General features: G+C 71.0%; 765 protein-coding genes, 22 pseudogenes and 2 riboswitches (1 of these 789 only partly in view). Of the genes and pseudogenes, 365 read left to right on the top strand and 422 right to left on the bottom strand.

What is annotated here, in order from left to right; all coding sequences use genetic code 11:
• The 3 genes and pseudogenes from ACRAKF_RS03935 to ACRAKF_RS03925 all read left to right on the top strand — a co-directional run.
• A pseudogene (locus ACRAKF_RS03935) lies at positions 1-14340 on the top strand (type I polyketide synthase) (its annotated part extends 6549 nt beyond the left edge of the window); the annotation flags it as partial.
• Positions 14341-14897: 557 nt separating this feature from the next.
• On the top strand, positions 14898-17183 hold the full coding sequence (locus ACRAKF_RS03930; RefSeq protein ID WP_447035393.1) for a penicillin acylase family protein: 2286 nt from the start codon (positions 14898-14900) through the stop codon (positions 17181-17183).
• Positions 17184-17398: 215 nt separating this feature from the next.
• Positions 17399-18763 (top strand): FAD-dependent oxidoreductase, encoded by a 1365-nt coding sequence (locus ACRAKF_RS03925; RefSeq protein ID WP_447035392.1) that lies wholly within the window; start codon positions 17399-17401, stop codon positions 18761-18763.
• A 154-nt stretch (positions 18764-18917) separates the two neighbouring features.
• Here ACRAKF_RS03925 and ACRAKF_RS03920 read toward each other — a convergent pair whose 3' ends face one another.
• The 4 genes from ACRAKF_RS03920 to ACRAKF_RS03905 form a co-directional block, all read right to left on the bottom strand.
• Entirely contained in the window at positions 18918-20285 is a 1368-nt protein-coding gene (locus ACRAKF_RS03920; protein ID WP_447035391.1) for an aldehyde dehydrogenase family protein, read from the bottom strand.
• Between the two features lie 2 nt (positions 20286-20287).
• The gene (locus tag ACRAKF_RS03915; RefSeq protein WP_447035390.1) at positions 20288-20872 is read right to left on the bottom strand and encodes a TetR/AcrR family transcriptional regulator; all 585 of its coding nucleotides are present in this window, start codon (positions 20870-20872) and stop codon (positions 20288-20290) included.
• A 3-nt stretch (positions 20873-20875) separates the two neighbouring features.
• Entirely contained in the window at positions 20876-21571 is a 696-nt protein-coding gene (locus ACRAKF_RS03910; RefSeq protein ID WP_447041796.1) for a type 1 glutamine amidotransferase domain-containing protein, read from the bottom strand.
• A 309-nt stretch (positions 21572-21880) separates the two neighbouring features.
• The gene (locus tag ACRAKF_RS03905; RefSeq protein ID WP_447035389.1) at positions 21881-22459 is read right to left on the bottom strand and encodes a TetR/AcrR family transcriptional regulator; all 579 of its coding nucleotides are present in this window, start codon (positions 22457-22459) and stop codon (positions 21881-21883) included.
• A gap of 235 nt (positions 22460-22694) precedes the next feature.
• Between ACRAKF_RS03905 and ACRAKF_RS03900 the strand changes: the two genes are divergently transcribed.
• The 6 genes from ACRAKF_RS03900 (at position 22695) to ACRAKF_RS03875 (ending at position 29436) form a co-directional block, all read left to right on the top strand.
• A complete protein-coding gene (locus ACRAKF_RS03900; protein ID WP_447035388.1) occupies positions 22695-23237 on the top strand; it encodes a (2Fe-2S)-binding protein in 543 nt (180 codons plus the stop codon).
• Positions 23234-24226 (top strand): FAD binding domain-containing protein, encoded by a 993-nt coding sequence (locus ACRAKF_RS03895; protein ID WP_447035387.1) that lies wholly within the window; start codon positions 23234-23236, stop codon positions 24224-24226. Before ACRAKF_RS03900 ends, ACRAKF_RS03895 begins: the two co-directional genes overlap by 4 nt.
• Positions 24223-26346, top strand: a complete 2124-nt coding sequence (locus tag ACRAKF_RS03890; protein ID WP_447035386.1) for a xanthine dehydrogenase family protein molybdopterin-binding subunit — start codon at positions 24223-24225, stop codon at positions 26344-26346. Before ACRAKF_RS03895 ends, ACRAKF_RS03890 begins: the two co-directional genes overlap by 4 nt.
• A complete protein-coding gene (locus tag ACRAKF_RS03885) occupies positions 26339-27496 on the top strand; it encodes an XdhC family protein (protein ID WP_447035385.1) in 1158 nt (385 codons plus the stop codon). The genes ACRAKF_RS03890 and ACRAKF_RS03885 overlap by 8 nt, the downstream gene beginning before the upstream one ends.
• Positions 27497-27571: 75 nt before the next feature.
• Positions 27572-28468 (top strand): MEDS domain-containing protein, encoded by an 897-nt coding sequence (locus ACRAKF_RS03880; RefSeq protein WP_447035384.1) that lies wholly within the window; start codon positions 27572-27574, stop codon positions 28466-28468.
• Entirely contained in the window at positions 28465-29436 is a 972-nt protein-coding gene (locus ACRAKF_RS03875; RefSeq protein WP_447035383.1) for an anti-sigma factor RsbA family regulatory protein, read from the top strand. The genes ACRAKF_RS03880 and ACRAKF_RS03875 overlap by 4 nt, the downstream gene beginning before the upstream one ends.
• A 9-nt stretch (positions 29437-29445) precedes the next feature.
• Here ACRAKF_RS03875 and ACRAKF_RS03870 read toward each other — a convergent pair whose 3' ends face one another.
• The 3 genes from ACRAKF_RS03870 to ACRAKF_RS03860 all read right to left on the bottom strand — a co-directional run bounded on the left by ACRAKF_RS03870 (position 29446) and on the right by ACRAKF_RS03860 (position 34544).
• On the bottom strand, positions 29446-31005 hold the full coding sequence (locus ACRAKF_RS03870; protein ID WP_447035382.1) for an FAD-dependent oxidoreductase: 1560 nt from the start codon (positions 31003-31005) through the stop codon (positions 29446-29448).
• A gap of 97 nt (positions 31006-31102) precedes the next feature.
• Positions 31103-33139 carry a CocE/NonD family hydrolase gene (locus tag ACRAKF_RS03865; protein WP_447035381.1) on the bottom strand — a complete coding sequence of 679 codons (2037 nt, stop codon included), beginning with the start codon at positions 33137-33139 and terminating at the stop codon, positions 31103-31105.
• 91 nt (positions 33140-33230) lie between these two features.
• A complete protein-coding gene (locus tag ACRAKF_RS03860; protein WP_447035380.1) occupies positions 33231-34544 on the bottom strand; it encodes an ATP-grasp domain-containing protein in 1314 nt (437 codons plus the stop codon).
• A 109-nt stretch (positions 34545-34653) separates the two neighbouring features.
• Between ACRAKF_RS03860 and ACRAKF_RS03855 the strand changes: the two genes are divergently transcribed.
• Complete coding sequence (locus tag ACRAKF_RS03855) at positions 34654-35316, top strand: endonuclease (RefSeq protein WP_447035379.1); 663 nt, start codon at positions 34654-34656, stop codon at positions 35314-35316.
• A gap of 23 nt (positions 35317-35339) precedes the next feature.
• Here ACRAKF_RS03855 and ACRAKF_RS03850 read toward each other — a convergent pair whose 3' ends face one another.
• The 3 genes from ACRAKF_RS03850 to ACRAKF_RS03840 all read right to left on the bottom strand — a co-directional run bounded on the left by ACRAKF_RS03850 (position 35340) and on the right by ACRAKF_RS03840 (position 38149).
• Positions 35340-36728 carry a vWA domain-containing protein gene (locus tag ACRAKF_RS03850; RefSeq protein ID WP_447041795.1) on the bottom strand — a complete coding sequence of 463 codons (1389 nt, stop codon included), beginning with the start codon at positions 36726-36728 and terminating at the stop codon, positions 35340-35342.
• A 5-nt stretch (positions 36729-36733) separates the two neighbouring features.
• Positions 36734-37618, bottom strand: coding sequence for an AAA family ATPase (locus ACRAKF_RS03845; RefSeq protein WP_447035378.1), 885 nt, complete (start codon positions 37616-37618; stop codon positions 36734-36736).
• 90 nt (positions 37619-37708) lie between these two features.
• A complete protein-coding gene (locus ACRAKF_RS03840) occupies positions 37709-38149 on the bottom strand; it encodes a nitroreductase family deazaflavin-dependent oxidoreductase (protein WP_447035377.1) in 441 nt (146 codons plus the stop codon).
• Positions 38150-38258: 109 nt separating this feature from the next.
• Here ACRAKF_RS03840 and ACRAKF_RS03835 point away from each other — a divergent pair, with 109 nt between their 5' ends.
• A complete protein-coding gene (locus tag ACRAKF_RS03835) occupies positions 38259-39335 on the top strand; it encodes a PucR family transcriptional regulator (protein ID WP_447035376.1) in 1077 nt (358 codons plus the stop codon).
• Here the strand turns inward: ACRAKF_RS03835 and ACRAKF_RS03830 are convergent.
• On the bottom strand, positions 39332-39742 hold the full coding sequence (locus tag ACRAKF_RS03830) for a CoA-binding protein (protein WP_447035375.1): 411 nt from the start codon (positions 39740-39742) through the stop codon (positions 39332-39334). The genes ACRAKF_RS03835 and ACRAKF_RS03830 overlap by 4 nt on opposite strands.
• Positions 39743-39794: 52 nt before the next feature.
• Positions 39795-40370: a TerD family protein gene (locus ACRAKF_RS03825; protein ID WP_447035374.1), complete on the bottom strand. Its 576-nt coding sequence runs from the start codon at positions 40368-40370 to the stop codon at positions 39795-39797.
• Positions 40371-40507: 137 nt separating this feature from the next.
• On the opposite strand from ACRAKF_RS03825, the gene ACRAKF_RS03820 reads away from it, so the two are divergent.
• Together ACRAKF_RS03820 and ACRAKF_RS03815 are read left to right on the top strand one after the other, a co-directional pair.
• Positions 40508-40915 carry a BlaI/MecI/CopY family transcriptional regulator gene (locus ACRAKF_RS03820; protein ID WP_447035373.1) on the top strand — a complete coding sequence of 136 codons (408 nt, stop codon included), beginning with the start codon at positions 40508-40510 and terminating at the stop codon, positions 40913-40915.
• A 23-nt stretch (positions 40916-40938) separates the two neighbouring features.
• Positions 40939-41871 (top strand): M56 family metallopeptidase, encoded by a 933-nt coding sequence (locus tag ACRAKF_RS03815; RefSeq protein ID WP_447035372.1) that lies wholly within the window; start codon positions 40939-40941, stop codon positions 41869-41871.
• A gap of 24 nt (positions 41872-41895) precedes the next feature.
• Here the strand turns inward: ACRAKF_RS03815 and ACRAKF_RS03810 are convergent, their stop codons facing one another.
• Positions 41896-42351: a tellurite resistance TerB family protein gene (locus ACRAKF_RS03810; protein WP_447035371.1), complete on the bottom strand. Its 456-nt coding sequence runs from the start codon at positions 42349-42351 to the stop codon at positions 41896-41898.
• A 149-nt stretch (positions 42352-42500) separates the two neighbouring features.
• On the opposite strand from ACRAKF_RS03810, the gene ACRAKF_RS03805 reads away from it, so the two are divergent.
• Positions 42501-43184 carry a transcriptional regulator gene (locus ACRAKF_RS03805; protein WP_447035370.1) on the top strand — a complete coding sequence of 228 codons (684 nt, stop codon included), beginning with the start codon at positions 42501-42503 and terminating at the stop codon, positions 43182-43184.
• 168 nt (positions 43185-43352) lie between these two features.
• Here ACRAKF_RS03805 and ACRAKF_RS03800 read toward each other — a convergent pair whose 3' ends face one another.
• Positions 43353-44021 (bottom strand): 4'-phosphopantetheinyl transferase family protein, encoded by a 669-nt coding sequence (locus ACRAKF_RS03800; protein ID WP_447041793.1) that lies wholly within the window; start codon positions 44019-44021, stop codon positions 43353-43355.
• A 160-nt stretch (positions 44022-44181) separates the two neighbouring features.
• Between ACRAKF_RS03800 and ACRAKF_RS03795 the strand changes: the two genes are divergently transcribed.
• From ACRAKF_RS03795 to ACRAKF_RS03785, 3 genes are all read left to right on the top strand, one after another.
• Positions 44182-44808 carry a YigZ family protein gene (locus ACRAKF_RS03795; protein ID WP_447035369.1) on the top strand — a complete coding sequence of 209 codons (627 nt, stop codon included), beginning with the start codon at positions 44182-44184 and terminating at the stop codon, positions 44806-44808.
• 95 nt (positions 44809-44903) lie between these two features.
• Entirely contained in the window at positions 44904-46067 is a 1164-nt protein-coding gene (locus ACRAKF_RS03790) for an exonuclease SbcCD subunit D (RefSeq protein ID WP_447035367.1), read from the top strand.
• Positions 46064-49123 carry an AAA family ATPase gene (locus ACRAKF_RS03785; RefSeq protein WP_447035366.1) on the top strand — a complete coding sequence of 1020 codons (3060 nt, stop codon included), beginning with the start codon at positions 46064-46066 and terminating at the stop codon, positions 49121-49123. The genes ACRAKF_RS03790 and ACRAKF_RS03785 overlap by 4 nt, the downstream gene beginning before the upstream one ends.
• 12 nt (positions 49124-49135) lie before the next feature.
• Here ACRAKF_RS03785 and ACRAKF_RS03780 read toward each other — a convergent pair whose 3' ends face one another.
• The gene (locus ACRAKF_RS03780; RefSeq protein WP_198501875.1) at positions 49136-49582 is read right to left on the bottom strand and encodes an Lrp/AsnC family transcriptional regulator; all 447 of its coding nucleotides are present in this window, start codon (positions 49580-49582) and stop codon (positions 49136-49138) included.
• Between the two features lie 102 nt (positions 49583-49684).
• Between ACRAKF_RS03780 and ACRAKF_RS03775 the strand changes: the two genes are divergently transcribed.
• Together ACRAKF_RS03775 and ACRAKF_RS03770 are read left to right on the top strand one after the other, a co-directional pair.
• Entirely contained in the window at positions 49685-50251 is a 567-nt protein-coding gene (locus ACRAKF_RS03775; RefSeq protein WP_447041792.1) for a rhodanese-like domain-containing protein, read from the top strand.
• A 110-nt stretch (positions 50252-50361) separates the two neighbouring features.
• Positions 50362-51228 carry an SDR family oxidoreductase gene (locus tag ACRAKF_RS03770; RefSeq protein WP_447035365.1) on the top strand — a complete coding sequence of 289 codons (867 nt, stop codon included), beginning with the start codon at positions 50362-50364 and terminating at the stop codon, positions 51226-51228.
• A gap of 30 nt (positions 51229-51258) precedes the next feature.
• Here ACRAKF_RS03770 and ACRAKF_RS03765 read toward each other — a convergent pair whose 3' ends face one another.
• The 3 genes from ACRAKF_RS03765 to ACRAKF_RS03755 all read right to left on the bottom strand — a co-directional run bounded on the left by ACRAKF_RS03765 (position 51259) and on the right by ACRAKF_RS03755 (position 54326).
• Complete coding sequence (locus ACRAKF_RS03765) at positions 51259-52968, bottom strand: DUF885 domain-containing protein (RefSeq protein WP_447035364.1); 1710 nt, start codon at positions 52966-52968, stop codon at positions 51259-51261.
• Between the two features lie 115 nt (positions 52969-53083).
• Positions 53084-53761, bottom strand: coding sequence for a hypothetical protein (locus ACRAKF_RS03760; RefSeq protein WP_447035363.1), 678 nt, complete (start codon positions 53759-53761; stop codon positions 53084-53086).
• A 55-nt stretch (positions 53762-53816) separates the two neighbouring features.
• Positions 53817-54326 carry an Lrp/AsnC family transcriptional regulator gene (locus tag ACRAKF_RS03755; protein WP_447035362.1) on the bottom strand — a complete coding sequence of 170 codons (510 nt, stop codon included), beginning with the start codon at positions 54324-54326 and terminating at the stop codon, positions 53817-53819.
• Between the two features lie 60 nt (positions 54327-54386).
• On the opposite strand from ACRAKF_RS03755, the gene ACRAKF_RS03750 reads away from it, so the two are divergent.
• Positions 54387-55679: a trans-sulfuration enzyme family protein gene (locus ACRAKF_RS03750; RefSeq protein ID WP_447035361.1), complete on the top strand. Its 1293-nt coding sequence runs from the start codon at positions 54387-54389 to the stop codon at positions 55677-55679.
• Here the strand turns inward: ACRAKF_RS03750 and ACRAKF_RS03745 are convergent.
• Both ACRAKF_RS03745 and ACRAKF_RS03740 read right to left on the bottom strand, forming a co-directional pair.
• Positions 55591-57045, bottom strand: coding sequence for a GNAT family N-acetyltransferase (locus tag ACRAKF_RS03745; protein WP_447035360.1), 1455 nt, complete (start codon positions 57043-57045; stop codon positions 55591-55593). The genes ACRAKF_RS03750 and ACRAKF_RS03745 overlap by 89 nt on opposite strands.
• A gap of 102 nt (positions 57046-57147) precedes the next feature.
• Complete coding sequence (locus ACRAKF_RS03740; RefSeq protein ID WP_447035359.1) at positions 57148-58743, bottom strand: alkaline phosphatase D family protein; 1596 nt, start codon at positions 58741-58743, stop codon at positions 57148-57150.
• A 291-nt stretch (positions 58744-59034) separates the two neighbouring features.
• Here ACRAKF_RS03740 and ACRAKF_RS03735 point away from each other — a divergent pair, with 291 nt between their 5' ends.
• The gene (locus ACRAKF_RS03735) at positions 59035-59445 is read left to right on the top strand and encodes a VOC family protein (protein WP_447035358.1); all 411 of its coding nucleotides are present in this window, start codon (positions 59035-59037) and stop codon (positions 59443-59445) included.
• Here the strand turns inward: ACRAKF_RS03735 and ACRAKF_RS03730 are convergent.
• Positions 59403-60290, bottom strand: coding sequence for an alpha/beta fold hydrolase (locus ACRAKF_RS03730; protein WP_447035357.1), 888 nt, complete (start codon positions 60288-60290; stop codon positions 59403-59405). The genes ACRAKF_RS03735 and ACRAKF_RS03730 overlap by 43 nt on opposite strands.
• A gap of 154 nt (positions 60291-60444) precedes the next feature.
• Here ACRAKF_RS03730 and sigJ (ACRAKF_RS03725) point away from each other — a divergent pair, with 154 nt between their 5' ends.
• The gene (gene sigJ / locus ACRAKF_RS03725; protein WP_447035356.1) at positions 60445-61335 is read left to right on the top strand and encodes an RNA polymerase sigma factor SigJ; all 891 of its coding nucleotides are present in this window, start codon (positions 60445-60447) and stop codon (positions 61333-61335) included.
• A gap of 329 nt (positions 61336-61664) precedes the next feature.
• The gene (locus ACRAKF_RS03720) at positions 61665-62426 is read left to right on the top strand and encodes a GntR family transcriptional regulator (RefSeq protein WP_447035355.1); all 762 of its coding nucleotides are present in this window, start codon (positions 61665-61667) and stop codon (positions 62424-62426) included.
• Between the two features lie 66 nt (positions 62427-62492).
• Here ACRAKF_RS03720 and ACRAKF_RS03715 read toward each other — a convergent pair whose 3' ends face one another.
• From ACRAKF_RS03715 to ACRAKF_RS03705, 3 genes and pseudogenes are all read right to left on the bottom strand, one after another.
• Positions 62493-63650, bottom strand: a complete 1158-nt coding sequence (locus ACRAKF_RS03715) for an ROK family protein (RefSeq protein ID WP_447035354.1) — start codon at positions 63648-63650, stop codon at positions 62493-62495.
• 97 nt (positions 63651-63747) lie between these two features.
• Positions 63748-64410 carry a response regulator transcription factor gene (locus ACRAKF_RS03710; protein ID WP_447035353.1) on the bottom strand — a complete coding sequence of 221 codons (663 nt, stop codon included), beginning with the start codon at positions 64408-64410 and terminating at the stop codon, positions 63748-63750.
• A gap of 14 nt (positions 64411-64424) precedes the next feature.
• A pseudogene (locus tag ACRAKF_RS03705) lies at positions 64425-65644 on the bottom strand (sensor histidine kinase).
• 108 nt (positions 65645-65752) lie between these two features.
• Here ACRAKF_RS03705 and ACRAKF_RS03700 point away from each other — a divergent pair.
• The 3 genes from ACRAKF_RS03700 (at position 65753) to ACRAKF_RS03690 (ending at position 67976) form a co-directional block, all read left to right on the top strand.
• Complete coding sequence (locus tag ACRAKF_RS03700; RefSeq protein WP_447035352.1) at positions 65753-66700, top strand: ATP-binding cassette domain-containing protein; 948 nt, start codon at positions 65753-65755, stop codon at positions 66698-66700.
• A complete protein-coding gene (locus ACRAKF_RS03695) occupies positions 66697-67449 on the top strand; it encodes an ABC transporter permease (protein WP_447041790.1) in 753 nt (250 codons plus the stop codon). The genes ACRAKF_RS03700 and ACRAKF_RS03695 overlap by 4 nt, the downstream gene beginning before the upstream one ends.
• 68 nt (positions 67450-67517) lie before the next feature.
• Positions 67518-67976 (top strand): hypothetical protein, encoded by a 459-nt coding sequence (locus ACRAKF_RS03690; RefSeq protein ID WP_447035351.1) that lies wholly within the window; start codon positions 67518-67520, stop codon positions 67974-67976.
• Between the two features lie 43 nt (positions 67977-68019).
• On the opposite strand, the gene ACRAKF_RS03685 is transcribed toward ACRAKF_RS03690, so the two are convergent.
• The 5 genes from ACRAKF_RS03685 to ACRAKF_RS03665 form a co-directional block, all read right to left on the bottom strand.
• Positions 68020-69072, bottom strand: a complete 1053-nt coding sequence (locus ACRAKF_RS03685; RefSeq protein ID WP_447035350.1) for an enoyl-CoA hydratase/isomerase family protein — start codon at positions 69070-69072, stop codon at positions 68020-68022.
• A gap of 106 nt (positions 69073-69178) precedes the next feature.
• On the bottom strand, positions 69179-70207 hold the full coding sequence (gene meaB / locus ACRAKF_RS03680; RefSeq protein WP_447041788.1) for a methylmalonyl Co-A mutase-associated GTPase MeaB: 1029 nt from the start codon (positions 70205-70207) through the stop codon (positions 69179-69181).
• 13 nt (positions 70208-70220) lie between these two features.
• Positions 70221-72422, bottom strand: a complete 2202-nt coding sequence (gene scpA / locus ACRAKF_RS03675) for a methylmalonyl-CoA mutase (RefSeq protein ID WP_447035349.1) — start codon at positions 72420-72422, stop codon at positions 70221-70223.
• On the bottom strand, positions 72422-74269 hold the full coding sequence (gene mutA / locus ACRAKF_RS03670) for a methylmalonyl-CoA mutase small subunit (protein WP_447035348.1): 1848 nt from the start codon (positions 74267-74269) through the stop codon (positions 72422-72424). Before mutA ends, scpA begins: the two co-directional genes overlap by 1 nt.
• A 122-nt stretch (positions 74270-74391) precedes the next feature.
• The gene (locus tag ACRAKF_RS03665; protein ID WP_447035347.1) at positions 74392-75180 is read right to left on the bottom strand and encodes a GNAT family N-acetyltransferase; all 789 of its coding nucleotides are present in this window, start codon (positions 75178-75180) and stop codon (positions 74392-74394) included.
• Positions 75181-75513: 333 nt separating this feature from the next.
• On the opposite strand from ACRAKF_RS03665, the gene ACRAKF_RS03660 reads away from it, so the two are divergent.
• On the top strand, positions 75514-75852 hold the full coding sequence (locus tag ACRAKF_RS03660) for an SAV_915 family protein (RefSeq protein WP_447035345.1): 339 nt from the start codon (positions 75514-75516) through the stop codon (positions 75850-75852).
• Here the strand turns inward: ACRAKF_RS03660 and purB are convergent.
• A complete protein-coding gene (gene purB / locus ACRAKF_RS03655; protein WP_447035344.1) occupies positions 75849-77291 on the bottom strand; it encodes an adenylosuccinate lyase in 1443 nt (480 codons plus the stop codon). The genes ACRAKF_RS03660 and purB overlap by 4 nt on opposite strands.
• Before the next feature lie 69 nt (positions 77292-77360).
• Positions 77361-78140, bottom strand: coding sequence for an SGNH/GDSL hydrolase family protein (locus tag ACRAKF_RS03650; protein ID WP_447035343.1), 780 nt, complete (start codon positions 78138-78140; stop codon positions 77361-77363).
• Positions 78141-78236: 96 nt separating this feature from the next.
• Between ACRAKF_RS03650 and ACRAKF_RS03645 the strand changes: the two genes are divergently transcribed.
• Positions 78237-78485 (top strand): holin, encoded by a 249-nt coding sequence (locus ACRAKF_RS03645; RefSeq protein WP_447035342.1) that lies wholly within the window; start codon positions 78237-78239, stop codon positions 78483-78485.
• 2 nt (positions 78486-78487) lie between these two features.
• On the opposite strand, the gene ACRAKF_RS03640 is transcribed toward ACRAKF_RS03645, so the two are convergent.
• The 5 genes from ACRAKF_RS03640 to ACRAKF_RS03620 all read right to left on the bottom strand — a co-directional run bounded on the left by ACRAKF_RS03640 (position 78488) and on the right by ACRAKF_RS03620 (position 85020).
• Positions 78488-79501 carry a hemolysin family protein gene (locus tag ACRAKF_RS03640; RefSeq protein ID WP_447035341.1) on the bottom strand — a complete coding sequence of 338 codons (1014 nt, stop codon included), beginning with the start codon at positions 79499-79501 and terminating at the stop codon, positions 78488-78490.
• Positions 79498-80829 carry a hemolysin family protein gene (locus ACRAKF_RS03635; RefSeq protein ID WP_447035340.1) on the bottom strand — a complete coding sequence of 444 codons (1332 nt, stop codon included), beginning with the start codon at positions 80827-80829 and terminating at the stop codon, positions 79498-79500. The genes ACRAKF_RS03640 and ACRAKF_RS03635 overlap by 4 nt, the downstream gene beginning before the upstream one ends.
• A 263-nt stretch (positions 80830-81092) precedes the next feature.
• Positions 81093-81518, bottom strand: a complete 426-nt coding sequence (locus ACRAKF_RS03630) for a GNAT family N-acetyltransferase (protein ID WP_447035339.1) — start codon at positions 81516-81518, stop codon at positions 81093-81095.
• Positions 81519-81614: 96 nt separating this feature from the next.
• Positions 81615-84179 (bottom strand): ABC transporter permease, encoded by a 2565-nt coding sequence (locus ACRAKF_RS03625; protein ID WP_447035338.1) that lies wholly within the window; start codon positions 84177-84179, stop codon positions 81615-81617.
• A gap of 13 nt (positions 84180-84192) precedes the next feature.
• Entirely contained in the window at positions 84193-85020 is an 828-nt protein-coding gene (locus ACRAKF_RS03620; RefSeq protein ID WP_447035336.1) for an ABC transporter ATP-binding protein, read from the bottom strand.
• Between the two features lie 163 nt (positions 85021-85183).
• Here ACRAKF_RS03620 and ACRAKF_RS03615 point away from each other — a divergent pair, with 163 nt between their 5' ends.
• Entirely contained in the window at positions 85184-85477 is a 294-nt protein-coding gene (locus ACRAKF_RS03615; protein ID WP_447035335.1) for a toxin-antitoxin system HicB family antitoxin, read from the top strand.
• Positions 85478-85481: 4 nt separating this feature from the next.
• On the top strand, positions 85482-85853 hold the full coding sequence (locus tag ACRAKF_RS03610; RefSeq protein ID WP_447035334.1) for a fic family toxin-antitoxin system, toxin component: 372 nt from the start codon (positions 85482-85484) through the stop codon (positions 85851-85853).
• Between the two features lie 61 nt (positions 85854-85914).
• Here ACRAKF_RS03610 and ACRAKF_RS03605 read toward each other — a convergent pair whose 3' ends face one another.
• From ACRAKF_RS03605 to bioB, 4 genes are all read right to left on the bottom strand, one after another.
• Positions 85915-86586, bottom strand: a complete 672-nt coding sequence (locus ACRAKF_RS03605) for a class I SAM-dependent methyltransferase (protein WP_447035333.1) — start codon at positions 86584-86586, stop codon at positions 85915-85917.
• 135 nt (positions 86587-86721) lie between these two features.
• Entirely contained in the window at positions 86722-87450 is a 729-nt protein-coding gene (gene bioD / locus ACRAKF_RS03600) for a dethiobiotin synthase (protein ID WP_447035332.1), read from the bottom strand.
• A 1-nt stretch (position 87451) separates the two neighbouring features.
• The gene (locus ACRAKF_RS03595) at positions 87452-88741 is read right to left on the bottom strand and encodes an adenosylmethionine--8-amino-7-oxononanoate transaminase (protein ID WP_447035331.1); all 1290 of its coding nucleotides are present in this window, start codon (positions 88739-88741) and stop codon (positions 87452-87454) included.
• A complete protein-coding gene (gene bioB, locus ACRAKF_RS03590; RefSeq protein ID WP_447035330.1) occupies positions 88734-89927 on the bottom strand; it encodes a biotin synthase BioB in 1194 nt (397 codons plus the stop codon). Before bioB ends, ACRAKF_RS03595 begins: the two co-directional genes overlap by 8 nt.
• Before the next feature lie 120 nt (positions 89928-90047).
• On the opposite strand from bioB, the gene ACRAKF_RS03585 reads away from it, so the two are divergent.
• Entirely contained in the window at positions 90048-91235 is a 1188-nt protein-coding gene (locus ACRAKF_RS03585) for an 8-amino-7-oxononanoate synthase (protein WP_447035329.1), read from the top strand.
• A gap of 40 nt (positions 91236-91275) precedes the next feature.
• Here ACRAKF_RS03585 and ACRAKF_RS03580 read toward each other — a convergent pair whose 3' ends face one another.
• On the bottom strand, positions 91276-91500 hold the full coding sequence (locus tag ACRAKF_RS03580; RefSeq protein WP_447035328.1) for a DUF397 domain-containing protein: 225 nt from the start codon (positions 91498-91500) through the stop codon (positions 91276-91278).
• Positions 91497-92372 carry a helix-turn-helix domain-containing protein gene (locus ACRAKF_RS03575; protein ID WP_447035326.1) on the bottom strand — a complete coding sequence of 292 codons (876 nt, stop codon included), beginning with the start codon at positions 92370-92372 and terminating at the stop codon, positions 91497-91499. Before ACRAKF_RS03575 ends, ACRAKF_RS03580 begins: the two co-directional genes overlap by 4 nt.
• 271 nt (positions 92373-92643) lie before the next feature.
• On the opposite strand from ACRAKF_RS03575, the gene ACRAKF_RS03570 reads away from it, so the two are divergent.
• Positions 92644-93096, top strand: coding sequence for an ATP-binding protein (locus ACRAKF_RS03570; protein ID WP_447035325.1), 453 nt, complete (start codon positions 92644-92646; stop codon positions 93094-93096).
• 34 nt (positions 93097-93130) lie between these two features.
• Here the strand turns inward: ACRAKF_RS03570 and ACRAKF_RS03565 are convergent, their stop codons facing one another.
• The 4 genes and pseudogenes from ACRAKF_RS03565 to ACRAKF_RS03550 all read right to left on the bottom strand — a co-directional run bounded on the left by ACRAKF_RS03565 (position 93131) and on the right by ACRAKF_RS03550 (position 96150).
• Entirely contained in the window at positions 93131-93706 is a 576-nt protein-coding gene (locus ACRAKF_RS03565; protein ID WP_447035324.1) for a DUF6328 family protein, read from the bottom strand.
• A 42-nt stretch (positions 93707-93748) separates the two neighbouring features.
• Complete coding sequence (locus ACRAKF_RS03560) at positions 93749-94222, bottom strand: C40 family peptidase (RefSeq protein ID WP_447035322.1); 474 nt, start codon at positions 94220-94222, stop codon at positions 93749-93751.
• Positions 94223-94749: 527 nt separating this feature from the next.
• Positions 94750-95002: pseudogene (locus tag ACRAKF_RS03555) on the bottom strand (hypothetical protein).
• Between the two features lie 134 nt (positions 95003-95136).
• Positions 95137-96150: an ABC transporter permease gene (locus ACRAKF_RS03550; protein WP_447035321.1), complete on the bottom strand. Its 1014-nt coding sequence runs from the start codon at positions 96148-96150 to the stop codon at positions 95137-95139.
• Positions 96151-96277: 127 nt separating this feature from the next.
• Between ACRAKF_RS03550 and ACRAKF_RS03545 the strand changes: the two genes are divergently transcribed.
• From ACRAKF_RS03545 to ACRAKF_RS03515, 7 genes are all read left to right on the top strand, one after another.
• Entirely contained in the window at positions 96278-96934 is a 657-nt protein-coding gene (locus ACRAKF_RS03545; protein WP_447035320.1) for a TetR/AcrR family transcriptional regulator, read from the top strand.
• A 197-nt stretch (positions 96935-97131) separates the two neighbouring features.
• Complete coding sequence (locus ACRAKF_RS03540) at positions 97132-97434, top strand: urease subunit gamma (RefSeq protein ID WP_447035319.1); 303 nt, start codon at positions 97132-97134, stop codon at positions 97432-97434.
• 16 nt (positions 97435-97450) lie between these two features.
• Positions 97451-97795, top strand: a complete 345-nt coding sequence (locus ACRAKF_RS03535; RefSeq protein WP_447035317.1) for an urease subunit beta — start codon at positions 97451-97453, stop codon at positions 97793-97795.
• On the top strand, positions 97788-99509 hold the full coding sequence (locus ACRAKF_RS03530; RefSeq protein WP_447035315.1) for an urease subunit alpha: 1722 nt from the start codon (positions 97788-97790) through the stop codon (positions 99507-99509). Before ACRAKF_RS03535 ends, ACRAKF_RS03530 begins: the two co-directional genes overlap by 8 nt.
• A 28-nt stretch (positions 99510-99537) precedes the next feature.
• Positions 99538-100212: an urease accessory protein UreF gene (locus tag ACRAKF_RS03525; protein ID WP_447035313.1), complete on the top strand. Its 675-nt coding sequence runs from the start codon at positions 99538-99540 to the stop codon at positions 100210-100212.
• A 211-nt stretch (positions 100213-100423) separates the two neighbouring features.
• Positions 100424-101110, top strand: coding sequence for an urease accessory protein UreG (gene ureG, locus ACRAKF_RS03520; RefSeq protein WP_447035311.1), 687 nt, complete (start codon positions 100424-100426; stop codon positions 101108-101110).
• Complete coding sequence (locus ACRAKF_RS03515) at positions 101107-101910, top strand: urease accessory protein UreD (RefSeq protein ID WP_447035309.1); 804 nt, start codon at positions 101107-101109, stop codon at positions 101908-101910. Before ureG ends, ACRAKF_RS03515 begins: the two co-directional genes overlap by 4 nt.
• A 19-nt stretch (positions 101911-101929) precedes the next feature.
• On the opposite strand, the gene ACRAKF_RS03510 is transcribed toward ACRAKF_RS03515, so the two are convergent.
• On the bottom strand, positions 101930-102664 hold the full coding sequence (locus ACRAKF_RS03510) for a lysophospholipid acyltransferase family protein (protein ID WP_447035308.1): 735 nt from the start codon (positions 102662-102664) through the stop codon (positions 101930-101932).
• Between the two features lie 223 nt (positions 102665-102887).
• Between ACRAKF_RS03510 and ACRAKF_RS03505 the strand changes: the two genes are divergently transcribed.
• Complete coding sequence (locus ACRAKF_RS03505; protein ID WP_447035307.1) at positions 102888-103280, top strand: SSI family serine proteinase inhibitor; 393 nt, start codon at positions 102888-102890, stop codon at positions 103278-103280.
• Between the two features lie 36 nt (positions 103281-103316).
• Here the strand turns inward: ACRAKF_RS03505 and ACRAKF_RS03500 are convergent, their stop codons facing one another.
• The 5 genes from ACRAKF_RS03500 to ACRAKF_RS03480 all read right to left on the bottom strand — a co-directional run bounded on the left by ACRAKF_RS03500 (position 103317) and on the right by ACRAKF_RS03480 (position 107834).
• Positions 103317-103475 (bottom strand): hypothetical protein, encoded by a 159-nt coding sequence (locus ACRAKF_RS03500; RefSeq protein ID WP_447035306.1) that lies wholly within the window; start codon positions 103473-103475, stop codon positions 103317-103319.
• Between the two features lie 86 nt (positions 103476-103561).
• A complete protein-coding gene (locus ACRAKF_RS03495) occupies positions 103562-104512 on the bottom strand; it encodes a cytochrome c oxidase assembly protein (RefSeq protein WP_447035305.1) in 951 nt (316 codons plus the stop codon).
• 108 nt (positions 104513-104620) lie between these two features.
• On the bottom strand, positions 104621-105646 hold the full coding sequence (locus ACRAKF_RS03490) for a 6-phosphofructokinase (protein ID WP_447035304.1): 1026 nt from the start codon (positions 105644-105646) through the stop codon (positions 104621-104623).
• Positions 105647-105824: 178 nt separating this feature from the next.
• Positions 105825-106553, bottom strand: coding sequence for a type 1 glutamine amidotransferase (locus ACRAKF_RS03485; protein WP_447035303.1), 729 nt, complete (start codon positions 106551-106553; stop codon positions 105825-105827).
• Between the two features lie 42 nt (positions 106554-106595).
• Positions 106596-107834 carry a MurT ligase domain-containing protein gene (locus ACRAKF_RS03480; RefSeq protein ID WP_447035302.1) on the bottom strand — a complete coding sequence of 413 codons (1239 nt, stop codon included), beginning with the start codon at positions 107832-107834 and terminating at the stop codon, positions 106596-106598.
• A 139-nt stretch (positions 107835-107973) separates the two neighbouring features.
• Between ACRAKF_RS03480 and def the strand changes: the two genes are divergently transcribed.
• The gene (def, locus tag ACRAKF_RS03475) at positions 107974-108516 is read left to right on the top strand and encodes a peptide deformylase (RefSeq protein WP_447035300.1); all 543 of its coding nucleotides are present in this window, start codon (positions 107974-107976) and stop codon (positions 108514-108516) included.
• A gap of 14 nt (positions 108517-108530) precedes the next feature.
• Here the strand turns inward: def and ACRAKF_RS03470 are convergent, their stop codons facing one another.
• Positions 108531-109172, bottom strand: coding sequence for a TetR family transcriptional regulator (locus ACRAKF_RS03470; RefSeq protein WP_447035299.1), 642 nt, complete (start codon positions 109170-109172; stop codon positions 108531-108533).
• Between the two features lie 163 nt (positions 109173-109335).
• Between ACRAKF_RS03470 and ACRAKF_RS03465 the strand changes: the two genes are divergently transcribed.
• Positions 109336-110562 carry an acyl-CoA dehydrogenase family protein gene (locus tag ACRAKF_RS03465; protein ID WP_447035298.1) on the top strand — a complete coding sequence of 409 codons (1227 nt, stop codon included), beginning with the start codon at positions 109336-109338 and terminating at the stop codon, positions 110560-110562.
• 9 nt (positions 110563-110571) lie between these two features.
• Here the strand turns inward: ACRAKF_RS03465 and ACRAKF_RS03460 are convergent, their stop codons facing one another.
• The 4 genes from ACRAKF_RS03460 to ACRAKF_RS03445 all read right to left on the bottom strand — a co-directional run bounded on the left by ACRAKF_RS03460 (position 110572) and on the right by ACRAKF_RS03445 (position 114709).
• On the bottom strand, positions 110572-111360 hold the full coding sequence (locus tag ACRAKF_RS03460) for a GNAT family N-acetyltransferase (RefSeq protein ID WP_447035296.1): 789 nt from the start codon (positions 111358-111360) through the stop codon (positions 110572-110574).
• Positions 111361-111410: 50 nt separating this feature from the next.
• A complete protein-coding gene (locus ACRAKF_RS03455) occupies positions 111411-112403 on the bottom strand; it encodes a PhlD (RefSeq protein ID WP_447035294.1) in 993 nt (330 codons plus the stop codon).
• Between the two features lie 148 nt (positions 112404-112551).
• Positions 112552-113373, bottom strand: a complete 822-nt coding sequence (locus tag ACRAKF_RS03450; protein WP_447035292.1) for an MmyB family transcriptional regulator — start codon at positions 113371-113373, stop codon at positions 112552-112554.
• Positions 113374-113821: 448 nt separating this feature from the next.
• A complete protein-coding gene (locus ACRAKF_RS03445; protein ID WP_447035290.1) occupies positions 113822-114709 on the bottom strand; it encodes a Gfo/Idh/MocA family protein in 888 nt (295 codons plus the stop codon).
• 229 nt (positions 114710-114938) lie between these two features.
• Between ACRAKF_RS03445 and ACRAKF_RS03440 the strand changes: the two genes are divergently transcribed.
• Positions 114939-115496: a TetR/AcrR family transcriptional regulator gene (locus tag ACRAKF_RS03440; protein WP_447035288.1), complete on the top strand. Its 558-nt coding sequence runs from the start codon at positions 114939-114941 to the stop codon at positions 115494-115496.
• On the opposite strand, the gene ACRAKF_RS03435 is transcribed toward ACRAKF_RS03440, so the two are convergent.
• The gene (locus ACRAKF_RS03435; protein WP_447035286.1) at positions 115447-116412 is read right to left on the bottom strand and encodes a DMT family transporter; all 966 of its coding nucleotides are present in this window, start codon (positions 116410-116412) and stop codon (positions 115447-115449) included. The two genes, ACRAKF_RS03440 and ACRAKF_RS03435, sit on opposite strands and share 50 nt — an antisense overlap.
• A gap of 221 nt (positions 116413-116633) precedes the next feature.
• Between ACRAKF_RS03435 and ACRAKF_RS03430 the strand changes: the two genes are divergently transcribed.
• The gene (locus ACRAKF_RS03430; RefSeq protein WP_447041787.1) at positions 116634-117203 is read left to right on the top strand and encodes a TetR/AcrR family transcriptional regulator; all 570 of its coding nucleotides are present in this window, start codon (positions 116634-116636) and stop codon (positions 117201-117203) included.
• Positions 117204-117208: 5 nt separating this feature from the next.
• On the opposite strand, the gene ACRAKF_RS03425 is transcribed toward ACRAKF_RS03430, so the two are convergent.
• Positions 117209-117469: a hypothetical protein gene (locus ACRAKF_RS03425; protein ID WP_447035284.1), complete on the bottom strand. Its 261-nt coding sequence runs from the start codon at positions 117467-117469 to the stop codon at positions 117209-117211.
• Positions 117470-117703: 234 nt separating this feature from the next.
• On the bottom strand, positions 117704-118459 hold the full coding sequence (locus tag ACRAKF_RS03420; RefSeq protein WP_447035282.1) for a sulfite exporter TauE/SafE family protein: 756 nt from the start codon (positions 118457-118459) through the stop codon (positions 117704-117706).
• A gap of 168 nt (positions 118460-118627) precedes the next feature.
• Here ACRAKF_RS03420 and ACRAKF_RS03415 point away from each other — a divergent pair, with 168 nt between their 5' ends.
• The gene (locus tag ACRAKF_RS03415) at positions 118628-119566 is read left to right on the top strand and encodes a LysR family transcriptional regulator (protein WP_447035280.1); all 939 of its coding nucleotides are present in this window, start codon (positions 118628-118630) and stop codon (positions 119564-119566) included.
• Here the strand turns inward: ACRAKF_RS03415 and ACRAKF_RS03410 are convergent.
• A complete protein-coding gene (locus ACRAKF_RS03410; protein ID WP_447035278.1) occupies positions 119530-120765 on the bottom strand; it encodes an RNA polymerase sigma factor in 1236 nt (411 codons plus the stop codon). The genes ACRAKF_RS03415 and ACRAKF_RS03410 overlap by 37 nt on opposite strands.
• On the bottom strand, positions 120759-121172 hold the full coding sequence (locus ACRAKF_RS03405; RefSeq protein ID WP_447035276.1) for a YciI family protein: 414 nt from the start codon (positions 121170-121172) through the stop codon (positions 120759-120761). The genes ACRAKF_RS03410 and ACRAKF_RS03405 overlap by 7 nt, the downstream gene beginning before the upstream one ends.
• A gap of 232 nt (positions 121173-121404) precedes the next feature.
• Between ACRAKF_RS03405 and ACRAKF_RS03400 the strand changes: the two genes are divergently transcribed.
• A complete protein-coding gene (locus tag ACRAKF_RS03400; protein ID WP_447035274.1) occupies positions 121405-123468 on the top strand; it encodes a pectinesterase family protein in 2064 nt (687 codons plus the stop codon).
• Positions 123469-123485: 17 nt separating this feature from the next.
• On the opposite strand, the gene ACRAKF_RS03395 is transcribed toward ACRAKF_RS03400, so the two are convergent.
• From ACRAKF_RS03395 to lpdA, 3 genes are all read right to left on the bottom strand, one after another.
• Positions 123486-125015: a DHA2 family efflux MFS transporter permease subunit gene (locus ACRAKF_RS03395; protein ID WP_447035272.1), complete on the bottom strand. Its 1530-nt coding sequence runs from the start codon at positions 125013-125015 to the stop codon at positions 123486-123488.
• A gap of 461 nt (positions 125016-125476) precedes the next feature.
• Complete coding sequence (locus ACRAKF_RS03390; protein WP_447035270.1) at positions 125477-127654, bottom strand: MMPL family transporter; 2178 nt, start codon at positions 127652-127654, stop codon at positions 125477-125479.
• A 131-nt stretch (positions 127655-127785) separates the two neighbouring features.
• Positions 127786-129189: a dihydrolipoyl dehydrogenase gene (gene lpdA / locus ACRAKF_RS03385; protein WP_447035268.1), complete on the bottom strand. Its 1404-nt coding sequence runs from the start codon at positions 129187-129189 to the stop codon at positions 127786-127788.
• 326 nt (positions 129190-129515) lie between these two features.
• On the opposite strand from lpdA, the gene ACRAKF_RS03380 reads away from it, so the two are divergent.
• On the top strand, positions 129516-130388 hold the full coding sequence (locus ACRAKF_RS03380) for an SAM-dependent methyltransferase (protein ID WP_447035266.1): 873 nt from the start codon (positions 129516-129518) through the stop codon (positions 130386-130388).
• Between the two features lie 252 nt (positions 130389-130640).
• On the top strand, positions 130641-131516 hold the full coding sequence (locus ACRAKF_RS03375) for a TauD/TfdA dioxygenase family protein (RefSeq protein WP_447041786.1): 876 nt from the start codon (positions 130641-130643) through the stop codon (positions 131514-131516).
• Here the strand turns inward: ACRAKF_RS03375 and ACRAKF_RS03370 are convergent.
• The 4 genes from ACRAKF_RS03370 to ACRAKF_RS03355 form a co-directional block, all read right to left on the bottom strand.
• The gene (locus ACRAKF_RS03370) at positions 131510-132043 is read right to left on the bottom strand and encodes a GNAT family N-acetyltransferase (RefSeq protein WP_447035264.1); all 534 of its coding nucleotides are present in this window, start codon (positions 132041-132043) and stop codon (positions 131510-131512) included. The two genes, ACRAKF_RS03375 and ACRAKF_RS03370, sit on opposite strands and share 7 nt — an antisense overlap.
• A gap of 138 nt (positions 132044-132181) precedes the next feature.
• Positions 132182-132622 carry an SSI family serine proteinase inhibitor gene (locus tag ACRAKF_RS03365; protein WP_447035262.1) on the bottom strand — a complete coding sequence of 147 codons (441 nt, stop codon included), beginning with the start codon at positions 132620-132622 and terminating at the stop codon, positions 132182-132184.
• A gap of 290 nt (positions 132623-132912) precedes the next feature.
• Complete coding sequence (locus ACRAKF_RS03360; RefSeq protein ID WP_447035260.1) at positions 132913-134103, bottom strand: diaminopropionate ammonia-lyase; 1191 nt, start codon at positions 134101-134103, stop codon at positions 132913-132915.
• Between the two features lie 49 nt (positions 134104-134152).
• Positions 134153-134596: a DUF3093 family protein gene (locus tag ACRAKF_RS03355; RefSeq protein ID WP_447035258.1), complete on the bottom strand. Its 444-nt coding sequence runs from the start codon at positions 134594-134596 to the stop codon at positions 134153-134155.
• Positions 134597-134831: 235 nt separating this feature from the next.
• On the opposite strand from ACRAKF_RS03355, the gene ACRAKF_RS03350 reads away from it, so the two are divergent.
• Entirely contained in the window at positions 134832-137636 is a 2805-nt protein-coding gene (locus tag ACRAKF_RS03350) for an alpha/beta hydrolase family protein (RefSeq protein ID WP_447035256.1), read from the top strand.
• A gap of 39 nt (positions 137637-137675) precedes the next feature.
• Here ACRAKF_RS03350 and ACRAKF_RS03345 read toward each other — a convergent pair whose 3' ends face one another.
• A complete protein-coding gene (locus ACRAKF_RS03345; RefSeq protein ID WP_447035254.1) occupies positions 137676-138581 on the bottom strand; it encodes a S41 family peptidase in 906 nt (301 codons plus the stop codon).
• Positions 138582-138639: 58 nt separating this feature from the next.
• On the opposite strand from ACRAKF_RS03345, the gene ACRAKF_RS03340 reads away from it, so the two are divergent.
• A complete protein-coding gene (locus ACRAKF_RS03340) occupies positions 138640-139203 on the top strand; it encodes an ArsR/SmtB family transcription factor (RefSeq protein WP_447035252.1) in 564 nt (187 codons plus the stop codon).
• A 105-nt stretch (positions 139204-139308) separates the two neighbouring features.
• Positions 139309-139806 carry a GNAT family N-acetyltransferase gene (locus tag ACRAKF_RS03335; RefSeq protein ID WP_447035249.1) on the top strand — a complete coding sequence of 166 codons (498 nt, stop codon included), beginning with the start codon at positions 139309-139311 and terminating at the stop codon, positions 139804-139806.
• A gap of 22 nt (positions 139807-139828) precedes the next feature.
• On the opposite strand, the gene ACRAKF_RS03330 is transcribed toward ACRAKF_RS03335, so the two are convergent.
• Complete coding sequence (locus ACRAKF_RS03330; RefSeq protein ID WP_447035247.1) at positions 139829-140722, bottom strand: hypothetical protein; 894 nt, start codon at positions 140720-140722, stop codon at positions 139829-139831.
• Between the two features lie 138 nt (positions 140723-140860).
• Between ACRAKF_RS03330 and ACRAKF_RS03325 the strand changes: the two genes are divergently transcribed.
• Positions 140861-141592, top strand: coding sequence for a class I SAM-dependent methyltransferase (locus ACRAKF_RS03325; protein WP_447035245.1), 732 nt, complete (start codon positions 140861-140863; stop codon positions 141590-141592).
• Positions 141593-141739: 147 nt separating this feature from the next.
• Here ACRAKF_RS03325 and ACRAKF_RS03320 read toward each other — a convergent pair whose 3' ends face one another.
• Together ACRAKF_RS03320 and ACRAKF_RS03315 are read right to left on the bottom strand one after the other, a co-directional pair.
• Positions 141740-142216, bottom strand: coding sequence for a VOC family protein (locus ACRAKF_RS03320; protein WP_447035243.1), 477 nt, complete (start codon positions 142214-142216; stop codon positions 141740-141742).
• A gap of 91 nt (positions 142217-142307) precedes the next feature.
• Positions 142308-143090 carry an arylamine N-acetyltransferase family protein gene (locus ACRAKF_RS03315; protein ID WP_447035241.1) on the bottom strand — a complete coding sequence of 261 codons (783 nt, stop codon included), beginning with the start codon at positions 143088-143090 and terminating at the stop codon, positions 142308-142310.
• 243 nt (positions 143091-143333) lie between these two features.
• Between ACRAKF_RS03315 and ACRAKF_RS03310 the strand changes: the two genes are divergently transcribed.
• The 3 genes from ACRAKF_RS03310 to ACRAKF_RS03300 all read left to right on the top strand — a co-directional run bounded on the left by ACRAKF_RS03310 (position 143334) and on the right by ACRAKF_RS03300 (position 150837).
• Positions 143334-145655 (top strand): ATP-binding cassette domain-containing protein, encoded by a 2322-nt coding sequence (locus tag ACRAKF_RS03310; RefSeq protein ID WP_447035239.1) that lies wholly within the window; start codon positions 143334-143336, stop codon positions 145653-145655.
• Between the two features lie 360 nt (positions 145656-146015).
• Positions 146016-148235, top strand: a complete 2220-nt coding sequence (locus tag ACRAKF_RS03305; protein ID WP_447035237.1) for an MMPL family transporter — start codon at positions 146016-146018, stop codon at positions 148233-148235.
• A 190-nt stretch (positions 148236-148425) separates the two neighbouring features.
• A complete protein-coding gene (locus tag ACRAKF_RS03300) occupies positions 148426-150837 on the top strand; it encodes an ATP-binding cassette domain-containing protein (RefSeq protein ID WP_447035235.1) in 2412 nt (803 codons plus the stop codon).
• A gap of 41 nt (positions 150838-150878) precedes the next feature.
• Here the strand turns inward: ACRAKF_RS03300 and ACRAKF_RS03295 are convergent, their stop codons facing one another.
• Positions 150879-151868 (bottom strand): LacI family DNA-binding transcriptional regulator, encoded by a 990-nt coding sequence (locus tag ACRAKF_RS03295; RefSeq protein WP_447035233.1) that lies wholly within the window; start codon positions 151866-151868, stop codon positions 150879-150881.
• A 323-nt stretch (positions 151869-152191) separates the two neighbouring features.
• Between ACRAKF_RS03295 and ACRAKF_RS03290 the strand changes: the two genes are divergently transcribed.
• The 7 genes from ACRAKF_RS03290 to ACRAKF_RS03260 all read left to right on the top strand — a co-directional run bounded on the left by ACRAKF_RS03290 (position 152192) and on the right by ACRAKF_RS03260 (position 162227).
• Positions 152192-153118, top strand: coding sequence for a carbohydrate ABC transporter permease (locus ACRAKF_RS03290; protein WP_447035231.1), 927 nt, complete (start codon positions 152192-152194; stop codon positions 153116-153118).
• Positions 153119-153124: 6 nt separating this feature from the next.
• Positions 153125-154078 carry a carbohydrate ABC transporter permease gene (locus ACRAKF_RS03285; protein ID WP_447035229.1) on the top strand — a complete coding sequence of 318 codons (954 nt, stop codon included), beginning with the start codon at positions 153125-153127 and terminating at the stop codon, positions 154076-154078.
• 104 nt (positions 154079-154182) lie between these two features.
• Positions 154183-155523 carry an ABC transporter substrate-binding protein gene (locus ACRAKF_RS03280; RefSeq protein WP_447035227.1) on the top strand — a complete coding sequence of 447 codons (1341 nt, stop codon included), beginning with the start codon at positions 154183-154185 and terminating at the stop codon, positions 155521-155523.
• Between the two features lie 56 nt (positions 155524-155579).
• Positions 155580-157631, top strand: a complete 2052-nt coding sequence (locus tag ACRAKF_RS03275) for a beta-galactosidase (protein ID WP_447035224.1) — start codon at positions 155580-155582, stop codon at positions 157629-157631.
• Between the two features lie 75 nt (positions 157632-157706).
• A complete protein-coding gene (locus ACRAKF_RS03270; protein WP_447035222.1) occupies positions 157707-159731 on the top strand; it encodes a glycoside hydrolase in 2025 nt (674 codons plus the stop codon).
• A gap of 71 nt (positions 159732-159802) precedes the next feature.
• Positions 159803-160597: a PTS sugar transporter subunit IIA gene (locus ACRAKF_RS03265; RefSeq protein WP_447035220.1), complete on the top strand. Its 795-nt coding sequence runs from the start codon at positions 159803-159805 to the stop codon at positions 160595-160597.
• Positions 160598-160652: 55 nt separating this feature from the next.
• Entirely contained in the window at positions 160653-162227 is a 1575-nt protein-coding gene (locus ACRAKF_RS03260; protein WP_447035218.1) for a PTS ascorbate transporter subunit IIC, read from the top strand.
• Positions 162228-162245: 18 nt separating this feature from the next.
• Here the strand turns inward: ACRAKF_RS03260 and ACRAKF_RS03255 are convergent, their stop codons facing one another.
• The 3 genes from ACRAKF_RS03255 to ACRAKF_RS03245 form a co-directional block, all read right to left on the bottom strand.
• Positions 162246-163151, bottom strand: coding sequence for an endo alpha-1,4 polygalactosaminidase (locus ACRAKF_RS03255; RefSeq protein ID WP_447041784.1), 906 nt, complete (start codon positions 163149-163151; stop codon positions 162246-162248).
• Positions 163152-163212: 61 nt separating this feature from the next.
• On the bottom strand, positions 163213-164094 hold the full coding sequence (locus tag ACRAKF_RS03250; protein WP_447035216.1) for an SGNH/GDSL hydrolase family protein: 882 nt from the start codon (positions 164092-164094) through the stop codon (positions 163213-163215).
• A 294-nt stretch (positions 164095-164388) separates the two neighbouring features.
• Positions 164389-164904 carry a lytic polysaccharide monooxygenase auxiliary activity family 9 protein gene (locus ACRAKF_RS03245; RefSeq protein WP_447035215.1) on the bottom strand — a complete coding sequence of 172 codons (516 nt, stop codon included), beginning with the start codon at positions 164902-164904 and terminating at the stop codon, positions 164389-164391.
• A 264-nt stretch (positions 164905-165168) separates the two neighbouring features.
• Between ACRAKF_RS03245 and ACRAKF_RS03240 the strand changes: the two genes are divergently transcribed.
• The 3 genes from ACRAKF_RS03240 (at position 165169) to secD (ending at position 168821) form a co-directional block, all read left to right on the top strand.
• On the top strand, positions 165169-165744 hold the full coding sequence (locus ACRAKF_RS03240; protein ID WP_447035214.1) for a carbonic anhydrase: 576 nt from the start codon (positions 165169-165171) through the stop codon (positions 165742-165744).
• A gap of 204 nt (positions 165745-165948) precedes the next feature.
• On the top strand, positions 165949-166320 hold the full coding sequence (locus ACRAKF_RS03235; protein ID WP_447035213.1) for a hypothetical protein: 372 nt from the start codon (positions 165949-165951) through the stop codon (positions 166318-166320).
• Between the two features lie 89 nt (positions 166321-166409).
• Positions 166410-168821, top strand: a complete 2412-nt coding sequence (gene secD / locus ACRAKF_RS03230; protein ID WP_447035211.1) for a protein translocase subunit SecD — start codon at positions 166410-166412, stop codon at positions 168819-168821.
• Positions 168822-168858: 37 nt separating this feature from the next.
• On the opposite strand, the gene ACRAKF_RS03225 is transcribed toward secD, so the two are convergent.
• Positions 168859-169455 carry an acyl-CoA-like ligand-binding transcription factor gene (locus ACRAKF_RS03225; protein WP_447041782.1) on the bottom strand — a complete coding sequence of 199 codons (597 nt, stop codon included), beginning with the start codon at positions 169453-169455 and terminating at the stop codon, positions 168859-168861.
• 100 nt (positions 169456-169555) lie between these two features.
• Here ACRAKF_RS03225 and ACRAKF_RS03220 point away from each other — a divergent pair, with 100 nt between their 5' ends.
• Positions 169556-170491: an oxidoreductase gene (locus tag ACRAKF_RS03220; RefSeq protein WP_447035210.1), complete on the top strand. Its 936-nt coding sequence runs from the start codon at positions 169556-169558 to the stop codon at positions 170489-170491.
• 31 nt (positions 170492-170522) lie between these two features.
• On the opposite strand, the gene ACRAKF_RS03215 is transcribed toward ACRAKF_RS03220, so the two are convergent.
• From ACRAKF_RS03215 to ACRAKF_RS03205, 3 genes are all read right to left on the bottom strand, one after another.
• Positions 170523-171365, bottom strand: coding sequence for a DUF1206 domain-containing protein (locus tag ACRAKF_RS03215; protein WP_447035209.1), 843 nt, complete (start codon positions 171363-171365; stop codon positions 170523-170525).
• 67 nt (positions 171366-171432) lie between these two features.
• On the bottom strand, positions 171433-171861 hold the full coding sequence (locus ACRAKF_RS03210) for an STAS domain-containing protein (RefSeq protein WP_447035208.1): 429 nt from the start codon (positions 171859-171861) through the stop codon (positions 171433-171435).
• A gap of 173 nt (positions 171862-172034) precedes the next feature.
• The gene (locus tag ACRAKF_RS03205; protein WP_447035207.1) at positions 172035-172712 is read right to left on the bottom strand and encodes a M23 family metallopeptidase; all 678 of its coding nucleotides are present in this window, start codon (positions 172710-172712) and stop codon (positions 172035-172037) included.
• A gap of 200 nt (positions 172713-172912) precedes the next feature.
• On the opposite strand from ACRAKF_RS03205, the gene ACRAKF_RS03200 reads away from it, so the two are divergent.
• Entirely contained in the window at positions 172913-174019 is a 1107-nt protein-coding gene (locus ACRAKF_RS03200; RefSeq protein WP_447041780.1) for a hypothetical protein, read from the top strand.
• A 54-nt stretch (positions 174020-174073) separates the two neighbouring features.
• Here ACRAKF_RS03200 and ACRAKF_RS03195 read toward each other — a convergent pair whose 3' ends face one another.
• From ACRAKF_RS03195 to bdeA, 3 genes are all read right to left on the bottom strand, one after another.
• A complete protein-coding gene (locus ACRAKF_RS03195) occupies positions 174074-175684 on the bottom strand; it encodes a sigma-70 family RNA polymerase sigma factor (protein WP_447035206.1) in 1611 nt (536 codons plus the stop codon).
• 88 nt (positions 175685-175772) lie between these two features.
• The gene (locus ACRAKF_RS03190) at positions 175773-178556 is read right to left on the bottom strand and encodes a LuxR C-terminal-related transcriptional regulator (protein ID WP_447035205.1); all 2784 of its coding nucleotides are present in this window, start codon (positions 178554-178556) and stop codon (positions 175773-175775) included.
• 44 nt (positions 178557-178600) lie between these two features.
• Positions 178601-179518 (bottom strand): bis(hydroxyethyl) terephthalate hydrolase, encoded by a 918-nt coding sequence (gene bdeA / locus ACRAKF_RS03185; RefSeq protein WP_447041779.1) that lies wholly within the window; start codon positions 179516-179518, stop codon positions 178601-178603.
• Positions 179519-179797: 279 nt separating this feature from the next.
• Between bdeA and ACRAKF_RS03180 the strand changes: the two genes are divergently transcribed.
• From ACRAKF_RS03180 to ACRAKF_RS03165, 4 genes are all read left to right on the top strand, one after another.
• Entirely contained in the window at positions 179798-180553 is a 756-nt protein-coding gene (locus tag ACRAKF_RS03180; protein ID WP_447035204.1) for an MIP family channel protein, read from the top strand.
• 419 nt (positions 180554-180972) lie between these two features.
• Entirely contained in the window at positions 180973-181992 is a 1020-nt protein-coding gene (locus tag ACRAKF_RS03175; protein WP_447035203.1) for a MerR family transcriptional regulator, read from the top strand.
• Positions 181993-182481: 489 nt separating this feature from the next.
• Entirely contained in the window at positions 182482-183762 is a 1281-nt protein-coding gene (locus tag ACRAKF_RS03170; RefSeq protein WP_447035201.1) for a DegT/DnrJ/EryC1/StrS family aminotransferase, read from the top strand.
• A 141-nt stretch (positions 183763-183903) separates the two neighbouring features.
• Positions 183904-187101 (top strand): amidohydrolase family protein, encoded by a 3198-nt coding sequence (locus ACRAKF_RS03165; protein WP_447035200.1) that lies wholly within the window; start codon positions 183904-183906, stop codon positions 187099-187101.
• 101 nt (positions 187102-187202) lie between these two features.
• On the opposite strand, the gene ACRAKF_RS03160 is transcribed toward ACRAKF_RS03165, so the two are convergent.
• The 4 genes from ACRAKF_RS03160 to ACRAKF_RS03145 all read right to left on the bottom strand — a co-directional run bounded on the left by ACRAKF_RS03160 (position 187203) and on the right by ACRAKF_RS03145 (position 189599).
• Positions 187203-187820 carry an alkaline shock response membrane anchor protein AmaP gene (locus ACRAKF_RS03160; protein ID WP_447035199.1) on the bottom strand — a complete coding sequence of 206 codons (618 nt, stop codon included), beginning with the start codon at positions 187818-187820 and terminating at the stop codon, positions 187203-187205.
• Positions 187804-188781: a DUF6286 domain-containing Asp23/Gls24 family envelope stress response protein gene (locus tag ACRAKF_RS03155; RefSeq protein WP_447035198.1), complete on the bottom strand. Its 978-nt coding sequence runs from the start codon at positions 188779-188781 to the stop codon at positions 187804-187806. The genes ACRAKF_RS03160 and ACRAKF_RS03155 overlap by 17 nt, the downstream gene beginning before the upstream one ends.
• Positions 188778-188963 carry a hypothetical protein gene (locus ACRAKF_RS03150; RefSeq protein WP_447035197.1) on the bottom strand — a complete coding sequence of 62 codons (186 nt, stop codon included), beginning with the start codon at positions 188961-188963 and terminating at the stop codon, positions 188778-188780. Before ACRAKF_RS03150 ends, ACRAKF_RS03155 begins: the two co-directional genes overlap by 4 nt.
• A 102-nt stretch (positions 188964-189065) precedes the next feature.
• Complete coding sequence (locus ACRAKF_RS03145; RefSeq protein WP_447035195.1) at positions 189066-189599, bottom strand: Asp23/Gls24 family envelope stress response protein; 534 nt, start codon at positions 189597-189599, stop codon at positions 189066-189068.
• A 320-nt stretch (positions 189600-189919) separates the two neighbouring features.
• Here ACRAKF_RS03145 and ACRAKF_RS03140 point away from each other — a divergent pair, with 320 nt between their 5' ends.
• The 5 genes from ACRAKF_RS03140 (at position 189920) to ACRAKF_RS03120 (ending at position 193023) form a co-directional block, all read left to right on the top strand.
• Entirely contained in the window at positions 189920-190444 is a 525-nt protein-coding gene (locus ACRAKF_RS03140; RefSeq protein WP_447041777.1) for an RNA polymerase sigma factor, read from the top strand.
• On the top strand, positions 190435-191103 hold the full coding sequence (locus ACRAKF_RS03135) for an Asp23/Gls24 family envelope stress response protein (protein ID WP_447035194.1): 669 nt from the start codon (positions 190435-190437) through the stop codon (positions 191101-191103). Before ACRAKF_RS03140 ends, ACRAKF_RS03135 begins: the two co-directional genes overlap by 10 nt.
• Positions 191100-191456, top strand: coding sequence for an Asp23/Gls24 family envelope stress response protein (locus tag ACRAKF_RS03130; RefSeq protein ID WP_447035193.1), 357 nt, complete (start codon positions 191100-191102; stop codon positions 191454-191456). The genes ACRAKF_RS03135 and ACRAKF_RS03130 overlap by 4 nt, the downstream gene beginning before the upstream one ends.
• 255 nt (positions 191457-191711) lie before the next feature.
• Positions 191712-192311: a hypothetical protein gene (locus tag ACRAKF_RS03125; RefSeq protein WP_447035192.1), complete on the top strand. Its 600-nt coding sequence runs from the start codon at positions 191712-191714 to the stop codon at positions 192309-192311.
• 145 nt (positions 192312-192456) lie between these two features.
• Positions 192457-193023 (top strand): type 1 glutamine amidotransferase domain-containing protein, encoded by a 567-nt coding sequence (locus tag ACRAKF_RS03120; RefSeq protein ID WP_447035191.1) that lies wholly within the window; start codon positions 192457-192459, stop codon positions 193021-193023.
• Between the two features lie 121 nt (positions 193024-193144).
• Here ACRAKF_RS03120 and ACRAKF_RS03115 read toward each other — a convergent pair whose 3' ends face one another.
• The 3 genes from ACRAKF_RS03115 to ACRAKF_RS03105 form a co-directional block, all read right to left on the bottom strand.
• Entirely contained in the window at positions 193145-193777 is a 633-nt protein-coding gene (locus ACRAKF_RS03115; protein WP_447035190.1) for a hypothetical protein, read from the bottom strand.
• 112 nt (positions 193778-193889) lie between these two features.
• Positions 193890-194522: a VanZ family protein gene (locus ACRAKF_RS03110; protein WP_447035188.1), complete on the bottom strand. Its 633-nt coding sequence runs from the start codon at positions 194520-194522 to the stop codon at positions 193890-193892.
• An 86-nt stretch (positions 194523-194608) separates the two neighbouring features.
• Entirely contained in the window at positions 194609-195103 is a 495-nt protein-coding gene (locus ACRAKF_RS03105; RefSeq protein WP_447035187.1) for a hemerythrin domain-containing protein, read from the bottom strand.
• A 209-nt stretch (positions 195104-195312) separates the two neighbouring features.
• Between ACRAKF_RS03105 and ACRAKF_RS03100 the strand changes: the two genes are divergently transcribed.
• The gene (locus ACRAKF_RS03100; RefSeq protein ID WP_447035186.1) at positions 195313-195738 is read left to right on the top strand and encodes a DUF6003 family protein; all 426 of its coding nucleotides are present in this window, start codon (positions 195313-195315) and stop codon (positions 195736-195738) included.
• 239 nt (positions 195739-195977) lie between these two features.
• Positions 195978-196418: a hypothetical protein gene (locus tag ACRAKF_RS03095; protein WP_447035185.1), complete on the top strand. Its 441-nt coding sequence runs from the start codon at positions 195978-195980 to the stop codon at positions 196416-196418.
• Positions 196419-196475: 57 nt separating this feature from the next.
• Here the strand turns inward: ACRAKF_RS03095 and ACRAKF_RS03090 are convergent, their stop codons facing one another.
• From ACRAKF_RS03090 to ACRAKF_RS03080, 3 genes are all read right to left on the bottom strand, one after another.
• Positions 196476-197354, bottom strand: coding sequence for a YihY/virulence factor BrkB family protein (locus ACRAKF_RS03090; protein ID WP_447035184.1), 879 nt, complete (start codon positions 197352-197354; stop codon positions 196476-196478).
• A 50-nt stretch (positions 197355-197404) separates the two neighbouring features.
• Complete coding sequence (locus ACRAKF_RS03085) at positions 197405-197659, bottom strand: hypothetical protein (RefSeq protein ID WP_447035182.1); 255 nt, start codon at positions 197657-197659, stop codon at positions 197405-197407.
• 499 nt (positions 197660-198158) lie between these two features.
• Positions 198159-199013, bottom strand: coding sequence for an ANTAR domain-containing protein (locus ACRAKF_RS03080; RefSeq protein ID WP_447035181.1), 855 nt, complete (start codon positions 199011-199013; stop codon positions 198159-198161).
• 263 nt (positions 199014-199276) lie between these two features.
• On the opposite strand from ACRAKF_RS03080, the gene ACRAKF_RS03075 reads away from it, so the two are divergent.
• Positions 199277-199456, top strand: a complete 180-nt coding sequence (locus ACRAKF_RS03075; RefSeq protein WP_447035179.1) for a hypothetical protein — start codon at positions 199277-199279, stop codon at positions 199454-199456.
• A 74-nt stretch (positions 199457-199530) separates the two neighbouring features.
• Here ACRAKF_RS03075 and ACRAKF_RS03070 read toward each other — a convergent pair whose 3' ends face one another.
• The 4 genes from ACRAKF_RS03070 to ACRAKF_RS03055 form a co-directional block, all read right to left on the bottom strand.
• On the bottom strand, positions 199531-200151 hold the full coding sequence (locus tag ACRAKF_RS03070) for an L-threonylcarbamoyladenylate synthase (protein ID WP_447035178.1): 621 nt from the start codon (positions 200149-200151) through the stop codon (positions 199531-199533).
• 41 nt (positions 200152-200192) lie between these two features.
• Positions 200193-200651 (bottom strand): hypothetical protein, encoded by a 459-nt coding sequence (locus ACRAKF_RS03065; RefSeq protein WP_447035177.1) that lies wholly within the window; start codon positions 200649-200651, stop codon positions 200193-200195.
• 69 nt (positions 200652-200720) lie between these two features.
• Entirely contained in the window at positions 200721-201188 is a 468-nt protein-coding gene (locus ACRAKF_RS03060) for a hypothetical protein (protein ID WP_447035176.1), read from the bottom strand.
• Between the two features lie 65 nt (positions 201189-201253).
• On the bottom strand, positions 201254-201685 hold the full coding sequence (locus tag ACRAKF_RS03055) for a hypothetical protein (RefSeq protein ID WP_447035175.1): 432 nt from the start codon (positions 201683-201685) through the stop codon (positions 201254-201256).
• Positions 201686-201838: 153 nt separating this feature from the next.
• Here ACRAKF_RS03055 and ACRAKF_RS03050 point away from each other — a divergent pair, with 153 nt between their 5' ends.
• The gene (locus ACRAKF_RS03050) at positions 201839-202450 is read left to right on the top strand and encodes a DinB family protein (RefSeq protein ID WP_447035173.1); all 612 of its coding nucleotides are present in this window, start codon (positions 201839-201841) and stop codon (positions 202448-202450) included.
• Positions 202451-202556: 106 nt separating this feature from the next.
• Here the strand turns inward: ACRAKF_RS03050 and ACRAKF_RS03045 are convergent, their stop codons facing one another.
• The 3 genes from ACRAKF_RS03045 to ACRAKF_RS03035 form a co-directional block, all read right to left on the bottom strand.
• Positions 202557-202970 carry a RidA family protein gene (locus ACRAKF_RS03045; RefSeq protein WP_447035172.1) on the bottom strand — a complete coding sequence of 138 codons (414 nt, stop codon included), beginning with the start codon at positions 202968-202970 and terminating at the stop codon, positions 202557-202559.
• A gap of 72 nt (positions 202971-203042) precedes the next feature.
• Positions 203043-203537: a hypothetical protein gene (locus ACRAKF_RS03040; RefSeq protein ID WP_447035171.1), complete on the bottom strand. Its 495-nt coding sequence runs from the start codon at positions 203535-203537 to the stop codon at positions 203043-203045.
• 85 nt (positions 203538-203622) lie between these two features.
• On the bottom strand, positions 203623-204285 hold the full coding sequence (locus tag ACRAKF_RS03035; RefSeq protein WP_447035169.1) for a hypothetical protein: 663 nt from the start codon (positions 204283-204285) through the stop codon (positions 203623-203625).
• A gap of 334 nt (positions 204286-204619) precedes the next feature.
• Here ACRAKF_RS03035 and ACRAKF_RS03030 point away from each other — a divergent pair, with 334 nt between their 5' ends.
• From ACRAKF_RS03030 to ACRAKF_RS03010, 5 genes are all read left to right on the top strand, one after another.
• Entirely contained in the window at positions 204620-205426 is an 807-nt protein-coding gene (locus tag ACRAKF_RS03030) for an alpha/beta fold hydrolase (protein WP_447035168.1), read from the top strand.
• 98 nt (positions 205427-205524) lie between these two features.
• Positions 205525-206403, top strand: coding sequence for an AraC family transcriptional regulator (locus tag ACRAKF_RS03025; protein ID WP_447035166.1), 879 nt, complete (start codon positions 205525-205527; stop codon positions 206401-206403).
• A gap of 155 nt (positions 206404-206558) precedes the next feature.
• Positions 206559-207806, top strand: coding sequence for a lycopene cyclase family protein (locus ACRAKF_RS03020; protein WP_447035165.1), 1248 nt, complete (start codon positions 206559-206561; stop codon positions 207804-207806).
• Positions 207803-208549 carry a class I SAM-dependent methyltransferase gene (locus ACRAKF_RS03015; protein WP_447035164.1) on the top strand — a complete coding sequence of 249 codons (747 nt, stop codon included), beginning with the start codon at positions 207803-207805 and terminating at the stop codon, positions 208547-208549. Before ACRAKF_RS03020 ends, ACRAKF_RS03015 begins: the two co-directional genes overlap by 4 nt.
• Entirely contained in the window at positions 208546-210093 is a 1548-nt protein-coding gene (locus tag ACRAKF_RS03010) for an FAD-dependent oxidoreductase (RefSeq protein ID WP_447035162.1), read from the top strand. Before ACRAKF_RS03015 ends, ACRAKF_RS03010 begins: the two co-directional genes overlap by 4 nt.
• 13 nt (positions 210094-210106) lie before the next feature.
• Here ACRAKF_RS03010 and ACRAKF_RS03005 read toward each other — a convergent pair whose 3' ends face one another.
• The 5 genes from ACRAKF_RS03005 to ACRAKF_RS02985 form a co-directional block, all read right to left on the bottom strand.
• Entirely contained in the window at positions 210107-211114 is a 1008-nt protein-coding gene (locus ACRAKF_RS03005; protein ID WP_447035161.1) for a DUF5914 domain-containing protein, read from the bottom strand.
• Positions 211111-212112, bottom strand: a complete 1002-nt coding sequence (locus ACRAKF_RS03000; RefSeq protein ID WP_447035159.1) for a phytoene/squalene synthase family protein — start codon at positions 212110-212112, stop codon at positions 211111-211113. Before ACRAKF_RS03000 ends, ACRAKF_RS03005 begins: the two co-directional genes overlap by 4 nt.
• Entirely contained in the window at positions 212109-213620 is a 1512-nt protein-coding gene (crtI, locus tag ACRAKF_RS02995; RefSeq protein ID WP_447035158.1) for a phytoene desaturase family protein, read from the bottom strand. The genes ACRAKF_RS03000 and crtI overlap by 4 nt, the downstream gene beginning before the upstream one ends.
• The gene (locus ACRAKF_RS02990; RefSeq protein WP_447035157.1) at positions 213617-214879 is read right to left on the bottom strand and encodes a polyprenyl synthetase family protein; all 1263 of its coding nucleotides are present in this window, start codon (positions 214877-214879) and stop codon (positions 213617-213619) included. Before ACRAKF_RS02990 ends, crtI begins: the two co-directional genes overlap by 4 nt.
• A gap of 183 nt (positions 214880-215062) precedes the next feature.
• Positions 215063-215626 carry a hypothetical protein gene (locus ACRAKF_RS02985; RefSeq protein WP_447035155.1) on the bottom strand — a complete coding sequence of 188 codons (564 nt, stop codon included), beginning with the start codon at positions 215624-215626 and terminating at the stop codon, positions 215063-215065.
• A 488-nt stretch (positions 215627-216114) separates the two neighbouring features.
• On the opposite strand from ACRAKF_RS02985, the gene ACRAKF_RS02980 reads away from it, so the two are divergent.
• The 3 genes from ACRAKF_RS02980 to ACRAKF_RS02970 all read left to right on the top strand — a co-directional run bounded on the left by ACRAKF_RS02980 (position 216115) and on the right by ACRAKF_RS02970 (position 218856).
• Positions 216115-216852, top strand: a complete 738-nt coding sequence (locus ACRAKF_RS02980; protein WP_447035154.1) for a S1 family peptidase — start codon at positions 216115-216117, stop codon at positions 216850-216852.
• A gap of 256 nt (positions 216853-217108) precedes the next feature.
• Complete coding sequence (locus ACRAKF_RS02975) at positions 217109-218323, top strand: MFS transporter (RefSeq protein ID WP_447035153.1); 1215 nt, start codon at positions 217109-217111, stop codon at positions 218321-218323.
• Between the two features lie 119 nt (positions 218324-218442).
• The gene (locus ACRAKF_RS02970) at positions 218443-218856 is read left to right on the top strand and encodes an SRPBCC family protein (protein WP_447035152.1); all 414 of its coding nucleotides are present in this window, start codon (positions 218443-218445) and stop codon (positions 218854-218856) included.
• A gap of 57 nt (positions 218857-218913) precedes the next feature.
• On the opposite strand, the gene ACRAKF_RS02965 is transcribed toward ACRAKF_RS02970, so the two are convergent.
• The 3 genes from ACRAKF_RS02965 to ACRAKF_RS02955 form a co-directional block, all read right to left on the bottom strand.
• Positions 218914-219894, bottom strand: a complete 981-nt coding sequence (locus ACRAKF_RS02965) for a TIGR03557 family F420-dependent LLM class oxidoreductase (protein ID WP_447035151.1) — start codon at positions 219892-219894, stop codon at positions 218914-218916.
• Positions 219895-220025: 131 nt separating this feature from the next.
• Positions 220026-220628, bottom strand: coding sequence for a GNAT family N-acetyltransferase (locus tag ACRAKF_RS02960; protein WP_447035150.1), 603 nt, complete (start codon positions 220626-220628; stop codon positions 220026-220028).
• 131 nt (positions 220629-220759) lie between these two features.
• A complete protein-coding gene (locus tag ACRAKF_RS02955) occupies positions 220760-220933 on the bottom strand; it encodes a CsbD family protein (RefSeq protein WP_447035149.1) in 174 nt (57 codons plus the stop codon).
• Between the two features lie 186 nt (positions 220934-221119).
• On the opposite strand from ACRAKF_RS02955, the gene ACRAKF_RS02950 reads away from it, so the two are divergent.
• The 8 genes from ACRAKF_RS02950 (at position 221120) to cpt (ending at position 227577) form a co-directional block, all read left to right on the top strand.
• Complete coding sequence (locus ACRAKF_RS02950) at positions 221120-222322, top strand: FUSC family protein (protein ID WP_447035148.1); 1203 nt, start codon at positions 221120-221122, stop codon at positions 222320-222322.
• Positions 222323-222510: 188 nt separating this feature from the next.
• Complete coding sequence (locus ACRAKF_RS02945) at positions 222511-223437, top strand: SDR family oxidoreductase (protein WP_447035147.1); 927 nt, start codon at positions 222511-222513, stop codon at positions 223435-223437.
• Positions 223438-223620: 183 nt separating this feature from the next.
• Positions 223621-223804: riboswitch (cobalamin riboswitch) on the top strand.
• Between the two features lie 30 nt (positions 223805-223834).
• Positions 223835-224560 carry an energy-coupling factor ABC transporter permease gene (locus ACRAKF_RS02940; RefSeq protein WP_447035146.1) on the top strand — a complete coding sequence of 242 codons (726 nt, stop codon included), beginning with the start codon at positions 223835-223837 and terminating at the stop codon, positions 224558-224560.
• Entirely contained in the window at positions 224560-224982 is a 423-nt protein-coding gene (locus ACRAKF_RS02935) for an energy-coupling factor ABC transporter substrate-binding protein (protein WP_447035145.1), read from the top strand. Before ACRAKF_RS02940 ends, ACRAKF_RS02935 begins: the two co-directional genes overlap by 1 nt.
• Positions 224983-224988: 6 nt before the next feature.
• On the top strand, positions 224989-225738 hold the full coding sequence (gene cbiQ / locus ACRAKF_RS02930; protein ID WP_447035144.1) for a cobalt ECF transporter T component CbiQ: 750 nt from the start codon (positions 224989-224991) through the stop codon (positions 225736-225738).
• Positions 225735-226568: an ATP-binding cassette domain-containing protein gene (locus ACRAKF_RS02925; RefSeq protein WP_447035142.1), complete on the top strand. Its 834-nt coding sequence runs from the start codon at positions 225735-225737 to the stop codon at positions 226566-226568. Before cbiQ ends, ACRAKF_RS02925 begins: the two co-directional genes overlap by 4 nt.
• 223 nt (positions 226569-226791) lie before the next feature.
• On the top strand, positions 226792-227019 hold the full coding sequence (locus ACRAKF_RS02920; protein WP_447035141.1) for a hypothetical protein: 228 nt from the start codon (positions 226792-226794) through the stop codon (positions 227017-227019).
• 9 nt (positions 227020-227028) lie between these two features.
• Complete coding sequence (gene cpt, locus ACRAKF_RS02915; RefSeq protein ID WP_447035140.1) at positions 227029-227577, top strand: chloramphenicol phosphotransferase CPT; 549 nt, start codon at positions 227029-227031, stop codon at positions 227575-227577.
• A gap of 482 nt (positions 227578-228059) precedes the next feature.
• Here the strand turns inward: cpt and ACRAKF_RS02910 are convergent, their stop codons facing one another.
• Positions 228060-229079, bottom strand: coding sequence for an RICIN domain-containing protein (locus ACRAKF_RS02910; RefSeq protein WP_447035138.1), 1020 nt, complete (start codon positions 229077-229079; stop codon positions 228060-228062).
• 223 nt (positions 229080-229302) lie between these two features.
• Between ACRAKF_RS02910 and ACRAKF_RS02905 the strand changes: the two genes are divergently transcribed.
• The 4 genes from ACRAKF_RS02905 to ACRAKF_RS02890 all read left to right on the top strand — a co-directional run bounded on the left by ACRAKF_RS02905 (position 229303) and on the right by ACRAKF_RS02890 (position 232148).
• A complete protein-coding gene (locus ACRAKF_RS02905) occupies positions 229303-229767 on the top strand; it encodes a hypothetical protein (RefSeq protein ID WP_447035137.1) in 465 nt (154 codons plus the stop codon).
• A 133-nt stretch (positions 229768-229900) separates the two neighbouring features.
• On the top strand, positions 229901-230359 hold the full coding sequence (locus ACRAKF_RS02900) for a hypothetical protein (protein WP_447035136.1): 459 nt from the start codon (positions 229901-229903) through the stop codon (positions 230357-230359).
• Between the two features lie 43 nt (positions 230360-230402).
• The gene (locus ACRAKF_RS02895) at positions 230403-230753 is read left to right on the top strand and encodes a peptidoglycan-binding domain-containing protein (RefSeq protein WP_447035135.1); all 351 of its coding nucleotides are present in this window, start codon (positions 230403-230405) and stop codon (positions 230751-230753) included.
• A gap of 204 nt (positions 230754-230957) precedes the next feature.
• Positions 230958-232148: a S1 family peptidase gene (locus tag ACRAKF_RS02890; RefSeq protein ID WP_447035134.1), complete on the top strand. Its 1191-nt coding sequence runs from the start codon at positions 230958-230960 to the stop codon at positions 232146-232148.
• A gap of 106 nt (positions 232149-232254) precedes the next feature.
• Here ACRAKF_RS02890 and ACRAKF_RS02885 read toward each other — a convergent pair whose 3' ends face one another.
• Positions 232255-232866 (bottom strand): MSMEG_1061 family FMN-dependent PPOX-type flavoprotein, encoded by a 612-nt coding sequence (locus ACRAKF_RS02885; RefSeq protein ID WP_447035133.1) that lies wholly within the window; start codon positions 232864-232866, stop codon positions 232255-232257.
• A gap of 103 nt (positions 232867-232969) precedes the next feature.
• Between ACRAKF_RS02885 and ACRAKF_RS02880 the strand changes: the two genes are divergently transcribed.
• The 4 genes from ACRAKF_RS02880 (at position 232970) to ACRAKF_RS02865 (ending at position 237190) form a co-directional block, all read left to right on the top strand.
• Positions 232970-234070 carry a FecCD family ABC transporter permease gene (locus ACRAKF_RS02880; protein ID WP_447035131.1) on the top strand — a complete coding sequence of 367 codons (1101 nt, stop codon included), beginning with the start codon at positions 232970-232972 and terminating at the stop codon, positions 234068-234070.
• Between the two features lie 53 nt (positions 234071-234123).
• The gene (locus ACRAKF_RS02875; RefSeq protein ID WP_447035130.1) at positions 234124-235200 is read left to right on the top strand and encodes a FecCD family ABC transporter permease; all 1077 of its coding nucleotides are present in this window, start codon (positions 234124-234126) and stop codon (positions 235198-235200) included.
• A 101-nt stretch (positions 235201-235301) separates the two neighbouring features.
• A complete protein-coding gene (locus tag ACRAKF_RS02870) occupies positions 235302-236141 on the top strand; it encodes an ABC transporter ATP-binding protein (RefSeq protein WP_447041775.1) in 840 nt (279 codons plus the stop codon).
• Between the two features lie 35 nt (positions 236142-236176).
• Positions 236177-237190: an iron-siderophore ABC transporter substrate-binding protein gene (locus ACRAKF_RS02865; RefSeq protein WP_447035128.1), complete on the top strand. Its 1014-nt coding sequence runs from the start codon at positions 236177-236179 to the stop codon at positions 237188-237190.
• A 22-nt stretch (positions 237191-237212) separates the two neighbouring features.
• On the opposite strand, the gene ACRAKF_RS02860 is transcribed toward ACRAKF_RS02865, so the two are convergent.
• Together ACRAKF_RS02860 and malX are read right to left on the bottom strand one after the other, a co-directional pair.
• Positions 237213-238418 (bottom strand): MalY/PatB family protein, encoded by a 1206-nt coding sequence (locus tag ACRAKF_RS02860; protein ID WP_447035126.1) that lies wholly within the window; start codon positions 238416-238418, stop codon positions 237213-237215.
• Positions 238419-238421: 3 nt separating this feature from the next.
• Complete coding sequence (malX, locus tag ACRAKF_RS02855) at positions 238422-240032, bottom strand: maltose/glucose-specific PTS transporter subunit IIBC (RefSeq protein WP_447035125.1); 1611 nt, start codon at positions 240030-240032, stop codon at positions 238422-238424.
• A gap of 224 nt (positions 240033-240256) precedes the next feature.
• Between malX and ACRAKF_RS02850 the strand changes: the two genes are divergently transcribed.
• The 3 genes from ACRAKF_RS02850 to ACRAKF_RS02840 are packed head-to-tail and all read left to right on the top strand — an operon-like array spanning position 240257 to position 242747.
• The gene (locus ACRAKF_RS02850) at positions 240257-240943 is read left to right on the top strand and encodes an RNA polymerase sigma factor (RefSeq protein ID WP_447041774.1); all 687 of its coding nucleotides are present in this window, start codon (positions 240257-240259) and stop codon (positions 240941-240943) included.
• Positions 240940-242142: a CU044_5270 family protein gene (locus ACRAKF_RS02845; protein ID WP_447035124.1), complete on the top strand. Its 1203-nt coding sequence runs from the start codon at positions 240940-240942 to the stop codon at positions 242140-242142. The genes ACRAKF_RS02850 and ACRAKF_RS02845 overlap by 4 nt, the downstream gene beginning before the upstream one ends.
• A 44-nt stretch (positions 242143-242186) precedes the next feature.
• A complete protein-coding gene (locus ACRAKF_RS02840; protein ID WP_447041772.1) occupies positions 242187-242747 on the top strand; it encodes a YciI family protein in 561 nt (186 codons plus the stop codon).
• A gap of 10 nt (positions 242748-242757) precedes the next feature.
• On the opposite strand, the gene ACRAKF_RS02835 is transcribed toward ACRAKF_RS02840, so the two are convergent.
• The gene (locus ACRAKF_RS02835) at positions 242758-243054 is read right to left on the bottom strand and encodes a helix-turn-helix domain-containing protein (protein WP_447035123.1); all 297 of its coding nucleotides are present in this window, start codon (positions 243052-243054) and stop codon (positions 242758-242760) included.
• Positions 243055-243119: 65 nt separating this feature from the next.
• On the opposite strand from ACRAKF_RS02835, the gene map reads away from it, so the two are divergent.
• From map to ACRAKF_RS02810, 5 genes are all read left to right on the top strand, one after another.
• Positions 243120-243890: a type I methionyl aminopeptidase gene (gene map / locus ACRAKF_RS02830; protein WP_447035122.1), complete on the top strand. Its 771-nt coding sequence runs from the start codon at positions 243120-243122 to the stop codon at positions 243888-243890.
• Between the two features lie 530 nt (positions 243891-244420).
• The gene (locus tag ACRAKF_RS02825; RefSeq protein WP_447035121.1) at positions 244421-245704 is read left to right on the top strand and encodes a DUF6236 family protein; all 1284 of its coding nucleotides are present in this window, start codon (positions 244421-244423) and stop codon (positions 245702-245704) included.
• Between the two features lie 191 nt (positions 245705-245895).
• Positions 245896-246402, top strand: coding sequence for a DinB family protein (locus tag ACRAKF_RS02820; protein ID WP_447035120.1), 507 nt, complete (start codon positions 245896-245898; stop codon positions 246400-246402).
• Between the two features lie 34 nt (positions 246403-246436).
• Entirely contained in the window at positions 246437-247636 is a 1200-nt protein-coding gene (locus ACRAKF_RS02815) for an AAA family ATPase (RefSeq protein ID WP_447035119.1), read from the top strand.
• Between the two features lie 77 nt (positions 247637-247713).
• Entirely contained in the window at positions 247714-249360 is a 1647-nt protein-coding gene (locus ACRAKF_RS02810) for a VWA domain-containing protein (protein ID WP_447041771.1), read from the top strand.
• Positions 249361-249376: 16 nt separating this feature from the next.
• On the opposite strand, the gene ACRAKF_RS02805 is transcribed toward ACRAKF_RS02810, so the two are convergent.
• The 8 genes from ACRAKF_RS02805 to ACRAKF_RS02770 all read right to left on the bottom strand — a co-directional run bounded on the left by ACRAKF_RS02805 (position 249377) and on the right by ACRAKF_RS02770 (position 256041).
• Complete coding sequence (locus ACRAKF_RS02805; RefSeq protein ID WP_447035118.1) at positions 249377-249835, bottom strand: RrF2 family transcriptional regulator; 459 nt, start codon at positions 249833-249835, stop codon at positions 249377-249379.
• 95 nt (positions 249836-249930) lie between these two features.
• Entirely contained in the window at positions 249931-250830 is a 900-nt protein-coding gene (locus tag ACRAKF_RS02800; RefSeq protein ID WP_447035117.1) for a TauD/TfdA dioxygenase family protein, read from the bottom strand.
• 82 nt (positions 250831-250912) lie between these two features.
• Positions 250913-251845 carry an ABC transporter permease gene (locus ACRAKF_RS02795; protein WP_447035116.1) on the bottom strand — a complete coding sequence of 311 codons (933 nt, stop codon included), beginning with the start codon at positions 251843-251845 and terminating at the stop codon, positions 250913-250915.
• Complete coding sequence (locus ACRAKF_RS02790; RefSeq protein ID WP_447035115.1) at positions 251842-252708, bottom strand: ABC transporter ATP-binding protein; 867 nt, start codon at positions 252706-252708, stop codon at positions 251842-251844. Before ACRAKF_RS02790 ends, ACRAKF_RS02795 begins: the two co-directional genes overlap by 4 nt.
• Positions 252709-252711: 3 nt before the next feature.
• Complete coding sequence (locus tag ACRAKF_RS02785; RefSeq protein ID WP_447035114.1) at positions 252712-253737, bottom strand: ABC transporter substrate-binding protein; 1026 nt, start codon at positions 253735-253737, stop codon at positions 252712-252714.
• 77 nt (positions 253738-253814) lie between these two features.
• A complete protein-coding gene (locus ACRAKF_RS02780; protein ID WP_447041770.1) occupies positions 253815-253898 on the bottom strand; it encodes a putative leader peptide in 84 nt (27 codons plus the stop codon).
• Positions 253899-254059: 161 nt separating this feature from the next.
• Positions 254060-255289, bottom strand: coding sequence for an acyl-CoA dehydrogenase family protein (locus ACRAKF_RS02775; protein ID WP_447035113.1), 1230 nt, complete (start codon positions 255287-255289; stop codon positions 254060-254062).
• Between the two features lie 134 nt (positions 255290-255423).
• Positions 255424-256041 (bottom strand): TetR/AcrR family transcriptional regulator, encoded by a 618-nt coding sequence (locus ACRAKF_RS02770; protein ID WP_447035111.1) that lies wholly within the window; start codon positions 256039-256041, stop codon positions 255424-255426.
• A 188-nt stretch (positions 256042-256229) separates the two neighbouring features.
• On the opposite strand from ACRAKF_RS02770, the gene ACRAKF_RS02765 reads away from it, so the two are divergent.
• Positions 256230-257192, top strand: a complete 963-nt coding sequence (locus ACRAKF_RS02765; protein WP_447035110.1) for an alpha/beta hydrolase family protein — start codon at positions 256230-256232, stop codon at positions 257190-257192.
• Here the strand turns inward: ACRAKF_RS02765 and thpR are convergent.
• The 4 genes from thpR to ACRAKF_RS02745 form a co-directional block, all read right to left on the bottom strand.
• Positions 257149-257808, bottom strand: a complete 660-nt coding sequence (gene thpR, locus ACRAKF_RS02760) for an RNA 2',3'-cyclic phosphodiesterase (RefSeq protein WP_447035108.1) — start codon at positions 257806-257808, stop codon at positions 257149-257151. The two genes, ACRAKF_RS02765 and thpR, sit on opposite strands and share 44 nt — an antisense overlap.
• Positions 257809-257891: 83 nt before the next feature.
• Positions 257892-259067: an LCP family protein gene (locus tag ACRAKF_RS02755; RefSeq protein WP_447035107.1), complete on the bottom strand. Its 1176-nt coding sequence runs from the start codon at positions 259065-259067 to the stop codon at positions 257892-257894.
• 29 nt (positions 259068-259096) lie between these two features.
• The gene (locus tag ACRAKF_RS02750; protein ID WP_447035106.1) at positions 259097-259618 is read right to left on the bottom strand and encodes a transglycosylase SLT domain-containing protein; all 522 of its coding nucleotides are present in this window, start codon (positions 259616-259618) and stop codon (positions 259097-259099) included.
• A 427-nt stretch (positions 259619-260045) separates the two neighbouring features.
• On the bottom strand, positions 260046-260630 hold the full coding sequence (locus ACRAKF_RS02745; protein ID WP_447035105.1) for a TioE family transcriptional regulator: 585 nt from the start codon (positions 260628-260630) through the stop codon (positions 260046-260048).
• On the opposite strand from ACRAKF_RS02745, the pseudogene ACRAKF_RS02740 reads away from it, so the two are divergent.
• Together ACRAKF_RS02740 and ku are read left to right on the top strand one after the other, a co-directional pair.
• Positions 260606-261022 (top strand): annotated as a pseudogene (locus ACRAKF_RS02740) (erythromycin esterase family protein); the annotation flags it as partial. The gene ACRAKF_RS02745 and the pseudogene ACRAKF_RS02740 sit on opposite strands and share 25 nt — an antisense overlap.
• A gap of 87 nt (positions 261023-261109) precedes the next feature.
• Complete coding sequence (ku, locus tag ACRAKF_RS02735; protein WP_447035104.1) at positions 261110-262066, top strand: non-homologous end joining protein Ku; 957 nt, start codon at positions 261110-261112, stop codon at positions 262064-262066.
• A 50-nt stretch (positions 262067-262116) separates the two neighbouring features.
• Here ku and ACRAKF_RS02730 read toward each other — a convergent pair whose 3' ends face one another.
• A complete protein-coding gene (locus tag ACRAKF_RS02730; protein ID WP_447035102.1) occupies positions 262117-263259 on the bottom strand; it encodes a carboxylate-amine ligase in 1143 nt (380 codons plus the stop codon).
• 238 nt (positions 263260-263497) lie between these two features.
• Here ACRAKF_RS02730 and ACRAKF_RS02725 point away from each other — a divergent pair, with 238 nt between their 5' ends.
• From ACRAKF_RS02725 to ACRAKF_RS02705, 5 genes are all read left to right on the top strand, one after another.
• Complete coding sequence (locus ACRAKF_RS02725) at positions 263498-266479, top strand: carbohydrate binding domain-containing protein (protein ID WP_447035101.1); 2982 nt, start codon at positions 263498-263500, stop codon at positions 266477-266479.
• A 100-nt stretch (positions 266480-266579) separates the two neighbouring features.
• Entirely contained in the window at positions 266580-267143 is a 564-nt protein-coding gene (locus ACRAKF_RS02720) for a DUF2243 domain-containing protein (protein ID WP_447035100.1), read from the top strand.
• Complete coding sequence (locus tag ACRAKF_RS02715) at positions 267140-268090, top strand: cytochrome c oxidase assembly protein (protein ID WP_447035099.1); 951 nt, start codon at positions 267140-267142, stop codon at positions 268088-268090. Before ACRAKF_RS02720 ends, ACRAKF_RS02715 begins: the two co-directional genes overlap by 4 nt.
• Complete coding sequence (locus tag ACRAKF_RS02710; protein WP_447035098.1) at positions 268071-268676, top strand: flavodoxin family protein; 606 nt, start codon at positions 268071-268073, stop codon at positions 268674-268676. The genes ACRAKF_RS02715 and ACRAKF_RS02710 overlap by 20 nt, the downstream gene beginning before the upstream one ends.
• A 256-nt stretch (positions 268677-268932) precedes the next feature.
• Complete coding sequence (locus tag ACRAKF_RS02705) at positions 268933-269547, top strand: hypothetical protein (protein WP_447035096.1); 615 nt, start codon at positions 268933-268935, stop codon at positions 269545-269547.
• 39 nt (positions 269548-269586) lie between these two features.
• Here ACRAKF_RS02705 and helR read toward each other — a convergent pair whose 3' ends face one another.
• Positions 269587-271806, bottom strand: a complete 2220-nt coding sequence (helR, locus tag ACRAKF_RS02700; RefSeq protein WP_447035095.1) for an RNA polymerase recycling motor ATPase HelR — start codon at positions 271804-271806, stop codon at positions 269587-269589.
• Positions 271807-271979: 173 nt separating this feature from the next.
• On the opposite strand from helR, the gene ACRAKF_RS02695 reads away from it, so the two are divergent.
• Positions 271980-272621: a class I SAM-dependent DNA methyltransferase gene (locus ACRAKF_RS02695; protein ID WP_447035094.1), complete on the top strand. Its 642-nt coding sequence runs from the start codon at positions 271980-271982 to the stop codon at positions 272619-272621.
• Positions 272622-272663: 42 nt separating this feature from the next.
• Here the strand turns inward: ACRAKF_RS02695 and ACRAKF_RS02690 are convergent, their stop codons facing one another.
• From ACRAKF_RS02690 to ACRAKF_RS02680, 3 genes are all read right to left on the bottom strand, one after another.
• Positions 272664-273590, bottom strand: coding sequence for a class I SAM-dependent methyltransferase (locus ACRAKF_RS02690; RefSeq protein ID WP_447035093.1), 927 nt, complete (start codon positions 273588-273590; stop codon positions 272664-272666).
• A gap of 146 nt (positions 273591-273736) precedes the next feature.
• Positions 273737-274324 carry a helix-turn-helix domain-containing protein gene (locus ACRAKF_RS02685; RefSeq protein WP_447035091.1) on the bottom strand — a complete coding sequence of 196 codons (588 nt, stop codon included), beginning with the start codon at positions 274322-274324 and terminating at the stop codon, positions 273737-273739.
• A gap of 40 nt (positions 274325-274364) precedes the next feature.
• Entirely contained in the window at positions 274365-275027 is a 663-nt protein-coding gene (locus tag ACRAKF_RS02680) for a TetR/AcrR family transcriptional regulator (protein ID WP_447035090.1), read from the bottom strand.
• A 132-nt stretch (positions 275028-275159) separates the two neighbouring features.
• Here ACRAKF_RS02680 and ACRAKF_RS02675 point away from each other — a divergent pair, with 132 nt between their 5' ends.
• The 4 genes from ACRAKF_RS02675 (at position 275160) to ACRAKF_RS02660 (ending at position 280700) form a co-directional block, all read left to right on the top strand.
• Positions 275160-276671: a monooxygenase gene (locus ACRAKF_RS02675; protein WP_447035089.1), complete on the top strand. Its 1512-nt coding sequence runs from the start codon at positions 275160-275162 to the stop codon at positions 276669-276671.
• 80 nt (positions 276672-276751) lie between these two features.
• A complete protein-coding gene (locus ACRAKF_RS02670) occupies positions 276752-277615 on the top strand; it encodes an ABC transporter ATP-binding protein (protein WP_447035088.1) in 864 nt (287 codons plus the stop codon).
• Positions 277612-278595 carry an ABC transporter substrate-binding protein gene (locus ACRAKF_RS02665; protein WP_447035087.1) on the top strand — a complete coding sequence of 328 codons (984 nt, stop codon included), beginning with the start codon at positions 277612-277614 and terminating at the stop codon, positions 278593-278595. The genes ACRAKF_RS02670 and ACRAKF_RS02665 overlap by 4 nt, the downstream gene beginning before the upstream one ends.
• Before the next feature lie 38 nt (positions 278596-278633).
• Positions 278634-280700, top strand: coding sequence for an iron ABC transporter permease (locus ACRAKF_RS02660; RefSeq protein ID WP_447035086.1), 2067 nt, complete (start codon positions 278634-278636; stop codon positions 280698-280700).
• 10 nt (positions 280701-280710) lie between these two features.
• On the opposite strand, the gene ACRAKF_RS02655 is transcribed toward ACRAKF_RS02660, so the two are convergent.
• The 8 genes from ACRAKF_RS02655 to ACRAKF_RS02620 form a co-directional block, all read right to left on the bottom strand.
• On the bottom strand, positions 280711-281559 hold the full coding sequence (locus ACRAKF_RS02655) for a class II fructose-bisphosphate aldolase (RefSeq protein WP_447035085.1): 849 nt from the start codon (positions 281557-281559) through the stop codon (positions 280711-280713).
• 78 nt (positions 281560-281637) lie between these two features.
• Positions 281638-282516 carry an SIS domain-containing protein gene (locus tag ACRAKF_RS02650; RefSeq protein WP_447035084.1) on the bottom strand — a complete coding sequence of 293 codons (879 nt, stop codon included), beginning with the start codon at positions 282514-282516 and terminating at the stop codon, positions 281638-281640.
• A 55-nt stretch (positions 282517-282571) separates the two neighbouring features.
• Positions 282572-283882, bottom strand: coding sequence for an alpha-galactosidase (gene melA, locus ACRAKF_RS02645; protein WP_447035083.1), 1311 nt, complete (start codon positions 283880-283882; stop codon positions 282572-282574).
• The gene (locus ACRAKF_RS02640; protein ID WP_447035082.1) at positions 283879-284832 is read right to left on the bottom strand and encodes a carbohydrate kinase family protein; all 954 of its coding nucleotides are present in this window, start codon (positions 284830-284832) and stop codon (positions 283879-283881) included. Before ACRAKF_RS02640 ends, melA begins: the two co-directional genes overlap by 4 nt.
• Positions 284833-284866: 34 nt before the next feature.
• The gene (locus ACRAKF_RS02635) at positions 284867-285730 is read right to left on the bottom strand and encodes a carbohydrate ABC transporter permease (protein WP_447041768.1); all 864 of its coding nucleotides are present in this window, start codon (positions 285728-285730) and stop codon (positions 284867-284869) included.
• A gap of 32 nt (positions 285731-285762) precedes the next feature.
• On the bottom strand, positions 285763-286713 hold the full coding sequence (locus ACRAKF_RS02630; protein ID WP_447035081.1) for a carbohydrate ABC transporter permease: 951 nt from the start codon (positions 286711-286713) through the stop codon (positions 285763-285765).
• Between the two features lie 9 nt (positions 286714-286722).
• Positions 286723-288051 (bottom strand): ABC transporter substrate-binding protein, encoded by a 1329-nt coding sequence (locus ACRAKF_RS02625; protein WP_447035080.1) that lies wholly within the window; start codon positions 288049-288051, stop codon positions 286723-286725.
• Between the two features lie 134 nt (positions 288052-288185).
• Entirely contained in the window at positions 288186-288974 is a 789-nt protein-coding gene (locus ACRAKF_RS02620; RefSeq protein WP_447035079.1) for an endo alpha-1,4 polygalactosaminidase, read from the bottom strand.
• A gap of 302 nt (positions 288975-289276) precedes the next feature.
• Between ACRAKF_RS02620 and ACRAKF_RS02615 the strand changes: the two genes are divergently transcribed.
• Positions 289277-290038, top strand: coding sequence for a DeoR/GlpR family DNA-binding transcription regulator (locus ACRAKF_RS02615; RefSeq protein ID WP_447035078.1), 762 nt, complete (start codon positions 289277-289279; stop codon positions 290036-290038).
• A gap of 18 nt (positions 290039-290056) precedes the next feature.
• On the opposite strand, the gene ACRAKF_RS02610 is transcribed toward ACRAKF_RS02615, so the two are convergent.
• From ACRAKF_RS02610 to ACRAKF_RS02575, 8 genes are all read right to left on the bottom strand, one after another.
• On the bottom strand, positions 290057-290506 hold the full coding sequence (locus ACRAKF_RS02610) for a response regulator (RefSeq protein WP_447035077.1): 450 nt from the start codon (positions 290504-290506) through the stop codon (positions 290057-290059).
• Positions 290503-292044, bottom strand: a complete 1542-nt coding sequence (locus ACRAKF_RS02605) for a sensor histidine kinase (protein ID WP_447041767.1) — start codon at positions 292042-292044, stop codon at positions 290503-290505. The genes ACRAKF_RS02610 and ACRAKF_RS02605 overlap by 4 nt, the downstream gene beginning before the upstream one ends.
• 162 nt (positions 292045-292206) lie before the next feature.
• The gene (locus ACRAKF_RS02600; RefSeq protein WP_447035076.1) at positions 292207-293523 is read right to left on the bottom strand and encodes a PP2C family protein-serine/threonine phosphatase; all 1317 of its coding nucleotides are present in this window, start codon (positions 293521-293523) and stop codon (positions 292207-292209) included.
• A 259-nt stretch (positions 293524-293782) separates the two neighbouring features.
• Positions 293783-293908, bottom strand: coding sequence for a hypothetical protein (locus tag ACRAKF_RS02595; RefSeq protein ID WP_447035074.1), 126 nt, complete (start codon positions 293906-293908; stop codon positions 293783-293785).
• A gap of 139 nt (positions 293909-294047) precedes the next feature.
• On the bottom strand, positions 294048-294704 hold the full coding sequence (locus ACRAKF_RS02590) for a hypothetical protein (RefSeq protein ID WP_447035073.1): 657 nt from the start codon (positions 294702-294704) through the stop codon (positions 294048-294050).
• A 116-nt stretch (positions 294705-294820) separates the two neighbouring features.
• Positions 294821-295231 carry a GNAT family N-acetyltransferase gene (locus tag ACRAKF_RS02585; RefSeq protein WP_447035072.1) on the bottom strand — a complete coding sequence of 137 codons (411 nt, stop codon included), beginning with the start codon at positions 295229-295231 and terminating at the stop codon, positions 294821-294823.
• Positions 295232-295407: 176 nt separating this feature from the next.
• Entirely contained in the window at positions 295408-296430 is a 1023-nt protein-coding gene (locus ACRAKF_RS02580; protein WP_447035071.1) for a hemolysin family protein, read from the bottom strand.
• Positions 296427-297806: a hemolysin family protein gene (locus ACRAKF_RS02575; protein WP_447035070.1), complete on the bottom strand. Its 1380-nt coding sequence runs from the start codon at positions 297804-297806 to the stop codon at positions 296427-296429. The genes ACRAKF_RS02580 and ACRAKF_RS02575 overlap by 4 nt, the downstream gene beginning before the upstream one ends.
• Positions 297807-298180: 374 nt before the next feature.
• Here ACRAKF_RS02575 and ACRAKF_RS02570 point away from each other — a divergent pair, with 374 nt between their 5' ends.
• The 3 genes from ACRAKF_RS02570 to ACRAKF_RS02560 all read left to right on the top strand — a co-directional run bounded on the left by ACRAKF_RS02570 (position 298181) and on the right by ACRAKF_RS02560 (position 301791).
• Positions 298181-299206: a sporulation protein gene (locus tag ACRAKF_RS02570; protein WP_447035069.1), complete on the top strand. Its 1026-nt coding sequence runs from the start codon at positions 298181-298183 to the stop codon at positions 299204-299206.
• Positions 299207-299486: 280 nt separating this feature from the next.
• A complete protein-coding gene (locus tag ACRAKF_RS02565; protein WP_447035068.1) occupies positions 299487-299657 on the top strand; it encodes a twin-arginine translocase TatA/TatE family subunit in 171 nt (56 codons plus the stop codon).
• 241 nt (positions 299658-299898) lie between these two features.
• Positions 299899-301791: an ABC transporter ATP-binding protein gene (locus tag ACRAKF_RS02560; RefSeq protein ID WP_447035067.1), complete on the top strand. Its 1893-nt coding sequence runs from the start codon at positions 299899-299901 to the stop codon at positions 301789-301791.
• Positions 301792-302251: 460 nt separating this feature from the next.
• Here ACRAKF_RS02560 and ACRAKF_RS02555 read toward each other — a convergent pair whose 3' ends face one another.
• The 6 genes from ACRAKF_RS02555 to ACRAKF_RS02530 all read right to left on the bottom strand — a co-directional run bounded on the left by ACRAKF_RS02555 (position 302252) and on the right by ACRAKF_RS02530 (position 308211).
• A complete protein-coding gene (locus ACRAKF_RS02555; protein ID WP_447035066.1) occupies positions 302252-302914 on the bottom strand; it encodes a BlaI/MecI/CopY family transcriptional regulator in 663 nt (220 codons plus the stop codon).
• A 581-nt stretch (positions 302915-303495) separates the two neighbouring features.
• The gene (locus ACRAKF_RS02550; protein ID WP_447035065.1) at positions 303496-304545 is read right to left on the bottom strand and encodes an aldo/keto reductase; all 1050 of its coding nucleotides are present in this window, start codon (positions 304543-304545) and stop codon (positions 303496-303498) included.
• Positions 304546-304652: 107 nt separating this feature from the next.
• Positions 304653-305177, bottom strand: coding sequence for a response regulator (locus tag ACRAKF_RS02545; protein WP_447035064.1), 525 nt, complete (start codon positions 305175-305177; stop codon positions 304653-304655).
• Between the two features lie 129 nt (positions 305178-305306).
• Positions 305307-306524 carry a cytochrome P450 gene (locus tag ACRAKF_RS02540; protein ID WP_447035063.1) on the bottom strand — a complete coding sequence of 406 codons (1218 nt, stop codon included), beginning with the start codon at positions 306522-306524 and terminating at the stop codon, positions 305307-305309.
• A gap of 70 nt (positions 306525-306594) precedes the next feature.
• Positions 306595-307104 carry a flavin reductase family protein gene (locus ACRAKF_RS02535; RefSeq protein WP_447035062.1) on the bottom strand — a complete coding sequence of 170 codons (510 nt, stop codon included), beginning with the start codon at positions 307102-307104 and terminating at the stop codon, positions 306595-306597.
• A 3-nt stretch (positions 307105-307107) separates the two neighbouring features.
• Positions 307108-308211: a DUF6421 family protein gene (locus ACRAKF_RS02530; protein WP_447035061.1), complete on the bottom strand. Its 1104-nt coding sequence runs from the start codon at positions 308209-308211 to the stop codon at positions 307108-307110.
• 235 nt (positions 308212-308446) lie between these two features.
• Between ACRAKF_RS02530 and ACRAKF_RS02525 the strand changes: the two genes are divergently transcribed.
• Together ACRAKF_RS02525 and ACRAKF_RS02520 are read left to right on the top strand one after the other, a co-directional pair.
• On the top strand, positions 308447-308647 hold the full coding sequence (locus ACRAKF_RS02525; protein ID WP_447041765.1) for an MbtH family protein: 201 nt from the start codon (positions 308447-308449) through the stop codon (positions 308645-308647).
• 4 nt (positions 308648-308651) lie between these two features.
• Positions 308652-309464, top strand: a complete 813-nt coding sequence (locus ACRAKF_RS02520; RefSeq protein ID WP_447035060.1) for a thioesterase II family protein — start codon at positions 308652-308654, stop codon at positions 309462-309464.
• A gap of 79 nt (positions 309465-309543) precedes the next feature.
• Here the strand turns inward: ACRAKF_RS02520 and ACRAKF_RS02515 are convergent, their stop codons facing one another.
• From ACRAKF_RS02515 to ACRAKF_RS02495, 5 genes are read right to left on the bottom strand one after another with little or no spacing between them, the layout of a single operon-like run.
• Entirely contained in the window at positions 309544-314256 is a 4713-nt protein-coding gene (locus ACRAKF_RS02515) for an amino acid adenylation domain-containing protein (RefSeq protein ID WP_447035059.1), read from the bottom strand.
• Between the two features lie 11 nt (positions 314257-314267).
• Entirely contained in the window at positions 314268-316880 is a 2613-nt protein-coding gene (locus ACRAKF_RS02510; RefSeq protein WP_447035058.1) for a MupA/Atu3671 family FMN-dependent luciferase-like monooxygenase, read from the bottom strand.
• A complete protein-coding gene (locus ACRAKF_RS02505) occupies positions 316877-320032 on the bottom strand; it encodes a type I polyketide synthase (protein ID WP_447035057.1) in 3156 nt (1051 codons plus the stop codon). Before ACRAKF_RS02505 ends, ACRAKF_RS02510 begins: the two co-directional genes overlap by 4 nt.
• Positions 320029-325086 carry a MupA/Atu3671 family FMN-dependent luciferase-like monooxygenase gene (locus ACRAKF_RS02500; RefSeq protein ID WP_447035056.1) on the bottom strand — a complete coding sequence of 1686 codons (5058 nt, stop codon included), beginning with the start codon at positions 325084-325086 and terminating at the stop codon, positions 320029-320031. The genes ACRAKF_RS02505 and ACRAKF_RS02500 overlap by 4 nt, the downstream gene beginning before the upstream one ends.
• A gap of 3 nt (positions 325087-325089) precedes the next feature.
• A complete protein-coding gene (locus tag ACRAKF_RS02495) occupies positions 325090-330132 on the bottom strand; it encodes an amino acid adenylation domain-containing protein (protein WP_447035055.1) in 5043 nt (1680 codons plus the stop codon).
• A gap of 267 nt (positions 330133-330399) precedes the next feature.
• Here ACRAKF_RS02495 and ACRAKF_RS02490 point away from each other — a divergent pair, with 267 nt between their 5' ends.
• Positions 330400-331812 carry an MDR family MFS transporter gene (locus ACRAKF_RS02490; RefSeq protein WP_447041763.1) on the top strand — a complete coding sequence of 471 codons (1413 nt, stop codon included), beginning with the start codon at positions 330400-330402 and terminating at the stop codon, positions 331810-331812.
• A 31-nt stretch (positions 331813-331843) separates the two neighbouring features.
• Here the strand turns inward: ACRAKF_RS02490 and ACRAKF_RS02485 are convergent, their stop codons facing one another.
• Positions 331844-333244, bottom strand: coding sequence for a DEAD/DEAH box helicase (locus ACRAKF_RS02485; RefSeq protein WP_447035054.1), 1401 nt, complete (start codon positions 333242-333244; stop codon positions 331844-331846).
• A 272-nt stretch (positions 333245-333516) separates the two neighbouring features.
• On the opposite strand from ACRAKF_RS02485, the gene ACRAKF_RS02480 reads away from it, so the two are divergent.
• From ACRAKF_RS02480 to ACRAKF_RS02470, 3 genes are all read left to right on the top strand, one after another.
• Positions 333517-334863 (top strand): MFS transporter, encoded by a 1347-nt coding sequence (locus ACRAKF_RS02480; protein ID WP_447035053.1) that lies wholly within the window; start codon positions 333517-333519, stop codon positions 334861-334863.
• 85 nt (positions 334864-334948) lie between these two features.
• Complete coding sequence (locus ACRAKF_RS02475; protein WP_447035051.1) at positions 334949-335776, top strand: restriction endonuclease; 828 nt, start codon at positions 334949-334951, stop codon at positions 335774-335776.
• A 60-nt stretch (positions 335777-335836) separates the two neighbouring features.
• Positions 335837-336091 carry a DUF6332 family protein gene (locus tag ACRAKF_RS02470; RefSeq protein ID WP_447035050.1) on the top strand — a complete coding sequence of 85 codons (255 nt, stop codon included), beginning with the start codon at positions 335837-335839 and terminating at the stop codon, positions 336089-336091.
• 92 nt (positions 336092-336183) lie between these two features.
• Here ACRAKF_RS02470 and ACRAKF_RS02465 read toward each other — a convergent pair whose 3' ends face one another.
• The gene (locus ACRAKF_RS02465; RefSeq protein ID WP_447035048.1) at positions 336184-337167 is read right to left on the bottom strand and encodes a LuxR family transcriptional regulator; all 984 of its coding nucleotides are present in this window, start codon (positions 337165-337167) and stop codon (positions 336184-336186) included.
• A gap of 197 nt (positions 337168-337364) precedes the next feature.
• Here ACRAKF_RS02465 and ACRAKF_RS02460 point away from each other — a divergent pair, with 197 nt between their 5' ends.
• The 3 genes from ACRAKF_RS02460 to ACRAKF_RS02450 all read left to right on the top strand — a co-directional run bounded on the left by ACRAKF_RS02460 (position 337365) and on the right by ACRAKF_RS02450 (position 339893).
• Complete coding sequence (locus tag ACRAKF_RS02460) at positions 337365-338777, top strand: aminopeptidase P family protein (protein ID WP_447035047.1); 1413 nt, start codon at positions 337365-337367, stop codon at positions 338775-338777.
• A gap of 102 nt (positions 338778-338879) precedes the next feature.
• Complete coding sequence (locus tag ACRAKF_RS02455) at positions 338880-339428, top strand: DUF1360 domain-containing protein (RefSeq protein WP_447035045.1); 549 nt, start codon at positions 338880-338882, stop codon at positions 339426-339428.
• A 69-nt stretch (positions 339429-339497) separates the two neighbouring features.
• Positions 339498-339893, top strand: coding sequence for a VOC family protein (locus ACRAKF_RS02450; RefSeq protein WP_447035044.1), 396 nt, complete (start codon positions 339498-339500; stop codon positions 339891-339893).
• 45 nt (positions 339894-339938) lie between these two features.
• Here the strand turns inward: ACRAKF_RS02450 and ACRAKF_RS02445 are convergent, their stop codons facing one another.
• On the bottom strand, positions 339939-341396 hold the full coding sequence (locus ACRAKF_RS02445; RefSeq protein WP_447035043.1) for an MFS transporter: 1458 nt from the start codon (positions 341394-341396) through the stop codon (positions 339939-339941).
• A gap of 187 nt (positions 341397-341583) precedes the next feature.
• Here ACRAKF_RS02445 and ACRAKF_RS02440 point away from each other — a divergent pair, with 187 nt between their 5' ends.
• Positions 341584-342036, top strand: a complete 453-nt coding sequence (locus ACRAKF_RS02440) for a MarR family winged helix-turn-helix transcriptional regulator (protein WP_447035042.1) — start codon at positions 341584-341586, stop codon at positions 342034-342036.
• Positions 342037-342173: 137 nt separating this feature from the next.
• On the opposite strand, the gene ACRAKF_RS02435 is transcribed toward ACRAKF_RS02440, so the two are convergent.
• Complete coding sequence (locus ACRAKF_RS02435; RefSeq protein ID WP_447035041.1) at positions 342174-342596, bottom strand: Rid family hydrolase; 423 nt, start codon at positions 342594-342596, stop codon at positions 342174-342176.
• Between the two features lie 92 nt (positions 342597-342688).
• Between ACRAKF_RS02435 and ACRAKF_RS02430 the strand changes: the two genes are divergently transcribed.
• The gene (locus ACRAKF_RS02430) at positions 342689-343189 is read left to right on the top strand and encodes a MarR family winged helix-turn-helix transcriptional regulator (protein WP_447035040.1); all 501 of its coding nucleotides are present in this window, start codon (positions 342689-342691) and stop codon (positions 343187-343189) included.
• 16 nt (positions 343190-343205) lie between these two features.
• Here the strand turns inward: ACRAKF_RS02430 and ACRAKF_RS02425 are convergent, their stop codons facing one another.
• From ACRAKF_RS02425 to ACRAKF_RS02415, 3 genes are all read right to left on the bottom strand, one after another.
• The gene (locus ACRAKF_RS02425; RefSeq protein ID WP_447035039.1) at positions 343206-345317 is read right to left on the bottom strand and encodes a SpoIIE family protein phosphatase; all 2112 of its coding nucleotides are present in this window, start codon (positions 345315-345317) and stop codon (positions 343206-343208) included.
• Between the two features lie 54 nt (positions 345318-345371).
• The gene (locus tag ACRAKF_RS02420) at positions 345372-346097 is read right to left on the bottom strand and encodes an ANTAR domain-containing protein (RefSeq protein WP_447035037.1); all 726 of its coding nucleotides are present in this window, start codon (positions 346095-346097) and stop codon (positions 345372-345374) included.
• A gap of 133 nt (positions 346098-346230) precedes the next feature.
• Positions 346231-346860 (bottom strand): alpha-ketoglutarate-dependent dioxygenase AlkB, encoded by a 630-nt coding sequence (locus tag ACRAKF_RS02415; RefSeq protein WP_447035036.1) that lies wholly within the window; start codon positions 346858-346860, stop codon positions 346231-346233.
• A 109-nt stretch (positions 346861-346969) separates the two neighbouring features.
• Between ACRAKF_RS02415 and ACRAKF_RS02410 the strand changes: the two genes are divergently transcribed.
• The gene (locus tag ACRAKF_RS02410; RefSeq protein WP_447035035.1) at positions 346970-347617 is read left to right on the top strand and encodes a TOPRIM nucleotidyl transferase/hydrolase domain-containing protein; all 648 of its coding nucleotides are present in this window, start codon (positions 346970-346972) and stop codon (positions 347615-347617) included.
• A 3-nt stretch (positions 347618-347620) separates the two neighbouring features.
• On the opposite strand, the gene ACRAKF_RS02405 is transcribed toward ACRAKF_RS02410, so the two are convergent.
• Positions 347621-349630, bottom strand: coding sequence for a BTAD domain-containing putative transcriptional regulator (locus tag ACRAKF_RS02405; RefSeq protein ID WP_447035034.1), 2010 nt, complete (start codon positions 349628-349630; stop codon positions 347621-347623).
• A gap of 241 nt (positions 349631-349871) precedes the next feature.
• Here ACRAKF_RS02405 and ACRAKF_RS02400 point away from each other — a divergent pair, with 241 nt between their 5' ends.
• Both ACRAKF_RS02400 and trhA read left to right on the top strand, forming a co-directional pair.
• Complete coding sequence (locus ACRAKF_RS02400; RefSeq protein WP_447041762.1) at positions 349872-350738, top strand: alpha/beta fold hydrolase; 867 nt, start codon at positions 349872-349874, stop codon at positions 350736-350738.
• Between the two features lie 75 nt (positions 350739-350813).
• Entirely contained in the window at positions 350814-351533 is a 720-nt protein-coding gene (gene trhA, locus ACRAKF_RS02395) for a PAQR family membrane homeostasis protein TrhA (protein WP_447041760.1), read from the top strand.
• A gap of 25 nt (positions 351534-351558) precedes the next feature.
• On the opposite strand, the gene ACRAKF_RS02390 is transcribed toward trhA, so the two are convergent.
• A complete protein-coding gene (locus tag ACRAKF_RS02390; RefSeq protein WP_447035032.1) occupies positions 351559-352296 on the bottom strand; it encodes a DNA polymerase ligase N-terminal domain-containing protein in 738 nt (245 codons plus the stop codon).
• A 226-nt stretch (positions 352297-352522) separates the two neighbouring features.
• On the opposite strand from ACRAKF_RS02390, the gene ACRAKF_RS02385 reads away from it, so the two are divergent.
• From ACRAKF_RS02385 to ACRAKF_RS02375, 3 genes are all read left to right on the top strand, one after another.
• Complete coding sequence (locus ACRAKF_RS02385) at positions 352523-353473, top strand: SDR family NAD(P)-dependent oxidoreductase (protein ID WP_447035031.1); 951 nt, start codon at positions 352523-352525, stop codon at positions 353471-353473.
• A gap of 183 nt (positions 353474-353656) precedes the next feature.
• Positions 353657-354268, top strand: coding sequence for an HPP family protein (locus ACRAKF_RS02380; RefSeq protein ID WP_447035030.1), 612 nt, complete (start codon positions 353657-353659; stop codon positions 354266-354268).
• A 158-nt stretch (positions 354269-354426) separates the two neighbouring features.
• Positions 354427-357138: a discoidin domain-containing protein gene (locus ACRAKF_RS02375; protein ID WP_447035029.1), complete on the top strand. Its 2712-nt coding sequence runs from the start codon at positions 354427-354429 to the stop codon at positions 357136-357138.
• 544 nt (positions 357139-357682) lie between these two features.
• On the opposite strand, the gene ACRAKF_RS02370 is transcribed toward ACRAKF_RS02375, so the two are convergent.
• From ACRAKF_RS02370 to ACRAKF_RS02360, 3 genes are all read right to left on the bottom strand, one after another.
• A complete protein-coding gene (locus ACRAKF_RS02370; RefSeq protein ID WP_447035028.1) occupies positions 357683-358477 on the bottom strand; it encodes a hypothetical protein in 795 nt (264 codons plus the stop codon).
• Positions 358478-358710: 233 nt separating this feature from the next.
• Complete coding sequence (locus tag ACRAKF_RS02365; RefSeq protein WP_447035027.1) at positions 358711-359022, bottom strand: hypothetical protein; 312 nt, start codon at positions 359020-359022, stop codon at positions 358711-358713.
• 418 nt (positions 359023-359440) lie between these two features.
• Positions 359441-361012: a DHA2 family efflux MFS transporter permease subunit gene (locus tag ACRAKF_RS02360; RefSeq protein ID WP_447035026.1), complete on the bottom strand. Its 1572-nt coding sequence runs from the start codon at positions 361010-361012 to the stop codon at positions 359441-359443.
• 307 nt (positions 361013-361319) lie between these two features.
• Between ACRAKF_RS02360 and ACRAKF_RS02355 the strand changes: the two genes are divergently transcribed.
• The 3 genes from ACRAKF_RS02355 (at position 361320) to ACRAKF_RS02345 (ending at position 363109) form a co-directional block, all read left to right on the top strand.
• Complete coding sequence (locus ACRAKF_RS02355; RefSeq protein WP_447035025.1) at positions 361320-361940, top strand: TetR/AcrR family transcriptional regulator; 621 nt, start codon at positions 361320-361322, stop codon at positions 361938-361940.
• A gap of 110 nt (positions 361941-362050) precedes the next feature.
• The gene (locus ACRAKF_RS02350) at positions 362051-362797 is read left to right on the top strand and encodes an NADPH-dependent F420 reductase (RefSeq protein ID WP_447035024.1); all 747 of its coding nucleotides are present in this window, start codon (positions 362051-362053) and stop codon (positions 362795-362797) included.
• A 156-nt stretch (positions 362798-362953) separates the two neighbouring features.
• Entirely contained in the window at positions 362954-363109 is a 156-nt protein-coding gene (locus ACRAKF_RS02345; RefSeq protein ID WP_447035023.1) for a hypothetical protein, read from the top strand.
• Positions 363110-363115: 6 nt separating this feature from the next.
• Here ACRAKF_RS02345 and ACRAKF_RS02340 read toward each other — a convergent pair whose 3' ends face one another.
• Together ACRAKF_RS02340 and ACRAKF_RS02335 are read right to left on the bottom strand one after the other, a co-directional pair.
• Positions 363116-364114 (bottom strand): zinc-dependent alcohol dehydrogenase family protein, encoded by a 999-nt coding sequence (locus tag ACRAKF_RS02340; protein WP_447035022.1) that lies wholly within the window; start codon positions 364112-364114, stop codon positions 363116-363118.
• 134 nt (positions 364115-364248) lie between these two features.
• Positions 364249-364527 (bottom strand): ArsR/SmtB family transcription factor, encoded by a 279-nt coding sequence (locus ACRAKF_RS02335; RefSeq protein ID WP_447041759.1) that lies wholly within the window; start codon positions 364525-364527, stop codon positions 364249-364251.
• A 463-nt stretch (positions 364528-364990) separates the two neighbouring features.
• Here ACRAKF_RS02335 and ACRAKF_RS02330 point away from each other — a divergent pair, with 463 nt between their 5' ends.
• The 4 genes and pseudogenes from ACRAKF_RS02330 to ACRAKF_RS02315 all read left to right on the top strand — a co-directional run.
• The gene (locus ACRAKF_RS02330; RefSeq protein ID WP_447035021.1) at positions 364991-365494 is read left to right on the top strand and encodes a hypothetical protein; all 504 of its coding nucleotides are present in this window, start codon (positions 364991-364993) and stop codon (positions 365492-365494) included.
• A 239-nt stretch (positions 365495-365733) separates the two neighbouring features.
• A complete protein-coding gene (locus ACRAKF_RS02325) occupies positions 365734-366504 on the top strand; it encodes a transposase family protein (protein ID WP_447035020.1) in 771 nt (256 codons plus the stop codon).
• A gap of 204 nt (positions 366505-366708) precedes the next feature.
• Positions 366709-367320 (top strand): DUF998 domain-containing protein, encoded by a 612-nt coding sequence (locus tag ACRAKF_RS02320; RefSeq protein WP_447035019.1) that lies wholly within the window; start codon positions 366709-366711, stop codon positions 367318-367320.
• A 42-nt stretch (positions 367321-367362) separates the two neighbouring features.
• A pseudogene (locus tag ACRAKF_RS02315) lies at positions 367363-367617 on the top strand (helix-turn-helix domain-containing protein); the annotation flags it as partial.
• On the opposite strand, the pseudogene ACRAKF_RS02310 reads toward ACRAKF_RS02315, so the two are convergent.
• Together ACRAKF_RS02310 and ACRAKF_RS02305 are read right to left on the bottom strand one after the other, a co-directional pair.
• Positions 367618-368142: pseudogene (locus ACRAKF_RS02310) on the bottom strand (transposase family protein); the annotation flags it as partial.
• Positions 368143-368184: 42 nt separating this feature from the next.
• A complete protein-coding gene (locus tag ACRAKF_RS02305) occupies positions 368185-368604 on the bottom strand; it encodes a hypothetical protein (protein ID WP_447035018.1) in 420 nt (139 codons plus the stop codon).
• Between the two features lie 282 nt (positions 368605-368886).
• Here ACRAKF_RS02305 and ACRAKF_RS02300 point away from each other — a divergent pair.
• A pseudogene (locus ACRAKF_RS02300) lies at positions 368887-370542 on the top strand (IS1182 family transposase).
• A gap of 19 nt (positions 370543-370561) precedes the next feature.
• On the opposite strand, the gene ACRAKF_RS02295 reads toward ACRAKF_RS02300, so the two are convergent.
• The 9 genes and pseudogenes from ACRAKF_RS02295 to ACRAKF_RS02255 all read right to left on the bottom strand — a co-directional run bounded on the left by ACRAKF_RS02295 (position 370562) and on the right by ACRAKF_RS02255 (position 377777).
• Positions 370562-371434 (bottom strand): alpha/beta fold hydrolase, encoded by an 873-nt coding sequence (locus tag ACRAKF_RS02295; protein ID WP_447035016.1) that lies wholly within the window; start codon positions 371432-371434, stop codon positions 370562-370564.
• A gap of 156 nt (positions 371435-371590) precedes the next feature.
• Positions 371591-371848: a hypothetical protein gene (locus ACRAKF_RS02290; RefSeq protein ID WP_447035014.1), complete on the bottom strand. Its 258-nt coding sequence runs from the start codon at positions 371846-371848 to the stop codon at positions 371591-371593.
• Positions 371845-372161: pseudogene (locus ACRAKF_RS02285) on the bottom strand (DUF6247 family protein). Before ACRAKF_RS02285 ends, ACRAKF_RS02290 begins: the two are co-directional and overlap by 4 nt.
• A gap of 77 nt (positions 372162-372238) precedes the next feature.
• Complete coding sequence (locus ACRAKF_RS02280) at positions 372239-372373, bottom strand: hypothetical protein (protein ID WP_447035013.1); 135 nt, start codon at positions 372371-372373, stop codon at positions 372239-372241.
• A gap of 123 nt (positions 372374-372496) precedes the next feature.
• Positions 372497-372907, bottom strand: coding sequence for a peptidase inhibitor family I36 protein (locus ACRAKF_RS02275; protein WP_447035012.1), 411 nt, complete (start codon positions 372905-372907; stop codon positions 372497-372499).
• A 218-nt stretch (positions 372908-373125) separates the two neighbouring features.
• The gene (locus ACRAKF_RS02270) at positions 373126-374166 is read right to left on the bottom strand and encodes a LuxR C-terminal-related transcriptional regulator (RefSeq protein ID WP_447035011.1); all 1041 of its coding nucleotides are present in this window, start codon (positions 374164-374166) and stop codon (positions 373126-373128) included.
• Positions 374167-374363: 197 nt separating this feature from the next.
• A protein-coding gene (locus ACRAKF_RS02265) for an IS5 family transposase (protein ID WP_447035010.1) occupies positions 374364-375304 on the bottom strand; the annotation gives its coding sequence in 2 pieces (ribosomal slippage) (positions 374364-374932 and positions 374932-375304; 942 coding nt in all).
• A 122-nt stretch (positions 375305-375426) separates the two neighbouring features.
• Positions 375427-377148, bottom strand: coding sequence for an acyl-CoA dehydrogenase family protein (locus ACRAKF_RS02260; protein WP_447035009.1), 1722 nt, complete (start codon positions 377146-377148; stop codon positions 375427-375429).
• Positions 377149-377219: 71 nt separating this feature from the next.
• A complete protein-coding gene (locus ACRAKF_RS02255) occupies positions 377220-377777 on the bottom strand; it encodes a PadR family transcriptional regulator (protein WP_447035008.1) in 558 nt (185 codons plus the stop codon).
• Between the two features lie 205 nt (positions 377778-377982).
• Here ACRAKF_RS02255 and ACRAKF_RS02250 point away from each other — a divergent pair, with 205 nt between their 5' ends.
• Positions 377983-378537, top strand: a complete 555-nt coding sequence (locus ACRAKF_RS02250) for a tellurite resistance TerB family protein (RefSeq protein ID WP_447035007.1) — start codon at positions 377983-377985, stop codon at positions 378535-378537.
• Position 378538: 1 nt separating this feature from the next.
• On the opposite strand, the gene ACRAKF_RS02245 is transcribed toward ACRAKF_RS02250, so the two are convergent.
• Complete coding sequence (locus ACRAKF_RS02245; protein WP_447035006.1) at positions 378539-379459, bottom strand: helix-turn-helix domain-containing protein; 921 nt, start codon at positions 379457-379459, stop codon at positions 378539-378541.
• A 49-nt stretch (positions 379460-379508) separates the two neighbouring features.
• Between ACRAKF_RS02245 and ACRAKF_RS02240 the strand changes: the two genes are divergently transcribed.
• Positions 379509-380000, top strand: a complete 492-nt coding sequence (locus tag ACRAKF_RS02240) for a DUF2000 family protein (RefSeq protein ID WP_447035005.1) — start codon at positions 379509-379511, stop codon at positions 379998-380000.
• Positions 380001-380003: 3 nt separating this feature from the next.
• Here ACRAKF_RS02240 and ACRAKF_RS02235 read toward each other — a convergent pair whose 3' ends face one another.
• Positions 380004-380876 (bottom strand): glycoside hydrolase family 16 protein, encoded by an 873-nt coding sequence (locus ACRAKF_RS02235; RefSeq protein ID WP_447035004.1) that lies wholly within the window; start codon positions 380874-380876, stop codon positions 380004-380006.
• Between the two features lie 235 nt (positions 380877-381111).
• Here ACRAKF_RS02235 and ACRAKF_RS02230 point away from each other — a divergent pair, with 235 nt between their 5' ends.
• Both ACRAKF_RS02230 and ACRAKF_RS02225 read left to right on the top strand, forming a co-directional pair.
• Entirely contained in the window at positions 381112-381840 is a 729-nt protein-coding gene (locus ACRAKF_RS02230; protein ID WP_447035003.1) for a formylglycine-generating enzyme family protein, read from the top strand.
• Positions 381841-381857: 17 nt separating this feature from the next.
• Complete coding sequence (locus ACRAKF_RS02225) at positions 381858-382250, top strand: VOC family protein (protein WP_447035002.1); 393 nt, start codon at positions 381858-381860, stop codon at positions 382248-382250.
• Here the strand turns inward: ACRAKF_RS02225 and ACRAKF_RS02220 are convergent.
• Positions 382226-383182 (bottom strand): LysR family transcriptional regulator, encoded by a 957-nt coding sequence (locus ACRAKF_RS02220; RefSeq protein WP_447035001.1) that lies wholly within the window; start codon positions 383180-383182, stop codon positions 382226-382228. The genes ACRAKF_RS02225 and ACRAKF_RS02220 overlap by 25 nt on opposite strands.
• Positions 383183-383360: 178 nt before the next feature.
• Here ACRAKF_RS02220 and ACRAKF_RS02215 point away from each other — a divergent pair, with 178 nt between their 5' ends.
• Positions 383361-383726 (top strand): darcynin family protein, encoded by a 366-nt coding sequence (locus ACRAKF_RS02215; protein WP_447035000.1) that lies wholly within the window; start codon positions 383361-383363, stop codon positions 383724-383726.
• Here ACRAKF_RS02215 and ACRAKF_RS02210 read toward each other — a convergent pair.
• Positions 383716-384894, bottom strand: coding sequence for an NAD(P)/FAD-dependent oxidoreductase (locus ACRAKF_RS02210; protein ID WP_447034999.1), 1179 nt, complete (start codon positions 384892-384894; stop codon positions 383716-383718). The genes ACRAKF_RS02215 and ACRAKF_RS02210 overlap by 11 nt on opposite strands.
• A gap of 102 nt (positions 384895-384996) precedes the next feature.
• The gene (sigJ, locus tag ACRAKF_RS02205; RefSeq protein ID WP_447034998.1) at positions 384997-385947 is read right to left on the bottom strand and encodes an RNA polymerase sigma factor SigJ; all 951 of its coding nucleotides are present in this window, start codon (positions 385945-385947) and stop codon (positions 384997-384999) included.
• A gap of 121 nt (positions 385948-386068) precedes the next feature.
• Here sigJ (ACRAKF_RS02205) and ACRAKF_RS02200 point away from each other — a divergent pair, with 121 nt between their 5' ends.
• Entirely contained in the window at positions 386069-386755 is a 687-nt protein-coding gene (locus ACRAKF_RS02200; RefSeq protein ID WP_447034997.1) for a DUF899 domain-containing protein, read from the top strand.
• Positions 386756-386784: 29 nt separating this feature from the next.
• Here the strand turns inward: ACRAKF_RS02200 and ACRAKF_RS02195 are convergent, their stop codons facing one another.
• From ACRAKF_RS02195 to ACRAKF_RS02180, 4 genes are all read right to left on the bottom strand, one after another.
• Entirely contained in the window at positions 386785-390843 is a 4059-nt protein-coding gene (locus ACRAKF_RS02195; protein ID WP_447034996.1) for an amino acid adenylation domain-containing protein, read from the bottom strand.
• 194 nt (positions 390844-391037) lie between these two features.
• A complete protein-coding gene (locus tag ACRAKF_RS02190; protein WP_447034995.1) occupies positions 391038-391889 on the bottom strand; it encodes an alpha/beta fold hydrolase in 852 nt (283 codons plus the stop codon).
• A gap of 120 nt (positions 391890-392009) precedes the next feature.
• On the bottom strand, positions 392010-392918 hold the full coding sequence (locus ACRAKF_RS02185) for a helix-turn-helix domain-containing protein (RefSeq protein WP_447034993.1): 909 nt from the start codon (positions 392916-392918) through the stop codon (positions 392010-392012).
• Between the two features lie 124 nt (positions 392919-393042).
• On the bottom strand, positions 393043-394230 hold the full coding sequence (locus tag ACRAKF_RS02180) for a S1 family peptidase (RefSeq protein WP_447034992.1): 1188 nt from the start codon (positions 394228-394230) through the stop codon (positions 393043-393045).
• Positions 394231-394737: 507 nt separating this feature from the next.
• Between ACRAKF_RS02180 and ACRAKF_RS02175 the strand changes: the two genes are divergently transcribed.
• Entirely contained in the window at positions 394738-396243 is a 1506-nt protein-coding gene (locus ACRAKF_RS02175) for an MFS transporter (protein ID WP_447034990.1), read from the top strand.
• Positions 396244-396375: 132 nt separating this feature from the next.
• Here the strand turns inward: ACRAKF_RS02175 and ACRAKF_RS02170 are convergent, their stop codons facing one another.
• Positions 396376-397644, bottom strand: coding sequence for a phthiocerol/phthiodiolone dimycocerosyl transferase family protein (locus ACRAKF_RS02170; RefSeq protein WP_447034989.1), 1269 nt, complete (start codon positions 397642-397644; stop codon positions 396376-396378).
• A gap of 242 nt (positions 397645-397886) precedes the next feature.
• Between ACRAKF_RS02170 and ACRAKF_RS02165 the strand changes: the two genes are divergently transcribed.
• On the top strand, positions 397887-398633 hold the full coding sequence (locus ACRAKF_RS02165; RefSeq protein WP_447034988.1) for a class I SAM-dependent methyltransferase: 747 nt from the start codon (positions 397887-397889) through the stop codon (positions 398631-398633).
• A 16-nt stretch (positions 398634-398649) separates the two neighbouring features.
• On the opposite strand, the gene ACRAKF_RS02160 is transcribed toward ACRAKF_RS02165, so the two are convergent.
• The 5 genes from ACRAKF_RS02160 to ACRAKF_RS02140 form a co-directional block, all read right to left on the bottom strand.
• On the bottom strand, positions 398650-399468 hold the full coding sequence (locus ACRAKF_RS02160) for a methyltransferase domain-containing protein (protein WP_447034987.1): 819 nt from the start codon (positions 399466-399468) through the stop codon (positions 398650-398652).
• A gap of 49 nt (positions 399469-399517) precedes the next feature.
• On the bottom strand, positions 399518-400378 hold the full coding sequence (locus ACRAKF_RS02155; RefSeq protein ID WP_447034986.1) for an SAM-dependent methyltransferase: 861 nt from the start codon (positions 400376-400378) through the stop codon (positions 399518-399520).
• A gap of 55 nt (positions 400379-400433) precedes the next feature.
• Positions 400434-403484 (bottom strand): ATP-binding protein, encoded by a 3051-nt coding sequence (locus tag ACRAKF_RS02150; RefSeq protein ID WP_447034985.1) that lies wholly within the window; start codon positions 403482-403484, stop codon positions 400434-400436.
• A 179-nt stretch (positions 403485-403663) separates the two neighbouring features.
• Positions 403664-406951 (bottom strand): ferritin-like domain-containing protein, encoded by a 3288-nt coding sequence (locus tag ACRAKF_RS02145; protein ID WP_447034983.1) that lies wholly within the window; start codon positions 406949-406951, stop codon positions 403664-403666.
• Positions 406948-408420 carry a flavin monoamine oxidase family protein gene (locus ACRAKF_RS02140; protein ID WP_447034982.1) on the bottom strand — a complete coding sequence of 491 codons (1473 nt, stop codon included), beginning with the start codon at positions 408418-408420 and terminating at the stop codon, positions 406948-406950. The genes ACRAKF_RS02145 and ACRAKF_RS02140 overlap by 4 nt, the downstream gene beginning before the upstream one ends.
• Before the next feature lie 222 nt (positions 408421-408642).
• On the opposite strand from ACRAKF_RS02140, the gene ACRAKF_RS02135 reads away from it, so the two are divergent.
• The 3 genes from ACRAKF_RS02135 to ACRAKF_RS02125 are packed head-to-tail and all read left to right on the top strand — an operon-like array spanning position 408643 to position 411667.
• Positions 408643-410238 carry a tryptophan halogenase family protein gene (locus ACRAKF_RS02135; protein WP_447034981.1) on the top strand — a complete coding sequence of 532 codons (1596 nt, stop codon included), beginning with the start codon at positions 408643-408645 and terminating at the stop codon, positions 410236-410238.
• Positions 410235-410774 (top strand): flavin reductase family protein, encoded by a 540-nt coding sequence (locus ACRAKF_RS02130; RefSeq protein ID WP_447034980.1) that lies wholly within the window; start codon positions 410235-410237, stop codon positions 410772-410774. Before ACRAKF_RS02135 ends, ACRAKF_RS02130 begins: the two co-directional genes overlap by 4 nt.
• Before the next feature lie 29 nt (positions 410775-410803).
• On the top strand, positions 410804-411667 hold the full coding sequence (locus tag ACRAKF_RS02125; protein ID WP_447034979.1) for an SAM-dependent methyltransferase: 864 nt from the start codon (positions 410804-410806) through the stop codon (positions 411665-411667).
• A 46-nt stretch (positions 411668-411713) separates the two neighbouring features.
• Here ACRAKF_RS02125 and ACRAKF_RS02120 read toward each other — a convergent pair whose 3' ends face one another.
• A complete protein-coding gene (locus tag ACRAKF_RS02120; protein ID WP_447034978.1) occupies positions 411714-412031 on the bottom strand; it encodes a carboxypeptidase-like regulatory domain-containing protein in 318 nt (105 codons plus the stop codon).
• A 10-nt stretch (positions 412032-412041) separates the two neighbouring features.
• The gene (locus ACRAKF_RS02115; RefSeq protein WP_447034977.1) at positions 412042-412974 is read right to left on the bottom strand and encodes a trypsin-like serine peptidase; all 933 of its coding nucleotides are present in this window, start codon (positions 412972-412974) and stop codon (positions 412042-412044) included.
• Positions 412975-413745: 771 nt separating this feature from the next.
• Here ACRAKF_RS02115 and ACRAKF_RS02110 point away from each other — a divergent pair.
• From ACRAKF_RS02110 to ACRAKF_RS02090, 5 genes are all read left to right on the top strand, one after another.
• On the top strand, positions 413746-413973 hold the full coding sequence (locus tag ACRAKF_RS02110) for a type A2 lantipeptide (RefSeq protein WP_447034975.1): 228 nt from the start codon (positions 413746-413748) through the stop codon (positions 413971-413973).
• Between the two features lie 95 nt (positions 413974-414068).
• Positions 414069-414872 carry an HlyD family efflux transporter periplasmic adaptor subunit gene (locus ACRAKF_RS02105; RefSeq protein WP_447034973.1) on the top strand — a complete coding sequence of 268 codons (804 nt, stop codon included), beginning with the start codon at positions 414069-414071 and terminating at the stop codon, positions 414870-414872.
• The gene (locus ACRAKF_RS02100; protein WP_447034971.1) at positions 414869-417151 is read left to right on the top strand and encodes an NHLP family bacteriocin export ABC transporter peptidase/permease/ATPase subunit; all 2283 of its coding nucleotides are present in this window, start codon (positions 414869-414871) and stop codon (positions 417149-417151) included. The genes ACRAKF_RS02105 and ACRAKF_RS02100 overlap by 4 nt, the downstream gene beginning before the upstream one ends.
• Before the next feature lies 1 nt (position 417152).
• On the top strand, positions 417153-420011 hold the full coding sequence (locus ACRAKF_RS02095; RefSeq protein ID WP_447034970.1) for an NHLP bacteriocin export ABC transporter permease/ATPase subunit: 2859 nt from the start codon (positions 417153-417155) through the stop codon (positions 420009-420011).
• Between the two features lie 65 nt (positions 420012-420076).
• Positions 420077-420418: a VOC family protein gene (locus ACRAKF_RS02090; protein ID WP_447034969.1), complete on the top strand. Its 342-nt coding sequence runs from the start codon at positions 420077-420079 to the stop codon at positions 420416-420418.
• A gap of 32 nt (positions 420419-420450) precedes the next feature.
• On the opposite strand, the gene ACRAKF_RS02085 is transcribed toward ACRAKF_RS02090, so the two are convergent.
• The 3 genes and pseudogenes from ACRAKF_RS02085 to ACRAKF_RS02075 all read right to left on the bottom strand — a co-directional run bounded on the left by ACRAKF_RS02085 (position 420451) and on the right by ACRAKF_RS02075 (position 423865).
• A complete protein-coding gene (locus tag ACRAKF_RS02085; RefSeq protein WP_447034968.1) occupies positions 420451-421329 on the bottom strand; it encodes a geranyl diphosphate 2-C-methyltransferase in 879 nt (292 codons plus the stop codon).
• Positions 421330-421344: 15 nt separating this feature from the next.
• Positions 421345-422433 (bottom strand): annotated as a pseudogene (locus tag ACRAKF_RS02080) (family 2 encapsulin nanocompartment cargo protein terpene cyclase); the annotation flags it as partial.
• Positions 422434-422452: 19 nt separating this feature from the next.
• A complete protein-coding gene (locus ACRAKF_RS02075; protein WP_447034967.1) occupies positions 422453-423865 on the bottom strand; it encodes a family 2B encapsulin nanocompartment shell protein in 1413 nt (470 codons plus the stop codon).
• Between the two features lie 276 nt (positions 423866-424141).
• On the opposite strand from ACRAKF_RS02075, the gene ACRAKF_RS02070 reads away from it, so the two are divergent.
• Positions 424142-424807 (top strand): hypothetical protein, encoded by a 666-nt coding sequence (locus tag ACRAKF_RS02070; RefSeq protein ID WP_447034966.1) that lies wholly within the window; start codon positions 424142-424144, stop codon positions 424805-424807.
• On the opposite strand, the gene ACRAKF_RS02065 is transcribed toward ACRAKF_RS02070, so the two are convergent.
• From ACRAKF_RS02065 to ACRAKF_RS02055, 3 genes are read right to left on the bottom strand one after another with little or no spacing between them, the layout of a single operon-like run.
• Positions 424719-426053 (bottom strand): MFS transporter, encoded by a 1335-nt coding sequence (locus ACRAKF_RS02065; protein ID WP_447034965.1) that lies wholly within the window; start codon positions 426051-426053, stop codon positions 424719-424721. The two genes, ACRAKF_RS02070 and ACRAKF_RS02065, sit on opposite strands and share 89 nt — an antisense overlap.
• The gene (locus ACRAKF_RS02060; RefSeq protein ID WP_447034964.1) at positions 426050-428068 is read right to left on the bottom strand and encodes a PEP/pyruvate-binding domain-containing protein; all 2019 of its coding nucleotides are present in this window, start codon (positions 428066-428068) and stop codon (positions 426050-426052) included. Before ACRAKF_RS02060 ends, ACRAKF_RS02065 begins: the two co-directional genes overlap by 4 nt.
• Positions 428065-429429, bottom strand: coding sequence for an ATP-grasp domain-containing protein (locus tag ACRAKF_RS02055; RefSeq protein WP_447034963.1), 1365 nt, complete (start codon positions 429427-429429; stop codon positions 428065-428067). The genes ACRAKF_RS02060 and ACRAKF_RS02055 overlap by 4 nt, the downstream gene beginning before the upstream one ends.
• Before the next feature lie 274 nt (positions 429430-429703).
• On the opposite strand from ACRAKF_RS02055, the gene ACRAKF_RS02050 reads away from it, so the two are divergent.
• The gene (locus tag ACRAKF_RS02050) at positions 429704-431017 is read left to right on the top strand and encodes a PAS domain S-box protein (RefSeq protein WP_447034962.1); all 1314 of its coding nucleotides are present in this window, start codon (positions 429704-429706) and stop codon (positions 431015-431017) included.
• A 14-nt stretch (positions 431018-431031) separates the two neighbouring features.
• On the opposite strand, the gene ACRAKF_RS02045 is transcribed toward ACRAKF_RS02050, so the two are convergent.
• The 7 genes from ACRAKF_RS02045 to ACRAKF_RS02015 all read right to left on the bottom strand — a co-directional run bounded on the left by ACRAKF_RS02045 (position 431032) and on the right by ACRAKF_RS02015 (position 440304).
• Positions 431032-434103, bottom strand: a complete 3072-nt coding sequence (locus ACRAKF_RS02045; RefSeq protein ID WP_447034960.1) for an NACHT domain-containing protein — start codon at positions 434101-434103, stop codon at positions 431032-431034.
• Between the two features lie 105 nt (positions 434104-434208).
• A complete protein-coding gene (locus ACRAKF_RS02040; protein ID WP_447034959.1) occupies positions 434209-434610 on the bottom strand; it encodes a nitroreductase family deazaflavin-dependent oxidoreductase in 402 nt (133 codons plus the stop codon).
• Positions 434611-434779: 169 nt separating this feature from the next.
• Positions 434780-435295: a lytic polysaccharide monooxygenase auxiliary activity family 9 protein gene (locus ACRAKF_RS02035; protein WP_447034958.1), complete on the bottom strand. Its 516-nt coding sequence runs from the start codon at positions 435293-435295 to the stop codon at positions 434780-434782.
• A gap of 147 nt (positions 435296-435442) precedes the next feature.
• On the bottom strand, positions 435443-437023 hold the full coding sequence (locus ACRAKF_RS02030) for a glycoside hydrolase family 13 protein (RefSeq protein WP_447034957.1): 1581 nt from the start codon (positions 437021-437023) through the stop codon (positions 435443-435445).
• Positions 437024-437085: 62 nt separating this feature from the next.
• Positions 437086-437967, bottom strand: coding sequence for a carbohydrate ABC transporter permease (locus ACRAKF_RS02025; protein ID WP_447034956.1), 882 nt, complete (start codon positions 437965-437967; stop codon positions 437086-437088).
• Between the two features lie 4 nt (positions 437968-437971).
• Positions 437972-438931: a carbohydrate ABC transporter permease gene (locus tag ACRAKF_RS02020; protein WP_447041758.1), complete on the bottom strand. Its 960-nt coding sequence runs from the start codon at positions 438929-438931 to the stop codon at positions 437972-437974.
• Positions 438932-438936: 5 nt separating this feature from the next.
• A complete protein-coding gene (locus tag ACRAKF_RS02015; RefSeq protein ID WP_447034955.1) occupies positions 438937-440304 on the bottom strand; it encodes an ABC transporter substrate-binding protein in 1368 nt (455 codons plus the stop codon).
• Positions 440305-440635: 331 nt separating this feature from the next.
• Between ACRAKF_RS02015 and ACRAKF_RS02010 the strand changes: the two genes are divergently transcribed.
• Both ACRAKF_RS02010 and ACRAKF_RS02005 read left to right on the top strand, forming a co-directional pair.
• A complete protein-coding gene (locus ACRAKF_RS02010) occupies positions 440636-444919 on the top strand; it encodes a discoidin domain-containing protein (protein ID WP_447034954.1) in 4284 nt (1427 codons plus the stop codon).
• Between the two features lie 98 nt (positions 444920-445017).
• The gene (locus ACRAKF_RS02005; protein WP_447034953.1) at positions 445018-446025 is read left to right on the top strand and encodes a LacI family DNA-binding transcriptional regulator; all 1008 of its coding nucleotides are present in this window, start codon (positions 445018-445020) and stop codon (positions 446023-446025) included.
• 25 nt (positions 446026-446050) lie between these two features.
• On the opposite strand, the gene ACRAKF_RS02000 is transcribed toward ACRAKF_RS02005, so the two are convergent.
• The 3 genes from ACRAKF_RS02000 to ACRAKF_RS01990 form a co-directional block, all read right to left on the bottom strand.
• A complete protein-coding gene (locus ACRAKF_RS02000) occupies positions 446051-446737 on the bottom strand; it encodes a B3/B4 domain-containing protein (protein ID WP_447034952.1) in 687 nt (228 codons plus the stop codon).
• 90 nt (positions 446738-446827) lie between these two features.
• Complete coding sequence (locus ACRAKF_RS01995) at positions 446828-447478, bottom strand: FMN-binding negative transcriptional regulator (protein ID WP_447034950.1); 651 nt, start codon at positions 447476-447478, stop codon at positions 446828-446830.
• Positions 447479-447533: 55 nt separating this feature from the next.
• Positions 447534-448370, bottom strand: coding sequence for an EamA family transporter (locus tag ACRAKF_RS01990; RefSeq protein ID WP_447034948.1), 837 nt, complete (start codon positions 448368-448370; stop codon positions 447534-447536).
• 151 nt (positions 448371-448521) lie between these two features.
• Between ACRAKF_RS01990 and ACRAKF_RS01985 the strand changes: the two genes are divergently transcribed.
• Entirely contained in the window at positions 448522-449106 is a 585-nt protein-coding gene (locus ACRAKF_RS01985; protein WP_447034946.1) for a helix-turn-helix domain-containing protein, read from the top strand.
• An 84-nt stretch (positions 449107-449190) separates the two neighbouring features.
• Positions 449191-449673 carry an NUDIX domain-containing protein gene (locus ACRAKF_RS01980; RefSeq protein WP_447034945.1) on the top strand — a complete coding sequence of 161 codons (483 nt, stop codon included), beginning with the start codon at positions 449191-449193 and terminating at the stop codon, positions 449671-449673.
• Positions 449674-449697: 24 nt separating this feature from the next.
• Here ACRAKF_RS01980 and ACRAKF_RS01975 read toward each other — a convergent pair whose 3' ends face one another.
• A complete protein-coding gene (locus ACRAKF_RS01975; protein ID WP_447034944.1) occupies positions 449698-450234 on the bottom strand; it encodes a hypothetical protein in 537 nt (178 codons plus the stop codon).
• 240 nt (positions 450235-450474) lie between these two features.
• Positions 450475-450894, bottom strand: coding sequence for a winged helix-turn-helix transcriptional regulator (locus ACRAKF_RS01970; protein WP_447034943.1), 420 nt, complete (start codon positions 450892-450894; stop codon positions 450475-450477).
• Between the two features lie 93 nt (positions 450895-450987).
• Here ACRAKF_RS01970 and ACRAKF_RS01965 point away from each other — a divergent pair, with 93 nt between their 5' ends.
• Entirely contained in the window at positions 450988-451809 is an 822-nt protein-coding gene (locus tag ACRAKF_RS01965; RefSeq protein ID WP_447034942.1) for an NAD(P)H-binding protein, read from the top strand.
• Between the two features lie 34 nt (positions 451810-451843).
• On the opposite strand, the gene ACRAKF_RS01960 is transcribed toward ACRAKF_RS01965, so the two are convergent.
• From ACRAKF_RS01960 to ACRAKF_RS01910, 11 genes are all read right to left on the bottom strand, one after another.
• Positions 451844-452581 (bottom strand): GNAT family N-acetyltransferase, encoded by a 738-nt coding sequence (locus tag ACRAKF_RS01960; protein ID WP_447034940.1) that lies wholly within the window; start codon positions 452579-452581, stop codon positions 451844-451846.
• Between the two features lie 67 nt (positions 452582-452648).
• Complete coding sequence (locus tag ACRAKF_RS01955; RefSeq protein ID WP_447034939.1) at positions 452649-452912, bottom strand: GlsB/YeaQ/YmgE family stress response membrane protein; 264 nt, start codon at positions 452910-452912, stop codon at positions 452649-452651.
• A 113-nt stretch (positions 452913-453025) separates the two neighbouring features.
• Positions 453026-453376, bottom strand: a complete 351-nt coding sequence (locus ACRAKF_RS01950; protein ID WP_447034937.1) for an STAS domain-containing protein — start codon at positions 453374-453376, stop codon at positions 453026-453028.
• Positions 453377-453520: 144 nt separating this feature from the next.
• Positions 453521-454756, bottom strand: a complete 1236-nt coding sequence (locus tag ACRAKF_RS01945; protein WP_447034936.1) for a cytochrome P450 family protein — start codon at positions 454754-454756, stop codon at positions 453521-453523.
• Positions 454757-454771: 15 nt separating this feature from the next.
• On the bottom strand, positions 454772-455980 hold the full coding sequence (locus ACRAKF_RS01940) for a cytochrome P450 (RefSeq protein WP_447034934.1): 1209 nt from the start codon (positions 455978-455980) through the stop codon (positions 454772-454774).
• The gene (locus ACRAKF_RS01935) at positions 455977-456627 is read right to left on the bottom strand and encodes a GTP-binding protein (RefSeq protein ID WP_447034932.1); all 651 of its coding nucleotides are present in this window, start codon (positions 456625-456627) and stop codon (positions 455977-455979) included. Before ACRAKF_RS01935 ends, ACRAKF_RS01940 begins: the two co-directional genes overlap by 4 nt.
• Positions 456563-456919, bottom strand: a complete 357-nt coding sequence (locus ACRAKF_RS01930) for a DUF742 domain-containing protein (protein ID WP_447034931.1) — start codon at positions 456917-456919, stop codon at positions 456563-456565. Before ACRAKF_RS01930 ends, ACRAKF_RS01935 begins: the two co-directional genes overlap by 65 nt.
• Positions 456916-457332 (bottom strand): roadblock/LC7 domain-containing protein, encoded by a 417-nt coding sequence (locus ACRAKF_RS01925; protein WP_447034930.1) that lies wholly within the window; start codon positions 457330-457332, stop codon positions 456916-456918. Before ACRAKF_RS01925 ends, ACRAKF_RS01930 begins: the two co-directional genes overlap by 4 nt.
• Positions 457329-458624: an ATP-binding protein gene (locus tag ACRAKF_RS01920; protein ID WP_447034929.1), complete on the bottom strand. Its 1296-nt coding sequence runs from the start codon at positions 458622-458624 to the stop codon at positions 457329-457331. The genes ACRAKF_RS01925 and ACRAKF_RS01920 overlap by 4 nt, the downstream gene beginning before the upstream one ends.
• Before the next feature lie 281 nt (positions 458625-458905).
• On the bottom strand, positions 458906-459463 hold the full coding sequence (locus ACRAKF_RS01915) for a carboxymuconolactone decarboxylase family protein (protein ID WP_447034928.1): 558 nt from the start codon (positions 459461-459463) through the stop codon (positions 458906-458908).
• A gap of 36 nt (positions 459464-459499) precedes the next feature.
• A complete protein-coding gene (locus ACRAKF_RS01910; protein ID WP_447034927.1) occupies positions 459500-460966 on the bottom strand; it encodes a CoA transferase in 1467 nt (488 codons plus the stop codon).
• A gap of 200 nt (positions 460967-461166) precedes the next feature.
• Between ACRAKF_RS01910 and ACRAKF_RS01905 the strand changes: the two genes are divergently transcribed.
• Genes ACRAKF_RS01905 through ACRAKF_RS01895 form a run of 3 tightly spaced genes read left to right on the top strand, consistent with a single transcriptional unit; the run spans position 461167 to position 467583 of the window.
• Complete coding sequence (locus tag ACRAKF_RS01905) at positions 461167-461430, top strand: acyl carrier protein (RefSeq protein ID WP_447034925.1); 264 nt, start codon at positions 461167-461169, stop codon at positions 461428-461430.
• Between the two features lie 25 nt (positions 461431-461455).
• Positions 461456-466000 (top strand): type I polyketide synthase, encoded by a 4545-nt coding sequence (locus ACRAKF_RS01900; protein ID WP_447034923.1) that lies wholly within the window; start codon positions 461456-461458, stop codon positions 465998-466000.
• Positions 465997-467583 carry a long-chain-fatty-acid--CoA ligase gene (locus ACRAKF_RS01895; protein WP_447034922.1) on the top strand — a complete coding sequence of 529 codons (1587 nt, stop codon included), beginning with the start codon at positions 465997-465999 and terminating at the stop codon, positions 467581-467583. The genes ACRAKF_RS01900 and ACRAKF_RS01895 overlap by 4 nt, the downstream gene beginning before the upstream one ends.
• 81 nt (positions 467584-467664) lie before the next feature.
• Here the strand turns inward: ACRAKF_RS01895 and ACRAKF_RS01890 are convergent, their stop codons facing one another.
• From ACRAKF_RS01890 to ACRAKF_RS01880, 3 genes are all read right to left on the bottom strand, one after another.
• Positions 467665-469116, bottom strand: coding sequence for a flavin-containing monooxygenase (locus tag ACRAKF_RS01890; RefSeq protein ID WP_447034921.1), 1452 nt, complete (start codon positions 469114-469116; stop codon positions 467665-467667).
• 1 nt (position 469117) lies between these two features.
• Positions 469118-470053, bottom strand: coding sequence for a helix-turn-helix domain-containing protein (locus tag ACRAKF_RS01885; protein ID WP_447034920.1), 936 nt, complete (start codon positions 470051-470053; stop codon positions 469118-469120).
• Between the two features lie 257 nt (positions 470054-470310).
• On the bottom strand, positions 470311-471177 hold the full coding sequence (locus ACRAKF_RS01880; RefSeq protein WP_447034919.1) for an AfsR/SARP family transcriptional regulator: 867 nt from the start codon (positions 471175-471177) through the stop codon (positions 470311-470313).
• A gap of 387 nt (positions 471178-471564) precedes the next feature.
• On the opposite strand from ACRAKF_RS01880, the gene ACRAKF_RS01875 reads away from it, so the two are divergent.
• On the top strand, positions 471565-472560 hold the full coding sequence (locus ACRAKF_RS01875) for an LLM class flavin-dependent oxidoreductase (protein ID WP_447034917.1): 996 nt from the start codon (positions 471565-471567) through the stop codon (positions 472558-472560).
• Positions 472557-473333, top strand: a complete 777-nt coding sequence (locus ACRAKF_RS01870; protein WP_447034915.1) for a thioesterase II family protein — start codon at positions 472557-472559, stop codon at positions 473331-473333. The genes ACRAKF_RS01875 and ACRAKF_RS01870 overlap by 4 nt, the downstream gene beginning before the upstream one ends.
• A gap of 15 nt (positions 473334-473348) precedes the next feature.
• Here ACRAKF_RS01870 and ACRAKF_RS01865 read toward each other — a convergent pair whose 3' ends face one another.
• The 3 genes from ACRAKF_RS01865 to ACRAKF_RS01855 form a co-directional block, all read right to left on the bottom strand.
• Positions 473349-474686 (bottom strand): carboxyl transferase domain-containing protein, encoded by a 1338-nt coding sequence (locus ACRAKF_RS01865; protein WP_447034913.1) that lies wholly within the window; start codon positions 474684-474686, stop codon positions 473349-473351.
• 46 nt (positions 474687-474732) lie between these two features.
• Positions 474733-476196, bottom strand: coding sequence for an acyl-CoA synthetase (locus ACRAKF_RS01860; protein WP_447034911.1), 1464 nt, complete (start codon positions 476194-476196; stop codon positions 474733-474735).
• Between the two features lie 107 nt (positions 476197-476303).
• Positions 476304-477569, bottom strand: a complete 1266-nt coding sequence (locus tag ACRAKF_RS01855; protein ID WP_447034909.1) for an SLC13 family permease — start codon at positions 477567-477569, stop codon at positions 476304-476306.
• A 195-nt stretch (positions 477570-477764) separates the two neighbouring features.
• Here ACRAKF_RS01855 and ACRAKF_RS01850 point away from each other — a divergent pair, with 195 nt between their 5' ends.
• On the top strand, positions 477765-478499 hold the full coding sequence (locus tag ACRAKF_RS01850; protein WP_447034907.1) for a FadR/GntR family transcriptional regulator: 735 nt from the start codon (positions 477765-477767) through the stop codon (positions 478497-478499).
• Here ACRAKF_RS01850 and bla read toward each other — a convergent pair.
• Complete coding sequence (bla, locus tag ACRAKF_RS01845) at positions 478492-479433, bottom strand: class A beta-lactamase (RefSeq protein ID WP_447034906.1); 942 nt, start codon at positions 479431-479433, stop codon at positions 478492-478494. The genes ACRAKF_RS01850 and bla overlap by 8 nt on opposite strands.
• A 177-nt stretch (positions 479434-479610) precedes the next feature.
• Between bla and ACRAKF_RS01840 the strand changes: the two genes are divergently transcribed.
• The 3 genes from ACRAKF_RS01840 to ACRAKF_RS01830 all read left to right on the top strand — a co-directional run bounded on the left by ACRAKF_RS01840 (position 479611) and on the right by ACRAKF_RS01830 (position 481720).
• Positions 479611-480483 (top strand): LysR family transcriptional regulator, encoded by an 873-nt coding sequence (locus ACRAKF_RS01840; protein WP_447034905.1) that lies wholly within the window; start codon positions 479611-479613, stop codon positions 480481-480483.
• On the top strand, positions 480480-481394 hold the full coding sequence (locus ACRAKF_RS01835; protein WP_447034904.1) for a serine hydrolase: 915 nt from the start codon (positions 480480-480482) through the stop codon (positions 481392-481394). The genes ACRAKF_RS01840 and ACRAKF_RS01835 overlap by 4 nt, the downstream gene beginning before the upstream one ends.
• 104 nt (positions 481395-481498) lie before the next feature.
• The gene (locus tag ACRAKF_RS01830; protein WP_447034903.1) at positions 481499-481720 is read left to right on the top strand and encodes a hypothetical protein; all 222 of its coding nucleotides are present in this window, start codon (positions 481499-481501) and stop codon (positions 481718-481720) included.
• Between the two features lie 57 nt (positions 481721-481777).
• Here ACRAKF_RS01830 and ACRAKF_RS01825 read toward each other — a convergent pair whose 3' ends face one another.
• Together ACRAKF_RS01825 and ACRAKF_RS01820 are read right to left on the bottom strand one after the other, a co-directional pair.
• Complete coding sequence (locus ACRAKF_RS01825; protein ID WP_447041756.1) at positions 481778-482644, bottom strand: alpha/beta fold hydrolase; 867 nt, start codon at positions 482642-482644, stop codon at positions 481778-481780.
• Positions 482645-482649: 5 nt separating this feature from the next.
• Complete coding sequence (locus ACRAKF_RS01820) at positions 482650-483507, bottom strand: alpha/beta fold hydrolase (RefSeq protein WP_447034902.1); 858 nt, start codon at positions 483505-483507, stop codon at positions 482650-482652.
• A 176-nt stretch (positions 483508-483683) separates the two neighbouring features.
• On the opposite strand from ACRAKF_RS01820, the gene ACRAKF_RS01815 reads away from it, so the two are divergent.
• On the top strand, positions 483684-484442 hold the full coding sequence (locus tag ACRAKF_RS01815) for a helix-turn-helix domain-containing protein (protein WP_447041755.1): 759 nt from the start codon (positions 483684-483686) through the stop codon (positions 484440-484442).
• Positions 484443-484485: 43 nt separating this feature from the next.
• On the opposite strand, the gene ACRAKF_RS01810 is transcribed toward ACRAKF_RS01815, so the two are convergent.
• The 3 genes from ACRAKF_RS01810 to ACRAKF_RS01800 all read right to left on the bottom strand — a co-directional run bounded on the left by ACRAKF_RS01810 (position 484486) and on the right by ACRAKF_RS01800 (position 487981).
• Complete coding sequence (locus ACRAKF_RS01810) at positions 484486-485544, bottom strand: VWA domain-containing protein (RefSeq protein ID WP_447034901.1); 1059 nt, start codon at positions 485542-485544, stop codon at positions 484486-484488.
• Positions 485545-485657: 113 nt separating this feature from the next.
• A complete protein-coding gene (locus tag ACRAKF_RS01805; RefSeq protein ID WP_447034900.1) occupies positions 485658-486995 on the bottom strand; it encodes a phosphatase PAP2 family protein in 1338 nt (445 codons plus the stop codon).
• Positions 486996-487210: 215 nt separating this feature from the next.
• Entirely contained in the window at positions 487211-487981 is a 771-nt protein-coding gene (locus ACRAKF_RS01800) for a globin domain-containing protein (protein ID WP_447034899.1), read from the bottom strand.
• A 258-nt stretch (positions 487982-488239) separates the two neighbouring features.
• Here ACRAKF_RS01800 and ACRAKF_RS01795 point away from each other — a divergent pair, with 258 nt between their 5' ends.
• Together ACRAKF_RS01795 and ACRAKF_RS01790 are read left to right on the top strand one after the other, a co-directional pair.
• Complete coding sequence (locus tag ACRAKF_RS01795; protein ID WP_447034898.1) at positions 488240-489076, top strand: endonuclease/exonuclease/phosphatase family protein; 837 nt, start codon at positions 488240-488242, stop codon at positions 489074-489076.
• A gap of 101 nt (positions 489077-489177) precedes the next feature.
• The gene (locus tag ACRAKF_RS01790) at positions 489178-489705 is read left to right on the top strand and encodes a carboxymuconolactone decarboxylase family protein (protein WP_447034897.1); all 528 of its coding nucleotides are present in this window, start codon (positions 489178-489180) and stop codon (positions 489703-489705) included.
• Positions 489706-489752: 47 nt separating this feature from the next.
• Here the strand turns inward: ACRAKF_RS01790 and ACRAKF_RS01785 are convergent, their stop codons facing one another.
• Complete coding sequence (locus tag ACRAKF_RS01785) at positions 489753-490244, bottom strand: FBP domain-containing protein (protein WP_447034896.1); 492 nt, start codon at positions 490242-490244, stop codon at positions 489753-489755.
• A gap of 71 nt (positions 490245-490315) precedes the next feature.
• On the opposite strand from ACRAKF_RS01785, the gene ACRAKF_RS01780 reads away from it, so the two are divergent.
• Both ACRAKF_RS01780 and ACRAKF_RS01775 read left to right on the top strand, forming a co-directional pair.
• Complete coding sequence (locus tag ACRAKF_RS01780; protein WP_447034895.1) at positions 490316-490885, top strand: TetR/AcrR family transcriptional regulator; 570 nt, start codon at positions 490316-490318, stop codon at positions 490883-490885.
• A complete protein-coding gene (locus ACRAKF_RS01775) occupies positions 490882-492063 on the top strand; it encodes a GDSL-type esterase/lipase family protein (RefSeq protein ID WP_447034894.1) in 1182 nt (393 codons plus the stop codon). The genes ACRAKF_RS01780 and ACRAKF_RS01775 overlap by 4 nt, the downstream gene beginning before the upstream one ends.
• A gap of 54 nt (positions 492064-492117) precedes the next feature.
• On the opposite strand, the gene ACRAKF_RS01770 is transcribed toward ACRAKF_RS01775, so the two are convergent.
• Together ACRAKF_RS01770 and ACRAKF_RS01765 are read right to left on the bottom strand one after the other, a co-directional pair.
• Positions 492118-492864, bottom strand: coding sequence for a transglycosylase SLT domain-containing protein (locus tag ACRAKF_RS01770; RefSeq protein WP_447041753.1), 747 nt, complete (start codon positions 492862-492864; stop codon positions 492118-492120).
• 19 nt (positions 492865-492883) lie between these two features.
• Positions 492884-493038, bottom strand: a riboswitch (cyclic di-AMP (ydaO/yuaA leader).
• 261 nt (positions 493039-493299) lie between these two features.
• A complete protein-coding gene (locus ACRAKF_RS01765; protein WP_447034893.1) occupies positions 493300-494244 on the bottom strand; it encodes an alpha/beta fold hydrolase in 945 nt (314 codons plus the stop codon).
• A gap of 89 nt (positions 494245-494333) precedes the next feature.
• Between ACRAKF_RS01765 and ACRAKF_RS01760 the strand changes: the two genes are divergently transcribed.
• Positions 494334-494924, top strand: coding sequence for a TetR/AcrR family transcriptional regulator (locus ACRAKF_RS01760; RefSeq protein WP_447034892.1), 591 nt, complete (start codon positions 494334-494336; stop codon positions 494922-494924).
• A 44-nt stretch (positions 494925-494968) separates the two neighbouring features.
• Here ACRAKF_RS01760 and ACRAKF_RS01755 read toward each other — a convergent pair whose 3' ends face one another.
• Together ACRAKF_RS01755 and ACRAKF_RS01750 are read right to left on the bottom strand one after the other, a co-directional pair.
• A complete protein-coding gene (locus tag ACRAKF_RS01755) occupies positions 494969-495589 on the bottom strand; it encodes a DJ-1/PfpI family protein (RefSeq protein ID WP_447034891.1) in 621 nt (206 codons plus the stop codon).
• Positions 495590-495599: 10 nt separating this feature from the next.
• Positions 495600-496400 carry a LysR family transcriptional regulator gene (locus tag ACRAKF_RS01750; RefSeq protein ID WP_447034890.1) on the bottom strand — a complete coding sequence of 267 codons (801 nt, stop codon included), beginning with the start codon at positions 496398-496400 and terminating at the stop codon, positions 495600-495602.
• Positions 496401-496445: 45 nt separating this feature from the next.
• Between ACRAKF_RS01750 and ACRAKF_RS01745 the strand changes: the two genes are divergently transcribed.
• From ACRAKF_RS01745 to ACRAKF_RS01720, 6 genes and pseudogenes are all read left to right on the top strand, one after another.
• Positions 496446-497261, top strand: coding sequence for a polysaccharide deacetylase family protein (locus tag ACRAKF_RS01745; protein WP_447034889.1), 816 nt, complete (start codon positions 496446-496448; stop codon positions 497259-497261).
• A pseudogene (locus ACRAKF_RS01740) lies at positions 497258-497518 on the top strand (NADP-dependent oxidoreductase); the annotation flags it as partial. The gene ACRAKF_RS01745 and the pseudogene ACRAKF_RS01740, both read left to right, overlap by 4 nt.
• Complete coding sequence (locus ACRAKF_RS01735; RefSeq protein WP_447041751.1) at positions 497507-498208, top strand: zinc-binding dehydrogenase; 702 nt, start codon at positions 497507-497509, stop codon at positions 498206-498208. The pseudogene ACRAKF_RS01740 and the gene ACRAKF_RS01735, both read left to right, overlap by 12 nt.
• Positions 498209-498397: 189 nt before the next feature.
• Entirely contained in the window at positions 498398-499372 is a 975-nt protein-coding gene (locus ACRAKF_RS01730) for an ABC transporter substrate-binding protein (protein ID WP_447034888.1), read from the top strand.
• On the top strand, positions 499369-500457 hold the full coding sequence (locus ACRAKF_RS01725; protein WP_447034887.1) for a FecCD family ABC transporter permease: 1089 nt from the start codon (positions 499369-499371) through the stop codon (positions 500455-500457). The genes ACRAKF_RS01730 and ACRAKF_RS01725 overlap by 4 nt, the downstream gene beginning before the upstream one ends.
• The gene (locus ACRAKF_RS01720; protein WP_447034886.1) at positions 500454-501305 is read left to right on the top strand and encodes an ABC transporter ATP-binding protein; all 852 of its coding nucleotides are present in this window, start codon (positions 500454-500456) and stop codon (positions 501303-501305) included. Before ACRAKF_RS01725 ends, ACRAKF_RS01720 begins: the two co-directional genes overlap by 4 nt.
• Before the next feature lie 30 nt (positions 501306-501335).
• Here ACRAKF_RS01720 and ACRAKF_RS01715 read toward each other — a convergent pair whose 3' ends face one another.
• Positions 501336-502076 carry an NADPH-dependent F420 reductase gene (locus ACRAKF_RS01715; RefSeq protein WP_447034885.1) on the bottom strand — a complete coding sequence of 247 codons (741 nt, stop codon included), beginning with the start codon at positions 502074-502076 and terminating at the stop codon, positions 501336-501338.
• Between the two features lie 149 nt (positions 502077-502225).
• Between ACRAKF_RS01715 and ACRAKF_RS01710 the strand changes: the two genes are divergently transcribed.
• The gene (locus tag ACRAKF_RS01710; protein WP_447034884.1) at positions 502226-503074 is read left to right on the top strand and encodes a LysR family transcriptional regulator; all 849 of its coding nucleotides are present in this window, start codon (positions 502226-502228) and stop codon (positions 503072-503074) included.
• A 271-nt stretch (positions 503075-503345) separates the two neighbouring features.
• On the top strand, positions 503346-505979 hold the full coding sequence (rph, locus tag ACRAKF_RS01705; protein ID WP_447034883.1) for a rifamycin-inactivating phosphotransferase: 2634 nt from the start codon (positions 503346-503348) through the stop codon (positions 505977-505979).
• 34 nt (positions 505980-506013) lie between these two features.
• Here rph and ACRAKF_RS01700 read toward each other — a convergent pair whose 3' ends face one another.
• The 5 genes from ACRAKF_RS01700 to abc-f form a co-directional block, all read right to left on the bottom strand.
• Entirely contained in the window at positions 506014-508863 is a 2850-nt protein-coding gene (locus tag ACRAKF_RS01700; RefSeq protein WP_447034882.1) for an AfsR/SARP family transcriptional regulator, read from the bottom strand.
• A gap of 202 nt (positions 508864-509065) precedes the next feature.
• On the bottom strand, positions 509066-510670 hold the full coding sequence (locus ACRAKF_RS01695; protein WP_447034881.1) for a hypothetical protein: 1605 nt from the start codon (positions 510668-510670) through the stop codon (positions 509066-509068).
• Positions 510671-510945: 275 nt separating this feature from the next.
• Positions 510946-511134: a hypothetical protein gene (locus ACRAKF_RS01690; protein ID WP_447034880.1), complete on the bottom strand. Its 189-nt coding sequence runs from the start codon at positions 511132-511134 to the stop codon at positions 510946-510948.
• 36 nt (positions 511135-511170) lie between these two features.
• The gene (locus ACRAKF_RS01685) at positions 511171-511851 is read right to left on the bottom strand and encodes a CatB-related O-acetyltransferase (protein WP_447034879.1); all 681 of its coding nucleotides are present in this window, start codon (positions 511849-511851) and stop codon (positions 511171-511173) included.
• 92 nt (positions 511852-511943) lie between these two features.
• Positions 511944-513563 (bottom strand): ribosomal protection-like ABC-F family protein, encoded by a 1620-nt coding sequence (gene abc-f / locus ACRAKF_RS01680; protein WP_447034878.1) that lies wholly within the window; start codon positions 513561-513563, stop codon positions 511944-511946.
• Between the two features lie 309 nt (positions 513564-513872).
• Here abc-f and ACRAKF_RS01675 point away from each other — a divergent pair, with 309 nt between their 5' ends.
• Positions 513873-514430 carry a TetR/AcrR family transcriptional regulator gene (locus tag ACRAKF_RS01675; RefSeq protein ID WP_447034877.1) on the top strand — a complete coding sequence of 186 codons (558 nt, stop codon included), beginning with the start codon at positions 513873-513875 and terminating at the stop codon, positions 514428-514430.
• A 22-nt stretch (positions 514431-514452) separates the two neighbouring features.
• Here ACRAKF_RS01675 and ACRAKF_RS01670 read toward each other — a convergent pair whose 3' ends face one another.
• The gene (locus ACRAKF_RS01670) at positions 514453-515493 is read right to left on the bottom strand and encodes an NAD(P)-dependent alcohol dehydrogenase (RefSeq protein ID WP_447034876.1); all 1041 of its coding nucleotides are present in this window, start codon (positions 515491-515493) and stop codon (positions 514453-514455) included.
• Between the two features lie 92 nt (positions 515494-515585).
• On the opposite strand from ACRAKF_RS01670, the gene ACRAKF_RS01665 reads away from it, so the two are divergent.
• Positions 515586-516182, top strand: a complete 597-nt coding sequence (locus ACRAKF_RS01665; protein ID WP_447034875.1) for a TetR family transcriptional regulator — start codon at positions 515586-515588, stop codon at positions 516180-516182.
• A gap of 81 nt (positions 516183-516263) precedes the next feature.
• Positions 516264-516887: a helix-turn-helix domain-containing protein gene (locus ACRAKF_RS01660; RefSeq protein WP_447034874.1), complete on the top strand. Its 624-nt coding sequence runs from the start codon at positions 516264-516266 to the stop codon at positions 516885-516887.
• 3 nt (positions 516888-516890) lie between these two features.
• Here ACRAKF_RS01660 and ACRAKF_RS01655 read toward each other — a convergent pair whose 3' ends face one another.
• Positions 516891-517958, bottom strand: coding sequence for an SMP-30/gluconolactonase/LRE family protein (locus tag ACRAKF_RS01655; protein ID WP_447034873.1), 1068 nt, complete (start codon positions 517956-517958; stop codon positions 516891-516893).
• A gap of 109 nt (positions 517959-518067) precedes the next feature.
• Entirely contained in the window at positions 518068-518925 is an 858-nt protein-coding gene (locus ACRAKF_RS01650; protein WP_447034872.1) for an SDR family NAD(P)-dependent oxidoreductase, read from the bottom strand.
• Between the two features lie 148 nt (positions 518926-519073).
• On the opposite strand from ACRAKF_RS01650, the gene ACRAKF_RS01645 reads away from it, so the two are divergent.
• A complete protein-coding gene (locus tag ACRAKF_RS01645) occupies positions 519074-520918 on the top strand; it encodes a flavin-containing monooxygenase (protein ID WP_447034871.1) in 1845 nt (614 codons plus the stop codon).
• Between the two features lie 120 nt (positions 520919-521038).
• Positions 521039-521824 (top strand): SAM-dependent methyltransferase, encoded by a 786-nt coding sequence (locus ACRAKF_RS01640; protein ID WP_447034870.1) that lies wholly within the window; start codon positions 521039-521041, stop codon positions 521822-521824.
• Positions 521825-521873: 49 nt separating this feature from the next.
• On the opposite strand, the gene ACRAKF_RS01635 is transcribed toward ACRAKF_RS01640, so the two are convergent.
• The 4 genes from ACRAKF_RS01635 to ACRAKF_RS01620 all read right to left on the bottom strand — a co-directional run bounded on the left by ACRAKF_RS01635 (position 521874) and on the right by ACRAKF_RS01620 (position 524991).
• Complete coding sequence (locus tag ACRAKF_RS01635; protein WP_447034869.1) at positions 521874-522350, bottom strand: diadenosine tetraphosphate hydrolase; 477 nt, start codon at positions 522348-522350, stop codon at positions 521874-521876.
• A gap of 10 nt (positions 522351-522360) precedes the next feature.
• A complete protein-coding gene (locus ACRAKF_RS01630) occupies positions 522361-523041 on the bottom strand; it encodes a DUF2637 domain-containing protein (protein WP_447041750.1) in 681 nt (226 codons plus the stop codon).
• A gap of 118 nt (positions 523042-523159) precedes the next feature.
• Complete coding sequence (locus tag ACRAKF_RS01625; RefSeq protein ID WP_447034868.1) at positions 523160-523420, bottom strand: hypothetical protein; 261 nt, start codon at positions 523418-523420, stop codon at positions 523160-523162.
• 185 nt (positions 523421-523605) lie between these two features.
• Positions 523606-524991 (bottom strand): FG-GAP repeat domain-containing protein, encoded by a 1386-nt coding sequence (locus ACRAKF_RS01620; protein WP_447034867.1) that lies wholly within the window; start codon positions 524989-524991, stop codon positions 523606-523608.
• A gap of 123 nt (positions 524992-525114) precedes the next feature.
• Here ACRAKF_RS01620 and ACRAKF_RS01615 point away from each other — a divergent pair, with 123 nt between their 5' ends.
• The 9 genes from ACRAKF_RS01615 to ACRAKF_RS01575 all read left to right on the top strand — a co-directional run bounded on the left by ACRAKF_RS01615 (position 525115) and on the right by ACRAKF_RS01575 (position 534088).
• Positions 525115-526083 (top strand): DUF3500 domain-containing protein, encoded by a 969-nt coding sequence (locus tag ACRAKF_RS01615; RefSeq protein WP_447034866.1) that lies wholly within the window; start codon positions 525115-525117, stop codon positions 526081-526083.
• 60 nt (positions 526084-526143) lie between these two features.
• Positions 526144-527211 carry an ATP-binding protein gene (locus ACRAKF_RS01610; RefSeq protein ID WP_447034865.1) on the top strand — a complete coding sequence of 356 codons (1068 nt, stop codon included), beginning with the start codon at positions 526144-526146 and terminating at the stop codon, positions 527209-527211.
• A gap of 108 nt (positions 527212-527319) precedes the next feature.
• Entirely contained in the window at positions 527320-528009 is a 690-nt protein-coding gene (locus ACRAKF_RS01605) for a HEAT repeat domain-containing protein (protein ID WP_447041748.1), read from the top strand.
• A 3-nt stretch (positions 528010-528012) separates the two neighbouring features.
• Complete coding sequence (locus tag ACRAKF_RS01600) at positions 528013-529017, top strand: MerR family transcriptional regulator (RefSeq protein ID WP_447034864.1); 1005 nt, start codon at positions 528013-528015, stop codon at positions 529015-529017.
• A 347-nt stretch (positions 529018-529364) separates the two neighbouring features.
• Positions 529365-530684 (top strand): ABC transporter substrate-binding protein, encoded by a 1320-nt coding sequence (locus ACRAKF_RS01595; protein WP_447034863.1) that lies wholly within the window; start codon positions 529365-529367, stop codon positions 530682-530684.
• On the top strand, positions 530681-531634 hold the full coding sequence (locus ACRAKF_RS01590; protein WP_447034862.1) for a carbohydrate ABC transporter permease: 954 nt from the start codon (positions 530681-530683) through the stop codon (positions 531632-531634). Before ACRAKF_RS01595 ends, ACRAKF_RS01590 begins: the two co-directional genes overlap by 4 nt.
• Positions 531631-532479 (top strand): carbohydrate ABC transporter permease, encoded by an 849-nt coding sequence (locus ACRAKF_RS01585; protein ID WP_447034861.1) that lies wholly within the window; start codon positions 531631-531633, stop codon positions 532477-532479. The genes ACRAKF_RS01590 and ACRAKF_RS01585 overlap by 4 nt, the downstream gene beginning before the upstream one ends.
• 5 nt (positions 532480-532484) lie before the next feature.
• Positions 532485-533099, top strand: a complete 615-nt coding sequence (locus tag ACRAKF_RS01580; protein ID WP_447034860.1) for a hypothetical protein — start codon at positions 532485-532487, stop codon at positions 533097-533099.
• 260 nt (positions 533100-533359) lie between these two features.
• Positions 533360-534088 carry a cupin domain-containing protein gene (locus ACRAKF_RS01575; protein WP_447034859.1) on the top strand — a complete coding sequence of 243 codons (729 nt, stop codon included), beginning with the start codon at positions 533360-533362 and terminating at the stop codon, positions 534086-534088.
• Positions 534089-534098: 10 nt separating this feature from the next.
• Here the strand turns inward: ACRAKF_RS01575 and gdhA are convergent, their stop codons facing one another.
• The 5 genes from gdhA to ACRAKF_RS01550 all read right to left on the bottom strand — a co-directional run bounded on the left by gdhA (position 534099) and on the right by ACRAKF_RS01550 (position 538011).
• A complete protein-coding gene (gdhA, locus tag ACRAKF_RS01570; RefSeq protein ID WP_447034858.1) occupies positions 534099-535457 on the bottom strand; it encodes an NADP-specific glutamate dehydrogenase in 1359 nt (452 codons plus the stop codon).
• Positions 535454-536275, bottom strand: coding sequence for an Rv1733c family protein (locus ACRAKF_RS01565; RefSeq protein ID WP_447034857.1), 822 nt, complete (start codon positions 536273-536275; stop codon positions 535454-535456). The genes gdhA and ACRAKF_RS01565 overlap by 4 nt, the downstream gene beginning before the upstream one ends.
• A gap of 119 nt (positions 536276-536394) precedes the next feature.
• Positions 536395-537228, bottom strand: a complete 834-nt coding sequence (locus ACRAKF_RS01560) for a rod shape-determining protein (RefSeq protein ID WP_447034856.1) — start codon at positions 537226-537228, stop codon at positions 536395-536397.
• A complete protein-coding gene (locus ACRAKF_RS01555) occupies positions 537225-537602 on the bottom strand; it encodes a TraR/DksA family transcriptional regulator (protein WP_447034855.1) in 378 nt (125 codons plus the stop codon). The genes ACRAKF_RS01560 and ACRAKF_RS01555 overlap by 4 nt, the downstream gene beginning before the upstream one ends.
• Before the next feature lie 79 nt (positions 537603-537681).
• The gene (locus ACRAKF_RS01550; RefSeq protein ID WP_447034854.1) at positions 537682-538011 is read right to left on the bottom strand and encodes a TraR/DksA family transcriptional regulator; all 330 of its coding nucleotides are present in this window, start codon (positions 538009-538011) and stop codon (positions 537682-537684) included.
• A 323-nt stretch (positions 538012-538334) separates the two neighbouring features.
• On the opposite strand from ACRAKF_RS01550, the gene ACRAKF_RS01545 reads away from it, so the two are divergent.
• The 4 genes from ACRAKF_RS01545 to ACRAKF_RS01530 all read left to right on the top strand — a co-directional run bounded on the left by ACRAKF_RS01545 (position 538335) and on the right by ACRAKF_RS01530 (position 542139).
• A complete protein-coding gene (locus tag ACRAKF_RS01545) occupies positions 538335-539384 on the top strand; it encodes a HAMP domain-containing sensor histidine kinase (RefSeq protein WP_447034853.1) in 1050 nt (349 codons plus the stop codon).
• Entirely contained in the window at positions 539381-540100 is a 720-nt protein-coding gene (locus ACRAKF_RS01540; protein ID WP_447034852.1) for a response regulator, read from the top strand. Before ACRAKF_RS01545 ends, ACRAKF_RS01540 begins: the two co-directional genes overlap by 4 nt.
• Positions 540101-540184: 84 nt before the next feature.
• The gene (locus ACRAKF_RS01535; protein ID WP_447034851.1) at positions 540185-540859 is read left to right on the top strand and encodes a maltokinase N-terminal cap-like domain-containing protein; all 675 of its coding nucleotides are present in this window, start codon (positions 540185-540187) and stop codon (positions 540857-540859) included.
• A gap of 113 nt (positions 540860-540972) precedes the next feature.
• Positions 540973-542139, top strand: coding sequence for an acyl-CoA dehydrogenase family protein (locus ACRAKF_RS01530; protein WP_447034850.1), 1167 nt, complete (start codon positions 540973-540975; stop codon positions 542137-542139).
• Positions 542140-542196: 57 nt separating this feature from the next.
• Here ACRAKF_RS01530 and ACRAKF_RS01525 read toward each other — a convergent pair whose 3' ends face one another.
• Together ACRAKF_RS01525 and ACRAKF_RS01520 are read right to left on the bottom strand one after the other, a co-directional pair.
• Positions 542197-544542 (bottom strand): ABC transporter permease, encoded by a 2346-nt coding sequence (locus ACRAKF_RS01525; RefSeq protein ID WP_447034849.1) that lies wholly within the window; start codon positions 544540-544542, stop codon positions 542197-542199.
• The gene (locus ACRAKF_RS01520) at positions 544539-545231 is read right to left on the bottom strand and encodes an ABC transporter ATP-binding protein (RefSeq protein ID WP_447034848.1); all 693 of its coding nucleotides are present in this window, start codon (positions 545229-545231) and stop codon (positions 544539-544541) included. The genes ACRAKF_RS01525 and ACRAKF_RS01520 overlap by 4 nt, the downstream gene beginning before the upstream one ends.
• A 289-nt stretch (positions 545232-545520) precedes the next feature.
• On the opposite strand from ACRAKF_RS01520, the gene ACRAKF_RS01515 reads away from it, so the two are divergent.
• Together ACRAKF_RS01515 and ACRAKF_RS01510 are read left to right on the top strand one after the other, a co-directional pair.
• Positions 545521-546825, top strand: coding sequence for a sensor histidine kinase (locus ACRAKF_RS01515; protein ID WP_447041746.1), 1305 nt, complete (start codon positions 545521-545523; stop codon positions 546823-546825).
• On the top strand, positions 546822-547646 hold the full coding sequence (locus ACRAKF_RS01510; protein WP_447034847.1) for a response regulator: 825 nt from the start codon (positions 546822-546824) through the stop codon (positions 547644-547646). Before ACRAKF_RS01515 ends, ACRAKF_RS01510 begins: the two co-directional genes overlap by 4 nt.
• Before the next feature lie 23 nt (positions 547647-547669).
• Here the strand turns inward: ACRAKF_RS01510 and ACRAKF_RS01505 are convergent, their stop codons facing one another.
• A complete protein-coding gene (locus ACRAKF_RS01505; protein ID WP_447034846.1) occupies positions 547670-548305 on the bottom strand; it encodes a DUF6629 family protein in 636 nt (211 codons plus the stop codon).
• A gap of 83 nt (positions 548306-548388) precedes the next feature.
• The gene (locus tag ACRAKF_RS01500; RefSeq protein ID WP_447034845.1) at positions 548389-548967 is read right to left on the bottom strand and encodes a dihydrofolate reductase family protein; all 579 of its coding nucleotides are present in this window, start codon (positions 548965-548967) and stop codon (positions 548389-548391) included.
• A 439-nt stretch (positions 548968-549406) separates the two neighbouring features.
• Between ACRAKF_RS01500 and ACRAKF_RS01495 the strand changes: the two genes are divergently transcribed.
• Entirely contained in the window at positions 549407-550171 is a 765-nt protein-coding gene (locus tag ACRAKF_RS01495; protein ID WP_447034844.1) for a polysaccharide deacetylase family protein, read from the top strand.
• Positions 550172-550312: 141 nt separating this feature from the next.
• Here ACRAKF_RS01495 and ACRAKF_RS01490 read toward each other — a convergent pair whose 3' ends face one another.
• Positions 550313-550444 (bottom strand): hypothetical protein, encoded by a 132-nt coding sequence (locus tag ACRAKF_RS01490; protein WP_447034843.1) that lies wholly within the window; start codon positions 550442-550444, stop codon positions 550313-550315.
• Between the two features lie 71 nt (positions 550445-550515).
• Between ACRAKF_RS01490 and ACRAKF_RS01485 the strand changes: the two genes are divergently transcribed.
• Together ACRAKF_RS01485 and ACRAKF_RS01480 are read left to right on the top strand one after the other, a co-directional pair.
• Entirely contained in the window at positions 550516-550866 is a 351-nt protein-coding gene (locus ACRAKF_RS01485; RefSeq protein ID WP_447034842.1) for a GntR family transcriptional regulator, read from the top strand.
• A gap of 17 nt (positions 550867-550883) precedes the next feature.
• The gene (locus ACRAKF_RS01480) at positions 550884-551843 is read left to right on the top strand and encodes a DUF1648 domain-containing protein (RefSeq protein ID WP_447034841.1); all 960 of its coding nucleotides are present in this window, start codon (positions 550884-550886) and stop codon (positions 551841-551843) included.
• Between the two features lie 45 nt (positions 551844-551888).
• On the opposite strand, the gene ACRAKF_RS01475 is transcribed toward ACRAKF_RS01480, so the two are convergent.
• Together ACRAKF_RS01475 and ACRAKF_RS01470 are read right to left on the bottom strand one after the other, a co-directional pair.
• Positions 551889-552092: a hypothetical protein gene (locus ACRAKF_RS01475; protein ID WP_447034840.1), complete on the bottom strand. Its 204-nt coding sequence runs from the start codon at positions 552090-552092 to the stop codon at positions 551889-551891.
• Between the two features lie 94 nt (positions 552093-552186).
• Complete coding sequence (locus ACRAKF_RS01470; RefSeq protein ID WP_447034839.1) at positions 552187-552807, bottom strand: HutD/Ves family protein; 621 nt, start codon at positions 552805-552807, stop codon at positions 552187-552189.
• A 155-nt stretch (positions 552808-552962) separates the two neighbouring features.
• On the opposite strand from ACRAKF_RS01470, the gene ACRAKF_RS01465 reads away from it, so the two are divergent.
• The 4 genes from ACRAKF_RS01465 to ACRAKF_RS01450 all read left to right on the top strand — a co-directional run bounded on the left by ACRAKF_RS01465 (position 552963) and on the right by ACRAKF_RS01450 (position 557321).
• Positions 552963-553490 (top strand): PadR family transcriptional regulator, encoded by a 528-nt coding sequence (locus ACRAKF_RS01465; protein WP_447034838.1) that lies wholly within the window; start codon positions 552963-552965, stop codon positions 553488-553490.
• A complete protein-coding gene (locus tag ACRAKF_RS01460; RefSeq protein WP_447034837.1) occupies positions 553487-554170 on the top strand; it encodes an ABC transporter ATP-binding protein in 684 nt (227 codons plus the stop codon). The genes ACRAKF_RS01465 and ACRAKF_RS01460 overlap by 4 nt, the downstream gene beginning before the upstream one ends.
• Entirely contained in the window at positions 554170-556599 is a 2430-nt protein-coding gene (locus ACRAKF_RS01455) for an ABC transporter permease (RefSeq protein ID WP_447034836.1), read from the top strand. The genes ACRAKF_RS01460 and ACRAKF_RS01455 overlap by 1 nt, the downstream gene beginning before the upstream one ends.
• A gap of 176 nt (positions 556600-556775) precedes the next feature.
• Positions 556776-557321 carry a CchlQ gene (locus ACRAKF_RS01450; RefSeq protein WP_447034835.1) on the top strand — a complete coding sequence of 182 codons (546 nt, stop codon included), beginning with the start codon at positions 556776-556778 and terminating at the stop codon, positions 557319-557321.
• Between the two features lie 15 nt (positions 557322-557336).
• Here the strand turns inward: ACRAKF_RS01450 and ACRAKF_RS01445 are convergent, their stop codons facing one another.
• The gene (locus tag ACRAKF_RS01445) at positions 557337-558542 is read right to left on the bottom strand and encodes an epoxide hydrolase family protein (protein WP_447034834.1); all 1206 of its coding nucleotides are present in this window, start codon (positions 558540-558542) and stop codon (positions 557337-557339) included.
• Between the two features lie 112 nt (positions 558543-558654).
• Between ACRAKF_RS01445 and ACRAKF_RS01440 the strand changes: the two genes are divergently transcribed.
• Positions 558655-559230: a GNAT family N-acetyltransferase gene (locus tag ACRAKF_RS01440; RefSeq protein WP_447034833.1), complete on the top strand. Its 576-nt coding sequence runs from the start codon at positions 558655-558657 to the stop codon at positions 559228-559230.
• Positions 559231-559332: 102 nt separating this feature from the next.
• On the opposite strand, the gene ACRAKF_RS01435 is transcribed toward ACRAKF_RS01440, so the two are convergent.
• The gene (locus ACRAKF_RS01435; RefSeq protein WP_447034832.1) at positions 559333-560964 is read right to left on the bottom strand and encodes an amidase family protein; all 1632 of its coding nucleotides are present in this window, start codon (positions 560962-560964) and stop codon (positions 559333-559335) included.
• Positions 560965-561184: 220 nt separating this feature from the next.
• On the opposite strand from ACRAKF_RS01435, the gene ACRAKF_RS01430 reads away from it, so the two are divergent.
• The 5 genes from ACRAKF_RS01430 (at position 561185) to ACRAKF_RS01410 (ending at position 575569) form a co-directional block, all read left to right on the top strand.
• Complete coding sequence (locus ACRAKF_RS01430; RefSeq protein WP_447034831.1) at positions 561185-569893, top strand: type I polyketide synthase; 8709 nt, start codon at positions 561185-561187, stop codon at positions 569891-569893.
• A gap of 103 nt (positions 569894-569996) precedes the next feature.
• Positions 569997-571073 (top strand): MerR family transcriptional regulator, encoded by a 1077-nt coding sequence (locus ACRAKF_RS01425; RefSeq protein ID WP_447034830.1) that lies wholly within the window; start codon positions 569997-569999, stop codon positions 571071-571073.
• Between the two features lie 98 nt (positions 571074-571171).
• Complete coding sequence (locus tag ACRAKF_RS01420; RefSeq protein WP_447034829.1) at positions 571172-572668, top strand: hypothetical protein; 1497 nt, start codon at positions 571172-571174, stop codon at positions 572666-572668.
• Between the two features lie 181 nt (positions 572669-572849).
• Entirely contained in the window at positions 572850-574157 is a 1308-nt protein-coding gene (locus ACRAKF_RS01415) for an AAA family ATPase (protein WP_447034828.1), read from the top strand.
• A gap of 206 nt (positions 574158-574363) precedes the next feature.
• Positions 574364-575569, top strand: a complete 1206-nt coding sequence (locus tag ACRAKF_RS01410; RefSeq protein WP_447034827.1) for a vWA domain-containing protein — start codon at positions 574364-574366, stop codon at positions 575567-575569.
• Between the two features lie 83 nt (positions 575570-575652).
• On the opposite strand, the gene ACRAKF_RS01405 is transcribed toward ACRAKF_RS01410, so the two are convergent.
• Both ACRAKF_RS01405 and ACRAKF_RS01400 read right to left on the bottom strand, forming a co-directional pair.
• Positions 575653-576912 (bottom strand): FAD-dependent monooxygenase, encoded by a 1260-nt coding sequence (locus ACRAKF_RS01405; protein ID WP_447034826.1) that lies wholly within the window; start codon positions 576910-576912, stop codon positions 575653-575655.
• Positions 576909-578306: an MFS transporter gene (locus ACRAKF_RS01400; RefSeq protein WP_447034825.1), complete on the bottom strand. Its 1398-nt coding sequence runs from the start codon at positions 578304-578306 to the stop codon at positions 576909-576911. Before ACRAKF_RS01400 ends, ACRAKF_RS01405 begins: the two co-directional genes overlap by 4 nt.
• Before the next feature lie 88 nt (positions 578307-578394).
• On the opposite strand from ACRAKF_RS01400, the gene ACRAKF_RS01395 reads away from it, so the two are divergent.
• Positions 578395-579039 carry a TetR/AcrR family transcriptional regulator gene (locus tag ACRAKF_RS01395; protein ID WP_447034824.1) on the top strand — a complete coding sequence of 215 codons (645 nt, stop codon included), beginning with the start codon at positions 578395-578397 and terminating at the stop codon, positions 579037-579039.
• Positions 579040-579162: 123 nt separating this feature from the next.
• Here ACRAKF_RS01395 and ACRAKF_RS01390 read toward each other — a convergent pair whose 3' ends face one another.
• Positions 579163-579576, bottom strand: coding sequence for an arsenate reductase ArsC (locus ACRAKF_RS01390; protein ID WP_447034823.1), 414 nt, complete (start codon positions 579574-579576; stop codon positions 579163-579165).
• 94 nt (positions 579577-579670) lie between these two features.
• On the opposite strand from ACRAKF_RS01390, the gene ACRAKF_RS01385 reads away from it, so the two are divergent.
• Positions 579671-579976 (top strand): ArsR/SmtB family transcription factor, encoded by a 306-nt coding sequence (locus ACRAKF_RS01385; RefSeq protein ID WP_447034822.1) that lies wholly within the window; start codon positions 579671-579673, stop codon positions 579974-579976.
• Positions 579976-581130 (top strand): ACR3 family arsenite efflux transporter, encoded by a 1155-nt coding sequence (gene arsB, locus ACRAKF_RS01380; protein ID WP_447034821.1) that lies wholly within the window; start codon positions 579976-579978, stop codon positions 581128-581130. The genes ACRAKF_RS01385 and arsB overlap by 1 nt, the downstream gene beginning before the upstream one ends.
• Positions 581131-581325: 195 nt before the next feature.
• Here the strand turns inward: arsB and ACRAKF_RS01375 are convergent, their stop codons facing one another.
• Positions 581326-582228, bottom strand: coding sequence for an MFS transporter (locus tag ACRAKF_RS01375; RefSeq protein ID WP_447041745.1), 903 nt, complete (start codon positions 582226-582228; stop codon positions 581326-581328).
• Positions 582229-582380: 152 nt separating this feature from the next.
• Between ACRAKF_RS01375 and ACRAKF_RS01370 the strand changes: the two genes are divergently transcribed.
• On the top strand, positions 582381-583106 hold the full coding sequence (locus ACRAKF_RS01370; protein WP_447034820.1) for a transposase: 726 nt from the start codon (positions 582381-582383) through the stop codon (positions 583104-583106).
• Here ACRAKF_RS01370 and ACRAKF_RS01365 read toward each other — a convergent pair.
• On the bottom strand, positions 583103-583930 hold the full coding sequence (locus ACRAKF_RS01365) for a GntR family transcriptional regulator (RefSeq protein WP_447041744.1): 828 nt from the start codon (positions 583928-583930) through the stop codon (positions 583103-583105). The two genes, ACRAKF_RS01370 and ACRAKF_RS01365, sit on opposite strands and share 4 nt — an antisense overlap.
• A 510-nt stretch (positions 583931-584440) precedes the next feature.
• On the opposite strand from ACRAKF_RS01365, the gene ACRAKF_RS01360 reads away from it, so the two are divergent.
• Complete coding sequence (locus ACRAKF_RS01360; RefSeq protein WP_447034819.1) at positions 584441-584692, top strand: hypothetical protein; 252 nt, start codon at positions 584441-584443, stop codon at positions 584690-584692.
• A gap of 330 nt (positions 584693-585022) precedes the next feature.
• On the opposite strand, the gene ACRAKF_RS01355 is transcribed toward ACRAKF_RS01360, so the two are convergent.
• The 7 genes from ACRAKF_RS01355 to ACRAKF_RS01325 all read right to left on the bottom strand — a co-directional run bounded on the left by ACRAKF_RS01355 (position 585023) and on the right by ACRAKF_RS01325 (position 592399).
• Positions 585023-586078 (bottom strand): LacI family DNA-binding transcriptional regulator, encoded by a 1056-nt coding sequence (locus ACRAKF_RS01355; RefSeq protein WP_447034818.1) that lies wholly within the window; start codon positions 586076-586078, stop codon positions 585023-585025.
• Entirely contained in the window at positions 586065-587054 is a 990-nt protein-coding gene (locus ACRAKF_RS01350) for a PfkB family carbohydrate kinase (protein WP_447034817.1), read from the bottom strand. The genes ACRAKF_RS01355 and ACRAKF_RS01350 overlap by 14 nt, the downstream gene beginning before the upstream one ends.
• Before the next feature lie 65 nt (positions 587055-587119).
• Positions 587120-588130 (bottom strand): SIS domain-containing protein, encoded by a 1011-nt coding sequence (locus ACRAKF_RS01345; protein WP_447034816.1) that lies wholly within the window; start codon positions 588128-588130, stop codon positions 587120-587122.
• Positions 588131-588233: 103 nt separating this feature from the next.
• Positions 588234-589073: an ABC transporter permease gene (locus tag ACRAKF_RS01340; protein WP_447034815.1), complete on the bottom strand. Its 840-nt coding sequence runs from the start codon at positions 589071-589073 to the stop codon at positions 588234-588236.
• Positions 589070-589897 (bottom strand): ABC transporter permease, encoded by an 828-nt coding sequence (locus ACRAKF_RS01335; protein ID WP_447041742.1) that lies wholly within the window; start codon positions 589895-589897, stop codon positions 589070-589072. Before ACRAKF_RS01335 ends, ACRAKF_RS01340 begins: the two co-directional genes overlap by 4 nt.
• 44 nt (positions 589898-589941) lie before the next feature.
• Entirely contained in the window at positions 589942-591210 is a 1269-nt protein-coding gene (locus ACRAKF_RS01330; protein ID WP_447034814.1) for a polyamine ABC transporter substrate-binding protein, read from the bottom strand.
• 16 nt (positions 591211-591226) lie between these two features.
• Positions 591227-592399: an ABC transporter ATP-binding protein gene (locus tag ACRAKF_RS01325; protein ID WP_447034813.1), complete on the bottom strand. Its 1173-nt coding sequence runs from the start codon at positions 592397-592399 to the stop codon at positions 591227-591229.
• A gap of 297 nt (positions 592400-592696) precedes the next feature.
• On the opposite strand from ACRAKF_RS01325, the gene ACRAKF_RS01320 reads away from it, so the two are divergent.
• Entirely contained in the window at positions 592697-593797 is a 1101-nt protein-coding gene (locus ACRAKF_RS01320; RefSeq protein ID WP_447034812.1) for a LacI family DNA-binding transcriptional regulator, read from the top strand.
• 19 nt (positions 593798-593816) lie between these two features.
• On the opposite strand, the gene ACRAKF_RS01315 is transcribed toward ACRAKF_RS01320, so the two are convergent.
• The 3 genes from ACRAKF_RS01315 to ACRAKF_RS01305 form a co-directional block, all read right to left on the bottom strand.
• The gene (locus tag ACRAKF_RS01315; RefSeq protein ID WP_447034811.1) at positions 593817-594164 is read right to left on the bottom strand and encodes a MerR family transcriptional regulator; all 348 of its coding nucleotides are present in this window, start codon (positions 594162-594164) and stop codon (positions 593817-593819) included.
• A gap of 32 nt (positions 594165-594196) precedes the next feature.
• Positions 594197-595168, bottom strand: a complete 972-nt coding sequence (locus ACRAKF_RS01310) for an aldo/keto reductase (protein WP_447034810.1) — start codon at positions 595166-595168, stop codon at positions 594197-594199.
• Positions 595169-595252: 84 nt separating this feature from the next.
• Entirely contained in the window at positions 595253-596281 is a 1029-nt protein-coding gene (locus ACRAKF_RS01305; RefSeq protein WP_447034809.1) for a helix-turn-helix domain-containing protein, read from the bottom strand.
• Between the two features lie 231 nt (positions 596282-596512).
• On the opposite strand from ACRAKF_RS01305, the gene ACRAKF_RS01300 reads away from it, so the two are divergent.
• On the top strand, positions 596513-596809 hold the full coding sequence (locus ACRAKF_RS01300) for a hypothetical protein (protein ID WP_447034808.1): 297 nt from the start codon (positions 596513-596515) through the stop codon (positions 596807-596809).
• A gap of 147 nt (positions 596810-596956) precedes the next feature.
• Complete coding sequence (locus ACRAKF_RS01295) at positions 596957-598237, top strand: MalY/PatB family protein (protein WP_447041740.1); 1281 nt, start codon at positions 596957-596959, stop codon at positions 598235-598237.
• Positions 598238-598686: 449 nt separating this feature from the next.
• Here ACRAKF_RS01295 and ACRAKF_RS01290 read toward each other — a convergent pair whose 3' ends face one another.
• A complete protein-coding gene (locus ACRAKF_RS01290; protein WP_447034807.1) occupies positions 598687-601347 on the bottom strand; it encodes a SpoIIE family protein phosphatase in 2661 nt (886 codons plus the stop codon).
• Between the two features lie 178 nt (positions 601348-601525).
• Here ACRAKF_RS01290 and ACRAKF_RS01285 point away from each other — a divergent pair, with 178 nt between their 5' ends.
• Positions 601526-602650: a DNA polymerase III subunit beta family protein gene (locus ACRAKF_RS01285; RefSeq protein ID WP_447034806.1), complete on the top strand. Its 1125-nt coding sequence runs from the start codon at positions 601526-601528 to the stop codon at positions 602648-602650.
• Positions 602651-602762: 112 nt separating this feature from the next.
• Positions 602763-604529: a chitinase gene (locus tag ACRAKF_RS01280; protein ID WP_447034805.1), complete on the top strand. Its 1767-nt coding sequence runs from the start codon at positions 602763-602765 to the stop codon at positions 604527-604529.
• Between the two features lie 66 nt (positions 604530-604595).
• Here ACRAKF_RS01280 and ACRAKF_RS01275 read toward each other — a convergent pair whose 3' ends face one another.
• From ACRAKF_RS01275 to ACRAKF_RS01255, 5 genes are all read right to left on the bottom strand, one after another.
• Positions 604596-605039 carry a cupin domain-containing protein gene (locus ACRAKF_RS01275; protein ID WP_447034804.1) on the bottom strand — a complete coding sequence of 148 codons (444 nt, stop codon included), beginning with the start codon at positions 605037-605039 and terminating at the stop codon, positions 604596-604598.
• 81 nt (positions 605040-605120) lie between these two features.
• Complete coding sequence (locus ACRAKF_RS01270; RefSeq protein ID WP_447034803.1) at positions 605121-606377, bottom strand: TolB family protein; 1257 nt, start codon at positions 606375-606377, stop codon at positions 605121-605123.
• 114 nt (positions 606378-606491) lie between these two features.
• Positions 606492-607331 carry an SDR family NAD(P)-dependent oxidoreductase gene (locus ACRAKF_RS01265; protein WP_447034802.1) on the bottom strand — a complete coding sequence of 280 codons (840 nt, stop codon included), beginning with the start codon at positions 607329-607331 and terminating at the stop codon, positions 606492-606494.
• A 97-nt stretch (positions 607332-607428) separates the two neighbouring features.
• Positions 607429-608331: a LysR family transcriptional regulator gene (locus tag ACRAKF_RS01260; RefSeq protein ID WP_447034801.1), complete on the bottom strand. Its 903-nt coding sequence runs from the start codon at positions 608329-608331 to the stop codon at positions 607429-607431.
• Positions 608332-608479: 148 nt separating this feature from the next.
• Positions 608480-609142, bottom strand: a complete 663-nt coding sequence (locus tag ACRAKF_RS01255) for a TetR/AcrR family transcriptional regulator (protein WP_447034800.1) — start codon at positions 609140-609142, stop codon at positions 608480-608482.
• A gap of 173 nt (positions 609143-609315) precedes the next feature.
• Between ACRAKF_RS01255 and ACRAKF_RS01250 the strand changes: the two genes are divergently transcribed.
• Both ACRAKF_RS01250 and ACRAKF_RS01245 read left to right on the top strand, forming a co-directional pair.
• Entirely contained in the window at positions 609316-610437 is a 1122-nt protein-coding gene (locus tag ACRAKF_RS01250) for a serine hydrolase domain-containing protein (protein ID WP_447034799.1), read from the top strand.
• 65 nt (positions 610438-610502) lie between these two features.
• Positions 610503-612914 carry a tetratricopeptide repeat protein gene (locus ACRAKF_RS01245; RefSeq protein WP_447034798.1) on the top strand — a complete coding sequence of 804 codons (2412 nt, stop codon included), beginning with the start codon at positions 610503-610505 and terminating at the stop codon, positions 612912-612914.
• A gap of 26 nt (positions 612915-612940) precedes the next feature.
• Here ACRAKF_RS01245 and ACRAKF_RS01240 read toward each other — a convergent pair whose 3' ends face one another.
• The 5 genes from ACRAKF_RS01240 to ACRAKF_RS01220 all read right to left on the bottom strand — a co-directional run bounded on the left by ACRAKF_RS01240 (position 612941) and on the right by ACRAKF_RS01220 (position 620790).
• Complete coding sequence (locus ACRAKF_RS01240; protein WP_447034797.1) at positions 612941-615061, bottom strand: carbon starvation CstA family protein; 2121 nt, start codon at positions 615059-615061, stop codon at positions 612941-612943.
• A 50-nt stretch (positions 615062-615111) separates the two neighbouring features.
• Positions 615112-616392 (bottom strand): 2-oxoglutarate dehydrogenase, E2 component, dihydrolipoamide succinyltransferase, encoded by a 1281-nt coding sequence (sucB, locus tag ACRAKF_RS01235; protein ID WP_447034796.1) that lies wholly within the window; start codon positions 616390-616392, stop codon positions 615112-615114.
• A complete protein-coding gene (aceE, locus tag ACRAKF_RS01230) occupies positions 616389-619070 on the bottom strand; it encodes a pyruvate dehydrogenase (acetyl-transferring), homodimeric type (protein ID WP_447034795.1) in 2682 nt (893 codons plus the stop codon). The genes sucB and aceE overlap by 4 nt, the downstream gene beginning before the upstream one ends.
• A 335-nt stretch (positions 619071-619405) precedes the next feature.
• Positions 619406-620104 (bottom strand): DsbA family oxidoreductase, encoded by a 699-nt coding sequence (locus tag ACRAKF_RS01225; RefSeq protein ID WP_447041738.1) that lies wholly within the window; start codon positions 620102-620104, stop codon positions 619406-619408.
• A 14-nt stretch (positions 620105-620118) separates the two neighbouring features.
• A complete protein-coding gene (locus ACRAKF_RS01220) occupies positions 620119-620790 on the bottom strand; it encodes a GntR family transcriptional regulator (RefSeq protein WP_447034794.1) in 672 nt (223 codons plus the stop codon).
• A gap of 290 nt (positions 620791-621080) precedes the next feature.
• Between ACRAKF_RS01220 and ACRAKF_RS01215 the strand changes: the two genes are divergently transcribed.
• From ACRAKF_RS01215 to ACRAKF_RS01195, 5 genes are read left to right on the top strand one after another with little or no spacing between them, the layout of a single operon-like run.
• On the top strand, positions 621081-622235 hold the full coding sequence (locus tag ACRAKF_RS01215) for a pyridoxal phosphate-dependent aminotransferase (protein WP_447034793.1): 1155 nt from the start codon (positions 621081-621083) through the stop codon (positions 622233-622235).
• On the top strand, positions 622225-622737 hold the full coding sequence (locus ACRAKF_RS01210) for a DUF6190 family protein (RefSeq protein WP_447034792.1): 513 nt from the start codon (positions 622225-622227) through the stop codon (positions 622735-622737). Before ACRAKF_RS01215 ends, ACRAKF_RS01210 begins: the two co-directional genes overlap by 11 nt.
• Positions 622724-623560: a dihydrodipicolinate synthase family protein gene (locus tag ACRAKF_RS01205; protein ID WP_447034791.1), complete on the top strand. Its 837-nt coding sequence runs from the start codon at positions 622724-622726 to the stop codon at positions 623558-623560. The genes ACRAKF_RS01210 and ACRAKF_RS01205 overlap by 14 nt, the downstream gene beginning before the upstream one ends.
• 56 nt (positions 623561-623616) lie before the next feature.
• On the top strand, positions 623617-624456 hold the full coding sequence (locus tag ACRAKF_RS01200; RefSeq protein WP_447034790.1) for an iron-containing redox enzyme family protein: 840 nt from the start codon (positions 623617-623619) through the stop codon (positions 624454-624456).
• Entirely contained in the window at positions 624457-624708 is a 252-nt protein-coding gene (locus tag ACRAKF_RS01195; protein ID WP_447034789.1) for a Rieske (2Fe-2S) protein, read from the top strand.
• 78 nt (positions 624709-624786) lie between these two features.
• Here ACRAKF_RS01195 and ACRAKF_RS01190 read toward each other — a convergent pair whose 3' ends face one another.
• Entirely contained in the window at positions 624787-625923 is a 1137-nt protein-coding gene (locus ACRAKF_RS01190; protein WP_447034788.1) for a PQQ-dependent sugar dehydrogenase, read from the bottom strand.
• Positions 625924-626256: 333 nt separating this feature from the next.
• Here ACRAKF_RS01190 and ACRAKF_RS01185 point away from each other — a divergent pair, with 333 nt between their 5' ends.
• Positions 626257-627330 carry an alkene reductase gene (locus ACRAKF_RS01185; RefSeq protein WP_447034787.1) on the top strand — a complete coding sequence of 358 codons (1074 nt, stop codon included), beginning with the start codon at positions 626257-626259 and terminating at the stop codon, positions 627328-627330.
• Positions 627331-627381: 51 nt separating this feature from the next.
• On the opposite strand, the gene ACRAKF_RS01180 is transcribed toward ACRAKF_RS01185, so the two are convergent.
• Positions 627382-631089, bottom strand: coding sequence for an nSTAND1 domain-containing NTPase (locus ACRAKF_RS01180; RefSeq protein ID WP_447034786.1), 3708 nt, complete (start codon positions 631087-631089; stop codon positions 627382-627384).
• Between the two features lie 129 nt (positions 631090-631218).
• Between ACRAKF_RS01180 and ACRAKF_RS01175 the strand changes: the two genes are divergently transcribed.
• Positions 631219-632787 (top strand): glycosyltransferase family 39 protein, encoded by a 1569-nt coding sequence (locus tag ACRAKF_RS01175; RefSeq protein ID WP_447034785.1) that lies wholly within the window; start codon positions 631219-631221, stop codon positions 632785-632787.
• Between the two features lie 52 nt (positions 632788-632839).
• Here ACRAKF_RS01175 and ACRAKF_RS01170 read toward each other — a convergent pair whose 3' ends face one another.
• The 4 genes from ACRAKF_RS01170 to ACRAKF_RS01155 form a co-directional block, all read right to left on the bottom strand.
• Positions 632840-633883 (bottom strand): medium chain dehydrogenase/reductase family protein, encoded by a 1044-nt coding sequence (locus ACRAKF_RS01170; protein WP_447034784.1) that lies wholly within the window; start codon positions 633881-633883, stop codon positions 632840-632842.
• Between the two features lie 65 nt (positions 633884-633948).
• On the bottom strand, positions 633949-635331 hold the full coding sequence (locus tag ACRAKF_RS01165) for a carotenoid oxygenase family protein (RefSeq protein WP_447034783.1): 1383 nt from the start codon (positions 635329-635331) through the stop codon (positions 633949-633951).
• A gap of 136 nt (positions 635332-635467) precedes the next feature.
• A complete protein-coding gene (locus tag ACRAKF_RS01160; protein ID WP_447034782.1) occupies positions 635468-636031 on the bottom strand; it encodes a TetR/AcrR family transcriptional regulator in 564 nt (187 codons plus the stop codon).
• Between the two features lie 174 nt (positions 636032-636205).
• The gene (locus ACRAKF_RS01155; RefSeq protein WP_447034781.1) at positions 636206-637714 is read right to left on the bottom strand and encodes a DUF4246 domain-containing protein; all 1509 of its coding nucleotides are present in this window, start codon (positions 637712-637714) and stop codon (positions 636206-636208) included.
• 241 nt (positions 637715-637955) lie between these two features.
• Between ACRAKF_RS01155 and ACRAKF_RS01150 the strand changes: the two genes are divergently transcribed.
• Positions 637956-641030, top strand: a complete 3075-nt coding sequence (locus ACRAKF_RS01150; protein ID WP_447034780.1) for an NACHT domain-containing protein — start codon at positions 637956-637958, stop codon at positions 641028-641030.
• Between the two features lie 393 nt (positions 641031-641423).
• On the opposite strand, the gene ACRAKF_RS01145 is transcribed toward ACRAKF_RS01150, so the two are convergent.
• Positions 641424-642242 (bottom strand): isocitrate lyase/PEP mutase family protein, encoded by an 819-nt coding sequence (locus ACRAKF_RS01145; RefSeq protein ID WP_447034779.1) that lies wholly within the window; start codon positions 642240-642242, stop codon positions 641424-641426.
• A gap of 295 nt (positions 642243-642537) precedes the next feature.
• On the opposite strand from ACRAKF_RS01145, the gene ACRAKF_RS01140 reads away from it, so the two are divergent.
• Positions 642538-643977 (top strand): FG-GAP and VCBS repeat-containing protein, encoded by a 1440-nt coding sequence (locus tag ACRAKF_RS01140; RefSeq protein WP_447034778.1) that lies wholly within the window; start codon positions 642538-642540, stop codon positions 643975-643977.
• A 176-nt stretch (positions 643978-644153) separates the two neighbouring features.
• On the opposite strand, the gene ACRAKF_RS01135 is transcribed toward ACRAKF_RS01140, so the two are convergent.
• The gene (locus tag ACRAKF_RS01135; protein WP_447034777.1) at positions 644154-645044 is read right to left on the bottom strand and encodes a calcium-binding protein; all 891 of its coding nucleotides are present in this window, start codon (positions 645042-645044) and stop codon (positions 644154-644156) included.
• A gap of 261 nt (positions 645045-645305) precedes the next feature.
• Between ACRAKF_RS01135 and ACRAKF_RS01130 the strand changes: the two genes are divergently transcribed.
• The gene (locus tag ACRAKF_RS01130; protein ID WP_447034776.1) at positions 645306-645716 is read left to right on the top strand and encodes a VOC family protein; all 411 of its coding nucleotides are present in this window, start codon (positions 645306-645308) and stop codon (positions 645714-645716) included.
• Between the two features lie 153 nt (positions 645717-645869).
• On the opposite strand, the gene ACRAKF_RS01125 is transcribed toward ACRAKF_RS01130, so the two are convergent.
• The 3 genes from ACRAKF_RS01125 to ACRAKF_RS01115 are packed head-to-tail and all read right to left on the bottom strand — an operon-like array spanning position 645870 to position 647607.
• Positions 645870-646202 (bottom strand): glyoxalase superfamily protein, encoded by a 333-nt coding sequence (locus ACRAKF_RS01125; protein ID WP_447034775.1) that lies wholly within the window; start codon positions 646200-646202, stop codon positions 645870-645872.
• 38 nt (positions 646203-646240) lie between these two features.
• Positions 646241-647128, bottom strand: a complete 888-nt coding sequence (locus ACRAKF_RS01120) for an NAD-dependent epimerase/dehydratase family protein (RefSeq protein ID WP_447034774.1) — start codon at positions 647126-647128, stop codon at positions 646241-646243.
• Entirely contained in the window at positions 647125-647607 is a 483-nt protein-coding gene (locus tag ACRAKF_RS01115) for a nuclear transport factor 2 family protein (protein ID WP_447034773.1), read from the bottom strand. Before ACRAKF_RS01115 ends, ACRAKF_RS01120 begins: the two co-directional genes overlap by 4 nt.
• A gap of 136 nt (positions 647608-647743) precedes the next feature.
• On the opposite strand from ACRAKF_RS01115, the gene ACRAKF_RS01110 reads away from it, so the two are divergent.
• Positions 647744-648589, top strand: a complete 846-nt coding sequence (locus tag ACRAKF_RS01110) for a helix-turn-helix transcriptional regulator (RefSeq protein WP_447034772.1) — start codon at positions 647744-647746, stop codon at positions 648587-648589.
• A 421-nt stretch (positions 648590-649010) separates the two neighbouring features.
• Positions 649011-649541: a VOC family protein gene (locus tag ACRAKF_RS01105; RefSeq protein WP_447034771.1), complete on the top strand. Its 531-nt coding sequence runs from the start codon at positions 649011-649013 to the stop codon at positions 649539-649541.
• 316 nt (positions 649542-649857) lie between these two features.
• Here ACRAKF_RS01105 and ACRAKF_RS01100 read toward each other — a convergent pair whose 3' ends face one another.
• Entirely contained in the window at positions 649858-650613 is a 756-nt protein-coding gene (locus ACRAKF_RS01100; protein WP_447041736.1) for a methyltransferase domain-containing protein, read from the bottom strand.
• A 237-nt stretch (positions 650614-650850) separates the two neighbouring features.
• On the opposite strand from ACRAKF_RS01100, the gene ACRAKF_RS01095 reads away from it, so the two are divergent.
• The 4 genes from ACRAKF_RS01095 to ACRAKF_RS01080 all read left to right on the top strand — a co-directional run bounded on the left by ACRAKF_RS01095 (position 650851) and on the right by ACRAKF_RS01080 (position 652588).
• The gene (locus tag ACRAKF_RS01095; protein ID WP_447034770.1) at positions 650851-651177 is read left to right on the top strand and encodes a PadR family transcriptional regulator; all 327 of its coding nucleotides are present in this window, start codon (positions 650851-650853) and stop codon (positions 651175-651177) included.
• Positions 651174-651530, top strand: coding sequence for a DUF1048 domain-containing protein (locus ACRAKF_RS01090; protein WP_447034769.1), 357 nt, complete (start codon positions 651174-651176; stop codon positions 651528-651530). The genes ACRAKF_RS01095 and ACRAKF_RS01090 overlap by 4 nt, the downstream gene beginning before the upstream one ends.
• Before the next feature lies 1 nt (position 651531).
• A complete protein-coding gene (locus ACRAKF_RS01085) occupies positions 651532-651870 on the top strand; it encodes a DUF1048 domain-containing protein (RefSeq protein ID WP_447034768.1) in 339 nt (112 codons plus the stop codon).
• A gap of 106 nt (positions 651871-651976) precedes the next feature.
• Entirely contained in the window at positions 651977-652588 is a 612-nt protein-coding gene (locus ACRAKF_RS01080) for a hypothetical protein (protein ID WP_447034767.1), read from the top strand.
• A 57-nt stretch (positions 652589-652645) separates the two neighbouring features.
• Here the strand turns inward: ACRAKF_RS01080 and ACRAKF_RS01075 are convergent, their stop codons facing one another.
• The 3 genes from ACRAKF_RS01075 to ACRAKF_RS01065 all read right to left on the bottom strand — a co-directional run bounded on the left by ACRAKF_RS01075 (position 652646) and on the right by ACRAKF_RS01065 (position 656492).
• Positions 652646-653896, bottom strand: a complete 1251-nt coding sequence (locus ACRAKF_RS01075) for an MFS transporter (RefSeq protein WP_447034766.1) — start codon at positions 653894-653896, stop codon at positions 652646-652648.
• A gap of 5 nt (positions 653897-653901) precedes the next feature.
• Entirely contained in the window at positions 653902-655257 is a 1356-nt protein-coding gene (locus ACRAKF_RS01070) for an FAD-dependent oxidoreductase (protein ID WP_447034765.1), read from the bottom strand.
• A 182-nt stretch (positions 655258-655439) separates the two neighbouring features.
• A complete protein-coding gene (locus tag ACRAKF_RS01065; RefSeq protein ID WP_447034764.1) occupies positions 655440-656492 on the bottom strand; it encodes a LacI family DNA-binding transcriptional regulator in 1053 nt (350 codons plus the stop codon).
• Positions 656493-656633: 141 nt separating this feature from the next.
• Between ACRAKF_RS01065 and ACRAKF_RS01060 the strand changes: the two genes are divergently transcribed.
• Genes ACRAKF_RS01060 through ACRAKF_RS01045 form a run of 4 tightly spaced genes read left to right on the top strand, consistent with a single transcriptional unit; the run spans position 656634 to position 662195 of the window.
• Positions 656634-657938 carry an ABC transporter substrate-binding protein gene (locus tag ACRAKF_RS01060; protein WP_447034763.1) on the top strand — a complete coding sequence of 435 codons (1305 nt, stop codon included), beginning with the start codon at positions 656634-656636 and terminating at the stop codon, positions 657936-657938.
• Between the two features lie 32 nt (positions 657939-657970).
• The gene (locus ACRAKF_RS01055) at positions 657971-658906 is read left to right on the top strand and encodes a carbohydrate ABC transporter permease (protein ID WP_447034762.1); all 936 of its coding nucleotides are present in this window, start codon (positions 657971-657973) and stop codon (positions 658904-658906) included.
• Positions 658903-659724 (top strand): carbohydrate ABC transporter permease, encoded by an 822-nt coding sequence (locus tag ACRAKF_RS01050; RefSeq protein WP_447034761.1) that lies wholly within the window; start codon positions 658903-658905, stop codon positions 659722-659724. The genes ACRAKF_RS01055 and ACRAKF_RS01050 overlap by 4 nt, the downstream gene beginning before the upstream one ends.
• On the top strand, positions 659721-662195 hold the full coding sequence (locus ACRAKF_RS01045; RefSeq protein ID WP_447034760.1) for a beta-xylosidase/alpha-l-arabinosidase: 2475 nt from the start codon (positions 659721-659723) through the stop codon (positions 662193-662195). The genes ACRAKF_RS01050 and ACRAKF_RS01045 overlap by 4 nt, the downstream gene beginning before the upstream one ends.
• An 84-nt stretch (positions 662196-662279) precedes the next feature.
• Here ACRAKF_RS01045 and ACRAKF_RS01040 read toward each other — a convergent pair whose 3' ends face one another.
• The gene (locus ACRAKF_RS01040; protein WP_447034759.1) at positions 662280-663668 is read right to left on the bottom strand and encodes an endo-1,4-beta-xylanase; all 1389 of its coding nucleotides are present in this window, start codon (positions 663666-663668) and stop codon (positions 662280-662282) included.
• A gap of 331 nt (positions 663669-663999) precedes the next feature.
• Between ACRAKF_RS01040 and ACRAKF_RS01035 the strand changes: the two genes are divergently transcribed.
• Positions 664000-664659 carry an MSMEG_1061 family FMN-dependent PPOX-type flavoprotein gene (locus ACRAKF_RS01035; RefSeq protein ID WP_447034758.1) on the top strand — a complete coding sequence of 220 codons (660 nt, stop codon included), beginning with the start codon at positions 664000-664002 and terminating at the stop codon, positions 664657-664659.
• 17 nt (positions 664660-664676) lie between these two features.
• On the opposite strand, the gene ACRAKF_RS01030 is transcribed toward ACRAKF_RS01035, so the two are convergent.
• Complete coding sequence (locus ACRAKF_RS01030) at positions 664677-665339, bottom strand: response regulator (protein WP_447034757.1); 663 nt, start codon at positions 665337-665339, stop codon at positions 664677-664679.
• Complete coding sequence (locus ACRAKF_RS01025) at positions 665336-666460, bottom strand: sensor histidine kinase (RefSeq protein WP_447034756.1); 1125 nt, start codon at positions 666458-666460, stop codon at positions 665336-665338. Before ACRAKF_RS01025 ends, ACRAKF_RS01030 begins: the two co-directional genes overlap by 4 nt.
• A gap of 230 nt (positions 666461-666690) precedes the next feature.
• Between ACRAKF_RS01025 and ACRAKF_RS01020 the strand changes: the two genes are divergently transcribed.
• The 8 genes from ACRAKF_RS01020 to ACRAKF_RS00985 all read left to right on the top strand — a co-directional run bounded on the left by ACRAKF_RS01020 (position 666691) and on the right by ACRAKF_RS00985 (position 674887).
• Entirely contained in the window at positions 666691-667158 is a 468-nt protein-coding gene (locus ACRAKF_RS01020) for a DUF6223 family protein (RefSeq protein WP_447034755.1), read from the top strand.
• Positions 667159-667496: 338 nt separating this feature from the next.
• Entirely contained in the window at positions 667497-668801 is a 1305-nt protein-coding gene (locus ACRAKF_RS01015) for a B12-binding domain-containing radical SAM protein (RefSeq protein WP_447034754.1), read from the top strand.
• Positions 668798-670324 carry a B12-binding domain-containing radical SAM protein gene (locus ACRAKF_RS01010; protein WP_447034753.1) on the top strand — a complete coding sequence of 509 codons (1527 nt, stop codon included), beginning with the start codon at positions 668798-668800 and terminating at the stop codon, positions 670322-670324. The genes ACRAKF_RS01015 and ACRAKF_RS01010 overlap by 4 nt, the downstream gene beginning before the upstream one ends.
• Positions 670321-672090, top strand: a complete 1770-nt coding sequence (locus ACRAKF_RS01005) for an AMP-binding protein (RefSeq protein ID WP_447034752.1) — start codon at positions 670321-670323, stop codon at positions 672088-672090. The genes ACRAKF_RS01010 and ACRAKF_RS01005 overlap by 4 nt, the downstream gene beginning before the upstream one ends.
• Positions 672080-672355 (top strand): acyl carrier protein, encoded by a 276-nt coding sequence (locus tag ACRAKF_RS01000; protein ID WP_447034751.1) that lies wholly within the window; start codon positions 672080-672082, stop codon positions 672353-672355. The genes ACRAKF_RS01005 and ACRAKF_RS01000 overlap by 11 nt, the downstream gene beginning before the upstream one ends.
• A gap of 14 nt (positions 672356-672369) precedes the next feature.
• Positions 672370-673638, top strand: a complete 1269-nt coding sequence (locus tag ACRAKF_RS00995; protein WP_447034750.1) for a beta-ketoacyl-[acyl-carrier-protein] synthase family protein — start codon at positions 672370-672372, stop codon at positions 673636-673638.
• A gap of 30 nt (positions 673639-673668) precedes the next feature.
• The gene (locus tag ACRAKF_RS00990) at positions 673669-674100 is read left to right on the top strand and encodes a PaaI family thioesterase (RefSeq protein ID WP_447034749.1); all 432 of its coding nucleotides are present in this window, start codon (positions 673669-673671) and stop codon (positions 674098-674100) included.
• A 19-nt stretch (positions 674101-674119) separates the two neighbouring features.
• Positions 674120-674887: an enoyl-CoA hydratase/isomerase family protein gene (locus ACRAKF_RS00985; RefSeq protein WP_447034748.1), complete on the top strand. Its 768-nt coding sequence runs from the start codon at positions 674120-674122 to the stop codon at positions 674885-674887.
• Here ACRAKF_RS00985 and ACRAKF_RS00980 read toward each other — a convergent pair.
• Positions 674884-676536, bottom strand: a complete 1653-nt coding sequence (locus tag ACRAKF_RS00980) for an FAD-binding oxidoreductase (RefSeq protein ID WP_447034747.1) — start codon at positions 676534-676536, stop codon at positions 674884-674886. The genes ACRAKF_RS00985 and ACRAKF_RS00980 overlap by 4 nt on opposite strands.
• Positions 676537-676645: 109 nt before the next feature.
• Between ACRAKF_RS00980 and ACRAKF_RS00975 the strand changes: the two genes are divergently transcribed.
• On the top strand, positions 676646-677335 hold the full coding sequence (locus ACRAKF_RS00975) for a tryptophan 2,3-dioxygenase family protein (protein WP_447034746.1): 690 nt from the start codon (positions 676646-676648) through the stop codon (positions 677333-677335).
• A gap of 23 nt (positions 677336-677358) precedes the next feature.
• On the opposite strand, the gene ACRAKF_RS00970 is transcribed toward ACRAKF_RS00975, so the two are convergent.
• Together ACRAKF_RS00970 and ACRAKF_RS00965 are read right to left on the bottom strand one after the other, a co-directional pair.
• Positions 677359-678570: an ABC transporter substrate-binding protein gene (locus ACRAKF_RS00970; RefSeq protein ID WP_447034745.1), complete on the bottom strand. Its 1212-nt coding sequence runs from the start codon at positions 678568-678570 to the stop codon at positions 677359-677361.
• A gap of 128 nt (positions 678571-678698) precedes the next feature.
• Positions 678699-679943, bottom strand: a complete 1245-nt coding sequence (locus tag ACRAKF_RS00965) for a GNAT family N-acetyltransferase (RefSeq protein ID WP_447034744.1) — start codon at positions 679941-679943, stop codon at positions 678699-678701.
• A gap of 103 nt (positions 679944-680046) precedes the next feature.
• Here ACRAKF_RS00965 and ACRAKF_RS00960 point away from each other — a divergent pair, with 103 nt between their 5' ends.
• Positions 680047-682800 (top strand): ATP-binding protein, encoded by a 2754-nt coding sequence (locus tag ACRAKF_RS00960; protein ID WP_447034743.1) that lies wholly within the window; start codon positions 680047-680049, stop codon positions 682798-682800.
• Here ACRAKF_RS00960 and ACRAKF_RS00955 read toward each other — a convergent pair.
• The 4 genes from ACRAKF_RS00955 to ACRAKF_RS00940 all read right to left on the bottom strand — a co-directional run bounded on the left by ACRAKF_RS00955 (position 682797) and on the right by ACRAKF_RS00940 (position 688945).
• Positions 682797-684257 (bottom strand): PP2C family protein-serine/threonine phosphatase, encoded by a 1461-nt coding sequence (locus ACRAKF_RS00955; protein ID WP_447034742.1) that lies wholly within the window; start codon positions 684255-684257, stop codon positions 682797-682799. The genes ACRAKF_RS00960 and ACRAKF_RS00955 overlap by 4 nt on opposite strands.
• A 415-nt stretch (positions 684258-684672) precedes the next feature.
• On the bottom strand, positions 684673-685791 hold the full coding sequence (locus ACRAKF_RS00950; protein WP_447034741.1) for a C45 family autoproteolytic acyltransferase/hydolase: 1119 nt from the start codon (positions 685789-685791) through the stop codon (positions 684673-684675).
• Complete coding sequence (locus tag ACRAKF_RS00945; RefSeq protein ID WP_447034740.1) at positions 685788-687443, bottom strand: amidohydrolase; 1656 nt, start codon at positions 687441-687443, stop codon at positions 685788-685790. Before ACRAKF_RS00945 ends, ACRAKF_RS00950 begins: the two co-directional genes overlap by 4 nt.
• A 71-nt stretch (positions 687444-687514) precedes the next feature.
• Entirely contained in the window at positions 687515-688945 is a 1431-nt protein-coding gene (locus ACRAKF_RS00940; protein ID WP_447034739.1) for a purine-cytosine permease family protein, read from the bottom strand.
• 89 nt (positions 688946-689034) lie between these two features.
• Between ACRAKF_RS00940 and ACRAKF_RS00935 the strand changes: the two genes are divergently transcribed.
• Entirely contained in the window at positions 689035-689706 is a 672-nt protein-coding gene (locus tag ACRAKF_RS00935) for a TetR family transcriptional regulator (protein WP_447034738.1), read from the top strand.
• 38 nt (positions 689707-689744) lie between these two features.
• Here the strand turns inward: ACRAKF_RS00935 and ACRAKF_RS00930 are convergent, their stop codons facing one another.
• Complete coding sequence (locus ACRAKF_RS00930; RefSeq protein ID WP_447034737.1) at positions 689745-691067, bottom strand: APC family permease; 1323 nt, start codon at positions 691065-691067, stop codon at positions 689745-689747.
• 99 nt (positions 691068-691166) lie between these two features.
• Here ACRAKF_RS00930 and ACRAKF_RS00925 point away from each other — a divergent pair, with 99 nt between their 5' ends.
• Positions 691167-692192, top strand: coding sequence for a helix-turn-helix domain-containing protein (locus tag ACRAKF_RS00925; protein WP_447034736.1), 1026 nt, complete (start codon positions 691167-691169; stop codon positions 692190-692192).
• 261 nt (positions 692193-692453) lie between these two features.
• Positions 692454-692975 (top strand): hypothetical protein, encoded by a 522-nt coding sequence (locus ACRAKF_RS00920; protein WP_447034735.1) that lies wholly within the window; start codon positions 692454-692456, stop codon positions 692973-692975.
• Here ACRAKF_RS00920 and ACRAKF_RS00915 read toward each other — a convergent pair.
• Complete coding sequence (locus ACRAKF_RS00915) at positions 692956-693426, bottom strand: GNAT family N-acetyltransferase (protein WP_447041734.1); 471 nt, start codon at positions 693424-693426, stop codon at positions 692956-692958. The genes ACRAKF_RS00920 and ACRAKF_RS00915 overlap by 20 nt on opposite strands.
• A 271-nt stretch (positions 693427-693697) precedes the next feature.
• Here ACRAKF_RS00915 and ACRAKF_RS00910 point away from each other — a divergent pair, with 271 nt between their 5' ends.
• Positions 693698-694114: a hypothetical protein gene (locus tag ACRAKF_RS00910; protein WP_447034734.1), complete on the top strand. Its 417-nt coding sequence runs from the start codon at positions 693698-693700 to the stop codon at positions 694112-694114.
• Between the two features lie 82 nt (positions 694115-694196).
• On the opposite strand, the gene ACRAKF_RS00905 is transcribed toward ACRAKF_RS00910, so the two are convergent.
• Positions 694197-695753: an oxidoreductase gene (locus tag ACRAKF_RS00905; protein ID WP_447034733.1), complete on the bottom strand. Its 1557-nt coding sequence runs from the start codon at positions 695751-695753 to the stop codon at positions 694197-694199.
• 1074 nt (positions 695754-696827) lie between these two features.
• Between ACRAKF_RS00905 and ACRAKF_RS00900 the strand changes: the two genes are divergently transcribed.
• Complete coding sequence (locus tag ACRAKF_RS00900) at positions 696828-697187, top strand: hypothetical protein (RefSeq protein WP_447034732.1); 360 nt, start codon at positions 696828-696830, stop codon at positions 697185-697187.
• A 212-nt stretch (positions 697188-697399) separates the two neighbouring features.
• A complete protein-coding gene (locus ACRAKF_RS00895; protein ID WP_447034731.1) occupies positions 697400-697933 on the top strand; it encodes an N-acetyltransferase family protein in 534 nt (177 codons plus the stop codon).
• Between the two features lie 51 nt (positions 697934-697984).
• Here the strand turns inward: ACRAKF_RS00895 and ACRAKF_RS00890 are convergent, their stop codons facing one another.
• The 3 genes and pseudogenes from ACRAKF_RS00890 to ACRAKF_RS00880 all read right to left on the bottom strand — a co-directional run bounded on the left by ACRAKF_RS00890 (position 697985) and on the right by ACRAKF_RS00880 (position 701069).
• The gene (locus ACRAKF_RS00890) at positions 697985-698551 is read right to left on the bottom strand and encodes a hypothetical protein (RefSeq protein ID WP_447034730.1); all 567 of its coding nucleotides are present in this window, start codon (positions 698549-698551) and stop codon (positions 697985-697987) included.
• Positions 698552-700334: 1783 nt separating this feature from the next.
• Positions 700335-700614, bottom strand: a pseudogene (locus tag ACRAKF_RS00885) (beta-xylosidase family glycoside hydrolase); the annotation flags it as partial.
• A gap of 56 nt (positions 700615-700670) precedes the next feature.
• Complete coding sequence (locus tag ACRAKF_RS00880; protein ID WP_447034729.1) at positions 700671-701069, bottom strand: winged helix-turn-helix transcriptional regulator; 399 nt, start codon at positions 701067-701069, stop codon at positions 700671-700673.
• A 113-nt stretch (positions 701070-701182) separates the two neighbouring features.
• Between ACRAKF_RS00880 and ACRAKF_RS00875 the strand changes: the two genes are divergently transcribed.
• From ACRAKF_RS00875 to ACRAKF_RS00865, 3 genes are all read left to right on the top strand, one after another.
• Entirely contained in the window at positions 701183-702034 is an 852-nt protein-coding gene (locus ACRAKF_RS00875; RefSeq protein WP_447034728.1) for an alpha/beta fold hydrolase, read from the top strand.
• 202 nt (positions 702035-702236) lie between these two features.
• Positions 702237-702578: an ArsR/SmtB family transcription factor gene (locus ACRAKF_RS00870; protein WP_447034727.1), complete on the top strand. Its 342-nt coding sequence runs from the start codon at positions 702237-702239 to the stop codon at positions 702576-702578.
• Positions 702579-702589: 11 nt separating this feature from the next.
• Complete coding sequence (locus ACRAKF_RS00865) at positions 702590-703999, top strand: alpha/beta fold hydrolase (protein WP_447034726.1); 1410 nt, start codon at positions 702590-702592, stop codon at positions 703997-703999.
• A gap of 83 nt (positions 704000-704082) precedes the next feature.
• Here ACRAKF_RS00865 and ACRAKF_RS00860 read toward each other — a convergent pair whose 3' ends face one another.
• The 11 genes from ACRAKF_RS00860 to ACRAKF_RS00810 form a co-directional block, all read right to left on the bottom strand.
• Positions 704083-705450 carry an FG-GAP and VCBS repeat-containing protein gene (locus ACRAKF_RS00860; RefSeq protein WP_447034725.1) on the bottom strand — a complete coding sequence of 456 codons (1368 nt, stop codon included), beginning with the start codon at positions 705448-705450 and terminating at the stop codon, positions 704083-704085.
• 448 nt (positions 705451-705898) lie between these two features.
• Positions 705899-707272, bottom strand: a complete 1374-nt coding sequence (locus ACRAKF_RS00855) for a tryptophanase (RefSeq protein ID WP_447034724.1) — start codon at positions 707270-707272, stop codon at positions 705899-705901.
• A 31-nt stretch (positions 707273-707303) separates the two neighbouring features.
• On the bottom strand, positions 707304-708452 hold the full coding sequence (locus ACRAKF_RS00850; protein WP_447034723.1) for a tryptophan dimethylallyltransferase family protein: 1149 nt from the start codon (positions 708450-708452) through the stop codon (positions 707304-707306).
• 426 nt (positions 708453-708878) lie between these two features.
• Positions 708879-710225 (bottom strand): cytochrome P450, encoded by a 1347-nt coding sequence (locus tag ACRAKF_RS00845; RefSeq protein ID WP_447034722.1) that lies wholly within the window; start codon positions 710223-710225, stop codon positions 708879-708881.
• Positions 710222-710827 carry a GTP-binding protein gene (locus tag ACRAKF_RS00840; RefSeq protein WP_447034721.1) on the bottom strand — a complete coding sequence of 202 codons (606 nt, stop codon included), beginning with the start codon at positions 710825-710827 and terminating at the stop codon, positions 710222-710224. Before ACRAKF_RS00840 ends, ACRAKF_RS00845 begins: the two co-directional genes overlap by 4 nt.
• On the bottom strand, positions 710802-711191 hold the full coding sequence (locus tag ACRAKF_RS00835) for a DUF742 domain-containing protein (RefSeq protein ID WP_447034720.1): 390 nt from the start codon (positions 711189-711191) through the stop codon (positions 710802-710804). The genes ACRAKF_RS00840 and ACRAKF_RS00835 overlap by 26 nt, the downstream gene beginning before the upstream one ends.
• The gene (locus ACRAKF_RS00830; protein WP_447034719.1) at positions 711188-711586 is read right to left on the bottom strand and encodes a roadblock/LC7 domain-containing protein; all 399 of its coding nucleotides are present in this window, start codon (positions 711584-711586) and stop codon (positions 711188-711190) included. The genes ACRAKF_RS00835 and ACRAKF_RS00830 overlap by 4 nt, the downstream gene beginning before the upstream one ends.
• Positions 711583-712782: an ATP-binding protein gene (locus ACRAKF_RS00825; protein ID WP_447034718.1), complete on the bottom strand. Its 1200-nt coding sequence runs from the start codon at positions 712780-712782 to the stop codon at positions 711583-711585. Before ACRAKF_RS00825 ends, ACRAKF_RS00830 begins: the two co-directional genes overlap by 4 nt.
• Before the next feature lie 481 nt (positions 712783-713263).
• The gene (locus ACRAKF_RS00820) at positions 713264-713896 is read right to left on the bottom strand and encodes a DUF2461 family protein (RefSeq protein WP_447034717.1); all 633 of its coding nucleotides are present in this window, start codon (positions 713894-713896) and stop codon (positions 713264-713266) included.
• A gap of 21 nt (positions 713897-713917) precedes the next feature.
• Positions 713918-714463 (bottom strand): hypothetical protein, encoded by a 546-nt coding sequence (locus ACRAKF_RS00815; protein WP_447034716.1) that lies wholly within the window; start codon positions 714461-714463, stop codon positions 713918-713920.
• Between the two features lie 4 nt (positions 714464-714467).
• The gene (locus tag ACRAKF_RS00810) at positions 714468-715343 is read right to left on the bottom strand and encodes a helix-turn-helix transcriptional regulator (protein ID WP_447034715.1); all 876 of its coding nucleotides are present in this window, start codon (positions 715341-715343) and stop codon (positions 714468-714470) included.
• 153 nt (positions 715344-715496) lie between these two features.
• On the opposite strand from ACRAKF_RS00810, the gene ACRAKF_RS00805 reads away from it, so the two are divergent.
• Positions 715497-716420, top strand: coding sequence for an SDR family NAD(P)-dependent oxidoreductase (locus ACRAKF_RS00805; RefSeq protein WP_447034714.1), 924 nt, complete (start codon positions 715497-715499; stop codon positions 716418-716420).
• A gap of 16 nt (positions 716421-716436) precedes the next feature.
• Here ACRAKF_RS00805 and ACRAKF_RS00800 read toward each other — a convergent pair whose 3' ends face one another.
• Positions 716437-717825 (bottom strand): amidohydrolase family protein, encoded by a 1389-nt coding sequence (locus ACRAKF_RS00800; protein WP_447034713.1) that lies wholly within the window; start codon positions 717823-717825, stop codon positions 716437-716439.
• A gap of 69 nt (positions 717826-717894) precedes the next feature.
• Entirely contained in the window at positions 717895-718986 is a 1092-nt protein-coding gene (locus ACRAKF_RS00795) for a DMT family transporter (RefSeq protein WP_447034712.1), read from the bottom strand.
• 112 nt (positions 718987-719098) lie between these two features.
• On the opposite strand from ACRAKF_RS00795, the gene ACRAKF_RS00790 reads away from it, so the two are divergent.
• Positions 719099-719998, top strand: coding sequence for a LysR family transcriptional regulator (locus ACRAKF_RS00790; RefSeq protein ID WP_447034711.1), 900 nt, complete (start codon positions 719099-719101; stop codon positions 719996-719998).
• A gap of 77 nt (positions 719999-720075) precedes the next feature.
• Here ACRAKF_RS00790 and ACRAKF_RS00785 read toward each other — a convergent pair whose 3' ends face one another.
• Complete coding sequence (locus ACRAKF_RS00785; RefSeq protein ID WP_447034710.1) at positions 720076-720750, bottom strand: TetR family transcriptional regulator; 675 nt, start codon at positions 720748-720750, stop codon at positions 720076-720078.
• A 227-nt stretch (positions 720751-720977) separates the two neighbouring features.
• Between ACRAKF_RS00785 and ACRAKF_RS00780 the strand changes: the two genes are divergently transcribed.
• Positions 720978-721886 carry an oxidoreductase gene (locus ACRAKF_RS00780; protein WP_447034709.1) on the top strand — a complete coding sequence of 303 codons (909 nt, stop codon included), beginning with the start codon at positions 720978-720980 and terminating at the stop codon, positions 721884-721886.
• An 83-nt stretch (positions 721887-721969) separates the two neighbouring features.
• Here the strand turns inward: ACRAKF_RS00780 and ACRAKF_RS00775 are convergent, their stop codons facing one another.
• Positions 721970-722902, bottom strand: a complete 933-nt coding sequence (locus ACRAKF_RS00775) for a MerR family transcriptional regulator (RefSeq protein WP_447034708.1) — start codon at positions 722900-722902, stop codon at positions 721970-721972.
• Positions 722903-723374: 472 nt separating this feature from the next.
• Between ACRAKF_RS00775 and ACRAKF_RS00770 the strand changes: the two genes are divergently transcribed.
• Positions 723375-724583: a hypothetical protein gene (locus ACRAKF_RS00770; protein WP_447034707.1), complete on the top strand. Its 1209-nt coding sequence runs from the start codon at positions 723375-723377 to the stop codon at positions 724581-724583.
• A 14-nt stretch (positions 724584-724597) separates the two neighbouring features.
• Here the strand turns inward: ACRAKF_RS00770 and ACRAKF_RS00765 are convergent, their stop codons facing one another.
• Positions 724598-725164: a nitroreductase family protein gene (locus tag ACRAKF_RS00765; RefSeq protein WP_447034706.1), complete on the bottom strand. Its 567-nt coding sequence runs from the start codon at positions 725162-725164 to the stop codon at positions 724598-724600.
• Between the two features lie 306 nt (positions 725165-725470).
• Here ACRAKF_RS00765 and ACRAKF_RS00760 point away from each other — a divergent pair, with 306 nt between their 5' ends.
• Positions 725471-725782, top strand: a complete 312-nt coding sequence (locus tag ACRAKF_RS00760; RefSeq protein ID WP_447034705.1) for a DUF6092 family protein — start codon at positions 725471-725473, stop codon at positions 725780-725782.
• Positions 725783-725891: 109 nt separating this feature from the next.
• Here ACRAKF_RS00760 and ACRAKF_RS00755 read toward each other — a convergent pair whose 3' ends face one another.
• Positions 725892-726992, bottom strand: coding sequence for a response regulator transcription factor (locus tag ACRAKF_RS00755; protein ID WP_447034704.1), 1101 nt, complete (start codon positions 726990-726992; stop codon positions 725892-725894).
• 212 nt (positions 726993-727204) lie between these two features.
• Here ACRAKF_RS00755 and ACRAKF_RS00750 point away from each other — a divergent pair, with 212 nt between their 5' ends.
• Positions 727205-728638, top strand: a complete 1434-nt coding sequence (locus ACRAKF_RS00750) for an FAD/NAD(P)-binding protein (RefSeq protein ID WP_447034703.1) — start codon at positions 727205-727207, stop codon at positions 728636-728638.
• 42 nt (positions 728639-728680) lie between these two features.
• Here the strand turns inward: ACRAKF_RS00750 and ACRAKF_RS00745 are convergent, their stop codons facing one another.
• Positions 728681-729067 (bottom strand): VOC family protein, encoded by a 387-nt coding sequence (locus tag ACRAKF_RS00745; protein ID WP_447034702.1) that lies wholly within the window; start codon positions 729065-729067, stop codon positions 728681-728683.
• Positions 729068-729223: 156 nt separating this feature from the next.
• On the opposite strand from ACRAKF_RS00745, the gene ACRAKF_RS00740 reads away from it, so the two are divergent.
• The gene (locus ACRAKF_RS00740; RefSeq protein ID WP_447034701.1) at positions 729224-730126 is read left to right on the top strand and encodes a DUF3626 domain-containing protein; all 903 of its coding nucleotides are present in this window, start codon (positions 729224-729226) and stop codon (positions 730124-730126) included.
• Positions 730127-730147: 21 nt separating this feature from the next.
• On the opposite strand, the gene ACRAKF_RS00735 is transcribed toward ACRAKF_RS00740, so the two are convergent.
• A complete protein-coding gene (locus tag ACRAKF_RS00735; protein WP_447034700.1) occupies positions 730148-730975 on the bottom strand; it encodes an enoyl-CoA hydratase/isomerase family protein in 828 nt (275 codons plus the stop codon).
• 123 nt (positions 730976-731098) lie between these two features.
• Here ACRAKF_RS00735 and ACRAKF_RS00730 point away from each other — a divergent pair, with 123 nt between their 5' ends.
• Both ACRAKF_RS00730 and ACRAKF_RS00725 read left to right on the top strand, forming a co-directional pair.
• Positions 731099-731494: a winged helix-turn-helix transcriptional regulator gene (locus ACRAKF_RS00730; protein ID WP_447041733.1), complete on the top strand. Its 396-nt coding sequence runs from the start codon at positions 731099-731101 to the stop codon at positions 731492-731494.
• A gap of 74 nt (positions 731495-731568) precedes the next feature.
• Positions 731569-732462, top strand: coding sequence for a DUF1963 domain-containing protein (locus ACRAKF_RS00725; RefSeq protein WP_447034699.1), 894 nt, complete (start codon positions 731569-731571; stop codon positions 732460-732462).
• Between the two features lie 36 nt (positions 732463-732498).
• On the opposite strand, the gene ACRAKF_RS00720 is transcribed toward ACRAKF_RS00725, so the two are convergent.
• Positions 732499-735762: a BTAD domain-containing putative transcriptional regulator gene (locus tag ACRAKF_RS00720; RefSeq protein WP_447034698.1), complete on the bottom strand. Its 3264-nt coding sequence runs from the start codon at positions 735760-735762 to the stop codon at positions 732499-732501.
• A gap of 175 nt (positions 735763-735937) precedes the next feature.
• Between ACRAKF_RS00720 and ACRAKF_RS00715 the strand changes: the two genes are divergently transcribed.
• A complete protein-coding gene (locus ACRAKF_RS00715) occupies positions 735938-736699 on the top strand; it encodes an SDR family oxidoreductase (protein WP_447034697.1) in 762 nt (253 codons plus the stop codon).
• 30 nt (positions 736700-736729) lie between these two features.
• On the opposite strand, the gene ACRAKF_RS00710 is transcribed toward ACRAKF_RS00715, so the two are convergent.
• Entirely contained in the window at positions 736730-737413 is a 684-nt protein-coding gene (locus ACRAKF_RS00710; protein WP_447034696.1) for a GntR family transcriptional regulator, read from the bottom strand.
• A gap of 161 nt (positions 737414-737574) precedes the next feature.
• On the opposite strand from ACRAKF_RS00710, the gene ACRAKF_RS00705 reads away from it, so the two are divergent.
• Together ACRAKF_RS00705 and ACRAKF_RS00700 are read left to right on the top strand one after the other, a co-directional pair.
• Positions 737575-738942: an MFS transporter gene (locus tag ACRAKF_RS00705; RefSeq protein ID WP_447034695.1), complete on the top strand. Its 1368-nt coding sequence runs from the start codon at positions 737575-737577 to the stop codon at positions 738940-738942.
• 192 nt (positions 738943-739134) lie between these two features.
• Positions 739135-741867: a hypothetical protein gene (locus ACRAKF_RS00700; protein ID WP_447034694.1), complete on the top strand. Its 2733-nt coding sequence runs from the start codon at positions 739135-739137 to the stop codon at positions 741865-741867.
• A 128-nt stretch (positions 741868-741995) separates the two neighbouring features.
• Here ACRAKF_RS00700 and ACRAKF_RS00695 read toward each other — a convergent pair whose 3' ends face one another.
• The gene (locus tag ACRAKF_RS00695) at positions 741996-742907 is read right to left on the bottom strand and encodes a LysR family transcriptional regulator (RefSeq protein ID WP_447034693.1); all 912 of its coding nucleotides are present in this window, start codon (positions 742905-742907) and stop codon (positions 741996-741998) included.
• A gap of 243 nt (positions 742908-743150) precedes the next feature.
• Here ACRAKF_RS00695 and ACRAKF_RS00690 point away from each other — a divergent pair, with 243 nt between their 5' ends.
• The 3 genes from ACRAKF_RS00690 to ACRAKF_RS00680 all read left to right on the top strand — a co-directional run bounded on the left by ACRAKF_RS00690 (position 743151) and on the right by ACRAKF_RS00680 (position 745539).
• Positions 743151-743783 (top strand): NADPH-dependent F420 reductase, encoded by a 633-nt coding sequence (locus ACRAKF_RS00690; protein WP_447041732.1) that lies wholly within the window; start codon positions 743151-743153, stop codon positions 743781-743783.
• 94 nt (positions 743784-743877) lie between these two features.
• Entirely contained in the window at positions 743878-744852 is a 975-nt protein-coding gene (locus ACRAKF_RS00685; RefSeq protein ID WP_447034692.1) for an SDR family oxidoreductase, read from the top strand.
• A gap of 12 nt (positions 744853-744864) precedes the next feature.
• Positions 744865-745539: an NADPH-dependent F420 reductase gene (locus ACRAKF_RS00680; protein ID WP_447041730.1), complete on the top strand. Its 675-nt coding sequence runs from the start codon at positions 744865-744867 to the stop codon at positions 745537-745539.
• 23 nt (positions 745540-745562) lie between these two features.
• On the opposite strand, the gene ACRAKF_RS00675 is transcribed toward ACRAKF_RS00680, so the two are convergent.
• On the bottom strand, positions 745563-746036 hold the full coding sequence (locus ACRAKF_RS00675) for an N-acetyltransferase family protein (protein ID WP_447034691.1): 474 nt from the start codon (positions 746034-746036) through the stop codon (positions 745563-745565).
• A gap of 457 nt (positions 746037-746493) precedes the next feature.
• On the opposite strand from ACRAKF_RS00675, the gene ACRAKF_RS00670 reads away from it, so the two are divergent.
• Complete coding sequence (locus ACRAKF_RS00670; RefSeq protein ID WP_447034690.1) at positions 746494-748002, top strand: multicopper oxidase family protein; 1509 nt, start codon at positions 746494-746496, stop codon at positions 748000-748002.
• 343 nt (positions 748003-748345) lie between these two features.
• Here ACRAKF_RS00670 and ACRAKF_RS00665 read toward each other — a convergent pair.
• A pseudogene (locus ACRAKF_RS00665) lies at positions 748346-748804 on the bottom strand (hypothetical protein); the annotation flags it as partial.
• Between the two features lie 65 nt (positions 748805-748869).
• Here ACRAKF_RS00665 and ACRAKF_RS00660 point away from each other — a divergent pair.
• Positions 748870-749807, top strand: a protein-coding gene (locus ACRAKF_RS00660; protein WP_447041729.1) for an IS5 family transposase whose coding sequence is annotated in 2 segments (ribosomal slippage) — positions 748870-749239 and positions 749239-749807 — 939 coding nt in all. Because the reading frame shifts where the segments join, the coding sequence is not laid out codon by codon here.
• On the opposite strand, the pseudogene ACRAKF_RS00655 reads toward ACRAKF_RS00660, so the two are convergent.
• Positions 749802-750005 (bottom strand): annotated as a pseudogene (locus tag ACRAKF_RS00655) (hypothetical protein); the annotation flags it as partial. The gene ACRAKF_RS00660 and the pseudogene ACRAKF_RS00655 overlap by 6 nt on opposite strands.
• Before the next feature lie 127 nt (positions 750006-750132).
• Entirely contained in the window at positions 750133-751188 is a 1056-nt protein-coding gene (locus ACRAKF_RS00650; RefSeq protein ID WP_447034689.1) for a transcriptional regulator, read from the bottom strand.
• Between the two features lie 260 nt (positions 751189-751448).
• Here ACRAKF_RS00650 and ACRAKF_RS00645 point away from each other — a divergent pair, with 260 nt between their 5' ends.
• Positions 751449-751952 (top strand): hypothetical protein, encoded by a 504-nt coding sequence (locus ACRAKF_RS00645; protein ID WP_447034688.1) that lies wholly within the window; start codon positions 751449-751451, stop codon positions 751950-751952.
• Positions 751953-752331: 379 nt separating this feature from the next.
• Here ACRAKF_RS00645 and ACRAKF_RS00640 read toward each other — a convergent pair whose 3' ends face one another.
• From ACRAKF_RS00640 to ACRAKF_RS00605, 8 genes are all read right to left on the bottom strand, one after another.
• On the bottom strand, positions 752332-753063 hold the full coding sequence (locus ACRAKF_RS00640; protein WP_447034687.1) for a maleylpyruvate isomerase family mycothiol-dependent enzyme: 732 nt from the start codon (positions 753061-753063) through the stop codon (positions 752332-752334).
• 363 nt (positions 753064-753426) lie between these two features.
• Positions 753427-754428: an ester cyclase gene (locus tag ACRAKF_RS00635; RefSeq protein ID WP_447034686.1), complete on the bottom strand. Its 1002-nt coding sequence runs from the start codon at positions 754426-754428 to the stop codon at positions 753427-753429.
• 125 nt (positions 754429-754553) lie between these two features.
• Complete coding sequence (locus tag ACRAKF_RS00630) at positions 754554-755921, bottom strand: MFS transporter (protein ID WP_447034685.1); 1368 nt, start codon at positions 755919-755921, stop codon at positions 754554-754556.
• Positions 755922-756080: 159 nt separating this feature from the next.
• Positions 756081-756857 (bottom strand): HpcH/HpaI aldolase family protein, encoded by a 777-nt coding sequence (locus ACRAKF_RS00625; RefSeq protein WP_447034684.1) that lies wholly within the window; start codon positions 756855-756857, stop codon positions 756081-756083.
• A complete protein-coding gene (locus ACRAKF_RS00620; protein WP_447034683.1) occupies positions 756854-757723 on the bottom strand; it encodes an SDR family NAD(P)-dependent oxidoreductase in 870 nt (289 codons plus the stop codon). The genes ACRAKF_RS00625 and ACRAKF_RS00620 overlap by 4 nt, the downstream gene beginning before the upstream one ends.
• Positions 757720-759030 (bottom strand): histidinol dehydrogenase, encoded by a 1311-nt coding sequence (hisD, locus tag ACRAKF_RS00615; RefSeq protein ID WP_447034682.1) that lies wholly within the window; start codon positions 759028-759030, stop codon positions 757720-757722. The genes ACRAKF_RS00620 and hisD (ACRAKF_RS00615) overlap by 4 nt, the downstream gene beginning before the upstream one ends.
• Before the next feature lie 44 nt (positions 759031-759074).
• The gene (locus ACRAKF_RS00610; RefSeq protein WP_447034681.1) at positions 759075-759782 is read right to left on the bottom strand and encodes an alpha/beta fold hydrolase; all 708 of its coding nucleotides are present in this window, start codon (positions 759780-759782) and stop codon (positions 759075-759077) included.
• Positions 759783-759793: 11 nt separating this feature from the next.
• Positions 759794-760933 (bottom strand): cupin domain-containing protein, encoded by a 1140-nt coding sequence (locus tag ACRAKF_RS00605; RefSeq protein ID WP_447034680.1) that lies wholly within the window; start codon positions 760931-760933, stop codon positions 759794-759796.
• Positions 760934-761175: 242 nt separating this feature from the next.
• Between ACRAKF_RS00605 and ACRAKF_RS00600 the strand changes: the two genes are divergently transcribed.
• A complete protein-coding gene (locus tag ACRAKF_RS00600; RefSeq protein WP_447034679.1) occupies positions 761176-762174 on the top strand; it encodes a LacI family DNA-binding transcriptional regulator in 999 nt (332 codons plus the stop codon).
• Between the two features lie 4 nt (positions 762175-762178).
• Here the strand turns inward: ACRAKF_RS00600 and ACRAKF_RS00595 are convergent, their stop codons facing one another.
• From ACRAKF_RS00595 to ACRAKF_RS00585, 3 genes are all read right to left on the bottom strand, one after another.
• Entirely contained in the window at positions 762179-763588 is a 1410-nt protein-coding gene (locus tag ACRAKF_RS00595; protein ID WP_447034678.1) for an amino acid permease, read from the bottom strand.
• 132 nt (positions 763589-763720) lie between these two features.
• The gene (gene hisD / locus ACRAKF_RS00590; protein WP_447034677.1) at positions 763721-765082 is read right to left on the bottom strand and encodes a histidinol dehydrogenase; all 1362 of its coding nucleotides are present in this window, start codon (positions 765080-765082) and stop codon (positions 763721-763723) included.
• 154 nt (positions 765083-765236) lie between these two features.
• Positions 765237-766148 (bottom strand): LysR family transcriptional regulator, encoded by a 912-nt coding sequence (locus ACRAKF_RS00585; protein WP_447034676.1) that lies wholly within the window; start codon positions 766146-766148, stop codon positions 765237-765239.
• A 120-nt stretch (positions 766149-766268) separates the two neighbouring features.
• Between ACRAKF_RS00585 and ACRAKF_RS00580 the strand changes: the two genes are divergently transcribed.
• Together ACRAKF_RS00580 and ACRAKF_RS00575 are read left to right on the top strand one after the other, a co-directional pair.
• A complete protein-coding gene (locus tag ACRAKF_RS00580; RefSeq protein WP_447034675.1) occupies positions 766269-767156 on the top strand; it encodes a carbon-nitrogen hydrolase family protein in 888 nt (295 codons plus the stop codon).
• 227 nt (positions 767157-767383) lie between these two features.
• Positions 767384-767827 carry a nuclear transport factor 2 family protein gene (locus ACRAKF_RS00575; protein ID WP_447034674.1) on the top strand — a complete coding sequence of 148 codons (444 nt, stop codon included), beginning with the start codon at positions 767384-767386 and terminating at the stop codon, positions 767825-767827.
• A 192-nt stretch (positions 767828-768019) separates the two neighbouring features.
• Here ACRAKF_RS00575 and ACRAKF_RS00570 read toward each other — a convergent pair whose 3' ends face one another.
• From ACRAKF_RS00570 to ACRAKF_RS00550, 5 genes and pseudogenes are all read right to left on the bottom strand, one after another.
• On the bottom strand, positions 768020-768805 hold the full coding sequence (locus ACRAKF_RS00570; protein ID WP_447034673.1) for a glucose 1-dehydrogenase: 786 nt from the start codon (positions 768803-768805) through the stop codon (positions 768020-768022).
• A gap of 40 nt (positions 768806-768845) precedes the next feature.
• A complete protein-coding gene (locus tag ACRAKF_RS00565; protein ID WP_447034672.1) occupies positions 768846-770129 on the bottom strand; it encodes an MFS transporter in 1284 nt (427 codons plus the stop codon).
• Positions 770130-770170: 41 nt separating this feature from the next.
• Positions 770171-770374, bottom strand: a pseudogene (locus tag ACRAKF_RS00560) (cyclophilin-like fold protein); the annotation flags it as partial.
• 60 nt (positions 770375-770434) lie between these two features.
• Positions 770435-770845 (bottom strand): (R)-mandelonitrile lyase, encoded by a 411-nt coding sequence (locus tag ACRAKF_RS00555; RefSeq protein ID WP_447034671.1) that lies wholly within the window; start codon positions 770843-770845, stop codon positions 770435-770437.
• A gap of 82 nt (positions 770846-770927) precedes the next feature.
• Positions 770928-771463, bottom strand: a pseudogene (locus tag ACRAKF_RS00550) (alcohol dehydrogenase catalytic domain-containing protein).
• A 223-nt stretch (positions 771464-771686) separates the two neighbouring features.
• Here ACRAKF_RS00550 and ACRAKF_RS00545 point away from each other — a divergent pair.
• Complete coding sequence (locus ACRAKF_RS00545; RefSeq protein ID WP_447034670.1) at positions 771687-772598, top strand: helix-turn-helix transcriptional regulator; 912 nt, start codon at positions 771687-771689, stop codon at positions 772596-772598.
• A gap of 193 nt (positions 772599-772791) precedes the next feature.
• Here ACRAKF_RS00545 and ACRAKF_RS00540 read toward each other — a convergent pair whose 3' ends face one another.
• Complete coding sequence (locus ACRAKF_RS00540; protein ID WP_447034669.1) at positions 772792-773433, bottom strand: RDD family protein; 642 nt, start codon at positions 773431-773433, stop codon at positions 772792-772794.
• Positions 773434-773697: 264 nt separating this feature from the next.
• Complete coding sequence (locus ACRAKF_RS00535) at positions 773698-774636, bottom strand: NADP-dependent oxidoreductase (protein ID WP_447034668.1); 939 nt, start codon at positions 774634-774636, stop codon at positions 773698-773700.
• Between the two features lie 392 nt (positions 774637-775028).
• Here ACRAKF_RS00535 and ACRAKF_RS00530 point away from each other — a divergent pair, with 392 nt between their 5' ends.
• The 3 genes from ACRAKF_RS00530 (at position 775029) to ACRAKF_RS00520 (ending at position 778663) form a co-directional block, all read left to right on the top strand.
• Positions 775029-775694, top strand: coding sequence for a hypothetical protein (locus tag ACRAKF_RS00530; protein WP_447034667.1), 666 nt, complete (start codon positions 775029-775031; stop codon positions 775692-775694).
• 405 nt (positions 775695-776099) lie between these two features.
• Positions 776100-777863 carry an aminotransferase class I/II-fold pyridoxal phosphate-dependent enzyme gene (locus ACRAKF_RS00525; RefSeq protein ID WP_447034666.1) on the top strand — a complete coding sequence of 588 codons (1764 nt, stop codon included), beginning with the start codon at positions 776100-776102 and terminating at the stop codon, positions 777861-777863.
• Positions 777860-778663, top strand: a complete 804-nt coding sequence (locus ACRAKF_RS00520; protein ID WP_447034665.1) for a phosphatidate cytidylyltransferase — start codon at positions 777860-777862, stop codon at positions 778661-778663. Before ACRAKF_RS00525 ends, ACRAKF_RS00520 begins: the two co-directional genes overlap by 4 nt.
• A gap of 11 nt (positions 778664-778674) precedes the next feature.
• Here ACRAKF_RS00520 and ACRAKF_RS00515 read toward each other — a convergent pair whose 3' ends face one another.
• Entirely contained in the window at positions 778675-779991 is a 1317-nt protein-coding gene (locus tag ACRAKF_RS00515) for a hypothetical protein (RefSeq protein WP_447034664.1), read from the bottom strand.
• 366 nt (positions 779992-780357) lie between these two features.
• Here ACRAKF_RS00515 and ACRAKF_RS00510 point away from each other — a divergent pair.
• A pseudogene (locus ACRAKF_RS00510) lies at positions 780358-780450 on the top strand (IS5/IS1182 family transposase); the annotation flags it as partial.
• Between the two features lie 294 nt (positions 780451-780744).
• On the opposite strand, the gene ACRAKF_RS00505 reads toward ACRAKF_RS00510, so the two are convergent.
• The 4 genes from ACRAKF_RS00505 to ACRAKF_RS00490 all read right to left on the bottom strand — a co-directional run bounded on the left by ACRAKF_RS00505 (position 780745) and on the right by ACRAKF_RS00490 (position 786814).
• Positions 780745-782118, bottom strand: a complete 1374-nt coding sequence (locus ACRAKF_RS00505; protein WP_447034663.1) for an MFS transporter — start codon at positions 782116-782118, stop codon at positions 780745-780747.
• Positions 782102-783142 (bottom strand): phosphotransferase, encoded by a 1041-nt coding sequence (locus ACRAKF_RS00500; RefSeq protein WP_447034662.1) that lies wholly within the window; start codon positions 783140-783142, stop codon positions 782102-782104. The genes ACRAKF_RS00505 and ACRAKF_RS00500 overlap by 17 nt, the downstream gene beginning before the upstream one ends.
• Before the next feature lie 88 nt (positions 783143-783230).
• Complete coding sequence (locus ACRAKF_RS00495; protein ID WP_447034661.1) at positions 783231-784709, bottom strand: NUDIX hydrolase; 1479 nt, start codon at positions 784707-784709, stop codon at positions 783231-783233.
• A 68-nt stretch (positions 784710-784777) separates the two neighbouring features.
• The gene (locus ACRAKF_RS00490) at positions 784778-786814 is read right to left on the bottom strand and encodes an ATP-binding cassette domain-containing protein (protein ID WP_447034660.1); all 2037 of its coding nucleotides are present in this window, start codon (positions 786812-786814) and stop codon (positions 784778-784780) included.
• 639 nt (positions 786815-787453) lie between these two features.
• Between ACRAKF_RS00490 and ACRAKF_RS00485 the strand changes: the two genes are divergently transcribed.
• Positions 787454-787807, top strand: coding sequence for a hypothetical protein (locus ACRAKF_RS00485; protein ID WP_447034659.1), 354 nt, complete (start codon positions 787454-787456; stop codon positions 787805-787807).
• Between the two features lie 111 nt (positions 787808-787918).
• Here ACRAKF_RS00485 and ACRAKF_RS00480 read toward each other — a convergent pair whose 3' ends face one another.
• Complete coding sequence (locus ACRAKF_RS00480) at positions 787919-788113, bottom strand: hypothetical protein (RefSeq protein WP_447034658.1); 195 nt, start codon at positions 788111-788113, stop codon at positions 787919-787921.
• A 1122-nt stretch (positions 788114-789235) separates the two neighbouring features.
• Between ACRAKF_RS00480 and ACRAKF_RS00475 the strand changes: the two genes are divergently transcribed.
• The 3 genes from ACRAKF_RS00475 to ACRAKF_RS00465 all read left to right on the top strand — a co-directional run bounded on the left by ACRAKF_RS00475 (position 789236) and on the right by ACRAKF_RS00465 (position 790886).
• On the top strand, positions 789236-789628 hold the full coding sequence (locus ACRAKF_RS00475) for a hypothetical protein (protein ID WP_447034657.1): 393 nt from the start codon (positions 789236-789238) through the stop codon (positions 789626-789628).
• Between the two features lie 263 nt (positions 789629-789891).
• The gene (locus ACRAKF_RS00470; protein WP_447034656.1) at positions 789892-790206 is read left to right on the top strand and encodes a DMT family transporter; all 315 of its coding nucleotides are present in this window, start codon (positions 789892-789894) and stop codon (positions 790204-790206) included.
• A 257-nt stretch (positions 790207-790463) separates the two neighbouring features.
• Positions 790464-790886: a hypothetical protein gene (locus ACRAKF_RS00465; protein ID WP_447034655.1), complete on the top strand. Its 423-nt coding sequence runs from the start codon at positions 790464-790466 to the stop codon at positions 790884-790886.
• Between the two features lie 268 nt (positions 790887-791154).
• On the opposite strand, the gene ACRAKF_RS00460 is transcribed toward ACRAKF_RS00465, so the two are convergent.
• Positions 791155-792087 (bottom strand): DUF5937 family protein, encoded by a 933-nt coding sequence (locus ACRAKF_RS00460; protein WP_447034654.1) that lies wholly within the window; start codon positions 792085-792087, stop codon positions 791155-791157.
• Between the two features lie 405 nt (positions 792088-792492).
• Positions 792493-793992: a helix-turn-helix domain-containing protein gene (locus tag ACRAKF_RS00455; RefSeq protein ID WP_447034653.1), complete on the bottom strand. Its 1500-nt coding sequence runs from the start codon at positions 793990-793992 to the stop codon at positions 792493-792495.
• Between the two features lie 602 nt (positions 793993-794594).
• On the opposite strand from ACRAKF_RS00455, the gene ACRAKF_RS00450 reads away from it, so the two are divergent.
• The 4 genes from ACRAKF_RS00450 (at position 794595) to ACRAKF_RS00435 (ending at position 799659) form a co-directional block, all read left to right on the top strand.
• Positions 794595-795377 carry an HAD family hydrolase gene (locus ACRAKF_RS00450; protein ID WP_447034652.1) on the top strand — a complete coding sequence of 261 codons (783 nt, stop codon included), beginning with the start codon at positions 794595-794597 and terminating at the stop codon, positions 795375-795377.
• Positions 795374-797743, top strand: a complete 2370-nt coding sequence (locus ACRAKF_RS00445) for a glycoside hydrolase family 65 protein (protein ID WP_447034651.1) — start codon at positions 795374-795376, stop codon at positions 797741-797743. Before ACRAKF_RS00450 ends, ACRAKF_RS00445 begins: the two co-directional genes overlap by 4 nt.
• Before the next feature lie 184 nt (positions 797744-797927).
• On the top strand, positions 797928-798800 hold the full coding sequence (locus ACRAKF_RS00440) for a universal stress protein (protein ID WP_447034650.1): 873 nt from the start codon (positions 797928-797930) through the stop codon (positions 798798-798800).
• A 166-nt stretch (positions 798801-798966) separates the two neighbouring features.
• Positions 798967-799659 (top strand): response regulator, encoded by a 693-nt coding sequence (locus ACRAKF_RS00435; RefSeq protein WP_447034649.1) that lies wholly within the window; start codon positions 798967-798969, stop codon positions 799657-799659.
• Here ACRAKF_RS00435 and ACRAKF_RS00430 read toward each other — a convergent pair.
• Together ACRAKF_RS00430 and ACRAKF_RS00425 are read right to left on the bottom strand one after the other, a co-directional pair.
• A complete protein-coding gene (locus ACRAKF_RS00430; RefSeq protein WP_447034648.1) occupies positions 799613-800095 on the bottom strand; it encodes a pyridoxamine 5'-phosphate oxidase family protein in 483 nt (160 codons plus the stop codon). The genes ACRAKF_RS00435 and ACRAKF_RS00430 overlap by 47 nt on opposite strands.
• 112 nt (positions 800096-800207) lie before the next feature.
• Positions 800208-800675, bottom strand: a pseudogene (locus ACRAKF_RS00425) (hypothetical protein); the annotation flags it as partial.
• Between the two features lie 355 nt (positions 800676-801030).
• Here ACRAKF_RS00425 and ACRAKF_RS00420 point away from each other — a divergent pair.
• Entirely contained in the window at positions 801031-802767 is a 1737-nt protein-coding gene (locus ACRAKF_RS00420) for a sensor histidine kinase (protein ID WP_447034647.1), read from the top strand.
• 256 nt (positions 802768-803023) lie between these two features.
• On the opposite strand, the gene ACRAKF_RS00415 is transcribed toward ACRAKF_RS00420, so the two are convergent.
• Positions 803024-803845 carry a DUF1963 domain-containing protein gene (locus ACRAKF_RS00415; RefSeq protein WP_447034646.1) on the bottom strand — a complete coding sequence of 274 codons (822 nt, stop codon included), beginning with the start codon at positions 803843-803845 and terminating at the stop codon, positions 803024-803026.
• 403 nt (positions 803846-804248) lie between these two features.
• Between ACRAKF_RS00415 and ACRAKF_RS00410 the strand changes: the two are divergent.
• The 5 genes and pseudogenes from ACRAKF_RS00410 (at position 804249) to ACRAKF_RS00390 (ending at position 807661) form a co-directional block, all read left to right on the top strand.
• Positions 804249-804811, top strand: a pseudogene (locus ACRAKF_RS00410) (hypothetical protein).
• Between the two features lie 182 nt (positions 804812-804993).
• Positions 804994-805917 carry a universal stress protein gene (locus tag ACRAKF_RS00405; protein ID WP_447034645.1) on the top strand — a complete coding sequence of 308 codons (924 nt, stop codon included), beginning with the start codon at positions 804994-804996 and terminating at the stop codon, positions 805915-805917.
• Positions 805914-806241 (top strand): annotated as a pseudogene (locus tag ACRAKF_RS00400) (alcohol dehydrogenase catalytic domain-containing protein); the annotation flags it as partial. The gene ACRAKF_RS00405 and the pseudogene ACRAKF_RS00400, both read left to right, overlap by 4 nt.
• A 167-nt stretch (positions 806242-806408) precedes the next feature.
• Positions 806409-807260: a universal stress protein gene (locus ACRAKF_RS00395; protein ID WP_447034644.1), complete on the top strand. Its 852-nt coding sequence runs from the start codon at positions 806409-806411 to the stop codon at positions 807258-807260.
• Positions 807261-807484: 224 nt separating this feature from the next.
• Positions 807485-807661, top strand: coding sequence for a hypothetical protein (locus ACRAKF_RS00390; protein ID WP_447034643.1), 177 nt, complete (start codon positions 807485-807487; stop codon positions 807659-807661).
• Positions 807662-807688: 27 nt separating this feature from the next.
• Here ACRAKF_RS00390 and ACRAKF_RS00385 read toward each other — a convergent pair whose 3' ends face one another.
• Complete coding sequence (locus ACRAKF_RS00385; protein ID WP_447034642.1) at positions 807689-808207, bottom strand: hypothetical protein; 519 nt, start codon at positions 808205-808207, stop codon at positions 807689-807691.
• Positions 808208-808827: 620 nt separating this feature from the next.
• Here ACRAKF_RS00385 and ACRAKF_RS00380 point away from each other — a divergent pair.
• Complete coding sequence (locus ACRAKF_RS00380) at positions 808828-809478, top strand: HNH endonuclease (protein WP_447034641.1); 651 nt, start codon at positions 808828-808830, stop codon at positions 809476-809478.
• A gap of 162 nt (positions 809479-809640) precedes the next feature.
• Here the strand turns inward: ACRAKF_RS00380 and ACRAKF_RS00375 are convergent, their stop codons facing one another.
• The gene (locus ACRAKF_RS00375) at positions 809641-810960 is read right to left on the bottom strand and encodes an alpha/beta hydrolase family protein (RefSeq protein WP_447034640.1); all 1320 of its coding nucleotides are present in this window, start codon (positions 810958-810960) and stop codon (positions 809641-809643) included.
• 725 nt (positions 810961-811685) lie between these two features.
• On the opposite strand from ACRAKF_RS00375, the pseudogene ACRAKF_RS00370 reads away from it, so the two are divergent.
• From ACRAKF_RS00370 to tpg (ACRAKF_RS00345), 6 genes and pseudogenes are all read left to right on the top strand, one after another.
• Positions 811686-811934 (top strand): annotated as a pseudogene (locus tag ACRAKF_RS00370) (ISKra4 family transposase); the annotation flags it as partial.
• Positions 811935-812598: 664 nt separating this feature from the next.
• Positions 812599-813348 (top strand): VOC family protein, encoded by a 750-nt coding sequence (locus ACRAKF_RS00365; RefSeq protein WP_447034639.1) that lies wholly within the window; start codon positions 812599-812601, stop codon positions 813346-813348.
• Between the two features lie 291 nt (positions 813349-813639).
• A complete protein-coding gene (locus ACRAKF_RS00360; protein ID WP_447034638.1) occupies positions 813640-813852 on the top strand; it encodes a hypothetical protein in 213 nt (70 codons plus the stop codon).
• Between the two features lie 580 nt (positions 813853-814432).
• Positions 814433-814906, top strand: coding sequence for a hypothetical protein (locus ACRAKF_RS00355; protein WP_447034637.1), 474 nt, complete (start codon positions 814433-814435; stop codon positions 814904-814906).
• A gap of 152 nt (positions 814907-815058) precedes the next feature.
• Positions 815059-817329, top strand: coding sequence for a telomere-associated protein Tap (gene tap, locus ACRAKF_RS00350; protein WP_447034636.1), 2271 nt, complete (start codon positions 815059-815061; stop codon positions 817327-817329).
• A 12-nt stretch (positions 817330-817341) separates the two neighbouring features.
• The gene (gene tpg, locus ACRAKF_RS00345; protein ID WP_447034635.1) at positions 817342-817899 is read left to right on the top strand and encodes a telomere-protecting terminal protein Tpg; all 558 of its coding nucleotides are present in this window, start codon (positions 817342-817344) and stop codon (positions 817897-817899) included.
• 48 nt (positions 817900-817947) lie between these two features.
• Here the strand turns inward: tpg (ACRAKF_RS00345) and ACRAKF_RS00340 are convergent, their stop codons facing one another.
• The 3 genes from ACRAKF_RS00340 to ACRAKF_RS00330 all read right to left on the bottom strand — a co-directional run bounded on the left by ACRAKF_RS00340 (position 817948) and on the right by ACRAKF_RS00330 (position 820391).
• Positions 817948-818346 (bottom strand): hypothetical protein, encoded by a 399-nt coding sequence (locus ACRAKF_RS00340; protein ID WP_447034634.1) that lies wholly within the window; start codon positions 818344-818346, stop codon positions 817948-817950.
• A gap of 203 nt (positions 818347-818549) precedes the next feature.
• On the bottom strand, positions 818550-819902 hold the full coding sequence (locus tag ACRAKF_RS00335) for a hypothetical protein (protein ID WP_447034633.1): 1353 nt from the start codon (positions 819900-819902) through the stop codon (positions 818550-818552).
• Positions 819903-820244: 342 nt separating this feature from the next.
• Positions 820245-820391, bottom strand: a complete 147-nt coding sequence (locus ACRAKF_RS00330) for a hypothetical protein (protein ID WP_447034632.1) — start codon at positions 820389-820391, stop codon at positions 820245-820247.
• 57 nt (positions 820392-820448) lie between these two features.
• Between ACRAKF_RS00330 and ACRAKF_RS00325 the strand changes: the two genes are divergently transcribed.
• Both ACRAKF_RS00325 and ACRAKF_RS00320 read left to right on the top strand, forming a co-directional pair.
• On the top strand, positions 820449-821339 hold the full coding sequence (locus tag ACRAKF_RS00325) for a metalloregulator ArsR/SmtB family transcription factor (RefSeq protein ID WP_447034631.1): 891 nt from the start codon (positions 820449-820451) through the stop codon (positions 821337-821339).
• Positions 821336-821935 (top strand): dihydrofolate reductase family protein, encoded by a 600-nt coding sequence (locus tag ACRAKF_RS00320; RefSeq protein WP_447034630.1) that lies wholly within the window; start codon positions 821336-821338, stop codon positions 821933-821935. Before ACRAKF_RS00325 ends, ACRAKF_RS00320 begins: the two co-directional genes overlap by 4 nt.
• A gap of 358 nt (positions 821936-822293) precedes the next feature.
• Here ACRAKF_RS00320 and ACRAKF_RS00315 read toward each other — a convergent pair whose 3' ends face one another.
• Entirely contained in the window at positions 822294-823208 is a 915-nt protein-coding gene (locus ACRAKF_RS00315; RefSeq protein WP_447034629.1) for an NmrA family NAD(P)-binding protein, read from the bottom strand.
• A gap of 101 nt (positions 823209-823309) precedes the next feature.
• On the opposite strand from ACRAKF_RS00315, the gene ACRAKF_RS00310 reads away from it, so the two are divergent.
• The 5 genes from ACRAKF_RS00310 (at position 823310) to ACRAKF_RS00290 (ending at position 828065) form a co-directional block, all read left to right on the top strand.
• On the top strand, positions 823310-823942 hold the full coding sequence (locus ACRAKF_RS00310; protein ID WP_447034628.1) for a TetR/AcrR family transcriptional regulator: 633 nt from the start codon (positions 823310-823312) through the stop codon (positions 823940-823942).
• A 57-nt stretch (positions 823943-823999) separates the two neighbouring features.
• A complete protein-coding gene (locus ACRAKF_RS00305) occupies positions 824000-824131 on the top strand; it encodes a hypothetical protein (protein WP_447034627.1) in 132 nt (43 codons plus the stop codon).
• A gap of 612 nt (positions 824132-824743) precedes the next feature.
• Complete coding sequence (locus ACRAKF_RS00300) at positions 824744-825613, top strand: hypothetical protein (protein ID WP_447034626.1); 870 nt, start codon at positions 824744-824746, stop codon at positions 825611-825613.
• An 808-nt stretch (positions 825614-826421) separates the two neighbouring features.
• On the top strand, positions 826422-827192 hold the full coding sequence (locus ACRAKF_RS00295; protein WP_431330040.1) for a transposase family protein: 771 nt from the start codon (positions 826422-826424) through the stop codon (positions 827190-827192).
• A 102-nt stretch (positions 827193-827294) separates the two neighbouring features.
• Positions 827295-828065, top strand: coding sequence for a transposase family protein (locus ACRAKF_RS00290; protein ID WP_431330040.1), 771 nt, complete (start codon positions 827295-827297; stop codon positions 828063-828065).
• Positions 828066-828123: 58 nt separating this feature from the next.
• Here the strand turns inward: ACRAKF_RS00290 and ACRAKF_RS00285 are convergent.
• Positions 828124-829035: pseudogene (locus ACRAKF_RS00285) on the bottom strand (IS5 family transposase).
• Positions 829036-829071: 36 nt separating this feature from the next.
• Between ACRAKF_RS00285 and ACRAKF_RS00280 the strand changes: the two are divergent.
• The gene (locus ACRAKF_RS00280) at positions 829072-829701 is read left to right on the top strand and encodes a class I SAM-dependent methyltransferase (protein WP_447034625.1); all 630 of its coding nucleotides are present in this window, start codon (positions 829072-829074) and stop codon (positions 829699-829701) included.
• A 139-nt stretch (positions 829702-829840) separates the two neighbouring features.
• Here the strand turns inward: ACRAKF_RS00280 and ACRAKF_RS00275 are convergent, their stop codons facing one another.
• The 3 genes from ACRAKF_RS00275 to ACRAKF_RS00265 all read right to left on the bottom strand — a co-directional run bounded on the left by ACRAKF_RS00275 (position 829841) and on the right by ACRAKF_RS00265 (position 831952).
• The gene (locus tag ACRAKF_RS00275) at positions 829841-830770 is read right to left on the bottom strand and encodes a bacteriocin fulvocin C-related protein (RefSeq protein WP_447034624.1); all 930 of its coding nucleotides are present in this window, start codon (positions 830768-830770) and stop codon (positions 829841-829843) included.
• 174 nt (positions 830771-830944) lie between these two features.
• On the bottom strand, positions 830945-831142 hold the full coding sequence (locus ACRAKF_RS00270) for a hypothetical protein (protein WP_447034623.1): 198 nt from the start codon (positions 831140-831142) through the stop codon (positions 830945-830947).
• Between the two features lie 570 nt (positions 831143-831712).
• Positions 831713-831952 carry a hypothetical protein gene (locus tag ACRAKF_RS00265; RefSeq protein WP_447034622.1) on the bottom strand — a complete coding sequence of 80 codons (240 nt, stop codon included), beginning with the start codon at positions 831950-831952 and terminating at the stop codon, positions 831713-831715.
• A 68-nt stretch (positions 831953-832020) separates the two neighbouring features.
• Between ACRAKF_RS00265 and ACRAKF_RS00260 the strand changes: the two are divergent.
• A pseudogene (locus ACRAKF_RS00260) lies at positions 832021-832200 on the top strand (IS5/IS1182 family transposase); the annotation flags it as partial.
• 536 nt (positions 832201-832736) lie between these two features.
• Entirely contained in the window at positions 832737-834518 is a 1782-nt protein-coding gene (locus ACRAKF_RS00255; RefSeq protein ID WP_447034621.1) for a reverse transcriptase domain-containing protein, read from the top strand.
• Positions 834519-834736: 218 nt separating this feature from the next.
• Here the strand turns inward: ACRAKF_RS00255 and ACRAKF_RS00250 are convergent, their stop codons facing one another.
• The 4 genes from ACRAKF_RS00250 to ACRAKF_RS00235 form a co-directional block, all read right to left on the bottom strand.
• The gene (locus ACRAKF_RS00250) at positions 834737-835471 is read right to left on the bottom strand and encodes a formylglycine-generating enzyme family protein (RefSeq protein WP_447034620.1); all 735 of its coding nucleotides are present in this window, start codon (positions 835469-835471) and stop codon (positions 834737-834739) included.
• Positions 835472-836001: 530 nt separating this feature from the next.
• Positions 836002-836331, bottom strand: a complete 330-nt coding sequence (locus ACRAKF_RS00245; RefSeq protein ID WP_447034619.1) for a hypothetical protein — start codon at positions 836329-836331, stop codon at positions 836002-836004.
• Positions 836332-836589: 258 nt separating this feature from the next.
• Positions 836590-836739, bottom strand: a complete 150-nt coding sequence (locus ACRAKF_RS00240; protein ID WP_447034618.1) for a transposase family protein — start codon at positions 836737-836739, stop codon at positions 836590-836592.
• 168 nt (positions 836740-836907) lie between these two features.
• Positions 836908-837087 carry a hypothetical protein gene (locus ACRAKF_RS00235; RefSeq protein WP_447034617.1) on the bottom strand — a complete coding sequence of 60 codons (180 nt, stop codon included), beginning with the start codon at positions 837085-837087 and terminating at the stop codon, positions 836908-836910.
• Positions 837088-837697: 610 nt separating this feature from the next.
• Between ACRAKF_RS00235 and ACRAKF_RS00230 the strand changes: the two genes are divergently transcribed.
• The 10 genes from ACRAKF_RS00230 (at position 837698) to ACRAKF_RS00185 (ending at position 875907) form a co-directional block, all read left to right on the top strand.
• Positions 837698-838774, top strand: a complete 1077-nt coding sequence (locus ACRAKF_RS00230) for a methyltransferase (RefSeq protein WP_447034616.1) — start codon at positions 837698-837700, stop codon at positions 838772-838774.
• Positions 838771-855732: a non-ribosomal peptide synthase/polyketide synthase gene (locus ACRAKF_RS00225; RefSeq protein WP_447034615.1), complete on the top strand. Its 16962-nt coding sequence runs from the start codon at positions 838771-838773 to the stop codon at positions 855730-855732. The genes ACRAKF_RS00230 and ACRAKF_RS00225 overlap by 4 nt, the downstream gene beginning before the upstream one ends.
• Positions 855733-855737: 5 nt before the next feature.
• Entirely contained in the window at positions 855738-868397 is a 12660-nt protein-coding gene (locus tag ACRAKF_RS00220; protein ID WP_447034614.1) for an amino acid adenylation domain-containing protein, read from the top strand.
• Between the two features lie 4 nt (positions 868398-868401).
• Complete coding sequence (locus tag ACRAKF_RS00215) at positions 868402-868617, top strand: MbtH family protein (RefSeq protein WP_447034613.1); 216 nt, start codon at positions 868402-868404, stop codon at positions 868615-868617.
• Positions 868618-868664: 47 nt separating this feature from the next.
• Positions 868665-870272, top strand: coding sequence for a (2,3-dihydroxybenzoyl)adenylate synthase (locus tag ACRAKF_RS00210; protein WP_447034612.1), 1608 nt, complete (start codon positions 868665-868667; stop codon positions 870270-870272).
• Positions 870269-871654: a salicylate synthase gene (locus tag ACRAKF_RS00205; protein WP_447034611.1), complete on the top strand. Its 1386-nt coding sequence runs from the start codon at positions 870269-870271 to the stop codon at positions 871652-871654. Before ACRAKF_RS00210 ends, ACRAKF_RS00205 begins: the two co-directional genes overlap by 4 nt.
• Positions 871651-871899, top strand: coding sequence for a phosphopantetheine-binding protein (locus ACRAKF_RS00200; RefSeq protein WP_447034610.1), 249 nt, complete (start codon positions 871651-871653; stop codon positions 871897-871899). The genes ACRAKF_RS00205 and ACRAKF_RS00200 overlap by 4 nt, the downstream gene beginning before the upstream one ends.
• A gap of 17 nt (positions 871900-871916) precedes the next feature.
• Entirely contained in the window at positions 871917-873182 is a 1266-nt protein-coding gene (locus ACRAKF_RS00195) for a cytochrome P450 (protein ID WP_447034609.1), read from the top strand.
• A gap of 50 nt (positions 873183-873232) precedes the next feature.
• Complete coding sequence (locus ACRAKF_RS00190) at positions 873233-875170, top strand: RiPP maturation radical SAM C-methyltransferase (protein WP_447041728.1); 1938 nt, start codon at positions 873233-873235, stop codon at positions 875168-875170.
• Between the two features lie 272 nt (positions 875171-875442).
• Positions 875443-875907, top strand: a complete 465-nt coding sequence (locus ACRAKF_RS00185; RefSeq protein ID WP_447034608.1) for a hypothetical protein — start codon at positions 875443-875445, stop codon at positions 875905-875907.
• Between the two features lie 191 nt (positions 875908-876098).
• On the opposite strand, the gene ACRAKF_RS00180 is transcribed toward ACRAKF_RS00185, so the two are convergent.
• Together ACRAKF_RS00180 and ACRAKF_RS00175 are read right to left on the bottom strand one after the other, a co-directional pair.
• A complete protein-coding gene (locus tag ACRAKF_RS00180) occupies positions 876099-876317 on the bottom strand; it encodes a hypothetical protein (protein ID WP_447041726.1) in 219 nt (72 codons plus the stop codon).
• Between the two features lie 230 nt (positions 876318-876547).
• Positions 876548-876973: a RidA family protein gene (locus tag ACRAKF_RS00175; protein ID WP_447034607.1), complete on the bottom strand. Its 426-nt coding sequence runs from the start codon at positions 876971-876973 to the stop codon at positions 876548-876550.
• 146 nt (positions 876974-877119) lie between these two features.
• Here ACRAKF_RS00175 and ACRAKF_RS00170 point away from each other — a divergent pair, with 146 nt between their 5' ends.
• On the top strand, positions 877120-877716 hold the full coding sequence (locus ACRAKF_RS00170; RefSeq protein ID WP_447034606.1) for a TetR/AcrR family transcriptional regulator: 597 nt from the start codon (positions 877120-877122) through the stop codon (positions 877714-877716).
• A 325-nt stretch (positions 877717-878041) separates the two neighbouring features.
• On the opposite strand, the gene ACRAKF_RS00165 is transcribed toward ACRAKF_RS00170, so the two are convergent.
• Both ACRAKF_RS00165 and ACRAKF_RS00160 read right to left on the bottom strand, forming a co-directional pair.
• Positions 878042-878500, bottom strand: a complete 459-nt coding sequence (locus ACRAKF_RS00165) for a hypothetical protein (protein ID WP_447034605.1) — start codon at positions 878498-878500, stop codon at positions 878042-878044.
• Positions 878497-878832, bottom strand: a complete 336-nt coding sequence (locus tag ACRAKF_RS00160) for an amidase domain-containing protein (RefSeq protein ID WP_447034604.1) — start codon at positions 878830-878832, stop codon at positions 878497-878499. Before ACRAKF_RS00160 ends, ACRAKF_RS00165 begins: the two co-directional genes overlap by 4 nt.
• A 55-nt stretch (positions 878833-878887) precedes the next feature.
• Between ACRAKF_RS00160 and ACRAKF_RS00155 the strand changes: the two genes are divergently transcribed.
• Positions 878888-879070: a hypothetical protein gene (locus ACRAKF_RS00155; RefSeq protein WP_447034603.1), complete on the top strand. Its 183-nt coding sequence runs from the start codon at positions 878888-878890 to the stop codon at positions 879068-879070.
• A gap of 577 nt (positions 879071-879647) precedes the next feature.
• On the opposite strand, the gene ACRAKF_RS00150 is transcribed toward ACRAKF_RS00155, so the two are convergent.
• From ACRAKF_RS00150 to tap (ACRAKF_RS00105), 10 genes are all read right to left on the bottom strand, one after another.
• Positions 879648-880517: an IS5 family transposase gene (locus tag ACRAKF_RS00150; protein WP_447034602.1), complete on the bottom strand. Its 870-nt coding sequence runs from the start codon at positions 880515-880517 to the stop codon at positions 879648-879650.
• A gap of 747 nt (positions 880518-881264) precedes the next feature.
• On the bottom strand, positions 881265-881579 hold the full coding sequence (locus ACRAKF_RS00145; protein WP_447041724.1) for a peptidylprolyl isomerase: 315 nt from the start codon (positions 881577-881579) through the stop codon (positions 881265-881267).
• A 169-nt stretch (positions 881580-881748) separates the two neighbouring features.
• Positions 881749-882405 (bottom strand): hypothetical protein, encoded by a 657-nt coding sequence (locus ACRAKF_RS00140; protein ID WP_447034601.1) that lies wholly within the window; start codon positions 882403-882405, stop codon positions 881749-881751.
• Positions 882406-882411: 6 nt separating this feature from the next.
• Positions 882412-883395 carry a TniB family NTP-binding protein gene (locus ACRAKF_RS00135; protein WP_447041723.1) on the bottom strand — a complete coding sequence of 328 codons (984 nt, stop codon included), beginning with the start codon at positions 883393-883395 and terminating at the stop codon, positions 882412-882414.
• A gap of 83 nt (positions 883396-883478) precedes the next feature.
• Complete coding sequence (locus ACRAKF_RS00130; RefSeq protein ID WP_447034600.1) at positions 883479-885593, bottom strand: Mu transposase C-terminal domain-containing protein; 2115 nt, start codon at positions 885591-885593, stop codon at positions 883479-883481.
• A 23-nt stretch (positions 885594-885616) separates the two neighbouring features.
• Positions 885617-886459 (bottom strand): TnsA-like heteromeric transposase endonuclease subunit, encoded by an 843-nt coding sequence (locus ACRAKF_RS00125; protein ID WP_447041722.1) that lies wholly within the window; start codon positions 886457-886459, stop codon positions 885617-885619.
• A 112-nt stretch (positions 886460-886571) separates the two neighbouring features.
• Positions 886572-887975 (bottom strand): DNA-binding protein, encoded by a 1404-nt coding sequence (locus tag ACRAKF_RS00120; protein ID WP_447034599.1) that lies wholly within the window; start codon positions 887973-887975, stop codon positions 886572-886574.
• 109 nt (positions 887976-888084) lie between these two features.
• A complete protein-coding gene (locus ACRAKF_RS00115; protein ID WP_447034598.1) occupies positions 888085-888987 on the bottom strand; it encodes a hypothetical protein in 903 nt (300 codons plus the stop codon).
• 81 nt (positions 888988-889068) lie between these two features.
• Positions 889069-889626, bottom strand: coding sequence for a telomere-protecting terminal protein Tpg (gene tpg, locus ACRAKF_RS00110; protein ID WP_447034597.1), 558 nt, complete (start codon positions 889624-889626; stop codon positions 889069-889071).
• 15 nt (positions 889627-889641) lie between these two features.
• Entirely contained in the window at positions 889642-891894 is a 2253-nt protein-coding gene (gene tap, locus ACRAKF_RS00105) for a telomere-associated protein Tap (RefSeq protein ID WP_447034596.1), read from the bottom strand.
• A gap of 205 nt (positions 891895-892099) precedes the next feature.
• Here tap (ACRAKF_RS00105) and ACRAKF_RS00100 point away from each other — a divergent pair, with 205 nt between their 5' ends.
• Together ACRAKF_RS00100 and ACRAKF_RS00095 are read left to right on the top strand one after the other, a co-directional pair.
• Positions 892100-893056 carry an ankyrin repeat domain-containing protein gene (locus ACRAKF_RS00100; protein ID WP_447034595.1) on the top strand — a complete coding sequence of 319 codons (957 nt, stop codon included), beginning with the start codon at positions 892100-892102 and terminating at the stop codon, positions 893054-893056.
• A 17-nt stretch (positions 893057-893073) separates the two neighbouring features.
• Positions 893074-895515, top strand: a complete 2442-nt coding sequence (locus ACRAKF_RS00095; protein ID WP_447034594.1) for a Helicase associated domain protein — start codon at positions 893074-893076, stop codon at positions 895513-895515.
• A 431-nt stretch (positions 895516-895946) separates the two neighbouring features.
• Here the strand turns inward: ACRAKF_RS00095 and ACRAKF_RS00090 are convergent, their stop codons facing one another.
• Positions 895947-896786 (bottom strand): HNH endonuclease, encoded by an 840-nt coding sequence (locus ACRAKF_RS00090; RefSeq protein WP_447034593.1) that lies wholly within the window; start codon positions 896784-896786, stop codon positions 895947-895949.
• Complete coding sequence (locus tag ACRAKF_RS00085) at positions 896786-898429, bottom strand: ATP-binding protein (RefSeq protein ID WP_447034592.1); 1644 nt, start codon at positions 898427-898429, stop codon at positions 896786-896788. The genes ACRAKF_RS00090 and ACRAKF_RS00085 overlap by 1 nt, the downstream gene beginning before the upstream one ends.
• A 324-nt stretch (positions 898430-898753) precedes the next feature.
• Here ACRAKF_RS00085 and ACRAKF_RS00080 point away from each other — a divergent pair, with 324 nt between their 5' ends.
• The 3 genes from ACRAKF_RS00080 to ACRAKF_RS00070 are packed head-to-tail and all read left to right on the top strand — an operon-like array spanning position 898754 to position 900046.
• A complete protein-coding gene (locus tag ACRAKF_RS00080; RefSeq protein ID WP_447034591.1) occupies positions 898754-899056 on the top strand; it encodes a hypothetical protein in 303 nt (100 codons plus the stop codon).
• Entirely contained in the window at positions 899053-899616 is a 564-nt protein-coding gene (locus tag ACRAKF_RS00075) for a competence protein CoiA family protein (RefSeq protein WP_447034590.1), read from the top strand. Before ACRAKF_RS00080 ends, ACRAKF_RS00075 begins: the two co-directional genes overlap by 4 nt.
• Positions 899617-899650: 34 nt before the next feature.
• Positions 899651-900046, top strand: coding sequence for a hypothetical protein (locus tag ACRAKF_RS00070; protein ID WP_447034589.1), 396 nt, complete (start codon positions 899651-899653; stop codon positions 900044-900046).
• A 100-nt stretch (positions 900047-900146) separates the two neighbouring features.
• Here the strand turns inward: ACRAKF_RS00070 and ACRAKF_RS00065 are convergent, their stop codons facing one another.
• The gene (locus ACRAKF_RS00065) at positions 900147-900410 is read right to left on the bottom strand and encodes a Thoeris anti-defense Tad2 family protein (protein ID WP_447034588.1); all 264 of its coding nucleotides are present in this window, start codon (positions 900408-900410) and stop codon (positions 900147-900149) included.
• A 362-nt stretch (positions 900411-900772) separates the two neighbouring features.
• Between ACRAKF_RS00065 and ACRAKF_RS00060 the strand changes: the two genes are divergently transcribed.
• Both ACRAKF_RS00060 and ACRAKF_RS00055 read left to right on the top strand, forming a co-directional pair.
• A complete protein-coding gene (locus ACRAKF_RS00060; RefSeq protein ID WP_447034587.1) occupies positions 900773-901126 on the top strand; it encodes a hypothetical protein in 354 nt (117 codons plus the stop codon).
• A gap of 83 nt (positions 901127-901209) precedes the next feature.
• On the top strand, positions 901210-901701 hold the full coding sequence (locus ACRAKF_RS00055) for a DUF6420 family protein (protein WP_447034586.1): 492 nt from the start codon (positions 901210-901212) through the stop codon (positions 901699-901701).
• A 267-nt stretch (positions 901702-901968) separates the two neighbouring features.
• Here the strand turns inward: ACRAKF_RS00055 and ACRAKF_RS00050 are convergent, their stop codons facing one another.
• Both ACRAKF_RS00050 and ACRAKF_RS00045 read right to left on the bottom strand, forming a co-directional pair.
• The gene (locus ACRAKF_RS00050) at positions 901969-903075 is read right to left on the bottom strand and encodes a hypothetical protein (RefSeq protein ID WP_447034585.1); all 1107 of its coding nucleotides are present in this window, start codon (positions 903073-903075) and stop codon (positions 901969-901971) included.
• A 270-nt stretch (positions 903076-903345) separates the two neighbouring features.
• Positions 903346-904335 carry a hypothetical protein gene (locus ACRAKF_RS00045; RefSeq protein ID WP_447034584.1) on the bottom strand — a complete coding sequence of 330 codons (990 nt, stop codon included), beginning with the start codon at positions 904333-904335 and terminating at the stop codon, positions 903346-903348.
• Positions 904336-904603: 268 nt separating this feature from the next.
• On the opposite strand from ACRAKF_RS00045, the gene ACRAKF_RS00040 reads away from it, so the two are divergent.
• Both ACRAKF_RS00040 and ACRAKF_RS00035 read left to right on the top strand, forming a co-directional pair.
• Complete coding sequence (locus ACRAKF_RS00040; RefSeq protein WP_329167792.1) at positions 904604-904870, top strand: hypothetical protein; 267 nt, start codon at positions 904604-904606, stop codon at positions 904868-904870.
• 151 nt (positions 904871-905021) lie between these two features.
• Entirely contained in the window at positions 905022-906248 is a 1227-nt protein-coding gene (locus ACRAKF_RS00035; protein ID WP_447034583.1) for a zinc-ribbon domain-containing protein, read from the top strand.
• 11 nt (positions 906249-906259) lie between these two features.
• Here ACRAKF_RS00035 and ACRAKF_RS00030 read toward each other — a convergent pair whose 3' ends face one another.
• The 4 genes from ACRAKF_RS00030 to ACRAKF_RS00015 all read right to left on the bottom strand — a co-directional run bounded on the left by ACRAKF_RS00030 (position 906260) and on the right by ACRAKF_RS00015 (position 910451).
• A complete protein-coding gene (locus ACRAKF_RS00030; RefSeq protein WP_447034582.1) occupies positions 906260-907348 on the bottom strand; it encodes a DUF4238 domain-containing protein in 1089 nt (362 codons plus the stop codon).
• A 12-nt stretch (positions 907349-907360) separates the two neighbouring features.
• Positions 907361-908851: a hypothetical protein gene (locus ACRAKF_RS00025; RefSeq protein WP_447034581.1), complete on the bottom strand. Its 1491-nt coding sequence runs from the start codon at positions 908849-908851 to the stop codon at positions 907361-907363.
• A 398-nt stretch (positions 908852-909249) separates the two neighbouring features.
• Entirely contained in the window at positions 909250-909510 is a 261-nt protein-coding gene (locus ACRAKF_RS00020) for a hypothetical protein (protein WP_447034580.1), read from the bottom strand.
• The gene (locus ACRAKF_RS00015; protein ID WP_447034579.1) at positions 909507-910451 is read right to left on the bottom strand and encodes a hypothetical protein; all 945 of its coding nucleotides are present in this window, start codon (positions 910449-910451) and stop codon (positions 909507-909509) included. Before ACRAKF_RS00015 ends, ACRAKF_RS00020 begins: the two co-directional genes overlap by 4 nt.
• Positions 910452-910806: 355 nt before the next feature.
• Here ACRAKF_RS00015 and ACRAKF_RS00010 point away from each other — a divergent pair, with 355 nt between their 5' ends.
• Both ACRAKF_RS00010 and ACRAKF_RS00005 read left to right on the top strand, forming a co-directional pair.
• On the top strand, positions 910807-911769 hold the full coding sequence (locus ACRAKF_RS00010; protein WP_447034578.1) for a hypothetical protein: 963 nt from the start codon (positions 910807-910809) through the stop codon (positions 911767-911769).
• Positions 911770-912147: 378 nt separating this feature from the next.
• Positions 912148-914016, top strand: coding sequence for a hypothetical protein (locus tag ACRAKF_RS00005; RefSeq protein ID WP_447034577.1), 1869 nt, complete (start codon positions 912148-912150; stop codon positions 914014-914016).
• Positions 914017-914472: the final 456 nt, after the last annotated feature.

The raw sequence follows: 914472 nt of genomic DNA, 5'->3' as shown, positions 1-914472 counted from the left end.
ATCCTCACGCACGAGGCCACCACCCAGCTCCAGCTCACCCTCAACCCGCCGGACACCGACGAGCACCGCGTCCTGACCATCCACTCCCGCATCCAACCCCACCCCGGTTCCCCCGGTTCTTCGGGCGTCGGCGACGACACCGGTGCCGGTCCCGCGGGCCCGGCCTGGACCCACCACGCCACGGCCACGCTCACCACCACGCCCGCCGTGGACAGCGGCGTTGCGGATACGGTGCCGGATGGGTGCTGGCCTCCGGATGGTGCCCGGCCGCTGGACCTCAGCCACCTCTACTCCCGCTTGGCAGATGCCGGATTCGACTACGGGCCCCTCTTCCAAGGACTCCACACCGCCTGGCAGCACCAAGAACACCTCTACGCCGAAATCACCCTCCCCGACACCCACACCCCCCACGCCGACACCTACCTCCTCCACCCCGCACTCCTCGACACCGCCCTCCACACCCTCGCCGCATGCGCTCACTCCGACAACCCAACCCAGCCCCAGCCCCATACCGAATACCAACTTGCCGCCTCTTGGCAGGGCCTCACCCTTCACTCCCTCGGAAGCCACACTGTTCGCGCCCGGATCACCCCCACCGCTCCGAACACCGCCGCCATCGCCCTCACCGACATCACCGGCGCACCCGTCGCCACCATCGACAGCGTCACCACCCGCCCCCTAACGCCCGAACAACTCGCAGCTGCTCGGCCCGCTACTCCCGACAGCCACCTCTACCGTCTCCAATGGTCCCCTCAACCGGACGCATCTCCCGGCGCACTCGCCGCCATCGAATCCTCCGAGGAGCGATGGGCCGTCATCGGTGAGGACCCCTTCCACCTCGCCACCGCTCTGCCCACCGCCGAGACCCACACCGACCTCGACGCCCTCATCCACACCCTCGACAACACACCACCCCCCACCCGCGCCCTCCTGACCGTCCACGACTGGCACACCCCACCCACCACACCCACATCCTCAACCGTCTCCGATGCCGGTGGTGCCTGCCGTGACGGCGACCGGCCCCAGGACAGGGCCCGACGCGATGCCACCGCCGTGCACACCGTCGCCCAACGCCTCCTCGCCTGGCTCCACACCTGGCTCAACGAACCCCGCCTCTCCGACACCCGCCTGACCATCGTCACCCAACACGCCCTCACCACCGCCCCCCACGACCCCGCACCCGACCTCGCCCACGCCCCCATCTGGGGCATGATCCGCACCGCCCAAACCGAACACCCCCACCGCTTCCACCTCATCGACCTCGACACCCACCCCCACACCCACACACCCACCCACCTCACCACCACCCTCCACACCACCGAACCCCAAACCGCCCTCCGCCACGGCACCCCCCACACCCCCCACCTCACCCCCCTCACCACCACACCACCACCCACACCCCCCGCACCCGACCCGCACGGCACAGTACTCATCACCGGCGGCACCGGAACCCTCGGCTCACTCCTCGCCCGCCACCTCGTCACCCAGCACGGTGCCCGCCACCTCCTCCTCCTCAGCCGCCAAGGCCCCAACGCCCCCGGCGCCACAGACCTCCACACCGACCTCACCCACCACGGCGCCCACGTCACCATCACCGCCTGCGACACCGCCGACCCCACCGCACTCACCCACGCACTCGACACCATCCCCGCCGAACACCCCCTCACCGCCGTCTACCACACCGCCGGCACCCTCGACGACGGCATCCTCACCAGCCTCACCCCCGAACGCCTCACCACCGTCCTGCGGGCCAAAGTCGACACCGCCCTCAACCTCCACCACCTCACCCAGCACCACCACCTCACCCACTTCACCCTCTACTCCTCCTCCTCCGGCATCTTCGGCGCACCCGGCCAAGCCAACTACGCCGCCGCCAACGCCTTCCTCGACACCCTCGCCCACCACCGCCACACCATCCACCAACCCGCCCACTCCCTCGCCTGGGGGCCACAGGAGATCTCCACCAGCAGCACGGCCGGTCGCTCCGCTGCCACCGATCAGCACCGCACCATCCACGCCGGCACCGGCGACCACCATGGTGTCAACGGCATCGCCACCCTGACTGGGCAACAGGTGCTTGACCTCCTGGACGCGGCTCAAGCCACCCACCTTCCTTTGACTGTTCCCGTCCACCTCAACCTTGCGGTCCTACATCGACAGGCCCACGAATCCGAGCCTCACCCGCTGCTCCGCAGCCTCGTCCCGGCCCCGCGTCATGCCGCCCCGCGTCGTGCCGCCTCCAGCGCTGACACTCTTCGCCGACGGCTGGCGGGCCTTGCGTCCGCCCAGCGGCGTGCTGCTCTCCTCGAGCTTGTCCGTACGCACGCAGCCGCCACCCTCGGGCACACGACTCCCGACGCGATCCCGGAGAGCCACGCCTTCTCCGACCTCGGCTTCGACTCCTTCACCGCTGTCGAACTGCGCAACCGGCTCGCCGAATCAACCGGGCTTCGGCCGCAGGCAGCTCTGCTCTTCGACCACCCGACACCCACGGCCCTTGCTGACTACCTGCACGATGAGATCTCGGGTACCGCGAGAGCGCAGGGCGCACGTCCGATCTCCAAGTCCCTCCCGTTGATGGATGAAGCCATCGCGGTGGTGGGCATGGCCTGCCGCCTGCCGGGCGGTGCCTCGTCTCCTGAGTCCCTCTGGGACTTGGTCGCGGCGGGAGGTGATGGCATCTCCGGCTTTCCGACCAACCGCGGTTGGGACATCGACGGCATCTACGATCCAGACCCGGATCGGCCCGGCAAGACGTACGTCCGTGAGGGCGGATTCCTGCACGAGGCGACCGATTTCGACCCCGCCTTCTTCGGGATCTCTCCGCGCGAGGCTCTGGCGATGGACCCCCAGCAACGGCTACTGCTGGAAACCGCCTGGGAAGCCGTGGAAAGCGCCGGGATCGACGCGACCTCGCTCAAGGGAACCCAGACCGGAGTCTTCGCGGGTGTCGCGTCGCAGGAGTACGCCCCGCGTTATCTGGATGCCCCTGGCGGCGTCGAGGGGTACCTACTGACCGGCAACATCACCAGCGTCGCCTCCGGCCGGGTGGCGTACGCCCTCGGACTGGAGGGCCCGGCGGTCACCGTGGAGACGGCATGTTCGTCGTCCTTGGTGGCACTGCACCTCGCCTGCCAAGCCCTACGAAACGGCGAGTGCTCCCTCGCTCTCGCGGGCGGGGTGACGGTAATGGCCACGCCGGGTGTGTTCGTGGAGTTCAGCCGGCAGCGCGGGCTGGCTGCTGACGGGCGCTGCAAGACGTTCGCGGCGCATGCGGACGGGACCAGTTGGGCTGAGGGTGCGGGGGTGTTGCTGTTGGAGCCGTTGTCGTTGGCGCGGCGCAACGGGCATCCGGTGCTGGCGGTGGTACGAGGGAGCGCGGTCAACCAGGACGGGGCGAGCAACGGACTGACCGCTCCGAACGGTCCCGCACAAGAACGGGTGATCCGGCAGGCCCTGGACAGCGCCGGTGTGGCGGCGACCGACATCGACGCGGTCGAGGCCCACGGCACCGGCACCAAGCTCGGCGACCCCATCGAAGCCCAGGCACTCCTGGCCACCTACGGCCAATACCGCACCACGGACAACCCCCTGTGGCTCGGGTCGTTGAAGTCCAACATCGGGCATACCCAGGCCGCGGCAGGCGTGGCCGGTGTCATCAAGATGGTGATGGCCCTGCGGCACGGACTGCTGCCCAAGACCCTGCACGTGGACGCACCCACCCCACACGTCGACTGGACCAGCGGGGCAGTGTCCCTGCTGACCGAGCCCCGGCCCTGGCCGCGCACCGACCGCCCCCGCCGCGCAGCCATCTCCTCCTTCGGCGTCAGCGGCACCAACGCCCACCTCATCCTCGAAGACGCCCCCACCACCGACGAACCGACCGACCCCGCGCCCACGCCCGCACCCACATCCGCCCCCGCTCTCGCCTGCCTGCCGGTGGTGCCGTGGGTGATCTCCGGGCGTGGTGAGCAGGCGGTCCGGGAGCAGGCGGCCCGGCTGCGGGCGCACCTGCGCGACCGGCCGGGCTGGCAGCCGGTGGACGTGGGCTGGTCCCTGGCCGGCGGGCGGGCATGCTTCGAGGACCGTGCGGTCGTCCTGGGCCACGACGCGGACGAACTGCTGCACGGACTCCAACAACTCGCCGCCGGACAGTCGGACGGCACACACGTGATCACCGGCACCACCACCACCGGCACCGCCGCCGCCGGTGCCGGTGCCGGTGCCGGGAGGGGGCAGGGCCGCGGCCGGGGCCGGGTTGCGTTGTTGTTCACCGGGCAGGGTGCGCAGCGGCTGGGGATGGGGCGCGGGCTGGCCGAGGCCTTCCCCGTCTTCGCCCGTGTGTGGGACGAGGTGTGTGAGCACCTGGAGGGTGAGCTGGAGGGAGTGGGGGAGTACCGGCTGCGGGAGGTGGTGTGGGCCGAGCCCGGCACCCCCCAGGCCGCACTCCTGGACCACACCCTGTACACCCAGACCGGCCTGTTCGCCGTGGAGGTGGCGCTCTTCCGGCTGCTGGAACACTGGGGGGTGCGCCCTGATTACCTCCTGGGCCACTCGGTGGGTGAACTGGCCGCGGCCCACGTGGCCGGCGTGTGGTCACTGGCGGACGCCTGCACCGTGGTGGCCGCCCGCGGCCGCCTCATGCAGGCCCTGCCCGCGGGCGGGGCCATGCTGGCCGTGGAAGCCGACGAAGCCACCGTCACCCACGCCCTCACCCCCTACCACGGACAGGTGTCCCTGGCAGCGGTCAACACCGCACACGCCATGGTCGTCTCCGGCGACAGCGACACCCTCACCACCCTGCGCCGGCAATGGCAGGACGCCGGCTACCGCACCACACCCCTGCGCGTCAGCCACGCCTTCCACTCCCACCACATCGACCCCATGCTGGAGGACTTCCACACCATCATCGAACACACCACCCGCCACACCCCCACCCTGCCCGTCCTGTCCAACCTCACCGGACAGCCCCTGACCACCGAACAGGCCCGCTCCCCCCGCTACTGGACCCACCAGGCACGCACCACCGTCCGCTTCCACGACGCCCTCCACTGGCTCACCCAGCACCACACCACCACCTACCTCGAACTCGGCCCCGACGCCACCCTCACCCCCCTCACCCACACCACCACCAACACAACCATCAGCACCCCAACCGCCCACCCCCCAGTCATCGCCCCCCTCCTGCGCCGCGACCGCCCCGAGGCAGCCACGCTCCTGAACGCCCTGGCCCACGCCCACGTACGCGGCATGCCGGTCGCCTGGGACAAAACCCTGGCCGACACCGGCGCCCGCCGGGTAGAACTGCCCACCTACGCCTTCCAACGCCAGCGCTACTGGCTCAGTGCTGCTGGCGGGGTGGGGGATGTGGTGGCGGCGGGGCTGGAGGCTGCCGAGCATCCGCTGCTGCAGGCGGCGGTTCCGCTGGCTGATGATGACCGGTATGTGTTCACCGGGCGTCTCGGGCTGTCCACGCATCCGTGGCTGGCTGATCACACCATTCACGGCACGGTTCTTCTGCCGGGTACCGCTTTCGTCGAACTCGCCCTGCACGCCGGGGCCCGGGCTCACTGTCCCCATCTGAAGGAGCTCACTCTTCATGCTCCGCTGATCCTCACGCACGATGCCACCACCCAGCTCCAGCTCACCCTCAACCCGCCGGACACCGACGAGCACCGCGTCCTGACCATCCACTCCCGCATCCAACCCCACCCCGGTTCCCCCGGTTCCCCCGGTTCTTCGGGCGCCGTCGACGACACCGGTGCCGGTCCCGCGGGCCCGGCCTGGACCCACCACGCCACGGCCACGCTCACCGCCACGCCCGCCATGGACAGCGGCATTGCGGATACGGTGCCGGATGGATGCTGGCCTCCGGATGGTGCCCGGCCGCTGGACCTCAGCCACCTCTACTCCCGCTTGGCAGATGCCGGATTCGACTACGGGCCCCTCTTCCAAGGACTCCACACCGCCTGGCAGCACCAAGAACACCTCTACGCCGAAATCACCCTCCCCGACACCCACACCCCCCACGCCGACACCTACCTCCTCCACCCCGCACTCCTCGACACCGCCCTCCACACCCTCGGGCTGAACGACTCCGAGCACGACTCGGAGGCACAGGCCATCGCGAGTCGTGTGCCGTTCCGTTGGAGCGGCGTCTCCGTGCATGCCGCAGGTGCCCGTTCCGTGCGAGTGCGCGTGACACCGACCGCGCACGACACGGTCATGTTGGCCCTGGCCGACACTAATGGCACACCCGTAGCCACCATCGAGGGTCTGACCACCCGCCCGCTGGCCCCCGAACAACTCGCATCCATCCACCCCACCGTTCCCGACGACCACCTCTACCAGCTCCAATGGATCCCCCAACCCGCCATCTCCACCACACCCGGCACCGCCACCACCTCCAGCGCCACAACTCCCACCGCCACACCCCCCAGCGCACTCGCCGCCATCGAATCCTCCGAGGAGCGGTGGGCCGTCATCGGTGAGGACCCCTTCCACCTCGCCACCGCCCTGCCCACCGCCGAGACCCACACCGACCTCGACACCCTCATCCACACCCTCGACAACACACCACCCCCCACCCGCGCCCTCCTGACCGTCCACAACTGGCACACCCCACCCACCACACCCACATCCTCAACCGCATCGTCAGCCGCGTCCGATGCCGATGGTGCCTGCCGTGACGGCGACCGGCCCCAGGACAGGGCCCGACGCGATGCCACCGCCGTGCACACCGTCGCCCAACGCCTCCTGGCCTGGCTCCACACCTGGCTCAACGAACCCCGCCTCTCCGACACCCGCCTGACCATCGTCACCCAGCACGCCCTCACCACCGCCCCCCACGACCCCGCACCCGACCTCGCCCACGCCCCCATCTGGGGCATGATCCGCACCGCTCAAGCCGAACACCCCCACCGCTTCCACCTCATCGACCTCGACACCCACCCCCACACCCACACACCCACCCACCTCACCACCACCCTCCACACCACCGAACCCCAAACCGCCCTCCGCCACGGCACCCCCCACACCCCCCACCTCACCCGCATGGCTGACGCCAAGTTGCTCGTTCCGCCCACCGACGGCTCACACTGGCGACTGGACTGCGCGGACAAGGGGTCCCTGGACAACCTCGCCCTCATCCCGTTCCCCGAAGCAGCACAGCCGCTGGCCTCCGGACAGGTTCGGATCGCGGTACGGGCCGCAGGACTGAACTTCCGGGACGTCCTCAACGCCCTCAACATGATCCCCAACGCCGGACCCATCGGCGTCGAAGGCGCAGGCACCGTCGTGGAGACGGCACCCGACGTCACCGACCTCTCTCCCGGTGACCGCGTCATGGGTCTCCTGCCCGGCGCCTTCGGACCCACCACGGTCACCCACCGCCTCAACGTGGCGCCCATCCCAGACGGTTGGGCTTTCCATCAAGCAGCGGCTATTCCCATTACGTATCTCACCGCGTACTACGCCCTGGTCGACCTCGCCGACCTCCACGCCGGCCAGTCCATCCTCATCCACGCCGGAACCGGCGGCGTCGGCATGGCAGCCATCCAACTCGCCCACCACCTCGGCGCCGAGGTCTACGCCACCGCCCACCCCACCAAGTGGGACACCCTGCGCGCCATGGGCCTGGACGACGACCACATCGCCTCCTCCCGCACCCTCGACTTCCGCCAGCACATCCTCACCACCACCCGCCACCACGGCGTCGACACCGTCCTGAACGCCCTCACCCACGACTTCATCGACGCCTCGCTCGACACCCTCCCGCGCGGCGGCCACTTCCTCGAGATGGGCAAGACCGACCTGCGTGACCCCCACGAGCTCGCCGAGACCCACCCCGGCGTCAGCTACCACGCCTTCGATCTGAGCGAGGTCGACGCCGAGCGGTTGCAGCAGATGCTCAACGAGGTGCTGGCCCTGTTCGCCTCCGGCGTGCTCACCCTTCCGCCCTTGACCACGTGGGACGTGCGCCAAGGCATTCACGCTTTCCGGCATCTCAGCCAGGCCCGCCACATCGGCAAAGTCGTCCTCACACTGCCCCCGCCCCCCACACCCGACCCGCACGGCACGGTACTCATCACCGGCGGCACCGGAACCCTCGGCTCACTCCTCGCCCGCCATCTCGTCACCCAGCACCGCGCCCGCCACCTCCTCCTCCTCAGCCGCCAAGGCCCCAACGCCCCCGGCGCCACAGACCTCCACACCGACCTCACCCACCACGGCGCCCACGTCACCATCACCGCCTGCGACACCGCCGATCCCACCGCACTCGCCCACGCGCTGGACACCATTCCCGCCGAACACCCCCTCACCGCCGTCTACCACACCGCCGGCACCCTCGACGACGGCATCCTCACCAGCCTCACCCCCGAACGCCTCACCACCGTCCTGCGCACCAAAGTCGACACCGCCCTCAACCTCCACCACCTCACCCAGCACCATCACCTCACCCACTTCACCCTCTACTCCTCCTCCTCCGGCATCTTCGGCGCACCCGGCCAAGCCAACTACGCCGCCGCCAACGCCTTCCTCGACACCCTCGCCCACCACCGCCACACCACCCACCAACCCGCCCACTCCCTCGCCTGGGGGCTCTGGGCCACCACCAGCACGATCACCGCACAACTCAACGCCACCGACCTCCAACGCATCAACCGCTCCGGCATCCACCCCCTCACCGACGACCAAGGACTCCACCTCCTCGACACCGCGCACACCACACCACACCCCCTCCTCATCCCCATCCACCTCGACCACACCACCCTCCACCGGCAAGCCCGACACACCACCCCCCACCCCCTTCTCCAACACCTCATCCCCACGACTCCCCAACTCACATCCACCCCCAGCCAACCCGCATCCGCCCTCACCAACGCCGACACCCTCCGCAATCAACTCACCCACCTCACACCCACCCAACAACACCAAACCCTCCTCAACCTTGTCCGCACCCACGCAGCCACCAGCCTCGGTCATGCCACACCCCACACCATCCACACGGACCACGCCTTCACCGACCTCGGCTTCGACTCCCTCACCGCTGTTGAGCTACGCAACCAACTGACCACAACCACGGGGCTCCAGCTCCCCACATCGCTGATCTTCGATTACCCGACCCCGACCGCCTTGGCTGACTACCTGTCCGCCGAACTGCTCCAAGAAGCACAAGACGCGCAGTCGCCGTCGGCACCCTCCGCGCCCTCCGCACCCTTGTTGGACGAGCCGATCGCGGTGGTGGGGATGGCGTGCCGTTATCCGGGAGGGGTGTCTTCGCCCGAGGCCCTGTGGGATCTGGTCGCCACGGCCACCGACGCCGTCTCTCCCTTCCCGACTGACCGCGGCTGGGACCTCGACGGCCTCTACGACCCCGACCCGGACCAGCCGGGCACGTCCTACGTCCGCGAGGGCGGATTCCTCCACGACGCCGCCGACTTCGACCCGGCCTTCTTCGGGATCTCCCCCCGCGAGGCACAGGCCATGGACCCCCAACAACGACTCCTGCTGGAGACCGCCTGGGAAGCCATCGAGTATGCGGGCATCGACGCGACGTCGCTCAAGGGAGGCTCAGCCGGTGTATTCACCGGAATGATGCACTCCGACTACGCGGTGCGGCTCACTACCGTCCCTGAAAGTCTCGAAGGGTACCTGGGCAACGGCAGTGCCGGCAGTGTCGCCTCCGGTCGACTCGCCTATACCTTCGGTTTGGAGGGTCCGGCGGTCACGGTCGATACCGCGTGTTCGTCGTCCTTGGTCGCCATGCATCTGGCCTGCCAGGCATTGCGGTCCGGAGAGTGCTCCATGGCCCTGGCCGGCGGCGTGACGGTGATGTCCACCCCCACCGGCTTCGTGGAGTTCAGCCGCCAGCGTGGTCTGGCCCCCGACGGCCGCTGCAAACCCTTCGCCGCCCACGCCGACGGCACGGCCTGGGCCGAAGGCGCCGGCATGCTCCTCCTCGAACCACTGTCACAAGCCCAGCGCAACGGCCACCCCGTCCTCGCCCTCGTACGCGGCAGCGCCATCAACCAAGACGGCGCCAGCAACGGACTCACCGCACCCAACGGCCCCGCCCAACAACGCGTCATCCACCAAGCCCTCACCAACGCCCACCTCACCCCCACCGACATCGACGCCGTCGAAGCCCACGGCACCGGCACCACCCTCGGCGACCCCATCGAAGCCCAAGCACTCCTGGCCACCTACGGCCAACACCGCACCACAGACAACCCCCTATGGCTCGGATCACTCAAGTCCAACATCGGCCACACCCAAGCCGCAGCAGGCGTAGCCGGCGTCATCAAAATGATCATGGCACTGCGGCACGAAACCCTGCCCCAGACCCTGCACATCGACGAACCCACCCCACACGTCGACTGGACCAGCGGGGCAGTGTCCCTGCTGACCGAACCCCAGCCCTGGCCCCGCACCGACCACCCCCGCCGCGCAGCCGTCTCCTCCTTCGGCGTCAGCGGCACCAACGCCCACCTCATCCTCGAACAACCCCCCACCACCGAGGAACCGGCCGACCCCGCACCAGGCGAGAAGGACGACACCCAGCAGGAAAGCGTCCTGCGCTCACCAGTACTGCCCTGGCTGCTCTCCGCCCGTACCGACGAAGCCCTACGCGCCCAGGCCCAGCGCCTGCACACCCACCTCCACCAACACAGCGAGCTCCCACCCGCCGACATCGCCTGGTCCCTGGCCACCACCCGCACCACCTTCGAGCACCGCGCAGTCATCCTCGGCCGCGACCGGAGTGAGATGACCGAAGGACTGCAACACCTGGCGACGGCGGAACCGGCCGGACAAGCGATCACCGGTATCGTCCACGACACCGGCAAAACCGTCTTCGTCTTCCCCGGCCAGGGCTCGCAGTGGGCGGGTATGGCGGCCGATCTGCTGGATGCCTCGCCGGTGTTTGCCGAGCAGATCGCCGCCTGTGAGGAGGCGTTGGCCCCGCATGTGGACTGGTCCCTGACCGGCGTACTCCGCCAAGCCGACGACGCTCCGGGGCTGGAGCGGGTGGATGTCGTGCAACCCGTGCTGTTCGCCGTCATGGTGGCACTCGCCCGCATGTGGCAGGCCTGCGGCATCCACCCCGACGCCGTCATCGGCCACAGCCAGGGAGAAATCGCCGCCGCCCACATCGCCGGAGCCCTCACCCTCACCGACGCCGCCACCACCATCGCCCTGCGCAGCCAAGCCCTCGCCCGACTCGCCGGGCAAGGCGCCATGTGCTCGGTGACCCTCTCCGAAGAACAGACCCGCCACCACCTCACCACCTGGCCCGGACAACTCTCCATCGCCGCCGTCAACGGACCCCACAACGTCATCGTCTCCGGCGACCCCCACACCATCGACCAACTCCTCACCCACTGCACCGAGCAGAAGATCCGTGCCCGCCGCATCCCCGTCGACTACGCCTCCCACAGCGCCCACGTCGAAGCAGTCGAAGGCGAGATCCGCGAGAGCCTGGCCCACCTCACCCCCGCCGCACCCAGTATTCCTCTCCTGTCCACCGTGACCGGCCAGTGGATCACCGGGCCCGTCATGGACGCCGGATACTGGTACGACAACCTCCGCCAGCCCGTCCACTTCCACCAGGCCCTGCACACCCTCACCGCCGAAGGCCACCACACCTACATCGAAACCAGCCCCCACCCCGTCCTCACCCACACCATCCACACCATCCACGACACCCACGGCACAGCCGACAACACAGCCGACTCGACGGCCCACGGGGCCGAACCAACCATCGAACCCCTCACCATCGGCACGTTGCGCCGGGATGAGGAAGGTCCCCGCCGTTTCCTGGCCTCCCTCGCCGAGGCCCACACCCATGGTCTGCCCGTCGCCTGGCAGGCCGTACTCGCCGGCGCCGCCTCCCGCCGGGTCGAGCTGCCGACCTATCCCTTCCAGCGCCGGCGGTACTGGCTCGATGCCCCGGCCCCCCATCCCGCGGACGGCCGCGCACGGCCAGGCGGACAGGAGTCGGCGGAGGCCGGGTTCTGGGAGACGGTGGAGCGGGGCGATTTGGCCGCACTGAGCCAGACCCTGGCCCTGCCCCCCGGCGAGGAACACCGCACCGGCCTGGACACCCTCCTGCCCGCCCTGGCCACCTGGCGCCGGCACCAGCGCCAACGCGCCACCCTGGACACCTGGCGCTACCACCTCACCTGGAAACCCCTCCCCACCCGGCCCGATACCACTGCGGCGCGGGGGACGTGGCTGGTCGTCATTCCCGCGGGCACGGACACCGACCCGGCCGTCACCGCATGCCTGCAAGCACTCCACGACCTGCAGCAGACCACCCACATCCTGGAAGTCGACGCCACCACCACCCACCGCGAAGACCTCACCACCCACCTCACCACCCACCTCACCCCAGCCACCGACACCGGCACCGGGGCCAGCCCCGGCGCTGGGGCGGGTGGTGTTCCGCCGGTGGGGGTCCTGTCCCTGCTGGCCCTGGCCACCGGCGTCCACACCGATGCGCCCACTGTGCCCGCGGGGCTGTGCGCGACGCTCCACCTCCTGCAAGCCGTGCACGACGCCGGCCTGCCCGCACGCCTGTGGTGCGTCACCACCAGCGCTGTCACCACCCACCCCGCCACCGACCCCCTCACCCACCCCGACCAGGCCATGATCTGGGGCCTGGGCCGCGTCGCCGCCCTGGAACACCCCCACCACTGGGGCGGCCTCATCGACCTCCCCACCACCCTCACCCCCACCACCCAAACCCACCTCACCACCACCCTCCACCACACCCTCACCCCCACCCCCACCGCACCCCACCAACCACGCGAAGACCAGCTCGCCGTACGCACCCACGGCATCACCACCGCCCGCCTCACCCACACCCCGCCCACCACCACAACCGGACCCCCCGCCGGACACACCACCCCACAGCCCTGGCAGCCCGACGGCACCATCCTGATCACCGGTGGCACCGGCGCCCTCGGCACCCACATCGCACGCCACATCGCCACCACCCACCACAACGACCCAAACACCACCCACACCACCACCCCCCACCTCCTACTCCTCAGCCGTCGAGGGCCCGACGCCCCCGGCGCGGCCGAGCTGCACGCCGAGCTCACCGCCCTCGGTGCGGAAGTGACCATCACCGCCTGCGACACCACCAGCCGCCAGGCCCTGGCCGACGTCCTTGCCGCCGTTCCGGCCGAGCGTCCCCTCACCACCGTCATCCACGCGGCCGGGGTGGGGTTGACGGCGCCTCTTGTGGAGATGGGAGTGGAGGATGTGGCGGCGGTTGCTGATGTGAAGGTGGTGGCGGCGCGGTATCTGCATGAGTTGACGCGGGATGTGCCGTTGTCGGCTTTCGTGGTGTTCTCGTCGGGTGCTGGGGTGTGGGGCGGGGGTGGTCAGGGTGGTTATGCGGCGGCGAATGCGTTTTTGGATGGGCTGGTGGCGTACCGGCGTGGTGTGGGTTTGTGCGGGACGTCGGTGGCGTGGGGTGCGTGGGGTGGTTCGGGGATGGCGGTGGAGGAGGGGTTCGCTGAGCGGATGCGGCGTCGGGGTGTGCGGGTCATGGAGCCCGGTTTGGCTGTGGCGGCGTTGTGGGATGCGGTGGAGCGGGGTGAGGGGTGTGTGACGGTCACGGACATGGACTGGCCGCGGTTCGCCCGGGCGTTCACCTCGGTGCGTCCCTCCCCGTTGATCAGTGATCTTCCCGAGGTCGCTGCTGTGGGCGAGCGGCCGGGGGAGCGGGGTGAGGCAGCGGACGCGGAGCGGGATGCCACGGCGGGGCTGCGGCAACGACTGGGCGAACTCACCCCCACGGAACAGGACGAGGCCCTCCTCGACCTCGTACGTACCCACGCCGCAACCACCCTCGGACATCTCACCACCGAAGACGTGGTGGCCGACCGCGGGTTCCTTGAGGCGGGGTTCGACTCGCTGACGGCTGTCGAGTTGCGTAACCGGCTGCGTACGGCCACGGGACTGGCACTGTCCACCACCGTGGTGTTCGACTACCCCACACCCTCCGCCCTCGCCCACCACCTGCGTGAGGCCTTCCAGGCTCATGTCGGTGCCGCGGCGAATGGCTCGCGTACCGAAAGCACGGGAGCAGCCGTGGTCGCCGCAGCTGAGTGCGGCGGTGGGCGGGAGGAGCGGGAGATCCGCGAGGTGGTGGCCGCCATTCCGGTGGCGAAGCTGCGACAGGCGGGTTTGCTGGACGCGTTGTTGCGGTTGGCCCAGCCGGATGGGCAGCGGTCCGCCCCGCGCTGGGACAACAAGGCGGAGGCGATTGACGAGATGGACGTCGACAGTCTCATCCAGATCGCGATGGACGACGCGGACCCCGCCTGATCTCTGCGAGCCCTTCCTTCGCGGGACGGCTCCGTAGTCGGTCCGCAGGGAGGGGCAACGCCGAGCTGACCCAACGGCTAGCGCGTGACGGCCGCCGCGGCGCGGAGTGCGTTCGGCGGTACTCCCTCAACGGCGCATGGAACGGTGCGGCCCTGGACGCCCTGGACGCCCTGGCCGCACCGCTGAGCGTGCGCACGGTGGCGATGCGCGCCTCGTCCGCCGTGGATCTCCCCTTCACTCGATGATGGGCAGCCGGTCGAGCCGCAGGGCACTGCCTCCGCTCTGGGACACGTAACGCCTGCGGAGCGCGCGCCGCGAGTCTCCACGGCGTCACGTTCGAAGAATGAGCGCGCCAAGTGGTGGCGTCCGGCGGGAAGATCAGGAAGGCTCCCGCGCATGGTCTCGGTAGAGCGGAACGTGGCGAGCGACTGTGCGGACACTCATGGCTTCCCTGGCAGGGAGCCGCCAACGTCCCCGGGGTCGCCCGAAGTCGCATGATCCCTGATTCCCGAACCTCCCGAACGTCCCGAACGTCCCGAACGAAGGTGAAGGCACTGATGAGCCATGCACGGAACACGGGCCAGAACGCCGGTCTGAGCCGGCGCCGCGTCCTGGGCGGCGCCGCCGGACTGGCCGTGGTCGCGGCGGGTCTGCCGTCCGGTGCCGCGTTCGCGACAGCGACCCGGCCCGCCGAGGATCGCTGGGCCAAACATGCCGCGCGTGTGACGATCACCCGTGACGACTGGGGCGTCGCCCACATCGTGGGCGACACCGACGCCGACGCGGTGTTCGGGATGATGTACGCCCAGGCCGAGGACGACTTCAACCGGGTCGAGACCAACTACCTGGTGGCCTTGGGCCGCCTCGCCGAGGCCGAGGGCGAGAGCGCGATATGGCAGGACCTGCGCCAGCGGCTCTACCTCGACCACGAGCAACTGAAGAAGAGTTACGCGAAATGTCCCGCCTGGCTGCGTACGCTGATGCGGGCCTGGGCGGACGGCCTGAACTTCTACCTCGCCACCCACCCCGACGTACGCCCGCGCGTCATCGACCACTTCGAGCCGTGGATGCCGCTCAGCTTCTCCGAAGGCAGCATCGGCGGCGACATCGAATCCATCCCGCTCAGCCAGCTCGAAGCCTTCTACACCAAGCGCGAGATCCCGCTGACCGACGAGGAGCGCGGCCTGGCGCTCCGCGAACCCACCGGCTCCAACGGCATGGCGATCGCCCCGAGCCGCACGCGCAACGGCCACGCGCTGCTCCTCATCAATCCGCACACCAGCTTCTTCTTCCGCGCCGAACAGCACGTGACCAGCAAGGAGGGACTCAACGCCTACGGCGCCGCCACCTGGGGTCAGTTCTTCATCTACCAGGGCTTCAACGCCGACACCGGCTGGATGCACACTTCGAGCGGCGTCGACAACGTCGACAACTTCGCCGAGACGATCGTGACCGGCCAGGGCGACAAGGGCGAGAAGGGCGACAAGGGCGGCCAGGGCAGCAAGGGCGCCAAGCGCTCCTATCGCTACGGCGACAGGCTGCGCCCCGTGACCACGAAAAGGGTCACGCTGTCCGTCCGTACCGAGGACGGCGGGCAGGAGGAGCGCGGCTTCACCACGTACGCCACGCACCACGGTCCCATCGTCCGGGAGGAGGACGGCAAATGGATCGCGTGTGCGCTGATGAACAAGCCCGTCGACGCGCTCAAGCAGAGCTTCCTGCGCACCAGGACGCAGGACTACGAGGAGTACATCCGGGTCGCGGAACTCAAGGCCAACAGCTCGAACAACACCCTCTTCGCGGACTCCAAGGGTGACATCGCCTTCCTGATGCCGCAGTTCATGCCCAGGCGGGACGACCGCTTCGACTACCTCAAGCCCGTCGACGGCAGCGACCCCGCCACCGACTGGAACGGGCTGCACAGCCTGGCGAGCATGCCGAAGGCCGTGAACCCGAAGAGCGGCTGGGCGTTCAACACGAACAACTGGCCCTGGACCGCCGCCGGCGACGACAGTCCCGACGCGGCCGACTACCCGCGCTACTTCGACCGGTTCGGCGAGAACCCGCGTGGTCCGCAGGCGGTCCGCGTGCTGAGCGCGCGCGACGACTTCACCCCGAAGACGCTGATCGAGGCCGCCTTCGACCCGTACCTCACCGCCTTCGCCAGGCTGCTCCCCGGCCTCGTCTCCGCGTGGGACGCGCTGCCGAGGGGCAGCAAGCAGAAGAGGCGGCTGGCCGGGCCGGTCGCCCTGCTGCGCGGCTGGGACACCCGCTGGTCCGCCGAGTCGACCGCCACGTCGGTGGCCGTGTTCTGGGGAGAGGACCTGTGGGCGCTCACGTTCCGGGCCGCCATGGAGGCCGGCCTCTCGGTATGGGACTACATGGCGGAGCGTGCCACCGACACCCAGCGGCTCGACGCGCTCGGCACAGCGGTGGCGCGCCTTGAGCGGGACTTCGGCGGCTGGCAGGTGCCATGGGGTGACATCAACCGCTACCAGCGCAACGACGGTGCGATCGTGCAGCAGTTCAGCGACGACAAGCCGAGCAGTCCGGTCCCCTTCACCTCTGCGCGCTGGGGCTCGCTCGCGTCGTTCGGCGCCAAGAGCTACCCCGGGACGAAGCGCTACTACGGCACCAGCGGCAACAGTTTCGTGGCGGTGGTGGAGTTCGGGCCCCGGCTGCGGGCCTGGGCGGTGACGGCGGGCGGCGTGAGCGGGCATCCGGACTCGCCGCACTTCGACGACCAGGTGGAACGCTACGCGAGCGGTGACCTGCGGCCCGTCTACTTCTACCCCGACGAGCTCGAGGGGCACATCGAGCGGAGGTACCGGCCGGGCGTGTGACGGCCGGGCGTGTGACGGCCGGGTGTGTGACCGGTGGCCGAAAGGAAGGGCTCGCACGGGCTCTTCCGCCGCCGGGCGCCCATAAGCCAGCCATAGGGGACCTCATAAGCTCGCCTTATGAGGTCATAAACTCGACCCGGCTACTGACTTAGGTTTGCCTTAGTTTAGGCTTCCAGGTGCGTGCCCCCCCGCCACCGCTCGAAGGGAACCTGAACATGCCTCGCCCTCTGCGGGTAGCCATTGTCGGAGCCGGCCCCGCCGGGATCTACGCTGCCGACGCGCTGCTGAAGTCCGCAGTGGCCGTCGATCCCGGTGTGTCGATCGACCTCTTCGAGCGGATGCCGGCGCCGTTCGGTCTCATCCGTTACGGCGTCGCCCCCGATCACCCGCGCATCAAGGGCATCATCACGGCCCTGCACCAGGTGCTCGACAAGCCCCAGATCCGTCTCTTCGGCAACGTCGACTACCCGAACGACATCAGCCTCGACGATCTGCGCAGCTTCTACGACGGCGTGATCTTCTCCACCGGGGCCACGGCCGACCGCGCCCTCGACATACCCGGCATCGACCTCGACGGTTCGTACGGGGCCGCCGACTTCGTCTCCTGGTACGACGGACACCCCGATGTGCCGCGCACCTGGCCCCTGGAGGCCGAGAAGGTCGCCGTCCTGGGCGTCGGCAATGTCGCGCTGGACGTGGCGCGCATCCTCGCCAAGACCGCCGAGGAACTGCTGCCGACCGAGATCCCGCCGAACGTCCACGAGGGCCTCAAGGCCAACAAGGCCCTGGAGGTGCACGTCTTCGGCCGCCGCGGACCCGCGCAGGCCAAGTTCAGCCCGATGGAGCTGCGGGAGCTCGACCACTCCCCGAACATCGAGGTCATCGTCGACCCCGAGGACATCGACTACGACGACGGCTCGATCGCCACGCGGCGCGGCAACAAGCAGGCCGACATGGTCGCGAAGACGCTGGAGAACTGGGCGATCCGCGACGTCGGCGACCGCCCGCACAAGCTGTTCCTGCACTTCTTCGAGTCGCCCGTGGAGATCCTCGGCGAGAACGGTGAGGTCGTCGGCCTGCGCACCGAGCGCACCGCCCTCGACGGCACCGGCAACGTCAAGGGCACCGGCGAGTTCAAGGACTGGGACCTCGGCGCGGTCTACCGTGCCGTCGGCTACCTCTCCGACGAGCTGCCGAAGCTGCCCTGGGACGTGGCGTCCGGAACCGTCCCCGACCGGGCGGGCCGGGTGATCGAGGAGTCCGGCGAGCACCTGCCGTCGACGTACGTCACCGGCTGGATCCGGCGCGGACCCGTAGGCCTCATCGGGCACACCAAGGGTGACGCCAACGAGACGGTCGCCAGCCTCATCGACGACCACGAGAACGGCCGCCTGCTCACCCCGGAGGCGCCCGCCCCCGAGGCCGTGGACGCCTTCCTCGCCGAGCGGAACGTCCGCTTCACCACCTGGGAGGGCTGGTACCGCCTCGACGCCGCCGAGAAGGCGCTGGGCGAGCCGCAGGGCCGCGAGCGCGTGAAGCTCGTCGAGCGCGAGGACATGCTGGACGCGAGCGGCGCGTAAGCACCGAGCGGAGCCCTTCCGGAACCCTTCCGTAACCCTTCCGGAGCCTTCCGGAACCCTTCACGGCCCATACGACCGAGCCTCTCGGTCATATGGGCCGTACTGGTCGGCGCCCGGCATCCGGGACCCGGAGCCTGGCCGCTGCCGGACCCGCCTAGCTCACCGGCACGTCGAGCCGTGCGCGGCGGTGGCTGAACGTGGCGATGGAGTGCGGGCCGTGGTAGTTGCCCATGCCGCTCTCGCCGACGCCGCCGAACGGCAGCTCGGGCACGCGAAGATGGGCCATCGGGAGGCCGAAGCCGAGCCCGCCGGACGAGGTCTCCGTGGCGAGGCGGTGCCGGGTGGTCTCGTTGTCCGTGAAACCGTAGAGGGCCAGCGGCTTGTCGCGGTCGTTGATGAAGGCGATGGCCTCGTCCAGGTCCGTGACCTCCACGATGGGCAGGACCGGGCCGAAGATCTCCTCGCGCATCACGGGGTCGTCGCCCTTCACGCCGGTCAGGACGGTCGGCGCGATGTAGACGTCGTCGCGGTCGGTCTGCCCGCCGAACGCCGTGGTCCCCGAGTCGAGCAGCGCGGCCACGCGGTCGAAGTGCCGCTGGTTGACCATGCGCCCGTACGCGGCCGAGGACTGCGGGTCGGGGCCGAACAGGTTCCGCACCGACTCGGCGAGCGCGCCGGCCAGGGCGCGGGCGGTGGCCGGGTCGGTCAGGACGTAGTCCGGGGCGACGCAGGTCTGTCCGGAGTTGCGGAACTTGGTGTCCGCCAGGCGGGCCGCCACGGCGGTGACGTCCGCGTCCCGGTCGACGAACACCGGCGACTTGCCGCCGAGTTCCAGGGTGACGGGGGTGAGGTGCTCGGCGGCGGCGCGCATCACGATGCGGCCGACCGTGCCGTTGCCCGTGTAGAAGATGTGGTCGAAGCGCTGCGCGAGCAGCTCCGTGGTGCGCGGCACGTCACCCTCGACGACGGCGACCGCGTCGCGGTCCAGGTACTGGGGGAGCAGGCGGGCCATCAGCGCCGAGGTGGCAGGGGCGACCTCGCTCGGCTTGAGGACGACGGCGTTGCCCGCCGCGAGCGCGCCCGCGACCGGCACCAGGGAGAGCTGGACCGGGTAGTTCCAGGGCGCGATGACCAGGACGGTGCCCAGCGGCTCGTAGAGCGTGCCGGCCGTGGACCCGGCGGGCAGCCCCACGAGGGCGGCCTGGTCGAGGGGCTGCGGCTCCAGCCACACCCGCAGATTGGCCAGCGTGTGGTCGATCTCGCGTACGGGGAAGTCGACCTCGGCGGCGGAGGCCTCGGGGCGGGGCTTGCGCAGATCGCTGTAGAGGGCATCGGTGACGGCGTCGCGGTTCTCGGTCAGGAGCGCGCGCAGCCGGGTGAGCTGCTCCTCGCGCCAGGCCAGCGGCCGGGTGCGGCCGGTGGCGAAGGTGGCGCGGAGCCGGGCGACGAGGGCGGGGATGTCCTCGGTGTCCTGCGTGGGAGTGGGTGTGGGGGTGGGAGTGGGGGTGGGGGTGGTGCTCATCGTTACGTTCCTTGGGGGGAGGTGGTGAGGGGGCGCGGGGGGCCCGTGCCGAGCAGTCCGGCCGCGAGGGCGGCGGACGCAGGGCGCAGCAGGTCACGGGCGCCCGGCACGGATTCGAGGCCGACGACGAGCGCGACGCAGATGTCGGCGGCCTGCGGCGGCTCGACGCCGTCGGCGGTGCCCGCCTCGTCGAACAGGGCCGTCAGGAGATCACGTAGGTCCGTCGTGAACGACGTACAGATGGCGCCGAACAGACGGGCCCTGCCGTCGAGGAGCTCGGCGGCGTGCGGGGAGTCCTGGCCGAGGCGCAGGACCAGGTCGAGCTTGGCGGCCAGGATGCCGTGCAGCCGCTCCTCGGCGGGCACATCGGCGCGGGCCGCTTCCCCGGCGCGCCGGAGCGCCTGTTCGTGGAGGCGTCCGGCGAGCCGGCGGAAGGCGTCGTCCTTACCGCGTACGTACTGGTAGACCGCTGACCGGGACACGCCCATGGAGGTGGCGATGTCGTCCATCGTGGTGCGTCGCACGCCGTACCGCGTCAGGCAGTCGTAGGCGGCGTCGAGGACCTCGTCGAGCCGGTCGGCGGCCATCGCTCAGGCCAGCTTCTTCAGGAGCTCGGCGGCGAGCGGGGCGGAGGACGCGGGGTTCTGGCCGGTGACGAGGTTGCGGTCGACGACCACCTTCGGGGCCCAGGGCTCGCCCTCCTGGAAGTCGGCGCCGGCCTCGACGAGGCGGTCCTGGAGCAGCCACTTGGCCTTGTCGGCGAGGCCCGCCTGGGTCTCCTCGGCGTTGGTGAAGCCGGTCAGGCGGTACCCCGCGAAGACGTTGGTGCCGTCGTCCCTGGTGGCGGCGAGCATGGCCGCGGGGGCGTGGCAGACCACGCCGAGCGGCATGCCGATCTCCAGGGCCGTGGTGAGGAGCCTGCCGGAGTCGGCGTCGACGGCGAGGTCCTCCATGGGGCCGTGGCCGCCCGGGTAGAAGACGGCGGCATAGTCCGCGAGGTCCACTTCGGCGAGCTTGACCGGGTGCTTGAGCTCGGTGAAGCCGTCGAGGGCGGCGGCCACCTCGTCGGCGGCCTCCTGGCCGCCGTTGGCCTCGGGGGCGAGCGAGCCGCGGTCGACGGTCGGGACGACACCGCCGGGGGTGGCGACGACGATCTCGTGACCCGCGGCCTTGAACGCCTTGTAGGGGGCGACGGCCTCCTCGGCCCAGAAGCCGGTCGGGTGCTTGCTGCCGTCCGCCAGCGTCCACTGGTCGGCGCCGGTGACAACGAAAAGAATCTTCGACATGGTGTGCTCTCCGAGGATGACGACGAGGGTGGGGTCGTCGAGGACTGACATTCCGACTGGCAGCCCGACTGGCAGCCCGAGTGATAGTCCGACTGGCAGTCCGACCGGCAGTCCGGCTGACATTCCGGCTGACATTCCGGCTGACATTCCGTGTGTAGAACGTCAGTACGTCAGTACGTCGACATCTCGAAGGTAGACCGATCGGACATAGGTATCCAATGCGGAAACCAATGGAAGCTATCGGGAAACCGATGGGGCCACGGGGAATGCGAGCCCCGTACCGGCGCGGCGACGTGCCGCCGAACGGGCTCAGCGCCCGGGGGCACCGGCCCGCAGGCCGTCCATGACCAGGTCCATCAGGCGTCCGGCGCGCGCCTGCCAGTCGCCGTGCGGGTCGATCTGCCACAGTCCGGCGATGGCGAGCAGGAAGTCGTCCGGGGTCACGCCGGGGCGGATGGTGCCCGCCTCCTCGTTCGCCTCCAGGAGCAGCGCCACGGCCTCGGTCAGCGGGCCGTACCCCACGCCGGCCAGGCTGCCGAGCGCGCTGGTCGCCTTGCGGATGGCGTCGGCGAGGCCGGCCTTGGCCATCGCGTACTGCACGAGGCGGTCCATCCACTCCCGCAGGGCCTGGTCGGGGGCGCGGGTGTGCAGGAGCTGGCAGGCGGCTTCGGAGACCTGCCGCACTTCGTAGCGGTAGACCTCCAGGATCAGCGCCTCGCGGCTGGGGAAGTTGCGGTAGAAGGTCCCCTGCCCGACGCCCGCCTTCTTCGCGATCGCGCTCAGCGGCGCGTCGCTCGCCCGCGTCAGCTCGGCGAGCGCGACCTCGAGGATGCGGTCGCGGTTCCGCTGGGCGTCGGAGCGCAGGGGACCGTCCCGATGCTGGCCCACTGCGTCTCCTCTCGCGCGCCGAGTCCGGTTGGACCTTGCTAAGCGGACAAGTGTCCACTAAGTTCTGAAGCTAACGGACAACTGTCCGCTTGGGCCCACCATAGCGGCAGAAACAGCCACCGGGGACGGCCCGCGCCTTCGTGCCGCCCCTTTCCCCCCTCTGTACAGCGCCACCGCCTCCCGAACCACCGCCGGGACCGCCTCGTTCTCCGCGATCCGCGAAAGAAGGCTGCTCATGGCTCCATCGACGTCCAGTGCCCTCACCCTCAACGTCAACGGTGAGAAGCACACGCTGTCCGTCGACCACCGGACCACCCTGCTCGACGCGCTGCGCGAGCGGCTCGACCTGACCGGCACCAAGAAGGGGTGCGACCAGGGCCAGTGCGGTGCCTGCACGGTCCTGATCGACGGCCGCCGCGCCGTCTCCTGTCTTCAGCTCGCGGTCGCCGCCGAGGGGCGCGAGATCACCACCATCGAGGGCGTCGCCGACGGGGACCGGCTGCACCCCGTGCAGCAGGCCTTCCTCGACCTCGACGGCTTCCAGTGCGGCTACTGCACGCCGGGCCAGATCTGCTCGGCCCTCGGCGTCATCGAGGAGCACGCGGCCGGCTGGCCGAGTGCCGCGACCACCGACGTACGGCCCGAGGCGGGCGTGCCCGAACTGACCGCCGAGGAGATCCGCGAGCGGATGAGCGGCAACCTGTGCCGCTGCGGGGCCTACGTGTCGATCGTGCAGGCGGTCGCGCGCGCCGCGCGCGCCGAGGAGGAGACGGTATGAAGGACTTCGGATACCAGCGGGTCCACGACGTCTCCGGGGCCGTCGCCCTGCTCGGCGCCGACCCCGACGCCCGCTATCTCGGCGGCGGCACCAACCTCGTCGACCTGATGAAGACCGGCGTCGAGCGGCCCGCGCGCCTCGTCGACGTACGCGAACTGCCCCTGGACAGGGTCGAGTCCACCGAGGACGGCGGCCTGAGCATCGGCGCGACCGTCACCAACAGCGACCTCGCCGCCCACCCCGAGGTCCGGCGCCGCTACCCCGCGCTCGCCGAGGCCGTCCTCGCGGGCGCGTCCGGCCAGCTCCGCAACATGGCCACCGTCGGCGGCAACCTCCTCCAGCGCACCCGCTGCGGCTACTTCACCGACGTGAGCAAGCCGTGCAACAAGCGGAACCCCGGCAGCGGCTGCCCCGCCGTCGAGGGCGAGCACCACAACCACGCGATCCTCGGCGCCACCGAGCACTGCGTCGCCGTCCACCCCTCCGACATGGGTGTGGCCCTGGCCGCCTTCGACGCCGTGGTCGGCTACGAAACCGCCGCGGGGCCCGGCGAACTGCCGCTGGCCGACTTCTACCTGCCGGTGGGTCACACCCCGCACCTGGAGACCGCGCTGCCCTCCGGCGCGCTGATCACCGGCATCACCCTGCCGCCGGCCCCGGTCGCCGCCGCCTCCCGCTACCGCAAGGTGCGCGAGCGCGCCTCGTACGCGTTCGCCATCGGCTCGATCGCCGCGGCCCTGGACGTCAGGGACGGCGTCGTACGCGAGGCGCGCCTCGCCTATGGCGCGGTCGCCTCCCGGCCATGGCGGGCCCACGCCGCCGAACGCGCGCTGACCGGCGGCCCCGCGACCGCGGAGGCGTTCGCCGCCGCGGCCGACGCGGAACTGGCAGCCGCGAGCCCGCTCGCCCACAACGGCTACAAGGTCACGCTCCTGCGCAACCTCACCGTGGCCGTGCTCACCGAACTCACCGAGGAGGCCGCCCGATGACCACGACCACCGGACCCACCGCGGTCACCGGCGCCGTCGGCTCCGCGCACACCCGCGTCGAGGGCTTCGACAAGGTCACCGGAGCGGCCCGCTACGCGGCGGAGATCCCCTTCACGAACCTCGCCCACGGCTGGCTGGTGCTCTCCACCGTCACCCGCGGCCGCATCCTCTCCGTGGAGGCCGAGCCCGTCCGGCGGATGCCAGGAGTCCTCGACGTCCTGCACCACGGCAACGCGCCGAGGGTGGACCCCAGTTACGAGGGCATGCTCGGACGCCCCGACCCCACCGTCGCGGTCTTCCAGACCGACGAGATCCCCTACGCGGGCTGGCCCGTTGCGCTGGTCGTCGCCGAGACGTCGGAACAGGCGAGGGAGGCCGCAGAGGCGCTCGTCGTCCACTACGCCGAGGAGCCGCACGACGTCGACTTCCACGCCGGACGACCGGGCACCTACACGCCGGACGGCGACGGCATGCGCGCAGAGAAGGGCGACGTGGAGGCCGAACTCGCCGCGTCCACGCACGTGGTGGACGCCGAGTACAGCACCCCCGAGGAACACCACAGCGCGATGGAGCCGCACGCCGCGACGGCCCGCTGGGACAGCGGCCGCCTGGAGGTCGTCGACTCCAACCAGGGCAGCACCTGGATCGCGGACGAGCTGTCGAAGCTGTTCTCCCTCGACCCGGCCGCGGTCCGGGTGCGCTCCGAGCACGTCGGCGGCGCCTTCGGCTCCAAGGGCCTGCGGGTCCACCAGGTCCTCGCCGTGATGGCGGCGACCGTCCTCGACCGTCCGGTGCGCGTCGTCATGACCCGCCGCCAGATGTTCTCCCTCGTCGGCTACCGCAGCCCCACCGTCCAGCGCGTGCGGCTCGGCGCCGACCCCGACGGGCGGCTGCGGGCCGTCGACCACCAGGGACTGAACCTGACGTCGACCGTCCACGAGTTCGTCGAGCCGAGCGCCTCGTTCGGGCGCCCGATGTACGCCGCCGACGCCCACCACACCGTCAGCCGTGTCGTACGCCTCGACGTGCCGACGCCCACCTACATGCGGGCGCCGGGCGAGGCCCCGGGCTCGTTCGCGCTGGAATCCGCGCTCGACGAGCTGGCGGAGAAGAGCGGCATGGACCCCATCGCGCTGCGCCTCCGCAACGAACCGGAGGTGGGCCCCGTCTCGGGCCTGCCGTTCGCAGGACGCAACCTCAAGGCCTGCTTCGAGGAAGGAGCCCGCAGGTTCGGCTGGGCCGATCGCGACCCACGCCCCGGGACGCGCCGCGACGGACGCTGGCTGCTCGGCACCGGCATGGCGTCGGCCACCTTCCCCGTGATCGTCGCCCCCTCCACGGCATCGGCCACCGCCGAGCCCGACGGCACCTTCACGGTGCGGATCACCGCCTCCGACATCGGCACCGGGGCCCGCACCGCGCTGACCCTGGTCGCCGCGGACGCCCTGGAGGTGGAGCCCGCCCGTATCCGCGTGCGCATCGCCGACAGCGACTTCGGGCCCGCGACGATCGCCGGCGGTTCGATGGGCACACGCTCCTGGGGCTGGGCGGTGCGGGACGCGGCGACCGAACTGCGCGAGCAACTGGCGCTCGGCGGCGACGTCCCGCCGCAGGGGCTCACCACCAGGTCGGACACGAGTGCCGCCATCGGCGCGCTCGCCCAGAAGGAACGGCAGTCCTACGGCGCCCAGTTCGCCGAGGTCGCCGTGGACGTCGGCACCGGTGAGGTGCGGGTGCGGCGCATGCTCGGCATCTTCGCGGCCGGCCGGATCATCAATCCCCTGACGGCGCGCAGCCAGCTCGTCGGCGGCATGACGTGGGGCCTGTCCATGGCCCTGCACGAAGAGGCGGTCAGGGACCAGCTCACCGGCGCCCACGTCGGCGCGGACCTCGCGGGCTACCACTTCGCCGCCAACGCCGACGTGCCGCACATCGAGGCGGACTGGGTCGACGACCCCGACCCCGACGACCCGATCGGGATCAAGGGCATCGGCGAGATCGGCGTCGTGGGCGCCGCCGCGGCCATCGCCAACGCCGTCTGGCACGCGACCGGCGTCCGCCACCGGAACCTGCCCATCCGCCCCGACCGCGTGCTCCAGGCGGGCAGCCCGCGTGCTTGACATCGCCGACGACCTGAACCGCTGGGTCGCGGAGGGCCGGGACTTCGCGGTCGCCACCGTCGTGAGCGTCGGCGGCAGCGCACCGCGGGGTCCCGGCGCCGCCATGGCCGTGGACGGTCACGGCACGGCCATCGGCTCGGTATCGGGCGGCTGCGTGGAAGGGGCGGTGTACGACCTGTGCGTCACCGCCCTGGACGAGGGCGAGACCGTGGCCGAGCGGTTCGGCTACAGCGACGAGGACGCCTTCGCCGTGGGCCTGACCTGCGGCGGCGTCATCGACGTCCTGGTCACGCCGGTCCCGGTGGACTCCCCCGACAGGGCGGTGTTCGCCACCGCCCTCAGCGCCGCCGCCCGCGGCGGGACCGCCGCGCTGGCCCGCGTCATCGAGGGGCCGGCCGAACTGCTCGGCAGGCCCCTGGTGGTGCGCCCCGACGCGGCACACGAAGGGAGCCTCGGTGGGCACCCGGACCTGGACCGCACGGCGGCGGGGGAGAGCCGGGCGCTGCTCGCGGCCGGCCGCACCGGGCAGTTCGTCGTCTCGGAGAGCGGATCGCGCTGCGGGAGCGCCGTGACGGTCCTCGCCGAGTCGAGCGTGCCGCCGCCCCGGATGATCGTCTTCGGGGCCGTCGACTTCGCGGCGGCCCTGGTCCGCACGGGGAAGTTCCTCGGCTACCACGTCACCGTGTGCGACGCCCGCCCCGTCTTCGCCACGCGGGCCCGTTTCCCCGAGGCGGACGACGTCGTCGTCGACTGGCCCCACCGCTACCTCGAAGGCACCGCGACGGACGACCGCACGGTGTTGTGCGTGCTCACCCACGACGCCAAGTTCGACGTGCCCCTGCTCGAAGCCGCGCTGCGGCTGCCCGTGGCGTTCGTCGGGGCCATGGGCTCCCGCCGCACCCACGAGGACCGCAACCGCAGGCTCCGCGAAGTCGGCGTCACCGAGCAGGAACTGACGCGCCTTCACTCGCCCATCGGCCTCGATCTCGGCGCCCGCACCCCCGAGGAGACCGCGCTGTCCATCGCCGCGGAGATCGTCGCGGCCCGCCAGGGAGGCACCGGGCGTCCCCTGACCGGCTCGCGGACACCGATCCACCCCGAGATGGCCTTGGCGGCGGATCACCGAAGCCCGTCCCGTGCGAGGCCCTGAATGCGTACGGTGTAATCGTTCGGCCACACCGGGTAGCGGTGCGGCAGTGGCGCGCACCGGAGGGGGTGCATGGGGATGGACACCGCTCCCGCCCTGCGTGCGGTGGGGGAGATGCGGCCGGGGGACCACCTCTTCCACGGTTACGAAACGGAAGAGGAACGCGAGGCGGTGCTCGCGGCCTTCCTCGTGGACGGCCTCGCGAGCGGCCACGGCGGACTGCTCCTGACCTCGGCCCAGGCACCCCCCGACCTGCGGGAACGGCTGCGGCGCCAGGGCCACGACGTGCCCGAGGCGCTCGCCCGCGGCCGGCTGAGCACGAAATCCCTGCGGAGTGCGGAAGCGCAAGCGGAATCCGACGACCTCGGCGCGCTGGTGTGCCGCGAGGCCGAGAGTGCGATCTCCGGCGGACTCCTCGGCCTGCGCGTCGTCCTGGAGGCGGCACCGAGGCGGGACACGCGGGCGCCCGGAGGGCTCGGCGACGCCGAGAAGCTCCTCGACCCCGTCTTCCATGTGCTGCCGGTGATCGGCCTGTGCCAGTACGACCGCCGCGCCTTCGACCCGCCCGAACTGGCCGCACTCGACGCCCTGCACCACGGCAGGGCGGTCGCCGACGACGTCTGGCAGGACGAACTGCTGCGCATCACCCGCACGTTCACCCCGCCGGGCCTCGCTCTGCGCGGCGAGGTGGACGACAGCAACCTCATCGCGGTGGCCCGCGCCCTGCGCGCCGAGACCGAGCGGGCCGCCGGACGGGCGGAGGCACCGCACCGGACCCGCGTCGACCTGCGCGAGCTGACCTTCATCGACGTCTGCGCGCTGCGACTGTTCGTCTTCACCGGGCTGAGCCTGCACGCCCTTGGCGGCGGCATGGTCCTCGACGGCGTGGCCCCCCATGTGCGCAGGGTCCTGCGCGTCACCGGCTGGGACCGCGTGCCCGGCCTCTTCACGGGAAAGGGGCGTGAGGGGCCATGACGAGCCTCGGCTTCGTCCACCAGGCACTGTCCTACGCCTCGGACGACGCGTTCCTCTCCGGCACGGCAGGCTTCGTCAGGGACGGCCTCGCGGCGGACGACGTGGTGCTGGCCGTCGTCGCGTCCCGCAACATCACGCTGCTGCGGGACGCCCTCGGCGGTGCCGCGCGGGACGTGGACTTCTTCGACGCCCTGGACTGGTACCACTACCCCTCCCGCACCCTCGGCAGGTACCACGACTACTGCACCGCGCGGGAGGAGGGCGGCGCCCGCCGGATCCGCGTCATCGGAGAACCGGTGTGGACCGGCCGCACGGCCGTCGAGACCCGCGAATGGATCCGCTACGAGTCGGTGGTCAACGCCGCGTTCGCCGGCTCGGGCCACTGGATCGTCTGCCCCTACGACGCCCGGGTACTGCCCGCCGACGTACTCGACACCGTGGGGCGCACCCACCCGGAGGTGACCTCGGGGGTTGCGGCGCCGGAGCCGAGCGGCCGGTACGCGGACCCGGCCGACTTCTACACCGAGTGCTCCGAACTCGCCCGCGCGTCGGCGGACCCGCTCGCCGCCTCCGCCAGGCCCCGCGCGATCACCTTCACCCGCGGCGAGTCGGTGGCCGCCCGTCTGGCCGTCGCCGAGTACGCCCGGCGCTGCGGCATCGCGGAGGACCGCGCGCGGGACATGGTCGCGGCCGTCCACGAGGCGGTGGTCAACGCCGTCCGCTTCGGGGGCGGCGGCGGGGTGCTGCGGCTGTTCAGCGACTCCGACTGGGTGGTCTGCGAGGTCGCCGACACCGGCGCCGGCCGCATCGCCCCCTCCCTGCGGGGCACGGGCTTCCTGGGCCATGTCCCGCCCGACCCGCACGCCCCCAAAGGCCACGGCCTGTGGGTCGCACGGCAGTTGAGTGACCTGGTCACCGAGGACTTCGACGGCGAGGGAGCGGTCCTGCGGCTGCACTTCCGCCGCTGAGAGTTCGGCTCAGGAGCGGGGCAGCTCGCGGCGCTCCAGGGGGCGGGTCGCGGGCCCCTGGAGCACCGAACCGTCGGTGGCGAAGCGGGAGCCGTGGCAGGGGCACTCCCACGTGGTCTCCGCCTCGTTGAAGGCGACCAGGCAGCCGAGGTGGGTGCAGCGGGCGGAGACGGCGTGCAGCGCGCCGTCCTCGTCACGGTGGACCGCGCAGCGGCTCCCCTCGACCCGCACCACCGCTCCCGAACCGGCGGGGATCTCGTCCACGGAGTCCACGTGCGAGGACTTGAGGCGGTCGCCCACGAAGTGCTTGGCCACCTCGGCCTGCTGGCCGAGCAGCGCCGGAGCCTCCCGCACGGTGCTCAGCAGCCGGCGCGGGTCGTACAGGTCCGACCAGGGGGACGTTTCCCCGTCGATCAGCCGGGCGAGCAGCGTGCCCGCCATGACGCCGTTGCTCATGCCCCAGCCGCCGAACCCCGCGGCCACGTACGTGTTGCGGGCGCCGGGGTGGAAGGGGCCGACCATGGGGACGCCGTCGGTCGCGGAGTTGTCCTGCGCGGCCCAGCGGTAGAGGGTCTCCCCGACGTCGAAGCGCTCCCGCATCCACGTGTCGAGGGCCCGGAACCCGGCCGCGGCGTCACCGGTGCCCGGGGTGAAGCCCTCGCCCGTGACGATCAGCAGCCGCCCGCCGTCGCCGTACGGAGCGGTGCGCACCGAACGCTTGCCCTCGTCCTGGGTGATGTACATGCCCCGCGGGTCCTGCCCGGCGGCGGCCAGCGGTGCGGCGACGACGAGCTCGCGGTTGGCCGAGAGGCGGGCGAAGAGCAGCGCCCGGTCGAACACGGGGTAGTGGGTCGCGACGACGACGGCCTTCGCGGTGACCGTGTGCCCCGACTCGGCCGTCACCCGGCAGGGCGTGCCCTCCTTCAGGCCGGTCACCCGCGTGCGCTCGTGGATGACACCGCCCCGCGCGCGCAGGTCGTCGGCGAGCGCGAGCAGGTACTCGCGAGGATGGAACTGCGCCTGGTCCGCCACGCGCACCGCGCCCGCCACCTCGAAGGGCAGGCCGGTGACCTCGGTGTACTCCGCCGAGAGACCGGCCTCCGCGGCCGCGGCCGCCTCGGCCCGCAGCGCGTCGGTCCCTTCGGGGCGGATGGTGTACGTGTAGGCGGGCGCCCGCTCCAACTGGCAGTCCACGCCGAGTTCGGCGCTGACGGCGGCCACCCGCTCCACCGCCTCCTGCTGCGAGCGCGCGTACAGGCGGGCGGCCTCGGGCCCGCGGGTGCCGCGGAGCCGCTCGTAGACGAGGGAGTGCAGCGAGGACAGCTTCGCGGTGGTGTAGCCGGTCACCCCGGCGGCGATGCGGTCGGCTTCGAGGACCGCCACGGTCCGGCCCCGGCGGGCCGCCTCCCACGCCGTGCTGAGCCCCGCGACTCCGCCGCCGACCACGGCGACGTCCACCTCGATGTCCTCGGCCAGCGGCGCGTGGGACGTCGCCGGGGTGGTGTCCATCCAGTACGACTCGGGGCGGCCCGGCAGCGGACCGGCCGGAGTGGGAGGTGCGGCAGACATGGGGATCTCCTTGGTCTCGGGCCCAGCGTAGGCAAAAGGGGCATGTCGCACCCGCCGGCGAGGGGCGGGACGTATCCCGCCCCTCGCCGGGCTCCGTTCAGAGCCAGTCGCGGGGCACTGTCTCGTTCCACGTACGGGAGAAGACGCGCCGCTCGCCCTCGTAGCCGTCGAGCGTGGCGTCGACGAGGAAGTTCTCCTTGTCGCACCGCAGCACCGTGCGGGTCTCCACCCGCACGTCCCAGTCGCCCCGCCGGAAGGTCACCGTCCAGGCCGACTCACCGCCCACCGACGTGAAGTCCTCCCCGGTGGAGGTGTACCGCTCGAAGGCGCGGCAGCCGACGTCCAGGCAGATCTCCTCGAAGCGCACGACGCCCCGGTCCTTGACGATCTCCAGCGCCGAGTCGTAGTTGACCAGGTCACGCCGGACCTCCCAGCGCTGGTCCGGCGGTGTCAGCCGGGTGGTGGCCAGCGGCTCGGTGCCCTCCGGCTCCTCGAAGGGGCGGTGCGGCACGTTGTCCGGCTCCGCCACGGGACGCACCGGCAGCCGCAGCGCGCTGGTGCCCTCGTACACGCTGAGCAGGACCGGGCAGGGCGGCGGCCAGGCGAGCGGCCAGTACGACGTGGAGAGGGAGAGCCGGATGCGGTGGCCGGGCGGGAACGACTGCGCCACGCCGTTGAGCTGGAGGGTCGCGCGGTAGCGCTTGCCGGGCTCCAGTGGTTGGGGCTCGCCCGTGCCGTCCCTGCGGGTCAGGTTGAGCACGCCGTACGTCACGCGCGTGGCCCGGCCGTCGGGGGCGACGTCCGAGAGGCGGGCGGCGACGGTGGCCACCGGCTCGCTGACGGACAGGTCGAGGTCGACGGAGGGCGAGCCGAGGATCTCCACCGCCTCGGTCAGCTGGGGCGAGTCGAAGACCAGCGAGCCGCCGTCCTCCTCCCGCTGGTCGTAGGGGAGGTCGGGCGGTGCGTTGTAGGACGCCCACTTGCCGGCGAACTGACCGACCGACAGGGGTGACTGCACGGTCAGGGCATCGCCGGACTCCGCCGGCTGCGGCACCTCGCCCTGCCGGGTGATGCGGTGGCGCAGCAGGGGGTGGGAGATGTCCTGGATGTGCGGCGAGGGCCACTCCGGTTCGCCGACCCAGCGGCCGGGGCGCTCCTCGTAGGAGGTCGAGGGCGGCACGCTGTCCTGCATCCAGGCCCGCAGCATGGGGCCCTCCATGACGCCGTTGTCCTCGCCCTTGAGCCAGTGGTCCCACCAGCGGACCACTTCCTGGAGATAGCCGATGGCGGGGCCCGGCTCACCCAGGTGCGGGTACTTGTGCGACCAGGGGCCGACGAGGCCCTTGCGCGGCACGTCGAGGTGGCCGAGGAGCCGGGCCACGGCGTTGGAGTAGCCGTCCGCCCAGCCGCTGGAGGCGAGGACGGGGCAGCGTACGGCCGAGTAGTTCTCGCAGACCGAGGCGTGCTGCCAGTACGCGTCGCGACGCTGGTGACGCAGCCATTCGAGGACCCAGGGGCGGGTGCCCTCCATGCGCTCGTGCCACATCTCGCGCCAGCGGTCGCCGACCACGGCCGGGTCGGGCGGGCAGGTGCTGTAGGCGAACATGGTGCCCGCCTCGGCGAGGTTGTCGGACAGCATCGCGCCGCCCATGTAGTGCATGTCGTCCGCGTACCGGTCGTCCGTGAACGAGGAGATGACGATCGCCTTCAGGCTCGGCGGCTGCCGAGCGGCGACCTGGAGCGCGGCGAACGCGCCCCAGGAGATGCCCATCATGCCGGTGGACCCGTCGCACCAGGGCTGCTCCGCCAGCCAGGCGAGCACCTCCTCGGCGTCGGTCTGCTCCTGCTCCAGGTACTCGTCCTTGAGGACACCCTCGGACTCACCCGTGCCGCGCACGTCCACACGCACGCACGCGTAGCCGTGGCCGGCGATGTAGGGGTGGTGGATCGAGTCGCGCACGGAACTCAGGTCGCGCTTGCGGTACGGGATGTACTCGAGGACGGCCGGGACGGGCGCGTCGTCCGAGGACGTCGGGCGCCAGATGCGCGCCGACAGACGGGTGCCGTCGGACATCGGGACGACGACGTGTTCTTCCTCTTTGGTCGCGTACGGGAGATTGCCCACGTAACGCATGTGGCCGTGCCATCCTCTCGGTCGACCGTTCCGCCGTCCGGCGGAGCGGGGTGGGTCAGTGCTGTTGCTGCGGGGCGTGGAGTGCGGGGTGCTAGTCGTTGGTGAGGTCGCGTCCGCCGGGCTCCGTGTCGTCGAAGGTGAGGCCGAGGGCCGCCACGCACTGGTCGTACTTGCTCCGCAGCTCCTCCTCACTGTCGCCCCCGGTGGAGATGTGGGCGAGTTCAAAGCTGTAGCTGTCCTGGTGGGGGGCGTCGGAGAGGCGCTGGCCGTCCTCGACCAGGACCTCGATGCGCACGTGCCCGATCTCACGCTCGATGCGGTCGAGCTCCTCACGGGTGGGCACGTCGTGCACCACACCGTCGGCGAACCAGCGGTAGTACCACTTCGCGGAGGTCGCGCACGGGCCCTGGCCGTGCGGGAACGCGGGGTCCTCGCCGAAGGCGAGGCTGACCATGCAGTGGTGGTTGGACGTGCCGTCCACGAACCCGAAGAGCTCGGCGTGCGACTGCGAGTGCCGGGGGTTGATCTCCAGCAGGTTCAGCTCGTCATTGCTGGGGTCGTAGAAGTACTCGATGCTGAAGGTCGCCGAGTCCATCCCGATCTGCCGCATCACCCGTTCGGAGACGTCGTGCAGGCGGCGCACCACCGGCTCCGGCAGGGTGGAGGGGTACTGGTGGCGGAGGAAGCAGGAGGAGTCCGGATAGTTGATCGAGTCGAGGACGCCGTAGATGGTGACCTCACCTTGGTGGACGTACCCCTCCACGGCGACCTGGACCCCGGAGAGAGCCTCCTCCGCGAGACAGACCTGCGCGCCGATGCCCGCCATCTCCTCGGGCACCTCGATCTGGTCGAGGATGTACTCGAAGGGCCGGCCGACCAGGCCGATCCCGTCCTTGATCTTGGCCACCGCGTCCCGGAACTCGTACGGGTCATGGACGCTGTAGGCCAGCTTCGACGAATACGAGAGCGCCGGCTTGAGCCACATGGGGAAGCGCACGCCCTCCGGGGGCTGCGGGTCCGCCGCCGCCAGGTCCACCCGGCCGAAGCGCGGATGCTCGTCGATCACCTTCTGCTGTTCGAGGCGGCTCCAGTACTTGTGCTCGCACTTGACGACGGACTCCAGGCTGGTGCTGCGGGTGCCGTACCGGTCGCCCAGCATCGCCACCAGCGTGCTGACGGGGAAGTCCCAGTAGCCGACGATCGCGTCGATCTCGCCGTCGAACGCGTCGAGGATCTTCTCCGCCCTCGCCAGGAGCTCCGGTACGGAGACCTCGCCCTGCTGTAGCTCCTCGATCGTGAGCAGCTGGTGGAACCGGCAGTCCGCCGCGTGCGGTATGTCCCTCAGCGCCGGCAGGTTGGCGTCGTCCAGACCTACGACGAAGACGTTCTTCTGGCGTGCAGCCACGGATGCTCCTTCTCTCGACAGCGTCAGTGGCGCTGAGTACCCGCAGGCCGGAGGCGCACACGTCGGCCATCCTGGGTAAGCGGAACCCACCCGACCCGAGAGGAGAGCAGTGGCCGAGCGACGAGACGGGAAACGTGGCGGCAGAGATGGCGGGGGGAAGGACGTCGTCAGGGCGCTTCTCGACGCCGAGGGACGCACCTATGCCGAGGAGGCCGGCATCAAGCTGCGCGACACGCCGCAGCCGCTGTACGAGCTCCTGGTCCTCTCCGTCCTGCTGAGCGCGCCGATCCGCGCCGGCGCGGCGGTGGGCGCGGCCAGGGAGCTGTTCGACGCCGGGATGCGCGACGCCCGGCGCATGGCCGACGCGACGTGGCAGGAGCGTGTCGACGCGCTGGGCCGGGGCGGCTACCGGCGCTACGACGAGAGCACCGCCACGCGGCTCGGTGACGGCGCGCTCCTCGTGCAGCGGGACTACGGCGGTGATCTGCGCCGGATGCGGGACGAGGCGGGCGCCGACGTGAAGGCCCTGAGCGAGAGCCTGCAACGGGTGCCGGGGATCGGCCCGGCGGGCGCCGCCATCTTCCTGCGCGAGGTGCAGCGGGTGTGGCCGCGGGTGGGGCCCTACTTCGGGGACAAGGCGCTGGACGGGGCGCGGCAGCTCGGGCTGCCGGACGATCCGGACGAGCTGACGCGGCTCGCGGGGGACGTGGAGCCCGCCGTGCTGTCGGCCGCGCTGGTCCGGGCTTCGCTGGACAACTGGCACGGGGAGTAGCGCCTCGCGCGCGCTGCTCGGCGTCAGACCGGGAGCAGCCGTGTGATCAGCGCGCCGAGCTGCCGTGCGTTGCGGCATTCGTGCATCTCGACCAGCTCGGCGTACGCGCACGCCGCCGAGTCCCCGGTCGACCACTGCGAACGCTGCTCGGGGTTGAGCCAGTACACCCTGCGGGCCCGCTCGGCGATGTGCCGCAGCGCCGGCAGGTTGGGGTCGCTCATGTTCGTACGGGCGTCACCGAGGACGAAGACCGTGGAGCGCGGGCCGACCGCGTCGACGTACCGCTCCGCGAACTCGCCCAGCGCCGTGCCGTAGTCGCTGCTGCCGTGCCGGCCCGTGACCGTGGCTTCGCCGGCGATGCGGGCGCCGAGGCCCGCCGGGTCCGCCGTCCCGTGCGCGAGCAGCCCCGTCACCTCGTCGACGCGGTTGACGAACGCGAACACACGCACCTTGCTGAACTGGTCGTGCAGCGCCTGCACCAGCAGCATCGTGAAGTTCGCGAAGCCGGCCACCGAACCGGACACGTCGCAGAGCAGCACCAGCTCCGGGCGGCCGGGACGGCGGCGGCGCAGCACGGGCCGCATCGGCACGCCGCCGGTCGACAGGGAGCCGCGCAGGGTTCTGCGCAGGTCGATGGAGCCGTGCGCGGCCCGTCGGCGGCGGGCGGCCAGGCGGGTGGCGAGCCTGCGGGCCAGCGGGTGCACGGTCCTGCGCAACTCGTCCAGCTGGGCGCGGCCCGCCAGCAGGAAGTCGACCCGGTCGGCGGTGGTCGCCACGGCGCGGCGGGCGATCTCCTCGGTGCCGCGCCGCTCGGCGACCCGGCGGCGTGCCTCCGAGCGGACCCGCTCACGGAAGCCCTCGATGCGGCGCCGGATCTCGTCGGCCTCCAGGCGGTCCGTGAACGCGCCGTCCCCGCCGGAATCCGCGCGCAGAGCGGCGAGCACGCGCGCGAGGAGCGTCTCGGGCCGCAGCCGCTCCAGGGTCTGGTACGAGGACCAGCCGTCGGAGCCACCCTGTCCCGAGCCGTACCCGCCGAAGCCGTCGACCGCCTGGGCCGCCAACTGGCCGAGCAGCGCCTTGTCGTCGGCGGCGAGCGCGGCGACCAGGCGCTCGCGCAACGCCTCGCGGTCCGGCGGGGTGTCCTGGTCCGGCGGGGTGTCCCGCTCCTCGCGGCGGGGCGCGCCGATGCCCACCGGGAAGTACAGGTCGAAGACGGGGTCGAAGACCGCCCGCTGGCTCTGCTGGTGCAGCAGCGCCGCGGCGAGGCCCTCCCTGACCCGCTCCCGGTCGTCGAGACCGAGGGCCCGCAGCGCCTCCGCGGCGTCGACGCTCTCACCGGGACCGATGCGCAGACCGTGCGAACGCAGCGCCGCCACCAGGCCGGTGAGACGCCGGGGGAGGCCGCCCGCCATGGTGGTCACACGGCGTCCAGGTCCAGCTTCGCGCCCGCCTTCAGCACGTCGTCCTGGTGCTTGAGGACGACGCCGAGGCTGTCACGCACGACGCTCTCGTCCAGGGTGTCCGCGCCGAGGGCGAGCAGCGTGCGCGCCCAGTCGATGGTCTCCGCGACCGAGGGCACCTTGCGCAGGTCCATCGCGCGCAGCGCCCCCACCACCCGCACCACCGACGCGGCGAGTGCCTCGTCGAGGCCGGGCACCTTCATCCGGACGATGCGGCGCTCCAATTCCTCGTCGGGGAAGCCGATGTGCAGGAACAGGCAGCGGCGGCGCAGCGCCTCGGACAGCTCACGGCTCGCGTTGGAGGTCAGGACGACGAACGGGCGGCGCTCCGCGCCGATCGTGCCGAGCTCGGGCACCGTCACCTGGAAGTCGCTGAGCACTTCGAGGAGCAGGCCCTCGACCTCGACGTCGGCCTTGTCGGTCTCGTCGATCAGGAGCACCTTCGGCTCGTCGCCGCGGATCGCGGTGAGCAGCGGGCGCGAGAGCAGGAACTCCTCGCTGAAGATGTCGGTGCGCGTCTCGTCCCACGACTCGTCGCGCCCCGCGGTGATGCGGAGCAACTGCTTGGCGTGATTCCACTCGTAGAGCGCGCGGGACTCGTCGACGCCCTCGTAGCACTGGAGTCTGACCAGGCGCGCCCCGGCGACCTGGGCGACGGCCTTCGCCAGCTCCGTCTTGCCGACGCCTGCCGGGCCTTCCACGAGCAGCGGCTTGCCCAGCCGGTCGGCCAGGAAGACGGTGGTGGCGACCGCGGGGGAGGCGAGGTACCCGGTCTCGGCGAGACGGGCCGCGACGTCGTCGACCGACGTGAAGTAACCGGTCGCCGGGGGCTCGGACGTCATGGTGGGTTCTCCAGGTGGGTGGGGTCAGGACCCGAGAGCGTCAGGACTCGAAGGTGTCAGGACTCGAAGGGCGTCAGGACTCGATGGGCGTCAGGACTCGATGGGCGTCAGGATGAAGAGCGGGATCTCGCGGGAGGTCTTCTTCTGGTACTCGGCATAGTCGGGCCAGACCGCGACCGCGCGGTCCCACCAGATCTGCCGCTCCTCGCCGGAGGCTATCCGCGCGCGGTAGTCCTTCTTCTCCGTGCCGTCCTGTACTTCGACGTGAGGTTCGGCCACGAGGTTGTGATACCAGGACGGGTTGGCCGGGTCGCCGCCCTTGGACGCGACCACCGCGTACTCCCCGTCGTGCTCGACGCGCATCAGGGGGTTCTTGCGCAGCTTGCCGCTCTTGGCGCCGACCGACGTCAGCAGGATCACGGGCTTGCCCTTGAAGACCGTGCCGTCGGTCCCGCCCGAAGTCTCGATCAACTGGGCCTGCCTGCTCGCCCAGTCCCATGTACCCGGTTCGTACTCTCCAGTCAGAGGCATATCTCGTGAACGGCGGGCCGGGGCCGATGGTTCCTGATCACCGTGCACGGCCGGCACCGCCATGCGCTAAAAAGGGCAGCAACGATTCATCGAGACGTCAGGGGCGAACATGGCGGGGCACGGCATACCGGACGACTACCTCGACGGCTATGCCGAGATCCTCACCGCCGCCTCCCGCACGGGACGCCGGCTGACCCGCGAGGAGCTGGAGTCGCGGCGCGCCCTGGGGGAGCGGGCGGCCGACGCCGGGCACGGCCTGCGCGCCCTGGTCGGCGCCCACCTGGCGGCGACCCGTGACCACTGGCCGCACGGGCGGCCGGACACCGCCGAGAGCGCCCTCGCCGCGGCGGAGCAGGCGGTCGACGCCTTCGCCGAAGGTTATGAACGCGCCCAGCGCCTGGCCGTACGCCAAGAAGAGGCGGCACGGCGGGAGTTCATCGACGACCTGCTGTACGGGCGCAGCGACCTCGGGCTGCTCGCCGAACGCGCCGAGCGCTTCGGACTGCGCCTCTCCTACGAGCACGCGGTCGCCGTCGCGCAGGACCCGCGCGGCTACGAAGAGGGGCACGCCGTCCCCCGTGCGGTCGAGAACGCCCTGATCGGCAGGTTCGGCGACCGGAGCATCCTGCTCACCACCAAGGACGGCCGCCTGGTGTGCGTCGCGCCGGGCGACCAGGCCGAGGTGCTCGCCTTCTTCGCCAAGCAGGCGTACGCCGCCACCGACGGCTGCCGGGTCGCCATCGGCCGCCCCCGGCCGGGCCCCGGGGGAGTCGTCCAGTCGTACGAGGAGGCGCTGGGCGCCCTGGACCTCGCGGAGCGCCTGGAGCTCGACGCCCCTGTGCTGCACGCCGCCGACCTGCTCGTCTACCCCGTCCTCACCCGCGACCGGCAGGCCATGGCCGACCTGGTGCTGCACACGCTGGGCCCGCTGCGGGAGGCCCGCGGCGGGGCCCGCCCGCTCCTGGACACGCTCACCGCGTACTTCGACTCGGGCTGTGTCGCCGCGGAGACGGCCCGCGTCCTGGCCCTGAGCGTGCGGGCGCTGACCTACCGCCTCGAGCGCATCCACAAGCTCACCGGCGCCAACCCGGCCGACCCCGTGCACCGTTACACGTTGCAGACGGCGGTCATCGGGGCGCGCCTGCTCGACTGGCCCGAGACCCAGTTCTTGCAGGCGACTCTCTAGCGGCCGAGACGTGGGATCTCGATGGCGGGGCAGCGGTCCATGACCATGTCCAGGCCGGCCGCGCGCGTACGGTCGTACGCCGTCTCGTCGATCACGCCGAGCTGGAACCAGACGGCCGCGGCGCCGGCCGCCACCGCCTCGTCGGCGACCGGGCCCGCCAGGGCGCTGTTGACGAAGACGTCGACCACGTCGACCTTGAACGGCACGGCGGCCAGGGACGGATACCCCTGCTCGCCGTGGACGGTCGGGGACTTGGGGTGGATCGGCACGACGCGCTTGCCGAAGCGTTGCAGGACGGCCGCGACGCCGTACGCCGCGCGGTCGCGGTTGTCGGACAGTCCCACGACCGCCCAGGTGTCCCCGTGCTCCGTCAGGATCCTGCGTACCGTCTCCTGGTCGCCGTACATGACCTGCCTCCTCGGTGAAGTGCGGCCGGACGGCCGCTCGGGCCGCCGTCGGTCAGACGTTCACGCCGAAGTCCGACGCGATGCCTCGCAGCCCGCTGGCATAACCCTGGCCGACCGCGCGGAATTTCCACTCCGCACCGTGCCGGTAGAGCTCGCCGAAGACCATGGCGGTCTCCGTGGAGGCGTCCTCGGAGAGGTCGTAGCGCGCGATCTCGGCGCCGTCCGCCTGGTTCACCACGCGGATGAAGGCGTTGCGGACCTGGCCGAAGCTCTGGCCGCGGTTCTCGGCGTCGTGGATGGAGACCGGGAAGACGATTTTGTCGATGGCGGCGGGCACCTGGGCGAGGTTCACCTTCACGGTCTCGTCGTCGCCCTCGCCCTCGCCGGTGAGGTTGTCGCCGGTGTGCTCGACCGAGCCGTCCGGGCTCGTCAGGTTGTTGTAGAAGATGAAGTGCTGGTCGGAGACGACCTTGCCGGATGCGTCGCAGAGCAGTGCGCTGGCGTCCAGGTCATGGTCGGTGCCCGTCGTGGTGCGCACGTCCCAGCCCAGACCGACCAGTACGGCGGTGAGGCCGGGGGCCTCCTTGCTGAGCGAGACATTGCCGCCCTTGGCCAGGGAAACTCCCACGATGTCCTCCTGAGGTATGAGTACTGCATGAACCGGTCCAGTAAAAACTACAGGACTGTAGAAGATGGGTGTTCGGCGGCGGCCCGTTACGATGTGGCGCTCCCCGCGGAGCATGACAAGGCTGGAGGGAGCCGGGCATGAAGCATCACGACGAGCACGGGCAGCGGCAGCCACGGCTGCGCCGCCGCGCGCAGGGCGAACTGGAACAACAGGTGCTCGCCGCGCTGCACGCCGCGCCGGAGCCGGTCAGCGCCGCCTGGGTGCAGGAACGGATCGGCGGTGATCTCGCCTACACGACGGTGATGACCATCCTGACCCGTCTGCTCGCCAAGGACGTGGTGAGCAGGGAACGCGCGGGCCGCTCCTTCGCCTGGTCGTCCGCGTCCGACGAGGCGGGTCTTGCCGCCTTCCGCATGCGCAAGGTGCTCGACGGCGAGAGTGACCGCGAGGCGGTCCTCGCCAGCTTCGTCACCACGCTGACGCCCGACGACGAGCAGCTCCTGCGCGACCTGCTCGGCCGGGCGGACGCCGAAGCGGACGACTGACGCCCGAAGGGGGCTCTTCTCTGATGGGCGTCTTCGTCTTCCTGCCACTGGTACTGCCGCTGACCGCTTGGCCGGTCGCCCGCCTCGCCGAGCAGCATCTGCACCCGCGCGCCGCCACGCGCGTGCTCACCGCCGTCGCCGGCGTGATGGCCGTGTGCAGCACGCTCTGCCTGGCGCTGCTCATGGTCGTCGGCACCGCCCAGCTTCCCGGCAACCCGCTGCCGGACGGCTGGTCCGACCCCGAGGTGCGGGCCGCCGTCCCCTATGACGAGTTCGCCGGGCGGGCCGCCATCCCCGCCCTGCTCGCCGTCTGCGCGGCCTGCGCCCGCCTGCTGTGGCGGCACGCGCGCGTACGCCGACGGGCGCGCCGCGCGCTGGAGGGGCTGCCCGGCACGTCCGTCGCCGTCCTCCCGGACGAGGCGTCGTACGCCTACGCCCTTCCGTCGCGCGACGGCGGCCGTGTCGTGGTCACCACCGGCATGCTGGCCGAGCTGGCGGCGCCGGAGCGGCGCGCGCTCTTCGCCCACGAGCGGGCCCATCTGAGCGCACGGCACCACCGGCACCTGCTCGTCACGCAGCTCGCGGCCCGCGCCAACCCGTTCCTGCGGCCGCTGCGCACCTCCGTCGCCTTCACCGCCGAGCGGTGGGCCGACGAGAGCGCCGCCCGCGCCGTCCGGGACCGGCGGACCGTGGCCCGCGCGATCGGCAAGGCCGCCCTGGTCTCCCGGGGCGTGCCCGCGCCGACCCTCGCGGGGCTGGCGGCGGCGGGGCCGGTGCCGCGCCGCGTCGCCGCGCTGCTCGCGCCCGCGCCGGCCGCCCGCATCCGGCCCTCGGTGTTCACCTCGATGGGGCTCGCACTGTGGTGCGCGGCCTTCGGCACCGCCGTGTCCGCGATGTCCTCGGCGAACTCCGCGGTCACGATGGTCCTCATCCTGCGGGCGGCCACGCCGCTCTGACAGCCCCCGCGGCCCTCGTGCTCCCTACAGGTCGAACTCGTGCGGCGGCAGGTCGAGCGTGAAGCACGCCTCGCGCACGACGGCCTGCTCGTCCTTGTCGAAGTCACCGTCGGCGCCGCCGATGATGATGCCGATCTGGACGACCGCACGGGCCTCCGCGGGCTTCTTCTTCGCCTTGGCGACCTCCTGCATGACGCTCACCTTGCCGAACGCGAAGTCGGCGGTGAGCTGGTCCACGTAGCCCTCGAAGCGGCGCCTGAGGTCGTCGGCGGGGAAGTTCTGAAGCACTTCGTTCGTCCCGATGAGCTGGGCCACGCGCCGGCGCTCCGAGGGGTCCACGGTGCCGTCGGCGGCGGCCACCAGGGCGCACATGGCCATGCTGGCGTCGCGGAAGGCGCCGCTCTTGAGGTCGTTCTTCTTCGCCATCAGCTGGGTCTGCATCGTCGACGCGGATTCCTTGAGGCGATCCCACAGGGCCATGGAGAACTCCATAAACTATCGGTGTACCAGGGGCGTCGCCACGGTCCACGGCCCACGGAGTGCGGGGCCGGCGACCGCGGCAAGTTCTACAACAGAGTAGAAACTAGCAGCCGAACCGAGAAGTTCCCGCCCAGCGGAAGGTGCGCGTGATGACGCCGACGGCACAAGAGCTCCTGCGGACCACGGCCGCCCGCCTCGCCCTCGACCCGGGAGCGAACCCGCTCGTCCCCCACGTCGCCGACGGCACGGCGGCGCCGCGCACGCTCGCGGTCCTCGCCCTCGAACAGCGGCACGTCATCCCCTCTGACCGGCGGTCCTTCCAGCACCTGGCCGAGCGTGCGGCCGAGAGCAAGGATCCGGAGTCCGCCGCGTTCTTCGAGTCCCTGGCGGACGGCGAGTCCCTCGCGGAGGAACGGGTCGCCCCGCTGCTCGACGCCCTGGAGGTCGACGCGGCCGAGAGCGCCACCTACGAACCGCAGGCCGGCTGCCAGGCGTACCCGGCGTACGCGGCCTGGCTCGCGCTGAACGCCGAGCCGGCCGACGTCGTCATCGCCCTCGCCGCCAACTTCGCCTCCTGGGGAGCGTGTTGCGCGGTGATCGCCCGCGCGCTGCGTGAGCGGTACGGCCTCAGGGACGAGGCCTGCGGCTTCTTCGACCTGTTCGCCGAGCCCGCGCCGGAACTGGACCGGCAGGCGCTCGCCGCGGTGCGGGCGGGCCTGGACCGCCGCCGCGTCACGGCGGCACACCTGCGCTACGGCCGCCTCGTGCAGGGCTACGAGGAGATGTTCTGGGCGACGCTCGCGAACGGGGACAAGGTGTTGCGGGGCAGGTGACGGAAGCCCGGGGGCACCGTCGAGGAGGCGCCGCGCGCGGGCGATCCGATGGGGACCTGCCACGCGCGCGTGCCCGGCAACATCAGCCACGCGCGCGTGCCCGCATCCGGCTCGGCGGCAGGGACCGCGCCGGGTGCAGCTCCCGAGCCGGGTCCGCGGCCGCGGACCCTACGTACGCCTGGTGACCGGCAGGACGATCGCGGTGGCCGCGATGCCGTCGCGCACGACCCACTGGCCGGAGAACACCTTCATCTCGACGCCCTCCACCACGGGACCCTCGACGAGCAGCCGCGCGGTGAACGTCCCGTCGATCGCGAGGTCCAGCCGCGCCTCGTCGAAACCCAGCCAGCGGCCGGTGAGCGGGAACCACGTCTTGTAGACGGACTCCTTGGCGCTGAACAGCAGCCGGTCCCAGGGCGTGGCAGGCTGCCGGGCGCCGAGAGCCGCGAGCGCGGCACGCTCCGTCTCGTCGGCGACCAGGTCCAGGACCCCGGGGTCACGCAGCGGCTCACCGGGCTCGGCGTCGATGCCGAGCGAGATCACCTGGTCGGCGCGGGCCACGACCGCCGCGCGGTACCCGGCGCAGTGGGTCATGCTGCCGACGACACCGGCCGGCCAGCGCGGCGCGCCCCGCTGCCCCGGCAGGATCGGCGCGGGCGGCACGCCGATGCGGGACAGCGCGGTCCGGGCGCAGTGCCGGACGGTGGTGAATTCGTTGCGCCGCTTGGCCACGGCGTTCGCCACGACCGCCGCCTCCTCCGGGAAGAGGACCGCGTCGGCGTGGTCGTCATGGGTCTCTTCGACGGTGACGGGCACGGCGGCGAGCAGAGAAGCCAAGGGCCCGGAGGACTCCGGGACCGGGCGCACGGATATCGAAGGTGATGTCACGAGAGATCACCGTACCCGGCGGGCGGCACGCGCGCGTAGCAGACGCCCGTACTCCGGAGCACCGCCGCCGGGGTGGGGGCGGCACCGGATGAGCGCATACGCTGGCGTGATGCCGGACGAGTACCGCACAGTGGCCCGCGAGGGCGTGCACGAGACCGAGATCAACCGCTCGCGCTTCCTGTGTGCCCTCGCGCCCGCGGCCACCGAGCGGGAGGCGCAGGACTTCGTGGCGCGCGTCCGCAAGGAGCACCCGACGGCCTCCCACAACTGCTTCGCGTACGTGATCGGGGCCGACGCGGCGGTACAGCGGGCCAGTGACGACGGCGAGCCCGGCGGCACCGCGGGCGTACCGATGCTCCAGATGCTGACGCGCCGCGACATGCGGTACGTCGTGGCGGTGGTGACCCGTTACTACGGAGGCGTCAAGCTCGGCGCGGGCGGCCTCATCCGTGCCTACGGAGGAGCGGTCGGCGAGGCGCTCGACGCCCTCGGCACCGTCACCCGCCGCCGCTTCCGCCTCGCCACGGTCACCGTCGACCACCAGCGCGCGGGCAAGGTGCAGAACGATCTGCGCACGGCGGGACGTGAGGTGCGCGACGTCCGCTACGGCGAAGCGGTCACGATCGAGATCGGCGTGCCCGACGCCGACGTGGACGCCTTCAAGGGCTGGCTCGCCGATGTCACCGCCGGGGCCGCGGAGTTCGAACTCGGCGGAGAGGCGTACGGAGACGCCTGACGCGCGGTGCCCCCGAGGAAGAGGGGTCACCGGTCGAGAGCGGATACGGCAGTAGCCGCCCGTGATGTCCGACCCGCCCGTTAGTCTCGAGGATCATGAGGCTGCTGCACACGTCCGACTGGCACCTGGGCCGCTCGTTCCACCGCGTGAACATGCTCGACGCCCAGGCCGCCTTCATCGGTCACCTGGTGACGACCGTCCGTGAGCGCGACGTCGACGCCGTCCTGGTGGCCGGCGATGTGTACGACAGGGCGGTGCCGCCCCTCGCGGCGGTCGAGCTCTTCGACGACGCGCTGCACCGGCTCGCGGAGCTCGGCGTGCCCACGGTGATGATCTCCGGAAACCACGACTCGGCGCGCCGCCTGGGCGTCGGCGCCGGACTCATCGACCGCGCGGGCATCCATCTGCGCACCGACCCCGCCGCCTGCGCCGAACCCGTGATCGTCGCCGACGACCACGGGGACGTGGCCTTCTATGGACTGCCCTATCTCGAACCGGCCCTCGTCAAGGACGAGTTCGCAGTGGCGAAGGCGGGACACGAGGCGGTCCTCGGTGCCGCCATGGACCGCGTCCGCGCCGACCTCGCCACCCGCGCGCGCGGCACCCGCTCCGTCGTCCTCGCCCACGCCTTCGTCAGCGGCGGCCGGATCAGCGACAGCGAGCGGGACATCACGGTCGGCGGAGTCGCGGCCGTGCCCTCGGAGGTCTTCGACGGCGTGGACTACGCGGCGCTCGGCCACCTCCACGGCAGCCAGACGCTCGCCGCGCGCGTGCGCTACTCCGGCTCCCCGCTGCCGTACTCCTTCTCCGAGGCCGACCACCGCAAGAGCATGTGGCTCGTCGACCTCGGACCCGAGGGGGACATCGAGGCCGAGCGCGTCGACTGCCCGGTGCCGCGCGCCCTGGCCCGCATCAGGGGCACCCTGGACGAGCTCCTGGAAGATCCGGCCCTCGACCGGCACGCGGAGGCATGGGTCGAGGCCACACTCACCGACGCGGTGCGGCCCGACGACCCCATGGCCCGGCTCTGCGCGCGCTTCCCGCACACGCTCAGCCTCGTCTTCGACCCGGAGCGGGCATCCGACGACCCGGACGTCTCCTACGCCCAGCGTCTGAAGGGCCGCAGCGACGAGCAGATCGCCGACGACTTCGTCGTCCATGTGCGTGGTGCGGGGCCCGACGAGGCGGAGCAGGACGTGCTGCGCTCGGCCTTCGACGCGGTCCGTGCCCACGACACGCTGCGCGAGGTCGCCCGATGAGACTCCACCGGCTCCGCCTCACCGCCTTCGGGCCCTTCGGCACCCCGCAGGACATCGACTTCGACGACCTCTCGGCCGCCGGTCTCTTCCTGCTGCACGGCCCGACGGGGGCGGGCAAGACCTCCGTCCTGGACGCCGTCTGCTTCGCGCTGTACGGATCGGTGCCGGGCGACCGGCAGGGCGGCAAGCAGGGCATGACCCTGCGCAGCGACCACGCGCGGACGGGCGCGCGCACGGAGGTCCGCCTCGAACTGACCGTCGCCGGGCGCCGTCTGGAGATCACTCGGCAGCCGCCGTGGGAGCGGCCCAAGAAGCGCGGGACGGGCACGACCACGGAGAAGGCGCAAAGCTGGCTGCGCGAGTACGGGGGCGGCCCGGGGGCCGGCGCGGACGGCGGCTGGAAGGACCTCAGCCGCTCCCACCAGGAGATCGGAGAGGAGATCACCCAACTGCTCGGCATGAGCAAGGAGCAGTTCTGCCAGGTCGTCCTCCTGCCCCAGGGCGACTTCGCGCGCTTCCTGCGCGCGGACGCGGAGGCACGCGGAAAGCTGCTCGGGCGGCTCTTCGACACCCACCGCTTCGCCGCCGTCGAACAGCGCCTCGCCGAGCAGCGACGCACCACGGAGGCCGAGGTCAAGGCGGGCGACGCGGCCCTCCTCGCCGACGCCCACCGCATGCAGCAGGCCGCGGCGGACGACGGCCGGGGCACCGGGCTGCCGCTGCCGGACCTCGCGCCCGGCGACCCCGGCCTCGCGACGGAGGTCCTCGCCTGGGCGGCCGTGGCCCGCGCCGACGCCCGGGAACGCCTGACGGTCGCGCGGTGCGCGCTCACGGCCGCGGAGTCCGCGCAGGCCGCCGCGGACCGCCGGTTCAGTGAGGCTCGTGACCTCGACCAGGCGCAGGGCCGGTTCGCCCAGGCGCGGGAGCGCCTGGCACGGCTGCACGCGCGCGAGGACGAGCTCCACGAGTGGGAGCGGTGCCTGGAGCGGGCACGCAAGGCCGAGACGGTCGCCCCCGCCCTCGACCTGCGCCAGGCCGCCGACGAAGCACACCGCGCAGCCGCGCAGGAGGAGTCACGCACGCGTGCCCGGCTTCCCGAGACGTTCGCCGCCTCCGCGGCGGCCGGGCTCGCCGCCGCCGCGCGCAAGGCGGCCGAGGAGCTGGGCGGCCTCGCGTCCGCCCGCCGCGCCGAGCGGCGGCTCGCCGACATGGCGGACGAGCGCACGACCCTCGACCGCCAGGAGCGCGCCGACGACGAGCTTTCGCAGGACGCGACGGCATGGCTGGACGGCTGGGACACCACCCGTACGGCACTCCAGGAACGCATCGCCTCCGCACAGGAAGCCGTGACCCACGCCGAGCGCCTCGCCGGGCGCCTGGAACCCGCCCTGGCCCGCCTCGACGCGGCCCGGCGCCGCGACCGGCTCGCGCAGGACGCGACGGCGGCCCAGGAGCGTGCCCTCGCCGCCCGCGAGCACGCCACCGCCACCCACGAGCGCTGGCTCGACCTCAAGGAGCAGCGCCTCACCGGCATCGCGGCCGAACTGGCCGCGCACCTGACGGACGGCGCCCCGTGCGCGGTCTGCGGGGCGACGGAGCACCCGGCGCCCGCGCGCAAGGGCGCGGGGCACGTGGACCGCGGCGCGGAGGAGGCGGCGCTGGCCGCCCACCGGGCCGCCGAGGAGTCCCGCACGGCCGCCGAGCGCGCACTGGGCGACGTACGGGAAGCGCTCGCCGCCCAGGCCGCCGCCGCGCGCGGCGGACAAGGAGGAGAGCCCGACGCGGACGGCGACCCCGCGGCCGATGAACTGGCCGCCGCCGTCGACGAGCTGCGCCGCGCCCACGCCGAGGCCCGGGACCGCGCCTCCGGGCTGCACGCGGCGCAGGAAGCGCTCGCGCGGGCCGAGGGCGAGTACGACCGCAGGCTGGCCGTACAGCAGGAGGCCGCGCGCAGGGCCGCCTCGCGGGCCACCCTGCGGGACGCCCTCGACCGCGAACAGGAAGGCCTGACCCAGGAGTTGACCCGCGCGCGCGGAACCACCGGCAGCGTCGCGGCCCGCGCCGCGCAACTGGAGCGGCAGGCCGCTCTGCTCACCGAGGCCGCCGACGCCGCGCGCACGGCCGACGACACCGCCGAGCGCCTGAAGGACGCGGACGCCCGGCTCTCCGACGCGGCCTTCCGCGCCGGTTTCGACACACCGGCGGCCGCGGCCGCCGCGCTGCTCGACGACGTCCGGTACCGCGAGGTCCAGCACCGCATCGACGCCTGGCGGAACGAGGAGGCCGCGGCGCGCTCCGTCCTCGCCGAGCCGGAGACGGCGGCCGCCGCCGAGCGGCCCGCCGTTGACCTGCCGGCCGCGCGGGCGGCGGCCGAGGAGGCCGGGCGGCGGCTGCGGGCCGCCGGTTCCGCGTGCGACGCGGCGGCGCGGCGCTGCGCCGAGCTGGACCGGCTCTCCGCCCGCACGGCCGCGGCGACCCGCGAACTGGCGCCGCTGCGCGCCACGCACGACCGGGTGGCGCGGCTCGCGGGGCTCGCCGCGGGCACGTCGGCGGAGAACGAACGCCGGATGCGCCTGGAGTCGTACGTACTCGCCGCGAGACTCGAACAGGTCGCAGCGGCAGCCACGGTACGGCTGCGGCGGATGTCCTCGGGGCGCTACACCCTCGTCCACTCCGACGACCGCACGGGGCGCGGCCGCTCGGGCCTCGGGCTGCATGTCGTCGACGCGTGGACGGGACGCGAGCGCGACACGGCGACCCTCTCGGGCGGAGAGACGTTCTTCGCGTCGCTCGCGCTCGCGCTGGGCCTCGCCGACGTGGTCACGGACGAGGCGGGCGGTGTGCGGCTGGACACGCTCTTCATCGACGAGGGCTTCGGCAGCCTCGACGACCAGACGCTGGACGAGGTCCTGGACGTCCTGGACTCCCTGCGCGAGCGGGACCGCAGTGTGGGCATCGTCAGCCACGTCGCTGACCTGCGACGCCGCGTGCACGCGCAGCTGGAGGTCGTGAAGGGGCGGGATGGTTCGTCCGTACGGCAGCGGGGCGGGGCCTGAGGCGGCGCCGGCTCAGCGGCCGAGGGGGCGCCTGGGCAGGGGAGAGGAGTAGACGACGCTCGTCGTCACCGACCCGAGGGCGCCGATCCGGCCCGAGACCTCCTCCAGGTGGCTCATCGACCGTGCGGCGACCTTGATGACGAAACAGTCGTCGCCGGTGACGTGGTGCGCCTCCAGGATCTCGGGGGTCGCCTCGACCAGGTCGTGGAACGGCTTGTAGTTGCCCGTCGGATACCGGAGGCGTACGAAGGCCAAGATCGGCAGCCCGAGGCGTTCCGGATCGACCACCGCCGCGTAGCCCTGGATGACGCCCGCTTCCTCCAGGCGGCGCACGCGTTCGGTGACGGCGCTGGGCGACATCGAGACGGCGCGCGCCAGTTCGGCGTAGCTGGCGCGGCCCTCGCGCTGGAGGACGTCGAGTATGCGCCAGTCGGTGGCGTCCGTGGAATAGCCGGTCATCTCCGAGAGATAACAGGGAAACCCCGGCTGATCAAGGGCCAGGCAGGGGATCACCACTTCAGACTTCGGGTCGTCGCCCATAGATTTTCTGCCATGGAGATCATGAACGCGCAGGTCAGCAGGGGGTCCTCCGGTGCGGTGGCGAAGGGGGACGCGTCCGCCGAGTCGGTCACCACCGCCGTTTCGCTCGCGGCCGCCACGTCAGCCGTGAACCCGGTGCTGCGGGTCCCGCCGGCGTCGCCGGCCGCGGCCGCCGCCTACTTCGGGGCGAGCCTCGCCTTCCACGCCGACGTCTCCGACGTGGCGTCCGCGCTCGCCGCCGGCGACGACCCGGGGTTCGTCGTGATCGACACCCGCTCGACGGCGTCCTGGGACCAGGGCCACCTACCGGGCGCGATCCACCTGCCCACCGCGCTCATCCCCGAGCGGGCGACGGAACTCCTCGACGTGTCGGTGCCGGTGGTCACCTACTGCTGGGGCCCCGGCTGCAACGGGGCGACCCGCGCCGCCCTTGCCCTCGCCGAGCGGGGCTTCCAGGTCAAGGAGATGCTGGGCGGCTTCGAGTACTGGGCGAGGGAAGGCTTCGCGTTCGAGACCCGGGAGGGCCGTGAGCAGAGCCCCGCGGACCCCCTCACGACGCCGATCGCCGCGGGGGACTGCGGCTGCTGACGACTACCGGTGGCTGCCGACGGCTGCCGCCGACTGCCGAGCGCTGCCGCCGGGGCATGGGCCGCTGCCGCCCCGAAATTCCCTGCACGCCCCCGACCTCACCCTCCATCATGAACCGCATGCCGCACTTGCCGCCTTCCGCTTCCGCTCCCACCCCCGCCCAGCTTCGCCGGGATCCGCTTCCGTTGCGGGGGAGGACCGCGCTCGTCACCGGGGCCAGTCGGCGGGGCGGTATCGGGTATGCCGTGGCGCGGCGGCTCGTCGCGTACGGGGCCGGGGTCTATCTGCATCACCACGTACCGCACGACGCCGCGATGCCGTGGGGAGCGGACCGGCCGGAGGACGTCGTCGAAGGAGTGCGTGCCGCGCTCGGCGACCCGGACGCCACGGTCTGCGCGGGGCCGGGGGACCTGTCCGAACCCGCCGCCCCCGCCACACTGATCGACACCGCCGCCGACGCGCTCGGCGGCCGGATCGACATCCTGGTCGCCAACCACGCGCTGAGCGGCGGCGACGGCACGCTCGACGAGATCGACGCGGCCATGCTCGACGCCCACTGGGCGGTCGATACACGGTCGGTGATCCTGCTCGTCCAGGCGTACGCCCGCCTGCGGGCGAAGCTGCCGCCCCGGTCGCCCGGCGGGCGCGTCGTCATGATGACGTCCGGGCAGGACATCGCGGGCGGCATGCCCGGCGAGATCGCCTACGCCCTCCAGAAGGGCGCCCTCGCCTCGGCCACCCGCTCGCTCGCGACCGCGCTCGCCGACCTGCCGGTCACCGTGAACAGCGTCAACCCGGGCCCGGTCGACACCGGTTACCTCACGGGCGACGCCTACGCCCGGGTCGAGGCGATGTTCCCGGCGGGCCGCTGGGGCATGCCCGACGACCCGGCCCGGCTCATCGCCTGGCTCGCCACCGACGAGGCCGAGTGGATCACCGGGCAGGTCATCGACTCCGAGGGCGGCTGCCGGCGCTGACCGGTGGCAGCGGTGCCACCGGCGCCGCTCTCACAGCTTCGAGAGTTCCTCCACCAGGTCGTCGAGGCCGAGCGACCCCTGCGAGAGCGCGGCCATGTGCCACGCCTTCGCGTCGAACGCGTCCCCGTGGCGGCGCCGCGCGTTCTCCCGGCCGAGCAGCCAGGCGCGCTCGCCCAGCTTGTAGCCGATGGCCTGGCCGGGGATCGTGAGGTAGCGGGTCATCTCGCTCGCCACGTAGTCCGTGGGGCGGCTGCAGTGCGCGTCGTAGAACTCCTGGGCGAGGTCGGGCGTCCAGCGCTCGCCCGGGTGGAACGGCGAGTCCGCCGGGATCTCCAGCTCCAGGTGCATGCCGATGTCCACGATGACCCGCAGTGCGCGCATCATCTGGGCGTCGAGGTAGCCGAGCCGGCGCTCCGGGTCGGCCAGGAAGCCCAGCTCGTCCATGAGCCGCTCCGCGTACAGCGCCCAGCCCTCCGCGTTGGCGCTGACGATCCCGACGGTCGCCTGGTAGCGGGAGAGGTTCTCCGCGACGTGCGCCCACTGCGCGAGCTGGAGGTGGTGGCCCGGCACGCCCTCGTGGTACCAGGTGGAGACGAGGTCGTACACGGGGAAACGGGTGTCGCCCATCGTCGGCAGCCACGTACGGCCGGGCCGCGTGAAGTCCTCGGACGGGCCCGTGTAGTAGGGGGCGGCGGCGCCGCCGGGCGGGGCGATGTGGGACTCCACCCTGCGTACCCGCTCGGCGAGTTCGAAGTGTGTGCCGTCCAGCGCCTCGATCGCCTCGTCCATCAGCTCCTGGAGCCAGACCCGTACCTCTTCGACGCCCTCGATGTGCGTGCCGTGCTCATCCAGGTGGGCGAGCGCCACCCAGGGGGTCGCGGCGCCCGGCAGGATCTTCTCGGCCTCGGCCCGCATCTCCGCGAGCAGCCGGTGGAACTCCGTCCAGCCGTACGCGTACGCCTCGTCCAGGTCGAGGTCGGTGCCGTTGAAGTAGCGGGAGAGCAGGGCGTAGCGCTCGCGGCCCACGGTGTCCGGCGTGCCCTCGATCGCGGGCTCGTAGACGTCCCGCATCCAGTCGCGCAGCGCGGTGACGGACGCGGTGGCGGCGCGGGCGGCCGTGTCGAGGTCGGCGCGCAGGGCCTCGGGCCCGCCGGCGGCGAACTCCTCGAACCAGCCGCGCCCGTCCCCCTCCTCGCCCGTCCACTCGGTGAGCTGCCCGATGAACGTGGCGGTGGGACGCGGCGCCGCGAACAGCTTGCGCTCCAGGCCGATTTCGAGTGTGGCGCGGTAGCCCTCGAACGCGGCCGGTACGGCCCGCAGCCGCTCGGCGATCGTCGCCCAGTCCTCCTCGGTCTCCATCGGCGTCACGGTGAAGACCTCGCGCACCTGGTGCGGCGTCGTGTGCAGGTTGCCGACCCAGCGCAGGTGCTCTTCCGCGTCGTGCACGGCGAGTTCGGCGGTGAGCCGCTCCCGCAGGAGCCGGCCGCACCGCCGCTCGGCCTCGCTGTCGGCACCGGGCCTGCGCTCTGCCTCGTCCAGCCGGGCCAGCGTCGTCCGCGCGAGCAGCGCCAACGCCTCCTGCCCTGCGGGAGAGGTGTCCGGGAGCCGGCTGTCACTCTCCTTCACGCCGAGGTAGGTACCGGTGATCGGATCAAGGGCGATGAGCTCGTCCACGTAGGCGTCGGCCACGTCGCGGGGGAGGGGGGCGGTGTTCGACTGCGCGTGCTTGGTGTCTGGCATGCGGACATCCTGGCTCCCGGCGTCCGGCGGGCGCCAGTGCCTTTGAGACGCGCGTCGAGCACCTAGGTCCGCTTTCGCACGCTTCGCCGAGATGATCGCCCCGACCGGCCCCGGATCACCCGGTGATGGAGCCGGCGAACTCGGGGAAGTCGAGGTCGGCGTCGTCGCTGTTGCGCTGCACGGTGACGACGATCTTCTTGCCGTACTTCGACTCGAGCGCGTTGTCGTGGGTCTTCGTCGCCGACACCCCGGGAGCCAGGCGGCCCTCCAGGGGCTCGGAGCCCTTCTCGAACGATGTCACCGACGCCTGGCCGCCGTTGGTGGCACCCTCGACGATGAGCGACAGGTCGTCCAGGGCGGCGGCGGACTTGCCGTTGTTCGTCACCTTAAGCTTCACCCGGAAGTCGGTCTCGCCGGGCTTGGCGGATTCGAGGAGCTCCGCGTCATGGCCGGTGAACACCTTCGCCTCGGTGACCGACACCTTGAGCCCGTCCGGCCAGGCGTAGGACTCGCCGAACCTCAGGTCCGTCGGCCGCGCCTCGGCGCCGTCCTCGCCCGTTCCGGCGTCGGCAGCGGCGTCCTCACCGGCGCCTTCGTCGGAGCAGTACTTCATCCAGTCGGCCTGGCTGATGTCCTCGGCCATGCAGTCGGGCTTCCCCGACGCCGCGGTCTTCTTCTCACCGGACGCCTTCGAGCCGGCCGTGTCACCGCCGTCATCGCCGTCACTGCCGCCGCAGGCGGTCAGAGCGGCCAGGAGCAGGGCGGCCGTGGCCGCGGTGGTGCGTATGCGCATGTGTCCCCCAAGGTCGAGCGTTGGCACACAGTAATCCAGACGTCGCCCGTGACCATCATTCACCGGTGGTGTCCCGCGCCGTCTCGCCCCCGGCGTCCGGCGGCAGCAACGGACCGCACTCCCACTGCTGGAAGATCAGCCGCGTCTCCACGCGCGCCACCTCGCGCCGCGCGGTGAACTCGTCGAGGACCAGGCGCTGGAGGTCCGCGGGGCCGCCCACCGCCACGTGCACCAGGAAGTCCTCCGGGCCCGTGAGGTGGAAGAGGGACAGCGACTCCGGCAGCTCCCTGATGCGCTCCACGAAGGGGCCCACCAGGTCCCTGCGGTGCGGCCGGACCTGGACGGAGAGCAGCGCCTGGAGCCCGCGCCCGAGCTTCGCCGGGTCGAGGCGGAGCTGCTGTCCGAGGATCACGCCGGAGCGCCGCAGCCGGGTCACGCGGTCAAGACACGTGGACGGCGCGACACCGACCTGCGCCGCGAGGTCGCGATACGTGGTCCGGGCGTCGTTCTGAAGGACGCGCAGGATGTGGAGGTCCACCGGGTCCAGTGCGACGGATTCGGGCATCGGGCGAACGTAGCACGGGATTCGGGGCCATTGGCCCGGCGTGTGTTCAGCCTGTGAGGCATGGACGCGAACACGGAGACAGTCAGCACAGCCGGTACCCGGGCCCTCGCCACCGAGGCCGTGCACGCCGGGCGGGAGGACCTCGCCGGGCTCGGCCTGCACGCGGCACCGATCGACCTCTCGACGACCTACCCCTCCTCGGACAGCCGTGGTGAGGCCGCCCGCATCGACGCCTTCGCCGCCGAGGGCATACTCGACGACGGACCGCCCGTCTACGCCCGGCTCGGCAACCCGACCGTGGCCCGCTTCGAGACCGCCCTCGCCCGGCTCGAAGGCACCGAGAGCGCGGTCGCCTTCGCGAGCGGCATGGCGGCGCTCACCGCGGTCCTGCTCGTACGGGGTTCAGCGGGCCTGCGGCACGTCGTGGCGGTCCGGCCGCTGTACGGATGCAGTGACCACATGCTCACCGCGGGGTTGCTCGGCACCGAGGTGACCTGGGTGGACCGGTGGGACGGCGCGGGCGCCGGCGGCTCGGATGCCGACAGCGCGGAGGCTCTGGGCAAGGCCATCGCGGAGGCCGTCCGGCCCGACACGGGGCTCGTGATGGTCGAGTCGCCCGCCAATCCCACCCTCGCCGAACTGGACCTGGCCGCGGTGGCCGAGGCGTGCGGCGAGGTGCCGCTCCTGGCCGACAACACCTTCGCCACGCCCGTACTCCAGCGGCCCGCCGAGAGCGGCGCGCGTCTGGTGCTGCACAGCGCCACCAAGTACCTGGGCGGGCACGGGGACGTCCTCGGCGGGGTGGTCGCGTGCGACGAGGCGTTCGCACGGCAGTTGCGCCAGGTGCGCTTCGCCACCGGCGGGGTGCTGCACCCGCTCGCCGGCTACCTGCTGCTGCGCGGCCTCGCCACGCTCCCCGTACGCGTGCGTGCCGCGTCGGCGACGGCGGCGGAGCTCGTACGGCGTCTTGCCGCCGACCCGCGCGTGGAGCGCGTGCACTACCCGCGGCTCGGCGGCGCCATGGTCGCCTTCGAGGTGTACGGCGACCCGCACGAGGTGACCGCCGGGGTGCGCCTGATCACCCCGGCGGTCAGCCTCGGCAGCGTGGACTCGCTCATCCAGCACCCGGCGTCCATCAGTCATCGCGTCGTGGACGCCGCGGACCGGCACTCCTCCGGGGTGAGCGACCGCCTGCTGCGGTTGTCCTGCGGCCTGGAGGACGTCGAGGACCTGTGGAACGACCTCGACCGCGCACTCGGCCCCGTCAGCGTTCCGTCCGCGGAAGCGGCCGCGGACGCGTTCCGGCCGCGGCCTCGTGGCTCCGGGGCTCGTCGTACGGCGGGCGCGAGCTGACGGGGGTGGCTTCGAGGCGGGCCGTGATGACCAGCGTGCCCTCCTCGATCTGGTAGTCGAGGGGCAGGCCGAGCCCGCGCATCGCGGCCACCATGCCGGTGTTGGACGCCTGCGTCACCGCGTACACGCTCTCGCAGCCCGCCTCGACCGCCATCGACACGAGCCTGCCGAGCAGGTGGCCGCCGATGCCGCGCCGCTGCCACTCGTCCTCGACGAGCAGGGCGACCTCCGTCTCGTCGCCGTCCCACAGCAGGTGGCCGAGGCCGACGATCCGGCCGGAGGCGGTCCGCACGGCCAGGGTGCGGCCGAAGCGGGGGCTGAGCAGGTGGTTGAGGTAGCGGTCGGCGTCGCGCACCGGGCCGTGGTAGCGCATGCCGAGGGTGTGCACCGAGCAGCGCTCGTGCATGGCCTTGGCGGCCTCGACGTCGTCCGTGTCGGCGCGGCGCACGGTGATGGAGTTGCCCTCGGGCAGCGTGAGGACGTCCTGGCTGCGCGGGACGCGCGGGCCGAGCCGCGTGTCCAGCTCCACCAGCGCACGCGCGCGTGCGAACTCCGTGGGGGTGAACGGCAGATACGGCCGCTCCACGGTGATCGTCTCGCCGTCCGGGCCGTCCAGGCGCAGTACGGTCTCGTCCAGCGCCCCGTCCGCAGGGGGCTCCGGTGCCGTGCCCCGCGACGCCGCGGGCAGCGAGCGGATGGTGCAGCGGCCGAGCAGGTGGCGCAGCGCCAGCGGCAGCTCGGCGGCGTCGAGGGCGGTGCGGGTGGCCAGGCCCAGGATGCGGGTGGGGGCGTCCACCAGGTCGTGGGCGTCCGCGCGCTCGATCCAGGTGCCGGAGCCGCCCGCGTGGGCGATCGCCCGGGTGATCTCGGCGGCGGGCAGCTCCTCGGGGGCGCGCAGCAGGAACTCGTCGACCGTGCCGTCGGCCAGCGGGTGCGTCTGGAGGCTCAGGATGTCCACCCGCCGGGTGGCGAACACTCCGCACAGCGCGGCCAGCGAGCCGGGCTCGTCCCGTACGGTCGTACGCATCCGCCAGAGTGACGTCGCCCCGGCGGGAGTCGCTTCCGGCACGTGCGAACCGTCGGGCCCGGCCTGCTCCGCGGGGGTGGGCGGCCGGGCGCCGATATCGTGCGCCGCGGGCGGCGGCGCGTGGTTGTGGCGCCGTGCCCACCAGATGTGGAACCCGGCCGTGGCGACGAGCACCACGGCCGAGATCACGAGGAGGGCTGGCCCTCCGGGGTTGTGCCCGATCGTGTTCGCCACGGCGTCCGCGACCGCCACGGCGGTGAACAGGGCCGCCAGTTCGACCACGTCGCGCCGCCAGTGGTGGGCGGGGCGGCCGTGCTTGGTCCGAGTCACATGAGACATGTCAGTGCGCATACGGCCACTGTGCGGGACCGGTGTTGCGCGATCACAAACGTGCTGTGACCGATGGGTTAAGTCGCCATCTGCCCGCTTTGCGCCGTCCGCCTACTGTCCCACGCGCCCGGGCCGGAGCACCTTGGTGAACAGCACGCCACCGCCCTCCTGCCGCAGCCGCACGGTCAGCTCACCGCTGTCCCCGTCGATGTCGACCTCGCCGAAATACTGCGGGGTTTCGGCGGGCGAGGTGTTCGAGCGGTTCGGTGCCTTGATGAACGTCTGCTCGGGCCCGAAGGTTCCGTCCAGCTTCGCGGCCTGGAAGCCGCCCGCGGCCAGCGGCCCCGACACGAACTCCCAGAACGGCGCGAAGTCCTTGAACGCGGCGCGCGAGGGGTCGTAGTGCTGCGCCGAGGTGTAGTGCACGTCGGCGGTGAGCCACACCGTGCCGGTGATCTTCCGGTGCTTGATGTGCCGCAGGAGTTCGGCGATCTGGAGCTCACGGCCGAGCGGGGCGCCGGGGTCGCCCTGCGCGACGGCCTCGAAGTTCGTTCTGCCGTCCGCCACGACGAGCCCGAGCGGCATGTCGGAGGCGATCACCTTCCACACCGCGCGCGAGCGCGAGAGCTCCCGCTTCAGCCAGGCGAGCTGCCGGGCGCCGAGGATGCCGGTGGCGTCCTCGGGCTGCCTGTTCGTGGAATTGGCGTTGCGGTACGTGCGCATGTCCAGGACGAACACGTCCAGGAGGGGGCCGTGCCGCAGTACGCGGTAGACCCGGCCGTCCTCGTCGCCCGGCGGCAGCGTGGAGATGGGGAAGTACTCGCTGAACGCCCGCAGGGAGCGGCCCGCGAGCACGTCCACGTTCTTCTCGGTGTAGCGGGCGTCGTCCAGGATCTGCCCCGGGTACCAGTTGTTGCGCACCTCGTGGTCGTCCCACTGCACGATGGACGGCACCTGGGCGTTGAACCGCCGCAGGTTCTCGTCGAGCAGGTTGTAGCGGAACGCGCCGCGGAACTCCGCGAGGGACTCGGCGACCTTGGACTTCTCCTCCGTCGTCACGTTGCGCCATACGCTGCCGTCGGGCAGCGTCACGCTGGGCAGGATGGGCCCGTCGGCGTAGATGTTGTCGCCGCTGCACAGGAAGAAGTCGGGGTCGCGGCGGCGCATCTCCTCGAAGATCCGGTAGCCGCCGCGGTCCGGGTTGATGCCCCAGCCCTGCCCCGCGATGTCGCCCGACCACAGGAAGCGCACGCCGTCCTTGCGGCCCTTGGGCGTCGTACGGAACGTGCCGCCGACCGGCTCGCCGGTGCGCCGCGGGTCGTCGGGGTCGGCGAGCAGCACGCGGTAGTGGATCTGCTCGCCCGCGGGCAGGCCGCGCAGCCTGGTCGTCCCCGTGAAGTCCGTGTCCGGGCCGAGCAGCGGTCCGCGCCAGCGTCTGGCGTCGCGGAACGACTCGGTGGCCGACGTCTCCACGATCATCCGCGCCGGGCGGTCGGAGCGGACCCAGACGAGCCCCGCGTGCGCGGTCACGTCCCCCGCCTGCACACCCCACTTGGCCCCCGGGCGGCCCGAGAGGGCGAGCGAGGGAGCCGCCCCGGCCCGTGCCGGCACGGCGAGCGCGGGTACGGCGAGCGCCGCGGGTACGGCGAGCGATCCGCGCAGCAGGCTGCGGCGACGGGGGGACGGGCTCGGCTGACGTGATGACATGAATGCGCCTCCAGTTGACGGGTGCGACCAGTCTGCGGGCGCCCCGCCGGGGGCGCGCCACAGCCTTCACGCGAACCACAAGTGAACAACTCGTCACCCTGGAGGGGAACCGCCGAGCGAGGATCGCCTCGGGCCTAGGCCGTCAGACGCAGGTCTCGGGATGGATGCCAGGGCCGCGCGCCCCCGACGTACGACCGATGGTCACAAGATCCACGGCTGCCTACGCTCATGACCAGGTCACGCCACAGGGCGCGCCGCGCGTCATCGAGCCGCACATTCAGGGGGAACGCCATGCCCGTCAACGGTCAGAGCCACATCCGCATCGCCCGTCCGTCGCGCGACCTGGCCGCGGCGGAACGCTTCTGGGTCGACGGCCTCGGCCTGGGCGTCGTGTACCGGGCGGACGGCGGCGACGCCCCCGGCGAGCACGCCATGCTCATGGTGGGGTGGCCCGACGCCTCCTGGCACCTCGAACTCCTCCACGAGGCCGCCGCACCCGTCCAGCCGCGCCCCACCGAGGAGGACCTGCTCGTCGTCTACGTGGACGGGCCGGTGCCCGAGGAACTCGTCGCGCGGCTGGAGGAGCACGGCGGCAAGCGGGTCACGTCCCCCAACCCCTACTGGAACGAGTGGGGCGTCACGGTCGAGGACCCGGACGGCTACCGGCTCGTGCTCTCCACGCGCGCGTGGTCCAACTCCTGAGAGGGGACACCTCCCGCGCGGCAGGTGTCCAGGACGACGCGGGCGACGAGGGCCGGGTCGTCGTGCATCGGGACGTGGCCGCAGCCGGGCAGGCGGATGAGCCGCGCGCCCGGAATGGCCCGCTTGGCGCGGATGCCCTGACGGGGCAGCAGCAGCCGGTCCCGGGCGCCCCAGGCGATGGTGACGGGGAGGCCCGTGACGTCCTCGCCCATGGGGACGTCGCGCCCGGCCGTGAGCGTCGCCTCGAAGCCCGTGGCGTGGCGCAGCGCGAGCGTCTCGGCGACGACCGCCTCCGGTGAACGTCGCCAGGGACGGGCGTAGATGGTGCTGGTGAGGGCGGTGCGCCCGGCCGCGGACCGCGCAAGGCGCTCGATCGCGGGCACGGGCAGCAGACGGGCGCCGTGCCGCATGGCGAGCAGCGTGCCGAACGCGTAGCGGCGCTCCGCGGGCGTCCAGAAGCCGCCGGGGGACAGGGCGGTGACGGACCGTACGAGCCCCTGCCGGCCCAGCTCCAGGGCGAGCAGGCCGCCCAGGGAGTTGCCCGCGACGTGGGGGCGCTCGACGCCCAGGGCCTCGCACAGGGCGCCGAGTACGGGGACGACCGTCGGGAGGTCGTGGAGCAGGCCGTCCGGCAGCGAGGGCGAGGCGCCGAAGCCGGGCAGGTCCACGGCGATCACGTCGTACTCGGCGGCGAGGATCTCGACCACCGGGTCCCAGGCCTGCCGGTGGTGGCCGATGCCGTGCAGGAGCAACAGGGGTTCGCCGGCGCCCGAGCGGGCGTAGGAGATGGTCGCGGTGCGCGGGCCGCCGGGCGACGCGACATCGAAGGACACCTCGGTGGCCATGGCTGCTCCTGTCCCCGCCGCCGGGCGACGGCTCGTCAAATCGTTAGACGCGTTGTCAGCAACAATTACCGCCCGGTAGCCTCCACTTCAAGAGGGTGGCACGCCCCGCTTTTTTCTCCTGGACAGCCGGTCTCCCGTGGGCTGGGATGGAGCGGTGGCTAACGACAGCGTGACCGACGTCTTCGAAGAACACCGCCCTGTCCTGATGGGCGTCGCCTACCGCATGCTCGGCCGGGTGGTCGACGCGGAGGACGTCGTCCAGGAGGCATGGCTCCGCTGGTCCGCCGCCGACCACGACCAGGTGCGCGATCCCCGCGCCTACCTGGTGCGCGTCACCACGCGGCTCGCCATCGACCGGCTGCGCCACGTGCAGTCCCGTCGGGAGGCCTACGTGGGGCCCTGGCTGCCCGAGCCCTATGTCACCGACTACGGGCCCACCGTGCCGGACACGGCCGAGCGCGCCGTCCTCGCGGATTCGGTCTCCCTGGCGGTCCTCGTCGTCCTGGAGTCCCTCTCGCCGCTGGAGCGTGCCGTCTTCGTGCTGCGCGAGGCGTTCGGTTTCCCCTTCGCCGAGATCGCGGCCACGCTCGACCGCGGCGAGGCCGCCGTCCGCCAGCTCGCCGGGCGGGCCCGCAAGCACGTCGACGCCGGCCGCCCGCGCTACGAGGTGGACCCGGCAGAGCGCCGCGACCTGACCGAGCGCTTCCTCGCCGCGGCGACGGAGGGCGACCTCGACGGGCTGGTGTCGCTCCTCGCCCCTGACGTGCGCCTGATCGGCGACAGCGGGGGCAAGGCCAAGGCTCCGGTGCGCGTCCTGGAGAGCGCGGACAAGGTGGGCCGGTTTCTGCACGGCGCCGCCCGCAAGGGCGTCGGAGGAGCGACGCGACGGGAATTCCGCTTCGCGGAGTTCAACGGCGCGGAGTCCCTGGTGTTCCTCGTGGACGGCAAGCCGGACAGCATCTTCCAGTTGGATGTGGTGGACGGCCTTATCCAGAGCGTCTACATCGTCCGCAATCCGGACAAGCTCGTGACGCTGACCCGTTAGGGCTCAACTAATCCCGTTAGGGCTCAACTAATAGGGACCCACGCAAAGCGTGTGTTTCGTGCGAAAGGGGTCCTCGCCGCCGGGCGGGGGCCCCTTTCCTGTGCGATCTTCCGTCCGCCGGGCCCCCGAGTGGCCGATAAGGCCTGCTTGGCCGCTTGCGAACTCCGCGTGAATGCTCTGTGGCATCGCCCCTGTGCGGACCGTTACGGATCGAGGATTGGTCTTGACCAAGGGTGGGTGCGGGCCTATGGTCGCAGAGATAGTGCAGGAACCTTTAATAAACAAGGGCGCTAAAACGCCGCCGGTAAACGGCGATTGCGGAGGACAGGGTGGGGACCACGCAGCTTGAAACGGCGCCGGAGCCGAAGTACTGGCATCTGAAGACCGTGCTCAGTGAGGCGCTCGACTCCGAGTTCGCCGTCGGGGAGATCCTGCCGAACGAGCGCGACCTGGCCGCCCGCTTCGGCGTCGCCCGCGCCACGCTCCGTCAGGCGCTCGAACAACTGGAGCTGGAAGGCAGGCTGCAGCGCCGCCGCGGGGTCGGTACGACCGTCGCGCCGCCGCGCATGGGCGTGGCCGTCGGCTCCGACCACGGCTCCTGGCCCGGTGCGGCCGGTGACGCCTGGCAGCCCGCGGACTGCGCGCCCGCGGTCCCGCCGGCGGACGTCGCCCGGATGCTGGAGACCCTCCCCGACGAGCAGGTCCACGTGATCAGGCGCACCCGCGTCTCGCAGGGCCAGCCCGTCGCCGCCGAGCTCCTGTACGTACCGATGTCGTCCGTCGCCGAGCTCACCGGCATGGACGCGCCCTCCGGCGCCGCCCGCGCCCGCGTGGTCCTGCGCGAACTGGCACGGCTCGGCCTCGAAGGCCAGGACAGGGCCGTCGAGCTCGGCTCGGCCCGCGCCGACGACGCCAAGGCGCTCGACCGGCTCCCCGGTGCCCCGGTCCTGCTCGTGACGACCCGCTTCCTCGCCGAGGGCCGCACGGCCGCCGTCTCCGTCGCCACCTACCGCGCGGACACCTGCCGCCTCACCTTCGGCGACTCCGGCTCCGTGGAGATACACCACGGCCCCGAGAGCCCCGCCTCCTGACGCGCCTCGTCCCGTACGCGTACGACGACCCCGCCCGGCCCCTCGGCCCGGCGGGGTCGCGTGCTCTCAACGCCGTGCGGTGACCGTGCCCTCGACGGCGAAGAGCTGCTCCTCGACGTGGTCGAGCGCGAGGCGCAGCGCCCCCGTCGCCACCGCGGCCTCACCCAGCAGCGACAGCGCGACGCGGGGCGGGCGAAGGCAGTAGCGCGCCAACTCGCGGTGCAGCGGTTCGAGGACGCCGTCCAGGCCCGCCGCCCAGCCGCCCACCACGACCAGCTCCGGGTCGAGGGCGAGCACCAGGGCGGCCACGTCGTGCACGAGACGCTGTATGAAGCGCTCCACGGCCGCCCGGGCCCGCTCGTCGCCCCCCTTGGCGTGCGCGAAGACCGCGGCGACGGCCTGCTCGTCCAGCGGGTGCAGCGGCTCGCCCGTGGTGGAGAGCAGCGTCTCCGGAGTGACCTCACGGCCGAGCAGGTGCAGCGCGCCGATCTCGCCCGCCGCGCCGCCGAAGCCGCGGTGCAGCCGCCCGCCGATCAGCGACCCAGCCCCCGGGCTCAGCCCCGCGAGGACGAACACCACGTCGTCGATGCCGGCCGCCGCGCCCTTCCAGTGCTCGGCCACGGCCGCGGCGTTGGCGTCGTTCTCCACGAGCACCGGGCACTTGAAGGACCGGCGCAGCCGCTCGCCGAGCTGGAGCCCCGTCCACTCGGGCAGCGCCGTGCTCAGGCGCACCGCGCCGTCCGCCTCCAGGATGCCGGGGCTGCCCACGCCGACGGCGCGCAGCGTGTTGCGGGCTATGCCCGCGCGGCGCAGCAGATCGGCGACCGTGGTGCGCAGACGCTCCAGGCGGTCGTCCGCGGGGGCGTCCTCGGAGACGTCCTTCGACGCCGTCCCCAGGACCTTGCCGTCCAGGTCCGCCAGGACGGCCGCCACCCGGTGCGGCCCGATCTCCAGGCCGAGCAGATGACCCGCCTCCGCCCGGAAGCGGAACTTCCTGGCCGGCCGGCCCTGACGCCGGGCACCGCTGTCATCGGCCGCGGACTCCACCACGAGCCCGGCCTCGATGAGCCCCTCGACGACCCCCTCCACGGTGGGCCGGGAGAGGCCGGTCACGCGGGTGATCTCCGTGAGCGTCGCCAAGTCCGCGGCACGCAGCGCGTGCAGCACCACCGCGGAGTTGATCCGCCGCAACAGAGAGGGGTCCCCGCCGGTCAGCTGCCCCAACGTCCGTCCTTCCAGCTCGTGCGCATGATGGGCGGATCGTACTCGTAGGACATGGTCCCGGCGAGTGCCGGGCCCGCCTTCCCGCCGTCCCCGGCCGTCATCCCGGCGCCACGAAACCGGATTCGTACGCGACGATGACGGCCTGCGTCCTGTCGCGCGCCCCCAGCTTCCCGAGGACGGCGCTGACGTGCGACTTCACCGTCTCGGTGCCGACCACGAGACGGGCGGCGATCTCCGCGTTGGACAGACCACGCGTCATCAGCTTCAGCACCTCCGCCTCACGCTCGGTCAGGGCGGCCCGGTCGAGCGCGGCCCGGGCATCGACGTTGCCGCGCCGCCTGCCGTGCTCGCCCGCCAGTTGCCGCACCGCCGCGGGGAAGAGCAGCGACTCGCCCTCGGCCACCAGACGTACCGCGTGCACGATCTCCGCGGGCCGCGCCCGCTTCAGCAGGAAGCCGTCGGCGCCCGCGCGCAGCGCCTCGTACACGTACTCGTCGTTCTCGAAGGTCGTCACCACGAGGATCTTCGGAGGGTCCTGCACCGTGCGCAGCACCGCGCGGGTGGCCTCGATGCCGTCCAGGAGCGGCATGCGGACGTCCATCGCGACCACATCGGGGCGCAGCTGCCGGACAAGGGGAATGACCGCCGCCCCGTCGGCGGCCTCGCCGACGACACGGATGTCGGGCTGCGCCTCCAGGACGGCGCGCAGACCCGCGCGTACGAGGGGTTCGTCGTCCACGAGGAGCACTGAGACCGGCATCCGGCCAGCGTAGATCACCGCAGGGGCAGTTCGACGTGAACCTGCCAGTCACCGTCGACCGGGCCCGTGGTGGCCCGCCCGCCGAGCAGCGTGGCCCGCTCCCGGAGCCCGCGCAGACCACTGCCGCCCCGCCCGGTCGGACCGGCCCCGCCCGGCAGCGCGTTGCGCACCTCCATCACCAGGCGGCTGTCGTCGACGGCTATTCGCAGCCGCACCGGCACCGGCCCCGAGTGGCGCAGGACGTTGGTCAGCGCCTCCTGGAGCATTCGGTACCCCTCACGGGAGACCGGACCCGGCAGCCGCTCCACGGGGCCCGTCACCTCCACGTCCACCTTCGCCCCGGAGGCGCGCGCCGACTGCAGGAGACGCTCGGCGTCGGTGAGGGTCGGCCGGGCGCCCACGGGCTGCTCGTCCTCGCGCAGCACCCGCAGGACCCGCTCCAGGTCCTCCAGAGCGGCCCGCCCGGTCTCCTCGACCGCCTCCAGGGCCCGCGCGGTGAACTCCGGGTCGGCCGCGGCCCGCGCGGCGCCCGCCTGGACGACGGCGACGGTCAGCGCGTGGCCTATGGAGTCGTGCAGCTCGCGCGCGATGCGGTTGCGTTCGAGGAGCTGCTCGGTGCGCTCCTCCATGACGGCGAGGCGTTCGGCGGGGGAGGGGCCGAGCAGGCGGCGGGCCACCACGGCCGTCACATGGCCCGCCGCCAGCAGCGCGCCGTACTCGGAGAGGACGAGGAGCGGGCCCAGCGGCAGCCTGATCCAGTCCGACTCGGGCACGGGGAACAGCAGGCCATCGGATGCCGGTGGCTGGTCGTTCGAGCCCGCCAGAATGAAGACCGTTCCGAGGAGCTGGCCCGTCACAAGAGAACCAGGGCGATGCCCGTCTCCAGGCGGAACACCAGCCATACGGCGGTCCGCACCCGGTCACGCCATGAGGCGGAAGGGGCCACGGAGATGCCGGGCTCCTCCACCTCTGCGCCCGCCACGCGCGCGTGCTGACCGGGAAACAGCATCATGCGGGCCTGCAGCCCCTCGGACCTGCGAATGACGGGCACCATGGCGGCCGCCACCAGCATGGGCACGGGGACGGTCGCGACGAGCAGCCAGTCGGTGTACGTGGGATGGGCGAGCCCGGGATAGATCGAGGCGCTCACCCATGCGACGCCCGACCCCAGGAAGACGTGCAGCCAGCGCGTGTAGGTGAACGCGCGCGTCAGGGGTTCCAGGAAGCCGGGCATGCCGTCATGGTGCCAGCAGGGCCGCGCCGCGCGGCTCCCCCGCCCGGGGGAGACACACTCCCCGGACGGGGGAAGACCACGGACACCGTCCGCGGCGAGGCTGCTCCCATGACCAGCATCGACGTCCAAGACCTCACCAAGGAGTACGGCACGACCCGCGCCGTGGACGCCCTCTCGTTCAGCGTCCGCCCCGGCAAGGTCACCGGATTCCTCGGTCCCAACGGCGCCGGCAAGTCGACGACCATGCGCCTCGTCCTCGGCCTCGACCGGCCGACCTCCGGCACGGCCACGGTCGGCGGCCGTGCCTACGCCGACATCGACGAACCCCTGCGCCACGTCGGGACCCTTCTGGACGCCCAGGCGGCACACGGTTCACGCACCGCCCGCAACCACCTCCTCGCCCTCGCCGTCAGCAACCGCATCCCGGCACGCCGCGTCGACGACGTCCTCGAAGAGGCCGGACTGGAGACGGTGGCCGGACGCAGGATCAAGACGTTCTCGCTGGGCATGCGGCAGCGTCTCGGCATCGCCGCGGCCCTGCTCGGCGATCCCGCCGTGGTGATGCTCGACGAGCCGTCCAACGGCCTCGACCCCGAAGGCATCATCTGGATACGCGAGTTGATGCGGCGCCTCGCCCAGGAGGGCCGTACGGTCCTCGTCTCCAGCCACCTCATGAACGAGACCGCCACCTTCGCCGACCACCTCGTGGTCCTCGGCCGCGGCAGGCTCCTGACGGACACCCCGATGTCCGACTTCATCGAGGCGCACAGCCACCCGCGCGTGCGGGTGCGCACGACCGACCCCGACCGGCTCCGCGACATCCTCCTGGCCAAGGGATACGTGCTCGGGGACGCGGACGACGGCCGCTGGACGGTCGACGACGCCAGGGCCGAGGAGATCGGCGCCCTCGCCGCGGCCGCCGGCGTCCCCGTGCTCGAACTCGCCGACGAACGGGCCTCCCTGGAGCAGGCCTACCTCGCCCTCACGGCGGAGGAGACCCAGTTCTCGGCCACCGCTCCGGCCACGCCCGCCGCCACGTCCCCCCAGGAGGTCTGACCGTGTCCCACAGTGCCGTGCTGCCCGTCGCCCACGCAGAGTGGATCAAGGTCAAGACCCTCCGGTCCAGCCTGATCTCGCTGGTCACCGTGTTCGCGGCGACCGTCGCCATCACCGCCCTGGTGTTCGCGACGGTCGGCGTGGCCGAGGCGGACAAGGCCGACGCCGAACCGCTCTTCGATGCCTTCTACGCCTTCAACTTCGGCCAGATCGCGGCCATCAGCTTCGGTACGACCGCCGTCGCGTCGGAGTACACGAGCGGTGCCCTGCGGATCTCCCTCGCCGCGGTGCCGCGCCGCGGGCTCTTCTACGCCTCCAAGGTCGCGGTCGTCGGCGGCCTCGCGCTGCTCGCCGGGCTGCTCACCGGCTTCGGCACCTTCCTGATCGGCCAGGCGTTCCTGGGCGACGACGGGATCGGCCTCGGTCACCCCGGCGCGGTGCGGGCCTGCGTGGGCGGTGGGATCTACCTCGCCCTGATGACGCTCCTCGCGGTCGGCCTGACGGCGGTGCTGCGCAGCGGAGTCGCCGTCCTGAGCATCCTCATCCCCTTCACGCTGATCGTGTCCTTCGTGGTCGGCGACATGGACAGCGGCGTCGCGGCCTTCCTGCCGGACAAGGCGGGCCAGCAGGTGCTGCACGAGGCCCCGACGGGAACGCTGGGGCCCTGGGCCGGACTCGCCGTCCTTGCGGCCTGGGCGGCGGCGGCGCTGCTCGCGGGCTGGTGGGCGGTGCGCAGGCGCGACGCGTGAGGCTGCCGACGGCTCCGCGCCGTCCGGCGGATGACTGATTGTCAGTGCCGCCCGCTTTACTGGTCCTCATGAGTACCGCACAGCATCTCGCCGTGATCGACCTGCTGCGCTCCCGGGAGTTCCCCGCGGAGCACGGCAGGTCCCCGTGCGGCTCCGAGGGGCCCGGTTACCACATCGGGGAGTTACTGACGAGCGACACCTTCTGGGAGGACGACGGCACCCGCCGGCACCTCACGGAGGAGCAGTACGAGGCCGAGCGCGACGGCCTGACGGTCCTCCTCGCCGACCGCTGGGGCCCGCCGCAGCGGTTCAGCCTGGCGAGCCTCTTCGACCGGACGATGGGCGCGGGCTTCGGCGATGACGCCGAGGAGGAGATACCGCAGCCGTGGGCCCAGCTCGCCTCGTCCGTGCCCGACCTGCACCTGTGGCACGTGGACGGGCGCTGGATAGTCCTCGGGGTCGCCCAGTGGGACAAGGAACTGCCCTTCCAGCTCCTCGCCGTGGTGACGGAGATACCCCCGCCCTGACCCGCGGTCCGGCGCTCGGCGGGGCGACAGCGGGGCTTGAGTGTCAGCCGAAGCGCAGCGGGCCACCGGCGGGTTCGGCGAAGAAGCTGGCCACCTCCGCCTCCGTCACCTGGGCGAGCTCCGCGGGCGACCAGCGCGGCCTGCGGTCCTTGTCGACCACCTGGGCGCGGATGCCCTCGGGCAGGTCGGGCGCGCCCAGCATGGCGCAGGACACGCGGTACTCCTGGGCGAGCACGGCTCGAAGGTCCGGCAGTTCACGCGCCCCGCGCAGTGCGGCGAGCGTGACCTTCAGGGCGGTCGGGGACTTGGCCAGAAGCGTCTCGGCCGCCTCCTTGGCGTGCCGGTCGCCGCAGGCGTGCAGCCGGTCCACGATCTCCTCGACGGTGCCGGCCGCGTAGCAGTGGTCGATCCACTCGCGGTGCGCGGTCAGTTCCGCCTCGGGGGCGGCGGCCTCGTACCTGCGCACGGCGTCGGCCGCGGGCATGGCGGCGAGGGCGGCGGTGAACTCCGGCAGGCGCTCCGAGGGCACGTAGTGGTCGGCGAGCCCGCAGAGCAGCGCGTCGCCTGCCGCCACGGGTGAGCCGGTCAGGGCGAGGTGCGTGCCCAGTTCGCCGGGCGTGCGCGTGAGGAGGTACGTACCGCCGACGTCCGGCACGAAGCCGATGCCGGTCTCGGGCATCGCGATCCGGGAGCGCTCGGTGACCACGCGCACGCCGCCGTGCGCCGAGACGCCCACGCCGCCGCCCATCACGATGCCGTCCATGACGGCGACGTACGGCTTGGGGAAGCGGGCGATACGGGCGTTGAGGCGGTACTCGTCGTACCAGAACGCGGCCGGTGCCGCCGTGCGCCCCGCCTTGACGTCGTCGTGGATGGAGCGGATGTCGCCGCCCGCGCAGAGCCCGCGCTCCCCGGCACCGGTGAGGACCACCGTCTCCACCGAGCCGTCGCCCTCCCAGTCGGTGAGGGCGCGGTCCAGGAGGTGGACCATGGTGTGGTTGAGGGCGTTGAGGGACCGCGGCCGGTTCAGGACGACGTATCCGGCGCGGCCTTCGCGGCGGAGCAGTACGGGGGCGTCGTCGGAGGGGGCGTTCATGGTGCGGTGGCTCCGTTCGTGTGGTGCGCGGTGGTGCGAGGCGGCCGGCGGGACCGGCGGGCACGCGTCAACGCGATCCGCCGGCCCCCAACGCGGCCACCCTGTTTCAGTGCGAGGACGCCCCCGGCGCGCCCGAGCCCTCGCCCCGCCCCGGGCCCTGAAAGGCGTCGAGGATCAGCTCGGCGGCCGACGATGCCGTCAGCGTGCCCTCCCGGACGCGCTGTTCGAGCTCGGGGGTCACGCGGCGGACCTCGGCGTGGTCGCGGAGCCTGCCGAGCAGCTCGTCCCGCACCATCGACCACGTCCAGTCGATCTGCTGGTCACGGCGCTTGGCGGCGAGGCGTCCCGTGGAGTCGAGCAGTGTGTGGTGCTGTTGCAGCCGGTCCCAGAGCGTGTCCAGGCCGCTCGACTCCCGGGCGCTGCACGTCAGGACCGGTGGCGTCCACGCGGCATCGCTGGGGTGCATCAGCCGCAGCGCGCCCGCCAGTTCACGCGCCGCCGAGCGGGCGTCCCGCTCGTGCGGACCGTCGGCCTTGTTCACGGCGATCACGTCCGCGAGTTCGAGGACGCCCTTCTTGATGCCCTGGAGCTGGTCGCCCGTGCGGGCGAGGGTGAGCAGCAGGAACGTGTCGACCATGTTCGCCACGGCCGTCTCCGACTGCCCGACACCCACGGTCTCCACGAGCACCACGTCGTACCCCGCGGCCTCCATCACCACGATCGACTCCCGGGTCGCCTTGGCGACGCCGCCGAGCGTCCCGGCGGAAGGAGAGGGCCGTACGAAGGCGGCGGGGTCCTGCGAGAGCCGCTCCATCCGGGTCTTGTCGCCCAGGATGGAGCCGCCGGTGCGCGTCGACGACGGGTCGACGGCGAGCACCGCCACGCGGTGCCCGAGCGAGGTCAGCATCGTGCCGAGCGCGTCGATGAACGTGGACTTTCCCACGCCGGGCACCCCGCTGATCCCGATCCGCCGCGCCCGCCCGCTGTGCGGAAGCAGCTCGGTCAGCAGCCGCTGCGCGAGCAGCCGGTGCTGCGGCCGGGTCGACTCGACGAGAGTGATGGCGCGCGCGACGAACGCGCGCTTCCCGTCGAGGACACCCTTGGCGTACGCGTCGATGTCGATCGTGGCAGGCAGCGGACTCACCGGCTCACAGGTCGTGGCCGAGGTCGGCCGCCAGTCGCTTCACCAGGTCGTGCGCCGCGTCCGGGATCACCGTGCCGGGCGGGAACACCGCCGTGGCGCCCGCCTGCTGCAGCGCCTCGATGTCCTGCGGCGGGATCACCCCGCCCACCACGATCATGATGTCCTCGCGGCCCTCGGCGGCCAGCTCCTCGCGCAGTGCCGGTACGAGGGTGAGGTGCCCCGCCGCCAGCGAGGAGACACCCACGATGTGCACGTCCGCCTCGACGGCCTGGCGCGCGACCTCCGCGGGGGTCTGGAAGAGCGGGCCGACGTCGACGTCGAAGCCGAGGTCGGCGAAGGCACTGGCGATCACCTTCTGGCCGCGGTCGTGGCCGTCCTGGCCCATCTTCGCCACCAGGATGCGCGGACGGCGTCCCTCGGCCTCGTCGAAGACGTCCACCAGGGCGCGGGTGCGCTCGACGGACGGGGACTGGCCTGCTTCGGTGCGGTACACACCGGAGATCGTACGGATCTGGCCCGCGTGCCGCCCGTACACGCTCTCCAAGGCGTCGGAGATCTCACCGACCGTGGCCTTGGCGCGGGCCGCGTCCACCGCGAGGGCAAGGAGATTGCCCTCAAGACCGGGCCCGGAACCGCGCTCGGCCGCCGCGGCCAGCGCGCGCAGCGCGTCCCGGCAGACCGTGTCGTCGCGCTCCTCGCGAAGGCGCCGCAGCTTGTCGATCTGCTGGGCGCGCACCGAGGAGTTGTCGACCGAGCGGACCTCGATCTGCTCGTCGGAGTCCACGCGGTATTTGTTGACGCCGATGACCGGCTGCCGCCCCGAGTCGATGCGGGCCTGCGTGCGCGCGGCGGCCTCCTCCACGCGCAGCTTCGGGATGCCCGCGTCGATGGCCTTCGCCATGCCCCCGGCGGCCTCGACCTCCTCGATGTGCTGCCAGGCGCGGCGCGCCAGGTCGTACGTCAGCTTCTCCACGTACGCGCTGCCGCCCCACGGGTCGATCGTCCGCGTCGTCCCCGACTCCTGCTGGATCAGCAGCTGGGTGTTGCGGGCGATGCGGGCGGAGAAGTCGGTGGGCAGCGCCAGCGCCTCGTCGAGGGCGTTGGTGTGCAGCGACTGGGTGTGGCCCTGGGTCGCCGCCATCGCCTCGACGCAGGTCCGCGTGACGTTGTTGAACACGTCCTGCGCGGTCAGCGACCAGCCCGACGTCTGCGAATGGGTGCGCAGGGAGAGCGACTTGGCGTTCTTCGGGTCGAACTGCTTGACGAGCTTCGCCCAGAGCAGGCGCGCGGCGCGGAGCTTGGCGACCTCCATGAAGAAGTTCATGCCGATCGCCCAGAAGAACGACAGGCGCGGCGCGAACGCGTCGACGTCCAGGCCCGCCTGCTGCCCGGCCCGCAGGTACTCCACGCCGTCGGCGAGCGTGTACGCGAGCTCCAGGTCGGCCGTCGCGCCCGCCTCCTGGATGTGATAGCCGGAGATGGAGATGGAGTTGTACCGCGGCATCTTCTGCGAGGTGTACGCGAAGATGTCCGAGATGATCCGCATCGAGGGCGTCGGCGGATAGATGTAGGTGTTGCGGACCATGAACTCCTTGAGGATGTCGTTCTGGATGGTCCCGGCCAGCTTCTCGGGCGGTACGCCCTGCTCCTCGGCCGCCACGATGTACAGCGCGAGCACGGGCAGCACGGCGCCGTTCATCGTCATCGACACCGTCATCTTGTCCAGCGGGATGCCGTCGAAGAGCTGCCGCATGTCGTAGATGGAGTCGATGGCCACCCCGGCCATGCCCACGTCACCGGTGACGCGCGGGTGGTCGCTGTCGTAGCCGCGGTGGGTCGGCAGGTCGAAGGCGACCGACAGGCCCTTCTGCCCGGCGGCGAGGTTGCGCCGGTAGAAGGCGTTGGACTCCTCGGCGGTGGAGAACCCCGCGTACTGCCGGATCGTCCAGGGCTGGTTCACGTACATCGTCGGGTAGGGGCCGCGCAGGTACGGGGCCACGCCCGGGTAGGTGCCGAGGAAGTCGAGGCCCTCCAGGTCGGCGCCGGTGTACAGCGGCTTGACCCCGATGCCCTCGGGGGTCTCCCACAGCAGGTCGCTCTCGGACCTGCCGGTGGTCTCCTTCACGGCGGTGCGCCACCGCTCGTGCGAGCCCGCGGCGTCCGTGCCGGGTCCCAGGTCTACGGAGGAGAAGTCGGGGATGCGCATTACGCCACTCCCATGCGGTCGAGGGTGGAGGAGAGCACGGACACGGCGTCACAGCCGGCGTGGACGTACGTGTCGACGCCGTCGTACTCACCGCGCCCCGCGAGGAAGACCTGCCCGGCGCCCGCGTCCTTGAGGGCCTCGGCGACCGCCTCGGCCTGCTCGGCGTAGAGCGCGTCGCTCGAACAGAGGACCGCCACCGGTGCGCCGGAGGCCCGGAAGGCGTCGGCGGCCGTCGCCGCGTCCACCGTGGCCGGTTCGTGCACGGTCTCGATGCCGCCCGCCTGGAAGAGGTTCACGGCGAACCCCGCCCGCGCGGTGTGCGCGGCGGCAGGACCGAGCGCCGCGATGAATACCTTCGGGCGTGCTCCGGTCGCGGCGAGGTGTGCGTCGGAGCGGGCGCGCAGCGCTTCGTACGCCTCGTCGCGCCGGACCCGCGGCAGGCCGCCGGCCGGCGCGGCGGGTGCGGTCTCGCGCTCCACGGGGCTCTCGGCGAGGTGCGGGAACTCGCTGACGCCCGTGATCGGTTCCCGGCGCCGGGCCAGCTTCTCGCTGCGGGCGGCCCAGGTGGCGGCGAGACGTTCGCCGATCATGCCGGAGCGCAGGGCGGCGGCCTGGCCGCCCGCGCCCTCGATCTCCTGGAAGAACGCCCAGGCCGCGTGCGCGAGTTCGTCGGTGAGCCGCTCCACGTACCAGGAGCCGCCCGCCGGGTCGATCACGCGGGCCAGGTGTGACTCGTCGATCAGGATCGTGGAGGTGTTGCGGGCGATGCGGCGCGCGAAGGCGTCCGGCAGGCCGAGCGAGTGGTCGAACGGCAGCACGGTGACGGCGTCGGCACCGCCGACCCCGGCCCCCAGACAGGCCACCGTCGTGCGGAGCATGTTCACCCACGGGTCGCGGCGGGTCATCATCACCGGTGAGGTCACCGCGTGTTGACGCTGCGCCCCGGCGGCGTCCGCGCCGCACACCTCGGCCACGCGCGCCCAGAGGCGGCGCGCGGCACGGAGCTTGGCGATGGTCAGGAACTGGTCGGCGGTCGCCGCGTAGCGGAATTCGAGCTGGGCGCAGGCCTCCGCCACGGAGAGCCCGGCCGCCGTCAGTTCGCGCAGGTAGGCGACGCCGGTCGCGAGGGACGCGCCGAGCTCCTGCGCGGCCGAGCCGCCCGCCTCGTGGTAGGGCATCGCGTCCACGGCGAGGGCCCGCAGGCCCGGGTACTCCCGGGCGCACAGCGCGGCGAGTTCGACGGCCTCGGCGGAGTCCGACGCCTCGCCGGAGCGGGCCTCGTGGCCGAGCACGTCCGCGCCGAGCGTGCCGCGGACGGACTGCTTCGGGACGCCAGCGGCCTCGTACAAAGCGATCAACGCGCGTGCCGCGGGGCCGAATTCGGCTCCCGCGTCGAGGACGACGGGCGCGAGGTCGAGGTGGACGCCGTCCAGCGCACGCGGCAGCGCGGACACGGGTACGCCGTTCGCGCCCACGCCCAGCCACAGCGAGGTGACGCCGTTCTCCAGGTCCGCGAGCGCGGCCTCGTTGGTGCGGGCGGGGTCGGGGCTCGTGTGCCGCTGCCGTACGTCCCAGCCCACGGGGGCGTTGCCACCGGGTGTGCCGCCCCGTACGAAGGGGGCGAAGCCGGGGTGGCCGGCGGCGGGCGCGGCGTCACGGGAGGTGTACAGCGGGCGGGTGGTGAGCCCGTCCTCGAGTGGGGTGGACAGCGCTTCCTCTGCGGCCGTCCCCGATGCGTCCTTACCCGACTTGCGCAGCACGCCTTCCACAAGGCGCTGCCACTGCTCATGGGTCGCATCAGGGAACTCGGCGGCCAGGGAAAGCCCGTCGTCAGGCTGGACCGTCATGCCCTGATGCTAGGGCTCAACCCATGGCACACGGTGCCACCCTCGGCTGTGACCTTGACCTCTCCCGGACGCTCTTGATCTTCAACCGGCGGACGGCTAGGGGCGGGGCGCGGACGGGCGGTTCACGCGGAGACCCGGGGCGGCGTATTCGGCCGGGCCGCGGCTCCTCCGGTGACGTAACGGGCGTACTCGTGCTCCAGCCGGAAACCCGCAGTCCAGGCGAGGAGACGGCCGATGCGGTCGCCCCGTCCGCAGGACCAGCTCGCGACGCGTCCGCGCGCGCCGATGTCGGCGCACAGGGAGGTGACGCAGGTCAGGGCCGGCCGTTCGTGCCGGTGCTGCGTGGGGGTGAGCACGGCCAGGCGTTCGTACGTGTTGCCGACGAAGTAGCCGCAGGCGACGGCGGCGACCCGGCCGCTCCGGTCGAAGGCGGCCCAGCCGTGCCCGGAGGCGGCGAGCCCCTCGGGCCCGCCCCAGCTGGAGTGGATCCAGGCCGACGTGGGGGAGAGCGCGGCGAGAGCGGGGGCGTCGCCGGGTTCGAGGCGCCGTACGGTCACGCCTCGCGGCGGCCGGGGCGCGGCCACCGGCTCGCGGTACACGTACACCAGGCGTTCGGCCGGTACGACCCGGTCGAAGGCGGCGTCGAGCAGCGGCAGGAAGCGGGCCGACGCCTCGACGCGGCTGTGCGCGAAAGGGGCGAGGAGGGCGGGGGAGAGCGCGCCGGGGTCACCGCTCAGCACGACGTGGCCCGCGCAGGAGACCGCCACGGTTCTGGGACTGAGGGCACGGTCGCCCCACCAGGTGCCCACGCCCGTGGCGGCGACGTGCTCGGCGAGGGCGGCGGCCCCCGGTGCCCCGGTGTCGAACCAGGCGGACACGGCGGGGAGGTGCTGCGCTGAGAGCCGGATCATGAGGCGCTCCTCGGGGGGTGAGGCCTTCGGGTGAAAAGGGCACGGACGCCCGGCCCTGTCGAGCCGCGCTCGCCGTGCGCTCTCCTGGCGGGCGCCGGCCGTCGAACCGTGCTCGGGAGCCCTGCTGCCTCCGTACGGGTTCCCCGTACGCCCGCCATCCAACGGGCCCCCGCACGAGCCCTCAAGAGGCGAGCGTCGCGTCAAGGCCGGGCGCCGCTGCGTCAACGTCGCGTAACGGGCCGGGTGTTGACACGCCGTGCCGGGCATAACGTCACCGTGTGCCGCGGATGTCCCCAACCGCGGCGGCCCCGACACCCCCTCCGGAGGAACCCCATGGCAGAGCTCCTGCTCGGCGAGGACCCCGGGCCCTGCGAACCCGGCCCGGCCGGGCGGCTCTTCGTCCCCGTCCGGCCGGGACCCGCGGGCCGCGTCGCCCGCCTGTTCCGTACCCCCGTCGGCGGGCGCACCGCCGTCGCCTTCACCACGCCGCATCTCCTCGGCGCCGTCCTGGGCGCCCGCGAGCCGTGGATCGGCCTCGCCGAGCCGGCCCTGCGCGCGCTCATCGAGCCCCTGGGCGTCACGGGCATCACGGTCGACCCGGCCCTGGTCGCCCAGGACGCCAACCGGGCGGGCGCCGCCCCGGGGCCCTCACCATGCGCTCCGAGGAGCTAGAGGATCGCGCCCGGCGTGTAGGCGGCGGCCTCCGGGTGCTCCTTGAGGAGCGCCTCGATCTGCGCGACCACCGTGGCGACCTGCGCGCTCGCCGCGCCCGTGAAGGACAGCTTGTCGGCCATCAGCTCGTCGAGCTGCGCGCGGTCCAGCGGGATACGGGAGTCCGCGGCGAGCTTGTCGAGCAGTTCGTTGCGCTCGGCGCCCTGCTCGCGCATCGCGAGCGCGGAGGCGACCGCGTTCTCCTTGATGGCCTCGTGGGCCTCCTCGCGGCCGACGCCCGCCCGCACCGAGGCCATGAGGACCTTGGTGGTGGCGAGGAAGGGGAGGTAGCGGTCCAGCTCGCGCGCGACGACGGCGGGGAAGGCGCCGAACTCGTCGAGGACGGTCAGGAACGTCTCCAGAAGGCCGTCGAGCGCGAAGAACGCGTCGGGCAGGGCGACCCGGCGCACGACCGAGCAGGAGACGTCGCCCTCGTTCCACTGGTCGCCGGCCAGCTCGCCGGTCATCGAGGCGTAGCCGCGCAGGATGACGGTGAGGCCGTTGACGCGCTCGCAGGAGCGGGTGTTCATCTTGTGCGGCATCGCGGACGAGCCGACCTGGCCCGGCTTGAAGCCCTCGGTGACCAGCTCGTGGCCCGCCATCAGACGGATCGTCTTGGCGAGCGAGGAGGGCGCGGAGGCGATCTGCACCAGGGCGGTGACGACCTCGTAGTCGAGCGAGCGCGGGTAGACCTGGCCGACGGAGGTGAACGCGCTGTCGAAGCCGAGGTGCCCGGCGATGCGTCCTTCGAGGTCGGTGAGCTTGTCGGCGTCGCCGCCGAGCAGGTCCAGCATGTCCTGGGCGGTGCCGACCGGGCCCTTGATGCCGCGCAGCGGGTAGCGGCCGAGGAGGTCGTCCAGGCGGCGATGGGCGACGAGCAGCTCGTCGGCGCCGGACGCGAAGCGCTTGCCCAGCGTCGTCGCCTGCGCGGCGACGTTGTGCGAGCGGCCCGCCATGACCAGCTCGCCGTACTCACCGGCGAGCCGGCCGAGGCGGGCCAGGACGGCGACGGTACGGCTACGGATCAGCTCCAGGGAGAGCCGGATCTGGAGCTGCTCGACGTTCTCGGTGAGGTCGCGCGAGGTCATGCCCTTGTGGACGTGCTCGTGCCCGGCGAGGGCGTTGAACTCCTCGATGCGGGCCTTCACGTCGTGGCGCGTGACCTTCTCGCGCTCGGCGATGGAGGCCAGGTCGACCTGGTCGAGCACCCGCTCGTAGTCGGCGATGGCGGCGTCCGGGACCTCGATCCCGAGGTCCTTCTGCGCGCGCAGCACGGCGAGCCAGAGCTGACGCTCCAGCTTCACCTTCTGCTCGGGCGACCAGAGGGTGGCGAGCTCGGCGGAGGCATAACGTCCGGCGAGGACGTTCGGGATACGGGGCTTTGCAGGCGCGGCAGTCACGTGACCTGATTCTACTGGGCATTCATGCAGGCCAGCGCCACGCCCCTGTTCGTCGGAAGCTACGAGAGTTCAGGGGCGCAGTTCTTCCCAGGGCAGCAGGTCGGGGCGCTTGGGCGGCAGACCGTCCCCGGAGGAGCGGCCGGTCAGCCGGCGCACGACCCACGGCGCGAGGTACTGCCTGGCGAACCGCGCGTCGGCGACGCGGCGCGCGGCCCAGTTCGGCGGCGCCACGGCGGCCAGCGGGGTCTGCCAGTCCTCCTGTGGCGGATGCCCGAGGGCCTGCCACACGGCCTCGGCGATCCTGCGGTGCCCCTCCGCGGTGGGGTGCAGCCGGTCGACGTCCCAGAGGCGCTGATCGCCGAGGACGGCCGCGCCGTACAGGTCCACGACCAGGGCGCCGTGCCGCGCGGCCAGGTTGTCGATGTGCGTGAAGAGCGCCTCCATGCGGGGGCGGAAACGCTCCATCACCGGCCCGTTCCGGCCGGGGCTGCGCATCAGCACGAGCTGCTCGCAGGAGGGCGCGAGCCGTTCCACGGCCTCTTCGAGGAGGTCGCACACGCGGTTCATGTCGCACTTGGGGCGCAGGGTGTCGTTGAGCCCGCCCACCAGGGTGACCACGTCGGCCCGCATCTCCGCGGCGACACCCACCTGCTCGGCGACGATCTGCCCGATGAGCTTGCCGCGCACCGCGAGGTTCGCGTACCGGAAGCCGGGGCTCTGGGCGGCCATCCGGCCGGCCAGGATGTCGGCCCAGCCGCGGTAGGTGCCGTCGGGCAGGAGGTCCGACATGCCCTCGGTGAAGGAGTCGCCGACCGCGACCAGACTGTTGTATTTGGCATTCATCTGCATGGCGTCTGCGATGGTAACCCGACGCGGCCGTTCCCAGCGCGGCTCGGCGGCGGTATGCCATAAGGCACGCCGTCGTCGTGAGAGAGCGAGCCCGCCATGTGGACCGCAGCCTTCTGGAAAGCCACCGCGGAACGCGCGCTCCGCACCTTCGCCCAGGCGTTCGCCGCCATCCTGGCCGCCGGGGCGACCAGCCTCCTGGACGTCGAGTGGGGCGCGGCCCTCGCGACGGCCGGTCTCGCGGCGCTGCTCGCCGTCCTGACGGCGATCGGCGCCTCGGAGGCCGGGGCCAAGGGCCCCGGCCTCCTGGAAGAGCCGGTCGGCAGCAGGTCCGCGCCGCGCGGGTGACGTCAGACCGGCTGGCCGAAGAGCTCGCGCAGCACGTCCTCCATCGTGACCATGCCGGCCAGCCGGCCGTCGGAGCCGCGTACGGCGGCCACATGCGTACGGCTGCCGCGCATCGCGGTCAGCACGTCGTCCAGCGGCGTGGTCTCGCGCACCTGGGCGATCTTCCGCATGTCCGGCACCCGGAACGGCAGGTCCTGCGGCATCCGGTCCAGCGCGTCCTTGACGTGCAGATAGCCGACGATGCGGCGTCCCTCGTCGACGACGGGAAAGCGGGAGAACCCGGACTCCGCGGAGAGACGTTCCAGACCCTCCGGAGTGACGCCCACGCGCGCGTAGACGACGTTCTCCAGCGGCAGGACCACGTCCTTGACCGGGCGGCGGCCCAGTTCGAGCGCGTCGTGCAGACGCTCCCGCGCGCGGTCGTCGATCAGCCCCGCGTCGCCGGAGTCCCTGACCATGCGGGCCAGGTCCTCGTCGGAGAAACTCGCCGACACCTCGTCCTTGGTCTCCACGCGCATCAGCTTCAGCAGACCGTTGGCGAACGCGTTGATCGCGAAGATCACCGGCCGCAGCGCCCGTGCCAGCGCCACCAGGGGCGGCCCGAGCAGCAGCGCCGTGCGCACCGGCTCCGCGAGCGCGATGTTCTTCGGGACCATCTCGCCGAGCAGCATGTGCAGATACGTCGCCACGGTCAGCGCGATGACGAACGAGATCAGGTGGACCAGGCCGTGCGGCACGCCCACCCAGTCGAACAGGGGCTCAAGGAGATGCGCGATCGCGGGCTCCGCGACGACACCGAGCACCAGGGTGCACAGCGTGATGCCGAGCTGGGCCGCCGCGAGCAGCGCCGACACGTGCTTGAGCCCCCACATCACGCTCTTGGCGCGCCGGTCGCCCTCCTCGGCCCGCGGCTCGATCTGGCTGCGGCGCACGGAGATGAGCGCGAACTCGGCGCCCACGAAGAACGCGTTGACGACGAGCGTCGCCAGACCGATCAGCAACTGGATGGCGGTCATCGGGCGTCCTCCTGGTCATCGGCGGCGAGCGGGGCGTGCAGCAGCACGCGCGCCGCGCGCCGTCCGGTGGCGTCCTGGACGACCAGGCGCCAGCCACCGACCTCGAAACCGTCACCCTCGGCGGGAATCCGCCCGAGCTCGGTCGCGACGAGCCCGGCGAGCGTTTCGTAGGGCCCCTCGGGCGCGCGCAGGCCGACCCGCGCGAGCTGGTCCGTACGGGCGGCACCGTCGGCGGACCAGAGCGTCCTGCCGTCCTCGTCCGTGCCCGCGGGCGCAATGTCGGGCGTCTCGTGCGGGTCGTGCTCGTCGCGCACCTCGCCGACAACCTCCTCGACGATGTCCTCCAGGGTCGCGACGCCCGCGGTGCCGCCGTACTCGTCGATGACCACGGCCATCGTGCGCTTGCCGGAGAGCCGGTCGAGCAGGCGGTCGACGGTCAGCGACTCCGGTACGAGCAGCGGCTCGCGCATCAACTCGGCGACCGACGCGCGTGGCCTGCGTTCGGCCGGCACGGCGAGGACGTCCTTGATGTGTGCCACGCCGACGACGGAGTCGAGGTTGCCGCGGTAGACGGGGAACCGGGAGAGGCCGGTCGCGCGCGTGGCGTTCGCGACGTCCTCGCAGGTGGCGTGCACGTCGAGCGCGATGACCTGCACGCGCGGCGTCATCACGTTCTCCGCGCTGAGGTCGGCGAGGTTCAGCGTACGGACGAACAGCTCGGCGGTGTCCGCCTCCAGCGCGCCCTCCTTGACGGAGTGCCTGGCCAGGGCCACGAGCTCCTTGGGGCCGCGCGCGGAGGCCAGCTCCTCGGCGGGCTCGATGCCGAAGCGGCGTACGGAACGGTTCGCGGTGTTGTTCAGATGCGCGATGAACGGCCGGAAGGCGGCGCTGAACAGGCGCTGGGCCGTCGCGACCCGCTTGGCCACGGCGAGCGGCGAGGAGATCGCCCAGTTCTTGGGGACCAGCTCGCCGATGACCATCAGGAAGACCGTCGACAGCGCCGTGCCCATGACCAGGGCCACCGAGGACGACGCCGAGTCCGGCAGGCCCAGGTCACGCAGCGGGCCCGCGATGAGCTTGGCGATCGAGGGCTCGGAGAGCATGCCGACCACCAGGTTGGTGACGGTGATGCCGAGCTGCGCGCCGGAGAGCTGGAACGTGAGGTTCTTGGTCGCCTTGAGGGCGCCGGCGGCGCCGCGCTCGCCGCGGTCGACGGCTCGTTCGAGCTCGCTGCGCTCGACCGTCGTGAGGGAGAACTCCGCCGCGACGAAGACACCACAGGCCAGGCAGAGCAGCACCGCCACGAGGAGCAGAAGCACTTCGGTCATCGGGTCACCTCCGTCCCATGATCAGGCAGGGTGGGGAGGAACGCGCGATGTCGGGTACTGGGAGGCTCGCCCATGGACGGACGCTCACACCTTTCAGACGAGGGGTACGGGTGACCGCTCCATGGTAAAGGGTCAGCAAAACAGCTCGCGTACGTCGGTGGGCGCGGGCTCGGGGTCGGGCTGCTCATCCCGCCCGTGTACCCGGCCCGCGCGCGTCCGTCCGTACCCGGTCTGTGACGTGCCGCACCCGCCGGCCGTGACCCTCAGTCCGTGAGGTGCTTCACCCAGCGGGACCACTGCGGCTGGAGGGAGTAGCCCGCCGCGCGCCAGGTGTGGTGGGCGAGCTCGTTGCGGTCGAGGACCATCGCGTCGCCGCGCCGCCCGCCGAGGCGTACGAACCGCTCCTCCGCCGCGGCGAGCAGCGCGGAGCCCACGCCCCGACGGCGGTGCCCGGGGTGGACGGCCAGGCGGTACAGATGGCAGCGCCAGCCGTCGAAGCCCGCGATGACCGTGCCCGCGAGCTCCCCGTCACGCTCGGCGAGGATCAGCGCCTCGGGGTCACGGCCGACGAGCCGCTCCACGCCGGAGCGGTCGTCGCTGATGCTGGTCCCCTCGGCTGCCACCTTCCAGAAGGCGAGCACCGCGTCGAGATCACCGGGCTCGGCGGCCCGTATCCGAAGATCGTCCATGGCTCTCATCCCACCACCGCGGCGGGTGGGGGGTGCGGGGTTTTCACGATGCGGACGGTGCTTCGCGCGCGGCGGGGAGCCACAGGGCGCTGCCCCTCACTCGTGCGCGATCGCCGCCAGTACGTTCATCCGCGACGCCCGCAGCGCCGGAAGCAGGGCCGCCGCGAGACCGACGACCACCGAGCCGAGCACCACCGCCAGGATCGTCGGCCAGGGGAAAGCCAGCTCCTTCATGCCCTGGAGCGCCAGGACCTGCTGTACGGCGACGCCCCAGACCAGGCCGAGCGCCAGCCCGAGGAGGGCCCCGAAGACGGCGATCACCACCGACTCCAGGCGGATCATCCGCCGCAGCTGACGCCTGCCGAGCCCGATGGCGCGCAGCAGTCCGATCTCCCGGGTGCGCTCCACGACCGAGAGGGCCAGCGTGTTGACCACGCCGAGGACGGCGATGACGATCGCGAGGCCGAGCAGGGCGTAGACGAGGTAGAGCATCACGGCGATCTGCCCGCGGATGAGTTCCTTGTAGTCGGCCTGGTCGCGGACCTGCACCTGCGGATACGGATCGAGGGCCTTCTCCAGGCGCTCGCGCAGCGCGTCCGGGTCCGTCCCGGCGGCGGCGTTGACGTACACGGCGGAGTCCTGGCCACCGGGCACGTACTTCTCGACCGTGCCGAGCCCCAGGAAGATCCCGCCCTCGATGCCGAACCCCTCGGGCGCCTCCTGATCGGTGAGGGCGCCCACCGTCAGCGTGGCCTTCCGCTTCTCCGGGAACGTCACGGACAGCTCGTCGCCGAGGCGCACCCGGTGCTCCGCCGCGAACTCCTTGTCCATGCCGATGTGCCCCGGCGCGAGCGCGGCCCGCGAACTCCCCTCGGCATAGGTCACCTTGGCGACGTCGTCGAGCCGCGGATCGTAGCCCGCGGCGGTCGACTCGACCTTCTCGCCGTCGGGCAGCGACAGTTCGAGGGGGGCGAAACGCTGGCGTACGACGAGACCGGCGCCCCCGATGTCCTCGACCTTCGCGGTGATCTCCGGCGAGAAGGGCATGAAGTTGCTGTTCTGCACGACGAAGTCGGCGCCGAGCGTGGCGTCGATCTGCTTGTCGAAGGACTTCGTCATCGACGCGCTCGCCACGGAGAGGCCGCCGACCAGCGCGATGCCCACCATCAGCGCGGCGGCCGTCGCGCCGGTCCTGCGCGGATTGCGCAGCGCGTTGCGCTGGCTCATCCGGCCCACCGAGCCGAAGACGGCGGGGAACGCCCCGCCGAGCACCCGGATCACCGGCCGTACCAGGAGGGGCCCCGCGATGACGGTGGCGACGAGGCTCAGGACGATGCCGAGGCCCAGCAGGGAAGCCGCCGTCGAGGTCTTCTCGGCCGCGGCGCAGCCGATGAGCGCGGCGGCCCCGCCCAGCGCGACGACGGAGCCCACCACGGCCCGCACCTTCAACGGCCGCCCCACCCCGGCGATCTCGGCGTCCGCGAGCGCCGCCATCGGCGAGACGTGCGCGGCCCGGCGCGCCGGGAGGTACGCGGCGACGAACGTGACACCGACCCCGACGACGTACGACGCCACGGGGGTCACCCAGGTCACGACCATCTCCGTGGACTTCAGGTTCATCCCCAGGACGCCCATCAGCTCGATGAGGCCCAGGGCGAGGCCGACGCCGACGGCGAGTCCCAGCGTGGAGCCGGCCAGGCCGAGCAGCAGGGCCTCGATGAGCACGGAGCGGCGCACCTGGCTGCGGTCGGCGCCGAGGGCCCGCAGCAGGCCGAGCTCGCGGGTGCGCTGCGCGATCAGCATGGAGAAGGTGTTGACGATCAGGAAGATGCCGACGAGGACGGCGATACCGGCGAAGCCGAGCATCACGTACTTGATGATGTCCAGGAAGCCGCCCAGGTCGGAGGCGGCGGAGTCGGCCTGCTCGTCGGCGGTCTCCAGGGTGTGGCCGGAGCCCACCTCGGCGGCGATGCGCCGCTTGAGGGCGGTGTCGTCGACGCCGTCGGCGGCGGTCACCGAGACGCTCGTCGCCTCCTTGACCGAGCCGAGCAGTCCGCGTTGGGCGCTCTTTGTCTCCAGGAAGACGAGGGCCGCTCCCGGGTTGGTGGCGGTGAAGGTGGCGATGCCGACGATCTCGACCTCGAAGGAGCCGGGGCGGGCGAGGACGGTGAGGGTGTCGCCGATCTCCACGTTCTTCTTGTCGGCCGTGTCCGCGTCCAGGATCGCCTGGCCCGCGCCGCGCGGGGCGTGGCCCGAGGTGAGCTTCACCGGGCTGCGGTCGGTGACGTACCAGTTCGTGGCGATGGTCGGCGCGCCGGTCGTCGACCCCACGGGGTCGTTGTCGCGGTCGACGACGGTGACGTTGTCGACGGAGACGTCCAGGTGCGCGTCGGCGACGCCCTCGACCCTCGCCACCCGCTCCCGCAGGCTCGCGGGCACCGTCGGGGTCCGCCCCGACGGCACGGCCTCGTCGAGGTCGTCCTCCGGGCCGATCATGACGTCGGCCGACGTGGAGGCGAACAGCCGGTCGAAGGTGCGGCTCACGGTGTCCGAGAAGATCAGGCTGCCGGCCACGAACGCCACCGAGAGGAGGACGGCGAGGGCGGAGAGCGCGAGCCGGCCCTTGTGCGCGAGGAAGCTTCTGAGCGTCGCCTTCAGCACGGCAGCCCCCGGTTCAGCTCTGCTCGGTGGTGCCGTCGGAGGGTGCCGGGCCGTCGGGCGGTACCGCGCCCAGGGCGTCGAACCGTTTCATGCGTTCGAGCACCCCGTCGGCCGTCGGGCGTGCCATGTCGTCCACGATCCGCCCGTCGCCGAGGAAGAGAACCAGGTCGGAGGTGGCGGCGGCGCTCGGGTCATGGGTCACCATGACCACGGTCTGGCCCAGTTGGTCGACCGCCTCGCGCAGGAATCCGAGCACTTCGAGGCCCGCCCGGGAGTCGAGGTTGCCCGTCGGCTCGTCGGCGAAGATCAGCTCCGGTCTGGAGGCCAGCGCCCGCGCGCAGGCCACGCGCTGCTGCTGTCCGCCGGAGAGTTGCGCGGGCCGGTGCTTGAGGCGGTCCCGCAGTCCCAGGGTGTCGATGACGTGCTCCAGCCAGTCGCGGTCGGGCCGCTGCCCGGCGATGTCCATCGGGAGCGTGATGTTCTCCAGGGCGTTGAGCGTGGGGATGAGGTTGAAGGACTGGAACATGAAGCCGACGCGGTCCCGCCGCAGCCGGGTCAGCTCCCGCTCCTTGAGCCCCGTGATCTCCGTGTCGCCCAGCCACACCTGCCCCGCCGATACGTTGTCGAGCCCGGCGAGGCAGTGCATGAGGGTGGACTTGCCCGAGCCCGAGGGCCCCATGACGGCCGTGAAGCGCTCGCGTGCGATGTCCACGTCGACCGAGTCCAGGGCCAGCACGGTCGTCTCGCCCGAGCCGTAGGCCTTGGTGAGCCCGCGGGCGCGCGCGGCGGTTCCGGCGGCTCCCGGCCGGCCCGTGGACGGTGCCGAAGCAGGTGTGGACAAGGCGGCCTCCTGGTGTGTGGCCGTTCCAACTCCCGTGTATGCGCGAACAGTAGTGGGGCGGGACCGGTCCCGGTATCCCTCCGAGGTCGGGGTGCCGGGACGCATGTAAGGGGCACGATCCGGCGCCCTTGTCGTGATAGCACCTCGGCGCTAGCTTGAAGGAATGGCGAAGACTCAGCTGAACGTACGGGTGGACGAGGACACCGCTCGGGCCGCCCGGGAGCGCGCCTTGGCCCGAGGCATCAGCGTCAACCGCTACATAGAGGAACTCGTGAAACAGGACGCCGGAGAGATCGGCCACACGTTCGTCGAGGCCGCCGCCGATTTCATGAAGCAGTACGAGAGCGTCTTCGCCGAGGAGTTCGGCCAGGACCGCGAGGGCAGCCGCGCGGTCAGCGAGGCTCCCGTACGCCACCTGCACGACGCCACGCGCCCGTTCGGTGAAGATCGCCGTTGAGCCGTTGAACCTCAGAATCGATCTTGCCTGGCTCCTGATGATCGCCGAACACAAGACGCCCGGGGACCCGGCGGTCACCGACTGGGGCGCGCTCGTCGCCGCCGTCAGCCGGCACGAGGCGGAGATATTCGGCATCCCCGTCTACGAGACACCGCACGACCGGGCCGCCGCGCTCCTCCAGATCCTGCTGCACATCCCCGCGCTCGAACGCTCCAACGCGCTCTTCGCCGCCTCCGTGGCCTACGCCTATCTCGTCTCCAGCGGCACCAAGGTCGTCACCTCTCCCGAGCAGGTGCGCGACCTGGCCCGCCTGGTGAAGGAGGACGGCGCGAGCGTGCACGCCATCGCGGAGGAACTGCGCCGGTGGAGCCTGTGAACGGCGGGCCCCGCGCGGCGGACACCATGGGTCAGGACACCGCGGGTCAGGACACCGTGCGTCAGGACAGCTCCGGCCGCCGCGCCGTGCCGAGCACGCAGTACGAGAAGGGCAGGCGCGGCCCCTTCGCGGGCACCAGGAACCGCCGGTAGGGGCCGACGTCGAAGCCCGCGTCGACCAGGGACTCCACGGGGCTCCGCGCGACGTGACAGCCGCCGCACAGCGGCGGCCACACCGTGCGGTCCAGGACCCGCTGGGCGGTCGCCATCAGGGTGCCCGGCGCCCGGCCGTGCTCGAAGAAGCGCAGCTCACCGCCGGGCCGCAGCACCCGGTGCAGCTCACCGAGCGCCCGCCGCACGTCCCGCACGCTGCACAGCACCAGGGAGACGACGGCCGCGTCGAAGGCCTCGCTCTTGACGGGCAGCGCCTCGGCGGCGCCCGGCACCACGTCGACCGGCACGTCGGCACGGTGCGCCGCCTCCATGGCCAGCTTCCTCAGCAGGCGCTCCGGTTCGATCGCCACGACCTCGGAGACCGCGCCCGGGTAGTGCGGGAAGTTGAGCCCGTTGCCCGCCCCGACCTCGATCACCCGGCCACTGAGCCCGGCGAGCAGCTCCTTGCGGTGAGCGGAGAGCACGCGCTCCGCGGCCACGCTCTGGCGGGCGTAGAAGCGGGCGAAGACGGGGTGGTGCACGGCGTCCTTGGACGCCGTCCTTGCGGAGCGCGGAGACATGGGCCCTCCTCGGCGGGGCGAGCTGTTACCGCAATGCTGCCCAGGCGCGGCCCGAATTCCCCTGTCCGCGGCCAGGAGCCGTGCGCCGGGGCGACGGACTTCACCCCAGCGCACGCACCGTGACCAGGCCCTGTCTCAGCGCCCTGCCGGTGCCTCCCGCAGCGTGAAGGACTCCGCGTCCCACGTGCCCCCCAGCTCCGGCGAGAGCCACTCGACGGCCGCCGCGCGGAAGGCGCCGCCGTCGAGGGCGCCCGCCCCCCGCGGGACCGCGCCGAGGAGGGGTGCGCCCGCCGCCCGGGGCAGATCGGCGAGGTTGCAGCGGGAGGCCAGGTCGGGGGTGGCCGGCCAGCTCCCGATGGCGACGCCGAGCTGCCGGACGCCCCGCGTGAGCAGGGCCTCGGCCGTCAGCGCCGTCGTGTTCAGGGTGCCGAGGCCCGCCGAGGCCACCACCAGGACGGGGGCGTCGAGGAGCCGCGCGGCGTCGGCGAGCGTGCCGCCCTCGTCGTCGAGGCGGACCAGGAGACCGCCTGCCCCCTCGACCAGGACGAGGTCGTGCTCGGTCGCCAGCTTCCCGGCCGCGTCGGCGACCTCGTACGGGCGCACCTGCGCCATCCCGGCCCGCCTCGCCGCGGTGTCCGGCGCCAGCGGCTCGGGAAAGCGGGCCAGTTCGAGCGTGGTGATGCCGCCGCCCGCGAGCCGCGTCACCTCCTGGACGTCGCCGGCCTCCCCGGGGGCGACCCCGGTCTGCGCGGGCTTGAGCACCGCGACGCTCCGGCCGGCCGCCAGGGCGGCGGCGGCCACCGCGGCCGTCGTCACCGTCTTGCCGATCTCCGTGCCCGTACCGGACACCACGATCACCGTCATGTCAGCCCTCCTTCGCCGCCGCGCGGACCGCGCGCGCGATGCGTGCCACGTCGTCGTCGCCCGTGACGAACGGCGGCATCGTGTAGACCAGATCCCGGAACGGCCGCAGCCACACGCCTTCGCGCACCGCCGCCCGGGTCGCCGCGGCCATGTCCACCGGGTGGTCGAGCTGGACGACGCCGATCGCCCCCAGGACGCGGACGTCCCGTACCCCGGGCAGACCGGCCGCCTCGGCGAGGCCCTCGCGCAGCCCCGTCTCGACGCGCTTGACCTCGCCCTGCCAGTCCTGCCCGAGCAGCAGGTCGATCGAGGCGCCGGCCACCGCCGCGGCCAGCGGGTTGCCCATGAACGTCGGCCCGTGGGCCAGGACAGGGACCTCGCCGCGTGAGATGCCGTCCGCGACCCGGGCCGTGCACAGCGTCGCCGCCAGGGTCAGATAGCCGCCGGTCAGCGCCTTGCCGACACACATCACGTCGGGCGTGACCTGCGCGTGGTCCGCGGCGAACAGCGCGCCGGTGCGGCCGAAGCCCGTGGCGATCTCGTCGAAGACCAGGAGCACGTCGTGCGCGTCGCACGCCTCGCGCAGCACGCGCAGATACCGGGGGGAGTGGAACCGCATCCCGCCCGCGCCCTGCACCACGGGCTCCACGATCACCGCGGCCAGTTCCCCCGCGTGGCGCTCGATCAGCTCCCGCAGATGGTCCGCGTACGACTCCTCGTAGGCGTCCGGCGGCGCGTCCGCGAACACCTGCCGCGGCAGGACCCCCTGCCACAGCTCGTGCATGCCGCCCTCGGGGTCGCACACGGACATCGGCTGCCAGGTGTCGCCGTGGTAGCCGCCGCGCCACGTCAGCAGCCGCCGCTTCTCGGGGCGGCCGAGGGAACGCCAGTGCTGGAGGCACATCTTCACCGCGACCTCGACCGCGACCGAGCCCGAGTCGGCGAGGAAGACGTGTTCGAGACCCTCGGGAGACATGTCGACAAGGCGTTTCGCGAGGGACACGGCGGGCTCGTGCGTCAGACCGCCGAACATGACGTGGCTCATCCGGTCGAGCTGACTGCGCACGGCTTCGTTCAGGACGGGGTGGTTGTAGCCGTGGATCGCCGACCACCACGACGACATCCCGTCGACCAGCTCGCCCGACCCGTCGGCGAGGCGCAGCCGCACCCCGTTCGCCGACGCCACGACCAGCGGCTCCTGGCGCCCCGGCATCGGTCCGTAGGGGTGCCACACATGGCGGCGGTCCAGTTCGACGAGTTCGTCCAGTCGGTGTTGGGGCAGGTCACGCATTGGGTGCGAGGTCCGTTCCCGCGCCTCGGCGCCGTACCGACACCAGATCCGCGCGCGCCTCGGCCGGGGTGGTCCCTGCCGCCGGCTCGCTCTCCGCCGAACCGCAAGGACCGCAGCCACCGCCCTCCTCGTGCGAGCCGCAGCCGCCCGGCGTCGCGTGTGAGCCGCGGCCCGCCGCGTCCGCCCGGTGTCGGGGCAGCGTGACCTGGTCGGTGCCCTCGACCTCGAAACCGGCGTCCGCGATCATGTCCAGGTCCGCCTGGCCCGCCTGGCCCTCGCTGGTCAGGTAGTCGCCCAGGAAGATGGAGTTGGCGAGGTGCAGGGCGAGCGGCTGCATCGAGCGCAGATGCACCTCGCGACCCCCCGCGATGCGCACCTCGACGTCCGGGCAGACGAAACGGACCATCGCGAGGATGCGCAGACAGCGCTGCGGCGTGAGGTTCCACTCCTTGGCCAGCGGGGTGCCCTCGAAGGGGATCAGGAAGTTGACCGGCACCGAGTCCGGGTCGAGCTCGCGCAGCGAGAAGACCACGTCGACCAGGTCCTCGTCGCGCTCGCCCATGCCCGCGATCAGCCCGGAGCAGGCGGAGAGCCCGGCCGCGTGCGCCTTCTGCACGGTGTCCACGCGGTCCGCGTAGGTGTGCGTCTTGGTGATGTCCGCGTACGTCGCCTCGGACGTGTTCAGGTTGTGGTTGTACGCGTCGGCGCCCGCGCCCCGCAGCCGCTCGGCCTGCCCGTCCGAGAGCAGGCCGAGACAGGCGCACACCTCGACGCCGTGGTTCTGCTCCTTGACCGCGGCGATGGTCTGCGCCACCCGGTCGACGTCACGGTCCGTCGGCCCGCGGCCGCTGGCCACCAGGCAGACCCGCTTGGCACCGCCGGCGACACCGGCCGCGGCGGCCTGCGAGGCCTCGTCCGGCTTCAGCCAGGTGTACTTGAGGATCTCGGCCTTGGAGCCGAGCCGCTGCGAACAGTACGAGCAGTCCTCCGGGCACAGGCCCGACTTGAGGTTGACCAGGTAGTTGAGTTTCACCCGACGCCCGAACCACTGCCGCCGCACCTTCGCGGCGGCGGCCACTACGTCCAGGAGATCGTCGTCGGACGTGGCCAGCACGGCCAGCGCCTCTTCACGGGTCGGCAGCTCGCGCCGAAGCCCCTTGTCCACCAGCGTGTTCAGCAGATCCATGGCGCTGATCCTTACGTACGGCAGGCTCCGGGGCCAAGGAGAGTTCGCACAACAGAAACGGATTGAGGTGTGGGTATTGCCACACCCTGGCCAGATGGCAGGACGGCTAGGGTCTGTGCAATGTCTACAAACGAGCCGGCCTCGCCGAGCCCCGCACGTACGCCGTCGGAGCGTTCGCCGTTCGAGTGGCTCGACGAGCAGGCACGGCTGCGCGCCGATGCCGGGCTCGTCCGCACCCTGCGCCCGCGCGACGCGGATGCCGCGGGCCTCCTGGATCTGGCGAGCAACGACTACCTGGGCCTGACCCGGCATCCGGAGGTCACCGAGGGCGCCGCCGCCGCGGCCCGGCTCTGGGGCGGCGGAGCCACCGGCTCCCGGCTCGTCACGGGCTCCACGCGGCTCCACGCGGACCTGGAGCGGGAACTCGCGGAGTTCTGCGGCTTCGAGGCGGCGCTCGTGCTGTCGTCCGGCTACGCGGCGAACCTCGCCGCCGTCACCGCGCTGGCCCCGCACGGCTCGCTGATCGTCTCCGACGCGGGCAACCACGCGTCGCTGATCGACGGCTGCCGGCTCGCCCGCGCCACGACGCAGGTGGTGCCGCACGCCGACCCCGACGCGGCGCGCAAGGCGCTGGACGCACACGCCGGCCCCGCCGTCCTGGTCTCCGACTCGGTGTTCTCGGTGGACGGCGACGCCGCGCCGCTCACCCGACTGGCCTCGGTCTGCCGGGAGTACGGCGCCGGGCTCGTCGTCGACGACGCCCACGGGCTCGGTGTCCTGGGCGACGGCGGCCGGGGCGCCCCGCACGCCGCGGGCCTGGCGGGAGCGGCCGACACCGTGGTCACCCTGACCCTGTCGAAGTCCTTCGGGAGCCAGGGTGGCGCCGTGCTCGGCCCCGCCAAGGTCATCGACCACCTGGTGAACGCCGCCCGCACCTTCATCTTCGACACCGGCCTCGCGCCCGCCGCTGCGGGCGCCGCGCTCGCGGCCCTGCGGCTGCTCCGACGCGAGCCCGAACGGGCCGCACGGGCCAGGCAGGTCGCCGCCGAGCTGCATCGGCGCCTGACGGCCGAGGGGCTTTCGGCGGTACGTCCGGACGCCGCCGTCGTCTCCGTGCGCGCGCCGGCGGCGGAGCCCGCCGTGCGCTGGGCGGCCGACTGCCGGGCCGCGGGCGTGGCGGTCGGCTGCTTCAGGCCGCCGTCCGTGCCGGACGGCATCTCACGGCTGCGGCTGACCGCCCGAGCGGATCTCACCGACACGCAGATCGCCGATGCCGTCGAGGTGATCAGCCGCACCGCACCTCGCTGAGGCGCTCAGGCCCCGGTCCCGGACCGGGGCCGGAGGCGGCTCACCGAAGGCTGTCGAGGAACGTCTCCCAGGGGCCGGGGGAGAAGAGCAGGGTGGATCCTTCGGTGTTCTTGGAGTCACGCACGGCCAGCAGGCGGTTCGGCCTGCCGGAGTCGAGCGTGGCCGTCTCGACGCAGTTGTTCATTCCGTTGCTGTGACTGCTGCGCCGCCATCGCGCGCCCTGCGGAGGGCTGCTGGTGCCGGCCTGCCGAGGCATTGCGGTCATGGTTCCTCCTTCGTGCCGTCGCTTAGCCCGGCGATGAAGTGTTCCGAGTCCTCGGGTGAAAGCGCCCGGTCCCGGAGGGAGTTGAAGGCCTGGGTGTAGGCCCGCAGGTCCTCTTTCCGCTCAAGGCAGAGGCTACTCGTCAAGTGGTCGAGAACAACCACATCCAGATCAGAAGTGTTCGGAAACGAAAGAATGACGAAGGGACCGGTCAGGCCCACATGCTCTCCAGAGGTGAACGGCAGCACCTGTAGTCGCACCTGCGGCAACGCGGACACCTCCCGCAACCGGGCGAGCTGCCCCGCGAAAACCTCGGGGCCGCCCACCGGTCGGCGTAAAACCGCCTCGTCGAGCACCACGCTCAGGCGCAGCGGCGGATCGGCCCGCAGGACGTCCTGACGGGCCAGGCGGACCTCCACCAGGGCGTCGACCTGCTCGTCGGGCAGGCCGCCGACCGCGGCCCTGGTCACCGCGAGGGCGTAGTCGCGGGTCTGCAGCAGACCGGGGACCACGGCCGTCTCCAGGGTGCGCATGCGGCTCGCCTGCGACTCCAGGCTGATGAAGTCGCGGTAGGCCGCGGGCAGCAGGTCGCGGTAGGCCTTCCACCAGTGGTGGCGGCCCTCACCGGCGTCTTCGGTTCCGGCCAGGGCCGCGAGCAGGTCATTGAGGCGCGGGTCCCGCACGTCGTACAGGTCGAGCAGGCGTCGCACGTCCGAGGACTTCACCCCGCTGCGGCCCGTCTCGATGCGGCTCACCTTGGACTGGTGCCAGCCGAGCCTGGCCGCCGCCTCACTGCTGGTGAGCCCGGCCTGTCCGCGCAGCGACCGCAGTTCGGCACCGAGCTGGCGTCGGCGCACCGCGGGCCCGTACTGCATGCCCGTCCCCTTCCGGACAGATCCGTCGACATCCCCGGCGGCATGGGCCGGAGTCACGGGGGACAGTAGAACAAGCTCCGACCTCGCGCCCAAATACGCTCGGTCGTTGCAGAGTTCACCGCATCGAGCGACAGATATATGCACATCTCGGTGGATCGCCACCCGAGAGCGGCCGAGCAGTGGGAGGCTGGCGCGAAGCACCAGTCCGGGACCGTCCTCGGGTCATCCGCTCCGAGTCGGAGACCGGCCCCGGTGGGAAAGGGGCGTCGCCATGGCAGATCGCAAGGAAGCATCCGTCACTCTGCCGAGCGATCCTGCCTCGGTCTCCGCGGCCAGGAAGTACGTGTCGAAGGTGCTCGCGGAGTGGGGGCTGCCGGGCGGTGCCGAGGTGGGGGACACGGTCAGACTCATCGTCTCCGAACTCGCCACCAACGCCGTGCAGCACACGCGCGGGCAGTCGCCCACGTTCACCGTGGACGTGGAGCTGGACCGGGACGAGCAACTGCGGATCGGCGTCACCGACAGCCATCCCCGCTATCCGCGCCGGCTGCCCGCGGCCGTCCAGCAGGACAACGGCCGGGGCATGGTCATCATCCGTATGCTCACCGCCGAGTGCGGCGGCCGTCTCTCGGTGAGCCCCACCGACGAGGGGGGCAAGACCGTGTGGATCGCTCTGCCCTGGACGGTGTCCGTCCAGGACGGGTCGCGCGACGCCGCGCGCTGACCGCGCATCGGTCAGTGCCGCGCCCGCGGCGCTGTCACCGGCACTGCTCCCGGCGCCAGGGCCGCGCGACGCCTCCGCGGGCCGTCACCGGAGTGAAGTGCGGGACGTCGCGTGCGGCGGCAGCCTCGGCGTGCTGCCCCGAGCGCCGCACGAGCCGCGGCAGCACGCCCCACAGCCCCACACAGACCGTCAGGGTCCCCGCGGCGGCCCCGACGCCCGCGGCCCTTCCGACCGTCACGTCCACCACGAGCAGCACGGACCCGGTCAGGGCGAGCACCAGCACGGCGAGGCCGACGGCGGCGAGGCGGGCGGAGACGCGCACGATCAGCGGCTTGACGCGCTGCTGGAACAGCGACCTGTGCAGCGCGGCGGGCGCCGTGAAGAGCGCCGCGGCGGCCACGGCGAGCAGCAGCGTCGTGACGTAGGTGCCGCGCTGCACCGCGTCGAGCGAGGGGAAGCGCGGCGTGAAGGCGAGACCGAGCAGGAAGGCGAACAGGATCTGCACGCCGGTCTGCGTGACCCGCAACTCCTGGAGCAGCTCGGCGAAGTTGCGGTCGGCGCGCTCCAACGGCGTCTCATTGCGAGCGGTGCAGGAGTAGTCGTCCGACATCCGGTACGAGTATCCGAACGGGCGCGCCCCAAGCATGGTCGGTCAGCGGACCCTGCCGTACCAGACGCTGTTGGACCAGATCTTCTCCAGGCGCACCACGGCCCCCGTCTTGGGCGAGTGCCAGATGCGGCCGTTACCCGCGTAGATGCCGACGTGGTAGACGCTCCGGCCCGAGTGGAAGAACACCAGGTCACCGGGGGTCCGTTGCGACTTGCCGATGTGCCGGGTCTTGTTGTACTGCGCGGCGGCGGTGCGCGGCAGCTTCTTGCCCGTGCGCTTGAACGAGTACTGCGTCAGCCCCGAGCAGTCGAATCGGTGAGGGCCCGTCGCTCCGTACGCGTAGGGCGCCCCCTTCTTGGACGCCGCGACCTTGAGCGCCTTCGTCGCGTGTGCGGCCGCGTGCGCTTCCGTCGTGAGCCCGGGGGCCACGAGCGTGCCGCCCACGACGGCGAGTGTGAGAGCCGATGCGGCACCGGCCTTGCCGAGCAGCGACGGAATGTGATTCTCCGCGGACATGCGTAACCCTTCGTCAGCCGCCTGAGAAGGATGACCTGTCGGGTTCGGGCAGGCGAAGATGCCCGGCCGCGTCGTGCTCTGCGGCTTCACCCCAAGGGCGTCGCCCGGACTTTCCGGGCGGGCCCGTCGTACTCGGGTCCTCCACTCCTGCCGATGCACCGATGTCGACCGGTCATCCGGGGCGGCGGCAGGATTAGGCGTCCGCCCGGATCGCCCCGCCGCTGTGGCGGGGGCTTGTCGTCGAAGGGGATCTTGACCCGACAAGGGCGAAAAAACCGAGCCGAAACGTCCTTTTGTGAGGCTACTCACGACTGACCTGTTCGGGTGGACAGGGCCGAATCGGCCCCCCGCCCCGGGGGCCTGACGACGGCTCGACCAGCAGCGGAACGTCTTATTCCGGGCTTGATGTGCGTGTGCCGCGCAACTCGCGGCCGCGCAAAGAAAGATGGATTCGTACGCCATCGGGGGTAGCTCATCTGGTCCGTTTCAAAACGGAGCCGGACGTTTCGGGATGCGGCGCGTGCCGGTCACCCGCCCGGTGACGGCGGCACGGCGACCCGCTCGGCCCGCCGTTCGCCGTCGAGGACGCGCAACGCCCGGGCGAGGGTCCGGGCGTGCAACTCGCTCTCGCCCCGCTGGTGCATGAGCGTCAGCGCGTCCCGCCCCGCTGACGCCCCGGTTGATCCGGCCCGGCAGGTCGACGACCTCCAGATAACGGTCGATCAGCTCGGCCTCGGCCCGGGTGAGGGCGGGCAGCGGCGGCGGTTCGGGTGGCGGCATCCGTGCCTCACCCCGCGTCGCGCGCGCCGAGCGAGGCCTTGCGGCTCGGGATGACGCGGTCGACAAGGCCGTACTCCAGGGCCGCCCGGGGCTTACGCCGCTCCCGGCCTCCGTCGCTCACGTACCGCCCGGACTCAGCCGATCGCCGCGGCCTCCCGCCGCGCCGTGGGCTCCGCCGCGGCCGGCGCCCGCCGACTACGCACCGCCGAGCCGAGGACGACGGCCGCCAGGCCCAGCACGGCCCACGCGCCGAGGGTCACGGCGGGCACCGCGGCTCCGGCGCCGTCGAAGAACGCCACCGAGCGCAGCAGGGTCCCGCCGGCGCCCGGGGGCAGCAACTGCCCGATGAAGCCGACCGGTTCCGGCAGCAGTCGCGGCGCCGAGGTGACCCCGGAGAAGGGGTTGCCGAGCAGCACCATCAGCAGGCCGCCCACCCCGATGCCCGCCGGGCCGAGCAGGGCCGCGAACCCCGCCACCGCGGCGCTGACCGCGAGCGTGGAGAGGCCGAGCACTCCGGCCTCCGCCCACCAGTCGCCGGTGAGGATGCCGAGCCAACTGTGCGTGAGCGCGGCGGCCACGGCTCCGACGAGCACGGCGGTGGCAGCCAGCGTCGCCGCCGCGCGGAACCCGCGCAGCCCCCGCAGGGTGACCAGCGCGCCGGCCGCGACCCCGGCGATCGCCATCGGCAGCACGCTCGCCCCGAGGGCCGACCCCCGCGGATCGGCCGCGGGCGCGGGCACCACGTCGACCGTCGGCACCGAGGTCCCCTCCGGCGCCTGTCGCTGTACCGCCTGCTCCAGCAACTGTGCGACGACGGGGCTCGCGGCCGTCGCGGTCAGCAGCTTGGGGCCCCGCTGGGTCGCCACGACCGCGCCGTACACGGTCCGGTCCTCGACGGCCGACCTGGCGGCGGCCTCATCGGCGTAACGGTGGATCTCGAACGCGTCTCCGTGCCGTGCGAGTTGCCGGGTGATCGGCTCCGTGGCGGTGGCGGTGCCCGCCACGCCGAGGGGCAGGTCGCGCGGGGCGGTGCGGGCGGCGGGCCAGGCGAACGCCCAGAGCGCGAGGGTCACGAGGACGGGGACCAGGAGGGTCACCGTGAGGGCGCGGCGGCCCATCGCGGGCGCCGCGGTGGAGGGAGTGGACATGGTCATTCCTCGGTGGTGAGACGTTCGGAGGGAAAGTGAGAGAATGATCGTTCGTTTTACGTACGGGCCCACTGTCCTGCGGGGTGGCGTGCTTGTCAAGAAGGAATGTTCGTTTTAACTTGAGGGCATGGCACGCGTATCGCAGGAACACCTCGACGCCCGGCGTCGGCAGATCATCGACGGTGCCGCATTCTGCTTCGCGCAGAACGGCTTCCACGCCACCTCGATGCAGGACGTGCTGAAGGAGGTTGGCCTCTCGGCGGGCGCGGTCTACCGCTACTTCCGCGGCAAGGAGGAGCTGATCGCCGCGATCGTCTCCGAGGTCCTGACCGAGATCAGCGGCGTCTTCGAGTCGGCCGCCCGGCAGAGCCCCCCGCCCCCGCCGGACGTCCTGATCGGACAGGTGATCTCCGAGGTCCTGGACCTGAAGCCGGGGCTGCGCGACGGCGCCAGGTCGTACTTCCCCCGGCTGATGATCCAGGTCTGGACGGAGACGCTCCGCGACGAGGAACTGTCGGCGCTCATGGCGGGTGTCTATGCGAAGGTGCGCGCCGCCTGGGTCGCGGTCGTCGAGGGGTACCAGAAGGCGGGCATGATGCGCGCGGACGTCCCCGCCGACCATGTCGCGCGGACCCTGATCGCCGCGGCGCAGGGATTCGCCGCCCAGTACGCGCTGTTCGAAGAAGTGCCCGTCGAGGCGCTCCAGAACGGTATGCGCGCCCTGATGAGCATGGGAGGCCCGGCTGACGGCCATGGGCCGGTGAGTATGGGGGAGCCCAGCTGACGGTCATGGACCGGTCAACGGCTGGTTAACCTCGTTGAAACTCCCCCCAACTACTCTCCCGTGCCACGCCACCAGGGGATTTCGTAGCAGGGTGCGCAAGATCGCGCATCTTCGGTGTGTGTTACATCTATATCCGTCCGCGGTGGCGCGGCGACCGGACCCCGCATGGTCCGGAGCGAGGACTTGAGGTGGGAAGCGTGCAACTGACCCCGCACGAGCAGGAGAGACTGCTCATCCATGTGGCCGCGGACGTGGCCGAGAAGCGAAGGGCGCGGGGGCTGCTGCTCAACCACCCCGAGGCGATCGCCCTCATCACCTCGCACATCCTGGAGGGCGCCCGCGACGGCCGCACGGTCTCCGAGCTGATGTCGTCCGGGCGCCGGGTTCTCACCCGGGACGACGTCATGACGGGCATACCCGAGATGATCCACGACGTCCAGGTCGAGGCCACCTTCCCGGACGGGACCAAGCTCGTCACCGTCCATGACCCGATCGTCTGACGGGAGTCCGCGCCTCATGCATGCCGCCACGCACGGCACGGGACAGGACCTTGTCCCCGGCGAGATCCTCTTCGCCGACGAACCCGTTGTCTTCAACGAGGGCCGCGAGGTCACCCGCCTCACCGTTCTCAACGCGGCCGACCGCCCCGTCCAGGTCGGCTCCCACTACCACTTCGCCGAGGCCAACCCGGGCCTGGACTTCGACCGCGGCGCCGCACGCGGGAAGCGGCTCAACGTCGCCGCGGGCACCGCCGTGCGCTTCGAGCCCGGAATCCCCGTCGACGTCGAACTCGTCCCGCTGGCCGGCAAGCGCGTCGTGCCCGGCCTGCGCGGCGAGACCGGAGGTGCCCTCGATGCCTGAGCTCTCGCGCGCCGCGTACGCCGACCTCTTCGGCCCCACGACGGGCGACCGGATCAGGCTGGCCGACACCGACCTCCTGATCGAGATCGAGGAGGACCGTTCGGGTGGTCCCGGGCGCTCGGGCGACGAGTCCGTGTTCGGCGGCGGCAAGGTCATCCGCGAGTCGATGGGCCAGTCCCGCACGACCCGCGCCGAGGGAGCCCCCGACACCGTCATCACCGGTGCGGTGATCATCGACCACTGGGGCGTCGTCAAGGCCGACGTGGGCATACGGGACGGCCGGATCACCGGCATCGGCAAGTCCGGCAACCCCGACACGATGGACGGCATCGACCCCGAGCTGGTCATCGGCCCGGAGACCGAGATCCTCTCGGGCAACGGCAAGATCCTCACCGCCGGCGGCATCGACACCCACATCCACTTCATCTCCCCGACCATCGTCGACGAGGCGCTGGCCTCCGGGGTCACGACGCTCTTCGGCGGTGGCACGGGCCCCGCCGAGGGCAGCAAGGCGACCACGATCACGCCGGGCGCCTGGCATCTGGCGCGCATGTTCGCGGCCCTGGAGTCCAGCCCCGTCAACATCGGCTTCCTCGGCAAGGGCAACACCGTCTCCACCGCGTCCATGCATGCCCAGCTACGGGCCGGCGCGGTCAGCTTCAAGATCCACGAGGACTGGGGAGCGACGCCCGCCGTCATCGACGCCTGCCTGAACGTCTGCGAGGAGACCGGCGCCCAGCTCGCCGTCCACACCGACACCCTCAACGAAGCGGGCTTCGTCGACGCCACGTTCGACGCCGTCGCGGGCCGGACCCTGCACGCCTTCCACGTAGAGGGAGCGGGCGGCGGACACGCCCCCGACATGATCACCGCGGTGTCGCTGCCCAACATGCTGCCCAGCTCCACCAATCCCACCCGGCCGCACACCGTCAACACCGTCGAGGAGCACCTCGACATGCTGATGGTCTGCCACCACCTCAACCCGGCCGTCCCCGAGGACCTGGCCTTCGCCGAGTCCCGCATCAGGCCCACCACCATCGGGGCGGAGGACATCCTCCACGACCTCGGCGCCATCTCGATCATGTCCTCCGACTCGCAGGCCATGGGGCGCGTCGGCGAGGTCATCATGCGGACCTGGCAGACCGCGCACGTGATGAAGCGGCGCCGCGGCTTCCTGCCGGGAGACGTCCGCGCCGACAACCGCCGCGCGCGTCGCTATGTCGCCAAGTACACGATCAACGCGGCCGTCGCGCAGGGCATCGACCACGAGATCGGCTCGGTCGAGACCGGCAAGCTCGCGGACCTCGTCCTGTGGGAACCGGCGTTCTTCGGCGTCAAGCCGCAGGCCGTCCTCAAGGGCGGACAGATCGCGTACGCGCAGATGGGTGACGCCAACGCCTCGATCCCGACCCCGCAGCCGGTCCTGCCGCGCCGCATGTACGGGGCACACGGCAAGGCTCCGGGCCTCAACTCGGTCAACTTCGTCACCCAGGCAGCATTGGACGACGGGCTTCCGGAACGCCTCGGCCTGGACAAGCCGTTCGCCGCGATCCGCTCCACGCGAGGCCGCTCCAAGGCCGACATGCGGGAGAACGACGCCCTGCCACGGGTCGAGGTCGCCCCCGACAGCTTCGCCGTCACCATCGACGGTGAACTCGTCGAGCCGTCCCCGGCCATGGAACTGCCGCTCGCCCAGCGGTACTTCCTCTTCTGACGGCCCGGCGGAGACAGGCGACGATCACATGTCACGCGCAGCACTTCTCGTCCTGGCCGACGGCCGCTTCCCCGCCGGCGGGCATGCCCACTCCGGCGGGGCCGAAGAGGCCGTCAAGGCCGGCCGCGTCACCGGGGCCGCGAGCCTGGAGGCCTTCTGCCGCGGGCGGCTCCACACCAGCGGCCTGGTGGCGGCCTCCCTCGCGGCGGCCGCCGCGCTCGGGGCGGACCCGGTCGCCCTCGACGCCGCGGCGGACGCCCGTACGCCCTCGCCCGCGCTGCGGACGGCGGCGCGGCGGCTGGGGCGGCAGCTTATGCGGGCGGCGCGGGCGACCTGGCCGCATCCGGAACTCGACGCTCTGGCGTGTCGCTTCCCCAAGGGCGCGCATCAGCCCGTCGTCCTCGGGCTCGCCGCGCGGGCCGCGGGGCTTGGGCCCAAGGACGCGGCGTACTGCTCCGCGTACGAGGGGATCAGCGGTCCCGCGACCGCCACGGTGCGGCTGCTCGGCCTCGATCCCTTCGACGCCACGGGGGTCCTCGCCCGCCTCGCGCCCGAACTCGACGGGGTCGCCCTGCGGGCGGCGGAGGCGGCCGGGAGAGTCCTGGCCGAGGGGGTCGACGCGTTGCCCGCGGGGTCGGCGCCGCTGCTTGAGCTGGGGGCGCAGGCCCACGCGGAGTGGCCTGTGCGGTTGTTCGCGTCGTAGCGGGGGCGCGTCGTAGCGGGGCGGCACTCTCACCCCGCGGCCGCCTTCTGGGGGCTTCGCCCCCAGACCCCCGTATCGGCCTGAACGGCCTCGTCCTCAAACGCCGGACGGCCGACAGGTCCGCCGGACGGGCCGAAAGGCGGGCAGGACGGGCTGGGAGCCGTGCCGGGCCGTCCGTTCATCCATCCGATCACAAACCGTAGGAGCCCTCATGCACCTCGACCACTCCCACGACGACGGCCCCGCGGCCGTCTCCGCCGACGCCCGGCGGCCCGACGGGAACCGGCGCGCCCTGCGCATCGGCCTCGGCGGGCCCGTGGGCACCGGGAAGACCGCCACCGTCGCCGCGCTCTGCCGGGCCCTGCGCGACGAGCTGTCCCTCGCGGTCGTCACCAACGACATCTACACCCGCGAGGACGCCGAGTTCCTGCTCCGCGAGGCCGTCCTGCCGCCCGAGCGGATCACCGCCGTGGAGACCGGCGCCTGTCCGCACACCGCGATCCGCGACGACATCTCCGCGAACCTGGAGGCCGTGGAGGACCTGGAGGACGAAGTCGGGCCGCTCGACCTGATCCTCGTCGAGTCCGGCGGCGACAACCTCACCGCCACCTTCTCCAAGGGGCTCGTCGACGCGCAGATCTTCGTCATCGACGTCGCGGGCGGCGACGACATCCCGCGCAAGGGCGGGCCCGGCGTCACCACCGCCGACCTGCTGGTCGTCAACAAGACCGACCTCGCGCCCTACGTCGGCTCGGACCTGGCCACCATGGCCGCCGACGCCAAGGCGCAGCGCGCGGAGCTGCCGGTGGCGTTCCAGTCGCTGCGCTCCGCCGAGGGCGTCGGTCCGGTCGCCGCCTGGGTGCGAGCGCAGTACGCCGCGTGGACCGCGTCGGCGTGAGGACCGACACCGCCCCTCGGGGCCGTACGGGAACGGGAGGCGGCGCGGGGCTGCGGGCCACCGCCCGGGTCGAGGCGCGCGCCGACGGGCGGGGCGGCACGGCCTTGCCCGTGCTCGACGGCGAGGGCCCGCTCGCCCTGCGCCGCACCCGCACCCGCTCCGGCGGCCCGGCGGCCCGCGTCACGCTGGTCGGGGCGATGAGCGGACCGCTCGGCGGCGACCACCTCACCGTCGAAGCCACCGCTCACGCGGGCGCCCGGCTCCACATCGACTCGGCGGCGGCCACCCTGGCGCTGCCGGGCCAGGGTGGCGAGGCGGCGCGCTACGACGTGCGGATCGGCGTGGCCGAGGGCGCGGAACTGCACTGGCTGCCGGAGCAGCTGATCTCGGTGCGCAACAGCGACCTGCGGCTCTCCACGCGCGTGGAGCTCGCCGCGGGCGCCCGTCTCGTGCTGCGGGAGGAGCAGGTGCTCGGGCGGGCGGGCGAAGCCCCCGGCAGGCTGACCAGCCGGCTGACCGTGTACCGCGCGGGGTCCCCGCTGCTCGACCAGGAGCTGGCCTTCGGCCCGGGCACGCCCGGCGGCTGGGACGGCCCCGCGGTCCTCGCGGGGCGCCGGGCGGTGGGACAGCTCCTCGTCGTACGCCCCGCATACGAACAGGACAAACCGCAGGCGTCACGCCTGGGGGAGTGGGCCGCGCTCACCCCACTGGCCGGTCCCGGCGTCCTGGTCACCGCGGTGGCCCCGGACGCCCTCCAGGTACGCCGGACACTCGACGCGGCCCTGCGCGACCTGGGATGAGGCCGACCGCGGCGTGGCGTCAGCTCAGGGGCATGCGCGGGAACCTGCGGTGCTCCTTGTCGCGTTCCGCGGCGCGTTCCGCCTCCTCCGCCTTCACGACGGCCGCGTACTTGTCCACGTACTCCTGGCCGGAGAGTCCGAGGATCGCGTACATGATCTCGTCGGTGACGGCCCGCAGGACCGCTTTCTCGTTGTCCATGCCGACGTAACGGGAGAAATCCAGGGGCTCGCCGAAGCGGATCGTCACGCGGCGCATGGTCGGCAGTTTCTGGCCGGGCGGCTGCGCCTCGAAGGTGCCGATCATCGCGCAGGGAATCACCGGGACCCGCGCCTTGAGCGCCATCGCGGCGACCCCGACCTTGCCCTTGTAGAGCCGTCCGTCGTGCGAGCGGGTGCCCTCCGGATAGATGCCGAGCAGCTCGCCCTTGCGCAGCACGCCCAGCCCCTCCCGGATCGCCGCCTTGCCCGCCTCCTTGCCGGAACGGTCGACCGGGATCTGCCCCGCGCTGCGGAAGAACGCGGCGGTGAGGCGGCCCCTGATGCCGGGGCCCGTGAAGTACTCGGCCTTCGCCAGGAACGTGATGCGGCGCTTGATGATCGCCGGCATCAGGAAGTGGTCGGAGAACGACAGGTGGTTGCCCGCGACGATGGCCGCGCCGGTCGCCGGCACATGTTCCAGACCCTCGATCCTGGGCCGGAACATCAGCCGGAGCAGTGGACCGAGGAGCACGTACTTGAGCAGTGGATAGAACATGATGGCTGCCTTCCCCCTGGTCCCGGTGCCGACGCACAGTAGCCAATCAATGATGCGGACGCGAGAGCCCGTTCGGGCTGTTATGCGCCGCCGGGCGGGCGAAATACCTGCGCGGCGCCACGACGTGCCGCGCGGACGGGGTTCCGCTGGTCTCTCCCCGGCGATCTCGCCGCCGGGGCCGAGCGCCACAGAACGTCACCGACACCGGCCACCGGAGGTCCCCATGCGCCCGTTCACCGTCGCCGTCGCCGCACTGATCGCCCTCGGCGCCTCCGCCCCCGCCCAAGCGGTCGACACGGCGGCCTTCGCCCCGAAACGCGGGTTCTTCCTCACCGTCTCGGAGGCGGACAACACGCGGGTCCGTGGAGTGCTGCTCCGCTGCGACCCGAAGCCCGCGGGGCGCCACCCGCACGCCGCGTCGGCCTGCGCGGAGATCGCCAGGGCCTCGGGCGACCTCGGCGCACTGCCCCGTACGCCACGGCCGTGCACCAAGAAGTACGACCCGGTGACCGTGAGCGCGACCGGCACCCACAGGGGCCGGGGCATCAGTTGGGTCAAGGACTTCCCCAACCGCTGCGAGATGGAGGTGGCCACCGGATCGGTCTTCCGGTTCTGACCGGCCGACCCAGCCGTACCGCCCCGCCCGCCCCGCTCAGGAGCCCCGCGAGAGCACCATCCCCAGGGTGAGCAGCCCGAGCACGACCCAGCCGAACCACAGCCAGCCGTTGCTTCCGAGCGCCGCCGAATAGGCCGTCACCATGACCAGGCCTCCGATGGTGAACCCACCCATGGTCTTCGTGGAACCGGGCATCGCTCAGCCTCCTCCCGGCAGCCCCCGCGCCTGCGCGCCGGGGCCGCGGTCCGAAGACCATCGTCACCCGCGATGCCCCATCCGCGCTAGCGCCCGCGTGCCGCCAGTGAGGCCAGGTAGGCGTTGTAGGCCTCCAGCTCCTTGTCGCCGTCGCGGTCGGCGGCCCGGTCCTTGCGCCGGGCCTCGCGGTCCTCGGAGCGGCGCCACTGGAAGAGCAGGGCCACCAGGACCACCACGGAGGGGATCTCGCTGAACGCCCAGGCGATGCCGCCGGCGGCCTCCTGGTCGGTCAGGGCGTCGATGCCGAGTGAGGCGGGCGGGTGCATGTACGTGCCGATCATCGGCTGCGTGGCCATCATCAGCGCGATGCCGAAGAACGCGTGGAAGGGCATGCCCGCGAACAGTTCCAGCATCCGCATGATGTACCCGGGGCGGTGCGGGCCGGGATCGACGCCCATGATCGGCCAGAAGAAGACCAGGCCCACGGCGAGGAAGTGCACCATCATCCCGATGTGGCCCACCTTGGAGCCCATCAGCGTGTCGAAGATCGGCGTGAAGTAGAGCCCGTACAGGCTCGCGATGAACAGCGGAATCGTGAACGCCGGATGCGTGATGATGCGCATGTACCGGCTGTGCAGCAGCCACAGCAGCCACTCGCGCGGCCCCTTGTGGCCGCGCGCCGCCACGGGCAGGGCGCGCAGGGCCAACGTGATCGGGGCGCCGAGGAGCAGCAGGATCGGCGACAGCATGCTGATCACCATGTGCTGCACCATGTGCACGCTGAACATGACCATGCCGTAGTCGTTGAGCTTGGTGCACATCACGAGCAGTACGGTGAGAACACCGATCACGAAGGAGATCGTGCGCCCCACCGGCCACTTGTCGCCCCGCCGCACCATCCGCACCACGCCCCACGCGTAGAGGGCCAGTCCCACCAGGCCGCCGATGAGGAAGAAGGGGTCGACGGAGATCTCCAGGCCCCGCCCCAGCGTGAACGGCGGCAGATCCATGTTCATGCCGTGCCCGCTGTGATCCATCCGGTGGCTCCTGATTCGTGCGGATTGTGCGACGTGTGTCGGCACCAGACTAGAACCGCCCCCGGCCGCAGACGCGACCGGGGGCGAGTAGTGCGAAGAGCAACGGGCCTACAGCACGCACTCCGCCTCGGCGTACCGCTCGTCGGGCACGGTCTTCAGCGTCTCGACGGCCTCGGCGAGCGACACCATGACGATGTCCGTGCCTCGCAGCGCCGTCATCCTGCCGAACTCGCCGCGGTGCACCGCCTCCACCGCGTGCCAGCCGAAGCGCGTCGCGAGGACCCGGTCGTACGCGGTCGGGGTGCCGCCGCGCTGGACGTGCCCGAGGATGACCGGACGCGCCTCCTTGCCGAGGCGCTGCTCCAGTTCGATGGAGAGCTGCCGGGCGATGCCGGCGAACCGCTCGTGGCCGTAGACGTCCTTGCCGCCCACGTCGAACTCCATGGAGCCCTCGCGGGGCTTGGCGCCCTCGGCGGCCACGACGATCGCGAACTTCTTGCCCGCCGAGAAGCGCTCGCCGACCTTCTTGGCCAGCTCCTCGATGTCGAAGGGGCGCTCGGGCACGACGACGGCGTGCGCGCCCGCGGCCATTCCGGAGTGCAGGGCGATCCAGCCGGTGTGCCGGCCCATGACCTCGACGATGAGGACGCGCTGGTGCGACTCGGCGGTGGTCTTCAGCCGGTCGAGCGCCTCGGTCGCCACGCCCACGGCGGTGTCGAAGCCGAAGGTGACGTCGGTGACGGCGATGTCGTTGTCGATCGTCTTGGGGACACCGACGATGGGCAGGCCCGCGTCGGAGAGCAGCCTGGCCGCCTTCAGCGTGCCCTCGCCGCCGATCGGGATGATCGCGTCGAGACCGAGGTCGGCGACATGGCCCTTGGCCCGCTCCACCCCGTCACGCAGATGCGCGGGCTGCACCCGCGAGGAGCCGAGGATCGTCCCGCCGCGGGCGAGGATGCCGCCCACTGCGTCGAGGTCGAGCTTGCGGTAGTCGCATTCCAGGAGGCCCTTCCAGCCGTCGTGGAAGCCGATGACCTCGTCACCGTGGTCCGCCACCGCGCGGTGCACGACGGAGCGGATGACGGCATTCAGGCCGGGGCAGTCGCCGCCGGATGTCAGGACACCAATGCGCATAGCCCGGAATACCTTTGCAACGTGGGCCGATGACCGGACCACGTCGTCCGGCCGGGTTGCCGCCACCCTATAGGCGCCGGGGGGCTGGGCAGCATCGGGCGTCCGAGGGCTGGACGTCCCCGCTCACATGTGCGGGCGGGGCGTCAGGCGGGCCCTCGGCCGAGGGCCCGCGCCGGGCTCAGGCGGGCTGCTGCGCCGAGGCGATGCGCTCGCCACGCAGCGCCTCGTACCACCGGTCGTCCGTGGGCGGCAGCGCGTTCACATCGAGGGCCAGCTTCAGCAGCAGGTCCGCGATCAGCGGGTTGCGGGCGAGGACCGGGCCGTGCATGTACGTGCCGAAGACCGTGCCGTTGTACGCGCCCTCGGTGCCGTCACCCGTGCCGTTGCCCCGGCCGAGGGTGACGCGGGCGAGGGGCCGGGCGGACGGGCCGACGTGGGTAATGCCCTGGTGGTTCTCGAAGCCGGTCAGCGGGGGCAGGCCAAGCTGGGGGTCGATGTCGCCGAGGACGTCACCGACGCAGCGGTCGCCCTCGCCGCGGGTGGAGACCACGTCGAGCAGGCCGAGGCCGGGCTCGCGCTGGCCGAGGTCGTTGATGAACTCGTTGCCCAGGATCTGATACCCGGCGCAGACCGAGAAGACGATCGCGCCGTTGCCCACGGCCCGCTGCAGGCCGCCGTCGCGGCGCAGCCGCTCGGCCGCCAGGCGCTGCGGACGGTCCTCGCCGCCGCCGATCAGATAGATGTCACCGGAGGTGGGCACCGGCTGGTCGCTGCGCACGTCGTAGCGCTCGACCTGGAGGCCGCGCTGGCGGGCGCGGCGCTCCACCACCAGGGCGTTGCCCTGGTCCCCGTACGTGCTCAGCAGGTCGGGGTAGATCCACACCAGCCGGAGGCTGTTGTCGCTCATGCTCATTCGTCCCTACGAAAAGGTCTAAAGGGGCCGGTGGGGTCAGTTGCCGACGCGGCGGCGGAGGTCCTGGAACGCGGTGTAGTTCGCGATCGTCTCGATGCGTCCCGGCGGGGCGAGCTGCACCGCTTCGTCGAGGGACTCGCAGACCCGGAAGTCCAGGCCCGCGACCTCCAGGCGCACCGCCAGGTCCAGCTTGCGGTCGCCGAGGACGAAGATCGGATGACCGGCGAGCCGGGTGTAGTCGACGTCCCAGAGCCAGGAGGTGTCCGTGCCGTCCGCACCGCGGGCGTTGACCGCGAGGATCACCGGGGTCGGCGGGGGGTCGATCAGCGAGAACGTCTCGAGCCAGCCCGCCGGGTTCTTCGCCAGCAGCAGCCGCAGGTCGCGGCCCTGGAACTGCACGACGTCATAGCGGCCCGCGACGGCCTGCACCTGGTACATCCGCTCCAGGGCGACCTGCGGCGGCACCCCGAAGACGGCGGCGACGGCGGCCGAGGAGGTGGCGTTGGCCTTGTTGGCGCGGCCGGGGAGCTGAAGGTGGATGGGCCACGCCGAGCCGTGCGGGTCCAGGACGTGGTCGCCGGAGAGCACCCAGCTCGGGGCCGGGCGGCGGAAGCCGCACTCGCCGCAGAACCAGTCGTCACCGGGGCGCTGCATGACGCCGCCGCAGGACGGGCAGGACCAGGCGTCGTCCTTCCACTCCTGGCCCGCGGCCACCCACACCACGTTCGGCGAGGAGGAGGCCGCCCAGACGACCAGCGGGTCGTCGGCGTTGGCGATGACCACGGCCTTGGAGCCGGACAGGCCCTCGCGCCACGTCTCGGCGAGCATGCGGGTCTCGGCGGCGCGGTCGAGTTGGTCGCGCGAGAGGTTCAGGAGGGCGATCGCCTTCGGGGCCACGTCACGGGCGACGCCCGCGAGGTACTTCTCGTCGACCTCGATCACGCCGTACTTGGCGTCGGAGCCGCCGGCGAGCGCCGACGTGATGCCGGCAGGCATGTTCGCGCCCAGCGCGTTCGACACGACGGGGCCGCTGGCCCGCAGTGCCTCGGCGATCAGGCGTGTGGTGGTCGTCTTGCCGTTGGTGGCCGACACGAGGACCACGTCCAGGTGTGTGGCGAGCCGACCGAGCAGCTCGGGGTCGAGCCGGAGCGCGACCTTGCCGCCGATCACCGATCCGCTGCCGCGGCCGGCCGCGCGCGACACCGCCGCGGCCGCCTTGCCCGCCGTCACGGCCAGCTTGGCCCGCGGCGACAGCGGGTCCGTGTTGCCTGACATCTGTCGAGATCCTCCTTGCGTACGGCGCCGCGCCTACCCCCGGCATCGTTTCTCTGCTCAGCCTATCGAGATCCGCTGACAAGCCCGAACCACGGCACCACCTCGGTGCCGCTTCTCCATGGACCGTACTCTTGCCGCCATGCGACACGGCTCGATCCCGGGCGCCTCGGGGCGCGTACGACCTCTGACCCTGCTCGGTGACCCCGTGCTCCATACGGCCTGCGAGGAGGTCACCGACTTCGGCCCCGAACTGGCCCGCCTGGTCGAGGACATGTTCGCCACGATGTACGCGGCCCAGGGCGTGGGCCTGGCGGCGAACCAGATCGGGGTCGCGCGGCGGGTGTTCGTGTACGACTGCCCCGACGACGATGACATCCGTCACCTCGGGTACGTGGTCAACGCCCGCCTCGTCGAGGCGGACGGCGAGACGGTGCGCGGCCCCGAGGGCTGCCTCTCGCTCCCGGGACTCGAAGCGGGCACGCCACGCTTCGACCACGCCGTGGTCGAGGGGGTCGATCTGCGCGGCGAGCCGGTGAAGGTGCACGGGACGGGCTGGTTCGCGCGCTGCCTCCAGCACGAGTGCGACCACCTGGAGGGCTCCGTCTACACCGAGCGCGTCACCGGCTGGCGGCGCCGCAAGGTGCTGCGGGCCGCCGCCAGGGCGTCCTGGAACACCGCCTGACGTCCCGCGTCGGCTCAGAATCCGGGGCCGTCCGCGCGGTTGCCCGCGGCGGCCAGGCGGCCCCAGAGCAGATCGGCGAGGCTGCGCACCAACTGCGCGCGCGGGCAGGGCCGTTCGCTCAGCCACCAGTCGCCCGCGGCGTGCATCATGCCGACGATGCCGTGGCCCCAGACGCGGGCCAGTTCGGCGCTCTCCGGGCCGAGGTCGACGCGCTCCTCGATGACCTTCGCCAGCTCTTCGCCGAGGCGGCGCAGCAGCGGCGCGGAGTGCACGCCGACGTCGAAGCCCTCGCCGGGGGAGGGTGCCTCCGCGGGGTGCATCAGGAAGCGGTAGACCTGAGGCCGTGCCTCGATCGCCGCGAGATAGGTGTCGAGCGTGGCCTCGACGCGCTCCCTGCGTTCGGCGGGGGCGTCGAGTGCGGCGCGCAGGGCTTCGAGAAGCGCGTCCGTGTGCCGTTTGGCGAGCGCGGCGTAGAGTCCGCCCTTGTCGCCGAAGTGCCGGTAGAGGATCGGCTTGGTGATGCCGGCCTCGGCCGCGATGGCGTTCATCGAGGCGCCGGGCCCGTCGCGGAGCACCACTCGGTCCGCGGCTTCGAGCAGCTCACGCCGACGGCGCGCGGCGGACCGCTGTTGATCGGTCCGCTGGGTGGTCTCCATGGTTTCTCCCCGCCCGTGCTGATTCGGTGACGCACGCGCAACGTAACACCCTGAGCGCCCTCCGCATCGAACGGGCTACCGGGAGTTGACATGGGCTACTGGTCGGTAACACACTTCGGTTACCGCAAGTAACGTGGCAGTTGACGCAGGTCCTGGAGGGGTCATGGCCGAATTCACCATGGAGCTCAACGACGAACAGAAGGAGGTCCGGGACTGGCTCCACGGATTCGCCGCCGATGTGATCCGCCCCGCGGCCGCCGAATGGGACGAGCGCGAGGAGACTCCCTGGCCCATCATCCAGGAAGCGGCGAAGCTCGGGATCTATTCACTGGATTTCTATGCCCAGCAGTTCTTCGACCCCACGGGCCTCGGCATCCCGATGGCCACCGAGGAGATCTTCTGGGGTGACGCCGGCATCGGCCTGTCCATCATGGGCACCGGCCTCGCCGCCGTCGGCGTGCTCGCCAACGGCACCGAGGAGCAGATCGGCACCTGGATCCCGCAGATGTACGGCGACGTGAACGACGTCAAGGTCGCCTCCTTCTGCTCCTCCGAACCCGACGCCGGATCCGACGTGGCGGCCATGCGCACCCGCGCCGTCTACGACGAGGCCAAGGACGAATGGGTCCTCAACGGCACCAAGACCTGGGCGACCAACGGCGGCATAGCCAACGTCCACGTCGTCGTCGCGGTCGTCGACCCCGATCTTGGCTCCAAGGGCCACGCCTCCTTCATCGTCCCGCCGGCCACCCCCGGCCTCTCCCAGGGCCAGAAGTTCAAGAAGCACGGCATCCGCGCCTCGCACACCGCCGAGGTCGTCCTGGAGGACGTACGCGTTCCCGGCGACTGCCTGCTCGGCGGCAAGGAGAAGCTGGACGAGCGGCTGGCACGCGCGCGTGAGCGGGCCAAGACCGGCGGCGAGCGCGTCAAGAACGCCGCGATGGCCACCTTCGAGGCGTCCCGCCCGGCCGTCGGCGCCATGGCGGTGGGCACGGCACGCGCCGCGTACGAGGAGGCCCTGGAGTACGCCAAGACGCGCACCCAGTTCGGCCGCCCGATCATCGACAACCAGGGCATCGCCTTCCAGCTCGCCGACATGCGTACCCAGATCGACGCGGCCCGCCTGCTGGTGTGGCGCGCCTCGTGGATGGCGAGCGCCGGCAAGAAGTTCGAGTCGGCCGAGGGCTCCATGTCCAAGCTGTACGCGAGCGAGGTCGCCAAGAAGGTCACCGCACAGGCCGTGCAGATTCTCGGCGGCAACGGCTTCACGCGCGAGTACCCGGTGGAGCGCATGCACCGCGACGCCGCGATCTACACCATCTTCGAGGGCACGAGCGAGATCCAGCGCCTGGTCATCGCGCGCACGCTCTCGGGCATGCCGATCCGGTAGCCGCCCGCCTCAGGGCTTGTGGACGTACGGGGTCGTCGTGCAGAGGGTGGCGAAGCCGAGCCGGTCCAGGATCGGGCGGCTGTCGTCGGAGGCGTCGACCTGGAGGTAGCGGTAACCGCGCTCGGCGGCGATGCGGGCGCGGTGGGCCACCGTCGCCCGGTAGATGCCCTTGCCGCGCCACTCGGGAGCGGTGCCGCCGCCCCACAGGCCCGCGAAGTCGGTGCCGGGGCGGAACTCGGCGCGGGCGCCGCAGACCGGCCGGTCGCCGGCCATGGCGACCACCGCGACGATCTCGTCCGGGGCCTCGGCGAGCTGGGCGAGGACCCGCCTGCCGAGCTGCTCGCTCAGGGCCGCGTCGGCGGCGCCGAACGCCGCGAGGTGCGCCTGTGACATGAGCCGGGCGCCCGCCTCGTCCGTCACCTCCACCAGCCGTACGCCGTCGGGCAGTTCCGGCCCCGCGGGCAGGCCGTCGGCCTCGGCGACCATCACGGTCTCCACGGGATCGGCCACGAATCCGGCCGCGAGGAGGCGCCCGGCGAGGTCGTCCGGGCGGTCGTACGAGTGCAGCTTCCACTCGAACTCGAGGCCCGCGGCGGTGAAGTGGCGCATCTGCTCCGCGATCACGGCGTCGGCCGTCTCCGCGTCGACGTCCGACCACAGGACGCCGTTCCAGTCATGCTCCGAGCCGGTCTGCCGGACGACACCACCGCCCCGCTCCACCCGCGCCCCCGGGCTCTCGCTCCGCGCGTCGCGCCTGATCTGCCGGTCGTAGGCGGCGAGCGCCGCTGCGTGATCCATGGGGATCACTTCAACAGTGCGGCCACGGCAACGGCAACCGGATTACGGCGCTACGCGTGCCACTGGCAGCGCAGGGCCGCGGTGATGAAGCCGGGGCCATAGGCCACGGCGACACCGCTCGCACCGTCCGTGGGGGGCTCCGCATGGGTGCGTTCAAGGACACGGAAGACGCTGACACCTCCCATGTTGCCCTCCTCCGTCAGGGTTTCCACGGAGTGGCGGGTGGCGTCCTGGCCGAGACCGACGGCGTCGGCGGTGTCGGCGATGATGCGCAGCCCACCGGGGTGGATGACCGCGAAGTCGACGGCATGCGAGCCCAGCCACTGGGTCACCGGGGCGAGGCTCGCGACGGCCGAGTGCGGAGCCTGCTTGGTGGAGTCGAAATGCATTCCGTCGGGGTTGAGCCGCCCCCGGTAGCGGTCGAGGGAGCCGGGAAGTACGTACTCGAAGGTGTCCTCGATGGTCAGGCCCGGCCCTGATGGAGTGCTGGTGACCACTGTCGCGGCAGCGGCATCCGCGAAGAGGGCCTTGTAGATCATCGATTCGATGGTGTCGACGGCGTGGTTGTACGACGTCGACAGGGCTTCGGCCGCCACGACAAGCACCTTGCTGCCGGGCCGGGCGGCCAGCAGGTCCGTGGCGCGTATCAGGGCCTGCACGCCTCCGGCGCAGGCCGCCGTCGTCAGCGCGACACGCCGCACGGTCGGCCGCAGGCCGAGGCGCTCGACGAGGTGGACGTCGAGGTTCGGCACGGCCCAGCCGGTGGTGTGCGTGGTGACGATCGCGTCGATGTCCCGCGGGGTCAGACCGGCCGCCCGAAGGGCGGCGTCGGCGGCCTGCTCCGCCATGTCGACGCAGTCCTCGAAGGCGGCCAGGGTCCGCTCGTGGACATCGGCGTTGCCCGAGACCGTTCGGGATGCGAGGGGTCTCGCGAAGTGGCGGGTTCTCACCCCGCAGTTGCCCACGACCCGCAGGATGGCGTTGAGCCTGGGGTGGTCGTGATGGTGGGCACGGATGTCGTCGGCGATCTCGGCCGTGGTCACTTTGTGAGCGCCGAAGGCAGTACGGGGAACGGAGACAAACGCAGGCATCGGGCACTCCCACAGTGCTGGTCGAGGGTGGGGGGTGCCGATAACGTACTTGACATCGTGATGGAGTGTCTGTCCCCGAGAGCACCGAGCCTCGGAATCGTCAGACGGCGCGCAGCATGGGTGTGCGCGTGTGCCGGCGTTCCGTCCCGGCGTGGTAGATGAGGATGAACAGGCGCGACCCCGGCGCCGTCATGGGCTGTGCCGCACAGATCGACACCCAGCCGAGACCGTGTACGGCGTGCCGCAAGGGGCGCTCGTGACCATCGGGATGGATCAGGGCTCCGTCGGCGTCGTACAGATGCGCCAGTTCGGGATCGGCCAGTACTTCCTTCTCCATCCGGCGCAGGATGTCGTCGTCCGGCCTGGCCGCCAGAGCGGCACGCAGTTGCGGCAGCACCATGGGGGCCCACGAGTTGTGCCAGTCGCTCAGGCTCTCACGGCCGTCGCGGTCCAGGAGCATCCACCGCATCGTGTTGGTCGGCACCTTTCGGCCGGGGAACATCGCCGCGAAAGGTTCGTTGTGCGCCAGGATTTCCCAGGACGCGTCCGTGACGTATGCCATGTGCGTGATGCTGTCGACGGCCTCCTGCCACACGCCCGGTATCTCCTTGCCGGAGGAGGGGTGCAGCGGGCCGGGCGGATCCTGCGTCAGCGCGTACCGGCAGAGGGACACCCACTCCTGCTCGTTGAGGCCGAAGAGGCGGGCCACGTCGCGGAGGAGTGTGGTGGGCGCGTTGGGATAGTTGCCGGATTCGAGACGGTGATATGTCCCGAACGTGCGGTGCAGCAACTGGTCGACCTGATGCTGCGAAAGGCCGGGCGCGCGTCGGCCCTGACCGCTGGGGCGGGAGAAACCATGCGATTCGGGGGCGATGAGGGCGCGTCGTTCGCGGAGCAGAGCGCGGAGCGCCGTCTTGTTCATGGTGGGTAATCCCTCTTGTACACGCCGAGTTGGAGCATCAGCAGTCTAAATATTCGCAACTTCTTTGGGAGTAAACATTGCCCGAAGAAAACGATCAGCCGCTGCGGCATCATGGTGGGCGCGACCTCACCGACCTGCAGCTTTGATCGTCGGCGAGTGCGTGGGCACAACTGTGGGGTGTCTTGCCCGGGGAGTCGGAGAATGGCCGAAATTCCCCGGCATCGGGTACCCCGCGAGGCCTACCGGGTCGATGCGGGAAGTGTGCGGAACGGTTGTTCGTATTCCGATCCATGTGAGCGGAAACAGGGCAAGCGGGGAACCGCACAAGGTTCTTCCCGGACCGGCCCCATGGGTCCACCGGCTGCGGTCGGTGCCGTCACTCGCCATTACGTAGCGGCCACGGTACCGACCGCCCGCGGGTGTCCCCGTTCCGCTTACGGGGAGTCCCTCACGCGGAAGCGATCCGTTCCTCCGCCCGCGCCAGGATCTCCGTGACGCGCAGGCCGAACCGGACGTCGCACGGATGGGCCGTACCGGTGCGCACCGCCGAGACCAGTTCGCCGATCGCGGTGCCGATGGCGTCGTCCGACTTCTCCCGCGCCGGCAGCACGGCGACACCGTTCTCGCCGCGCAGCTCCACCGCGAGGCCCGCGCCCTTCTCCGGTGCCGTCAGGCTGAGCGCCGCCGTGCTGGACGCGCCGCTCGTGTGCCGCAGGATCAGGTGCACCGTGTCGCCGGGACCACGGGCCGCCGTCACCTCGCTCACGTCGCCGAGGACCGGCAGCAGCATCGACAGCGCGTGCGGACCCACGTCCCACAGGCCGCCCCGGCTCTCCCGCCACGGGGAGGGGAACGCCGCGTCGCCCTCGGGTGTGTAGAAGGAGCCGTACCAGTCGGCGCGGCCGGTGAACCAGCCGCCCGTGGCGCGCTGCTCGTCGAGCCAGGCCGAGGCCACGGCGGCGAAGCGCAGCGTGAAGAAGACCACGGACGCCACTCCGGCACGCTCGGCGGCCTGCGCGAGCCGGCGCGCGGCCTCGGGCGTCGTGGCCACCGGCTTGTCGAGGAGCAGATGGCAGCCCGCGGCGGCGGCCCGCGCCGCGAGCGGGGCCTGGACGTCCGGCGGCACGGCGAACGCCACGGCGTCACTGGCCGCGAACAGCTCGTCGACCTCCTCGTGGACCACCGTGTCGTGCGCGGCGGCGAGCGCGGCCGCCGCCTCTGTCCTGCGGCCCCATACGCCGCTGAAGTCGATGTCCGGATGCCGGGCGAGAGCGGGGGCGTGCGTGGCGGTGGCCCAGGGGCCGGTGCCCACCAGGCCGATGCGGAGTCGGTTCATGCGCGGCAGTATGACCGAAGCCTTTCGAGGGCGGCCCTCCTGCCGGGTACGGAGCCTTCGCGCATGAGCCGGCATGCGCACCGGGCACATGCCGCCGGACGGGGCCAGGCTCTATGGTGAATTGCCATTCACCTCGCTATGGTGAACTCGGATTCACCTCAATCCGCCGGGAGTCGGGAGTTCTGATGGAGCCCGTCCCGGTAACCGGCGATGTGCGTGGGCTACCCGCGTGACCGCGGGGAGAAGGGACGCCGAGCTCTCCAAGGCCGCCATCATCCGCGCCGTCAGGCATCTGCTCGCCCGGCACGCGCACGGTGACATCACCCTCAAGGCGGTGGCCGACCGGGCCGGGGTGAGCGCCCCGCTGATCCTCAAGTACTTCGGCAACAAGGACGCCCTGTTCTCGCACGCCATGTCCTTCGAGCCGGACACCCTGGCCTTCCTCGACGCACCGCTCGCCGACCTCGGCGGCCACATGGTCCGCCATCTGCTGACCGGTCAGGCCGAGCGCGGCGCCGACCCCATCCTGCGCATCGTCTTCGCCCCGCGGCACGGGGAGCGGGGCGACATCCTGCGCGCCGCCTTCCGCGCCCAGGTGGTCGAGCGGCTCAGCGAGCGCCTCCCGGGAGCGGGTGCCGGGCTGCGGGCCGAGCTGGCCGTGAGCATGCTGATCGGCCTCGGCGTGATGTACGGCATCGCCCGCGGCCCCCGCCTGCGCGAGGCGGCGATCGCCGACATCACCGACCGCTACGCACCCGGGGTGCAGGCGTTCCTGACCCCCGAGTGACCGGCTCGGCCACCACCGAAGCGTTACGTGTATCCGTACCTGTACGTGAAGCCGCCGCGCCGCGCCGCACGACGAGTACGGCGCAGAGTCCGACGGCCAGGCCGATCACGGTCTGCGCCCCGAAGGGTTCGCCGAACATGAGGGCGCCCCACAGGGCCGTCACCGGCGCCATGAGGAACATCAGCGTGTTGACCTGGGTGATCCCGGAGCGCCGCAGGATCAGCCAGTACAGGCCGTACCCGCCGAAGGTGGAGAGGGTCACGAGCCAGCCGATCGCCGCCCAGAAGGACACCTCGGCCGGCGGCGTCGCGGCCCGCGCCGCCAGGGCGAGTGCGGTGAAGATGACGGCACTGGTGACGCAGTGCACGGTCATGGACACCGCAGGGCGTACCGGCCGGGGTGCGCGCCGGTCCAGGAACGTCGCCGCCACCAGCGAGAACATGCCGAGGAACGGCACGAGATAGGCCCACCACGCGGTGCCGCCGCCGCCCGCGAAGTCGGCCGCCGTCACGATGGCGACGCCGGTCACGCCGAGACCGAGGCCGAGCCACTGGGTGCGGGTGACGAACTGCCCGAGCAGCGGCCCGGCCAGCGCTCCCGCGACGAGCGGCTGGGTCCCGTCGATCAGCGCGGTGGTGCCGCTGGAGACCCCGAGCTGGATGGCGTAGTAGACGGTCAGGAGGTAGCCGCTCTGCGACAGCGCGCCCACGAGCGCCTGCCGTCCGACGTCACGCGCCGACAGCCCTCGCCAGGCCGCCCGCGTCAGCGTCACGGCGACGAGGCCGAGGACGACGGCCAGCGGCAGGAAGCGCCACATCAGCACGGTCACGGCGGACGCGCTGCCCGCGCCGAGCTTGGCCCCGATGAACCCGGAACTCCAGGTCAGCACGAACGCGGTCGACAGCAGGATGTTCATGGGGTGCTCCTCTTCGTCGGATTCGTCGGAGACCGAGTAGATGGACCGAATGTGAGTAAACCGTTCTGTATACCGAGCCTGTGGTCGAGTGTACACACGGCATAAACCGATCGGTCTACTATGGGGGTGTGACTGACGAAGCAGGCCGCGCGAACGACGACGCGAGCGAGAGTGGGGTGGGCGAGAGTGGGGGCGACGCCTCCGTGCCCCACCGCGTCCCCATGACCCCGGCGGCACGCCGCGCCCTCGACGCCGCGGGGCGGCTCTTCTACGAGCGCGGCATCCACGCGGTCGGCGTGGACCTGATCGCCGCCGAGGCCGGAGTGACCAAGAAGACGCTCTACGACCGGTTCGGGTCCAAGGAGCAGATCGTCGTCGAGTACCTCGCCGACCGCGACGAGCGCTGGCGGGGCTTCCTCGCCGGATACCTGGACGCGGCGCCGACACCCCGCGACAAGGCCCTCGCCGTCTTCGGCGCCTCGCGGGACTGGGCGGTGAACCACATGGCCAAGGGGTGCGGCATGGTCAACGCCCACGCCGAGATCAGCGACCCCGCACACCCCGCGTACGCCATCATCACCGGCCAGAAGGCGTGGATGCTCGGCCTCTTCACGGGCCTGGCCCGGGAGTTCGCCCCGCGCGAGGCCGAGCGCCTGGGCCGGACGCTGATGCTGCTACACGAGGGCGCCCTCGTCGCGAGCGGCCTGCGCATCTTTCCCGGCGCGATCGAGCGGGCGGGGCGGGACGCGGAGGAACTACTGCGCTCCGCCGGCGATTCGGTGGATCGCTGAGGGGCTCATTCCGTGGGCTCGGCGCACGTGGCGAGCGTGTCGAGGAAGCGCCGGAGGGCCGGCGTCCCGTCGGATCCGAGTCTTCGCTTGACCGGCGGCACGGGCGCCCCGCGCCGGGCGTCCGCCGTCTGGGACGGCTCCGGCGGCTCCTCGGCCGGGACGGTCACCGCGCGGCGTATGTACTCCGCGACCGGCACCCCGAGCCGGTCCGCGTGCCGCAGGACTCCGGCGTACTCCTCGGGCGTGAACAAGACCTGCACAGGCATGGCACCGTCCATGGGCGCATGATGCCGCCCGGGCCCAGGTGGTGCGGCGGGGTTGGCATATTCGTCCCCGAAGGCGTGAAAACCGGGGAAGACCGTGACAGTGCCCGGAAATGAGAAGTGGCCCCGACCGGACGGGGGAATCTCGGTCGGGGCCTCTTCATGTTCAATGGTAAACCATCCGGAGAGTGTCCTGGTGCGGGGGCATGGCCGCGGCTGTGCGACAGGGGATGACGCTTATGAGGCGAGCATGATCGACGACGCCGTGACGCCGACGACGACGATGAAGCCGCGCATCGCGGCCGGCGGCAGACGGCGGCCGAAGCGCGCCCCCACGAGGCCGCCGACCGTGGACCCCGCCGCGATGATGCCGGCGAGCGTCCAGTCGATGTCCGCCGCGAAAATGAAGACGACGGCGGCGACACCGTTCACGAGGGAGGCGAGAACGTTCTTGGCGGCGTTCAGACGCTGGAGGTCGTCCAGGATGAAGGCGCCGAAGAGGCCCATGAGCAGCACTCCCTGGGCCGCCCCGAAGTAGCCGCCGTACACGCCGGTGGCGAGGACGCCGCACCACATCGGTATGCCGCCGTCGCGCTTGCCGTCGCTGCCCCGCTCCTTCAGCCGCCGGTTCAGCCACGGCTGGAGCACCACCAGGACGCAGGCGGTCAGGATCAGCACCGGCACCACCGCCTGGAAGGCGTCGGCGGGCAGCTTCAGCAGGAGCAGCGCGCCGATGAGGCCGCCGATGAGCGAGGCCGCGCCGAACCGTACGAGACGCCGGGCCTGCCCCTTCATCTCGCGCCGGTAGCCGTACGCGGCGCTGAGGGTGCCCGGCACGAGGCCCAGGTTGTTCGACACGTTGGCGAGCACCGGCGGACAGCCGAAGGCCAGCAGGGTCGGGAAGGTGATCAGGGTTCCGGAGCCGACCACCGCGTTGATCCCGCCGGCCGCGACCCCGGCGGCTCCCACCGCCACCATTTCGAGCGCTTCCACACATCACCCTTCCGCCCGGCCCTCGGTCCGGTTCTCCGGAGCCTCGGGCCCCGGGTCGACGCCCGTCGCCGGGTCGCCGCCCGGACCTGGATCGATCTTCAGTCAGGAGAAAACCCAAGTCAATCCTCGGGTTTGCTTGCAGCTCTCCAAGGGATAGCTTCATCCCCCGTGACCCTCGACGATCTCCGTGTCTTCGTGGCCGTGTGCCGCGCCGGCAGCCTCAGCGCCGTCGCCCGCGACCTCACCTGTACGCAGTCGGCCGTGAGCCAGCACGTCAAACGCCTGGAGAAGGAGTTCGGCGTCAGCCTCCTCGAACGGCACGCGCGGGGCGTCGTGCCGACGTCGGCCGGGCGCGTCCTCGCCGCGGCGGCCTCCGACGGGATCGGCGGCATCGACCTCGCCGTGCGCCGCCTGCGGGAACAGGCGCGGGGGGACGGCGGCACCGTGCGGGTGACCACCGGGGCCACCAGCGTGCGGCACTTCATGACCGAGGCCGTCGTCCGCTTCCGGGAGCGGTATCCGCGGGTCGGCCTGGAGTTTCAGACCATGAGCTCCAGCAGCGGCTGCTTCGACGCGCTCGCCGCCGACGATCTCGACCTGGCGTGGATCACCCTCGGCGAGCCCGTGCGCGGCATCGAGCAGCGGCCCGTCGTGGCGCTGCCGTGGGTCCTCGCCGTACGCGCCGGTGATCCGCTCGCCGACCGGCCGTGCGTCGAGCTCGGCGAGCTGGCCGCCGCGCAGCTCATCACGCCACCGGCGGGCTCGACCTCCCGCGCCCGGTTCGACCGGCGGCTCGCCGAGGCCGGCGTGGAGCTGCCCGCGGCCACCAGCGTCGCCGACTGGGACACCGCCGTCCTGCTCACCGAGCTCGGCCTCGGCCGGGCAGTGGTGCCCGCACTGCCCGGATGGCGCGACGGCGCCCCCGGCGGCCTGCGCATGGTCCCCGTCCCTGGCCTGCCCCCGCTGACGGTGGGCTGGGCGGTGCGCCGCTGGGAGACGCTCACGCCGCTGGCCCGCGCCTTCGCCGACACCGTGGCGGAGCACTGCGCCCCGCTCGGCCAGGTGCCGGCTCAGGGCAGCAGCCTGGCGGCCCGCGTCTGGAGGTAGTGGGCCTCGGGGCGGCTGAGGGTTCCTTTGGCCGCCGCACGGTAGGCGGTGATCGCCCCTTGGTGATCGCCCGCCCTCTCGAGGAGATGGGCGCGGACGGCTTCGAGGCGATAGTGGCCGCCCAACTGCCCCTCAAGAGCCGCCAGTTCGCCGAGCCCGGCCCGCGGCCCGTGCACCATCGCGTACGCCACGGCCCGCCCGAGCGCGGCCATGGGTTCGGGAGCACGGCGTACGAGAACGTCGTACAGGGCGAGGATCTGGGGCCAGTCGGTGTCCTCGGCACGCTCCGCCTCGTCGTGCAGGGCGGCGATCGCCGCCTGCAACTGGTAGGCACCCGGCGGCCCTTGCGACAGCGCCTCCTCCACGAGTGCGGTGCCCTCGGCGATCGCGTGGCGGTCCCAGCGGCCGCGGTCCTGCTCGTCGAGCGGGATCAGCTCGCCGTGCGGCCCGCTCCGCGCGGCGGTGCGCGCCTCGGTGAGCAGCATCAGCGCGAGCAGCCCCGTCACGGCGCCCTCCTCGGGCAGCAGGCGGCGCACGGCGCGGGTCAGCCGGATCGCCTCGCGGGCCAGGTCCGCGCGGTGCAGGGCGTCGCCGGACGTCGCGGTGTACCCCTCGTTGAAGATCAGATACAGCACCTGGAGGACCACGGCGAGCCGCGCGTCGCGGTCGGCGGGGACCGGCTGCCGGAACGGCACCCCCTTGATCTTCCCCTTCGCCCTGCTGATCCTCTGCGCCATCGTCGCCTCCGGCACCAGATGGGCGCGGGCGATCTCCGCCGTGGTCAGACCGCCGACGGCGCGCAGCGTCAGGGCGACCTGCGCGGCCGGGCCGAGCGCGGGGTGGCAGCAGAGGAACAGCAGCGTGAGGGTGTCGTCGTCCGAGGGGGCACGGCTCTCGCCCGGCGGGGGAGCGGTGAAGGCGTCGCGCGGGGTCAGCAGGGCCGCGTCCTCCTCGCGCCGCCGCCGCGCCTCGTCCGCGCGGAGCTGGTCGACGAGGCGGCGCGAGGCCACCCTGATCAGCCAGCCGCGCGGATTGCCGGGCACGCCCTCGTCCGGCCACTGGCGGGCCGCGGCGAGCAGCGCCTCCTGCACGGCGTCCTCGGCGGTGGCGAAGTGCCCGTACCGGCGTACGAGCGCGCCGAGGACCTGCGGCGCGTGGCGGCGCAGCAGGTCCTCGGCCCCGGTGGTGCCTCTCAGCACTCGCCTCCCGCTCCCTGCACGGGCCTGATCACCACGGGCGGGTCGACGACCCCCTCGGGGCCGGGGCACTGCGTGATGCGCACGGCGATCTCGGTGACCCGCTCCAGGCTCTCGCACTCGAGCAGCCAGTACCCGGCGAGCACTTCCTTCGTCTCGCCGTAGGGACCGTCCGTGATCACCGGGCGGCCGTCCTTGCCCGCGCTGACGAAGCGGGTCTGCGCGGGCTCGGTGAGGCCCTGCCCGTCGATGAGCTCACCGGACTCGGCGAGGTCGTCGTTGAGGGTGCTCATGAAGGCGTACATCGCCTGGAGCTCCTTCTCGCTCCAGGCGGGGCTCGTCCCGGAGGCCTTGCCCGACATGCTCTCGTAGTCGGCCTGGGAACCCTGGACCATGACCAGATACTTCATGACGTGTCTCCTCGGTTCGCGCCGTCACCCCTCGTGGGCGACTTTCACCGGGGACGTCGGAGCGGGCGGCGCGTTCTCTACACCTCGCGGAAAGTTTTCGTCTCTTTTTCCGATGCTAGAGGGACGGCGGCGAAGAGGGCGGCAACCTCTCGCGGTCCGGCGGCGACTGATCAGTGGCCCGTTCCACCGGACACGGGCGCCCCCCCACGTACGTAGAGATGGGAACGGACGTATGACTGAGCTGCACGGCCCCAGCAGAGCACGGCACCGCCGCAGGAGGACGGCCCTGGTGGCAGGGGTGCCGCTGGCACTGGCAGCCGCCGCGGCCATGGCCTATGGCACGGCCTTCGGGATGTTCGGCGCGGACGCCCAGCCGAGGGCGGCGGCGGCCCCCGCCCCGGCCTGGGCCCAAGACACCGCCGACGGCTTCGCGTCGGTCGACGCCCACGGCCAGAAGGGCACCTACGGCGGCCGGGACGGACGAACCGTGACGGTGCGGACCCTCGCCGACCTGGAGAAGTACGCGACCGCCGCCGAGCCCTACGTCATCGTGGTGGCCGCGGCCATCCCGATGAACCCCAAGGGCAAGGAGATCAAGGTCGCGTCCGACAAGACGATCGTGGGCGCGGGCACCTCGGGCGAGATCGTCGGAGGCGGCTTCTTCCTCGGCCAGGGCGTGCACAACGTGATCATCCGCAACCTCACGATCCGGGACTCGTACGCGGGCGTCTGGAACGACAAGGACCACGACTTCGACGCCATCCAGATGGACGGCGCCCACCACGTCTGGATCGACCACAACGATCTGCGGCACATGGCCGACGGCCTGATAGACAGCCGCAAGGACACCACGAACGTCACGGTGTCCTGGAACAGGCTGTCCAACAACAACAAGACCTTCGGCATCGGCTGGACCGAGAACACCACCGCCGATCTCACCCTGCACCACAACTGGTTCCGCGAGACCGAGCAGCGCAACCCCTCCACGGACAACGCCGCGCACGCGCACCTCTACAACAACTACCTCCAGGACGACCCGGGCACGGACATCACCTCGTCCTACGGGAACTACGCGCGCGGCAGGACCAAGATGGTCCTGGAGAACAGCTACTTCCGTGGCGTCGACAACCCCGTCATCAAGGACAGCACGGCGTCCCTCGTGCAGCGGGGCAACGTCTTCTCCGGCACCACCGGGCGCAACGAGAGCGGCGGCACCGCCTTCGACCCGAGGGCGTACTACGACTACACCCTCGACAAGGCCGCCGCCGTCCCCGGGCTCCTCAAGGCCGGTGCGGGGCCGCGCAAGAACATCGGTACGACGGCCGGCGCGCAGACCGCCAAGAGCACCACCCTGACGGTGGCCAAGGACGGCAGCGGCCAGTACCGCAGCGTCCAGAAGGCCGTCGACGCCGTCCCCGCGGGCAACACCTCGCCCGTCGTCATCCGGATCGCGCCCGGCACCTACCGCGAGACCGTCAAGGTCCCGTCGAACAAGCCGCACGTCACGATGGAGGGCACCGGCGGCAGCCGCAAGGACACGGTCATCGTCGAGGGGCACGCCTCCGGGACGGCCAAGCCGGGCGGGGGCACCTACGGCACCAGCGGCAGCGCCACCGTCGCCGTGGAGGCCGACGACTTCACGGCCCGCAACCTCTCCCTCTCCAACGACTTCGACGAGGCGAGGAACCAGCAGGTGAACGGCCAGCAGGCGGTGGCCCTGCGCACCGCCGCCGACCGGGTGCGCCTGGACGACCTCATCGTCAGCGGCGACCAGGACACGCTGCTGCTCGACACGGCGGCCAAGGACCGGACGGGCCGGGTCTACCTGACCGACTCCTACGTGATCGGCAACACCGACTTCGTCTTCGGCCGGGCCACGGCGGTCATCGACAGGTCCGTGCTCACCCTGAAGAAGCGCTGGAACGGCACCTCGGCCGGGTATGTCACCGCGCCGAGCACCCCCGCCGGACGCAAGGGCTTCCTCATCACCCGCTCGACCGTCGACGGCGACGTGGCCGCCGGGAGCTTCCACCTCGGCCGCCCCTGGCACGCGGGCGGTGACGCGAGCCTCGACCCGCAGACCACCGTCCGCGACACCACACTCGGCGCGGCCGTCAAGAAGACGCCCTGGACCGACATGGGCGGCTTCTCCTGGAAGGACGACCGCTTCGCCGAGTACAAGAACAAGGGCCCTGGCGCGGGCGGCCCCAGTGGTGACCGCCCGCACCTGACGGACGCCCAGGCCGCGGACCAGGAGACCGCGGACTGGCTCGGCGGCTGGAAGCCCGCCAACTGACCTGACGCGTACGGGGCTCAGCCCATGTGGACGGGGGCCACGCCCTCGGCCGTCTCCTGGGCCCTGGCGTTGACGGCGAGCGCGGTGACCACGAGGCCCGCCAGGAACATGACGCCCGCGGCGACGAACGCCATCGTGTAGCCGTGGGTCAGGGCGTCGGCGGCGTCGGCCACCAGGCCCTGGTCCTTGGTGGCGACGCCGCGGTAGAACGAGGCGGCCGCGTCGGGCAGCCTGTCGTTCGCCGCCGAGGTGGCGATGGTCGACAGGACGGCGAGCCCGAGCGCGCCGCCGATCTGCTGGGCGGTGTTGAGCAGCGCGGAGGCGATGCCCGTCTCCTGGTGCTCGACACCGCTGACCGCGCCGAGGGTCATGGGCACGAAGCCCATGCCGAGGCCGAGCGCGGTCACGAACATCGCCGGCATCAGGTGCCCGGCGTACGACGAGTCGGGGGTGAGCGTGGCGAACCAGAACATGCCGATGGCGGCCAGGAGCAGCCCGGGGCCGGCTATCAGCCGGGGAGCGAGGCGGGTGATCAGCTTGGAGCTGAGGGTGGCCGCGATGCCCATGCCGAGGCTGAACGGCAGGTTCGCGAAGCCGGTCTTGACCGCGCTGTAGCCGAGGATGAGCTGCATGTAGAGGGTCAGGAAGTAGAAGGTCGCCATCATGCCGGCGCCGATGAACAGCATCGTGGCGTACGAGCCGGAGCGGTTGCGGTCCTTGAAGAGGCGCAGCGGCAGCATCGGGTGCTCGGTGCGGCTCTGGATGAGGAGGAAGGCGCTGAGCAGGACGGCGGCGACGACGAAGCAGGACAGGGTGACCGTGTCGGTCCAGCCGTGCTCGCCGCCCCGCGTGATGCCGTAGACCAGCGCGATCAGACCGCCGGTGCCGGTGATGGTGCCGGGCAGGTCGAGGCGTCCCTGGTGGCGCTCGGCCTCGACCAGCGTCCTGGTGCCCGCGAGGACGGCCAGGCCGATGGGGATGTTGACGAAGAACACCCACCGCCAGTCCAGGGCGTCCGTCAGGATGCCGCCGAGCAGCAGTCCGACGGTGGCGCCGATGCCGGCCATGGCGGCGTAGACGCCCATCGCCTTGTTGCGCGGCTTGCCCTCGGGGAAGGTCGTGGCGATCAGGGACAGGGCGCTGGGCGCCGCCACGGCCGCGCCGACTCCCTGGAGGATGCGCGCGCCGATGAGCAGGCCCTCGTTCGGGGCGAGACCGCCGAGCAGGGACGCCAGGGTGAACACGGCGATGCCCACCTGGAACATCCGGCGCCGCCCGAAGAGGTCACCCGCGCGCCCGCCGAGCAGCAGCAGTCCGCCGAAGGCCAGGGCGTACGAGTTGACGATCCAGGCCAGGTTGGCGTCGGAGACGCCGAGGGCGGTCTGGATGCTGGGCAGGGCGATATTGGTGATCGTGCCGTCCAGGACCACCATCAGCTGGGCCGCGGCGATCACGAACAGGGCGAGACCGAGGTGCCGGCCTCGGGGTGACGCGCCGGGGGTGTCCGCCGGTGCGGGGGCGGTGACAGCGAGGCTGTCAGCAGGCATGAGAGAACTCCAGGTCAAGGCGTGGGTATTCCTCCGGAATGGGGAGCAGGCGCGGGAGGTCCGCTTCCATTACCGGAGTGAGAAGTTTTGGTGAACCGCTGTGAGAGCGGCGGCACCGCAATGCAATCCGAGCGGCTCGGCGCTGGGAATGCGGCCTGGGCTCGGGATGAGTGAATACCTTAACACTGGATAAGCGCTGGTCGTGGGGTCGTTCAGCCGCTCCGGCCGCGGTCTGTATTGCGTTTGACATACGGCTTGGAGGTGTGAGCAATGGGGCCGTAGCCGGTTAGTTGCATTCCCGGAAAAAGTGTGAGCACGGAATTCGGGGCGCTCGGGGTGGGTTCACACTTCCCTCGGGAAAGCAAATTGATCGGCCGTGTATGTGGCCGGAGAAACGTCCTGGGCCCGGCACGGTCCGCCGCCCCGAACCGCCCCGGACCCGCCCCGCTGAGCTCGCGTGCTCAGCGAGGACGTGACGCCCCGTCCACCCGCTGCTGCTCCTCCTCCGCGCCGCTCGGCGGCGGGCCCGCATCGCCCCCGTTCCGCTTCTCGTCCCCGTGGCCGGGCCACCAGGCGGCGTGCCCGATGAGCGCCGTCAGCGCGGGTGTGAAGATCATCGCCATGACGAACGCGGCGATCAGGATGCCGAAGGAGAGGGAGAAGCCCATCTGGGAGAGCGTCGAGTTGCCCGCGAGCATCAGCGTCGCGAACGTACCGGCGAGAATGACGCCCGCCGAGCCGATCGTCGGCCCCGAGTGCCGCACCGCCGTACCCGCGGCGTCGCGCGGAGTGCGGCCCTCCCGCGCCTCCTCGCGCAGGCGCGACACCATGAGGATGTTGTAGTCCGTGCCGAGCGCGACCACGAACAAGTACATGATCACCGGCAGCATGAACATCAGCCCCGGCTGGCTGCCGATCTGCTGGAAGATCAGCGAGGTCGCGCCGAGCGTCGCGCCGAAGCCCAGCGCGACGGACACCATCAGGTACCAGGGCGCCACCAGGCTCCGCAACAGCAGCCCCAGGATCACCATGATGGCGAGCGCCGCCACCGGGAAGACGACCGAATAGTCACGGTCCACCGCCTTGTTGATGTCGACGTAGATGGCCGTCGTGCCGCCGACCCGCGCCTGTGAGCCGTCCGTGGCGCCCTCGTGCGCCACGGGGCGCAGCCGGTCCTTGACCGTGGCGAGCGCCCGGTCGGAGGCGGGCGGGTCCGAGAGGATCACGGAGTACGAGGCCGTCGTACGGTCCGGGTTCAGGCGGGGAGCCGCCACCGTGCCCACACCGGACACATCGGCGAGCCGTTCACGGAACGCGGCGGCCTGTGGCTGCGACAGCGGCTTGCCGGAGGTCGACGAGAGGTAGACGGAGGTCGGGTCGGTGGAACCGGCGGGGAAGCCCTTCTCCAGGTCCCGCATCGCCACCATCGACTCCTTGTCGTCCGGCAGCGAGGACCCGGCGAGGTCGAAGTTGGCCTTGTAGCCGAGGGCGCCGAGGGTCAGGGCGCCCATGAACAGCGCCGAGACCACCGCCCACACCGCGGGCCTGCGGGCGATCGACGTGCCGAGCCGGGCGAAGCCGGTGCCCTGCGGTTCGCGCCGCCAGGACTTCGACGGCCAGAACACCTTCGTGCCGAGCAGTGAGACCACGGCGGGCACGAGGGTGAGGCCGGCGAGCAGCGTCAGGAAGACCGCGATGGCGAGCGCGGGACCCATGGACTGGAGCATGCCGAGCGAGGAGAGGGTGAGGGCCGCGAAGGCGACGATGACGGCGCCCGCCGCCGACGTGATGGCCTCGCCGACCCGCTCGACGGCGTGCACCATGGCGCCCTTGGGTTCCTCACCCGCCCGCAGGGCCTCCCGGTAGCGGAAGAGCAGGAACAGGATGTAGTCCGTGCCCACGCCGAACAGCACGACGGTGAGCAGTTCCTGGACGGAGGAGTCGGCCTTCATGTCGAAGGCCTTGTTGGCGGAGGCGATGAGGCCGGTGGCCATCGGGGAGATGAGGCCGATGAGGACCACGGGCAGCAGCGCGATGATGGGGCTGCGGAAGATGACGAGAAGCAGCACGACGATGATGACGATCGTGCCGACCCCGACGAGCATGCCCGCGCGCTTGGAGGCGTCGCTCTCGTCGAGGGCCTGGGCCGCCGAACCGGTGATCCCGGCCGACAGATCGGTGCCCTTCAGCTCCGGCCGAAGATCCGACCGGAGTTTTTCCACGGCGTCCTGCTGCGAGGTGTCCTCGGGGTCGGTGCTCTTCGGCATGGCGACGACCGACGTCCGCACCAGCTTGTTGGGGGAGACCTCGCCCGGTGCGACGGCCTGCACGCGCGGGATCTTCCGGGCCTGGAGTTCCTTGGAGACGCGCTCCACGTCGGCGGAGTCGGCGGCCGTCAGCTTCCCGCCGTCGGAGCGCTGGAAGACGATGATCGCGCCGACGTTCCGCTGCTCGGGGAACTCCTTCTCCTGCACGTCGGCGGCGCGGATGGACTCGTAGTGCTCGGGCAGGAAACTCGCTTCGTCGGAGCTCGAGGTGAGCTTCGGCGCCAGCGATATCACCGCGCCGGCCGCCACCACCCACGCCAGGATGATCCACCACGGGCGGCGCACCACGAATCGGCCCAGACCAGAAAACATCGGCTACTGCCTCTCCTCGCCCCCGAGGCACACAGTCGTGTCCCGACAAGGATCGGCCGGTCCGGGCCGCCCCGCCACTTGAGCCACTCGCTTTCGGTCACTCGTGTTCGCGGCGGGGCGCCCGGGGGCACTCAGAAGTTGATCATGTGTCCGGCCAGGCCGTGCACCGCTTCCTTGACGGCCTCGCCGAGGGTCGGGTGCGCGTGGACGTTGCGGGCCACCTCGTGGACGGTGAGGTCCCACTGCTGGGCCAGGGTCAGCTCGGGCAGCAGCTCGGTGACGTCCGGGCCGATCAGGTGGGCGCCGATGATCTCGCCGTACTTCGCGTCGCTGATGATCTTCACGAAGCCGACGGTGTCGCCGAGGCCGTGCGCCTTGCCGTTCGCCTGGAAGGGGAACTTGGCGACCTTGACGTCGAAGCCCTTCTCCCTGGCCTGCGCCTCCGTCCAGCCGAAGCTGGCGATCTGCGGCTGCGAGTAGGTGGCGCGCGGGATCATCACGTAGTCGAGTTCCATCGTCTCGGCGTCCGCGAGGGTCTCCGAGGCGATGACGCCCATGGCCTCGGCGGTGTGCGCCAGCATCAGCTTGGCGGTCACATCGCCGATGGCGTAGATGTGCGGGACGTTCGTGCGGCAGCGGCCGTCGACGTCGATCGCCCCGCGCTCGGTGAGCCGTACGCCCGCCGCCTCCAGACCGTAGCCCGACACGTTCGGCGCGAAACCGATGGCCTGGAGGACCTTGTCGGCCTCCAGGACCTGCTCCTTGCCGTCCTTGCCCGTGACGGTCACCCGGACCTGGTCGCCCGACTCGTCGATGGACTCGACGCGGGTGGAGGTCATCACGTCGATGCCGAGCTTGCGGTACTGCTTGGCCAGCTCCTTGGAGACGTCCACGTCCTCCAGGGGCGCGACGCGGTCGAGGAACTCGACGATCGTCACCTTCACGCCGTAGTTGTGCAGGACGTAGGCGAACTCGATGCCGATCGCGCCCGCGCCCGCGATCACGATGGAGCGCGGCAGGGAGTCGGCGAGGATCTGCTCCTCGTACGTCACGACGCGCTCGCTGCGGCTGGTGCCGGGCAGCAGGCGGGGCGTGGCGCCGGTGGCGATGATGCAGTTCTCGAAGCCGATGGTGGCGGTCGTGCCGTCGGACTTCGCGACCTGGAGGGTGTTGGCGTCCAGGAACGTGCCCCGGCCGTCGAACTCCGTGATGCCGTTCTTCTTCATCAGGAAGTGGACGCCCTTGACGCGGCCGTCCGCGACCGTGCGGCTGCGGCTGAACGCCTCGCCGTAGTCGAAGGAGACCTGCCCCTCGACCTTGATGCCGTACGTCTTCTGCTCGTGCGTGAAGAGATGGGCGAGCTCGGCGTTGCGCAGCAGCGCCTTCGTCGGGATGCAGCCGACGTTGAGGCAGACCCCGCCCCAGTATTTCTCCTCGACGACCGCTACCCGCTTGCCCAACTGGGCGGCGCGAATGGCGGCCACGTAGCCGCCGGGTCCTGCTCCGAGCACGACGACGTCGAAGCGGTCTTCCATGGGGAGGTCCTCTCTGGGTGGTACGGGATCGGTGGTGCGGAAAGCGACGGAAACGGTGGTGCGGAAAGCGGTGTGAAACGGCGGTGCGGGTGGCTCCGTGCCACGATCATGCGCCATGCGGGTGCCCGTGCGGCACGAGGGTGGCGCACGCCACTGCCCGCCGGAGAAGTCACCCGCCCGTGCACCGCCTCCCGGATGGCTCAACCACCCGTCAGGCCAACCCTGTTGACTTCTCCCACGCGGTTCACCCGAACGTGGATCACCGGCTAGTGTCACGGTCACCGATCACGTTCCGTGAAGCGCAAGGGAGAGGTGGAGAGCCCACAGTGGACAGCGACAACCGGCCCGGGACGGTGGACCCGGCGTCCATCCCCTACGACATCCCGACCTCGGCACGCGCCTACGGCTGGATGCTGGGCGGCAAGGACAACTACGAGGTGGACCGGGACTTCCTGCTCTCCACCCTGCCCTCGTTCCCGGAGTGCGTCGACATAGCCCGGCAGAACCGCGAATTCCTCTTCCGCGTGGTGCGGTATCTGACCCGCGAGGCCGGCATCCGGCAGTTCATCGACATGGGCTGCGGTCTGCCCACCGACGACAACGTCCACCAGGTCGCCCAGCGCTTCGCCCCGGACGCCCGCGTCGTCTACGTGGACATCGACCCGATCGTCCTCGCGCACGGCCGCGCGCTGCTCGCCGACGACGCGTCGACCACCGTGATCCACGGTGACATGCGGGACCAGGAGGCGGTCCTCGGCCACCCCGACGTCGCGCGGCTCATCGACTTCGACGAGCCGGTCGCGGTCCTCTTCCTCTCCGTGGGCCACCACCTCGTCGACGCCGACGGGCCCCGGCGCGTCCTGCGGACCATCATCGACCGGGCCGCACCCGGCAGCCTCCTCGGCTTCTCGCAGGTGGTTGCCGACGACGCGGCCCGGGGTGCCGCGATGACCGCGCACATCTCCGGCGGCGGCGTCCCGTGGCAGACCCGCACCCCCGCCGAGGTCGACGCGCTCCTCGAAGGCCTCGACCCGCTCGACCCCGGTCTGGTGAACCTCACCGACTGGCGGCCCGACGCCGGCCAGCCGCCGCTCGCACCCGTCGACGAGGACCTCGTCCCCTACCTCGGCGCCACCGAAGCCAACAAGGGCATCTACGAGTACGGGGGAGTGCTGCGGGTGGCGCGCCGCGACGGCTGACGTCAAGGACCGGTTGACCCGGGGGGGCGGTACACCCCAGAATGACGACCATGATCCAGCACCTGACCGCCGCCGAGCGGACGTTCGGCGTCCCGTGGCGGCGCGGGTGCGAGCGATCGGGCCGCTAGCTGCCGGAGTCCTCTCCGCACGGCCGCCCGTTCGCACTCTCTTCGAAGGATCATTCCCGCCATGACTGTCACCGACCGCGCCCCTTCCCCGGTTCTGCGCGAGGCCCGCGTCCCCGCCGACGGCATGTACGAGGGCCGCCGCACCCTGCACCGCCTCCCCGAGGGCTGGCAGGAGCGGCCGTACGAACTGATCGAGGTCGTCCCGCAGGGGCGCGTCATCGGCGCCGAGATCCGCGGCGCCGACCTCACGCGGCCCCTCACGCCCGCCCTGCGCGAGGAGCTGAACCGCGCCCTCCTCGAATGGAAGGTGCTGTTCTTCCGCGGGGCCGACATCACCTCCGAGCAGCAGCGCGCCTTCGCCCGCAACTGGGGCGAGCTCGAGACCAACCCGCTGCTCGCCCGCGGCTCCGCCGACGACGTCGTCCGCTTCGACAAGGGCGGCAGCGCCACCCCCACGTACGAGAACGTCTGGCACACGGACGTCACCTTCCGCGAGCGTCCGGCCCTCGGCGCGGTGCTCCAGCTCCGCGAGGTGCCGCCCTACGGCGGGGACACCATGTGGGCCGACATGGCCGCCGCGTACGACAACCTGCCCGAAACCGTCAAGGAACGGATCGAAGGGGCGCGGGCCGTGCACGACTTCATCCCCGGCTTCGCCCGTTTCTACGGCCCCGACAAGCTCGTCCCGCACCAGGACCGTTTCCCGCCCGTCACCCACCCCGTGGTGCGCACCCACCCGGAGACCGGGCGGCGGATGCTCTTCGTCAACACCTCCTTCACCACGCACATCGTCGGCATGGACCGCGACGAGAGCGACCGGCTCCTGAGCTTCCTCGTGCGCCAGGCCCATGTGCCGGAGTACCAGGTGCGCTTCCACTGGCAGGCGGGCGACGTCGCGTTCTGGGACAACCGCGCGACCCAGCACTACGCGGTCGACGACTACGCGCCGCACCGCCGGGTCGCGGAACGCGTCGCGATCACGGGCGACCGCCCCTACTGATACCGCCAGCGGATCTCGCCGTCATGGACCGTGTCCGTGGGGGTGAGACCGGCCGCCGCCGCGACGGCTGCCGACGCCGCGTGGTCGGGATGGATGTGCGCGACCACCGTGCGCACGTCCTGCCGTGCCAGCCAGTCCACCAGGCCACGGGCCGCCTCCGTCGCGATCCCGCGCCGCTGCCAGGCGGCTCCGACCACCCAGGCGATCTCCGCGACGGGTCCGGGCGCGCCGGGGGCGACGGTGGCCTGCACGGTGCCCACCAGGGGGGTGCCGCCGTCCTCGCGGAGGCGGATGACCCAGTTGCACCAGGAGACGCCGGGGTCGGGGGAGCCCGCGAGCATGCGCCGGTAGCGGGCGCGGAGCGCGCCGACGTCGTCGGGGGCGCCGCCGATGAAGGTGTGCAGCGCCGGATCGTCCAGTACGACGGCCAGGGCATCGGCGTGCTCGACGCGCAGCGGTACGAGGTCGAGGCGGGCCGTGCGGATCCCGGTGGGCCTCAGCGGGCTGCCGGAGGGCGGAGTGGGCATGTGCGCATTGTGCCCCGGCCGCGCACTACGGCCCCCGGTGCCCGAGAGCACCGGGGGCCGACCCGCGCCCCGGCGGCCTTCCCCCACGAAAGGAGACCGGGGCTACCCTGAGTGTGGATCAGGGTCCTTGCGGTCCCGTCAGAAGGCCAGAGCGGCGCCCTCCCCGAGACCCGCCTTCATCTCGCACCGGTTGGCGAAGGTGGTGGACCAGTTGACGTGCTTGCCGGACCAGACGCCGGTGACGGAGACCGTGACGGGCCGCCACTCCTTGGTACAGACGACGCCGGACGTGCCGCCCACGAGCTGCGCGAACCGGCCGCCGGTAGCGGTCAGTTCGGCACACGCGGCAGCGGCCGAGGGGTGGGTACCGCCGGGGCGCGGCGCGCAGGTCAGCGTGACGGCGCGCTCCACCGTCGCGGAGGTGGCGTCCTCGCCCTGGCCGACCGTGAGCACCAGGGCGGACGGCGCGTAGAGGCCGGCCGGCTTCGGGGCCTCGGCGTGCGCGGTGCCTGATGTCGCGGCGAGGACGCAGGTCGCCGCCGCCGCGGCTGCTCCCACGATCCTGAGGGTGCGACGCATGGTGTGCTCTCCTTTTGTCGATGCGGGTGTTGACTGCACTGAGGAGTCTTGCCTGCGCGGAGAGTGAGCGCCACACGTGTGGTCGATTTCCGGATGGGCGTGTTCGTTCAGCGGTACTCGCATGGTCGTTCGGGCAGCTCAAGGCGGGTGGGGTCGAGCGCGTGGGCCTGTCCAGCATGTGGACAACCGGCATTGGTATAAAGCCAGACGACCGCCTGACCTGCGGCGTCGCGAAATTGGTTCTTCCTTCGACTATCGGCAACGACCGAAAATGATCGCTGACGGAGAACTCACCGTGAAGGCGGGCGGATGCCCCGGGTCGCCGGAGATGTCCCCTGGGTGTACGGGTTGGCGGCCGTGCCCTCCGTGCTGAGGAGGACGACGGTGGACGAGGGCCCCAAGCCCAGGTCGGCCCTGCGTTCCGCGCTGCCCTCGCCGGTGAGGGCGGCGCGCACCCCGGCGAGCGGCGCGGCGCCGCACGGACCGGACGAGACGCCGAGCTCCGCGAGGTCGCGCGCGGCCGCCGCGCTGTCGGCGTCGGTGACGGCGACCGCCGCGTCGAGCCCGTCGCGCAGCGGGGGCCACGCGAGCGCGGACGGCGAGCCGCAGTTGAGCCCGGCCATGGTCGTGACGCCGGTCGGCACGCTGCTGAGCCGCCCCGCGCGCAGGCTGGTCAGCAGGCCGGCGGCGCCCTCGGGTTCCACCGAGAGGAGCGCGGGAGGCGTGTCGTGGCGATCGGCCGCGCGAGGCCGGCCGCGGTAGTGCGTGACGGCGGCCTGCGCGAGCGACCCCACGCCCACGGGGACCGCGACCAGCGAGGGCGTTCGTACGCCCGTGGCGGCCAGTTGGGCGTCGATCTCGGTGAACAGCGTGGCGTACCCCTCGACGATGAGGGCGGGGATCTCCTCGTATCCCTCCCATGCCGTGTCCTGTATGAGTACGGCGTCCGGCGCCCTTGCCTCCTCCGCGGCGCGGAGCACCGCCGCGTCGTACGAGCCGGGCACGGCCGTGACCTCGGCGCCCTCGTCCTTGATGGCGGCCACGGCCGCCGGATGCACCCCGTCGGGCACGAAGACGTGCGTGCGCCGCCCGAGTTGCCGCGCCACGCGGGCCACGGCCCGGCCGTGATTGCCGTCCGTGGCGGTGACCAGGCGCAGCGGCGGCGCGCCGGAGTCCGCCGCCCCGTTCCGCTCGTGCCGCTCCAGGACGCGGTGGATCGCCCAGGACGCGCCGAGCGCCTTGAACGCGGGCAGGCCGAGCCGGGTCGACTCGTCCTTGACGAAGACGCGTGCCACGCCGAACTCCGTGGCGAGGGAGGGGAGTTCATGCAACGTGGTGGGCGCGTACTCGGGCAGCGCGGTGTGGAAGGCCCAGGCGTCGGACGGGAGCGGGGGACACGTCCACGACCGTGCGGCGGGCCGCGCGTACCAGGGGAGAGGGGAGGGAGAACCGGCCACGGAGTCAGTCGCTTGATCGATCACGGGACCAGCGTGCGACGCCCGGCCCCTCCCGGTCCAGGGACGGTGCCGGTCAGCCCCGCGAGAAGGCCAGCACGGCCGCCAGGTTCATGGGCTGCCGCGTCGAGACGTAGATGTACGGGGCGCCGCCGTAGGAGTTCCTCAGCTCGATGCGCAGGGCCGTGGGGATGTAGGAGCGCAGCAGGAGCAGCGCGTACGGGTTGGCCCTGACGGTCCGCCACTCGAAGGCCTCGCGTTCGTCGAGGATCTCGGTGGTGCCGAGCGCCTCGATCGGGATCTTCCGCCCGCCGACGACCAGGGAGCCCGGCGTCACGAGGATGCGCACCCTGCCGTGCGCGTACACGATGCCCGCGGACACGGCCATGCCGACCGCCGCCGCGGTCACCGCGGCGATCACACCGAAGGGAATCCCCGCCAGCGCGAGACCGGCCCCGCCGAGGGCGACCAGCGCCCACCAGGAGCGGGGGACGCTCAGCCGCTCTTCGTAGATGTGCATGACCGAATCCTGGCAGGGGCGCTCACCAGGACGCGCGGAGGGTTCCCCTCGCGGCGTGCCACACCCGCGGTCCGGCGTGCCACACCCGCGGCCCGGCGCGGCCTTCCCTGCCGTCGGTGCTTGCCGTGAGGCAACGCCGAGTGGTTCTTCACCGTCCTCGATGAGGCAGGAGGGGCACGCCAGTTCGGCTGGGTGCCCTGAGAAGCCTGAGAAGAGTGAGTCGAGGAGGACCATTTTGAGACGTGTCCCACGCGTGGCGGCCACGGCGCTGGCGGTGCTGGCGCTCGCGGCGGTGACCCCGGGGGCCGCGCACGCGCTGCCGTCGGCCGACCCCCCGCCACCCGCGTCGCCCACCGCCTCGCCCGCCGAGTCGCCCGTCCCGCCCGGCAGCGGCGACGGACTCCCGGAGGGCTGGCGGCTGGCCGGTGAGGGCAGCGGCACGGAGCTGGTCTGGGCCGCGGACGAGCCGGTGCCCATGGGCGACGCCCGGGTCGAGTTCTACGCCGGGGACAGGCTCCTGGGCAGGCCGTCGGCCACGCGGGACCGCCGGTCGTTCCGGCTGCCGCTGAACGGCGAGGGCATCGGCCCGGCGCAGAAGCTGCGGGTGCTGGCCGGCGGGCGCCGCCTGGACGCGGCGGGACCCGCACCGCGGACGAGGGCCCCACGAGCCGCGTCGCCCGCGGCGCTCCCGCCGGCCAACGCGGTCGACCCGGGCAAGAAGGGCCGGTACCGCACCACCGGCGGCGAGTACACCCTCAAGTCGGTGAAACTGCCGGGCCTCCCGGAACCGGTGGAGATGCGGGCCGACGTGATCGGCCCCGTGAACGCGCCGGGGAAGCGGCCGCTCGCGCTGTTCCTGCACGGCCGCCACTACACCTGCTACGGGACGGGCGACGGACAGGGAGGCGGCTGGCCCTGCGGACGCGGCACGAAGCCGGTGCCGAGCCACGCGGGCTACCACAAGGCCCAGGAACTCCTGGCCTCCCAGGGCTACGTCACCGTGTCCATCGCCGCCAACGGCATCAACGGCCAGGACGACCTCGCCGAGGACGGCGGCGCGCAGGCCCGCTCCTCGCTGGTGCGGCTGCACCTCGGCCGCTGGGCGGACTGGGCCGAGCAGCCGTCCGGCGCCCCGGCGGCCGTACGTGCCCTCGCGCCCGCCGACCTCTCCCGCGTCCTGCTCGTGGGCCACTCCCGCGGCGGCGAGGGCGTCAACCGTGCCGCGCTCGACAGCCTCCACGCCCCGCCCGCCGACCAGGACGGCTACCACGGCCCGACGCGCTGGAAGATACGCGGCAACGTCCTGATAGGCCCCACCGCCTTCGGCCAGAACCCGGTGCCCGACGTGCCGTCCGCCACGATCCTGCCCGGCTGCGACGGAGACGTCTCCGACCTCCAGGGCGAGACCTACGTCGACGGGACGCGCCGGGTCAGCCGTGGGGCCGCCCTGCACAGCGCGGTGTACATGGTGGGCGCCAACCACAACTTCTTCAACAGCGAGTGGACTCCGGGGCAGGCGACGGCGCCCGCCGACGACGACTTCGGCGACGACACCGACCCGCTGTGCTCACCGGAGAAGAAGACCCGGCTCACCGCCTCCCAGCAGCAGCGCGCGGGAGCCACGTACATCGCCGCCGCGGCCAGGCTGTTCGTCGCGGGCGACGACCGGGTGCGCCCCCTCTTGGACGGCGCGGAGCGGCGTGCTCCCTCGGCGGATCCCGCGCGCGTGCTGACCCACGCCGTGGGCGCACGCCGGACGGCCGCCTTCCTGCCGGACGCCTCGACCACGGTCAGGGGCGGCAAGGTCTGCGCCCAGGTGGACACGAGCGCGGCCCGCGCCTGCCTGCCGTCCTCCACGGCGGGGACGTCACCGCACTTCGCCGAGTGGGAGGTCGCACCGGAGCCGGGCCGTGACGCGGTCGCGCTGCGCTGGACGCGGCCGGGCGACCCGGTGCGGGTGAGCCCCGCCCGCCCGGTCTCGCTCGCGGGCGCCGACCGCCTGGCACTGCGTCTGATCGTGCCGCCCAACACCACCGGCACGAAGCTCGACGTCACGCTCGTCGACGCCTCGGGCCACCGCGCGAAGCTCGGCCGCGTCCGTGTCGACGGCGTGCCGGGCAGTGCGCAAACCGCCTCGTACTGGGCGCGCGAGGTCCGCGTGCCGCTGTCGCCTGCGGTGCGGGACAAGCTGGACCTCAAGCGGGTGAAGACCCTGGAGCTCACCCCGCGCAGCCGCTCCGGCAAGGCCTGGCTGATGGACGCCTGGGGCTGGCGGCCGGGCACGCCCGCGGTGAAGCCCGTCGCACTGCCGCGCGTGGACGTGGGCCGGCTGACCGTGGACGAGGGGGACTCCGGGGTGCGGACCCACCACATCCCGGTCCGCGTCTCCGGCCGGGGCAGCGGCGAGGTCAGGCTGTTCCTGCCCGGGCCTGGCACCGACCGGGTCACCCACCGCACGGTGAAGGTACGGCCGGGCACGCACGACATCGACGTACCGGTCGAGGTGCGGGGCAACACCCGCTACGGCTACGACGTCGGCCACGACGCGTTCGTCAAGGCGGTGCGCGGCGCCGTGGTCGGCTCCCACCACGGCGGCGTGGCGGTGCGCGACGACGACCCGATGCCGAAGGTCACGCTCGAACCGGTCGCGGACCGGGTCACCGAGGGCAAACCCCTGAAGTGGCGGATGACGCTGTCGGAGACCGTGGACGCGGACATCACCGCCGGGATCTCCTTCCTGCCGGTCGACGGCGGTGCCGAGCTGTCCACGCTGGACGTGGACAAGGGCTGGCTGCGGGACGTGGTCGGCGTACCGGCCGGCCCGGCGCGCAAGCTGTCCCGGATGTCCGAGGACGACGAGTCCCTGTACGTCTCCGTGCCCGCCGGCAAGAAGAGCACCGAGGTACGCGTGCCCACCGTCAAGGACGACGTGCGCGAACCGGCCGAGTCCCTGAAGGCCCGCCTGTCGGTCTACGACGGAAGCTGGGAACCCCGGCCGGGCGGCCCGGTGGTCACCGGCACGGTCCGAAACGCCGGGTAGCACCCAAGGGGCCGCCCCACCCGGGGCGGCCCCGAACCGTCACCGCGGACTCTCCACCGCGAGGGCCTGCGCCCGGTCGAGCGCCTCGGCCGCCGGGCACGGGACATCGGGTCGTACGCCCGTGCCCTCCCAGTTGGTGCCCGACACCGGATTGACCGAGCGGCCCACCGGTATCGAGGCCTCCAGGTGCGGATGCACCGTCCAGCCCTCGCGCGGGTGCGCGCCGCCGGTGGTGGCCTCGCCCACGACGACGGCCCGCCCGAGCTGCTGGAGGTCGTAGGCGAGCTCCTCGGCAGCCGAGAAGGTGCGGGAACCCGTCAGCACATAGAGCGGCTTGCTGCCGCCGAAACGCGCGCCGGGGACATGCGGCGGGCTCCAGGACTGTTCGAGGCGCTCGCCGTCACGCCAGTACATCGTGTTGAGGTGGGTGCGCTCGTCCAGCAGATGGCCGCAGACGAAGGCGACCGTGTCCGGGTCGCCGCCGGTGTTGCCGCGGAGATCGATGATGAGCGCCTCGGCCGGGGCGACCAGGTTGAGCGCGGCGGTCAGCGGCCCGGCGGACCACGAGAGCGGGAAGAGCGCGGGGGCCAGTTCGAGCAGGGCGACACGGCCGTTCAGCAGCTCCACCCGGGGAGCGCCGCCCAGCGAGGACGCGAACTGCCCGCGCATCGCCGCCAGCGCGGCGGCTCCCTGTTCCTCGGGCACCTGCTCGGCGTGGTACTTCAGCCGTAGATGCAGATCGCCGTTGAGCGACCGCAGGTCCTCGGTGACCAGGTGGCCCAGCTTCTCGGCCTCCCCGACGTCGTACACGCCATCGGCCAGACGCTGCCGCAGCAGTTCCGCGAGGCGTTGCCCGACGTCCGGGAACACGTAGTGGTCGAGCAGGAGTTGGGCGGTCTCTTCGACGACGGCGGCGACACTGAGCTGCTTCGTGGCGGTGGTCATGAGAGGGGAGTAGAGCAGCCCTCTTCCCAAAGCGTCAAGAAGATTGGACACTTGCTGCATGTCCGAGCCTCAGCCGCCTCAGCCGCCTCAGTCACCTCAGTCGTCACAGCCGCCTCAGCCGCCGAGCCGCGTCCTGGAGGTCGATTCACCGCAGCAGCACGCCGCGCTTGCCCACCCGCTGCGCCAGCGCCTGCTCTTCACCCTCGGCCACCGCCCCGCCACGATCAGCCAGTTGGCGGCACGGCTCGGCACCGGCAAGGGCAACGTGGCCCATCACCTGAAGGTGCTGCGCACCGCGGGCCTGGTGCACGTCACGGAGACCCGCAAGGTCAGGGGCGGCACCGAGCAGTACTACCAGCGGGTCGCCGAACGCATGACCGTCGCCGAGCCGCAGGCCGCGGGAACCGCCGCGATGCTGGGTGCCGTGGCCCAGGAACTGGACCGCTCAGCCAGGACCACGCTCTCCCTGCGGCATGTGCGCCTCAGCCCCGAACGGGCGCGGCGTCTCGGTGAGACGCTCGCCCGGCTGGTCGACGAGGCCGAGGAGGACGCGGACGACCAGCCGGTGCACGGCGTGCTCGTGGCGCTGTACGAGCACGCGGAGGGGGAGGGGACCGACTGAACCCGCGAGCGACCCCGCAGCGAAGGCCCCTGGTGCCGCTCGTCGAACTCGATGGTCGCGTGGTGGTCGCGTGGTGGTTGCTCGGGGGGTGCGTAGGGTTCTTTCATGTTCACGTCTTCAACGACCCACTCGCTCCAGTTGCTTCGCGCCGAGCATGCCCCCGCGCTGCTCGCCTTCGAGGAGGCGAACCGTGCCTATTTCGCCGCGTCGGTCCCCGACCGCGGTGACGCCTACTTCGAACACTTCGCGGCACGGCACAGCGCCCTCCTCGCCGAACAGGCCGCGGGTGACTGCTACTTCCACGTCCTCGTGGGAGACGGGGGAGAGGTGCTCGGGCGGGTCAACCTCGTCGACGTGGCGGACGGCGGCGCCGAGCTCGGTTACCGGATCGCGGAGAAGGCGACGGGCCAGGGCCTCGCCACGAGTGCCGTGCGACAGGCCTGCGACCTCGCCGTCACCGCGTACGGTCTCACCGGGCTCCGCGCCGCCACGACGCTCGACAACCCCGCCTCACGGGCCGTGCTCACCCGTGCCGGCTTCGTGCCCACGGGCGACGTCCGCCTCGACGGCAGGCCGGGCACCAGCTTCGCTCTGACGCTCTGACGCCCTTCCGGCGGGGGCCGGTTCAGTCCGTGCGCGGCCGTGATTCGTGCAGCCGCGCGTGGTACCGGCCCGCGGACTCCCGCCCGGTGGGGTCCGCACCGGCCCGGATGACCTGACGTACGGCGTCACGCCGCTCCTCCGGGCTGGTGAACAGCCGCTGCGGATAGGTCCGCGCCGTGTCCGTGACGGTGGCCAGGCCGTGCGCGGCCAGGGTCGCCGCGATGCGCCCGTAGGGCACGGTCCGCAGGACGAACGCGCTCACCCACACCGGTTCACGGGCACAGTCGAGCAGTGCGTCGAAGGTGCGGTGGGAGATGTAGCCGATGCCGCCGGTGACGGTGATGAGCCCGGTACGGGCGACCGCGCGGCGCAGCGCGGGACTGGGCGGGTGCCGCTCCAGGTTCTCCGCGTACGCCTCGTCGAGCAGGCCGACGTCCAGCGCGTACCGCGTGGCGTTCGGCGCGGTGTCGAGCCCGATGATCTCCGTGGCGTCCGGGCGCCGCCGCAGGGCGTAGAACTCCTTGTCGCGCTCGATGAGCTCCTGCGTGGTGAGCGCGGCGACCTTCGGCGACGTGTAGTGGGCGTACAGGTCGGCGAGGGTGACGTCGTGGTTGAGCAGCGCCGCGTTGACGCCGTACGAGCAGCAGAGGTCGAGTACGGTCAGCGGCTGCCCGGCGGCGAGGACCCGGGAGCGCAGCTCGCGCGTGTGGCGGAACACGACCTGGGCGTGGTGCGGGATCTCGTACTCGTACGGGGCCAGCGTGCGGAAGTAGTCGCGCGGGTCCGGCTGGTCGTAGATGTCGTCGAAGCGGGTCTTGCCCGACGCGGTCGCCGGCCTGTGCCGGTCTGTCGCGGGCCGGTCTGTCGCGGGTCGGCCTGTCGTGGGCTGGTCGGTCCTGGGCTGGTCGGTGGTCATGGAACACCTCCGGAGGTACGGGACGGGGGCTGAGCCGAGGTGCAGCTCTACCCGAACCGCGCCGCCCCCGACAGACCTCGTGGCGGTAACCGGCCATGGCACCGCCCCGGGACCGCCGCCCTGGCTACCCTGGTGCCGATGTTCACCTCCCAGGGTCCCACGCTGCGCGAACTGGCCGTTCAGGCGCTCTCCTCCACCGAGCGGGGCTACGACCTGCTCGCCCCGAAGTTCGACCGGACACCGTTCCGCACGCCTGACCGTTTTCTGGCCGCGACGGCCGAAGTTCTGCGCCCGCTCGGCCCCTTCGACGCCGGTCTCGATGTGTGCTGCGGGACGGGGGCGGGCGTGTCGACGCTGCTGCCGCTCTGCCGGGAGCGGGTCACCGGGGTGGATTTCAGCGCGGGGATGCTGGGGGCCGCCGCGGCGGCGGTGCGGGGCGGCCCCGGGGACGGGCCCACGGTCGGATTCGTCCGGGCCGATGCCCGCGCCCTGCCCTTCGCCGGTGACTTCGACGTGGCCGTCAGCTTCGGGGCCTTCGGCCACTTCCTGCCCGCCGAGCGCCCCGCGCTCTTCGCCGGCGTCCACCGGGCGCTGCGCCCCGGCGGCCTCTTCGCGTTCCCGATCGGCGCCCCGCAGCCGGTCCGCTCCCCGTGGCACTGGGCGCTGCTCGGCTTCGACGGGGTGATGCGGGTCCGCAACGCGCTGTGGCGCCCGCCGTTCGTCATGTACTACCGCACCTTCGAGCTGTCCGCCGTACGCGAGGAGCTCATCCGCGCCGGCTTCGAGGTGCGGCTGCTGCCCCTGGAGGAGTTCGGCCGCCGCCCGGACGGAAGCCCACACTGGCGGCTGGTGGTGGCCCGGAAGGTGTGAGGGGCCGGTGGGCCACTTCGCCCGCGCGGCCCCCGGGTCGGGCCGTCCGGGGTCGGGCCGCCCCGGGGGTCGGGCCGGCGACTGCCGACAGGCGGCGGGCGGTGGGCGCGTACGGCGGACGGCCGCTGCCGGGGACGCCCTCTCCTCCTACGCCTTCGCGTCCGCCGCCGCGTACAGCCCCGCCACGTCCAGCTTCTTCATGCCGAACATCGCCTGCGTCGCCCGCTGGGCGCGTGCCGGGTCCGGGTCGCCGAGCAGCTCGGTGAGGGCGGCCGGGATCACCTGCCAGGACAGGCCGTACTTGTCCTTGAGCCAGCCGCAGGGGCCCTCCTCGCCGCCTTCGGCGAGCTTGGACCAGTAGTGGTCGACCTCCTGCTGGTCAGCACAGTCGATCGTGAAGGAGACGGCCTCGGTGAACTGGAACTCGGGGCCGCCGTTGATCGCCGTGAACGGATTGCCGTCCAGCTCGAACTCGACCGTCATGACGGTGCCGGCCGGGCGCGGAGCGTCCTCCCCGTAGTGCGAGACGTTCTTGATGGAGCTGTTCGGGAAGACCGAGCAGTAGAACGTCGCGGCCTCCTCGCTCTGCATGTCGAACCAGAGGTTCGGCGTGATCTTCGGCATGAGGCTCTCCTGTCCCGTGTCGCGGCCGCGGGCTGCTGCCACGCTCTTGGTACAGAGACTGCCGCGCCGCCCGGAACTCATCGCCGTACCGTCAGGCAATGTGCCGGAGAACGGGTTCCCCCTTCAGGACGACGCCGAAGTGCCGCTCGTACGCCGCCAGCACCTGAGCCTTCGACGTCAGCTCGGTCACCTGGCGCTCGCCGCCCACCGTCGTGGTGAGCTTGCGGCCGCTCAGCGTGATCCGGCCGTCCTCGGTGAGGATCGAGCAGACCAGGTTCCGGGTGAAGTGGGACTCCGGTGACGTCCGGTGGTACCAGGCGCCGGCGCTGAAGTCGGCCAGCTCGCGCGGGCGGAGCTCCAGGACGTACTGCGGGCTCCCGGCGTGGACCACGTCCAGGTCGCCCCCAGCGGTCTCCACCAGGCGGAACGTGCCCGCGGGATCGGTCTGCTCGCCCCGCTCGTCGAAGCGGAGCGGCAACTGGCTGTGGGCGCCGAAGCCGACGTCGGCCAGCCAGTCGCCGCCCTCCTCCGTGCGCACGCGCAGCGCGAGGTGGTCGTAGGGGATGCCGAGCCGTCCCCCCTCGCCGTACACCCGCGCCTGGAGCAGGGTGACGTCGAAGCCGAGGGAGGTGAGGAGGGCCGCGAACGCGCCGTTGAGTTCGTAGCAGAAGCCGCCTCGGTGCGCGTCCACCACCTTCGCCACCAGGGCCTCGTCGCGGAGTTCGATCTCCTCGCCGAGGTGGATCGAGAGGTTCTCGAAGGGGACGCTGCGCAGATGCGCCACGTGCAGCTCACGCAGCGCCCGCGCGCTCGGCGAAGCGGGGCGCTTGACGCCGATGCGCCGCAGGTAGGCATCGGTCTGTTCGGTATGCATGGGGCCAGTCTGGAGGAGGTCCTGGCGCCCGGACCACAGACCTCCGCCGACGGCGGCCACCCCGGACGCCCCGCCCCCCGGCACCCGCCCCCGGCACCTGCCCGCGGAAAACCTCTTCGCTGGAATTGGGTACGGTGTACGCTTTCCCTGTCTCCGCCTCCGACTCGCCCCCCCCGGCCTCTGACTCCGCCCTGCCCTGCCCTGCCCTGCCCCGCCCTGTCCTGTCCTGCCAAGGAGTGCCCCGTGCAGACCGACCCCGCCGCCAGCCACCCCACCTCCGCCGACAGTCACACCGTCATCCAGGTCCGCGGCGCCCGCGAGAACAACCTGCGGAACATCTCCGTCGACGTGCCCAAGAGGCGGCTCACCGTCTTCACCGGAGTCTCCGGATCGGGCAAGTCCTCGCTCGTCTTCGGCACCATCGCCGCAGAGTCGCAGCGGCTGATCAACGAGACGTACACGGCCTTCGTCCAGTCCTTCATGCCGAGCCTCGGCCGCCCCGACGTCGACGCGCTGCGCAACCTCAGCGCGGCGATCGTCGTCGACCAGGAGCGGATGGGCGCCAACTCGCGCTCCACGGTGGGCACCGCCACCGACGCGTACACCATGCTGCGGATCATCTTCAGCCGCCTGGGCGTCCCCGGTATCGGCACGTCGGCGGCGTTCAGCTTCAACCTGCCCGAGGGCATGTGTCCCGAGTGCGAGGGCACCGGCGAGGTCTCCACGGTCGACGTCGACCAGATCGTGGACCGCTCGCTCTCGCTCAACGAGGGCGCTCTCCTCGTGCCGTACTACGCGGTCGACTCCTGGAGCTGGCAGGTCATGGCCCACTCCGGTTTCTACGATCCCGACACCAAGCTCGCCGACTTCACCGAGCAGGAGTGGGCCGACCTCCTCCACAAGGGGCCCGTCAAGGTGAAGGTCGGCTCCAACGGCTTCACCTACGAGGGCCTCGTCGCCAAGATGCAACGGACCTGGCTCGCCAAGGACCGCGACTCCCTCCAGCCGCACATCAAGGCCTTCGTGGACCGCGCGGTCGTCTTCGCGCGCTGCCCGGTCTGTGACGGAACCCGGCTCTCCGCCGCCGCGCTCTCCTCGCGGATCGACGGGCGCAACATCGCCGAGTGCTCGTCGATGCAGATCAGCGATCTCGCCGCGTTCGTACGCGAGCTCGACGACCCCGGTGTCGCGCCGCTCATCGCCGGGCTGCGGGAGCTGTTGGAGTCGCTGACCGAGATCGGGCTCGGGTACCTCAGTCTGGACCGGCCGTCCGGCTCGCTGTCCGGGGGTGAGGCGCAGCGCGTGAAGATGGTCCGCCACCTCGGTTCCAGCATCACCGACGTCACGTACGTATTCGACGAGCCCACGATCGGCCTGCACCCCCACGACATACAGCGGATGAACGACCTGCTCGTCCGGCTGCGGGACAAGGGCAACACCGTGCTCGTGGTGGAGCACAAACCCGAGGTCATCGAGATCGCCGACCATGTGGTGGATCTGGGGCCCGGGGCAGGTGAGGCGGGCGGGACCGTCTGCTACACCGGTGACGTGGCGGGGCTGCGGGCCTCGGGGACGCTGACCGGACGGCATCTGGGCCACCGCGCCCGGCTGCGCGAGACGGTGCGCACGCCCACCGGGCAGCTCTCCGTCAAGGGCGCCGACCTGCACAACCTCAAGGACGTCGAGGTCGACATCCCGGCCGGCGTGCTCACCGTCGTCACCGGAGTCGCGGGCTCGGGCAAGAGCTCGCTGATCCACGGCTACCTCTCCGTCCGGGACGGTGTGGCCGTCGCCGACCAGTCGCCGATCCGGGGCTCCCGGCGCAGCAATCCGGCGACGTACACCGGGCTCCTCGGCCCGATCCGCACCGCCTTCGCCAAGGCCAACGGCGTCAAGGCGGCGCTGTTCAGCGCGAATTCCGAGGGCGCGTGCCCCGCCTGCAACGGGCTCGGCCTGGTCTACACCGACCTGGCGATGATGGCCGGGGTGGCGTCGGTGTGCGAGAAGTGCGGCGGCGAGCGCTTCACCGCCGAGGTGCTCACCTACCGGTTGCGCGGCAAGAACATCAGCGAGGTCCTCGGCATGTCGGTGGCCGAGGCGCGCGGCTTCTTCGGCTCCGGGGAGGAGTCCGGCTCCCGGCAGACGTCCACCTCCCGGCAGGCGCACGCCATCCTGGGCCGGCTCTTCGACGTCGGTCTCGGCTATCTGAGGCTCGGTCAGCCGCTCGACACGCTCTCGGGCGGTGAGCGCCAGCGGCTGAAACTCGCCATTCACATGGCGGAGAAGTCGTCGACGTACATCCTCGACGAGCCGACCACCGGACTGCACCTGGCCGACGTCGACAAGCTCCTCGCCCTCCTCGACCGCCTCGTCGACGACGGCAACACCGTGATCGTCATCGAGCACCACCAGGCCGTCATGGCCCACGCCGACTGGATCGTGGACCTGGGCCCCGGCGGTGGGCACGACGGCGGACGGGTGGTCTTCACGGGAACCCCGGCCGAACTCGTCGCCGCAGGGGACACCGTGACGGCACAGCACCTGAGGAAGTACGTGGCCGGCTAGCGAGGTGGGCCGTGGGCGTCAAGGCGTGGACATTTATGCACATCGTGCAGGTACCGGGTGAAGGGGAACCGAAGATTCCGCGCCAATGACGTCCAAACCGTTGACACGTGACTGCACCCTGTGGCCGAGAAGCCGGGACACGCTCTCATCCCACGGGATGACACTCCGCGTGACGCAGTACAGCGCATGCGGGTCGATAGTCCGGCTCGCAGTCGGACATCCGCCCCGCATTCGGCGGTGACTATGGAAAGGCATCCTGCTGGACCCCCTGACGTGCGGAGATCGCACCTCGAATGTGCGGACCGCACATCGAAGGGGGCCGACCCTGCCTGCCCAACCCCGACGGGAGTCCCCTTCGCCGTGGCTACGTTCCTGTACAAACTAGGCCGCCTCGCCTTCAGGCGGCGCCGCTATGTGGCACTGCTATGGGTGGCGCTCCTCGGCGGTGCGATCGTCGCGGCCTCGACCGCTCCGGCAGCACCCGAGGACTCGTTCTCGATGCCGGGAACGGAGTCGCAGAAGGCCTTCGACCTCCTGGAGAAGCGCTTCCCCGCCGCCAGCGCCGATGGCGCCAGCGCCCGCGTCGTCATACGGGCCCCCGAGGGCGAGAAGATCACCTCGGCGAAGCCCAAGGCCGAGGTCGAGCAGATGATCGCGGCCATCGGCAAGGGCTCGCAGGTCGCGAGCGTCGACGACCCGTACAAGACGAAGAGCGTCAGCAAGGACGGCACCACCGCGTACGCGTCCGTCACGTACAAGGTGATCGCCACCGAGCTGACCGACAAGTCGCGGGAGGCCCTCACCAAGGCCACCGACGAGACCCGTGACGCGGGGCTCACCGTCGAGACCGGCGGTGACGCCGTCATGGCCGAGCAGGAGATGGGCGGTACCGCCGAACTCATCGGCATCGCGATCTCCGCGGTCGTCCTGATCATCACCTTCGGTTCGATGGTCGCCGCGGGCATGCCGCTGCTCACCGCGATCATCGGCGTCGGCATCGGCATCTCCGCCATCGGTGCGCTGGGCAGTGCCCTCGATCTCTCCCCCACCACCTCGACGCTGGCCATGATGATCGGCCTCGCCGTCGGCATCGACTACGCGCTCTTCATCGTCTCCCGCTACCGGGCGGAGATAGCCGAGGGCCGCACGCCGGAGGAGGCCGCTGGACGGGCCACCGGAACCGCGGGATCCGCCGTGGTCTTCGCGGGGCTCACCGTCGTCGTCGCCCTCTCCGGCCTGGCGGTCGTCAACATCCCGATGCTCACCAAGATGGGCCTGGCCGCCGCGGGCACCGTCGTGGTCGCCGTCCTCATCGCGCTCACCATGATCCCCGCGCTGCTCGGCTTCGCGGGCCGCAAGGTGCTGCGCCGCAAGGACCGCAAGAAGCCCGCGGGCACGCTGAACGACCCGCACGCCAAGCCCAAGCTCGGCACCCGCTGGGCCCGCTTCGTGCTGCGCCGCCCGCTCGCCGTCCTGATCGTCGCGGTCGTCGGCCTCGGCGCGGTGGCGGTGCCTGCCGCCAGCCTCGAACTCGGTCTGCCCGACGAGGGCACGTCCGCGCCGGACACCACCCAGCGCAAGGCGTACGACATGCTGTCCGAGTCCTTCGGCGCGGGCTTCAACGGCCCCCTGATGGTCACGATCAGCAAGGACGCCGACGTGGCGGCCGCCGCCAAGACCGTCAGCGACAAGCTCGCCGAGGTCGAGGGAGTCGTCGCCGTGACGCCGCCCGCGCCCAACAAGGCCGGCGACACCGCGATCATGAACGTGGTGCCGAAGACCGGGCCGAGCGACCACGAGACCGAGGAACTGGTCAAGACGATCCGTTCGAGCGCCGGTGACATCGGCGACGACACCGGCTCCGAGATCCTGATCACCGGCCAGACCGCGATGATCATCGACTTCTCGCAGACCCTGGACGACGCGCTCATTCCGTACCTCGCCCTGGTCGTCGGCCTGGCGTTCCTGCTCCTGATGCTGGTCTTCCGCTCGATCCTGGTCCCGCTCAAGGCGGCGCTCGGCTTCCTGCTCTCGGTGGCCGCCGCGCTCGGCGCCGTCGTCGCCGTCTTCCAGTGGGGCTGGCTCGCGGACATCGTGGGCGTCGACCAGCCCGGCCCGATCATGAGCATGATGCCGATCTTCATGATCGGCGTGGTCTTCGGTCTCGCCATGGACTACGAGGTCTTCCTCGTGACCCGGATGCGCGAGGCGTATGTCCACGGGTCGAGCGCCGGCGAGTCGGTCGTCACCGGCTTCACCCACGGCGGGCGGGTCGTGGCCGCGGCCGCGGTCATCATGATGAGCGTCTTCTCCGGCTTCATCATGGAGAACGACGAGATGATCAAGATGATGGGCTTCGGCCTGGCCATCGCCGTCCTCTTCGACGCCTTCGTCGTCCGCATGGCGATCGTCCCCGCGGTGCTCGCCCTGCTCGGCAAGTCCGCGTGGTGGCTGCCGCGCTGGCTGGACAAGGCGCTGCCGAACGTGGACGTGGAGGGCGAGAAGCTGCACAAGAACCTCGGCGACACGGCGACGCCCGGCGCGGAGACCGAACGTGAGCTGGCGCCCGCGGGCCGCTGACACACCGCCGTAACCGCCGTACCCGCTGGGCGGGCCGGTCGGGACCACCTGGAAAAGGGGGGTCCGGCCGGCCCGCCCGGCCGTGTGCGAGGGCACGGTTGTGCAACCGATCAGGAATCAAGAAGCGCCCGCACCGCGGCCTCCATAACCTGGGCGTCATGCACAGCACGCCCCGGGAGAGGGAGAGACGATGAGCAAGGCCCCACGTACGGAGGAGCAGGCGCCCGCGCTGCCCGCCGCCGACAGCCACGACCTGATCCGCGTACACGGGGCTCGGGAGAACAACCTGAAGGACGTCAGCGTCGAACTCCCCAAGCGCAGGCTCACGGTGTTCACCGGTGTCTCGGGTTCGGGCAAGAGCTCGCTGGTGTTCAACACCATCGCCGCCGAGTCGCAGCGGATGATCAACGAGACGTACAGCACCTTCGTGCAGGGCTTCATGCCGAGCCTCGCCCGGCCCGAGGTCGACGTGCTCGACGGCCTCACCACCGCGATCATCGTCGACCAGCAGCGGCTCGGCGCCGACCCGCGCTCCACGGTCGGCACCGCCACCGACGTCAACGCGATGCTGCGCATCCTCTTCAGCCGCCTCGGCAAGCCGCACATCGGCTCGCCCAACGCGTTCGCCTTCAACGTCGCCTCGGTCCGGGCGAGCGGCGGGATCACCGTCGAACGCGGCGCGGGCAAGACGAAGACCGTAAAGGCGACCTTCAACCGCACCGGCGGCATGTGCGTGCGCTGCGAGGGCCGCGGCAAGGTCTCCGACATCGACCTCACGCAGCTCTACGACGACTCCAAGTCGCTCGCCGAGGGGGCTTTCACGATCCCCGGCTGGAAGTCCGACAGCCAGTGGACCGTGCAGGTCTACGCCCAGTCGGGCTTCGTCGACCCGGACAAGCCGATCCGCGAGTACACCGAGAAGGAGCTCCACGCCTTCCTGTACGGCGAGCCGGTCAAGGTGAAGGTCAACGGCGTCAACCTCACCTACGAGGGGCTCATCCCCAAGATCCAGAAGTCGTTCCTTGCCAAGGACCGCGAGGGCATGCAGCCCCACATCAGGGACTTCGTGGACCGGGCCGTCGCCTTCGCCACCTGCCCGGAGTGCGACGGTACCCGGCTCAGCGCCGAGGCGCGGTCCTCGAAGATCGAGAAGATCAGCATCGCCGACGCCTGCGCCATGCAGATCAGCGACCTGGCCACGTGGGCCGGCGGACTCGACGAGCCCTCGGTGGCGCCGCTGCTGACGGCGCTGCGGCGCTCCCTCGACTCGTTCGTGGAGATCGGCCTCGGCTACCTCTCCCTCGACCGGCCCGCGGGCACGCTGTCGGGCGGCGAGGCACAGCGCGTGAAGATGATCCGCCACCTCGGCTCCTCGCTCACCGACACCACGTACGTCTTCGACGAGCCCACCATCGGCCTGCACCCGCACGACATCCAGCGGATGAACGACCTGCTGCTGCGGCTGCGGGACAAGGGCAACACCGTGCTCGTCGTGGAGCACAAGCCGGAGACGATCGCGATCGCCGACCACGTCGTCGACCTCGGCCCCGGCGCGGGCGCGGCGGGCGGCACCGTCTGCTTCGAGGGCACCGTCGAGGGGCTGCGGTCCGGTGGCACCCTCACCGGACGCCACTTCGACGACCGGGCGTCCCTGAAGGAGACGGTGCGCGAGCCCACCGGCGCCCTGGAGATCCGCGGCGCCTCGACGCACAACCTGCGCGACGTCGACGTGGACATCCCGCTCGGCGTGCTGACCGTCGTCACCGGGGTCGCGGGCTCCGGCAAGAGCTCGCTGGTGCACGGCTCGCTCGTCGGCGGCTCGCAGGGCGTCGACCCGGATGTGGTGGTCGTCGACCAGGGCGCGATCCGCGGCTCGCGGCGCAGCAACCCGGCGACGTACACCGGTCTGCTGGACCCGATCCGCAAGGCCTTCGCCAAGGCCAACGGCGTCAAGCCCGCACTGTTCAGCGCCAACTCCGAAGGCGCCTGCCCCGCCTGCAACGGCGCCGGCGTCATCTTCACCGACCTGGCGATGATGGCCGGGGTCTCCACGCCCTGCGACGAGTGCGAGGGCAAGCGGTTCCAGCCCGAGGTCCTCGAATACCGCCTCGGCGGACGCGACATCAGCGAGGTGCTCGCGATGTCCGTGACCGAGGCCGCGGAGTTCTTCGGCGAGGGGGAGGCCCGCACACCGGCCGCGCACCGCGTTCTCCTCCGCCTCGTCGACGTCGGGCTCGGCTACCTGAGCCTCGGCCAGCCGCTCACCACGCTCTCCGGCGGCGAGCGGCAGCGGCTCAAGCTCGCCACGAACATGAACGAGAAGGGCGGCGTCTACATCCTGGACGAGCCGACCGCGGGGCTCCACCTGGCCGACGTGGAGCAACTGCTGGGGCTGCTCGACCGTCTCGTGGACTCCGGCAAGTCGGTCATCGTCGTCGAGCACCACCAGGCCGTCATGGCGCACGCCGACTGGATCATCGACCTCGGCCCCGGCGCCGGTCACGACGGCGGCAAGGTCGTCTTCGAGGGCACCCCCGCCGACCTGGTGGCCAAGCGCGCGACACTCACCGGCGAGCACCTCGCGGCGTACGTCGGCGCCTGAACCGGGGGGGCGTTCGTTCGCGAGGTGGTCCGGCCCGCGGGCTACCTCGCGGGCGGCGGCGCGGTGCTGTCGCGCAGGACGAGCCGGGTCGGTACGAGCGTGGTGCCGCGCTCGGCCGTTCGCTGCCGGACCTGGCGCAGCACCCCCTCGACGCAGCGCCTGCCGACCTCGGCGAAGTCCTGGTGCACGGTGGTCAGCGGCGGCTGGAACGAGCCCGACTCCGGGATGTCGTCGAAGCCGATCACGCTGACGTCGCCGGGCACGCCGCGCCCGCGCTCGTGCAGGGCCCGCAGCAGACCGAGCGCCATCTGGTCGTTGGCGGCGAACACCGCGGTGCAGTCGTCCCGTTCGGCCAGGTGCAGGCCCGCGCGGTAGCCGGACTCGGCGGACCAGTCGCCCCGCACCGGCGGCGGGGCGAAGCGCCCCTCCTCGGTGAGCGCCGCGTGCCAGGCGTCGGCCCTGCGCTGCGCGGCGAAGGACTCCTCGGGGCCCGCGAGGTGCCACACCGTGCGGTGGCCGAGGTCGAGCAAGTGCCGTACGGCGGCACGGGTTCCGCCCGCCTGGTCGGTGTCGACCACGGTGTAGCGGTCACCGGCGTCGGAGTCCGCGACGACGACCTGCACGTGCGGCGGCAGGGAGATCGTCGCCGTGTCGAGCAGGTGCACCTCCATGATGACGATGACCGCGTCGACGGCCAGTTCGCCCAGCCGCGAGAAGGCGCCGCGCACCTCGTCCTGGGTCGGCACGGCGACCGGGAGCAGGGTGACGGCGTACCCCTCCTGCGCCGCGGAGGTGGCGATCGCCTCCAGCGTGCGGACGTTGCCCGTGGAGGAGAGGGAGAAGGTGATGACGCCGATGGTGCGGAACTCACCGCGTTTGAGGGCGCGGGCAGCGCTGTTGGGGCGGTAGCCCAGCTCCTTCATGGCGGCCAGGACCTCGCGCCGGGTCTCCTCGGTCACGCCCGCGTAGCCGTTGGAGACGCGCGAGACGGTCTGTGAGGAGACGCCCGCGACACGGGCGACGTCCGCCATGGACGCGTTCTGCCTACGACGTGAGGCCCGGGGCCTGCCGCTCTCCCTCGCCCGCGTCCCGCCGTCGGCCGAGGTGCTGTCCGCTGCTTCCACCGTCTCCCTCACCGTGTGGGCCGTTGGGTGCCGTTCGATTCGCACGGGGACCCTTGACCACCGTCATCGGGGCAGTGTAGACATGCCGCCACCAAATGTTTACGTAAACATAACACCTCCCACCCCCGTGCTGAGCAGGTCGATTACGTATACAGCGCCGCCATGTTTACGCAAACATGGCGGCGGCGGTGCGCACACGCCGGTGCCGAGACGGACGAGCGAGGATCGACATGACGACGCTTCAACCGCAGGTGGCCACAGGGCGGCAGACGTCCCGGCCGCCCTCGCGGCGCCCCCGCCGGTCCTGGCGGGGCTGGGGATTCATCGGCCCCTTCGTGGCGGTCTTCGCGCTGGTCTTCCTCGCGCCCCTCGCGTACTCCGTCTACCTGAGCCTGTTCCGTGAGCAACTGATCGGCGGAACCACGTTCGTCGGCCTCGACAACTACCAGCAGGCCCTCGACGACGACCAGTTCTGGGCCGCCCTCGGACGGGTCTCGCTCTTCCTCGCCGTCCAGGTGCCGATCATGCTGGGCATCGCCCTGCTGGTGGCCCTCGCCCTGGACAGCGGACGGCTGTACGGCAAGGACTTCTTCCGCATCGCGATCTTCCTGCCCTACGCGGTGCCCGCCGTGGTGGCCTCCCTGATGTGGGGCTTCATGTACGGCACCCGCTTCGGACTCGTCGGCGACATCAACGACGCCCTCGGGGTCTCCCTGCCCGACCCGCTCTCGCCCGACCTGGTGCTCGCCTCGATCGGCAACATCGTCACCTGGGAGTTCGTCGGCTACAACATGCTGATCTTCTTCTCCGCGCTCCGCGTGATCCCGCACTCCCTGTACGAGGCAGCGGAGATCGACGGGGCGGGCCAGCTACGCGTCATCACCGCCATCAAGCTCCCCGCGATCCGGGGCGCCCTGGTCATCGCCACCATCTTCTCGATCATCGGCAGCTTCCAGCTCTTCAACGAGCCGAGCATCCTCCAGAACCTCGCGCCCAACGCCATCACCACCTCGTACACCCCGAACCTCTACACGTTCTCGCTGTCCTTCTCCGCCCAACAGCACAACTACTCCGCGACGGTGGCCATCGTCATGGGCCTGATCACCATGGTCATCGCCTACCTCGTCCAGCTGCGCGGCATGCGCAAGGGAGCGTGACCCGCGATGACCGCACCGAGCAGCCCCGCCACCACCGTCTCCCGCCCGGCCCCGCCCGCCGGCCGGCCGGCGGCGCCACCCCGCCTGCGCGCACCGCGCCACCGCCACACACCGGGGCGGCCCCGGCGCAGCGTGCTCCTGACCGTGCTCACCGGCCTCGTCCTGCTCTACAGCCTGATACCGCTGCTGTGGCTGGTGATCAGCGCGACCAAGACCCAGCAGGGCCTCGCCGGTTCGTTCGGCCTCTGGTTCGACGGCGACTTCGCCCTGTGGGACAACATCACCACGACGTTCACGTACAACGACGGCATCTTCACCCGCTGGCTCCTGAACACCCTGCTGTACGTGGTGGTCGGCGCCGGCGGCGCCACCTTCCTCGCGGTCCTCGGCGGATACGCGCTCGCGAAGTTCGACTTCCCCGGCAGGCGCGGCGTCTTCGCGGTCGTCATCGGCGCCGTCGCGGTGCCGGGCACCGCCCTCGCCGTACCCACCTTCCTGATGTTCAGCAAGATGGGCCTGACCGACACCCCGTGGGCGGTGATCATCCCCTCGCTCATCTCGCCGTTCGGCCTGTATCTGATGTGGGTCTTCGCCAACGACTCCATTCCCGCGGAGCTGATGGAGGCCGCCCGCATGGACGGCGCGAGCGAGCTGCGCACCTTCTTCCAGGTGGCCCTGCCGCTGCTCGCCCCCGGCACCGTGACCGTCCTGCTCTTCACCACGGTGGCGACCTGGAACAACTACTTCCTGCCGCTGATCATGCTGAAGGACCCGGACTGGTATCCGCTGACCCTCGGCCTCAACAGCTGGAACGCCCAGGCCGCCACGGCCGGCGGCGAGGCCGTCTTCCATCTGGTGATCACGGGCTCGCTGATCACCATCGTGCCGCTGATCGCCGCGTTCCTGCTGCTCCAGAAGTACTGGCGGTCCGGACTCGCCGCCGGAAGCGTCAAGGAGTGACCCCCGCCCGTCCGGGCCCCCTTCTCCGCCGACCCCCTGTGCTCACGTACCGCCCGACCGCGCGCCGCCGTGCCGTGGAACCACGAGGAAGTGACAGCGTCCCCATGCCCAAGATCATCCGCCGCTCGCTGCGCGGCACAGGCCTCCTCTGCGCCCTCGCCCTCGCGGCCACCGCCTGCGGCGGCTCCGACGACGGCGGCTCCGACCAGAAGCCGGTCACGTCCGCGCAGATCGACGCGGCCCTGAAGAAGGGCGGCACCCTCACGGTGTGGGCGTGGGAGCCGACGCTGAAGAAGGTCGCCGCCGGCTTCGAGCGCGAGCACCCCGCCGTCGACGTCAAGCTCGTCAACGCCGGTACCCACAACGACCAGTACACCGCCCTTCAGAACGCCATGTCGGCGAAGAAGGGCGTCCCCGACGTCGCGCAGATCGAGTACTACGCGCTGAGCCAGTACGCCCTGACCAAGTCCATCACCGACCTCGCCCCCTTCGGCGCGTACAAGCTCGCGGGCTCCTACTCGCCGGGCCCGTGGAACGCGGTGAAGTCCGGCAAGGGCATCCACGCCCTGCCGATGGACTCCGGCCCCATGGCGCTGTTCTACAACAAGAAGGTCTTCGACAAGCACGACATCGAGGTGCCGACCACCTGGGACGAGTACCTCCAGGCCGCCCGCAAGCTGCACAAGGCCGACCCGAAGGCGTACATCACCAGCGACACGGGCGAAGCCGGACTCACCACCAGCCTGCTCTGGCAGGCCGGCTCACACCCGTACGAGGTCGACGGCACCAAGGTGGGCATCGACTTCTCCGACAAGGGCGCCCGCGCCTACACGGAGACCTGGCAGAAGCTCATCGACGAGAAGCTGGTCGCCCCCATCAACCCCTGGACCGACGAGTGGTACAAGGGCCTCGGCGACGGCACCGTCGCGACCCTGCCCACCGGCGCCTGGATGCCCGCCAACTTCACCTCCGGGGTGAAGGACGCCGCCGGGGACTGGCGCGCGGCCCCGCTGCCGCAGTGGACCAAGGGCGCGGGGGCGAGCGCGGAGAACGGCGGCAGCTCCCTCGCCCTGCCCGCCCTCGGCAAGAACAAGGAGCTGGCCTACGCCTTCGTGGAGTACGCCAACTCCGGGGACGGCGTGCGGACCCGCGTCGAGGCCGGCGCCTTCCCCGCGACCACCAAGGACCTGAGGTCCAAGGCCTTCCAGGACGTCGAGTTCCCCTACTTCGGCGGACAGAAGGCCAACAAGGTCTTCGCCGAGTCCGCCGCGGCCGTGGCCCGCGGCTTCGAGTACCTGCCCTACCAGGTGTACGCCAACTCGGTCTTCAACGACACCGTCGGCAAGGCCTACGTCTCCGGCACGCCGCTCTCCGAGGGCCTGAAGTCCTGGCGCGAGGCCTCCCTCAAGTACGGCACGGAACAGGGCTTCGACGTCCAGAAGTAGGCCCGCTCGACGCCGAGAGACGGCCGCACCCCCAGTGACACTCCGGAAGGACCTCCATGACCCCCACCCTCCCGTCCCGGCTGCTGCGCGGACCCGACGGTGAGCCCGCGCCCCGCCTCGTCTACGGCGCGGACTACAACCCCGAACAGTGGCCGCGCGAGGTCTGGGAGCAGGACGTCCGGCTGATGCGCGAGGCGGGCGTCAGCATCGTCTCCCTGGGGATCTTCTCCTGGGCGCACCTCCAGCCGACCGCGGACACCTGGGACTTCGGCTGGCTCGACGACGTCATGGACCTGCTGCACGCGGGCGGCATCGGCGTCGACCTGGCCACCGCCACCGCGTCCCCGCCGCCCTGGCTCACCACGGCCCACCCGGAGATCCTGCCGGTGACCGCCTCCGGCGAGACGGTGTGGCCGGGGGCCCGCCAGCACTGGCGGCCCACCTCGCCCGTCTTCAGGACGCACGCGCTGCGCCTGGTGCGCGAGCTGGCGGAGCGCTATGGCGGGCACCCCGCCCTCGTCGCCTGGCACGTCAACAACGAACTGGGCTGCCACAACGTCTACGACCACTCCGACGACGCGGCCCGCGCCTTCCGGGTATGGCTGCGCGCCCGCTACACCACCCTCGACGGCCTCAACCACGCCTGGGGCACCGCCTTCTGGTCCCAGCGGTACAGCGACTGGGGGCAGATCCTGCCGCCCCGGCTCGCCGCGTCGCACCCGAACCCGACCCAGCAACTGGACTTCAAGCGGTTCTCGTCGAACGCGCTGAAGGAGTATCTGCGGGCCGAGCGGGACGTCCTGCGCGAGATCACCCCGAAGACCCCCGTCACCACCAACTTCATGGTGATGGGCGGCACGAAGGGCATGGACTACACCGACTGGGCCGACGAGATCGACTTCGTCTCGAACGACCACTACGTCACCCCCGGCCCACGGGGCAGGGACGAACTGTCCTTCTCCGCCAACCTCACCAGCGCCATCGCGGGCCACCGCCCGTGGTACCTCATGGAGCACTCCACCAGCGCCGTGAACTGGCAGCCCGTCAACATCGCCAAGCGGCCGGGAGAGCTGGCCCGCGACTCGCTGCTGCACGTCGCGCACGGCGCCGACGCCGTCTGCTTCTTCCAGTGGCGCCAGTCGGCGGCGGGCGCCGAGAAGTACCACTCGGCGATGGTGCCGCACGCCGGGGCCGACAGCGAGGTCTTCCGCGCGGTGACCGAGCTCGGGCGCACCCTCCAGTCGCTCGCCCCGGTGGCGGGCGGTGGCAGGGAACCGGCGCGGGCCGCTGTCCTCTTCGACTGGGACTCGTGGTGGGCGAGCGAGCAGGACTCCCACCCCACCTCCCTGCTCGACTACCGCAGGGAGGCCGTGGAGTGGTACTCCGCCCTCCTCGACCTCGGCATCCGCGCCGACGTCGTCACCACGCGCACCGACCTCACCTCGTACGACCTGCTGATCGCGCCCGTGCTGCACGTGGTCCCCGAGACGCTGGCCAAGGAGCTCACGCGCTATGCCGAAGGCGGCGGTCACCTGGTGACCACCTACTTCTCCGGCGTCGTGGACGGGAACGACCACATCTGGCTCGGCGGCCACCCCGGAGCCCTGCGCGAACTCCTCGGCATCCGCATCGAGGAGTTCGGGCCCCTGCTCGCCGGCGAGGACGTCGAGCTGGACAACGCCACCACGGGCACGGTGTGGACGGACCGCATCACCGTGACGGACCCCGCGGTGGAGGTCATCGCCCGGTACCGCACCGGCGCCCAGGCCGACCGCCCCGCCGTCACCCGCCGCGCCACGGGTGCGGGTTCGGCCACGTACGTCTCGACCCGGCTCGGCGTGGAGGGCCTGACGGCCGTGCTGCCGGGGCTGCTGGCCGCCGCCGGTGTCGAGAGCGAACTGCCCGCGGCCGCGCGGGGCCGGGTGGAGCTGGCCGTGCGCCGGAGCGCCGACGCCCGCCATCTGTTCCTGGTCAACCGCACCGACGAACCCGTGCCCCTGCCCGGCATGACCGGTGAACTCCTGACCGGCGCCCGCGACGACGCGGGAGACCGTGGGCTCGTCCTGCCGCCGAGGGGCGTCGCCGTACTGCGCGAGAGCACGTCCTGACCCGAGATCCCCATGGGGGCCCCATCGAGGAACAGCGCCGCACCGCAGTGTCCGCAGACGAGTTGGGAGCATACGTTGGCACGCCGAACCCGCACGCGACGGCTCATCGGAGCCGTCGGCGTCACCGCCCTCGCCACCGGGGCGGCCATGGTCACGGTCCCGCAGCAGCCGGCCACGGCGGCGACCGCGGCCGTCACCGTCCGGCCCGACCCCTCGTACAAGCAGCAGAGGTTCGAGGGCTGGGGGACCAGTCTCGTCTGGTTCGCCAACGCCACCGGGGGCTATCCCGAGGAGATACGCGAGAAGCTGGCGAAGCTGCTCTTCGACGACGACGGGCTGGCCCTGAACATCGCCCGCTACAACATCGGCGGCGGCAACGCGCCCGACGTGAAGGACTACCTCCGGGCCGGGGGAGCGGTCGAGGGCTGGTGGCAGGCGCCGAAGGGCACCACACGCCACGACACCGACTGGTGGGACGCCGAGGACGAGGCGGACTGGAACCCGCAGGCCGACGCCGCCCAGCGCTGGTGGGTGGAGCGCGTCAAGGACGACATCGACCACTGGGAGACGTTCAGCAACTCCCCGCCCTGGTTCATGACGAAGAGCGGGTACGTCTCGGGCGGCTTCGACGCGGGCGCCGACCAGCTCAAGGCGGAGTCGGTCGACGACTTCGCCGCCTACCTCGTCGGCGCCACCCAGCGGCTGGAGAAGAAGCACGGCATCGAGGTCGACACCCTCGACCCGTTCAACGAACCCAACACGGAGTACTGGAGCACCCGCCTCGGCCCCGACGGCGAGCCGGTGGGCGGCCGCCAGGAAGGCGCCCACATCGGCCCCGAACAGCAGCAGAAGGTCATCAGCGCCCTCGGGTCCGCCCTGCGGAAGTCGAAGACCGGTACCAAGATCTCCGCGATGGACGAGACCAACCCGACCACCTTCGCGCGCAACTGGGAGTCCTACCCCGGCCAGGTCCGCTCGCTGGTGGCCCGGATGAACGTCCACACCTACGGCACCGGCGGCCGCACCACCGTCCGGGACCTCGCCAAGGCCGCCGACAAGCCGCTGTGGATGAGCGAGGTCGGCGGCGACTGGGGCGATGGGCAGGACTTCGAGGACATGTCGCCCGGCCTCGGCCTGGCCCAGCACATGGTCGACGACCTGCGCGAGCTGGAGCCCAAAGCCTGGGTGTTCTGGCAGCCCGTGGAGGACTACGACAACATGAAGCCCGGCGGGGAGTCCGCGAAGGGCGGCAACTGGGGCAGCATCCAGCTCCCCTTCAGCTGCACCGCCAAGGACACGCTCGCCACCTGCCCGATCCGCACCAACACCAAGTTCGACACGGCCCGCAACTTCACGCACTACATCAAACCCGGCGACCGCCTCGTCAAGGTCGACGACACCTCCAGCGCCGCCGCCGTCTCCGCGGACGGCACAGGGGCGACCGTCGTCCACGTCAACAGCTCCACCGGGGAGCGCGAGGTCACCGTCGACCTGGCCAAGTTCGGCCGCGTCAGCCGCGGCGCCACCGTAACCCCCGTGGTGACGAGCGCCGGCGGCCGCCTCGAACGGCACGCCGCCGTCGACGTCACGGGCGGCAGGGCCACGTTCACGGTGCCCGCGGAGTCGGTGACGTCGTTCGTCGTCGACGGGGTCTCCGGCGTCGCCGAGGACGCGCCGCTGGCCCAGAAGGGCCACACGTACGAGCTGACCGGTGCGCAGAGCGGCAAGGAGCTCACCGCCGCCGACGACGGGCGCGGCCTCGTCATCAGGACGGACGGCGCCCAGCGGTGGCGGCTGACGCCGACCGGCGACGGCAGCGGAAGCACACGGCGTTACGTGCTCACCGACCCGGCGCGGAAGAAGCGCCTGGCCGTCGAGGACGGCGTCCCCGTCCTCCAGGCCGACCGGGGCCGCAGGGGCGCGACGGCCCAATGGCTGCTGTCGACCTCGGGCGACGGAACGTGGACGCTGGTCAACGCCTCCACGGGACGGCTCCTCGAAGTCGGCGGCCAGGCGACGCACGACGGGGCGGCCGTGACGACCTGGACCCCGAACTCGGGCGCCAACCAGCGCTGGAAGGTCATCGACGTGACCTCCTGACCTCGACCCCGCGCCACGCGGACCGCCGCCGGAGCAGCGGCGGTCCGCGCCGTTCGGCGAGAATCATGTGCATGGCAGCGCTGAACGAAATCCTCCCCGTGGAAGCCGTCCTCCTCGACGCCCCGGCGGCCGACTGGCGCGAAGCCGTGCGGCGCGCCGGTGACCTGATGGTCGCGACGGGCGCCGCCACGGACACGTACACCGCCGAGATGATCGAGAACGTCGAGCGGAACGGGCCCTACATCGTCATCGCGCCCGGCCTCGCCTTCGCGCACGCGAGGCCCTCGCCCGCCGTCCTCGGCACCGGCATGTCCTGGGTGCGGCTCGCGGAGCCCGTGGAGTTCGGCCACGAGGCCAACGACCCCGTCGATCTCGTCGTGGGCCTCGCCGCGAAGGACGCCTCCGAGCACACCGCGGCGATGGGCGCCCTGGCCCGGCTGCTCGCCGACCCCGACAAGGCGCGCGCCCTGCGCGAGGCGCCGACCCCGCAGGCCGTGCACGCGCTGCTGGCCGGCGGCCCCGAGCCCGCCGGCGACGCCGAGACCGCACCGGCGCGGAAGGAAGCGGCGCGCGGCGGCGATCTGCACAAGATCCTGACCGTGTGCGGCAACGGAGTCGGCACCAGCCTCTTCCTCAAGCAGACCCTCGAAGGCGTCCTTGACCGCTGGGGATGGAGCCGGTACGTCACCGTCGAGGCGACGGACACCATCTCGGCCAAGGGCAAGGCCCATGAAGCCGTCGCCATCCTCACCTCGCGGGAGATCGCGCGGACCCTCGGCGACGTGGGCGTCCCCGTGAAGGTCGTCGAGGACTTCACCAGCGCGGCCGAGGCCGACCGCGTCCTGCGCGACACCTACGACGTCTGACCGGACCAGACCCACCGACCGCCCCGCGGCGGCCGGCCGTACAAGGAGAACCACCATGGACCGGCTCGTGTCGATCGCCGAGTTCCTCGTCAACGAGATCCTCAGCCAACCCGCCTATCTCATCGGCCTCATCACCGCCGCGGGACTGCTCGCGCTGCGGAAGTCCGCGGGCCAGGTCGTCGGCGGCGCCATCAAGGCGACCCTGGGCTTCCTGCTGATCGGGGCGGGCGCCACGCTCGTCGTCGGCGCCCTCGCCCCGCTCGGTGAGATGATCCAGGGTGCCACCGGCGCCCACGGGGTGATCCCCACCAACGAGGCGATCGTCGGCATCGCCCAGGAGCAGTACGGCGCCCGCGTCGCCTGGCTGATGATCCTCGGCTTCGCGGTCAGCCTGCTCCTCGCCCGCTTCACGCCCCTGCGCTATGTCTTCCTGACCGGCCATCACATGCTGTTCATGGCGACGCTCCTGACGATGGTCCTCGCCATCGCGGGCCAGTCCTCATGGGTGGTGGTCGTGGTCGGCGGCGTCCTGCTCGGCATCCTCCTCGTGGCGATGCCCGCCTTCGCGCACCCCTGGACCAAGCGGGTCACCGGCAACGACAGCGTCGCCATCGGCCACTTCGGTACGGCCGGATACATCGCGTCCGGCGCCACGGGCCAACTGGTGGGCCGCCGCAGCCGCAGCACCGAGGAGATGAACCTCCCCGAAGGGCTGCGCTTCCTGCGCGACTCGATGGTGGCGACCGCCCTCTCCATGGTCCTGATCTACCTGATCATGTCGCTCGTCTTCCTCGGCAAGGTGGGCAAGGAGACCGCGTTCAAGGCCTTCGGCGACAACGGGGCCGGCGCGAGCGGCGTCGGCGACTACGTCATGCAGTCCGTGATGCAGGGCCTACAGTTCGGCATCGCGGTCGCGGTGATCCTCTTCGGCGTCCGCACGATCCTCGGCGAGCTCGTGCCGGCCTTCCAGGGCATCGCGAGGAAGCTGGTGCCCGGAGCGGTGCCCTCCCTCGACGCACCGATCGTCTTCCCCTACGCCCAGAACGCCGTCCTCGTCGGCTTCATCTCCAGCTTCATCGGCGGCCTCGTCAGCCTCGGCCTGCTCGCCTGGGTCTTCCACCCCGCGTTCGGGCTCGCCCTGGTCCTGCCGGGCCTGGTCCCGCACTTCTTCACCGGCGGCGCCGCGGGCGTCTACGGCAACGCCTCCGGTGGCCGGCGCGGGGCGGCCGCAGGCGCCTTCGTCAACGGCGTCCTCATCACGTTCCTGCCCGCGCTGCTCCTGAAGGTCCTCGGTGCCTTCGGCGACGAGAACACCACGTTCGGGGACGCCGACTTCGGCTGGTTCGGCACGCTGATCGGCTACGCGGCCAAGGCGGGCGAGACCGGCGGCGTCATCCTGATGCTGCTGATCGGCGCCGCCGTCCTGCTCGGCGCGGTCGTCTTCCAGAAGCGGGTCGTGGACACCGGCTGGGACCCCGGGGCCCACCGCGACAGGCTGCTCCCGCCGGACGAGGCGCTCACCCCGGCCGCCTCGGACACGTCCGCGTCCGGTGCCCCGGCGGCGTACGCGAAGATCGCACCCCCGCGCGGAGCGCCGACGCCGCCTCCGCCGCCGCGCGGGAAGACGTGACGCCCGCGACATTGGCTCTCAGCAGTGCTCGTACACGTGGCCTTCCTCGCCCGCGGGCAGGACGTCGCGGTCGCGCAGGGTGATGGAGAGCTCCTTGCCCCAGGAACGGCAGGCGGCGGTGAAGTCCTTCTTCTCGTACTCGATGTCGAAGACCTTCCCGTCGTACGCCGCCGCGAAGTCGGGGCACTCCTGGTAGCGGCCACACTCCTCGGTCACGGCGAAGTCGAAGCCGATACGGCGACGCTCGTCGATCAGGTCCGTGGTGTTCTTCTGGGCGATGGCCAGGCCCGAGCGGTGGGCCCGCTCGGCCAGGAGACGGGCGAACTCCGCCGCGTCGTCGGCGGTGAGCAGCCCGTCGGAGCGTTCGTAGGAGTCGAGGTTGTCGGGCTCCACCGCGTCGAAGCCGGAATCCGCGCAGCCGTCGATCCACTCGCCGACGATGCCGGCGAGTGCCGCGCGCTTCTTGCCGGTGGAGATGTCGAGCAGGGGCTCCCGCCAGTCCTCGTCGATGACCGTGTCCCCCTCGTCGTCGCGCAGGAGGAGGTCGGGGTGCTCGCGCTGCCACCAGCGGGCGGCCTTCTTGCCGGGCTGGGCCTGGAAGGCGTTGACGTAGCAGATGGAGTAGAGGCCGGGCGCGGGGTCGGCGGAGCGGTCGCGGGAGACGGCCCGCGTCTTGGCCGGGGGCTGGTAGGCCCCGCCCAGCTGGTAGTCGAAGGCGGCGTCGGCAGCGGGCTGACGGACGCCGTCCCCCGACGTCCCGGCCGCGGACCTGCCGGGCTCGGCCTTGTCGGATCCGCCGGACGAGCAGGCGGCGAGCGAGCTGAGAAGGGCGAGGAGCAACGCGCCGCCGACCCCGGCACGCAGGGCCCGCGACGAGCGGTCCCTGCGGGCGTGGTCGCTGCGGTTCTTGCTGGTAGGCCACATGATCCCGATCACCGCACCAGGATCTCAGCCCCCTCTGGCGGGCCGCGCGCGGGGTGTCCGGTCAGGTCAAGTTCAAGGCTTTTGCCGCTTCCTTGGCCATCCCCGCCTCGCCCGCCGCGTTCGGGTGCACGGGGACGAAGTTGGTGCCGAACAGCACCGGCTCGATCCACCGCTCGGCGGCCGGGCGGCAGGCGTCGTGCGCGTCGGAGGCCGCGGCCAGGTCGACGAACGTCGTGCCGGTCTCGCCGGCCGCGCGCCGGGCGGCGCTGTTCAGGTGCGTCTGGAGGTCACGCAGATAGGGCACGTCACCCTCGGCGATGGGCATCTTGGCGAAGCAGCCGGGGACGGCCCGCGCCGGGGTGATCCACGGGTAGCCGAGGATCGCTACCTTCGCCTTCGGGGACTTGGTCTTGATCGCGTTCAGGGAGGACTTGAGCGCCGGGTAGGTGTTCTTGTCGATCTGGTCCTTGAAGGTGCTGCCGTACCAGTCCTTGCAGGGGCTGCCCTTGCCGCCCGTGAGGATGCCGGCGCTGCCGCAGGAGAGGATCGCGTTGATGAACGTGCTGTTGTCGTTGCCGCCGATGGTGAGGGTGACGAGCTGGGTGTCGCTCTTCAGCGCGTCGAACTGCGGGGCCACGCCGGGGTACTGGGCGGTGGTGAAGTGTTTGGTCTGCGCGCCGCCGCAGGTCACGTCCGTGAGCTTCGCGCCGGTCGAGGCGGCCAGGAGGCGCGGGTAGTTCTTCGAGGTGCGGGCGCACAGGAGCGGTGCCTGCGGGTCCAGGGGCAGTACGCCCGATCCGGCGCTGTAGCTGTCGCCGAGGGCGACGTACCGCAGCGGATCGGCGCTCTCGGCGGCGGCGGGGCCCGCGCCGAGGCCGAGGGCGGCGATTCCTGTGACGGCGGCGAGGGTGGCGACGGCGCGCTGCTGTGCGGATATCCGCATGAGCGATCTCCTCCGGACGTGGGGGCGGGGGTGCACGGTGGGGGTGCAGAGGGGGCTCGGGCAAGCTAGTGGAGGTTCTCCACCGCCTGCTATGCCTGGAGATGCGCGTCCGGACGGGGCGTTTTGGCATACGGGTGACTAGCGGGGCCCGGCGACGGGCGCTCCCGGGGGGGGCACACCCAAGCGCCCGCCCCGCGGGAACGTTGGCGTTCTCGCGGGGCGGGCGGTGTGGCGCGGCGCGGGTGTGTGTGGGGGGTGTTCAGCCCGTACCCGTACCACTCACCTGCGTGGGGCTCAGCCCTTGATGTTCACGTCGATGCAGGCGTAGAACGCGTTGGAGGTGTCCGCGATGTTCCACACCGCGAGGACCTTCTTCTTGCCGGTCAGGCCGCCGAAGTCGACCTTGTGGGTGACCGTCGAGCCCGGCTGGGCGCCGCCGTCGTCGACCTCGGCGATCTTGTTGCCGTCGACGAAGTACTGCCAGGTGTTGGTCCGGTGTGCCGCCGTCAGTTTCCAACTGAACTCCTGCGACGAGCCGACGTCGGTGACCCGCCAGCCCAAGCTGTCGTCGTCCAGCTCGGCGAAGCGTGAGTTGCCGCCGCTGCACGTGGTCTGCCCCTTGGGGCCCTCGACGCTCTGTGGCTCATGGGTGATCTCGCCGCACGCCACGGTGCCGGCGGCGCACTGGGCCTGGCGGCTCGGCGGTGTGGAGACGTAACCGTGGGCCCCGGCCGGACCGACCGCGGTCAGGACGAGCACGGGCGCGATGCCCGCGCCCACGACGGCTGCCAGCTTTCGCTTGGAACGCATTTCTGCTCCCTCTGGGTGGGGGGATGAGGGGGAAGGGACGACCGGGCGCCTCGGTCGACTCATTGGCCTAGACCTTACTGATTGACGGAACTCCGTCAAGGCTTCAAGTGATGTTCAAGCGCCGGATGTTGCCCGTGGGACCGCCGGTCTCCGCCGTCAGAGGTACGGCACGGCCGCGTCTCCGGCTCCATGGCCCGAGGTCAGGCAGGGTGAATCGCGCCGGTCCACGCAGGGCCGCCCCCCTACCCGAGGGAGTGAGTGACCGTGACAGAAGGCCTCGCGGCCGGCGTGAGACGTTTCCAGCGGGACGTCTTCCCCGCGAAGGCGCGGCTCTTCGAGCGCCTCGCCACCGGCCAGACACCGGACGCCCTGTACATCGGCTGCTCGGACTCCCGTGTCGTGCCCGAGCTGATCACCCAGCGCGAGCCCGGCGAGCTCTTCGTCATCCGCACCGCGGGCAACCTCATCCCCATCCGCACGCCGTACGGGGACGGGGTGACCGCGACCATCGAGTTCGCCGTGGCCGAGCTCGGCGTCACCGACGCCGTGGTGTGCGGCCACTCCGACTGCGGCGCGATGTCGGCCCTCGCCGAGGGGGCCGACCTGAGCGCCATGCCCGCGATGGCCGACTGGCTCCGGCACGCGGACGCCGCCGTGGTCGAGACGGCCGGCGTCGCCCCGGCGAAGCGGAAGGAGGCGCTCATCCGTGCCAACGTCCGCCTCCAGCTCTCCCGCCTCGCCGCGTACGCCTGCGTCGCCGACGCCGTGAACCGCGGCGCCCTCACCCTGCACGGCTGGGTCTTCGACATCGGCACCGGAGCCGTGGAGGACATCACCTGACCGTGGAGGACGTCACCTCCGCCGCAGGCCCCGGGGCCTGAACACCTGCCCGTGGCCGTCCGCCGCCTACGATGCGGTGGGTACCGTGGTGCGGAACCTCCGGGAGCGCCTCGTACGTTGGGGAGGGCGGGGCCACGCCGTGTGCGCCCCGTGGGGCACCGACCGCCGGCCGGCGGTGCCGGAGACCGAGGACGGGGGACCCGCGTGTCGCAGCAGCGCCGTCCCGCACGCCTGGCCGCGTCCGCGCTCTCCCTCCTCGTCACCGTCCTCGCCCTGTTCGTGCCGTCCGCCGCGACGGCGTACGGAGCACCGGGCGACGGGCGGCTCGCGCACCACGAGGTGGCGCCGCACGCGGGCAAGCGGGCCGGGCCCGAGGACGTCCCCGCGCTCCGCGTCACCGTCGCCCACCGCCTGGACGCCCACATCCCGGGGCCGCAGCCACTGGGCTCCCCGCGCACGTCCCCCGACGTGGTGCCGCCCCGCGCTCCGTACGAGCCGGACGCCCGCCCCGCCGCGCGGTCGACACCGCGTCAGGCGAGCGGGGCCGCCGCCCCGCGGGGCCCGCCCCACCGATGAGCACGCAGACCCTCCCCGACGCCTGACCCGGCGCCTTTCGCGCCGCACGGTCACGCGTCCCTCCGTCCTGCCCTCATCGTGGAGAACCCATGTCCCCTGCGCCCGCTCCCCGTGCGCCACGCGCCCCCAAGCCACGCGCCCCCAGGCCACGTTCGGCCAAGCCGCGTGCCGCCAAGCCACGCACCCGCAAGTCGCGGGCGACCCTGTGGCGGGCGGTCGTCACGCTGGCCGTCGTCGGCCTCTCGCTCTATGTGGCCCTGACCCAGACCGCCCGCCTCGGCCTCGATCTTCGGGGCGGCACCCAGATCGTCCTGGAGACCAAGGACGCGCCGAAGGTCAAGGCCGACGCCGGGTCGACCGATCGCGCCCTTGAGGTGCTGAGGCAGCGCGTCGACGCCCTCGGCGTCTCCGAACCCGGCCTCGCCCGCTCCGGTGAGAAGCGGATCATCGTCGAACTGCCCGGCGTCCAGGACCCGCGCAAGGCCGCCGAGGTCATCGGCCGCACGGCCCAGCTCTCCGTGCACCCGGTGACGGGCGAGACCGCCGAGAAGACCGCTCCCGGCGGATCGCGCGTCCTGCCCGACCCCGACCGGCCCGGCAGCCGCCTCGTCCTCGGCCCGGCCGTACTCTCCGGAGACGGCGTCAAGGACGCCGAGGCGGTCCTCGACCAGCAGACGCTCGCCGGCTGGACCGTCTCGCTCGACTTCCGCGCCGGGGCGGGCGACGCCTGGGCGCGCGTCACCGGCGAGGCGGCCTGCGCGCCGCAGGGCGCGCCCGAGCGGCGCGTCGCCATCACCCTCGACGACAAGATCATCTCGGCGCCGAGCGTCAACCCGGACGTGGCCTGCAAGACCGGCATCACCGGCGGCTCCACCCAGATCACCGGCGGCTTCGACCAGGCGGAGGCCCGCGACCTCGCGGCGCTCGTCAAGGGCGGCGCCCTGCCGGTGCCCGTCGACGTCATCGAGCAGCGCACCGTCGGCGCCACGCTCGGCGCCGACGCCATCGCCGCGAGCACCCAGGCCGCCCTCATCGGCATCGCCCTGACCGCGCTGTTCATCACCGTCGTCTACCGGCTGCTCGGCGCGCTCGCCGCCCTCGCCCTCGCGCTGTACGGACTGATCTCGTACGCCGCCCTGGTGGCGCTCGGCGCGACGCTCACTCTGCCGGGGCTCGCCGGATTCGTCCTGGCCATCGGTATGGCCGTCGACGCCAACGTCCTCGTCTTCGAGCGGGCGCGGGAGGAGTACCTCGCGGTCAGGTCACCGGATCTGACGAAACCCGTGCGCACCGGCTTCGCCAAGGCGTGGAGCGCGGTCATCGACTCGAACGTGACGACGCTGCTCGCCGCGGGGCTGCTGTTCTTCTTCGCCACCGGTCCGGTCAAGGGCTTCGGCGTCACCCTGTGCGTCGGTGTGCTCGCCTCGATGGTCACCGCCCTGGTCATCACCCGGTGCTTCGCCGACTTCGCCGTCAGCCGGGAGGCCGTACGCAAGCGGCCCGCCCTGACCGGCATCGCCACCACAGGACGGGTGCGCGCCTGGCTGGCCCGGCGAGACCCCGACCTGCTGCGCCACCGGCGCCGCTGGCTCGGCGCGAGCGCCCTGCTGGTCGTGGTGGCCGTGGCGGGCATCGTGCTGCGCGGCCTGGACTTCGGCGTGGAGTTCACGGGCGGCCGCCTCGTGGAGTACAGCACGAGCAGGCCCCTCGACGCGGACACGGCCCGCGGCGCGGTGTCCGACGCGGGCTTCCCGCGCGCCGTGGTGCAGGAGTCGGGGGAGGGCGACATCACGGTACGCACGGAGAAGCTCACCGACGACGAGCAGCAGCGCGTCACGGCGGCGTTGGAGAAGGAGGGCGGCACCGTCACCGTCGAGCGCGACGAACTGATCGGTCCGAGCCTCGGCGACGAGCTGCGGCAGAAGGCGCTCATCGCCCTCGCCATCGCCGTCGGCGCCCAGTTGCTCTATCTGAGCGTGCGCTTCCGCTGGACGTTCGCGGCGGCGGCCGTGTCGGCGATGGTCCATGACGTCCTGCTGGTGGTGGGCCTCTTCGCCTGGCTGGACAAGCCGGTGGACAGCGTCTTCCTCGCCGCGGTGCTCACCGTGATCGGCTACTCGGTCAACGACACGGTGGTCGTCTTCGACCGCGTACGCGAGGCCAGGCGCCGCGATCCGCGTGCCGATCTGGTGCCCACCGCCAACCGTGCGGTCATGCGGACCCTGCCGCGCACGGTGAACACCGGCATGGGCGCGCTGTTCATCCTCGCCGCGCTCGCCGTGCTCGGCGGCGACTCGCTCGCCGACTTCTCCCTGGCGCTGATCGCCGGGGTCGTGGTCGGCATGGCCTCGACGGTCTTCACGGCCGTGCCGATCGCCGTGGCCCTCGAACAGCGCAGCCCCGCCCAACCGCCGCCCGCCCGCCCCGGCAGGACGTCGGGCGAGTACAGCCCGTTGGAGGCGCGGCGCGGGAAGGAGCGCGGTACGGGGGCGGTCGTCTGAGAGGACCGGTGACGGTGGCCCGGGGGTCCGCCCCGGGCTACCGCCCCTCGGTGGAGTCCAGCGCCGGGGCGATCACGGCGAACGCCCGGTCGAGCAGCGCGACCGGGTCCTCGGCGCCGTCCGCGTCACTCCACCGCTGGAGCGTCGCGTCGAAGGCGGCCAGCGCCATCCCGGCGGCGAGGCGCGGATACAGGGCGCTCTCGTGGCCGAGGCCCAGCCGGTGCGCGAGCTCCTCGGCCAGATCGTCGCGCCACTGCGCCTGACGCTCCAGGAAACGCCCCAGCAGGGCGGGCGTGCGCAGGATCAACTGCACCACGCGCAGCGCCCGTTCGGAGTGGGCGGCGCAGGTCGCCAGCGGCACCCGCACGGCGTGCAGCAGCGCCACCGAGGGCGGTTCGTCCGCGGGGCGCTCCGCGAGGTCCGCGCGCATGCCGGTGCCCATGTCGGCGAGGAACTGGACGACTACGTCCTCCTTGGACGCGAAGTAGCGGAAGAAGGTGCGCCGGGAGACACCGGCGGTGGTCACGATCTCGTCGACGGTGACCGCGTCGAACCCCTTCAGCGCCAGCAATTGCAGCGCCGACTCGGTCAGTTCGTCCGACACGAGCCGTCGCTTGCGCTCGGCCATGGTCATTTCGGGGCGGTGGCTCACCCCGTCATCGTACATCTCATGCCGCCTCTGGCACTGAGGTGATGTGTTGACACTCAGTGCCAACGGGGGCAGCATGTGCCGCATGACGCAGCGACAGTGGACCATCGATGAGATGCCGGACCAGACCGGCCGGATCTTCCTCGTCACGGGGGCGGGAAGCGGACTCGGTCTCGCGACGACGCGGGCGCTCGCCCGCAGGGGCGGGCAGGTGATCCTCGCCGTGCGGGACGAGGCGAAGGGGCGCCGGGCCGTCGCCGAGATCACCGCTGAGCGGCCCGGTGCGAGCCTGGAGGTGCGCCGCCTCGACCTGGCCGATCTCGACTCGGTCCGCGCCTTCGCCGAAGGGCTCCGGGCCGACCACTCCCGCCTCGACGTGCTCGTCAACAACGCCGGTGTGATGGCGCCGCCGCGCTCGCTGAGCGCGCAGGGCCACGAACTCCAGTTCGCCGTCAACCATCTGGGCCACTTCGCGCTCACCGGGCTGCTGCTCGACCTGCTCGCCGCGGGCCGCGATCCGCGGGTGGTGACGGTGAGTTCGGTGAACCACCGGCAGGGGCGGCTCTTCTTCGACGACCTGCACGGCGAGCGCCGCTACCGGCCCATGGCCTACTACAACCAGTCCAAGCTCGCCAACGCCGTCTTCGGCCGTGAGCTCCACCTGCGTCTCACCGAGGCGGGCAGCCCGGTGCGCAGCGTGCTCGCCCACCCCGGCTACACCGCGACCAACCTCCAGCTCAACGGGCCCACGGGCCTCTGGCGCGTGCTGCTCGGCCGCATCGGCAACCCGCTGCTCGCCCAGCGTCCCGCGGACGGCGCCCGGTCGCAGCTCCGCGCGGCGACCGACCCGGACGTCGTGGGCGGCGAGTTCATCGGGCCGGGCGGCCCGGCGGAGCTGCGGGGCGCGCCGACGCGGGTGGAGCTGTCACCCGGGGCGGCCGACGCCGGGGCCGGCCGCCGCCTGTGGGAGGTCTCCGGGCAACTGACCGGCGTACGGTTCGCGTTCGCCCCGCAGCACTGACGCCGCGCCTCTCCTCGCGCGTGCCGGTGGCTCAGACCTTGCGCCAGCGGGCGTTCGCCCAGGAGAAGAGGCCGAAGGCGACGAGGCCGACGGCGATGAGCGCGAGCAGCCAGGGGCCCGCGCCGGTGCCGGTGAACGAGCGCAGGGTGTTGTCCATGCCCTTGGCCTCGCCCGGCTTGTGCCGCAGCGCCGCGGCGACGGCGAATCCGCCGGCGACGGCGAACACCACGCCCCTGGTGGTGCCGCCGACGACGCCCAGGACGTCGACGCCCTGGCGCATCCGCCGCGGCATCTCGGAGAGGCGCAGCCGCTTGTGGAACTTCCGCATCATGGCCCGTACGGCGATCCAGATCCCCGCCACGATGACACCGGCGCCCGCGGCGGCGACGATCCACTGCCCGCCGGGCCAGTCGAGGACCTTGGCCGTCACGTCCTTGGTGTGCTTGTCGCTCGATCCGCTGCCGCTTCCCTGGTCGCCGGCCGCGTAGGCGAGGACGGAGTAGGACACGAAGCAGTAGAAGAGGAAACGCGCGCCGGACGTGGCCCGCTTGCTCGCCTTGTGACCGTCCGGCCCGGCCTGGCCGAACGCGGCCTCGGAGAGCCGCCACAGCGCCATCCCGGCCAGGGCGAGGCCGAGCAGCCACAGGAGCACGTTCCCGAACGGGCGGTCCGCCAGCTCGGCCACGGCACCGCCGCGGTCGGCCTGGCGCTGCCCCTCGTCGGAGAACGCGATCCGCAGGGCGAGCGCTCCGACGAGGAGGTAGATCACGCCACGGCCGATGAAACCGGCCCGCGCCACCGCGTCGGCGGTCCGTCCCTTGGCCGCCCGCCGGGCATGGCCCTTTCCTCGCGCTGTCATCGAAGGCAGATGCATGGCTCCCGGATGCCCCGCCACCACCGCTTCATGCGGTCGGGGCGGCGCCTCCAAGGGGCATGCGGGCTCAGCGGAAGCCGGTGCTCACGCCCGTCCGGCCGTCCGCGTACGGAGCGCCGGCGGGGATGGTGAACGCGCGGTCGAGCCGCGTGAGCCGCAGTACCCGCCAGTTGCCGGGGCGCCCGGGAACGAGCCACAGGGTGCCCCGGTCGGCGGCCACGCGCTTACGGATCCGCACGAGCAGCCGCAGGCCGCCGGCGTCGAGGAACGTCACCTTTCTGAGGTCGGCCACGACCTGGTGGCCCGCTTGGTCGAGGAGGGCTATGACATGGGGGCCGAGCTCCTGGTCCGCCCAGGCGTCCAGCTCGCCCCAGAACGTAAGGACATCGGTGCCGTTCACCACGCGGTGACGCAGACCGAAGGTGAAGTCGGCAGTGTCCGTCTCACGGTTCAGCAGTTTCCTGCCTCCTTCACGGAATTCACGGAGCGTAGTCATTGGAGGTGGCTTGCGCTGGTGGGACCGGGTTCGGGCGCCGTCGCCGTCCGCGGACGGTGCCGAGGTCCCATGTCCATCGTTCCCGCTCAGAGGCGTTCGTACCCTTGTCCGTCGGGAAGTTTGAGCGAGAGTCGGAACTGATGGGGCGTCAATTCAGCGACTACGCAGAGTAATTAGAGGCGGGCGCCGCGCCGTGCCAGGTACCTGACGGGGTTCACGTCCGAGCCGTAGCCGCGCCGGGCACGGATCTCCAGATGGAGGTGCGGTCCCGTGGCCCGGCCCGTCGCGCCGCTGCTCGCGATCCTGGAGCCGGTGCGGATCCGGGCGCCCCGCCGCACCGAGATACGGGAGAGATGGGCGTAGACCGCGTAGTACCCGTCCGGCATCCGCACGGTCACGGCCATGCCGTACGCACCCGACCAGCCCGCGAGGACGACCCGCCCGCCGCCGACCGCGTACACCGGGGTGCCGCGCGGAACCGCCAGGTCGATACCGGTGTGGTGGCCCGCCGCCCACTTGCCGCGCACCCCGTAGCGGGCACTGACCCGGTAGCGCCGCCGCAGGGGGAGGATGCGGCGCGGACGCGGCGCGCGGTTGCGCTCGTCGTCCTCCACGGGGAACTCGGCGTCTCCGTGGGCGAGCGCGTCCTCGAACTCGGGGTCGTAGTCGAGGAGGCAGTCGTCGTCGGCTCTCGCGGGGAAGGGCTCCGCGGCGAAGGGCTCCGCGGCGTTTCCGGGTGCGGCGGTCCCCAGGGAGAGGGCACCGCCCGCCAGGAGTCCCGCGGCGAGGCCCAGGGCCTCACGTCGTGTGGTCGTGCCCGCTCGAAGCGGGCCGTCTATGTGGTTCTCCATCTCACCAAGCACAGCGGCCGAACGCGCGGGGCGCACGCCGACTGTGCCATCCGGCGTACTCCGGGTGAGCGGCCGGAGGCCCGTCAGGAGGGTCGAACCGCCCATAACCACCGCCAATTCGTACGGATCACCGCCCTGTTGTCGTGCCCGGCGCAAGCAGCGGCTACGGTGCTGACGTGGTGATCGAGAGGGAGGGGCCGGTGCCAGGTACTGCGCTGCTCATCGCGGCGGCCCCCGTGAACAAGAGCCGTCTGGTCGACGCGGCCTCCGTCCTGCCCGTACTCGCGGCGGTGACCCCGGCGACGCTCGCCGGGACCGCGACCGCGAGCGTGGTGGAACTGGCCGATCCGCTGGAACCGCAGACGGTCCTGACCCGGCTGCGCGCCGCGGCCATGGCGCCGGGCCCGCTGACCATTTACCTGATCGGACAGGTGCACCTGGACAAACGCCAGCGCATGCTGCACCTCGCGCTGGCCCGCACCACCCCGGCGACCATGCGGTACACCGGATTCCCCTGGCACTGGATCGCCCAGGAGGTGCGGCTGCGCCCCGCGGGCAGCACCACGGTCATCGCCGACCTGCACACCGACGCCGAGAGCTGGGAGGCCCTGGCCGCGCACCCGCTCGAAGCCGGCCCCGGCGTCGCGCTGTACGGCCGTGTCGCCCCGCCGGCCCGCCGCAGGGCGCCCGCGGACCCCGCGTACATGAAGGCGCTCGCCACCGTCCTGCGCAGCGGACACCGCCCGCCGCCCCTCCAGCTCCACCAGCAGGCCGTCGCCCAGTCCCTCGGCGACGACGCCAAGGACCTGGTGATCGCCCACGATCCCGCCACGGCGCCGCCCGCCGCGCAATCCCCGCAGTCACCGCCCGCGCGGCCCGCCGATCCGCACGCGGCGATCACCGAGGCCGTGCAGGCGGGACGGCACGGCGAGGCGGCGGCCCTCGCGGCGTCGTGGGAGCAGACCGCGCTGCGCACGCACGGACCCGGTTCGAACGAGGTCATCCATTGGATGGAAGTCCGTGCCGACCTCGCGCGCTTCGCCGGTGACCCGGCACGCGGCTGCGAGACCTGGCTCGCCGTGGCCGAGGCCCGCCTGTCGGCGGGCCAGACGCCCGACTCGCCGGAGGTGGAGGCCGCGGCGGACCGCGCGCACCACCTCTGGGACCGCGTACGCGACGCCGAGACCGTACGCGCCCTCGGCCCCGCCATGATCGCCCTGCGCCGGCGGGTGCCGGGCCGTCAGCGCGGCGCCCTCTCGCTGGCGCAGCGCCGCCTGGAGCAGTTCCACTCCCAGCGGGTCGGCTGAGAGCCGCGGTCGGCCAAGAGGACGAGGGCCCGTCGAGGGGCGCACAGCGTGCCGTCAGCGGGACGTGCCGAACGCCTGCGTCCACCACGGGCCGCCGGAGGCGCGGTGTATGCCGACGCCCAGCTCCTTGAAGTCGCAGTTGAGGATGTTGGCGCGGTGGCCCGAGCTGTTCATCCAGGAGTCCATCACCGCGGCCGGGGTCTGCTGGCCGCGGGCGATGTTCTCGCCGTACGTGCTCCACCGGTAGCCGGCGGCGGTGATGCGGTCGCCGGGGTCGGTGCCGTCCGGGCTGGTGTGGTCGAAGTAGTCGCGCGCGTCCATGTCCGCGGAGTGCTTCGTGGCGGCCGTGTCCAGCCGGGAGTTGGCGTGGACCGGCCCGCAACCCGCCTTCGCCCGCTCGGCGTTGACCAGCGAGACGACCTGGGCGGCGGCGCCGCCGGGGGCTTCTGGGGCGGGGGCCTCGGGCTTCGGCTTCGGCCTCGGCTCGGCCTTGGTGGGCTTCGGCGAGGGCCTCGGCTTCTTCGTCGCCTCGTCCTTGTTCTCGTCCTTCGTCTCGCCCTCCTTCTTCGCCTTCTCCTTCTCCTTCTCTTTGGTCTTGTCCTTGCTCTTGCTCTTGCTGGGGGACGGCTTCGCCGAGGGTGAGGCGCTCTTCGTGGTCTTCTCGGCGGTGGGCTCCGCCGGGGCGGCGGCGGTGGCCCGGGAGCTCTCGTCCTCCTCCGGGCCCGTGAGCAGATGCACCGCCGCGCCCCCGGCGACCAGCGCGGCGACCGCGGCGGCCACCCCGGCCGTCCGGCGCTGCCGCTTGGCGCGTGCGCGACGGGCGAGGGCGCGAGCGGAGACGGGCGCGCCCTGGGCGAAGCCGACCGTGACCAGGCCGGGACGGGTGACCGCGGCGGTGAGGGCGGCCCCGGCGGGCACGAGGCCCAGCGCCACGAGGAGCCGCTCGGCGGGCACGAGGTTCGACCAGTGGCTCGTGCAGACCGCGCAGTCACGGGCATGGCGCGCCAGGCGCTTGCGCCAGAGGGCGGAGGGCACGCCGTCCCAGCCGGCGGCCATCTGCTGGAGGCCCGCACAGCGGGGCTCGGTCGCGAGGGCGCGGACCACCACGCGGCTGGTCTCCAGCTGGGCCTTCATCCGCTGCACCCGTACCGCCGCGTGCTGCGGGGTCAGGTCGAGCGCCTCGGCGACCTCCGCCCGGGTCAGCTCGTCCGCGGCCTCCAGCCACCACAGCGACAGCAGGGCCCGGTCGTCCTCGTCCAGCCACCGGGTGGCCTCCGCGGTCTCCCTGCGCTGGCCCGAGAGGCCGAGCCTGGTGATGGTCAGGTCCACGAAGTCCGCGCCCGGGTCCTCGACGTCGTACCCGTCGCCGAGACCGCCGCCGGGTATCGCGCCCGTGGCACGCTCCCGCCAGTGGCCGCGTATCTGGTTCATGGTGATCGCCACGAGCCAGCTCCGGAAGTTCTCCGGGTCGCGCAGACCGTCCAGACCGCCCAGGACCCGGATCATGGTCTCCTGCACCACGTCGTCCACGTCCGCGTGCCCGTTCAGGGCCCGCCCGACGATGTTGTAGACCAGCGGCAGATACTCCGCCACAAGGGTGTCCTGCGCCTGCTGGTTCCCGTCCTGTGCCGCTCTGACCATCGCGACCTGGCGTTCGCTGCTCACGCTGTGTCCACTTTCTGTGTGGGGGGCTTGTCTCCTCCGACACGAGGGAGACGCGGGGGCCGCGCCCGGATAACAGAAACCGGATGGCCTAACGCCCGTCGTGCGCGGAGAGCTGTTCGCAGCGGGCCACGAGCCGGGACAGTTCGACGCGCGAGCGTACCCCGAGCAGCGCGAAGACGTTCCGCAGGTGGTGGTCGACGGTGCGCGGACTCACCGAGAGACGCCGGGCCACCTCGCGGTTGGTGGCGCCCTCCGCGACACAGCGGGCGATCCTGAGCTGCTGCGGGGTCAGGCACGACAACCGGCCCCCCGGCGGCTCGGCGGCTCCGGCCTCGCCCGTGGCGCGCAGCTCGGCCCGCGCCTGTTCGGCCCAGGCCCGCGCCCCGCAGCGTTCGAACGAGACCAGGGCGTCCCGCAGCCTGCCCCTGGCCTCACCGGGGCGGCGCCTGCGGCGCAGCGACTTGCCGTACAGGAGCTGGGTGCGGGCGTTCTCGAAGTCGCCGCCCGACAGTTCGTGGCGGGCGAGCGCGGCGGCGTAGAGGGCGTCGCTCTCCTCGGGGCCGGCGAGCAGCGCGTGGCAGCGGGCCAGTTGCGCGGGGGCCTGCGGATCGGCGCCCTGGGCCGCCCACTCGGCGAACTCCGCGACGCAGGCCCGCGCCCGCTCGCCCTCCCCGGCGAGCACGGCCGCCTCCACGTAACAGGGCACGGCGAGCATCCGCACGGCGAAGTGGCCGCGCCGCGGGCCCGGCCGCACCACGGGGCCGAGCCGCGCGGCGGCCTCCGGCGCGCGGCCACGGCTCAGCTCAAGGCGGGCCAGCGCCCACTGGGCCAGCGTCGATGCCTGGACGAGGCCGTGCCGGTCGGCGATCCTCGCGGCGGCCGAGGCCCGCGCGGTGACCGCCTCGTCCTCGCCCTCGACCGACGCCACCAGGGCGAGGATCGCGTGGTGCTGGGCGGCGATGTTGCACTGCCCGGTGGCCTCCGCGGCCCGCAGCCCCTCCTCGGCGTGCGCCCTGGCCCGCGCGTGCCGCCCGGCGCGCAGCTCCGCGTAGGCCAGGTACTCAAGGGCCTGCGGTACGTGGATGTCCGTGCCCCCCGAGCGCGCGGCGGCCAGCGCCCGGGCGTTGATGCGGGAGGCCGCGGCGAGGTCCCCGACCACGAGCGCGGCGACCCCGGCCCGCAGCAGACGCCCGGGCTCGTCGGCCCGCTCGCCCTGTTCGACGACCTTGCGCAGCCCGCGGCTCGCCACGCCGAGCCGCCCGCGCATGACGACGGACATGGCGGCGCGGTACTCCTCCGCCTCCTGCGCCTCCGCCGCCTGAGGATCGGCGTTCGTACGGTCCTGCCTTGCGGAGCCGGCGGCCCAGGGAGTGCCGAGCGCGGAGAGGTAGGCCGTGGCGTCCCCCATGGCCCAGGCCGCCGCCATGGCGCAGAACCGGGCCTCCGCGGCGGCGTCCGGGTCGTGCGGCAGGAGCAGCTCCGCCGCGAGCAGCAGCGCCTCGCGGGCGTCGGCCACGGGGCCGTCCCCGAGGGCGAGCCGCCCCCGGGTCAGTTCGACGGCTCCGCGCACCAGCGGGTCGGTCGACTCGGAGCGCGCGGTGGCCAGCAGCTCCCTGGCCCGGGCGGGCCTGCCCGCGAGCCGGGCGTGGTCGGCGGCCGCCGACCTGCGCAGCGCGCGGTCCCGCGCGGCCTCGGTGAGGTCCGCCGCGGCGGCCAGGGCCGCCGCCCGCTCGGCGTGGGAGGTGCCCGTGCCCGCGTCGTGCGCGGCGGCGACCAGCGCTGCGGCGAGGCCGGGGTCGGGAGCGGTCGCCGCCAGCGCCCGGTGCAGGCGGTGGTGGAGCGGCGGGGTGCGGATGTCGTCGAGGGCGGCGGCGAGCAGCCGGTGGGCGGCCCGGCGCCGCGCGGGCGGGGCGTCGGCGTAGAGCGTCTCGCGCGGCCCGGGGGCGTCGAAGCGGACACGGCCGTCCGCGAGGTGCACGATCCCGGCCGCCTCCGCGGGACCGAGCGCCGCGCCGTCCAGGCCCGCGGCCGCGGCGGCCCGCAGGACGAGATCGGCGTCGGCGCCCGCTTGCTCGGCCCCCGGCACATGGGCCGCGGCGGCGAGCAGCAGCAGCTCCGTGGTCTCCGGGGCCATCCCGCCGTAGCGCGGTGCCGCATGCGCGGGCAGCGGGCGGGGCAGCGCCGCCCGCCCGGAGAGCTGGCGTGGGGTCAGGCCGGCGACGAGGCCGTGGAGGAGGCCCGGGTTGCCGCCCGCCGCCCGCAGCAGCTCGTCCCGTACGACGGGATCGGCGCCGCCCCGTGTGAGCTCGTCGAGGAGCGCGCCCGCCTCGTCGGGCGCGAGCGGATCCAGGCGCAGCACGGGCAGCTCGGCCAGGTGCGGATCGTCGGCGCGGCGCTCGGCGACGGAGACGAGGAGGCCGACGGGGTGCGGCCCGTTCAGGCGGCGGGCGGTGAAGCCGAGGGCGGCGCGGGACGCCGCGTCCCACAGATGGAAGTCGTCCACGCAGAGCAGGAGGGGGCCGCCGCCCGCCAGGTCGCGCACCCTGGCGAGCAGGGCCCCCGGTTCCGCCGGAGGTGCGGGCAGGTCCGCCCCCGCACACCACAGGGAGTGCAGTCCGCTGCGGGGGATCAGGCTCTCGGCGGGCACGGCACGCGTGCTCAGGACCGTGCCCCCGCCCGACGGGTGGCGCGAGCGGAAGGCGCGGGCGGCGTGCGCGAGCAGCGTGGTGCGCCCGAGCCCGGGAGCCGCGGCGAGCACCAGGGCTCCGCCACGGCCCGCGTGCACGCCGTCCGACAGGGCGTCGACGGCGCGCAGCGGGGCGCTCCGGCCGTATATCCGGCAAGGTCTCGTCACGGTCGTCGGTCCGGCCACGACCGTCACGTTACTGCCGCGTAAACCGATGCGGAAGGCGTTGCTCAGGAGGTGTGCGGGCAGTTCCCCCGGTACTCCTCGATGGTCAGGCTCGGGCGTGGCAGCGGGCAGAGGAACTGCTCGTAGCGCACGTCGTTGTCGATGAAGCGCTTGAGCCACGAGACGCTGTACTTCGCGATCGTGGTGTTGGAGGTGTTCGGAGTGAAGTGGCTCGCGCCGTTCAGCTCCAGGTACGCCTTGTCGAGGGAGCCGGGCAGGCTCTCGTAGAAGGGCTCCGAGTGGGAGCCGACCGGGGCGATGCTGTCGCCGTCGGCGCCGACGAGGAGCGTGGGCGTGCGCAGCTCCGGCCAGCTCTTGTCGAGGTTCCAGCCCGTCAGCGGGATCGCCGCCTGGAGCGCGGGACGGCTCTTGGCGGCCTCCAGGGAGCCGCCGCCACCCATCGAGTGGCCCATGACGCCGAGTCTGCTGCTGTCGATCCGGCCGCGTACGGTGCTGCGCTCGGTCAGGTAGTCCAGCGCGGCCAGCAGCTGCCGGCCCCGGCTGGAGGGCTGGTCGAGCGTGCTGAGGGTGTCGATGGTGAAGACGACGAAGCCCTGCGAGGCGAGCCGCGGGCCCAGCCAGGAGATGGACGACTGGGTGCCCGTGTAGCCCGGCGAGATCGCGACGGCGCCGAACGTGCCGTCACCGGTCGACGTCGGGTAGTAGATGGTCCCGCCGCCGAAGTCGCTGACGCTCAGGGACGACACGCGCGCCTCGGACACGGAGTAGTGGCCGCGCGACGCCTCGATGCTCGACACGGTCGGCGCCGGGCCCCGCTCGTACGGGTTGTCCGCGGCGCCCGCGCTGCCCGTCTGGGCGGTCATCAGGCCGCCCGCGGCCAGCAGGGCGGCGAGGCCGGCCCGCAGGAGGCGGGTGCGGGTGCGGGTCCGGTTTCCGCCGGGGGGCGGCGTGGTGGCGGTGATGGTCTGGGTCTCGTTGCTGGGCTGCTGCACGACGGTGGGTTCCTTTCGGGGGAAGGCGTCTGTCGGCAGCGGCCACTGTCCGGGCGATCCCCTGCCGTGCGCATCGGCGAAATCACCGGTCTTCAACCATCGCCGTCACCCGTTCGGGGGTACGGAGCGAGGGACGAGAGGTCTGGCGCGAGGGACATGGTCTGGCCTGAGAGGACCGCCGTCCGCACGGCCGGCTGTCCGTCTTCTCCCGGGTCGCCCGAAAGGCGGGCACGGGCGGCCGAAGGGACGATGACCGGACAGTCCGGCAGATCCTGCGAGGTGGTAGCTGTGGAGACAAGAGCGGTGATCTCGGAGTTCCTCGGTACGTTGCTCCTGGTCTTCTTCGCCGTGGGGTCGGCGGTGCTCGCCGTGGAGTACATCGGCACCCTCGGCATCGCGCTGGCCTTCGGTTTCACGCTGCTGGCCCTCGCCTACACACTCGGCCCGATCTCGGGCTGTCACGTGAACCCCGCCGTCACCCTCGGCATGCTCTGCGCGCGCCGCATCGACGTCCGCACCGCCGTCACGTACTGGGTCGCCCAGATCGTCGGCGGCATCATCGGCGCGGCCCTGCTCTTCCTGCTCGCCAAGCAGGTGCCGGGGCTGCGGACGAGCGGCTCCTTCGGCAGCAACGGCTACGGCGACCGGTCCGCGGTCGGCATCAACATCGGCGGCGCCTTCCTCGCCGAGATGGTGCTGACGTTCCTGCTGGTGTTCGTGGTCCTCGGGGTCACGCACCGCGTGGCGGTCACCGGCTTCGACGGGCTGCCGATCGGTATCGCGCTGGCCGTCATCCACCTGGTCGGCATCCCGCTGACCGGTACGTCCGTCAACCCCGCGCGCAGCCTGGGTCCGGCCCTGTTCGCCGGGGGAGGGGCCCTGTCGCAGCTCTGGCTGTTCATCCTGGCGCCGCTGGTGGGCGGCGTGCTGGCCGCGCTGACGCACCACGTGACGCATCCCGTGGGCGAGGAGCGCGTCATCGCGGACAAGGCGTCCGCGGCCTGAGCGGGGCGGCTTCCGTGCGGGACGGGGCCGTGGGCGGTACGGCGTGACGCGCACACCACCCACGGCCCCGCGGCCGCCGGTTCACGGACACCGGCGGCACGGGCCTCAGCGGCACCGACCCCGCTGAGACGCGCGGGCCGCGGGGTCACGGCGGCACCCGGTCGACCACGGGCACCATGCCCTCGTCGCCGGCGTGGAGCGCGGCCGGGCCCTCGGCGGGCCGCGGTGACACCGCTGTGGTCATCGACCCTCCGCCAGCTCCTCGAATCGGTCGGCAAGCGCCGCCAATGGGTCGTGACCGGGCAGGCGCACCGCGGTCCCGGCCGCGGCGAGGACATCTTCGGGACAGCCGTGATCACGCGGCAACATGCGTCGGTCGTGCGTCGTATCGTGGGCCGATGGCTGAGTCAGGGGGGCGCATGGATGAGTCTGGGGGGCGCGAGGAGCACGCCCGGCGCAGTCCGCGGGACGGCGGTCCCGGGGACACCGGAGTCACCACCGGCGCGCTGGCGAGGCGGCTCGGGGTGTCACCGACGACGCTGCGCACCTGGGACCGGAGGTACGGACTCGGCCCCGCCCGGCGGGAGCCCGGCCACCACCGCCGCTGGACCGAGCGGGACGTGGCCATGGTCGAGGAGATGGGCCGGCTCACCGCAGCCGGGGTGCCGCCCGCCGAGGCCGCGCACGCGGCGCTGAAACTCGCCGGCGAGGCGCCGTCCGTGCCGGTGCCGAGGCCCCGGCGGGCACGCCGCACCCGGCCCTCGTCCCCGGAGATGTTCATACGGCAGCGCAAGGGTCTCTCCCGCGCCGCCGTACGCCTCGACGCCCCTATGGTCCAGGAGTTGCTGACCGGCGCGGTGCAGCGGCACGGCCTCGTCGACGCCTGGCACGAGGTGATCATGCCGACGCTGCACGCGGTGGGCCGCAAGTGGGAGGAGTCCGGCGACCGGTACGTGGAGGTCGAGCACCTGCTGTCCTGGCAGGTCTCCCGCACCCTGCACCGCTGCGCCGCGGCCCCCCTCGCCCCGTCCGCCGCGGCCCCGCTGCTCCTGGCCTGCGTCCCCGGTGAACAGCACTCGCTCCCGCTGGAGGCGCTCAGCGCCGCCCTGGGTGAACTCGGCGTGCCCCAGCGCATGTTCGGCGCGGCCGTGCCCGTCGAGGCGGTCTCCGCCGCGGTCCGCAGGACGGGCCCGCCGGTGGTCTTCCTCTGGTCGCAGGCCCGGTCCACCGCGAGCGTGCCGCTGGCCCGGCACCTGGCCGACCTCCGCTGGGGCGTGCGGGGCGCGAGAGGCGGGCCCGTCGTCATGCTGGGCGGCCCCGGCTGGGCGGGCCCCGCCGTGCGCGGAACACTGCGGCCGAACAGTCTGCGCGAGGCGCTGGCCCAGATCGGCAAAGCGTGCGCCGAACCCCACAACACCGCTGGCCAAGAAGGCATGTGAGGCGCGATGCCGGTCAGCACCCTTGACACGTGCGTACGGTTTCGCGACCTTTGAGCACCGCCGCGCAGTTCGCATCGGTCGTCGGCCCTGACAGGGGCGTACGCGCGGAGCGGCACGGAATCCGGGGATCCGGCAGGACGCGGCAGCGTCGACGGGGGGAGCGGTCGCCCATGCGATCCAACAGCAACGGTTCAGGTCCGATGGCGGTGGCGGGGGCGCACCGTATGGGGCGCAGACCGGCGCATGGACTGCGGAACACAGTCCTCGCCCACCCCGCGCCGCGGCAACCGGCCCACCGGCCCCTGAAGGCGGTCGGCACACCGCGCGCGTCGAGCCTGCCGAACCCCGCGGCCCAGCCGCTCCGCACGCGCTGAGCACGTCTTCTCCACGGGCCGGCCGTCCTGAGCACGGCCGGCCCCGCTCGACGCCCCCGAGAGGCCGGACCTCTCCCGGGCGGCCCCATCCACGCGATGCAGCGGAAGAGGCGGGATGCCCGTGCCGTACGGATCACGGCTGGCCGAGGAGATGACCCGGCGCCTCGGGCGCGAGTGCGTCTACACGCCGTCGGCCCGCCTCGCGCTCTACCTGGCACTGCGGCGCTGGTGCCGGCCGGGCGGACGGGTGCTGATGTCACCCGTCAACGACGACGTGATCCTCTTCGTGGTCCTCGCGGCGGGCCTGCGCCCCGTACAGGCCCCGGTCTCCGCCTGGGACGGCAACATCGACCCGGCCGCCGTCCCCGAGTCGACGTGGCGCGACGTCGACGCGGTCCTGACCACGAACCTGTACGGGGTGCCGGACCGCGTGGTCGAACTGCGCAAGCACTGCGACCAGTTGGGTATCCCTCTGTTCGAGGACGCGGCGCACGCCATCGGCACACGCGTCGACGGCCGGCCGATCGGGACGTTCGGCAAGGCGGGCGCGTTCAGCCTGTCCAAACACGTGGCGGCGATGGCCGGCGGTTTCCTCGCCGTCGAGGACGCGCGCACCCGGCGGGAGATGGAGCTCCTGCGCGACGAGCTCCTGACGCCGCGCCGCCTGCGCCACGACCTGGCCGCCACGCTGCGCCCGCTGGCCCGCTCGGCCGTGCGCTCCGCGGGGCTCGTGCGCCCGGTGTGGCGGACGATGCAGCGCCTCGGCCTCCTCGAACGCGACACCATCCGCATGGACCTGCGCCCGGGGCAGCTCGCCCTGGCGGCGCACCGGGCGCCGAGCCTGGCCGCGTACGAGTCATGGGTCCGCGTCGACCTGCACGGCTTCCGCGCGCGGCACGGCGCGCTGGTCCGCGGCCAGGTGAAGCTCCGCCTGGACCGGCTGGAGGGCGACCTCGCCCGCCGGCGCATCGGCGTCTCGCTGCTCGGCGCCACCGCCTGGGCCGGCCAGGCGCTGTGCGACGACCCGGCGCGGGGCGGTCCGCTGCCGCTCTTCCGCGTCCCCCTCCTGGTCCACGACCGCGACGCCCTGCTCTGCCGCCTGGTGGACCACGGGCTCGTCTGCGGCTACGTGTACGACCCGCCGCTCGACGACTACGCGGGCGCGGAGTTCGTCGAGCCCTCGCCCGACCCCACGGCGGCCCGCTGGTTCGCCGCGCACACGCTGCCGGCCGATCCGCTCCTGGCCCGCCAGGTCATCAACGCGCTGACGAAGGAACGCGCGCGGCCCGCGCGGCCCACGCCGTCGCCGACGCGGCCGGGCCCGTCCGGGTGGGTCAGGTCTTCGAGGGGCGCGACAAGCGCGGGGCCGCCCGCTGGACCACCCGGTGCACGGTGACCGAGGCCATGCGCAACCTCAAGCGGGAGCGGGACGGCGCGGCCGGCCCCTGAGCCGCTGAGCGGGGCACGTGACCGAAAGGGGCAGCGCCACCGCCGTGGGTGTTGCCCCTGCCTTCGCGGTGCGCGAGTGTGCTCTGCCATGGACTGTGACCGCAGCGCCGCCCCGTTGCCTCTGTCTCGTCGTCAGCTGATTGTCGCCGCCGGGGTCGGCGGGGCGCTCGTGGCCCTGGACGCCGGCCCTGCCCCCGCCCGCCGGCGGACCGCCGTGCCCCTCTCCTTCACCCGCGTCACCAACGGGGCGGCCACCCTCCCCTCCGGCGGCGGCAGGCTCGTCGCCGAGGCGCAGGCCATGCTCTGGTCAGTGCCCCGCACGGGCGGCGAAGCCGTGCCCCTGACCTCCCCGGAGCTTGAGCCCAACCGGCCCGTGCACTCACCGGACGGCGCCCTGATCGCGTTCGGGGCGTACCGGGACGGCGGCTTCCACCTCTGGACGATGCGCCCGGACGGCACCGGGCTGCGCCGCCGCACCGAAGGGCCCTGGGACGACCGGGGCCCCGCCTGGTCACCCGACGGCACGCGCATCGCCTTCGCGTCGGAGCGGGGCGGCGACCCCGTGAAGGGCGGCCCGTACCGCATCCACGTCCTCCACCTCGCCAGTGGCGACATCACCCGCGTGACCGGCCTGCCGGGCCAGGAGGGGCCGCTCCAGGACGGCCGCTGGGAGGACTTCGACCCCACCTGGTCACCGGACGGCGAGCGCATCCTGTTCGTCCGCGGGAAAACCGTCGCCGCGCCCCAGGGCACCGCCCTCGAAGCCCGTACCGTCGCGGCGGTCGCCGCCGGGGGAGCGGGCCCCGTCACCACCGTCCGCACCGAGACCGAGGCCGCCCAGGTGATGACCCCGGCCGTCGCCGCCGACGGCGACCGCCTGGCCTATCTGCGCGTCACCGCCGCGCCCCACGCCTCCTGCACCCTCGTCGTCGACGGCACCCCCGTCGCCCTCGACGGCGATGTCGCCCCCGTACCGCCGCGCTGGACCCCGGACGGCAGGCTGCTGCTCACCGTGGACGGCCGCTTCACCCTCGTACGCCCGAACGACCCGGGCACGGCCGAGACGATCCCGTTCGACGCCACCGTGCCGCTGGACCGCCCCCGGTACCGGGTGAAGGAGTACGACCTGGGCCTCGGCCGCGGCGGTCCGGTGCGCGGCATCCACCTGCCCGCGCTCTCGCCGGACGGGCGGCGGATCGCCTTCGCCGCGCTCAACTCCCTCTGGCTCGCGGACACCAAGGGCGGCAGAGGGCCCCGGCGGCTGCGCAGATCGGCCCCCACCGCCTACCTGCTCGGCCCCACCTGGGCCAGGGACGGCACGTCGCTCGTCTACGCCGACGACCGCGACGGGCTGCTCGGCGTGTACCGGCACGACCTGGCCACCGGCACCGAGACACCGCTCGCCACCGGCGGCCGGGTCCACCCCGTGCTCTCACCCGACGGAAAGCGGCTCGCCTGCCTCGACCTGACCGGAAAGCTGATCGTCCGCGACCTGGCCGACGGCACCGAACGCACACTCGCCACCCCGCTCGGCGGGGGAGGACTGCCCGGCAGGCCGAGCTGGTCGCCCGACGGCCGGTACCTCGCCCTGTGCGACCGCAACCGGCTCAACTTCCGCTTCCGCGAGGGCTACAACCTCATCCGCGTCGTCGACGCCACCACGGGCGAGGACCGGCTGCACGCCGTCGCCCTCCACACCTCGCTCGCCGACCGGTACGACTCCGGGCCCGTCTGGTCGCCGGACGGCCGCCACATGGCGGTGATCGTGGACTCCGCGCTGTGCGTCCTGCCCGTCTCCGCCGACGGCACCCCACGCGGCGGACCGCGCACCCTCACCGACGAACCGGCCGACCACCCGTCCTGGTCGGGCGACTCACGCACGCTCCTCTACCTGTCGGGCACCCGGCTGCGCACGATCGAAGCGGACGGCGGCCGTCCGCGGACGGTCCCCGTGACCCTGAACAGCCGCAGGCCCGCCCCCGACGACATGGTGGTGCACGCGGGGAAACTGTGGGACGGGACGGGTGAGGGAACCCGGGAGGACATCGACATCATCGTCCGGGACGGCCGTATCCGGGCGGTCGAGCCGCACCGGGTGCGCAGGGGCACACGGTCCGACCGCCGCATCGACGCCTCGCGGCGCACGGTCGTGCCCGGCCTCTGGGACAGCCACACGCACCCCTGGCAGAGCACGTACGGGGGCCGGCAGACGGTCGGCCAGTTGACCTACGGCATCACCACGGCGGTGTCGCTCGGCGGGTTCGCCTTCGAACAGGCACGCGTCAGGGAAGCCGTGGCCTCGGGCGAGCTCGTGGGACCGCGCCTGCTCACCACGGGGGAACTGCTGGACGGCGCCCGCGTCGCGTACAGCATGGGCCGGGCCCACACGAGCATGGCGGGCCTGCGCCGGTCGCTCGAACGGGGCGCCGCGCTGGACTGGGACTTCGTCAAGACCTACGTACGGGCGCCGGGGTGGGTGATGCGGGAGGCCGCGCGTTTCGCGCACGAGCGCCTGGGCGTGCGGTGCGGCGGGCACCTGCTGTCACCCGGCGTCCAGCTCGGCCAGGACCTGACGACACATCTCCAGGCGACGCAGCGGGCGGAGTCCGGCCACGCGGTGACCGCGTCGGGCAAGGCGTGGGACGACGTCCTGGCCGTCTACGGCACGGGCTTCGCCCTGATCGCCACGCCCTTCACCTCGGCGCCGCTGCTCGGCGCGGACCCCCGCCTCGCGGAGGACCCCCGGGTCACGGCGGTGATGCCACCGTGGGACGCCGCGCAGATCAAGGCCGCGGCGGGCGTCCCGCCGACCGCCGCGCAACTGGCCACGCTGCGCACGGAGACCGACGTCTACCGCCGCGTCCTGGCCGCGGGCGGCCTGGTGGCCCTCGGCACGGACCAGCCCCTGGTCCCGGTGGGCCTCGCACTCCACCTGGGCCTGCGGGCCCTGCACCGCGGCGGCCTGTCCCCGGCAGCCGCCCTGCGCACGGCGACGGTACTGCCGGCCAGACTCTTCGGCCTGGACGCGGAGCTGGGCACGGTGGAGCCCGGCAAGCTCGCCGACCTCACGGTGGTGGACGGCGACCCGTTCACCGACTTCGCCACGCTGGTACGCACGACGGAGGTCGTACGAGCCGGAGTCCACCACCGCACCGAAGACCTGGTGGCCGCCTTCACCTCCCACGAACGCCGGCCACCCCCGCCCGAGGGCTGGCTGGAAACATCCCGCCAGATGCGAAGGGACGCCTGCTGCGAAACGCCGCCCGACGAGCCCACGCAACGTTAGGGGAGGCTGCTGTGGCGAGGGCGCATGGCCTTGCGGGGGGACAGGGGCGCGGGGAACTGCGCGAACGGTGCCCGAAGCCAAGGCGAGCATCCACCCCCTCCTCAGCGAAGCCGTCCCCGTCCCCGCCCCCGCCCCCATCCCCGCCCCCACCGCCGAGGCAACGGCACTGCCAACCGCACCTCCGCCTCCACCTCCCGCGGCGCCGCGGCAGCCCGCAGCTCCGCCACAGCCTCCTCCGTCAGTTCCCGCAGCACCGCCCCCGGACCCGCATCGGACGCGAGCGTCAGCGTGACCCGCACCCGCAGCCGCCGGGGGCGCCCGCACAGCACCACGCGCGCATCGGCCACGCCAGGCACCGCACGGGCCCGCTCCGCCATCGCGGAGGCCAACGCGGAGCCCGACAGCGTGACATCCCCCTGCCCGAGCGCCAGCTCCCGCAGGCGTCCCGTCCGCAACTGACCCACGGCCCACCACAGGAACAGCAGGACCCCGAGGCAGAGCGCGGCGATCACCACAGGCGTCCACCACCCCCGGTCGCGCCACCGCCCGAGAGTTTCCTCCCCGAGCCACACCCGGTCGGCCGGAAGCCGGGGCCAGCCCGCGGGCAGCCGGTCCCGCACGAGATCCGTCACGGAGGCCAGCGCCGCCCCCGCGACCACCAGCGCGGCCGCCAGCACGAACAGCGCCCCCCGGTTGGTGGAGTTACGCAGTCCGCTCATCGGCGCTGCCCCCTCCGGCAGTCGAATCCGGCACGGCGGCCCGCGGCTCCGGCGGCGGACTCCAGGCCGGTTCGGTGCGCACCCGGACGCGGACCCGGAGAGGCCTCGCCAGGCCGCACGCGGCCACCGACTCCTCCGCCGCCTCGACCACGGCCACGCGAGCCGACTCCCGCGCGCCGAACCGCAGGCCCGCCCGCACCCGGGCGTGCCGCCGGCCGACGTCGACCCGTACGGGGCCGACGCCCGGCACGTCGGACACGGCGTCCCGCACCAGCAGGGCGACGGCACGTCGGTCGACGGTCGCCCGCACGCCCGCCGGCGCCGCCATGGGAAGCCGGCCGCGCAGACCGGGCGTGACGGCGAGGACCAGCAGCCACGCGCCGAGCACGAGGACGCCGACGGCGATCACCAGGCCGGGCCAGGCCGCGCTGTCCGGACCGTGGGCGGACAGCCACTCCAGCGAACGCGTCCGCCACCGCGCGGGCGCTCGCCCGGCCGCGTGCACGGAGACGACGTCGTAGAGGAGCAGCCCGCAGACCGCGGCGAACAGGAAGGCCGGCACGGCGACGGGCGCCCGCCGCTCCGACCACGGCCTGCGCGAGCGGAACTCAGCCGCCTGAGCCGCCTCGACGGACGTCTCCCGCGCCCCCTGCTCCGCCCGTTCCCGTACACGCAGCCCCCGCACCCGTACGCGGGCCGACGGCACGGCGAGCCCGGTGAGCAGCGCCGTGCGGTCGGCGACGTGTGAGCGCACGTGTTCGCCCGCCTCGTCGAGCACGGCGGGGTAGGGCAGGGTCACCGTGACGCCGACCCGGGCCCGGCGGCCCCGCACGGTGGCGGAGCCCCGGCCGACCTGGACCTCTCCCGGGCCGAGGGCCTCGGTGGCCGCCCGCTCGGCGATGCGGCGCACCGCGCGGTCGGCCACGGTCGTCGAGCCGCGCTCCGCCGCCGGGCCGCTCATCGGCCACCCCGGCCACGGCCGCCGAGGAACTCCCGTATGTCCGTGCCGTCGTCCACGAGACGTCCCACGACGAAGCCGACCGCGCCGAGCGCGGCCACCAGGAGGAAGGCACCGAAGCCGCCGAACCAGCCCGCGAACCCCAGAGCCATCCCGGCGATCATGCCTACCAGAGCTGTGTTCACCACTCACCTCTCACCGCGGAACCCCGCGACATCGGAACAGGAGGGACCGCGCTGCCTGGCCCGGGAAGGACCGCCCTGCCGGGCCTGGTAGCCGGGCGGGGGCTACTCCACCCGTGCGTCGCCCGTCGAGTCCGCGGTCTCGTCGCCGGGCAGCCGCACGTCGTTGACCGCGACGTTCACCTCGACGACCTCAAGGCCGGTGATCCGCTCCACGGCGGCGATGACGTTCTCGCGGACGTCGTGGGCGACGTCGGTGATCGGCACGCCGTACTCGACGACGATGTCCAGGTCGATGGCGGTCTGCCGCTCGCCGACCTCGACCTTCACGCCGCGCCCGACGTTGGGCCGGCCACCGGGAACGCGGTCGCGGACCGCGCCGAGCGTGCGGGAGAGCCCGCCGCCCATGTCGTACACGCCGGGGATCTCGCGCGCCGCCATACCGGCGATCTTCACGACCACCACGTCGGCGATGGAGGTCTTGCCGCGCGTCGCGGCCGGCTCGGACGGGCCGGTCCCGCCGGTCACGGTGGTGCTGCCCGCGCTCTTCTGCGACGTGTCGGTGCGGCCGATGTCGCCGGAGGCCGAGGTCGTGGTCGCGGTCGTGGTCGCGTTCGAGTGAATGTCCTGAGTCGCCATGACGGCTGCCCCTCGTAGTCAGAGTCGTTCGTCTGCGTTGTCTGTGCTGTCTGTGCTGTCCGGTGGGTCCGGCGCCCGCTCGTGTCACGGATGCGCCTGCCCGTGCCCACTCTCTTCTGTCCGACACGGATGCCGGAACGTCGTTACGCGCCTCAGAAAGTTTTTTCGCCGCGGCGGGTAACGTGCCCTCGCCGCGTAAGGCGGACGGCCTTCCATGTGTCGTAGGAGCACGACCTGGACGAGAGGAGCCGCGTGTGCCCGGGGAACGGGGCGGAGCGCCGGAGGACGAAGCGGACGCGTCCGCACGGCGCCACGACGGATTGCTGGCGGTACGCGCCGGGGAAGGCGACGAAGAGGCCTTCGAGGAGCTGATGCGCCGCCATGCCCCCGCTCTGCTGCGGCTCGCGACGCGGCTGCTCGGAAGCCGGACGGAGGCCGAGGACGCCGTACAGGAGTCGTTCGTGAGCGCTTGGCGCAAGCTGCCGGAGTTCCGCAGGGACGCGCGGTTCAGCACGTGGATACATCGCATCGTCACCAACCGGTGCCTGAACGTGCTGCGTTCGCGCAGGCCCTCCGTCGACCTGGAGGGCGTGCCCGAACCGCAGGCGCCCGAACACGTGGCGTCCCCGGCCAGAGTGGCCGAATCCCACGCCGCCGCGGCCGACCTGTCCAGGGCGATGGCGGGGCTCTCACCGGAACAGCGTGTCTGCTGGGTGCTGCGCGAACTCAACGGCCTCGCCTACGAAACCATCGCCGAGTCCGTCGGCATCAGTCCGGAGGCGGTGCGCGGCCGTGTCTTCAGGGCACGGCGCTATCTCACGGAGGCGATGGCCGCATGGCGGTGAACGAGGAGACAGGACCGGGCGGCGGGCACGGCGCCGTCGGCGGGAGCGGCCCGGAGCACGACCGGGCGGAACGGGAGCTGCTGCCCTGCGGCAGGGAACTGTGGAGCGTCTGGGAACGCCACGAGACCGGCGAGCCCGACCCCCACGCCGCCGGGTGCCCGCACTGCACCGAGGCGCTGAACTCCCTGCGGCGCCTGGAGGACGTCGTCACCACCGCGCGGGACACGGACCCCGCGGCGGACGAACAGGACGCCTCGGCGCTGGTGGGCCGCGTCATGGACGTGGTCCGCCTCGAACTGCGGCCGGGCCGCACGCTGCCGCTCGGCGAGGACGACGAGGACGCCTGGATCGTGGAGGCAGCCGCCGCCCGGGTGATCCGTACGGCGGCCGAGACGCTGCCGGGGGTACGGGCGGGCAGTTGCCGCATCGAGGCCGTGCCCGACCTGATGCCCGACGCGGCTTCGGCGCAGCGCTTGCGGCGTGGCCCCGTCGTCATCCGCCTGGCGGTGGAGGTGGCACTCACCTGGGGTCTCCAGGAGGTCGCGGACAAGGTGCGCCACCGGGTCCTCGAAGCCGCCGACGCCGAGCTCGGCATGCGGGTCGTCTCCGTCGACGTGACGATCGCGGACATCATCGACGACAGCGAGGAGCGGCCGTGACCGAGCGACTGGCCTCCGGTGAGCTGACCGAGGCCGTGGGAAGGGCGGTGCTCGCCACCCCCGGGGTCGCCTTCCTGCGGCCGGGCCTCGCCCAGCTCATCCGCGCCTCGAAGGCCTTGGCCCGGGTGCGCCCCGGCAGCGGCGCGTCGGACGGTCCCTCGTACGCCTCAGGCGTGCGGGTGACGCGGGACAGGGGGAGCTGGCAGGCCGAGGTGCACGTCGTGCTGCGCCGCGGCCACCGGGCCGTGGACGTGACGCGGGAGGTGCGCGCGGCGGTCGTCGGCGCGCTGCGGCAGGCGACGGGGGCGACGGACGACCCACGGGTCACGGTGACCGTGACGGGTCTCGTCTGACGTCCCCGCGTCCCCACATCCGTGATCCGTGGCCGTCGGCGCTGTTGCCGTTCGGTGACATGCGGGACAGAGCTGTGACGTGCGGAAGGACAACGTGTTGGGGGCCTGGCGGGTCGTAAGGGATGTCGGATCAAAAGGACGGATATGTTCGCCCGAAAAGGACCCGACCATGCGAGATCCGACGTCCTGAACTCTGACGACCTGAACTCTGACGACCTGAACTCTGATGACCTGGGGGAATCGATGAAGACGAGCATGCGTGTGAACAAGGGCCTGGTCGCCGCGGCAGCGGTGGCGGCGACGGCCGGTGTCGCCGCCGGGACGGTACCGGCTTCCGCGGCCGGTACGCCCCGCTTCCTGGCACCTTCCCAGCTTCCGCCGCACCCGACGTCGGCCTGGACCGCGGGACCGGTCACGGCGGGGCAGCCGGACCCGCTGCCGATGTGCGTCGGCGAGGCGCTCCCGTCCACCTCCGTGCACCGCGCCTACCGCACCGACCTGGACACCGGCGCCTTGCAGGTGACGGTCGTCGAGCGCAGTGAGCGGCGGGCCAAGGACTACGCGGCCCTGCTGCGCACCAAGCTCGACGGATGCGCGAAGAAGGTGATGGAGGAGAACCCCGACATCACCGCGGAGCAGAAGTACTACGGCAAGCTGAACGTCGAGGAGGGCGCGTACGTCTACGGCGTCCACACGAACGCCACCTGGGGCGCCTCCGACATCAACATGTTCTCGGTGGGACGTGACGGCAACACCGTGACGCTCGTGCAGTGGGGCCAGATGGGTGGCTTCGCCGACGCCCAGGTCGCCGACTTCAAGAAGACGACCGTCACGGCGGTGAACAAGCTCTACTGATCAACGGCGGAAACGGCGGAAACGGCAGAAACGGCAGACTTTCTGCCCGCCCGGCAGGAGACGTTGGTCCCGCATGCCCCGCGGGGCACGGGGCACCCGATCCGCGCACGACCGAGCAACCACAGCAGGAAGGAAAGGAAGCGTCATGGCTGAGAACACCCTGGACGGCCACCGCGTTCTGGCGATCGTGTCCAACTACGGGATCGAACAGGACGAACTGGTGGTGCCGGTGGAGCACCTGCGCGACCGGGGCGCGCACGTCGACGTCGCCGCCGTCTCGGCGGAGGAGATCCAGACCCTCGTCGGCGACAAGGACCCCGGCAAGACGGTCCGGCCGGACCTGAAGATCTCGGACGCGGACGTGTCCTCGTACGACCTGCTCGTGGTGCCCGGCGGCACGATCAACGCCGACAACCTGCGGCTCGACGAGGACGCGGTGAACGCGGTGCGTACGTTCGCCCGGGCGGGCAAGAAGGTGGCCGCGATCTGCCACGGCCCATGGCTGCTGGTCGAGGCCGACGTCCTTGCGGGCAAGACCCTCACCTCGTACGCCTCGGTCGCCACCGACATCCGTAACGCCAAGGGCACGTGGGTCGACAAGTCCGTCATGCACTGCGGCGCCGAGGACTGGGATCTCATCACCTCGCGCAATCCGGGTGATCTCAAGGACTTCTGCCGCGAGATCGACTCCACGCTCGGGGCGGCGGTCTGACGCACCCTTTCCGCTCGCGCCGGGCGCCGGGCGCGGGACACAGGGACACAGCGGTGGCCGGGAGGTACTCCTCCTGGCCACCGCTGCTCGTGTGATCGACAGCGGCGGCCGGGAGTCGGCCTCAGTGGCGGGTCGGGTGCGCCGAGCGCTGGGTCGGCAGGCCGAAGGGACGGTGCGGTCGCGCGAGACCCGCGGACGCGTCGGCCCTGCGGTCCTGCGGGCGGGGCATCAGCAGCTCGTGGAAGAGCTCGTGCCCGGCGAGCATGGCGTGCCGCATGGCCTCGGGGTCGGTCTCGCCCGCGGCCGCGCGCCGCGCTGCCTCGTGCAGTTCACGGCTGCCGTGGGCGTGCCGCGGGCAGTGCAGGGAGAGGGCGTCGGCCTGGCGCACGCGTGACTCCGCGGGGAAGCCGCGCTCCACGGCGAGCCGGTTGAGCAGGGCGTTGGCCAGCGCGACCGTCTGTCCCGGAGCGTCGGCGAACCGCTCCTGCAACTCGGCCCACGAGGAGCTGTACCGCTCACGGGTCGGCGTGCTCAGCCCCTTGACGCGGAGGTTGCCGAAGCGCCGCAGGCGCTCACTGAGCTCGCGCTCGGCGGCTGCCGTGTCCCCCTGGTGCTCCGCCACCGCGCGGTCGAACTCGGGACCGAAGCGGCGCCGGAGGTCGTCGGTACTCGTCTGGTTCAGCGGGCGGGCGAGCAGCAGCGCAGTGATGATCGCCACGGCCGCGCCCAGGATGGCCAGCATGCTTACGGACATGTGCCTGCCTTCCTCAGAGACTCCCTCAAGCGAGGCTTCAGCTACAGCGTGTAACCAAACGTGCGCAGAATAAACGCGTTGGGTGACATTTCACTTCCGCTGCGTGGGTGATTCACCAACCCTGGCGGGCATCACGCTGGGCATCGCGCTTGGTGAAGCGGTGCCACCAGTGGTGCCGCCGGGGGTGGACGGCCCGGCCGAGCCTGCGCCCCAGGACGAGATAGCCGAGCAGCGCGCCCGTGGTGTTGAGGATGACGTCGTCGATGTCGAAGGTCCGGCCCGTCACGAGGATGCCCTGTGCCAGCTCGACCAGGACCATGGTCACCGCCGTGGCCAGCGCCACCCTCAGCAGGCCGCGGGTGCGGGGGAGGAGCACGGGCAGCAGCAGGCCGAACGGCACCCCGAGCAGGATGTTGCCGCCGATCTGCTTGACCGTGTCACGGAAACCCGGCTGGGCCAGGTAGTCCCGTATGGAGTCCCCGGGTGTGAGGTTGCTGTGGGTCAGGCTCACGGAGGCCGCCGACGGCTCCAGCGTGAGACGGGCCAGCACCACGGCGAAGGCGACCATGCCGACGAAGGCGGCAAGCATCGTGACCGCCCGCACCAGCGGCGGCAGCGGCGCCTTGCGCGGCTCGGGCTCGGGCTCGCCGGCGGTCCCCGCCGCTTCCTCGTGGCGACGTGAGCGTGCCGTGAGGCGTGTGCGTGCCGTACGACGTGAGCGTGCCGTGCCGCGTGTGCGTGCCATCAGTGCCTCCACCTCCAGGAAGGGCCGGCCCGTCGAACCGTGGCGGGATGTACCGGACCGCGTGGCTCCGCCGGGCGAGCCGGTGATCAGCCGTGCACCATGCGTCGTACGTCGTCCATGTCCCCGCAGCACGTACGCAGTTGCTCGGCGCGCTCCCTCGCGAACGCGGCGCCGAGGCGGATGCGTCCGGCCCGGGTGACCCGCTCACCGGCGTCCACGAGGAGCGTCCGTTCCGTCTCGTCCGCGTAGTCGGTCACCGAGGTGACGAGTTCCTCCAGCCGGGCGTCCCATGCGCAGGGGCTCCGCTCGTCGGCCTCCAGGAGGTCGAGCAGGGCCTCGGTGCCCTCACCGTGGCGGGCCACACCGCGCCGGATCTGGCCGTTGTCGATGCCTCCGTACCGCAGGAGCGCGGGGTAGACCTCCGTCTCCTCGGCCCGTACGTGGGCGATGTAGAGCTGCGCGAAGTCCCGCAGGGCGTGGCGGTGTTCGGATGGGCCGCCGTGGCTCAACTGCCGCAGCAGGTCCTCCGCGATCCGGTGGTCCTTGAGGATCAGCTTGACTACGTCCTGCGAAGGGAACATCAAGTGCCCGCCTCTCTGGTCCGCTTCCCCGCTCCGCTACCCGGCCCCGGCCACCTGATGCGTCGCATCGGCCGATCGGCGCAACACCGCCCTCTGCGGTGAGGTGCCCGGTGAGGTCGGGGAGAGGGGCGCCGGGGGCGTCCCGGATGCGTCTCCCGGCGCTAGCATCAGACGCCGCTGACCTACGATGAAGGAACGGTTCTGCTGCCATGGCCGACGATGCCTGCCTGTTTCTGCTGCCCGCACGCCACCCCCTGATCGGGGCGCCCCTCGCCGCCGTCGGCGACCTGGAGTGCCGCGAGACCCCCGCTGTCCAGGGATGGCTGCACGCCCATGGGGTGTCGGCCTCCTCGGAGCTCGTCCGCATTCTCCCCGCGGAGACTGAGGCGATCATTCCGGAGGAGGCCGAGCGGCTGCCCGTGCCGCTGAGCCCCGAGGAGACCATCCGGGTGCAACAGGCGTGCGCCCCGCGGTCGGTGACGGACATCGAGTCCGAACTGCTCGACTTCCGGGACGCCGCACGGGAACGGGAGTCGCTCGTCCACCGTGCCCTGACCGCCGGCATCCCCGCGCCCCGCATCGCGCAGCTCACCGGTCTCGACCCGCAGGAGGTCGGCCGCCTGACCGAGGGCTGACGGCGCGAGAGGGCCCGGCAGGACGGCGGGCAGCGCCTTCCGGGGCCCGGACGGCATACGGCGCCTTCCGGAAGGCCCGGAGGGCGCCCTTCGGACGTGGTGCGACAATCTGCTGACCGGATCGCGGACCGTGGCTCCGGTCCGGTCCGGTGCGGTGGTCGCACCGCATTGAGCGAGAAGCTGTGGAGGGCCCTGGGGCGGTGTCGCCCCCGGTGCCCGGCGGTGGGGAGGAACCGACGATGACGCAGTGGCGGTACCACGCCAGGGACGCGGTGGAGTGGCGGCACATCGCCAGGGGCGCCAGGCCGGTTCCCGAACCCATGGCCACGCCCTTCGTCTGGACGGCCGCTTCCTGGGGCTCCTTCGCGCTGATCGGCGTGCTCGACCTGCTCGGCGCCCTCGACCGCACCGGCTTCGCGCTGGCCGCGCTCTCCCTGCTCGCCGCAGTCCTCGGGGTGCTCGGCCGGTTCACCGCCGCCCCGGGGACCGCGCTGCTCTGCTGGGCCCTGCTGAACGTCTTCGCCGCCCACCCCACCGGCGAGATCTCCTGGGCGGGGCACCGGGATCCCGGCTGGATGGCCTGCCTGCTCGCGGCGGCCCTCCTCGGCACGGCCGCGGGCCGGCTGTTCTCCGCGCGGGCGGCCTACCGCCGCGTCACCCCGTACGACGGAGCAGCCTGACCGGCGCACCCTCTCGGTCACCCGGCACCCTCTCGGTCACCGCGCGGCCCGCCTCGGTCACCGCGCGGCGGCGGTCCGCACCCGGGCCAGCTCCACGGTGTACTGCGCCCCGGCGAGCAGCGCCAGGTTGGACATCCACAGCCAGACCAGGAAGACCACGACGCCCGCCAGCGAACCGTAGAGCTTGCCGTAGCTGCCGAACCCGGACGCGTACCAGGTGAACAGGGCCGACGACACCAGCCAGAGCAGCGCCGCGAGCAGACCCCCCGGCAGGCTGTGGCGCCAGCCACGGGCGGACGGCGGCGCGTTGCGGAACAGGACGAGGACGAGCAGCGCCACCAAGCAGAACAGGGCGGGCCACTTCAGGACCACCCACGCGGTCTGCCCCGCGTCCCCGACACCGATACGCCGGCCAAGCCCCTCGGCGAGCGGACCGCTGAGCACCAGCAGGAGCGCGCTCGCGACGAGCAGCGCCAGGAGCGTGACCGCGGTCATCAGCACCCGGTGCGCCTTGCGCCAGACGGGCCGGCAGTCCGCCTGCCCGTGCATCGCGTGCAGCGCCCGCCGGAAGACGGCCGAGTAGCTGGACGCGGACCACACGGCGCTGACCGCCCCGGCGATCACCACGGTGAGCGCCGCCGAACGCGCGTCCGCCATGTCGCTGAGCGCCGCGTGCAGGGCGCGCCCCGACTGGGCGGGCGCCCAGGCCGTCACCTCGGATATCAGCGCCTCGGTCGTGTCCGGGCTGACCAGGCTGATGAGGCTGACGGTGACCAGGAAGGCGGGGAGCAGGGCCAGGATCGCGTAGTACGTCAGGGCCGCGGCCCAGTCCGAGACGTCGTCGTTCCACATCGATACGGGGGTACGGCGCAGGGCGGTGCACCGCGGGCCCCATGCCGCGCCCGCCGTGGGCGCGGCTGCCGGTGGACTGTCCATGGAACTGCTCCTTGAGCGTGGTGACCGTGGCGACGTGCGGGATGCCGCTGCTACCCGCGCTGCTCCGCCTCGCTCCGGTTCAGTCCATGGGCCAGTTCCTGGAGCACTTCGTGCTGTGTCTTTCCGGTCATTTCGGCGATCTGAAAGAGCAGCGCGGCACACAAGGCGGTGGCACTGTCGGCGACTTGATCGAGATCGCCGTCCTTCGCGCGTATCTCCGCGATGTATTCGTCCATTGCGGGTTCGCCGGAAATGTAAGCCGTCATGGCTTCGATCCCCGCGCGCACGCGGTCGTAGTCATTCATCGTCATGACCGTAGACTTTCACGTCACCTCACCCTCTCGCCAAACCCGTCATGAACGCCGCATCGCCGAAAGTTCCGGGCCGGGCGGGAGGCTTGCATAAACTCCCTGCCGTGCTCGGGACGGGATCCGCTCAAGCGGCCTTTCTCTTCTCCGGCCGGGCCGACCGAATTTGCTGCCTTTCCGGCCCCGGCGCCACCTCACCCCCGCCGCGGATCAGGCGAAGGTGGCGCCGGCGGGCGTGCCGGCCGGAACGTTCCCGGGATGTGGGGTCCAGCAGCCGGTCCTCCAGCCGCACCATCAGGAGGAGCAGAACTGCCAGCCCCGGCAGGAGTAGGACGGCGACCGCTGTCATGCCGCTCCCCTTTCCGTTGAGGACCCCTTCCGGGTGCCCGCGCGGACGGAGAGGAACAGCGCCCGACGTGAAGATTCCGCGAGGAACCGCCCGGGAGGGGGCAGCGGCCGGGGGAGCAGCGGTCGGCGGGTCAGCGGTCGCGCACGCTCAGCCCTGGCGGGCGAGGGCGAGCCGGTGCAGATCCTCCAGCGCCTCCGGCAGGACGGTGCGCCGATGCCACTCGATCCACGCCCCTGTGGCACGGCTGGTGTCCGCGAGGGCCCGGAGCTGTGCCCCGGTGAAGCCGATCAGGGGGCGTGCGTGGTGCGAGGAGATGACGCCGTGCACGGTGTCCGTCGCGTCGATCAGCGGAATGCTGTGGCAGGCGCGGCTGCCGGCGGAGAGGATCACGCGGCGCGAGAGGTCGTCGAAACCGGGGGACGCTTCCACGTCCTTGACGGTTACCTGACGGCGGGCGACGGCGGCCCGTGAGCACGCGGTCCCCCCGTCCACGAACGCGAAGAAATCGGTGAACTCCTGGTTCAGGCCGGTGTGTTTCTCCATGCGCAGGGTGGTGTCCTCGACCAGCTGGACGTTGCCCATGTCGGTGCTGGTGATGTCGAGCACGCGGTTCAGGGCGCTGCCGAGGACCTCTCCCTGGTTCCTCGCGTCGAGCGTGCCGGAGCCGAGCGCGTCGAGCGGCGGGGCCGGCTCCGGTGGCCGCGGCTGGAACCAGGACTGCGCACCGCGCTCCGGGCCCGAGGTGCGGGCGATGGCGACGGCCACCTGGTGCAGCTTGATGTTGGCCCGCTGCGACGCCTGGCGCATCAGCGAGAACGCCGCCTCGGCGTCCGGCAGGCCGTACCGCTCCACCAGCACGCCCTCGGCGAGCGCGATCTTGGGGCGGGAGCGGACCTGCACCTCCAGCTCGGACACCTGCCGCCGCAGCTCGGCCGCCTGGGCCGCGAGCCGCTGCGTCGTGGGCCCCAGGGGGGAGGACCGCTCGCCCTCGGGATGGGGCACCGGCTGATTGTCGGTCAATGAATCTCCAGCTGTCGAGTCGGCCACGGCCCCCTGATTGTTCGGCGGAGGCAGCGGTGACGGCAACTCCTCGCAGCAGTGTTCCATGGGCCGCCGGAGGCCTGGGCCGCACCCGGCGCGACGGCCGGGCGCAGGGACGGGCACTCGCCGTGCGCATGGACGGGCACTCGCGGGGAAACCGGCCAGTGAGCCACTCCCCGCATCGCCGCGCGGCGTCGGTCCGCGCCCCTCCCGAAGGAGTCACCGTGCTCGCTGTCGGCGCTGCCGTCGTGTTCGGCCTGGCGTGGATCCTCCACCTCACCGAGACCTCGGCCAATATCTTCTTCGGCACCACCAGCCTGACGCTGCTGGGTCTGACCCTGGTGGCGCTGCACCTCACCGGTGTCGGCGCCGGCTGGACCCCGCAGCGCCGGCGCCGCCGCTGACCCGGACGCCGCGTCCGTGCCCGCGCCCGTGCCCGCGCCCGCGCCCGTGCCCGTGCCCGTGCCCGTGTGAGGGCCTACTCGAAGCGGGAGGTGTCCCCGGCTCCGTGACGGACGATCTCGGCCTCGCCTTCCGAGAAGTCGATCACCGTGGTGGGTTCGGTGCCGCAGTCCCCGGAGTCGATGACGGCGTCCACGACGTGGTCGAGCCGCTCCTTGATGTCCCAGCCCTGCGTGAGCGGCTCCTCCTCGTCGGGCAGGAGGAGGGTGCTGGAGAGCAGCGGTTCGCCGAGTTCGGCGAGCAGAGCCTGGGTGACGGTGTGGTCGGGGATGCGGACCCCGACGGTCTTCTTCTTCGGGTGCAGGAGCTGCCGGGGGACTTCCCTGCTCGCGGGCAGGATGAAGGTGTAGCGGCCGGGCGTGGCGGCCTTGATGGCGCGGAACACGTCGTTGTCGAGGTGCACGAACTGGCCGAGCTGCGCGAAGTTCTGGCACACCAGGGTGAAGTGGTGGCGCTCGTCGAGCTGACGGATCGTCCGAATCCTGCCGAGGCCTTCGCGGCTGCCGAGCTGGCAGCCCAGCGCGTAACAGGAGTCCGTCGGGTACGCGATGAGCGCGCCGGAGCGGATGCTGTCGACCACGGTGGTGATGCTGCGCCGCTGGGGATTGTCGGGGTGGACGTCGAAGTACTTGGCCATTGGCCGAGTCTAGGCGATCGGCCGCCACCCGGCGGCGAGGCTCAGTGCCAGGGGCAGCGGGGCAGGCCGGGGAAGGGGTCGGTGCTGGTCAGGACGCTGCTCGCGGGCATGTTGCCCCAGGCCTCGATGCTGGGCAGACTCACCGTCTCGTCGCCCTGCGTGTAGTACCAGACGTTGTTGCCGCCCTTGTGCGCCTCGCCGATCGAGTAGCAGACGAACCAGCTCTGGGTCGTCTTCAGCCGCCCGGTCACGGGGGCGTCGAAGGCCGGGCGTCCGTACAGGTCTCCCGGGGCGTTGGCGCAGTACAGGTCGCCGGTGAACTTGTTGCCGAGGGTGTCCGTGTGGGTGACGTTCGGCCGCAGGACGCAGTTCGCGTCGGCCGTGGGGGTGGGGGTGGGCGTCGCCGCCGAGGCCGGGGTCAGGGGCCACAGGGCGGCGGCCGCGAGGACGAGGGCCGAGGCGGCGGTACGCCCGCCGCGCGTCTTCTCGAAGAACGCCACGATCTCACTCCAGATGTCGGTGGTCAGGCAGGTGGTCAGACAGGTGGTCAGTCGGCCGGGCGGTGGCGGTCAGCCGGGCAGGCAGGCCGGCAGGCCGGGGAAGGGATCGGGTTCGGTCTCGACGCGGAAGGCCGGCACGTATCCCCAGCCCTCCCACAGCGGCCAGTTGAGGACCTCGTCGCCCTGCGTGTAGTACCAGATGCGGTTGCCGCCCTGATGCAGGTCACCGCTCTGCCAGCACACGAACCAGCTCGGCGAGGTCTTCAGCTTGGAGATGACCGTCCCGTACACCTCCGGCGTCGCGAAGACGTCGGCCACGGCGTTCTCGCAGTAGAGGTCCTTCGTGTACGTGTGGCCCTTGATGTCGGTGTGCCGTACGCCCTCGCGGATGTGGCACACCGGAGCCGCGGAATCGTTCCGGGCGGTGCTCGCGGCGGCCGCACCGGCCGCGGGCAGGAACATCGAAGCCGCCGCGGCTGCCGACAGCGCCCCGAGCGCATGCCATCGCCTCGCCGTGCCCCGTGACTGTCTCTTCATCCCCGTATCCCCCTCATCGTCCCCTCGTCCCCTCATGCCCTCATGCCCTCATGCCCTCATCCCGGTCATCCCCAAGAACATTTGGGCAGGCCGGGTACTGGGTCCTGCTCCGTCTCCAGCTTCACGGCGGGCATGTAGCCCCAGGCCTGCGCGCTCGGACGCGAGACGACCTCGTCGCCCTGGGTGTAGTACCAGATGTTGTTGCCCCCGGAGTGGGGGTCGCCGACCTTCCAGCAGACGAACCAGCTCCTGGTGGTGACCATGCGGCCGACCACGGGGCTGTCGGTGAACGACTGGAGATGGACGTCGCCGGGCGCGTTGTCGCACAGGATGTCCGCGTCCCACGTCATCCCGGTCCAGTCCGTGTGCGGACTGTTCTCACGCATGACGCACGCCGTGGCCGAGCCGGCCGCGTGCGAGGTCCCGGCCGCCGTACCCGTCAGGCACGTCGCGACGACGGCCGCGGCGAGCAGCGTGCCGCTGGTCCTCCGGTTCATGGTCCCCCCTGGTGTACCGGTCCGCTGTGTACCGGTCCGCTGTGTCCGTCTGCTGTGTCCCTCGGCGGGAGTCTCCCGCGTCCCGCTGACACCGCTCTGACTACGCGGGAATTACGGGAGACACGCGGATCACCCGGCGGGCAGACTGCCCTGATGACCGGATCACGAGACTTCAAGACCGACCTCAAGGTGTACTTGCAGGACGCGCGCGACTGTCTGCTGTGGAAACTCGACGGGCTCTCCGAGTACGACATCCGCCGACCGATGACCCCTACGGGCACCAATCTGCTGGGCCTGGTGAAGCACGTCACCGGCGCCGAGGCGCTCTACCTGGGCGAGACGTTCGGCCGGAGTTTCACCGGCGCGCCGAAGCTGTGGTGCACGGGCGAGGCCGAGCCCAACGCGGACATGTGGGCGACCCCGGAGGAGTCGCGGGAGTCGGTGGTCGGGCTGTACCGCCGGGTGTGGGCCCACTCGGACGAGACGATCGAGTCACGCTCCCTCGACGCGCTCGGCCGAGTACCCGGCGGCCCGGAGAAGGAACTGACGCTCCATCGGGTCCTCGTCCACGTGATCGCCGAGACCCAGCGGCACGCCGGCCACGCCGACGTCGCCAGGGAACTCGTCGACGGAGCCGTCGGCCAGCGCGAGGACGGGCGGAACATGGCGCCCGGCGACCCCGCGTGGTGGGCGGACCACCGCGCCCGGCTCCAGCGCGTGGCCGAGGAAGCCGGACGCACCGCCCGTGATGCCGCGTCGGCGTGAGGTGAGTGGCGGCGCGGCCGGCTCGCGGGAGCCGGACTCCGCGGGGCCGGCGGCCCGTCCCTGCTGACCGGCTTCCTGAACCTGGCCGAGCGCCGCGCAGGCCTTCCTACCGACCGTCCTCCTGAACCTGGCCGAGTACCGCGTCGACCTCCACCTCGACCAGCCAGGCCGGGTCGATGAAGCGGGAGACCTCGACGACCGTGCAGGCGGGCCGCACCGCGGCGAACCGCTCGCCGTGGGCCCGGGCGGCCTCCTCCCACCGCGTCACGTCGGTCAGCAGGAGGCGGGTGCGGACCACGTCCCCGACCGACGCCCCCGCCTCGCGCAACGCCCGCTCGGCGATGTCCAGGCACCGCACCGTCTGGGCGTAGACGTCACCCGGCCCCACGGTGGACCCGTCGTCGCCGATGGGGGCCGTCCCCGCGACGGCGACGTACGGTCCTGTCCGCACGGCACGGGAGAACCCGATCCGCGGTTCCAGCGGTGATCCGGAGCTGACGATCCGACGTGTGTTGTCCATCCCGGCATGGTGCCCGCGACCACGCCCGTACGGCTGATCCGTCCGGCTGCTGGACAGTGCGGGCTCCGCTGTTCAGGGCGCACGCCGGTTGGGCTTCATGGCGGCTTGCGCGTACTCGGGCAGTTCGATGACGGTGACGCCGGCGGACTCCAGGAGCCCCGAGCCGTCGCCGGCGGACACGGACCCTTCGGGGTCGCGCACGGCGGTCACCACGCGCCGCACCCCGGAGTCGCGGATCAGCTCGGCGCACGGTCGCGTGCCATCGGGGCGCTGGGCGCAGGGGGCGAGCGAGCTGTACACCGTCGCCCCGCGCAACCGGGTCTGCGCGGCGCCGAGCGTGCCGAGCGCGGCTTCCTCGGCGTGCGCCCGCGAGCCCTCGCCGGAGAGTCCGCGGGCCAGTTCCGTGCCGTCCGCGGCGACGACGACCGCGCCCGCGCAGAGGCCGTTCTCCGGCGGCGCGACTTCGGCGGCGAGCTGGCAGGCGACAGCCAGCCAGCCGCGGTCGGCCATGGTCGGGTGCTCGTCGGGCCCGGGGGCTCCGCAGGCGGCGGCGGACGGCTGGGTCATGGTGCTCCTCGGGGGCGCTGGGTCGGCTCTCGCGTGGTGTCGTACGTACGCGTACCCGTTTACCCCGCCTGAGCGCCGCCCGGGGTCAGCCGATGGGCTCGCGCATCTCCTCGCGCACCTTCAGCGTCGTCCGCGCCACGGCGTCGAGGTCGATGTCGTCGGGGTCCTTCGACGCGTCCTCCGCCGTGACGACACCCACGGCCGCCCCGGTGTTGTCGTCGCCCCAGGCACACAGCGGCACGTTGCTCCGTGCGCCGCCCGTGCCCTGGTCCGTAGTGAGGACCTGGCACCGCACCGTGAGACCGGAGCCCGCGGGGGTGATGTCGCGCGCGGGCACGGCGACCGTGGCACCCTGCGCCTCGGCCGCGCCCCGCATCATGTCATCGCGCGCCGAGGCGGCGTTCTTGAACCGCCCGTACATGCCGGAGACGACCAGCGCACCGCCCGCTTGCTCGCCCTGGCCCACGTACTGCCCGACGACCGCCTTCGGGTCCCGGATGTTGGCCCGGCTCCGGTTCTCCTCGACGATGGCCTTGCCCGAGGTGTCGGAGAGGTCCTGCGTCAACTTGTACGTGCCGTCGAGCAGTTCGGGCGGCACCGACATGCGGTACTTCGCCTCGGGGAACCCGCCGGAGGCCTCGGAGAAGACCCGGGAACCCGCGACGGCGGCCCCCACCAGCACGACGACGACCGCGGCAAGGATGCCGACCACCTTGCCGGTGCTGTGCCGGGGCGGCGGCGGTGCCACGGGCGGGTGACCCCAGGGCCCGGGCCCTGGCCCCGGTCCGGGCGGGGGCTGGTGCGCGTACGGCACACCCTGCCCGTACGGAGCGCCCTGCTGGGGGTAGGGGACACCCTGCTGGGGGTACGGGGCACCCTGCTGGGGGAAGGGGGGCTGGGCGTGGGGCGGTTGCGGTGGCTGCTGCTCATAAGGAGACGGGACAGGACCGAAACCACCGGGCTGGGGCGGCGTGGACATGGCGAATACGCTACGACACGCGCCGGACGGCACGGCGACCGGGCAGGGCCCGTGCACACGTTAAGCACTTGCTGCGCACGGCCGCCCAACTTAGCCTCCCCGCATGGCAACAGCACAGGTCAACGGCGTCACCATCGGCTACGACGACGAGGGCGGTGAGGGCGTGGACGCGGGCCGCCCCACCCTCGTACTCCTCCACGGCCACCCCTTCGACCGCTCCATGTGGGGCCCGCAGCGCGCGGCTCTCGCGAGCGACCACCGTGTGATCACGCCCGACCTGCGGGGCTACGGCGAGTCCAGCGTCGTGCCCGGCACCACGGAGTTCGCCACGTTCGCCGAGGACGTCGCCGCGCTCCTCGACCACCTCGGCGTGGCCGAGTTCGCGCTCGGCGGCCTGTCCATGGGCGGACAGCTCGTCATGGAGTGCTACCGCCTCTTCCCGGAGCGCGTCACCGGTCTGCTCCTCGCCGACACCTTCCCCACGGCCGAGACCCCGGAGGGCAAGGTCACCCGCAACGCCACCGCCGACCGGCTCCTCGCCGAGGGCATGAAGGGGTACGCGGACGAGGTCCGGGACAAGATGGTCGCCCCGTACAACACGGACGCCTCCGCCTACGTCCACGGCATGATGCTGGCCGCCCCGCCCGAGGGAGCCGCCGCCGCGCTGCGCGGCAGGGCCGAACGCCCGGACTACCGCGACCTGTTGACCCGCGCCGCCGTGCCGACCCTCGTCGTCGTGGGCCGCGACGACGCCTTCACCCCGGTCGCCGACGCCGAGGCCATGCACGCCGCGCTCCCCGACTCGACGCTGTGCGTCATCGAAGCGGCGGCGCACATGCCGAACCTGGAACGCCCCGCCGAGTTCAACGCCGCGCTGCGCTCCTGGCTGGAGCGGGTCGCCGCACGCTGAGCACCGCGGGGACCCGACCTCATCGGGCACAGAAGGTCGGGTCCGGCGGGGGGCCCGCTGCCTAGCGTGGTGAGCGCAATCAAGGAAAGGAACCCGGGGTGCTCGAGCGGCTCAACCAGACGATGGAACAGATCGAGTCCCGTCTCGATCAGCGCATCGAGGTGGCCGATCTGGCGCGCACGGCGGCGACGTCGGAGTACCACCTGCGCCGGATGTTCTCCGCGCTGGCGGGCATGCCGCTGTCGGAGTACGTCCGGCGCAGGCGGCTCACCGTCGCCGGTGCCGAGGTGCTCGCGCGGCGCGAGTCGCTGCTGGAGATCGCGGTGCGGTACGGGTACGGCTCGGGCGAGGCGTTCGCGCGGGCGTTCCGTGCCATGCACGGAGTCGGCCCCGGCGAGGCCCGGCGGACCGGCACCGCGCTCGTCTCCCAGCCCCGGCTGACTTTCCGCCTCACCGTCGAAGGGAACAGCAGCATGCGCTACCGCGTGATCGACAAGCCGGAGTTCAGTGTCGTCGGGCCCAAGGCCCGGGTGCCGCTGGTGCATTCGGGGCCGAACCAGGCGATCATCGACTTCGTCCGGGCCATCCGTCCGCAGACCAAGGAGAGCCTGGAGAACCTCTCCGACCAGGAGCCGCGGGGCACCGTCGCGGTCTGCGACGACCTCGATCCCGGCCGGGCCGAGGGAACCGAGCTGGACTACTACCACGGGGTCATCACCTCGGCGCCCGCCCCGGCAGCGGTGCCCGAGGACGCGGCCGTCCTGCCGGTCCCCGCGGGCACCTGGGCGGTCTTCACCACCTCCGGACCCGCGCCGCGGGCCATCCAGGAGCTGTGGCGGGACGTGTTCACGGAGTGGTTCCCCGCCAACCCGTACCGCAGCCGTCCCGGGCCCGAGATCCTGCGCACCCGCCTGTCGGCGGACGGCACGGAAGCGGACGCCGAGCTCTGGCTGCCGGTGGAGCGCGAACAGGGCTGAGGGGCCTGGCGCGCATCGGGGCGATCAATCCCGTCGAAAGACGGGAATCCCCGCAAGCCTGCGTCCATGCGGCGGCCCCGTGCGGAATCCTGGCCGACCAGGACGGCGACCGACGCGCGACGCCGACGCGACGTGCGGCGAAGGCGAGGTGACGCGTGTACGACTGCGAGATCGCCGTGGTGGGCGCGGGCGCCGCCGGGCTCTCCCTCGCCCACCGCCTGTGCGCGCCCCGGCCGGGGCCCGTCCCCTCCGTGACGCTCGTCGACGCCCCGCCGGGCCCGGCCAGGCCACCGGAGCGGACGTGGTGCTACTGGGAGGAGGCCGGGGGAGAGTTCGACGACGCGCTGACCGCCGTGTGGGACACCCTCCGCGTACGGGCGCCGGACGGCACCCAGGTGGTCGGCTCACCCGCACCGCTGCGGTACAAGATGCTCCGGTCGAGCTCCTTCGAGACGCTGGTCGCGGCCCGCCTCGACGCGGAACCGGGGCTGCGCCGCCTGACGGCCCACGTGGACGAGGTGCGCGACGCGGGGGAGGGGGCCGAGGTCCGGGGGACCACCGCGGACGGGCGGCCGGTGTCGCTCCGGGCCCGGTGGGTGTTCGACTCCCGCCCGCCGCGGGAGCTGCCGCCCGCGAGGACCAGGCTCCTCCAGCACTTCCGCGGCTGGTACCTCACCACGCGGCAGCCGGTCTTCGACGCCCGCGTGGCGGACCTGATGGACTTCCGCACGCCACAGCCCGCCCGCGGTCTCTCCTTCGCCTACGTCCTGCCGACCACGGCACGCCAGGCGCTGGTGGAGTACACGGAGTTCTCCGCCGCGCCCCTCGACGAGCGGGAGTACGAGCGGGCCCTGCACGACTACGTACGGCACCGGCTCGGCGTCGAGCACTTCGAGGTGACCCGCGCCGAGCAGGGCGTGATCCCCATGACGGACGCCCGCTTCCCGCGCAGGGCAGGGCGGTCCGTCTTCCGCATCGGCACCGCGGGCGGCGCCACCCGGCCCTCCACCGGCTACACCTTCGCCGCCGTGCAGCGCCAGACCCGGGCGGTGGCCGCCGCCTGCCGTCAGGGACGGTTCCCGCAGCCGCCACCGGCCCACTCGGCGCGCTCGCTCGCCATGGACGCCGTGCTGCTGCGCGCCCTGGACACCGGGCGGGTGGCGGGCGCCCCGTTCTTCACCGGCCTGTTCCAGGGGGTGCCGATGGCACGACTGCTGCGCTTCCTCGACGGCGGCACCCGCTGGCCCGAGGACTTCACGATCGGGCTGCGCACCCCCGTACGCCCCATGCTCCGCACCGCGCTCGAACTGCCCTGGCTGCCGCGGCGCGCCCACCCCGACGGGCGTGGCGGGGCGGCGGGGCGGCCCGAACCCGAAGGACCGAACAGAGAGACGCCGAGATGACCGTGCTGCGTGACGACACCCTGTCCGCCGCCTTCGACCATGCCGCCCGCAGCTACGACCGCCTCGTGTCCGTCAACCCCGGCTACCACGCCCACCTGCGCAGATCCGCCCGCCGCCTCGGCCTGCCGAACGGCGGCGCCGGGCTGCGGCTCCTGGACCTCGGGTGCGGGACCGGCGCTTCCACCGCGGCCCTGCTGCGCGCCGCGCCGCGCGCCGAGATCGTCGCGGTGGACGCCTCCGCGGGGATGCTGGCGAAAGCGGCCCGCAAGCGCTGGCCGGCCGGTGTCTCCTTCGTGCGCGCGCCCGCCGAGCGGCTCGCCGACGAGGGGGTGAGCGGCCCCTTCGACGCCGTCTTCGCCGCGTACCTGTTCCGCAACCTCAAGGACCCCGACGCGGTGCTCGACGCGACCCGCGCCCTCCTGGCCCCGCGAGGCCGCCTCGCCGTGCACGAGTACACACTCGGCGGCAACGCCCTCGACCGCGCGGTGTGGACCGCGGTCTGCGCCGGCGTCGTCCTCCCGGTGGGCAGCCTCGCCGGCGACGGCCGCCTCTACCGGCATCTGTACCGCAGCGTCATCGCCTTCGACACGGCGGCCGAACTCGGGGCACGGGTACGACGGGCGGGCTTCGAGCGGGTACGCGTCCTGCCGATGCCGGGCTGGCAGACGGGCATCGCGCACACCCTCGTGGCCGAGGCGCCCCGGACGGCCGCGGCCCCCGCCCCCGCACGGGCCGAGCGATGAGGCGGGGCGGCGCACCCCGCAGGGGCCGCGACCGGCGCGCCGAGGTCGTCCCCGGGCCCCAAGGAGCCCCCCGCGTCACGGGCGAGGCGCCCGACGTGGCGGTGGTCGGCGGCGGGATCGCCGGGCTCGCCGCGGCCACCGCGCTCGCCGAACGGGGCGTCCACGTCACGCTCTACGAGCGCGAGCGGCAGCTCGGCGGGCGCCTGGCCGGCTGGCCGGTGCGGCTGGCGGACGGCTCGACGGTGACGATGAGCCGCGGCTTCCACGCATTCTTCCGGCAGTACTACAACCTGCGGGGGCTGTTGCGCAGGGCCGATCCCGCCCTCGGCCGGCTCACCGGGCTGCCCGACTACCCCCTGCGGCACAGCGGCGGCCTTCAGGACAGCTTCGCCCGCGTACCGCGCACACCGCCCTGGAGCGCGCTCGGCTTCGCCGCCCTCAGCCCGACCTTCGGCGTGCGCGACCTGGCCCGGATGAACCCCAGGGCCGCGCTGCCGCTCCTGGACGTGCGCGTCCCCGAGGTGTACGAGCGGCTCGACGGCATCAGCGCGTGGGAGCTGCTGCGACGCATCCGCTTCCCCGAAGCCGCCCACCACCTGGCCTTCGAGGTCTTCTCCCGCAGCTTCTTCGCCGACCCGAAGGAGCTCTCCGCGGCCGAACTCGCCCTCATGTTCCACATCTACTTCCTCGGCTCCAGCGAGGGGCTCCTCTTCGACGTGCCCGACGAGCCGTTCCCCGCAGCCCTGTGGGAGCCGCTCGCCCACTACCTCACGGGGCACGGGGCCGACATCCGCACCGGCCAGGGAGTGCGGAGCGTGCGGCCCGACCCGCGCGGCGGCCTCCGCGTCAGCACGCCCGACGGAGGACGCCGGCACGACGCCGTCGTCCTGGCCCTGGACACCGGGGGCCTGCGGCATGTGGTCGCCCGCTCGCCCGATCTCTGCGACGAGCGGTGGCGGGCCCGCGTCATGCGGCTGCGCACCGCCCCGCCCTTCCTCGTCTCCCGCCTCTGGTTGGACCGTCCGGTGGCGTCCGGCCGGCCGGGCTTCCTCGGCACCAGCGGCTACGGCCCCCTGGACAACGTCAGCGTCCTGGAGCGCTGGGAGGGCGAGGCGGCCCGCTGGGCGCGGCGGACCGGCGGCTCGGTCCTCGAACTGCACGCCTACGCGGTGGACGCGGGCGCCGACAAGGCCGCCGAACAGGAGCGGCTGCTCGGGAGGCTGCGGGAGGTCTACCCCGAGACACGTGACGCGGCGATCGTCGACGAGCGGCACGAATGGCGGGCCGACTGCCCCCTGTTCGCGGTGGGCGGCCACCGGGACCGGCCCGGCGTGCGCACCAGCGATCCGGCGGTCACGGTCGCGGGCGACCTGGTCCGCACCGATCTGCCGGTGGCGCTGATGGAACGGGCGGCGACCACCGGGTTCCTCGCGGCGAACGCCTTGCTCGCCAGGTGGGGCATCCAAGGACAGACGCTGTGGACCGTCCCGGCCAAGGGCAGGACACTCCCATTGCGGCTGCTGAACCACCTCGCCGGCATCTGAGCGTCACCACGTCTCAGCCGGGGAACCGCCCGCTGTTCCGCAGTTCCCAGCGCCGCTGTGCGTAGGCGATGTCGTCACGCCACAGTCTGCCCGCCGCGGCCCGCAGCAGGGGTCGGACCAGTGGCGCCGCTGCCCTGGCGACCGCGAAGCCGCGGCGGTCGGACGCGGCGACGACGGCCTCCACGACGGCGGTACGCGGCCGGCCCGCGCCGTCGTGGCCGAGCGGCGTGGCGTGGGTCTCGACGACGGACCCCTCGCCCTCGCCGCGCGTGACGCGCATGACGACGGTGCGCGGTTCGGGCGCGGTGAACACCGCGCGGACCGGCACCACCGCGCGCCCCACCACCTTGAAGGAGACGTCCACGGTGAACGCGTCGTCGCCGTCTCCTTCGGGGGCACCGACCACGGTGAGGTCGACGAAGGAGTACGGGTGGAACCACGCCCCGTGCCACGGGTCGAGGCGGTTGGCGATCACGTCCTCCGGTTCGCAGCGCCCGATGACCGTGCAGACCGCGGTGAGGGCGTCGGCCGGGCGGGGGCGCGCGGGAACGACCGGCCGCGCCGAGGGCTCCTCACCGCCGGCCTCGTCGAGCCTGATCCAGAGGAGCACTCCGTCGTCGTACGCGGGATAGGGGACCCAGCCCGCCCTGGCCCGCCCGTCGAGGGCGAGGCCGTGCCAGCGGCAGAGCAGCGTGCCGCAGTGGACGGGGCCGTCCTTCAGGGGAGCGCCGAGGTGCGGGCAGACGCCGGGACCGGCGCGCAGGACGCCCTCCGCGTCCCGCCAGGCGACGACCTCGGTGCCCGCGACGGTACGGCCGAGGGGGCGCTCGGGTGTGATCTCCCGGCTGCCGCCGATGACGTACCAGTTGCCCGACGGGCGGGCCCGCGCCCGCTCCAGGGCCGCGGCGATGGTGCCGGGCCTGGCCTCGCGCCAGGTGGGCCGCTGGCGGTCCCAGGGCACGGGCCCGCGGCGCAGGCTGAGCGGCAGGCGTCCGGCCGCGGGGGAGCGGCGGCCCCTCATGCGGTTTCCTTCCGGAGGCCGGTGACCGGTAGGCCGGTGAGCGGTGGCTTCGTACCGCCGAGGGCGCGGTGGCGCAGGCGGGCCGCGGCGAGGCGCAGCAGACCGTCGGCGGCGACCGCCGCCCGGCGGTGGCCGGGGACGAAGGACCGGCGGTGCAGCACGGCGTACCCGCCGTCGGCGATGGCGTCGAGGATGCCCCCGTAGAGCTTGAAGGCGGTGCGGACGCAGGGGCGGGAGAGGGGGTCGAGCATGGCGAGGCCGGGGGCCGCGTCGCGGTAGACGCCCCGGGTGAGCGCGGCGGCGGCCTTGAGCGCCCTGGTGATGCGCCGGTCGCGGTGGCCGGTGTCCCTGCTCCATCGCAGGAGGGCGCGGTCGACGCCGTGCGCGGCGAGCAGGTCGCCCGGGAGGTAGATCCGCCCCCGGTCGAGGTCCTCGCCGACGTCCCGCAGGAAGTTGGTCAACTGGAAGGCCACGCCGAGGGCGGCGGCGTGCGGGGCGGCCTCCTCGCGGGGCACGACGGTGCCGAGTACCGGCAGCATCTGTAGGCCGATGACGGCGGCCGAACCGTGCATGTAGCGGTACAGCGCCCCGTAGTCGGCGTACTCGGCGACCTCCAGGTCCTGCCGCATGGACGCCATGAAGTCGGTGAAGTGCTCGGCCGGGATGGCGTAGCGGGCGGCGGTGTCCCCGAGGGCCGTGACGACGGGCTCCGCGCCGCTGCCCGTGAGCAGACCGGCCGCGAGTTCGGCCCTGAGGCGGTCCAGGGAAATGGCCCGTTGTGCCGGTGTGGCCAGGGAGTTCAGGTCGTCGACGATGTCGTCGGCCCGGCGGGCGAAGCCGTACAGGGCGTGGACGGCCGGTCTTCGGTCGACCGGCAGGAGTCTGGTGGCCAGGAAGTAGGTGGTGCCGTGGCGCGCGTTGAGGCGCCGGCAGTGGCGGTAGGCGGCGCGCAGCGCGGGATCGGTGATGCCCGCCGCGTCGAGTTCCCTGGTGGTCATGGGCGCGGCCCCTTCGCGGTGCGGACCGGCCGGCCGCCCGTGACGCGGGCGGCGGCCAGCTTGCCGGAGATGAGAACGGTGGGTACGCCGACGCCCGGCGTGGTGCCGCATCCGGCGAGCACGGCGTTGACCGTGCCGCGCACGAGGTTGCGCGGCCGGAAGGGCCCGGTCTGGGCGAAGGTGTGGGCGGCGGAGAACGGCGTGCCGGCCGCGTGCCCCTGGGCCGCCCAGTGGACCGGCGTCACCAGGCACTCCTCCTCGATCGCGGCGGCGAGCCCGTCGAGTCCACGCCCTTCGAGTTCGCGCAGGAGGCGGTCGCGGTAGCGCGGCGCGAGGCCGTGCCAGTCCGCGGCGGCGGGACCGATGTCGGTGTTGGGGCAGGGCGCGAGGACGTAGTGCAGATGGCGCCCCGGCGGCGCGAGGCCCGGATCGGTCGCCGTGGGGCGGGTGATGAGCAGCGAGGGGTCCGACATCAGGCGGCCGGTGCCGGTCAGCTCCCGGAAGGTCTCCTTCCAGGCGGCGCCGAACGAGATCGTGTGGTGGCCGAGACCGGGCCAGGTGCGGTCGGTGCCCGCGTGCAGGACCACCGCGGAGGGCGAGTGCCGCAGCGCGAGCGGCCGACGGGGCCGGTGCCCGAGCAGGCGGTAGGCGACGGGTAGGTCGGGGGTGAGGACCACGGTGTCGCAGGGGATGCGCCCGTGGTCGGTGATGACGGCCGTGACGCGGTCCCCGGAGCGTTCGAGCCGGGTCACGTCGTGCCCGTAGCGGATGTCGGCACCGGCGCCCGCCGCGGCGGCGGCCATGGCGCGCGGCAGGGCGTGCATCCCGCCGCGGGGGAAGAAGACACCGGCCACGGTGTCCATGTACGCGATGACGGCGTACGCGGCCAGGGCGCGGGCCGGGGGGACGCCCGCGTACAGGGCCTGGAAGGAGAAGACGCGGCGCAGCCGTTCGTCGGAGAGGAAACGGCCGATGCGGGCGTCGAGTCTGCCGAAGCCGCCGAGGGCGGCGAGGCGGGCCAGGTCCGGCGTCATGAGGGCGAGCGGGGAGTCGAAGTTGGCGTCGATGAAGCGGCGCATCTGCACGGCGTGCAGGCGGGTGAGCCAGGCGCGGAGCCGCCGGTAGCCGAGCGCCTCCCTGGCCCCCGCGAAGCGTGCGACCTCGGCTTCCATCTCCTCGGCGCGGGTGTGGACGTCGAGGCCGCTGCCGTCGGCGAACCGCGCCCGGTAGGCGGGGTGGAGGGGGACCAGGTCCAGGTGGTCGCCGAGCTCCTGGCCGACGGCGGCGAAGGCCTCCGCCACGAGGCCGGGCATGGTCAGCACGGTGGGTCCGGTGTCGAAGCGGTAGCCGCCCCGCTCCAGGAGCCCGGCCCGGCCGCCGGGGTGCGCGGCCCGTTCGACGACGGTCACCTCACGGCCCGCGCCGAGCAGGTGCAGCGCGGCGGAGAGCCCGGAGAGCCCGGCCCCGACGACCACCACCCGCGTGGTGGGTCCTTCCACGGTCCTCATCGGCGGCTCGTCCGGGAGGAGGGGCGTACGGGGTCGGGGTCGGTACCGGCGGAGGTGTGCACGCGATCCGGCGGCTCGTCGTTGTCGGCGTCGGCATCGGAGGGCGGTACACCGGCGGCGGCGCCGAGGAGTCCGCGCAGCCGCAGGGCGGCGTGGGGAGTGAGCGCGGCGCCGTCGAGACCGCGCAGGCTCCGCTCGGCGAGCCGCTGGATCTTGTCCTGGACGGCCGTGCGGGCACCGGTCGCCACGAGCACGTGACGCACCCGGTCCAGTTCGCCCTCGCTCGCCTCCCGGTTGCCCACGGTGCTGTCCAGGAGGGCGAGCGACTCGTGGTCGGCGGCGGCCGTGGCGCGGGCCCGCGCCACCTCGACCAGGTACGTCAGCTTGCCCTCGCGCAGGTCCTCGCCCGACGGCTTGCCGGTGTGCCGGGGGTCGCCGAAGGCGCCGAGCAGGTCGTCGCGGAGCTGGAAGGCGAGACCTGCGCAGCGGCCCGCGGAGCAGAGCGCCTCGGTGACCGCCTCGTCCGCCTCCGCCACGGCCGCGCCCAGGGCCAAGGGGCGCTCCACCGAGTACAGGGCGCTCTTGAGGGCGGCCGTGCGGATGGCCCGCGACATCGACCGCGCGCCGGTGGCCTGGCCGTGCAGGTCCAGGTACTGGCCGGCCACCATCTCCGTCCGCATCGCCTGCCAGAGCCCGCGGACGCGGCGCTCGGCCGGGGGGCTCAGCGCGGTCGCGGCCACCACGTCGTCGGCCCAGGCCAGCGCCAGGTCGCCGACGAGGATCGCGGCGGAGCCGCCGAACGCCCGCTCGGCGCCGTCGGGCCGCGCGTACTGGGCCGACAGGTCCCGGTGCACGGACGCGCCGCCCCGGCGCAGCGGGGAGCCGTCCATGACGTCGTCGTGGACGAGCGCGCACGTCTGGATGAGTTCGAGCCCGGCGGCGAGCCGCAGCGCCGCCTCGGTGCGGGCGGCGTCCGCGGGGCCGCCGCAGGCGCGCAGGGACCACCACAGGAACTGCGAGCGCATGCGTTTGCCGCCGTCCAGCGTGAAGCGGGCGACGCGCCGGGCGATGTCGTCGGCGAACGTGACGTCGATGTCACGTGCCGCGTCGAGCCGCTCGCGCAGGATCCGGTCGAGCGTGTGCCCCACCGCCGCGGGGACGTCGTCGTCGACGAGGTCCGGCGTCCGGGCCCGCCCGTGCCGGAGGTCCGGGGCGCCGTCGCCGCCGGCGGGAGCGGCCTGCGTCCGGGTGCGGGACATGAGGGTTGCCTCTCGTCGCGTTCGGCCGGTGGGAGCTTGCGGGTCCATACCGTCCGAGCACGTCATCTGGATGCGGTCGCGGGACACGCCCCGGCGCGGCGGGGCCGATCGGGGCCGCTGACGTCCAGTCCATCACGCGTCGGGCCCGCCGCTCAGGAGCCACGCGCCGGGGTGGGCGCGGGGTTATGACACAGACTCTCGGCGGCCCGCCGAGGCCGGCGTGCGGTGGGTCCGCAGGGCGGAGTGCATGGAGCGGAAGCGCTCCATGGAGATGTGACGCGTCCACAGGACCCAGCAGCAGAACGCGAGCACGCCGACCGCGAAGATCAGCGGGACGGTCATCGAGCCGTTGGCCGTGCCGAGGAACAGCGTGCCGACGGCGATGAGCCCCATGAAACCCAGCCAGTACGGGAGCCACCGGCTGCCCCGCTCCAACTGGCCGAGCTGGGCGGCGACGAGCCGTCGCATGGACGCCCGCTCCTCGGGATCCCGAGGCACCTCGCGGTGCCGGATCCCGTGCTGGAGATCGGCGACCCTTCTCGGGTCGGTCCCCGCGGCGCGGGCGGCCTTGCGGCGCTGCGCGACGACGAACGCCATCGCGATGCCGGTGCAGAGGACACCCTTCACCGTCCACCAGGCCGGATGCTCGTCCGGGCGGAGCAGGGCGGTGACTCCCGCCGTCAGCACGAAGATCAGGGCTGACTGCGCGCTCAGACTGCGGTCGAGCCTGCGCTTGAGGGCGCGCATGGCACGTACCTCCTCGAAATCGCACGAATGCCGTCAGGCGGCGGATGCCGCGGTCGTCCCGAGTACCCAGGCAGTGCCGACCCACCGTGCCATGAATGGTTCAGGCCGGCGCCCGCTGAATGGTTCAGTCCGATGCCGGCTGTTTGATCATGCGACAAACCGCAATGCTACGCACGTAGACATGGGTAGCCCCGGGGGTCGCCCACCGCGTTCACCTCGGGTGTGTCGCCGAGAAGTGATCGAAGGTCAAGTGGCGACGTCCGACTGTGAAAGGGGCTCGCGGGCGTCCAATGGTCCAATGGACCAACGGAATTGACGGCCGTCGACCCCTTGCGGCCGCGGCGACTCCTCTGCCACATTCACCCCAGCCGAAATGGCATGCACGCGCCACGGTCGACCCGCCCGTGGCGTGCGCGCTGTCACTGCATACCTATGCAGTCTTTCAGTCCCCATCCGGGACGTTCCACCCCCACACAATGGAGTCGAACATGCGCATATCCAGACTCGTCCCCGCGCTCGCGGCCACCGCGATGGCCGTCCTCGGACTGGCCCCCACGGCAGCGGCGCAGACCGGGACGAGCACCGCGCCGCCCAGCGTGGCGGCCGTCGACTCGCCCAAGCCGATCATCGGCGGCGGCTACGCCTCCAACGCGCCCTGGGCGGCCCGGCTCTTCTCCAACGGCCGGCAGACCTGTAGCGCCACGATCATCGCCCCGACCTGGATCCTCACCGCCAAGCACTGCGTCAGCGGCGGCAACCTCTCGTTCCGCATCGGCAGCCTCGACCAGACCTCGGGCGGCACCACGGCCAACGGCACCAGCATCCGCAACCACGCCTCCTCGGACCTCTCCCTGGTCCAGCTCGACCGCTCGGTCTCCGGCAGCTACGCCCGCCTCGGCAGCCCGGGTTCGGTGTCGGTCAACCAGACCGTGCAGGTGTACGGCTGGGGAGCCACCTCCCAGTGCGGCTCGGAGATCAACTGCCAGTCCCGGCTCCTGAAGGTCGCCAACGTCGTCGTGACCGGCGGCTGCCGCGACGCCTACCAGGGCCAGGCCATCTGCGCCCGGCGCGGCGACGGCATCACCGCGGGCGGCGACTCCGGCGGCCCCATGATGGCCAACGGCGTGCAGGTCGGCGTCGCCTCCACCAGTGACCGCCAGACCACCACCGCGTACACGAACGTGACGGCGTACCGGTCCTGGATCCAGAGCATCGCGGGCGTCTGAGGGAGCGATGACGGACCGAGGGACGGACCGATGACGGACCGGTGACGGCTCGGGTGAAGAGCCACTGATCCGGGTGGGGCGCGCGTACTTGTCGGGTTCTGTCACCGGCGAGTACGCGCGCGTTCGGCGTACGAGGTGGTCAGTACCCCGCAGGACGGCAGAGGCCGCGAGGATGACGTCGCGTACCTGCCAGCTCTCGCCGGGCGGAGCCGCTGCACTGAGGTCACCACACTGGCCTCGCACCGGAAACGGACCCATGACCTCGACAAGCACCGCCGACCCGCGCGCCGACACCCCCGGCGCATGCGGCCCACCGACCCGCTCCCCACTGGCCGGCTGGCCCGGCGTCGTCGCGGTGACGCTCGGCCTCTTCTCCATCGTGACGACCGAGATCCTCCCGATCGGCCTGCTCACCTCGATCGGCTCCGACTTCGCCGTCTCCGACGGCAGCGCCGGCCTGATGATGACCATGCCCGGTCTCCTCGCGGCGATCTCCGCGCCCCTGGTGACCGTGGCGACCGCGCGCGCCGACCGGCGGCTGATGCTCTGCGCCTTCATGGCCGTCCTCGCCGCGGCGAACCTGCTGGCCGCCGGAGCCTCGAACTACTGGCTCGTCCTGGTCTCCCGCGTCCTGGTGGGGGTCACGATCGGCGGCTTCTGGTCGATCGGCGTCGGACTCGCGCAACGCCTGGTACCCGCCGCCTCGGTGGGCCGGGCCACCGCGGTCGTCTTCTCCGCGGTCCCGCTGGGCTCCGTCCTCGGTGTGCCGGTCGGCACCCTCATCGGCGACATCGCGGGGTGGCGGACGGCCTTCGTCGTCATGGGCGCACTCTCCGCCGCCGTGCTCGCCATGCTGCTCCTGGTCATGCCACCGCTCCCGCCCGTACGGGCCACACGCCCGGCCGTGCTGCGCGGGGCGCTTCGCGGCACAACCGCCCGCCTCGCCCTGCTGCTGACCTTCCTCGTCGTCCTCGCCCACTTCGGGACCTACACCTACGTGACGCCGTTCCTGGAACAGGTCACCCACGCGAGCCCGGCCCTGATCACCGTCCTGCTGCTGGTCTACGGCGCCGCGGGCATCGTCGGCAACTTCATCGGCGGGGCGCTGGTCACCCGCAGGCCGCACCTCACCTTCGGCCTGGCCGCCGCCATGATCGGGGCGGCCACCCTCCTGCTGCCGCTCCTCGGACGCGGGCAAGGGGGCGCCGCGCTGCTGCTCGTCCTCTGGGGCATCGCGTACGGGGCGGTGCCCGTGGCGTCGCAGGCCTGGTTCCTCAAGGCGGCGCCCCATGCGCCCGAGGCCGCTTCGGTGCTGTTCACCGCCTCCTTCCAGGCGACGATCTCCCTCGGGGCCCTGGCGGGCGGGGTCACCGTCGACCACACCTCACCGGCCACGCTCATGGTGCTCGGCGGCGCCACCGCCTTCCTCATGGTCATCGTGACCCGGGTGCACCATGCACGGCACGGGTGACCGCGGAGCCGATGGGACGGCGATCGGGTGGTTTTGCGCCGTCGCGGCTTCAGTGCCGGATGGCCGGGCATGCGTGGTGTCGTGTCCCGTATGCCACCGAGCCGAGGAGCGGTACCGCGATGACCGAGTACGAGCGTTCGCGCACGATGCCCGCACTGCCGGAGCACGTCTTCGACCAGGCCGCGGACGTCGGCCAGATGGACACGTGGCTCCCCCGCGACCTGCACGTCGACGCGGGGGAGCTGCCCGCGGTCACCGTGCACGAGGACCGCACCGACCAGGACGTCTCCGCCCTGCTGCGCGCCCAGAAGGACCAGATGCGCCTGGAGTGGGGCACGCGCGAGCAGGGCAGCTACACCGGCTGGCTCCAGGTCGCGGGCATGAGCTCGGGGACCAGCGAGGTGACGGTGCATCTGTCGTTCTTCGAGGACAGCCACGACCCGGGCGAGCAGGCCGTGCACAGCGCCCTGGACAGCAGCCTGGAACGGCTTGAGGAGCAGGTGCGGCTGCGCGTCGACAACGCGGCGGGCTGACCTGACCCGCGGCTCCGCCCGCCGCCCTGGTGGGGCGTCCGGGCCGGGAACGTGAGGTCAGGCCTGTGTTCCGCTCGGCCTCAGGGCGCGCATGCGCCCGTCGAGCTCGCGCTGGTAGAAGTCGATGAAACCGTCGGGGTCGGGGCCCGCGTTCTGCATGACCAGGCGGTCGAAGCCCGCGTCGACGAACTTCTGCGCCACCTCGACGTACCGGGCGGGGTCCGTGCCGCAGGCGAACTTCCCCAGGATGTCCTCCTCGCGCACGGTCGACGTGGCGGCGTCGAAGTTGACCGGGTTGGGCAGCTCGCTCATGACCTTCCAGCCGGTCAGCGCCCACCGTGACGTCTCCAGGGCGGCCTTCGCTCCGGTGTGCTCGTCGGGCGCCCAGGCCATCGGCACCTCCGCGTAGGCCGGGCCGCTGCCCCCGGCCTCCTTGTACTGCCGGATGATCTCCGGCTTCTCCTCCGTCGCGAACAGGCCGTCGCCCAGCTCCGCGGCGATGCGCGTCGACGCCTTGCCGCTGGCAGCCACCGCGATCAGGGGCAGCTCCTCGGGGAGGTCGAAGACGCGGGCGTCCTCAAGGCGCAGGTGCTTGCCCTCGTACGACCGGTAGCCCCCGCTCCACAGCAGCCGGATGATCTCCAGGGCCTCCCGGAACATCTCGTGCCGGGTGCGGACGGTGTCGGGGAAGCCGCGGCCGACCACATGCTCGTTCAGCCGCTCGCCCGAGCCGACGCCCAGCACGAAGCGGCCGTCCGAGACGAGGGCGAGGGTGGCGGCGGCCTGCGCGATGATCGCCGGGTGGTAGCGCACGGTCGGGCACGTCACTCCCGTCGCCAGCTCGATGCGCGAGGTCTTGGCGGCGATGGTGCCGAGCACGGTCCAGGCGAACGGCGAGTGCCCCTGGTTGTCGAGCCACGGATGGTAGTGATCGCTGATCTCGACGAAATCGAAGCCGGCTTCCTCGGCGAGAACCGCCTGCCGAACCAGTTCCTTGGGGCCGAATGCCTCGGCGGCCAGCTTGTAACCGATCTGCATTGCTTGCTCCTCGTTTCCTCGTGCGACGGCACCGTTTTCGTCCGCACCGAGGTACCCGGCGATTTCGACGCTTAACGCGCGCCTGTTCTCCCCATTCTTTTCATCCGGTCAGGTGCGCCGCATCCCGAGCTTCACGCCGCGATCCGAGGTTCACGCCGCATGGACCACAGGACCGGGCCGCCTCCGGGCAGCCGCATCTCTTCCTGCACGGAAAAGCCGAAGTGCTCGTAGAAAGGCAGATTGGACGGCTTGGAGGACTCCAGCCGGACCGGCAGACCCGCCGCGTCGGCCTGGGCGAGTCCGGACCGCAGCAGGTTCGCCCCGTGCCCCTGGCCGCGGGCGGCCGGATCGGCGCCGACGACGGCCAGGTACCAGTGGTCCTCCTCCGGAGCGTGCTCGGCGGCGGCCCGGGCGGCGTCACCGAACAGCTCGGCGCGCTCACCCAGGATGACCTGGAGCTCCTGGACCGTCTCCGCGTCCGGCACGGCCTTCGCCCGGCCCTCCGGCGGCACCCAGAAGGCGGCGGCGGCGCCGGTGCGCTCGCAGACCCCGTGGTGGACGTACTGCCTGGTGAAGAGGGTGGCGAAGTACCGTGCGAGGCCCGCCTCGCGCGAGGCGGCGTCGGGGAAGAACCAGCGCATCATCGGGTCGTCGTCGAAGGCCTCGGCGAGGACGCGGCTGATGAGCGGGGCGTCGTCGATCGTGGCCGGCTGCGGGCTGTTCGATATCGGCATACGGGCATTCTGCACCGCCGATGATCTTGGCTTGGCCCGGGGGTCAGGCTTGGCCCGGGGGTCAGGGATGGGCACGCGACGGGGCGCCCCCTCGCGTGAAGGGGGCGCCCCGCCATCATGTGCCGCCGGTCTCAGTGCTTGCCGGTGTCCTTGATTTTCTCCTTGGCCTGACGGGCGTCACCCTTGGTCTGTTCGGCACGGCCCTTGGCGGTGAGGCGTTCATTGCCCACGACGCGTCCGGCGGCCTCCTTGACCTTTCCGCTGATCTGCTCGGTCTTCGCCTGGTTCTTCTCGTTGGCGGCCATGTCGCTCACCTCCGGTGGTTCGGGATTGTGTGCTGCCTCTACGCGTGGCCGCCCATGGACGAGATAAACGTGCCTCACCAAGAGAATTCGGCGGCCGGTATTTCCGCGTGTCACACCGTTCCGGCTGGGAACCCCGCATGCGGGAACAGCGGGAGCGGAATGGAACGGTACGGAACGGAGCGGGGCATGGCCGGCGAGGACGAGGGACAGCGGATGCCGGGCGCTGTCCGGCGCTGGTCCGGCCGGGCGCGGCAGTGGTGGCAGCGGGCCCTGGCGACACCCGGCTACGAGCGTCACACCCTGCTGCTCATCTTCAAGAGCACGCTGGCCGCGACCCTGGCCTGGTTCATCTCCTACGACGTGCTGCACACGACGTCGCCCGCCTTCGCGCCGTTCTCCGCGGTGCTGATCATGCAGGTGACGGTCTATCAGTCGCTGCTCCAGTCCCTGCGCTATCTGGCGGCCGTGGCGGTCGGCGTGGCCATGGTGGCGGCCCTGGGGTCCATGATCGGCTCGGATCTGCTGACGTTCGTGGTCGTGGCGGTCATCGGCCTGACCATCGGGCGCTGGCCCGCGCTCGGCTCCCAGGGCCCCCAGGTCGCCACCGGCGCGTTCTTCGCCTTCTCCGTCTACGCCCTCGCCTCCTCCGACAGCCAGAAGATCACCCAGCTGGGGCAGATCGTCCTCCTCGTCCTGATCGGCTGCGGCATCGGTGTCATCGTCAACCTCACGGTCGCCCCGCCGATGCGGTACAGCAGTGCGGAGTCCGGCCTGCGCACGCTCTCCGCCGCCCTCGGCGACCTGGTGAGCGACATGTATCCCGTACTGCGCGAGAACGAGATCGACGCCGACCACTGCGCCCAGTGGCGCAGCAGGGCGGAGCAGACCGGCGGCATGATCACGCAGGCGCGGGACGGTTTCCGCACGGCGGAGGAGAGCCTCTACTACAACCCCCGGCTGCTGTTGCGCAGGAAGCGGGGCGACCATGTCTCGTTCGAGGGCTACGGGGCGGTCCTCGAAGCCCTGGTGCGTGCCCTGTACCAGGTCTCGTCGCTGACCCGCAGCCTCGACCAGTGGACCGAGCAGGAGGAGGGCAGGCTCGACGACGGCGCGTTCTTCGGCAGCTACGCCGACTTCCTCGAAAGCATCTCGAAGATCACCGACGTGCTCGCCGTACTCGGCGAGACCTCCCTCGCCGAGCAGGCTCGGCACCTGGGCGAACTGTCCGACGACGCCCAGGACTGCGCCCGCGCGGTGACCGAGCAGGCGGCCCGCTCAGGCCTGCCGCTGGCCGACCCGGCCCGCCCGTACGGAGTCCTCGTCGTCGAGGCGAACCGCCTGATGGAGGAGGTCCAGCACACCTGCGACGTGCTGAAGGACACGTGCTGACCTCCGGCCCGCGGTCCCGCGTTCCCGTGGTGGCCCGGCCCCGTGGTGGCTCGGTGGCTCGGGGCCCTCCGGGCGCCGTTCGCACCGTTTGTCCCCCGGGGGGCACGGGCACCCGACCCGGGTCACCGATCCCGGGCGGCACGCGGTGACCGACCATCCATGCCCCGACTCCCGCAGGAGGCCTCCCCATGCAAGAGGGCCAGCACGACGCCCGCACGAGCGGCCACGACACGCCGCAGGTCACGTCCGAGCCGACGCCTCCGTTCCCGGGGGACAAGCACGGCCCGCCGCCCGGCGTCGAGGCCGACATGTCCCCGCGGCCCCGCTACGAGGCACCGCGGTACAAGGCCGCCGACAAACTGCTCGACAAGGTCGCGCTGATCACCGGCGGCGACTCCGGGATCGGCCGGGCCATCTCCTGGCTCTACGCGCGCGAAGGGGCCGACGTCGCCATCGTCCACCTGCCCGAGGAGCAGCAGGACGCCGAAGAGACCAAGCGGCTCGTCGAGAAGGCCGGGCGCACCTGTCTGCTGCTGCCCGGCGACGTGAGCGACGCCGACTTCTGCCGCGACGCCGTGGCACGCACCGTGGCGGAGTTCGGGACGCTGAACATCCTGGTCAACAACGCCGCCTACCTGAACAGCAAGCTGGAGCTCGAACAGCTCAACGCCGAGGACTGGGACCGCACGTTCAAGACGAACGTGTACGCCTACTTCCACCTGGTCATGGCGAGCCTGCCGCACCTGGACGCGGGCGACGCGATCATCGCCACGGCCACGGAGGAAGCCCTGAAGGGCAGCACCACCATGATCGACTACGCGGCTTCGAAGGCGGCCCTGATCACCTTCACCAAGTCGATCGCGCCCCACCTCGCCAAGCGGGGCGTCCGCGCCAACGTCGTCGCCCCCGGACCCGTGTGGACGGTCCTCAACACGGCCGACCCGCACATGCCCGAGGACGGCCTCTCCCAGGTCGGCAGCGAGACCCCGCTGGGCCGTCCCGCCCAGCCGGAGGAGCTCGCGCCCGCCTACGTCTATCTGGCCTCCGACGGGGACTCCAGCTTCACCGTGGGCGAGGTCCTCGCCGTGACGGGCGGTGAGACCGACACCCGCTGACCACGGCGTGAGCATGGCCTGACCACGGCCTGACCACGGCCTGACCACGGTCTGGCCACGCACCTGACAGCGCGGGGCGCCCCTTCACCTCCGAGGGGGCGCCCCGCGCTTTCCGCGCGCCGGAGCACGCCACCGGACACCGCGATGACCTGGGGGTGAGTTGTCATGCCTCCATCTCGCGCACTACTGTCACCACGCCTTGGTGCTCGGGAAATCCGGTGTGATGCCGGTGCGGCCCTCGCCACTGTGATCGGGATGTCCGGCTCCAGCCCTCGCGGCAGCCACTGGGCGCACACGCGCCCGGGAAGGCGGAGTTCGGGCGGTACTACCCGTCAGCCAGGAGACCGGCCAAGGCACGTTGTCCATCCACGAGGTGCTGGAGAGGGTCTGCTGAGCCATGCATATCGCCGAGGGTTTCCTCCCGCCGGCGCACGCGATCGCCTGGGGCGTAGCGTCCGCGCCGTTCGTCGTCCACGGAGTCCGCTCCCTTACACGTGAGGTCAAGGAGCACCCCGAGAGCACGCTGCTCCTGGGTGCGTCCGGAGCCTTCACCTTCGTCCTGTCCGCCCTGAAGATCCCGTCGGTCACCGGGAGTTGCTCCCACCCGACGGGCACCGGCCTCGGCGCGATCCTGTTCCGCCCGCCGATCATGGCGGTGCTCGGCACGATCACGCTGCTGTTCCAGGCACTGCTGCTCGCCCACGGCGGGCTCACCACGCTCGGCGCCAACGTCTTCTCCATGGCGATCGTCGGGCCCTGGGCCGGATACGCCGTCTACCGGCTCCTGAAGCGGTACGACGTGCCGCTCATGGCGGCGGTCTTCTGCGGCGCCTTCGTCGCCGACCTGTCCACGTACTGCGTCACCAGCGTCCAGCTCGCCCTGGCGTTCCCCGACCCCGGCAGCGGGTTCCTCGGGGCGCTCGGCAAGTTCGGCGGCATCTTCGCCGTCACCCAGATCCCGCTGGCGGTCAGCGAGGGACTGCTCACCGTCCTCGTGATGCGGCTCCTCGTGCAGTCGAGCAAGGGAGAGCTCACGCGGCTCGGCGTACTGCTCCAGCGCAAGCGGACGGCCGCGGCCACCGCCACGGACAGCACCAGGACCGAGACGGGGGCCAACGCCTGATGAGCCGGAACGCGAAGATCAACACCCTGCTGCTCGTCATCGTCGCCGCCCTCGCGGTCCTGCCGCTCGTGCTGGGACTCGGCGACCACAAGGAGGAGCCGTTCGCGGGCGCCGACGCCCAGGCCGAGACGGCGATCACCGAGATCGACCCCGACTACGAGCCCTGGTTCTCCCCGCTGTACGAACCGCCGTCCGGCGAGGTCGAGTCGGCGCTCTTCGCCCTTCAGGCAGCGCTCGGCGCCGGCGTCCTCGCGTACTACTTCGGGCTGCGCAGGGGGCGCCGCCAGGGCGCGGAGCGCGAACGGGTGCGGGACGGCCACACCGAGCCGTCCGACGAGGTGCCCGACGAGCCGTCCGATGAGCTGTCCGATGAGGTGTCCGGCGACGCGGCGGACAGCCGCACCGGGGCCGGGCAGGTCTGATCGGCGGTGCTGCCCATCGACGCGGCGGCGCACAGCAGCCGCTGGCGCCGCCGTCACCCCGTGGACAAGGCCGTGCTCGGCCTCGGGCTCACCGCCCTCGCCGTCTCGCTGCCGCCCTGGCCGGGCGCGGCCCTCGTCCTCGTCACCGCGCTCGTGGTGCTGCTCGGCCCCGCGGGCGTACCGCCCCGCAAGCTGTGGCGCGCCTACCGCGTGCCGCTCGGCTTCTGCGTCACCGGAGCCCTGACCCTGCTCGTCCAGATCGGCGGCCCCGACGGGTTCGTCACGTTCGCCGAAGGCGGCCCCGCGCGCGCCGGGGGGCTGCTGCTGCGGACCTCGGCGGCCTCGCTGGGGGTGCTGCTGTTCGCCTTCACCACGCCCCTGTCGGACCTGCTGCCCCGCCTGGTCGGGGCGGGGGTGCCGGCGCCCGTGGTGGACGTCGCCCTCGTGACGTACCGGATGAGCTTCCTGCTCATGGACTCCATGGGGCGCGTCCGCCAGGCGCAGGCGGCGCGGCTCGGCCACACCACCAGAGCCGCCGCCTGGCGGTCGCTCGCGGGGCTCGGCGCCACCGCGTTCGTGCGCGCCTTCGACCGGGCGGGACGGCTCCAGGCAGGGCTCGCCGGGCGCGGCTACGACGGCACGCTGCGGGTGCTCGTGCCCGAGGCGAAGGTCTCCCGGCCCTTCGTGGCCGCCGTCGCGGTCCTTCTCCTGGGCCTGATCGCCCTCACCCTCGTACTGGAAAGGTTCCTTCCATGAGCGAGCCCCTGGTGGCGCTGCGCGCGGCGTCCTACGCGTACGAAGAGGGGCCCGCCGTGCTCAGCGGCCTGGACTTCGACGTCGCCGAGGGACGCGCCCTCGCCCTGCTCGGGCGCAACGGCAGCGGCAAGACCACCCTCATGCGGCTGCTCAGCGGCGGACTCCGGCCCAGCGAGGGCGAGTTGACGCTCGGCGGTGTCCCGGTGAGGTACGACCGCAAGGGGCTGACCCGGCTGCGTACCACCGTGCAGCTCGTCGTGCAGGACCCCGACGACCAGTTGTTCGCCGCCTCCGTCGAGCAGGACGTGTCCTTCGGCCCGCTGAACCTCGGGCTGCCCGACGCCGAGGTGCGGGCGCGGGTCGCCGAGTCGCTGGCCGCCCTCGACATCGCCGCGCTGGCCGACCGGCCCACCCACCTGCTCTCCTACGGCCAGCGCAAGCGCACGGCCATCGCGGGCGCCGTGGCGATGCGCCCGCGCGTACTGATCCTCGACGAGCCGACGGCGGGCCTGGACCCCGACGGCCAGGAGCGCCTCCTCACCACCCTGCGGGGCCTGCGGGACGCGGGGACGACCGTGGTGATGGCCACCCACGACGTGGACCTGGCCCTGCGCTGGGCCGACGACGCGGCGCTGCTCACCCCCTCCGGGGTCCGCACGGGCCCGGCCGCGGCGACGCTGGCCGACCGGGACCTCCTGGCGCGGGCGGGCCTGAAGCTGCCGTGGGGTGTCGCCGTCGCCGAACTGCTGCGCGCGCACGGCCTCCTGACGGAGGCGGACCACGGGCCACGCACGCCGGAGGAGTGCGAGGTGCTCCCGGGGGCGGTGTAGCGCGTGATCCCGCCACCGCGAGCGGCAGGGACCGCCCTCGGCGGGGCGTATGAGCTGGAACACTCCCACGGGCGGGAACTCTGTATCCCGCCGCCCCGACTCCTGTACCGCCCCGACTCCTGTACCGCCCCAACTCCTGTACCGCCCCGACTCCTGTACCACCCCGACCGCGACCGGCCGGCGACGACGCCGAGGAGATGCCCGGCATGGGTGGGATGCGCGGATGACGGCCGCCGACACCCGGCTGACCGTCTCCGGGGCGGTGCCCGCCCGCGCCGTCGCCGCCGAGCTCGGCATCGACGACGTACGGGCGCGGTGCTCGCGCGAGGAGAAGGCGGAACTGATGCGCCGGATGCGGGCCGACGGGCGCCGCGTGGCGGTGATCGGCGACGGTGTGCAGCCCCGGCACCGGCTGAACCACCGGCCCCGCGACCGTACGGAGAAGGCCTAATGTGGCGGAATGGCGACACGGATGATCATTCTCAACGGCGGTTCCAGCTCCGGAAAGTCCGGCATCGTGCGGTGCCTGCAAGACGTGCTGCCCGAACCGTGGCTGGCGTTCGGCTGCGATTCCTTCGTCGAGTCGATGCCCGCGAGGATGCGGGCGTCACAGGAGGGCATCGAGGTCACGGCGGACGGCTCGGTGAGCGTCGGCGAGGACTTCCGGACCCTGGAGGAGGCCTGGACGGAAGGCATCGTCGCCATGGCCCGCGCGGGCGCCAGGATCATCATCGACGACGTCTTCCTCGGCGGGGCGGCGTCGCAGCGGCGGTGGCTGAAGAGACTGGACGACGTGGAGGTGCTGTGGGTCGGTGTGCGGTGTGAGAGCGCGGTCGCAGAGGACCGCGGGGTCGCACGCGGCGACCGCGCCAAGGGGATGGCGGCATCGCAGGCGGACACGGTGCACGACGGCGTGGCCTACGACATCGAGGTCGACACGACCCACACCGAATCCATGGTGTGCGCGCGCACCATCGCCGCCCGGGTGAGCCGGTCGGCGCGGCGGTGAGCCGGCCGCTCGGCGACGCGAGGAAGTCCGGGCAGCGGCGGTACGCGGACGTCGTCGCGGCGCCGCCGTGGCTCCCCACCATGGCGGCGCCGCGGTAACCCTTCGGCTGTCGGGGCGCGCGGGAGTGAGCCCCGTTGGGACAGACCGGAAGGGTTGGAGGACCGGGCCCGTGTTGTCGGCGCACGGGTCCGGCCAAGCAGGGCCTGAGTGTGTACGGGAAGACGGATGAAAAGCGAGAGGAGTCGCCGGGGGGGAGTGCCGAAACGCGGATACCTCCGGGGTGATGGAGGGCCAGGGACGCGTCCGGGGGCCGGGGACCAAGGAGCGAGGCCGTCGCAATGCGGCCGTCATCCTTGTTCCACCACGCTAGACCTCGCGGAGCCCTCGCGATATCCGGCAGCGGTACGAGTCTGTGTGCGCCTATTCCGGTAGGCGGGGCCAGGCTCCCGGGCCCGCGGCCGACGCCGGCTCCGGGGTGAAACTCACTCCGGGTCGATGAAGAACTCCTGTGAGACGGCCGACGTACACGCCTGGCGCGTCACCTCCACACCCGCGGAGGTGCCCCCGCCCGCCATGCCGACGCACTGGCCCGTGGACTCCTCGCGGATGCGGAAGCCGCCGGGGACCGGGGTTTCGACGGCTTCGACGAGGAAGACCGTGGCGGCGGCGCAGGCGTCCCACGGTTCGAGCATGCCGGGCACCGGGCCCCCGTTCATGACGGTCAGGCAGCCGATGCCGAACTCGGGGTGGTGCCACTGGATGCGGTAGCGTCCCGCGCCGACCTCTTCGAGGTAGGTGCGCGGCAAAGTGGCCTGGGCGCAGTCACGCTGGACGGCGACGGCGCTCTGGTAGAGGCCCTTGCGGTCGCGGCCCTCGGTGACGCAGAGGGAGGGCGCGCCGGCCGGCCGGATCTTCGCCCAGCCAAGGACGGGACCCGCGTAGCGCTCCTGCGAGAAGACGGACCCGGGCTGCCGGTCGCAGCTCCACTGGCGCAGTTGGGCGCCGTCGATGAGGGCGGAGCCGGTGACCTCCAGGCAGAGCGAGGGCGCTGATTTGGGCTGTAGCCAGACCCCGTCGTCGGTCTCGCCGAAGGTGAAGCTGGCGCCGGGCCGGCTGCCGCAGGTCTGCTGCCGTACGAGGGCGCCGACCGCGGGGCTCGAATCCTCGACGGTCATGCACTTGCCGCTGTAGGCGTTGACGAGCTGGTACGAACCGCCACCGAGGGAGGAGGTCCGCAGCGTCCACAGCGCGTTCTTGCGTCCGGCGCACCGGCGCTGGGTGATCACCTCGCCCTCGGTCGCGGAAGGGGGTTCCAGGCACATGCCGCTGTGCTTGGCGACGATGTTGATGTCCGACGTGGCGGCCCGCGCGGTGCCCGACGTTCCGCCCAGGCCCGTCAGCGTGAACAGCAGGGCGGTGACGGCGATCAGGGCGGCGTGCCCACGTCCGTGCCGCGCGAGACGTCCATGGCGCGCCTGATGTCCGCTTCCCGGTCTTCGCATGATTCCCCCTCGGATGTGCCCATGTGCCCATGTGCCCATGTGCCCATGTGCCGGAGTCTTCCGGCGCGGAGCGTCGCACAGGACTCTGACGCGCGTCTGACAGTGCCGCGAGGGGTCACGGCAGGCGGGTTCGTCAGGGGTGCGTCAGCCGGGGCGGCCACCATCGGCCCCGTACCGCTGGGCACGGCCGGATTCTGTCGACCAGACGAGGGGTGTACTCACCATGAGCGGAAGACCCGAGCGGCGGCTGCGTGGCGTCGCGGGACAGCTGGCAGCCGCCGCACTGCTGTGCGCGGCACTCACCGCGCCCGCCTCGGCGGCGCCCGGCGTCGGAGCGGGTGCCCGAGCGGGTGCCGAGGCGGAGTGCTGGCTGCGGCCGGGCGAGCCGCATGTGGACTGGACCGGGATGGGTTTCACCGGGGATCTGTGGTGCGACCTCACCCCCGGTTCGGTGCGCATCCAGTCGCGCTCCACCAGCCCGGTCATCGGCACCATGCGGTTCAGCCCGCACTGGTTCGTGTGCTGGAAAGAGGGCTCCGACTACATGGGCAACAACATCTGGTACTACACCCAGGGCGACCAGATCGTGACCTCTCCCAAGGTCAAGGCGTGGGGCTACATGCCCGCCGACATGGTCGAGGCGCCCCAGCACCCCTTCCCCGGGCTGACCAAGTGCTCCTGGTCATGACCGGCATCCGCGCGTCCGCCACTGCCCCGTACGGCACGTGTCGACCCGTCAGGTCCGTCAGGTCCGTCAGGTCCGTCAGGTCCGTCAGATCCGTCAGGCCCGTCAGGCCCGTCAGACCCGTCAGGAGTACGCCGTGAAACGGAGACCGGCCCGTCCGCTCCTCGCCGCCCGTGCCGCCGCCGTCGCCATGGCCGTCGGCGCGCTGCTGGGTCCGACCCTCGCGGCCACCCCCGCGCACGCCGACGCGCGGTCCACCTGCGCGATGCAGGACGGCGTCGTTCTGCGCGACACCATCGGCAACACGTTCACCAAGGCGCTGTACTGCGACAACCTCCCGGCGGACCTGTACGGCAGGCCCACGTTCAGCGCGCCGGTCACGGGGTGGCTGCTCCTGTCACCCTCCTGGTTCACCTGCTACAGCATCGGCCCGAAGGACACCCAGGGCAACGACGTCTGGTACTACACGCAGGGCGACCGGGTGGGCGACCTGCCCTACATCAAGGGCTGGGGCAACGTCCCGGCCGAGGTGGTCCAGCTCGGCGCCGGCATGTCGCATCCGGTGGCCGGATTGCCGCGCTGCCCCTGGTACTGACGAACGGTTCCCACCCCTGTCGGCGAAACGAGAAGGAGCTGCGATGAAGACCGGACACACGATCCGTACGGCCGCCGCGACGGTGGTGGCCGCCGCCGTCCTGGCGGTGGGCTCCGCGGGCACCGCGACCGCGGGTTCCACGGCGGCGACGGTCGCCGAGTGGCGGCTGTGCATGTACCTGGGTTCGCACCCGACCCTCCAGATGGGCAGCACGGGGGAGGCCGTGCGGCACCTCCAGTGCGTTCTGAACGAGGTCTACCGCTACCAGAACGTCCCGCGCAGCGGCGTCTTCGAAGAGGTGACCCGGGCCTCCGTCGAACATCTGCAACTACAGTTCTCCAAGCCCTCCACCGGTGTCGTGGACGCCGTGACGTGGAGCGTGCTGCATCCGTAGCGGGTCCCTGCCCCCTCCCTTGGCCCTCGTACGCGGCACACGGTTTCCGGCCACTTCACACCTACGTATTTCTTGGCATGGACCTGGCTACACCGGACCGTTACGCTCCGACCGGCACGCTCTGAGAGCGCTCTCTCCCGGCGTTCTCGGTTCTCGTCTCCTGTTCCACCCCACTGAGCTGGAACGACAGAAGGGCCATCCGCCTTGAGACACCTGACGCACCCCCACCCCACCACCGCTTCCGCCGGGCGCCGCAGAACCGCCCTCGGCGCGGGAGTATGTGCCCTGTTCCTGGGCGCCGCCGCCACCGTCGGCCTCCCCTCCGCCTCGGCGGCCGACTCCACGTCCCCCAAGGCCGCCGCACCGGCGTCGGCCGCCCTCCTGACCGCGATGCAGAAGGACCTCGGCCTCTCGAAGGGCGAAGCCGTGCGGCGGCTCGCGGCGGAGAAGAAGGCGACCGCGGTCGAGGGCGAGGCGCGCGAGGCGGCCGGGTCCGCCTACGGCGGCTCCTGGTTCGACGCCTCGGCGGGCAGGCTGACGGTCGCCCTCACGGACAGGGCGAAGGCCGACGAGGTACGGACGGCCGGCGCCGACGTCACGGTGGTGGCACACTCCGCGCGGCGGCTCGACGGCGCCAAGAAGAAGATCGACGCCCTCAAGGCGCCCAAGGGCGTGAGCAGTTGGCACGTCGACCCGCGCGCGAACAGCGTCACCGTGAACGTCGTCGCGTCCCGCCGGGCTGACAACGATGTCCGCACCTTCGTCGAACGGGCCGAGAAGGCCGGACCCGTCACCGTCCGGGAAGTGAGTGAGGCGCCGCGCACCTTCGCCGCGGGCACGGTCGGCGGCGACCCGTACTACACCGGCAACGTCCGCTGCTCCATAGGCTTCTCCGTCCACGGCGGCTTCGTCTCGGCCGGCCACTGCGGCCGGACGGGCGCGCAGGTCCGCGGCTGGGACAACTCGACCATCGGCAACTTCCAGGGCTCGTCCTTCCCGGGCAACGACTACTCCTGGGTCAACGTGGGCAACGGCTGGTGGACGGTGCCCGTCGTGCTCGGCTGGGGCACGGTCTCCGACCAGTTGGTGCGGGGTTCCGCGGTCGCGCCCATCGGCGCGTCCGTCTGCCGCTCGGGCTCCACGACGCACTGGCACTGCGGCAGGGTGCTCGCCACCAACGAGACCGTCAACTACAGCCAGGGCGCGGTCCACGAGATGACCAAGACCAGCGTCTGCGCGGAGCCCGGCGACTCCGGCGGCTCCTTCATCAGCGGTGACCAGGCGCAGGGTGTCACCTCCGGAGGCTGGGGCAACTGCTCCGGCGGCGGTGAGACCTGGCACCAGCCGGTCAACGAGATCCTCAACCGCTACGGCCTGAGGCTGCACACCGCCTGACCCCGCCTCCCCCTTTCGGGGCCCGCCACGGCGAAGGCACCCTGTGTCTTCCTCCCCTTGCCGTGGCGGGCCCTTCCGCCGGTACGTCCGCCGCGGCCGCTGAGCTTCAGCCGCGCGGTACGTCCTGCGGCCACGTCTCCGGCTGCCACAGGCCGGCCCGCCGCAGTGACGCCGGGCAGTGGCGGAATATCTCGTCGATCTCGACGACGACGGCGAGCTGTGGGCGCCGGCCATCGGCGGCCATCGCGTCGAAGAACGGGGCGTCGGTGAGAATCCGCGCCCGGCCGTTGAGGCGCAGCACGTCGGCGCCGCCGGGCACGAGGTGGAGCAGGCCGACGCGGGGGTTGACGAGGATGTTGCGCAGGCTGTCGCCGCGCCGGTTGCCGGGGCGGTCGGGGATGGCCACCGTGCGCGCGTCGAGGACGTGGACGAAGCCCATGGTGTCGCCTCGCGGCGAGGAGTCGCAGTTGCCGTCCGCATCCGACGTGGACAGCACGCAGAAGGGGGAGCGGGCGAGTATGCCCAGGTCGTCCTCGGTCAGTTCGTCGTGCACCTTGTCGATGACGATCGGGTGCGGGGCGCCGAGCAGCTCGCTCAGCTCCTCGTCGGAGGCGAGCTCCCGCCAACCCGCCGGGCGGGGCTCCCGCGTGGAGCCGGGTGCGGGGGCCGGGCCGCCGGACGCGGGGACGGCGGTTGCGGATATCACGGCGTCAGGCACAGGCGGTCCTCAGAGTGGCTGATATGTAATGTTAGGCTCACCTTACTGGAATGGAACTGGCAGGTGAGAGGTGCCCCCTGCCGCGAGAAGGGGCAGTCGGCTGATGAGCCGGAGCACGAGAACACCGGCCATCGGGACCACGGATCCCAAGGCCCCCGCGCCCCCCACGGCTTCCGTCACGGACGCGGTGGCCCGCGGCGGACGCGGCGCGCCCGCCCTCGGCGCCGGACTCCTCCTCCTGCTCGTCCTGCTCGTACTCGCCGTCTTCGCCAGCCTGATGGTCGGCGCCGGAAGCGTGGGCGCCGACGATCTGCTGCCCGCCATCCTCGATCCTGACCTCACCGACAAGGGCCAGCTCATCCTGCGGGAGGTACGCATCCCGCGCACCGCCGCCGGGCTGCTCGCCGGCGTCGCCCTGGGCCTCGCGGGAACGGTGATGCAGGGCGTCGCCCGCAACCCCCTCGCCGACCCGGGCGTCCTCGGGGTCAACTCAGGGGCGTCCGCCGCCGTCGTCTTCGCCATCAGCATCCTCGGCATGTCCGACCCCGGCCACTACATCTGGTTCGGTTTCCTCGGCGCCCTGGTCGCCTCGCTCGTCGTGTTCGGCATCGGCTCGATGGGCAGGGAGGGGGCCACGCCCGTCAAACTGGCGCTCGCGGGCGCGGCCACCGGTGCGGCGCTGCTGTCCCTCACCACGTCGATGCTGCTCACCGACTCGAAGTCGTACGACCAGTATCGCTTCTGGCAGGTCGGCTCGCTCACCGGGCGCGAGGCCCCCGTGCTGTGGCAGGCACTGCCGTTCATCGCCGTCGGCACCGTCTTGGCGCTGCTCCTCGGGCCCCGCCTCAACGCCCTGTCCCTCGGCGACGACCTCGCGCGCGGCCTCGGCCAGCGGATCGGCCTGGCCAGGGCAGCCTGCGGCGTGGCCGTGGTCCTGCTCTGCGGTGCCGCGACCGTCGTCGCCGGGCCCATCGCGTTCCTCGGCCTCGTCGTACCGCACGCCGCCCGGGTGTTCACCGGCCCCGACTACCGGTGGGTCCTGCCGTACAGCGCGCTGATCGCCCCCGTACTGCTGTTGACCGCGGACATCGTGGGACGTGTGATCGCCCCGCCCGGCGAGGTCCAGGCCGGCATCGTGACCGCCGCGATCGGCGCCATCCCGTTCGTCCTCCTCGTGCGCCGCAGGAAGCTGTCCGAGCTGTGAACCGAGCGACGGACTCCGCTGTGAACGAGAACGACGGACAAGGCCTACGAACGATGAGTGAGCGGGGTGCCGTGAGTACCGTGACCGAAGCCGGGCGCGCCGAGGCGGTGGAGCGCGTCCACGCCGTGCGGCGGGCCCGACGCGCACGCGGGGCGCTGGTCCAGGTGATCCTGCTGGCGGCGATCGCCGCCGTGTTCTGCGCCGCCCTGAGCTTCGGCGACATGTCCGTACCGCTCGGCGACGTCATCGGCGCGTTGACCGGCGGCGGCGACCTCGGCACCCACTTCATCGTCGTGGAGCTGCGCCTTCCGCGCGTACTGCTCGGCCTGCTCGTCGGCGTCGCCTTCGGCCTCGCGGGAGCGCTGTTCCAGGCACTGCTGCGCAATCCGCTCGCCAGCCCGGACGTGATCGGCATCAGCCAGGGCGCGAGCGCCGCCGCCGTGCTCGCCTCGCTCGGGTTCGCGGTGAGCGGCATCGCGCTGTCCGCCGCCGCGCTCGCCGGGGCGCTGCTGAGCGCCGCCGCCATCTACGCCTTCGCCTGGAGCCGCAACGTCTCGGGCCAGCGCTTCGTCCTGGTCGGCATCGGCATCGGCGCGGGCCTGTCCAGCGTCACCTCGTACCTCCTCACCAACTCCGAGGTGACCGAGGCGCAGAACGCCCTCGTGTGGCTCACCGGCAGCCTCAATGGCAGCACCCTGGAGCAGGTGTGGCCGCTGCTCGGCGCCCTGGTCGTCCTGCTGCCGCTGACCGCCCTCGCCGCCCGCGACCTGGGCGCGCTCCAGCTCGGCGACGACACCGCGGCCGGGCTCGGCACCCGCGTGGGCCGCGGCCGCCTCGCCCTGCTCGGCTGCGCGGTCGCGCTCGCCGGGGTCGCCACGGCGGCGGCGGGACCGGTCGCGTTCGTCGCGTTCGTGTCGGCGCCGGTGGCCCGGCGCCTCGTACCGGGCTCGGGCGCCGCACTGGTGCCCGCCGCGCTCACCGGCGCCCTGCTGGTGATCGCCGCCGACTTCGCGGCGCAGCATCTGCTGTGGTCCAGCCAGTTCCCCGTAGGGGTGGTCACGAGCCTGATCGGCGCCCCGTACCTGCTCTGGCTGCTGGCCCGCGCCAATCGCACGGGAAGGGCCGGCTGACGGTGACGGAGAAACACATCGGCACGGACACGCACATGGACAGCGACACGGACAAGGGCATGGACACGAGCATGGACCGGGACAGGGGTGAGGGCGGCGGCATGCCTGACGCGCAGGGCACGAGCGAGACGGGCGGCGCAGGCCCCGGCGGCCACACCCTCGGCACCCGGGACATCCACCTCGGCTACGACGGCCGCGAGGTCGTCCACGGGCTGAACCTGGACATCCCGCCCGGCCGCATCACGATGATCGTGGGCCCCAACGCCTGCGGCAAGTCGACGCTGCTGCGCGCCATGGCCCGGCTCCTGACACCGACCTCCGGCAGCGCGCTGCTCGACGGCCGCAGCATCCACGCGATGCCGACCCGCGAGGTCGCGGCCCACCTCGGCATCCTGCCGCAGACCCCGGTGGCTCCCGACGGCATCACGGTGAGCGACCTGGTGGGCCGCGGCCGGTACCCGCACCAGGGCTGGTTCCGGCGCTGGACCGCCGAGGACGACGCGGCGGTCGCCGACGCGCTCCTCGCCACGGACGTCCTCGACCTCGCGGGACGCCCGGTGGACGAACTGTCGGGCGGCCAGCGGCAGCGGGTGTGGATCGCCATGGCGCTGGCCCAGCGCACCGACATCCTGCTGCTCGACGAGCCGACCACCTACCTCGACGTCAGCCATCAACTGGACGTGCTCGACCTCCTGGTCGACCTCAACGAGGAGCACGGCACCACGATCGTCGTGGTCCTGCACGACCTCAACCTCGCCTGCCGCTACGCCGACCATCTCGTCGCCATGCGGGACGGCCGCGTGATCGCCGAGGGCGCCCCGCGGGACGTCGTCACCGAGGAACTGGTCAACCAGGCCTTCGGGATGCGCTCTTCGCTCGTCCCCGACCCGGTCTCGGGCACACCACTCATCGTCCCGATCGGACGCCACCGCGTCGGCTGACGGCGTCCACACCGCACCTTAGGAGCCTTACCCCCATGTCTTTCAGTCTCAAGTCGCTGTTCTCGCGGCGCCGCTCCGCCGCCGCGCTGGTGGCGGCCGTGGCCCTCACCGGCGGCCTCACCGCCTGCTCGTCCTCCGACGACTCCGCCGACGAGGGCGGCTCGGCGTCGAACGCCGGGTTCCCCGTCAAGGTGGCCACCAAGTTCGGCGACATCTCGGTGAAGGAGAAGCCGCAGCGTGTGGTGGCGCTCGGATGGGGCGACGCGGAGACCGCACTGGCCCTCGGCGTCCAGCCCGTCGGCGCCAGCGACTGGCTGGCCTTCGGCGGCGACGGCGTCGGGCCGTGGGCGAAGGGCCTGTACAAGAAGAGCCCGACGAAGATCGGCACGCTGGAGCCCGAGTACGAGAAGATCGCCTCCCTCAAGCCCGACCTGATCCTGGACACCAAGTCCAGCGGCGACCAGAAGCGGTACGACACCCTGAGCAAGATCGCACCCACCATCGGCGTGCCCAAGGGCGGCGAGCAGTACCTCACCAACTGGGAGACGCAGACCACGATGGTCGCGGACGCCCTCGGCCTGCACGACAAGGGCGAGAAGCTGATCGCCGGCACGGAGAAGAAGTTCAAGGCCGCCACCGCGGCGCACCCCGAGTTCAAGGGCAAGACCGTCACGGCGGGTTCGCGCACCAGCGTCGGCTACGGCGCCTATGTGAGCGGCAGCGGCCGCGTCGACTTCCTGGAGCGGCTCGGCTTCAAGAACAATCCCGAGGTCGAAGCCAAGAAGGGCAAGTCCTTCTCGGTCGAGGTCTCCCGGGAGAGCCTCGACATGCTCGACTCGGGCCTGCTGGTCATGGCGCCGATCGGCCTCCCGGCCTCGAAGATCGAGAATGACCCGCTCTACCAGGACATCCCCGCCGTCAAGGCCGGTCACGACGTCGTCTTCGAACCGAAGTCGGACCTCAGCTCCGCGTTCGCCACGGACTCGGTCCTCTCCGTCTCCTACGCCCTGGACAAGGTCGTCCCGGAGTTCGCCAAGGCGCTGAAGTAGCACCACCCCGGGCGCGGCCCGCTCATGACGTCAGCCGGCGCAGGGCGTTGACCAGGGCCCGGACACCCGCCTCCGCCTTCTCGCGCGGACAGCCGACGTTGAGCCGGATCATGCCGGGCGCGCCATAGGTGGCGCCCGGCATGATGGCGACCTTCTCGGCCTCGATGAGTTCTCTCTGGAGCACGTCGTCGTCCACGGCCAGCGGCCGCAGGTCGATCCAGGCCAGATAGCCCGCCTGCGGCGGCTGCCAGCCGAGCCCGGGGAACGCCCCGTTCAGGCGCTCGGCGACCATGGCGAGGTTGTCGGCCACGTAACCCCGCAGGGCGTCGAGCCAGGGCGCCCCCTGCCGGTAGGCGGCGATGTGCCCGACCAGGGAGAGCACGGCGGGGGACGAGAGACCGTCGGCTTCCTTGAGCTGCCGCAGGTAGGCGTCACGTGACGGCGCGTCGCCGATGATGCCGTAACTCCCGGTCAGCGCCGGGATGTTGAACGACTTCGACGCCGAGCTCAGCATCGCCCAGCGGCCCGGCCGCGCGTGCCGCGCCCAGGGACGGTGGACGTACGGCGGATGCGCCAGATCGGAGTGGATCTCGTCGCTGACGACGGCCACCCCGTGCCGGTCGCACAGCTCGGCGACGTGGTCCAGTTCGTCCGCCGTCCACACGTGACCGGTCGGGTTGTGCGGCGAGCAGAGCAGCAGGACGGACGTGTCCGGCAGGGCGAGCAGTTCCTCCAGGCCCGCCCAGTCGCCGAGCGGGCAGCCGCGCAGTTCGCGTCCGGCCGCCGCGACGGTCTTGGGGAACGCGTCGTAGGTCGGGGTGTGCGTCACCACCCCGTCACCCGGCCGCGACCACAGCCGCAGCAGCACCGAGAGCTGGTAGATGACGGACGGTCCGTAGACGATGGACGAGGTGTCCACGTCCGTGGCGTGCCGGGTCGCGTACCAGTGCGCGACCGCGGACAGGAAGTCCTCCTGCCGCCAGCGCGAGTAGCCGAGGACACCGTGGTCGAGGCGGGCGCGGAGCGCGGCGATCACCTCCGGCGCCGTCTCGAAGTCCATGTCGGAGATGGTGAAGGGCAGCAGATCCGGCACACCGAAGCGGTCCTCGACGTAGTCCCACTGCGTGCACCAGGTGCCGCGCCGGTCGACGGGGGTGTCGAAGTCGTACGGGTACGGGTACGGGGCCGGCCGGGCCGGGGGCGTCGCGTCGCGGGTCGGGGAAGTCATCGGTCAGCCCACCGGGAGCATCGTGGCGATCGCGTCCTTCACCGACTGCACCTGCGGGCCGATGATGACCTGGACACTGTGCGCGTCGAGCTTCATGACGCCGACGGCACCCAACTTCTTCAGCCGCGCCTCGTCGACCTGATCCGCGTCCTCCACGGTCATCCGCAGACGGGTGATGCAGTTGTCCAGCGTCCGTATGTTGTGGGCGCCGCCGATCGCGTCGAGCATCGCCGCGGCGTCGTACTTTCCGGCGACCAGTTCGCGCGGGGCGGTATCGGCCTTCGGGGCGTCCTTCGCGTCCTTCGCGCCATCGGCGTCCGGCGGCTCGGGGTCCTCGCGGCCCGGGGTCTTGAGGTCGAAGCGGGTGATCGCCCAGCGGAAGAGGAAGTAGTACCCCGCGAACCAGATCGCCGCGATCACCGGGACCAGGTACCACTTCGTGGTGGAGCCCTGGAGGACGCCGAAGACCAGCCAGTCGATGACGTTGCCGTCGGTGTTGCCGATGAAGACGCCGAGGACGGCGGCCGTCAGGAAGCCCAGGCCCACCAAGACGGCGTGGATGAGGTAGAGCCAGGGCGCGATGAACAGGAACAGGAACTCCAGCGGCTCGGTGATCCCGCCGACGACACAGGCCACGACGCCGGAGACGAGCAGCGCCTTGATCTCCGGGCGCATCTCCCGCCGCGCGCAGTGGTACATCGCGAGCGCGGCGCCGGGCAGTCCGCCGAGGTAGGCGGCCATCTTCCCCTGGGAGAGGAAGTGGGTGGCGTCCGTGACGGCCTGCGAGGGCGACCCCGAGCAGTCGAGGTGCGCGTAGAACATGCTGAGGGCGCCGGAAACGTTGTCACCGCACACGGCTCCCGAGCCGCCGACGTCCGTGAAGCGGAACATGGCGACGAGGATGTGGTGCAGCCCGATCGGTCGGAGCAGGACCTCGCCCATGCCGAAGAAGAACGGACCGAAGACGCCGGTGTGGCCGATGCCGCGGCCCACCGAGGTGATCCAGCCGTTGAACGTGGGCCACACCAGGGGGATGAGCAGCCCGAGCACGCTCAGGACGAGGGCGGAGATGATCGGGACGAAGCGCAGACCGCCGAAGAAGGCCAGCGCGTCGGGCATGCGCTGGGCACGAAAGCACTGGTGAAGGATGCTGACAACGATGCCAACGGCCACGGCTCCGAGCAGTCCCGTATCGATGGACTGCACGCCCAGGACATCGGCGATGCCGTAGTGGGCGACGGCCTTCTCGTCCTCGAAGTCGACGCCCTTGGCGGTGAGGTAGAAGTTCACCGCGAGGTTCATCGACGCGTACCCGACGAAACCGGAGAAGGCGGCCACGCCCTTGTCCTCGCGCGCGAGGCCCAGCGGGATGGCCATGGCGAAGAGGACGGGCAGGAAGTTGAAGGCGACCAGGCCGGTGCTGGCCATCCACGTGAAGACGAGGTGGAACACCTCGGCCCTGAGGAACGGCAGGTTGTCGGTCACCGCCTCGCTGGAGAGCGAGGAGCCGATGCCCAGCATGATGCCGCAGAAGGCGAGCAGCGCTACCGGGAGCATGAATGTCTTGCCGAGGCCCTGGAGGAACTCCCAGAGCGCGGCCTTGGTCTTCTGCATGTGCGGGGAACTTTTCTGCCGGGGAAGGACGGAGTCCCGCGCTCACCGGGGCGGTGCGGGAGCCGTGGCGATCAGATCACGCCAGGTCGGCGGCTGTCCATGGGCGTCAGGGTGCGCTCGGCGCCGGACTTCTGGGGACATCGGCGCCCCTTCAGTGACACAGGTCTCAGGAACCGTGCCGTGGTCGCGGAGAGGTATGGGACGTGAGGGATTCAGAGGACGACCTGCGATGGCGGGTACGGGCCGGTGAACGCGAGGCGTTCGCCGAGCTCTACGAGCAAGGCGCGCGCACGGTGTACAACCACGCCCTGCGGCTGACCGGCGACTGGTCGACGGCGGAGGAAGTGATGTCGGAGACGTTTCTGGCGGCCTGGCGGTCGAGGGAGAGGCTGGACACGACCGGGGGCTCGCTGACGCCGTGGCTCCTGGGCATCGCCACCCACAAGGCGGAGAACGCCCGGCGTGGACTGCGCAGACGGCGCGCCTTCCTGGCCCGGGACACGCAGCGGACGACGGTGGCGGACTTCGCCTCCGAGGTCGCCGGGCGGATCGACGACGCCCAGCGCCTGCGGGCGGTGCAGGTCGCCCTCGACCGGCTGGGGCGCAAGGAGCGGGAGGTGCTCGCGCTGTGCGTGTGGTCCGGCCTCGACTACCAGCAGGCCGCGGACGCCCTGGACATCCCGCTCGGCACGGTCCGTTCACGCCTGTCGAGGGCCCGGAAGAAGCTCACCAGGTTCACCGAAGAGGCATCAGAAGTACGAGGAACCCGAGAAATCACGAACTCCCGAGGAACCATGAGATCCCGAGGAATCATGAAATCCGGGGAAAAGACGGAACCCCGTACGGCTCGCGGAGAGATGAAGAGTGACGCCGCACTCGCGGCTCGGCCCGTGCGGGAGGGAACCGTATGAACCACGACGACACGTCCCGGTCCCGGGACCGGCAGCAGTCCGACGCGGAAGCGATCGCCGGACTGCTGCCGGTGCCCGCCGACTGGGATCTCCCGGACGAGCGGTACCTGCGCAACAAGGAACTGCTGATGCGTCACATCGACGAAGACAACGCCGCCGCCACGACCACCGGGGCCACCGAGCCCGCCGCGACCACCGGGGCCCCCGCGCCCGCCGCGACCCGCCCCCGCAGGCCGTTCCTGCGCCCCGCGCTGCTCGTGCCGGTGACGGCGCTCGCCGTGGCCGCCGCGGTCGTGGGCGGCGTGGCCGCCACCGGCGACGACGGGCGCGATCCCGCCGCGGCGCAGGGGCAGCGCGAGCCCGGCCAGGCGCGGCCCGCGGCCGTGCTGCTCGACCGGATCTCCACCGCCGCGAGCAAGGACGACCCGCTGAAGGTCGGGGACGACCAGTACCTGTACACCCGGTCCAAGATCCGCGAGGCCGACGTGACCAGCGGCAAGGCCGTCGTCAGCCCGCTCAAGGACCTGGAGGCGTGGTCGTCGCAGAAGCCGGGCCCGCAGAAGAAGCTCGGGGTGTCCAAGTCCGACGGCGAGACCCTGGACATCAACGCGCAGCTCGGCGACGACCACGGCACCGAGCCCGGGCTCGGCCGGCCCACCTACCGCTGGCTCGCCACCCTGCCGACCGACCCCGACGCCCTGCTGAAGTACCTGTACGCCAAGACGCCCAAGCACGCCGCGAGCGAGCGCGACCAGGCGGTGTTCGACGAGATCGGCTCCCTCCTCGGCGGGGTCATGCCGCCCGATACGGCCGGGGCCCTGTACCGTGCCGCGGCGCTGATCCCCGGCGTCGAGAAGACCGACAAGGCCAAGGACGCCGTCGGCCGCCACGGCCTCGGCATCAGGCGGGACGACGCCACCTTCGGCACGCGCACCGAGTGGGTCTTCGACCCCGACGGCCTGGCGTTCCTCGGCTCGCGCAGCTATCTGACCGAGGACGGCACCTACGGCAAGCGCGGAACCCTGCTGTCCAGCAGCGCGATCATGGCCCAGGCCGTGGTCGACGAGGCGGGCCAGCAGCCCAGCCCGCGCCACCGCGTCAAGCTGCGGGGTGCGGACACCGTTGCGAATACCGCCGCGGACACCGCCGCGGACACCGCCGCGGACAGCGTCGCGGACGACACCGTCCGGGCGAGCTGACGGACACAGCGGTATCGCGGCGGCCGGTGGTGAAGACTGAGGCGATGGAGTACTTCTGCTATCACCGTGACCGCCGCGACTCCCTGGCGCCGCGCATGCGCCTCCTGGAGGAGCACTGGTCCTACATGGACCGCTGGGCGAAGGAGATGATCGCCCGCGGCCCGACCCTCACCGACGACGGCGAGATACCCACCGGCAGCGTGCACATCCTGGACCTGCCGGACCCCGCCGCCGCCCGGGCCTTCGCCTTCGACGAACCCGGCTACCAGGCGGGCGTCTACCGCGATGTGCTGCTGCGCCGCTGGCGGAACACCTTGGGCCGCACGATGTGGGACTTCCCCGGCGGCCCGACCGAAGGCAACAGGTACGCGGTCCTCGGCCTGGGTGAGGCCAGGCCCACCCACCCCGGTGACCTCGTGCCACCGGCGGAGGGCAGCGATCAACTCATCGCGTTCGGACCGCTGTTGTCCGACGACGGCGCCACCTGGCTGGGCACGGCGGCGCTGCTCCGGGCGCCGGACGCGGCCACCGCACGCGCGGTCCTCACCTCGGAGGGGTATGCCGAAGTCGAGGTCCACAGGTGGCAGTTCGGCGGCCGCTCCTGACACCGATCCGCTAGGCGGTCAGCTGTCCACGTGCGCTGTGAGTCGCCGGTCCGACGCCGTAGTCGGGCCGGCTGATCTCTGCCCACACCGCGTCGAGGGAGAGGCCGAGGGTGTCGGCGATCGCCGCGATGGTCGGGAAGGCGGGCGTGGCCACGCGGCCCGACTCGATCTTCCTGAGTGTCTCGGGGGAGACGCGGGCGTCGAGCGCGATCTCCAGCATCGAACGGTCCCCTCGGGCCTGACGCAGCAGGGCGCCGAGACGCTGACCACGTGCGACTTCTGCGGGAGTGAGCGGCAATCTGACCATGACACCGATTCTAGACCGGTATAGTTTGACCGGGATAGTTATTGGCTGCATGGAAAGAGCGTCGCATGATCGAGATTCTGAACCCGACTCTGCTGGTCCGAGCGAAGGATTCGGGCCGCCTGGTCGCGGACATCCTGCACACGCTGAAGAGCCGCACCACGGTCGGCACGAACCTGCTCGACATCGACCGGTGGGCCGAGAAGATGATCGCCGCGGCAGGAGCCCAGTCCTGCTACGTCGACTACGCGCCCTCCTTCGGCCGCGGCCCCTTCGGGCATTACATCTGCACGGCCGTCAACGACGCGGTGCTCCACGGGCTGCCCCACGACTACACGCTCGCCGACGGAGACCTGCTGACACTCGACCTCGCCGTCTCCAAGGACGGCGTCGCCGCGGACGCCGCCATCAGCTTCATCGTCGGCGACACCAAGCCCGCGGAGAGCGTCGCGATGATCGAGGCGACCGAACGCGCGCTGGCCGCGGGGATCGCCGCCGCCGGGCCCGGGGCCCGCATCGGGGACCTCTCCCACGCCATCGGCACCGTCCTCAGCGAGGCGGGCTACTTGATCAACACGGAGTTCGGGGGTCACGGCATCGGGTCGACGATGCACCAGGACCCGCATGTCGCGAACACCGGACGGCCCGGACGTGGGTACAAACTGCGCCCCGGACTGCTGCTCGCCCTGGAGCCGTGGGTGATGGCGGACACCGCTCAACTCGTCACGGACGCCGACGGGTGGACGCTCCGCAGCGCGACGGGCTGCCGGACGGCACACAGTGAGCACACGATCGCGATCACCGAGTCCGGAGCCGAAGTCCTCACGTCACCCAACTGATCCTTCCCCATGAGCCTACTCATGGGGCCGTCCGCGGCACGTGGCAGGTGGTAGGTGGCAGTTGGCAGGGGGAAACTCCGGTGCCCGGATGCGAGGGCTCTGCCATCATCGCCGGATGCCACGCACCGATGTCGTGTGTCGGGTGACCCTGCATATGTCAGTCTGGCTCTGCATCCGAATCTGCATCGGTCAGTTCGACTTTGCATCGCGCTGCGGTCTCGTAGGTCGACAGACGGAACGGGCAGACACGCGGCGCGGGAGATGCAGGGTCGGCCTTCCCCTCCGTGGCCTCGGTCGTCCGACCCATTTCTTTACCTCGCCGGTCATGGCCGCCGAGCGGTGCAGTCTCCCGTGCGAACGGACAGCGCGCTGCCCTGCGACGGCTGACCTCGCATAGATCGGGTCTACCTTGCATCTCGGGTTGCACAGTTCAGCTGGATCTTGCAAAGGGTGTGCTTCTCCAGTCGGTAGGTGTCATGGAGTCTCATGGACTTCCTGCTTGCGCAGGCTCGTACGGCTAGCGTGAGGGGATGCAGCGCATCGGGCTCTACCATCCGTACTTCCACTTCCGGGACGAAGAGTGGATGAAGGCCGCCGCTCTGTATTGGCCGCGGATGGCCCGAGTCGTGCCAGCAGGGTTCACACCCGGTGATTCTGGCATTGCCCTCGCCCTCAAAGACGAGCTCGACTTCCTTGTCGATGTGGACCCGGCTGCAGCGGCCGGCGTCGTGTCTCCTGTCTTCCAACAGTTGCTTCGCGACCACAGTCGTCGTCTCGAGGACCTGTACGGAGGCCAACTCGCCAATCGTGGGGTGGTGCAACCCGGCAGCCTGCCCATGATGAGGGAAGACGCGTATGACCTCCTCCTCCATCCCTGTAGACGCATCAGCGGGTCCGACCCTGGGCCCGAGCTTGTCGCCCTGCACGAGAACGAAGTCACCTCCGACCTCATCCGCTCGCTCGTGGCTCTCGAACTCGGCGAGGTGGGGGTCACCAGCACACAGGCCAGCGCGAGCAGAGACACGGACAGGCGTCAGGGGGCAGCCGACCGATGGGTCTTGGTGGACCCCCGCATAGCCTGGTCCTACAAGTGTCTCCTCACCGATGAGCTGGCACGCCGGACAGGCTTTGTGCCGACCACGGACCAAGCTGCCGCGCATTCCGGCAGCGGTAGCTGGGACGCGGAACAGCTGGCGGCTGTTCTCCTGGGCGACACGCCTCCATCCGGCGGCAGCCAGTCATCTGCCACTCCCGACGGCCAGATGGTGAGCGCGGTTGGCCCCCTGGCTGTTAAGTGCGTACTTCCAGGAGGTCTCAGGAGTATCCCGATCGAAAAGATCATCCAACTGCGCACTCGGCATGCCGCAGAGTTCGACGCGTTCACGGACGCGGTCGCCGCGACAGCGTCCGAGCTGCGCGACACCCTCGCCTCCATCGAAGACCAGACCGCGCTTCAGGAGTACCTGCGCCTGGCGGCCCGCCAACGCTTCGAGACTCCACTGGCGGAGCTCCAAGGGGCCATGAAGGGACTCAAGATAGCCACGGGATACAGCGTCATCGGTTACAAAATCGAGTTGGGCACCGCGACCGCTGCTTCTCTCGGCGGCCTCGCTGTGGGATCCTCTCTCCTCACCGCTGGTGCGTTGGCTTTCGGTGTGGCTTCCGTCCGCCGTGCCAACGCGGAATCCCGCGACGCGCACCTGCGCAATTCCGGAGCCGCTTTCCTCCTGCGGCTTCACTATGGCTTGCCCCCGCGATCGCTCGTACGTCGCGCTCTGCGCGGTGCAGCCCGGGCCACAGGTACAGGGATCTGAGCAAAAACACATCCCATAACAGCACAGCTGATGCTCGCTGGCAGCCTGGGCGGAAGGCCAACGATGAGTGCGGTTGTTGGAGATGCAGAGTCAGCTTGGTCAACCATGGCGTCGATCGCGCAGACGGACCCTGCACTTCGCTGATGGCGGCCATGCAGGGGTGCAATCTCGGCCGGTGTCGGACAACCGACATGCCTCCCGCCTGGGACGAGCGCTCCATGCTGACCACCTTCCTCGACTACGCCCGGGCCTCAGCTGTCGCCAAGTGTGCCGACCTGGCATCGGAGGACGCCGCACAGGCGCCGCTGCCCGGTTCGCCGCTGATGACCCTGGGCGGTCTCATCAGCCACCTTCGGTGGGTCGAGTACCACTGGTTCCAGGTGATCTTCCTGGGGGAGGAGGACCAGGGCCCCTGGACCGACGAGGACCCCGACCGGGAGATGCGCATAGGCGCGCGGACACCCATGTCCGAACTCCTGGCGACGTATGAGGAACAGAGCGCCCGCTACCGCGAACTGGTGGCCGCCACAGATCTGGCGGCCACGGCGGAACGCCCGGTCAGGGACGGCGTCCACGTCACCCTCGGATGGATCCTCATGCATCTGATCGAGGAGACGTCCCGGCACAACGGACACCTGGACATCCTGCGCGAGATGGCCGACGGCACCACCGGCGCCCAGGCGCGGGCGGCTCTGTAACCTTCGTACGTGTGACGGGTGTGGGGAGTTGCTCATGAGCGCAGAAGACACGCAAGGCACGGCCGAGAGGCTGCGGGCCATCTGCGGTGAGCTGGCGGCGCGGTTCTACGAGCGGGACGACGTGGTGCGGACGCTGGTGGTGACCTTGCTGGCCGGGCAGCACTCGCTGGTGCTCGGACCGCCGGGGACGGCGAAGTCCGAGATGGCCAGGGAGCTCACGGGCAGGATCGACGGGGCGGCCTACTGGGAGATCCTGCTGTCCAAGTTCACCGCGCCCACCAGGATGTTCGGGCCCATCGACGTCGCCGCGCTGGCCCGCGGCGAGTACCGCCAGGTCTACGAGGGCCGCGCCACGACCGCGCACATCGCGTTCATCGACGAGATCTTCAAGTGCTCCACGGCCGCGCTGAACGAGACCCTCGGCTACCTCAACGAGCGCATCTATCACCCCGAGAACGGGGGCGCACCGATCAACTGCCCCCTGATCGGTGCCATCACGGCGAGCAACGAACTGCCCACCGGGTCCGATTCGGCCGCGATCTACGACCGGCTCCTCGTCCGCATCGAGGTCGGTTACCTGGCCGACCCCGCCAACTTCGCCGCCCTCGTCCGCTCCGCCGTCGGCCGCCCGGCGGCACCGGCACGCACCACCATCGACCTGGGCGCGCTGCGGCACGCGGTCACCGAAGCCGTGCCCGCCGTGGACGTTCCCGACCTGATCGTGGACGCGGTGTGCACGCTGCGGGCCGCCCTGCGCCGCAAGGAACTCGTCGCCTCCGACCGCCGCTGGCGGCAGGCGGTGCGCCTGCTCCAGGCGTCCGCGTACCTCGACGGCCGCCCGGCGGTCGCCGAGACCGACCTGTCGGTGCTGACGCACGTGCTGTGGGACTCGCCCGCCGAACGCCCGACCGTCGAGCGCGAGGTCCTGCAACTGGTCAACCCCGACGCCAAGGAGGCCCTCGACCTGGCCGACACCATCGAGGAGCTGGAGACGCAGCTCGACGCCATGGCCGGGCAGTCCCGCGAGGCCCTGAGCGACTGGGTCATCAAGAACGCCCACAACAAGCTGGCAAGGGCGGGGAACCGGCTGGAGAAACTGCGGGAGGAGGCGGTGGGCGCGGGCCGCTCCACCGCGGCCATCGACCGTGTCACAGGACGCCAGCGCGCCGTCCGGGCCCGCGTCCTCACCGAGGCTCTCGGCGTCGACGCGGACATGGTGCCGACGCGGATGTAGCGGAGGTAGGTGGGAGAGCCGGGGGAGAGGGGCATGGACGCATGGACGGTACGGGGCGCATGGACGGTAAGGGACCCATGGACGGTACGCCGAGCCGGCTGGCGGAGCTGACGAGCCTCGGCGGGACGTGGCTCGGCCTGTCCGACGCCGCCTTCGGACGGCACACCACGGCCGTGCTCGCGGACCCGTTCGACCGGATCGCATGGCGTGACGTCCACGCACGGTCGGCGGGACTGCGGGATCTGGACGCGGAGCTGGGCAGGGACCACGAGCACACCACCGACCTCCTGAACGATGTGTTCGTGGCGGCCTACCGAGTCACCCCGCGGCTGCGCGAGCCTGCCGAGATGGCCCCCTCGCGGCTGGTCAACCACCACATCGTCACCGCACTGACGGAGTCGGCGGACTTCGCCGAGCTGCACCGTGAGACGGTCGGCGACCCCTACGCCGCCGCCATGGCCGTCCTCGCCCAGGCCGGGGAGCTGCGCCGGATGCTGGAGCGCTGCCGGGAAGCCGGGGCGCGGGCCGAACGGGCGGGGGCGGCCCAGGAGGACGCCCACGGAGCGGCGACCGCCGTGGGCGAGGCGCTGGGGCAGGCCGCCGAAGCGGCCGACGACGACGGCATGGTCCCCGCGCGGGCCGCCGACGCCGTACAGCAGGCGGTCCTGGCCGCGGAGGCGGCGCGTGCCGCCGCGGGGCAGGCCGCTCAGGGCGCCGCCCAGACCCTCTCCGAGGCGGCACCCGCGCTGCGGGCCACCGCCCGGCAGGCCGTGGCGAAAGCCGCCGAGACCGTACGGGAAGAGGCCGCGCTCATGCGGGCGTGGGGCGTCGGCCCCGGCGAGCTCGAACGGCTGCCGTACGACGAGCGGGCCAGGCTCGCCGAGCGGCTGCGCACCAGCCGGCTCGCACAGTGGGCCGAGCTGATCGGACGCTTCCGCCGGATGGCCGACGGCGAACGCGCCCGCAAGGTGGAGAACACCGCGGGTGAACTCGTCGGCGTCACGGTCGGCGACGACCTCTCCCGCGTCATCCCCTCCGAGCTGGCCAACCTCGGCGTGCCCGAGCTGCGCGCGGTGTTCGCCGCGCGCTACGCCGCCGGAGAGCTGATGCTCTACGACAGCCAGGGCGAGCAGACCACCGGCCAGGGCGCCGTCATCGCCTGCGTGGACACCTCGCACTCCATGTACGAGGAGGGGCCCGGCGGAGTCACCAGGGAGGCGTGGGCCAAGGCGTGCGCGCTGGCACTCCTTGACCAGGCCCGGCACGCGGGGCGGGACTTCGTCGGCATCCTGTTCTCGGCCGCCGACAAGATCCAGGTCTTCCGCTTCCCCGCCGAGGGGTGGTCTTCCGGCGGCCCTGCCGAGGGGCCCTCCGGCATCACCCGTGTGCTCGACTTCGCGGAGACGTTCCTCGGCGGCGGCACCAGCTACCAGACACCCCTGACAGCGGCCAGGGAGCTCCTCGCCGAGGAGTACGACGACACCTCCCGCGCGCGGGGCGACATCGTCATGCTCACCGACGACGAGTGCGACGTGACCGAGGAGTGGATGCGGGGCTGGAACGACGCCAAGCACCTGCTGGGCTTCCGCGTCTTCGGCGTGGCCATCGGCGCGCCGCCCGCCGCCGAGGCGGGTTCGGTCCTGGACGCCCTCTGCGACAACCTCCGCTCCGTCGAGGACTTCACCGACGTCCACGCCGCCGCCGACCTCTTCCGCCTGATCTGACCTGGCGGGGCCGAGATCAGGGGTTCACCCAGGCGCTCGGAGCGTCGGTCAGCGCCGCGACGTCGGCCGGGAGTCGGGCGGTCGCGACATCGGCGAGCGACACTCCCTCAAGGATCTCGCGGACATTGGACCGCAGCGCGATCCACAGCGGGAGCAGGGACTCGGCGGGGCCGGTGTAGGACAGCTCGGGCGGCCGGACACCGCGCACCGAGACCAGCGGCCCGTCCACGGTGCGGATGACATCGGCGATGCTGATGTCCTGCGCGGGCCTGGCGAGCCGATAGCCGCCGTTGCCGCCGCGCTGGCTGAGCACGAGCCCGCCCCGGCGCATGTCGTTCAGGATGCCTTCGAGGAACTTGTGCGGGATGTCCTGGGCACCGGCGATGGCCTCGGCCTTGAGGGGCCCGTCGTCCGGGGCCGCGGCGAGCTGCAACGCGGCACGTACCGCGTAGTCCGCCCTGGCTGAGATCCGCATACGTGCATTATCCCGCACGACGTGGACCGGTGACCGCCGAGGGCGGGCCCCCGGTGGCCGCCGGGCGGATGCTCGTGCCCGGCGGCCACCGGGATTCAGGCCGCCGAAGGGGTGTAGTGGGCGGCGTCGTCACCCTCGACGACACGGCTGAGCGTGCCGTCGATGCCGGCGGGGGCGTCACCCGCGACGGTCACCCGGTGCAGCAGGCGCGGCAGGTCGCCGTAGTCGTCGGGGGCGTAGTGCTGGGTGATGCGGTTGTCGAACAGGACGAGGTCGCCCGGTGACCAAACCACCCGCACGATGTTCTCCGGACGGGTGACGTACGCCTGGAAGATGCGCAGCAGGTCGCGGGACTCGGAGGGGCTGAGCCCGATGATGCTCTGGGCGAAGCCGCCGATGAACAGACCGCGCTCCCCGGTCTCGGGGTGGACGCGGACGACCGGGTGCGCGGTGCGGTACTTGCGGGAGACGAACCGCCGGCGGTGTTCGGCGGCCTTCTCGCTCTTCGGGGCGGCGTAGTCGTAGTCGTTGGTGTGCACCGCCCACAGCTTGTCGGCGAGATCGCGGAGCGCGTCGGGCAGATCGCGGTACGCGGCGGCCGAGTTGGCGATGAGTGTGTTGCCGCCGTAGGGCGGGACCACGATGCTGCGCAGCGTGGAGGCCTTCGGTGGCGTACGGACGAAGGTCACGTCCGTGTGCCAGTGGTTGGCGCGGATGCCCTCGTCGCCGTCGACGGGCAGGATCTCGGGCTGCCCCTCGACCGAGGCCACCGTCGGGTGCGCGGCGGTGAGGTCGCCGAAGAGGGAGGCGAAGCGGAGCTGGCCCGCATCGTCGAGCTGCTGGTCCCGGAAGACGAGCGCCTTGTGTTCGAGGAGCGCGGAGTTGATCTCGGTGACGATGGCGGGGTCGAGGTCCGCGGAGAGGTCGACGCCGAGGATCTCGGCGCCGATGCGACCGCCGATCCTGCGGATGTCGAAGCCGGTGCTGGTGGTCATGTGCGGGTTTCCTTTCACGGGTTGAGTGATCACGAGGTGGGTGATTACGGGGTGGGTGAGGAGAGGTGGCCGGTCTGCGGGGTCACCCGCCGGTGGGCACGCGCCAGGAGCTGAGCCGCCGTTCCACGGCGACCAGGAGCTGGTTGAAGGCCACGCCGATGGCGGAGATCGTGACGATGCCCGCGTACATCTGCGGGATCGCGAAGTTGTACTGCGAGGCGTTGATCAGATAGCCGAGTCCCGCCTTGGCGCCGATCATCTCCGCGGCGACGAGGACCAGGATGGACACCGCCCCGGCCAGCCGGATGCCGGTGAACATCACCGGTACGGAGGCCGGCAGGATCACCTTCTGGAACAGCCGGGGCGCCGACAGGTCCATGGACCTGGCCAGCTTGAGCAGCGTCGGATCGACGTTGCGGACCGCGCTGATGGTGTTGAGCAGGATCGGCCAGGTGCACGCGTACACGACGATGGAGATCTTCGACGTCTCGCCGATGCCGAGCAGCAGCACGAACACCGGCAGCAGGGCGAGCGCGGCGGTGTTGCGGAAGACCTCAAGCAGGGGGCCGAGGAGGTCGGCGACGGGCCGGTACCAGCCGATCAGCAGACCGAGGGGTACGGCGAGGATCACGGCGAGTCCGAAGCCGCTGAACGAGCGCACCAGGCTGGCCCGTGCGTTGTCGGCGAGCTGCCCGTCGGCCGCCAGCCCCCACCAGGCGTCGGCGACCTCGCTGAACGGCGGCAGAAACGTCCGGTCGGCGAGCCCGAGCCGGGGCCCGATCTCCCAGAGCAGCAGGAGCGCCACGATGGCCACGGACTTGGTCACCGCGCCAAGCAGCAGCCGCGGCAGTCGGCGCGCCACGCGGCGCCCGAGTGCCGCCGGTACGGAGGCGACGGCCGGGTCGGTGGTCGGGTCGGCGGCTGGGGCGGCGGTCGTGGCGGGCTCGGCGGAGGCTGCCCTCCGGGGAGCCGCGGCGGCCGTCTCGGGGGCGGCGGTGCGGGTCGTCGTGCTCACGCGGAAACCTCTTTCTTCTCCAGCTCCTGCGCCCTGGCCACCTCGTCGCGCAGCAACGACCAGACCTCACGGCGGTAGCGCGCGAACGCGGGGCTGGAGCGGAGGTCGTCCGTGCCCGTACGGGAGTCGAAGGCGATCGGCACGATCTGCTTCACGCGCCCCGGCCTCGACGACATGACGGCGACGCGCTGCCCGAGGTACACGGCCTCGTCGATGCCGTGGGTGATGAAGACGACGGTCTTCCCCGTGCGCTGCCAGATGCGCAGCAGTTCGTCCTGGAGCGACTCCCGGGTCTGGGCGTCGAGCGCGGCGAAGGGCTCGTCCATCAGCAGGATGTCCGGGTCGTAGGCGAGGCTGCGGGCGATCGCCACGCGCTGGCGCATGCCGCCGGACAGCTCCTGCGGATGGCGGTCCTCGAAGCCCGAGAGGCCCACCAGGTCGAGGAACTCCCGGGCTCTCGCCGCGCGTTGACGCCGCGGTACGCCGGTGGCCTCCAGACCGAACTCGACGTTGCCCTGTGCCGTGCGCCACGGGAGCAGCGCGTACTGCTGGAACACGATGCCGCGGTCCAGTCCCGGTCCGGTGACGGGCCTGCCGTCCACCAGGGTCTGCCCGGTGGTGGGCCGGGTGAGACCGCCGAGCAGATCGAGCAGCGTCGACTTCCCGCAGCCACTGGGCCCGACCAGGACGAAGAACTCGCCGTCCGCGATCTCCAGGTCGATGCCGTCGAGCGCGGTGACGGTCCCTGACCGCCGGGCGCCCGCGCGGCCCTTGACGCCGAACTCCTTGCGTACGTTCTCGAACACGATTTTGGGCGTGGCGGATACGGCGGGGATGGCGGGGATGGTGGTGGGTTCCGGCATGGGTCAGCTCCCGCTCTTGTCGGCGGCGTTGTAGGTGTTGGTGTAGAGGTCGGCCCTGGTGACCTGGCCCTTGTCGATGTCGCCGCGTTCGGCCAGCCAGTCGATCCACAGCTGGAGTTCCTTGCCGGTGATCAGGCCGCCTTTCTCGGCGACTCCGTAGGACTTCCAGTACTTGAGGGGAGCGGTGTCCTCGTTGCGCCCACGCTTCTCCATGATCTTCGTCATCCGGGCGATGACCTTTTCACGCGGTGTGGAACGGGACCATTCGATGGCCCGCCCGACCCCGGTGACGAAAGTGCGGGCCGTGTCGGGATTCTGTTCCAGAAAGCGGTCCGTCATCACGAAGGTGCCCGCGCTGAAAGCGCCGAGCAGTTCGTAGTCGGTGAACAGGGGGCGGATTCCACCGGCCGCGAGGGCTTTGTCACGAAGAACACCGCCGAGTACGGCCACTTCTATCTGTTTCTGCCGCAGGGACTGCTCGGTGTTGACCGGCGGCACGACCAGCGGTTCGACCTTGTCCCTGTCCTCCCGGGGCAGACCGCCTCGTTTCAGATAGATGTCGAGCATGGCCTCCGAATGGGCGCCGAGGGTGTTCATTCCGACCTTTTTTCCGATCAGGTCGCGGGGTGAGCGGATGGGGCTGTCCTCAAGGACGTAGAAGCCGTTGTAGGCGTCCCTGTCGGCGCCGTAGTAGCTGATGACCGCCTTGATCGGGGCGTTGTTCGCGGCGAGTTTGACGACCGCGCCGTTGAAGGCGCCGCCGAAGTCCGTCTGGCCCGTGGCCGCGGACTGGATGTCCTGGGGGCCGCTGATGGTGTTGCCGACCCACTTCAGCTTCACGTCCGCCAGAAGGCCCAGGTCGGCGGCGAGTTCCGGCAGGGTGACCTGGCCCGCCCAGCCCTGGTAACGGAGTGTCTTGGTCCGGCCCCCGCCGGACCTGGCGGTCGCCGAGACGCCACAGCTCACGGCCGCCGCGGAGAGACCGAGCAGGGAGAGGAACTGACGTCGGGTCGATGCCTTGGCGGCCATGAATGCGTCCTCTTCGAACCAGTGGGGGACGTGAAGAAATGGAGTGGAGTGCGGGAAATCGGTGCCCGGCGGCGGATTCAGCGTCCGGTGGCACAGATGGCGCCGGCCTGACGTCGCAGGTCGACGTGCAGGCGCGCGGTGAATTCCTCGTGCTTGCTCACACCAAAAGCGTCGCAGCGGAGATCGGCCGGGTCAATGCCGTAAGGGGCGGCTTATGACGTCCGCAACGCGGGAAACCCGGGTGAAGTACGGCGTTCACAATGACGGCCGGGCTGCGGCGAATTACGGGAATGGCCGTGGCGTGGTCTGGCGTGGCGAAGGCTCAGGAGGGGAGGACGAACGGCGGGTGTGCGCCGTTGAGGAAGAAGTCCCCGACGTCCTGGAGCCGGTGGGCACCGGGGGCGTGCAGGGCGTGGGTCCGGGCATTGCGCCAGAAGCGGTCGAAGCCGAGCCGCGCGGCGGCGGAGGTGGCGCCGATGATGTCGAGGGCGCGGGTGGTGGACTCCCGCACGGCCGCGGCCGCGGCGGCTTCGGCCATCGCCACGAGGACCGAGATCTCCGCGTACTCGTCGTAGGAGAGCTTCGCGCCCCGTTCGAGGCCTTCGCCCACGGCGTCCAGGGCCTGCGCGCCGAGCGCGGAGGCGGAGCGGGTCATGACCGTCAGTTCTCCGTACACGGTGAGCGCTTGCGGGTCCTGCGGGGCTCCGACCGGCCACGCGGGCCGCCGGGCCGCGTGCCCCGCCCTGCTGTACTCGCGGGCCTCGGCGAGCACGCCCTCCGCGATGCCCAGGCGGAGCTGCACGGAGAGAAGGCGTCCGACGGGGGAGGCCAGGGCGGTCGGCGGCGACAGGATGTCCTCGTCGGCGGAGAGCGAGCCGAGCACGTCACCGCGGGCCACCCGCACGGCGTCGAACTCCACCGTGCCGCCTGCCGCGAGGCGCTGGCCGAAGGTGTGGGTGTCGTCGTCGATCCGTACCCCGGGCTCGGTGGCGTCCACGACGACGGCCAGGGGTTCGCCGGTGTCACCGCGCATGGCCCGCACGGCGAGGCGGTCGGCGACGAGCACACCGGTGGTGTAGGTCTGCCGACCGCTCAGCACGTGCCCGCCGCCCGACCTGGTGAGCGTCAGAGGCGGCTCCTGGTGGGCGAAGCCGCCGCCCCAGCACGACTGCTCCGCAGCGGACCGCCGCTCGACGCTTTCGGCGAGCACCGGGTCGCCGAAGAAGCGGGCGCTCCACGACAGGAAGTAGTGGGAGCCGAGCAGTTGGGCGATCGAGCTGTCGGCGGCGGCGATCTCCCTGACCACGGCGTAGGCCGTCGGCCAGTCCGCGCCGCCCCCGCCGGCCTCGGCCGGTACGAGCAGCGACAGGAGACCTGCCTCGCGCAGCCGGGACACCTCGTCGAACGGCGTCTTCCCCGCCTGGTCCCTCGCGGTCGCGTCGGTGGCCAGATCGTCCGCCACCTCGCGGGCCACACGCAGCCAGTGCGCACGACCGGGCCCCTCGTGCCCGGACTCCGGGGCGGGAACGGCCGGCGCGATGGCAACGCCCATGGCGGAAGTCTCCTCAGCGGTGTGTATGGGGCATGTTCTTCATCCTCCGCACTCGCCGGGTGGGCGTCAATACTTTCCTAGTGAATCGGTAGGGAAAGTATTGACGGAAGGTCTTCGAAATCTCACCGTCAAGTTCAGGGTGAGACTTCGGGTTGGTGGAGGCCCCGGAGGAGGAGTGCGACCAGGCGGCGGGGGTCGTAGTCGGGGTCGCCCTCGCGGCCGATGCAGAGGTTGCCGATGCCGCGCATCAGCTCAAGGGCCCGCGTGCCGGGCCTGATCTCGGCGGCGTCCACCGCGGCGTCGAGCAACTGCGCGCAGACGGGTACCAGGCGGTCCAGGAAGTAGGCGTGCAGCGCGTCGAAGCCGCCGCTGTCCGACTGCATCGCGTTGGCCAGGCCGTGCTTGGTGACCAGGAAGTCGACGAAGAGGTCGACCCACTCGCGGAGCGCCGCGAACGGGGAGCCGGCCTCGGCGAGCAGGCGCGGCCCGGCCTCGGCGCACGCCTCGACCTGGTGGCGGTAGACGGCGACGACGAGATCCGCGCGGGTGGGGAAGTGGCGGTAGATCGTGCCCATCCCGACACCCGCTTCCGCCGCGATCTGCCGGATCGGCGCGTCGACGCCGGAGGTGACGAACACCGCGGCGGCGGCTTTGAGCAGGGTCTGCTGGTTGCGCTGGGCGTCGGCCCGCTTGCTCCGGACGGGTCGCGGCTCGCCCGGGTCCGCGGGGGGTGTGGCGGGGGCAGGGGGCACCACGCGCTCCTTTCGCTGCCGACGTCGAGGCCGGCCGTTGACAAAGCGGAACGTTGCTCCGTATCGTCGAGAACGTAAGCGGAACGACGCTCCGGTTGAAGTTTAGCCGAAAGCGGGCGCTCCTCGCTGCCTCGGATCTCATCGGCCGCAGCGGCCCACGCCGAGGCCATTGAATGGACGTACGCATCATGAACGCATCGACTCACGCAACCGGCCCCACCCTCACCTCGCCCGCTCCCGTCCTCTCGGTCGCCCCGGTGGTACTGCCGGACCCCGACCGCCCCGTGGACCTGGAGCTACGGGTATCGGCCCCCGTGACAGGGGACGACCTGCCGGTCATCCTCCTCTCGCACGGCCAGGGCTACTCCACCCACCTCTCCTCGCTCGACGGCTACGCGCCCATGGCCCACTTCTGGGCATCGCACGGCTTCGTCGTCATCCAGCCCACCCACCTGAGCTCCCGAAGGCTGAGCCTGGACCCCGCCACCCCCGGCGCGCCCATGTTCTGGCGGTCGAGGGCCGAGGACATGCGGCACATCATCGACCGGCTCGACGAGATCGAGGGCGCGGTGCCGCAGCTCCTCGGGCGCCTGGACCGCGACAGGATCGCCGTGGTCGGACACTCGATGGGCGGACACACCGCGGGCCTGCTGCTCGGCGCCCGGCTCATCGACCCGGACGACGGCACGGAAGTGAACCTGGCCGACCCCCGCATCACGGCGGGCGTCCTGCTCGCCGCGCCCGGCCGGGGCGGCGACGCGATCAATGCGCCCGTGGCGGAGAGCTTCCCCTTCTTCACGACCACGGACTTCTCGCACATGGCGACACCCACCCTCGTGGTCGCCGGAGACAAGGACGAATCCACGCACCTGACGAACCGCGGCCCGCAGTGGCACACCGATCCCTACCTGCTCGCGCCGGGCCCGAAGACCCTGCTCACCCTGTTCGACGCGGAGCACGGACTCGGCGGTGTCTCCGGGTACGACGTCGCCGAGACGACGGACGAGAACCCCGGGCGGGTGTCCGCGGTCCAGCGGCTGACCTGGGCCTACCTCCGCAGCCAGTTCCACCCCGGAGACGATGCCTGGCAGTCGGCACGTGACGCACTCACGACCGGCCCCGACGCGCTGGGCCGGGTCGAGTCCAAGTAGAGGTGCGGGCCGCTACTCCGCGGCCCCCCCGGCGCCCGCCCCCGAAAGCCCACGCCTCGACATCCCGGTACCGGATGGGGCCCGGGCCGCGGCCGATGTCGCCGGCCACCAGGTGCAGGCGTTCGGTCCGCCAGGGGTGGCCGGTGAAATCGGCGAGGCCGGTGGCGGCTCGGGGCGCGCACGACGGGGTGTCGCGGCGGGCGCGGGCCAGGGTCAGGTGAGGGCGGAACCGACGGTCCGGGAGAGCGACGCCGCACTCCTCGACCACGGCGGCGCGTACGTCCGCGGCGAGGTCGTGGAGCGCGTCGAGTTCCCCGGTGATCCCGGCCCACAGCACGCGCTCGTCGAAGTGGCCGCCGCCGTGCAGCGCCAGGGTGAGAGGGGGGCGGGCGGCCGCCAGATCCGCGAGGGGCGGACGCAGGAGCGAGACCACCTCGGAGGGCACCTCGCCCAGGAACGCCAGGGTGATGTGCCAGTCCTCGATGCGGTTCCACCGCATGCGCGGATGCGCTTCGTAGGCGGGGCCGAGTTCCCGCGCCAGCTCCTGCTTCGCCTCGTCGGGCGGCGCCAGGGCGATGAACACGCGCACGGTCGGGGCTGGGGTCTCTTCGTTCACGAGGGACTTCGTACCGCATCGGTGACTGCGCACCGATACCGGGGTGGGCGCGGCCCACCGGTCCACCAGCCCGACGGGCCCGGTCACGTTCCCGACGACACCGGGGAGTCCATGCTGTCGCCCACGGAACCCTCCGTGGCGGACTCCGGTATGGCCCGGTCGTGGCGCAGCGCCGTCCAGACCTGCTTCGACGCCTTCCGCAGCGGCTTGACGCGTCCGGCGTCCCGGGCGTCGTAGGTGACCGGCATCGTCACCATGTCCATGCGTCCGGGGCTGATGCCCCGCAGCTCCTTGGCCAGGCCGAGCAGCTTGTCGGCGGAGGCCAGGTCGGAGTCCGCGCTGATGGTCTTGGTCGCGGTGTCCGCCAGGGAGTACGACTTCGTGGGGTCGCTGAGCGGATCGACCGTCTCGGCGCGGTGGATCAACGCCTTGATGAACGTCTGCTGGAGCTGGATACGGCCCAGGTCGCTGCCGTCACCCACACCGTGCCGGGTGCGCACGAGCGCGAGGGCCTGCTTGCCCTTCAGCGTGTGCTTGCCGGGGGTCAGGGACAGACCGCTGTTGGGGTCGTCGATGGCCTTGCGGGTGGTGATGTCCACGCCGCCGAGCTCGTCGATGAGCTTCTGGAAGCCCTTGAAGTCGACTTCGAGGTAGTGGTCCATGCGGACGCCCGACATCTTCTCGACCGTCTTCACGGTGCACGCGGGGCCGCCCACCTGGTAGGACGAGTTGAACATGGCCTGCTGTGCGCCCGGCGCACTGCCGCCGTGCGGCTGCGCGCACTGGGGCCGCCGGACCATCGTGTCGCGCGGGATGCTGACGACCGAGGCCTTCTTGTGGGTCTTGTCGACGTGCAGGACCATCGCCGTGTCGGCTCGCGCCCCGCTGACGCCGCGGCCGTACTGGCCGTGGGTGCCCGCCCGTGAGTCGGATCCCAGCAGGAGGATGTTCATCGATCCGTCCCGCTGCTGCGCGGGCCGGTCGTGCCCGAGGGCGGCGTCGACGTCCGTGCCCTCGATGTTGCCGTTGAGGTGGTGCCAGCCGTAGGCCACGCCACCGCCACCGAGGGCGACCGCCCCCAGGGCGCCCCACGCGACGTAGCGCAGGGCCTTCTTGCGGGGCTTGCGGCGGGAGCGGCGTACCCGCGGGGGCCCGTAGTCGGGCACCGCGGGTCCGTGGTCGGGCCCTTCGGGTCCGTAACCGGGCCCAGCGGGCCCGTGGTGGTCCTCGCTCCCGCTTCCGTGCCTCTCGTGCGGCATGCGCTGTCTTCCTCCGTGGGCCGGCCGGCTCAGTAGGCGGAGTCGACGTTGTCGATGGAGCCGTACTTGTCGGCGGCGTAGTTCGCGGCCGCGGTGATGTTGGCGACCGGGTCGGTCAGGCTGTTCGCGGTGCCGTCGACGTGGTAGGCATCGAAGGTGGGCTGGATGACCTGCAGCAGACCCTTGGACGGGGTGCCGTTCTGCGCGTTGACGTCCCAGCCGTTCTGGGCGTTCGGGTCGCCGGCGGACTCACGCATGATGTTGCGGTGCAGACCCTCGTAGGAGCCGGGGATGCCCTTCTCCTTCATGATGCCGAGGGCCTCGTTGATCCAGCCGTCGAGGTTGTCGGGGTGGTCCTTCTTGGCCGCCGCGGCGGCCTTGGTGACCTCGGCCGCCTGGGTCGTCGACGCGTTCGCCTTGGTCGGCTCGGCGGCGTGGGCGGAGGTGGGGACCAGCGAGAGTGCCGCGGCCGCGGCGCCGGCGGTGACGATGCCCGAGACGGAGAACTTGCGAAGTCGGGCGGTACGGGTCGGCGTGGCGGTAGTGGCCATGTGAGTGCTACTCCTCAGTGCGCTACGTGGATGGGGCTCGGTGCGTCGGGCGGATTCACCCGGTGCGATGCCGTTGCCCCGGAACTTCAGCAAGAGTTAGCGGCGCTCCGGGGGGTGCGCAAGCATGTGACGTACTACCCCGTTACGAAGAGCTTCTCGGTCGGAAGTGGGACAAACGGCCCCGGGCCCGGCGGCCCGCCTGCCACACCTACTACCGCCCTTAGCATGTGACGTAGCCCCTATGGGTGGGCTCACAGCCAGGACCCCGGTTTTGGGCTTTTTCGGGCGGGCAGCCGAGGCTGCGGGCGATGCGCCGACGGCCGAAAACCGTGACGTGCGGTGCCTGTTCGCTGCTCCGGGTCACCGCGGAGGGCTGCGCGTGGCCGCCCCGGCCGGCCGCGTCAGCCGCGCTCGCGGAGGCACACGCTCAGCCGCGCTCGCGGAGGTACGTGTCCAGCAGCGCCGCACCGGTCAGCATGGCCCGCCCACGGGTGGACAGCCGACCGCGCCAGTCGCTCAGCATCGCCTCAAGGGGTTCGAGACCACCGGCCGCCCGTACCTGCGCGATCAGCGGGGCGATCTGCTCCAGGAGGTAGCCGCCGCGCCTGAGCTGGTGGGTCAGGCGGGCGTCGCGCACGGCGGCATCGTCGTACACCCGGTAGCCGGTCAAGGGATCGCGGCGCGGGTGCACGAGCCCCGCGTGCTCCCACTTCCGCAGCGTCGCCGGCTGGACGCCCAGACTCTCCGCCAGCGGCCCGATGAACGTGCCCCGCGGGCGGGAGTACGGCAGATCCGGCCCGTCGGCCGTGGTGGGGGCGAGGTCACGGAGCGCCTCGTCCGTCGCGCCCCGGTTCACGGCCCGCATGACCGCCGCCGCCGTCCGGTGACCGTGGCCGGGCACCATGGCGAGGAACGCGTCCAGGGCCCGAGCGTGCAGCGGGGTATAGGTGCGGTAGCCGTGCTCCGTGCGGTCGGCGGCCGGGAGGCCCCGCCGCCCTGGCGGACCCGGCACGGTCGGTCGGGCAGTTGGCCGAGGCCATGGAGCTGCGGATGCTCGCCGATGACCTGGAGTCGCTGCTCGACGCGTTGCCGCCGCACCCCGCCGAGGCGGGCGCGCGGGACGACAGGGACCGGGCGCGCCTGTACGCGCGCACCGCCACCGGCCTGCTGCGCCGCCACTACTGGATGGCCGACACATCGCCGGACCGCATGACGCGGCTAGTGGGCCTGTGCGACCAGATGCGGGCCGCCGACCTGCTGGCCCTTGCCGAACGCGGACCGGCGCTGGTGTTCGCGCACAACCGCCCCCTGGGCCGGCGGGGGACGCGCACGATGCGGATGAGCGACCTGCCCCTCGACTGGTGGAGCGCCGGCGCGATGGTGGGCGCCAGCATCGGCGGGGAGTAGACGGCCGCACGGAGCCTTTCGGGGTGCCCGCCCGGTCGGCCTTGCCTAGCCTGGAGGCCTCGGGGCCGTCACGGAGGTACTCCTATGCCCCGCCCCGTCTGGTCCGGCGCGATCAGCTTCGGTCTGGTGACCATCCCGATCAAGGTGCTGCCCGCGACCGAGAAGCACAGCATCCGCTTCCACCAGTACCACCTGGAGGACATGGCGCGGGTGCGCACGAAGAAGATCTGCGAGCTGGACGGGAAAGAGGTCACGAGCGCCGAGATCGGCAAGGGTTTCGAGGTCGACAGGGACACCATCGTCGAGATCAGCGACGAGGAGCTCGACGACATGCCGCTGCCCACCGCCAAGGCGATCGAGATCACCGCGTTCGTGCCCTACGAGTCCATCGACCCGGTCAGGATCGGCGAGGGCTACTACCTCCAGGGCGACGGCCAGGTGGCCGCCAAGCCGTACACCCTGCTGCGCAAGGCGCTCGAACGCAGCAGCAAGGCCGCGGTGGCGAAGTTCGCCTGGCACGGCAGGGAACGGCTTGGGCTGCTCCGCGTGCAGGACGAGGTGATCGTCCTGCACGCCATGAAGTGGGACGACGAGGTGCGCAGCCCGGAGACCCTCGCGCCCAAGGAGGTCGAGCTCGACGAGGCCGAGATCGACCGGGCCGTGCTCCTCATCGACTCGATGACCGCCGACGGCATCGAGGGGCAGGAGTGGGCCACCGACCGCTACACCGCCGCCCTGGAGGAGGTCATCGCGGCGAAGGCCGAGGGGAAGCAGCCGCCCGCGGTGGCGGAGAAGGAGGAGTCCGCGGGGAAGGTCGTGGACCTCATGGCCGCGCTCCAGCAGTCCGTACAGCAGGCACAGGCCTCCCGGGGAGAGGACGGCGGGGACAGCGGGGACGGCCGGGACGCGACCGTCCATGAGATGCCCACGAAGCGCGCCGCGAAGAAGTCGGCCACGAAGAAGACGGCGGCGGCCAAGAAGTCGACGTCGAAGCGGACCGCCACGGCCAAGAAGTCCACGGCCAAGAAGCGCGGGGCCTGAGACTGCCCTGCCCGCGCCTATCGCGGCCGGCGCGCCACGCTCCCGGACCCTCAGGCGTGGTCGGGCGCGGTGACGGAGATCAGGTGGTCGACCACGTGACGAAGGCCGCCGCCGTGGTGGTACGCGGCGCGCTGCCGCTCGGCCCCGTTTCCGCGGGCCAGCAGCAGCGTGAGCCCGCGGCCCACCAGGTCGAGGTCGCCGTGCCGGCGCAGGGCCGGGCGGATCAGGTCCAGGAGGCGGCGGGCCAGGTCGGCGGCGGGCACCGGCCGGGCCGTGGACAGGTCGATGCCGTGCCCCGCGAGCCCGTCGCGCGCCGCCCGCCAGCAGGCCGCTCGCAGCAGCTCCGGGGCCGGCCGCGGCGCGGACCGCCCGGCGGCGACGGCGTCCCCGGCCTCGGCGGCGAGTGCTCTGACGACGGCCGCGAGCAGGAGTGTGTCCTCGACGGTCTGGGCGGCGTCGGCGACCCGGACCTCCAGCGTGGGCACGTGGTGGGAGGGCCTGATGTCCCAGTACAGGCCGCCCCGGTCCATGACGGCACCGCTCGTGGTCAGGTCACCGACGAGGTTCTCGAAGTGGGCCGGTGACGTGAAGTAGGGCGGTGGCCCCGCGGCGGGCCAGCGCGCCCACGCCATGGTCCGCCAACTGGCGTACCCGGTGCTGCGGCCCGCCCAGTAGGGGGAGTTGGCCGACAGGGAGATCAGCACGGGGAGCCAGGGCCGCAGGTGGTTGCTGAGCAGCAGCGCCTGCGCGGGGTCTCGTACGCCGATGTGCACGTGGCAGGCGCACGCGCTCTGCTCGTCGTCCAGCGCGCGGAACCTCTCGACGCTCCGCGCGTACCGGGCGCCTTCGGTGATGGGCGGAGGCAGTGGCGGCGCCAGGACGGGGGAGCCACTGGAGATGATCCGCACCCCGTGCCGGCGCGCGGAACCGGCCACGACGGTACGCAGGAAGCGGAGCTGCTCGCCGAGGCCCGCGAGGCCGGTGTGGGGATCGCTGCGCACCTCCACCTGGAAGCGGGTGAGTTCGGTCGTCACGTTCGGCCCGAGCACGGCCGCCGCGTCGGCGACGACCTCCTTGGCCTTCGGGCTGACCTGGCGGGTGACCGGATCGACGAGGAGGTACTCCTCCTCCACACCCACGGTGAGTGGTTCAGGCTCTCCCGCGTCGGCGCGGGCATCGGCTTCTCTGGCCATGGTGTACACGGTGTCACGGAACGTCACGCGAGGGCAGAGGGCATGCCGCGCCACGATCAGTCCTGGCCGGCGCGTCCGCCCGCGGCCCGTGTGGCAGTTCCTGCTGAACCTCTTTACGGAGACGTGCGGCACGAGTAACTTCCGGCTGTCGTAAGAGTTTGCTGAATGTTTCCGGTAGTTCTTCCAGCCTGAAGCTCCGACTGCCGAGGCCCTGTCAGGGCCCTCCCTGGAGACGTGTATGAGACGCACACGCACACGACGGTTCAGACGGGCACTGGCCGCCGCGGTGGCCGCCGGCGGCATCCTGGGGCTGCTGACCGCGATACCGGCCGCCCCCTCGCCCGCGACCGCTCCGGTCGCGGCCGTCGACAACACGGTCACCGTCTTCTACTACACCAAGACGAAGAACTGGTCCCAGTACAACCTGCACTACGCGCCCGACGGCGGCTCCTGGACCGCCGTGCCGGGCGTACGCATGGAAGCCGCCTGTACGGACTGGGTGAAGAAGACCGTCCCCCTGGGCGCCGCCGCGGGCTTGAAGGCCACGTTCAACAACGGTTCGGGCACCTGGGACAACAACGCGGGCAAGAACTACGACCTGGGTACCGGCGCCGTCACCGTCAAGGACGGCGTGATCGCCCACTCCGACCCCTGCGCGGGCGGCGGCGACCCGGACCCGGGCACCGGCAACAAGGCCACGGTCTACTACTCCACTCGGACGCTTGGCTGGACCACCGCCAACATCCACTACCGGCCCACCGGAGGGTCCTGGACCGCCGCGCCCGGCCCGGGCATGCAGAGCGCGTGCACCGGCTGGTGGAAGAAGGACGTCGACCTCGGCACGGCCACCTCGATGAAGGCCGCCTTCAACAACGGCAACGGAGTGTGGGACAACAACAAGGGCGCCGACTATGCCCTGGGCACCGGTGTCAGCAAGGTCGACAACGGCACCGTCACCGAGAACGCCGCGGACCCCTGCGCCGCCGAGGAGCCCGACACCAAGGCGCCGACCGTCCCCGCCAAGGTCACCGCGGCGGCCGACGGCGTGTCCGTCGTACTGACCTGGGAGCCCTCCACCGACGACAAGGGGGTCACCAAGTACCAGGTCACCCGCACCGGCGGAACCAAGGGCACCATCGTTACCGACGTCAGCTCCACCGTCCTCTCGGACGCGAATCTGGAAGAGAAGACCGCCTACACCTACACCGTCAGAGCCGCGGACGCGGCCGGCAACCTCTCCGCCGCCTCCGACGCCGCCACGGCGACCACCGGGGACAAGCCCCCGACGCCCGCGGCCGGCAAGCCGCTGGGCACCGACCCCCGCAAGGACCCGATCTACTTCGTCCTGACCGCCCGCTTCAACGACGGCGACACCAGCAACAACCGCGGCGGCAGCCAGCACGTGAAGAGCGGCAACGCGGCGAACAACGACCCCATGTTCCGCGGCGACTTCAAGGGCCTGGTCAACAAGCTCGACTACATCAAGGGCCTGGGGATGTCAGCCATCTGGATCACCCCGGTGGTCCTCAACCGGTCCGACTACGACTACCACGGCTACCACGGCTACGACTTCTACCAGGTCGACCGGCGCCTGGAGTCAGCCGGCGCCTCCTACCAGGACCTGATCAATGCCGCCCACGCCAAGGGCATGAAGATCTACCAGGACGTCGTCTACAACCACACCTCCCGCTGGGGCGCCAAGGGTCTGTTCACCCCGAAGCACTACGGGGTGCGCGACGCGCAGTGGAGCGGTCACTACGACGAACCCAACGCCTCCTTCGAGTACGACGGCCTGACCGTCGAACCGAAGTCCGGCAGGTCGTACTACAACGGCGACCTGTGGTCCACCGAGCAGCCCACCGGCAACACCTGCGTGGGCTGGGGCAAACAGATCGGCACCTCACCCGAGGGCTACCGCATCTACAACTGCCAGTGGCCCAACGCGACCTCCGGCATGTGGCCCAAAGACACCTACCACACCTGCTGGCTGGGGAACTGGGAGGGCGAGGACTCCCGCTCCTGCTGGCTCCACGACGACCTGGCCGACCTCAACACCGAAAGCGCCAAGGCCCAGAACCACCTGATCGGCGCCTACAACAAATACATAGACATGGGCGTCGACGGCTTCCGCGTCGACACGGCCGTCCACGTCCCGCGCACCACCTGGAACCGCCGCTTCCTGCCCGCCATCCAGGAACGCGTCAGCCGGCAGCACGGCACCGAGGCCGCGAAGAACTTCCTCGTCTTCGGCGAGGTCGGCGCCTTCGTCAACGACAAGTGGAACCGCGGCTCGGTCAACCACTCCGCCCAGTTCTTCACCTGGAAGGAACGCAAGGAGTACAGCGCCGACGATGGCAAGGCCGCACTCGAGATGTACGACTTCGAGAACAACGCCGGCGTCGCCGCACAGCCCACCTCCACGAACGCGTTCCTGGAGGGCAACAGGTACCACACCCCTGACCACAGCAAATTCTCCGGCATGAACATCATCGACATGCGCATGCACATGAACTTCGGTGACGCGCCCAACGCCTTCCACAACGGCAAGGACTCCGACGACTCCACCAACGACGCCACCTACAACGTCGTCTACGTCGACAGCCACGACTACGGACCCAACAAGTCCCACGAGCGCTACACCGGCGGCACCGACGCCTGGGCCGAGAACATGTCCCTGATGTGGACCTTCCGCGGCATCCCCACCCTCTACTACGGCTCCGAGATCGAGTTCCAGAAGGGCAAGAAGATCGACTGCGGCCCCTCCTGCCCGCTGGCCACCACCGGCCGCGCCTACTACGGCGACCACCTCCAGGGTGAGGTGAAGGCGTCGCAGTTCAGCAAGGTCGACTCCGCCACCGGAGCGGTCGCCGACACCCTCTCCAAGCCCCTGGTCAAGCACGTCCAGCGGCTCAACGAGATCCGCCGCGCCATTCCCGCACTCCAGATGGGCCAGTACTCCACCGAGGGCATCAGCGGTGACATGGCCTACAAGCGCCGCTACACCAGCGGCGGCACCGACAGCTTCGCCCTGGTCACCGTCACCGGCGGCGCCTCCTACACCGGCATCCCCAACGGCACCTACAAGGACGCCGTCACCGGAGACACCAAGACCGTCACCGACGGGAAACTCACCGTCGCCGCCCCGGGCAAGGGCAACCTGCGCGTCTACGTCCTCGACGGCCCCGGCAAGATCGGCACCGCCGGCACCTATCTGAAGTAGCCCGGCACATGCGACACAACCGATCTTCGGTTTCCGACCGCCCAAGCGCGGTACTTGCGTGACGTTTCTCAAGGGGGTCGGCTCGGACGAGGAGTGAGTGATGGCTACGACGACAGGGGCGGCCCGCCGGGGGCCGCGCACAGACACGGGTTCTCTGCGACTGCCGGGGATTCTCCTGGGCGTGGGCCTCGGCGGCTTCGTCGACGGGATTCTGCTGCACCAGCTCCTGCGCTGGCACCACATGCTGACCAGCACCGACACCGACCGGATCGGCGTCAAGTACTACCCGGCGAACACCGTGCAGGGCCTACAGATGAACACGCTCTGGGACGGGGTCTTCCACGCCGTGTGCTGGCTGGCGGTCCTGCTCGGCCTGGCCTCGCTGTACGCGCGCGTGACGCGCGGCCGACGCCGGGTGTGGACCTCGGGCAAGCTGTGGGGCTGGATCCTGGTCGGCTGGGGCGTCTTCAACCTCGTCGAGGGCGTCCTGGACCACCACATCCTGGGCATCCACCATGTCTACGCCGGACCCCAGCAGATCTGGTGGGACCTGGGCTTCCTGCTGCTCGGCGCCCTGTTCGTGGCGGTCGGCAGTGCAGTCCAGAACCGCGCCCGTGCCTTCGACCCCGAAACCGGCACGACCTCGGCGGCCGAGCCGTCATGACCGGTCATGGGCCGCACGAACACCACCAGCACTCCGCGCTGCCCTGGGAGCCCGTACTCACCTCGCTGGTCCTCGTGACGGTGGCGGTCGGCTACGTGGTTCTCACGGCTCGCGCGCGGCGCGCGAACCCGCGGGCGGGCTGGAGCCCTTGGCGCACCGGCCTCTTCCTGACCGGCACGGCCCTGCTCGCCCTCGCCCTGCTGCCGCCCCTGGCCACCGCCGCGCACGGAGACTTCCGCGGCCACATGCTCCAGCACCTGCTGATCGGCATGTACGCCCCGCTCGCGCTGATGCTGGGAGCGCCGGTCACGCTGCTGCTGCGCACCCTCCCGGTGGCGCACGCGCGCGTACTCACCCGGATGTCGCGCGGCCGCCCGGCCCGGCTGATCGCCAACCCGTTCACCGCACTGCTCCTGAGCGTGGGAACGCTGCCGCTGCTGTACTGCACCCCGCTGTACGACGCCTCGGCGGGCAACGAGGCCCTGCACTGGCTGCTGCGGCTGCACTTCCTGCTGTCGGGATGCCTGTTCGTCTGGGCGATCGCGGGCCCTGACCCGGCACCCACACGGCCCGGAGTCCCGGCGCGGCTGGTGGTCCTCGGTGTGGCCATCGCGGCGCACGCGACCCTCTCGCAGGCGATGTACGCCGGGTTCCTCATCGACATCCACGCGCCCGCGGCGCAGATCCGGGCCGGCGCGGAGGCGATGTACTACGGCGGCGACATCGCCGAACTCCTGCTCGCCGCGGCCCTGGTGGCCACCTGGCGCCCCACGAGGAACACGGTGAGGCCCGCCAGGGCCGCGGTGAGACCCGTCCGGTCACTCGCGAGGGTCGCGCGCCTGGCGCCTTCCCCGGATTCTGGTATGGCGGGTGAAACGTCGGGTGCCCCGTCGTTCACGACGCGGCGAGAGGGGAACAGTGGGTCTCATGCGCGCACTCGTCATTAACTGCACCCTCAAGCCCTCCCCGCAGCCGTCGAACACGGAGGCCCTCGCCGACACCGTCATCACCGCGCTCAAGGGGCACGGGGTGCGGGTCGACGTCGTACGGGCCGTCGACCTCAACCTCAAGCCCGGGGTCCAGACCGACATGGGCGAGGGCGACGACTGGCCCGGCGTCCACGAGAAGGTGCTTGCCTCACAGATCCTGATCATGGCCTCGCCCACCTGGCTCGGCCGCCCGTCCTCGGTCGCCCAGCGCGTCCTGGAGCGCCTCGACGCGATGCTCGGTGAGACGGACGACGAAGACCGCCCCGTCGCCTACAACCGGGTGGCCGGGGTCCTGGTCACCGGGAACGAGGACGGCGCCCACCACGTCATCAGCGAGATCAACGGCGCGCTCGTCGACGTCGGCTTCACGGTGCCCGGCCAGTCGTGGACCTACTGGCACCTCGGTCCCGGGCCCGGCCCCGACTACCTCGACGACCAGCGCGGCCACGACTGGGCGGCCTCCACAGGACGGGCCATGGCCTCCAACCTCGTCCACGCGGCACGGGCCCTCGAAGCGATGCCCCTGCCCGCCCCGCCCTCATGACCCGGCCGCGGCCACGACCTTCCGTCCGGCACTTTCCCTGTGAAAGCAAACCGCTGGGCTTCGGCCACCGCGGAAGAGACGCCCATTTGCCATGTCTGACCTTCGGTCGGTGTGGGCAGGAATGATGGGTACGGGCGCAGTCGACGCGGTGAGCTCATACGCCATGCGTCTCGGATACGAGCTCTCTCCGGTCACAGCTCAGCGGGCGTGCGGGGACCGCCCGCGCGGTCGTGTCCACGTCGAAGGAGGCAATTCCATGGCCCGAGTGGTGACCGATGACGAGCAGGCGGCGCAACGCCGCGTCGGCGGGATCGTGCGAACCTCGAGCATCCTGACGGGGGGAGGCCTCGCGATGTGGCGCGACCATCCGGCGGGGGAGTGGGAGACGTCGGCCGCGGAGCTGTCGCGGGACCTGGACACCCTCAAGGTGCCCCACCAGATCGTCGTGGCCTTCCGCCCGCCCCGGGGCCGCGAGGCGGGGCGCCGCAAGGGCCAGGAGGTCCGCGTCCCCTTCCCCGAGCTGACCAAGCTGGTGCGCTGGGTGCCCCTGCTCCAGCAGCTCCTCGACGAACTCCCCGCCGAGTCGCCCGGCTTCACCTTCGCCTACTGCCAGGCGCGGCCCACCGGCCCGGCGATGATGAGCCTGTCCTCCCTGGCGGCCGAGTGGCCGACCTGGACGACGAGACAGGCCGAGCTGATGGGCCTGCTGTGCGCCCGGTGCGGCTTCGACCTGCGTACCCGCGGGGCCACGCAGCGCCTCGCGTACGACGTCGAGGGCGAGCCGATGCTGCCCCGGCTGGTGTGCGGCGTGTGCTGCGGCGACGGCCAGGCCGCGCTGGACGGCCTGACGGCGCTCGGCGAACCGTCGTGAAGCCACCCACCGGCACGTGAAGCGGCGAGAAGGGGCTGGTCAGGAGCGAGTGAGGATGACCAGTCGCTGTGTCGCCCGAGTCATCGCGACATAGCGGTCGACCGCCCCTTCGATGCCCTCGCCGAACGACTCCGGGTCGACGAGGACGACCAGGTCGAACTCCAGCCCCTTCGCCAGTTCCGGGGTCAGTGACCGGACGCGTGACGTGGCGCGGAAGGTGGGATCGCCGATGACGCAGGCGATCCCGTCCGCGTGCGAGGCGAGCCACGCGTCGAGGACCGAGTCCAGTTCGGCGACGGACCCGTGGACGACGGGAAGGCCACTGCTGCGGATGGAGGTCGGCACGTTGGCGTCCGGGAGCGCGCCGCGGATGACCGGCTCGGCCTCCGCCATGACCTCCTCGGGCGTACGGTAGTTGACGCTCAGGGAAGCCACCTCGACCCGGTCGATGCCGATCCGTTCGAGCCGTTCCCGCCAGGACTCGGTGAACCCGTGCCTGGCCTGGGCGCGGTCCCCGACGATGGTGAAGCTGCGGGAGGGGCACCGGAGCAGCAGCATCTGCCACTCCGCGTCGGTCAGTTCCTGCGCCTCGTCCACGACGACGTGCGTGAACGGGCCCGCGAGGGGCTCCGGCGCGGCGGTGGGCAGCGCGCTCTCGTCGATCAGGCTGTCCTGGAGGTCCCGGCCGCGCAGCATGGTCACCGCGCCCTCGCCGTCGGCGTCGGCGGCGACCATGTTGTCGATGACCCCGGCCATGCGCTCGCGTTCGGCGGCGACCGAGGCGTCGCGCCTGCGCCTGCGCAGCGAGGCTTCCGGGTCACCGAGACGCTGCCGTGCCGCGTCCAGGAGCGGCAGGTCCGGCACCGTCCAGGCCTGGGCGTCCTCGCGCCGCAGCTTCCGCACCTCCTCGGGGCTCAGCCAGGGGGCGCACATGCGCAGATACGCGGGTACCGACCACAGGTCGCCGACCAGGTCGGCCGCTTCGAGCAGCGGCCACGCGCGGTAGAGGGCCGTCACCAACTCCCTGTTGTGCAGGAAGGACTTGCGGAGCAGCGCGGCCGACGCGCCACCGCCGTACTCGCCCGGACCGCCGTACTCGCCCGGGCCGTTGTCCGGTCCGTCCTCGTCCAGGTCGTCCAGGTCGTGCTTGTCCAGCAGGATCGCGACCAGCTCCTCCCAGATCTGGTCGCGTGCCTCGTTGTGCGGGGTGCCGGGCTCGGCCGCCGCGAACGCCTCGGCCCAGTCGTCGGCGCTCAGCCAGACGTCGGACCAGGGTGTAGTGACCGACATCCCCTCCGTGGGCGGGTCCTCGTAGAACCTGACGGCCTTCTCGATGGCCCCCACCATGTCCGCGGACGACTTCAGGCGAGCCACCTCCGGGTCGCTCTCGACCGCTGCTTCCGCCCCCTCGGCGACCAGGTCGCGCAGGGTGCAGGTCCGCACGCCCTCCTCGCCGAGGCTGGGCAGGACATCGGCGACGTACGCGAGGTAGGGCTGGTGCGGACCGACGAACAGCACGCCGCCCCTGCGGTGACCCGCGAGGCGGGGGTCGGAGTAGAGCAGATAGGCGGAGCGGTGCAGGGCCACGACGGTCTTGCCCGTACCGGGACCGCCGTCGACCACGAGGGCGCCGCGGGAACTTGCGCGCACGACGGCGTCCTGGTCGGCCTGGATGGTGGACAGCACATCCCGCATCCGGGCCGAGCGATTGGTGCCAAGACTGGCGACGAAGGCCGACTGGTCGTCGAGCGCGGCGTGTCCTTCGAGGCCGTCGGCGGTGAACACCTCGTCCCAGTAGTCGCTGATCCGGCCGTCGGTCCAGCGGTACCTGCGGCGGCTGGCCAGACCCATCGGGTTGGCGTGGGTGGCGGCGAAGAAGGGCTCGGCCGCGGGGGAACGCCAGTCGAGCAGCAGCCGGTGGCCCGTGCTGTCGGTGAGGCCGAGCCGGCCGATGTACACGGGCGCGGAGCCGTCCGCGCCGACGACCCGGCCGAGGCACAGGTCGAGCCCGAAGCGGCGCAGGGCGCGCAGGCGGTTGGTCAGCCGGTGGATCTCCAGGTCCCGTTCCAGCGCCTCACGGCCCAGGCCGCCGGGTGCCCTGCGTTCGGCGTCGAGGCGGCCGGACAGCTCCGCGATCGCCTGCTCCAGGCTCCGCGCGATGGCCTCGAAGTGCTGCTCGTCGTCGGCGATGAGCCGCGGGTCGGCCTTGGCGGCGAGGGTGTCGGCGAGGTCGAAGGCGCTGGTGGTCAGTGGGGGCATACGCAGTGGGTCTCCCGTTTCCGCAGGTCGTGGCTGAGGTGAGCGATTGTGCGGCACGGTGGGGGCCTTGCGGCAAGCCCCCCACCGCGCTATAACTTGAGAGTGGCGAGAGGTGGGCATCCCCTTCTTGCCTCTCTTTTTGCGCCCCTGCCGCCGGCCTAGGGTCGTCTCTCGTGACTGAAACCGCCTCGCACGTGAAGACGACTGCCGCTGCCTACGACGCCCTCGCCGTCGTCTACTCCGAACTCGCCCGTGACGACCTCGACCGTCCCTCGGTGGACCGCGCGGTGCTCGCCGCGTTCGCCGAGCTCGCGCGGATATCGGGGCCCGGGCCCGTCGCGGAGCTGGGCTGCGGTCCCGGCCCGGTCACCGCGCATCTGCGGAAGCTCGGCCTCGACGTCTTCGGGATCGACCTGTCACCCGTGATGATCGACATCGCCCGGAAGACCCATCCCGAGCTGCGGTTCGAGGTCGGCTCCATGGACGCCCTCGACCTGGCCGACGGCTCGCTGAGCGGCGTCGTGTCGTGGTACTCGGTGATCCACGCCCCGGCCGAGGACGTGCGCTCCTACTTCGCGGAGTTCCGCCGGGTGCTCGCACCCGGCGGCCACCTCGTCCTCGCGTTCTTCGAATCCGAGGGCGAGCCGCTCACCGCCTTCGACCACAAGGTGACCACGGCCTACCGGTGGCCCATCGACAGCATGGCGGCGCTCGCGGGCGAGGCCGGGTTCACCGAAGTGGGACGGATGCTGCGGGAGCCGTGGGAGGGTGAGCGGTTCCGCAGGGGGCATCTGCTGATGCGGGCGGGTGAGTGACCCGGCTGACCAGGCCCCACCGAGCGGGTGAGTGACGGGCGGTCAGCCGTTTCCGTCCTCGCGGCGCGCGGCCCACACGGTGCGTTCCGTGCGGGCCGCCAGGTCGGTGCGGCGCAGGACGCTGTGCGGTCCTTCGGTGTCGAGGAGCTGGTCGAGGGTGGCCAGGTCCTCCGCGGGGAGCGCGTCGGCTGCGCTGTCGCGCAGGCGGCGCAGGGTGCTGAGGGCGTAGCGGCCGACCGCCTCGTCGCGGGAGCCGTCGATGTGCACGGCGATGGTGCGTTCGCCCTCGACGGTGAAACCGGCCCCGGTCAGCTTGGGGCCCCAGTCGGCGCCACGGTGAGGCACGTGCTCGGCGTGGTGGTGTGCCAGGGCGGCGTGGCAGCGCTCCTCCAGACCGGGCCGGGCCTCCGGCGCGTTCTCCGGCAGGAAGCGGGGGAAGCCGGCCAGCTCGACGACGGCGAACAGGCCGCCAGGGGCGAGGAGTTCGTGGACCTGGCGCAGCGTCCGGTCGGGTTCCGCCATGTGATGAAGCGACGCCGAGGCCCACACCAGCTCCGGCGTCCCGAGGTCGGGCCACCCGGCGTCCAGATCGGCCTGGACGGTGCGTACGCGGTCGTCCACCCCCTGCGCGCACGCCTTCTCCCGCAGGCGGTGCAGGTGCTCGGCCGAGGAGTCGACGGCGGTGATCCGGGCCTCGGGCCAGCGGGCGAGCAGGGCGAAGGTCCCGGTCCCGGTCCCGGAGCCCAGGTCGACGATGTGCCGGGGGCCGGTCTCGACCGGCAGCCATGCGGTGATGTCCGCGATGTGCGCGGAGAGGACTTCCGCGTCCAGATCGAGCAGCTCGGCCTGGTTGCCCGCGCCGTCGGGCCGGGTCGTGCGGGGCGAGGCGTCGCTGTGCGCGGAGTGCGCCGCGTGCCGGTGGGTGTGCGGGTGCGATTCGGTGTGCGGATGCGGGGAAGCGTGGGTCATGGCGCCACGCTAGGTCGGCGGTGCGCTGAAGTGGCGTGGCCTTCCCGGATGCGCAAGACAATGACGCGCTGAGCTGCCGTACGCGCAAGAATCCCTTGACCTGCATGGTTCCCAGAGGGGCCAGGGCCCTGCGAGGTCTGCCCGGTTCAGCGACCGGCTTCGGGCGCCGGCCGGCGTTCCTGGTGGCTGCGCCGGGCGTCGCGGTCGAAGATGCCGAGGATCTCGCACGGCCCGCCTTCGGCGCCGATGGCGTGCGGCAGCATCGTGGGGAACTCGGCGGCCTGGTTGGTCTCCACGCGCAGCCGCCGGTTGCCGAGGAGCAGGACCGCCGTGCCGGACAGGACGACCAGCCACTCGCGGCCGGGGTGCGCGCGCATGCGTGAGGAGCCGGTGGGCGGCGGCTCGGTCATGCGCTGCCGTACGACGGTCATGCCCGGCTCCGCCTTGATGGGCCAGCGCATCAGCCCATGCGCCCCGTCGATCATCGGGCTGGTGACGACGTCGTCGGTGGCGGTCTCCACGAGCTGGTCGAGCGAGGTGTCCAGGGCGCGCGCGAGCGTGACGAGCTGGTCGAGGGCCAGCCTTCGCTGACCGTTCTCGATGCGGGAGAGCGTGGACTGGCTGACGTTCGCGCGCGACGCCAGCTCCTCCAGGGACCAGCCCTGCGCCACCCGCAGCGCGCGGATCCTCTTGCGCACCAGACTGTCCAGCTCATCTCCATCGCTTTGCGTCATGAGCAACACTGTATGTCTGCGACGCAATGTCTGCCCCTCGTCAACGGCGCGCCCGCAGCCCGTCGACGAGCAGCCCGAGTCCGAACTCGAAGAGGCGGTCGAAGTCCCCGCTGGTGAGGGCGGGCAGTGTGGCGCCGAGGTGCGGGTAGGTGCCCGCTTCCACGGCGTCCCGCAGCGATCCGGAATCCGCCGGCCGGTCCTCGCCGGGGTGCAGGGCGGCCTGTTCCTCCAGGGTGTGGCCCACGGTGAAGTTCGCCAGCGTGTAGAGCGCCCGCGCCGCGTCGTCGTCCTCGAAGCCCGCCTCGCGCAGGAGGCCGACGACGGTGTCCGCGTAACCGAGGATGTTCGCCCCCGTCGCGTGGGTGCCCGCGAACACGCGCGCACCGTCGCGGTGGGCGAGCAGGGCCGTGCGCATGGCCCGTGCGAGGGCGGCCAGCCGCTCGCCCCAGTCGCCCTTGCCGCCCTCGGCGGCCGCTTTCGTGACGCCCTCCATCATCCGCTCCGCCATGGCCGTGAGCAGGTCCTGCTTGGTCGCGAAGTAGCGGTACAGCGCGCCTGCCCGTACGTCCAGCGCGTCGGCGAGCCGCCGCATGGTCAGCGCGTCGAGCCCCGACCGGTCCAGCAGGTCGAGGGCGGTGTGCAGGGCGCGGTCGCGGTTGAGCCGTGGTGGGCGGCCCCTGGCCGGGGTTGACGAGGAGGTCATGCGTCTCACTATAGTGAACATCGTTCATGTGAACGTTGTTCACTAATTGCTCACCGAGTTGCTCACCGAGTTGCTCACCGAGTTGCTCACCGAGTTGCTCACCAAAGTTGTTCACTGATGAGGGAGACTCCGATGGATGTCGACGTGATCGTCGTGGGTGCGGGACCGACGGGCCTCATGCTGGGCTGCGAGCTGGCACTGGCCGGCGTGCGGACCCGGGTGCTGGAACGCAGGGCGAGGCCGCAGCGGGACTCCCGGGCGCTGAGCCTGCACCCGCGCAGCGTGGAGCTGATGGATCAGCGGGGGCTGCTCGACCGGTTCCTGCCGCTCGGCCGGAAGGTGCCCGGCTGGCACTTCGCGCAGCTCCCCACCCGGCTGGACTTCTCGGCGCTCGACTCGCGGCACAACTACACGCTGTTCCTCGCCCAGGCCCACACCGAGGCGCTGCTCGCGGAGCGGGCGCACGAGCTGGGCGTGGAGATCCTGCGCGAACGCGAGGTGACCGGGCTGAGCCAGGACGCCGACGGGGTCGAGGCCGAGGTGCGCGGCCCCGCGGGCACCGAGACCGTACGCGCGCGGTACGCGGTCGGCTGCGACGGCGGACGCAGCGTGGTGCGCCGGGCCGCGGCCATCGGCTTCCCGGGTACGGACGAGACCCTCACCGGCGTGCTCGGCGACTTCGCGGCCATGGACACCGGCCCCGCGGCCCTGGCCGCCGCCCGCGAGCACGGCGTACTGGTGGCGCCGCTGGAGGACGGCCTGACCCGCCTCGTGCTCCTGGACCCGGAGCGGCTGCGGGTGCCGGCCGCCGAGCCGGTGACCCTGGAGGAGTTCCGCGCCTCGCTGACCCGGCTCTGCGGCTCCGACCTCGGTGTCGCCGGGCCCCGCTGGCTCTCCCGCTTCGGCAACGCCACGCGGCTCGCGGAGACTTACCGCGCGGGACGCCTCCTGCTGGCCGGCGACGCCGCCCACATCCACTTCCCCGCGGCGGGCCAGGGCCTCAACACCGGGCTCCAGGACGCCATGAACCTCGGCTGGAAGCTGGCCGCCGAGGTCAACGGCTGGGCGCCGGCCGGGCTGCTCGACAGTTACGACGCCGAGCGCCGCCCGGTCGGCCGCGCGGTCACCGAGAACACCGAGGTGCAGACACTCCTCGCAGAGCTGGCGCTCATGGAGCAGTACCGGCGCCCGGCGGCGGCCCTGCGGAACCTCTTCGACGGGCTCCTGCGGATGAAGGAGGTCAACCGCACGCTCGCCGCGCAGGTCTCCGCGCTCGGCACCGCCTACCCCGCCACGGCACCCGGGGCCGACCCTCTGGTGGGCGGACGGATGCCCGACATCGCGTTGAGCGCCGCCGACCTGACGGCGCGGAGGGTCTACGGCCTGCTCCACGACGGCCGGTTCGTGCACCTCGACCTCACGGGCGAGGCGGATGCCGCCGCGGCCCTCACACCTCGATGGGGCCGGCGCGTGACCGCCCCCGGCATCACCGACTACGAGACGCACGCGGAGCTGGAAGGGGTGCGCGAAATACTCGTACGCCCCGACGGGCACGTCGCCTGGGCCACGCGCCACTCCGACCACCGCACGCGCGGCGAGGAGCGGCGCGCCGCGCTGACGGCCTGGGTGGGAGAACCCGCCTGACGCATCCTGGCCGGTTTTCGCCTTGTGGGGAGCGGGGGCCCCATTTCGCACATCGGTAAGGTTAGGCTAACCTCCACCTCGTGCAAGAAGGTGAAGAGACCGCAGCGGCCGCGCGCCGCCCCCAGGGTCATGAACTCGTCGCCACGGGCGTCACCGTGGCCTACGAAGGCGTCGACGTCGTCCATGACGCCTCCATGACCCTGCGGCCGGGCGAGGTGACCGTGCTCGTGGGCCCCAACGGCAGCGGCAAGTCGACGCTGCTGCGCACGATCGCAAGGCTGCAACGACCCCGTACCGCCGAACTCGTCATCGACGGCGGCACCGACGCCCTCGCGCTGAGCCCCCGTGAGTTCTCCCGCCACGTCGCCCTGCTCACCCAGGGACGCCCCACACCCGGCGGCCTGACCGTACGGGACGTCGTGGAATTCGGCCGCTATCCCTTCCGGGGCCGATGGGGCAGGGCCGACCCGGACGGGCGGGCCGCGGTGGACCGCGCGCTCGCCATGACCGGCGTCGCCGAACTCGCCGAACGCGGGGCCGAACACCTCTCCGGAGGCCAGCTCCAGCGCGTCTGGCTCGCGAGCTGCCTCGCCCAGGAGACGGGCGTGCTCCTCCTCGACGAGCCGACGACCTATCTGGACCTCCGCTACCAGGTCGAACTCCTCGACCTCATGCGGGACCTGGCGGACGACCACGGCATCGCCGTCGGCGCCGTCCTGCACGACCTCGACCAGGCCGCGTCCATAGCCGACCGCATCTTCCTGCTCGACACGGGCCGCGTCATCGCGGACGGCGGCCCCGAAGACGTACTGACACCCGAGCGGCTGACCGACACCTACGGAATCCGCATCGAGGTCGAGAACGACCCCCTCACCGGCCGGCTGCGCACGCGCGCCATCGGCCGTCACCACTCGCGAAGCGAAAGGCTCAGTACCACCTCATGAGACGCCTCCTGATCACCGCGGCGGCCGCCACCGCCGCGGCCCTCACCCTGTCCGCATGCGGAACCACCGAGCCCGCCGCCGACGACGACGCCAAGAGCGACGCCAAGTCCATCACCCTCACCGACGGCACCGGCACGAAGGTGAAGCTCGACGGGCCCGCCAAGAAGGTCGTCGGCACCGAGTGGAACGCCGTCGAGAGCCTGCTGTCCCTCGGCGTCGAGCCGACCGGCGTCGCCGACGTCAAGGGCTACAAGACCTGGGACACCGCCGCCCCGCTGAAGAACGACCCCAAGGACGTCGGCACGCGCGGCGAGCCCAGCATGGACACCGTCGCGTCCCTGAAGCCCGACCTCATCATCGCGACGACCGACCTGCCCGCCGCCGCCGTGAAGCAGCTTCGCAGAATCGCCCCGGTCCTGAACCTGCGCCCCTCCGACGCCTCCGACCCCATCGGTCAGATGACGGAGAACCTGGACCTGCTCGCCAAGGCCACCGGCACCACCGAGCAGGCCACGAAGGTCAAGAAGGACTTCGAGGCGAAGCTGGCCGACGGCAAGAAGAAGCTCGCCGCCGCCGGCCACGCCGGCGCGAAGTACGCCTTCGCCGACGGCTACGTCACCGGCAACCAGACCTCGATCCGGCCGTACACCAGCGGCTCGCTGATCGGCGCGGTCAACGAGAAGCTCGGCCTGAAGAACGACTGGTCGGTCAAGGGCGACAAGAGCTACGGCCTCGGTTCCACCGACGTCGAGGGCCTCACCGAGCTCGACCCCGACGTGCGGTTCGCCTACATCGGCAACGACGGCGACAAGAACAGCAACCCGTTCGCCGGCGCCCTGTCCAAGGACAAGATCTGGACGTCGCTGCCGTTCGTCAAGAAGGACCACGTGCACCGGCTGCCCGACGGCATCTGGATGTTCGGCGGTCCCGCGTCGATGAGCCAGTACGTCGACTCCGTCGTCAAGGCCCTCAAGAAGTAACTGGCACTGAAGGAATAAGGCGCCGAAGGAACAACGCCATGGCCGTCACCGCAACCACCCCCGCCACCCGTCCGCCGACAGCCCTGTCCCGCTCGGGCGCGGCCGCGGTGACGGCCGTACTGGTCCTCGTCGTCGCCGTCCTCGCCGTCGTCGACATCACCCAGGGCACGGCCTCGGCCGGCGCCCCCGAGGTGTGGAAGGCGCTCACCGGGCAGGCCGACCGGACCGACGCCTCCGTCGTCGTCGCGTCCCGGCTGCCGCGCATGACCGCGGGGCTGCTCGTCGGCGCCGTACTCGGCATGGCGGGCGCCGCGCTCCAGGCCATCAGCCGCAACGTCCTCGCCTCGCCCGACACCCTCGCCGTCAACGCGGGCTCCTACGTCGCCCTCACCCTGGTGGCCGCCACCGGCGTCTCGCTGCCGCTGTTCGTCTCGTCCGGCGTCGCGTTCGTCGGCGGCCTCGCCGCCGCGGCCGTCGTCCTCGGCCTCTCCGGCCTCGGCGCGGGCACCGTCCGGCTCGTCCTCGCGGGCAGCGCCCTCACCCTCGGGCTCACCGCCGTCACCGAGGGGATGCTCCTGCTGTTCCCCCAGGAGACGGAGGGCCTCTACAAGTGGAACCAGGGCAGCATCGCGCAGAACGGCTTCGACGGCGTACTGCACATGGTGCCGATCGGCATCGTCGCCCTCATCGGCCTGCTGCTCCTGGCACGCCGGGTCGACGCCCTGGCACTCGGCGACGACGCGGCACGCGGGGTCGGCGTGCCCGTGCGCTCCACCCGCGTCACCGCCGTCGTGCTCGCCGCCCTGCTCTCCACCGCCGCCGTCAGCGTCGCCGGACCCATCGGCTTCGTCGGACTGTGCGCCCCGGCGCTCGCCCGCGCACTCGCCCGCAGGTTCCACGGCTTCACCAAGTCGCGGGCGAGCCTGCCGTTCGCGGGACTCACCGGCGCGTGCCTGGTGCTCGGCTCCGACGTGCTGCTGCGCGCCCTCGTGCCGTCGGACACCGCGGTCGCCGTGCCGACCGGCGTCGTCACCAGCCTGGTCGGCGCTCTCTTCCTCGTCGCGATGGCCGCACGGGTCAAGGACACCGGCGGGGCCGTCCCCGCCGACCGGCTGCGCATCCGCAGCCGCACCGTCTTCCTCGTCACCACGGCCGTGCTCGTCGTCGTCCTCGTCGGCCTGACGATCACCGCCGTACTCATCGGCGACAGCAAGCTGCTCCTGGGCGACGTGGTCAACTGGGCGCAGGGACGGGCGGGGCAGACCGTCACCTTCGTGCTCGACACCCGCATGCCGCGCGTCCTGGCCGCCCTCCTCGCGGGCGGGGCCCTCGCGCTCGCCGGGACGCTCATCCAGGCCGTCACCCGCAACCCCCTGGCCGAGCCGGGCGTCCTCGGCGTGACCAACGGCGCCGCGGCGGGCGCCGTACTGCTGGTGACGACTGTGCCCCTGGCGGGGACGTGGAGCGTGGCCGCGGGCGCCTTCGCGGGCGCCGCGGTCAGCGCCGTCATCGTCTTCGGTCTGGCCGCGCGGGGCGGCTTCCGGCAGAACCGGCTCGTCCTCGTCGGGTTCGGCGTGGCCACCGGGGCCGCCGCCCTGGTCAGCCTGCTGATCATCCTCACCGACCCGTTCAACGCGACCAAGGCCCTCACCTGGCTCTCCGGCTCCACCTACGGGCGGACCCTGCCCGACGTGGTGCCCCTCGCGATCGTCCTCGCCGTGGGTCTGGTCATCGCGGTCGCGCGGCGCACCGAACTCGACCTCGTCTCCCTCGACGAGGACACCCCGCGGCTGCTCGGCCTCGACCTGGGCCGGGGACGCCTCGGCTTCCTCGTCCTCAGCGTCCTGCTGAGCGCCACCGCGGTGGCCGCCGCGGGGACCATCGGCTTCGTCGGTCTGGTCGCACCGCACGCGGCCAGGGCCCTCGTGGGCCGGCAGCACACCCGTGTCGTGCCGGTCTCCGTGCTGCTCGGGGCCATCCTCGTCTGCACGGCCGACCTGGTGGGCCGCACCGTGATCGCACCGGCCCAGCTCGGAGCGGGACTCATGACGGCCGTCATCGGCACGCCCTACTTCCTGTACCTGCTGGTGCGCAGCCGCCGGTAACCCCCCCCGGCTACGCGGGCGCCGGGGTGGCCACGGGAGCGGCGAAGAGCCGGAGCAGCCTGGCCACCTCGGCGGCCATCGCCCCGCGCCCCCGGCTCACATAGCGCCGGGGGTCCACGACGTCAGGCCCGGCGTCGAGCACCTCGCGCACGGCCGCGGTGAAGACCGCGTTGAGATGCGTCGAGATGTTGACCTTGCGGATGCCGGCGGCCGCCGCCGCGGCCAGCGTCGCGTCGTCCGCCCCCGACGAACCGTGCAGGACCAGCGGCACCGGCACCGCGGCACACAACTCCCGTATGAGGTCCAGGTCGAGGCGGGCCGTGCGCTCGGTCATGTGGTGCGAGGTGCCGACGGCCACCGCGAGGGCGTCCACGCCGGTGTCCGCCACGAACCGGGCGGCCTCGCCGGGGTCCGTGCGCACCCCGGGCGCGTGCGCGCCGTCCTTGCCGCCGATCTCGCCCAGCTCCGCTTCCAGGAACACACCGTGGTCCTGGCAGTGGCGGGCGATCCGGCGGGTGCGGGCGACGTTCTCCCGCCAGGGCAGGGCGGCACCGTCGTACATCACGGAGGTGAAGCCGAGGGCGACCGCCTCCTCGATCAGCTCGGGGCGGGTGGCGTGGTCGAGGTGGAGGGCGGCGGGCACGCACGTGGCGTCGAGTGCGGTACGGGCGGCTGCCGCGAGCGGCCCGAGCGAGCCGTGGTGGGCGACGGCGTTCTCGCTGATCTGCACGATCACCGGCAGCCGTTCCCGCTCGGCTCCGATGAGGATGGCCTCCAGTTGCTCGATGAGGGCGACGTTGAAGGCACCCACCGCCGCGGAGGTGCTGTGAAGCATGGTGTAAGGACTGACCAGAGGCATGGCTTTGAGTTCCGGGGGTTCGGGCGGCCGACCGGACGGTGCCGGTCGGCCGGATTCGGTCACCAGGGGTGGGTGGGATCAGGTGAGGACGACGGAGCGCGTCAGGTGGGCGGGGCGGTCGGGGTCGCGCCCCGCGTCCTCGGCGAGCCGCACGGCCAGGCGCTGGGCGAGGACGAGCTCCGCGAGCGGGTCGAGGCTCGGCCTGCGCACGTACGCTCCCGTGGCCTCGATCCGCTCCGCCAGCTCCGCGGGAAGCGGCGACAGGCTCCACACGGCCCGTCCGGGGCCCGCCACGGCGATGGGCCCGTGCCGGTACTCCGGGACGAGGTAGGACTCGGTCCAGTGGGCCGCGGCCTCACGCACCTTCAGGGCGGCTTCGTGGGCGAGCCCCGCGTGCCAGCCGTCGCCGAGGAACGTGATCTGCTCGGCGCCGACCAGCTCCGGATCGAGGGGCGCGGCCAGCGCGGTGACGACGTCGGCCCGTGCCCGCTCGACGGAGTGGCCCAAGTGGGCGAGGAGCAGGACCAGTTGGGTGGTCGGGTAGCGGGTCTGGACCACGGAGCGCTCATCGGCCTCCTCCAGCGCGATCACGTCGTGGGCCACGCGGGCGGCCGGTGAGTCGGGCACCGCGGTGATCGTGGTGACACGGGTGGTGGCATCGGCCCCGGCGAGCGCGGTGAGGATCTCGGTGGTGGTGCCGGAGCGGGTCAGGGCGATGACGCGGTCGTAGCGGCGGTGCAGCCTGGCCGCGGACGCGGGGAAGGCGTCGGTGGGTCCGTGCCCGGCGTCCTCGCGCAGGTGGGCGTAGGCCTGGGCCATGAAGAGGGAGGTGCCGCAGCCGATGACGGCGACGCTCTCGCCCATCGCGGGCAGGGCCGGGGCGACGTCGGGCAGCAGGCCGAGCACGCTCTCCCAGCACTGCGGCTGAGTGGCGATCTCCTGGCTCGTGAGGGACATGAGGGTGTGTTCCTGTTCTCGGTGGGGGTGGGTGCGCGACCGGGCGGCGGTCGGGTCAGTCGGCAAGGGTGACCCGCAGGGACGGCTGGAGGAGCTCCGCGTGGGCGCGGACCATGTCGTCGCAGAGCCGCCAGATCTGGTCCACGGTCAGGGTGGCCGCGGTCGCGGGGTCGGTCATGGCCGCGTGCCGGATGTGCCGCGGCTCGTCGTCGACGGCGGCACGTACGACGAGGTCGTTCATGCTCAGATACGTGCGGTTGAGGGCGGCGAGCTGCGGCGGCAGCGCGCCGGCGCGGGTGGGCTGGATGCCCGCCGCGTCGACCAGGCAGGGCACCTCGACCACGCCGTGGGCAGGGAGGTTGTCGATCAGGCCCCGGTTGGGGACGTTGCCGTAGACGGTGCGCGGGGTGCCGGTGACCATGCTGTGGATGATCTGGGGGGCGTACTCCATGGTGCCCTCGACGGTGAGCGGGGCTCCGGCGGCGAGCGCGTCGCGGGTGCGGTGGTACTCCGCCACGTTCTCGTCGACGATGCCGAGGTAGGCGCCGACCGGGAGGCGCAGCCGCTCGATCTCGCTGTCGTGGTGCAGGTACCAGGGCACGTACTCCGAGGAGTGCTCACTGGTCTCGGTGGGGTAGTGGCCGAGCCGCCGGTACATGTCGACGCGGACCCGGCGCCGCAACTGCTCGTCGTTCTCGATGAGTTCGTCGAGACGGGGGTAGAGGTCGGTGCCCCGGTGCTCGAAGCGCAGCACCCACGCCTGGTGGTTGACCCCGGCGGCCCGGTAGGTGATCTCCTCGTAGGGGACGCCCACGAGCTCGGCCAGGTCCCGCATGGTCCAGTACACGGAGTGGCACAGGCCCACCACCTTGGTGAGACCGGTGGCCTCGGTGAGGTACTGGACGTTCATGGCCATGGGGTTGGTGTAGTTGAGCAGCCAGGCGTCGGGGCAGAGTTCGGCGATGTCCTCGCCGAGCCGCTTGAGGAAGGGGAAGGTGCGCAGGGCGCGGAAGATGCCGCCGATGCCGAGGGTGTCGCCGATGGTCTGGCGCACCCCGTGGCGGGCGGGGACGTCGAAGTCGGTACGGGTGGACTCACCCATGCCGACCTGCACGATGTTGATGACGAAGTCGGCGCCGGCCAGGGACTCGCGGCGGTCGGCGTGGGCGGTGACACGGGCGTCGGCGCCCCGTTCCCGCGCGATGTAGCGGGCCGCGGCCTCGGCGGTGGCGAGCCGTTCGGCGTCGATGTCGTGCAGGGCGATGTGCGCGTTCTTCAGCTCGGGAAAGGCGAAGAGGTCGGCGAGCAGCCCCTGGGTGAAGACGACGCTGCCTGCGCCGATGAAGACGATTTTGGGCTGGGTCATGAGGTGGGTGCTCCGGTGGGAGAGATGTGGGCGAGGGCTTCGTCCCAGGTGGGCTGGGCCGCGGTGCCTCCGTGGGCCCGCGTGGACAGGGCTCCGCACACGGCGGCGAACCGCAGCGCCAGGTGCGGAGGTTGATGCCGGAGAGTGGCGGCGATGAACCCGGCGTCGAAGCTGTCCCCCGCGCCGACCGTGTCCTTGGGTGTCACCGCGACGCTCTCCGAGGTCGTCAGCGTGCGGCCGTCGTGGCACAGGGCACCCCCGGCGCCGTTCTTGACGGCCACCAGCGGTACGCGCGCGGCGAGGAGCGCGGCGGCCTTCGCGGGGGAGTCCGCGCCACCGGCGAGGTGCGTCGCCTCCCGGGCGTTGGGCAGCAGGATGTCGGTCTCGGCGAGGACCGCGGCCAGGGCGGCGCCGTCCCAGCGTCCGGACGGGTCGTCCTGGGTGTCCAGGGACGTCGTGGCGCCGTGGGCGCGGGCGGCGCGCAGCAGCTCCGGCAGGTCCTCGGCGAGCCTGGGCTGGAGGAAGTACGAAGCCGCGTGGACGTGTCGGCTGGCGGTGAGCAGCCCGGCGGGCACGTCGCTGCCGCTGGTGGCCGTCAGGGTGCCGGGTGAGGTGAGGATGGCGCGGTCGTCGCCGCGGGTGAGGACGACGGTCAGGGGTGTCGCCCGGTCGGGGTCCAGGGTCAGGGCGTGGGTGTCGACGCCGCGGGCGGTGAGCGCGTCGCGGATGTAGTGGCCGGCGTCGTCGTCGCCGACGCGCCCCGCGAAGGCCACGCGCAGGCCGAGGCGCGCGGCGCCGCAGGCCATGATGGCGGCGGAGCCGCCGATGACGAGGGAGCCGGTGTCGGTGAGCTGTTCTCGCTGGCCGAAGGCGAGGGGTTCGGTGAGGGGGCCGAGGATGACATCGGGGTTGGCGTCCCCGATGACGAGCAGGTCGTACGCGGTGGGCATCGCGGTCCTTCGGACGGGTCGGGAGGGTGGGTGGTCAGCCCTTGAGGCCGCTGGAGGTGACCGAGCGGATGAAGGCCTTCTGCGCGAAGAGGAACGCGACGAGTACCGGCAGGACGGTGAGGACGTTGCCCGCCATCACCGCCGACCACCGCGTGTGGTGCTGGCCCTGGAACGTGGTCAGGCCCAGTTGCAGCGTGTACTGCGTGTCGTGGTTGATGGCGATCAGCGGCCAGGTCAGGTCGTTCCAGGTGGTCAGGAAGGTCAGCACGGCCACGGTGGCGAGCGCGGGCCGCGCGAGCGGCAGGACGATCGAGAGGATGACCCGCAGCCGGGAGCAGCCGTCGATCCAGGCGGCCTCCTCCAGCTCCCTGGGCAGCGACAGGAAGAACTGCCGCAGCAGGAACACCGCGAACGGCGTGACGAGGGCGGGCACGATCAGCGCGCCGAGCGTGTCGATGAGCCCGAGCTTCTTCATGACCAGGAAGGTGGGGATCATCGTGAGCTGGAAGGGGATGGCCATGGTCGACAGCATCAGCACGAGCAGCACCCGCGAACCGGCGAAGCGCATGCGGGCGAACGCGTAGCCGCCGAGCACGCCGAACACGAGGTTGGAGGCGACGGCGACCGAGGAGACGATCACCGAGTTCAGCAGCCAGCGCGGGAACATGGCGTTGCCGAGGACGTAGCCGTACCCGCCCAGGTCGATCTTCGAGGGCCAGAGCGCCGGCGGGAAGCGGTTGATCTCGGCGTTGCTCATCAGCGAGCTGAGGACCAGCCACACCAGCGGCACCGCGAACAGCGCGGCCAGCGGCGCGAGCAGCAGATGCCAGGCGCTGAACGGCAGCCGCGAGCGGCGCCGGACGGCCTGCGGGGCCGCCGGACGGGAGTGGACCTTCATGGGCCCGGTCGTGGTCCCGGTGGTGGTCGCGGTCATGAGGCGGCTGCTTTCGTACGAGGGGTGCGCTCGCGGCGGACCATGCGCAGCACGACGGCCACGACCAGCAGCGCCAGGGCGAGGACGTAGGCGGCGGCAGCCCCGTATCCGGCGGTGAACTCCTTGAAGGCCTGCTCCCAGATGAAGTAGACGATCACGGTGGTCGAGCCCAGGGGCCCGCCCTTGGTGGTCACGTAGACGAGGTCGAAGACCTGGAGGGACTGGATGGTCTGCCAGAGCAGCAGGAACACCGTCACCGGCGTGAGCGCGGGCAGTGTCACGTGCCGCAGGATCTGCGGCCGTCTCGCACCGTCCAGGCGCGCGGCCTCGACCAGGGAGTGGTCGACGTCCTGAAGCGCGGCCAGGTAGATGACGGTGCACAGCCCCGTGCCGCTCCACAGCGTGATGACGACCAACACGCCCAGCGCCTGCGAGGGGTCGGTGAGGAAGCCCTGCGGGGAGATGCCGAGCCGGTGCAGGAGGGAGTTGGCCGCCCCGAACTCCGGGTCGAGGATGAAGGAGAACAGCACACCCTGTGCGGTGGCGGAGATGACGAAGGGGATGAAGAACAGCGTGCGGTAGAGCCCGACGAAGCGGATGCGCCGGTTGAGCACGAGGGCCAGGGCGAGCCCGACGGCGATGCTCAGCGGCACGTACAGGACCGTGTAGAGCACGGTGTTCCGCACGGCCCGGTGGAAGTTCGGGTCCTGGCGCAGGGCGTGGTAGTTGTCCAGGCCCACCCAGCGGCTGGGCGTGACGAGGTCGTTGGCCTGGAAGGACAGCAGCAGCGACCAGATGACCGGCAGCACGCTCAGGCCGAGGATGACGAGCACGGCGGGTGAGACGAACGCCCAGGCCGTGGCGGTCTCCCGGCGGCGCCGACGGCGCAGGGCGCGCGGCTCGGGACGGTCCTGCGGCAGGGTCAGCGGGGTGGGAAGTCGGGGCATGTCAGGTCCTCAGCGCGGGATCAGCAGGGCGGCGTTGGACTCCTCGGCGCAGGAGCGCACCGCGTCGGCGGGGCTCTTGCGGCCGAGCAGGACGGCGACGATGGCCTGGCCAAGGGCGCGGGATATCCGGGGGTAGGCGGGGTGCACGGGACGTACGCGTGCCGAGGTGACCGCCTCGGTGAACACGGACAGGCCGGGCGTACGGGTGGAGTGTCGCCGCCAGGCCGGGTGGTCCTCGCTGCGGCGGCTGAGCGGCAGGCTGCCCGCCTCCACGTCCCACCGGCTGTCCTGGGCGGGCTGGGTCAGCCAGGTGACGAAGGTGCGCGCGGCCCTCACGCGGGCCTCGCCGTTGTCGAACAGCGTCCAGGTGTCGGGCCCGGAGATGGTCATGGGGCGGCGGCTGAAGCTGGGCAGGGGGACGACGTGGTAGTCGACCTTCGCCTGCCTGATGTCCGGCAGTTGCCAGGGGGCGGTCGGCACCATGGCCATCCGGCCGGAGAGGAAGACCTGGTACATCTGCTCGCTGCCCGGCTTGGGGTCGATGTAGACGCTTCTGTCACGCACCAGGTCCTGGACGACCTCCAGGGCGCGTACGCCCTGCTTCTCGAAGCCGATGCTCCGGCCGTTCTCGGCGACGACGTCACCGCCCAGGTCCCACACCAGCGGCCACAGCCGCCACACGGTGTCCTCGTCGCCCGTGCCGGGCCACCCGGTGCCGAACCGGCCTTCGGCCGAGTCGGTGAGGCGGCGCGCGGTGTCGGTGAACTCCCGCCAGGTCCAGCCCGCCTCGGGCAGGTCGACGCCGGCCTCGGCGAACAGCTTCTTGTTGCAGACCACGGCCAGGGCGTCGAGGAGGGCGGGCACCGCGCGGACCCGGCCGTTGACGGTGACGGCCTCGCGGGCCGGCGCGTGGTAGTTGCGCCACGGCGTCGGACCGCTGCGCACGTGCTCGGTCAGGTCGACCACCTGCGGGCTGCGGGCCACGCTCGCGAGGTCGGAGCCGAAGACGTAGGCGATGTCGGGGTAGGCGCCGGAGGCGAGGGCGGCGGTGACCTTCTGGAGCATGGCGTCGGCCAGCACACCGCCGCCCATGTCCACGCGGATGTCCGGGTGGGCGCGCTCGAATTCGGCGGCCAGGCTCTTGAGGACCTTGGCCGCGGTGTCGTTCTGGCCGTGCCACATCTGGATCGTGACGCGCCCGTCGGCGCCGGCCCCGTCGGCGGTGGCCGACGCGCAGCCGGACAGGGCGCCGCCGGCCGCCACGAGCGCACCGGCACCACCGGCCCGCAGCACACCGCGCCGCGACGGCGGTCCTGGTGCTCGGGGAACTGCTGTCATCACTGCCTCCAGACGGACGCGCGGCCCTGCGGCGGCGCTCGGCGGGTGAACTCGTCGGGGGAGCGGGAGGGGAGAGGACGCTCCGCCCGCGCGAAGGTCGCCGGGTTCCGGCGGTCCGGAACCCGGCGGTCGGCTCAGCAGGTCCTGCGGAGGTAGCCGTCGCTGCCGGCGGGCGAGACGCCGACGTCGCGGCGGACGATGCTCAGCCGGTCGCCCCAGCCCGAGCAGGCCTTGTCCAGGCCCTTGGCGGAGTACTCGACGACGAGGACGCGGTCGCCGAACGCGTCCGTGTACATGTCGCACTCGTCCCACTCGCCGCACTCCTCGGCGACGGCGAAGTCGAGCCCGGTCTCCTCGCGGTCGGCGGCCAGCTCCGGCGTGTTCTTCTGCGCGATGGCCAGGCCCTTGTCGTGGGCGTGGGCGGACAGCAGGGAGACGAAGGCCTTGGCCTGGCTCGCCTTCAGGTGGTCGGGGAAGCGGGTGTAGGTGTCGTAGTTGTCCGGCTCGACGGCCTGGAAGCCCTTGTCGGCGCAGGAGTCGATCCACGTGTTGACCTTGGCGGCGATCCGCTTGCGCTTGCCGGCGGTGCGGATGTCGAGGACGGCCTCCTTCCAGTCGTCGTCGTAGACGACGTCACCGTTCGCGTCGCGAAGGAGCAGGTCCGCGTCCCACTCCCGCTCCGCGCCGGGCTGGGCCTGGAAGGCGTTGACGTAGCAGAGGTTGTACAGGCCGCGGGCGGGGGTGGCGCCCCGGTCGCGGCTGACGGTCCGCACGCCCTTCGGCGGGGTGTACGCGCCGCCTATCTGGTAGTCGAACCCGGCCCCCGGCGACGGCAGTTCGACGGCGGAGGGGCCGGCCGACGCCGGGGAGGGGGCGAGCAGGCAGGCCGCCGCGGTGGCCGAGAGGGCCACGGCAGCCGTCATACACCTGCGCACAACACGATTGAGGCTCATCGGTGAGCTCCAGTGGTGGAGGGCACGTCCCCGCCTCGGAACCCCGGAAGGGGCCCTGGCGACTCAGTCCGGGCTCATGGCCGAGGCCAACTACCGGCTGGGCGTACCTCTGCGCCGAGTGCTCGACATCGGCGTTGCCAGGGAGTAAATCGAGCGCGTTCAGCCATGTCAAGGGATCGGTTTTGACTGAACTGACGTCGATCCGTTCAGCGATACGCGCATACAGTGCACGAACGGTGAGCGAACGCGCTCGTCACGGCTATGCTCACCGCGTGCTCAAAAGCGACCGCCATGTGCGGATACTCGACCACGTCGCCGCGCAGGGCAGCGCCGACGTGACGCAGCTTTCGCGGCTGCTCGGCGTCTCACAGGCCACCGTGCGGCGCGATCTGCGGCACCTGAGCGAGCAGCGGCTGCTCGACCGCACGCACGGCGGCGCGCTCGCCGGCGGACTGAGCATCGAACTGCCGCTGCGGCACCGCGCCGACCAGCGCTCCCCGCAGAAGCGGGCCATCGCCCGCGCCGCCGCCGCCCTGGTGCCCGACGGGGCGGTGGTCGGTCTCACCGGCGGCACCACCACCACGGAGGTGGCCCGTCTCCTCGCCGACCGGGGTCCCGTCACGATCGTCACCAACGCCGTCAACATCGCGGCGAGCCTGGTGCTCCGCCCCACCGTGACCCTCATCGTGATCGGCGGCACCGCCCGCAGCCAGAGCTACGAACTCGTCGGCCCCATCGCTGAGAAGACCCTCGCCGACCACCACACCGACATCGCCTTCCTCGGCGTGGACGGCATCAGCGCCGCCCACGGCTGCACCACGCACGACCAGTTGGAGGCCGCCACCGACCGTGCCTTCGCGCTCCACAGCAGCAGGACCGTCGTGGTCGCCGACCACTCCAAGATCGGCAGAACCACCTTCGCCAAGATCTGCCCGACGTCGGACGTGCACACCCTCATCACCGACCCCGACGCCCCCATGGCGGAGCTGTCGGCCATGGGCGACGTGGGGGTGCAGGTCACCGTGGCCGGCTGAGGGCCTGTGCTCCGAGGCTCAGCCGGGACGCCGCGGCAGCCGGACCACCTGGACGAAGAAGTCGTCGATCCGGCGCACCGCGGCGATGAACTGATCCAGGTCGACCGGCTTGGTGACGTACGCGTTCGCGTGCAGTTTGTAGCTGCGCAGGATGTCCTCCTCCGCCGCCGACGTGGTCAGCACCACCACGGGGATGTCGGTCAGGTCCGCGTCGGACTTGATCTGTTCGAGGACCTGGCGGCCGTCGTACTTGGGGAGGTTGAGGTCGAGCAGGATGAGGTCGGGGCGCGGGGCCTCGGTGTGCTCGCCGCGCCGGTAGAGGAAGTCGAGCGCCTCCTCGCCGTCCCTGACCACGTGCAGCGTGTTGCCGATCTTGTTGTCCTCGAACGCCTCGCGGGTCATCAGCTCGTCGCCCGGGTCGTCCTCCACGAGGAGCACGTCGACCGGTGTGGCATCGGGGATGGTCATGTCAGGGCCTTCTCCTCGGTACGGGACGCGGTGTCGTCCGCGGTGTCGACGTGGCACGGCAGAGTGAAGCAGAAACGCGTGCCTCCGGTGTGGCCGGTGTCGATCCATATGCGGCCACCGTGGTACTCCACGATCTTCTTGCAGAGCGCGAGGCCGATGCCGGTCCCGCCGTAGGAGTCACGGCCGTGCAGCCGCTGGAAGATCACGAAGACCTTCTCGGTGAACTCCTCGGCGATGCCGATGCCGTTGTCGGTGACGCTCACGTGCCAGGTCCCGGAGTCCTCGTCCGCCTCGCAGGCGATCCGGATGTGCGGTCTGCGGTCGGCGTGCCGGAACTTGACGGCGTTGCCCACCAGGTTCTGCCAGAGCATCGTGAGCAGCATCGGGTCGCCGACGATCTCGGGCAGCTTCTCGGGACGTTCGACGAGCGCGTCGGTGTCCCGTACGGCGGTGTCCAGGTTGGCCAGTGCCTTGGTGAGGGCCTGGTCGAGGTCCACGGGCACGCGGGCGTCGTTGTGGCGGCCCACGCGGGAGAAGGTGAGCAGGTCGTTGATGAGGACCTGCATGCGCTTGGCGCCGTCGACGGCGAAGTCGATGTACTGCTTGCCCCGGTCGTCGAGTTCGTCGGCGTACCGCTTCTCCAGGAGCTGGCAGAAGGAGGCGACCTTGCGCAGGGGCTCCTGAAGGTCGTGGGACGCGACGTAGGCGAACTGCTCCAGCTCGGTGTTGGAGCGGCGCAGCTCCACCGCCTGGGCGTCCAGGTCGGCCGCCTGACGGGCCAGTACGTCCTGCTGGCGGCGCGTGGCGCCCAGCTCGTCCACGATGCGCAGGCGCATGCCCTCGACGTCCTCGGCCACCGCCCTGAGGTCCTTCGGCCCGTCCAGCGTGATCACATGGTCGAACTCGCCGCCCGCCACCCGGCGCGAGGAGTCGCGCAACGTCTCCAGCGGCCGGGCGACCAGCCTCCGCACCAGGACCGCGAGGACCACGCCCGCCAGCAGGAAGGCCGCCACCATGCCGCTGAGCACCACCGTACGGACCGTACGGGCGTGGGCCAGCTCGTCCTTGCCGTCGGCGACGGCGTCGGCGAGGTCGGCGTTCTGCGTCGCCCACACCTTGCGGATGCGGTCGAAGACCTCCTTGCCGCGCCCGGCGGTCGTCGCGTCGACGGTGCGCGGCTTGCCGGGCGTGATGTCGCGGACCAGCGGATCGGCGTAGGCGTGCCGCCAGGACGCGGCCTGCCGCCGCACCGCCGCGAGGTCCGCCGCCAGCCGGGGCTGGTCCCCGATGAGCTCGCGCAGCCGGGCCGCGGCGCGGGCCTCGTCCCGCTTGCCCTGCGTGTACGGGGCGAGGAACCGGCGGTCGGCGGCGATCGCGTACCCGCGGACGCCGGTCTCCTGGTTCACCAGGGCGGCCTGGAGGCGGTACGCCTCGGTCCTGGCCGGCTGGACCTGGCCGACGAGCCGGTCGCTCACGTCGGCGGTCTGCCCGAGGAGCCGGGTGCCGATGACGGTGCCCACCACCACGAGCAGCGCCATCAGCGCGAGGACCAGATGGAACCAGCCCCGTACCGTCAACCGGCGGCCGAGCCACGTCCGGCCCCTCGTCCTACTCACGGCTTGCTTCTCCGATGCTGCGCTTGTCACGGCTCACGTGCCTCGATCCCGCCGATGTGTCACGGGCTCCGGTCCACGCCCGCCTCAGCCGTCTTCCCCGTTTCCGCCCGTACCCCACTGCAGATGCACCACGGCCACGTCGTCGGCCAGGCCGCCCTGCCCCTCCGCCAGGTCCTCGGCCCGCTGGATCAGCGTGTCCACGAACGACTCGGGAGCGAGGCCGCCCATCTCGCGCGCGAGGCCGAGCAGCCCCTCTTCGCCGAGGCGCGCCCGGCCCTTGCCGACGTGGCCCTCGAAGAGGCCGTCGGTGAAGAGCACCAGCGCCGCCCCCGGGGGCAGGGGTACCTCCTCGACCGGCCAGCGCGGCATCCCCGGCACGACGCCCAGGGCGGGGCCGCCCGCGGTCTCCACCCACTCGACCCCGCCGCCCGCGGTGCGGAGCAGCAGCCCGGGGTGGCCCGCGCGCATCAGCCGTACGCACTGCGCCCCCGGCGGGACGGTGAGGCTGGTCAGCGTGGCGAAGACATAGGGCTGGGCCCGCTCGGCCAGCATGATCTCCTGGAGCCGGCCGACCTGCTCCGGGCCTGTGACGCCGCTGAGCACCAGGGTGCGCCAGGCGATGCGCAGGGCCACGCCGAGGGCCGCTTCGTCGGGGCCGTGCCCCGAGACGTCGCCTATGAGCGCGTGCACGCTGCCGTCGGCGCTCTGCACGATGTCGTAGAAGTCACCGCCGAGCAGGGCCTGGGCGCGGCCGGGCCGGTAGCGGGCCACGACGCCCACTCCCTCGCTGCTCAGCAGCGGCCGGGGCAGCAGACCGCGTTCGAGGCGGGCGTTCTCCTGCGCCTGCATCTGGCTGGCCTGGAGCGCCACGGCCGCCTGCTGGGCCTGCTTGCGCTGGATCGCGTAACGCACGGCCCGCCCGAAGAGCTCCGGCTCCACGCGGCCCTTGACCAGGTAGTCCTGCGCTCCGGCGGTGACAGCGGCGAGGCCGGTGTCCTCCTCGGCGAGGCCGGTGAGGACGACGACCGCGACCTGGTCGGCATGGGACTTGACCATGGACACGGCTTCGAGCCCCTGGGCGTCCGGCAGGTGCAGGTCGAGCAGCACGCAGTCGGGTGTCTCGAAGGCCAGCGCCTCGCGGGCCTCCGCCATGGAGCGGACCCACTGCAAGCGCATCTTCAGCGCGCTGTCGGCGACCAGCTCTTCGACGAGGAGCGCGTCGCCCGCGTCGTCCTCGATGAGCAGCACCGACGGCTGCGACCACTGCCGGACCGCCGCGACGGTGTCGCCCTCGGCGGTGTCACCCTCGGCGGTGTCGCCCTTGACAGGGCCGTCCTCGACAGTGTCGCCCCCGGCGGTCGCAAGAACGCCGGAAGTCCATGGCTGTGAAGCCGCCGCCATGCTTTCGCCTTCCCCACCCAGTAGCCTGGCTGACCATTCGGCCGATGCCTTCGGAACAGCGTGAGCTTACCCAAGGGGACAGCCCGATGGTCGCCGGATCTTCGCAGGATGTACACAGCGCGAGCCGGACAGGCGTGGCGGCCGGGCATATGCCAAGGGGGCGTGCCGGGGGTGTGCCCGCCCATGCCGAGAGTTCGGAGCGGGCGGGCCGGGATGGATCAGCGGCTGGTCGGGCCGGGAGGGGCCGGCGGCCGGCCGGTCACGTGGCGGCGGCGGAACCCGCCGCGTCGAGGAGCGTGACCTCCTCCTCCGTCAGCGGCAGGGTGCCCGCCGCCACGTTGTCGGCGAGACGACCGGGGTCGCTCGTCCCGGGGATGGCCAGCACATGAGTGCCCCCTGCCGCAGCAGCCACGGCAATGGACCCGCGCGGGCGAGAGGCCGTGCGCGCGGGCCACGGCGCCGACCTCCTCGCACGCGGCGGGGCGCCGACCTCCTCGCACTCGGCGCGGCCACGGATTCCCTGCCTACTCGTGGGAGCTGATCACACCGCCCGCGCTGAGCACGAGGTAGATGCCGTTGGCGACGGCGCCGTCGTCGTGCTCGTTCGCCTCCAGCGTGCCCATCACGGAGCCGTCGAGGCCCAGGATGTCCGCGCGGTAGTGCAGGTCGCCGAGCTGGGTGACCTTGGCCTTCCAGCCGCCCGCCAGCTTGAACGTGCCCGGGCCGCTGTGTGCGCCGCCCATCCAGGACTGGACCTTGCCGTCCATCGTGAGCACGATGAACATGCCGTTGGCGTCCAGCCCGGCGTCGTCCCCGTTCGCGTCCAGCGTGGCCAGTACGTCACCCTCGTTGACGATCTTGGCACGGTAGTGCTGGGCGCTGATCCTGCGGATCTCGGCCGTGCTGCCGTCCACCAGGGTCTGCTTGCGGACGGAGGAGACCGCCTTGGACGAGGCGACCCGGGCGTCGGCCGCGGAACCGCCGCCGCTGATCTCGGAGGTGCTGCGCGCGTCACTCTTGCCGGTGGCGAGGTGGGCGGTGGAGACGGAATCCTTCTTCCCCGTACCGGAGGCGGCGTCACTGCCCGCGCTCTGGCAGGCGGTCAGTGCAAGGGCCGCGGCGGCGGCGACGGCCACCAGGCCGGCGGAACGGGTGGTACGGCGAGCACGACGAGTGGTCATCATCGGAAATCCCCCAATGCGTCTTAGGTGTGCGGCACCTCCGCCTGCTTACGTGGGCGGCCGACCGCGTCTTCTGTTCGTTGCACCCCGTCAGATGATCGATGAACGAGCCTCGTTCACTGTTTTCTGTCCGCCTTTGGTAACAGCGGGAGATGGGCCTGCCAGTGCGCCGACGTCATGTGCGGGCACCGCGCCCCGTCGGGCGGAAACGCGGTCTCCGTCTCGTCCTCCATGGCGGCGAAGAAGCGCCGCCCGTCCGACGACTGCCGTGACGTGGACCAGGTGCAACCCGTGGCCGTGGCCAGCGCCGCGTGCAGGGCGTGGCGGCCGAGGCCCTGGCCCTGCCAGTGCGTGGCGACGGCGACACGGTCGATGTAGCCGGACCCGCACGGATGACAGACCCGGAAGACGAGGCTGCCGACGCACCTGCCACAGGGGTCGAGCATCGTGAGTGTCTGCCGGCCCGCGGGCAGCGCCTCCGCATCGTGTGCGAAACGGATGTCGGGCGGCCTGGCCGGTCCGCTCACTCGGCGCTGCCACTCCGTACGCGGCCGTTGGCGAGGGCGGCCGGGTCCCCGCTCGCGGAACCCGTCGCGGGGGCGTCATCGCAGTGCATTCCGGCACCCTAGCCATACTTCTACATGCGCGTAAAACTTCGCTGGTGGTGCGCCTGGGCCCTGGGTCCGGTGGTCGGGTGGCCCGGTCACACGGCGGCCGGTGCCGGACCCACCAGTTCCGACAGCACGTCCTCCATGGTCACGAAGCCGAGCACCGTGCCCGTCTCGCCGGCGACCGCGGCGAGGTGGCTGTCCATGGCCCGCAGCGCGGTGAGCGTGTCGTCCAGCGGGGTGTCGATGCGGACCCGGGTGACGGCGTGCAGCGCCGAGGGCGGGAAGGGGGCGTCACGGTCGGCGACGCCGAGGGTGTCCTTGATGTGCAGGTAGCCGAGGAGGGTGCCCCGCGGCCCGGTCACGGGGAACCGCGAGAACCCCGCGACCGCCGCCACCTGCTCCAGGCCCGCCGGGGTCACGGTGTGCTCGACGGTGTGCATCCGGGCCGCGGGGACCAGGATCTCGCCGACCGGCCGGGTTCCCAGCTCCAGGGCGTCGCGCAGCCGCTCCCCGTCGGCGGCCGAGAGCAGTCCCGCCTGGCTGGAGTCGAGCACCATGCGGGCGAGCTGGTCGTCGGTGAAGACGGACTCGACCTCGTCCTTCGGCTCCACCCGCAACAGTTTCAGCAGGGCGTTGGCGAAGGCGTTGATCCCGAAGACGAGCGGCCGCAGGGCCCGCGTGAGGGCCACCAGGGGAGGGCCGAGCAGCAACGCGGTCCGTACCGGTGCGGCGAGTGCGATGTTCTTCGGGATCATCTCGCCGATCAGCATGTGCAGATACGTGGCCACGGCCAGGGCGATGACGAACGCGATGGGATGGACGAGTCCGTGCGGCACGTGCACGGCCTCGAAGGCGGGTTCCATCAGATGGGCGATGGCGGGCTCCGCGACCGCGCCGAGCACCAGCGAGGAGACGGTGATGCCGAGCTGAGCGGTGGCCATCACCGCGGAGATGTGCTCGATGCCCCAGAGCGTGGTGCGGGCACGGCGGTCGCCTTCGGCGGCACGCGGCTCGACCTGGCTCCGGCGCACGGAGATCAGCGCGAACTCCGCCCCCACGAAGAAGGCGTTGGTCAGCAGGGTCAGCGCCCCGATGACGAGCTGCACGGTGGTCATCGGGAACCCTCCATCAACGGTTCGGCCAACGGGTCGGCGGGCACGGCCGGTTCGCCCGACGGGTCTACGGGCGCGGCCGGTTCGGTGATGCGCACCCGGCTCGCGCGGTGGTGCTCGACCGCGAGGACCTCAAGGTGCCAGCCGTCGTCGAGGCCGAGGGTGTCGCCCCGCACGGGGATGCGGGCCAGCCTGGTGGCGAGCAGTCCGGCGACCGTTTCGTACGGCCCGTCGGGCGCTCGCAGGCCTATGCCGTCCAGTTGGTCGATGCGGACGCCGCCGTCCGCGTCCCAGGTGGCGCGCCCCTGCCGGGGCACGGCGGCAAGCGGCAGCTCGGGCGCGGTCACCGGGTCGTGCTCGTCGCGGACCTCACCCACGACCTCCTCGACGATGTCCTCCACGGTGGCGACACCGGCCGTGCCGCCGTACTCATCGATGATCACGGCCATGGTCCGGGTGGCGCGCAGCCGTTCCAGGAGACGGTCGGCGGGGAGGCTGTCGGGGACGAGGAGAGGGTCGGTGGCCAGGTCGGTGATCGGCGTGTCGGCCCGCTTCTCGGGGGCGAGGGCGAGCACGTCGCGGATGTGGACGGTGCCGATGACCTCGTCCAGGCTGTCGCGGTAGACGGGGAAGCGGGACAGGCCCGTCGCGTGCGTGAGGTTGGCCGCGTCGGCGGCCGTGGCGTGCATCTCCAGGGCGCGGACGTCGACCCGCGGCGTCATCACGTTCTCCGCCGTCAGCTCGCCCAGATGCAGCGTGCGGACGAACAGTTCGGCGGAGTCGGCCTCCAACGCGCCCTCGGCGGCGGACCGCCGGGCCAGCGCGACCAGCTCCTCGGGACCGCGCGCGGAGGCCAGTTCCTCGGCGGGCTCCAGGCCGAAGCGGCGCACGACGCGGTTCGCCGCGCCGTTCAGATGCCGGATGAAGGGCGCGAAGGCGGCGGTGAAGCCCCGCTGCGGGCCGGCCACCACCTTCGCCACGGCCAGCGGGCGCGAGATCGCCCAGTTCTTCGGGACCAGCTCACCGACGACCATCAGGACCACGGTGGATATCACCACGCCGAGGACGCTCGCCACCGAGGAGGCGGCACCGCCGAGCCTGCCGCCCTCCAGCGGCCCGCGCAACAGCGCGGCCAGGGACGGCTCGGCGAGCATGCCGATGACCAGGGAGGTGACGGTGATGCCGAGCTGCGCACCGGACAACTGGAACGTGAGGCGCCGCACGGCGCGCAGCGCACCCCCGGCGCCCCGCTCCCCGGCTTCGGCGGCCCGCTCGAGCGCACCGCGCTCCACCGTGGTCAGGGAGAACTCGGCGGCCACGAACAGGGCGCAGGCCAAGGTGAGGAGCAGGGCAAGGAGCAGCAGCAGAAGCTCGGTCATCGCGTCGCTCCCGTTCCCTCGCGCGCGGGGCGTCGGCGGGGCTCGGCACAACTGGTACTGGGAGGCTCACCCATTGCGGGTCGTCTTCCTTCTCGGTCGGTCCGGTTCTCGGTCGGTTCGGTTTTCGGCTGGTTCGGTTTTCGGTCGGTCGACGTCACGGCTCCAGGGCTTGCGACCTGGAGCCGTGACGCAGGCTCTATGCTTCTACGCGCTTGTAGAGGGCTACTTGCACGGAAGAACGTGAGGGCGCCCGTCGGTGTTCCCGGGTCCCTTCACGTTTTTCGAAGCCCGGTGACACGCGGCGCCCACACGCCACAAAAAGAACACGTTCATGCATCAGCGCATGGACACGCACATAAGGGGTGGACGCCACCATGGTGTTCAAACGACTGCTCGGCTCGCTCGGCGTGGGCGGGCCCACCGTCGACACCGTTCTCGACCCGGGCGCTGCCCTGCCCGGCGGCACACTGTCCGGGCAGGTCCACCTCAAGGGCGGCAGCACCGACCACACCATCGAGCACATCTCGCTCGAACTGGTCGCCCGGGTGGAGGCCGAGCACGAGGACGGAGAGAGCGAGGGCATCGCCGTCTTCGACCGGTTCACCGTCGGCGGCGGCTTCCGCCTGGCCGAGGGTGAGGAGCGGAGCGTGCCCTTCGCCGTGACGCTGCCGTGGGAGACGCCGATCACCGAGCTGTACGGCCAGGGCCTCGGCATCGTGCTCGGCGTGCGCACCGAGCTGTCGGTGGCGAGCGCCAGGGACAAGGGTGACCTCGACCCGCTGACGGTGCGCCCGCTGCCGGCCCAGGAGGCGATCCTGGAGGCGTTCGGGCAGATGGGCTACGGGTTCAAGTCGGCCGACCTGGAGTACGGCCGCATCGGCGGTACCGGTCAGCAACTGCCGTTCTACCAGGAGATCGAGCTCACCCCGGCCCCGCGGTACGCGCACGCCGTCCATGAGATCGAGGTGACCTTCCTCGCCCACCCGGGCGGCCTGGAGGTCGTCCTGGAAGCGGACAAGCGCGGCGGCTTTCTGTCCGACGGGCACGACGCGGTGACCCGCTTCACCGTCGCCCACGACGATGTCGCGCGCCAGGACTGGAACGCCCTGGTCGACGGCTGGGTCGCCCAACTGGTCGAGCACCGCGCCGCGTACGGTGCGCAGTCCTCGTACGCGCACGCCGATCCGTACGGCTCCGGGTACGGACACGGCGAGCATCACCACGGGCACGAGGGCCGGCAGCGCTCGGGGCCCGGTATGGGCACCGTGGTGGCGGCGGGTGCCGCAGGGCTCGCCGTCGGGGTGGTCGGCGGCATGGTCGCGGCCGAAGTCGTCGACGAGGTGGGTGACTTCTTCGAGGGGGACGAGGGTGACGAGGGGGAGGGCGAGGACGAGAGCTGAGCGACCCGCCGGCAGGCGTGGGGCGAGCGCCTTGGCCTGCCGGCCCGCCACGCACTGGCGTTCGCTCGCTCCCGCGCCCGGGCGTGCCGTCCGTAGAAGTAGCCGAGCGCGTGGCCGATTCGACGTAGGAGCTCACGAGTTCGCGCCCGCCGTCGCTCTACAGTGCTGTAGATTCAATGAGGGGCCGCGGTTCGCGGGCCCACGCCCACCCGTAGCCGCAGCATTCCGCCACGTCCGCGCCGGCCACGGCCGCCCGGGCCGAGAAGCAGACAGGACCGCAGTGTTCGGACTGAGCGAAATCGCGATCATCCTCATCGTCGTCGTCTTCGTCATAGGCGCCAAGAAGCTCCCCGAACTGGCCCGGTCGGCAGGCAAGTCGGCGCGCATCCTCAAGGCGGAGGCCAAGGTGATGCAGAAGGAGAAGGAGAAGGAGAAGGAGAAGGAGAACTGACCAACACCCCGGCGTCCCACCCGTCACACCGGCATCGGCCCCGGCGTTTTGGCCACGCCCCCGCCAGGGGCACCAGGGGCGGGGCCCCCTGGGCCAAGGGTGGATGTATGGCCCCGTGAAACGCGGCCCGGGAATGCCCGTCGTGCGGCCCCGTCTCAAACACGTGTGTTCGAAAAAGCGACTCGCGTCGTTGTCTCCACGACGACAGTGAGCCCGCAACCACCGTGTAGGAGGCAGGCAATTGACCTCAGCCGATGCCACGAGCACAAGCAACACCGGCACGCCCGCACCACCGCCCCCGGCGCAGATCAGTTTCAGCGGCCAGTACGCCGTGAACCCGCTGGGCGGCACCTCGTTCCGTGACCTCTGCTCGCGACTGCCGGCCGTACTCGCCGGCATCGCCCGCATGGCGTGGAAGGCCGACCGCGCATCCGTCATCCTGCTCGTGACCTGCCAGATCGCCACGGGCGTCGTCGCGGCCGTGCTTCTCACGGGGACCGCACACGCCATGCAGGCCGTACTCGGCACCGGCACCGTGCCGCACCGCCTGCGCGAGGCGTTCCCCGCGCTCGTGGTGGTCGCGGGCGCGGCGTCGCTCGGGCGCGTGAGTTCCGCGCTCGCCCAGTACGCGGAGCGGCGCCTGACGCCACCGGTCACCACGGACGCCGACACCGCCCTGGTCAGGGGAGTGCTCCGCGTCGAGGCCGACGCCTACGCCGGCGAGGGCTTCGCCGACCGGCAGGAGGCCGCGGAGATGGGTGTCGTCCGTACGCACGTCATGATCACCGACGCGCAACGGTTCATGTCGGCCCTGATCAAGATGGTCACCGCGTGCGGTGTGCTGTCCGTCCTGCACTGGTTGATGCTGCCGTTGCTGGCCCTGGCCGTCCTGCCCTCGGGCATCGGAGCCGTGCTGATGGCCAGGGTCGACTACGAGATCCACTACTCCAACGTGTCCGACCGCAACGTCCGGCAGATGACGCGCTGGTGGGCCACGACACCCAAGTACACCGACGAAGTCCGAGCCAACAGCATGACCGACTACCTGCTGTTCTGGTACCGGTGCCTGTCCGAGCGGATCGACCGGCGCACTCTCGCCGCGGCACCCCGCACCCTGCGCATCAACCTCGGCACCTCCATGATCGGCGGCGTCTTCCTGATCGGCACCTGGGCGGGCCTCGCCTGGCTGGCCACCACCGGACGCGTCCCCCTGGCCGTGGCCGCCACCGCCGTGGTCGCCGTACAGACGGCTCTGGCCGCGCTCTCCCAGGTCGTCATGAACGGCGCCGCCTGCTTCCACACCAGCCTGTACCTGGCCGACATGCGTACCTTCCTCGCCGATGCCGACGCGCGCGCCTCCCACCGGGGTGGCGCGGTCATCTCGCCCCCCATCGAGGAGATCCGCCTCGACGACGTCACCTTCCGCTACCCCGGGAAGGTCCGCCCGGCCGTGGACGGCGTCTCGCTGACGCTGCGCCGCGGGGAGATCCTCGCCGTCGTCGGTGAGAACGGCTCGGGCAAGTCCACGCTCACCCGGCTGCTCACCGGCATCTACCTGGCCGACAAGGGCCGCGTGACGTGGAACGGCTCCGACCTCGCGCGGCTGGACCCGGCCTCCGTGTGGTCGTGCACGGGGCTCGTGCCGCAGATCTTCGCCCAGTGGCCGCTGCGCGCCCGAGAGAACGTCACGCTCGGCCAGCCGAGGACCCACGACGACGCACCGGTGTGGGACGCGGTGGGTGCGGTCGGTATGGGCCCGGCGATCGAGGAACTGCCGGACGGCCTCGACACGTTGCTGGCCCGCGAGATCTGGGGCGGAGCGGAGCTGTCCGGCGGCCAGTGGCAACGCCTCGCCTGCTCACGAGCGCTCTACCGGCGTCCGGAACTGCTGATCCTGGACGAACCCACCTCGCAGATGGACCCTCGCGGCGAACACCGGATCTTCGAGGAGATCAAACGCATCGCCGCGGACCGGATCACCATCATCGTCACCCACCAGCTCGAGAACACCCGGATCGCCGACCGCGTCATCGTGATGGAGGAGGGTCGCATCACCGAACAGGGTCGCTACGAGGAGCTGGCCGCCGGGGGTGGACTCTTCGCGGAACTGCTGGAGCTCGCCAGAACGAGGTGACGCCATGGGGCCATCGTCCGTGATCGGCCGGTACCCCTCGCGCACGTCGGCAGCTCGGGTCCCGGTGCCGAGCGGCGCTTCCGCTCCCCGGCACCGGGACCAGGCCCCCCGTTCCTGCCGGGCCCATCCTGACCCGGGAGCCCTCCGCGGGGCATTGCCGGATTCCGGCAGTCTTGACGCGTTCTTGATGCCGGGCTGACGTCACGCCACAGGTGGAGTGGGGACGGCCGCAACCGGTACTCCCGCGAATCCGGCCCTGCTCGGGCACCGCGGCGCGGTGTGGGGTGGGTGGGCGCGCAGGCAACGCTCGTGATCCCGTCACCGGTCACCCGTCGGCCTTGCGCGAGGCGACATGAGGTGGCTCGGGTGGCCGACCGCTTCGAAGGGGTGGTCTCGGTGGGCCCGCCAGTGGGGCTGTGCGGCACGCTTCGGTGCCGTACGGCCCCACATATCGCGGACCTCAGCTTGCGGCGGCTTCCGGCTGCGACGGCGCGGACTTCTCCGACGGCGCGGTCGCGCTGTAGAAGACGGAGGAACCCTGCCGGGTGCGCTGCACCTGCGACTTGGCCACCAGCTTCTCCACCGTGGTGCGCACGACCGTGGTCTTGATGGTGCGGTCGGGGTGGGCCTCGGTGAGCGCGGAGGCGATCTCGGCGGAGGAGCGAGGCTCGCTCTGCGCGGCGAGGTGGTCGCGGATGAGCTCACCCAGCGTCGGTTCCGGCGTCCGGGCCGCGGGCACCTTCGGGGTGGCCTTGGCGGCGGCCGACTTGGTGGTGGACTTGCCCGCGGCCTTGGCCGACGGGGTCGCCGTGGCCGTGGTCGCGGACTTCTTGCGGGGAGTGCTCGCCTTCTTCGCACGCTGCGACTTGGGGGCCGCCTTCGCGCGCGAGGCGCCCTTCTTCGAGGCGCTCGCCGGCGCGCCGCCCGTGCCGTTGGCACCCAGCGCCTGCTGCATGTTGACCAGCAGCGAGTGGTCGTTCTCCAGTACCTGCAGTTGTTCCGTGAGTGCCGTCACCTCGGCACTGATGCGCTCCTGTTCCTTACGGTTGGCTTCGAGATCCGCGGCTACCTGCGCGGCGTACTGTCCTTGGACTCCGGCGGCATTGGCTGGAACTTCCGACATGGCAGTGACCTTTCGTCAGCGCACGCGGGGGCGTGCGAGTGGCGGATTGGGATCGTACGCCCAGATGAGGAATCTGTGCTTCCGTACCCTTGCCCGGCTCACCCACGGCAAATCCCCTCTGGCCTCGCAACGGTGTTTGTCCGTGTGTGGAGTCAGGGTGGGAATAGTAAGGCTCATCGGCGCTGTCGGTGGCCGAACCGGCAGATGCTAATCCTCAGGGGGTGGCGGCGGATGGCTGTGCCCGGGCCGCCCGAGGGGTGTTCCCGCGGGGTTGAGGGGGTGAGTCCGGTGCGATCGCTTTCAATCAACTCGGCGGTTTTGTATGCGAGTTGACGGGCCCGGATCGCGTTGGCGGTAACCGCGTCAAGCGGAGTGATTGAGGCGGTTACCGCGTCGCGAAATGCGAAAACAAAAGTCACCCTCATCGCTGGGACGCATTGCCGGGCGACCACCGTCGGGCAACCTCACCTCACGTCACCTGGGTCACGCATATGCCCTACCGTACGCACATCAGTCCCGCCGCGCCCCCAGGGCCGGGACACGCAATGCCCTTGACGTGACCGATGTCATCGCTCGGCCGTTCAGACGGCGGACCTCCCGGCGGTGGGGCGTCGCCGGAGGGCCGGTGTGGTGAGTGCCGGCGGTGCCCACACGCCGTCCGGGGGATAGACGTCGGTCCCGGGCGCCACGATCTCGTCGATCCGGTCGAGGGTGGTGTCGTCAAGCCGCACGGACACACCCTTGAGCGTGTTCTGGAGCTGCTCCATCGTGCGCGGGCCGATGATGACCGAGGTGACGGCCGGGTGGGCGAGCGGGAAGGCGATCGCCAGCTCGGGCAGTGTGCAGCCGATGCCGTCGGCCACGGCGACGAGCTGCTCGACGACGTCGAGCTTCGCCGCGGTGAGGGGCGCCGAGGGGTCGAAGCGGGCCGGGTTGAGCTGGGGGCGCCCGCTGCTCAGGTCGAGGGCCTGCCCCTTGCGGTAGCGGCCGGTCAGAAACCCCGACGCCAGCGGGCTCCAGGTCAGGACGCCCATGCCGAGGCGCTGGGCCGTGGGAAGCACATGCCGCTCGATGCCTCGGGCCAGCAGTGAGTAGGGCGGCTGCTCGGTGCGGAACCGCTGGAGTCCGCGGCGGTCGGCGACGTGGTGCGCCTCGACGATCTCCTCGGCGGGGAAGGTGGAGCAGCCGAACGCCCTGATCTTGCCCTGCCGTACGAGGTCGGTCAGCGCGGACAGCGTCTCCTCGATGTCGGTGGTGTGGTCCGGCCGGTGCACTTGATACAGGTCGATCCAGTCCGTACCGAGCCGCCGCAGGCTCTCCTCCACCTCCCGGACGATCCACCGCCGCGAGTTGCCGCCCCGGTTGGGGCCGTCCCCCATGGGAAAATGGACCTTGGTCGCGAGAACCACGTCGTCGCGGCGGTCCTTCAACGCCTTGCCGACGATCGTCTCGGACTCACCGGCCGAGTACATGTCGGCGGTGTCGACGAAGTTGATCCCCTCGTCCAGCGCGGCATGAATGATCCGCGCACATTCCTTGTGATCGGCGTTGCCGACGGCCCCGAACATCATGGTGCCGAGGCAGTAAGGACTGACCTCGATCCCGGTCCCACCCAGTACGCGCTGACGCATCCGACTCTCCTGACTCATGCCTTGTCGAAAGCGCGACTGTACGAGCTGGAGTTCACTCCAGGGCAAGAGCAACGAGCTCGACCTCGAAGCCGTCGACGTTCTCCACGTCATGCCTCCCGCGCGGTGCTCGTAGGGGTTGTTGGTTTTGTGGGGTGTTGGTCCTTGCGCCAGTCGTCCATGTCCAGGGCGCGGGGTTCTGGTTTGAGGTGGGTGCGCAGGGACTTCAGTTCTTGTTGCATCGCCAGGAGGCGTAAGTGCGTGGTGTAGAGGTAGTTCACCTTGGTGCGGAGGACGAGGGGGTCGACCGGTTTCAGGACGATGTCGGCCACGCCGAGTTCGAAGGCGGCCAGGGAGATCTCACGCATCAGGCCGAAGCCCGTGATCAGGACGATGGGGATGAGCTGCGTCTGCTCCAGGCGCCGCATGTAGCGGACCACGTCGAGCCCGCTGACGCCGGGCATGCGCAGGTCGAGCAGGATCAGCCCCACGTTGCCGCGCAGGACCTCCTTCAACGCCTCTTCACCACTGGTGGCCCGCGCGATGTCCACTTTGAGCGCAGCCAGTGAGCTCTCCAGCGCGAACAAGGTGTCCTCGTGGTCGTCGACCACGAGAATTCTCGGATCCGGCCGCATGCTGCCCCCCTCTCCCCGGTAAACCATCTTACTGAGGCGGCAGTTGGGGAACCCCTCGGACAGCGCTTCGATCAGTGCTTCGAGCAGAGCTTCGATCACTTCCGAGGGGCCGCGGCACACCGCACCGGCTCAGGGCCGCGCCTCCGGGCCGATCACCAGGTGCTCCAGCACGGTGATCCCGAAGTGCGACCGCGTTCTGGGCGGCTCCACGAAGCGCAGGGTCTCCCACTTCTCCCGCAGCCCTTCGAGGGCGAACTGCGCCTCAAGGCGGGCGAGGCCCGCACCCAGGCAGTAGTGGGCGCCGTGGCCGAAGCCGAGATGCCGGGTGATCCGGCGCCCGAGGTCGAGGTGGTCGGGGCGGTCGACGACCTCCGGATCACGGTTGGCGGTGCCGAGCATGATGAGCACCAGGTCCCCGGCACAGATGCGCTTGCCCGCGACCTCGATGGTGTCCGTAGCCAGCCGCGCCACCTGCTGGACCGACGTGTCGAAGCGGAGCAGCTCCTCCACGGCGGTGCCGATGTCGGCCTCGCGCAACCGCTCCCAGGAGCCGGAGTGCAGGATCGACCGCACGGCCTTGCCGATGAAGGACGACGTCGTCTCGAAGCCCGCGTAGACGAGGAAGGACGCCGTGGCCCAGACGTCCTGGAGCTCGATCTCGCCGTCGCGCTGGGCCGTCCGCAGCAGGTGCAGCGCCGACCCCTCGGGGAGGTCGCCTTCGAGGGCCTGGTCGATGAGGCCGGTCATGTCCTCGAGGGCCGCGTGTCCTCTGGTGACCACATCGGGCATGTAGTCCGCCACCAGCAGGGCCGCCACGTCCAGGGCCCACGGCTCCAGGTGCGGCGCCAGGGCCGCGTCCAGGCCGAGGACGCGGCAGATGACCCGGCCCGAGAGAGGGATGGCGAGGTCCTCCATGGCGTCCAGGGAGTCACGGTCCTTGGACAGCAGCTCCTCGACCACCTCCTGGATGAAGGGCTGGTGTTCGGCGACGCGGTCGGCCGAGAACAGCGGCGCGACCAGCCGCCGCGCCCTGCGGTGCGACGGGTTGTCGTTGAACATGAACCACTTGCGCACGAGCCCCGACGTACGCGCCCCGTCACCGCTGCCGCCGCCGGCCGCCGCGTGGAGCGGGGTGCTGCCCCGCTCCGGCCACGCGGAGGACAGCGACGGATGGTGCAGCAGAGAGGTCGCCTCGCGGAAGCCGGTGACGAACCACAGCTCCAGGTCCTCGTCCCAGCGGACCGGCTCGTCCTCCCGCAGCCCGAGGTAGTCACGGCATGGATCGGTCGTGGTTCCGGTGCCGCCCTGGTACGGGCACCCGGTGGGGGTTGTGCTCGCTCGACTCACTTCGGTCACCTCTGCCACCTCTGCTACCTCTGTTCGGGATGCTGTGCCGGCGCCGCGGGCCGGGCGGGGCTCAGCCGTACTGTTCGGGACGGTGGAAGGCGCGGCGGTACCAGGTCAGCGGACGTGCCTCCGGCCGGAGCCGGACGTCCGTCAGCTCGCCGATGAGCAGGTCGTGGTCGCCGACCGGGACGACCTGCCGGCGGACGCACCGGTACAGCGCGTGCGCGTCGGTGATCACGGGCAGTTCGGTGCCCGGCAGCGTGGAGACCCCCTCGCCCGCGAAACGGTCGATGTCGCGGGTGGCGAAGCGCGTGGCGAGGTGGCGCTGGTCGTCGCCGAGGACGTTGATGACGAACTGCGGGGCGCGGGTCAGCGCGCCGTGACAGCTGGACGACCTGGCCACGGCCACCGAGACGAGCGGCGGGTCCAGGGAGACGCCGGTCACGGTGCTCGCGGTGAGCCCCCGGTTCTCGCCGCCCGCGCGCGTGGTGACGACGCAGACCGGCACCGCGAGCAGTGACATCGCCTCGCGGTAGTCCTGCGCGCTGACTGCTGTACGTCGCTGTGCGGGCACCGTCACGAGTCACACACCGAGCCGCTGTTTGATCTCGGCGAAGTACGGGATGTGCTGGTAGTCGCCCGCGTCGGTGTCGAAGACCGTGTAGGCGTTGGTGAATTCGAGGAGCCGCTTCTTCACCGCGTCCACGGGCTCGGTGTGGATGCGGCTCTCTATGGTCTGGATCTCCTCGAGGAAGGCCGCGAGCACGACGGGCAGGTCGGCGGTGAGGGTGATCCGTCCGCCGGAGAGACGGATTCCCTTGTGCTCCGAGAGGTAGTTGAACAGGAGCTGCGAGGCGACCGCGTCGTAGTTGGGGCGGGGGATTCCCTCGACGGCGTAGCGAAGGAGCCGCTCGGCGAGGATGAACTCGTAGGCCGCCATGGCCTCGGCGCGGGGCAGGTTCTCGTCGTGCAGGCAGGCGAGCATTCCCGATACGTCGACGCGCAGCTCCTCCAGTCCCGCGAGCGGCTTCATCTTCTTCGACGAGAGGAAGTCGGGAATGGGCATGTCGCCCTGCCGGTGGTGATATTCGTGCAGTCGCACCCACCAGGACGCGGCCTGCTCCACCTTTTTGTCGGAGGCCCCCTGCATACGCGGGAAGCTGCCCGGTTCCATGACCGCGTCAATCATTTTGCGGGTTATTCGATTGTGCCGCTCGACGAACTTGTCCACGAAGTAGAAGATGAGGTCTTCCGGTTTCTGGATGCCGTCGATGTGGTTTTCGGGGAAGAGCGCGACGACCACCCGTGAATGGAATCCCTTGGTCGCTCCCGCGATGTTCACCGGCATCGTGTTGCTCGCGTACCTGTCGGCCAGATACGGGTCCGTCGGCAGTGTTTCATAAGCCAGGTAGTCCAGGCTCAGCCGGGGGAAGTAGGAGGCGTCGAAGAGCGAGAATATGTGGTTGTCCCTGCGCGAGTTGATGTGCTCCTTGACGGCTTCGAGGCGGGCTCCCTCCCTGAAGGAGCGCATGTCCTCCAGAAGCGCCTGAACTGCGGGAAGTTCGCGCAGGGTGCGGCTGCTCTCCAGCTTCGCGGCGAGGTCCTTGAGGGTCACTTCGTCCCGGAAGAGCGCACGCTCCGGGAGGGTCTCCCGGATCTCGTGGACCTCGGCGAATACCTCGTCCATTTCGTTTCGTCCCCTCGTGTGTGTGGTGTAGCCGGGTGGAGTTCCGTGGAATGTCGGTGTGAGTCTAAGGATCGACCGGCCCGATCTCAATGAATTTCGGACAGCACTTCAAGGAACCGCGAAAATGTTTGCGGACTGTCCTTGGAGCCTTGCCGATCGGGGGCGGCGCTGTTAGCTTCTAGCCCGAGAACGGCTGTGCGTGACGGCCGAATCCCTGGTCTACCTGGAGGTTTACATGAGCGAGCAGGATCTGTTTTCCGTGGTGCTCAATGACGAGGAACAGTATTCGGTCTGGCCGCAGGGCAAGGATATACCGGACGGCTGGCGTGCGGAGGGTAGGACCGGCACGAAGGAAGAATGCCTCGGCCATATCGCCGAGGTCTGGTCCGATATGCGGCCGTTGAGCCTGCGCCGCGCGATGGAGACGCAGGGCTAGCGACATGGAAGGCACCGAGAACGACAGGAAAGACAGGAAAGACAAGAAGAGCAAGAAGGACCGGCTGATCGCCTACCGGCGTACGGGGAACGAGTCGGCCACCCGGCTGTTCTTCCTGCCCTACGCGGGCAAGGGCGCGTCGGGCTACCGCGAGATCGCGGACAGCTTCGGCCCCGAGGTCGAGCCCGTACTGCTCCAGACCCCGGGCCGCGAGAACCGGCTCGCCGAGCCGGCCGTGGACGACATCGACGCGCTGGTGACCCAGCTCGCCACCGCGCTCCGCGGCCACCTCGACGTGCCGTTCGCGCTCTTCGGCCACAGCATGGGTTCGCTGATCGCCTTCGAGCTCGCGGCCCGCCTGGAGCGGACCGAGCCGGGGCTTCCCGGGCCGGTCGCCCTCTTCGTCTCGGCGGAGAGTGCCCCGCATCTTCTCGTCCCTCCAGAGGTCACCGACGAACAGCTCACCGACGAGCAGTTCCTCGCGGATCCGACGCGTGTCCGGGAGAACAGCCCGCTCAGGTCCGACCCGCTCTTCCTCGAACTGATGCTGCCGAGCTACCGGGCGGACTGCAGGCTCGTCGAGCGCTACGCCGCCAGGGAGAGCCACGCCTCGGTGAGCTGCCCGATCTCCGCGTTCACCGGCGAGTACGACGAGGTCGTCCCGCCGGAGTCCGTGGCCGGCTGGAAGCAGCACACCACCGACCGGTTCCGGCTGCGGATGCTGCCGAGCGGCGAGGAGGCGTTCTTCGAGCCGGAGTCCTTCCCGCTGATCACCGCGGGCGTCGAGAGCGACCTGCGGGCCGCCCGGCAGTCCTGAGACGGCCGCCCCGGCCGGTGGGAGAGGCGAACGGCCCCTCCCACCGGCCCCGGCCCAACCGGCCCCGGCGCCACCGGCGCTAGCCGAGGAGATCCCCGACCTTCCGGTCCTCGCCGCCGGTCAACCCGTCGAGGGCCTCGGCCAGTTCGGCCGCCAGCTCCCGCACCACCGGCTCATCGGCCCGCGCCTCGTCATAGATCATGGCGAGCCGCAGCGGCTTGACGTCCACCGAGGCGATGAGCGCGGCACCCGTCCTGGAGAACCCGGCCGTCCCGACCACCCGCAGCCCACCCGCCGGCACGTCCTGGAACTTGTGCGGGTAGTTGTGGATGATCAGCAGGGTGTCCCAGAGGGCACCGGGGCCCCCGGCCCGCTCCTGAAGGACCCCGAGGTCGGCCGTGGACAGCTCCTTGCTGCGGGCGCCCCGCCGCTGCAACTCCGTCAGCCAGTCCGCCACCGTCTGCCCGGGGTCGAGCCGGAGCCCGGACGGCAGCGTGCTGATCATCAGGCCCAGCATCCGCTCCACCCCGTGGACCTCGGCCTCGCGGGCGGAGAAGACCTGGCCGTACCGGACGTCGCGGGTGCCCGTACGCCGTGCGAGCACGGTCGCCCAGGCCGCCTCCAGCAGTGTGCCGAGCGTCAGGCCGCGCTCCCGCGCGAACGCCTCCGCCCGCTGCGGGAGCGGGAAGCGCAGCTCCCGGTACGGCTTCGGCGACGCCCCCACCTCCGGGGAGAACACCGTCCTCGGGGACAGCTCACTCAGCTGCTCCTCCCACAGGCGCTCCGCCGACGCCCGCTGCCGGGCGGCGAGCCAGTCGACGTAGCTGCTGAAGCATTCGCGGGGCTCGTCCTGCGGCTCGGGGCGGTCGTCGCGTACCGCCGCGTGCAGGTCGAGCAGCTCGTCGTAGAGCTGGGCGAAGCTCCAGCCGTCGAGCAGCACGTTGTGCCGGGTCCACACCAGGGCCGAGCGGCGCTCGCCCAGCTTCAGGACCGTCATGCGGCTGAGCTGTTCCGCCTCGGGCGGGAAGCCCGTGCGCCACTCCTGTTCGAGCAGCTCGCGGCGCCCGCGCTCCTGCTCCTCTTCGGAGTACGCGCTCCAGTCCTCGTGGCGGAAGGACGGCTCGGTCGCGGGATGCACCGTCTGCTCGCACCGCTCCGGCAGCTCGTGCGGCGTCACCGAGGTGCGCAGCACCGGGTTGCGTTCGACCAGGCGGCGGAAGGCGGTGCGCATCGCCGCCGGGTCGAGGTCGCCCTCGATCAGCAGCTCGGCGGGCACGATGTACGCGCCCCGGCCGGGGGCCAGCGCGGCCTCGCGCAGCATCTCGCGCTGAAGCGGCGTCAGCGGGAAGCGGGTGCGGCTGCCCGCCGGCACGGGCGCCGGGCCGCTCCCGGCGTCCTTCCGGGCGCCGGCCGTGGCCGCGAGCGCGGCGAGCGTCGGATGCCGGAACAGTTCGGGAACCGTCACCTCGATGCCCGCCCCGCGCGCCCGTGCGACCATCTGGATGCCCAGGATGGAGTCGCCGCCCAGCTCGAAGAAGCTGTCCTCGCGGTGGATGCGGTCGATGCCGAGGACCTCCGCCCAGGTGGCCGCGAGCATCAGCTCACGCGCCCCGAGCGGCGGCGTCGCGCCGGTGGCCGCCGGCGCGGCGGATCGCGGCCGCTCCGGCGCGGGCAGGGCGCCCCGGTCCAGCTTGCCGCTGGACAGCGTCGGCAGCCCGTCGGGCACCTCCACGTACGCGGCGGGCACCGCGAACTCGGGCAGCCGTGCCGCGAGGTGGTCCCGCAGCTCCCGCTCACCGCCCGCCGGGCTGCCGCTGTAGTACGCGACGAGCCGCGGCCCTCCGTTGCCCTCCGCCGTCACGACCGCCGCCTCGCGGACCGCCGGGTGGGCCAGCAGGACCGTCTCCGCCTCGCCCGGCTCCACCCGGACGCCACGGATCTTGACCTGCCGGTCGACGCGGTCCACGTACTCCAGGGCGCCGTCGGGCCGCCAGCGCGCCCGGTCGCCGGTGCGGTAGAGCCGCCCGCCCGCCGCGCCGAACGGGTCGGGGACGAACCGCTCGGCGGTCGTGCCGGGCCGCCCGCGGTAGCCGCGGGCCAGTTGGACGCCGCCGAGGTAGAGCTCGCCGGGGACGCCGATCGGCTGGGGGCGCATCCGCTCGTCCAGGACGTAGCAGGTGGTGTTGGCCACGGGCCCGCCGATGGCCACGGACGCCGGTCGCCGGGGCACCGGCCAGCACGTCACGTCCACGGCCGCCTCGGTCGGCCCGTAGGCGTTGAACAGCCGTGCCCGCGGCAGGACCTGCTGCGCCCGTTCGGCCAGCGCGGGGTCGAGCCTCTCGCCGCCGCTGAACAGCACCCGCAGCCCGGTGCACCGCGCCGCCTCCGGCTCCTCGACGAAGTGCCGGAGCAGCGAGGGGACGAAGTGCGCCACGGTGACGCCGTGTTCGGTGATCAGCCGCGTCAGCTCGCTGAAGTCGCGGTGCCCCGCCGCGCTGGGCAGCACCACGGTGGCACCCATGTGCAGCGGACCGAACAGCTCCCACACCGCGTAGTCGAAGGTGGGCACCGCGTTCTGGAGGATGACGTCCGAGGCGCCGAGGCCGCAGTCCCGCCGCATCCAGCGGAGCCGGTTGACGACGGCACGGTGGGAGACCATGACGCCCTTGGGCGTACCGGTGGAGCCCGAGGTGTAGAGGACGTAGGCGAGGTTGCCGGGGCAGGGGCGGCCCTCTCGCGGTGCGGCCCGGTGGCCGTCGAGGCGCCGGGCGCCCGCGGTGTCCACCAGGAGCGCCGCGCCCGCGTCGGACGTCATGGACTCCCTGCGCCGCCGCGGCCAGTCGGGCCCGAGCGGCAGATAGGCGCCGCCCGCCTTCAGCACGGCGAGCAGGGTGACCAGGAGCTGGGCCGAGCGGTCGAGGCAGACCGCGACCACGGTCTCGGGGCCTGTGCCCAGCTCACGCAGCTCGGCGGCCAGCGCCTCGGCCTCGGCGTCGAGTTCGGCGTAGCTGATCCTGCGGTCGGCGCTGATCACGGCGGTGCGGTCGGGCGTCGCCCTGGCCTGCTCCTCGAACAGCTCGTGGACGCAGAGGTCGGGCCCGAGGTCCGCCGCGGTGTCGTTCCAGCCGTGCAGCACCTGCCGCAGCTCGGCCGCGGGGACGGTGTCGAGGGTGGACAGGGCGCGGTCGGGGGCGGCCACCACCGCTTGGAGCAGCGTGCCGAACCGGTCCGCGAAGCGGCGTACCGTCGCCTCGTCGAAGAGGGCCGTGGCGTACTCGACGTCGACGAGCAGCTCATCGGGCGCCTCCCACACGTACAGACTGAAGTCGTACGTCGCGTGGCGGCGCGGCACCGGGAAGTGGACGCCCGTGACCTCGCCCAGGTCGGCGCGGATGGCGGGCGGTGTCGGCTGGGAGACCAGCGTGGTGGAGAACAGCGGCGGCCGTGAGCCGTCCCGCTGGATGTCCAGTGCGCCGAGCACCCGGCCGAACGGCACGTCGCTGTGCGCCATCGCGCCGAACCCGGCCTGCCGGGTGCGGTCGAGCAGCTCACGGAAGGTGGGGTCGCCGCCGAGGTCGCCGCGGAAGGGCACCATGTTGACCAGCGCGCCCACCATCCGTTCGAGGCCGGGCCGCGACCGTGAGGTCACCGGCGAACCGACCACCACGTCCTCGCTCCCCGCCCAGCGGCCGAGCACCACCTGGAACGCGGCCATCAGCACCGTGAAGCGCGTCGCCCGCCGCTCGCGCGCGAGGGCGTCGAGACCGTCCCGCACACCGCCGGGCACGGAGAAGCGGAACCTGCGCCCCGAGGTGTCGCGCACCTCGGTCCGCGGCCGGTCGAGCGGCAGCTCCAGATCGGCGGCGCCCGCCAACCGGTCGCCCCAGTAGGCGAGTTGCGCGTCCAGATCGAGGCTCTGCTGCTGGAGGGTGTACCGCGCGTACGAAGGGGCCGCGCCGGGCGGCTCGCGGTCCGCGTAGAGGTCGGCAAGCTCCGCGCAGAGCACCTCCATCGTCGGCCCGTCGGCGACGATGTGGTGGGAGTACAGCAGGAAGACGTGGTCGGTGGGGGAGAGCCGTACGAGGTGCGGGCGCAGCAGCGGACCGCCGGCCAGGTCGAACGGCTCGGTCAGCCGGTCGAGGGCGTAGGCGCGCACCTCGTCCTCGTCCCCGGCGTCACACCGCGTCAACGTCAGCGGGGGCGCCGCCTCCGCGGGCCGGATCAGCTGGGACGGGCGGCCGTCGGGACCGGCGGGGAAGCAGGTGCGCAGCGCCTCGTGCCGCGCCACGAGCCGGTCGACGGCCGACTGGAGCCGCTCGGCGTCCAGCGGGCCGCTCAGGCGCAGCGAGAGCAGTTCGGTGTAGGCGAGGTTGCCCGGGGTGACCTGCTCGGCGACCCACTGGGCCTCCTGCTCGGGGGAGAGCGGCAGTTCCTCAGGCACGGCCTCAGGCACGGCCTCCGGCATGGCCTCCGCCCGCACCGCGCGAGCGGTGGGCGCGGGCAGCTTCGCCACGGCCTCGACCAGAGCGTCGCTGAACTCGTCGAGCTCGGGGTGGAAGAAGAGCAGCGTGAGCGGCAGCTCCTCGCCGAACCTGCCCCGCAGGTCGGCCATCAGGCGCGCGCCGCCGATCGAGTCGCCGCCCAGCTCGAAGAAGTCGGCGTCGTCGGCGAGCCCGGTGGTGCCCAGCTCCTTCTCCCAGGCGCTGACGGCGGCGGCCCTGACGTCCGCCTCCGCGGCGCCCCCGGGGGCGGACCCGGGGGTGGACCCGGACGGTGTGGACTGCGTGTCCATGGAGTCCTTCCTCATCGACGGTCCTGCGGGGGGCCCTCGGAGCCGAGGTGGGCCTCCAACTGGTCCACGTCGACGTGGTAGCGGGTGGCGGAGGTGCCGGGGAGGTCACCGATGCGGATGTCCGGGTCGGCCACGGCCGCGGCGAGCATAGTGGCGAACGTCTCGATGCCCTCGACGACCGTCTCGTGGTCGAACAGGTCCGTGGCGTACTCGAACCGCCCGAACGCGCCGAGCCTGCTGTCCCACAGCGTCAGCGTGCTGTCGTACAGGGACGTCTGCGGGTCGGTGTCGATGGGGTTGAGCTGAAGCCCGGACATCTCGAACGGGTCGTTCCAGGGCAGGAAGAGATAACGGAGCCGGAACAGCGGGGTCCAGGAGATGTCGCGGTGCGGGGCGAGCCGGTCGATCAGCGACTGGTAGGGCGCCTCCGCGTGGGACAGCGCGCCCGACACCGTCCGGCGCACGTCGGCGAGGGCGTCGCGGAAGGTCTGCTCCGGGCGCAGCCGGGTGCGCAGCAGCATCGGCCGGAGCAGCAGCCCGAGCAGGTTGTCGGGCGTGCGGTCGCGGTTGGCGGTCGGGGAGCCGAGCACCAGGTCGCTCTCGCCCGTCGTCCGGCTCAGCGAGGCCGCGAGCGCGGTGTAGGCCGTCATGAACGGCGTGACGCGCGCGGTCCTGCTGAGCGCGTTGAGCTGAGCGGTGGTCTCGTCGGGGAACAGCATCCAGGCGCGGTGGCCCTCGAACGTCGGCACCGCCGGGCGTTCACCGCCCAGGGACTCCTTCAGGGGGAAGGTCGCCGGGTCGGGGGCGCCCGCGAGCTGCTTGTCCCAGTACGCCAGTTGGTCGTCCAGGTGCCCGTCGCGCAGCCGGGCGCGCTCCCGCTCGGCGAAGACGCGGTAGGGGACGGGCGGCGGCAGATCGGGGGTGCGGCCTCGCAGCAGCGCCCCGTAGACGGTGAACAGCTCCTTCAGGAAGACGGTGAACGACACCCAGTCGGTGACCATGTGGTTCTTGACCGCCGCGAGCTGGAACTCCTCGGCGCCCAGCGTGATCAGCGCGAGCCGCACCGGGGGCAGGCCGTCGGGGAAGGGCCGCCGGGCCAGTTCGGTGCGCACGGCACGCGCGGCGCGCACCCGTTCGGCCGGGGGCACATCGGTGACGTCGTGCCGCTCCAGGGCCACGGGGAACTCGCCGGGCGCCCCGATCCGCTGGAAGGGCTCACCGCCCGCCGACTCGCCGAAGGCCGTACGCAGCACCTCGTGCCGGCCCACCACCGTGCGCAGCGCCTCTTCGAGCAGCTCGGGCCTGAGCGGGCCGCGGATGCGCAGCCCGGTGGTCACGTAGTTGGCGGGCCCCGGCGGCAGGGCCTTCTGCATCCGGTGCATCCGCTCCTGGTCGATGCCGAGCGGGGCGGTGGTGACCGGGGAGGTGACGGAAGGGGCGACGAGGGAGGCGGCGCCGGGTCCGGCCGCGTAGGTCTCCTGCACGCCCGCGAGCAGGTCGATGCTCCGCTGCGCCTGCTCCAGCGGCACCCCGAAGTCCACCAGGCAGGCCGCCTCGTCGACGCCGATCTCCGCGAGGCGGTCGAGCAGCGGGCGCACGGTCCGCGGCGAGCCGATCAGCGCGGTCTGGTGGGCGTAGCGCTCGTAGGCGAAGTCGAGCTGCGCCTCGATGTCAACGCCGCCCGCGTCCGCGCCGGAACCGTCGATCATGTCGCTCTGCTGTCCCAGATAGCCGCGCAGGTACTCGCGCAGCGGCTCACGGCAGCGCTCGCGCGCGGCGTCCGCGTCCTCCTCCAGATAGGTGTGGAGCATGACGCTGACCACACCGGCGTCGGGATCGTGGCCGTGGGCGGCGCGTTCGTCGCGGTACAGCGCGATGTTGGCGGCGAGCTGGTCGGTCTCGGTGCCGATGAGCCCGGTCAGGATGTTCGCGCCGAGCCTGCCCGCCTGCGCGTAGGTGTCGGCGTTGCCGGAGGCGGTGATCCAGAAGGGGAGTTCACGGGTCACCGGGCGGGGATGGAGGGTGGGTGTGATCTCCGTGCCGTCGGGGCCGGGGAACGACACCTCCTCGCCGCGCCACAGCTTCTGCACCACCGGGATGGTGTCCCAGGTGTACTGGCGGCGGTCGGCGTACTTCTCCGGGGCGATGACGAAGTCGGTGCCGTGCCAGCCGGTGGCGAAGGAGATGCCGGCCCGGCCGCCGGAGAGGTTGTCGATGACCGACCAGTCCTCGACCACGCGCACCGGGTGATGCAGCGGCAGCACCAGGCTCCCGGCCCGGATCTGGACGCTCTCCGTGGCGGACGCCAGCGCGGCGCCCAGGACGGAGGGGTTGGGGTAGATGCCGCCGAAGTCGTGGAAGTGCCGCTCGGGGGTCCACACCGCGGTGAAGCCGAGCCGGTCGGCCTGGCGGGCCGTCTCCATCAGGAAGCGGTACGGCTGCTCCTTGTCCCCCGCGGTGTTGGCGAAGTAGAAGAGACCGAACCGCAGCGGGCGCCGGGGCGGTTCGACGGCGGCGGCACGGGCGCGCAGCCGCTCGGTGAGCGCGGCCCGCTGCTCTGGGGAGAGGGCGGCGAGCCGGTCCCGCAGCGCGCTCTTGGCGTCCTCGTGTCCGGGCGGGGTCATGCCTTCGCTCCTTCCGCACCGCCGGTGCCGAGCAGCCCGAGGAGGTCGTCCTCCGGGAGCCCTTCCAGCTGGGCCAACAGTTCGTCGAGCTCGTCGCGCTCGGGGGGACCGGCGTTCGCGGTGCCCTGGCTGCCGCCGTCGATGAGCGCGGCCAGCTCGGACACCTGCGGCGCCTCGAAGAGATAGCGCACGGGGAAGTCGCTGTTCAGCTGCTTGCGCAGCCGGTGCACGAGTTCCGCGGCGAGCAGCGAGGTGCCGCCGAGGCCGAAGAAGTCGTCGTCGAGGGCGATGTCGTCGACGCCGAAGGCCTCGGCGAAGGCGACCCGCACGATCTCCTCGGTACGGCTGCCGGGCCCGGCGGACACGGCGGGCTCCAGCGGAGCCGGGGCGGCCTCGGTGGTGTCGGCGGTCACGGCCGGCGCCTGCCCGCGTGCCGGGGCGTCCAGCCAGTAGCGGTCCCTGGCGAAGGGGTAGCCGGGCAGTTCGGCGTGGCCGCGCCGCTCCCCGTCGTAGTACGCGGCCCAGTCGATCTCGGCACCGGCCTCCCAGGCCTGGCCGAGCGCGCCCAGCAGTTGGGCGTCCGGTGTCGCGGTGCCGGTCAGCGGGAGCGAGGCGATGGGCGCGTGCCGCAGGGTGCGCAGATGCCTGCGGGCCAGCTCCGACATGCCCTTGCCCGCGCCGACCTCCACGAAGAGCGTGTCCCGCTGGGCGGCCATGAGGTCCAGTCCGGCGCCGAAGCGGACCGCGCCGCGCGCCTGCGCCGCCCAGTACCCCGGGTCGCACGCCTGCTCGGCGGTGATCGGCCGCCCCGTCAGACAGGAGACGAACGGCACCGCGGGCTCGCGCAGCCGCACAGCGCGCACCTCACGCTCGAACGCGGCCAGCATCGGGTCCAGCATCGCCGAGTGGAAGGCGTGCGAGGTGTGCAGCAGCCTGCACTGCACGCCCCGGGCTGCGAGGCTGCCGCGCAGCTCCTCGATGGCCTCCCGCGCCCCCGAAAGGACGCACTGGCGCGGCCCGTTGACCGCGGCGAGGTCGACGTGCGCGGCCCGCGCCTGTGCCGCCGCCTCGTCCTCGGGCAGCGCCACGGCGAGCATGCTCCCCTGGGGCAGCGCGGCCATCAGCCGACCGCGGGCGGCCACCAGCCGCAGCGCCTCCGGCAGGTCGAAGACACCGGCCAGGCACGCGGCGACGTACTCGCCGATGCTGTGCCCGGCCATCGCCCGCGGGGTGAGACCCCACTCCTGCCACTGCCGGGCCAGCGCGTAGGAGAACGCGAACAGCGCGGGCTGGGCCCTGTCGGTGCTGTTCAGCGCGTCCGCGTCGGCGGCCGGGTCGAGCAGCAGGTCCCGCAGCTCCACGCCCTCGCCGCGCAGCAGCTCCACGCAGGTGTCGAGCTCCTTGCGGAAGCGCGGGGCCACCTGGTGCAGTCCTGCGGCCATGCCCGGCCGCTGGGCGCCCTGCCCGGGGAAGAGGAACACCGGCGACGGCGGCTCACCGGCGACCCTGATGCGCCGGGTGTCCACGTCGCGCAGGCGGGCCCTTGCCTCCTCCATGTCGGCGGCGACCACGGCGAGCCGGTGCGGCAGCAGCCGCCGTCCGGTGGCCAGGGTGTGGGCCACGTCCGCCAGCCGGCCGACGGCTTCGTCCGGCTCGTCGAGCGCATCGGCGACGCGCAGCCGCCAGCGTTCGAGGGCGTCCTCGTCGACCGCGGCCAGGACGAGCAGTTCGCGCCCGCGCGGCGTCGGGGTGCCGGTCACCGGGGCGGGGGCCTGTTCCAGGACGACGTGGGCGTTGGTGCCGCCGACGCCGAAGGAGCTGACCCCGGCCCGCCGGGGCGTGTCCCCGGCCGGCCACGCCGTGCTCTCGGTCGGCACGTAGAAGGGGGAGTCCTCCAGTTCCAGGAGCGGGTTGGGCTTCTCGAAGTACGGGCTCGGCGGGATGACGCCGTCCCGTACGGCCAGCGCCGCGCGGATCAGTCCGACCACACCGGCCGCCGCGTCCAGGTGACCGATGGTGGCCTTCGCCGAGCCGAGCGCCACCCGCCGGCCCGCCCAGGCCCCGTCGTCGGCCGCGCCCATGGTCACGCCGTAGGCGCTGCGCAGCGCCTCGATCTCGATGGGGTCGCCGATCCGGGTGCCGGTGCCATGTGTCTCGACGTACCCGACGGTGTGGGGCGCCACGTCACCCAGCGCCATCGCGTCGCGGACCGCGGTGGCCTGGCCCTCGACACTGGGCGCGGTGAAGCCGACCTTGGCCGCACCGTCGTTGTTGATGGCCGAGCCGCGGATCACCGCGTACACCCGGCGGCCCTCGGCCACCGCGTCGTCGTAGCGCTGGAGCAGCACCGCGCCCGCACCGCTGCCGCCGACGGTGCCCTCGGAGCGGTGGTCGAAGGGGCGGCAGTGTCCGTCGGGGGAGCCGATGCCGCCTTCCTTGTACAGATAGCCGACGCGGTGGGGCAGTTCGATGGTGGAGCCGCCCGCGAGCGCGATGTCGCTCTCGTGCGAGAGCAGGCTCTGCACGGCCAGGTGGACGGCGACCAGCGACGCGGAGCAGGCGGTCTGCACGCTGACCGCGGGCCCGCGCAGACCGAGGCGGTAACTGGCGGCGGTGGCGAGGAAGTCCTTGTCGTTGAGGATGCGCCCTTCGAGCATGTTGAGCGAACCGCCGAGGGCGGGCACCGCGTTCAGCCACAGGTAGCGGGTCATGCCGGCCGCGGCGAACACGGCGGCGCGCTCGCGGTAGCGGTCCGGGTCGCAGCCCGCGTCCTCCAGCGCCTCCCAGGCGCACTCCAGGAAGACGCGGACCTGCGGGTCCAGCAGGCGGGCCTCGCGCGGCGTGTAGCCGAACGCCTTGGCGTCGAACCGGTCGTGGCCCTCCAGGGGCATGCCCGACCGTACGTAGTCCGGGTCGTCGACGAGTGCGGGGTCCTCGCCCGCGGCGATCAGCTCGTCGCGGCCGTACTCCACGAGCGCCTCGGTGCCCGCCACGGCCCCGCGCCAGAACGCGGGGACGCTGTCACTGCCGGGGAAGCGCCCGGCCATGCCCACGATCGCGATCAGGTCCTCGGTGTCCATCGCGTCCGTGGTGTCGGTGTCCACCGCGTCCGTCCGGTCCGTCATCTCTCCCATGTCTCCCCCGTCAGTCATCTGTCCCCGCCCTTCCTGCGCCGGTGGAACCGGCTCCGCGCGCTGCGCCGCTGGTCCCGTTCCCGCTCGTCGCCGGCCGGAGCCGGGCGGTCCTCCTGTGCCCCGCCCGCCTCGCCCATGTGGGCGGCGAGCGCGGCGATCGTGGGGTACGCGAACAGTTCCACCAGGCGCGGCGGGGTGATCCCGGCGCCGAGACCGGCGAGGCGCGCGTGCACCCGGATGAGCAGCAGGGAGTTGCCTCCCGCGTCGAAGAAGTTCTCGTGGATGCCGATCCGCTCGACCCCGAGCACCGCACACCACACCGCGGCCAGGCGCTGCTCCAGCTCGTTGCGGGGCGGCACCTCGGCGACGGCCGCCCGCGGGGTCTCCCGCTCCGCCGGCGCGGCGGCCAGCGCCCTGCGGTCCACCTTGCCGTTGGGTGTGAGCGGGAAGGCGGTCAGGGTGGTGAGGTGCTCGGGGACCATGTAGCCGGGCAGGCCGCGCGCCAGGTGCTCGCGGAGCCGGTCCAGGTCGGGCGGGTCGCCCACCGGGGTGGCTGCGGGCAGGCCGGCGTCCACGAGGCCGGGCCTGCGGCCGTAGACGATCCCCACCTCCAGCTCTTCGAGGATCGTCCGGGACGCGGTCTCGAAGCCGTTCTTCTCCAGCACGGCAAGGACCTCCGCGCGCCGGTCGTCGCCCTCGATCTCCACGGCGACCTGCCGCACCCGGAGCCAGTCGGCGTCGTCGAGCCCGGCGAGCGCGTCGAGTTCGGCGCGCTCCACGTCGACCTTCAGCAGGTCCACGTCGGCGAGCCGCTGTTCGGCGATCACCTCGTGCAGGGTGGTGAGCCGGCAGGTGAACCGCTCGTTGCGGTACTGGTCGGCGAGGAAGTCCTCGACGTCCGCGGCATCGGCCCCGGGCATGAGCACCGCCGCCCGCCTGCGGTCGGCCTCCGGGTCGGCGTAGCGGCCGGAGAGTCCGGTCAGCGCCGGGTAGTAGGTGAACTCCGCGGTGCCGGGGGTGTCGGAGAGGCCCGCGTTGACCAGGACGGCGTCGATGCCGTTGGCCCGCACGGTGCGGCTCAGCCGGTCGAAGGTCGGCGGGATCGGCTCGACCGAGACGATCCGCGCGGGGCGGCAGCTGCGGTGCACCCACAGCGTGGTGCCGCCCACGTTGGCGCCCGCGTCGAGCACGGTCATGCCGTCCCACAGCCGCAGGAAGCCGTCGCCCAGGTAGTCGCCGTCCTCGAAGATCTCCTTGTGGATCTCGGCGGCGGCCCGGTGGTCCCCGGTGGCGACCACGCCGCCAAGGGGCAGCGGGATCAGCTCCGGGTCGTCGCCGTCCGCGGCGGTGAGCGCGGCGCCCCGGGAGCGTATCCAACCGGCGAGCGCCGCGCGGTCGCCCTCGCCGACCACGCCGACGACGGCGCGGTCCACGCCGGGGAAGGCCTCGATGTGCGCCTCGATCTCCCCGAGTTCGATGCGCCGGCCGCGCACCTTGACCTGGTCGTCGAGGCGTCCGCGGTACTCCAGGGTCCCGTCGGGGCGCAGCACGGCGAGGTCGCCCGTGCGGTACAGGCGGCCACCGGGCGGCCCGAACGGGTCGGGCACGAACCGCTCCGCCGTCAGCTCCGGGCGCCCCCAGTAGCCGCGCACCACGCTGTCGCCGCCGATCAGGAGTTCACCCGGGGTGCCTACGGGCACCGGCTCACCCCGCGGGTCCACCAGGTGGAAGCGGGTGTTGGCCACGGGCCGCCCGATCGGTGGCGGTCCGTCCCCGGTCACCGGGTGGGTGCTCGACCAGATGGTGGTCTCGGTGGGCCCGTACATGTTGAGCACCCGGCCCATCAGCACCTCGGTGAGCCGGCCCGCGAGCGCGGCGGGGAAGGCCTCCCCGCCGATCACCAACTGCTCCAGCTTCCCGAGGGTCGCCAGGCCCGCGTCCGTCTCCGCCAGCGCGAGCGCGAGGGACGGCGTGCACTGGAGGTGCGTGGCGCCGTGCCGGGTGAGCTGGGCCAGGACCGACTGGTCCTCCTGCGGGCCCGGCGCGGCGACCGCGGTGGCCCACTGGGCGCGCAGCCGGTCGAGCTGGGGCAGGGAGGCGAGGACCTGCTCGGAGTCGATGCCGAAGTCGATCAGGCAGGCGATCTCGTCGACCCCGGAGCCCGCGATCCGCTCGACCATCGGCCCGCAGGACGCGGGGGAGCCGATGAGGCCCGCCTCGTCGGCGAAGCGGTCGTAGTAGCGCTCAAGGAGCACATCAAGCTCCTCCTGCGCGAGTGCCTCGATGTCCGCCGCGTCCTCGCCGCTGAGCAGCCGCTTCACCAGCCCCAGCGAGCTGCGCAGATAGCCGACGAAGGGTTTCCTGGCCCGCTCGCGCACCGCTCGGGCGTCCTCGCCGACGGCCGTGTGCACCATCAGCGCGACCCGGCCCCTGCCGGGATGGCCCGCCCCGTCCCAGGCCGCGCGGTAGCGGGCCACCTTCTCGGCCAGCTCCTCCAGGCTCTGGCCGAGCAGATGGGTGAGGAGGTTGACGCCCGCGCGGCCCGCCGCCTCGAAGGTGGCCACGTCACCGGAGGAGGTCAGCCAGACGGGCAGTTCACCGCGGGCCGGGCGCGGATGGGACGCCACCTGGATGGTGGCCCCCGCCCCGTTGACCCGCTCGACCTTCTCGCCGCGCCACAGGGCGCGCACGGTGTCCATGCCCTCCATGAGGTGCCGTTTGCGGTCGGCGTGCCGGTCGGGGGCGAGCACGAAGTCGTCGGCCAGCCAGCCGGAGGCGAAGGACACCTCCGCGCGGCCACCGGAGACACCGTCCACGACCGCCCACTCCTCGGCCACCCGCAGCGGGTCCTGGAGCGGCAGCACCACGCTGCCCGCGCGCACGGCGATCCGCGAGGTCACCGCGGCGACGGCGGCGCCGGTCACGGACGGGTTGGGGTACAGCCCGCCGAAGGGGTTGAAGTGCCGCTCGGGCGTCCACACCCCGGCGAAGCCGTGCTCGTCGGCGAACTTGGCGCCCTCGAGGAGTAGCCGGTAGGGCTCGGGGCCCTGCTCGCCCTCCGCGCTGGCGAAGTAGAACAGGCTGAAGTCCACCGCGGGGCGCGGCGCCGCCCGCTCCTCGCCCTGGACGACGACGGTGACGCCGCGCGCCAGCGTCCAGAGCAGTTCGAGACCGGCGATGTCGAAGGAGACGCTGGTGGTCGCCAGCCACACCGAGCCCTCGGCCGCGGTGATGTGCTCGTCCATCGCGTACAGGAAGTTGGTCAGGGCGCGGTGCGGCACCGTGACGCCCTTGGGGGTGCCGGTGGAGCCCGAGGTGTAGATGACGTACGCGGGGTTCTCCGGCAGCACGGCGGAGGTCACCGGCCCCCGCCCGGCGTCGTCGTCCCCGTCCGGCGCCTCCACACCGGTCAGCACGATGGCGGCCCCGGAGTCGGAGAGCATCTGCTGTCTGCGCCGCTCGGGGTAGTCGGGGTCCACCGGCACATAGCCGGCACCCGCCTTGAGCACCGCGAGCAGCGCGACCGGCAGGTCCTCGGTGCGCCGCATCTCGACGGCGACCAGGGTCTCGGGACCCGCGCCCCTGGCGGCCAGCGACCTGGCGAGCCGGTCGGCGCGGGCGTCGAGTTCGGCGTAGCTGAGCCGGACGTCGCCGTGCACCACGGCGGTGGCGTCCGGGGTGCGCCGGGCCTGCTCGGCGATCCGCTCGTGCACCAGCTCGGCGCGGGGCACCTCCCGCGCGGTGTCGTTCAGGCGCCGGACGGCGTCGGCGTCGGCGGCGGTGGCCAGCGGCAGCCGGTCGACGGGCGTGCCGGGCCGGTCGACGGCACCGGCAAGGAGGGTGGTGAACTGCTCGGCGTACCGCTCGACGGTGGCGGCGTCGAACAGGTCGGTGTTGTACTCGATGACCCCGGTGGCGCCGGCGGCGTGCCGCTCCACCGTGAGGATCAGGTCGAGCGGGACCGTGCCGAGGTCCAGTGGCACCTGCTCGACGTCGAGACCGGGCAGCCGCAGGGTGCGCCCCTCGCTCTCGTACCAGGCGAACATGAGCTGGACGATGGGGGAGTGGCTGAGCTGCCGGGACGGCTGGAGGTCGTCGACCAGCTTCTCGAAGGGCACTTCGGCGTACGGGTAGCAGGCGAGGGCGTCCGCGCCGACCCGGTCGACGAGCTCGCCGAACGACCATGCGCCGTCCACCCGGCTGCGGATGGGCAGGGTGTTGGTGAAGGAACCCACCACCCGCTCCAGGCCGGGGTCGGGCCGGTCGGTGACCGGGGTGCCCACGATCAGGTCGTCGCGCCCGGTGGCGCGGTGCACGAACGCGAGGAACCCGGCGAGCATGGTCATGAACGGGGTGGCCCCGCGCTCCGCGCCGAACCGTACGACGGCCGAGGCCAGTTCCTCGCCCAGCTCGAAGCGGTGGGTGGCGCCCGTGTAGCTCTGCACGGCCGGGCGGGTGTGGTCGGCGGGCAGTTCGAGGAGCTCGGGGACGCCCGTGAGGTGCTCGCGCCAGAAGCCGAGCCCCTCGTCCAGGGCCTCGCCCGTGAGCTGCTCGCGCTGCCACGTCGAGTAGTCGGCGTAGTGCAGGGCGGGCCCGTCGGGGAGCCGGCCGCCGCTGTAGAGGGTGCTCACCTCCTCGGCGATCAGCTCCATCGACGCCCCGTCGGCGACGATGTGGTGCACGGCGAGGAGCAGCGCGTGGTCGTCGGCGCCGAGCCGGACGAGCACCGCCCGCAGCAGCGGCGCACGGCCCAGGTCGAAGGGACGGGCGGCCACCTCGCGCAGCAGCGAGTGCAGCTCGTCCTCGGTGGACTCCAGGTGTTCCAGGACGACTTCGGCGGTGTCCTCCACCACCTGGAAGGCGCTGCCCGACACCTCGGCGAAGCGGGTGCGGAGCGCCTCGTGGCGGGCCACCACGGCGGCGACGGCGGAGGTCAGCGAGGCCTCGTCCAGCGCGCCGCGCAGCCGTACCGCCACATGCACCAGGGGGGACGCCGCGTCGGGCGCCATCTGCGCCAGGAACCAGAAGCGTTCCTGGGAGAAGGACATTCGGGCACTGCGTGTTTCCGACATGCGTCAGCTCTCCTCTGCTCTGTCTTCGTCGAGCAGCTCGGCCAGGGTGCGGCGCGCCGCGGGGCGCAGCGGCGCGGCGCCGGAAAGTGCTCCTCTGGGCCTCCCGGGGGAGACGGGACCGGCGACGGAGACGGCTCCGGCCGCGGCGACCAGGGCGGCGTCCACGGCAGCCGCCAGGTCGCCGAGCGTGCCCTGCTGTAGGACCAGCGGGAGCAGGGTGGGTACGGGCAGCGCACGGGCCTTGGCGAGCCTGCGGGCGAGCCGGGCCGCCTTCAGGGAGTCGCCGCCCAGCTCGAAGAACCGGTCCTCCACGGACAGTTCGCCGATGTCCAGGAGTTCACCGAGGAGGTCGGCGATCAGCCGCTCGGTGTCGGTGCGCGGGGCACGGCCGCGGGCGGTGTGCGGTTCACCCGGTTCGGGCAGCCGGGCGGCGTCGAGCTTGCCGTTGGGCGACAGCGGCAGCTCGGGCAGGACCACGAAGCGGCCGGGCACCAGGGACCGCGGCAGCGCCGCCGTCAGCATGGCGCGCACCTCGTCGAGGTCGAAGCCGTCCGCGGCGGGCACCTCCAGGTAGCCGACCAGGCCGCCTTCGTGCACCGTGACGTGGGCGGCGCCGACCGCGGGGTGGCGTTCGGCCACGGCCTCGATCTCGCCGGGCTCCACCCGCAGGCCGTTCAGCTTGATCTGCTGGTCGGCGCGGCCGGCGAAGACCAGCTCCCCGTCGGCCCTGCGGTACGCGAGGTCGCCGGTGCGGTACATCCGCGTCCCCGGCGGCCCCAGCGGGTCGGGGCGGAAGCGGTCCGCGGTCTGCGCCGGGTCCCCGAGGTAACCGCGGGCCAGCCCTTCGCCGGCGATCCACAGCTCTCCCGTGATCCCCGCGGGCACGGGCGAGCCCGCCGCGTCGAGCACGTGCAGCCGTACGTTTTGCAGGGCCCGGCCGATCGGCAGGCTCTCCGCCGCGGACAGCTCGTCGGGCAGGGGGACGGGTACGGCGTACATGCTGGCGCTGACGCTCGCCTCGGTCGGCCCGTAGGCGTTGACGACGAGGCAGTCGTCGCGGAGCCGTTCGGCGAGCCGCCGGTAGGCGTCGACGGAGACCGCCTCGGCGCCGACGCTGATGCCGCGCAGCTCCGTCGCCGGTCGGCGGGCGGCCTCGGGGACCATGTACGGGGCCAGGAACGTGCTCTCGATGCGGTGCTCGACCAGCCAGTCGAGGTGGTCCTCGGGCGTGGTGCGGGCCCGCTCGGGGGCCAGGTGCACCTCGGCGCCGCGGGCGAGGGCGGGGAACATCGCGTAGACGGAGGCGTCGAAGCTGAAGCTCGCCCAGACCGCGGCCCGGCAGCCGCGGGGCACCAGCGCGTCGTAGTGCGGGTCGGTGATCAGGTTGACCACTCCGGCGTGCGGCACGAGGACGCCCTTGGGCCGTCCCGTGGAGCCCGAGGTGTAGATGAGATACGCGGGATTCCGCGGGTCGACGGGGGTGTGCAGGTCCTCGGCGGAGTCCTCCCGGGTGTCCGGCAGCCTCCCGGAGAGCACCACGGCCGCCTTGGAGTGCGACAGCATGAACTCCCGCCGCTCCGCGGGGTAGGTGGGGTCCACCGGGAGGTAGGCGCCGCCGGCCTTGAGCGTGGCGAGGATCGCGACCGGCACGTCCAGGCCGCGTTCGAGCGACAGGGCGACGATCCGCTCCGGGCCGATGCCGCGCTCTTGCAGGTGGCGGGCGAGGCGGTTGGCCCGCGCGTTGAGTTCGGCGTAGGTGAGCCGGTCGCCCTCGTGGACGAGCGCGGTGGCGTCGGGGGTGCGCCGGGCCTGCTCCTCGACGGTCTCGTGCAGCAGCCGCGGGGCGTCGGGCGCCCGCCGGGTGGCGGTGTCGTTGAGCTGCCGCAGCCCCTCCCGCTCCGATGCGGTCAGCAGCGGCAGCGCGGAGAGCGGGGTCCCCGGGGCGGCGACCGCGCCGCGCACCAGGGTGGTCAGGTGTCCGGTCAGCCGGTCTACGGTGCCCTCGTCGAAGAGGTCGGTGCTGTAGATGACGGAGCCCGCGATGGTGCCGTCGGGCCGCCGCTCCAGGGTGAACGTCAGGTCGAACTGGGTGGCGCGGAAGCCCGACGGCAGCGGCTCGCGCTCCACCCCGGGCAGCGAGAGCCCCTCGCCCGGCATGGTGTGCAGCGAGAAGAGCACCTGGACCAGCGGGCTGTGGCTCAGGCCGCGGGAGGGCGCGAGCTCCGCGGTGAGCCGCTCGAAGGGCACCTCCTGGTGGGTGAAGGCGGACAGCGAGGTCTCCCGTACCCGGCCGAGGAGTTCGGAGAAGGCCGGGTCGCCCGCCAGTGAGGTGCGCAGCGCCAGGGTGTTGACCAGGAAGCCGACCACCCGGTCGAGCTCCGGCCGCAGCCGCCCCGCCACCGGTGAGCCGATGACCAGGTCGTCGAGACCGGTGTAGCGGTGCAGCACCGCCTTGACGCCGCTGAGCAGCACCATGAACAGGCTGGCCTCGTGCTCCCTCGCCAGCTCGTCCAGGTCGGTGACCAGCTCGGCGGGCAGGGTGAAGTGGTGGGTGGCGGCGTGGAAGGACTGCACCGCGGGGCGGGGCCGGTCGGTGGGCAGCGGCAGCACCTCGGGGGCGCCTGCCAACTGGCCGCGCCAGTAGGCCAGTTGGTCCGCGAGCCGCTCGGTGGCCCCCGCGCCATCGAGTCGCCCGCGCTGCCACTGCGCGAAGTCGCGGTAGCCGATCGGCGGTTCGGAGGGCAGCGCACGGCCCGCGTACAGCGCGCTCAGGTCCTCGAACAGGACCCGCAGCGACGCGGCGTCGGCGATGATCTCGTGCACGGTGAGCTGTAGGACGTGGTCCTCGTCGCCCAGCGGCACCAGCAGGACCCGCAGCAGGGGCGCGACGCTCAGGTCGAAGGGGCGGTAGGCCTCCTCGTCGAGCGTGCTCCGCAGCCCCGCCTCGTCGTCCGGGCGGTGCGCGGGGGCGGTGCGCAGGTCGAGGGCCACCTCGTCGGCCACCAGCGCGAGCCGCGCCTCGCCGGTGCTGTCGAAGGAGGTGCGCAGCGCGTCGTGACGTGCCGCGAGGGCCCGTACCGCGCGGCGCAGCGCCTCGATGTCCAGAGGTCCGCGCAGCCGGTAGGCGAAGGCGTTGTTGTACGCGGTGTTGCCGGGCTTCAGCTCGTCGAGGAAGAGGAACTGCTCCTCGCCGAAGGAGGGCAGGCCCCGCGTCGGGTCGTCCCGCCGGGGCACGGCAGGCAGCTCCGCGTGGTGCTCGGGCGCGGAGCCGGCCTCGCGCACCGCCTCGGCGAGCTGGGCCACCGTACGCCCCTCGAACAGCAGCCGCATCGGGAGGTCGACGCCGTGGACGGACCGGATGCGCGCGACCACCTGTGTGGCGATCAGGGAGTGGCCGCCCAGGTCGAAGAAGTTCCGGTCGGTGGCGACGTCGTCCACGCCCAGGGCGTCGGCCCAGATCCCGGCGATCGACTCCTCGGTGGCGTCGCGCCCGGCCCGCGGTCCTTCCGCCGCGGCAGGGGCGGCGGGGGCGGGCAGCGCGGCGCGGTCGGCCTTGCCGTTGGGGGTCAGCGGTACGCGGTCGAGGACGACGAGGGCGCTCGGCACGAGCTGTGCGGGCAGCCGTGCGCGGCTGAACTCCCGTATGCGCGACGTCAGTTCATCGCCCGACCCGGATGTGTCACCCCTGGGCACCACATAGCCCACGAGGCGCTTGTCGCCGGGCCGGTCCTCGCGCACCGTGGCGACGGCCGCGACCACGTCGGGGTGGGCGCGCAGGGCCTCCTCGACCTCGCCGAGCTCGATCCGGAAGCCGCGGATCTTCACCTGGCCGTCGAGGCGGCCGCCGAACTCCATGACCCCGTCGGGGCGCCGGGTCACCCGGTCCCCGCTGCGGTACATCCGCGCCCCGCCGCCCGCGAAGGGGTCCGGCAGGAAGGAGGCCGCGGTGCGGTCGGGGCGGCGCCAGTAGCCGTAGGAGACACCGGCGCCGCCGATGTACAGCTCGCCCGGCGTGCCGTCGGGGACCGGCCGGAGCCGCTCGTCGAGCACGTAGAGCAGCGTCTGGTCGATGGCGGTGCCGATGGGGACGGCGTCGGCGTCGGGCGGCAGCGCGGCCGTGTCGTGGACGGCGGAGAAGGTGCTGGCCTCGGTGGGGCCGTAGCCGCTGAGCAGCCGGCCGCCCGGCGGCAGGTGCTCACGGGCGGCCCGGACGCTGCCGGGGTCGGCCGCCTCGCCGCCGATCACGAGCTGGGGCACGGTGGCGAAGGCCGCGGGCTCGTTGCGGATCACCTCGTTGAACAGGGAGGTGGTGACGAACACCGTGCTGAGCCGCTGCTCCTCGACGAACTGCCGCAGGTGGCGCGGGGAGATCATCACTTCCCGGTCGATGGCCACCAGGGCGGCGCCGTTGAGCAGTCCCATCCAGATCTCCAGGACGCTGGCGTCGAAGGAGAGGTTGCCGCCGAAGCCGACCCGGTCCTCGGGGCCGAGTCGCAGGTAGCAGGTGTCCACGACCAGCCTGATGACGGCCTTCTGGGTGGTGAGTACTCCCTTGGGGCGGCCCGTGGAACCGGAGGTGTACATCATGCAGGCGGGCTGCACCGCCGACTGTCGGCCGGGCCGCTCCGCGCCGCACGCCGCGATCTGTTCGAAGTCGTCGTCCAGGCGCACCACGGGGGTGCTTTCCAGCGGCAGCAGTTTGTCGTGCGGCCGGCGGGTGACGACCAGGTCGAGCCCGGCGTCCTCGGCCATCCAGGCGAGCCGCTCCGCGGGGTACGACACGTCCAGCGGGACGACGACCGCTCCGCACTTCAGCGCGGCGAGGGTGGCCATCACCATGTCGGACCGGCGGTCGGTGCACACACCGACGAAAGCGCCTGCCCGGATACCTCGTTCGAGCAGATACGCGGCAAGGCGATTCGCGCGGACATCGAGCTCCGCGTAAGTCCACTCCTGATTTTCGAAGGCGAGAGCCGTCCGTTCTGGTGCGAAATCGGCGTGTTTCTCGAAAAGCCCCGCGAGAGTGGGCAGTTGAGCCCGATTCATAACATCCGTCCGATGGTGGGGTGGGTGATGAAGCAGTCGGTGTTTGCTGGGCAGCCGTTGTTTGAACGCAGATGCTTACAGGGCGACTTCGCAAGATCAAGATCTGGACTTCCTGGCGCGAACAATGCATGATCTCGGGCGAGACGGGGCGGAGTACCAACTCCATTGCCGTACATCCGACCCAGGAGGGCGCGTGTGACCAGTGCGGACACTTCCGAACAAGAGGAAACACGACTGGACCGGCCGCTCCTTGTCCTGGGCGCTCTCATGGCCGTGGGTACGTTCGCGGCGGCTCTGGACGCGACCATCGTGTCACTGGCTCTGAACGATATTCGTTCGGAATTCAACACTCCGATTGACACGATCCAGTGGATTATCACGGGATATCTGCTGGGAATCGCCACAGTTATACCCGTCACCGGATGGGCCGTCGACCGTTTTGGCGCCCGGACCATGTGGCTGACGGCCATGGCGATTTTCCTGGGTGCCTCACTGCTGTGCGGAATTGCCTGGTCGGCGCCTTCGCTGATTGTGTCCCGGGTCCTTCAGGGGTTTGGCGGTGGCATGATCGTGCCGATCGCCCAGGCGGTCCTTGCCCGGGCTGCGGGCACCGCTCGGGTGGGCCGGATCATGGCCCTGGTGACCATCCCCACCCAATTCGCCTCGGTCATCGGCCCGACCCTGGGCGGCGTCCTGGTCGAGACGTCGACCTGGCGCTGGATCTTCTACCTCAACCTGCCCATATGTCTGATCGCGGGCGGGCTCGCCGCCAAGATGCTCCCGCGCGACGAGCCGCAGCGCACGGCCCGCCTCGACCTCAAGGGGCTGCTGCTGCTCTCGCCCGGTCTCGCCCTGCTGGTCTTCGGCGTCTCCCGGGTGGCCGACGGCGTGACCGCGGTGATCGTCCCGGTCGCGGCGGGCGCGGTACTGCTCGCGGGGTACGTGGCGCACGCCCGCACCACACCCCACCCCCCGGTCATCGACCTGCGGCTGTTCAACACCCGCTGGTTCAGGACGCTCTCCGGGATCATGCTCGTGTACGGAGGCTTTTTCTTCGGCGCGGTCTACCTCTTCCCGCTCTACTTCCAGCAGGCCAGGGGCCACACCGCGCTGGAGGCCGGCCTTGAGGTGGCGCCCCAGGGCATCGGCATGCTCCTGATGCTCTTCCTGGGCGGCTCGCTCGCCGACAAGCTGGGCCCGCGGCCCGCGATGCTGGGCGGCCTCGGCCTGCTGGCGCTCGGGACCCTGGTCTACACGCAGCTGCCGTCCGATCCGCCGACGTGGCTGCTGCTCACCGCACTCGCCGTACGCGGCGCGGGAGTCGGGCTCTGCGTCGGCCCGCTGATGGCCGCCGTCTTCCAGGGAGGGCTGCCGAAGGCGTCGATCCCGCGCGCCACCACCGCCATCAACATCCTCCAGCGCGTGGGCGGTTCACTGGGCACCGCCCTGTTCGCCGTGGTCCTCACGAGCCAGGCGGGGGACCAGAAGAGCGCCGGGCCCGCGGACTTCAGCCACACCTTCTGGTGGGTTGCCGGTCTCGTCGTCCTGGCGCTCGTGCTCACCCTGACGCTGCCCAAGGGCCACCCCGCGGCTGCCGCGGACGCCCCGAAATCCGCGGACGCCAAGGCTCCCGCGGATGCCAAGGCTCCCACGGATGGCAAGGCCCCCACGGACGACTGACGGCGCGCCGGGGCCCGTACGGGCGGGTTCCTCAGCCGCCGCGGCGGACGCGGGCCGCCCTGCGGGCCTCGGCGAGCTTGCGGGCCTCCCCGGACTTGCGGGACTTGCCGCCGCCGGTGCCGCCGCCGTTGCCCGTGGCGCGGGAGGCGTCCTTGCTGGTGCCCAGGCCGCGGAAGGGGGCGTTGGTGTTCTTGGCCCGGGGCGCGGAGGGCCCGTCGAGCGGAGCGCCGGAGGGCGCCTTGGCCCCGGTGATCCGGCTCAGCTCCTGCTCGCCCGACCGCACCTTGGTGACCGTCGCCTCGATGCCGGCCTCGGCCATGATGCGGCTCATCTCGCGGCGCTGCCCCGAAAGGACCAGCGTGACGACGATGCCGGACTCGCCGGCGCGGGCGGTGCGGCCGGCGCGGTGCAGGTAGTCCTTGGGGTCGGTGGGCGGATCGACGTTGACGACCAGATCGAGGTCGTCGACGTGCAGGCCACGGGCGGCGACGTTCGTCGCCACCAGCACGGTGATGTGACCGTTCTTGAACTGCCCGAGGGTCTTCGTGCGCTGCGGCTGTGACTTGCCGCTGTGCAGGGCGGCGGCATGCACCCCGCTGGCGCGCAGATGCCGGGTGAGCTGGTCGACCGCGTGCCTGGTGTCCAGGAAGAGCAGGACGCGGCCGTCGCGCGCGGCGATCTCCGTGGTGACGGCGTACCGGTCGGGCCCGTGGACGACCAGCACATGGTGCTCCATCGTCGTCACCGCGCCCGCGGCCGGGTCGACCGAGTGCACGACGGGGTCCTTCAGGTAACGCGAGACCAGGTCGTCGACGTCGCGGTCCAGGGTCGCCGAGAACAGCATCCGCTGCCCCTCCGGACGCACCTGGTCGAGCGCCTCCGTGACCTGCGGCAGGAAACCCATGTCGCACATCTGGTCGGCCTCGTCGAGGACCGTGATCCGTACGCGTCCCAGCCGGCAGGCCTTGCGCTCGATGAGGTCGTGCAGCCGGCCCGGCGTGGCGACGACGACCTCGGCGCCGTCGCGCAGCGCGGCGACCTGCCGGCCGATCGACATGCCCCCGACGACCGTGGCCATCCGCAGGCCCAGCGCCCCGGCGTACGGCGTGAGCGCCTCGGTGACCTGCTGGGCCAGCTCCCGCGTGGGCACCAGGACCAGGGCGAGCGGTTGCTTGGCCTCCGCGCGCCGCCCGGCCGTCCGTACGAGCAGGGCCAGCCCGAAGGCGAGGGTCTTGCCGGAACCGGTGCGTCCGCGCCCCAGCACGTCGCGGCCCGCGAGGGCGTTGGGCAGCGTGGCCGCCTGGATCGGGAACGGCGTCTCGACGCCCTGTTCGCCCAGCGTGCGCAGCACGGCGGGCGGCAGCCCGAGATCGGCGAAGGAATCGGCCGGCGGCGTCGCCGAGGGGCTGTCGGAGCGGTCCGGACTGTTCATGCAGGGAGCCTTCCGCAGGCGATACGTACCGAGGAAGGCCCGGTAGACGGACGACGGGCCCGCGCGGCCCGAATCGCCGGCCGCCACACCCGTGCAAACGGTTGACGCTAACACAAGGGGCAGCGGCCCGCCTCCGCCCTGAGCAGGGCAGCACGTTGCCGTACGTCGCCGCGCGTCGCTCTCCACAGTAAAAGCTAACGGTTTGCTTTAGATTGCCCGCAGGGTCTACGGTCAGGCTAAAGCAAAGATATTGCGTTTACGGAAGGAGTCCCATGCCCGGCGTCATCTCCGACGTACAAGCGGCATCCAGCGCACCCATGCGCTCCAGCGCACCCACGGTCTCCGGCCCGCCCCCGCACGTCGCCCCTCGCCAGGCCACCCGTACCCGCCCCCGCACCCGCCCCCGTGCGAAGAGCCGCACGGCTACGTTCGCTCTCGACGTGTCGATACTCGCGGCCCTCCTGGCCGCATCCAGCGCTCCGACCCCGCTCTACCCGCTCTACCAGGACCAGTGGGGCCTCTCCGCGCTCTCCGTCACCGTGGTCTTCAGCGCGTACGCCCTGGCGATGTTGCTGGCCCTGCTCACCACCGGAGCGCTCTCCGATCACCTGGGGCGACGCCCCGTCCTGGCGGGCGCCCTGCTCATGGCGGCCGTCTCCATGGTCCTCCTGGCCTCGGCGGACGGCGTGGGCTCCCTGACCATCGCCCGGGTCCTGCAAGGAGCGGCCACCGGCGCGGCCACCAGCGCCGCGGGCGCGGCACTCCTCGACCTGGAAAGCCCCCGGCGCCCGGGCCGGTCCGCCCTGGCCAACAGCGTCACCCCGGTCGCCGGCATGGCCATCGGCGTGCTCGTCTCCACCCTGCTCGTCCGGTTCGCCCCCGCCCCCACCGTCACCGTCTACGTACTGCTGGCGGTGTTGTTCCTCGCCCAGGCGATCGCGGCCACCTTCACCACGGAGACGGCCCACCGCCACGCGGGAGCGCTGCGGTCGCTGCGCCCGCGGGTCAGCGTCCCGCCGCCGGCCCGCCGCGCCCTGCTGGCCGCGGGCGCCGCTGTCGGCACCGTCTGGGCGCTGGGCGGCTTCTACTCCTCCCTCGGCCCGGCCCTCGTACGCCTGGTCGCCCCCGACGCCCCGCAAGCGGCCCGCGGCATGGTCTTCTTCACCCTCAGCGCCACCGCAGCGCTCACCGTATGGGCGCTGCGGCGCAGGCCGCCCCGCGCCACGGCGATCGGCGGCTGCCTGGCCGTCCTGCCCGCCGCGGCCCTGACCCTGAGCGGTCTGCACGGCGCCGGGCTGCCCGCCGTCTACGGCGGCGCGGTGCTGGCCGGCATCGCCTTCGGCGCCGTTTCCCAGGGGGCGCTGCGGATGCTCCTCGCCTCGCTCGACGAGCGGGACCGCGCCGCGACACTGGCCGCCTACTACATCCTCAGCTACCTCTCCATGAGCCTGCCCGCCATCGCCGCGGGCGCCGCCACCCAGCACTACGGGCTGGGGGCCACCTCCCACGCCTACGCCATCACCGCCGCTCTCCTCGCCCTGGCGGCCCTGACGGCACTCACCGCGTCACGACGAGGGGCGGCCCGCCCCGCGACGCGCGTGGCTTCGAGGGCCCGCTGACGGACGCTCAGCTCTTTTGGCGGCGTTGATCTTGGGCACTCGGGGTGCGAGTGATCTTCGGTGATCATCGGAAGAGAGAGTGGTAATGACCGCACCCACGCGCCCGGTTCGACGCGCGAACCCCAAGCGGCGCTTCGACCTCCGTGTGACCACCCTGTTCTTCGTACTGCTCGCGGTCATCCTGTGCGCCATGGTGTTCCTGGCCCGCGCCGCGGCGCGCGTCGTCGAGAGCCGCCCGCTGTGGGCACTCTCGCTCCTCCTGGTGGCCGTCGCGGCCGCGCGGTCGGGACGGTCGAGGTGGCGCCGCTTCTCCGCCGCGAGATGTGCGCGCCGGGCCGCCGAGGTGCTGGAGGAGGCGGCCGAACGGGCCTCCGACAGCATCGACGACCTGACGCCGGACGAGCGGGTGCCGCCGGACCCGCGGACCGCCGCGCCGCCGAGCGAGGTGCGTGCGGAGGACGCACCCATGGCCCCGGAGACAACCGTCGTCGCCGACCGCCCGGACGACTACACCGACCTCGATGCCGACGGCTTCGAGGACGCCATAGCCGAGCTCTGCGTCCGCGACGCGTGCCTGGACGTCGAAGTCGTCGGCGGCGCGGGCGACTTGGGGGCGGACATCATGGCGGCCACTCCCGACGGGCGGCGGGTCGTCATCCAGTGCAAGCGCTACGGCGACACCCACAAGGTCGGCTCACAGGATCTGCAGCGCTTCGGCGGCACGTGCTTCACCGTCCACGAGGCCGATGTCGCGGTCCTCGTCACGACGAGCGACTTCACCGTTCCCGCACTTGAGTACGCGGAGCAGTGCGGCATCGTGTGCGTCAACGGGGTCGAGCTGGAGGCCTGGCACGACGGCACCGGGCCGAGCCCGTGGGACCGGGCGGTCGTCGAAGCCGACGTGTGCGACTGACCCCGCGTATGCCGAGGTCGCGTCTTACCCTCCTCCGCGTCGGCGTGTGAGACTGAACCCATGGATGCGGGGCGGGAGTCGCGGTGGGAGAAGGACGCGATGACGGTGGAGATCGTCTTCGCTCTGGTGACGGCTGCCCTGCTGGCAGCGGCGGTGTTCGGCCTCTCGCTCATCCCTGCCCTGTTCCTCGGTACCTCGGAACCGGCGGGCAAGGCGGTGCTGACGACGGGCGCCGCGCTGGGGGTGGCTGCTGGGATCTGGCGCCTGGTATGGGTCGTGCTCAGCTTCGACGCCTGGCGGCGCGAGGGCCGTTGACCCCGGGGACGGCAAACGCGCCTCCAGAACACCCGAGCCCCTCCGGAGCACCCGAGCCCTTCCAGAGCGCCCGAGCCCGAACCCCGCGCCGCTCACAACCACCCGCAGCGCTGCGCCTGCAACGCCATCTGGAAGCGGTTCGCCGCGCCGAGTCGGGCCATCAGGACCTGTAGGCGCCGGAAGAGAGTGCGGCGGCTGACACCCAGCTCCCGGGCGATGACCTCGTCGGTGGCGCCCCCGGCCAGGAGCCACAGCAGACGGCGGTCGGCCGGCGGCAGCCCACCAGGAGCCGCGGTGCGGCCGTGGAACGGCAGGGCGTTGTTCCAGGACTGTTCGAACAGGGCTATGAGCGCCGAGAGCAGACCGCACGGCTGGACGACCAGCATGGTGTTGTGCACGTCGGTCTCCTTGATCGACAGGGAGACGAACGCGTACGCCTCGTCGATGATGACGAGTTTGACCGGCACCGACGGCAGCACCCTGGCCTGCTCGCCCGCGTTGACGCACGGCTCGATGACATCGGCCAGGTGGCCCGGATGTTCGAGCGACTCCCGCGAGTACACGACCCGCTGTGTCACCCCCCGGGCGAGCGTGGCGAGCGCGTCGTCCGTGGCGCCGGGCAGGGGAAAGTAGGGCGGCGACTCGAACTGCCGGATCTGTTCGCGGGCGCTGGCCCAGGCCTGGCGGAGCCTGGGGCCGACGGCGTCGCCGGTGACGGTCTCGACGAGGTTGTCGCTGTGGGCGGCGAACCGCTGCCGCCGGAACGACTCGAACGCGCCGCCGACCGCGATGCGCGACTCCTCGACCTCGGCCGCCCGGTGCCGGGCAAGGACTTCCAGACCGGCGGCGGGCGGCACCGGGGCCACCGCGTCCCCGCCCCGCTCGGCGCTGCCGACCAGACCGGCGTCGACCAGCCCCTCGTAGGCATCGTGCAGCTCCGCGCCGTCGAGCCCGGCCGCGGCGCCGACCGTGCTCAGCGGGGCCGGAGCCAGTTCGAGCAGCGCGACATAGACCCGGGCCGCCGCGGGATCGAGCCCGAGCAGCCGCAGGGCCTCGCCGAGTTTCACGTTCGTCATGGCGGCATTATCGACGGCCCCCGACCGACGCCCGTGGCCGATCCGTGCCAGTGGCACTCTTCGGCCCCGGGCGTCCGCGGGGCGGAGTACGTTCCGAGCACGGTCGCCCCAGGCCGCATCGCGAAGACCCTCACGACGATCTTCAGAGACTTCACGAAGACCTCAGAGCACGAAGACCCCAGAGAAAGGCGTACGCCATGGCGAAAGGCCGCAAGAACGGGCTCTACCCCGGCATATCCGAGGAGCTGTCCGCCCTGATGCGGACCGGCTGGGCGGACACCGAACGGCACGACCTCGCCCCCGCCGAGCAGGCCCCGTACGCCGCCCGGCGTCGCGCCGCGCTCTCCGCCCGCTTCCCGGGCGAGCGCCTGGTCATCCCCTCCGGCAACCTCAAGGTCCGCTCGAACGACGACACCTATCCGTTCCGGGCCTACTCCGGCTACGTGCACATGACCGGCGACCAGGCCCGTGACGGCGCCCTCGTCCTCCAGCCCCGCGCGGACGGCGGCCACGACGCCTACTGCTACCAGCTCCCGCGGGACAGCAGGGACGACGACGAGTTCTGGACCGGCCCCACGGCGGAGCTGTGGATGGGCAGGCGCCGCTCGCTGACCGAGGCGCAGCTCGTGCTCGGCCTGCCCTGCCGCGACGTCCGCACGGCAGCCGCCGACCTGGCCGGCGGCTTCGAGGGACCGACGCGGATCGTGCGCGGCGTCGACCCGGCCCTGGAGGCCGCGGTCACCTCCGACGAGGAGCGGGACGACGAGCTCACGGAGGCGCTCAGCGATCTGCGTCTGGTCAAGGACGACTGGGAGATCGGCGAGCTCCGCAAGGCCGTGGACTCCACCGTGCGCGGCTTCACCGACGTCGTCGGCGACCTCTCCCGGGCGGTCGCGACGTCCGAGCGGTGGATCGAGGGCACGTTCTTCCGCCGCGCGCGGCTGGAGGGCAACGCCGTCGGATACGGCTCGATCTGCGCGGCGGGCGACCACGCCACGATCATGCACTGGACGGAGAACGACGGCCCGGTGCGTCCGGGCGAACTGCTCCTGCTCGACGCCGGCGTGGAGACGCACTCGCTGTACACCGCCGACGTCACGCGCACCCTGCCGATCAGCGGCACGTTCACACCCGTACAGCGCAAGGTGTACGAGGCGGTGTACGAGGCGCAGGAGGCCGGTATGGCCGCCGTGAAGCCGGGCGCGGCCTACCGCGACTTCCACGAGGCGTCCCAGCGCCATCTGGCGTCCCGCCTGGTGGAGTGGGGCTTCATCGAGGGCCCGGCCGACCGCGCGTACGAACTCGGTCTGCAACGCCGCTTCACCATGGCGGGCACCGGGCACATGCTCGGCCTCGACGTCCACGACTGCGCGCAGGCGCGGAACGAGGAGTACGTCGACGCCTCCCTGGAGCCCGGCATGGTGCTCACCGTCGAGCCCGGTCTGTACTTCCAGCCGGACGACCTGACCGTGCCGCAGGAGTGGCGCGGCATCGGTGTCCGCATCGAGGACGACCTGCTGGTCACCGCCGACGGCCACGAGAATCTGTCGGCGGGCCTGCCGCGGTCGGCGGACGACGTCGAGGCGTGGATGGCGCGCTTCGCGGGCTGAGCGCCCGGATGCCCTGCCGCCGGGGCGTTTCCGCCGGTGCCGAACGGTTACCTGTTGACCATGACGGGGCGGGACCACCGGCACCGACCAGCGGAGGCGACTGTGGAGCACGGCGAAGAGCGCGAGGAGGGCATCCGCGGGCAGCGGGCGAAGGACGCCCTCCGGCGCGTGGGCAGGGCCTACTCCTCGGGTGAGCGGCGCGGCCTGGGCGGGCACGCGGGCGCCGTGGCCGCGTTCGGCGTCTACACGGCCGCGTGGGGTGTGGCGGTCGGTCTGCGCAGGGCGAAGTTCCCGGAGCGGCCCGAACCGTGGGACATCGTGTGCACGGCGGCCGCCACGTTCCGGCTGAGCCGGCTGCTCAGCAAGGGCTCGGTCACCAGCCCGCTCCGGGCGCCCTTCACCCGCTACGAGTCGGCGACGGGACCGGCCGAGGTCAGTGAGAGCCCCCGCGGCGGCCCGCTGCGGTCGACCGTGGGGGAACTCGTCACGTGTCCGTTCTGCATGAGCGTCTGGCTGACGACCACCATCACGGGCGCCCGCCTGCTGTGGCCGGGCGCCACCCGGACCGTGACGGGCGGCCTCACCGCGCTCGCGGCAGCCGACGCGATGCAACTCGGCTACGACTGCCTCGTACAGAAGAACGGCGACTGAGCGGGAGGCCGCCCATGCCGCCTCCCGCTCAGGCAGACCCACGACCGGCGAAAATGAAAGGTCATCGGCATGTTGAGACTCGGTATCCCCGTCATCGGCGTCACGGATGTCCCCCGGGCAGTGGCCTTCTGGACGGCGGCCCTTGACCTGGTGGTCACGCGCGAGTGGGAGAGCGAGACCTGGCGGACGCTCGACCACGCCGACGGGTCCGGCCGTGCCCTCGCGCTGATGCGCAGCGAGTCGCCCGCCGAGGCGCGTCCGCGCCTGCACCTGGACCTCTTCACGGACACGGAACAGGAGCAACAGGCCGAGGTCCGACGGCTGATCGGTCTCGGCGCACAGGCCGTGGAGTGGGACCTCTACCCGCCCGACCCCGACTTCGTGGTCCTCGCCGACCCGGACGGCAACCTCTTCTGCGTCGTCGATCTGGGCAAGGCGCCCAGCGGCGGCCGACCGCCTCAGTGACGAACGGAGACGGCGCGCCGCGCGCCGTCGAGCCGTCGGTGCCGGTCAGGCCCGGGTCGGCGCCGGGTCGGCGGGAGCCGACGCCTTGTCCGCCGCCCCGTCGTCGTCGGCCTTGCGCATCGCGGGGATGAGCGCGGCGACGGCGGCGGACGCGAGGGCGACACCGCAGCCGATGAGCAGACCCGTACGGAAGCCGTCCTCGGAGGGAATCGTGACGCCGCCCATGCCGATGGTCATCTGGGCAAGGACGACACCGATGACGGCGGAGCCGATCGTGGTGCCGAGCGAGCGCATCAGGGTGTTGAAGCCGTTGGCGGCCGCCGTCTCCGAGATCGGCACCGAGCTCATGATGAGCGCGGGCATGGCGCCGTAGGCGAGGGCGACACCGCTGTTGATCACGATGCCGGCGAGCATGATGCCCCAGGCCGTCCCCATGAGCGGCAGCGCGGCCCCGTATCCGACGGCGATGACGAGGGCACCGCAGACGAGTGCGACCTTCGGGCCGCGCGTGTTGATCAGCTTTCCGCCCAGCGGCGAGATGAGCATCATCATGATGCCGCCGGGTGCGATCCACAGACCGGCCGCCAGCATCGACTGACCGAGGCCGTAGCCGGTGGCCTCGGGGAACTGGAGGAGCTGCGGCGCGATCAGCATGAAGGCGTACATGCCGACGCCGATGAGGACGGACGCGGCGTTGGTGAACAGCACCCGCGGGCGGACGGTGGTGCGCAGGTCGATCAGCGGATCGCGGGTGCGCATCTCCCAGCAGCCCCAGATGGCCAGCGCCACGGCGGCCAGGGCGAACAGGCCGAGCGTGGTGCCGGAGGCCCAGCCCCAGTCGGCGCCCTTGGAGATGGCGAGCAGCAGCGAGACGAGCCCGATGGCGAGCCCGACCGCGCCGGGGGCGTCGAAGCGCTGGCCCTTCGCGGCGGCCGGGACGTCCGGCACGACGGCGAAGATCAGTACGCCGATGGCCAGGGCGAGCACGGCCGAGCCCCAGAACAGCACGCGCCAGTCGGCGTACTGCGCGACGGCGGCGGCGATCGGCAGACCGATGGCGCCGCCGATGCCCATGGAGGCGCTGACGAGCGCGATGGATCCGCTGAGCTTCTCGGTGGGCACGACGTCCCGCAGGAGCGCGATGCCGAGCGGCACCATGCCCATGCCCATGCCCTGCAGACCGCGTCCGATGATCATCGGGACGACGGAGGAGGAGAGCGCGCAGACCACCGAGCCGATGATCAGCGGCACGACGCAGGCCAGCATCATGCGGCGCTTGCCGACCAGGTCACCCAGGCGGCCGGTGACGGGCACGCAGACGCCCGCGACGAGCAGGGTCACGGTGATGACCCACGCGGCGTTCGAGGGAGACGTGTCCAGCATCTGTGGCAGCTCGGCGATGAGCGGCGTCACCAGCGTCTGCATGATCGCGGCGACCGTACCGGCGAGCGCCAGGGTGGCGACCACGCCGCCGGTCCGGCCGCCCGACTGCTGGGCTTCCATAAGGGACTCCTCGATTTCTCCACGTGAGCAACGATGTGCACTATACATACTCTGTGCATGGAGCACGCAGTGTGTATTGAGCACACGGCCGGGCGGGAAGGCGCGGGCGAGGTGCGGGAAGGCGCGGGGAGGGGGCGCGTACGCCGTCACGTGTTGCGATACGGTCGCCGTAGGAGGACGCACGTACATGGAGAAGCCATCGCATCTGGTCGAGTTCGAGCACATGGTGCTCGGGCGGCATCAGTTGAGCAGCGCGAAGCTGCGCCAGCAGCAGGGCCGTCTGGAGCGCAGCACGTACATCATGCTCAGCCGCATCCTGGTGCAGGGGCCGATGACGATCGGGCAGCTCAGTGAGGCGTTCATGCTCGACGCCTCCACGCTCAACCGGCAGACGGCGGGCGCGGTGCGGGCCGGGCTGCTCGAACGCATCCCCGATCCGGAGGGCGGGATGGCCCGCAAGTTCCGGCTCACGGAGGAGGGCGCGAAGCGTCTGGACGTCGAGCGCGAGGCGCACGTCGCGGAGTTGGACCGGGTCTTCGAGGACTGGTCGGCCGACGACGTGGAGACCTTCGCGCGTTACCTCCAGCGGTTCAACACGAGCGTGGAGCGGCTGAGCGGCCAGGAGTGGCCGCGCTCCTGACCGTCACGGTCCCGACCGCCGCGGACGTCCCACCGCGGCCCCGACCGCCGCGGACGTCCCGCCACGGTCCCGACCGCCGCGGGCGTCCGGCCGCGGTGGAAGACCACCACGGCCGGACTACGACAGGCCTGAGAGTGTCAGCCCCCGTGGCCGACGATGGCTGTCGCGCGGATCTCCACCCGCATTCCCACCGCCCCGAGCGCGGGAACGCCGATCTGCGTCCAGATCGGCGCGCGCTCACCCATGCGCCGACGCATCTGCTCCGCCATGACGCGGGTGGGCAGTTCGCCGATGAAGTCGTCCGCACTGGGGATGTGGTACGAGTCCAGGGCGATGACGTCGTGCCAGCCCGCCCCGGCCATGGCGAGGGTCTTCTCGACGTTGTCGAAGGCTCGGACGATCTCCTCCTCCAGGGACTCGGGGAAGGTGATTTCATCGTCCCACCCTCCCTGTCCTGAGATCTCGACGCGGTCGCCGACGCGGACGGCCTGGCTGTAGTTCAGTTGGGCGAGCAGTGTGTCCCCGTATCCGGGCGTGACGAAAAACTGGGCCTGACTCATGGCGCTCCCTGCGCTAGGACTTCATGCTTGAAGTGAACCCTACGCGATTTCACTTCAAGCGTGAAGTCCTTGATGTTCGATAGGGTGACCCCATGGCCAAATCCGCCGACGCGAACCCAGGACAGGACGCCACCGACGAAGCCCTGTGGCTGACCGCGGACGAGAAAGAGGCGTGGACCGGGCTCGTCTCGCTGGTCCTGCTGCTGCCGGGCAAGCTGGAAGCGCCGCTGCAACAGCAGAGCGGGCTCTCCCTCTTCGAGTACTTGACCCTCAGTCACATCTCGGAGGCTCCCGGGCGCCGCCTGCGGATGAGCGAACTGGCCTATCTCGCCAGCGGCTCCCTCTCGCGCCTGTCGAACGTCGTGAAGCGGTTCGAGCGGCGCGGCTGGGTCGAGCGGTCACCCGACCCCGACGACGGGCGGTACACCCTGGCCGCCCTCACCGACGAGGGTTACGACGTGGTCGTCGAGGCCGCGCCCACCCATGTGCGGGCGGTGCGCGACCTCGTGCTCACCCCGCTCACCGCGGGCGACCGGAAGGCGCTGGCCCGCATCGCGGCGAAACTGCGGGTGCGGCCGGGCGACCTGCCCTGACGCCGCCGTCAACGCGTCAGTCCAGCAGTGGGGCGGTGCGCAGCAGCAGTACGGCGATGTCGTCGGTGTAGTGAGGGGTGGGCCGGGCGTGGCGCAGCAGGACGTCGATGAGCTGGTCCAGATCCTGCCCGCTGTACTGCGCCAGGCAGTTGGCGAGGCCCCGTGAGGTCTGGTCGGGGTCGGTGCCGGGGATCTCGATCAGACCGTCGGTGTACAGGGCGAGGGTCGTCCCCGGGACCAGCGGCAGGACGGTGGCGGGGTAGCGGGAGACGGGTTCGACGCCGAGCAGGGGGCCGGGCTCGAATTCCATGACGCGGGCCGGCCGGCCGGGCTGGTGCAGGAGCGGCGGCGGATGGCCCGCGCTGGCCAGGACGGCCTCCTGGCGTACGAGGTCGATGTGCGCGTAGAGACAGGAGACCAGCAGGTCCGTCTCCAGTTCCGAGAGGACCCGGTTGGTGCGGGCGAGGACCTGGTCGGGCGAGGCGCCCACGGTGGCGTGGATGGCGGTGCGCACCTGGCCCATGAGGGCCGCCGCGGAGACGTTGTGCCCCTGGACGTCGCCGATCACGGCCGCGGCGGTGGTGGCGTCGACGCGGATGACGTCGTAGAAGTCGCCGCCGATGTCCATGCCGCGGCTGGCGGGCAGATAGCGGGCGGCCGCGTCCAGACCCGGCACCGCGGGCAGGCTGCGCGGCAGCAGGGCCTGCTGGAGGCCGTGCGCGAGATCGCGGGTGGTGTCGTACAGACGCGCACGGTCGAGGGCCTGGGCGACGAGACCGGCCAGCGAGGTCAGCGCGGCGCGCTCGTCCGGGCTGAAGTCATGGGGCCGGTCGTACGAGAGGATGCAGCAGCCGACGGGCCGGCCCGAGACGATCAGCGGCAGGAAGGCCCAGGCCTGCTTGTCGCTGAGCCGCGGGGCCTTGGGGTAGCGGCGTGCCAGCTCGGCGGGGCTGGTGAAGAAGGCGGGGACTCCGCTGGCCAGCACCTCGCCGGCGGGGGTGATGTCGGTGTCGAGGCGGAGACCGTCGAGCCGGTCGATCGTCGCCTCGTCGTACCCGTGGTGTCCGGTGATCTTCAGCCGTCCCGCGTCGGCGGCGGACAGCACCAGGCCGTCGGCGCCGAAGGCGGGCAGGATCTGGTCGGCCACCAGCTCGACGACATCGCGCACGGCCACCGTCTCGGTCAGCGCGGCGGCCAGGTGGACCAGCTGGTACAGCCGTCCCGACTGTGCGGGCCGTGCGTCCAGGCCACGCGCCGAGAGCGTACCGGCGGGTTCGGGCGCACCGCCCTCCGGTGCCGCCGCACGGGTGATGCGGGCGCTGATGCCGCTGGCGTCCGGATAGAGCTGGAAGCGCAGCCAGGTGTCCGGGGGCCGCAGGGTGATGAAGGCGACCGGGTCGCGGCTGATGACGGCGGTGCGGTAGTGGTCCTCCACGACCGTGTTGTCCATCCAGGGCAGGGACTGCCAGGGCCGGGTGCCGAACAGCCTGCCGGCGTCCATCCCGAGCAGCGCCGCCGCGGCCTTGGTCACGAAGGTGATCCGGCCCTCCAGGTCGAGGCCGATGGCCGCTTCCGGCAGCCGCTCGATGTAGTCCCCGGCGGCCCGCAGCCGCTGGCCGCCGCGCGGGCGGGTGGCCACGGCGACCGGGATGTGGCGGGGCTGCTCGGGGACCGGGGGCAGGGCGGGGGCGTCCCCGATGACCCGGGCGACGCGCCGGGCGGCGGAGCTGATGTGTCCCCGCTCGCGGCGGGTGGCCTCGACGGGGTGGCTCGCGGGCCACAGCAGGAACAGCGCGCCCAGACACCGTGAACCACCCGGCAGGGGGGCCGCGGCGAGCGCGAACCGGTACGGCAGGCTCGCGGCGGCGCACGGATAGGTGCGGACCATGTCGTCCTGCGACCCCACCCACACCAGACGGTTCTCGCGCACGGCCTCGCTCACGGGGACGGCCGCGGTGAGCGGCACCCGCCGCCACGGCCACGCCACCTCCTCCGGCATCCCGGACAGCACCACGAGGCCGAGGACGGGTGCGCCCTCGTCCAGCAGGTAGACGCCTCCGGCGGAGGCGCCCGTACGGCGCACCGCGTCGGCCAGCTCCGCGTCCAGCGGATCGGCACGGTCGCTCATCTCTCGACAGTACGCCCGGGCCGCGGCAAGGGCAGGTCAGGCATACCGCACCGTTCAGAGGGGCTGGGTGTCGTCGCGGCCCTCGGTGATCTCGTGCGCCAGCTCCGCCACCTTGCGCCGGTGGGCGCGGGCGTGGCGGCGCAGCCGGTCGAAGGCGTCGTCGAGGCTGAGGCCGTGCCGGACCGCGAGCATGCCCTTGGCCTGTTCGATGACGATCCGGCTGTTCAGCGCCTGCTGCAACTGGTCGGCCAGGACGCGGCTCTGGTACGCCTGCCGCTGGAGGGCGAGAGCGTGTGCCGCCGTCTCCGTCAGGGAACGGACGACGGCGAGAGCCTTCGCGTCCACGGCTGCTCCCGGCGGGCCCAGCAGGACCAGCGCGCCGAACGGGAGGTCCGAGCTCTCCAGGGGCAGCGCGGTCACCCGGCCGAAGCCGAGCGCCTGCGCGCGCGGTGCCCAGGACGGCCAGCGCACGCGTGCCGGACGCGTGGTGAGGTCCACGTCGATCAGAGTGGAGCCGGAGGAACGGACGTCACATCCGGGCCCTTCCTTCCACGCCGCGGCGTCCGCCGCCAGTGTGCGCAGGGCGCTGCCGGTCCCTTCGGTCCATACGTCCGAGGTGCCGAGCGGTACGTACTGCACGATCGCGCCCTGCGCGCCGTACACGCGTCGGCCGCTCTCCGCGCACATGGCCAACAACGCCCGCGTGTCCAGAGGCTCGCCGCTGGCCGCTCGCACCAACCCGGCGAAGAGCGTGGCAAGTTCCTCTTGCTGCAAGGTCACAGTGCGGGCCTCCCGCCGAGCCTGACCGACCTCGACGATAGCCGGGGAGATTGCCCCGCGTACCGGTTGCCCGCGACCGGACGGAATGTGACCGGAAACCTCTGCGCGTGGCTCACCGTGCCGTCGCCGTCGGTCAGCGCACCCCGTGCGGTCGGAACTGGATGCTGATGCGGCCCCCGGTGGCCCGGGTCGACTTGGGGATGGCGTGCTCCCAGGTGCGCTGGCAGGAGCCGCCCATGACGATCAGGTCGCCGTGGCCGAGCGGGCGGCGGATGCCCTCGCCCCCGCGTCGGGGCCGGAGCAGCAGATCACGCGGTGCTCCCACGGAGAGGATGGCGACCATGGTGTTCTCGCGGGCGCCCCGGCCGATGCGGTCGCCGTGCCAGGCCACGCTGTCGCGTCCGTCGCGGTAGTGGCACAGGCCCGCCGTGGTGAAGGCCTCCCCGAGCTCTTCGGCGTAGTGGTCGGTGAGCGCCTGCCGTGCCTTGTCGAGGACGGGGTGCGGCAGTGTTTCGCCGTCGCCGTAGAAGGCCAGCAGCCGCGGCACCTCCACGACCCGCTCGTACATCTGCCGGCGCTCGGCCTTCCACGGGACGTCCACGGTCAGTCGTTCGAACAGCACGTGGGCGCCGCTGAGCCAGCCCGGCAGTAGGTCGATCCACGCCCCGTCGCCGAGTACCGTCCTGCGGGCCTCGCTCAGCGGGCGCAGGTGCACGTCGTCGCTCTGATCGAAGAGTGAACCCTGGAGCTGGTGCGTTGCCATGCGACCCAGCGTAACGCGCAATCGAACGTATGAGCTAATTCGCATGCCGGGTGGCCGGCGGCACTGCGATATTGGGGGCGTGGAGGATATTGGGGGAGTGAAGGCGACGATGAGTTTTCGAAGGGCTGCCGTGGCGTGGGCGGCCGGCGGGGAAGACGGCGAATCCGCCGCCGACAGGGCTCGGGCGTGGGCCGTCGACGCCGGTGTGCGCAAGGTCGTCCTCGTGGAGGGCGAGAGCGACCTCGTGGCCCTGGAGGCGCTGGCGGAACGCCGCGGACGCAGGCTGGACGCGGAGGGCGTTTCGATACTCCCCCTGGGCGGTGCGATGAGCATCGGCAGATTCCTGGCCCTGTGCGGGCCCGCGGGGCTCGACGTCCCGGTGGCGGGCCTGTGCGACGCGGGGGAGGCACACTACTTCCGGCGCGTCCTCGAACGGATGGGGGCGGGCCCGCAGCGCACCCGCTCCGACCTGGAGACACTCGGCTTCTACGTGTGTGAGGCGGACCTGGAGGACGAGCTGATCCGCAGCCTTCGCGCGGAAGCCGTCGTCGACATCCTCGGCGAACAGGGCGACCTGCGGTCCTTCCGCACCTTCCAGAAGCAGCCCGCGCAGCGCAACCGCGGCCTCCCGCGGCAACTCCAGCGGTTCATGGGCACCAGAAGCGGCCGCAAGGCGCTGTACGCGCGCGCTTTCGTGGAACACCTCGACCTCGACCGCGTGCCACGCCCCCTGGACCGTCTCCTCGCGCACGTCTGAGGCCTATCGGCCGGTGACGGCCTCGGCCTCGGCCTCGCGGAGGTAGCGCCGCACAGGACCCAGGGTGAGCATGCCGCTCGCGCCACCCGCCTCCTCGGCACCGGCCGGGCGCAGGGCGGCAGCGGCGCGCGCGGCGGCCCCGCGCTCGCCGAGGCGCGCGGCGGCACGGGCCGTGAGGCACCACAGGGCCTCTTGCAGGTGACCACGGGGTGGCTCGGGCTGGGCGGCGAGGGCGGCGCGGGCACCGGCCACGTCGTCCCGGGCGAGCAGGACGAGGGGCTGCGCCCAAGGCAGGTGCGGGCCCCAGTCGAGGCCGGGGCCGGTGGGCGCGGGCCGGTCGTGGAGCAGCCGAAGCCCGAGCAGGGCCAGTGGAAGCAGCCCGCGGTGGAGGCCGGGCATGCCCGCTCCGGCGAGGGCGTCATCGGCTGCGCGGTAGGCCGCGGCGGCCTCGGCGGGGGAGGGGCCACCGGGTTCGGCACTGCGGGCGGCGAGCACCCGGGCCCTGAACCACGCGGTGAGAACGGTGACGAGCGGTGACTCGTGCGCGGCGGCCAGCTCCTCCGCGGCGACGGCGTGCGCGGCACCGGCTTCGAGCCTGCCGAGGGCGGACGCGGACTGAAGGCGCACGAGCCGCCCCAGGATGCCGAAGGCCGGCAACTCGTGCCGGGCGGCCAGCGTGACGAGCTCGGCGCCGATGGCGTCGCGCCGGGAGGCGAGACCCGGCCGGGCGAAGGACTGGAGGAAGACACCGTTGAGCGCGAAGGCCAGCAGGGCGGGGTCACCGAGGCCCCGGGCCAGCGCTTCGGCCTCGTGCGCCGCCGCGGCAGCGGTGGCCGGGGGCCCGGCTCCCGGGTCGGCGGTGCCGAGGGCCGTGCCTTCGCCCGCCGATGGACCGGCGGCCCGCTGCCCCGTACCGGACACGTCCCCGCTGCGGCTCTCCACCGCGATGGTCGCCAAGAGCCGGGTCCGCAGCTCGGGCGGGCCGTCGGGGCCGAGCGCGGTGAGGGCGCGTCCCGCTGCCACCACCACCGATCGGGACTGCTCCGGGTCATCGGACCGGCTCCAGATCGCCGGTACGTCGTACGCGCCGATCACCCGCGCGGTCAGCGCGACGTCACCCGTGCGTTCCGCCGCCCGGATGGCGGTGAGGCGGTCGCGGCGCGAGGAGACCAGGGCGTCGCCGCCGGCCAGCGCGAGGGTGCGGGCCAGGGCCACGGTGGTGCGCGGGCCGAGCCGGGCGTCGGTGCCGGGCCAGGGGCGCGGCGGCGCTTCGACGGACGCCGATCCGTTGAGCATGGCGGTCTCCAGGCGCCGGAGCTCGGTGCCGGGGTCAAGGCCCAGCCGTTCCACGAGCATGGTGCGGGCACGGCGCAGGGTGGCCAGCGCGTCCGCCCTGCGCCCGTCGCGGTAGAGGGCACGCGCCAGCAGACCCCAGGCCGGCTCACGCCACGGATGTTCGGCGACGTGCTCACCGAGCGCCGCCACGAGGTCGGCACCCGCCCCGGAGTCGAGGAGGACACCCGCCCGCAGCTCCACGGCCCGCAGCCGCAGCTCCTCAAGGCGGGTCCGTTCCCGCTGGGCCCACGGGGCGTCGGGAAAGTCGGCGTAGGCGGGCCCGTGCCACGAGGCGAGCGCGTCACCGAGGGCGTCGACGGGGTGTGGGGGCCGGCCGGCAGCGGCCAGGGCGTCCTCGAAGCGATGGACGTCCACCGCCTCGCGCGAAAGCCGCAGCGCGTAACCAGGTCCCTGCGTGACGAGCAGCCGCGGCGGGGTACGGGGCGCCCTGCCGGGCTCGACGGCACGGCGCAGCGCGGCGACGAACGTGCGCAGGGCGCCCAGGGAACCGGCCCCCGGCTCGGCCCACAGGTCGGCGACGAGCGTGTCGGCGGTGACCAGCCGCCCCTCGGCGGCGACCAGGCGCGCGAGCACCTCGCGGTGCCGGGGCCCGCCCAGGTCGATCGCGCTGCCGTCGTCATGCCACGCCTGTACGGCACCGAGTACGTCAATCCGCATGCCTCCATCCTCGGGGCACGGACCCGGCCCCGCCGAACCGTGCTCATCGGTTGCTGATCGGCCTGGTGCACCTTGACCGGGTCAGCCGGACGAAGGCGCCGGGCGACGACGCGACAGAACGAGAGGACCTGCTGTGAAACCAGCACCCACCCACACTCATGCACCCACCCACACCCATGTGCCCGCCCCCACACATGCACCCACCCCCACACATGCACCCACCCCCACCCACGCACCCGTCATCCCGGAGTTTGAGTACGTACGTCTGCCCGGGGTGGGCGGCGTGGAGCTGTCCGCCGCGGTCGGCGGCAGCGGTACCCCGCTCGTGCTGCTGCACGGCTTCCCCCAGACCCACCTCATGTGGCGCCACGTCGCCCCGCGGCTGGCCACGGACCACCTGGTGATCTGCCCCGACCTGCGCGGTTACGGCGCGAGCGACAAGCCGCCGGCCACGGACGGCGACGTCTACTCGAAGCGGACCATGGCCGCCGACATCGTGGCCCTGATGGCGGAGCTAGGCCATGACCAGTTCGCCCTGGTGGGCCACGACCGAGGCGCCCTCGTCGCCTTCCGGGCCGGCCTCGACCACCCGGAGACCATCACTCACCTCGGCATCCTCGACGTCGTACCGACCCTGGACATGTGGGACGTACTGCGAGGCGTGTCCGCGGCGGTCGGCTTCCACCTGTTCCTCATGGCGCAGCCGCCCGGCCTGCCGGAGACGATGATCGCCAACAGCGCCGACACGTTCTTCGGCTCGTTCCTCGACACCTGGGCCAAGGACCCCGGCGCGATCCCGGAGCCGGTGCGCGCCGAGTACCTGCGGGCGAGCGCGGCGGCGGTGGACTCGATCGTCGCGGACTACCGTGCCTCGGCGGGCGTGGACGTCGTACAGGACCAGGCGGACGCCGACGCGGGCTCGCAGTTCGCCATGCCCGTCGCGGTCGTCCAGCAGGACTGGGGCGCGCGGCTCGGCTACGACGCCGCGGAGGTGTGGCGGGCCTGGGCGCCCCGACTCGACCACCACCTGACGGAGGCGGGCCACTTCATGGCCGAGGAAGCCCCCGGCGAGATCACGGCGGTGATACGCCGTCTGCTGAGTTCCTGAGTTCCTGAGTCGGGCTTTTAGCATGGGCACATGGTTGACAGTGATGCCCAACGAGCCGGGGGAGAGCGGGAGTCCATGTCCCGTGACGCCGCCGACGTCCAATCCGGGCAAGAAGAAGGTCATTCGCTCGCGACTCTCGTGGAGCAGGCGGCCGACCTGGCCGAACCGATCAAACCGAGGCTGCGTGGTTGGCTCCACGCCGGTATGGTCCCCACCGCGCTGATCGCGGGCATCACCCTCATCTTCCTGGCTCGCACCCCCCAGGCGACCTGGGCCTGCGTCGTGTACTCAGTCACCGCCTGGCTGCTCTTCGCGACCAGCGCCATCTACCACCGGGGCACCTGGGGGCCGCTCGGCGAGGCTCTGCTGCGACGCCTCGACCACGCGAACATCTTCCTGATCATCGCCGGCACCTGCACCCCCCTGGCCGTGTTCCTCCTGTCGCCGGACCAGAGGTCCATGCTGCTGTGGATCGTATGGACGGGCGCGTTGGCCGGCATCGCGTTCCGGGTCCTGTGGGTCGGGGCTCCGCGCTGGTTGTACACCCCGTGCTACCTGGCCCTGGGATGGGCGCCCGTGCGCTATCTGGCCGAGTTCCTGCACGCCGGGGGAGTGGCCGTACTCGTCCTGGTCGTGGCCGGCGGTCTCCTCTACAGCGCGGGCGCGGTCGTCTACGCCCTCCAGCGCCCCGACCCCTCACCCCGCTGGTTCGGCTTCCACGAGGTGTTCCACGCGCTCACAGTGGCGGCCTTCACCGCCCACTACATCGCCATCCTGCTCGCCACCTCCCAGTGAGGTGGCAACGCCGCGAGCACCCCGGTCACTCCCGCTCGCCGCGGTCCGGCTCCCACGTCGCCGCGTCCGGCGCCTCGGCGACCTGCCGCAGCGTACGGCCGCTGCGCGCGGAGCGGGCCCGCCGGGGATCGGGCGTGCCGGTGCCGCTGCCGCCGTGCCCGGACCCCTTCCGTACGAGGAGCCACGTCGGTTTCTTCCCGGACGCCGACCCCGGCCCGCCGCTCCTCTCCTCACGGCCGTGGAAGCGGGTGAGCGCGTACGGGCCGCGCAGCTTCTCGCCGCGCAGCTCGAACGTGGCGTGCCCGTTCTCCAGGGCCTGCGCGAACGGCACCGGCCGGTTGCGCTTGTCGTGGCTGGTCGGCCGGTATGTTCCCCGGTCCCAGACGATGACGGTCCCGCCGCCGTACTCACCCTGCGGGATCACCCCCTCGAAGTCCCGGTACTCCATGGGGTGGTCCTCGGTCGGCAGGGCGAGCCGCTTGTCCTGCGGGTCGGTGGAGGGGCCCTTCGGCACCGACCAGGACTTCAGGACGCCGTCGACCTCCAGGCGGAAGTCGAAGTGCATGGAGCTCGCGTCGTGGATCTGCACGACGAAGACGGGGTCGCCGTCGTGACCGCCCAGGCTGTCACCGGTGGTCGCCGCGTCCTCGTCGCGGCCCGTCCGCTCGCCGCCGGGTCCGGCAGTCGGCTCGCCGCTCGGTTCGCGTGTCTTGTCGAAGTCGCGCTTCCCGCGATAGGTCCGCAGTCCGTCCTTCTCGCTCAAGGCGGCGCTCTCCTCTGTCGGGGTCGTCGGCTCTTCCCGGCCGGTACCCGTGATTGTCACCGGCACGCGCGTGCCGGGCCACCGGATGACCCGCGTCCCGGCCCGCGGGGCTCGCGGGGCTGTCGGTGATCGGTAGGAGATGTGTCGGTGGCCGCTGACACCGTGGATACCGAGTCGCCCACCCGGCAGGGCAGCGGCAGCCGAACAGCGAGGAGCCCCCTTCACCATGTCGTCCACGTTCTCCACCCCGCCCTGGGACGTCCACCGGCTGCCCCGCGCGGATGGCCGCGTCTTCCTGGTCACCGGCGGCAACGCCGGCATCGGGTACTTCGTCGCGGAGCAGTTGGCGGCCACCGGAGCCACCGTCGTCCTCGGCAGCAGGAACCCCGCGAAGGCCGAGGCCGCCATGGGGGCCGTCCGCGAGCGAGTCCCCGGCGCACGGCTGCGGGCCGTACGGCTCGACCTCGCCGACCTCTCGTCCCTGGAAACAGCGGTGGAGGCGCTGGGGGTGGACCATCTCGACGCCGTGGTCCACAACGCCGGCGTCGCGCTCGACGACCCGCCGCGCGAGGAGACCGGGGACGGTCACGAGCTGATGTTCGGCACGAACCACCTCGGGCACTTCGCACTCACCCGGTGGCTGATGCCGCTCCTTTCGGCAGCGCCGGCGGCCCGCGTCGTCACCATGGGGAGCTTCGCGGCGAAGAGCGAGCGGCTCGACCTGGCCGACCTTCAGTCCCGTACGGACTACCGGCCCAAGCGCACCTACGGGCGCAGCAAACTGGCACAGATGCACTTCGGTCTCGAACTCGACCGCCGCCTGCGCGCCGCCGGCAGCACGGTGGCCGGCGTGGTGGTCCACCCCGGGGGCGCGCTCGACTCCCTCACCCCGTCACGGCCGCCGGTCCACGTGCGGACCACCGGCTCGCGGCTGGGCGCGGCCCCCGCGGCGCTTCTCGTACAGGGCAAGGACGCCGGGGCGTGGCCCGCGGTACGGGCGGTGCTCGACCCGGCCGTGCGGGGCGGCCAACTGTGGGGACCGCGCGTGTTCGGCCTGCGCGGTGAACCCCGCCGCGAACCGGTGTGGGATCACCTCGCCGACACCTCCGTCGCTGCGCGGCTGTGGGACGCGAGCCGCGAACTGACGGGCGTCGACTTCGACGGCCTCCCCAGCTAGCACCCCCCTGACCTGCGGCAACAAAATCCGACCGCATAGAATCACGACCGGGTACGCGGACTCCCGACCCTGGACCGCCGGCGACTGAGCTCCCTGCCCACAGCACGGGAAGGCTCGGCCGACTCCTGCCCATCGTCGACCGCTGCCGGCCCCCCGTCGGCCCGATCCGGAAAAGCCGCTGCCTTGTCCCTTGACGCCCTCGACACTCGCGACGCCCTCGACACCGTGGAAGCCGTCGACGCCATCGACGCCAACGGCGAAGTCATCCCGGCGCCTCTGCCGTCCGGCCGGGCCCGCGTTCTCGACCGCCTCGCCGGCCGCGCGCCGGCCCCGCCGCCGCGCCGTGCCGCCGTGCACAGCGTCAGCGCCGTCACCGCCGTGCTGCTGGCGCTGGTCGCCATAGGGTCACTGATTCACGAGCCGGTGCTCATACCCCCGCTCGCCGCGTCCGCCGCGATCATCCACGGGGCTCCCCGGCTGCCGCTGGCCCAGCCGCGCAGCGTGGTCGTCGGCCATCTGATGTGCGTCGTCATCGGCTACGCGGTCGCCGCCGTCGCGGGCAGTTCACCCTGGGCGGCCGCGGTGGCGGCCGGCATCAGCCTGGCGGCGATGATGATGACGCGGTGCCCGCACTCGCCCGCGTGCGCGACAGCCGTGGTCATCGTCCTGAACACTCCGGCGCCCGCCACCTTCGTACCGCTGCTCATGGGATCCACCGCCCTGCTCGTGCTGGCCGGGTGGGCCCTCTCGCGGTCCCGCCCCAAGAGTGCGCGCTACCCCGCATATTGGTGGTAGGCCCCACCGGACCGGTTTGCTTAGCTTCTTCAACACAGTGCGCAACTCATTGACGGAGAGCGTTCACCTCTTTATGGTCGCCTGACCTTCTCGCTCGACCTTCGGGTCTTCCCGTTCGTCTTCCCGTTCGTCCCCCCGCGTTCGCGTAACGGAGCACCATGAGGTCTCTCGCCCGTAAAGCCCGGTTCATCGCACCCGTCCTGGTCGGCGTGCTCGCGGCGGCCGTGCCGCCGACAGCGACGGCCGGGAACGGTGACCCGGGGGGCGGGACGGCGGCGCCCGCCTCCGCCTCTGCCTCCGCCCCGTCGAACGGCGGCTGGACGCTGACCTCGCACCGCATCGACCCGAAGGACGGCTACCACGCCTTCGTCGGCAACGGATACCTCGGCCAGCGCGTCGCGCCCAACGGGACCGGCTACACCCGTTCCGGCGCCAAGACCGGATGGCCGCTCTTCACCCCCCGCTACGACGGCTCCTTCGTGTCCGGGCTGTACGCGCACAACCCCTCCACCACCGAGAACCGGCAGGTCGCCGCGGCGATCCCCACCTGGACTCCGCTCACCGTGTCCACCGGCGGGGCCACGTCGCAGACCTTCACCTCCGCGACCCCGGCGTCCCGGATCTCGCGCTACTCGCAGAGCCTGGACATGCGCCGCGGCCTGGTGCGCACCAAGCTCAGGTGGACGGCCGCCGACGGGCGGGCCACCGACCTCCAGTACGACGTCCTGGCGGACCGCGCCGACCCGCACGTGGGTGCCGTCCGACTGCGGATGACGCCGCACTGGAACGGCGAGGCACGCCTCACCGACCGCATCGACGGTCGCGGCGCCCGGCGCGTCACCCCGACCGGCGCCGGCGCGCGGCCGGGCGGGCGGACGATGGCCGTGGGATTCCGCACGCAGGGCACGAAGACCAACGGAACCGTCGCTTCGACTCTCCGCCCCGGGAAGGGAATGCGTACAGGAAGTGAAGAAAAGGCCACACACGGCCAGGAGTTGAGCGCGCGGCAGTCCCTCTCCGTCGACGTCCGCTCGGGCCGCACCTACGAAGTCGCCAAGTACATCGGCGTCGACACCTCCCTCACCTCCCGCTCGCCCGGACGTGACGCCGTGGCGGCCTCGCGGCGGGCGGCGGGCAAGGGCTGGGAGGCGCTGTTCGACGGTCACTCCGCCGCCTGGCGCAAGCTGTGGCGCAGCGACATCGAGGTGGCCGGCCAGGACCGGATGCAGGCATGGCTGCGCTCGGCCCAGTACGGGCTGTTGTCCAGCAGCCGTAAGGGCTCCGCCAACAGCATCCCGCCCACCGGCCTGAGCAGCGACAACTACGGTGGCCTGGTGTTCTGGGACGCCGAGACATGGATGTACCCGGCGCTCCTCGCGGCCCACCCCGACCTCGCGAAGTCGGTCGTGGAGTACCGCTACCGCACGCGGGCCGGTGCCCGCGCCAACGCCGAGAAGCTCGGACACCGCGGTCTGTTCTACCCCTGGACCAGCGCGAGCAAGGGCGACCTCGCCTCCGAGTGCCACAGCGTGGACCCGCCGCACTGCCGCACCCAGAACCACCTCCAGAGCGACGTGGCGCTGGCCGCCTGGCAGTACTACCTCGCCACCAAGGACACACACTGGCTGCGCACCCGCGGCTGGCCGGTGATCCGGGGCATCGCCGAGTTCTGGGCCCACCGCGCCACGGCGAACACCGACGGCAGCTACTCCATCAAGGATGTCGCGGGGCCCGACGAGTACAGCAACGGCGTCGACGACGGCGTCTTCACCAACGCGGGCGCCGCCACCACCCTGCGCACCGCCACCCGCGTCGCCCACCTCCTGGGCGAGAAGGCGCCCGCCGGCTGGAACACCGTCGCCGACAAGCTCCGCATCCCCTACGACGAGGACAAGAAGGTCTTCCAGCAGTACGACGGCTACCAGGGCTCGGTCATCAAACAGGCGGACACCGTGCTGCTGATGTACCCGCTGGAGTGGCCGATGTCCAAGGAGGCCGCCACCAAAACCCTTGACTACTACGCCGAGCGCACCGACCCCGACGGCCCGGCGATGACCGACTCGGTGCACGCCATCGACGCCGCGGCCAACGACGAGGCCGGCTGCTCCACGTACACCTACCTGACCCGTTCCATCCGTCCCTTCGCCCGCGGCCCGTTCGAGCTCTTCTCCGAGGCGCGTGGCGACAAGGCGGGCGCCTCCGACCCCCTGTCGGGCTCGCCCGCCCAGAACTTCACGACCGGCCAGGGCGGCTTCCTCCAGGTGTTCACCCATGGCCTGACCGGGCAGCGGCTGCGGGAGGACCACGTGCGGCTCGACCCGATGCTGCCGCCCCAGCTCTCCCGCGGCGTGCACCTCAAGGGGCTGCGCTGGCAGGGCCGTACGTACGACATCGCCGTCGGCGCCCATGACACCACCGTGCGGCTCACCCACGGCGAGCCGTTCGAGATCGAGACGCCGCAGGGCCGGCAGATCGTCAGCCAGGACGCGCCCGCGCACCTCAAGACCCGGCGCCCGGACCTCCGGCCCACCGACAACCTCGCCAGGTGCACCGCCGCGACGGCGACGTCGGAGCAGCCCGGGCAGTACGCCGGCGCCGCCCTCGACGGCAGCACCGCCACCGCCTGGGTCCCCGACGCCGCCCGCGCCGGCCTGACGGCGGACCTCGGCAAGCCCACCAGGATCTCCGAGGTCACCCCGCGCTGGACCGCCGTGCGGCCCGCCTCGTACGACGTGCGGACGTCCCTGGACGGCCGGCACTGGCGGAGCGCCGGCGAGGACGGGACGGTGGCGCGCTACGTCCGCGTGACGCTCAGGTCCGCCGACGCGAAGAAGCCCGCCGGCATCAGGGAACTGGTCGTCACGCGGTAGCACTCACCACTCTCAAGAGCCCGTCTTGGAACCTGCTTTGAGAGTTCCGAGCCGGGCTCTTAGTGCGGCTGTCCGCGAATGCCCGCTGCAAAAGTAGTCGCAGGGCGGCAAGCAACCCACCCAGAGCACTGATAATCGCGGCGGGTTGCGCCAGAGGGAGATCGGAAAGCCACGCCAGAAGGACGGCAAGCACCGAAAGCGCGAGGTGCGCGACCGTAAGCCACAGTCCTAGGTGGTCTCTGGGCAACACGATGGGAGCCACCGTCCACGCCAAGAACAGCACGAGATAGGCGATCGGAATAAGCAACAGGACCATGCGTCCCCCAGTCTCAGTGACGAGGATAGGCTCACGGCTGAAGCCTGCGATACCACTCCGCTCAGACCCGTCTCGGAACCGACATTGAGGGTTCCGAGACGGGTTCTCAAGGTTGATCAGTGAAGGACTCTGTCGGAGATCTTGATGGTTGCGGTCAGCTACAGGGGCTCGCCAGGCCGCCGACCGAGGGGTTTACTCGCCGCATTGCTCGTACGGTTGTTCGTGTCGCTAAGTGGGGTCGGTCCCCAGTGTTCGGCGGGCGGCGGCGACCAGGGCGCCCCATGCTTCTGTGTACCGGTCCCCGGCCTCGATGACGATGAGGGTCTGGTCCTCGTCGGGGAGGTAGGCGAGCAAATGTCTCTGCTCGAAGGTCAGTTCGCGGACATCTTCCAAGGTCCTCGCGGCTTCAGCACGCCAGCGCGCAAGATCCTCGCGAGTCGTGTCGTCGACCGGGTGAGGCGCGGACGACGTCGTCACGGCACGATGTGCTCGACCAGCTGGTGAGTCGTGGCCCTGCGCGGCGGCCAGGCCACGCAGGGCTGTATGTGCGCTGATGAGATCTCTGCCCCGGATGGATTGTTCAACGTGAAAAAACGTTCTGTCCTTTAGATCAAAAACCAGGGGGCGCATCTCGGCGGGTGCGCCGAGTTCGGCCTCGGCGTACGCGTAGAGGAGGGCGTGCCGCCGCTCCTCCACGTCGGCTTCAAGAGCCGGTCCGTCCACGGTGATCAGACTTCCAGCGATACGGACGTCCGCGCTCAACGCGTAGAGCCGATTCGCGCTCTCGTGGAGGGCGGCGGCTGCGCGGAGGTATTCGGCGAGGGTCGCCCAACGGCGTTCGACCATTGCTTGACGCGCCGTGGCAGTGGCGATGGTGGTAGCTGCGTCGCGTGCGGCTTGGGCTTGGTCGTGTCCGCCGCGGGCTTGGATGCGCGCACCGAGGACCGTGCCGACGAAGGTTCCGACGATGGTGCCGACCACACCGGTCACACCGATCAACGCGATGGTTATGTCGTTGTCCACGTGCTCAACCTCCCATAACGATCAGCCGTATCTGACACAGGCAGCCAAGTAGTCGACCTTCGCTGACACAAAGCGGCTTTGATCAACCTGCCCTGGCAATCGATCGCCGATCACTGACACAGGTCAATCAGCACCGGACACAACAGATTGCGATCACCCGCCGGAGGGGTGTCACGCTGTCGCGCCTGTCACGCGGAAACGGCCGGAGAGAGGATCCCGGACCGTTTCCGCGACTAAATGCCCGTGACGCTCGGTGAGCGTGACACGGGGTTGATTGAGGTCTGGAGCGGGGGCCAGATGTGCGGACCGGTGCACTGCCCGCAGGCGGCGCAGCCGGCGCACTCCATGCACAACTGGCGCGGGGTCAGTGGGCAGTGGCAGATCGGGTTGTAGTCGGGGTTGTCGTCGCCGGGGTAGAGGATCTCGCCGAACGGCGGCTCGGTCCAGGCGATGACGGAGCCATCGGCGAGCAGGTCCTCGTAGTGGTGCCCGATCTCGCTGTGCTCGCTCCAGGTGGCCACCACCACCTCGTCCGCCGCGCTCACGCCGTGCCGCCCTTCACCGCGGCCGCGTTGTCGAGCCACGCGGCGAGTGCGTTCGTGACGGCTGGGTCGGCCTGGGCGAGGCGGCTCCAGGATCCTGGCGCGGGTCCGAGCGCGCTTCACGTCGTCATCAGTCATGTGATCATCAGGCCCGATCGGGCCTGTGGACAGAGGCCAGGCGACGTGGCGACGTACGCCGGTCTGACCTGATTGTGACGACGCGACATAGTTGGCAAATCAGCACGCTTGCTGGCAAATGACATTTGTCGTCACGCTGCGGAGTCCCCCTCCGGTCTCGTCGATGCGCATGTCAGCGGTGTGGGGCGGAAAGGGTCGCGAGGCGGCATGACTGGGCATGTCAGGACGGCAAGAGGGCCCCGGCTACTGCCGGGGCCCTCTTGCCGTTCGCGGTACCAGGGGGTCAGTGGTGGGTGGTGAGTTCGCCGTGAAGGTCGGCGCTCAGGCCGTTTCGCCCAGTGGCTGCGGCGGCGTTGTCGGAAGCATCGCCCGGTGGAGAAGCCGGCGGCTGGGGGGTGGGTGCGGCCTTGCGGACGAAGATGGTGCCGATGATGGCGAGGCAGCCGATGACCGCCGCTGTCGTGAAGGCGGCTTGTGCCGCCGAGACGGACTGGACCAAATCCAGTGCTCCCGCGTCTTTCGCGTGGGAGCCGATGGTGTAAGCCGAGATCAGGACGGCCCCGCCGGCCCCGCCGGCCAGCTGCTGGGCGGTGTTGAACGCCGCGGTGCCGTGCGGGTAGAGCTCGGTGCGCAGGGAGGACAGCGCTGCCGTCGTCATTGGTGCCCACATCAGGGCCTGGGAGGCCGACAGGACGAGGTAGGCGGCCAGGAGCGCTGGGACACCGGTGTTCTCGTCCGCTCGGCTCAGGAACCATAGGGAGCCTGTCCAGATGACCGATCCGGGGATGGCCAGGGGGCGCGGTCCGTAGCGGTCGTAGATACGTCCGCCCAGGGCTGAGACGAGGGCAATCAGGGCTCCGCCGGGGACCAGGAAGAGGCCGATCTGGAGCGTCGTCAGGCCCGCGACGTTGGTGAGGACCAGCGGCAGGACCATCGTGGTGCCGAACCCGACCAGCGCGACGACGAGCATGACCAGCAGCGGCACGGTGAACGACGGGGTGCGGAAGATCCTCATGTCGAGGAAGGCGTTGTCGCTGCGCTGCAGCACGGTCTGGCGGCGGACGAAGACCGCCAGGGCGAGAAGTCCGATGATGATCGGGATGTAGGGGGCGACCGGTGCGTGGCCGGAGGCGGACTCGCCGATCGTGGACAGGCCGTAGACGAGGGCGCCGAACCCAATGGCGGACAGGACGAGGGACAGCACGTCCAGCCTGACCGGTTCCGGAGTGGTGATGTTGCGCAGCTTGGCGGCGCCCAGGGCCAGTGCGGCCAGGACGACGGGCAGGACGAGGATGAACAGCCACCGCCAGCTGAGCTGGGAGATCACCAGGCCGGACACCGCCGGGCCGACCGCGGGTGCCACCGCGGTCAGACCGGTGACCAGCGCCATCGTCCGGCCTTGCCGGTGCGGGGGGACCAGGCGCATCGTCGTGGCCATCAGCAGGGGCATCAGGGCGGCCGTGCCCGCTGCCTGGATGATGCGGCCGGTGAACAGCACGCCGAACCCCGGGGCGACGGCGGCGATCGCCGTGCCCAGGGTGAACAGGGACAGCGAGCCGAGAAAGATCGTACGGAGGGTGAACCTCCGCAGGAGGAACCCGGTGGCCGGGATGAGGATCGCCAGGGTCAGCAGGTAACCCGTCGTGAGCCACTGTCCCGTGGTGGGGGTGATGTCGAGATCGGTGATCAGGGTGGGGAGTGCGACTCCCAGCAGCATCTCGTTCAGCAGGACGGTGAACGCGGAGACCATCAGGATCCCGATGACCAGGACGTCCCCGGAGGCCAGTCTGTCGTCGTCGCGGGTCGGTGGCGGTGCGTCTGCGGCGGCCGGCGCCGGAGTCTTGTCGGGGGACATGTGATCTCTTCCGTGTTGCTGGGTGTGCGAAGGGCCCTACGCGTTCCATGCCGTCGGTGCGCGCCGGTGGGGTCCGGCTGCACGAGCCCGGGCCGGTGGGGCCTCGGCCGGGGAGTTGTCGCGTGGGGGGGTGTGCCGCCCCGGCGGCCGGCGGCACGGAACGCGTGCATGCCGGGCCGGGCTGCCTGGGAGCGGCGGATGTCTGCCGAGGTCGGCGGTAGCATCGGAACCGATAAGGAGATAGTCTCCGTTTCGTGAACGACGATACGGAGATGCTCTCCGGATTGTCAACGGGAGGTGCAACGACATGGGTGAGGCAGCCACCGGCGAGCGTCGGCAGCGGACGGACAAGCAGCGCAATCGCACGCACATCCTCGAGGTCGCGGAGGAGTTCTTCGCCGAGCAGGGCATCACCGGCTCCATGGACGCCATCGCCAAGCGGGCCGGTGTCGGTCCGGGCACGCTCTACCGGCATTTCCCCAACCGGGAGGCCCTGCTGGCTGCCCTGCTGCAGGCCCGCGACGAAGCGCTGGAGGCCCGCCGGGACGCCATCCAGCGCGAGGTGGCCGACTCCCGCGCCGCGCTTGCCCAGTGGCTGCAGGCACTGGGTGAATGGGTGACCGCCTTCGACGGCCTGCCCGAGCCCCTGCGGGCCGCACTGGCGGAAGGCACGTCCCCGCTGGCGATCACCTGTCAGGGCTTCGTCACGACCACCGAGGACTTCCTCCGCGCGGCACAGCGCGACGGCGGCGCTCAGCCCTGGGTGCGGGGACGTGACCTGTTCCTCAGCACGCTGGCCACGGCCTGGGCCCGAGGTGCCGCCATGGCAGACGAGTCATCGTCCGACGCGCTCGTTTCCCTCATGCGCACCGGGTGGGAGACACCCACGATGGAATCCGCCCCCGGGAGCGGCGAAGACCCCGCGTAACCGCAGGCAGGAGCGTGGCGCTCTGGCGCGGGGCGCTTTCCCGCACTGGGACACCGCGGATGCGGCGTCGGTGGCCCCTCGCGACTGAACTCAAGGCAGGGAGAAACATCGTGAAGATCGGCATTCTGGGCGTAGGGCATATCGGGAAGACGCTGACCCAGCGGCTGGCCGCGGCAGGGCATCAGGTGAAGGTGGCCAACTCGCGCGGCCCGCACACGATCGAGGCTGACGTCCTGTCCACGGGCGGGCGCGCGGTGACGGCGGCAGAAGCCGTCGAGGACGTCGACGTCGTGATCCTCTCGATTCCCCTGAACCGTCTTCCGCAGGTCGCGTCACTGATCGCCGACGTGCCGGCTGACACGGTCGTCATCGACACGTCGAACTACTACCCGGCGCGGGACAGCCGGATCGAGGCCGTCGACGCCGGGCAGGTCGAGAGCCTGTGGGTCACCGAACAGCTGGGCAGGCCGATCGCCAAGGCGTGGAACGCGATCGGTTCCCACTCGTTCGCGACGAAGGGCGGGCCCGCGGGGAGCCCCGGCCGTATCGCCATTCCCGTCGCCGCCGACCGCGACCGGGACCGCCAGGTGGCCATGGCGCTGGTCGAGGACACCGGATTCGACGCCGTCGACGCCGGGACCCTCGCGGACTCCTGGCGTCAGCAGCCCGGTGCGCCGTGCTACTGCACCGACCTCACCCGCGAGGAGATGCCGGATGCGCTGGCGGCCGCGGAAGCCGAGCGCCTGCCCAAGCGGCGCGACCTTTCCGTCGCCGCGATCCAGGAAAGGGTCGGGGACGCCCGGACCAACCCCGACGCGGAGTACGGCGTCCGCCTGAGCCGCGCCCTGTTCATGTGAACCCCCGGTGGGGCGGGTACGGGGTCTTCCCACATCGGCCCTCGATCGAGGGGCACACGTCCCCGCGCGCTCCGCATGCCTGTGGCCCGACGTCGGGCCACAGGCATGCGGAGCGCGCACGCGTTACGGAGCTGCCCGGACACGTGCTGTCAGAATGTGCGCGCGGCCACCTCCCTCTCCCACGCGACGCCCAGGTACGAGGCGGTGACGAAGGCGACGGGCCGCGGACACCACCTGCTGGTGGACGCCCGCGGCCTGCCAGTGATGATGATCGCCCTGGCCGGCGTCCGCGACGCTCACACTGCCTGCTGAGGAGGGTCAGGTGCCGGGGGCGGTGACGACGATCTTGCCGACCTGTCCGCCGGCTTCCAGGTACCGGTGCGCCTCGGCGATGTCCTCCAGCGGGAACGTCTTGTCGATGGTGGGAGTCAGCTCGCCCTTGGCGAGACCGTCGGCGACGAAGGCGACCGCTTCGGCGCGTCGCTGGTCGTCGGTGGTGATCTCGAAGAGTTCGAACCCCCGGATGGTGAGGTGCTTGAAGAGGACCTCACCGACGTTCAGCGGGGTGGGGGTGCGGTCGAGGACGCCGTAGAGGACGAGGTGGGCCTCGTGGGCGGCGGCGGTGACGAGGTCGGCCAGGGCCGTGCCGCCGACGGGGTCGAAGACGATGCGTGCGCCCTGGCCGTCGGTCAGCTCCCGCACCCGGGCGGGGACGTCCTCCTCGGCGGTGGCGATGACCTCGTCAGCGCCGGCGTCCAGGAGCTGCTGGCGCTTGGCGCCGGTGCGGGTCAGGGCGATGGCGCGGGCGCCGGCCTTGTGGGCGACCTGGATAGCGGCGAGGCCGACGCTGCTGGAGGCCGCGGAGATCAGGACGGTGTCTCCGGGACGGACGCCCGCGAGGTCGACCAGGCCGCCATAGGCGGTGATGAACTGCATCCACACCGAGGCCGCCTCCTCGAAGGAGAGTCGCTCGGGGTGGGCGACGACCGCGTGGGCGGGGGCGAGAACCGCCTCCCCGTGCACGCCGTAGTCGGTCATGGCGAAGGACGGCACCACGCTGACCGCCTCACCTACGCTCAGGTCGTGCACGCCGTCGCCGAGGGCCTCGACCACTCCGGCCGCCTCGTAGCCGATGCCGGAGGGGAAGACGGGATCGGTGCCGTACTGGCCGAGCCGGAACATCGACTCCGCCCGGTTCAGGCCCAGCGCCCGGGTCCGGATCAGGACCTCGCCCGGTCCGGGCTCGGGCAGGGGGGCCTCCTCCAGATGCAGGACTTCGGGTCCGCCGGTCTGATGGAAACGGACGACGCGGTTCATGCGTGGCTCCTTGGTGCGGTTCGGTGCGCTGGGGAAGCCGGTGTCCCACGGCCTCCTCATCCACCCTGCTCCAAGGTTCGATGGGTGTCAAATTTTGACCACCATCGAAATATGTACGAGGCCGGCTCACCGTCTCAGTCGACGTCCGAGCCGACCTCCGCCGCGCAGGCCGCGATCACAGCCGGGAGCAGGCCGGGAAACCGCTCCTGCATCTCCTCGGCGCGCAGCGTGTTCATCTTGGTCACGCCCACGTAGTACTGCCGGATCACCCCCGCTTCGCGCAGCACGTTGAAGTGGTGGGTGAGCGTGGAGATGGAGACTGGCGCCTCGAACGTGCCACAGCTCATGTCCTCGCCCTTGCGCACGAGCTGGGAGACCACCATCCGGCGCACCGGGTCCACCAGCGCCTCCATCACCTGCTGGAGATCCACCTCGGCAAGGTCGGGATGCTCCACTGTCCGGGGGGCGGTACGGGGGCGGGCCACAGTCAACTCCTAGACGCGATACAGGCAACAGGCAACGCACCCATACTACGACTGCCGTCGAAGTAATGGTCACAGCTAAGAGCTAACCCGCACCATGCATGCCGGGCGGAGCAGGGCAACGCGGCACCGCCCCCTGCCTCGGGCCGGTGATCAGGCCCTCAATTCCATGCCGTCCTCGTGCGCCCCGCCGTCTGAGTCCGGCCACCCCCGTACCCGGCCTGGCCTAGGCGGACGGACGTCCCGCCCCCGCGCCCGCACCGGCAAGTCCTGCCGGGGCGGGAGCGGCCAGCAAAGTGATCAGTTGTGATCAATCGCTGCGCGGTGGGGGACGAGCTGATGATCTGGTGCGGTGAAACCGAAGCCGGTCCTCTGGGTCCGTTCCGATGCGTGCGTGCTGAACGAGCTGACGCCGCCGTACGGGAGCCTGGATGAGCCGCGCAGACGGCTGGTGATGCGGGACAACTGGGCGAGCCGCTGGACGGCAGCGTGGCAGGTCAACGGGTCAAAAGTCGTCTGGCCGATCCGGGACCTGGGTTCGGCGCCCGTGCTGTCGTCGAAGCCGGTTCGCGGTTTCACCTGGAGGACGAAGCAGAGGCATCGGCCCGGGCTGGAGTTCCTGGTCTCGACAGGACGGATGCACGGCTTCGAATCTCTGGAGGAGAGGGTGGCCCTGCTGGCGCTGGACTTCATGACGGTGATCGAGGTGCTCCCGCAGCCCTTCGCCCTCAGCTTCGAGCACGTCGACGGGCACGCCGGACATACTCCGGACTTCCTGGCCATGATGGGCGCACTGCTGGATGACGCTCTGCGGCAGCGGAGCTTGTTCCTGCTGCCTGATCGCTCGGATCCGCGTCGGCTTCTCCGCCCTGATCTGGTCCCGGCTCGCCGGCAGTGAGTGGCGCCTGGCGCCTGACCTGCAACCACTCCCTGTCGAGGGAGTCGCCATGGTCGACGCGGGAGTCATCCACCAACTCCAGAGGCGCAATCCGGATCACCAACCCTTCTACACCTACCTCCACAACCTCCTACCTGACTACGCCGCCGAGGTCCTCGGACAGGGACACGACGCAGCGTCACCGAAGGTTGCCAACTAAAGGGTGTTGCACAAGGCCGTGGACTGGGCATTTCCCTTGTATGGCTGGGGTGTTGAGGGCTGAACGGGTGTGGGTGGAGACGTTCACTGGGCTGCGGGTGACGCAGTTTGCCCTCCTGCTCAAAGCGGTGCGGGAGCGCGGTGGCAACGGCACGATGCAGGGTCGACCGTGGAGCCTGCCGCTGGCGGAACGGGTGCTGCTGGTCGCGGTGTACTACCGGACGAATCTGACCATGCGGCAGCTGGGGCCCCTGTTCGGAGTGCCCTCGTCCACCGCGTGCCGGGTCATTCAGCGTCTCGGTCCGCTGCTGGCGCTCGAGCCTGTTTCGCGTCCGGCCGAGGCCGCGGACCGGTTGTGGATCGTGGACGGCACCCTGGTCCCGGTCCGCGACCGGCAGATCGGTTCCTCCAGCCGCAACTACCGGTTCTCCGCGAACGTGCAGGTCATCGTGGACGCCGACACCCGCCTCGTGATCGCAGCGGCCCGGCCGGTGCCGGGCACCACCGCGGATGCCCACGCCTGGCGGGCTTCCGGCCTGGCCGAGCACTGCCAGGACGTGACGGTTCTGGGCGATGGCGCCTACCTCAACTGCGGCATGGTCGTGCCACACCGCAAACGCCCCCGACGGCCCCTGCTGGCAGGCGAGGAAGCGGACAACGCCGCCCATCGCAAGGTGCGTGCCCGGGTGGAGCATGTGATCGGACGGATGAAGAACTACAAGATCCTCCGCGACTGCCGACAGCACGGCGACGGCCTCCATCACGCCGTCCAAGCCGTCGCCCACATGCACAACCTCGCGCTCGCATCATGACCACAAGGCTGCGCTCGCACACCCTGACCTGCACAAATACAGCCTTGTGCAACAGCCTTTAAGGGCTGTCCCGTAATTGATCTTCCGGAGCAGAGGTGCGAGCCGGCGCTTGGACTAGGGAGCGCACATTTCGGCGACAGTCGACGCCCACCCCGTATGTCAACCGGTGTTGACACTCCCATGCCGTCAACATAGGTTGACGGCATGGGTGATCAAACACTGCTGGCCTGCGGGATCGCCGCCGGCCCCCTCTTCACCGTCGTGTACCTACTGATAGGTGCCAGCCGTGCGGACTACAAGACCTTCCGCCATCCCATCAGTTCGCTTGCCCTCGGCCGCGCCGGGTGGATGCAGATCCTCAACTTCCTCTTCGCGGGCCTGCTGTCGCTGGTTTTCGCCGTGGGCCTGTGGCGTACCGGCCCTTCCCACTGGGGTGCACTGTTGATCGGCGTATGGGCGGTCGGTCTGCTGGGCGCAGGTGCCTGCCGCACGGATCCGGTGAGTGGTTACCCAGTCGGCACCCCCGATCAGCCTGGTCGCCCCACTCGCGTCGGGGCTCTGCATGACCTGTTCTCTCTCACAGGATTCCTCGCCCTTGCCGTAGCCTGTTTCGTCTTCGCCCCGGCCTTCTCTCTGGGATGGGCCCTCTACTCGATCGCCAGCGGTGTGCTCTTCGCGACCACGATGGCGCTGTCCAGTGCCGGGTTCAGCCAGCATCAACGCTGGGTGGATCTGGGCGGGCTGATCCAGCGCGTCTCACTCACGATCGGCTGGATCTGGCAGATGCTGCTCGCCGTGCGCATTCTGCGGACCTGACGGTTGTCCCATATCGCTGCTCACGGCAGGGATGATCTTCCCGTGGCTGGTGTGATCACGGCGTCGGAGCCGTCTTGGATAGGCCCCTTCACGGGGCTGAGCCTGCAATGCTTCACCAAGCTGGTGAGCGCACTGCGCCGCGAGGGCGCGGACGCGGTCCATAGAGGCCGGCCGTGGAACCTTCCGCTGGAGGACCGAGTCCTGCTCGTGACGGCTTACTGACGAACGAACTTGACGATGCGGCAGCTCGCTCCGCTGTTCGGCGTCTCAAAGTCCGCAGCTGACCGCGTCATAGACGATGGTCATCGTCTTGCCGACGGCGGCCCTGGCACCGGATTCTTCCCAGCCGCGGGAGTCATGACGGTTTCCCGGCAGGGGCCGGCCGACCACGACGACCAGGCGGGTATCGGCGTCGATGACCACCTGATGGGCCGTGGAATAGCGGTAGTTCTTGGACTGCTCTGCGATCGTGTGGTCACGGGTGGGAACCAGGGTGCCGTCCACGACCAGGACGGTGTCCTTCGCGAACCGCTTGCGGGGCTGGAGTGCGAGCAGCGGCCCGAGGTGGTCGATGATCCGGTCTGCGGCCGATTTCGAGATGCCGAACAGCGGGGCGATCTGGCGCATGGTCAAATTCGTGCGCCAGTAGGCCGTGACAAGCAGAATGCGATCCTCAAGTGGGAGCCCCCAGGGCCGCCCACGCTGAAGTCCGGCAGCGGTCTCGCGCCGCGCTACGGTCACCAGCCTGCGGAAGCAGCGAGGGCTCAGCCCGGTGAAGGGACCTATCCAGGACGGCACCGACGCCGTAATCACTGCAGTCATACCAAGATCGTTTAACCTGGAGTCGACCGGGGCGGGCATGGGTCAAGTACGGAGCCCGAGGTGCCGGTCCAGCTGACCGCGCAGACGCGCAGAAGCCCCCCGGAGAGTCCCGAGGTGTCGCACTTCTGCCGCCGCGAGTTCCGTCCGCCCAGCCAGCGCGAGCACAGCGGCATAGGGCCGTTCGCCTTCGGCGAGCTTTGCCGCCACGGCGTCACGGATGCCTCGAAGCACGGCGTAGTCCGCACTCGGATGCTCCGCCAGCAGCCGAAGGAGCCTGTTGTCGTTCCAGGCACTGTCTTGCGCCGTGCTCAGTTCCAGCAGAGTGCCAGGCGCCGTGGCGGGATTGGCGGCCAGCGCCTGCCAGACGAAGGGGTACGGACACCGTGCGAGTCGATGCAGTACAGCGCTGTCGCTCTCGGCATGCGCCAGTTCGAGGTAGTCAGCAGGTGTGTGCACGGACATGGCCCCCAAAATCCTCGGGCGATCATCCTGCCATCAGGGCCCGGTCGCCCGCGCGCGGGGCACCGCCGCAACCGGTCGAAGATCGCTTACGGGACAGCCCTTAGTGACCACGGTGCGGATCCACGGTGCCGTCCGGGTGGATACGGCCGTGGCTACGATGCGGAACGCCACGACCCCGGCAGTTGCGAGACACCGTTGGCGAATCCCGGGCCTGAACGTGACGTCGGCCTTCATGACCCGTTGTGGTCGTGAAGGCCGACGTTGTGTTTGGGGAGGGTGGCGGTGTCGTTGCACGCCAAGAAGATCAGCGAGGTTCCGGAGGAGACGGCCCGGGTGGCACGGGCTGCGTTCCCCAAGGGCAGCCTGGCGATGCGGATCCGCGATGAATTGGGCGAGCTGTTCCCGGACGCGGACTTCGGCGAGTTGTATCCGGCCAGGGGGAAGCCGGCGTGGTCGCCGGGCAGGCCGGCACTGGTCTCGGTCATGCAATTCGCCGAGGGCCTCTCGGACCGGCAGGCCGCAGACGCTGTGCGCGGACGGCTGGACTGCAAGTACCTGCTGGGGCTGGAACTGGTCGATCCGGGGTTCGACCATTCGGTGCTCACCGAGTTCAGGGACCGGCTGATCGCCGGAGAGGCCGGGGTTCAGCTCCTGGACCAGCTGCTCGAGGCCGCTGCGGAGCAGGGGCTGCTCAAGGCCGGTGGTCGTGCGCGCACAGACTCCACGATCGTGCTGTCCGCCACCCGGCAGATCAACGGCCTGGTGAGGCTGGGTGAAACGCTGCGTGCCGCGTTGAACAGCGTGGCAGCCCACGAGCCGGAGTGGCTGGCCGGCTGGGCTCCGCCTGAGTGGTTCGACCGGTACGCGATCCGGTTCTAGGACACCCGGTTGCCCAAGGGAAAAGCGAAGCAGAGCGAGCTGATTGAGCAGGTCGGCGCCGGACGGGCTGAGACTGCTGGAGGCCCTGCAGGCACCCGACGCCCCTGCGTCCCTACGGCTGCTCAAGCGGATCCGGACCCTTCGGGAGATGTGGATCCAGCAGTACTTCCTCGACAACGGACAGGTCCGTCGCCGGGAACTCAAGGATCGGCCGCCGGGCGCGGAACGGCTGGTCACGCCCTACGACACCGACGCACGGGGCAGCGTGAAGCGCGGCGTCTTTTGGGACGGCTACAAGGTTCACCTCACCGAGACCTGCGAGCCGGATGGCCCGAACCTGATCACACACGTCGCCACGACCGACTCCACGGTTCAGGACGTGCGACTGGTCGGCCCGATCCACGCACACCTTGCCGAGCGCGACCTCCTGCCCGACAGCCACCTGGTCGACGCGGGCTACGCAACCGCCAGGGAAGTGGTCACCGCCCGCCGGGATCACCAAGTCACCCTGGTGGGCCCGATCCTCGCTTCCACCAGCTGGCAGACCAAGGACGGCGGCTTCTCCCAGGCAGACTTCGCCATCGATTGGGAGAACCGGCAGGTGACCTGTCCCAACGGCGCGACCAGCAGCCGTTGGGCTGAAGACCGCTCCCAGGACGGGGCGGCCGTGGTTCGAGCACGGTTCCCGACAGCTGCCTGCCGTCCCTGCAAGGCCCGAGAGCAGTGCACCCGCTCCAACAGCAAGTGGGACATGGGCCGTCGGATCACTCTCCGTCCGCAAGCGGAGTACGAGGTGATCCAGCAGGCACGGGCCCAGGAAGACACCCAGGAGTGGAGGGAGCAGTACGCGCGTCGGGCCGGTGTCGAAGGGACGATCTCCCAGGGTGTTCGAGCCTTCGGCCTGCGCCAATGCGATATCACGGCCTCGCCAAGGCACGGCTACAGCATCAGCTCACCGCCACCGCTATGAACTTCCGTCGCCTCGACGCCTGGTGGACCGGCACTCCAAAGGCCCGTACGCGCAAGTCCTATCTGGCAGTTCTGCGACCCGCTGGGTGAAGCTCGTGCACTGAGCACTTCAGTTAGCCGGTCGTCCGGCGAAGAAGTGTGCGAGGGAGGACGCGAGTTCTTCTGGAGCCTCTTCGGCCATGTGGTGCCCGGAGTCGATGCCATGGCCCTGTACGTCTGGTGCCCATTGCCGCCAGATCTTCAACGGGTCCCCGTACAGGTCCTCGAGATCGTCCCGGAGCGACCACAGCATCAGTGCCGGACACCCCACCCGCACGCCGGCGGCGCGGTCACCCTCCTCATGCCGCCGGTCGACGGTGAGGCCGGCCCTGTAGTCCTCCAGCATCGCCCGCACCACGTCGGGCTTCCTCGTAGCGGCGCGCCACTCTTCGTAATTCTCCTGTCCCATGCTCTGCGGATCGCCGCGGTACCAGCTGTCCGGATCGGCATTGATGACCCGCTCGGGGATGTCCGGCTGGGCGAAGAAGAACCAGTGCCACCACTGCGTGGCGAACTCGGCCGTGATGCGGGACAGGTGCTCGGTGACGGGCAGGCAGTCAAGCAGCGCCACCCGGGAAACTGCTTCGGGGTGATCGAGTGCGAGACGGAGTGCGGCACTGCCTCCGCGGTCGTGCCCGGCAAGCGCGAACCGGGCATGTCCGAGGGAGCGCATCACCTCGACCACGTCACCGGCGACGGCCCGCTTGGAGTATCCGGAGTGGTCCGCGGTAGGCGCCGGGCCGGTGGACCGGCCGTAACCCCGGAGATCGGGACAGACCACGGTGAAACCGCGCCGAACCAGGAGCGGGGCGACGCGATGCCAGGTCGCGGATGTCCGGGGGTGGCCGTGCAGCAGCACCACCGGCGGCCCCTCCCCGCCGTAGCGCACGAAAATCGACGCTCCATCGACCTGAACCTGCCTGGCCTCAAAGTCCTCGAACAAGACCCGAACCCCCGCCGTCGTTGAAACACCGCCCCAACACAGACTTGCTTCTGCCCCGCGGGTGCCGTGGAAACAACTGCCCAACCGAATCGCGACAGACGGGATTCGCCAACAGTGTCGTTGCGATGCCGGGGTCGTGGCGTTGTCACCGGGTAGTCACCCGAGCCAGACGATGTTCAGCACGGTCAGTCGGCGCAGCGGCCGGTTCACCCAGTAGGTGAGGGAGAGCTGGCCGACGGACGCGTAGCGCACGTCCTCGCCCTTGAGGTCCTCCGGGTTCCACTGCCGGAAACCCCACGGGTCGGCGGCGGCGCCCAGGACATCCCACACGGTGTCTTCGACGTGCTCGGGCAGGGTGTCGAGGACCTTCGCGGCCGGAGCGGAGAAACGGACCGCGTACGGCTGTCCGCTCACCGGCGCCTTCGCCTTCGCCTTCCCCGGAGCTCCGCCATGTCGACGGCGTCGCTGTCGTCGTAGCCGGAGGCAACGAACGCGTCGACGGCCGGGGCGTGGGCGAGTCGGCCCTGCCAGTCTTGGACGACCGCGTACAGCCCGCCGAGGGAGAACGTCCGGCGGACTCCTCCAGGGCGGCCGCCCACTCCTGCTCGAAGGCCGGCACCCACTGCGCGGCGCGCCGGTCGGCGCGCAGCTGGTGGAGCAGTTCGGCCGGAGCTCCCGGCGCGGGGGCGTACGGCGTGACGGGTGCGTGGGCGGGCTGCGCGCTCATCTGGTCCTCCCGGCGGGTCGTCACCTCACGGTACGCGCGCCGGGTGGCCGTGGAAGGGGTCATGCGGTGATCCCCTCCTACCGGGTACGCAAGGCACGGGCGACGGCCTGGGCGTGCTGGCGCAGCGCCGGGTCCTGCTTCTCCCAGGTGGCGGCGACGTAGTTGAGGAGTTCGGCCGTCGCCCGCTCCGAGTTGCTCGGGTCGCTGGTCAACAGCCGGCCGTTGGTGCGGAGAAGGTCGGCCGAGCATGCGCCCCGGGAGGCCTTCCGGCAGTTCCTGCCGGCACACCGGTCCTGCTGCCGCAGCAGGACCGGTGCCCCCCCCGATGAGTCACCTCACCCCCAGGGGGTCGTGCCGACGCACACGGTGTCGACGATGTCGTTGCGCGGGTCCCCGGCGGAGAAGTTCAGCTGCTCGCCGATCTGGACGTCGGCCACCCACAGCCACTGGCTGCCGGTCCAGTTGTACATGTGGGCCTCGTGGCCGCCGCGGTTGTAGACCGAGCTGATCCGGTCGTGAAAGGCCGGGTTCAAGTAGCCCAGGTCGAAGCAGGCGGGCCCATACGGTGCCCGCCACATGTCCCCACCGCCGTGGGGGTCGGTGAAGTAGCAGGAGAAGTTGGCAGGACACCGGTCGAAGCCCGAGGCCGCGGCGGAGGCGGACGGGGCGCCGGTGGCGGCGAGGCCGGCGGCGAGTGTCATGGCCGCGAGCGTCACGGCGGTTCTGCGCTGAATGGCAGAGATCATGGAATCGTGCCTTTCGGGATCATGGCTCTGGTGTGCGCGGCTGCTCTCCGGAAGGTGCGGGACGCGGCCTGCGGGAACGCCGTGATACGAGCCTGATGCCTGCCGGCTCCGGGAAGTACCCCTTACTTGTAAGGGGTTGCCGGCCTCGGTGGCAGGCCCGGATTCGGCATGGCCGACGCTGTCCAAGCGCTGCCCGCGCAGTCTCGGAGGGGGCCCGTTCAGCCGATCAGGGCCGCCATCAGGCCCTCGCGTCCCGCCACGCCCACCTTTCGGTAGACCGCCTGCATATGGCTGTTGACAGTAGGCGTGGACAGACCGAGCGTGCGCGCGATGTTCTTGGCCGGCCGTCCCTGGGCCAGGTGAAGCAGGACGTCACCTTCGCGGGGGGTGAGCCCGTACCACTCCACGGCCACGGGGAGGAGCTTGTCGCCCGAGGCGGGCTGCAGGGTAATCACCGTGTCCCCCCTGGCCAGGTTGTCCAGGGGCTGTGCGTGCAGGACGACCCAGCCGCGGGAGGTGTGCAGCCTGCTGGCAGCGGTGCCCTCGGCGGCCCTGCGGGCGGTGTGGGTGATGTTGCACAGGGCGCTGAACAGTGCCTCGTCGTCGATGACCGGGCCTCCGGCCAGGACGTGCTCCCGCAGCCATGAGCGGATCGCGGGAGTGGCGGCCCTGATCGTGTCGTCCTCGCCGACGATCGCCACACCCGGCGGCCCCGTGAAGGGCGCGACGCGCAGGGGCTTGCTCGCCACGAACCGCTGCAACGCCGCCGCGAGGGAGCCCGCGAGACGCGCAGCAGCCTCGGCCTCCGGCTCGGAGAACTGCCTGGCGCCGCAGCGCCGGAACAGCACCAGGCCGCCGCGGACACGGCCGCCGCGGACCAGCGCGAGGCGCATCTCGCTGCCGTGGCCGGCGTCGCGCAGGACCTCGTGCAACCGGGCGCTTCGGCGGTGCTCGTGGACGCTCCGGCTCAAGACGCCCACCGGCGTGGGCCCGAAGATCAGCTCGGGGAACGGGAAGGCCTCGTCGGGCAGACCGAACTCCCGCTCCAGCGTGCGATGCCCCTCGGTGCTGAAGCCGTTGCGCATGGTCTGGAACGACGCGGCCAGAGTGAGCGGGTCGGCCCCCACGAGCCAGTAGCCGTCGTGCGGCACACACCGGCCGACCTCAGCGGAGAGTGCCTCGCCCAGTTGCTCGACCGTCACCGCTTCCGCCCCCACCGAGGGGATGGCGAGCCGGGACCTCTCCGTCTTTTCAGCCACGCCGCAAGTATGACGGGCGAGGGGCAGTGGCCGCGCGGGGTTGCCCGGGTGACCGGAAGGAGTGCCGGTCACCACTGGCCTCGCCCCGACCGAGTGTTTGGCCTGCTGACTGGTGTTTGATTCTGATACAGGTACGCGCCAATTGAGTAGGGGTTTTTCATCCTCCGGGCCGTCGACCACGGGCTCCTTGCCGAGCACTAGGTCGTTTCTGATGGCTCTTGGACGGTGTCGCGGAGCCAGATGACGATGGCGGTGACGGTGAGGGTGTCGTTGAAGATGTAGTCGCGTTTGTCGTAGCGGCTGGCCACTGCCCGGAACTGTTTCCACTTGCTGACGCAGCGCTCGACCGCGCTGCGCCGTCGGTACTGGGCCTTGTCGAATGCGGGTGGACGACCGCCGGCCCGGCCACGTTTGCGGCGGTTGGCCCGCTGGTCGTCCGGTTCGGCGATGGTCGCTTTGATGCCCCGGCGGCGCAGGTAGGCGCGGTTGTCGCGGCTGGAGTACGCCTTGTCGCCCCGCACCCGGTCGGGGCGGTGGCGTGGGCGGCCGGGCCCGCGGCGAGCAATGCGCAGCGTCTTCAGCACCGGCAGGAGCATGGGGCTGTCGCCCCGCTGGCCCGGCGAGGTGAGCCAGGTCAGCGGGCGGGCCCGGTCGTCGGCCAGCAGATGGACCTTGGTGGTCACCCCGCCTCGCGAGCGTCCCAGTGTCTCCCGCCCATCGGCCTCCACACGCGCCCCGCCCCCTTTTCGGGGAAGTCGCGCGGCGGCCGGTGCCGGGCCCCGGCCGCGTGCTGGTGGGCCCGGCAGGAGGTGGAGTCGATGTTCACCGCCCACTCCCGCTCCAGCTCGCAGACCAGGGCGCCGTCGGGATCACCGGCATCGGCCTCGATCTGCAGCTCGGCCAGGATCCGCTGCCAGGTGCCGTCCGCCGACCAGCGGCGATGCCGTTCATAGACGGTCTGCCAGGGCCCGTACCGCTCCGGCAGGTCCGGCCAGGGCACCCCGGTACGGGCCCGGAACAGCACCCCGTTCACCACCGTCCGGTGATCGGACCACTGCCCACCAGGCCGGCCGTTGGCCGGCAGCAAGGGCTCGATCGCCCGCCACTGCGCATCCGTCAGTTCATGTCGCCGCACCATGCCCGACGCCTGCCCAGACCAGAAGCTGATCCACCCACCGACCAAGAGCCATCAGAAACGACCTAGCCCCACGGGCACCACTCCAGGCCTGACCTGCGGCCTCAAGGATGAAAAACACCTACTCAGGGGGCCATCTCGTAGGACCCCGCGAGCGACTCCACGGTCTGCCAGACCCGTGCGGTGCGCGCCTCGTCGATGACGGGGCGCCGCACCGCGCCGAGCGCCCAGCTCTGCTGCGGCGCGGTGGCGGAACCCTTGCCGTGCAGCTCGACGGCGTGCGCGGAGAAGTCGCGCACGAGGACGGCGAAGAGCTCGTCGAGCACGTCCTGGTCCAGGCCGGTCAGGCGCGCCTGCTCCAGGATGAGCTGACCGTGCACGACGAGCGCGAAGAGCTGGCCGACGGAGAGGAGCAGGTCGAGGTCACGGCTCTGCTCCTCGTCGGGCGCGGCGGTGGTGACGAACTCGCAGAGGGCGTCGGCCTGTTCGCGGAAGCGGGCGACGTTGGGGACGTCGGCGTACGCGTCGTAGGCGTCGCGCCAGTCGTGGAAGCGCACCGAGCCGAGGCCGCGGGCCGGTCCCTGCGCGAAGAGGAAGGCGTCGTCACCGGCTTCGGCGCGGGTGGGCACGGGCGCGTACTCGGCCGGGTTCAGCAGGTGGTTGCGCAGGAACTTCAGGATGAGGGCGAGGTTGACGTGGACGGTGCCCTCCAGCTTCGGCAGCGAGCGGATCTCGACGGCGGCCTGCGCGAAGTAGTTGTCCTTCTCGAAGCCCTTGGCGGCGATGACGTCCCACATCAGGTCGATGACCTTCTCGCCCTCGGTGGTCACCTTCATCTTCGTCATGGGGTTGAAGAGGAGGTAGCGGCGGTCGTCGGGACCGGCCGAGCGGAAGTAGTCCACGGCACGGTCGCTGAAGAGCTTCATCCCGACGAGGCGTACGTAGGCGTCGGTCAGCTCGCGGCGCACGTGCGGGAAGGCGGTGACGGGGCGCCCGTAGAGGATGCGCTGATGGGCGTGGGTGACGGCCTCGTACATCGCGTGCTCGCAGATGCCGATCGAGGCGGTGCAGAGGTTGAACTTGCCGACGTTCACCGTGTTGAGGGCGGCGTCGAAGGCCGCGCGGCCGGTGTGCAGCACGTCCTCGGCGGCCACGGGGTAGCGGTCGAGCCGGAACTCGCTGACGAACTTGGACGAGTCGACGACGTTCTTCACCAGGTGATACGCCGGGTGGCGCGAGTCGGCGGCGAAGAAGACGTACCCGTCGGGGCCCTCGACGTCGGTGCGGCGGCCGAAGACGGAGACGAGTCCGGCGGCGTTGCCGTTGCCGATGTAGTACTTGGCGCCGCTGGCCAGGAAGCCGCCGTCGGCGGTGGGTTCGAGGAGCATGTCGGTGGAGTAGATGTCGGCGCCGTGCGCCTTCTCCGACAGGCCGAAGGCGAACACCTCCCCCTGGGAGAGCAGCTCGGCGGCGCGCGTCCGGGCGGCGGCGTTCTCGCTCTGCCAGACGGGACCCAGGCCGAGGATGGTGACCTGCCAGGCGTACCAGTAGTCGAGCCCGTAGAAGCCGAAGATCTCGTTGAGGGCCGCGATCCTGGCGGTGTCCCAGCGCTTGTCCGGCTCCCCTTCGCCGGCGGCGGCCGGGGTCAGGAAGGTCGCGAACAGCCCCTCCTTGGCGGCGAACTCCAGGAAGTCCGCGAGCCAGACGCGCTCCCGGTAGTCCTCGATCAGCCTGCGCTTGCCGCGGCTCTCGAACCAGTCCACGGTCGCGCGCAGCAGCCTGCGGGTCTCGGGGTCGAAGTGGGTCGGGTCGTAGGTGTGCGGGTTGAACAGCAGCGTGTCGGCCATGGGGGTTCGGTCGCCTTTCCGGGCAGGAGGGTGAGGGGGAAGGGAAGGAGAAGGGGAAAAGGGGGAGGCGCTCAGCTGCGGGAGGTCAGCCGGTGCAGGGTCGCGAGCACGTCGTCGAGCCAGGCGAGCGTCATCCGCTCGTACGCGATGCCGCCGCGCAGCACGACGTGCTGCAACTCCCGCCCGGCGTCCGGCGTCCCGGCCGCCCCGTCCGGCGGAAAGTCGCGCTGCTCACCGGCGAGATAGCGGGTGAGGCGGTCGGTGTGCGCATCGCGGTACCGCTCGACCTCGCGGATCAGCGCGGCCGGATCGCCGAAGGCCGCGCCGCGGATCTTCACGGCGAGCTCGTGCCGGACGCTCTCGGGCTCGATGGGTTCGTCCAGCCACCGGGTAAGGGCCGTCCGGCCCGGAGCCGCCACCGAGTACTCCTTCTTGTCCGGCCGCGCCTGCTGCGCCACCGCACGGGCGTCGATCCACCCGTCGCTCTCCATGCGTTTGAGTACGCGGTAGATCTGCTGATGCGTGGCGGCCCAGAAGTAACCGATGGACCGCTCGAACCGCCGGGCCAGCTCATAGCCGGACCCGGGCTGTTCGAGCAGCGAGACGAGGATCGCGTGCTCTAGCGCCATGCCGCGATCCTGCTATGCAACGAGTTGCATGAACAAGAGGTACCGACCGGGTGAGACACGGCTCACCCGGCCGTAGGGACCCCCTCGTCATCCGCGAGATGTCCGGCAACTGTGTTGGTCAAGGAACTTCAAAGCGGGGAGGGGCGTTGGCAGGAGGACGCGCGGTTACGCGCGGACTGGCAAACAGGTAGCCGAGGTGGCACGTATGGCGATGTGGGATCGGATCAAGGACCAGGCCAAGGGCCTGCAGCAATCGCAGGGCGGACGGAGCTCCGGCGGCTCCGGGCGTCCGGGGTCGGGATCCGGCGGAAGCGGAGGGTCGAAGGCGCAGCTCGTGGGCGTGCTCAAGACCCAGCTCGCCTCCCTCAAGACGGAGCTGAAGAGCGGTTCCTACCGCGACGCCAGCATGGCCATGTGCGCCCTGGTCGCGGCCGCGGACGGTTCGGTGGACCCGGCCGAGCGCCAGCACGTGGAGTCCCTGATCCTCCAGAACGACGTCTTGAAGAACTTCCCGCCCGAGCAGCTCAGGCAGCGGTTCAACAAGCACGTCGACCAGTTGTCGTTCAACTTCCAGCAGGGCAAGACGGAGGTCATGCAGGAGATCGCCAAGGCGGCGAAGAAGCCGGTGGAGGCGAAGGCGGTCGTCCAGACCGGGTTCGTCGTCGCCGGCGCGGACGGCTATATCGCCCCGGCCGAGGAGCAGGTCCTGCGCGAGGCGTGCATGGCGCTCAACGTCTCGCCGCAGGAGTTCGGTCTCTGACCTATGGGTCCTGCCGGTCTCGCCCCGCGTCCGCTGCTTTGAGGATCGACGAACCAGCGGCCGCGGGCGGGCGGCGGGGCCGGGTCCGGCCGCGGGCGTAACGCCCGGGAGTGGTCCCCACCACGCGCTTGAAATGCCGGGTGAAGTGCGGCTGGTCGTAGAAGCCGGCGGCGATCGCCACTTCGGACGGCGCCCGCCCGTCGAGCAGCAGCCGACGGGCCAGGTCGACCCTGCGGGACATCAGGTACTGATGCGGGGCGATGCCGAAAGCGCCGCTGAAGGCGCGTACGAGATGCGCGGAGCTGGCATGGAGCCGGCGCCCGGCCTCGTCCAGGGTGATGCCTTCGCAGAGCCGCTCGTCGAGGAGATCGCGCAGGCTGTCGGCGACCGGGCTGTGGGCGACCCGGCTGTGGGCGACCCGGCTGTGGGCGACGCCACGGGCCGGCCACGGTCCGCCTCGGGGCGACGCGGGCCGCAGATGGCCCCGCAGCCGTTCACCGACCAGCGCCAGGCGGCTCTCGGCCTCCAGCTCGTCGCCCCGGTTCGCCAGGGCCGCGTGCAGCTGTCCCACTCGTCTGCGGAGCAGCGGATCGGCGAGGTCGGGGCCGTCCACCGCCGGGCCGATGAAGCTCTCGTCGAGCTGCGTCATGTCGAGATACAGCACCCGTTTGCGGAACCCGTGGGGGGTCGCGGCGGAGCCGTTGTGCGGAACCTGTGGCGGCAGCAGACTCACCGTGCCGCTCGGGGTGCCACGCTCGTAGCGGTCCAGTTCGTACCGGACGGCTCCGTCGTCGACGATCAGCAGCGTCCAGGCGTCGTGCACGTGCATGGGATACGCGTGCTCGGTGAAATGGGCGTGGAAGACCTCCACGACTCCCGCGACCGGCGGGCGCCAGGCGGAAACCTCTTGTCCGTGCACCACGCAAAGAACGTACAAGACGCGGAGGGCCCGCACCCGCGAGTCTCACAGCATGAGAACGGACACCACCCCTGACACGAACCCCGCCGCCGAAACCGGGCACGACAGCGGAGTCGAGGCCCAGAACCCGCCCGTGCGGTTCGACACCAAGATCGCCGTCCTGCTCCGTGACGACCTCGAACCGTGGCAGCGGCTGAACGTCACCGCGTTCCTGGTGAGCGGCCTCGGCACGGCCGTGCCCGAGGTCGTCGGCGAGCCGTACGCGGACGCCGACGGCACCCCCTACCTGCCCATGTTCCGCCAGCCCGTGCTGGTCTTCGAGGGGTCGAAGGAGACGCTGACGGCCGCGCACGGCAAGGCGCTCTCCCGCTCACTGCCCAGAGCCGTGTTCACGGCGGACCTCTTCGCCACGGGCAACGACCGTGACAACCGGGCGGCGGTCCGGGCCGTGCGCGGGGAAGCCCTCGACCTGGTCGGCCTGGCGGTCCACGGTCCGCGCAACGCGGTGGACAAGCTGCTGAAGGGCGCACGCATGCACCCTTGAGCCTCAGTTGTTGGTGGTCACCCGGACGTAGTCCACGACGAGCCGGCTCGGGAAACCGGTGCTGCCGTCGGGGTCGCCGGGCCAGTAGCCGCCGACCGCCAGGTTGAGGATCAGGAAGAAGGGCTTGTCGAAGACCCACCGGTTGCCGTTGAGGTCGGCGGGGGTGCGGGTCTGGTAGACGTTGCCGTCCACGGACCAGGTGACCTTGTTCGGCGACCAGTCCACCGCGAAGGTGTGGAACTTGTCCGCGAACGCCTCACCGCCGGGCAGCGTGTAGCCCGCACCGATGCCGCCGGAGCCGGAGTAGCCGGGGCCGTGCAGGGTGCCGTGGACGGTGCCGGGCTCGAAGCCGACGTTCTCCATCACGTCGATCTCACCGCTGTTCGGCCAGCCCACGCTGCCGATGTCGGCGCCGAGCATCCAGAACGCGGGCCACATGCCCTGCCCGCGCGGCACCTTCATGCGGGCCTCGACATGACCGTACGCCTGGGTGAACTTGCCGGAGGTGTTGAGCCGGGCCGAGGTGTACTCGCAACGCCCGTACCAGCACTGGTAGTTGTCGGGGTTCTCCTTGCGGGCGGTGATGACCAGGTTGCCCTGCCCGTCGAGGGCCGCGTTCTTGTTGCCCGAGGTGTAGTACTGCCGCTCGTGGTTGTTGACGTTGTCGCCCGTCTCGATCTGCCACTTGCCGCCGTCGACCGCGGCCCCGGCGGGCCCGTCGAAGTCGTCGGAGAAGGTGGTGGCCGCGGCGGACGCGTCCGGGGAGGCGGGGGCCGCCTGCGCTCCGGCGGGGAGCCCGGCCAGGGCCGAGGCGCAGCAGGCCAGGGCGACCGTGGTGAGCGCCGCGCGGCGGCGCCAAGAAGTGTGCACTGTCATCACATCGCTTCACGTGGGGGTGCGAGGGAGTGGGGGGTGCCAAGTGCGGGAGCGTGCGGGGCCATTCGGTGCCATGAGCACATGAGCAAGGACATGCCCATGACAAACCGATGTCGAAAAATGAACGCGCCGGGCGATCAATCCCGCCGCTTCGTTCAGTACTTGATTTAAGAGAGCATCACAGGCCACGTCAAGGAGTTGGTGCGGACCAATCTGGCGGTGCGATCATCGACGCATGATCGAGAACGCGGTGCAGATGGTCGCCGTACCGGCGGGGCGGGTAACGCTCTCGGACCGGCGGACCGAGCGCAGTTGGACGGTGGGGCTCGCGCCCTACGAACTCGCGGCCCTCCCGGTCACGCAGGCGCTGTACGCGCAGGTCACCGGCGTGCGCCCGAGCGCCGCCGAGGGTGACGCGCTGCCGGTCGAAAGCGTTTCCTGGTGGGACGCGGTCCGCTTCTGCAATGCCCTGTCCGGGCGTGACGGGTACGCGCCCGCGTACCGCCTCTCCTCCGGAGAGGAAGGCGTCGAGCGCATCGAGTGGGACGCGTCGGCCGACGGGTACCGGCTGCCGACCGAGGCCGAGTGGGAGCACGCCTGCCGTGCGGGCACGAGCGGACCGCACTACGCGCCGCTCGACGAGATCGCCTGGTACCGCGGCAACTCCGGAGAGCGCATCCACGACGCGGGCGGCAAGCGGCCCAACGTGTGGGGCCTGTACGACATGCTCGGCAACACCTGGGACTGGTGCTGGGACATCTACGACGCCGAGGTCTACGGCGACTACCGGGTGCTGCGCGGCGGAGGCTGGTTCGACGAGCACTGGAGCTGCCGGGCATCGGCGCGGCGCCGCAGCCACCCGACGTTCCAGGTGGACGACGTGGGCTTCCGTGTCGCGCGTTCGCACGAGCCCCGACGAGCTGACCGAGAGCTCCGGACAGACACTGTTCCCGACCCGTCGTAACCAGAGGAGAGCACCCCATGAAAATCCATATGACCAGCGTCTTCGTCGACGACCAGAGCACGGCCGAGCACTTCTACACCGAGATCCTCGGCTTCGTGAAGAAGCACGACGTCCCGGTGGGCGGGAAGGACCGGTGGCTGACCGTCGTATCCCCGGACGAACCCGAGGGCACCGAACTCCTTCTCGAGCCCGCGGCCCACCCGGCCGCCGTGACCTACCGGGACACACTCGTCGCGGAAGGCATCCCGCTCGCCCAGTTCGCCGTCGACGACGTACGGGCGGAGTACGAGCGCCTGCGCGGCCTCGGCGTCAGCTTCACCCAGGAGCCCACCGAGATGGGCCCCGTCACGACCGCCGTCTTCGACGACACCTGCGGCAACCTCATTCAGATCGCGACCGAGCCGCAGTAGTCGACGGCACCGTCGAGCGTCCGGCGGACGGCACCCCGCAGCCAGTGGTGGCCGCCGTCGGCCGCGTGACGGGGATGGAAGGCCATGCCGATGACCACGGGCGGCAGCGGAAGGGGAATGCCGAGGAGGCGCAGCCCGAGGTCCGTGGCGGCGTCGGTGAGCGGCGGCGAGGGTGCGCCGTCGGGCGTGGTGGGGATCAGGCACACGGCGTCGCTGCGGGCGGCGAGGGCCATCGCGGCGAGGTGGCTGGGCAGCACGACGGTGACGTGCCGGCGGAGGCCGTGCTTGGCCAGAGCGGTGTCCAAGGGACCGGTGAACCGGCCGCGGCGGCTGACCGCCACGTGTTCGGCGGCGGCGAGCCGCTCCGGGGTCAGGGTGCCTTCGGTGAGGGGGTGACCGGGCCGGACGGCCGCCGCCATGCGCAGGGTGAGCAACTCCTCGACCAGGGTCTCGGGGTCGACGTGGTCGATGGCCCCGACCTCCAGATCGATCCGCCCGTCCCGCAGGCCGGGGCCGGCCTCCAGCTCCTCGGCCCTGAACCGCAGTGAGACCCCCGGTGCCTCCTGCCGAACCAGCCGCAGCAGCCCGGGCGCCAGCGCCGCGCCGGCCAGGTCCGCCGTCTGAAGGGTGAAGGTGCTCCGCAGGGTCGCGAGGTCGACCCGGGGGCCGGGGCTGAGCAGAGTCCCCAGGCGCTGCACGACCGAGGCGGCCTCCTCGCGCAGGGCCTGGGCGCGGGGAGTGGGAACCATGGCCTGGCCGGCCCGGACGAGGAGGGGGTCCTGGAGGGTTCGGCGCAGGCGGGCGAGAGTGCGGCTCATGGCGGCGGGCGAGGTGTGCAGCCTGGCGGCGGCGCGGGTGACGCTCTGCTCGGTCAGCAGGGCGTCCAGCGCCACGGCGAGCTGGGCATCGATGACGGGATCTTCGCTGCTCATCGGCATCATTCCACTTCGGGCAATAATCGCGTGCTGAAGTTCCCATTGTGGCAATGCCGGGGCTCTCCGCAGGATGAGTGACGTACCGATTCCGGCACGAACTCGCGAGGCCGCATGACGCGGCCCGCGGGGTTCGTCGCCCGAAAACCACTCACGCCCACGTTTTGGAGACACCACCATGCTCGCCGAGCAGACCACTCCGCCCGTCACCGCGTTCATGCTCATCAAGACCCAGCCCGAATGGCTCGCCATGACGCCCGAGGAAAGGGTGAACGCCTTCACCACCCAGGTCATGTCCGCGGTCAAGGCCAGGACCACCGGTGTGCGGTCGCGTTTCTACGACACGGAGTTCTACTCCACCCGCGTCACCGACGTCTGGGTCTGGGAGGCGGACGACCACGCCGCCTACCAGCTCCTCATCGACGTACTGCGCGAAACGCCCTTCTGGGACCGCTACTTCGAGGTCGTCGACCTCCTCGTGGGCACCGAGAACGGCTACGCGCGCACCTACGGCCTCGACCCCGTCACCACCATCAGCACCTGACACCGGCGGCACCGAGGGGCACGCCGCGGCGCCGGACCGGCATACCGAAGGTCGGGTGGGCGACGCCCCAGGCCGCGGCCTTGCAGAGCGTCTCCTTGTACAGTGCGGCGAAACGCCCCGTCAGAGCCGCCCGGAGGGCACGGTCGTCGGCGGTGACGTACTGGATGATGCCCTCCTTGCGGCCCAGCGAGATGCACTGGTTGAAGTAGCGCAGCGGGGCGTTCGGGAGCTTCCCGCCGGTCAGGCGTGCCGCGAGGGAGTCGGCGGCCTGCCAGGCGGTGGGGGTTCCCGAAGCACACGACATCCGGAGCGGTTTGCCGCCGGGGCCCATCGCCATGGCCGCGTCACCGATGGCGTACACGTCCGGATGCGAGACGGAACGCATGGTGCCGTCGACCACGATCTGGCCCGTGCCGGTGACCTCCAGAGCGGTGGCCCGTGCGAGGGGGTGGACCGCGAAACCGGCCGTCCATACGGTGACCGCCGCCGGCACGTCGCCGCCGTCCGCCGTGGTGACGCGGTCGGCCTCCACGGAGGTGACGGCCGTGTGCTCGTGCACCGCGATGCCGAGCTTGTCGAAGACCTTCCGCAGGTGACGGCGGCCGGCGGGGGAGAGCCAGTCGCCGAGTCCGCCACGTGCGGCGAGGGCGACGTCGAGGTCGGGGCGCGCCTCGGCGATCTCGGTCGCCGCCTCCAGGCCTGTGAGCCCGCCGCCGACGACGACCACGGTCCTGCCGGCGTCCAGCGCGGCGAGGCGCTCGCGCAGCCGGAGCGCCCCGGGGCGGCCCGCGATGTCATGGGCGTGCTCGGCGGCGCCGGGTACGCCATGGGTGTTCCAGCCGCTGCCGAGGGCGTACACCAGACTGTCGTACGCCAACTCCTCGGCGCCGTCCGCGCCGTGCACCGTGACGGTTCCGCCGTCGACGTCGATGCCGGTGACCCGCGCGAGCTTCAGCGTGACGCCCGTGCCCGCGAACATCTCGCTGTAGGGCCGAGGGGTGAGGTCCTGGCCGACCGCGAGCTGGTGCATCCGTACGCGCTCGACGAAGTCGGGCTCGGCGTCGACGAGGGTGATGGCGACGTCCGCACGGCGCAGCCGCCTGGCGAGGCGCCCGGCGGCGAACGCTCCGGTGTAGCCGGCTCCGAGGACGATGATGCGGTGCTGCATTTCCTGGCTCCTGTCTCGCGGGGGTTCGCCACCTGAACCGGACAGGCCGCGGTTTCCTGACAGGAACGCGATGTGACTCACCTCACCTTCTGGCCGGAGGTGTCAGAAGGTGAGGTGCAGGGGCTCCCCGTGGTCGTGGCCCGTCGTCGCCCACTGCCGGTTCGCGCGTTCGAGCTTGTCGGGGTTCAACTGGCTGCGGAAGGCGGCGACGCCCGCGGCGGTGATCTCCAGGCACGTGACGCCGATGACCCGGCCGTCGACGACCGCGACGAGGGCGGGGGCGCCGTTGACGGCCGTGGTGTACACCTCGGGCGAGCCGCCGGCGAGGTCGCGCTTGGCCTTGCCGGGCAGGAACAGGCCCCGCATGAACTTCGCGACCGCGACGGCGCCCTCGAACGCCTTGGCGCGGGCAGGGATCTTCCCGCCGCCGTCACCGACCGCGATGGCGTCCTCCGTGAGCAGCCGCACGAGCGGTTCGGTCCTGCCGCTGGTGGCGGCGGTGAGGAACTCCTCGATGACCCGCCGGGCGGCGGCCTCGTCGACCTCGGCGCGGGCCCTGCCGGCCCGGATGTGCTTCTTGGCGCGGTGCGAGATCTGCTGGCTGGCGGCCTCGGTGATGTCGAGGATCTCCGCGATCTCCCGGTGGGTGTGGCCGAAGGCCTCGCGCAGCACGTACACCGCCCGCTCATTGGGGGAGAGCCGCTCCATGAGGGTGAGCACGGCGTACGAGACCGACTCGCGCTGCTCGGCGGTGTCGGCGGGGCCGAGCATCGGGTCCCCGGCGAGCAGCGGCTCGGGCAGCCACTGGCCCACGTAGGTCTCGCGCCGGGCGCGGGCCGAGGCGAGCTGGTTGAGGCAGAGGTTGGTGAGGACCTTCGTCAGCCAGGCCTCCGGGACGTCGATGCGGTCGACGTCGGCCGCCTGCCAGCGCAGGAACGTGTCCTGCACGGCGTCCTCCGCGTCACTCGCGGACCCCAGGAGGCGGTAGGCGATGGCCCGCAGGCGAGGCATGGCGGCCTCGAAGCGGTCGATGTCACGCATGGTCAGAGCCATGGCCCGGATCCTAACCGGCCACCGGAACGATGCCTCCGGCGGGAGCGATGAGTTCGGCGGACGCGGACGGTCTACCCGTACAGAACGCTCATGCCGCATGCCGTGCACCACGGAGGTACTCATGACAGCCGAGGCGCTACCCCCCGTCGTCGACGCCAAGACCTGGAATCACGAACTCGACGATCTGCGGGCCCGCGAGAAGGCCGCCACCCGGGAACTCGACGCGATCGCCGCCCAGCGCCGCCGTCTGCCGATGGTCGAGCTGCCCGACTACACCCTGGAGGGCGAGGACGGCCCCGTCCGGCTGGCCGACGTGTTCGGCGGCCACTCCCAGCTCGTCGTCTACCACCACATGTGGTTCCCCGGCGAGACCTGGCAGTGCTCGGGCTGCACCGGCTTCACGGCGCAGTTCACCCGGCCGGAGCTCCTGGAGGCGTACGACGCCAGGTTCGTCGTCGTCACCCAGGGGCCCATCGACGAGGCCCTGGCGTACAAACGCCGGGTCGGGAACAAGATGACCTGGTACTCCACCGCGAACAGCCCGTTCGGCGGCGACGTCGGAGCACCGCCCGGCGGCGGCTTCGCGGTCAACGTCCTCCTGCGCGACGGCGACACGGTCTACCGCACCTGGCACACCAACGGCCGGGGCGTCGAGCAGCTCAGCCACACCTTCGCGCTGGTCGACGTGCTGCCGTACGGGCGGCAGGAGGAGTGGCAGGACTCGCCCGACGGCTGGCCGCGGTCACCCACCTACAGCCGCTGGGCCGACTCGCAGGACATCGCCGCGCGGTACGGCACCGAGGAGTGAGGCACTGACGTCGCCGCCACGATGACCTGTCACCTCGGCGAGGGGCGGGGCGCCAGGCGTTCGGTGAGGACGCTGCCGGTCAGGGCGATGTTCTCCGCCTGGGTCATGGCGTGGTGGGTGCAGGCCGTGTCGTGGGAGGTGATGCGGCCGGTGATCCAGGGCTGCCAGGTGCGGCCCGTGGGGGCGGTGGCGGGTTTCCCGCGAGTGGCGTGGAAGTAGACCAGGTCACCGTCGAAGACGCCTTCGGTGAAGGTGGGCAGGAGAGTGGCGTGGTGGCTGATGAGCGCCGTGGCCGCCTTGAGGTGGACCTCGTCGAGCGTGTGCTCGGCGTACGACGCCAGCGCCTCGGCCGGCATGACGGCACGACAGGGCGCGGCGCCGCCCTGCGAGGGACCGCGCTGCTGAGGCAGTTGCCCGGCGGCTTCGAGGAGCAGGTTCGTCAGGCGCTGCGAGTCCTGCTCGGCGCACAGGTGGCCCGCGGGGTCGATGGGCTGGGCGTCGAGCATGGCCAGCATGTCCACCCGCTCGCCCTCGCTCTGCAACTGGACCGCGACGGCATGGGCCAGGGCTCCGCCGAGCGACCAGCCGAGCAGGTGGTAGGGACCGCTCCGCTGGACCGAGCGGATGTGCCGGATGTAGTCGGCGATCATCTCGCGGAAGGAGGCCGCGGGCCGGTCGGCGCCGCGCAGCCCGCGGGCCTGCAACGCGTACACCGGGACGTCGGCCGGCAGGTGCGGCGGCAGGGTCGCGTAGCACCAGCCGAGGCCGCCCGCGGGGTGCACGCAGAACAGCGGCGGGCGGGTGCCGGTGGTGCGCAGCGGCAGCAGGACCTCGAAGGCGTCCTGCTGGGTGTCCGCCTCCAGGAGCCGGGCCAGGGCGGCGACCGTGGGGGCCTGGTACAGCGCGCCGAGCAGCAGCTCGGCACCCAGGTCGGTGCGGACGCGGGCGGTGAGCTGGGCGGCCAGGAGCGAGTGGCCGCCCAGGGCGAAGAAGTCGTCGTCGATGCTGACGTCCGCGATGTCGAGGACGTCGCAGAAGATGCCGCACAGCTCCTTCTCCAGCGGGCTCCCGGCCGGACGGCCGCCGACCGGGGCCGCGGGGGCCGCCGCGGTGGCGAGGGCGGCGCGGTCCAGCTTGCCCTGGACGGTCAGGGGCAGGGCCCGGTGGACGACGAAGCGGGACGGCACCATGGGGGAGGGGAGCCGGGCCGAGACCCAGGACCGCAGGCCGACGGTGTCCAGCGGAGCGCCGACGCTGTCCGCGACCGGGGTGTCGACTCCGTCCGGGACAGGGGTGCCGGTGCCGCCGGCGACCGGGTCCCGGTCGGTCACGACATGTGCGACCAGGGCCTGCGTGGCCAAGGCGCCGCGACCGTCCTCGTGGACGGTGACGGCGGCGTGGGCGACGCGAGGGTGACCGGCGAGGACCGCCTCGATCTCCGGCAGTTCGATGCGTACGCCCCGCACCTTGACCTGCTGGTCGTCGCGGCCGAGGTACTCCAGCTCGCCCTCATGCGTCCGGCGCACCAGATCACCGGTGCGGTACATGCGGGAACCCGCCGCGCCGAAGGGGTCGGCGACGAACCGCTCGGCGGTCAGGCCGGGCCGCCCCAGGTACCCCCGGGCGACCTGCGCGCCGGCCAGATACAGCTCGCCCGGCACCGTCGCGGGGACGGGCCGCAGCGCGTGGTCGAGGACGTAGGCCCGCACATTGTGGCCGGGACGCCCGATGACCGGGCGCTCCGCGGCCTCCTCGATACGGCCGTACACCGCGTCCACGGTGCATTCGGTGGGCCCGTAGTAGTTGTGGAAGACGGTCGTGGGGCAGGTCCGCAGTCGCTGCCACAGGCCGGCGTCGATGGCCTCGCCGCCGACCATCACCATCCGCGGGTGATGTCCCTCGCCTTCCACCAGGCCCGCGGCCAGCAGCCGGCGGAGGAAGGAAGGCGTGAGGTCGAGGAAGTCGATGCGCCGCTCGCGGACGGTGGCGACGAGGGCGCCGGGGTCGAGCCGCACCGGCTCCTCGATGAGGTGCAGCTCCTGACCGGCGGCCAGGAAGAGCAGCCCCACCCAGGCCGTGTCGAACGAGAAGGAGGCGGTGAGCGCGGCCCGCAGCCGGCGCCCCGCCGAGGCGACACCGGGAGCGATCAGGTCGCGCTCGTGGTCGAAGAAGAGATTGGTCAGCTGCCGGTGCTCGACGACCACACCCTTGGGGCGCCCCGAGGTGCCCGAGGTGAAACTGACGTACGCGGGATGATGCGCCCGCAAGGGCCGGGGACGGTCCGGGTCTCGGGGGTCGGTCACCGGCCGGCACCCGAGCTCCACCACCGTCCTCTCCTCGTCGAGCACCACCGTGGGCGTGGCACGGGCGAGACGCGATGCCTCGGCGGAGGTGGTGATCACACACAGCGGCCGGGCGTCGCCCACCATCGTGCGGACGCGCTCCGCGGGGTGGCTCGGGTCCAGCGGCACACAGGCCGCGCCCGTCTTGAGGACGGCGAGCAGGGCGACGGCGTAGTCGGCCGTACGGGGCAGCAGCACCGCCATGTATGTCTCGGGGGCGGCGCCTCGCGCGAGCAGCAGGTGCGCGAGGCGGTTGGCGCGGGCGTTGAGTTCGCCGCCGGTCAGCTCCGTCCCGCCGCACACCAGGGCCGTCCTCTCGGGGGCACGGCGGGCGTGGGCCTCGAACAGCTCCGGCAACGTCGTGGCGGGGACGGCGTGTTCGGCGCCCTTCGCGGCGCTCAGCAGCTCCGCGCGCTCACCGGCCGGCAGGAGGTCGATGTCCTTGAGGGGCTGGGCAGGGTCGGCCTGTGACAGTGTCCGCAGCAGGGCCATGAAGCGCCGGTGGTGGGCGGTGACGTCCGCGGCGGAGTACAGGGCCGGGTCGGCCTGGAAGTCGATGCGCAGCGAGCCGTCGGTGGGCCGGTCGTACACGTTCACGCCCAGGCCCGTGACCGGCCCGTTGGACAGGTTGTGCAGCACCGCCGCGTACCGCCCGAAGGCCAACTCCTTGTCGTGCGTCATGATGTTGATGCCCCAGTCGTCCGCGAAGCCTTCAGGACGCCGGGCGATCTTCAGCTCACGCGCCAGGTATCCGTACGGATAGCGCTGGTGGCGCAGGAGCCCCTTGGCCTTGTCGACGGTGTGGCGCAGCAGGTCCTCCAGGGTGCTCCGCTCGTCCATCCGCACGCGCAGCGGCAGGATGTTGGCGAGCATCGTCGGCACGTCGCGCGCCGCGGCGCCGCGTCCGGTCACCGTCAGATCGAGCGTCACCTCGTCCCGGCCGCTGAGCCGGTGCACGTACAGGGAAAGGGCCGCCATCGCCGCCGTCGCCAGGCCCGTACGCGCCCGGCGGGCCAGGGACCGCAGCCCGTCCGTCGTCGCGGCGTCGAGGTGGCCGGTCGCCCGGACGAAGCCGCGCGGGATGTCCGGCACTTCGTGCGCGGAATCCGGCCGGGAGGGCCAGTCGGCCAGCTCCGCCGCCCAGTACTCCCTGTCCCGTACGAACCGCTCCGACGCGTGGTACTCGGCCTCGTCCGCGAGCACCTGGCTCAACGCGCCCATACGGCACGGCGGGACGGGCTCCCCGGCGTCCAGGGCGGTGTACACCTCGGCGATGCGCTGGATGAACAGGGCCGCGCCGTAGCCGTCCAGGGTGATGTGGTGCATGCCGAGGTACAGCAGGCATCGGTCCTGCGCCGTCCGCAGGGCGGCGAAGACCCCCGTGGGGGAGCGCCCGAGGTCGACCGGCCGGTCGAGCTCGGCGCGCATCCACGCGTACGCGGCCGCGGTGGGGTCGCTCTCGTCCCGCAGGTCGATCCGCGGCAACCCCCAGCCGCGCAGCGGCTCGACGACCTGCCGCACATCACCGCCGTCGTCGGTCACGAACCGTGCGCGCAGTCCCTCGGCGTCGGTGAGAGCCTCGCGCAGCGCCCGCTCCAGGACGTCCACGTCGACCGGGCCCTGGAGCTCCACCACCTCGGCCGCCCGGAACGCCGGGCTCCGTGGATCCAGTGCCTGGGCGAACCACATGCCCGTCTGCGCAGCGCTCAGCGGCATCCCGCGGCCACCGTCGAACCTACTGTCCATTCTCGCGTCAACTTCCCTCACGGCCAGGGCCACCGCCCGCTCGCGCCGGCTCACGGCACGCTCTGCCGCCCCCTCTGTTCGGGGCGGCCATCCGGACAAGTGCCATAGAGGGCAACGAGCCGCGCCCGGTGAAGTGTCGGTTATCAGCCAACCTGCCTACGGCGAGGGCGGTGATCCCGGGCCCTGAGAGTCGGCTACGGCAGCCCCCGGACGTACTCGGTCACCAGCGTCGCCACCGCGTCCGGCGCCTCCATGTGCATGATGTGGGTGGCCTCGACCCCGGCGACCGTGACCGTCGGCCGGGTGCGGGCGAGCACGGCCAGTTCGTCGCGGACCTCTTGCGCGAAGCGGGTGTTGAACTCGCTGAACCACTCCATGCCCGGCGCGGAGGGCAGCCGCCGGTCCGCCCGGGCCAGGAGCAGCGGACGCTCGATGCCGTCCAGCCACTTGGTGACGCCGAGCGCGCCGATCCCGTGGAGTTCGTCGACGAGCTGCCGCGCCGCAGTCCGCTCCGGCAGCGTCTGCCATGTGCCGTCCGGCAGCGGTCGGGCGGCGGCTCGGGCCGCGGCCTCCGCGTGGTCGGCGGGGATACCGAGCCGGGCGGCGTCGGTGACCTTCTGCTCGACGTACCCGGCGGGCGCGACGCTCCCGGCCATCGCCAGCAGCCCCTCGTTCACGCGCTCGGCGCCGGGGTACTCGGGGCTCCACCAGAAGCCGTCCAGATTGACGGCGGCGCGGGTCTGGTCCGGGTGCTCCCGGGCGTACTCGACCGCGGTCATTCCGCCGAGCGAATGGCCCACGATGACGGCATCGGACACGCCGTGCGCGTCGAGGGTGTCCGCGATGAGCTGTACGGCGGTGGACATGGTCCAGGGGGAGACGTCGGGGGAGCGGCCGTGTCCCGGCAGATCGAGGCCGAGGACCCGGTGGTCGGTGGTGAGCGGGGCAGCGGCTGTCTCCCAGTCGGCGAGCGACCGTCCGAAACCGTGCAGGAGAACCAACTGGGGGCCAACGCCCCCGAATTCATGGGCATGTAGGAGAGTCATCGGACATCAATGTAGGGGACATACGGGTATGCGGACACCAGGTTTACGATCTTCCTGACCGCATCGGCCGGGGTCCGTGGCAGGAGCCCGGCGGGGCGCCGTCGTCGCCGCGCCACGGAGTCAGTCCCACCGCCACTCCAGTCCATAGACGCCCGGCGGGCACTTGGCCGGCAGCAGGTGGGCGGTGTGGGACGTGTCGAGGGACACCCGGTGGCGCTGCCGCGGCTCGTCGTCGAGGCGTTCCCGGTAGACGTAGTGGCAGCTCGTCGGGGTTGCCAGCGGATGGAAACGTACGTGCAGCAGGTAGGTCCGGAGGGATTCCCTGAGGCGGCGCTCGTGGCAGTAGGAGGTCGTGGGGGACGGGCCGATGTGGACGGTGTACTCGACCACCGCCGTGTCGTTGCGGGCCAGCGGGCGGCCGAAGGAGATCTCCGCCAGCACACTGCGCAGCTCCGGCAGGAAGCGCCGGTCGGCCAGTTCCCCGCCGCGCACGACGACATCGACGGCGTCGGTCGGCAACGCGTCGAGGAAGTGGACCACGGCAAGCTGCCGGGCACCGTCCCGCACGGCCCGCAGCACGCTCGTCACCGTGATCTCGCGGATGGAACGATGCTCGTCCAGGGTCACCGTCTCGTGGGTGACCAGCGCCTGGGTGTCGGAGTTGAAGTGGAGGAACGCCTCGCCCAGCACCTGTTCGAGGTCGGACTGCTCGCCGTAGACACCGCGGACGGCGGCAGGGTCGTGCGGCAGTGCCCGGCCGCGGGGGCGGTGCGGTCCGAGCAGGGAGCGCAGCGTGCCCTGCCGCAGCCCGAGTATCGGCTCCAACGCGTCGATCGCCCGCAGCGACTGGAGCCGCTCGGGCTGGCTGCGGCCCCGCTGCCAGTGGCTGAGCGTGGCGGGGCTGACGCTGATCCCCTGGGCGTGGAGGCGGTCGCATATGCGCTCCAGGGAGAGCCCACGGTGCCGCAGGGCCTCACGGAAGACGAGCGCGAAGGTGTCCGGGCCTGAGGGGATGAGGTCGTTCGTCATGATTTCTTTCGATGTGGGCGTACGTGCGCCGTTCCGCGGTCGGCCGGTGCCTTCGCCCATACGCCGAGCAGGGGCCGTTCACCGTAACCGGTGGACGGCCCCTGTGACCCGGATCGGAAAAGGATCAGTTGGTGTTCAGCGTCAGGCCGTAGTAGCTGAGCGCGTCATCGAGCGGCTGGAAGTAGGACGAACCGCTGGAGTTCACACCGGAGCACTGCTGGCCGATGGGGCCGCCCGAGGTCATGCCCTGGGCCTGGTTGCCGGAGATGTAGGCGCCGCCGCTGTCGCCGCCCTCGGTGCAGACGGTGGAGCTGCCGAGGCCGGAGACCACGGTGTCGGGGCCGCCGTTCGGGTCGGTGTAGGTGACGCTGACGTTGTACGAGTTGACCTTGCCGCAGGTCCAGGCCGTGGTCTGGCCGGACTTGCAGAGCGCGGAGCCCGAGGCGGCCCGGCGGCTGCCCTGGACGGCGACCGGGCTGCTGTTGCCCCAGGTGCCGACGCTGGTGGCGATGGAGTTGCCGGCGTCGATGGCCGCGATGCCCATGTCCACGCTGCGCGTGCCGCCCGCGAACCGGCTGTGCGTGGCCTTGGCGAAACGCGCGTTGTTGTACGAGAGGACGGGGAGGTCCTCCACACAGTGCCCCGCGGTGACCAGGAACTGCTTGCCGTTCCTGTCGCGGGCGCCGTAACCGACGGAACACAGGTAGCCGTTGTAGGTCATCCGGCTGCCCGGGTAGATCACGGCCTGCGGGGTGAGCTTCTCCTGGCCCTTGACGACCTTGACCGCCTTGCCGTGCTTCGCGGCCTCGGCCAGGAACGCCTTGGTGGCCGCTCCCCGCCCGCTGTTGACCTCGACCCTGACCGTGTCCGAGGCGAGGTCGACGCGCCACGAGGACACGCCTGCGGGGACGCGCTCGGCGGCGAGGGCGTCCAGCTTCGCCTTGATCTGGTCCAGCTCCGCCTGGCCGCGGGCGGGGACCCGGGCCTTGAGGCCGCTCTTCTCGATCTGGCCGGCCTCGGCGGCGTTGTCGGCGTTGACCGTCAGCTTGCCGCCGGCGGTGAAGAAGGCACCGTCGCCGGATATCCCGTTCTTGGCCAGCGCCGCGAGCCGTCTCTGCTGTGCGTCCTGCTCGTCGAGCCGTGCGACGGCGGCCTTCTCGCTGACGCCGAGCGAATCGGCGAGCGCCCGCACCATCTCCGGCTGGTACCGCGGAGCGGCCTCGCCGGCCTGGGCCTGGGTCGTGGTCACGGCGGTGACCGAGAGCAGTGCTCCGACGGCGGCGATGAGGGCAGACTTATGCGAAATGCGCACTCTTATTCCTTCCGGTAGCAGGCAGCGGCCACGCGGCATTCCGGCATCCCGGGCACAGCGACATTCCCGGAATGGGGATTTGGGTGCGTTTCCCGTGAAGGCGGGCCTTTGCCTGGCGGCGAAAGTGGGGGCTCCGCCGCGCCCTGACTTTCGCCCATCCACCTGAGGCTCATCAAGGTTCGTGACCGGGCAGGTTTTTAACAGAGTGGGGTTGAATCTGTTTACCGGACGGGCGGGGCCGCGGCCCTGGACGTCGGCTGGTGGCGTCCGCGCCCACGCGCCCCGCGCCACGTGTCCGGGACCGTTCGTCACTCGTTCAGGGGAAGCCGCTGCGGGGCACGTCTCGTTGATCAACCGCGTGGGAAGGACCGCGGCAGCAACAGGTCCGCCGCGCAAAGGACTTGAAAGCACGGCTTCGCCAGAGGTCCCCCATGACGTCCATGTCGGTGATTCCTCGACGGCCGGATTCCGCAGGTCCGTTCCCGTTACCCCGGAAAGAGGAACCGCATGGCTCGCCCGGCACACAAGGCCTGCAACCGGCGGTGGAAAGCCCTGGTGTTCATCTGTCTCGCCGAGCTGATGGTCGTGCTCGACGGCACCATTGTGAACATCGCCCTGCCCTCCGCCCAGCAGGACCTGCATTTCTCGGACGCCAACCGGCAGTGGGTCGTCACCGCTTACGCGCTCGCGTTCGGCGGCCTGCTCCTGCTCGGCGGCCGCATCGCGGATCTGTGGAACCGCAGACACGCCTTCCTCGTGGGCGCCATCGGATTCGCCGCCGCGTCCGCTCTGGGCGGCGCGGCCGTGAACACCTCCATGCTGATGGGTGCGCGCGCCGTCCAGGGCGCCTTCGCCGCACTGCTGGCACCGGCCGCGCTGTCCCTCCTTTCGGTGATGTTCGCCGACGGCAAGGAGCGTGCCAAGGCGTTCGGCATCTACGGGGCCATCGCGGGCGCCGGAGCCGCGATCGGACTCCTGCTGGGCGGGGTGCTCACGGAGTATCTGACCTGGCGCTGGACCCTGCTGATCAACATCGCGTTCTCAGCCGTCGCCGCCCTCGGCGTTCTCTACATCCCCGTCGAGCAAGGAGCCGGCCGCCGCCGCGGCCGCCGCCTGGACCTGCCCGGTGCCGTGCTCGCCACAGGCGGCCTGGTGTGCCTCGTCTACGGCCTGACCAAGGCGGAGTCCGACGGCTGGGCCGCGCCGGTGACCTTGGCCCTGCTGGGCGGCGCGGCCGTGCTCCTGGCCGCGTTCGTCGTGCTCGAAGCCCGGGTGCGGGAACCGCTGCTGCCGCTGCGCGTGATCCTCGACCGCAACCGCGGCGGCGCCTACCTCTGCCTGGGCATCGTCTTCGTCGGCATGTTCGGGCTGTTCCTCTTCCTCACCTTCTACCTGCAACGAGACCTCGGCTTCAGCCCGTTGGCGTGCGGAGCGGCCTTCCTGCCGCTGACGGCCGGCATCATGATCGGCGCCGCACTGATCGGCACCCGCCTGGCGCCACGCGTTCCCGCGCGGCCGCTGATGATGTCCGGGTTCCTGGTCGGGGCCGCGGGGCTCGTCGTCCTCGCCCAGATCACCCCGACCAGCTCCTACACCGCGATCGTCCTGCCCGGCATGTTCGTCATGGGCCTCGGCCTGGGGACCGTTCTGACGCCCGCCGTCAGCCTCGCGACCCACGCTGTCGAGCCACGGGACGCCGGTGTCGCCTCGGCCATGGTGACCACCGCCCAGCAGATCGGCTGCGCCGTCGGCACCGCCCTGCTCAACACCGTCGCGGCCACCGCCACCGCCGCCCACCTGCGCGACCACCCTCCCCTCGACCCCGCCACCGCCCGGCAGGTCACCGCGCGGGCGACGGTCCACGGCTACTCCACCGCCATGTGGTGCGCGGCCGGCATCCTCGCGCTGGCCGGCGTGGCCGCCGCCGCCCTCATCGACCACCGGCCCCGTACCACCGCCGAACGGCCGACCGGCGAGCGCGGCGCCGGCCGCCGCCGCCTGGCACCGCCATGACGGCGGGCTGGCGCAGCGGGCGTGCGAGCCGTTTCAGCACGGCGCAGGCCAGCAGCATGACGGCGAGACCGACGCCGACCATGGCGAACGTCAGGTCGGCCGCGGCGGCAGGCGACCGCAGCGCCTCAGTGGTCACGGTGTGACCTGGTCGATGACGTCGTGCGTCCGCGACGCGAGGGCGTCGATCTGCGCGTCCGTGTACCAGGCACGGCTGAGCGGCAGATCGATGTGGAGACCGTCGCCGAAGCGGGTGACGACCACGAAGAGCGTGGGAATGCGGGCCATCGGCAGGACCCGTAGCCCCGTGGCGACGAGATCGCCCGGCAGGGACGGCGGGGTGATCCTGCCGAGGTTGGTGACGAAGAAGGTCGGCGGGCACTGCTGCGCCATGTACGGGAAGGCCGCCAGCTCCCGTTCGGGGATTCCCGCGGCAAGGCCCTCGCGCACGGAGTCCGACAGTTCGCGGCCGAGGGCGAGCGGGTCGGCGGGGTCGTCGACGGAGAGCCGGACCGGCATGCCGGAGGCAGCCGACTGCAGGACCTCGCCGGGGATGGGCGGCGTCACCCGCCTGCGCATGTCCACCGCCACGCCGCAGCACACGGAGACGGGCCCGCGGGCGGGTTCGAGCGAGGGCCGTACGGCGGCGGTGAACACCCCGCACACCAGGGAGTTGACGGACAGCGCGTGACGGTGGGCGACGTCGACGAGAGCGGCGGTGCGGGCGGCGTCCACGGTGACGCGGGCGGCCCCGAATGTCATGTCGGGCCCGGGTCCAGGACCCGCCGACGCCGGTGACGGCAGGCGGGCCGGAGGGATCAGCGCATCGATCTCCGCGCGCTCCGCCACGTACTTCCGCAGCTCGTCCGGCCCGTACCTGTGGTGGAACGCGTCCTCGATCGCCGGGGCGAGGACCGGCTGGACCGGCGCCGTACTGGAGTTCCGCCCCGAACACACGGCGGTGTACAGGGACCAGAACGTCTGGTGGAGGGCGATGACGCTGGTGCCGTCCACACACGCCCGCGGCAGTGTGGTGACGAGCCGGTGAGCCGGCCCCGGTGCGTCAGGTGCCCGCCCCGGTGTGTCACTCGTCCGCTCGTCCGTGATCAGCGCCATGCGCAGCAGGGGGCCTTCGGACCAGTTGGTTGTGGCGTTCAGCTCCTGCCGCAGGTCCGTGCCCCGGTCCAGGCGGACGGTGGCGCGCTGCCCGTCGGTGATGCGCACGTACGCGTGTCCGTCCTGGAGGGACAGCTTTCCCCCGAGCACGGGATAGCGGCGCACGAGTTGTTCGAGCGCGTCCTGGAGCGCCGAAGCGTCGATGTCCCCGCGCAGTTCCCAGACGGTGACCACGCGCATGTCACCGGCGACCATCATGGCCTCGTGGTCCGACAGGAGACGTTCCATTTCCCCACCTCTCATTGAAATGCCGCTGACCTTCTCGTGGCGGCGACTGACAGCGCATCCCCCGAACGGCCCGCGGGCCGCCGGGATATGGCGCGCTCTCCCTTCCCGTGAGCGCCGTGGCGAGGGACCCATGCCGCGCGGTCGCGTAGACATGTCCCTGGTGACGACGGAATGCCTACCGAACAGGGACTTCCCGAGCGCACGATGGTCGCTGCCCCACCGTTTGAATCGAAAGGAAAGCCATGTCGGACGAGCCGACCGAAATGCTGCTCCCCAAGGAGAACGTCGATTACGACGCCTTCTACCTGGGGCAGCCGATCGTGGCGGGCATGGAATTGCCCTATCCGAAAGTGCCTTGGGACATCGGTGAACCGCAGCCGGCGGTCGTCGAGCTGGAACAGTCGGTGGACTTCCACGACCCGGTCCTCGACGCGGGCTGCGGGCCGGGGGACAACGCGATCATGCTGGCGCTGCGGGGCCACCGGGTCACCGGCTTCGACAGTTCGCCCGCCGTGCTGCGCACCGCCAGGGAGCGCGCCGCGACGGCCGGGGCCGACGTGGAGTTCGTCGAGGCGGACGCCACGCGGCTCGCGGAACTGACCGGGCGGCGCTTCGCCACCGTCCTCGACAGCGCGCTGTACCACTGCCTCGGCGACGACGAGCGCCACCGGTACCTCGCCGCGCTGCGTCAAGTCACCGAGCCCGGGGCCCAGTTGCACCTGGTGTGCTGGGCGCCGGGGACTCCCGGCGTCCAGCAGCCCATGGTGGTGAGCGAGGAGAACCTCCGCACCATCGTGAGTACGCACTGGGACATCACGGAGGTCCGGAGCACGAGCCTCACCACGGCGGTGGTCCCCGACTCCCTCAGCGACGACGACATCGCCCACTTCCGCCGGTTGGGCGTGACGATCGACAGGGATCGGGTGGAGGTCGACGACCAGGGCAGGATCGTCGGACCGGGCTGGTACCTGCACGCGGTCCGCCGCTGAGCCGCCGCGATCGCCGTCACGCCGCCCCGTCCTTGCGGGCGACGGCGAAGACGCGGCGGAACCGGAAGACCGTGCCGTACGCGGTGGCCGGGTACACCTCGGCCAGGCGCCGACGGTAGGCGGCGAGGAAGTCCTCGGCGGCTCCGGGCTCGTCCGCCAGGGCGCTCAGCAGCGGCAGCATTCCCGTCCCCGTGGTCCAGTCCGCGAAGGGGTCCTTGCCGGGCAGGACATGGGCGTACGTCGACTCCCAGGCGTCCACCGTGAAGCCGAGGGAGGAGAGCCGGTCGAGATAGTCGGCCGGGTCGTGGACCCGGTGGACGGGAAGGACGCCGGTGCCCAGGCGGTCCTGCCAGCGCGGACTCGCGCACAGCTCACGCAGGGCGCCGTGGGCGCGGGACGCGGTGTTGTCGGGGACCTGGAAGGCGAAGACGCCACCGGGGGTCAGGGTCCGCACCCAGTCCTCGAAACGGTCGGGGTGATCGGCCACCCACTGGAGGGCGGCGCTGGAGATGACCAGGTCGAAGGGTTCCTCCGGGGTCCAGCGGCCGATGTCGCCGTGGCGGAAGTGGAGGCGCCCGCCCTCTGGCGTCTCTCCCGCGAACGCGGCGGCGGCACTGATGCTGTCGGCGGAGCTGTCGAGCCCGGTGATGTGCGCGTCCGGCCAGCGTGCGGCGAGCAGAGCGGTGACGCACCCGGTGCCGCAGCCCAGGTCCATGATGCGGGCCGGGCTGCGGGGCAGATCGGGGACGCGGGCGAGGAGGTCGTGGAAGGGGCGGGTGCGCGGGTCGGGGTGGTCGAGGTGGCGTTGGGGGTCCCAGGTGGGAGTGGCGTGCATGGCGGGCCTCCGGGAGAGCGGAAAACGGAACCGGCCGGCGGACCGGCTCTCAGGGCTTGCGGCCGACGCCGCCCACGACGTCGGCCACGAGGGCGGCCCACTCGTGGGAGTACGGATCGTCGGTGTCCGGCCGCCAGGTGGCGAGGGGGACGACACCCGGGCCGACGAGGCGCAGCCCCTCGAAGTAGCCGGTGATCTGCTCGGGTGTGCGCAGTCGGTAGGCGAGGTCGGCGGTCGAGTTGTGCCGTGCCTGGATGGCGCGCCAGTCCTCGGCGGTGTCGCTCACGTCGTGGGACAGCAGGAAACTGCCGGAGGGCAGTGCGCCCATCAGCTTCGCGACGATGCCACAGGCCTCCTCGTACGTGGGCACATGGCCGAGGATGCCGCTGAGGACGAGTGCGACGGGCGACGACAGGTCGAGCGTGCGGGACGCGGCGGTCAGGAGCGCGTCGGGTTCGCGCAGGTCGGCCAGGAGGTAGGTGACGGATTCCGGGGAGGTGGACGCGAGGAGGCCATGGGCGTAGGCCACGGTGCGGGGGTCGTTGTCGGCGTAGACGACGCGGGACCCGGATGCCGCCCCGAGGGCGATCTGGTGGGTGTTGCCGGCCGTGGGCAGCCCCGAACCGATGTCGAGGAACTGCCGGACGCCCTCCTCCAGGGCGAGGTGGCGCACGGCACGGGTGAGGAAGTGCCGGGTGGTGCGCACCCGTTCCACGAGGCCGGGGTTGTCCGCCGCGAGGCGGTTGCCCGCGGCGCGGTCCACGGCGAAGTTGTGCATGCCGCCCAGCCAGTGGTTCCAGATGCGCGCGTGGCTGGGCAGCGAGGTGTCGGTCTCCGGTGCGGGGTCAGCGGCGTCCGCTGTCCGTCCGGGGCGCGGAGGGGAGGTGTTCGGTGCGACGCCTTGGTTCATCACGTCGTGTATGCAAGCAAGCTCTCCTGGTCAGGAACAAGGTCGGTCGGGTCCTTCAGCGCGGTTGCGTAGTGTCGCCGGGGTGGTCCGTGGCCGACGGGGCGGGCCCGAGAGGCGTCTCCGGGGCATGACGTACCGGGCCGCGTGGGCTCGCGGGGCTCGCGGGGAAGTCGGTGCCGGGCGGCGGCGCGGCGCGGCCCGGCGCGTGGTGCCCGGGATCGTCGTCGATCCCGGGGTGGGTGCGCGCCAGATCGATGCGGGAGCGCAGCCGCAGCTTGCGGTAGATCTGCCGCAGGTGGAAACCGACGGTGTGCGAGGACAGGAACATCTGGGTGGCCACCTGACGGTTGGTCAGGCCCTGGGCGACCAGGTCCGCGACCCGGCGCTCGGTGTCGGTCAGGCTCGCCCACCCGGACGCGGGCCGGTCCGCGTGTTTCCAGTGCCGCCGACGCACGCCGAGGCGGCGCAACCGACGGCGTACGCGCGCCTCGTCGCGTGCGGCGCCCAGACGCGCGTACTTGGCCATGGCCCACTCGAGCTCCACCACCGTCGTGGCGCGGTCGGCCTTGCACAGCGCTCCCAGGTCCTCGGCGGCGGAGGCCCCGCACCACGGGTCGCGGTGGGTCTGCACCGCCCGCCGCAGTGCGTCCGCGTCCTGCTGGAGCACCCCCTGCGCGTGCGCGGCGGCGGCGAGCAGCGACGGTACGTCGGCGTTGTCGGCGGCGAGCCGTTGCGCGGCCCGTACCGTCTCCTCGGCCCGCTCCGTGTCGCCCCGGTCGACCGCGGTGCGCACCAGCCAGGCGGCCGCCGCCGGTTCCTCGCAGAACAGGGAGCGCAGGGCGTGGTGGTCCTCGTGGACGGTGGCCAGCGCGGAGTCAAGGCCGTCCAGGTCACGCCGTGCCGCCGCCAGTTGCGCCGACATCCACGCGGCGCCCGCCCGGGAGGCGGCTGCCGCGGCGCCGTCGAGACCCTGTTGCGCCACCGCCTGCGTCAAGTGCTTGACGTGTTCGTCGGCCGCGGCGAGGTCTCCTCGGCGCAGCGCGACCTCGGCCAGGGTGCGCCACCCCAGCGGCGAGTACCGCGGCATGCCCGCCTCGTCGGCGGCGGCGAGCCCTTCGGCGGCCTGGGCCGCCGCGTCCTCCAGGGCGCCCCGGGCGAGGGCGAGTGACGCCCCGAGGATCACGCCGGCGCCGAACAGCACCGGCCGACCGTCGGCCTCGATCTCGTCGCGCAGCGGGCTCAGCAGAGCCGTGGCCTCCGTGGTCTCCCGCAGGTGGGTGAGGATGGTGGCGAGCGCGAGACGGGGCGGGAACGGCCGGCAGACGCCGTGCTCCCCGTCGGCCGAGCCGACCGCCGCGCGGGCCTGCCGCAGCGCTTCGCCGACGCGGCCCGCGTGCCAGTGCGACCGGGCCAGCACACACCGCAGCCCGGCGGACGGGCCGCCCCGGCGTGTGATCTCCTGCCGCGTCTCACGCTCGGCGGCTGCCGCGTCCAGGTCGGCGAGCCCGTGCAGCCTGCCCAGTTCCATGCGCTCGGCGAGACCTTCGGCCGCCGCGGTGCCCGGCGGGGGCGGCCCGGCCACCGCCACGGCCCGCGCGGCCCGGCCGGCGAGCAGCAGCGCCGAGGAGAGCTCGCACCGCAGCACGGTGGCCTGCTCCTGCGGCAGCGAGCCGCCCAGGGAATCCTCGGCCAGCGTGATCGCTCGGGGCAGGGGGCCGCAGCGGGTCAGCGCCTCGACCGCGACGCGGATCAGATTCGCTCGAACGGGGTGCAGCGGACCGGCGATCTCCAGTGCGCGCTGGGCCAGTTCGACCGCCGTTCGAGGCTCGGTCGCCACGACCGCGGTCGCCGCCGAGCACAGCACCGTCACGGCCCGGGTGTCACCACGGCGGGCGCCGTGCACCAGATGGGCCGCGGCGGGCAGGACACCGCCGTCCCGGCCGATGATCATCTCTGCCGCCTGCCGGTGCAGGGACCCGCGCAGCGGTCCGGGCAGCGCCGAGAGCAGCGCCTGCCTGACCAGTTCGTGCCGGAACGCGATGGCGTCGCCCTCGCACACCATGATCCGGGAGTCCAGCGCCTCCCGCAGGGCGGGCAGCACCGAGGCCGTGGTCCCGCCCAGTATCTGCGCGATGTCCTCGGGCAGGGCTGCGCGGCCGAGGATGCAGGCCACGTCCAGCAGCAGCCGGGTGCCCGGCTGAAGGGCCGCGACCCGGGCGTGGACCAGATCGCTGAAGCGGCGCGGCACCGGCCCGTTCCCGATGTCCTCGACCGGCCGGGCGTGCCCTTCGCTCACCCGTACCCGCCGCTCCTCGACGAGGCCGTCGAGCAGTGCGACGAGCGCCGCGGGGTTGCCGTCGGCGGCCTTGGCGCAGGCCAGCAGTTCGGGCGAGGGCTCGGCCGACAGCCGGTCGGCGGCCAGTTCCGCCACGGCCCGGTCGTCCAGGGGCGGCAGGTCCACCCGTTCCGAGCGGTCGGCGTCACCGAGCGCCGCGAACACCTTGGCAGGCAGGGAAGCAGGCAGGGAATCCGCCTCCCCGGTACGGCGGGCGAGCACCCACGCCACCGGCTGAGCCGCGCAGCGCGCCACCAGAGGGCCGAGCGCGGCGAGCGTCGCGGTGTCGGCCCACTGGAGGTCGTCGAGCACGACGGCCACGGGGCCGCGGCGCATCCGTTCGCCGAGCGAGGACCCCAACCGGTCGACCAGCCGGGCGAAGTGGTCGGCCGTGGCCCCGGGATCGGTGTGCGGGGGTTCCGCTTCGGTGCCGATGTCCAGTGCGGTGATCAGGGGGGCCAGGGGGATGGTGCGGCGCACTTCGTCGGCGCCGGCGTACGCGACGGAGAAGCCGCACTGGGCCGCCACCGCCGAGGCGTCGTTCAGGAGCCTGCTGCGGCCGGCGCCGGCCGGTCCTTCGACGAGGGCGACGCCGCCTCGCCGGGGGCCGGTACGGGTGGTGTCGAGCAGATGCAGAAGCCGCGCCCACTGCCGTTCCCTGCCGCGCAGGCGCGGTCCGGACCGGGGGGCCGGCAAGAGCTCGGTGGCGGTGAGAAGGGAGCGGGACGAGGGGGTCGGGTCGATGTGGGGGGTGTGGACACGTGATGACAATCGCAGCCCCTTGTGCCATGCCTGGTCAGATCGGCTTGGGTGGAATCGTCGAGGGTGGCCGGGCGTCCGTCAACTCCGCCCGAAGCGGGACAAATACCGGAGCGGGGTGGCGGTTCCCCGGGCCGCCGGTACGCCGACACGCCTCGGCCCGGAGGGCCAATGGCCTTCCTTGCGGAGGGTCAATGGCCTCCCTTGCCGAAGTGATCCGCGTACGAACGCATGAGCTCGGGGACCCGCTCGGGCAGGCCGGGCAACTCGGCCGTCATGTCGGCGAGTTCGGCGAAGCGGCGGCCGAACACCCGTGCCGCCACGTCCGGACGCGGGATCGGGCCCGGCACCTCCGGCAGCTCGAAGGAGGGCCCCGCCGTCCGCCCCGGCCGGCCGGACGGCAGGGTGACCAGATGCTCGGCCAGCGGCCGCATCATCCCCGTCATGACGTCGATCGCCGCGTTCATCAGGCGGGAGCGCCGCAGGCTGCTGTCCGCAGCGGCGCCGAAGTGCTGGACCATGAGCTGGTTCATGAGGAAGTACGCGTGGTTGAACGCCACCAGCGCGGCACGGGCCTCCGGGGCGGTCACCTGGTCGAGGGCCGGATTGCCCGCGTGCAGCGACGGGTTGCGCAGCACCGGGTAGGCGGGGCTCCACGGCGGGCGCCGCCCCGGCGCCCTGTCCCCGCGGTGTTCGGCGGCGAGCAGGTCCGAGATCCGCAGGAACGTGTCGTAGTGGGACTCCTCATCGGGTGCGGCGCTCGGCAGTGTGTTGCCCTCGCCGTGTTCGGTGACGAAGTCGACGGCGAACAGGGCGCTCGCGACGTCGTCGACCTCCAACTGGTAGTCGGGGTGCGCGGCGTTGACCGACTTGCGCATGAACAGGTGGTGCTCACCCCCGCCACGCCCCCGCTCCACCGCGAAGAGGTCCGGCACGGTGGCGATGCCCTCCCGGATCGCGGCGTACAGGTCGCTGAGCGACTCGTACGGGTAGGCGCGGCCGTCACCCCGTTCCCGGGCCGCGTCCTCGGCAAGGTCGGTGCCGATGTCGTACGGCTGCTCCAGGGCGATGAACCGCTGCACGCTGCCCGGACCGAACGCCTCCAGGCTCATGTCGAGCGGCATGCGCAGGCGGCTGTTGAGGGTGCCGAAGTCGATGCCCGGCATGTGGAACGGCATACCCATCGCGGTGATGATGTTGTTGATCACCAGGAAGTGCGTCATCTCCTCACGGGCGACGCCCATCAGGGTGCCGCGGATGCCGTTGCTGAGGGTCTCCCCGCCGTCGCCGCACGCCAGGCGGAGCTGGCGCGGGCTCCACTCCCCGCGCCGCACCAGCTCCCGGCCCGCGCCGTACAGCGGGATCGACCACCCGGCGTACAAGTACTGGAGCATGACGGCGAGTTCGACGGTGGCGGCCTCCCGAAGCGCCTCGTGGAGCTGCGCGCGCGTGGTGAGGGCGTTGTCGCGCGGCCGCCGGGGCACCGTCCTGGGCGGTGGTCTGCGGTCGGCCTCGTCCTGCCGCAGATAGGCGAGCAGCAGCCTCGCCTGGGGGCCGGTCATGTCGCGGGTGGGCGGCATGTAATAGGTCTTGTCCTTGTTGGCGGGGTCGCACATCAGCCAGATGAGCCGTGCGTAGGTGGCCACCCGGGAACGGTCGGCGAGGCTGAAGATCTCGTCCGTCATGAAGGAGTGGAGCAGTTCGTACGGGGCGTACACCTCCCGGTACAGCACGTCGAAGGTGACCTGGTCGCGGGGGATGTCGTCAAGGTGCCGGGTGTCGGGCAGGGCCCGTACGTCCACGGCGCAGACGGCGGGCCAGTAGCCGAGGAGGTCGTCGTTGTCGTACGCGCGGGCCGCGGATCCGGACGCGGCAGGGTCGCACGGCGGTTCGTCCCCCGCCGGCAGGATCAGCAGCCTGGTGGTGCCGGGGGAGGCATGCCGGACGGTGAAGGCGCCGCGGCCCTCGGCGTCGGTCGTCAGGGTGCAGGACGCCGCCCACTCGCCGTCGTCGCCGTCCTCCCGCCCCGCCGTCGCGGGGCATACGTCCACGATCCGCACGTCGCCGCACCGGGCGCCCGCCGCCTGCGCCACCGGATGGCCGGGCAGCGCGCGCGGGTTGAAGAACTGCGTGACCCGCAGCTCGGCCCCCGGCGCCGGACGCCCCAGGCGGTAGGCGCGCAATGTCACCTCCGTGGCGTCCCCGGACGGTTCCGCGGGGTCGAGGAAGAGGGCGGAATCGTCGACCAGGACCACCGTCTCCTCCTCGGTCAGGAGAACCTCCGGCCGGCCGCCCGCGGGTGCGCCGACGAGGGTCATGGGCTCGGCGGCGGGGGAGGAGAGCGTGGGGACGGTGACGAGCCCGCCCGTCAGGTCGGTGTCCCCGAGATAGGCACTGGCCGGTACGCGGGCGATCAGCCGCCCGGAGTCACGCGTACGCAGCTCCAGGTCCCCGACGTCCAGGCGCGGGCCGAGCGGGTGCAGCGGCCCGGGGCCGGGCTCGGCGCCCCGGTGGACGACGGGCACGGCGGTGATGAGGTCGACCGTGGTGTGCTCGTCGCTCACGCTGACCGCGGCGCTGTGCAGCGGGGCCGCCGTGCCCGAACGGCGCGGCCCGCGGGCGGTGAGCGGGCGCCCGGCCGGGCAGGTCCGCTCCTCGTCGCGGCGCCACGGCGCGAGAGTGCCGCGCAGTTGCCAGAAGTCCGGGGCGTCGTGGGTCTGGGGCGTGGCCATGTTGGTGAGCGCGAAGCGCACGACGAGCCCCCCGAACTCCCCCTCGGCGACGCGCGCGCGGAGCAGCCGGGCGGCCTCGGAGGTCTCCGTCTCCTCCGACCAGGTCAGGCCGTGTGGGGACGGGACGGCGAACTGGTGCACCACCGAACGCGAGAACTCGGCCGCCAAGGGATGGTCGCCGGCGTCGAGGACGTGGCGGGAGTTCTGCCGGCGAGGCGGCTGAAGACCCGTGACATCGCCGGTCGCCAGGTAGCCGACCTCGTGCGAACGGCCCTTCCTGCCGAAGCCGAACTGGCCGACCATGAGCGTGGTGGTCCAGCGGGACGCCGGGTCGACGTCCAGGACGCGGGCGCGGTTGTGGGTCGTCGACAGGTAGTCGTTGTAGTGGCCCCACATGTCGACGTGCCTGCCGACGACGGGGTCGGACGTGTCGGCCTCGCCCGGGGCCCGTTCCCACGCGGTGATCCGGGCATCCACCCAGAAGTGCCCGTTGCCGCCGAAGTTCCAGCCCTTGACCGTGCCGAACCGCCCGTCGGCGGCGACCCGGCCGTCCGGGTCGAAGCGCCGCCCCAGCCGGTCGAGATGCTCGTGGTACTCCCGCGGCGGCCGGTCCACCGGGAACGGCCGGCCGTCGGCCGTCAACGCCCGCTGGTGGGCGAGGTCGTAGAGACCGCCGCGCGGCCCGGTGGGCAGCCGGGTCACCGCGGTGCCCGCGAAGTGCAGGCGGGGCAGGTCGAAGATGCTCACCGGGCCCCCTTCAGCGCCCCGTCGATGGCCGTCACCGCGGCCAGCGCGGACTCGATGGCACCGTTGATCCAGGCCGGGGTGGCCGAGCAGTGCTCCCCGGCGAAGAACAGCCGTCCCTGGGGGCGGGCGGCCCGCCGCATCTCCTCGGCGCACCGCGCCGCGTCGCTGCCCCAACGCCAGCGGCGCGACGTGCAGCCGTTGCTCCAGCGGTTGCCCGCCCACGCGACGCTCGCCGCGTCCAGGACGACACCCGGCTCCTTGAGCTGCGGGTACAGCCGGGCGAGCTCCTCGACCACGGCCGCGTGCCGGACCTGGGCGGGAAACTGCCCCAGCAGATCGGCGTCCTCGGCGATCGCGTACGAGCCGAGCAGGGTCGCCCCCTTGGCCGGATCGCCCTCCAGCGGCGGGTAGTAGGTCTGCCGGGCGCGCCCGCCGGTCGCCGAGCCGCCGCCCCGGAGCCCGTCCTCCTCCCAGAACGCGTCCCGGCAGTGCAGGGCCGTCTTCGTCGCGGCCCCGTACTCGACACTGCTGATGACCTCGCGCTTGTCGTCGTCGAGGCCGGTCAGCGCCATGCCGCGCAGCACGGAGAAGGGCAGTGTGCACAGGACGGCGGGGTACGGGCGCGTCGACTCCCGGCCTTCGACCCGCAGTCGTACGTCGGTCCGGTCCTGGCCGGCATGGATCGAGACCACCTCATGGCCCACCAGGACCGGAGTGCGCAGGCGCTCCGCGAGGCGGTCGGAGATCTGGCTCATCCCTCCACTGAGGTACATCAGATCGGTGTCGGTCTCCAGGAGGAGGTCGTCGAGGAAGCCGTACAGCCGCGGACTGCAACCGGCCCGCAGCTCGGGGTGGTCGCGGAACACCGGGCCGAGGTGGAGCCGGTCGGCCCGTACGCCGTGGACATACGGCGCGAGGTCGATGTCGTCGGCGAGCGGGAGAACCGTGGCCAGTTCGGACGCGAGATTGTCGCGCAATTCGGCCGGTGCCACCGCACGGACGAGGGCGGCCAGCCACGCACCGAACAGAAGGGTGGTCTCTTTGTACGATTCCCTGCGCGGCGCTGGAATGAGGCTGCGCAGATCGGCCATGAGGGGGGCGGCGGCGTCCTTGACCCGGACGTATCCGTTTCCGATGGCCAGGTAATTGTTGTCGTCACTGAGGATTGTACGGAACGGGCGCAGCGCGGATTCGAGACCGAGTTTCTTCACGTACTCCATGGTCAGTTCATGGGAGGAAGGGATGCGCATCGCGCCGAGTTCCGCGTACGGAGCGTCGTCCGCCGTGCCGAACCGGTGGGTGTAGACCCGGCCGCCGATCCGCTCGCTGCCTTCCAGGACCGTCACCCGGTGTCCCAGGGCCTCCAGTTCGGTCGCCGCCACCAGACCCGCGACGCCCGCGCCGAGGACCGCGATGTCCAGGCTTCCGTCTGCTGTAGTTTCCTGCTCCAACTGCGTTGATGCCCACATGGCAGTCGACTGTGCGCGATCACCGCCCCCCGCCACATCCCCAAGTCGGGACCCCTCACGGACGGCGATGGGGCGCGCGCGGAACGCGCGTACGAGGGGCGTGCGGGTCATCCCGCGTGATCGCGTAGGTTGCACGTCCGGCCTCCGTCGGGCCGCGCGAACTGCTCATACGCTGAACGGAATCCGGCTTTCCGAGACACAGTTCCGAGGGGGTTCCTGTTCATGGACCATAGGGTCAAGGAAATCGTGATTCTGGGCGGCGGCACGGCGGGCTGGATGTCGGCCGCCTATCTGGCGAAGAAGCTGGGGGACACCGTCCGTGTCACGGTCCTGGAAGCGCCGTCCATTCCCAGGATCGGCGTCGGAGAAGCCACCGTACCCAACCTTCAGAGGGTCTTCTTCGACCAGCTCGGCCTCGCCGAGGAAGAGTGGATGCCCGAATGCAACGCGGCCTACAAAGTGGCCGTCAAGTTCATCAACTGGTCCACGCCGGGAAAGGGTGAGGCGCACGCGCGCGAGATCGACGGCCGCCCGGACCACTTCCATCACCCCTTCGGGCTGCTGCCCGAACACGACGGTCTCCCGCTCTCGCACTACTGGGTCTACGACCGCAAGCGCGGCGCCACCGACAAGCCCTTCGACCAGGCCTGCTTCCCCGGCGTCGCGATCATGGACGCGCTCAAGGCCCCGCGCGATCACGCCGGCGAGCCGGTCACCCGCTACGCCTGGCACTTCGACGCCCATCTGGTCGCCGATTTCCTGCGCCGCTTCGCCACGGAGAAGCAGGACGTCGTCCACGTCCAGGACGAGATGGTGGAGGTCCGCAGGGACGGGCGCGGCCATGTCACGGCACTGCGGACCAAGTCCGGTGCCGTCATCGAAGGCGACCTGTTCATCGACTGCTCGGGCTTCCGCGGGTTGCTGATCAACAAGGCGATGGAAGAGCCGTTCATCGACATGAGCGACCATCTGCTCTGCAACAGGGCGGTGGCGTACGCCCTGCCGAATGACGACGAGGCGAACGGCGTCGAACCGTACACCTCGGCGATCGCGATGGAGTCCGGCTGGACCTGGAAGATCCCGATGCTCGGCCGCTTCGGCACCGGCTACGTCTACTCCGACGCCTTCGCCGACCAGGACCGGGCGGCCACGGACTTCTGCCGGATGTGGGGGCTCGACCCGGACGAGGTGGGCGACCGGCTCAACCACGTCCGCTTCCGCGTCGGCAGGAACCGTCGCGCGTGGGTCAACAACGTCGTCAGCGTCGGCCTGGCGTCCTGCTTCCTGGAACCGCTGGAGTCGACCGGCATCTACTTCATCACCGCGGCCCTCTACCACCTCGTGAAGCACTTTCCGGACCAGCACTTCGACGCCGTGCTCGCCGACCGCTTCAACGCGGAGATCGAGGCGATGTTCGACGACACAAGGGACTTCATCCAGGCGCACTTCGCGCTCTCCCCGCGTACCGACACCCCCTTCTGGAAGGCCAACAAGGACCTCCGCCTCCCCGACGGAATCCAGGAGAAGGTCGCCATGTACCGCGCGGGGCTGCCGATCAACCCTCCGGCGAGCACGGAGGGCGCCTACTACGACAACTTCGACGTGGAGTTCCGCAACTTCTGGACGAACGGCAGCTACTACTCCGTCTTCGCCGGCCTCGGCCTGGAGCCGGACCATCCCCTGCCCGCGCTCATGCACCGCCCGGACGCGGCCGGCGGTGCCCAGTACCTGTTCGACCGGGTCGCCGAGGAGCAGCGGAAACTGGCCGAGGTGCTGCCCTCGAACCACGAGTACCTCCTGCGGCTCCACGGCAAATGACCACCGCGAACCCGTCCTCGACGGACATCGACGACTACCGCACCCTGATGAGCGCGTTCCCGACCGGCGTGGCCGTCGTGACCAGCCTGGACGCGGACGCGCAGCCACGAGGAGCCACCTGCTCCTCCCTGTGCAGCGTCACCCTGGCCCCGCCCACCCTGCTGTTGTGCCTCAACACCACCAGCAGCACGCTGTCGGCCATCCGCGACAGCGGCGGCTTCGCCGTGAACCTGTTGAACTCCTGTGCCCGCGACACCGCCGTCATGTTCTCCACCCCGGTCGACGACCGGTTCGCGGCGGTGACGTGGCAGCGGTTCGGACGCTCCGGCCTTCCCTGGCTGGCCCGGGACGCCTTCGCGGTGGCCGAGTGCCGGGCCGCCGAACTGTCCACGGTCGGCAGCCACACCGTGGTCCTCGGCCGGGTGGTGAGCAGCTTCTCCGTTCCGGGAGTGCCGCTGCTCTACGGCCTCCGGCAGTTCTCCCGGTGGGCTCCGCAGCCGCAAGGAGCACATCCGTACGCCCCCGAGGGCGTGTGACAACGATCCCGTCGACAGAGAGGCAGCTCATGCCGCCCAACGTGGCTTCCCAGGACGCGTCCATCCCGCCCACCGCTCCGACGCCCGACGTCATCGAAACCTCCTACGACTTCGCCGCCGAGCTGCTGTCCCAACTGGGCGGCAGCAACTTCCACTGCGGATGGTGGGATTCGCCCGAGGACCTCAGGAGCCTCCCCGAGGCGCAGGACCACCTGACCGGCCGGGCCATCGCCGACCTGGCGGTGGGTCCGGGTGACAGGGTGCTCGACCTGGGCTGCGGCATGGGCGGCCCGGCCCTGCGGATCGCCCGGGAGACCGGGGCGGACGTACTGGGCGTGTCCGTCATCCCGAGTCACATCGAGGAGGCCACCCAGCAGGCCGCCCGCGAGGGACTGGCGGAACAGGTCCGCTTCGAGGTGGCCGACGCCCACCACCTGGAGTGCGCCGAGGCGAGCTTCGACGCCGTCGTCGCCATCGAGTCCCTGGGGCACATGGACCGCCCCGTCGTCCTGCCCCGCCTGGCCAGGGCCCTCAAGCCGGGCGGCAGGATCGTGGCGTACGACTACTTCCTCCACGGCTCGGCGAGCGCCGCCCAGAAGGCGGTGGCGGAGGCGTTCCGGGGCATCGCGCTGCTCAGCGAGTACCCGCGGCCCGAAGAGATCGCCCGGCAGGTCGCGGACGCCGGCCTCGACCTGCTGGAGTTCCGCGACGTGACCGACCGGACGTCGACACCGACGTACGCCCGCTTCGGCCGGCTCTTCAGGGAGGAGGTCGCCCCCGCGCTCGCCGCGGTGTACAGCGAGGACTTCCTCCAGGGCTTCCTGGACCTCTTCGCCGGCTCGGACGCCTGCGGAGGCCCTCACCACTACGCCCGGTGGACCGCCCGTCGTTGACGAGCTGACTGGTGCTCGGCTTCCCGCGGGCGGAAGCCGTTCGGGACTAACCGCTGCGTTCCTGGCCGAGCGTCAGGTCGACCCGGACCGGTCCCCCGGCCGTGGCCCGTGCCCCCGGTTCCACGCGGACGGTGGCCTCGGCCGTGCCGGACGGGCCCATGAGCGGGTCCGCCCGGCACGTGAGGGTGTACAAGCCCGGTGAAGGTGCGCCGAGGGAGAAGTGTCCCTCGGCGTCCGTCAGGGCAGCGATGTCCGGCAGGGGCCGGGGGCCGTCGGTGAACAGGACGTGGGCGCCCGCCACCGGTGTGCCCGAGGTGTCGCGGACGACACCGGTGATCTCCACTCCGGAGCTGCTGCCGCTCATGGGGTTCGGTTCACGCCTTCCACGCCACGTAGTTGTTGTACACGGGGGTGGTGAACCTCGTACCCGAGTTCACCCGGGAACCGCCGTAGGCGTGTATGGCGAAGCCGTAGCGGTTGTTGTTGTCGATGCGGTAGACGGAGCTTCCGCTCTGTCCGCCGGCGGTGTCGATGTCGTAGTACACCTTGCGCGCGGCGACCGAGTCGACCCCGCGTGCCGCGTACCAGAGTGTCCCCCCGGGCTTGTCGCCCGGATAGCCGGCGATGTTGCCCGTGGTCTTGAGCAGGTCCGAGTCCGAATATACGCCGAACCCGAACCAGCCCACCGTGGAACCGATGTTGTTGGGCGTGACGATGGCGCCGTAGTCGAAGTTCTCGTCGCCGTTCTCCGTCCAGCCGACCACGGAACGGAAGCTGGTGCACGTGATGCTGCCGTAGGGCAGCGAGCCGCCGTTGCGCCCGGGCATGACCTGGATGCTCTTCACCCAGCCGTCCCGTCCCGCCACGCCGCTGCCCTTGATGTAGACGCAGTGGCCCGCGGTGGCGAGGGTGTGGGGTCCGAGCAGCCAGCCGGTGCCCTGGTAGAGGGCGTTGTCGCGGGCCGTGATCAGCAGGTAGCAGTGCACCCGCCACGGATACACGCTGGTGTTGGTGATCTGTACACGGTCATCGGGGCCGTGCACCGTCTCCGGGGCCAGGGGCGGCGGGCCGAAGGACGCCTCGCCGATGTCGGGCAGTGTGGCGGTCGGTGCCGTCCAGGCCTCCGGCGCGAAGTGCTCGGGGCGGCGGTAGCCCTCGATGTGCTCCAGGCCCTCGTCCGTCGAGTGCTGGGGCTCGCCCTCGATCCCCTGGGAGGGTGGCTGCAGGACCGCTTCCTGCTCAACGGCGAGGGTGGTGGTGCCGTCCTCGGGCTCGTTGGTGACTGCGCTGTGCGGGTCTTGCGGCATGTTGGATCACCTGGCTTCTCTGAGAGCTGCTATGTGATGCCTCGATGGACGCCGCGGCCGCAACGTTTAGGGGTAATGCCTCTTCTACTGCCGCCGGGCAGGTGCCGCAATGGACCTTTCGCGCCTACCCGTCGGGGCGCGCGCCGGCCACCGAACGGGTGCCCAGCGCGTCGGCCGGCCGGCTCCCGTGCCCCACGTCGCGCTCGGGGCGCCAGCCGCCCGCGCCACCTCACGGTGAACGCCCCGGACCGGCTCCCAGCAGCCCGCCCCGGCGCCCGCGCCCCGCCCGCCGCGTGAAGGGGCGAGGCACGATGCCTCAATAGCGATGCGAACAGACGGCCACGGGAAGCGGACGGCCGCCCACCGCGCCGCGCCCGGACGCCACGCTCCGGCGGGCCTTCAATGGACCTGCACATCCCATGCGCAGCGCGGTCACGGAATTCGGCACCAGTGCCGTTCGCAGTTTCGTGCATTGACCATAGAGCCCGCCCTTTGTGGTGAGAGTGTCCGCTTTGGTCGAAGGAGTCCTTCCGTATGTCGGCCGTGTGCTGGATTTCCGTCTGTGAATGTTGTGAAGGGGCTGTCCTCGCCCGGTGAACAGGCCTGCACGCAGCGACGATTCGATGCCGCTACCGCGATGGAGTGCCGCCACCTCGATTGGATGTACGACATGCGAACGTGCTTTGATCCTGGCCACCGCGGAATTCGTCCCCAGAAATCCGCAGTGTTGACAACACCTTTGCACCGCTCATGAGAAGGGCAGTTCACACCATGAACCACATCTCCCAGGTCGAGACCCTCGAGATTTCCGACGCCGACCTCGACAACGTCTCGGGTGGCCTCTCCGCCAACGCCGTCGGCACCGTCACCGGCGTCGTCGACTCGATCGCCCCGGTCTCCTCCACCGTCGGCACGGCCGTCGGCCTCGTCGAGGGCACCACCGGCCTGAACACGGCCCCCATCGCGGGCCTGGCCACCAGCACGGTCGCCGGTCTCTGAGTCTCGACCTCGCTGAGACACCCTTGATCCATGAGCCCCGGAACATCCAGTTCCGGGGCTCATGGACGCCGTAGGCAAAGTAAGGAAAGCGTCCCGTGCAGTTCCGCCAACAGGCCCTGTCCAAGCTGCAGTCGCCCGAGGAACTCGACCTGCCGGTGCGCTACGCCCGCCCCCAGGGCCTGCTCGTCCTCGCCGTCACCGTCGTCGTCATGGCCGCCGCGAGCATCTGGGCCGTGACCGGCTCGGTCTCCTCCACCCTCCGCGCCCCCGGCATCCTCACCCACGGCCAGGGCAGCTACGTCCTGCAGAGCCCCGTCACCGGCCAGGTGACCCGCGTCCTGGCAGAGGACGGCGAGCGGCTCTCCGCCGGCGCCCCCGTGCTCAACGTCCGTACGGAGCGGGGCGACAAGACCGTACGTGCCATCGCGGCGGGCCGGGTGACCTCCGTGGTCGCCAGGATCGGCACCGTCGTCACCACCGGCGCCGACGTCGCCACCGTCGAGCGCGTCTCCGGCACCCACGACCCGCTCCTCGCGATGTTCTACGTACCGGCGGACAGCGCGGCCACCGTACCCGTCGGGGCCTCGGTGGACGTCACCGTCCAGTCCGTTCCCGCGGAGGAGTACGGCAAGCTGCGCGGCCGTGTGAAGGCCGTCGGGCGGGCCACGCAGAGCGCGCAGAAGGTCGCCGGTTTCCTCGGGGACAAGGAGCTCGCCGGGCAGTTCACCAAGGACGGGCCGCCCGTGGCCGTCCTCGTGCGGCTCGACCGCTCCGCCACCGCCAAGTCCGGCTACGCGTGGACCAAGCAGGGCCCGCCCTTCGCCCTGGAGTCCATGACCCCGGCCGCCGGCGCCTTCCACCTCGCCGAGCAGCGACCGATCGATTGGCTGCTTCCGTGACCGCACCACACCCGTCCCCGGCAGCCCAGCAGCCCCTGCCGCCCCCCGGCGGCCGGCGCAGGCACCGCCCGGAGCCCCCGCGCCACGGCCGTCGCGCCGCACCGCGCCCGGCGTCGAAGGGGAAGCGGCAGAAGACCGTCCGCACCCCCACCGTCCTCCAGATGGAAGCCGTGGAGTGCGGCGCCGCCGCCCTCGCCATGGTCCTGGCCCACCACGGACGGCACGTCCCGCTGGAGGAGCTGCGCATCGCCTGCGGCGTCTCCCGCGACGGCTCGCGGGCCAGCAACCTGCTCAAGGCGGCCCGCGGTTACGGCCTGACGGCCAAGGGCATGCAGATGGAGCCGGCCGCGCTCGCCGAGGTCAAGGCGCCCGCGATCCTGTTCTGGGAGTTCAACCACTACGTCGTCTACGACGGCCCGGGGCGCCGCCTGGGCCGCCGGGGCGTGCACATCAACGACCCCGACAAGGGCCGCCGCTTCGTTCCCGCCGAGGACTTCGACACCAGCTTCACCGGAGTCGTCCTGGTCCTCGAACCGGGGGCGGACTTCCGCCCCGGAGGCCGCAGGCCCGGCGTCATGAAGGCGCTCCCGGCGCGGCTGCGCGGCACCACGGGCACCATGCTCGCCGCGCTCTTCGCCAGCCTGCTCCTCGTGGCCGTCGGCGCCGCGCTGCCCGCGCTCAGCCGCACGTACATCGACCTGTTCCTGATCGGCCACCAGACCTCGCTGCTCGGCGCGCTGTTCGCGTCGATGGGCGCGATGGTGGCCCTCACCGTGGTGCTCACCTGGCTGCAACAGGCGAACCTGCTGCGCGGCCGCATCATCTCCTCCACCCTCAGCAGCGCCCGCTTCCTGCGCCATCTGCTGCGCCTGCCCGTCACCTTCTACGCCCAGCGCAGCCCCGCCGACCTGGTGCAGCGCCTCGCGTCCAACGACGCGGTCGCCGAGACCCTGGCCCGCGACCTCACGGCCGCGGGCGTCGACGGCATCGTCGTCCTGCTCTACGCGGCCCTGCTGTGGACCTACGACCCCCAGCTCACCCTCGTGGGCGTCGGCATCGCCCTGCTGAACATCGTCGCGATGCGCGTCGTCATCCGTCTGCGGGCCACCGGCACCCAGAAGCTCCGCGCCGACAGCGCCAAGCTCACCACCACCTCGTACACCGGCCTCCAGCTCATCGAGACGCTCAAGGCCACCGGCGGCGAGAACGGGTACTTCCGGCGGTGGGCGGGCCAGCACGCCACCACCCTGGAGGAGCAGCAGCGCCTCGGTGTGCCGAGCGCCTGGCTCGGGATCGTCGCGCCGACGCTCGCGACGCTCAACAGCGCGCTGATCCTGTGGATCGGCGGCCTGCGCGCGGTCGAGGGACATCTGTCGATCGGACTCCTCGTCGCCTTCCAGGCCCTGGTGGTCCGCTTCACCGCGCCGATCACCCGCCTCAATGGCGTCGCCGGCCGCATCCAGGACTTCGGCGCCGACGTCGCCCGCCTCAAGGACGTCGAGAACTTCCCCGTCGACACGCTCTACTCCCGCCCCGAACCGGAGGCGAGCACCCGCCGCCTCAAGGGCCACGTCACCCTGGAGAACGTCACCTTCGGCTACAGCCCCCTCGACAAACCGCTCCTGACCGGCTTCTCCCTCTCCGTGGGCCCCGGCAGGCAGGTCGCCCTCGTGGGCGGCTCGGGCAGCGGCAAGTCGACCGTCTCGCGGCTGATCTCGGGCCTCTACAGCCCGTGGGAGGGCACGATCCGCATCGACGGGCAGCGCCTGGAGGACATCCCGCGCGGCGCACTCGCCGCCTCCGTCTCCTTCGTCGACCAGGACGTCTTCCTCTTCGAGGGCACCATCCGCGACAACATCGCGCTGTGGGACCCCTCCATCCCGGACGACGCCGTCATCGCCGCCCTCAAGGACGCCTGCCTGTACGACGCCGTCGCCCGCAGGCCCGGCGGCATCCACGGCCGCGTCGAACAGGACGGCCGGAACTTCTCCGGCGGTCAGCGCCAGCGCCTGGAGATCGCGCGGGCCCTGGTCCGCCGCCCCAGCATCCTCGTGCTCGACGAGGTGACCAGCGCCCTGGATGCCGGGACCGAACAGATCATCATCGACAACCTGCGCCGCCGTGGCTGCGCCTGCGTCGTCATCGCCCACCGGCTGAGCACCGTACGGGACAGCGACGAGATCGTCGTACTCGACCACGGCACGATCGTGGAACGCGGCCGGCACGAACACCTCGTCGCCGCCGGCGGCCCCTACGCCGACCTGGTCAAGGAGCACTGAGGTGACCTCGGTACCGGAGCAGTACACCCCCTACGGCGGCGATTCGGTCGCCGTCGCCTTCGGCGCGCTGGGCAGCCCGGCCGACTGCACGGGCCTGCGCAGTGTGCACCTGGAGGGCCCGCAGGTCCTCTGGCTCGTCGTGGCCGGCGCCCTCGACCTGTTCGCCGTCGACGCCGCGCAGCAGGGCCACTGGCACTTCCTCGGCCGCCTCGAACCGGGCACCCTGCTGCTCGGCCCCGTCGAAGGCCCGCAGCACACCCTGGTGGGACGCCCGTTGCAGGGCTGTGAGCTGCGCCGCATCCCGCTGCGCGAGCTGTACCGGCCGGACTACGGCGACACCTGGGCCTACGAGCAGCAGTACCCCAGCCAGTACGACACTCAGGACGCCGCCCTGAGCCTGCTCGAGCACGCCTTCGCGCTCGGCATCGGACGCGGCCACCGGGTCCTGTTCGAGGCACCACTCGACGGCCGCACCACCGCCGAGGACGTCGTGGCCGACGACGACATCCTCTGGATGCCGGTCGCACCGGGCAGCGTGCAGTACGGCTCGGCCTACAGCGCCGAGGCGGCGGGCGACCTGCTCGTGGACCCGGCCATGTGGCAGCGCATGGTCAACCAGCAGTACCGCCTCCTGTCCACACTCGACCGCTGGATCGAATGCCTTGAGCGGGCCCACGAGGACCGCACGGCGGCCGGCATCAAGGCGGGCGAGACGGTCCGCGAACAGGCCGACCGCACACTGATCGCCTCCATCGGCCGCTCGGGCAGGGGCGGTGCGCGCCGCCCCGACGCCCGCGGCGGTGACGACGCGACGTACGCGGCCTGCCGGCTGGTCGCCGAGGCGGCGGGCATCACCCTGGCAGGACCGGCCGAGGGTGGTGCGGTGAGCGACCGGATCGACCCGGTGGAGCAGATCGCCGTGGCCTCGCGCATCCGCACCCGCGTCGTCCGGCTCGACGGGCGCTGGTGGCGCGAGAACGCGGGCCCCCTCGTGGGCCGCCGCGCGGCCGGCGGGGCACCGGTCGCGCTGCTGTGGCGGCGCGGCGGCTACGAGTCGGTGCACCCCATCTCCGGGCGGCGCACCCGCGTCGACAAGACCAACGCGGAGGAGTTCGAGCCGCGGGCGGCGATGTTCTACCGCCCGCTGCCGGAGCACCGGTTGACGCCCTGGCGGCTGTTCCGCTTCAGCCTTCGGGGCAACGGCGGTGACGTACGCAGCCTCGTGATCGCCGGTCTGGTGACGGTCGTGATCGGCGCGCTGGTGCCGATCGCGACGGGCCAGGTGCTCGGTGTGTTCGTCCCGAACGGCGAGAAGAGCGCGATCGCCCAGGTCTCCATGGCCGTGATGATCACCAGCATCGTCTCCGCCGCCTTCATGCTGCTTCAGAACCTCACCATCCTGCGGATGGAGGGCCGCATGGAGAGCGCGCTCCAGCCCGCGGTCTGGGACCGCCTGCTGCGGCTGCCCACCCGCTTCTTCGCCTCCCGCTCCACCGGCGAACTGGCGAGCGCGGCGATGGGGGTGAGCGCGATCCGCCGGGTCCTTTCGGGCATCGGCCCGGTCGCGCTCCAGGCGAGCACGATCGGCGCGATGAACATCGTCCTGCTGCTCGTCTACAGCGTCCCCCTCGCGCTGGCCGCCCTGGCCATGCTGGCCGTCATCGCGGCGGTGTTCCTCACCCTCGGCCTGTGGGAACTGCGCTGGCAGCGCCGCCTGGTCGTGCTCGCCAACAAGCTCAACAACCAGGCGTTCCAGACCCTGCGCGGCCTGCCCAAGCTCCGCGTCGCCGGAGCGGAGAGCTTCGCGTACGCGGCCTGGGCGGGGGAGTTCGCACGGAGCAGGGAGCTGCAACAGCGGGCAGGCCGCATCAAGAACGTGACGACGGTCCTGAACTCGGTCTACCTCCCGCTCTGCACCCTCGTCATGTTCATCCTCCTGGCGGGCCCGGCACGCGGCAGTCTGACCGCGGGGGAGTTCCTCACCTTCAGCACCGCCGTGACGATGCTCCTCACGTCGGTCACCCAGCTCACCGGGGCGCTGATCTCGGCGGCGTCGGTCCTCCCGATGTTCGAACAGATCAAGCCGGTCCTCGACGAGGCGCCGGAGGTGCGGGGCGCGAGCACGCAGCCGGGCGAACTGACCGGCGAGATCGAGGCCCGCGGCCTCACCTTCCGCTACGCGGACGACGGCCCCCTGGTCCTGGACGACGTGTCCCTCTCGATCCGCCCGGGCGAGTTCGTCGCCATCGTCGGGCCGAGCGGCTGCGGCAAGTCGACGCTGCTGCGCCTGCTGATCGGCTTCGACAAGCCGGTCTCGGGAAACGTCCTGTACGACGGCCAGGACCTGGCCGCCCTCGACCAGTCGGCCGTACGCCGCCAGTGCGGTGTCGTCCTACAGAACGCGCAGCCCGTCACCGGATCGATCCTGGACTGCATCTGCGGGGCGGAGTCGTTCACGCAGGAAGAGGCGTGGGAGGCCGCGGCGATGGCCGGCCTGGCCGAGGACATCAAACGCATGCCGATGGGGCTGCACACCATGATCTCGGGCGGTGGAGCGGTCTCCGGCGGCCAGCGCCAGCGCCTGATGATCGCCCAGGCGCTGATCCGCCGCCCCCGCGTCCTCTTCTTCGACGAGGCGACGAGCGCCCTGGACAACGAGACGCAGCGCACGGTGATCGACAGCACCCGCTCCCTGAACGCCACCCGCATCGTGATCGCCCATCGCCTCACGACGGTCATGGACGCGGACCGGGTCATCGTGATGTCGGAGGGGCGCGTGGTGGAGCAGGGCGCACCGGCTCAGCTCCTGGCCGACGAGGGTGGTCGTCTGCGTGAGCTGGTGCGCCGGCAGATGGCTTGAGAGCGGCCTCGGCAGTACGGCGCAAATCGGACGGTTTCGACCGATGTTCGGTCTATCATGACGTCATGGCCGTCGACCTCTTCGCAGGCATCCCCGTCAACGACTACGCAGCGGCCCTTGCCTGGTACGAGCGGCTGTTCGGCTCCCCGGCGGTGTTCGTCCCGAACGACACGGAGGCCGTGTGGGAGCTGGCCGAGCACCGCTATGTGTACATCGAGCACCGGCCCGGGCGCGCGGGCCACGCGCTGCACACCGTCTTCGTCGACGACCTCGACGACCGCGTCGCCGGGATCACCGGCCGGGGCGTCGAACCCTGCAACCGCGAGACGTACGCCAACGGCGTGCGCAAGGTCGTGTACCGGGACCCGGACGGAAACGAGATCGGCTTCGGCGGCGCGCCGCTCTGACGTGCGCCGCCGGTGGCCGGGCCCCGGGCGGGTCAGACGCGGTCGGCCGCGATCAGCAGGTACTGGAACGAACCGTCCCTGTACGAGTTGATGAACGCCTCCTCGATGCCGGTGACCAGCGAGGACGTGGCCCGCAGCTCCCAGTACGGCAGGGTCGCCTCGGTCAGGTCGATGACGGCCTGCGGGACCAGGCGGTTGTCGGCCATGGCCCGCAGATACTCCCGGCGGGAGTGGATGTTGCACTCGAAGTGCGCGTTGATCTGTGAGACCCACTTCGAGGGCTGGCCGTAGCGGGGGTTCCAGCAGCCGGTGATGGTCACATATCGGCCGCCGGGCGTAAGGATGCGGGAGTGCTCGGCGAAGAGGTCGTGCAGATCGACGTACATGCTCGACTCGTTGTTCCACGAGGCCGCGACCTGGCCCGTTTCGAAGGGCGTGTCGAGCATGTTGCACACCCGGGCGTGGACGTGGTCCGCGATGCCGAGCTCCCGGGCGTGCCGGTTGGCGAAGTCGGCCTGCTTGGCCGACAGGGTGACCCCCTCGGTCTTGCATCCGAAGCGCTGGTGGGCCATCACCATGGAGCCGCCACGCCCGCAGCCCGCGTCCACGAGCGTGTCGCGGCCCTGGATGATGCCCAGGTGGTCCAGGAGCACTTCGGCCTGCGCCGACTCCAGCCGGTGCAGCTCGGCGATCAGCTTCTTCTCGTATCCGCTGTCGTCCGCCGGGCCGAGGGCGGCGTGGTCGACGTCGCCGATGCCGTAGTGGTGGTGGTAAAGGCCGTCGACGTCGCCGAGGCGCAGGTTCACGGGCCTGGCCTCCCCGTCCCAGTAGCGGGCGATGTCACCTTGGTACGGCGACGCGGGCGCGGGGATGGAGACGGAATTGCCGGTGGTGAGTTCAATGCTGGTCACGTGGAGGTCCGTTCCTTACCAGAAGTCGGGCAGGCTGTATCGATAGGTGTTGGTCCGGTGCCAGTAGTGGTTGCCGTCGACCCACACGGCCACCCCTCGCAGGAAGCGCCGCACACTCGGGACGGGGCAGGCGGCCGCCAGGTCGGCGGCTTCTCCTTCGAAGGCGTGCATGAGGTCGTTGTGGACCTCGACCGCCTTCAGGTAGGCGTCCCGTTCGGAGACACCCTCGCGTTCGGCGATCACCACGGGCAGGTTGAGGTGCTTGCCGGGGCTGTCGAGTTCCTTGGTGTAGGAGTACAGGTCGTTCACGATGGTGGTGGCATTGCCGGCCAGCGCGATGACCCGCTGCATGGCGGGCTGGGCGTGCAGGTCGGCGGGCAGTTCGTAGCCGTCGACGGTGTCGGTGATCGTGGGGCAGGGGCGGAAGTTGTTGAACTGACGCATCGCCAGGTACTCCCACACCTCGGGCACGTGCTCCTCCTGCGCCCAGGCGGCTTCGGCGAGATAGCCCATGTGCAGCCGGGCCATGTCGTGCCGGTACCGGTCGGCCTGCGAGGCGGAGGCCTGCCGGAGGAAGTACGTCATGGCGGAGTGGTAGGCCCGCCGCGGCGCGTCCGACTGGAGCGACTGCGCCCACCGCGGCTCGTACTCCTCGCTCGTGTGGAGCGGATCGAGAGCCGTGTGCGCGAGCAGCAGCCGGCTGCCGAGGCCGACGGGGGAACCGCCGTGATCCTCGCAGTAGCAGTCGTCGAGCACGTTCTCGGCGACCATCAGCCGTGTGGCGACCATCAGGTGGTCGATGGTGGGCGCCTCCGGATGGCAGGCGACCATGTAACGGCCCACGGAGAAGCCGTCGAACTGCTCCTCCCACTCCGGCGGATACACCTGGGCCTCGTCCACCGCCCACGCCTTGATCCTGCGGCTGACCTCCTCGACCCGTGCCGGGTCGGGCTGCGCCACCGGGTGGTGGTACAGACCGGGAATCGGCCGGCCCTCCTCCACCGGGGCCTCGGCCTCCGGAAGGCGTGGGGCCTCCTCGTGTCCGCCCGGGCGCAGGCTCGCCGTGCCCAGGCCGTTGGGGCCGCGCAGGACTCGTTGCAGGGTGAGATCCATCAGAAACCCCCTAGCCGCGGCTGCGCCCGATCTGCACGTTCTCGAGCACGCCGAGCGCGTTGGGCACCAGGATGGCGGCGGAGTAGTAGGTGCTGACCAGGTAGGACGTGATGGCCTGTTCGTCGAGGCCCATGAAGCGCACCGACAGGCCCGGCTCGTATTCGTCCGGCAGGCCGGTCTGCCGCAGTCCGATGACGCCTTGGTTGTCCTCGCCGACACGCATGGCCAGGATGGAGCTGGTGTTCTCCCTGGTGATGGGGATCTTGTTGCACGGCAGGATCGGGACGCCGCGCCAGGCCGGGACCTGCTGCCCGCCGAGGTCGACGTTGTCCGGGTAGAGCCCGCAGGCGGTGAAGCCCCGCCCGATCGCCGCGATCGTCCTGGGGTGGGCGAGGAAGAACTTCGTGCCCCGTCGGCGGCAGAGGAGTTCGTCGAGGTCGTCGGGGGTGGGCGGCCCGGAGTGGGGCTGGATGCGCTGCTTGAAGTCGGCGTTGTGCAGCAGGCCGAACTCCCGGTTGTTGACCAGCTCGTGCTCCTGGCGCTCGCGCAGCGCCTCGACGGTGAGCCTGAGCTGTTCCTCGGTCTGGTTCATCGGCCCGTTGTAGAGGTCCGCGACCCGCGTGTGGACGCGCAGAACCGTCTGTGCCACGGAGAGTTCGTACTCCCGCGGGCGGACTTCGTAGTCGACGAACGCGCCCGGCAGCTCGGCCTCGCCGGTGTGGCCCGCGGACATCGCGATCTCCGCCTCGCCCTGCCGGTTCTGCCTCCGGGCCGCCAGCGAGCCGAACTCCCGCAGGTGGACCTGGAGGTCCGGGGCCGAGGACACCACCGCGGAGAAGTCGGCGCGGGACAGGGTGAGCAGGGTGCCCGCGGTCTCGGCCGTGGCGGTGTAGTCCCACCGCGCGTCGGCGTCGAGGAGGGTGTTCTCGCCGAAGCTCCCGCCGTCGGCGAGGGTGGCGACGGAGGTCTCGTCGCCGTACTTGCCGACCGAGGTCTGGTTGATCCGGCCGTGGGCGATCAGGTGGATGTGCTCGGCCGGGGAGCCGCGCTCGACCAGCACCTCCCCGGCGCGGAAGTCACGCTGGACGCAGCGATCCGCGAGGGCGGTCAGCACCTCGGAGTCCTCGAAGCCGCGTAGCAGGGCCAGTTCGCCCAGTTCCTGGGGCACCACCCGGACGTCGGCACCGTCCTGGACGAACTCGATGCGGCCGTCCCCGACGGTGTAGCTCAAGCGGCGGTTCACCCGGTAGGTGCCGCCCTTGGTCTCCACCCACGGCAGCATCCGCAGCAGCCACCGGGAGGTGATCTCCTGCATCTGCGGTGCGGATTTGGTCGTGGAGGCGAGGTTGCGGGCGGCCGCGGTGCCGAGGCTCGACTGCCGGGGCACCTCCTGCTCCGCCTCCGGGCCGGTCTCAACGGTCATCGGATGGGGTCTCCTTCGCGACGGTGGCGAACGATCGGCGGGGGGAATCCCCGGCAACGCGTCCAGATCCACGGAAACGCTAAGGGCCAGCACGCTCAACTCGCGGAAAACCCCGCTTTGTTAGCACGATGCAGCGATCTTGCTCCGCATCAGGTTTATCGGTATGACCGACGGTTCGACAGTGCGACCGCCGAACCGCGCCAGATTCGAGTGACGCGTGGGGTTCGAGGGTAGAGCGCCGTGGACCGGTGTGCGCGAGGGAAGGGCGACGACGTCATGCAGAGATCCGCCTTCAAGGGCCCCGCCCGTGCGAGTGCCGCGCTGGGCGCCGCCCTGGCGTCGACCGTGCTCTGCGCCGTCACGGCGAGCGCGGCGCCCGTGCCCGTGCACGCGCACGTGCCCGCGGAAGCGAGTGGCGGCGGCGCATCGGGAACGGCGTCGGTCGCCGCACGCGAACGCGCGTGCCCCATCGTCTACTTCGACCTGGGCGAGACCCTCGTGCACACCGCCGAGGACGGCGGCACCGGCTATCGGCCCGGCGCCGCCGCCTACCTGCGCGCCCTGCGCGAACGCCACATCAAGGTCGGCCTGATCACCAACGTGCCGTCCGCCTGGGGCGCGACCGACGCCGAGCGCGCCGCCAGGCTGAAGCAGGAGGTCGACGCCACGTGGCAGGGGCCCACGCCCTTCGCCTGGCGGGACTTCGGCGACCGCGTCCTCACTCCGCGCACCGAGGCCGAGCGCAAACCGGCCCCCACCCTCTGGCAGCGCGCGAAGGCCGGCTCGGGCCACTGCCGGGTCGTCTACCAGGCGGAGACCGCGGAGGAGGTCGGCGTGGCCTCCTCGCTCGGCTTCATTCCGTACCAGGTCGGCCGGCCCCACCGGCCGGTGTTCCTTCCGGTGTGGTGGGTCGAACTCCTCGGCCGGCGCTCTCCCGCCTGACGACCCCGCTGCGCAACAGCAGTTGGAAGACGCCGAGCAGCACCGCCGTCGCGAGCGCGCTGTGCCACAGCAGGGCGTCCAGACGCCCGGCCGAGAGATAGGCACCCACGGCGATCGCGGCCAGCGCGCACACCGCGCGGTCCACGATGCTCTCGACGGAGAGCAGCGTGGCGCGCGGGGCGTGCGCGGGCACCGCGTCGTTCACCAGCTTGCGCTGGACGGGGTACGCGAAGCCGGTCGCGGCGGCGAACAGGCAGAGCAGCGCCACGACGGCCCACGGCCCCCCGAACGTCATGGCCGCCAGGGTGCCCGCGAGCGCGAGGCTGAGGACGGACACCCACGCCACCGGTGGCAGCCGGCGGCTCAGCCACTGGGGGCGCGCCGAGGCCACCGCTTCGGCCACCGTCATCGCCGCCATCACCCCACCGTGCGAGGCCTCGGCGATGCCGTGGTCCAGCAGGATCGGCTGGAAGAGGTTGACCTGGCAGATCCGGGAGAGCGTGAAGACGGCCACGCCCTGCACCATCACCAGGGCCAGCCACCGCGAGGAGACGACACAGCGCAGCGCGGTGCCGGCGTCCCGCAGGAACGCGCCACGCCCGCCGCCCGCCTTCTCCACGGGATTCTCCACGGCACCGCCCGCCCCCGCGAGGCGCGGCAACGCGACGACGCAGGCGAGGGAGCCCGCCGCGCTGACCGCGCTGAGCAGGTACGGGGCCGAGTGGGCGACGGTCATCAACGGCCCGACCAGCGGCCAGCACACGACCTTCGCCGCCAGGCCGAGAGCCCGGGCGGTGCCCTCCGCCCGCAGGTAGTGCTCATCGCACTTCTCGGCCCGCAGACCGTCGTACAGATAGGCGCTCGCCGCACCCGAGGTGAGCGACCGGCCCGCCGCGATGGCCAGGAAGTGGACGAGGAAACCGGTGTACGAGGCGCTGACCACCGGGGCCAGGTTCGCCGCCGTCATGACCACCGCCCCGGCCCGCAGGCAGTTGCGGGTGCCGATCCGGTCGGCGATCAGCCCGGTCGGGATCTCGAACAGGCAGAAGGCCACGTAGTAGACGCTCTGGATGCCGAAGATCTGCCCGTCCGAGAGCCGGGCGGCCTTCTGGTAGGCGTAGAACACCGGCATCCACCACAGCAGGTTGAACAGCAACTGGAAGCCGTAGTTCAGCCGGATGATCCGGCGGGCGGTGTCCGTCAGGCCGGTGCCCGTACCCGGCCGACGGGGGCGCGCAGCCCTCACAGCGCGTAGGGGCGGATCTGGACCAGCCGGAAGTCGCCCCGCTCGGTCATCAGCCACTCGATGTCCAGCGGCTTGTCCACGTCGGACATGCCGGCCCCGCTGAAGTGGGACTGAAGGAGCCGCCCGGTCAGCGACAGGTCGGCGAGCCGGGCGCGGACGGCGGCGGAGAGCCCGTCGCCCCAGGAGCCCAGGGCGACGGTACGGCCGCCGCCCTCGACCGTGTTGTACAGGTACTGCTGCGGCAGGACCGAGCCGTCGACCACGTGCTCCGGTGAGCCGGGGGAGCAGTTGAGGTAGACGTTGCGGAAGTCCTCGCGGCGGGTCGGGTCGCAGGTCACGAGGACGCCGCCGAGGGAGGCGGGCACGTACTCCTGGACGATGACGCCCATGTAGGTGTCGTCCAGGGAGATGCCGACCTGGTGGCGCAGGCGCACACTGCGGGGCGAGAGCAGGGAGGCCCACACCTGGCGTACGGCGTCCAGGAGTTCATCGGTGCCGTGCACGGTGGTGACGGAGTCGTAGACGCCCGCCGCGGAGAACCCGGGGAGGTCCTCGGCGTTGGAGGAGGAGCGCACCACCAGGCGTCCGCGCGTTCCCGCGGGGGCGGGGAAGGCCTGGTTGATCTGCCGGGTGACCGACCCGGGCACGGGCGTGTGCCGGATCAGGTGCTGGAGTTGCAGGCAGAGCGAGTCCAGGACGTCGGTGGCGTCGAGTTCGAGTGCCATCTTCAGCTTGCCGATGCCCTGCTGGAGCACGGGGGACGAGGCGAGGAAACGCTGCTGGAGCGCGAAGGGCAGCGCGACGCCCTCGGGGGCGCTCACCGCACCGGCCACGAACTCGGCGGCCTTGGAACGGAGTTCGCCCTGGCTCAGTTCACTCAGGCCGAGGCGGGCGGCGAGGTGCCCGTAGAGGTCCGCGCGCGGCGGCCGTGGCCGCCCGTAGAAGGCGGTGAGGTCGGCCGTACGGCTGTCGAGCACGTGGTGCAGCTCGCCGAGGTTGGCCGCCTTGGTGCCGTAGCGGTCGCGGTCGGTGCCGCGCAGCCGGTGCAGGGCCAGTACGGGAGTGTCTTCGAGCAGCGGCGGTTCGAGGCGTATGCGCTGCTGGTGCCAGGCCGGAGCCCGCAGGGCGGGTTCGTGGTCGAGCCGCTCAAGGGATATCTCGTCCTCGGCGACCCGGTAGCGCACCCACGCGCCGTCGAGGCCGTCCCGCTCGACGAGCTGCTCCAGGTCGCGCACGATGGCGTTGGGTATGCCCCAGCCAGAGGCGAGGACGTTGGTGTGGGAGAGCGGGGTGATCGGCGCGGTGTTGAGGAAACCGGCCACGCGGGGCACGTCGTCCGGCAGGCACGGCATGGCCACGATGTCCGCCCAGCCGAGCCCGGCCTCCGCCGCCGCGTACTCCTCCTGCGTACGGAAGAACCACAGCCGCCCGGTGGCCTCGCCCGGGTTCAGCGGTGTCCGGGTCCTGGTGCCGAAGAGCTCGTGGCTCAGGACGCGGGGCACGCGCAGTTCGCTGATCCCCGCCAGCGACTCCTCCTGCCCGTGGTTGGCGGGCTTGAGCAGCAGCGGCAGCCCGGCGTCGACGCGGGCGCGCACGAACTCGTGGAAGAACACCAGCAGTTCCCCGTGCATGGTGTCGGCCTCGGTCGTCTCCAGGACGAGGAAGGTGCGCTCGCGGCCGTCCGCGTCCTCGTCCGTGTGCAGGGAGAGCACACCGAGCAGGAACCGGCGGTCGGGGTCCATGTAGACGGAGGCGTTGAACGCGTCGAGCTCCGCGTCGAGCGCGGCGAGGTCCATGCCCAGGACGCGGGTGGCGACGTAGTCGACGTGGAAGGGGTGCGCGGCGGTGTCGAGCAGGTGCCAGGTGTTCTCGGCACGGTCGACGACGACCTTCAGGTACGGGTGACCCGCCAGGACCCCGGAGAGGGTGCGGAAGAGCGGCAAGGAGAGGTTCTCGCCGATGACCGTACGGTCCGTGGCGGGTCCGGCGGCGCCGGTGAGCGGTTGGGCGGTCATGCCGGAACCTCCTCGCGCCGGGCGGTGGGCAGCACCCGGGGCAGGGCGTCCACCAGGGTCTCGAAGTCGCGGAGCACGGTGCGTGCGTCGGTGGCGGAGAGCAGGCACATGGCCGCCATGGTGTTGGCGCCCGCGGCCGGGTCGTAGACCGGCACGACCTGGCCGTCGGCGAGTGAACTCTCCGCGACCACCGACAGGTCACTGCCCCGGCTGAGGGGTACCTCGGCGGAGACGGCGGGGAAGTCCCAGACCTTGCGGTCCCGCCAGGCCTCGCCGTCGCCGTCGACCGCGAGGACGACGAGGGAGCCCGCCGCGCCGCGCGCCTGGCCGGAGGTGAGGGCCTGCTCCGGCCACTCCACCGGGCGGCCGAGGAGGTGGTCGACGAGCATGCCGACGAGGTCGAGCCCGAAGACGTCCTCGATCTGCGGCACGGTCATCGCGCCGCCGAACCGGGCGGCCGTCTCGATCAGCCACATCCGGCCGTCCGCGCCGAGCTTGATCTCGGTGTGGGTCCCGCAGTCGCGCAGGCCGAGGGCATCGACGGCCCGACGGGCCAGATCCACGATCCGGTCCTGGGCGTCCCGCGCCAGCGGGGCCGGGGTGATGCCCGCGCGCTCGGTGAACGGCTCGACCGTGGGCATCCGGCCGCTGACACAGACGGGGCGGAAGACGCCGTCGGTCACGGCGCCCTCGACACTGACGTAGTCACCCCAGCCGGGCTCGTCGAACCAGTGCGACGCGGTACCGGTCACGATCCGCTCGACCACGAAGTCCGCGCCGGCTTCGGCCACATGCAGCTCCGCGTAGCCCAACTGGGCCGACTCGGCCATCACGTCACGCGAGCGGGCCCAGGCGGCGGACGCCTCGTGCGGGGCGCGGATGATCCGGTGTGCGGTGGAGCCCGCGCTCCAGGCCGCCTTGAGGAGCAGCGGACCTGGCATCGTACGGACCGCCGCGTGCAGGTCCTCCTCCGTGGCGACGGGGCGGAACTCGGGCTGCGGCAGGCCGTGCCGCTGCCAGGTGCGCCGCATCAGCCGCTTGTCACGGGCGAGCGCGGCGGCGCGGCCGGCTCCGGCGAGGCCCAGCTCCTCGCAGGCCTCGGCGACGGCCACGACCGCGTACTCGGAGAAGGTGAGCACCGCGTCCGCGCCGACGGCCTTCGCCCGCGAGACGATCAGGGACACCAGGTCGGAGCGGTGCGCGTCGTCAGGTGTGACGACCGAGGCACACAGTCTCCGGGCGGAGTCGGCCACGGCGGGAGGAAGAGCGCTGAGGGCCAGCAGGTGCACGTCCGCCTTCGCGGCCGTCCGGGACAGGACGTGACCGAGCGGCGGACCACCCTTGGCATGCACTAACAGCACCTTGCTCACTGAAGTTCGTCTCCAATCATCCGGTTGTCACCGGTCGCCGTCATACGTGGGTGATGCGTGATGCGTGATGGGCCCGGGGGAATCTCCCGGTCCATATGGCGGGGCGTGTTCACCCGCTCACTCAAGGGGACCAGGCGGCAGAGGCCCGTGATGCCGTCGGGGACGCCCGCGACTCAGGCAAATGCCTGAGATGCGTGACGACAGGACCGGATATCCGACGCAAAGTGACTGGCTGTCAGTCAGTCATATACGGACGGAGACCGTCGTGGACGATTCCAGCCTCAAGGCACTGCTCGAACACCTCCCCGTGTTCTGGTGGGAAGTGGACGAGACGTGGCAGGTCCTTGAGCGGGGCGGCGGCGCCTTCGCCGACACGGACACCGCGCGGCGCTTCCTGGACCGGCTGCGCCAGGAGCTCCCGGAGCATCAGCCGGGCGAGGCCCGCCGGCAGGTCCGGTTCGACGGCCGCACCTTCGACGTGAGCAGCACCTTAGACGTGAGCCGCCCCCTCCACGACAGCCACAGCCACACCCACAGCCGTACGCGCGGCCTGGCCATGGAGGTCGACGCCCACGCCGAGGCCCCGCGCAGGTACGCCGCGTTCGCCGGCCTCGTGGACCTCGCGCCGGCCGCCGCCTTCATACGGGACAGCGACGGCCGCTACCTGTGGGCGAACCACGCCTACGCGCACCTCTACGGCACCGTGCCGGACGACATGGCCGGCAAGTACATCGAGGACTTCGACGCACCGGCCGACGCCGACCAGTTCCGCACCCTCGACCAGGAGATACTCGGCCGCGGTACGCCGGTACGCCACACCATCGGCTACCGGCGGCCGGACGGCAGCACGGGCCGGGCGGTGGGCCACCGCTTCCCCGTACGGGAGAACGCGCGGACCTGCGTCGCCGGAATCTATGTGGACGTCACCGACCATCTGCGCGCCACGCTCCAGTGGCAGGAGGCCGAGGAGAGCCTGCAAGCGCTGCGCGACCACAGCGGCCTGCCCTGCGCACTGCTCTCGGCGAACGGTCGCGTCGTCGAGGCGAGCGCGGCGGCCGCCGAACTGTTCCGGCTCACCGTCCACGACCTGGTGGGCCGCCGGGCGCACACCCTGCTGGCCCCCGAGCCCGGCCTCGACCGGCTGCACCACCGGTGGCACCACCTCATAGCCCGCCGCACCAGACGGGTGGAGACCTCAGCGGTACTCGTGGACGCCCGAGGCATGCACCGGCGCGCGCAGCTCCACCTGACGACGCTCGGCCACTCGTCCTCCCGGGCCCGGCACGTCTGGGCCGTCGTCACCCACCAGAGCCTCGCCCACGAGGCCCATCCCTCACTCACCGCCGCGCAGATCCGCATCCTCTCCCTCCTCGCGGAGGGCAGCAGCAACGGCGACATCGCCGCCTCCCTGAAGCTGTCCCGCCAGACGGTCGACTACCACCTCGGCCGCCTGCGCCAACTCCTGGGCGCCGCGACCCGCCCGGCCCTGGTGGCCCGCGCCTACGTCCTCGGCATCCTGGCCCCCCGCGCCTGGCCCCCACGCTCCGCCACGGCGGCGCACCCGCTCAGCACGGTCTGAGAATCGCGCCGAGGTCAGTCCACGTCCCGCAGGAGGGCGGAGAGGTTCGGGTAGAAGTCCTCGATGTGGAGGAGAAGGCGAGTGCGCAGCCCGGTGGGCGCCGCGTTCGTCAAGGTGGCGAGCATGGACCGCGTGTCATGGGCGGAGAGGCGGGACGACGCGCGGTCCAGCAGGGCGAGCAGCAGTGGACCGAGACGCTGGGCCACGGGATCCTCCGGTGTCAGATAGTGCAGGGCCATACAGATCCGCCGGTATACGACCGGAATCTCGTGCGGGGGCAACGTGGTCCCGCCCTCCAGCCACAACCGCAGCAGGTCATGTGCCGCCGAGGTCGCCGGCCTGCCCTCACCGCCGCTGAACGTGGTCGTCAAAGGGCCCAGCCATTCGAGCAGTGGACGCAACGCCATCAGCACCACTCCGTCGTTCGTCCCGGCTGAGACGTCCGCCTTGTGCCAGATCTCGTTCCAGTAGGTGCGGTACCAGACGATGCCTTCCTCGGGCCTCGGGACACGGAAGAGCCAGTGCGCGTCCACCGGTTCCGGCCACGTCAGCTCACCTTCCCGGAGTGATACGAGGAGGTCACGGGACCCGCCTTCCCTCGTGCGCCGGACCCGCAGGGACAGAGCGAAGTCCGTCCACTGTTCCTCGTCGAAGGACGACCGCCACAACAGCACATGCCGGTGCCAGTCGCCCGCGGGGTCACTCCCGGCGGGAAAGAGCGCGCCGGCGGTGGCACCACCGGTCAGCAGTACGGCCAGCACGGTCAGATTCGCACTGTAGACGCCGTGCCGGGAGGCGACGCGGACCTGCCGGGGCAGATAGGTCGGGTGCGGCTGGTCCGCGCGTGACTCCCTCTCTCCCATGACCCGGATGACGAGGTGCCCCAGACGCTCCCGCTCGTCCGCGGACAACCGGTCGACCCTGGCGCGGGCGAAACGCAGCATCTGCCGGGAGGAGAGGGGCGCGAAGGACAGCAGGGCGAACAGCAGCTCGTCGTTGACGGGTTCGCTGCTCATCGACAGCACGGGGCGGTGGCCCAGCAGCCCGGTGAGTATCTGCACCGCCAACCGGACCACGAGGTACTCACCGAACGTGGCGTGCAGGAACTCATAGGTGGACAGCTTCTGCCCGTCCCTGATCGACTGCGCGCGCTGGACGAAGAAGAACCTGCCCAACGCGATCTCTGCTTGCCCCAGCGGCGCACGGAAACCGGACAACCGTGTCGGGGGCTGCCTGAGAAGGGCCGCCAGGTCCTCGTCCAGCTCGGTTGCCGAGACCCACTGGCGCCGACGGTTGAGCATGGCGAAGGCGATGAGCGAGAGCCTCTCCAGCTCCTGCTCGACGCGCTCTTCCACCTGCGCGTCCGGCATCGCGTCACGGGCGTCCTTGCTCACCTCGCGCCGGGCGAACGAGCTGAGCAGCGCCTCGTACAGATCGGCCTCCCCCAAGGGGCGTTCGTCGCCGTCGCGCAGGTCGTTCCCTGCCGCGTGGTAGAGGGCGAGCATCGTGAGGAGCAGCGGTTGCTCGGCGAGGGAACGGAGGGGGCCGACGTCGTCCCAGACGAGTGGCGGCAACCCCAGAGCCCTGAAGTTCATGGCGTTCGACAGGTTCCAGTGGTGCAGCCACACCTCGATCTGTTCCCGACGGAACGGCTCAAGGCGGAGCGCGACCGTGCCGTGTGGGTAGCGTGCACGGTCGGCGACCGCTGTCCGGCTGGTCACCACGGCCAGGGCAGGGCGCCCCTGCTCCTGCTCCCGCTCCTGGAAACGGGCCACACGGAGCAGGAAGTCGTTGTGGCGCACCCCGGTGGTCTGTAGCAGCTCGTCGAATCCGTCGAACAGCAGGACCGGCAGCGCGGTGCCCGCCGACCGCATGAGCTCCGGCCAGCTGACCTGCTCCCCGGTGGCATCGCGGATCGCCTGCTCGATCTGGTCCTGGATCTCGTCGTCCGCTCGCACGTCGCGCAGCGCCACCCGCACCGGCAGGAACCCGGCGGCCGGCAGCCTGGCCGCGAGGATGCGCACGAGGACGGACTTGCCCGCGCCCGGATGGCCGAGAACCAGCAGCGGAGCGCTCATGAGACCTTCCGAGGTCAGCGCACCGGCCAGGTACTCGGTGAGGTCTCGCCGCACGGGGGACCGCGTCCACCACTCCTCGTTGGCCGGGCTGCTCTGCCCGTCGACGGCGCGCACCCGGAAGTCGGGGTCCAGATACACGTCGCGCAGCGCAGGCACGTGTATTCCCTCGGGCGTCACCTCAGCGTCCAGGACCCCGCGGGACAGCGCCGACCGATGAGCACGCGACAGGGCGTCGGCGATGTCCGCCGGAGGCCGTTGCAGGGCCGCGGTGTCCGACAGGAGCCTCTCAAGGCCCGCCAGGGCGCGGCGCAGTTCGGCGCGCGTGGCCCGGTGCTCCAGCCGGCCGGACCAGAAGCGGAACTCCGGTGCCGCCAGCGCGAGACGTGCGTACAGCGACTCGTACTCCTCGACGGCGCGCTCGGGCACCGCCGCGCACACGATGTCGGTGGCCTCGCGGCGCGCGGCTTCGTCCAGCCGCTCCCACACGGCAAGGCCCCGCAGGAAGTCGTGTACGCGGGATGCCAGGTGCCCGTACCAGTCGCGCAGTTGCGCGATGTGGTCCTCGTGGGGGAGGTGGGGCTCGGGGCGTGGCGCGTCCACCTGCGCCGCGGCGGACACGGAGCCCTCGTCACCGGATGTGCCGCCGCCGGCCAGCATGAGCTGCTCGCGCCGGGTCAGCTCCAGGGCGTCGAAGGAGAAGGGCAGCTCGGCCTTCTCCAGCGCGTCGAAGAAGGCGAGCACGACGACGATGGTGTGGGCCGCCTCCAGGACACCGGCTCGCTCGCCCCGTCCATCGGTACGCCCCAGCCGCTCGCCCAGGCCGCGCGCCGCGTCACGCCCCAGGCCGAGGACCCTTGCGCGGGAGTCGAACATGCCCATCACGCCGCTGCTCAGCCCGCCGGTGGCCAGGTTGAGCGCGCCGCTGAGCGCACGGTCCAGTGCCGCCATGGCAGGGGGGTCTCCGCCCAGCAGCACCATCGCGTCACCGAACGAAAGCAACCTGCGCATACCCGCAGCACCCTCCGGGCCGGCTCTCCCGCATGCCGACTCCAGACTGGCACGACCAAGCCCCCGGCAGCCACACCCGCGGGGGGCCTGACGGTGCTGTCCGGCTCAGACGCGCTCCAGGACCACCACCGGGATCGAGCGGTCGGTCTTGGTCTGGTACTCCTCGTAAGCCGGCCAGGTGGCGACCATGGTCCGCCACATGGCCGGCTTCTCGTCCGCGCTCGCGGTGCGGGCGCGGGCGGTGTAGCGGTCGCCCTTGATCTGCACCTGGACCTCGGGGTTCGCCTGGAGGTTGAGGTACCACAGCGGCGGCGTGTCGGCGCCGCCGTTCGAGGCCACCACGAGGACCGCGTCGCCGTACGGCCGGTAGATCAGGGGAGTGCTGCGCTGCTCACCGCTCTTGCGGCCGATGGTGGTGAGGATCAGTACCGTGGTGTTCTGCCAATCGTGGCCCTCCGCGCCGTCGGTCTCCTGGTAGCGCTTGACATGCTCTTTGCCGAACAGCATCTGGCGTCTCCTCTGCGTCCTCACGCGGTCGTGCGGGTGTCGTTGCGCGTTGCACCACCCAGTCTCACGGTCGACCGGCCGGTTTCCCATGAGGGCGTGGCCGCGTCGGCGCGCCCGGACTAACGCGGTGAGGACGACGGAGGGGGCACAGCAGGCTGACGGCGGGACCTCAGCGGATGTTGACGTCGACGCAGGCGTAGAAGGCGTTGGACGTGTCACCGATGTTCCACACCGCGAGGACCTTGTGCCTGCCGGTGAAGTTGCCGAGGTTGACCTGGTGGGACACGGTCGCCGGTGGCTGCTGGTTGTGGCCGTCGATGGTGGCGACCTTCGTGCCGTCGACGAAGTACTCGTAGTTCGCGGTGCGGTGCCTGGCGGTGAACGTCCAGGTGAAGGTCTGCGTCCTGCTGACGTCGCTGACCTTCCAGCCCTTGCTGTCGTTGTCCAGCTCCGCGAAGCGCGCGTTGCCGCCACTACAACTGCGCAGGCCCTTGGGGCCCTCGACGCTCTGCGGTTCGTACTTGATCTCGCCGCAGGCCACCGTGCGCGCGGCGCACTGCGCCTGACGGCTCGCGGGACCGTTGACGTAGCCGTGGGCGCCCGCCGAACCCGTCGGCAGCGTGAGGGCGAGGACGGGTGCCATACCGGCACCGATCGCCGCGGCCATCTTCCGTTTCTTGTCCATGCGTACTCCTTCACGGGGCGTGGCTTCATGGGGGTGTGCGGCGTGAAGTGCTCGGGTGGAGCGGGGCAGGGGTGCGGGGGCCGAGCAGTGGGGCCGGATGTGCACGGGTGCCGATTAGTCCAGACCATAGACTTCGGCAGGTGCCCGTCAAGAGTGGTTTCCGGCCATGCGGCGCAGCCAGACCGCCGTGTCCCGCGGCAACCGCCCCTGCGCGGAAAGGGGGCCGCTGACCAGCAGGAGTTCGGTTTCCGCGGGCAGCGCCACGTCGTCGGGCCCGAAGTTGACCAGGCAGATCCAGGTGGTGTTGTCCCGCTCGGAGGTGCGCGCGAAGGACAGGACGTCCGGCTCGTCGGCGCGCAGCCGGCGCAGCGGTCCCGCGTCGCCGAACGAGCGCCGCAGCCGCAGCGCCGTGCGGTACAGGCAGAGCATCGACTCCGGGTCGCGCGCCTGCTCCTCGGCGGCGTAGGCGGCCCAGCCCCGCGGCACCGGCAGCCAGCTCCGCTCCGGGGCGCCGTTCCAGGGCAGCGGGACCCGGCAGCCGTCCCTGCCCGGGTCGACTCCACCGGAACGGGCGTACATCGGGTCCTGGATCCGCTCCCGGGGGATCTCCGCCTCCGGCAGCCCCAGCTCCTCGCCCTGGTAGAGGTAGAGCGAGCCGGGCAGGGCCAGGGTGAGCAGGGCGGCGGCCCGGGCCCTGCGGGTACCGACCGTCAGGTCGGTGGGGACACCGAAGCGCTTGCGCTCGAAGGCGAAGCCGGTGTCCTCGGCCCGCCCGTAACGGGTGACCGTGCGGGTCACGTCGTGGTTGGCGAGGACCCAGGTGGCGGGCGCGCCGACGGGGGCGTGGGTCGACAGGGTGAGGTCGATCGACTCCCACAGCCGCGCCGGGTCCCAGGGCCGGGAGAGGAAGTCGAAGTTGAAGGCGGTGTGCAGCTCGTCGGGGCGCAGGTAGCGGGCGAACCGCTCCGCGTCCGGGAGCCAGATCTCGCCGATGAGCGCGGCCCCGTACTCATCGGCGATGCGCCGCCAGGAGCGGTAGATGTCGTGCAGCTCGGGCTGGTCGTGGAAGGGGTGCGGTCGCGCGGGGTCCATCGAGGGCAGCCCGTCGGCCTTGGCGAGCAGCGCCGCGGAGTCGATGCGCACACCGGCCGCGCCGCGCTCGAACCAGAAGCGCAGCACCTCCTCGTGCTCCCGGCGGACCGCCGGGTGACTCCAGTTGAGGTCCGGCTGCTCGGGCGCGAAGAGGTGCAGGTACCACTCGCCGTCCTCCGTCCGCGACCACGGCACCCCGCCGAACTCACCCACCCAGTCGTTGGGCGGCTCCGCCGAGTACGGCCGGAAGTGGAACAGCTCCCGCTCGGCGGAGCCGGGTCCCGCCGCCAGCGCGGCCTTGAACCATTCGTGCTGGTCGGAGACGTGGTTCGGCACGATGTCCACGATGCAGCGCAGACCGAACTCCCGGGCCTCCGCGATCAGTTCCTCGGCCTCGCGGAGGCTGCCGAAGGCCGGGTCGATGGTGCGGTAGTCGGCGACGTCGTAGCCGCCGTCGGCCAGCGGCGAGAGGTACCACGGGGTGAACCACAGGGCGTCCACACCCAGGTCGGCCAGATAGGGCAGCCGGGCCCGGACACCGGCCAGGTCGCCGGTGCCATCACCGTTCCCGTCCGCGAAGGAACGGACGTACACCTGATAGATGGCAGCGCTGTGCCACCACTCCGTGCTGGGCAAGGGGGAGTCCTTTCGTACGGATCGCGTACGGACGTGAGAGGCGGGAGAGGGAGGAGCGCGGCTCAGCCCTTGAGGCTGCCGGCGCTCAGCCCGGCGACGATGTGGCGCTGGAAGACCAGGAACAGCGCGATCAGCGGCAGGGACGCCATCACGAGCCCGGCGACCAGACTGTTCAGCGGGGTGTCCTGGGCCACGCGCTGGAGGAACACGCTCAGCGGTTGCTGTGCCGGGTCGGGCAGCACGAGCAGCGGCCAGAGGAAGTCCTTCCAGGCCGTGACGATGGAGAGGATGGAGACCACCGCGAGGATGGGCCGGGCCAGCGGGAGCACCACACGCCACAGGGTCGTCAGCGGTCCCGCACCGTCGACCTTGGCCGCGTCGAGGAGTTCGTCGGGTATCCGGTCGAAGAAGTTCTTCAGGATGTAGATGTTGAAGGCGTTGGCCGCGGCGGGCAGCCAGACCGCGCTGGGGCTGTTGATCAGGTTGCGGTTGAACAGCGGGACGTCCACCACGGTGAGGTAGACCGGCACCAGCAGGGCGGTGGCGGGCATCATCAGGGTCAGGAGCATCGCGCCGAGCACCACGTTGCCGAACCGCGGGCGCAGTTTCGACAGCGCGTACGCGGCCGGCACCTGTACCGCCAGTTGCACCAGCCAGGCCCCGCCGGCCAGGACGACGGTGTTCAGGAAGTAGTCCGCGAGGTCCATCTCCCGCCACGCCTTGGCGTAGTTCTCGGGGTGCCAGCTCTCCGGCACGTACGTGGGCGGGTTCTGCGCCAGCTCCGTGGAGGACTTCATGGCGCCGGTCGCGGCCCAGTACAGCGGCACGATGAAGGCCAGCGTGAACAGCACGAGCGCGACGGTGAGCGTCGACCAGTAGACGAGCCGTCCCTTGCGCGTCCTCAGGACGGCGGGGCGGACGAGGGTGCGCATCGAGGCGGACATCCCCTCACTCCTTCGCGGCGCGGGTGACCCGCAGGTAGAGGGCGGAGAAGGCGGCAAGGACGATCAGGAGCAGCAGGCTCAGCGCGCTGGCGGTGCCGAAGTCGTTGTAGACGAAGGCGTAGCGGTAGACCAGGAACATGACGGTCACCGTGGAGTCCTCCGGGCCGCCGCCGGTCATCACGTACGGCTCGGTGAACACCTGCATCGTCGCGACGATCTGGAGCAGCAGCAGGACGAGCAGCACGAACCGGGTCTGAGGGATGGTGACGTGGCGCAGCCGCTGCCACACGTTGGCGCCGTCCAGCTCCGCGGCCTCGTACAGCTCGCCGGGGATGGTCTGGAGCGCGGCCAGGTAGATCAGGGTCGTGGTGCCCATGTTGGCCCACGTCGAGACGATGACCAGGGAGATCAGCGCGGTGGACGAGGAGTCCAGCCAGGCCGAGATCGGCAGGTGCAGCGTCCGCAGGATCTCGTTGAGCAGCCCAGGGCCCGGGTCGTAGAACCACTTCCACATCAGCGCCACCACCACGGGCGGCAGCATCACGGGCAGATAGACCAGGACCCGGAAGTACGCCCGGGCGTGCCGGAACTCGTTCAGGAGCACCGCGGTCAGGAACGGCACCGCGAAGCCGAGCACCAGCGCGTACAGGGTGAACAGGCCGGTGTTCCTCCAGGCGGTGAGGAACAGCGGGTCGTCGAACAGCTTCCGGAAGTTGTCGAGGCCGGTCCAGGTGTTCCCCGTGGCGAAGTTGACCTCCTGGAAGCCGAGGAACACATTGCGGATGATCGGCCACCACGAGAACAGCGCGAAGATCACCACGGCGGCACAGAGGAACCCGTACGCCGTCAGGTGCTCGCGCAGCGCACGGCGCCGGGCCGCCCGCCGCCCCCCTGCGGCGGCGGGGGACGACGGCCGCGCGGACGCGGGCCGGGGCGGTGTACGGGGTGACGTCTTGAGCGGCATGCTCATCAGGAGGCGCTGTAGATCGCGTTGACCTTCTTCTCGGCGTCGTCGAGAAGCGCGTCGATGTCGGTGCCCTTCTTGGTGAGGACGGACTGCATCGCCGAGTCGAGCACCGCGTAGACCTCCTGGGCCTTGGGCGGCTCGATCACCCCTGGCACGTTCGGCGCGGAGTCCATGAACGCCTGGTAGTTGCCGGTCGGCATGTTGGCGTTCTCCTTCTTGACCTTCTCGATCCGGTCGCGGACCGAGCCCTCGAAGATGTCGGGGACCGTGGGCATCGGGATGCCCACCGGCAGATCGGCCTCGGCGTAGTCGGCGACGTTCTTCTCGATCAGCTCGGGGTTGAGGTAGCGCCACTGGATCCACTCGACGCCGGCCTTGATCTTCGCCGGGGACGCCTTGGGGTTGATCATGTAGCCCTCGCCGCCGAGCAGCGTGCCCTTCGCGTCCGGCACGGGCGCGAGAGCGTAGTCCTTGTACGTGCCGCCGAACTGCTTGGCGATGACGGTGATGTTGTCGGCCGCCGAGACGTACATGCCGAGTTTGCCCGAGCCCATCATGCGCTGGACGTCCTCGACCTGGAGCAGTTGCTTGCTGCCCATCGAGTCGTCCTTCCAGCGCATGTCGTACAGGTCCTGGAAGGTGGCCTTGCCCTCGGGGGTGTTGAAAGCCGCCTTCCACTCGCCGCCGCTCTCGGTCGCGACCCGGCCGCCGCGGGAGTACAGCTCCGCGGTGAAGTGCCAGCCGCCCTGGTTGTTCTTGGAGAAGTCGGCGTAGCCCACCGTGTTGTCGCCGAGGCCGGCGATCTTCTTGGCCGCCTTGCGGACGTCCGCCCAGGTCTTGGGCGCCTGGTCGGGGTCGAGGCCCGCCTTCTCGAACAGGGCGCGGTTGTAGATCAGGCCCATCGAGTAGTTCGACGTCGGCAGGCCGTACTGCCGGCCCTTGTCGTCCTGGAAGATCTTCATCAACGGGTCCTGGATGTCGCCGCGGCGCGGCATGTCCTTGACGGCGTCGGTGATGTCCGCCGCCTGCTTCTTCTCGATCAGGGACCGGGTGTCGGTGAAGTAGACGTAGAAGACGTCCTCCAGCTTTCCGCCGGCCAGCTTGGCGTTGAAGGTCTTCGGGTCCATGAACCCCTCGTGGGGCACGATGTCGATGTCCGGATGAGCCTTCTCGAACTGCTGCACGTGCTTGTCGAAGAGCTCGCGCTCGAAGGCCTGGGTCTTGGGCGGCTGCCCGTTGACGTCGAGCGTCACCTTGCCGCCGGAATCCGGTTCGGCTCCGTCGCTGCTGGTGCCGCAGGCGGACAACGGAACCAGCGCGAGAACGGCGGCTGTGGCGAGCGCGAACGCACGGCTGCTCGTGGATGACATCGGGGGACCCCCTCCGGGTCGTGCTGTCGTGCTGTGGGTGCGGCGCATACATAACCACCGCCGCAACCATGCGCGCAATAACTTGTACGAAGTCCGCAAAAAACAGCTCAGACATTGAAGTGCCGTGATGAGCACCCCACTTGAACCGTCACGACCTGCTGAATCGGGCCGGTGAACCGCGATGCGTGGTGCTGCGGGGCCGTACGGGGCCTTACAGGGGGCCGGTCACGACTTCCGCGCCCTCTGTAGTCATCTCGACAGAACTCTGCAATTCTCCCACTCTCCAACGCGAAATCCTGCGTGACATGAGAGCGAAGGAGTCACAAGAGCCATGCAACGCATCAGAGACGCCGTGGGCGCCGCCCGAAGATCCCACCGGTGGTGGCGGCCGTTCGCCGCCGCGCTCACCGCGAGCCTGCTCCTGCTGGGCCTGCCCGCGCTGCCCGCCATGGCCGCGGGCGGCCCCGACCTGGCCGCGGGCAGACCGGCCAAGGCGAGCAGCGCCGAGGCCGGCCATTCCGCCGGGCAGATCACCGATGGCAATCCCGGCTCGTACTGGGAGAGCGCCTCCTCGAACCTGCCGCAGTGGGTGCAGGTCGACCTCGGCCGCGCCACCCGCGTCGACGAGGTGGTCCTCCGGCTGCCGCCCGCCTGGGAAACCCGTAAGCAGACCCTCTCCGTGCAGGGCAGCGCGGACGGCGACAGCTTCAGCACCCTCGCTGCCTCGGCCGCGCACTCCTTCGGACCCGGCACGGGCAACACGGTCACGGTCCGCTTCCCTGCCGCGCAGACCCGGCACATCCGGGTGCACGTCACCGCCAACACCGGCTGGCCCGCCGCCCAGCTCGCCGAACTCCAGGTGCACGCCGCCGCCGACGCCTCGGTGAACCTGGCGCTCGGCAAGACCCTCAAGGCGGGCAGTCACACGCAGACGTACACCGCGGCCAACGCCAACGACGGCAACCGCGACAGCTACTGGGAGAGCGACAACGACAAGCTGCCCCAGTGGATCCAGGCCGACCTCGGCACGTCCCGGCGGATCGACGAGGTGGTGCTGCGGCTGCCCGACGGCTGGAGCGGCCGTACCCAGACCCTGAAGGTCCAGGGCAGCACGAACGGCTCGGACTTCACCGATCTGACCGCGTCGAAGGAGCACGCGTTCACCGCGGCCACCGAGCACTCCGCGACGCTCTCCTTCGACGGGGTCACCACCCGCTACGTCCGCGTCCTGATCAGCGCCAACACCTCACAACCCGCCGGACAGCTCTCCGAGCTGGAGATCTACGGCCCGGCGGGCGGCGACACCCGAGCACCCACCGCGCCCGAGAACCTGGCCCTCACCGAACCCGAGCCGGGCCAGGCCAAACTCACCTGGGACGCGTCCGAGGACGACAAGGGCGTGACGGCCTACGACGTGTACGCCAACGGCGAGCTGCGCACCAGCGTCGCCGGTGACGTGCGTACGTACACCGACACCCAGCCCGCGGGCGCCGACGTCACCTACTTCGTACGGGCCCGCGACGCGGCGGGCAACGCCTCGGCCAACAGCAACTCGGTGACCCGCAAGGGCGACAACGGCGACACCCAGGCCCCGACCGCGCCGACGAACCTCGCCTACACCCAGCCGTCGAGCGGTGGCACCAGACTGACCTGGGGCGCCTCGAACGACAACGTGAAGGTCACCGCGTACGACGTGTACGCCGAGGGCAAGGTCCTGAAGTCCCTGGCCGGGGACGTGACGACATACACCGACACCCGCTCGGCGCAGGACACGGTCACCTACTCGGTGCGGGCCCGTGACGCTGCGGGCAACGTCTCGGCGCACAGCAACACCGTGACCCGGCCGGGCAGCGGCAACAAGAACCTGGCCGAGGGCAAACCCATCACGGCCTCCTCGGTGATCCACACCTATGTCGCCGAGAACGCCAACGACGGCCGGACGTCCACCTACTGGGAAGGCGCCGCGAACAGCTACCCCAACACCCTCACCGTCAAGCTCGGAGCCAACGCCGACGTCGACGCGGTCGTCGTCAAGCTCAACCCTGACGCGGGCTGGAGCCCGCGCACCCAGACCGTGCAGGTCCTCGGCCGCGAGCAGAAAGCCGACGACTTCACCTCCCTGGCGGCGGCCGAGGAGTACACCTTCAGCCCGTCCGGCAACCAGAACACCGTCACCATCCCGGTCTCCGGCAAGGCCGCCGACGTGCGGCTGCGTTTCACCGCCAACAGCGGGGCCACGGCGGGGCAGGTGGCGGAGTTCCAGGTCCTTGGCGCCCCGGCGGCCAACCCGGACCTGGAGATCACCAAGCTGTCGTACGCGCCACAGACGCCGACCGAGACCGACGAGCTGACGCTGACCGCGACGGTCCGCAACCGCGGCAGCGAGGCCTCGACGGCCACCGACGCCGTCTTCCGCCTCGGCGGCGACAAGGCCGGCACGGCGACCGTGGGCGCGCTCGGCGCCGGCGAGTCGACGACGGTGAGCACCAAGGCCGGCGTGCGCCCCGCAGGCTCGTACCCGCTCAGCGTCGAAGTCGACACGAAGAACGAGGTGATCGAGCAGGACGAGGGCAACAACACCTTCACCAGCCCCGACCCCCTGATCGTCAAGCCGGTGGACTCCTCCGATCTGGTGGCCTCACCGGTGAGCTGGACGCCGTCCGCGCCCACCAAGGGCAAGGACGTCACCTTCAGCGTCGCGATCAAGAACCAGGGCACGAAGGCGTCCGCGTCCGGTGCCCACGGCATCACCCTCCTCGTGCGGGACGACAAGGGTGACACGGTGAAGACCCTGACCGGTGAGCACAACGGCACGATCGGCGCGGGTGACACCACGGCACCGGTCAAGCTCGGCACCTGGACGGCCGCGGGCGGCCGCTTCACGGTCAGGACGGTCATCGCCGACGACGCCAACGAGCTGCCGGTCAAGCGCGAGAACAACACCAGCACCCGTTCGCTCTTCGTCGGCCGAGGCGCCGACATGCCCTACGACACCTACGAGGCGGAGGACGGCGTCCTCGCCGGCGGCGCGAAGACCGTCGGACCCAACCGCACCGTCGGCGACCTCGCGGGCGAGGCCTCGGGCCGCAAGGCCGTCACGCTCGACTCGACGGGTGAGTCGGTCGAGTTCACCGCCAAGCAGGACACCAACACCCTGGTCACCCGCTTCTCCATCCCGGACGCACCGGGCGGCGGCGGCACCGAGGCGACCCTGAACATCTACGTCGACGGCACCTTCCGCAAGGCGATCGACCTCACCTCCAAGTACGCCTGGCTGTACGGGGACGAGGCCGCCCCCGGCAACTCGCCCGGCGCGGGCCCGGCCCGGCACATCTACGACGAGGCGAACGTGATGCTCGGCGGGACGGTCAAGGCGGGCAGCAAGATCAAGCTCCAGAAGGACAGCGCCAACACCTCCCGCTACGCCATCGACTTCGTCGACCTGGAGCAGGTCGCGCCGAAGGCCAACCCCGACCCGGGCTCGTACGTCGTGCCCGCCGGTTTCGCCCACCAGGACGTGCAGAACGCCCTGGACCAGGTCCGCATGGACACGAGCGGAAAGCTGACGGGCGTCTACCTCCCGGCCGGTGACTACGAGACGAGCAGCAAGTTCCAGGTCTACGGCAAGGCCGTCGAGGTGGTCGGTGCCGGGCCCTGGTACACCCGTTTCCACGCACCGAAGACCCAGGAGAACACGGACATCGGGTTCCGTGCGGAGGCGAGTGCGAAGGGCTCGTCCTTCTCGGGCTTCGCCTACTTCGGCAACTACACGTCCCGCATCGACGGCCCCGGCAAGGTATTCGACTTCCAGAACGTCTCCGACATCACCATCGACGACATCTGGAACGAACACATGGTGTGCCTCTACTGGGGCGCCAACACGGACCGCATGACCATCAAGAACTCGCGGATCCGCGACATGTTCGCCGACGGCGTCAACATGACCAACGGCAGCACGGACAACCTGGTCAGCAACAACGAGGCGCGGGCCACCGGAGACGACAGCTTCGCCCTCTTCTCGGCGATCGACGCCGGGGGCGCGGACATGAAGAACAACGTCTACGAGAACCTGACCACGCTCCTGACCTGGCGCGCGGCGGGCGTGGCCGTCTACGGCGGCTACAACAACACCTTCCGCAACATCCGCATAGCCGACACCCTGGTCTACTCGGGGATCACCATCAGTTCCCTGGACTTCAACTACCCGATGAACGGTTTCGGGAAGGATCCGACCACCTTCGAGAACATCACGATCGAGCGGGCGGGCGGCGCCTTCTGGAAGGGGCAGGACTTCCCCGCCATCTGGGCGTTCTCCGCCTCCAAGGTCTTCCAGGGAATCCGGGTGAACAACGTCGACATCATCGACCCCACGTACCACGGGGTGATGTTCCAGACGAAGTACACGGGAGGCAACCCGGAATTCCCGGTGAAGGACACCATCTTCACGGACGTCTCCATCTCGGGGGCGCCGATCGGCATCTACGTCAACGAGATGCCGGAGGCGGGCCAGGGCCCGGCCGTCGGTGAAGCCACCTTCGTACGGCCCGAGTTCAGCGGCAACGGGCAGAACGTCAAGAACGACACGTCCACGTTCACACTGACGACGCAGCCATAGCGCCGGCACGGCCGTCCGTCCGTATTGCGGGCGGCCGTGCACGGAACCCGCTCCCCGAACGAAACTCGTTTGCGTAGCCTTGCGCTATTCTTGCGCCCATGACGCGACGACTTGCTCAAGTTGCGAAGAAGGTGGGGGTCAGCGAGGCCACGGTCAGCCGCGTCCTCAATGACAAACCCGGTGTCTCCGCCGCGACCCGACAGTCCGTGCTGACGGCGCTGGACGTCCTCGGCTACGAGCGCCCGACGCAGCTGCGGGGCGAACGCGCCCGCCTGGTCGGCCTGGTGCTGCCCGAGTTGCAGAACCCCATCTTTCCCGCGTTCGCCGAGGTCATCGGCGGCGCACTCGCACAGCAGGGCCTCACACCCGTGCTGTGCACCCAGACCAGGGGCGGGGTCTCGGAGGCCGACTACGTGGACCTCCTGCTCCAACAGCACGTCTCGGGCGTCATCTTCGCCGGAGGCCTCTTCGCCGAGGCCGACGCGCCGCACGACCACTACCGTCAGCTTGCGGAGCGCAACATCCCGGTCGTCCTGATCAACGCGTCGATCGACGGCCTCGACTTCCCCTGCGTCGCGTGTGACGACGCCGTCGCCGTCGAACAGGCGTGGCGTCACCTCGCCTCGCTCGGCCACGAGCGGATCGGCCTGGTGCTCGGCCCCTCCGACCACGTGCCCTCACGCCGCAAGCTCGAAGCCGCCCGGGGCGTGGCGGAGGCCGCGGGCATGGAGCTGCCCGACGAGCATGTCGAGCGGTCGATCTTCTCCCTGGAGGGCGGGCAGGCCGCAGCTTCCCGTCTCCTGCGGCGCGGCGTCACCGGCATCGTGTGCGGCAGCGACCCGATCGCCCTCGGAGCGATCAGGGCGGCGCGCCGGCGGGGACTCTCCGTCCCCGCCGACGTATCCGTGGTCGGCTTCGACGACTCGGCCTTCATGACCTGCACGGAGCCACCGCTGTCGACGGTTCGGCAGCCCATCGAGGCGATGGGCCGCGCGGCGGTCGACCTGCTCTGCGCCCAGATCCGGGGCACGCAGACCCACCCCGGTGAGCTGCTCTTCGAACCGGAACTGGTCGTCCGCGGATCCACGGCGCAACTGCCCTCCTGAACTCAGGGCCTGCCAGGTCCGCAGGTCACTCGGCGCCGAGGTACTGGACGGCGGTCTGCGCGGCGTGCGGGGCGAGCAGGTCCAGCAGTTCGTTCGCGGCGGCTTCGAGGAGGTGGCCGTCGCGGCCGGCGTGCAGGGTCTCCAGGACGAAGGCGACGTGGGCCGAGTCCTCGGTGACCCGGGTGCGGTGGGCGTCGCGGTGGTTCCAGTGGCGGGTCAGGACACCGGTGGCGTCCACGTAGATGATCTCGCCGGGCTTGGGGTTCTCGACGGTGTCCGGCTCGCCGAGAGGGGTGAACTCCTCGGTGCCGTCCGCGTACCGGATGTCGATGTCGCCGGTGACCTGGTCGAGGTCGAAGGCGCCGGCGGGCAGGGCGTGCCGGACGGAGACGGTGTTGTACGAGTCGACGGCCGGGTTGATCCGCGGCAGGGCGCCCTTCTTGGCCATGCGGCGGCCGAGCGCGTCGACGCTGGGCCGGATGCGGCGAGGATTGGTGCCGAAGGAGCGGTAGGCGGTGTGCCACGCCTCGATGCGCGGATCGGTCTCGTCGGCCGGCTGCCAGGCGCCGTCGGTGAGCTGCCGCTCCAGGTCCTGGACGGCGGCGGCGGTGGCGGGCCACGGCTCGTGGCCGCGCAGCCCGGTGGCGGTGACCACGGCGATGCGGGTGTCGGGGAAGGCTTCGGTGACGGCGGGGCCGATGCGGAAGGTCATGGGAGAAGGCTCAGTTCCTGTACGTGGGGTGGGCGGAGCGCGGCGTTCGGCCGGCGTCGGTGCGGTGGGGTGGGGTGGGGTGGGGTGGGGTCAAGCCTTCCAGGGGCCGATGCGGTCCAGGCGGCGGCGCTGCTGGCCCGCGGCGGGCGTGTCGAGCCCCTGGCCGCGGTCGGCGAGGCGGTCGGCGATGCCGGCTCGCTGCTCGACCGGCTTGTGGTCGTCGTACTTGAACTTGGCCCGTACGTCGGTGACGTCCAGGCGCAGGCCGCGGATGCCCGGCAGCATCCGGCCGTACGGGGGCTGGTCCACGGTGACGGGGGCGTGGTCGCCGTCGGGCTGGAAGTGGGCGAGCTGGCGGCGCAGCAGTTCCGCCTTGGCTTCGGGCTCGTCGACGATGTGGGCGTGGCAGGTGAACTGGACGGCTGCGTAGTAGCTGGTGGGGACGCCGTCGACGGGCGGGGTGCCGTCCTTGGCGCGCCAGGGGCCGGGGATGAAGGCGTAGTCGCCGATGACGGTGAAGGTGACGTGCGGGTCGTGCTCGATCGCCTTCCACACCGGGTTGGGCCGGGCGAGGTGGATCAGCAGGTGACCCGCGTCGCCGCCGGTGAAGTGGGTGGGAACGGTGACGGGGGATCGGCCGGGCAGGCCGTTGACGCTCAGGACGCCGAAGTCGTGGCCTTCGGCGATCCAGGTCTGCCACTCGGCGTCGTCCAGGCTCGTGTCCCAGGGCTGGATGAACATGCGGGTCTCCTGGCGGGTGCGATGGTGAGGGGCGTGATCGAGGTGTGGCCGGGGCTCAGGTGAGGGCGAGGAGGCTTACGGCGACGGCGGCGGCGCCCAGGCCGACGAGCTGGCCGCGGTGGACGCGCTCGGCGAGCACGCCGCGGGCCAGCAGGACGGTGCCGGCCGGATAGAGCGCGGTGATCACGGCGACGACGGTGAGGTCACCGCTGCGGGCGGCGAGCAGGAACAGCAGGTTCGCCAGGGAGTCCAGGACACCGGCGGCCGCCGAGATCGCGTACGCCGGCTTCTCCGGGCCGAGCCGGCGGTACATCACTCCGGCCGCGGCCAGGGTGACGGCGGAGGAGACCGCCCTGCCGATGATCAGCGGGGCGACGCCGCTGTCGGAGGGGGCCTGGTGCAGGCAGACGAGCTGTAGGGCGATGGCCGCGCCCGCTCCGAAGGCCAGCAGCAGAGCGGTGCGTGACGGACGTGACGACCGGGCGCCGTGGCCGGCGCTGACGAGGACCACCGCCACGAGTGCGAGCGGCAGGCCGAACAGCGCCATCGGCCCCAGGTGCTCGCCCTGGAGGAGGCCGACCGTGACCGGCAGCGCGGCCGACACCAGCGCGGTGACCGGGGAGAGCACGTTCATGGGGCCGATCGCGAGTGTCCTGTAGAGCAGGACGAACGCGGCGGCGGAGGCGACTCCGGAGGACACGCCCCACGCGACGGCGGCCGGACTGAACGAGGCGCCGAGGACGGGCCACAGCAGCAGCTCGACCGCGAGACTGGCGGGGGCGGCGACCATCACCGTGCGCAGTACGTGGGCCTTGCGGGCACCGAGGCCGCCGAGGAAGTCGGCGCACCCGTAGGCGAGAGAGCTGCCCAGGGCCAGCAGCAGAGCGATCACAGTACTTTCCTAAACTTCCCCAACTGTCACAATGGAACGACTCGACCGTACAATGAACCGACCGCCCGCTGTCAACCAAATGACCGGGCGGTACATTCCAGTACCTCGCAGTCTGCGAATGCCGGAGCTCATGCTGAGGAAAGGTGATCAGGTGCCCGAGGCAGAGGCAGCCCTGCGCACGCTCGCGCACAACGTCAGAGCCGCCCGTACGCGCGCGGGCCTGTCCCTCGACGAGCTGGGCCGGCGTGCCAAGGTCAGCAAGGGCGCCCTGGTCGGCCTGGAGAGGGCGCAGGGCAATCCGAACTTCGCCACGCTCGTCCGGCTCGCCGACACCCTCGGCGTCTCGGTGTCCGCCCTGATGGAAGGGTCGGCGGAGGGGCGTGTGCGGGTGGTGTCCGTCGACGACGTCATGCCCTTGTGGGCCGGTGAGCGGGGCGGCGAGGCCCGCCTCATGCTGACCACCTCGGGACCGGCCCCGGTCGAGGTCTGGCGCTGGAGCCTGGAGCCCGGCGAGGAGTACCCCAGCCACCCCCACCAGGCCGGAGTCGTGGAGACCGTCAGCGTCACGTACGGCCGGATGACGCTGATCGTCGACGGCACCGAGCATGCCGTCGAGGCCGGCCAGACCGCGACCTTCGACGGCGACGCCCCCCACGGCTACCGCGGTGCGGGCACCGGCCCCTGCCACCTGATCATGACGGTCCACATCCCCCCGCCCCCCGCACCGACGGCCTGACACCGCGGCCGCCGGTGAGCGCACGCCGAACAGTGCGGCGTGGGCCCCTTTCCGTGTCCTGCGGTACGGCATACCGTCCCCCTGGTGGAGACGACACATCGACCCGCCGTACGAGTCCTCTGCCTGGACGCCGCCGACCGGTTGCTGCTTCTGCGGTGGCGGGATCCGGTCGAGGGCAACTATCTGTGGGAGCCGCCTGGTGGCGGCATCGAGCCCGGCGAGACACCCCTCGCGGCGGCACGACGCGAACTCGCCGAGGAGACCGGCCTGGACCCGGCAGCAGTGCTGGACCGGTCGGTACCCGTCGACCGTGACGTCCGCTGGAAGGGCAAGCGGCACGTCGGCACGGAGCTGTTCTTCGTCGCCCACTTCGCCGTGGAGCAGCCGCCACTGCTGCGGACCGGACTGTTACCCGAAGAGCGGGCCGACCTGCACTCGCACACCTGGACCGAGCGGTCGAAGCTCAAGACCCTGCCGGACCCGGTAGAACCACCACAACTCCTGGCAGTGCTCGATGCCTTGGCCGAGACGGTGGTTCACCGTCGGAGGGGGAGTGGAAGACGGTGAGGTCTTCGTGTGGGGCGCCGCGTCTCAGGGTTCCTCGGAGAGGGACATCGCCTCCGTGATCAGGCGGGTGGCGAAGTCCGGGTCGGCGGTGACGCGGTTGATGTGGTCCGCGAGCAGGAAGGCGGTGGCCTCCAAGGAGTTCATCTCCTTCCCGGTCCAGTCCCCGTACTGGAGCCGCCACAGATTCGGGCTCAGGCCCATGCCCGCGGCGACGACGAGGCCGGCCATGGTGGGAATGGCCTCGGGACGGATGCTCTTGGGCATCCTGCGCATCGTCGCCACGAGGCTCGGCACCACGTATTCGATGACGTCCTTGTCCTGGCTCTCGTGCACCTGGCGCAGCCAGACCATGTACATATAGATGAGCGTGCACGTGCCGTCCAGGAGATCGGTGATCCCCTCGTGGTCCAGCGACGCGGTGAACTGATCGCTCAGCGCCTGTTGCACGGGATCGGTCTCGGCCTTGTCGCTGTGAACGCTCTTGAGCCGGGAGTCGACCATCATGAGCGCCCCGCCGACGTCGCCGGCGGGGGCGTTCTCAGGGTCACAAGGTGAAGACACGGGTTCCTCCTCCGGACTCAGGTACACAGATCGCATTATGTCCATCGGCGCCGACACCTCTGGGGACGAGTCGTCCGAGCGGACAGCCCGCGGCACGACGCCATCGGCCGGGTGCCTTGGTGTCAACGTGCCGACGCGGTGTGATTCCGGGCCGGCATGGCACGTGGGTTCGTCGGGCGAACGAAGCAAAGCCTGTTGCCGGCCGCGGACGCGCGTGACCTCAGCGCCGCCGCGAGAGGGTCACACCGTGGCCGCCGCGTCGTCGTAGGCCTCACGCGCCGCGGTGATGGCCGGGCGGTGGCCGATCGACCAGTCGGTGAGGGCCTTGATGAGGTGGGTGAGGCTATGGCCCAGCTCCGTCAGTTCGTACTCGACCTGCGGCGGGATCGTCGGGTACACCGTGCGCTTGACCAGGCCGTCGCGCTCCAGGCGGCGCACGGTGACGGTGAGCATGCGCTGCGAGATGCCGCCCGGAATCCTGCGCTGAAGTTCCTTGAACCGCCGGACCCCTGAGGCGAGTTCGACCACGACGTATACGGACCACTTGTCGCCGAGGCGGTCGAGGACGTCACGCACCCCGCACTCGTCCTGCGGGGTCTCGCAGCGGATCACCGGCTCGGCGGCGCCCGCGGTGGTTACCGCCGTGTGCCCTGCTGACATCAGAGTGCCTCCTTACGCGGCCGCGCGCCGCGGATCACCATGGTCGTACGTCGACCAAGCCCAACCGGCCCAAGGCCTACCAGGAAGCTTCCCATGCTCATGATCACCGGCGCCTCCGGCGCCCTCGGTACGCTCATCACCGCCCGCCTCTCCGGCCGCGACGACGTCGTCGTCGGCTCCCGCGGGCCCACCTCGGGGGGCCGCCGCATCGACTTCGACGACCCGGCGTCCCTCGACTTCACCGGCGTCGGCACCCTTCTCATGATCTCCGCCGGGGCAGCCGAGGACGACGTCGTCGCCGCCCGGCACGGGGCCGTGATCTCCGCCGCCGAGAAGGCGGGTGTGCGGCACGTCGTCTACACCAGCCTGGCCGGTGACGGCGACCACCTCACCTACGCGCTCGCTCACCGCGTGACCGAGCGCATGCTGCGTGCCTCCTCGCTCAAGTGGACGATCCTGCGCAACGGCCTGTACGCCGAGTTCCTCGCCGCCATCGCCGCGCCCGGCCCCGATGGGGTCATAGCCGCACCGCTGGGCACGGGGCGCCTGGCCGCCGTCGCGCGGGAGGACCTGGCCGAGGTGGCGGCACGCGTGGCCTCGGCCCCCGCTGACCACGAGGGCCGCACGTACGAACTGGTCGGTGAACGCGCCCTGGGCGGCGCCGAGTTGGCCGCGGCGATCGGCGGCTCGTACGAACCCGGCACGCTCGCCATGGCCCGCGAGGCGATCAGCGGCGCCGGTCACGCGCTGCCGTTCCAGGTGCCGATGCTCCTGAGCACGTACTCGGCGATAGCCGGGGGCTTCCTCGACGGCACGTCCCTCGACGACCGCGGCTCCTTGCGGGCCCTGCTCGGCCGTACACCGCGTTCCGCCCTCGACGCGTACGTCGCCGCGGTCGGCGGCCGGGCGGCATAGGAGGAGTCCAGCAGCCTCAACGCGTCCAGGAGCCTCAAGGCGTCCGGAAGCCGCGGAAGGTCACGTCCTTGCTGCTCTCGAAGCCGAGCCGCTCGTAGAGAGCGATGGCGCCGGTGTTCGCCTCGGCCACGTGCAGGAACGGCCGTTCGCCTCGGGACAGGACGCGGTCGACCAACGCACGCACCAGACGGGCGGCGTGCCCCTGGCCGCGCGCCTCGGGGGCCGTGCACACGGCACTGATCTCGGTGAACCCCGGGGGCCGCAGCCGCTCGCCCGCCATCGCCACGAGGCGCCCTTGCGCGCGGATGCCGAGGTAGGCGCCCAGTTCGCGGGTGCGGGGTCCGAACGGCCCCGGTTGGGCGAGCGCGACGAGGTCGAGCATCTCGGACACGTCGTCCGGCCCCAACTCGACGACCGTCGAGTCGGCTATCGCGCTGTCGGCTATCGCGCTGTCGGCCGCCGCCGCCGGTGGTGGGCCGGCGAGTGGCGGGCCGTCGGGCCAGAGCATCTGCCGGCCCTCCAGTGTGAAGACGGGCTCCCAGCCCGGCGGCGGGAGCGCCGGGCTGCTGAACATGTCGGCGAAGCCGCCGGGCCCGAGCAGCTTCGCCAGGTCGGACCAGTCCTGGGCGTCGGGCTCGGCCGGCAGTGCGCAGAAGGTCGAGACGCCCGGCAGGTACGTGGCCGCCTGCCCGAGCTGTCGGCCCAGGTGCGCGTGCGGCCCGAGCAGCGACTCGGTCACCGGGTTGGCGAGGACTGCGGTATCACTGTTCATCCGGCAGATCTTTCCATCCCCGCCCGCTGCGACGGCAGCGGGATCCATCCGCCGGCCGCCCGCGCGGTCAGCGGCGGCCCTTGAGCCGCTCCAGGCCGGCGACGCCGACGGCGGCAAGGCCGATCTGGATGGCGAGTTCGATCCAGTCGACGCCCTTGGTGTCCGCGACGTCCAGGGCTCCGGCGATGGCCGTGCCGACGAGGGCGGCGATGATGCCGACCGCGATGGTCCACAGCACGCCGATGCGCTGCCGGCCCGGCAGGACGAGGCGCCCCAGGATTCCGATGACGATACCGATCACGATCGCGGTGATGATCCCTGAGATCTCCATGCTGCTGCCTTCCTCTGCGACTCGTCCACAAAGTATTCTACAGAACTGTAGATGTACGAGTTCCCCGACTTCGCCGAGGCAGTCATCCCGTAAAGGATCCTGCTCGCCCGTGCCTAGTTCCGGGTGACGGGCAGGCGGGGCGAGAGGCCCGTGCGGTCGAGGGCTCGGCGGACGGCGGGGCTGGCCTCGATGAGGGCGAGGCTGCCGTCGGCGTTTTCGAGCGCGCTGCGGATGCCGAGCAAGGTGTAGAGGCTGGCGTTGTCGCACCACGTGATCGCGGACAGGTTCAGGCGCAGGTGCCGGTGCCCGTCGGCCATCAGGTCCACGACCGTGCCGCAGAGCGTGGGGACCGTGGCGAAGTCGAGCTCCCCGCCGAGCCGGAGCAGTACGCGATGCCGCTCGGCGGGTGCTTCCTCGATGGTCAGCCGTTGGTGCGGGTCGAAGGTGTCGTACGTGCCCGTCATGTGGCCCGTTCCGGTACATCGTGGGCGGGGCTCCGGCCGCATGTGCTCCCTCGGGAGGGGCAATGGCCGGTTCTTGCGGTTCCCTTCGCAGAGTAGGCCCGTCTTCGGCCGACGAAAAGGTGTCGCATGGCCCGATGGACGTCTTCAGGCGGCGGTGGCGGGCCTGAGGCGGACCGGCAGGGACTGGTGACCGTTGCTGATCAGGGAGCCGAGGGGCAGCAGTTCGGCCGCGGGCACGGCGAGTTCCAGCTGCGGGAAGCGCTCGAAGAGCAGCCGCAGGGCCGCGATGACCTCAAGGCGGGCGAGCGGGGCCCCGAGGCAGAAGTGGACGCCGTGGCCGAAGGCGAGGTGTTCCTTGGAGGCGCGGGTGATGTCGAAGGCGTCCGCGGTCTCGCCGTGCCAGTCGGGGTGCCGGTTGGCGGCCGCGTAGGAGGCGAGGATCGCCTCGCCCTTGGCGATGGTCTGGCCGCCGGGCAAGGCGATGTCGGTCACCGCGAACCGCAGGGGCAGATGCCGGGCGGCCGGTTCGAGGCGCAGGGTCTCCTCGACGGCGTCCGCCCAGTCGGCCTCGCCGGACCTGAGCAGCGCGAGCTGTTCGGGGTGGCTGAGCAGTTGGGTGATCGCCTGGTCGATGACGTTGCCGGTGGTCTCGTAACCGGCGCTGATCATCAGCAGCAGGGTGTCGCGGAGTTCCTCCTCCGACAGGCCGCCCTCCTCGTCCTCGTCCCGCGAGGTGATCAGCAGCGACGTCATGTCGTCGCCGGGCTCGGCGCGCTTGGCGGCGATGAGCCGGTGGAGGGCTTCGTACAGCGCCTTGGTGTTGGCCTCGGACTGCTCGGCGGTCAGGGTGGTGTCGAAGACGCCGTCGACGACCCGGCGGAAGGCGTCCCGCTGCTCGGCCGGTACGCCCATGAGCCGGCTGATGACCGCGATGGGCAGCGGGAAGGCGAGCTGCTCGCGCAGATCGACGGTCTCGCCGGGCGGCAGGGCGTCGAGGCGGTCGAGGATGTCGGTGACGACGGTGTCTATGTCCTGCTGGAGCGCGCTGATGCGGCGGTGGCTGAAGGCGGGCGCGACCGTGCGCCGCAGCCGCCGGTGGTCGGCTCCGTAGGCGGTGAACATGTTCTCCACCGCGATCCACAGGGCCAGCGGCCACCGCTGGACCGTCTCGGCGAAGTCCGGCCAGTGGGCACGGGCGTCCTTGGAGACGTCGGGGCTGGTCAGCAGCTCCTTGAGCAGGGCGGGGTCGGTGACGGACCAGGCGGTCACGCCCAGGATGTCGACGCGGGCGGCCTGACCGTGCGCGCGCAGCTCGCGGTGCTCCTCGTGGGCGCGGGCCCCGGTGGGGTCCAGAACGATGGGCCGGGTGGACAGGGCCATGGTGGAGGTGTCCCTTCAGACGGATGCGACGGTGGGGAACAGGACGGGCAGGGCTGCCAGCGCCCGGTGGAAGGGGCCGGGGCGCCAGCGCAGTTCCTCGGGGGCGGTGGCGAGGTCCATCTCGGGCAGCGCGTCGAGCAGGTGGGTGATGGCCGTCTCGGCGATGAGGTAGGCGTGCGGTCGTGCGGGGCAGGCGTGCGGTCCTGTGCTCCAGGCCAGGTGGGCACGGTTGCCGGCGGTGCGCCGGTCGCCGAGGGCCGGGTCGTTGTTGCAGCCGGCCATCGAGATGACGACGGGCTCGTGCGCGGGCAGCAGGAACCCGTCGACGTCGACCGGGTGCGGCGGATAGCTGATGCAGTAGTTCGCCATGGGCGGGTCGAGGTAGAGCACCGTGTCGAGCGCCTCGCGCACCGAGGAGCCGCCCGCGTGCAGGTCCCCGGAGAACTGGTCGTCGGTGAGGATCTTCAGGATGGTGTTGGCCATGAGGTTGGTCAGGGGCTCGATGCCGGCGCCGTAGAGCGTGACGAGCTGGTGGGCCATCTCGACGTCGTCGAGGGCCGCGTCGTGCGCGAGGAGCCGTGAGGTGATGTCGTCACCGGGCTGCCGGTGGCGCAGACCCACCAGGTCGGCGACGGCCTGCCCGAGGATCTCGTTGCCGCCCGCGGCGTCGGTTCCCTCGAAGATCCTGGCCATGCCGTCGGCGATGCGGCGGCCCGTCTCGTCCGGACAGCCGAGCAGCGCGCTCAGGACGCGGAAGGCGATGGGCCAGGAGTACTGGGTCAGCAGATCGGCCTCGCCGGCCCCGCTGAATTCGCCGATGGTGGCATCGGTGACCTGCTCGACCAGCGTACGGAGTCCGTGCTGGTCGACGGCGTTGATCGCGGCGGTGTTCGCCGACCGGTAGCGCGTGTGCGCGGGACCGGTCGAGCGCAGCGCGTTGGGCCGGTACTCCATCATCGGGCGGACCGGGCAGGTCTCGGGAACGGTCTGCTCCCACACCCGCGGATCGGCCGGAAACCGCAAGGGGTCGTTGAGGATGCGCCGGGCCTGGGCGTAGCCGATGACGAGTGTCGCGGGGACCCCGGGGACGAGGTCCACCGGGACGAAAGGACCGAACTCCGCCCGCATCTTCGCGTACGCCGTATGCGGGTCGGCCGCGAACCCGGGCTCGTACAGGGCGACCCGGCGCTCGGACGCCGCCTCGGTCGTGGTCGGGCTGGTCACGGGCAGGGCTCCAAGGGTGCGTGCAGGTCGGTCAGGTACTCGCAGAGGGTGATCAGGGCCAGGACGCTGGAGGTGCTGTCCCGCGCGTCACACGTCGTCAACGGCGTGTGCGGGGCCAGGTCGAGGGCCTGACGGATCTCGTCCAGGTCGTAGCGCGGGGCCCCGTCGAACAGGTTGACCGCCACCACGTACGGCGTGCCCTGCTCCTCGTGCAGCGCGAGGATCTCGAAGGAGGCCTCCAGATTGCGGGTGTCGACCAGGACGAGCGCCCCGAGCGCACCCTCGGTGAGCCCCGCCCACATGGGACGGAAGCGGCCCTGGCCCGGGGTGCCGAACAGGTACAGCACGAGAGCGTCGCTCAGGTGCAGCCGCCCGAAGTCCATGCCGACGGTCGTGGTCGTCTTGCGCGGGGTGCGTGCCAGGTCGTCCACCCCCGCGCTGGCCTCCGTGATCCGCTCCTCCATGCGCAGCGGCGGGACCTGGGAGACGCTGCCCACGAACGTCGTCTTGCCGACGCCGAAGCTCCCCGAGATCACGATCTTCGCGGTCCGGGTCACGCCGGGAGGCACGTAGATGAGGCCGTCAGACGAGGGCGCGGAGACCACGCAGTACCTCCTGGAGCAGATCGGTTTCGGGTCGGCCGTCATCGGCGGCGACCGGGCGGGTCAACAGGCCTTGGTCGATGAGCGCGGAGACGAGGATGCGCACCGTGGAGGGAGGGAACTCCAGGGCGGCCGCGATGTCCGCGACCGCCAGACCGCCGCCGGCGGAGTGGGCGAACAGACCCATCACCCGCCGGGTGTCCGCCCCCAGTCCGTCCCCGGAGCCGTTCGCGGCGAGCACCACGGTCTCCAGGCGTACATCCGGGTCGGCGTGGACCCGTCCGTCGGTACGGACGTACGGCCTGACCAGATCCGGGTCTCGCCGCGGTCCGCTCACGTCGTCAGCGGGCCGGGCCCGGAAGGCTGCCGCGCGGCGACCTTCATCTCATGGCCGACGCGCTGGGCCAGCTCCAGCATGTGATGGGTGATCAGGCCGATGTCGGCGTCGGGCCCCGTCGTCTGCACCGACAGCATGGTGTTGCCCCCGGCCTGGGTGATCAGGCCGACGTGGTTGGTCAGCTCGATCAGCGCCTGCCGGGTGCCACCGCCGCCGGTCTCCTCGTCGTAGGCGAGCGCGGCGGCGCGGACGGCCGCGGTGATCGCGGCGAACTTCTCCGCGTCGTCCTGCCCGATGCCGGACGTACGGGAGTGCAGCAGACCGTCGGAGCTCATGAGCACCGCGTGCCGGACACCCTCGACCGACCCCAGTGATCGGTCGAGCAGCCAGCCAAGTTCGTTGCCGGTGGTCACGGTCGGGCTCCTTCGTGCGTGGTGGTCGGGTCTTCGGTACGGGCGCTGCGCGTCCCCCTCGCCCAGGCGGCGGCGATGGAGGGGCGCCCGGGCGCCACCGCCGGGCTCTCGGAGGCGGACGCCGGTGTCCGCCCGCCCGCGGCCGGGGCCTTCCGTGACCGGATGGTCAGCCCGCCGGCGGTGGTGCGCCTCGCGGGGGCCGGTTCGCCGGCCGGCGGCGGAGTGGGCCTGGGCGCGGCGGGTGTGGTCAGCAGGCTCTTGGGGATGAACATGTACACACGGGTGCCGCCGAAGGGGTTCGGGGCCTCCAGGTCGATGCGGAACCCGTAGTCGCCGGCCAGGGCCGCGGCCGCCCGCAAACCGGTCTGCGGGTGCGCGCCGAGCTGGTTGATGTCGTCGCGCCGCTCACCGGTCAGGATCTCCCTGGCCCACGTCAACTGCTCCTCGTTCATGCGCAGACCGGCGTCGTCCACGATGACCGAGACCCCGTGGTGGCCCTCCTGGAAGGCCACGTGCACCCGGGAGGAGGAGGGGGAGTAGCGCACCGCGTTGTCCAGGAGGACCGCGAGGGCGTGCACGACGGGTCCCACGGCCCGGCTGGTCACCGTGACGGCGAGCTCCTGGTGCTCGACCCGCTCGTACTCCTCGATGCTCCCCATGGCCGCCCGCACCACATCGGTCATCGGGGTCGCCGGCCAGCGGCGCGACAGCTTGCCTCCCGACAGGACCACGTAGTTCTGGGCCACCAGCAGCATCTGCTGAGTGGGGTGGTCGATGCCGACCAGCGTCTCGTACGCCTCGTCGCCCTCGTGGCGCCGCACGCCCTGGCTGACCCGCTGGCTCAGCTTCGACGCCATGCCGACCATCGCGGAGGAGACGGCACGCACCGCCGCGCGGCTGGACTCCTCGGCGGCCTGCCGCGCGCGTGCGGTCTGCTCCCGCGCGTCGTACCGCACCTCGCGCACGGTGTGTGCCGCGGAGTCGGCCAGCTCCGTCAGCCGTTGCGCGAGCACCGTGCCCACCAGGGCATCGGGCAGTTCGAGGTCGACACCATGGCCGGCGCCCGAACGCTCCGCCTCGGCCCCGAGGCGGGGAATCACCCCGCCGGCGAGCTGTGCCAGGGCGACCTCCGCGGCGCGCTGCTGCCCGGCGATCTCCTCGGCGTCTCCACGGAGGCGGCTGTTCTCGGCGCGCTCGCCTCTGCACTGGTCCCAGAACCGCCAGGCCGCACCTCCGGCGGCCAGGGCCAGAACTGAGGGCAGTACGGTCGTGGCCTGTACCAGGTCTGTCATCACGTCCTCTACAGGTTCATCGGGGGCGGAGCAGCCGACGCCGCCGACCGAACGGGGCGCGTCCCATGGCACACGTGTCAGTCAACTGGCGGCCGGAAACAGGCCAGTTGGATTTTCCTTGGTCAACGATAACTTGTCGTGTGCACGAACGGTTGCACTCGATGACCAGGTGTCATGCAGATTCTGTGACGCCCTGACGGAACACCGGGCCGTGTCAGGACATGAGGGCACACCGGCCGCCGGAGCCGGTGTGCCGCAAGGTCCTCGCCGGTACCGGGCCGTCAGCGGCCGTGCATGCTCTGCGCCATGCGCACCAGCTCGTCGGTCTGAGGCGCGTCCGTCTCGACGTCGAGGACGGTGCAGACGCGGGCGAGCAGAAAGTAGAAACCCGCGAGGATCAGGGTCTCGACGAGCTGCTCCTCGGTGTAGTGGGCCGCCACGGCCTTGAAGCGGGCCTCGTCCACCAGGGGTGAGGCGGCCGCGGCCGCGGCGAAAGCGAGGAGCGACCGCTGTGCCGGGGTGAAGACGTCGGCGTCGTGGCGTCGGGCGCGCAGGGCCGCGCGCTGGGCGTCCGTGACACCCACCGCCCGGGATATCGGGACGTGCTGCTCCCATTCGTACTCGGCCTCGAAGATGGTGCCGTAGGTGAGGATGAGCAGTTCGCGGTCCATCGGGCTGAGGCTGCCCTCGGCGAAGAGCGCGGCGCCGAGATGGGCGATCTGCGTGACCGACCGGGGCGCGTGGCCGAGGATCCGGTAGACGTTGATGATGCGCCCCTGGCTGAGGGAGCGCAGGGACTCGGGCATCGCCTCGTCGTCGAGGCAGGGGATACGGGACATGGCGACTCTCTCTTCGGACGGGTCGGAGGGCGTGGGTCAGGACGCGATGTCGTCGTACCAGCGCGGCTGCGACGAGCCCCGGGGGACGAGGAGCGGGCCGCGCCAGGCGGCCGGGGTCTCGCTCAGGGCGACCGGCGGGGCCACCAGGGAGAGGTCGCCGAGCGGGGTGGCCCGGGTGAGGCGCCGGGGCGGTGCCAGCGTGGCCGGGGGGAGGAGCTGCTCGGACTGCTCGCGCGTGAAGGTGCCCAACTGGTAGGCCCAGTTGGAGACACCGGCGAGGGAGACCCGCACCTGGTAGCTGCCGCCCTCGCGGGAGCGGCGCAGGACCGCGCTCATGACGCCGGCGGCGGCGAGATAGGCGGCAAGGTAGTCGTTGAGCATGCGGCCGGGCGGCAACTGGGGGCGGCCGTCCTGGCCCTCGCTCCAGTTGACGCCGGTCAGGGCCTGGGCGTGCTGGTCGAAGCCGCCGCGTTCCTGCCAGGGGCCGCTGTGGCCGTAACAGCGCACGGAGACGTGGATGATGCCGGGGTTGATCTCGGCGATCTCCTCCGGGGTGAGGCCGAGCGCGGCCATCTTGGCGGGGCGGTGGTTGTGCACGAACACGTCCGCCGAGCGCAGGAGCTCGTCGAAGGCGCGCCGCCCGGCACCGTCGCCCTCGGCGTCGGGCTTCAGGGCGAGCCGGGCCGAGCGCAGGCCGACGCCGGTCTCGTTCCAGCACAGGTCGTGGTCGAAGGCGTTCGGTTCGCACACGTGCAGTACGTCGGCGCCCTGCTCGGCGAGGACCCGGCCGGCGGCGGTGCCCGCGAAGACGTGGGTGAACTGAAGGGAGCGCAGCCCGGACAGCGGCTGGGCACCGGCCGGCAGCGGACGCGGCGGGGCGTCGCCCACTCGCTCGACGGATACGAGGGGTTCGGCCAGCACGGCCTTGCCCTGGGGGTGGGCGAGGAACTCCTCCCTGCTGCGGACGATCGCCAGGGGGACACCCCGGGCGGCCGCCTCCTCCTCGAGCTCCCAGGAGACGCGGCCCGCGATGGCCGCGCCGATGTGCTCGCGGGTGTGCGCGGTGCCGAGCAGGTCGAGGAAGGTGTCACGGGTGTTCGGATAGCAGGCGATCGGGATGGCCCAACGGTCGTCCGCGGTGCGGTACAGGTCCCACAGGGCCGGGGCGAGAGCGCCGTCGAGCCCGAGGACGCTGCCCATGTTCGAGCCGTAGCCGTTCAGGGTGTTGCCGCCGCCGAGGTAGGGCGTGAGCTGGTGCAGCGCCTGGCCCAGGTCGAGGCGCAGGCGCTGGGAACGGCCCGTCGAGGCCTGCCAGATCTGTGCCGCGCCGACGGCGGCGGACAGCAGGGCTATGCCCATGGCCGAGCCCAGCCGGAGGGTGGACGGCACCAGCGGGTCCTGTCCGTCCACGACGAGTTCACTGACGGCTTCGCCGCGCGAGAGACCCAGTGTCTTGAGTGTCCTGTCCAATTCGTCGATCACGTCGAATTCGTTTGCGTTCATGTCAGGGAACATAACACCGATTCGGTGACGGTAAACCGGGCGATGAATATTTCCATGGCGTTTGCAGGAAACCGCCGCACGCTGCGGAAGTCCGCCATCAGTGGGCTATCAGTTCACTATCAGGTGGGGCTGTTTCGATTGCGGGGCAGCAATCGATACGTAGAGAGGCGGTGGGGCGGGTGTCACATGATTCTCTCGCCATGGAACAGTTGAGGCTCCTGCCGGAGCACGAGCGTCGGGAGCTCGTCGAGGAGCTGGTGGTAAGGGAGTTCAGGAGCGCTCTCTTCATGACCGACGACGAGGAGTTCCCGCTGGACGTGGGCTTCCTCGACCTCGGGCTCACCTCCCTGCGGCTGAGCGAGGTGAAGCTCTTCCTGGAGCGGAAGCTGGAGTGCGAGATTTCCACGGCCGCTCTTTTCGGTCACCCCACGGCCGGTCAGTTGATAGACCATCTCTGTGCGTGATCTGTTTCCTGACCGGAGGGAATAAATGTCGGAGCAATCCAATCCGACGGCGGCCGAATTCGCCGCCGTGATCGCTGATCTACGAAGCAAGGAGGAGGCGCTCGCCGCCCTTGAGCGCGAAAAATACGAACCCATAGCCATCGTGGGCATGGGCCTTCGTGTTCCGGGCGGAAACAATGACGTAGACACGTTCGCGGAATTCCTGCGCGAAGGACGCTCCGGCATCGGGCCGCTGCCCGCGGGCGAGCGCCGGCAGATGGCCCCGGACACCGCCCCGCCCGGCGAAGAGGGCGACGGGTGGCCGCGCGGTGGCTTCGTGCCCGACGTCGACCGCTTCGACGCCGCCTTCTTCTCGGTGTCGCCCAAAGAGGCGCCCTACATCGACCCCCAGCAGCGGCTCGCCCTCCACACGGCCTGGGAGGCCCTGGAACACGCGGGCATCGACCCCGTCTCCCTGCGCCACGGCGACACCGGCGTGTTCATGGGCGTCACCACACTCGACTACATCTTCGAGTCCACCGACCTCGCCCCCGCCGACCTCGACGGCTACCTCGCGCCCGGCCTGACCCACAGCGCGGTCTCGGGCCGGCTCTCGTTCTTCCTCGGACTGCGCGGGCCGTGCATGACCGTCGACACCACCTGCTCCTCGTCCCTGACGGCCACCCACCTCGCCGTGCAGGCGCTGCGCGGCGGCGAGTGCGGGGTCGCGCTGAGCGGCGGCGTCAACGTCATCCACAACGCGCAGAACCACGCCATCCTCTCCCTGGGCGGGGTGCTGGCCTCCGACGGCCAGTGCAAGACCTTCGACGAGCGGGCCGACGGATACGCCCGCGCCGAGGGGTGCGGGGTGCTGGTCCTCAAGCGGCTCTCCGACGCGCGGCGCGACGGCGACACCGTCCACGCCGTGATCCGGGGCTCCGCGGTCGGCCAGGACGGCGAGAGCGCCGGCCTGGTGGCACCCAACGGCGCCGCCCAGGAACAGGTCATGCGCTCCGCCCTCGCCCGGAGCGGGCTCGGACCCGGTGACATCCAGTACGTCGAGGCCCACGGCACGGGCACCGCGCTCGGCGACCCCACCGAGATGGACGCCATCAGCGATGTGTTCGCCACCTCGCACACCAAGGAACGGCCCATGGTGGTCGGATCGCTGAAGACGAACATCGGTCACATGGAGGGCGCCGCCGGTGCGGGCTCCCTCATCAAGGCGGTGCTGCAACTGCGGGAGAAGACGGTCTTCCCGCACCTGAACCTCGTCACCCCCTCCCGGCGCATCGCCTGGGACGACGCCCCCGTCACCGTCCCGACCGAGGTCCGCCCCTGGCCCACCGCGGACACCGGACGCGCGATGGTCAACGGGTTCGGGGTGACCGGCACGATCGCCTCCGTCGTCCTGGAGGAGGCCCCGGCCGACACGGCGGCACAGGCGTACGAGGACGACGCGCGCCCCAGCGCCGTACTCACCCTCTCCGCCAAGAGCCGCACCTCGCTCCGGCGCCTGGCCGAGCGCTACCTCGACCACCTCGACCGGCACCCCGACACGCCGCTCGCCGACCTGTGCCGCACCTCCAACACCGGTCGCGCGCACTTCCGTCACCGCATCGCCGAGGTGGTGGGCGACCGCGACACCACCGTACGGGCGCTCGGCAGGCGCGTCACCGCCCTGGCCGAAGGCGCCGCACGCGGCGGCTCGGCGGGCGCCCCCAAGGTGGCGTTCCTCTTCTCCGGTACGGGCACGCAGTACCCCGGCATGGGCGCGGCCCTCCACCGGCAGTACCCCGTCTTCCGCGCCGCCCTCGACGAGTGCGACCGCATCCTGACACCGCTGCTCGGCGTGGACCTGGGTGAGCTGGTCCGCGGCGAGTGCGAGGCACCCGAGCGCATCCACGAACCCCGTTACCTCCAGCCCGCGTTGTTCAGCCTCGAATACGCGATGGCCCGGCTGTGGCTGTCCTGGGGCGTGCGCCCCTCGGTCCTGATGGGCCACAGCCTGGGCGAGTTCGCCGCCGCCGCGGTGGCCGGTCTGTTCTCCCTGGAGGACGGGGCCCGTCTGGTGGCCGCCCGCGGACGGCTGAGCGAGGCGGTGCGCAGCAAGGGCGGCATGGCCGCGGTCGGCGCACCGGCCGACGAGGTGGCCCCGCTCCTCGAAAGCTACCCCGACCTGACCATCGGCGCGGTCAACGGCCCCGGCCAGTGCCTGCTCACCGGCGGTGACGCGGCGCTGGCCGACGCGGGCCGCCGCCTCACCGAACGCGGCGTGAAGGTCACCCCGCTGCGCGGCGCCGTTCCGTACCACTCGCCGCTGATGGCCGAGATCGTCGACGAGTTCCGCGAGGTGCTCGGCACGGTCGACTTCCGCACGCCCACCATGGCCCTGGTGTCCAACGTGACCGGGCGCGTGGCCCGCGGACGGCAGATGGCGGACCCCGAGTACTGGGTCAGGCACCTGCTGGAGCCCGTGCAGTTCGAGGCCGGCGTCCGGGCGGTGGACCAGCGCGGACGGCACGTCTTCGTCGAGCTCGGCCCCTCGGCCGCGCTGACGGCCCTGGCCAGGACCTCGGCCGGCGAGGGCGACCACGTCTGGCTGAGCAGCACCTTCCGCGACGACCACGACGGCGACATGATCCGCCGGTCCCTGGCCAAGGCGTACGAGGCGGGCGTGCCCGTCTCCTGGGCCGGTTACCACGAGGGCGCGCCGCAGCACCGGATCGCGCTGCCCTCGTACCCCTTCGACGGCAAGCGGTACTGGCTGCCCACCAAGCAGCGCCGGGCCGCCGAGGCGGCCCGGCAGGCGGAGCGTGACCCCGAGGGCCGGCCGAGCGCGGGCGGCCTTTTCTACGAGCAGCACTGGGTCACCCAGGCCCTGCCGGACACCCGGCGCGAGCGGCGGCGCGTACTGGTGGTGGGCGACACCGCCCGACTGCCGCAGGCGCTCACGGAACTGGCCGCCGCCGACGGCGTCACCCTCACCGTGGCCGCGGGCCCGGCAGCCCTGGCAAAGGCGCTGGACGGCGAACGCCCCACCGACGTGTGCTGGCTGTGGCACACCAGCACCAACACCGGCACCGGTCCCAGCACCGCCGCACCCAAGGACAGCGACGCGACGGCCCGGCTGCGCGCCGAGTGCGAGGCCAACTACCGCGACCTGCTCGCCGTACTGGACACGCTGGCCCGCGAGGGCTTCGGCCGCGGTCAGCGGCTGTGGCTGGTCAGCGAGGGCGCACAGCACCTGCCCGGCGACAAGGGCACCGACCCGGCGGCCGCGGCCACCCTGTGGGGCTTCGGGCGTGCCCTGGGCATGGAGTACCCCGGATACCGGGTGACTCTGGTCGACCTGGAACCCGGCACCGACGGCGCCTCCGGCCTGGTGGGCGAGTGGCTCGCGGCGGGGGAGAGCGAACTGGAGATCGTCCACCGCGACGGCGGGCGCTGGGTGCGCCGGCTGCGCCCGGCCGACCCCGTGCCCGCGGCTTCGGCGCCCCTCACCATCCGCCCCGACCGCACGTACGTGGTGGCCGGCGCCACCGGGATGGTCGGCCGGGCCCTCGCCCACCGCCTCGTCGCCCTGGGCGCCCGCCACGTGGCGCTCCTGAACCGTACCGGCGGCCCGGCACCCGACCTCGGCGACGGCGTCACGGCCGGCGTCCACCCCTGCGACCTGGGCTCCGCCGAGGACGTCTCCCGCGTCCTGACCGAACTCGCAGGGACGGCACCGCCCGTGGGCGGCGTGGTGCACGCCGCCCAGGAGGCCGCGCAGGACCTGCCGCTCGCCCAGCAGACCTGGGAGAGCCTGGACGCCGTCTTCCGTACGAAGGTCTACGGCGCCTGGCTGCTGCACGAGGCCACCACAGGCCTGCCCGATCTTGACTTCTTCCTCGGCTGCTCCACGGCGGGAGCCCTGCTGGGCGCCGCCACCCAGACCGGCGCGGGAGCGGGCAACGCCTTCCTCGACCACCTCATGGCCCAGCGCGCCGCCGCGGGCCTGCCCGCCACCGCCGTCAACTGGGGGCCCTGGGCGCCCAAGGACCCGGGCCGGCGACTCAGCGCCTCGCTGGTCCGCAGCTGGGAGGGTCAGGGCATCACACTCCTGGAGGAGGACGAGGCCACCGACGCGCTGCCCGCACTGCTGGACGCCGGGCGCACGCAGGTCCTCATGGGCCACTGCGACTGGAACCGATTCGTGGCCCGCAGGGCGCCGAGCGCGCTCTTCGCGGAACTGGTCTCCGGCTCCACCGCGGACGGGGACCGCACCGACATCGGCGCCCTGGCCGACACACCGGGGGCCGCCCGCTCGGTCGGGATCAACGCGATCGTACGGGCCCGGCTCGCGGACGTCCTGCGCTTCGAGTCGGCCGACGACGTGGAGCCCGACGCCGAACTGGCCGAACTGGGCATGGACTCGCTCAACGCGGTCGAGATCCGCAACGCCCTCGAAGCCGCCTTCCGGATCACCCTGCCGGCGTCGATCACCTTCGACCGGCCCGGCGTCGACCTGCTCAGCGCATACATCGAAGAACTGCTGTCCGGTGCCGAGGCACCGGCGCACCAGGCAGAGACGGGAGCACACCGATGACCACGTCAGTACGAACGCGGACACTCCGGGAAGTGATCGACCGGCAGGCCGCGCTCCGGCCCGACCAGCCGGCCGTCATCTGCTCCGGCCGCACGCTCACCTACCGGGAGCTGGACCGCGAGAGCCGACGCACCGCCCAGGTGCTGCGCGAAGCCGGCGTCGTGCCCGGCTCCCGCGTGGGATATCTCGGCAAGGAGGCCGTCGAGTACTGGGAGCTGGCCTTCGCCTGCGCCCGGACGGGCGCGGTCCTCGTCCCCGTCAACTGGCGGCTGACCGCGCAGGAGGTGGACCACATCCTGCGCGACTCCACCACCGAGGTGCTCCTGGTGGACGAGGAACACCTGCCGGTGGCCGCCGAGGTGCGCGAGGGCCTCCCCACGCTGCGGACCCTGCTGTGCCTGGACGGCCACACCGCCGAAGCCGAGTCCCTGGCCGCCCGCAAGCGCGTGGTGGCCGCCGACGCGGACCGGCAGCCGTCCGAGGGCGACGAGGAAGCGGCGGACGGCGAGAACAGCCCCGTCGTGCAGATCTACACCAGCGGCACCAGCGGCCTGCCCAAGGGCGTCGTCCTGCCCCACCGCAGCTTCTTCAACGTCGCCGAGGCGATGGACGGCCACGGCCTGGACTGGCTGGACTGGAAGGACGGCGACCGCAGCCTGATCGGTCTGCCCGGCTTCCACATCGGCGGTCTCTCCTACGGCATGCAGGCGTTCAACGCCGGTGCCACGGTGGTCTCCCTGCCCGCCTTCATCAGCTCCGACGCGGTACGCGTGATCGCCGAGGAGGGCGTCACCACCGCCATCGTGGCACCCACCATGCTGGAGCTGATGCTCGCCGAACCCGCCGCGGCCAGAGGCGCGCTCGGCACCCTGCGCAAGGTGGTCTACGGCGGCTCCCCGATCGGCGAGGAGCTGCTGAGCCGGGCCATCGACGTCCTGGACTGCGACTTCCTCCAGATCTACGGCAGCAGCGAGACCGGCAACTTCGCCGTCTGCCTGCCGCCCGCCGACCACGTCCCCGGCAGCCCGCTGCTGCGCGCGGCAGGCCGCCCCTACCCGGGCATCGAAGTACGCATCGAGGACCCCGACGGCAAGGTGCTGCCCACCGGAGAGGTCGGGGAGATCTGCGTGCGCACCCCGGCCCGGATGCTCGGCTACTGGCGGCTGCCCGAGGCCACGGAGCGCACCGTGGTCGACGGCTGGGTGCACATGGGCGACGCCGGCTTCCTGGACGAGGGCGGCTACGTCCACGTCCGCGACCGGGTCAACGACATGATCATCGTGGCGGGGGAGAACGTCTACCCCGCCGAGATCGAGGACGCCCTCGCCCGGCACCCCGCCGTGGCCGGGGCCGCCGTGGTGGGTGTGCCGCACGAGCGGTGGGGCGAGTCCGTGCACGCCCGGGTGGTCCTGGCGCCCGGGCAGCGGGCCGGCGCCCGCGACCTGCTGCTGTTCCTGCGCGGCCGCCTCGCGGACTTCAAGATGCCCACGTCGTACGACTTCGCCGATGCCCTGCCCCGCAACCCCAGCGGCAAGGTCCTGCGGCGGGCGGTGCGCGACGAACTCGCCGCCGCGAAGAGCTGACCGGCCGTACCCGCACACGGCGGTGGCCCGCCCCCTCACCGAGGGGAGCGGGCCACCGCCGTACGCGGGTGTTGAGGCCCCTCAGACGTAGTCCTGCGGCGCGAAGACCGCGGTGCGCTCCCGGTAGGCCTCGATGCTGGACGACCAGTTGTTGACCACGCGGCCGTCGCCCGTGGTGTACCAGCTTCCGCAGCCGGCGGCGAAGGCCGTGCCCGCGAGGTCCCGCCGCAGCTCTTCGTTGTAGCGCCGCTGCACCTCGGGGGCGACGTCCAGGGTGCGGTCCCGGCCGGCGTCGAGGGCGTCGAGGGCCTGGAGCACGTAGGCGATCTGGCTCTCCACCATGAAGAGGATCGAGTGGTGGCCCAGGTTGGTGTTGGGGCCGTACAGCATGAACATGTTGGGGAAGCCGCTGACCGAGACGCCGAGGTACGCCTCGGGCCCCTCCTTCCACGCCTCGCGCAGCGTCAGCAGGTCGCGGCCGACGATCTCCACGCCGCCTGTGCGGTCCAGCGACTGGAAGCCGGTGGCGTGCACGATCACGTCGACGTCGTGCCGCCGCCCGTCGGCGGTGCGGACGCCCTCCGGCTCGATCCTGGTGATGGGCTCCGTCACCACGTCGACGTTGTCGCGGGACAGCGCGGGGTAGTAGTCGTCGCTGATCAGCACGCGCTTGCAGCCGAACGCGTAGTCGGGGGTGAGCCGGTCGCGGAGCCGGTCGTCGGTGACCTGCGCGCTCAGGTGCTCGCCCGCCACCCGCTGGAACTCCTCCCGCACCGGATTGCCGTCGTCGCGCAGGCCGACGGCCCAGCCGTCGCGCTCCCGGTACAGCTCCTCGCGCAGCGAGGCATAACGGTCCGGTTCGGCGAGCAGCGCGGCACGCTCGTCGTCCGCGAGCGCCCGGTCCTGCCGGGGGAGCAGGTAGTTGGGGGAGCGCTGGAACACCGTGAGGCGTTCGGTGGCCTCCGCGATGGCGGGCACGAGCTGCACGGCGCTGGCCGCGCTGCCGATACAGGCGACCCGCTTGCTCGTCAGATCCAGCTCCTCGGGCCAGCGAGCCGTGTGCACCTGGCGTCCGGCGAAGCTGTCCACCCCCTCGATGCGCGCCCAGGCCGGGCGGTCGAGCTGCCCCCACGCCGTGATCAGGACGCGGGCCCGCAGCCGCTCACCCCGTGAGGTGCTCAGCAGCCAGCGGCCGTCGTCGTCGGACCACGTGGCCCGGGTGACCTCCACGCCGAGGCGGATGTGCTCCGCCAACTCCTGGCTCTCGGCGAACCGTTCGAGGTTGTGCAGGATCTCCGGCTGCCCGGCGTAGGTACGGCTCCAGTCGGGCTGCTCGCCGAAGGAGTACCAGTACAGGTGGGACTGCACGTCACAGGCCGCACCGGGGTAGGTGTTGTCGCGCCAGGTCCCGCCGATCGAGCCGGCCTTCTCCAGAACCGTGAACGCGTGCCGTCCGGCCTCCTTGAGTCGGGCGGCCATGCCGAGGCCCGACATCCCGGCGCCGATGATGACGACCTCGAAGTCCTCGTCCATATCATCCCCTTCGTAGTGCCTCTTCCTGCGACCACCCTGGCCAGCGCTCCTGATCGACGCCTGAGAGGCCGCTGACGGGCCGTCCGCCCACGGCCTGGCGCCCCCGCGGGCGCGCCCGCAGGGACCGCAGACCGGCGGAGGTCGCGGCGTCGGCGGGAAGCAGCGTCGCGACCGCCAGCTCGGAGACGGCGACGTCGGCGAAGGCGTTGAAGGTCATGACCGTCGAGATGAAGGACAGCGTCCGGCCGCCCCGCACCAGGCGCAGCGGCAGCGCGTAGGGGAAGTCGAAGACGCCGTCCGCCTCGGCCGGGCGGCGGCCACCGTGCCGGTCGGCCGGCGGCGTGGGGTAGCCGCTCACCTCCTGGTACAGCGCCTTGAGTGGCGCCGACCCGGTCTTGGTCACGTGCCGGCGCAGCCTGCCGACGAGGTGCTCGCGCCACGCTCCCTGGTCGGGCATCAGGGGCGCGAGACCTCGCGGGTGCAGGAGCAGCCGCAGGAAGTTGACCGGCGGGCGCAGCAGATCGGGGGAGACGTCACCGACCAGGACACCGAACGTGCGGTTCGCCTCCACGATGCGGTACTGGGCGTCGAAGACCAGCACCGGGTGGGGTTCGTGGGCGTTGACCAGGCGACGTAATCGCTTCTGTACGACGCTGGGGGCGGGGCCGTCCATGCTCGACTCCTGGAAGTACGGAGCGAACCCGGCGGCGACCAGCAGGACGTTGCGGTCCCGCAGCGGCAGGTCGAGGTCGGCGGCGAAGCGGAGCAGGACGTCCATGCTGGGGCGGGCGCGGCCGGTCTCGATGAAGCTGATGTGCCGGGTGGAGCAGCGGGCGCGCGAGGCCAGCTCCAATTGGCTGAGGCCCCGCCGGTTCCGCCATTCCCGCAACAGCGATCCGACACCCGGACTCTCTCGGTGCATAAGCTGTGAGGTCATACACCAGAGTGTTCACTCTCGAACAAATAACCGCAATAACGCCTTCCTCTTCCGTCTTCCGTGGGATTGCCACAGGAAAGGGGACAGCAAATGCGGATCCTCAGTGGGGCGAAAAGAAGGGGGTGCCGGAATTGAATTCCCGCTTCCCGTCCCTCTCCTCATTTCCGTCGCCCACAGCGGAGTTTGCTCAAGGGATATCCTCGCGGAGTGCGCTGACGCGCTGCTGACGCCTCCTCGCGGCGTTGCTCCCTCGCCGACTACGCGGGGACGGCCACGTCCAGCGAGGGCGCCTGGTTGAGGATCTCCCGCAGCCGCTCGCGCAGCTTCAGCGAGGGCTCCACGCCCAGCTCGCTCGCCAGCCTGCGCCGCGTGCTGTCGTACGTCTCCATCGCCTCGGCCTGTCGTCCCGTCCGGTACAGGGCCAGCATCAGCATCTCGGTCAGGCGCTCCCGCCACGGGTGAATCGTGCGCATGCGCTTCAGCTCGCTGATGCTGTGCATCGGGTCCATGAGCTGCATCTCCAGCCAGAGCCTGTCCTCGACGGCGCACAGCTGCTCCTCCTCCAGGGCCAGCGCCACGCTCTGCGCCATCGGCCCCTGGACGACGTCCTGGAAGGGCTCGCCGCGCCAGAGCGCCAGCGCCTCGCCGAGCAGCCGGTGCGCCTCGGCGGGGTGCTCCCGTGTGCAGGCGCGGGCCTGGCCGGTCAGTCGGCGGAAGGCCGCCGCGTCGGTCCGCGCCCCGCCCAGCTCCAGGACATATCCCGAGGAGCGGGTGAGCAGCTCGGGCGCGGGGCCGTCCTCGCCCGCCGTCTGCTGCAAGGTCCTGCGCAAGCGGTAGACGTGGGCCTGGAGCGAGTTCTCGAAGGTGGGCGGCGGGTTCTCCCCCCACAGTTCGGTGTAGAGCTGCTCGGCGGACAGCTGACGGCCGGGGCTCACGAGCAGCGCCGCCAGCAGGGTGCGCTGCCGGTTGCCGCTGACACCATGCGTACGGCCGCCCGCGCGGACCTCCAGCGGGCCCAGGAAAGCGAAGACCTGACCGGTTCCCGAGGCGTCCTGGGCCTGGGGTCCGGAGGGCAGCGGCGCGCCGGTACCGCGGCCCGTGTCGTCGAACTGAGAATAAGCCATCACTTTTCTCCTCCTGCCGAGCACGGTTACTTCAATTGACTCCGGCGCCCTTCGTGGCCGCAAGTGCCAAGAAGTGGCAGGCGTCGGTTCCGCGCCAGTTCGAGTTCATTGCCGCAAAGCTGATTTCACGCGGTTGATGTCGGGTCGGACGCGGGCATCTCGGACAGCTATTGCGCGTTTTCCATCGATGTACGTGACTCTTCGGCCTTCACTCCTGGCTTGTTCGGACGCGGCAAGACGCCGGGGCAATTACGTGCGAGGTAATGGACGGCCCCAATGGAACCAAGTGGGCCGCCCCGCTCTCACCGGGCGATCAGCCATCTGTCAGGCGCGGCTGCTTGGGTCGCAGGAACCACTGACCACGACGATCCGAGAAAGAGGTGTGCGATGGGGGCTGCCCGTCAGCCACTGCGTGTGGGAGTCCTGCTGCCGACCAGGGAGCAGGCGATCCTCGGCGAGTACAGCGTCTCCCCCCTGCTGGACTTCGCGCGACGGGCCGAGGAACTCGGCTTCGACTCGCTGTGGACGGGTGACTCCCTCACCGCACGCCCCCGGCTCGACCCCCTGGTGGTGCTGTCCGCGGTGGGCGCGGTGACCCACCGCGTGCACCTGGGCACCGCGACCCTGACACCCGCGCTGCGTCACCCGCTGGTGGCCGCCAACATGGCCAGCAGCCTGGACCACGTCAGCTCCGGGCGGCTCGTCCTGGGGGTGGGCTCGGGGTTCCCCTCGCCGGAGACCACCGAGGAACTGGCCGCCGTCGGCGCCTCGTCGGGCGACCGGGCCGACCGGCTCGACGAGATCACCGCGCTGTGGCGGACCGCCTGGTGCAGCACCCGGCCCGGCGCGCCCAACCGCTTCACGGGCAGACACTGGCAGGCGGAGGGCCTGGACCGGCTCGTCTGCCCCGCCGCGCCCGACGGACCGCCGCTGTGGCTCGTCGCCGACGACACCGCCCGTGTACTCGAACGGGCGGCCGGCCGCTACGACGGCTGGCTGCCCTTCCTCGCCTCGGCGGACGCCTACGCCCGCGCGCGCGTACGCCTGGAGCACCTCTGCCGCCGTGCGGGACGCAGGGCCGACGCGGTGATCCCCGCCCTGTACCTCACGGTCACGGTCGGCACGGACGAGCAGCGGGCCAGGGTCGAGCTGGACGACTACCTGGAGCACTGCTACGGCCGCACCCTGGAGCAGATGTCGGCCATCCAGGCCTACGCCTGGGGCCCGAGCGAGCACTGCGCGCAGCGCCTCGCCGACTACGTACGGGCGGGGGCGCGCCACATCGTGCTCCGCATCGGATCGCTGCGACCGGAGACACACCTGCGGGAGATCGCGGACGTCCTCATGTCCAAGGCCCGCCAGACGGATCAGGAGAGCGCATGACGACCACCGGCAGCACCCGACGGGCCCGTTGGTTCACCACGTCCGGGGCCGATCCGAACGCGGGCCACCAGGTGTTCCTGTTCCCGCACGCCGGAGGCACGGCCCCGGCCTACCAGGCCTGGGGCGCCACCCTGCCCTCCACCATGGAGGTGCGCACCCTGCAACTGCCCGGACGCCAGGAGCGGTTCGACGAGCAGCCCTTCACCGACGTCGAACCGCTCCTGGACGCACTCCAGGAGGCGTTCGAGGCCGAACTCGACGGCCGTCCCTACGTCCTGTTCGGCCACAGCTTCGGGGGCATGCTCGCCTACCGTCTCTCCGTGGCCGCCGCCTGGAACGGCCTGCCCGCGCCCGCGCTCCTGGCCGTCTCCTCCTGGGCGCCGGGACTGGGGTGGGCCGCCGAACTCGCCCGGGTCGCCACCATGCGGGACGAGGAACTCCTGGCCCGCGTCGGCGAACTGGGTCTGCTGACGGAGGGCACGGCACTCGACCCGGCCACCCTGGCCTCGATCATGCCCGCGATCCGCGCCGACTTCCTGGCCGCGGGCAGCCTCCACGAGGACGGCGAACCCGCGCCCTGCCCGGTGGCCGCCTACGGCGGCGCGAGCGACCCGATAGTGCCGCCCGATGCCATGTCCGTCTGGGCGGACCACACCACGGACTTCCTCGGCACGACCCAGTTCCCCGCCGGCCACTTCCACCTCTTCGACCACGCGGCGGCGGTGCAGCACAGCGTGGAGCGCCATGTACGGAAGCTGCGGGCGAGGGTATGAGAGGGACACAGGCTCTCAGCCCCGGGCCGGCACCACACCCCGCAGGACACCGAGGTCGACCAGATCCTGCGGCCGGACCCGTAGTTCGTCCGCCGTGGAGCGTGCCGCGGACGGCGGACGCTTCAGGATCGCGGCGGCCAGTTCCGGCGCGATCACCGAGAAGTAACTGTCCGGCGTGGCCCAGGTGTTGCCGGGCGCGGCGAGCGCGAGCGCCCCGCCCGAACCGCCCTCACCGATGACGAGCGTGGTCAGCGGGACGCTCGCCGAGGCCACCGCCGCGAACAGATCGGCGATCGCCGCCCCCGCCCCCGCCCGCTCGGCCGCCGCGTCATTGGCGGCGCCGGGGGTGTCGACCAGGGTCAGCACGGGCACGCCGAGCCGGTCCGCGAGCCGGATCAGGCGGGCCGCCGTGCGGTACCCGGCGGGCCGCGTCGCGGTGCCCCGCTGGGCCGCGTACGCCACCGTACGGCCATCGTGAAGGCCGAAGCCGCAGCTCATCCCGGGGTCACGGCCGCCGCAGCGGTCCCCTGACACCTCGGCGCGTGCCGTGAAGAAGGCGTCGAGGTAGGCGTCCGCGCGCGGCCGGCCGGGCGCGCGGGCCCGGGTCACCGCGTCCCAGCCGGTGCGGGGCAGGTCCGTCACGCCGAGGGCGTCGGGAGGAGGGACGGGGGCAGTGGCGCGCGGGGACGTCAGCAGCTTCAGCCGCAGCGCGAGCGCGCCGGGCAGCTCTCCCGCAGGTACGACGGCGTCGATGTGACCGGCCGCGAACTGCGCCTCGGCCGTGTAGGCGGCCGGGTCCGCGTCGGGGGGCCGTACCCGCGATCCGGCGAACGCCACCTGAGCGCCGGGCAGCGCCACCACCATGTCGGCCCCGGCGCCGAGCGTCGCCCACCCGCCGCCCGTCGTCGGATCGCGCAGCACGGCGAGTTGGGGCAGTCCCGCCTCCCGGGTGAGAGCGCTCTGGCGCGCCACCCGCTGGAGTTGGGACAGGGCGAGCATGCCCTCCTGCATCCGGCTGCCGCCCGTGGCGACGAAGGTGACCACGGGCAGCCGCCGCGCCCGTGCGTGGCCGTGGGCCGCCTCGATCCGGTCGCCGGTCCGCCGACCGATCGACCCGCCGAGGAAACCGAACTCGAAGGACAGCGCGACCACGGGCACGCCACCGATGTCGGCGGTGGCGCAGACGACGGACTCGCTCTCGCCGGTCCGCTCGGCCGCGCTCCGCCTGGCCGCGTCGTATCCCCGCCAGCCGAGCGGGCCGTCGGCCTGCTCGCCGTCCGCCTGCGCCCTCCCGGGTGCGGGCAGTTCCGTGTACGTCTCGGCGACGGCCGCGAGTACGGCACGCGCGCTCATGCGCGCCGGAGCCTCTGGGCCCGCGTCCGTTCGCCGCGGCTCTCCCTCACGCACGGAGAGCCCGCTTCATGATCTTGCCCAGGTCGTTGCGTGGCAGCTCGGAGAGGTAGTGGACGGTCCGCGGTCGCTTGTGCGGAGCGAGCTGTGCCGCGACATGGTCGGCCAGCACCTCAAGGGTCGGTACGCGCTCGGAGTCCGCGGGCACGATCCATGCCACGACGCGTTCGCCGAGGTCGTCGTCCGGCTCACCGGTCACGGCCGCGTCCCGTACACCGGAGTGCTCCATGAGCGCGTTCTCGATCTCACCCGCGCCGATCTTGTAGCCACCGCTCTTGATGAGGTCGGTCGCCTTGCGCCCGACGATCCGCACATAGCCGTCGGTGTCGCGTACGGCCACGTCCCCGGTGCGGAACCAGCCGTCCTCGGTGAACGCCTGGGCGGTGGCATCGGGCCGGTTGAGGTACTCGGTGAACAGGTTCGGGCCGCGCACCTGGATCTCACCCACGGCATCGGGACCGGCCCCGACCGGCGCCCCCGCCTCGTCCACCAGCCGCAGTTCGACACCGCGCAGCGGTACTCCGACGGTTCCCGCGCGCGCTTGCCCGTCCGCCCGCACGCTGGTGTTCATCAGGGTCTCCGACATTCCGTACCGCTCGATGACGCTCCGGCCGGTCGCCGCGGCGATCCGCTCGTGGTCGCGCGCGGCGAGTGCGGCGGAGCCCGACACGAGCAGGCGCGCACCGGACAGCGCCCTGGCGAGTACGGCGTCGCCGGGGCCGGCAGCGAGGGCCTCCGCGATGCGGTGGTACATGGTCGGCACCCCGAACAGCATCGTGGCCCCGGAGTTCAGCTCGCGCGCCACGCCTTCGGTGCTGAACCGGCCCAGGTGACGCACCGATCCGCCGCGCCGCAGCGGCCCGAGGACGCCGAGGATGAGCCCGTGCACATGGAAGAGCGGCAGCGCGTGCACCAGTACGTCGTCCGCGTGCCACTGCCAGGCGTCCTCCAGCGCGTCGAGCGTGCTGGTCAGGGCCCGGCGCGGCAGGACGGCGCCCTTGGGCGGGCCGGTGGTGCCGGAGGTGTAGACGATCAGCGCCGGGTGCTCGGGGCCCGGCTCGGGGGACAGCGGCGGGGCCGGCGCCGTGACGTCGGTCTCGATGTCCCGGCGGGCCACTTCCGCCAGCGCGGGGGGCAGTTCGTCGCCCGGCGCGGCCAGGATCAGCGACGGCTCGCTGTCCGCCACGATGTGCGCCAACTCACGGTCGCCGAGACGGGGGTTGAGCGGCACCGCGGGCACCCCCGCGAGCAGGGCGGCCACCACCGCGACCGCGGTCTCCAGGGTGGGTGTCGCCCATACGGCGACGCGCCGCGCCGAGCCCAGGGACGAGGCGAGGGAGGCGGCCGCCGAGGAGAGCTGGGCGTACGTCAGCGAGCGTTCCCCGAAGCGCAGCGCGGGCCGCGGGCCACCCTCGGCCAGGGCGGGGAACATCATCTGCGGGTGGGCACTCATGTGTTGACTCCATTCCAGGTGGTGCGGGGTGTTGTGGTGTCGCCGGGGCGGTGGTGGATCGGTGGGGCCTTGGTCTCTCCGCGGCCGATGTGTGTCGGCATCCACCCTCACCCCCATCCTGGGACCACGAGCACCAGCCACGCCGCGGCGGGTACCACGGCGACCACGACCCCTCCATACACCATCAGCTGCTTGAAGAAGTACTCCCGGTCGACGTCCGGCGCCGCCGCGAGGACGAGGGCGCCGTTGGTCGAGAAGGGGCTGACGTCCACCACGGTCGCCGACACCGCGAGCGCCGCGATCATCCCGACCGCCCCGATCTCCCCCTGGGCGAGGAACGGCACGGCCAGTGGTATCAGCGCGCCCATGATGCCGACGGACGAGGCGAACGCGGAGACCAGGGCGCCGATGTAGCACAACAGCAGGGCCGCGAGCAGCGGGACACCGATGCCGCCGACGCCCTCGCCGGCCCACTTGATGGTGCCCATTTCCTCCAGTACACCGACGTAGGTCAGGACACCGCAGATGAGCAGCACCGTGGGCCAGGCGATCTCGCCGACCGCCTTGCGGCTGGTGTCCGGCCACACCGCGCTCAGCAGCACGGCGAGCGTGATGGCGGTCAGCCCCGCGTCCAGGTCGAAGACGAGCACGGCGACGACCAGCGCGACGAGTGACAGGAGGGTGGCGACGCGGGGTGCGGTGAGCCGCGTCTCCTCGTCGGCGGGGGAGTCGGCGGGGGAGTCGGCGTCACTCGCCGCGGCCCTTTTGCGGCCGAGCCTGAGACCGCCGAACAGTACGAACACCACGCCGGCGATCAGTACGTTGGCGAACAGCGAGGCGAGGAACAGGGCGACCTCGTTGCCCGGCAGGTCCTCGCGCTCCACGATGCCGTTCACGATGGACCCGTAGATGCTGATCGGCGAGAACCCGCCGCCCTGCGCGCCGTGCACCACCATGGCGCCCATGAGGAGCGGACTGATGCCATGACGTGCCGCGAAGCTCAGCGCGATCGGTGCGACGATCGCCACCGCGGCCGGGCTGACCGCTCCGATCGCCGTCAGCGCGCCGGCGATCACGAACATCACCCAGGGGATCAGCGCGATGCGCCCGCCGACCAGTCGTATGGACGCGTGCACCAGCCAGTCCGTCGTGCCGTTGGAGCGGGCGATCGCGAACAGATAGGTGACGCCGACCAGGACGACGAACAGGTCGCCGGGGAAACCGGCGAAGATGCCGTCCGCGTCCAGGTCGGCGGCCAGCTCGCCCACCGCGAACGCGGCGGCGAAGGCGAGCGCGCCCATGTTGATCGAGCGAGTGGTGGCGATCACGAAGACCACCACGAGTACGAGGATGGAGATGAGTTCCGCGGACATGTGGGCTCCCGTCCTGGGGCCGTCCCTGAGTGGTCAAGTGGCTGAACCAATTGGCCTGTTGACGGCACTCAGAGTCACGGGGAACGGTTTCAGCCGTCAAGGGGTAGACGGAAATTGGTTCAGCCACTGGACCGCATGGCGCTGCTAGGCTGCCGAGGCCACGGGGGCGGGGGCCGCCGGAACAGGGGGCAGGAGATGTCCGACGCACTGCGTCCCATGGGGCGTACGCGGCTGTACGAGCAGGTGCTCGACCGCCTGCGCAGCTACGCCGCGGAGAGCGCTCTGAAGGCGGGCGACCGGCTCCTGCCGGAGCGTGAACTCGCCCGGCGGCTCGGTGTCTCCCGCGCCTCGGTGAAGCAGGCCATCGTCGTCCTGGAGGTGCAGGGACTCGTCGAGGTACGGCAGGGCGGCGGCACCTACCTCGTCGGCGACAGCCTGGACGCCGAACCCGTCGAGCGGCTCGTCGAGCGCCGGCGCAGGCTGCCGGACGTCCTTGAGGCACGCGAGGCGATGGAGACGAAGCTCGCCGAACTCGCGGCCGAGCGGCGCACCGACGAGGACCTGACGGCGCTGCGCGCCTCGCTCGCGCACATGGCCGCGGAGATCGCCGAGGGCGGGCACGGCGCCGAGGGCGACCGTCGCTTTCACGCCGCGGTGACCGCCGCGGCCCACAGCACACTGCTGGCCGATTTCATGCGCTCCATCGCCGACGACATCGCCGAGAGCAGGCGCGAATCCCTGCGCCAGCCGCGCCGGCCGAGCCGCTCCCTGGCGCAGCATCAGGCGATTCTCGACGCCATCGAGGAAGGGAGCGGCAAGGCCGCGGCGGCGGCCATGCGACGGCATGTCCAGACCGTCGCGAAGGTCCGGCTCCTGGACTGGGAGCCGGACACGGACACGGATACGGTTACGGATACGCGGCTCAGGTGAGTTCGGCGGCCACGAGTGCGGCGGCCCTGGCCACCAAGGGGTTGTCCGTGGGCCCCTGCGGGTCGTGCTTCGTCGAGAGGATGGAGAGCACCAGCGGGGAGCGCCCGGGCGGCCGGACGACGCCCACGTCGTTGGCGACGCCGTACGCTGTGCCGCCACCCGTCTTGTCCGCCAGTATCCAGTCCGAGGGCAGACCCTTGCGGAAGCGCTCGGTGTTGGTGACGTTCGCGACCAGCCAGTCCCACAGCCGCTCCCGGTCCCGCGACGCCAGCGCGCGCCCCAGAAGGAGACGGCCGTACGTCATGCCGACGGCCCGCGGGCTGGTGGTGTCCTCGGCCCGCCACGGCTCGGCGCTGTTCAACTCCGGCTCCCAGCGGTCCAGGCGGGTGGTGCCGTCCCCGAGGCTGCGGCAGAACCGGGTGATGGCGGTGGGCCCGCCCAGCTCGCGCAGCAGCAGGTTTCCGGCACCGTTGTCGCTCTCACTGACCGCCGCGGCGCACAACTGGGCGCCGGTCAAGCCATGGGCGATGCTCTCCGGCTTCCCCGTGACCGGGCTGTACCCCGAGGCCTGGACGAACTCCGCGGTGTAGTGGATGCGGCGGCCGAGGAACTCACCGTGCTCGTCCAGGTCCCGCAGGACGGCCGCCGCGGCGAGGCCCTTGAACACCGAGCACATCGGGAAGCGCTCGTCGGCGCGGTGGGACACCGTCGCGCCCGAAGCGGGGTCGAGGGCGAAGACACCGAGGCGGGCGGCGTACTCCTTCTCCAGCGCGCGCAGTTGCCCGGTGAGTTTCCCGCCGGGCGTGGCGGCGTACGCCGTGCCCTGAACGGCGGGCACGGCGGCGGGCACCAGGACGGCCAGGGCGGTCCCGGCACCGAGGGTCAGTAGCTTGCGGCGGGAGGGCAGAGCTTCGGTGGAGGTGGTGAGACGCACGGTCGTCCTCTTTCTCTGTTTTCTCTGTCGCTGTTCGCTGTTCGCTGTTGTCTGTCGCTGATGGCTGTCGCGTCGGCGCGGCAGCCATCAGCCAAGCCGCAGCCCACCGCCATGTCGAATACAATCTCGACGTCGGTCCGATTCGACTTTCATATCCGCGCACGTCAGTGGAGCACTGTGCTCACCGAACGCCATCTGGAAATCTTCGTCGCGCTGGCGGACGAGGAGCACTTCGGAGCCGCCGCGCAGCGCGTGGGCATCACCCAGCCACCCCTGTCGCAGGGACTGCGCCGACTCGAAGCGCTGCTGGGAGTCCGCCTCTTCGAACGCAGCAGGGGTGTCACTCTCACCGACGAGGGCGCGCTGTTGCTGCCGCACGCCCGTCGGGCGCTCGCCGCGCTCACGGAGTTGCGGGAGACCGGTGCGCGGGAGCGGGCCGACGGCCGCCGGCTACGCCTCGGACTCGCGCCGGAGGTACCCGCCAGGGTCGCGGCAGCCGTGGCCGCCGCACCTGGCCGTGCGGGGGAACGCACCCGGCTCGCCGTCTCGACGGCCCCGACCGCCACGCTGTTGTCCGAGACCGCCGCGGGCCGGCTGGACCTCGCCGTGATCCGGCACCCCGCTGTCCTGCCGGGACTGGCCTCCGGCGGGGTGGTGCTCCTTCCGACCTGGCGCCTGACCCCTGCCAGGAGCCAGACCGAGGCGGCCGGGGGCGCCAGGCGGCTGCCCGTCGCGGTGCGGCCGCGGGAGGAGGCGCCGGCTGCGTACGACTTGTTCATCGACACCCTCGCCAGCCGCGGCCGACGGGTGGAGACGGTGGTGGTCCCCGACGAACGCGCCGGGCTCGCCCTGGTGGCGGCGGGTCAGGCCGTGCTGGTGACGGCCGACGCCGGGCTCTCGGCCGAGGGCGTCGAGCGCATCCCGGCCACCGACCCGCCACTGCCGCTGCGCCTACGGGTGGTGTGGGACGCCCGCCGCCCGGACTCCGAGGGAACGGCGCTCACGGCCCGCCTGCTGGTGGACGCCCTGGCCCGGCAGGCGGCGCGGTGAGCGCGGCGAGGCGGGAGAGCGACGCCCAACGCGCCATCCGCGGCATGTTCGCGGACGCCGGTGTGCGGGGCTGGCTGCACGTTGCGGAGCTGCACCGGCCGGCGGCATGCGTGACGGTGGACCCCGACGAGCCGGTGCCCGTGGGCTCGGTCTACAAGGTGCCACTGATGGCCGCCTTCTGCCGGCTGACGGACGCCGGCGCACTGGACCCCCGGCAGCGGGTGACACTCGGCCCCGACGAACGGATGCCCGGCCGGACCGGCCTCTCCATCCTGCGGGACCCGGTCACCGTCTCACTGCGCGACCTGGTCGTCCTCATGATGAGCGTCTCCGACAACACGTCGGCGGACGCGGTGCTGCGCCGCGTGGGCCCGGCGGCCGTCGAGGAACTGTGCCAGGACGTCGGCCTGCCGGACACCCATATCCTCGGCGGCGCGGCCACGACCTTCGAGCGGATGGTCTCGGAGACCGGCGCCGAGTCGCTCAGCGCCGCGATGGAACGCCTGGCCGACAACGACACCACGGTGCCCGCCGTGGTCTACAACCCCCTGTCCAAGGCGTCCTCCACGCCCTCCGACATGGCCCGGCTGCTGCGGGCCATCTGGACCGACGGCGCTGCCTCCGCCGAGAGCTGCGCCTTCATGCGGGAGACGATGGGCCGCCAGGCATGGTCGCACCGCCTCGCCTCCGGGTTCCCCTACGACGACGTGACGGTGTCCGGCAAGACCGGAACCTTCGGCACGATGCGCCACGAGGCGGGCGTGGTGGAACTCCCCGACGGCGGCGTCTACACCGCCGTGGTCTTCACCCAGGCGGCCCGCGCGGACACCAAACTCCCGCGCGCCGACGCCGTGATCGGCACGGCGGCGCGCGCCGCGGTGGAGGAACTGCGGGGCAACGAAGGCACATGAAGCCAGGACGTGGCGGGAGGGCACCCGAGTGCGACGGACGCCCGTTCGGGGGAGGGCGGGAGATGGCTCGGATGGTGTGCGGCTCCCCGGGGTAGATACCGCGCATGACGCACCCTGTGGACGCGGACGAACTGTTGACGCGCATTCGTGGAGCCCGAGACTGGGCGTCGAGCGAGGCGGACCGGATCTTCGCCCTTTCCGAAGCCCTGCAGAGCGACGGCCAGGAGGTCGAAGCCCTGAGCGCGAGCATCGAGGCGCGCGCGTTCCGGTCGGTCCGCATCGTGCTCGACGAGGTCCTGCAACCGGGGACCCACTCCCACGCGTGATCGGCGCACCGCGGCGCCGACGCGTCGCGGACGCGGTACTGCCGCGATCGGCAGCCCCTACCGGCCGCCGCCCGGAGCGCCCCGCACGAAGCGCCGCAGATGCGCACGTACGGCGTCGGGCTGCTCCAGCCAGGGTTCGTGCCCCGCGCCTTCGATCCGGGTCAGCGGAACACCGAGCCGCAGCGCGAGCGACTCAAGTGCCGACACCGGGCGAGGATCGCAGGCCCCGACCAGGACCTCCGCCCGCTCCGGCAGGCGAGTACGCAGCTCCGCGAGGTGCGCGTCGAGCGGGTCGGCGCGTCCTTCCGCCCCGAGTTCGGCGTTCATGCGCCAGCTGACGGGCCGGCGCCGCCGGGCCTCCTGCGCGGCCCAGCGCCACCCGCGCTCAGGTTCGGCATGGTCGGTGAACCAGGCCAGCGTGAGCAGCTCGACCTCCTGCTCCTCAGTGCGGTCCGCGACCTCCCCCAGCTCGCGAAGCCGCTCCCGCTGCCCGGCCGACATGCGGCGACCGCGCTCCGCCCGCTCCCCAGTACGCCAGTCACCGACAAAGGGCCCGCACATCATCAGCGCCGCGGCGACGCGGTCAGGGTGCCGCAGGCAGAACCGGCTCGCCAGATCGGTCCCGTAGGAGTGCCCGATCAGCACGGCCTCGGGCACGTCCCACGCGTCGAGCAATTCGGCGAGATCGTCGACATGCCGGGCGAGGGTGTGGCGCCCCTGCCACGGCGACCGACCCGTACCACGCTGGTCGTACCGGTACACGGGCGCCAGGTCCGCGACCATCCGCGCCACATCGCCCAGGTAGTCGGGCAGTCCCGGACCACCATGGAGCAGTACGACAGCCGGCCGCCGGGCGGTATCCCCGAGCGCCGACCACCGCAGCCGCGCCTCGTCACTCATCGCTGCGAAGCCGTGCGTCTCCATCAAGGTCACCGCGGAGACCATACCGGAGCACCAGGGAGGTGGGAGTCGGTGAAGGCGAGCAGGAGCGCGGCCGTCCGGGAGGGCTCCTCCAGGATGGGTGTGTGTCCGGCTCCGGGCAGCATCTCGATCACCGCGTCCGGAACGACGCGGTAGTCCGCTGCCGACGAGGGACGCCATCGGCGGTCCTGATCACCGAAGATGACGCTCAGGGGCTTGCCGACGGCCACCAGCCGATCCGGCAGCGCCCGCAGGCTCACATACGCGGTGGACGCCTGCATCGCTGCGATCACCGCCTGGATGGACATGCCGCGCAGCTCGTCGATGAGTCCTTGCGGGATCTCGTAGCCGGTACGGAATCCCGTGCTCGCGAACCGGCTGACCTGCTCGTCGGTCGGCGGCCACTGGGTGGGGTCGATGGCGGCCTGCTCCGGCGATGCGATGAAGGCGTTCATGCTGGGCCCGGTGTTGATGAGTACGAGCGCGCTCACGAGGTCGGGGCGTAGCTCGGCGAGAGCGGTGGCGGCGTAGCCACCGCTGGAGTGGCCGACGACGGTGGCCTGCCGGACGCCGAGCCGGTCCAGCGTGGCGGCGATCCTGTGGCCCTGCCGGGGGAGCGAGTAGTCCCGGTCGGCAGGTTCGGCCGAGCGGCCGTGCCCCGGGAGGTCGATCCGTATCACGTGACGGTGTGTCAGCAGCGGGACCAGTGCGTCCCATGAGCGGCTGGTGGCGGCGGACCCATGGATGAGAAGGAGCACGGGGGCATCGGCAGGACCGTCCCGGCGTACGTAGAGCTGCTCCTCGGCGGATGCGGCGTTGGTGTCGGTGTTGGTGTTGCTGTGCGGATGCCTGTCGGAAGGTGTCATGACCCCACTGTCGCCGTCGGTGCACGGCGGCGGCTTGGACGAATGTTCCCTCCCGGTTGCCCGGCTAGCATGGGGAGATGGGGGCGACCGGGAGTCTGGTGAGCGGTGGCGGCGGCGATCCCGCTGCCTGGCACGTCGCACGTCCGCTGCGGCCCAGCCGGCTGGCCGGAGTGGACATGGCCGGGTTCCGGGTACCGGGCGCGCCCGTAGACGCCCTGCGGGTGGTCGCGCACCCGGCTGTGATGCTGATCCTGGAGTTCGGCCCCAGTCCGTCCACCGTTGACGACGGTGCCGGGCGGCGGCACCGGGGGAGTCTCGTCGCCGGGCCGGGTTTCGGCTCGGGAGGCGGGGTCCGGGCGTGGGGCGAGCAGGTGGAGTGCGTGCAGGTGCGCCTGTCCCCGGTGATCGCCGGCACGGTTCTGGGCGTCCCACCGGCCGATCTGGCCGGCGCCATGGTCTCGCTCGACGAGCTGTGGGGCCGGGAAGCGGCACGGGTCGGTGAGCGACTGAGAGAGATCCCCTCGTGGGAGGGGCGCTTCGCCTTCACGGACGCGCTGCTGGCCCGTCGATATGAGGAGCGGTGGCAGGCGGACCCGGCGGTCGCCTGGGCCTGGGACCGGATCGTCGCCGGCGGAGGGCTGGTCCGGATCGACCGGTTGGCCGCCGAACTCGAATGGAGCCGCAAGCGTCTGTGGTCCCGGTTCCTTTCACAGACCGGCATGCCGCCCAAGCGGGCCGCGAAGCTGGTCCGCTTCGACGAGGCCGTGCACCGCCTGGTCGAGGGCGGGGGCGCGGCACGGGTCGCGGCGGACAGCGGCTACTGCGATCAGTCCCATCTGCATCGGGACATCATGGCCTTCACCGGCGCGACCCCGACGACCGTCGTGAGTGAGCCCTTCCTCACGGTGGACGACCGGGCGTGGCCGACCGCCTGACGCGGCGCCGCCGCACCGGCTGCCCGGGCGGCGGCGCTTGGCCTCAGAGCATGATGAGCAGACGCGTCTTCGGCTTGAGCTTCCTGTTCACCGAACGGCTCTGCACGTAGACCTCCAGCTTGGGGTTGTTGCCCGCCTTCACCGAGACGGTGCCCTGGATGCCCGTACCGAACAGAAGGCTGCGGGCCGCGTCGCCGGTGTAGGCGCGGTCGGTGTCCTTCTCGACCACGATGACTTCCTTGTTCGGCTGGACCTGGGCCCGTGCGCCCAACTGGTAGTAGCAGGCGCCGCGTTCGTAGGCCACGCCCGGGTGGGAGTCCACGAAGGGGCGGATCTCGACCTCCTTGTCGACCTTCAGCAGCCGGTACTTGTCGGCCGGGATCGGTTCGAGGTTGGCCCGCACCTCGTCCACCGATATGTCCTGGCCCACGGCGAACAGGTTCTTGGTGCCGCGCACCCCCTGCTCTCGTCCCCGCAGGAAGCTGGTGGCCGCGGCGCGCACGGTGCCGATCGCTTCCTCGACGCCCTGGTGGGAATCGGCGTCCCATATGGCGATGTTGCCGGCCGGGAAGCCGTAGTTCTGCGCGGTCCGCTTGGCCAGGGAGTTCGGCACGAGGATCGCGGAGGTCCAGTGGCCCGGGAGCCCGCCCATCTTCGCCGTGATCCTGTCGAGCCAGGGGCCGAGGATGGCCATGTCACCGTCGTGGCGCCGGTCGCCTCCGGAGGCGTTCTCCTCGCCGTCGGTCACCACGATCTGGAGGAAGCTGTGCTCGCCGTACTCCTCCCAGATGTGGCCGAGGTCGTCGAGGGACTTCAAGGAGGCCTCTATGAGGGCGGTGGCGCCGTTGTTGACCCGGTACAGGCCCCGCATGGACGGCAGGTGCTTCACGTCCATGTCCCACACCAGGTTCTCCACCTGGTGGTCGAAGGAGTAGAGGCTGATCCGTGTCTCGTGGCCGAGGCTGTCCGATTCGGACTTGAGCCCGGACACGAACTCGTCGACGACGCGGATGAGTTGGTCCTGGTGCGGACGCATGGAACCCGAACAGTCGACTACCAGCGCGACGTGGTTGACCTTGTGCTGGATCCTGTTTGCGGACACGTCTGTGCTCCCCCTTCGGTGCCTCCGAGTGATGTTTTCACCTTATGGGGAGGCACTGACAACGGCCGCTCGGCCGCTCGGCAGATCAGGCGCTCGGGCGCTCGGCGGAGCAGTCACGCCAGTGCCGGCTGCGGTTCCGGTTGTTGGGACGGTGCGGCCGTTGGGCGTTCCCACAGCCTGGTGGTTCGTATGTAGCCGTAGATCACTGAGGCCATCGACAGGAGGACCAGCGGCCCGAACACCCACGGGTGCTCGGCCATGTCCATCGGCAGGTAGCGGTATGACAGCAGGAGCGCCGCGAAGACCGTCGTGCCGTAGGCGATCAGCCGGGTCGCCGATCGGTCCCAGCCGCGGTCGAGCGCGCGCAGAGCCGCTTCGATCGTGAGGGCGAAGACCACGCCGGCGACGAGGTCCACTCCGTAGTGGTAGCCGAAGCCCAGCGTCGCGGCGAGTGTGGCGGTCAGCCAGAACGTCCCCGCGTATCTGAGGAGCCGCGGGCCCTTGCGGGAGTGGATGAAGATCGTGACGGCCCACGCCGTGTGCAGGCTCGGCATGCAGTTGCGCGGGGTGATCCCGTCGTACGGCACCGGGTGCGGCGCGGTGATCGGCGGCAGCGTGTGCGGCCACAGATTGGTCACCGCCCACTCCACACCGCCGGTTCCCGAGGTGCCGGGGCCGTAGGCGAAGATCGGTCCGACCACGGGGAAGATCATGTAGAACGCGGGACCGATCAGGCCGATGACCAGGAACGTGCGCACCAGGTGGTGGCCGGGAAAGCGACGCTCGGTGGCCACGTCGCGCAGTTGGTAGAGCGCGACGACGATCGCGGCCACCGCGAGTTGCGCGTAGACCAGATCGAGGACGTTCGTGCCGATCGGGCCGGTGGCCTCCAGCATCCGGCCCGCCAGCCACGAGGGGTTGCCGAGCGCGTGGTCGGCCATCGCCACGTACGGGTCGAGCACGGTCGGGCGGGTCTTCGACGTGATGAGCAGCCAGGTGTCACCCGTCTTGCGGCCGGCCACGAGGAGCAGACCGAGGCCGACGCCCTTGAGGAGCAGGATCCGTTCCGGGCCCTTGCGGCGCGTGAGCGCGATGACCGCGACGCCCAGGATCACCCACAAGGCGCCGTTGCCGAAGAACTGGCCCTCGGGTGTGTCGACGTCGAGTGCCCACCGCACCAGCACGAAGACGACGTCGATGCCGATCGCGGCACCGGCCGCGACGAACCGCTGCCGCCAGGTGAGCACGACCATCATCAGCGCCATGCCGCCGTAGAGCGGGCCTGGCTTGGGAGGGAAGATCACCTCTCGCGCCTGGACGGTGATCGGCCCCGGCTGGCCGGCGTATCGACGCGCGACGATCTCCAGCACGATGAGGAACCCGAGGGCCACCACACTCGCCGTGGCCCAGAGGATCACCCGCGGTCGGCGCCACTCGACGGACGTGATCATGCGGCCTCTTCGTGAAAACGCCCGCGATTCTGTGGGTATCAATTGTTTGACCGATTTGTTGGTAGTTGTTGTCGCACAGGTTAGCCGTCGTGCCGGATGGACCGACTTTCGGGTCGAGAGGGAGGCGATGAGGGAACTCGCCACCGGCCCGATCATCCCACCGGAGCCGTCCGCGCTGGCTCCCGGGCCCACCCGGCACGTGCCGTCGAGCGTCCTCACGGCCGGTACGGCGGCGCCGCCCCCCAGTTCCACAGCGGCACCGGCTGGTCGGTGGGCCGGGTCGCTGCCGGGCCCGAGAAGTAGAGCGCGAGCCGCGTGCCCCACTCGATGTAGGCGAGGAACCCCGACCGGAACTCGGCATCCGCCGGCAGCCCCGCGTCGTCCGCCGCGTCCTGCATCAGATTGACCCAGCGGCGCCGCTGCGGCTCGGTGATGCCCTTGCCGAGATGCTTGCCCACCATCCGGGCGTGGCCGCCGTGCTCCTGCGAGTAGGCCGCGGGGCCGCCGAAGACCTCGCCGAGCCACTGGGCGACGTGCCGGGCGTGCTCGGCGGGCAGATCCGCGAAGAGCGGGGCGAGCAGATCGTCCTTGAGGACCTTCTCGTAGAACGTCTCGGTGAGGCGCTCGAAGCTCTCCGCGCCGCCCGCCCACGCGTACAGGCTGGGCGTCGACGCGCCCGTGCCGCGCACCACGGTGGGCGCGTAATGACGCATCTCCTCGATGCCCCCGACGTAGGGACGGATCTCCGCGAAGAAGTCGCGGAACTGCTCCGACGTGCGGAAACCCTCCAGGTGGTCCTTCGTCGATGTCCAGGTGATGCGCAGAATGAAGTGCTCGAAGTCCTCCTCGCAGCGCGTGAGTTCGTAGTCGACGCACTGCGGTGCCGCGGCCAGGGGGACGGCGGCCCGGGTGTACGCGGAGAGGAATTCCGCGGAGCGCTCGGGCGGTATGCGATAACGGATGTACTCGACGGAGTGAGCTGTCATGTGACGTCGGCTTCCTCTGCGATGGATGGTGCCGGCACGCGTGCTCCTCGGTCCCGCAACGCTTGCGGGACCGGGCCGAGCTCTCTCCCACCATGTCCGAAAACAAGGGCAGTGCGGAGGCCGGTTCGCCGTACGCGTAGAGGCGTGGGTTGCTGACGATCTCGTCGCATAACCTGACCGCAGAAGGCGGAAGCCGCGAACGTCCAGTGCGTCCCCGTACATCCACGTACGTGGACCGCGTCCATACGGAGGAGATCGATGGTGCTCGGAAGAGGCACGCGGTTGTTCGCGATCGCCATGACCGCGGTCTGCGTGGTACTCGTGGGCCCCAGTGCACCCAGCGGCGCCCTCTTCATCAGGACACTGCCCGTCGACGCCGCCGAGGACGTCGTGCCCAACCGGGTCATGACGTGGAACATCTGCAACCCCTGTGACGTGAGCAACGCCGACAGGGCGGCGGAGATCGCCACGTACGCGCCACAGGTCGTCGGTCTGCAAGAAGCCTGCGTACGTGACGTGGAGAGGATCCGCGACTACCTGAAGGGTTTCTACGGTCTGACCTACCACGTCGAGTACGGGACGGTGCTGCGGAATTGGGGCCGTTGCGGGGGAGTGCCGTGGAGCCCGGGAGCCTTCGGTCAGGCGATCCTCTCGGCGGCCCCGCTCACCGACCGCGTTGCCGCGGAGTACCCCGACGGAGGATCGGAGGACCGGGGGTACATGGCGGTCACCACGGAGGTGGGAGGCAAGCCCGTCCGGGTCTTCAACACCCACCTGGCCCAGCGGCGCCAGGAGGAGGTCCGAGCGGCCCAGACCGACGTACTCGCCAAGGAGATCGCCCGGCACGACCACGCGATCGTCCTCGGCGACTTCAACGCCGTGCCGGACGCCCCCGAACTCACCCCGATGTGGAAGCTCGCCACGGATACGGACTCCCGGTGCCGTCCCTCCGCCGTCACCTGTGAGCCGACCACCGACTGGCAGAGCAAATTCGACTACGTCTTCCTGCGGGGCATCACGCCGCTCGAACACCGCGTGCAACGCTCGGAGTACTCGGACCACCACATGCTGCACACCGACCTGGACATGACGTAGTTCAGGCCGCTCACAAGTCACTCACCGGACCTGTCACATCGTGCTGCCGCGCTTCGTCATCGAAGTGACAGTAACGCTGAAGAGCCGAGGAGTTGTTGAGCATGAGTACTCGTACGATCACGGCCGAGGTCCCGATGGTGCCGCGGATGCCGGAGGACCCCGCGCGGCTCGTGCCGGAGCTGGCGGACGTGTCGGCGGCGTTGTTCAAGGTGGTGGGCAACGGTTCGGTGCCGCGCTCCACGATCAGCCTGGTGCAGCTCCGTGCGGGGCAGATCGTCGGCAGCACCTACCTGACCGTTCTGCACACCGGGTTCCTGCGCAAGGGCGGGGAGCCGGAGGAGCGCATCACCTCGGTGAGCTCCTGGCAGACCTCGCCCTACTTCACCGGTGCGGAGCGCGCCGCGCTGGCCCTGGTGGAGGCCGTACTACAGGCGTCGCCGCACGGTGAGCGGGTGTCGGACGAGCTGTACGCCGAGGCGGCCGAGCATTACGACGCCAAGGCGCTCGCCACCTTGATGTTCGCCATCGGGCAGGTCAACTTCTTCATCGCCGTCGCCCTCATCGCCAAGCCCGTTCCCGGCCGGTCCTTCACGGCCCCCTGGAACGAGGGCGCACCGTCGGCCGACTGACCGACCGGTGCGGGCAGGTGCCTGGGCCGCGCGGGTGCGGCGAGGCGTCACGCGGTGACCGTGGCGATGAACGCGGAGAGGTTCGCCATGGTCCGCTGGTTCTGCTCCTCCACGGTGAGCGACTCGTGGAACCGCCCGCCGACGCCCGCGTCCTTCATGCCCCGCACGTACAGGGAGCAGGCGAGGTCGCTGCATATGTAGGCACCCACGGAGTTGCCCTGCTGGCCGGCCTTGCCCGCCTTCGCGGCCACCATCAGTGACACGCCGCCGGAGTGGGTGGTCATGCACAGCGAGCACATGCTGCGCCGCATCTGCGAGGGCCCGCCGTTGGGGCAGCGCAGCGCGAGCGCCACCGGGCGGCCGTCCAGCTCGGTGGCGAGATAGGCCCTGCCGGGGGCCTGGGGGTCCCGCCAGCCCAGGAAGTCCAGGTCGTCCCAGGGCCGCTCGGCCAGGTCGCGGGGGACGGACAGACGCTTCGCCTCGCCCTTGGTGCAGTTCACGAACGCGGTACGGATCTCTTGCTCGGTCAGCGGTCTCATGAGGAGTAGGCTAAGTTGCCTAAAAGTACTAGGCAAACGCTTATTGCTTGTCGCTGGATGGGGCGAAGGTTATGGCTAGAGCAGGGCTGACCCCGGAGCGTCTGACCCGGGCGGCGGCGGAGCTCGCGGATGAGGTCGGCTTCGACCAGGTGACCGTCTCGGCGCTCGCCCGGCGGTTCGACGTCAAGGTCGCGAGCCTGTACTCGCACCTGAAGAGCTCCCAGGACCTCAAGACCAGGATCGCTCTGCTCGCGCTGGAGGAACTGGCCGACCGGGTCGCCGCCGCCGTGGCCGGGCGGGCCGGCAAGGACGCGCTGGCCGCCTTCGCGGACGCCTACCGCGACTACGCACGGGAGCATCCCGGCCGCTATGACGCGGCCCGCTTCCGGCTCGACCCCGAGACGGCCGCCGCCAGCGCCGGGGTGCGTCACGCCCAGATGACGCGGGCGATCCTGCGCGGCTATGACCTGACGGAGCCGGACCAGACACACGCGGTCCGGATGCTGGGCGCCGTCTTCCACGGCTACGTCAGCCTGGAGATGGCCGGAAGCTTCAGCCACACGGCCGTCGACTCCCAGGAATCGTGGATGTGGGTCCTGGACTCCCTCGACAGGCTGCTCGACAACAAGGCAGGGCGATGAACACTGACCATGATTGGATCACCACACCGGTCACCACGGACCTCCTGCGCGGTTTCCTCGACGTGGAAGCGACCGCGCACGGCCTGCTCCCGCACCGTCTCCCCGCGCGAGCGCGTCGCCAGATCCCCGACGAACAACTGGCCATGGCCGAGGCGCAGCCCTCCGGCGTACGCCTGGCGTTCCGCACCCGGGCCACGGCCGTCGAACTGGACGCGCTGCCCACCAAGCGGGCCTACCGCGGATTTCCGCCCCCGGCGGACGGCGTCTACGACCTGCTGGTGGACGGCCGTCTCACCGCGCAGGCCACGGTGGCCGGCGGCAACCTCCGTACGATCACCGACATGGTCACCCAGTCCGCCGAACTGACCGAGGGACTTCCCGGCACCGCCCGGTTCGCGGGTCTGCCGCCGGGTGACAAGGACATCGAGATCTGGCTCCCGCACACGGAGGTCACCGAGCTGATCACCCTGCGTACCGATGCCCCGGTCGAGGCGGCACCGGACAGGGGGCGCAGGGTGTGGCTGCACCACGGCAGCTCCATCAGCCATGGTTCGAACGCCGCCAGTCCGACCACCATCTGGCCGGCCCTGGCCGCGGCCAAGGGCGACGTGGAGCTGGTCAATCTGGGGTTCGGCGGCGGCGCGCTGCTCGACCCGTTCACCGCCCGTGCCATGCGGGACACTCCGGCGGACCTGATCAGCGTCAAGATCGGCATCAATGTCGTGAACGCCGATCTGATGCGCCTGCGCGCCTTCGGCCCTGCCGTCCACGGCTTCCTCGACACCATCCGCGAGGGGCATCCGACGGCACCACTGCTGGTCGTGTCACCCATCCTGTGCCCGGTCCAGGAGGACACTCCCGGTCCCCTCATGCCCGACTTCGACGGCGGGACCCTGCGGTTCAAGGCCACGGGTGATCCGGCCGAACGGGCCGCCGGGCGTCTGACACTCAACGTCATCCGCGATGAACTCGCCCGGATCGTCGAACAGCGGGCGGCCGACGACCCCGGCCTCCACTACCTCAGCGGCCGCGACCTCTACGGCGAGAGCGACCACGCCGAATTCCCGCTGCCCGACGCGATCCACCCCGACGCCGCGGGGCACCGCCGCATCGGAGAGAACTTCGCGCGGCTCGTGTTCGGCGAGAACGGCCCCTTCGCCGGCAAGGGACAGGGCTGAGCCCCGGACACATGGCGCGCCGGGGCCCAGAGGGGACGAGGTGGGGGGTGTGGATCAGTACGGGCCGTTCACGTTGTCGATCGAGCCGTACCGGTCGGCCGCGTAGTTGCAGGCGGCGGTGATGTTGGCGACCGGGTCGTAGCTGTCCAGCGACGTGCCGGGCACGTGGTACGCGGTGAACGTGGGCGCGATGACCTGGAGCAGCCCCTTGGACGGGGTACCGGCGGCGGCGTTGGAGTCCCAGTTGTTGATGGCCAGCGGGTTGCCGGAGGACTCACGCATGACGTTGCGGTGGATGCCCTCGTAGGTGCCGGGGATGCCGTGCTGTTCCAGGATGTCGAGCGATTCCTTGATCCAGCCGTCGAGGTTGTCGGTGTAGGTCTTCTCCGCCGGGGCGGCGGCCGCGGGCTCGGCGGCGGACGCGTCGTCGCGCTCGGAGCGGTCCGCCCGGTCGGCGGCCGGCCTGGGCTCGGCCGCGTCCCCCTTGCCGAGGCTGAGCTCGAGCCCGGGCCGGATCAGGCCCGGGTTGTCACCGAGGATGTCCCGGTTGTTCTTGTACAGGCTCTCCCAGCCGCCGCTCACGGAATGCTTCCGGGCGATCCCGGAGAGCGAGTCGCCGGCCTCGACGACGTAGGTCGTCGAGGCCGCGGCGGGCTTGGCGACCGCGTCGGCCGGTGCCGCGGTGGCAGCGGTGGCACCGAGCACCGGGAGAATGAGCACGGCCCCGCCCGTTCCCGCGACGGCGATGCCTCGGTTGAACGAGCCGGCCTTGGGGCGGCGGTGCTTTCCCTTTGCGGGCATGGCCTTTGCGGGCATGACGAAATCCTCTCCGTCGCCTGCGAGGTGAGCTGTCGGGTTCGGACGGGAGATGTCCGGTCGCACGGTGAATACGACTTCACCCCTAGCCATTCCGGAATCCGGATCGGCGGCTTACCTGGGTCCCCCGCTCCTGCCGTGCGTCAGTGGGTGGATGGGTTTCCGGGCAGCGGCAGGATTCGGCGTTCCGCCCGGATTGACGGTGACGTTAGGCGAGAAAGCCCGGGCGAAACAAGTCTCGAATTCGCATACCGAAAGCGCGTGGTCCGTTTCTGACGATCAGAAACCCGGCTCTTTCTTGATCGAAAATTCCAACTTTCTTTGCGTAGAACGGAAAGTGCGCTCGGAGAGACTGGAGGGTGAGATGACCGGAGTGACTCATTTCACTGCTGGTCACACCCCGAAACGGGACATACCGGTCTACTTGACGCGCTCGCGATCGAAGAAGGCGGTCAACGCGTTCACGGTTGCGTCGGGCTGCTCGTCGGGAATGAAGTGTCCGGCCTGGGGGATGGAGGCGCCGGTCGCGTTCTCCGCCCACGGACTGAGGGAGGCGGCCATGTCGGGGATCGAGCCATGGGAGCTTGAGATGCCCAGGACCGGGACGGTCAAGTGCCCTTGTCCGAGAGCGTCATGGTTTTTACGCGCTGATTCCGCGGCGTCGCGGTAGTAGGCGAGAGACGCCGAAAGGCCTCCCTCGGCCGCGATGGCGGCGGCGTAATGGTCGATCTCGGCGCCGTCGAAGGTGTGGGAGGACAGGGCTTTTACCTTCAAGAACCAGCCGACGTAGTCGCGTTCACGGCCGGTGAGCAGAGTCTCGGGCAGTTCGGGCACCAGGTGGAAGGCGAAGTGCCAGGTCTTCCAGGCCCGGTCGGGATCCGTCGGGATGGAGTCCGGCAGGGTGATTCCGGGAATGCCGGCGTCGAGCAGGGCGACACCGTGCAGGCGCTCTTCGTGCTTCAGGGCCAGCGAGAAGGCGACCCAGGCCCCGATGTCATGGGCGACGAGCCAGTACTTCGGCACGTCGAGCGCGGTCAGCGCGGCCTGGACGTGCGAAGCGACGGTATGCGTGTCGTAACTCCCTTGAGGGCGCTCGGAGTGGCCCTGCCCCGGCAGGTCGATCGCGATCACACGGAACCGCTCGGCGAGGCCGGGCATCACCTTCCGCCAAGCCCACCAGGTCTGCGGGAATCCGGCGAGCAGGACGACGGTGGGACCGGCCGGCCGGCCGCCCTCCACCGCGTGAAGCCGGATTCCGTCCGCGTCGACCCAGCGGTGGGTGAAACCCGCGAGGTCGTGCAGCGGCAACCCGGGGACCGGGTTCTGGTCGTGGGAGCGGTTCGGGGGCATGGCGTCGTCGATCATGTCGCGAGCCTACTGCATCTTGTACTGGTTAGTTCAAGATAGGGTGGGCAGGGCCACAACGGCTGGTCCAAGAACGAGGTGCATGCGTGATGGCCGGGAAGAAGCAGTTCGACGTGGGCTTCGCGCTCGACGCGGCGATGGTCGAGTTCTGGCGGGCCGGATACGCCGACACGTCTCTCGACGACCTCTCCAGGGTGACCGGGTTGAACCGCAGTTCCATCTACTCCTCGTTCGGCGACAAGGACTCGCTCTACCTGCGCTGCCTGGACCGCTACGCCGCGCGGTACGGAGACAGTTACGACCAGGCGCTTTCACGGGCGTCCGAGGAACCGCTCCGGGCGGTACGGGCGTTCTTCGAGGTCACCCTGGAGCGCATCGCCGACCCTGACGTACCTGATGGATGTCTGATCGCCCAGACCGCGATGGCGGCACCGTCGCTCAGCCCCGCCATCGCCGCGCACGCGACCGAAGCTCTGGGCCTTCAGCGGGCGCGGCTGCGGACCGCCTTGAACGCCGCGGAGTTGGCCGAAGGCGATGCCGACGACTTCGCGGTTCACCTGGCGGCGGTCAACCAGTCGCTGGCCGTGATGAGCAGGGCCAGGGTGAGCCAGAAGCAGCTCCGTACGGTCATCGACGTCAGCATGAGCGCGCTCTCGCACGCCTTGGACGCCCGGAGCTAGCCCGCCCCTTCCGGCCGCGCCGGGGTGGCAGGACCACCGGCGGTTCAGTCCAGTGTGCGGGCTCGTCGCAGTACCTCGGCCGGGGCCTTGGCCACCGAACCGGTGTCGAAGGGGGGTTGCGGGTCGTACTCGGTGTAGAGCTGGATCGCCTGGGCGGTCACCTCGTCGGTGAGGAGGGCGGCCAACTGGATGGCCATGTCGATGCCGGAGGAAACCCCGGCCGAGGTGATCACCCTCTGCTGCCGGACCACCCGCTCGGGGGTGTAGACGGCGCCGTAGGACTCCAACTGGGCCACAGCGTTCCAGTGGGTGGTGGCGGCCAGGCCGTCCAGCAGGCCGGCCGCGCCGAGCACCAGCGAGCCGGTGCAGACGGAGGTGGTGAACCGCGAGCCCGCGTGTATCCGGCGTACCCAGTCGAGGAAGTCGGCGTCGTCCACCATGGTCAGGAAACTTCCCCCACCCGGGACCAGCAGGACATCGCAGCGTTCCACCTCGCGGTACGCGGTCGGGACGTGCACCGGCAGGGAACCCAACACGTCCCGCACCAGGCCGGGTTCGGCCGTGACGAAGCGTACGGTCGCGCCGGGCACGTACGCGAGGATCTCGTAGGGCCCGATCGCGTCGAGCGGCTCGAAGTTGTCGAAGAGCGGGATCACGATGTCCATGCGCCGCAGCCTAGTGGTGCTCTGTGCGTATGCGGCACAGCGTCTCCGTGAACGCCTGCACCCGGGACGTGAAGCCGTCGCGGCGCCAGATCAGGCCGTAGTCGATGGGCGGAGCGTCGCAGAACGGGACGTAGGTGAGGCCGGGGCGGCCGTGGTAGCGGGCGGCGAGCAGCGCCGCGACGGAGATGCCGCGGCCGGAGGCGACGAGCGGCGGTACTTCCAGCCAGTACACGAAGGTGGGGCCCCGGGGGATCGGCTTGCCCTGCGGCGTCTTGCTGGGCCAGATGTACTCGCGCCAGTACGGCGGGCTGTTACCCGTGACGCCGATCAGCGGGGCGCGGTCCAGGTCCTCCACGGAGACCGACTCCTGCCGGGCGAACGGGTGGACCGCGGGCACCATCATCGCCCGGGTTTCCGAGAAGATCACCGGGCCGGCCACCAGGTCGGGCTCCTCCACCGGGAACTCGGTGAGCTGTAGATCCACCACGCCGGCGCGCAGCGGGCCGAAGGTGTCGTAGAGCGGGATCTCCTGGATCTCGACCAGGCAGCCGAGGTGGGTGCGGCGAAAGGCCTCGGCGGTCCGCAGCACCATGTCGCCCGCCCACGCCGAGGAGAAGCCCACGCGCAGCGTGCCGGTGATGCCCTTGCCGGTCGCCAGTGCCTGCGCGACCGCCTCCTGGATCTCCTGATGGGCCGGGGCCAGGCCGTCGTACAGGCGCTGCCCGGCCGGAGTCAGGGTCACCCTGCGGCTCGTACGGGTGAAGAGCGCGACGCCCAGGCGGCGTTCGAGCCGGCCGACGATCTGGCTCACCCGGCCCTCTCGTTCCGGCAGGCGCCGGCAGACAGCATGTACACCATGCCTATGGACAACGAGCTCTACAGCTACAGTCCGATCACCGAGCGGGAGCCCTTCAGTTGGCCCGGCGGTGCCCGGGTGGGCATCTGGCGCGTCATGCAGGCCCTCGACCGGCACGGCGTACGCGCCAGCGCGCTGCTCAACTCCGCCGTCTGCGAGCACTATCCGCAGATCGTCGAGGCCGGCCTGGCCCGTAACTGGGCGTGGCTCGCGCACGGCCGCGACAACTCCACCCTCCAGGCCGGGATGACGGAGAAGGACGAGCGCGGCTATCTCACCGACGTCGTCGAGACGATCGAGAAGGCCACCGGGCAGCGTCCGCGCGGCTGGCTCGGCCCGGCGCTCACCGAGACCTTCCGGACGCCTGCGCTGCTCGCCGAGCTCGGCCTCGGTTACGTGCTCGACTGGACCAATGACGATCAGCCGTACCCGCTGAACATCCCTGGCATGCTGAGCGTGCCGTACTCGGTCGAGCTCAACGACCTCGGACTCTTCACCATGCACGGCATGACCGGGCCCGATTTCGTGCAACTGGTCAAGGACCAGGTCGACCAGCTGCACGACGATTCGGCCGCCGGCGGCCGGGTGATGGCGCTGGCGCTGCATCCGTTCGTCATCGGCCAGGCGTTCCGGACCAAGTACCTCGACCAGGCGCTGGAATACGTCGTGAACCACCCGGGCGTGTGGACGGCCACCAGCGACGAGATCGCCGAGCACTACGTCCGTACCTTCACGGGCAGACCGCGGAGAACCTTTGCCGTCGCCCCCGCGCCGCTGCGGGGAACTCCAGGAACTACCCCAAGGAGCCACGCATGACCACCCCTGCGCGCACCCCCGCCCCCATCCCCCGCACCAGCCGCGAGATCCTGGTCCGCAACGACTGGATGTCGGTCGACCCGTACATGCGCGGCCGGATGACCGACGCCCCCTCCTAGATCCCGCCGTTCCAGCTCGGCGTCGCGCTCGAGGGCAGCGCGGTGGGCGAGGTCGTCGTCTCCCGGGCGCCGGCGGTCCCGGTCGGCGCCACGGTGTCGCACTTCGCCGGGTGGCGGGAGTACGCGGTGCTGGACGCCGCCGCGGTCTCTGTGGTCGACACGGCGCTCGCCCCTGCCGAGGCGTACCTGGGCGCGCTGGGAACCACCGGTCTGACGGCGTACGCCGCCCTCGCCGAGGTCGCGCCGGTGCGGGAGGGCGACGTGGTGTTCGTCTCCGCCGCGGCCGGCGCCGTCGGCAGCGTGGCCGGGCAGTTGGCCCGCCGCCTCGGCGCCGCGCGGGTGATCGGTTCGGCGGGCGGCCCGGCCAAGACGGCCAAGCTGCTCGACGACTTCGGCTTCGACGCGGCCTTGGACCACAAGGCCGCCCCCATCGCCGAGCAGCTGGCGAAGGCGGCTCCCGAAGGCATCGACATCTACCTCGACCACGTCGGCGGCGACCACCTGGAGGCGGCCATCGACGCCGCCCGCCCCGGCGCCCGCTTCGCCCTGATCGGCGCGATCAGCGCGTACAACGCCACCGCCCCGGTGCCGGGCCCGACCAACCTTTTCCAGGCGTACACCAAGGAGCTCAGCCTGCGCGGCCTGCTGGTGAACTCGTACTTCCGCCTCTTCCCCGACTGGATCAAGCAGGGCGCCGCCTGGCTGGCCGATGGCACCCTGCACACCGAGCAGACCGTGGTGCACGGCCTCGACCAGGCCCCGGCCGCGTTCCTGGGCGTCCTCAGCGGCGCGAACACCGGCAAGATGCTCGTCCGCCTGGAGGCGTGACCGGCATCGACATCAGCCAGTGAGGGCGCGGGCGCGAGGCGGGGCGCGGCGGGGGCGCGGAAAGTCTTCGGAACTCGACGCGCACACGGGACGACTACTGCGTTGTCAGGCACTTCCGCGAAGCCACCGCCTGTCAGCCCCGTCGCCCGAAAGGTACGTGAAACGGTGCGTCCCCGATCCGCTGCCGCCGTGCTCCCCGCAGCCCTCCTCGTCCTCCTCGGCGGCCTGACCGGCTGCTCCTCCTCGCCCGACGCGTCCTCCTCGGCCGCCTCGGACCGCCCGGGCACGGCAGCGGCCTGCCCCGCCACGGCCGACCTCGCCGAAGCCCCGAGAAGAGTGGTCACCCTGGACGCGGGAGCCGCGGCGTTCCTGACCGCGCTCGGCCTTGAGGACAGGATCGTGGGAACGGCCGGGCCCGAGTTCAAGGACGACTTCTCCGGCGTGACGCGGAAGAAGCTCGACGCCATCCCGGTGCTGAGCAAGGTGGCCGACAAGGAGTCGGTGATCGCGGCGAAGCCGGACCTGGTGACCGGCATCTCCCGTTACGAACTCGGCTCCTTCGACGGCACCCCCACGCACAAGCAGCTGAAGGAGAACGGCATCGCGGCGATGGTCGCCTGCGACACGGCCAAGGGTCTCTCCACGGACATCGACGCCACCTACCGCTACATCACCCACCTCGCCGAGGTGTTCCACGTACAGGCCAAGGGCAAGGCGCTCATCGCCGGGATGAAGCGCGAGGTCGCGGCCCGGACGGCGGCGGTGCGCGAGGGCACGGACGGAACTCCGGTGCTGAGCCTGTCCGCGGCGCCGACCGGCGGGGCGGGCATCGACACCAGCGGCGGGTCGAGCCACGCGAACGGCGTGATCACCCTGGCCGGTGGACGGAACATCGCCGCCTCGACCCCCGGCGACTTCGCCACCCTGTCGGCGGAGGAGGTGACCAGGAGCAACCCGCGCGTCATCCTCGCCGTGACCGGGTTCTCCCGGCAGTCCGGCCGCCAACTCGTCGCAGCGATCAAATCCAGCCCGCTGCTCGCGGACACGGACGCGGTCAAGAACGACCACGTGATCGCCGTTCCGCAGAGCATCCTTCTGTCGCCGAGCGTGCTCGGCGTACGAGCGGTGCGGACCGTGGCCGAGGCCGTCGAGGACGCCTCATGACGAGTCGGACCCAACACCCCCTCCCACCGCTCGACCGGCCGGAGACCCGGCGAAGGGCCTCCGGGCTGCTCGGAACCGTACCGACCGCCGTGGTGGTCATCGCGCTGCTGGCAGTGATCGCGGTGGCCGCGGTGCTCGCGGTCGGTGTCGGCGCCGTCGTCATCCCACCGGATCAGGTCCTCTCGGCGGTCGGACGAGGCGTTGACGGCGTCGGCACCACCGGCAACGACTTCATCATCTGGCGGCTACGGGTGCCCCGGGTCCTGGAGGCACTGCTCGTGGGGGCGGGCCTCGCGGTGGCGGGAGTGCTCGTACAAGTGCTGGTGGGCAACCCGATCGCGGACCCGTTCACCCTGGGACTCTCCTCGGGGGCGTCGCTCGGCGCCGTCGCCGTCATCACCACGCTCGGCATCGGCACCGCCGCCGGGCTGACGCTGCCCCTCGGTGCCTTCACGGGTGCCGCCGCGGCCGGCACGGCGGTGTTCCTGTGCGCGACGTCCCTGGCCGGACTCTCCGCCTCCCGGCTCGTGATGGTGGGCATCGCGGTCGGCCATCTGCTCTCCGGCATCACCTCCTTCCTCATCCTGCGCACCGGAAACAGTGAGGCCACCCAGCAGGTCATGTACTGGCTGCTCGGCAGCCTGTCCGGCGCGAACTGGGAACTCCTGCGCATCGCCACCCTGCCCGTCATCGCCACCCTCGCGATGCTGCCGTTCCTCGTACGCCGCCTCGACCTGCTCGCGCTCGGCGACACCACGGCAGCGGCGCTCGGCATCCACCCGGGCCGCACCCGTATCGGCGTCTTCATGGTGGCCGCCGTCCTCACGGGCACCGTGGTCGCGATCTCCGGCACCATCGGCTTCGTCGGACTCGTCGTACCCAACCTCGCCCGCATGCTGGTGGGCGGACTGCACCGCAGAATCCTGCCCGTCGCGCTGCTCCTCGGCGCCCTGCTGATGCTGCTCGCGGACACCGGGGCCCGCATGCTGCTCTCGCCCGCCGAACTGCCGGTGGGCATCCTGACGGCTGCGATCGGCGTCCCGGTGTTCGTCCTCGTGGTGCGCCGTACGGGGAGGGCCCGATGACCGCCCCGACCGCCCCGCCAGCCCTGACCGCCCTCACCATCCGTGGCCTCACCGTCCATCTCGGCCGGACCCCGGTGCTGCACGGAATCGACGCCGACGTTCCCGCCGGCGGGCTCACCGCGCTCGTGGGCCCCAACGGGAGCGGAAAGTCCACGCTGCTCGGCTCATTCACCGGCGCCACCGCCCGACGCACCGGACAGATCCGCATCGGCGACGACGACATCCTGCGCATGCGGCCGCGCGACCGTGCCCGCCGTATCGGGGTGCTCCCTCAGGAAGCCGACCTCGCGCCGGAACTCACCGCCGCCGAGCTGGTGGAGCTCGGCCTCGCCGCGACCCGGCACCGACGCTGGGCCCACGACGCCCGCCAGGAGATACGAGGCACCGTCGACCGGGCTCTGCACCGCTCCGGTGCCCTGCCGTTGGCCGAGCGCATGGTGCACACCCTCTCGGGCGGCGAACGCCAACGGGTCCTGCTGGCGCGGGCACTGGTCGCCGACCCCGAGATCCTCGTCCTCGACGAGCCGACGAACCACCTCGACCTCGCCCATCAATTCGACGTCCTCGACCTCGCGACCAGCGGTGACCACACGGTCATCGCCGCTCTGCACTCCCTGGACCTCGCCTTGCAGTACGCCCGGCACATCATCGTGCTGCGCCACGGCAGGGTGGTGGCCGCGGGACGGCCCGACCGGGTGCTGAGCGAGGACCTGGTGCGGGACGTGTTCGGGGTGGACGGCAGGCTCGTACCGGGCCGGTCCGCATCCCGCGCCCACTTCCTGGTCTCGCCCCTGCGCACCGCCACGGAAGACGTCCCCGGCCGGGACGCGCCCGCACAGCCGGTCTGAAGCGACGCGCGACAAGCCGCGGATCAGCCGCTAGTCCATCCGGAACCCCGCGGGCCCTCGCACCGCGGCGGCGGCGAGTTCACCGACCCGGGCGGCGGATACGGGCACACCGGGCGCCTGCTGGACCCAGGCCACGAACTCCTTGACGGAGAGGCCGGACGGCGGCTGCCCCACGTAAGGAAGGGCGTACAAAGGGGAGTTGGGTTCGCTGCGCCAACTGTCGGCCAGGTTGCCGAGGTCCACCGCGTCGAAGCCGAGGATGTCCAGCAGCTCGGCCACCTCCTTCTTGGCGTCCGGGTCGTCGCCGGAGAGCGGCAGCGCGGTACGGTCGGGGGCTCCGGCCGGGCGGAACAGCTCCGTCAACTGCTTGGGGCCGATGTTGTGCAACGCCTTCACCACCCGGGCATCGGCGAGGTGACGCTGCACCAGTTCGCTGGAGGTCAGCTCGTCGCGGTCGAGTTCCGGCACCGCGAAGCCGGAGTGCGGCGCGTAGTTCATCGGGTCGATCACGGTCTTGCCGGTGAGTTCCGCCCGGGGCAGTTGCGCGTGGGCGGCCAGCGGCACCGACGCGATGACCGCATCACCGGCGCTCGCCGCTTCGGCAGGGGTGGCCGCACGGGCCCGCTCGCCGAGCTCCGCGACGATATCGGCCAGCGTCCCGGGGCCGCGCGAGTTGCTCAGGACGACGTTCAGGCCGGCGTCGACGGCGCGGCGGGCGGCCCCGAGGCCGACCATGCCGGTGCCGATGACGCCGAGGGTTGTCGTGCTCATTGTGCTCTCCGTTCGTATTCCTCCGGCTCGCGGCATCCAGCGGGATGGGACCGCTCCGGCGGGCTCGTACCCATCACATCCGGAGTGACCTGCGTGAACAATGACCAGAAATGCTCAGCAGCGATCACAACATGTGATAGATCGAGTGGATGGAACTGAGAGCGCTCCAGTACTTCGTCACCGTCACCGAGGAGCTGCACTTCGGGCGCGCGGCGCAACGGCTGGGCATCGTGCAACCCGCGGTGAGCCAGCAGATCGCCCGCCTCGAACGCGAGCTCGGCGTGCGCCTGCTCGACCGCACCTCACGCCGGGTGCGGCTCACGCCGGCCGGCGAACGAGTGCTCGCCGCGGCCCGCAAGACCCTCGCCGCTGCGGCCCGGGTGCGGGTGGTCGCCGGCGAACCGGCGGCCGTCCTGCGGATCGGCGTGGCGTCCTGCGTCACGCGGCGGCTCGACCGGGCGGTGGCCCGCCTGAGCGACGGCGAACGCCCCGCCGAGCCGAAACTGGTCGACCTTCCGGTGGCCGCCCGCCTCGACGCCGTCCGCGACGGCGAGCTGGACCTGGCGCTGGTGCGGGGCGCGTTCACCTCCGCGGCGGTGACGGTGGCACGCGCCTGGTCCGAGCCGCTGTACGCCGTGCTCGCGCGTGAACACCCCGCCGCCCGCAAGCCCGCGGTCGGCCTGCACGACCTCGACCCGTACGGCCTGCGGCTGCCCGCCCGCGACACCGACCCGCCGATGCATGACGCGATCCTCGCCGCCCTGCCCGTGGCCCCGCCGCGGCCGCCTGCCGGGGACATGCTCAACGTGCTGTTCGAGGTGGGCCGGGACAACGAGGGCTGGACGCTGATGCCGGCCGAGCAACTCGACGCGGCCCGCTCCGAGCGGCTGCTCCAGATGCCGCTCGACCCGCCGGTGACCGTCGACGGCCACGTCGTCACCTCACTGGCCACTCCGGAGCCGTGCGTGGCGTCGTACGTGGCCGCGTTCGCGGACTGAACGCGCACCGGCTTCCGGCGGACGGCAAAAAACAGCGGACGGGCAGGACAGCGGACGGGCAAAAACAAAGGCAAGGAGATCGCTCGCTCTCCTTGCCGTTCTTAACTTATAGCGCACCGGGGGGCTTGCGGCAAGGCCCCGGGTATGGCGCAGAATCCTCGGCCGAGGCCACTACCTGCGGAAATGAGGGCACTACGTGAGCGGCCAGGGCAGTGCGAGCGGGATGGAACACGGACGTGTCAGGAGTGTGGCAGTGGTCGGGAGTGCGGCAGTGATCGAGCAGTACGTGGTGGGTCTCCAGGACATCGACGATACGCGGATCGCGCTTGTCGGCGGCAAGGGTGCGCACCTGGGCGAGCTGTCGCGGATCGAGGGTGTCCGTGTGCCGGCCGGCTTCTGCGTGACCACGGACGCCTTCCGGCGCGTCATGGCGGACGCGCCGTCGCTCGACGAGCGGCTGGAGCAGTTGTCGCGCCTGAGCCCGGACGACCGGGACGCGATCCGCGCGGTCAGCGCGGACGTCCGCCGGGTCATCGAGGAGATCGCGATCCCGGGTGATCTCGCGTCGGCGATCACCGATGAGCTCGCGCGACTCGGCGAACGGGGGGCCTACGCCGTCCGGTCCAGCGCGACCGCGGAGGACCTGCCGACGGCCTCCTTCGCCGGCCAGCAGGACACGTACCTGAACGTCATCGGGCCGACGGCGATCCTCCAGCACGTCAGCCGGTGCTGGGCCTCACTCTTCACCGAGCGGGCCGTGACCTACCGCCGGCGCAACGGCATCGACCACCGCACGGTCGGCATGGCCGTGGTCGTGCAGCGGATGGTGGTCCCGCACGCCGCCGGCATCCTGTTCACGGCCGACCCCGTCACGGGCGACCGGAAGGTCTCCACCGTGGACGCCGGGTTCGGCCTCGGCGAGGCCCTGGTCTCCGGCCTGGTGAACCCGGACGTCTTCAAGGTGCGGGACGGCGAGATCGTCTCCAGGACGATCGCAGCCAAGCAGCGTGCCCTGTACGCCCTGCCGTCCGGCGGCACGCGGGAGGTGGCCATCGATGCGCGGCGGCAGGAGCAGCCGGCGCTGACGGACCAACAGGTGAGGGAGCTCGCGCGGCTGGGGCGGCGGATCGAGGCGCACTTCGGCCGCCCGCAGGACATCGAATGGTGCCTGGCCGATGCCGATGCCGATGCCGATGCCGAAGACGATGTCGATGCCGGTTTCCGGATCGTGCAGAGCCGGCCGATCACGACGTTGTTCCCCGTCCCCGAAGCCGACGACGAGGAGAACCACGTCTACGTCTCCGTCGGCCACCAGCAGATGATGACCGACCCCATGAAGCCCCTGGGGCTCTCCATGTGGCAGCTGACGGCCATGGTGCCGATGCAGGCGGCGGGCGGAAGACTGTTCGTCGAGGTCACCCCGCGCCTGGCCTCGCCCGCGAGCCGCGCCGGTCTCCTGGACCTCCTGGAGAAGGGTGATCCGCTGATCAGGGACGCGCTGGAGACCGTCCTCGACCGCGGCGACTTCATCCCGACGTCTCCGGACCCGCGTCCCGGCGAGGCACCGGTCGGCAAGGCGCTCACCCCGATCGCGAACGATCCCGCCATCGTCACCGCACTGATCGAGCGCAGCCGGACGTCCCTGGCCGCCCTGCGGCGCGACATCCGGACGAAGACCGGACCCGCGCTGTTCGACTACCTGCTGGAGGCCTTCGACGAGCACAAGCGGCTCCTCGGCGATCCGCTGAACATGCAGGTGATCACGGCGGGCATGGAGGCCACGTGGTGGCTCAACGACAAGCTGCTGGAGTGGCTGGGGGAGAAGAACGCGGCTGACACGCTCACACTGTCCGCCCCCGACAACATCACCTCGGAGATGGGCCTCGCGCTGCTCGACGTCGCCGACGCGATCCGGCCGCACCCGGAGGTGGTGGCCTTCCTGCACGGCGTCCAGGACGAGGACTACCTGGACGAACTGCCGAAGCTCCCGGGCGGGACCGAGGCGCGCGACGCCATCGAGGCCTACCTCGACCGGTACGGCATGCGCTGCGTCGGCGAGATCGACATCACGAGGCCGCGCTGGCGCGAGCGCCCCACCGCGCTCGTGCCCGTGATCCTCGACAACGTCAGGAACTTCGGGCCGGGAGCGGCCGAACGGCGCTTCGAGCAGGGGCGGCAGGAGGCCGAGAGGAAGGAACAGGAGGTGCTGTCACGCTTGCGGGCCCTGCCGGACGGCGAGCGGAAGGCCGACGAGACCAAGTGGATGATCGACCGAGTCCGCACCTTCGTCGGGTACCGGGAGTACCCGAAGTACAACATCGTCAGCCGTTCCTTCGTCTACAAGCAGGCCCTGCTGGCGGAGGCCGAGCGCCTCGTGGAGGCCGGTGTGCTCTCCGAGAAGGAGGACATCTTCTACCTCACCTTCCCGGAACTCCACGAGGTCGTCCGCTCGAAGCGGGTGGATGAGCAGCTCATCCAGGAGCGCAAGGAGGCCTTCCGCTCGTACGAGGCGCTGACACCGCCCAGGGTGCTCACCTCCGACGGCGAGGCGATCTCGGGGGCGTACCGGCGCGAGGACGTGCCGGACGGTGCCCTGGTCGGTCTGGCGGTCTCCGCGGGGACCGTCGAGGGGCGGGCCCGCGTCATCCATGACATGGCGGAGGCCGATCTGGAGGCGGGCGACATCCTGGTCACGGCCTTCACGGACCCGAGCTGGTCGCCGCTGTTCGTGGCGGTCAAGGGCCTGGTGACGGAGGTGGGCGGCCTGATGACCCACGGCGCGGTGATCGCCCGGGAGTACGGCCTGCCGGCCGTGGTGGGCGTGGAGCAGGCCACCCGCCGGATCCAGGACGGGCAGCGGATCCGTGTGCACGGATCGGACGGGTACGTCGAGATCCTGTCGTGACGCGGGCCACGCCGCGGGCGTCCGGGCAGCGGGCTCAGCGCGACTGGTCGGTGGGTGGCCGGGCCGGGGCCCTCAGTTGGGCCGTCATGCGCTGCTCCTCCGCCGAACGCCGTTGCTCACGGTAGAGGTCGCGCGCGTTCGTCCACGCCTCGCGGGCGCCGTCCCGGTCGTCGCGCGCGGCGCGGACGTCCCCGACCTTCGCCCAGGTGTCGGCCTCGCGGTTGGCGTTGCCGATGGCACGGAAGTGCCTGAGTGCCTGTTCGTAGGCGTGCAGGGCGCGTCGGGTTCTGCCGGTGCGCCACATGATGTGGGCCAGGGTGTCCCAGGTGGCGGCCTGGCCCTCCCCGTCCCGGTGGTGCTTGAGCAGCGGCAGCGCCTTGAGGCAGTGCTCCTCGCCGCTCGCGTAGCGTCCCAGGCAGGCCAGGGCCCAGCCCGTGCCGTTGAGGGTGTTGGCCTCGCCGACCTGGTCGCCGAGGAGCCGGTAGCCGTCGAGTGCTTCCGCGAAGTGGGGGAGGGACCTCTCGTGGGCGTCCATGCGGACGTGCACCTCGGCGAGCGCGTGGTGGGTGCGCGTGAGGCCCGCGGTGTCGCCCTGGGCGGCGAAGCTCGACAGGGCCCCTTCCATGTGCGGCAGTGCGTCCTCGTACCGGCCGGCCTGGGCCAGTGCCACCGCGAGACGCAGGCTCGTGTGGGCCGCGAGGCGCGGATCGTCCAGCGCCGCCGCCGCGTCCAGTGCCGCGGACCAGGCCTCGATGCTCTCCGTGAACAGCCCGCGCCGCCAGCGGAACGTGTGCAGGGACCACGTCAGCCGGCACACCTCGGAGTGCCATTGCCTGCGCCGTGCGATCGCGGTGATCTCCCTCAGGCACGGGTACTCCGCCTCGAACCAGGCGAGGGCGCTCTCCGCGTCGTCGAAGGCCAGGGGGAAGGCCAGGGGCTCGGTCCTCGGCCGGTGTGCCGGGAGGGGGGCGTCCGCGGTGCGGTGGGGGTCGAGGGCCTGGTGTGCCGCGTGGGCGTTGCTGACGTAGAAGTCGGCCAGGCGGTGCACCAGTTGGTCGCGTGACTCGGCGGGCAGCGCCGCCGCCTGCTCCTCGGCGTACAGCCTGACCAGGTCGTGCATGTGGTACCGCCCGGGGCGGTGCTGACGTACGAGGCAGGCTTCCTCCAGGACGCGCAGGACCCGGCGTGCCTGGACCGGCGTGCGGTCCAGGAGATGGGCGAGCGCCAGGAGGTCGAGGTCCAGGTGCGGGGTCAGCCCCAGCAGGCGGAAGGCCTGCGCGGCTTCCGGTTCCAGCGCCTGGTGGGACGAGGCGAACAGGATGCGCAGGTTGGTGGAGACCTCACCGGCGTCCAGAGCGTCGAGGCGCGTGTGGGGGTCCCGCAGCTCCTGGGCGAGCTGGCGCAGTGCGGGCGCGGGAAGGCCGACCGCGTGCGCGGCCGCGATGTCGAGGGCGAGGGGCAGCCCGGCACATGAGCGGACGATGTCGCGCAGCGCGGGTTCGGTCTCGGTACGAGCGCTGCCGACGCGCCGTGCGAAGAGCCGGGCCGACTCCGCGTCGGGCAGCACTGCGAGGTCCACCGAACCGGCGCCCCACCGCACCTTCAGGGCGCTCAGCCTGTTCCTGCTGGTGACCAGCGTCAGACAGCCGGGAGTCGCGGGCAGCAGCGGCATGACCTGGTCGCTGTCCCTGGCGTTGTCGAGCAGTACGAGCATCCGGCGCTCGGCCATGAGAGTGCGGTAGAGGGCGGCGCGCCCCTCGGTGTCCGGCGGCATCTCGCGGTCGACGGCGCCCAGTGCCACGAGGAACGCGTGCAGGATGTCGCCGGGTGGTGTGGGCGGGGTGCCCGGGCTGAATCCGTGCAGTTGGGCATAGAGCTGGCCGTCGGGAAAGTCTCCGAGATGTGCGTGGGACCACTGGAGGGCGAGCCACGTCTTGCCGACCCCGCCCATGCCGCCGATGACGGAGACCGCGGGTGCCTCGTGGCCGGTGCGCGCGCCGGTGTGCCGGTCGAGGAGTGCCAGCGTGTCGTCGCGTCCCAGGAATCCCGTGGGGCGCGCGGGCAGTTGGCGTGGGGTGCGGGTGGGTGGCCGGGCGGAGGCGGGTGTCGCCCGGGAGGGTGGTTCGGCGGGGGCGAGCATCAGGTCGTCGGACGAGACCAGCATGCGCTGGTGCAGTTCCTGGAGCCGGGGGCCAGGGTCGACGCCCATGGCGTCGGCGAGCTCTCTGCGCAGTCGCTCGTACGCGGCGAGGGCGGCGGCGTGCTGGCCACCGCGGTACAGGGCCAGGATGTGCTGGTGGGCCACGCGTTCGTCCAGGGGCTGCTCGGCGGTGAGCGCTGTCAGCGCGGGGACGAGATCGGCATGGCGTCCCTCGTCGAGCAGGAGCTCATGGTATTCGAGCCGCACACGCAGGTGCTCGGCCTCCAGGGAGATCCTGTACGCGTCCAGCCAGTCGGAGGTGAGCCCCGCGAACGGCCGGCCCCGCCACAGGGCGAGCGCCTCCTCGTACCGCCGCTTCGCCTCCCCGGCGGTCGCGCCACGCGCCTGACCGGCCAGCGTACGGAACCGGGCCAGATCCACGAGGGCCGCGTCGGCCCGGAGCGTGTACCCGGCGGACGAACGCACGATGTCCCAGTCCTCCTGGCCGGCGGAGGTGGCCCGCAGGGCCCGTAGGCGGGAGATGTAGCTGTAGAGCGTGGCCGGGGCCCGCGGCGGGGGCGCCGTGCCCCACACCCGGTCGATCAAGGTGTCCAGGGACAGCGGCCGATTGACGTCGATCATCAGCAGCGCGAGGACGCAGCGCTGACGAGGGGACCCGGGGACGATGTCGGAACCGCCGGAACGGATGACCACATCGCCCAGGAGCGCGAACCGGACACTCATGCGACTCCTTCTTGCTGCACGGCTTCGCCGGGGCTGCTGCCCGCGGATTCTGCCGTTGCAAGAAAATAGCAAGGTCGTCACAGGACGAGTACGGCAGATTGGTCACGGACGAGGCCCGCACCAACCCGACGCGCCGGTTCTTCGCCCACGGGGGTGGCGGAGAGCCGGCGCGTCGTCGCGGTCGAGCAGCGGTTCCGGCGCGTCACACACCGGCGGGACCGGACCCGGCCCCAGTCCCGGCCTCAGTCCCGGCCCCGGCCGGGATCGGACAGCCGAGGGGAAGGACTCGCTCACCCAGGCTGCCCATGACATGCGTGTCGGTCACTGAGACGTCCGTGAGCCACTCGACGGATTCCAACTGCTCGACGAGTGCGGCGAGTTCACCCGCGTCGACGGCGCACAGCGCGGCCAGGTCCTCGATCTCCAGGCCCTTGCCGCGGGCGCCGAGGCGCCCCTCCGAGCTGCTGTGGGCGGCGCAGGCGAGCGCGAGCAGTCGCGCGGCGGCGGGCAGCTTCTTCTTGCGCAACTTGCGCTCGCCCACGGCCTTCTGCGCCCATCCGGACAGCTTGGCCCGCGCCGTCTTCCCCAGCCCGAGCACTCCATTGACGCCGTCGGGGGCCAGGAGCGAGGGCACGGAGACCTGGGTGGGGTTGTCGGAGCCGGAGTCCAGCAGCTCGGTCACGGAGCCGGGCAACCGCAGCCAGTCCGCGTCCACGAGGCTCTGAAGGACCTGCTCGGCATCGCCCAGCGGCCAGCTCTTCAGATCGAGGCCGGTGACGTTTCCGGTGCCGCCGCACGCGGAACGCAGAGTCAGCATCAGCACCACCAGACGTGCTTCCGGGCCCGGCACCGGCGCGTGATCCCGCACGTGGGACAGGACGGCACGCGCGCGCTCCCAGTGGTTGGGCCCGGTCAGCAGGCGCGCGACGGCACCCTCGACGTCCTCACCGGTGCGCTGCACATGCTGGGCTCGGGCGGCGGCCGCGGCCTGTTCGGCACGCCGCGCCTCGGCCCGCAGGCTCTCGTCACCCGTCACGTCGGCCCAGGTGATGAAGGCGAGCGCCTTGCGTTCGTGCAGGCCGGCCAGTTGGGGCAGGTCCGGCTCGGCGGCCTTCTGGTAGGCCCGGAAGGCGTCGCCGAGCTCGATGAGCTCATCCCGTAGAACGGTCGGTTGCAGATCATGCGGGACGTGGCGTTGGGCGATCTTCCCCGACCTCCTCGCCCTGCGGGGCTTCGCCACGGCCGCGCGCGGCGCGGGCAGCAGGTCGCCGCCGGCCGAAGCGCTGCCGGAGGTGGTGTTCGGCAAGGGCGCGGAGAACAGCGGGACCCCGGCCCCGGAGGCACCGGTGGGCGCGGGAGCCTCATCGGCGCCGCCGACCGGCGGCGCGTCAGGGGCGGTGGCCACCACGCGGGCGGCGGGATGGACGGCCGCGCAGCGCGCGCAGCACTCCCAGGCCCGCCACCAGCGCCCCATGGGGTCGGTGATCACGGCGAGCACGACCGCGCCCCCGCACTTCCAGGCCGGCCCCGCGGAGCCCCGGCCGGCCGTCTCGGCGTGGCCCTGGCACCCGTCGGCACGGCACGCGCACGCCGCGTCGCGTCGTGGGCCTCCAGCCGCTCGAAGATGCGCCTTGAGGTGCGCGGCGGCGAAAGCCCGCCCCTGAGCGGCCGAGTCCAGGCGCTGCGGCGTGCAAGCCGCTCGGCTGCAGTCGACCTTCACCGCCGCGACGCCGCGCCCCGCGGCATCCAGACGGACCGTCCACACCCGTGCCGTCACGTGCTCGCCCGCCACATGTGCCTCTGCCATGAACTGCCCCTTCCCGCTTCACCGAGGGCCCGGATCCGCTGGCCATCATCATCTGCCACCGGCGGCCACGAGCCGCGCAATGGACGAGGGCCACGCCGCGCCTCCGGCGTCGGAACGCTGGTCAGCGCATGCCCGAGTGTCACCGAAGCGAAGTCAAGTTCACGCTGCGGAAGCTGACGAGTGATGACGGATGGGGCAAGGGCGGTCCGAAGCGGTGGGATTCAGCGAGGAATGACGGAGCCTGGGCGCACGGCGCACGTCAGCCGGACAGCCGCTCAGGACCCACCGGGGCCCATGTTCTGCTGCACGCCGTTGGCTTCACCCAAGCCGTGCGCGTAGCCCTGCCGCGCTGCCGAGCGCTCCAGAGCTCCGCGCTCTCCCGACCCCGACCTGCGGCGCAGCACCAGCAGGCACAGCGCGATCACGACCGTGAAAGCGACCGCCAGCGCGATGATGAGACTCATACGACCCCCCTGTGTTCCGGCGGGATGACCCCGCTTCTACAACGTACACACTTTGTCCGGCGCGAGGGCCTCGAGATCCGCGATGCTGCCCGACATGATCGTGCGCACATGTTCGGTGATGTGTTCGGCGGGCCAGTCCCACCAGGCCAGCGCCAGCAGCCGGTCGACGTCCCCGGCCTCGTACCGCGTACGGATGAGACGGGCCGGGTTGCCGCCGACGATGCCGTAATCGGGTACGTCACCGGTGACCACGGCGCCGGAGGCGATGATCGCGCCGTGCCCGATCCGTACGCCCGGCATGACGGTCGTGCCGTGGCCGAACCAGACGTCGTTGCCGACGACGGTGTCGCCTCGGCTGGGCAGGCCGGTGAGCAGGTCGAAGTGGTCGGACCACGAGCCGCCCATGGCGGGGAAGGGGAAGGTCGAGGGGCCGTCCATGCGGTGGTTGGCGCCGTTCATGATGAAGCGCACGCCCGTGCCCAGCGCACAGAACTTGCCGATGACCAGCTTCTCGGGGCCGTAGTGGTACAGCACGTTGCGTGTCTCGAACGCGGTCGCGTCGTCCGGGTCGTCGTAGTACGAGAACTCCCCGACCTCGATCAGTGGCGAGGTGACCAGTGGCTTCAGCAGCACCACGCGCGGTTGCTCGGGCATGGGGTGGAGCACGGTCGGGTCGGCGGGGACGCCGGTGGGGACGTCGGCGGGAACAGATGGCATGACGAAGTGCTGCCCTTTCAGGGGATGTTGGGGGTGTTGGGGGTGTTAGGGGTGTTGCGGGGACGGGGGTGATGTCTGTGGGGCCGCGGGCCTCAGTGCGTGCCGGCGGACATCGACGCCGGCCGCAGGGCCAGGTGGGTGCCTTGCCAGCGCCGGCGCAGTCGGCGGTCGTGGCTGACGATGACGAGGGTGCCGTGGTACCCGGCCAGCGCGGTTTCCAGTTCCTCGACGAGGGCGGGTGACAGGTGGTTGGTGGGTTCGTCGAGCAGCAGGACGTCGGACGGCTCGCTGAGCAGTCGCGCCAGGGCGAGGCGTTGCGACTGCCCCGTGGACAGCCGGCCGACCGGCACCGTGAACTGGTCGCGGTCGAACAGGCCGAGCGACAGCAGCCGTTCCGCGTGTTCGTCGGCGTCTCCCGCCCTGCCGCGGGCGAAGGCCGCCAGCACGGTCTCGTGCGGTTCCCCCGGGCGCGGCTCCTGCGGGAGGTGGCCGATCCGGCCGCGGCGGACGACGCTCCCGCTGTCGGGGGCGACCTGCGCGGCCAGCACGCCGAGCAGGGTGCTCTTGCCCGTTCCGTTCGGCCCCGTGATCAGCAGGCGCTCGCCGGCCTTGACGGTGAGGCTCGTACGGTCGAGCCGGTCGGTGACGGTGACGTCCGTGGCGTCGAGTACGACGCCTTCCAGGTTGCCGGAACGCAGTACGGGAGTGAAGCGCAGCGGCTCCGGCGGCGGTGGGACCGGGTCGGCGAGCAGGCGGCGCAGGCGCTCCTTGGCGTTGCGCACCCGGCCGGCCAGTGACTGCTGCACCCGCCCGCCCGCCCGGTCGTACGCCATCTTGTTGCCGTCCTTCATCGCCCGGCCGGGGGCCACTTGGCGGGCGGTGGTCGCGGCGGCCTCGCGGACCCGGTCGACGTCGGTCCGCCACTGGTCGTACGCCTGGGCCCAGCGCTGCCTGGCGGCGGCCTTCTCGGCGAGGTAGCCGGCGTAGCCGTTGCCGTAGCGGACGACCTGGCGGCGGTCGGCGTCGACCTCCAGCAGGCTGGTGGCGACCCGTTCGAGGAAGACGCGGTCGTGGGAGACCGTCACGGTGGTGCCCCGCCGGGTGCGCAGGTGTTCCTCCAGCCAGTTCAGGGCGGTGTCGTCGAGGTGGTTGGTCGGCTCGTCGAGCAGCAGCACCTCCGGCGCCGCCGCCAGGACGGCCGCCAGCCGCAGGCGCACCTGTTCTCCGCCGGACAGCGTGCCCGCGGGACGGTCGCGGCCCACGAGGCCCAGGCCGAGGCCGTGCAGGGCGCGTTCCACCCGGGCGTCGGCGTCGTAGCCGCCGCGCAGTTCGAAGACCGTCAGGAGTTCGCCGTACTCGCCCATGACCGACTCGTCGCCGTCGGCCATGGTGGCCTCCAGGCGACGCATTCGGTGCTCGACGGAGCGCAGATCGCTCAGGGCCCGGTCGATGACCTGCTGGACGGTCGCCCCCGGTGCCAGTCGCTCGTCCTGGGCGAGATAGCCGACGCCGCCGGTGGACTGGACGACGACCTCGCCCTGGTCGGGCCGCTCACGGCCCGCGAGCAGGCGCAGCAGGGTCGTCTTGCCGGAGCCGTTCTCGCCGATGATGCCGGTGCGCTCGCCCGCGGCGAGCGAGCACGTCACCGAGTCAAGGACGGGCCTGCCGTCGAAGAACTTGCTGACGGCGAGCGCGGTGATCTGTGTGGGCATACGGGAACTCCAAAGCATTCGAGGACGAGGCGGCGGTCATGGGCCGCGGGGCCGGGCGAACACTTCGGAAGAACATTGATCACTCCACTAGTGCGACAACTGATGCATTAAGATGTTGCCACACCGCCGCCCCTTGAGCAACGGATTACCGCGATGACATCCACGCCGACGCCCGGACCGACGCCCGGACCGACATCCGGGCCCGCATCCGGACCCGCATCCGGACCCGCATCCGGGCCGACGTCCGGACCGACGTCCGGGCCGACGCGGCGCCGCCCCGGGGGGCGTACCGCCCGTATCCGCACGCAGGTGCTCGACGCGGTCCTCGCGGAGCTCGGGGAACATGGCTACGACGGGCTCACCATGGAGGCCGTCGCCGCCCGCGCGGACGTGCACCGCACCACGGTGTACCGGCGTTGGGGGGACGTCGGCGGCCTGCTCGCCGACGTGTTCGACTCGGCGAGCGCCGATGACTGGCAGCCACGGGACACCGGCTCGCTGGAAGGCGACCTGGCGGCGCTGAACCAGGAGATCCAGGACGCCCTGCTGGCGGAGCCGCCGATCGTCGCGGCCCTGATCGCCGCCTCGTTCCGCTCCGAGAAGGCCGCCGACGCCCAGCGGCGGCTGTGGGAGGACCGGTACGCCCGGAGCGAGATCACCGTCGCCCGAGCGGTCCGGCGCGGCGAACTCCCGCCGCACACGGACGCCCGCCGGCTGCTCATCGCCGCCACCGCGCCGCTGTACCACCAGCTCGTGCTCCTGCACACGCCACCCGACCCGCGCCTGCCGGGCCACGCGGCCAGAACCGCCGCCCTCGCCGCGGCCGCGAGCGCCTTCGCCGAGCCGCCGCCGCCGTCGCCGTCGTAGGCGCCGGCTCGTGCCTGTCGCCTCAGTCCAGGTCGGACATGTCGAGCACGAAGCGGTAGCGGACGTCGTTTCGCCCGAGCCGGGCGAGTGCCGTGTCCACCTGTGACGACGGGAGTACTTCGACGTCGGCGGTGACGCCGTTGTCGGCGCAGAATCGCAGCATCTCGGCCGTCGCCCCGCGGCCTCCGCTGCCCGCGGAGCTGAGCTTCTTGCGGCCGATGAGCAGGTCCGTGGCCTCGATGGTGACGGGGCCCAGGTGCCCGAGGAGGCTGAGGGTGCCGTCCATCGCCACCAGCTTCAGATACGGGGCGAGCTCGTGCGGGGCGGAGATGGTGTCGATGACGACGTCGAAGGTGTCGCGCGCCGCGGCCATCTGCCGGGTGTCGGTGGAGTCGATGAGATCGTGAGCGCCGAGCTCGCGGGCGTCGTCGCGCTTGTCCTGCGTACGGCTGACGACGGTCGTGGTGGCGCCGAGTGCCACGGCCATCTTGACCGCGAGGTGGCCCAGGCCGCCGAGCCCGGCCACGGCGACGCGACTGCCCGGCCCCACGCCGAGGTGGTGCAGGGGTTCCCAGACGGTGACGCCGGCGCACATCAGCGGGGCGGCCGCGGCCGGGTCGAGACCGGAGGGGACTAGATAGGCGAAGGTGTCGCGCACGACGTACTCGCGGGAGTAGCCGCCCAGGGTGGTCGACCCGTCCTGCCGGTCGGTGCCGCCGTAGGTCAGGGTCGGGAAGGAGTGGCAGAAGTTCTCCTGGCCCGCTTCACACATGGCGCACGCGCCGCAGGAGTCGACGATGTTGCCCACCCCGACGCTGTCGCCGACCGAGAAGGCGGTCACCTCGGGGCCGGTCCCGGTCACCACGCCGGTGAATTCGTGGCCGGGCACCAGGGGCGCTTTCGCGTGCTGGTCATAGGCGTGCAGGGCGTGCAGGTCGGTGTGGCACACGCCGCAGTGGTCCACCCGCAGCGCGATGTCGTCCGGGCGCAGTTCGCGGCGCTCCAGCGAGGTGCGCCGCAGCGCCGTCGGGCCGGTCGCCTGCCATCCGGTGGTCGTTCGCATGCCTACCCCTTAAACAGACTGTTCGGTCTGCCGAGTCTAGGCATGGCGCCGCAGCAAAGTAAACCAACTGTTCTGTTTGGTAGGGTGCGGGCATGCCGGAACAGCCCCAGACCTCGCGAGGCGCCGCGACCTACCAGCGCATCCTGGACGCCGCCACCGAAGAGTTCGCCCAGCACGGCATCGCCGGGGCGCGCATCGAACGCATCGTGACGGCGGCGCGCACCAACAAGGCGCAGCTCTACGCCTACTTCGGCGACAAGGAACGGCTCTTCGACGCGATCTTCCTCAGCTCGCTGGAGCGCATCACCAACGTCGTGCCCATCGACGCCGACGATCTCGCGGAGTGGGCCGTTCGTCTCTACGACGAATACCTGCGCCGCCCCGACCTCATCCGGCTGGCGACCTGGACACGACTGGAGCGCCGGCCCACCGGGCACCTCGTCGAGACGCACCAGCACTACGACGACCGCAAGCTCACGGCCATCGCCGAGGCCCAGGCGGCCGGGCGGGTGCGCGCGGGCGACCCGTTCGACATCATGGCCATGGTCATCGCCATGTCCATGGCCTGGTCACCGGTCAGCAACGTCTACGCGGCCAGCGGCCAGGAACCCGATGCCGTCCACGGCCGGCGCCGCGCCCTGCTCCGCGACTGCGTCCGCAGCGCCACCGCGGGCAGGGACGACGCGTGACTCCTGGCCCCGGGTCACCGCCCCCGGCCCCGGGCCCGGTTGCTCCCGCACCGGACAGAGGGGACGTACTACCCTTGCGGCGTGATCAACCCCAGCAGGGCTGCCGGTGGCGGCGGCACGACCGGTGCGGGCCGTCCGGCCAATCAGGGGCGGCGGGTCGCGGCCCGTAACCGCGCCGCCCTCATCGCCGCCGCCCGCGAGGTCTTCGCGGAACAGGGCCTGGAGGCCCCGCTGTCAGCGGTCGCCCGGCGTGCCGGGGTCGGGCAGGGCAGTCTCTACCGGCACTTCGCCGACCGCGTCGCCCTGGCCTCCGCCGTCCTGGAGGAGAACGTCCAGCACGTCGAGGAGGCCGCCGCCGAGCCCGCCGCGAGCCTCGACAGCGTCCTCGGCGTGATCACCTGGCATCTGACCCGCTCGACGGCGTTCGTCGACATGCTGCGCATACGGGGCGACATGCTGCGGATACGAGGTGACGACGAGCTCGCCCAGGCGCTGGCCGGGCGCGTCCAGGCCGTTCTCTCCCGGTGCCGTCCCGTGGGCCACCGACTGTCCGCCGACGACCTCATGCTCGCCATCGCGATGGTCTCGGGAGCCGTCACCGGCCCCACCGTGGCGGAACGCGAACGCCGTGCCCTGGCCGCCTGGAATCTGCTCGGCGTCGAGGTGGGGCCGCTGCGACCGGTCGAGACCGCCGTCGACGAGTGACCGTCAGCCGCCGTTGGACTGCCGGATGCCCTTGGCCAGTGCGGTGAACGTGAAGACGTATCCGCCGGCGGGGCCGCTGACGGTCATGTATGCCTTCTTGCCGCCCGGCGCGATGGCGACATTGGTCGCCGACTCCAGGCCCTCGGCGGCCTTGGCGGGGATCTCGACGGTGGCCAGACGCTCCCCGTCCGGGCTGTGGACGGCCATGGCCGGGCGGCCGTGCAGCGCCTGGTAGAGGTTGCCGTCGGCGTCCACGGCGATGGAGTCGGTCTGGGCCACGCCGGCGTTCACGTGAATGGCCTCGTGCTGGGAGGTCACGGCGGTCTTGTCGGCGTCGAGCAGCAGGTAGGAGATGGTGTTCTCGGCGAGCTCGCTGATCCACAGTCCGCGCAGCCCACGGTCGAACATGACCCCGTTGGGGTGGGCGAGTCCGTCGGCCAGGACGGTGGCCTTCTCGCCGTCGCGGTCGATGCGCACGATGCGGCCCGTGGCCTCGCCCGGCTTCATGCCGTGCAGATCGCTGGCATACAGGTTGCCCTCGTCGTCGAAGGTGATGTCGTCGAGGTTCGTGGGGGAGCCGTCGACCTCACCGGAGAAGAACGTGCGCGGGTCGGAGCCGTCCGGCTCGATGCTGACGACGGACCCGTGGTAGTCGGTCAGATAGAGGCGTCCGTCGTACGGGCTGCGCTGCGCCGAGGTGTAGGCGCCGGTCTTGTCGGTGTAGACGCCCTTGTGCTCACCGGTGGCCAGGTCGACGGAGATGACCTTGGGTTCACCGGGGGGCGCGGTGACGTCCACGACATACAGGTCGCCGTCCTCGTCGAGGACCGGTCCCTCCAGGAGCGTTCTGCCGGTGGCCTCGTGAGGGTCGGTCACGTGCGCGACCTGGGTGGCCCGGATGGTCCTGCCCTCGCCTGACGACGCGGAACGCGAGGCGGCAGGGGCGGCGGGGGCGGTGGTCTGGGTGCCGCATCCGGTCAGGGCCAACAGGCCGAGGACGGCCGTAGCGGCCAGAGCGGAGAGGGCGGCGCGGGGGCGCGAGTGGTGTGTACGGGTACGGTCCGTGGTCATAGGGGGTGCTCCCTTCTGACGTCCGGGCGGTGGCGCGGACGTGCGGATGAGCGGCGCAGGGGGCGGCGGCCGTGCTGTGGGCGCGGGCGGTGTCCGGGTGGGTCGTCCCTCAGGCGGCCGACCAGCCGCCGTCCGAGGGCAGGATCGCGCCGTTGATGTTCACCGCGTCCTTGCTGAGCAGGAAGGTGATCGAGGCGGCCAGTTCCTCCGCCCTGGCCAGCCCCGGGATCGCCACCCGCATCTTCGCGGTGCGGACCGAGCCGTACGGGGCGGCGACGGGCCTGTGGATGCCGGTGGCCACCGCCCCCGGGGCGACGGCGTTGACCTGTACGCCCGTGCCCGCGTACTGATAGGCCGACGACATCGTCAGGCCGACCAGCGCGTGCTTGGACGTCGTGTAGGCGGCGCCGGCCGCAGAGCCCCGCAGGGCCGCCTCGGAGACGATGTTGACGATCCGGCCGCCGCCCGCGGCGAGCATGCCGGGCGTCACGGCGCGCATCAGCCGCATCGGGCCGTCGACGTTGACGCGCATGACGCGTTCCCAGGTCCTGTCGTCGACCTCGTGCACGGCGGCGTCGTCGTCCATCACGCCCGCGACGTTGGCCAGCGCGTGCACGCGGCCGCCCGCGGCGGCCAGGACCGCGTCGGCGGACGCGGGCTCGGTGACGTCCGCGGCGACGGGCTCCACCGCGGCCCCCAGTTCGGCGGCCAGGGCAGCGAGTCCGTCGGCGGAGACGTCGACGGCGACCACGCGGCCGCCCTCGCGCACGACGCGGGAGGCGACGGCCTTTCCGATGCCGGAGGCGGCACCCGTGACGACGACGGTCTGGCCACCGAAGCGGCCGGGCGTGACCTGCTCGGTCCACGGCTCGGGGGCGCCGATCTCGACGCCCGGGGGCAGGACCTGCCCGGCGGAGGGGTCCTTCAGCGAGTCGCGCAGCGGGGACCCGGGGGTGAGGTTCGACATCGGAGGCCTTTCGTGTCGGGGCGCGGAGGCGAAGCCGGGGTGTCGGCCACACCCAACCGGACAACAGTGTCCGGTTGGTGGGTTACGGTACCTGGGACCGCGCGGGACGCCCCGCACAGGGGCACCGATCACGCCTGCGCGGAGTCCGATGACCTCCCCCACGAGAGGACTTCACACCGTGCCTCTGCCGCAGTGCGCCACCCCGCCCACCCCGCAGGAGATCGCGGTCCTGCGCGAGCGCTACCGCCTTGAGCGGGAACGCCGCGTACGCCCCGACGGCCCACGCCAATACCGCCCCACGCAGGCCGAGTTCGGCTACTTCGCCACGGACCCGTATGCCGGTGAGGTGACGGAGCGCGAGCCGCTGCGCGACGTGGTGGACGTCGCCGTCGTCGGTGGCGGGTTCGGCGGCATCCTGGCGGGCGCGCGTCTGCGCCGGCAAGGTGTCGCCACGGTCCGTGTCATCGACAAGGGCGGTGACTTCGGCGGCACGTGGTACTGGAACCGCTACCCGGGCATCCACTGCGACATCGAGTCGCACGTCTATCTGCCGCTGCTCGACGAGACCGGATTCGTGCCCGAGTGGAAGTACCTCCCGGGCGAGGAGATCCGCCGCCACGCGGTGCGCATCGCCGAACAGTTCCAGCTGTACGAGCACGCCCTGTTCTCCACCGCCGTCACCTCCCTGACCTGGGACGAGACGGCCCAGCAGTGGGTTGTCGGGACCGACAGGGGCGACGAGTTCCGGGCCACCTACGTCATCACCGCCACCGGCACGCTCTCGGAGCCCAAACTGCCCGGCATCCCCGGCATCGAGGACTACCGCGGCCACACCTTCCACACCTCCCGCTGGGACTACGCCTATACCGGCGGCAGCCCGGAGGGCGGCATGACCGGCCTGGCCGGCAGACGGGTCGGCGTGGTCGGCACCGGCGCCACCGGGGTGCAGGTCATCCCGAAGCTGGCCGAGGACGCCGGACACCTGTACGTCTTCCAGCGCACCCCCTCCGCCGTGGACGTGCGGGGCCAGCAGCGCATGACGCCGCGCCAGGTCGGCGCCGACCGGCCGGGCTGGGCCGCCGAGCGCCGCGAGAACTTCCTGCGCATCTGCTCGGGAGAGCCCGCCGAGCGGGACATGGTCGCCGATCGCTGGACGGAGTCGGCCGGCCTGCTGGAGAAGCTCCTGCCCAGCTTCCGCCGCCACGGTGAACCGGACTTCGAGGCCGCCTACGAGGTCGCCGACCACGCCACGATGAACACCATCCGCGCCCGCGTGGCCGCCGAGGTCACCGACCGCGCCACCGCCGAGGCCCTCAAGCCCTGGTACCGGTACGCGTGCAAGCGCCCCACGTTCTCCGACACGTACCTGCCCGCGTTCAACCGCGCCAACGTCACCCTCGTGGACACGGCCGGGACCCACGGCATCGAGCGCATGACCGAGCGCGGCGTCGTCGTGGGCGGGGTGGAGTACGAGGTCGACTGCCTGGTGTTCGCCACCGGGTTCTCCGTGGGCGTCTCCGGCATCACCTCGGACCAGCTCCCGGTGACCGGCCGCGACGGCGTGCGGCTCCTCGACGTACTGGCGCGGCGGGGCCCGCGGACCCTGCACGGCTTCACCAGCAACGGCTTCCCGAACCTGATCCGGATGGGCGCGCTGCAGAACGCCAGCAGCGTGAACTACACCCACATCCTGGACGAGCAGGCCGTGCACGCCGCGGCCCTGGTCGCCGCCGCCGAGGACAAGGGCGCCCTCGTGGAACCCACCCCCGAGGCCGAGGACGCCTGGGTCGCGGTCTGCGCGGAGGGCGCCCCCGACCACGCCTGGTTCCACGCCGAGTGCACCCCCGGCTACTACAACCGCGAGGGCCGCGGCCGCCCCAACGGTCCCACGGCGTATCCGCACGGTGCCGTCGCCTTCCACGACCTCCTGCGCCGCTGGCGCGAGGAGAACATGGGCGAGGCCCTGCAAGCCAAGCCGGCCGCCGCGGACTGACAACTCGGCGCGGATGCAAGGCCGATGGCATAATCACCGGACCACGTACCACCTGCCACTACTGGCCACTACCTGCCATCACCTGCCAGGTCAGCGATTTCGCACATGCTGGAGCAACGCATGACGTCACAGTCCTCCGCAAGCCGCATCGACACGAGCAGGGCCCACCCGGCGCGTGTCTACGACTGGCTGCTGGGGGGCAAGGACAACTATCCGGTCGACCAGGACGTGGCGGAGAAGCTGCCGCCGGAGGCGCGGCTCAACGCCCTGCGCAACCGGGCGTTCATGCACCGCGCGGCGGCCTGGCTGGCGGGCGCGGGCATCGACCAGTTCCTCGACATCGGTACGGGCATTCCGACCGAGCCGAACCTGCACCAGATCGCGCAGGGCATCGTGCCATCGGCGAGGGTCGCCTACGCCGACAACGACCCCATCGTGTTGCGGCACGCCGAGGCGCTGCTGGTCAGCAGCCCCGAAGGAGCCACCGACTACATCGAGGCCGACGTACGGCAGCCCGAAGCCATCATCGAGCACGCCCGTACGTTCCTGGACTTCACGAGGCCCGTCGCGCTGTCCATGATCGCGCTGATGCACTTCGTCACCGACGAAGAGGACCCCTACGGTCTGACGCGGACGCTGCTCGACGCGCTCCCGTCGGGCAGTTACCTCATGTTCTCCCACGGCACCACGGACGAGCACCCGCATCTGGTGAAGTCGGTGACGAAGACCTACCGCGAGGGCGAGATCCCGTTGCGCATGCGGACGCGCGCCGAGGTCGAGCCCTTCTTCGAAGGCCTGGAACTCCTGTCACCGGGACTGGTCACGGCGACCCGGTGGTACAAGGACACACCGGCACCCACCGAGGAGCTCAGCGGCTTCTACGTCGGCGTCGCCCGCGTCCCGTAGCCCGGGCGAGCGCACCGCGCCAAGGTGAACCCGCGGCCTGAGCCCCGGTTCAGGCCGCGGTCAGCCGGTCCAGTTCCTCCCCGATCGCGCTCCGCAACGCGTCGTGCCGCGCGGCCAGGGCGTGGTGCTCGTCGTGCCAGTGCTCGCGCGCGTAGAGCCAGACCGGCATGCGGACCAGCTCCGGAGGTTCCCACTCGAACCGTGGCCACACGTGGGCGTGCAGGAAGGCGTCGGTGTTGCCGAGGATCTCCAGGTTCACTCTGCGGAAGGCGGGATCGAGCCGCCGGCAGGCACGCTCGACCGCTTCGCCGAGTACGTCCATGTCCGACAGGAACGACAGCCTCTTCGCCTTCGGCAGGTCGGAGAGGCGCTGCACGAGCGGATCGTCGACGAGCAGGACCGAGTATCCCGGCAGGAACTGCACGTCGCCGATCGCCGCGAACCCGGCCCGCAACCGCCGCAGCACGGTGGGGTTCTCGCCGCGCAGCGCGCTTCCGATCCGGTCCCCGCGCCAGCCGTTGGTCATGACGGCAACTCTAACCGGGCTTCGAGAGTGTGTTCCGGATGCGGTGGCGTGGTTTGGTCTGGCGTGGTGGACGGGTGAGGGTGATCTGCCGGACGAGCTGTTGGAAGCAGGCGAGAGCGGCCAGCGCGGGGAGCGCGGCCGCTGCCGCCTCGACCGGGGCGCGGGGCGCCTGTGCGACGCACAGCAGCATGGAGACCGTGGAGAACAGCAGCACGACCGCCCAGGAGTGGACCGCGCGGCGCCGATGGAGCGCGGCACGGAGGATCGACAGGGAGGCGACCATCCACGGGCCGTAGACCAACAGGGGCCACCAGCCGACCGCGGTGGCGGAGGTGCGGTACTGGGCGAGGTGGCGCAAGGGGTCGTAGCTCACGATGCCGCCGAAGACGCACACCATGGACACGACGACAGCGGCGAGCGCGGCGAGGAAGAAGCTGGTGGTGCGCAGTGCGCCGGGCCCGCGTCCGCGCGACCGGGAACGAGAGCGGGAACGGCGGCGACGGCGGGCCGGGGAGGGGCGCAACGGCGGCAGCTCGCTGGTGATCTGGGTGAGCCCGGCGAGCCGGTCGTCGCCGAACTCCTCGCCGTCCGGTAGTTCGGTGTCGTGCGCAGGGGGATAAGCGCTGTTCCGCTCGTCTTCCATGGCCTGGTGCAACAGGTGGGCGAGTTCCTCTGCCGGGTCCCAGTGCACGTCCAACGGGTCCAGCGGAGCAGCGGGTTGCTCCCACGCGGGGGAGTGACCGGCTGCCGCCTGGTTTCCGTTGGCAGGCCCCTGGGCGGGCCCCGGACGGCTGTGACGGCCCCGCGTCTCATACATGGGCGACGACCTGCGACCGGAGTTCGTGGCAGTGGACGCCGCACCCTTTGGGGGTGCTCGCCAGGGTGGTGAAATGGGCCTCGATCAGGCCGAGTTCGGCAAGAAGGTCCTCCAGCAGCTTGGCGGAGTATCTCAGATCGACTCGTCGGTAGTCGTCCTGAAGGGTCGCGCGCGCGTTGCCGGCGAGGGCCGGGGTGAAGACCCACGCCCCCATGCGGACCGCGGACGTCGCACCGCTCATCGTGCTGGCCAAGAGGTTTCCTGAAACATACGTTGGCCTTGCTGTGGTCATATCCCGTCCAACGGACCCGCCTTAGGGAAGATGCGTGGCAAACGGGTGGCCGACATGTCGCATATTGCGCCTTTCAGTCTAATGATTATTGGTTCCGATGGCAGAGCCGCGGCAGCCTCTTTCAGCCGGAGGGGCCGGCGGGAATCTCAGCCGCGCCCAGCGAACGACGTCGTGGTGAACGCGGTCTTGTCCCGTGCCGTCGTGCCATCCGTGATCCACCAGTGCGTCGGCCTCTCGCCGTACAGTCCGAAGAGCGTTCCGGCGCCCCAGTTCAGGATCAGCTCCTCCTTGCCGTCGGCGTCGAAATCGGCGGCGGCGTACGGGCGTGCGTGCCGCCACCCCGCCGGGGTCTTCTTGCCCTTCGCCCGGGAAGGCCCCTCCCGGAGCATCTCCGTGCGGTCCTTGTCGCCGTCGATCAGCAGCGCGCCCTCATCCGTGGCGACGAGCACACCGTCCTTGCCGTCGCCGTCCGGATCCGCGGAGGTGTAACCGCCCGGCCCGTAATAGGAGTTGGCGTCACTGCGCGGGATCTTGTGCGTGACGGGGGTGCCGCCCTTGCCGGGGTAGATGGCCAGCGAGGCGTTCACCTCCGGCTCCTCCGTCTCGTGGCCCGGCTCGTTGTTGCGGCTGCCGTCGTCGCCGATGGCCAGATCGCGGAGGCCGTCACCGTCGTAGTCACCGAACGCCACAGCGTTGCCCTCGCGCAGCTCGACGGGGGTGCGCGAAAGGCCGCTTCCGGTGCGCGCCGGGTAGAGCACGCCGCCCGTCTGCTCGCCGTCGTCGCTCTCGTGGACCAGCAGACCGGTCGCGCGCGCCTTGCCCGACGGATCGATGTCGTCCGCGGCGAGCCAGCCTCCCTCGCCGGGCCGGTGATCGGTGCGGGCCGCGGTGCCGGAGCGGGTGAAGGGGCCGTACAGCAGGGTCACGGACCCGTCCTGCCGTAGCGTCGCGATGTCGTGGTGCCCGTCCCCGTCGAAGTCGCCCCGCGCCGGAGCGGACGTACCCGGGCCCGAGCCGGCGTCCGGTACCTGGACCGGGGTCGGCTCCGCGTCGGCCTCGGGCCCCTTGGGGCCGCCCCAGGCCACGGTCGGCGCCCCCTGTTCCCCGGAAGCGCCGCTGTCCCCGGTCGCGCCGCTGTCCCCGGCCGTGGAGACGAAGTCGGGATAGCCGTCGCCGTCCAGGTCAGCGGTGACGACGGTGCCGGGAGCGTAGTCGTACACCGTGTGCGTCGAGGGGACGAGCCCTTTGGCGGAGCCGAAGACGACACCGGTCCGCACGTCGCCGTTCTCGCCGCGGGAGGGCACGGCAAGGAGCAGATCGCGGTGCCCGTCTCCGTTGATGTCGTCCGGATCCTTCGACCCCTTGCCGTCGGCGGGCGGCGGGCCACCCTCCGACGGGGTCACGACGGGATTGGCGTCCCGGGACGGCCGCTTGTCCGCCGTCCGCGTTCCGTCGCCGCATCCCGCCGCGAAGAGAGCGAGTGCGGAGCACAGGACGAGGGCGCGGACGCCGGGAGCGGTTCGGTCTGCCATGCGCCCACCTAAACCCCGCGCCCGTACGCCTCTCCAGGGGCGCCCGAAGATCGTTGCTCAGTCGTAGTGGGACAGTGTTCCCCTGGAGTGCGCCGGAGCCGGTGCTGACGGGGAGGAGAGACGGTGGGCGGGTATCGATCGGAGGCGACGGCCGCTGTGATGCGGGAGGCGGCGCGTGCGCTGATCGCCGTGCTGGAGCCGGCGCAGGTGCGGGAGCTGCGCGCGGGACCCGCCCGGCTGGACGCGCCCGAGCTGCGGGAGTGGACCTATCTGCCGGGCCCGCGCCCCGGGCTGCCCACGGAAGGCCTCGACGCCCGGCAGCGCGAGGCCGTCGACGCCCTGCTGGCCGCCGCGCACAGCGCGGCGGGAGCGGAGCTGGCCCGCGGGGCGATCGAGGTGGAGCGGCACCGCCGCACCCTGGCCGGCGCCACGGGTGGCGACCGCTACTGGGTGCGCCTCCTCGGCGACCCGGACGGCGACGGTCCGTGGGGGTGGCGGATGAACGGCCACCACCTCGCCGTACACGTCACGATCACGGCGGCCGGCATCCGGGTGACGCCGCACTTCATCGGTGCCGAGCCGGCGCGGATCGCGGACGGGCCGCGGGCCGGCCGTCGGCTGCTGGGGCCCGAGGAGGACCTGGCCAGGGAACTCGTCGCGGGCCTTCACGCCGGCCGACGCGCCGAAGCGGTGTTCGCCGCCGCACCGCCGGACGACATCCTGACCCGCGACGATCCCTTCGCCGATCCGGACCGGCTGCCGGCGGGCCTGTCGTACGCCGACATGACCCCCGGTCAGCAGGTGCTGCTTGAGCGTCTGGTGCGCCGCTACCTGGACCGCGCGCCCGCGGCGTACGCGCGGGAGTGCTGGTCCGACACCGTGGCGCGTGGACCGGACGCCCTTTCCTTCGCCTGGGCCGGTGGCCGCGCACCGGGCGACCGGCACTACTACTGCGTTCGCGCCCCGGACTTCCTCATCGAGTACGACAACACGCAGGACAACGGCAACCACGCCCACTCGGTCTGGCGCCACCTGCGCCACGACTGGGGCGCCGACCTGCTCCGCGCGCACTACACGGAACAGCACGGATGATCTGCGGACTGACGTACGATTCGGCTGGGCTTCGGGAGGGGCGATGGTGACCATCATCGAGTGGGTCCGGTGACCACCGGCACCGTCCTGGGCGTCGAGGACGTGCAGTGGTTCAGGGACGGCGAGTCCCTGACGGCCGCCTCCCGCGGGGCGGCCGCAGCGCTGGCCAGACGCCTCGGCCTCAACGCCCACCGTGCCGCGGAGGTCGCGCTCGCCGTGAGCGAGGCGGCCACGAACGTGCGACGCCACGCCGAGGACGGGGCGTTGCTGCTGCGTGTGGTGCGTACGGAGGACCGGGCGGGGGTGGAGTTCCTCACCGTCGACTCGGGGCCGGGGATGGCGGACGTCGCGGGGGCGCTGGCCGACGGCTCCTCCACCGCGGGGACGCTGGGCATCGGCCTCGGCGCGGTCTCCCGCCTGGCGGACCACTTCGATCTGCACTCCGTCCCGGGCCACGGCACCGTCATGGGCGCACGGTTCTGGCCGCGCACGGTGGACGGCAGGGCGGTCGTCGCGCAGGCCGGCTCCCCGATGGTCTCCGGAGTGACCAGGCCGATCAGCGGTGAGAGGGTGTGCGGCGACGCGTGGGCCGTACGCACCACCCCGGCCGCCGTCGCCGGAGACAGACCCACGGTCCTGCTCATGCTGTGTGACGGCCTGGGGCACGGGCCGCTCGCGGCGCGCGCGAGCCAGGCGGCGGTCAAGGCCTTCCACGCCGCGCGTGAGCTCAGCCCGGAGAGCGTTCTCGACGACGTTCACCGGGCGTTGCTGGGCACACGCGGCGGAGCGGTCGCCGTGGCCCGCGTCGAACCGGCGGCGGGACGGGTGCTGTACTGCGGTATCGGCAACGTCAGCGGCTTTCTCCTCGGCCACAGCGGGCGCAAGACGCTGTTGTCGGCCCCGGGAATCGTGGGCGGGCAGATGCGGCGCATACGGACCTTCGAGGAGCCGCTGTCCAAGGGTTCCGCGCTGGTGATGCACTCCGACGGCCTGACCGAGCGCTGGGACCCGCGCTCGCTGCCGGAGCTGCTGCGGCACTCGCCCCTCGTCGTGGCGGGCCAGTTGCTGCGCGAGGCGGGCACGCGGCGTGACGACGCGAGTGTCGTCGTACTCAAGAGCGCCTGGTGAGCCGCGATACAGCCCCGCTGTGACGCGCCCTGGCCTCCCTCGACCGGCGGGGTGCTTGACCTTGACACGGTGTCAGGGTCTTCACTGCGGGCCGAGGAGGTGGTCTCGATGACGGTCACGGGACAGGGCACGGATACGGTACGAGCGCTGCGCGGGCTGGAGGACGGGCGTCCGTCCGTGCGGTTGCGGGCCGCGCTGGCGGCCGGGACGACGCCCGACCCCGGTTTCGTCGGCACACTCGTCGAGCGGTGCGCGATCGAGCCCGAGTTCCTCGTCCGCGACATGCTGACCTGGGCGCTCACCCGCCATCCGGTGTCCGTGACGCTCCCGGCGCTGGTCCGCGAAGTCCGCTCGGAGCGCGCCCAGGCGCGAAGTCAGGCACTGCATACGCTGTCCAAGATCGGGGACCGGCGGGCATGGCCGGCGATCACACGGGAGCTGCTCTCCGACGCCGACGACGAGGTGGCGCGCAGCGGCTGGCGCGCCGCGGTCGTCCTCGTGCCGGAAGGCGAGGAGCCCGCCCTCGCCGCGGCGCTGGCGACGCAGCTCGGACGCGGTGAGCGCGAGACGCGGTTGAGCCTCAGCCGGGCGCTGGTCGCCCTGGGGGACGTGGTCGCCCCGGCGCTGCGGGCCGCGACGACGGTTCCCGACCCCGGCGTGCGCGCGCACGCGCTCGCCACGCAACGGCTGCTGCGCGACCCGGACATCGGGTTCGAGTCCGCCGTCGAGGAGGCGAAGCGCGTGGTGGCACTCGGCGGGCCCGGCGGCCCCGGCGGTTCGGACCAGGAGGGACAGTAGGACGTGTTGATCGGCGAGGTGGCGCGGCGGTCCGGCGTCAGCGCCCGCATGCTCCGGCATTACGAGTCATTCGGGCTGGTGCGGCCTTCCGGCCGCACGGGGTCCGGGTACCGGGAGTACTCCGAGGACGACATCCGGCGGATCTTCCACATCGAGAGCCTGCGGTCGCTGGGACTGTCGCTGCGTGAGATCGGGCGCGCGCTCGACGATCCCGGCTTCACGCCGTCGGCGCTCGTCGGCGACCTCGTCCGCCAGACGCGCGAACGTATCGCGGCCGAGACCGAGCTGCTGACGCGGCTGCACCGCATCGATGCCGCCGGGCCCGGCCGTTGGGAGGACGTACTCCGGGTCGTCGCGCTCCTCCAGGCGCTGGGGTCCCAGAGCCCCGGCGCCCGCCAGCGCGCGGCCCTCGCCGCGGTCGACGGGGTTCCCCTGCCGGTGGAGGCCCTGGTCGAGGCGGCGCTGCGCGAGACGGACACGAACGTTGCCGGAGCCCTCCGATGGGCCCTGGCCCGGTCCGGCGACGGAGGCACGGGGCTGCTGGCGGAGGGCCTCGGTTCACCCGTGGCCGCGGTGCGCGAGCGCGCGGTGCGGTCCCTCGCCGAGATGCCCGGCGATGAGGCCACCACGTACCTGCGGCAGGCCCTCGCCGACCCCGACGTCGTGGTGCGCGGGTACGCGGCTCTGGCGCTCGGGACGCGCGGAGCGGCCGACGTGGTGCCGACGCTCATCGACATGATCGCGGACGGGAGGAACGACACCGACGCGGCCGACGCGTTGAGCGTGCTGGCGGTCGACACCGCTGCCGCGGACCGGATCGCGACCCGGCTGACGGACCGGCTCGCCCATGACGCCACTGAAGCGCCCGCCCGCGGACGCCTGACGCAGGCGCTGGCCGCCGTTCCGGGGGCGACGGCGTCACACGCCCTCGCGCGGCTGTCGCAGGACGACGACCGTGCCGTCGCCCTCACCGCGGCCTACCTGCTCCAGTTGCGCGAAGCCCGGTGACGGCAGGCCCGCCTCCGGCCGGTTCGGCGGACCGAACCCGCTGACGCGCACCGTGCCCAACGGCGTTGCGGCCGACCCGGATCGGGCCACTCCGCCCTGTTGACCGGCCGGGTCCAACGATGCTTGAGTGGCGCGGGTTGAGAAAGCGCTTGCTATCGCTTGCCGTCACCCGTCGTCCCACGTGGCGGCCCGTGGGCACACCCCCGCCCGCGTAGCGCCGACCGGCCGCGTCGCGCCGGCCGCCACCGTCCCGCCCCGGCCGCGCACGGACCGCCCCGGCGGGCGGAGCGCGAGCCGCCCCACAGCTCCCACCACGCTGCCGACACACAGCCGAGGAGACATCCGCCATGGCACGACCCGGCCACGACCGGAGAACGAACGCCTTAGCCCTCTCGCTCAGCCTGCTCCTGCTGATCCTCACGGGCTGCTCCGGCGGCGACGGCACGAGCGCGAAAGCGGGCGGGAAGGTCACGCTCACCTTCGCCTGGTGGGGCAACGAGGACCGCGCCAAGCGCACCAAGGCGGCCGTAGCCCTCTTCGAGGAGCGGCACCCGGGGGTCACCGTCCGCACCTCCTTCGCGGGCTACGAGGCGTATGTCCAGAAGCTCGCCACGCAGGCGGCCGGCGGGGACCTGCCCGACGTGGCACAGCTCGACTACCGGCAGATCTCCCAGTACGCGGGCAGCGACACCCTGCTGGACCTCGGCCCCTACCTCAAGGACGGCACCCTGCGCACCGCCGACTTCGACAAGGGACTGACCGGCACGGGCGCCTACCGGGGCAGGCAGTACGCGTTTCCGATGGGACGGGGGTCCACCGGGTTCGCCTACGACGCGGCGGTGTACGAGAAGGCGGGCGTGGCCACGCCACGGCCGGGGTGGACCTGGGACGACTGGGTGGAGGCGGGCGAGAAGATCAGCGCCCTGGAGAAGAAGGGCGCGAACGGCCATCCCTACACCGGCCTCACCGACATCGGCGTGAACGAGGACGCCTTCGAGAACTGGCTGCGCGGCCGGGGCAAGAAGCTGTACGCCTCCGAACGCCGGCTCGGCTTCACCGTCGACGACCTGACGGAGTTCTGGACCTTCACCGACCGGCTCCGCCGCAAGGGGATCGCGTCCCAGGCCAAGGACACGGCGCAGATCAACGGCGCCGTCGAGGACACCCCGATGGGCCGCGGCCTGGCCGCCACCGACTTCAACTGGGACGGGCCCTTCCTCGGCTACCCGCCGCTGCTCGGCGAGGACATCCGCTTCGCGCCCGTGCCCACCACCGACGGCACAGCGGGCCAGTACTTCAAGCCGACCGTGCTCGTGGGCGTGGGCGCCAATACCGATCACCCCAAGGAGTCCGCCCAGTTGATCGACTTCCTCCTGAACGACCCGGACGCGGGCGAGATCCTCGGCGTCACCCGCTCCACGCCCCCCAACCGGAAGATAGCCCGGTCCATCGGCGGCAGGCTCAAGGGCCCGGAGAAGGAGGTCTACGACTACGGCCGCGCCATCACCGCCTACGGAACGGACCCACCGCCCAGCGCCCCACCCCGCGGTGACGTGGTCCTGCAAGTCTCCTTCACCCGCACCTACCAGCGCGTGACCTACGAGATGCAGAGCCCGCGGGAGGCCGCCGAGGAGTTCGTGGCCGAGGCGGAGAGGGAGCTGCGATGACGACCACGACCGCCCGGCCGCGCACCACCCCCGCCACCGCGCCGGGGACCGAACGCCGAGGGCGCCGCGAACGCCAGGGCCCCGCCTACGTCTTCCTCTCGCCCTGGATCCTCGGCGTCGCCCTGCTCACGCTGGCGCCCATGGCCGTGTCGCTGTACCTGTCCTTCACCGACTACAACCTCTTCGACGCCCCCCAGTGGGTGGGGCTGCGCAACTACAGCGACATGTTCACCGCGGACCCGCGCTACTGGCGTTCGGTCGGCACCACCCTCCTCTTCGTGGTGATCGCCGTCCCGCTCAAACTGGCGCTCGCCCTGGGCGCGGCGCTGCTGCTCAGCAGGGTGCGCCGCGCCAAGGGCTTCTACCGCTCGGCGTTCTACGCCCCCTCGCTGCTCGGCGCGAGCATGTCGATCGCCCTGGTGTGGCGGGCGCTCTACAACGACGGCGGCACGGTGGACGAGGTGCTCTCCTCCGTCGGCATCCACACCGGCGGCTGGGTCGCCGACCCCGATCTGGCCGTGTTCGTGGTGGCCCTGCTCTCCGTCTGGCAGTTCGGGGCGCCGATGGTCATCTTCCTGGCCGGACTGCAACAGATACCGACCGACCTCTACGAAGCCGCCGCCCTGGACGGCGCCGGCCGGTGGCGGCAGTTCGTGTCCGTCACCCTGCCGATGCTCTCACCGGTCATCTTCTTCAACCTCGTCCTGGAGACCATCCAGTCCTTCCAGGTCTTCACCCCGGCGTTCGCGATCAGCGGCGGCAGGGGCGGACCGGCCGACTCGACCATGTTCTACACCCTCTACCTGTACGAACGCGGCTTCTCCGCCTCGCACATGGGCTACGCCTCCGCCATGGCGTGGGTGCTGCTGCTCGCCATCGGCGCGGTGACCCTCGTCCTCTTCAAGACCTCACGCTCATGGGTCTTCTACGCCAACGAGGGGGCCCGATGAACACGGCCGTACCCACCCGGTCCGCCACCGTGGCGAAGCACATCGCGCTGCTCGCCGCGCTGCTCGTCCTGCTCTACCCGCTGGCCTGGCTCCTCGCGACGTCCCTCAAGCCCGCCGACGAGGTCCTGACCAGCCTCAAGCTCCTGCCGGGCCACCTGGAGTGGTCCAACTACACCACGGCCTTCGACGGGGTGGGCGACGTCGGCGTCTCCCGGCTGCTCGGCAACTCCCTGCTGATCAGCGCGGGTGCGGTCCTCGGCAACGTCGTGTCCTGCTCGCTGGCCGCCTACGCCTTCGCCCGGCTGCGCTTCCGGATGCGCGGAGTGATGTTCGGCTTCATGGTCGCGACGATGATGCTGCCGCACCACGCCGTGCTCATCCCGCAGTACATCATCTTCAACAAGCTCGGCATGGTGGACACCTACTGGCCGCTGATCCTGCCGAAGTTCCTGGCCACGGAGGCGTTCTTCGTCTTCCTGATCGTGCAGTTCATGCGGGGGCTGCCGCGAGAGCTGGAGGAGGCGGCCCGCATCGACGGCTGCGGACCGTTCCGCAGCTTCTGGTCCGTCGTCCTGCCGCTGACCAGACCGGCGCTGATCACCACCGCGATCTTCACGTTCATCTGGACCTGGAACGACTTCTTCACCCAGCTCATCTACCTCTTCGACCCGCAGAAGTTCACCATCACCCTGGCCCTGCGCAACTTCGTGGACCAGTCCAGCAGCTCCGCGTACGGGCCGATGTTCGCCATGTCGGTGATCTCGCTGCTGCCGATCGTGCTGTTCTTCCTCGCCTTCCAGCGCTATCTGGTGCAGGGCATGGCGACGTCCGGACTGAAGGGCTGAGCCCCGTGCGACCCCTCGTACACGAACGGCGTGAGCCGGGCGAGCTGTTCGGCCCACGCTTCTCGCTCTTCGCCGACATGCTCGCGATCGGCCTCGCCACGACCGTCGCCTCGCTGCCCCTGGTCACCGCGCCCGCGGCCCTGGCCGCGGCCTGCGCGGTCCTGCGGGACGCCATCCGCGAGGACCGCCCCGCGACGCTCGGCCGCTACGTCACCGCGCTGCGCGCCCACCGCCCCCTGGCCTCGCTGCCGGCCGGAGTGACGGTGCTCGCGGCCCTGGCCTTCGTGGGCCTTGACCTGATGCTGGCCGGGGCCGGTCTGCCGGGCGCCCGCCCGATCGCCGCGGCGGTGTGCGTGGTCGCCGCCGCCGCTCTGGTCGTCGCCCTGCGTACCGCGGCGGACCCCGACGCGGCCCTCGGCTGGCGCCCCGCGGTGCGCCGGGCCGCCGGGCGCTCAGCGGCCGACCTGCCCGGCAGCGCCCTGGTCGCCACGGCTGCCGGACTGTGCGTCACGTTCCTGTGGATGCTGCCGTTGCTGGCCCCGCTGCTGGCAGGACCGCTGGCGCTCGCGGTGACCGCCGTGGAGCTCCGTGCCGGCGCCCCCTCCACCGAAGAAGACTGATGCCGTACTCCGGTCGGATCAGCGCGCGGCGCCATGGGGGTCGGAAACCACCCCGACTGGAGCACCGGCCGATGACGATCCAGGCCAGAGGCACCGTGTTCGGCCCCGACGGCGACCACGGCCCGGCGGAGATCGGCGAACTGATGGGCGGTCAGGGTGCGCGGCCGGCCTTCACCGCCGAGCACGTACCGCTACCGCATCGTGGTCGCCGACGGCGCCTGGGACCGCGACCGGATCACCGACCATCTGAAGGGCCTGACATGGTGAGCGTTCCACAACCACTGCCCGGGGCCGTGGGCCTGTCGCACCTGAGCGCCTACCCGTGGGAGGCGGCCGACGGCGTCTGCGGGGGCAGCCCGCACCTGCACCTCGTGTGCACGGAGGCGTACGTCGTCACCGGCGGGCGCGGCGCCGTGCAGACACTCAGCCCCGACGGCTACCGCGACGTCCCGCTGGCGGAGGGCTCGGTGGCCTGGTTCACGCCCGGCACCGTGCACCGCATGGTGCAGGGCGGCGACCTGCGGATCACCGTCCTGATGCAGAACAACGGCCTGCCCGAGGCCGGCGACGCGGTCTTCACCTTCCCGCCCGCCGTGCTCGCCGACCCGGAGCGGTACGCGTCCGAGGCGCGGCTGCCGGCCAGGAGCGGGCCCCAGGCGGAGCGGGCGGCGCGCAGGCGCAGGGATCTGGCGGTCGAGGGGTACCTGCCGCTGCGGGAGGCGCTTCGCGCGGGGGACAACGGCCCGTTTCTGGCGTTCCAGCGGGCCGCCGCGCGACTGGTCAGGGAGCAGGTGCCGCGCTGGCGTGAGCTGTGGCGGGCCGGCGCGCTGGCCGCCGCCGAGCGCACCGGCGCCCAGCTCGACGCGCTCGAAGCGGGCAGCGCGGACCACCTGACCCGAGCCGGCTCCTACGACACGGTGCCCTCGCGCCGCGGCGGCTACGGCATGTGCGGCCGCCGGGACGAGTACGAACTGCCGCCGGGGTCATGACCCAGGTTTCTCAGATGACGCCCTGGGCCAGCATCGCGTCCGCCACCCGCTCGAAGCCCGCGATGTTCGCGCCCGTCACGTAGTCGCCGGGGGAGCCGTGGCGCTCGGCGGTCTCGTGGCAGGTGGTGTGGATGTCGTTCATGATCTGCGTCAGTTCCTCCTCGACCCGGGCCGCGGGCCACGACGTACGGGCGTGGTTCTGGGCCATCTCCAGGGCGCTGACCGCGACGCCGCCCGCGTTGGCCGCCTTGCCGGGCCCGAACGCGACACCCGCCTCCTGGAACAGGCGCACCGCCTCGGGCGTCGACGGCATGTTGGCGCCCTCGGACACCGCCTTCACGCCGTTGCGTATCAGCGTGGCGGCATCGGTGGCGTCCAGCTCGTTCTGCGTGGCCGACGGCAGCGCGATGTCGGCCGGAACGTCCCAGACCCGCCCGCCCGGCACGAAGCGGGCCGAGGCGCCCCGGCGTTCGGCGTACGTGTCCACCCGCCCGCGCTCGACCTCCTTGACCTGCTTGAGGAGGTCGAGGTCGATGCCCTTCTCGTCGACCACGTAACCGGACGAGTCCGAGCACGTCACGGCGTTCGCGCCGAGGGCGGCGAGCTTCTCGATGGTGTAGATGGCGACGTTGCCGGAGCCGGAGACGACCGCCGTACGGCCTTCCAGGTCCTCGCCGCGCTCGCGCAGCATCGCCGCCGCGAAGAGGACGTTGCCGTATCCGGTGGCCTCCGGACGGATCAGGGAGCCGCCCCAGCCCGGGCCCTTGCCGGTGAGGACGCCGGCCTCCCAGCGGTTGGTGATGCGCCGGTACTGGCCGAAGAGGTAGCCGATCTCGCGGCCGCCGACGCCGATGTCACCCGCGGGGACGTCGGTGTGCTCGCCGATGTGCCGGTACAGCTCCGTCATGAACGACTGGCAGAAGCGCATGACCTCCGCGTCGCTGCGGCCGTGCGGCTCGAAGTCGCTGCCGCCCTTGCCGCCGCCGATGCCGAGGCCGGTCAGCGCGTTCTTGAAGATCTGCTCGAAGCCCAGGAACTTGATGACGCCGAGGTTCACCGACGGGTGGAAGCGCAGGCCGCCCTTGTACGGGCCGAGCGCGCTGTTGAACTCCACCCGGAAACCGCGGTTGACGTGGACGCGCCCCCGGTCGTCCTGCCACGGCACCCGGAAGACGACCTGCCGCTCGGGCTCGCACAGCCGCTCGATCAGGCCGGGTTCCGCGTACTCGGGGCGGGCCGCGACGACCGGCTCCAACGTCTCCAGGACCTCGTGCACGGCCTGGAGGAACTCCGGCTGGGCCGGGTTGCGGTGTTCGATCTCCGCGAGCAGCCGCGTGAGCGTGGTCTTCGAATCGGATCGCGTGGTCAAAAAAGGGGACCTTTCTGGCACGGCTGGCACCGGCGATCGGTGCGTGGCGCGGCGCGCGCCGGTAGCAGCCCGGTCGGGACGCTCGGCGCCGTTGCCGTGCGCGGGACACTCAAGTATGACGCGCATGTAAACACACCGACCGGCAGTGGGGTCCACGTACGACCACTATGCGAGACCGGGCTCCGCGCGGCGATCCTCTGCGGAGACCGCGGACGCGGCCCTGCCGGCGTTATGACACAGGCTCTCAGCGTGAGGTGGTCCAGCGCGGCGCGGTCCGCGGCGGCTCCGGCGAGAGCGACGGCCAGGAAGCCCAGGACCGCCCAGCCCATGGCACGGCTGCGGATCTCGTCGCTCGACATGGGCGCTCCGGTCATCGCTCCCTGGGTGTCGGCCCAGACGTCGATGGTGCTGCCCCGGCTGAGACCGGGCAGGACGTCGGCCTTCGCGGTACGGGTCCGGCCGTCCGGGGCGGTGTAGCGGACGGTGACCGGGTAGCGGGCCTTCTTCGCCTCGTCGGAGCCGGGTTCCGGATGGCGTGGGGCGTCGTGGGTCAGGGTGGCGGTGAGGAGGTGCCGGGTCTGGGCCTGCTGCTTGGCGAGCGCGCGATAGTGCCCGGATGCGGTGTCCCCGACGAGCAACGCGGCGACCACGCCCACCACGGGCACGAGCAGCAGCAGCGCCAGGGCGGTCCACCCCTGGATGAGGTCGGTGCGCCGGCGCAGCGGATTGTGCCGCCAGCGCCACAGCGACCGGGGGTGCGCCGGCTCGTGCTGCCCGGGGGCGGGGGGCGGCTGCCCGGAGGGCGTGACGCCGGACATGGTGGTTCTCCTTCCGGTGGCGGGGCGCGGGGAGGCAGGCGGGGGCCGAGGACCGCGTAACCGCGTACGGGGGCCACGGGCCGGTGGAGCGGCACCGGCCCGTGGCCGTGGGGACGGGCTCAGAGGAACAGCGGGCCGGACCCGGGCGGGGACGTGGTGCGGGCCGAGGGGTGGCCGTGCGCGGCCCGCAGGATCTTGGCGGCGCCGCGGATGGCGGCGGTGTGCGGCGCGGCAACGGCCCGCAGGGGTGCCTGGAGACCGGTGATGAGCCGACGGGCGAGATCGGGTCGCAGGGCGCCGCCGCCGGCCAGCAGGGCGCCCCGGCTCAGCGCGTCGGCGGTGACCGCCGTGCGGTCCTGGCGGAGCATCGACGTGATCATGGTGGTGACGGCTTCGCCGATCTCGGCCGAGGCGTGGGCACCGGCCAGGTCGGTGGTGCCCAGAGCGGTGCGGCGGGCGTCGAAGACGGTGCCGTCGACCAGCAGGACGACTTCGGTGAGGTGGGCGCCGATGTCCACCACGAGCAGCGGCCGGTCGAGGTCGGCCTCCGCCGCCAGCGCGATCGCCCGTGCGGCGGGCACGGTGATCACCGCGCGCGGGCGCAGCACCTGCACGGCGGCGCGGGCCCGTTCGCGGAAGAGCGGGCCGTCGAGGACGGGCGTGGTGACGACCACCAGGGGCCGGGTGAGGCGGGGCAGACGGTGGCGGAGCAGCCGGTCGAGCATCCGGGCTGTCCCGGGTACGTCCACGATCGCGCCGCGCTGGATCGGGTACGCCGCGCCGGCCCCGGGGAAGGTGATCGTGGGCACGTCGAGGATCGCCTTGCGGCCGCCGATCCAGGCGCGGGTGCGGGCGCTGCCCATGTCGAGGGCGAGGCCGCAGCACTGCCGGCACAGCGGCCAGGGCCGGTGCCTGGCCAGGAAGGCGGGCCGGGCCCGGCGGACGGCACTCATCGCCGCGCCTCCCGTACGTGCTGGCACCGTCCGCAGTAGCGGGCCTGCGGCACGATCATCAGGCGTTCGCGCTCCACGGGGCGCCGGCACAGGTGGCAGATGCCGTAGCCGCCCTCGTCGATGCGCCGCAGCGCCGCTTCGACGTCGGCGAGGACCATGCGCGCGGAGGCGGCGAGCTTGTCCTGCACCTCGGCCCGCGCCACGGAGCACCGGTGGTCGTCGGCGCGGGGGCCCGCGTCGATCTTCCGCAGTTGTTCCCTGCGGAAGAGCCGCTGTTCGTGCAGGTTCTCCCGCAGCGCGGCGAGGTCCTCGGGCGGCAGGTGTTCGGGCGGCAGGTGTTCGGCGCGGTCGCCGATGGTCTGATGGTTCACCACTTCACCCCTCATACAGGGCGGGAAACGAAGGCGGACGATTGGCCGCCGGGCGTGCCAGGCGTGCAGGCGTGCAGACGCGTCAGGCGGCGGCCCGGCGCTGGCAGGCGACGCAGTACTTGGTGTACGGCAGGATCTCCAGCCGTTCGGCAGGGACGGGCTTGGAGCAGCCCAGGCAGGTGCCGTAGGAGCCGTCCTCGATGCGGGCGAACGCCTCGTCGATCTCTTTGAGGACCCGGCTGATCGCTTCCGTCTGCGCGGACATCAGGTGGTCCTCCGCGCTCTGGCCGGTCTCGCCGAGGGCCTGCAACTGGGCCACCCGGCTGTTGCGGGCGTGTTCGAGGCGCTGGCGCGCGTCGTGGGCGGTCAGCCGTCCGGGACGGGGACCGGTGTGGGAGGTGTCGAGAGTCACGGCGGGAATCCTCACTGGGCGCAGCAATAGCCGCCCGAACGGGGCGCACGGTCGGCGGACAGCCGTGGGCGCCGGCCGTTCCGGGCGGCCTGGTCGCCTTCGACTCTGCTCCTCGGCGCGGCGGAAACCCATCGGGCGCAGGCCCCATTCACGGGGGGTCGCGATACCCATACGTGACCCATCACGGACTCCCAACGCCTCGGATATGGTGGCCACGTCCCCTCGACCACGCCCATCCTGCAAGGCAGGACGGGCATGCAGAGGTAGGAATCAAAGGGTGCGGCCTGCCGCTCCACGATGCGCTCGACAGAGGAGCTGAACCGGTGTCGCTGTTCGGGCGGATCTTCGGGCTCAACGCGCTGGTCCTCGGCGCCGCGACGGCGCTGCTGTTGTGGGCACCGGTGACCGTCTCCGTACCGGTGCTGCTGACCGAGGCGTTCATCCTGGTGGGCGGCCTCGCCGTCATGCTGGTCGCCAACGCCGCCCTGCTGCGCTGGGGCCTGGCGCCGCTGGGCCGGCTGACGAAGCTGATGACCACCGTAGACCTGCTGCGTCCCGGGCAGCGGCTGCCCGTGCCCGGCGCCGGTGGCGGCGCCGAGGTGACCGAGCTGATCCGCACGTTCAACTCCATGCTCGACCGGCTGGAGCACGAGCGGGCCACCTCCAGCGCGCGGGCGCTGCTCGCCCAGGAGGCCGAACGGCGCCGCATAGCCCAGGAACTGCACGACGAGGTCGGGCAGAGCATGACCGCGATCCTGCTGGTCCTCAAGCGGGCCGCGGACGACGCGCACGAGCCGCTGCGCGGGGAACTGCACCAGGCGCAGGAGATCACCCGGGACAGCCTGGACGAAGTCCGCCGCCTGGTACGCCGCCTGCGCCCCGGTGTCCTGGACGACCTCGGGCTCATCAGCGCGCTGACCTCGCTCACCCAGGACTTCGCCACCCATACGGGGCTTCGCGTGGTGCGCCGCTTCGAGACCGACCCGCCCGCCCTGGCCCCGGAGACCGAGCTGGTGCTCTACCGGGTGGCGCAGGAGAGCCTGACGAACGCCGCCCGGCACGCCGACGCGAGCCGCGTCGAGGTGAGCCTGCGCCGTGTCGGGGCCGCGGTGGAGCTGGAGATCGCCGACGACGGCCGCGGCATCGAGGCCGCGTGCGAGGGCGCCGGCATCCGCGGCATGCGCGAACGGGCGCTGCTGGCCGACGCCACGCTGGACCTCACGTCCGAGCCGGGCTCCGGCACCCGGGTCCGGCTCACGACTCCGGTCCCGGGCGGCACGCCCTCGATCCCGGGCAGCACCACCGAGATCCGCGGAAGTGTCACGCCACTTCCGGGAAGTACCGTCCCGCCTCTCAGGAAGCCCTGCCCATGACCGACCCGGCCCAGCCCTTTGAACCTCCCGAACCCGGCGGGGTGTCGGCGTCCTCCGCCGGCCCCGTGCGGCCGATCCGTATCCTGCTCACCGACGACCACGCCCTCGTACGCCGTGGGGTCCGCCTGATCCTCGACCGGGAGCCGGACCTCCAGGTCGTCGCCGAGGCCGGGGACGGTGCCGAGGCCATCGAGGCGGCCCGCGGCCATGACATCGACCTGGCCGTCATGGACATCGCCATGCCACGCCTGACCGGCTTGCAGGCCACCCGCGAACTGGCCGCGCTCAAGCCCGGCCTGCGCATCCTGATGCTGACCATGCACGACAACGAGCAGTACCTGTTCCAGGCGCTCAAGGCCGGCGCCTGCGGATACGTGCTGAAGTCGGTCGCCGACCGTGACCTGGTCGCCGCCTGCCGCGCCGCGATGCGCAACGAGCCGTTCCTCTACCCCGGCGCGGTCACCGCCCTGATCCGCAGCTACCTGGAGCGGGTCCGGCACGGCGAGGAGAACGCCGACCAGCTCCTCACTCCGCGCGAGGAGGAGGTCCTCAAACTCGTCGCCGAGGGGCACTCCTCCAAGGACATCGCCGAGATCCTCTTCATCAGCATCAAGACCGTGCACCGCCACCGCGCCAACCTGCTGCACAAACTCGGCCTGCGCGACCGCCTGGAACTGACCCGCTACGCCATCCGGGCCGGCCTCATCGAGCCCTGACCGGCACGCTGTCGGTCCGGGGCCGGCCGGGGCGGTGGGAAGGTATGCGGGTCCGCTTTCACTCGACGGAGGAGATCCTTCGGCATGGCCGTCATCCACCACACGACTGTCCGACCGACCAAACTGGAACTGCTCACCTCCTGGCTCCCCTCCCGCCCGTGGTACCGCGGCGGTGCGGGCGGACCGGAGCTGGCCAAGTCCGGCGGTTTCCGGCTGGACGACCCGCAGGGTGAGGTGGGCATCGAGTTCATCGTGGTCACCGACGCCTCCGGCCCTCACCCGACCGCCTACCTGGTGCCGCTCACCTACCGCGGTGCCCCGCTGGACGGGGCGGAGCACGCCCTCGTCGGCACCATGGAGCACGGGGTGCTGGGACGCCGCTGGGTCTACGACGGTTGCCACGACCCGGTGCTTGTCGCCCAGTTGCTCGCCCTGGTCGAGGGCCGGGTCCAGGCCCAGGACCAGAACACCACTGACACCCCCGACCGGGAGATCACCTGCTCCTACACCGGTGAAGGCCCGGTCTCCGAGGCCTTCACCACCACTGCCACCGACGACCAGGAGGGCACCGCGCTGACTGCCCCGCACGGCGCGGTCCTCCGCTTGCACCGAGCCCTGCGGCCCACCCAGGGCGGCCCCGTGGTCCCGCCGCGGGAAGCCACCGGCCACATCGCGGGCCCCTGGCGCATGCCGGACGAGACCCGGACCCGTGGGCTGTTCGCCGTCCTGCACAGGGGCCCCGGGGCCGAGGTGAGTTGACGGGCGCGGCAGGCGCGGCACGGGTGGCGTGCGCCGCGGCATTGACGTCGCGCCACCCGTCGGGCCACGGTGTACCTCCGTACATGATGGCCCATCAGTTACGGAGGCCCTCCATGACATCCGCTCCCCGGTCCGACGCGGATCTCATCGCACGCGTACGCGCGATCCGTCCGCTGATCAGCGACCACGCACTGCGGATCGAGCAGCAGCGGAGGGTGACGGACGAGGTCATCGAGGCCCTGACCCAGGTCGGCGTCTACCGGATGAACGTCCCCCGGCGGTACGGCGGTTACCAGACACCTCCGCACATCCAGGTCGACGCGCTGGCCGAGGTGTCCGGCGCCTGCGGGTCGACCGGCTTCGCGGCCCTGATCCAGGCCGGTTGCGCCTTCATCGCGGCACTCTTCCCCGACGAGGCACAGGACGAGATCTTCACGAGCCCCGACGTACGGGTCGGCGGCACGCTCATCCCGGACGCGACGGCGGTCGCGACGGACGGCGGCTATCTCGTCAACGGCACCTCACCCTTCGCCACCGGCTGCCGGCACGCCGACTGGCACCTCCTGACGGTCCGGGTGGAGTCCGGCGACGGGCCGCCCGAGGTGCTGTGGACGGCCATGCCCATGTCGGACCTGGAGATCCTCGACGACTGGTACGTCTCGGGGCTCGCCGGCAGCGGCAGCAACAGCGTCATCGCCCGCGACGTCTTCGTGCCCGCCCACCGGGTTCTGCCCGTCGGCCCCCTGCTGGCCGACGAGTTCCCCTCCGAGGCGAACGCCGACGACCCCTTCTACCGAATGCCCCTCCTGCTGATGTTCTGCGCCTGGACGGCGCCCGGCGCGCTCGGCGTGGCACGGGCGGCCCTGGCCGAGTTCACCGAACGCATCCACCACCGGGGCATCACCTACACCTCGTACCGGCGGCAGCACGAGGCCACGGTCACCCATCTGCAATCCGCGGAAGCCGCCATGAAGATCTCCTGCGCCGGGCTGCTGACGCGCGAGTTCGTCGCGCGCATCGAGGCCGGGAAGCCGTTCACGCAGGAGGAGCGCGCCAAGATCCGGGCACAGAACGGTTATGTGGCACGGCTGTGCAAGGAGGCCGTCGACCTGCTCGCCTCCGCCTCCGGGGCCTCCTCACTGCGCCGCGAGGTGCCCATGCAACGGGCGGTGCGCGACCTCCACGCGCTCAACCTGCACTCCTTCGTCAATCCGGCGACCAACATGGAGCTGTACGGCCGGGTCCTGTCCGGAATGGATCCGGGCACGCCGTTCCTCTGACGGAGAAGTACGGTGCGTCGTAGCGCGCCCGCTGTCGTCGAGGTCCTCGGCGACGCCCTACTCGGTCCGCAAGGCGGTGGCGGTCCGCACCCTGGCGGTCCAGCTCGCGGGCAGCAGCGCGCCCAGGACGGCGATGACCAGGCCGGCCAGGACCAGCGAGGCCAGTTCGGGGGCCTCGTAGACGGCGAGTACGGAGTCGGGGAAGTCGAGGCCGGCGCTGTGCCCCATGGCGGGCATGACCCAGCCGTGCAGGGTGACGCCGAGCGGAACGCCCAGGGCCCCGCCGGCCAGCCCCGTCACGACGACGGAGGTGACGACCATCGCGATCACCTGCCGCGGGGTCATGCCCAGGGCCTTGTGGACGCCGAGTTCCCGTACGCGCTCGCGGGTGTCGAGCAGGACCGCGTTGAGCACACCCAGCGCCGCGACGGCGACGAGCATCAGTGTCAGCAGCGCGGACAGGGTGTTGAGGGTGGCGACCATGTCGCTGCCGCCGTCGGCCCCGCCGGCCCGGGCAGTGACGCCCAGCGGTTCCATGCCCTTGTTCAGCGCGTCGGTGTAACCGGCCACCTCGGTACCGGACTTCACCGCGAGGTGCCACGTGGTGTCCGTCAGCTTCGGGTGCGCGGGCGCGAGCGTCGCGGCGTCGGTGAACACCTGCATGCCGTCGTAGCGGGGGTCGAGAACCTCGCCGACGATCCGTACCGTGACCGTCTTGCCCATGCCTGCCAGGGTGACGTCGTCCCCGAGACGTTTCCCGGTGGCGGCGAGGAAGCCGGTGGGGACCACCCCCTCTCCCGGCTCGGCGATCCAGCGGCCGGAGACCATGGTGTAACCGCCCCAGGAAGCGTCGCCGGTGAAGGCGACCACCGAGGTGGTACCGGCCACCCCGGGCACGGTGGCCCGGGCCGACGCGGTGCTGTAGAAGGCACGGGTCGCGGGCTGGGCCCGGATCACGGCGGCGACCGCGGACCGGTCGGGCTCAGGCCGATCGGCGGCGAACGGACCGTGGGGGCCGGGCTCCGGCAGAGGCGCGGCGACAGTGACGTCGGCGGCGTCATGGGCCTTGGCCTTCGTCACCTCGTTGAGCGAGGCCCCCATGCCCACGGTGAAGGTGACGGCGGCGGCACCGAACAGCACCGCCGTCCCCATGCCCAGCGCCCGGGCCGGGCGTGCGAAGGGACGGGTCAGTCCCAGGGCGAGCGGCCGAGGCAGCGGCAACCGCCCGGCCAGGCGCGCCGCCCACCGGCCGCGGCCTGTCCCCGACGGGCGCCCCACGGCGATCGCGTCGACGGTGCGCAGCCGGCCGGCCCGCCAGGCGCTCGCCCACGCGGTCAGCGCGACCAGTCCGAGCACACCGGCGGCCACGGCCGCGTCGACCCAGGGGGCGACGGCGAGGGAAGTGGTGCCGTAGACATCGGCGGTCTCCGACATCACCGGCACGGCGAGCAGGTGGCCCGCGATGAGGCCGAGTGCCGTGCCGGCCGCCGCCGGGATCAGCGCCTGGCCCACGTAGGCCCGCACGACCTGCGCCGGGGTGAAGCCGACGGCCTTCAGGACGCCGATCCGGCGCAGCCCCGCTCCCACCGTGCCGGCGACCACGTTGCCGACGATGAGCACCGACATGACCAGGCCCAGGACGCCGAATGCCAGGAGGAAGGGCACGTACACCGCGGTGTCACGCTCGGCGGACGCCCTGACGGTGAGCCAGGACTGCGTGCCCGTCACCGCTTCGCTCCCCGCTGTCACGGCCTCGCGGCCCGCGGAGACCTGGGCGGTGGTGCCGGCGGAGGCGAGGCGGTAGAGCATCTGGTGGCCGCCGGGGCGTTCGGGTGTGGTGAGTTCGCCGATCTGGGCCGGGGTCACCCAGGCGTCGGCGCTCCGGGTGACCGAGCGGGCCGCGCCGACCACCTTCAGGGCGGGGGTGCCGGGCAGGTCGGGGAAGGTGAGTTCGAGACCGAGGGTGGGGAACATCGGGGCGTCCGCGTTGAGCACGACCTCACCGGGGCGAGTGGCCCAGCGCCCAGCGGTCAGAGCCAGGTCGTCGACCCCTCCGTCGCGGTCGCCGCGGCCGACGACCGTCATCGGCCAGGCGTCCCCGGCCTTCTCGACGTGCGGGGTGACCGACACCGCACGGAACGGACCCGCCGCCGCGGTCACCCCCTCGACGCGCCCGGTCGCCCTCGCCCGCTCGGCGGTGGTGCGGGCCGCGTCGTACTCGACGGACAGGTGCGCGCCGTGCTGCCGGGCGAAGGCGTCGTCGAACGGCGCCCCGGAGACCACCAGCAGCGAGCCTCCCAGGACGGACGCCGCGACCGCCATCATCGCGGTCAGACCGATCACGAGTGTCTGCACCCGGCGCCGCCCCACCCCTGAGCGCACCACCCGGCCCAGCGCGCTCAACGCGCCATCTCCGCGCTGATGTCCTCGGCGATCCTGCCGTCGACGATCCGCACCGTACGGTCGGTGCAGGAGCGGGCCAGCGCGAGATCGTGAGTGACCACGACCAGGGTCTGGCCCTCGCCGTTGAGGTCCCTGAACAGGCGGCTGACGTCGTCGCCCGCGGCCGTGTCCAGCGCACCGGTGGGCTCGTCGGCCAGGACCAGCGGCGGACGGTTCATCAACGCCCGTGCCAACGCGACGCGTTGACGTTCACCGCCGGACAGCCGTCCCGGGTAGGCGCGTGCGTGCCGGTCGACGCCCAGCGTTTCGAGGAGTTCCGCCGCCCGGCAATGGGCTTCGCCGCGGGGCGCACCGGCCAGCAGTGCGGGAAGCGCGACGTTGTCCGCGACGGTCAGGTCGTCGAGCAGGTTGAAGAACTGGAAGACCATCCCGATCCGGGACCGCCGGTAGCGGGCCGCCGCGGCCTCGGCCAGCCGGTCGACCCGTACACCGGCCACGGTGACGGTCCCGGTGTCCGGCCGGTCCAGGCCCGCGATCAGGTTCAGCAGCGTGGACTTCCCGCTGCCGGACGGCCCGAGGACCGCGACCGCCTCGCCGGGCCACACGGTCAGCGACGCGTCGCGCAGCGCGGGCGGCCCGTCGTCATATCTGCGGCTCACGTCACGCAGGTCGATCAACGGCTCGGTCATGAGGGCTCCTTGGGTTCTTGGGTCCTTGGGGCCTTGAGGCCTGGGGTCCAGGCATCCGGCGTACTGGACGCTAGGCGGGCTCCACTTCCGGCCACGTCCTTCGCCCGAGCCCTTTGTGGTCATCCGGCGGAACGACAGCGCGCCGGGGTCATCCCTGAGAAGTAGGCGGCTGAAGTACACGGCGTCGCGGAACTGATCACCGAGACGGATGCCACACGGACGACGCGGCGGTGAGAATGTGCCGGTGACTAACGAGAGGGCACTGAAGGACCGGCTGAGGAAGGCGGCCTTGACGGACCGGCTGGGGGAGACTGCCTTGAAGGACCGGCTGGCGGAGGTGGCCCGGCGCACGCTGCGCCCGACCGGTCCCGCACCTCGCCCCACCCGGCGCGGCCGGCACTTCGACCTGCTGGTGGCGGCGGCCTTCGCCATCGCCACCGTGTACTACGCCATCGACGTCGCGGACGGCCAGATACGCGAGGTCCTGCCCGGCGTGGGCAGGGCGGTCGGCCCCTCGGGAACGGACGCGCGGATCGCCCTGGGCGCCCTCGCGCTCACCACATCGGGTGCCCTGGTACTGCGCCGCCGCTACCCCCTCGCCGTCCTGTGCGTCGTGACGTGCGCGGCGCTGGTGACCCCGCACGACGTCCAGCGGCTGACGTTCTATCCGCTCGTCGTCGCCGTCTACAGCGCCGCGGCCTACAGCCCCTACCGGATTCCCGCCCTGACGGCCGTGCCGACGGCCGTCCTCCTGGTCTTCGCGTCGGGCACCTCGACCACCCGTGTCTACCCGTCCGAACCGGGCATCGTCCCGAACGAGTACGTGGCGCTGTGGATCCTCGGCCCGCTGGCGATGGCCGCCAACGGCCTGCGCACCTGGCGGGTGCGCACGGACGAGGGCCGCACCCGGCTGGCCGCGGTCGAACGCGAGCAGGCCGAGGCGCTCCATCGCGCCGTCGCGGAGGAACGCGCGAGAATCGCCCGCGAACTGCACGACGTCGTCACCCACAACGTCAGCGTCATGGTCATCCAAGCCGGTGCCGCCCGCAGAGTCATGCGAGCCGTCCCCGACGAGGCCGACGAGGCCCTGCTGGCCGTCGAGGCGAGCGGCCGGGCCGCCATGACCGAGCTGCGCCACGTCATGGGCCTGCTCACCATGGACGGCGGAAGCCAGGATGCGACGCACGCCGAGAACCTGGCCCCGCAGCCGGGACTTGACCAGCTCGACACCCTCATAGGCCGGGTCAGGGACACCGGCCTGCCGGTCGACCTCAAGGTCAGCGGAACCACACGTCCCATGCCGTCCGGCATCGGTCTCACCGCCTACCGCGTCGTGCAGGAAGCACTGACCAACACCGTCAAACACGCCTCAGGAGCCCAGGCCACCGTCTGCGTCGAGTACGCCCCCGACCGGCTCCGCGTGGAAGTCTCCGACACCGGCGGCCCTCCCGGCCCCGGCGCGGCCACCGGGAACGGCCGTGGACTGCTCGGCCTGCGCGAGCGCCTCGCCGTCTACGACGGAACCCTGCACACCGGCCGCCGCCTCACCGGCGGCTACCGTGTCGAGGCACTCATCCCCCTGGAGACACCGTGACCAAACCGCCGCTGCGCGTGGTACTCGCCGACGACCAGACCCTCGTCCGTACCGGCTTCCGCATGATCCTCCGCTCCGACGGCATCGAGGTGGTCGCCGAGGCCGTCAACGGCGCCGAAGCCGTCGCCGCGGTGCGCCGGACCCGGCCCGACGTGGTCCTGATGGACGTCCGGATGCCGGAGATGGACGGTTTGGAGGCGACGCGCCGCATTTTGACGGGCCGTACGGGCGTCGGTGAGGGGGGCGCCGGCGATGCGGGTACCGGTCGTGCGGGCAGCGGTAGTGGGGGCACCGGTAGTGGGGACATGGGTGGTGCGGATGCTGGTGGTGCGGGCGCTGGTGGTGCGGATGCTGGTGGTGCGGACGGCCCGCGAGTCATCATCCTGACCACCTTCGACCTCGACCAGTACGTCTACGCGGCGCTGTCGGCCGGGGCCAGCGGCTTTCTCCTCAAGGACGTCACTCCCGAGCAACTGATCTCCGCCGTCCGCGCGGTCCGCTCCGGCGACGCCCTGCTCGCACCGGCCGTCACGCGCCGCCTGGTGGAGCGCTTCACGCGGCAGGACGACCACACCACCGCCGTCCACCGCGACCTCGCCTCGCTGACCCCGCGCGAGCTCGAAGTCCTCGGCCTGGTGGCCCGCGGGCTGAGCAACGCCGAGGTGGCCGAGCGCCTGCACCTGGCCGAGACGACCGTCAAGACCCACGTCTCCCGCATCCTCGCCAAGCTCCGGCTGCGCGACCGCGTCCAGGCCGTCATCGCCGCCTACGAGACGGGGCTGATCAGCATCGGCAGACAGGCACCCGCCGAGCACGGGTGAACCGCCTCGCACGTGCCTGCCGCTCATGCCTCAGGGCCGGAGGCCGGCGTACGACGCCTTCCGGCCCACAGCGTCAGGACCACGGAGCACACAGCGGCGAACGCGCACCACGTCGAGATGTACTCCTGCCGCCACAGCGCGAAGGACACCGCCGCCCCGACGGCGACCAGGACACCGAACAGGACCAGGCCACGGTCGCCGGACAGGAGCAGGGAGCCGATGGTGGCGAGGAGGTAGCCGAGGATCGTCAGCTCCGGTTGCGGCAGCCCCAGCGAGTACCCGACGGTGTGGCCACGGATCTCGGCGGTCACGGTACGGGTCACGAGCGCATGGGCGAGCGCCGCGGCCGTGGCGGCGCCCGCCGCCAGCGGGAGGAGCAGCCGACGGCGGGCGCTCGGGGGCGCGGCGCACAGCACGGCCGCCGGTACCCACAGCGCCAGCAGCGGAAGCGCGATGACGGCCCAGGCGAGGGTGGCCGGCCCGGTGCCGCCGTCGTTGTGCCAGACCACGGCCTCGATGATCTGGTGGGCCCCGAGAAGGAGAGGCAGCGCGGCCAGCGGCAGGTCGCGGGGGCGGCGGGCCGCCAAGGCCACCGAGGCGATCCCCACGGCTCCGATGCCCGCGCCCGCGACGAGGTCGGCCGTCGCGCTCCAGCACATGGCAGCAACGCTACGGCCGCCCTGGCGCCCCGACGCGGCAGCGCGCCGGACGCCTCAGACAGGCCGCCCGCGCGGCGGTGGACTCAACCGTGCAAGGCGGGCCGGTAGATGAGTTCCTGGATGTGGCCGTCGAGCGTACGGTGCTCGATCAGGTCGAGGTCGAAGTCGGCCGCGCCCTGGAAGATGGGGTTCAGCCCCGTCCGGCCGGTGATCACGGGGAAGAGGGTCACCTGCACACGGTCGACCAGGCCGGCGGCCATCAGCGCCCGGTTCATCGACAGACTGCCGTGCGAGCGCAGCGGTACCTCGGATTCCGCCTTGAGGCGGGCGACCACGTCGACGGCATCACCGCTCATGACCTTCGCATCCGGCCAGTCGAGGGGTTCTTCCAGCGTGGTCGACACCACCGTCGCCGGCAGGTTCCTCATCCGCGTGACCCAGGGGTCACGCACCTCGGATTCCTCGGTACTGGAGGCCAGCATCTGTGCGAACAACCGATACGTGTCGGCGCCGAACACCATCCGCTGCTCCTCGCGGTACAGGGCGAGACGGTGGTCGAGGAGCTCGGGGCCCTGCTTCCCCCAGTAGCCGGTCCAGTCGCCACCGGCGGAACCGAAGCCGTCGAGGCTGGAGAAGACGTCGAAGGTGTAGGGAGCGGTCATGGTGGCCTCCGTGAGTGTGGCAGATCGCGTGGGGCGTGCTGAGAATAGTGACTGGCGACCAGGCCAGGACTCATCGCCGCGCCGCGCCCCTCTCAGCCGTACCGCGGAACGCGGGGAGCGAGGATCCCCTCCGGGCCTCTAGGCTTCCGGGCTTCCGGGCTTCAGTGCCTCCGGGCCTGCCGGGTGGCTCCCACTCCTGCGAGCGGGCCACCGCGAACGGGCGGCATGCGGCGCGGGAGCAACGAGTTCTGCGTCGTTCGCCCGACGAAGACCCTCATCAGCCGACCCGTTCGCCCGCTTCGCGCGGCGAGTTGTCCGTGATCCACTCCGAAATTGTCCGTGATCGGTAACAGGCGCATCCCTTGGTCTGCGCGTCTCGTCCTGTCAGGTGGTCGTAAGGCGACCGGGTGTGGCGAGGACAGCGTGAAAAGGGGCGGACATGGCACGGCACAGCGGCGGGCGGGGTTGGTACGGCAAGATGGTCGGGGCCGCGCTCGGGGTGACGATCCTCGCCACCGGTGCCTCGGTATGGACCGCGCAGGCCGGTGCCACGGGCGACGCGCCCCCGAAGGCGACCGCGCCGGGCAGTGACGTCAAGCCGGTCGCGACGTCCATCGCGCACGCCTCGGAGAAGGGCAAGCGCGGCATCAACCTCACCATCGACGACGGCCCTGACCCCAAGTGGACCCCCGTCATACTCGACCTGCTGAGCGAGTACGGGGTGAAGGCCACGTTCTGCATGGTCGGCAAGCAGGCAGAGGCCCACCCCGACATCGTGAAGAAGGTGGTCGCCGCCGGGCACAGGCTGTGCGACCACGCGGTGTCCCACAACACCGCCATGGACAAGCAGCCCCAGGCCTACCAGTCGCAGGAGATACTCGACGCCGAGCGCATGATCACCAAGGCGTCCGGGGGCGTACGGCCGGTCTACTACCGTGCGCCGGGCGGGGCCTTCACCCCGTACAGCCGCAAGCTCGCCGCTTCCCGGGGGATGCGTCCGCTGGGCTGGAACGTGGACACCAAGGACTTCGAGCGTCCGGGCACGGACGCCATCGTCGCCACCGTCGAGCGGGAGCTGCCGAACGGGCCGACGCTCCTCTTCCACGACGCGGGCGGCGACCGCACCCAGACCGTCGAGGCCCTGCGCCGACTCCTGCCCCGTCTCAAGGAGCAGGGCTACTCCTTCGGCTTCCCGGTGCGCTGACCCCTCGCGACCGCTTGCCACCGCCGGCAGGCAGTTGCCCAGGTCTAACCCCCGCCGCGAGGGAAACTGCCGCCGGAGCCTGCTGGTGGCCGACTCAGATGGCTGACTCCTGCGGTCGGCCATCTGTTCAGTGATGCCTGATCACATGCGCTGCACGAACGCGGCCCGCCAGTCCGGCGAGGGGTCGGACCCCAGCTCCGTCCAGTACTCCCGGCCCTCAACGACCTCTCCGTCCCGGACCGTCCAGAAGGACGCCACGCGGTGAATCCCCATCGTGCCGTCGTCTTCCTGCGAGTTCCTGCGAGTTCCTACGAGACGAGAATGGTGCTAGCGTCATTAGCATCATGTTGTTGAGACTGAACGTCGCGGACACGCGTCCCCTGCATGAACAAGTGGCGGGGTCCATCCGGCGCGCCATCGCCGAGGGGGAGATCGCCCTGGGCGACAAGTTGCCTCCGGCGCGGGAGCTCTCCCAGGTGCTCGGGGTGAACGCCAACACGGTGCTGCGAGGCCTCCGGACCCTGCGCGATGAAGGCGTACTGGAGTTCCGGCGGGGCCGGGGTGTGACGGTGGCCGGTGGGGCGGCGGATCAGCGTGCCGTGCTGCTGAACCGCGTGCATGACCTGGTCACCGACGCCGCGCACATGGGCTACAGCAAGACCGAACTTATAGAGATGATCAGGGGAACCTCGTGAATGAACCCAAGGTGAGTATGAGCGCCGGGACTTGGGGCGTTGTGGGCTGGTCGGCGGGAGTGCTGTTCCTCCTGGTGGGTGCTCCCATCGCCGCGAGCGGACGGCTGCCGGAGCGGTTGGCCACCCACTGGAGCGGCGGTGGCACGCCCGACGGCTCCATGCCACTGTGGGCGGCGGCGCTCTTTCCGGCACTGATCTGGTCGGTGCTTGTGGCAGTCGTGGCAGTGGGTTGGTGGCGGTCGGGTGGCCGCACGAGAAGAGCGGCTCAGGGGTGGGCGGGCGTCACTTTGCTCCCCGGCGGTGTCTTCCTCGTCGGCGCGCAGGCGTCCGTTGTGCGGGCCAACGTGGACCGCGAGCACTGGCGTGAGGCCGACATGGCGTCCGGCTGGATCGTGGCGGCCGTCGTCGCTGCCGTCACGGTCGGGCTGGTCGCGTGGCTGATGACTCGGCGAGGTACTGACACGCGGGGATCGATGCCCCCCGGGCCGGGAATGGACATCCCCGACGGCCAGCGCGTCGTGTGGTTCTCACGCGCGTCCAACCGGTGGCTGCACCTGGCATCCGCCGTGACCGGTTTCCCGGCCGTGGCGGCCGTTGTGGCGGCCATGGCCGGGCTGACGGAACCGCACTGGTCGTTGATCGTGCCGCTCGCCCTCGTCTCCCTCACGGTCCTGGGCTGCGCCTCGGTGCAGGCGCGGGTCAGCGACAAGGGGCTCGAAGTGGCCTTCGGACCGCTCGGCCGGCCGACCCGGCGCTGGGCGACGGGGGACATCGAGTCGGCTCGCTCCGAGCACCGCGCCCCGGCGCAGGTCGGCGGGTGGGGGTATCGGCTGAGCCGCCTGGGAACCACGGTCATGCTGCGCAGCGGCGAGTGCCTCGTCATACGGGCTCACGGCAAGGACTTCGCCGTGAGCGTGGATGACGCCGAGCGCGGCGCCGCGCTGCTGAACTCGCTGACCGCGAAGAGCGCGCGCTGAAACCGTAGCGGGGCGGGCCTGTCCCTGAGCAGCCAAGCGGCGTCCTCACGAGGACTGGCGCTGCGGGCGCCGCGACGCGCGGAAAGTAACACCAAGGACTCCGCCTGCACCACCGCCGAGCACCAGGCCCATCGCCATGTTGTCGAAAACAGCCAGCCCGAGTACGAGCCCGACCGGAATGCCGATCAGCATGCCTACAGCAAGCCCTGTGCTGATGGACGGTATGCGGGCTTCCTCGTTGTTCGTCACACGATCATGGTGCCGGACGGGCCCTCTGAAGGCGAGCTTCAATACGGACAACCACGGATAACCTTCAAAGTCGGCCGGGCCTTGCAGAACAAGCTCAGTGCACCGCGGTGATCCTGATCTCGGCCACAGTGCCGTCGCCCCGCAGAGTCAGCGACCCCGGGCCTTCGCCACGTACGCAGTCGAGACGGCCGAGCGCGGTCTCCCGCCCGTCAGGTGAGCCTACGGAGATTCCCTCTGTGGCGGCCATGACGAGGAGAGTCTCGTCCGCGGCGTACGTCAGTTCCGCCCCGTGCGAGGTGTCGACGGTGATGATCCGCACGTGTGCCGTAGCCCGGCCTCTGCGGGTCATCACGTTCACGTTGCGCACGGGGCCCGCCTTCAGCCGGCAGTCCGTGGACGCGTCGCCGGGGAAGGCGAAGGGGTTCAGCGGCCCGACCGGCTGCGCGGTGCCGTCCACGGTCAGCACCATGCCCTCGCCCTCGACCGGGGTGATCACGCGGTCGGTCTCGGGGAAGGCCGAGAAGGGGCCTGCCGCGTCCACGTCCGCGACGCTCAGCCGCCAGTCGAAGCCGTCCGCGGGCTCCGTGAGCGCCGCGAGCCCGCTGCGGTCCGAGGGCGCCCGCACGGTGCCCGACGCGACCTCCCGGGTCACACCACCGCCGTTCTTCCACGGCACGGTGCGGTATGCGCTCCAGCGCAGAACTTCTCGGCCCATCCGGCCCAGCCTCCTTCTTCCGTCACACCTCTGAGTCGGCCAGTCGGCCAGTCGGCCAGTCGGCCAGCCGATCAGTCGATCAGTCGGCCAACTAGGTTCTGTCCTCCGGCACTTTATATACACTCTAGGTATACACGCGGTGTACAGTCCTCTCCATGTCCATCGGCCACGCTCTTCTCGGGCTCCTGGAATCCGGGCCCCGCCACGGTTACGACTTGAAGCGAACCTTCGACGAGACGTTCAGGCACGACAAGCCGCTGCACTACGGGCAGGTCTACTCGACCATGTCCCGCCTCCTGAAGAACGGCCTCGTGGAGGTCGACGGGATAGAGGCCGTCGGCGGACCGGAACGCAAGCGGTACGCCATCACCGACACAGGCGTCACCGACGTGCGGCAGTGGCTCGCGAAGCCGGAGAAGCCCGAGCCCTACCTCCAGTCGACCCTCTACACCAAGGTCGTCCTCGCCCTGCTGACCGAGCGCGACGCCGCCGAACTCCTCGACACCCAGCGCGCCGCACATCTGCGTCTGATGCGCGTCCTCACGGACCGCAAGCGCAAGGGCGACCTCGCCGACCAACTGATCTGCGACCACGCCCTGTTCCATCTGGAAGCAGACCTGCGCTGGCTGGAGCTCACCGCCGCGCGCCTGGACAAGCTCGCCGCGGAGGTGCGCCCCTCATGAATCCCGCCGAAGCCCTTCTCACCGCCCACGACCTGCACAAGGCGTACGGGACCACCCCCGCCCTGGACGGCGCCTCATTCACCGTGAACCCGGGTGAGATCGTCGCCGTCATGGGCCCCTCCGGCTCGGGCAAGTCGACGCTGCTGCACTGCCTCGCGGGCATCGTCACCCCCGACTCCGGGGCGATCACCTACGACGGCCGCGACCTGACCGCGATGACCGACGCCCAGCGCAGCGCCCTGCGCCGCACGGAGTTCGGCTTCGTCTTCCAGTTCGGCCGGCTCGTACCGGAGCTGACCTGCGTCGAGAACGTGGCGCTGCCGCTGAGGCTGAACGGCGTCCACCGCAAGGAGGCCGAGCGCCGGGCCACCACCTGGCTGACGCGCCTGGAAGCCGACGACCTGACGGGCCGGCGGCCGGGCGAGATATCGGGCGGCCAGGGCCAACGCGTCGCCGTGGCCCGCTCCCTGGTCACGAACCCGCGCGTCCTGTTCGCCGACGAGCCGACCGGCGCCCTGGACTCGCTCAACGGCGAGCGCGTCATGGAACTGCTCACCGACGCCGCGCGCGGCTCGGACACCGCCGTCGTCCTCGTCACGCACGAAACGCGGGTCGCCGCCTACTCCGACCGCGAGATCGTCGTACGGGACGGCAAGTCCCGGCAGTTGGAGTCCGCGTGATGCCCCTCCTGAACGGCCACGCAGACCATGCCGACCGTACGGGCAGCGCGGCGGTCCAGCCCTCCGACGGTTCGTCGTCAGGGCCCTCCGGGCGGCTGCGCGATCTCGGCCTCGGCATCCGCTTCGCGGTGTCGGGCGGGCGCGAGGGCTGGATCCGTACGCTGCTCACCGCACTCGGCGTCGGCCTCGGCGTCGCCGTGCTGCTCGGCGCTGCGTCCGCGCCCACCCTGCTGCACGGGCTCGACGTACGCGGTGACGCCCGCCAGCTCGGAGTGGGAACCTCCGAGCAACTCAAGCGGGGCGAGCGGACGATGCTGGCCCTCGATGCCTCCACGGAGTACCGGGACCACGAGATCGGGGGCTATCTGCTGCGGCCCGAGGGCGCGCACCCGCCTCTGCCACCAGGGGTCGACAGGCTGCCCGGGCCCGGCGAGAGCGTCGTCTCCCCGGCGCTCAAGGACCTGCTCGACTCACCCGAGGGCAAGCTCCTCAAGCAGCGCTACGACCACCGCGTCATCGGCACCATCGGCGAAGCCGGTCTGACCGACCCCTTCGAGCTGTACATGTACGCGGGCAGTGACACTCTCACCGCCGACAACACCAGTGCCGCCCGGCTGGACCACTTCGGGCAGCACTGGCTGTCCGCTCCGCTGCAACCGGCCCTGATCCTGCTCATCGTCCTGGCCTGCGTCGTGCTCCTCGTCCCCGTCGCCATCTTCATCGCGACGGCCGTACGGTTCGGCAGCGAGCGCCGCGACAAGCGGCTCGCCGCACTGCGGCTGATCGGCGCCGACGTACGGACGACGCGGCGCATCGCCGCCGGTGAGGCCCTGTTCGGCTCGCTCGTCGGGCTGGTCTTCGGAGTGGTCTTCTTCCTCGCCGCGCGCCAATTCCTCGCACACTTCGAGTTCTGGCAACTGTCCGCCTTCCCCCAGGACTTCACCCCGGTACCCGCACTGGGCATCATGGTCCTGCTGGCCGTGCCGTTGGCATCCATCGCCGTGACCGTGTTCGCGTTGCGCTCGGTGACCATCGAGCCGCTGGGCGTCGTGCGCAACAGCCGCCCCCGTGGTCGCCGCCTGTGGTGGCGCCTGCCGGTCCCACTGATCGGTGTGCTGCTGCTGTCCATGACGGGCGCGGCCGACGCGGCGGGCGCCCTCGGCGTCGTACACGTCGCGGCGGGCATCGCACTCACCCTGATCGGATTGGTCCTGCTCCTGCCCTGGCTGGTGGAGGCGGCCGTTCGGCGCATGCGGGGCGGCCCGGTGCCCTGGCAGTTGGCCGTTCGCAGACTTCAGCTCAACAGCGGCGGCGCCAGCCGCGCGGTCGCCGGCATCACCATCGCGGTCGCGGGCGCCATCGCCCTGCAGATGTTCATCACCGGCATCGACGACGACTTCACCACAGCCACCGGCAAGGACCCCGGGCGGTCTGAACTCGGCGCCACCGCCGACGTCGGCAGCGGGGAACTGGCCCAGCGAATGGCCGACGAGTTCAGCGCGACGAGGGGTGTGAAGAAGGCCGTCGTCACCGTCGCGACATCGGCGAGCCCGGTGGGTGCGAAACCGGCTTCGGACGGGACCGTGCCGTCGGTCCGCTTCTCCGTCGGCTCATGCGCGTCGCTGCGCGAGATGGCGAAGCTGCCGTCCTGCTCGGACGGTGACGTCTTCCTGGTCAACGACTCACGTGACCCCGACCAGGACAGGGCTCTGGCCAAGCACGCACCCCGCGGTGCCCGCCTGGACTTCGGCGACCCCGGTGACAGCGACCGCACGGCATCCGGTACGGCCCGCTGGACAGTCCCGCACTCCGCCCGCACGGTCGAGACCCGGCGCGATCCCGCGAGAGGCGGCTACGGTGGAATCCTCGCGACCCAAGGAGCCTTTGACACCTCGCGACTCCCTTACGCCATGACGAGCGCGAAGATGCAGATCGACGACGATGTGCCCGACGCCGTCGACCATGTGCGCAACACCGCCTACCGGAACGACCCGACCATACGCGTACACAGCTTCCACACGGGTGAGCGCGACAAGGTCTACGACAACATCCGCTCCGGCCTGTTCACGGCCGCGGCTCTCACCATGATGCTGATCGCCGCATCCATGCTCGTATCGCAGGTCGAGCAACTCCGCGAACGGAAAAGGTTGTTGTCCGTTCTCGTCGCCTACGGCACCCGCCGCTCGACGCTGGCCTGGTCGGTGCTGTGGCAGACGGCGATCCCCGTCGTGATCGGCATGGTCGTCGCGGTCACCGGCGGACTCACGCTGGGCCGGCTCATGCTGGGCGTCGCCGGCGAACCAGTCACCGAGTGGTTCGTCTTCCTGCCCCTGGTGGGCGTAGGCGCCGCGGCGATAGCGGCGGTGACCCTGCTGAGCATGCCGGTGCTGTGGCGCTTGATGCGGACGGACGGTTTGCGCACGGAGTAGGGAGCAGGGAGTAGGCGGTAGGGAGTAGAGAGTAGGGAGTAGGGAGTAGGCACCCGCGGCGTGGTCGGCGCCGGCCGTCGGGCATCATCTGCGGGACGGAGCGGAGCGGAGCGGTGCGTAAGGTCATGCATGCCGTTCCGGGAAACGGACGGGGGGCACGGGTGGAGTGGGGAACGTTGGTCGCCACGCTGGGCGGCGGGTTCATCGCGATAGCGGGCACCGTGCTGGCCGACCGCCTGCGCACTCGTCAGGAGCACCTCCGTGGTCTTCAGACGCGCCGCAGGGACGTCTACACGGAGTTCATCGCGGCGGCGGGCGCGGCCCACACCGAACTGCGCCGCCTCGCCCAGAACGGCATCGGGGCGAGCGGCCTGGAGGAGGCGAGCCGTGCCGCCCTGACCGACGCCCGCATCTACGAGGTGCGCGAGCGCCTCTTCATCGACGCCAGCGCACGCATCGCGGGCACGGGCCAGACCATGTTCGAACGCCTCCGCGCCCTGCGGAAGGCGGTCGCCGCGGGCGCCGGAATCTCGACCCCGGCGTTCCACGACGTCTACCACCCCTACCTGGACGCCGTCTGGGCCTACCGCGAGGCCGTCCGCGACGAACTGGAGGGCCACGCCCTCACCCCGACCGACTTCGGCTGGACCGCGTGGGACGGCCGCGAGCGCTGTCCGCAGTGCGCGGAGCGCGGGACGGACACACCGCCCGGGCAGCGTTGACGCCCTGGTACCGGCTCAGCGGTCGCGGACGGGGCGGAGGCGGCGGAAGGGGCGGAAGGGGCGGAAGAACTCGCGCAGTTCCGCCGCGTAGCGTTCCGGCTGCTCGAACGGGGCGAAGTGGCCGCCGCGTTCGGGCTCGCTCACGTACGCGAGGTTCGTCGTCCGCGCGAGCCACGCCCTCGGCGGACGGACGACGTCGCCGCGGAAGAGGGAGAATCCCGACGGCACATCGACCCGCCGGGCGAGTTGTACCGGGTCGATCGCGGCGTTCGCGTGGTACATCCGCATCGACGAGCCGATCGTGCCGGTCAGCCAGTACAGCGTCACTGCCGTGAGGATCTCGTCCTTGGTGTAGACGCTCTCGATGTCGCCGCCGCAGTCACTCCACGCACGCAGCTTCTCGACGATCCACGCGGCGAGCCCGACGGGGGAGTCGGTCAGCCCGAACGCGGCGGTCTGCGGCTTCGTGCGGTGCAGCGCCCCGTACGCGCCCTCGCTCGCACCCCAGGCCGCGGCGCGCTCGAACCAGTCCCGCTCCTCGGCCGTGAGCTCCGCGGGGTCCCCGGTGAACACGGGAAGGCCACCGTCCATGCGGTGGACCGCCACGACCCTGTCGGGGTGATCGAGGGCGAGGTAGCGACTCACATGGCTGCCTATGTCACCGCCCGCCGCGCCGAACGTCCCGTAACCGAGCGTCGTCATGAGTTCGGCCCACAGGCCCGCCACCTCAATGGAGTTGAGCGGGGAGCCGGCGGGCCGCTCGGAGTAGCCGTAGCCCGGCATGTCGGGCACGACCACGTCGAACGCGTCGGCGGGGTCACCGCCGTGCGCACCCGGGTCGGCCAGCAGCGGGACGACCTTGGTGTACCGCCAGAACGAGTCCGGCCAGCCGTGGCAGAGCACGATCGGCAGCGCGGTCCCGGACGGCGCTGCGGCCCGCGCGTGCACGAAGTGGATCCCGAGGCCGCCGACCCGCGCGCGGAAGCGGGGCAGGCGCGCCAGCCGCGCCTCCTGGCCGGGCCAGTCGAAGCCGTCCGCCCAGTAGCCCACCAGCTCGCGCAGGTAGGCCACGTCGGTACCCAAGGACCAGCCCGCGTCCTCGGGCGCGTCCGGCCAGCGGGTGGCGCGCAGACGAGCCCGCAGATCGTCCAGGGCAGCCGGTTCGGCCCTCGGCGCGAACGGTTCGGGGCGAGGCGGGAGGGCCTCCGTGTCGCTCGTCATGGACGCCATCCTGCTACGCGACACGAGGCACCGCCCGCAGACACGCTCCCGGGAGTGTCCGCCACGACCACGGGCAGACGCGTGCCTCGTGGCGTGCGATAGGTTGCCCGCCATGACTGACCTCGGACATATCGCCTGGCCACCGGCCCCGATCAGGACCGAGCGACTCGTCCTCCGCGAGTCCGTGGCCAAGGACCGTGCGGCGTTCATCGAGTTGTTCGCCTCGCCGGAGGTGGGCACCTACCTCGGTGGGGCCCGAGCGCGTGATGACCTTGAGCGCGCGGTACCTGAGGTGCCCGGGCGGCGCCCCGGCTTCTTCGTGGTCGATCTGGGCGGAGCGATGATCGGCATGGTCTCGCTCGATCGGCGCGACGCGGAGCGTCCGGGGCATGTCGGTGAGGGCGCGGAGGAGGCCGAGATCGGCTACCAGTTCCTGCCGACGGCGTGGGGACGCGGGTACGCCGCGGAGGCGTGCGCGGCGGCACTTGACTGGTTCGCCGACGCGCGTCCGGGCGAGCCGGTGGTGCTCTGCACCCAGGTCGCCAACGCCCCCTCGATGCGCCTGGCGGCGAAGCTGGGCTTCACCGAGGTGGCGCGGTTCGAGGAGTTCGGCGCCGAGCAGTGGTTCGGCGTACGGGCGTCTGCCGGGTCTGCCGGGTCAGCCACGTCCGCTATGTCCGTCACTTGAACGCGCCTGTGCACCGGTCCGGTGAACGGTCCCGTGGTGTGGCCGCCGGATCGCCGATCAGCGGCACCGGAGCCGTTCACCGGCCCTGTTCACCGATACCGGTCACCGTGCCACGTCGGCCCCCGCAGTCGGCAGGAAGCGTGGTGCGCGCCACGCCTTCAGGCGGTTCTCCACCGCGGCCCCCAGTGACAGCAGCTTGCCGTCCTGGTGGTCACCGGCCATCAGGAGCAGGCCAATCGGCAGTTCGCCCACGGACCCGGCGGGCACCGAGAGGGACGGATACCCGGCGACGGCCGCGGGGGTGGAGGACGGGATGACGTCGTTGTCGCCGCGCGCGCAGTCCGTCGTCCAGGCGGCCGGGTTCGTGGGCGCGGCGATGGCGTCCAGGCGGTGGGAGGCCATGGTCTCGTCGATGGAACGCCGGGAGAGGTCCTTCAGCTCCGCGCGCATCGCCACGTACTCGGGGTCGGTCGTGGGCGGCGCGGCGAGGGCCTGCTCGAACAGCTCCTGGCCGGCGAAGCAGGCCTGCTCCTCGGGGTGGGCGCGGTTGAACTCGATCAGCTCGGCGAGGTTCTGGGGCCCCTCGCGCGTGGCGAGGTAGGCGTCGATGTCCCGGTGGAACTCGCTGAGCAGCGCCGGGAATTCGAGCTCGGCGAGCCGCGCCTGGTAGGGAGGCGTCACCTCGACGACCACGGCTCCGGCCTTGCGCAGCTTCTTCGCCGTACGGGTCATCACCGCGTCCACGTCGGAGCCGAGCGAGGGCAGGCGCCACAGACCGATCCGCTTGCCGCGGAGGTCCTGCGGCCCACCCGAGTGGGTGGCGGCGCTCTTTCCACTTCCACGCGAGCCCTCATCCTCGCTCAGCACCGAAAGCGTGAGCGCGGTGTCGACCACGTTGCGCGCCATGGGCCCTGCCGTGTCCTGCTCGGCGGAGATCGGCACCACGCCCGACTGGCTGACGAGGCCGAGGCTGGGTTTGTGGCCCACGACGCCGTTCATCCCGGCCGGGCACACGATGGAGCCGTCCGTCTCGGTGCCGATCGCCACCTGCGACAACGACGCGGCCAGCGCGGCGGCGGAGCCGGACGACGAACCGCACGGATTCCGGTCGAGGACATAGGGGTTGTTGGTCTGACCGCCCACTGCCGACCACCCCGACGTCGGTTTCGCCGCACGGAAGTTGGCCCACTCGGACAGGTTGGTCTTGCCGAGGATCACCGCCCCCGCCTCGCGCAGCCGGGTCACGAGCGCGGCGTCGGTGCCGGGCAGGCTCCCTGCGAGCGCCAGCGACCCGGCGGTCGTCGGCATGTCGCGAGTGTTGACGTTGTCCTTGATCAGGACGGGGATACCGTCCAGCGGCCCGAGGGTCTTGCCACGCCGGTGCCTGACGTCGCTGGCGGCCGCCTGGCGCAGGGCCGTCGGGCTGGTGCGCAGCACCGAGTGAATCTTGGAGTCGACCTTGTCGATCCGACGCAGGTAGGCACGGGTCAGCGCCGACGAGGTCAGCGAACCGCGCGCCATGCGCGCCTGGAGCTGCGGGATGGTCACCGTGTCGAGATCCACCCCGGCGAGATCCACCCCGGCGGGACCCGGCCCGGCGGGACCCGGCCCGGACGGCCTCGACGCGCTGTCGGTGCCGGACTCCGCGGCATGCGCGCCCGGATGCGTACCGACCGTTAAAAGAGACCCCGCGACAAGCGCGGCGGTCATTGCGGCAATGCTTCTCTTCCCCATGCGGGTCAGCGGACTACACGCGGCACGTCCGGCGCAAGGGTGCGTGGCTGCCTCCGCAGATTGTGGACACCGCGTCCACGATTCCACTCGTATGCCCACCCTCCCGAACCCCGTCGCAGGAGCGGGTTGATACTGGACGTGCCGCTGCGCACTGCATCACCGTGCTCAACCTCACGCCTCAACCCCACGCCTCAACCCCACGTACGAAGAGAAGAGTTCGATGCGAGTCAGTACAGGCGACGACGCGATCAGGCCCATCACGGAGAGTCTTCGGGATCACGCCTCGCGCCGCGGGGAGAAGGTCGCCTTCCAGGATCGCCGAGTGCGGCGGACCTACCGCGACCTGGAGCAGCGGACCGCGCGGTTGGCCGGACACCTGGCCGGACTCGGGCTGGGGCGGGGCGAGCGCGTGGCCATCCTGCTCGGCAACCGCGTCGAGGCGGTCGAGAGCCTGCTGGCCGTGGTCCGGGCGAGCGGAGTGGGCGTACCGCTGGACGCGGGTGTTCCGGAGGCGGAGCTGGACCGCCTGTTGGAGGACTGCGGCGCGCGCGTGCTCGTCACGGACGAGGTACGGCTGATCCGTCAGCCGGGGCTGCTGTCCCGGCCCGGGCTCACTCTGGTGGTGGCCGAGGGCGGCGGCGTGGCGGGTGGCGAGTCGGACCGGGAGGCGGGCGGCGAGGCGGACGGTGAGCAGGGCATCGACAGCCGGGGCGCCGGAAACCCTGGTGTCCTGACGGACGCGCTCGGTGCGCCCAGTGGCGCCGTACGGTACGAGGATCTGGCCGGTACGGAGCCGGTCACGCCCGCCCGGGACGATCTGGGGCTGGACGAGGTGGCGTGGACGCTCTACACCTCCGGCTCCTCCGGTACCCCCAAGGGCGTGCTGTCCACCCAGCGCAACCGCCTGGCGCCGGTCGCGACAGGCCTCGTGGGTGTCCTGGGCCTGTCGGAGCGGGACCGGCTGCTGTGGCCGCTGCCGCTGTACCACGCCATGAGCCAGGTGGTCTGCGTCCTCGGGGTGACCGTGACCGGCGCGAGCGCCATGCTTCTGCCCCGGTTCTCGGTGCGGTCGGTACTCGGCGAACTGCGCGGCGAAGACGCTCACTTCACACTCCTCGGCGGGGTGCCGACGACGTACTCGGCCTTGCTCGACGAGCTGCGGCGAGGGGACGGCAGCGGTCTCGGCGCGCCCGCGCTGCGGGGTTGCATCAGCGGTGGCGCCTCCGCGGGGCCCGAGTTCCGCAGGTCCTTCGAGGAGGTCTGCCGTGTGCCCTACCTGGAGCACTACGGCAGCACCGAGGCCGGCCCGGTCACCATGGCCGCACCCGGCCAGGAGTCGTCCTCGGCCGACTCCTGCGGCCGGGCACTGCCCGGCACCCGGATCCGGGTCGGTGGTGGCGTGGACGGACAGGACGTCGGTGAGGGCGAGTTGTGGGTGTGGGGGCCAGGTGTCATGGCCGGCTACCACGGCGCTCCGGAGGCCACCGACGAGGTTCTCCGCGATGGTTGGTTCCGTACCGGTGACTTGGCGAGGATCGAGCCGTCCGGCGACCTCGTGATCACCGGTCGGGCGACTGACCTCATCATCCGTGGCGGCGTGAACATCCATCCCGCGGAGGTGGAGGCGGTCCTGCGGCGCCTGCCCGGCGTGGCGGACGCCGCCGTGGGCGGGCGCCCGCACCCCGTCTTCGGCGAGGTGCCCGTGGGTTACGTGGTTCCTGGGCCGGCCGACGGTGGTTCGGACGGCGGTGCTGCGAACGACGGTGCTCCGGACGGCGATGCTCCGGACGGCGGCGTCCCGGATCGAGATGTCCTGGACCGAGATGTTCGGGACCGAGACATCCTGCGCCGAGTCGTCCTGGACCGAGGCGCTCTGCTGGCCGCCTGTCGCGCGGAACTGTCCGCCTTCAAGGTGCCCGCCGAGTTGTACGAGGTGGACCACATCCCCCGTACCGCCTCCGGAAAGGTCCAGCGGTTCGCCCTCGCGGGCCTGAGCATGCGGGTGCTCGGGGGAGGGGCAGAGGCAGCCGGGGCGGGAACCGGCCCCGAGGACGACCTGCTGGCCCTCGTACGCCGCGAGACGGCGGCCCTGGTCGGCTGCCCGGTCGAGGAGGTGGAACCGGAAACGGCCCTCCGGGACCTGGGCATGGACTCCCTGACGGCGACGACGCTGCGGGAACGGCTGTCGGCGGCCACCGGTCTTCCCCTCTCCGAAGCTGTCGCCTTCGACTTCCCCACGGCTGTGGCGCTCGCCGACCACCTCCGCGCGCGCAGCGCCGCCGCTCGGCCCGCCACCGGCACCGCGCGCCCGGGAGGGCACCCGGCGGACGACGACGACCCCGTGGTGATCGTGGGGATGGCCTGCCGCTACCCCGGAGGCGTGACCTCTCCCGAGGAACTGTGGGCGCTGGTGGCCGAGGGAACGGACGCCATCGGCCCCTTCCCGTCCGACCGGGGCTGGGACACACAGGCACTGTATGACCCGGACCCCGGACGCCCCGGCCACACCTACGTGCGTGAGGGCGGTTTCCTCTCCGGCATCGACCGCTTCGACCCAGGCTTCTTCGGCATCTCACCCCGTGAGGCCGTGGCCATGGACCCGCAGCACCGACTGCTCCTCGAAGTGGCCTGGGAGGCCTTCGAACGCGCCGGCCTGGTGCCTCGCACTCTGCGCGGCACGTCGGCCGGGGTGTACATCGGGATGATGTACAGCGACTACGCCGGTCGCCTCGCCGAGACGCCCGAGCAGGTCGAGGGCTACCTCAGCCTGGGCAACGCCGGAAGTGTCGCCTCGGGACGCATCTCCTACACCTTCGGTCTGGAGGGACCGGCCATCACGGTGGACACGGCGTGCTCCTCCTCCCTGGTGGCCCTGCACCTGGCGGCCCAGGCCCTGGTCCGTGGCGAGTGCTCGTACGCGCTGGCAGGCGGGGTCACGGTGATGTCAGGACCGTCGTCGTTCGTGGAGTTCAGCCGGCAGCGGGCGCTGGCTCCGGACGGCCGCTGCAAGGCGTTCGGCGCCTCCGCCGACGGTACGGGATGGGCCGAGGGCGCCGGCATGCTGTTGCTGACCCGGTTGTCCGAGGCCCGAGGCGCCGGGCTTCCGGTGCTGGCCGTCGTACGCGGATCGGCGGTCAACCAGGACGGAGCGAGCAACGGACTGACGGCACCGCACGGACCTGCGCAGCAGCGAGTGATACGGCAGGCCCTCGCGCAGGCACGGCTGGCGCCCGGCGACATCGACGCGGTGGAGGCACACGGCACCGGCACCCGCCTGGGTGATGTCATCGAGGCAGAGGCGTTCTTGGCGACGTACGGGCACGAGCCGCGCGAACGTCCGCTCTGGCTCGGCTCGGTGAAGTCGAACATCGGTCACACCCAGGCCGCCGCGGGGGTGGCGGGGGTGATCAAGACGGTACAGGCGATGGCGCACGGTCTGCTGCCCCGTACGCTGCACGCGGACGAACCGAACGACCGGGTCGACTGGTCATCGGGCCGGGTGGCGCTGCTGACCCGGCCGGCACCATGGCCGAGGACCGACCGCCCGCGCCGGGCCGGAGTGTCCTCGTTCGGCATCAGCGGCACCAACGCCCATGTGGTGCTCGAAGAGGCACCGGCGACCCCGGACACATCACCGGCGACCCCGGACACATCACTGTCGACCCCGGTCATGGACGCGACCCCGGTCATGGACGCGGTCCCGGTTCCCGCCCCGGTCCCGGTGGCGATGTCAGCGAGAACCGTGTCCGGGCTGAAGGCCCAGGCACGACGGCTGTACGAGAAGGTGGCCGCCGACCCGGACGCGACCCCGACGGACGTCGGGTACGCGCTCGCCACCACCCGTACCGCCTTCGACCACCGGGCCGTGCTGGTGGCCCGGGACCGTGCCGAACTGCTCGCCTCCCTCCAGTCGTTGGCGGAGGGCGGAAGCCCGCCCGGAGTACGGACCGGCACGTCACGCCGCCGCGGCCCCCTGGCTTTCCTCTTCACCGGGCAAGGCAGTCAACGCCTCGGGGAAGGGCGGGAGTTGTACGCGTCGAGGGAGCGGCATCCGGGCTTCGCCCGGTCCTTCGACGAGACATGTTCGCTTTTCGATCCTTCGCTTCCGGTGCCCCTGCGGGACGTCATGTTCGCCGCTCCGGGCACCGGGACGGGCTCGCTCCTGGCGACGGCCCAGTTCGCGCAACCTGCGCTCTTCGCCCTGGAAACGGCCCTGTTCCGGCTGCTGGCGGACTGGGGTGTGCGTCCGGACCTGGTGGCGGGGCATTCGCTGGGTGAGGTGACCGCCGCGCATGCCGCCGGGGTGCTGTCGCTCAGTGACGCGTGCGACCTGGTGGCAGCCAGGGGCCGGCTGATGGACGCGCTGCCGCCGGGCGGTGCGATGGCCTCTCTGGCCGCCGGTGAGGAGGAGGTGGCGGCCCACCTCGCCGAGACGGGGTGCGCGGTGGAGATCGCCGCCGTCAACGGGCCCTCCTCCGTGGTCGTCTCCGGGGATGAGGCGGCTGTGGCGGGGACCGTCGCGGAATTCCGCGCGCGGGGCCGGTCGGCGACACCACTGCCGGTGAGCCATGCCTTCCACTCCGCACGGATGGAACCCATGCTGGCCGACTTCACGGAGGTGGTGCGCGGCCTGTCCTTCACCACGCCGCGAACTCCGCTGATCACCGCCGTATCCGGACGCGCGGCCACCGATGAGGAGCTGCGCTCACCGGAGTCCTGGGTGGACCACGTCCGCCGCCCGGTCCGCTTCGCCGATACGGTGACCCATCTGCGGGACCGCGGCGCGGCGCACTACGTCGAGGTGGGTCCGGGCGGGGTGCTGACCGGCCTGGTACGCGGGTGTCTCGCCGTGCCCGACCCTGTCCCGGCCACGGGCCCGGTGCCGGCCACGAACCAGGTGACGGTAACGGATCAGGTCCCGGCCACGAACCAGGTGACGGTCACGGGCCCGGTTCCGGCCACGGACCAGGTGACGGCCACGGACCAGGTCCCGGTCGGCGAGCAGCCTCCGGCGCCGGTGGTGCCGCTGGTTCTGCCGACGCTGCGCCAAGCACGGCCGGAGGCCGACACCCTGGTCGACGCCGTGGCGGCTCTCTACAGCCACGGGATGCCCGTCGACTGGGAAGCCGTCTTCGCCGGACACCACCCCCGGCGGTTCTCCCCGCCCACCTACGCCTTCGAGCGCCGCAGGTACTGGCTCGACGCCCCCGCGCGACACCGGCCCACGCCCCCGTCCGACAAGCCGGCCCACCCGTTCCTGTCCCACCGCACGGAGACGGCGGACGGCGGCCTGCTGCTGGGCGGACAGCTCTCCGTGCACGAACACCCCTGGCTGGCCGATCACGTCGTCGCGGGGGCGGTGGTGCTGCCCGGGACCGCGCTCGTGGAGTTGGCCCTGCATGCCGGCGCGTCGCTCGGCACGCCGACTTTGCATGAACTCGCCCTGACGGCACCGCTGGTGCTGCCCACGGACAGCACCGTCGAACTACAGGTAACGGTGTCGGGGGCGGACGGGGCGGACGGGACGGACGGCGCGGGACGACGAAACGTCCTCTTCCACGCCCGACCGCACGCGTCGGACCGTCATCAACCCTGGCGCCTGCACGCCTCCGGAACACTCGAACCGCGGCAACAGCCGCAGGGCCACGCCACCGCTGACACCGGTGCCTGGCCTCCGCCGGGCGCCGTCCCCCTGCACGGCGACGGTACCGACGACGACCCGTACGGGCCGCTGGCAGGGACGGGGTTGGACTACGGCCCCTCTTTCCGCGGCCTGCGTGCCGCCTGGCGGCACGGGGAGGAGCTGTACGCCGACGTTGTACTGCCCGAGACCGTACGGGCCCCGCTCACGGAAGAGGGCGGCCCGCGGTTCCTGCTGCACCCCGCGCTGCTGGACGCGGCCCTGCACGTCTTGGCCCTCGACGGCCGCGTGTCAGATCATGGCGCGGCGGCCGAGGCGGACAGCAACGGGGTCGCCCTGCCGTTCGCCTTCGAGGGAGTGACCCTTCACAGTGCCGCTCCTGCCGCCCTTGCCGCCACTGCCCCCACTGCCGTCACCTCAGCCGGGCAGCAGCGGGTGCGTGTGCGTGTCTCGCCCGAATCCAACGGCCGGGCCCGGCTGGTACTGACCGACGACGGCGACGCACTGGTGGCTACGGTGCGTTCGCTGACGCTCCGGCCGCTTCCGGCTCCGCTTCCGGCTCCACTTCCGCGGTCCGGGCCGATAGCGGCGGACCCGGACGCCGGGTTCCTGCACCGCATGGACTGGGTGCCCCTGTCCCAGCCGTCCGTGCCCTCGATTGCTCCCACCTGGGGTGTCATGGGGCCGGTCGGCACACGGCTGGTGGATGTCCTGGCCCCTCGCGGCTCCGGCGTTCCGGTCTACCCCGACCCGGCATCGGCGGGAGACGGAGCACCCGCCGTGGTCGTCGTCGCCTCGTGTCCGACACTCCCGGAGACGGCAAGTGGTGCGCATGACCTGGAGGCACAGGACCTGTCGGCACATGACCTGTCGGCACAGGACCTGGCGGCGCAGGTGCTGGAAGCGACGAGCGAGGCCCTGCGGCTGATCCAGGAGTGGCTCGCCGACCCCCGTCTGGCCGACTCCCGTCTCATCCTCGTCACCTCCGGCGCCGTCTCCCCGCCCGACGGGGACGGCGACGCCGATGCCGACGCCGACGCCGATGCCGGGAGTCACGTACCCGCCCACGCGGCGGTGTGGGGTCTGGTCCGCTCGGCTCTGCGCGAGAACCCGGGCCGTCTCGCCCTGCTCGACATGGACGATCACCCCGACTCCTGGCAACTGCTCCCCGGCCTTCTGGCCACTCCGGCGCCGGAAACAGCGGTACGGCACGGCATGGCCTTCGTACCCCGACTCGTCCCGGTGGTCGACGGAAGCAAGGAGCAGCGGCAGCGGCGGCGGCTCGATCCCGAGGGAACCGTACTGGTGACCGGCGGCACCGGTTCACTCGGCATGCTGGTCGCACGGCACCTGGTCGCCGCCCATGGCGTACGGCATCTGCTCCTCGCAAGCCGGCGAGGGCAGCGGGCGCCGGGGGCGGACGCGCTCGTCGCCGAACTCACCGGCCAGGGTGCCGAGGTGACGGTGCGGGCGTGTGACCTCGCGGACCGGACCGAGCTCGCGGCGCTGCTCGACTCCGTACCGGCGGCCCACCCGCTGACCGGTGTGATCCACACCGCGGCGGTGCTGGACGACGGCATCGTCCCCGCGCTCACTCCTGCCCGTCTGGAACGCGTACTGCGGCCCAAGGCCGACGCCGCGCTCGCCCTGCACGAACTGACCCAAGGGCACGACCTGGCGATGTTCGCGCTGTTCTCCTCCGTGGCCGGTGTCTTCGGCTCCGCGGGCCAGGCCGGCTACGCGGCGGCCAACCATGTTTTGGACGCGCTCGCGCGACACCGGGGCCGACTCGGCCTGCCGGGTACGTCCATCGCCTGGGGCCCGTGGCAGCAGAGCGACGGCATGACAGCACACCTCACCGAAGTGGACCTGCGCAGGATGGCCCGCTCCGGATTCATCCCGCTCGGCCAGGAGGAGGGCCTGACCCTCTTCGACGCCGCCGTGGCCGGTGACGACCCCGAAGTGGTCGCGGCGCACATCGCCCCGCCGGCGCAACCGGAGGCGGACAGCCACCGAACACCCGTATCCGCCGCGGTGGAAGCGGCGGGCGGCAACCGGGCCTCGTTCGCGCGACGATTGGCGACCGCCGCACCGGACCAGCGAACAGCCATGCTTGTCACAGAGGTACGGTCGCAGGCGGCCGCCGTCCTCGGCCACCCCGAGGGCGCGGGCGCGATCGACGAGAGCGACCGGTTGGCGGACCTGGGACTCGACTCCCTGGCCGCGGTCGACCTGCGTAACGCGCTGTCGGCATCGACGGGACTGGCATTGCCGTCCACGTTGCTGTTCGACTTCCCCACGGCACGGTCGGTCGCCGCCGAACTGGCGGAGCGGTACGCCCGGGACACCGTCACCTCGGAACGGCGGCACGTCACCGACCGCCCGGAGGAGGTAGCGGATGTACCCGATGTATGGGAAGTGCCCGATGTGCCAGACGTGCCAGACATGCCAGACGTGCCAGACGTGCTGGATGCCGGGAACGCCTCCGACTCCCTGAGCGGGCTCTTCCGCAGCGCATGTCTCCGGGGCCGCACCTGGGACAGCATGGTGCTGCTCACCATCGCGGCACGCCTGCGACCGGTCTTCGACGAGGCCGAGGCCACCGACGCGGTACTCGCACCCACCACCCTCGCGTCGGGCGGAGCGGGCGCCCGGCTGATCTGTTTCCCCTCCTTGAGCGCATTCTCAGGACCTCACGAGTACGCGCAGCTCGGCGCCGCGCTTGAAGGCCTGCGGCCCGTCTCGGCGGTGCGGCACCCGGGCTTCGAGCGCGGCGAGGCGCTGCCCGCCGGGCTGGAGGCCCTGGTCACCGCGCAAGTCGCCGCGGTCCGAGCCGTCGCGGGCGAGGCTCCCGCGGTGCTGTTGGGCCGCTCGGCCGGCGGGTGGGTGGCCCAGGCCGTGGCCGAGCGACTGGAAGCCGACGGCTCCGCCCCGGCCGCCGTCATCCTGGTGGACACCTACCCGCACGACGCGGACAGCCAGGAGCAGTCGTTCTCCGCGATGACGTCGGACATGCTGCGACGGGCCGCGAAAGCCTCCTCGGCCGACACCGACCGGCTCACCGCGATGGCCGGATACTTCGAGCTCTTCGCCGACTGGAAGCCCGCGCCGCTCGACGTTCCGACCCTGTACCTGCGGGCCCGGGACCCACTGCCTGGCGCGGAACCCGCCCCGCCCTGGGCCCTGCCGCACACCGAAGTCACCGTGCCGGGAGACCACTTCACCGTACTGGAGGAACACGCCCGCACGACGGCACTCACCGCCGAGCACTGGTTGACCGAACTCTGACGGCACGCGGACGTCCGATGAACCGTTTGACCTTCACCTTGGGGGAGGCCACAACATCGTGAGGGCCGGGCGACGGGCCCGGCATGAGGAGGGGGAGCGAGCAATGGGGTTGCTGACCATCGGGGCGTTCGCGAAGGCGTCCCGGCTGTCGCCGAAGGCACTGCGCCTGTACGACGACCTGGGCCTGCTGCCCCCGGCCCGCGTCGACCCGGTGACCGGCTACCGCCTCTACGCACCGGAGCAGTTGGACCAGGCCCGCCTCGTGGCCTGGCTACGGCGCCTGGGAATGCCGCTGGCCCGTATCCGGCACGTGTGCGCGCTGGATGCGGGCGCGGCGGGCCAGGAGGTCCGCGCGTTCTGGGCCCAGGTCGAGGCCGACGCCGCCGCGCGGCGTGACCTGGCCGGCTTCCTCATCGACCACCTGTCACGGAAGGACCCCACCATGTCCACGACCGCGAAGCCCCTGTCGATCCGTTACGCCGCGCTGTCCGACACAGGTCTCGTTCGCGAGAGCAACCAGGACACCGCCTACGCCGGGTCCCGGCTGCTCGCCGTCGCCGACGGCTGCGGAAGCCAAGGAGCCCCCGCCAGTGCGGCCGCCATCGACGCCCTCAAGCACCTGGAGACCGACAGCATCCCGGCAGGCAATCTCCTCAACGTCCTCGAAGACGTCATCGACCAGGCCAAACAGGCCGTGCGCGACATCGCCGGAAGCGGATCCTCGCCCGAAGACACCGGCACGACCCTCACCGCGATGCTCTGGACAGGGTCACAGTTGGCCCTGGTCCACATCGGTGACTCCCGCGTCTACCTCCTGCGCGGCGGTGAGATGTTCCAGATCACCCACGACCACACCATGGTCCAGTCGATGGTCGACGAAGGCCGCCTCAGCCCCGAGGAAGCCGCCTCCCACCCCAGGCGCTCGCTGCTGGTCCGGGCCCTGGGGCACGGCGCCGACACCGTCCCCGACATGCGCCTCCACGACGCTCGGCCGGATGACCGCTACCTGCTCTGCTCCGACGGTCTGTCCGCCGTCGTGCCGACCCAGGACATCCACCGAGTGCTCACCGAGATCACCGAACCCGAACAGGCCGTACGCGAACTCATCGCACTCGCCAACGGCTTCGGCGGCCCCGACAACGTCAGCTGCGTGGTCGCCGACGTCTTGGAGCCCCAGTAAAGGCACTGACAGATCGGCATCTCTATGGTTACGATGCCGCCGATGATGAACTCCTCCTCGTACGGAACGGGGGAATCGTTCGCGCAAGGTGAGTGCTGATGGCACATCACCTCGCGAACGAGTTTCCTCCCCACCTGTTGATGTGGCAGCGCGTACGTCAGTACGCCGTGCCGCCGTCCATGATCGAGACCGCGACCGCACGACGTGCGGTGGGTGACTGGGCGGGGGCCTGCGCCGCCGCCCGCGTCGACGTCGACCTCGATCTGCGCGCCGTCCGCAACCGCCACGGCACCGAACTCCTCACCCGCCTCCGCGTGGATCTGCGTCGGCTGGCGCCCGATCTGCTGCGCTGGCACATGCCCAGAATCGCCCCTGACGGGCGGCTCCGGCCCGGCCTCACCATTTCCCTGGCCCGCTTCCACGGTTACGCCGCCACGCCACTGCACCTGGTCGTGCGGACACCGCCCGCCTGGGCGGACGCCGGGCAGCGGATGTCCCTCGCCCTGTGGGAAGGGTCGGTGGGCACCGCTGCCGGGCACCATCCGTACCACCCTCACCATCCGTACCACCCGCACTACCCGTACCTGTCCCCGTCCCCGCATCCACACCCGCATCCCGACCGGCGTTTCCGGCTCGACTTGCACCGCCATCTCTGGGACGCCGCTCGCAGCGGCGAACTGGGCCGAGCCCACCATGCCGATGGGTTCGACGGATTGGCCGCCGGGGCGGAAGTGTTGTTGCGCGCCGAGGGGCGGCCACGCGGGGCGTTCACCGTGCGGCTCGGTGCGCGCGGTCGCCGGGCCGTGCTCGAACTCGTCGCCCCCGACGCGAGCCATGCCCCGACGGTGCGGCCGCTGGGGGAGGAGCTGCCGCCACAGGAGGTCGCCGCGCTGCCGGTGCTGCCGGAGGCCGCGGCCCGGCCCCTGCCCGACCTGGAACTGCTGCGGGCAGGCCTGGTCGACGTCGAGAGCCTGCATCCGCTCGTCGCCGCGGCACTGCCGACGTTCGCTGCGGCGCCCTCGGCGCCCTCGGCGCCCTCGGCGCCCTCGGCGTCCTCGGCGCCATCGGCCGCCGGCTCGGCCCCCGCATCGGGCGATCCGCATCGCGTCCAGTGCCGCGGTGAGGTTCACCGCATCGCACTGCGGGACGGCGTCCTGACGGCGGTCGATCACGACCCGGACCAACTGCGCCGTGAGGAGCTGCTGGTGGCCTTCGGCGGGCCGCCATTGCCCTGCCTGCGGGCCATCGACGCGGTTCACCGCACCCCGCAGGCGCTGCCCGCGGTGCGTGAGCGGCTCGCCCACGGAGATGTCACCGGGGCGCTCGCGGTGGTCGAAGGGCTGCTCGGTACCGGTGCCGTCCTGCGCGACGGACCGCTCCGCGAGGCGCTGGAAGCCGCCGCGGCCCGCCGCGTAGACCATGGTCTCTTCCGATCCGGGCTCCTCCCCGGAGCCTCCGGGGCCGGGAAAGGGGCAGGTACGAGTGCCGGGCGCGCGAAGGCGGCTCATCGTCCTCGCCTCGACCGTCACACACCGGTCGTGACGCGCCGCAAGCGCAGTACCCGGTCCCGCCCTCGCACCGGCTTGGCCTGCTGACCGGCTTGGCCCGTTGACCGGTCTGGCCTGTTGACCGGTCTGGCCCTGTTGACCGGCCTCGTCTGCTGGCCGGTCCGGTCTGCTGACCGGTCGGCCTCGTACGCCGAAGCCCGTGCCCCCGTACACCTCCAAGATCCGGAATGGGGCCGCCCCGTTCCCCCGACCCACCCAGGTGATGCCCATGACCACCAGCACGCTCCTGCCCACTCCGCTCCCGGCCGCCGACATGCCCGTAACGACGACTCCCTCCGAGCCGTCCGATACCAGTGCCCGGCTCGCCCTCGCCGACGACTTGCTGGCCCTGCTGCGCACGACCAGCACCGAGCCGCGCCCCGATGAGCAGCTCGAAGCGCTCACCCTGGCCGTCTCGGCCGACCTGCCCGTGCTGCTCTGGGGTGAGCCGGGCATCGGCAAGACCGCGGCGCTGACACAGCTCGCCGGCTCCCTCGGCCTGCCGCTGACGACCGTGATCGCCAGCGTCCATGAACCGTCCGACTTCTCGGGACTGCCCATCGTGGGCGACGACCCGGCGGTGCAAGGTGTGCCGATGGCGCCGCCGCAGTGGGCCGTCGAGCTCGTACGCGCCGGGCGGGGGCTGCTCTTCCTGGATGAGTTGTCCACCGCCACGCCCGCCGTCCAGGCCGCCCTGCTCCGGGTGGTCCTGGAGCGGCGGGTCGGAGCGCTGCGCCTGCCCGCGGGGGTACGCATCGTGGCCGCCGCCAATCCGCGCGCCTCGGCGGCGGACGGGTGGGAGCTGAGCCCGCCGCTGGCCAACCGTTTCGTGCACCTGCACTGGACGCATGACCGTGAGGTGGTGGTGCGCGGCCTCGGCGGGGTCTGGCCGCGCGCGGAGCTGCCCCGGCTGCTGCCGGCGCGGCTGCCGGAGGCGGTGACGTTCGCCCGGGGCGTGGTGTGCGGCTTCCTGGAGGCGCGGCCGACGCTGATCCACCGGCTGCCGAGCACCGAGACGCGGCGCGGCGGGGCCTGGCCGTCCCCACGGAGCTGGGAGGCGGCGCTGACCCTGCTGGCCTTCGGTACGGCGGCATCCGTCTCCCGGGATGTGCTGGCGCTGCTGGTGAGGGGCGCGGTGGGGGACGGGCCGGGCCTGGAACTCCTCGCGTACCTGGACCGGCTGGACCTGCCGGACCCGGAGACGTTGCTCGCCGACCCGGCCGCCGCCGAGCTGCCGGACCGCGGCGACCTGCGTCAAGCGGCGCTGGACGCGGTGGTGGCGGCTGTCGGGGCACGGCCGGAGCGGGAGCGGTGGGAGGCGGGCTGGGCGGTGCTGGCCCGTGCGTTGGAGACCGGCACCCCCGACCTGCTGGTTGCCCCGGCGACGACACTGGCCGCACTGCGGCGCGACGACTGGGAGGTGCCGGACACGGTGGAGCGGCTGGCCGGAGTGGTCGGCCTCGCCCGGCGCGCAGACCGGTCGGTGGGGCGGGCCACGGCGGCAGCGGCCGGGCCCGGGGCGAGGACACGCCGATGACGGGGGCCGCGAAGCGCCCTGAGCCGCACCTGTCGCCGCACCTGTCGCCGCGCCAGGGACCGCGTCCGCTGCCCCGCCCCTCACCCCGGCCGACGGCGCCGCGCCCGGCGCGGGCCCCGGCGCCGAGGCAGCCGTCCGGCTCCGGCAGGCCGGACGACCGGCCTGGGCGAGGGCAGGGTGACCGCCGCCCCGGGCTACCCCTGGACATGGAGAAACTGCTCTCCGCCCGGCTGCACGCGGTGAAGGTCCGGCCCTACCTCGCCGACGCGCTCTTCGCACTGCATGTGGTGGAGGACCGCTCGGTGCCGACGATGGCGGTGGACGCCCATTGGCGCTGCTACGTATCCGCCGGTTTCGTGGCGCGCACCCCGGTGGAGGAGCTCGCGGGCGTCTGGGTGCACGAGGTCTCCCACCTCCTCCGGGACCACCACGGGCGGGGTGAGCGATACGCGCGCGAACACGGGCAGCACGGCCCCGGCGAGCGGTTGCGACGCAACATCGCCGGGGACTTCGAGATCAACGACGACATCTACGGTGATGGCCTCCCCCTGCCCACCGGGGCAGTGCTGCCGTCGCTCCTTCGGCTGCCCGACGGCCTCCTGATGGAGGAGTACCTGCGCAGGGCCTCGATGTCCGGGCCGGTCGCGGAGCTGGCCTGGCTGGACTGCGGCAGCGGTGCCGACGGACAGGAACGGCCGTGGGAACTGGGGCCGGACGGGGCCCATGGACTGACCCGGCAGCAGCGGGACGCGGTCCGTTTCCGGGTCGCGGAGGGCATCAGGGGCCGACCGGGCACGGCGCCCGAAGGGTGGCGCCGCTGGGCGGACCAGGCGTTCCAACCGCAGCAGCCCTGGCGGCAGTTGCTCGGCTCGGCGATCCGCTCGGCGGCGGGCGCGCCGGGGGTGGGCGAGAACCACAGCTACCGGCGCCCGTCCCGACGCTCGGCCGGCGTCCCCGGGGTGGTGCTGCCCAGCCTGCGCCGAACGCCACCCAGGGTCTGCGTGGTGATCGACACCTCCGGGTCGGTCAGCGACGCCGAGTTGGGCGGCGCGCTGTTGGAGGTGGCGGCGATCTCGCGGGCGGTGGGCGGACGGCGTGACCTGGTCTCGGTGATCTCCTGCGACGCGGCGGCCGGGGTCGTCGTCCCGCTCTGCCGTGCCGAGGCGATGGAACTGTTCGGCGGCGGCGGGACGGACCTGCGCTCCGGTTTCGACCGGGCGCTTCGCAGCCGGCCGCGCCCGGACGTGATCGTCGCCCTCACGGACGGCCAGACCCCGTGGCCCTCGGCACAGCCGCCCTGCCGAACCGTCGTAGGACTCTTCCCGCGCACCGCTCGTGGGGTCGACGAGGAGAACCCGGACTACGTCCCGGACACCCCGCCGCCCTGGGCACGTGTCGTCAGCATCGGCTGAGCGGGCGTGCGCTCCGAAGTCATTCCGGAGCCACCCCAAGCGATGCCATAGCCACCCCATAGCCCCTCATAGCCACCTCAGAGTCACCCCACGGGCATGAATTCGGGAAGCGTAAGGGCCGAGTGGGCCGGTCGCCCCTTCGAGGCGGGCATCGTGCTGAGCTTGCGCAGCATGTCGTTGCGCTGCTCCAGGGCCCGGGCTGTGGTGGGGAAGAGTGTGGCGCCGCCCTTGCCGATCTGGTCCTGGTTCAGGGTCACGAATTCACGGGTGCTGTGTTCGTAGGCGGCGAAGCCCGCCGCGTGGTCCCGGTCGGCCAGGGAACCGGCGAGCATGTACGCACCGACGAGCGCGAGGCTGGAGCCCTGCCCGGTGAGGAACGAGGGCGCGTACGCGGCGTCGCCCACCAGCGCGACCCTGCCGCTGGACCAGCGTGGCATGCGGATCTGGCTGACCGCGTCGAAGAACAGGTCATCCGCGTCACGCAGGGCGGCAAGCATTCCGGGGACCTCCCAGCCCGCGTCGGCGAAGACCGTGGCCACCAGGTCCCGTTGGGCCTCTGGGTCACGGAACGCGCCGAATGGTGGTTCCGCGTGGGCGAAGTTCAAGAAGGCGTGCACTTCGTCGTCGTCCCCCACGGCGTAGAGAGCCGCGGCTCTGCCCGGCGTGTTCCACATCGTCACCTCCTGGGAGAGGCCGAAGGTGTTGCGCATGGTGAACCCGGCGAAGCAGTACCCGAGGTACCGGTGGAACTGCTCTTCGGGGCCGAACAGAAACTCCCGGGTACGTGAGTGCATGCCGTCCGCGCCGAAGACCATGTCGAACGTACGCGTGCTGCCCCCGCGGAAGGTGACATCGACCCCGCGGCCGGACTGGCCGGACCGGCTGGACCGGATGGACTGCTCGGACTGGTCGAGGCCGACGATGGAGTCGTTGAACAAGAACTCCACGTCGTCACGGACCGCCGCGTAGAGAGCGTCGGTCAGGTCCCCGCGCCGCACCTCGATGTCTCGTCCCGCGACGCTGCCGCCGACGGCATGCGGATTGACCGAGGCCACCTTGCCACCGTCCCCGTCGAGGAAGGTGATCCGACGCAAGTCGACGTGCGCGTCCTGAAGTCGGGGCAGGATTCCCATCCTCCGGACGACCTCAAGAGCCGTGCCGCGTACGTCGATGGGGTAGCCACCGCTGCGCAGTGTGGCCGCTTTCTCCACCACCGTGACCGCGTATCCGTAGCGGTTCAGCCAGAACGCCAGGGCGGGGCCCGCGATGCTGGCCCCCGATATCAGGACGGTGGGCCTCCTCGGCGTGGGGCGGACGTCCGACGAGGGATCGGTGCGGGTCATTCCTTGACTCCTTTGCTCATGGTGCGGACGACAATCAGGGACAGCGCCGTGACGACGCCGGCTATGACGAAGCCGATGACGAAGGCGGATTCGGCCGGGACATCCGACCCGGAAGGGGTTCCCGCGGTGAGGATCGCTCCACTGACCTGCACACCCACGGCGTAGCCGAGCACGCGAGTCACCAGGACCAGGCTGGTGGCGATGCCGGTGTCACCCCGATCGACGGAGGTGGCGGTGCTGGTCACCATCGCCGTGACGCACAGGCCGTTGGCGAGCGCGATCATCACCTTGCCGAGGACGAGGTGCCAGGCCTCGGTGTGCGCGGCTGCCAGGCCGATCAAGGCGGCGACCATCAGGACGCACCCGGCGGTGACCACGGCACGCGAGCCGAAACGCCGCGCCCCGATCCCGCTGAGCGGCCCGGCCAGCGACGCGGCCACGGCGCCGGGCAGCAGGAAGAAGCCGATCTCGGTGGCGCCGGCCCCGAAGCCGTACTCCTCGGTGGGCACCGCGAACAACTGCGGGACGAGATAGACGGCCACCGAGGTGCCGACGCAGATCACGAACGTCAGCACACACGACTTCCACACCGCGGGACGTGCCAGCATGCGCAGATCGACCATCGGCGAGGCCACGCGACGCTCAACGGCTGTCCATCCGATGACGAAGGCGGCCAGAACCACGATGAGCCCGCCGAGTACGAGTGGCTGCGAGCCGATGTCGGGCGCCAACGCGAGTATGAGCATGAGCGTGGTCAGCGTCCCGCTCAGAAGGACCAGGCCGGGCCAGTCGACCCCGGCGTCGTCCGACCGGCTCGGCGGATCGTGCGGCATCAGCTTGTTCACCAGCAGGGTGGCCCCGATGACCGCGAACGTCGGCAGCGCGAACATCCAGTGCCGGGACAGCCCTTCCGCGACGGGACCTGCCGACAGCGTTCCCGCCATCCCACCGCCCACGAACAGCCCGCTGACCACCCCGATGGCCACCTTCGACTCTCCCGCGGGGAGGTGTTCGCGCACCAGGATGAACGACAGGGGCAGCGCGCCCACCATGGCCCCCTGGAGCACCTGACCGAGCAGCAGCACCGGCAGGTTCGGTGCCAGGGAGGACACCAGGCCACCGGCACAGACCACCGCCATCAGCCGGACCAGGACCCGTTTTCCGCCGTAGCGGTCACCTAACTTGCCTGCGACCGGTGTGATGAGCGCGCCGGTGATGAGAAGCATGATGCTGAGTAACGCCCCTTCGGCGGGGCTCATGTCCAGCTCGCGTTGCAGGAGCGGGAGCGTCGGTGTCACCACCGACTCCAGGGCGCCGGTGGCGATTGCCAGCATGCCGAGGGCCCCGACGGCAGCCTTCCCGATACGAACCGGGGGAGTCAGAGTTGTGGTCATGGACGTCCTTTCCGTCATTGCCGGGCGAGGATCTCCGCCAACAACAATTACACTACACGGTGTAGTAAAGACGGGCTAAGATGCGGCCATGCCGACAACGAAGACGACCACGAAGACACTGCGCGAGGGGTCCACGCGGAAGCGGGCCGCCATCCTCTCCGCGGCCCGGGAGCTGTTCCTCACCGATGGCTTCGACCGGACCAGCGTCGACGCGATCGCGGCCCGGGCCGAGGTGTCGAAGAGGACGGTCTATGACTACTTCGGCGACAAGCAGACGCTCCTGCAAGCAGTCGTCGACGGCGTCGGCCAGTCGCTGATCGTCACGATTCGGCGCATCCTCGACGACACCCTCACCGGCCCGGCCGAGGCCGCTGACCTGGAGGATGTGCTGGTCACGTTCTCGATGCGCATCGCGACCGACATGCTCGGCTCGGCGGAGCACGCGACGCTCCGGCGACTGGTCCGGGCGCAATCGAGCCAACTGCCGGACCAGGGCGAGAACCCCATGGCCGACACCCCTGATGAGGCGCTCGCCGAGCGGTTCGCCGCCTTCGCCGAGGCCGGGCTGCTCGACGTCCCCGATGCCCGACTCGCTGCCGACCAGTTCATCGCGCTGGCCTTCGGGGTCGCGCTCAACAGGTACGGCACCGCGAACGCCGCGGAGGACACCCGCGTCCGCCCGCTCATCGTCGAGGGAGTGCGGACCTTCCTCCGGGCGTACGAGGCCAAGTAGGCGTCCGCGACGGCGCGGAGACGCGCCTGACCTTCAGATCGTCAGGCAGCCGTGGTCACGGCCGGCACAGGCGGCATCGGCCTGGAGACGGCGCTGGGGCCGGCCGCCGCGGGATCGGCGTGTTCAGCCCGTCGTGGGCGGGGTGATTTCGGCGATCAGGGCCTCGACCCGGGCCCTGATCTCGTCCCGGATCGGGCGTACGGCCGCCACGCCCCGGCCTGCGGGGTCTTCGAGCTTCCAGTCGAGGTAGCGCTTGCCGGGGAAGACGGGGCAGGTGTCGCCGCAGCCCATGGTGACGCAGACGTCGGATTCCTTGACCGCGTCGACGGTGAGGATCTTCGGAGTCTCGGCGGAGATGTCGATGCCGACCTCGGCCATGGCCTGGACGGCGGCCGGATTGACGGCGGGGCCCGGCGCCGAGCCGGCGGAGCGGACCTCGACGCGGTCGCCGGCCAGGTGGGTCAGCCAGGCGGCGGCCATCTGGGAGCGGCCGGCGTTGTGGACGCAGACGAACAGGACGGACGGCTTCTCGGCCATGATGATCGGTCTCTCCGGTCGTACGACGGAACCTGACGCCGTTGACTTCAGTCCCCGCTGGTATCAGCGGACGGTGATGTGACAGTATCAGCGCATGCTGACTTCAGTCGATCCTGATGTGATCCGGGTGCTGGGCGATCCGCTCCGCCTGAAGATCGTGACCCTGCTGGCGCGCGAGACGCTCTGCACGACGCACCTGGTGGAGGAGACCGGAGCCAAGCAGACCAACCTCTCCAATCACATGAAGGTGCTGCGTGAGGCCGGGCTGGTGGAGACCGAGCCGTGCGGCCGGTTCACCTACTACAAGCTCAGGCCCGAAGTGCTGGCCGGCCTGTCCGAGCAGTTCGCCGCGCTCGCCGCCTCCGCCCGCGGGGCCGCCGAGAACAAGAGGGCCTGCTGATGAGCCGCACCAACACCGACACCGACACCGACGCGAACACCGACACGAACATCGACACCGCGCCGCGGACGGGCCGGGCCACGGGGTCCGGTGACGGCATCGTCGCCAAGCTGTCCACCCTCGACCGCTACCTTGCCGTGTGGATCCTGCTGGCCATGGCCGTGGGGCTCGGCCTCGGCCGGTTGGTGCCGGGCATGAACGACGCCCTGGCGAAGATCGAGGTCGGGGGAGTCTCCCTGCCGATCGCGCTCGGCCTGCTCGTGATGATGTACCCGGTGCTCGCCAAGGTCCGCTACGACAAGCTGGACACGGTCACCGGCGACAAGAAGCTGATGGCGTCGTCGCTGGTCATCAACTGGATCGTCGGCCCGGCCGTCATGTTCGCGCTCGCCTGGATCTTCCTGCCGGACCTGCCCGAGTACCGCACCGGGTTGATCATCGTCGGGCTCGCCCGCTGCATCGCCATGGTCATCATCTGGAACGACCTGGCCTGCGGTGACCGCGAAGCGGCCGCCGTCCTGGTCGCCCTCAACTCCGTCTTCCAGGTCATCGCCTTCGGCCTGCTCGGCTGGCTCTACCTCGACCTGCTGCCGGGCTGGCTCGGCCTCGGCGATGGCGAGCGCCTCGACATCTCCATGTGGAAGATCGCGCTGAACGTCGTCATCTTCCTCGGCGTCCCGCTGCTCGCCGGATTCCTCACCCGCCGCATCGGCGAGAGGAAGATGGGCCGCACCGGCTACGAGAGCACGTTCCTGCCGAAGATCGGCCCGTGGGCGCTGTACGGGCTGCTGTTCACGATCGTCATCCTCTTCGCCCTCCAGGGCAAAACCATCACCTCGCAGCCGCTGGACGTCGTACGGATCGCGCTGCCGCTGCTGGTGTACTTCGCGCTCATGTTCTTCGGCACCTTCGTCCTCGGCAAGGGACTCGGCCTCGCCTACGACCGCACCGCCACCCTCGCGTTCACGGCCGCGGGCAACAACTTCGAGCTGGCCATCGCCGTGGCCATCGCCACGTTCGGCGTCACCAGCGGCCAGGCCCTGTCCGGCGTGGTGGGCCCGCTCATCGAGGTCCCGGTACTGATCGGCCTGGTCTACGTGGCCCTGGCCTGGCGCAAGAAGTTCAGCGCCAAGGCCCTGACGACGGCCCCGTAACGCGAGACGACCGATCGTGGCGGCCAGCAGCCGAGCGGCCCGAGCGGCCCGAGCGGCCCGAGCGGCCCGAGCGGCCCGAGCGGCCCGAGCGGCCCGAGCGGCCCGAGCGGCCCGAGCAGCCCGGGATGCACGGGATGCACGGGATGCACGGGATGCACGGGGTTGACGAGGGCAGCGCGCCCTCGTCGCCCACGGTCACGACGGCGATCCCGGTGGCGCGGGAACTGCCGACGCCGTCACCGCCGTTGTCGCACACACGGCGGCCATCGCCACGAATACGGCCCCGTACGACAGATCGGTTCCGCCGTGCGCGGTGGCCAGGGTGGCCAGGGCGGCGAGCCCGACGACGCCTCCCAGTTGGCGGGTGGTGTTCATCAGCCCGGAGGCGGCTCCGGCGTCCCGCTCGGGGACGCCGGAAGTCACGGTGGTGGTGATCGGCGTGATGAGCAGCCCCATGCCGGCGGACATGACGATCGCCGGCCCCAGCAGCCCCTCCAGGTAGCCGCTGTCCGCGCTGATGCCGCTCTGCCAGAGGAAACCGATGGTGCTGAGCAGGGCGCTGAGGACGATGAGGCCGCGGGCGCCGGTGCGCGCCATGACGGCGGGCGCGAGCCGGGCGGCGGCGACCCCGGCCAGGGTGTGCGGCAGGAAACCGATACCGGTGGCCAGGGCCCCGTATCGCAGGACGTCCTGCATGTACAGCGACAGGAAATACCACATGGGGATGAAGCAGCCGCCGGCCAGCAGCATGGTCAGGTTGCCGGCCCAGATCGGCCGCAGCCGCACGAGACGGGGCGGCATGAGCGGAGCTTCGGCGTACCGGGCCTCCGCCACGGCGAACAGCGTCAGCGCCACGGCGCCCACGGCCAGGCCCGTCAGCGTGGTGACCCCTGTCCAGCCGCGCGGTCCGGCCTGGTTGACGCCGTAGACGAGCGCCGTGACGCCCAGCGTCGCAAGCACGGCCCCCGGGACGTCGAGCCGGCCCGGCGCCGTGCGGGTGCGGGCGGCTGACAGCAGGCGCAGGGCGGCCAGGACGGCGACGGCACCGATCGGCACGTTGATCAGCAGGATCCACCGCCAGGACAGCGCATCGGTCAGGACTCCGCGCGGTCATCGCCCAGTACACCCGAGACTCCGAACTGCCGGGCACTCGAGCTCGGCACTGCCGTGATCGACATGCGTTACGAGAACCCACTCATCATGGCCGAGCTCGCTGGATTCCCTGGCCACGGCAGCGCGGGCCAAAGGGATTGAGGTGGGTCGTTCACAGGTCCGCCGCATCCTGCTCGCCGAGGGCGTGCGCTGGCGCCGTACCCGGTCCTGGACACGCTCGAAGGACCCGGACTTCGTCCCAAAAGGACAAGGATCATCGGCATCTACACCCATCCGCCCATCGGTGCCACGGTGATCTGCGCCGACGAGTTGGGGCCAGTGGTCCCCCGGACCTTCCCGCCTGCACCCGCCTGGTCACCGGACGGACACCGGATCAAAGCGGAACTCGACTACAGCCGCGGGCCGGAGAAGAGACCTGGGTCTACGGCGGTCTGCGACCAGCCGACGGCCAGGCGGTCACGATGACCGCACCCTCCCGCAACAGCGTCTTTTATCAGCAGTTCCTGCACCTGATCGAGGACGCCAACCCGGAGGGAGAGATCTGGATCGTCACCGACAACCTGTCCAGTCACAACAGTGTGTCCACCCGGACCTGGCTCGAGGGTCACCCCCGTATCCACCATGCCTTCATCCCTGTGGGCGCGTGCTGGCTCAACCTTCAAGAAGGCTGGTGGCGCATCTTCCGCAAAGCCGCTCTCGCCGGCCGGTCATTCGCCAACCCCGACGACATCGAATACGCCACCACCTTGGCGACCGACCGGCTCAACTCTCGTGCCAGGCCCTGGATCTGGGGCAGACTCGCCCCACCGACCCGCCCACTACGGCGCCGGTATGTGTACACCGTTCGAGGAACTCAGCATTAGGAGAGTGTCAGGTCCGTCGTGATGGTTCCCCAGAGGGCTTCGAACCACTTCTGCGATTGGTCGACGAAAGCCGCGTCCCGCATGCCCGGCCCCCGGCGCTCGAAGGAGAAGAGAAGGGACCCGGCGCCGAACGTGTCGTACATCTCCAAGGTCTGGCTGTCCACCTCCGCCACCCGCCTGGTGAGAACGTAGTACGCCATCAGGGCCTCTGTCCCGTTGAGGAGGTACAGCTTCATGGGAGGGGTGAAGGGCAGCGCGCGGAAGGTCACCCGGACGTCGATGCCGTGCGACGAACGCAGCGCCAGGAGATTGTGACGCAGGACGCGCCCTTGGTCGTTGCGCTGCTCGAGCCAGCGCTGATGGACCAGGTCGTCGTCGGGGGTCTTCACTGATGTATCCCCGGGGCTCTCCACCGAGATCGGGAACGCCAAGTTGATCTCTCGGGAGGGCAGCAGGATCCGCACGTCGATCGACCGGGGGCGGATGCGGCCCTCGTGGATCAGCCGCACCGGTTCACCCAGCGCCAGCATCAGCGTCTCCGCAGTCAGACAGGCCGCGTCCACGCGGACTTCCGGCGCCGCGAACGCCTCCGCAAGCCTCGGTGGCAGCCCGACCATCGTCGGCTGTGGCACGTCCGCAAGGCGCAGGGACGACGTTGTGGCGAGCGAGGTATCCGGTGGCGGCGGTGCCCCCCAAAATGTGTCGTCGGGTTCAATGTCTTCCACCAGGGAGGTGGCCGCAGCCGAGTCCCGGCCGGCCGCGAGCACTCTTTCCGCGTCATCCGTCGAAGACGCACGGCGGGCGGCGGCTCGGGCGCGTTCCAGAGCGTGCCAACGATCCCTCCAGACCTGGAGTTCGGGGTCACGCCGTTCGGGCGGTTTCACCTCTTCGCCGTCGTCATAGGAGAGCAGGACGCGCACCAGCCACAGCAGTCGGTCCAGGGAGGCCGGGCCCCTCCGTCCGGCGAACGCCTCGCTCACCGAGGCCTTCGACATGGCATGCCGTTCGCCGCACACCTTCTTTCCGCGCACGAGGATGCGGTCGTAGGAGGGGGCTCCACGATCGCGCTTCAGCTCGGTGAACGCCGCAGCCAGCTCCTGCAGCGTTGCCGCGTAACTGCCTCCGCCGTTCCCGCCATTGGCTGCCACGTCGTCCCCCCGGTGCGTGCATGTGGGCAGCAGAGTAGACCCACCTGACCGGAACGACTCTGAACATAGCGAAACGACCCGGAACACGCCGGTGATGTGTTCGGTTGTGGGCGGTCCTGATCGGCCTAGGGCTCAGCTTGTTCGATTGATGCAGCTCAGCGGCATGTTTGGGGTGATGGTGCTGGCATGACCCAGATGACACCGCCGCCGGCGCAGCCCGGCCGGGGCGGCTCTGAAACGGAGCCGCCGTTTCTGTCCCTGCACACCACCGTCGTTCTGCTCACCGCGCTCGTGCTCGGGCTGGTCGTCGGCGGCCTCACCGCACTGACGGATGTCCCCCCTGCGGGCGCTGCGCTGGCTGGGCTGACCGCGGTCGGCTCTACGGTGCCGGTGCTGCGCTCGCTGATTGGCCAGCCTCGTGAGTGCTCCGGCTCATGAGCCCGCGATGCCGAGCACCGGGCCGCCGACGTCAAGGGTGGCCGCCCAGCTCGTCAAAACCGGCTGTCGCCGCTGGCTCCGCGTCGCCCGCACCTGGCCCTGGGTTCCCGACCAGCCCACGCAACGGAGATCGTTACGGAACAGCGCCCTGCAAGGGCTGGAGGATCTGGGCGGGCAGGGCCGCAAGCGACGGATCACCGAGGAGGAACGATCCCGTGTTCGTCCTCATCACCCCCGGCCGAGCTCGTAAAACCATCGCCCAGCACCTGACCCGAGCACCCAAAACACCCCGCCACCAGGACATATACCCAGCGAAAGAGGAACCCAGCACTAGGCCGAATCGCGGATGACCAGACGCGTGGGAGTGATCACGGACGGCAGTGCCCGGGGGGCGTCTCGGTGGCCGGGCTGATGCGCCGTCCGGTCGCACAGAAGCCGGGCCATCAGCCGCCCCATCTCCTCGATGCCCTGGTGCACCGTCGTGAGGGGCGGTTCCGTGCTCTCCGCGATGGACGTGAGGTCGTCGAAGCCGACGACGGCCACATCCCCGGGCACCGTGCGCCCCCGCTCCCGCAGGGTCCGCAGGGCACCGGAGGCCATCAGATCCGAGGCGACGAACACCGCGTCCAGGTCCGGTGCCTGATCGAGCAGCAGGGCCATGGCGTCAGCGCCGCCCCGCAGCGTGAAGTCACTCTCGGCGAGCAGTCGGGGCGGTGCGTCCAGGAGGACGTCGCGGTAGCCGTCGAGACGGTCGAGCGCGGAAGCCTGGTTGAGCGGCCCGGTGATCGTCGCGATCCGCCGGCGCCCCAGCGACACGAGGTGCCGGACCGCCTCCCGGGCACCGCCGCGGTTGTCGGCGTCGACGTACGTGTAGACATCGCTGCGATGTCCGGGGTCGAGGGTGGGACGCCCGCCGAAGACAGCGGGCAGCCCCATCTGTTCGATCATGTCCGGCAACGGGTCGTCGGCGCGCAGTGAGAACAGCAGGGCGCCGTCCACGTGACCACCGGCCAGGAAGTTGCAGACCCGGGGGTAGTCGTCCTGCTCCTCGATGAACAGGAGTATCGGCTGGGACCCGTGCTGAACGAGTTCTTGACGGATGCCGCGCAGATGGCAGTCGAAGTAGGGGTCCACGAAGAGGCGGCCCTGCGGTTCGGTGACCACCACGGCGACGGCGTTGTTGCGTCGGGTGACGAGCCTTCTGGCGGCCTGGTTCGGTACGTAGCCGAGTTCCTCCACCGCTGCCCGAATGCGTTCGGCGACCGCGGCCCGCACCCTCGGCTCGCCGTTGACGACCCGCGACACCGTGGACTTCGACACCCCTGCCCTCCGCGCTACGTCCTCCAGCGTGGGACGTTGCCCGATCAGCCGTTCAGTCAAGTCCATCTCCGATGCAGCGCGGTTCACCGTTGCCGCAGGACACGATAGCCGTACGTCCCGTGGCCGGCGACGCCGTCGGCGCGGGGCGTCCGCAGCCGAACGCCGCTTCCGTGAAGCACTGGTCGTATGCCGCCTGTGAACCGTGCCGCAACGCCTGCTCCAGTGCCTCGCGGGTCGGCGGGAGCGGCTGTGACCATCCGGCGCGCAGGAGCGACACGATGAACCCGGCGAGGAAGGCGTCCCCGCAGCCCATGGTGTCGTACATGGACCCGGGGTCCGCGGGCCGGGCCGGTACGGACACCGTCACCGTGCCGTCGTACGCCATCGCCCCGTCGAGGCCGCGGGTGGCCAGGGCCGTCGTGGCCCCCCGCCGCACGGCATCCGTGAGCAGCGCACGCGTGGCGTCCTCGTCCAGGTGCGAGCACGACAGCAGTGCCAGGTCCACGTGGGGGCAGACGCGGTCGAGGTAGGCGGGGGTGCGGTACTCCTCCTCGTCGGAGAAGTCGAAGCTGACCAGTGGACCGGCGGCGGCGAGCCGGGGGAGTTCGGCCTCGGTGCGCGAGTACACGCTGGAGTGCACAAGGGCGAACGACGCCGCGTAACCCAGCAAGTCCCCGTCCAGCGTGAGCCGTTCGCTGACGGTGCCGTCGTCGTAACCGAGGAACACCCGGTCGCCGTCCCGCACATGCAGGGTGGAGACCGAGGTCCGGCCGGGACGCACCATGCTGCGCTCCACGGCGACGCCCCGCGCCGCCACGGACGTGCGCAGGAAGGCGCCGAGATCGTCGTCACCGAACACCCCCAGGTAGGCGGCGTCCAGGCCGAGCCGGTGGGCGTAGACGGCGACGTTGACACAGTTGCCGCCCGGATAGTCGGTGCCGCGGTCCACGAAGCGGTCGACGGTGTTGTCACCGAAGCCGAGGACGTTCATCAGGGTCTCCCGAGGCGCGGGCGCGGCGTGCGGGAACGCCGCGCCCGCCATGGGCGCGCGGGTGCCGGGGCACCGGCGCGCGGAGGTGGATGGACGAGCGGAAGCGGTCCGAGCCGTCAGTAGTCCATGACGCGGTAGTAGCGGCGCAGGTCGAGCGAGTGGTCGCGGGCCCGCTCCAGGTGCTTGCTGACCCGGTCCATCACGGTGTCGAGCACCAGCGGCGCGAGGAGCCCGCGGAACTCGGGGCTGATGCCCTCCAGGGCGTAGTCACGGGTGTCGAAGACGGTGACGTCCTTGGAGACGCGCTTGGAGAACTTCTCGGCCCGGTCGGTGAGGGCCCGCGTCTCGTCCTCGCCCTGGAAGACGAGCACGCTGGTGTCCTCCTCGAGCAGCTCCAGCGAACCGTGGAAGAACTCGGCGCTGTGCACCCGGGTGGTACGCAGCCACTGCATCTCCTCCAGGATGCACATGGAGTACAGGTAGGTGAATCCCCACAGGTTCCCGCCGCCGATGAGGAAGTGGTAGTCGTTGTCCTTGTGGGCGTCGGCGAAGGCTTCCGCCACCGGCTCGGCCTGCCGGGCGACGTCCACCAGGATGCGCGGCAGGCCCGCGAGTTCGTCGGCGAGGCGCTCGTATCCCTCGAACTCGCCCCGGCGGGACAGTAGTCGGCCCAGGAACAGCAGCAACTGGACGTCGAAGGGCCAGGCCTTGGGCTCGGAGATCAGCGCGACGTCGACGTTGCGGGCGACGGGAGAGTCGGCGATGCCGGTGAAGGCGATCGTGTGCGCGCCCCGGGACTTGCAGTACTCGATGGCGCCGAGGCTGTCCTCGGTGGTGCCGGAGACGGAGGTGAAGACGGCGGCGGTGCGCTCACCGAGGCGGGCGTCGCCGGAGACGACCAGTTCCGCGGCGACGACGGCCCGGACGGGGAGCAGCGAGGTGCGCCGCGCGAGGTGCTCGTAGGGCCACATCTGCGCGTACGTCCCGCCCGCTCCCACGAGCAGGACGTTGTCGTACCCCTCGTCGACGAGCCGGTCGACGACCTTCTCGATCTGCGGGCGCAGCGCGACGAGGCTCTCCGTCTGGGAGACGAACTCGGCTTCGTTGAACGACAGCAAAGAGTGCACGGTGATGATTTCCTTCGGGACGTGGGGAGGGTGGGGAGGGTGGTGAGGGGTCGTCCGCACCGGCCGGTCCAGCCGGTCCAGCCGGTCAAGGCGGTCCAGCCGGTCAAGCCGGGCGGCGCCGGGAGTACAGGACGTTCGCCGCGGCGATGACCAGTCCGCCGACGAAGATCAGCGTCCCCATGACGTTGACCTGTGGGGGCACGCCCGTACGGCTGGCGCTGTAGACCCACAGCGGGAAGGTGACCGTACGGCCGGCGTTGAAGCTGGTGATGATGTAGTCGTCGATGGACAGGGCGAAGCACAACAGGGCACCGGAGGCCACGCCCGGCAGCAGCATCGGCAGGGTGACGAGACGGAACGCCGTCCAGGGCCCCGCGCCCAGGTCACGGGCGGCCTCCTCAAGGGTCGGGTCGTGCCCCGCCATGCGCGCCCGTACGGTGATGGCGACGTACGGGATGCAGAACGCCACGTGCGCGATGACGACCGTCCAGTAGCCGCGCGGCACGCCCATGACGATGAAGAGCGACAACAGGGCGGCGCCCAGGGCGATTTCGGGGGCCGCGATGGCGGCGAACATGAGCAGGTTCATGGAGCCCCGGCCACGGAAGCGGTAGCGGCCGAGGGCAAGCCCGATCGGAGTGCCGAGCAAGGTGGCGACCACGGCGACGATCAGGGCGATGGTGAGGCTGTTGACCAGTGCGGAGGTCAGGTTCGGAATGGCGAACAGGTGCTCGTACCAGTTCATGGTGAAGCCCTGCCAGGTGAAGTTCACCTTGCTGCGGGTGTCGTTGAAGCCGAAGAGGATCATGACGGCGATCGGCAGCAGCAGCCAGGCCAGTATCACGAAGGTGTACAGGGTCAGGGTGGGGCGGCGGCGGGCCTTGCGCTTCCGCGGTGCGGTGGGCGGCGTGTCGAGGGCCGGGGTGGCGGTCTGTGGGGTCATCGCGCGGCCGCCTCCAGCACGTCGTCGGTGCCCAGGGCACGGGCGTAGGTGAACACCGCGAGCAGCAGCGCGCCCATGAGGACGAACGACAGGGAAGCGGCGCCGGGATAGTCGAGGTTGGTGAAGTACTCGGTCTGGATGATGTTGCCGATCATCGTCGTGGAAGGGCCGCCGAGGATGCTGGCGTTGACGTAGTCGGCGGAGGCGGGCACGAAGGTCAGCAGCACCCCGGCGAAGAGGCCGGGCAGCGACAGAGGGAGGACCACGCGCAGGAAGGTCCCCGCCTTGGAGGCGTACAGGTCGGTGGAGGCTTCGATCACCTTGGGGTCCACCCGTTCCAGGGCGACGTAGATGGGGAGCACCATGAACGGCAGGAAGTTGTACGTGAGTCCGCCGATCACCGCGTACGGCGTGGCAAGGAGATGGAAGTCGTCGGAGAGCAGACCCATGTCCTTCAGCGGTCCGAGCAAGACGCCGTGGTCGGCGAGCACCACGTTCCAGGACTGGGTGCGGATGACGAAGGAGACGAAGAACGGCAGCAGGAGCACGAAGAGGAACACCGACTTGTGCCGCCCGGCCCGGAAGGCGATCCAGTAGGCCACCGGGTAGCCGATGAGGGAGCAGCAGACGGTGGCCGCGCCGCCGTAGACCAGGGACCGCACCAGCTGCACGTGGTAGGTGCTGATCGCATCCGCGTAGGTCTGGAAGTGCCAGGTCTGGCGGAAGCCGTCGATGAAGTCGCCGGTCTGCAGCGACAGCGACACCATCACGATCACGGGCGTGATGAAGAAGGCGGCCAGCCACAGCCAGCCCGGCAGGATCATCCAGTAGGGGGCGAGCGCCGCGCCCCGGCCGCGGCGGCGCTTCTTCACGCCTGGTAGATCGGTTCGAACAGCGCGTTCCACTGCTTCTCCTCCTCTTGGTCGAGCACCCGCAAGCGGCGCAGCTTCGCTTCGTCGGCTTCGGTCGGGAAGACCAGGGGGCTGGTGCTCAGGGCGTCGAGCACGGTGTGCCGCTTGCCGGTGGCCTCGGCCGCGTGGCGTGCGACGACCTTCTGCGCGCCGGGGACGGGGCAGACGAACTGCACGGTCTCGCTGATCCTCGCGGCGACCTCGGGCCGGTAGACGTAGTCCATGTAGGTCAGCGCGTCGACGGGGTGCGAGGCCGTCGAGGGGATGCAGAGGTTGTCGGTCCACAGCAGACCGCCCTCGTCGGGGATGACGAACTCCAGCTCCGAACCGCTCTGGTTGGCCTGGAAGACGTCGCCCGAGTACACGAGGGAGGCCGCCAGGTCGCCGCGCTGGAGCGAGGACTGGTAGGTCGCGGTGGAGTACGAGCGGACCATGCCGGCGTCGCGCTGCTTGCGCAGCCAGGCCGCCGCCTTGCGCCAGTCGGCGGGGGTGGACGTCTCCGGGTCGACGCCGATGGCCAGCAGGGCGACGTTGCCCATCTGCACCGCGTCGTTCCACATGCCGACCTTGCCGTGCAGCTTGGGGTCGAGCAGGTCCTGCCAGCTGGTGATCTTCCGGCCGACCTGTGCCGGGTCGTAGCCGATGCCGGTCATGCCGGACTGCCAGGGGACGGTGTAGACGTTGCCGGGGTCGAAGGACGAGTTCTTGAACGCGGCGCCGCCGTACTTGGCGAAGGTGGGCAGCCGGGTGTGGTCGAGCGGGGCCAGGTAGCCGAGCTGGAGGTACTTGGTGAGGTAGCTGTCGCCGCCGACGACCATCAGGTCGTAGCCGATGCCCTGGCCGGAGGCGAACTCCGGCTGGATCTTGCCGAACCAGGAGGCGCTGTCGTCGATCAGCTCGTTGTACGTGACCTTGATGCCGCTCTCGCGGGTGAAGGCCTCCAGGGTGGGGTGCTTGCTCTGGTCGGTGGGGTCGACGTCGATGTACTGCGTGTAGTTGACGAAGTCCAGTTTTCCGGAGCGCTTCTTGCCGGTCCAGAAGTCGCTGACGGCCGCGGCGATCTCCGCCTTGCCGGTGGGGACGTGGACGCGGGCGCCGGGAACGCTGCACGCGGCGAGCGGTGCGAGGGCGGCGGCGCCCAGCGTGGCGCGCAGCAGGCCGCGCCGGGAGACGCGCTGGGTCAGCCCGCGCAGCCGGGGCGCGGAGGGTGTCAAGTGCTCGGGCATGGTGGTCTGCCTGTCGTCAGCGCGGGGTGAGGGAACCCGGGGCCGCGGCGGTCGCCACGGGGGTGGGAGCGGTGGTGAGCAGGTAGGAGTGGTCGGTGGCCCAGGAGAGCCAGACGGAGTCACCGCGGGCCGGGCTGGCGGAGGCGGTGCCGTCGTTGGGCTGGAAGACGGTCATCTCCGCGCCGGTGGCGGTGTCCACCGTGTAGCTGGTCGAGGTGCCGAGGTAGACCACCTCGCGGACCGTGCCGCGGATACGGCTGGGGGTGTCGGTGGGCCCGGTGGTCAGCGTGATTTTCTCCGGCCGCACCGTGAGTTCGACGTGGGCTCCGGCGCTGTGGGAGCCGCGCAGCGGGACGGCGACGCGCTGGCCGTCGCCGAGGTCGAGCACCCCGGTGTCCGTGCCGACGGAGGCCAGACTGCCGCTGATCAGGTTCGACGTGCCGATGAACCCGGCCACGAACGCGGTGGCCGGCCGCTCGTACACCTCCTGGGGCGTGGCGACCTGCTCGACCAGGCCGTCGTTCATCACCGCGATCCGGTCGGACATGGTCAGGGCCTCGGCCTGGTCGTGCGTGACGTAGATGAAGGTGATGCCGACCTCGCGCTGGATCCGCTTGAGCTCCAGTTGCATGGACTGCCGCAGCTTCAGGTCGAGGGCGCCGAGCGGTTCGTCGAGCAGCAGCGCGCGGGGGCGGTTGACGAGTGCGCGGGCCAGGGCGACGCGTTGCTGCTGGCCGCCGGAGAGTTGACGGGGGCGGCGGTCGGCCTTGTCGGTGAGCTCGACGGTGCGCAGCATCTTCTCGACCCGGTCGCGGATCTCGTCCTTCGGCACACGCTTGCGGCGCAGTCCGAACGCCACGTTGTCGGCGACGCTCAGGTGCGGGAAGAGGGCGTAGGACTGGAAGACCATGTTGATGTCGCGCTTGTTGGCCGGTACGCCGACCATGTCGCGGCCGTGCAGCAGGATCTGACCGCCGGTCGGCTCCTCGAACCCGGCGATCATCCGCAGGGTGGTGGTCTTGCCGCAGCCGGAGGGGCCGAGCAGAGAGAAGAACTCGCTCTCGCCGATGGAGAGGTTGACGCCACGGACGGCCGCCGCGTCCCGTGCGCCGCCGAAGTCCTTTACCACGTCGACGAGGGCGATGGCCGGGCCTGTGGCCGATGGCGGCGAGAGGGTGTCGGTTGCCATCCGTGATACCTCCGGTGTTCGGGGCGTGAGCGCGAGGTGCGGGCTGGGACGGCCGTGCGGCTGGGCGTGCCGTGAACGGCCGGGAAGGGCAGGCGGGCGAGCAGTCAGGCAAACGGTCGGTCGAGCAGTCAGGCAGGCAGGCGGGCGAGCGGCGTCGGCAGAAATTGATAACGTTACCAACGAGCCCGTACCTTACCCACCGGCAGCCGCTGTCCGTCAATGGTTGAATGGCGCCGGATTTCATCGACCCGTTCCTCGGCGTCCGCCGAGCCGTCACCTGTGAAGAGATGACCGCCCATGCCGAACACCGCACGGCCGCCGCGTCGCGTGACCATCCCCGACGTCGCCCGGCACGCCGGCGTGGGGCAGGCCACCGCAGCCCGGGTCCTCGGCGGGTACGGATCGGCGAGCGCGGCCACCCGGGAACGGGTGCTGGCAGCCGCCGCCGAACTGGGCTACAGCACCAACGCCGTGGCCCGCAGCATGATCAGCGGACGCACCCACACCCTCGGCGTGGTCGTCGCCGACGTGGAGAACGCCTACTTCGCCCGCGCGGTGCGCGGGGTCACCGACGTCGCGGCCAAGGCAGGCCTCCAGGTCGTCCTCGCCAACAGCGACGAGGACGGTGGGACGGAGCGGGCCGCGGTGCAGCTGTTCATCGAACGACGCGTGGACGGCCTGGTCGTGTCGCCCGCCGCCGCCGACCACGAACACCTCGACAGGGCCGTCGCCTCGGGTGTTCCGGTGGTCCTGCTCGACCGTGCGCTGAGCGGTGCCGCGCTGGACACGGTCGTGGTGGACAACCGCGGTGCCGCCAAGGCCGCGGTGACCAGGTTCACCGGCGAGGGACACACCCGCATCGCCGTCATCACCTCGGCGTCGCCCGACGAGAACGCGGCGCTGCTGGCCCCGGGCGCGGACATCTGGACCACCACCGAACGCCTCACCGGCTACCGGCAGGCCCTGCGCGCTGCGGGCATCCCGCGCGGGGCGGAGCTGATCCGGCACACCGGCTACGACCGGGCCTGGGCGCGTTCCGCCGTACTGGACCTGATGACCTCCGAGAACCGGCCCACCGCCCTGTTCACCACCGACAACGTGGCCACGCTCGGCACCCTCGACGCCCTGCTCGATCTCGACGCGCACATCCCCGGCGACGTCTCCGTCATCGGCTTCGACGACGCGGAGTGGGCCACGCTGGTCCGGCCCCGGCTGAGCGTGGTCGGCCAGCCGGTGCAGGAACTGGGCGGCCTCGCGGCGGACATCCTGGTCCGCCGCATCAACGGCTCCACGGCCAAACCCCGCCGCCACACCCTGCGCACCACCTACGTCCCGCGCGAGTCGACCGGCCCCGCTCCGGCGCGGGTGCGGCGGCTCCGGATGGCGGGGGAGCGGTAGCCGCCCGCGCCTGCGGCGCTCAGCTGTAGTAGGCGATCTTCTCGTCGAGCACCCGCATGGCCCGGCCCAGCGCCGTCACCCGTTGCTCCAGGGCGGCACGGCGCTCGCGCAGGAAGGCGACGCGCTCCTGCGCGGAGTGCTCGGCGCGCAGGATGGTGACGAACTCCCGCAGGTCGGAGATGCCGAGGCCGGCCTCGCGGAAGCACGTGACCAGGCCGATCCAGAAGACGTCGTCCTCGGTGTACTCGCGGCGCCCGCCGGCGGTGCGCCCGATCGGGCCGATGAGCCCTTCACGCTCGTAGTACCGCAGCGTGTCGAGGGAGACGCCCGTGCGGTCGGCGGCCGCCGCCGGGGTGAGAGTGGTCATCAAGGTTCCTTACGCCGTCGCCGCCACCACCGCTACCGCGCTTCGGCGAAGCGCGTCAGATGCTCGTCGCTGAGCCGTACACGGCGTGCGGCGAGTGCTTCATCGATCTGCTCCACCCGGCTCACGCCGACGATGGGGTCGATCCCCTGCCGCATCAGCCAGGCGAGGACGACCTGGTTCGGCGTGGCCGCGAGCTCGTCGGCGACGTCGCGCAGGACCGCGAGCACCCGAGTGGTCCCGGGGTGATCATAGGCTGGCGGAAGGGGCTTGTCCGCCCGTACGTAGGAACCCCACAGCAGCGAGCTGTACGACCATACGGCGAGCCCTTCCGACCGTGCGAGGTCCAGATCCTCGGCGGTGAGCATGCGGTGGCCGCTCTCCGGGAGGGGGGTGAGGGGGCGCGGCTGGAGGAGTGAGTGGCGCAGTTGCAGGGACGTGAACGGTGCCATGCCCTGTTCGCGCGCGAGCGAACGGGCGCGCTCCACACGCCAGGCGGCATGGTTGGCCGCGCCGACGCGCAGGGCCACTCCCTTGGCGGCCAACTCACCGAAGGCGCCGACCGTTTCCTCCAGCGGCACGGTGCGGTCCTCCGCGTGGGCCCAGAGTAGATCGACGTGCTCGACCCCGAGACGCTCCAGACTCTCCTGCACGCCGGCGTGAACGGCACGCGCCGAGAGACCCTCGGCGCTTGCGGGCACGTGGGGGACGAGCGGGTTGTGGCGGATCTTCGTCGCGATCCGCACCGTGTCGCGCGCGCCGGGTCGGGCGCGGAGCCACGCGCCGATGACGCGCTCGCTGGCGCCGCCGACACCGCTGGGGTCGGTCCAAAAGCTGTAGCAGTTCGCGGTGTCGAGCCAGGAGCCACCGTCGGCGACGAAGGAGTCGAGGATGGCGAAGGCCCGGTCGGGGGCGACGCGAGTGCCGAAGTCCATTGTCCCGAGAACGATGTGGGGAACGGCGGGAACGGCGGGAGCCGCGAGATCAGTGGTGTCCATGCCGCCCATCCTCGGATCTGGAGCGCGCTCCAGGTCAAGCGATCGCGACGGACGGGCCGCGCGCGTCCGACGCCGTGCGCGGGACGAAAGCCGTCAGCGTGACGAAGGGGTGCGCCCGGAAGCGGTTCGCGGGGGTGGCGTCAGCTCGATCCGGAAATCCTGGTCGGCGGCGCCCGAACAGCGGCCCTGGACGATTTCCGCTCCGTCCCGGGTGTCCTGGTGGCGCAGGCCCAGACACTGGCCGGTGCCGGCCGGGCGGATACGGAAGTGGGCACCGTCGGCCGGGCCGAAGCGCTCGATGCGGAACTGTTGATCCCGGTTGTCCTCGGCGCAGTCGTCGCGGGGTTCGAGCAGATCGCGTCCCGGCCCGTCCGGCAGGACGGTGAGACAGCCGATGCCGTACTTCGGATGGTGCCACTGGATCTGCACGACGTCTCTGGCCAGCGGTTCGAGAAAGACCTGCGGCACAGCGGGCTTCGTGCAGGGATGTTGGGCGGCGACGGCACTCTCGTACCGGCCGGTGCGGTCCACGCCTTCGGTGAGACACAGCTCGGGTGTCCGAGCGGGATGAATCCGTACCCAACTGCCCACGGCCAGCATGCGCAGCCCGGTCACCGGCATCGTCGGCAAGGCGGCCGGTGCCGACGAGTCGCGGAGCAGACTGCCTGCGCCGAGTGTGCCCGCGATCCCGATGCCCGTGACGGCGAGCAGGCCGATCACGCGGCGCCACCGCGAGGCGCGTACCGGGGCCGGTGCGCCGGGCGGTGGTTCCGGTGCGGCGTCGTCGCCCTCGTCGCCGGTCGGTACGGGGTCGGCGGTGGCGATGCGACGGCGCGCATCGAGCCACTGGCGTACCTCTTCGTCGCCCAGTCCGCACGCGCGGGTGAAGGCGGCGACGAATGATTCGCGGGGCAGGGTGACGCGGCCGAGAGTGGTCGCGATCGTGCTGGCCGGAAGCGTCTCGGAGTGTGCGGTGGCCTTGCCCTCGAGCTGGCGGAAAGTCAGTCCGGACCAGAGCCGCAGCGTGCGCAGGGCGGCCGTGAACTCGGCAGGAGTCCCGGCCCGTGCGGGCTGTGGTGATTCCTCCGGCGGCTCGGCGAAACCGTTTCCCTGCTGCCCCATTGCTTTAGCATGACCCCACACGTGGTCATGGGTCACCGCTGAAACCGGCCGTGTTCGCGTGCGCTCGGAACGCGTTGAGCACTGTTCCGAACAGACGCGAACGCCGAATCTCCTTGTCAGCGCGGTGGCCGTGCGGACAGTCTCGGCATCGGCCCGCTCCGGTTGCTGCCCGGGAGGCCGACCGCACCTCCCGCACGGCGATCACCGCGACATCCGATCTGAAGGAGCACTATGCGTACTCGTACACGATTTGCCACTCTCCTGGTGGGAGCCGCTCTGCTGGCCGGGGGCCCGGTCGCCGTCGCGCAAGCAGCTCCCGCACCCGCCCAGGCCGACTCGGCGTCGGCCGTCGCGGCGCACGAGGCCAAGAGCGGCGCGGCGTTGCCCCGCACCTACACCGACGTCGGGACCTACCGCACCAAGGCCGCATGTGAAGCGGACGGCAGGTCTTCCGTCTACGCCGACTGGTACTGCAAGAGGAGCAGCACGACCAGCAACTATCACCTCTGGGTGAACCTCGACTCGTAGACCATGACGGCCCAGGGTTCCGATCCGTCGTGAACCCTGGGCGGGCCGGGAGGGGGAAGCCTTGCTTCGCTGTGGGGGTCGGCAGTTCTTCGGCCTCCACAGCGAAGCAAGAGCTCACGCTTGCCTCGGGTGCGTCATGGCGGTCCAATACGGAAGATGACCTCTGTCGACGGATACGCCTCAGCAGGTGGCGCCCATGCCGGGCCACGGAAGCACGCGAACCCTCTGGAGGAGCTCTCGCTCGACCGACTGCGTCGGCGCGAGAGCCTGAAATGGCGCACACACCCGGCGGATGTCCTGCCCCTGTGGGTGGCGGAGATGGACGTACGGCTCGCACCGCCGATCGCCGACGCGCTGCACGAAGCCATCGCGAGCGGCGACACCGGCTATCCGGCGGGGACCGCGTTCGCCGAGTCGCTCGTCCGCTTCGCCTCCCGGCGCTGGAACTGGGACGGCCTCGAAGTCGACCGCGTCTCCCTGATCCCGGACGTGATGATGGGCGCGGTCCAGGTGCTGCGGCTCATCACCGACCCCGGCGACCCGGTCATCGTCAACCCGCCGGTCTACGCACCGTTCTACGCCTTCGTCACGCACGACGACCGCCGGATCGTCGAAGCGCCGCTCGGGCGGGACCTCCGGCTCGACCTGGGGACTCTTGAGGAGACGTTCCGGCTCACCCGGGAGCGGAGCGGCAGCGGCAAGGTCGCGTACCTCATCAGCAATCCGCACAATCCGACCGGCACGGTGCACACCTGCGAAGAGCTGACGGCCGTCGCGGAGTTGGCCCAACGGTACGGAGTCCGGGTCGTCGCCGACGAGATCCACGCCCCGCTCGTGCTGCCCGGTGCCCGGTTCACGCCCTACCTGAGTGTGCCCGGGGGCGAAGACGCCTTCTCGCTCATGTCGGCGACCAAGGGCTGGAACCTCGCGGGCATCAAGGCGGCGCTCGCCGTCGCGGGGCCCGCGGCCGCCGGCGATCTGCGCCGGATGCCCGAGGAGGTCCAGCACGGTGCCGGCCACCTCGGCGTCATCGCACACACGGCGGCCTTCCGGCACGGCGACGAGTGGCTCGACGCGCTGCTGACGGGGCTCGACGCCAACCGGGCTCTGCTGGGCCGGCTCATCGCGGAACACCTGCCCACGGTCGGCTACACCCCGCCGGAGGGAACCTACCTCGCCTGGCTCGACTGCCGGCCCCTCGGCCTCGCCCCGGAACAAGGCACCGCACAAGAGGGCCTGGCGGTGGTCACCGACCTGGCGGGCCCCGCGAAGCTGTTCCTCGAACATGCCAAGGTGGCCCTGTCCTCGGGCCACATCTTCGGAACGGGCGGCGCCGGGCACGTCCGCCTCAACCTGGCCACGTCCCAGGCCATCCTCACCGAGGCGATCACGCGGATGGGGCGGGCCGCGGCGTCGCGGGCGCGATAGCCGGGCCGCCCCCCGTCAGGCCGGTTCCCCGGCCAGGCCCGGGTGCCGGGGGCGCAGCTCTCCGTGAGGTCATGGAGCTCGGCGGCCGTCAACTGCCTCCGCGCCGAACCGCGGCGGCTGTCGTCCAACGTGGCATTCCTCTTCAGGGGCGTCGAGGAGATCCTCGTACGCGAGTGTCATGCGTTGACCGGCGGGGAGAGCGGCGAGGAACCGCGTTCCATCGGCCGTGTACCGCCCGGGCCGGCGCGTGTAGAGGAACTCCGGCATCAGCAGCCCACTGCGGATCATGCTCGCGAAGTACGGGGTGGGCCGGAAGAGCGCCTCCCAGAAGCCCGCACCCGACAACTGCCCTTCATCAGGCTGCGCACGGTCACGGTCACCCTCCGGGAGCACGGGACGAAGGTTCCTGGGCGCTCCGGTCGGCCATCCGGCCGGAATGAGGACGACGATCAGTCCGGTGCCGTTCCGGGCGGTGACGTTCCGGGCGGTGACGTGGGGCGGATGGCGAGGACGGCGATGTCGTCGGCGCTGTCGGCGCCCAGACCGATCAGCAGCTCGTCGCAGAACGTGTCGAGAGGTTCGCGTGCCAGGCTCGCCGCGTGCCGGCACAGCCGGTCAAGGCCGCGGTCGATGGACTCGTCCCGCCGTTCGATCAGGCCGTCGGTGTACAGCAGCACGGTCGAATGGACCGGCAGCACGGTGGTGGCCGTTTGACGGGGCATCGTGGGTTCCACGCCGAGGAGCAGACCCGAACCCTCCGCGATGTAGCGGGCGTCGCCCTCCCAGGTGGTCACCAGGGGCGGCAGATGGCCGGCGGAGGAGTGTCTCAGCTCCCAGGAGCCTTGTGCGGATTCCTTGACGATGCCGTAGAGGCAGGTGGCGGTGGCTTCCCGGTACAGGCTGTGGTTGGCCAGGTCCAGGCGGCGCATCACCACCTCGGGCGGCTCCTGGCGGTCCACGGCGATGCCGCGGAGCATGCTGCGCAACTGGCTCATGGCGATGGCCGCGTCGAGGTTGTGCCCGGTGACGTCGCCGATGACCACAGCGGTGTCACCGTTTGGCAGGCCGAAGCTGTCGTACCAGTCGCCGCCGACCTGCGCGGTGGTGGAGGAGGCGGCGTAGCGGGCGGCGAGCTGTAGGTTGTCGACATGCGGCAGCGGGGGCAGCAGGGAGCGTTGGAGGCGTTCGGCGATACTGCGGGTCTCCTGGTACAGGCGGGCGTTGTCCACGCCCAGGGCCAGACTGCGCACCAGGTCGCCGACCAGGGACACGTCCTCCTCCGTGAACGCCGTCCGTTCGGCCGTACGGGTCACGGTCAGGGCGCCGAAGATCTCGCCGCGGGCGCTCAGGGGCGCGACGACGGAGCTGCCCGCACCGAGCCTCCGGAACAGTTCCCGGTAGTCGGCGTCCAGGGCGCTGCCGTCCTGGTTCGTCGGCGGGGCGCCGGCGAGCAGCAGCGGTCCCGCGCCGCGCAGGGCCCGGGCCAGAGGCCCCCGGCACGCCTCGGAGACCGGCGGGAGTCTGCCCTCGTACGAGGTGGCGGGCGGCCCCAGCGCATCGCTGAGGACGACGCAGACGCGTTCCACCTCCGCGTCCTCGGTGAACAGATCCACCACACACCAGTCGGCCAGCCGCTGCGTCAGGAGTCGGCCGACCGAGCGCAGTCCCTCATTGAGGTTCAAGCTGTTGCTCAGCGAGGTGCCCGTGTCGGCCAGCAGGGCGAGGCGCTCCAGCGCGTGCATGTCCGCCCGGCCGCCGCTCGTACCGTGGGGATGCTCCGGGGCGGCGGGTGTGGGCGCCCCGGCGCCCTCGTGGAGCGACGGCACGTGGTCATGAGGGCCCGGCGCGTCGAAGGAAGCCGCCGCCCGGGGCGCCAGCCGGGCGACGAAGACGGTGCGGCCGTCGTTCATCTCCTGGGTCTCGATGTACAGCCGCACGGGAACGAGCCGGCCGTCGCGGTGCAGCGCGGGAAGCGGTACGGAGCGGCCCACGATGCGGGCGCGCCCGGTGAGCAGCAGTGAGGTGAACGCAGCGCTGTGCCGTCGGCGCAGGTGCTCGGGGATGAGCGTGGTGAGCCGCTTCCCCACGAGGTCGTCCGGATGCCAGCCGAGCAAATCCGCGGCGGGTCCGTTCGCCGCGATGATGCGGTTGTCCTCGTCGGCGGCGATGGTGGGGAACCTGCTGGCGCGGATATGACTGGCGTCCCAGGGCAGCAGCTCCGAGACGCTGACCTCCGGGTCGCGGGGCACCACGGTCCAGGCCGTGGGGCCGTCCCCGGCGAGCTGGCCCAGGATCTGGTCGAACATCCACTGCTGGAAGGCGCGCCCGCGCGGCAGGGCGGGGAGGGTGAGCAGGTGTTCCTCCCGCGCCGCCTCTTCGGCGACGTCGAGCACGTGACGCAGCATGCGCACCGCCGGCGCGGCGTCGGCCGGCATCGGCAGCCGCATGGAGCGCAGAGGCGCGTCGGGGAGCGCTCCCGCCGACACGGCGGCCGTACAGGCACTGAGTACGTGGTCGATGTCCCTGGCGGTGGCCAGGTCCTCGGGGCGCACTGCCGGCCCGCCACCGGTGGCCGCGGCGAGCGTCAGTTCGCGCAGCAACGCGTGCCGGTGCTGCTGGCTCGCCGAGAACAGGGCGCTGGGCACGTCGACGAGTGTCACCGTGGTGCCGGAACCGGTGCGCGGCACGGCCGTCCCCCACCCGGGTGACGGTGGTGCGGGACCGTCCATCCACAGCTCGAACCACACGGTCTTGCTCTGGGCGCCGACCTCCACCCCATGCCGCGAGGCCAGGTGCTCGACCAATACCAGCCCCGCACCCGCGCCGGTGTACGGAGGGCAGTGCCGCGGCACGGGTCTGCGGTCCGGCCGGTCATCACTGACCTGCACGCGGATCCTGTCGTCGTAGAGCCGGACCGATACCTCGGCCTCGGTGCGCGCATGCAGCACCGCGTTGGTCACCAGTTCGCCGACCAGGAGCCGAGCGGTGTCGGCCCGCTCCGCGGGGACGTCTTCGAGCGCGGCCCGTACGAGCTGCCGAGCCGCCGCCGCGCTGGTCGGTGCCTCGGGGAACCTCTGTGACACAGTCTCCGGTCGGTCGACGTCGCGCATATCACCAGTGTGACCTCGTGCCGCCCACCGCGCGCCCGACCCTCGGCATCACCGCAGGTGACAGCGGTGCGGCCGGGGGGCTAACCGGGTGGCGGCTGTGGCTGCGAGAGCACTGACGCCGAGCCGGGTTGACCCTCGACCTTGTGCAGGGCCCAGAGTGCTGGGCGTGGAGAACGACATGCGCAGCATTGGGGAGATGGCCCGCGACAGCGGCCTGGGAGTGAGCGCCCTGCGGTTCTACGACCGCGCCGGTGTGCTGGTCCCGGCCTGGGTTGACCCGGTGAGCGGATACCGCTGGTACGAGCCCGAGCAACTCGAAGAGGCTCAGCTGCTGACTCGCCTGCGCCGGGCCGGAATGCCGCTGGCGGACATCCGCCTTGTGCTGGCCGGCTGGTCCGGCGCGGACACCGATCTGGTCCGGAAGCTGCTCGATGCGCATCTGCGCCGCCTCGACCAGGGGCTCTCCGACGCCCGCAGTGAATTCTCGGCGCTCCGGGCCCTACTCGACCGCAGGGAGAACATCATGACTTCGCCTCGTGTCACCGCGCTCAGGCTGTCCGTCGCGGCGTCCGAGCTGGCCGCAGCCCTGGACGCGGTCCGTTTCGCGGCGAGCACCGACCCGGAGCTGCCGATGCTCGGCGGAGTCCTGTTCGACATCGAGGGCGAGAGCCTTCACGTCGTGACGACCGACCGGTACCGAATGGCTGTCGCGCGGACAGGTGTCGCCGGACACGACGAGAGCCGAGTGCAGGTCATCGTGCCCACACCGGTCGTCGGCGCGATACGGGCACTACTGGAGGGGGAGGGCTCTGTGGGGCTGTCCGTCGACGGTGACCGCGTGGCGCTGGACGCCGGGGACAGGCAGGCGGCCGGTAGGTGCCTCGACCACGACTTCCCCGACTACCGTCGTCTTCTTCCCCAGGCCGCGGGGCGTCGCGCCGTCATCGAGGTGGCGGCCTTCCGGAAGGCCTTGGAAACGGGCCCTGTCCGTTCCGGCGGCTCCGACCGTTCAGGCGGTTCCGACCGTTCAGGCGGTTCCGACCGTTCGGGAAGGGCCGGAGCGGCGCACGACGTGAGCGTGCTCAGGATGGACGGTGGCGGCGCGGTGACCGTGTGCGCTGACGGTGCCGCAGACCCGTACCGCGTCGGCGTCAACCGTGAGTTCTTGCTGGACGCACTGACCGCCGGGGCCCGGGACCGACTGATCCTGGAGCTCGGCGAGCCCACGACGCCGATCGCGATCCGCCGGCCCGACGACGAGGACAGCTTCTCGATCCTGATGCCGGTCCGTCTGGAGGACTGACAGCACTTTCTCCGGAGGTCTTGACAACGCGATTGGTCTGGACCAACTATGCGCACAGCAACGGTGGCCACCGTCGTTCACTTCCGTCCTGCGCACCTCCTGGAGGCACCCCATGGGCCGTGTACGTCACCGTGTACGTCAGGGCAGACCCGGCGTTCGCCGGAGAATCGGCGCGGTGATCGCCGTCGGCGCGGCCGCCGCGCTCGCCGTCACCGGACTCGCGGCGCCCGCGCAGTCGGCGGACACCACAGCGACGGACGCCAGAGCCGTGGACACCAAGGCGGCGGACGTCAACGTTGCCAAGAACGCCGGGTTCGAGTCGGACCTGTCCAACTGGACCTGCGCCGCGAGCAGCGGCGCCGCCGTCACGTCCCCCGTGCACGGCGGCGCGAAGGCGCTCAAGGCCACCCCGTCGGGCCAGAGCACCGCCGAGTGCTCCCAGATCGTCAAGGTGAAGCCCAACTCGACGTACAAGCTGAGCAGTTGGGTGCAGGGCAGCTACGCCTACCTCGGCGCCCGCGGCACCGGGACCACCGACGTGTCGACCTGGACGCCGGGCAACTCGTCCTGGCAGCAGCTCTCCACCAGCTTCACCACGGGCGCGAACACCACGTCGGTCACCGTGTACACGCACGGCTGGTACGGGCAGAGCGCGTACTACGTGGACGATGTGAGCGTCCTCGGACCCGACGGGGGTGGCGGCACCGACCCGGTGGAGATACCGGCCGTGCCGGCCGGCCTCAAGGCGGGCACGGCGACGTCCACGTCGGTGGAGCTGTCCTGGACCCCGGTGTCCACGGCCACCGGATACACCGTCTACCGCGACGGCACGAAGGTCGCCTCGGCGAGCGGCGCCTCCACGACCGTCACCGGCCTCGCGCCCGACACCGCGTACAGCTTCCAGGTGAGCGCCACGAACGCGGCCGGTGAGTCCGCGAAGTCGACGGCCGTGTCCGCGCGGACCGCCAAGGGGGATGGTGGCGGTGACGGTGGCCCCGTGCCCAAGCACGCGCTGACCGGCTACTGGCAGAACTTCGACAACGGCGCGACCGTGCAGAAACTGCGGGACGTGTCGTCGCAGTACGACATCATCGCCGTCTCCTTCGCCGACGCCACCACCACGCCGGGCCAGATCACCTTCAACCTGGACCCGGCCGTCGGCTACTCCTCCACCGCCGACTTCAAGGCGGACATCGCCGCGAAGAAGGCCGCCGGCAAGTCCGTGATCCTCTCGGTCGGCGGGGAGAAGGGCACCATCTCGGTCAACAGTGACGCCTCCGCGACGGCGTTCGCGAACAGCGCCTACGCGCTGATGCAGGAGTACGGGTTCAACGGCGTCGACATCGACCTGGAGAACGGCCTCAACCCCACCTACATGACGAAGGCGCTGCGCCAGCTCTCCGCGAAGGCGGGCCCCAAGATGGTGCTCACGATGGCGCCCCAGACCATCGACATGCAGTCGACGTCCGGTGGGTACTTCCAGACGGCCTTGAACGTGAAGGACATCCTCACGGTCGTCAACATGCAGTACTACAACAGCGGTTCGATGCTGGGCTGTGACGGCAAGGTCTACAGCCAGGGCAGCGTCGACTTCCTGACCGCGCTCGCCTGCATCCAGTTGGAGGGCGGCCTCGATCCCTCGCAGGTCGGGATCGGCGTCCCGGCGTCGACGCGTGGCGCGGGCAGCGGTTACGTGGCCCCGTCGATCGTGAACAACGCCCTCGACTGCCTGACCCGAGGCACCGGCTGCGGCTCCTTCAAGCCGTCGAAGACGTACCCGGCGCTGCGTGGCGCGATGACGTGGTCCACGAACTGGGACGCGACGGCGGGCAGTACGTGGTCCAACTCCGTCGGCCCGAAGGTGCACAGCCTTCCGTAGCGAACGGCCGGGTGGGGCGGGCGGACCGACCACGGGTCCGCACGCCCCACCCGGCGGGTCCGCTTCCTACCGGGCGTCCGTCTCTTCGAGCCGGTACAGCTCCGGCACGGGGACCTTGATCGGCTCCTGCGTGGTCCGAGCGATCACGACGACCGCGGGCTCGTTCGGGTCGGGGTTCTCCTCTCTGTGCGGCACGAACGGCGGAACGAGGAAGAAGTCACCGGGGCCGGCGGCCAGCCGTACCTCCTGTGTGCCGTCGTGGTAGACGAACACGGGGTGACCGCTGACCACGTAGATACCCGCCTCCGAATCACCGTGATGGTGATTGTCCGTCGCGCTCAGAGGTGGGTTCACCACCATGCCCATCCAGAGCTTCTTGGAGCCGACCGTGCCACCGCTGATGGCGGCGTAGCCGTCCAGCTCATCGGCGCGAACGCGGTGGACACGGTTGTTCGGCGGCGCGTCGTCATCAGGGCCCTGTTCGCTTCCGACGCCTGCGTGCATCGTCATGGTGCATCCTCCACATCTCCGTCGGCCTGGACAGGGACCAGGTTGCGCCGTCAGCGCCCAAGACGGCAACTAACTTTGCTGTTACGGCAATTCGGGGGCGTTCAGGGCGGCGCGTACGAAGACGTCTCCGATCAGGTTGGTGTCGTCGGGGACCAGGCCGGGGTGGTAGGAGTCGAAGACGGCCGTCGACTCGTCCGCGCTCAGCGCCGCTCGGCCCACGGTGACGGGCTTGCCGTCCTGTCCCGGTGAGAGCAGTTCCTCCTCGCCGGTGCGCGCATCGCGCAGGACCAGACCCAGTGTCCTGCGGTCAGCGTCGGCCGTGTTGAGGAGAAGCTTTGAGCCGTTCGCCGACAGATCCGACACCAGAGTGACATCGGTGGGGGAGCGGCCGTCGTACCGCTGAAGTGTGCCAACGCCCGTGCCCGTGCCCGTGCGCAGGTCGCGGACGAAGGCGTTCCAGGACGTGCTGGTGTCCCCGTTGGGATCGGTGCCGGGGACCAGGTTCGTGGCCACCGAGTTGAAGCCGACCTTGGAGCCGTCGGCGCTCAGCACCGGGGAGAGCGCCGACCTGTCTGCCGGTGCCCCGTTGTGGGTGACATCGGCCTGCACGGTCTTCCGCGTGACGCGGTCGTACACCAGGATGTCCGCCTTGTCGTCGTCGGACGGCCCCGAGTAACCGACCCGGTAGGCCACCTTGCGGCCGTCGGAACTCATGGAGATGTCCTGGCAATCACGGGTCGTGGACGGGCCGGCCCGCCACAGACGCTGGGTCCGCCGGTCCTGGAGCATGATCCGACAGCGGGACACCCCGTTCTCGTCGGCGGCGGTCTCGGCCACGAAGGCGACGTACCGTCCGTCCGCGCTGAGCGGGGCGGCGCCGTAGTCCGCGCGGTAGCCGTCCTCCAGCGCGGGCGCCACGGGCTCGACGTGCCCGGTGCGCAGGTTCATCACGTGGACGGAGTACTTCTGGGTGGTGGCCGAGTACGAGGTGAAGGTCAGGTGGTTGCCCGCATCGGACACCCGGGGCAGCATCGTCGACTCACCCGGCAGCACCACGCGCTTGAGGGGCGCACCGGGAGCTGTCCGGTAGAAGACGCTGTTGGGCACGTCCGTTCCCGGGACCAGGTTGGTCGCCGACGACATGAAGGCGACGACGCTTCCGTCCGCGCTGACGGTCGGATCCACCGAGTGGCTGTTGCCGCCGTTGCCGCCGGGTGCCACGCTGATCCGTTCGGTGTACGGGACCCGGTCGCCGTCCGCCGCCCCGGCGGGCCAGGTGAGACAGGCCAGGGCGGCCGCCAGGGCGGCGGTCATGGAGATGCGTGACGAAGGTCTCATCAGGTGGTTCCCCCTTCGGCCGAGGATGACCACAGCCACCCCTCGCGCCCGGTAACGCCTCAACACTGTCTGTGCGGAGGGCTCACGCGATGAAAGCGCGGAGCGCGTCTGGGGTCAATGAGCGCGCGGGTGACTTTCGGACCGTGCGGGAGACCGTGGGCCGGGATCGAAGACACGAGCCGCCATCAGCGCGTTACGGCGTCGACTCATGAAGCGGCCGGCGAGGACGCCGAGCCGGTTGAAGCGCCCGTCGATCACGGTCGGCCCGGGGTTGCGGCGTTCGAGGTGGCGCAGAGCGGTGGTGACGACGTCCTCGGGCGTACGCAGCTTCCCGGCGGTCAGTACCCCGGCATCCGGCCCCATCGCGGTGGTGAAGTCGGTGGCGGTGGCACCGGGGGAGACGGCGAACGCGGTCACGCCCGTGCCGCGCAGCTCGGTCCACAGGGATTCGGTGAAGCTGAGCACGAACGCTTTCGTCGCGCCGTAGACGGCCATACGGGGAGCGGGGAAGTAGGCGGAGACACTCGACAGGTTGATGATGAAGCCGTTGCCGGCGTCCACGATCTGCGGCAGGAACGCCGCGGTCAGCCGCACCGGCGCCAGGGCGCCCACGGCGATCTCGGCGCTGAGCTGTCCGGGGTCCGTACCGGGGAACAGGGCGAACGAGCCGACCCCGGCATTGTTGATCAGGCTCGTGATACTCAAGCCGCGGTCGGCGACCTCCTGCTGAAGATCGCGTGCGGCGTCCGGGTGGGAGAGGTCGGCCGGGATCGTTTCGATCCGGGCATCGGTGGTGCGGCGCAGCATGTCCGCCATGGAGGCCAGCCGCTCGGCGCGCCGGGCGACGAGTACGAGGTTCGCGCCGCGTGCGGCCAGGGCTTCGGCGAAGGCGGCCCCGATCCCGGAGCTGGCCCCGGTGAGCAGGACGGTCTGTGCGCGGTAGTCGACGGTCATGTGACCAGCCAACGGGCTGTCAGCGGCCCTGTCCAAGACCCGTTTCGCACCCCGCCATGCGGAAAACGCATCACGTAGGGATCGGCGATGAGTCCGATCAGTCGGAGGGGACGTCGGAGGGGACGAGGAACGTGACCGCCGACTTGACGAATTCCGCGACGAGGGGCCCGGTCTCGCCGGTACGGGTGGCGACGACGACCTGGCACGGTTCGGCCCCGTCGATGGAGACGGCGACGAGGCCGGGGCGGAGCGCGAAACGCCGGTCACCCGCGGGGACGACGGCGATGGCGGTGCCGTCGGCGATGGCTTCGAGCTTGTCGTCGTAGGTGTCGGCGAGGGTGGGGCCGAGCGTGGCCGGGGCACCCTCCGGCCGCGGTTCCAGGCGCCAGAAGGCGCTCCACTCGGGGCTCATGCCGGTGCAGCCCACGAGGGGCTCCGCGACGATGTCGGCGGTGGTGACCGACTCCTTGTCGGCGAGGCGGTGAGATGCGGACACGAGCAGGACTCGGGGCTCGGTGTAGAGGACCGTCGTGTCGAGGCCGTCGTCCGGCATCGGCAGCGGAGTGCGGGCGACCAAGGCGTCGACCTGCCGATTCGTCAGGGCGTCGACGTCCTGGGAGCCGAAGTGCCGGGTGCGGACATGGGCGTCGGGATGCCGCTGGCGCAGGTCGCGTACGGCGGGGGTGACGATCAGATCGTCGACGTAGCCGATGGTGATCGTGCGTGCCGGTGCCGCGGCCCGCGCGGCGGACACCGCCTGCTGGGCCTCGTGCAGCAATTGATGCGCCCGGGGAACGAACGCCGCACCGGCGGCGGTGAGCCGGCTGCCCTGGGTGGTGCGATCCAGCAGGCGCACGTCGAGGACGTTCTCCAGCCGCTGGATCTGACGGCTCAGGGACGGCTGGGCGACCCGCAACTCCTCGGCCGCACGGGCGAAGTTCAGGTGCTCGGCGACGACCGTGAAGTACCGGACCAGCCGCAGATCCAGATCGGGAAGCATGTCGGCACTCTACGCGTCATGCAAGTCCAGCATGACGCGGTGCGCAACGGGCCTTGGACATCCGCCGCGGGCCGCTGCTCTCATCCCACCATGACCTCCGCAGCCGGGTCAGCGACACCGTCGGCGGTTACGGTGGGCCCGGTGGGCGTTACCCGCTCGGGCGGACCGAGGCCTCGATGTCGGCGAGTTGGGCGGCGAGGATCTCTTCGAACGCGGCGCGGCGATCCACTCCGAGGGGGCGGACGTCGCGGGCGAAGTGGGCCAGGGCGGGGAAGCGCTCGGGGTCGGCGCCGAGTACCGCGACGCGGAACTGCTCCATGCCCTGTTCGTACTCCTCGGAGGTGATGGAGCTGACCCCGGCCTCGGAGGTGATCAGCGCGGCGATGAGGACCGCGAGCCGGTGGTAGCGCGCCGGGATCTCCTCGTCGGGCAGCCCCGAGGCGCGCAGAGCCTGTAGTACCTCTTCCAGGACAAGGCGGGAACCGGCGCCGCCCGACGCGTACCGTCCCCAGACCGCGGCAAGTTGGGGCTGCTGTCCGAACGCCTCCCGCACGCGCAGGGCCAGGGCGGTGATGCGCTGCTTCCAGTCACCCTCGGCGCGGTAGCCGTCCATGGAAGCCAGCAGGATCCGGTCGGCGACCGAGCGCAGCAGTTCGGTCTTGTTGCGGAAGTGCCGGTAGAGGCTGGAGGAATCGGTCCCGAGCGCCGCGGCCAGCTTGCGCACGCTGAACGAATCCGCGTCGCTGGTGCGCAGCAGCTCCGCCGCCGCATCCAGGATCTCTTCGGTCGACCAACGTCGTCTGCCTGCCATCGTGCCCCTCTCGCCGGATCTCATCCTACCTGTGCACTTGGTGTTGCACGCGCCGCGTGCATAATGAGGACATGAGCGTGCCGGGCGGGCCGGCACGCCACTCGTGCCCTGTTGCCCGGGGTCAGGCGACCGATGCGGAGCCACTCCCCGGGGAACATGAAAGGACGCATGACGTGAAGAACCCCCTGGATTTCGCGGCACTGGACGCGGCCATCGAGAACGTCCGCCGCGCCGGGATGCCGGGCCTGTTCGCCGAGGTGCGAGACGGCGACGAGGTCTGGCGCGGCGCCGCCGGGATCGCCGATGTCACCACCGGCCGCCCCGTCACCGTCGACATGCGGCACCGCGTCGGCAGCATCACCAAGACCTTCACCGCCGCGGCGGTCCTCCAGCAGGTCGAGAGCGGCCGGATCGGCCTCGACGCACCGGTCGGCCGGTACCTTCCCGAGCTGGTTCCGGGAGAACGCGGTGAAGCGATCACCGTCCGGATGCTGATCAACCACACCAGCGGCCTCGCCGAGTACCTCCCGTACGCCTACCCCTCGCTCAAGGGCTTCCCCGTCATCGCGGGCACCAGGCCCGAGAGCCTGGACGACCACCGGCACACGCGGTTCGACCCCGTCGAACTGATCGAGATGGGGGTCACCGCACCCGCCGTCGGCGTCCCGGGCGGCAACCCCGGGGTGTACTCCAACACCAACTACCTGCTGCTCGCCCAACTCCTGGAAGAGGTCAGCGGCACCACGGCCGAGCAATGCATCACCCGGAACGTCATCGAGCACGCCGGGCTCCGGGACACCGGATTCCCCGCCGGACCGTACGTCGAAGGCCCGCACTCGCTGCTCTACGAGTCGTGGTTCGGCATGATCGACCCACCGCGTGACTACAGCGTCTTCGACATGTCGTACGTGGGACCGTCGGCCTCGCTGATATCGACCGTCACGGACCTCAACCGCTTCTTCGGCATGCTGCTGGCCGGGGAGATCGTCGGCCCGTCGTCGCTGGCGCAGATGCGACGCACCGTCCCGATCGTCTCCCAGGAGGGAAAGATGATCGACTACGGCCTCGGCCTGTACCCGATGGAGGCCCCCGGGCAGAGCACCTTCTGGGGCCATGGCGGCACGGTCTGGGGCGGTGGAGCTCTGGCCCTGATCCGCGCGGACGGCAAGCGGCAGATGTCCGTCGCGGTGAACCGGCAGAGGTGGGCGAACGGGTTCGACTCCTCCGGCAAACCGCGGCCACACCCCATCGACGACGCGCTCGCGAGCCTGTACCGCGTGGCGATGTACGGCTGACCTGGCAGGAGTTGACCCACGCGATCACCTGCCGGAGCCGCTGCCCTGCTGCCAGACTGGCGGGCATGGCTGGGAACGCGCGTCCGTCGATGCAGGAGCTCATCAACAAGCGCCGACATGCGGGGTTCGTGGGCCGCCGCGGTGAACTCGCCCTGTTCCGCGAGAACTTCGATACGCGGCCGGAAGACCTGGAACACCGGTTCGTCTTCCACGTCCACGGTGACGCGGGCGTCGGCAAGACCACGCTGGTACGCGAACTCGTGCGCACCGCGCGCGAGCGCCAAGCACTCACCGCCACCGTCGACGAGGCCGTGAACAGCGTGCCGGAGGTGCTCGAAGCGGTGAGCGTCCAGTTCGCGCGGCTGGGGCACCCGCTCAAGGCTCTCGAACGAGCCCTTGCGACCCATCGGCGCCGTAGGGAAGAAGTGTCGGCCGCTTCCCTCGCGCAGCCCGAGCAGGGCCCGACGGCAGGAACACTCGCTGCCGCGCAGGCCGGATTGATCGGCCTCGGCATGGTGCCGGTGGTCGGCGCGCTCGCCGGGGCCGTCGATCCCGCCCAGCTCGCTCGCGGCGCGGACCACGTACGGACATCCCTCGGTACCCGTGCCGGCAGGCAGGAGGACGCGCAGCTCCTCTCCGACCCGCTCCAGGTACTCACCCCGTCCCTCGTCTCCGAACTGAACCGGGTCGCCGGGCATGTCCCCTGGATCGCGCTCTTCTTCGACACCTACGAGCGGACCAGTTCGTTTCTCGATGCCTGGCTGCGCGACCTCATCATCAGCGGACGCCATGGCTCGCTGCCCGCCAACGCCCTGATCGTCCTGTCCGGACAGGGGCGGCTCGACCCCAACCGCTGGGCGGACTGCGCCGATCTGGTCACCGAGATCCCGCTCACCCCCTTCAGCGAATCCGAAGCACGACAGCTTCTCGCCGCCAAGGGGGTGAGGGACGAGAAGGTGGTCCGGGAGGTGCTCACACTGTCGGGACGGCTCCCCGTGCTCCTGTCGACCCTCGCCGAGAATGCCGCTCGCCCGGGAGGTGTGCACGACCCCAGTGCCACCGCCGTCGAGCGCTTCCTGAAGTGGGAGCAAGATCCGGTCCGCCGCGCCGCCGCACTCGACGGAGCGCTGCCGCGGCGGTTGAACGAGGACATCTTCCAGTGCGCTGTCACTGATGTGTCCGGTGTATCCGATGTGTCCGGCCCCGACGCGACGGCTCTGTACGGCTGGCTGCGCGGCCTGCCCTTCGTCGCCGAGAGCGCAGGACTCGCCCACTACCACGACGTGGTGCGCGACCCGATGCTGCGTCTCCGGCGCTCCATGTCGCCCGACCGTTGGCGCGCGGCCCACAGTCGGTTGGCGGAGTCCTTCGCGAAGCGGCGCGAGCTCGCCGGGGCGGGGCTGGGGCGCTGGGAGCAGGTGGAGAAGGAGGCCTGGTGGGACGAGCGTCTGGAGGAGACCTATCACCTGCTGTGCGCGCGACCGCGGCAGGCCTTCGCGCAAGCCCTGGCAGACGGTCCCGCGGCGTGCGGCATGGGAGCGGAGTCGGCGCGCCGCTGGGCCCAGGTGATGGGCGAAGCCGGTGAGGCCGCGGCGGACGACACGCTGCGCGACTGGGGCACCGACTGCCTGACCCTGCTGGGGGACGAGCATCGCGGTGTCGAGAGATTGCTGGGCATGCTCCTGACCCGCGCGGAACTCGACGACGAGGCCCGTGCCGAAGCCTTCATGATCCGTGGCGAGGGACGTCTCGACGCGGGGAGGTACGAGGAGGCCGCCGCGGACTTCACCCGGTCGATCACACTGTCCCCGCACCGGGCTCGTCCGTACACGGGCCGGGCCCTGGTCCACCGCGCACTCGGCCGGTATGAGCAGGCGCTCGATGACCACGACCGGGCCGTCGAACGGCGTGTCTACGGTGTGCGGCCCTTCTGGCACCGGGGCGAGACCAACCGGCTCGCGGGAAACGCCGAGCAGGCCATCGCGGACTTCGACCAGGTGCTCGCCATCGATCCCGGCCACGTGTACGCGCTGGCCAGCCGTGCCTGGACGGCGCACACCCAGGGGCGCTCCGCGGCAGCGCTGGCCGACCTCGATCTCGCGATCGACATCAAACCCGACCACATCTGGTCCTTGGTACGCCGCGCTCAGGTACGGCGTACGACAGGCGACACCACCGGTGCCTGGACCGACCTGGACCATGCTCGGGCCCTGGCCCCGAAGAACCCGTGGATCGTCGGGGAACGCGGTGACCTGCTACGGCAGGAGGGACGCCACGAAGAGGCGATCGACGAGTACGACCGCGCCCTGGGGCTCGACCCCGGCTACGCCTGGGCACTGGGCAGCCGCGCGATGGCGAACGAGGCACTGGGCAGGCGGGCGGACGCCCTGGCCGATCTCGACCGCGCCCTGACTTTGAACCCGTCCTACGGCTGGGCCGCCGCACAACGCGAACGTATCCTCGGTGCGGCGCCCTGACGAGGGCCGGGCGCAGCCGTGCGGCGTCAGCCGACCGGCTCCTTGTCGGTCACTCGGCGGGGAAGGTCTCCGGCAGTGGGCTCGCCGAGAGCGGACTCCACGTGCGGGCTCTCGCTCAGAGGGAGCCGGCCGCCGTTGCGGATCGCCTTGACGGAGACGTGGGCGCACGCCGCCACGACCACCACGGTCAACAGGGCGAAGACGACGGACAGCACACCCGTCACCGTGGAGTTCCGCACGACGGCCTCCATGTCGGCGGCGCTCTTGGCCGGCGCCAGCAGTCGCCCCTCGGCCAGGGCATCCGCGTACCGGGACCGTTGGGCGAAGAAGCCCACCGCGGGGTCGCCGGAGAACACCTTCTGCCAGCTCGCGGTCATGGTCACCGCCAGGCACCAGGCGAGCGGGGCGCCGGTCACCCAGGACCACTTCAGGCGGCCCGACTTGATGAGCAGCGCGGTCGCCACGGCGAGGGCGATGGCGGCGAGCAGCTGGTTGGCCGTGCCGAAGAGGGGATAGAGCTGGTTGATCCCGCCGAGGGGGTCGGTGACACCCACCCACAGGAAGTACCCCCAGGCGAGTACCACCAGGGCCGAGGTGATCCAGAGCCCCGGCCGCCACGTCTTGTCGCTGAAGCGCGGGATCACATTGCCCAGCATGTCCTGGAGCATGAAGCGGCCCACCCGGGTCGCGGCATCCACCGCGGTGAGGATGAACAGCGCCTCAAACATGATCGCGAAGTGGTACCAGAACGCCATCATCCCGCTGCTGCCGAAGGTGTCGGACAGAATCAGCGCGACACCCATGGCGAGGGTGGGCGCGCCACCGGTGCGCGAGACCACGGACTCCTCGCCGACCGCCTTCGCGGCGGCCGCCAGTTCGTCCGGACTGATGGTGAACCCGAGCGAGCCGACGGCCGTCGACGCGGACTGGAGGCTGTCCCCGAGGAGTCCGGCGGGGGCGTTCATGGCGTAGTAGAGGCCGGGGTCGATCACACAGGCGGCGATCAGCGCCATGATGGCCACGAATGACTCCATCAGCATCCCGCCGTATCCGATCGCGGCGACCTGCGACTCCTTCTCGATCATCTTCGGAGTGGTGCCCGAGGAGATGAGCGCGTGGAAGCCGGACAGGGCGCCGCACGCGATGGTGATGAAGGCGAACGGGAAGAGGCTGCCCGCGAAGACCGGCCCGTCACCGTCGCGCGCGAAGCCGGTCAGCGGTGCCGCCGCCATGTCCGGCAGGGTGACCAGGACACCGATCGCGAGAAGTACGATCACACCGACCTTCATGAAGGTCGACAGGTAGTCGCGCGGCGCGAGCAGCATCCAGACCGGCAGGACCGAGGCGATGAAGCCGTACGCCATCAAGGTCAGCGCCAGTGTCTTCGGCGACAGGACGAAGGCGTCACCGAAGGACGACTCGGCGACCCAGCGGCCACCGGCGATCGATGCCAGCAGCAGCACCACGCCGATGACGCTGATCTCGCTCACCCTGCCGGGCCGCAGGCGACGCAGGTAGAAACCCATGAAGAGCGCGATGGGGATGGTCATCGCGATGGAGAAGGTGCCCCAGGCCGAGTGGGCGAGGGAGTTGACCACGATCAGGGCGAGCACCGCCAAGATGATGATCATGATGGCGAACACCGCGATCAGCGCGGCGATACCACCCACCAGGCCGATCTCCTCCCGGGCCATCTGGCCCAGGCTCTTGCCGTCGCGCCGCATGGAGAAGAACAGCGTGACCATGTCCTGCACGGCACCGGCGAAGATCACTCCGACGATGATCCAGATGGTGCCCGGCAGGTACCCCATCTGGGCCGCGAGCACCGGACCGACCAGCGGCCCGGCGCCCGCGATGGCGGCGAAGTGATGGCCGAACAGCACGCGTCGGTCGGTGGGATGGAAGTCCGCGCCGTCGTCGAGCCGTTCGGCGGGGGTCGCGCGGCGGTCGTCGACGCCGAGCACGCGGCGCGCGATGAAACGGGCGTAGAAGCGCTGCGCGATCAGATACGAGCCGACCGCCGCCGCGACCACCCAGATCGCGGAGACCCGCTCGCCCCGGGAGAGGGCGAGGACGGACCAGCCGGTCGCGCCGACTGCTGCTATGAGGATCCAGAGCAGGATCCGTGCCTTGCGGGAACTCCGCACGGGGTTGCGCCTTTCCTGGTAGGGGTGTTGGGAGGGGTACTGCGGTGGTGTTACAGGCCGAGCTCGACCTCGAACTCGCCGGCTTCCAGGATCGCCTTGACGGCGGTCAGGTAGCGGGCGGCGTCGGCTCCGTCGACCAGGCGGTGGTCGTAGGAGAGCGAGAGGTAGGTCATGTCCCGTACGGCGATGGTCTCGCCGAGGTCGGGGTGGTTGATGACCACCGGGCGCTTGACGGTGGCGCCGATGCCCAGGATGGCGGCCTGGTTCGGCGGCACGATGACCGTGTCGAACAGGGCGCCGCGGGAGCCGGTGTTGGAGATCGTGAAGGTGGCGCCCGACATGTCGTCGGGGGTGAGGCCACCGCCACGGGCCTTGCCGGCCAGCTCGGCGGTCTTCTTGGAGATGCCGGCGATGTTCAGGTCGCCCGCGCCCTTGATGACCGGGGTCATCAGGCCCTTCTCGGCGTCGACGGCGATGCCGATGTTCTCCGCGTCGAAGTAGGTGATGGTGCCTTCGTCGTCGTTGATCCGGGCGTTGACGACCGGGTGGGCCTTCAGTGCCTGGGCGGCGGCCTTGACGAAGAACGGCATCGGGGAGAGCTTGACGCCCTCGCGGGCGGCGAAGGCGTCCTTGGCCTTGGCGCGCAGCTTCATCAGCTTGGTGATGTCGACCTCGACGACCGAGGTGAGCTGGGCCTGCGAGTGCAGGGCCTTCATCATGTTGTCGCCGATGACCTTGCGCATGCGGGTCATCTTGACGGTCTGGCCACGGAGGGGGGAGACCTCCAGGGCCGGGGCCTTCGAGGCGGCGGCCGGTGCGGCCGGGGCCGGGGCGGCCTTCTTGGCCTCGGCGGCGGCGATGACGTCCTGCTTGCGGATGCGGCCGCCGACGCCGGAACCGGTGACCTCGGAGAGGTTCACGCCGTTCTCGGAGGCGAGCTTGCGCACCAGCGGGGTGACGTAGGCGCCGTCGTCGGCCGGGGTGGCCTGCGCCGGGGCGGCCGGAGCTGCCGGAGCGGCAGCGGCGGGAGCCGGCTGGGCCGGAGCCGCGGGGGCGGTCGGAGCGGCCGGAGTCGGGGCCGCACCGGGCGCACCGATGACGGCGAGCTTGGCGCCGACCTCGGCGGACTCGTCCTCGGCCACGACGATCTCGAGCAGCACGCCCGCGACCGGCGAGGGGATCTCGGTGTCGACCTTGTCCGTCGAGACCTCCAGGAGGGGCTCGTCGGCCGCGACCTCCTCGCCGACCTCCTTCAGCCAGCGGGTGACGGTGCCCTCGGTGACGGACTCACCGAGCGCCGGCAGGGTGATGACTTCGTCGGGCACGGTCATGCCTCCACCCCGTAGCGTGCGGCGGCCTGCCGTACTGTCTCCTGCTTGACTTCGCCACGCCGGGCAAGCGTGGCGAGAACGGCGACCACGAGGGAGGGGCCGTCCACACCGAAGTGGCGGCGGACGTTCTCCCGGCTGTCGGAGAGCCCGTAGCCGTCGGTGCCGATGGACATCCAGTCCTGCTCCACCCAGGGGCTGATCTGATCGGGCACCGCCCGCATCCAGTCGCTGACGGCGATCACCGGCCCGGGAGCACCGGCCAGCGCACGCGTGACGTACGGGACCCGGCCCCCGTCACCCTCGCCCGAGGTGGCCGCGCGGAGGTTCGCCGCCTCCGCGTCGAGCGCTTCGCGGCGCAGCTCCGTCCAGGACGGGGCGGACCACACGTCGGCCGCGACACCCCAGTCCTCGCGCAGGAGGTGCTGGGCCTCCAGGACCCAGTGGATGGCGGTGCCGGAGGCGAGGAGTTGCAGCCGCGGGGCGTCGGGGGCCGGATCCGCGGCCTCCTGGTAGCGGTACAGGCCCCGCAGGATGCCCTCTTCCACGCCCTCGCGGGACGGCATGGGCGGCTGGAGCTTCGACTCGTTGTAGACGGTGAGGTAGTAGAAGACGTCCTCGGCGTCCGGGCCGTACATGCGGCGCAGCCCTTCACGGACGATGACGGCGACTTCGTACGCGAACGCCGGGTCGTAGCTGATCGCGACCGGGTTGGTGGAGGCGATCAGATGCGAGTGCCCGTCGGCGTGCTGGAGCCCCTCGCCCGTCATGGTGGTGCGCCCCGCCGTCGCCCCGATGACGAAGCCGCGCCCCAACTGGTCGCCCAGCGCCCAGAACTGATCGGCCGTCCGCTGCCAGCCGAACATCGAGTAGAAGATGTAGAAGGGGATCATCGGCTCGGCGTGTGTCGCGTACGAGGTCGCCGCGGCCGTCAGCGAGGCCAGCGAACCGGCCTCCGTGATGCCTTCGTTGAGGATCTGCCCGTCCTTGGACTCCTTGTAGTAGAGGAGCTGGTCGCGGTCGACGGGGTCGTAGGTCTGGCCCACCGGCGAGTAGATCCCGGCCGAGGGGAAGAGCGACTCCATGCCGAAGGTGCGGGCCTCGTCGGGGACGATCGGCACCCAGCGCCTGCCGGTCTCCTTGTCCCGCATCAGGTCCTTCACCAGCCGGACGAACGCCATCGTCGTGGCGATCTCCTGGTTGCCCGAGCCCTTCTTCAGCGCGTCGAAGGGCTTCGCGGACGGCAGCGGCATCGGCTTGGGGACGATCCTGCGCGCCGGGGCCGGGCCACCGAGGGCCGCGCGGCGCTCCTGGAGGTACCTGACCTCGGGTGAGTCGGCTCCGGGGTGCCAGTAGGGGACCAGGGTGTCGTCCAGCGCCTTGTCGGGGATGGGGAGGTCGAGCAGGTCCCGCATGGCGCGGAACTCCTTGCCCGAGAGCTTCTTCATCTGGTGGTTGGCGTTGCGCGACTCGAAGCCGGGGCCGAGGGTCCAGCCCTTGACCGTCTGGACCAGCACCACCGTGGGGGCGCCCTTGTGCTCCAGGGCGGCCCGGTAGGCGGCGTACACCTTGCGCGGCTCGTGGCCGGCCCGCGAGGTGCCGACGATCTCTTCGAGGCGGGCGTCGCTCAGCCGCTCCGCGAGCGGGGCGAGAGCGGGGTCCGCGCCGAGGAACCGCTCGCGGATGTACGCGCCGTCGCGCGCCGCGAAGGTCTGGAACTGGCCGTCGGGGACGCTCCCGAGCCGGCGGACCAGGGCGCCGTCGGTGTCCTCGGCGAGCAGCCCGTCCCAGTCCTGCCCCCACAGGGACTTGACGACGTTCCAGCCGGCCGCGCGGAACTGCCGCTCCAGCTCCTGCACGATCTTGAAGTTGCCGCGTACGGGGCCGTCGAGGCGCTGGAGGTTGCAGTTGATGACGAAGGTGAGGTTGTCCAGGCCCTCCCGCGCGGCCAGTGCGAGGGCCGCCGTCGACTCGGGTTCGTCCATCTCGCCGTCGCCGAGGAACGCCCACACGTGTGAGCCCGAGGTGTCCTTGATGCCGCGGTTGGTGAGGTAGCGGTTGAAGCGCGCCTGGTAGATCGCCGACAGCGGGCCGAGGCCCATGGAGACGGTCGGGAACTCCCACAGCCAGGGCAGCCGGCGGGGGTGTGGATAGGAGGGCAGACCGTCGCCTCCCGCCTCCTGGCGGAAGCGGTCCATCTGGCCCTCGCTCAGGCGGCCGTCGAGGAAGGCGCGGGCGTAGACGCCGGGGGAGGCGTGGCCCTGGACGTAGAGCTGGTCACCGGAGCCGTCCCCCTCCTTGCCGCGGAAGAAGTGCTGGAAGCCCACCTCGTAGAGCCAGGCCGCCGAGGCGAAGGTGGCCATGTGCCCGCCGAGACCGCCGCGTTGGTTGCCGCGCGTCACCATCGCGGCCGCGTTCCAGCGGTTCCAGGCGGTGATCTTCCGTTCCATCTCCTCGTCGCCGGGGTAGGCCGGTTCGGCGGCGGTGGGGATGGTGTTGATGTAGGGCGTTTCCAGGAACGGCGGAAGGTCGATTCCGGTGCGCCGCGCGTGTTCGTTGATGCGCTGGAGAAGCTGTACGGCCCGTTGCGGGCCGCCGAAGCCGACGGCCGCGTCGAGGGAGTCGCACCATTCGGCGACCTCGGACGGGTCCTTGTCGGGAAGTTGGTCGAGCTGGGACACGGATGATCCCCTTTCGCGTTCCTGGGTAAGGAGTCGGGCTGCCACGGTTTGCCGTGGCAGCCCGGTGAGCGGGGCCGGATGTACGGGTGGTCCGGCCGGTGTACGAGGGCGGCGATGCACGCCCCGCTGACGCCGCTTCCGTATCGCACGCACTATTTCGTCATGCGGAAGCTTGTTTCCGTGATCCAGAACGTAAGAGCCGCCGATAGGTGCAGTCAACACCTACTGGTGGGTAATGAGCGATGATCGATCATTTCTCACGATGCGAGATACCGGAGATTTCTTCGCTGCCCCGGGGTGCCGCTCGGGGATCACCCTGTGGATCACCCGGCGGATCACCCTGCGGCCCGGCGGAGCAACTCCTCATAGACCGCGGGCTCGTTCCCGGTCACCACGGGGAACCCGGTCCCGTACCGACCGTGCCAACGGGCCGTCACGCCGGGGTTGGCGCAGTCGGAGCCGTCGGGCAGATACAGGTGTGGACTGCACTGGACCTGGTGCTCACGGGCGCACGCGAAGTCCCGCGTGATCGCCTGGCGTGCCCGCCCGTCGTCCAGGCCCTCGGCGATACGGGCTGCGTCGACGCCCGGCGTCTCCTCGGCCACGTCCAGCACCACGGCACGGGCGCCGATGGACCGGCTCTCGGCCCAGAAGGCCTTGCGCAGGGCGAGGTCCAGCCGCTCGGAGGCCTCCAGGCTCTCCTCCTTGGCCAGCTGGACGGCTTCCAGCGCCGGCAGTGAGGAGGAGGGGAACTTCCAGTCCGGCGCCCGCCACAGCTGCCAGCCGGCGTCGGGCTCGATGTGCGCCACCCCGCCGACCTCGGAGTCCGTGCCCGGCCGGGGGCTCGGCCCGTTGTTGAACAGCTCCAGAGGGAACGCCCGATGGTCGAAGCGGACGCGCTCCTGGAGGCCCAGCCTGGCCCGCGTCGTGTGCAGCCGGTACAGCGCCACGTGGGCGAACGAGCACCAGATGTCGGAGAACACGGTGATGGTGCCCGGCGCGACCTGATCGCGCGGGTGCGGGGTGGTGGTCATGGCATTCCTGGTGGTCATGGCATTCCTATCGGTTTGTGTGCGTACTCCAGGACGTGCAGTTCGAGCATGCGTCCCACGTAGGGGTCCTGGCGTCGGAAGGCGTCCACGATGGCGATGTGGTCCTCGGCGTTCTCGTGCAGTTCGGTGCGCAGCCACTTCAGGGAGAGGCGGGTCCACAGTTCGATGGCCAGGGACTCCCAGTTGCGCAGCAGCACCTCGTTCCCGGCGGACCGGACGATCTCCCTGTGGAACTCGACGGCGCAGTGGATCTGCAGATCGGAGTCACCGTCCTGCGCCGCCCGGTGCAGCAGGTCCAGATGGGGCTCCAGCTCCGACACGTCCCCGCCGAGTCGCTGCACGGCCAACTGGCCCGCGAGGCGCTCCAGGGCGGCGCGCACCGGATAGACCGCGGCGAGATAGTCCGGGGTCAACTCGCGCACGCGGGCGCCCTTGTTGGGGATCATGTCCACGAGCTGCATGGCCTGGAGGTCGCGCAGCGCTTCCCGCACGGGGCCGTGGCTGACGTCGAGCTCCTGGGCGATGTGGCGCTCGATGATGCGGTCGCCCGGCCGCCATCGGCCGTTGAGCAGGCCGTCAAGCAGGGTGCGCCGCACCTGTTCGCTCAGGGGGACACGTTTCAACGAGGCGGCGGACGCCGGGAAATCGGTGACTCTCTCACCTGGCATGGGAACTCCGGTCGGAACTGGCATGGGGTCGACAAAGGGTTGAGCGATGATCGATCATCGTCTAACGTACGTCACGGTGGTCACGCCGCACCAGGTTCACAACCCTTTGAGGCACACCCTGTTGCGGCCCAGCCGGGTGCGGGCCCGGCTCCTCCCCGCGGATGACGCGCGTTTCCGAGCAGATCTCGACCACTCTTCCCGACACCGACGCCTTCGAGCGGACCCTGTCGCCGTGCCGTGCGGGCACGCCCCGGGCCCCTCCGCGTCGCCTTCTTCCCCCAAGGAATCCTGTGACCGAGCAGCTTCTCGACCTCACTCAGCACGAGATCCAGGCACTGAAGACCCGGTTCAACCTCGCCGACGCCCACACCCACCAGCAGCAGTCCCCGGGCCAGCGCGACATCGTCCAGGCCCTGCCCGCCCTCTGGTACGAAGCCGAGGAGAGCCGCCAGGTGGACCTGGAGGACCGCTTCAAGGAGGTCTTCTTCCGGCTGCACGGCCAGAACAGCGTGCGTGCGGAGAGCACGATGCTCTCCTACGCGGCCTCCATCTCCACGCTGGTCGCGGGCATGTACCTGCGGCGCAACGACATCAGCGTCAGCCTCGTCGAGCCCTGCTTCGACAACCTGCCCGACGTCCTGCGCAACGTCGGCGTCAACCCGGTGCCGATCCCGGAGGACGCCCTGCATGACGTCGACCACATCTACGACCGCCTCGCCGAGGCCGTCACCACCGACGCGCTCTTCCTGGTGGACCCCAACAACCCCACCGGATTCTCGCTGCTCAGCCACGGCCGCAAGGGCTTCGAGGAAGTCATCCGCTACTGCGTCGACCACGACAAGCTCTTCGTCGTCGATCTCTGCTTCGCGGCCTTCGCCCTCGCCGACCCGCGCTTCGGCCGGTTCGACCTCTACGAACTCCTCGACACCTCCCAGGTGCGCTACATCGCCCTGGAGGACACGGGCAAGACCTGGCCGCTCCAGGACGCCAAATGCGCCCTGCTCACGTGCAGCCGGGACCTCCACGAGGAGGTCTACAACATCCACACCAGCGTGCTGCTCGACGTCTCGCCGTTCGTCCTCAACTTCCTCGCCCGCTACGTCGAGGACTCCATCGAGGACGGCATGACCTCGGTGCGCGACGTCATCACCCGTAACCGCGAGACCGCCCTGAAGACCCTGGAGGGCAGCCTCCTGGAACACCTGGACCCCACGGTCAACGTCAGCGTCGCGTGGTTCCGGATCACGGACGACGAGGTCAAGGCGACCGAACTCCAGGCACACCTGACGCAGTACGAGGTCTACGTCCTGCCCGGCACCTACTTCTACTGGAACGAGCCGGAGCGCGGCGAGCGGTACGTCCGCATCGCGCTCGCCCGGGACCCGCAGGAGTTCGCGGCCTCCCTCACCCGCCTGCGCGAGGCGGTGGACAGCTATGCCGCGTGACGTCTACGTGGACGCGTCGCTGTTCATGGGGATGCACAGCACCGATCCGGTGGTCCGCGCCTCCTGCGCCGCGTTCTTCGCCGAACACCTGCACCGGCCGGTCGTGATGACGTACGAGGAAGTCGGCCGCTGCGACGACGTGGTGTGGAGCTACCCACGCCACGAGCAGGACGTCTACTACCCCTTCATGGACGTGCTGCACTCCCTCATGCCGATCCGGCGGCGCGCCTACACCACCGCCGACTGGCAGGCGCTGGCCCAGTTACCCGCCCGCGCCGACACCCTGGAGCTCCGTGAGCGGATGCTGCTGGCGTCCGTACTGGCCGCCGAGGGCGAGCTGGTCACCGTGAACCCCCGCCTCACCGCCCTCACCGACGAGGGAGTGCCGGTGCGCACCCCGCGCAGGGCGAGCGGCGACGTGCGCTTCGACGACGCCGACGACGTACTCGACGCCCTGTACCGCACGTCCCTGACACTGGAGGTCGACCATGCCGCAGTCTGAAACCCCCGCAGACCCGTTCGCCGCCGTGGAGCGGCTGAAGCGGCTGCGCGGCGTCGTGGTCCCGCTGGTCACGCCCGTCGACGAGCAGCGCAAGGTGTGCGGGCGGAGCGTGGCCCGGCTGATGGACGGCCTCCGGGGCAAGGTCACGGGATACATGCCGGCGCTCAGCACCGGCGAGGGCTGGAAGCTCTCCCTCAAGCAGTGGATCGACATCGTGCACCTGACCGTCGAGCACGCCGAAGGCGCCCCGGTGCTCGCCGGGATCGAGGTCGGGCGGCCCGCAGGCATCCTCGCGCGGGCCGCGCTCGCCGAGGCCCTGGGCGCCGACGCGATCGTGGTGCCTCCGCCGTTCCCGGCCGCCGACATCCCCTGCCCCACGCTCGTCGAGCACTTCCGCGAGATCCTCGCCAAGAGCCCGCTGCCCGTCTTCGTCTACCACGAGAACGCGGTCTCCAAGATGGACCTCGACGTGACCGCGCTGCGCGAGGTGTGCGCGCTGCCGGGTGTCATCGGCGTCAAGGAGTCCAGCGGCGACACGCAGTTCACCAAGGAACTGCTGGCCGAAGAGGTGCCCGTGCCGGTCTTCCAGGGCTGGGAGCACCAGATCGCCGACGTGCCCGGCGTCCAGGGGTTCGTCGGCCCGCTGGCCAACCTCGAACCCGGCACCTGCGAGGAGGCGGTGACGTCCTTCTCCCGCGTGAGCCAGGAGCGCGTCGACGCGCTCTCCGAGCAGTACGACCTGCTGGCGGACGACTGGTACCTCCACGTCAAGACCGAGCTGGTCCGGCGCGGAGTCATCGACACCGCGCTGGCCGTCGGCTGAACCGCGGCCCCACTCACCGCCCACCCCTCCACCTCCCCTTGCGAAGGAGCGCCCCAGTGACAGCGAACCCCACCCTGGAACGCACCGCGGGCAGCCGCCTGTTCGTCCTCAACCGCACCATCCCCAGCCCCGAGGAGCTACGTGAACTGCATCAACTCGAAGAGCGCCTGATCGTCTCCCGCGTCCGCGAGATCGAGAACGCCGCGCCGGACCTGCCGGACCGTGCGGCGCTCGGCCGGCAGATGAAGGAACTGCTCAAGGCCGAAGAAGCCGACCCGCCGGAGTTCGAGCGCGTCATGGCGGAGGACCTCGACCTGAACCAGTTCAAGGAGGTCGTCGCGCAGTTCGCGGTGGACGGCCTGACCGAGTCCGAGTCCTTCCTGCCGATCGTCTGGCGGCTCCCCAGGAAGGCCAAGATGGCCGTTTTCCGGGTGCTCATCGACGAGTTCGGCTGCGGAAACCTCGACCAGGCGCACTTCAACATCTACCGCGACCTGATGACCGAACTGGACATGTCCCTGGAGGTCGAGGAGTATCTCGACCGCACGAGCGAGGAGACGTACGCGTACGTCAACACGTTCTTCTGGGCGGCTGCCCGGGCGCCGCGTCCCGAGTACTTCCTCGGCACGCTCTGCTACCTGGAATCCAGCATCCTCTACGCCTTCAAGTGCTTCGCCACGGCGGCGCGGCGGCTCGGCCTCAAGGGCGCTCGCTACTACACGGAGCACCTGCACATCGACCACTTCCACGCCAAGGAACTCCAGGTGGCGATCCGGGAGTTCGACGCCGAGGCCGACCTTCAACCGGTCAAGGTCTGGGCCGGGTTCAAGATGGCCAGTGAAGTCATCGGCGGCGCCACCGAGGCGGCGGTCGCCTCCGCACTCAGGGCGGCCTGAGTGAGCGACGCCACCATCGAGCAGGTGGGTGAGGACAAGCTGCGCGTACGGGTCAACGGCCGGGAATTCGAGGTCGACGCGGCCTGCCCGCACCGCAAGGGCTTTCTCGCCCACGGCCATGTCAATGCCGCGCGGCTGCGGATCAGCTGCCCACTGCACCACTCCAGCTTCTCCCTGGAGACGGGCGAGGCGATCACCGGGCCGACGGAGCGCCGCCTGTGCACGCGGGAGATCACCCCGCCCACCGACTGACGGCCACGGTCGTCGCCGGGCGGCGTGCCCCGAACCACCTTCCGGGCACGCCGCCCCCTGACCTTCACCCGGTGGCTGTCACGCCGGGTCGATGCGGAAGACGCTGCCGCCTATGTCGAGGACGTACAGCTCGCCCCTGCCGTCCTGCGCGAACGAGATGACCTCGCCCCCGCCGGCTCCCAGGTCGTTCACACCGGTCACTTCGCCGTTGCGCATCTCCAGGGAGCGCATGGTGCCGTCGCAGTAGTCGCTGAACACGTACTGACCCGTGAGGTCCGGGATGGCCTTGCCCCGGTAGACGAAACCGCCGGTCACCGAGCATCCAAGGCCGGTCCGGTCGTACTCGTGGATCGGCGGCGTGTGGTTCGCGGGCTCCGTGCCGCCCCGGAAGGGGTGGGTGCCCTCCATCTGGGACCAGCCGTAGTTCTCGCCGCCTTCGCTGCTCGCCGGGGCCCGGTCGATCTCCTCCCAGGCGCTCTGGCCGACGTCCCCGATCATCAGGTCGCCCGTACCGGAGTCGAAGGAGAACCGCCACGGGTTGCGCAGCCCGTACGCCCAGATCTCGTCCTTGGCCTTCGGGTCGCCCACGAACGGGTTGTCCCGCGGAATCGCGTACGGTTTGCCGCCGCTCGGGTCGATCCGCACCATCTTGCCGAGCAGCGTGTCGAGGTTCTGCCCGTTGCCGTGCGGGTCACCGCCGGAGCCGCCGTCGCCGAACGCGATGTAGAGGTAGCCGTCAGGGCCGAACTTGATGTCACCGCCGTTGTGGTTCGCGTACGGCTGCGTCTGGGTGAGGACGGTGCGCCGGGTACTCATCCGGATCTTGCCGTTCCGCACGGCGATCTCGTCCACCGTGCTGGTGCCTTCGAGGTCGGTGTACGAGATGTAGAGATGAGTGAAGTCCGGGTCGAACGCGATGCCCAGCAGGCCGCGTTCACCGTCGGTGGTGGTCTCGCGGGAAATGTCGAGGACGGGGTCGCTGAGCTTTTTCCCCTTCAAAATCCGTACGGTGCCCGCCCGTTCGGCCAACCAGACGGTGCGGCCCGGTCCTGCGGTACCGGCGGTCGGATTCTTGGCCGTGGCTACTTTGGTGAGCGCGACCTTGGCTGCCTGCCGGGGTGTGGCGGGTTCGTCGGCGGACGCCGTGGTCAGGGCGAGAGACGCGACGAGACAGAGCGTGCCGATGATCGCCGAGCTTCTGGTGTGAACTCTCACCGTGATCCTCCTGGAGGCGGCGATTGGGGGATTCACCCGGCTGCCGGACAGTGGGATGGGGGCGCTGCCCGTACCAGCACGCAACGTGGGTGGGGGGAGGGGTGCCACTGGTTACGCATGAGGGTACTGGGGAGCCCAGGCCTGGTACAGACCATGAACGCGGGTATCTCGGGAGCCGTGCCCGCGTATCCCGCGGTGCCCACCGCACCGGCCCCTGTGGTGCACCCCACACGGCTCCGCGCAGTCCACCGGTTGCCTCTGACATTGGTGTCAGGTTTTAGCGTGCTCATGCGCTTCGAGATCCGGAGCACAGACGTACGTGAGGACCACGACATGCCGTCTCTTTTCAGCGACTTCCGCCTCGGCGAGCTCGTCCTGCCCAACCGGACCGTCATGGCGCCCATGAGCCGCGTCCGGGCCGCCGCCGGCGGTCTGGCCACCCCCTCGATGGCCACCTACTACGCGCAGCGCGCCACGGCCGGTCTGATCGTCACGGAAGGCGTCCAGCCCAGCCTGGTGGGACAGTCCAACCCGGGCACGCCCGGCCTGCACACCGACGAGCAGACTGATTCCTGGCGGCAGGTGACCGACGCGGTCCACATAAACGGCGGACGCGTCTTCGCCCAGATCATGCACGGCGGCCGGGTCTCGCACCACGAGACCACGGGCCTGCAGCCGGTCGGCCCGTCGGCCGTCCCCGGCGAGGGCAACGTGTTCACCCCCAGCGGCCCGCAGCCGATGCCCGTGCCGCGGGCGCTTGGGACCGACGAGGTTTCCGATCACGCCGGGTCCTACGCCGACGCCGCCCGACGCGCCGTCGACGCGGGCTTCGACGGGGTCGAACTGCACGGTGCCAACGGCTACTTGATCTCCCAGTTCCTGTCGTCCAACGCCAACCTGCGCGACGACCGGTACGGCGGCTCGGTCACCAACCGGATCCGTTTCGCCGTCGAGGCAGCCGCCGCCACCGCCGAAGCCGTGGGCGCCGCCCGCACCGGCATCCGCCTGTCACCCGGCGGCGGTTTCTGGGGTGTGACGGAGGACGACGCGGCCGAACTGAACGTCGCCCTGCTGACGGAACTCGCCCGCCTCGACCTCGCCTACGTGCACCTGGAGGCCACCACCGACGAGGACACTCTCGTCCGGCTGCGCAAGACCTGGCAGGGCACCCTGATCGTCAACCCCAGCGTGCCCGGTGGCCCGAAGCAGGCCGGGCGGGCGGAGGCCGACCACTGGCTGGGCCTGGGCGCCGACCTGATCGCTTTCGGCCGCGGTTTCCTCGCCAACCCCGACCTGGTCGAGCGCCTGCGCACCGGCCTGCCCCTCGCACCCGTCGACGAGAACACCTTCTACCAGGGTGGCGACGCCGGCTACCTCACCTACCCGACGTACCAGCACACAGCCTGACCGACACCGAACCGGCCTACCCCGGCCGATCCGTCGTCGCGTCCCGCTGCGTCAGCAGGTCCGCCGGTATCCCACCGAGGGCAGATAGGTGTGCCACTCCCCGCGTCCGAGCCCGCCCCGAACCCGCGCGCAGACGTCACGGGCGGCACGGCCGGGGTCGACGAGCAGACGGCGGCTCGCGGTGTGCGGTGTGGCGACGCGCACCTCGCTCCCGGTGAAGCCGATGGCGAGGACGGGCCCGTCCGCCGCCGGGTACGCGGCACCGGGAAGGCCGGGCGTGTCCGTCTCCCAGACACGCACCGTGCCGTCGGCTGCGCCCGCCGCCAGGTAGCGGCCGTCGGCGGAGAACTCCAGCACGGGTGCGCCGCCCGCGTCCCAGGAACCGGCGGCGAGTACGCCGAGAGGGCGGGTGCCGCGCGCGTTCCACAGGGTGATTCTGCCGTCGTCATCCGCGACCGCGAGGTGGCGGCCGTCAGGACCGAAGACCGCGGCGGCCACCTCGTCCTCGCCGTGCAGCACCCGCGAGGAGCGTCCGCTCGGTACATCGACGAGGTTGCCGTCCCAGGTCAGCAGGCTCCGGCCATCGGGCGCCAGCGTGCTGGAGGCCCCGGAGGTGGGGTGCAAGGCGCGCACGCGTTCCTTCTTCCCGTCGGCCTTCCAGACTCCGACTCGCCGGTCGTCGTTGTTCCGTGCGGTGAGGGGTACCCCCGAGACGACGACGGGCCCCCTACCGGCAGGGACGGCCAGGCTGTCCGCGTCGGCCGGCACGGTGGCGGCCTGCCCCGTCGCCCGCCCCCGGGTGAGATCCCAGAGCCGCACTGTCGTTCCGCGCTCGCCGTCGGCCCCGTACGCGAGTACGGTGCCGGCCCGCGAGTACACCGGGCCGCGCGCACACTCTTCGCAGGTCCCACCCGGCAGCCAGTCGGTCACCCGGCCGCCGCGCGCGTCGCGCAGCTGGAACCGCCAGTCGTGGCCGCGCCGTTGTGCGGCGGCGAGGGTGCGGCCGTCGGGGGCGAACCGCGCGGACTTGAGCGGGTGCTCCAGTGGCTCCGCCGACAGCGCCTGGCGTATGTCGAGCGTCCGTACGACTCCGCCGGCCCGGTAGCGGATGACCCCATCGGCCGCGTCCATGCGGACATCGTCGGCGCTGCGGTCGTCGACGGGATGGGTGGCCAGGGGAGCGGCAGGAGACGCGGTGGCCCACAGCGAGATCTGCCGTCCCGCCATGGTGAGCGCGAAGGCGCCGTCCGCGCTGAACCCGAACTCGACGCCGGAACGCGGATGTGTCCGGGAAGCGGGCAGCGCGATGCGGGGACGCTGGCGTCCCGAACGCAGCTCCCGGGTACGGATGCCGTCCCCGGCCACGACGGCCAACCCGCGACCGTCGGGCGTGAAGGTGAACTCGTCCCCGTGACACGCCTGCCTCCCGAACGCGGTGGGCCAGGTGACCGGCAGGCGCCGCCCGGTGGCGACCTCCTCCACGACCAGCTTGCCGCCGTTCACCGAGCACGTCGCCAGGTTGCGGCCGTCAGGACTCAGCCGCGGGAAGGGCCCGTCTTCGTGACGTACACCGGTCTCGTGCAGCTTCCGCTGCCGCCGTATGTCCCACACCTGGACGGTGACGCCCCCACGCGCCCTCTCACGGATGACGAACGTGCGCCCGCCGGGCCCGAAGCGCCCGTCCACGTCCGTGCGACGGGCCGTCCCGAACGCCTTGCCGAGAGGTCGCCCCCGGACCAGGTCCCCCACGACGAAGCCGCGTTCGCCGTGGTGGGCGACCATGCGCCCGTCGTCGCTGACGTCGGCATAGTACGTGTGGATGCCTGGCACCTCGCGCACGTCGATGCGGCGGCCTCGGCGGACGTCCCACCGGGTGACGCGGTCGCGCGCCACGGTGGTCAGGATGCGGCCGTCCGCGCTGAGGGCGCGCGGCGCGTTCGCCGCGTCACCGCCGTCCGCGCCGGAGAAGGCGGCGAGCTCCCGCTGCGCCGCCGCCGAGAGCACCGCCTCCCGGGTCTCCGGCACGTCCGCGATCCGCCAGGCCGCGACGCCCAGCCGCATGGAGGTGACCGGATCGGAGGTACGCAGTGTCCGGGCGACACCCACGATGCGGCGCGCTTCCGCCTCATCGCGTTGGCGCAGCCCGTCGCGGTTCTGCTGCCAGGCCACGGCGCCCGCCACGGCAGCAAAACACAGCAGTACGGCGAGGGCGGACAGCAGCGCGCGGCCCCTTCGGGCTGTCCGGCTCCGGGCGCGCAGGGCCCGCTCGTGCGCGTCGACCGCCGCCGTCAGGAACTCCCCCTCCAGGGCCGTCAACACCGGCACCCCACCGCACGCGACGCCACCGGCCCCGCCGAACGCCTCCCGCGCCCGCGCCAGTCGTTCCCCCCGGTACAGCGCCCCGGGGTCTCGCCGCAGCTCCTGCCATCCGTGGGCCGCCTCCGTCAGCGCCCGGTGCAGCCGCAGTCGCTCCCGGTCGGCGTCGATCCAGGCGCGCAGCCGGGGCCACGCGGTGAGCAGCGCCTCGTGGGCCAGGTCGACCGTCGTCCCGTCGGCCGTCAACAGGCGCGCCGCCACGAAACGTTCCAGTAAGGCGTCACAGCCGGGCGGCAGTTCGGCCCGGTCCACAGGGCGCCGCGTGTCCTGGGCGCCGACGCCCGGGGTCACCATCCGCAGCAGCAACAGCCTGGCCGTCGCGGCTTCCGCCTCGTCCAGGCGCTTGTACAGTTCCTCGGCCGTGTGCGCGACGGCGCCGTGCACTCCTCCGATCGCGTCGTACGCCGCCAGAGTCAGGGTCTTGCCGCTGCGGCGCCGCCACACCTCGCGCAGCGCGTGCGCCATGAGCGGCAGGCCACCCGGCTCACCAGCACACTGGGCGACGATTTTCGCCGTCAACGCGCGCTCCACGATCAGGCCTTCGGCCGCCGCCGGGCGCACCACGGCCTCACGCAGCCGTCCCGGCGGCATCGGGCCGACGAGGAAACCCGCATCGCCGAGCACCTCCGCGAGGGCGGCGTGCTCGACGCACCGGCCGTAGAAATCGGCACGCACGGCGAGAACGACCCTGAGGCGGCTGCCCGGGTCGCGCGCGGTGAGCAACTGAGCGAGGAAGGCGTCGCGTTCGTCGGTGTCGTGGCAGAGGGAGAAGACTTCCTCGAACTGGTCGACGACCAGGAGGGTATCGCCCGCGCCGCGAGCCGGGGCGAAGAGGGCGCGGTGGGTACCGGCGGGGCGGTCACCCGGCGTGAGGACGCGGATCGCGGCGGGCCGCGCGGCGACCGTCACCTCGCCCAGGGCCGGGATCAGCCCCGCGCGCAGCAGCGACGACTTGCCGCTGCCGGACGCGCCGATCACCGCCGCCACCCGATGGCGTCCGGTGAGATCCACCAGGGCGGCGACCAGGTCGTCACGCCCGTGAAAGCGGGCCCGGTCGGCGGTGCCGAAACGGGCGAGTCCGGGATAGGGAGATGTCCCGACGTCCGTGTCGCGTGCGGCGTCCTTCGCCACCGCCTCGTACCAGCGCCGCTCCCAGGCGTCGCCGTCGCCCTCGCAGGCCGCCACGTAGGCGCGCAGCACGGGCAGCGAGGGCAGTCGGTCACCGGCGGCAGCCGCGGAAAGGGTGGGCGCGGAGTAGGAGACGCGCCGCGCCATCACGCGATAAGTGGGGCTGCCCGCGTCGACGCGGAGCTTGCGCAACTCGTACGCGAAACGCTGCACCGGGCCCGCCGTCGGCTCCAGCGGCTTCTCACGACGCCCCACCGTGCCCTGCCCTCCCTCGCGCCCTGTCCTCCGTCGCGCCCCCGGCCGAGGACCGAACCACGCTAGCAATTGATCGGCGCGCCGGAACAGGGCTGCCCATCAATCCCCGGGCCGCTGAACTCGACCTTCTTGGCCCGCTTCCGGGCCCGGAGCAGTCGGCCACACGATCCGCAGCGCACGCACGGGGAGCCCGCCATCACCACCAAGGCCCAGCAGTACGCCGAACCCGCCCGCTCGACCTCACCCGGCCGACCCGCGCCACCCGCCGCCGCGCGCGGCCACCTGCTCACCACCGTGGCACCCGTCCTGCTCCTCTGCCTGCTGCTCGGCTGCTGGGGGCTGCGCCGTCGGGGCAGCATGTGGCGGGACGAGACGGTGACTTACGACCTCGCCCGGCGACCACTGGCGGGCCTGTGGCAGACCCTCGGCGACGCCGACGCCGTCCACGGCCTGTACTACCTGATCATGCACGGACTCTTCCGCCTGTTCCCCGACGCGGACCCACTGCTCGTGCTGCGCGTCCCCGGCCTCCTGGCCATGGGGGCGGCCGCCGCCGGCGTGGCGCTGGTCGGGCTGCGGCTCGCGGGGCCCCGGGCCGGGTTGTTCGCCGGAATCGTCTTCACGGCACTGCCGGCGGTGCAACGCCACGCGCAGGAAGGACGCTCGTACGCGATGGTGTGCGCGCTGGTGATCTGGGCGACGTACCTCCTGCTCCTGGCGCTGCCCCCAACACCGGGCCGGCGTGCACGGCCGAGGTGGATCGGCTACGGCACGCTGATGCTGCTCGCGTGCCTGATCCACGAGTTCGCGGTGTTCGCCCTGCCCGCACACGCGGTGACGGTGCCCCGCGGCGCACGGCGGCCCTGGGCCATGGCCGCCGGTGCGGTGACGGCGGGGGTGGCGCCGTTGGCCGTGGTGAGCCATCGCCAGCAGGACCAGGTGAACTGGCTGCACTTCGACGTGGTCGGGTACGCGGGGGCGGCCGGACTCTGCGCTCTGGGCGCGTACTGTGCCGTGCTGCTGCGAAAATGGACGGCGGGGCAGGGATTCGCTGTCATCAGGCCCGCCACGGCGCTGCTCATCATGCCCACCTCGCTGCTCATGCTCCTCGCCTTCGTCAAGCCGCTGTTCACGGAGCGCTACGTCCTGTACGGCATGGCAGGCGCCGCCCTGCTCCTGGGCGCACTGCTCGACCGGGCCCTGGCCGGCGGCCGCCGCCGTGCCGCGTCAGCCGTGGCCGTCGCGAGCGCGGGACTCGTGGCGTTGATCCCGGTGACCCTGGAACTGCGGACCCCCGGCGGCCGTCTGGACGACGCCGTCGCCGCCGGGCACGCCATCCGTACGGCGGGCAGGCCGGGCGACGCCGTGGTGTACATGCCGCTGCGACGCAGGGTGTGGTCGCTGGCGGTGCCCGGCGCCACCGCGGGCCTGCGGGACATCGCCCTGGACCGGAGCCCGGCCGCCTCAAACACCTTGTACGGCACGGAGATCCCCGCCCATGCCATCCGCAGCCGGATGAGCGCTGAGCCGCGGATCGTGCTCGTCACGGATCCATCGGGCAGGACGAGCGACCGGATCGAGCGGGAGACGGTGAAGCGCCGCGTCATCGACAGCCGCTTCGACAAGTGCCGGTCCTGGCACGTCCAGGGCGCACGCGTCACCCTCTACGCGCGCCGCGGCCACTGTGTCAGCCGGTAAGCGTGGTTGTGGGTGGCTTGCGCGATTGCGCGCGTTCTCTACGGCACCAGGACTACGGCACCAGGACGACCTTGCCCACCACCGTGCCGGATTCGGCGAGCCGTACCGCTTCGCCGGCCTCCGTGAGTGGTACGCGGGCGGCGACCTGCGGGGCGAGGGCGCCGTCGGCGAGCAGCGTGAGGACCTGGGTCAGGTCGGCGTGCAGCCGGGTGCGGAAGGTGTCGAGCCTTCGGCGGCCGGCCCAGATGTTGTAGAAGTGGGCGCCCTTGCCGTTGGGCAGCGCGTTCCAGAGCATCAGGCGGGCGAGCAGCTTGAGGACCGGGGCCTTGGACGAGCCCTGGACGTCGCGGGTCGAGGCGGTGCCGTAGGAGACGAGGGTGCCCTTGGCGGCGAGCAAACGGTAGGAGGTGACGATGCCTTCGCCGCCCACGTGGTCGAAGACCGCGTCGTAGCCCTGCGGGGCGTGGGAGCGCAACTGCTCGGTGAGGCCGGGGGCCCGGTAGTCGACGGGGGTGGCGCCCAATGCCCGGACGGCGTCGTGGTGCTTGGCCGACGCGGTGCCGACGACCCGGGCGCCGGCGATGCGGGCGAGTTGTACGAGGGTGGAGCCGACGCCGCCGTTCGCGCCGTGCACGAGGACGGTGTGGCCGGTACCGACCTTCGCGAGACGGTGGAGCATCTGCCAGGCCGTGATGCCGTTGACCACGAAGGTCTCCGCGTCGGCGGAGTCGACCGCGTCGGGCACCTCGGTCAGGTCACCGGCGTCGACAGTGACGTGGCTGGCCCAGGCGCCGGTCTTGGTCAGTACCGCGAAGCGCCGACCCAGCAGGTCGTCCCGTACGCCCTCGCCGACGTCGACGGCCCGCCCGACGAGGTCGTAACCGGGGACGAAGGGGAAGGGCGGCTGGTCGTAGTACTTGCCGCGGCGCATCTGCTGCTCGGCGAAGGAGATCCCGGCGGCCTCCATCGCCAGCACCACCTGCCCGGGCCCGACCGGGCGATGGGGCCGAGTGCGCACCTGGATGCCTTCCGGTTCGACGATGCCGGGCAGCAGTACTTCGGTGACGGCGGCGGTGCGGATCTGGGACTCATGCACGGCAATGCTCCTCGTCAGAGGTGGGTGGTGTGGGGTGGTGTGCGTTGGGGTGGGTTCGGGGCCTGTCAGAGGGCGGCGTCGGGGATCCACGAGCCGTGGATCATCGCGGGCACCCGCCGGGGGAGGTGGATGGTGGCGACCGCGGGCACGGCGAGATCGGAGGCGTCGAGGACGAGCATCCTGGACGCGTCGGCGTTCAGGTCGCTCACGATGGTCAGGAGGTAACCCTCGTCCTCGCCTGTGGTGCCTTCCGCCTGGACGAACACGGCCTCACTGGGGAGTTGACCGGTGCCGAAGGGCAGCAGCTGACGGGCGCCGGTGGTGCGGTCGTACTTCACCAGGGTGTGGTTGCCGATGCCGAGGTCGTCGGGGAACGACAGGGCGTACTGGAAGCGGTGTTCCCTGCCGGTGAAGTGGTCGTTGATGGTGGGGAACTCCACCGTCAGGTCATCGGTCCGCTGCTCGCTCACGATCCCCGCGGCCAGGTCGACGGTCCAACGGTGGCCGCTGGAGCCGGAGACGGGTTCCGCGCCGCGGTCCGGGGCGCCGACCCACCAGTTCCAGGAGCGCTGCCAGCCCTCGCGGCCCACGGTGGGGCCCTCGATCACGATGTGCCCGGCGGCGTCCTCGTAGGCGTTGGCGAAGTGCATGCCGTATCCCTGGCCGATCTCGAACCAGCGGATCCGCCGGGCGCCGCCCGCCCCGCGCGGCATGACACCGATCCGCGAGGCCTGCGCGTCACTCCAGCCGTACGGGATTCCGGAGTGCTCGGCGGGGTCGAAGGTGACCGAGCCCTCCAGGAAGACCACGTAGCGCTCGGTGATGGCGAAGTCGTGCTTCAGCGCGGCGCTCGCGCCGGGCACCTCCTGGCTGTCGAGCACCTTGCCGTCGGCGGAGGCGACATGGTGGATCAGGAACGGCGGGAGGGGCGAGGAGGCGAAGAAGTGCAGCTCACCACTGACCGGGTCCTCCTTGGGATGGGCGGTCATGGCGGAGGTCAGCTTGCCGCCGAAGTCGTAGGCGCCCACCGTCTCCAGGTCGGCCGTCAGCTCGAAGGGCAGCGCCGCCTCCGACAGGGCCAGGAGTCGGCCACCGTGTTCGATGACGTGCGTGCCGGCCGTGCTGACCGTCAGGTCGGGGTCCTGGTCGGTCGGGTACGGGGCACCGGCACCGTCCAGGGCGGGGGTGTGGACCCAGCGGTTGCGGTACCACTCCGCGCGGCCCCGGTTCAGCCGGATGCCGTGCACCATGCCGCTGCCCTTGAACCAGTGGGTGGGGGTGATGCCGGGCTTGGGGTTGTGGCTGTTGCGCACCAGACGGCCCGTCAGCTCGGGTGGCAGAGTGCCGTCCACGGTGAGCTCCGTCGCGGTGATCTCGTCGGCGACGGGGGCGTAGTGGCCGGTCAGGTAGGGCTTGCTGGTGGGTTTGCTGGTGAGGTTGCTGGGCATCACGGTGAGCCTCGATTCCGGAGCACGCGGGTGAGCGATAGGGGTATGTGTGGTTGACCACTCACTATTTGGGGCGAAAAAAGGCGGCCGCTGGGTCCCGGTCCGTGGACGTGCGGCCGTCCGTCCAGAAGGTGTGTCAGTAGTGCGTGATCCCGGCGGCCAGGGTGCGGGTCCAGGGTGCGGAGACCGCCGCGGCGTCGACGGAGACCAGTAGGTGGCAGAGCATGCCGGTGGCGAAGAACTGCTGTACCTGCTCCTCGCCGCCTCCTGAGGCGCTCCGGACGTACTCGACCGTGCGGGCGTACCCCGCCCGGACCGCCTCTCTGATCGCCGGCTCGGAGACCGCGGCGGCCTGGGCGTGCAGCTGGACCAGCATGAGGTCGTTGTCGCTGATCAGGCGGGCGTACGCGTCGCCCATCGAGGTGAGCACGGCCTCGGGGGAGCTGCTCTCGGCCTCCGCCGCGCCACCTTCGAGGGCGGCGCGGACCCGGACGAAGCAGTGCTCCACGACCGCGGAGAACAGGGCTTCCTTGTTCGGGAAGAGGCGGTAGACGTAGGCCTGCGAGATGCCGGCGGCCTTGGCGACCTCCGTGGTCGTGGTGCCGAAGTACCCTCGCGCCGCGAAGGCTCCGATGGCAGTGCGCAGCACCGTCTCGCGCCGTTCCTCGGCCGTGGACAGTCGCCGGTGTTCCGTCTTCATGTGAGTACTCAACCACTCACTCTTTTTCGCGTCAAGCGTTGACCGCGAGCCCCGGTGGTGCGACACCGTCGCGGAGCAGCACGGCGCCGCTCGCGCGAAGGCGACCACTGGGCCCGGGCCGTGGTGCCACATCCCGGTTCAGCGTGCAGGACAGAGGCCGGAACGCACCGCCCCTCAGTGCTCGCAGAGGGAGAATTCGCGCTCGTAGTGCTGCTCATTGTGTTCGTCGATGAAGAACTTCCGTTCCCGCATGAGTTGCTCACGGTGGTCCTTGGCCTCTCCGAGCGTCATGGTCGAGGTGGTGGACCATGGTTGCTGCGGTGGCACGTCGGAAGTCGAGACGATCCTTTCCGACGGGTCGACCAGGAAGAACGCGAGAATTTTGCGGTGTCCCGGGCGGGTGGGGTCGGCGAGGCGGAACGAGCCGACGCGGTGTTGCAGGACGTTCGGGAACGCCAGGCAGCGGCTCGCCGGGGTCGATGCCGAGCCCAGCACCTGGTTCAGTGCGCCTTCGTTCTCCAGGCCGTACACCTCACGCAGACCGTTGGCGTCGTCCTGCGCGTAGTCCGGGTCGTCGAGTGCCGCCCGGAAGCTCAGCCGGCTTTCGGTGATGTTCTCGTTGTCCCAGTAATAGATGCCGGTCGAGACGATTCGCTCGTTCACCATCCCCTCGACATGCCAGGAACCGCCGGGGTACTCGGGCTTGTCCGGGGTGAGATGGATGGTGGCGAGTTTGACGATGACCTGGAGACGGCGGCCGCGCAGGTCGACTCGGGCGGATTCCTCGGGCGGCTCGGGCGGGGTGAAGGCCGGGGCGTCGGGGATGGACGGACGGCGATTTTCCTGCCAGTCGTCATGGGCCTCTTCCCATGCCTCAAGGGCTTCCTCGTAGGCCGCCTCGTCACTGAAGGCTGCTTGGCGTGGATACTCCGGCTCCGAGTCGTACCACGCGTAAGGATCGGCTTCGATTCGCGGGGGCCGCGGATGGCGCAGATCGGTGAGCACGTTCTCCAGCATTGGGCGAAAGCGCGCGAACACGTCCGGCAAGACGGAGGCCAGTTCACGATGGTCTTCGGGGTGGACGTTGTTGACGTACGAACGGAAGGCGACGACGCCGTCGTCACTGACGTCGACGTCCGTGGGCAGCCACTGGAATTTCTCCGAGAACTCGTACTTCGAGTAGAGGTCCGTCGGATTCCGCCAAGCCCGCTCGGGCCCGCCGCTCACCTCTCTCACCAGGCAGAAGAGTGAGGGATGAACCAGGTCCAATACCTGGCCGTCGGATCCGGGATGCCAGTCCTGTTCCGCTTCGGGGACCTGCTCCAGGACCCGGACCGCCTCACGCAGCCGGGATCTGAGTCCGTCGTCGACCAGGGTGTCCGACTGCCACACCCCGTCGACGGCGGACACCTCGATGCCGGTCCGTCCGTCCCGGAGCGCGGCGTAGTGCACGAGTTCGGCGAGCACGTAGCGAACCTGCGCTTCGGTGAGCCCCTGGGCGACCGCTTCTCGCGTCCACCTGGCGACGATGTCGGCATCATGCATCTTGTCGAACCACCCGGGCTTCGCCCGAATATGCGAGCTGCATTGCATCATCTGCAATTCCCGCAGCGTTCGGGGTATCGCGAACGACATGGAACGTGAAGCGTTGAAGGGCAGCGGGAAAGCAGTCAAGCCGGTCAATTTTCCTGGTCTCCCCAGTCGGTGTGCGGTGGCGGGCAGGATACTTCAGCGGACTGACACCCGCTCAGCGGACTGACACCCGCCCAGCGGGGGGCGGCAGGGGCCTGCTCGCCTGCTTCATGCCGCCAGGTGCCGAGCCGTTCCGCTGCCCGCGGTTGTCGCGGCGTAATAGCGTGGGACCGGCCGCGGCGGGACACGACGGGGGAGAGGTGAAGCCGGGCGGCAGGTGGGTGGGGTGGGGATGCAGGGGCTTGAGACGGTAGTGATCCGGTTGGCGGCGACGGTCGTCTCCGCCGTGGTGAAGTCGGTCGTGACGCCGCAGCCCGGAGCCGGCCTGGTCGAGCAACGAGTGCGGCCGCTGCCGAAACCACCTGGTCCCGAGAGACTGGCCCGGGTGCTTTCCCGGCGTATCGAGGAGGCGTACGCACCACTGCCGGAGCACGAACGGCTCGCGGCGGTGGCCGCCGTACAGGACACCTTCGCGGCAGCAGGACCGCTGGACGCGCCGCGGTTGTTCGCGGTGGACCTGGACCCTCAGCGGCTGGCGGTCGATCTGCGCCGACCGGTGCCGGACCTCGTCGAGCGGGCACAGGAGCTCTACGCCGAGCTGCTGGCGCTGTGCTGCGCGCACCTGGTGGAGCAACTGACGGCTCATCCGTCGTTCGCGGCTCGCGCGGCGGTGGAGCAGACGCGGCGCACCGGCGAGTTGCTGCGCGACCGGCAGCCGACCGCGGTACCGCCGCTCGACTTCGAGCGGCGGTACGCGGCGTACATCGCCGACACCCACGGCCGACTGGAGCTGTTCGGCGTGTCCCTGGGCCGGCGCGCCCATGCCGAGTGGTCACTGGACACCGCGTATCTGAGTCTCACGGTGAGCGCCGACGGTCGGCCGAGCGGGCCGCACATCGAGCAAGGCCTGTCGGGCGACGCGGTGCAGCCGGTCGTCCGGGTGGAGCAGGCCCTGGCCGGCTGCGACCGGCTGGTGCTGCGCGGCACGGCCGGGTCGGGCAAGTCGACTCTCGTGCAGTGGCTGGCCTGTAACGCCGCGCGCCAGAGCTTCGGGCCGGAACTGGCCGGCTGGAACCGCTGCGTGCCCTTCGTCCTCCGGCTGCGCGCATTCCACTCCCCTGACGGGCTGCCGCTGCCCGAGGACTTCCTGGCCGCCGCCGGAGTGCCGCTGCGAGCGCCTGAGGGCTGGACGGAGGGCTTGTTGGCCAGTGGGCGTGCGCTGGTGCTGGTCGACGGCGTCGACGAGGTGCCCGCGAAGCTCCGCGGCCGCGCGGAGGCCTGGCTGCGGTCACTGATCACCGCGTTCCCGCACGCACGGTATGTGGTGACCACGCGTCCTTCGGCCGTGCCGCAGGACTGGCCGACGGGCCAGGGCTTCACCGCGTACTCCCTGCTGCCCATGGAGCGCGGCGACGTCCTGGCTTTCATCGCACACTGGCATGAGACCGCCGAGCGGGAGTGTGAAGGCGCAGGCGAACGTGGTCAGTTGAGCCGGTACGAGGCCAGTCTGGTCGAGGCGGTGACGACCCGGCGCGACCTCGGCCGTCTGGCGACGAACCCGCTGATGTGCGCCCTCCTGTGTGCCCTCAACCGTGACCGCCGCATGCACTTGCCGCGCGCCCGCAAGGAGCTCTACGACGCGGCCCTGGACCTGCTGCTGGTCCGCAGGGACACCGAGCGCGACATCTCCTCGGTCGAGGACGTGACCCTCTCGCGCGACGAGCAGATCGCGCTGCTGCAGCGGCTGGCCTACTGGATGATCCGCAACGCCCAGATCGTGGCGGACCGGCAGGAGGTCGTCGCCATGCTAAGGGAGTGGCTCGAAGCGATGCCGCAGGTGCGTGCGCAAGGCGATGCCGAGAAGATCTTCACCCATCTGCTCATCCGCAGTGGCCTGCTCCGTGAATCCGCGCCCGGGGACATCGACTTCGTGCACCGCACCTTCCAGGACTACCTGGGCGCGAAGGCCGCGGTCGAGGCCCGTGACTTCGGGGTGCTGGTGCGCAACGCCCATGACGACCAGTGGGACGACGTGGTGCGCATGGCGGTCGGACACGCGCGAGTGGAGGAACGTACGCGGTTGTTGCGGCAGTTGCTGCGCCGCGCGGACAAGGTCCGCAGGCATCGGGAGCGCCTGGTCCTCCTGGCGGCGGCGAGCCTGGAGCACGCGTCCGAGCTGGATCCGCGGGTGCGCGGGGAAGTGGAGGAACGGACGGGCGCCTTGATGCCGCCGCAGAGCATTGCGCAGGCCGAGTCCCTGGCCAGAGCAGGTGAACTGGTCCTTGAGCTGCTGCCGGGGCCGGAGGCGCTGACCGAGCGGCAGGCGGCGGCGGTCGTGGCGACGGCCCGACTGATCGGGGGAGACGCGGCGCTGCGGGTGATCTCACGCTTCCGTACGGACCAGCGTGGGCGGGTACGCGTCGAGCTGGGCCGGGCGTGGTCGGCGTTCGACACCCAGGAGTACTTCGAGACGATCCTTGAGGGAACCGTCCGTGAGGGGTACTTTCCCATGGCCAAGGCAGAGCAGCTGGCCTTCCTGCCGCGCTTCCCCGACCTCGCCCTGCTGGCTCTCAACGGCGATCACGGCATTCCCGACGTCGTCCTGCGGCAGACGAGCCTGACGTCCCTGCACTTCATCGACAACAACTCGCTCGCCGACCTCACCCCCCTGGGCGTGCTGCCCCGACTGAGCTCCCTGGGGCTCAGCAACTGCCCGGCCATCACTGACCTCCGTTCACTGGAGGGGATGCCCCTGCGCTCGCTCTACCTCTACGCTCCGGGCAGACCCTGGTCACTGGCTCCTCTGAGTGACATCCCTGAACTGCGGCACCTGACCCTCGACTTCGCCCCGGTGGAGAAGTCGCTGGACGAGCTACCGTTCGCTCCTCGGCTCGACGGTCTCGGGTTCTTCGGGCAGGGCGCGCGCATGGAGTTGTCCGGGCTTCGGGAACTGACGTCTCTGCGTTGGCTGACCGTCAACGAGGAGCACCAGTGGCAGGCCTTCCTGGCTGCCGGGAGCTGCTCCCCGCTGGCCAGCCTGCAGATTCTGGACGTCCCTGCCGTCGATCTGACCGCGCTCACCGCGCACCAGGAGCTCACCAAGCTGTACGTGGGGCATGTGCCACAAGTGGACGGGATCGCCGCTCTCGCCGAGCTGCCACAGCTGGAGGAGGTCGAGTTCGGCTCGTGCGGCCCGCTGGACCTGACACCTCTGGCGCCGCTGGAGCACGTCCACGTCTCCGTCTTCAACTGCCCCCAGGCCATCGGCCTCGACCGCTTCCCGCCGGAGCGCCTGAGCGTCTACTGAAATCCCAACGTCAGGGCGTGGTGGCCGGGAGTTGGGTGCGAACGGCGGGCAGCATGATGCCGTCGCCGATTGGCGCCGTGTGTGGCAGGAGTCCACCGGACCGGGCGGTGCGGAGCAGGTGCGGGAGCGGGTACGGCTCGGCGCCGTCGAGGTCGGGCCCGCCATGCCCAGGATGCCGCTCGGGCCGTCGATCGTGACGCCATCCGCGAAGGCGTCCTGCTGATTTCCCGTCAGGCCACCACCGTTGGTTCTTACTGGCTCAAGGGAGACCGAGGCCCGTCCCGTGACGGCCTACTTCGACCGAGGGGGCCGCGGTGAGTCCGCTCTCCCACGCCGCGCTGGACGGGGGACGGAGACGGGGGACGGGGGACGGACAGGGCGGTGTGGCGTCCCTCAGTGGCGGCCGGAGAGCAGCGCGTTGAGTTCGGGGTAGGCGATGCCCTCGGCGAGTGAGTCGTAGCCGCCGGTGCCCAAGAGGTCCTGCGCGGCGCGGCGGGCGGCAGCGTAGGCGGCCTGCGCCACGCCCGAGCCGAGACTGACGCGCGCCACGCCGAGGGCGCCGAGCTCGGCAACGCTCGGGGCGCCGGGGCAGGCCATGACGTTCAGCGGTACGGAGACGTCCCCGGCCAGCGCAGCGATGGTGGCGGTGTCGGTGACACCGGGGACGAAGATGCCGTCCGCGCCCGCGTCAACATACAGCCGCGCCCGGGTCAGGGTTTCCTTCAGCCGGGTGTCCGGGTCGCCGAGCGCCAACAGATAGGTGTCGATACGGGCGTTCAGGAACAGTTCCACGCCTTCCCTTTCGGCGCTCCGCCGCGCCGCGGCCAGCCGCGCCGTGAACTCTGCCGGGGGCCGGGCGCCGTCCTCGATGTTGACGCCGACGGCGCCCGCCGCGAGCACCCCGGCGACAGTCTCGGCGACGCCAGCGGCATCCTTCCCGTACCCGCCCTCGATGTCAGCGGTGACCGGCACCGCAACGGCGGCGGCGATCCGGGCGATCAGCTTCAGCGCCCGGTCGCGGGCAAGGACGTCGCCGTCCGGAGCCCCGAGCGACCAGGCGACACCGGCACTGGTGGTCGCGACCGCGGGGGCGCCCGCGGCCTCGATGACGCGGGCGCTCGCAACGTCCCAGGCGTTGGCGAGCCTGAGGGGCGCGGCTGGGGAGTGCAGGGAGCGGAAGAGGCGGGCATTGTCCGGCCGTGTGGTGGTCATGGGCGCAGTCAAACACCGACCGTTGCCCGCCTTCTGGCGAGAATCCGACATGGACGTCGACCTCGAAACCGGCAAACCGGCCCATGGCCCCGCACGGCACGCGATCGGCGAGATGGCGAAGTGGTGAGGTGGTGAGGTGGTGAGGACGCGGGTGGGGGGAGGGCAGGGCGAGGGCAAGGGCAACGGGGTACAGGGCAAGGAGGCGGGAAGTGGCGCGGAAGCTTCGTACAACCGTTCCAGTGTGTCGGGGGTCTTGAAGGCGTATTTTCGATCGAATCCCTAGGGGAAAACTGACGTGCGACGCCACATCCGTCACGCCATCGCCATCGCCGCGGCGGCCACTACGCTGACAGGAGGCCTGCTGGCCTCCACCGGCCCCCAGGCCGAGGCCGCCACCGCCGGTCCCGCGCCCAGCCGGTACTCCGACGACTTCAACGGCGACGGCTATCACGACCTGGCCATCGGCTCCCCGGACGCCCGCGTGAACGTCACCGGCACCGACGGCGCCACCACGATGCTGAGCAGCGCGGGCTACGTCACCGTCTCGTACGGCGGCAAGTACGGCGCCCAGAAGACCGGCCTGAAGGTCGTCACCCAGAACAGCCCCGGAGTCCCCGGTGAGCCGACGCAGAGCGGGCGGTTCGGGCAGGTGCTCACCAGCGGCGACTTCAACGCCGATGGATACGCGGACCTTGCCGTGGCCGCGCGGGGCGACCAGGTCAGCCTGCTCTGGGGCAGCCGCACCGGCCTCAAGGGCGGCACCCTGATGGCCGACCCGCTGAACCGGCCCGGCTTCGGCCAGGTCCTGAAGGCCGGTGACTTCACCGGCGACGGGAAGACCGACCTGGTCGTCGGCTACTCCACCTCGCTCCGCCTCTTCAAGGGCCCCTTCAAGGCTGACGGCTCGCCCGCCTCGACGCGTACGGTGGACACCGGCCGCAACTACCCCGTCTACGTGGGCGCGCAGGACCGGATCGCCGTGGGCCGCGTCAACAAGGGGTCCATCGACGACCTCGTCGTCCTCGGCGAGGAACGCATGCGGGGCCAGGTACTCCTCGGCGGGGCCTCCGGACTGCGCCTCACCCCGGTCACCATCCGCGGCGGCAACAGCGTCGCCGTCGCTGACTTCGACAAGGACGGCTACGGCGACATCGCGGTGGGCGACGCGGAGTCCGTTCTCGACACCGAACGCGCCGCGGGCGTGGTCCGGGTCAACTACGGCTCGTCCAACGGCGCGGACGAGGACCGCAGCATGCGGATGTTCACCGAGGACAGCCCCGGCATCCCGGGTGGCGTGCAGCGGGGTGACCGCTTCGGCTCTGCCGTCGCCGCGGCCGACCTCAACCGTGACGGCTACGCCGAGCTGATCGTCGGCGCTTCCGGCGAGCGCAAGGCCACCTGCGAGCACTGCTACATCAGCGGCGGCGGCTTGTACGTGCTGAAGGGCTCGTCCAGGGGCGTCACCGGCACCGGCGCCGTGTTCTACGCCCACAACGCCTCCGGCCTGCCCCGCCCCGCCGGCACATACCGCATCCCCTCGCACCTCAAGACCACGGACCTGAACAACGACAAGCAGCCCGAGATCACCATCCCGGTCCGGGCGACCACGCCGGAGGTCTGGTCGGTCGGCACGAAGGACGGCAAGATCGCCGGAGCCTCGCCCACCCGCGTCGTGAAGCCGCCGGTCGACCCCCAGGTCTCCACCGGCACCGAGTTCGGCGTACTCGCCCGCTGACGGGTTCCCGCCACCGAACGCCCCCGGGGCCCGCGCACCGCTGCAACGGTGCGCGGGCCCCGGGGCACAACCACCCCGGGGCACAACCACCCCGGGGCACAACCACCCCGGGGCACAACCACCCCGGGGCGAGGTGGTGGCGGGCCGGGGGGAACCCCGAGCCGGGCGGGGGTGGTTCAGTCCTGGTGGAGTTCGTTGCGGCCCGGACCGCCGGAGAGCTTGTCGGTGCCTGTGCCGCCCCACAGGGCGTCGTCGCCGCTGTTGCCCCACAGGGTGTCGTTGCCCGCTTCGCCGTACAGCTTGTCGTTGCCCTTGCCGCCGTAGAGAACGTCGGCGCCGCCCTTGCCGTGCAGGACGTCGTCGCCGTCCTCGCCGTGCAGGGTGTTCTCCTCGCCGGTGCCGGTCAGGGAGTCGTTGCCCGGGCCGCCGAAGCAGTCCTGGCTGCAATGGGTGAGGGTGTCGTTCCCGGCGTCGCCCCACGGGCCGAAACCGAGCGGGCCGCCGCCGCCGTCGAGACGGTCGTCGCCGTCGCCACCGTGCAGGAGCGCGGACTCCGACGCCTTGATGTCATCGTCTCCCGTACCGCCGTAAACCCCTGCCCAGGCCTGGCCGTCCGGTGCGAGGACCGCGGTGTCGTTCTTGTCGCCGAGGTCGATGTCGTAGCTGTCGGAGTCGTCCGAGTTCTCCGGGATCTTGACCTCGCACCGCACGGCGGTGCGGTCGCCCTCCTCGGGGTACACGCACTTGTCCGCGTCCGCCGCGTCGGCGGAGATGGCGATGTCGTACCGGTCGTGGAAGGTGAGGACGTAGTAGGAGTCGTGGTCGCCGCGGTTGTCGATCTCTTCGTCGACCGTCAGCTTGTTCTGCTGGCCGGGTGCCGCCTTGTACCAGAGCTCACCATCCGCGAGGACCACGGAGGCGGTGGCCCGAGCGGCGGATGGGGCGGATGGGGCGGACAGGGAGGCCTGGGCGGCCGGGGCGGCGTGGGCGGTCGACGCCGTTAAGCCGGCCGTGCCGAGAGCCAGGGCAAGGGTGGCGGTGGCTGCGATGGTCCGGTGAACGCGCATGCGGAAGTGACCCTTCACGGTGTACGTGTGCAGTGGTGCTTCTGGTCACCCAGTTAGACAAGAGGCCCGAGAACGGAGTTGCCCGGCAGCTCATGAACAGCGGCCGACAGCGTGGTAACTGATTCGTGGACGCCGCCGCCGCGCAGGCCGTCCGCCGCTCAGTGCTGCCCATCGGCCAGGCCCGGCTGCCGGGAAACGGACGATTGTCAGTGCCCGTTGCTACTTTCGAGTCGTGTTATCACTCACGCTAAGGAGCAGCAGATGCGATCTCAACTCAACCCGTGCCTCGCCTTCGACGGGAACGCACGGGAGGCGATCGAGTTCTATCAGGACGTCCTCGGCGGTCGGCTGGATATGGGCACCTACGCCGAGTACGGCTCGCCGGACGTGCCCCACCCCGACAAGATCATGCACGCCACGCTCCGCACCCCGGACGGCTACACGCTGATGGCGTGGGACGTCCGGGAAGAGATGCCCCACACTCCGGGCAACAACGTCGCGGTCTTTCTCGACGGTGACGACGTCAAACTCCGCGACTACTTCGACAGGCTGTCCGCCGGCGGCACCGTGACGCTGCCCTTGGAGAAGCAGTCATGGGGCGACGAGGCCGGCTCGCTCGTCGACCAGTTCGGGATCACCTGGATGGTCAACATCACCCAGCAACCCAGATAGATCACGGCATAGCGGAGCGCGGAGATGGCCTCTGCCGTGGTGATGCTCCTCGCCGATGTACCACCGCAGCGTGACTTCCGCAGCGTCACTGCCGCGACGCGCCGCCGCGACGCGCCGCCGGGACGCGCCGCCGTGACCCGCCGCCGGCGGGTGTCATTCCGTCGGTGTGCCGATCCGAAGCCGGTTGCCGTCAGGGTCGCGCAGCTCGATCTCACGCGCCCACGGTGCGTCCTGCGCCTGCACACCGAACTCGGAGGCGATGGCCTCGACATCACGAACGCGGAGGTAGACCAACGTATCCGGGCGGGCGTCCCCCTCGTGCTCCGACAAGAAGAACCGCACCCCGCCCCGGGCGACCTCCACGAACGCGGGAAGTCCCGGTTCGAAGCGGTGTTCCCACTGCTTGGCGAAACCCAGTCGCTCGTACCACGCGACCGCCGCGGCAGCGTCCTCGACGTGAAGAATGGGAATGGCTTCCTCGTCCATGGAGCCATTCTCGCAGACCGCCCGGGGCGCAGTAATGCTTACGCGTTCGCCCAGTGGGCCGCGTGGTCCTGGACGAACTCGGCGAAGCTGCGGGGCGGTCGGCCCGTCAGGGTGAGCACCTCGGTGCTGACCTGGTCGTCCCGGCCGGTTCGGATGCCTGCGTCGACGGCGGCGAGGGCGGTCGCGAAGGCGTCCGGCATGCCCGACGCCCGGTAGGTGTCCGCCTGCTCGGCGACCTCGACGGGTACGACCCGGACCGGTCGGCCGGTGTGGTGGGTGATGACCTCTGCCGCGTCCTGGTAACTCAGCGCCTTTGGCCCGGTGAGCAGGTAGTCGCGCTGGTCGCCGGGCCGTTCACCGGGACGGTCGCCGAGCCGTTCGCCGGGGTGGCCGTCGGGTTCGGCCAGCAGCGCGGCGGCCGCCGCCGCGATGTCGCGAGCGTCGATCCAGCCCACCCGGCCGTTTCCGGCGGCGGTGCGGATCTCGCCGCGTCGCCGGATCCGCTCACCCAGCGGATGCGGAGCCAGGAAATTCTGCATGAACCCGGAGGGACGCAGCACGACCCACCCAGGCCAGGCCCGCACGCGCGCGGCCAGTTCCAGCGCGCCGGGGGCGTCGGGCAGCACGATGGCGGAGCCGAGCATCACCACCCGGCGCACGTCGAGGCGTTCGGCCTCGGCCAAGAACGGTTCGACCAGCGGCATCGGATCCGTGGTGTCTACGGGAGGAACCAGGTAGACCCGGTCCATCCCGCGCAGCGCGGCCGGATGGGTGGCCGGGTCGTTCCAGTCGAACCGGATCGCGTCCGGGGTGTCGGCCGATGGGGTGCGGCTGGCCACCCGGACCGGCACACCGCTTTTGCGGAGCAGGTGGGCCAGGGCGCTGCCCGTCTTCCCGGTCCCGCCGGTGACCAGTACGCCGGTCATCGGGCGACCTGCGCACGCAGCGAGTCGAGCAGTTCGGGCAGCGTGCCGGCAGCCGAGGCGGCGGCCAGCGGGTTCCAGTAGTCCCGGTAACAGGTGATCAGGCCCTGGTGGGTGGTGAGCACCGTGACGTAGTCCAACTGGTACGGCTCGTCAGTGGCCACCGTGCGGCCGTACGCGGTGAACTCCACCACGATGGTGTCCGCCTGGTCCGCCTGGTCCGCCTGGTCCGTGTGGTTGGTGTGGTTCACGTGGCGCACCGTGACGGTCGGGATCGCCTGTACGTCCATCAGGTCCGGGTAGCCGGCCAGATAGCCCCGGACGGCCTCCCGTCCGGTCAGTCGTCTCGGTGAGGCCCCTTCGGCGAAGGGGAATTCGGCGGTGCCGCCCTCCGCCCACAGATCGGCGATGGCATCCATGTCTTTGGCCAGCAGCAGCTCCAGCAGCCGGTGGAAGGTCTCTTCGCAAGTACGTGGTGGCACGGTGATTCTCCAGCGTTCAGCGGGACGGGTGACCCGCACCAGAGTGGGCGCACGGGGCGGCACCGTGGAACGCACCAGTGAGCCCCGGACCACTGGTCCGTGGTTAAGCCGCATGCCGCTGTGCCAACCTGGCCGGATGAGCAGAGCCGAACTGGCCGACTTCCTGCGCCGCCGACGCGAGGCGCTGCATCCGGCCCAGATGCCGACCACGGCAGTCCACCCACCTGGCCTGCGTGCCCGGCGCACCCCCGGGCTGCGCCGGGAAGAGGTGGCCGCCCTGGCCGGGATGTCCACCAGCTACTACGAGCGACTGGAGCAGGCCCGCGCGCCGCGTCCGTCGCCACAGGTGCTGACCGCGCTGGGCACGGCGCTGCGCCTCACCACCACGGAGCGCGAACACCTGGCGCGGCTCGCCGGGCAGATCCTGCCCCATACGGACGTCGAGCGAGCGCCGGTGCCGGCCGATGCACGTCAACTGCTGCACCGGCTCGGGCCGATACCCGCCTATCTGGTGAACGACCTGGAGGACATCGTGGCCTGGAACGCCGCGGCGGTCGCGTTGATCACCGACTTCGCACAGCTGCCCCTCCACGAGCGCAACACCGTGCGCCTCGCCGTCCGGCTGGGCGGCACTCTCTGCTCGGCACCCGCCGGCGCGGAAGGCGACTTCGCCCGTCAGTCCGCCGCCCACCTGCGCGCGGCCGGCGCCCGCCACCCGGCTGACCGTGCGCTGGGCGAGCTGGTCAACGAGTACGCCGCGCACGACCCGGACTTCGCCGCCGGCTGGCGCAACCACGACGTCCGCCCCCGGCCGACACTGCGCAAACGCCTGCAGCACCCGGAACTCGGCGAGCTGGAACTGGACCGTCAAACCCTGCTCATGCCCGGCACCGACCTGCGGCTGGTGCTCTACACCGCAGATCCCGGCAGCCCGAGCGCCACCGCACTGGCCCAGTTGTGCCCACCCGACACGGCACCGTGATCGTTGGCCAGGCCAGGCCAGGCGCTTCGGGTTGGCCGGCAGATCGCGCTCGTACGGCGTCAGTATGCAGTTGCGGACACATTCGCACGCCTTCGGCGAACTCTCCCTTGGGAGGTATTGCCAGCTCAGGTGGCCCGCCGGAGGGAGAGGCGGGCCTTGCGTGAAGGGACGCAGTTCCGGTCGACGCTCGCTGTTCGTACCCGTTCTCGCAGGTCGGCCGGTGGAAGGCCGGCGCCGGGTCCGGTCGTACAGGCAATGGCGCGAAGTCGTTGAAGCTTCAACAGGATTGGTCATCCTGGGTAAGACAGTCGGCAGTCGGCAGTCGGCGGTCGGCGGTCGGCGGTCGGCGGTCGGCGGTCGGCGGTCGGCGGTCGCCTGATCGTCGACCCCATGCCCCGTCTCATCAAAGGAGATGATTGACATGAGCGAAGCCCTCCCTCTTCGCCTCCACCACCACGCCTGGCTGACCGACGATCAGGAAGCCAACCGACGCTTCTACGAGGATGTGCTCGGCCTGCCCCTGGTGGCCACGTGGACCGAGAGTGCCGTGATGTTCGGTGCCGAGCGCGCCTACTGCCACACCTTCTACGGCCTGGCCGATGGCGGCGCCCTGGCCTTCTTCCAGTTCGCCGACCCCGCGGACCAGAAGGAGTTCAAGACTGACGTCAACTTCACTCCCTTTCGTCACATCGCCTTCAAGGTCGGGCGAGAGACCCAAGAGGCCATGCGGAAGCGCATCGGCGAGGCCGGCTACACGGAGCCGGACACCTTCGTGACGGACCACGGATTCTGCCTCTCGCTGTACATCACGGACCCGAACGGGCTGATGCTTGAGTTCGCCGTGGACCACCCCGACGCGGAGAAGACCGACACCGAGCGGCGCGCGACGGCGCACGCCGATCTCGCCCGCTGGCTCGACGGCGACCACACCAGCAACAACCACTGGCGCTGACGCGGCTGCGGATGGCGAGGGCATCCCGCTGGTCGTACCGCCCGTCGGCGTCTGGCGACTGCCGATCGGCTTCGGACTCGGCATGGGCGGGGAGGCCATGCCTGCTGCCTGGTGCAACGCCCCTTACGTCATTGGGCTGACGATCCTCACCGAAACCCTCGCGCTGCTCAGCCGGGTATCCACTGGCTGTACGACGCCGCCACCGTCGGCAGGACGGCCTGGCCGTACGACGAGGGCTGGGACGTACGCGTCCCACCGGCGCAGGCGGGCCTGCCCCCCGGCCTGATCCCGCTCTTCGGTGGGGGCGGATGGGCTGTCAGCCGCGTGCATGGGTGAAGATGAAGCGGCCCTCAAATTCGATCACAGGTCCGGGGTGGCGGGTGTCGATCTCGCGTAGGCCGTCCGCCAGTTCATCGTCGTCGAAGGTGCAGAGAAGTGACATGAAGCGGTTGGCCACCCAGGCCAGCCACTGTTTCTTGGGAATTGACAAGGGATACCTCTCGCACGTCACCTCGACCCTCAGACCGCAGCCGGTAAGCACCCTCGCCATGTCCTCAGGGTCGATATAGGCCTGCTCATGCTTCTTCACCGCCTTGTCGAACAGCGGATAGTCGATGCGCAACGGCCAGGTCACGATGACCAGCCTGCCTCCCGGAGCGAGCAAGGACGCCAGGGTGCGCAGTGCCATCGGCACATCGCGGGCGTGATGAATGACGTCCTTGGCCAGCACTCCGTCGAGCCGCCCCGCGTGGGGAAGCTGAACGGACCCGGTGGCCAGATCCTCGATGGACGCGCGCACCGGTACGAAGGAAGGCGTGGTCGGCAGTTTCGCCAGCATCTTCGTCGAAGGGTCGACGCACACGACGGTGAGCGCGTGCTCAGCCATGGACCGCGCATACAGGCCGCTACCGCACCCGATGTCCGCGGCTCGGTCCTGGGGCTGGAGATCGAGCCTGATGCCGATGCGCCGGTTCATCCATGAGACGAACGCCGGGCTGTGGGCCCAGCTCTCTTCGAAGTCGTCGGCAAGCCGTTCGTAGTGGGCGGCAAGGTCATCGGGCTGAAGGGTCATGTCACTCACCGAGTCCACACGTTGTCTGTGCAGGTCAAAGCGGTATGCACGAGGGCATCGACGACTCGGTGCCATGAAACAGCCTCACCTGTGAGCCGTTCCCACGCACAAGGGCATCCGCCATTGGAGCTGTCCGCGAAGGCCCTCGCTGGCCCACCCGCCGCTACTCAGTGATACCGTGTAGTGGTACTCGGTACTACACAGTACCGCTGGAGACGAGGGGGAGGAGGACTCGCGATGGACGACCTGACGGAGATGCTGAAGGGCACGCTCGAAGGGTGCGTGCTCGAAATCATCGCCGGCGAGGAGACCTACGGGTACGCCATCACCCGGCAGCTGAACGATCTCGGCTTCGCCGACGTCGTCGAGGGGACGGTGTACACCATCCTGTTGCGGCTGGAGAGGAACAAACTCGTCCAGGTGACGAAACGGCCCTCCGGTGTCGGTCCGCCACGCAAGTTTTACGCGCTCAACGACGCGGGACGCGAGGAACTCGGGAAGTTCTGGACGAAGTGGCAGTACGTGTCATCACGCATCGACAGGCTGAGGGAGGCCGGGAGATGAACTTCTGGGAGAAGGTCACAGGCAGCGATCTCACCAGGGATTGGACGGCGTTCGGAGCCCGGGTCGAGGCTCTGCCGGACGACTACCGGGAGGCGTGGGACCAGATCGTCGCCCACCTCTTCCCCTACGGGGACTTCACCGGCCGCAACCTGACGCCGATCCTCGGTTCCGCCCTTGGGCTGCTCGAAGTGTCGGCAATGGACGGGCAGAGCGTCCACGAGGTCCTCGGTGACGACATCCCGGGCTTCTGCACGGCGCTGGCCGGTGGAGAAGGGGCTCGAACCTACCGCGACCGATGGCGTGAGCAGTTGAACAGGAACGTCGCCAGGAAATTGAGCCGGCTGGGAGGCTGACGTGGGAATCAAGGACGGAATCCAGGACATCGTCGAGGGCAAGAAGCAGTGGTGGGCGCACCTTGCTCGGGTCAAGGCGCTCCCGCCGGACTACCAGATCGTCTACAAGGAGATGCAGAAGTACCTGTTCAAGGTCGGACCGGTCGACTTGCTCGACGGGCCTCTGCTCCCGGAGATCGTCGACTTCTTCGAGGAAGGCGTCGCCGCGGGCAAGGGGGTCCTGGAACTCATCGGCACGGACGTTGCCGCGTTCTGTGACGACCTGATCAAGGACGCACGCACGTATGCGGACGCCTACCAGGAGTCCATCAGCCGGGAACCTGGTACGGCTGAGAAGTAACACCTGTCGCCCCACTCATCCTCTGGCTCCGCGAACCGAACCCACCCAGGCCTCGGTCGAGCACGGGACTTGACCTCAATCGCAGTCGAGGTTGGAGGGTGGTGTCATGACTGCCATCGTCGCCGGCCTCCGGCCCGTCGCACTGCCCGATCCTGCCCGTCCGGACGCGGGCCTCATCCTGGCGTCGCTGTGGCGCACCAGGGGGCTCGAACAACAGCAGAAGGTCATGTCCGGCGTCATGGACGCCTGGGAGAAGGCCCGGCTGCCGGCCGCGTACCTCGCGCGGCACTGTCTGGCAGGGTCCGACGGCCGGACCATCCTCAACTTCGCCCAATGGACGAGTCCCGAAGCGCACCGGACCTTCGCCGCCGACCCTCGCAACCAGCAGACTCTTGGCAGTGCCATCCAGGCGCTGTACTCGGCTGATCCGCCGGGCCGCTATGTGCCCTACCGCTCCGCGGGGCGGCGCGATGGAGCCGCCCGCTACTTCACCGCGACGTGGCACGAGACCGAGGACGATGGGATGGCCCGATCGCTCGCCGATGAGTTGGCCGAGCGTGCCCCCGCCGCCCTGGCGTCCTCGGCAGCGGTGGCGGAGTACTTCTCCATCGGCGAGGCCGGACGGCAGCTCCTCGTGCTGGCCGGGTTCGAGGACGAACCCGGTGGTGCCGGCCCATTTTTCCGCCCCTTCCGCGGGCCGGTGCGGTCGGCGCGCTGAGTTTTCCCAGCCGGTCCGGGCGGGCGGCAGCCACTGCCGCCCGCTCTCCGCGGCGGGTCAGGGGCCCGTCGGCCAACGGCTGCGGGAGCCGGCAGCCAAGGCGCAGGCGAGGAGGGACGTTGCGGCCAGGACGGCGAAGAGTGCCGGGTAGCCGCCGAGTCCCGCTGCCAGTGCTGCCCCGGCGAATGGAGCCAGCGCTCCGGCCACCGTGACCGGTGCCGCCAGGAGGCCGGAGAGGCGGCCGTAGTGGGCGGCGCCCCAGCGGTCGGTGACCGCGGTGGCCTGGAGGAGGGTGAGGTTGCCGCGCACCATGCCGGCGAGCACGGCCAGCACCACGAGGAGCGGTATCGGTCCGGGAACAAGGCCGAGGGCTGCCGTCGTGGCGCCGCCCAGCCCCATGAGAGCGACCGTGCGGGCGGTGACTCCCGAGCGGCGGGCGAGAGCCGCGTAGAGCGTGCGCCCGAGGGTCTGGCCCACCCCGCCCAGGCCGAGCGCCCACGCCGCTACGGAGGGGGCGGCGCCTCGTTCCATCAGGAGCGGTACGAGGGCGATGACGGCCGCGTAGATCGCGAAGCCGTTGAGGGTGAGGGCCGCGGTCAGGAGCAGGAAGGGGCGGCTACGGATGATCGACGCGCCGGCCGTGGTCTCCCGGCCGAGGCGCGCTGCCGGTGCCGGTGGCCAAGGGGCCCGCAGTGCGAGGGCGTGGGCCGGGATGGTGACGGCGCCGAGGACCAGCGCCAGGAGGGCATACGTCGTACGCCAGTCGAAGTGTGCGGCGAGCGCGGCCGTGAGCGGCGCGAAGACGGTGGAGGCCAGGCCACCGGCGAGGGTGACGACGGTGAGGGCGCGGACTCTCTGCTCGCCCCACCAGCGGGTGAGCGCGGCGAACGCCGGGTGGTAGAAGGTGGCGGCCATCGCGACGCCTGCGAGCAGCCAGGCGGCGGTGAACGCGGCGAGGTTGGGTGCGCAGGCGATGGCGAGTACCGCGGCGACTGCCAGCACCGATCCGCCGGTCATCACGGCGCGCGGGCCCCGACGGTCCAGGATGCGGCCCACGGGTATGCCGACCAGCGCGGAGACCAGCAGTGCCCCGGAGAACGCGGCGGTCGTCGAAGTCGTGGACCAGCCGGTGTCTGCCGTTATACGGGAGTTGAGCACGGGGAAGGCGTAGTAGACGACTCCCCAGCCGGTGATCTGGGTGGCACACAGCGCCGGCAGGACGGCGCGCGGTCGCGACCGTTCCGGAGTTCCTGTTCCTGTTCCTGTTCCGGTGTCGGTCGCGGCCGCGCTCGCGTCGGCGTCGGACACGTCGGTCAGCAGCCCCCTGGTGCGCCGGCCGGCGCACAGATGCCGACCTGCACGGTGGGCGGAGCCGCGCAGCAGCCTCCGCCGGACTCCTCGGCACCAGCCGGCTCGTCGAAGAGGCCCGCGCCGCCGCAGACCCCGGTCTCGGGGAGGGTCAGCTCGACGCGCTCGGCGGCTTCCCGGTCTCCGGCGAGGGATGCGGCGATGGAGCGGACCTGCTCGTAGCCGGTCATGGCGAGGAAGGTCGGCGCGCGGCCGTAGCTCTTCATGCCGACCAGGTAGACGTCCTTCTCCGGGTGGGAGAGCTCACCCACACCGTGCGGGTAGACGGTGCCGCAGGAGTGCTGGTTGGGGTCGATCAGCGGGGCCAGTTCGAGAGGAGCCTGGAGGCGCTCGTCCAGGCCCAGGCGCAGCTCGTTCAGGAAGGAGAGGTCGGGGCGGAAGCCCGTGAGGACGATGACCTCGTCGACCGGGTCGAGACGGCGGCCGTCCTCGGCGACCAGGACCAGTCGGTCGCCGCTCCTTTCGACGGCGTCGGTGCGAAAGCCGGTGACGGCGTCGGCGTGGCCGTCATCCACCGCGGCCTTGGCCGCCAGGCCGAGCGCTCCGCGGGCGGGCAGCTGGTCAGCCTCGCCGCCGCCGAACGTGGAGCCGCTGATACCGCGCCGCAGCACCCAGACCGCATGCGTACCCGGGGCGTCCTTGGCGAGGTCGGCCAGGTAGGCGAGCGCGGTGAACGCGGAGGCGCCGGAGCCGATCACCGCGGTGCGCTTGCCCGCGTAGCGTGCCCGTACGGCAGGGTCCTTGAGGTCGGGCACGCGGTAGGAGACGCGCTCCCTGGAACTGCGCTCACCGAGGGCGGGCAGACCGTCGCCGCCGATCGGGCCGGGGGTGGACCAGGTGCCGGAGGCGTCGATGACGGCGCGGGCGGTGAGCCGCTGCTCGCTGCCGTCGGCGTTCTGGATGTGCACGGTGAAGGGCTGCTGCTCGCGGTCGGCGTCGACGACGCGGTCGCGGCCCTGGCGGGAGACTCCGGTCACCGTCGCGCCGAAGCGGATCTTGTCGCCCAGGACATCGGCCAGCGGCTGTAGGTACTGCGTGGCCCAGTCACCGCCGGTGGGGTAGGTGTCGCCGTCCGGCTTCACCCAGCCGGTGGGGGCCAGGAGCTTCTCGGCGGCGGGGTCGACGACCTCGCCCCAGGTGGAGAACAGGCGTACGTGGCTCCACTCGCGCACGGCCGCACCGGCCCTGTCGCCCGCTTCCAGGACGAGGGGGTCGATGCCGCGCTCGACGAGGTGGGCGGCAGCGGCCAGTCCGGTGGGGCCTGCTCCGATGACGATGACGGGGAGCTGCTGGGTGCTCATGATGCTCGGTCTCCTCAAAGCGGGGCGCGAAGGGGGCGGTGCGTTCCCTGTTTCGATATCTATCGATGCGTGCCAGTGCCTAGAGCTTGGCACTCGCATCGATGACTGTCAACATAGACATACGTCGAAGTAAAAGGCGCCTCCTTCACGACCCCCGGCGCTGACCCGCGTCAGGACCCGCGTCAGGCGCCGCCCGCGTCCCGCTCGTTCTCGGGCGGCGGCGCCGTGCTTTTGCGTACGACCAGGCTCGTGGCCAGTTCCAGCCGCGTGGACACCGGTTCCTGGGCCCGCAGCCGCATCAGCATCTGCGCCGCCTCCTCCGCCATCTGGCGCAGCGGCTGGTGGACCGTGGTCAGTGCCGGGCTGGCCCAGCGGGCGATGGACACGTCGTCGTAGCCGACCACCGAGAGGTCGTGGGGGACGCGCAGGCCGTGGACGCGGGCGGCTTCCAGTACGCCGAGTGCCTGGAGGTCGCTGCCCGCGAAGATCGCGGTGGGCCGCTGGGGGCGGGACAGCATCTCGGCGGCGCGGTCGTATCCGCCCTCCACGTGGAAGTCGCCGAACAGGATGAGCCCGGGGTCCACTTCCAGCCCCGCCATGGCCATCGCCGACCGGTAGCCGTCGAGCCGGGCGCGGGAGCAGAGCATGTCCTCGGGTCCGGTGATGATCCCGATGTGCCGGTGTCCGCACTCGATGAGATGGCGGGTGGCGGCCAGTCCGCCGTTCCAGTTGGCCGAGCCGACCGAGGGCACGTCGGGGTCGGGATCGCCCGCGGGGTCGATGATGACGAACGGGATCGAACGCGCCCTGAGCTGCTGTTTCACTTCGCTGGGCAGGGCGGAGAAGACCAGGACGACACCGAGCGGCCGACGCTGGAGCATCGCCTCCATCCAGTCGGGGCTGGGCGAGTGGCGGGTTCCGCTCTCGGTGAGGACGACCCCGGCGCCGTGCGCCTTGGCGACGTTCTCCACCCCCCGGATCAGCTCCATCGCCCAGATGCTTTCCAGCTCGTGGAACACGATTTCGATGAGCGGCGCCTCGCGGGCCGACCGTGTCGTGCGCCGGTACGCATGGGCCTCAAGCAGGCGCTCCACCTTGACCCTCGTGGGCGGCGCCACGTCCTGCCGCCCGTTGAGGACCTTCGAAACTGTCGAAATGGAGACACCGGCTCGCTGGGCGACCTGGGCCAGGGTGATGCGGCCCATTTCCTCGTCATCACGCATGGCGAGGAGCATAAAGCACGAATCAACTGCCGCCGAGGCGTAACGCTTTGATAACGCGGTGACCGAGGGTTGACCCCTTCAGACGGCGAGTCCTAGCGTCCCGACTCAGGAAGTTTCGGTAATCGTACCGAAAAAGTTTCGAGAGGCGAGTCGATGAAGCAACGCGCACGGTTCTCGCGGACCGTTGTCGTCGGTGGTGCCGCGCTGGCCCTGGTGCTGTCCCTGTCCGGGTGCGGAGGAGATTCCGATGCGGCCGGCGGTGATGACACCATCCACGTCCTGGTCTACGGGGACTCGGCGAACAAGGTTGAGAAGGAGCTCGTCGCCACCTTCAACAAGACGTCGAAGGTGAAGGCCGTCCTGGACACGATCCCGGGCGCCGACTACCAGGCCAAGCTACAGACGATCATCAGCAGCAAGCAGGCGCCGGACGTCTTCTTCAACTGGGGCGGCGGCAGCATCAAGCAGTTCGTCGACGCCGGTCTGCTGCTCCCGCTGGACCCCTTCATCGCCAAGGACCCAGGTCTCAGGACGAAGTTCCTGCCGACCGTGCTGAACAGCGCGGTGGTCGACGGCAAGACGTACGGGGTCCCCATGCGCGGCACCCAGCCCGTGGTGCTGTTCAACAACGGCAAGGTCCTCAAAAAGGCCGGCATCGAACCCCCGAAGACCTGGGACGACCTGCTGGCGGCGGTCAAGACGCTGAAGGCCGACGGTGTCACCCCGATCGCGCTGGGCGGCGGCGACCGCTGGCCGACCCTGATGTGGTTCGAGTACCTCTACGACCGCATCGCCGGCCCGGAGCTCTTCCAGAAGGCCCTGGACGGTGACAAGGACGCCTGGGCGAGCCCGGACAGCCGGAAGGCACTGAGCAAGATCAAGCAACTGGTGGACGCCGGGGCCTTCGGCACCAACTACGACTCGGTGAAGTTCACCGACCAGAGTTCCCCCACACTCCTGGCGACCGGCAAGGCCGCCTTCGAGCTGATGGGCTCGTGGGAGTACTCGACGCAGCAGGACGCGCACCCCGAGTTCGCGAAGAGCGACCTCGGCTACAGCGCCTTCCCCTCCGTCGAGGGCGGCAAGGGCGACCAGGCGAACGTCGTCGGCAACACCAACAACTTCTACTCCGTGCTGAAGAAGACGAAGCACCCGCAGGCCGTCGCCGAGTTCCTGAAGCTCATGTACTCGGACCGGTTCGTCAAGGCGCAGCTGCGCATCGGCAACGTGCCGACCACGACGAACACCGAAGGCCTCCTGAACACCGCCGCCAGCCCCGAGTTCGCGAAGTTCCAGTACGACCTGGTCAAGAAGGCCCCGGCGTTCCAGCTCTCCTGGGACCAGGCGTACCCCCAGTCGGCGGCCACCACGATGTACCAGTCCCTCCAGCAGTTCTTCAACGGCTCGATGGACGAGGACGCCTTCATCAAGGCCATGCAGGCGCTGCCGACCTCGTGAGCTCTCTGAAATCCGGACCCGGAACACATGACATGACCCGAACCGCCGCATCCTCCGCGGACCACGAGACGGTCAAGAAGGCAGGCTCGACCGGCGTCGGAGCGGGCCGCCCGGGATTCCTCTGGGCGGCCCCCGCCGCTGTCTTCTTCGGCCTCTTCGCCATCGTCCCGCTCATCATGGTCGTCGTACTCTCCTTCGCCAGCTGGGACGGTCTGAGCGACCCGGAATTCGCCGGCCTCGACAACTGGAAGAAGCTCCTCGACGACCCCGTCATGCTCAAGAGCCTCTGGCTGAGCGTCCTGCTCACCGTGCTCGGGGTCGCCGTCCAGACCCCGCTGAGCATCCTGCTCGGGGTCTGGGCGGCCGGACACCAGCGCAACCGGGCCGTCCTGTCCGCCATCTACTTCGTCCCGATGCTGCTGTCCATCGCGGCCGTGTCCGTGCTGTGGCGCGCCGTCCTCGACCCCAACTTCGGTGTCCCCGGGCACGCCCAATGGCTCTTCGGCGACGGCAACCTGTTCGGGTCGCAGACCAGCGCCATCGGCGTCCTGGTCTTCGTCAGCACCTGGCAGTTCACCCCCCTGCACACGCTGATCTACCAGGGCGCGGCGCGCGCGGTGCCGCAGGTCCTCTACCAGGCGGCGCAGATCGACGGCGCGGGCACGGTGCGGCAGTTCTTCCACATCACGCTGCCGCAGCTACGCAACTCGATCATCACCTCGATGATCCTGATGGTGGTCGGCGGGCTCACGACCTTCGACACCGTGCTCATCCTGACCCAGGGCGGACCGGGCAGCGACACCACCATCAGCGCGTACTACATGTACCAGAAGGCGTTCAAGAGCTTCGACTACGGAGCGGCGTCCGCCATCGCACTCCTGCTGGTCCTCGTCGCCACGGTCATCTCGCTGATCGTGGTGCGGCTCTCGGGCTACGACAAGATGCGCAGCACCATGGAGGGACTGTGAGGAAGAGCCGCCCCAACTACTTCGCCGGTTTCGGCTCGCTGGTCTGGCTCCTGGTGGTGGGACTGCCGCTGTACGTGATGCTCGTCGCCACGTTCCAGTCGCGCCCCGACTACGCGGCGAACGGCCCGCTGGCCTTCCCCGAGCACTTCACGTTCGACAACTACATCAACGACCTCGACAGCGGCTTCGCGCAGTACTTCCTCAACACGGTCATCGTCACCGTGTGCGTGGTGGGCATCGTCGTACTGCTCGTCCCGCCGCTCGCGTACACCATCGTCAGGAGCCGGGGCCGGGCCGCCACCACGGTCTTCCGGCTGTTCCTCCTCGGCCTGGCGATCCCCTCGCAGGCGGTCATCGTCCCGATGTTCTTCGTCATCAGCGAGGCCGGTCTCTACGACAACCTCATCGGCGTCATCCTGCCGACGGCGGCCTTCGCCATGCCGGTGTGCGCCCTGATCCTCACGGGTGTGATGCGTGACATCACCCCCGAGCTGTACGAGGCGATGACGATGGACGGTGCCTCGCCCCGGCGGGTCTTCTTCCAGCTGGTGCTGCCGCTGTCCAAGAGCGGAGTCTCGACGATCATCGTCTTCTCCGCGCTCCAGGCGTGGAACGGCTTCCTCTTCCCCCTCGTCCTGACGCAGTCGGCGGAGACCAAGGTGATCACCATGGGACTCTACGACTTCCAGACGGAACACGGAGTCGACACCCCCGGCCTGCTCGCCGCAGTCGTCCTGTCCATGCTCCCCATCCTGATCGTCTACCTGTTCGCCCGTCGTGCCCTGGTACAGGGGCTGATGGGGGTCGGAGGAAAGTGACCGCCAACATCGACAACGCCGGCGTGCAGGCACCCGCCGAGGCCACCGAGTCCCTGGCGCCGGTATCCGGCACCACGGACCACCGCACCGGGCCCTGGCGCGATCCCACCCTCGCTCCCGAGGCCAGGGCCGACGCCCTGATCGCCGCCATGACCCTCCAGGAGAAGATCTCCCAGCTCTTCGGCGTCTGGGTGGGCGCGTCCGACGAGGGCGCCGAAGTCGCGCCGTTCCAGCACGACATGGAGGAGGCCGTCGCCCTCGACGACCTTCTTCCGCACGGCCTCGGCCAGCTGACCCGCCCGTTCGGAACGGCCCCGGTCGACCCGGCCGTGGGCGCCCTCTCGCTGTCACGCACCCAGGAGCGGATCACCGGGGCGAACCGGTTCGGCATACCGGCGCTCGCCCATGAGGAATGCCTTGCCGGCTTCGCCACCTGGGGCGCGACCGCCTACCCCGTGCCGCTGTCCTGGGGCGCCACCTTCCATCCGGAGCTGGTCGGTGAGATGGCCGCCGCGATCGGCCGCGACATGCGCTCCGTCGGCGTGCACCAAGGACTCGCCCCCGTCCTCGACGTCGTACGCGACGCACGCTGGGGCCGCGTCGAGGAGACGATCGGCGAGGACCCGTACCTGGTGGGAACGGTCGCCACCGCCTACGTACGGGGACTGGAGTCGGCCGGTGTCGTCGCCACGCTCAAGCACTTCGCCGGATACTCGGCCTCCCGGGCGGGCCGCAACCTCGCCCCCGTCGGCATGGGTACGCGCGAGCGGGCCGACATCATCCTCACCCCGTTCGAGATGGCCGTACGCGAAAGCGGCGCACGGTCCGTCATGCACGCCTACACCGACACCGACGGAATCCCCTCCGCGGCCGACGAGCTGCTGCTGACCGGCCTCCTCCGCGACACCTGGGGCTTCGACGGGACCGTGGTCGCGGACTACTTCGGCATCGCGTTCCTGAAGACGCTGCACGGTGTGGCGGGGACCTTCGGGGAAGCCGCCGGTGCCGCGCTCGGCGCGGGGGTGGACGTGGAACTGCCGACCGTCAAGGCGTTCGGCAGCCCGCTGACCGACGCGATCGCCGACGGCCTCGTACCCGAGGCGCTGGTGGACCGTGCGGTACGCCGCGTGCTGGTCCAGAAAGCCCAGTTGGGGCTGCTGGACGCGGACTGGAGGCCGATGCCGCCGGTGCTCATGGGAGCCACGAGTGCGGACGGTCCCGCGGGCGCGAGCTCACAGGCGCTGCGCGGGAGCGTCCGTCTCGACACCCAAGAGAACCGCGCGCTTGCCCGCCGCGTCGCCGAACAGGCCGTCGTACTCCTGCGCAACGACGGCACCCTGCCCCTGGCGGCGGACGCGGCCGCCGGGGCCCCGGCCCGTATCGCACTCATCGGGCCCAACGCCGACACCCCGACGGCCGTCCTCGGCTGCTACGCCTTCCCCGTCCACGTCGGGGGCCAGCACCCCGAGACCCCGCTCGGCATCGAACTGCCCACCCTGCGCGAGGCGTTGGCGGCCGAGTTCCCCCACAGCGAGATCGTCACCGCGCAGGGTGCGGACATCGACGGACCCGCCACCGACGGGTTCGGTGCGGCCTTCGAACTGGCCAGGGGCGCCGACCTCGTGATCGTCGCCCTCGGCGACCGGGCCGGTCTCTTCGGGCGTGGCACGAGCGGGGAGGGCTGCGACGCGGAGAACCTGGCACTCCCCGGTGTCCAGCAGCAACTGCTCGACGGCCTCCTCGACGCGGGCACCCCCGTCGTCGTCACCCTGCTCGCCGGACGCCCCTACGCCCTCGGGCGTGCGGCAAACGAGGCAGCCGCGGTCGTGCAGTCGTTCTTCCCCGGCGAGGAAGGAACGACGGCCATCGCCTCGGTGCTCAGCGGCCGCACCGAACCGTCCGGCAGGCTGCCCGTCAGCGTGCCGCGCCACCCGGGCTCCCAGCCCTCCACCTACCTGGCGGCGCGGCTCGGCCACTCCAGCGATGTGTCCAGTGTCGACCCGACCCCGGCGTTCGGGTTCGGCCACGGCCTGACATACACCACCTTCGAGTGGAGCGACCTCGCCGTGGAGCACGGACGGGCCTCCACGGCAGGAGAGTTCACCCTCTCCTGCACCGTCCGCAACACCGGTGCGCGGAAGGGCACCGAAGTGGTCCAGGTCTATCTGCACGACCCGGTCGCCTCCGTGGTCCAGCCGGTGCAGCGCCTCATCGGCTACGCACGCCTCGACCTGGACCCCGGCCGGCGCGCCAGGGTGCGGATGACGGTCCCGGCGGACCTCGCGTCCTTCACGGGCCGCGACGGCCACCGGATCGTCGAGCCGGGCGAACTCGAACTGCGGCTGAGCGCGTCGAGCACCGACACGCGCCTCACGGCCCGGGTCACGCTGACCGGGCCCGTACGCACGGTCGACCACACCCGTCGGCTGCACATGAGTGTCACGACGGAGACCCTCACGGACACGCCGTAGTCCGGCGCACACCGACCGGAAGGCCCTCGCGGGTGGACGAACCACCCGCGAGGGCCCTTCTGTCCCTCCGGCCGGACGCTCCGGTCAGGACGCGGTGCAGGCGCTGACGGCGGGCGGTGCCGTGTCGCCGTTCGTCATGACGGTGAAGCCGAAGCTGGTGCTCCCGCCGGCCGCCAGGCCGCCGTTGCCGTTCGGGGTCATGGTCATCACCTTCCCGGTGCTGTCCCAGCTCGGCGTGCCGTTCCAGGTGGCCGAGATCCGCTGCGCCGAGCCGATGGTCACCCGCACGTTCCAGCCGCTGATCGCCGAAGAACCCGCCGTCACGGTCACCTTGCCGTTGTAGCGGTCACCCCACGTCTCCTGCTTCGCGTACGAGACGGTGCACGTGCGGGTGCCGTTTCCCCCGTCACCACCGCCGCTCGTACCGCCGAGGGCGGACAGCACGGAGGCGTAGGCCGGCTTCTTGTTGTAGTTGCCGTCGAAGAGCAGTGGGGTCCCGCTCGCGCGCCAGGAGTACTTGTCGGTGACGCCCCAGACGGTGATGCCTGTGCAGCGCGTCACCGCGAGGCACGCCTTCACCACGTTGGCGTAACTCGTGGCCTGCGATGCCCCGGACCCCTCGATGTCCAGTTCCGTGATCTGCACGTCGACGCCGAGGTCGGCGAAGCGCTGGAGATTCTGCTGGAAGTCGGCGGGGACGGGGGACTGGCTGTTGAAGTGGCTCTGGAAGCCCACGCAGTCGATGGGCACACCGCGCTGCTTGAAGTCCTTCACCATGGCGTACACGGCGTTGGACTTCGCGTTCACCCCGTCGGTGTTGTAGTCGTTGTAACAGAGCTTGGCGGCCGGGTCGGCGGTCCGCGCGGTGCGGAACGCCTCCTCGATGAAGCCGTTGCCGAGCTTGTCCTGGAAGGGCGAACTGCGGCGTGCTCCACTGCCGCCGTCCTGGAACGCCTCGTTGACGACGTCCCATGAGTGGATCTTGCCCTGGTAGTGCCGCATGACCTGGGTGATGTGGTTGTTCATCGCCGTACGGAGGTCACTCGCACCCAGTGAACCCACCCAGCCGGGAAGCTGGGAGTGCCAGACCAGGGTGTGTCCCCGCACCTTCATGCCGCGACCCTGCGCGTGGCCGACGATCTGGTCGGCCGCCCCGTAGGTGAACGATCCCCGGGACGGCTCCAGCGCGTCCCACTTCATCTCGTTCTCGGGGGTCACCGAGTTGAACTCGGTGTTCAGCGTGGCGGCGTAGGGCGCCTCACCGAGGTGGTTCGCGGCGACCGCCGTGCCGAAGTAGCGGCCCTTGGCGGCTGCCGACTCGCCGAGGGTGCTCGCCGCGTGGGCGGTGCCGGACAGGGCGACGACACCGGTGGCCGTGAGCAGCCCCGTGACGGAGAGGACCAGGGCTTTGCGTGCGTAGGCACGTAGGGATGAGCGGTCTTTCGTGGGAGCGTTCGGAGGACTTCCGATCATGGTTCTCGTCCTGATCATGACAATCCCTTCCTTCTGTGGGACGGGCCGTGCGGGGCGATGGCGGGGTGATGGCCGTGCCGGTTCCGGGATGCCCGCGAAAGCTTTCAGGGGACGACTGGCAGGCCCTGCCCGACGCTTGGCCCGCGGGGTGGCTGCCAAGGAGATCCTGCGGGATGCGTGCCGTCGAAACAATGGCGCGTCACGACCGAAACAGTTTCGGTCCGCCATGCGTGCTTTCCGGGGCCGGGCGGCGAGAACCAAGCCCCCGTCGAGTGGCCCCCGCACTCGGCGACGACGATCAATCGCGGATCGGCCCATTAGGGTCGGGAGCATGACGACGCCCCTTGCAGGCAGTGCCTTCGACTCGCTCCGTATCGACGCCGTGTCCGACCCGGAAGCGCTGCGTCAGGCCTACGAATTCCCCAAGGACGCGGCACTGCGCAAGCAGATGACCGAACTCACCGACGAGGCCCGGCGGTTGATCGGCTGCTCATCACTGGTCCTGATCGCCAGCGCGGACGCCGAGGGCAACTGTGACGTTTCCCCGCGCGGTGGCCCCGCCGGGTTCGTCGCCGTCCTGGACGCACGGACGGTGGCGATACCGGACGCGACCGGCAACAAGCGTCTGGACACCCTGCAGAACGTCATCGCCACCGGACGAGCCGGGCTGCTGTTCCTCGTCCCGGGGCGCGCCACGACGCTCAGGGTGAACGGCAGGGCTGTCGTCTCCACCCGCCCCGAGCTGCTGTCGCAGCTCACCGCCGTGGGCAAGCCGCCGGCCAGTGCGCTGGTGCTGGGCATCGAGGAGGTCTACCCGCACTGCCCCAAGTCGCTCATGCGCAGCGGGGCCTGGAAGCCGGAGCAGTGGCTGCCGACGGACGCACAGCCGACCTCGGCCGAGGTGACGCTGGCCCAACTGCGGATACCGGAGCTGACGATCGCTGACATCGAACGGGCGGAGGCGGAATCCCTGAAGTACCGCTACGAGTGACGGGCCTTCCGTCGAGATCAGCGGTCGCGCGGGATGACCAGGCCTGACTCGTAGGCGAGAATGACGAGTTGGGCCCGGTCGCGGACGTGGAGTTTGGTCATCGCCCGGTTGATGTGGGTTTTCGCGGTCAGTGGGCTGATCACCATGTGCCGGGCGATCTGCTCGTTGGACAGGCCTTGCGCGACGAGGACGACGGCCTCGCGTTCGCGGCTGGTCAGCCCTTCCAGTTCCACGGCGGCGCCGGTGTGGAGCGGCTGGGTGACGTACCGGTTGATCAGTTTGCGGGTGATCGACGGCGCGAGCAGGGCCTCGCCACGCGCGGCAACGCGCACGGCGTGGAGGAAGTCCTCCGGCACGATGTCCTTGACGAGGAATCCCGCGGCGCCGGCGCGCAGCGCGTCGAAGACGTATTCGTCCAGGCCGTAGTTGGTCAGGATCACGACGTGTACACCGGTCAGCGCCGGGTCCGCGGCGATGAGCCGGGTGGCCTCGATGCCGTCGATGTCCGGCATCTGGATGTCGATGAGCGCGATGTCGGGCAGGTGTTCCCTGGCCAGGGCCAGGCCCTCCCGTCCGTCGGCGGCCTCCGCCACCACCTCGATGTCGTCTTCGAGGTCGAGCAGCGCACGGAATCCGCTGCGCAGGAGCGGCTGGTCGTCCACCAGCAAGACGCGGATCATGATGCTCCGTCCACAGGGAGTTCCGCGTGGACGGCGAACCCGCCCTCGCCGCGCGGCTGCGCGTGCAGGTGACCGCCGAGGGCCGTGACCCGTTCACGCATGCCGAGCAACCCGATGCCGGGCGCCGGAGTGCTGTCCGGCGTGGCCTTGCCGTCGTCTTCGACTCGTACGGTCAGGGTGCGGGGAAGGTGGCCGACGTGGACCGAAGCGGTCGTGGCGCCGGCGTGCCGGGCGATGTTGGTGAGTGACTCCTGCACGATCCGGTACACGGCCCGCCCCACCGCCGCCGGCACCTCGCGCCGTTGGCCTTCGATCGTCAACGTCGCGTCCAGGCCGGTCGTACGGGACCGTTCCACCAGGTCCGGTAGGTGGTCGAGACCGTGCGGCGGGGTCTTGTCATCGTCGCGCAGCACCTCCAGGGTCGCCCGCAGCTCCCGAGACGCCTCACGACCGGCCTCCCGAATCGCCAGCAATGCCGCCGGCACCTCCTGGCCACGCTTGCGGGCCACATGCACGGCCGCTTCCGACTGCACCTTGATGACCGAGATCTGATGGGTGAGTGAATCGTGCAGCTCCCGCGCGATGTGCAGCCGCTCCTCGTCCGCGCGGTGCCGCGCTGTCTCCTCCCGGGTGCGCTCGGCCTCGTCCGCCCGCCGCTCGGCCTGCCGCAGGGCCTCGCCCGCGGCACCGGCCGCGATCAGCCAGGCGATCTCCAGGGCGCCACGGGCCTGCGCGAGGGCCTCGCCCATGTCGCGCAGGGAAGCCAGAACCGCGAGCGGGAGGGTGGCCAGCAGGGCCACGGAGGCGGCCACCGTGATGATGTGATGTCCCGCCCGCATCGCGGCGTACACCGCGAACAGGTACGCGACGGCCGGCACGTCGAAGCCGGCCGCCTGGTAGCCCAGCGCGCACAGACCGGTGACGGCCAGAACAAGAACCGGAGCCCGGCGGCGCACGGCCAGCGCCAGGCCGCCGACCGCCAACAGCACGTAGCCGAGCAGGCCGAGCCCTGTGCTGGAGTGCTCGTCGGACAACCCCGTCACCAGCAGCGCCACCGCCACACCAACGGCGATCGCTCCCTCTCCGACATCGGCCCGAACACCCAACCGCCCTGTGGTCATACGCGGACCCTAGCCGGAGGTCACTGCGGGCGAGTCCCGCCCATGGACGAGCGGCCACCTACCGCACCCGCAGTACCTTTTCGGCGGCTGCGGCGTTCGCGGTAGTCGGATGCGCCACCCGCGGCAGCGCGAAGTGCCTCCGTCCGCACGACGACTGGCGTTGGGCCCGGCGGCCAGGATCAGAGCGGCATCCCGGTCCCGGGAGCGAGACGTACGAAGAGGAGAAGGACATGAGCTTGTCGTCAGGAGCCCTGAGGTCGGTTCGGCTGCTGCTCGCCGCGGTTGGAACGGCCCTGCTCGGGGTGTGCGTGCTGGCGGCACCGGCCGCCGCGCATGCTGTTGCCCAGCCCTCCGCCGCAAGTGTCCACACCGTGAGCGCCGGACGGCTCACGGCCACCTCGGCCGCCGTGCTTGGACTGACCGGCACGGTCGTCGGCGGGCTGGCCCTGGCCCGCCCCCACGGTCGCTTCGGCACTGTCCACGGGCGACTCGGAGCCAATGTGGCCCTGGGCGCGGGGCTGATGGCCATGGTCCTCGGCGGGCTGGTGGCAGCAGCCTCCGACGGCTCTCTCGGCACCGGCAACGGGCTGGGCGGGGCCATCGTCGCCCTGATCATGGGGCTGATCGCCATGGCCCTCGGAGGGCTGGCCGTCGCGCGCTCCCGCCACAGGCGTCCGCGAGAGCCACAGGTCCCGTGAAACAGCGACCGGAAACTGATCACCGCGGCCCCGCGCTCGGTTCCGGCCGAGTTGCCCGGGGCCGGAACGGCTCCCGCCGCGGTGTACGGACCGCCCACCGGCGGCCGAGTTACGCGGATCAAGAAACCCCGCGATCGGCCTGCTGGCGTGAATGCGGTGGCCCTACTCACCCGCGCGGTCGGAGGGTTGACATAAATATTGAGCCGATCCTAGAGTCGCAAACAATCTGTGCACGCTAAACGAAGTGCTTTTCTTTTGTCGCGGGCCGGCCGGAACCCGGCATGCCTGAAATGGGCCGCATATAAACAGCACATTTTCGTGGCGATAGGGGTCGGCAGATGAAGAGAGTGCTCCTCACGACCGCTCCGAAGGAGGCTCTGGTCGAACCCGCCGGTATCGGCGGGAACTGGTACGACAGGACCGACACCTACATGGCATGGACCTGCGCGGTGGATCTCGAAGACCGGCTCTCGGTCACCTGCCCGCCCACCGGCCTCCGCTTCATCAAGCACAATGTGCCGGACGTGGAAATCCTTGAGTACCCGACCTGGGACGAATACCTCTGCGCCCTGCGGTCCGAGACCTGGGACATGGTCGGCATCAGCTTCTACACCTGGTCGACGCCCGTCGCGATCGAGATGGCCAAGGTCGCACGCGAAGCCGGCGTTCCGGAGATATGGGCCGGCAACTATGGTGTGCTTTCCCCGGGAATCGACCCCTACTTCACGAAGAAGGTGAAGGGCGCGGGCGAGGCGCCGATCCACGAGTACGTCTACGGCACGCCACTGCCGCGCGTGCGGCACCCCGCCATGCTCGGCGAAAGCGGTTTTCGCGGACTGAAGTCCCCGGTGGGCTATTTATATTCGAAACGCGGGTGCAACATCGGCTGCACCTTCTGTTCGACGCCGATCTTCAATCCCAAAGAAGAAGCCATCTTCATGGAGGACACGTACGCGGCGCTCGACGCGTACCGGGAATCCGACGTCGCGCACGTCATCATCTACGACGAGAGTTTCTTCCTCACCAACGACCTCGCCGAACAGGTCGTGGACGCGCTCGCGGAGCGCGAACTCCCGTGGATTTGCCTGACGCGGGCCGACCTGATCCGAGGAAGAATCCCGGAGCTGACCGACCGGTACATGGACGGTGCGATCGTCGGCATCGAGTCGTACCGGGACAAGAACGTCGCCGACGTCAAAAAGCGCGACGACGTCTACAACGTCCGGCAGACCGTGCGCGAGCTGATCGACAACGGCCGCCGCGCGCTCGGCACCTTCATGGTCGGGTTCGCCGAGGACAGCATCGAGGACATGCAGCACGACATCGAGCAGCTCAGCGACGAAGGGCTCTTCGCCTGCCAGTTGACGCTGCTCACCCCGTTCCACGGCACCCGTCTCTACCGGCAGATGGAACACCTGGTCGACGAACCGGACCTCAGCAAGCACGACCTGTACAACCTGGTGTGGAAGCACCCCAAGATGAACCGCTCCGAGGCACGCGACCTGCTCGCCTGGGCGCAGCGCCGGGTCAACGAGCCGGAGCGCATAGCCGCCAAGCTCAAGCAGGAGATGAAGGAGAAGGTGCGGAGGGAGATCGCGCGCCGTCGCACGGCGCCGTTGAGCCCCTCGGGTTCGGCGTCATGAAAAGCCTCAATATCCTGTGCGTGCAGCTCGGATTCCATGAGGCGTATCCCGACGCGTCGACCCTGGCGACGACGTACAACGACGGAATCTATTACGTCGCGTCGTTCGTCCAGCAGGAATACCCGGACGCCCGTGTCGAGATGTGCCAGATGTTCTGGGGCGAGAAGCCGGGGGACTTCCCCCTGGCCGACTACGACTACATCCTGATCTCGGCGCTCGCCACCCACTTCTGGTCGAACCTTGAGGCGCTTGAGTCGATCCAGCGCGCCAAGCGGCCCGGCTGCGTGGTCATCATGGGCGGCCCGCACGCCGCGTTCGCCCCCTACGAGGCGCTGCGGTACGCCGATTACGCGGTGATCGCCGAGGGCGAGATCCCCGCCGTCCAGCTCATCAAAGCGCTGGAGGAGGGCGAGCCCCTCACCGAGGTCGACAACCTGGCCTACATCGGGGCCGACGGCAAGCTGGTCCTGAACACGATCGCCCGTTACGGGAACATCGCCACCGCGATCAACCCGAAGTTCCTGGCGCGCGCGCCGAAGCTGCACTGGGCCACGGTCTCCATGTCCCGCGGCTGCCCGTTCGCCTGCTCCTTCTGCTATGCGATCCGTCTGCTCGGGAGGCGGTTTCGCACCAAGACGGCGGCGGACGTCCGCAGCGAACTGGACGCCATCTACGAGCAGACCGGATGCAACCGCTTCTACGTCACCGATCTGAACTTCACGACCCGCAAGGACTACTGCCGGGAAATAGCCGAGACATTCCGGGACCGCGGCTACAAGTTCATCGCCATGAGCCGGGTCAACCACGCCGACGACATCGACCTGGTACTCGACCTCAAGCGGTCGGGATTCGACGAGTACTGTCTGGGCGTGGAATCGGAGGACCCGAGTGTCCTCCAGGCGTTCAACAAGCGTGTCGATCCCTCCGAGCAGACGCGGCGCCTGCTGGCTTTCGCCGAGAACGACATCGCCATCCATTCCGCGATCATCTTCGGGCTCGACGTCCAGGACCGGCAGGCCATCGAGGCCACCGCCCGCTGGTGTGCCGAGGCCCGCATCATGCACCCGGTGTTCGTGTGCCTCGCGGAATACCCCTTCCAGAATCTGCTGTACGGGGCGCGCCAGGACGTCGAGGACCACCGGATCATCATGGAAGTGCCGACGTATCAGCATTACTCCTTCGTCGGCATCTTCCCGCGGGAGATGCGCCCGAGCACGTTGCAGCGCGGCATCCTCGACAGCTACGACATCTTCTTCAAGCGGGCCTTCGAGATCGAGACACGGCCCCAGCGGAGGGCCCGCCTCAAGGCGTACGCGCGCAGTGTCGACCGTGGCCGAGCCGGGATGCGGCAGCACATCGGCTTCCTCGAACAACTGGAGAAGCCGTACTACACCCCGGCCGGAACCCTGCGGGAGCACGTGCTGAAGGCGGACTTCGACGCCCGCCACGGGGAACTCCGCGCATGGCTGACCCGCTCGGCCAGGTCCACCGACGTGGAATTCGTGAAGAAGTACGCGCGATGACGGCACAGGACCGGGCGGACACCGTCATCGGTGCGCTGCTCGACAGTGCCGCCCGCACCCCGGACCGGCCGGCGTTCCACGTGATCGAGCGGTCCGAGGAGGAGTTCGCGCTCAGCTACGCGGAGGTCTGTCACCTCGTCGGCAGGACCGTGGCCGGCCTCGACGCGCACGGCATCGGGGAGGGCGAGCGCGTCCTCGTCGTCCTGCCCACCTCGCGGGACTTCCTCGCCGTCTACCTGGGCTGCCTCTACGCGGGAGTCGTCCCCGTCATCACGGCGGAACCGACCGGCGGCAACCCCCGCCACTACGCGGCCGGACTGCGGGGCCTCGCCGAACAGGCGCAGGTCAGCGGGGTCATCGCGGCCCCGGAAGCGGCGGAATCCCTCGCGTCGTACCTGCCGGCCACGGTCACGACCCCCGACGCGCTGCGCGGCGAACCCCGTACGCTCGACTCCCCGCGAGCCACTCCCACATCACTCGCCCATCTCCAGGCGACCTCCGGTTCGACCGGAGCCCCCAAGCTGGCCATGGTCCGGCACGGCAACATCACCGCCAACGTCCGGGCGATCGCCGGGGCGATACGGGCCAGACCCACCGACTCCCTGGTGAGCTGGCTCCCCCTCTTCCACGACATGGGCCTCATCGGGATCTCCTACGCGCTGCACGCCCACATCCCGATGGTGCTGTCGGACCCCGTCAACTTCCTGCGCAACCCGCTCTCATGGCTGCGGTGGATCAGCCGCCACCGGGGCACCCTCTCGCCCGCGCCCAGCTCCGCGTTCCACATCTGCGCGCGGGTGGCCGGGCGACGGCCCCCCGCCGACCTCGACCTCTCCTCCTGGCGTGTCGCGCTGTGCGGCGCGGAACCGGTGCACGAGGCCACCCTGCGCGAATTCCAGTCGGCGTTCGCCCCCTACGGGCTGCCGGACACGACACTGAGGCCCGTGTACGGACTCGCGGAGGTGACGCTGGCGGCCACCATCTCGGACGTCGGCCGCCCCTACTCCACCGACCGGGTGGACGCGGAGGCCGTCGCGGCCAGGGGGCGTGCCGAACCCCGGCCGGCCGACGATCTCCGCAGCCTGAGCATGATGTGCGTGGGCCCGGCGATCCCGGACCATCGACTGCGGGTGGTCGACGGCGACGGAACGCCGCTGCCCGACCGCGCCATCGGTGAGGTAGAGGTGGCAGGCCCCAGCGTGATCGACGGCTACCTCCCGGAGCGCGGCGCCACGGCACCCGGTACGCCGGAACAGGGCGCCGAGGAGACCGCCGTCGACCAGCGGCTCAAACGCCCCGACGGCTATCTCCGCACGGGCGATCTGGGCTACCGGCTCGACGGGGAGCTGTACGTCACCGGCCGCCGCAAGGAGATCGTGATCATCTCCGGGCGCAACTACATACCCGACCAGATCGAGCGGTTCGTCGAAGCCGTCGCGAAGAGCCCGCGCACCCCCGCGGTCGTGGCGATCGGCGTACCCGACCCGACACTGCTCACCGAACAGCTCCACCTCCTTCTCGACGAGCGGATCGGCGAGGGCCGCGACCGGCGGACCATCACCGACCAGGTGCGCGGCGCACTGGCCGAGGCGTTCGGCATCAGCGGCGTCACCTGCCACTGGATCCGGCGGGCGCAGCTCCCCAGAACCACAAGCGGCAAGATCCAGCGCCATCTCTGCCGCGAGATCATCGAGCAACGCCCGCCGTTGCGCCGTACCGACGAGCCGACGCGTGTGACCTTGGGAGGGGCACCTGATGCAGGATGAGAAGCAGGACCAGGAGCTTTTCGAGAAGATCGTCAAGCATATCGGCGAGTTCGTCGAAGCCGACGTGTCCCACCTGACTCGGCAGTCGAACATCGGCAACTCCATCGAGGGCATGAGTTCACTCAAGATGGTCGAGCTGCTGCTCTTCCTGGAGGACTGCTTCGGCGTCGACTTCGACGAGTCCGTGATGGACGACCTTCAGACCATGGGGGATCTGGAGCAGTACGTCCGGCGCACACTGGACGCGTCGGGGCAGCGAGCCTGACGGCACGGGTCGACGTGGCGCGACATGGCGTGGTGGTCACCGGGATGGGCGTGGTGTGCCCGCTCGGCTCCACGGTCGACGAACTGTGGCAGGGCCTTGTCACCGGCCGTTCCGGGATCGCCCCGGTGACACGCTTCGACCCCGGCCGGTTCCACAGCCGCCACGCCGGCCAGGTCGACGACTCCGCCGTCACATTCGCCCCGGGCCCACTCCGGTTCGAGACCGGACGCATGAGTGCCTTCGTGCGGTACGCGCTGTTCGCCGCCGAGCAGGCGCTCGACGACAGCGGTCTGGCCACGGCGGCCGAGAGCGGGGCGGACAAGGCGGCGACGCACCGCGCGTGCCCACCTGAGGGCGGCGTGTACCTCGGAGTGGCCATGGGGGGACTGCCCAGCATCGAGGCGGGCGTGCTGAGACAGGAACAGCAGGGCGTGCGCAGGACCAGCCCGTTCCTGATCCCTTCGCTCATCCCCAACATGGCGGCGAGCGTGATCGCGCTGCGGCTGGGCATCGAGGGGGAGCAGATCACGGTCGCCGGTGCCTGCGCGAGCGGCGTCCAGGCGATGGGGCAGGCGATGCGCGCGATCCGGTCCGGCGCCCGCACCTGGGCGATCGCCGGTGGCGCCGAGGCGGTCATCACCCCGGTCACCTACTCCGGTTTCCAGGCGATGAAGGTGCTCAGCCGCCACGACGACCCGAAAACGGTCCCGCGCCCCTTCGACCGCTCGCGGGACGGCATCGTCGTCGGTGAAGCGGCCGCCGTCTTCGTCCTGGAGGAGCGGGCGCACGCCGAGGCACGCGGCGCCGTGATCCACGGCGAACTGACCGGCTTCGATGCCAACAGTGGGGGCGACAACCTCACGGGTCTCTCGGCCCGCCACGTCACACGGTGCATGGCCGGAGCCGTCGCCGACGCCGGGCTGGAACTGGACGCGATCGACTGCGTCTTCGCCCAGGCGTCCGGCATGGTGCAAGGTGACGCCGCCGAGCTGGAGGCGTTGCGCGCGCTCACCGCGGAGACCGGCCACCGGCCGGTCGTCACGTCGATCAAGGGGCATGTGGGGTACTCGTTCGCCGCGAACGGCCCGCTGAATCTCGCCAGTGCCCTCATGTCACTCCGTCACCAGGCCGTCCCTCCCACACGGAACCTGAAGGAGACCGATCCGGAGTTCGACAAAATCGACATCGCCCGCGAGGTCCGCGGGGCGAGATTGCGCCGGTGTCTGATCAACGCGTTCGGGTTCGGCGGGATCAATGCGAGCCTCGTCGTGTCCCTCGTATAGTCGTGCCGCCGCCCATGGAGGATTACTGTGTTGACGCACTTCGAGAAGCTCACCCGTTGCTGCATGCAGTGCAAGATCTCCCGGTTCCTCGGCAAGACCATCGAGATCGAGGCGGCCGGGCGCGCGCGGGTGGCCATTCCGTTCCACGCCGACCTCACCCAGAACGCGGACTTCCTGCATGCCGCCATGATGTTCGAGGTCGGGGACACGGCCGGGTTCGTGGCGGCCAACTCGATGGAGGAGACCTTCAGCGTCCTGACGGTCGACTACCACATCAACCTGATCAGGCCGGTGCAGAAGGAGGGCATCCACGCCATCGGCACGGTGGTGACCGGGGGAAAGACCCTCTACGTCGCGCGCAGCGACATCTACAGCGACAGCGGCAAGCTGGTGGCGGCCGGGCAGGGCACGTACACGGTGTCGAAGATCCCGCTCACCGACCTCGAAGGCTACGCCGACTGACCGGGCGGAGGACCGGCGAGTGATCGATGTATCCGACCACGACGGCATCGCGATCCTGACCCTGAACCACGGGCCGGTGAACGCACTGGACCGAGAACTGCTCACACGGGTCCCCGAGGCGCTGGCGGCCGTCGGCGACGCCCGCGCGGTCGTGCTGACCGGCAGCGGGCGGTCCTTCTCGGCGGGCGCGGACCTCAAACGCGTGGTCGACGGCGGCCTGGAGTACGCCGAGACCTTCCATCCCGCACTGCGCCGCGCCACGCTCGCCCTGTTCGGGCATCCGCGGCCGGTGGTCGGGGCGATCAACGGGCACGCCCTGGCCGGCGGCTGCGTGCTCGCCGCGGCCTGCGACATCCGGCTGATGTCCGGCGGCACCATCGGACTCACCGAACTCGCCGCCGGGGTGCCCTTCCCCACGGTGTGCCTGGAGGTCGTGCGCCATGCCATCGGTCCGGCCCTGGACGCGATGGTGCTGGGAGCCGGTCGCCTGACGCCCGAGCGGGCCCGCGCGATCGGCCTCGTGCACGAACTCGTCGAGCCGGACCAACTGCTGCCCGCCGCGCTGCTGCGAGCACAGGAGCTGAGCCGCGCGCCCTCGGACGTCTACGCCCTGGCCAAGCGCCAGTTGCACCGGCCGACCCTCGACCGTATCGACGCCGCGCAGTCGGCGGACGACGGCGAGGTACTGAAGATCTGGGGCTCGGAGCACACCGGCCGGACCCTGCGCGCATACCTGGCCTCGCTGCGGCCCGGACCACGCCGCGGCGCCGCGCGGGGCGGCGACTAAGGGGTGTGCGGCCGGCGGACGGACTGCTGGTGGCGGAAGACGTCGTGCGGGTCCCAGGCCTGCTTGGTGCGTTGCAGGCGCGCGTAATTGTGCTTGTAGTAGAGCTGGTGCCAGGGCTGGCCGGAGGTGTTGAGGGTCCGGTCGGACAGGTCGACGTCGGGGTAGTTGATGTAACAGCCGTCGGTGTTCACCTCCGTGGTGACGAGGTCGGGGTCGGTGTCGGCGACGGCGGGCACGCCGCCGGTGGCGCGGTGTACGTCGCCGTAGAGGTCGCGGATCCACTTCAGGTGCGGGGCGGCGATCCCCGGGTCCCGCTCGGCGTCCCGGTAGTCGTAGACACCGTCCTTGTCGGCGTCCTTGTCCCACGTCCAGTACACCTGGTACTGAAGTTTGAGGACCGAGGAGCGCTGGGGCACCGCCGTCGCGTCGGCGGCGATGTCGTTGATCTTCCCGCCGTAGGAGTCGACCTGCACCAGGGCGTCAGGGTTGTCGTAGCGCGTGTCGGTGAGGTGGCGGTGCAGGGCGTCGATCTGCTGCTCGGTGAAGCCGCGGGTCAGGTAGGCGGACTTGTACTTGCCGCACCGGTTGGGTCCTGAGTCGTTGAGGCTCTGGGTGGCGGTCAGCCAGGGCAGGCGGGTCGGGGTGAACAACGCCTCCTGGGCGGGGTGCTCGCCGATCTGCCGGTCCAGGACCGTCTCGGTCACGTGGTGGCCGCTGCCGGTGGTGAATCCCTCGGTGATCCAGTCCAGGAACAACTTCAGCCGTTGGGGCGCGTCCTCCTTCGTACCGTCGAGCTGGATGGTCAGACCCACCTTGCCGCTGCTGACGTGGGTGAGCTTGAGCAGGGTGAACATGTCGCGGTAGCCGTAGTGGCGGATGAAGTCCGGGCCGGTGCCGGCCTGCTCGTGGGCGAAGAACTCCCCGTAGCGCCGCACCAGCGACTTGAACAGCTCGGGCCGCTTCACGAAGTCCGTCCACTTCCAGGCGACGGAGCGCAGCAGCACCTGGGCGGGCGGTGTGGGCGGATCCTTGAACCAGAACCGCGTGATCACCCCGAAGTTGCCGCCGCCCCCACCGGTGTGGGCCCACCACAGGTCACGCAGCGCCGGGTCGGTGGAGTCCTTGCGGGCGATCGTCGGCTTCGCCTGTTTGCCGTCGACGGCCGTCACCACCTCCACGGCATGGAGGTAGTCCACGGTCAGGCCGAACTGCCGGGACAGCAGGCCGTAGCCGCCGCCCGAGATGTGCCCGCCGAGGCCGACGGAGTAGCACGAGCCGCCGGGCAGGGCCCGCCCGGTCGAGCGGTAGAGCTGGGTGGTGCTGTGCCAGTTCGTGGCGCCCGCCTCGACGCAGTACGCGTCCATCTCGGCGTCGAAGTGGACGCGGTCCATCTGGCTCACGTCGATGATCACAGCGACGTCGTCGGAGCACACGAAGTTCTCGTAGCAGTGGCCGCCCGAGCGCACCGTGACGCGGCGATCGGCGTGGGCCGGCTGGGCGAGGAACGAGGTGAGCGCGCTCACCACGTCGTCGGTGGACGTGGCCACGACGACGTGGTCGGGCCGGGCGATCCAGCGCTGGTTGAACCCGCGGCGCAGCGCGTCGTAGCGCACGTCGTCCGGGGTGACCTCGATGGGGTGTGTGGGCACGGCAACCTCCGTAGCGGCGTGTGCTCTCTATGTAACGTAAAGTAATCGAAGTGGTGGGTGAAGTTCCAGAGGGTGCGTCGGCCTGCCGCGACGTCGGGAAGGGGTGGCTGTGGAAACGCCTTACGAGTGCTACTTGCGCCTGCCGGATCTGCTGGCCCTGCAACGTCCGCGGACGGCCGAGGACAAGCCGGCGCAGTGGGCCGACGAGCACTTCTTCATCGCCGTGCACCAGTCCGCCGAGGTGTTGGCCGGGCAGGCCCTGGTCGACCTGGAAAGGGTTCAGGAGCCACTGGAAAGGGTGCAGGACCCGGCTCCGGGCCCGCCCGCGGCCCCGGAGGGCTGTCGGCTCGCGTACGTGCGCAGGGTCACCGCGGTCGTGGAGCTGCTGGAGCAGCACCTCGCGGTCCTCGAGCATCTGTCACCGGCCAGCTTTGCCGCCTTCCGGCCGCTGCTGGAGAACGCGAGCGGGGCCCAGTCCAGCCAGTTCGCCACGTTGTTCGCGCGCATCGACGCATTGGCCTCGCGGTCGACGCCGACGACGCCTACGCCGAAGCCGCCGGGCGCCGCGGCCACGGCGCGTCCGCCGGGCGGCCCGGGCGGAGACGGGGCGGCGCGGGCGTGGTGGGAACTGCGCGCGGCGGTCGTGCGGTGGCGTACGCGGCATCTGCTGCTGGTCGAGCGGATGATCGGCGACCAGCCCGGTACCGGCGGCACCTCGGGGCTGGCCTACCTCCGGGAGCGTATCGGCCTGCCGCCGCGTGACACCGATGCCGTACACCCCGGCCCGGACCCCACCTGAGCCCTGCCCACCACGGGCCCCGCTCAGCCGGCGGCGATGAGGTCCGCGGTGACCGGGACGTCGGGGGTGCGGAAGTTGGTCACGACCTGAAGGCGCGGCCCGTCGTCCGAGGGCTGCCACTGGCCGCCGGCCAACGGGAGCAGGGCGATGTTGGGGGTGGGCCCCGCGGTCCAGTCCAGGGGGCCCACGATGGTGTCCAACCGGGTGCCGTCCAGGGTGTCGGCGATGGCTTGCCGGTCGGTGGGGTCGGCCGTGCCGGCCAGGGTGTGGTGGGCGACCTCGACCAGGGCGTGAGCCAGGCCCAGAGGCTGTAGCCACGGGTCACCGGTGGCCTGCTGGTAGGCGTCGGCGAGGTCCTTGCAGCTGCTGCCGTCCAGGCTGGAGCGGTACGGGTGCCCGGGCGACCAGTACACGAGGGTGCCCACCCGCATGTCGGCCAGCTCGTCGCGCACTTCGACGGAGCGGGCGACCGCGGCGTGCGGGTAGGTCAGCCACCGAGAACAGGTCACCAGCCGCGGACGCATCCCGCTCTCCCGGGCCTGGCGCAGGAACAGCGCCAGGTCGGCGGCGGTGGCAGCGCTGGTGACGACGTCCACCCCGGCGGCCCGCATCCGCTGAAGGTGCGTGGTGAAGTCGTCGGCCGGTTCCGGGTAACCGCCCGGATCGATGAGCCGGTGTCCGCGCCGGGTCGCCGCGGGCGCGAACCCGAACCGTTCATCGCGCGACAGACGACCCTGCAAACCGTCGTTCCACAGACACCCGACGGTCACCTCGCCCTCAAGCCGCTCCCACAGGTCGGCGAACGCGTGAGCGATGTCGTCCAGGCCCCAGGCGAAGTGGTAGGTCCAGCCGAAGCGGGCCAGTGGATCCCCGCGCCGCGCGGCGCCGAAGGCCTGCCAGGGAAAGGTGGTCGACACGCACGGCACGCCGAGCTCCTCGCAGGCCGAGGTCACCGCGGGCAGCACCTGCGTACCCGCCATCGTCAGGACCAAGGACGCCCGGTCCCGCTCGGCCAGCTCCCGCACGGCCTGCCGGGCCGCTTCCGGCTCCGAGCGGCTGTCGCGCACGGCGACCCGCAGGCGGCGGCCGCCATAACTCATGCCGTCGAGCCGTGGCCGCAGAGCCCGCAGCGCGAACGACAACGGTTCGCCCAGCGCCGCCAGCCGCCCGGTGAGCGGTGCCACCACCCCGACGCACACCGTCGCCGCCGCCTCCGCCCGCGCCTGTGCGCCCATCGTGGTCCTCCGCTCCTGACCGGCCGCGTTCCGGGTGCCTTCGCACGCTCTACGATGCGCCACGAACGGCACTCGTGCACGGCGTGGCGGACCACCGCGGGCCGGTGGTCCGCCGGCAGCAGAGGGCGTCAGAAAGCCGGGAACGCCCCGCCCGAGACGTGGAACGGCTCCCGCTCGCCGCGGAACGCGATCGAGGCCGCGGCCACCGCGCCGGGGCGCAGTTCCTCGACGCGGCCCGCCGCGGCGAGCGCCGCGAGGGTGGGGCCGCCGAGGTAGACCGAGCCGAGTTCGGTGGCCGACAGGCGCAGGTCGGGGCGGACGCCACGTACGCGCTCGCAGGTGACCGAGTCGAGACCGTCGGTGCTGAGCCGGTAGCGGCCGGCGTTCCAGGGGCAGACGTCGTCCTCGACATCGAGGACGACGTCCAGGGGGGTGGCATAGCGGCGGGCCGTGAGCGCACGGTCCACGTCCACCAGGCGGACCCAGAGGTTGTCGACCACCGTGGTGTGCGCGGGGCGTGGGTCGACCAGGAGGTGGCTGAGCGGCTCGTCGACGGCCGCGTCGTAGGTGAGCCGAGTGTGGGCGTCGAGGGTGATCACGAAGTTCCACAGGGCCGCGTACGAGGTGGTGGTGAGGGCGGCCAGTTCGACGAGCCGCACCGTGTCACCCTTGGAGCGGTACAAGGCGTAACCCGTCGCCGTCCCGTCGGGTTCGGTGTGCACCGCGAAGCGCAGAGCCGTGGCACCGTCACGGACGGGTCCGGCGTCGTCCCGCAGGCGGGCGGCCCAGTACTTCTCGGTGCGGTCGACCCAGCCGACCGTCCGCCGACGGGCCTGGTCGTAGACCTTTTCGAACAGTGGGCGGGCCGCGTCGGGGGCGAGGAGGCGGATGGTGCCGGAGCCCAAGTCGCTCTCCGGGCGCAGCCGCATGGCCCGCTTGTCGGCGTCGACGACCGCCAGGTGGCTGGCGACGCCATAGCCGTAGCGGCCGTAGATGGTGGCCTCGGCGGCATTGAGCGCGGCGATCGGCTCACTTCCCGACTCGTGCAGGTCGGTGAGCTGTCGGCGCATCATCGTGGTGAGGATGCCGCGCCTGCGGTGGGTGGGGAGCACGGCCACGAGCGTGATGCCCGCCACGGGGACGAACGCGCCGGGAACCGTCAGCGTGCGGCCGTACACGGAGACGCCGCCGACGATCTCCTGGCCGTCGTACGCGGCGAGCGTGCGCGCCGGTTCGACGGTGCGGGCGGCGTTGCGCAAGGCACCGTCCCACCAGTCCTGGCCGTACGTCGTCGTGACCATGGTCGCCCAGGCGTCGAACTCATGGGCCTCGATGGTGCGCAGCGGATGGCGGGGGCTGTCTCTTGTCGTCATGGGTCCACCGTCGCCGGGTAAAGACCCCCGGCGCATCCGGCGAGTTCGGTATTTACGCAGTGCGTTTATGCTGCTCGTCATGGTGGGGGTTCGGGTGGATCGTGTGGCCAGTCCGGTCCATGTCGGCCGGGACGAGGCACTGGCAACGCTGGCGGGCACGATGCGCACGGCGGCCCGGCACGGCCCTGCCGTGGTGCTGATCGCCGGTGAGGCGGGGATCGGGAAGTCACGGCTGCTCGCCGAGTTCGCGCGCTCGCTGGAGAAGCCGGTACGCGTCGTCGAAGGCGCCTGCACGGAGTTCGTGAGCCTCGGGGGAGAGGGCTTCGCGTACGCGCCGTTCGTGGCGGTGCTGCGTCGGCTGACCAAGGGCAGAGCCGTCACCGCGACCGCCCCCGGCTACCGGGAACTGGCACGCTGGCTCCCCGAGTTGGGGGCGCCCAGCGCGACGGACACCGGAAAGCACCGGCTGTATGAGGAGGTGCTCGCGTTCATCGAGGAGACCGCCGCGCAGCACCCCCTCGTACTGGTCGTCGAGGATCTGCACTGGGCGGACGCGGCCTCCCGCGAACTGTTCGCCTTCCTCGCCCGCAACCTGACGCAACCGGGCATCCTGCTGGTCACCACCTACCGGCCGGACGCGACGCGGCTCGGCCAGTTGGGACCGCTGCTCACCGAGCTGGCCCGGGGCCCGCGCACCACCACCCTCCGCCTGCCCCGGCTCGGCAGGGACGACGTCGGACGGCAGCTCACCGCGATCCTGGGCGCCGCGCCGGACGGCCCCACCATCGACCACGTGCACCGGCGCAGCGAGGGCAACCCCCTGTTCGTCGAGGCGCTCGCCCACGCGGACGAGGGGACCCCCGACAGCCTGCGTGAGCTGCTCCTCCAAGGCCCACGCGCGCTGCCGGCCCAGCCTCGCCGCCTGCTCGGCCTGGCCTCTGCCGGAGGCAGCCGGATCACGCACCGCCTGCTGGAGGAGCTGGCCGACGAGCGCGGTGACCGCCTGGACGCCGTCGTCCGCGTCCTGGTCGACCACGGACTGCTGATCCCGGACGGTGACGGCTACACCTTCCGGCACGCGCTCGTTCGCCACGCCGTGTACGAGGATCTGCTGCCCGGCGAGCGCGCCCGGCTGCATGCCCGTTACGCCGAAGCGCTGAGCACCGGTGACGCCTACGCCGAACTGGCCGCGCACGCCGCCGCGGCCGGCGACCACGCGTCCGCCCTCGCCGCCGCCTACCGGGCCGCGGGACAGGCCCGGCGCTCTTACGCGCACGGGGACCAGGCCCACATGCTGGAACGAGTGCTCGACGCGTGGGACCGTGCCCCCGATGTGGTCGCCCGGCTGGGCGTGGACCGCGGGGGCGTCCTCACCGAGGCGGCTGAAGCGTGCATGTTCAGCGGGGACTACGAACGCGGCGTCGAGCACGCCACCGCCGGTCTCGCCCTGCTCGACGAGCGCCGCGCCCCCGAGCGTGTCGCTCTGCTCCTGGAACACCGCGGCAGGTTGCTGCACCGCTTGAACTCCGTGGGCACCGCCGACTTCCAACGAGCCCTGCGCCTGCTGCCCGACGACCCGGACCACATCCAGCGCGGCAGAGTGCTCGGCATACTGGCCATGGGCCTGCTCCCGGGCTCTGCCACGGCGCGGCGGGCGTTCGACGAGGCGCTGCGCATCGGGCGGCGCACCGGCGACGCCACCGTCACCGTCCGCGGTCTGCTGGGCCGCGGAGCCCGCCACCGTGATCTCGACGCGCTGGTGGAAGCGAGCACCCTCGCCGAACGGCTGGAGGGCCACGACCTACTGCTGACCGTGCCGATGTACGAGGCCACGCTGCACACCCGCAACGGCGAACACCGCCGCGCGATCGACACAGCGCTCACCGCCGCCGGACGTGCGCACCGGTTCGGCCTCGGCCTCAGCAGAGGTGCCGACCTGACCTGCTACGCCGTACGCGCACTCATCCTGACCGGCGAGTGGGAGCGGGCGACCGCGCTCCTCGCCGAGGCGTCGGCACAGAGCCTGCCGCCCGTGCAGGACCAGTTCCTCCGTTCCCTGACCGGTCAACTGGCGCTGCTGCGCGGCGATGTGCCGGCGGCGGAGGCCGCGCTGACGGGGACCACGGACGCCCCGCACGATGCCTCCATGTACCACCAGTACCGGTGGCGGCCCCTGCTCGCCCTCGCCCAGGGCGATCCGGAACGCGCCGACCGGCTGCTCGGACAAGCCCTCGCGGACCCGGGGCTCGCCGAACTGCACGGCATCGACTCCCTCCCCGTACTGATCACAGGAGCGCTGGTACAGCGGGCCCGCGGCAGCGCGTACGGCCCGGCGGTCACGGCCCGGCGCGGCGAACTGTCCGCCAAGGACGCGACGTACGGGGTCGGGGCAGACGGGGTGTACGACCGGGCGCTCCGTACGTACCTGCACGCACTGCTCGACGACACCGGTTGGGAGAGGGCGATCGCCGCGTGGCGGGAGCTCGGTCAGCCCTATGAACTGGCGCAGAGCCTGCTGTACGGCGGGCGGGCCGCACTGTCCGACGGAGACCGCGAGGGTGGGCGGGCGCTGCTCGACGAGGCGGGGAAACTGGCCGCCGGGCTGGGCGCGGCTCCCCTCACCCGGCAGATCGCCCTGGCCGCCGGGCCCGCCCCGGACACGGGCGGCCTCACCCCGCGCGAACACGATGTGCTCGCCCTCATCGCCGAGGGCCTGAGCAACCGCCGCATCGCCGAACGCCTCCACATCTCCCCGAGCACGGCAGGCGTCCACGTCTCCCACATCCTGGCCAAACTCGGCGCCACGACACGTACGGAAGCGGCGGCCGTCGCCCACCGGAACGGGCTCGTCCGTTAGGCCCGGTGTGGTGGGGCAGAGGCGGACGCCGGGGTCGGTTGTGGGGCCGCGATGTGGCGGAGGGTGAGGAGGGTGGCGTCGTCGGAGCGGTGAGGGCCGTCAAGGAGCTGGACGACGCGTTGGGTGAAGGCCTGGAGTGCGTCGTGGCCCGGCGCGGGGGTCCCTTCCACGCAGGCGGCTTCGACGGCGTCGAGAAGCCGGGCGGTGTCCTGGTCGAGGTCGCTGTCACGGCGTTCGATCAGACCGTCGGAGTAGAGCAGCACGATGTCGTCCGCTGCGAGTGGTGTCTCGGCGGCGGTGTACTCCATGGGGGACAGGGCGCCCAGCGCGGGCCCGGGGCCGCCGGGCGGGGCGGGCAGTTGGGTGGCCCGGCCCTGGCGCAGCAGGATGGGGCACGGGTGGCCGGCGCAGGTCCAGCGCAGCAGAGAGCGTTCGGGATAGTAGCGGGCGATGATCGAGGTGGCCGACGATTCGATCCCGTCGGCGCAGGCCACTTCGTTGAGCCACTGTGTGAGCAGCTCGACGGGCTGTTCGGTGTAGGCGAGCCCGGCCAGGGCGTAGCGGAGCTTGGCCATCAGGGTGACGGCTTCCAGGCCGTGGCCGCGGGCGTCCCCGAGGGCGACGAGGAGCTTGCCGTCCGGCAGCCTGCGGGCCTTGTACCAGTCACCTCCCACTCCGGCCTCGGTGGCGTCGGGCTGGTACACGACGGCGGCCTCGAGTCCGGAGGAAGCCAATGTGCCCTTGAAGTGGGGGAGTACCGCGTCGCGTAGCACGTGGGCGACCTCCGCGACCGTCTCGGCGCGCTGGCGTTGATGCCGTGCCTCGCGCTCGGCATGTTCGGCGGCTGCACGGCGGTGCCACTGGGAGGTGACGTCGATGAGCACCGCGCGAACGGCCCACACCAGTGTGCCGGGCGCGATCTGCTCGGGCTCGGCGACCATTCGGATCACCCGGTCGGTGCCGGTGCCGGTGCGCAGGTGCAGTTCACACTCGGTCGTGCGCTTGCGCAGGATGACGTCGTACAACAACTGGTACAGCGCGCTGACGCTCTCCCGGGTGACGAGCGTGGCCAGGTCGAAGAGGCTGGGCAGCGGCGTGGACTCCTCCAGATGGAGCACGTCGCGGAAGCCGCGTGAGGGCTGGATGCCGGGGTCGCCGAGGTTCCACTCGGCCCAGCACGTCTTGACCAGCTTCTGGGCCGCCAGGGCCATGCGCACGGGATCGCCGTGCTCCCAGGTGATCAGCAGATGCCGGCCGCACGGGATCACCTGCATCAAGATGTTGGACCGCACAGGGCCGGCCGCGGTACTGCGGAACCACGCGATGCTCTCGGGCCCCTGAGCGGTCCCGTCGCGGAGGGCACGCTCCAGCATCCCGGGCAGTGGGGTGTCCGTCAGAGCGGGGAACTGGTCGAACAACGGCGCCGGGGCACTCCATGCGGACAGGCTGCTGCTCACGGACCGACCCTCGCCCGGATGGGCACGTGCGGCAGCGTTGTGCCCCAGGTAGAGGAAGTCTCTGCTCTCTCCTGCGTGGCGGAGAACAGGGGCGACCAGGAGTGCCGGCACCGGCATGGCCTCGAGCAGATCGTGCCCTGACGGCGGCGACGGCAGATCGTGCGGCGCGAGCGCGACAGACGCTCGCGCCGGCGCCGGCATGTGCCGTTCGGCGCAGGCCCGCACACGGTCACGCTGGGCATCCAGCAGCTCGCGTACGGCCCGCAGTTCCAGACGCAGTCGTGCCGACTCATGCCCGGGCGGAAGGGGGACCATCACGGGGAAGGGCTCTCAGGCGTAGGCAGCGGCGGATCAGAACAGTATCCGCACGGCACCTCTGGATCGGCGGGCGACATACCGTACATGTCGACAAGGATCAGTCGGCGGTGAGAATTCGCCAGCCGCGGGTGCCGATGTCGGCGGGGGTGCCGTCGAGGATCGCGGCGGTACGGGTCGAGGGTTCAAGGGTGATCGTCGCGAGGCTGGCCCAGCGCTGGCCCAGGGGCTTGTCCGGGTCGGGCAGGCAGGTCACCGGCGGCTCGCCGGGGCCGGTCACGAGGAGTTCCGGCAGGTCGTCGACGGTCGTCGGCCGCCCGCGTCCGAGGCGGTCGAGGTGGTCGAGGCGGTCGAGGACGAACGCGCGGCGTTCACCCGAGTCCGGCTGGTACAGCCAGCTCTTCTCCTCGGCGGCGGGAACCGGCGTGAGGAAGTGGTTGGTGCGGACGAAGGTGTCGTGCTCGGGCGGGGCCTCGAAGACCCCGACGGGGCTCAGGTCCAGCAGAACGGCATCCCTCTCGTCGAACAGCGCGAACGACCCGGAGGAGGCGAGGGGAGCGCTGCGGACGATCTCCACGGCCTCGGCGACGCTGCCCGCCTCCTCCAGGACGACGGCCGCAAGGACATGCATGGGGACGCCGCCGATGCCGTCACGCCGGTGGCCCAGGATGTTGAAGTGCAGGGCGAGACCCGCGCTGTTGACGCCCATCTTGGCGAGGATGCCGTTCTCGGTGAGGCCCACGAAGTCGTGCCGGCCGCCGCGCGACTCCAGGGTGTGCCACAGGGCGCCCAGTTCGATGTGCCAGTCCCACGTCTGGACCCCGAAGGTGCGCGTGGCGGTGCCCCCGCCCAGCACCCGGCGCACGATCGTGGTGCACTCCCCGGGCGGTACGGCGGCGCTGCGGGCGAGGATCTCGGTACGGGCGTTGAGAGCGGCGACGCGCCATTCCTCGACGCCGGCGCCGTGGGCGATGCCCGTGATCTCGGCACGGGCCGCCGGACGGAACCGGGCGATGTCGTCCAGGGCGCGTGCGGCGTCCTCCGCCACGCGGGCGGGTGTGATGCCGCCGAGGGCGAACAGCCGGTCGTACACCTCCGCCGCGGCGGGGATGCCCTCGCGCAGCTGTTCGCCGCGGGCGACACCGCGGTCGTACGGGTCGGCTCCGGTGGCCTTGACGTGCGGGCGCTGGGCGTGGGGGGTCTCGGAGGTGGAGGTCACGGGGTTCCTTCCGCGCTGTTCGGGTGGAGCTGGACGGTGCCCCCGACGACTGTCGCGAGGACGGGGTTGCCGGGCTGCTTGTCGGGGGGCAGGTCGAGGGGGTTGGCCGCGAACACGGTGAGGTCGGCGAGGTAGCCGGGCGCGACCTTGCCGAGTACGTCCGCCGCCCCCGCGGCGTGGGCGGCGGCCGCGGTCATGCCGGCGTACGCCTCACGGGCGGACAGCGCCTGACCGGGCTGTACGGGGGGTGTGTGCGGTTCTTCCACCGGGCGGCGCAACTGGCAGTCGGCGAGGCCGACACGCGGGTCACCCGGACCGATCGGCCAGTCGGAGCCGAGCGCTACGACGGCGCCGTGGTCCAGCAGGTCGCGGGTGCGCCAGCCGCGGGCGACCCGGTCGGGACCGATGCGCCGGGACCACTTGTCCGTCCCGTCGGCGCGCGTGTGCCGGGTGCCGTGCACGGGTTGCAGGCCGGCGACGACGCCGAGTGCGGCGAAACGGTCCAGGAGGTCGTCGGGCAGGGACTCGATGTGTTCGATGCGGTGCGGTCCGCGCTCGACCGGGCCGATCTCGTCGATGACGTCGAGGGCGAAGCGGACGGCCTGGTCGCCGATGGCGTGGGTGGCGGTGGGGATGCCCCGTTCGGCGAAGAACCGCATCGCGGCACGGTAGGCGCCGAGGTCGCGCCAGAGCGGCTCCCGGTTCTCTCCGTGGGTGTCCGGCCGGTCGAACCACGCGGTGCCGTTGTCGGCCGTACCGTCGAGCATGAACTTCGCGCCCTCGACGTACCAGCGCCGTCCGCGGCGCCCCTGGAGCCCGGCGATGTCCTGCCAGACGGCGGGAGCGGAGTCGGCGGGGACCAGAGGGGAGCAGCGGATGCGCAGCGGAAGTTCGCCGTGTTCCTCGATGTGCCGGTACACGGCTTCCGACGGATCGGTGAAGTCGAGGGCGTGCAGACCGGTCAGGCCGCCGCGGGCGAGGGTGCGCAACTGCCGCAGGACGTAGTCGGCGGCGGTGGCCACCGGCACCTCGGGGTAGTGGTCGAAGACCAGGTCCATCGCCTGGAGTTCGACGACGTACCCGGTCGGTCGTCCGTCGGCGTCTACCGCGACGGCGGACGCGTCGGTGAACGTCTCACGGCCGGTCAGGCCGACGAGTTCCACCACGCGGGGGCTGACGACGAGCGCGTGAGCGTCCCGCGTCATCAGGGAGATGGGCCGCCCGGGGAAGCGCTCCCCGAACACGGCACCGGCCGGATCGCCGTCGAAGACGTTGACGTCGAGGTCGAAGCCGGTGATCCACGCGTCGGCCGGCAGACCGTCCGCGGCGTCGGCCAGGCGCGTGCACACCTGCTCGATGGTGGCCTCGCCGGAGAGGTTCACGCCGCGGCCGATCTCGATGGAGCCCCATACGGGGTGGGCGTGCGTGTCGGTGAGACCGGGCAGGATCGTGGCTCCGGGAAAGCGGTGTACGGCGGTGTCCGGACCGCGCAGGGCGTCGAGTGCGGTGCTGTCGCCGACGGCGATCACACGGCCGTCGGCGATGGCCACCGCGTTCGCCGCGGCGTTCGTCGGCGGGCCGGACGGCTTCTCGGACGGGTTCTCGCCCGGGTTCTCCACATGGCCGGCCAGCAGGAGAGCGTCGGCGTGCACAGTGTGTTCCTCTTTCGGATGTCTTCGACGGATGTCTTCGACCGGTCAGTGGGGCCGGTGAGTGGGACGGGTCAGGGGCGCGGGACCGATGCGAGGACCCGGGCGGTCGTCCAGTAGACGGCGGCAGCGACGGCCATGCCGGAGGGGACGGCGAGATCGACGCCGCCCGTGGCCTCGGCGAGGGGGCCCGTCCAGAAGCTGGCGGTCACGCACATCAGGGAGGCGGCCCCGCCCGTGAGGAGCGCGAGGACACCGGCGAAGTGGACACCCCGGTGGTACCAGAACGGCCCGCCGTGCTCCTGCTGGAGGAGGCGGGGTCCGTCGTAGCGGTTGCGCCGCATCAGGAGATCGGTCACGGCCACCGCCATGGCCGGGCCGGTCACGACGACCACGAGCTGAAGCATGGTGTTGACGCTCGTCAGGAAGTCCCAGACGAGAATCGCGTACAGGGTCATGCCCGTGCCGAGGACGCCGATGACCAGGACCGCGGGAATGCGCGCGATACGGACCCCGACCGACTGGATCGACAGGCTGGCGCTGTAGGCCGTCATGCCGTTGTTGGTGAGGGTGTTGACGACGACCGAGAGGACGAAGACCGGGATGAACCAGCCCGGCAGGATGCTCTCCAGGGCGGCCTGAGGGTCGCTCATGTCGAGGCTGGTGGCCGCCAGCGCTCCTACGGAGGTGAACACGACGCTCGGCAGGTAGGCACCCAGGGCGGTCCATCCCGCGATCGCGGCGGAGCTGCTGCCGCGCGGCAGGTAACGGGCCAGATCGGGACTGTTGCTGTAGGACAGCGGGGTGGAGGCGATGATGGTGAAGGCGACGCCGAGCGTGGCGACGAGCGCGCCGCCGTGCAGCGGTTCCGCCGGGGCGTAGGACCAGTCGGCCTCGGCGAGCACGTATCCCGTGACCACGATGAACACCACCGTCAGCAGGACACTGAGCGCGGAGTAGAGGCGGACGATCGTCGCGTAGCCGTAGATCGCGATCAGTAGGGTGGCGCCCGCGATGAGACAGATCACGGTCGCGTGTACGGCGGCGCTGTCGGGCAGTCCCGTCCGCACCGCCAGGCCGATGCCGGCGACCGAAGCGGCCGACCAGTTCAGGGCGAGGTAGGCCGCCGCGATGAGCCAGCCGGTGACCACGAGCACGGCCTTGTTGCCCAGGACCCCGTAGAAGGCACGTGAGATCACCGAGCCACTGGTGCCGGCGACCGGGCCGCTCGCGGCGATGACGCCCGTGCAGACCCACAGCAGGTTTCCGGTGAGGATCACCCCGATCGCCTGCGGAAGCGTCAGCCCCATCAGGATGAGCGCGCCCCCGATCGCGAAGCTCAGATAGCTGACGTTCGGCGCCGCCCACACCGCGAAGAGCTGGCGCGGCCGGCCGGTCCTGTCGGTGTCCGGAACCAGGTCGATGCCCCGCGTCTCCGGATGTCCCGCACGCTCGGGGCTGCGTTCGCCGTGGGCTTCCGCGGGTGTGGTGGGGTGGGTCGTCATCGGGGCCTCTCGGATGTCACGGCGGCGCCGACGCTTATTGGGCGCGTGACCAACTGCCTGTTGGTCGGTAACCCAATAACCTTTGGTGCATGACGTCAAGGGCTCAGCCGAAACACACCCGCAAACTTCCGCAGGAACGCCGCGCCGAGATCGTGCGGATCGCCGCGCGCATCGCGCTGGAGGAAGGGCTCGAACTGATCACGCTCCGGCGGGTCGCCCAGGACCTGGAGGTCCGCCCCGGCCTCATCGGCCACTACTTCCCGGCCGCGGACGAACTCCTCGCCGAGGCGTTCACCCACGCCACGACGCAGGAACGCGAGTCGCTGCTGCCGCCGCGCGAGGCGGACCTGCCGCCCGTCGACCGGCTGGCCCGGTTCCTCGTGGGGCTCGCCGACGGCGACTACCTGGGCCTCAGCCGCCTGTGGCTCAACGCCCGGCACCTCAGCAGGTTCAAGGCGCCCCTGCGCCTGGCGGTGCGCGCACAGGAGTCGAGGACCCGCGCCGCGCTCGTCGACCTCATCGACGAAGGCGTCCGGGCCGGAGAGTTCACCACCGATGACAGCGTGAGGACGGCCCTGCACGTCCTCATCGCCGTCGACGGCCTCGGCTCCTACGCCAACGACGAGGCGCCACCGGAGGATCTGGACATGCGGGACGTGGCCATCGAGACGGCCGAGGCCCGTCTCGGCCTGCCTCCCGGCACCCTCCGCGCCCACGCCCGGGCGGCGGACCCGGCGCCCGGGGCACCTGCCCCTCGGTGACTGACCTCCTCGACGTGAGCAGGAACGGGAGAGCGGAGCTATTCGGTCGTCTCCGGCGCGCTCCGGCGCCCGGTCCGGAGCGTCGCCCACCGGTAGAGCAGCGCCACAACGGCGACGATCACCGGAACGAAGATGTAGGCGGAGGCGAACGGGGCCACCAGGGCCGTGAGCGTGAGCGCGGTCACGGCATGGACTCGGGCCCGCCCTTTCAGCAACCGTGTTCCGGCGGCCGTACCGATGAGATAGGTGACCAGGACCAGCGATGACGGGATACCCACGATGTCCTCGGTGCCCCAGTCGCCGAGGTAACCGAAGAGCAGGCCGGCCGCCCCGATTCCGCCCACGATCAGCACGCCGGGCACGGGCACACCGCGTGCGTTGACCCGCCCCACAGAGGCCGGAAGCCAGCCGTCACGACCGAGCGCGTATCCGAGCCGGGAGACGGAAGCGATGAAGGCATTGGTCGTGCCCAGGCTGATCAGCGTCGCGAGGACCGCGGCGGTGACGGTCGCGCTGAAGCCCAGCCCTGCCCCCAACACCCGGCCGACGGCGATGCGGTCGAGTTCGGGGTTGCCGTAGGTGCCGGTGCTGACGACGGCGAAGGACACACCCAGGTACAGGACGACGACCACGACGACCGTGGTCACCGTGGCACGGGTCAGGTCTCGTCGTACGTCCCGGAACTCACCCGAGAGATGAGCGACGGCCTCCCAGCCGGCGAACGCGAAGAACAGGGCGACGGCGGCTTGCCCGACCCCGGTCATACCGTGGGGCGCGAAGTGAGTGAACGCGGAGGCCTTGGCGTGCGGCAACGCCGTGAGTACAGCGGCCAGCAGGAGCAGGGCGACTCCACCGGCCAGGCCGAGTTGCACCCTGCCGCTGAGCCGCAGCCCGGCCAGGTTGGCTCCGACCGCCAGCACCAGGATGACTGCCGCGACGAGGAACGCGTAGGACTGATCGACGTGCAGGGAGGTGGCGACGTAGTAGCCACCGGTCAGCGGCACGATCGTCTGGCCGATCGAGCCGGCGACGAAATACCACCACCCGGCCAGTCCGCCCGCGGTCTTGCCGAAGGCCCGCGTCGCGTAGGTGGCGACCCCGCCGGCGTCCGGGAACCGAGTGGCCAGGGCGGCGAACGTCATCGCCAGGGGCAGGCCGAGCGACCCCATGAACAGCCAGGACAGCAACGACGCAGGGCCCGCCATGGAAGCTGCCTGACCAGGCAGGACCAACACGCCCGCGCCGAGCACGGCGCCGACGTACAGCGCCACCGCCTGACCGAAGCCGATGCTGCCCTGCGCCGGCGGGCTGTCCACCGGCCCGCCTTGCTTCATGCTCCGCGTCTGCTCGGTGGGGCTCACTGCGCTCCTTCGGTGTCGCACATGTGGGCCGCCCGAAGTGCCGCCCTCCGAGCATGATGAAACTTCCGAAACGCGGCAGCCAGTGGCAAGCTTGCCGCCATGCGCACCGATTTTGCCGCCCACCGCGTGGCTGTCGCGGTCACCGAAGGAGCGCCCATCTTCGAACTGGCGGTGCCGTGTGAGATCTTCGGCATCGACCGGCCCGACCTGGCCGACCCCTGGTACGAGCTCCAGATCTGCGGCACCGCACCCTCGACCCAGGTCGCGGGCGGATTCACCGCCCGGGCGACGGGAGACATGACCGACCTCGCCCGCGCCGACACAGTGGTGGTCCCGAGCTGCGCCGGCGTGCACGAGTCGCCGCCGGCGGAACTGGTCGCGGCCGTCCGCGAGGCCCATGCCGCGGGCGCCCGGATCGTCGGGATCTGCTCCGGTGCCTTCGTCCTGGCAGCGGCAGGCATCCTGGACGGCCGCCACGCCACCACCCACTGGATGCACGCGCAGGAACTCACCCACCGCTACCCGAAGGTGCACCTCGACCCGAGGGTGCTCTACGTCGAGGACGGCGGCGTCTACACCTCGGCAGGCACCGCCGCGGGCATGGACCTGTGCCTGGAAATCGTCCGTGCCGACCATGGAGCGGCCGTCGTCAACGCGCTGGCCCGCCGGCTCGTGACACCGCCGCACCGCGAGGGCGGCCAGGCCCAGTACGTCGAGCTGCCCGCGGTGGCCCGCGACGACACGCGTCTGGCGCCCCTGCTGGAGTGGGCACGCTCGCGACTCGACCAGCCCCTCACGCTCGACGACCTCGCCCAGCGGGCCAACCTCAGCCGCCGCACGCTGGCCCGCCGCTTCGAGGAGACCGTCGAGATGTCACCCCTGCGCTGGCTTCTGCGCGAACGCATCCACCACGCCCAACGCCTGCTCGAAACCACCACTCTCCCCATCGAACATGTCGCGGACAACAGCGGGCTGGGCACTGCCTCGAACCTGCGACGCCATTTCATCCGGCAGGTCGGCGTCTCCCCACAGAGCTACCGACGCGCCTTCCAGGGCAGACAAGCTCTTCGACCTGCCGGCTCGCTGGACCGCCTGAACACCGGGCCCCCGGCGTCCCTTGAGTGAGAGGGACGCCAAGACGGTCTCTGCGCGGGGTGCCTGGTTCGGCGGAGGCCAAGGCGGGACTCTGGAGCGTACTGACGGCGGGCACCTCCGCCGACTACAGCCGCGGATCCGTGCACGAGCTCACGTTGAAACTGTCCCCGCGGCACGCCGACGCCTCCAACGGCGACAAGTTGCTGATCGGTGACCAGGAACTGCCGACATTGCCGCCCGCGGCCAAGCCGGAGGACCGATCACGCCGTTCCGTTCCGGGAAAGGCCGAAGATGGATCACCAGCAGCAGCGGACCGGACAGCATCGCGTGGTCGAGGTCTTCGGGGCGGCCTACGGTTCCGGGTACGCCATCAACGATCGGATCGTGCTGACCGCCCGCCATCTGCTGGCCGTGGACGGCGACAAGCCGGTGCCGGGGCAGCCGGTCCGGATCCGGGTCGCGGGGGAGGAGTACGCCCGCCGCGCGACGGTCACGTGGGTCAGCCGGAACGTCGGCGACGCCGCGTTGCTGTCGGTCGACGGAGCACCCTGGGCCGACGCACCCGACACCGGGGCCGTCCGCTGGGGCTACGTCGCGGAGGACGACGGCTCGGTGCCGGCCCGGGCCCGCGGCTTCCCCGCCGCGCAGGCCGGTACGCGCGGCGGCAGGAAGGTCCGGGAACCGGAGACGATGCGTGGTGCGGTCGAGGCGCTGAGCGTCGGCACGACCCTGCTGTTCCTCGACTATCCGGATCGGCTGACCGACCGGACCAGTCAGTGCCGCCGGACGGGGCTCAGAGGCTCTTTCGCATGAGAACACACATCGTCTCGTAGCGACGGATCGACCCGTCGGGCCCTTCCTCGTCCCAGGCTTCCGGCCCGCGGCCGTACGCGACGTAGCCCAGGCGCTCGTACAAGGCGCGCGCCCGGGAGTTGTTCTCCTCCACAGCCAATTCGGCGCTGCGCAGCCCCCGTTGCCGGATCCGCTGTTCGGCAGCACGGACGAGCAACGTTCCCAGCCCACAGGACTGCAGCGCCGGCAGCACGGCGAGCTGCCACAGGGTGCCGGCTTCCCTGGAGAGCTGGTAGTCGATGCCGCCGATCGCCACCGGCGAATTCGCCGGAGTGCATACAGCCAGATAGTCCACCTCACCCGCCGCAGCGCGCGCCAGCTCTCGCTCCACGTGGCGCAGGTGGGTGGCCGAGCCGGACCAGGTGCATGCCGGCAAATCCTGGGGCAGCAAATCGCGCACGGTGACGGGCATGGTGATGGTGGCGTCGGAGACAACTTGGGTGGTCACGCCCTGAAGTATGCGACCGCGGCAATGGCGCGACAACGGATTTCTCCCGGAGGTGACCGGCCGGCGCGCCCGTCATCTCAGCTTGAGGCGCTCTTGGGCCTGGACCAGGCCGTTTCGTTCGGATCACCGAACCCTTGGCATGCGAGGGCGCTCGTCGAGTGCGGAACCTCCGGCGGCCTCTGTAGCCTGGCGGCGCTGGGGCGTCGGGGCGTCGGGGCGTCGGGGGGAGCTGACCGTGGAAAACATCCTGGCCGTGGCCATCGGGGCCGCTATCGGTTTCATGGGGGCGGTGTTCGGTTCGTGGTTCACCGCACGCCGACAGGACCGCATGTGGCTCCGCGAGCAGAAGCTCAAAGCCGGGATCAGCTTCAACACGGCCGTAGTTCAGCTGCTGGACTATCTGAAGGAAACACAGCTGAGTGACGACGGTCCCGGAGCCAACGAGTTGGTGAACCAGATGCAGGAAGCACGCTCAGCCCTCTACCTGCTCTGTGCCGACGACACCGTCGATCTCGCCGCTGCTCTCGCGAGTCGGGTCTGGAGCACCCGGCCCACCGAAGGCAGGGACGACCGCCGGGCCGAGTTCCGGGAGACGTTGGAGCTCCTGCGTCGCTTCACCCACCAGCTTCGGCAAGAAATCGCCAGGTCGTAGTCCCCATGGGGTCAGTGGGCGGACCAGAGGAAGGTGGGCTTTGCTTGAAGCGGTTCAGGATCCGCAGCCCGTTGTAGAACCCCTAGTTCTTCTGCAGGGTGCGGGTGACACCCGCGATGACTGCGGTCGTCAGCACCCAGCCGAAGGCGATCAGCAGGTAGGCCAGCCACTGGAGGCTGTCGTTCGGCCAGTACCAGGCCGTGCGCTGACCCAGACCACCGATGGGGATCAGGAGGTCGAGTGTGTAGATGAGGGGCTGGAACGGGGCGCCTTCGCCCTGTTTGACCGGGCTGGGTGAATGAGCGCGGAAGGACAGCGTGCCCAGCAAGGTCAGTGCGAGGAGCCACACGCCGGCCAGCCAAGGGCGGTAGCCATAGCCGACGGTCACGTCGAGCAAGTGCCCCCACACGCGCGCGGCAGGGGGGAGGGTTCGACGCCGGTGACGCTGTTTGGCCAAGAGTACGCGGCGGGCGTCGTGGTCGTGGCCGGCCTGCCGGTACCAGCTCGCCAACTGCTCATAGGGCTGGGGGCTGTAGCCCGGGCCGCGTCGTATCCACGCCACGCGGCGGACCACGGAGTCCCGCCGTCCCACCGCCTCCCGCCGCTCACCTGCCTCATCCACCTTGATGGAGCCGTAGACGAAGCCGTCCAGCTCCACGACGTCCGGCCAGCTGTGATCGCTGTCGTGGAGGTAGGACACCTGCGCACCCCGCAGATCCACACTGCCGGACGGTGACCGGGCGAGGGTGAAGTCGAAATCGACGGTCTGCATCCGTAGGGCGACCAAGGACGGGCCGTGGCCATCGGGCGGCCCGTTCAGGACGGCCCCTTCGAAGGTCAGGTTGTCCGAGACCCGGGTGCCCCGCAGCCGTACGGTCCCGTTCGCGACGAAGCCGTCGGAGAAGTCGAGCGTCGAGGCCACAGCATTGTCCAGGGCGAGCGCCACCCCGTGTGGGCCGGGGCTGACCAGTTGCGCCCCCTGCATGAACAGCCCGCCCGGCAACTGCGCGCCCAGCAGCCGTACTTCACCTCGCACGACAAACCCGCCCCTGCACGTCACGCCTCCTTCCATGACCAGGCCGCCGGCAGCCACGGCCCATCCTCCGGGCGCGCTGATCTCAGCCCCGTTGAGAAGCATGCCGCCGGTCACCCGGGCGTCGCTCAGGGACAGGGCGGTGCTCACATGGTTGAAGGGCGAGGAAGCGAGGGTTTCCACCACGGAGCGCCGCAGGTCGAGCGTTCCCTCGATACAGGCCGAACAGGCTTCGATGCCCGGTACGCGGCTGCCCGTGATCACGAGTGTTCGTGTCGACGCCCCGAGCAGGTCCACCGCCCCCTCGAACCAGCAGTCCATAAGCCAGAGAGGGTAAGCGATTTGGGCGCCGGCCAGGTTGAGGTGCCCCGATATCCGCGCCCCGGCGAGCCGCAGACATGCGACGGCGCCCGGCTGCGCGGTGTTCGCGCCCAGGAGGAGCCCCACGAGCACCGCGGCCCGAACCGTCCGCTCAGGGCCCCACCGCTCACCCTCGTCGACACGGTCCTCCTCCGGCACACCCATGCGCAGATCCACGCAGCGTCCCTCGGGGAACCCGTCCCACAACTCACGCTCCGGTGAAGACAACTCGTCGTATGAGAGCACTCGTGCAGCGTAGTGATCTCCCCTCGCACTCGCCTGGCCGCCCTGCCTCGCGCAGACCCGGAGGGTGGCCCTCTGCGTCCGCGACCGGCGAGGAGGAGCCAGGCCATCGCCGCGTCCGAGGGCAACCACGGCGGACGGCCGAAGGCAGGCGCCGGCGGCACAGGGACAAGATCAAGTCCTTGGTGCCAATGGCTGTTCCGTTGGTTCCCAAGGCCAGGGCAGAGGACGTCCAACGCGCCTGCGGGTACCGTCGCGGCAGGAGTCGTGGCTCTCACCGGCGCCGCGCTACCGAAGCCGCTGGACATCGTGACCGGTGAAGCCGGATTCAGACCCTACGGACATCATCCAGGCATCCAAGGACCTGATGGCCAGTGCCGAACTCTTCGGAGGTGCGATGGCACTGCCCGGTTCGGAGTCCTTCCTCACTGTGCAGTTGCGGGCCGGCACCTGTCTCGTCCTGGAGTACAAAGACTTCGAGGGCCCGTATGTCGGTCGCGAACCCGAGCCGGGCCTGGAGTACGTACGCCCCCCTCATCGTCCGCGGCACGGACAGAGCCGGAGCCCGGGGCCCGCATCCGCCCGCCACCGTCACCGCGTTCGACCCGGCGCGCGGCCCACGCATCGCCCTGGAGGGCCGCATCCGCCGGGGTCGGCCCCTTCGCTACGTCAACGCCATGCCAGGACAGGTCGACGAGGTCGCGATGTACCCCATCACAGACGACTCCGTCACCGAGGCCGACATCCAGGCGTACTTCCCGGTCATGGCGAGGCAGCTTTCTGCCTTGTGCGCGGAGTGGGCTCGGTGCTCGGCTGGAATTCCGCATCTCAAGCGGCGCGAGGGCCAACCCAGGGCCCGAGGCGAACGGAGTAGCGATGAGCGCAGGTTCCGGGATTCTTGGCAGGCGCCGAACGCGACGGTGCGGAGCGGGAGCAGTTCTGCTGTTGGCCTGGGGGCTGACAGCGTGCCACAGCAGCGCTGCTGACGGCTCAGGCTCCTCACCATCCCCCGCGCGAGGGGGCGGTGTCAGGGAGGCTGTGTCGGCGCCTCCCAGCAGTGTGCGCGGTGCTCACTGTATGAAGGTCGATGAGGGCGCACCGTCTGCAAAGTCAGGCGGCGTCCGAGCCGGCCCCTTCGACACCACCCTCTCGGAGGGAAACTTGGGGGTCACAAAGTTCTGGGTCGGCACGACCAAGGAGCAGAAGGCTCTTCATGACGCGTTGATCCGGGTGGAGGTCATCAGCGGAGGGGTGCAAGCCGATCCAGCTGTGTACGTGCGCCGCGCAGAGGCAACCGTTGATGTGACTCCTGCGCCGAAACGGGGGCCGAAGGAAATCTACAACGGGACCATCTTCGTTCCGACCGTCTCCGGTACCAAGCTGCGCATCACCGTCACGATCGGTGATCAGTCGGGGTGCTTCGACACTCGCGTCTGACCAGACCGCGCTGGACACGGACATGTGGGTAACTGTCGGACCTTGCAGGGCGGATGCTTCCTCCCTCGATCTCGTGACGAGATCATGTCGTGGCCTTCACGAGCTGTTGCCAGCAGATGGCGACAGATTGCACCGGGTCTTCCGCCGGTGTCCTGTCCGATCGGCTCAGACCGTGAACGGTGGAAACCGGGCGGGCGGTAGGCTGGCCCGCCATGCGGTACTACGAGTCGGACATCCTTGCTGTCGCCGATGAGCTCGCCGGCGCCTACGCCGAGATCTTCACCGCACCGCCCTGGGGGCATCGGGACGCCGAGGCGACCCGGGAGGCGTTCAGGGAACGGCTGGAGACGGATGCGTACCGTCCCGGATTCCGCGCTTTCCTGGCTATGTCGGACGACGGCACAGTGGAAGGGTTCGTCACGGGGTGGACCACCCAGGATCCATTCCGTACCGACCGCGCCTACGGGAAGGTGACCAGGCGGCTCGGCGCCGACCGGGTGAACGAACTCCTGGTCGGCGGTTTCGAGATCGACGAGTTGGGAGTACGGTTACACGCCCGCGGGACGGGTGTGGGGCGCCGACTGCTGTCTGCCCTCACCGCTACCGCACCCAGCGGTCGGGCATGGCTGCTGGCCTGGGACCAGGCGCATGAAACGCTCGCGTTCTACCGCCGCATCGGCTGGCAGGAGCCCGAACCCACACCGGGCGACGAGACAGACATCGTCGTGTTCCTCTCACCGAGCTGATCTCTCCGGTGCCGGCCGCCGCGCGACATCCAGGGGCTGCTCCGCCGGCGCTCAGGAACGGTCGGGGCGGTCGTGGCGGTCCTTTCTCTCGACCTTCCGTTCCTTCGTCTTCTCGATCTCCTTGACGTCCCACGGTCCCGAGACGACCGCGGGCGCCTCGCCCGAGACGACGGAGGACAGGGGTCCGCCGTCCTTGCCGTAGACGGTCGCGACGTCCGTGAGCTGCCAGAAGAGGTTCATCTCGGGGTGGGGGCCGAAGTTGTGGAAGGTGGTGGACACGTACGACGTCGTCTGGGACGACACGGTGAGCTGCTGGCTGGTGGTGGACGATTCGCTCAGGGAGGCGGAGACGGACGCGCTGAACGGGCCCCAGCCGGCACTGGCGCTCACGCCGACGGACGCGTTGGTGGTGTCCGACTGTGAGCTGCTGTCCTGTCTGCCGTGGGTGACGGTGTAGCTGACCTCCCTGCTCTCACCCGGTGCGAGGCTGTAGGAGTCGCCCGTGCAGTGCCAGAACTGCTCCCGGGTGACCGCCACGCCGAGCCCCGTCTGCTCGCCCGGCCCACGCTCCACCGGGTTGCGGGTCGTCGTGCCGTGCTGGACGAGCCCGGTACCCACCAGGACGCTGGGGCCGTCCTGCGGAGCGAATATGTCCGCGGTGGGCTCGGGGATCGGCCCGATGTCGTTGGGATCCAGCAGGTCGGCCCCGGAGAAGGTGAGGGTGCTCTTGCCCGCGGGGTTCTGCAGGACGGCGGCGAGGCGCCGGAGTAGTGGGACTTGGCCAGCCAGTAGGTGTAGGCCCAGCAGTCCTTGGTGATCAAGATGTTGCCACCGGAGGGCTCCACCGTGTAACCCGGCAGACCCGCCGTCCAGATCCCGTCGTCGTCGGGGCCGCACAGGTCGCCGGACTGGTCGAGGGCGAAGAGGTCCAAGGGGATCGAGGTGTCGTTGAAGACGAGGACCGTGGCCGTGGCCTCCTTGGACGGGGAGACCAGGGTCCCGTCGAGCGCCTTCAGATAGGTCTTGTTCATACGCATGGTGGGCTGCGGTTCCAGGTTCCCTCACGGCCGGACGCGACAGCCACATGGGGGCGGCCGGACACGGCGTCCGCATCAGAACCCGGGGTCGTCGGTCAGAGTAGACGCACGGACCGCGCTCCGTGCACGCGAAGGCCAGCGGCCTCTGGGTGGCTGCCCGGGCAGCGGGCGGAAGTCCCAGATCGGAGGTGAGATCCCACCACGACCAGTCCGATCCCGGCCCTCGCCACAGGCCGAGGTGATTGTCCTCGCTCACGAAAGACACCCACGGCAGGTGGTCGAGGGTCGTTCCGCAGAAGGCGGAGCTGTTGGCGGCCGCCACCGGCCGGGTCCCGTCCCGGGATCTGTAGATCTCGTCGACCGTCCACCCGCCGTCTCCCAGCCCATCCAGATCGGCTTGCCCTCCTGGCAGCACTGGGCCACACCCGACAGCACGCCAGTCGCTGAGGCGGCCAGCGGGCTTCCCCCCTCTGAGCTTCCTGGCACCTTGCTGGGAAAGTGCCTCCCACCACCACTTGTCGTTGTCACCGAAGCCAACCATCTCGATGAGGTCGTCGTCGGTGTTCGCGTAGTAGACGGTCGGTCTGTCGGGCTGTGCAGACGCTGCCAGAACTGCTCACGGGTGACGAAGTTGCCGTTCGGAAGCTTTCCCGCGCCCACCAGGATCCTCGGCCCGTTCGGCGGGATGATCACGGAGTGGGTGGGTACGGGGATCTCCCCGATGTCGTCCGGGTCCAGCAGGTCGCGGCCGGTGAGGGAGACTGCGGCGTTGTCCCGGTCGACCCGCCAGGCGGCCGCGAAGGCCCCGAATACCCGACTTTGGCGACGAAGCAGTACGACGGTCGACGTTCGTCCAGGTGATGGTCGCCCCTGGGCTTCCCTCTGCCCGGACGAGCCACGAGATCGGCGATCCGGAGTTCGGCGCCCTCGTCTGGCCCTCGAAGACCCAGAGCATCACGATCACCGCCATCGATCAGGTGCCACAGGTGGAGGATCCGGAAGAGGACCATGGGCCGGCCTACGGCCTTGATGTGGCTTTCGCCGGCATGATGACCGCATTCCACCGAGGGATGATCATCTCCGTTCACGCCATGGTGAAGGCGTACAGCGAGGGAGAATTCTTCCTGTACAGGGACGTCATCCGGGTCGCTCCCGTCGACCGCATGACCGAGCACGGAGATTCAGGGGTGATGCTCGTCGGTTTGGAGGGTCGCTACGAGGGAGCGGGGCTCGGGAAACTCATCACCGGTGACCCCAGTACCTACTACTTCGCGAGGATTCCCGCCGACAAACCGCCGGGCCTCACACAGATTTTCCAGCCGATCCATGAGCCCGTTCCGTACCCTCCGCGAAATACAGGTCGTCGGCTCGTACGTGAACCAGTCCACGTGGACGGTGCCTTGGGCGGCGCACAGGCCGATGACGCGGCCCGGGAACCCGTCGGCCACCTCGGTCGACAGGTAGCGGCCGTCGAGCGTTGCGAGTACGGCGAACGTGTCGTCGGGCTGCTCCACGCCGAAAGTGACGACGTCGGGTCCGGTACGCGCGTCGGTGCTGCTGCCGACGGCCGGTGAAGACGGCGTCCGGCTCGTCCAGGGACGCGCCGCGGGCCCGCAACGTCAGTCGGCCGGGGCGCTCCTTGGTGATGAACCAAGTCAGGACTGTCAGATCTGTCGGAGCTGTCGGATCTGTCAGGTCTGTCAGGTCTGTCGGGCCTCGGCTAGTCGGTTGCTGCGGTCGATCTCCGGCATGTGCGTCTCGGCCCAGACCCGCAAAGCGGAGAGTGGGCTTTCGAGGGACAGGCCGAGTTCGGTGAGCCGGTAGTGGACGGCGGGCGGCACCGTGGGTTCCACACGGCGCGCGACCAGGCCGTCACGGGCCAGGCTCTGTAGCGTCACAGACAGCATCTTCTGCGAGATGCCCGGGATGCGACGCCGAAGTTCCGCGAACCGGAGCTCGCCGGGATCCGTCTCGGCCAACACCTTGACCACCATCGACGTCCACTTGGTCCCGATACGGTCGAGCAACTGGCGGGTCGGGCAGCGCGGGTCCAGCAGGTCGCCGCGCTCACCGGGCTGCCGACCGAGTTCGCCGGGCATGGACGTGGTCACCTGGGGCTCACCACCTGTGGGGAAAGTGCCGTCTTGGAAGGACCAGGGTAGTTCCCTAGCGTGACGCTGTCACCATTCCTCACCGCCCCTGGAGTCCCTCCATGCCCGAACTGCGACGCATCCCCGTCAACGGTGTCGAACTCAACGTCGCTCTCGCCGGATCCGGCCCGGCGGTCCTGCTGCTGCACGGCTTTCCGCACACCTGGGAGCTATGGACGGACGTCATGGCAGGCCTGTCCGACCGCTACCGCGTCATCGCGCCTGACCTGCGCGGATTCGGTGCGAGTAGCCCGGCCGCCTCCGGGTATGACGCCGACACGCTGGCCGAGGACGCCGCGGCGCTGCTCACCGAACTCGGCGTGTCTTCTGCCGCGGTAGTGGGTATCGACGCGGGTACCCCGCCGGCCTTCCTCCTCGCCCTACGCCACCCCGGCCTCGTCCGACGCCTGGTCGTCATGGAGTCCGTGCTGGGCGGGCTGCCCGGCGCCGAGGACTTCCTTGCCGGCGGGCCGCCGTGGTGGTTCGGCTTCCATACCGCCGCGCCCGGCCTCGCCGAGACCGTACTGGAAGGCCACGAGGCCGACTACATCGACTGGTTCTTGCACGCCGGCACGCTCGGCGACGGAGTGCCCCCAGCCATCCGGGACGCCTTTGTCCACGCGTACACGGGCAGCCGCGCGTTGAGCCGCGCGTTCTCCTACTACCGGGCCCTGCCCGAAAGCGCACGGCAGATCTCGCAAGCCGTCACCACCGCCCGCCTGACGGTGCCGACGATGGCGCTGGGCGCCCAACCTGTCGGCGCTGCGCTGGAACACCAACTCCGCCCCATCGCCGACGACCTGACCGGACACGTCATCGAAGACTGTGGCCACATCATTCCTCTGCACCGGCCGAACGCCCTGCTCACGCTGTTGCATCCGTTCCTGGCCGGTGAGGACGCGATTGCGGCGTGACCGGGGCAGCCGCCGGTTCCGACGGCCCCACCGCGGGTGCTCGTTTGGTCGACTGGGTCAGAAAGGCACGTCTGAGCCGACTGACTCGGGCGCCAACATCACCCTGCTGCTGCGGTACGGGGAACGTGCCCTGTGGGTGACGGCTCGCGGTCGATCGCTACATGCACTTGAGTGTATATACAGGCTCGTGTATGTTCGCGTCGTGGTCAACAGAGTGCAGCAGCGATTGACGGCGATCTCGGAACCGAACCGGTTCCGGGTCGTCGAATTGCTCAGGGACGGCCCGCAGTCGGTAGGTGGAATCGTCGAGGCGCTGGGCCTGGGCCAGCCGCAGGTGTCCCGGCATCTACGGCTGCTCGCCGACGCGGGCGTGGTCGAGGTGACCAAACGGGCTCAGCAGCGGATCTACCGGCTGCGGCCCGAAGCGATGCGCGAACTGAGCGACTGGGTGCAGGAATTCGCCGTCCTGTGGTCGAAGAGGATGGATCGCCTCGGCTCGTTCCTCGAAGACGACGGCCGTGCACCCGACGAGGCGAACCAGTGAGGAGTTCGAGCATGCCCACAGACACTGCCGACGGCATCGTGATCGACCAGTCGAACAACACCATCCGCATCAGCCGCACCTACGCCGTCAGCGTCGACCGCGCGTGGTGGGCTTGGACCGACGCCGAGGCGATCAGCCGCTGGTGGGGTCCACAGGGCTGGGTCGCGACCGTGTACGAGATGGACGTGCGGCCGGGCGGACGCTGGCGGTTCCAGATCGCGCCGGCAGACGGATCAGCCGCCCCGGTCCGCAGCATCGCCACCTACAAGGTGGTCGTCGCCCGCGGCGAGTTGCACTACGACGACGCCTTCGCCGACGACGCGTGGCAACCCGACGGCACGGGCACTTTCCCGACCGCGGTCACCTTCGCCTCGGTCGGCACAGGCTGCACCGTCGAAGTCGCGGCGAGCTTTCCCGACGGCCGGGCGCTGCGGCGGGCGGTCGAGCTTCAGATGGCCGAGGGGTACGCCGAGGCTCTCGACCGGCTCGGTGGCCTGCTGGCTGCCGTGCCCGGCAACCACACCGATGCACCATCAACCGGCGCACCAACAACCGATGCACCAATAGCCGGTGCACCATTAACCGAAGGAGAAGCGAACGTGTCCGACCTTCCTGACGTCACCGTCACTGTCACCTCCGCCGACGGCACCACGATCGCCTACGAAAAGACCGGTTCGGGCCCTGCGGTCATCGTGATCAGCAATGTCGCCGAGGACCACACCGGGGTCGCAGGCATGGCCAAGGCGTTGTCCGAACACTTCACCGTGATCAGCTTCGACCGCCGCGGCCGCGGTGCCAGCGGTGACCCACAGCCCTACGACCCGGCCCGAGAGATCGACGACATTGCCACACTGATCGATGCCGCAGGCGGCTCTGCGGCTCTGACCAGCGGATCTGGTGGCTGCGGGCTCGCCTTGGACGCGGCCAGTGCCCTGAGCGGCAAGGTGACGGGGCTCTATCTCTATGAGCCGCCATTCATCGTCGATGACTCCCGGCCTCCGGCGCCCGCCGACTACATCGAACACCAGGATGCACTGGTCGCGGCGGGCGAGCGCAGCGAGGCCGTCGAATACTTCATGACCGAGATGATCGGTGTCCCGGCCGAGTACATCCCAGCGATGAAGCAGGACCCTTCCTGGGACACCATGGTCAAATATGCCCACACCTATGCCTATGACGGCCGGATCCTCCGCGGCCTCCAGGACGGCAAGCCGCTGCCGACCGACCGCTGGTCGATCGACGCTCCGATCGCGGTGGCCGTCGGCGGCAACGGTGAGGCATTCATACGCGAGGGCGCAAACGCGCTGGCAGCGATCCTGCCGAACGTCACCGTGCTGACTCTGCCGGACCACGATCATTCCGCGTTCTGGATGTCGCCGGAACCGGTCGCCCAGCAAGCACGCACCTTCCTGCTCGGCTGAGAAGGGCTCCGGTCGAGCCTCGGCACCGGCGCGACCGGCGAGCTTGTCGCAAGCCGAGCGCCGGTCGACCTCGTCCAGGCGAACTATTGCAAGAAGCTGTCGATGGGCGTCGCGTCATACTCCGTCGCGCCCGCCGTGGTGATGCCGCTGGGGGAGCCGGGCAGCCGCAGCGAGTCGAGGGCGCTCACATACAGGTCGGCCATTCCGTCACCGTCCGTGTCGCGCAGCCGTACCAGGCCGCCGAACTGGTCGTCGGCCATCAACGGGCCCGGCACGCCGGGGGAGTTGCGGGCGAACCACTGCGAACCGGTGCCGGACAGGCCGCTCGCCCGCCCCTTGAAGACGTGCACGCCGCCCGCGTTGCCCTTGCCGTCGATCTCCTCGTCCCGCACGCCGACCGCGAGGTCCGCGTAGCCGTCGCCGTTGACGTCGCCCGCCGAGACGGATGAGCCGAACTCGTCGTCGTTCTCCGGGGTTCCGGCGACGCCGCTCGTCGACTGGGTGAGGCGGGCGCTCCGGGACGGGCCACTGGACGAGCCGTACCAGACGCTGACGCGGCCCTTGTGCTTCGAGTAGAGGGAGGTGCCGATGGCGATGTCGCCGTAGCCGTCCTTGTCGAAGTCGGCGATGACACCGTCGCCGCCGCGCTCGGAGCTGCCGCCGTTGCCGGACTGGGACTCCAGGCGCAGGGTCTTGCCCGGGGTGAGCGAGCTCGCGCCACCCTTGATGAACCAGGCGTCCGACGCGATGTTCTCGGGGTTCACCGCGTCGCCGATGATCGCGAGGTCGGTCTTCTTGTCACCGTTGACCTTGCCGGAGATCAGGGCCGAGGCGTAGAAGGACGTCGTCTTGTCGAGCTTGGTCACGGTGCCGGTGGTGCCGGAGCGCTTGAGCGGGCCGCGGTAGACGTAGGTCATGGATTCGTTGATGACGGCCAGGTCCTGCTTGCCGTCCCCGTTGAAGTCGCCGGTCGCCAGGTCCTTGCCCATGTAGTTGTTGGCGCCGGGGTTCTTGTTCGGGAGAGTCGTGCCCTTGGACAGGCCGGAGGCGGAGCCCCACAGGATCGTCACGGCGCCCTGGTCGGCGCCGCGGGAGCCGTTCTCGCCGGTAGCAGCCACCGCGAGGTCGCCGTATCCGTCGCCGTCGAAGTCAGCGGCGGCCCGTACCTCGCCGAACATGTCGTCGGCCTCGTCGGCGCCTGGTACGCCGGTGCTCGCCTGGGTGATGCGCTGCTGTCTGGAGCCGGGCCCGGTGGCGGTCCCGAAGACCACGGTGACGCCGCCGCCCCCTCTGGAGCTGAAGCTCGAGTATGCGTAGTCGCGGTAGCCGTCGCCGTTGAAGTCGTCACCGTGCTCGGCGGGCGCGGCGCTCGCTGCCGCGGCGGGCAGGGTGAGGGGGGTGAGCCCCGCCACCACGAGGGTGGTGAGCGTGGCCGTCGTGAGGTTGCGCATGGGTGCGGGGGTTCCTTGTGATGTCGGGAGGCGGAGCGAGTGGCAGGGCGGAGACAGTGGGATCAGTCGGCGCTCTGGGTGCCGAAGCGGGGTGCGTGGACGCGTGACACGCGGGGTCGACGCAGCAGAAGACCGGCGGCGGGGCCGAAGGGTTGTACGGGGCGCGGAGTCACGTCGTATGTGATCGTTGGTTACGCCCGGCGGTGTCTTCACCAGTCACGCCCGCGTCGGCAGCGAGGCGAGGGTTACGGCTGCCCGGCAGGACTCGGTGGTCTTGCCGCAGCGCGTGGCGGTCTGCTCCCGCCGTCAGGATCGCAGGGTCCCCGGGGCGTCACGCGCCGTCGGGGTCACGCTGTTCGGGGCGGAGAGGCGGGGACGGCGCCGGCCTCTGGGGAAAGGGAGAACCGGCGCCGCAGGCCCCGCTGTTACACGATGCGTCGAGCGGGGATCAGTCGCCGGACCGCACAGGCTCCAGCTTGATGCTGAAATGGCGAAGGATCGGCGACTGGCCCACGATGCGGTAGCCGCGCACCGATTCGGGGCTCTTGGCTATGTCCGCCAGAGTGGCGGCGACATGGTCGTAGTGGCTTCGGGTGTAGACCCGCCGGGGGAGCGCAAGCCGCACCAGTTCATAGGGTGCGGTCTTGATGGAGTTGCCTTGTTCGTCCTCTTCCCCGAGGTACAGGCTGCCCAGCTCCGCCGAGCGGATGCCGCCGCGGAGGTACAGCTCACAGACCAGCGCGGTGCCCGGGTACTGATGCGGGGGGATGTGGGGCAGCAGCCGCCCGGCGTTGACGTAGAGGGCGTGGAGACCTGCCGGCTCCACGATGTCGACTCCGGCCTCGCGGATGCGTGCGGCGAGGTAGGCGGCTATGTCGGCGCGTTCGGCGAGGTAGGACGGTTCGGTGACCTCAAGAAGTCCGCGGGCCATCATCTCGAGGTCACGGCCGGCCAGGCCGCCGTAGGTGGTGAATCCCTCGGTGGCGATGAGCAGGCCCGCGCACTTCTCGGCGAGATCAGGGTCCTTCAGACCGATGAAGCCGCCGATGTGGACGATGCCGTCCTTCTTCGCGCTCATGACGCAGCCGTCCGCGAGACGGAAGGCTTCCTCGGCGACCTGGCGGGGGGTGAGGTTGGCGTAGCCGGGCTCGCGCTGGGTCACCAGCCAGGCGTTCTCCGCGAAACGCGCGGCATCCAGGATCATGGGTACGTCGTGGCGGCGGCACAGTTCGGCGGTCCGCTTCAGGTTCTCCATGCTGACCGGCTGGCCACCGCCACCATTGTTGGTGATGGTCATCAGCACGGCCGCCACGGGCGCCTGATGCGCGTTCTCCAACGCCTGCTCAAGGGCGAGCAGGTCGATGTTGCCCTTGAACGGGTAGTCGCTGTCGAGGTCCTTCGCCTCGGCGCAGGGCAGGTCGTACGCCTGGCAGCCGGTCAGTTCGACGTTGGCGCGGGTGGTGTCGAAGTGGGTGTTGGACAGCACGCTCGTGCCGGGCTTGAGCAGCGCCGAGAACAGGATGCGCTCGGCGGCGCGACCCTGGTGTGTCGGCAGGATGTGGGGGTAGCCGGTGAGCTCGGAAACGACCTCGTGCCACCGGTAGTAGCTGCGGCTGCCGGCGTAGGACTCGTCGCCGTGCATGCCCGCGGCGAGCTGGTCCGCGGAGATGGCACCGGTCCCCGAGTCGCTCAGCAGGTCGATGGTGACCTCGTCGGCACGCAGTTCGAAGGGGTTGTAGGCGACGCGCTGCAGAGCGGCCTCGCGCTCCGCTCGGGTGGTGAACGCGAGCGGCTCTACGACTTTGATGCGGTACGGCTCCACGTGACTTCCTTTTGTGCGGTGTGTGGGCTGGCTATGCGGTGTGCGGGCCGGCATGACCGGCGGCCTCGCGCCCGGAGTGCAGGGCGCTCTGGGCTCGTTGTGCGGGCAGAAGACCGACGTGCGCGTACTGCTCCTGTGGCGGCCGGGTCAAGTAGGCCTCGGAGGACAGATAGGCGGTGATGCGGGGCTGCCGGTTTCGCTCGTACACGAGAGCGAGGTAGGCGATCAGCCCCACACCGTCGGTGAGCTGACGCTGAGTGAGCGCGCGCAGGCTTCGGCTCAGGACCGTGGGGTCCATGCCGAACCGGGTCAGCAGGGCGGTTGCCCGGGCGAGGACCTCCTCGTCGTCGCGCGCGTAGTCACGGACGGGGATGTGGAGCGTGAAGCCGCTCGGGTCGCTGTCGCCTTCGGTGAAGGAATGGCAGGTGAGCGCAGACCGCCGCAGCAGCCGCGGCGTACCGTCCCCGTCCTGCCCGGAGGGCAGGGAGCCGGCGGCCGCGTGGAAGAAGTAGCGGATGTCCGCCGCCGAGGCCCCGGACGTACGGCTGAGCGCGCAGGCGTCGTCGGCCGACATGCGCGGGTGCTTCACATAGACCTTGACGCGAGGTGACTTCCAGTCGCCCAGGTCCAGTGCGAGGAACGGATAGCCCGCCGCGGGGGGAAGTTGCGCGAAGGCCTTGCCGTAGCCGAGCCGGCGCAGCGCCTCTTGCACGGTGCGTGCGGCGTGCTCGGGCCCGGCGGCGGAGGGGTTCAGATACACCTTGACGCCGGGGACCCCTCCCGCGCGCAGGTCGAGCGCGTACCACAGTGACAGTGGTCCCTCGGCCGCAGCGGGCAGGAACAGGTCCTCCATGGCGTCGAGCTGGTCGGTGGAGAAGTTCCACCGGGCGGCCATCGCGCGGATGGCGTCGAGCCCGGCGCGGCCGCTGTCACCCATGTCGTCGTGGGCCCAACCGGGCTCCACGAGAACCCGCAGTGCCGGAGCGGCGCCCGACGTACTGGCGAGGGAGAACTCGACGGGGGTGTGGTCATCGGAGAGGAAACTGGGCGACGCCGGAGGCAGGGACAACGGTCGCCGGGCGGAGCCCGCGAGGGAGTCGAGCAGGACCTGCCCGTACAGCGCGGTGTCCGCCTCGCTCAGACCCACCGTGGCGCCGAGGCGCAGCAGTTGCCCGAGCACGTGATCGCCGAGCGTTGTCCTACCGGGTTCAGCTGCCGGTATGCCGGTTGCCGGGTGGGAGGTCGCCGGGAGGGAGGTCATCGCGTACCTCGCACGTCCAGGCGCAAGAAGCGTCCGCATGGTGCGCAGGTACGGTGACGTGCTCCGCCGAGGGAGGAGACAAGGGCCGATCCGCCGCACGCGGCGGGTATTCGGCCCTGCGCCTTGTCGGGATCGCCGCACCCGCACGGGTTCTTTCTGCTGACTGTGGTGCGCCGCTGGCCCGGCCGGTTGACTGTCGAACGGGGCGCGGAGGTTGCGAGGTGCACTGCCTCTCCTTCATCTCGTGTCACTCCAGACACTCCGCGCTGTCCTACCCCTGTAAGTGATCTTTCATGCAGGCTACAACAACTGCCCGTGTCGCCTGCGTCACAGGGGGTGCGCCGGTTACTCGCCCGTCAGCCACCTCACGAAGCTGCTCCAGCGCCCCGGCTTGCCGGTGGCCTGCGGTGCCGCGGGCGTGGGCGCCACGGGAGGGTGGGCCTGGTGGCGATGGTGCGCGGCCGTCGGCTCGGGCTCGGCCGCGGGGCGCGGGGTGACCGCACCGAAGCGGACGGGCAGGCTGGCCAGGGCCCGGTTGAAGGGGCCGGGCCGCCAGGCGAGGCTGTCCGCGGGGACAGCGAGTTCAACGTCCGGCAGCGCGTTGAACAGAGCCTCCAGGCCGGTCAGGGCGATGAGCCTGGCCGGTTCCTTGGACGGGCAGGCGTGCGGTCCCGCGCTCCAGGCGAGGTGACCGCGCGTGTCCGCCCCCTGGTCCGCGAGCGCCGTGTTGGCAGCACCGAAGGACACCAGGAGCAGCTCGCCGGCGCGGACCTTGTCGCCGGCCACGTCGGTGTCGGCGACCGGGTAGTGCGGCGCGTAGTTGGACATGGGCGCGTTGCGCCACAGGGTGTCGTCGAGGGCCTTGTCGAACTGCCCGTTGCGCGCGTACTCCTCAACGGTCAGCATCGTGTAGAAGGCGTTGCCGATGAGGTTGCCTTCCGGCTCGCCGCCCGCGCCGAGGAGCAGCACCAGCGTGTGTGCCAGTTCCTCGTCGGTCAGCTGTGCCGGGTGCTGCATCAGGTAGGACGTGATGTCCTCCCCGGGCTGGGCGCGCTTGAGTGCCACCAGCTCGCTGACCGCCTGGAGCAGGACCTGGCTGGCCTGCTCGGCGTTGACGCCGTCGAACATGCCGGAGATGCCGAACAGGACCCGGTCGCCGATCTCCGCCGGGCAGCCGAAGAGTTCGTTGAAGACGTACAGGGGGAGCTGCTGCGCGTAGTCCCTGAGCAGGTCGGCGCTGCCGCGGGCGCTGAACTGGTTGATGAGGAACTGGGCGGCCTGGTTGACGATGCGGCTCAGCCGGCTGTTGCTGACCCGGGCGAGGCTCTCGGTGATGGCCTGCCGCAGCCGCACGTGCTCGGCGCCGTCGGTGAACATGCAGTTCGGCCGGTAGGCGAGCAACGGCACGACCGGACTGTCGGGGCGGATGAGGCCCTCGTTCAGCGCACGCCAGCGGCGTGAGTCCTTGCGGAAGGTGGTCGGGTCCTGCAACAGCTCAAGAGCCGCGCTGTAGTCGGTCACCAGGGTCGCCTCCACGCCGGGCGCGATGGTGACCGGTGCCGTGGGGCCGAGCTGGCGCATATAGCGGTAGTACGCGTGCGGGTTGGCAGCGAACTCCGGGGTGTCGAGGGGTATGCGCTGCCCGCTGCCGTGTGCGGGGCAGCCGGGCGGAGGTACGGGAGGGGTTGTCATGCGTGCTCCAGGGCGGCGCGCTTCTGCAGATAGCGGACCATGGTGATCAGGGCGTTGACGGACGACGCTTTGTCGCGCGCGTCGATGGTGACGACCGGGGTGTCGGGCAGCAGGTCGAGCGCCTCCCGGACTGCTTCCGGGCTGTGTACCGCGCCGCCGTCGAACTGGTTGATGGCCACGGCGAAGTCGAGACCGTAGCTCTCGACCAGATCCATGACCTCGAAACTGTCGGCCAGTCGCTCGGGGTCCACCAGGATCAGGGCGCCCAGCGCTCCGCGGGCCATGTCGTCCCACAGATTGACGAACCGCTGCTGGCCCGGTGACCCGAACAGGTACAGCACGATGCGCTCGCTGAGGGTCAGGCGACCGAAGTCCAGGGCGACGGTGGTCGTGGTCTTCCCCTGTACTCCCTTGAGGTCGTCGACGTTCTCCGAGAGGCTCGTCATCTGCTCCTCGGTGGACAGCGGCGCGATCTCCGAGAGCGAGCCGATCAAAGTGGTCTTGCCGACGGCGAAGTGCCCGACGACCAGGATTTTCACCGCTGTCTGCTGTGCGCCGCTGCGCACGTAGGCGTCCTCAGACAGAGAGAGCCTTGAGGCCATCGAGCACCTCCTGAAGCAAGGTCTTATTGGCGAGACGAGCCGAGGGCACTGGCGCACGGGTGACCAGGTAGCCCCCCTCGGCGAGGGAACTGAGCAGCACCTTGACGACACCCAGAGGGAGCTGGGCATGTGCGGCGATCTCGGCGACCGAGAGGTAGCCGGTCGAGCACATCTCCAGGATCTGCTGCTCCTCGGGCGAGAGCCGCTGGGGACGCTGCTGCTCGTCGGTGGCCGTCGTGACGAGGGTGATGAGGGCGAACGCGCCCTCGTCGGGCAGATCACGCCCGCGGGTGATGACGTACGGGCGGACTAATTCTCCGGCCTCGGACACTACTTCGAGTTCGGTACCGTCGGGGTCTGTCATGAGGTGACCGTGTCGATGCGGCGGCCGGTCGACATGGCCTTGCCCAGTCGGCTGACCAGCTGCTGCATCCGGTACGTGATGTCTCCCATGTCGACCTCGGCGGACGCTGCCACGGCGAGGTAGGAGCCACCTCCTGCGGCGTTCAGGAACACCCAGCCACCGTCGAACTCAATGAGCGTCTGGCGCCAGGACGCACCGTCGTCACCACAGAAGAATCCGACGGACCGGCTGAGCGACTGGAGTCCGCTCACGGCGGCGGCCACCTTGTCGGCGTCGTCCCGGCCGATCTCCGCTGTGCGGGACATCTGCAGGCCGTCGGCAGAGATCAGGACCGCGTGGAGGGCATGGGGGATCGCCAGCGCGTCCTCAAGCATCCAGGACAGATCGTCGCTCACGGGGCATCGAATCCTTCGTGTGAATCGGCAGGAGTGTCGCGTTCAGCGGCCGGTACCCCCGCACTTCGGCCGCTGAGAGTGCCGCGTTGAAATGCGCCCATGGCCGCCACCCGCGCCTCCGCCGACCGGGCCGGAGGCGCAGTCGCTTCGTCGGGCTGGTTGTCCGGCACGAGTGCCATGGCGCGGCGCTTGTTCTGTCGCCGGGGCAGCCCACCCTCTGTCGTGGCGGGAGCCGAACCGCTGTCCCCTGAGCCGAAGTGGGCTCCTTGCGTCGCGGTGGGCTTCGCCGGTTCCGGCATGTCCGTCAGCAGGTCCTTGGGCACCATCACCACCGCTCGGACGCCGCCGTAGGGAGAAGTGCTGTCGATGGTGACCGTGAACCCGAACCGCGCGCACAGCGCGCCGATCACCGCGAAACCGAACGCGGGAGGGTTGCCGAGTTCGGAGACGCTCACCGCGGACCCACCCGACAGAAGGGCTGTGGCGGCCGTCTTCTCCTCCTCGCTCATCCCGACACCCGCGTCGTCGATCACGATGCAGATGCCCTTGGGCACCGTCCGCACCTCGACGTCCACCATGGAGGACGGCGCTGAATAACTGGTGGCGTTGTCGAGAAGTTCTGCCACCGTCAGCGCGACCGGCTCGACGGCGCGGCTGGTCACCGCGATGTCCACCCGCGAGGCGATGTCGATGCGCTGGTAGTGCCGGATACGGCCCTGAGCTCCGCGGATCACGTCATAGATCGATGCCGCGTCCCGCTGGCGGCCGAGCCACCCGCCGCACAGCACGGCAATGGATTGCGCACGCCGGTTGAACTGCGAGTTCATGTGGTCGACGTCCAACAGGTCCCGCAACACGGCCGAATCGCCGTACTTCTTCTGCAGCCCGGAGATGGCCCGTTGCTGCTCCGCCGCGAGGCCCTGGAGGGTCTGCATCGCAGACTTCAGTACGGTATTGGTGGCGTTCTCCGCCTCTTCCTTGGCCTGTCGGACCACCTCGTCGTAGCCCCTGCGGAGCTCTTCGATGGTGGACTGGAGGACAACGCTGCTGTTCTGAAGTTCGGTCAGGTCGCTGTCCACGCTCTGCTTCTGACGGCGCAACGATTTGATCGTTTTTCGCTGGCGAACGACAACCGTGGTGGCGACAGGGACGCCGGCAGCAAGCGCCCAGACTGTCGGATCCTGCAAAATTGTCATGTGACTCTCTTTGAGCGGCTGGAGTCCAGCTCTCGGAATCTGTCCATGCGGACCCTCGGCGTGGGCAGTCTTCACCACCCGGAGAGCCCTCTGGCTGTAGTCATGCCGAGGAGAAAGCCCACATGGCATGTGCCCGAGATCGTAGCACCCGACGATCATGAAGCCCTGTCAAGTGCGCCACGCCGTTGCAGCGTTGGCGAAAAACCCACGCATGGGTCGGTGGAGAAGTTGTGGGGGCGACGTGGAGACGCGCGACAACTGGCCACGCACTGAGTCACCCGGCAGTGCGTTACCTGGCTTTCCATGACGTACGGGTATTCGTGCCTTGCAATCGTCTGCCGCGATGAGGCGCAGACCGGCAAGGCGAAGCCCATACGATAGGTGCCCGCGCAGCGCAAGATGGCTTGTTTGAGTACGACTGCGGGACGGTGAGGCTCTGTTCGACGCGGGGATCGTTGTGCCGCGCGGGGCCCTCGTGATGTCAGGCGGCGCGTTTCACGTGGCGGACCAGCCACATCAGCAGGGCGTCGAGGTCAGCGGCGGCCGAGAGGACTCGGTCGACCGCCTCGGGGGTGTGCAGCCACTCCTCGCAACCGAGGGGGCGGGCGGCGATCAGAGAGCGGTGGCGCAGCAGGTCCGTACGGGAGTGGTCTGCCGGATAGCCGCGCGGGAGGCGCTTCATCACGTCCCCGGAGATGTCGTAGCCCTTCTTCCGCACGTCCTCGACGATGACGGACAGTTCGCGGCCGCTCCCCTCGGAGGCCACGGCTCTGCGGAACATGTCCACCTGGCCGGGATCGGGGTACCACCAGGCGCCCTGGATCCGCAGGCCGTCCAGGGAGAAGCGGAGTCCGATCTCGATCTTGCGGCCGAGCCGGATCACCGCGCTCTGGTGCTGCCACCACCAGGAGTCGGTGCGGTAGTGCCAGACGGAGAAGTCCTCGTACCGGGGGTCGGTGTCCGCGACCTCGTTGAGCAGGGCGATCATCGGCTGCCGGACCAGGCGTTCGCGGTCCGCGCGGTAGCGCTCGCGGGTCGCGTGGCTCGGTTCACCCTGGAGCTGCCACAACACGTCCATGGCCTGTTCCGGCCAACCGGTGAACTGTCCGCGCATGCGCGCAGGATAGCGCCCGGGTCAGACCGCGGAGGATCCGGACCGGTTCTTCGCGATGTTCCGTATCTTCTTGCTGCTGCCTGACTCGGCGAGCAGGCCGAGCACCGCCGCCGACGTCGACTTCTCGGCGAGGACGCGCTGCATCCAGCCCGTGACCTGCGCCAACTCGGCCGGTGTCGGCACTTGTCCGTCCTCGATGGACAGGTAGAGCAGCCAGTCGTGGACGCGGCGGCGGATGAACTCGCGGTACCCCTCCGCCTTGAGCCGGTCGACCTCCGGCAGTAGTTCGGCCGACCACTGCCGGAACTCGGCAGGACCGGTCACCTGCATCGCGATCCTGTCGACGAGCGCGACCACCGCAGTCTTGGACGTGATCTCGTTGGGATCGCGCAGAATCGCGGCCACGATCGCGCGGTCCCGGTGGCGGCTGTGCGAGGCGGCGGTCACCGCGACAACGCGTTGGTACGCGGACGATCGGACGTGCTCGTCCGCGACGGCATCGTCGACGTCCACATCGACGATGCCGGCCCCCGCCAGCAACGCGGCCACATCGGAACGCAAGGTCATCGCTTCATCCCTCAGGGGCGTGTGCGGTGGTGGTACGGCCGCCTGTGACGCGCAGCAGGTCGAGCTTCCCCTCGTCGCTGCTGCCGGACGCCGTTGTGTAGGTGACCATGCGCAGATCCGCGCCCGGAACGATCAGGACGTCGCAGTCGAGCAGGATGTCGCCGATCTCCGGATGCCGGATCGTCTTGCGGTCGGTGGTGTGCTGAGCGGCGGCTGTCCGCGTGGCCCAGTGATGGGCGAAGACGTCGGATCCTGCCCGCAGCTCCTGCACCAGATGATCGAGCTGGGTGTCCGCGGGGTAGCGGGAGCCGGCGTCCTTGAGATCGGCGACGATCGATGCCTCGAAGGCGTCCTGCCCGCGCTCGGACCGCATGGGAAGCAGCGAGGCACGGGCGGCGCCGTTGCCGAAAAGGGCACGCGCGAGGTTGCGTTCGGCGGCAGGGAGCGCCGAAGGGTCTCCGTGCAGCGCGCTCCACATGGTGTTCCACCACACCAGGGACCAGTCAGCGGTGAACACCCCGATCGGGACGTCGCCCAGGCGCGCGGCCAGCCGCTGGATGCTCGGGGGCACATGGGTGCTGACCGTGCCGTCCTGCGGCGGCAGGAGCCCGGCGCTTCGGTACAACTGGTCGCGCTCGGGCCGGGAGAGCTGAAGGGCCCGAGAGAGGGCGCCGACGACCTGGGCCGAGGGATTCTTCGCGCGTGACTGCTCCAGGCGCAGGACGTAGTCGACCGAGAGCCCGGCCAACTGCGCGAGTTCCTCGCGGCGCAGGCCCGGGGCGCGACGGCCGGCCGTCGCGGTGAGGCCGGCGTCGACCGGAGAGAGACGGTCGCGCCAGGCACGCAGGAGTGCGCCGAAGGTGGAACGGGAGGCAGCCATGGACTCCATTCTCGCTGCTCTTCACCCAGGGAGCCTGGGTACTGCCAGTCCTGGTGACGGGGACGGCACTGGTTGGCGGTGGCGCGAGCGGCGAATGTGGTGATGCGCCCAGCCGGGCGCACACCGGTTGAAACGTCAGCAGAGGGACCTCGCATGCAGCACACCATCGTGATGACGGGCGCGAGCCGCGGCATCGGTCGCATCGCCGCGGAGCACATCCTGCGCCGGTCGCCCGACGTTCACCTCCTTGTCGTCACCCGCAAGTTCTCCGGCGCGCGCCTGACCGAAGAGCTGAGCACGGGCGGGCACACGGTCTCGCATGTCTCGGCGGACCTCGGCTCGCTGGACAGCGTCCGTTCCGCTGCCGCCGAGATCCGCGAGCGGCTGGAGCGTGGTGATCTGCCGCCGCTGCGCGGCTTCGTGGGCAACGCGGGCATGCAGTACACGAACGCGCTGACCGAGGGGCCCGACGGGTTCGAGTCGACCTTCGCGATCAACGTCCTCGCAAACCACCTGTTCGTCCGCCTGCTCCAGGACCGGTTCGTGGCTCCCGCCCGAATCGTGATCACCGCCAGCGACACCCATTTCGGTGACTTCAAGCACAACATGGGCATGGTGCCGGGTCCGGCCTGGAAGTCCCCGGACGTCCTCGCCCGCCCGGGCGCCTTCCCCGAGCCGGACACCGCGGCCGGCGGGCGTACCGCGTACTCCACGAGCAAGCTGGCCGCGATCTACCTGGTCCACGAGTACGCGCGCCGCCTGCCGGCCGGGATCGACGCCGTCGCCTACAACCCGGGGTTCGTCCCCGGCACCGGCCTCGCCCGCAACGCCGGGCCCGTCGCCCGGTTCGCGATGCGCCGCATCCTGCCGGTCATGACCCTCACCCCGTTCGCGACCAGCCGCAGTGCCGCCGGAAGCTACCTCGCCGATGTCGTCCTCGGCACGACGAAGGCGCCGACCGGGTCCTACGTGGACCGCACCCGTACCGCCCGGTCGTCGAACGAGTCCTACGACCCTCGGCGCGAGGCCGAGCTCTGGGACACCGCCGAACGGTTCACCGCGGCCTACGCTGCCTGAGCTGTGACACAGGCTCTCAGGCGCGCAGCGGCAGGCCGGCGGCGTGGAAGAGCCGGTCACGGGAGGCCGCGGCCTCGTCGAAGACGGTGTCCCCGGCCTTCAGCACACCGTTCTCCTTGAGGACGTCACCGGCCACCACGACCATGTCGACGTTGCCGGCGTGGCCGCCCGCGACGATCGTGGCGGCGACGTCCGTGGCGGGCAGCAGGTTGGCGTGGTCGAGGCGGATCATGATCAGGTCGGCCTCCTTGCCGGGGGTCAGGCTGCCGGTGCGGTGGTCGATCCCTGCGGCCCGCGCGCCCTCGATGGTCGCGAAGGACAGCAGGTCGGCGGCGTCGAAGGTCGGCAGTCCTGCGATCCGGTCCATGGGCCCGGCCGCACCGGCGAGGATCAGCTGCTGGTAGGCGAGCGTTGCCCGCATGACGCCGAACATGTCACCGCTCACGATCGTCTCCGTGTCCACGCTGAGGCTCGGGCGGACCCCGGCGGCCAGCAGCCGGTTGGTGGCCGGCTGGCCGAGGCCCGGCATGAAGACCTCCAGGGCGCCGGCGACGGACGCGGTCGCCCCGTGCGCGGCCAGCATCCTCAACTCCTCGTCGGTCGACGTGCAGCAGTGGATGAACGTCATGTCGGAGGCCAGCAGCCCCGTCTCGGCGAGCTGCCGGATGGCCTGCTGCTCCGCCCCCCACTCACCGAGGCCCACATGCATGCTGATCCGCAGGCCCAGCTCCCGGGCGAGCCGGATGTCCTGCTCGGACACGCCGGGGGTGGACAGCTCCGGTCCACGGAGCATCGCGTTCAGCGTGACCCGCGCCGAGTCGTCGGACAGCACCTCGTCGCGGATGCGCCGGATGTCGGCGGGGTGGGTGCGGTTGCTGCCGAACTGCCACTGCTCGGCCTCCGTCGACGGCCAGCCGTGGTCGAAGACGGCGCGGATGCCCGACTCCCAGTGTGCGGTGATCGCCGCGTCCGAATGCTCGGGGCTGTTGCTGATGTGGGACTCGTCCCGCACGGTCGTCACCCCGGAGTCGAGGGACATCAGGTCCGCCGCCAGGTTGCCGACGTGGACATCCCGCGGGTCGAAGTGCTGGCCGAGGCCGATCTGCACGTTGCTGCGGTACTCCTCATAGGTCCAGGCAGGGCCCAGGTTGCGCAGCGCCCCCTGCCAGTTGTGGCGGTGGGTGTCGATGAAGCCGGGCAGCACGGCGCTCCCGGTGCCGTCGACGACCCGGGCCCGGTCGTCGGACACCTGCCGGCCGGCGGACAGGTCCCGGCTGACTTCGAGGATCCTGCCGTCGCCGACGAGGACGTCACCCACGAAGTTGCCGAGCTTGTCGTCCTGCGTCATCAGGTACGCGCCCTTGATCAGGATGCGTTCCTTGTTCTGCGGCTGGTTGTGGGACATCTGTTGTTCCTTTCGTGCCGCGGGCGGCACTGTGTCGCTTGTTTGTCGAGGTCCGGGCACAGATGTGGATCACTTGCCGGTGGTGCCACGTGGGCGCCGGGAGGCGATCCAGACGGCGGCGAAGGTGAGCAACGCGCCGAGTACGGTGAGGACGGAGGGGGACTGACCGCCGGAGGGGACCAGGAAGTCCAGGGCGATCGAACTGGCGAGTTGTCCCGCGATCGAGGCCATGCTCAGCAACAGCACACCGATCCGGCGTACGAGGACTGCCGAGGCGCCGATGAACACCATGCCGCACAGGCCGCCGAGGTAGGCCCACCAGCTCGTGGGCAGCGGGTGCCCCGACGTTCCCTGGACGAGTGTCTTCACGCCCCAGGCGGCGGTGAGGAACACCGCTCCGACGCAGAAGTTGAGCCAGGTCGCGGCGAGCGGCGAGCCCGACGCGGCGGTCGACGCCCCGTTCAGGGCCTGCTGTACGCCGAGCAGGAAGCCGGCGGCGATCGCGGCGAGGGCGGGCAGGACGATGGCGGCGGGCGCGGGGGTGTCGGCGAAGCGGGGCAGGGCGGACACGACGGCGGCCACCAGGATGACGGCCGCTCCCGTGAGCCGGGCCGCGCCCGGGCGTTGCCTCAAGCCGCCGCCGATGCCCCGGGCGTCCACGATCAGACCGCTGAGGGTCTGCCCGGCGATGGCCGACACGGTGAACACGGCGATGCCGGTGATCAGCGCGGCGGTGGACTGGGCCAGCGCGAACGTGCCGCCCAGTACCCCGGCCAGCAGGTACCGGCGGGGGAGCCGGCCGTCCCGGGCTGCCCCGGCCATCCGGCGCAGCGCGCCACGTAGCCCGGAGGAGAAGAGGGCGAGGAGGGACAGCAGGACGAACCCGCCCGAGAAGCTGATCGCCGCTGCGGCGATGCCGTCATCAAGGCGATGACTCAGTTCACCGTTGAGCCTGGCCTGTACGGGGACCACCATTCCGGCGGCGATGGCCGCCGCGACGGCCAGGGACCCGCCGCGGGACACGGACGGGCGGGAGCGCCCCGGTGGCTGCGGACCGGGCCCGGCAGGGCGGCGGTCCGACCCGGGCGGTGCGGTGGGAGTGGTCATGTCGTAGCCCTTCAGGAAGGAGCAGGGGGCCGATCCCTGCACGACAACGGTCACTCCTCCTGGCTATCGTGTCCAACGAATGTTTCCGAACAACCAATCGGAAATGTCGATGAATATGCCGTCGATGAATATGGTCGATGAATAAGGGACTGGTGGTGAGGGATCGATGGATCAGAAGAAGCTGGAGTACTTCATCACGGTCGCCGAGGAACTGAACTTCACGCGCGCTGCCCAGCAACTGCACGTCACGCAGTCCACGCTCTCGGCCGGCATCAAGGCCCTGGAGCAGGACCTGAAGGCGGAGCTACTCGTCCGCTCCACGCGGTCGGTCAGACTGACGGAGGCCGGTTCGGCGTTCCTGCCCGAGGCGCGCACCGCGATCGAGGCACTCGACCGGGCCAGGGCCGCGGTGGAGCCGCTCTCCACGGGGCTGCGCGGCAGCCTCACCGTGGGCGTTCTCAGCGGGCTGACCGTCATCGACGTGCCCGCGCTGGCGGGTGACTTCCACCGGCGCCATCCGGAGGTCCGGTTGCGTACCGAGACCTCCCAGCGGGGAACCTCCGGGCTGGTCGAAAAAATCAAGGAAGGCCATGTCGACGTGGCTTTCGTGGGAGCCGACATCACGGACGCGCACCTGAGGGTGAGGGTGGTCAAGAAGTACCACGTCCAGTTGCTGGTTCCCGCCGGTCACCCACTGGCTCTCCGCAAGAGCGTGCGGCTGAAGGACATTGCCGGGGAACCCTTCATCGACATGCCCATAGGGTTCGGCCAACGCCAGGCCGTGGACGACGCGTTCACGAAGGCTGAGCTGTCCCGGCGTGTCCTGATCGAGGTGTCGGACATCACCACGATCGCGGAGTACGTGGCACACGGGCTGGGCGTGGCGCTGCTGCCCCCGGACTTCGCGGAGGCAGCCGGCGACGCGGTGTGTCCCGTACCCCTCGCAGACGCACATCTGTCCTGGACGCTCAGCGTGGTCGCCTCGGCGACGCGGGCGCCGACGCGGGCGCTGCACGCTTTCCTCGACCTCATCCCGCACCACATCCGGCGCGACCGCGTGTTCTGAACGGACGTACGCGCCGGAGTGAGCGCACGGTTGGCATGGGCCGGTCGCCGCGGCCCACGGCTGCTGCCTGGACGGGCTCAGGCGGAGGCGCGGGCGATGGTGCCCGCGGTGAGCGTGGCCAGCATCTCCTGCAAGGCAGTCACGAAGTCCAGCTTGAACGCGGTGAGTGAGGGGTCTGCTTCGTAGGCGGCGAGCATCGCCGGGGAGGGCCGTGCGTGTGTCCACACGGCGCCGATGGTCATGATCATGGCTGCGGTCAACTGCGGTGCGCTGTCGCCCAGTTCAGGAAGGTACTGGTGGGCCAACGCCGCGATGGCGACGACGTTGGCCACGGCCGCGCGCTTATGGCGGGCGGCCACCTGCGGGGAAACGTTGTGTTCCAGTACGCCCGCCTGCGCGCTCAGCAGGTCACACAGGACCCGGCGTTGGGCGAGGGAGCCCGCGATGACGGCGGCGAACTGCTCCGCACGCCGGCTCACCGGGGCGTCCTGGTCGATGCCGGCGTGCACCAGGGCGGGCAAGTCGGCGACCCACTGCCGCCAGGCACGGTCGAGCAGTTCCAGGAGGATCGCCTCACGCGATTCGAAGTAGCGCAGGACATTGGACTTCGCCAGCCCGACGCGGCGGCTCAGCTCGTTCAGGCTGATCTCGCCGATGGGCATCTCCTCAAGCATGGCGGCGGCGGTGTCGAGGATGGCCTGGCGCCGTACCTCGCGCTGCTCCTCACTGCGCGCGCGCTGAAAGTTCGTCATGCCCCCAGGTTACAGACTGCCGGTCTTTTGACATCAGACCGGTGGTCTCCTACGTTGGGACCGCAGTCGAACAGACCGCCGGTCTGAAGGGGGTGCCGGCGCGGCCTCACGAAACCGCCGAGCGCCGCACGACCGAGCACAAAACGCCGAGCGCCGCACGACCGAGCACAAAACGCCGAGCGCAAAACGCCGAGCACAAAACAACGAATCCGAGGAGCGTGACGACGGTGAACCACTGGACTCCCGACGACATCCCCGATCAGACCGGCCGCACCGCGCTGATCACCGGCGGGAACAGCGGGATCGGACTGGAGACCGCCCGCGCGCTCGCCCGGCACGGGGCCCGCGTCATCCTGGCCGGTCGCAGCCAGACCAAGCTGGACCGGGCCGCGGAAGCTGTGCGCGCCGCGACTCCCGGGGCCCGGACGGACACCCTCGTGTTAGACCTCTCCGACCTCTCCTCCGTCCGCGACGCGGCCACCCGAATCGCCGAGACCGAGACGGTCGACCTGCTCTTCAACAACGCCGGCGTGATGAACCTGCCCGAGCGGCGGACCACCCATGACGGCCTCGAGTTGACGGTCGGCACCAATCACCTCGGCCACTTCGCCTTCGACGCCCAGGTCTGGCCCGCCGTGCGCCGCTCGTCCGCACCGCGGGTGGTCACCGTCAGCGCCATCGCGGCGCGGTGGCCGATGGGCAGACTGGACGACCTGATGAGCGAAGAGAGCTACCGCGCCATGGGCGCCTACGCCAAGTCCAAGCGCGCCAACATCGTCTACACCCTCGAACTCGCGCGCCGCACTGCGAGCAGCCCCGTCGAGGCGCTCGTCGTCCACCCGGGGTCGGCGATGACCGGTCTGCAACAGCACGGCAACGGCGCGCTGAGCCGCATGATCACCCCGATCGCCGCACGCCTGCTCATGGGCTCGGCCGAGGGCGCGGCCTGGCCCTCCCTGTACGCGGCGACCAGCCCGTACGTCCAGTCGGGCAGGTTCATCGGCCCCGCCGGACGGGACCAGAGCTCCGGCACCCCCAAGCCCGCCAAGCTCCCCAGAGGCGCCGACGACCCCGCGGAGGGCAGGCGGCTGTGGGCGGCGAGCGAGCAGCTCACAGGCGTCCCCTTCGACCTCTGAGCCGGGGCCGCCCTCCAGGGTCCGTCTTCAGGGTCCGTCTTCGCGGGAGGGATCGTCACCCGGTACGACAAGACCGCCACCTCCTAGGCAGCGGGTGAGTCCTGGGCGGAGAGTTCTTCGGCCAGTTCCATACAGCGCAGGCGGGCCGGGGAGAAGTCGTAGGGCATCTTGCCGGTGGCTTCGAACACGCTCATGGAGTCGGCCTCCCGCCTGCCGGAGCCGAGGTCGGCCTCGCCCTCGCCCTCGCCGTCATCGGCGGTGGCAGGGTGCACGGTGTCCCAGGCGTCGAAGAGGTCATCGTCGTCTTTATCCAGGCCGGACTCCTCGATGGCGGCTTGCAGGGCGCTTTCGAAGGCGTGCCGCTCGGCGGCCACTTGAGCCACTCGTGGATCATCGACGGCGACACTGTCATCGAGTGCCTCCTCGGCGTCATCGATGCGGTCGGAATCCTCCCGCAGAGTGGGATGCGTGGCCAGGACGACGAAGCGGGTGGCCTGGACGGCCGCGCCGAGCGGGCCGAAGATCCGCTCAGTGACCAGCAGGCTGTCCAGGTCCGCCTGGCGCAGGGAGCCCTCGGGCAGGCTCTTGAGGCGGTCGGTGACGAGGTCGGAAAGCAGGCCCATCCGGCTGCCTTCGGTGCGCATCCGCCGCACGGCGGCCCGTTGCCGCCGCAATTCCGCCTCCTGCTCGGCGAGGGTTTCCTCCAACCGCTCCAGGATGCCCGCGATACCTTCTCCGCTGTCCGCACCGGCGGAAGCCGTGCCGTTGGAGGCCGTGCCGGTGGTAAAGGCGTCGCGGATGTCGTCCAGGGCGATCCCGGCATCGGCCATCTTACGAATCCACAGCAGGCGGATCATGTCCTCGTACCCGTAGCGGCGGCGGTCGTCGCCGCCCCGCTCAGGCTCGGGGAGCAGCCCGATCTCGTGGTAATGGCGAATGGCCCGTGGCGTGCTGCCGACGAAGGCCGCCGCGTCACCGATCTTGACCTGGCGGGGTGGTGTGAAAGACGAATGCATGAGCAGGGACCTCTTCTTCAAGGCATCGGGTTCTTCAAGGCATCGGGACGTAAGTCCACCGGACCACATGCCGCTACGGAAGGTGCAACCCCGTACCACCGGACCGCTGCTGTCCGCCGTACTCAGACCTGCGCTGACCTGCTCGCACTCAGCTCCCCGACCTTCTCCGGACGTCGTACCGCTCTCAGGCAGTCGTCACCCGAGCGGCCTAGTACGACTCTCTCCGCCTGGAACGGGCCGACGGATCATGAGTGACTGAGCAGTGCAGGTAGGTGGGAATGGCGGTGTGCCGAGTTGGCTGTTTCCGCTCAACGACTGGTGTCGGTGCCGGCCTCTGCCTCATCGGGTGGCGCCGGTTCCGTACGGGAGATCCACCATGCACAGCAGTCCTGACGCTTGCCCCCAGCCGGCCATCGCCGCCGTGCACCATCCGTGGCGGCGCGGTGAGGCTCCGCGGATACGGCGCATCCGGATGCCGGACGACGGCGGCTGCCCCGTCATTCCCGGAATGACGGGAGTCCACTTCGTATCGTTCACGGACCACCCCGCGGACGGCTCGGCCCAGCGTCGGGCCTCCGCCCGAGTCCTGCACCGGATCGGTGAGCTGGGCCGGTGCCTTGGCACCGCGCAACCGATGGCGGGACAGGGAGCGCTGAGCATCGACATGGGGGCAGGCACCACCGTCATCTTCGCCGAAGCGCGCCTTGGCCCGCAGCGCCACTTCCTTCATCTCATGGGAGCCAAGCACCTGCCCGCGGAGACTCCCGGTGAGATCAACCTGGTGAGCGGCCCCTGCGTGTTCGGCAGCGGGACGCTGTGGGGCCGAAGCGACAACGGTGCTCGGGTGGACCTCCTGCACGCGCAAAGCACTCCGTTCCCCTGCCCTCTGGCCGCGATCGAGGAGACTCCGGGGCCGTCCTTGTACGAGTACGAGTCGGTTTTGCGGAGGGTACGCCTCATCGCCGATGTGGCCGCAGCCCTGCCCCGCACCGTGCCGTTGAACATAACCATCGATATACCCCGCGTGCAGTACTACCTGTACTTGCTGGACGCCTACTGCGGTGGACTGGTCAGTGCGGAGCTGGCCCTTGAGTGGTTCCGTATGGTCGATGCCAGGCATGCGCTCGCCGCAGGATTGTTCCGGGACCGTTTGCGATCTGAGCTCGCTGCCATTGACCGGCAGGATGTCCTTGTCAGAGAATCATCGGCACTGGGCGAGCTCGCACCGCATCTACGAAAGGCCGTACGCCGGGGAGCCATTCCCTGCGCCGATGACCTGACAGCCGTGCTGGCCGCCGGCGGCGACCCGGTGTGGAAGCTGCTGTTGGACCTCGATCCGCCGAAAGAGGTGGCCGATTTCGGTCCCGCCAGCTACGTCGTCGAGGAACTGCGTGCCGCCAACATTCATGAAGACAGCGCCCCCAGCATGGGTATTGCGGTCGAGAACCAAACCGAGTGGAAGGTCTTCGAGCGGAGCAGAGGAATTCTCCGTGAGATGACGGCGGACCGCGCATCCGTCCCTGGGCAGCTCCTCGGCGTGTACCCCTCGGAGCGGCTGCTCAACATCGATCCGCACGGCCGATGGGTCTACCCGTACTTCCTGGAAACCGGCCGCCATGCCCTCGATGAGGATGGCAATACGGTCGACCTCTTCACCGTGATCGACGAGCTCTACGCCTGATCAGTACAGGGCGGTCACGGATTGCGCCGACCGTACCGCTCATAGCTGATGATCTCCTGGGGGTCCCGGCGTTGGGAAGGGCGGTGCTTGTACGCGGGGTAGCCGATCGGAACCAGCAGTACAGGCTTGATCGAAGAAGGCAACCCGAACAGGAACCGCAGGGGTTCGGCGCGAAAGCTGTGAACGGGGCATGCGCCAAGACCGTGTGCATGGGCGGTCAGCAGCAAATTCTGTACGGCCATGGCAACGCAGAGACTCATTGCCCTTCTGTCGGCGGAATTTCCCAGGCTGTCATTGTCATCGATGCATGCCATGACTACTGCTGAGGGGATACCGAACACTCCGGGGGCGAAACTGCGCAGGCGCCGAATATTGCTTTTGTCCTGAATGACGATGAATGACCAGGCCTGGGCATTCGCGGCGTTCGGAGCCGAAACCATGCCCTGCAACAATGCGTCGATGATCTCTGGACCGATAACCGCGTCGGTGTAGGAACGCATCACGCTGCGAGACGTAAGTACCCGCAGAAAATGCGTAGGGGAAATCTCGGGCACAGGCGAAGCAGGAGGTTCGGCAGTCATGATTCCCCCATACCCTGCGGTGTTTTCCCAGCCTCGTTCGGAGCACCCGAGTTCCTTCGTTTTGCCCAGTGAAGTCACCCGCTTGAGCTACGGCGTGGCGCACTGCGTCGCCACATTGTTGGAAACCCGACCTGCCGCCGGGGTGCCTGCGGTATAGGGGCGCCGATGGATGCCAAGCTGGCTCCACACTTGCCGCGAGCTGCGGACCTGCTGCCGATCCACCCCCAACGGGCGCCCGTACCGATCGAATCGGCCGCGGCACCACAGCCGCCCCGGCGCCGGCGCTATACGAGAGGTGACCGAGCCATGACGACGACGGCCGATACCGACCAGCTGAAACTGCACGACGATCTGACTCTGCTCGCCGCCTATCTGCTCAGCGTGGGCCGCGGGTTGTTGGACGAGCCGCAGGAATACCCTCCTCTGCGCTGCATTGATGCCGCCCGGCGCACGATCCAAGTCCTGGAGGCGCACACTACGGCTGACCCGCGTCTCGTGGAGCTGCGGTCCAGGCTCGAGACGGTCGCAACCGCACCGGCGGAGGACTCCCCTCCGATGCGCGAACTACTGGATGACCTATGCATGACCATGGCACGCATCAGCAAGGACACCGCCTGACACTCAGTAAGGACACCGCCTGAGACTCAGTAAGGACACCGCCTGACACCGGTCCGATGCCCAGGCGGGCGGGTCGGCGCGGAGACAACACGCCCACCCAGTGCCTCGGTCACCGGTAATGCTCGGCGAACAATCGCGCGACGAGTTCGCCTCGACTGGAGACCTCCGCCTTGCCGAAGACGGCCTTGAGGTGGTCGCGCACGGTATGCGGAGAGATGAACAGCGTTGCGGCGATCTCCGTGGTGGGAAGCCCACGCGTGATGAGCTGGGTGATCTCCAGCTCGCGCGACGTCAGGCCGTACGCCTCGGCGATGAGGACCGCCCGGTCGGCGGCGGCCGTCGGCTCGATGACGAGCGCCACCGGACCGGGTTGCCCGGCGGGGCCGCTGAGACAGGAGGCGTGGCAGGTCAACCAGTGGCCGTCAACGGTTCGGATACGTGTCCTCGCGCCGCCCGTCCGGTCGCGGCCCTCGGAGATCGCCCGGGCCTGCAACGCGGTGGCGACCACCCAGATCGGCAGCCTCAGGCCCAACTGCGAGGGGATGGAGGGCCCTTCAGGGAGCTGCGCGAGGTGCTGCCGCGCCTCTTCGTTGATCGACGTCGGCTCGCCGGAGGGATCGAAGAGCACCAGTCCGGGCGCGGGTGCGTCAGCTCCGCCGCCGGACGCGGACGGGCGGGCGAACCGGCGTATCCGCGAGGCCAGCGGACCGGACAGACCGGCGAGCAGCGTGGTCTCGGCCGGGCCGAACGGGGCACCACCACGCATACGGAACAGGCTCACCGCGGCCCATGGCCGGTCGCCGACCCGCAGCACGGCCCGTAGCTCGTCGTCCACGCCCTGACTCCCGAGTAGCCGGCGGAAGCGCGCGCTGCGCGCGGGGAGATCGCCGGTGGCCGCGCGCAGACCGGCCGCCGGGACGGTGGCGCGGGCAAGGTCTCGAAACGGGAGGACGTTCTCCTCCAGGAGTTCGCTCTCCCAGTACTCGGCGCAGCCTTCGCCGGAGCCGAGGTTCTCCACCAGCATCGGCGCGGTGATGAGACCGGTCTCCGGGTCGGTGGCCGCCCATACGGCCGAGTCGAACGGCATGAGCCGTCGCAGCTTGGCGGACGTCCGGCTGAAGAGTTCGCGTGTATCGGTGACCCGATCCGCACCCGACAGGATCTTGGCGTGACCTGACAGCACCTCGACGTGGCGGCGCGCATCAGGCATGGAGATCCTTCCCGTGGTCTGGTCTCGTCTGGTCTGGACGCAGGCCAGCCTGCCCGCCCTCCTGCCCTGCGCCAACCCCCCATTTGAGGGGGACATTCCCGGCCGGTCACCGCTAGTGGGGGATGGGGCTAGGCATGGGCGGCGGCGAGGCTCGATGAGGCCGCGGCTCCTTGCGGCGGCGGCCTGGAACGTGAGGGTGTGAAGGGAAGAACATGGACATCGCAATCGTCGGAGCGGGTGCTGCCGCGGTCGGCCTGCTGGACACGCTGGCGGCCACCGCCGACAGCCCTGGCAGCCCTGGGGCCATCACGGTGTTCGAGCCGTCCCCGCATCTTTGGCGAGGCCGCCCGTACGGCCCTGACCTGGACACGGTGCTGGTCAACGCCCCGCCGGCCATCATGTCGATCCACCACCCGGACTTCGGGCACTACGCGGCCTGGCTGGGCACGCGTGGCCCGGCTCACCTCGATGAAAGGCTGGGCCAGCCGTTGGTTCCGCGCGCTCTCTACGGCGAGTACCTGGCACACACTGCGGAGACGGCGTTGGCCATCCTGTGCGAAGTCGGCTGGCGGGTGCGGGTCGTCACCGCCCGTGTCATCGGGGTAGCCAGGTCCGGGGCCAACTGGTCGGTGCGCACCGAGGACGGACGTGGGCACGAGGCCGACCACGTGGCCTTGTGCGTGGGCGGGGGGACGCCGCAGGACCACTACGGTCTCGGCGGCGCCTCCGGTTTCGTGGACGATCCGTACCCGCTGGCACGCACACTCCAACGGGTCGCGGCCGACAGCAACGTCGCGGTCATCGGGAGCGGCCTCACCGCGGTCGACGTCGTCGTGTCGCTCGCCGCGCGCGGGCACACGGGACCGATCACGCTGCTGTCCCGCAGTGGTGTGCTGCCCCATGTCTGGCAGCGCCCGGTCGAGCACCGGCCGCAGCATGTGACCGCCGAGCGGGTGGCGATGCTGCACCGGCAGCAAGGTGCCGTCGCTCTTGAGGACCTCATCGGGCTGCTGCGTGCCGAACTGGCTGAGGCCGGAGAGGACTTCGAAGGCTTCGTGGCCGACCTGCTGGCGACCACAACCGAAGATCCGGTCCGGCGCTTGAGGGCGCAACTGGACGCTGTCGACGACTCCAGGATCGGCCGCCGGGTCCTTCAGGAGACAGCGCACAGCCTTGGCCCGTATGCGTGGCGGCTGCTGCCCGAGCCCGACCGTGAGCGGCTGCGGCGCTACTTCCGCATGGCGACGAGTGTGGCCTCACCGATGGTTCCGGTGAACGCCGCCACCATGCTGCGGATGTTGGACTCCGGGCAACTCGACGTCGCCGTAGGCGTCCGCAAGATCGAGGCGGCGGAAGGGGGGTTCCGGGTACGCCGTGACTACGGCGAGCGCATTTTCGACGCCGTCATCAACGCCGTGAACCCGCCACCGCGGGCGATCCCCCGGGGGGCCGGGCAGTTGGTCACGGCCTTGCTGGCCGACGGCTCCGCCGAGCCGCACCCGGCCGGGGGGCTTGTTCCGGTTGACCCACGCCTGCACGTGGTGGGAGACCTCGCCGGGGGCGGTCCGTTCATAACGTCAAGCATTGCGGGCATAGCGGCCCAAGCGGCACGGGCCGCGCGGACGATCGTCGCGTCCGGCGACTGAATCCCCCTGCGATTGCCTCGCGCACCGATTCGGGAACGCGGCCTACACCTGCTCCTTGTAAACGGCTTCGATGTTGTTGCCGTCCGGGTCGTCCACGAACGCGCAATAGGCGCGGTACTCAGGCCAGAGCCGGGGTTCGTACCGGGACGTGCCACCAGCGGTCAGGGCGGCCTCGTAGAAGGCGTCAACCGAGGCTCGGTCGCGTGCGGTGAACGCGATGTGTGCGCCCCGGGTCACCGTGGCGTCACCCGCGGGGTACAGACCGAAGGAAGGAGTGTCCAACTCCTCTTCCCAGAACTCCGCTCCGCCGTCAGCCGCTTCCCCGACAACGCCAAGAGGCTTGAGCGCGGCAGTGTAGAAGCGGGTGCTCGCATCGAGGTCCGAGGCGATGAAAGTGACGTGGTGGATGAAGGGCCATCGTTGTGTCATGACCGCGCAGTCTACGAGTGCCGAAGTCAAAGCCGGGCACCGGGCTCGATGTAGCACCGCGTACGTCGACCTGGCGGCGGCAAGGGCTCATACGCTGCATCCTGTCCGCGAACAATCCGCGTGCACCGGTTGATCAGGTTGGGGAACACTGTGCTGATGAGCTCTACAGCTTCCCGGACAGCGCAGGAACGGGCCCTTGGGCATGTCGCGGAACTGGCGTCGGGCCCTCCGATGGATCCCGCATTGCGGGTGACCCTGAACTTCCACCCGGACCGCCTGCTGCACGGCAAACCGATCCTGGACGCCATGGCCGAGGCCGGCGTCTACCACTCACAGTTCGTCACTGGGACCAGCAACGGCGGCCTGACCGCGCATCCGGGCGGCGACCGGTGGCGTTGGGAGAGCCGGATCTTCGGCGGCGCGTACGACGAAGCGACCGCTGAGGAGCGGCCCGTCTACGGGGCGTTGAACTTCCGTCGCAAGCCGGTCGGCGGGGCCCCGCGGTTCGGCTCGGCCCACTTCCGGCTGACGCCCCAGACGCTGACGCGCAGCACGTTCTGTTACCCGGACAGTTTCCTCGAACCGTCGGATTTCGGTGTTGTGGCCCGCATGGGGCTCATCGAGCTTGCCCTCGCCGATCGACAGGACGAGCTGGACGATTACATCGAGGCTCAGGTGCACGGGCCGGTCCGGCTGCGATGCCATGTGGAAGCGCTGGTTCTGGACCCCTGCTACCGAGGCACGACGGTCGAGGACGCGGCGCTGCGTCTCGGCTGCCCGGTGGAGTGGCACCCGGGCTTTCGGCTCGGCGTCGAAGAACTCCGACGTCACCCCGGCTACCGCGGTCAGGATTACGTCGACTTGGGCGAGCGGATCGCGGTCGACGGCATGCTCGATCCGCGGATCGTCGCGGACGCCGCATGTGCCGGCCTCTATGACCCCCAGGCGGTCAAGAAGGTATGGCACTACTTGGCGCGATTCGGGTCCCCCTGGAAGGCCACGGACACATCGGTGACTCCGGCACCGATGGAGGGGGCTGTACCCGATGGCCTTCGTTGAGGGGAATGCCGCCGACCTCAGCTACCCGGGGAGATTGCGGAACAGACCCTCGAGGTCCTGTTCACCGTCCCGGGTCTGGGCGCCGTTGGCCAGCCCGGCGGCCATGAGTTGTGCTGTGGCGGGGCGGAATATGAGCCCGGCCCAGGCGTCGTTCTCCCGCGCCAGGCCATCAGAATGATCGCGGAGGACGATGGCTCGCTTGGCTGCCGCGAGGACGCTGCCGGGCAACGCGGCGATGTTACCGGCGAGGCGGTCGACGAACTCGTCGAGCTGGTCGGCGGGGACGGCTCGGTTGACCCAGCCGTACCGCTCGGCGGTCTCGGCGTCCATCAGGTCGGCGCCGAGCACGATCTCCAAGGCACGGTTACGGCCGACGCGCTCGGTGAGGTACTGCGTGGCGCCGCCGCCGGGGACGATGCCCATGAGGGCCTCGATCTGGCCGAGCCCGGCCTTGCCGATCGCCGCGAACGCCATGTCCGCGGCCGTGACGAACTCGGCTCCGCCGCCGCGCGCCTTACCCGCGAGCTTGACGATGGTCACCTGAGGCTGACGGCGCAGCTGCTCCCCGACGGCCTGGAAGACGTTGACGCCGTCCGGCAGGTCGGCCATGAGTCCGGCGAGGGCGTCCGGGGTGGCGGTCATGTCGACGTGGGCGAGGAAGAAGTCCGGGTCCGCGCTGTCGAACACGATCACGCGTACGGTGTCGTCGTCGGCCAGCGTGGTGAGCAGGCGCCGCACATCGGTCATGACCGCGACGCTGATGATGTTGACCGGCGGGTTGTCGATCGTGACGTGCGCGACTCCGCCCTTCTGGCTGACCCGCAAGGTTTGGTAGGCGTCGTGGCCCATGATGAGTTTTCTCCTAGGTATCCGGCAGGACCCTGGTTCCTGAGGTATACCTACTGTGAAACCGCCCTTGACCTGCGTCAATAACGCACTTCAGGCATCCTAAGGATCGTGGAGGATACCGCCATGGCCACTTCTGAGGCCGTCTACCGGGCCATCGCCGAGCACGACGTGGTGTTTCGGTCCGACTGTCCGAGCAGGCCGATCCTTGATCAGATCGCCGACAAGTGGTCGATGATGGTGATGGCGGTCTTGGTCGAACCACGCCGGTTCAACGAGATCAAGCGCCGCCTCGATGGCGTTACGCAACGCGTCCTCACGCAGACCTTGCGCCGGCTCGAACGCAACGGGATGGTCGAGCGCCGCGTGCTGCCGACCTCGCCGGTCGGCGTCGAGTACTCGCTTACCGCCCTCGGTGAATCCCTGCGCGAGCCGTTCGCTCATCTCTACGACTGGACCGTCGCCAACGCCCCCGAGATCCAAGCACGCCAGCGCGACTACGACCGGCAAACCCCGCGCTGACACCACGACCATGAAACACCCGATCATGCTCGGCACCGGGGAGGCCGGGTTGGGGAGGGTTTATCTTCATCGGTATGGATCATTGGGCGGAGTTTCGTCGGGCAGCGCTCGGGCTGGGTGTCCCGGACGACGAGATCAGCAGATTTAGCCGGCACCTTCGCTTGTCGATCGGGTTGTCCGGGGGTGGCGGCGGCTCTCCCGTCGGGCAGTTCGGTGGGTTGCCCCGGCTGCCGGTAGGCATGAAGTGGCCGTCTGCCGAGGCCAGTCCGCTGCCGTTGCTCGTTTCCGTCGACTGTGGGGCGCTGCCGAGAGTCGACGGCTTCGACCTGCCGGCGGACGGGACGCTGCTCTTCTTCGTGGACCAGGGGATGGACCATGAGGACGGTTCCGGTAGGTACGCGCGAGCCGTGTATGTACCGGACGGCACTGAAACCGCGGTCGCGGAAGCCCCCAGCTCCGTGTGTGTTCGCGAGCAGATCGACGTCTACGCCGAGCTCAGAGCCGAACTGCCCCTGTGGCTCCAGGAGGGCGACGAGGACGAGGGCTGGCATGAGTACTGGGAGGATCTCGATTGGGAGGACATGTCGCCCTTCCAGCAGGAGTTGGTCCGGTACATGGAGCGTGACCTGCCGCACCTGGACGAACTTCGGGATCTGGCCTACGGCCTCTGGCCGTCCGGCGCCGGCATCGTTATCGGCGGGTATGCCGATGACGAGGTGATCAACAGCATCGCGGAGCAGACCCTCGCGGGCCGCGAGAAGGCAGGGGAGATCCCCGCCATCCCGATCGCGAAATGGTCTACCCACCTGGAGAAGGAGAAGCACCGGCTGACGAGCGAATGGATATCACTCGTCAGAGAACTCCCGGTCTACGAGGAGTACTACACGAGTTTTGTGATCCGCCACGACGACTTGGCCGCCGCTCGGGTGGACAAGGCGCTGGCCGTGACCGACTTCAAAGCCCCGTAACGAGCCTTGACTCGACGAGATCGACCTGGTCCGGCGTCACGCCCCCCGCAGCGACCGCGCCTCTTGAAGTGGGTCCGATGCCGCGCCCCGCTCGAACGCCTCCGTGAAGTCCGCCTCGTCAAGTACCGCGCGTACCGCGGCGCTCACCCGGTCCACGTCGCCGCGTTCCCCCGCCGGCAGCGGCGCGCCCACCGAGGCGCGGGCGGCGGCCGCCGCGCCGAGCAGCCGTGCGGCCTGCCCCGCGTGCCCTGCCAGTGCCCGCGCTCCCGCGAGTCCCTCCGCCGCCAGCGCGAGGGCACGTGGATCGCCGGTGCCGCGGGCCGCGGTGAGGCCTTCCAGGTGCAGGGACAGAGCGGCGTCGGCGTCCCCGCGCAGCTCGGCGACGAAGCCGAGTTCGGCGAGGATCAGGGCCGTCCCGTATTCCGCGTCGAACTGCCGGTTCCACGCCAGCCAGGTGCGCAGATACGACTCGGCGGCGTCGAGCCGTCCCTGGCGGCGCGCGCCGAGGGCGAGGCCGAGTTCGGCGTACTCCTCGGCGGGCTTGTCGCCCTGTTCGACCGCGAGGCGCCTGCCGCGCTCGTGGAACTCGTCGGCGCGGGCGTACTCCCCGCTCAGCAGGGCGATCCGGCCGAGGTCGGACCAGCGTACCGACGCGTCGGTCCACAGCCCCAGGTCCTCGGCGACGCGCAGCCCTTGTTCGTGCAGGCGGGCGGCTTCCTGGTAGTCGCCCTCGATCTCCGCGAGCCGCCCGAGCACGGACATCGCCTGTAGCCTGCCCCAGCCGTCGCCGGCCTCGTGGAACAGCGCGAGGCTCTCCTTGCCGTCGCTGCGGGAGGCCGTCAGGTTGCCGCACACGTAGGTCTGCATGCCCCGTGTGCTCAGTCCCGCGGCGATGCCCCAGGGGTCGCCCAGGGCACGGGACTCCGTGAGCACCCGGTCGACGAGTTCCTCGCCCACCGTGAAGTCCCCGAACCGGGTGACCGCGAACCCGAGGAACCAGCCGGCCCTGGTCCGCTCGCGCGGGTCGCGGATGTCCTCGTACAGCCGGAGAACCGCCGCGCTACGGCGCGCGGAGGCGTCCGGGGCGCCGGACAGCAGGCCCACCCCGGCCCGCCAGGCCGCGGTCACCGCGCGGCCCGGGTCACCCTGAGCCGTCGGCTCCGCCTCGCCCGGCAGGCCGAGGGCCACGGTCAGCTGACGCTTGGCCTCGGCGAGACGGCCGCGCAGGAACCAGTACCAGACCATGGAGTGCGCCAGGCCCCGCATCAAGGTGCCGTCGCCGTCCGCGGCGGCAGCGTCGAGCGCGCCGCGGATGTTGGCGCTCTCCGCGTCCAGGCGCCGCAGCCACTGCCGCTGCTCGCCGCCGCGCAGGAAGGGGTCGGCCCGCTCGGCGAAGGCCGCGTAGTAGTGCGTGTGGATGCGCCGCACCCGCTCGTACTCGGTGGCGCGCAGCCGTTCGAGGCAGTACGCGGACACTGATTCCAGGAGCCGGTAGCGGGGCCCGTCGGCTTCGTGGCCGGCCAGGACGAGGGAGCGGTCCACCAGGCGGGTCAGCAGATCCAGGACCTCGGCGGGCTTGACACCGTCGCCCGCGCAGACGGCCTCGGCGGCGTCCAGCGTGCAGCCCTCGGAGTGGATGGCGAGCCGGCGCAGGACCGACTGCTCGGCCGCGGTGAGCAGCTCCCAGCTCCAGTCGATCACCGCCCGCAGTGTCTGCTGCCGCGCCGGTGCGCCCCGGTGGCCGCCGGTCAGGAGCTTGAACCGGTCGTCCAGGCGCTTGGCGAGCTCGCGCGCCCCAAGGACACGTATGCGTGTGGAGGCCAGTTCCAGGGCCAGCGGGATTCCGTCGAGACGGCGGCAGATCGAGGCCACGGCCCGGGCGTTGTCGTCGGTGAGCTCGAAGCCGGGCGAGGCGGCGGCGGCCCGGTCCAGGAACATTTGGACCGCGCTGGAGCGCCGCAGCACCGCGAGGTCGGCCGAGTCATCGGGGTCCTCGGGCAGGTCGAGCGGGTGCACCTGCCACAGTTGCTCGCCCGCGATGTCCAGGGGCTCCTGGCTGGTGGCGAGGATGTGGATGTCCGGTGCGCCGCGCAGCACCGCCTGTGCGAGCCCCGCGGCCGCCTCGACGACGTGCTCGCAGTTGTCGAGGATGAGGAGGAGGCGACGGCCGCGCAGGGCGTCGGTGAGGCGGTCGAGCAGCGTGCGCGGCAGGCCGCCCGGCAGCGGTCCGGGGCCGGTGTCGTCCCGGATCGCGAGCGTCGCGGCCACGATCTCGGCGAGGTCGTCGCCCGCGGCCGCCCCGGATTCGGCGGGGAAGGTCTGTGAGGCCAGTTCCACCAGCCAGACGCCGTCCGGGTATGTCTGGGACAGGCGGGTCGCCACCTCCACGGCGAGGCGGGTCTTGCCGACCCCGCCGGGTCCGGTCAAGGTCACCAGGCGGCCGGAGTCCACCAGGTCACGCACGGCGTCCACGGCGTCGGAGCGGCCGATCAGGCCGGTGAGCGGGGTGGGCAGGTTGGTGCGTGGCCGCGGTGTGGCCACGGGGGCGGGCGCGGCCCGCAGGGCGGGGTCCTGCCGCAGGATCTCCTGGTGCAGGGCCGCCAGTTCGGGTGCCGGTTCGAGGCCCAGATCCTCGTCCAGGCGGCGGCGCAGGTCCTGGTAGCTGTCCAGGGCCTCGCTGGCGCGGCCCGCGCCGTACAGGGCCCGCATATGGGCGCCGCGCAGCCGCTCCCGCAGCGGGTGGCGCCCGGTCAGTTCCCCTAGCTCCGGCGCCAGTTGGCTGTGCTCGCCCAACTCGAGGCGGGCTTCGGCCCGTTCCTCCAGGGCGAGCAGCCGCTGTTCCTCGAGCCGGGTGAGGGCTTCGCGGGCGAACTGCTCGTCCTGGAAGCCGGCGAAGGCGGGGCCGCGCCAGAGCCCGAGGGCCTCGGTGAACAGCTCGGCCCGCTCCCGGGGGCCGGGGGCCGTACGTGCCTGGGCGGTGAGTGCGGTGAAGCGGCCCGCGTCCACCGCGTCGTCCGCCACCTCCAGGACGTATCCCAGGGCACGGTACGTCAGGAGGCCGGGGCTCTGGGCCAGGGTGAGTACCTTCCGTAATCGCGACACCAGAGTCTGTAGCGCGCCCATGGCGTTGGCGGGCGGCGCGCCCGCCCACAGCTCGTCGACCAGGCGGTCGGCGGAGACCACCTGCCCCGGTGCCGTCAGCAGGGCCGCGAGCAACGAGCGGACCTTGGCCTGCGGCACCCCTACCAGTTCACCGTCCGGCGACCAGATGGCCAGCGGACCCAGTACCCCGAAGCGCATGAGATCAAGGTAGCCGCCCCGTGACCGTTGCCGGGTGTGTCAGTGCGCCGCAAGTGGACCGACAGCCGACTGCAAGGCCTTGCCCGCACTCTGTGTCCACCGGCGAAAACCGGCGTAACGAATACCCCGCACACCATTCTCAACTGTGAGTAACAGTGAGTAACAGGGAGACATCATGAGTAAGTTCGCAGGCAAGAAGGCCGTCGTCACGGGCGGCACCCACGGTATGGGCCTGGCCATCGTCAAGGCGCTCCTGGACGGCGGGGCCGAGGTGGTCCTCACAGGTCGCAACGAGAAGAACATCGAGTCGGCGCGCACGGAGCTGAAGTCGCAGTCCGCGCACGTCGTACGCTCCGACGCCGCGAGCATGGCCGACATCCGGGCCCTGGCGGACACGGCCCGGGAGAAGCTCGGGCGGGTCGACTATCTCTTCGTCAATCACGGCATCGCGGAGGTACAGACCCTCGACGAGGTCACCGAGGAGGTCTGGGACCGGGCGTTCGCGGTGAACACCAAGGGTGCCTTCTTCACCGTGCAGAGCCTGTCGCCGCTTCTCAACGAGGGCGGCGCGATCGTCTTCACCACGGTCGCCAACGACCTGATCTTCCCCGGCTTGAGCGCCTACTCCGGTTCGAAGGAGGCGGTGCGTGCGGTCGCCCATGTCCTGGCGGCCGAGTTCCTGCCCCGCCAGATCCGCGTGAACCTCGTGGCTCCCGGCTACATCAAGACTCCCACCATGGGCGTCGCCGGGCTGACCGAGGACGAGCGCCGCGAGTTCGAGGAGCAGGGCAGCCAGACCACCCCGCTCAAGCGCAACGGCACGGTCGAAGAGGTCGCCGCGGCCGCCCTGTTCCTGGCGGCCGACGCCACCTTCAGCACCAACGTCGAGTTCCCGGTCGACGGCGGCTTCGCCCAGGGCCTCAGCGGCGCCCACTGACGGTGTGGCCCTGACCCCGCAGCAAGGCTCCTACTCCTGGCCGCTCGTGGCGCGCGTCAGGTTGGTGCTGGAGTGGGAGAGGTAGTCGTCGAGCAGCTGCTCGGCCAGAGCCGTGTCGCCCCTCTCCAGCGTCTTCAGCAGGGTGCGGTTGCGTTCCAGGTAGGGGGAGTGGAGGGCCTGCGGGTCGCTCAACGCGTGGAAGGCCAGCCGGAGTTCGGCCAGTACCGTACGCATGCATTCGTCTATGCGAGGGCTGCCGGCCAGGGCGACGAGTTCGCGGTGGAAGTGGAAGTTCGCCGTGCCCAGCGCGTCCCAGTCCTGGTCGGCGGTGGCCCGCTCACCGTCGGCAACGGCCTCCGCCAAGCCGTCCAGGGCATAGGGCGGCTCTCCCAGGGAGCGGACCACGGCGCACTCCACCAGCAGCCGTACGCGGTAGATGTCGGCGACGTCCGCGGCGCTGGGTCTGCGCACGAAGACGCCACGATTGAGTTCGTGGACCAGCAGTCGCTCATGGGTGAGCAGGCGGAAGGCCTCTCGCAGGGTGTTGCGGGAGACGTCGAGGGCCGTGCCGATCTCGTCCTCGGACAGTTTCGCGCCAGGCTTGAACTGGCCCTCGCCGATGCGTATGCGCAGTAGATCCGCCACCCGTTCGGAGATGCTTGTGCGCCCCAACAGGTATCTGTCGCCCGCTAGTTGATCCGTTTGGCGGCCCATGAGTGCTCCTTTTCGAGGGAGGCCTCTGGAGTGATCGTATGACACCCCTTGGCGAGAAACAATGACGCATCCTCTTGTCGGATTGTTCACCAATCCTCTACGGTGACGAAGCATCAACTCGCGGCCCCGACAAGCCCCTTGAGAGGTGCACGGCCATGAGCATGAGTTCTCCTTCGCCGGACAAGCCAGCTTCCACGGACGAGCCCGCCTCCACGGACGAGGCCGTCACGCCGGACCAGGTCACCGCAGCGGATCAGTGGAGCACACTGTCGCGGGAAGGGGGGCAGACGCCGGACGACGGCCGTCGGTTCGCCTGGTTCCACGAGCTCGGCCCTGACGGGCGGCGCGCCTTCTTCGGCGCGTACGGCGGCTACGGCCTGGACTCGTACGACTTCTACGTACTGCCACTGAGCCTGGCAGCCATCGGCGTCTACTTCGGGCTCGACAACGGCCAGACCGGCCTGCTGGCCACGGTGACCCTGCTGATGTCCGCCGTGGGTGGGGCCCTGGCCGGAGTGCTCGCCGACCGCGTCGGCCGGGTACGCGCGCTGATGTGGACGGTGAGTGTGTACGCCGTCTTCACGGTTGCCTGCGGCTTCGCACCCAACTTCGGCACGCTCTTGGTCTTCCGGGCCCTGCAAGGGGTCGGGTTCGGCGGGGAGTGGGCGGTCGGCGCGGTCCTGGTGGCCGAGTACGCCGCGAGCCGTCACCGCGGACGCACCCTCGGCTGGATCCAGTCGGCCTGGGCCGTCGGCTGGGGTCTGGCGGTCCTCTCCTACACCCTGGTGTACAGCATCGTCGATGACGGCCTCGCATGGCGGGTGCTGTTCTTCACCGGCGCACTGCCCGCGCTGCTCGTGTTCTACGTCCGGCGTAACGTGAAGGACGCGCCCGCAGCGAGCGAGCGGTTGAAGGCCGCCGGGCGCTCGCGATCGTTCGCGGACATCTTCCGGGGGCGGCTGCTGCGTACGACGCTGCTGGCGGGCCTGCTCTCCACCGGTGTGCAGGGCGGCTACTACACGCTGGCGACCTGGATCCCCAAGTACCTCCACGACGAGCGGGGTCTCTCGGTCACCGGCGTCGGTGGATTCCTCGTCGTGCAGATCATCGGCGCCTTCTCCGGTTACGTGACGGGCGCCCACCTGGCTGACCGGCTGGGACGCCGACTCACCATCCAGACGTTCGCCGTGCTGTCCGCCCTGTGCGTCCTCTGCTACTCCCAGGTCCCCGCGGACTGGGACGAGGCATCCCTGCTGCTCGGCTTCCCGCTCGGGTTCTGCATGTCGGCGATCTTCTCCAGCTTCGGCGCCTTCCTCGCCGAGCTCTACCCCACCGAAGTGCGCGGCACCGGTCAGGGGTTCACGTACAACACCGGCAGGGCCGTCGGAGCGGTATTTCCTACCCTCGTGGGGTTCCTGTCCGACAGCTGGGGCGTCGGTGGCGCGCTCGGCTTCGCCGCCGCCGGCTATGCGCTGGCGTATGTCTCGCTGCTGGGGCTTCCCGAAACCCGCGGTATCGAACTGCGCTGACCCCGGTCGGCCTCGCCGAGTCGCCGCGCCGAGCCGCACGGAGCGCACCGCGACCGGCAACTCATCGATCATGAGGAGAGCTGGAGGCTTTCCATGAACCATCGTGCAGCCACGCACCAGCAGCCAGGGGATGGGGAGAGGTTCCCGGCCTTTCCCAGTTCACGTGATTTCCTGCCCGTCTTCAGGAAGGCGGTGGTCCCTCCCCGGGCCGAGTGGAAGGACCTGCGGGACAAGGTGCTGCCGGCGATACTGCTGGACACGGGGGAGGAGGGCTTCTCCGATGAGCTCCTGGACAAGTTCGCCTTCATCCTGGGCCACGAGGAGAAGCTGGTCGCGTACGCCAGGACGCGCGGACTCCCCGATGCTTCGGCCGATCAGGCACCGCAGGTCTCTTTGACCCTGCGTGCGGGCAACGGCCTGAACGGAGCGAGTCCTCCCAGGGTCGGGAAGCTGCGGCTGCGGACCTTTCAGCTGATGAAGGAGCTCGTGGAGCGGGCCCAGTCGGAGGAGGCCCGGACGGAGTCGCGACGGGCAGAGCAGACCCAGGCGGGTCAGCGCATCCTCGACGAGAAGCCGCTGCGCGACCACGTCTACTCGTTGCGCGCCAAGAGTGGGTTCCTCGGCACGCTGACGAGGCTGAGCTGTGCGGAACAACCCCCACAGTGGGGTGGCTGGGTGGACAAACTGTGGCCGGTGGTGGGCGCGCCGTTGTTCCACACTTTCCCGCGGTGGTGCTGGGCGAGCTGGTGGAGCCGGCGGCTCATCAGGTCCAGGCGCAGTTGGTTCGTGTCCTGGCGGGGGATCGATTCGTCGGGCCGGTTCTTCGAGCGGATGAGCAATCTGCTGACGCTGCAGGGCGGCGGTCGTGACGGGCAGCTCGAAACCTTCGAGGAGTTGCTGTTCCGCGCCCTGCTGGCAGACCTCGCCCGAGCCGGGCCAGGTTGGTCAGGCGCCTGGGCGCGGCGCCGCAGGGCCCGGCGAGTGGTGCTGTTCGACCTGCCGCGGGAGGGCACTTCCGGTGCGGAGGTCACCCGACGGTTCCTGGAAACGTATCTGAAGGTCCGCACCGAGGCGGGCAGCGCCTCCCTGCTCCTTGTCGGAGCGGGACATGCCGCCGCCTACGCGGAAGAGGGCTGGCCGAAGTGCCGGAACCTGAACGAAGCCGCGGACAGGCTGGTGCCGACGGCCGTTGACCGAGGCACGGCAGATGGTCGGGGCATGGCAGATGGTCGAGGCACGGCCGATGGGCGGGGCGCGGTCGCTGGCCGGGGTGCTGTGCTCCCGCTGCTGGTGTTGGCGCGGCGGCCGGCCTGCGCCGCCGACGGCGATCTCGAACAGGGGGAACGTCTCCATCCGGCCCCCGTGAAGAAGTTCCGCTGGGGGCCGCGGACGGAGCTGTCCGGCGAACTGGCGATCGGCGGCGTGCTATTGACGGTACTGGCCACGACCGTGCCCGGCGGGTGCGCCGCGCCGACGGCCCAGGGATGCCTGGATGGAAACGTCGTGCAGGGGCGGGCCGCTCCTCGCACGGTGCCCGAGGCCGCCGCGGACGAGGGCAAGACGCCCCAGGAGCAGTACGACGAGGCCCTCGACGCGATCAAGGACCTCAACGCCAAGGCGCTGACCGCCGAGAAGAAGTTCCACAAGCCGGTGCGCAGGGTGGTCTACCTGGGGGCGGGAGTGGATCCCGACCCGGATCACGTGGTCATGAACGGCATGATCCCCGAACTGCGCGGCATCCTCCTGGCACAGGAAGAGCTGAACCGTCTGGCGTCGCAGGACGAAGACCGGGTGCGGCTGTACGTCGATGTCCGCGACACCGGAAGGAAGTTCAAGAACGTCGTCCGGCATGCGAGGGACGTCGTCAAGGACACCAAGGCGAACGAGGAACGGCAGAACAGCAGGACGATCGTCGGAGTGATCGGGTTCAGGGAGAGCCGGAAGCTGACCAAGGAGGCCGCGCGCATCCTCAGTAACGGGAAGGTGCCGGTGATCGGCACGACGGCCACGGCGGACGCCATGCAAAAGGCGGGTGAGTACTACCGGCCGATGTCTCCGGACAACAGCCGCGAGACAGCCGTCGCCGCGCAGTTCGCACGGGACGGGAACATCATCGAGACGCAGCCCGGTCACTGTGCCACCTCCACGCGCGCCCTGGTCATCAAGGACCCCAACGATCTCTACACCCACGAACTGGGCGCGAAGTTCGTCAGCAACTTCGGTGGGGGGACCGAGACCTGGGAGTTCCCCGGCGGGCAAGGCGCGGACATCTCCGCCCAGGACACCGCCGAGCACGTGTGCGACGTCATCAAGAAGGACCGCCGTACGGTCGTCTACTGGGCGTCCCGCGTCGAGAGCTTCACCAAGTTCGTCAACGCCTATGGACCCGACGCCGGCTGCGCAGGGATACCTCTGACGGTGATCGGCAGCAACGAACTCACCAACGCCGCGCTCGGCGGCATGTATCTGGACAAGGAGTGGCTGCGGCTCTACCACACCGTGCATGTGCTGCCGGACGGGCACGCGGACGAGAACGATCAGGCCAAGGAGTTCATCACGCGCTACATCCGCCGGTATACGGACCGCGATCCCTGGATCAACGACGGACATGTGGCACTGGCGCACGACGCGCTCAAGGTGCTGTCCTCGGCGGCGGACAGGCAGTACACGAGCGTGGACGCCGTGGACGCGGAGGGAGTGAAGTCCAAGCTCGACGAGGGCGTTCACTTCGAAGGCGTGAGCGGGGAGATCAGGATACCGAAGCGGCACGGCTCCAACCCGCCTCTGAACAAGGCGCTCGTGATGCTCCACCACACGCGGGAGGGGCAGGGGCTGGTCCTGCACTGCGGCGCGTTCGGACAGAACGCCTCTGGTCCGGTGGACCGTTGGGGTCCCGATGGGCAGTACGAATGTCCCCGGGACTAGGGAGAGTGTCGTTGGGACTAGTCGGGACTATTCGGGACTAGGGCGGCGACCCCACTGGCGGGCCTCGACGGCTGGGCCCGTCCGGCGAACCGGCCCCGCTACGGCGTTGCCGCCGGCAGTCGGACTGCTCAACCGTGCTGTGAAGCGGCATCGATTCCACGCTGCCACATGTCATAGTTCCCACATTCTGCCGTGATTTCGGCCGTCGCCCGAGCCGCGGTGAGGAAGTCATCGACCAATGGCGAGGTGCGTGATGCCGCCACCGCGAGGCACACCTGGTCGGGCGCCAGACCCGGGATGGGTACGTAGCTGATGTCCGGATGTGAGTAGAACACGGTCGCCGAACGGGCCAGGAACGAGATGCCCCGGCCGGCCGCGACATGCTCGAGCGTCTCGTCCACCCCGCGCACCAGGTACCCGGCGTTGGGGTGCGGGCGCCTGGTGGGCTGCGTGCTCGGGTCGGCATGCCAGACCAGCGGTTCGCCGGCCAGGTCGTCCTCGGTGACCTCGGCCTTGCCGGCCAGCCGGTGGCCGACGGGCAGGACCGCGACCCGCGGCTCGGTGTACAGCGGGGTGACGCGCAGGCCGACCTCATCAATGGGCAGCCGCACGTAGCCGACGTCGATGCGGCCGTCGAGCAGCATCGCGGCCTGTTCGTCCCCTTCGATCCGCTGCACGTCCACGACCACGTCCGGGTGCCGTGCCTCGAACGCCCGCGCTGCGGGGATGACCGCAATGCCTGCCCGGAAGCCGACCATCAGCCGCTGCCTGCCGCGCGCGGCCACGGTCACCCGGCGGCGGGCCGCCTGCGCGGAGGCGAGCAGCGGACCGGCGTCGGCCAGCAGTTGTCGGCCCGCATCGGTCAGCGCTACGCCGTGGCGATCCCTGGTGAACAGCGAGGCGCCGAGATCCTGCTCGAGCGCGCGGATCTGCCGACTGAGCACCGGCTGCGCGATATGTAGCTCTTCGGCGGCGTGACCGAAGTGCAACTGGTCGGCCACGGCGGTGAAGTAACGCAATTTGCGCAGGTCCAGATCCATGGCGTCTCCCAATCCGGTGATGCCGTCAGGGTATCACCACGACTAAAAGAAGTCTTGGACACCCGCTCAGGCCAATGACAACCTGAATAGGTACCCATTGAGGCCGAAGCGAATTGGGTACGCGGATTGCATGGATACATGGATTGCATGAATTACACGGATCACATGGGTTGCATGGATGCAACCCTTAACAACAACGGGGTGGGCATGGCGTCCTACCCAGCTCCAGAGAGCAGGCACTTCATGAGCAGCATCAGCATCATCGGCCTGGGAAACGTGGCCCGCGCCCTGGCCGCCCGGGCGCTCGCCGGTGGCAACGCCGTCGAGCTCATCGGCCGCGACCCGGTCAAGGCCAAGGAGTTGGCCGCCGCGCTCGGCGGTGCCACTGCCGTGGCGGCCGGCGCCGCTCCGGCCGGGGACATCGTCATCCTCGCCGTGCCGTACGCCGGCGCGGCAGCGGTGGTGAGCGAGTACGGGGACGCACTACAGGGCAAGGTCATCATCGACGTCACCAACCCCGTCACACCCGATCTCAAGGGCTTTGTCACTCCCGACGGCAGTTCCGGCGCACAGGAAATCGCCAAGGCCGCCCCCGCCGGCGCACATGTGGTCAAGGCGTTCAACACGCTGTTCGCCCATGTTCTGGCAGCCGGGCCTACCGAGGGACGCTCATTGGACGTGTTCATCGCCGGCGATGACGCGCAGGCAAAGGCTCGCGTGTCAGCGTTCGTCGAGAGCCTGGGGCTGCGCCCGTTCGACACCGGGGAGCTGCCCATGGCGCGGGCACTGGAGAACGTCGGCCTGCTGGAGCTGGGTCTCATCACCCACTCCGTCAAGCACACCAACTTCTCCCTCGGCATCACGATTCTCAGTTGAGCCACTCGCAACACCACTTCTCGCGCCGAATCACACCAATTGAGCCACGGCACGAGAAGAACACCGCTGCACCCACCCTCATAAGGACAGTGAAATGCGCGTTTTCGTAGCAGGTGGGACCGGTCATTCCGGTTCGTACATCATCCCCGAACTCATCGCCGCCGGACATGAGGTCACGGGCCTGGCCCGGTCGGACACGGCCGCGGCGGCGGTGTCCGCGCTCGGCGCGAAGGTGCGTCGAGGCGACCTCGAGGATCTCGACGGGCTCAAGGAGGCGGCCGCGGACTCCGACGGCGTCATCCACGTCGCGCACAGGCAAGACCTGCTCTTCTCCGGCGGTATCGACGCCGTGGCAGCCGCGGAGCTCCCGATCGTGCTCGCATACGGCGAGGCACTGGCGGGAACCGGAAAGCCGCTGGTCGCGGCGGGGAGCATAGGCTCGCCAGGGAACCTGGGCCGGCCGGTCACTGAGGAGGACCCGGCCCTTCCCGGCGGTGAGGAGTACCGGGGCACACTGCGGGTTCGTAACGTCGTGGAAACCGCCGTAGTCGGCCTCGCCGAGCGGGGAGTTCGGTCTTCGGTCGTACGGATCGCCAACATCGCGCACAGTACGACCGATACTGCCGGATTCCTGCCCACGCTGATCGCGCTCGCGAAGGAGAAGGGCTTCGTCGGCTACCCCGGAGGTGGCGCGAACCCATGGAACGCCGTGCACGCCCGCGATGTCGCCTCCTTGTTCCGCTTGGCGCTGGAGAAGGGGCCGGCCGGCAAATACTGGCACGCGGTCGGGGGCGGGGACGGGGACGGGGTCGGGAGCGGGGACGGGGCCATCCCGTTCCGCGAGATCGCCGAGGCCATTGGCAGCCGGCTGGGCCTGCCCGCCGTGAGCGTTCCCGCGGACGTGTTGATGGTGCCGGGGTACTTCGGTTTTCTCGCGAACCTAGTCACGCAGAGCTACCCGGCGTCCAATCTCATCACCCGTCGGACCCTCGGCTGGGAACCCACTCACCCCGGCCTGTTCGCCGATTTGGACAACGGCCATTACTTCTCCGCAAAAGCAGGACGCTGAGAAATGACGACTGTGGGATTCATCGGGAGCGGGTACATCGGCAGTACCGTCGCGCGGCTCGCCATCGAGGCAGGGCACGAGGTCGTGCTCAGCAACTCGCGGGGTCCGGAAACACTCGCGGACACGGTCGCGGAACTGGGGCCGCGGGCGTCCGCGGCGACGAGCGGGGAGGCCGCGGCGGCTGGTGACATCGTCGTGGTCACGGTTCCGGTCAAGGCCTTCCCCAACTTGCTTGCAGCGCCACTGTCTGTCGCGTCACTGGCCGGGGAGACGGTAATCGACACGTGCAACTACGGCCCCGAGCGTGACGGGTACCTCCCTGAGCTCGAAAGCAAGTCGCTCACATCGAGCGAGCTGCTGCTGCGGTATGTCCCGGACGCCATGCTCGTGAAAGCGTTCAACAACATCTTCTTCAAGCACCTGCTGTCACTCGCCCGCCCGGCGGGAGCGGCCGACCGCTCGTACCTGCCGATTGCCGGGGACTCAGCCTCGGCGAAGGCGGCGGTGACCGCATTCATCGAATCCATCGGGTACGGCGTGGTGGACGCGGGACCGCTGGCCGATAGCTGGCGGCAGGCGACGGGCACGCCGGTGTGGGGGACCCCCTACGGGCCGGCCTCGAACGAGAAGGGCGAGCCGGCGGGCGAAGACGCCATCCGCGCGGCACTGGCAACCGCAACCCCGTAACCGTGTATCGGAAGAGGCTCTCTTCAGGCGTCGAGTGGCAGTTCCAACAGCTCCTCTGGAGGTTGGAAACCGGACCGCCGCCAGAGAGGGCTGCTGCGCTCTGACGGCCAGACGATCAGCGTGTCGAAGCCGGCCCTGCGTGAGTGCTGCTTCAGCGCCGCAAGTAGCGCAGAGCCTGCTCCCGTGTTCCGTTGCAACGGCGTGACGTAGAAGTTCGTCACGTAGCCGACCGGTGTGTTGTCGCTGTACGGATCCGGCATCCTCTCCACCGGGCAGAGGAAGACGTGACCGCAGATGTCCCCTCCGGCCTCAGCGACCCACGCCAGCCATTGGCCATCGCGGAGCCGGTCGCGAATCCAGCGCTCCGCCTCTTCCAGAGGCCGGGCGGGAGCGGACGGCTGCCCTTCGAGGTCCTCTTGCTTGAACGTCCAGCGCAGTTCGGCCAAGAGCCGCGCATCGCCAGGCTGAGCCAGGCGCACCGTGAAGTGTGTGGTCATGAGGCGAGTGTCATGTCTGCACCGTAGCCAGGCGAATTGATTTCCGCACGGGTCACAGCCACTCGTTGATGGCGGTGACGAGGATGGTCGTCGGTCGCCTCGCAGCGGACGGCGAACTCCTCGTAGTGGGTGGCCCCGCCGCCCGGTACCTCTTGAGGCGGTTGGTCCCGTACCCAACTGCGTGACGCTCGCGGTAGTCGGTCGTGTCGAACTTCGGCGGACGGCCGCCGCGGGAGCCGCCTTGGCATGGGACCGGCTGGTCGCCTGCGCCCTCCTATAGTCCTGACCCCATGCCTATGAGGGCGATGAACCTTGCCGCGGCCAAGCTGCGTGGTGATCACGCAGGCACAGCTCTTCTTCTAAGGGTCGGATCCCTGAGGACCTTCGGGGTCAAGTCAGGGCTGGGTCGGGGGCGTTCCCCGATGTCTCGGGCGGGGCTCGTCGCGAAGCTTGAAGCATGTCCCCACTCAAGCGCTTCCTCGTTGTGTTTGCCTCATTCGTCACCGTCGCGGCGCTGGCGATCGGCGGCGGTGTCCTGTGGCTGTGGAACGACGCCAAAATCAGCACGGTCGGCGAGGAGCAGTTCGACAACGAACTTTCGGTACCTCCGCTCGCGAAGTCCCGCGTGGACAGGGACGGAACCCGTGTCTTCGACCTGCGGATGCGGGAGGGTGAGAAGGAGTTCGAGGACGGCCGGAAGACATCCACTTGGGGTTTCAACGGCGACTACCTGGGGCCGACGCTGCGCGCGGAGCGCGGCGAGAAGATCCGTGTACGGATACGGAACGGCCTGGATGAGGCGTCGACGGTGCACTGGCACGGCATGCACCTGCCCGCGAAGATGGACGGCGGCCCGCACCAGATGGTCAGGCCGGGCGGAAGCTGGAGTCCGCACTGGACGGTGGACCAGCCCGCATCGACGCTCTGGTACCACCCGCATCCGCACGGCGCGACGGAGAAGCACGTGCAGCGCGGCCTCGCGGGGATGTTCCTTGTCGACGACAAGCAGTCGGCGCGGCTCACGCTGCCCAAGAAGTACGGGGTCGACGATCTGCCGGTGATCGTGCAGGACGTCAGGTTCGATGGCGCGAAGTTCGACCACGGTCACGACATGATGCGCCACGTCGGCTTCCTGGGCGACCGGACCATGGTCAACGGCACGCTCCGCCCGTACCAGAAGGTCGGCGACGAGCTCATCCGACTGCGGCTGCTCAACGCCTCGACGGCCCGCACATACGACTTCGGCTTCCCGGACGACCGCTCGTTCTCACTGGTCGGCACGGACGGCGGTCTTCTCGAGCAGCCGGCCCGCATACAGCGGATACAGCTGTCACCCGGCGAACGGGCCGAGATCGTCGTGCGGATGAAGCCGGGCGAGAAGACGGTCCTGCGCAGCTTCCCGCAGGACAACTACGGGAGTGCGTGGGAGCAGCGGTTCAGTGGGGGCGACGACTCCTTCGATGTCCTTCAGCTACGGGCCGCGAAGCAGCTGCGCGCTTCTGGCGACATTCCGGGGAAGCTGGGTGAACTGGAGGTGCCTGACGGCAAGAACTCAGCGCGCGGGCGCTTCTTCGACCTGAAGGAGTCCGGGATCAATGGGCGCGCGATGAAGATGGACCGAATAGATGACACCGTCACGCGGGGCACCACCGAGACGTGGACCGTCCGGAACCACAATGGCATGCCCCACAACTTCCACGTGCACGACGTCCAGTTCCGGATACTCGAGGTGAACGGCAAGACGCCACCGCCCGAGCTGCGCGGGGCCAAGGACACAGTGTTCCTGCCGAACGGCACGACGATGAAGCTGGCGATGCGATTCGAGGGGCCGGCCGACCCGGATACCCCGTACATGTACCACTGCCACCTGCTGGCACACGAAGACGGCGGAATGATGGGGCAGTTCGTCGTCGTGGAGAAGGGGCAACGGGTAGGCACACCACCACAAGGACACGAAAACCACTAGCCGTGCGCAGGGGCCTACGTATCTCGTCCCGAGCCGGCGCCTGCGCGCGAGCCGTGGCCGCAGACACGAAGGCCCCTGAAAGCCGCGGCCCAGGCCCTCAAGAAGGACATCCACACCTGGATCGCCGCCGGAAACACCGACCCGCAGCCCTACGTCTGGACGAAGACCGCAGACGAAACCGTCGAACGCCACGCCAACTATCTGAACGAGTTCCTGCCCCAGAGGACTATTGCTGCGACCGCATAGGTTCGCCGGGTTGCTGGCGGGAACGGTTGGCTCGGTGCGCTTTTCGCCGCGGTACGGGCACAGCCATCAGACTGACTTCGGCTCAAGCCGACCGCGCCTATGACCGCAGCGTGCTGTCCCAGCGCCATGTGGTGAGACGAGGGTGCCCGGGCAGTTCGGCACGCCCGGTGGCCCACAACAGGGTGAGCCAGGGATCCGCGCTGCCTGGGACGTCTGGGAACAGACGGGCAAGCACTCGCGAGCAGAGAGCGGACGGTGGAGTCCAGGCAAGCCCCAAGCCTTCCGCCAGATCGTGCGTGTGCACCAGCGTCTCCGCCACCCCCATTGCCGCGAAGCCCTCGGGGTCTGACACCCCGCTGGCGTGATGGGCGCGGACCCGGGGCGGCGTCGTACGCACCATGGCGGCCAGCAGCGCGCCACTCGCCTCCAGCACCTGCACCAGGCCCGCCGGACCCGCATTACGGTCCGCGCAGAGGAAGACCGTAGGTCCGTCCGGCCTCTTCCGTCTCAATGCGATGGGCACATGAGTGTCCAGCGGCGGGCTCTGCGGACCTAGGTCGTTTCTGATGGCTCTTGGTCGGTGGGTGGATCAGCTTCTGGTCTGGGCAGGCGTCGGGCATGGTGCGACGACATGAACTGACGGATGCGCAGTGGCGGGCGATCGAGCCCTTGCTGCCGGCCAACGGTCGGCCTGGTGGGCAGTGGTCCGATCACCGGACGGTGGTGAACGGGGTGCTGTTCCGGGCCCGTACCGGGGTGCCCTGGCCGGACCTGCCGGAGCGGTACGGGCCCTGGCAGACCGTCTATGAACGGCATCGCCGCTGGTCGGCGGACGGCACCTGGCAGCGGATCCTGGCCGAGCTGCAGATCGAGGCCGATGCCGGTGATCCCGACGGCGCCCTGGTCCGCGAGCTGGAGCGGGAGTGGGCGGTGAACATCGACTCCACCTCCTGCCGGGCTCACCAGCACGCGGCCGGGGCCCGGCACCGGCCGCCCCGCGACTTCCCCGAAAAGGGGGCGGGGCGCGTGTGGAGGCCGATGGGCGGGAGACACTGGGACGCTCGCGAGGCGGGGTGACCACCAAGGTCCATCTGCTGGCCGACGACCGGGCCCGCCCGCTGACCTGGCTCACCTCGCCGGGCCAGCGGGGCGACAGCCCCATGCTCCTGCCGGTGCTGAAGACGCTGCGCATTCCTCGCCGCGGGCCCGGCCGCCCACGCCACCGCCCCGACCGGGTGCGGGGCGACAAGGCGTACTCCAGCCGCGACAACCGCGCCTACCTGCGCCGCCGGGGCATCAAAGCGACCATCGCCGAACCGGACGACCAGCGGGCCAACCGCCGCAAACGTGGCCGGGCCGGCGGTCGTCCACCCGCATTCGACAAGGCCCAGTACCGACGGCGCAGCGCGGTCGAGCGCTGCGTCAGCAAGTGGAAACAGTTCTGGGCAGTGGCCAGCCGCTACGACAAACGCGACTACATCTTCAACGGCACCCTCACCGCCACCGCCATCGTCATCTGGCTCCGCGACACCGTCCAAGAGCCATCAGAAACGACCTAGCTGGACGGCGTAGTAGAACAGGTCGTTGGCAAGGTGCTCAAGGGTCTCCCAGCAGTCCCACTCCAGCGAACCAGCCCTACCGCCCCACCCCTCCGGAGGTGCGTCCCGAAGGACGCCCACGGCGAGCCGCACGGCAAGGTCGACGTCGTCCGCCGTGACGGCAGACAACACTGACCCGGTTTCGACTGATCGTGACATGACGACACCGTAGCGCGATGTCGCTTACCAAGCCGCCTTCAGATTCTGCGAACCTGCTGGATTCCGTCTACCACTGGAGGCAGGCCCCGACTGGCTCGCCACTTGGCGCCGACTGCGTCAGCTCCGATTACAAGGTCCCGTCGTGGCAATGCCTGGAGGACGGCGTTTTTGTGCCCGGCAGTGCTCCGTTGAGGAGGGCATCACCGAGCGGAGTTCTGCGGTGCAGCACCTCATTGCCGCGTCGTTCGGAGGCGATCAAGCCCGCCTCGCGCAGCACAGCGGCGTGCCGGCTCGCGGACGAGGCGGCGAGCCGCAGACGAAGAGCGAGGCCGGTGGTCGTGAGCGGCGTCTCAAGGGCATCGAGTGCTGTGGCCCTGGCTCGCCCTATCAGCTGGCCAACGGGAAGATTCGCTGCGTCTTGTACCGCAGTCGTCTGGGAGCGGGCGAACCAGCCTGGGTCAGGTGAGAGCGGCTGGACCAAAACCGGAGGCAGGAGCGGGTCGGCGAGCGTCACCGGGAGGCACACACAAAAGAACGACGGGATGATCGTCAGCGGCCGTCCGTGCAGAGCGAGCCGGTGGCCCATCGGGTAGTCCAGAGACACACTTCCGGCGTCCGACGCAGGTTCGACCACCGATGCCCCGTAGCTGGCCAACAGCCCCGCGGACCCGCTGCTCAACATCGCTTCCGCCCGCAGCGTGCGATCCGCGGCCACCGTTTCACGTATCGCCTTCGTGTACGGCGCCACGGCCACACCATGGTAGCGGCGCAGGGCGGCCCCCAGCCTGCGCAGAGCGTGCGGCCCGCCTGCGGCGATCTGCCGGGCAACGTTCGGCATGGAGGCCCCGACGCATATCCGGCCCAGTTCAGCGCGCAGTTGGCGGCGAGGGGTCCGCATGACCCGCTCAATGCTCTCGTCGAGGTCTTCGCCGCCGGGACCCGGTGTGAGGAAGTCCGGAAAGTATGCCGCCCAAGGAGCCAGCCGCATCAACGCCCGGGCCATCGGCAGCAGTTGCTCCTCGGCGAGCGCACGGCGGACGGCGCGCCGCCACGGATCAAAGCGCACTGCCTCCTGGCGGTTCTGCAGCAGGTGCAGGCTGAGCACGATCTCCCACATCGGGTCGGGTCCGGCGGCCACCCGAATCCGCTCCAGGTCACCCTGGTCGTAGTCGATGCGCAGCATACGCCCCCCCCCGGCCGGCTCGCGTTCCCCCGAACACTGCTGCTGGCACGTTAGCCATCGGCGGACCGAGCGCACAGTGTTTGCGCTGAGGCCGAAACACTTGGCGGCCCGGGCGTGCGGACGGCACAGTCTCGTCCGAGGCGACGCCTCAAAGACCGATGTCACGCTCGGCAGCGACAGACCGGCTGCGGAGCAACGTGAACGAAGCACTGCTTTCGATCATCAGAGCGGCTTCGCGTCGCTCGGAAACGGGGACCGCAATGCATGTGACACGAAAGACGGCCATGACGGCCGCGAGCATCGCCCTCGCGACAGGAGCAGTGCTGAGCAGCGCGGGGACAGCGCACGCCGCCGGCTTCAGCATGGGGAGCCCGGAGTTCTACGAGACCAGTAACTGCCCCCCCTGCCAGTTCGACGACTACCACGACGGCACACACTTCAAGCACGACGCGGGCGGCAGGGCCGCCAAGGCGTTCCTGTACAAAGGCGGAGTCACGGGCAAGGTCGAGTTCCACCCGTACAACGAGGAGATCTGGCTGTACGACACCAAGGATGACGGAGACACCATCTACGTGCGGTACCTGTATCACGTCATCATCGATGACGTCCCCAAGCCGCGGTGGAGCGGCTGGCACGGCCCGGAGAACGGGAGCGGGCCCACGATTGACGCTTCCTTCGACGAGGGCACACCCGTGACCGTCGTCCTCTACGACGCCAAGGGGGATGAGTCCAGCAGGTTCGGCTCCTTCACCGCCAGGGCCTGACTCTGACTCAGGGGCGAGTTCACCGCCGAGGGGGACGGACCCCACCACCCTCTCGGCGGCACGACCACGACCATCGCGGCCAGCGGCTACCAGGGCACCGGCCTTTCGCCCGGGCGAAGGACCGGCAGCCCCTCCGCGGCTGCCGCCTCAAGGACGACGGCATCCTTGCGCTTCGCCGCAGCCGCCCTCCTTGCCCTCCCTCTCCTGGCCGCCGCACCGCTCAGTCAGCACCCGCAGCCGCGAAGTCGTCTCGGGCTCTGCCCTGTACGAACGTCGCGCATGTTCCCGTCAGTGACGGTTTCGCCAGGGCCAAGGCCACGGTTGAACGGCGTGGCGGCGGCTGCGGCAACGCCACCGTGGAGATCAAGGTCTGGTCCGGTCAGCTTCGCCAGGGCGGCAGCGCTGGTAGGGGGCCTCGCGGTTCTACGGTCAGGGTGTGTCCGTCGGTCCGCCCGGTGAGCCAGCCCAGCAGCTCAGCCGCCGGGCCGCTCACCCGCGGCCCCGGGCTGTTGCCGATCACTCGTGGGACCTGGTCCTCGTCGGCGCACAGTGTCATGGGTGGGGCGGTGGGTTGGGTACGCAGTTTCGCGGTGGTCGTCTCCAGCTCGCGGGCGGTGAAGGAGGCGGGCCAGTGGACTGGCCGGTGTCCGGTGTCCAGGTCGGTGTGGTGCACTTCGACCTCGCGCAACATGCTGGAGACGGCGCCGCGTACCGGCCGCAGACCGCCTCCGAGCCAGCGCACCGGCACGTCCCAGGCGTTTCGGGGGTGGTCTTCGGCCGCGGAGAGAAAGCGGCGCAGCGCGGTGTCCATGTCGTCGAGGAGTGCGTCGGCAGGGCGTCCGGCGCCCTCCTCGATTTCCCGTTCCCGCTGGTTGTCGTCGGCGTATTGCGGCAGGTCGCTTCCCGTGCGGGCGGAGGTGAGCAGCCGGGTGCGCGAGTCGGCGCTGCGGGCGAGATGGGTCAGGACGTGGCCGCGGGTCCAGCCGGGCAGTAGGGAGGGGGCCCGTACGTCCTGATCTGACAGCGCGGCCACCGTCGCGAGCAACCGGTCGACGCAGGTGCGCAGCAGGGACAGGAGGGCGGCAGGGGTGTCTTTCTCATCGTGCGGCATGGGTCTCCGTTCGGTGACGACACGTCACTTCATCTGTGCCCGGTTTGCGACAACGTGCACCGCGTCGATTCGGTGCCTTACCGCAGCGATGGGGCGGGGTCCGGTCGGACACAAGTGGCTGTCAGGACCGTGCCGCTCGGTCCGTCGGTCCGTCGGTCCGTCGGTCCCTCGCAGTCGGCCTTTGCCGACAAGGCCCCATTCGGGAAGCGGGATCGATGAGGCGCTCCCTCGTGCGCCCAGTCGGCCGTGCGGTGCTGCTTCGGCCGACCGACCGACCGACCGGCTGGCCAGCCAGCTAGCCGACCGGCCAGTCGGCCGGCCGACCAACCAACCATCCTGGCCCAGTGGGTACCAGGTAGATCCCTAGTAGATATTGGCCGCCACGTCGTCCGCGCCGTCCTCCCGCCCCGCGTTGATCTGCGCGCGCAGCGCGATCTCGTCGTACACGCGGACCTCCTTCACGATGCGGCCGTCCTGGATCAGGAACTGGGAGACACCGAGCACCGTGACCGGCTTGCCGGTGAGCGGGCCGAAGGCGGGGGTGCCCCGGTACGTGCCGTGCATGGTCCAGGTCACGGCCACGCGCAGACCCGCGTAGCGCTCCGCGTAGTGGGTTTGGATGTCCCGTACGGCGAAGCGCGCGTCGGGGAAGGGGCCGACCATCTCCAGCAGATCGGCCTGGTAGCGCTCCGGACGGATGACGGTGCGGTCGCCGATGGTGTGCAGGAAGAGGTCTCGCGCCATGAAGTCATTGACCTTGTTGAGCTCGCGCTGTGACCAGACCCGGTCGATGAACTCGAGGACCATCTCGCACTCGGGACGGAAGTCGTCCGGGCGCGGCCCGCTGACACCTTCCAGGAGCACGTCCTTCGGCGGCTCTTCCGTCATCGACCCGGTGTATCCCTGGAACTGGCTGCCGCGCGCGGCCTCGTCCGGGTCGATGCCGAGTTGCAGGCAGTCCGCGAGGTCGTCGCGCACCACCCACTCCTCGACCATGCGGCCGCGCCGGTAGAGGCAGTTGGCCACCGTGCGCTTGCGGACGCGGACGTTGCGGCCGTCCACGAGGTGCTCGTCGGCGGAGAAGACCAGGTGTGAGCTGAGGAAGGCGTCGTCCCCGCGGGCCTCCCACACCACGTCCTCGGCCTGGCCGATGTGGCCCGGTACGGCGGCCATCCGCATCGTGCTGCCCTCGATGACGCCGTCGCGGCCGACGACCGTCCCGAGACTGGCGTGGACGATCGAGTCGGGCTCGTAGTTGTCGACGATGTGGGCGATGTCGCGCTCGACCCAGATGCGGTCGGTCACCTCGCGGATGAACTCGTCCGGGTCGTTGTAGGGCTCGTACGCGACGGGGTCCAGGGCCATGGTGCTTCTTCCGTTCCGGTGCGGTGTGAATGCGTATGCAGGATGGCTGATTGGCTGATTGGCTGGTTGGCTGAATGACTGAATGGGTGGTGGGTCGGGCAAGGGTGCGGTGCGGACCCACGGGGTCAAGCGGGCTGTGATGTGTCCTGGCGGGCGAACTTGTCCGCGCCCAGCTGGCTCCGGTATGTCTCGGTCATGAAAGCGGTGACGACGACGAGGGCCAGGACGGCGCCGACGGCCAGGTAGGCCCACACGGCGTAGATCGTGTCGAAGGTGTCGACCAGCAGCGTCGCGACGAACGGGGTGATCCCCATGAAGATGGAGAACGAGCTGTTGTACGCGATGGCGCTGGCGCTGAACCGGGTGCGGGTGGAGAAGATTTCGGCCGCGCAGACCGTGATGATGCCGGTGAGGAAGAACTCCGGTATGAGGTAGATGAGCTGGCTGGCGATGGCGGCGCCGAAGGTGCCCGCCTCGCCGACCCAGAAGGCGAGCGGGACCAGGACGATGCAGGCCACGGCGCCCGTGATGAGCATCGGCTTGCGCCCGATGCGGTCCGAGAGCATGCCGGCCAGCGGCAGCAGCGGGATGAGGACGGCGATCGAGATGGCGTTGGAGGCCAGGCCCATCCAGCGGGGCAGACCCAGCGTGTCCGTCAGGTACTGCGGATAGAACGTGATCCAGGTGTAGGACAGGATCGCGCACATGATGGAGATGCCGCAGTAGACCAGGATGGGGCGCCACTGCGAGCGAAGGGCCTCTAGCACCGGCGACTTGACGACGTCGGCGCCGTCATCGGTGGCCCGCACGAACTCCGGGCTCTCCGAGATGCGGCTGCGCATCCACAGGCCGATGAGGCTGAGCGGGATCGCCAGCAGGAACGGCATGCGCCAGCCCCACGAGTCCATCGCGGGCCCCTCGAACACCCAGCTGGTCAGCGCGGCGACGCCGGCTCCGGCGAGCGTGCCGACGAAGCAGCTGTTGGAGGCGTATGAGGCGTAGTAGGCGCGGCGGTCGGGCTCGGCCCACTCGACGATGAACGCCACCGCCCCGACGTACTCGCCGCCGGAAACGACCCCCTGGACGACGCGGAGCATCAGGAGCAGGAGCGGCGCCAGTATGCCGACTTGGTGGTACGTGGGCAGGACCGCGACGAGGGCGGTGGACGCGCCCATGGCCACCAGGGTCCACAGCAGCGTCTTCCTGCGGCCCACCCGGTCGCCCCAGCGGCCCAGGATGGTGCCGCCGAGCGGACGGAACAGGCAGGCGATCGCGATGATCGCGTACGTCCCGAGCACCGCGACGGTCCTGTCGCTCTCGGGGAAGAACGCCGGGGCCATGATCGGTGCCATGTAGCCGTACAGGCCGTAGTCGAACTGCTCGACGAAGTTACCGACGCTGCCCGCGCCGATGGCCCGGCGAATCGCGCTCCGCTTCTCCGCCGCTTCTGGGGCGGACGCGGGGGCTGTGCGGGGTGGCGCTGCAGAGGACATGGCTGCTCCGATCGCGCGGTGAATGGGGAATGCATACGTATGAACTAGGCGTGAACATTGGGGTTCCGGGGGAGGAGCGTCAAGAGGTGGAGCTGGGGTGGGTGGAGACGCTGCGCGGGTGGGGCGGAGTGCCTCCGGCACCCCACATATGGAGACCCTTCAGCGGGTCTGTGCGGGCCCCGTAGGCCGGGCGAGGGCACCCATGGCGTCCATCAGCACCTGCGCCATGTTGAAGACGATCAGCCGGGCCCCGGCCTCCTCGGCGGCCTGCGCCGCCGCGAGGTGGGGGACGATCGTCATCACCGTACGGCCGTTCTCGGCGGTGGCCCGATGTGCCTGCTCGACCAGGTCGTCGACGACCGCCGGCGCCGGAAAGCCGCAGTCCGCCGCGAGGTCGGCGGGACCGACAAGGACCGCGTCCATGCCCTCGGTGCCGGCGATCTCGTCCGCCGCGGCGCACGCACGCCGCGTCTCGATCATCGCGATGACCAGCGTCTCGCGGGAGGCCGCCACATGCTCGGCCGCGGTGACCGTACCGAACCGTCCCGACCGGCTGTACGTGGCGAAGCCTCGCTCGCCCCATGGCGGGTAGTGGCTCGCGGCCACGGCCCGCCGGGCGTCCTCGGCGCCGTCCACGTGCGGGTGGATGAGTCCTGCCGCGCCCAGGTCCAGGCAGCGCAGCGCCAGCGTGGGCTCGGCAGTGCCCACCCGTACCAGGACGTCGATGCCATGGGCCTCGGCCGCCATGATGTGCTGCTGGAGCAGCGCCGTGTCCGCGGGCCCGTGCTCGCAGTCGATGGCGACGTAGTCCAGACCCGCGACGCCCGCCATCTCCAGCAGAGTCTCCGAGGGCATCCGCAGCAGCGCGCCGCGCAGCGAATCGCCGTCCGCCAGGCGTTGTTTGAGGCTGCGGCGCGGGGCGCGCGGGACGGTCATCGGGCCACCATCCCCGCCGACAGGTCGACATCGGCGCCGCACATGCCACGCATCCGCAGCATCGCGCTCGCCGCCTCGCCGACCTCCTCCTCGGTCACCATCCGTCCGAGCGCGGCACGTGACACGAAGGACTCCTCGGCCTCGGCGTAGCTGCCGCCCGTGCGCTCGGCCTCCAGGCGGAAGTTTCGCTCCATGCGCGGCCCGGAAACCGGCCCGGGCGACAGGGAGTTGACCGTGACGCCCTGCGGCCCCACCTCGCCCGCCAGCGTGGCCGTCAGGCCGATGACCGCCATCTTCGACGCGCAGTAGGGGGTGCGCCGCAGCAGCGGCCGCTTGCCCGACACCGAGGCGACATTGATGACATCACCGGAGCCGTGACGGGTCATCGCGGGAAGGAAGGCCCGGCACATCAGGAAGACGCCGCGCACGTTGATGTCGAAGACCTCGTCCCACTCCCCGGGCGAGATGTCGGTCAGCGAAGCCACCGGGCCCGCGATGCCCGCGTTGTTGACCAGGATCGATATCTCGTCGTCCGCGAGGGCCGAGGCGAGTGCGTCGACGTCCTCGGGGCGGGACACGTCACAGACGTGGGAGGCGACGCCGGGGCCGAGCTCGTCGGCGGTGCGCTTCAGGGTGTCCCCGTCGCGACCCGTGATCACCACGCGGGCGCCGTCGGCCAGCAGCGAGCGGGTGATGGCCCGGCCCAGGCCGCTGCCGCCCCCGGTCACGAGCGCCGTCCGCCCGGCGAGGGGCGTCCGCTCGGCGAGGGGCGTCTGCCCGGCGAGGGGCATCTGCCCGGTCAGGGGAGCCCGACCGGCCAGGGGAGCCCGCCCGGCCTGGGGTGTCATGGTGCGGTCGGTCGTCATGCGCCGGCCTCCTCGTTCCACTCCAGCGCCTTGTCGCCGTACTTCGCGGCACGGACGTCACCGGAGCGCGCGTGCCCCTCGAAGAGCTCGACGCGGGCGGCGCGCCCGCACACCTCGCCGAGCAACGCCGACGAAGCGGTGTCGGTGACCTCCTGGTGGGTCACGGTCTTGAGGTACTTGCCGACCCACAGACCGCCCGTGTAGCGGGCGGCGCCACGGGTGGGAAGGACGTGGTTCGTGCCGATGACCTTGTCGCCGTAGCTGACACAGGTGCCCTCGCCGAGGAAGAGGGCACCGTAGTCGCGCATCTTGTCCAGCGCCTGGCGCGGGTTCTCGGTGAGTACCTCGACATGCTCACTGGCGTACGAGTCGGCGATCTCGAAGGCCTCGTCGAGGGTGTCGGCCACGACGATCTCGCCGTGGTCGCGCCAGGCCGGCTCGGCGAAGTCCTTGGTCGGCATGCCGGGCAGCAGCCGCTCGATGTGCCGCTCGACCTCGAGCCCCAGCTCCTTTGACGTGGTGACGAGGACGGCGGGGGAGTCCGGGCCGTGCTCGGCCTGGGACAGCAGGTCGACGGCGACCACGAAGGGGTCCGCGTGCTCGTCCGCGATCACCAGGATCTCCGTGGGCCCGGCGAACAGGTCGATGCCCACCTCACCGAACAGCTGACGCTTGGCCTCGGCCACATACGCGTTGCCGGGGCCCGCCAGCATCGGCACGCTGCCGATCGTCTCGGTCCCCACGGCCATCGCCGCGACGGCCTGGACGCCGCCCAGCAGGTAGATCTCGTCGGCGCCGGCCAAGTGCATCGCGGCGACCGTCGCGGCCGGGATCTCGCCCCGGATGGGCGGCGTGCAGGCGACGACCCGGCGCACGCCCGCGACCTTGGCGGTCACGATCGTCATATGGGCCGAGGCGGTCAGCGGGTAGCGGCCGCCGGGCACATACGCGCCGGCGGCGGAGACGGGGACGTGCCGGTGGCCGAGCCGGACGCCGGGCAGCGTCTCGATCTCGACGTCGAGCAGCGCGTCACGCTGCGCCTGGGCGAAGGTGCGCACCTGCTCCTGCACGAACCGGATGTCGTCAAGGACCTGCTGCGGGACACCGGCGACAATGCGCTCGATCTCCTCGGACGACAGGCGGAACGACTCCGGGCTCCAGTCGTCGAACTTCTCGGAGTACTGGCGCACCGCCTCGTCGCCGCGCTCACGGATGTCGTCGAGGATGGCGCGCACCCGGTCGGCGACGTCCGCGCGGGCGGCGCTCACCTGGGCGGCGGAGACGGAGGACTTGAGGATTCTGGGCATGACGGCTCTCTTCGGTTGGCTTCGTCGGTTACGGGGGTGGGATCTCAGTGGGCGGTGACAGCGGTGACAGCGGTGACAGCGGTGACCAGGTCCCGCAGCGCCGCGCCCACGGCGTCCGGCCGCTGCCACGGGACCAGGTGGCCGGCGTCGGGGAGTTCGCGCAGACGGGAGCGTGGCAGGGCCTCGGCGATGGCGTGGTGGAAGGCGGGCGGGCAGAGCGTGTCCCGGCTGCCCGCGAGGACGACGGAGGGGCAGCGCGCCGAGCGCAGCGCCGCGAGCGCGTCCTCGCGGGTGGGCTGGGCGGCGAGCTGGGCGCGGGTGGCATCGGGGCCCACGGCCCGAGCCATGCGGCGGTAGCGTTCGGCGTCCGCCGCGGACCGGCGCCGGTCGGGGAACATGTCCGGCAGCGTGCGCTCGACCACCTCCGTGAACCGGCCGGCCGCGATGAGGGCATCCAACTCCCGCCAAGTAGCCCGCTGTTCGGGTCGAGGGGCGGCGGCGTTCGTCGCCATCACGCACATTCCGGCCACGCGCTCAGGTGCCCGCCGCAGCACTTCGAACCCGACGATGGCGCCAAGGCTGAGCCCGACGAGCACGAACGGCCCGTCCACCGCGGACAGCACATCGTCCGCGAGCGCGCCGATGCTCGGCCGCCGCAGCGTGACGTGATGGACGGCGTGGCCCTCGGGGAAGGTGACGTCCGACCACAGGCCCGCGTCGCAAAGCATGCCGGGGACCACGACCAGGGGCATCGGCGCGCCGGTCACCAGCGGCGCGCGGAGCGGGGGAGCAGCGCGTACGGGGCGACGTACCCGTTGTGGTCCAGGCCCAGGCCCGCGTCGGCGGCTGCCTTGAGGACCTCCTCGTCCCACTCCAGACGGACCCGTCCGTCCCCGGAGTTGACCACCAGGAGGTCGGCCTCCTCCTCGCCGACGTTGCGCAGCGTGCGCCAGGCGTCCTGCGGCACCGACAGCATGTCGCGCGGGCCCAGGCGCACCGAGACCGGGTCGGTGCGGTTGAGGGTGACCTCCCACAGGCCGTCCTTGACGATCAGCGTCTGCGTCTCTTGTTGGCGGTGCTGCGAGACACCCTGTCCTGGCGCGGCACGCAGCCAGGCGAGATTGTGGCCGTGCGGGTTGAACACGCGCGGCTCCTGGTGCGGGTCCTCGGTCATGCCGTACCCGATGACGCAGCTCAGGCGCGCGCCGCCGCCCGGCAGGCCGCTGTCGAGGAAGGGGTGCTCCGACCACACGAGCTCGTCGGCCGCGGCGATCCGGCGCTTCATCTCCTCGGTGCTGTAGTGGCGCAGCCGGTCGATGTGCTCCTGTGCCATCGGCGTGGCCCGTTCGGACTCCGGCGGGAGGGTGTCCCCGGCGACGGTGTCGACGAGCTGGTTGTCGGCGCTGAGGTAGAGGCCGTGCTGTGCCGCCTCACGCAGGACCGAGGGGCCCCAGATGATGCCGCCGGTGCGGTCCATGCCGAGCACGGTGAACAGCCACCCGTCGTCCGGCCCCGTGTTGGTGAAGCCGCGGAAGATCCAGGTGGGCACGGACACGATGTCGCCGGCCTTGAGGGGGAGTTCACCCTCGTCGCCGTCGGCACCCCAGCGCAGTAGGTATTCGCCGGCGGTGCAGATGAACACCTCGGCGGTGTAGTGCAGGTGCAGGTTGTTGGTGATGCCGTGCGGCATGGCGGCGGCACCGATGTTGTAGCCGTGCGGCAGCCGCAGGTTGACGTGCTGGCCGGAGGACTGCGAGACGCCCGGCCCGATCATGGCGTAGTTCTGCTTACGGTCCGAGCCGGGCGTACGGCAGTCGATGAAGGCCTGGTTGCAGGAGACGAAGTCGCTGCGGCGCACCGTGCGGCGCTCCAGTTCGGACGTGGACACGACGGCATCGGGCATGGGGGCTCCCTGGATGGACGGGCGAGGAAGAGTGGAATACGTATGCATTGCCATGACAGGCTCCGGGGGTGTGTCCTGTCAAGGGGTTCGAATCGGATTTCGCGGCGGCACTGGCGGCAGTCGACGAGTAAGCCGCGATCAAGGCGGACGGAGAAGACATACGTATAGGGGTCGGCGTACGTATACTGTCCGGGCCCCGGTTCCGGTGCCGGGCGGTACGAGGTGTCGGCGAGGAGAGAGACATGGCGATCACGAGTCACGACGTGGCGAGACTCGCGGGTTTCTCGCAGCCCACGGTGTCCCGCGCCTTGCGTGACGACCCCCGTGTCTCGCAGGCCACCCGCGAGAAGATCAAACGGGCCGCCCAGGCGCTCAACTACGTACCCAGCGAAGCAGGCCGCACTCTGTCGACCCGGTCCACCCACCGGGTCGGCGTCATCGTGACCGACATGACCAACCCGTTCTACCCGCACATCGTCGCGCCGCTCCACGACGAACTGCAGCGGCTCGGTTACCGGATGATGCTGCTCACCGAGCGCTCCGACGAGGCGGTTGCCGAGGAGAAGCTGCTGGACCAGTCACTCGACGGCGTCGTCCTCGCGACCGCCACCACCGATTCGCGTCTGCCCGCCCTGCTGGAGCGCCGCGGCATGCCTTACGTGTTCCTCAACCGGGACACCGGCCGGCCCGGCGACTTCGCCTCCGTCGTCGACAACGAGGGCGGCGGACGCCTGGCCGCGCGGGAGCTGGTCGCACTCGGTCACCGCCGCATCGCGGGTATCTTCGGCGCGGCCAACACCACGACAGGGCGCGAGCGCGAGCTGGGCTTCCGGCTGGCCCTGGCCGACAGCGGCATCGGACTGCCGGATGACCGCGTGGTGCGCGGCGCGTTCGAGTACGAGACCGGGTACGCGGCCCTGCCCTCCCTCCTCAAGGCGGCCGAATCGCCCACCGCCGTCTTCTGCGGCAACGACGTGGTCGCCATCGGCGTGCTCAACGCCGCGCTCGCGGCGGGCGTCAAGGTGCCCGACGACCTCACCGTCATCGGCTTCGACGACCTGCCCATGGCGGCCTGGGAGGTGTTCCGCCTGACGACCGTCCGGCACGATCTGGACGAACTCGCCTGCCAGGCGGCCCGGTTGCTGGACAGGCGGATCGCCGGCGAGGCCGATGCCGACGGCGAACGCCTCGTCCTGCCGACCGAGTTCGTCCCGAGAGCCACCCACGCCAAGGCCCGCTGAACCGTCACGACCCAATGGTCGCGCGCACGGGCTCGACGGCGGCGTCCTCGGGCTCCGCACCACGTCGCTGCCGCACCACACCCACGGTGGCCAGCACCGCGGCGAGCCCGAGAGAGAGCCACAACTCCTGCCGGTGGCCGGGCAGTACGGCCATCAGGACCAGCACCCCGGCGATGAACGCGATGGTGGCCAGCGTCAGAAAGGGAAAACCCCACATGCGCACATCGGTCGGCCGGTCGCCCTTGCGGCGCACGGCGTACTGCGTCAGCGCGATGACCATGTACATCATCAGCGCGATCGCTCCGCTGGAGGCGATGAGGTACGAGAACACCTCCGGCAGCAGGTAGTTGCCGAACACCGCGGCAATGCCGACGACCGTCGACGCGAGCACCGCGTTGCGGGGCACCCCTTGCGGCGACGTCCGGGCGAAGGCGGCCGGGGCGTCACCGCGCCCGGCCAGCGAAAACAGCATCCGTGAAGCCGTGTAGACGGCGGAGTTGAGGCAGCTGCACACGGCGACCACCAGCACCACGTCCATGATCCGGGCGGCGCCCGGGATGTTCATCCGGTCAAGGACCGCCTGATAGGACCCCGCTCCCAGATCGTCGGCGTTCCAGGGCACCAGGCAGACCACCACGAGGATCGAGCCGATGTAGAAGAGGCCCAGGCGCCACACCACCGCGCGGATCGCCTTCTTGATGTTCTTGCGCGGCTCCTCGGACTCCGCGGCCGCGATGGTGACGATCTCGCTGCCCTGGAAGCTGAACATCGCGGTGAGCAGACCGGCCAGGATCGCCGTGACACCTTGCGGGGCGAAGCCGCCGTGGCTCCACAGATTCGACACACCATGGGCGTCGGACCCCGGCAGCACTCCGAACACCGCGAGCGCCCCGAGGACCAGGAACGCCACGATGGCGACGACCTTGACCAGCGAGAACCAGTACTCGAACTCGCCGTAGTTGCGCACTGCCAGCAGGTTGCTGCCGGTCAGCGCGAGGATCACCGCGAGGGCCGGTATCCAGCTCGGGACCGAGGTGAGCCCCGCGACGACCTCCCCGGCCGCGATGGCCTCGATGGGGATGACGAGGATGTAGAACCACCAGTACAGATACCCGATGGAGAACCCGGCCCAGCGGCCCAGCGCCCGGTCCGCGTACGTGGAGAAGGAGCCCGTGTCGGGGTTGGCGACGGCCATCTCGCCGAGCATCCGCATGACGAGCACCACCAGGGCGGCGGCCAGCAGGAACGAGACGATCACGGCCGGACCCGCGGTGGCCACGGCGGCCGACGAGCCGACGAAGAGACCGGCGCCGATCACCCCGCCGATGGAGATCATCGTGATCTGGCGGCCCTTCAGGCCCTGGGTGAGCGCCGCGCCCGCGGCGGGGGACGGCTCAGGAGGAGGGTGTTGCATGTGACGATCCTTGGCTCGCGGACGAGGGGGAGCCACGCCGCGCCTGAACGGCACGCAGGTCCCGGAAGAGGGGTGGGCCGGGGACGGGCGCCGTGGACGACGCTGCCCCCGGCCCGGCGGTGAGAGGAGCGGTCAGAGCTGCTCGCGCAGCGCGGCCGGCACGTCGTCGAACGCGCCCGAGGTGCGGCCGACCCTGTCGATGCGCAGCGTCGCGGTCGCGCCGTGGGCCGCCAGGCCCTCGAAGGCGGAGATCCGCTCGACGGCCGGGGCGAGCGCCGCCGTGCCCTCCTTCGCGGCCCGCTGGTACGTCAGTGGCTTGAGGAACCGGGAGACCGACAGGCCGGCGTTGTACCGTGCGGTCTTGCCCGTCGGCAGCACGTGGTTGGTGCCGGCGATGCCCTTGTCCGAGTACGCGACGGTGGACCACGGCCCGATGAACAGCGACCCGTAGTTGGAGAGGTTCTCCAGGTAGAAGTCGTCGTCCTCGGTGTGCACCTCAAGGTGCTCGGGGGCGATGACGTCCGCGACGGCGACGGCGGCGTCCCGGTCCTCGACCACGATGACGGAGCCGAAGTCACGCCAGGCCGGACCGGCGATGTCGCGGGTGGCCAGGGAGGTGAGCCGGCGCTCCATCTCCGCGACGACGGCCCGCCCGGTCCGCTCGGACGTGGTGATCAGCGCGGCGGGGGAGTTGGGCCCGTGCTCGGCCTGGCCCAGCAGGTCGGCCGCCACCCACACCGGGTCGGCGCTGTCGTCGGCGATGACCGCGACCTCGGATGGGCCGGCGAGCAGATCGATGCCGACCCGGCCGAACAACTGCCGCTTGGCCTCGGTGACGAACGCGTTGCCCGCGCCGACCAGCATGTCCACCGGAGCCTCGCCCAGCAGACCGAACGCCATCGCGCCGAGCGCCTGCACGCCGCCGAGGGCGAACACCCGGTCGGCGCCGGACAGGTGGGCGCCGTACAGCACCGCGGGGTGGGCGCCGTGCTCGCCGGACGGCGGTGTGCACGCCACCACCGTGGGTACACCGGCCGCCTTGGCGACGTTGACCGTCATGAACGCGCTGGCCAGCAGCGGGAACCGGCCGGCCGGAAGGTAGGCGCCGACGCGGGAGACCGGCACGTACCGCTGACCGCCCTTCACGCCGGGGGCGAGCTCGATCTCGAAGTCCGTCAGGTGCTCGCGCTGCGCGGCGGCGAACCGGTGGGTGCGCTCGTAGCCCATCTCCAGGGCGGTGCGGACGTCCGGGGGCAGGGCGTCCCCCGACTTCTTCAATTCAGTGGCGGGAACCTCCAGGTCGCCGGACCAGCCGTCGAGCTCCTGGGCGTAGGCGCGCACCGCGTCCATGCCCTTGTGCTCGATGTCCGTGAGCATCTCGGAGACACGCTCGACCACCTTCGGGTCGCGCTGGGCGGGCGGGCCGTCGACGGACGGCTTCTTGAGCCACTGGAGGGGAGGCAGGGACTGGGCTTCGTCGTGCGTGATCTGCATGGCGAGGACGCTAGACGGGCTTCTGTCACAGGACTAGATGGGCGATTCCTGTCCCATCCGCAGGGTTTTCCTGTGGCGTCTTCCTGTGGCGTCTTCCTGCGGCGTCTTCCTGTGGCGCCTTCCTGTGGCGTTGTCCCGCCTCGGGAGATGCCCCTCATACGCCGCGCGCGACGCGGATCTCGCGCAGGGTGTCCTCGGCGATGCGGGCCATCTCACGGGTCGCGCGGGACAGCGGGTGCCCGCGGCGCCGCACCAGCGCGATGGTGTCGTAGAGGGGGTCGGCGAAGGGAGCCGTGTGCAGCCCCGCGGGGAACGCCGGACTGTCGACCACGGCGCGGCTGGCGATCGTGTCGCCGACCCCGGTGGTCACCAAGTTCAGAGCGGCTTCCACGTGTTCGAGCTCGATCAGCGGGTCGACCCGGACCCCCGCGTACTGAGCGCGTTCGGCGAGCTGCCGCCGCGTCGGGTCCTGCCAGCCGTAGTGCGCGTCGTACAGGACGAGGGGTGCCCGGGCGAAGTCATCGATGGTCACCGGCGTACGGGTGCGTTCCTCGCTCGCGCTGACGTAATACACCTCGTCGCGCAGCAGGGGTGTCACCTGGAGTCCCTCGTCGTCGACGGGGAGCACGACCAGGCCCGCCTCGATGCGTCCCGTCGCCACGGCGGCCGCGGTCTCCGCCGAGTTCTGCCCCACGAGCCGCACCCGCACCGAGGGGTAACGGGCGTGGAACAGCTGCACCAGGTTGGACAGCAGGTAGTAGTCGGCGTTGCGCAGCACCCCGAAGGTGGCGGTGCCGCCGCCGAGCGAACCGAGGGAGTGCACGGCCCGGGTTCCGCTGTCGGCCGCCTCCACGGACTGCTGGGCGTAGGGCAGCAGCTCCTGCCCCGCCGAGGTCAGGGCGAGGGTGCGGCTGCCGCGCACGAACAGCTCGGCCTCCAGTTCCGCCTCCAGGCGGCGCACCAGTTCGGAGGCGGATGCCTGGGCGATGTCCATGGCCCGCGCCGCCGCGGTGAACGACCCGAGCCGCTCCGCTTCGACGAAGGCCCTCAGCTGGTTGAGGGTCATGCGGCCACAGGCTAGTCCTGTGCCTGCCGCAGGAAACAGCGGGGTTGTCCACTGAGCGACGGGCTGATTGGCTCGATCAGGCCCCGCACACCGCTCCTGCCCGGAAGGTCCCGCCCGCCGATGACCAGCCCTCTGTCCATCTGTCTAGTCCAGTCGGCCGCGTTCCACCACGCCGCGGACGACGGCCTGGACGCGTTCGCGGCGGACGTACGCCGCGTCACCCGCGCCCACCCGGGCGCCCGGCTGCTGGCCTACCCCGAGCTGCACCTGTGCGGCCACCGGCCGGACGAGGAAGCGGAGACGGTGATGACGGCGGCCGCCGAGCCGCTGGACGGCCCCCGCGGCGCCCGCCTGGCGGACCTCGCGCGCGAGACAGGCGTGTGGCTCGTGCCCGGCAGCGTCTACGAGCGCGGTGCCGACGGCATGGTCTACAACACGGCGCCCGTGTACTCGCCCGAGGGCGAGCGCGTCGCCGCGTACCGGAAGATCTTCCCCTGGCTCCCGTACGAGACCACGGCGCCCGGCACGGAGTTCGTCGTCTTCGACATGGACGGGTACGGGCGCGTGGGCCTGTCCATCTGCTACGACGCCTGGTTCCCCGAGGTCACCCGGCACCTGGCCTGGCAGGGCGCCGACCTAGTCCTCAACCTCGTGCGCACACCGACCGTCGACCGCACCCAGGAACTCGTTCTCGCCCGGGCCAACGCGATCGTGAACCAGGTCGCCGTGGCCAGCGTCAACGCGGCGCGGCCCGACGGGAACGGGCGCAGCCTCGTCGTCGACCCCGAGGGCCGGGTGTGTGCCGAAACCGACTCCGCCACGGACCAGATCGTCACGAAGGTCCTCGACCTGCGCGAGGTCCGCCGGGTGCGCACCCAGGGCACGGCGGGCCTGACACGGGTGTGGGACCCGTTCGCAGCCGGTCAGGTACCGCTCGAACTGCCCTTGTACGAAGGTCGCATCGACGCCGAGCGCTGGCGGCAGGCGCTCCCGGCCGACCACCGGTAGCGCCGCGACGGGACTCGGCGGTCACCGTGTCCCCCCGGCGGTCCACGATCACGCGGTGCTTGGACCCGTGCCACCCGCGCCCGAGGTTGTCGGGCAACGATCCTCCCAACACCTGAACAGGCGCCCGGGGCACCGGACTTCGGAGGTAATCGCCTCGGCCGGACTGTGTGGGCTAGGTTGGCGACTCGCCGCGTGAGCAGGACGCGGACCTTACGGAGGGGATAGACATGTCCATAGCCACATCCACGAATACACGGGCCGCGGTCGAGGAACTGCTGCGCAGGATCGGTGAGGGCGACCCCGAGCGCATCGCCGAGCTGTACGCCGAGCCGGGTGATTGGAAACTGAACTGGCCGGAGGCTGAGCACGGTCGTACTGCCACGCCCTGGATCCGTCATCGGTCCACCCGGGCCGACGCGGCCGCCCACTATCGTGAGATTGCCGAGCACCACGTGCCGGAGCAGGTGGCGACCGAGGTCGAGCGCATCATCATCGACGGAAACGATGCGGTCGTGATCGGCGAGATTCGCCAGACCGCTCGGTCCACCGGACGTGCGTATCGCGCGCGGTTCGCCATGCACCTCACCTTCGAAGACGGCTTGGTCACTCGGCACCACATCTATGAGGACAGCCTCGCCGTTGCCCAGGCGTTCGATCCCGAAGGCCAGTGAAAGCCACCGTGACGTGCGGTTGGCGACCTGGTCGCGCCTCTCCGGGCGCGCTCTTCTCCCGGCTCGCGCCTCTCCCGGCTCGTGCCGCTGATACCGCGCTTGCGCAGGTAGGCGCAGAGGTCGGCGCAGGTAGGCGCAGGTAATACGGTCCAGGTCTGGGATGCCGGGGCGGCGACGGCGGAGGGTGGTTGGTTACTGCGCGGTGTAGCCGCCGTCGACGGGCAGGGCGATGCCGGTGACGTAGCCGGCGCCGTCGCTGCACAGCCACAGGACGGCCTGCGCGATCTCGTCGGCGGTGCCGAGCCGGTCGATGGCCTGGCCCGCCTCGGCCTGGGCGCGGTCGAGTTCACCGCCTTCGACCATGGATTCGACCATCGGGGTGCTGATCGTGCCGGGACAGACGGCGTTGATCCGGACGCCGCGGGACCCGTATTCAAGGGCGGCGCTCTTGGTCAGGCCGATCACGCCGTGCTTGGTGGCGTGGTAGGCGGCGCGGCCCGGGTTTCCGACGAGGCCGCCGAGCGAGGAACAGTTGACGATCGCGCCGCTGCCTTGCGTGCGCATGTGGCGCAGTTCGTGCTTCACGCTGGCCCAGACGCCCCGCAGGTTGACGCCCTGGACACGGTCGAACTGCTCCGCGCTCTCGTCGGCGGCATCGGTGGGCGGAGGCATGATCCCGGCGTTGTTGTAGGCCATGTCGAGCCGCCCGAACGCTGCGACGGTGCGGTCGACGGCGGCGGCGACCTGCTCCTCGTCGGTGACGTCGCAGACCAGCGCGAGAACCTGGTGGCCGTCGTCGGCGAGCTGCTCGGCGGCGGCGTTGACAGCGGCCTCGTCGATGTCGGCGAGGCCGACGGCCGCGCCTGCTTCGGCGAAGGCGCGGGCGGTGGCCAGGCCCATGCCCGAGGAGGCGCCGGTGACGAAGGCGACCTGACCGGTGAAGTCGTAGGTGGGGTAGGTGGGGTAGGTGCGGTTCATGATGGTGGCTCCCAACGAAGTCGTACGGGCGGCGTGGAGTTCAGCGGGCGGTCGTGGCAGTGGTGCCGGCCGTTTGGCGCGGTCCGTCGGTGTCGGTGGTGCGGCGGGCGACGATCCGTGAGGAGCCGGTGGTGCCGCACAGCGCGAGGGCGATCAGCGGCAGCAGGGTGAGCGCGGCGAAGAGGGCGCCGACCAGGGCGGGACCGGTCAGGCCGAGCGAGGAGTCCAGGGCCCGGCCCGCGACGAGGGACCCGGCGGCGATGCCGGTGTTGTAGCCGGAGGTGGTCAGCGCCGAGGTGAGGGTGGGGGCATCGCCGGCGAAGCGGACGGCGAGGGAGGTGACGACCGGGTTGACGGTGAACCCGGCCAGCGCCATGCCGAAGACCAGGACCACCGCGGCCACCGGACTGTTCGAGGCGGGGACCAGGGCCAGCAGGATGAGGGAGGTGGCCGCCGACGCGGTGATCGTCGTGACCATCGGGCGCCGGTCCCCGAGACGGCCGCCGATCGCCGTGCCGCCCAGCGCACCGATGCCGAAAGCGATCAGGACGAGCGGCACGGCACCGGCCGGGATGCCCGCCCGGTCGGTCAGCAGCGGCGTGATGTACGTGTACGTCGCCAGGACACCGCCCATGATCAGCACGGCCGCGCCGAGCGCCAGCCACAGCCGCCCCTGCTTGAGGGCCCGGACCTCGGCCCGCACCGACACCTCGGCCCGCTGCTCCGTTCGGGGGATGAACCGGCCGACGAACGCGGCGGCCAGCGCGGCGAGGACGGCCAGCGCCCAGAACGGGCCGCGCCAGCCCGTGTACTGCCCGACGAACGAGCCGATCGGCACGCCGACGACGTTGGCGAGCGTGAGGCCGCCCATCATCACGCCGATCGCCCGCGTGGCGCTCGCGGGCCCGGCGGCGGTGGTGGCGATGACGAAGCCGACGGCCCAGAACGCTCCGGTGGCCAGGGCGGTCACCACCCGGGCGGTCAGCACGACGGTGAACGAGGTACTCAGGGCGGCAACCGCGTGGCCGAGGGCGAAGACGGCGAGGGCGCCGATGAGGGTGTGGCGCTGAGGCAGGCGCAGGGTGGCCATGGCCATCGTGGGCCCGCCGACGATCATGCCGACGGCGAACGCGGTGATCAGCAGACCGGCGTGGGACACGCTCACGTCGAGGTCGGTGGCCATCTCGGGCAGCAGCCCGGCGATGACGAACTCGGTGGTGCCCATCAGGAACGTGCCGGCGGCGAGCACCCAGACGACGAAGGGCAGCTTGCCGGGGGCGGACCCGGGGGCGGACCCGGGTGCGGACCCGGTGGCGGAGGGCATGCGAAAACTTCTTCCCGTACGAGGTGGGGTGGTGGGCGCGGTCAGGAGGAGGCCTCGATGGTGATGCGGCCGGCCCCGGACAGTTGGTCGGCGGCGGCGGCGGCGTCGGCCTCGGCGCCGGTGTCGGCGTCGGCGTTGGCGTTGGCGTCGGTGTGGCCGAGGACCAGCAGGTCTGCGGAGGCGGAGGGGCCGTCCTTGGGGAGGATGGCGAGGTTGCCCCACGGCGCGAAGTAGGCGATGTCCCCGTTCGTCCACGTCCGTGGGGCCCTGCGGACCTCGGCGAACCTGGACCAGGGAGCCCCGGGTTAGCTGGTGGCCGGGGGCTGGGCGTACTCCTCGTCGGTGACGGGATTGAGCCAGTGCACGACGTCGTGGGTGTCGTCGCCCTCGTTGATGGCCAGGTGGACCATCAGCCGATTCGGCGCGGCACCGTGCCAGTGCTCCTCGTCGGCCTCGAACAGGACGCGGTCGCCGGGCCGGATGACTTCCACCGGTCCTCCCCGGCGCTGGCACAGGCCGATGCCTTCGGTGACGAAGACGGTCTGGCCCAGCGGGTGGCGGTGCCAGTGTGTGCGGGCGCCGGGCATGAAGTGCACCAGGCCGGCGGTGACGCGGGACGGGGCGGGGGCCGCGGCGACGGCGTCGATGTAGACGTCGCCGGTGAACCAGTCCGCCGGGCCCTTGGCGGTGTCGATCGAGCTGCGGGTGATCTGCATGGAGACTCCTCGTACGAGTGTGTGGCGGGGTGGGTCTACGAGCGTGTGGCGGGGTGGGTCAGGGGGTGTGTGGCGGGGTGGGTCAGGGGGTGGGGAGAGTCTTGATGGCGGGGCGTTCGTCCGTGGCCTTGCAGCCCTCGGCGACTTGGTCCAGGGACAGGGTGAGGTTGAAGCCCCTGCCCGGGGCGGTGTCGATCGCTCCGGCAAGGACGCGGTCGATGAGGTCGGGCCGGGCCGGGCAGGTAACGGCGGACGGGGGCGGGGCCGCCGTGCAGGCCGGCGTGGGAGAAGGACAGCTCCTGCCCGTCGAGTGCGACGTCGTGCGGGCCAACCGCGCACAGACCGACCGCGCCGTCACCGACCACCACGGCCGTCGAGCCGGGCTTGACCGAGGTGACCTCCGGCCCGACCTCTTCCACGAAGCCGACGTACTCGTGGCCCATCGGACGCGCCGCGCCGGGGGGCTCGGCACCGCGGTACGGCCACAGGTCCGACCCGCACACGCAGGTCGGACACGGCGGCCGTGCGGATGATCGCATCGGTCGGCTGAAGGATCTTCGGGTCCTCCAGGGCTTCGAAGCGGATGTCGCCGGGGGCGTGGATCACTGCGCCGCGCATGAGAGGTTCCTTTGCGTACCGGGTACAGGTGCGGCCCCGGAGCCCGGGCGGCGGACCGCCCGAGCCGAGCCGGGTGCGGGGCTCCGCCTTCTGCCTCCGTGGCGGGAAGGAGAAGCACCACGTTCTCCAGGTAACGCCCTCTGCACGCGCGTAGCGAGTCACTGACAAGGGGTGTACCAGCAGTACATCCCTCTGGCCGCGTGCGGGACGTACCGTCGAAGGCATGGACAATCGTGAGGAGGTCCGCGAGTTCCTCACCTCGCGGCGCGCCAAGATCACCCCCGACCGGGCCGGGCTGCCCTCCGGACCCCGGCGCCGGGTGCCGGGCCTGCGTCGCAGCGAGGTCGCGGCCCTCGCCGACATGAGCGTCGAGTACTACGCCAGGCTGGAGCGCGGCAACCTCGCCGGAGTCTCCCCTGCCGTCCTCGAAGCCCTCGCCCGCGCTCTGCGGCTCGATGACGCCGAACGCGCCCACCTGCTGAACCTGGCCCAGGCCGCCGACGGCTCCGACGCCCTCACCCGCCCCCGCCGCCGTGCCGCCACCCGGCAGTGGACACCGCACCGCAGCCTGCAATGGACCCTGGACGCGATCACCGCCGGACCCGCGTTTGTCCGCAACGGCCGGATGGACATCCTCGCCGCCAACCAGCTCTTCCGCGCCTTCTACACCGACGTCTACTCCACGCCGGGCAACCAGCGGAACTTGGCCCGCTTCACCTTTCTCGACCCCGCCTCCCGCCGTTTCTACCCCGACTGGGATTCGTTCGCTGACGTCACCGTCGCCATCGTGCGTGCGGAAGCCGGCCGTAATCCGCACGACAAGGATCTGCACGATCTGGTCGGGGAGCTGTGTACCCGCAGTGACGAGTTCCGTACCCGGTGGGGTGCCCACAACGTCCGCCACCACGGCACCGGCACCAAACACTTCCGCCACCACGCCGTCGGCGACCTCTCCCTCGCCTTCGAGGGCCTGGAGATGGCCGCCGCCCCCGGCCTCACCCTCACCATCTACACCGCCGAGCCCGGCTCACCCTCCGAAGAGGGACTGCGCCTGCTCGCCACCTGGGCCGCCACCCGGGAAGCCGACCCGGGCGGGGAAGCCGACCCGGGCGCGGAGCGGTCGGCGACCGGCTGACCTTCGACCGGGCCGGCCACCGTGGGGCTCGGCACTATCGGGTGCAGCCTGCTGACAGGAGGACAGGAGGACAGCAGTCGGCCCCTCCACCGCTGGCCAGGAGGTGTCAACGGAAAAGTCGCACCAGGCGGCCCGCCGCCGGGCACCGGATGGCTGCGCTGCGGGACGGTTTCCACATGGTGCGTTCATGCGTTCATACGTTCATGCGAGGCCTCGCTGCCGTGGGCTCACCAGCTTGCGGCAGCAGGATGCGGCACTGGGGCGTCAGCGCTGATGACCACGACGCCGGTGATCTTGTCGCGAATGTCTGGGACTTCGAGTCCCAGCTCGCCCACAGCCAACCCAGGCAGAACGCCGGGTAGTTGAGGAACTGGCAGAGCCGGCGGGCGAAGGCCAGGCCGCCGCCGGGAGCAAGCCCGTCAGACGTGCGGACAACGCGGATGCCGAGGACCGTCTTGCCCAAGCTCTGCCCGGTACGGCCCTCACGGACCGCCTGCACGATACAGGCACTGATCATGTAGACCATGGCCGCATAGCCCAGATACAGGTCCAGGCCCTCGCCGGAATTGCGATCGTCGATCACGTCCGCGATCCCCATGAGCAGCCACAGTGGCCCGAAGTTGATCAGGCAGTCCAGGAGGAACGCTCCTGCCCGCTGCCCCCACCCCGCGTACGGCGTGTACTCCGGGTTCTGCGGATGCGGGTACTGCGGGTACTGCGGGTACTGCGCATGGGGGTACTGCTGCGGGACCCCGGGTATCGGTTGTGCTGCCGGATGGCCGTACGGCCCTTGGGGCGCGCCTTCAGGGGGCTGCTGCGGGTAGGGGTGGCTCACGTCATAGCTCCTGGCCATCGCGCGCGTGAGTGACACAATGTCACCTGTCGGTCACTCAGGTTACAAAGGTGTTCTCCGTGGCACTCCAGCGGCCCCCCTCGGGCACCGGTCCAATGTTCTCGCTGTCATCCGGGACCAGCTCCGTCGCCGTATTCGCCTCGCGGCGGGAAAGCGGTTGGAGCTGATGCGTGATCTGCGGAAGCCTGGTCCTGTATAAGCCTCACGATCAGGAGGGCGAACGCTGCACGCTGCCTGATGCGGTACTTAAGGCACGAGGACGATCTTGCCCTGTACTCGGCCGGTTTCGCTGAGCTCGTGGGCCTTCGCGCACTCGGTGAGCGGGAAAGTCTCGGAGATCGTGGGGCGTACGCCGTGGGTGTCGACGAGTTCGGCGAAGGCGGTCAGCACGGCGGGGGTCGGATTCAGGGAGAACTCCACGAACCGTATGCCGAGTTCGGCCGCGCGTGCCGTCACCTCGGTGCGGTCCACGCCGACGCCGACGACGTCGACCAGAATGCCGCCTGGCTTAAGGGTGTGCAGCGAGCGCGGGCCGTAATCGTTGCTGATGGTGTCCAGCACCGCGTCGATGCCGCGCAGAGCCGAGAAGTCTTCCACCGTGTAGTCAATCAGCTCGTCGGCGCCGAGTCCGCGCAGGTAGTCGTGCTTGGCGGCTCTGGCCGTGCCGATGACGTACGCGCCCCGGGCCTTGGCGATCTGTACGCCGAGGTGGCCGACTCCGCCGGCCGCGCCGTGGATCAGCACTCGTTGGCCGGGCTGTACGTCGGAGAGGGTGTCCAGGGCCTGGTAGGCGGTGAAGCCGGAGATCGGCAGGGCGGCGGCGGCGACGTGGTCGAGGGTGCGCGGCTTGGGCGCGATTCGTTCCTCGGGGACCACCACGTGGTCGGCGTGACTGCCGTGTGGCGGGGTAGTCCAGCCATAGACTTCCTCGCCCAACGCGAAGCGGGTGACGGCCTCGCCGACGGCCTCCACCGTGCCGCTGAACTCGTGGCCGAGCACGAACGGCGGCGGGCCGAAGAAGTCCACCTTGCCGATGCGGACCTTCCAGTCCGCGGGGTTCATGCCGGTGGCCCGTACCCGGACCAGGACCTCGCCGGCGCCCGGCGAAGGCAGGGGTATCTCGGCGAGTTCCAGTACGTCGGGGCCGCCGGTGGCCCGCTGTGTGATCACCCGTGTCGTCGTCATGCAGGTCATTGTGAGCCCGATGAGCACGGGAGGACAGCGTAGCCGCGGCACCGCGCAACGAGCCCTGCCAACCCGAACCACACCAGCAACCCGAACCACACCAGCCTGCCCACCAACTGTCGTAAGCGGCTGGGACACAGTCACTCAACACCTCGCGGATGTGGGCCCGGGACCGAGCCCGCCGAGCGGACACCCGCCCTCGCAGCAGTCACACCCTGGGGACAGCCCTCGTCCTCGACCAGCAACGCGGGCTGTTGAGGCGGTGGACGACCGACAAGCGCGGGCCTGTTCCTGAACCCCGCATCAGCAGGTCAAGAGTCGTCAGAACGGAACGGGAACCGCTGCTGCTGGTGTGGCTCAGGTGAGAGAAGCGGTTACAGTACTCTGCCCTCGTGGACGGTACGGATGAGGTGAAGAGTCTGCCCGACTGGCGGGTGCTCGTCGTCGGGGGTGCGTCGGGGATGGGGAAGACCGGTGTCGGTCGGGCATTGGCACGCCGGTACGACGTCCCCGTCGTGGAGGTCGACGACATCGTGGAGGCCCTCCTCGCGGTGACACTGCCCGAGCACCTGCCAGAAGTCCACTTCTGGCGCACTCACCCGGAGGCCGCCCGCCAGACGCCCGAGTCGGTGGTCGAGCGGCAGATCGCGATCGCCAGGGCGCTGGAGCCGGCGATCGAGGCGGTGGTGGCCAACCACGTCGGCACCGACACCCCGGTGATCCTGGAAGGGGACTACGTCCTGCCCGGACTGGCGACGCCCAAAGGTCCGGTCCGTGCCGTCTTCCTCCACGAGGACGACGAGGGGCAGGTGACGGCCAACTACCTGCGCCGGGAGCCGGAGGCCGGACCGCAGAACCATCGCGCACGCGTCAGCGTGCTGTACGGCCGGTGGCTCACCGCGCAGGCGCAGGCAGCCGGTGTGCCGGTGATCGGTCCGCGTCCGTGGGAGGACCTGGCCAGCCGTGTCGCCGAGATGGTGGGGGACGCCTCTCCCAACACCGTGGCGCCTGTCCGAACCGCCGCTACCCAGAGTCTTCCGAGGAGTCCGGCGGCTTGATCGAGCGATCCGGGGCCCGACGGCAGGTTCCCGGCCCGGACCCGGGATGGCGGCACCCTGGGCGAAGAACAGTGCCATGATCAGGATGTCGTCGATGTCGTCGATGTTGGTGACGGCGAACAGGCCGGCTGCCTGCCCGACGGTGCCCAGGTCCACGAGTAGCTGCTGTCCTCCGATGCGGGTTTCCCGGGGGACGCTACTGGGAGCTCGTACCGCGGTGATCGAGGGGGCAAGGCTTGGTGCTGTCCATTCGGGTGGCACAACTTCTGTGCCGCCATGAACCGCTTCCAACCTGGACCGCTTCCGACTCCTTCGCTGTCCGGCTGAGTACGCGTACTCAGGTGCCGGCTGCCGGACTCCTCCATGCTGGGCGCGAACGCCGGACCGTCCCAGGGGGACATACGCATGGACCACGCCCTGCAGCTGCGCACCGCCGCGCCTCGGGATCACGACTGGATCCACGAACTGCGCCACCGCGTGTACGCGGAGGAACTTGGCCAGCATCCGGTGGATCCGTCGGGAAGGCTGAGTGACGGACTCGACGGCGACAACATCTATCTCGTGGCCGCCCGCGGCGAGACGCGGATCGGCTTCGTCAGCCTTACCCCGCCGTGGGTCGGCCGCTACTCCCTCGACAAATACCTGACGCGTGAGGAGCTGCCGGTCCTGACCGAGGAGGCGCCGTTCGAGATCCGCGTCCTGACCGTCGAGGAACACTGGCGGTCCACTGCGGCGGCGCCACTCCTCATGTACGCGGCGCTGCGCTGGGTCGCGGCGCGGGGCGGCCGCCGGGTGGTGGCGATGGGACGCACGGAACTGCTCGACATGTACCTCGCCGCCGGGCTGCGGCCGGTGGGGCGCACGGTCCGCTCGGGCGCGGTCTCGTTCGAGGTCCTCAGCGGCTTCGTGGCCGAGCTGACGAGGACGGTCGCGGAGCGCCACGGCCGGATCCTGGAGCGGCTGAGGACGGGCCTCGACTGGCGGCTCGACGTGCCCTTCGCGCCGCGTGCGGACGGCTGTGAGCACGGCGGGGCGTTCTTCTCGGCGATCGGCACGGACTTCCGGACCCTGACCCGCCGTCACGAGGTGGTCGCGGCGGATGTGCTGGACGCCTGGTTCCCACCGTCCCCAGGCGTCCGCGCGGTCCTCTCGGAGGACCCGGGGTGGACGGCCCGGACCTCGCCACCGACGGGCGCGGAGGGGCTGCTCGCGGAGATCGCCGCGGTCCGCGGACTCCCGGTGGAGTCGCTGGTCGTCGGGGCGGGCTCGTCCGATCTGATCTTCCGCGCGTTCGGCCGGTGGCTGACGCCGGGAAGCCGGGTGCTCCTGCTCGATCCCGGCTATGGGGAGTACGCCCATGTCACCGAGCGGGTGATCGGCTGCCGGGTCGACCGGCTCCAACTGCGCCGGGAGGACGGCTGGCTGCTCGACCCGGCCCGGCTCGCCACCGCGACAGGCGACGGACGGTACGACCTCGTGGTCGTGGTCAACCCGAACAACCCGACCGGCCGCCACGCCCGGGCCGACGCGCTGCGCGCGGTGATTGAAGCCTCGCCCGTGCGGACCCGGTGGTGGATCGACGAGGCGTACCTGGGGTATGTCAATCCGGGGGACTCGCTCGCCGGGCTCGCCTCGGTCGACGCCCGGGTCGTGGTCTGCACCTCGCTGTCAAAGATGTACGCGCTGTCGGGGATGCGGGTCGCGTACCTGGTGGCCGGTCCGGAGACGGCCGGGGAGCTGCGGCGCTGGACGCCACCGTGGCCCGTGAGTCTGCCGGCCCAGCTGGCTGCCGTGACGGCGCTGCGCGACCCCGCGTACTACGCGGAGCGCTGGGCCCGCACTCATGTGCTGCGCCGGGGACTGGCGTACGACCTCGCGGAGTTGGACGGGTTCTCCTCGATCGACGAAGGGGTGGCGAACTTCCTCACGGTGACCCTGCCGCCGGACGGACCGAGCGCGGCGCGGCTGGTGCGCGAGTGCCGACGGCACGACGTGTTCCTGCGTGACCTGTCGCCGATGTCCCCGGCGTACGAGGGGCGAACCGTCCGGATCGCCGTCCGCGACACTGCGGAGAACGCGAGAATCGTGGCGGCGTGCCAGAGCGCCCTGGACGCGCTGCGCACGCCGGCCGCAGTGTTGTCGGCCGCGCCGGGGCGGGCCTCCCGGTGACGACGGTCGCCGGTCTCGTACCGTACCTCGGCGGGGCACTGGCGGTCGGAGGCGTCGCCGTGGCGGCGACCCGGCGCCGTGAACTGATGGTCCGCTGGTGCGTGTGGGCGCTCGGAGTGCCCCTGGTGACCGCCGCGTTCTGGCTCGGTCCACCGGGGATCACGGTGCTCGTGGCTGTGGTCGGTGTGGTCGCCGTGGCGGAGTTCGGCGGGCTGCTCCTGCTGGGTCCGGTGGACCGGGCAGTGCTGGGCGCGGCGATCGTCGGACTCGTCCTCACCGCCTGGCTGGCCCCCGGGGAGGTGCTCCGGGTGGCGGCGGCCGGGGCGCTCGTCATTGCCGGGGTGCCGTTGCTCTCGGGCGACGCGGAGCACGGGCTCCGCCGCCTGGGGGCGGGCCTGTTGGGGCTCGTGTGGCTGGGCGCGCTGGCCGGCCTCGTATCGTCCGGCGCCCTCGGCCTCGTCCTGTTCGTGGCCGTGTCGATCGCCGACGTCGTCGCGTACGCGGCGGGTCGCCGAATCGGCGGCCCCCGGCTCTCCCGGCTGTCGCCCGCCAAGCGGTGGAGCGGCACGCTGGCCGGGGCCGCGGCCGGTCTTCTCACGCTGGCCGTGCTGTCCTCCCTGACGTGGCAGACGGCGGTGGCCGTGGCGGTCGGCGGCCCGCTCGGGGACCTGCTGGAGTCGATGGTCAAGCGGGGCGCCGGCGCCAAGGACGCCGGCCGGTGGCTGCCCGGCTCCGGCGGCATCCTCGACCGGATCGACTCCCTCCTCGTCGCTCTGGCGGTGCTGTTGGTGCTGAAGTGAGCCACGGGTTGTCAGCGCTTGGGGTAAACGCTGAGGACGGCGTGACGGGCGAGGTCAGCTGCTGGGTCCTTCTCGTTCTGCGGCGTCGATTCGTACAGGGCCACATCGCCGGATACACCGGTTGGGAGGGTGACGCCGCTGAGTTCGGCGTGGGTTCCGGTGGCGATGTCGACGGAGACGGGTGTGCGCGTTCCGCTCGTCGCCTTGGCCTCGCCGTATGCGGTGCCGACGTTGTCCACCCCCATGAAGTCCACCCGGGCGGTCTTATCGGTGCCACCGAAGCAGTAGCCCTTCTTGGCCTGGAGGTCGAAGGCCGTATACGCGGTGACGAGATAGCGTCCGTTGTCACTGAGTACGGCCCGGTTCTCCGAGCTGATCACAGCGTCGTTCAGGCCGTTGCATGGCAGCGCGTACACCGGGTTTCCTCGGTTTTCGTCATGCAGTGCCCACACATAGTTCATCTGCAGTCCGAGCCCTGAGTACGCTTCGTCCTTGGACAGCCACTGGGCCACGACATATCCGCCGCGCACACCGTGCGCTGTTCCGCTTCCGATCCCGCTCGGCTTTTGCGCTCCAGCGGGAACGATGGCCCGCCCTGGCCACGCGTCGGCCATCTGGAAGACTCCCTTGGTCCTTAGCTGGTAGTCCCGGCTGCGTGAGTCCTGGGGTGAGGCGAGCGCTCCGGTTGTCACGTCGAGGACTGTTACTTCCTTGCCGTTGCCGAATGCGAGAGTGCCGTTCGTGTCGTGGGGGCTGGCGCCGCTTCCGGCTCCCGGGACGTTCACCTGTCGTGCCGGAGCCACGTTCCTGCCAGAGGAATCAGCAGGGAAGACCGAGACTCTGGCGGTGGCGTTGCCGCGGGAGATCGCGTCCTTCCCCTCCTGGACCTCCGCCACGAGGACCGCATAGTCCTTACCGTCCTTGCTGGTCACGATAAGCCGCACGTCGTCTGCCTGGAACTCAGCTGTGCGCTCACTCGGCTTCCACGGTGCGCTCGACCATCGGACGGCTCCGGATATCGCGTCGCGGGCTTCCACACCGAACGCAGTGCCGTCCTTGTAGGTCTTGCGGAACAGCACGAGCTGAGAGTGCGGGGCAACGGTCGGCTGGGTTAACCGCTCCGCCTGCATCACGGCCCACCCCTTACTGCCGTCGAACGCGGGCGGAACCTTTGCCTGCTTGGCTTTGGGCGGCAAAGACGCCGTTTCGCCAGTTGCGGACGGCATGCTGTCTTTGGGCTGGCGCGAGCTGTCCTTCTGCGACGAGTCGCAGGCTCCCAACGCCACCATGACCGTTGCCGCCAGCACAACGCTCTGAAGCTTCTTCATCTGGGCCTGCCCCTGCCTTCACTCTCCGAATACGGCATGTCCTCGCAAGTTATCCGTATACCGCGCTCCGCACACAGCCTCTGCAAAAACCCAACGAGTCACCACTCAGCAGAGGTCAGGCCACCTGTCGGCCCCTTCGACGGTGTCCGGTGTCCTAGGTGGTGAGGCGGACGCAGAATCCGATACGGGGCGGGGTACGCGGAGTTGGATTGTTCCCGATGGGCTGTGCGAGATCGCGGAGCCGCTGTTCCCACCGCCGGGGGTGCGTCCGCAGGGTGGCGGAACGCGGGGTACGCCTGATGAGACGCTGAAAGGCCCGCCAGGCACAGCCGCTGACAGCGCGTAGATGATCGCCGCCGACAACCGACCGCGCATCGACCGTTCGTGACCTGGTCCAGGGGCGATGTCTGGGGCCCGCTGCCCCAGGCCGTGCTGCACAGACTCAACGACGCTTTCCTCGGACTCGCCGCCGCTATGCGCTGCTACAAACGCCTCGTCCGCCTCACCACGTAGGACACCGTCCCCGCTGTGCAGCCACTCCATCAGCTCGTTCCGGGGCCTCACGCACCGGCCCGGGGCCGGCCGTCCAGGGCCGAACTCTCCGCTTACCTCAAGCAGGGCCACCATCGCCGGGGTGCGGTGGGTGCGGTGGGTGCGGTGGGTGCGGTGGGTGCGGTGGCGTCGGTCAACACCGTGAACTCCAGGGATCGCAAGGTGCGGCAGCAAGAGTCTCCGCCGAGTTCGGCGCCTGGTTCACGGGACATCGCCTCCGACCGAGCGATCGAGCCGGGCATCGTCCGTGCGAGCCGGACCGGGTACGGCCGGAGGGGATACCCCAGGCGCGAGCGACGACTGCACGGTGTCGTCGGGCTGATCCGGCATCTGCTGTAGCGCGCGCAGGGGGGAGCGGGCGAGGACGACGAGGGGGACGAGCAGCAGGAAGGTCCCTGCGGTCAGGGTGGACCGTACCCCGATCCACGTTCCCAGGCCGCCGGCGAGCAGTGCGGCGACGGGGCGGGCACCGGACGTCAGCCACGTGCTTACGGCCTGCATCCGCGCCTGCATGCCACCGCTGGTGACCATTTGCCGGATGGATCTCTGCGTCGTTCCGGCGGCACCGGCGCAGGCGAGCTGCAGGAACAGCGCCGCTCCGATCGTGATCTGCCAGGCAAGACCGGGTGAGGCGAGCAGCAGCGGAAGCTGGGTCAGCGGGGTGATCGCGAGCGCGGTGAGCATCATGGGCCCCGGGCCGTACCGGCGGGCGAACGCTGGGGCGGTCAGTGCACCGGCGGCCGAGCCCAGGGTGCCGATGCCCAGGACCACGCCGAAGGCGGTCGCGCTCATCGCGAGGGAACGCAACAGGTAAAGGGCCCAGAGGGTGTTGAGCAGCCCCAGGGCGAACGAGGTCGTGGCATTGACCAGGGTCAGGGTCCACAGCCGGTCATCGCCGCGCACGTACCGCAGGCCCTCGCGGATCTCGGCGCGCAGTCGGCGAGTCTTCGGGTGGGCGCGGACGGGCTCGGCACTCTGGATACGGGCGGTGCAGACGGCGCTGATCAAGTAGGAGGCGATGTCGCCGAGCAGGGCCCGGGCGGGGCCGAGCAGCGCGGTCAGCGCGGCGCCGAGGTGGCTTCCGGCGGTCGCGGCGACCGCGAACAGCGCCCCCACGCGGCTGTTGCTCCGCTGGATCAAGGACCGTTCGACGAGACTGGGCAGCAGGCTGATGGCCGCCGCGTCGTGCAGCACGCTCGCTGCTCCCTGCACCACCGCGACGACCATGAGCTGTGTCAGGGTCAGGGTGCCCAGCGCGGCCGAGGCCGGCACGGTGGCGAGCAACGCGGCGCTGACCAGGTCACCGGTGATCATCTGCCGGCGCTTGGAGTGCCGGTCGGCGAGCGCGCCGGCGTGCAGGGCGAGCAGCGCGGGCGGGAGCTGTCCGAGGAACGCCAGCCAGGCGACCTGGACAGTTGTGGCGTCCAGGTGCAGCACGGCGAGCACCGGCAGCGCCATCTGGGCGATCGAGCTGCCGGCAACGCTCGCGGCCTGGCCCGTCAGGTACCGGCGGAAGTCCCGGTGCCGCCACAGCGAGGTGCCGGAGAAGGAGGGTGTCTCAGCGCAGGGCGTCACGGAGCACCTCCTCGGCTTCCTCCAGGCGCTCCCACAGCACGGCCGCGGCCTCGTGCCGGGCCCGGCCGTATGCCTCCAGCGCTGGGGTGACCGCGGCGGGGTCGTCCAGCGGCTCGGACAGGGGATAGACCGAGCAGGCCAGGTATCCGGCGGCGACGCGCGGCACGGCGAGGAGATCCTCGATCGGGAGGGCGGGGTTTGCCGCCCGGTAGGCGCCAACTGCCTCGGTCATGCCCGTGATCCAGTCGTCGGGGTGGGCCAGTACGGTGCGCGGGTCCAGGACGATCCGGCCGAGCTCCCAGGCGGCACTGCGGGCCCCCGGGGACCGGAAGTCGATCAGCGCGGCAACCTCCTCACCGCGCAGCAACAAGTTCGGCGAGGCCAGATCCCCGTGCACGATCTGCGCCGTCATCGTGCCGGGCATCCCCTGGAGTCCGGCTGCGACCTGGGGGAGGGCGGCGAGCCGCCGCGCCGCGGTCCGAGCGCACCAGGCGGCGAACCCGGCTGGGGGCGGCGGTGTGTCGGCCCAGCGGGCGAGCAGTGCCTGCAACCGTCGGCCGGCCCGCTCGACGTCGCACACCTTACGGGCCGGGACAGGGTGCGCTGGCCCGGCGGGGTGGTCGGCCAAAGCCCGGTGCAAGCAGCCCACGACGTCACCCACCGCGGCCCACCGGCCACCGGACAGAGCGCCCTCGGCTGTCTGCGCATCCGCCACGTACTGGGCCACGGACACCGACAGCCCACCCGCCGAGGCGATCACGTCGCCGGTCACCGTCCGACGCACGGCCGGAACGGGAATCCCGCTCCGCCTGGCCCACTCGCCCAAGGCCAGGGCCTGCCGCTCCTTGGCCACAAGCGCGCCAAGGGGGTAAACCTTCACGAACCACCGTCGGCCCTCCTGGTCCTCGGCCAGGTAGTTACGCGTCGCCGTACCGGCCGGGCCTTCGCTGACCGAGACCGGGACGATCCGGTACAGCAGTGACAGGATCCCGGCCACGGCCGTGCCGTCGGGCTGAGCACTCATCCTGGCACTCCCGTCACTCCCGTCACTCCCATCATTCCCGTTACTCCCGTCTGGCCCGGCCTGGACCCGGGATGGGGGCTCACGCCGTTCACCAACCCATCTGGGAGTAGGCGCGGCCTTCGGCGATGCCGGTGATGGCCGTGCGGGCGTAGGGGACGAGCTGCTCGGGGAGCTCGTGCGGAGGCCACCACCGCCAGGCCAGGCACTTGTCGGGCTCGCGGACCTCCGGCGTGCCCTCCCAGCGGCGTGCCCGGAACACGAGCTGCAGCAAGGGCTGTCCCCCCGGACTGCCCACGACGTGTCCGACGTGTACAACGTGTACGAGCTCTACGTCCGCGGGGTCGATGACCAGACCCGCTTCCTCCCGCGCCTCACGGATCAGGCATGCGGTGGCGGACTCCTGCTCGCACCGCCCGGCCAGGTAGTGCCAGATGCCGCCCGCGTAGCGGACCTGGGGGTGGCGCAGGCCCAGGAGTACGCGGCCGTCGTCGTCCTGCAAGTGGAGGTGGACGCCGACGCCGTGCAGCACGGCCCGGCTGCCCCCGTCCCACGGAGGAGGGGCCGCGGCCAGTGTGCCGTCCCGAGCGTTCTCGGCCGCGTGCCGACGGATGAGGTCCCGGGTGTCTTGGAGCATGCGCAGGCGGTCCAGTTGCCCGGGGGTGAACCAGTGCAGCAGTACCCCCTCGTCCAGGCGGAGCCGGTCGGGATTGCCGTGCCAGCGGCCCGTGAAGACCTGAACCGGGACGCTGAGGCCGTCGATGCCGGTGGCCTTCTCCACGGCGTACGGCTCCAGGTCCTCCAGCTGGAGGTCGGGGACCTCCTCGGACAGCTCACGCAGCAGCGTGTCTTCAAGGCTCTGGTCGTCGTGCGTGCGACCGCCGCCGAGCAGGTCGAACGCCCCTGGCTGCCAGATGATGCCGGGCTTGTGGTCGCGCAGATGAAGCAGATATCGACCGTGGCCGTCGTGGATCAGCGCGGATGCGTTCACCGGTTGCGGCTGACCGTCCAGCCGCGCGCCGAGGAGTTTCGCGCGCAGGGGCGGTGAGGTGACCTCCGACAGTGGAAGCCACTGGGCGCCGGACACCTCCTCGTCCTGCAAGGTGATCGTCGGAGGCTCTCCGTCGGAGAGGTAGAACGCGTAGCGGAAGTCGTAGTGCTGGTGGGCCGGTTCCCCCTTGGCCGGGCTGGCGTCGATGTCGTGGACGTCGATGTCGATCACAGAGCCGAGCGTCTGCCAGGTCAGGCACAGGGCACTCGGCGCGATCCCGGCCTCCTCCGACACCTCGCGCAGCGCCGCGGTGAGCAGCGTGCGGTCGTCGGGCTCCACATGGCCGCCGGGGGTGAGCATGAGGCCGCCGGTGGCTCGGTGCCGGATGTGCAGGACGCGGAGCTGACGGTCGATGACGACGGCGCTGCACGTGATGTGCCCGGGCAGCGTCGTGCGGGCGGCGACGTCGACGGGCCTCTCCAGCGCGGCGAGCAGCCCGGCCAGAGCGTCACGCTCACCAGGATGACGGCCGCAGTAGGCCTCAACAGTCTTACGGATCGAGGAGGAGCTGGGGGGCATGAGCGTCGTCTCACCTTCGATGTGGGGAGGGGTGCGGTGGGCCCGGCTGCGGAGGTAGCGCTCGCGGGTCAGCTCGCCGTCTCGTGATCGGACGGCTGTGTGCCGCGGGGGCCAGGAAGCGTGTCGCGCGCCGGCGCGAGCCCGTACTGGGCGGCCTGGGCGGTGAACATGCCCTGATACAGGCCGCCTTCACCGGCCATCAGGTGCTCGTGACTACCGGCTTCGACGATGCGCCCTTCGTCGAGAACGTAGATGTGGTCGGCGTTCATGGTCGCGGCGAGCCGGTGAGTGACCAGCACAACCGCATACCCCTCCTGAGCCAGCGACCACAGCCCTTTGAACGCGGCGATCTCCGCGTGGGGGTCCAGGGCCGAGGTCGGCTCGTCGACCAGAAGGAAAGGCGCGTCCCGGTACAGAGCACGGGCGGTGCCGAGCTTCTGCCACTGCCCGCCCGAGAGCTGCACGCCCCGCTCGTAGCCCTTGAACACGATCGAATCCCAGCCGTGCGACAGCGCTTCGATCAGCTCCAGGATGCCTGCCTCCCGCGCGGCCCGGCGGACCGCGGCCATGTCGCGGGGCCGGTCGCCCGCGCCGATGGCCACGTTCGCGGCCGCCGTCATCTCCCAGCGCGGAAAATCCTGCGCCAACACGCCGACTGCCGCGAAAACCTGGCTGCGGTCCGCCTCACGGAGCTCGACCCGCTCGCCCGACTCACCTTCCCACCACACGTTTCCCTCACCGGGCAGGAGCAGCCCGGCAATCACCTTGGTCAGGGTGGTTTTGCCCGAGCCGTTGGCCCCGACCAGGGCCGTCACCGCGCCTCGGCGGATCTCCACACTCACCCCCTGCAGAGCGGGAGTTTCGGCTCCCGGGTAGGTGAACGTCACGCCCTCCGCCTCAACCACCTGTAAGGGCGAGGGCAGGTCGGCGCCGGTGCGAGGAATCGCGTACCGGCCCGCGATCTCGACGGCGTCTTCGGTGTCGGTGAGGAACAGCAGTTCTTCGTAGAGCCGGTTGACCTGCTGCACCAAAGAGGTAAGCCGGGCGGTCGAGGTCCGGATGGCGACCACCGCGGTTCCACCGACGGCCAGCGGCAGGCCCCCGGCGGCCAGCAGCCACCACAGCACCCCGTAGCAGCCTAGCGACGCCACACCGGCGAAGCCGCCCGCGACCAGGTCCGTCGTCGCCTGCGCCCGGGCAAGACGCCGCTGCTCGGCCTCCGTCTGCCGCGACATCTCCTCGTAGCTGGACAACAGCTTGACGCCGGCCCGGTGCACACGGAGCTCTCCCGCGGCGTGCGGGCGGGTCAGATAGGCCAGCAGGGAGGAGATCGCCCGGCGGTGGTCCACCCAGTTCAGGCGCGAGAGGTACTCGCGGCGCGCGGAGCGCACGGCCCCCCACCCCTTGGGCAACGCGATGGCCAGCAGCATCGGCAACAACGTCCAGTGCAACGACACCAGGACCACCGCGGCCGCCACCATGCCGATGACCACATTCCCTACGCCGACCGACAGCCGCAGCATGGCGCGGGCCGAGTCGGTCCCAAACCTCCCCGCCTCCAGGACCCGCTGCACCTCGGGCCGCTCCGTCGCCTCCACCTCCACTCCGGTGACCGCGGCGTAATACCGGGCCGAGACCGCCCGCTCCACCTGGGGCTCCAGCCGACCAGACATCGCCGTCGACCACGCCGCCAACAACGCTGTCACCACAGAGGTGACCCCCAGGACCACCAATGAAGGCAGCGACTCGCGCAACTTGCCCGCCGTGGGACCATCCGCGAACAACTCCGTGAGCACACGGTTGACCGCCACCAGTCCCCACCCGGCCGCCACGCCCTGCCCGAGCTGGGCCGCCACGACCGAGGACAGCGCCCGCGGGTCCGTCTGCCAGCCGGTCCTCAGGACCATTCCCACCATGTGCGGCAGGGCGGCCGCCATATGCCCGAACCCCAACCGTGTCAGCGGCCCTTCATGCCGGACATAGGACTGGTCGTAACGCAGCCGCCCGCCGTACAGCTCCCGCTCCGCGTCCGAAATGCCGTCGTCCCCGGCCGCGGCTCCTTGCGGGTTTTGGGCATCATCATCGTCTGGTTGGACGGACGTCATGTGTTCCCCCCTCATGGACGTGATGGCGGTGTCAGCGTGTTCAACGACGCCGCCACGATTTCGAACACCTGCTCTTTCGGACGGATTGGGCACCCTGCGGTTGAGCGGTTCTCCGAAGGTGCGCAGTGCACCGACCCTTGCCACGCACGAGCACGCAGCCGGAGCGGATTGGCCGAAACGCCGATGCCCTGCGCTCCAGGCGCCTACACCCCCTCAAGGGCCCGGATCCGCGCGCCCTTCGTCTACACGCGGCCCGGGGATTCTCCAAGGCATCCCGCCTCGTGCTGGGCACGGGGGCACGGGGCACGGGGCACGTCTGAATGCTCGATGTCCCGCACACCGACCGCTTGGCGCTGCCCGTCCACGACGGCGCGTTCTCCGCCGGGGGCCTCACCGTCCGTCCCCCCCCCGTACGCCGAAGAGCTGCCGGCCACGTTGCCGGCCGCGCTGCTGGCCACGCTGCTGGCCACCGCGAAGCTCATGGTGCAGCCCCTCACCGCGCCGACGTACTCCAGCGCCTGCGTACCTAAGACGGGGTTATGAGTCGCAGAGGCCAAGGGCAGCGAGGATGGGGGCCGGTCGGCGATCCCGGCCGACAAGACGGCCGACGTGCGCGCACCGCCAGTCCATCGTCGGCGCATGTGCGCCGTCAGCCGCGAGGCCATCCGTACCGCCGTCGACGACCTCCTGCTCAAACGTCGCACCGCGACCGGGACGCCCGCCCCCGCAGACTGCCGGCCCCCTGGACATCCCCGGCAAAGTCACCGACTCCTCCGCGCCGCCGACCTGTCACTCGTCACACGCGCCGCCGCGCTCGCACGTGCCCGCCGACCTGGCGCGCCACTACGGGCAGCCAAGGACGGCCAGGCCTCAGACCTGGAGGCCATCAACGAGCTCACCGATGCCTACCAGCGCGTCTTCCGTGCCCTGGCCCGCAACACGCCGGTCCTGACGTACGGCACCGCTTCAAGCGGCGTCCGTTCCACCGTCTGAAGCCCGCGTGGCTTTCACCCACCAGCCTCTTGAGCCTTGCTGAGCAAAGGCTTCACAGCCCGGTGACATCGATCCAACAGGGCTCTTGCGGACGGTTGTCCAACAGGGTTCTTACGGACGCGCGTTGCGCTCCGCGTTTAGCCGGTAGATGTCGTATGCCGCTTGGGTGGCGAACCCGGCGACGAAAGCGATCGGGCTGCCATAGAGCAGAGGGCCCACATCGGAAATCCAGTCACCGATGGCGAGAGCAGCGACAACGTCGAGGTAGTAGAACAGGAACAGTGCCCCTTGGCCGAGCTTCGTCATCGCCCATCCCCCATGTGGTGACCGCTCTTTCGCCCATGGCATGCCCGCCCCGTTACGGTCCGACACCGTGGAGGGCGGCCCTCACTTGGCATGCATCCCGCGTGATCGCTTCGTTCCCCAGCCCCACGGCCCCACAGCCCCGCCCTTTTGGCATCCGTGATCTTCCGTTCTCTTCCTCGTACGATGCCGCCGTACGCGCGCCACCGAGCTCTCTGGATCGGACCGACTTCGATGGCAAACAGTCCCAAACGGTCCACTATCGATGTCACCGGACACCTTTCCGGTTGATCACGATGCGGTCACGGGGGAGGGGTTTTCCGAGGCCGGCGTCACACGGGGCCGATTTCCACCGGTCAGACCCGGCGAAAGGGGGGGGCGCCACAGGTCCGACAACCCTCATGTACAAAGACGTCCTGAGCACAGGAGGACTTCGACCGAACCTCGACGTGGGGAACTGCTACAGACGCTGGGGATCTTCCGTACTTCCGTAGGGCTACGCCCGATCAGTTGTGGAAGCTGACTCGCCCGGGCACTCACCACGACGAGCTCACGCGGGACGACTACCTGGGTCTGGAGGACCACCACCGGATGGGATCGCATTGGTCCGGGAGGACCAGCGACAGGTGTGGGTGCTGACCAAGCGAGGCCACGGCGAGGCGAAGAAAGCTGCTGGCGCCAAAGGTCATATGGGTCTCGGAGCTGCGCGAGGAGAGCAGTACGGCCCGGTCACCGGGGAGCTGCTCGGCACCTGCTATGACGACCACGCCGCGGCGGTCACCTCGGTGGCTGCCGAACTCCACCGTGCCGGGATCGGGCACCGGCTCGGCTTCCGGACGGAGATCGGTCACCGGCTCGCAGACGGCTCCGTGCAGTGGGCGGAGCTGGTGGTGCGGGCGCCCGCGGCCGGGGTGCCGGTGATGCTGCTGGAAACCGATCGCCGCACCGAGGACGCGCACGACCTGGTCGCCAAGCTGTGCCGGTACTGGGGTGGGGCCGGCTGCTCCCGAAGACGCGGGCAAGCGCCCCGTAAGTCTGGTCCGCTCGCAGCCGGAGGCGATCAGCCGTGTCGACCACGAGAAGCGGCTGTGGCGCAGAGGCTCCGCCGACCGGCGGGAGGGCCTGGTGCCGGTGGCGTTCGTGTTCGCGGACACCACCGAGGCGAAGGTCGCCAGCGCGATCGCGGTGCTGGAGGAGGCCGACCGCCGCTACTGGATGCCGCGCCGGTACGACACCTGTCACCGGAGGAGCACTGCCCGGGACCACGGCCAGGCGGTGCCCGTCGTCGTCACCACCCGGAGCAGGAAGTGGGCCTGGACATGCCGTGGTGGTCGACGCGGTACGAACCGGGGCCGTGCAGGACGAGGGCGATCTTGCGGCGGTGGAGGTGTGGAGGTCTCCAGGAACGGCTTGAGGTCGTCGGCCTTCTCGCCGGTGTCTCACAGGGAGAGCGACGTCTTGAGGTTGTACCCCGGTGAGACGACGAATCAGGCCGACAGTCGTCTCGCGACGTGGTGAAACTCGCGTTCTGGTCAGCACGAAGGAGCACGCAAAGGCGCCCCTATAACCGCCGAACCCCCTCCTGAGCGTTCAAGGTCGGGGCGCAGTTCAGGGCCGGAAGGAAGGTCGGATTACTACTCCGACCTCCTACTCCAGTCGGCCCAGGCAGAGCGGGGATGCCCTGGTCACGGTGCTAACTTCGGAAAGGACCTGGCCTGAGCCTCGGCTGGACAACGTAGACGAGGCGCTGTTGCCGTCACCCTCCGCGGAGGTACGACCTCATGGCATGGATCGTCCTGTTCGTCTCCGGAGTCATGGAAACCGTTTGGGCATCGGCCATGGACGCCTCCCACGGTTTCACCAAGCCACGGCCCGTCATCCTGTTCGTCGTCGCCTTGGCGCTGAGCATGCTCGGGCTTGCCTATGCCATGCGCTCCATCCCCATCGGCACGTCCTACGCGATCTGGGTCGGCATCGGAGCCGTCGGCACTGCCCTGTACGGCATGGTGTTCCACGACGACTCCGCCTCGGTCGCCCGTCTGCTGTGCCTGGTCGCCATCATCGGTGGGGTGGTGGGGCTGAAGTTCCTGCACTGACCGCACTGACCGCACTGACTGGAATCCGGGCGCCGTCGACTCCACTTGACACATGCTCTAGGCGCAGGCGCAGGCGCTCGGCCCACACGGGAACTCGGCTGTGTTTCGGCCACGCCCGAAACACATGGGCGTCCGCTCCCTGGCTTCCTACTGTGATGCCGGGAAGTAAACGAGCCCACTGCACAGAAGGCTCGTCACCTCGTCACCTTGTCATGGCAGGACCCGGCACAGCTTTTTGACGGAGGAGGAGTTCCATCATGCGCAGGTACTTCAAGGCTGCGGCGACGCCGCTGGCGGCGCTCGGTGTGGTGTGCGCGCTGGCGATGCCGGCTGCCGCTGCGCCCGGCGACGGGCCGGTCGCGATGGGCAGCAACGAGAAGGTCAAGGTCTACGACCGCTCCAACGGCTACAAGGACTACGCGGGCTACGTGGAGTTCAGGCACAAGGGCGACTGGTTCCACACCTACCGCCAGAAGAGCCCTGGTAACCGCATCTACATCCAGTACGACAAGGACGGAGTCCTCGACAGGAAGAAGACGATTGATGGCGGTCTGAACCCGGGCGACCGCACGAGCCGCAACACGAACCTTCCCGAGGGGACGGTCTACAACATCAGGGGCTGCGTGCAGGTGGACGGCGAGACCGACTACTGCTCGGGTTGGCAAAAGTTCACTGCCTGACTCCGAGTGCGGCGAGGGGGCGCCGGGCGGGAGCCCGCCGCCCTTTCGTCGGCTGGAGAAGGCACGTTTGGCCACCACGCTCTCGGTTCGTCGGCTGGGTTTCGAGAGGGCGGTCAGGGGGTGCTGGCCCGCCCAACGCTCCGACCGAAGGTGGGCAGGCCCAGGCGGACCACAGAGGGTTTGAGTGCGGCGTCGAGCTGAGTCAGTGCTGCGTCAGTGCTGCATCAGTGCTGAGTCAATGCTGAGTCAGTGCTGAGTCAATGCTGAGTCAGTTTCTCCTCGGCGTCGGCCAGGAGGACACCTGGCGCCTGCTCTGTTGCTCGGCAGAAGATGGCGTTCCGCCATTGAGCAGATCGGCGCCCATGTGCGTGAGGGTGTGCCGGACCTGGTGGCGCTCTCGCACGCTGGCTACCAGGCCGGCGTTGCGCAGCACCGTCGCATGTTCACTGGCTGACGACAGTGACACGCCGGCGTGCTGCGCCAGCTCGGACGTGGTACGGGGGCGTTGGAGTGTCTGCAGCACTGCGGCTCGGGTGTGCCCCAGCAGCGGCGCCAGCCTGGAGTGCGGCGTGCTCGCCAGCTCCGGGGCATATGAGCAGGCGGGGTAGACCAGAATGGGCGGCAACTGTTCGTCCAGGAGGGCGACCGGCCTACGGTGGCAGAAGTACGAAGGGACGAGCAGCAGCCCGCGCCCGTTGAGGTGGACGTCCCTGTCGACGGGGTATTCGGCGGAGAGCATAGGGGCCTGCCAGCTCAGCACGGGGGCGAAGGTGTGCAGCATCGCTTCGGTTCCGGCTCGGCACTGGACTCCAGTACGGTGCCGGCGGTCGGCCTCGACGCGGGCGGCGATGCGTGGCCACCGGGGCCCCAGGACATGGGTGTGGTACTGGCGCAAGGCCCGGCCCAGCCAGTGCAGCGTATCCACTTCGCCGTCGGCGAGACGCCGGGTCCAGGAGGGCAGTGGGTTGTGCTGCGCGAGGAGGGAAAGTTCGTCGTGCAGTCGGCTTTTCGGGGTGGACAGCACGGCGTCGATCCCACTCTCCAGACCTCCCGAGGCTGCCGCGGGAGTGAGGAAATCCGGAAAGTAGCCGCGGGTCGGCATCAGCGGGGTCAGCGTGCGCATCATCTGTCGCTGGTCCGGAGATGCCTGTTCCGCGCGGCCGGTCTGGATGTCCCTTCTACCTTCGCGTAGCTGCTGCATGCTCAGGACGATCTCCCACAGAGGGTCCGGCTCATCGGCGACCCTGGTCCGTGACAGATCTTGGACACTGAAGTGCATACGCAGCACAGTTTTCCCCCGATGGTCCGCTACGGCGTTGTCTTGCCCGCGCAGGTCCTCTGCGTTTCGGCCCAGTTGGCGTCTTCGGGGCCGGCCCCAGGTGTCGGTGCAGACAGGTGCCTGCCCTCGTGCGTTCGGGTCCGGCGTGCCTGGTCAGGGCTCGGCGTGCCTGGTCAAGGCTCGGCGGTGTCTCGTGCGCGGGCGGTCACTCCTACGCTAGAAGCCGCCGCGTTCTGGGGCCAATGTGCACCGTGCTCAATTCCGGGCCTTGGTTGTGCACGGTGCTCAGAGGCTCAGAGGCTCAGAGGCTCGGACGGCTCAGACGGCTCAGATGGCTCGGGCGGCGATGATGCGCAGGGCGTGGACGACGTCGTGGGTGCCGGTGCTGGTGGTGAGCAGGTCCAGGCCGAGGGCCGCCTCAGCGGTACGCAGGTGAGCGCGGACCGTGTTGCGGCTGATGTGCATGCGGCAAGCGGCTTGCTGGGCATCGGCGTTGGCGTCGATCCACGCCTGGAGCGTGTGGCGATGGCGGGCTTGCAAGGGGCGCAGGATCGTCTGGGCCCAGGCTACGGCCGCCTCGGTGCTCAGCAAGTCGTCCAGAGGGGGCGGCGGTTGTGGTTCGGGGTCGTGGCTCGGGCAGGAACTCGTGAGCGTGAGGGCCAAGTGGACGTCGGCGCGGGAGCGGACGTCGGCGAGGTCCTGTCCGAGAGCCTGTTGCGCTCGTCTGAGATGCGCGGTGACGGTGTTGCGGCTGAGGCCGAGGAGACGGGCCACGCCGGAGCGGGGCATGGTTATGGCCAGGCGGGTGATGTCGGCGCTGGTCTTGGGGGCCGTGTCCAGCGGCCGTAGAAACGCGCGCGCCCAGGCCAGGGCGGGCTGAGGGGGAAGGATGCCTGTCAGAGGCGTCTGGCCCTGGTGGAAGGCCACACGGTTGGCAGAGGTGCGGGCGGCTGCCAACGCGTGGGTGGCCTGGGTGTAGGCCTCGGCTGTCGCGTGCAGGGGCTGCGCGCCGCTGACGCCCAGTGCATAGCGCGGGTTGTCGTGGACGAGACGGCGCAATACCTCGCCCAGTCCGCGCGCCGGGCTCCTGCCGGCGCTGAGGTCGCTGCCGGCGTCGTCCTCGGCGATGAGGCAGATCAGGTGCTCCTTGAATACGGGGCAGTGCACCATCAGGGCGGGGCCCTGGTAGCCGGACGAGTCCTGGTGGCTTTGGGCGATCCGGTCGCGGTCGGCCGAGGGGCAGCGCAGTAGATGGATGCGCAGCCGATCAGCGTCGAGCAGCGGGGGGACGGCCCCGGTCGTCATCCGGCGGGCCAGCAGCGGGCCCCCTGCCAACAGTCCGTGCAGTACGGCGAATCGCAGCTGCCGTGCCTTGTCGTGGTAGACGCGCCGAGCCCGGTCACTGGCCTCGGCGTGGCGCAGCAAGGCCAGGACGCTAGCCGTGTGCGAGGTCAGCGCAACGGTCTGTGCGGTCGGCTCCGACCGGGAGACCACCACCAGTACCGGGCGGGGGCCGTGAGGCCCGAGGGCTTCGCAGCGCACGTGCAGCGCTCCGGCCTGTGTCGCGGCTGCGGCCAGGTGTCCACCGGACAGGCGTGCGAGTAACCCGGGGAGCGGAGCCAGCACCTTGCGGGGGAAGCCTGCTGTGGACGACTCCACCGTTCCCGCATCCTCCGCGATCACCGCGGCGTCGACGCCAGTCTGTTCGTGCAGCCAGTCGAGTATCTTGTCGACGCCCGGCCCGTTCTCGCACCATGCCTGACGTCTCACCTCACGCAGCAGCCGGGCCAGCTGGGCTTCCTGCCCGTGCTCCTCGTTGTCCTCCACGGCCCCGTCCCTCCGCCGGCATCACGTTCTTCTCCGCGCGGTGTTCAACGACATCAGCCGCCCAAGGGCTGCGCGCCGCCTGCGGGTGTTCTCAGCTTCTCATCGGCTGGTGAGCGCCGGGAGCGTGGAAACCGGCCCGTCGGGCTGCGCATCATGCGGGCGCGGGCCTCGGCCGCCTCACCGTCGCACTGCACAGTGGGGCGGCAGGAGGGGCTGGTCGGCCTTTGCCGGGGACCTCCAGGCCCCTCGGCCGGGCGCCCGTGGGGGTGCGGATGCCCACGGGAGCCGGCCCGAGGGGCCCTGCGGCTTTGGCTGGGCGGCCCGTGGGGGCGCACGCCCGGAACCGCCACGTTCGCAAGATGGCGACGTGCGGGGGGGGGCGGGCCGGATGCCGGTATGGCTCCCCTCCTGCTCGGGGGCGTCGACGCCCCCCCGCAGGCGCAGGCCCGGACCGCAAGGTCGGCGTCCCCCCCGTGGCGGCAGCCTCCCGCGCGCCCGTCCGGACACGCCACCGCCCGCAGCCGCACGGGGCGGGGCGCACCCGGCCGCACCCTGCGTCCTGCCCGGTGGCGATCGTGCCTCAGCCGTTGTGACCTGTACGTATGACGTTCGAGAGGGGAGTGGTGGTGGCCGATCAGCCCGCAGAGGCGCTCGCACCGGTGTGGCGCAACATCAAGGCGGTCGTCTTTGACACCGACGGAGTGATCACGGATTCGGCCCGGGTCCACGCGGCCGCGTGGAAGAGTGCCTTCGACACCTACCTGGCCGAGCACCCGCCCAAGGACGCCGCCCAGGGCCGCCCCTTCGATGTCCGCGAGGACTACCTGCGGCACGTCGACGGCACATCCCGCCTGGACGGGGCCGCCGCCTTCCTCACCTCGCGCGGCCTCGACGCCTCGGAGCAGACGGTGCGCACCGTGGCCGCGGACAAGGAGCGCCTGTTCGCCGAGCGGCTGCACGAGCACGGCATGCGGGCCTACCCGGGAACCGTACGGCTGGTGCGGGCGCTGCGCCGTGCGGCAGTGCCCGTCGCCGCGGCCTCCGCATCCCGGCACGCCGGCGAACTCCTCGCCCGGGCAGGTGTCCTGGACCTCTTCGACATCCTCATGGACGGCGGCGAGGCCACACGGCTCGGGCTCCCGGGCAAACCGCAGCCCGATCTGTTCCTCGAGGCGGTCCGCCGACTCGGCGTCCCCGCCCACCGCGCCGCCGTGGTCGAGGACGCCCTGGCGGGAGTCCAGGCCGGCCGCCGCGGCCGGTTCGCCCTCGTGATCGGTGTGGACCGCACAGGTGCACCGGGAGCCGGGGAGCAACTGCTGCGGCACGGCGCCGACACCGTCGTGACCGACCCGGCCGAACTGCTGGAGCAAGGAGCGCCGACATGAGCGGCTGGACCTGGGAGTACGACGGCTACACGGCCGCGGACGAGCGCCTGAGAGAAGCGCTGTGCACTCTGGGCAACGGCTACCTGGCCACCCGCGGGGCGCTGCCCGAATGCACGGCGGACGACGTCCACTACCCGGGCACCTACGCGGCAGGGTGCTACGACCGGCTGGTCTCGCACGTTGCGGGCCGCCAGGTCGAGAACGAGGACATGGTCAACCTGCCGAACTGGCTGCCGCTCCGCTTCCGTCTCCCGGGCAGGCCATGGCTCACGCCGGACACCGCTCCCGTGCTCGACCACCGCCAGATGCTGCATCTGTCCTCCGGACTGCTGGAACGGCACACGCGCTACGCACTCGGTGAGGAGCGGGCGCTGTCCGTGCGCCAGCAGCGCCTGGTCCACATGGCCGATCCGCACCTGGCCGCCCTGCGCACCGAGTTCACCACCGAGGGGTTCACCGGCGAACTCGAGGTCGAAGCGGCTCTGGACGGCAGCGTCACCAACGACGGAGTGCCGCGCTACCGCGCACTGGACGGCCGTCACCTGACCCACGTACACACCGGCACCCACACACCGGGCACCGTCTGGCTGCGCTGCCGCACCCGTACCTCGGACATCCGGATCGGCATGGCGGCCCGCCTGTCCGCCCCGGCCCCGGTCACCGACCGGCACGAACCCCTGCGTGCCCTCCAGCGCGTGCGTCTGCGGCTGGCTCCAGGCCACAAGAGCACCGTCGACAAGACGGTTGCTCTGCACACCTCGCGCGACCTGGCGATCAGTGACCCGCTGGGTGCGGCCGTCGACCGCGTGAACACCGCTTCTTCCTTCGATGAGTTGCTTCAGAGCCATCGGACGGCCTGGGGCCAGCTGTGGCGCAGGGCGGAACTCGACGTCCCCGGCGAGGCCGGCCGTATTCTGCGCCTGCACCTCTTCCACGTGCTCCAGACGCTTTCCCCCCACATCACGGAGCTGGACGTGGGAGTGCCGGCCCGCGGACTGCACGGCGAGGCCTACCGCGGCCACGTCTTCTGGGACGAACTCTTCGTCCTGCCCTACCTCAACCTGCACTTCCCCGAGGTCTCCCGCGCCCTGCTCGGCTACCGCCACCGCCGGCTGGAACAGGCCTGCACCGCTGCCGCCGCGGTCGGCCGGCGCGGGGCGATGTACCCGTGGCAGAGCGGCAGCGACGGCCGCGAGGAGACCCAGCAGCTGCATCTCAACCCCCGCTCCGGACGCTGGCTGCCGGATCACTCCCGGCTCCAGCACCATGTCGGTTCGGCGATCGCGTACAACGTGTGGCAGTACTGCGAGGCGAGCGGCGATGCCGAGTTCCTGCACACCAAGGGCGCCGAGATGCTGCTGCGGATCGCCCGCTTCTGGGCAGACACCGCCACCTACGACGAGAGCCTCGAACGCCACCGCATCAGGGGCGTGGTGGGCCCCGACGAGTACCACGAGGCATACCCCGGCGCGGCGCACCCCGGGCTCGACGACAACGCGTACACCAACGTCACAGCCGCGTGGGTGCTGGACCGCGCCCTCTATGTGCTGCGGACCCTGCCCGAGCCGCGCCGGCGTGAACTCACCGAACGGACCGGCCTGGACGGGGGCGAGCTCGAACGGTGGGAAGAGGTCTCCCGTACCCTGCACGTGCCCTTCCACAGCGGCGTCATCAGCCAGTTCCACGGCTACGGGGAGCTGGCCGAACTCGACTGGGACGCCTACCGGAAACGGTACGGCGACATCCGGCGCCTGGACCGGATCCTGGAAGCGGAGGGCGACACGGTCAACCGCTACCAGGCCTCCAAGCAGGCCGATGTCCTCATGCTCGGTTACCTCTTCTCGCCCCACGAACTACGCGCCCTCTTCCACCGGTTGGGATACCGGCTCGAGGAGGAGACCTGGCAGCGCACGGTCGACTACTACCTGAAGCGGACCAGCCACGGCTCCACCCTCAGCGGCCTGGTGCACGGCTGGGTCCTGGCCCGCGCCCGGCGCGCCGAGGCGTGGCGGTACTGCCTGGAGGCCCTCCGCGGCGACATCGCCGACCTGCAGGGCGGCACCACGGGGGAGGGCATCCACCTCGGTGCCATGGCCGGAACCCTCGACCTCGTCCAGCGCGGGCTGACCGGACTGGAGACCCGCGCCGACGCACTGTGGCTCGCCCCGGTACCGCTGCCGCAACTGTCGTCCTACGGCTTCTCCATCCACTATCGGGGACACTGGGGCGTGCGCGTACGTCTGGAGCACGAGCAGATGGAGATCACGGTGCCTGCCTCCGACCTCGCGCCGATCAGCATCCGGCTGCCGGACCGCGCTGTCAGCGTCGAGCCGGGAGGAACGTACCGCCTCCTTCTTCTGGAGTGATGCGCGGCACCAGGGCACAAGCGCCCGCGCTCAGGTACCCCTCCGGCGTGGCCGGCGTCATCGAGCCCCATCGGAGCGGAAGGTAGGGCCGATCGGCCCTCTGCGCAGGGCTGCCGTGGTGCGATGCTGTGGAAAGAGGGGTGGCCGAGGCGGCAGCCCCGTCAACGGTATGGAGGCAGCCCCCATGGTCCGCGGTATCGCAGTAGGGGTCGACGGATCCGACGAAGCCTTCGCGGCAGCTGACTGGGCAGCCCGTGAAGCCACCCTGCGCGGTGTGCCGCTGCGCATCGTCAACGCCTGGCTCTGGCAGCCGCTTGACGTGCCGATCGTGCAGGACAAGGACGCCCAGGCCGCATCCGCCAACGCCGTGCTGCGCGACGCGGCGACGCGCGTGACCGGCGAGTACCCCGGTATCGCCCTGTCCACCGAGGTGGTGCAGGACACCCCGGTGACCGTGCTCCTGAAGGAGGCGGAGCAGCACGAGATGGTGGTGCTCGGCTCTCGCGGGCACGGCGCTCTGCTCGGTTTCCTCCTCGGCTCGTACGGCCAGCAGGTGATCGCCGCCGCGACGCGGCCGGTGGTCTCCGTGCGCGCCCGTGAAGGAGCGGCGCGGCTGCCGGAGTCCGGCGACGTGGTGGTAGGCCAGCAGGGCACGGCGGAGGACAGCGGCGCGGTGCTCGAATTCGCCTTCAAGGCCGCGGCCGCACGCGGCGTGACGCTGCGTGCGGTACGGGCATGGAGCCTGCCGCCCCTGTACGCCTACAGCCCCGGCTCGCTGGCCCTGGTGGACGAAGCGGGCGGCCTCGAGTCGTTCGAGAAGAAGGCCCTTGAGGAAGCGCTCGCCCCTTGGCGCAGCCGGTTCCCGGATGTGCCGGTGATCGAGCACGTCGAGATCGGCAGCGGGGCGCAGGTGCTGCTGTCGGCCACGTCGAGCGCGCAACTGCTCGTGGTCGGCCGCCGGGTGCGCCGCGCTCCCGTCGGCACCCGGATCGGTTCGGTGGCCCATGCCGCACTGCACCACGCGGCCTGCCCCGTCGCGGTCGTGCCGCACCCCTGAGCCCGCGGCGCCGCAGAGGCCGCGCGGACACCGGCTGGAGAGCGGACGCCGGCTGGCGAGGCGGACACCGGCTGATGAAGGGAGACCGGTCTCCGCCCACCCGGCGGTTCCGCCCACCCGGCGGTTTCCGGTACCCCACAACACGATGACGAGACAGGAGCCACTGATGGCGGACAGCGAGCGCCCCGGAGTCGATCACCCGATCCGGGTCTTCCTGCTGGACGACCACGAGGTGGTACGGCGCGGTGTGCGTGACCTGCTCGACGACGAACCCGACATCACCGTGGTCGGCGAAGCCGCCACCGTGGAACAGGCCCTGGTCCGTGTCCCCGCGCTGCGTCCGCAGGTCGCCGTGCTCGATGTGCGCCTGCCCGACGGCGACGGTGTGAGCGTGTGCCGGGAGCTGCGCTCCCAGATGCCGGAGCTGGCCTGCCTGATGCTTACCTCCTTCGATGAAGAGGAGGCCCTGCTGGACTCGATCATGGCGGGCGCCTCCGGATATGTCCTGAAGCAGATTCAGGGCGCGGACCTGGTGTCGGCCGTGCGCGCCGTGGCCCGCGGGCAGTCCCTGCTCGACCCCAGCGCCACCGCCAAGCTGATGGCCCGCCTGCGCAAGGGCCAGGAGCCGGAGCCCGAGCCGGACGGGCTGCCGGGCCTGACCGAGCGCGAGCGGGAGATCCTTGCGCTGATCGGCGAGGGGCTGACCAACCGCCAGATCGGCCGGCGGCTCTACCTCGCGGAGAAGACGGTGAAGAACCACATCTCCCGCCTGCTCGCCAAGCTCGGTGTGGAGCGGCGCGTCCAGGCCGCCGTCATGGCCACCCAGGCTCAGGACCGGCGCAAGCAGGACGGACACTGAGCCTCGCGCCGGGCACCCCGGCTGCCGCGTGGCCGCCCAGTTCACGCCCGCTCACCATCTCCGACTCGATGCGTACGAGCACCGCGTCCCGTACCGGCATCCACGAGACGGGGCCACCCTGCGAGATCCGTTCCCGTTCGGCGGGGTCGGTCACCACGGTGGCCCGGCCGGTGACGATCACACTCCAACCCGACCGGGCACGCACGTCGAACTCGTCCGCCTCGAAGGCGACGACGGCATCGTCGATGGCGCGTACGAGGTCGGAGTCCGCTGAGGTGCGCAGCAGGACGGAAGCGTCCGTGCCCAGCGAGAAGTTGACAGGGAGAATCGCCGGCAGCGCCTGTTGGGTGTAGACCACGCGGCCCACCGACGCCTTGGTGAGCAGCCGCAGGCACTCCTGCCGGTCGAGTGAGCGAACGGCGTCGTTCTGGAACATCAGCCCATCCTTGTCCTGATCGGAGTGAAGGGGTAGGGCCGACCGGCCCCATTGCCCCATCGCCCCATTCCCTCCCGGACGCGTCCAGCATGTCGTCGGGCATGGGCATGGGCATGGGCATGCGCGGGTTGGCGGGCGCGCACTGGTCCTCGCAGGGGTTGAGGGTCTGTTGCGGCAGGGCGCCACGCCACGCCACGCCCTCGGTCGGGGTGGCGGCGGGCAGCGCGAGGGCGCGGGCGACGTCCTGGAAGCGTTCGGGGGCCCGCCGGTGTTGTGCCTCTTCTCCCGCGCCGGGGCACTGCCGGCGCGGTCGTTCACCGCGGCCTCGATATGGTCGATGGCGTGGGTCAGGGCGTCGAAGCCGCTGTCGGCGGCCAGGTCCTCGAACACCCCTCGCCCGGTCTCCCTTCTCGACGATGTGGTCGACCTGTTCCTGGGTGAGGCTCTCGTAGTCGTCGAGCGCCTTGAGAGCGGCCGTGACCGGACCGTCCACGGCGACCGCGGTGTCGGACGGGGCCGTGGCGGCGATCGTGTCCGCGGAGTTGATCGTGGCCGCAGCCTGCGAGTCCTGTTGGGCCATGAAGATGAGCCTCCGTCGTCGGGGCCGCCGCGGAACAGACATGGGCGGCGATCAGCCGGGAGGGGCACCGCGGGGGACGGCGCCCCTCCCTGCTTCCACCCTCGTGCGCGATCCGCTGCCGCGGCAGGCACCGAAGGACCCCTCCATAGCCCGTTCGGCCCGCGCCGGTTGGGCCGAACGGCCCGGGCCCCTACCGACCTGACCGCGGTCCTCCAACGACCGGCGGAACTGACATTTCCGGCCAGCCGGCCGACATGGTGGTGGCGGCCGTCATCGCCCTGCTGTTCGAGCCGATACCGTGGCAGTTGCACGGTACGGCTGCCGGCAAGCGGCGGGGGCGTCGAAGGGGTCAGCGGTGGAGAACCCAGAAGGAGTCCGCGAGGCACGGGTGCGTCTGCCGCAGCTGCGGCTGGACGAGCTGCTGGAGGAGCTGCAGGCCCGCCTCGATGCCGCACGTGGCACCCGTGACCGGGTCCACAGCCTCCTGGAGGCGGTGCTGTCGGTGGGCCGGGAGCTGGATCTCGAACAGGCGCTGTACAGCATCGTCGAGGCCGCGGCGGCCCTGGTCGACGCGGAGTACGCGGCCCTCGGGGTGATCGGCCCGGACGGCAAGCGGCTCTCGGCCTTCCACACGGTAGGGGTCAGCGACGAACAGATCGCCCGCATCGGCCCTTTCCCGGAGGGCCACGGCATTCTGGGCGAGCTTATCCGCCGCCCCGAACCGCTGCGGCTGACCAAGCTCTCCGACCACCCCGCTTCCTACGGGTTCCCGGCCCATCACCCGCCCATGAACACCTTCCTGGGCGTCCCCATCCGGGTACGGGACCAGGTCTTCGGCAATCTGTACCTGACCGAGAAGCGGGGCGGGCAGCAGTTCGACGAGGACGACGAGTCGGTCCTGGCCACCCTCGCCGTGGCGGCCGGCGTCGCGATCGACAACGCCCGCCTGTACGAGGAGTCCCGGCTGCGCGAGCGCTGGCTCCAAGTGAACGCGGAGATCACGCACACCCTGATGTCCGGCGCGGACCAGGGCGGCGTGCTGCGGCTGATCGCCGAACGGGCCAGGGAGATCACGGCGTCCGTCCTGAGCGTGGTGGCCCTGCCGGTGAGCGGAACCGACAACCTCGCGGTGGAACTCGCCGTAGGCCACGAGGCCGACGTATGGCGCGGGATCGTACTGCCCGTGGAGGGCACGCTCATCGGGCAGGCGTTCGGCCAACGGGCGCCGGTCAGCAGTCCGGACGTCTCATGCGACTCCAGGGTCTCGGCCGGCCCGCCGCGCTTCGACGGGCTGGGGCCGGCCGTTGCCGTGCCGATCGGCACGGGCGACGATGCCCGCGGTGTGGTGCTGCTGGTCCGGCGGTCGGGCGGCCCTGAGTTCTCCGGGAAGGAGACCGAGCCGCTCCAGGTCTTCGCAGCACAGGCCGCCGTCGCCATGGAGCTGGCGGAACGTCGGCAGGATGCCGAGCAGATCGCCCTGCTGGAGGACCGCGACCGCATCGCACGCGACCTGCACGACCTGGCGATCCAGCGGCTCTTCGCCACCGGCATGACGCTGCAGAGCGCGGGCCGGCGAGTCCGGGACGACGTGGCTTCCGAACGGATTCTGCGGGCCGTGGACGACCTCGACGAGACCATCAAGATCATCAGGTCGACGATCTTCGGGCTGCGCTCCCGCGACGACGACGCGGCTCCCGGTCTGCGCTCCCGCGCGGTACGCGCGGTCGGCGAGGCCGCTCCGCTGCTGGGCTTCGCCCCCAGCGTCCGGATGGAGGGCCTGCTCGACACGCACGTCCCCGCGGAGACCGCCGACCACGTCCTGGCCGTCCTCACCGAGGCCCTGACCAACATCGCCCGGCACGCCCGTGCGCACCGCGCCGACGTCGTGCTGGAGACCGATGGCAAGCAGGTCCGTCTGACGGTCACGGACAACGGCGTCGGCATCCCGGCCGCAGGCCGCCGCAGCGGGCTGACCAACATGGCCGAGCGGGCGCACAAACTCGGTGGGGACATGAAGCTGAGCAGGCAAGACAGCGGAGGCACACGGCTCATGTGGCATGCACCGCTGGGGCAGGCCGCGGACGCGTCATAAGAGCTTGCGGAGAGCCTGCGGAGAGCTTTCGGATGCTTCGCACGCCGTGGTGACGCGCCTTTCCGGGGCGCGGCGACGGCACGCTGGAGGTCGTCCCGATCACGCAGTGCCCTGACAACGCCCTCCAAGTGATCTCCCGAAGGGCAGCACCGATGCGCTGTGCCCGCTGTGGGTGCCATGGGTGCCATGGGTGCCGTGGGTGCCGTGTCGTCCAGCGTAGGCGTGTACGAGATCACGGAAGGTTCAAGGCGATCTCTCAGGCCATTTCGACGTAGCGGTGGACCCTGTCGAAGCGCTGGGCCGTCACGTCCCGGCGGCGGACCACCCAGTGGGCCACGCCGGAGTCCAGTGCCGTGACGTCCTCGCCGCACCTCCAACTGGCCAGAAGAGCCCAGTCGTCGGCGTCTTCTCCGTGGGCCGTACCGTCCTGCGCCCACGGGCCGGCGTCTTCGGGATCGCGGGCGTAGTGGACGGGGTCGTTCTGGGGCGAGACCGGGTGGCCGCCGATCTGCAAGCTCCAGGCAGGACGGTGGCCGCCCACGTGTGCCCAGGCGTCGCTGAGTTCGTCGGCGAGTTCGAACTGCTCGTCCTCGGGGAAGCCGCCCCATCTGTCGATGGCGAAGCTCTCCGGCATCTGCGCGCTCGGCTGGTGCCAGACCGTGCGGAGCTCACGCGGCAGGTACGGCTCGCGCCAGCTGAGTTCGAGGGGGCTCCGGGTCGTCGGGGTCCCGGCGGGGACGTACAGCACCGCGTCGGACACTTGCCCCCCGATGCCATGCATTTCGGTGCCGGAGAAGAGGAGCAGATGGCCGTCGGCGGGGAGCGGGAGGCCGGTGGCGTCCGGCGGAAGAGCCGCGAGGTCGACGGAGGCCACGAAGTGATCGGACGGCCTCGGCACGCCGTGCGGCAGCATGGGGTCGCCGCCGATCCGGGCCACGAGGGGACCGTCACCGCCCTCCGCGAAGTACGCTGCCGGACGGGTGACACGTATCCATTCCTCCACCTCCTCCGATGGCAGGCCCTGGGAGGCCGCCTCGGCCCGGAAGCGGTTCACTCTGTCCACGCTCGCATCGGTCACCGGACCACACTAACGGGCTCATGGGCGGGCAGTGGCGGGACCGAACTCGCACGAAGACAAAGCCCTTTGGCGATACTGACCGCCCGTGCCCGCAAGCGGCACCCGACGCTCGCGCTCACCGGCTCATGACCGAGGTGAACCGCGTCGCAGCAGGGCCGGATGTGGTGCAAGGAAGGGGCGGCCACGGCCGCAGGCACCCGGACCTCACAACGCCAAGCCGGTGGGCCCGCTTCAGCCTGCCGCCCTCCCGTGCTCCAGTCCTCCCGTCCTGGCGGCCGCACAGGCGCGCACAGCTCTGCCCGACTACGGACACACCATCCGTCTCGTTACGTGGCTGAACGGCCCGCGCCAGAAGGGCTGTTGGGGCCCAGACCGCGGACCGTAGGCGCCCGGTGCGGGAGCGGTGCCCCCACTGCTGTCCCTCCGCAGGAACCGGACCACCGCCACACCCGGGCCCGCGGTGTCGGCACGCAGCGCCGCTCACACCGTCGGCGCCTACGCCCTGGCCTCGGCGCGCCTGCTGATGGGCTTCGCCTTCCTGTGGGCCTTCCTCGACAAGACGTTCGGCCTCGGCTACTCCACCGCCTCCGGCAAGGGCTGGATCGACGGCGGCTCGCCCACCCAGGGGTTCCTCGGCCATGGCTGTTCATGCTGGGGCTGCTCGGCATCGGCCTCGCGCTGACCGCCGGGGTGGGCCTGCGTCTGGCGGCGTTCGCGGGCACCGTGCTGATGGCGCTGATGTGGGTGGCCGAGTGGCCACCGGCCCGGCACCTGTCGGACGGCTCCGCGAGCATGTCGACGAATCCGTTCGTCGACCACCACCTCGTCCACGCCGTGGTGCTCGTCGCCCTCGCCGCCACCTCCGCAGGCGTCACCTTCGGTCTTGGCCGGCTGTGGGCCAGGCTCCCGTTCGTCCGCGGCAACGGACGGCTGCGCTGGGCATCCCGGCACACCGGGCCCCGCTGACGGTCCCGCCGCTCCGGGCCCCAGTTGACGGTCCCGCCGCACCGGGCCCCAGCTGACGGTCCCGCCGCACCGGGCCGCCGATGGGGCCGGTCGGCCCCTGCCCGGGACCAGCGGCCTCTGCCCCGGGCGCGCCCTGAACGAGAAGCTGAAAGCGCACCACCCCGACGCAGGAGGAGGGCACCATGCCCCGCACGATCACCGTAGGGCTCGATGGATCGCCCGAGAGCCGTGCCGCCGCGGAATGGGCGGCCCGCGAGGGGACCCTGCGCGACCTGCCCGTCAAGCTCGTCCACGTGTGGCAGCCCGTGCCGGAGCCGATCGCCCAGGCGCCTCTCCTGGGCGCCGAGACCCATCAGCAATGGGCAGAACGGATCCCCCGCGCAGCCGCCGAGGGCCTGCGCCTGCGCCACCCGGGTACCGAGGTGACCATCGAGCAGCGGGCCGGCACTCCCGTTGACGTCCTGGTGGACGCCGCCCGCGACGCCGACCTGCTGGTCCTGGGCTCCCGCGCGCTGAGCGGGCTCGGCGGTTTCCTTCTCGGGTCCGTCGGACAGGCCGTGGTCGCCCGCACCGAAACACCCGTCGTCCTGGTACGGGCCGGGGAACAGGCCGCCGACGAACACGTCATGGACCCCTCCGGCATCCCGTCCGCCGCCACCGCCTTCCGGCCCATCGTCCTCGGCCTCGACACCGGGGGCCCCGATGACACCGTGATCGCCTTCGCCTTCGAGGCGGCACGGCGCCGCGGCACCGGACTGTACGCCGTCCACGCCTGCAACTGGCCGCCGTACTACGCCTACAGCCTGGCCACCGACACCGACACCGACACCGACACCGATCCGAACGGTGACATCGCCCGGCAGCAGACCGCCGAACTCGCCGCGATACTGCGCCCCTGGCGGCACAAGTACCCGGACGTCGAGGTCGTGGAGACCTGCCGCCCCGGCAGCGCGGCGAACCTCCTGATCGACACCTCCCGCAACGCCTCCCTCGTCGTCGTCGGCCGCCGCGTACGCCGCAACCCCTTCGGCCTCCACATCGGCGCCATCGCCCACGCGGTACTGCACCACGCAAGCACCCCCGTCGCCGTCGTCGCCCACGACTGACCCGCACAAGAAGCGAGAACAACAAGCAAGCAGCGGTCATACGCGAGTTCGGCGGACCCCCGGTCATCGAGGAGCGCCCGGGACCTGAGCCCGACCCCCGCCAGGTCCGTGTCCGTCTCGAGGCGTCGGGGCTGTGCCACACCGACACCCACGCCCCGCACGGCGACTGGCCGGTCAGGCCCACCCCGCCGTTCGTGCCCGGCCACGAGGGCGTCGGCCTCGCGGAGAAACGCGGCGACGGCGTCAGCCACCCTGCCGTCGGCCAGCGCGTGGCCGTGCCGCGGCCGGGCAGGGCGCGGACGCTGTGAGCACTGCCTGTCAGGCGGGAGACCAGGACCTCGCCGAGGTCTTCCAGCTCCACGCGGCAGGCCGAACCAGAGTCACCCGCGAGACCCGCCCGCTCGCCGCCGTCAACGCATCCAACGAGAGGCCCAGCGCGGTCAGATCAAGGCCCGCATCGTCTCCGACCTCGGCACGGAAGGCTGAAAACCATGTCTCTCCCCCTCATCGTCGGCGTCGACGGCTCCGAACCCAGCCTGCGGGCCGTCGACTGGGCGGCCGACGAGGCCGCCCAGCGCCAGGTGCCCCTGCGGGTGGTCCATGGCTGCCTCTGGGAGCGGTACGAGGGCACCGCGCTCGCGCCCGAACTCCTCGCATCCTCCGGACCTGCGACCGCCGAGGACATCGTCGCTGCCGCTGCCCGCCGAGCGCTGCGCCGCCACGCGGACCTCCGCGTCACCACCGCGGTCGTGCCCGAGGAACCCGAGTACGTCCTGGTGCGCGAGAGCCGCAACGCCTCCGCCGTCATCGTGGGCACCCGCGGCCGCGGCGCACTCGCCGATGCGCTGCTGGGCTCCGTCAGCCTGACCGTGGCGACCCACGCCCACTGCCCGGTCGTCGTACTGCGCGGCAGTCACGACAACCGGGCCGCAACAGGACGACACGCCCGCATCGTCGTCGGCGTTGCCGCTGCGCCAACGGCGGGAGTGCGCTTCGCCTATGAGGAGGCGCGGCGGCGCGAGGTCCCGCTGGAGGCGGTGCGGGCCTGGCGGTGCCTCGCGCGCGAGACGGCTGATCACCCCCTGCTCACGGGCAACCCCGAGCGGCTGTACGAGGAACAGGCCGCCAAGGAACTGGAGGCCGCCCTCGCCGACGCCCCGCCGGAGGTGACCCTGCACAGGCGCACCGCCGAGGGGCCCGCTCGCCGAGTACTCCTCGCCGCCTCACACGAGGCCGATCGCCTGGTCGTGGGCCGGCGCCACCCCAAACGCCTCGGGCGTGTCGCTCATACTGTTCTGCACCACTCCGACTGTCCGGTCGCGATCGTGCCCGACACCATGTGAGAACAACGCTGTTGCGCCCAGCCCTGCCGCACGGTCCGCGCTCGTATGGCGGGGAGGTGCAGCCACCCGCCGTCGCGACACCCGGGTCCAGATGAAAGAGGCCGACCGGTGAGCGACTACGACGCAATCGATGCCCTGCTTGCCTCCGTCGGCCCGCAGACCGAACTCCCGCCTCAGCTCTCCGCCATGGCCTGCGGGAACGGGCGGGGCTGTCCCAAGCGCAGATGGCCCGCGCGCTGGGAGTAAGCCCCTCCCCGCTCAGCGGCTGGAAAAGCGGCCGTGACCCGGCCGGTGAGACCAGCACCAAACACGCGTACCTGCAGGAGAGCCTGAGTTCCAAGCTGCAAGAACGAGGACGCCCGTCTCATCGACATCATCCGGGGAATTCAGGAGGCTCCTGACAAAGCGCTGGTGATGACGACACGTGACTACATCCTGGAGCACGCCGTGCAGAAGCACGCCAGGCTTGGTGCCGCGGGCGTCTCCCGGCGACCAGCGTCGTCCACCTCGCTGACCTGAGTCTCGGTGTCAGGGGCCAGATCCTTTACCACCACGTCCATCACGCGCAACTGCTCGCCGAGCAGAAATGGCCGTTCGCCGACCGGGCTGTCTGGCAGTCCATCGTCGAGCACCGCAACTTCAGCCCCCGGCTGATCGAGGAGACGCTCCGGCTCGCCGCCCGGCCGGAGCAGGACATCGCCGCCGCCGTGCGGAAGAACCTCGACGAACCTCGCCGCATCTGGGAACGGATCGTGGAAAGCGATGTGACCGACGAAGCGGTGCATCGCCTCGAAGTCCTCTTTACGCTGCGACAGCCACATTGGACACGCTGAGCGAATCGAATCCTGGTCCTGGTATCGCAAGGAGCGTGGGCTGGATGCGGACGTGCGGACCCTCCGCAAGGTGCCGCAGGTGTTGACGGCACGATGCTCGCCGTTGAGCAGCACGCTGCGTCCTTCCGCAATCTGTCTATCGCGGACTACCTCCGCTTCCATCTCGACTCCGGGCCGGCCTCAATGGCCGCGCTCGTCGACCCGGTGCAGCTCCACAGCCTGATCGACGCAGCCGGAATGGCGGACGGGACGGGACGGGCATCCTCGCGCAGCTCAAGGTGGAAGCCGCACGGACCGAGTCAGCGGTGCTGGAGACGGCAGAGTTCGTCGAATGGTGCAACGCGTGGCACCTTACGAAGCTTGGCGAACAGGTCGACCAACTTCGGACGGCGGCGAAGTCCTCACCCCTAAAGCAACGAGGAGCGGGACCGCGAGGTAATCACCGAACTGATGAAGGGGCTGAGAGACTCGGGTCCAGGGCGGTTTCGAGACGGTCGTTCATGTGGTGGTGGCGGATTCGAAGCCCAGGACGAGAACGGTCGAGCCGCCTCTCGTGCCCGTTCGGTCGGAAGCTGCGGGGCACCCGTTGTACTGTCCGTGAGGCTTCGTTTGGCAGTGGCCGCTGTTACCGTTCCTCGCCTGCTCCGACATAATGGCAAGGGGGAAACGTGCCTACCGCGCAGCCTGCAATACCACGGGGGATCCGAGCGGACCAGCCGACATGGGTATGGCTGATGGTTCTCACTGCACACCAGGGACTCTGTGTGTACTGCGGGAAGAGCGCGACAACGCTGGACCATGAGGAGCCGGTGAAGGACAACGGGGCTGACATCTGGTGGAACTTCGTTCCGGCGTGTGAGAGCTGCAACAAGCGGAAGAGCAAGCGCACCGCGAAGAGGTGGGCCGCAGACATGGACCTGAGCTATCTCTTCCCGAAGGCTGGCTTCAGCACGAAGCCGATGCGCCCCCAGGTGTATCGCGGCATCCCTGGGCGTGTGGAGCGAGCCCAGAGCGAGATCGCGGACACCGACCGACGCGACTGGTTCCGTCACCACTACGGCAAAGAGAAGCACAGGAACAAGGCGGGCATGTTCGAGGTACTCGAACGCTGCAAGAAGGAGTTGAAGAGCTACCCCCACAAGTCGTGGACAACCCCGAAGGTTCGCGAGACCAAGGCGGATACATGCGTCCGCCAGATGTGCTGCCCATGGAAGCATCCCGACGCCTGGAGCTTCGCACCGACGATGATCCTCGCGGGCAAGGAGCGCGAGGCGTTCCGCAGGGCGGCGTACCAGGCACAACTCGGTGAGGGTGAGCTTCTTGTTGAGCTGGTGAAGCGATACCTCGCTGAGCGAGGCCGTGACCTGGGCGACTTGGAGTCATGACCGGGCTTCACCATCGGCCACGCCGGGCGCCGAGCGGCGCAGCGCGCCGAGAATCAGCGATGGACAGACGAGCTGGACAGCGAGGACCGGCAAGCTTGATCGGACCGGAATTTACCCCGAGTGAACGCCCACGGGTGCAAACTCAATGTGGCACCCTCCAGGTCACCGAGGCGCCCACCGAGCCGGTACCGGTGGTCGGCGCGAGGCCGGGTCATCGGTTGCTCCCCGTCCGGAGTGTGCCGAACCAGCGCACCACCTCAGCTGTCCCCTGCACGTTCGAGCCGAGGTGTCGTGACTTCTGGTGGTCGACGGCGCCGAGGTCGATGATCGACACCCCGATTCCCCTCTCTTGGAAGGATGCAGCGCAGCTGGCCGTGTTTCGGACGGTTGCCTGCTCATCGTCCTGTGCGATGTAGAGCCGAATCGGTGCCTTGGGCTTCCAGTCCTTGCACAGCTGTCGGTTTTCCGTAGCCCGGCCGCGAGGCCGCCCTTGGGTCGGTCCAGCAGGTCGCGCCCGTACGGGGTCAGTAGTTCGTCCAGCGTGCGGGGCAGCGCATTGATCATCTGTGGGCCGGTGTGCATACCGTCGAACAGCTCCTCCACGCGAGGGTCGCGGAACACCTCGCCCGATTTGTCGTACACGTCGTGGACGCGGTCGAAGGCGACCAGGGTGTACGCGGCGTATGCCATGCTCGATCTCGGCTCCAACTCGCCGTCGCCCGCGAGCAGCGCCGGGATCTCCGCTCCTTGGAAGTCGTAGGCCCCGCTGATGGGGGCCAGCGCGCCAAGCCCGAAGTACCGGTCCTCGCCCGCCTGGAGGGACCTGCCGAGCCCGAGCGCGGCCGACGCGCCCTGCGAGAAGCCGGTGACCAGGACGTCGCGGTCCAGGGTGTGTCCAGTGCGTGGTGTGAACTGGCGGGCTGCGCGCAGTAGATCCAGGGAGGCCGTGGTCTCGGAGGGCACATCCATCCAGGGATGCTTGCCGGGTCCTGTGCCCATGCCGAGGTAGTCGGGTGCGACGGTGGCGAAGCCTGCGGAGGCGTACGTGATGGAGGGGCCGGTCAGGAACACCTTCCGCTGCATCGAGGGCGCGTCGATGCGGTGAACGCCGGTGCCATGGGCGAACGAGACGGTCCGCAGACGCCCTTTGACTCCGCGCGGAACGGTGAACAGCCCGCTGGCGGTGGTTGGGCGGCCCTTTGCGTCGATGGTGCGGTAGACGAGTCGGTACGCGTCCACACCGTGATCGGCGGCGCCGGGGGCGTACCCGGAGGCGGCGAGCTCGGCCGCGGAGTCCTTGGCCGACGTGAGGATGTAAAGCAACTCGGCGGAGAGCAGAGTGCCGCGCTGGGCGGCGGCGTTGGAGGAAGGCGCGGCGGACGTCCGTGATTCGGCGCTGACGACGCCGGCCCCGGCGAGGAGTGCGGCGACAGCGGCTGCGGTGACTCGGCGGTGGCGGTACGAGGTTCGAGCGACAAGCACGGTGCGTTCTCCCTCAGCTCTGACTCATCTCTGACTGAACCGAAGTGAGTCTCCAACGGGAACGGTGCTGGACGCACTGGTGCACACCCCCGGGCGTGGGGGAGGGGTAGGCCCCGGGTGCCGGCCTTGTGATGGCGGGCATGGAGGACCGCCCTCCGCTCTTCAACGGTGGGTGTGGCCACCCTTCTGTTCGTAAGGACAGCTGGCAGAACGCTGATGGCCCAGCTTTTTTTGGAGGGTCGCCGTGACCGGCCTTGAGCTGTGGTCGGGCTTTCGAGGGGCCGACCACCGGTTCCGTCGCCGGTGGGGCGGGTAGTGATGCGGATGTGCCAGGGGGTCCTGAGCGGCAGTTTCATCCGCACGGGGCTGGTGTGGTGATGGTCCCGCCGTGGCGTGAGGGGCTGTCGGCGGCGGTGTTGCCGGATGTGTACCGGGACATCATGGAGGTGTGGCGGACGCGCCGGGCCCGTTGCAGGCCAAGCAGATCGTGCCGCGGATCGGGCTGTCCGCGATGGCCGGGAAGATCGAGGGCACGCGGGCCAAGCTCAGGCGCCTGGTGGAGCGGGGCTGGGCTGACCGAGGACGCGCCGGGACGCTTGACCCTCGCCCGCCGCGATGCGTGCCTCGACCCGCCTGACGGTCAGTGACCAATGGACCCTTCTCCGTAGATTCGTAGGTACCAACCAAACGAATCACTGCCGAAGAAGAGCCCGCGATGAAACCCTATGCGGCAGCTGCTGCGGGACCACCTCGATCAGCGAGCCAGGACCGAGGAGGCCGCGCTGCCGGCAGGCGCGGGGCAGCCGCCGGCGGTCGGGCCCGAAGGACACCGGCGGACCTGGCGCGAGCGAGGCCATCGCCACCTGCTGACCTGTGTGTTCGGGCCGGTCCAGGTGGCCCGGATCGCCCGTCGCGGACGGGGTGTCACCAACGTGCATCCGGCCGACGAGGTACGTTCGCTGACCGCTTCCAGGGCCGCGAGCAGGGAAAGGCCGCGAGAGTGCCGGCCTGCAGGCGTCGGGTCGGTGGCCAGCAGTTCGATGCCACTGCTGGGGAGTTGCTCGCTCGCCAGAAGGATTCTGTCAGCGGGGTAGAAGCGTCCCTGCGGGGTTTCTCCCGGGCATGCCGGCCAATCCGAGGCTTCCGGCGAGCGGTAGACCGGTGGCCGCGATGGTCGGTCTACCGAACGGCTAAGGCTCCCCACTCCTCATGGGCCCAGGCATCCTCCAAGGTCCGAAGGTTGAAAGCCGAGCATGGGCGCCCCGCTCACTGAGCGTCACGGGTCCTGGGGGTCAAGCACTGCCCACTCACTGGCTGTGGGGACGAACCGTGCGGGCGTATGTGTTTCCACGGGGCGGTTACCGCCGCGATCCGCCTGTGGCTTGGTCTGCAGCGGAGTGTCCTGTTCAGAGGTCCTTGGCCCGTGGGTCTTTTTGACGGGGTGGATGTCTTGGTGGTGGGAGTGTGCGAGGAAGTGTCCGATAGATCAAGCCGGATGCCGGTCTCCACCACGACCCGTCACCGCACGCCAGGATCGTCGACTTCCTCCGGGGGCTTCTGCTGTCGGCTTCCGAGGCTGCGGCAAGGCACACTGCTGGTGGCGTGGTCCCTACCTGCAGAGCCCTCCAGGAGCGTGTAATGCATCTTGAATCACCGGAGTTCGACCACCTTCTGCACTGTGTCCCCGATGTCGAGTCGGCCACCGAGGCGTACACGGCGGCCGGCCTTCCGGCACATGCCAACCGGCCGTATCTGGGCTTCCGGAACGGCGCCTGGCGGCTCGACACCCGCTATGTCGAGATCCTCACCTTGGTGGACCGCGCCGAGTTCACCAGCTCACCTTTCGGCCAGGCCATGACCGCATGGATGCCGCACGTCGAGGCGCTGCTCGCCGCGGGCGGAGGCGCGCTCAATTTCGCTGCGCATGTGACGGACGTGAACGCCACCACGGAGCGGCTCCGTCGCGCCGGATACCAGGTGGACCTGCATGTTTTCGCCCGTGAGGGCTCACCGGTGTCATTCACCGAAGCCGTGCTGCGGGATGTCCCCGCATGGGCTCCGTTCTTCATCACGTACACCCCGGACCGGCAGGTCATACTCGACCGGTACAGCGCGGGGCGGGTCGCGCGCGGTCCGCACGACCTGGCCGGCTTCGTCATCGAAACCCCCGAACCGGCGAGCTCCGCCGCGTGGTTGGGTGAACTTCTCGACATCCCGGCCGACCGGGCGAGGAACGTGGTGCCGTTGCCGGGTGCGGAAGTGCACTTCACGCCGGGCCCAGCCGACGCGATCACCACGCTGATCCTGACCGAGGGGGCTCCGCCTTCGGTATCCGTCGCGGGCTTGGATCTCCGCCCCCTGGGCGCTGTTCCGCCGGACCAGCCCTAGCCGGTCCTCGGTGAACGGGTGCGGTGGGCTCGCGTATTTGGGCGATCACGTGCCCGGATACAGCCAAGCCCGCGATGAGGCGGCGGCGCTCGCGGCTGTGCCCGGCACCTCGCGGGGTCCCGAGCTCGGTGGGCGAGCAGCAACAGCACGCCGCTGGTGGACATAATGCTGCTGGGCACCAAGCAGGCGGCCCGGCTGTTTCCCGGCACTCCGCTCGCCCAGGCATTCCAGATCGAGGCAACACCCGCCACGGCCTCCGCATCGACGTCACATCGCTGAGCCTGCCGGATGGTGCCCGGCCACGAGAAGAAGGCCGACGGCACGGTGCCCAGCGGCAGCCACGGCGACCACCAGAACACGGTCGCCGCGCTCAGTACCGCCGCGATGGCGGCCGCAGTGCCCCACGCCAGCCGGAAGTGGCGGCTGAAGACGCTGTTGAGGCTGATGCTCCAGCTGTACTCGCCCCTCTCGTGCCGCAGCTTCGCGCGCAGGAGCGGCCAGTAGTCGAAGTGCAGATCCTACGGTTCGACCAGCAGGACCGTGCCGATGAGGGATGAGGCGGGTCCCGGACCCGCGGGAGGTGGGGTCGAGGCGGGTGGAGATGGCGCAGTCGAGCGGCGCGGTGCCCATCATCAGCAGACCGTCCAGGGCCCGGCCGCTCTGCAGTGCAGTGACCTGCCGGGTCTGCAGCTCGCTGTGGCGCGCTCTGTGTCCGGGAGGTCGTTGGCGGCGCGCTCGCGGCGCTGGTAGCGGTGGCCAAGGGCGGTGGGCCGTGCGGCAGGCGAAGCCGCATTCGACTGCACAGCTTCCCTCGTGGTTTTGACCTGCCCGAACGACCTGTCGCAGTGAATGCTGAGCGTTCCCGCTGAAGGTTGAGTACCGATCCCTGTGGGGAGGAGTCGGCAGGGCGCAGCGACGTGCTGCTACGGCAAGCCGCCGGCCGCTGCGCCCGGCCGTTGCGGTGGACCGAGAATCCCACGCGCGAGGAGGCGGAGGCGGGGCAAAGACCTGATGCCGTCCGCCGCTGAGCGGCTGTGGCTGCATCGCTGGCGGGAGTGTCGTACCAGGGCGATACCTTGCCGCCATGGCTGACATTTTTGAGCTCTCCATCGTCCTGAACCTGCGGGAAAGCCTGTCGGACGAAGAGGTCACCGAGCTTCGGTGGCATCTCGGGCTGGGCGACAAGCCGGATACTCTCCGCCTCGTGACCTCGTTTCCGGTCGTGGTGGTGGACGACTGCGGCGAACCCGTCATAGAAGACCACCCCGTGCCGCTGCTCGGCCGACAAGGCGAGGCGTGGAAGGTGGACGGAGCACTCGTCGCGGTGTTGCTGCGCCCGGAAGAGGCCCGTCAGGGGTCATGGGTCCTGACCGTTCGGCAGGAGATTCACTCCGACGAGTTCGACTCCATCGGTGAACTGCTCAGGTGGCTGGCTACCAAAGCCGATGACCGGCACCATTCCTCCACCGGTGGGGTCCACCTGGGCTGGACCAGGTTCTACGAGTCACATCAGTACGAGCCCTTGGTGGTTCGAGACGGCGAGGTCGTGTGGCCGTAAGGCCTCGGCTTCGCTCGCCCTCATCCAGGGCAGGACACCTGCATCCACGCCTACCGCAAACGCGTTTCGTACGCGATACATGCGTGGTGCGTACGCGATACATGCGCGACCTGTGCGGTTCCTGGGCTAGGGTGTTGCTCAGGAGGTGTTGGATGTCCGAGTTGTTCGATCGGGTCGATGCGCTGGTCGCGTCCCGGTCTGTGCTGCCGCCGCCGGCGGAACGCAAGCGGCTGCGTCAGGCGCACGGCCTGACACTGGACGAAGTGGCCGCAGCCCTGGACGTGCGGCGGGCAACCGTCAGTGGCTGGGAGGCCGGCAAGACGGAGCCGCGGCCGCCGGAGCGCGACGCGTACGCACGGTTGCTGGACAAACTCGCGGAGCTCTACCCCGCCGACGCCAACTCCGCGGCGCCCGCTGAGGACACGGCCCTTCCCGCAACATTCGCGCACGCTCCCGCTCCCGCTCCCGCTCCGGCGCCGGAAGCGCGACCGGTGTCCACAGACACCGGATCCGACGCTGCGGCCATGACCGCGACCGAGAACACTCAGACCTCGGCCCCCGTCGCCCCAGCTCCGGCCATTGCGTCAGGTCCGGCGGGCACTGCCAGGCCGTCGTCGACATCGCGCCGTCCGGTCGCGCGAAAGGCGGCCCCGGCCACGGCCCCGGCCACGACCCCGGCGGGCGGCACCGACCCGCGGTTCGAGAACGGTCCGCTGGCGGTCGTCGACGTCGACACCGACGGCCAGGCATACGCGTACTGCGTCGGCGGCCTGGTCCTGGACGTGCCCGCCAAGAGCATCCCGTCCCTGGTGGAGTGGACGCTCAAGGAAGCCAGGCTCGGGGCGCCGAAGTTGTCCGGGCCGGGCAAGGACGCCGATCCGCTGCTGGTGCTCACCGAGTCGGCGCTCAAGCGCTATGGCCTGCCGGTCGCCCTCACGGAGGAGGAGCGGCATGCCGGGCGGGTCCCGGAGGGCCATAAGGTCATCAAGCAGTTGACGCGCGCCAATTGGCAGCTGACGAAGCGCGGGTTCGGGCCGTGGGCGCGGATCTACCGCCCCGCGCAGGGTTCGGAGCGGGCCTGCGTCCAGTTGTGCATCCCGTCGTGGAACGCGCTGGACACGCGGCACTGGGGCGAGGCCGGGCAGTTGCCGCCGGCGGAACTCGCGCGCGTGCTGGGCGTGTACGCCTCGAGGGTGATGACGCCGCGCGGTTCGACCGCGGTGACCGGTCTGGAGCTGATGACCGCGCTGCACCCGCCGACCCGCGCTTCCGAGCCGGACGCGACGGGGGTGCGGCACTCCGAGCACAACCCCGGCAGCCTGGGCAAGGACCCGGTGGACTGCGCGCCGTGCGAGGCCCCTGACGGGCACCCGCTGCTCAAGGACCTGCCGCGCTTCCACGTCCGCGGCCCGGGGGAGAAGCTGTTCGAGGAGGCGTACGACTGGGCGCGGTCGATGACGGATGCCGAGTGCACCCTGCGGCACCTGGTCGGTATCGACGTGAACATGGCCTTCGCCGCCGGCGCCAACGGCCTGAATGTCGGCCTCGGTGCGCCGACACATGTGAAGGCGCCGGTGTTCGATGCCAAGCTGCCCGGCTCCTGGCTGGTCGACCTCTCCCATGTGGACCTGTCGCGGGTGAAGGTCGGAAAGGACACGTGGGCCGACCTGGACGCCAGTCTGCTGCCCAGCCCGTTCACGCCGAAGGGCGAGCAACCACAGGCCCCGGCCTGGTACGCGACGCCCACCGTCGCGTACGCGGTGGAACTCGGCTACGACGTCGCACCGGTCGAGGCGTACGTCCGCTACGAGAACGGCCGCTACCTGGACGGCTGGTACAACCGGCTGCGCGACGCCTACCTCGCCACGATGGCCGACCTCGGCGTGCACGCGGAGATGGAGCCGGCCGACGTCCTGGCGGCAATGAACGGCTGGCGGCAGCGCGACCCTCAGCTGGCGATCGTCGTGGACGCAGTCAAGGCGACGGTCAAGGGTGGCCTGGGCAAGCTGCGCGAGCGCCCGCGCGGCGAGGGCTGGAAACCCGGGCAGCCGTGGCGCGCTCTGTCCCGTCCGACCTGGCGGCCGGACATCCGCGCGGCGGTCATCTCCCGCACCCGGATCAACCTGCACCGCAAGATCGTCAAGCACGCGGCGTTCACCGGGCAGTACCCCATCGCGGTCCTGTCCGACTGTGTCGTTTACGCGGCTCACGGCACCAGCCCCCTGGACTTTCTGCCCTACCGGGACGGCAAGCCGCTGCCGGGTGGTTTCAAGCTCGGCATCAACCCGGGCCTGGTCAAGCACGAGGGCACCCAGTCCGTCCTGTGGGGCGAAGAGGTCCGCGAGCGGTTCAACGCGCCCGAGCTCAACCTCGCCCGGTACATCAAGGACGGAACCGTCACCGACGTCGACAACGGAGAGTAGGAGAAGGTGACGATGACCCTGTTCGGGGACGGCTTGGACCAGGCGGTGCAGCGGGCGTTCACGCGCCCGGTCCCGAAGAGCGCGGGCGCCCAGATGCGGTACCTGGTCAAGCAGCTCAAGGGCACCAAGGCGGTGGCCCAGATGCTGCGTATCTCCCAGCGCACCGTCGAACGGTACGTGAAAAACCAGATCAAAAAGCCCCGCCCGGACCTCGCCGCCCGCCTGGAGAACGAAGTGAAAAAACGGTGGCAGCCGCAGATCCGGGCCAAGGCCAGGGAGCGGGCGGCGACGACCGGCGGCATCGTCATCGACACCCGCGCCCGCCTCGGCTACACCGCGCCGATCGGGTCGACGGACCAGGACCGCATCCGGCACCTGACCGTCGCCCTGCCGCCCCGCTTCGCCGCCCGCCTCTTCGACGCCCAGGAAGTCGGCGCCACCGACCAGCAGCTCCAGGAGCTCGCCGCCGAAGCGCTCAGAGAGGTCTACTTCCAGGATGGCGGCCGCCGCGCCGGAAGCCTGGAGGAGGTCCGCTTCACCGACATCGAGCACGTCGAGTTCGACCTGTAGATCTCCAACAGCCGCGAGCCCCGCTGCGGATCTGTGTGACTGAGCGCTTCATTTGGCCAGTGAGCGTTTGAGTTGGCCGCTTGTGTATTCCGCGTCGAGGGCATGGCTGAGTTGGGTGGCGTAGGTGTCGAGCAGTGGCTTCATCTGTTGGTAGAAGGGCACTTTGTTCTGCCTGATCCACTGCCCGATGGCGTACCGGTCGTAGCTCCATGTCGCTCTGTGCTCGGGATCGTTGCGGGCTTCGGGAGGGCATGGGGCGAATTGGGTCTCGCCGTGGGTGACCTGAGTCCAGATGTAGGTCGTGGCGGCGAGGCGTGCACGGTTATCGGTCTTCCCGGCCTTCCACGTCACCGTCCACGTACGCGGCCACCCCGGACCCAGATCCAGGCACTCGACGGCACGGCCGGGCAGCGTGTACGGCAACGCGAGATCGTTCAGCCGACTCACGTGGGACCACACCGGCCCCGCCGGGAAGTCAGCAACCCGTACTTCGCCCATAACCTGCCCGGCCAACGCTCAACCGGCCATGTGAAGCGCTCAGTCACACCCGCTGTGAGCCGAAGCACGGTAGTTGTCACCAAGGCAGGCGTTCTGTCACCAGGACCACCGGGCAGCGAGTGCTGAGCGGAGTTCTGGACCGCGGTGCAGTGTCAGCTGTCCACTCCGGCCTCCCGCTTGCGCCGGCGCAGCACATGGTCGCTGAAGAGGTGCCGGCTCCGGTCGAGCAGTTCACCTACTTCCGCGTTGCCGCGTGGCTCGTCCGGTGCCGGATACCAGCGTTGTACTGATTGCGCGGCCCAGGTGCGCAGCTTGATATCCGGGTCTTCGAGCAGACCGACCGCCGTCCGTAGGGCCACGATGCCGCCGCGCGCGTCGAGCAGCCGGAAGGCGCCGATACGGACGTGCCGGGGCCGCTGAGAGCTGGTGCGCTCCCATAGCCAGTCGGCGGGCAGTTCCTTGGCCGAGGGCAGCAGGACGGTGGCGGTCTCGCGGACGACTGCGGCGGCAACATCGTCGAGGAGCGGCCCCAACTGCTTCGCAGTCGCGCAGTCCAGTGTCCGCAGCCCTGCCACCGCTCGCGCCCGCACCCCGGCTTCCGGGTGCACGAGCAGCTGCCGCAGCAGCCCGGCGTCCGCACGGTTCCCGCACTCAGCCAGCCCGATGACCGCACCGGGCGGCAACTCGGGGTCGTCCGGCGCAGTGCACCGCTCCCGGTACCAGGCCACCGGGTCGCCTCCATGCTGTCGTACGACATACCGGGCACACGCACGTACGAGCGCGGAACGGTCGCCGAGAAACGGCTCCGCCTGCTCCGGCCGCCCCGCCCGTCTCAGCGCGGTGACGCCGGCCGAACGGGCACGCGGGTTGCGTGCGGACAGCAGTAGAGGCAGCGCACCCTCGTAGGCATCTCCGCCCGTGAGAGCCGTGAGTGCCGCTGTGGCACACAGGTCCTGGACCACGGTGTCGTGGTCCGTGGCAGCCGCGCGGGCCAGCTCAGCGGCGCCGAGCAGTCGGCCCTCGATGGCCAGCCGGTATGCGAACCGCCGGACGACGCGGTCGGGGTCAGCGAAGAGAACCGTGAGCTGAGCGTGGGACGCCCGGCGCAGGATCTCGCCGAGCACATCGACGCCGAAGGCACCTCTGTCGCGGCGGCCCACGCGGAGGATCAGCGGCGCGAGACCGGGGGCCGAGTCCACGCTCAGGGCCCCGCGCAGCAACTGCCGGGCGGGTTCGCGCACCGGAGCGGCCCAGTCGGCACAGCGGATCACGACCAACGGCAGCAGACCCGGGTAACGGACGGACAGACCCAATGCCTTCTGACGGATCCGCCCGTCGCGGTGGCAGAGAGCGAGCGCGAGCCGAGACTCGTCGAGCTGACTCAGATCGGCGGGCAACGGGGCGAGGTGCTCCCACTCCGGCAGGAACTGCGGGCGGTACCAGGCCACATCCCGCACTCCTGCGTCCAGCGCGAGCCAGTCGGCGGGGTCGGCGACATCAAGCACGCGGTGAAGTGGCGCACCTCCCGCAAGCAGCATCGCCGACGCCCCGTCCTCTACGTCTTCAAACATTCCCGCCCTCCCCAGCAGTCGTACCAGGTGATCGTAGGAGGCAAGGCCCGCGTTCAGCGCGCGAAATACGGCCCGCGAAGCGCCGAGGGCCGTCGCTCGGCACCCTGCCGACCAGAAGCCGAACGCGGTGACATCAACCCTGCTTCGCTTGCCGCTGGTGACAGGCAGCGCGCCGCACCGGTGACAACCGCCATGCTTCGTCCTACCGAAGTCGCAGGCCAGCGGATGCCAGGAGTGACAACTATCGCGCTTCGGCTCACGCTGTGACTGAGCGCTTCAGTTGGCGAGTGAGCGTGCGAGTTGGCGACTGGAGCGGGGGGTGTCGACGGCTCGTGCGAGCTGGGTGGCGTAGGCGTCGAGCAGTGGCTCCAACTGCTGGTAGAACCGCGCCTTGTCCGGCAGTTCACGGGCCGGCCTGGCCACGGACCGAGGACACATATTCCTTGACGCGAATATTCGGCATGGTGAATAGTTGTGCTCATGGATGCACTCCTCGCCGCACTGGCTGACCCGGCCCGCCGGCGGCTCGTGAGCCTGCTCGCCGAGCGGCCCCGTCCGGTCGGTGTCCTCGCCGAGCTCGCCGAGGCTCGCCAGCCGCAGACGACCAAGCACCTGCAGACCCTCGAACGCGCCGGCGTCGTCACCTCCCAACGCACCGGCCAGCGCCGCATCTATGCGCTCCGGCCCGGTCCCCTGCGGGAGCTGGCGGCTGCGCTCGGCCGGCTCGCTGACACCGCGGAGCAGGCCGGGGGCCCGCGCGAGACCTACGACCGCTACGGGGCCAGCCTCCACGCGGAGCGGCTCGCCGCGGAGAGGCCGGGATGGGCCGACGGCCGTTCGTTCGGCTTCCGGCGGTCCCTGACGGGGCGCCCCAAGCTGGTGTGGCGCCACTTGACCGAGCCCTCTCTGCTCGCCCGATGGTGGACGCCCCACGACCTCCGCGTATCTGAGCTCGTCTTCGAGGCGCGAGAAGGCGGGCGGATCGTCCAGGAGTACCGCGATGTCGAAGACACCGACGGCTCCGACCTGGTCGCCGGGCGCGCGGAGGGAGTCGTTGACGACGTCCGCCCCGGTGAGCGCCTCGCCTACCGGCTCTCCCCGCTGCTTCCCGACGGCGGCCTCGCCTTCACCGCCCACGTCGCCCTCGACCTGCGGCCCACCGGGACGGGTACGCACCTCGACGTCCGCTGGCGGATCACCGACAGCACCGTCGACTCCGCTGACTTCATCGCAGGCATCGAGATCGGCTTCGGCCAGAGCCTCGACAAGCTCGCAGCGACCCTCGCCGCAGACCCGCGCGACTCCGACAGCACCGACAGCACCGACAGCACCGGCAGCACCGGCAGCACCGACACAAGGATCACGCAATGACTGTCTCGACCGGACGCAGGGTGTCCGCGAACCTGAGCCTCTCCCTCGACGGGCGTTACCACGGTCCTGGCGGGCCCGGCGACTTCAGCATGTTCGCGCCGTACGTGATCTCCGAGGTTGCGCGGGGCCAACTCACCCGCATCTGGGAGGGCGCGACGACGGCGCTGCTCGGCCGGATCAACGCCGAGGGATTCCTGGGCTACTGGCCGACGGTCGCCGAGGACGAGAACGCCGATCCGCGCGACCGCGGATACGCAAAGTGGCTGGTGGACACGGAAAAGGTGGTCTTCTCGACCACCCTGACCGAAGCCCCGTGGGAACACACCCGCGTGGTGAATGCCCCAGCCGCCGACGTCGTTGCCGAACTCAAGGCCACTGGCGAGGGCGACATCCTCGTCAACAGCTGCCCAAGTGTCATCAAGCCACTCCTTGCCGCAGATCTGCTCGACCGGCTGTACCTCATGATCTTCCCCGAGATCGCCGGAGACGGGCAGCGACTGTTCGACGACGGCCTGCCAGCTTCGCAGTGGAAACTCACCCACCAGGAGACCGGCGAGCTGGGCGAGATCGCCATGGTCTACGACCGAGTCCGCTGAGTCGGCCGATCAGCGCACTCAACCGACGAGGCGGCCCCGCCCGCACCACGAACTGAGCGCTTCAGGTGGCGAAACTCGCCGCCTGAAGCGCTCAGTCACACCCGCCCTGAGCCGGAGCACGTTAGTTGTCATACAGGCAGACTTGCTGTCACCGTTGGTTTCGACCAGGTAGTGGTTGCGGTGGGCGAATCGGTTGTCGGTCGTCACCGTCTCCGGAGTGAGGAACGGCAGGCCGACCAACGGGTGCCCGGCGAATTCGGCAACCACCGCGGCGGGGATGCCGGGACAAAGCCACTTCAACTTCTCGCCCCAGTCCGTCCCGGCGGGCGCTGCCGACCGTCACAGCGCCGGATACGCCTTAGCCGGACACGGGTGTCAGATGCTCATCCGCCCACTCGGCAAAGGTGGTGACCGGGATGCCCAACTCCCGGGCAAACTCGGGACGGGCGGGCTGGAGGACCGCGTTGTTCCACTCGTGTCCGGCTCCCCACGTCGGCATACCCGCGTCGAGGGCCTCTTCCAGGCTCATGGAGGGTGCGGTCACGGGCACGCCCCAGGCGGCAGACAAGGTCTGCGCGATCTGCTCCATCGTGCGCAGGTCACCGGCCAGTTCCAGTTCCACTTGGTGGAACCGGTCGGGGTCCCGAAAAGCGTGCGCCGCAGCCGCGCCGATGTCCCGCGCGGCCACCAGGGCCAGTTCGGTCTCCGGCTTCAGTACCGTCAGCAGTCCGCCGCGCGGCCCCTTGGGTGCCAGCGGGGGCAGGTTCTCCATGAAGAAGGCGGGCTTGATCACCGTCCAGCGGGCAAAGCCCGCGCCCCGAACCGCCTCCATGATCGCCTGCTTGGTGTGGAAGTAGTCCGCCATCGCCGCCCAGCGGCCCTCGGCCCAGCCGGCGACCCGGGTGTGCTCACCGACTCCACTGGTCGAGGACTGCACGAACTGCCGTACTCCCTCAGCCTTCGCCGCGTCCACCAGGTTGGTGGCTTGGGCGAGCTCCCCCGCGAAGTCCACGCTGGTCTCGGTCATGGGCGGCGTCTGCACCGAGAACACCGCGCGGACTCCCTCGACCGCTGGGCCGAGGGAGGCACGGTCGGAGAGATCCGCCCTGACCAGTTCGGCGCCCAGCGCCTCGACCGCTTGGGCGGACTTCGACCGCGGATCGCGTACGAGTGCACGTACGGGCACCTCGGCGGCCAGGAGTGCGCGGGCCGTGGCCCCGCCTTGCTGGCCGGTGGCTCCGGTGACCAGGACGGTATCGCTGTTGATGGGCATGGTTGCTGCTCCTCACGGACCGGACAAATGAAACGGCGGGGCCCGCCGGTTAGTCTGCCGCTAAGATATGGCGAGGCCCGCCGTTTAGCAATGAGGAGATCATGACCGGTCAGCGCTCGGACGCCCGACGCAACTACCAGCGCATCCTCGCCGTCGCCGAAGCCGAGGTCGCCGCGCACGGCGCCAAGGCGTCCCAGGAGCAGATCGCCCGCACCGCGGGCGTCGGTTCGGCGACCGTGCGCCGTCACTTCCCCACCCGCCGGGCCCTGCTCGAAGCCGTCTTCCAGGAGCGCATCGAGGGCCTATGCGAGCGCGCCCACCGGCTGAGTGCGACCGAGGACGGCCGCACTGCCCTCCTGGAGTGGCTCCACGCCCTCGTCCTCTACGCCGTCTCAGCCCGCGGATTCGCCAACACCCTCAGCTACGAACCTCCCTCCGAGGAACCCTCCCCGCACTCCTGTGGCAACAAAATCGCAGCGGCCGGAACTCCCCTCCTCCAGCGGGCCATTCGCGACAAGGCGGTCGCACCGCACGTCACCTTTCACGACCTGCTGACCCTCGCCGTCGGCATCGCCCTGGCCACCGAGCACCACAAGGACCCCGAGACCCAGGCCGACCGCCTCTTCCGCCTCGCTGTGGCAGGGCTCAGCCCTGAGCACGGCATCGCTGAGGTATCCGAGAACTCAGGATCCTCGGTACTGGTGACAGAAAGTCTGCCGGACGGGCGGTTGTGACAAGTGAGATGCCTGATCGGCGACTCGAAACGGGCGACGGCCGAATTCCTCAACTACGTGGCTGCTACCTGGGACAAGCAGGACCAGCCGCTGCGCGAGCACGCCCAGGCCGTCGCCCGCGCCCTGCGCACCCGGCAGGAGGGATCACCACATGTCCCCTTCCGCGGCCCACCGGCACGCGTACCGTGAGGTGACGACCCGCCGGGAGGGCCAGATGAGCGGTTCTCCCTCGGCGGGCTGTACGCGGTCGTCCAGGAATGGCAGGGCCGCCTCGCCCACGCCCCGGCCGTCGACGCGTTCGTCGCCTCCGGCTACGACGACAGCGAGTTCATCGACATGGCGGAGCTCCGCGGCAGGCGCCGATGAGCGGACAGCCGTACGCGGTCCGCTTCTCCGCTCCGGCCGCCAAGGTCCTCGACACCCTGCCCGAGCACGCAGAGGACACCGTGTGGGACGTCCTGGACGCCGCCGCGGCCGACCCCTGGGGTTTCAGGCAGTTCAACGCCGATGAGCCAGAGGGAGAGGGCATACGCCACGACGACCGTCGGTCAGCTCTCCCTGACCTACTGGGTGAACAGGCCCCTGCGCCGCCCGTCCGTCCTCACCATCACCTATCTCGGACAGCCACCTGGTGACAATGCCCCGCCCCCTGGCACTTTCGAACTGCCAGGGGGCGGGGCGTTTGGCATCGTAGCCACGGACGTATCCACCGGTTGTCAGGACCCGTCTCGCAACCTTGAGCTCGCGCCCATGCTTGCGTACGCCCTGGTCGGGTCCGCCGGCGCGGAGGACGATGGAGTCATGGGCGAGCACAACGAGGACCAGGGCGACGTCGCTGAACCCGCGCGTCCGCCGCTCACCGCAGAGCAGGCCCGGGAGATGACGGCCGGGCTGCGCGAGGCGATGGACAACGTCCGGCGCTCCGTGGCGGTACTCGCCGCACGGGTCCGGGACGTGCCCGCCGCCCGCGTCTGGCTGCCCCTGGGTTTCACCTCGTGGGAGTCGTACTGCGCCACGGAATTCGGCATCAGCCGCGCCCAGGCGTACCGGCTGCTCGACGTTGCCCGCGCCCTGGCCTCGATCCACGACGCCGTCGCCGCCGGCCCTGATCTGTCTCGCACGCGAGACACCGACCCGGCCGCCGCGGCCGCGCTCGACTACGGCCTCTCCCAACGAGCCCTGATCGCCGTCTCCGGCCGCAGCGGCGACGTCGCGGAACTGATCACCGGCCGCCTCGCCACGCTCGCCCGCAGCGGCCTGACGGCCCTCGCTGAGCCCACCGTGCGCGCCGTGGTCTGCCAGGCCGTCCGCGACGTCCGCACCGCCCCGCCTCCGCCACCCGCCGGTCCGCCGGTTCGCCGGTTCGCCGACGGATCCTGCGCTCACCGAGCTGCGCCGCGTAGTCGACGACCTCGCCGCCACCACCCACCAGCTCGGGCAGCTGATGCTCTCGAAGTCGCCCCCGCGTACCTGTCCGACACCGCCGCGGCCGACGTCCTCACCCCGCTGTGCGACCAGATCGGCGAGGACCTCGACAACGGCCTCGCCGCCCGCCGCTACGCGATGTCCGGGGACCGCCGCGCCCTCCATGGCACGGTCCGTAGACCGCTCACCACGGTGCTCCTGTGTGGCACACAGCCCGTTTCTCCAGATGGGCGAGGCACGGTGTGAGTCAGGGCCGCCTGCCGCTCTATGGGAAGGCATACAGGCCTGGATTGGGAAAGGCATGACGGGCCCAGCTGTTCGAACAGCCCGGGTGCCTCTGTACCGGCCCGGACCGTCCTTACAGGGGGAATAGGTTGTGAGGGGCCGCGTGACCGCACCCGGTTTTCACCGCCGTGTTCACCCTGCCGTCGCTGTCACCAAAGATGCCGCCCCCCCTGCGAGTGAATCCCACGCCGCGGCGCCCTCCCGGCTACTCCCTGCGGGTGACGCCGTGTCAGTCCCGCTGCCTACCGTCCCCACCGTGACGCCCGCACCCTGGTGGCGCCCGACGAAACGGCGGTGACCCTTCATGTCCCTGGTCGACGGGCTGCGTAGCCCCACACCCCACTGCGCCGGTTCCTGGACCGCGAACTGTCCGCCGGCGCCAGGCCGTTGCGCGCCAGCTACCGCGCCCAGCACAGTGCCGACCACATCCTGCGTGACGGCGCCCGAGGAGGGGAGGAGCATGTGATTCGCTGAGAACCCGTCCCGGGGCCCTCCAAGTCAGGTGCCGGGACGGGTTCTTCGAGCTCGGTGGGGCCGTCCCGCGCTGTTGTCTGTCCGCGCGACATGGCGGCGGCGTCGTCCTGGCCATCGTCGAGCGAGGTGGAGCCGGCTTGGAGATCTGTGGAACACCGTCGGCAGACTGCCGGGCGGTCTGGGTTCTCGGACCGCCCGGACCGCGTGCACCACGGACCTCACATGCCACGGCCGCCTGGTCGCCTGGCCGCCTAAAGGGTGTTGCAGAAGGCCGTGAACTGGGCATATCCGTTGTATGGCTGGGGTGTTGAGGGCCGAGCGGGTGTGGGTGGAGACGTTCACTGGTCTGCGGGTCGATCAGTTCGGTCGGCTGTTGAGGGCGGTTCGGGAGCGCGGTGGCGAGGGATGTGGCTGGGGTCGTCCGTGGCGGCTTCCGCTGGCCGAGCGGGTCCTGCTGGTGGCCGTGTACTACCGCACGAACCTCACCATGCGGCAGCTCGCCCCGCTGTTCGGCGTTTCGCCGGCGACCGTGTGCCGGGTGATCCAGCGGCTCGGCCCGCTGCTCGCACTCGAGCCGGCCCGTGCCTGCGCCGATGCCACCGACCGGTTGTGGATCGTGGACGGCACCCTCGTCCCGGTCCGCGACCGCAAGGTCGGTGCGTCCTCCCGTAACTACCGGTTCTCGGCGAACGTGCAGGTCATCGTGGACGCGGAGACCCGCCTGGTGGTGGCTGCGGCCCGTCCGGTGCCCGGCAACACGGCGGACGCGAAGGCCTGGCGGGACTCCGGCCTGGCCGAGCACTGCGAGGGCGTGACGGTTCTCGGTGACGGCGCCTACATCAACACTGGCCTGATCGTCCCGCACCGCAAACGCCCCGGACGCCCGCTACTCAAGGGCGAGGAGGAGGACAACGCGCAGCATCGCAAGGTCCGCGCCCGCGTCGAGCACACCTTCTCCCGCATGAAGAACTACAAGATCCTCCGCGACTGCCGGCAGCGCGGCGACGGACTCCACCACGCCGTCCAGGCCGTCGCCCGCATGCACAACCTCGCCCTCGCCGCATGACCGCACAGCCCCAGGCTCCCGCTCCGACCTGCCTGATCACGGCCTTCTGCAACACCCTTTAAAGGGTGTTGCAGAAGGCCGTGAACTGGGCATATCCGTTGTATGGCTGGGGTGTTGAGGGCCGAGCGGGTGTGGGTGGAGACGTTCACTGGTCTGCGGGTCGATCAGTTCGGTCGGCTGTTGAGGGCGGTTCGGGAGCGCGGTGGCGAGGGATGTGGCTGGGGTCGTCCGTGGCGGCTTCCGCTGGCCGAGCGGGTCCTGCTGGTGGCCGTGTACTACCGCACGAACCTCACCATGCGGCAGCTCGCCCCGCTGTTCGGCGTTTCGCCGGCGACCGTGTGCCGGGTGATCCAGCGGCTCGGCCCGCTGCTCGCACTCGAGCCGGCCCGTGCCTGCGCCGATGCCACCGACCGGTTGTGGATCGTGGACGGCACCCTCGTCCCGGTCCGCGACCGCAAGGTCGGTGCGTCCTCCCGTAACTACCGGTTCTCGGCGAACGTGCAGGTCATCGTGGACGCGGAGACCCGCCTGGTGGTGGCTGCGGCCCGTCCGGTGCCCGGCAACACGGCGGACGCGAAGGCCTGGCGGGACTCCGGCCTGGCCGAGCACTGCGAGGGCGTGACGGTTCTCGGTGACGGCGCCTACATCAACACTGGCCTGATCGTCCCGCACCGCAAACGCCCCGGACGCCCGCTACTCAAGGGCGAGGAGGAGGACAACGCGCAGCATCGCAAGGTCCGCGCCCGCGTCGAGCACACCTTCTCCCGCATGAAGAACTACAAGATCCTCCGCGACTGCCGGCAGCGCGGCGACGGACTCCACCACGCCGTCCAGGCCGTCGCCCGCATGCACAACCTCGCCCTCGCCGCATGACCGCACAGCCCCAGGCTCCCGCTCCGACCTGCCTGATCACGGCCTTCTGCAACACCCTTTAGGGCCTGTCTGACAAATGATTACCCCGTGGACTCGCGGAGCCAGAGGATCAAGGAAGCCAGGACAACTCCGGCACGGTAGCGGTCGCCGAGCTTGTCGAACCGGGTCGCGATCGCGCGGAACTGCTTGAGGCGGGCGAAGCATCGTTCGACGACGTTGCGGTCGCGGTAGGTGACCTTGTCGAAGGCCGGCGGCCGGCCGCCGAGGGCTCCGCGTCGGTGGCGGTTCGCCGCCTGGTCGCGGCGCTCGGGGATCGTGGCAGCGATGCCCCGGCGCCTCAGCAGATGGCGGATGGCCCTGCTGGAATACGCCTTGTCACCCAGCACACGGTCCGGTGTCGTGCGCGGGCGACCCGTGCCGAGGCGCGGGGTGCGGATGCCGTCGAGGACCTGGCCGAACGCCGTCGCGTCGTTGACGTTGCCGGGCGTGAGCACAATCGACCGGGGCAGGCCCCGGCCATCGACGGCGAGATGGACTTTGGTGGTCAGTCCGCCTCGGGAGCGGCCGAGGGCCTGGCGCGCCTGCGAGCGGCCCGGATCTTCCAGTTCGTCCCCGTTCACATCCCCTTTTTGCGGGCGCCGACTGCGTGCTGGTGGGCTCGGTTGATGGTGGAGTCGACGGAGACGGTCCATTCCACCCGGCCCACCGCGTCATCGCGGACCTGAACGTGCTCCAGCAACCGTGCCCAGGTGCCGTCCGCCTCCCAGCGGGCGAACCGCTCGTAGACGGTCTGCCACGGCCCGAACCGGTCGGGAAGATCCCGCCACGGAGCCCCGGTCCGCAGCCGCCACAGCACCCCGTTGACCACCTGCCGGTGATCACGCCACGGACGGCCCCGTCCGTCCACCTGAGGCAAAAGGGGCTCTATCCGCCTCCATGCCGCATCCGTCAACTCACCTCGACCTGCCACAAGATCAATTATCAGACCGGCTATAGAGTCCTGCCCGTGGCGAATCATCAGGACGAGACCAGGACGGCCTACGACGGTGTCGTCGAGCTGTACGCATCGCTGTTCGCAAACCGGCTGGAAACACAGCCTTTCTCCCGGGCCATGATCGGCACCTTCGCCGAACTGGTGCGCGCGACGGGCAACCTGCGGACAGCGGACGTCGGGTGCGGGCCCGGACATCTGACAGCCATGCTGCACGAACTCGGCCTGGACGCCTTCGGACTAGACCTTGCCCCCGGCATGGTCGACCACGCCCGGCAGGCCCATCCGGCGCTGCGCTTCCAAGAGGCGCGGATGGAATCCCTGCCGATCGAGGACGCCGCGCTCGGCGGCGTACTGGCCCACTACTCAATGATTCACACCCCTCCGGGGGAACTACCGGAGCTGCTCGCCGAACAGGTACGCGTCCTGGCACCGGACGGTCTGCTCCTGGTCTCCTTCTTCGGGACCGACGGACAAGAACCGGTCCGGTTCGACCACAAGGTGGCGCCCGCCTACAGCTGGCCGGTGGATCGCCTCGCCGAACTGCTGCGCGATGCTGGGCTCGATCCCTTCGCCCGGCTGCTCCACGATCCATCCTCTGATCGGGGCTTCCTCGACGCCCATCTACTGGCCCGCCGTTCGTAGCCACTGCCCAGTCCCCCCAGCCGATCGGCGCACCTCCGGATTGCCAGCTCAGCCGAATCTCGCTGATCAGACCGGAATTGTCAGACACCCCCTAGCCGCCTGGCCGCCTGGAGGAGGCGTGACCCGCTTGCGGGCAGGCTCAGTTGCAGAGACCGCTGCACGGCGCCAGCCACAGTGGGCCGCAGCCGTAGTCCGTCCAGGTGCACCCGGCATAGCACACCGAGGAGCAGCTGCCGGTCCCCGTCCCGCACCGGGAATTGCAGTCCTGGGCCTGGGCGCCATGGTCGCGCCGAGGTGCTGCGCTGTGCGGGTCGGCGGGGCCGAGCGTCCTGAGTACCGCGCGGGTGCCGCTCTCGCCGAACGCCGACATGACTGCCGTCTCCAGATCGTTGGCGGCCGCTCCCTTCCCGTGTCGTGCGATGATCTGCGGTGCCAGTCGCATCGCGTCGTCCAGGACGGCGGACTGCCCGGCCGACAGACCTGGGTGTGTCTTCCGGTAGTGCGCGAAGTGTGCCACCCACAGATCGCTCCGGGCCGAGGCGGACAGCGCTCCGTAGACGGCGCGCCGGTAGTCCGCGGGATAGGAGACGAACTCGGCGTAGCCGGTGGGCAGTCGGTCAAAGTTGGCCCGCACCCAGCGTGAGGCCTTGCTCCCCTTGGCGTGGGATACCGCCTGCGCGGGTGAGGTTGCCAGGCCGCCGGTGACCAGGAACGTCCCCAGGGCCAGACCCGGCACGGCCTTGAGGATCCCCCGACGGCCCGGTGACCGCAGCGTATCGAGGCCGCGGAGCGCGCGTACCACCCGCAGTGAGTCCGCCGGTCCCAGCAGCCGCGCCAGGCGCAGGGACAGCGCGGCACCGGTCCAGGCCCGCACCTGGTCGCCGTCGACCGCCAGCAGGGTCGGGGCCCACTCGGCCCCTTCTCCCAGGGCCCGCACGCGCAGCGCACGGATCCTGGGATCGGTGAGGGCCGCGGTGGTCAACGTTCCGTCGACGGAGTTCTCCACCTGATCGGCGACTTCTTCGCAGAATCGGCAGCCGGCGTCGAATGCCAGAATCCACTCGCTCATGAACTTCTCCCCACGTTTGCGTGACGAACCGTTCCGTGGCGCCCGTCCGGTGTGCGTTCGCACGCCTATCGCGGCTTGCGTGACTTTTCGGCACTTGCGTTCTCCGGAGGCACCCGAGGGGCAAGCCTTCTTCGGGGCGTGGGGGAGTGTCAATCATTTCGATGAGAACGGCCGTTAAAGCACCCTCGCGAGTACGCGCGGCCCGAACGGCAGCGAGGGCGGGGCCGTCTTGTTGAACACGCGGATGAACCGCGCCCAGAGGCCCGGGTCGTGCATGGAGAGCGCGAAGACATGGCGATTGCCCCAGTGGGCACAGCGTGCGGAGAGCCGCTGACCTTCGAGGGGCCGCATGAGGGCGGAGCCAGTGGCCATGGTCAGAGGGCCTGGATGAGCCGGGCGGCCCCGCGTAGGTAGCACGGCTGAGTCCGCATCTTGGTCGTCACCCTTATGACGCGCCGCCTCGCCCGCGACCGTCTCCGCCCTATCGCGAACACCACCCCGGGCAGTCGAGCCTCTGGGACAGCCGCAGACGCCTCGTCATGCCTTTTTTGCCGGGTCGTTTGCCAAGCGCCCTTGTCCGGTGGCGGCGGGCCCGGTCGTGCGGGAGCACGCGCGTCCGCGAGGCAGCAGGGCACTGTCAGGGCCCGGAACCTTGACCATGCAGTCGGTCCTCCCCGGGACGGTCTCCAGCGGCCCCGAGGAGGGCGGGAGTACGGCGCACTGTGCCGACGCCCGCACGGTGTTCGCGGCTGTGGTTGGTCGGCCGGCTGTCTCCACGCTGTACATTCCCCGGGGGCTCGATGCCTGCTCAGCCCGCTTGGCTCATGGTCGGCCCCGCTGAGCGTGGACGGCTGGACGGTCGTCCACGGGTGCAAAAAGGTGCCAGCTCGTTTCGCCTGCCGCCGCATCGCGCCGCCAGGAGGCCAAAACCCGGGTGCGGGTTCAAAACCCGGGTGCGGGTGAGCTGGTCCAGGAGATCTTCCAGGGGGAGGGGGCGGTGGCACAGAGCCGGGCGAGGTCGTCGATACCGGCCCGGCCGCTGCCGTCTTCGGTGTGGGCCGCCAGTGCCAGGGCGGTCAGCTGTACGGCGGGAGGAGCCGGCCGCGGAACGTGCAGGAACGAGGCCGGCGTCGTCTGGGACCAGCTCGGAATGCCCTGACCGTCGACGATGAGCTGACGCAACGCTGCCGTGCGCGGTCGACCGGGCTGGGCCCGCTTTTGGGCCCCTTCGGGCGGCCCGCACGTGCGCCGTCGCGGGCCAGCTCGGCAGGCCCCGCCGACGCCCCGACGCACTGCTGGCCGACCGGGGCTACGACCACGACACGTACCGCCGTCTGCGCTGGCAGCGCGGAATCCGCCCCATGATCGCGAAGAGAGGCGAGCCACACGGCACCGGCCTCGGCACCTTCCGCTACGTCGTCGAGCGCACGATGTGCGCCACGAGGCGCTCTGTTTGTATCCCCGGCTCAGCCGGGAGGAACTTGGAAGGAGGTTTCTGGGCCGAATGACTTACCTAGATCCGAAAGGTGAAGGGGACAAGAGCATGTCAGAAAACCAGTGACCGGGCTCAGTTGTCAGGGACGGTGTGCTGAGCGGCCCGCGCGATATGGCGAAGACTGGATTGTTTGAAGCCCAATCTCCAGAAGATGCAAGTTCCCATCCGCCGGAAAGACTACTGAAACCGGCGCCGTACTCTGCACGGGGTTTGATTGTGGCCCGGTGCACCTCCGGGGTGCGGGGCGATGTCCAGTGAGGACATTCAAGGAGATGAATGGGACGCCTAAGTCGCGCTAGAACGTACAAACAGAGACGAACGTGGGATCGCCTACGGGACGCGAGTCCTATGGCGGCGGAGGCCCCGTAGTAGTCGCCGGAGTCACGACCGGCCAGGGAGGACGGGAAAACCGTCCACATTGGGCGAAGGGGGCCAGGTGATTCGGACACTCGAACCCGGGAGGTATGCGTAATGCAGAGCGCCAAAACGGTGCTGGGTGTCCTGCGTGAACGCGGCAGGCGTGGCCTGCCGTGCGAGGAACTGTATCGGCAACTGTTCAACCCGCAGTTGTATCTGCTGGCCTACGGCCGCATCTACGCCAACCATGGCGCGATGACGCCCGGGGTCACGTCAGAAACCGTGGACGGCATGTCACAGCGGAAGATCGACCGGATCATCGAGGCGATACGTCACGAGCGTTACCGCTTCAAACCGGTCCGACGCATCCATATCCCGAAGAAGAACGGGAAGATGCGTCCGCTGGGGCTGCCGACCTGGTCGGACAAGCTTGTCGGTGAAGTGATCCGCCTGTTGCTGGAGGCGTATTACGAGCCGACGTTCTCCGACCACTCGCATGGCTTCCGTCCCCGCCGGGGCTGCCACACCGCATTGCGGGAGGTTGACCACACCTGGACCGGAACATCCTGGTTCATCGAAGGGGACATCGCCGATTGCTTCGGCAGCCTGGACCATCAGGTCCTGCTGTCGATCCTCAGCGAGAAGATCCATGACCAGCGGTTTCTACGGCTGGTGCGCAACATGCTGACAGCCGGATACCTGGAGGACTGGAAGTGGGGCGCCACGCTCTCCGGAGCGCCGCAAGGCGGAGTGGCCTCCCCGGTCCTGTCCAACATCTACCTGCACAAGCTGGACGAGTTCGCCGAGAAAGTTCTGATTCCGGAGTACACCCGAGGGAAGCACCGGGCCCGAAACCCGGCCTATCTGGAGTTGCAAAATCTGCTGGCGAAAGCCCGCCGACGTGGCGACCGGGTCCAGGCCCGAGTGTTGCGTCAGCGGATGGTCAGTCTGCCGAGCGCGGATCCGAACGATCCGTCGTATCGCAGGTTGCGCTATATACGCTATGCGGACGATCATCTCCTTGGTTTTACCGGACCGAAAGCCGAGGCCGAAGAGATCAAGCAACGCCTGGCCCAGTTCCTGCGTGACGAACTCAAACTGGAACTTTCCCAGGAAAAGACGCTGATCACGCATGCCCGCACCGGGGCAGCGAGGTTTCTCGGCTACGAGATCACGACCCAGCACAACGACACGAAGAAGACAGGCCGTTACCGTCGAGTCAACGGTCAGATCGCTCTCCGTGTCCCCCGGGACGTAATCAAAGCCAAGTGCGCCCCCTACCTCGCCCGCGGAAACCCCGCGAAGAGGGCGGCCCTGATCAACAGTAGCGATCATGCAATCGTGGCGACGTTCGGGACCGTCTACCGGGGCATTGTCCAGTACTACCTTCTCGCCGGAGATGTCTTCCGGCTGCACCGGCTGCAATGGGTCATGGAGACATCCATGCTCAAGACCCTTGCCGCCAAGCACCGTTCGTCAGTACCGAAGATGGCCGCTAAACACAAGGTCCGAATCGATACGCCCAATGGGCCCCGAGTCTGCTTCGAGGCCCGAATCGAGCGGAAGAACAGGAAGCCACTGGTGGCACGGTTCGGTGGAATTCCTCTCCAACGGCAGCGAGCGGCGGAACTCGCCGATCGCGAGCCGGTCCGGGTGGACTATCCGCAGAAGGAACTCATCGCGAGACTCCTGGCGGATACCTGCGAGATCTGCGGAAGCAAGGGCAACGTGCAAGTGCACCACGTCCGCGCTCTCGCCGACCTCGCACACGCCGGATGGCAGCCTTCCGACTGGGCGCGCGTCATGCTCCACCGGCGCCGCAAAACAGTCGTGGCCTGCGACACCTGCCACGACCGTATCCATTCGGAAAGGCCGGCCAGACCACTCACGCAGTAGTCACTGGAGAGCCGGATGACAGGGAAACCGTCATGTCCGGTTCGGCGGGAGGCCGCGCGGAACAGGACTTGCCACGGCAGGCACCTCGCCGCGCGGCCGACCCAACCGCCTGGCTCCATTCTCGGCGTACACCACAATGTCCACACGTCGGTACAGCTATAAGTGCTCGCTCCTGAGGCGATTCCGTCGGTCGTATGGAGTCGACACGGTGCCCGGGTCTACTCGGCCGGTGCGGCCAGGCGAAAGCCCACGCCGATCGCTTCGAGGTCCGGCTCGTAGGCTCCGTGGCGGCGGGCGCACCGGGCCAGGTCCCGGTCGTGGCGGAACGCGCCGCCCCGGGTGATGTGCCGGTCGAAGGCCCAGTCCTCGCTGCTCGGCACCTCGGCGGGCGCGCCAAGGTAGGGAGCGTAGAGGGTAGAGGTCCACTCGTCGGCGTTGCCCGCCATGTCCAGCACCCCGAAAGGGCTGGCGCCCTCGGGGAACGAACCGACCGGCATAGTGGTGCCGATGCCGAGGTCCACCAGATTGGCCAGGCCTGTGCGGTACTCCTCACCCCACGGGAACTCCCGGCCGTCGTCGCCCCGCGCGGCTCGCTCCCACTCGTCTTCCGTGGGCAGCCGCACAGCGAGGCCGAGCCGCTCCCCGAACCAATGGCAGTAGGCCGTCGCCGCCTGCCAAGCGACCCCGATAACCGGGTGGTCCACAGGCATCTGCGGGACCGGTCGGCCAGTGGCCGTTGCGAAGAGTGCCCACTGGCCGACTGTGACCGGGGTGCGGGCGATCCTGAAGGCCGGGATGTGGATCTCCGCGCGCGGAGCTTCTTTCATGTACCACTCCACCGGCACCCCGGTGTCCGCATAGCGGCGGGCCACGGCCGCCACCTCGTCGACCGGCGTACCCCGACGCAGCAACCCGGCCGGAACCTCCACCCAGTCCACCTGCCCCACCCGCACGGCTCCTCCTCGACTCGAATGGACAGCCTCATGATCACCTGGCTGCTCGGGGCGGACATCGGCCGATGGACCTACCTCGACAGCGACCTTGGAACCAGGCCACCGGGCCACGGACCAGCCGTGCTCCGGCCTGACGAGCGGTGGATGTTCGCGTGTTCCAGGCGCAGTATCTTCATGTGTACGCCGACAGGTGCTCGTCCTCCGGCGCAGCGGCGGGGGCGCAGAAGAGCTTCATGGCCAACACTCACCGCCCGGAGTTGGGGAAGGGCCCTCAAGCCGGCCCGGACTGGAGTCAGGTCGGCGGAGGACTCAGAGGGCTTTATGAGGCGAACTCTGCCATCAGGTCCGGTTCCGCAGCTCGGCCGGCCACCGCCGACCGAAGGCAATCCACATCGGCCGAAGCCTCACGGCCCGACCACCTTCGACATCCGTTGCAGGCTTGTCGCCTGCCATCCAACCGCCCTCGTTGAGGCGCACACCGCACCACCGGGCAACGGCATTGCTCGTCTCGGATCAGCGCCGGCAGATCTTCAGGTGCCGCTGCGCCTCTCCTGAACGATGCGGGCGAGGTCACCGTTCACGGGCACACCGAAGGCATCTGCGATCGTGCCTGCGGCGGCTCCAACGCGAGCGCGCATTGCCCCTGACTCGACCCAAAAAGGGGCGTAATCGGGTAGGTCGGGTGTCTGCCGGGGCATGCGGGTGAGGAACTCCCGTAGGGCTGCTTGGATCTCGCGAAGACCGTCCCGGAGCCCGACGGATTCGCATTGGGGGAGTTGCTCGCTCAGGTAGGAGCGCAAACGATCAGCCGACTCGACAACCGCTTCGAAGACCTCGGCTTCATACGGGTCGTAGAGCATTCGGTGATCCTCCAAGTGATGCAGGATCTGCCGAGCTCGCGCATGCTCGGTCTCCTGAGCTTGCCAGCTCAAGGTCGCACCAGTGAGCGAGACGCTGACGCTCGTGAACTGCCTCTTCTTGTCCCTCTTCCGCCTGAACCACATGCGTTGCCGCCGCCCTGTCCCCAGACACCACGGTCCTTGAGTAGCAGGAAGGTACTGCTTGCCCACTGCACCGGCAACCAGCCCGAGTTCGGATTCAGAGGGCGCTACGAGGCTCTATGAGCGTTTCGCTCCTGGGGGTTGGCGACCCGCTCCGCGATGTGCTGCCGTCAGGGATTTCGCTCCGCCCAGGATCGCGCACGCGGTCAGGGACAGAACGAAGGCAAGCGAATGGCGCCGACCCTGATCCCTCCGGGGATCAGGCACCTGGGCCGGACAGGTCAGCCGGGTGGGAAGGTCGGCGGGGGCGGCCGGTATGGCGCCAGTGAGTTGGCCCCGAGGGCCCGGGGTGAGCGGGAATAAGCGGGAATAAGCGGGAATGAGCGGGCAGGATTGGTCTTCCGTCGTGGTGCTGAGGGACTCGCCATCTTATGATCACCGGAAGTCGTGCCCGCGTGCCTGCGTGCCTTCGTGCCTGCCTTCGTGCCGGCCCAGAGAACTCGCCACGTGTTCCTGCCGCAGCTTCCAGAACTCCATCAGCCCGAACGCATCACCTGAAAGACGCCGCCCTGACCAGATTTCCGAGACGGTGACGTCCGCATTCGCGTGGTGCATGCAGGCAGAGATTTCGAACTTCTGTACGGGTATTCCGCGAGAATAGCTGAACAGAGTCGGACGAGAATTCTATTCCATTTCAGTGGTTCACGGCTCAGGGGTGCGCATTCAGGCCAAACGCGTAGGCGGCGGCGAGGAATTGCTTCCGGGTGGGCGCACTCTCCTGGAGGAGTGCCCCGACCGCTGATCAGGCCGCTCAGGCACCTTTCGGGGTCTCGTCGCGCAGTGCACCACGGTGATCGAGGCCGATGGTCGCACCGTCGGGGTCACCGGCTCGGCTGATCCCTCGGATGCCGTCACTCGCATCACGATCGACTCGTGCTTCCTCATTTGTTCCGTCCTCCCCAGCGCTGACGGTGGACAGCGATCCCGGCCTGGTGCGCAGGCTCAGCAGGAAGGCGGCGACGCCGACTGGCCAGAACTGATTACCGAACGTGTGAGTGCGTTGACGGTCAGTGGCGAGGTGCCGGAGTCTCGAAGTACGTGAGGCGTGAAGTTGTCTTTCTCGAGAAGGCATTCATGGCCACGGAGTCAAGGGAATTCATGGCCACGGAGACAACAGTCGGCGACCACGCCATAAGCAGCCGTTGAGGTGGTGTGCTAGTCAGCCATGCCCACAGAAGAAGATGACAGCCTCCTGGTGCCGTCGGCTGACGGTACACCACCCCTGCTGACCCTGATGCGCTTGATGTACCAGCAATGGAGGTCGCCGGCTCTTTATGCCGCCGTCGAACTGAAAATCCCCGATGCGCTCGGCAACCGTGCACTGACAACGGCGGAACTGGCCGAAAGAACCGGCGCACACGCTCCTTCGCTGTACCGCCTTTTGCGAGCCTTGGCGCACATCGGTGTCTTCACTCAGCTCAGCGAGGATCGTTTCGCCAACAATGCCGAGTCACATCTCCTCCGCTCCGACGTGACCGGCTCCGTGGCAGATGCTGCGGTGACGAACTGCGGCCTGATGCACGGCGCGCTGACCGAACTGGCACACACCGTGCGCACCGGCGAGCCGGGCTTCGGCCGAGCGCATGGCATGCCGATGTGGCCCTACCTGACCGAATACGACCCCGCCGCGGGGACCAGGTTCAACGCGGCCATGGCACAGGCTTCGGCCGCGGTTGTCCCTTCCCTCGTCCGCGCCGCTGCCTTGGCCGGCTCCGCGGTGCGCAGCGTTGTGGACATCGGGGCCGGCCGCGGTGGGCTGCTGCGCGCACTTCTCGACAGCAGTCCACGCACCGGGCGCGGGGTGCTGTTCGACCGGCCCTCCGTGATCGAAGAAGTCCGATCGGATCCTGACGTCACAGCCGACGGCCGAGTCGAACTGGTCGCAGGTGACTTCTTCTCTGCCGTACCCGTCGGAGCGGACCTCTATGTCATGAAGTGGATCCTCCACGACTGGGACGACGAGGCGTGCGTACGGCTTCTGCATGTCTGTCGGCAGGCGATGCACGCCGGCAGCCGGCTGCTGGTCGCCGACGTGGTGATCGATCCCCGCCACAGCGACGAACTGGCCTATGGCATGGACCTGGAGATGCTCGTGTCCCTCGGTGGCAAGGAACGCACGGCCGCGGAGTTCGCCGCCCTCTACGACGAGGCCGGGCTGCGGCTGACCCGGGTCGTCCCCACCGCCTCCATGTACTCCCTCGTCGAGGGCGTGCCGCAGAGCAACGGACAGGACTCAGGATGACCCCCTCGCCCACTGCAGACGCCCTCCTTCCCCTGTCCGCGGGCCAGCGGGAGATCTGGTTCGCCGAGCAGCGGATCGGCGCGCCCAACCGGGTGTACCAAGCGGGTGAGTATCTCGAGATCCACGGCCGAGTCGACCCGGTGCTGTTCGAGGCGGCGTCGCGACGGGTCATCGGAGAGACCGACGCGGTGCGCGTCCGGTTCATCGAGACCGAGGACGGACCGCGTCAGGTGCTGTGGCCGGTCGGGGACTGGCAGCTCGATGTCATCGATGTCAGTCAGGACACCGACCCGATGGGTGCGGCGCAGTCGTGGATGCGCGCGGCTCTCGCCCAGCCGGTAGACCTGATGCGCGGGCCCCCCTTCCGTTTCGCGCTGCTGAAGCTCGGACCCGCGCACTACGTGTGGTACCACGCCTACCACCACATCGTGATGGACGGATACGGGTACTCACTGGTGGCAGAGCGACTGGCCCAGGTCTATACGGCGCTGGCCGATGACGCCGAAGTGCCGCCGAACCCGTTCGGGTCACTGGAGAGCGTGCTCGACAGCGATGCCGCCTACCGCGAATCCGAACAGTACCGACGGGACCGGGAGTACTGGACGCGGCGTTTCCGTGACGCTCCGGAGCCCACCCGGCTGGTGCCCCGTTCCTCTGCCGTCCCCGATCGTCTCGAAGAGCGGGTGACCGCAGTCACCGAGTCCACGGTGGGCGAACTGGCGGCCCTGGCCGGCCGGGCCGCGGCGCCCTGGTCCATCGTGGTGATCGCCGCGTGCGCGCTCTACACGCACCGCATCACCGGCGTGCGCGACGTGGTGCTGGGATTCCCGGTCACCGCCAGGACCGGACGCCTGCTCAAGCGGACACCGGGCATGGTCTCCAACGTGGTGCCGCTGCGCCTGTGCCCACGTCCCGAAATGACGGCGGCCGAACTCGTGGCGCACGTGGCAGAGGAAATCACCGAGGCGGTGGAACACCAGCGCTACCGGGGCGAGGACCTGCACCGTGACCTCGGCCTGCCCAGTGGCGTCACCACCTCGTTCGCCCCGTTGACCAACATCGCCGCCTTCGGCTACGACCTGTCCTTCGGCGGACATCCCGCCACCGCGCAGAACCTCGCCTTCGGCATGATCAGCGACCTGGCGATCGTCCTGTGGGACAGGCAGGACGGCTCGGCGCCACGAATCGGCTGGCACGCGCACCCGCAGGCGTGCGGCGCGGATGAACTCGCCGCACACCACGACCGCTTCCTCGACCTGCTCAACGCCCTGGCCCACGCCGACCCCGGCCTGCCCATCGGCAGGCTCGACCTGGTGACACCGGCCGAAAGCGCGGAACTGCTCGTCACACGGAACGCCACCGAAACACCGGTCGCGGCGACCACACTGCCCACGCTGATCGAGGCACAGGTCGCTACCAGCCCGGCCGCCACCGCGGTGATCTCGGAAGAGACCACGTTGACCTACGCGGAGCTGAACACCCGGGCGAACCACCTGGCCCACCGGCTGATCGCGCAGGGGATCGGGCCCGAACAGTACGTGGCGTTGTCGTTGCCACGCTCGGCCGAACTGGTGGTGGCGGTGCTCGCGGTGGTCAAGACGGGAGCCGCGTACCTGCCCCTGGACCAGGATCACCCCGCCGCACGCACCGAAACCGTGCTGGACGACGCACGGCCCGCGTTGCTGCTCACCGCCGATGATCTGCGGGACACCGCGCGGACCGGGCTCGCGGACAGCAATCCGACACATGCCGACCGCGTCCACCGGCTCCTTCCGCACCACCCGGCGTACCTGATCTACACGTCGGGTACCACCGGCCGGCCCAAGGGCGTCGTCGTGCCGCATGCCGGCATCGTCAACCGCCTGCTGTGGATGCAGGCCCGGTACGACCTGGACGCCGCCGACCGGGTTCTGCAGAAGACACCGGCCGGGTTCGACGTGTCGGTGTGGGAGTTCTTCTGGCCGTTGATCACCGGAGCCGCAGTGGTGGTCGCCCGACCGGACGGCCACCGCGATCCCGCCTACTTGGCCGCCCTGATCCGGTCAGCGGCCATCACCACGGTGCACTTCGTCCCTTCGATGCTACGGGAGTTCCTGGCCGAGCCGGCCGCGGGTGACTGCACCGGGCTCAAGCGGGTGATCTCCAGCGGCGAGGCGCTCCCCGGCGACCTGCGGCAGCAGTGCGCCGACCGGCTCGGCGTGCCGCTGCACAACCTCTACGGACCGACCGAGGCGTCGGTGGACGTGACGTCGTTCGCCTGCGGTCCGCGGTTCGGCGCGGACCCGGTGCCCATCGGTACGCCCGTTTGGAACACACAGGTGTACGTCCTCGACGCGGCGCTGCGTCCGGCACCTGCGGGGATCGCCGGCGAACTGTACCTGGCCGGCGTCCAACTGGCCCGCGGATACCTCGACCGTGCCGGTCTGACGGCGGAGCGTTTCGTGGCGTGTCCGTTCGGCCCCGCGGGTGCGCGGATGTACCGGACAGGAGACGTCGTCAGGTGGAACGCCGACGGGGAGCTGGAATACCTCCGCCGGGCCGACAACCAGGTGAAGGTACGGGGATTCCGTGTCGAGCCCGCTGAGATCGAGGCGGTGCTCACCCGATGCCCCGGGGTGCGGCGGGCCGTGGTGGCGGCCCGCCGGGACCAGGCCGACGACGTGCGGCTCGTCGCGTACGTGACCGGGGACGTCGACCGTCCCGAGCGGTTGCGCGAATGGACCCGTGAACGGCTGCCGGAGCACATGGTGCCGACCGCGGTGGTCGTGCTGGACACGATACCGTTGACGCCCAACGGCAAACTGGACCGGTCGGCGCTGCCCGCCCCCGCATTCACCTCGCCGGCCACCGGCCGCGCCGCCCGCACGCCGCAGGAGCACCTGATCGCCGAACTGTTCGGCGAAGTGCTCGGAGTGACGGCAATGGGGGTCGAGGACGACTTCTTCGCGCTGGGCGGGCACTCCCTGCTCGCCACCCGCCTTGTCGCACGGATTCGGACGGCCTTCGGGGCCGAGTTGGACCTGCGCGATCTCTTCGAGCACCCGACGCCCGCGGCGATCGCCGGCCGACTGGCGCACGCCGATCACGCCCGGACCGCCCTGACGCAGCGGGAACGTCCGGAGCGGGTGCCGCTGTCCTTCGCGCAGCGTCGGCTCTGGTTCCTGCGGCAGATCGAGGCGACCGGCGCCACGTACAACATCCCCCTGGCGCTACGGCTGCGCGGACACGTGGACCACGCGGCACTGCGGGCGGCGCTGGCCGACGTGGTCGAGCGGCACGAAAGTCTGCGCACCGTCCTGTCCGAGCACGACGGGGTGGCGTACCAGCAGATCCTCGAACCGCACACCGCCGCACCGCGACTGGATGTCAGCCGAAGCGACTCCGCCGACGTCGACGACCTGGTGGCCGCGGCGGGACGCCGCCCGTTCGACCTGACCTGCGAACCACCGGTGCGCGCGGAGCTGTTCGTCGTGGCGCCCGACGACCAGGTACTGCTCATCGTGATGCACCACATCGCCGGTGACGGCTGGTCGTGGGGACCGTTGTCACGAGATCTGGCGACGGCGTATGCCGCCCGGTGCGAGGGCCGCGCGCCGGGCTGGGAGCCGTTGCCCGTGCAGTACGCGGATTACACGCTGTGGCAGCACGAGCTGCTGGGCGATCCGTCCGATGCGGGCAGCCTGTTCGCCACCCAGCTCACGTACTGGGCCGCGGCACTCGCCGGACTGCCCGACGTGGTCGGGCTGCCCACCGACCGGCCGCGGCCCGCCGTCGCCTCCTACCGGGGCGGGTACGCCCCCGTGCGCATCGACGCCGAGTTGCACCGGAAGCTGCGGCGTCTGGCGCGTGCCAACGGGGCGAGCGTGTTCATGGTGCTCCAGGCAGGGCTGGCCGCGTTGCTGACGCGTTTGGGTGCGGGCACGGACATTCCCATCGGTTCGCCGATCGCGGGCCGGACGGATCAGGCCATGGATGATCTGGTCGGGTTCTTCGTGAACACGTTGGTGCTGCGGACGGACACCTCCGGGCACCCCAGTTTCACGGAACTGGTCGGCCGGGTCCGGGAGACCGCGCTGAGCGCCTACGACCACCAGGACGTGCCGTTCGAGCACTTGGTCGAGGTGCTCAACCCGACCCGCTCGCCAGCCCACCATCCGCTGTTCCAGACCATGCTGGCGCTCCAGGACCTCCCCGCGACGGACATCGGTCTGCCCGGTGCGGACACCGCGCTCGTGCCCTCCCCGACCGGCACCTCGAAGTTCGATCTCTCCTTCCACCTGTGGGAACAGCACACAGGCACGGGCGAACCCGATGGACTCGATGGGACGGTCGAGTACGCCGCCGACCTCTACGACTGTGCCACGGTGGAGGATATGGTCGCCCGGTGGGTACGGCTGCTCAAGGCCGTCACCGCCGAACCGGACGCACCGATCAGCCGGATCGAGCTGCTGACGCCGGACGAACGCGCCCGTCTGCTCGTCGAGCGCAACGCCACCGGGGCACCGGTGCCGCCGGTCTCGCTGCCGGCGGCCTTCGAGGCCCGGGTGGCGGCCGCACCGGATGCGGTCGCGATCGTCTCGGACACCACGACGCTGACCTACGCGCAGCTCAGTGCCAGGGCCAACCGGCTGGCCCACCGGCTCCTGTCACTCGGTGTCGGTGCGGAGAGCACGGTGGCCCTGCTGGTCGAGCGATCCGCCGACCTGGTCATCGCGATCCTGGCGGTGGTGAAGGCCGGTGGCGCCTACGTACCGCTCGACTCCCGGTATCCCCTGGCACGCCTGGAGGTGATCGCCACCGAGACGGGCGCCTCGGTCCTCGTCACGGACCGGGCCGGAGCGGTGCCGGGTCTCCGGGCCATCGGCGTGGAGTCGGACGGCAGCGACTCGGCCCCGAGGGTCGCGTGCGATCCCGAGCAGCTCGCCTACGTGATGTACACGTCCGGCTCGACGGGCGCGCCCAAGGGCATCGCGGTCACGCATCGCGACGTCCTGGAACTGGCGTCGGACCCCTGCTGGCAGGACGAGAACCACCGACGGGTGCTGATGCACTCGCCGTCCGCGTTCGACGCCTTCACCTACGAATTGTGGGTGCCGCTGCTGACCGGCGGACAGATCGTCGTCGCTCCGCCGGGCGAGATCGACGGCACGACGCTGCGGCGACTCATCACCGAGCACGCCGTGACCAGCCTGTGGTTGACGGCGAGCCTCTTCCATCTGGTGGCCGAACAGGACCCCGGATGCTTCACCGGCGTCCGGCAGGTCTGGACGGGTGGAGAAGCGGTCTCCGGTTCCTCTGCCGCCCGCGTGCAGGCGGCCTGCCCGGCCACCGCGGTGGTCAACGGCTACGGCCCGACCGAGACCACGACGTTCGCGACGCACCACGTACTGCGCGCGCCGTACGAGACCACGGCCGTGGTGCCGATCGGCAGGCCGATGGCGAACACCCAGGTCTTCGTGCTGGACGCCGGTCTGTGTCCGGTACCGGATGGTGTGGTGGGCGAGTTGTATCTGGCGGGCGCGGGACTGGCCCGGGGGTATCTGAACCGTCCCGGCATGACGGGAGAGCGGTTCGTGGCGTGTCCGTTCGGGCCCGCCGGTTCGCGGATGTACCGGACCGGAGACCTCGTCCGGTGGAACGCTGGCGGCGACCTGGAGTATCAGGGCCGCGCGGACGACCAGGTGAAGATCCGTGGCTTCCGGATCGAGCCCGGCGAGGTGTCAGCCGTTCTGGAGGAGCACCCGCGGGTCACCCGGGCGGTCGTGGTCGCCAGACGCGGCCGCACCCACGACCTGCTGCTGGTCGCGTACGTGACCGGGGACGGCTGCCGGGCGGAGGACCTGCGGGGCTGGGCGCGCGGCCGGGTTCCCGAGTACGCGGTGCCCTCCGCCGTCGTGGTGCTCGACGCGCTGCCGTTGTCACCGAACGGGAAGCTGGACCGGACCGCCCTGCCGGAGCCGGACTTCCCCGTCGCTGCCACCGGCCGCGTCCCCGGCACGCCGCAGCAGCAGATCCTCTGCGACCTCTTCGCCGAGGTGCTGGGTGTGCCGGGTATCGGTGCCGACGACGACTTCTTCGTCATGGGCGGACACTCGCTGCTCGCCACCCGCCTGAACGCCCAGATCCGGGCGGCCTTCGGGGTGGAGTTGGAACTGCGGGCGCTCTTCGAGAGCCCAACGCCCGCGGGCATCGCGGCACGTCTCGCGGGAGCGCGACGGGCACGGCCCGCGCTGACCCGCACGCACCGACCGCAGTCGCCTCCCTTGTCGTTCGCGCAGCGCCGGCTGTGGTTCTTGCAGCAGATGGAGGGTCCTGGCGCCACGTACAACATTCCGCTGGCGTTGCGGTTGAAGGGTGAGCTGGACCGGGCGGCGTTGCGGGCCGCCCTGGGTGATGTGGTGGGGCGGCACGAGAGTCTGCGTACGGTCTTCCCGGAGCGGGACGGGGTGGCGTACCAGGAGGTGTTGGGGCCGGCGGCGGCGCGTCCGGTGCTGGGTATCACCGGTGTCACGGGTGAGGAGCTGGCGCAGGGGCTTGCCGCGGCGGCGCGGCAGCCTTTCGATCTGGTCGCGGGTCTGCCGGTGCGGGCGGAGTTGTTCGTGCTGGCGCCGGATGAGCATGTGTTGTTGGTCGTGGTGCATCACATCGCTGGTGACGGGTGGTCGCTGGGGCCGTTGTCCCGGGACCTGGCGGCGGCGTACGCGGCTCGTCGGGAGGGCCGTGCTCCGCGGTGGGATCCGTTGCCGGTGCAGTACGTGGACTACACGCTGTGGCAGCACGAGCTGCTGGGTGATCCGTCCGACCCGGACAGCCTGTTCGCGACGCAGCTCGCCTACTGGACCGATGCCCTCACGGGACTGCCCGAGCGACTGGAGCTGCCTGCCGACCGGCCCAGGCCCCCTGTGGCCACCCATCGGGGCGGGCACGTCCCCATCCGGATCGACGCGAGCCTGCACCTGCGACTGCGGCGCGTGGCGCACGCCAACGGGGCGAGCCTGTTCATGGTCCTCCAGGCCGGCCTGGCCGCGCTGCTGACGCGTCTCGGCGCGGGCACGGACATTCCCATCGGTTCGCCGATCGCCGGCCGGACGGACCAGGCCATGGATGATCTGGTCGGGTTCTTCGTGAACACGCTGGTGCTGCGGACGGACACCTCCGGACACCCGAGCTTCACGGAACTGGTCGGCCGGGTCCGGGAGACCGCGCTGAGCGCCTACGACCACCAGGACGTGCCGTTCGAGTACCTGGTCGAGGTGCTCAACCCGGGCAGGTCCCTGTCCCACCAGCCACTGTTCCAGATCATGCTGGCGCTGCAGAACACCCCTGACGCCGGCTTCGGTCTGGCCGGCGCGGACACCACGCTCGTACCGGCGCCGACCGACACCGCGAAGTTCGACCTGTCCTTCCACCTGTGGGAGGACCGTGACGCAACGAACAGGCCCGACGGGCTGGAAGGAAGCATCGAGTACGCGACTGATCTGTTCGACGCTGACACGGTCGAGGCGATGGTCACACGGTGGGTGCGCCTGCTGGAGGCGCTCGTCGCCGCGCCCGACCTACCGATCAGCCGGGTCGACCTGCTGACGCCGGACGAGCGCACGCATGTGCTCGTCGAACGCAACGCCACCGCGGCCCCGATTCCCCCGGTCTGTCTGGCCGGCCTGGTCGAGGCGCAGGTGGTGGCGGGCCCGGACGCCCTCGCGGTCGTCTGCGGTGACACCGCGTTGACCTACGCGGAACTGAACACGCGGGCGAACCGGCTGGCGCACCTGCTCATCGCCCGCGGGGCAGGCCCGGAGCGGTTCGTCGCCCTGGCCCTGCGGCGGTCGGCGGACCTGGTCGTCGCCGTACTGGCGGTACTCAAGTCCGGAGCCGCGTACCTGCCGCTGGACCCGGACTACCCCGCCGGGCGGACCGAGTTCGTGCTCGCGGACGCCCGGTCGGCCCTGGTGCTCACCACCCAAGACGTGCGCGGCGGCACGCCCGGCATCGAGCGGGACGCCGTGCCCGTCGTCGTGCTCGACACCGCGGACACCATCGCGGACCTGGCCGGACGTCCCGCCGACGATCCCGCCGACGAGCACCGCACCGGTCCGCTCAGCCCGTGGCACCCGGCGTACGCCCTCTACACCTCCGGTTCCACCGGCCGGCCCAAGGGCGTGGTGGTGACCCACCGCGGCGCGGTGAACCTGGTGACCTGGGCGGTGTCGCGGTTCGGAGCCACCGGACTGTCCCGGGTACTGGCGGCGACGTCGCTGAACTTCGACGTCTCCGTATTCGAGATGCTCGGCCCGCTTGCCTGCGGCGGCACCGTCGAGGTGGTGCGCAACCTCCTCGCGCTGGCCGAGCGGTCGCCGCACGGCTGGGAGGGGAGCCTGGTCAGCGCGGTGCCCTCGGCCCTGTCCCAGGTGCTGGCAGGCGGCCGGACGCATGTCCGTGCCGGCACCGTGGTGCTGGCAGGCGAGGGCCTGTCCCGGCCGACCATGCGCGCCATCGAGGAAGCCGTCTCCGGCGGCCGGGTGGTCAACATCTACGGCCCGACCGAGGCCACGGTGTACGCCACCGCCTGGTACGGCGGACCGACCACGTCCCCCGCGCCGCCGATCGGCCGGCCGCTGACGAACACCCAGGTCTTCGTTCTGGATGCCGGTCTGTGCCCGGTGCCGGACGGGGTCGCGGGCGAGTTGTATCTGGCCGGTGAGGGACTGGCGCGCGGTTACCTGGGCCGCGCGGCTCTGACGGCGGAGCGTTTCGTGGCCTGTCCGTTCGGGCCCGCGGGTGCGCGCATGTACCGGACGGGTGACCTGGTCCGGTGGAACGGCGAGGGAGAACTGGAGTATCTGGGGCGGGTCGACGATCAGGTGAAGGTACGCGGATTTCGCATCGAGCCCGGCGAGATCGAGGCCGTACTCGTGGCGCACCCCGACGTGGCCGAGGCTGCCGTGATCGCCCGCCGCGAGGACCCTGACGCCGAGGACAGCAGCCTGGTGGCGTACGTGGTGCCCGACCGGACCGCGGGCGCCCGCGACGAGCTGGTCGAGCGCGACCAGGTCTCCGAGTGGCGGCAGATCTACGACTCGCTGTACGCGGCACCGGCCGCCCCCCTCGGGGACGACTTCACCGGATGGGTGAGCAGTTACTCGGGCGAGCCGCTCCCGCTGGAACACATGCGGGAGTGGCGGGACCGGACGGTCGAGCGCATCGCGGCGCTGCGACCGCGACGGCTGCTGGAGATCGGCGTCGGCACCGGCCTGCTCCTGTCCCGGCTGGCCCCTGACTGTGAGAACTACTGGGCCACCGACTTCTCCGCTCGCGCGATCGAGAGTCTCGCCGCGCGGCTGGCACGACAGCCCGGTCTGGCCGGAAAGGTGAATCTGCGCACGCAGGCCGCGCACGAGGTCGAGGGACTGCCGGCCGGCTGGTTCGACACGATCGTCCTCAACTCCGTCGTGCAGTACTTCCCCAGCGCTGACTACCTGACCGAGGTGCTTGACCAGGCCCTGGTCCTGCTGGCACCCGGAGGTTCAGTCTTCGTCGGTGATGTGCGCGATGTGAGGCTGCTGAGCCCGCTGGCGACAGTCACGCAGTTGCACCGGGCGGACCGGTCGACCGATCCGGAGGTGGTGCGCCGGGCCGTGGCGCAGGCCCCGCGGGCCGAAGAGGAACTACTGGTGGATCCCGAGTTCTTCCCCGCGTTCCGGGCGGCCAACAGCGATGTCGGCACGGTGGACATCCACCTCAAGCGCGGACGGTTCCACAACGAGCTGACCCGCTACCGCTACGACGTGGTGCTGCGCAAAGCCCCGGCCCCCTCCATCTCGCTGGCGCGAGCACCAGAACTGCGGTGGGGCGCGCAGATCACCGGTGTTCCGGCTCTGGCGCACCACCTGAGGACCGTACGGCCGGCGATGGTCCGGCTGACCGGTGTGCCCAACGTGCGCATCGCGGACGACGTCGCGGCGGCCGACGCCTTCCGGGCGGGTGCCCCGCTGCCCGAGCTCCTCCAGCGGCTGCCTCGCCCGGAGTCGAACCCGCAGGACACCGCGCGAGCCCCCGGGCCACAGACTTTGGAGGCATTGGGGGAGCAGTGCGGCTACTGGGTGGGTGTCACCTGGTCAGCGACCTCCACCGCCCACGTCGAGGTGGTGTTCGTCCAGTCGTCGACGGCCGCCGATGCCACTCTCACCGGCCTGTACCGGTCGGCCGGCGGCACGGGTGAACCGCTGGCCACGTGGACGAACAACCCGGCCACCGCCAGGGACACCGGAGCCCTGATCGGCGCGCTGCGCGACTGGGCGCGGGGACAACTGCCCGAGTACATGGTGCCGGCCGCGACCGTGGTGCTCGACGCGCTGCCGCTGGGACCGAACGGAAAACTGGACCGTGCCGCGCTGCCGGCACCGGACTTCGCAGCGACCGTCGCCGGACGAGCACCGAGGACTCCCCAGGAGGAAATCCTCTGCGCGCTCTTCGCCGAGGTGCTGAACGTGCCCGCGGTCGGCATCGACGACGACTTCTTCGACCTGGGCGGGCACTCGCTGCTGGCCACTCTGCTCATCGCGCGGGTCCGTGACACCTTCGGGACGGGAATGGACCTGCGGGCGCTCTTCGAACACCCGACACCGGCCGGTGTGGCCGGGTGCCTGGTGGACGCCGGGCAGGCGCGGCCGGCACTGACCCGCAGGCAGCGCCCGGATCCCGTGCCGATGTCCTTCGCCCAGCGGCGCTTGTGGTTCTTGCAGCGGATGGAGGGGCCCAGCGCCACGTACAACATCCCGTTGGCCCTGCGGTTGCGCGGAGTCCTGGACCGCGGGGCATTGCAGGCGGCATTGGGTGACGTGATCGAACGGCACGAGAGTCTGCGGACGGTGTTCCCCGAGCACGACGGAGTGGCGTACCAGCGCGTGCTGCCCCTGGACACCGCCCGCCTGCGGCTCGCTGTCGCCCGCACGACCTCGGCGCGGCTGCCCGGGATGCTCGCCGCAGCCGCCCGGTACAGGTTTGACCTGTCGACGGAGATGCCGGTGCGCGCGGACCTGTTCGTGATCGCGCCGGACGATCAGGTGCTGTTGATCGTCATGCACCACATCGCGGGAGACGGGTGGTCCTTCGGTCCGCTGTCACAAGACCTGGCGACCGCCTACTCCGCCAGGACCCGTGGGGAGGTGCCGGGCTGGCCGCCGCTGCCGGTGCAGTACGCGGATTACACGCTGTGGCAGCACGAACTGCTGGGTGACCAGTCCGACGTGGACAGTCTGTTCGCCACCCAGCTCAGGTACTGGTCCGAGGCGCTCGCCGGGCTGCCCGACCGGCTGGAGCTGCCCACTGACCGGCCGCGTCCCGCGGTGGCGTCCTTCCGGGGCGGACAAGTCCCGCTGCGGATCGACCGTGGCCTGCACCAGCGGCTGCGCCGGCTGGCGCGTGCCGAGGGGGCGAGTCTGTTCATGGTCCTTCAAGCCGGGCTGGCCGCGCTGCTGACGCGGCTGGGTGCGGGCACGGACATTCCCATCGGTTCGCCGATCGCCGGCCGGACGGACCAGGCCATGGATGATCTGGTCGGGTTTTTCGTGAACACGCTGGTGCTGCGGACGGACACCTCCGGGCACCCCAGTTTCACGGAACTGGTCGGCCGGGTCCGGGAGACCGCGCTGAGCGCCTACGACCACCAGGACGTGCCATTCGAGTACCTGGTCGAGGTGCTCAACCCGACCCGTTCGCTGGCCCACCAGCCGCTGTTCCAGATCTGGCTGAACGTGCGCAACATCCCCGAGAGCGGGTTCGAGCTGAGCGGACTGGACACCGCGCTGACACCGGCGCCCACCGGTGCGGCCAAGTTCGACCTCGCCTTCCACCTGTGGGAACTCCATGACACTCACGGAGAACTCGACGGCATGGAAGGAATGATCGAGTACGCGAGCGACCTGTACGACCGTGCCACCGTGGAGGAGATGTTCGCCCGGTGGGTGCGCTTGCTCGAAAGCCTGGTCGCCGCACCGGACGCGCCGATCAGCCGGGCCGAACTGCTGGCCCGCGACGAGCGTACCCGGCTCCTGGTCGCACGCAACGCCACCGCGGCACCGGTACGGCCCGCGACCCTGCCGGCGTTGTTCGAAGCGCGAGCCTCGGCCGGCCCGCACGCGCCTGCGGTGGTGTCCGGCACCAGGGTGGTGACTTATGCGGAGTTGAATGGGAGGGCGAACCGGTTGGCGCGTCTGCTCATCGCGCGGGGTGTTGGTCCCGAGCAGTTCGTGGCGTTGTCGTTGCCGAGGTCGGTCGATCTGGTCGTCGCGATCCTGGCGGTGGTCAAGGCCGGTGCCGGGTATCTGCCGCTGGATCCGGAGTATCCCGCCGGGCGGATCGAGTTCATGCTTGCCGACGCGCGGCCGGCGCTGGTACTGACCGCCGGCGACCTTGAGGATGCTGCGCTGGCCGGGTTCGCCGGCACCGATCTGACGGATGCCGATCGTCTCGCTCCGCTGGTTGTGCGGCATCCGGTGTATTTGATCTACACGTCGGGGTCGACCGGCAGGCCGAAGGCTGTGGTCGTCACGCATGCGGGTATCGCGAGTCTGGTGGCGGCGCAGACCGATCGTCTCGCTCTGGACGGGTGCAGTCGGGTTTTGCAGTTCGCGTCGCCGAGCTTTGATGCCTCGTTCTGGGAGGTGGTCATGGCTTTGCTGTCGGGTGGTGCCTTGGTCGTGGCTCCTGGTGATCAGCTTGTGCCCGGCCCTCCTTTGATTCGTCTGGTGCGTGAGCAGGGGGTGACGCATGCTCTGCTGCCGCCGTCGGTTCTGTCGGTGTTGCCGGAGGGGGTTTGTTGGCCGGGTCTGACGACGTTGGTCGTGGGTGGGGAGGCGTGTTCGTCCGAGGTGGTGTCGGTGTGGTCCGGTGGCCGGCGGTTGGTCAATGCCTATGGTCCGACGGAGTCGACGGTCTGCGTGACGATGAGCGGGGGGCTCAAGGCTGGTGTGGCGCCGATCGGACGGCCGATCGTGAACACGCGGGTGTTCGTGCTGGACGGTGGTCTGTGTCCGGTGCCGGATGGTGTGGTGGGGGAGTTGTATGTGGCGGGTGAGGGGCTGGCCCGGGGGTATCTGAACCGTCCCGGCATGACGGGGGAGCGGTTCGTGGCGTGTCCGTTCGGGCCCGCTGGTTCGCGGATGTACCGGAGCGGTGACCTCGTCCGGTGGAACAGCGGTGGCGATCTGGAGTATCTCGGCCGGACCGACGACCAGGTCAAGATCCGCGGGTTCCGGATCGAGCCCGGTGAGATCGAGGCCACGCTCGTGAAGCATCCGGCAGTGGCCCAAGCGGCGGTGACCGTCCGCCAGGACCGTGACGGCGATCCTCGACTGATCGCCTACGTCGTGGCGAAGGGCTGCCGGCCGGAGGAACTGCGGGACTGGGTCCGTGAGCGTGTACCGGAGCACATGGTCCCGGCAGCCGTCGTGGTGCTGGACGCACTGCCGTCGACCCCCAACGGAAAGCTCGATCGCGCCGCCCTGCCGGCACCGGAGTCCATCGCCGCGCCGGAGAGCCGGGCGCCGCGCACCCCCCAGGAGGAGATCCTCTGCACCCTCTATGCCGAGGTGCTGGGAGTGCCCCGCGTGGGTGCCGACGACGACTTCTTCGACCTCGGCGGGCACTCACTGCTCGCCACCCGCCTGATCGTGTGCATGCGCGCCATGTTCGGGGCGGAGGTGGAACTGCGCACCCTGTTCGAGAACCCCGCACCGGCAGCCATGGCACGGTGCCTGACGAAGGCGGGGAGCGCGGGGCCCGCGTTGACGCGACGGGAACGTCCGGAACGGGTGCCGCTCTCGTTCGCGCAGCGCCGCTTGTGGTTCCTGCATCAGGTGGAAGGACCGGGCGCCACGTACAACATCCCCCTGGCCCTACGGCTGCGCGGGAACATGGATCACGCGGCACTGTGCGCGGCGCTGGGCGACGTGATCGAGCGGCACGAGAGCTTGCGCACGGTGTTCGCCGAACAGGACGGTGTTCCGTACCAGCGGGTGGTGGATCCGGAGTCGGCCCGTCCCGTGCTCGGCACCACCAGGATCGCCGCCGGGCAGCTGACCGATACGCTGGCGCTCGCGGCCCAGCAACCGTTCGACCTGGGCGCCGACCTGCCGATGCGGGCCCATCTCTTCGTCGTCGCACCGGACGACCAAGTGCTGCTGCTGGTCATGCACCACATCGCCGGTGACGGATGGTCGCTCGCACCGCTGTCCCATGACCTCGCCACCGCGTACTCCGCCCGAGCCAGGGGGCACGCGCCCGCGTGGGAACCGTTGCCGGTGCAGTACGCGGACTACACGCTGTGGCAGCACGACCTGCTCGGCGAACGGTCCGACGAGGACAGCAGGATCACCGCTCAACTCACGTACTGGACCGCGGCGCTCGCCGGACTGCCCGACGTGGTCGGGCTGCCCACCGACCGGCCGCGGCCCGCCGTCGCCTCCTACCGCGGCGAGTATCTGATGGTCCGGCTCGACGGGGAGTTGCACCGGGCGCTGGCGGCGGTGGCGCGTGCCAACGGGGCGAGCGTGTTCATGGTGCTCCAGGCCGGGCTGGCCGCGTTGCTGACGCGTTTGGGTGCGGGCACGGACATTCCCATCGGTTCGCCGATCGCGGGCCGGACGGATCAGGCCCTGGATGATCTGGTCGGGTTCTTCGTGAACACGCTGGTGCTGCGGACGGACACCTCCGGGCACCCCAGTTTCACGGAACTGGTCGGCCGGGTCCGGGAGACCGCGCTGAGCGCCTACGACCACCAGGACGTGCCGTTCGAGTACCTGGTCGAGGTGCTCAACCCGACCCGTTCGCTGGCCCACCATCCGCTGTTCCAGATCATGCTGGTGCTGCAGAACATGCCCCACATCGGCTTCGAGCTGCCCGGGGTGAACACCTCACTCGTACAGGCCGCGACGAACACCTCGAAGTTCGACCTCACCTTCCACCTGTGGGAGCACCACGACGCCCGAGGCGTTCCCGAGGGAATGGAGGGCATGGTCGAGTACGCGAGCGACCTGTTTGACGCGGGCACCGTCGAGGCCGTGTTCGCGCAGTGGGTACGGTTGCTCGAAGCCGTGGCCGCCGACCCGGACCTGCCGTTCACTCGGGTCGACCTGCTGACGCCCGCCGAGCGTGCGCTCCTGCTCGTCGAGCGCAACGCCACCGAGGCGCCGGTACCGGCGGTCTCGCTGCCGGCCTGGTTCGAGGCGCGGGTGGCGGCCGCACCGGACGTCGACGCGGTCCTCCACGGTGACACGAGCACCAGCTACGCGGAGCTGAACGCGCGGGCGAACCGGCTGGCACGCCGGCTCGTCAGCCGCGGAGTGGGACCCGAGACGATCGTCGGCCTGATGATGCCCCAGTCGGTGGACCTGATCGTGTCGCTGCTGGCGACACTCAAGGCGGGAGCCGCCTACCTGCCGCTGGATCCGGACCACCCGGCTGCCCGGATCGAGTCCATGCTCGCCGACGCGCGGCCGGCGGTGGTGCTGACCGCCGCTGACGTGCGGGACGAGGCACTCGCCGGGGTCGCGGACACCGATCCTGCCGACGCCGAGCGTCTCGGACCGCTCCTCGCGGAGCACCCCGCCTACCTCATCTACACCTCCGGTTCCACCGGCACACCCAAGGCTGTGGTCATGTCCTGCGGCGCATTGGCGAACCTGCTGCGGTGGCACCAGCAGGCGCTGGGCAGTGGTCCGGGAACAAGGATCGCGCAGTTCACCGCTATCGGCTTCGACGTCTCGGCACAGGAGATCCTCTCCACTCTGCTGTACGGCAAGACACTGGTGATCCCCGACGACGGAACCCGGCGCGACGCCGCCCGGCTCGTGGAGTGGATGGCCGGCTCCCGGGTGGCCGAGCTGTACGCGCCCAACCTCGTCGTCGAGGCGGTCGCCGAAGCTGCCCGGCCCGGACACGAACCGGCGTCGCTGCGGGACATCGCCCAGGCAGGCGAGGCTCTGGTGCTGGGCCATGACGTCCGGGAACTCTTCAGCCGTCGGCCGGGTCTGCGGCTGCACAACCATTACGGGCCCGCGGAGACCCATGTGGCGGTGGCGGCCACTTTGCCCGCCGACGTCGGCGCGTGGCCGCAGTCGCCTCCGATTGGCAGGCCGATCCCCAACATGCGGGGGTACGTCCTGGACGCCGGTCTGTGTCCGGTACCGGATGGTGTGGTGGGCGAGTTGTATCTGGCGGGCGCGGGGCTGGCCCGGGGGTATCTGAACCGTCCCGGCATGACGGGAGAGCGGTTCGTGGCGTGTCCGTTCGGGCCCGCCGGTTCGCGGATGTACCGGACCGGAGACCTCGTCCGGTGGAACACGGGCGGCGACCTGGAGTATCAGGGCCGTGCGGACGACCAGGTGAAGATCCGTGGCTTCCGGATCGAGCCCGGCGAGGTCGAGGCCGCGCTCACCGAACACCCACGGATCGGCCGCGCCGTCGTCGTCGCCAGGGACACGCCGGGCGGGGGCCGGCACCTCGTCGCGTACGTGACCGGCGAGCCGGTGGACGACACCGAGGTACGGCGATTCCTCGCGGACCGGCTGCCGGACTTCATGGTGCCGACGGCAGTCGTAGGCGTCGAGGAACTCCCCCTGACCCCGAACGGCAAGCTCGACCGCGCGGCGCTGCCGGACCCCGGCCTCGCCGCCGGCCCGCGGTACCGGAGGCCGCGTACGCCCACCGAAGAGACCCTCGCGCGGCTGTTCGCCGAGGTGCTGGGCGTTGAGCGGGTGGGGCTGGACGACGACTTCTTCCTCCTGGGCGGTCACTCGCTGCTGGCGACCCGGCTCATCGGCCGGATCCGCGGGCGGATGTCGGTCGAGGTGCACATCCGGTTGTTGTTCGAACATCCGACGGTCGCGGGGCTCGCCCGGCAGTGGGATCGACTGCCTGCCTCCCGCCGGCCCGGCCTGCACCGCATGACTCAGGAGTGAGGCACATGATCCCGTTGTCGTTCGCGCAGCGCCGGCTGTGGTTCTTGCAGCAGATGGAGGGTCCCGGCGCCACGTACAACATTCCGCTGGCGTTGCGGTTGAAGGGGGACCTGGACCGGGCGGCGTTGCGGGCCGCCCTGGGTGATGTGGTGGGGCGGCACGAGAGTCTGCGTACGGTCTTCCCGGAGCGGGACGGGGTGGCGTACCAGGAGGTGTTGGGGCCGGCGGCGGCGCGTCCGGTGCTGGGTATCACCGGTGTCACGGGTGAGGAGCTGGCGCAGGGGCTTGCCGCGGCGGCGCGGCAGCCTTTCGATCTGGTCGCGGGACTGCCGGTGCGGGCGGAGTTGTTCGTGCTGGCGCCGGATGAGCATGTGTTGTTGGTCGTGGTGCATCACATCGCTGGTGACGGGTGGTCGCTGGGGCCGTTGTCCCGGGACTTGGCGGCGGCGTACGCGGCTCGTCGGGAGGGCCGTGCTCCGCGGTGGGATCCGTTGCCGGTGCAGTATGTGGACTACACGCTGTGGCAGCACGAGTTGCTGGGTGATCCGTCCGACCCGGAGAGCCTGTTCGCGACGCAGCTCGCCTACTGGACCGACGCCCTCACGGGACTGCCCGAGCAGGTCGGACTGCCGACGGACCGGCCACGTCCCGCGGTGGCGACCTACCGCGGTGGCCACCTGCTGGTCCGGCTGGACGAGGACCTGCGCCGACGCCTCGCCGATATGGCGCACGCCAACGGGGCGAGCCTGTTCATGGTCCTCCAGGCCGGCCTGGCCGCGCTGCTGACGCGTCTCGGCGCGGGCACGGACATTCCCATCGGTTCGCCGATCGCCGGCCGCACCGACGAGGCACTGAACGATCTGGTCGGGTTCTTCGTCAACACCCTGGTACTGCGCACCGACACCTCGGGCCGTCCGGGTTTTCGTGAGCTGGTCGGGCGGGTGCGCACCACGGCGCTGGCCGCGTACGACCATCAGGACGTGCCGTTCGAGCATCTGGTCGAGGTGCTCAACCCGGCCAGGTCGCTGTCCCACCACCCGCTGTTCCAGATCACCTTGGCCCTGCAGAACACGCCGGCGGCCGGTTTCGAGCTGCCGGGACTCGAAGCCGAACTCGTACCGGCGCCCACCGGCACCTCGAGGTTCGACCTGTCGATCCGCCTGGCTGAACGTCGTGGCGTGAACGGCACGCCCGACGGGCTGGAAGGAATCATCGAGTACGCCACTGATCTGTTCGACCCCGGAGCGGTCGAGACGCTGTTCGCGCGGTGGATCCGGTTGCTCAGGGCGGTGGCGGCCGACCCGGACACCCCGATCGACCGCATCGACGTGCTCACACCCGAGGAGCGCACGGCCTTGCTCGTCGAGCGCAATGCCACCGAGGCACCGATTCCCCCGGTCTGCCTGGGCGGCCTCTTCGAGGCCCAGGCCGCGGCGACACCGGACGCGATCGCCGTCGTCTGCGGCGACACGACCACGACCTATGCGGAGCTGAACGCGCGGGCGAATCGGCTGGCGCACTCGCTCATCGAGCGGGGGACCGGTCCCGAGCAGGTCGTGGCGCTGTCGCTGCCCCGGTCCACGGAACTGATCGTGGCGATGCTCGCGGTGGTCAAGGCCGGCGCGGCCTATCTGGCGGTGGATCCGCACTACCCGTCGGCGCGCATCGAGTTCATGCTCGCCGACGCTCGGCCCGCCGCGGTGCTGAACGCCGACGATGTGCGGGACGCCCTGTCGGCCGGGTTCGCGGACACCGACCCGACCGACGCGGAACGTGTGACCCCGCTCGTCCCGCACCACCCCGCGTACGTGATCTACACGTCTGGCTCGACCGGCGCGCCCAAGGCCGTGGTCGTCACCCACATGGGCCTCGCGGGGCTCGCCACGGCGCAGATCGAACGGCTCTCCGTCGACGAGCACAGCCGTGTGCTGCAGTTTGCCTCGCCCAGCTTCGACGCCTCCGTCTCGGACGTGTGCATGGCGCTGATGTCCGGGGCCGCGCTGGTCGTCGCACCGACGGACGAGCTGATGCCCGGGACGCCCTTGCGCACACTGGTCGAACAGCAGCGGGTGACCCACGTGAAGCTGCCGCCATCGGCACTCGCGGTACTGCCGGCCGATGCGCTGCCCTCGGTGACGACCTTGGCCGTGGCCGGCGAGGCGTGCCCGCCGGACCTCGTGGCCGCCTGGGCGGACGGCCCACGGATGATCAACGTGTACGGTCCGACCGAGGCGACCGTCTGTGCCACGATGAGTGAGCCGCTGCGCGCCGGAGTGCCGCCCATCGGACGGCCGATCGCGAACACTCGGGTGTTCGTGCTGGACGATGCTCTGCGTCCGGTTCCGGACGGCGTGCCCGGCGAACTCCACCTCGCGGGCCCCGGGTTGGCCCGCGGCTACCTGGGCCGGCCCGGCACGACGGCGGAGCGGTTCGTGGCATGTCCGTTCGGGCCCGCCGGCGCACGCATGTACCGGACCGGTGACCTGGTCCGGTGGAATGCCGACGGTGAGCTGGAGTATCTGCGCCGGACCGACGACCAGGTGAAGATCCGTGGCTTCCGGATCGAGCCCGGTGAGATCGAGGCCGCGCTCACCGAGCACCCGGACGTGGCCCGAGCCGCGGTCGTCGCCCGCTGCGACCACGCGGACGGCGCGCGGCTCGTCGCCTACGTGGTCCCCGCCGGCACCGGCGCGGTCGGGGACGAACAGGCGGCACGCGGCAGGGTCGACGAGTGGCGGCAGATGTACGAGTCCCTGCACGCCGCGTCGGACGCCCCGGCCTTCGACGACTTCAGCCGGTGGATCAGCAGCTACACCGGTGAGTTGATCCCGGCGGCGCAGATGCGGGAATGGCGTGATCAGGCCGTGGACCGCATCGCTTCGTTGCGGCCGCGGCGGGTGCTGGAGATCGGGGCCGGCACGGGTCTGCTGCTGTCCGAGCTGGCGTCCGGCTGCGAGAGCTACTGGGCCACCGATTTCTCCGCTCCGGCGATCAGCAGCCTCGCCGCCGCGCTCGAGAGCCGGCCCGAGCTGGCCGGGCGGGTGGTGCTGCGCACCCAGGCAGCCGACGACGTCGAGGGGCTGCCGGCCGGCTGGTTCGACACGGTGATCCTGAACTCGGTGGTGCAGTACTTTCCGAGCGCCGCCTACCTGACGCAGGTGCTGACCCAGGCGCTGGACCTGCTGGCACCCGGGGGCGCTCTGTTCGTGGGAGACGTCCGCAACGCGTCGCTGCTGCGGCCGCTGGCCACCATGGTCCAGTTGCACCGGGCGCACGGGTCGGCTGATCCGGAGGCGGTGCGCCGGGCTGTCGAGCAGGCCATGCGGACCGAGGAGGAACTGCTGGTGGCCCCGGAGTTCTTCCCCGCACTGCATGCCACGTACGGCGCGGTCGACGCGGTGGACATCCAGGTCAAACGAGGCCGCTTCCACAACGAACTGACCCGCTACCGCTACGACGTCGTCCTGCACAAGCGTCCGGCGGCCGTGCTGCCACTGGACGAGGCACCCCGGCTCGCATGGGGCCGGCAGATCTCCGGCCTCACCGCACTGACGCGGTGCCTGGAGAGCGCACGGCACCCTGTCATGCGGCTGACCGGTGTGCCCAACACCCGGCTGAGCGACGACATGACCCTCACCCGCGCGTTCGAATCCGGTGGCGCGCTGCCGGAGATCCTCGACCGACTGACGGCCGCCGAGCTCGCCCCGGCGGCGTCGGAAACCGGCCCGGAGGCCCTCCGGGCGCTGGGAGAGCGACACGGCTACTGGACCGGGGTCACTTGGTCGACCACCGCTCCGGACGCGCTGGACATCGTCTTCGCCGCCCGTGAGCTGGTTACGGACGCGGTGCCCTCGGGCGTGTACCGGCCGACCGGCTCCGGGCAGGAGCCGCTGTCCTCGTGGACGAACGACCCGGCCCGTTCCCGGGACACCGGCACACTGATCAGCGGGCTGCGGGAGTGGATGCGCGAGCGGGTCCCGCCGTACATGGTTCCTGCCGCGACGATCGTGCTGGACACATTGCCGACGACCTCCAACGGGAAACTCGACAAGTCCGCCTTGCCGGCGCCGGACTCGGGCAGGACGACAGGCCGCCGCGCCCCGCGGACACCGCAGGAACAGGTGCTGACGGAGTTGTTCGGCGAGGTACTGGGGGTACCCGCGGTCGGCATCGACGACGACTTCTTCGAGCTGGGCGGGCACTCACTCCTGGCCACCCGCCTGATCGCCAGGATCCGCGCGACCTTCGATGCCGAGATCGATCTGCGCTCACTCTTCGAGTGCCCGACACCCGCGGGCGCGGCCGGGTGCCTGGCGCGAGCGGACCGAGCCCGGCTGCCGCTCACCCGGGGGGAGCGGCCGAGGCAGGTGCCGCTGTCGTTCGCGCAGCGTCGCCTGTGGTTCCTGGAAGCCATGAACGGCCCCAATGCCACGTACAACATCCCGTTGGCCCTGCGGTTGCGCGGAGTCCTGGACCGCGGGGCACTGCACGCGGCGCTGGGCGATGTGGTCGAGCGGCACGAAAGCCTGCGCACGACGTTTCCGGACCGGGACGGCGTGGCCTTCCAACGGATCCTCGATCCGGAGGCCGCACGTGCGGAGCTGCGCGTCACACCGACCACCACCGCGGAGCTGCCAGGGCTGCTGGCCGCGAAGGGACGCCGTGCGTTCAACCTGGCCACCGAGCTGCCGGTGCGCGCGGAACTGTTCACGCTGGCACCGGATGACCAGGTACTGCTGCTCGTGATGCACCACATCGCGGGAGACGGCTGGTCCTTCGGCCCGCTGGCGAAGGACCTGGCGGCCGCGTACACGGCCCGCCGCGAGGGGCGTGCGCCGACCTGGCCGCCGCTGCCGGTGCAGTACGTGGACTACACGCTGTGGCAGCACGAGCTGCTGGGAGACCAGTCGGATCCGGACAGCCTGTTCGCGACGCAGCTCGCCTACTGGACCCGGGCGCTGGCGGGGCTGCCGGAGCAGGTGGCGCTCCCCGCCGACCGGCCGCGTCCGGCGCTCGCGTCCCATCGAGGGGAGCGCCTGCCGGTCCGCCTGGAACCTGAGCTGCACCAGCGGCTGCGCCGGCTGGCGCGTGCCGAGGGGGCGAGTCTGTTCATGGTCCTTCAGGCGGGGCTGGCCGCGTTGCTGACGCGGCTGGGTGCGGGCACGGACATTCCCATCGGTTCGCCGATCGCGGGCCGGACGGATCAGGCCATGGATGATCTGGTCGGGTTCTTCGTGAACACGTTGGTGCTGCGGACGGACACCTCCGGGCACCCCGGTTTCACGGAACTGGTCGGCCGGGTCCGGGAGACCGCGCTGGCCGCGTACGACCACCAGGACGTGCCGTTCGAGTACCTGGTGGAGGTGCTCAACCCGGGCAGGTCGCTGTCCCACCAGCCGCTGTTCCAAATTACGCTGGCCCTGCAGAACACCCCACTGGCCGGTTTCGAGCTGCCCGGACTCGAAGCCGAACTCGTACCCGCGCCCACCGGCACCTCGAAGTTCGACCTGTCCTTCCACTTCTGGGAGCTGCACGACGGGCGGAACGAACCCGCCGGACTGGGAGGGATGATCGAGTACGCGAGCGATCTGTTCGACACGGCCACCGTGGAGGACATGTTCGCGCGACTGGTGCGGCTGCTCGAAGCCGCGGTCGCCGACCCGCACGCGCCGATCAGCCGGCTGGACCTGCTCACGTCGCAGGAGCGCACGCGGTCGCTCGGCGGCCGCAATGCCACCGCGTTCCCCGTCCCGCCGGCCACGCTGCCCGCGATGTTCGAGGCACAGACGGCCGCTCACCCCGACGCCGTCGCGGTGGTCTCCGGCACGACCACCCTGGCCTATGCGGAGTTGAATGGGAGGGCGAACCGGTTGGCGCGTCTGCTCATCGCGCGGGGTGTTGGTCCCGAGCAGTTCGTGGCGTTGTCGTTGCCGAGGTCGGTCGATCTGGTCGTCGCGATCCTGGCGGTGGTCAAGGCCGGTGCCGGGTATCTGCCGCTGGATCCGGACTATCCCGCCGGGCGGATCGAGTTCATGCTTGCCGATGCGCGGCCGGCGCTGGTACTGACCGCCGGCGACCTTGAGGATGCTGCGCTGGCCGGGTTCGCCGGCACCGATCTGACGGATACCGATCGTCTGGCCCCGCTGGTTGTGCGGCATCCGGCGTATCTGATCTACACGTCGGGGTCCACCGGAAGGCCGAAGGCTGTGGTCGTCACGCATGCGGGTATCGCGAGTCTGGTGGCGGCGCAGACCGATCGTCTTGCTCTGGATGAGTGCAGTCGGGTTTTGCAGTTCGCGTCGCCGAGCTTTGATGCCTCGTTCTGGGAGGTGGTCATGGCTTTGCTGTCGGGTGGTGCCTTGGTCGTGGCTCCTGGTGATCAGCTCGTGCCCGGCCTTCCTTTGATTCGTCTGGTGCGTGAGCAGGGGGTGACGCATGCTCTGCTGCCGCCGTCGGTTCTGTCGGTGTTGCCGGAGGGGGCTTGCTGGCCGGGTCTGACGACGTTGGTCGTGGGCGGGGAGGCGTGTTCGTCCGAGGTGGTGTCGGTGTGGTCCGGTGGCCGGCGGTTGGTCAATGCCTATGGTCCGACGGAGTCGACGGTCTGCGTGACGATGAGCGGGGGGCTCAAGGCTGGTGTGGCGCCGATCGGACGGCCGATCGTGAACACGCGGGTGTTCGTGCTGGACGGTGGTCTGTGTCCGGTGCCGGATGGTGTGGTGGGGGAGTTGTATGTGGCGGGTGAGGGGCTGGCCCGGGGGTACTTGCGGCGTCCGGGTCTGACGGGGGAGCGGTTCGTGGCGTGTCCGTTCGGGCCCGCTGGTTCGCGGATGTACCGGACCGGTGACCTCGTCCGGTGGAACAGCGGTGGTGATCTGGAGTATCTCGGCCGGACCGACGACCAGGTCAAGATCCGCGGGTTCCGGATCGAACCGGGCGAGATCGAGGCCACGCTCGTGAAGCACCCGGCAGTGGCCCAAGCGGCGGTGACCGTCCGCCAGGACCATGACGGCGACCCTCGACTGATCGCCTACGTCGTGCCCGACCGCTCCGCCGGCCGACGTGACCGGAAGGCGGAGCGGGCGCAGATCGGCGAGTGGCAGCAGATCTACGACGAGCTGTACTCCGCGTCCGACGCGGAGTTCGGAGACGACTTCAGCGGCTGGAACAGCAGCTACTCGGGTCTGCCGATCCCCTTGCGGCAGATGCGGGAATGGCGGGACACGACCGTCGAACGGGTCAGGTCGCTCGGCCCGCGCCGGGTACTGGAGATCGGCGCCGGATCAGGTCTGCTCCTGTCCCGGCTGGCACCGCACTGCGAGAGCTACTGGGCCACCGACTTCTCCGACGCCGCGATCCGCATGCTGGACACGGCGGTCCGGCGCGACTGCGAGCTGACGGGGCGCGTGGAGGTGCGCACCCAGGCCGCCGACGACGTCGAGGGGCTGCCGGCCGGCTGGTTCGACACGGTGATCCTGAACTCGGTGGTGCAGTACTTCCCGAGCGCCGACTACCTCGCGCGGGTACTTGACCAGGCGCTGGACCTGCTGGCCCCCGGCGGATCGCTGTTCGTCGGAGACGTACGCAACGCCGCGCTGCTGCGGCCGCTGGTGACGGCCGCACAGGTGCACCGCGGCCACGGTGGCACCGGCCCCGAAGCGGTGCGCCGGTCGGTGGACCAGGCCCTCAGGGCCGAGGAGGAACTGCTGGTGCATCCAGAGTTCTTCCCGGCACTGCAAGCCGTCAACGATGAGATCGGCGCCGTCGACATCCGGATCAGGCACGGCCGCTTCCACAACGAACTGACCCGCTACCGCTACGACGTGGTCCTGCGTAAACGCCCCGTCTCCGTACTGTCGTTGGCAGAGGCACCGCGGCTCCGGTGGGGTATGCAGGCCGCGGACCTCGACGCGCTGCGGGACCGCCTCAGGAGCGAGCAGCCGCCGGTCATGAGGGTGACCGGAGTGCCGAACGCCAGGATCGCCGGTGACCTCACGACGACTCACGCGGTGCTGGCGGGGGACGCGCTGCCCGAGCCGGCCGCCCCCGAACCGGCATCGTGGGAAGTCACCACGGAGGCACCCGACCCGGAAGCCCTGCGGGAGCTGGGGGAGGAATGCGGATACTGGGTCGGCATCACCTGGTCGACGGCCTCCTCCGAGACCCTGGACGTGGTGTTCGCCGACGCGCCGCCGACCGGGGCGAACGCTCCGACGGACCTGTACCGCCCTGCCGCCGACCGGCAGAAGCCGTTGTCCACCTGGACGAACGACCCGACCGGCGCCCGGGACGCCGGCGCGCTCGCCACAGACGCGCGCGAGTGGTTGCGCGGCCAGGTGCCGGCGCACATGGTTCCCGGCGCGGTCGTGGTGCTGGACGCACTGCCGCTGACCCCCAACGGGAAGCTGGACCACGCCGCGCTGCCGGCACCCGAGTACGCCGTCTCCCGCACAGCCCGGGCACCTGGCACCCCACAGGAGGAACTGCTCGGCGGCCTCTTCGCCGAGGTACTCGGCGTGCCCGGGGTCGGCGCGGACGACGACTTCTTCGACCTGGGCGGCCATTCGCTGCTCGCCACGAGGCTCATCGCGCGCATCCGCGTCACATTCGGGGCGGAAGTGGAGCTGCGCGCCCTGTTCGAGAACCCGACACCGGCCGGCATGGCGGAGTGTCTGGCGGGTGCCGACGACGCGCGGCCGGCCCTGATCCGGCAGGAGCGCCCGGAACGGCTGCCGTTGTCGTTCGCCCAGCGACGTTTCTGGTTCCTGCACCAGATGGAGGACCCCGGCGCCTCCTACAACATCCCGCTGGCGTTGCGGCTGCGCGGGGTCGTCGACCGCGCGGCGCTGCGAGCCGCGCTGGACGACGTGCTCGCCCGTCACGAAAGCTTGCGCACCGTCTTCCCCGAGCACGACGGGGTGGCGTACCAGCGGATCCTGGAGCCCGAAACGGCGCGCCGGGATCTCGGCGTCACCAGGACCACCCCGGGTGAACTGACCGAGGCGCTCGGCGCGGTCGCGCGCAGGCCGTTCGCCCTGGCCACCGAGATCCCGGTACGGGCGGAACTCTTCGTGGTCGCACCCGACGACCAGGTACTGCTGATCGTCATGCACCACATCGCCGGTGACGCTTGGTCCTGCGGACCGTTGTCGCGCGATCTGGCGACCGCCTACGCCGCGCGCCGCAGGGGCGAGGCACCGGACTGGGCACCCCTGCCCGTGCAGTACGCCGACTACACGCTGTGGCAGCACCAGCTCCTGGGCGACCATACCGACGCGGACAGCCTGTTCGCTGCCCAGATGAACTACTGGACCGGACAGCTGGCCGGACTGCCCGAGCGGCTGGAACTGCCGACCGACCGGCCGCGGCCCGCGGTGTCGTCCCACCGGGGCGGGCACCTGCCGGTGCGGATCGACCCCGTCCTGCACCAGGGACTGCACTACCTGGCCCGGGCGAACGGCGCCAGCCTGTTCATGGTGCTCCAGGCAGGACTGGCGGCGTTACTCACCCGGCTCGGCGGCGGCCACGACATCCCCATCGGGTCACCGATCGCCGGCCGCACCGACCACGCCCTGGACGGCCTGGTCGGGTTCTTCGTCAACATGCTTGTCCTGCGCACCGACACATCCGGCCATCCCACCTTCACCGAGCTGGTCGGCCAGGTACGGGAGCGGGCACTGACCGCCTACGACCACCAGGACGTGCCGTTCGAATACCTGGTGGAACGGCTCAACCCTGCCCGGTCACTGGCCCACCACCCCCTGTTCCAGATCATGCTGGCCCTGCAGAACACCCCGGAGGCCGGCTTCGAACTCGCCGGCACCGCCACCACCTTCGTGGCAGTGCCGACCGGCACCGCGAAGTTCGACCTGACGATCCGCCTGTCCGAACGCCGCGATCCCACCGGCGCCCCGGACGGCCTGGAGGGAATGATCGAGTACGCGCGGGACCTCTACGACGCGAGCACCGTCGAGGACATGTTCGCCCGGTGGGTACGGCTGCTGGAGGCCTTCGTCACCGCACCGGACACCCCCGTCGACCAGGCCGACGTGCTCGCGCCCGAGGAGCGCACCCGCCTGCTCGTCGAGCGCAACGCCACCGAGGCGCCCGTCCCGGCCGACACGTTGACCTCCTTGTTCCGGGCCCGCGTCGAAACGGGGCCGAACGAGGTGGCCGTCGTCTGCGACAGCGTGACGCTCACCTACGCCGAGCTGGACTCGCGGTCCAACCGGCTGGCGCAGCGGCTCCTCGGCCTCGGAGTCGGCGCGGAGAGCGCGGTGGCGCTGCTGGTCGAACGGTCGGCCGACCTCGTGGTCGCGATGCTGGCGGTGATCAAAGCGGGCGGGGCGTACGTGCCGCTGGACCCCCGCTACCCGCTGTCGCGGATGGAACTGATCACCGCCGAGACCGGTGCCTCGGTGTTGCTCGCCGACGAGGCCGGACGGGCTCATCCGCTGGCGGCAGGCACGGCACTCGCCGTCGTGGAAGTGGAGTCGCAGGGCGCCGCAGCCGATCCTGGCCTGCCGTGCGATCCGGACCAGCTCGCCTACGTGATGTACACGTCCGGCTCCACCGGAACGCCCAAGGGCATCGCGATCACCCATCGTGACGTCGTGGAGCTGGCGTCCGATCCATGCTGGCGGGGCGGGGACCACCAACGGGTGCTGGCCCACTCGCCGGCCGCCTTCGACGCGTTCACCTACGAGGTGTGGGTGCCGCTGCTCGCCGGCGGCCGGGTCGTGGTGGCGCCGCCCGGCGACCCGGACCCTGCCGCCCTGCGGCGTCTGGTCGCCGAACAGGGCGTCACCGCGGTTTTCCTGACGACGGCGTTGTTCAACGTGATGGCGGAGCACCTGCCGGAGTGCTTCACCGGCGTCCGGCAGGTGTGGACCGGCGGCGAGACGGCGTCGCCCGCGGCGTTCCGGGCCGTGCTCGACGCGTGCCCGGACACCACCGTGGTCCACGTCTACGGTCCGACGGAGACCACGACGTTCGCCACCTGCCGTCCGATGCGCGTACCGCGTCAGGTGCCGGCGGTCGTACCGGTCGGCAGGCCCATGGCCAACACGCGGGCGTATGTGCTGGACGCCGGGCTTCGCCCGGTGCCCGCGGGTGTGACGGGTGAGCTGTACCTGGCCGGCGCCGGACTGGCGCGAGGCTACCTGGGCCGGCCCGGCCTCACGGCGGAGCGATTCGTGGCCTGCCCGTTCGGGCCCGCGGGCGCCCGCATGTACCGGACCGGCGATCTGGCGCGGTGGAACGCCGACCACGACCTGGAGTACCTGGGCCGCGCGGACGACCAGGTCAAGATCCGCGGGTTCCGGATCGAGCCCGGCGAGGTCGAGAACACGCTGAGCGAACACCCGGAGGTCGTGCGGGTGGCGGTGATCGCATGCCGTGACCAGCCGGGCGGCCCGCGGCTCGTGGCGTACGTGACCGGTGACGGATGCCGTCCGCGGGAGCTGCGGCAGTGGGTGGCGCAGCGGCTGCCCGCGTACATGGTCCCGGCCGCGGTCGTGGTCCTCGACGCACTGCCGCTGACGCCCACTGGAAAGACGGACCGGGCCGCCCTGCCCGCGCCGGAGGCCACTGTGGTCACCGGCGCCGGCCCGGCCCCGCGGACACCGCAGGAACAGTTGCTCTGCGAGTTGTTCAGCGAGGTACTGGGGGTGCCGGGCGTAGGGGTCCACAGCGACTTCTTCGACCTGGGCGGGCACTCGCTGCTCGCCACCCGCCTGATCGTGCGGATCCGCGCCGCCTTCGGCGTACAGGTGGAACTGCGCGCCCTGTTCGAGAACCCGACACCGGCGGGCATGGCGGGGTGCCTGGGAGTCGACGACGGCGGTGACATGTTCGCCCTGATGCTGCCCCTGCGGGCCGGACGACCGGGCACACCGCTGTTCTGCGTCCACCCCGGCGGCGGGATCAGCTGGTCCTACTGCGGCCTGCTGCGGCACCTCGGCCCGGACCACCCGGTCTACGGAGTGCAGGCGCGCGGTCTCGGTCGCCCGGAGCCGCTTCCCTCCTCCCTCGAGGAGATGGCCGCCGATTACGCCGACGAGATCCAGCGCGCGCAACCGCGCGGTCCGTACGCCCTCAGCGGCTGGTCGTTCGGTGGTCTGGCGGCGCACGCCGTCGCCACCGAGCTGGAACGGCGTGGTGAACGGGTGGCACTGCTGGTGATCTTCGACGCGTACCCGGTACGGGCCGGGAGCGGGAAGATCGTGGAGGTCGACGAGAGCGAGATCCTCGTCGGTCTGCTGGACATGATCGAATGTGATGTCACCGCTCTGCGGGACGAACCGCCGACGTTCGCCGAGGCCATGGCCCTCCTGCGCGCCCAAGGACACGCGCTGGCGAACATCGACGAGTTCCACCTCACTGCCATGACCGCGATCCTCGCCAACAACAACCGGCTGGCGGTCGGCCACACCCCCTCGGTCTTCCACGGGGACGTGCTGCTGTTCGACGCGACGATCGACCCGCCGGAACGCAAGCCCTCGCCCGAGACCTGGCGGCCCTACGTCGGCGGCCGCATCGACGTGCATCGCGTCGACGCCCGGCACGACCGCCTCATGCAGCCGGAACCACTGGCGCTCATGGGGCCCGTGCTCGCCGCCAGGCTCCGGGACATCACCGCCGACAACTCACCCGACCAGGAGGTCTGACGTCATGACGAACCCCTTCGAGGACACCGATGGCACGTTCTTGGTGCTGCGCAACGACGAGTCCCAGCACTCGTTGTGGCCCTCCTTCGTAGAGGTGCCCGACGGGTGGCAGGTGGTCCACCCGCCGGGCACCAGGCAGGCCTGCCTCGACTACATCGAGGACAACTGGACTGACATGCGGCCGCAGAGCCTGATCGACGCCGGAAAAGACCAGCGGTAGATGAACCGGTGTTCCGCGGCACGTTCCGCGGTGGAAGGGGGCGGCTGATGCTGGCGGGCTGCACCGACTGGCCCGAGGCGGTGGCGGCAGGCTACCGCGAGGACGGTCTATGGCGTGGAGAGGCACTCGGGGTCCTGCTGCGGCGCGGCGCACAGCGCCACCCGGACCGGACCGCGCTGGTGGCACAGGGGTCGCGGTGGACGTACGCCCGGCTGGACGAGCTGGTGGACCGGCGCGCGGCCGGGTTCGCGGAGCGGGGCATCGCCACGGGTGACCGGGTGGTGGTGCAGCTGCCCAACGTCGCGGAGTTCGTGGTGGTCTGCTTCGCGCTGTGGCGGATCGGGGCGTGCCCGGTGTTCTGCCTGCCGTCCTACCGCGCGGTGGAGGTGGAGCACCTGTGCGGCCTGACCGGACCGGTCGCGTACGTGATCCCGGACATCTACCTCGGCCACGACTACCGGCCCCTCGCCGACGCGATGCGTCAACGGTTCCCTTCGCTGCGCGACGTCTTCGTCGTCGGTGACTCCGGCGGACACACCGCGATCACCGACGTGGTGGCCGCGGCGCGGCGGTTCACCGAACCCGACCCCGGTGACGTGGCGTTCTTCCTGCTCTCCGGCGGAACGACGGGACTGCCCAAGCTGATCCCGCGCACCCACGACGACTACGGCTACCAGGTCCGCGCGAGCGCCGAGCTGTGCGGACTGACCCCGCACAGCGTCTATCTCGCCGTGCTGCCCGTCGAGTTCAACTTCACGTGGGGATGTCCCGGGGTCATGGGCGCGCTCGCGGCGGGCGGTACCGCGGTGCTGGCGGTGCCGTCGGCCACGGACGACCTCTTCGCGCTCGTCGGGGAGGAAGGGGTCACCTTCACGTCCCTGGTGCCCAGTCTGGTCCACCAGTGGCTCGACGAGGTCGCCTGCACGACGAACGCTCCGTCCGGTCTCGAGGTGCTCCAGGTCGGCGGTGCCCCACTGCACCAGGACCTCGCCGCGCGCGCCGCCAGAGAGCTGGGCTGCACCCTGCAACAGGTCTACGGCATGGCGGAAGGCCTGCTGTGCCTCACCCGCCTCGACAGCCCGCGCAGGACGGTGTTGGGCACCCAGGGCCGCCCGCTGTCGGATGCCGACGAACTGCTGGTGGTCGACGCCGAGGGCCGGGAGGTGCCACCCGGCGAACCGGGCGAACTGCTGACCCGCGGCCCGTACACCCTCCGTGGCTACTACCGCGGAGGTGACCACAACACCCTCGCCTTCACCTCGGACGGCTTCTACCGCACCGGTGACCTGGTACGGGTGCTGTCCGACGGCTCGGTCGTCGTCGAAGGCAGACGCAAGGAGGTCATCATCCGCGGCGGGGACAAGGTCAGCCCCGTCGAGATCGAGGGCTACCTGCTCGACCACCCCGGGGTGCGCCAGGTCGCCGTGGTCGGCATCCCGCATCCGCTGCTGGGCGAGAGCACCTGTGCCTGCGTCGTCGCCGGGGAGGAACCACTCGACCTGGCCCGGTTGCGCGGCGCGCTGCAGCGACGCGGGGTGGCCGACTACAAGCTGCCGGACCGGCTGGAGATCCTGCCCGGCCTGCCGGTGACCGCGTTGGGCAAGGTCGACAAGAAGAGGCTCGCCGCACAACTGTCCGCGGGAGGCCGGCCATGAGCGCCCTGGACGGACTGGTCGAGCGCGCCCACCAGCCGGCGGCGGGTGACACGGCGAGGAAGGTGGTACTGCCCGGACCGGCCGACGACGTGGCGGCCACGGTGGCGCTCGCGGAGTGCGGACTCTTCGACGACTACGTCAGCTATCAAGGGCAGGGCGTCCGCTGGTTCGCAGGCAACGCCAGGGCCAGTGTCGTGGTCGACGACCGGCTGATGCTGCGCCACCACCCTCCCGGCCGCGGCGCGGCCCGTTCCGCGGAAGAACGGCTACTGCGGCGGCTCGGTGACGCGGTCGGACGGATGGTGGGACCGGGCGAGCGCGCCTTCGGCTACCTCGCCTTCGAACTGGCCCGCCCCGCCGAGGGCCCGGTCGCCGTGGGCAGGCCGCTCGCGCACTTCATGGTGCCGGAGGTCGAGATCTGCTGGTCGGCCTCGGGTGTGCAGGTCACCGGCCACGACGGGGCGCTGATCGACGGAGTCGTCGAGATCCTGCACTCCGTCGCGCCGCTCGACGTGCCGGCCGCCACCCCGGTCGACCTCCATCCCCCGGGACACCGCCACCTCTACGAGCAGCGCGTCGCCGATGCCGTCGCCGCGATCCGGCGGCAGGACCTGGCCAAGGCCATCATCTCCCGGCGCCTGGAGGTGCCGTTCCCGGTGGCCCTGCCGCGCAGCTATGCGCTGGGGCTGCGGCAGAACACGCCGGCCAGGTCGTACCTGTTACGGCTCGGCGACCGCCGGTGCGCCGGGTTCAGCCCGGAGATCCTGGCCGCTGTCACGGCCGCGGGCGAGGTCGTCACCGAGCCACTGGCGGGCACCCGGCCCCTGCGTGGCGACGCGGCAAAGGATCTGCGGCTGCGGCAAGAGCTGGAGTGGGACGTCAAGGAGTGCTATGAGCACGTCATCTCGGTCCGGCAGTCCGCCGCCGAGCTGCGCAGGGTCTGCGATCCGGCCGGCGTGACGGTGCGGGACCTGCTCACCGTGAAGCAGCGGGGAACGGTGCAGCACCTGGGCTCCAGCGTCACCGGCCGACTGGCTCCAGGCCACGACGCCTGGGACGCTCTCGAGGCGCTGTTCCCGGCGGTCACCGCCTCCGGAATCTCCAAGGAGCAGGCCCTGCCGGTGATCGCGGCGTCCGAGACGGACCCGAGAGAGCTCTACGCGGGAGCCGTCTGCATGGTCGACGCCTTGGGAGCCCTGGACAGCGCGGTGGTCCTGCGATCGGTGTTCCAGCACCGCGACGGGCCGACGTGGCTGCGCGCGGGCGCCGGGATCGTCACGGACTCCGATCCCGGCCGGGAGTACGACGAGACCACCGACAAGCTGCGGTCCGTGGCCCACTGCCTGGTCCGGGCCACCACGAAGGAGGAGGGCATCCGATGACCGTCCCGAACGAGCCCCTCACCAGGGACTCCTTGCGCGAACTGATCGCCGCGTGGCTCGATGTGCCGCCCGGGGAACTGGACGAGGACACCAGTCTGGTGACCCTGGGCATGAACTCGCTGGAGATCATGTCCATCGTCAACCGGCTGCGCCGCTGCGGCATCCCCGTCACCTACGACGGCCTGGCCGCCCGGCCCACGCTCACCGCCTGGTGGCGGACGATCACCGAGGCGCACGCCGGGTGAGGGCGCGGGAAGCGGACATGAGCGACACCGACGTCTACGAGGATCCTCCGGACCTGGCCGACCCTCGGACGTTCGCCGGCCAGGATCTGCGTGCGTTCTGGCGGCGGCTGCGCGCCACAGAGCCCGTGCACTGGCAGCCGCCGCGTGAGGACCGGCCGGGCTTCTGGGTGCTCAGCCGGCACGCGGACATCGTCGACGTGTACCGCGACAACGACCGGTTCGCCTCCGCATACGGCAACGTACTGGTGACCCTGCTCGCCGGGAGCGACTCGGCGGGCGGCAAGATGCTGGCCGTCACCGACGGGCTGCGGCACCAGGCGTTGCGCAAGGTGCTGCTGAAGGCGTTCTCCCCCCGGGCCGTGAGCCGGATCGCCGCGCGGGTCAGGGCCAACACCCGGCGCCTGGTGGCCGATGCCGTGGAACGGGGCGCGTGCGACTTCGCCGCCGAAATCGCCAGCCACATCCCGATGGCGACCATCAGCGACCTGCTCGGCGTGCCGGAGGAGGACCGTGGCTTCCTGCTGCGGCAGACCAAGGCGGCGCTGAGTTCGGACGACGGGACGGGCACCGCGCTGGACGCCGTACTGGCCCGCAACGAGATCCTGCTGTACTTCGGGCAACTGTGCGAACAGCGGCGCCGCAGCCCGGGTGAGGACGTGGTCAGCGTGCTGGCCACCAGCCGTGTCGACGGCGAACCGCTGTCCGACGACGACATCGTCCTCAACTGCTACAGCCTGATCCTCGGAGGGGACGAGACCAGCCGGCTGTCGATGGTCGACGCGGTCCATACCCTCGCCCGTTCCGGGGAGCAGTGGGCGCGGCTGAAGGACCACCGGGTCGCCATGGACGCGGCCGTCGACGAGGTGCTGCGCTGGGCCAGCCCGACCATGCACTTCGGCCGCCGCGCGCTGTACGATGTCGCGCTGCACGGACGTACCATCCGTGCGGGCGACGTCGTCACGCTCTGGCACTGCTCGGCCAACCGGGACGAGCGGGTGTTCAACGACCCGGGCAGGTTCGACCTGGCCCGCACCCCCAACAGACACCTGGCCTTCGGCCACGGACCGCACTACTGCCTCGGCGCTCATCTGGCGAAGGTGGAGGTGTCCGAGCTGCTGTCCGCACTGCGCGACTTCGCCACCGGATTCGAACCGACCGGTCCGGCGGTCCGGATCCACTCGAACTTCCTCACCGGCATCAGCAGCCTTCCCCTTCGGTTCGCCCCGGACGCCGGTGGGCTGGCTCGCCACCGGGCGGACCAGTCCGCAGGCATCGACGGATGAGCACCCCCCACCACCGCCACGATTCGGTTCCCGAGGTGAGTTCCTTGCGCGTGACTTTCGTCAACATGCCGTTCGCCGACTGGAATCGTCCGTCGTTCGCGCTGAGCCAGCTCACCACGCTGCTGCGCCGGCGTTTCGGCGACGCGGTCTCGGCCGACGTCCAGTACGTCAACCAGGATGTCGCCCAGTACTTCGGCACGCCGCTCTACGAGTCGATCTCGGTCTCCGCCGACCACGTGAACACGGGCCTGGGCGACTGGCTGTTCCGTCAGATCGCCTTCCCGGACGCTCCGGACAACGCCACGGAGTACTTCCAGCGGTTCTACCGGGGACAGCGCTGGACGGCCTTCCGGGAACAGATCCTCGTCCTTCGCTCGGGACTGCGCGACTTCCTGACGGACCTGCTGGAACGCAAGGGAACCTTCGAGGCCGACGTCGTGGGGTTCAGCTCCATGTTCGCCCAGCACGTGCCGTGCCTCGCCGCGGCCGCTCTGGTCAAGGAGCGCAATCCGGGCGCGATCGTGGTCATCGGCGGTGCCAACTGTGAAGCGCCGATGGGCGCCGTCATCGCCGAACACGTGCCGGCCGTGGACTTCTTGTTCTCCGGCCCGGCCCTGCACTCCTTCGCCGAGTTCATGCGGTACGTGCTGGAGGGACGGCCGGAGGAAGCCGACACGATCCAGGGAGTGGTGTCCCGGCGTACCTGCCACGACCCGAAGTCCGTCGCCGCGATCGGGCGGGACCAGAACATCAACGACCAGGTGCGGCCCGACTACACGAGCTTCTTCCGGGAACTGGACGACCATCCGGAGGTGCGTCGCACCGGCTCCAGCGATCCCATGCTCTTCTTCGAGACGTCCAGGGGCTGCTGGTGGGGCGAACGCTCACATTGCACGTTCTGCGGCCTCAACGGTCAGAGCATGGGTTACCGGGTGCTGGAACCACAGGCGGCGATCGACCAGTTCGAGTGGCTCTTCGGTTATGCGTCGGAGTACCCGAAACTGTTCTGCACCGACAACGTAATGCCGCGCACCTACCCGAAGGAGGTCTTCGCGCGGCTCGAGCCACCACCGGGTCTGTCGATCTTCTACGAGGTGAAACTGCCGCTGAGCCGCGAGGACATGGCACGGATGGCAGCCGGAGCGGTGACCGCCGTCCAGCCAGGCATCGAGGCGCTGGCCACCTCGACGCTGAAGCTGATGCGCAAGGGCACCACCGCCTTCCAGAACCTGCAGTTCCTCAAGAACTGCGTGGAGTTCGGCATGACACCGGAATGGAACCTCCTGATCGGCTTCCCTGGCGAGGACGAGTCGGTCTACCGGTTCTACGAGCAGGTCCTTCCCCTGCTGACCCACCTTCCGCCGCCCAGTGCGGTCTACACGGTCCGCTTCGACCGCTTCAGCCCCTACTACACGATGCGCGACGACTACGGTCTCGATCTCCGTCCGATGGATTACTACACGCTGACGTACCCGTTCGGCACAGCGGCCCTCGCCCAGCTCGCCTACTTCTTCGCCGACCACAACTTCGCGCCGTACATGAGGCAGTCGGTCGCCTGGTACGACCGTTTGCGCGTTCTGGTGGAAAGCTGGCGAGAGGCACGGCACGGCCGGGGCACCACGCGGCGTGAGCTGCGCCTGCTCGGCACGGCCGAGACGGGCTGGTCGATCCGTGACTCGCGCACCGGAGTTCCCTTGGACCATCCCGTCGAGGAACCGACCGTCCGGCTGCTGCACCAGCTCTCCTCGCCCGGCCGCCGTACGTCCCTGTCCGCCGACGCCGACATGGCCGCGAGGCTGGGATGGCTGACCGAGCGCGGCTTCCTCTTCGAGGAAGACGGCCGTGTGCTGAGCCTCGTGGTGACCGACGCCGAGGAGGCCGTCGACGAGGGGCCCGACGACCTCCCGGCCCCAGGGCGACGGAATCTGCTGCCCGTACTCGGCACGGGTGTCACCGAAGCCCGGGAGAGCGCACCAGGACCGCCCTGAGCAGCAGCCCGGTCACTTCCGCCGGCATCCCGGCCCGCAGTACACGTGAGCCTGCGGGATCGTGTGCGCGGCCGGGTTGTCCGGCCGGGCGGGCTGCTGGAGGCAGCGCACCGGATGAACGGTACGAGCTGGTCCTACCTCGACGCCCGCGACCGCCTGACCAGACGGTTCATCAGGACAAGTGAACCCCTTCGGCAGATGATCGATGAGACACCTGCCCGACACTGACCGCAGCCATTCCGCGCCGTCACTACGCGCCTTATCGTCTTGACATGTCGTGGCTTCCCCTCGTTGGGACCGTGGTCGGAGCAGCCATTGCGCTCAGCGCCGCCCTCCTTGTCGAGCGCCGCCGCGAGCGCAGGCAGGACCGTATCGATCGCCGCGCGACCAAGCAGGATCTGTACGCGCGCTACCTCGCGGCCCACGCCCAGATGCGCGCGCAGCTACGCATCCTCGCTGCGACCTCCGGCCTGTCGGACGAAGAGCGCGCGAATCAGGCCCGCATGGCCTACACCAGTTGCTTTGCTCCGCGTTCCGAGCTTGAGGTGCTGGCCCCTCAGTCGGTGCTGTCCCCGGCGCGGGACTTGGATCGGCGCGCGCGAGCTTTGCGAGACGTCATCGTCGAGGGCACGAACATCCAAGTCCAGGGCACGGAAGCCATGAACGAGTACTTGGACTTCATGACACTCGTACGCACTGCAATGAGGGCCGACCTGGGGGTGCACGACAACACCTGACGGCTGTCGGGTTCCCGTCTCATGTCGAAGTACGCGACACCCGGGCCGGAGGACGGATCTCCGTCCCGTGGACCCGGCTGGACGCGGTGCTCTTGACGCAGCCCAGCTCAGGCCCCACCGACCTCGCCATGATCGATGAGGCGCGTCCCCGGAAACCCTGGACCGGCGACCGAGACGACCTGCCAGACCTGTCACGAAACCCGCTCCAACCTGTCACCCCGCAGGCCAACAGCCCCATCCCTGCAAGATCTAATGCGAAGGGACGCCTGGGCCCGCACCCGCGCCGGCCCAAAGACCGTGCCGCCCTCGGTGTGCACCGCGTCCGTCACCTCTCGCCGGCCGCGCGCCTGCGCGTCGGTCACCAGACCCGGGACGCCGGGGCCGCCCTTGGCGAGCGCGTTGACGTACACGCCCTCCGTGGTCAGCAGCCCGGCTCCGGCGCGCCGGCGGTAGTACGTCGCCGCGTGCGGGCTCGGCACCCCCCGTCACGTCGTCGGCCCGGCCCCGCGTCATCGGTGCCATCGCCACCCGGTTCGCAGCTCCAGCCGTCCCGCTCGGTATGGCTCCGGCAACTCCCGCATTCCCGCACCCTCTTCCGGCATTGCCGCGTCCCGCGCCCGTCCCGTCACGACTCCGGCGCTCATGCGGCGCTCCGGTCCAGCGCGATGACCTCGACCTCGATCTGCCAGTCGGGCTGGGCCAGCGAGACGACCTCGACGAGAGTGTCGGCGGGGTAGGGCTCGGCCAGGAACTCGCCGCGCAGCGTGATCACGTGCGGGAGGTTCGTCGCCATGTCCCGTACGAAGATGCCGACCTTGATCACGTCTGCGAAGTCCAGGCCGGCCGCCTCCAGCACCCGTCCGACGTTCCTGAACGCCTGCCGCCCCTGCGCCAGGAACCCGCCCTCGACGGTCGTCCCGTCCTCCTCGAAGCCCGCCTGCCCTGACACGTACACGAAGCCCCCGGCCCGGACGGCCTGCGATATCCGGTACGGCGCGTACCAGTCCGGCGTGGTCGCGATCTTCTCGATGCGCCCCACGGTGGCCGCGCTCTTGTTGCTGGACATAGCTCTCCCTGTCTCGGCGGGGGGACCGGCACCGGCCTCCGCACGACTGCGTTACGAAACGTTCCGTAACGTCACCGGAAGCTAGACTACCGCCAGCGCCCTGTCAAAACGAAACGTAACGTCACGCGAGCGGTAGGGTGAGCGCCATGACCCCCGACCCGAACAGTGAACGGCGCAGCGAGCGCGCCCGCCGGGCGATCCTCGACGCGGCGTTTGACCTGGTGCGCCGCAAGGGCTTCGCCAAGGTGACCATCGAGGCCATCGCCGCCCAGGCCGGCGTGGGCAAGCCCACCATCTACCGTTGGTGGCGTTCCAAGGGCGCGGTGGTACTGGAGGCGATGAACGAGGAACTCGGCGACGACTTCGACTACCCCGACACCGGTGACATCGCCGCCGACCTCACGACCCAGATCACCGCGGTGAGCCAGCGGCTGATCACCGGCAGCATCAGCGAGGCCTTCAAGGGCGTCTTGGGCGAGGCCCAGAACGACCCCGCGCTGATGAAGGCGTTCCGCGAAACGATCCTCGAGCCCAGCATCGTGAAGTGCCGGGCCCGCCTGGATTCCGCCGTCGCCGCCGGGCAGCTCCGCTCCGATGTGCCCACCGACGTGATGGTCGACCTCTTCTACGCGCCGATCCACTACCGGCACTTCCTGGGCTTCGGCGACGACGCGGTCAGGCACAGCGCCGATCTCATCCAGCACGTCCTGCTCGGCCTGCGGCCCCGGCCGGACGCGGGGTGAACGACCGGTGCGCGGCCACTCGTCGAGGACCCTGTCGGCCGATCCGGGGCCGGTTGCTTGATCAAGACCCTGATCGGGCGCCGGTTCCACAAGACCTGGAGTGCGACGAGACAGTGGTGGCCGGCTGAGTGAGGGAGAGCTGGCCGCACCTGGAATGGCCGCGGCGGTGCTCGATGCCTGGGCACTCTCCACCGACCGACCTTCCCGGCGTCACCGGGTCCGGCCCCGCCGACCGGGCCCGGACACCACCGGCCGGCGCCGCGGAACCGTGAAGGACCCCGGAGTTCACCATTCCCGGGTCCTTACGACCTGCTTGACCGTCCGGCTACTCCTTGTCGGACCTATCGGCGGTCACGATGCCGTAGGTCCAGTCCTCGTCCGTGCCCGCTTCGAGTGTGAGGGGCAGACAACCCTTGACGCCGCGGAAACGGATCTCCACGCGCACGTACGTCTTCGGGTCGACGGCGAAGTCGGCGACCATCGGCTTCCGTGCCGCCTCCCCCCATCTCGCCACCCACTTCTCCGCGCTCTCCTCGGCGTCCTTGCCGTCGAACGACAACTTCGCCAGTCCCTCCGCGTCGTGCCGCTGGATGCGGACGAGTGCCTTCTCCACGAGGGCCAGGGATTCTGAGGACGGCTGCCCGGTCACGGACAGGTCGAGGTCGGCTCTGCCGTCCTTGACGTGCGGCGGCGTGTGGTCGGTCGTGCACGCCGCGAGCAGCAGCAGAGCCGCTGTCACCGCGGCGGCCAGGAGCCCGCGCTCGCCTGTGCCTCCGTGTGTCAACTGCGTCTCCCGGGCCTGATGATGCTCACCGCCGTGATCTTCTTCGGCTTGAGCCACTGGTTGAGCGTGGTGTGGTTCTTGCTGCCGTGCTGGGTGATGGAGACGTTTCCGCGGCTGCCGCCGGTGACGACACCAGCATGGTTCCACTGCCGGTCCTTCTTGCAGTACGCGAAGATCACGTCACCCGGACGGACGTCGTATCGGGAGATCTCGCGGCCACCCCGGTGGTTCTTGAGGTGCTGGCGCAGATTGGCGGCGCCGGCCCAGGTGTAGCTGTCGACCCGCTTCGAGCCGATGTTGTTGCGGAACCAGCGTGAGTCGACCGGATGCACCGCCGGTGGCTCACCGGCCGCCGACGACAAGAAGTCCCCCGACGCACCCCGGCCGGTGGCGGGCAAGGTTCACGCGCGGCAGGTGTTTTCCGACTACGACCGGATGATGGCGCGCGCCGACCGCGACATGGATGACGCCCTCGCCCGCCGGGCGCAGACCGAGGTGCTCCTCAAAGAGACCCTCGCCGGATACCGCGTGCACCGAAAGGCGGATACCCCCGGTTCTTCGCGGTACTGAGCAAGTGGAAGGGCGACGAGAAGGACCGTTCCTCCCACGTGCTCTGCTTCGTGCAGACGCGCGCCGGGAGCCGCTGGGCCGCGACCGCGGCCACGTGGGCTCTGACCGAGCCGCTGAAAAGCTGCCATCCACCAGCCCCACCCGGTCGAGGACAGCAAAGAAGGATGGCAAGACCGTCGTGCGGCTGCCCCCGAAGTCCTGCCGAAACTGCACCGCGGGCCCAACGACACTCCCTCCCTGACACCAACCGCCAAGCAAGATCGCGCAGTGTGCCAGAACTTCGCAGAGTATCTGAGCTTCTCCCTGCCCGAGGGGCGCGAGAACGAGAGCCGTTTCGCTCAGGGCGGCTTCACCAGGACACCGTGCAGTTCGACAAGGAGACCGACCCTGATCTGCTGCTCGGCGGGGGCGAGCGAATGGCGGCGCGTCAGGGAAGTGAGCAGCCTGACCGTCCTGGTCGAGGTCCCAGCAATGAGGGGAGCTGCGGCAACCGTGCTGGCCTGCGACTGCTATGGGCCTACGGTCCTCTCGGCGACCGGTGTCCGCCCCGTCTAAGAGGTCGTTTCATCCTGTTGTTTTATCCCTGGTTGCGGCTTTGATGTGCTGGTGTCGGGTTGCGCCAGGAGATGGTGTTCTCGCCGGTGAGGCGGCGGGCCATGAGGTCGGTCATGGCGAGGTGGATCATGGCTTCGGAGCGATGCGGGTGGGTCTCGTAGTCGCGGGCCAGGCGGCGGTGGAGCATCAGCCAGCCGTAGGTTCGCTCGACCGTCCAGCGTTTGGGGATCGGCGTGAAGCCTTTGCTGCCCGGGGCGCGTTGGACGATTTCGAGGTCGATGCCGAGGGTGGCGGCGTGCTCGATGAAGTGCTTGCGGTAGCCGCCATCGACCCACACCTTGCGCAGGCCGGGGTGGTCGGCGGCGGTTTGCTCGAGGAGGGTGCGGCCGGCGGTGGAGTCCTGGACGCTGGCAGCGGTGACCAGCACGGCCAGTAGCAGGCCGAGTGTGTCGGTGATGATGCTGCGTTTGCGGCCCACGATCTTCTTGCCCGCGTCGATGCCCTGGCTGGTGGCGGGGACGCTGGTGGAGGTCTTCACGCTCTGCGTGTCGATCACGCAGGCCGAGGGGTGTTTGTCGCGCCCTTCCTGCTGGCGTACCAGCTCCCGCAGTAGCCCGTTGAGCTGGGCGAAGATGCCGTCCTTCTGCCACTTGGCGAAGTAGCCGTAGACCGACTGCCAGGGCGGGAAGTCGTGGGGGAGATAGGCCCACTGGCAGCCGGTGCGGTCCACATACAGGATCGCGTTCATGATCTCGCGCAGGTCATGCCGGGGCGGCCGGCCGAAGTCCAGGGCCCGGGCGCGGCGCTCGAGGCGCCAGGCCGACAGCACCGGCTCGATCAGCTCCCAGCGGGCATCGGACAGATCACTCGGATACGCACGGCGTTCCCTCATGACCAGGTGATACCGCCGCCCGGGGGCGTGCGCCCAGGCGTGCGTCCTGGAGAAGCGAAGCACGGAACAGACCGGGGCGTCCTGGAATGAGACGGGCTCAAGCGGCCCTGCACCTCATCCGCCACACCACCCACCCCACCAGAAGAAGCAGCCCATCCAGCCTCACTAACAACACATCGAGCGGCAGACCAAACCAACTCACAACACCACATTCATGAGGAAAACGACCTCTGAGTGCCTGTTCCTGAACCCCGTAATGGCAGGTCAAGGACTACCCGTCCGGAATGGGAGCCTTGTGTAAGCGTTCGGGGAACGGGCCTCACGCGACGTCAGCACCGCCCTGTGGTGCCTCCCGTGGTCCGTACCGACGACCGGCGGCCGATGCGGGGTCCGCCGCCAGTCGTCGTCCCCACCACCAGCACGCCGTGCCCCAAGGGCTGCGACGGCTCGGGCCACCCGGGCACCGCGCGCTGGGCATGGAGGCCGGCCGACGTGAACGGCTCGCAGTGGGAGGTGCGGCGCGCCGCATAATTCCCGGGCGGTCGCGCGCGAAGGAGTCGACCTCATCCCGGTGGGCGCGGTTCCACGCGTGGGAGGCGAAGTGGCTGCTCGCCCTGGTCTACGCGATGCTCACGGACCAGCGCCCCGAGCTGTTACCGGACCGGGCTCGGTTGCGGGCCGCCGTCGAGGCGGACGACCTGGCGGCGGTCGACGCGGTCAGGAGCCGCGGCCACTGTTGACGGGGGTTCAGTTTTCGATGACACCGGATGCGGCAATGCTGAGCTTGGCCCTGGGAACGCCTGACGCATCTCCCATGGCCTCGATCTTGTGGACGACATCGTGCCCCTCTGCGACCTCGCCGAAGACGACGTGCTTACCGTCGAACGATGGGTTGGCCGCGAGGGTGATGACGAACTGTGAGTTGTTCGTGTTAGGGCCGGTGTTCGCCATCGTCAGCAGGTACGGGCGGTCGTGCTTCAGATCGAAGTTCTCGTCGGGGAATGTGATTCCGGAGTTCGTAGTTGGTGTGGTGCGGGTGGCTGGAGCTGGGAAGTCGTGAATTCTCTGATAACGCTTCCGATGCTTACGGGACGCTGAAGGAAGCGATGATGGGGCATCTGGCCTGTGGTTGTTCGGGGTTCGTTGATAACGGCGGTGTGGTGTTGGTGATGGCGTCCGGCGTCTAATGGGATGACGCGGGTTTGTGCTGGTCAGCGGCTTGTTGCGCGGTTCAGGGACTGTGTGGGTGGGGCCCTACGCCGGTCCCTGCTGGAGCGGGTTGCCGCCCGGTCCAGTACAGGGCGGTGTCGATGTCGCGTGCACTCCAGCCGTCGGCGCGTGCTCCGCCGTGGTGGAGGAGGCCGTCGAGGAGCTGGAGGTAGCGGCCGTAGCGTCCCGGTGTGGGGGTGAGGGGGAGGCTGAGGGTGTCGAGGGCGTGTTGGACGCGGCGGTCGTAGACGGCCATCCGCTGGGGTGCTGCTGCGGTCAGGACGGCTGAGGCGAGGGCGTCGCCGGTGCGGAAGCCGGGCAGTTCGGCGATGATGCCGCGTCCGGTGCGCGCGGCTTCGCTGCGGGTGAGGGTGGTGTCGCGGACGGCCGTGACGGCTCGCTCGGTGACGGTTCGCACGCGGGTGTCGGGCAGCGACATGAGGTCTGTCACCCAGCGGGTTTGTGCGGAGAGCCGTTTCCAGACGACGAGGGCTGCGATGTCCGTCTTGCCGAGGCTTGTGGCGCGCTCCGTTCGCTGCGCGACGTCATGGAAGACCTCGTCGTAGTGGGGTGAGATGTCGGCGAGGTAGCCGACGCGGGCGGGGATCAGGGTGTCCCATGCCTGCCGGCAGAGGGCAGCGAACTCGTCGCCGCCCGGCGTCTCGATGGTTGTCCTCATTCCGCATCATGCCGTTCTGGCCGTCTGACGGGTGCGGGGGCGGCTGTGCTCTTCGGCGAGGTGGTCGAGCTGGATGGCTTCCAGGGTTTTCTTGGTGATGCGTTCGGTGCCATCGCAGATGGCGGTGATGGCTGCTTGGCGGATGAGGCGGGCGAGGCTTCCGATGCGGCCGGCGGTGCGCTGGTGGAGGTAGGAAGCGTGGCGGGGGAGCGTGCCGGGTGTGTGCTGGGTCAGGTCGAGGGCGGCTTCCATGTCGGTGACCAGGTCAGTGAAGGGGCGGCGGGTGCCATGGCGGGCGGCGAGGGGGCCGCAGGTGATGAGGCTGGCACGGCCGGCGAGTTGGGCGCCTCGTATGCCGCTGAACAGGGGGGTGGCGGCGACGTCGATGCCGGTGTAGACGAAGGTCGCTTTGATGCGTTCGGTGAGGTCTTTGAGGAGGTCGGCGGCTTCGGCGCCAGTGGTGGTGCGCGGGTTGAGGCGGTGGATCTCGTCGATGAGGACCAGACGGACGCCAGCGGAGGTGTAGGTGTGGCAGACGGCGCTGGTGATCTGGGCCTGGGTCATGCGGGTGGTGACGGGGATGCCGAGGTAGCGGGCGAATTCGGTGGCGAGGGTCTTGGCGGTGGCGCCGGGCGGCACCAGCAGGTATGCGACCGGCACCTGTTCATGGGCACGTCCGGGCGGGGCGGGGTTCTTGCGGGTGTGGGCAAGGTGGCAGGTGCGCCCGACCTCGAGGAGGGCGGTCGTCTTCCCCGCCGCTGCGGGCCCGGTGACGATCAGTGAGGGCCGGGCGGTGGTCTGCTGGTGGCGGCCGAGCAGCATCAGGGTGCGGACCTGGGTGGCGAGGGTGTCGATGGCAGGGGTGCGGACGGTGACGAACGCGGAGTGGTAGGCGAGACGCTCTTCCGTGCTGCGGGGCGCGTCACCGGGCCGGGGCGGGGTGAGGGGCGGGGCGGTGGCGAAGGTGTGCCAGCCCTGCCATGTGGTGATGGGCCACTGCGGCTCTGCTGCGTGCGGGCCGGGCAGTGATGCCGTGGTGTCGGTGGTGGCGTGCTGGTCGTGTGCGGGGCTGGTCACCAGTTGAGGGCTTCCTGAGCGGGGTCGTAGAGGCCGAGTCCGGTGTACGGGACAGGGGCGCTGGTGTTGTCGCCGAGGTCGTATTCGTCCTCGCCGTCGGCCTGCTCTGCGCCGTCGGGCAGGTTGTCGAGGGCGTCGAGGCTGTCGTCGTCCCAGCCGCCGGCCTGTGGGTCCGGATCGTGGGGAGGGCAGGTGTCGGCCGCCATGGGGGGTGTTTTCAGCGGTGCGGCACGGGTGATCAGGCGCTGCTCGCCGGGGGTAGCGGTGCCGGTGTGGGCGCGGCGCATGAGCTGGTCGAGGGCGTCGGCGAGGTCGGCTTCGTGGGTGTCGCGGTCGCCGTGGCGGGCGGTGATGGTCTTGATGTGCTGCCAGGTGACGCTGTTGAACGGCTGGTGGATGTGGTCGCGGTGGATCCATGGGATTTCTGTCAGGTGTCCGTCGGGCAGGCGGATCCAGACCTGGCGGGCGTCGTGGGGGTTGGTATGGATCTCCCATTTGCCGCCGCGGGAGGTGACGGGGGAGGGCTGGCCGCGGTAGGGGGCCAGGACGTCCGCGTCGTAGGTGCGGTGGTCGATGCGGATGCCGCGTTCGGTGATGGCCTGCCAGCGCATCGGCAGCAGTTCGAGGTAGTCGCTGCCGCTCAAGGGGAGGGTTACGTGGCCGGCCACCGCGATGAGGGCGGCCCACATCTGGTTTGGGGTGAGCGCCTTCCTGGGCAGGGTGGGGTGGCGCAGGCCCTCGTGGGGGCGGTGGTGGTAGTGGACGAGCCATTCGTCGAGCAGGTCCTGCAGTTGGGCGACGCTGAAGCAGGCCTCGGTTTCGGCGTCTGGCCCGCGGCGGGTGACATCCGAGCCGGTGTAGCCGGGCAGGTGCTGGCACAGCAGCGCGTTGATGGTGCCGAAGGTGCGCTCCACGATGCCTTTGGCGGTGGGGGCATGGGGCGGAGTGGGCTGGACGCTGATGCCGAGGGTTTCGCAGGCGGCGGTGAACGCCGCGGACAGGTAGACCTTGCCCCGGTCCACGACGATCGTCTCGGGTACCACCACCGGCCGGGCTGCCGCGCCCTCGAGCCGTTGGTCCAGGGTCAACAGCCGCTGGAACTGGGGGAGTTGGGCGTGGGACAGGCGCAGGGTCTCGGGCCAGGTGGGGCGGGCAGGGTGGGGGACGGCTATCTCCGCCAGCAGCAGGGCCGCGTCCACGGCCTTGGTGCCGGCCGGGCGCAGGACGGCGGCGAGGATGGCGCGGGTGGCGACGTCGACGGCGATCGTGAGTTCGGGGCGGCCGGTGGTGCCGTCGTCGAAGACGGCCAGGACGTCCAGGCGGGTGGTGTCGACCTGGACCTGCTCGCCCGGGCGCAGCGCCACGGTCGGAGTGAAAGCACGCCCGCCGGTGGGGGAGGGCAGCGTGCGGGCGGGGCGGTGGGGGTGTTCGGCAGGGCCGGCGAGCTGGTGGACGAGCCGGTAGAAGGTGGCCTGGGACGGTACGGGCACCGTGCCGCGCCCGTACCGGTCGTCCAGGATCTGTGTGACCAGGGGCTTCAGGCCCTTGATGGTGCCCTTGGAACGGCCGCGCTGGCGGCGCAGGGCCTCCCCGATCGCGGTGACGACGCGTTCGTCGGTGCGCCCGGTGGGGCTGGCGCGGCGGGTGGTGCGGTGGTCGACCAGGCCCCACAGACCCTGTTTGCGATAGGCCAGGCGCATGCGCTGCACGGTGGTGCGCGAGACCTGTCCGAACCCGATCGCGGTCAGCTCCGCGGCCTTGGCTTCCTCGCGCTGCGCGAGCGTGAACCGGCCGGGGTCGTACTCCGCCCGCGGCACCCGGCCGGTGCCGGGCTCGCCGGGCAGGCCGGACTCCACCTCGCGGATGTGCCGCTGCCAGGCCAGCGCTTTTCGGCGCGCGCTCTCGGGGGCGGTCTCGAACAGCCCCCACTGGGTCACGGCCTGGGGCATCTCGGCACCCACGAGGGCGAAGGACGCATCGGCGAACAGATGCCCGGCCGTGACCGTCTCGTCTGCTCCCGTCTCACCGGTCAGGTGGATCTGCTGCCCTGCCAGAGCGATGACCTGCCAGGTGCTCTCTCGGAAGCGGACATGCGCTCCGACCTGCAGCACCGGCCGACCGCCACGCCGCGCGCTCACTGCCCGCCCTCGCTGTCCGGGCCACCGGTGCTGTCACGGCGGCCGTCCGCACCGCCGGTCCCGGGGCTGACGAGAACATGTGCGTCGAGCGGGACATTCACAGGCGCAGTGAGGTGTCCGTGCCACAGGGCGTGGAAGACAGCGGGGAGGACTTCGAGAGGGTCGCCGACCGCTTCGGTGCCCTCGATCAGCGGCCGGGGCCGCGCAAACGCCTCGCGCACGGCGGCCGCGAGGCCGGGACGGCCCTGGTTACGGGGGTGACGGTAGCCGGCCAGCCACTTCAGGTTCGCTGCCTCCACCTTCTGAAGCGGTTCAAGACGCCGGTAGCTAAAGCCGGCCTGCGCGCACGCCGCCTCGAGGACCGGCACAGCCCGCCGGGCCCGTTCACCGCCGGCCTCTGGGCGGCTGGGACAGTCGGCCAGCAGGGCCGTGCCGTTGCTGTAGCGGGCGAAGAGCTGCGGCACCCACGAATACACCTTGCCGCGCCCATCCCGCCAAAGTAGCCGGACCGGCCGCCCAGCCAGGCCGACCACCTCAGGGTCGCGGTCCAGCACCATCAACTGCGCCCGCATCGCGGCCGATCCGCAGGCCACATGCCGACCGGTCGTGGCCGACCACCACCGGCCCGGCCCCCACCGCTGTCCCGGCACCACCGGGAACGCCGACACCGGCTCCAGTTCCTCGAACGCCACCGCGAGGGCCGCATCTGCCCACCGCTGCTGCACCACCTGCCCGAGAGGATCGACGAAGACCGCCTCCCACCCGGATCCGGCATCTGCCCGTGTCTGCCGTGACCGGCCGCCTGCTGCGGCCGCTGCGCCCTTGCCACTCACATGCATCATCCAAGCCCTTCCCGCCTGGTGACGGGCAGCCTTTACGAATTCTGATCACATCGTGCCCGGCGATGTACTACCTCCTGTCGGCACGCCCCGCGACCGCGGCGGCCCGCGCTCACCCCTTATCCCCAGGACGCCCGTTGCGGTCGTTCGCGAGCGACTTAGCCAGGACATCGGCAGGCAGCCGGGCCCACTGCGCCAGATCCTCCAGTGCCACCCCGGCCTGCAGCGCCCCCGCCGCGGTCTCTCGCACGGCCTGGTCGATCAGCGTGGCGGCATGGCCGAGGCTGCCCAGCAACTGCCGCGCGGCATCAACGGCCTTGCCCTGCTGGGCGCCGCGCAGATGGGTCAGCTGCTCCTGCGCGCCGTTGACCAGACCGGTGATCAGCGCACGCTGCTCGGCCGGCACCGCCGTGCGCCAGGTGGTGCCCGAGCCGGGCGATGTGCGCTCCTTGCCCAGCACCCGCAGCTGGGCGGCTATGGTCGCGGGCTGGTGCTCCTGCCGGACCCACCACGGGTTGTTGTCGTACCCGGGCGGTCCGCCTTCGCCGCGGCGCTGGCGGATGACAGCGCCCATCCAGGCGATCAGCGGTCCGCCATAGTCCACCGCGGACAGCGGCCCCAGCCAGGCGCGTCCCACCCGCTCGCCGAGTCGGCGGCAAAACGCGCCGTCGGCGGGCAGCGGCCGCGGCCGCCGGGCACCGCTGTCCGTCCAGGCCAGCTCGGCCATGGCCGGGTCCAGCAGTGCGTCGGCCACGGCCACGACCTCCGGGAAGGTGACCGGGTCCCGTCCCACGAGCCGCCACCGCTGAAGATCCGTTCCCGCGTTGCCGCCCGCCACCCGGTGCAGGCGCTGCGGCCAGATCTCCTCCTGCTCCCAGTGCAGGGCTTCCTCCCACCACCGGGCCACGACCGCGTGCGCCAGGGCGAACACCTGACCGGGCTCCGCCGCGGCCCGCACCGCACGGCGCGCCACCCCCGCCCACCGCCGCTGCGCCGCAGCCACCTCCGGGACACCGCGCAGGTCGAGGTGTTCCAGCGGCTGGTCGGCGTCCGCGTCCAGCAGCCACCGCCCGTGCCGGACACACACCCGCTGCCAGCGCGGCAGATACCGCACCGCCCGCTGAGCCTGCCCGGTACGCCGCGCGGTGCACGAGCGGCAGGCGAACGCCGCTTCGCCCGCCACCGCGCCCGCCGCCCGCCAGCGGGCCTGCGCCAGGGCGGCCTCCCGGCCGGTGCCGGTCTTGGGATCATCCACGGTGAACGCGGGCAGCGCGCGCGCCAGCACCGCCGGCTCGATGCCGCACAGTTCGGCGAGCACAGCCCGCCCGGCTTCGTTGAGCACGATCTCCGCATCGGCCCGCACACCGCCGCCGTCGTTGCGGGCGGGGGAGTTGCGGCACGTCCACAGCCGCAGCACACCCGCAGCCGGCAGGCCATAGCGGTCCGCGGCCCGGCTGATCAGCGACGAGGTCAGCTCCCCGGCCAGCGGCACGGTCCGTAACGCTCCTGCTGTCACAGCTCTCCCCGACGCCCTTTCATGTTCATGTGACGCAGCGCTTCATCTGGCGAGTTGAGCGCGAACCACGCTGCGATTTTGGTCGATGCCATCGGGGCCACCGATCACATCACGGCAGAACGGGTGCGCCCTTCCAGTTCTGTGTCACCAGGGCCCCTGCGGGGGTCCCGGCCAGAAGCTCTTCCCACCCGGCATCAGACATCGGTTTGATCCACCTGAACTGATCGGTGATGCCGCGGCTCTTGGCCAGGCCAATCGTCGTAAGTACGGCGTACTGCAGGAGCACACTCAGGGCATTAGTCGCATGGTGAGAGTGGATGACGATCTTTCCTGACGCTGTCTGGCTGGCGATGCCGGGGCAGTGGACGAGCTTCTGGTCCCGGTCCTGATGGGCGAACCCGTGGCGTACCTTGACCATGGTTTCCAAGAATTGCGACGCCTGCGCCTGGCCAAGCCGAGTGGTGCCGGTCCGCCATGTTCCGGTTCCACCAGTCTCGCTGGGCGAGACCTGGACGACCCAGTCCCAATCGTCATAGGGGTCGTAGCGGAAGAAAGTCCAAAAGAGTTTCCGCAGGTTGTTAGGGCTGGGTGTCTGCACCATGCCTTTCGTGCCCGCGATGTTGTACCAGTTGTTCAGAGGAGGCTTCGCCTGCGGATAGTCACTCTGAGCTGTGATCGCCAAGTCTTCGGTGAAGGCCTCGAGGGCCCCGACAGCCGCGACCACCACGCCACGGTTTAGCGCCGAGTGCTCCACACCGGGCTGGCCGTTGCCGCCCTTGCCCTGTGCCTGCCGTTCGGCGGTTAGTCGGTCTAGACGTTCCTTGGTGACTTTGTGGATCAGCTGAGCATCACGAAGGTAAGCAGTCATCTCATCGATGGGCGACTGCAAGGGATGGAGCGCCATGTGATGCCTTCCCACGCCGGAATCCGTCGAGGCCGGATCATAGGTCAGCATGGTGCGCCGTGGGCCCGGGATCTCCACCGGACAGCCTTCGTTCTGCGCAGTGCTCATTCCGCCAAGCAGGCCGCTCAGCCGCCAACGCAAGCGCTCAGTCAGTCCATTTCCTGCTTCCGGCTCCAGCGCACTGACCGCCTACAGCTCGAACTGGAGGTCGACAATGTCCTTGAGTTCCACTTCGAGGCCGTGGGCACGCCGTCCGCCGTCGCGGAAGTACACCTCCCCCAACGCCTCGGCCGCGAGTTCGCGCAGGTCGTCCTCGCCGACGCCTGCTTCCTGGGCTTGCAGGAGGCGGGCGGCGTGCCGGGGCGGCAGGGCCAGGGTGAGGTGACGCACGCGGGCCTGGTCGGTGCTGCCGACGGCGGCGGTGTAGCCGAACCTCGCCTGCACATCGATCATGATGCCGCTCGTGGTGGCCGCGGCCTGTTTCGCCTTCGCCCTGACCTGCGGCTGCCAGCGCACGCGGACCTCACGCTCGAGGCGGTCGGCGAGCTGTGGCCGGGGCCTTTTGATCTGGTTGTTCACATACCGCTCCACCGTGCGCTGGCTGATGCCGAGCAGCTCGGCCACCGGCATCGTACGGCCGCCGTGCTTCTTGAGGAGGTAACGCATCTGCGCCCCGGCGGACTTGGGAACAGGACGCGTGAACACGCCCTGCACCGCCTTGTCGAGTTCTTCCCCGACCGTGACCATCGCCTGTAACGCTCCCTATTCTCCGGTGTCCTTGGCGGTGACCTCGCCGGTCTTGATGTAGCGGGCGAGGTTGGCGACATGGCCGTCGGCGCCGAGCTGCTCGAGCACGTCAGCCCCCCACAGCACGCTCTGGGTGCCCTCGTGCTTGACCATCCCGGGCGAGACGCCGAGCCGGAAGCTGCCCGGCACGGTCTTGCCGTCGGCCCCGTAGGGCAGAACGTCCAGCGGGCTGGGCCCGTCGGCCGCGTACACCGCGCAGTCGGACAGGACCGCGGCCGGGTACCGGCCGGTGGCCGCCGCCAGGGCGAGCATCTTGCGGTGCATGTTCACCCGGGCCCGGGAGATGACGGTCGCGCGGATGTCCGGCCGCCAGGTCGGGCGGGCCAGGGCGGGCCAGGCCTGCCCCGGCTTCCAGCCGCCCCCGCGCGCCTTCTCCTGCAGCTTGCCGATGCCGCCCTTGACGGTCATCTTGACCGCGTCCACCACGATCCCCAGCTCCGGATCACGGCTCTTGTAGCCGTCCATCGCCTGAAGGAACTGGTGCGGGGACAGCTTCTCCGCGACGCCGAGGTCCGCCATGGTGGCGACGTAGGCATCGCGCAGCCGCTTGTACCAGCCGTCCAGGAACCGGCCGCACTTCCGGCGCACCCAGGCCTCGACGGGGGTGACGTCGTAGCCGAGCTCGACGGCGTAGGCCACGGTGGGCGTGGCATACCAGGCCGGACCGGTCGGGCGCTGGCCGCTCGGCGTGAACGGGCTGGGCAGCAGGCCACCGTCGATCTCGCGCCACTGCTTGGCGACCTTCACCCGGGACAGGTCGACGTGGGAGAGGTCGACTAGCCAGGAACCGGGCACCGCTGGGTCGAAGGCCGGACCGGTGACGTGCTCGGGCGGCGATGCCAGGCCGACGACGGCGCCGTTGGCGGCGGCCCCGAAGGAGAGGTTGACGTCGATGCCGACCAGGTAGCGCTGCATGCATTCGGTGTCGGTGAGATCCCGTGCCCAGTCGTAGGCCTCCTCGAACAGCCGCTCGTCGGGGCCGCGTACGTGGAAGCGTGGCAGGCCGGTCAGGACGGGGTGTCCGTCGGTCGCCTCGCACGGCGCGGGGTCCACCGGCTCTGTGCCCAGCGATCCGGGCCGGTGCTCGGCATGCCGTTTGCCGTTCTCGTCCGGTTCGCTGGCGCGGGTCGGCGGGTTGAGCGCGGTCATCAGCTGCAGCCCGGTTACGGCCGTGGAGCCGACCGGCGTCATCACCCGGGCCGCATACACGCCCAGCACTCGGGCGAGCTCAGGCGGCGGCAACTGGGCGGCATGTCCCCAGGAGCGGTCGTCCAGGGCGCGCCAGGAGGGGATGCACACCTGTACGCACTGGCGGCGGCTGCCGTGGGCGGGACGGTAGATCCGCGCCCACGGCCCCAGCCCGCGCTTGGTGAGCTGCCAGTCGGCGCGCTCCAGCTGCTTGATGACCCTGTGTCCTTCCGGCAGCCGCCCGGCAAGCCGCTCGGCCTCGGACAAGGCGGCGGGCAGGCCGTAGCGCTCGCACGCCGCCTCGGTGAGCACCAGCAGCGGGTCGCCGTCCTTTCCCGAGCCGTGCAGCTTCTGAGACCCCAGCCGTGCCTCGGTGAGCGTCCACTCCACCAGCGCAGGCAGCGACTTGGCGGGCACGTCCAGGATCAGACCGCCGACGCCGTAGCCGGTCACCTGCCGCTCGGTGTCGGCGTCGAGGACGAGCAGCGGACCGTGCGCGTACACGCCGCCGGGCGCGGGAGTGTTCGCCGGGGCAGCCTTTCTCGCAGTGGGGTGCCGCGAGCTCTGCGGAGCCCGCTCGGCACGCGGCACCGGCCGCTGTGTCGCTGCCGCGTGCCGAACGGGCGCTGGGGGAGCAACCGGGGGCTCCTCGGCCTCCGCCGTGGCAGTAGCTTCCGCTGCCCCGCCCGTGGGCCCAGCCTGCGCTGCGGTCGCTGCGGTGGTGAATGTCTGCGGCGCCGCGGTGCCCGTGTCCTCCTGCGGGGCGCCGGTGTTTTCGGGGGCGGGGTAGAGCGTGGCGAGCTGCTTCAGCAGGCGCGCGTACGCCTCCCGCTCCGGCGGCCGGGGCTCGGCCTTGCCTGACTCCCAGCCGCCGACGGTCGCCCGCCGCACGCCCAGGGCGGCGGCCACCTCGTCCAGGGTGAGCGCGTGAGCCTGGCGCAGCCGCCTGCGCTCAGCCGGCGGCGGCAGCGGGGAGCGGGACGCGACCAGCGCGTCGACCGCGTCGAACAACTCGGACATGGGACACCTCCGTCCCTGACTCTACCCCGAAACGCACCTATCGCGTACTAGCGGCGTATGGATCGCGTACATAGAGCGTACGAGCGGTGTTCGGGGTGATAGCGTCCGGTCAAAGGACTTGGATGGAGCCAGCGGCCTGTAGTGCCCGTGTTCTCGGGGCGGGTCGAAGTGGTGCGAGCGCATGCGACGTGTTCGAGGGGGAGCGGTGGCGGCAACGAGTGACGGCTGGACGGGCATGGGCTGGGACTGGACGGATGCCGACGACATCCGCCGACGCCTGGACCAAGGAGCTGATCCGGAGAGCTGGAACGGGAGCAGGCCCCTGCACCGGGCAGCGGTGTTCGGCTCCCCGCAGGCTGTGACGGAACTTGCCCGCCGGGTTGCGGACGTGGACGCGCTGGAGAACGGGGTCACGGCACTGTGGGAAGCAGTCCTGTCCAGGAAGCCGGCCAACGCACGGGCGCTCGCCGCCGCCGGGGCCGATCCCTGGCGGCCGTCGCTCGGCGGCTGGTCGCCGGGGCGGCTGAGCCTGGCCGGACCGACGCCCGAGCTGTTCCCGGTACCGGAAGGGGTAGCCCTGAGCGACACCGAGCATGCGGCAGCGCAGGAGGCCCATCGCCTCACCACGGCCTTGGGCGAGTTCTACTACGACGGCACGGGCCTGGCCTGCGTGGCGGGCATCGACGCGGCCGAGGCGGTGCGCCGTCTTGAGGCCACACCGGTGGACGGCGAACTCATCGACGCGCTGCTGGAGGATTACTACGCGTACGACATGGACGAGAGCCTGCACATCGTCGGCGTGACCTCCGTGCCGGGCGGCTGCGTGGTCACCCAGCCCTGGGGATACGCACCGCAGATGCCGGGCGTGCTGACCCGGCTGTCCGCCGGCACCCTCTGCTACGGCCTCTACGCCAACCCCAAGAGCGGCAACCAGGGCAGCATCGCCCGCCATGCAACGATCGAAGGCTCAGACCTGCACCCCGGCGGAGGACCGGACGAGAACGACACCCCCGCAGAAGTGCTGGCCTCCTACCTCTACCACCACAACGCCATCGCCTACACCTGCGCCTTCGCAGGCCTGCGCCTGGCCGACAGGCGCGCCGTGACCGGACCGCCCGATGTGTGGGCCGAACTGCCCCGCCGCGACTACTGGAGTCACTGACTCAGAAAAGAGCTGCCATGACGGTGGTGGAACTGCCGCGCCCCGGCCGCCCCGGGCGCGCGCGGCTCTTTCCCGACCAGGCCGAGGCCGTTAAACGGCTGGCACGGCATCTGCGGCGCGCGGGGACGCGCGCCCTGTTGGTGTCGGCGACGGGCACCGGCAAGACGCTGGTGTCCATCCGCACCGCGGACGAACTCGGTGCACGGCTGGTGCTGTTCGTGGTGCCCACCTTGGATCTGGCGGCGCAGACGGCGCTGGCCTGGCGCCGGGACGGCCACGGCGAGCACATGGTGATCGTCTCCTCCCTGGACACCGCGGGCCGCGACGACCTGGTCGCCGCCCGCGTCATGTCGAGCACCGACCCGCACGCGCTGGGCGGGCTGATGTCGGTGGTGGGCCAGGGCGAGGACCAGATCCCGGCGTTGACGGTGATCTGCACCTACGACTCCCTGGACAAGATCGAACAAACCCAGAAGACGGGCTACGACGTTCCGCCGTTCGACCTGGCGATCATGGACGAAGCCCACCGGATCGCCGGCCGGGCCGACAAGAAGTGGGCGATCGTCAACGACGCACAGCGCATCCACGCCGAGCGCCGCCTCTACATGACCGCCACCCCCCGCATCTTCGCCGCCCCCGAACTGGCCGAGTCCGCCGACACCACCCGCCCCCGCCGCCGGCCCGCCGCTGCCGAGCCGGACGCGGACGCGTTCGCCAACTCCATGGACAACGAGCAGGTGTACGGCAAAAAGGTCGTCGAATACCCGCTCGCGAAAGCAGTGGCCGACGGCCGGGCTGCGGACTACCGCATCGTGGTGCCCACCCTCACCGACGCCGACCTGCGCCGCCGCCTGAACATGCCCGCCCCGGGCAGCGCAGACCCCAGCGGCACTGCCGGGCAGGAAAAGACGGACAGCGCGCTGCGCACCACCGCCCTGCACCTGGCCGTCCTGCGCGCCATGACGGAGCACGGCCTGAAGAAAGTCCTGGTCTACTTCAACCTCGTCTCCGACGCCCGCCGCTTCGCCCGCGAACTCCCGCACACCCTGCGTCTGCTGGCCCGCACCGACCCCGGCATCGTCCCGGACATCACCCCTGAGCTGTTCTTCGCCCACGGCGAGCACACCCCCGCCCAGCGCGCCGAAACCTTCGCCTCCTTCGCGGCCGCTGACTGCGCGATCCTCGCCAACTCCCGCCTGATCGCTGAAGGTGTCGACATTCCCAGCGTGGACGCGATCGTCTTCGCCGACCCCACCCGCAGCGTCATCCGCTGTGTCCAAGCCCTCGGCCGCGCCCTGCGCCTCGACGTGAGCGGCAAGACCGCCTCACTGATCGTCCCCGTCTACATCCCGCCCGGCGCCGACGGCGAGAACATCCTCGGCACTGCCTATGAACCGGTATGGGCGATCGCCTGCGCACTGGCCAGCCACGACCACCGCATCCTCGAACGCCTCCCGGACAAGGCCAACCGCCTGCCGAAGGAGACCAGCGATGTCATCCAGCGCCGCTGGCACTTCGACTTCACCGTCCACCCCGAACGCATCGCCCAGGCCATGGACCTGGTCTCCTTCGACCCCCGCGACCCCGCCACATCCCGCTCCCGCCGCCTCGGCCTCACCGCAGCCCAGGCCTACCACCACCAGTACGGTCACCTCGACGTCCCCGCCGACTACATCGACCCCACCGGCCACACCCTGGGCACCTTCATCACCACCATGCGCGACGCCCGCAAAAACGGCCGCCTCGAAGCGGACTGGACCGCCGAACTCGACGCCCTGGACATGATCTGGGACAAACACGACGCCGCCTGGCGCTCCAAGCTCGCCTCCGCCGCCGACCACCACCACACCCACGGCCACCTCGCCGTCCCCGCCACCACCCCGCTCGGAGCCTGGCTCGCCGAACAACGACACCTCGCAGCCAACGACCAGCTCACCCCCGCCCGCACCGACGCCCTGAACAACCTCGACCCGAACTGGCGCCTGCCCCACGGTGCGGACTGGCACCGCAAGTACCACCTCCTGCGCACCCACCTTCAAGCAGGCAACGACCCCGCCGCCTTCACCCCCGACACCCGCATCGCCGGCGTCAACATCACCTCCTGGCTCACCCGCCAGCTCACCCGATGGACCACCCTGCACCCCAGCCAGCGCGACCTGCTCACCGCACTCAACCTCACCCCCGCCACCAGCCCCTTGGCCCCCGCCCCCCGCACCCGCCGCACCTTCCCCCAGACCGTGCAACTCCTGGAACTCTTCCTCCACCGCCACGGCCGCGCCCCCACCGCCCGCGAAACCCTCCGCGTCGACGGCGACACCGTCCAGATCGGCCCTTGGTTCGCCAAAACCCGCACCAAGCACCGCGAAGACCAACTCCCCGCAGAGCACGCCGCCCTGATCGCCTCCCTCTTCGACGGAAACTGGTGCGCCCCAGACCCCGTCCCGGCCGCCCTGACGTAAGGCCTTCCAGCATCCGGCCCAGCACCGCGGTCACTCGTACGGGCCCCGTCCCGGCCTCGTCAGCCCTCGCTGCCGGGGCAAGCGCCCGATCATGGCGAACGGAGCCCGGCCGGGCGCCCTTCGCACGTCGACCGGCCGGGCCGCACCACCAGCACCGCGACCCGGTCGCACTGCCGATCGCCGCACCGAATCCGGGCGGCTCACCGCGGTCGCGTCGGACGGCCCGCTTCCTGGAGGCGATCCCGCGCGTGCGACCGCGCCCAGGCCGCGCGCGGGGTTCACACTGCTCACCCACGGTCGTGCGGGCGCCGCCCCGGTCATGCCGCGCCTCTCTGTCGTGCTCGGAGGGGCATCATGGGGTGCGGAGCCCGTCCGGCGCCCTTCGCACGCCGACCGGACGGGCCGCCCCCCGGTGGGCCCGGCCGGACGCCTCAGCGCGGCCATCCGCCTGCGCAGAAGGTGTCGTCTTCTGCCAGAGTCCGGTAGGTCACTCCTTCCCAGCCGTTGGGACGGTCGGCGAGCCTCGTCTCGGCCTCGGCGGCCAGATAGGCGTGTACCGGCTCCTTGCCACCCACCTGCAACAGGGTGGTGAGCTGGCGCCGGATCCCGGCCAGGGTGCGGTTGGCCTGCGCGGCGAACCGCTCAGCAAGCCGGAACCGCTCGAAGTGATGCCGGGTCCTCTGCGCGAGTACCTGCTCCCACGAGCTCGGAGCGCTGACGAAGAACTCGAGCCAGAGCGGGCTTGATTCCACGATCTTCGCCTCGAGCCATCGGTCCTGGTCTATGCGGTCCAGGTAGGGGTGCAGCAGCGTTGTCTCCGCGCTCGAGGGCACCCTCTCGCCCTTGGCATGGTTGCACTCGGCACACGCCGGCACGAGATTGAGTGGATCCACACACAGCGCCGGGAACAGCTTCTTCGGCAGGAAGTGGTCCAGCGTGGTGACGGTGCCATGCCCGCACAGAGGGCACCTCTCGTACAACGGGGCCCGCATCAGCTGGTCGTAGATCCGGCGCCCCTTCCCTTCGACCATGCCGTTCTTGTAGACCCACCGCACAGCATCGTCAGCACCGATCCCCGGCACACGGAAAGACCCACTCCTCAGATCGTGCAGAGCACCCTCCTCCGCGGCGACGCGAAAGCGCGCCCCTGCGTCCTCGACGCTCTCCCCGGCGGCAACGAGCCGTTCGCGGCGCTGCGGGTCACGGGCATTGCCCACGCACGTGTCGAAACTGAGGCGCGCGGACACGGCTGGTGGCTCGAGCGGCCACATCAGCGGCGCTCCCGGTAGGCCAGGAGAATCCGGACCAGCCCTTTGGCCTCACCGCCGAGCTGACCGCCGAAACGGGCCAGGACCTCCTCGTAAGAGCCGCATTCCCTCACCGCCTTCTCGATCTCGGCCTGGACGCCGGATTGGGCGACCTCCAGGCCGAAGACCTCGTGCGTGAGGATGCCGACGTTTTCCCCGTAGGTTTCGATCTCCGGCCGCACGGGCCGGCCGCCGTGATCCCAGCGGCCGATCTTCCAGACGCATGAGCGCGGTACCTCCTGCAGGACCACCGGCGAGTGCGTGGCGATCACCGCGACCCCATTGCGGTCGGTGAGAAGATCCGACACCGCCCTGACGAACGACGCCAACAGAGGCGGATGAAGATGCGCCTCGGGTTCGTCCAGGAGCACCAGGGACGCCTCGGCAACTGTCTCCACCAGCCGTGTCATGGTCAGCAGGACGATTGCGTGCCCCGAACTCAGAGAGGTGAAGAGCACCTCGGCCCTTTTCTCGTCCTCCTTCTGGAACGCCTCGCGCTCCCGCAGATCCCGCGCGAAGGAATGGACGGGGCACTGGTGGAACTGCGGGTCGCTGCCCAGTCTGTCCAGCGCGGCGATCCACCGGTCGACACGGCCAGCAGCCACGACCTCCGCCACGCTCTTGCTGAACCCCTTGCGCAGGTCCTCGTAGGACATGCGCTCACCTGTGGAGCGGCCGAACTCGTCGACCTTGGCGAGACCCACGTACCAATAGGCAACCGAGGGCCTGCGGCTCCGGCTTGGTCCACGGCTGCCGCCGGGCACATTCTGAGGATCCCAGCCCTTCAGCTCGGCCTGATCGTCCTCGCCCTCGTCAGACTCGGGGCGTTCCTGGGCGGGATCGAAGGCGCTGAAAGCCACCGAGACCACGTTGACGAACGTTCCGGGCGCGGCCTTGGACCACTCGATTCTCCCCAGTTCGGCGCCGCGCCCTTCAGGGGCCACTACCGCGCTGGCGAGGTCGCCGAGCAGGGTCGTCTTCCCTACGCCGTTTCGGCCAATCAGTACATGTACGTTCGTCGGAGGAGTGGAGTTGGGCCGAACAGCGAAGGACAGGCGCCAAGGCTCCGACGCGACTTCCTCGTACGGAGGGGCAGGCGCGACGTAGGAGAAGTCGTAGTCCGTGAACTGCAAGCCTCCCCAGGCGATACGCCGGAACTGGACCCCGACTGTCTGGGGCGTGACCGCGTGAAGCAGCGACGCGTGCGTGACGTCCCACAGCATCGCCTGATCGAACAGATCCTCGTCGTAGGCGATGTCACAGAGCCCGTCCAGGATTTCCGCGCGCAGCATCGGGCCAAGCGTCCGGATGTTGCCGTAGTAGCTGTCATTCTGGCCCACGGAGAACCAGTACAAGCGACGGTCGTACCCCGGTCCCAACGAGGCGAGACTCCCGGCCTCAAGGGGTTGTTCCCCCCGGATGAGGTCGGCATAGCCGATCTTGACCAGACCCAGCTCGCGGTCTGCCCCCGCACCATCTCGGAACCACAGTCGATACAGCGTGCAGTACTCATCACCCTGCGTCTGTGACACCGGCGCCGGCACCAGGACACACCCACGATCACCACCCCGTAGACGCTCGTCCTCCCGTAGCACGGTGAACCGCACGGACCCCTCCTGTCGCAGACTGCACTGCCCACGGATGCCTCCACCGAAGAGGCATGGATGCGACCACTCAGCGAGCGGGTCGTCAACCGTCCTGAAGGGTATGACCAGGCGTCGTCTTTGGGCAGCCGATCACTCTCGACGCGATCCTGCGGCAGCGACTGGTACAGCCGGACCGCGGCGGAGTCGCGCCAGACCGGCCCGCCCATGTCCCCCGGCTCTGCAACTGTCCGCTACCGCACCGGGTTCGGCCGATCTCCGCAATCCCAGCCCGGGCCAGGCCCGACGTCGGGACACTGAGGACGCTGATGGACGTCAGGGGGGCTGATGGGTTACACCGCTGTGCATTCGGTCTGGGGCCGGCTGGACGCGTCGTTGGACGACCTGGGGTGCGGCCGTACCTGGGCGGAGGTCCACCGGGTCAAGGGGCTTGGGCTGGCATGCCCGGAGTGCGGCGGAAGGATCTTCGCCCGGGCCTCCCAGCACGGGCTGCGCCACTTCTGCCACCGGGTGCGGCCGTTGGACTGCGAGCTGGCGAACGAGTCGCAGGAGCATCATCTCCTCAAGCTGGAGCTGGCCGTGGCGGCCCGGGCGGCCGGGTGGCCGGGTGGCGGGCGGAGCTGGAGGTGAGCGGTGAGCTGCGGGAATGGCGGGCCGACGTGCTGGTCTTCGACGAACAGGGCCGGCCCTTCATGGCACTGGAGGCGCAGCTGTCGCCGATGACGCCCACCGAGGCGCGGATGCGCACCGACCGCTACGCGCGCGACGGGGTGGCGGTGTGCTGGGTCGGGTTGCAGGACCGCCCCTGGGAGCGGGTCGTGCCCGCGCTCAGAGTCCGGGCCCCAGCCGAGCGAGGCGAATCCTGGACGGTGCTGCACGGTCTGGCCCGATACACCTGGACGCCCCGGACCATGAAGGGCAAGGCGAAGTGGGAGCACATCACCTGCCTGCTCGGTGACGCCCTGGCGTGGATCCTCCAAGGGCGGGTGCGCGTCCACACGGGAGTGAACGGCACGGTGTGGTGGACGGCGCCCGTCTACGAGGAACTCGCGCTGGCCCGCGCCCGGATGGAGGCCGACGCCGAAGCCACCGGCCAGGCAGCCGCCGCGAAGCGCCGCCGCGAGGAGACCGCGGCCGCCGACCGGCGCCGCCGACCGGCGCCGCCGGGCCGCCGAGCAGCGGGTCCTTAACCGTCAGGCCGCTCTGGAGGAGCGGCAGGCCGAGATGGAGCGGCTGACGGGGTTCTTCCAGCGCACAGGCTTCGACCTCACGGCCTGGGACACCTTCACGCGGCTGGTCCGCTCCGCTTCCGGCAAGGCGATCGTGTATGGGGAAGAGAGTCGCCGCTACGGAAGCGGCCTCCTGGTCCACGCGCGGACACGGGGGACAGGCGGCGGATACACCCTGGCCGCCGTGGTCTGCCCCGACCCCGCAGCACTCATCCGGTGGCCGGAGAAGCTCGACATCCTGGTCCCCGACCACACCTGGCTCGCCCGCCTCCGGGCCGCCGCCCGGGTGCCGCTGCGGGTCGCCGTGCTCGACCCACGTACCGGACGCAGCATGTTCGAACGCATCCACCCAGCCCTGGATCCGGTCGCGGGACCGGACCGGCCCGCATGAGCCCACCACTCCTCGCGCCTGAACCGGCCGACCTACACCGACGTCACGGTCCCCCGGGGTGCCCTGGTCCTGCGTCCGGAGAGCGAGGGTGACTGCCGCGTTACTCAGGTGGCTTACCGGAGATGCCCACGTACCAGTCGTCGGCCTCCGTCATCCCGTCCATGCTCGGCTGGTAGGGCTTGACGACGTCGTCGGCGTCCTTGAAGTACACCGTGCTGCAGAGCGGGTACTCCTTCCCGGTGGGGGCCGTGACCGCCTCCCGGGGGGCCACCCACACGAATTTTCCCGGCTGAGCCCACTTCTCGCGGGCGAAGGTCAAGGTGGGGTCCGCCGTCCCCTGCCGCAGCAGGTCCGACCAGCTCATGTACGTCACCTCGTGAGCGTAGAGCGCAAACTCTGCGCCACGGTAGGGGAGTTGACAGCAACGATCACAGCATGCTCGCAGTCGGGCCGACAGCACGCCGGGCCTCGTCGTGGCGCTCACCCCGGTGGTCCGCAGCGGTCGCCTGGTCCGGCGACACACGCGCCCACCTCCTGCTGGACGGACGCGCATCGTCGAGCATCCGGGCTGTGGCAGCGGGCTGTGAGGGACCGGCCAGCATCGTGCGCGGCACCCTGAACGCTTAATATCACGCGGTGTGTGGCGTGCGCATGTGGTGGGCTCTGCTGAGGGGTGCGTTCGCCTAACGGGCCCGCCACGCCCCGGACATGCGAGAGGATGCTCCTGTGATCAACGGGGATCTCTCAGCACGGCTGGCCGGCGCACGGGGCCGCCTCATCATCGAGCTCAGCTGCGCCGTGACCGGCTGGGGCGGTCAGGTGCCCGAAGACCCCGGGGTGGCCGAGCTGGCCGACCTCCTGGACACCGCAGCAGCGAACCTCCACGACGCCACACGCTCGGGCACCAGGGCCGAACTGGCACTCGCGGTGGGCCACCTGAGAGCTGCGGACCGCCTCGGCGGGCTTCTGCCGGCCGTGAGGCTGTGGCACCTGCGGCAGGCGCTCCAGCGAGCCGCCACCCTCCCGCATTCTAAAGAGCCCACCACCGCTGCCGGTGTACCGGCGTCGCAGACCTGCTGAACCGACCGCAACGGCTTCAGCCGCTGGTCCTGGAGCGCCCTGACCACGAGCCCGCCGGCGAGGCGGGGGAGACGAGAACTGGCATGACCGAGGACCGCGGCGCCGCAGGCCCTTACATCGAGTACGACGGGCTGCCCGTCCTGCACGGTTCGGAGGTGAAGTTGCCGCTGATTCATCCGTACGCCCCGGTGAAGGCCGGGCGTTACATCACCCCGGGAGGCGGACGCCTGACCATCCGCAAGAGTGAGACGAACTCCGCCCATCTGCGGATCACGCTGGATCACCTCGGCTGCCCCGCACAGTGCACCCCGGAGAAGAGCGCCGCCTTCCGGGGGCTCGCCCTGGCCGCCGAGGGCTACTGCGTCCGTGCCGGTTGCCGCCACCGTCCGGTGTTTTCGGACGGGGTGATGCGCTGCTTCGAGGTGCGCACCGGCAGCATCCCGCTCGCCGCGTTCGTGCGCGCCATGCTCGCGATCGAGCTGGGAGACCTCACCCCGGCCGGCCGGCTCATTGAGGACGCCGAGGCCCGGTTCGGGCCCGTCCGACCGGCGGAAGCGCTGGACGGAGGAGGCTAGACGGAGGGGAGTTGAGGGCCGTAGGACCCAACAGGCACTACGACGCGCCGAGGACTCCGTCGCACACCGTTTGCCCGCACAGCTCAGCGTCCCGGGGAACACCACACCGGTCACCTCGGTGAGGGCTGGGAAGAACGCCGGGGCGTCCTCCAGGGTCCCGATCCCACAGCATGCCCCTCCCGATGCGGCCTCCAACGCCGCCGCGCTGACGCACAGCCGCCGGGTGGCCCCCCGGCCACGCCCCGTACTGCCTCCGCCGGGAGAAGGTCAGCGGCGTGTGAGCCGCTCGTCCACCATGCGCAAGTGGGCAGCAGGATCGTCGTAGGGCAACAGGGAGGACGTGTCGACGAAGGAGACGACGGCGGGCCAGAGTGCCGACGCGGCAGGGGAGTCGTTGCCTGCGTGGCGCTCGGTGACGGCCGCGGCCGCCCCGGCCAGGAGGTCGGCGAGCTGAACAGAGGGGTGGTCGGAGCTGGAGCCGCGGACGACGGCCGCGATATCAGCGCCGCGCTCCCGCGTGAACAGGGACATGCCGACCGGGCTGCGGGCGTAGAGCTTCACCGTGCTCAGGGCGTTGTCGGTGAGCATGCGCTGCTCGTCGGTGAGCAGGCTGACACGACCGAGGCTGTGACCCCAGCGACGAGCTGTCTGGGCTGCTGCGGGTATGAGCATTTCCAGCAGAGGAAAATTTGCGTCCTCGTCGTGCAGGGCCGCGGCGTAGGCCCGAGTGGAACGCAGCCGTGCCAGCAGCTCGGTGACGGGCTTGCGCGTCGAGGCCGCCCAAGCCCGTTCGATCACCGTGAAGAACGCCTCCGACGCCTCCCCATGGCGGGCAGCTCCCCGCTGGGAAGCCAGTGCCACGAACGCAGACATCAGATCCCCGAACAAAGGCCCCCGTAGAGCCCGCGGCCCTTCAAGAGCCAACGTCCGTGCCAGAGCACGGGCCTGGCCATCGGCATACAGGTTGCCGCCCTCGGCGTACTCCTTCTCCTCCAGCAGCAGGTCGATCACCTTCGCCGAGGCCGCGTACTCCTTCTCAACGACATACACCGAGCACCTGTCGCGGAGCGCACCACCGGGCGCCCACAACTCCTGCAACAAGGAAAGCCGCTGCGCATGGTCCTTGAAGAGGCGGAACTTAAGCTCCCCCGCCTGGCGGATGCCGCCCCGCTCCCGCAGGGCTTGCACCAACACTGCGGCCTCCACGTCATCGACGGCGACCGAAGCGAAGACCAGGAACCGGCGGTGCCTGCCGATGAGCTGTTCGCCGTCCCACCCCGACTCGTCGCAGGCGACCCACCGCCCATGACTCTCGTCATCCGCAGTGGGCTGGTGCTGCGTGAGCTGCGTGTACTTCTCTCCGGTCAGTGGCACAGCGACATTGTCCACGCCCGGCCCCAAACGACTGAGGCTGGTGCCAGTCATAGCCGGTGGGCGATGTGCTGCTCCCACGGGTGCAGCCAGTCGCCGGGCCCCTCCTGGCGACCACCGGCCTCCTCACCCACCCGGCTCCCGGACGCTGGACCCTTGGCGTTCTGCGACCGGCCTCGGCTGCAGGGGCCATGACCGACCACCGCACAGAGGCCCCGTCCTGCGGGTGCGCGAAGCACTGCTCAACGCTACCCAGACCCACGAGGCTTGTCCTCACCCCTCGCTGCCGTCCGTTGCCTCCCCAGCCGCAGCAGCCTGCTCGCGAAGCGTGGTCATCCACGTCTCCATGAAGCCGGCCGCGCCGGTCTCGTCCCCCGGGATCTGAAAGACGTCCGGGCTCTGCGCGAGCTGCTCCATGAGTGCCTCGTACAGGTGGCCGAAGAGCGGTTCGAGGCACATGGCCAGGCTTTCGGCGTACTCCCTGGGGGAGGGGGCCAAAGAGATCATGTGGTCCAGGAACGGGCCCATGCCCCATGAGTCGATCAGATCCCGCATCGCCGCCAGCCCGGGCGTATCCGGCATGAACAGCCCGTGCATCATGTACAGCCCGTAGAACATCCGCAGGCCGAGCAGCACCGTTCGCGCATGCACCAGCTCCTCACCCCCGGCCCGCTGAACCGGCCCCAGGACGTCCGCGTGCTGCTGGAGCAGCCCCCAGTCCACCGGCGGGCCCTCGCCCCGCTCGGCCGCCCCCAGCATGCGCGCCCAGTCCTCCACGCTCAGCCCGAACATGCCCCAGGTGCCGAACGTCTCGGCCAGCGCGTCCGCCCCCACCTCCTGTGCCCCCAGGCCGATCGCCGCGACCAGGTGCACCATCCCGCCGAGCTCCGGCCCCTCGGGCAGATCCTCGTCTGCCAGAAGTGCCGCACGCATCAACGCGGGGTGCGCCGCCCCGCGGTACGCCCGGGATCCGATCATCTGCTCTGTCACCGCGTACAACGCGTCCTGTGCCTCCTCACCCGCCGAGGCCGCGCCCCGAGCGACCTCCATCAGCCGGTGCGACACCGTCCCGCGCAGCGCCCACACCAGAGCCTCGCGCACCGCATCCACCGGTGGCTCCGGCACCTGCACCGCTCCCGGCTGCGCAGGCATGCCGGCCTCGGCGAACCAGTCCAGCACGGCCAGCCGCCGGTCACGCCCCTGGCGAAGATGCCGGGCCAGAGCAGCCGCGCTCTCGACGACCACCGGATCGACCACGTCCACTACCGACCCCCGGCCCCGCCCCAGGCCACGCCGCCGATGACGCGGCAACAGCCCCACTCGCCGCCAGCTCTCCAACTGGGACGTCGTCACCACCACTCCTCGCGAGGCCAGTTCACGTACCACCTGCTGATCAGCCGGACCCGGCGCTCCTCGTGCCATGCCCACCATTACAACCCCGAGAAGTGCCATTCTCGGCGAAATTCGACATCTGGCTCACTGGACCCCAACACCACTTCGGTGCCCGCCCACCGCGAGGAGCAGCCCGACCATGACCCGCGCCCACCGACGCCGCACCCGAACCAGAACAGCCGCAGCCCTCACCACCGTGCTCCTCACCCTCCTCGGCGCAGCCGCCCTCCACCACCCCGACCACATCAAGCGCCTCCTGCTCTGCCTCACCGCGGCGCTCGGCGCGATCACCGCCACCCTCGCCCTCGCCTCAGCCTTCGCCCCCACCACCGCCACCCGCACCGCCGCCCGCCACACCCTCGACCTCCTGCTGCGCTTGGTGCCCTGGTACACACCACGCGGCTGACCCGCCCCGCCACCTGCGCCGCTGGCCACGAACAGAAGAAGCTCGGCACTGCGCCCGGCCGATGCGAGAAGGCCAGCAGCCCCAGATCACGGCCTCCCGCCGCTGACGAGGAAACGAGCCGGTGTCAGTGGCGGCTGATAGATCACCGACCATGACGGACGTACCGGTAGCCGTGACCGACCACACCGCGGTGCCTCCTTACGTTTTGAGCGACCTTGCCGAGGCCGCGGTGCCGGAGAAGATCCAACTGGCCAGGTCATGGCTTCAAAGCCAGGAGCGGGCCATGGCAGAGGTGTTCCTGGAAGAGGGGCGCAGGCAGTTGCCTGTGGACGGCGACTACACCGACTGGCGTCGGGCCCAGCAGCGACGGCTCGGACAAGCTCGGGAACGCTGGCTGCGGGCACTGGCGGACGCGGGGTACAACATCATTGGTGCAGGCGGCCGGTCGCTGGCCTACGTGCGTCCCGATCTCCTGGACGAGTACGACTCCAGCCACCCGGAGAACCCGGCCGAACTACCGTTCACTGCGCGCGTGACCGCGTCGCAGAGCGTGTGGTGGCGCTGCCTCCGGGATGAAAGCCACCAGTGGAGGACCTCGTTCAACAACCGGCATGTCGTAGGGACGGGTTGCCCCAGATGCGGCAAGAAGGGAGTCTCCCGCCGGGAGCAGGAGATCTACACCGCCCTGCGCGAGCGTCTGCCCGACCTGGTCAGCCCAGGCTCTGTGCCACGGCACGAACCGCCTCAGGCAGGCCGCCGCCTGAGGTCGTGGCGGGTCGACTTGCTGCTGCCGGGCACTCCACCGGTCGCTGTCGAGTACGACGGTGCCTACTGGCACAAGGACGCCTTCCGGAAAGATCAGGAGAAGGCGGCGGATCTCATGGCCTCGGGGCACATCGTGATTCGCGTACGTGAGCAGCCGCTGCCCACCATCACCCCCCACGACATCGCCTGCACGCCGGACCAGCCGGCCGACACGGTCGCCGAGCTGGTGTACCGCAAGATCGTGGAAGTGACGCCTGAGCTCGTCCCGGAACCCTCCGACGACCCGGAGCCCACAGAGGGGACCCAACTGCAGCTCTTCCCCGATGACACCCCTGCCCCGGGGACCGCGCACAAAGACGCACGCAGCCAAGCTCAGCGCATCGCCGTGAACGCGCTGTTGATGGAGGCACTCCTTCAGATCCAGACCCTGTCCGTCAACAACGATCTGGCCCTGGGAGAACACCTGGTGTGCCGCCGCCCAGCAGAAGATGTGCTGACCGTGCTGAGGCAGGACGCGGGTGGACTACTCGCATTGAGCCAAGCAGCACTCCGAATCCTCGGGCCGACCCAACCCGACCCGAGCGCCGTTCACTCACTCGGACAACCCGGTTGACGTAGGTGCTGCTACGCGTCGTCCTTGGCTCGGATCGTCCTGATGAGCGCAGCTTCGGCGCGCATGATTCCAAGGGCCTTTGGCTGATCAGCGGGGGTGTGGGTGAGCTGGTCCAGGAGGGCGCGCAGCTCGCTGCGGCGGATCTCGGGATGGGCCGGTGCAGGGCCGGGCCGCTGCTGGGTGTGTACCGCTGTCAGCCGCGGCGACCGGACCTCCAGCGGGGCGCCGGGAAGCTGCAGCCGGGCGGGCCAGGGCATGGATGGGAGCCGGTAGACGGCGTCCTGGCACCAGGCTGCTGCCCCCGCGTTGGCCTTGGCAGCGATCCTGCGCGTGAGCCCTTGATACGGGCGGTAGTGCGCGCGGGGTGTGGAGATGAGCAGACACGTCGGTGACAGCGGAGCGAAGACCTCGACCGTCTCGGGCAGCAGCGGGGGAGTGAGGCAGAAGCTGCCGTCCTTGCGGCGCAAGGCCACACCGCTGTCGCCCAGGGTCAGCAACGGCTCCGCCGAGCGCAGCACCACCAGTCGACGGCCCGGGACGGTGAGGAGATCGCGGGTGCGCGCGGAGGCGCGGATCATGGAGCGCAGCGCCGAGCGCGAGTCAGCGACCACGCACGGGCCGGGAGCTGTGCGTACGGCCGTCCAGAACACCTCCATCCGCTCAGCGTCCGAGAGCGGCCGCCCCAGCTGTTCCTCGCAGAAACCCACTGCCTCCGAAGCCCACAAAGCGGGGAAGAGCTGCCGGCCGACCTGCTCGTCGAAGGACCTGAACGCCTGCGTGCGCACCACCTGCCAGGCCAGCGCGTCCAGCACGAGAGCATGCTGCGCCCGGTCCAGCGGCCACCGTCCCTCACGCACGGCGCGCAGAACCGGCGCGCACGGGCCGTCGACATGGTGGTCCAGGTAGGTCTCCAACGCCACGCGCCGCTCGCCCTCCGCGAGGGGGTCGGTGTTGAAGTCCCGAGCCACCGCCGCGCGCCTCACGGGAGTGCGATGCTCCGCGCCGCTGCGCCTCCGCCCGAGTACGTGTCCATCCTCGGCGAAGGCACGCAGCCAGTACTTCGGCACCAGGTGGTGCTCCCTGGAAGTGTTCGCCCCCATCCCACCCTCCCCTTACAGCGCCGCACCGACGGTCTCGGACGGCTTGTGTCCGGCTGCGTCACGGCTCCAGGGGTAGCTGCTCCACCCGGCGTCCAGGACCGGGTTGCGGGCGTGGTCGTGCTCCGACAGCGCCTCGCGCAGGGCGTAGGTGGAGCGCCGGGCGTCGGCAGCCCGCTCCAGCAGGAGCCGGCCGACGGGGGCGTCGGTGATGGTGACCATGTCCTCCAGTTCGCCGATGCTGCACACCGTCACGGGCACCGCGGTGGCCGGCAGGAACGGCCGTTGTATGGGGGCGTTGACGATGTGGAACGGCTCCATTGTCACGATCAGCCCTTGCACGGGCCGGTCGGTGGGCACCTTGGCGAACTCCTTGCGCCCGGACGCGATCAGAGCGGCGGTGTTGTCGATCTGCTCGTAGGCCCGGCCGAGCATGCGCTGCAGCTCCGCGACCCGGCGCTCGGTGGCCAGCCGCAGATGCGCGGTGGGCCGTACGGACTTCACCTCCACCAGCAGCACCAGTTCCTCGGTGACGACGATCCAGTCGACGCTGAGCGACCGGTTTGGGCCGTAGACGATTTCCGGGAGGACCGCCGCTTCGGGCAGCAGCCCGAGCTGGCGGCCCACGTAGGCCTCGAACAGGTCACCCAGGTCCTCCGCGAAGGCACTGCCGAACCGGGCGACCCCGGTGTAGTAGATGCCCAGCGGGCTCGCCTTGGCCGCAACCAGCTGGCTGACCGGTGCGAGCAGATCTGGACCGTGTCCCTTGACCAGCGGCGTGGTGCGCAGCGGGTTGTACTCGTAGCGCCGCAGGAGCCGATCGGTGGTCACCTGGGCCTGTTTGTTGGCCTGCCGGAAGGCGGCCTTAGCGGTCACGAAGTGTTCCTCGGCCACGGACAGGATGGTCGAGGCCGGGATCTCCGCACAGATCCGCTCGGCATCGGGCGCCTCCAAGGATGCCGGATCGAACCGGCCGGCGCAGTGGACCGCCGACGCCCACAGCAGCTGAGCGATGCCGACATAGTGCGACAGGCTCGTGCCCAGCAACTCCTCCTCCCAGCCCGGACGCAGGCACCGCGCCTCCCGCGTCCCCGTCGTCTGCGTGAGCATCGCCGCGGAACGCCCCAGCTCCCGCCCCACCGGCTCCTGGTAGATCATCTGCTCCCCGGCGGCGCGCAGCAGGAACCGGGCCAGAGCATCCCCGTCGTTGCCGTGGTCGTAGAGGTAGGGCTCCTCCAGCTGCGAGTGCATGTTCAGGATCCGCAGCAGGTCCGCCTCGCTCGCGTCCTTGCGGTACTCGTTCCCGCACGCCAGCGACACCCGGGCAGCGTCAGCCAGCGCCCACGGCAGGTACTTACGGCCCTGGCTCTCCAGCCACGACGACTCCAACGCGTAGGCAGCCGACGCTTGCGCGATCAGCGGCAGCAGGGCACTGGGCCGGTGCCTGCGAACCCGCGCCACATAGTCACGATCCCGGACCGCTCGACTGCCTGGTGCCCACGTCATGCGCTCAAGGATCTCGCACCCGCATCTGCGCTGTCCCGCCCATTAACGCCTCTCCAGGAAGCCAGCACCGGCGCCCCGAACACCAGCTGCGCGGACTCTCAAATCCCCGCACGCTGCGAAGTGCTGGCCTTCGCCCAGTTGCCGCCGCCCCGCACATCGACCACGGGTCTTCGCCGCTCGCCCCGCCGAGGAGAAGCGGCAGTGCACGCGGCTGCGGCGCGGTCTCTGACGAGGCCGCGCCGCAGCCAGGGCCGATGGCCGGAAGACGGCCCGGATTCCGCAGCTGATGTTCTGCGAATCCTGCTGATAGTTCACGATGATGCGCAGGGCGGGCTCTGGCCGGACGACTCGCACCGCCGGCCAGCGCCTTCCGCGTTCACCTACCGATCCGCCGGACCTCAATGCCCTCCGGCAGAGCAGTCAGCCCGCGCGGCGTGCTGGGCACGAAGCCCGACGTCATAGGCCATCGCGCCCAGGGCGAGCACCACGAGCGGCCACACGAGCGGCGACGCAGCCGGAATGGCGCCGTGAACCAAGGCCGCGGCGATGCCGCCGGTGCCGAGCGTGGCGGTGCAAGTCGGAATGCTGGGCAGGGTGCTCCGCAGCACCACCTGCCGGCGCCGGTCCGGGCGGGCTGAGACAGTGGTGCGGGCGCTCATCGTCCGCTCCCCGGCGTCGCCTCGGGCGTCGCCGAAGAGCGGCCGGTGATGCGCGCAGCGAGTCGTTTCACCTTCCGGCGGACCTGCTCGCCCATTTTCTCCGGCTGGGTGGCACCGGCGGCCATGGCCGCTTCAGCCCAGGTGGTGACCCCGCCGGCGGCGAGGGCGAGAGTCACCGCCCGCTCGGCCGGGGAGAGAGCCTGCATGATTTCGGCCAGACGCGGGTCATCGAAGCCGGCCTCGACTCCGAGATCGGCGGAGGCCTGACCGGGAACCAGGTCGTACAGGGACAGCCCGTCGCCGAGCGGGGTGTCGAGCAGCAGCAGCCGCGACTTGCTGACCTTGCGGCGCCAGACCGGAGTGAGCTGCCGATTGATGACGATGGCCTCTGACTTCAGCCTGCTTAGGGCATCAACGGTCAGGCGGCCGTGGTCGTAGAGGGTGTCCGCCCAGTTGCCGAGCAAGGCGGTGGAGATTGACTCATCCCACCCCTTCCACATCCCCAGTACGTCCGACCTGAAGGAGTGGATCGTGGATTTGTCGCCGGCAAGGGCGGCCTCGCGTGCTCCCAGCGCCTGGATCACATCGGGGACCGGGATGTTCAGAGACCGGAACCCGGACTCGATTGTCTGATTGGCCGGGTGGTCGGCCTTGAGCACCGCCATGCCGGTGGTGGTGGTGATCATCATGGGAGGAGCGACACGGTCGAACGGCTCCGGCAGTCCGAAGGCGTCGTCGCTGTCGAGGACGAGACTTCCGTCCTCCCGGAGGGTCACGAGATCACCGGCGTTCTCGTTCCAGCTAGCTGGGAACAGGGCCGTGACCGCCGCGCCCGTATCCGGGGCACAGTTGAAATGGCTGATCCGCTCCGCCAGATCGGTGTGGACGGAGCCGTCATCCTCGACCATGGTGTAACTGGGCGTCGGGTCATCGGTGGCCATGAGTGCCTCCTCGTCGGGGAAAATCCTTCTCCTCTCGGTCCCGGCACGGGCCCGATCCGACAACGCAACCTCAAGAATTCCCTGTGATCCACGCCATACCTCCCGAGGGTGGCCCTGAAACACAGCAACCACGCAAACAGCATCACGGCCGGCCGACCGGAGTCAGCCCCCTCCCCCCTGCGGCGCGCAGAACTCTCGAACAGCGATCTCAACGCCCCGGCGAGTTGCTCCTTGCCCAGGCGCGGGACCCCCGCCCGCCCCTGCCCCTCTCAATACCCAGCCACACGCCCACGGGCGGGCTGCCGGTTGTCCGGTTCGCTTCCGGGCGCCCGACGGTTCGTCTTACGGTTCACCGGTGGACATGGAGATGCATCCGGGCGGCGAAGCAGGGGACGGGGAATTGCCGGTGGTGGATGAGGTCTTGGCCTCCGCACTGCGGGCGCAGGGCGAGGGCGGTGTCCGGGCGCTGGGGCTGCTGCGGGACGCGCACCGGATCCTGTCCGGAGTCGGCGGCCTGGAGCGGCCCGGGGAGATCGTCGAGGCGTGCGTACGCAGCGCAGCCGACGCCCTGCTGAAACTGCCCGGAGCCCCGAAGAACCCCGTCGGCTTGCAGTCGGCGGCGAAGGGCCTGCTGGCGGCGGTGGACGCCTTCGGGTCATCGCCCGCCGGGCGTACGGCCCTCGGGCGGCGGGCCCCGGCGGGCGGCCCGGACTGGGAGCCGGTCGCTGAGGCGGCCGAGGTGCTGCGCGGCGAGATCCTTAACCCCGGCGGCCGCCCGCGCCGTCAGGCGCGGGGGATCGCCGAGCGGATGATGGGCCTGCGGCTCGGCGCCGCGCAGGACAAAGCCCTCAAAGCGTGGGGAGCCTTGTACTCGAAGGCGTCGGGCACCCTGCACGGCGCCGGTGCCGAGGAGGGCCGGCCCGCCCACCTGTACACCGAACTTCTGAACTTGACACAGGAGTTGCTGGTGCCGCTGCCCGGCCGCGCTGCCCGGGTCCTGGAGCTGGCCGCCCTCACCGATCCCGGCCCGGACGACGCGGCGGAGCTGGCCCGGTGGACGGACCCGCGGGCGGAAACGTTCTTCTTCCGCTCCGGCCCCGCTCCCGCCTGGCTCGGCCTGCTGCAGGAGCACGCCGGGCACCTGCTGCTGCCCGACGCCGAGGCCGGCGGGACGTGGCCGGCGGCCGAGTTCCTCGCCCACGTCGCTGCCGCCGACCCGCACGCGGCGAGGGCGTGGCTGACGGCCAGGAAGTCGCGGCCGCGGGCCGGCCGGCGCTGGACGCGGTGCTGCGCCTGGCCGCCCGGGACGAGGACCTGATCGCCCCGTCCCTGGTGCGGGAGGTCTTCTTTCCCCGGCCGGACATCGAGCCAGGCGGTCCGGAGGGGCCGGCGGAAGGGTGGACGCTGCGCCTGGCGGCCGAGTGGGCATGCACCGTGGTGCCCGAGGCCCGGGACGGCGACTGGATCGTCGTGGCCGAACTCCTGCTGAAGGCCACGGTCGAAGCCGAGCACACCGCCGCCCGCTACCGCCGGACCCCTGCCGAGCAGGCCCTCACCGCCGCCCAGCCGATCTACGTCAGTGCCTCACCCATGCTGCGGGTCCTGTTGAGCGATCCGGCCGACTGGGCGCAGGCAGCGCGGGCGGAGTCGGCCCGGATGCCCGACCGTCTGACCGGGCGCCTGCTGGGGGGAGCTCGTGGCGAGCGCCCACCCGCCCGGCGGGGCCCACCCGCGGGTGCGGATGATCCGCGCGGTCCTCGCGAACCTTCTGGCCACCGAGCTGAAACTGACCGACCCGGCCGCCCGCCGGATCGTCTTCCACCAGGACCTGGAGGAGGTCCGTCTCCAGGCTCCGGCCGCGTTCGGCGGCCCGCGGCTGGCGCGGGCACTGCTCGACCTCGCCGCGGCGGACGCGGACGCCGGCGTGGATCTCGCCGAGCGCACCGGCCGCTGGAAGAAGGTCGCCGACGCCGACGAGTGGCTGTACCGCCGGCTCCTGCCCGCGCATCTGACGGACCGGCCCCCGCACGAGGAGCCGCACACCACGGCGAGCGCCTCCGGGGCCCAGTGCCCCACACCCGACCACGCCGCCCCGGCAGCCGCCGCTGCCGGGAACGCCCAGGCCGGGCAGTGGCGATCGGCCGCCCACACGCTCGTGCCCCTCCTGCTGGCCGCGGGCCCCGACCCCGAGTCGGCCCGCCTGGCCGCCGCGGTGTTTGCCGCCGACCCGCCGCACGAGCTCACGGCCCTGGAGGAGGAGGCCCGCGCGGCGCTCGGCGCCCCGCCGGCCTCTCACGAGATCGACGCGGACCTGCCGGACACGCCCGAGCCCGTGGACGGCACCCGGGAACCGCTCTCCTCCTGGCTGCGGGTGTGGGACTGGTCGCCGGTCCTGCCCGAACGACTCTGCACCGGCTTCGAGCCGCTGTTCGCCGCGCTGGCCCGCCGCCAGCCCCAGGGCCCGCCCGACCCCCGCACCGCCGTCGCCCCCGTTCCGGTCAGGGCGACCACAGTGGTCAACGGCCAGGACCTCGCGGAGCTCGCCGCTACCCAAGGCCCGCCGGCCGCAGCCCAGATCCTGACCACGGCGGTTGAGGGGGCCGACGACGCCGATACCGTGGCGTACGCGGATCTGCTCAACCGGCTGGTCGCCGCCGCTCCGGCCGCCTGGACCGCCGACGTACCCGCGGTCCTTGCCGAGCTCGGACCGCCCCTACTGCGGGTGAGCTACCTCGCCGCGGCCGCGGCGGCCGCCCACCGCCCGAACATCCTCCCGCAGGACAACCTCTCCCACGCCCTGCACGCCGCGCTCCGACTGCGCCGCACCCTGCCCGCAGCCGGCCCCGGCGCGCGGCGGGCACCGGCCGGACCGGACGGGGACCGGATCGTGCTCCTGTGCGCCGACGAGGCGATCTTCGGCCTGCTCACCGAGGCCTGGCAGCGCCCCCCGTGCCTCGCCGAAGGCCTGCTGCCTACTGCCCTGGCCCACCTCCACACCCTCGCCGAGCAGCTCACCCTCCCCGCCCACCCCCCGACCGGAGAGGCACCCCCGCCCGAGGAACCCGTTGCCGTCCCGGACCCGGCGGTGCGAGCCCTGGACTGTCTCCTGGACTACGCCGAGAGCCGGACCCGTACCGGCGCCCCGATGCCCGACACCGTCCTGGACCTCCTCTCCGAGGTCCTGGCCGCCCGCCCCCGCGAGAAGGCGGTCTCCGCCGTCATCGGACCCCGCCTGCCGGCCCTGCACCGCCACGCCCCCGCCTTCGCCGCCGCCCACCGCCCGGCCCTCACCGGCCTCGACGGGCCCTCCCCGGCCGCCGCCTGGCTGTCCCTCGGCCCCGCCGACCCGCAGCTGCTCCTCACACTGGACCGGACGATTCTGCTCGCCGCGCCCCGCCGCGGCGTCGGCGGACTCGTGGAACACCTCGCCCACGCCCTGACCACCGACCCCTGCGCGGTCCGGGCGGACAGCCACGCCCACCCGGGCGCCGTAGCCCGACTGCGAGAGGCGCTGATCAACGCGGGCGAGCTCGACCTCGCCCGCACACCGACAGAAACCGGCTGAAAGGCTCGTACCCGCCCAAGCCCGGTCTCGCCGCCCGCCTCGGCTCCTACAACAGCCGTTCCGCCGCTCGGCAGCGAGAACAGAACCGGGACGGTTGTCCAACGACACCACCTCCAGAATCCTCCACTCCCAGAGGCACCACCCCTGAATCCGGATTCCCCGAAAGTTCTCCCCGAAGGAAGCACCCCCCTCCTCGCAGCCAGCCCCGCGAAGCGGGTAAGGGCCAGGGAGCGCAGCGGACAGGCCCTCAAGGTTCCGGGAACCGGAACCGCCTGAGGTTGCGTCAGCAACCTCGTTTCCCTGTTTCCCTGGAGCAAAGCGGAAGGGAAACCCGTCGAACCCGAAGCGCAGCGCCGAGTTCGAGAGCCCCTGCGCAGCAGGGGCTGCCACTCCGTCAGACCGAGCGCAACGCGCGAGGTCCTCCTCGAAGCCTGCGCAGCAGGCTTCTACCCGCTC

This window comes from Streptomyces sp. DSM 118878 (genome assembly GCF_052936595.1).
The sequence above is the reverse complement of the archived record's forward strand: the minus strand, read 5'-3'. Positions and strand labels throughout refer to the sequence as shown.

Coding starts and splice junctions, on each gene's coding strand:
- ACRAKF_RS01270 (WP_447034803.1), bottom strand. CDS start 606,377: ATGAGACCTTCGTCACGCATCTCCATGACCGCCGCCCTGGCGGCCGCC.
- ACRAKF_RS03450 (WP_447035292.1), bottom strand. CDS start 113,373: ATGAACAAGACGGCGCTCCGCGCTCTGCTCCGCGAACGACGCGCCCTC.
- ACRAKF_RS00690 (WP_447041732.1), top strand. CDS start 743,151: ATGAGCAGCATCAGCATCATCGGCCTGGGAAACGTGGCCCGCGCCCTG.
- ACRAKF_RS02385 (WP_447035031.1), top strand. CDS start 352,523: ATGTCGTCCACGTTCTCCACCCCGCCCTGGGACGTCCACCGGCTGCCC.
- ACRAKF_RS03605 (WP_447035333.1), bottom strand. CDS start 86,586: ATGTCTCCGCGCTCCGCAAGGACGGCGTCCAAGGACGCCGTGCACCAC.
- ACRAKF_RS03345 (WP_447035254.1), bottom strand. CDS start 138,581: ATGACCACCGCCACGAAGCAGCTCAGTGTCGCCGCCGTCGTCGAAGAG.
- ACRAKF_RS02425 (WP_447035039.1), bottom strand. CDS start 345,317: ATGAGCGACCGTGCCGATCCGCTGGACGCGGAGCTGGCCGACGCGGTG.
- ACRAKF_RS00580 (WP_447034675.1), top strand. CDS start 766,269: ATGACCAGCCCTCTGTCCATCTGTCTAGTCCAGTCGGCCGCGTTCCAC.
- ACRAKF_RS01700 (WP_447034882.1), bottom strand. CDS start 508,863: ATGAGTGTCCGGTTCGCGCTCCTGGGCGATGTGGTCATCCGTTCCGGC.
- ACRAKF_RS01465 (WP_447034838.1), top strand. CDS start 552,963: ATGTCCATCGGCCACGCTCTTCTCGGGCTCCTGGAATCCGGGCCCCGC.
- ACRAKF_RS00595 (WP_447034678.1), bottom strand. CDS start 763,588: ATGCAACACCCTCCTCCTGAGCCGTCCCCCGCCGCGGGCGCGGCGCTC.
- ACRAKF_RS02880 (WP_447035131.1), top strand. CDS start 232,970: ATGAGCCGGAGCACGAGAACACCGGCCATCGGGACCACGGATCCCAAG.
- ACRAKF_RS00840 (WP_447034721.1), bottom strand. CDS start 710,827: ATGGCCTCAAGGCTCTCTCTGTCTGAGGACGCCTACGTGCGCAGCGGC.
- ACRAKF_RS01290 (WP_447034807.1), bottom strand. CDS start 601,347: ATGCGCGACGTCGACCGACCGGAGACTGTGTCACAGAGGTTCCCCGAG.
- ACRAKF_RS00070 (WP_447034589.1), top strand. CDS start 899,651: ATGGAGCGGCTGACGGGGTTCTTCCAGCGCACAGGCTTCGACCTCACG.
- ACRAKF_RS02625 (WP_447035080.1), bottom strand. CDS start 288,051: ATGACAGCAGTTCCCCGAGCACCAGGACCGCCGTCGCGGCGCGGTGTG.
- ACRAKF_RS00640 (WP_447034687.1), bottom strand. CDS start 753,063: ATGCCGCACGATGAGAAAGACACCCCTGCCGCCCTCCTGTCCCTGCTG.
- ACRAKF_RS02010 (WP_447034954.1), top strand. CDS start 440,636: ATGCAACGCATCAGAGACGCCGTGGGCGCCGCCCGAAGATCCCACCGG.
- ACRAKF_RS02620 (WP_447035079.1), bottom strand. CDS start 288,974: ATGACGGCTGCCGTGGCCCTCTCGGCCACCGCGGCGGCCTGCCTGCTC.
- ACRAKF_RS02785 (WP_447035114.1), bottom strand. CDS start 253,737: ATGGCCGCCAAGGCATCGACCCGACGTCAGTTCCTCTCCCTGCTCGGT.
- ACRAKF_RS01110 (WP_447034772.1), top strand. CDS start 647,744: ATGAGCAGAGCCGAACTGGCCGACTTCCTGCGCCGCCGACGCGAGGCG.
- ACRAKF_RS00270 (WP_447034623.1), bottom strand. CDS start 831,142: ATGGCCACTGGCTCCGCCCTCATGCGGCCCCTCGAAGGTCAGCGGCTC.
- ACRAKF_RS00290 (WP_431330040.1), top strand. CDS start 827,295: ATGGCTGGGGTGTTGAGGGCCGAGCGGGTGTGGGTGGAGACGTTCACT.
- ACRAKF_RS01690 (WP_447034880.1), bottom strand. CDS start 511,134: ATGAGTCTCATCATCGCGCTGGCGGTCGCTTTCACGGTCGTGATCGCG.
- ACRAKF_RS01205 (WP_447034791.1), top strand. CDS start 622,724: ATGCCGCAGTCTGAAACCCCCGCAGACCCGTTCGCCGCCGTGGAGCGG.
- ACRAKF_RS02060 (WP_447034964.1), bottom strand. CDS start 428,068: ATGACCGCCCAACCGCTCACCGGCGCCGCCGGACCCGCCACGGACCGT.
- ACRAKF_RS02840 (WP_447041772.1), top strand. CDS start 242,187: ATGGAGTACTTCTGCTATCACCGTGACCGCCGCGACTCCCTGGCGCCG.
- ACRAKF_RS01035 (WP_447034758.1), top strand. CDS start 664,000: ATGACGACGCCCCTTGCAGGCAGTGCCTTCGACTCGCTCCGTATCGAC.
- ACRAKF_RS00620 (WP_447034683.1), bottom strand. CDS start 757,723: ATGACGACCGACCGCACCATGACACCCCAGGCCGGGCGGGCTCCCCTG.
- ACRAKF_RS00115 (WP_447034598.1), bottom strand. CDS start 888,987: ATGAGCACTGCGCAGAACGAAGGCTGTCCGGTGGAGATCCCGGGCCCA.
- ACRAKF_RS02140 (WP_447034982.1), bottom strand. CDS start 408,420: ATGTGGGCATCAACGCAGTTGGAGCAGGAAACTACAGCAGACGGAAGC.
- ACRAKF_RS01335 (WP_447041742.1), bottom strand. CDS start 589,897: ATGATCCTGCCGGGCTGGCTGTGGCTGGCCGCCTTCTTCATCACGCCC.
- ACRAKF_RS02825 (WP_447035121.1), top strand. CDS start 244,421: ATGCAGCGCATCGGGCTCTACCATCCGTACTTCCACTTCCGGGACGAA.
- ACRAKF_RS03535 (WP_447035317.1), top strand. CDS start 97,451: ATGCATGCCGCCACGCACGGCACGGGACAGGACCTTGTCCCCGGCGAG.
- ACRAKF_RS00845 (WP_447034722.1), bottom strand. CDS start 710,225: ATGACAACCCCTCCCGTACCTCCGCCCGGCTGCCCCGCACACGGCAGC.
- melA (WP_447035083.1), bottom strand. CDS start 283,882: ATGACCCAGCCCAAAATCGTCTTCATCGGCGCAGGCAGCGTCGTCTTC.
- ACRAKF_RS02215 (WP_447035000.1), top strand. CDS start 383,361: ATGCTCGCCGAGCAGACCACTCCGCCCGTCACCGCGTTCATGCTCATC.
- ACRAKF_RS02190 (WP_447034995.1), bottom strand. CDS start 391,889: ATGACTCTCCTACATGCCCATGAATTCGGGGGCGTTGGCCCCCAGTTG.
- ACRAKF_RS01360 (WP_447034819.1), top strand. CDS start 584,441: ATGACCCAGATGACACCGCCGCCGGCGCAGCCCGGCCGGGGCGGCTCT.
- ACRAKF_RS03090 (WP_447035184.1), bottom strand. CDS start 197,354: ATGGACAGTCCACCGGCAGCCGCGCCCACGGCGGGCGCGGCATGGGGC.
- ACRAKF_RS00675 (WP_447034691.1), bottom strand. CDS start 746,036: ATGACCACACACTTCACGGTGCGCCTGGCTCAGCCTGGCGATGCGCGG.
- ACRAKF_RS03810 (WP_447035371.1), bottom strand. CDS start 42,351: ATGGCCCTGTGGGATCGCCTCAAGGAATCCGCGTCGACGATGCAGACC.
- ACRAKF_RS02090 (WP_447034969.1), top strand. CDS start 420,077: ATGGCCGTCGACCTCTTCGCAGGCATCCCCGTCAACGACTACGCAGCG.
- ACRAKF_RS03165 (WP_447035200.1), top strand. CDS start 183,904: ATGGACTGTGACCGCAGCGCCGCCCCGTTGCCTCTGTCTCGTCGTCAG.
- ACRAKF_RS03930 (WP_447035393.1), top strand. CDS start 14,898: ATGAGCCATGCACGGAACACGGGCCAGAACGCCGGTCTGAGCCGGCGC.
- ACRAKF_RS02680 (WP_447035090.1), bottom strand. CDS start 275,027: ATGACCTCCTCGTCAACCCCGGCCAGGGGCCGCCCACCACGGCTCAAC.
- ACRAKF_RS00205 (WP_447034611.1), top strand. CDS start 870,269: ATGAGCGCCCTGGACGGACTGGTCGAGCGCGCCCACCAGCCGGCGGCG.
- ACRAKF_RS01960 (WP_447034940.1), bottom strand. CDS start 452,581: ATGAACAGTGATACCGCAGTCCTCGCCAACCCGGTGACCGAGTCGCTG.
- ACRAKF_RS02360 (WP_447035026.1), bottom strand. CDS start 361,012: ATGTCCCCCGACAAGACTCCGGCGCCGGCCGCCGCAGACGCACCGCCA.
- ACRAKF_RS01425 (WP_447034830.1), top strand. CDS start 569,997: ATGGGGTTGCTGACCATCGGGGCGTTCGCGAAGGCGTCCCGGCTGTCG.
- ACRAKF_RS00760 (WP_447034705.1), top strand. CDS start 725,471: ATGACGACGACGGCCGATACCGACCAGCTGAAACTGCACGACGATCTG.
- ACRAKF_RS03660 (WP_447035345.1), top strand. CDS start 75,514: ATGGCAGAGCTCCTGCTCGGCGAGGACCCCGGGCCCTGCGAACCCGGC.
- ACRAKF_RS00535 (WP_447034668.1), bottom strand. CDS start 774,636: ATGACGACGACACGGGTGATCACACAGCGGGCCACCGGCGGCCCCGAC.
- ACRAKF_RS03740 (WP_447035359.1), bottom strand. CDS start 58,743: ATGTCATCACGTCAGCCGAGCCCGTCCCCCCGTCGCCGCAGCCTGCTG.
- ACRAKF_RS02895 (WP_447035135.1), top strand. CDS start 230,403: ATGAAGACCGGACACACGATCCGTACGGCCGCCGCGACGGTGGTGGCC.
- ACRAKF_RS03045 (WP_447035172.1), bottom strand. CDS start 202,970: ATGGACAACACACGTCGGATCGTCAGCTCCGGATCACCGCTGGAACCG.
- ACRAKF_RS01695 (WP_447034881.1), bottom strand. CDS start 510,670: ATGGCAGAGGCACATGTGGCGGGCGAGCACGTGACGGCACGGGTGTGG.
- ACRAKF_RS01355 (WP_447034818.1), bottom strand. CDS start 586,078: ATGGACTTGACTGAACGGCTGATCGGGCAACGTCCCACGCTGGAGGAC.
- ACRAKF_RS03100 (WP_447035186.1), top strand. CDS start 195,313: ATGGCCGACGATGCCTGCCTGTTTCTGCTGCCCGCACGCCACCCCCTG.
- ACRAKF_RS02940 (WP_447035146.1), top strand. CDS start 223,835: ATGCATATCGCCGAGGGTTTCCTCCCGCCGGCGCACGCGATCGCCTGG.
- ACRAKF_RS02020 (WP_447041758.1), bottom strand. CDS start 438,931: ATGCCGCTCAAGACGTCACCCCGTACACCGCCCCGGCCCGCGTCCGCG.
- ACRAKF_RS02580 (WP_447035071.1), bottom strand. CDS start 296,430: ATGACCACCGTGCAGCTCGTCATCGGGGCGCTGACCCTGCTGACCAAC.
- ACRAKF_RS02730 (WP_447035102.1), bottom strand. CDS start 263,259: ATGGCCAGAGAAGCCGATGCCCGCGCCGACGCGGGAGAGCCTGAACCA.
- ACRAKF_RS00765 (WP_447034706.1), bottom strand. CDS start 725,164: ATGACTGCCGAACCTCCTGCTTCGCCTGTGCCCGAGATTTCCCCTACG.
- ACRAKF_RS01220 (WP_447034794.1), bottom strand. CDS start 620,790: ATGCCAGGTGAGAGAGTCACCGATTTCCCGGCGTCCGCCGCCTCGTTG.
- ACRAKF_RS00380 (WP_447034641.1), top strand. CDS start 808,828: ATGGTTCTCACTGCACACCAGGGACTCTGTGTGTACTGCGGGAAGAGC.
- ACRAKF_RS02600 (WP_447035076.1), bottom strand. CDS start 293,523: ATGGCGGCGGCTTCACAGCCATGGACTTCCGGCGTTCTTGCGACCGCC.
- ACRAKF_RS00610 (WP_447034681.1), bottom strand. CDS start 759,782: ATGCCCCTGGTCGTGGTCCCCGGCATGCTTTGCGACGCGGGCCTGTGG.
- arsB (WP_447034821.1), top strand. CDS start 579,976: ATGAGCCGCACCAACACCGACACCGACACCGACGCGAACACCGACACG.
- ACRAKF_RS03205 (WP_447035207.1), bottom strand. CDS start 172,712: ATGGAGAACCACATAGACGGCCCGCTTCGAGCGGGCACGACCACACGA.
- ACRAKF_RS00255 (WP_447034621.1), top strand. CDS start 832,737: ATGCAGAGCGCCAAAACGGTGCTGGGTGTCCTGCGTGAACGCGGCAGG.
- ACRAKF_RS02015 (WP_447034955.1), bottom strand. CDS start 440,304: ATGTCATCCACGAGCAGCCGTGCGTTCGCGCTCGCCACAGCCGCCGTT.
- ACRAKF_RS01330 (WP_447034814.1), bottom strand. CDS start 591,210: ATGCCCGAGCACTTGACACCCTCCGCGCCCCGGCTGCGCGGGCTGACC.
- ACRAKF_RS01945 (WP_447034936.1), bottom strand. CDS start 454,756: ATGGCCCTGTCCACCCGGCCCATCGTTCTGGACCCCACCGGGGCCCGC.
- ACRAKF_RS03465 (WP_447035298.1), top strand. CDS start 109,336: ATGGCCGAATTCACCATGGAGCTCAACGACGAACAGAAGGAGGTCCGG.
- ACRAKF_RS00440 (WP_447034650.1), top strand. CDS start 797,928: ATGGTCCGCGGTATCGCAGTAGGGGTCGACGGATCCGACGAAGCCTTC.
- ACRAKF_RS03895 (WP_447035387.1), top strand. CDS start 23,234: ATGAAGGACTTCGGATACCAGCGGGTCCACGACGTCTCCGGGGCCGTC.
- ACRAKF_RS03755 (WP_447035362.1), bottom strand. CDS start 54,326: ATGCCCGAATCCGTCGCACTGGACCCGGTGGACCTCCACATCCTGCGC.
- ACRAKF_RS03000 (WP_447035159.1), bottom strand. CDS start 212,112: ATGACCACCAGGGAACTCGACGCGGCGGGCATCACCGATCCCGCGCTG.
- ACRAKF_RS01770 (WP_447041753.1), bottom strand. CDS start 492,864: ATGCCCGCAAAGGGAAAGCACCGCCGCCCCAAGGCCGGCTCGTTCAAC.
- ACRAKF_RS02605 (WP_447041767.1), bottom strand. CDS start 292,044: ATGGCGCTGCTCGTGGTGGTGGGCACCGTCATCGGCACCCGGCTCCTC.
- ACRAKF_RS02120 (WP_447034978.1), bottom strand. CDS start 412,031: ATGAGCGGCAGCAGCTCCGGAGTGGAGATCACCGGTGTCGTCCGCGAC.
- ACRAKF_RS00775 (WP_447034708.1), bottom strand. CDS start 722,902: ATGCATTCGTCTTTCACACCACCCCGCCAGGTCAAGATCGGTGACGCG.
- ACRAKF_RS01350 (WP_447034817.1), bottom strand. CDS start 587,054: ATGGCGGGCGCGGCGTTCCCGCACGCCGCGCCCGCGCCTCGGGAGACC.
- ACRAKF_RS01320 (WP_447034812.1), top strand. CDS start 592,697: ATGCCGAACACCGCACGGCCGCCGCGTCGCGTGACCATCCCCGACGTC.
- ACRAKF_RS03435 (WP_447035286.1), bottom strand. CDS start 116,412: ATGAACATCCTGCTGTCGACCGCGTTCGTGCTGACCTGGAGTTCCGGG.
- ACRAKF_RS01870 (WP_447034915.1), top strand. CDS start 472,557: ATGACGACCACCGGCAGCACCCGACGGGCCCGTTGGTTCACCACGTCC.
- ACRAKF_RS02765 (WP_447035110.1), top strand. CDS start 256,230: ATGAACGCATCGACTCACGCAACCGGCCCCACCCTCACCTCGCCCGCT.
- ACRAKF_RS01905 (WP_447034925.1), top strand. CDS start 461,167: ATGGAACAGTTGAGGCTCCTGCCGGAGCACGAGCGTCGGGAGCTCGTC.
- ACRAKF_RS03925 (WP_447035392.1), top strand. CDS start 17,399: ATGCCTCGCCCTCTGCGGGTAGCCATTGTCGGAGCCGGCCCCGCCGGG.
- ACRAKF_RS02805 (WP_447035118.1), bottom strand. CDS start 249,835: ATGCGGATCTCAGCCAGGGCGGACTACGCGGTACGTGCCGCGTTGCAG.
- ACRAKF_RS03765 (WP_447035364.1), bottom strand. CDS start 52,968: ATGCCAGACACCAAGCACGCGCAGTCGAACACCGCCCCCCTCCCCCGC.
- ACRAKF_RS03635 (WP_447035340.1), bottom strand. CDS start 80,829: ATGACCGAAGTGCTTCTGCTCCTCGTGGCGGTGCTGCTCTGCCTGGCC.
- ACRAKF_RS00485 (WP_447034659.1), top strand. CDS start 787,454: ATGTGCGCCGTCAGCCGCGAGGCCATCCGTACCGCCGTCGACGACCTC.
- ACRAKF_RS01595 (WP_447034863.1), top strand. CDS start 529,365: ATGGCACGACCCGGCCACGACCGGAGAACGAACGCCTTAGCCCTCTCG.
- ACRAKF_RS02510 (WP_447035058.1), bottom strand. CDS start 316,880: ATGACCCCGCCCGGACACGAGGACGCCAAGAGCGCGCTGCGGGACCGG.
- crtI (WP_447035158.1), bottom strand. CDS start 213,620: ATGAGGACCGTGGAAGGACCCACCACGCGGGTGGTGGTCGTCGGGGCC.
- ACRAKF_RS01780 (WP_447034895.1), top strand. CDS start 490,316: ATGGCTAGAGCAGGGCTGACCCCGGAGCGTCTGACCCGGGCGGCGGCG.
- ACRAKF_RS00925 (WP_447034736.1), top strand. CDS start 691,167: ATGCGCACCGATTTTGCCGCCCACCGCGTGGCTGTCGCGGTCACCGAA.
- def (WP_447035300.1), top strand. CDS start 107,974: ATGCGACACGGCTCGATCCCGGGCGCCTCGGGGCGCGTACGACCTCTG.
- ACRAKF_RS00065 (WP_447034588.1), bottom strand. CDS start 900,410: ATGAGCTGGTCGGACCTGCTGCGGCAGGGGACGGCGGACCCCACCTTG.
- ACRAKF_RS00500 (WP_447034662.1), bottom strand. CDS start 783,142: ATGAGTGCTCAGCCCGACGGCACGGCCGTGGCCGGGATCCTGTCACTG.
- ACRAKF_RS00235 (WP_447034617.1), bottom strand. CDS start 837,087: ATGCACCACGCGAATGCGGACGTCACCGTCTCGGAAATCTGGTCAGGG.
- ACRAKF_RS03790 (WP_447035367.1), top strand. CDS start 44,904: ATGAGGCTGCTGCACACGTCCGACTGGCACCTGGGCCGCTCGTTCCAC.
- ACRAKF_RS02875 (WP_447035130.1), top strand. CDS start 234,124: ATGAGTGAGCGGGGTGCCGTGAGTACCGTGACCGAAGCCGGGCGCGCC.
- ACRAKF_RS03785 (WP_447035366.1), top strand. CDS start 46,064: ATGAGACTCCACCGGCTCCGCCTCACCGCCTTCGGGCCCTTCGGCACC.
- ACRAKF_RS01435 (WP_447034832.1), bottom strand. CDS start 560,964: ATGGGGAAGAGAAGCATTGCCGCAATGACCGCCGCGCTTGTCGCGGGG.
- ACRAKF_RS00695 (WP_447034693.1), bottom strand. CDS start 742,907: ATGGATCTGGACCTGCGCAAATTGCGTTACTTCACCGCCGTGGCCGAC.
- ACRAKF_RS01755 (WP_447034891.1), bottom strand. CDS start 495,589: ATGGACATCGTGATCCCGCTCTTCGACAACTTCGAGCCGCTCGACGCG.
- ACRAKF_RS03550 (WP_447035321.1), bottom strand. CDS start 96,150: ATGTCCACTCCCTCCACCGCGGCGCCCGCGATGGGCCGCCGCGCCCTC.
- ACRAKF_RS00365 (WP_447034639.1), top strand. CDS start 812,599: ATGCATCTTGAATCACCGGAGTTCGACCACCTTCTGCACTGTGTCCCC.
- ACRAKF_RS02515 (WP_447035059.1), bottom strand. CDS start 314,256: ATGGACACGCAGTCCACACCGTCCGGGTCCACCCCCGGGTCCGCCCCC.
- tpg (WP_447034597.1), bottom strand. CDS start 889,626: ATGGTCACGGTCGGGGAAGAACTCGACAAGGCGGTGCAGGGCGTGTTC.
- ACRAKF_RS02130 (WP_447034980.1), top strand. CDS start 410,235: ATGACCACCGCGAACCCGTCCTCGACGGACATCGACGACTACCGCACC.
- ACRAKF_RS03760 (WP_447035363.1), bottom strand. CDS start 53,761: ATGCGCATACGCACCACCGCGGCCACGGCCGCCCTGCTCCTGGCCGCT.
- ACRAKF_RS00650 (WP_447034689.1), bottom strand. CDS start 751,188: ATGCTGCGCATCGACTACGACCAGGGTGACCTGGAGCGGATTCGGGTG.
- ACRAKF_RS01420 (WP_447034829.1), top strand. CDS start 571,172: ATGGCACATCACCTCGCGAACGAGTTTCCTCCCCACCTGTTGATGTGG.
- ACRAKF_RS03530 (WP_447035315.1), top strand. CDS start 97,788: ATGCCTGAGCTCTCGCGCGCCGCGTACGCCGACCTCTTCGGCCCCACG.
- ureG (WP_447035311.1), top strand. CDS start 100,424: ATGCACCTCGACCACTCCCACGACGACGGCCCCGCGGCCGTCTCCGCC.
- ACRAKF_RS01495 (WP_447034844.1), top strand. CDS start 549,407: ATGGCACGGCACAGCGGCGGGCGGGGTTGGTACGGCAAGATGGTCGGG.
- ACRAKF_RS02790 (WP_447035115.1), bottom strand. CDS start 252,708: ATGCCGGAACCCACCACCATCCCCGCCATCCCCGCCGTATCCGCCACG.
- ACRAKF_RS00025 (WP_447034581.1), bottom strand. CDS start 908,851: ATGACGTGGGCACCAGGCAGTCGAGCGGTCCGGGATCGTGACTATGTG.
- ACRAKF_RS03570 (WP_447035325.1), top strand. CDS start 92,644: ATGGCAGATCGCAAGGAAGCATCCGTCACTCTGCCGAGCGATCCTGCC.
- ACRAKF_RS01100 (WP_447041736.1), bottom strand. CDS start 650,613: ATGACCCTTCAGCCCGATGACCTTGCCGCCCACTACGAACGGCTTGCC.
- ACRAKF_RS01765 (WP_447034893.1), bottom strand. CDS start 494,244: ATGATCGACGACGCCATGCCCCCGAACCGCTCCCACGACCAGAACCCG.
- ACRAKF_RS03175 (WP_447035203.1), top strand. CDS start 180,973: ATGGATGAGTCTGGGGGGCGCGAGGAGCACGCCCGGCGCAGTCCGCGG.
- ACRAKF_RS02985 (WP_447035155.1), bottom strand. CDS start 215,626: ATGCGCGCCCTCAAGCGCAGGCTCGACCGCAGTCTGAGCGCGCAGTCA.
- ACRAKF_RS00860 (WP_447034725.1), bottom strand. CDS start 705,450: ATGCGCAACCTCACGACGGCCACGCTCACCACCCTCGTGGTGGCGGGG.
- ACRAKF_RS02305 (WP_447035018.1), bottom strand. CDS start 368,604: ATGTCCGTGCACACACCTGCTGACTACCTCGAACTGGCGCATGCCGAG.
- ACRAKF_RS01665 (WP_447034875.1), top strand. CDS start 515,586: ATGCCGGAACAGCCCCAGACCTCGCGAGGCGCCGCGACCTACCAGCGC.
- ACRAKF_RS01315 (WP_447034811.1), bottom strand. CDS start 594,164: ATGACCACTCTCACCCCGGCGGCGGCCGCCGACCGCACGGGCGTCTCC.
- ACRAKF_RS02485 (WP_447035054.1), bottom strand. CDS start 333,244: ATGAACAGTCCGGACCGCTCCGACAGCCCCTCGGCGACGCCGCCGGCC.
- ACRAKF_RS00225 (WP_447034615.1), top strand. CDS start 838,771: ATGACCCCCTCGCCCACTGCAGACGCCCTCCTTCCCCTGTCCGCGGGC.
- ACRAKF_RS00495 (WP_447034661.1), bottom strand. CDS start 784,709: ATGCCCCCCAGCTCCTCCTCGATCCGTAAGACTGTTGAGGCCTACTGC.
- ACRAKF_RS00030 (WP_447034582.1), bottom strand. CDS start 907,348: ATGGGGGCGAACACTTCCAGGGAGCACCACCTGGTGCCGAAGTACTGG.
- ACRAKF_RS02220 (WP_447035001.1), bottom strand. CDS start 383,182: ATGAGCAGCGAAGATCCCGTCATCGATGCCCAGCTCGCCGTGGCGCTG.
- ACRAKF_RS01430 (WP_447034831.1), top strand. CDS start 561,185: ATGCGAGTCAGTACAGGCGACGACGCGATCAGGCCCATCACGGAGAGT.
- ACRAKF_RS02240 (WP_447035005.1), top strand. CDS start 379,509: ATGAGAACGGACACCACCCCTGACACGAACCCCGCCGCCGAAACCGGG.
- ACRAKF_RS02225 (WP_447035002.1), top strand. CDS start 381,858: ATGAAAATCCATATGACCAGCGTCTTCGTCGACGACCAGAGCACGGCC.
- ACRAKF_RS00800 (WP_447034713.1), bottom strand. CDS start 717,825: ATGTCCCACAACCAGCCGCAGAACAAGGAACGCATCCTGATCAAGGGC.
- ACRAKF_RS02525 (WP_447041765.1), top strand. CDS start 308,447: ATGAGCGAGCAGGATCTGTTTTCCGTGGTGCTCAATGACGAGGAACAG.
- ACRAKF_RS02035 (WP_447034958.1), bottom strand. CDS start 435,295: ATGGACAAGAAACGGAAGATGGCCGCGGCGATCGGTGCCGGTATGGCA.
- ACRAKF_RS01440 (WP_447034833.1), top strand. CDS start 558,655: ATGACTGACCTCGGACATATCGCCTGGCCACCGGCCCCGATCAGGACC.
- ACRAKF_RS00725 (WP_447034699.1), top strand. CDS start 731,569: ATGGATCATTGGGCGGAGTTTCGTCGGGCAGCGCTCGGGCTGGGTGTC.
- ACRAKF_RS01520 (WP_447034848.1), bottom strand. CDS start 545,231: ATGACCGAGCCGTTGATCGACCTGCGTGACGTGAGCCGCAGATATGAC.
- ACRAKF_RS03040 (WP_447035171.1), bottom strand. CDS start 203,537: ATGACCCAGCCGTCCGCCGCCGCCTGCGGAGCCCCCGGGCCCGACGAG.
- ACRAKF_RS03565 (WP_447035324.1), bottom strand. CDS start 93,706: ATGTCGGACGACTACTCCTGCACCGCTCGCAATGAGACGCCGTTGGAG.
- tap (WP_447034636.1), top strand. CDS start 815,059: ATGTCCGAGTTGTTCGATCGGGTCGATGCGCTGGTCGCGTCCCGGTCT.
- ACRAKF_RS00835 (WP_447034720.1), bottom strand. CDS start 711,191: ATGACAGACCCCGACGGTACCGAACTCGAAGTAGTGTCCGAGGCCGGA.
- map (WP_447035122.1), top strand. CDS start 243,120: ATGATCGAGATTCTGAACCCGACTCTGCTGGTCCGAGCGAAGGATTCG.
- ACRAKF_RS01910 (WP_447034927.1), bottom strand. CDS start 460,966: ATGAACGCAAACGAATTCGACGTGATCGACGAATTGGACAGGACACTC.
- ACRAKF_RS01300 (WP_447034808.1), top strand. CDS start 596,513: ATGCGTACTCGTACACGATTTGCCACTCTCCTGGTGGGAGCCGCTCTG.
- ACRAKF_RS01650 (WP_447034872.1), bottom strand. CDS start 518,925: ATGTCGAACCTCACCCCCGGGTCCCCGCTGCGCGACTCGCTGAAGGAC.
- ACRAKF_RS00460 (WP_447034654.1), bottom strand. CDS start 792,087: ATGCAGCAGCTACGCGAAGGTAGAAGGGACATCCAGACCGGCCGCGCG.
- ACRAKF_RS01760 (WP_447034892.1), top strand. CDS start 494,334: ATGGCCGGGAAGAAGCAGTTCGACGTGGGCTTCGCGCTCGACGCGGCG.
- ACRAKF_RS03160 (WP_447035199.1), bottom strand. CDS start 187,820: ATGAGCGGACTGCGTAACTCCACCAACCGGGGGGCGCTGTTCGTGCTG.
- ACRAKF_RS01340 (WP_447034815.1), bottom strand. CDS start 589,073: ATGACCCCACAGACCGCCACCCCGGCCCTCGACACGCCGCCCACCGCA.
- ACRAKF_RS02755 (WP_447035107.1), bottom strand. CDS start 259,067: ATGCCGCACGAGAGGCACGGAAGCGGGAGCGAGGACCACCACGGGCCC.
- ACRAKF_RS03340 (WP_447035252.1), top strand. CDS start 138,640: ATGTCCGAGCCTCAGCCGCCTCAGCCGCCTCAGTCACCTCAGTCGTCA.
- ACRAKF_RS03275 (WP_447035224.1), top strand. CDS start 155,580: ATGACCCCCACCCTCCCGTCCCGGCTGCTGCGCGGACCCGACGGTGAG.
- ACRAKF_RS01805 (WP_447034900.1), bottom strand. CDS start 486,995: ATGATCACGTCCGTCGAGTGGCGCCGACCGCGGGTGATCCTCTGGGCC.
- ACRAKF_RS00315 (WP_447034629.1), bottom strand. CDS start 823,208: ATGCCCATCAACAGCGATACCGTCCTGGTCACCGGAGCCACCGGCCAG.
- ACRAKF_RS03425 (WP_447035284.1), bottom strand. CDS start 117,469: ATGCCTGTGCAGGTCTTGTTCACGCCCGAGGAGTACGCCGGAGTCCTG.
- ACRAKF_RS02200 (WP_447034997.1), top strand. CDS start 386,069: ATGACAGCCGAGGCGCTACCCCCCGTCGTCGACGCCAAGACCTGGAAT.
- ACRAKF_RS00600 (WP_447034679.1), top strand. CDS start 761,176: ATGGCGATCACGAGTCACGACGTGGCGAGACTCGCGGGTTTCTCGCAG.
- ACRAKF_RS02430 (WP_447035040.1), top strand. CDS start 342,689: ATGGCCAAATCCGCCGACGCGAACCCAGGACAGGACGCCACCGACGAA.
- ACRAKF_RS02165 (WP_447034988.1), top strand. CDS start 397,887: ATGTCGGACGAGCCGACCGAAATGCTGCTCCCCAAGGAGAACGTCGAT.
- ACRAKF_RS03870 (WP_447035382.1), bottom strand. CDS start 31,005: ATGTCTGCCGCACCTCCCACTCCGGCCGGTCCGCTGCCGGGCCGCCCC.
- ACRAKF_RS01245 (WP_447034798.1), top strand. CDS start 610,503: ATGGCTGGGAACGCGCGTCCGTCGATGCAGGAGCTCATCAACAAGCGC.
- ACRAKF_RS02965 (WP_447035151.1), bottom strand. CDS start 219,894: ATGCAGATCGGTTACAAGCTGGCCGCCGAGGCATTCGGCCCCAAGGAA.
- ACRAKF_RS01020 (WP_447034755.1), top strand. CDS start 666,691: ATGAGCTTGTCGTCAGGAGCCCTGAGGTCGGTTCGGCTGCTGCTCGCC.
- ACRAKF_RS03710 (WP_447035353.1), bottom strand. CDS start 64,410: ATGCCGGTCTCAGTGCTCCTCGTGGACGACGAACCCCTCGTACGCGCG.
- ACRAKF_RS03405 (WP_447035276.1), bottom strand. CDS start 121,172: ATGAAGTATCTGGTCATGGTCCAGGGTTCCCAGGCCGACTACGAGAGC.
- ACRAKF_RS03640 (WP_447035341.1), bottom strand. CDS start 79,501: ATGACCGCCATCCAGTTGCTGATCGGTCTGGCGACGCTCGTCGTCAAC.
- ACRAKF_RS03315 (WP_447035241.1), bottom strand. CDS start 143,090: ATGCATACCGAACAGACCGATGCCTACCTGCGGCGCATCGGCGTCAAG.
- ACRAKF_RS01010 (WP_447034753.1), top strand. CDS start 668,798: ATGAAAAGCCTCAATATCCTGTGCGTGCAGCTCGGATTCCATGAGGCG.
- ACRAKF_RS01775 (WP_447034894.1), top strand. CDS start 490,882: ATGAACACTGACCATGATTGGATCACCACACCGGTCACCACGGACCTC.
- ACRAKF_RS03320 (WP_447035243.1), bottom strand. CDS start 142,216: ATGCCGAAGATCACGCCGAACCTCTGGTTCGACATGCAGAGCGAGGAG.
- ACRAKF_RS02405 (WP_447035034.1), bottom strand. CDS start 349,630: ATGCGGATTGACGTACTCGGTGCCGTACAGGCGTGGCATGACGACGGC.
- ACRAKF_RS02865 (WP_447035128.1), top strand. CDS start 236,177: ATGTCTTTCAGTCTCAAGTCGCTGTTCTCGCGGCGCCGCTCCGCCGCC.
- ACRAKF_RS01785 (WP_447034896.1), bottom strand. CDS start 490,244: ATGAGACCGCTGACCGAGCAAGAGATCCGTACCGCGTTCGTGAACTGC.
- ACRAKF_RS02155 (WP_447034986.1), bottom strand. CDS start 400,378: ATGAACCAAGGCGTCGCACCGAACACCTCCCCTCCGCGCCCCGGACGG.
- ACRAKF_RS00480 (WP_447034658.1), bottom strand. CDS start 788,113: ATGACGAAGCTCGGCCAAGGGGCACTGTTCCTGTTCTACTACCTCGAC.
- ACRAKF_RS02475 (WP_447035051.1), top strand. CDS start 334,949: ATGACCGCACCCACGCGCCCGGTTCGACGCGCGAACCCCAAGCGGCGC.
- ACRAKF_RS00275 (WP_447034624.1), bottom strand. CDS start 830,770: ATGAGCGAGTGGATTCTGGCATTCGACGCCGGCTGCCGATTCTGCGAA.
- ACRAKF_RS03470 (WP_447035299.1), bottom strand. CDS start 109,172: ATGGAGACCACCCAGCGGACCGATCAACAGCGGTCCGCCGCGCGCCGT.
- ACRAKF_RS03295 (WP_447035233.1), bottom strand. CDS start 151,868: ATGGCGGACGTCGCCCGTGTCGCGGGCGTCTCCTCACAGACCGTCTCG.
- ACRAKF_RS01490 (WP_447034843.1), bottom strand. CDS start 550,444: ATGGGGATTCACCGCGTGGCGTCCTTCTGGACGGTCCGGGACGGAGAG.
- ACRAKF_RS03615 (WP_447035335.1), top strand. CDS start 85,184: ATGGCGAAGACTCAGCTGAACGTACGGGTGGACGAGGACACCGCTCGG.
- ACRAKF_RS00790 (WP_447034711.1), top strand. CDS start 719,099: ATGGATCAGAAGAAGCTGGAGTACTTCATCACGGTCGCCGAGGAACTG.
- ACRAKF_RS02115 (WP_447034977.1), bottom strand. CDS start 412,974: ATGCCGCAAGACCCGCACAGCGCAGTCACCAACGAGCCCGAGGACGGC.
- tpg (WP_447034635.1), top strand. CDS start 817,342: ATGACCCTGTTCGGGGACGGCTTGGACCAGGCGGTGCAGCGGGCGTTC.
- ACRAKF_RS03650 (WP_447035343.1), bottom strand. CDS start 78,140: ATGCAGATGAATGCCAAATACAACAGTCTGGTCGCGGTCGGCGACTCC.
- ACRAKF_RS02520 (WP_447035060.1), top strand. CDS start 308,652: ATGGAAGGCACCGAGAACGACAGGAAAGACAGGAAAGACAAGAAGAGC.
- ACRAKF_RS00230 (WP_447034616.1), top strand. CDS start 837,698: ATGCCCACAGAAGAAGATGACAGCCTCCTGGTGCCGTCGGCTGACGGT.
- ACRAKF_RS00470 (WP_447034656.1), top strand. CDS start 789,892: ATGGCATGGATCGTCCTGTTCGTCTCCGGAGTCATGGAAACCGTTTGG.
- ACRAKF_RS01160 (WP_447034782.1), bottom strand. CDS start 636,031: ATGAAGACGGAACACCGGCGACTGTCCACGGCCGAGGAACGGCGCGAG.
- ACRAKF_RS03145 (WP_447035195.1), bottom strand. CDS start 189,599: ATGGCGACTCAGGACATTCACTCGAACGCGACCACGACCGCGACCACG.
- ACRAKF_RS03775 (WP_447041792.1), top strand. CDS start 49,685: ATGAACGCGCAGGTCAGCAGGGGGTCCTCCGGTGCGGTGGCGAAGGGG.
- ACRAKF_RS02675 (WP_447035089.1), top strand. CDS start 275,160: ATGGATGTCGACGTGATCGTCGTGGGTGCGGGACCGACGGGCCTCATG.
- ACRAKF_RS00745 (WP_447034702.1), bottom strand. CDS start 729,067: ATGACACAACGATGGCCCTTCATCCACCACGTCACTTTCATCGCCTCG.
- ACRAKF_RS03390 (WP_447035270.1), bottom strand. CDS start 127,654: ATGTTTTCTGGTCTGGGCCGATTCGTGGTGCGCCGCCCGTGGTGGATC.
- ACRAKF_RS02005 (WP_447034953.1), top strand. CDS start 445,018: ATGACGCGACGACTTGCTCAAGTTGCGAAGAAGGTGGGGGTCAGCGAG.
- ACRAKF_RS01505 (WP_447034846.1), bottom strand. CDS start 548,305: ATGTGCTGGAGCGCGACGGCCGACCTCGTCGCGGGCGCGGGCATCGGA.
- ACRAKF_RS01815 (WP_447041755.1), top strand. CDS start 483,684: ATGGCCGGGTTCCGGGTACCGGGCGCGCCCGTAGACGCCCTGCGGGTG.
- ACRAKF_RS02990 (WP_447035157.1), bottom strand. CDS start 214,879: ATGTCCCGCACCCGGACGCAGGCCGCTCCCGCCGGCGGCGACGGCGCC.
- ACRAKF_RS03510 (WP_447035308.1), bottom strand. CDS start 102,664: ATGTTCTATCCACTGCTCAAGTACGTGCTCCTCGGTCCACTGCTCCGG.
- ACRAKF_RS02275 (WP_447035012.1), bottom strand. CDS start 372,907: ATGATCTCTGCCATTCAGCGCAGAACCGCCGTGACGCTCGCGGCCATG.
- ACRAKF_RS02800 (WP_447035117.1), bottom strand. CDS start 250,830: ATGACCACCAGCACCGGCTTCGACATCCGCAGGATCGGCGGTCGCATC.
- ACRAKF_RS02555 (WP_447035066.1), bottom strand. CDS start 302,914: ATGTCGGAAGTTCCAGCCAATGCCGCCGGAGTCCAAGGACAGTACGCC.
- ACRAKF_RS01410 (WP_447034827.1), top strand. CDS start 574,364: ATGGAGAAACTGCTCTCCGCCCGGCTGCACGCGGTGAAGGTCCGGCCC.
- ACRAKF_RS03595 (WP_447035331.1), bottom strand. CDS start 88,741: ATGCGTGACCTGCCCCAACACCGACTGGACGAACTCGTCGAACTGGAC.
- ACRAKF_RS02545 (WP_447035064.1), bottom strand. CDS start 305,177: ATGCGGCCGGATCCGAGAATTCTCGTGGTCGACGACCACGAGGACACC.
- ACRAKF_RS02570 (WP_447035069.1), top strand. CDS start 298,181: ATGGTGTTCAAACGACTGCTCGGCTCGCTCGGCGTGGGCGGGCCCACC.
- ACRAKF_RS02470 (WP_447035050.1), top strand. CDS start 335,837: ATGGATGCGGGGCGGGAGTCGCGGTGGGAGAAGGACGCGATGACGGTG.
- ACRAKF_RS03690 (WP_447035351.1), top strand. CDS start 67,518: ATGAGTACCGCACAGCATCTCGCCGTGATCGACCTGCTGCGCTCCCGG.
- ACRAKF_RS00645 (WP_447034688.1), top strand. CDS start 751,449: ATGCATGTGACACGAAAGACGGCCATGACGGCCGCGAGCATCGCCCTC.
- ACRAKF_RS00625 (WP_447034684.1), bottom strand. CDS start 756,857: ATGACCGTCCCGCGCGCCCCGCGCCGCAGCCTCAAACAACGCCTGGCG.
- ACRAKF_RS03460 (WP_447035296.1), bottom strand. CDS start 111,360: ATGGATCACGCAGCGGCGCTCGCCGCCTACGACCGGCAGATCAGGCGC.
- ACRAKF_RS03260 (WP_447035218.1), top strand. CDS start 160,653: ATGGACCGGCTCGTGTCGATCGCCGAGTTCCTCGTCAACGAGATCCTC.
- ACRAKF_RS01030 (WP_447034757.1), bottom strand. CDS start 665,339: ATGATCCGCGTCTTGCTGGTGGACGACCAGCCGCTCCTGCGCAGCGGA.
- ACRAKF_RS03445 (WP_447035290.1), bottom strand. CDS start 114,709: ATGAACCGACTCCGCATCGGCCTGGTGGGCACCGGCCCCTGGGCCACC.
- ACRAKF_RS03840 (WP_447035377.1), bottom strand. CDS start 38,149: ATGCCTCTGACTGGAGAGTACGAACCGGGTACATGGGACTGGGCGAGC.
- scpA (WP_447035349.1), bottom strand. CDS start 72,422: ATGCGCATCCCCGACTTCTCCTCCGTAGACCTGGGACCCGGCACGGAC.
- ACRAKF_RS03845 (WP_447035378.1), bottom strand. CDS start 37,618: ATGACGTCCGAGCCCCCGGCGACCGGTTACTTCACGTCGGTCGACGAC.
- ACRAKF_RS02500 (WP_447035056.1), bottom strand. CDS start 325,086: ATGTCGGAAACACGCAGTGCCCGAATGTCCTTCTCCCAGGAACGCTTC.
- ACRAKF_RS01670 (WP_447034876.1), bottom strand. CDS start 515,493: ATGCGAACGACCACCGGATGGCAGGCGACCGGCCCGACGGCGCTGCGG.
- ACRAKF_RS03875 (WP_447035383.1), top strand. CDS start 28,465: ATGACGAGCCTCGGCTTCGTCCACCAGGCACTGTCCTACGCCTCGGAC.
- ACRAKF_RS02070 (WP_447034966.1), top strand. CDS start 424,142: ATGCAGAGATCCGCCTTCAAGGGCCCCGCCCGTGCGAGTGCCGCGCTG.
- ACRAKF_RS03285 (WP_447035229.1), top strand. CDS start 153,125: ATGACCGCACCGAGCAGCCCCGCCACCACCGTCTCCCGCCCGGCCCCG.
- ACRAKF_RS03215 (WP_447035209.1), bottom strand. CDS start 171,365: ATGCATCTGCCTTCGATGACAGCGCGAGGAAAGGGCCATGCCCGGCGG.
- ACRAKF_RS03850 (WP_447041795.1), bottom strand. CDS start 36,728: ATGGCGGGCGGCCTCCCCCGGCGTCTCACCGGCCTGGTGGCGGCGCTG.
- ACRAKF_RS02750 (WP_447035106.1), bottom strand. CDS start 259,618: ATGGCCACTACCGCCACGCCGACCCGTACCGCCCGACTTCGCAAGTTC.
- ACRAKF_RS01325 (WP_447034813.1), bottom strand. CDS start 592,399: ATGGCAACCGACACCCTCTCGCCGCCATCGGCCACAGGCCCGGCCATC.
- ACRAKF_RS00320 (WP_447034630.1), top strand. CDS start 821,336: ATGACTGTCTCGACCGGACGCAGGGTGTCCGCGAACCTGAGCCTCTCC.
- ACRAKF_RS03795 (WP_447035369.1), top strand. CDS start 44,182: ATGCCGGACGAGTACCGCACAGTGGCCCGCGAGGGCGTGCACGAGACC.
- ACRAKF_RS01540 (WP_447034852.1), top strand. CDS start 539,381: ATGACCGACCCGGCCCAGCCCTTTGAACCTCCCGAACCCGGCGGGGTG.
- ACRAKF_RS03770 (WP_447035365.1), top strand. CDS start 50,362: ATGAACCGCATGCCGCACTTGCCGCCTTCCGCTTCCGCTCCCACCCCC.
- ACRAKF_RS00090 (WP_447034593.1), bottom strand. CDS start 896,786: ATGTGGCCGCTCGAGCCACCAGCCGTGTCCGCGCGCCTCAGTTTCGAC.
- ACRAKF_RS03575 (WP_447035326.1), bottom strand. CDS start 92,372: ATGCAGTACGGGCCCGCGGTGCGCCGACGCCAGCTCGGTGCCGAACTG.
- ACRAKF_RS03400 (WP_447035274.1), top strand. CDS start 121,405: ATGACTGAGCTGCACGGCCCCAGCAGAGCACGGCACCGCCGCAGGAGG.
- ACRAKF_RS02835 (WP_447035123.1), bottom strand. CDS start 243,054: ATGGTCAGATTGCCGCTCACTCCCGCAGAAGTCGCACGTGGTCAGCGT.
- ACRAKF_RS00720 (WP_447034698.1), bottom strand. CDS start 735,762: ATGCGCTTCGGGGTACTGGGTCCGCTGGCCATCTGGTCGCCGGACGGT.
- ACRAKF_RS00545 (WP_447034670.1), top strand. CDS start 771,687: ATGGACAATCGTGAGGAGGTCCGCGAGTTCCTCACCTCGCGGCGCGCC.
- ACRAKF_RS02635 (WP_447041768.1), bottom strand. CDS start 285,730: ATGAAGGTCCACTCCCGTCCGGCGGCCCCGCAGGCCGTCCGGCGCCGC.
- ACRAKF_RS02530 (WP_447035061.1), bottom strand. CDS start 308,211: ATGGACGAGGTATTCGCCGAGGTCCACGAGATCCGGGAGACCCTCCCG.
- ACRAKF_RS02465 (WP_447035048.1), bottom strand. CDS start 337,167: ATGACGAACGTGAAACTCGGCGAGGCCCTGCGGCTGCTCGGGCTCGAT.
- ACRAKF_RS01880 (WP_447034919.1), bottom strand. CDS start 471,177: ATGGCTTATTCTCAGTTCGACGACACGGGCCGCGGTACCGGCGCGCCG.
- ACRAKF_RS01405 (WP_447034826.1), bottom strand. CDS start 576,912: ATGACCCGCACCGATCCCTCGTCGGACGTCCGCCCCACGCCGAGGAGG.
- ACRAKF_RS03745 (WP_447035360.1), bottom strand. CDS start 57,045: ATGTCTCATGTGACTCGGACCAAGCACGGCCGCCCCGCCCACCACTGG.
- ACRAKF_RS03050 (WP_447035173.1), top strand. CDS start 201,839: ATGACCGGATCACGAGACTTCAAGACCGACCTCAAGGTGTACTTGCAG.
- ACRAKF_RS02375 (WP_447035029.1), top strand. CDS start 354,427: ATGAGGTCTCTCGCCCGTAAAGCCCGGTTCATCGCACCCGTCCTGGTC.
- ACRAKF_RS03335 (WP_447035249.1), top strand. CDS start 139,309: ATGTTCACGTCTTCAACGACCCACTCGCTCCAGTTGCTTCGCGCCGAG.
- ACRAKF_RS01395 (WP_447034824.1), top strand. CDS start 578,395: ATGCCGACAACGAAGACGACCACGAAGACACTGCGCGAGGGGTCCACG.
- tap (WP_447034596.1), bottom strand. CDS start 891,894: ATGTCCGAGTTGTTCGACGCGGTCGACGCGCTGGTCGCGTCCCGCTCC.
- ACRAKF_RS01715 (WP_447034885.1), bottom strand. CDS start 502,076: ATGAGCACGACAACCCTCGGCGTCATCGGCACCGGCATGGTCGGCCTC.
- ACRAKF_RS00965 (WP_447034744.1), bottom strand. CDS start 679,943: ATGACGACAAGAGACAGCCCCCGCCATCCGCTGCGCACCATCGAGGCC.
- ACRAKF_RS01105 (WP_447034771.1), top strand. CDS start 649,011: ATGAGCGAAGCCCTCCCTCTTCGCCTCCACCACCACGCCTGGCTGACC.
- ACRAKF_RS02640 (WP_447035082.1), bottom strand. CDS start 284,832: ATGCCCACCGCGTACGACCTGCTCGTCATCGGGGACGCCAACCCCGAT.
- bioB (WP_447035330.1), bottom strand. CDS start 89,927: ATGGATCTGCTGAACACGCTGGTGGACAAGGGGCTTCGGCGCGAGCTG.
- ACRAKF_RS03545 (WP_447035320.1), top strand. CDS start 96,278: ATGGCACGCGTATCGCAGGAACACCTCGACGCCCGGCGTCGGCAGATC.
- secD (WP_447035211.1), top strand. CDS start 166,410: ATGTCCCCTGCGCCCGCTCCCCGTGCGCCACGCGCCCCCAAGCCACGC.
- ACRAKF_RS02495 (WP_447035055.1), bottom strand. CDS start 330,132: ATGAATCGGGCTCAACTGCCCACTCTCGCGGGGCTTTTCGAGAAACAC.
- ACRAKF_RS00755 (WP_447034704.1), bottom strand. CDS start 726,992: ATGCCTGATGCGCGCCGCCACGTCGAGGTGCTGTCAGGTCACGCCAAG.
- ACRAKF_RS03920 (WP_447035391.1), bottom strand. CDS start 20,285: ATGAGCACCACCCCCACCCCCACTCCCACCCCCACACCCACTCCCACG.
- ACRAKF_RS03815 (WP_447035372.1), top strand. CDS start 40,939: ATGGGCGTCTTCGTCTTCCTGCCACTGGTACTGCCGCTGACCGCTTGG.
- ACRAKF_RS00935 (WP_447034738.1), top strand. CDS start 689,035: ATGACGTCAAGGGCTCAGCCGAAACACACCCGCAAACTTCCGCAGGAA.
- ACRAKF_RS03820 (WP_447035373.1), top strand. CDS start 40,508: ATGAAGCATCACGACGAGCACGGGCAGCGGCAGCCACGGCTGCGCCGC.
- ACRAKF_RS00310 (WP_447034628.1), top strand. CDS start 823,310: ATGACCGGTCAGCGCTCGGACGCCCGACGCAACTACCAGCGCATCCTC.
- ACRAKF_RS02935 (WP_447035145.1), top strand. CDS start 224,560: ATGAGCCGGAACGCGAAGATCAACACCCTGCTGCTCGTCATCGTCGCC.
- ACRAKF_RS01720 (WP_447034886.1), top strand. CDS start 500,454: ATGACCGCCCCGACCGCCCCGCCAGCCCTGACCGCCCTCACCATCCGT.
- ACRAKF_RS00515 (WP_447034664.1), bottom strand. CDS start 779,991: ATGAAGAAGCTTCAGAGCGTTGTGCTGGCGGCAACGGTCATGGTGGCG.
- ACRAKF_RS01500 (WP_447034845.1), bottom strand. CDS start 548,967: ATGACCGCTCCCTACACCTTCGACGTCTTCTCCAGCCTCGACGGCTTC.
- ACRAKF_RS03485 (WP_447035303.1), bottom strand. CDS start 106,553: ATGAGCGACAACAGCCTCCGGCTGGTGTGGATCTACCCCGACCTGCTG.
- ACRAKF_RS02325 (WP_447035020.1), top strand. CDS start 365,734: ATGGCTGGGGTGTTGAGGGCTGAACGGGTGTGGGTGGAGACGTTCACT.
- ACRAKF_RS00685 (WP_447034692.1), top strand. CDS start 743,878: ATGCGCGTTTTCGTAGCAGGTGGGACCGGTCATTCCGGTTCGTACATC.
- ACRAKF_RS00125 (WP_447041722.1), bottom strand. CDS start 886,459: ATGCATGTGAGTGGCAAGGGCGCAGCGGCCGCAGCAGGCGGCCGGTCA.
- ACRAKF_RS03585 (WP_447035329.1), top strand. CDS start 90,048: ATGTCTACAAACGAGCCGGCCTCGCCGAGCCCCGCACGTACGCCGTCG.
- ACRAKF_RS03170 (WP_447035201.1), top strand. CDS start 182,482: ATGCCCGTGCCGTACGGATCACGGCTGGCCGAGGAGATGACCCGGCGC.
- ACRAKF_RS00815 (WP_447034716.1), bottom strand. CDS start 714,463: ATGACCTTGCGTTCCGATGTGGCCGCGTTGCTGGCGGGGGCCGGCATC.
- ACRAKF_RS01005 (WP_447034752.1), top strand. CDS start 670,321: ATGACGGCACAGGACCGGGCGGACACCGTCATCGGTGCGCTGCTCGAC.
- abc-f (WP_447034878.1), bottom strand. CDS start 513,563: ATGCCCACACAGATCACCGCGCTCGCCGTCAGCAAGTTCTTCGACGGC.
- ACRAKF_RS00805 (WP_447034714.1), top strand. CDS start 715,497: ATGCAGCACACCATCGTGATGACGGGCGCGAGCCGCGGCATCGGTCGC.
- ACRAKF_RS01530 (WP_447034850.1), top strand. CDS start 540,973: ATGACATCCGCTCCCCGGTCCGACGCGGATCTCATCGCACGCGTACGC.
- ACRAKF_RS02110 (WP_447034975.1), top strand. CDS start 413,746: ATGAACCACATCTCCCAGGTCGAGACCCTCGAGATTTCCGACGCCGAC.
- ACRAKF_RS01385 (WP_447034822.1), top strand. CDS start 579,671: ATGCTGACTTCAGTCGATCCTGATGTGATCCGGGTGCTGGGCGATCCG.
- ACRAKF_RS01970 (WP_447034943.1), bottom strand. CDS start 450,894: ATGTCAGCAGGGCACACGGCGGTAACCACCGCGGGCGCCGCCGAGCCG.
- ACRAKF_RS01225 (WP_447041738.1), bottom strand. CDS start 620,104: ATGACCACCACCCCGCACCCGCGCGATCAGGTCGCGCCGGGCACCATC.
- ACRAKF_RS00915 (WP_447041734.1), bottom strand. CDS start 693,426: ATGCCCGTCACCGTGCGCGATTTGCTGCCCCAGGATTTGCCGGCATGC.
- ACRAKF_RS00920 (WP_447034735.1), top strand. CDS start 692,454: ATGGATCACCAGCAGCAGCGGACCGGACAGCATCGCGTGGTCGAGGTC.
- ACRAKF_RS00670 (WP_447034690.1), top strand. CDS start 746,494: ATGTCCCCACTCAAGCGCTTCCTCGTTGTGTTTGCCTCATTCGTCACC.
- ACRAKF_RS00210 (WP_447034612.1), top strand. CDS start 868,665: ATGCTGGCGGGCTGCACCGACTGGCCCGAGGCGGTGGCGGCAGGCTAC.
- hisD (WP_447034677.1), bottom strand. CDS start 765,082: ATGCAGATCACGCACGACGAAGCCCAGTCCCTGCCTCCCCTCCAGTGG.
- ACRAKF_RS01825 (WP_447041756.1), bottom strand. CDS start 482,644: ATGGAGACGCACGGCTTCGCAGCGATGAGTGACGAGGCGCGGCTGCGG.
- ACRAKF_RS01790 (WP_447034897.1), top strand. CDS start 489,178: ATGAGTACTCGTACGATCACGGCCGAGGTCCCGATGGTGCCGCGGATG.
- ACRAKF_RS00730 (WP_447041733.1), top strand. CDS start 731,099: ATGGCCACTTCTGAGGCCGTCTACCGGGCCATCGCCGAGCACGACGTG.
- ACRAKF_RS00465 (WP_447034655.1), top strand. CDS start 790,464: ATGCGCAGGTACTTCAAGGCTGCGGCGACGCCGCTGGCGGCGCTCGGT.
- ACRAKF_RS01400 (WP_447034825.1), bottom strand. CDS start 578,306: ATGACCACAACTCTGACTCCCCCGGTTCGTATCGGGAAGGCTGCCGTC.
- ACRAKF_RS01645 (WP_447034871.1), top strand. CDS start 519,074: ATGACCTCCCCCACGAGAGGACTTCACACCGTGCCTCTGCCGCAGTGC.
- ACRAKF_RS03685 (WP_447035350.1), bottom strand. CDS start 69,072: ATGAACGCCCCCTCCGACGACGCCCCCGTACTGCTCCGCCGCGAAGGC.
- ACRAKF_RS01560 (WP_447034856.1), bottom strand. CDS start 537,228: ATGAGTGCCGTCCGCCGGGCCCGGCCCGCCTTCCTGGCCAGGCACCGG.
- ACRAKF_RS03135 (WP_447035194.1), top strand. CDS start 190,435: ATGGCGGTGAACGAGGAGACAGGACCGGGCGGCGGGCACGGCGCCGTC.
- ACRAKF_RS01605 (WP_447041748.1), top strand. CDS start 527,320: ATGACGGTCACGGGACAGGGCACGGATACGGTACGAGCGCTGCGCGGG.
- ACRAKF_RS00215 (WP_447034613.1), top strand. CDS start 868,402: ATGACGAACCCCTTCGAGGACACCGATGGCACGTTCTTGGTGCTGCGC.
- malX (WP_447035125.1), bottom strand. CDS start 240,032: ATGCAGAAGACCAAGGCCGCGCTCTGGGAGTTCCTCCAGGGCCTCGGC.
- ACRAKF_RS00970 (WP_447034745.1), bottom strand. CDS start 678,570: ATGGGCGCACAGGCGCGGGCGGAGGCGGCGGCGACGGTGTGCGTCGGG.
- ACRAKF_RS00585 (WP_447034676.1), bottom strand. CDS start 766,148: ATGACCCTCAACCAGCTGAGGGCCTTCGTCGAAGCGGAGCGGCTCGGG.
- ACRAKF_RS02450 (WP_447035044.1), top strand. CDS start 339,498: ATGTTGAGACTCGGTATCCCCGTCATCGGCGTCACGGATGTCCCCCGG.
- ACRAKF_RS03890 (WP_447035386.1), top strand. CDS start 24,223: ATGACCACGACCACCGGACCCACCGCGGTCACCGGCGCCGTCGGCTCC.
- ACRAKF_RS03835 (WP_447035376.1), top strand. CDS start 38,259: ATGGCGGGGCACGGCATACCGGACGACTACCTCGACGGCTATGCCGAG.
- ACRAKF_RS01995 (WP_447034950.1), bottom strand. CDS start 447,478: ATGTTCATCCAGCCCTGGGACACGAGCCTGGACGACGCCGAGTGGCAG.
- ACRAKF_RS02955 (WP_447035149.1), bottom strand. CDS start 220,933: ATGGCCGCCAACGAGAAGAACCAGGCGAAGACCGAGCAGATCAGCGGA.
- ACRAKF_RS01135 (WP_447034777.1), bottom strand. CDS start 645,044: ATGCGCGTTCACCGGACCATCGCAGCCACCGCCACCCTTGCCCTGGCT.
- ACRAKF_RS02650 (WP_447035084.1), bottom strand. CDS start 282,516: ATGTCCCTCACGAGCCAGGAGATCGCCACTCAGCCGCAGTGCTGGGAG.
- ACRAKF_RS02025 (WP_447034956.1), bottom strand. CDS start 437,967: ATGTCCGCCTCGATGCGCACCCTCGTCCGCCCCGCCGTCCTGAGGACG.
- ACRAKF_RS02710 (WP_447035098.1), top strand. CDS start 268,071: ATGCGCGCACTCGTCATTAACTGCACCCTCAAGCCCTCCCCGCAGCCG.
- ACRAKF_RS03880 (WP_447035384.1), top strand. CDS start 27,572: ATGGACACCGCTCCCGCCCTGCGTGCGGTGGGGGAGATGCGGCCGGGG.
- ACRAKF_RS02575 (WP_447035070.1), bottom strand. CDS start 297,806: ATGACCGAGCTTCTGCTGCTGCTCCTTGCCCTGCTCCTCACCTTGGCC.
- ACRAKF_RS02445 (WP_447035043.1), bottom strand. CDS start 341,396: ATGGAAGCCCAGCAGTCGGGCGGCCGGACCGGCGGCGTGGTCGCCACC.
- ACRAKF_RS01955 (WP_447034939.1), bottom strand. CDS start 452,912: ATGGAGATCTCAGGGATCATCACCGCGATCGTGATCGGTATCGTCATC.
- ACRAKF_RS03210 (WP_447035208.1), bottom strand. CDS start 171,861: ATGACTACGCTCCGTGAATTCCGTGAAGGAGGCAGGAAACTGCTGAAC.
- ACRAKF_RS00565 (WP_447034672.1), bottom strand. CDS start 770,129: ATGCCCTCCGCCACCGGGTCCGCACCCGGGTCCGCCCCCGGGTCCGCC.
- ACRAKF_RS02705 (WP_447035096.1), top strand. CDS start 268,933: ATGGCCCGAGTGGTGACCGATGACGAGCAGGCGGCGCAACGCCGCGTC.
- ACRAKF_RS00395 (WP_447034644.1), top strand. CDS start 806,409: ATGTCTCTCCCCCTCATCGTCGGCGTCGACGGCTCCGAACCCAGCCTG.
- ACRAKF_RS01095 (WP_447034770.1), top strand. CDS start 650,851: ATGGACGACCTGACGGAGATGCTGAAGGGCACGCTCGAAGGGTGCGTG.
- ACRAKF_RS01455 (WP_447034836.1), top strand. CDS start 554,170: ATGCCCCTCCTGAACGGCCACGCAGACCATGCCGACCGTACGGGCAGC.
- ACRAKF_RS00750 (WP_447034703.1), top strand. CDS start 727,205: ATGGACATCGCAATCGTCGGAGCGGGTGCTGCCGCGGTCGGCCTGCTG.
- ACRAKF_RS02505 (WP_447035057.1), bottom strand. CDS start 320,032: ATGACTGACGGGGGAGACATGGGAGAGATGACGGACCGGACGGACGCG.
- ACRAKF_RS03750 (WP_447035361.1), top strand. CDS start 54,387: ATGGACGCGAACACGGAGACAGTCAGCACAGCCGGTACCCGGGCCCTC.
- ACRAKF_RS01185 (WP_447034787.1), top strand. CDS start 626,257: ATGCCGTCTCTTTTCAGCGACTTCCGCCTCGGCGAGCTCGTCCTGCCC.
- ku (WP_447035104.1), top strand. CDS start 261,110: ATGCCCCGCCCCGTCTGGTCCGGCGCGATCAGCTTCGGTCTGGTGACC.
- ACRAKF_RS00865 (WP_447034726.1), top strand. CDS start 702,590: ATGCCCACAGACACTGCCGACGGCATCGTGATCGACCAGTCGAACAAC.
- ACRAKF_RS02160 (WP_447034987.1), bottom strand. CDS start 399,468: ATGCACGCCACTCCCACCTGGGACCCCCAACGCCACCTCGACCACCCC.
- ACRAKF_RS02460 (WP_447035047.1), top strand. CDS start 337,365: ATGGCGAAAGGCCGCAAGAACGGGCTCTACCCCGGCATATCCGAGGAG.
- ACRAKF_RS03375 (WP_447041786.1), top strand. CDS start 130,641: ATGTACGAGGGCCGCCGCACCCTGCACCGCCTCCCCGAGGGCTGGCAG.
- ACRAKF_RS03430 (WP_447041787.1), top strand. CDS start 116,634: ATGACCCCGGCGGCACGCCGCGCCCTCGACGCCGCGGGGCGGCTCTTC.
- ACRAKF_RS02550 (WP_447035065.1), bottom strand. CDS start 304,545: ATGCGTCAGCGCGTACTGGGTGGGACCGGGATCGAGGTCAGTCCTTAC.
- ACRAKF_RS02630 (WP_447035081.1), bottom strand. CDS start 286,713: ATGCCCCGACTTCCCACCCCGCTGACCCTGCCGCAGGACCGTCCCGAG.
- ACRAKF_RS03055 (WP_447035175.1), bottom strand. CDS start 201,685: ATGAACCGGAGGACCAGCGGCACGCTGCTCGCCGCGGCCGTCGTCGCG.
- mutA (WP_447035348.1), bottom strand. CDS start 74,269: ATGACGGTCCAGCCTGACGACGGGCTTTCCCTGGCCGCCGAGTTCCCT.
- ACRAKF_RS02925 (WP_447035142.1), top strand. CDS start 225,735: ATGAGCGAGCCCCTGGTGGCGCTGCGCGCGGCGTCCTACGCGTACGAA.
- ACRAKF_RS03630 (WP_447035339.1), bottom strand. CDS start 81,518: ATGGACGATCTTCGGATACGGGCCGCCGAGCCCGGTGATCTCGACGCG.
- ACRAKF_RS02775 (WP_447035113.1), bottom strand. CDS start 255,289: ATGGGCGTTGCCATCGCGCCGGCCGTTCCCGCCCCGGAGTCCGGGCAC.
- ACRAKF_RS03780 (WP_198501875.1), bottom strand. CDS start 49,582: ATGACCGGCTATTCCACGGACGCCACCGACTGGCGCATACTCGACGTC.
- ACRAKF_RS01305 (WP_447034809.1), bottom strand. CDS start 596,281: ATGGGGCAGCAGGGAAACGGTTTCGCCGAGCCGCCGGAGGAATCACCA.
- ACRAKF_RS02440 (WP_447035042.1), top strand. CDS start 341,584: ATGGAGAAGCCATCGCATCTGGTCGAGTTCGAGCACATGGTGCTCGGG.
- ACRAKF_RS01950 (WP_447034937.1), bottom strand. CDS start 453,376: ATGACGGGCACGTACGACACCTTCGACCCGCACCAACGGCTGACCATC.
- ACRAKF_RS00635 (WP_447034686.1), bottom strand. CDS start 754,428: ATGGCCCTGGACCCCGTCGCGTACGAGCCCTACAACGACCCGGACGAG.
- ACRAKF_RS00035 (WP_447034583.1), top strand. CDS start 905,022: ATGACGGACGTACCGGTAGCCGTGACCGACCACACCGCGGTGCCTCCT.
- ACRAKF_RS00740 (WP_447034701.1), top strand. CDS start 729,224: ATGAGCTCTACAGCTTCCCGGACAGCGCAGGAACGGGCCCTTGGGCAT.
- ACRAKF_RS00875 (WP_447034728.1), top strand. CDS start 701,183: ATGCCCGAACTGCGACGCATCCCCGTCAACGGTGTCGAACTCAACGTC.
- ACRAKF_RS00880 (WP_447034729.1), bottom strand. CDS start 701,069: ATGCCCGGCGAACTCGGTCGGCAGCCCGGTGAGCGCGGCGACCTGCTG.
- ACRAKF_RS00200 (WP_447034610.1), top strand. CDS start 871,651: ATGACCGTCCCGAACGAGCCCCTCACCAGGGACTCCTTGCGCGAACTG.
- ACRAKF_RS00015 (WP_447034579.1), bottom strand. CDS start 910,451: ATGGCCACCGATGACCCGACGCCCAGTTACACCATGGTCGAGGATGAC.
- ACRAKF_RS02945 (WP_447035147.1), top strand. CDS start 222,511: ATGCAAGAGGGCCAGCACGACGCCCGCACGAGCGGCCACGACACGCCG.
- ACRAKF_RS01255 (WP_447034800.1), bottom strand. CDS start 609,142: ATGGCAGGCAGACGACGTTGGTCGACCGAAGAGATCCTGGATGCGGCG.
- ACRAKF_RS02255 (WP_447035008.1), bottom strand. CDS start 377,777: ATGGCGCTAGAGCACGCGATCCTCGTCTCGCTGCTCGAACAGCCCGGG.
- ACRAKF_RS01585 (WP_447034861.1), top strand. CDS start 531,631: ATGAACACGGCCGTACCCACCCGGTCCGCCACCGTGGCGAAGCACATC.
- ACRAKF_RS02040 (WP_447034959.1), bottom strand. CDS start 434,610: ATGCTGTTCGGCAAAGAGCATGTCAAGCGCTACCAGGAGACCGACGGC.
- ACRAKF_RS03095 (WP_447035185.1), top strand. CDS start 195,978: ATGACGCAGTGGCGGTACCACGCCAGGGACGCGGTGGAGTGGCGGCAC.
- ACRAKF_RS00895 (WP_447034731.1), top strand. CDS start 697,400: ATGCGGTACTACGAGTCGGACATCCTTGCTGTCGCCGATGAGCTCGCC.
- ACRAKF_RS03480 (WP_447035302.1), bottom strand. CDS start 107,834: ATGTCAGGCAACACGGACCCGCTGTCGCCGCGGGCCAAGCTGGCCGTG.
- ACRAKF_RS01800 (WP_447034899.1), bottom strand. CDS start 487,981: ATGACAGCTCACTCCGTCGAGTACATCCGTTATCGCATACCGCCCGAG.
- ACRAKF_RS00900 (WP_447034732.1), top strand. CDS start 696,828: ATGAAGGTCGATGAGGGCGCACCGTCTGCAAAGTCAGGCGGCGTCCGA.
- ACRAKF_RS00055 (WP_447034586.1), top strand. CDS start 901,210: ATGACCGAGGACCGCGGCGCCGCAGGCCCTTACATCGAGTACGACGGG.
- ACRAKF_RS03225 (WP_447041782.1), bottom strand. CDS start 169,455: ATGACCATGGCCGAGCGCAAGCGACGGCTCGTGTCGGACGAACTGACC.
- ACRAKF_RS03900 (WP_447035388.1), top strand. CDS start 22,695: ATGGCTCCATCGACGTCCAGTGCCCTCACCCTCAACGTCAACGGTGAG.
- ACRAKF_RS00575 (WP_447034674.1), top strand. CDS start 767,384: ATGTCCATAGCCACATCCACGAATACACGGGCCGCGGTCGAGGAACTG.
- ACRAKF_RS00450 (WP_447034652.1), top strand. CDS start 794,595: ATGACGTTCGAGAGGGGAGTGGTGGTGGCCGATCAGCCCGCAGAGGCG.
- ACRAKF_RS03805 (WP_447035370.1), top strand. CDS start 42,501: ATGACGCCGACGGCACAAGAGCTCCTGCGGACCACGGCCGCCCGCCTC.
- ACRAKF_RS00705 (WP_447034695.1), top strand. CDS start 737,575: ATGAGTTCTCCTTCGCCGGACAAGCCAGCTTCCACGGACGAGCCCGCC.
- ACRAKF_RS00810 (WP_447034715.1), bottom strand. CDS start 715,343: ATGGCTGCCTCCCGTTCCACCTTCGGCGCACTCCTGCGTGCCTGGCGC.
- ACRAKF_RS01150 (WP_447034780.1), top strand. CDS start 637,956: ATGCAGGGGCTTGAGACGGTAGTGATCCGGTTGGCGGCGACGGTCGTC.
- ACRAKF_RS00150 (WP_447034602.1), bottom strand. CDS start 880,517: ATGAGGGAACGCCGTGCGTATCCGAGTGATCTGTCCGATGCCCGCTGG.
- ACRAKF_RS03495 (WP_447035305.1), bottom strand. CDS start 104,512: ATGGATCACAGCGGGCACGGCATGAACATGGATCTGCCGCCGTTCACG.
- ACRAKF_RS02970 (WP_447035152.1), top strand. CDS start 218,443: ATGACCGAGTACGAGCGTTCGCGCACGATGCCCGCACTGCCGGAGCAC.
- ACRAKF_RS03505 (WP_447035307.1), top strand. CDS start 102,888: ATGCGCCCGTTCACCGTCGCCGTCGCCGCACTGATCGCCCTCGGCGCC.
- ACRAKF_RS03250 (WP_447035216.1), bottom strand. CDS start 164,094: ATGCGGATATCCGCACAGCAGCGCGCCGTCGCCACCCTCGCCGCCGTC.
- ACRAKF_RS01000 (WP_447034751.1), top strand. CDS start 672,080: ATGCAGGATGAGAAGCAGGACCAGGAGCTTTTCGAGAAGATCGTCAAG.
- ACRAKF_RS03290 (WP_447035231.1), top strand. CDS start 152,192: ATGACGACGCTTCAACCGCAGGTGGCCACAGGGCGGCAGACGTCCCGG.
- ACRAKF_RS01275 (WP_447034804.1), bottom strand. CDS start 605,039: ATGACGATGCACGCAGGCGTCGGAAGCGAACAGGGCCCTGATGACGAC.
- ACRAKF_RS01850 (WP_447034907.1), top strand. CDS start 477,765: ATGTCCGACGCACTGCGTCCCATGGGGCGTACGCGGCTGTACGAGCAG.
- ACRAKF_RS01920 (WP_447034929.1), bottom strand. CDS start 458,624: ATGACAGACCTGGTACAGGCCACGACCGTACTGCCCTCAGTTCTGGCC.
- ACRAKF_RS00040 (WP_329167792.1), top strand. CDS start 904,604: ATGACCCGCGCCCACCGACGCCGCACCCGAACCAGAACAGCCGCAGCC.
- cpt (WP_447035140.1), top strand. CDS start 227,029: ATGGCGACACGGATGATCATTCTCAACGGCGGTTCCAGCTCCGGAAAG.
- ACRAKF_RS01900 (WP_447034923.1), top strand. CDS start 461,456: ATGTCGGAGCAATCCAATCCGACGGCGGCCGAATTCGCCGCCGTGATC.
- ACRAKF_RS03010 (WP_447035162.1), top strand. CDS start 208,546: ATGAGGCGGGGCGGCGCACCCCGCAGGGGCCGCGACCGGCGCGCCGAG.
- ACRAKF_RS02210 (WP_447034999.1), bottom strand. CDS start 384,894: ATGCAGCACCGCATCATCGTCCTCGGAGCCGGCTACACCGGAGCGTTC.
- ACRAKF_RS01895 (WP_447034922.1), top strand. CDS start 465,997: ATGACCACGTCAGTACGAACGCGGACACTCCGGGAAGTGATCGACCGG.
- ACRAKF_RS01885 (WP_447034920.1), bottom strand. CDS start 470,053: ATGACCTCACAGCTTATGCACCGAGAGAGTCCGGGTGTCGGATCGCTG.
- ACRAKF_RS00825 (WP_447034718.1), bottom strand. CDS start 712,782: ATGACAATTTTGCAGGATCCGACAGTCTGGGCGCTTGCTGCCGGCGTC.
- ACRAKF_RS00080 (WP_447034591.1), top strand. CDS start 898,754: ATGGGTTACACCGCTGTGCATTCGGTCTGGGGCCGGCTGGACGCGTCG.
- ACRAKF_RS01090 (WP_447034769.1), top strand. CDS start 651,174: ATGAACTTCTGGGAGAAGGTCACAGGCAGCGATCTCACCAGGGATTGG.
- ACRAKF_RS00785 (WP_447034710.1), bottom strand. CDS start 720,750: ATGACGAACTTTCAGCGCGCGCGCAGTGAGGAGCAGCGCGAGGTACGG.
- ACRAKF_RS00820 (WP_447034717.1), bottom strand. CDS start 713,896: ATGCGCGGACAGTTCACCGGTTGGCCGGAACAGGCCATGGACGTGTTG.
- ACRAKF_RS03865 (WP_447035381.1), bottom strand. CDS start 33,139: ATGCGTTACGTGGGCAATCTCCCGTACGCGACCAAAGAGGAAGAACAC.
- ACRAKF_RS03580 (WP_447035328.1), bottom strand. CDS start 91,500: ATGACCGCAATGCCTCGGCAGGCCGGCACCAGCAGCCCTCCGCAGGGC.
- ACRAKF_RS01125 (WP_447034775.1), bottom strand. CDS start 646,202: ATGGACGAGGAAGCCATTCCCATTCTTCACGTCGAGGACGCTGCCGCG.
- ACRAKF_RS03180 (WP_447035204.1), top strand. CDS start 179,798: ATGACCGGACAGTCCGGCAGATCCTGCGAGGTGGTAGCTGTGGAGACA.
- ACRAKF_RS03355 (WP_447035258.1), bottom strand. CDS start 134,596: ATGCACATCTACGAAGAGCGGCTGAGCGTCCCCCGCTCCTGGTGGGCG.
- ACRAKF_RS03910 (WP_447041796.1), bottom strand. CDS start 21,571: ATGTCGAAGATTCTTTTCGTTGTCACCGGCGCCGACCAGTGGACGCTG.
- ACRAKF_RS02230 (WP_447035003.1), top strand. CDS start 381,112: ATGATCGAGAACGCGGTGCAGATGGTCGCCGTACCGGCGGGGCGGGTA.
- ACRAKF_RS01620 (WP_447034867.1), bottom strand. CDS start 524,991: ATGGCAGACCGAACCGCTCCCGGCGTCCGCGCCCTCGTCCTGTGCTCC.
- ACRAKF_RS00770 (WP_447034707.1), top strand. CDS start 723,375: ATGCCGGACGACGGCGGCTGCCCCGTCATTCCCGGAATGACGGGAGTC.
- ACRAKF_RS03030 (WP_447035168.1), top strand. CDS start 204,620: ATGGCAACAGCACAGGTCAACGGCGTCACCATCGGCTACGACGACGAG.
- ACRAKF_RS03700 (WP_447035352.1), top strand. CDS start 65,753: ATGACCAGCATCGACGTCCAAGACCTCACCAAGGAGTACGGCACGACC.
- ACRAKF_RS01055 (WP_447034762.1), top strand. CDS start 657,971: ATGACCCGAACCGCCGCATCCTCCGCGGACCACGAGACGGTCAAGAAG.
- ACRAKF_RS01830 (WP_447034903.1), top strand. CDS start 481,499: ATGACGCACCCTGTGGACGCGGACGAACTGTTGACGCGCATTCGTGGA.
- ACRAKF_RS03830 (WP_447035375.1), bottom strand. CDS start 39,742: ATGTACGGCGACCAGGAGACGGTACGCAGGATCCTGACGGAGCACGGG.
- ACRAKF_RS02075 (WP_447034967.1), bottom strand. CDS start 423,865: ATGACCGTTGAGACCGGCCCGGAGGCGGAGCAGGAGGTGCCCCGGCAG.
- ACRAKF_RS02810 (WP_447041771.1), top strand. CDS start 247,714: ATGGACGGTACGCCGAGCCGGCTGGCGGAGCTGACGAGCCTCGGCGGG.
- ACRAKF_RS02000 (WP_447034952.1), bottom strand. CDS start 446,737: ATGACCTTCCGCATCGGCCCCGCCGTCACCGAAGCCTTCCCCGACACC.
- ACRAKF_RS02340 (WP_447035022.1), bottom strand. CDS start 364,114: ATGAACCGCGTCGTCCGTTTCCATCAGACCGGCGGACCCGAAGTCCTG.
- ACRAKF_RS02720 (WP_447035100.1), top strand. CDS start 266,580: ATGGCTACGACGACAGGGGCGGCCCGCCGGGGGCCGCGCACAGACACG.
- bioD (WP_447035332.1), bottom strand. CDS start 87,450: ATGACGGTGATCGTGGTGTCCGGTACGGGCACGGAGATCGGCAAGACG.
- ACRAKF_RS02185 (WP_447034993.1), bottom strand. CDS start 392,918: ATGACGAACGACCTCATCCCCTCAGGCCCGGACACCTTCGCGCTCGTC.
- ACRAKF_RS01280 (WP_447034805.1), top strand. CDS start 602,763: ATGGGCCGTGTACGTCACCGTGTACGTCAGGGCAGACCCGGCGTTCGC.
- ACRAKF_RS00020 (WP_447034580.1), bottom strand. CDS start 909,510: ATGAGCGCCCGCACCACTGTCTCAGCCCGCCCGGACCGGCGCCGGCAG.
- ACRAKF_RS01265 (WP_447034802.1), bottom strand. CDS start 607,331: ATGACCGTCGACTACCGCGCACAGACCGTCCTGCTCACCGGGGCCAGC.
- ACRAKF_RS03735 (WP_447035358.1), top strand. CDS start 59,035: ATGCCCGTCAACGGTCAGAGCCACATCCGCATCGCCCGTCCGTCGCGC.
- ACRAKF_RS02355 (WP_447035025.1), top strand. CDS start 361,320: ATGGGTGAGGCAGCCACCGGCGAGCGTCGGCAGCGGACGGACAAGCAG.
- ACRAKF_RS02845 (WP_447035124.1), top strand. CDS start 240,940: ATGAACCACGACGACACGTCCCGGTCCCGGGACCGGCAGCAGTCCGAC.
- ACRAKF_RS02170 (WP_447034989.1), bottom strand. CDS start 397,644: ATGGAACGTCTCCTGTCGGACCACGAGGCCATGATGGTCGCCGGTGAC.
- ACRAKF_RS01390 (WP_447034823.1), bottom strand. CDS start 579,576: ATGGCCGAGAAGCCGTCCGTCCTGTTCGTCTGCGTCCACAACGCCGGC.
- ACRAKF_RS02435 (WP_447035041.1), bottom strand. CDS start 342,596: ATGAGTCAGGCCCAGTTTTTCGTCACGCCCGGATACGGGGACACACTG.
- ACRAKF_RS03370 (WP_447035264.1), bottom strand. CDS start 132,043: ATGCCCACTCCGCCCTCCGGCAGCCCGCTGAGGCCCACCGGGATCCGC.
- ACRAKF_RS01210 (WP_447034792.1), top strand. CDS start 622,225: ATGCCGCGTGACGTCTACGTGGACGCGTCGCTGTTCATGGGGATGCAC.
- ACRAKF_RS02980 (WP_447035154.1), top strand. CDS start 216,115: ATGCGCATATCCAGACTCGTCCCCGCGCTCGCGGCCACCGCGATGGCC.
- ACRAKF_RS00605 (WP_447034680.1), bottom strand. CDS start 760,933: ATGCCCGATGCCGTCGTGTCCACGTCCGAACTGGAGCGCCGCACGGTG.
- ACRAKF_RS01935 (WP_447034932.1), bottom strand. CDS start 456,627: ATGACGGCCGACCCGAAACCGATCTGCTCCAGGAGGTACTGCGTGGTC.
- ACRAKF_RS02660 (WP_447035086.1), top strand. CDS start 278,634: ATGGCCGTCACCGCAACCACCCCCGCCACCCGTCCGCCGACAGCCCTG.
- ACRAKF_RS01145 (WP_447034779.1), bottom strand. CDS start 642,242: ATGACCACCACACGGCCGGACAATGCCCGCCTCTTCCGCTCCCTGCAC.
- ACRAKF_RS02910 (WP_447035138.1), bottom strand. CDS start 229,079: ATGCGAAGACCGGGAAGCGGACATCAGGCGCGCCATGGACGTCTCGCG.
- ACRAKF_RS03245 (WP_447035215.1), bottom strand. CDS start 164,904: ATGCGTTCCAAGCGAAAGCTGGCAGCCGTCGTGGGCGCGGGCATCGCG.
- ACRAKF_RS00140 (WP_447034601.1), bottom strand. CDS start 882,405: ATGAGGACAACCATCGAGACGCCGGGCGGCGACGAGTTCGCTGCCCTC.
- ACRAKF_RS03255 (WP_447041784.1), bottom strand. CDS start 163,151: ATGTGGCCTACCAGCAAGAACCGCAGCGACCACGCCCGCAGGGACCGC.
- ACRAKF_RS01025 (WP_447034756.1), bottom strand. CDS start 666,460: ATGACCACAGGGCGGTTGGGTGTTCGGGCCGATGTCGGAGAGGGAGCG.
- ACRAKF_RS01445 (WP_447034834.1), bottom strand. CDS start 558,542: ATGACGAGCGACACGGAGGCCCTCCCGCCTCGCCCCGAACCGTTCGCG.
- ACRAKF_RS01285 (WP_447034806.1), top strand. CDS start 601,526: ATGCGCAGCATTGGGGAGATGGCCCGCGACAGCGGCCTGGGAGTGAGC.
- ACRAKF_RS01165 (WP_447034783.1), bottom strand. CDS start 635,331: ATGCCCAGCAACCTCACCAGCAAACCCACCAGCAAGCCCTACCTGACC.
- ACRAKF_RS02920 (WP_447035141.1), top strand. CDS start 226,792: ATGACGGCCGCCGACACCCGGCTGACCGTCTCCGGGGCGGTGCCCGCC.
- ACRAKF_RS02860 (WP_447035126.1), bottom strand. CDS start 238,418: ATGACTTCCCCGACCCGCGACGCGACGCCCCCGGCCCGGCCGGCCCCG.
- ACRAKF_RS00325 (WP_447034631.1), top strand. CDS start 820,449: ATGGATGCACTCCTCGCCGCACTGGCTGACCCGGCCCGCCGGCGGCTC.
- ACRAKF_RS02905 (WP_447035137.1), top strand. CDS start 229,303: ATGAGCGGAAGACCCGAGCGGCGGCTGCGTGGCGTCGCGGGACAGCTG.
- ACRAKF_RS00525 (WP_447034666.1), top strand. CDS start 776,100: ATGGACCACGCCCTGCAGCTGCGCACCGCCGCGCCTCGGGATCACGAC.
- ACRAKF_RS01575 (WP_447034859.1), top strand. CDS start 533,360: ATGGTGAGCGTTCCACAACCACTGCCCGGGGCCGTGGGCCTGTCGCAC.
- ACRAKF_RS03665 (WP_447035347.1), bottom strand. CDS start 75,180: ATGATCCGGCTCTCAGCGCAGCACCTCCCCGCCGTGTCCGCCTGGTTC.
- ACRAKF_RS01820 (WP_447034902.1), bottom strand. CDS start 483,507: ATGACACCTTCCGACAGGCATCCGCACAGCAACACCAACACCGACACC.
- ACRAKF_RS03125 (WP_447035192.1), top strand. CDS start 191,712: ATGCGTGTGAACAAGGGCCTGGTCGCCGCGGCAGCGGTGGCGGCGACG.
- ACRAKF_RS01060 (WP_447034763.1), top strand. CDS start 656,634: ATGAAGCAACGCGCACGGTTCTCGCGGACCGTTGTCGTCGGTGGTGCC.
- ACRAKF_RS01080 (WP_447034767.1), top strand. CDS start 651,977: ATGACTGCCATCGTCGCCGGCCTCCGGCCCGTCGCACTGCCCGATCCT.
- ACRAKF_RS01485 (WP_447034842.1), top strand. CDS start 550,516: ATGTTGTTGAGACTGAACGTCGCGGACACGCGTCCCCTGCATGAACAA.
- ACRAKF_RS00220 (WP_447034614.1), top strand. CDS start 855,738: ATGATCCCGTTGTCGTTCGCGCAGCGCCGGCTGTGGTTCTTGCAGCAG.
- ACRAKF_RS01640 (WP_447034870.1), top strand. CDS start 521,039: ATGACGTCACAGTCCTCCGCAAGCCGCATCGACACGAGCAGGGCCCAC.
- ACRAKF_RS01015 (WP_447034754.1), top strand. CDS start 667,497: ATGAAGAGAGTGCTCCTCACGACCGCTCCGAAGGAGGCTCTGGTCGAA.
- ACRAKF_RS02690 (WP_447035093.1), bottom strand. CDS start 273,590: ATGACCCACGCTTCCCCGCATCCGCACACCGAATCGCACCCGCACACC.
- ACRAKF_RS03110 (WP_447035188.1), bottom strand. CDS start 194,522: ATGGCACGCACACGCGGCACGGCACGCTCACGTCGTACGGCACGCACA.
- ACRAKF_RS00735 (WP_447034700.1), bottom strand. CDS start 730,975: ATGGGCCACGACGCCTACCAAACCTTGCGGGTCAGCCAGAAGGGCGGA.
- ACRAKF_RS00715 (WP_447034697.1), top strand. CDS start 735,938: ATGAGTAAGTTCGCAGGCAAGAAGGCCGTCGTCACGGGCGGCACCCAC.
- ACRAKF_RS01725 (WP_447034887.1), top strand. CDS start 499,369: ATGACGAGTCGGACCCAACACCCCCTCCCACCGCTCGACCGGCCGGAG.
- ACRAKF_RS00390 (WP_447034643.1), top strand. CDS start 807,485: ATGGCCCGCGCGCTGGGAGTAAGCCCCTCCCCGCTCAGCGGCTGGAAA.
- ACRAKF_RS03060 (WP_447035176.1), bottom strand. CDS start 201,188: ATGAAGAGACAGTCACGGGGCACGGCGAGGCGATGGCATGCGCTCGGG.
- ACRAKF_RS03115 (WP_447035190.1), bottom strand. CDS start 193,777: ATGTCCGTAAGCATGCTGGCCATCCTGGGCGCGGCCGTGGCGATCATC.
- ACRAKF_RS03325 (WP_447035245.1), top strand. CDS start 140,861: ATGTTCACCTCCCAGGGTCCCACGCTGCGCGAACTGGCCGTTCAGGCG.
- sigJ (WP_447034998.1), bottom strand. CDS start 385,947: ATGGCTCTGACCATGCGTGACATCGACCGCTTCGAGGCCGCCATGCCT.
- ACRAKF_RS00430 (WP_447034648.1), bottom strand. CDS start 800,095: ATGTTCCAGAACGACGCCGTTCGCTCACTCGACCGGCAGGAGTGCCTG.
- ACRAKF_RS02415 (WP_447035036.1), bottom strand. CDS start 346,860: ATGGCAACGCACCAGCTCCAGGGTTCACTCTTCGATCAGAGCGACGAC.
- ACRAKF_RS00175 (WP_447034607.1), bottom strand. CDS start 876,973: ATGTCCAGCAACAAGAGCGCGGCCACCGTGGGGCGCATCGAGAAGATC.
- helR (WP_447035095.1), bottom strand. CDS start 271,806: ATGCCCCCACTGACCACCAGCGCCTTCGACCTCGCCGACACCCTCGCC.
- ACRAKF_RS01710 (WP_447034884.1), top strand. CDS start 502,226: ATGGAACTGAGAGCGCTCCAGTACTTCGTCACCGTCACCGAGGAGCTG.
- ACRAKF_RS02950 (WP_447035148.1), top strand. CDS start 221,120: ATGGCCGGCGAGGACGAGGGACAGCGGATGCCGGGCGCTGTCCGGCGC.
- ACRAKF_RS02250 (WP_447035007.1), top strand. CDS start 377,983: ATGGCGATGTGGGATCGGATCAAGGACCAGGCCAAGGGCCTGCAGCAA.
- ACRAKF_RS01565 (WP_447034857.1), bottom strand. CDS start 536,275: ATGTCCGGCGTCACGCCCTCCGGGCAGCCGCCCCCCGCCCCCGGGCAG.
- ACRAKF_RS03365 (WP_447035262.1), bottom strand. CDS start 132,622: ATGCGTCGCACCCTCAGGATCGTGGGAGCAGCCGCGGCGGCGGCGACC.
- ACRAKF_RS02870 (WP_447041775.1), top strand. CDS start 235,302: ATGCCTGACGCGCAGGGCACGAGCGAGACGGGCGGCGCAGGCCCCGGC.
- ACRAKF_RS01070 (WP_447034765.1), bottom strand. CDS start 655,257: ATGAGCACCCAGCAGCTCCCCGTCATCGTCATCGGAGCAGGCCCCACC.
- sucB (WP_447034796.1), bottom strand. CDS start 616,392: ATGACCGTGCCCGACGAAGTCATCACCCTGCCGGCGCTCGGTGAGTCC.
- ACRAKF_RS00295 (WP_431330040.1), top strand. CDS start 826,422: ATGGCTGGGGTGTTGAGGGCCGAGCGGGTGTGGGTGGAGACGTTCACT.
- ACRAKF_RS01635 (WP_447034869.1), bottom strand. CDS start 522,350: ATGACCAACGGCTGGCGCGGGGACCGGATCGGAAGCGCGCTGCGCGGC.
- ACRAKF_RS02715 (WP_447035099.1), top strand. CDS start 267,140: ATGACCGGTCATGGGCCGCACGAACACCACCAGCACTCCGCGCTGCCC.
- ACRAKF_RS02175 (WP_447034990.1), top strand. CDS start 394,738: ATGGCTCGCCCGGCACACAAGGCCTGCAACCGGCGGTGGAAAGCCCTG.
- ACRAKF_RS01480 (WP_447034841.1), top strand. CDS start 550,884: ATGAGCGCCGGGACTTGGGGCGTTGTGGGCTGGTCGGCGGGAGTGCTG.
- ACRAKF_RS03730 (WP_447035357.1), bottom strand. CDS start 60,290: ATGGCCACCGAGGTGTCCTTCGATGTCGCGTCGCCCGGCGGCCCGCGC.
- ACRAKF_RS01120 (WP_447034774.1), bottom strand. CDS start 647,128: ATGACCGGCGTACTGGTCACCGGCGGGACCGGGAAGACGGGCAGCGCC.
- ACRAKF_RS02235 (WP_447035004.1), bottom strand. CDS start 380,876: ATGACAGTGCACACTTCTTGGCGCCGCCGCGCGGCGCTCACCACGGTC.
- ACRAKF_RS02960 (WP_447035150.1), bottom strand. CDS start 220,628: ATGCCGATATCGAACAGCCCGCAGCCGGCCACGATCGACGACGCCCCG.
- ACRAKF_RS01685 (WP_447034879.1), bottom strand. CDS start 511,851: ATGCCATCTGTTCCCGCCGACGTCCCCACCGGCGTCCCCGCCGACCCG.
- ACRAKF_RS02480 (WP_447035053.1), top strand. CDS start 333,517: ATGCCCGGCGTCATCTCCGACGTACAAGCGGCATCCAGCGCACCCATG.
- ACRAKF_RS02490 (WP_447041763.1), top strand. CDS start 330,400: ATGGCCGTGGGTACGTTCGCGGCGGCTCTGGACGCGACCATCGTGTCA.
- ACRAKF_RS02725 (WP_447035101.1), top strand. CDS start 263,498: ATGAGACGCACACGCACACGACGGTTCAGACGGGCACTGGCCGCCGCG.
- ACRAKF_RS01470 (WP_447034839.1), bottom strand. CDS start 552,807: ATGGGCCGAGAAGTTCTGCGCTGGAGCGCATACCGCACCGTGCCGTGG.
- ACRAKF_RS00195 (WP_447034609.1), top strand. CDS start 871,917: ATGAGCGACACCGACGTCTACGAGGATCCTCCGGACCTGGCCGACCCT.
- ACRAKF_RS01855 (WP_447034909.1), bottom strand. CDS start 477,569: ATGTCCGCGGAACTCATCTCCATCCTCGTACTCGTGGTGGTCTTCGTG.
- ACRAKF_RS01415 (WP_447034828.1), top strand. CDS start 572,850: ATGACCACCAGCACGCTCCTGCCCACTCCGCTCCCGGCCGCCGACATG.
- ACRAKF_RS03005 (WP_447035161.1), bottom strand. CDS start 211,114: ATGAGGGGCCGCCGCTCCCCCGCGGCCGGACGCCTGCCGCTCAGCCTG.
- ACRAKF_RS03300 (WP_447035235.1), top strand. CDS start 148,426: ATGAGCAAGGCCCCACGTACGGAGGAGCAGGCGCCCGCGCTGCCCGCC.
- ACRAKF_RS03105 (WP_447035187.1), bottom strand. CDS start 195,103: ATGTTCCCTTCGCAGGACGTAGTCAAGCTGATCCTCAAGGACCACCGG.
- trhA (WP_447041760.1), top strand. CDS start 350,814: ATGTCCCGTGACGCCGCCGACGTCCAATCCGGGCAAGAAGAAGGTCAT.
- ACRAKF_RS02260 (WP_447035009.1), bottom strand. CDS start 377,148: ATGGCCGACACGCTGCTGTTCAACCCGCACACCTACGACCCGACCCAC.
- ACRAKF_RS02655 (WP_447035085.1), bottom strand. CDS start 281,559: ATGCCTCTGGTCAGTCCTTACACCATGCTTCACAGCACCTCCGCGGCG.
- ACRAKF_RS00095 (WP_447034594.1), top strand. CDS start 893,074: ATGACGGTGGTGGAACTGCCGCGCCCCGGCCGCCCCGGGCGCGCGCGG.
- ACRAKF_RS00630 (WP_447034685.1), bottom strand. CDS start 755,921: ATGTCCTCTGCAGCGCCACCCCGCACAGCCCCCGCGTCCGCCCCAGAA.
- ACRAKF_RS01865 (WP_447034913.1), bottom strand. CDS start 474,686: ATGAGCGCGCGTGCCGTACTCGCGGCCGTCGCCGAGACGTACACGGAA.
- ACRAKF_RS01655 (WP_447034873.1), bottom strand. CDS start 517,958: ATGACCACGGACCGTACCCGTACACACCACTCGCGCCCCCGCGCCGCC.
- ACRAKF_RS03330 (WP_447035247.1), bottom strand. CDS start 140,722: ATGACCACCGACCAGCCCAGGACCGACCAGCCCACGACAGGCCGACCC.
- ACRAKF_RS03220 (WP_447035210.1), top strand. CDS start 169,556: ATGACGCAGCGACAGTGGACCATCGATGAGATGCCGGACCAGACCGGC.
- ACRAKF_RS03395 (WP_447035272.1), bottom strand. CDS start 125,015: ATGCCTGCTGACAGCCTCGCTGTCACCGCCCCCGCACCGGCGGACACC.
- ACRAKF_RS02815 (WP_447035119.1), top strand. CDS start 246,437: ATGAGCGCAGAAGACACGCAAGGCACGGCCGAGAGGCTGCGGGCCATC.
- ACRAKF_RS00300 (WP_447034626.1), top strand. CDS start 824,744: ATGGGCGAGCACAACGAGGACCAGGGCGACGTCGCTGAACCCGCGCGT.
- ACRAKF_RS02195 (WP_447034996.1), bottom strand. CDS start 390,843: ATGGACAGTAGGTTCGACGGTGGCCGCGGGATGCCGCTGAGCGCTGCG.
- ACRAKF_RS03560 (WP_447035322.1), bottom strand. CDS start 94,222: ATGTCCGCGGAGAATCACATTCCGTCGCTGCTCGGCAAGGCCGGTGCC.
- ACRAKF_RS01065 (WP_447034764.1), bottom strand. CDS start 656,492: ATGCTCCTCGCCATGCGTGATGACGAGGAAATGGGCCGCATCACCCTG.
- ACRAKF_RS00940 (WP_447034739.1), bottom strand. CDS start 688,945: ATGACGACCCACCCCACCACACCCGCGGAAGCCCACGGCGAACGCAGC.
- ACRAKF_RS00445 (WP_447034651.1), top strand. CDS start 795,374: ATGAGCGGCTGGACCTGGGAGTACGACGGCTACACGGCCGCGGACGAG.
- ACRAKF_RS01535 (WP_447034851.1), top strand. CDS start 540,185: ATGGCCGTCATCCACCACACGACTGTCCGACCGACCAAACTGGAACTG.
- ACRAKF_RS00170 (WP_447034606.1), top strand. CDS start 877,120: ATGACCCCCGACCCGAACAGTGAACGGCGCAGCGAGCGCGCCCGCCGG.
- ACRAKF_RS00555 (WP_447034671.1), bottom strand. CDS start 770,845: ATGCAGATCACCCGCAGCTCGATCGACACCGCCAAGGGCCCGGCGGAC.
- ACRAKF_RS03155 (WP_447035198.1), bottom strand. CDS start 188,781: ATGAGCGGCCCGGCGGCGGAGCGCGGCTCGACGACCGTGGCCGACCGC.
- ACRAKF_RS03085 (WP_447035182.1), bottom strand. CDS start 197,659: ATGAATGACTACGACCGCGTGCGCGCGGGGATCGAAGCCATGACGGCT.
- ACRAKF_RS02410 (WP_447035035.1), top strand. CDS start 346,970: ATGAGTTTTCGAAGGGCTGCCGTGGCGTGGGCGGCCGGCGGGGAAGAC.
- ACRAKF_RS01040 (WP_447034759.1), bottom strand. CDS start 663,668: ATGATCGGAAGTCCTCCGAACGCTCCCACGAAAGACCGCTCATCCCTA.
- ACRAKF_RS02685 (WP_447035091.1), bottom strand. CDS start 274,324: ATGACGCAAAGCGATGGAGATGAGCTGGACAGTCTGGTGCGCAAGAGG.
- ACRAKF_RS00435 (WP_447034649.1), top strand. CDS start 798,967: ATGGCGGACAGCGAGCGCCCCGGAGTCGATCACCCGATCCGGGTCTTC.
- ACRAKF_RS01795 (WP_447034898.1), top strand. CDS start 488,240: ATGGTGCTCGGAAGAGGCACGCGGTTGTTCGCGATCGCCATGACCGCG.
- ACRAKF_RS03120 (WP_447035191.1), top strand. CDS start 192,457: ATGGCTGAGAACACCCTGGACGGCCACCGCGTTCTGGCGATCGTGTCC.
- ACRAKF_RS01460 (WP_447034837.1), top strand. CDS start 553,487: ATGAATCCCGCCGAAGCCCTTCTCACCGCCCACGACCTGCACAAGGCG.
- ACRAKF_RS00490 (WP_447034660.1), bottom strand. CDS start 786,814: ATGACGTCCGTCCAACCAGACGATGATGATGCCCAAAACCCGCAAGGA.
- ACRAKF_RS03265 (WP_447035220.1), top strand. CDS start 159,803: ATGGCAGCGCTGAACGAAATCCTCCCCGTGGAAGCCGTCCTCCTCGAC.
- ACRAKF_RS01130 (WP_447034776.1), top strand. CDS start 645,306: ATGCGATCTCAACTCAACCCGTGCCTCGCCTTCGACGGGAACGCACGG.
- ACRAKF_RS03645 (WP_447035342.1), top strand. CDS start 78,237: ATGTGGACCGCAGCCTTCTGGAAAGCCACCGCGGAACGCGCGCTCCGC.
- ACRAKF_RS03525 (WP_447035313.1), top strand. CDS start 99,538: ATGTCACGCGCAGCACTTCTCGTCCTGGCCGACGGCCGCTTCCCCGCC.
- ACRAKF_RS01890 (WP_447034921.1), bottom strand. CDS start 469,116: ATGGACGAGGACTTCGAGGTCGTCATCATCGGCGCCGGGATGTCGGGC.
- ACRAKF_RS00355 (WP_447034637.1), top strand. CDS start 814,433: ATGGCTGACATTTTTGAGCTCTCCATCGTCCTGAACCTGCGGGAAAGC.
- ACRAKF_RS01915 (WP_447034928.1), bottom strand. CDS start 459,463: ATGTCCCGTATCCCCTGCCTCGACGACGAGGCGATGCCCGAGTCCCTG.
- ACRAKF_RS02610 (WP_447035077.1), bottom strand. CDS start 290,506: ATGACCATCCCCGATGCCACACCGGTCGACGTGCTCCTCGTGGAGGAC.
- ACRAKF_RS00405 (WP_447034645.1), top strand. CDS start 804,994: ATGCCCCGCACGATCACCGTAGGGCTCGATGGATCGCCCGAGAGCCGT.
- ACRAKF_RS02335 (WP_447041759.1), bottom strand. CDS start 364,527: ATGGAGGCGCTGGTGGACCCGGTGCGCCGGATGGTGGTCTCCCAGCTC.
- ACRAKF_RS00570 (WP_447034673.1), bottom strand. CDS start 768,805: ATGAACCGCACCTACCCCACCTACCCCACCTACGACTTCACCGGTCAG.
- ACRAKF_RS03915 (WP_447035390.1), bottom strand. CDS start 20,872: ATGGCCGCCGACCGGCTCGACGAGGTCCTCGACGCCGCCTACGACTGC.
- ACRAKF_RS02975 (WP_447035153.1), top strand. CDS start 217,109: ATGACCTCGACAAGCACCGCCGACCCGCGCGCCGACACCCCCGGCGCA.
- ACRAKF_RS02135 (WP_447034981.1), top strand. CDS start 408,643: ATGGACCATAGGGTCAAGGAAATCGTGATTCTGGGCGGCGGCACGGCG.
- ACRAKF_RS01310 (WP_447034810.1), bottom strand. CDS start 595,168: ATGGGCGGCATGGACACCACTGATCTCGCGGCTCCCGCCGTTCCCGCC.
- ACRAKF_RS03490 (WP_447035304.1), bottom strand. CDS start 105,646: ATGCGCATTGGTGTCCTGACATCCGGCGGCGACTGCCCCGGCCTGAAT.
- ACRAKF_RS03015 (WP_447035164.1), top strand. CDS start 207,803: ATGACCGTGCTGCGTGACGACACCCTGTCCGCCGCCTTCGACCATGCC.
- hisD (WP_447034682.1), bottom strand. CDS start 759,030: ATGCCCAGAATCCTCAAGTCCTCCGTCTCCGCCGCCCAGGTGAGCGCC.
- ACRAKF_RS02320 (WP_447035019.1), top strand. CDS start 366,709: ATGGGTGATCAAACACTGCTGGCCTGCGGGATCGCCGCCGGCCCCCTC.
- ACRAKF_RS03070 (WP_447035178.1), bottom strand. CDS start 200,151: ATGGCCAAGTACTTCGACGTCCACCCCGACAATCCCCAGCGGCGCAGC.
- lpdA (WP_447035268.1), bottom strand. CDS start 129,189: ATGGAAGACCGCTTCGACGTCGTCGTGCTCGGAGCAGGACCCGGCGGC.
- ACRAKF_RS01965 (WP_447034942.1), top strand. CDS start 450,988: ATGCTCATGATCACCGGCGCCTCCGGCGCCCTCGGTACGCTCATCACC.
- ACRAKF_RS01860 (WP_447034911.1), bottom strand. CDS start 476,196: ATGAGTGCCCACCCGCAGATGATGTTCCCCGCCCTGGCCGAGGGTGGC.
- ACRAKF_RS02125 (WP_447034979.1), top strand. CDS start 410,804: ATGCCGCCCAACGTGGCTTCCCAGGACGCGTCCATCCCGCCCACCGCT.
- ACRAKF_RS03500 (WP_447035306.1), bottom strand. CDS start 103,475: ATGCCCGGTTCCACGAAGACCATGGGTGGGTTCACCATCGGAGGCCTG.
- ACRAKF_RS01590 (WP_447034862.1), top strand. CDS start 530,681: ATGACGACCACGACCGCCCGGCCGCGCACCACCCCCGCCACCGCGCCG.
- ACRAKF_RS00185 (WP_447034608.1), top strand. CDS start 875,443: ATGTCGTGGCTTCCCCTCGTTGGGACCGTGGTCGGAGCAGCCATTGCG.
- ACRAKF_RS01745 (WP_447034889.1), top strand. CDS start 496,446: ATGCCTATGGACAACGAGCTCTACAGCTACAGTCCGATCACCGAGCGG.
- ACRAKF_RS02590 (WP_447035073.1), bottom strand. CDS start 294,704: ATGACCACTCGTCGTGCTCGCCGTACCACCCGTTCCGCCGGCCTGGTG.
- ACRAKF_RS01260 (WP_447034801.1), bottom strand. CDS start 608,331: ATGCTTCCCGATCTGGATCTGCGGCTGGTCCGGTACTTCACGGTCGTC.
- ACRAKF_RS03280 (WP_447035227.1), top strand. CDS start 154,183: ATGCCCAAGATCATCCGCCGCTCGCTGCGCGGCACAGGCCTCCTCTGC.
- ACRAKF_RS02045 (WP_447034960.1), bottom strand. CDS start 434,103: ATGCGCAGGTTGCTTTCGTTCGGTGACGCGATGGTGCTGCTGGGCGGA.
- ACRAKF_RS02665 (WP_447035087.1), top strand. CDS start 277,612: ATGAGACGCCTCCTGATCACCGCGGCGGCCGCCACCGCCGCGGCCCTC.
- ACRAKF_RS00710 (WP_447034696.1), bottom strand. CDS start 737,413: ATGGGCCGCCAAACGGATCAACTAGCGGGCGACAGATACCTGTTGGGG.
- ACRAKF_RS00245 (WP_447034619.1), bottom strand. CDS start 836,331: ATGCTCTACGACCCGTATGAAGCCGAGGTCTTCGAAGCGGTTGTCGAG.
- ACRAKF_RS01875 (WP_447034917.1), top strand. CDS start 471,565: ATGGGGGCTGCCCGTCAGCCACTGCGTGTGGGAGTCCTGCTGCCGACC.
- ACRAKF_RS02820 (WP_447035120.1), top strand. CDS start 245,896: ATGCCTCCCGCCTGGGACGAGCGCTCCATGCTGACCACCTTCCTCGAC.